The 922746-nt window shown below is 65.8% G+C and carries 875 protein-coding genes, 23 tRNA genes, 3 other RNA genes, 4 pseudogenes and 1 riboswitch (2 of these 906 cut by a window edge); of the genes and pseudogenes, 553 read left to right on the top strand and 352 right to left on the bottom strand.

What is annotated here, in order from left to right; all coding sequences use genetic code 11:
• The 4 genes in view from kduI to LG299_RS06215 are tightly spaced (at most 11 nt apart) and all read left to right on the top strand, a layout consistent with a single transcriptional unit that may run on beyond the window.
• Nucleotides 1-796 carry the 3' portion of a 5-dehydro-4-deoxy-D-glucuronate isomerase gene (gene kduI / locus LG299_RS06230; protein WP_404434140.1) on the top strand. It extends 35 nt beyond the left edge of the window, so the window shows 796 of its 831 coding nt (coding positions 36-831); the start codon falls outside the window, past its left edge; the stop codon is at nt 794-796.
• Nucleotides 797-807: 11 nt separating this feature from the next.
• Nucleotides 808-1701, top strand: coding sequence for a sugar kinase (locus LG299_RS06225; protein WP_404434139.1), 894 nt, complete (start codon nt 808-810; stop codon nt 1699-1701).
• Nucleotides 1698-2315 carry a bifunctional 4-hydroxy-2-oxoglutarate aldolase/2-dehydro-3-deoxy-phosphogluconate aldolase gene (locus tag LG299_RS06220; RefSeq protein WP_404434138.1) on the top strand — a complete coding sequence of 206 codons (618 nt, stop codon included), beginning with the start codon at nt 1698-1700 and terminating at the stop codon, nt 2313-2315. The genes LG299_RS06225 and LG299_RS06220 overlap by 4 nt, the downstream gene beginning before the upstream one ends.
• Nucleotide 2316: 1 nt before the next feature.
• Complete coding sequence (locus tag LG299_RS06215; protein WP_404434137.1) at nt 2317-4044, top strand: beta-galactosidase family protein; 1728 nt, start codon at nt 2317-2319, stop codon at nt 4042-4044.
• A gap of 9 nt (nt 4045-4053) precedes the next feature.
• On the opposite strand, the gene LG299_RS06210 is transcribed toward LG299_RS06215, so the two are convergent.
• Both LG299_RS06210 and LG299_RS06205 read right to left on the bottom strand, forming a co-directional pair.
• Nucleotides 4054-5433 carry an NAD(P)/FAD-dependent oxidoreductase gene (locus tag LG299_RS06210; RefSeq protein WP_404434136.1) on the bottom strand — a complete coding sequence of 460 codons (1380 nt, stop codon included), beginning with the start codon at nt 5431-5433 and terminating at the stop codon, nt 4054-4056.
• 149 nt (nt 5434-5582) lie between these two features.
• Entirely contained in the window at nt 5583-7115 is a 1533-nt protein-coding gene (locus tag LG299_RS06205; RefSeq protein WP_404434135.1) for a PucR family transcriptional regulator, read from the bottom strand.
• A 94-nt stretch (nt 7116-7209) separates the two neighbouring features.
• On the opposite strand from LG299_RS06205, the gene gabT reads away from it, so the two are divergent.
• The 12 genes from gabT to LG299_RS06145 all read left to right on the top strand — a co-directional run bounded on the left by gabT (nt 7210) and on the right by LG299_RS06145 (nt 19152).
• Complete coding sequence (gene gabT, locus LG299_RS06200) at nt 7210-8565, top strand: 4-aminobutyrate--2-oxoglutarate transaminase (protein WP_404434134.1); 1356 nt, start codon at nt 7210-7212, stop codon at nt 8563-8565.
• Between the two features lie 83 nt (nt 8566-8648).
• Nucleotides 8649-10016 (top strand): flavin monoamine oxidase family protein, encoded by a 1368-nt coding sequence (locus LG299_RS06195; RefSeq protein ID WP_404434133.1) that lies wholly within the window; start codon nt 8649-8651, stop codon nt 10014-10016.
• Nucleotides 10013-10900 (top strand): universal stress protein, encoded by an 888-nt coding sequence (locus LG299_RS06190; RefSeq protein WP_404434131.1) that lies wholly within the window; start codon nt 10013-10015, stop codon nt 10898-10900. Before LG299_RS06195 ends, LG299_RS06190 begins: the two co-directional genes overlap by 4 nt.
• Nucleotides 10897-12453 carry an APC family permease gene (locus LG299_RS06185; protein ID WP_404434130.1) on the top strand — a complete coding sequence of 519 codons (1557 nt, stop codon included), beginning with the start codon at nt 10897-10899 and terminating at the stop codon, nt 12451-12453. Before LG299_RS06190 ends, LG299_RS06185 begins: the two co-directional genes overlap by 4 nt.
• A 37-nt stretch (nt 12454-12490) precedes the next feature.
• Nucleotides 12491-13855 carry an NAD-dependent succinate-semialdehyde dehydrogenase gene (locus LG299_RS06180; protein ID WP_404434129.1) on the top strand — a complete coding sequence of 455 codons (1365 nt, stop codon included), beginning with the start codon at nt 12491-12493 and terminating at the stop codon, nt 13853-13855.
• 161 nt (nt 13856-14016) lie between these two features.
• A tRNA-Trp gene (locus LG299_RS06175) sits at nt 14017-14089 on the top strand.
• Nucleotides 14090-14154: 65 nt separating this feature from the next.
• The gene (gene secE, locus LG299_RS06170; RefSeq protein ID WP_404434821.1) at nt 14155-14418 is read left to right on the top strand and encodes a preprotein translocase subunit SecE; all 264 of its coding nucleotides are present in this window, start codon (nt 14155-14157) and stop codon (nt 14416-14418) included.
• A gap of 56 nt (nt 14419-14474) precedes the next feature.
• Nucleotides 14475-15551, top strand: a complete 1077-nt coding sequence (gene nusG / locus LG299_RS06165; RefSeq protein WP_404434128.1) for a transcription termination/antitermination protein NusG — start codon at nt 14475-14477, stop codon at nt 15549-15551.
• A 145-nt stretch (nt 15552-15696) separates the two neighbouring features.
• Nucleotides 15697-16131 (top strand): 50S ribosomal protein L11, encoded by a 435-nt coding sequence (rplK, locus tag LG299_RS06160; protein ID WP_404434127.1) that lies wholly within the window; start codon nt 15697-15699, stop codon nt 16129-16131.
• Nucleotides 16132-16136: 5 nt separating this feature from the next.
• Complete coding sequence (gene rplA, locus LG299_RS06155; protein ID WP_404434126.1) at nt 16137-16826, top strand: 50S ribosomal protein L1; 690 nt, start codon at nt 16137-16139, stop codon at nt 16824-16826.
• Between the two features lie 176 nt (nt 16827-17002).
• A complete protein-coding gene (locus LG299_RS06150) occupies nt 17003-18625 on the top strand; it encodes a LuxR C-terminal-related transcriptional regulator (RefSeq protein ID WP_404434125.1) in 1623 nt (540 codons plus the stop codon).
• Between the two features lie 137 nt (nt 18626-18762).
• Nucleotides 18763-19152, top strand: coding sequence for a hypothetical protein (locus LG299_RS06145; RefSeq protein ID WP_404434124.1), 390 nt, complete (start codon nt 18763-18765; stop codon nt 19150-19152).
• Here the strand turns inward: LG299_RS06145 and LG299_RS06140 are convergent.
• Entirely contained in the window at nt 19047-19739 is a 693-nt protein-coding gene (locus LG299_RS06140) for a LysE/ArgO family amino acid transporter (RefSeq protein ID WP_404434123.1), read from the bottom strand. The genes LG299_RS06145 and LG299_RS06140 overlap by 106 nt on opposite strands.
• 71 nt (nt 19740-19810) lie before the next feature.
• Here LG299_RS06140 and LG299_RS06135 point away from each other — a divergent pair, with 71 nt between their 5' ends.
• On the top strand, nt 19811-20698 hold the full coding sequence (locus LG299_RS06135) for a LysR family transcriptional regulator ArgP (protein ID WP_404434121.1): 888 nt from the start codon (nt 19811-19813) through the stop codon (nt 20696-20698).
• A gap of 16 nt (nt 20699-20714) precedes the next feature.
• Here LG299_RS06135 and LG299_RS06130 read toward each other — a convergent pair whose 3' ends face one another.
• The 6 genes from LG299_RS06130 to fdhA all read right to left on the bottom strand — a co-directional run bounded on the left by LG299_RS06130 (nt 20715) and on the right by fdhA (nt 26667).
• Entirely contained in the window at nt 20715-21746 is a 1032-nt protein-coding gene (locus LG299_RS06130) for an NADP-dependent oxidoreductase (protein ID WP_404434120.1), read from the bottom strand.
• Between the two features lie 106 nt (nt 21747-21852).
• A complete protein-coding gene (locus LG299_RS06125) occupies nt 21853-22320 on the bottom strand; it encodes a MarR family winged helix-turn-helix transcriptional regulator (RefSeq protein WP_404434119.1) in 468 nt (155 codons plus the stop codon).
• Nucleotides 22317-24014: an MDR family MFS transporter gene (locus LG299_RS06120; RefSeq protein WP_404434117.1), complete on the bottom strand. Its 1698-nt coding sequence runs from the start codon at nt 24012-24014 to the stop codon at nt 22317-22319. Before LG299_RS06120 ends, LG299_RS06125 begins: the two co-directional genes overlap by 4 nt.
• Before the next feature lie 139 nt (nt 24015-24153).
• Nucleotides 24154-24834: a YqaJ viral recombinase family protein gene (locus tag LG299_RS06115; RefSeq protein WP_404434116.1), complete on the bottom strand. Its 681-nt coding sequence runs from the start codon at nt 24832-24834 to the stop codon at nt 24154-24156.
• Between the two features lie 175 nt (nt 24835-25009).
• Nucleotides 25010-25411 (bottom strand): heme-binding protein, encoded by a 402-nt coding sequence (locus tag LG299_RS06110; RefSeq protein WP_404434114.1) that lies wholly within the window; start codon nt 25409-25411, stop codon nt 25010-25012.
• 35 nt (nt 25412-25446) lie between these two features.
• On the bottom strand, nt 25447-26667 hold the full coding sequence (gene fdhA / locus LG299_RS06105; RefSeq protein WP_404434113.1) for a formaldehyde dehydrogenase, glutathione-independent: 1221 nt from the start codon (nt 26665-26667) through the stop codon (nt 25447-25449).
• Between the two features lie 126 nt (nt 26668-26793).
• Between fdhA and LG299_RS06100 the strand changes: the two genes are divergently transcribed.
• The 8 genes from LG299_RS06100 to LG299_RS06065 all read left to right on the top strand — a co-directional run bounded on the left by LG299_RS06100 (nt 26794) and on the right by LG299_RS06065 (nt 36000).
• The gene (locus LG299_RS06100) at nt 26794-28116 is read left to right on the top strand and encodes a LuxR C-terminal-related transcriptional regulator (protein WP_404434112.1); all 1323 of its coding nucleotides are present in this window, start codon (nt 26794-26796) and stop codon (nt 28114-28116) included.
• A 217-nt stretch (nt 28117-28333) separates the two neighbouring features.
• Complete coding sequence (rplJ, locus tag LG299_RS06095; protein WP_404434110.1) at nt 28334-28849, top strand: 50S ribosomal protein L10; 516 nt, start codon at nt 28334-28336, stop codon at nt 28847-28849.
• Nucleotides 28850-28890: 41 nt separating this feature from the next.
• Nucleotides 28891-29280 (top strand): 50S ribosomal protein L7/L12, encoded by a 390-nt coding sequence (gene rplL / locus LG299_RS06090; RefSeq protein ID WP_404434108.1) that lies wholly within the window; start codon nt 28891-28893, stop codon nt 29278-29280.
• 283 nt (nt 29281-29563) lie between these two features.
• The gene (locus LG299_RS06085) at nt 29564-30490 is read left to right on the top strand and encodes a carbohydrate ABC transporter permease (RefSeq protein WP_404434107.1); all 927 of its coding nucleotides are present in this window, start codon (nt 29564-29566) and stop codon (nt 30488-30490) included.
• On the top strand, nt 30477-31397 hold the full coding sequence (locus tag LG299_RS06080; RefSeq protein WP_404434106.1) for a carbohydrate ABC transporter permease: 921 nt from the start codon (nt 30477-30479) through the stop codon (nt 31395-31397). The genes LG299_RS06085 and LG299_RS06080 overlap by 14 nt, the downstream gene beginning before the upstream one ends.
• A gap of 96 nt (nt 31398-31493) precedes the next feature.
• On the top strand, nt 31494-32825 hold the full coding sequence (locus tag LG299_RS06075; RefSeq protein WP_404434104.1) for an ABC transporter substrate-binding protein: 1332 nt from the start codon (nt 31494-31496) through the stop codon (nt 32823-32825).
• A 176-nt stretch (nt 32826-33001) separates the two neighbouring features.
• Nucleotides 33002-34858: a DUF6807 family protein gene (locus LG299_RS06070; RefSeq protein WP_404434103.1), complete on the top strand. Its 1857-nt coding sequence runs from the start codon at nt 33002-33004 to the stop codon at nt 34856-34858.
• On the top strand, nt 34855-36000 hold the full coding sequence (locus LG299_RS06065; RefSeq protein WP_404434101.1) for a Gfo/Idh/MocA family protein: 1146 nt from the start codon (nt 34855-34857) through the stop codon (nt 35998-36000). Before LG299_RS06070 ends, LG299_RS06065 begins: the two co-directional genes overlap by 4 nt.
• On the opposite strand, the gene LG299_RS06060 is transcribed toward LG299_RS06065, so the two are convergent.
• Nucleotides 35997-37052, bottom strand: coding sequence for a LacI family DNA-binding transcriptional regulator (locus LG299_RS06060; protein WP_404434100.1), 1056 nt, complete (start codon nt 37050-37052; stop codon nt 35997-35999). The genes LG299_RS06065 and LG299_RS06060 overlap by 4 nt on opposite strands.
• Nucleotides 37053-37309: 257 nt before the next feature.
• Here LG299_RS06060 and LG299_RS06055 point away from each other — a divergent pair, with 257 nt between their 5' ends.
• The 3 genes from LG299_RS06055 to LG299_RS06045 all read left to right on the top strand — a co-directional run bounded on the left by LG299_RS06055 (nt 37310) and on the right by LG299_RS06045 (nt 40855).
• Entirely contained in the window at nt 37310-38647 is a 1338-nt protein-coding gene (locus LG299_RS06055; protein ID WP_404434098.1) for an ABC transporter substrate-binding protein, read from the top strand.
• 101 nt (nt 38648-38748) lie between these two features.
• Nucleotides 38749-39888, top strand: a complete 1140-nt coding sequence (locus LG299_RS06050) for a carbohydrate ABC transporter permease (protein WP_404434096.1) — start codon at nt 38749-38751, stop codon at nt 39886-39888.
• A 1-nt stretch (nt 39889) separates the two neighbouring features.
• Nucleotides 39890-40855 carry a carbohydrate ABC transporter permease gene (locus LG299_RS06045; protein WP_404434095.1) on the top strand — a complete coding sequence of 322 codons (966 nt, stop codon included), beginning with the start codon at nt 39890-39892 and terminating at the stop codon, nt 40853-40855.
• A 60-nt stretch (nt 40856-40915) separates the two neighbouring features.
• Here LG299_RS06045 and LG299_RS06040 read toward each other — a convergent pair whose 3' ends face one another.
• Nucleotides 40916-41599 carry a DUF305 domain-containing protein gene (locus LG299_RS06040; RefSeq protein WP_404434094.1) on the bottom strand — a complete coding sequence of 228 codons (684 nt, stop codon included), beginning with the start codon at nt 41597-41599 and terminating at the stop codon, nt 40916-40918.
• A 7-nt stretch (nt 41600-41606) separates the two neighbouring features.
• Entirely contained in the window at nt 41607-42320 is a 714-nt protein-coding gene (locus LG299_RS06035; RefSeq protein ID WP_404434820.1) for a DUF3105 domain-containing protein, read from the bottom strand.
• A 181-nt stretch (nt 42321-42501) separates the two neighbouring features.
• Between LG299_RS06035 and LG299_RS06030 the strand changes: the two genes are divergently transcribed.
• The 3 genes from LG299_RS06030 to LG299_RS06020 are packed head-to-tail and all read left to right on the top strand — an operon-like array spanning nt 42502 to nt 46509.
• On the top strand, nt 42502-43848 hold the full coding sequence (locus tag LG299_RS06030) for a multidrug effflux MFS transporter (RefSeq protein ID WP_404434093.1): 1347 nt from the start codon (nt 42502-42504) through the stop codon (nt 43846-43848).
• Nucleotides 43849-43893: 45 nt separating this feature from the next.
• Nucleotides 43894-44553 (top strand): phosphatase PAP2 family protein, encoded by a 660-nt coding sequence (locus tag LG299_RS06025; protein ID WP_404434092.1) that lies wholly within the window; start codon nt 43894-43896, stop codon nt 44551-44553.
• A gap of 9 nt (nt 44554-44562) precedes the next feature.
• The gene (locus LG299_RS06020; RefSeq protein WP_404434090.1) at nt 44563-46509 is read left to right on the top strand and encodes a helicase HerA-like domain-containing protein; all 1947 of its coding nucleotides are present in this window, start codon (nt 44563-44565) and stop codon (nt 46507-46509) included.
• A gap of 20 nt (nt 46510-46529) precedes the next feature.
• Here LG299_RS06020 and LG299_RS06015 read toward each other — a convergent pair whose 3' ends face one another.
• The gene (locus LG299_RS06015; RefSeq protein WP_404434089.1) at nt 46530-47273 is read right to left on the bottom strand and encodes an IclR family transcriptional regulator; all 744 of its coding nucleotides are present in this window, start codon (nt 47271-47273) and stop codon (nt 46530-46532) included.
• Nucleotides 47270-48709 (bottom strand): APC family permease, encoded by a 1440-nt coding sequence (locus tag LG299_RS06010; RefSeq protein ID WP_404434088.1) that lies wholly within the window; start codon nt 48707-48709, stop codon nt 47270-47272. Before LG299_RS06010 ends, LG299_RS06015 begins: the two co-directional genes overlap by 4 nt.
• Nucleotides 48710-48933: 224 nt before the next feature.
• Here LG299_RS06010 and LG299_RS06005 point away from each other — a divergent pair, with 224 nt between their 5' ends.
• The 7 genes from LG299_RS06005 (at nt 48934) to LG299_RS05975 (ending at nt 56293) form a co-directional block, all read left to right on the top strand.
• Nucleotides 48934-49758, top strand: coding sequence for a hypothetical protein (locus tag LG299_RS06005; RefSeq protein ID WP_404434087.1), 825 nt, complete (start codon nt 48934-48936; stop codon nt 49756-49758).
• Between the two features lie 17 nt (nt 49759-49775).
• On the top strand, nt 49776-51647 hold the full coding sequence (locus LG299_RS06000; RefSeq protein ID WP_404434086.1) for a hypothetical protein: 1872 nt from the start codon (nt 49776-49778) through the stop codon (nt 51645-51647).
• Between the two features lie 71 nt (nt 51648-51718).
• On the top strand, nt 51719-52441 hold the full coding sequence (locus LG299_RS05995) for a DUF305 domain-containing protein (protein ID WP_404434085.1): 723 nt from the start codon (nt 51719-51721) through the stop codon (nt 52439-52441).
• Nucleotides 52438-53013 carry a signal peptidase I gene (lepB, locus tag LG299_RS05990; protein ID WP_404434084.1) on the top strand — a complete coding sequence of 192 codons (576 nt, stop codon included), beginning with the start codon at nt 52438-52440 and terminating at the stop codon, nt 53011-53013. Before LG299_RS05995 ends, lepB (LG299_RS05990) begins: the two co-directional genes overlap by 4 nt.
• Before the next feature lie 38 nt (nt 53014-53051).
• A complete protein-coding gene (locus LG299_RS05985) occupies nt 53052-55361 on the top strand; it encodes an FdhF/YdeP family oxidoreductase (RefSeq protein ID WP_404434083.1) in 2310 nt (769 codons plus the stop codon).
• 9 nt (nt 55362-55370) lie between these two features.
• Nucleotides 55371-55871: a molybdenum cofactor biosynthesis protein B gene (locus LG299_RS05980; protein ID WP_404434082.1), complete on the top strand. Its 501-nt coding sequence runs from the start codon at nt 55371-55373 to the stop codon at nt 55869-55871.
• Nucleotides 55868-56293, top strand: a complete 426-nt coding sequence (locus LG299_RS05975) for a molybdenum cofactor biosynthesis protein MoaE (RefSeq protein ID WP_404434081.1) — start codon at nt 55868-55870, stop codon at nt 56291-56293. The genes LG299_RS05980 and LG299_RS05975 overlap by 4 nt, the downstream gene beginning before the upstream one ends.
• A gap of 23 nt (nt 56294-56316) precedes the next feature.
• On the opposite strand, the gene LG299_RS05970 is transcribed toward LG299_RS05975, so the two are convergent.
• The 6 genes from LG299_RS05970 to LG299_RS05945 are packed head-to-tail and all read right to left on the bottom strand — an operon-like array spanning nt 56317 to nt 60229.
• The gene (locus LG299_RS05970) at nt 56317-56550 is read right to left on the bottom strand and encodes a MoaD/ThiS family protein (protein ID WP_404434080.1); all 234 of its coding nucleotides are present in this window, start codon (nt 56548-56550) and stop codon (nt 56317-56319) included.
• The gene (locus LG299_RS05965) at nt 56547-56810 is read right to left on the bottom strand and encodes a DUF6457 domain-containing protein (RefSeq protein WP_404434079.1); all 264 of its coding nucleotides are present in this window, start codon (nt 56808-56810) and stop codon (nt 56547-56549) included. The genes LG299_RS05970 and LG299_RS05965 overlap by 4 nt, the downstream gene beginning before the upstream one ends.
• Complete coding sequence (locus LG299_RS05960) at nt 56807-57418, bottom strand: molybdenum cofactor guanylyltransferase (RefSeq protein WP_404434078.1); 612 nt, start codon at nt 57416-57418, stop codon at nt 56807-56809. Before LG299_RS05960 ends, LG299_RS05965 begins: the two co-directional genes overlap by 4 nt.
• Nucleotides 57415-57891: a cyclic pyranopterin monophosphate synthase MoaC gene (gene moaC, locus LG299_RS05955; protein WP_404434076.1), complete on the bottom strand. Its 477-nt coding sequence runs from the start codon at nt 57889-57891 to the stop codon at nt 57415-57417. The genes LG299_RS05960 and moaC overlap by 4 nt, the downstream gene beginning before the upstream one ends.
• Nucleotides 57888-59117 (bottom strand): gephyrin-like molybdotransferase Glp, encoded by a 1230-nt coding sequence (glp, locus tag LG299_RS05950; RefSeq protein WP_404434819.1) that lies wholly within the window; start codon nt 59115-59117, stop codon nt 57888-57890. The genes moaC and glp overlap by 4 nt, the downstream gene beginning before the upstream one ends.
• Nucleotides 59114-60229: a ThiF family adenylyltransferase gene (locus LG299_RS05945; protein WP_404434075.1), complete on the bottom strand. Its 1116-nt coding sequence runs from the start codon at nt 60227-60229 to the stop codon at nt 59114-59116. The genes glp and LG299_RS05945 overlap by 4 nt, the downstream gene beginning before the upstream one ends.
• Nucleotides 60230-60272: 43 nt before the next feature.
• Here LG299_RS05945 and modA point away from each other — a divergent pair, with 43 nt between their 5' ends.
• The 6 genes from modA to LG299_RS05915 all read left to right on the top strand — a co-directional run bounded on the left by modA (nt 60273) and on the right by LG299_RS05915 (nt 66345).
• Complete coding sequence (gene modA / locus LG299_RS05940; protein WP_404434073.1) at nt 60273-61070, top strand: molybdate ABC transporter substrate-binding protein; 798 nt, start codon at nt 60273-60275, stop codon at nt 61068-61070.
• Nucleotides 61067-61867 (top strand): ABC transporter permease, encoded by an 801-nt coding sequence (locus LG299_RS05935; RefSeq protein WP_404434072.1) that lies wholly within the window; start codon nt 61067-61069, stop codon nt 61865-61867. Before modA ends, LG299_RS05935 begins: the two co-directional genes overlap by 4 nt.
• Complete coding sequence (locus LG299_RS05930; protein WP_404434071.1) at nt 61864-62949, top strand: sulfate/molybdate ABC transporter ATP-binding protein; 1086 nt, start codon at nt 61864-61866, stop codon at nt 62947-62949. The genes LG299_RS05935 and LG299_RS05930 overlap by 4 nt, the downstream gene beginning before the upstream one ends.
• Nucleotides 62950-63042: 93 nt before the next feature.
• The gene (gene moaA / locus LG299_RS05925; protein ID WP_404434817.1) at nt 63043-64113 is read left to right on the top strand and encodes a GTP 3',8-cyclase MoaA; all 1071 of its coding nucleotides are present in this window, start codon (nt 63043-63045) and stop codon (nt 64111-64113) included.
• A gap of 1 nt (nt 64114) precedes the next feature.
• Nucleotides 64115-64732 carry a GNAT family N-acetyltransferase gene (locus LG299_RS05920; protein ID WP_404434069.1) on the top strand — a complete coding sequence of 206 codons (618 nt, stop codon included), beginning with the start codon at nt 64115-64117 and terminating at the stop codon, nt 64730-64732.
• Between the two features lie 29 nt (nt 64733-64761).
• Nucleotides 64762-66345, top strand: a complete 1584-nt coding sequence (locus LG299_RS05915; RefSeq protein WP_404434068.1) for an SDR family oxidoreductase — start codon at nt 64762-64764, stop codon at nt 66343-66345.
• Here LG299_RS05915 and cydC read toward each other — a convergent pair.
• From cydC to LG299_RS05895, 4 genes are read right to left on the bottom strand one after another with little or no spacing between them, the layout of a single operon-like run.
• Nucleotides 66338-67999 carry a thiol reductant ABC exporter subunit CydC gene (gene cydC, locus LG299_RS05910; RefSeq protein ID WP_404434067.1) on the bottom strand — a complete coding sequence of 554 codons (1662 nt, stop codon included), beginning with the start codon at nt 67997-67999 and terminating at the stop codon, nt 66338-66340. The genes LG299_RS05915 and cydC overlap by 8 nt on opposite strands.
• Before the next feature lie 29 nt (nt 68000-68028).
• The gene (cydD, locus tag LG299_RS05905; RefSeq protein ID WP_404434066.1) at nt 68029-69711 is read right to left on the bottom strand and encodes a thiol reductant ABC exporter subunit CydD; all 1683 of its coding nucleotides are present in this window, start codon (nt 69709-69711) and stop codon (nt 68029-68031) included.
• A gap of 4 nt (nt 69712-69715) precedes the next feature.
• Nucleotides 69716-70747 (bottom strand): cytochrome d ubiquinol oxidase subunit II, encoded by a 1032-nt coding sequence (cydB, locus tag LG299_RS05900; protein WP_404434065.1) that lies wholly within the window; start codon nt 70745-70747, stop codon nt 69716-69718.
• A gap of 13 nt (nt 70748-70760) precedes the next feature.
• Nucleotides 70761-72203, bottom strand: coding sequence for a cytochrome ubiquinol oxidase subunit I (locus LG299_RS05895; RefSeq protein WP_404434064.1), 1443 nt, complete (start codon nt 72201-72203; stop codon nt 70761-70763).
• Between the two features lie 281 nt (nt 72204-72484).
• On the opposite strand from LG299_RS05895, the gene fdhD reads away from it, so the two are divergent.
• Nucleotides 72485-73333 carry a formate dehydrogenase accessory sulfurtransferase FdhD gene (fdhD, locus tag LG299_RS05890; RefSeq protein WP_404434063.1) on the top strand — a complete coding sequence of 283 codons (849 nt, stop codon included), beginning with the start codon at nt 72485-72487 and terminating at the stop codon, nt 73331-73333.
• Here the strand turns inward: fdhD and LG299_RS05885 are convergent.
• Nucleotides 73294-73698, bottom strand: coding sequence for a gamma-glutamylcyclotransferase (locus tag LG299_RS05885; RefSeq protein ID WP_404434062.1), 405 nt, complete (start codon nt 73696-73698; stop codon nt 73294-73296). The two genes, fdhD and LG299_RS05885, sit on opposite strands and share 40 nt — an antisense overlap.
• 27 nt (nt 73699-73725) lie before the next feature.
• Nucleotides 73726-74757, bottom strand: a complete 1032-nt coding sequence (locus LG299_RS05880; protein WP_404434061.1) for a phage tail sheath family protein — start codon at nt 74755-74757, stop codon at nt 73726-73728.
• Between the two features lie 70 nt (nt 74758-74827).
• Here LG299_RS05880 and LG299_RS05875 point away from each other — a divergent pair, with 70 nt between their 5' ends.
• The 6 genes from LG299_RS05875 (at nt 74828) to LG299_RS05850 (ending at nt 79650) form a co-directional block, all read left to right on the top strand.
• The gene (locus LG299_RS05875; protein ID WP_404434060.1) at nt 74828-76249 is read left to right on the top strand and encodes a dihydrolipoyl dehydrogenase family protein; all 1422 of its coding nucleotides are present in this window, start codon (nt 74828-74830) and stop codon (nt 76247-76249) included.
• Nucleotides 76246-76740: a DUF427 domain-containing protein gene (locus LG299_RS05870; protein WP_404434059.1), complete on the top strand. Its 495-nt coding sequence runs from the start codon at nt 76246-76248 to the stop codon at nt 76738-76740. Before LG299_RS05875 ends, LG299_RS05870 begins: the two co-directional genes overlap by 4 nt.
• A gap of 106 nt (nt 76741-76846) precedes the next feature.
• On the top strand, nt 76847-77665 hold the full coding sequence (locus LG299_RS05865) for a DUF4397 domain-containing protein (RefSeq protein WP_404434058.1): 819 nt from the start codon (nt 76847-76849) through the stop codon (nt 77663-77665).
• Nucleotides 77666-77778: 113 nt separating this feature from the next.
• Nucleotides 77779-78321, top strand: a complete 543-nt coding sequence (locus LG299_RS05860) for a class F sortase (protein ID WP_404434057.1) — start codon at nt 77779-77781, stop codon at nt 78319-78321.
• Nucleotides 78318-78896, top strand: a complete 579-nt coding sequence (locus LG299_RS05855) for an RNA polymerase sigma factor (RefSeq protein WP_404434056.1) — start codon at nt 78318-78320, stop codon at nt 78894-78896. The genes LG299_RS05860 and LG299_RS05855 overlap by 4 nt, the downstream gene beginning before the upstream one ends.
• Nucleotides 78883-79650 carry an anti-sigma factor gene (locus LG299_RS05850; RefSeq protein WP_404434054.1) on the top strand — a complete coding sequence of 256 codons (768 nt, stop codon included), beginning with the start codon at nt 78883-78885 and terminating at the stop codon, nt 79648-79650. Before LG299_RS05855 ends, LG299_RS05850 begins: the two co-directional genes overlap by 14 nt.
• On the opposite strand, the gene LG299_RS05845 is transcribed toward LG299_RS05850, so the two are convergent.
• From LG299_RS05845 to LG299_RS05815, 7 genes are all read right to left on the bottom strand, one after another.
• Nucleotides 79642-80676 (bottom strand): LLM class flavin-dependent oxidoreductase, encoded by a 1035-nt coding sequence (locus tag LG299_RS05845; protein ID WP_404434053.1) that lies wholly within the window; start codon nt 80674-80676, stop codon nt 79642-79644. The genes LG299_RS05850 and LG299_RS05845 overlap by 9 nt on opposite strands.
• Nucleotides 80677-80741: 65 nt before the next feature.
• Nucleotides 80742-81428, bottom strand: coding sequence for a hypothetical protein (locus tag LG299_RS05840; protein ID WP_404434052.1), 687 nt, complete (start codon nt 81426-81428; stop codon nt 80742-80744).
• Between the two features lie 56 nt (nt 81429-81484).
• The gene (locus LG299_RS05835) at nt 81485-82114 is read right to left on the bottom strand and encodes a hypothetical protein (RefSeq protein ID WP_404434051.1); all 630 of its coding nucleotides are present in this window, start codon (nt 82112-82114) and stop codon (nt 81485-81487) included.
• A 182-nt stretch (nt 82115-82296) separates the two neighbouring features.
• Nucleotides 82297-82381 (bottom strand) — tRNA-Ser (locus tag LG299_RS05830).
• A 34-nt stretch (nt 82382-82415) separates the two neighbouring features.
• Nucleotides 82416-84710 (bottom strand): transglutaminaseTgpA domain-containing protein, encoded by a 2295-nt coding sequence (locus LG299_RS05825; RefSeq protein WP_404434050.1) that lies wholly within the window; start codon nt 84708-84710, stop codon nt 82416-82418.
• On the bottom strand, nt 84700-85944 hold the full coding sequence (locus LG299_RS05820; RefSeq protein WP_404434049.1) for a DUF58 domain-containing protein: 1245 nt from the start codon (nt 85942-85944) through the stop codon (nt 84700-84702). The genes LG299_RS05825 and LG299_RS05820 overlap by 11 nt, the downstream gene beginning before the upstream one ends.
• Nucleotides 85945-85951: 7 nt before the next feature.
• The gene (locus tag LG299_RS05815) at nt 85952-86935 is read right to left on the bottom strand and encodes an AAA family ATPase (protein WP_404434048.1); all 984 of its coding nucleotides are present in this window, start codon (nt 86933-86935) and stop codon (nt 85952-85954) included.
• A gap of 152 nt (nt 86936-87087) precedes the next feature.
• Here LG299_RS05815 and ffs point away from each other — a divergent pair.
• The 7 genes from ffs (at nt 87088) to recR (ending at nt 96897) form a co-directional block, all read left to right on the top strand.
• Nucleotides 87088-87184: signal recognition particle sRNA small type (gene ffs, locus LG299_RS05810), an RNA gene on the top strand.
• Between the two features lie 175 nt (nt 87185-87359).
• Nucleotides 87360-89489 carry a phosphate acetyltransferase gene (pta, locus tag LG299_RS05805; protein ID WP_404434046.1) on the top strand — a complete coding sequence of 710 codons (2130 nt, stop codon included), beginning with the start codon at nt 87360-87362 and terminating at the stop codon, nt 89487-89489.
• Entirely contained in the window at nt 89486-90733 is a 1248-nt protein-coding gene (locus LG299_RS05800) for an acetate/propionate family kinase (protein WP_404434045.1), read from the top strand. Before pta ends, LG299_RS05800 begins: the two co-directional genes overlap by 4 nt.
• Nucleotides 90734-90804: 71 nt before the next feature.
• Nucleotides 90805-91536 carry an HAD family hydrolase gene (locus LG299_RS05795; RefSeq protein ID WP_404434044.1) on the top strand — a complete coding sequence of 244 codons (732 nt, stop codon included), beginning with the start codon at nt 90805-90807 and terminating at the stop codon, nt 91534-91536.
• Nucleotides 91533-94058 carry a glycoside hydrolase family 65 protein gene (locus LG299_RS05790; RefSeq protein ID WP_404434043.1) on the top strand — a complete coding sequence of 842 codons (2526 nt, stop codon included), beginning with the start codon at nt 91533-91535 and terminating at the stop codon, nt 94056-94058. The genes LG299_RS05795 and LG299_RS05790 overlap by 4 nt, the downstream gene beginning before the upstream one ends.
• 28 nt (nt 94059-94086) lie before the next feature.
• A complete protein-coding gene (locus LG299_RS05785) occupies nt 94087-96300 on the top strand; it encodes a DNA polymerase III subunit gamma and tau (RefSeq protein WP_404434042.1) in 2214 nt (737 codons plus the stop codon).
• A 3-nt stretch (nt 96301-96303) separates the two neighbouring features.
• Nucleotides 96304-96897, top strand: coding sequence for a recombination mediator RecR (gene recR / locus LG299_RS05780; RefSeq protein WP_404434041.1), 594 nt, complete (start codon nt 96304-96306; stop codon nt 96895-96897).
• Between the two features lie 11 nt (nt 96898-96908).
• Here recR and LG299_RS05775 read toward each other — a convergent pair whose 3' ends face one another.
• Nucleotides 96909-97400 carry a hypothetical protein gene (locus tag LG299_RS05775; protein WP_404434039.1) on the bottom strand — a complete coding sequence of 164 codons (492 nt, stop codon included), beginning with the start codon at nt 97398-97400 and terminating at the stop codon, nt 96909-96911.
• 146 nt (nt 97401-97546) lie between these two features.
• Between LG299_RS05775 and LG299_RS05770 the strand changes: the two genes are divergently transcribed.
• The 9 genes from LG299_RS05770 to LG299_RS05730 are packed head-to-tail and all read left to right on the top strand — an operon-like array spanning nt 97547 to nt 107919.
• Nucleotides 97547-98833 carry an aspartate kinase gene (locus LG299_RS05770; protein ID WP_404434038.1) on the top strand — a complete coding sequence of 429 codons (1287 nt, stop codon included), beginning with the start codon at nt 97547-97549 and terminating at the stop codon, nt 98831-98833.
• Nucleotides 98834-98861: 28 nt separating this feature from the next.
• Entirely contained in the window at nt 98862-99932 is a 1071-nt protein-coding gene (locus LG299_RS05765; protein WP_404434036.1) for an aspartate-semialdehyde dehydrogenase, read from the top strand.
• A 12-nt stretch (nt 99933-99944) separates the two neighbouring features.
• Nucleotides 99945-100652 carry a VIT1/CCC1 transporter family protein gene (locus LG299_RS05760; RefSeq protein WP_404434035.1) on the top strand — a complete coding sequence of 236 codons (708 nt, stop codon included), beginning with the start codon at nt 99945-99947 and terminating at the stop codon, nt 100650-100652.
• 51 nt (nt 100653-100703) lie between these two features.
• On the top strand, nt 100704-102134 hold the full coding sequence (mqo, locus tag LG299_RS05755; RefSeq protein WP_404434816.1) for a malate dehydrogenase (quinone): 1431 nt from the start codon (nt 100704-100706) through the stop codon (nt 102132-102134).
• Between the two features lie 25 nt (nt 102135-102159).
• Nucleotides 102160-104172 carry a DUF2207 domain-containing protein gene (locus tag LG299_RS05750; protein ID WP_404434034.1) on the top strand — a complete coding sequence of 671 codons (2013 nt, stop codon included), beginning with the start codon at nt 102160-102162 and terminating at the stop codon, nt 104170-104172.
• Nucleotides 104173-104191: 19 nt separating this feature from the next.
• Nucleotides 104192-104839 carry a thymidine kinase gene (locus tag LG299_RS05745; RefSeq protein ID WP_404434032.1) on the top strand — a complete coding sequence of 216 codons (648 nt, stop codon included), beginning with the start codon at nt 104192-104194 and terminating at the stop codon, nt 104837-104839.
• Between the two features lie 27 nt (nt 104840-104866).
• The gene (gene galE, locus LG299_RS05740; RefSeq protein WP_404434030.1) at nt 104867-105886 is read left to right on the top strand and encodes a UDP-glucose 4-epimerase GalE; all 1020 of its coding nucleotides are present in this window, start codon (nt 104867-104869) and stop codon (nt 105884-105886) included.
• A 55-nt stretch (nt 105887-105941) separates the two neighbouring features.
• Nucleotides 105942-106652: a FadR/GntR family transcriptional regulator gene (locus LG299_RS05735; RefSeq protein ID WP_404434029.1), complete on the top strand. Its 711-nt coding sequence runs from the start codon at nt 105942-105944 to the stop codon at nt 106650-106652.
• Nucleotides 106653-106683: 31 nt separating this feature from the next.
• The gene (locus LG299_RS05730; RefSeq protein WP_404434027.1) at nt 106684-107919 is read left to right on the top strand and encodes an alpha-hydroxy-acid oxidizing protein; all 1236 of its coding nucleotides are present in this window, start codon (nt 106684-106686) and stop codon (nt 107917-107919) included.
• A 3-nt stretch (nt 107920-107922) separates the two neighbouring features.
• Here LG299_RS05730 and LG299_RS05725 read toward each other — a convergent pair whose 3' ends face one another.
• The 4 genes from LG299_RS05725 to LG299_RS05710 form a co-directional block, all read right to left on the bottom strand.
• Nucleotides 107923-108690: an HAD-IIB family hydrolase gene (locus LG299_RS05725; RefSeq protein WP_404434025.1), complete on the bottom strand. Its 768-nt coding sequence runs from the start codon at nt 108688-108690 to the stop codon at nt 107923-107925.
• 28 nt (nt 108691-108718) lie between these two features.
• A tRNA-Pro gene (locus LG299_RS05720) sits at nt 108719-108795 on the bottom strand.
• 74 nt (nt 108796-108869) lie between these two features.
• A complete protein-coding gene (locus LG299_RS05715) occupies nt 108870-109805 on the bottom strand; it encodes a metallophosphoesterase (RefSeq protein WP_404434023.1) in 936 nt (311 codons plus the stop codon).
• Nucleotides 109802-112570 carry a transglycosylase domain-containing protein gene (locus LG299_RS05710; RefSeq protein WP_404434022.1) on the bottom strand — a complete coding sequence of 923 codons (2769 nt, stop codon included), beginning with the start codon at nt 112568-112570 and terminating at the stop codon, nt 109802-109804. The genes LG299_RS05715 and LG299_RS05710 overlap by 4 nt, the downstream gene beginning before the upstream one ends.
• Before the next feature lie 109 nt (nt 112571-112679).
• Between LG299_RS05710 and LG299_RS05705 the strand changes: the two genes are divergently transcribed.
• Together LG299_RS05705 and LG299_RS05700 are read left to right on the top strand one after the other, a co-directional pair.
• On the top strand, nt 112680-112901 hold the full coding sequence (locus LG299_RS05705; protein WP_404434020.1) for a hypothetical protein: 222 nt from the start codon (nt 112680-112682) through the stop codon (nt 112899-112901).
• Nucleotides 112898-113365 (top strand): RidA family protein, encoded by a 468-nt coding sequence (locus tag LG299_RS05700; RefSeq protein WP_404434018.1) that lies wholly within the window; start codon nt 112898-112900, stop codon nt 113363-113365. The genes LG299_RS05705 and LG299_RS05700 overlap by 4 nt, the downstream gene beginning before the upstream one ends.
• 12 nt (nt 113366-113377) lie before the next feature.
• Here the strand turns inward: LG299_RS05700 and acs are convergent, their stop codons facing one another.
• Nucleotides 113378-115345, bottom strand: coding sequence for an acetate--CoA ligase (gene acs, locus LG299_RS05695; protein WP_404434017.1), 1968 nt, complete (start codon nt 115343-115345; stop codon nt 113378-113380).
• Nucleotides 115346-115768: 423 nt separating this feature from the next.
• Here acs and LG299_RS05690 point away from each other — a divergent pair, with 423 nt between their 5' ends.
• The 10 genes from LG299_RS05690 (at nt 115769) to LG299_RS05645 (ending at nt 124940) form a co-directional block, all read left to right on the top strand.
• The gene (locus LG299_RS05690) at nt 115769-116767 is read left to right on the top strand and encodes a TadA family conjugal transfer-associated ATPase (RefSeq protein ID WP_404434016.1); all 999 of its coding nucleotides are present in this window, start codon (nt 115769-115771) and stop codon (nt 116765-116767) included.
• Nucleotides 116764-117684: a type II secretion system F family protein gene (locus LG299_RS05685; protein ID WP_404434014.1), complete on the top strand. Its 921-nt coding sequence runs from the start codon at nt 116764-116766 to the stop codon at nt 117682-117684. The genes LG299_RS05690 and LG299_RS05685 overlap by 4 nt, the downstream gene beginning before the upstream one ends.
• A 49-nt stretch (nt 117685-117733) precedes the next feature.
• Nucleotides 117734-117976 (top strand): DUF4244 domain-containing protein, encoded by a 243-nt coding sequence (locus LG299_RS05680; RefSeq protein WP_404434013.1) that lies wholly within the window; start codon nt 117734-117736, stop codon nt 117974-117976.
• Entirely contained in the window at nt 117973-118296 is a 324-nt protein-coding gene (locus LG299_RS05675; protein WP_404434011.1) for a TadE family type IV pilus minor pilin, read from the top strand. Before LG299_RS05680 ends, LG299_RS05675 begins: the two co-directional genes overlap by 4 nt.
• A gap of 29 nt (nt 118297-118325) precedes the next feature.
• Nucleotides 118326-118643, top strand: a complete 318-nt coding sequence (locus LG299_RS05670) for a helicase (RefSeq protein WP_404434010.1) — start codon at nt 118326-118328, stop codon at nt 118641-118643.
• 68 nt (nt 118644-118711) lie between these two features.
• A complete protein-coding gene (gene topA / locus LG299_RS05665) occupies nt 118712-121402 on the top strand; it encodes a type I DNA topoisomerase (protein WP_404434008.1) in 2691 nt (896 codons plus the stop codon).
• Complete coding sequence (gene tmk, locus LG299_RS05660) at nt 121399-122019, top strand: dTMP kinase (RefSeq protein WP_404434006.1); 621 nt, start codon at nt 121399-121401, stop codon at nt 122017-122019. Before topA ends, tmk begins: the two co-directional genes overlap by 4 nt.
• 33 nt (nt 122020-122052) lie before the next feature.
• Nucleotides 122053-123219 (top strand): DNA polymerase III subunit delta', encoded by a 1167-nt coding sequence (locus LG299_RS05655; RefSeq protein WP_404434005.1) that lies wholly within the window; start codon nt 122053-122055, stop codon nt 123217-123219.
• Nucleotides 123216-124790, top strand: coding sequence for an alpha/beta hydrolase (locus LG299_RS05650; RefSeq protein ID WP_404434004.1), 1575 nt, complete (start codon nt 123216-123218; stop codon nt 124788-124790). Before LG299_RS05655 ends, LG299_RS05650 begins: the two co-directional genes overlap by 4 nt.
• 74 nt (nt 124791-124864) lie before the next feature.
• Nucleotides 124865-124940, top strand: a tRNA-Thr gene (locus LG299_RS05645).
• Between the two features lie 114 nt (nt 124941-125054).
• Here the strand turns inward: LG299_RS05645 and LG299_RS05640 are convergent.
• Nucleotides 125055-125975, bottom strand: coding sequence for a hypothetical protein (locus LG299_RS05640; protein WP_404434002.1), 921 nt, complete (start codon nt 125973-125975; stop codon nt 125055-125057).
• Nucleotides 125976-126183: 208 nt separating this feature from the next.
• Between LG299_RS05640 and LG299_RS05635 the strand changes: the two genes are divergently transcribed.
• Nucleotides 126184-126579: a hypothetical protein gene (locus tag LG299_RS05635; RefSeq protein ID WP_404434000.1), complete on the top strand. Its 396-nt coding sequence runs from the start codon at nt 126184-126186 to the stop codon at nt 126577-126579.
• Nucleotides 126580-126597: 18 nt separating this feature from the next.
• On the opposite strand, the gene LG299_RS05630 is transcribed toward LG299_RS05635, so the two are convergent.
• Nucleotides 126598-127554 carry an EamA family transporter gene (locus LG299_RS05630; protein WP_404433998.1) on the bottom strand — a complete coding sequence of 319 codons (957 nt, stop codon included), beginning with the start codon at nt 127552-127554 and terminating at the stop codon, nt 126598-126600.
• 49 nt (nt 127555-127603) lie between these two features.
• On the opposite strand from LG299_RS05630, the gene LG299_RS05625 reads away from it, so the two are divergent.
• From LG299_RS05625 to LG299_RS05610, 4 genes are read left to right on the top strand one after another with little or no spacing between them, the layout of a single operon-like run.
• Nucleotides 127604-129823, top strand: a complete 2220-nt coding sequence (locus LG299_RS05625; protein WP_404433996.1) for an MMPL family transporter — start codon at nt 127604-127606, stop codon at nt 129821-129823.
• A complete protein-coding gene (locus LG299_RS05620; RefSeq protein ID WP_404433995.1) occupies nt 129816-130397 on the top strand; it encodes an isochorismatase family protein in 582 nt (193 codons plus the stop codon). Before LG299_RS05625 ends, LG299_RS05620 begins: the two co-directional genes overlap by 8 nt.
• A gap of 28 nt (nt 130398-130425) precedes the next feature.
• Nucleotides 130426-130908 carry a GNAT family N-acetyltransferase gene (locus LG299_RS05615; protein WP_404433994.1) on the top strand — a complete coding sequence of 161 codons (483 nt, stop codon included), beginning with the start codon at nt 130426-130428 and terminating at the stop codon, nt 130906-130908.
• Nucleotides 130905-131357 carry a GNAT family N-acetyltransferase gene (locus LG299_RS05610; RefSeq protein WP_404433993.1) on the top strand — a complete coding sequence of 151 codons (453 nt, stop codon included), beginning with the start codon at nt 130905-130907 and terminating at the stop codon, nt 131355-131357. Before LG299_RS05615 ends, LG299_RS05610 begins: the two co-directional genes overlap by 4 nt.
• Before the next feature lie 108 nt (nt 131358-131465).
• Here LG299_RS05610 and LG299_RS05605 read toward each other — a convergent pair.
• A tRNA-Lys gene (locus LG299_RS05605) sits at nt 131466-131538 on the bottom strand.
• A gap of 144 nt (nt 131539-131682) precedes the next feature.
• A complete protein-coding gene (locus tag LG299_RS05600; protein ID WP_404433992.1) occupies nt 131683-132345 on the bottom strand; it encodes a fasciclin domain-containing protein in 663 nt (220 codons plus the stop codon).
• Between the two features lie 199 nt (nt 132346-132544).
• On the opposite strand from LG299_RS05600, the gene sigK reads away from it, so the two are divergent.
• The 4 genes from sigK (at nt 132545) to LG299_RS05580 (ending at nt 135783) form a co-directional block, all read left to right on the top strand.
• Complete coding sequence (gene sigK, locus LG299_RS05595; protein WP_404434814.1) at nt 132545-133135, top strand: ECF RNA polymerase sigma factor SigK; 591 nt, start codon at nt 132545-132547, stop codon at nt 133133-133135.
• A complete protein-coding gene (locus LG299_RS05590) occupies nt 133132-133932 on the top strand; it encodes an anti-sigma factor domain-containing protein (protein WP_404433990.1) in 801 nt (266 codons plus the stop codon). The genes sigK and LG299_RS05590 overlap by 4 nt, the downstream gene beginning before the upstream one ends.
• Nucleotides 133933-133968: 36 nt before the next feature.
• Entirely contained in the window at nt 133969-134607 is a 639-nt protein-coding gene (locus LG299_RS05585) for a DNA-directed RNA polymerase subunit beta (RefSeq protein WP_404433989.1), read from the top strand.
• Nucleotides 134608-134898: 291 nt separating this feature from the next.
• Nucleotides 134899-135783 (top strand): aminodeoxychorismate lyase, encoded by an 885-nt coding sequence (locus LG299_RS05580; protein ID WP_404433988.1) that lies wholly within the window; start codon nt 134899-134901, stop codon nt 135781-135783.
• A gap of 79 nt (nt 135784-135862) precedes the next feature.
• Here the strand turns inward: LG299_RS05580 and LG299_RS05575 are convergent, their stop codons facing one another.
• From LG299_RS05575 to LG299_RS05540, 8 genes are all read right to left on the bottom strand, one after another.
• Nucleotides 135863-136360 (bottom strand): endonuclease domain-containing protein, encoded by a 498-nt coding sequence (locus LG299_RS05575; protein WP_404433987.1) that lies wholly within the window; start codon nt 136358-136360, stop codon nt 135863-135865.
• A 584-nt stretch (nt 136361-136944) separates the two neighbouring features.
• Nucleotides 136945-137724 carry a phosphate ABC transporter ATP-binding protein PstB gene (gene pstB, locus LG299_RS05570; protein ID WP_404433985.1) on the bottom strand — a complete coding sequence of 260 codons (780 nt, stop codon included), beginning with the start codon at nt 137722-137724 and terminating at the stop codon, nt 136945-136947.
• Nucleotides 137725-137773: 49 nt separating this feature from the next.
• Nucleotides 137774-138877: a phosphate ABC transporter permease PstA gene (gene pstA / locus LG299_RS05565; protein WP_404433984.1), complete on the bottom strand. Its 1104-nt coding sequence runs from the start codon at nt 138875-138877 to the stop codon at nt 137774-137776.
• Between the two features lies 1 nt (nt 138878).
• Nucleotides 138879-139832, bottom strand: coding sequence for a phosphate ABC transporter permease subunit PstC (gene pstC / locus LG299_RS05560; protein WP_404433983.1), 954 nt, complete (start codon nt 139830-139832; stop codon nt 138879-138881).
• Between the two features lie 85 nt (nt 139833-139917).
• Complete coding sequence (locus tag LG299_RS05555) at nt 139918-141033, bottom strand: phosphate ABC transporter substrate-binding protein PstS (protein ID WP_404433982.1); 1116 nt, start codon at nt 141031-141033, stop codon at nt 139918-139920.
• Nucleotides 141034-141209: 176 nt separating this feature from the next.
• Complete coding sequence (locus LG299_RS05550; RefSeq protein ID WP_404433980.1) at nt 141210-142148, bottom strand: NUDIX domain-containing protein; 939 nt, start codon at nt 142146-142148, stop codon at nt 141210-141212.
• Complete coding sequence (locus LG299_RS05545; RefSeq protein WP_404433979.1) at nt 142145-144310, bottom strand: RNA degradosome polyphosphate kinase; 2166 nt, start codon at nt 144308-144310, stop codon at nt 142145-142147. Before LG299_RS05545 ends, LG299_RS05550 begins: the two co-directional genes overlap by 4 nt.
• Before the next feature lie 59 nt (nt 144311-144369).
• Entirely contained in the window at nt 144370-145062 is a 693-nt protein-coding gene (locus LG299_RS05540; protein WP_404433978.1) for a winged helix-turn-helix domain-containing protein, read from the bottom strand.
• A 116-nt stretch (nt 145063-145178) separates the two neighbouring features.
• Between LG299_RS05540 and LG299_RS05535 the strand changes: the two genes are divergently transcribed.
• The 4 genes from LG299_RS05535 (at nt 145179) to LG299_RS05520 (ending at nt 148447) form a co-directional block, all read left to right on the top strand.
• On the top strand, nt 145179-145469 hold the full coding sequence (locus tag LG299_RS05535) for a hypothetical protein (RefSeq protein WP_404433977.1): 291 nt from the start codon (nt 145179-145181) through the stop codon (nt 145467-145469).
• Nucleotides 145470-145600: 131 nt separating this feature from the next.
• On the top strand, nt 145601-146203 hold the full coding sequence (locus LG299_RS05530) for an FABP family protein (RefSeq protein ID WP_404433976.1): 603 nt from the start codon (nt 145601-145603) through the stop codon (nt 146201-146203).
• Nucleotides 146203-147330, top strand: coding sequence for a YgfZ/GcvT domain-containing protein (locus LG299_RS05525; RefSeq protein ID WP_404433974.1), 1128 nt, complete (start codon nt 146203-146205; stop codon nt 147328-147330). The genes LG299_RS05530 and LG299_RS05525 overlap by 1 nt, the downstream gene beginning before the upstream one ends.
• A 16-nt stretch (nt 147331-147346) precedes the next feature.
• Nucleotides 147347-148447 (top strand): aromatic acid exporter family protein, encoded by a 1101-nt coding sequence (locus LG299_RS05520; RefSeq protein ID WP_404433973.1) that lies wholly within the window; start codon nt 147347-147349, stop codon nt 148445-148447.
• 5 nt (nt 148448-148452) lie between these two features.
• Here LG299_RS05520 and LG299_RS05515 read toward each other — a convergent pair whose 3' ends face one another.
• Nucleotides 148453-149280, bottom strand: coding sequence for a class I SAM-dependent methyltransferase (locus tag LG299_RS05515; protein ID WP_404433971.1), 828 nt, complete (start codon nt 149278-149280; stop codon nt 148453-148455).
• 40 nt (nt 149281-149320) lie between these two features.
• On the opposite strand from LG299_RS05515, the gene LG299_RS05510 reads away from it, so the two are divergent.
• Nucleotides 149321-150070, top strand: a complete 750-nt coding sequence (locus LG299_RS05510; RefSeq protein WP_404433970.1) for a phosphoglyceromutase — start codon at nt 149321-149323, stop codon at nt 150068-150070.
• A 68-nt stretch (nt 150071-150138) separates the two neighbouring features.
• Here LG299_RS05510 and phoU read toward each other — a convergent pair whose 3' ends face one another.
• The gene (phoU, locus tag LG299_RS05505) at nt 150139-150822 is read right to left on the bottom strand and encodes a phosphate signaling complex protein PhoU (RefSeq protein ID WP_404433968.1); all 684 of its coding nucleotides are present in this window, start codon (nt 150820-150822) and stop codon (nt 150139-150141) included.
• 188 nt (nt 150823-151010) lie between these two features.
• Between phoU and LG299_RS05500 the strand changes: the two genes are divergently transcribed.
• Nucleotides 151011-152237, top strand: coding sequence for a sensor histidine kinase (locus LG299_RS05500; protein WP_404433966.1), 1227 nt, complete (start codon nt 151011-151013; stop codon nt 152235-152237).
• Nucleotides 152234-152917: a response regulator gene (locus tag LG299_RS05495; protein WP_404433965.1), complete on the top strand. Its 684-nt coding sequence runs from the start codon at nt 152234-152236 to the stop codon at nt 152915-152917. Before LG299_RS05500 ends, LG299_RS05495 begins: the two co-directional genes overlap by 4 nt.
• A gap of 32 nt (nt 152918-152949) precedes the next feature.
• Here the strand turns inward: LG299_RS05495 and LG299_RS05490 are convergent, their stop codons facing one another.
• Nucleotides 152950-153450: a DNA modification methylase gene (locus LG299_RS05490; RefSeq protein WP_404433963.1), complete on the bottom strand. Its 501-nt coding sequence runs from the start codon at nt 153448-153450 to the stop codon at nt 152950-152952.
• A gap of 131 nt (nt 153451-153581) precedes the next feature.
• Here LG299_RS05490 and LG299_RS05485 point away from each other — a divergent pair, with 131 nt between their 5' ends.
• Together LG299_RS05485 and ispD are read left to right on the top strand one after the other, a co-directional pair.
• Nucleotides 153582-154064, top strand: coding sequence for a CarD family transcriptional regulator (locus LG299_RS05485; RefSeq protein WP_404433961.1), 483 nt, complete (start codon nt 153582-153584; stop codon nt 154062-154064).
• A gap of 26 nt (nt 154065-154090) precedes the next feature.
• Entirely contained in the window at nt 154091-155278 is a 1188-nt protein-coding gene (gene ispD / locus LG299_RS05480; RefSeq protein ID WP_404433960.1) for a 2-C-methyl-D-erythritol 4-phosphate cytidylyltransferase, read from the top strand.
• Here the strand turns inward: ispD and LG299_RS05475 are convergent.
• Nucleotides 155266-155751, bottom strand: coding sequence for a GNAT family N-acetyltransferase (locus tag LG299_RS05475; protein ID WP_404433958.1), 486 nt, complete (start codon nt 155749-155751; stop codon nt 155266-155268). The genes ispD and LG299_RS05475 overlap by 13 nt on opposite strands.
• Nucleotide 155752: 1 nt before the next feature.
• Nucleotides 155753-156697, bottom strand: a complete 945-nt coding sequence (locus LG299_RS05470; RefSeq protein WP_404433956.1) for a DMT family transporter — start codon at nt 156695-156697, stop codon at nt 155753-155755.
• Nucleotides 156698-156736: 39 nt separating this feature from the next.
• Here LG299_RS05470 and cysS point away from each other — a divergent pair, with 39 nt between their 5' ends.
• Genes cysS through LG299_RS05455 form a run of 3 tightly spaced genes read left to right on the top strand, consistent with a single transcriptional unit; the run spans nt 156737 to nt 159814 of the window.
• Nucleotides 156737-158140, top strand: a complete 1404-nt coding sequence (cysS, locus tag LG299_RS05465) for a cysteine--tRNA ligase (RefSeq protein ID WP_404433954.1) — start codon at nt 156737-156739, stop codon at nt 158138-158140.
• Nucleotides 158140-159123: a 23S rRNA (guanosine(2251)-2'-O)-methyltransferase RlmB gene (gene rlmB / locus LG299_RS05460; RefSeq protein WP_404433952.1), complete on the top strand. Its 984-nt coding sequence runs from the start codon at nt 158140-158142 to the stop codon at nt 159121-159123. Before cysS ends, rlmB begins: the two co-directional genes overlap by 1 nt.
• Nucleotides 159124-159172: 49 nt before the next feature.
• Nucleotides 159173-159814 (top strand): NAD(P)-dependent oxidoreductase, encoded by a 642-nt coding sequence (locus LG299_RS05455; RefSeq protein WP_404433950.1) that lies wholly within the window; start codon nt 159173-159175, stop codon nt 159812-159814.
• A gap of 7 nt (nt 159815-159821) precedes the next feature.
• Here LG299_RS05455 and LG299_RS05450 read toward each other — a convergent pair whose 3' ends face one another.
• Together LG299_RS05450 and LG299_RS05445 are read right to left on the bottom strand one after the other, a co-directional pair.
• A complete protein-coding gene (locus LG299_RS05450) occupies nt 159822-161129 on the bottom strand; it encodes a DUF4032 domain-containing protein (protein ID WP_404433948.1) in 1308 nt (435 codons plus the stop codon).
• Nucleotides 161130-161207: 78 nt separating this feature from the next.
• Nucleotides 161208-162314, bottom strand: coding sequence for an ABC transporter ATP-binding protein (locus LG299_RS05445; protein WP_404433946.1), 1107 nt, complete (start codon nt 162312-162314; stop codon nt 161208-161210).
• 224 nt (nt 162315-162538) lie between these two features.
• On the opposite strand from LG299_RS05445, the gene LG299_RS05440 reads away from it, so the two are divergent.
• From LG299_RS05440 to LG299_RS05420, 5 genes are all read left to right on the top strand, one after another.
• Complete coding sequence (locus LG299_RS05440) at nt 162539-163477, top strand: DsbA family protein (protein WP_404433944.1); 939 nt, start codon at nt 162539-162541, stop codon at nt 163475-163477.
• 46 nt (nt 163478-163523) lie between these two features.
• Nucleotides 163524-163599, top strand: a tRNA-Thr gene (locus tag LG299_RS05435).
• Nucleotides 163600-163726: 127 nt separating this feature from the next.
• Nucleotides 163727-164896, top strand: a complete 1170-nt coding sequence (locus LG299_RS05430) for a thiolase family protein (protein ID WP_404433943.1) — start codon at nt 163727-163729, stop codon at nt 164894-164896.
• A gap of 4 nt (nt 164897-164900) precedes the next feature.
• Complete coding sequence (locus LG299_RS05425; RefSeq protein WP_404433942.1) at nt 164901-165674, top strand: IclR family transcriptional regulator C-terminal domain-containing protein; 774 nt, start codon at nt 164901-164903, stop codon at nt 165672-165674.
• A 174-nt stretch (nt 165675-165848) separates the two neighbouring features.
• Nucleotides 165849-166823 carry a DMT family transporter gene (locus LG299_RS05420; RefSeq protein WP_404433941.1) on the top strand — a complete coding sequence of 325 codons (975 nt, stop codon included), beginning with the start codon at nt 165849-165851 and terminating at the stop codon, nt 166821-166823.
• On the opposite strand, the gene LG299_RS05415 is transcribed toward LG299_RS05420, so the two are convergent.
• A complete protein-coding gene (locus LG299_RS05415; RefSeq protein WP_404434812.1) occupies nt 166807-167358 on the bottom strand; it encodes a nitroreductase family protein in 552 nt (183 codons plus the stop codon). The two genes, LG299_RS05420 and LG299_RS05415, sit on opposite strands and share 17 nt — an antisense overlap.
• 56 nt (nt 167359-167414) lie before the next feature.
• A complete protein-coding gene (gene msrB, locus LG299_RS05410; RefSeq protein WP_404433940.1) occupies nt 167415-167834 on the bottom strand; it encodes a peptide-methionine (R)-S-oxide reductase MsrB in 420 nt (139 codons plus the stop codon).
• Here msrB and LG299_RS05405 point away from each other — a divergent pair.
• From LG299_RS05405 to groL, 5 genes are all read left to right on the top strand, one after another.
• Nucleotides 167833-168927, top strand: a complete 1095-nt coding sequence (locus LG299_RS05405; RefSeq protein ID WP_404433939.1) for a DUF2332 family protein — start codon at nt 167833-167835, stop codon at nt 168925-168927. The two genes, msrB and LG299_RS05405, sit on opposite strands and share 2 nt — an antisense overlap.
• A gap of 9 nt (nt 168928-168936) precedes the next feature.
• A complete protein-coding gene (locus LG299_RS05400; RefSeq protein ID WP_404433938.1) occupies nt 168937-169179 on the top strand; it encodes a DUF3263 domain-containing protein in 243 nt (80 codons plus the stop codon).
• Between the two features lie 9 nt (nt 169180-169188).
• Nucleotides 169189-169758: a LytR C-terminal domain-containing protein gene (locus LG299_RS05395; RefSeq protein WP_404433937.1), complete on the top strand. Its 570-nt coding sequence runs from the start codon at nt 169189-169191 to the stop codon at nt 169756-169758.
• Between the two features lie 144 nt (nt 169759-169902).
• Nucleotides 169903-170103 (top strand): cold-shock protein, encoded by a 201-nt coding sequence (locus tag LG299_RS05390; RefSeq protein ID WP_404433936.1) that lies wholly within the window; start codon nt 169903-169905, stop codon nt 170101-170103.
• 203 nt (nt 170104-170306) lie between these two features.
• Nucleotides 170307-171926, top strand: coding sequence for a chaperonin GroEL (gene groL, locus LG299_RS05385; RefSeq protein WP_404433935.1), 1620 nt, complete (start codon nt 170307-170309; stop codon nt 171924-171926).
• A gap of 75 nt (nt 171927-172001) precedes the next feature.
• Here the strand turns inward: groL and LG299_RS05380 are convergent, their stop codons facing one another.
• From LG299_RS05380 to LG299_RS05370, 3 genes are all read right to left on the bottom strand, one after another.
• Nucleotides 172002-172289: a WXG100 family type VII secretion target gene (locus LG299_RS05380; protein ID WP_404433934.1), complete on the bottom strand. Its 288-nt coding sequence runs from the start codon at nt 172287-172289 to the stop codon at nt 172002-172004.
• Between the two features lie 126 nt (nt 172290-172415).
• Nucleotides 172416-174167: an ATP-binding protein gene (locus LG299_RS05375; protein WP_404433933.1), complete on the bottom strand. Its 1752-nt coding sequence runs from the start codon at nt 174165-174167 to the stop codon at nt 172416-172418.
• 37 nt (nt 174168-174204) lie between these two features.
• A complete protein-coding gene (locus LG299_RS05370) occupies nt 174205-174897 on the bottom strand; it encodes a response regulator transcription factor (RefSeq protein WP_404433932.1) in 693 nt (230 codons plus the stop codon).
• A 73-nt stretch (nt 174898-174970) separates the two neighbouring features.
• Between LG299_RS05370 and LG299_RS05365 the strand changes: the two genes are divergently transcribed.
• On the top strand, nt 174971-175912 hold the full coding sequence (locus LG299_RS05365; RefSeq protein WP_404433931.1) for a lysostaphin resistance A-like protein: 942 nt from the start codon (nt 174971-174973) through the stop codon (nt 175910-175912).
• Between the two features lie 2 nt (nt 175913-175914).
• On the opposite strand, the gene LG299_RS05360 is transcribed toward LG299_RS05365, so the two are convergent.
• Entirely contained in the window at nt 175915-176463 is a 549-nt protein-coding gene (locus tag LG299_RS05360; protein ID WP_404433930.1) for a TetR/AcrR family transcriptional regulator, read from the bottom strand.
• Between the two features lie 74 nt (nt 176464-176537).
• On the opposite strand from LG299_RS05360, the gene LG299_RS05355 reads away from it, so the two are divergent.
• Entirely contained in the window at nt 176538-177428 is an 891-nt protein-coding gene (locus LG299_RS05355; RefSeq protein ID WP_404433929.1) for an alpha/beta fold hydrolase, read from the top strand.
• Nucleotides 177429-177441: 13 nt separating this feature from the next.
• On the opposite strand, the gene LG299_RS05350 is transcribed toward LG299_RS05355, so the two are convergent.
• The 3 genes from LG299_RS05350 to LG299_RS05340 all read right to left on the bottom strand — a co-directional run bounded on the left by LG299_RS05350 (nt 177442) and on the right by LG299_RS05340 (nt 181188).
• Nucleotides 177442-179097, bottom strand: coding sequence for a DNA repair helicase XPB (locus LG299_RS05350; protein WP_404433928.1), 1656 nt, complete (start codon nt 179095-179097; stop codon nt 177442-177444).
• Nucleotides 179098-179184: 87 nt separating this feature from the next.
• Nucleotides 179185-180912, bottom strand: a complete 1728-nt coding sequence (locus tag LG299_RS05345; RefSeq protein WP_404433927.1) for a helicase-associated domain-containing protein — start codon at nt 180910-180912, stop codon at nt 179185-179187.
• Nucleotides 180913-181188 (bottom strand): multidrug ABC transporter ATPase, encoded by a 276-nt coding sequence (locus LG299_RS05340; protein ID WP_404433926.1) that lies wholly within the window; start codon nt 181186-181188, stop codon nt 180913-180915.
• A gap of 127 nt (nt 181189-181315) precedes the next feature.
• Here LG299_RS05340 and LG299_RS05335 point away from each other — a divergent pair, with 127 nt between their 5' ends.
• A complete protein-coding gene (locus LG299_RS05335) occupies nt 181316-181699 on the top strand; it encodes a cold-shock protein (protein WP_404433925.1) in 384 nt (127 codons plus the stop codon).
• On the top strand, nt 181683-182405 hold the full coding sequence (locus LG299_RS05330) for a DUF3027 domain-containing protein (protein WP_404433924.1): 723 nt from the start codon (nt 181683-181685) through the stop codon (nt 182403-182405). Before LG299_RS05335 ends, LG299_RS05330 begins: the two co-directional genes overlap by 17 nt.
• A 45-nt stretch (nt 182406-182450) precedes the next feature.
• Here LG299_RS05330 and serC read toward each other — a convergent pair whose 3' ends face one another.
• Nucleotides 182451-183563 (bottom strand): phosphoserine transaminase, encoded by a 1113-nt coding sequence (gene serC, locus LG299_RS05325; RefSeq protein WP_404433923.1) that lies wholly within the window; start codon nt 183561-183563, stop codon nt 182451-182453.
• A gap of 99 nt (nt 183564-183662) precedes the next feature.
• Here serC and LG299_RS05320 point away from each other — a divergent pair, with 99 nt between their 5' ends.
• The 3 genes from LG299_RS05320 (at nt 183663) to LG299_RS05310 (ending at nt 186302) form a co-directional block, all read left to right on the top strand.
• Nucleotides 183663-184364, top strand: coding sequence for a metal-dependent transcriptional regulator (locus LG299_RS05320; RefSeq protein WP_404433922.1), 702 nt, complete (start codon nt 183663-183665; stop codon nt 184362-184364).
• 207 nt (nt 184365-184571) lie between these two features.
• Nucleotides 184572-185480: a M23 family metallopeptidase gene (locus LG299_RS05315; protein WP_404433921.1), complete on the top strand. Its 909-nt coding sequence runs from the start codon at nt 184572-184574 to the stop codon at nt 185478-185480.
• Nucleotides 185481-185804: 324 nt separating this feature from the next.
• On the top strand, nt 185805-186302 hold the full coding sequence (locus tag LG299_RS05310) for an HNH endonuclease (protein ID WP_404433920.1): 498 nt from the start codon (nt 185805-185807) through the stop codon (nt 186300-186302).
• A gap of 16 nt (nt 186303-186318) precedes the next feature.
• Here LG299_RS05310 and LG299_RS05305 read toward each other — a convergent pair whose 3' ends face one another.
• Nucleotides 186319-186825, bottom strand: coding sequence for a MarR family winged helix-turn-helix transcriptional regulator (locus tag LG299_RS05305; protein ID WP_404433919.1), 507 nt, complete (start codon nt 186823-186825; stop codon nt 186319-186321).
• 39 nt (nt 186826-186864) lie between these two features.
• On the opposite strand from LG299_RS05305, the gene LG299_RS05300 reads away from it, so the two are divergent.
• Both LG299_RS05300 and LG299_RS05295 read left to right on the top strand, forming a co-directional pair.
• Complete coding sequence (locus LG299_RS05300) at nt 186865-187809, top strand: DMT family transporter (RefSeq protein WP_404433918.1); 945 nt, start codon at nt 186865-186867, stop codon at nt 187807-187809.
• 12 nt (nt 187810-187821) lie between these two features.
• The gene (locus LG299_RS05295; RefSeq protein ID WP_404433917.1) at nt 187822-188382 is read left to right on the top strand and encodes a cysteine hydrolase family protein; all 561 of its coding nucleotides are present in this window, start codon (nt 187822-187824) and stop codon (nt 188380-188382) included.
• A gap of 11 nt (nt 188383-188393) precedes the next feature.
• Here the strand turns inward: LG299_RS05295 and LG299_RS05290 are convergent, their stop codons facing one another.
• Nucleotides 188394-189836, bottom strand: a complete 1443-nt coding sequence (locus LG299_RS05290) for a DUF222 domain-containing protein (protein WP_404433916.1) — start codon at nt 189834-189836, stop codon at nt 188394-188396.
• A gap of 310 nt (nt 189837-190146) precedes the next feature.
• Here LG299_RS05290 and LG299_RS05285 point away from each other — a divergent pair, with 310 nt between their 5' ends.
• From LG299_RS05285 to LG299_RS05275, 3 genes are read left to right on the top strand one after another with little or no spacing between them, the layout of a single operon-like run.
• Nucleotides 190147-190785: a hypothetical protein gene (locus tag LG299_RS05285; RefSeq protein WP_404434811.1), complete on the top strand. Its 639-nt coding sequence runs from the start codon at nt 190147-190149 to the stop codon at nt 190783-190785.
• Nucleotides 190782-192425 carry a DNA polymerase Y family protein gene (locus LG299_RS05280; protein ID WP_404433915.1) on the top strand — a complete coding sequence of 548 codons (1644 nt, stop codon included), beginning with the start codon at nt 190782-190784 and terminating at the stop codon, nt 192423-192425. Before LG299_RS05285 ends, LG299_RS05280 begins: the two co-directional genes overlap by 4 nt.
• A 30-nt stretch (nt 192426-192455) precedes the next feature.
• A complete protein-coding gene (locus tag LG299_RS05275) occupies nt 192456-195860 on the top strand; it encodes an error-prone DNA polymerase (protein ID WP_404433914.1) in 3405 nt (1134 codons plus the stop codon).
• A 58-nt stretch (nt 195861-195918) separates the two neighbouring features.
• Here the strand turns inward: LG299_RS05275 and LG299_RS05270 are convergent, their stop codons facing one another.
• On the bottom strand, nt 195919-196191 hold the full coding sequence (locus LG299_RS05270; RefSeq protein WP_404433913.1) for a Fe-S cluster assembly protein HesB: 273 nt from the start codon (nt 196189-196191) through the stop codon (nt 195919-195921).
• A 145-nt stretch (nt 196192-196336) separates the two neighbouring features.
• On the opposite strand from LG299_RS05270, the gene LG299_RS05265 reads away from it, so the two are divergent.
• The 3 genes from LG299_RS05265 (at nt 196337) to LG299_RS05255 (ending at nt 198317) form a co-directional block, all read left to right on the top strand.
• The gene (locus LG299_RS05265; RefSeq protein WP_404433912.1) at nt 196337-196777 is read left to right on the top strand and encodes a bleomycin resistance protein; all 441 of its coding nucleotides are present in this window, start codon (nt 196337-196339) and stop codon (nt 196775-196777) included.
• Between the two features lie 3 nt (nt 196778-196780).
• A complete protein-coding gene (locus LG299_RS05260; protein ID WP_404433911.1) occupies nt 196781-197743 on the top strand; it encodes an NAD(P)-dependent alcohol dehydrogenase in 963 nt (320 codons plus the stop codon).
• Between the two features lie 214 nt (nt 197744-197957).
• On the top strand, nt 197958-198317 hold the full coding sequence (locus LG299_RS05255; RefSeq protein ID WP_404433910.1) for a nuclear transport factor 2 family protein: 360 nt from the start codon (nt 197958-197960) through the stop codon (nt 198315-198317).
• A gap of 57 nt (nt 198318-198374) precedes the next feature.
• Here the strand turns inward: LG299_RS05255 and LG299_RS05250 are convergent, their stop codons facing one another.
• Nucleotides 198375-198782 carry a hypothetical protein gene (locus LG299_RS05250; protein ID WP_404433909.1) on the bottom strand — a complete coding sequence of 136 codons (408 nt, stop codon included), beginning with the start codon at nt 198780-198782 and terminating at the stop codon, nt 198375-198377.
• A gap of 123 nt (nt 198783-198905) precedes the next feature.
• Between LG299_RS05250 and LG299_RS05245 the strand changes: the two genes are divergently transcribed.
• On the top strand, nt 198906-199229 hold the full coding sequence (locus LG299_RS05245) for a cupin domain-containing protein (RefSeq protein WP_404433908.1): 324 nt from the start codon (nt 198906-198908) through the stop codon (nt 199227-199229).
• A gap of 46 nt (nt 199230-199275) precedes the next feature.
• Nucleotides 199276-199347: transfer RNA gene (locus tag LG299_RS05240), tRNA-Arg, on the top strand.
• Between the two features lie 211 nt (nt 199348-199558).
• On the opposite strand, the gene LG299_RS05235 is transcribed toward LG299_RS05240, so the two are convergent.
• Nucleotides 199559-200695 (bottom strand): tyrosine-type recombinase/integrase, encoded by a 1137-nt coding sequence (locus tag LG299_RS05235; RefSeq protein WP_404433907.1) that lies wholly within the window; start codon nt 200693-200695, stop codon nt 199559-199561.
• 522 nt (nt 200696-201217) lie between these two features.
• Between LG299_RS05235 and LG299_RS05230 the strand changes: the two genes are divergently transcribed.
• Nucleotides 201218-202402, top strand: coding sequence for a DNA cytosine methyltransferase (locus LG299_RS05230; protein WP_404433906.1), 1185 nt, complete (start codon nt 201218-201220; stop codon nt 202400-202402).
• Here LG299_RS05230 and LG299_RS05225 read toward each other — a convergent pair.
• Together LG299_RS05225 and LG299_RS05220 are read right to left on the bottom strand one after the other, a co-directional pair.
• Nucleotides 202399-203355, bottom strand: a complete 957-nt coding sequence (locus LG299_RS05225) for a NaeI family type II restriction endonuclease (protein ID WP_404433905.1) — start codon at nt 203353-203355, stop codon at nt 202399-202401. The two genes, LG299_RS05230 and LG299_RS05225, sit on opposite strands and share 4 nt — an antisense overlap.
• A 198-nt stretch (nt 203356-203553) precedes the next feature.
• The gene (locus LG299_RS05220; RefSeq protein WP_404433904.1) at nt 203554-204438 is read right to left on the bottom strand and encodes an NgoMIV family type II restriction endonuclease; all 885 of its coding nucleotides are present in this window, start codon (nt 204436-204438) and stop codon (nt 203554-203556) included.
• A 60-nt stretch (nt 204439-204498) separates the two neighbouring features.
• Here LG299_RS05220 and LG299_RS05215 point away from each other — a divergent pair, with 60 nt between their 5' ends.
• The 3 genes from LG299_RS05215 to LG299_RS05205 all read left to right on the top strand — a co-directional run bounded on the left by LG299_RS05215 (nt 204499) and on the right by LG299_RS05205 (nt 206101).
• Nucleotides 204499-204642, top strand: a complete 144-nt coding sequence (locus LG299_RS05215) for a hypothetical protein (protein WP_404433903.1) — start codon at nt 204499-204501, stop codon at nt 204640-204642.
• 48 nt (nt 204643-204690) lie between these two features.
• On the top strand, nt 204691-205191 hold the full coding sequence (locus tag LG299_RS05210; protein WP_404433902.1) for a DUF6998 domain-containing protein: 501 nt from the start codon (nt 204691-204693) through the stop codon (nt 205189-205191).
• Nucleotides 205192-205273: 82 nt separating this feature from the next.
• On the top strand, nt 205274-206101 hold the full coding sequence (locus tag LG299_RS05205; RefSeq protein ID WP_404433901.1) for a GIY-YIG nuclease family protein: 828 nt from the start codon (nt 205274-205276) through the stop codon (nt 206099-206101).
• Between the two features lie 365 nt (nt 206102-206466).
• On the opposite strand, the gene LG299_RS05200 is transcribed toward LG299_RS05205, so the two are convergent.
• Nucleotides 206467-210465 carry a hypothetical protein gene (locus LG299_RS05200; RefSeq protein ID WP_404434931.1) on the bottom strand — a complete coding sequence of 1333 codons (3999 nt, stop codon included), beginning with the start codon at nt 210463-210465 and terminating at the stop codon, nt 206467-206469.
• A 48-nt stretch (nt 210466-210513) separates the two neighbouring features.
• A pseudogene (locus LG299_RS05195) lies at nt 210514-210933 on the bottom strand (hypothetical protein); the annotation flags it as partial.
• A 284-nt stretch (nt 210934-211217) separates the two neighbouring features.
• Here LG299_RS05195 and LG299_RS05190 point away from each other — a divergent pair.
• Nucleotides 211218-213959, top strand: a complete 2742-nt coding sequence (locus tag LG299_RS05190) for an AAA family ATPase (RefSeq protein ID WP_404433900.1) — start codon at nt 211218-211220, stop codon at nt 213957-213959.
• A 227-nt stretch (nt 213960-214186) separates the two neighbouring features.
• Entirely contained in the window at nt 214187-214876 is a 690-nt protein-coding gene (locus tag LG299_RS05185) for a hypothetical protein (RefSeq protein ID WP_404433899.1), read from the top strand.
• 293 nt (nt 214877-215169) lie between these two features.
• Here the strand turns inward: LG299_RS05185 and LG299_RS05180 are convergent, their stop codons facing one another.
• Both LG299_RS05180 and LG299_RS05175 read right to left on the bottom strand, forming a co-directional pair.
• On the bottom strand, nt 215170-215715 hold the full coding sequence (locus LG299_RS05180) for a Pycsar system effector family protein (protein WP_404433898.1): 546 nt from the start codon (nt 215713-215715) through the stop codon (nt 215170-215172).
• Nucleotides 215716-215747: 32 nt separating this feature from the next.
• Nucleotides 215748-216455, bottom strand: a complete 708-nt coding sequence (locus LG299_RS05175) for an adenylate/guanylate cyclase domain-containing protein (RefSeq protein WP_404433897.1) — start codon at nt 216453-216455, stop codon at nt 215748-215750.
• Nucleotides 216456-216712: 257 nt separating this feature from the next.
• Between LG299_RS05175 and LG299_RS05170 the strand changes: the two genes are divergently transcribed.
• The gene (locus LG299_RS05170) at nt 216713-218635 is read left to right on the top strand and encodes an ATP-dependent nuclease (RefSeq protein ID WP_404433896.1); all 1923 of its coding nucleotides are present in this window, start codon (nt 216713-216715) and stop codon (nt 218633-218635) included.
• 262 nt (nt 218636-218897) lie between these two features.
• Nucleotides 218898-220106 carry a GTP pyrophosphokinase family protein gene (locus LG299_RS05165; protein WP_404433895.1) on the top strand — a complete coding sequence of 403 codons (1209 nt, stop codon included), beginning with the start codon at nt 218898-218900 and terminating at the stop codon, nt 220104-220106.
• Nucleotides 220107-220233: 127 nt separating this feature from the next.
• Here the strand turns inward: LG299_RS05165 and LG299_RS05160 are convergent, their stop codons facing one another.
• On the bottom strand, nt 220234-221088 hold the full coding sequence (locus LG299_RS05160) for a hypothetical protein (protein ID WP_404433894.1): 855 nt from the start codon (nt 221086-221088) through the stop codon (nt 220234-220236).
• A 79-nt stretch (nt 221089-221167) separates the two neighbouring features.
• Between LG299_RS05160 and LG299_RS05155 the strand changes: the two genes are divergently transcribed.
• Nucleotides 221168-221980 (top strand): nuclease-related domain-containing protein, encoded by an 813-nt coding sequence (locus LG299_RS05155; protein ID WP_404433893.1) that lies wholly within the window; start codon nt 221168-221170, stop codon nt 221978-221980.
• A gap of 123 nt (nt 221981-222103) precedes the next feature.
• Here LG299_RS05155 and LG299_RS05150 read toward each other — a convergent pair whose 3' ends face one another.
• Nucleotides 222104-222283: a helix-turn-helix domain-containing protein gene (locus LG299_RS05150; protein WP_404433892.1), complete on the bottom strand. Its 180-nt coding sequence runs from the start codon at nt 222281-222283 to the stop codon at nt 222104-222106.
• Nucleotides 222284-222402: 119 nt separating this feature from the next.
• Between LG299_RS05150 and LG299_RS05145 the strand changes: the two genes are divergently transcribed.
• On the top strand, nt 222403-223032 hold the full coding sequence (locus LG299_RS05145) for a hypothetical protein (protein WP_404433891.1): 630 nt from the start codon (nt 222403-222405) through the stop codon (nt 223030-223032).
• Between the two features lie 84 nt (nt 223033-223116).
• Here the strand turns inward: LG299_RS05145 and LG299_RS05140 are convergent, their stop codons facing one another.
• Entirely contained in the window at nt 223117-224445 is a 1329-nt protein-coding gene (locus LG299_RS05140) for a type II toxin-antitoxin system HipA family toxin (RefSeq protein ID WP_404433890.1), read from the bottom strand.
• Nucleotides 224442-224726: a helix-turn-helix domain-containing protein gene (locus LG299_RS05135; protein ID WP_404433889.1), complete on the bottom strand. Its 285-nt coding sequence runs from the start codon at nt 224724-224726 to the stop codon at nt 224442-224444. The genes LG299_RS05140 and LG299_RS05135 overlap by 4 nt, the downstream gene beginning before the upstream one ends.
• Before the next feature lie 1002 nt (nt 224727-225728).
• Here LG299_RS05135 and LG299_RS05130 point away from each other — a divergent pair.
• Together LG299_RS05130 and LG299_RS05125 are read left to right on the top strand one after the other, a co-directional pair.
• Complete coding sequence (locus tag LG299_RS05130) at nt 225729-226616, top strand: GNAT family N-acetyltransferase (RefSeq protein WP_404433888.1); 888 nt, start codon at nt 225729-225731, stop codon at nt 226614-226616.
• Between the two features lie 179 nt (nt 226617-226795).
• The gene (locus LG299_RS05125) at nt 226796-227173 is read left to right on the top strand and encodes a nitroreductase family deazaflavin-dependent oxidoreductase (protein WP_404433887.1); all 378 of its coding nucleotides are present in this window, start codon (nt 226796-226798) and stop codon (nt 227171-227173) included.
• 131 nt (nt 227174-227304) lie between these two features.
• Here LG299_RS05125 and LG299_RS05120 read toward each other — a convergent pair whose 3' ends face one another.
• Complete coding sequence (locus LG299_RS05120; protein WP_404433886.1) at nt 227305-227718, bottom strand: hypothetical protein; 414 nt, start codon at nt 227716-227718, stop codon at nt 227305-227307.
• A gap of 220 nt (nt 227719-227938) precedes the next feature.
• Between LG299_RS05120 and LG299_RS05115 the strand changes: the two genes are divergently transcribed.
• Nucleotides 227939-228886, top strand: a complete 948-nt coding sequence (locus LG299_RS05115; protein WP_404433885.1) for a hypothetical protein — start codon at nt 227939-227941, stop codon at nt 228884-228886.
• Entirely contained in the window at nt 228883-229284 is a 402-nt protein-coding gene (locus LG299_RS05110) for a GntR family transcriptional regulator (protein WP_404433884.1), read from the top strand. The genes LG299_RS05115 and LG299_RS05110 overlap by 4 nt, the downstream gene beginning before the upstream one ends.
• Before the next feature lie 131 nt (nt 229285-229415).
• On the opposite strand, the gene LG299_RS05105 is transcribed toward LG299_RS05110, so the two are convergent.
• Nucleotides 229416-230111 carry a hypothetical protein gene (locus LG299_RS05105; RefSeq protein ID WP_404433883.1) on the bottom strand — a complete coding sequence of 232 codons (696 nt, stop codon included), beginning with the start codon at nt 230109-230111 and terminating at the stop codon, nt 229416-229418.
• A gap of 212 nt (nt 230112-230323) precedes the next feature.
• On the opposite strand from LG299_RS05105, the gene LG299_RS05100 reads away from it, so the two are divergent.
• From LG299_RS05100 to LG299_RS05090, 3 genes are all read left to right on the top strand, one after another.
• The gene (locus LG299_RS05100) at nt 230324-230998 is read left to right on the top strand and encodes a TetR/AcrR family transcriptional regulator (protein ID WP_404433882.1); all 675 of its coding nucleotides are present in this window, start codon (nt 230324-230326) and stop codon (nt 230996-230998) included.
• Between the two features lie 76 nt (nt 230999-231074).
• Complete coding sequence (locus tag LG299_RS05095) at nt 231075-231551, top strand: DNA alkylation repair protein (RefSeq protein ID WP_404433881.1); 477 nt, start codon at nt 231075-231077, stop codon at nt 231549-231551.
• Nucleotides 231552-231636: 85 nt separating this feature from the next.
• Nucleotides 231637-231834, top strand: a complete 198-nt coding sequence (locus tag LG299_RS05090; protein WP_404433880.1) for a hypothetical protein — start codon at nt 231637-231639, stop codon at nt 231832-231834.
• A 140-nt stretch (nt 231835-231974) separates the two neighbouring features.
• Here the strand turns inward: LG299_RS05090 and LG299_RS05085 are convergent, their stop codons facing one another.
• Nucleotides 231975-232469 (bottom strand): hypothetical protein, encoded by a 495-nt coding sequence (locus tag LG299_RS05085; protein ID WP_404433879.1) that lies wholly within the window; start codon nt 232467-232469, stop codon nt 231975-231977.
• Nucleotides 232470-232704: 235 nt separating this feature from the next.
• Here LG299_RS05085 and LG299_RS05080 point away from each other — a divergent pair, with 235 nt between their 5' ends.
• On the top strand, nt 232705-234342 hold the full coding sequence (locus tag LG299_RS05080) for a CDP-alcohol phosphatidyltransferase (protein ID WP_404433878.1): 1638 nt from the start codon (nt 232705-232707) through the stop codon (nt 234340-234342).
• On the opposite strand, the gene LG299_RS05075 is transcribed toward LG299_RS05080, so the two are convergent.
• Nucleotides 234332-234748 (bottom strand): hypothetical protein, encoded by a 417-nt coding sequence (locus LG299_RS05075; RefSeq protein WP_404433877.1) that lies wholly within the window; start codon nt 234746-234748, stop codon nt 234332-234334. The genes LG299_RS05080 and LG299_RS05075 overlap by 11 nt on opposite strands.
• Nucleotides 234749-234892: 144 nt before the next feature.
• Here LG299_RS05075 and LG299_RS05070 point away from each other — a divergent pair, with 144 nt between their 5' ends.
• From LG299_RS05070 to LG299_RS05045, 6 genes are all read left to right on the top strand, one after another.
• On the top strand, nt 234893-235669 hold the full coding sequence (locus LG299_RS05070) for an isocitrate lyase/phosphoenolpyruvate mutase family protein (RefSeq protein WP_404433876.1): 777 nt from the start codon (nt 234893-234895) through the stop codon (nt 235667-235669).
• A 96-nt stretch (nt 235670-235765) separates the two neighbouring features.
• Nucleotides 235766-235957 carry a hypothetical protein gene (locus LG299_RS05065; protein ID WP_404433875.1) on the top strand — a complete coding sequence of 64 codons (192 nt, stop codon included), beginning with the start codon at nt 235766-235768 and terminating at the stop codon, nt 235955-235957.
• A 291-nt stretch (nt 235958-236248) separates the two neighbouring features.
• Nucleotides 236249-236725: a VOC family protein gene (locus tag LG299_RS05060; protein ID WP_404433874.1), complete on the top strand. Its 477-nt coding sequence runs from the start codon at nt 236249-236251 to the stop codon at nt 236723-236725.
• A 242-nt stretch (nt 236726-236967) separates the two neighbouring features.
• A complete protein-coding gene (locus LG299_RS05055) occupies nt 236968-238158 on the top strand; it encodes a M20/M25/M40 family metallo-hydrolase (protein WP_404433873.1) in 1191 nt (396 codons plus the stop codon).
• Nucleotides 238155-239630: an aminotransferase class I/II-fold pyridoxal phosphate-dependent enzyme gene (locus LG299_RS05050; RefSeq protein WP_404433872.1), complete on the top strand. Its 1476-nt coding sequence runs from the start codon at nt 238155-238157 to the stop codon at nt 239628-239630. Before LG299_RS05055 ends, LG299_RS05050 begins: the two co-directional genes overlap by 4 nt.
• A gap of 125 nt (nt 239631-239755) precedes the next feature.
• Nucleotides 239756-240424, top strand: coding sequence for a VOC family protein (locus tag LG299_RS05045; protein WP_404433871.1), 669 nt, complete (start codon nt 239756-239758; stop codon nt 240422-240424).
• Nucleotides 240425-240467: 43 nt separating this feature from the next.
• On the opposite strand, the gene LG299_RS05040 is transcribed toward LG299_RS05045, so the two are convergent.
• The 8 genes from LG299_RS05040 to LG299_RS05005 form a co-directional block, all read right to left on the bottom strand.
• A complete protein-coding gene (locus tag LG299_RS05040) occupies nt 240468-240641 on the bottom strand; it encodes a hypothetical protein (protein WP_404433870.1) in 174 nt (57 codons plus the stop codon).
• A gap of 4 nt (nt 240642-240645) precedes the next feature.
• Complete coding sequence (locus tag LG299_RS05035) at nt 240646-241236, bottom strand: NADPH-dependent FMN reductase (protein ID WP_404433869.1); 591 nt, start codon at nt 241234-241236, stop codon at nt 240646-240648.
• A 112-nt stretch (nt 241237-241348) separates the two neighbouring features.
• On the bottom strand, nt 241349-241786 hold the full coding sequence (gene arfB, locus LG299_RS05030) for an alternative ribosome rescue aminoacyl-tRNA hydrolase ArfB (protein ID WP_404433868.1): 438 nt from the start codon (nt 241784-241786) through the stop codon (nt 241349-241351).
• A gap of 113 nt (nt 241787-241899) precedes the next feature.
• Nucleotides 241900-243096, bottom strand: a complete 1197-nt coding sequence (dinB, locus tag LG299_RS05025; protein WP_404434810.1) for a DNA polymerase IV — start codon at nt 243094-243096, stop codon at nt 241900-241902.
• A 131-nt stretch (nt 243097-243227) separates the two neighbouring features.
• Entirely contained in the window at nt 243228-244628 is a 1401-nt protein-coding gene (locus LG299_RS05020; protein WP_404433867.1) for a UDP-glucose dehydrogenase family protein, read from the bottom strand.
• Between the two features lie 65 nt (nt 244629-244693).
• Complete coding sequence (locus LG299_RS05015; protein ID WP_404433866.1) at nt 244694-245782, bottom strand: hypothetical protein; 1089 nt, start codon at nt 245780-245782, stop codon at nt 244694-244696.
• Nucleotides 245779-247602 (bottom strand): right-handed parallel beta-helix repeat-containing protein, encoded by a 1824-nt coding sequence (locus LG299_RS05010; RefSeq protein ID WP_404433865.1) that lies wholly within the window; start codon nt 247600-247602, stop codon nt 245779-245781. Before LG299_RS05010 ends, LG299_RS05015 begins: the two co-directional genes overlap by 4 nt.
• Complete coding sequence (locus LG299_RS05005; protein WP_404433864.1) at nt 247599-248969, bottom strand: glycosyltransferase; 1371 nt, start codon at nt 248967-248969, stop codon at nt 247599-247601. The genes LG299_RS05010 and LG299_RS05005 overlap by 4 nt, the downstream gene beginning before the upstream one ends.
• Before the next feature lie 645 nt (nt 248970-249614).
• Between LG299_RS05005 and LG299_RS05000 the strand changes: the two genes are divergently transcribed.
• From LG299_RS05000 to LG299_RS04975, 6 genes are all read left to right on the top strand, one after another.
• A complete protein-coding gene (locus tag LG299_RS05000) occupies nt 249615-250379 on the top strand; it encodes a thermonuclease family protein (protein WP_404433863.1) in 765 nt (254 codons plus the stop codon).
• A gap of 334 nt (nt 250380-250713) precedes the next feature.
• On the top strand, nt 250714-251103 hold the full coding sequence (locus LG299_RS04995) for a DUF1801 domain-containing protein (RefSeq protein ID WP_404433862.1): 390 nt from the start codon (nt 250714-250716) through the stop codon (nt 251101-251103).
• Nucleotides 251100-251513 (top strand): SRPBCC family protein, encoded by a 414-nt coding sequence (locus tag LG299_RS04990; RefSeq protein ID WP_404433861.1) that lies wholly within the window; start codon nt 251100-251102, stop codon nt 251511-251513. Before LG299_RS04995 ends, LG299_RS04990 begins: the two co-directional genes overlap by 4 nt.
• 40 nt (nt 251514-251553) lie before the next feature.
• Nucleotides 251554-252696, top strand: coding sequence for a 3-oxoacyl-[acyl-carrier-protein] synthase III C-terminal domain-containing protein (locus LG299_RS04985; RefSeq protein ID WP_404433860.1), 1143 nt, complete (start codon nt 251554-251556; stop codon nt 252694-252696).
• A complete protein-coding gene (locus tag LG299_RS04980; RefSeq protein ID WP_404433859.1) occupies nt 252693-253379 on the top strand; it encodes an iron-containing redox enzyme family protein in 687 nt (228 codons plus the stop codon). The genes LG299_RS04985 and LG299_RS04980 overlap by 4 nt, the downstream gene beginning before the upstream one ends.
• A 1-nt stretch (nt 253380) precedes the next feature.
• Nucleotides 253381-254280, top strand: coding sequence for a DUF6999 family protein (locus LG299_RS04975; protein ID WP_404433858.1), 900 nt, complete (start codon nt 253381-253383; stop codon nt 254278-254280).
• A gap of 15 nt (nt 254281-254295) precedes the next feature.
• On the opposite strand, the gene LG299_RS04970 is transcribed toward LG299_RS04975, so the two are convergent.
• Nucleotides 254296-254688: a glucose-6-phosphate dehydrogenase gene (locus tag LG299_RS04970; RefSeq protein ID WP_404433857.1), complete on the bottom strand. Its 393-nt coding sequence runs from the start codon at nt 254686-254688 to the stop codon at nt 254296-254298.
• A 132-nt stretch (nt 254689-254820) separates the two neighbouring features.
• Here LG299_RS04970 and LG299_RS04965 point away from each other — a divergent pair, with 132 nt between their 5' ends.
• Nucleotides 254821-255294, top strand: coding sequence for a fluoride efflux transporter FluC (locus tag LG299_RS04965; protein ID WP_404433856.1), 474 nt, complete (start codon nt 254821-254823; stop codon nt 255292-255294).
• Nucleotides 255295-255305: 11 nt separating this feature from the next.
• Complete coding sequence (locus LG299_RS04960; RefSeq protein ID WP_404433855.1) at nt 255306-255668, top strand: fluoride efflux transporter FluC; 363 nt, start codon at nt 255306-255308, stop codon at nt 255666-255668.
• A 21-nt stretch (nt 255669-255689) separates the two neighbouring features.
• On the opposite strand, the gene LG299_RS04955 is transcribed toward LG299_RS04960, so the two are convergent.
• Nucleotides 255690-256184: a Fur family transcriptional regulator gene (locus LG299_RS04955; protein WP_404433854.1), complete on the bottom strand. Its 495-nt coding sequence runs from the start codon at nt 256182-256184 to the stop codon at nt 255690-255692.
• A 108-nt stretch (nt 256185-256292) separates the two neighbouring features.
• Here LG299_RS04955 and LG299_RS04950 point away from each other — a divergent pair, with 108 nt between their 5' ends.
• From LG299_RS04950 to fgd, 12 genes are all read left to right on the top strand, one after another.
• On the top strand, nt 256293-256976 hold the full coding sequence (locus tag LG299_RS04950; protein ID WP_404433853.1) for an energy-coupling factor ABC transporter permease: 684 nt from the start codon (nt 256293-256295) through the stop codon (nt 256974-256976).
• Nucleotides 256973-257311, top strand: coding sequence for a PDGLE domain-containing protein (locus tag LG299_RS04945; RefSeq protein ID WP_404433852.1), 339 nt, complete (start codon nt 256973-256975; stop codon nt 257309-257311). Before LG299_RS04950 ends, LG299_RS04945 begins: the two co-directional genes overlap by 4 nt.
• 1 nt (nt 257312) lies before the next feature.
• Entirely contained in the window at nt 257313-257978 is a 666-nt protein-coding gene (gene cbiQ, locus LG299_RS04940; protein WP_404433851.1) for a cobalt ECF transporter T component CbiQ, read from the top strand.
• On the top strand, nt 257975-258730 hold the full coding sequence (locus LG299_RS04935; RefSeq protein ID WP_404433850.1) for an energy-coupling factor ABC transporter ATP-binding protein: 756 nt from the start codon (nt 257975-257977) through the stop codon (nt 258728-258730). The genes cbiQ and LG299_RS04935 overlap by 4 nt, the downstream gene beginning before the upstream one ends.
• An 84-nt stretch (nt 258731-258814) precedes the next feature.
• Nucleotides 258815-259960, top strand: a complete 1146-nt coding sequence (locus LG299_RS04930; protein WP_404433849.1) for an NAD(P) transhydrogenase subunit alpha — start codon at nt 258815-258817, stop codon at nt 259958-259960.
• Nucleotides 259960-260289 carry an NAD(P) transhydrogenase subunit alpha gene (locus LG299_RS04925; RefSeq protein ID WP_404433848.1) on the top strand — a complete coding sequence of 110 codons (330 nt, stop codon included), beginning with the start codon at nt 259960-259962 and terminating at the stop codon, nt 260287-260289. The genes LG299_RS04930 and LG299_RS04925 overlap by 1 nt, the downstream gene beginning before the upstream one ends.
• Nucleotides 260286-261665 (top strand): NAD(P)(+) transhydrogenase (Re/Si-specific) subunit beta, encoded by a 1380-nt coding sequence (locus tag LG299_RS04920; RefSeq protein ID WP_404433847.1) that lies wholly within the window; start codon nt 260286-260288, stop codon nt 261663-261665. The genes LG299_RS04925 and LG299_RS04920 overlap by 4 nt, the downstream gene beginning before the upstream one ends.
• A gap of 170 nt (nt 261666-261835) precedes the next feature.
• On the top strand, nt 261836-262627 hold the full coding sequence (locus tag LG299_RS04915; RefSeq protein WP_404433846.1) for a GntR family transcriptional regulator: 792 nt from the start codon (nt 261836-261838) through the stop codon (nt 262625-262627).
• 114 nt (nt 262628-262741) lie between these two features.
• On the top strand, nt 262742-263713 hold the full coding sequence (locus LG299_RS04910) for a TIGR03557 family F420-dependent LLM class oxidoreductase (RefSeq protein WP_404433845.1): 972 nt from the start codon (nt 262742-262744) through the stop codon (nt 263711-263713).
• Nucleotides 263710-264507 (top strand): coenzyme F420-0:L-glutamate ligase, encoded by a 798-nt coding sequence (cofE, locus tag LG299_RS04905; protein ID WP_404433844.1) that lies wholly within the window; start codon nt 263710-263712, stop codon nt 264505-264507. Before LG299_RS04910 ends, cofE begins: the two co-directional genes overlap by 4 nt.
• A complete protein-coding gene (cofC, locus tag LG299_RS04900) occupies nt 264504-265157 on the top strand; it encodes a 2-phospho-L-lactate guanylyltransferase (RefSeq protein WP_404433843.1) in 654 nt (217 codons plus the stop codon). The genes cofE and cofC overlap by 4 nt, the downstream gene beginning before the upstream one ends.
• A 30-nt stretch (nt 265158-265187) precedes the next feature.
• Nucleotides 265188-266204, top strand: coding sequence for a glucose-6-phosphate dehydrogenase (coenzyme-F420) (gene fgd / locus LG299_RS04895; RefSeq protein ID WP_404433842.1), 1017 nt, complete (start codon nt 265188-265190; stop codon nt 266202-266204).
• Between the two features lie 48 nt (nt 266205-266252).
• Here fgd and LG299_RS04890 read toward each other — a convergent pair whose 3' ends face one another.
• The 3 genes from LG299_RS04890 to LG299_RS04880 are packed head-to-tail and all read right to left on the bottom strand — an operon-like array spanning nt 266253 to nt 269184.
• Nucleotides 266253-267074: an ABC transporter ATP-binding protein gene (locus tag LG299_RS04890; protein WP_404433841.1), complete on the bottom strand. Its 822-nt coding sequence runs from the start codon at nt 267072-267074 to the stop codon at nt 266253-266255.
• Nucleotides 267071-268174 (bottom strand): putative F420-0 ABC transporter permease subunit, encoded by a 1104-nt coding sequence (locus LG299_RS04885; RefSeq protein WP_404433840.1) that lies wholly within the window; start codon nt 268172-268174, stop codon nt 267071-267073. Before LG299_RS04885 ends, LG299_RS04890 begins: the two co-directional genes overlap by 4 nt.
• Entirely contained in the window at nt 268174-269184 is a 1011-nt protein-coding gene (locus LG299_RS04880) for a putative F420-0 ABC transporter substrate-binding protein (RefSeq protein WP_404433839.1), read from the bottom strand. The genes LG299_RS04885 and LG299_RS04880 overlap by 1 nt, the downstream gene beginning before the upstream one ends.
• Before the next feature lie 229 nt (nt 269185-269413).
• Between LG299_RS04880 and LG299_RS04875 the strand changes: the two genes are divergently transcribed.
• The 7 genes from LG299_RS04875 to LG299_RS04845 are packed head-to-tail and all read left to right on the top strand — an operon-like array spanning nt 269414 to nt 275701.
• Nucleotides 269414-270364 (top strand): alpha/beta hydrolase, encoded by a 951-nt coding sequence (locus LG299_RS04875; protein ID WP_404433838.1) that lies wholly within the window; start codon nt 269414-269416, stop codon nt 270362-270364.
• Nucleotides 270361-271749, top strand: a complete 1389-nt coding sequence (locus LG299_RS04870) for a dihydroorotase family protein (protein WP_404433837.1) — start codon at nt 270361-270363, stop codon at nt 271747-271749. The genes LG299_RS04875 and LG299_RS04870 overlap by 4 nt, the downstream gene beginning before the upstream one ends.
• A gap of 2 nt (nt 271750-271751) precedes the next feature.
• Entirely contained in the window at nt 271752-272726 is a 975-nt protein-coding gene (locus tag LG299_RS04865; RefSeq protein WP_404433836.1) for an LLM class flavin-dependent oxidoreductase, read from the top strand.
• A 46-nt stretch (nt 272727-272772) separates the two neighbouring features.
• On the top strand, nt 272773-273633 hold the full coding sequence (locus tag LG299_RS04860; RefSeq protein ID WP_404433835.1) for an ABC transporter ATP-binding protein: 861 nt from the start codon (nt 272773-272775) through the stop codon (nt 273631-273633).
• The gene (locus tag LG299_RS04855) at nt 273630-274469 is read left to right on the top strand and encodes an ABC transporter permease (protein WP_404433834.1); all 840 of its coding nucleotides are present in this window, start codon (nt 273630-273632) and stop codon (nt 274467-274469) included. Before LG299_RS04860 ends, LG299_RS04855 begins: the two co-directional genes overlap by 4 nt.
• The gene (locus LG299_RS04850; RefSeq protein WP_404433833.1) at nt 274466-275293 is read left to right on the top strand and encodes an ABC transporter permease; all 828 of its coding nucleotides are present in this window, start codon (nt 274466-274468) and stop codon (nt 275291-275293) included. The genes LG299_RS04855 and LG299_RS04850 overlap by 4 nt, the downstream gene beginning before the upstream one ends.
• Nucleotides 275294-275701, top strand: coding sequence for a RidA family protein (locus LG299_RS04845; protein ID WP_404433832.1), 408 nt, complete (start codon nt 275294-275296; stop codon nt 275699-275701).
• A gap of 130 nt (nt 275702-275831) precedes the next feature.
• Here the strand turns inward: LG299_RS04845 and LG299_RS04840 are convergent, their stop codons facing one another.
• Nucleotides 275832-276917 (bottom strand): ABC transporter substrate-binding protein, encoded by a 1086-nt coding sequence (locus LG299_RS04840; protein WP_404433831.1) that lies wholly within the window; start codon nt 276915-276917, stop codon nt 275832-275834.
• Nucleotides 276918-277120: 203 nt separating this feature from the next.
• On the opposite strand from LG299_RS04840, the gene LG299_RS04835 reads away from it, so the two are divergent.
• Genes LG299_RS04835 through LG299_RS04815 form a run of 5 tightly spaced genes read left to right on the top strand, consistent with a single transcriptional unit; the run spans nt 277121 to nt 281372 of the window.
• Nucleotides 277121-278143: an alcohol dehydrogenase catalytic domain-containing protein gene (locus tag LG299_RS04835; RefSeq protein ID WP_404433830.1), complete on the top strand. Its 1023-nt coding sequence runs from the start codon at nt 277121-277123 to the stop codon at nt 278141-278143.
• On the top strand, nt 278133-279320 hold the full coding sequence (locus LG299_RS04830) for a CaiB/BaiF CoA transferase family protein (RefSeq protein WP_404433829.1): 1188 nt from the start codon (nt 278133-278135) through the stop codon (nt 279318-279320). Before LG299_RS04835 ends, LG299_RS04830 begins: the two co-directional genes overlap by 11 nt.
• The gene (locus tag LG299_RS04825) at nt 279317-280180 is read left to right on the top strand and encodes an amidohydrolase family protein (RefSeq protein WP_404433828.1); all 864 of its coding nucleotides are present in this window, start codon (nt 279317-279319) and stop codon (nt 280178-280180) included. Before LG299_RS04830 ends, LG299_RS04825 begins: the two co-directional genes overlap by 4 nt.
• Before the next feature lie 11 nt (nt 280181-280191).
• A complete protein-coding gene (locus LG299_RS04820) occupies nt 280192-281040 on the top strand; it encodes a hypothetical protein (RefSeq protein WP_404433827.1) in 849 nt (282 codons plus the stop codon).
• The gene (locus tag LG299_RS04815) at nt 281037-281372 is read left to right on the top strand and encodes a hypothetical protein (RefSeq protein WP_404433826.1); all 336 of its coding nucleotides are present in this window, start codon (nt 281037-281039) and stop codon (nt 281370-281372) included. Before LG299_RS04820 ends, LG299_RS04815 begins: the two co-directional genes overlap by 4 nt.
• A gap of 63 nt (nt 281373-281435) precedes the next feature.
• On the opposite strand, the gene LG299_RS04810 is transcribed toward LG299_RS04815, so the two are convergent.
• The 7 genes from LG299_RS04810 to LG299_RS04780 all read right to left on the bottom strand — a co-directional run bounded on the left by LG299_RS04810 (nt 281436) and on the right by LG299_RS04780 (nt 289901).
• Nucleotides 281436-283346 (bottom strand): ABC transporter permease, encoded by a 1911-nt coding sequence (locus tag LG299_RS04810; protein WP_404433825.1) that lies wholly within the window; start codon nt 283344-283346, stop codon nt 281436-281438.
• A gap of 3 nt (nt 283347-283349) precedes the next feature.
• Nucleotides 283350-284519 carry a hypothetical protein gene (locus LG299_RS04805; protein WP_404433824.1) on the bottom strand — a complete coding sequence of 390 codons (1170 nt, stop codon included), beginning with the start codon at nt 284517-284519 and terminating at the stop codon, nt 283350-283352.
• Between the two features lie 59 nt (nt 284520-284578).
• A complete protein-coding gene (locus tag LG299_RS04800) occupies nt 284579-285703 on the bottom strand; it encodes an ABC transporter ATP-binding protein (protein ID WP_404433823.1) in 1125 nt (374 codons plus the stop codon).
• Between the two features lie 5 nt (nt 285704-285708).
• Complete coding sequence (locus LG299_RS04795; RefSeq protein ID WP_404433822.1) at nt 285709-286554, bottom strand: DUF427 domain-containing protein; 846 nt, start codon at nt 286552-286554, stop codon at nt 285709-285711.
• On the bottom strand, nt 286551-287096 hold the full coding sequence (locus LG299_RS04790) for an ester cyclase (RefSeq protein WP_404433821.1): 546 nt from the start codon (nt 287094-287096) through the stop codon (nt 286551-286553). The genes LG299_RS04795 and LG299_RS04790 overlap by 4 nt, the downstream gene beginning before the upstream one ends.
• A gap of 119 nt (nt 287097-287215) precedes the next feature.
• Nucleotides 287216-288814, bottom strand: coding sequence for an LVIVD repeat-containing protein (locus tag LG299_RS04785; protein ID WP_404433820.1), 1599 nt, complete (start codon nt 288812-288814; stop codon nt 287216-287218).
• Between the two features lie 121 nt (nt 288815-288935).
• A complete protein-coding gene (locus LG299_RS04780) occupies nt 288936-289901 on the bottom strand; it encodes a LysR substrate-binding domain-containing protein (protein ID WP_404433819.1) in 966 nt (321 codons plus the stop codon).
• An 82-nt stretch (nt 289902-289983) separates the two neighbouring features.
• Between LG299_RS04780 and LG299_RS04775 the strand changes: the two genes are divergently transcribed.
• From LG299_RS04775 to kynU, 9 genes are read left to right on the top strand one after another with little or no spacing between them, the layout of a single operon-like run.
• Nucleotides 289984-291489 carry a 2-hydroxymuconic semialdehyde dehydrogenase gene (locus LG299_RS04775; protein WP_404433818.1) on the top strand — a complete coding sequence of 502 codons (1506 nt, stop codon included), beginning with the start codon at nt 289984-289986 and terminating at the stop codon, nt 291487-291489.
• Nucleotides 291486-292292 (top strand): 2-keto-4-pentenoate hydratase, encoded by an 807-nt coding sequence (locus LG299_RS04770; RefSeq protein ID WP_404433817.1) that lies wholly within the window; start codon nt 291486-291488, stop codon nt 292290-292292. Before LG299_RS04775 ends, LG299_RS04770 begins: the two co-directional genes overlap by 4 nt.
• Nucleotides 292289-293218 (top strand): acetaldehyde dehydrogenase (acetylating), encoded by a 930-nt coding sequence (locus LG299_RS04765; protein WP_404433816.1) that lies wholly within the window; start codon nt 292289-292291, stop codon nt 293216-293218. The genes LG299_RS04770 and LG299_RS04765 overlap by 4 nt, the downstream gene beginning before the upstream one ends.
• Nucleotides 293215-294276: a 4-hydroxy-2-oxovalerate aldolase gene (gene dmpG / locus LG299_RS04760; protein ID WP_404433815.1), complete on the top strand. Its 1062-nt coding sequence runs from the start codon at nt 293215-293217 to the stop codon at nt 294274-294276. Before LG299_RS04765 ends, dmpG begins: the two co-directional genes overlap by 4 nt.
• Complete coding sequence (locus LG299_RS04755; RefSeq protein ID WP_404433814.1) at nt 294273-295055, top strand: 2-keto-4-pentenoate hydratase; 783 nt, start codon at nt 294273-294275, stop codon at nt 295053-295055. The genes dmpG and LG299_RS04755 overlap by 4 nt, the downstream gene beginning before the upstream one ends.
• The gene (locus LG299_RS04750; RefSeq protein ID WP_404433813.1) at nt 295052-295504 is read left to right on the top strand and encodes a RidA family protein; all 453 of its coding nucleotides are present in this window, start codon (nt 295052-295054) and stop codon (nt 295502-295504) included. Before LG299_RS04755 ends, LG299_RS04750 begins: the two co-directional genes overlap by 4 nt.
• Complete coding sequence (locus tag LG299_RS04745) at nt 295501-296025, top strand: 3-hydroxyanthranilate 3,4-dioxygenase (RefSeq protein ID WP_404433812.1); 525 nt, start codon at nt 295501-295503, stop codon at nt 296023-296025. Before LG299_RS04750 ends, LG299_RS04745 begins: the two co-directional genes overlap by 4 nt.
• 5 nt (nt 296026-296030) lie before the next feature.
• On the top strand, nt 296031-297065 hold the full coding sequence (locus tag LG299_RS04740) for an amidohydrolase family protein (RefSeq protein WP_404433811.1): 1035 nt from the start codon (nt 296031-296033) through the stop codon (nt 297063-297065).
• Nucleotides 297062-298333: a kynureninase gene (gene kynU, locus LG299_RS04735; RefSeq protein ID WP_404433810.1), complete on the top strand. Its 1272-nt coding sequence runs from the start codon at nt 297062-297064 to the stop codon at nt 298331-298333. Before LG299_RS04740 ends, kynU begins: the two co-directional genes overlap by 4 nt.
• A gap of 12 nt (nt 298334-298345) precedes the next feature.
• Here kynU and LG299_RS04730 read toward each other — a convergent pair whose 3' ends face one another.
• The 3 genes from LG299_RS04730 to LG299_RS04720 all read right to left on the bottom strand — a co-directional run bounded on the left by LG299_RS04730 (nt 298346) and on the right by LG299_RS04720 (nt 300305).
• Nucleotides 298346-298699 carry an Lsr2 family protein gene (locus LG299_RS04730; RefSeq protein WP_404433809.1) on the bottom strand — a complete coding sequence of 118 codons (354 nt, stop codon included), beginning with the start codon at nt 298697-298699 and terminating at the stop codon, nt 298346-298348.
• A gap of 73 nt (nt 298700-298772) precedes the next feature.
• Nucleotides 298773-299624 carry a response regulator transcription factor gene (locus LG299_RS04725; RefSeq protein ID WP_404433808.1) on the bottom strand — a complete coding sequence of 284 codons (852 nt, stop codon included), beginning with the start codon at nt 299622-299624 and terminating at the stop codon, nt 298773-298775.
• A gap of 132 nt (nt 299625-299756) precedes the next feature.
• Complete coding sequence (locus tag LG299_RS04720) at nt 299757-300305, bottom strand: methylated-DNA--[protein]-cysteine S-methyltransferase (RefSeq protein ID WP_404433807.1); 549 nt, start codon at nt 300303-300305, stop codon at nt 299757-299759.
• A gap of 170 nt (nt 300306-300475) precedes the next feature.
• Here LG299_RS04720 and LG299_RS04715 point away from each other — a divergent pair, with 170 nt between their 5' ends.
• Complete coding sequence (locus tag LG299_RS04715) at nt 300476-304207, top strand: AAA family ATPase (RefSeq protein ID WP_404433806.1); 3732 nt, start codon at nt 300476-300478, stop codon at nt 304205-304207.
• A 237-nt stretch (nt 304208-304444) separates the two neighbouring features.
• Here LG299_RS04715 and mscL read toward each other — a convergent pair whose 3' ends face one another.
• Genes mscL through LG299_RS04700 form a run of 3 tightly spaced genes read right to left on the bottom strand, consistent with a single transcriptional unit; the run spans nt 304445 to nt 305854 of the window.
• Complete coding sequence (gene mscL, locus LG299_RS04710; RefSeq protein WP_404433805.1) at nt 304445-304855, bottom strand: large conductance mechanosensitive channel protein MscL; 411 nt, start codon at nt 304853-304855, stop codon at nt 304445-304447.
• Between the two features lie 31 nt (nt 304856-304886).
• Complete coding sequence (locus LG299_RS04705) at nt 304887-305216, bottom strand: FmdB family zinc ribbon protein (protein ID WP_404433804.1); 330 nt, start codon at nt 305214-305216, stop codon at nt 304887-304889.
• Nucleotides 305217-305257: 41 nt separating this feature from the next.
• Nucleotides 305258-305854 (bottom strand): 5-formyltetrahydrofolate cyclo-ligase, encoded by a 597-nt coding sequence (locus tag LG299_RS04700; RefSeq protein WP_404433803.1) that lies wholly within the window; start codon nt 305852-305854, stop codon nt 305258-305260.
• Between the two features lie 44 nt (nt 305855-305898).
• On the opposite strand from LG299_RS04700, the gene galU reads away from it, so the two are divergent.
• The 4 genes from galU (at nt 305899) to LG299_RS04680 (ending at nt 308519) form a co-directional block, all read left to right on the top strand.
• Nucleotides 305899-306786, top strand: a complete 888-nt coding sequence (gene galU, locus LG299_RS04695) for a UTP--glucose-1-phosphate uridylyltransferase GalU (RefSeq protein ID WP_404433802.1) — start codon at nt 305899-305901, stop codon at nt 306784-306786.
• 25 nt (nt 306787-306811) lie between these two features.
• Nucleotides 306812-307441: a GNAT family N-acetyltransferase gene (locus LG299_RS04690; protein ID WP_404433801.1), complete on the top strand. Its 630-nt coding sequence runs from the start codon at nt 306812-306814 to the stop codon at nt 307439-307441.
• 78 nt (nt 307442-307519) lie between these two features.
• Nucleotides 307520-308392, top strand: coding sequence for a large exoprotein (locus LG299_RS04685; RefSeq protein WP_404433800.1), 873 nt, complete (start codon nt 307520-307522; stop codon nt 308390-308392).
• Nucleotides 308393-308443: 51 nt separating this feature from the next.
• Nucleotides 308444-308519, top strand: a tRNA-Ala gene (locus LG299_RS04680).
• 409 nt (nt 308520-308928) lie between these two features.
• Here LG299_RS04680 and LG299_RS04675 read toward each other — a convergent pair.
• The 3 genes from LG299_RS04675 to LG299_RS04665 all read right to left on the bottom strand — a co-directional run bounded on the left by LG299_RS04675 (nt 308929) and on the right by LG299_RS04665 (nt 316581).
• Nucleotides 308929-309948, bottom strand: a complete 1020-nt coding sequence (locus LG299_RS04675; RefSeq protein WP_404433799.1) for a helix-turn-helix domain-containing protein — start codon at nt 309946-309948, stop codon at nt 308929-308931.
• Between the two features lie 74 nt (nt 309949-310022).
• On the bottom strand, nt 310023-310994 hold the full coding sequence (locus LG299_RS04670) for an alpha/beta hydrolase (RefSeq protein ID WP_404433798.1): 972 nt from the start codon (nt 310992-310994) through the stop codon (nt 310023-310025).
• Between the two features lie 199 nt (nt 310995-311193).
• Entirely contained in the window at nt 311194-316581 is a 5388-nt protein-coding gene (locus tag LG299_RS04665) for a fibronectin type III domain-containing protein (protein ID WP_404433797.1), read from the bottom strand.
• Nucleotides 316582-316728: 147 nt separating this feature from the next.
• Here LG299_RS04665 and LG299_RS04660 point away from each other — a divergent pair, with 147 nt between their 5' ends.
• Nucleotides 316729-317871 (top strand): substrate-binding domain-containing protein, encoded by a 1143-nt coding sequence (locus tag LG299_RS04660; RefSeq protein ID WP_404433796.1) that lies wholly within the window; start codon nt 316729-316731, stop codon nt 317869-317871.
• Here the strand turns inward: LG299_RS04660 and LG299_RS04655 are convergent.
• Nucleotides 317858-318946: a Glu/Leu/Phe/Val dehydrogenase dimerization domain-containing protein gene (locus LG299_RS04655; protein WP_404433795.1), complete on the bottom strand. Its 1089-nt coding sequence runs from the start codon at nt 318944-318946 to the stop codon at nt 317858-317860. The genes LG299_RS04660 and LG299_RS04655 overlap by 14 nt on opposite strands.
• Nucleotides 318947-319172: 226 nt before the next feature.
• Here LG299_RS04655 and LG299_RS04650 point away from each other — a divergent pair, with 226 nt between their 5' ends.
• The gene (locus tag LG299_RS04650) at nt 319173-319553 is read left to right on the top strand and encodes a VOC family protein (protein WP_404433794.1); all 381 of its coding nucleotides are present in this window, start codon (nt 319173-319175) and stop codon (nt 319551-319553) included.
• Here the strand turns inward: LG299_RS04650 and LG299_RS04645 are convergent.
• Nucleotides 319482-321425 (bottom strand): heavy metal translocating P-type ATPase, encoded by a 1944-nt coding sequence (locus LG299_RS04645; RefSeq protein WP_404433793.1) that lies wholly within the window; start codon nt 321423-321425, stop codon nt 319482-319484. The two genes, LG299_RS04650 and LG299_RS04645, sit on opposite strands and share 72 nt — an antisense overlap.
• 467 nt (nt 321426-321892) lie before the next feature.
• Here LG299_RS04645 and LG299_RS04640 point away from each other — a divergent pair, with 467 nt between their 5' ends.
• Both LG299_RS04640 and LG299_RS04635 read left to right on the top strand, forming a co-directional pair.
• Nucleotides 321893-322561, top strand: a complete 669-nt coding sequence (locus tag LG299_RS04640) for a DUF559 domain-containing protein (RefSeq protein ID WP_404433792.1) — start codon at nt 321893-321895, stop codon at nt 322559-322561.
• Nucleotides 322562-322685: 124 nt separating this feature from the next.
• Nucleotides 322686-323162 carry a YbaK/EbsC family protein gene (locus LG299_RS04635; RefSeq protein ID WP_404433791.1) on the top strand — a complete coding sequence of 159 codons (477 nt, stop codon included), beginning with the start codon at nt 322686-322688 and terminating at the stop codon, nt 323160-323162.
• Here LG299_RS04635 and LG299_RS04630 read toward each other — a convergent pair.
• From LG299_RS04630 to LG299_RS04615, 4 genes are all read right to left on the bottom strand, one after another.
• Nucleotides 323149-325074, bottom strand: coding sequence for a glycogen debranching N-terminal domain-containing protein (locus LG299_RS04630; RefSeq protein ID WP_404433790.1), 1926 nt, complete (start codon nt 325072-325074; stop codon nt 323149-323151). The genes LG299_RS04635 and LG299_RS04630 overlap by 14 nt on opposite strands.
• On the bottom strand, nt 325071-325892 hold the full coding sequence (locus LG299_RS04625) for a carbohydrate ABC transporter permease (RefSeq protein WP_404434808.1): 822 nt from the start codon (nt 325890-325892) through the stop codon (nt 325071-325073). Before LG299_RS04625 ends, LG299_RS04630 begins: the two co-directional genes overlap by 4 nt.
• Nucleotides 325893-325972: 80 nt before the next feature.
• Nucleotides 325973-327070: a carbohydrate ABC transporter permease gene (locus LG299_RS04620; RefSeq protein ID WP_404433789.1), complete on the bottom strand. Its 1098-nt coding sequence runs from the start codon at nt 327068-327070 to the stop codon at nt 325973-325975.
• Between the two features lies 1 nt (nt 327071).
• Nucleotides 327072-328325, bottom strand: a complete 1254-nt coding sequence (locus LG299_RS04615; protein ID WP_404433788.1) for an extracellular solute-binding protein — start codon at nt 328323-328325, stop codon at nt 327072-327074.
• 173 nt (nt 328326-328498) lie between these two features.
• On the opposite strand from LG299_RS04615, the gene LG299_RS04610 reads away from it, so the two are divergent.
• Nucleotides 328499-329518 carry a LacI family DNA-binding transcriptional regulator gene (locus LG299_RS04610; RefSeq protein WP_404433787.1) on the top strand — a complete coding sequence of 340 codons (1020 nt, stop codon included), beginning with the start codon at nt 328499-328501 and terminating at the stop codon, nt 329516-329518.
• On the opposite strand, the gene LG299_RS04605 is transcribed toward LG299_RS04610, so the two are convergent.
• A complete protein-coding gene (locus LG299_RS04605) occupies nt 329502-330323 on the bottom strand; it encodes an IclR family transcriptional regulator (protein ID WP_404433786.1) in 822 nt (273 codons plus the stop codon). The genes LG299_RS04610 and LG299_RS04605 overlap by 17 nt on opposite strands.
• Before the next feature lie 52 nt (nt 330324-330375).
• Between LG299_RS04605 and hutH the strand changes: the two genes are divergently transcribed.
• Genes hutH through hutI form a run of 3 tightly spaced genes read left to right on the top strand, consistent with a single transcriptional unit; the run spans nt 330376 to nt 334851 of the window.
• Nucleotides 330376-331923: a histidine ammonia-lyase gene (gene hutH / locus LG299_RS04600; RefSeq protein ID WP_404433785.1), complete on the top strand. Its 1548-nt coding sequence runs from the start codon at nt 330376-330378 to the stop codon at nt 331921-331923.
• Nucleotides 331920-333596 (top strand): urocanate hydratase, encoded by a 1677-nt coding sequence (gene hutU, locus LG299_RS04595; RefSeq protein WP_404433784.1) that lies wholly within the window; start codon nt 331920-331922, stop codon nt 333594-333596. Before hutH ends, hutU begins: the two co-directional genes overlap by 4 nt.
• A gap of 10 nt (nt 333597-333606) precedes the next feature.
• Complete coding sequence (gene hutI / locus LG299_RS04590; RefSeq protein WP_404433783.1) at nt 333607-334851, top strand: imidazolonepropionase; 1245 nt, start codon at nt 333607-333609, stop codon at nt 334849-334851.
• Here the strand turns inward: hutI and LG299_RS04585 are convergent.
• From LG299_RS04585 to LG299_RS04565, 5 genes are read right to left on the bottom strand one after another with little or no spacing between them, the layout of a single operon-like run.
• A complete protein-coding gene (locus tag LG299_RS04585) occupies nt 334848-335321 on the bottom strand; it encodes a SixA phosphatase family protein (RefSeq protein ID WP_404434806.1) in 474 nt (157 codons plus the stop codon). The two genes, hutI and LG299_RS04585, sit on opposite strands and share 4 nt — an antisense overlap.
• 1 nt (nt 335322) lies before the next feature.
• On the bottom strand, nt 335323-336219 hold the full coding sequence (locus tag LG299_RS04580) for an agmatinase family protein (RefSeq protein WP_404433782.1): 897 nt from the start codon (nt 336217-336219) through the stop codon (nt 335323-335325).
• Nucleotide 336220: 1 nt separating this feature from the next.
• A complete protein-coding gene (locus LG299_RS04575) occupies nt 336221-336562 on the bottom strand; it encodes a gamma-glutamylcyclotransferase family protein (protein WP_404433781.1) in 342 nt (113 codons plus the stop codon).
• 9 nt (nt 336563-336571) lie between these two features.
• Nucleotides 336572-337843 (bottom strand): DUF445 domain-containing protein, encoded by a 1272-nt coding sequence (locus LG299_RS04570; RefSeq protein WP_404433780.1) that lies wholly within the window; start codon nt 337841-337843, stop codon nt 336572-336574.
• Nucleotides 337844-337847: 4 nt separating this feature from the next.
• Nucleotides 337848-338408 (bottom strand): PadR family transcriptional regulator, encoded by a 561-nt coding sequence (locus LG299_RS04565; RefSeq protein ID WP_404433779.1) that lies wholly within the window; start codon nt 338406-338408, stop codon nt 337848-337850.
• A 66-nt stretch (nt 338409-338474) separates the two neighbouring features.
• On the opposite strand from LG299_RS04565, the gene LG299_RS04560 reads away from it, so the two are divergent.
• Entirely contained in the window at nt 338475-339590 is a 1116-nt protein-coding gene (locus LG299_RS04560; protein ID WP_404433778.1) for a serine hydrolase domain-containing protein, read from the top strand.
• On the opposite strand, the gene LG299_RS04555 is transcribed toward LG299_RS04560, so the two are convergent.
• Entirely contained in the window at nt 339587-340708 is a 1122-nt protein-coding gene (locus tag LG299_RS04555) for an acyl-CoA dehydrogenase family protein (RefSeq protein ID WP_404434805.1), read from the bottom strand. The two genes, LG299_RS04560 and LG299_RS04555, sit on opposite strands and share 4 nt — an antisense overlap.
• A 122-nt stretch (nt 340709-340830) precedes the next feature.
• On the opposite strand from LG299_RS04555, the gene LG299_RS04550 reads away from it, so the two are divergent.
• Nucleotides 340831-341826: a TIGR00341 family protein gene (locus tag LG299_RS04550; protein WP_404433777.1), complete on the top strand. Its 996-nt coding sequence runs from the start codon at nt 340831-340833 to the stop codon at nt 341824-341826.
• 16 nt (nt 341827-341842) lie between these two features.
• Here the strand turns inward: LG299_RS04550 and LG299_RS04545 are convergent, their stop codons facing one another.
• Nucleotides 341843-342604: an alpha/beta fold hydrolase gene (locus LG299_RS04545; protein WP_404433776.1), complete on the bottom strand. Its 762-nt coding sequence runs from the start codon at nt 342602-342604 to the stop codon at nt 341843-341845.
• Between the two features lie 54 nt (nt 342605-342658).
• On the opposite strand from LG299_RS04545, the gene LG299_RS04540 reads away from it, so the two are divergent.
• Nucleotides 342659-343063: a pilus assembly protein CpaE gene (locus LG299_RS04540; RefSeq protein ID WP_404433775.1), complete on the top strand. Its 405-nt coding sequence runs from the start codon at nt 342659-342661 to the stop codon at nt 343061-343063.
• Between the two features lie 10 nt (nt 343064-343073).
• Here LG299_RS04540 and LG299_RS04535 read toward each other — a convergent pair whose 3' ends face one another.
• Together LG299_RS04535 and LG299_RS04530 are read right to left on the bottom strand one after the other, a co-directional pair.
• Entirely contained in the window at nt 343074-343925 is an 852-nt protein-coding gene (locus tag LG299_RS04535) for an intradiol ring-cleavage dioxygenase (protein WP_404434804.1), read from the bottom strand.
• Nucleotides 343926-344032: 107 nt separating this feature from the next.
• A complete protein-coding gene (locus tag LG299_RS04530) occupies nt 344033-345196 on the bottom strand; it encodes an MFS transporter (RefSeq protein ID WP_404434803.1) in 1164 nt (387 codons plus the stop codon).
• A 419-nt stretch (nt 345197-345615) separates the two neighbouring features.
• On the opposite strand from LG299_RS04530, the gene nrdH reads away from it, so the two are divergent.
• The 5 genes from nrdH to LG299_RS04505 are packed head-to-tail and all read left to right on the top strand — an operon-like array spanning nt 345616 to nt 349850.
• Nucleotides 345616-345849 carry a glutaredoxin-like protein NrdH gene (gene nrdH / locus LG299_RS04525; protein WP_404433774.1) on the top strand — a complete coding sequence of 78 codons (234 nt, stop codon included), beginning with the start codon at nt 345616-345618 and terminating at the stop codon, nt 345847-345849.
• A gap of 1 nt (nt 345850) precedes the next feature.
• Nucleotides 345851-346312, top strand: a complete 462-nt coding sequence (nrdI, locus tag LG299_RS04520) for a class Ib ribonucleoside-diphosphate reductase assembly flavoprotein NrdI (protein ID WP_404433773.1) — start codon at nt 345851-345853, stop codon at nt 346310-346312.
• Nucleotides 346294-348450 (top strand): class 1b ribonucleoside-diphosphate reductase subunit alpha, encoded by a 2157-nt coding sequence (nrdE, locus tag LG299_RS04515; protein WP_404433772.1) that lies wholly within the window; start codon nt 346294-346296, stop codon nt 348448-348450. Before nrdI ends, nrdE begins: the two co-directional genes overlap by 19 nt.
• Before the next feature lie 31 nt (nt 348451-348481).
• Nucleotides 348482-349459 carry a class 1b ribonucleoside-diphosphate reductase subunit beta gene (nrdF, locus tag LG299_RS04510; protein ID WP_404433771.1) on the top strand — a complete coding sequence of 326 codons (978 nt, stop codon included), beginning with the start codon at nt 348482-348484 and terminating at the stop codon, nt 349457-349459.
• Nucleotides 349460-349463: 4 nt separating this feature from the next.
• Entirely contained in the window at nt 349464-349850 is a 387-nt protein-coding gene (locus LG299_RS04505) for a hypothetical protein (protein WP_404433770.1), read from the top strand.
• A gap of 21 nt (nt 349851-349871) precedes the next feature.
• Here LG299_RS04505 and LG299_RS04500 read toward each other — a convergent pair whose 3' ends face one another.
• Nucleotides 349872-351002, bottom strand: a complete 1131-nt coding sequence (locus LG299_RS04500) for a class I SAM-dependent methyltransferase (protein WP_404433769.1) — start codon at nt 351000-351002, stop codon at nt 349872-349874.
• Nucleotides 351003-351075: 73 nt separating this feature from the next.
• On the opposite strand from LG299_RS04500, the gene LG299_RS04495 reads away from it, so the two are divergent.
• Nucleotides 351076-351540 carry a DUF3817 domain-containing protein gene (locus LG299_RS04495; protein ID WP_404433768.1) on the top strand — a complete coding sequence of 155 codons (465 nt, stop codon included), beginning with the start codon at nt 351076-351078 and terminating at the stop codon, nt 351538-351540.
• A 6-nt stretch (nt 351541-351546) separates the two neighbouring features.
• On the opposite strand, the gene LG299_RS04490 is transcribed toward LG299_RS04495, so the two are convergent.
• Nucleotides 351547-354438 carry an aminotransferase gene (locus LG299_RS04490; protein WP_404433767.1) on the bottom strand — a complete coding sequence of 964 codons (2892 nt, stop codon included), beginning with the start codon at nt 354436-354438 and terminating at the stop codon, nt 351547-351549.
• Between the two features lie 57 nt (nt 354439-354495).
• Here LG299_RS04490 and LG299_RS04485 point away from each other — a divergent pair, with 57 nt between their 5' ends.
• From LG299_RS04485 to LG299_RS04470, 4 genes are read left to right on the top strand one after another with little or no spacing between them, the layout of a single operon-like run.
• Nucleotides 354496-355377: an LLM class flavin-dependent oxidoreductase gene (locus LG299_RS04485; RefSeq protein WP_404433766.1), complete on the top strand. Its 882-nt coding sequence runs from the start codon at nt 354496-354498 to the stop codon at nt 355375-355377.
• A gap of 17 nt (nt 355378-355394) precedes the next feature.
• The gene (locus LG299_RS04480; RefSeq protein ID WP_404433765.1) at nt 355395-355787 is read left to right on the top strand and encodes a hypothetical protein; all 393 of its coding nucleotides are present in this window, start codon (nt 355395-355397) and stop codon (nt 355785-355787) included.
• 11 nt (nt 355788-355798) lie between these two features.
• On the top strand, nt 355799-356758 hold the full coding sequence (locus LG299_RS04475; protein ID WP_404433764.1) for an epimerase: 960 nt from the start codon (nt 355799-355801) through the stop codon (nt 356756-356758).
• Complete coding sequence (locus tag LG299_RS04470; RefSeq protein WP_404433763.1) at nt 356758-358293, top strand: ATP-dependent DNA ligase; 1536 nt, start codon at nt 356758-356760, stop codon at nt 358291-358293. Before LG299_RS04475 ends, LG299_RS04470 begins: the two co-directional genes overlap by 1 nt.
• A gap of 68 nt (nt 358294-358361) precedes the next feature.
• Here the strand turns inward: LG299_RS04470 and LG299_RS04465 are convergent, their stop codons facing one another.
• The 5 genes from LG299_RS04465 to LG299_RS04445 all read right to left on the bottom strand — a co-directional run bounded on the left by LG299_RS04465 (nt 358362) and on the right by LG299_RS04445 (nt 363752).
• Entirely contained in the window at nt 358362-359738 is a 1377-nt protein-coding gene (locus LG299_RS04465) for an MFS transporter (protein ID WP_404433762.1), read from the bottom strand.
• Between the two features lie 127 nt (nt 359739-359865).
• Complete coding sequence (locus tag LG299_RS04460) at nt 359866-360726, bottom strand: NYN domain-containing protein (protein ID WP_404433761.1); 861 nt, start codon at nt 360724-360726, stop codon at nt 359866-359868.
• 1 nt (nt 360727) lies between these two features.
• On the bottom strand, nt 360728-361726 hold the full coding sequence (locus LG299_RS04455; RefSeq protein WP_404433760.1) for a Gfo/Idh/MocA family protein: 999 nt from the start codon (nt 361724-361726) through the stop codon (nt 360728-360730).
• Between the two features lie 9 nt (nt 361727-361735).
• Complete coding sequence (locus LG299_RS04450; RefSeq protein WP_404433759.1) at nt 361736-363082, bottom strand: O-acetylhomoserine aminocarboxypropyltransferase/cysteine synthase family protein; 1347 nt, start codon at nt 363080-363082, stop codon at nt 361736-361738.
• 94 nt (nt 363083-363176) lie between these two features.
• Nucleotides 363177-363752, bottom strand: coding sequence for a hypothetical protein (locus LG299_RS04445; protein WP_404433758.1), 576 nt, complete (start codon nt 363750-363752; stop codon nt 363177-363179).
• 208 nt (nt 363753-363960) lie between these two features.
• On the opposite strand from LG299_RS04445, the gene LG299_RS04440 reads away from it, so the two are divergent.
• The 5 genes from LG299_RS04440 (at nt 363961) to mmsB (ending at nt 369948) form a co-directional block, all read left to right on the top strand.
• Nucleotides 363961-364980, top strand: coding sequence for a LacI family DNA-binding transcriptional regulator (locus tag LG299_RS04440; protein ID WP_404433757.1), 1020 nt, complete (start codon nt 363961-363963; stop codon nt 364978-364980).
• Nucleotides 364981-365150: 170 nt separating this feature from the next.
• On the top strand, nt 365151-365870 hold the full coding sequence (locus tag LG299_RS04435) for an L-ribulose-5-phosphate 4-epimerase (RefSeq protein ID WP_404434801.1): 720 nt from the start codon (nt 365151-365153) through the stop codon (nt 365868-365870).
• Nucleotides 365871-365925: 55 nt separating this feature from the next.
• The gene (chvE, locus tag LG299_RS04430) at nt 365926-367050 is read left to right on the top strand and encodes a multiple monosaccharide ABC transporter substrate-binding protein (protein WP_404433756.1); all 1125 of its coding nucleotides are present in this window, start codon (nt 365926-365928) and stop codon (nt 367048-367050) included.
• A 116-nt stretch (nt 367051-367166) separates the two neighbouring features.
• The gene (gene mmsA, locus LG299_RS04425; RefSeq protein ID WP_404433755.1) at nt 367167-368696 is read left to right on the top strand and encodes a multiple monosaccharide ABC transporter ATP-binding protein; all 1530 of its coding nucleotides are present in this window, start codon (nt 367167-367169) and stop codon (nt 368694-368696) included.
• Between the two features lie 19 nt (nt 368697-368715).
• Nucleotides 368716-369948: a multiple monosaccharide ABC transporter permease gene (gene mmsB, locus LG299_RS04420; RefSeq protein WP_404433754.1), complete on the top strand. Its 1233-nt coding sequence runs from the start codon at nt 368716-368718 to the stop codon at nt 369946-369948.
• Between the two features lie 122 nt (nt 369949-370070).
• Here mmsB and hrpA read toward each other — a convergent pair whose 3' ends face one another.
• Complete coding sequence (gene hrpA, locus LG299_RS04415; RefSeq protein ID WP_404433753.1) at nt 370071-373943, bottom strand: ATP-dependent RNA helicase HrpA; 3873 nt, start codon at nt 373941-373943, stop codon at nt 370071-370073.
• A 384-nt stretch (nt 373944-374327) separates the two neighbouring features.
• Between hrpA and LG299_RS04410 the strand changes: the two genes are divergently transcribed.
• Nucleotides 374328-374789, top strand: a complete 462-nt coding sequence (locus LG299_RS04410; RefSeq protein WP_404433752.1) for an ArsR/SmtB family transcription factor — start codon at nt 374328-374330, stop codon at nt 374787-374789.
• Here LG299_RS04410 and LG299_RS04405 read toward each other — a convergent pair.
• Nucleotides 374786-376351 carry a dolichyl-phosphate-mannose--protein mannosyltransferase gene (locus LG299_RS04405; RefSeq protein WP_404433751.1) on the bottom strand — a complete coding sequence of 522 codons (1566 nt, stop codon included), beginning with the start codon at nt 376349-376351 and terminating at the stop codon, nt 374786-374788. The genes LG299_RS04410 and LG299_RS04405 overlap by 4 nt on opposite strands.
• A 23-nt stretch (nt 376352-376374) precedes the next feature.
• On the opposite strand from LG299_RS04405, the gene rsmI reads away from it, so the two are divergent.
• From rsmI to LG299_RS04390, 3 genes are read left to right on the top strand one after another with little or no spacing between them, the layout of a single operon-like run.
• Entirely contained in the window at nt 376375-377202 is an 828-nt protein-coding gene (rsmI, locus tag LG299_RS04400) for a 16S rRNA (cytidine(1402)-2'-O)-methyltransferase (RefSeq protein ID WP_404433750.1), read from the top strand.
• Between the two features lie 28 nt (nt 377203-377230).
• Nucleotides 377231-378844 carry a methionine--tRNA ligase gene (gene metG / locus LG299_RS04395; protein ID WP_404433749.1) on the top strand — a complete coding sequence of 538 codons (1614 nt, stop codon included), beginning with the start codon at nt 377231-377233 and terminating at the stop codon, nt 378842-378844.
• Between the two features lie 6 nt (nt 378845-378850).
• Nucleotides 378851-379735 (top strand): TatD family hydrolase, encoded by an 885-nt coding sequence (locus LG299_RS04390; RefSeq protein WP_404433748.1) that lies wholly within the window; start codon nt 378851-378853, stop codon nt 379733-379735.
• 15 nt (nt 379736-379750) lie between these two features.
• On the opposite strand, the gene LG299_RS04385 is transcribed toward LG299_RS04390, so the two are convergent.
• Nucleotides 379751-381058: an MFS transporter gene (locus LG299_RS04385; protein ID WP_404433747.1), complete on the bottom strand. Its 1308-nt coding sequence runs from the start codon at nt 381056-381058 to the stop codon at nt 379751-379753.
• A 49-nt stretch (nt 381059-381107) separates the two neighbouring features.
• Nucleotides 381108-382520, bottom strand: coding sequence for a sugar porter family MFS transporter (locus tag LG299_RS04380; protein WP_404433746.1), 1413 nt, complete (start codon nt 382518-382520; stop codon nt 381108-381110).
• Between the two features lie 105 nt (nt 382521-382625).
• Here LG299_RS04380 and rsmA point away from each other — a divergent pair, with 105 nt between their 5' ends.
• Together rsmA and LG299_RS04370 are read left to right on the top strand one after the other, a co-directional pair.
• A complete protein-coding gene (gene rsmA, locus LG299_RS04375) occupies nt 382626-383471 on the top strand; it encodes a 16S rRNA (adenine(1518)-N(6)/adenine(1519)-N(6))-dimethyltransferase RsmA (RefSeq protein WP_404433745.1) in 846 nt (281 codons plus the stop codon).
• A gap of 110 nt (nt 383472-383581) precedes the next feature.
• A complete protein-coding gene (locus LG299_RS04370) occupies nt 383582-384523 on the top strand; it encodes a phosphodiesterase (RefSeq protein WP_404433744.1) in 942 nt (313 codons plus the stop codon).
• Here the strand turns inward: LG299_RS04370 and LG299_RS04365 are convergent.
• Nucleotides 384471-386075: a stealth conserved region 3 domain-containing protein gene (locus tag LG299_RS04365; RefSeq protein WP_404433743.1), complete on the bottom strand. Its 1605-nt coding sequence runs from the start codon at nt 386073-386075 to the stop codon at nt 384471-384473. The genes LG299_RS04370 and LG299_RS04365 overlap by 53 nt on opposite strands.
• A gap of 154 nt (nt 386076-386229) precedes the next feature.
• Here LG299_RS04365 and mgrA point away from each other — a divergent pair, with 154 nt between their 5' ends.
• The 8 genes from mgrA to LG299_RS04325 all read left to right on the top strand — a co-directional run bounded on the left by mgrA (nt 386230) and on the right by LG299_RS04325 (nt 394053).
• Nucleotides 386230-387297, top strand: coding sequence for an L-glyceraldehyde 3-phosphate reductase (gene mgrA / locus LG299_RS04360; protein WP_404433742.1), 1068 nt, complete (start codon nt 386230-386232; stop codon nt 387295-387297).
• Nucleotides 387294-388217, top strand: a complete 924-nt coding sequence (locus LG299_RS04355) for a 4-(cytidine 5'-diphospho)-2-C-methyl-D-erythritol kinase (protein ID WP_404433741.1) — start codon at nt 387294-387296, stop codon at nt 388215-388217. Before mgrA ends, LG299_RS04355 begins: the two co-directional genes overlap by 4 nt.
• An 85-nt stretch (nt 388218-388302) precedes the next feature.
• Nucleotides 388303-389124 (top strand): ABC transporter ATP-binding protein, encoded by an 822-nt coding sequence (locus LG299_RS04350; RefSeq protein WP_404433740.1) that lies wholly within the window; start codon nt 388303-388305, stop codon nt 389122-389124.
• Entirely contained in the window at nt 389121-389822 is a 702-nt protein-coding gene (locus tag LG299_RS04345; RefSeq protein ID WP_404433739.1) for an ABC transporter permease, read from the top strand. Before LG299_RS04350 ends, LG299_RS04345 begins: the two co-directional genes overlap by 4 nt.
• Complete coding sequence (locus LG299_RS04340; RefSeq protein WP_404433738.1) at nt 389819-390604, top strand: ABC transporter permease; 786 nt, start codon at nt 389819-389821, stop codon at nt 390602-390604. The genes LG299_RS04345 and LG299_RS04340 overlap by 4 nt, the downstream gene beginning before the upstream one ends.
• Nucleotides 390601-391539, top strand: coding sequence for an ABC transporter substrate-binding protein (locus LG299_RS04335; RefSeq protein WP_404433737.1), 939 nt, complete (start codon nt 390601-390603; stop codon nt 391537-391539). The genes LG299_RS04340 and LG299_RS04335 overlap by 4 nt, the downstream gene beginning before the upstream one ends.
• Nucleotides 391540-391664: 125 nt before the next feature.
• Nucleotides 391665-393485, top strand: coding sequence for an ABC-F family ATP-binding cassette domain-containing protein (locus LG299_RS04330; protein ID WP_404433736.1), 1821 nt, complete (start codon nt 391665-391667; stop codon nt 393483-393485).
• 127 nt (nt 393486-393612) lie between these two features.
• Nucleotides 393613-394053: a hypothetical protein gene (locus tag LG299_RS04325; RefSeq protein ID WP_404433735.1), complete on the top strand. Its 441-nt coding sequence runs from the start codon at nt 393613-393615 to the stop codon at nt 394051-394053.
• A gap of 17 nt (nt 394054-394070) precedes the next feature.
• Here LG299_RS04325 and LG299_RS04320 read toward each other — a convergent pair whose 3' ends face one another.
• Nucleotides 394071-394568, bottom strand: coding sequence for a MarR family winged helix-turn-helix transcriptional regulator (locus LG299_RS04320; protein WP_404433734.1), 498 nt, complete (start codon nt 394566-394568; stop codon nt 394071-394073).
• Between the two features lie 57 nt (nt 394569-394625).
• Between LG299_RS04320 and LG299_RS04315 the strand changes: the two genes are divergently transcribed.
• The 6 genes from LG299_RS04315 (at nt 394626) to LG299_RS04290 (ending at nt 400198) form a co-directional block, all read left to right on the top strand.
• Nucleotides 394626-394697 (top strand) — tRNA-Gln (locus LG299_RS04315).
• A 1-nt stretch (nt 394698) separates the two neighbouring features.
• Nucleotides 394699-396159 carry a bifunctional UDP-N-acetylglucosamine diphosphorylase/glucosamine-1-phosphate N-acetyltransferase GlmU gene (glmU, locus tag LG299_RS04310; protein ID WP_404433733.1) on the top strand — a complete coding sequence of 487 codons (1461 nt, stop codon included), beginning with the start codon at nt 394699-394701 and terminating at the stop codon, nt 396157-396159.
• Nucleotides 396134-397168, top strand: coding sequence for a ribose-phosphate diphosphokinase (locus tag LG299_RS04305; RefSeq protein ID WP_404433732.1), 1035 nt, complete (start codon nt 396134-396136; stop codon nt 397166-397168). Before glmU ends, LG299_RS04305 begins: the two co-directional genes overlap by 26 nt.
• Nucleotides 397169-397277: 109 nt before the next feature.
• Nucleotides 397278-397760, top strand: coding sequence for a hypothetical protein (locus tag LG299_RS04300; protein WP_404433731.1), 483 nt, complete (start codon nt 397278-397280; stop codon nt 397758-397760).
• A 3-nt stretch (nt 397761-397763) separates the two neighbouring features.
• Nucleotides 397764-398618 (top strand): FAD:protein FMN transferase, encoded by an 855-nt coding sequence (locus LG299_RS04295; protein WP_404433730.1) that lies wholly within the window; start codon nt 397764-397766, stop codon nt 398616-398618.
• A complete protein-coding gene (locus tag LG299_RS04290) occupies nt 398615-400198 on the top strand; it encodes an FAD-dependent oxidoreductase (protein ID WP_404433729.1) in 1584 nt (527 codons plus the stop codon). Before LG299_RS04295 ends, LG299_RS04290 begins: the two co-directional genes overlap by 4 nt.
• 20 nt (nt 400199-400218) lie before the next feature.
• On the opposite strand, the gene LG299_RS04285 is transcribed toward LG299_RS04290, so the two are convergent.
• The 6 genes from LG299_RS04285 to LG299_RS04260 all read right to left on the bottom strand — a co-directional run bounded on the left by LG299_RS04285 (nt 400219) and on the right by LG299_RS04260 (nt 406563).
• A complete protein-coding gene (locus tag LG299_RS04285; protein ID WP_404434800.1) occupies nt 400219-401634 on the bottom strand; it encodes a sensor histidine kinase in 1416 nt (471 codons plus the stop codon).
• A gap of 110 nt (nt 401635-401744) precedes the next feature.
• On the bottom strand, nt 401745-402479 hold the full coding sequence (locus LG299_RS04280; protein WP_404433728.1) for a response regulator transcription factor: 735 nt from the start codon (nt 402477-402479) through the stop codon (nt 401745-401747).
• Nucleotides 402480-402553: 74 nt separating this feature from the next.
• Nucleotides 402554-403819 (bottom strand): MFS transporter, encoded by a 1266-nt coding sequence (locus tag LG299_RS04275; RefSeq protein WP_404433727.1) that lies wholly within the window; start codon nt 403817-403819, stop codon nt 402554-402556.
• A 39-nt stretch (nt 403820-403858) separates the two neighbouring features.
• Nucleotides 403859-404854 (bottom strand): NAD-dependent epimerase/dehydratase family protein, encoded by a 996-nt coding sequence (locus LG299_RS04270; protein WP_404433726.1) that lies wholly within the window; start codon nt 404852-404854, stop codon nt 403859-403861.
• Nucleotides 404855-404882: 28 nt separating this feature from the next.
• Nucleotides 404883-406286 carry an NADP-dependent phosphogluconate dehydrogenase gene (gndA, locus tag LG299_RS04265; RefSeq protein WP_404434799.1) on the bottom strand — a complete coding sequence of 468 codons (1404 nt, stop codon included), beginning with the start codon at nt 406284-406286 and terminating at the stop codon, nt 404883-404885.
• 148 nt (nt 406287-406434) lie between these two features.
• Nucleotides 406435-406563, bottom strand: a complete 129-nt coding sequence (locus LG299_RS04260; protein ID WP_404433725.1) for a hypothetical protein — start codon at nt 406561-406563, stop codon at nt 406435-406437.
• Nucleotides 406564-406795: 232 nt separating this feature from the next.
• Here LG299_RS04260 and LG299_RS04255 point away from each other — a divergent pair, with 232 nt between their 5' ends.
• The gene (locus LG299_RS04255) at nt 406796-407425 is read left to right on the top strand and encodes a 50S ribosomal protein L25/general stress protein Ctc (protein WP_404433724.1); all 630 of its coding nucleotides are present in this window, start codon (nt 406796-406798) and stop codon (nt 407423-407425) included.
• A 63-nt stretch (nt 407426-407488) separates the two neighbouring features.
• The gene (gene pth / locus LG299_RS04250) at nt 407489-408073 is read left to right on the top strand and encodes an aminoacyl-tRNA hydrolase (RefSeq protein WP_404433723.1); all 585 of its coding nucleotides are present in this window, start codon (nt 407489-407491) and stop codon (nt 408071-408073) included.
• Nucleotides 408074-408088: 15 nt separating this feature from the next.
• Here the strand turns inward: pth and LG299_RS04245 are convergent, their stop codons facing one another.
• The gene (locus LG299_RS04245; RefSeq protein WP_404433722.1) at nt 408089-408631 is read right to left on the bottom strand and encodes a hypothetical protein; all 543 of its coding nucleotides are present in this window, start codon (nt 408629-408631) and stop codon (nt 408089-408091) included.
• A 61-nt stretch (nt 408632-408692) separates the two neighbouring features.
• Between LG299_RS04245 and mfd the strand changes: the two genes are divergently transcribed.
• From mfd to LG299_RS04230, 3 genes are read left to right on the top strand one after another with little or no spacing between them, the layout of a single operon-like run.
• Nucleotides 408693-412292: a transcription-repair coupling factor gene (gene mfd, locus LG299_RS04240; protein ID WP_404433721.1), complete on the top strand. Its 3600-nt coding sequence runs from the start codon at nt 408693-408695 to the stop codon at nt 412290-412292.
• Nucleotides 412293-412301: 9 nt separating this feature from the next.
• Entirely contained in the window at nt 412302-412961 is a 660-nt protein-coding gene (locus LG299_RS04235; RefSeq protein ID WP_404433720.1) for a DUF6226 family protein, read from the top strand.
• Nucleotides 412962-413004: 43 nt separating this feature from the next.
• Nucleotides 413005-413604 (top strand): gamma carbonic anhydrase family protein, encoded by a 600-nt coding sequence (locus LG299_RS04230; RefSeq protein ID WP_404433719.1) that lies wholly within the window; start codon nt 413005-413007, stop codon nt 413602-413604.
• Nucleotides 413605-413625: 21 nt separating this feature from the next.
• On the opposite strand, the gene LG299_RS04225 is transcribed toward LG299_RS04230, so the two are convergent.
• A complete protein-coding gene (locus tag LG299_RS04225) occupies nt 413626-416292 on the bottom strand; it encodes a phosphoenolpyruvate carboxylase (protein WP_404433718.1) in 2667 nt (888 codons plus the stop codon).
• A gap of 143 nt (nt 416293-416435) precedes the next feature.
• On the opposite strand from LG299_RS04225, the gene nhaA reads away from it, so the two are divergent.
• The 14 genes from nhaA to LG299_RS04155 all read left to right on the top strand — a co-directional run bounded on the left by nhaA (nt 416436) and on the right by LG299_RS04155 (nt 428870).
• On the top strand, nt 416436-417602 hold the full coding sequence (gene nhaA, locus LG299_RS04220) for a Na+/H+ antiporter NhaA (protein WP_404433717.1): 1167 nt from the start codon (nt 416436-416438) through the stop codon (nt 417600-417602).
• Between the two features lie 35 nt (nt 417603-417637).
• Entirely contained in the window at nt 417638-418270 is a 633-nt protein-coding gene (locus LG299_RS04215) for a MazG nucleotide pyrophosphohydrolase domain-containing protein (RefSeq protein ID WP_404434797.1), read from the top strand.
• Between the two features lie 31 nt (nt 418271-418301).
• On the top strand, nt 418302-419570 hold the full coding sequence (locus LG299_RS04210) for a histidine--tRNA ligase (protein ID WP_404434796.1): 1269 nt from the start codon (nt 418302-418304) through the stop codon (nt 419568-419570).
• Nucleotides 419571-419670: 100 nt separating this feature from the next.
• On the top strand, nt 419671-421284 hold the full coding sequence (locus LG299_RS04205) for a sodium-dependent transporter (RefSeq protein ID WP_404433716.1): 1614 nt from the start codon (nt 419671-419673) through the stop codon (nt 421282-421284).
• Nucleotides 421281-421448: a methionine/alanine import family NSS transporter small subunit gene (locus LG299_RS04200; RefSeq protein ID WP_404433715.1), complete on the top strand. Its 168-nt coding sequence runs from the start codon at nt 421281-421283 to the stop codon at nt 421446-421448. The genes LG299_RS04205 and LG299_RS04200 overlap by 4 nt, the downstream gene beginning before the upstream one ends.
• Before the next feature lie 44 nt (nt 421449-421492).
• Nucleotides 421493-421843: a GntR family transcriptional regulator gene (locus LG299_RS04195; RefSeq protein ID WP_404433714.1), complete on the top strand. Its 351-nt coding sequence runs from the start codon at nt 421493-421495 to the stop codon at nt 421841-421843.
• Nucleotides 421840-422850: a DUF1648 domain-containing protein gene (locus LG299_RS04190; RefSeq protein WP_404433713.1), complete on the top strand. Its 1011-nt coding sequence runs from the start codon at nt 421840-421842 to the stop codon at nt 422848-422850. Before LG299_RS04195 ends, LG299_RS04190 begins: the two co-directional genes overlap by 4 nt.
• Nucleotides 422851-422881: 31 nt before the next feature.
• On the top strand, nt 422882-423550 hold the full coding sequence (locus tag LG299_RS04185) for an O-methyltransferase (protein WP_404433712.1): 669 nt from the start codon (nt 422882-422884) through the stop codon (nt 423548-423550).
• Nucleotides 423551-423682: 132 nt separating this feature from the next.
• Nucleotides 423683-424963: a phosphopyruvate hydratase gene (gene eno, locus LG299_RS04180; protein WP_404433711.1), complete on the top strand. Its 1281-nt coding sequence runs from the start codon at nt 423683-423685 to the stop codon at nt 424961-424963.
• A 22-nt stretch (nt 424964-424985) separates the two neighbouring features.
• Nucleotides 424986-425483 carry a septum formation initiator family protein gene (locus LG299_RS04175; protein WP_404433710.1) on the top strand — a complete coding sequence of 166 codons (498 nt, stop codon included), beginning with the start codon at nt 424986-424988 and terminating at the stop codon, nt 425481-425483.
• 9 nt (nt 425484-425492) lie between these two features.
• Nucleotides 425493-426011, top strand: coding sequence for a DUF501 domain-containing protein (locus LG299_RS04170; protein WP_404433709.1), 519 nt, complete (start codon nt 425493-425495; stop codon nt 426009-426011).
• Entirely contained in the window at nt 426008-427357 is a 1350-nt protein-coding gene (locus LG299_RS04165) for a S8 family peptidase (protein ID WP_404433708.1), read from the top strand. The genes LG299_RS04170 and LG299_RS04165 overlap by 4 nt, the downstream gene beginning before the upstream one ends.
• A gap of 6 nt (nt 427358-427363) precedes the next feature.
• On the top strand, nt 427364-428767 hold the full coding sequence (locus LG299_RS04160; protein WP_404433707.1) for an NAD(P)/FAD-dependent oxidoreductase: 1404 nt from the start codon (nt 427364-427366) through the stop codon (nt 428765-428767).
• Nucleotides 428768-428796: 29 nt separating this feature from the next.
• Nucleotides 428797-428870: transfer RNA gene (locus LG299_RS04155), tRNA-Leu, on the top strand.
• A gap of 160 nt (nt 428871-429030) precedes the next feature.
• Here the strand turns inward: LG299_RS04155 and LG299_RS04150 are convergent.
• Together LG299_RS04150 and LG299_RS04145 are read right to left on the bottom strand one after the other, a co-directional pair.
• Nucleotides 429031-430200 (bottom strand): glycosyltransferase, encoded by a 1170-nt coding sequence (locus LG299_RS04150; protein WP_404433706.1) that lies wholly within the window; start codon nt 430198-430200, stop codon nt 429031-429033.
• A 301-nt stretch (nt 430201-430501) separates the two neighbouring features.
• Nucleotides 430502-431392, bottom strand: a complete 891-nt coding sequence (locus LG299_RS04145) for an aldo/keto reductase (RefSeq protein WP_404433705.1) — start codon at nt 431390-431392, stop codon at nt 430502-430504.
• A 156-nt stretch (nt 431393-431548) separates the two neighbouring features.
• On the opposite strand from LG299_RS04145, the gene LG299_RS04140 reads away from it, so the two are divergent.
• Complete coding sequence (locus LG299_RS04140) at nt 431549-431866, top strand: DUF664 domain-containing protein (RefSeq protein WP_404433704.1); 318 nt, start codon at nt 431549-431551, stop codon at nt 431864-431866.
• 294 nt (nt 431867-432160) lie between these two features.
• On the opposite strand, the gene LG299_RS04135 is transcribed toward LG299_RS04140, so the two are convergent.
• Together LG299_RS04135 and LG299_RS04130 are read right to left on the bottom strand one after the other, a co-directional pair.
• Nucleotides 432161-432916 (bottom strand): YidC/Oxa1 family membrane protein insertase, encoded by a 756-nt coding sequence (locus tag LG299_RS04135; RefSeq protein WP_404433703.1) that lies wholly within the window; start codon nt 432914-432916, stop codon nt 432161-432163.
• A gap of 102 nt (nt 432917-433018) precedes the next feature.
• A complete protein-coding gene (locus LG299_RS04130) occupies nt 433019-433312 on the bottom strand; it encodes a DUF6412 domain-containing protein (RefSeq protein WP_404433702.1) in 294 nt (97 codons plus the stop codon).
• 113 nt (nt 433313-433425) lie between these two features.
• Between LG299_RS04130 and LG299_RS04125 the strand changes: the two genes are divergently transcribed.
• The gene (locus tag LG299_RS04125; RefSeq protein ID WP_404433701.1) at nt 433426-433824 is read left to right on the top strand and encodes a hypothetical protein; all 399 of its coding nucleotides are present in this window, start codon (nt 433426-433428) and stop codon (nt 433822-433824) included.
• Between the two features lie 12 nt (nt 433825-433836).
• Complete coding sequence (locus LG299_RS04120) at nt 433837-435813, top strand: ABC1 kinase family protein (RefSeq protein ID WP_404433700.1); 1977 nt, start codon at nt 433837-433839, stop codon at nt 435811-435813.
• Here LG299_RS04120 and LG299_RS04115 read toward each other — a convergent pair.
• Both LG299_RS04115 and LG299_RS04110 read right to left on the bottom strand, forming a co-directional pair.
• The gene (locus LG299_RS04115) at nt 435730-436860 is read right to left on the bottom strand and encodes a 1-acyl-sn-glycerol-3-phosphate acyltransferase (protein WP_404433699.1); all 1131 of its coding nucleotides are present in this window, start codon (nt 436858-436860) and stop codon (nt 435730-435732) included. The two genes, LG299_RS04120 and LG299_RS04115, sit on opposite strands and share 84 nt — an antisense overlap.
• A 29-nt stretch (nt 436861-436889) precedes the next feature.
• Complete coding sequence (locus LG299_RS04110; RefSeq protein ID WP_404433698.1) at nt 436890-437675, bottom strand: patatin-like phospholipase family protein; 786 nt, start codon at nt 437673-437675, stop codon at nt 436890-436892.
• Between the two features lie 216 nt (nt 437676-437891).
• Between LG299_RS04110 and LG299_RS04105 the strand changes: the two genes are divergently transcribed.
• From LG299_RS04105 to LG299_RS04090, 4 genes are all read left to right on the top strand, one after another.
• Nucleotides 437892-439121 (top strand): alanine racemase, encoded by a 1230-nt coding sequence (locus tag LG299_RS04105; RefSeq protein WP_404433697.1) that lies wholly within the window; start codon nt 437892-437894, stop codon nt 439119-439121.
• Nucleotides 439118-440431, top strand: coding sequence for a D-arabinono-1,4-lactone oxidase (locus LG299_RS04100; protein WP_404433696.1), 1314 nt, complete (start codon nt 439118-439120; stop codon nt 440429-440431). Before LG299_RS04105 ends, LG299_RS04100 begins: the two co-directional genes overlap by 4 nt.
• Nucleotides 440432-440513: 82 nt before the next feature.
• On the top strand, nt 440514-441086 hold the full coding sequence (locus LG299_RS04095) for a LemA family protein (protein ID WP_404433695.1): 573 nt from the start codon (nt 440514-440516) through the stop codon (nt 441084-441086).
• Between the two features lie 34 nt (nt 441087-441120).
• Nucleotides 441121-442212 (top strand): DNA glycosylase AlkZ-like family protein, encoded by a 1092-nt coding sequence (locus tag LG299_RS04090; RefSeq protein ID WP_404433694.1) that lies wholly within the window; start codon nt 441121-441123, stop codon nt 442210-442212.
• Between the two features lie 4 nt (nt 442213-442216).
• On the opposite strand, the gene LG299_RS04085 is transcribed toward LG299_RS04090, so the two are convergent.
• The gene (locus LG299_RS04085) at nt 442217-443119 is read right to left on the bottom strand and encodes a hypothetical protein (RefSeq protein WP_404433693.1); all 903 of its coding nucleotides are present in this window, start codon (nt 443117-443119) and stop codon (nt 442217-442219) included.
• Complete coding sequence (locus tag LG299_RS04080; RefSeq protein ID WP_404433692.1) at nt 443116-444423, bottom strand: winged helix-turn-helix domain-containing protein; 1308 nt, start codon at nt 444421-444423, stop codon at nt 443116-443118. Before LG299_RS04080 ends, LG299_RS04085 begins: the two co-directional genes overlap by 4 nt.
• A 103-nt stretch (nt 444424-444526) precedes the next feature.
• On the opposite strand from LG299_RS04080, the gene LG299_RS04075 reads away from it, so the two are divergent.
• Together LG299_RS04075 and ilvA are read left to right on the top strand one after the other, a co-directional pair.
• On the top strand, nt 444527-445717 hold the full coding sequence (locus LG299_RS04075; protein WP_404433691.1) for an AI-2E family transporter: 1191 nt from the start codon (nt 444527-444529) through the stop codon (nt 445715-445717).
• Complete coding sequence (gene ilvA / locus LG299_RS04070) at nt 445714-446964, top strand: threonine ammonia-lyase (protein ID WP_404433690.1); 1251 nt, start codon at nt 445714-445716, stop codon at nt 446962-446964. Before LG299_RS04075 ends, ilvA begins: the two co-directional genes overlap by 4 nt.
• Before the next feature lie 17 nt (nt 446965-446981).
• On the opposite strand, the gene greA is transcribed toward ilvA, so the two are convergent.
• Together greA and LG299_RS04060 are read right to left on the bottom strand one after the other, a co-directional pair.
• On the bottom strand, nt 446982-447473 hold the full coding sequence (greA, locus tag LG299_RS04065) for a transcription elongation factor GreA (protein WP_404433689.1): 492 nt from the start codon (nt 447471-447473) through the stop codon (nt 446982-446984).
• A gap of 98 nt (nt 447474-447571) precedes the next feature.
• Nucleotides 447572-447964 (bottom strand): DUF4307 domain-containing protein, encoded by a 393-nt coding sequence (locus LG299_RS04060; RefSeq protein WP_404433688.1) that lies wholly within the window; start codon nt 447962-447964, stop codon nt 447572-447574.
• 70 nt (nt 447965-448034) lie between these two features.
• On the opposite strand from LG299_RS04060, the gene LG299_RS04055 reads away from it, so the two are divergent.
• Nucleotides 448035-448337, top strand: a complete 303-nt coding sequence (locus LG299_RS04055; RefSeq protein WP_404433687.1) for a hypothetical protein — start codon at nt 448035-448037, stop codon at nt 448335-448337.
• On the opposite strand, the gene LG299_RS04050 is transcribed toward LG299_RS04055, so the two are convergent.
• Nucleotides 448338-449081 (bottom strand): hemolysin III family protein, encoded by a 744-nt coding sequence (locus tag LG299_RS04050; protein ID WP_404433686.1) that lies wholly within the window; start codon nt 449079-449081, stop codon nt 448338-448340.
• Nucleotides 449082-449192: 111 nt separating this feature from the next.
• Between LG299_RS04050 and LG299_RS04045 the strand changes: the two genes are divergently transcribed.
• The 4 genes from LG299_RS04045 to LG299_RS04030 all read left to right on the top strand — a co-directional run bounded on the left by LG299_RS04045 (nt 449193) and on the right by LG299_RS04030 (nt 453444).
• The gene (locus LG299_RS04045; RefSeq protein ID WP_404433685.1) at nt 449193-449978 is read left to right on the top strand and encodes an isoprenyl transferase; all 786 of its coding nucleotides are present in this window, start codon (nt 449193-449195) and stop codon (nt 449976-449978) included.
• Between the two features lie 45 nt (nt 449979-450023).
• Nucleotides 450024-451142, top strand: a complete 1119-nt coding sequence (locus LG299_RS04040) for an aminotransferase class V-fold PLP-dependent enzyme (RefSeq protein ID WP_404434795.1) — start codon at nt 450024-450026, stop codon at nt 451140-451142.
• Between the two features lie 184 nt (nt 451143-451326).
• Nucleotides 451327-452697, top strand: coding sequence for a PhoH family protein (locus LG299_RS04035; protein ID WP_404433684.1), 1371 nt, complete (start codon nt 451327-451329; stop codon nt 452695-452697).
• Nucleotides 452698-452853: 156 nt separating this feature from the next.
• The gene (locus LG299_RS04030; RefSeq protein WP_404433683.1) at nt 452854-453444 is read left to right on the top strand and encodes a hypothetical protein; all 591 of its coding nucleotides are present in this window, start codon (nt 452854-452856) and stop codon (nt 453442-453444) included.
• A gap of 111 nt (nt 453445-453555) precedes the next feature.
• Here the strand turns inward: LG299_RS04030 and LG299_RS04025 are convergent, their stop codons facing one another.
• From LG299_RS04025 to xseA, 7 genes are read right to left on the bottom strand one after another with little or no spacing between them, the layout of a single operon-like run.
• Nucleotides 453556-454212: a response regulator transcription factor gene (locus LG299_RS04025; RefSeq protein ID WP_404433682.1), complete on the bottom strand. Its 657-nt coding sequence runs from the start codon at nt 454210-454212 to the stop codon at nt 453556-453558.
• Entirely contained in the window at nt 454209-455720 is a 1512-nt protein-coding gene (locus LG299_RS04020) for an ATP-binding protein (RefSeq protein WP_404433681.1), read from the bottom strand. Before LG299_RS04020 ends, LG299_RS04025 begins: the two co-directional genes overlap by 4 nt.
• Before the next feature lie 45 nt (nt 455721-455765).
• On the bottom strand, nt 455766-457160 hold the full coding sequence (locus LG299_RS04015) for a class II fumarate hydratase (protein ID WP_404433680.1): 1395 nt from the start codon (nt 457158-457160) through the stop codon (nt 455766-455768).
• Nucleotides 457161-457191: 31 nt separating this feature from the next.
• Entirely contained in the window at nt 457192-457800 is a 609-nt protein-coding gene (locus LG299_RS04010) for a carbonic anhydrase (protein ID WP_404434794.1), read from the bottom strand.
• Between the two features lie 35 nt (nt 457801-457835).
• Entirely contained in the window at nt 457836-458474 is a 639-nt protein-coding gene (locus LG299_RS04005) for a DUF4245 family protein (RefSeq protein WP_404433679.1), read from the bottom strand.
• A complete protein-coding gene (locus LG299_RS04000) occupies nt 458474-458707 on the bottom strand; it encodes an exodeoxyribonuclease VII small subunit (protein ID WP_404433678.1) in 234 nt (77 codons plus the stop codon). Before LG299_RS04000 ends, LG299_RS04005 begins: the two co-directional genes overlap by 1 nt.
• 9 nt (nt 458708-458716) lie before the next feature.
• Complete coding sequence (gene xseA / locus LG299_RS03995; RefSeq protein WP_404433677.1) at nt 458717-460021, bottom strand: exodeoxyribonuclease VII large subunit; 1305 nt, start codon at nt 460019-460021, stop codon at nt 458717-458719.
• 132 nt (nt 460022-460153) lie between these two features.
• On the opposite strand from xseA, the gene LG299_RS03990 reads away from it, so the two are divergent.
• From LG299_RS03990 to LG299_RS03980, 3 genes are read left to right on the top strand one after another with little or no spacing between them, the layout of a single operon-like run.
• The gene (locus tag LG299_RS03990; protein WP_404434792.1) at nt 460154-461176 is read left to right on the top strand and encodes a 4-hydroxy-3-methylbut-2-enyl diphosphate reductase; all 1023 of its coding nucleotides are present in this window, start codon (nt 460154-460156) and stop codon (nt 461174-461176) included.
• Nucleotides 461173-461748, top strand: coding sequence for a DUF6264 family protein (locus tag LG299_RS03985; protein WP_404433676.1), 576 nt, complete (start codon nt 461173-461175; stop codon nt 461746-461748). Before LG299_RS03990 ends, LG299_RS03985 begins: the two co-directional genes overlap by 4 nt.
• A 53-nt stretch (nt 461749-461801) precedes the next feature.
• Nucleotides 461802-462350, top strand: coding sequence for an MOSC domain-containing protein (locus LG299_RS03980; RefSeq protein WP_404433675.1), 549 nt, complete (start codon nt 461802-461804; stop codon nt 462348-462350).
• A 61-nt stretch (nt 462351-462411) separates the two neighbouring features.
• Here LG299_RS03980 and fbaA read toward each other — a convergent pair whose 3' ends face one another.
• Nucleotides 462412-463443 carry a class II fructose-bisphosphate aldolase gene (fbaA, locus tag LG299_RS03975; RefSeq protein WP_404433674.1) on the bottom strand — a complete coding sequence of 344 codons (1032 nt, stop codon included), beginning with the start codon at nt 463441-463443 and terminating at the stop codon, nt 462412-462414.
• 188 nt (nt 463444-463631) lie between these two features.
• Here fbaA and glpX point away from each other — a divergent pair, with 188 nt between their 5' ends.
• Nucleotides 463632-464621 carry a class II fructose-bisphosphatase gene (gene glpX / locus LG299_RS03970; protein ID WP_404433673.1) on the top strand — a complete coding sequence of 330 codons (990 nt, stop codon included), beginning with the start codon at nt 463632-463634 and terminating at the stop codon, nt 464619-464621.
• A gap of 126 nt (nt 464622-464747) precedes the next feature.
• Nucleotides 464748-464945 carry a UDP-N-acetylmuramyl pentapeptide phosphotransferase gene (locus tag LG299_RS03965; protein ID WP_404433672.1) on the top strand — a complete coding sequence of 66 codons (198 nt, stop codon included), beginning with the start codon at nt 464748-464750 and terminating at the stop codon, nt 464943-464945.
• Nucleotide 464946: 1 nt separating this feature from the next.
• On the opposite strand, the gene LG299_RS03960 is transcribed toward LG299_RS03965, so the two are convergent.
• Complete coding sequence (locus LG299_RS03960) at nt 464947-466257, bottom strand: DNA recombination protein RmuC (RefSeq protein WP_404433671.1); 1311 nt, start codon at nt 466255-466257, stop codon at nt 464947-464949.
• Between the two features lie 48 nt (nt 466258-466305).
• Nucleotides 466306-466908 carry a 3'-5' exonuclease gene (locus LG299_RS03955; RefSeq protein WP_404433670.1) on the bottom strand — a complete coding sequence of 201 codons (603 nt, stop codon included), beginning with the start codon at nt 466906-466908 and terminating at the stop codon, nt 466306-466308.
• Between the two features lie 102 nt (nt 466909-467010).
• Between LG299_RS03955 and ychF the strand changes: the two genes are divergently transcribed.
• A complete protein-coding gene (ychF, locus tag LG299_RS03950; RefSeq protein WP_404433669.1) occupies nt 467011-468084 on the top strand; it encodes a redox-regulated ATPase YchF in 1074 nt (357 codons plus the stop codon).
• Here ychF and LG299_RS03945 read toward each other — a convergent pair.
• Nucleotides 468081-468185 (bottom strand): annotated as a pseudogene (locus LG299_RS03945) (hypothetical protein); the annotation flags it as partial. The gene ychF and the pseudogene LG299_RS03945 overlap by 4 nt on opposite strands.
• Before the next feature lie 98 nt (nt 468186-468283).
• Here LG299_RS03945 and LG299_RS03940 point away from each other — a divergent pair.
• A complete protein-coding gene (locus tag LG299_RS03940; RefSeq protein ID WP_404433668.1) occupies nt 468284-468847 on the top strand; it encodes an alpha/beta fold hydrolase in 564 nt (187 codons plus the stop codon).
• A 33-nt stretch (nt 468848-468880) separates the two neighbouring features.
• On the opposite strand, the gene LG299_RS03935 is transcribed toward LG299_RS03940, so the two are convergent.
• Nucleotides 468881-469372, bottom strand: a complete 492-nt coding sequence (locus tag LG299_RS03935) for a GNAT family N-acetyltransferase (RefSeq protein WP_404433667.1) — start codon at nt 469370-469372, stop codon at nt 468881-468883.
• A gap of 14 nt (nt 469373-469386) precedes the next feature.
• Complete coding sequence (locus LG299_RS03930; protein WP_404433666.1) at nt 469387-469692, bottom strand: hypothetical protein; 306 nt, start codon at nt 469690-469692, stop codon at nt 469387-469389.
• Between the two features lie 67 nt (nt 469693-469759).
• Here LG299_RS03930 and LG299_RS03925 point away from each other — a divergent pair, with 67 nt between their 5' ends.
• Entirely contained in the window at nt 469760-471412 is a 1653-nt protein-coding gene (locus LG299_RS03925) for an ABC-F family ATP-binding cassette domain-containing protein (RefSeq protein WP_404433665.1), read from the top strand.
• Here the strand turns inward: LG299_RS03925 and LG299_RS03920 are convergent.
• From LG299_RS03920 to LG299_RS03910, 3 genes are all read right to left on the bottom strand, one after another.
• Nucleotides 471409-471759, bottom strand: a complete 351-nt coding sequence (locus tag LG299_RS03920; RefSeq protein ID WP_404433664.1) for a LysR family transcriptional regulator — start codon at nt 471757-471759, stop codon at nt 471409-471411. The two genes, LG299_RS03925 and LG299_RS03920, sit on opposite strands and share 4 nt — an antisense overlap.
• A gap of 117 nt (nt 471760-471876) precedes the next feature.
• Entirely contained in the window at nt 471877-472083 is a 207-nt protein-coding gene (locus LG299_RS03915) for a hypothetical protein (protein ID WP_404433663.1), read from the bottom strand.
• A 176-nt stretch (nt 472084-472259) separates the two neighbouring features.
• Nucleotides 472260-472526 carry a GlsB/YeaQ/YmgE family stress response membrane protein gene (locus LG299_RS03910; RefSeq protein ID WP_404433662.1) on the bottom strand — a complete coding sequence of 89 codons (267 nt, stop codon included), beginning with the start codon at nt 472524-472526 and terminating at the stop codon, nt 472260-472262.
• Nucleotides 472527-472677: 151 nt separating this feature from the next.
• Here LG299_RS03910 and LG299_RS03905 point away from each other — a divergent pair, with 151 nt between their 5' ends.
• Nucleotides 472678-473532: a DNA-formamidopyrimidine glycosylase family protein gene (locus LG299_RS03905; protein ID WP_404433661.1), complete on the top strand. Its 855-nt coding sequence runs from the start codon at nt 472678-472680 to the stop codon at nt 473530-473532.
• A 189-nt stretch (nt 473533-473721) separates the two neighbouring features.
• On the opposite strand, the gene LG299_RS03900 is transcribed toward LG299_RS03905, so the two are convergent.
• Together LG299_RS03900 and LG299_RS03895 are read right to left on the bottom strand one after the other, a co-directional pair.
• Nucleotides 473722-475239, bottom strand: a complete 1518-nt coding sequence (locus tag LG299_RS03900; RefSeq protein ID WP_404433660.1) for an MDR family MFS transporter — start codon at nt 475237-475239, stop codon at nt 473722-473724.
• A gap of 162 nt (nt 475240-475401) precedes the next feature.
• Nucleotides 475402-475617, bottom strand: a complete 216-nt coding sequence (locus LG299_RS03895) for a hypothetical protein (RefSeq protein WP_404433659.1) — start codon at nt 475615-475617, stop codon at nt 475402-475404.
• A gap of 54 nt (nt 475618-475671) precedes the next feature.
• Here LG299_RS03895 and LG299_RS03890 point away from each other — a divergent pair, with 54 nt between their 5' ends.
• Nucleotides 475672-477693 carry an ABC transporter ATP-binding protein gene (locus LG299_RS03890; RefSeq protein WP_404434791.1) on the top strand — a complete coding sequence of 674 codons (2022 nt, stop codon included), beginning with the start codon at nt 475672-475674 and terminating at the stop codon, nt 477691-477693.
• Nucleotides 477694-477698: 5 nt separating this feature from the next.
• Here the strand turns inward: LG299_RS03890 and LG299_RS03885 are convergent, their stop codons facing one another.
• From LG299_RS03885 to LG299_RS03860, 6 genes are read right to left on the bottom strand one after another with little or no spacing between them, the layout of a single operon-like run.
• The gene (locus tag LG299_RS03885) at nt 477699-478649 is read right to left on the bottom strand and encodes a glycosyltransferase family 2 protein (RefSeq protein WP_404433658.1); all 951 of its coding nucleotides are present in this window, start codon (nt 478647-478649) and stop codon (nt 477699-477701) included.
• Nucleotides 478646-479782 (bottom strand): cysteine desulfurase family protein, encoded by a 1137-nt coding sequence (locus LG299_RS03880; protein ID WP_404433657.1) that lies wholly within the window; start codon nt 479780-479782, stop codon nt 478646-478648. The genes LG299_RS03885 and LG299_RS03880 overlap by 4 nt, the downstream gene beginning before the upstream one ends.
• A gap of 2 nt (nt 479783-479784) precedes the next feature.
• On the bottom strand, nt 479785-480657 hold the full coding sequence (nadC, locus tag LG299_RS03875) for a carboxylating nicotinate-nucleotide diphosphorylase (RefSeq protein WP_404433656.1): 873 nt from the start codon (nt 480655-480657) through the stop codon (nt 479785-479787).
• Entirely contained in the window at nt 480657-482276 is a 1620-nt protein-coding gene (nadB, locus tag LG299_RS03870) for an L-aspartate oxidase (RefSeq protein ID WP_404433655.1), read from the bottom strand. Before nadB ends, nadC begins: the two co-directional genes overlap by 1 nt.
• Complete coding sequence (gene nadA, locus LG299_RS03865) at nt 482273-483622, bottom strand: quinolinate synthase NadA (protein WP_404433654.1); 1350 nt, start codon at nt 483620-483622, stop codon at nt 482273-482275. Before nadA ends, nadB begins: the two co-directional genes overlap by 4 nt.
• Before the next feature lie 17 nt (nt 483623-483639).
• Complete coding sequence (locus LG299_RS03860) at nt 483640-484368, bottom strand: NrtR DNA-binding winged helix domain-containing protein (RefSeq protein WP_404434789.1); 729 nt, start codon at nt 484366-484368, stop codon at nt 483640-483642.
• 151 nt (nt 484369-484519) lie between these two features.
• Here LG299_RS03860 and LG299_RS03855 point away from each other — a divergent pair, with 151 nt between their 5' ends.
• The 4 genes from LG299_RS03855 to gcvP all read left to right on the top strand — a co-directional run bounded on the left by LG299_RS03855 (nt 484520) and on the right by gcvP (nt 490373).
• The gene (locus LG299_RS03855) at nt 484520-485692 is read left to right on the top strand and encodes a MarP family serine protease (RefSeq protein ID WP_404433653.1); all 1173 of its coding nucleotides are present in this window, start codon (nt 484520-484522) and stop codon (nt 485690-485692) included.
• Nucleotides 485693-485736: 44 nt separating this feature from the next.
• A riboswitch (glycine riboswitch) is annotated at nt 485737-485833 on the top strand.
• Between the two features lie 153 nt (nt 485834-485986).
• On the top strand, nt 485987-487111 hold the full coding sequence (gene gcvT / locus LG299_RS03850) for a glycine cleavage system aminomethyltransferase GcvT (RefSeq protein ID WP_404433652.1): 1125 nt from the start codon (nt 485987-485989) through the stop codon (nt 487109-487111).
• Nucleotides 487108-487491, top strand: coding sequence for a glycine cleavage system protein GcvH (gcvH, locus tag LG299_RS03845; RefSeq protein ID WP_404433651.1), 384 nt, complete (start codon nt 487108-487110; stop codon nt 487489-487491). The genes gcvT and gcvH overlap by 4 nt, the downstream gene beginning before the upstream one ends.
• Before the next feature lie 50 nt (nt 487492-487541).
• Nucleotides 487542-490373 carry an aminomethyl-transferring glycine dehydrogenase gene (gene gcvP, locus LG299_RS03840; RefSeq protein ID WP_404434788.1) on the top strand — a complete coding sequence of 944 codons (2832 nt, stop codon included), beginning with the start codon at nt 487542-487544 and terminating at the stop codon, nt 490371-490373.
• Between the two features lie 143 nt (nt 490374-490516).
• Here the strand turns inward: gcvP and LG299_RS03835 are convergent, their stop codons facing one another.
• Entirely contained in the window at nt 490517-491467 is a 951-nt protein-coding gene (locus LG299_RS03835; protein WP_404433650.1) for a hypothetical protein, read from the bottom strand.
• A gap of 226 nt (nt 491468-491693) precedes the next feature.
• Nucleotides 491694-492530 carry a CPBP family intramembrane glutamic endopeptidase gene (locus tag LG299_RS03830; RefSeq protein WP_404433649.1) on the bottom strand — a complete coding sequence of 279 codons (837 nt, stop codon included), beginning with the start codon at nt 492528-492530 and terminating at the stop codon, nt 491694-491696.
• 165 nt (nt 492531-492695) lie between these two features.
• Between LG299_RS03830 and LG299_RS03825 the strand changes: the two genes are divergently transcribed.
• The 3 genes from LG299_RS03825 (at nt 492696) to LG299_RS03815 (ending at nt 497355) form a co-directional block, all read left to right on the top strand.
• Entirely contained in the window at nt 492696-494540 is a 1845-nt protein-coding gene (locus tag LG299_RS03825; protein WP_404433648.1) for an ABC transporter family substrate-binding protein, read from the top strand.
• Nucleotides 494541-494696: 156 nt separating this feature from the next.
• A complete protein-coding gene (locus tag LG299_RS03820) occupies nt 494697-496223 on the top strand; it encodes an ABC transporter permease (protein ID WP_404433647.1) in 1527 nt (508 codons plus the stop codon).
• A gap of 1 nt (nt 496224) precedes the next feature.
• Nucleotides 496225-497355 (top strand): ABC transporter permease, encoded by a 1131-nt coding sequence (locus tag LG299_RS03815; RefSeq protein ID WP_404433646.1) that lies wholly within the window; start codon nt 496225-496227, stop codon nt 497353-497355.
• Nucleotides 497356-497390: 35 nt separating this feature from the next.
• Here LG299_RS03815 and LG299_RS03810 read toward each other — a convergent pair whose 3' ends face one another.
• Nucleotides 497391-498020, bottom strand: coding sequence for a hypothetical protein (locus LG299_RS03810; protein WP_404433645.1), 630 nt, complete (start codon nt 498018-498020; stop codon nt 497391-497393).
• A 44-nt stretch (nt 498021-498064) separates the two neighbouring features.
• On the opposite strand from LG299_RS03810, the gene LG299_RS03805 reads away from it, so the two are divergent.
• The 4 genes from LG299_RS03805 to LG299_RS03790 all read left to right on the top strand — a co-directional run bounded on the left by LG299_RS03805 (nt 498065) and on the right by LG299_RS03790 (nt 503034).
• Complete coding sequence (locus LG299_RS03805; RefSeq protein WP_404433644.1) at nt 498065-499858, top strand: ABC transporter ATP-binding protein; 1794 nt, start codon at nt 498065-498067, stop codon at nt 499856-499858.
• Between the two features lie 112 nt (nt 499859-499970).
• The gene (typA, locus tag LG299_RS03800) at nt 499971-501881 is read left to right on the top strand and encodes a translational GTPase TypA (RefSeq protein ID WP_404433643.1); all 1911 of its coding nucleotides are present in this window, start codon (nt 499971-499973) and stop codon (nt 501879-501881) included.
• 68 nt (nt 501882-501949) lie between these two features.
• Nucleotides 501950-502723 carry an AzlC family ABC transporter permease gene (locus tag LG299_RS03795; protein ID WP_404433642.1) on the top strand — a complete coding sequence of 258 codons (774 nt, stop codon included), beginning with the start codon at nt 501950-501952 and terminating at the stop codon, nt 502721-502723.
• Nucleotides 502720-503034 carry an AzlD domain-containing protein gene (locus LG299_RS03790; protein ID WP_404433641.1) on the top strand — a complete coding sequence of 105 codons (315 nt, stop codon included), beginning with the start codon at nt 502720-502722 and terminating at the stop codon, nt 503032-503034. The genes LG299_RS03795 and LG299_RS03790 overlap by 4 nt, the downstream gene beginning before the upstream one ends.
• A 67-nt stretch (nt 503035-503101) precedes the next feature.
• Here LG299_RS03790 and LG299_RS03785 read toward each other — a convergent pair whose 3' ends face one another.
• The 6 genes from LG299_RS03785 to LG299_RS03760 all read right to left on the bottom strand — a co-directional run bounded on the left by LG299_RS03785 (nt 503102) and on the right by LG299_RS03760 (nt 510138).
• Entirely contained in the window at nt 503102-504439 is a 1338-nt protein-coding gene (locus LG299_RS03785) for an ABC transporter substrate-binding protein (RefSeq protein ID WP_404433640.1), read from the bottom strand.
• Nucleotides 504440-504517: 78 nt separating this feature from the next.
• Nucleotides 504518-505717, bottom strand: a complete 1200-nt coding sequence (locus LG299_RS03780; RefSeq protein ID WP_404433639.1) for a branched-chain amino acid ABC transporter permease — start codon at nt 505715-505717, stop codon at nt 504518-504520.
• Nucleotides 505714-506652 carry a branched-chain amino acid ABC transporter permease gene (locus LG299_RS03775; protein ID WP_404433638.1) on the bottom strand — a complete coding sequence of 313 codons (939 nt, stop codon included), beginning with the start codon at nt 506650-506652 and terminating at the stop codon, nt 505714-505716. Before LG299_RS03775 ends, LG299_RS03780 begins: the two co-directional genes overlap by 4 nt.
• A complete protein-coding gene (locus LG299_RS03770; protein WP_404433637.1) occupies nt 506649-508526 on the bottom strand; it encodes an AMP-dependent synthetase/ligase in 1878 nt (625 codons plus the stop codon). Before LG299_RS03770 ends, LG299_RS03775 begins: the two co-directional genes overlap by 4 nt.
• Complete coding sequence (locus tag LG299_RS03765) at nt 508523-509356, bottom strand: ABC transporter ATP-binding protein (protein ID WP_404433636.1); 834 nt, start codon at nt 509354-509356, stop codon at nt 508523-508525. The genes LG299_RS03770 and LG299_RS03765 overlap by 4 nt, the downstream gene beginning before the upstream one ends.
• Nucleotides 509353-510138, bottom strand: coding sequence for an ABC transporter ATP-binding protein (locus tag LG299_RS03760; protein ID WP_404433635.1), 786 nt, complete (start codon nt 510136-510138; stop codon nt 509353-509355). Before LG299_RS03760 ends, LG299_RS03765 begins: the two co-directional genes overlap by 4 nt.
• A gap of 191 nt (nt 510139-510329) precedes the next feature.
• Between LG299_RS03760 and LG299_RS03755 the strand changes: the two genes are divergently transcribed.
• The 4 genes from LG299_RS03755 to LG299_RS03740 all read left to right on the top strand — a co-directional run bounded on the left by LG299_RS03755 (nt 510330) and on the right by LG299_RS03740 (nt 513653).
• Nucleotides 510330-510698, top strand: coding sequence for a histidinol dehydrogenase (locus LG299_RS03755; protein WP_404433634.1), 369 nt, complete (start codon nt 510330-510332; stop codon nt 510696-510698).
• 9 nt (nt 510699-510707) lie between these two features.
• Nucleotides 510708-511028, top strand: a complete 321-nt coding sequence (gene fdxA, locus LG299_RS03750; protein WP_404433633.1) for a ferredoxin — start codon at nt 510708-510710, stop codon at nt 511026-511028.
• Nucleotides 511029-511034: 6 nt separating this feature from the next.
• Nucleotides 511035-512141, top strand: a complete 1107-nt coding sequence (gene dapC / locus LG299_RS03745; protein WP_404433632.1) for a succinyldiaminopimelate transaminase — start codon at nt 511035-511037, stop codon at nt 512139-512141.
• Between the two features lie 213 nt (nt 512142-512354).
• Entirely contained in the window at nt 512355-513653 is a 1299-nt protein-coding gene (locus LG299_RS03740; protein ID WP_404433631.1) for a citrate synthase, read from the top strand.
• A gap of 11 nt (nt 513654-513664) precedes the next feature.
• On the opposite strand, the gene LG299_RS03735 is transcribed toward LG299_RS03740, so the two are convergent.
• The 5 genes from LG299_RS03735 to dapD form a co-directional block, all read right to left on the bottom strand.
• Nucleotides 513665-513922, bottom strand: coding sequence for a hypothetical protein (locus LG299_RS03735; protein ID WP_404433630.1), 258 nt, complete (start codon nt 513920-513922; stop codon nt 513665-513667).
• A 49-nt stretch (nt 513923-513971) separates the two neighbouring features.
• Nucleotides 513972-514640 (bottom strand): response regulator transcription factor, encoded by a 669-nt coding sequence (locus tag LG299_RS03730; RefSeq protein ID WP_404433629.1) that lies wholly within the window; start codon nt 514638-514640, stop codon nt 513972-513974.
• Nucleotides 514628-516661 carry a sensor histidine kinase gene (locus LG299_RS03725; RefSeq protein ID WP_404433628.1) on the bottom strand — a complete coding sequence of 678 codons (2034 nt, stop codon included), beginning with the start codon at nt 516659-516661 and terminating at the stop codon, nt 514628-514630. Before LG299_RS03725 ends, LG299_RS03730 begins: the two co-directional genes overlap by 13 nt.
• A 226-nt stretch (nt 516662-516887) precedes the next feature.
• Entirely contained in the window at nt 516888-517682 is a 795-nt protein-coding gene (gene ppk2 / locus LG299_RS03720; RefSeq protein WP_404433627.1) for a polyphosphate kinase 2, read from the bottom strand.
• Nucleotides 517683-517691: 9 nt separating this feature from the next.
• On the bottom strand, nt 517692-518648 hold the full coding sequence (gene dapD, locus LG299_RS03715) for a 2,3,4,5-tetrahydropyridine-2,6-dicarboxylate N-succinyltransferase (RefSeq protein ID WP_404433626.1): 957 nt from the start codon (nt 518646-518648) through the stop codon (nt 517692-517694).
• Between the two features lie 42 nt (nt 518649-518690).
• Between dapD and dapE the strand changes: the two genes are divergently transcribed.
• The 3 genes from dapE to LG299_RS03700 all read left to right on the top strand — a co-directional run bounded on the left by dapE (nt 518691) and on the right by LG299_RS03700 (nt 521225).
• Nucleotides 518691-519761, top strand: a complete 1071-nt coding sequence (gene dapE / locus LG299_RS03710; RefSeq protein ID WP_404433625.1) for a succinyl-diaminopimelate desuccinylase — start codon at nt 518691-518693, stop codon at nt 519759-519761.
• Entirely contained in the window at nt 519749-520969 is a 1221-nt protein-coding gene (locus tag LG299_RS03705; protein ID WP_404433624.1) for a hypothetical protein, read from the top strand. The genes dapE and LG299_RS03705 overlap by 13 nt, the downstream gene beginning before the upstream one ends.
• A gap of 82 nt (nt 520970-521051) precedes the next feature.
• Nucleotides 521052-521225 carry a DUF3117 domain-containing protein gene (locus tag LG299_RS03700; RefSeq protein WP_404433623.1) on the top strand — a complete coding sequence of 58 codons (174 nt, stop codon included), beginning with the start codon at nt 521052-521054 and terminating at the stop codon, nt 521223-521225.
• Between the two features lie 69 nt (nt 521226-521294).
• On the opposite strand, the gene LG299_RS03695 is transcribed toward LG299_RS03700, so the two are convergent.
• Nucleotides 521295-521930: an O-methyltransferase gene (locus tag LG299_RS03695; RefSeq protein ID WP_404433622.1), complete on the bottom strand. Its 636-nt coding sequence runs from the start codon at nt 521928-521930 to the stop codon at nt 521295-521297.
• Between the two features lie 74 nt (nt 521931-522004).
• On the opposite strand from LG299_RS03695, the gene LG299_RS03690 reads away from it, so the two are divergent.
• Nucleotides 522005-522382 (top strand): Sec-independent protein translocase TatB, encoded by a 378-nt coding sequence (locus LG299_RS03690; RefSeq protein WP_404433621.1) that lies wholly within the window; start codon nt 522005-522007, stop codon nt 522380-522382.
• A gap of 11 nt (nt 522383-522393) precedes the next feature.
• Here the strand turns inward: LG299_RS03690 and LG299_RS03685 are convergent, their stop codons facing one another.
• Genes LG299_RS03685 through LG299_RS03675 form a run of 3 tightly spaced genes read right to left on the bottom strand, consistent with a single transcriptional unit; the run spans nt 522394 to nt 525331 of the window.
• Entirely contained in the window at nt 522394-523548 is a 1155-nt protein-coding gene (locus LG299_RS03685) for an Mrp/NBP35 family ATP-binding protein (protein WP_404433620.1), read from the bottom strand.
• A complete protein-coding gene (locus tag LG299_RS03680; RefSeq protein WP_404433619.1) occupies nt 523545-524060 on the bottom strand; it encodes a DUF1003 domain-containing protein in 516 nt (171 codons plus the stop codon). Before LG299_RS03680 ends, LG299_RS03685 begins: the two co-directional genes overlap by 4 nt.
• Nucleotides 524060-525331 carry a magnesium transporter MgtE N-terminal domain-containing protein gene (locus tag LG299_RS03675; protein WP_404433618.1) on the bottom strand — a complete coding sequence of 424 codons (1272 nt, stop codon included), beginning with the start codon at nt 525329-525331 and terminating at the stop codon, nt 524060-524062. The genes LG299_RS03680 and LG299_RS03675 overlap by 1 nt, the downstream gene beginning before the upstream one ends.
• A gap of 40 nt (nt 525332-525371) precedes the next feature.
• Between LG299_RS03675 and LG299_RS03670 the strand changes: the two genes are divergently transcribed.
• Together LG299_RS03670 and LG299_RS03665 are read left to right on the top strand one after the other, a co-directional pair.
• Nucleotides 525372-526049 carry a general stress protein gene (locus LG299_RS03670; protein WP_404433617.1) on the top strand — a complete coding sequence of 226 codons (678 nt, stop codon included), beginning with the start codon at nt 525372-525374 and terminating at the stop codon, nt 526047-526049.
• Entirely contained in the window at nt 526049-526720 is a 672-nt protein-coding gene (locus LG299_RS03665) for an alpha/beta family hydrolase (protein WP_404433616.1), read from the top strand. Before LG299_RS03670 ends, LG299_RS03665 begins: the two co-directional genes overlap by 1 nt.
• Here the strand turns inward: LG299_RS03665 and LG299_RS03660 are convergent, their stop codons facing one another.
• The 3 genes from LG299_RS03660 to LG299_RS03650 are packed head-to-tail and all read right to left on the bottom strand — an operon-like array spanning nt 526721 to nt 530986.
• Nucleotides 526721-528523, bottom strand: coding sequence for a gamma-glutamyltransferase family protein (locus LG299_RS03660; protein WP_404433615.1), 1803 nt, complete (start codon nt 528521-528523; stop codon nt 526721-526723). It abuts the gene before it with no gap.
• On the bottom strand, nt 528520-529941 hold the full coding sequence (locus LG299_RS03655; RefSeq protein ID WP_404433614.1) for an aminopeptidase P family protein: 1422 nt from the start codon (nt 529939-529941) through the stop codon (nt 528520-528522). The genes LG299_RS03660 and LG299_RS03655 overlap by 4 nt, the downstream gene beginning before the upstream one ends.
• A gap of 19 nt (nt 529942-529960) precedes the next feature.
• Nucleotides 529961-530986 carry an endonuclease/exonuclease/phosphatase family protein gene (locus LG299_RS03650; protein ID WP_404433613.1) on the bottom strand — a complete coding sequence of 342 codons (1026 nt, stop codon included), beginning with the start codon at nt 530984-530986 and terminating at the stop codon, nt 529961-529963.
• 113 nt (nt 530987-531099) lie between these two features.
• On the opposite strand from LG299_RS03650, the gene LG299_RS03645 reads away from it, so the two are divergent.
• The gene (locus tag LG299_RS03645) at nt 531100-531963 is read left to right on the top strand and encodes a PHP domain-containing protein (protein ID WP_404433612.1); all 864 of its coding nucleotides are present in this window, start codon (nt 531100-531102) and stop codon (nt 531961-531963) included.
• Nucleotides 531964-531998: 35 nt separating this feature from the next.
• On the opposite strand, the gene LG299_RS03640 is transcribed toward LG299_RS03645, so the two are convergent.
• Both LG299_RS03640 and LG299_RS03635 read right to left on the bottom strand, forming a co-directional pair.
• On the bottom strand, nt 531999-532445 hold the full coding sequence (locus LG299_RS03640) for an SHOCT domain-containing protein (RefSeq protein WP_404433611.1): 447 nt from the start codon (nt 532443-532445) through the stop codon (nt 531999-532001).
• 64 nt (nt 532446-532509) lie between these two features.
• Nucleotides 532510-533982 (bottom strand): DEAD/DEAH box helicase, encoded by a 1473-nt coding sequence (locus LG299_RS03635; protein WP_404433610.1) that lies wholly within the window; start codon nt 533980-533982, stop codon nt 532510-532512.
• A gap of 153 nt (nt 533983-534135) precedes the next feature.
• Between LG299_RS03635 and LG299_RS03630 the strand changes: the two genes are divergently transcribed.
• Nucleotides 534136-534852: a ferritin-like fold-containing protein gene (locus LG299_RS03630; RefSeq protein WP_404433609.1), complete on the top strand. Its 717-nt coding sequence runs from the start codon at nt 534136-534138 to the stop codon at nt 534850-534852.
• Between the two features lie 3 nt (nt 534853-534855).
• Here the strand turns inward: LG299_RS03630 and LG299_RS03625 are convergent, their stop codons facing one another.
• Both LG299_RS03625 and LG299_RS03620 read right to left on the bottom strand, forming a co-directional pair.
• Nucleotides 534856-535146: a hypothetical protein gene (locus LG299_RS03625; protein WP_404433608.1), complete on the bottom strand. Its 291-nt coding sequence runs from the start codon at nt 535144-535146 to the stop codon at nt 534856-534858.
• 31 nt (nt 535147-535177) lie between these two features.
• A complete protein-coding gene (locus LG299_RS03620; RefSeq protein ID WP_404433606.1) occupies nt 535178-535402 on the bottom strand; it encodes a DUF3107 domain-containing protein in 225 nt (74 codons plus the stop codon).
• Nucleotides 535403-535536: 134 nt separating this feature from the next.
• On the opposite strand from LG299_RS03620, the gene LG299_RS03615 reads away from it, so the two are divergent.
• Both LG299_RS03615 and LG299_RS03610 read left to right on the top strand, forming a co-directional pair.
• Nucleotides 535537-538785 (top strand): PD-(D/E)XK nuclease family protein, encoded by a 3249-nt coding sequence (locus tag LG299_RS03615; protein WP_404433604.1) that lies wholly within the window; start codon nt 535537-535539, stop codon nt 538783-538785.
• Nucleotides 538782-542210 (top strand): UvrD-helicase domain-containing protein, encoded by a 3429-nt coding sequence (locus tag LG299_RS03610; protein WP_404433602.1) that lies wholly within the window; start codon nt 538782-538784, stop codon nt 542208-542210. Before LG299_RS03615 ends, LG299_RS03610 begins: the two co-directional genes overlap by 4 nt.
• A gap of 503 nt (nt 542211-542713) precedes the next feature.
• Here LG299_RS03610 and LG299_RS03605 read toward each other — a convergent pair.
• A pseudogene (locus LG299_RS03605) lies at nt 542714-543439 on the bottom strand (phosphotransferase); the annotation flags it as partial.
• Nucleotides 543440-543543: 104 nt separating this feature from the next.
• Between LG299_RS03605 and nudC the strand changes: the two are divergent.
• Nucleotides 543544-544479 (top strand): NAD(+) diphosphatase, encoded by a 936-nt coding sequence (gene nudC, locus LG299_RS03600; RefSeq protein ID WP_404433600.1) that lies wholly within the window; start codon nt 543544-543546, stop codon nt 544477-544479.
• Entirely contained in the window at nt 544476-546260 is a 1785-nt protein-coding gene (locus LG299_RS03595) for an ATP-dependent helicase (RefSeq protein ID WP_404433598.1), read from the top strand. The genes nudC and LG299_RS03595 overlap by 4 nt, the downstream gene beginning before the upstream one ends.
• Before the next feature lie 760 nt (nt 546261-547020).
• On the opposite strand, the gene LG299_RS03590 is transcribed toward LG299_RS03595, so the two are convergent.
• Complete coding sequence (locus LG299_RS03590) at nt 547021-548409, bottom strand: zinc-dependent metalloprotease (RefSeq protein WP_404433596.1); 1389 nt, start codon at nt 548407-548409, stop codon at nt 547021-547023.
• Nucleotides 548410-548538: 129 nt separating this feature from the next.
• Here LG299_RS03590 and LG299_RS03585 point away from each other — a divergent pair, with 129 nt between their 5' ends.
• A complete protein-coding gene (locus tag LG299_RS03585) occupies nt 548539-549660 on the top strand; it encodes a PDZ domain-containing protein (RefSeq protein WP_404433594.1) in 1122 nt (373 codons plus the stop codon).
• 64 nt (nt 549661-549724) lie between these two features.
• Complete coding sequence (locus tag LG299_RS03580; RefSeq protein ID WP_404433592.1) at nt 549725-552649, top strand: UPF0182 family protein; 2925 nt, start codon at nt 549725-549727, stop codon at nt 552647-552649.
• Nucleotides 552650-552687: 38 nt separating this feature from the next.
• Here LG299_RS03580 and LG299_RS03575 read toward each other — a convergent pair whose 3' ends face one another.
• The 8 genes from LG299_RS03575 to LG299_RS03540 all read right to left on the bottom strand — a co-directional run bounded on the left by LG299_RS03575 (nt 552688) and on the right by LG299_RS03540 (nt 558563).
• The gene (locus LG299_RS03575; protein ID WP_404433590.1) at nt 552688-553578 is read right to left on the bottom strand and encodes a prenyltransferase; all 891 of its coding nucleotides are present in this window, start codon (nt 553576-553578) and stop codon (nt 552688-552690) included.
• On the bottom strand, nt 553578-553895 hold the full coding sequence (locus LG299_RS03570; protein WP_404433588.1) for a lycopene cyclase domain-containing protein: 318 nt from the start codon (nt 553893-553895) through the stop codon (nt 553578-553580). Before LG299_RS03570 ends, LG299_RS03575 begins: the two co-directional genes overlap by 1 nt.
• Entirely contained in the window at nt 553892-554275 is a 384-nt protein-coding gene (locus LG299_RS03565; protein ID WP_404433586.1) for a lycopene cyclase domain-containing protein, read from the bottom strand. Before LG299_RS03565 ends, LG299_RS03570 begins: the two co-directional genes overlap by 4 nt.
• Before the next feature lie 2 nt (nt 554276-554277).
• Nucleotides 554278-555852, bottom strand: coding sequence for a phytoene desaturase family protein (gene crtI / locus LG299_RS03560; RefSeq protein ID WP_404433584.1), 1575 nt, complete (start codon nt 555850-555852; stop codon nt 554278-554280).
• Nucleotides 555849-556736 (bottom strand): phytoene/squalene synthase family protein, encoded by an 888-nt coding sequence (locus tag LG299_RS03555; protein ID WP_404433582.1) that lies wholly within the window; start codon nt 556734-556736, stop codon nt 555849-555851. The genes crtI and LG299_RS03555 overlap by 4 nt, the downstream gene beginning before the upstream one ends.
• Entirely contained in the window at nt 556733-557788 is a 1056-nt protein-coding gene (locus LG299_RS03550; protein WP_404433580.1) for a polyprenyl synthetase family protein, read from the bottom strand. Before LG299_RS03550 ends, LG299_RS03555 begins: the two co-directional genes overlap by 4 nt.
• Complete coding sequence (idi, locus tag LG299_RS03545) at nt 557785-558336, bottom strand: isopentenyl-diphosphate Delta-isomerase (protein ID WP_404433578.1); 552 nt, start codon at nt 558334-558336, stop codon at nt 557785-557787. Before idi ends, LG299_RS03550 begins: the two co-directional genes overlap by 4 nt.
• 153 nt (nt 558337-558489) lie before the next feature.
• A tRNA-Met gene (locus LG299_RS03540) sits at nt 558490-558563 on the bottom strand.
• A gap of 91 nt (nt 558564-558654) precedes the next feature.
• Between LG299_RS03540 and LG299_RS03535 the strand changes: the two genes are divergently transcribed.
• Nucleotides 558655-559170 carry a DUF6328 family protein gene (locus LG299_RS03535; protein WP_404433576.1) on the top strand — a complete coding sequence of 172 codons (516 nt, stop codon included), beginning with the start codon at nt 558655-558657 and terminating at the stop codon, nt 559168-559170.
• A complete protein-coding gene (locus tag LG299_RS03530) occupies nt 559167-559970 on the top strand; it encodes a carbon-nitrogen hydrolase family protein (protein ID WP_404433574.1) in 804 nt (267 codons plus the stop codon). The genes LG299_RS03535 and LG299_RS03530 overlap by 4 nt, the downstream gene beginning before the upstream one ends.
• A 12-nt stretch (nt 559971-559982) precedes the next feature.
• On the opposite strand, the gene LG299_RS03525 is transcribed toward LG299_RS03530, so the two are convergent.
• Complete coding sequence (locus LG299_RS03525; RefSeq protein WP_404433572.1) at nt 559983-561185, bottom strand: aminotransferase class I/II-fold pyridoxal phosphate-dependent enzyme; 1203 nt, start codon at nt 561183-561185, stop codon at nt 559983-559985.
• Nucleotides 561186-561301: 116 nt separating this feature from the next.
• On the opposite strand from LG299_RS03525, the gene LG299_RS03520 reads away from it, so the two are divergent.
• From LG299_RS03520 to LG299_RS03510, 3 genes are read left to right on the top strand one after another with little or no spacing between them, the layout of a single operon-like run.
• On the top strand, nt 561302-562903 hold the full coding sequence (locus LG299_RS03520; protein ID WP_404433570.1) for a S1C family serine protease: 1602 nt from the start codon (nt 561302-561304) through the stop codon (nt 562901-562903).
• Nucleotides 562904-562950: 47 nt separating this feature from the next.
• Nucleotides 562951-564246, top strand: a complete 1296-nt coding sequence (locus LG299_RS03515) for a CDP-glycerol glycerophosphotransferase family protein (protein WP_404433568.1) — start codon at nt 562951-562953, stop codon at nt 564244-564246.
• A complete protein-coding gene (locus LG299_RS03510; RefSeq protein ID WP_404433567.1) occupies nt 564243-565682 on the top strand; it encodes a CDP-glycerol glycerophosphotransferase family protein in 1440 nt (479 codons plus the stop codon). Before LG299_RS03515 ends, LG299_RS03510 begins: the two co-directional genes overlap by 4 nt.
• A gap of 17 nt (nt 565683-565699) precedes the next feature.
• Here LG299_RS03510 and LG299_RS03505 read toward each other — a convergent pair whose 3' ends face one another.
• Nucleotides 565700-566725, bottom strand: a complete 1026-nt coding sequence (locus tag LG299_RS03505; RefSeq protein WP_404434787.1) for a glycosyltransferase family 2 protein — start codon at nt 566723-566725, stop codon at nt 565700-565702.
• Nucleotides 566726-566837: 112 nt separating this feature from the next.
• On the opposite strand from LG299_RS03505, the gene LG299_RS03500 reads away from it, so the two are divergent.
• Nucleotides 566838-568124 carry a CDP-glycerol glycerophosphotransferase family protein gene (locus LG299_RS03500; RefSeq protein WP_404433565.1) on the top strand — a complete coding sequence of 429 codons (1287 nt, stop codon included), beginning with the start codon at nt 566838-566840 and terminating at the stop codon, nt 568122-568124.
• A gap of 39 nt (nt 568125-568163) precedes the next feature.
• Here the strand turns inward: LG299_RS03500 and LG299_RS03495 are convergent, their stop codons facing one another.
• Genes LG299_RS03495 through LG299_RS03485 form a run of 3 tightly spaced genes read right to left on the bottom strand, consistent with a single transcriptional unit; the run spans nt 568164 to nt 571229 of the window.
• Complete coding sequence (locus LG299_RS03495) at nt 568164-569540, bottom strand: aminoglycoside phosphotransferase (RefSeq protein ID WP_404433563.1); 1377 nt, start codon at nt 569538-569540, stop codon at nt 568164-568166.
• 18 nt (nt 569541-569558) lie between these two features.
• Nucleotides 569559-570479 carry a hypothetical protein gene (locus LG299_RS03490; protein ID WP_404433561.1) on the bottom strand — a complete coding sequence of 307 codons (921 nt, stop codon included), beginning with the start codon at nt 570477-570479 and terminating at the stop codon, nt 569559-569561.
• Nucleotides 570480-570536: 57 nt separating this feature from the next.
• Complete coding sequence (locus LG299_RS03485) at nt 570537-571229, bottom strand: NTP transferase domain-containing protein (protein WP_404433559.1); 693 nt, start codon at nt 571227-571229, stop codon at nt 570537-570539.
• 197 nt (nt 571230-571426) lie between these two features.
• Here LG299_RS03485 and LG299_RS03480 point away from each other — a divergent pair, with 197 nt between their 5' ends.
• The 3 genes from LG299_RS03480 to LG299_RS03470 are packed head-to-tail and all read left to right on the top strand — an operon-like array spanning nt 571427 to nt 574494.
• Nucleotides 571427-572653 carry an ABC transporter ATP-binding protein gene (locus LG299_RS03480; RefSeq protein WP_404433557.1) on the top strand — a complete coding sequence of 409 codons (1227 nt, stop codon included), beginning with the start codon at nt 571427-571429 and terminating at the stop codon, nt 572651-572653.
• The gene (locus LG299_RS03475; protein ID WP_404433555.1) at nt 572629-574197 is read left to right on the top strand and encodes a hypothetical protein; all 1569 of its coding nucleotides are present in this window, start codon (nt 572629-572631) and stop codon (nt 574195-574197) included. The genes LG299_RS03480 and LG299_RS03475 overlap by 25 nt, the downstream gene beginning before the upstream one ends.
• 30 nt (nt 574198-574227) lie before the next feature.
• Nucleotides 574228-574494: a DUF3039 domain-containing protein gene (locus LG299_RS03470; protein WP_404433553.1), complete on the top strand. Its 267-nt coding sequence runs from the start codon at nt 574228-574230 to the stop codon at nt 574492-574494.
• A gap of 12 nt (nt 574495-574506) precedes the next feature.
• Here the strand turns inward: LG299_RS03470 and LG299_RS03465 are convergent, their stop codons facing one another.
• Nucleotides 574507-575832: a nicotinate phosphoribosyltransferase gene (locus LG299_RS03465; protein ID WP_404433551.1), complete on the bottom strand. Its 1326-nt coding sequence runs from the start codon at nt 575830-575832 to the stop codon at nt 574507-574509.
• 40 nt (nt 575833-575872) lie between these two features.
• Between LG299_RS03465 and murI the strand changes: the two genes are divergently transcribed.
• The 4 genes from murI to LG299_RS03445 are packed head-to-tail and all read left to right on the top strand — an operon-like array spanning nt 575873 to nt 579028.
• Nucleotides 575873-576700 carry a glutamate racemase gene (gene murI, locus LG299_RS03460; RefSeq protein ID WP_404433549.1) on the top strand — a complete coding sequence of 276 codons (828 nt, stop codon included), beginning with the start codon at nt 575873-575875 and terminating at the stop codon, nt 576698-576700.
• Nucleotides 576697-577452, top strand: coding sequence for a ribonuclease PH (rph, locus tag LG299_RS03455; protein ID WP_404433547.1), 756 nt, complete (start codon nt 576697-576699; stop codon nt 577450-577452). The genes murI and rph overlap by 4 nt, the downstream gene beginning before the upstream one ends.
• Before the next feature lie 19 nt (nt 577453-577471).
• Nucleotides 577472-578092, top strand: coding sequence for an RdgB/HAM1 family non-canonical purine NTP pyrophosphatase (gene rdgB, locus LG299_RS03450; protein ID WP_404433545.1), 621 nt, complete (start codon nt 577472-577474; stop codon nt 578090-578092).
• 24 nt (nt 578093-578116) lie between these two features.
• Nucleotides 578117-579028, top strand: a complete 912-nt coding sequence (locus LG299_RS03445) for a cation diffusion facilitator family transporter (RefSeq protein WP_404433543.1) — start codon at nt 578117-578119, stop codon at nt 579026-579028.
• Nucleotides 579029-579051: 23 nt separating this feature from the next.
• Here the strand turns inward: LG299_RS03445 and LG299_RS03440 are convergent, their stop codons facing one another.
• On the bottom strand, nt 579052-581463 hold the full coding sequence (locus tag LG299_RS03440) for an ATP-dependent DNA ligase (RefSeq protein ID WP_404433541.1): 2412 nt from the start codon (nt 581461-581463) through the stop codon (nt 579052-579054).
• A 58-nt stretch (nt 581464-581521) separates the two neighbouring features.
• On the opposite strand from LG299_RS03440, the gene LG299_RS03435 reads away from it, so the two are divergent.
• Nucleotides 581522-582403 carry a Ku protein gene (locus LG299_RS03435; protein ID WP_404433539.1) on the top strand — a complete coding sequence of 294 codons (882 nt, stop codon included), beginning with the start codon at nt 581522-581524 and terminating at the stop codon, nt 582401-582403.
• 6 nt (nt 582404-582409) lie between these two features.
• Here LG299_RS03435 and LG299_RS03430 read toward each other — a convergent pair whose 3' ends face one another.
• Together LG299_RS03430 and LG299_RS03425 are read right to left on the bottom strand one after the other, a co-directional pair.
• Nucleotides 582410-583192 carry a DedA family protein gene (locus LG299_RS03430; protein WP_404433537.1) on the bottom strand — a complete coding sequence of 261 codons (783 nt, stop codon included), beginning with the start codon at nt 583190-583192 and terminating at the stop codon, nt 582410-582412.
• A gap of 46 nt (nt 583193-583238) precedes the next feature.
• Nucleotides 583239-583320, bottom strand: a tRNA-Leu gene (locus tag LG299_RS03425).
• Nucleotides 583321-583438: 118 nt separating this feature from the next.
• Here LG299_RS03425 and LG299_RS03420 point away from each other — a divergent pair.
• The 7 genes from LG299_RS03420 (at nt 583439) to LG299_RS03390 (ending at nt 587917) form a co-directional block, all read left to right on the top strand.
• The gene (locus tag LG299_RS03420) at nt 583439-584596 is read left to right on the top strand and encodes a CpaF family protein (protein WP_404433535.1); all 1158 of its coding nucleotides are present in this window, start codon (nt 583439-583441) and stop codon (nt 584594-584596) included.
• Nucleotides 584593-585450, top strand: coding sequence for a type II secretion system F family protein (locus LG299_RS03415; RefSeq protein WP_404433533.1), 858 nt, complete (start codon nt 584593-584595; stop codon nt 585448-585450). The genes LG299_RS03420 and LG299_RS03415 overlap by 4 nt, the downstream gene beginning before the upstream one ends.
• A complete protein-coding gene (locus tag LG299_RS03410) occupies nt 585447-586388 on the top strand; it encodes a type II secretion system F family protein (protein WP_404434785.1) in 942 nt (313 codons plus the stop codon). The genes LG299_RS03415 and LG299_RS03410 overlap by 4 nt, the downstream gene beginning before the upstream one ends.
• A gap of 26 nt (nt 586389-586414) precedes the next feature.
• A complete protein-coding gene (locus LG299_RS03405; protein WP_404433531.1) occupies nt 586415-586618 on the top strand; it encodes a hypothetical protein in 204 nt (67 codons plus the stop codon).
• 87 nt (nt 586619-586705) lie between these two features.
• Nucleotides 586706-587032: a TadE family protein gene (locus LG299_RS03400; RefSeq protein ID WP_404434783.1), complete on the top strand. Its 327-nt coding sequence runs from the start codon at nt 586706-586708 to the stop codon at nt 587030-587032.
• Nucleotides 587007-587477: a TadE/TadG family type IV pilus assembly protein gene (locus LG299_RS03395; protein WP_404433529.1), complete on the top strand. Its 471-nt coding sequence runs from the start codon at nt 587007-587009 to the stop codon at nt 587475-587477. Before LG299_RS03400 ends, LG299_RS03395 begins: the two co-directional genes overlap by 26 nt.
• Nucleotides 587478-587536: 59 nt before the next feature.
• The gene (locus tag LG299_RS03390) at nt 587537-587917 is read left to right on the top strand and encodes a pilus assembly protein TadG-related protein (RefSeq protein WP_404434782.1); all 381 of its coding nucleotides are present in this window, start codon (nt 587537-587539) and stop codon (nt 587915-587917) included.
• Between the two features lie 3 nt (nt 587918-587920).
• On the opposite strand, the gene LG299_RS03385 is transcribed toward LG299_RS03390, so the two are convergent.
• Complete coding sequence (locus tag LG299_RS03385) at nt 587921-589144, bottom strand: MFS transporter (RefSeq protein ID WP_404434781.1); 1224 nt, start codon at nt 589142-589144, stop codon at nt 587921-587923.
• An 83-nt stretch (nt 589145-589227) separates the two neighbouring features.
• Between LG299_RS03385 and prfB the strand changes: the two genes are divergently transcribed.
• The 4 genes from prfB to smpB all read left to right on the top strand — a co-directional run bounded on the left by prfB (nt 589228) and on the right by smpB (nt 592978).
• The gene (gene prfB / locus LG299_RS03380; RefSeq protein ID WP_404433527.1) at nt 589228-590337 is read left to right on the top strand and encodes a peptide chain release factor 2; all 1110 of its coding nucleotides are present in this window, start codon (nt 589228-589230) and stop codon (nt 590335-590337) included.
• 73 nt (nt 590338-590410) lie between these two features.
• Nucleotides 590411-591508 carry a cell division ATP-binding protein FtsE gene (gene ftsE, locus LG299_RS03375; protein ID WP_404433525.1) on the top strand — a complete coding sequence of 366 codons (1098 nt, stop codon included), beginning with the start codon at nt 590411-590413 and terminating at the stop codon, nt 591506-591508.
• On the top strand, nt 591505-592419 hold the full coding sequence (gene ftsX, locus LG299_RS03370; protein WP_404433523.1) for a permease-like cell division protein FtsX: 915 nt from the start codon (nt 591505-591507) through the stop codon (nt 592417-592419). Before ftsE ends, ftsX begins: the two co-directional genes overlap by 4 nt.
• A gap of 82 nt (nt 592420-592501) precedes the next feature.
• Nucleotides 592502-592978 carry an SsrA-binding protein SmpB gene (gene smpB / locus LG299_RS03365; RefSeq protein ID WP_404433521.1) on the top strand — a complete coding sequence of 159 codons (477 nt, stop codon included), beginning with the start codon at nt 592502-592504 and terminating at the stop codon, nt 592976-592978.
• A gap of 6 nt (nt 592979-592984) precedes the next feature.
• Here smpB and LG299_RS03360 read toward each other — a convergent pair whose 3' ends face one another.
• The 4 genes from LG299_RS03360 to LG299_RS03345 form a co-directional block, all read right to left on the bottom strand.
• Nucleotides 592985-594442, bottom strand: coding sequence for an MFS transporter (locus LG299_RS03360; protein WP_404433519.1), 1458 nt, complete (start codon nt 594440-594442; stop codon nt 592985-592987).
• Nucleotides 594443-594509: 67 nt separating this feature from the next.
• Nucleotides 594510-595802: a M20/M25/M40 family metallo-hydrolase gene (locus LG299_RS03355; protein ID WP_404433517.1), complete on the bottom strand. Its 1293-nt coding sequence runs from the start codon at nt 595800-595802 to the stop codon at nt 594510-594512.
• A 59-nt stretch (nt 595803-595861) separates the two neighbouring features.
• Complete coding sequence (locus LG299_RS03350) at nt 595862-596527, bottom strand: SIMPL domain-containing protein (protein WP_404433515.1); 666 nt, start codon at nt 596525-596527, stop codon at nt 595862-595864.
• An 18-nt stretch (nt 596528-596545) separates the two neighbouring features.
• A complete protein-coding gene (locus tag LG299_RS03345; RefSeq protein ID WP_404433513.1) occupies nt 596546-597025 on the bottom strand; it encodes a hypothetical protein in 480 nt (159 codons plus the stop codon).
• A 264-nt stretch (nt 597026-597289) separates the two neighbouring features.
• Between LG299_RS03345 and ssrA the strand changes: the two genes are divergently transcribed.
• Nucleotides 597290-597658: a transfer-messenger RNA gene (gene ssrA, locus LG299_RS03340) on the top strand.
• 79 nt (nt 597659-597737) lie between these two features.
• On the opposite strand, the gene LG299_RS03335 is transcribed toward ssrA, so the two are convergent.
• The 3 genes from LG299_RS03335 to LG299_RS03325 are packed head-to-tail and all read right to left on the bottom strand — an operon-like array spanning nt 597738 to nt 602406.
• A complete protein-coding gene (locus LG299_RS03335) occupies nt 597738-598703 on the bottom strand; it encodes an NAD-dependent epimerase/dehydratase family protein (protein ID WP_404434780.1) in 966 nt (321 codons plus the stop codon).
• Complete coding sequence (locus tag LG299_RS03330) at nt 598700-601390, bottom strand: alpha/beta fold hydrolase (RefSeq protein WP_404434779.1); 2691 nt, start codon at nt 601388-601390, stop codon at nt 598700-598702. Before LG299_RS03330 ends, LG299_RS03335 begins: the two co-directional genes overlap by 4 nt.
• A complete protein-coding gene (locus LG299_RS03325) occupies nt 601384-602406 on the bottom strand; it encodes a 3-oxoacyl-ACP synthase III (RefSeq protein ID WP_404433511.1) in 1023 nt (340 codons plus the stop codon). The genes LG299_RS03330 and LG299_RS03325 overlap by 7 nt, the downstream gene beginning before the upstream one ends.
• 141 nt (nt 602407-602547) lie before the next feature.
• On the opposite strand from LG299_RS03325, the gene LG299_RS03320 reads away from it, so the two are divergent.
• The 5 genes from LG299_RS03320 to LG299_RS03300 all read left to right on the top strand — a co-directional run bounded on the left by LG299_RS03320 (nt 602548) and on the right by LG299_RS03300 (nt 613110).
• On the top strand, nt 602548-602889 hold the full coding sequence (locus LG299_RS03320) for a YciI family protein (protein ID WP_404433509.1): 342 nt from the start codon (nt 602548-602550) through the stop codon (nt 602887-602889).
• 371 nt (nt 602890-603260) lie between these two features.
• Nucleotides 603261-604238 (top strand): zinc-binding dehydrogenase, encoded by a 978-nt coding sequence (locus LG299_RS03315; protein WP_404433507.1) that lies wholly within the window; start codon nt 603261-603263, stop codon nt 604236-604238.
• A 73-nt stretch (nt 604239-604311) separates the two neighbouring features.
• Complete coding sequence (locus tag LG299_RS03310; protein WP_404433505.1) at nt 604312-604881, top strand: hypothetical protein; 570 nt, start codon at nt 604312-604314, stop codon at nt 604879-604881.
• A 171-nt stretch (nt 604882-605052) separates the two neighbouring features.
• On the top strand, nt 605053-607209 hold the full coding sequence (locus LG299_RS03305; protein WP_404433503.1) for an MMPL family transporter: 2157 nt from the start codon (nt 605053-605055) through the stop codon (nt 607207-607209).
• Between the two features lie 258 nt (nt 607210-607467).
• Nucleotides 607468-613110 (top strand): cell wall-binding repeat-containing protein, encoded by a 5643-nt coding sequence (locus LG299_RS03300; RefSeq protein ID WP_404433501.1) that lies wholly within the window; start codon nt 607468-607470, stop codon nt 613108-613110.
• Nucleotides 613111-613451: 341 nt separating this feature from the next.
• On the opposite strand, the gene LG299_RS03295 is transcribed toward LG299_RS03300, so the two are convergent.
• The 3 genes from LG299_RS03295 to LG299_RS03285 are packed head-to-tail and all read right to left on the bottom strand — an operon-like array spanning nt 613452 to nt 615451.
• Nucleotides 613452-613991, bottom strand: a complete 540-nt coding sequence (locus LG299_RS03295; RefSeq protein WP_404433499.1) for a YaeQ family protein — start codon at nt 613989-613991, stop codon at nt 613452-613454.
• Between the two features lies 1 nt (nt 613992).
• Complete coding sequence (locus LG299_RS03290) at nt 613993-614580, bottom strand: hypothetical protein (RefSeq protein ID WP_404433497.1); 588 nt, start codon at nt 614578-614580, stop codon at nt 613993-613995.
• A gap of 43 nt (nt 614581-614623) precedes the next feature.
• Nucleotides 614624-615451: an inositol monophosphatase family protein gene (locus tag LG299_RS03285; RefSeq protein ID WP_404433495.1), complete on the bottom strand. Its 828-nt coding sequence runs from the start codon at nt 615449-615451 to the stop codon at nt 614624-614626.
• A gap of 93 nt (nt 615452-615544) precedes the next feature.
• Between LG299_RS03285 and LG299_RS03280 the strand changes: the two genes are divergently transcribed.
• From LG299_RS03280 to LG299_RS03235, 10 genes are all read left to right on the top strand, one after another.
• Nucleotides 615545-615620: transfer RNA gene (locus LG299_RS03280), tRNA-Lys, on the top strand.
• A gap of 217 nt (nt 615621-615837) precedes the next feature.
• Complete coding sequence (locus tag LG299_RS03275) at nt 615838-617046, top strand: substrate-binding domain-containing protein (RefSeq protein ID WP_404433493.1); 1209 nt, start codon at nt 615838-615840, stop codon at nt 617044-617046.
• A gap of 55 nt (nt 617047-617101) precedes the next feature.
• Nucleotides 617102-617872: an ABC transporter ATP-binding protein gene (locus LG299_RS03270; RefSeq protein ID WP_404433491.1), complete on the top strand. Its 771-nt coding sequence runs from the start codon at nt 617102-617104 to the stop codon at nt 617870-617872.
• Nucleotides 617869-618582, top strand: coding sequence for an ABC transporter ATP-binding protein (locus tag LG299_RS03265; RefSeq protein WP_404433489.1), 714 nt, complete (start codon nt 617869-617871; stop codon nt 618580-618582). Before LG299_RS03270 ends, LG299_RS03265 begins: the two co-directional genes overlap by 4 nt.
• A complete protein-coding gene (locus LG299_RS03260; protein ID WP_404433487.1) occupies nt 618579-619454 on the top strand; it encodes a branched-chain amino acid ABC transporter permease in 876 nt (291 codons plus the stop codon). Before LG299_RS03265 ends, LG299_RS03260 begins: the two co-directional genes overlap by 4 nt.
• On the top strand, nt 619454-620602 hold the full coding sequence (locus tag LG299_RS03255; protein WP_404433485.1) for a branched-chain amino acid ABC transporter permease: 1149 nt from the start codon (nt 619454-619456) through the stop codon (nt 620600-620602). The genes LG299_RS03260 and LG299_RS03255 overlap by 1 nt, the downstream gene beginning before the upstream one ends.
• Nucleotides 620599-622167 (top strand): class I adenylate-forming enzyme family protein, encoded by a 1569-nt coding sequence (locus LG299_RS03250; RefSeq protein ID WP_404433483.1) that lies wholly within the window; start codon nt 620599-620601, stop codon nt 622165-622167. The genes LG299_RS03255 and LG299_RS03250 overlap by 4 nt, the downstream gene beginning before the upstream one ends.
• Nucleotides 622157-622846 carry a TetR/AcrR family transcriptional regulator gene (locus tag LG299_RS03245; RefSeq protein ID WP_404434778.1) on the top strand — a complete coding sequence of 230 codons (690 nt, stop codon included), beginning with the start codon at nt 622157-622159 and terminating at the stop codon, nt 622844-622846. Before LG299_RS03250 ends, LG299_RS03245 begins: the two co-directional genes overlap by 11 nt.
• A complete protein-coding gene (locus LG299_RS03240) occupies nt 622843-623607 on the top strand; it encodes a 3-hydroxybutyrate dehydrogenase (protein WP_404433481.1) in 765 nt (254 codons plus the stop codon). Before LG299_RS03245 ends, LG299_RS03240 begins: the two co-directional genes overlap by 4 nt.
• Complete coding sequence (locus LG299_RS03235) at nt 623604-624527, top strand: alpha/beta fold hydrolase (protein ID WP_404433479.1); 924 nt, start codon at nt 623604-623606, stop codon at nt 624525-624527. Before LG299_RS03240 ends, LG299_RS03235 begins: the two co-directional genes overlap by 4 nt.
• Before the next feature lie 10 nt (nt 624528-624537).
• Here the strand turns inward: LG299_RS03235 and LG299_RS03230 are convergent, their stop codons facing one another.
• A complete protein-coding gene (locus LG299_RS03230; RefSeq protein ID WP_404433477.1) occupies nt 624538-624792 on the bottom strand; it encodes a hypothetical protein in 255 nt (84 codons plus the stop codon).
• Nucleotides 624793-624875: 83 nt separating this feature from the next.
• Between LG299_RS03230 and LG299_RS03225 the strand changes: the two genes are divergently transcribed.
• The 11 genes from LG299_RS03225 to serA all read left to right on the top strand — a co-directional run bounded on the left by LG299_RS03225 (nt 624876) and on the right by serA (nt 635617).
• On the top strand, nt 624876-626288 hold the full coding sequence (locus LG299_RS03225) for a trehalose-6-phosphate synthase (protein ID WP_404434777.1): 1413 nt from the start codon (nt 624876-624878) through the stop codon (nt 626286-626288).
• Nucleotides 626285-627064 carry a trehalose-phosphatase gene (otsB, locus tag LG299_RS03220; protein ID WP_404433475.1) on the top strand — a complete coding sequence of 260 codons (780 nt, stop codon included), beginning with the start codon at nt 626285-626287 and terminating at the stop codon, nt 627062-627064. The genes LG299_RS03225 and otsB overlap by 4 nt, the downstream gene beginning before the upstream one ends.
• 9 nt (nt 627065-627073) lie before the next feature.
• Entirely contained in the window at nt 627074-628780 is a 1707-nt protein-coding gene (gene ilvD, locus LG299_RS03215; protein ID WP_404433473.1) for a dihydroxy-acid dehydratase, read from the top strand.
• Nucleotides 628781-628840: 60 nt separating this feature from the next.
• Complete coding sequence (locus LG299_RS03210) at nt 628841-630643, top strand: acetolactate synthase large subunit (RefSeq protein ID WP_404433471.1); 1803 nt, start codon at nt 628841-628843, stop codon at nt 630641-630643.
• 3 nt (nt 630644-630646) lie between these two features.
• A complete protein-coding gene (gene ilvN, locus LG299_RS03205) occupies nt 630647-631156 on the top strand; it encodes an acetolactate synthase small subunit (protein ID WP_404433469.1) in 510 nt (169 codons plus the stop codon).
• A 46-nt stretch (nt 631157-631202) separates the two neighbouring features.
• Complete coding sequence (gene ilvC / locus LG299_RS03200; RefSeq protein WP_404433467.1) at nt 631203-632228, top strand: ketol-acid reductoisomerase; 1026 nt, start codon at nt 631203-631205, stop codon at nt 632226-632228.
• Between the two features lie 143 nt (nt 632229-632371).
• A complete protein-coding gene (locus LG299_RS03195) occupies nt 632372-632578 on the top strand; it encodes a hypothetical protein (RefSeq protein WP_404433465.1) in 207 nt (68 codons plus the stop codon).
• Nucleotides 632579-632604: 26 nt separating this feature from the next.
• Complete coding sequence (locus tag LG299_RS03190) at nt 632605-632904, top strand: hypothetical protein (RefSeq protein WP_404433463.1); 300 nt, start codon at nt 632605-632607, stop codon at nt 632902-632904.
• A 118-nt stretch (nt 632905-633022) separates the two neighbouring features.
• Nucleotides 633023-633502: a DNA polymerase III subunit gamma/tau gene (locus LG299_RS03185; RefSeq protein ID WP_404433461.1), complete on the top strand. Its 480-nt coding sequence runs from the start codon at nt 633023-633025 to the stop codon at nt 633500-633502.
• A complete protein-coding gene (locus tag LG299_RS03180) occupies nt 633499-633867 on the top strand; it encodes a bacitracin resistance protein (RefSeq protein ID WP_404433459.1) in 369 nt (122 codons plus the stop codon). Before LG299_RS03185 ends, LG299_RS03180 begins: the two co-directional genes overlap by 4 nt.
• Before the next feature lie 145 nt (nt 633868-634012).
• A complete protein-coding gene (gene serA / locus LG299_RS03175; RefSeq protein WP_404433457.1) occupies nt 634013-635617 on the top strand; it encodes a phosphoglycerate dehydrogenase in 1605 nt (534 codons plus the stop codon).
• A gap of 8 nt (nt 635618-635625) precedes the next feature.
• Here the strand turns inward: serA and LG299_RS03170 are convergent, their stop codons facing one another.
• Nucleotides 635626-636171: a TetR/AcrR family transcriptional regulator gene (locus LG299_RS03170; protein ID WP_404433455.1), complete on the bottom strand. Its 546-nt coding sequence runs from the start codon at nt 636169-636171 to the stop codon at nt 635626-635628.
• A 91-nt stretch (nt 636172-636262) separates the two neighbouring features.
• Between LG299_RS03170 and LG299_RS03165 the strand changes: the two genes are divergently transcribed.
• Genes LG299_RS03165 through LG299_RS03145 form a run of 5 tightly spaced genes read left to right on the top strand, consistent with a single transcriptional unit; the run spans nt 636263 to nt 642055 of the window.
• Nucleotides 636263-637804 (top strand): MFS transporter, encoded by a 1542-nt coding sequence (locus tag LG299_RS03165; RefSeq protein ID WP_404433453.1) that lies wholly within the window; start codon nt 636263-636265, stop codon nt 637802-637804.
• 9 nt (nt 637805-637813) lie between these two features.
• The gene (locus tag LG299_RS03160) at nt 637814-638881 is read left to right on the top strand and encodes a 3-isopropylmalate dehydrogenase (RefSeq protein WP_404433451.1); all 1068 of its coding nucleotides are present in this window, start codon (nt 637814-637816) and stop codon (nt 638879-638881) included.
• 42 nt (nt 638882-638923) lie between these two features.
• Nucleotides 638924-640030: a branched-chain amino acid aminotransferase gene (locus tag LG299_RS03155; protein ID WP_404433449.1), complete on the top strand. Its 1107-nt coding sequence runs from the start codon at nt 638924-638926 to the stop codon at nt 640028-640030.
• Nucleotides 640027-640794 carry a fumarylacetoacetate hydrolase family protein gene (locus LG299_RS03150; protein WP_404433447.1) on the top strand — a complete coding sequence of 256 codons (768 nt, stop codon included), beginning with the start codon at nt 640027-640029 and terminating at the stop codon, nt 640792-640794. Before LG299_RS03155 ends, LG299_RS03150 begins: the two co-directional genes overlap by 4 nt.
• A 4-nt stretch (nt 640795-640798) precedes the next feature.
• Nucleotides 640799-642055, top strand: a complete 1257-nt coding sequence (locus LG299_RS03145; RefSeq protein ID WP_404433445.1) for an MFS transporter — start codon at nt 640799-640801, stop codon at nt 642053-642055.
• Here LG299_RS03145 and LG299_RS03140 read toward each other — a convergent pair.
• Together LG299_RS03140 and LG299_RS03135 are read right to left on the bottom strand one after the other, a co-directional pair.
• Entirely contained in the window at nt 642027-642326 is a 300-nt protein-coding gene (locus LG299_RS03140; protein ID WP_404433443.1) for a hypothetical protein, read from the bottom strand. The genes LG299_RS03145 and LG299_RS03140 overlap by 29 nt on opposite strands.
• A 10-nt stretch (nt 642327-642336) precedes the next feature.
• A complete protein-coding gene (locus LG299_RS03135; protein ID WP_404433441.1) occupies nt 642337-643101 on the bottom strand; it encodes an aminotransferase class V-fold PLP-dependent enzyme in 765 nt (254 codons plus the stop codon).
• A gap of 209 nt (nt 643102-643310) precedes the next feature.
• Between LG299_RS03135 and LG299_RS03130 the strand changes: the two genes are divergently transcribed.
• On the top strand, nt 643311-643901 hold the full coding sequence (locus LG299_RS03130; RefSeq protein WP_404433439.1) for a LysR substrate-binding domain-containing protein: 591 nt from the start codon (nt 643311-643313) through the stop codon (nt 643899-643901).
• A gap of 5 nt (nt 643902-643906) precedes the next feature.
• Here LG299_RS03130 and LG299_RS03125 read toward each other — a convergent pair whose 3' ends face one another.
• Nucleotides 643907-644515 (bottom strand): hypothetical protein, encoded by a 609-nt coding sequence (locus LG299_RS03125; RefSeq protein ID WP_404433437.1) that lies wholly within the window; start codon nt 644513-644515, stop codon nt 643907-643909.
• Between the two features lie 79 nt (nt 644516-644594).
• Here LG299_RS03125 and gltX point away from each other — a divergent pair, with 79 nt between their 5' ends.
• Together gltX and LG299_RS03115 are read left to right on the top strand one after the other, a co-directional pair.
• Nucleotides 644595-646118 (top strand): glutamate--tRNA ligase, encoded by a 1524-nt coding sequence (gltX, locus tag LG299_RS03120; protein ID WP_404433435.1) that lies wholly within the window; start codon nt 644595-644597, stop codon nt 646116-646118.
• A gap of 86 nt (nt 646119-646204) precedes the next feature.
• Nucleotides 646205-646276, top strand: a tRNA-Gln gene (locus tag LG299_RS03115).
• A gap of 86 nt (nt 646277-646362) precedes the next feature.
• On the opposite strand, the gene LG299_RS03110 is transcribed toward LG299_RS03115, so the two are convergent.
• The 7 genes from LG299_RS03110 to hemE all read right to left on the bottom strand — a co-directional run bounded on the left by LG299_RS03110 (nt 646363) and on the right by hemE (nt 653585).
• Entirely contained in the window at nt 646363-647301 is a 939-nt protein-coding gene (locus LG299_RS03110) for a PLP-dependent cysteine synthase family protein (RefSeq protein ID WP_404433433.1), read from the bottom strand.
• A 98-nt stretch (nt 647302-647399) separates the two neighbouring features.
• On the bottom strand, nt 647400-648713 hold the full coding sequence (gene hemL, locus LG299_RS03105) for a glutamate-1-semialdehyde 2,1-aminomutase (protein ID WP_404433431.1): 1314 nt from the start codon (nt 648711-648713) through the stop codon (nt 647400-647402).
• Nucleotides 648710-649675 (bottom strand): porphobilinogen synthase, encoded by a 966-nt coding sequence (gene hemB / locus LG299_RS03100; RefSeq protein ID WP_404433429.1) that lies wholly within the window; start codon nt 649673-649675, stop codon nt 648710-648712. Before hemB ends, hemL begins: the two co-directional genes overlap by 4 nt.
• Nucleotides 649668-650594 (bottom strand): hydroxymethylbilane synthase, encoded by a 927-nt coding sequence (gene hemC, locus LG299_RS03095; RefSeq protein WP_404433427.1) that lies wholly within the window; start codon nt 650592-650594, stop codon nt 649668-649670. Before hemC ends, hemB begins: the two co-directional genes overlap by 8 nt.
• Nucleotides 650591-651277, bottom strand: a complete 687-nt coding sequence (gene hemQ, locus LG299_RS03090; protein WP_404433425.1) for a hydrogen peroxide-dependent heme synthase — start codon at nt 651275-651277, stop codon at nt 650591-650593. Before hemQ ends, hemC begins: the two co-directional genes overlap by 4 nt.
• A gap of 33 nt (nt 651278-651310) precedes the next feature.
• A complete protein-coding gene (locus tag LG299_RS03085) occupies nt 651311-652534 on the bottom strand; it encodes a protoporphyrinogen/coproporphyrinogen oxidase (protein WP_404433423.1) in 1224 nt (407 codons plus the stop codon).
• Complete coding sequence (gene hemE, locus LG299_RS03080; RefSeq protein ID WP_404433421.1) at nt 652527-653585, bottom strand: uroporphyrinogen decarboxylase; 1059 nt, start codon at nt 653583-653585, stop codon at nt 652527-652529. Before hemE ends, LG299_RS03085 begins: the two co-directional genes overlap by 8 nt.
• A 17-nt stretch (nt 653586-653602) precedes the next feature.
• Here hemE and LG299_RS03075 point away from each other — a divergent pair, with 17 nt between their 5' ends.
• The 3 genes from LG299_RS03075 to LG299_RS03065 all read left to right on the top strand — a co-directional run bounded on the left by LG299_RS03075 (nt 653603) and on the right by LG299_RS03065 (nt 656070).
• Entirely contained in the window at nt 653603-654847 is a 1245-nt protein-coding gene (locus tag LG299_RS03075; protein ID WP_404433419.1) for a glutamyl-tRNA reductase, read from the top strand.
• Between the two features lie 75 nt (nt 654848-654922).
• On the top strand, nt 654923-655675 hold the full coding sequence (locus tag LG299_RS03070) for a hypothetical protein (protein WP_404433417.1): 753 nt from the start codon (nt 654923-654925) through the stop codon (nt 655673-655675).
• 194 nt (nt 655676-655869) lie between these two features.
• Nucleotides 655870-656070, top strand: a complete 201-nt coding sequence (locus tag LG299_RS03065) for a hypothetical protein (protein ID WP_404433415.1) — start codon at nt 655870-655872, stop codon at nt 656068-656070.
• Between the two features lie 8 nt (nt 656071-656078).
• Here the strand turns inward: LG299_RS03065 and LG299_RS03060 are convergent, their stop codons facing one another.
• Nucleotides 656079-656987 carry an aminoglycoside phosphotransferase family protein gene (locus LG299_RS03060; protein WP_404433413.1) on the bottom strand — a complete coding sequence of 303 codons (909 nt, stop codon included), beginning with the start codon at nt 656985-656987 and terminating at the stop codon, nt 656079-656081.
• Nucleotides 656988-657087: 100 nt separating this feature from the next.
• Here LG299_RS03060 and LG299_RS03055 point away from each other — a divergent pair, with 100 nt between their 5' ends.
• The 4 genes from LG299_RS03055 to LG299_RS03040 are packed head-to-tail and all read left to right on the top strand — an operon-like array spanning nt 657088 to nt 661277.
• Entirely contained in the window at nt 657088-657867 is a 780-nt protein-coding gene (locus LG299_RS03055; RefSeq protein ID WP_404434776.1) for a DeoR/GlpR family DNA-binding transcription regulator, read from the top strand.
• A complete protein-coding gene (locus LG299_RS03050; protein WP_404433411.1) occupies nt 657864-658814 on the top strand; it encodes a 1-phosphofructokinase family hexose kinase in 951 nt (316 codons plus the stop codon). The genes LG299_RS03055 and LG299_RS03050 overlap by 4 nt, the downstream gene beginning before the upstream one ends.
• A 60-nt stretch (nt 658815-658874) precedes the next feature.
• Nucleotides 658875-660959, top strand: a complete 2085-nt coding sequence (locus LG299_RS03045; protein WP_404433409.1) for a fructose-specific PTS transporter subunit EIIC — start codon at nt 658875-658877, stop codon at nt 660957-660959.
• A gap of 48 nt (nt 660960-661007) precedes the next feature.
• Nucleotides 661008-661277 carry an HPr family phosphocarrier protein gene (locus tag LG299_RS03040; RefSeq protein ID WP_404433407.1) on the top strand — a complete coding sequence of 90 codons (270 nt, stop codon included), beginning with the start codon at nt 661008-661010 and terminating at the stop codon, nt 661275-661277.
• Between the two features lie 83 nt (nt 661278-661360).
• On the opposite strand, the gene LG299_RS03035 is transcribed toward LG299_RS03040, so the two are convergent.
• Nucleotides 661361-661999 carry an MBL fold metallo-hydrolase gene (locus LG299_RS03035; RefSeq protein WP_404433405.1) on the bottom strand — a complete coding sequence of 213 codons (639 nt, stop codon included), beginning with the start codon at nt 661997-661999 and terminating at the stop codon, nt 661361-661363.
• A gap of 107 nt (nt 662000-662106) precedes the next feature.
• Between LG299_RS03035 and LG299_RS03030 the strand changes: the two genes are divergently transcribed.
• A tRNA-Glu gene (locus tag LG299_RS03030) sits at nt 662107-662182 on the top strand.
• A gap of 17 nt (nt 662183-662199) precedes the next feature.
• Here the strand turns inward: LG299_RS03030 and LG299_RS03025 are convergent.
• On the bottom strand, nt 662200-662751 hold the full coding sequence (locus LG299_RS03025) for a GNAT family N-acetyltransferase (protein WP_404433403.1): 552 nt from the start codon (nt 662749-662751) through the stop codon (nt 662200-662202).
• 165 nt (nt 662752-662916) lie between these two features.
• Here LG299_RS03025 and LG299_RS03020 point away from each other — a divergent pair, with 165 nt between their 5' ends.
• From LG299_RS03020 to msrA, 11 genes are all read left to right on the top strand, one after another.
• Nucleotides 662917-663210: a YchJ family protein gene (locus tag LG299_RS03020; RefSeq protein WP_404433401.1), complete on the top strand. Its 294-nt coding sequence runs from the start codon at nt 662917-662919 to the stop codon at nt 663208-663210.
• Nucleotides 663210-664472, top strand: a complete 1263-nt coding sequence (locus LG299_RS03015; protein ID WP_404433399.1) for an MFS transporter — start codon at nt 663210-663212, stop codon at nt 664470-664472. Before LG299_RS03020 ends, LG299_RS03015 begins: the two co-directional genes overlap by 1 nt.
• Nucleotides 664473-664560: 88 nt before the next feature.
• A complete protein-coding gene (locus tag LG299_RS03010) occupies nt 664561-665142 on the top strand; it encodes a PadR family transcriptional regulator (protein ID WP_404433397.1) in 582 nt (193 codons plus the stop codon).
• Nucleotides 665143-665178: 36 nt separating this feature from the next.
• Entirely contained in the window at nt 665179-666924 is a 1746-nt protein-coding gene (locus tag LG299_RS03005) for an ABC1 kinase family protein (RefSeq protein ID WP_404433395.1), read from the top strand.
• Between the two features lie 26 nt (nt 666925-666950).
• On the top strand, nt 666951-667664 hold the full coding sequence (locus LG299_RS03000; RefSeq protein WP_404433393.1) for an NUDIX hydrolase: 714 nt from the start codon (nt 666951-666953) through the stop codon (nt 667662-667664).
• A 59-nt stretch (nt 667665-667723) separates the two neighbouring features.
• Nucleotides 667724-668773: a siderophore ABC transporter substrate-binding protein gene (locus LG299_RS02995; protein ID WP_404433391.1), complete on the top strand. Its 1050-nt coding sequence runs from the start codon at nt 667724-667726 to the stop codon at nt 668771-668773.
• 85 nt (nt 668774-668858) lie between these two features.
• Complete coding sequence (locus tag LG299_RS02990) at nt 668859-669800, top strand: ABC transporter permease (RefSeq protein ID WP_404433389.1); 942 nt, start codon at nt 668859-668861, stop codon at nt 669798-669800.
• Nucleotides 669797-670768, top strand: coding sequence for an iron chelate uptake ABC transporter family permease subunit (locus LG299_RS02985; protein WP_404433387.1), 972 nt, complete (start codon nt 669797-669799; stop codon nt 670766-670768). Before LG299_RS02990 ends, LG299_RS02985 begins: the two co-directional genes overlap by 4 nt.
• On the top strand, nt 670768-671520 hold the full coding sequence (locus tag LG299_RS02980) for an ABC transporter ATP-binding protein (protein WP_404433386.1): 753 nt from the start codon (nt 670768-670770) through the stop codon (nt 671518-671520). Before LG299_RS02985 ends, LG299_RS02980 begins: the two co-directional genes overlap by 1 nt.
• A gap of 40 nt (nt 671521-671560) precedes the next feature.
• Nucleotides 671561-672349 (top strand): siderophore-interacting protein, encoded by a 789-nt coding sequence (locus tag LG299_RS02975; protein ID WP_404433384.1) that lies wholly within the window; start codon nt 671561-671563, stop codon nt 672347-672349.
• 169 nt (nt 672350-672518) lie between these two features.
• On the top strand, nt 672519-673061 hold the full coding sequence (msrA, locus tag LG299_RS02970; RefSeq protein WP_404433382.1) for a peptide-methionine (S)-S-oxide reductase MsrA: 543 nt from the start codon (nt 672519-672521) through the stop codon (nt 673059-673061).
• Here the strand turns inward: msrA and LG299_RS02965 are convergent.
• Nucleotides 673058-674242, bottom strand: coding sequence for a DUF4349 domain-containing protein (locus LG299_RS02965; RefSeq protein WP_404433380.1), 1185 nt, complete (start codon nt 674240-674242; stop codon nt 673058-673060). The genes msrA and LG299_RS02965 overlap by 4 nt on opposite strands.
• A complete protein-coding gene (locus tag LG299_RS02960) occupies nt 674239-674790 on the bottom strand; it encodes an RNA polymerase sigma factor (RefSeq protein WP_404433378.1) in 552 nt (183 codons plus the stop codon). The genes LG299_RS02965 and LG299_RS02960 overlap by 4 nt, the downstream gene beginning before the upstream one ends.
• Before the next feature lie 288 nt (nt 674791-675078).
• Here LG299_RS02960 and LG299_RS02955 point away from each other — a divergent pair, with 288 nt between their 5' ends.
• From LG299_RS02955 to LG299_RS02925, 7 genes are all read left to right on the top strand, one after another.
• Entirely contained in the window at nt 675079-676161 is a 1083-nt protein-coding gene (locus tag LG299_RS02955) for a TerC family protein (protein WP_404433376.1), read from the top strand.
• Between the two features lie 172 nt (nt 676162-676333).
• Nucleotides 676334-677794 (top strand): 3-isopropylmalate dehydratase large subunit, encoded by a 1461-nt coding sequence (leuC, locus tag LG299_RS02950; RefSeq protein WP_404433374.1) that lies wholly within the window; start codon nt 676334-676336, stop codon nt 677792-677794.
• 1 nt (nt 677795) lies between these two features.
• Nucleotides 677796-678392, top strand: a complete 597-nt coding sequence (gene leuD, locus LG299_RS02945) for a 3-isopropylmalate dehydratase small subunit (protein WP_404433372.1) — start codon at nt 677796-677798, stop codon at nt 678390-678392.
• A 72-nt stretch (nt 678393-678464) separates the two neighbouring features.
• Nucleotides 678465-679835, top strand: a complete 1371-nt coding sequence (murA, locus tag LG299_RS02940) for a UDP-N-acetylglucosamine 1-carboxyvinyltransferase (RefSeq protein ID WP_404433370.1) — start codon at nt 678465-678467, stop codon at nt 679833-679835.
• A 3-nt stretch (nt 679836-679838) separates the two neighbouring features.
• Entirely contained in the window at nt 679839-680603 is a 765-nt protein-coding gene (locus LG299_RS02935) for a lysophospholipid acyltransferase family protein (RefSeq protein ID WP_404433368.1), read from the top strand.
• Nucleotides 680604-680631: 28 nt separating this feature from the next.
• Nucleotides 680632-681723 carry an NAD(P)H-dependent glycerol-3-phosphate dehydrogenase gene (locus LG299_RS02930; protein WP_404433366.1) on the top strand — a complete coding sequence of 364 codons (1092 nt, stop codon included), beginning with the start codon at nt 680632-680634 and terminating at the stop codon, nt 681721-681723.
• Nucleotides 681629-682729 carry a D-alanine--D-alanine ligase family protein gene (locus LG299_RS02925; RefSeq protein ID WP_404433364.1) on the top strand — a complete coding sequence of 367 codons (1101 nt, stop codon included), beginning with the start codon at nt 681629-681631 and terminating at the stop codon, nt 682727-682729. Before LG299_RS02930 ends, LG299_RS02925 begins: the two co-directional genes overlap by 95 nt.
• A gap of 7 nt (nt 682730-682736) precedes the next feature.
• Here LG299_RS02925 and LG299_RS02920 read toward each other — a convergent pair whose 3' ends face one another.
• Entirely contained in the window at nt 682737-683219 is a 483-nt protein-coding gene (locus LG299_RS02920) for a DUF3515 family protein (protein ID WP_404433362.1), read from the bottom strand.
• A 22-nt stretch (nt 683220-683241) separates the two neighbouring features.
• Here LG299_RS02920 and thiL point away from each other — a divergent pair, with 22 nt between their 5' ends.
• Complete coding sequence (gene thiL, locus LG299_RS02915; protein WP_404433360.1) at nt 683242-684243, top strand: thiamine-phosphate kinase; 1002 nt, start codon at nt 683242-683244, stop codon at nt 684241-684243.
• Here thiL and rsmD read toward each other — a convergent pair.
• Nucleotides 684213-684791: a 16S rRNA (guanine(966)-N(2))-methyltransferase RsmD gene (gene rsmD / locus LG299_RS02910; RefSeq protein WP_404433358.1), complete on the bottom strand. Its 579-nt coding sequence runs from the start codon at nt 684789-684791 to the stop codon at nt 684213-684215. The genes thiL and rsmD overlap by 31 nt on opposite strands.
• 4 nt (nt 684792-684795) lie before the next feature.
• Nucleotides 684796-685377: a 1-acyl-sn-glycerol-3-phosphate acyltransferase gene (locus tag LG299_RS02905; RefSeq protein WP_404433356.1), complete on the bottom strand. Its 582-nt coding sequence runs from the start codon at nt 685375-685377 to the stop codon at nt 684796-684798.
• Nucleotides 685378-685423: 46 nt separating this feature from the next.
• On the opposite strand from LG299_RS02905, the gene LG299_RS02900 reads away from it, so the two are divergent.
• The 6 genes from LG299_RS02900 (at nt 685424) to mutM (ending at nt 690534) form a co-directional block, all read left to right on the top strand.
• Nucleotides 685424-687592, top strand: a complete 2169-nt coding sequence (locus LG299_RS02900; RefSeq protein ID WP_404433354.1) for an ATP-dependent DNA helicase RecG — start codon at nt 685424-685426, stop codon at nt 687590-687592.
• Nucleotides 687593-687623: 31 nt separating this feature from the next.
• Entirely contained in the window at nt 687624-688112 is a 489-nt protein-coding gene (gene coaD, locus LG299_RS02895; protein ID WP_404433352.1) for a pantetheine-phosphate adenylyltransferase, read from the top strand.
• 80 nt (nt 688113-688192) lie between these two features.
• Entirely contained in the window at nt 688193-688660 is a 468-nt protein-coding gene (locus LG299_RS02890) for a YceD family protein (protein ID WP_404434774.1), read from the top strand.
• A 42-nt stretch (nt 688661-688702) separates the two neighbouring features.
• The gene (rpmF, locus tag LG299_RS02885) at nt 688703-688912 is read left to right on the top strand and encodes a 50S ribosomal protein L32 (protein WP_028495421.1); all 210 of its coding nucleotides are present in this window, start codon (nt 688703-688705) and stop codon (nt 688910-688912) included.
• A complete protein-coding gene (gene rnc, locus LG299_RS02880) occupies nt 688902-689585 on the top strand; it encodes a ribonuclease III (protein ID WP_404434773.1) in 684 nt (227 codons plus the stop codon). The genes rpmF and rnc overlap by 11 nt, the downstream gene beginning before the upstream one ends.
• On the top strand, nt 689578-690534 hold the full coding sequence (gene mutM / locus LG299_RS02875; RefSeq protein ID WP_404433349.1) for a bifunctional DNA-formamidopyrimidine glycosylase/DNA-(apurinic or apyrimidinic site) lyase: 957 nt from the start codon (nt 689578-689580) through the stop codon (nt 690532-690534). Before rnc ends, mutM begins: the two co-directional genes overlap by 8 nt.
• On the opposite strand, the gene LG299_RS02870 is transcribed toward mutM, so the two are convergent.
• The 3 genes from LG299_RS02870 to LG299_RS02860 form a co-directional block, all read right to left on the bottom strand.
• Nucleotides 690446-691594: a GNAT family N-acetyltransferase gene (locus LG299_RS02870; protein WP_404433347.1), complete on the bottom strand. Its 1149-nt coding sequence runs from the start codon at nt 691592-691594 to the stop codon at nt 690446-690448. The genes mutM and LG299_RS02870 overlap by 89 nt on opposite strands.
• On the bottom strand, nt 691591-692688 hold the full coding sequence (locus LG299_RS02865; RefSeq protein WP_404433345.1) for a GNAT family N-acetyltransferase: 1098 nt from the start codon (nt 692686-692688) through the stop codon (nt 691591-691593). Before LG299_RS02865 ends, LG299_RS02870 begins: the two co-directional genes overlap by 4 nt.
• Before the next feature lie 82 nt (nt 692689-692770).
• A complete protein-coding gene (locus LG299_RS02860; protein ID WP_404433343.1) occupies nt 692771-693034 on the bottom strand; it encodes a hypothetical protein in 264 nt (87 codons plus the stop codon).
• 476 nt (nt 693035-693510) lie between these two features.
• On the opposite strand from LG299_RS02860, the gene smc reads away from it, so the two are divergent.
• A complete protein-coding gene (smc, locus tag LG299_RS02855) occupies nt 693511-697059 on the top strand; it encodes a chromosome segregation protein SMC (RefSeq protein ID WP_404433341.1) in 3549 nt (1182 codons plus the stop codon).
• An 8-nt stretch (nt 697060-697067) separates the two neighbouring features.
• Here the strand turns inward: smc and LG299_RS02850 are convergent, their stop codons facing one another.
• Nucleotides 697068-699680 (bottom strand): DUF4062 domain-containing protein, encoded by a 2613-nt coding sequence (locus tag LG299_RS02850; RefSeq protein ID WP_404433339.1) that lies wholly within the window; start codon nt 699678-699680, stop codon nt 697068-697070.
• A 50-nt stretch (nt 699681-699730) separates the two neighbouring features.
• Here LG299_RS02850 and ftsY point away from each other — a divergent pair, with 50 nt between their 5' ends.
• Nucleotides 699731-700603: a signal recognition particle-docking protein FtsY gene (gene ftsY, locus LG299_RS02845; RefSeq protein WP_404433337.1), complete on the top strand. Its 873-nt coding sequence runs from the start codon at nt 699731-699733 to the stop codon at nt 700601-700603.
• Nucleotides 700604-700672: 69 nt separating this feature from the next.
• Complete coding sequence (locus LG299_RS02840) at nt 700673-701173, top strand: DUF2004 domain-containing protein (RefSeq protein ID WP_404433335.1); 501 nt, start codon at nt 700673-700675, stop codon at nt 701171-701173.
• A 116-nt stretch (nt 701174-701289) separates the two neighbouring features.
• Here LG299_RS02840 and lipA read toward each other — a convergent pair whose 3' ends face one another.
• The gene (gene lipA / locus LG299_RS02835) at nt 701290-702315 is read right to left on the bottom strand and encodes a lipoyl synthase (RefSeq protein WP_404433333.1); all 1026 of its coding nucleotides are present in this window, start codon (nt 702313-702315) and stop codon (nt 701290-701292) included.
• Nucleotides 702312-702950: a lipoyl(octanoyl) transferase LipB gene (lipB, locus tag LG299_RS02830; RefSeq protein ID WP_404434771.1), complete on the bottom strand. Its 639-nt coding sequence runs from the start codon at nt 702948-702950 to the stop codon at nt 702312-702314. Before lipB ends, lipA begins: the two co-directional genes overlap by 4 nt.
• A gap of 99 nt (nt 702951-703049) precedes the next feature.
• On the opposite strand from lipB, the gene LG299_RS02825 reads away from it, so the two are divergent.
• Nucleotides 703050-704036 (top strand): TetR family transcriptional regulator, encoded by a 987-nt coding sequence (locus LG299_RS02825; RefSeq protein ID WP_404433331.1) that lies wholly within the window; start codon nt 703050-703052, stop codon nt 704034-704036.
• 39 nt (nt 704037-704075) lie between these two features.
• Nucleotides 704076-705638 carry a signal recognition particle protein gene (gene ffh / locus LG299_RS02820; RefSeq protein WP_404433329.1) on the top strand — a complete coding sequence of 521 codons (1563 nt, stop codon included), beginning with the start codon at nt 704076-704078 and terminating at the stop codon, nt 705636-705638.
• A 36-nt stretch (nt 705639-705674) separates the two neighbouring features.
• Here ffh and LG299_RS02815 read toward each other — a convergent pair whose 3' ends face one another.
• Nucleotides 705675-706838 carry a glutamate--cysteine ligase gene (locus tag LG299_RS02815; RefSeq protein ID WP_404433327.1) on the bottom strand — a complete coding sequence of 388 codons (1164 nt, stop codon included), beginning with the start codon at nt 706836-706838 and terminating at the stop codon, nt 705675-705677.
• Between the two features lie 203 nt (nt 706839-707041).
• Between LG299_RS02815 and rpsP the strand changes: the two genes are divergently transcribed.
• The 5 genes from rpsP to trmD all read left to right on the top strand — a co-directional run bounded on the left by rpsP (nt 707042) and on the right by trmD (nt 710608).
• Nucleotides 707042-707464, top strand: coding sequence for a 30S ribosomal protein S16 (rpsP, locus tag LG299_RS02810; RefSeq protein WP_404433325.1), 423 nt, complete (start codon nt 707042-707044; stop codon nt 707462-707464).
• A 5-nt stretch (nt 707465-707469) separates the two neighbouring features.
• On the top strand, nt 707470-707700 hold the full coding sequence (locus tag LG299_RS02805; protein ID WP_404433323.1) for an RNA-binding protein: 231 nt from the start codon (nt 707470-707472) through the stop codon (nt 707698-707700).
• Entirely contained in the window at nt 707700-708335 is a 636-nt protein-coding gene (rimM, locus tag LG299_RS02800; RefSeq protein WP_404433321.1) for a ribosome maturation factor RimM, read from the top strand. Before LG299_RS02805 ends, rimM begins: the two co-directional genes overlap by 1 nt.
• Nucleotides 708336-708446: 111 nt before the next feature.
• Complete coding sequence (gene pyk / locus LG299_RS02795) at nt 708447-709877, top strand: pyruvate kinase (RefSeq protein WP_404433319.1); 1431 nt, start codon at nt 708447-708449, stop codon at nt 709875-709877.
• 41 nt (nt 709878-709918) lie between these two features.
• Complete coding sequence (gene trmD, locus LG299_RS02790; RefSeq protein ID WP_404433317.1) at nt 709919-710608, top strand: tRNA (guanosine(37)-N1)-methyltransferase TrmD; 690 nt, start codon at nt 709919-709921, stop codon at nt 710606-710608.
• A 12-nt stretch (nt 710609-710620) separates the two neighbouring features.
• Here the strand turns inward: trmD and map are convergent, their stop codons facing one another.
• The gene (gene map, locus LG299_RS02785) at nt 710621-711403 is read right to left on the bottom strand and encodes a type I methionyl aminopeptidase (protein WP_404433315.1); all 783 of its coding nucleotides are present in this window, start codon (nt 711401-711403) and stop codon (nt 710621-710623) included.
• 77 nt (nt 711404-711480) lie between these two features.
• On the opposite strand from map, the gene LG299_RS02780 reads away from it, so the two are divergent.
• The 9 genes from LG299_RS02780 to LG299_RS02740 all read left to right on the top strand — a co-directional run bounded on the left by LG299_RS02780 (nt 711481) and on the right by LG299_RS02740 (nt 717736).
• On the top strand, nt 711481-711981 hold the full coding sequence (locus tag LG299_RS02780; RefSeq protein WP_404433313.1) for an MFS transporter permease: 501 nt from the start codon (nt 711481-711483) through the stop codon (nt 711979-711981).
• A 172-nt stretch (nt 711982-712153) separates the two neighbouring features.
• Entirely contained in the window at nt 712154-712501 is a 348-nt protein-coding gene (rplS, locus tag LG299_RS02775; protein ID WP_404433311.1) for a 50S ribosomal protein L19, read from the top strand.
• Between the two features lie 104 nt (nt 712502-712605).
• Nucleotides 712606-713397 (top strand): signal peptidase I, encoded by a 792-nt coding sequence (gene lepB / locus LG299_RS02770; protein WP_404433309.1) that lies wholly within the window; start codon nt 712606-712608, stop codon nt 713395-713397.
• On the top strand, nt 713394-714050 hold the full coding sequence (locus tag LG299_RS02765; RefSeq protein WP_404433307.1) for a ribonuclease HII: 657 nt from the start codon (nt 713394-713396) through the stop codon (nt 714048-714050). The genes lepB (LG299_RS02770) and LG299_RS02765 overlap by 4 nt, the downstream gene beginning before the upstream one ends.
• Nucleotides 714051-714094: 44 nt before the next feature.
• A complete protein-coding gene (locus LG299_RS02760) occupies nt 714095-714418 on the top strand; it encodes a DUF2469 family protein (RefSeq protein WP_404433305.1) in 324 nt (107 codons plus the stop codon).
• 110 nt (nt 714419-714528) lie between these two features.
• Nucleotides 714529-714897: a YraN family protein gene (locus LG299_RS02755; protein WP_404433303.1), complete on the top strand. Its 369-nt coding sequence runs from the start codon at nt 714529-714531 to the stop codon at nt 714895-714897.
• Nucleotides 714894-716420 carry a YifB family Mg chelatase-like AAA ATPase gene (locus tag LG299_RS02750; protein WP_404433301.1) on the top strand — a complete coding sequence of 509 codons (1527 nt, stop codon included), beginning with the start codon at nt 714894-714896 and terminating at the stop codon, nt 716418-716420. The genes LG299_RS02755 and LG299_RS02750 overlap by 4 nt, the downstream gene beginning before the upstream one ends.
• Nucleotides 716417-717196 (top strand): DNA-processing protein DprA, encoded by a 780-nt coding sequence (locus tag LG299_RS02745; protein WP_404433299.1) that lies wholly within the window; start codon nt 716417-716419, stop codon nt 717194-717196. The genes LG299_RS02750 and LG299_RS02745 overlap by 4 nt, the downstream gene beginning before the upstream one ends.
• Before the next feature lie 123 nt (nt 717197-717319).
• Complete coding sequence (locus tag LG299_RS02740; protein ID WP_404433297.1) at nt 717320-717736, top strand: hypothetical protein; 417 nt, start codon at nt 717320-717322, stop codon at nt 717734-717736.
• A gap of 92 nt (nt 717737-717828) precedes the next feature.
• Here the strand turns inward: LG299_RS02740 and LG299_RS02735 are convergent, their stop codons facing one another.
• The 11 genes from LG299_RS02735 to LG299_RS02685 form a co-directional block, all read right to left on the bottom strand.
• Nucleotides 717829-718140 (bottom strand): hypothetical protein, encoded by a 312-nt coding sequence (locus LG299_RS02735; RefSeq protein WP_404433295.1) that lies wholly within the window; start codon nt 718138-718140, stop codon nt 717829-717831.
• Complete coding sequence (locus tag LG299_RS02730) at nt 718137-718562, bottom strand: hypothetical protein (RefSeq protein WP_404433293.1); 426 nt, start codon at nt 718560-718562, stop codon at nt 718137-718139. The genes LG299_RS02735 and LG299_RS02730 overlap by 4 nt, the downstream gene beginning before the upstream one ends.
• A gap of 45 nt (nt 718563-718607) precedes the next feature.
• On the bottom strand, nt 718608-718805 hold the full coding sequence (locus LG299_RS02725) for an HNH endonuclease (RefSeq protein ID WP_404433291.1): 198 nt from the start codon (nt 718803-718805) through the stop codon (nt 718608-718610).
• Between the two features lie 201 nt (nt 718806-719006).
• On the bottom strand, nt 719007-719252 hold the full coding sequence (locus tag LG299_RS02720) for a hypothetical protein (protein ID WP_404433289.1): 246 nt from the start codon (nt 719250-719252) through the stop codon (nt 719007-719009).
• A 708-nt stretch (nt 719253-719960) separates the two neighbouring features.
• Entirely contained in the window at nt 719961-720275 is a 315-nt protein-coding gene (locus tag LG299_RS02715; RefSeq protein ID WP_404433287.1) for a hypothetical protein, read from the bottom strand.
• On the bottom strand, nt 720268-720423 hold the full coding sequence (locus tag LG299_RS02710; RefSeq protein ID WP_404433286.1) for a hypothetical protein: 156 nt from the start codon (nt 720421-720423) through the stop codon (nt 720268-720270). Before LG299_RS02710 ends, LG299_RS02715 begins: the two co-directional genes overlap by 8 nt.
• Nucleotides 720420-720815, bottom strand: coding sequence for a hypothetical protein (locus tag LG299_RS02705; protein WP_404433284.1), 396 nt, complete (start codon nt 720813-720815; stop codon nt 720420-720422). Before LG299_RS02705 ends, LG299_RS02710 begins: the two co-directional genes overlap by 4 nt.
• A 91-nt stretch (nt 720816-720906) precedes the next feature.
• The gene (locus LG299_RS02700; protein ID WP_404433282.1) at nt 720907-721818 is read right to left on the bottom strand and encodes a hypothetical protein; all 912 of its coding nucleotides are present in this window, start codon (nt 721816-721818) and stop codon (nt 720907-720909) included.
• A gap of 342 nt (nt 721819-722160) precedes the next feature.
• Entirely contained in the window at nt 722161-722358 is a 198-nt protein-coding gene (locus LG299_RS02695; protein ID WP_404433280.1) for a hypothetical protein, read from the bottom strand.
• 107 nt (nt 722359-722465) lie between these two features.
• The gene (locus tag LG299_RS02690; RefSeq protein ID WP_404433278.1) at nt 722466-723929 is read right to left on the bottom strand and encodes a hypothetical protein; all 1464 of its coding nucleotides are present in this window, start codon (nt 723927-723929) and stop codon (nt 722466-722468) included.
• Between the two features lie 571 nt (nt 723930-724500).
• On the bottom strand, nt 724501-726072 hold the full coding sequence (locus LG299_RS02685; protein WP_404433276.1) for a recombinase family protein: 1572 nt from the start codon (nt 726070-726072) through the stop codon (nt 724501-724503).
• 32 nt (nt 726073-726104) lie between these two features.
• On the opposite strand from LG299_RS02685, the gene LG299_RS02680 reads away from it, so the two are divergent.
• A complete protein-coding gene (locus LG299_RS02680) occupies nt 726105-726557 on the top strand; it encodes a DNA-processing protein DprA (protein ID WP_404433274.1) in 453 nt (150 codons plus the stop codon).
• 41 nt (nt 726558-726598) lie between these two features.
• Entirely contained in the window at nt 726599-727501 is a 903-nt protein-coding gene (locus tag LG299_RS02675; protein ID WP_404433272.1) for a tyrosine recombinase XerC, read from the top strand.
• Here LG299_RS02675 and LG299_RS02670 read toward each other — a convergent pair.
• Nucleotides 727498-728040: a murein hydrolase activator EnvC family protein gene (locus tag LG299_RS02670; RefSeq protein ID WP_404433270.1), complete on the bottom strand. Its 543-nt coding sequence runs from the start codon at nt 728038-728040 to the stop codon at nt 727498-727500. The genes LG299_RS02675 and LG299_RS02670 overlap by 4 nt on opposite strands.
• 311 nt (nt 728041-728351) lie before the next feature.
• On the opposite strand from LG299_RS02670, the gene rpsB reads away from it, so the two are divergent.
• The 9 genes from rpsB (at nt 728352) to LG299_RS02625 (ending at nt 735209) form a co-directional block, all read left to right on the top strand.
• The gene (gene rpsB / locus LG299_RS02665; RefSeq protein WP_404433269.1) at nt 728352-729389 is read left to right on the top strand and encodes a 30S ribosomal protein S2; all 1038 of its coding nucleotides are present in this window, start codon (nt 728352-728354) and stop codon (nt 729387-729389) included.
• Nucleotides 729390-729482: 93 nt separating this feature from the next.
• Nucleotides 729483-730310, top strand: a complete 828-nt coding sequence (gene tsf / locus LG299_RS02660) for a translation elongation factor Ts (protein ID WP_404433267.1) — start codon at nt 729483-729485, stop codon at nt 730308-730310.
• A 108-nt stretch (nt 730311-730418) separates the two neighbouring features.
• Nucleotides 730419-731138 carry a UMP kinase gene (gene pyrH / locus LG299_RS02655; protein ID WP_404433265.1) on the top strand — a complete coding sequence of 240 codons (720 nt, stop codon included), beginning with the start codon at nt 730419-730421 and terminating at the stop codon, nt 731136-731138.
• Between the two features lie 52 nt (nt 731139-731190).
• Nucleotides 731191-731745, top strand: a complete 555-nt coding sequence (gene frr / locus LG299_RS02650) for a ribosome recycling factor (protein ID WP_404433263.1) — start codon at nt 731191-731193, stop codon at nt 731743-731745.
• 8 nt (nt 731746-731753) lie between these two features.
• Entirely contained in the window at nt 731754-732800 is a 1047-nt protein-coding gene (locus LG299_RS02645; RefSeq protein ID WP_404433261.1) for a phosphatidate cytidylyltransferase, read from the top strand.
• On the top strand, nt 732800-733360 hold the full coding sequence (locus LG299_RS02640) for a DivIVA domain-containing protein (protein ID WP_404433259.1): 561 nt from the start codon (nt 732800-732802) through the stop codon (nt 733358-733360). Before LG299_RS02645 ends, LG299_RS02640 begins: the two co-directional genes overlap by 1 nt.
• A gap of 66 nt (nt 733361-733426) precedes the next feature.
• Nucleotides 733427-734185, top strand: coding sequence for a lytic transglycosylase domain-containing protein (locus LG299_RS02635; protein WP_404433257.1), 759 nt, complete (start codon nt 733427-733429; stop codon nt 734183-734185).
• Between the two features lie 3 nt (nt 734186-734188).
• Nucleotides 734189-734473, top strand: coding sequence for a hypothetical protein (locus LG299_RS02630; protein ID WP_404433255.1), 285 nt, complete (start codon nt 734189-734191; stop codon nt 734471-734473).
• Between the two features lies 1 nt (nt 734474).
• Entirely contained in the window at nt 734475-735209 is a 735-nt protein-coding gene (locus LG299_RS02625) for an alpha/beta hydrolase (protein WP_404433253.1), read from the top strand.
• Nucleotides 735210-735211: 2 nt separating this feature from the next.
• On the opposite strand, the gene LG299_RS02620 is transcribed toward LG299_RS02625, so the two are convergent.
• Nucleotides 735212-736279, bottom strand: coding sequence for an AI-2E family transporter (locus LG299_RS02620; RefSeq protein ID WP_404433251.1), 1068 nt, complete (start codon nt 736277-736279; stop codon nt 735212-735214).
• A gap of 176 nt (nt 736280-736455) precedes the next feature.
• Between LG299_RS02620 and LG299_RS02615 the strand changes: the two genes are divergently transcribed.
• Together LG299_RS02615 and LG299_RS02610 are read left to right on the top strand one after the other, a co-directional pair.
• Entirely contained in the window at nt 736456-738237 is a 1782-nt protein-coding gene (locus LG299_RS02615; protein ID WP_404433249.1) for a glycosyl transferase, read from the top strand.
• A complete protein-coding gene (locus tag LG299_RS02610; protein WP_404433247.1) occupies nt 738234-739175 on the top strand; it encodes a tetratricopeptide repeat protein in 942 nt (313 codons plus the stop codon). Before LG299_RS02615 ends, LG299_RS02610 begins: the two co-directional genes overlap by 4 nt.
• A 24-nt stretch (nt 739176-739199) precedes the next feature.
• On the opposite strand, the gene glgB is transcribed toward LG299_RS02610, so the two are convergent.
• From glgB to glgX, 3 genes are all read right to left on the bottom strand, one after another.
• Nucleotides 739200-741377, bottom strand: coding sequence for a 1,4-alpha-glucan branching protein GlgB (gene glgB, locus LG299_RS02605; protein WP_404433245.1), 2178 nt, complete (start codon nt 741375-741377; stop codon nt 739200-739202).
• Nucleotides 741374-743341, bottom strand: a complete 1968-nt coding sequence (locus LG299_RS02600) for a maltotransferase domain-containing protein (protein WP_404434770.1) — start codon at nt 743339-743341, stop codon at nt 741374-741376. Before LG299_RS02600 ends, glgB begins: the two co-directional genes overlap by 4 nt.
• Before the next feature lie 176 nt (nt 743342-743517).
• Nucleotides 743518-745605 carry a glycogen debranching protein GlgX gene (gene glgX / locus LG299_RS02595; protein WP_404433243.1) on the bottom strand — a complete coding sequence of 696 codons (2088 nt, stop codon included), beginning with the start codon at nt 745603-745605 and terminating at the stop codon, nt 743518-743520.
• Nucleotides 745606-745670: 65 nt separating this feature from the next.
• Between glgX and LG299_RS02590 the strand changes: the two genes are divergently transcribed.
• From LG299_RS02590 to ligA, 3 genes are all read left to right on the top strand, one after another.
• Nucleotides 745671-746852, top strand: a complete 1182-nt coding sequence (locus tag LG299_RS02590; RefSeq protein ID WP_404433241.1) for a cysteine desulfurase family protein — start codon at nt 745671-745673, stop codon at nt 746850-746852.
• 50 nt (nt 746853-746902) lie between these two features.
• Nucleotides 746903-748000 carry a tRNA 2-thiouridine(34) synthase MnmA gene (mnmA, locus tag LG299_RS02585; RefSeq protein ID WP_404433239.1) on the top strand — a complete coding sequence of 366 codons (1098 nt, stop codon included), beginning with the start codon at nt 746903-746905 and terminating at the stop codon, nt 747998-748000.
• Nucleotides 748001-748070: 70 nt separating this feature from the next.
• Nucleotides 748071-750344 (top strand): NAD-dependent DNA ligase LigA, encoded by a 2274-nt coding sequence (gene ligA, locus LG299_RS02580; RefSeq protein ID WP_404433237.1) that lies wholly within the window; start codon nt 748071-748073, stop codon nt 750342-750344.
• Between the two features lie 22 nt (nt 750345-750366).
• Here ligA and LG299_RS02575 read toward each other — a convergent pair whose 3' ends face one another.
• Nucleotides 750367-752067, bottom strand: a complete 1701-nt coding sequence (locus tag LG299_RS02575) for a long-chain-fatty-acid--CoA ligase (protein WP_404433235.1) — start codon at nt 752065-752067, stop codon at nt 750367-750369.
• A gap of 60 nt (nt 752068-752127) precedes the next feature.
• Between LG299_RS02575 and gatC the strand changes: the two genes are divergently transcribed.
• The 6 genes from gatC to LG299_RS02545 all read left to right on the top strand — a co-directional run bounded on the left by gatC (nt 752128) and on the right by LG299_RS02545 (nt 757705).
• Entirely contained in the window at nt 752128-752427 is a 300-nt protein-coding gene (gene gatC / locus LG299_RS02570) for an Asp-tRNA(Asn)/Glu-tRNA(Gln) amidotransferase subunit GatC (RefSeq protein ID WP_404433233.1), read from the top strand.
• Nucleotides 752424-753935, top strand: coding sequence for an Asp-tRNA(Asn)/Glu-tRNA(Gln) amidotransferase subunit GatA (gene gatA, locus LG299_RS02565; protein WP_404433231.1), 1512 nt, complete (start codon nt 752424-752426; stop codon nt 753933-753935). The genes gatC and gatA overlap by 4 nt, the downstream gene beginning before the upstream one ends.
• Nucleotides 753935-755452 carry an Asp-tRNA(Asn)/Glu-tRNA(Gln) amidotransferase subunit GatB gene (gene gatB, locus LG299_RS02560; RefSeq protein WP_404433229.1) on the top strand — a complete coding sequence of 506 codons (1518 nt, stop codon included), beginning with the start codon at nt 753935-753937 and terminating at the stop codon, nt 755450-755452. The genes gatA and gatB overlap by 1 nt, the downstream gene beginning before the upstream one ends.
• A 38-nt stretch (nt 755453-755490) precedes the next feature.
• Entirely contained in the window at nt 755491-756753 is a 1263-nt protein-coding gene (gene dinB / locus LG299_RS02555; protein ID WP_404433227.1) for a DNA polymerase IV, read from the top strand.
• Between the two features lie 63 nt (nt 756754-756816).
• Nucleotides 756817-757137 carry a hypothetical protein gene (locus LG299_RS02550; protein WP_404433225.1) on the top strand — a complete coding sequence of 107 codons (321 nt, stop codon included), beginning with the start codon at nt 756817-756819 and terminating at the stop codon, nt 757135-757137.
• A 70-nt stretch (nt 757138-757207) separates the two neighbouring features.
• Nucleotides 757208-757705 (top strand): hypothetical protein, encoded by a 498-nt coding sequence (locus LG299_RS02545; protein WP_404433223.1) that lies wholly within the window; start codon nt 757208-757210, stop codon nt 757703-757705.
• A gap of 9 nt (nt 757706-757714) precedes the next feature.
• Here LG299_RS02545 and LG299_RS02540 read toward each other — a convergent pair whose 3' ends face one another.
• The 5 genes from LG299_RS02540 to orn form a co-directional block, all read right to left on the bottom strand.
• Nucleotides 757715-758233, bottom strand: a complete 519-nt coding sequence (locus LG299_RS02540) for a DUF2017 family protein (RefSeq protein WP_404433221.1) — start codon at nt 758231-758233, stop codon at nt 757715-757717.
• On the bottom strand, nt 758230-758526 hold the full coding sequence (gene clpS, locus LG299_RS02535) for an ATP-dependent Clp protease adapter ClpS (RefSeq protein ID WP_404433219.1): 297 nt from the start codon (nt 758524-758526) through the stop codon (nt 758230-758232). Before clpS ends, LG299_RS02540 begins: the two co-directional genes overlap by 4 nt.
• Nucleotides 758526-758867: a metallopeptidase family protein gene (locus tag LG299_RS02530; protein ID WP_404434769.1), complete on the bottom strand. Its 342-nt coding sequence runs from the start codon at nt 758865-758867 to the stop codon at nt 758526-758528. The genes clpS and LG299_RS02530 overlap by 1 nt, the downstream gene beginning before the upstream one ends.
• A 25-nt stretch (nt 758868-758892) precedes the next feature.
• Nucleotides 758893-758968: transfer RNA gene (locus LG299_RS02525), tRNA-His, on the bottom strand.
• Nucleotides 758969-759006: 38 nt separating this feature from the next.
• The gene (gene orn / locus LG299_RS02520) at nt 759007-759633 is read right to left on the bottom strand and encodes an oligoribonuclease (RefSeq protein WP_404433218.1); all 627 of its coding nucleotides are present in this window, start codon (nt 759631-759633) and stop codon (nt 759007-759009) included.
• A gap of 83 nt (nt 759634-759716) precedes the next feature.
• Between orn and LG299_RS02515 the strand changes: the two genes are divergently transcribed.
• Together LG299_RS02515 and LG299_RS02510 are read left to right on the top strand one after the other, a co-directional pair.
• Nucleotides 759717-759789, top strand: a tRNA-Arg gene (locus LG299_RS02515).
• Between the two features lie 95 nt (nt 759790-759884).
• Nucleotides 759885-760097 (top strand): methyltransferase, encoded by a 213-nt coding sequence (locus tag LG299_RS02510; RefSeq protein ID WP_404433216.1) that lies wholly within the window; start codon nt 759885-759887, stop codon nt 760095-760097.
• On the opposite strand, the gene LG299_RS02505 is transcribed toward LG299_RS02510, so the two are convergent.
• A complete protein-coding gene (locus tag LG299_RS02505; protein ID WP_404433214.1) occupies nt 760044-760706 on the bottom strand; it encodes a YitT family protein in 663 nt (220 codons plus the stop codon). The genes LG299_RS02510 and LG299_RS02505 overlap by 54 nt on opposite strands.
• Before the next feature lie 61 nt (nt 760707-760767).
• Between LG299_RS02505 and LG299_RS02500 the strand changes: the two genes are divergently transcribed.
• Nucleotides 760768-762192, top strand: coding sequence for a PLP-dependent aminotransferase family protein (locus tag LG299_RS02500; protein WP_404433212.1), 1425 nt, complete (start codon nt 760768-760770; stop codon nt 762190-762192).
• Nucleotides 762193-762195: 3 nt separating this feature from the next.
• Here the strand turns inward: LG299_RS02500 and LG299_RS02495 are convergent, their stop codons facing one another.
• The gene (locus LG299_RS02495; RefSeq protein ID WP_404433210.1) at nt 762196-762447 is read right to left on the bottom strand and encodes a hypothetical protein; all 252 of its coding nucleotides are present in this window, start codon (nt 762445-762447) and stop codon (nt 762196-762198) included.
• A gap of 217 nt (nt 762448-762664) precedes the next feature.
• Between LG299_RS02495 and LG299_RS02490 the strand changes: the two genes are divergently transcribed.
• The 4 genes from LG299_RS02490 (at nt 762665) to LG299_RS02475 (ending at nt 766002) form a co-directional block, all read left to right on the top strand.
• Nucleotides 762665-763189: a single-stranded DNA-binding protein gene (locus LG299_RS02490; protein WP_404433208.1), complete on the top strand. Its 525-nt coding sequence runs from the start codon at nt 762665-762667 to the stop codon at nt 763187-763189.
• 43 nt (nt 763190-763232) lie between these two features.
• The gene (locus LG299_RS02485; protein ID WP_404433206.1) at nt 763233-763757 is read left to right on the top strand and encodes a DUF6993 domain-containing protein; all 525 of its coding nucleotides are present in this window, start codon (nt 763233-763235) and stop codon (nt 763755-763757) included.
• 63 nt (nt 763758-763820) lie between these two features.
• Nucleotides 763821-765500, top strand: a complete 1680-nt coding sequence (ettA, locus tag LG299_RS02480) for an energy-dependent translational throttle protein EttA (protein WP_404433204.1) — start codon at nt 763821-763823, stop codon at nt 765498-765500.
• Nucleotides 765501-765519: 19 nt separating this feature from the next.
• Nucleotides 765520-766002 carry an acyl-CoA thioesterase gene (locus LG299_RS02475; protein WP_404433202.1) on the top strand — a complete coding sequence of 161 codons (483 nt, stop codon included), beginning with the start codon at nt 765520-765522 and terminating at the stop codon, nt 766000-766002.
• 17 nt (nt 766003-766019) lie between these two features.
• Here LG299_RS02475 and LG299_RS02470 read toward each other — a convergent pair whose 3' ends face one another.
• Nucleotides 766020-766913, bottom strand: coding sequence for an acyl-CoA thioesterase (locus LG299_RS02470; protein ID WP_404433200.1), 894 nt, complete (start codon nt 766911-766913; stop codon nt 766020-766022).
• A 20-nt stretch (nt 766914-766933) separates the two neighbouring features.
• Between LG299_RS02470 and LG299_RS02465 the strand changes: the two genes are divergently transcribed.
• Nucleotides 766934-767608 (top strand): hypothetical protein, encoded by a 675-nt coding sequence (locus LG299_RS02465; protein ID WP_404433198.1) that lies wholly within the window; start codon nt 766934-766936, stop codon nt 767606-767608.
• Here LG299_RS02465 and LG299_RS02460 read toward each other — a convergent pair.
• The 8 genes from LG299_RS02460 to pepN form a co-directional block, all read right to left on the bottom strand.
• On the bottom strand, nt 767605-769275 hold the full coding sequence (locus tag LG299_RS02460) for an FAD-binding dehydrogenase (protein WP_404433196.1): 1671 nt from the start codon (nt 769273-769275) through the stop codon (nt 767605-767607). The two genes, LG299_RS02465 and LG299_RS02460, sit on opposite strands and share 4 nt — an antisense overlap.
• A gap of 34 nt (nt 769276-769309) precedes the next feature.
• Nucleotides 769310-769786 (bottom strand): globin, encoded by a 477-nt coding sequence (locus tag LG299_RS02455; RefSeq protein WP_404433194.1) that lies wholly within the window; start codon nt 769784-769786, stop codon nt 769310-769312.
• Nucleotides 769783-770862, bottom strand: a complete 1080-nt coding sequence (locus LG299_RS02450) for a mechanosensitive ion channel family protein (RefSeq protein WP_404433192.1) — start codon at nt 770860-770862, stop codon at nt 769783-769785. Before LG299_RS02450 ends, LG299_RS02455 begins: the two co-directional genes overlap by 4 nt.
• Nucleotides 770863-770916: 54 nt before the next feature.
• Nucleotides 770917-771573: a response regulator gene (locus LG299_RS02445; RefSeq protein ID WP_404433190.1), complete on the bottom strand. Its 657-nt coding sequence runs from the start codon at nt 771571-771573 to the stop codon at nt 770917-770919.
• Nucleotides 771566-772822, bottom strand: a complete 1257-nt coding sequence (locus LG299_RS02440) for a sensor histidine kinase (protein ID WP_404433188.1) — start codon at nt 772820-772822, stop codon at nt 771566-771568. Before LG299_RS02440 ends, LG299_RS02445 begins: the two co-directional genes overlap by 8 nt.
• A 9-nt stretch (nt 772823-772831) precedes the next feature.
• Complete coding sequence (locus LG299_RS02435) at nt 772832-773641, bottom strand: ABC transporter permease (protein ID WP_404433186.1); 810 nt, start codon at nt 773639-773641, stop codon at nt 772832-772834.
• Nucleotides 773638-774549: an ABC transporter ATP-binding protein gene (locus LG299_RS02430; protein WP_404433184.1), complete on the bottom strand. Its 912-nt coding sequence runs from the start codon at nt 774547-774549 to the stop codon at nt 773638-773640. Before LG299_RS02430 ends, LG299_RS02435 begins: the two co-directional genes overlap by 4 nt.
• A gap of 81 nt (nt 774550-774630) precedes the next feature.
• Entirely contained in the window at nt 774631-777177 is a 2547-nt protein-coding gene (pepN, locus tag LG299_RS02425; RefSeq protein ID WP_404433182.1) for an aminopeptidase N, read from the bottom strand.
• A 147-nt stretch (nt 777178-777324) separates the two neighbouring features.
• On the opposite strand from pepN, the gene LG299_RS02420 reads away from it, so the two are divergent.
• The 7 genes from LG299_RS02420 to LG299_RS02390 all read left to right on the top strand — a co-directional run bounded on the left by LG299_RS02420 (nt 777325) and on the right by LG299_RS02390 (nt 784403).
• Nucleotides 777325-778518, top strand: a complete 1194-nt coding sequence (locus LG299_RS02420) for a ferrochelatase (RefSeq protein ID WP_404433180.1) — start codon at nt 777325-777327, stop codon at nt 778516-778518.
• A gap of 21 nt (nt 778519-778539) precedes the next feature.
• Nucleotides 778540-779085: a ribose-5-phosphate isomerase gene (locus LG299_RS02415; protein ID WP_404433178.1), complete on the top strand. Its 546-nt coding sequence runs from the start codon at nt 778540-778542 to the stop codon at nt 779083-779085.
• Nucleotides 779085-780083, top strand: a complete 999-nt coding sequence (locus LG299_RS02410) for an Fpg/Nei family DNA glycosylase (RefSeq protein ID WP_404433176.1) — start codon at nt 779085-779087, stop codon at nt 780081-780083. Before LG299_RS02415 ends, LG299_RS02410 begins: the two co-directional genes overlap by 1 nt.
• Nucleotides 780084-780112: 29 nt before the next feature.
• On the top strand, nt 780113-780763 hold the full coding sequence (locus LG299_RS02405; RefSeq protein WP_404433174.1) for an FMN-binding negative transcriptional regulator: 651 nt from the start codon (nt 780113-780115) through the stop codon (nt 780761-780763).
• Nucleotides 780760-782265: an amidohydrolase family protein gene (locus LG299_RS02400; protein ID WP_404433172.1), complete on the top strand. Its 1506-nt coding sequence runs from the start codon at nt 780760-780762 to the stop codon at nt 782263-782265. The genes LG299_RS02405 and LG299_RS02400 overlap by 4 nt, the downstream gene beginning before the upstream one ends.
• Before the next feature lie 87 nt (nt 782266-782352).
• The gene (locus LG299_RS02395) at nt 782353-783714 is read left to right on the top strand and encodes a sensor histidine kinase (protein ID WP_404433170.1); all 1362 of its coding nucleotides are present in this window, start codon (nt 782353-782355) and stop codon (nt 783712-783714) included.
• Between the two features lie 23 nt (nt 783715-783737).
• Entirely contained in the window at nt 783738-784403 is a 666-nt protein-coding gene (locus LG299_RS02390) for a response regulator (protein WP_404433168.1), read from the top strand.
• A 63-nt stretch (nt 784404-784466) separates the two neighbouring features.
• Here the strand turns inward: LG299_RS02390 and LG299_RS02385 are convergent, their stop codons facing one another.
• The gene (locus LG299_RS02385; protein WP_404433166.1) at nt 784467-784952 is read right to left on the bottom strand and encodes a Dps family protein; all 486 of its coding nucleotides are present in this window, start codon (nt 784950-784952) and stop codon (nt 784467-784469) included.
• 153 nt (nt 784953-785105) lie between these two features.
• Here LG299_RS02385 and LG299_RS02380 point away from each other — a divergent pair, with 153 nt between their 5' ends.
• From LG299_RS02380 to LG299_RS02330, 11 genes are all read left to right on the top strand, one after another.
• A complete protein-coding gene (locus LG299_RS02380) occupies nt 785106-787211 on the top strand; it encodes an acyltransferase family protein (RefSeq protein WP_404433164.1) in 2106 nt (701 codons plus the stop codon).
• A 9-nt stretch (nt 787212-787220) separates the two neighbouring features.
• On the top strand, nt 787221-787766 hold the full coding sequence (locus tag LG299_RS02375; protein WP_404433162.1) for a gamma carbonic anhydrase family protein: 546 nt from the start codon (nt 787221-787223) through the stop codon (nt 787764-787766).
• Nucleotides 787759-788517 (top strand): SDR family oxidoreductase, encoded by a 759-nt coding sequence (locus tag LG299_RS02370; protein ID WP_404433160.1) that lies wholly within the window; start codon nt 787759-787761, stop codon nt 788515-788517. Before LG299_RS02375 ends, LG299_RS02370 begins: the two co-directional genes overlap by 8 nt.
• A 58-nt stretch (nt 788518-788575) precedes the next feature.
• Nucleotides 788576-789247, top strand: a complete 672-nt coding sequence (locus LG299_RS02365) for a Pr6Pr family membrane protein (protein ID WP_404433158.1) — start codon at nt 788576-788578, stop codon at nt 789245-789247.
• Nucleotides 789248-789478: 231 nt separating this feature from the next.
• Nucleotides 789479-789664 (top strand): hypothetical protein, encoded by a 186-nt coding sequence (locus LG299_RS02360; protein ID WP_404433156.1) that lies wholly within the window; start codon nt 789479-789481, stop codon nt 789662-789664.
• Nucleotides 789661-790893 (top strand): tyrosine-type recombinase/integrase, encoded by a 1233-nt coding sequence (locus tag LG299_RS02355; protein ID WP_404433154.1) that lies wholly within the window; start codon nt 789661-789663, stop codon nt 790891-790893. Before LG299_RS02360 ends, LG299_RS02355 begins: the two co-directional genes overlap by 4 nt.
• Nucleotides 790890-791222, top strand: a complete 333-nt coding sequence (locus tag LG299_RS02350; protein ID WP_404433152.1) for a hypothetical protein — start codon at nt 790890-790892, stop codon at nt 791220-791222. Before LG299_RS02355 ends, LG299_RS02350 begins: the two co-directional genes overlap by 4 nt.
• Nucleotides 791223-791463: 241 nt before the next feature.
• A complete protein-coding gene (locus tag LG299_RS02345) occupies nt 791464-791607 on the top strand; it encodes a hypothetical protein (protein WP_404433150.1) in 144 nt (47 codons plus the stop codon).
• 203 nt (nt 791608-791810) lie between these two features.
• Nucleotides 791811-791954 (top strand): hypothetical protein, encoded by a 144-nt coding sequence (locus LG299_RS02340; protein WP_404433150.1) that lies wholly within the window; start codon nt 791811-791813, stop codon nt 791952-791954.
• 76 nt (nt 791955-792030) lie between these two features.
• Nucleotides 792031-792393: a hypothetical protein gene (locus tag LG299_RS02335; protein WP_404433148.1), complete on the top strand. Its 363-nt coding sequence runs from the start codon at nt 792031-792033 to the stop codon at nt 792391-792393.
• Nucleotides 792394-792457: 64 nt separating this feature from the next.
• Nucleotides 792458-792655: a hypothetical protein gene (locus LG299_RS02330; protein ID WP_404433146.1), complete on the top strand. Its 198-nt coding sequence runs from the start codon at nt 792458-792460 to the stop codon at nt 792653-792655.
• Between the two features lie 652 nt (nt 792656-793307).
• Here LG299_RS02330 and LG299_RS02325 read toward each other — a convergent pair.
• From LG299_RS02325 to LG299_RS02290, 8 genes are all read right to left on the bottom strand, one after another.
• On the bottom strand, nt 793308-793994 hold the full coding sequence (locus LG299_RS02325; protein ID WP_404433144.1) for a hypothetical protein: 687 nt from the start codon (nt 793992-793994) through the stop codon (nt 793308-793310).
• A 195-nt stretch (nt 793995-794189) separates the two neighbouring features.
• Nucleotides 794190-794735 (bottom strand): hypothetical protein, encoded by a 546-nt coding sequence (locus LG299_RS02320; RefSeq protein WP_404433142.1) that lies wholly within the window; start codon nt 794733-794735, stop codon nt 794190-794192.
• A complete protein-coding gene (locus LG299_RS02315; RefSeq protein ID WP_404434768.1) occupies nt 794732-795454 on the bottom strand; it encodes a helix-turn-helix domain-containing protein in 723 nt (240 codons plus the stop codon). Before LG299_RS02315 ends, LG299_RS02320 begins: the two co-directional genes overlap by 4 nt.
• Nucleotides 795455-795462: 8 nt before the next feature.
• Nucleotides 795463-795606, bottom strand: coding sequence for a hypothetical protein (locus LG299_RS02310; RefSeq protein ID WP_404433140.1), 144 nt, complete (start codon nt 795604-795606; stop codon nt 795463-795465).
• Nucleotides 795599-795901 (bottom strand): hypothetical protein, encoded by a 303-nt coding sequence (locus tag LG299_RS02305; RefSeq protein WP_404433138.1) that lies wholly within the window; start codon nt 795899-795901, stop codon nt 795599-795601. Before LG299_RS02305 ends, LG299_RS02310 begins: the two co-directional genes overlap by 8 nt.
• On the bottom strand, nt 795901-796125 hold the full coding sequence (locus LG299_RS02300) for a helix-turn-helix domain-containing protein (protein ID WP_404433136.1): 225 nt from the start codon (nt 796123-796125) through the stop codon (nt 795901-795903). The genes LG299_RS02305 and LG299_RS02300 overlap by 1 nt, the downstream gene beginning before the upstream one ends.
• 312 nt (nt 796126-796437) lie before the next feature.
• Nucleotides 796438-797820 carry a tyrosine-type recombinase/integrase gene (locus LG299_RS02295; protein WP_404433134.1) on the bottom strand — a complete coding sequence of 461 codons (1383 nt, stop codon included), beginning with the start codon at nt 797818-797820 and terminating at the stop codon, nt 796438-796440.
• Between the two features lie 117 nt (nt 797821-797937).
• Nucleotides 797938-798011: transfer RNA gene (locus LG299_RS02290), tRNA-Gly, on the bottom strand.
• A 152-nt stretch (nt 798012-798163) separates the two neighbouring features.
• Here LG299_RS02290 and LG299_RS02285 point away from each other — a divergent pair.
• The 5 genes from LG299_RS02285 (at nt 798164) to clpX (ending at nt 802667) form a co-directional block, all read left to right on the top strand.
• Nucleotides 798164-798237 (top strand) — tRNA-Pro (locus LG299_RS02285).
• Nucleotides 798238-798327: 90 nt separating this feature from the next.
• A complete protein-coding gene (tig, locus tag LG299_RS02280) occupies nt 798328-799773 on the top strand; it encodes a trigger factor (protein ID WP_404433132.1) in 1446 nt (481 codons plus the stop codon).
• A gap of 145 nt (nt 799774-799918) precedes the next feature.
• Nucleotides 799919-800503: an ATP-dependent Clp protease proteolytic subunit gene (locus LG299_RS02275; protein ID WP_404433130.1), complete on the top strand. Its 585-nt coding sequence runs from the start codon at nt 799919-799921 to the stop codon at nt 800501-800503.
• A 31-nt stretch (nt 800504-800534) separates the two neighbouring features.
• A complete protein-coding gene (locus LG299_RS02270) occupies nt 800535-801203 on the top strand; it encodes an ATP-dependent Clp protease proteolytic subunit (protein WP_404433128.1) in 669 nt (222 codons plus the stop codon).
• Between the two features lie 195 nt (nt 801204-801398).
• Complete coding sequence (clpX, locus tag LG299_RS02265; protein WP_404433126.1) at nt 801399-802667, top strand: ATP-dependent Clp protease ATP-binding subunit ClpX; 1269 nt, start codon at nt 801399-801401, stop codon at nt 802665-802667.
• A gap of 33 nt (nt 802668-802700) precedes the next feature.
• On the opposite strand, the gene LG299_RS02260 is transcribed toward clpX, so the two are convergent.
• Nucleotides 802701-804755 carry a M3 family metallopeptidase gene (locus LG299_RS02260; protein WP_404433124.1) on the bottom strand — a complete coding sequence of 685 codons (2055 nt, stop codon included), beginning with the start codon at nt 804753-804755 and terminating at the stop codon, nt 802701-802703.
• Between the two features lie 91 nt (nt 804756-804846).
• On the opposite strand from LG299_RS02260, the gene LG299_RS02255 reads away from it, so the two are divergent.
• From LG299_RS02255 to LG299_RS02245, 3 genes are read left to right on the top strand one after another with little or no spacing between them, the layout of a single operon-like run.
• Nucleotides 804847-805470, top strand: coding sequence for a helix-turn-helix domain-containing protein (locus tag LG299_RS02255; RefSeq protein ID WP_404433122.1), 624 nt, complete (start codon nt 804847-804849; stop codon nt 805468-805470).
• On the top strand, nt 805467-805688 hold the full coding sequence (locus tag LG299_RS02250; protein WP_404433120.1) for a hypothetical protein: 222 nt from the start codon (nt 805467-805469) through the stop codon (nt 805686-805688). The genes LG299_RS02255 and LG299_RS02250 overlap by 4 nt, the downstream gene beginning before the upstream one ends.
• Nucleotides 805685-806950 carry an MFS transporter gene (locus tag LG299_RS02245; protein WP_404433118.1) on the top strand — a complete coding sequence of 422 codons (1266 nt, stop codon included), beginning with the start codon at nt 805685-805687 and terminating at the stop codon, nt 806948-806950. The genes LG299_RS02250 and LG299_RS02245 overlap by 4 nt, the downstream gene beginning before the upstream one ends.
• 11 nt (nt 806951-806961) lie before the next feature.
• Here LG299_RS02245 and LG299_RS02240 read toward each other — a convergent pair whose 3' ends face one another.
• From LG299_RS02240 to LG299_RS02230, 3 genes are all read right to left on the bottom strand, one after another.
• Nucleotides 806962-807210, bottom strand: coding sequence for a hypothetical protein (locus LG299_RS02240; protein WP_404433116.1), 249 nt, complete (start codon nt 807208-807210; stop codon nt 806962-806964).
• Complete coding sequence (valS, locus tag LG299_RS02235) at nt 807210-809795, bottom strand: valine--tRNA ligase (protein ID WP_404433114.1); 2586 nt, start codon at nt 809793-809795, stop codon at nt 807210-807212. Before valS ends, LG299_RS02240 begins: the two co-directional genes overlap by 1 nt.
• Before the next feature lie 112 nt (nt 809796-809907).
• Entirely contained in the window at nt 809908-810468 is a 561-nt protein-coding gene (locus tag LG299_RS02230; protein ID WP_404433112.1) for a pentapeptide repeat-containing protein, read from the bottom strand.
• A 375-nt stretch (nt 810469-810843) separates the two neighbouring features.
• Here LG299_RS02230 and ileS point away from each other — a divergent pair, with 375 nt between their 5' ends.
• From ileS to ndk, 4 genes are read left to right on the top strand one after another with little or no spacing between them, the layout of a single operon-like run.
• Nucleotides 810844-814263: an isoleucine--tRNA ligase gene (gene ileS / locus LG299_RS02225; RefSeq protein WP_404433110.1), complete on the top strand. Its 3420-nt coding sequence runs from the start codon at nt 810844-810846 to the stop codon at nt 814261-814263.
• Nucleotides 814263-815615, top strand: a complete 1353-nt coding sequence (locus tag LG299_RS02220) for a bifunctional folylpolyglutamate synthase/dihydrofolate synthase (RefSeq protein ID WP_404433108.1) — start codon at nt 814263-814265, stop codon at nt 815613-815615. Before ileS ends, LG299_RS02220 begins: the two co-directional genes overlap by 1 nt.
• Entirely contained in the window at nt 815612-816025 is a 414-nt protein-coding gene (locus LG299_RS02215) for a DUF4233 domain-containing protein (protein WP_404433106.1), read from the top strand. The genes LG299_RS02220 and LG299_RS02215 overlap by 4 nt, the downstream gene beginning before the upstream one ends.
• 2 nt (nt 816026-816027) lie before the next feature.
• A complete protein-coding gene (gene ndk, locus LG299_RS02210) occupies nt 816028-816441 on the top strand; it encodes a nucleoside-diphosphate kinase (RefSeq protein WP_404433104.1) in 414 nt (137 codons plus the stop codon).
• Between the two features lie 9 nt (nt 816442-816450).
• On the opposite strand, the gene LG299_RS02205 is transcribed toward ndk, so the two are convergent.
• Nucleotides 816451-817056 (bottom strand): vitamin K epoxide reductase family protein, encoded by a 606-nt coding sequence (locus LG299_RS02205; RefSeq protein WP_404433102.1) that lies wholly within the window; start codon nt 817054-817056, stop codon nt 816451-816453.
• A gap of 325 nt (nt 817057-817381) precedes the next feature.
• On the opposite strand from LG299_RS02205, the gene LG299_RS02200 reads away from it, so the two are divergent.
• Complete coding sequence (locus LG299_RS02200) at nt 817382-819820, top strand: Rne/Rng family ribonuclease (RefSeq protein WP_404433100.1); 2439 nt, start codon at nt 817382-817384, stop codon at nt 819818-819820.
• 5 nt (nt 819821-819825) lie between these two features.
• Here the strand turns inward: LG299_RS02200 and LG299_RS02195 are convergent, their stop codons facing one another.
• On the bottom strand, nt 819826-820098 hold the full coding sequence (locus tag LG299_RS02195; RefSeq protein WP_404433098.1) for a DUF4031 domain-containing protein: 273 nt from the start codon (nt 820096-820098) through the stop codon (nt 819826-819828).
• Between the two features lie 205 nt (nt 820099-820303).
• On the opposite strand from LG299_RS02195, the gene rplU reads away from it, so the two are divergent.
• From rplU to LG299_RS02120, 15 genes and pseudogenes are all read left to right on the top strand, one after another.
• Nucleotides 820304-820612: a 50S ribosomal protein L21 gene (rplU, locus tag LG299_RS02190; protein ID WP_150891668.1), complete on the top strand. Its 309-nt coding sequence runs from the start codon at nt 820304-820306 to the stop codon at nt 820610-820612.
• Between the two features lie 19 nt (nt 820613-820631).
• Nucleotides 820632-820889, top strand: coding sequence for a 50S ribosomal protein L27 (rpmA, locus tag LG299_RS02185; protein WP_091490368.1), 258 nt, complete (start codon nt 820632-820634; stop codon nt 820887-820889).
• 106 nt (nt 820890-820995) lie between these two features.
• Nucleotides 820996-822507 carry a GTPase ObgE gene (gene obgE / locus LG299_RS02180; RefSeq protein ID WP_404433095.1) on the top strand — a complete coding sequence of 504 codons (1512 nt, stop codon included), beginning with the start codon at nt 820996-820998 and terminating at the stop codon, nt 822505-822507.
• On the top strand, nt 822504-823334 hold the full coding sequence (gene proB / locus LG299_RS02175) for a glutamate 5-kinase (RefSeq protein ID WP_404433093.1): 831 nt from the start codon (nt 822504-822506) through the stop codon (nt 823332-823334). Before obgE ends, proB begins: the two co-directional genes overlap by 4 nt.
• A gap of 31 nt (nt 823335-823365) precedes the next feature.
• Nucleotides 823366-824625: a glutamate-5-semialdehyde dehydrogenase gene (locus LG299_RS02170; RefSeq protein ID WP_404433091.1), complete on the top strand. Its 1260-nt coding sequence runs from the start codon at nt 823366-823368 to the stop codon at nt 824623-824625.
• Nucleotides 824626-824677: 52 nt separating this feature from the next.
• Nucleotides 824678-824899 (top strand): hypothetical protein, encoded by a 222-nt coding sequence (locus LG299_RS02165; RefSeq protein ID WP_404433089.1) that lies wholly within the window; start codon nt 824678-824680, stop codon nt 824897-824899.
• An 11-nt stretch (nt 824900-824910) separates the two neighbouring features.
• Entirely contained in the window at nt 824911-825507 is a 597-nt protein-coding gene (gene nadD, locus LG299_RS02160) for a nicotinate-nucleotide adenylyltransferase (protein WP_404433087.1), read from the top strand.
• Nucleotides 825504-826586 (top strand): hypothetical protein, encoded by a 1083-nt coding sequence (locus LG299_RS02155; RefSeq protein WP_404433085.1) that lies wholly within the window; start codon nt 825504-825506, stop codon nt 826584-826586. The genes nadD and LG299_RS02155 overlap by 4 nt, the downstream gene beginning before the upstream one ends.
• The gene (rsfS, locus tag LG299_RS02150; protein ID WP_404433083.1) at nt 826583-826960 is read left to right on the top strand and encodes a ribosome silencing factor; all 378 of its coding nucleotides are present in this window, start codon (nt 826583-826585) and stop codon (nt 826958-826960) included. The genes LG299_RS02155 and rsfS overlap by 4 nt, the downstream gene beginning before the upstream one ends.
• A gap of 72 nt (nt 826961-827032) precedes the next feature.
• Nucleotides 827033-827105 (top strand) — tRNA-Ala (locus tag LG299_RS02145).
• Between the two features lie 66 nt (nt 827106-827171).
• Nucleotides 827172-827669: a VOC family protein gene (locus LG299_RS02140; RefSeq protein ID WP_404433081.1), complete on the top strand. Its 498-nt coding sequence runs from the start codon at nt 827172-827174 to the stop codon at nt 827667-827669.
• A 4-nt stretch (nt 827670-827673) separates the two neighbouring features.
• Nucleotides 827674-827874 (top strand): annotated as a pseudogene (locus tag LG299_RS02135) (zinc-ribbon domain-containing protein); the annotation flags it as partial.
• Nucleotides 827875-827988: 114 nt separating this feature from the next.
• Nucleotides 827989-828759 carry a putative zinc-binding metallopeptidase gene (locus LG299_RS02130; RefSeq protein ID WP_404434767.1) on the top strand — a complete coding sequence of 257 codons (771 nt, stop codon included), beginning with the start codon at nt 827989-827991 and terminating at the stop codon, nt 828757-828759.
• Nucleotides 828756-830435: an acyl-CoA dehydrogenase family protein gene (locus tag LG299_RS02125; protein WP_404433079.1), complete on the top strand. Its 1680-nt coding sequence runs from the start codon at nt 828756-828758 to the stop codon at nt 830433-830435. Before LG299_RS02130 ends, LG299_RS02125 begins: the two co-directional genes overlap by 4 nt.
• 42 nt (nt 830436-830477) lie before the next feature.
• Nucleotides 830478-831683, top strand: a complete 1206-nt coding sequence (locus LG299_RS02120; RefSeq protein WP_404433077.1) for a glycoside hydrolase family 3 N-terminal domain-containing protein — start codon at nt 830478-830480, stop codon at nt 831681-831683.
• Here LG299_RS02120 and LG299_RS02115 read toward each other — a convergent pair whose 3' ends face one another.
• Genes LG299_RS02115 through LG299_RS02105 form a run of 3 tightly spaced genes read right to left on the bottom strand, consistent with a single transcriptional unit; the run spans nt 831684 to nt 834179 of the window.
• Nucleotides 831684-832397 (bottom strand): SOS response-associated peptidase, encoded by a 714-nt coding sequence (locus LG299_RS02115; RefSeq protein ID WP_404433075.1) that lies wholly within the window; start codon nt 832395-832397, stop codon nt 831684-831686.
• Between the two features lie 38 nt (nt 832398-832435).
• Nucleotides 832436-833467 carry an App1 family protein gene (locus tag LG299_RS02110; RefSeq protein WP_404433073.1) on the bottom strand — a complete coding sequence of 344 codons (1032 nt, stop codon included), beginning with the start codon at nt 833465-833467 and terminating at the stop codon, nt 832436-832438.
• A 4-nt stretch (nt 833468-833471) separates the two neighbouring features.
• The gene (locus LG299_RS02105) at nt 833472-834179 is read right to left on the bottom strand and encodes a DedA family protein (RefSeq protein ID WP_404433071.1); all 708 of its coding nucleotides are present in this window, start codon (nt 834177-834179) and stop codon (nt 833472-833474) included.
• A gap of 42 nt (nt 834180-834221) precedes the next feature.
• On the opposite strand from LG299_RS02105, the gene pabB reads away from it, so the two are divergent.
• The 5 genes from pabB (at nt 834222) to holA (ending at nt 842307) form a co-directional block, all read left to right on the top strand.
• Nucleotides 834222-835532: an aminodeoxychorismate synthase component I gene (gene pabB, locus LG299_RS02100; protein ID WP_404433069.1), complete on the top strand. Its 1311-nt coding sequence runs from the start codon at nt 834222-834224 to the stop codon at nt 835530-835532.
• Between the two features lie 69 nt (nt 835533-835601).
• Nucleotides 835602-838190 carry a leucine--tRNA ligase gene (gene leuS, locus LG299_RS02095; RefSeq protein ID WP_404433067.1) on the top strand — a complete coding sequence of 863 codons (2589 nt, stop codon included), beginning with the start codon at nt 835602-835604 and terminating at the stop codon, nt 838188-838190.
• A 92-nt stretch (nt 838191-838282) separates the two neighbouring features.
• On the top strand, nt 838283-838894 hold the full coding sequence (locus LG299_RS02090) for a helix-hairpin-helix domain-containing protein (RefSeq protein WP_404433065.1): 612 nt from the start codon (nt 838283-838285) through the stop codon (nt 838892-838894).
• A gap of 1 nt (nt 838895) precedes the next feature.
• Entirely contained in the window at nt 838896-841241 is a 2346-nt protein-coding gene (locus LG299_RS02085; protein ID WP_404433063.1) for a ComEC/Rec2 family competence protein, read from the top strand.
• 10 nt (nt 841242-841251) lie between these two features.
• The gene (holA, locus tag LG299_RS02080; RefSeq protein ID WP_404433061.1) at nt 841252-842307 is read left to right on the top strand and encodes a DNA polymerase III subunit delta; all 1056 of its coding nucleotides are present in this window, start codon (nt 841252-841254) and stop codon (nt 842305-842307) included.
• A gap of 63 nt (nt 842308-842370) precedes the next feature.
• Here the strand turns inward: holA and rpsT are convergent, their stop codons facing one another.
• Together rpsT and LG299_RS02070 are read right to left on the bottom strand one after the other, a co-directional pair.
• Entirely contained in the window at nt 842371-842631 is a 261-nt protein-coding gene (gene rpsT / locus LG299_RS02075) for a 30S ribosomal protein S20 (protein WP_404433059.1), read from the bottom strand.
• 113 nt (nt 842632-842744) lie between these two features.
• Nucleotides 842745-843485 (bottom strand): alpha/beta fold hydrolase, encoded by a 741-nt coding sequence (locus tag LG299_RS02070; protein ID WP_404433057.1) that lies wholly within the window; start codon nt 843483-843485, stop codon nt 842745-842747.
• A 171-nt stretch (nt 843486-843656) separates the two neighbouring features.
• Here LG299_RS02070 and lepA point away from each other — a divergent pair, with 171 nt between their 5' ends.
• The 12 genes from lepA to LG299_RS02010 all read left to right on the top strand — a co-directional run bounded on the left by lepA (nt 843657) and on the right by LG299_RS02010 (nt 855608).
• Nucleotides 843657-845510, top strand: a complete 1854-nt coding sequence (gene lepA / locus LG299_RS02065) for a translation elongation factor 4 (protein ID WP_404433055.1) — start codon at nt 843657-843659, stop codon at nt 845508-845510.
• 9 nt (nt 845511-845519) lie between these two features.
• A complete protein-coding gene (locus LG299_RS02060; protein WP_404433053.1) occupies nt 845520-846167 on the top strand; it encodes a DUF1990 family protein in 648 nt (215 codons plus the stop codon).
• 3 nt (nt 846168-846170) lie between these two features.
• On the top strand, nt 846171-847388 hold the full coding sequence (gene hemW / locus LG299_RS02055) for a radical SAM family heme chaperone HemW (protein ID WP_404433051.1): 1218 nt from the start codon (nt 846171-846173) through the stop codon (nt 847386-847388).
• 105 nt (nt 847389-847493) lie between these two features.
• A complete protein-coding gene (gene hrcA, locus LG299_RS02050; RefSeq protein WP_404433049.1) occupies nt 847494-848534 on the top strand; it encodes a heat-inducible transcriptional repressor HrcA in 1041 nt (346 codons plus the stop codon).
• Nucleotides 848535-848591: 57 nt separating this feature from the next.
• On the top strand, nt 848592-849707 hold the full coding sequence (dnaJ, locus tag LG299_RS02045; protein WP_404433047.1) for a molecular chaperone DnaJ: 1116 nt from the start codon (nt 848592-848594) through the stop codon (nt 849705-849707).
• A 3-nt stretch (nt 849708-849710) separates the two neighbouring features.
• Nucleotides 849711-850442: a 16S rRNA (uracil(1498)-N(3))-methyltransferase gene (locus tag LG299_RS02040; protein ID WP_404433045.1), complete on the top strand. Its 732-nt coding sequence runs from the start codon at nt 849711-849713 to the stop codon at nt 850440-850442.
• A 40-nt stretch (nt 850443-850482) separates the two neighbouring features.
• A complete protein-coding gene (locus LG299_RS02035; protein ID WP_404433043.1) occupies nt 850483-850830 on the top strand; it encodes an HIT domain-containing protein in 348 nt (115 codons plus the stop codon).
• 52 nt (nt 850831-850882) lie between these two features.
• Nucleotides 850883-851911 (top strand): PhoH family protein, encoded by a 1029-nt coding sequence (locus LG299_RS02030; RefSeq protein ID WP_404434766.1) that lies wholly within the window; start codon nt 850883-850885, stop codon nt 851909-851911.
• Nucleotides 851908-852378 carry an rRNA maturation RNase YbeY gene (gene ybeY, locus LG299_RS02025; protein WP_404433041.1) on the top strand — a complete coding sequence of 157 codons (471 nt, stop codon included), beginning with the start codon at nt 851908-851910 and terminating at the stop codon, nt 852376-852378. Before LG299_RS02030 ends, ybeY begins: the two co-directional genes overlap by 4 nt.
• Entirely contained in the window at nt 852375-853766 is a 1392-nt protein-coding gene (locus tag LG299_RS02020) for a hemolysin family protein (protein WP_404433039.1), read from the top strand. The genes ybeY and LG299_RS02020 overlap by 4 nt, the downstream gene beginning before the upstream one ends.
• Nucleotides 853763-854671 carry a GTPase Era gene (gene era / locus LG299_RS02015; protein ID WP_404433037.1) on the top strand — a complete coding sequence of 303 codons (909 nt, stop codon included), beginning with the start codon at nt 853763-853765 and terminating at the stop codon, nt 854669-854671. The genes LG299_RS02020 and era overlap by 4 nt, the downstream gene beginning before the upstream one ends.
• Before the next feature lies 1 nt (nt 854672).
• Nucleotides 854673-855608, top strand: coding sequence for an NADP-dependent oxidoreductase (locus tag LG299_RS02010; RefSeq protein ID WP_404433035.1), 936 nt, complete (start codon nt 854673-854675; stop codon nt 855606-855608).
• Nucleotides 855609-855625: 17 nt separating this feature from the next.
• Here the strand turns inward: LG299_RS02010 and LG299_RS02005 are convergent, their stop codons facing one another.
• Nucleotides 855626-856255 (bottom strand): hypothetical protein, encoded by a 630-nt coding sequence (locus tag LG299_RS02005; RefSeq protein WP_404433033.1) that lies wholly within the window; start codon nt 856253-856255, stop codon nt 855626-855628.
• A gap of 249 nt (nt 856256-856504) precedes the next feature.
• Between LG299_RS02005 and leuA the strand changes: the two genes are divergently transcribed.
• Complete coding sequence (gene leuA, locus LG299_RS02000) at nt 856505-858265, top strand: 2-isopropylmalate synthase (RefSeq protein ID WP_404433031.1); 1761 nt, start codon at nt 856505-856507, stop codon at nt 858263-858265.
• Nucleotides 858266-858272: 7 nt separating this feature from the next.
• Here leuA and LG299_RS01995 read toward each other — a convergent pair whose 3' ends face one another.
• Entirely contained in the window at nt 858273-858959 is a 687-nt protein-coding gene (locus tag LG299_RS01995) for a trimeric intracellular cation channel family protein (protein ID WP_404433029.1), read from the bottom strand.
• Between the two features lie 89 nt (nt 858960-859048).
• Between LG299_RS01995 and recO the strand changes: the two genes are divergently transcribed.
• The 3 genes from recO to LG299_RS01980 are packed head-to-tail and all read left to right on the top strand — an operon-like array spanning nt 859049 to nt 861327.
• Nucleotides 859049-859783, top strand: a complete 735-nt coding sequence (recO, locus tag LG299_RS01990; protein WP_404433027.1) for a DNA repair protein RecO — start codon at nt 859049-859051, stop codon at nt 859781-859783.
• On the top strand, nt 859780-860592 hold the full coding sequence (locus LG299_RS01985) for an isoprenyl transferase (RefSeq protein ID WP_404433025.1): 813 nt from the start codon (nt 859780-859782) through the stop codon (nt 860590-860592). Before recO ends, LG299_RS01985 begins: the two co-directional genes overlap by 4 nt.
• 54 nt (nt 860593-860646) lie before the next feature.
• Complete coding sequence (locus LG299_RS01980) at nt 860647-861327, top strand: DsbA family protein (protein ID WP_404433023.1); 681 nt, start codon at nt 860647-860649, stop codon at nt 861325-861327.
• Between the two features lie 15 nt (nt 861328-861342).
• Here the strand turns inward: LG299_RS01980 and LG299_RS01975 are convergent, their stop codons facing one another.
• Nucleotides 861343-861831 carry a glutathione peroxidase gene (locus tag LG299_RS01975; protein WP_404433021.1) on the bottom strand — a complete coding sequence of 163 codons (489 nt, stop codon included), beginning with the start codon at nt 861829-861831 and terminating at the stop codon, nt 861343-861345.
• Between the two features lie 60 nt (nt 861832-861891).
• On the opposite strand from LG299_RS01975, the gene dusB reads away from it, so the two are divergent.
• From dusB to LG299_RS01950, 5 genes are all read left to right on the top strand, one after another.
• Nucleotides 861892-863058 (top strand): tRNA dihydrouridine synthase DusB, encoded by a 1167-nt coding sequence (gene dusB, locus LG299_RS01970; protein WP_404433019.1) that lies wholly within the window; start codon nt 861892-861894, stop codon nt 863056-863058.
• Nucleotides 863048-864388 (top strand): deoxyguanosinetriphosphate triphosphohydrolase, encoded by a 1341-nt coding sequence (locus LG299_RS01965; protein WP_404433017.1) that lies wholly within the window; start codon nt 863048-863050, stop codon nt 864386-864388. The genes dusB and LG299_RS01965 overlap by 11 nt, the downstream gene beginning before the upstream one ends.
• Nucleotides 864388-866241, top strand: coding sequence for a DNA primase (dnaG, locus tag LG299_RS01960; RefSeq protein ID WP_404433015.1), 1854 nt, complete (start codon nt 864388-864390; stop codon nt 866239-866241). Before LG299_RS01965 ends, dnaG begins: the two co-directional genes overlap by 1 nt.
• 58 nt (nt 866242-866299) lie before the next feature.
• The gene (locus LG299_RS01955) at nt 866300-867088 is read left to right on the top strand and encodes an ATP-binding cassette domain-containing protein (protein WP_404433013.1); all 789 of its coding nucleotides are present in this window, start codon (nt 866300-866302) and stop codon (nt 867086-867088) included.
• A 62-nt stretch (nt 867089-867150) separates the two neighbouring features.
• Nucleotides 867151-867223, top strand: a tRNA-Asn gene (locus tag LG299_RS01950).
• A gap of 65 nt (nt 867224-867288) precedes the next feature.
• Here LG299_RS01950 and def read toward each other — a convergent pair.
• Nucleotides 867289-867855, bottom strand: a complete 567-nt coding sequence (gene def / locus LG299_RS01945) for a peptide deformylase (RefSeq protein ID WP_404433011.1) — start codon at nt 867853-867855, stop codon at nt 867289-867291.
• Between the two features lie 42 nt (nt 867856-867897).
• On the opposite strand from def, the gene LG299_RS01940 reads away from it, so the two are divergent.
• Nucleotides 867898-868965, top strand: coding sequence for a DMT family transporter (locus tag LG299_RS01940; RefSeq protein WP_404433009.1), 1068 nt, complete (start codon nt 867898-867900; stop codon nt 868963-868965).
• Between the two features lie 27 nt (nt 868966-868992).
• On the opposite strand, the gene LG299_RS01935 is transcribed toward LG299_RS01940, so the two are convergent.
• Both LG299_RS01935 and LG299_RS01930 read right to left on the bottom strand, forming a co-directional pair.
• Nucleotides 868993-869066 (bottom strand) — tRNA-Ile (locus tag LG299_RS01935).
• 46 nt (nt 869067-869112) lie between these two features.
• Nucleotides 869113-871110, bottom strand: a complete 1998-nt coding sequence (locus LG299_RS01930) for a DUF262 domain-containing protein (protein ID WP_404433007.1) — start codon at nt 871108-871110, stop codon at nt 869113-869115.
• A gap of 139 nt (nt 871111-871249) precedes the next feature.
• Between LG299_RS01930 and LG299_RS01925 the strand changes: the two genes are divergently transcribed.
• Together LG299_RS01925 and LG299_RS01920 are read left to right on the top strand one after the other, a co-directional pair.
• The gene (locus tag LG299_RS01925) at nt 871250-872023 is read left to right on the top strand and encodes a hypothetical protein (protein ID WP_404433005.1); all 774 of its coding nucleotides are present in this window, start codon (nt 871250-871252) and stop codon (nt 872021-872023) included.
• Between the two features lie 194 nt (nt 872024-872217).
• Nucleotides 872218-872721, top strand: coding sequence for a DUF3145 domain-containing protein (locus LG299_RS01920; protein ID WP_404433003.1), 504 nt, complete (start codon nt 872218-872220; stop codon nt 872719-872721).
• Between the two features lie 167 nt (nt 872722-872888).
• On the opposite strand, the gene LG299_RS01915 is transcribed toward LG299_RS01920, so the two are convergent.
• The 6 genes from LG299_RS01915 to aceE form a co-directional block, all read right to left on the bottom strand.
• The gene (locus LG299_RS01915; RefSeq protein WP_404433001.1) at nt 872889-874127 is read right to left on the bottom strand and encodes a beta-ketoacyl-[acyl-carrier-protein] synthase family protein; all 1239 of its coding nucleotides are present in this window, start codon (nt 874125-874127) and stop codon (nt 872889-872891) included.
• Between the two features lie 126 nt (nt 874128-874253).
• Nucleotides 874254-874502 (bottom strand): acyl carrier protein, encoded by a 249-nt coding sequence (locus LG299_RS01910; protein WP_404432999.1) that lies wholly within the window; start codon nt 874500-874502, stop codon nt 874254-874256.
• 76 nt (nt 874503-874578) lie between these two features.
• A complete protein-coding gene (locus tag LG299_RS01905; RefSeq protein WP_404432997.1) occupies nt 874579-875580 on the bottom strand; it encodes a beta-ketoacyl-ACP synthase III in 1002 nt (333 codons plus the stop codon).
• A 14-nt stretch (nt 875581-875594) separates the two neighbouring features.
• Nucleotides 875595-876509 carry an ACP S-malonyltransferase gene (locus tag LG299_RS01900; protein WP_404432995.1) on the bottom strand — a complete coding sequence of 305 codons (915 nt, stop codon included), beginning with the start codon at nt 876507-876509 and terminating at the stop codon, nt 875595-875597.
• An 89-nt stretch (nt 876510-876598) separates the two neighbouring features.
• The gene (locus tag LG299_RS01895) at nt 876599-877816 is read right to left on the bottom strand and encodes a PucR family transcriptional regulator (RefSeq protein WP_404432993.1); all 1218 of its coding nucleotides are present in this window, start codon (nt 877814-877816) and stop codon (nt 876599-876601) included.
• A gap of 7 nt (nt 877817-877823) precedes the next feature.
• On the bottom strand, nt 877824-880550 hold the full coding sequence (gene aceE, locus LG299_RS01890; RefSeq protein ID WP_404432991.1) for a pyruvate dehydrogenase (acetyl-transferring), homodimeric type: 2727 nt from the start codon (nt 880548-880550) through the stop codon (nt 877824-877826).
• Nucleotides 880551-880709: 159 nt separating this feature from the next.
• On the opposite strand from aceE, the gene LG299_RS01885 reads away from it, so the two are divergent.
• The 4 genes from LG299_RS01885 (at nt 880710) to rnpB (ending at nt 883737) form a co-directional block, all read left to right on the top strand.
• Nucleotides 880710-880785: transfer RNA gene (locus LG299_RS01885), tRNA-Val, on the top strand.
• A 67-nt stretch (nt 880786-880852) separates the two neighbouring features.
• Nucleotides 880853-881584: a zinc ribbon domain-containing protein gene (locus LG299_RS01880; protein WP_404432989.1), complete on the top strand. Its 732-nt coding sequence runs from the start codon at nt 880853-880855 to the stop codon at nt 881582-881584.
• A 16-nt stretch (nt 881585-881600) separates the two neighbouring features.
• Nucleotides 881601-883337, top strand: a complete 1737-nt coding sequence (locus LG299_RS01875; protein WP_404432987.1) for a bifunctional 3'-5' exonuclease/DNA polymerase — start codon at nt 881601-881603, stop codon at nt 883335-883337.
• Nucleotides 883338-883376: 39 nt separating this feature from the next.
• An RNA gene (rnpB, locus tag LG299_RS01870) (RNase P RNA component class A) lies at nt 883377-883737 on the top strand.
• Between the two features lie 78 nt (nt 883738-883815).
• Here rnpB and ppgK read toward each other — a convergent pair.
• A complete protein-coding gene (ppgK, locus tag LG299_RS01865; protein WP_404432985.1) occupies nt 883816-884577 on the bottom strand; it encodes a polyphosphate--glucose phosphotransferase in 762 nt (253 codons plus the stop codon).
• A gap of 48 nt (nt 884578-884625) precedes the next feature.
• Here ppgK and LG299_RS01860 point away from each other — a divergent pair, with 48 nt between their 5' ends.
• Genes LG299_RS01860 through LG299_RS01850 form a run of 3 tightly spaced genes read left to right on the top strand, consistent with a single transcriptional unit; the run spans nt 884626 to nt 889229 of the window.
• Complete coding sequence (locus LG299_RS01860; RefSeq protein WP_404432983.1) at nt 884626-884844, top strand: SPOR domain-containing protein; 219 nt, start codon at nt 884626-884628, stop codon at nt 884842-884844.
• A 33-nt stretch (nt 884845-884877) separates the two neighbouring features.
• The gene (gene glnA / locus LG299_RS01855) at nt 884878-886215 is read left to right on the top strand and encodes a type I glutamate--ammonia ligase (protein ID WP_404432981.1); all 1338 of its coding nucleotides are present in this window, start codon (nt 884878-884880) and stop codon (nt 886213-886215) included.
• An 11-nt stretch (nt 886216-886226) separates the two neighbouring features.
• The gene (locus tag LG299_RS01850) at nt 886227-889229 is read left to right on the top strand and encodes a bifunctional [glutamine synthetase] adenylyltransferase/[glutamine synthetase]-adenylyl-L-tyrosine phosphorylase (RefSeq protein ID WP_404432979.1); all 3003 of its coding nucleotides are present in this window, start codon (nt 886227-886229) and stop codon (nt 889227-889229) included.
• A gap of 63 nt (nt 889230-889292) precedes the next feature.
• Here the strand turns inward: LG299_RS01850 and glnA (LG299_RS01845) are convergent, their stop codons facing one another.
• On the bottom strand, nt 889293-890717 hold the full coding sequence (gene glnA / locus LG299_RS01845) for a type I glutamate--ammonia ligase (RefSeq protein WP_404432977.1): 1425 nt from the start codon (nt 890715-890717) through the stop codon (nt 889293-889295).
• Between the two features lie 129 nt (nt 890718-890846).
• Here glnA (LG299_RS01845) and LG299_RS01840 point away from each other — a divergent pair, with 129 nt between their 5' ends.
• The gene (locus LG299_RS01840) at nt 890847-891248 is read left to right on the top strand and encodes an RDD family protein (RefSeq protein ID WP_404432975.1); all 402 of its coding nucleotides are present in this window, start codon (nt 890847-890849) and stop codon (nt 891246-891248) included.
• 17 nt (nt 891249-891265) lie between these two features.
• Here the strand turns inward: LG299_RS01840 and LG299_RS01835 are convergent, their stop codons facing one another.
• Nucleotides 891266-891973, bottom strand: a complete 708-nt coding sequence (locus LG299_RS01835; RefSeq protein WP_404432973.1) for a DUF4191 domain-containing protein — start codon at nt 891971-891973, stop codon at nt 891266-891268.
• 123 nt (nt 891974-892096) lie between these two features.
• On the opposite strand from LG299_RS01835, the gene LG299_RS01830 reads away from it, so the two are divergent.
• Complete coding sequence (locus LG299_RS01830) at nt 892097-893422, top strand: hypothetical protein (RefSeq protein WP_404432971.1); 1326 nt, start codon at nt 892097-892099, stop codon at nt 893420-893422.
• Here the strand turns inward: LG299_RS01830 and sucB are convergent, their stop codons facing one another.
• Genes sucB through LG299_RS01815 form a run of 3 tightly spaced genes read right to left on the bottom strand, consistent with a single transcriptional unit; the run spans nt 893423 to nt 898095 of the window.
• Nucleotides 893423-895192, bottom strand: a complete 1770-nt coding sequence (gene sucB, locus LG299_RS01825; protein WP_404432969.1) for a 2-oxoglutarate dehydrogenase, E2 component, dihydrolipoamide succinyltransferase — start codon at nt 895190-895192, stop codon at nt 893423-893425.
• A 60-nt stretch (nt 895193-895252) separates the two neighbouring features.
• Complete coding sequence (lpdA, locus tag LG299_RS01820) at nt 895253-896626, bottom strand: dihydrolipoyl dehydrogenase (RefSeq protein WP_404432967.1); 1374 nt, start codon at nt 896624-896626, stop codon at nt 895253-895255.
• On the bottom strand, nt 896623-898095 hold the full coding sequence (locus tag LG299_RS01815; protein WP_404432965.1) for a leucyl aminopeptidase: 1473 nt from the start codon (nt 898093-898095) through the stop codon (nt 896623-896625). The genes lpdA and LG299_RS01815 overlap by 4 nt, the downstream gene beginning before the upstream one ends.
• Nucleotides 898096-898191: 96 nt before the next feature.
• Here LG299_RS01815 and LG299_RS01810 point away from each other — a divergent pair, with 96 nt between their 5' ends.
• The 3 genes from LG299_RS01810 (at nt 898192) to LG299_RS01800 (ending at nt 901469) form a co-directional block, all read left to right on the top strand.
• Entirely contained in the window at nt 898192-899112 is a 921-nt protein-coding gene (locus LG299_RS01810; protein ID WP_404432963.1) for a proteasome assembly chaperone family protein, read from the top strand.
• Between the two features lie 228 nt (nt 899113-899340).
• Nucleotides 899341-900774 (top strand): RNA polymerase sigma factor, encoded by a 1434-nt coding sequence (locus LG299_RS01805; RefSeq protein ID WP_404432961.1) that lies wholly within the window; start codon nt 899341-899343, stop codon nt 900772-900774.
• The gene (locus LG299_RS01800; RefSeq protein ID WP_404432959.1) at nt 900774-901469 is read left to right on the top strand and encodes a coenzyme F420-0:L-glutamate ligase; all 696 of its coding nucleotides are present in this window, start codon (nt 900774-900776) and stop codon (nt 901467-901469) included. Before LG299_RS01805 ends, LG299_RS01800 begins: the two co-directional genes overlap by 1 nt.
• A gap of 74 nt (nt 901470-901543) precedes the next feature.
• Here the strand turns inward: LG299_RS01800 and LG299_RS01795 are convergent, their stop codons facing one another.
• A complete protein-coding gene (locus tag LG299_RS01795; protein WP_404432957.1) occupies nt 901544-901765 on the bottom strand; it encodes a hypothetical protein in 222 nt (73 codons plus the stop codon).
• A 169-nt stretch (nt 901766-901934) separates the two neighbouring features.
• Between LG299_RS01795 and LG299_RS01790 the strand changes: the two genes are divergently transcribed.
• Nucleotides 901935-904004 (top strand): type IIA DNA topoisomerase subunit B, encoded by a 2070-nt coding sequence (locus LG299_RS01790; RefSeq protein WP_404432955.1) that lies wholly within the window; start codon nt 901935-901937, stop codon nt 904002-904004.
• Nucleotides 904005-904033: 29 nt separating this feature from the next.
• On the opposite strand, the gene LG299_RS01785 is transcribed toward LG299_RS01790, so the two are convergent.
• A complete protein-coding gene (locus LG299_RS01785) occupies nt 904034-906493 on the bottom strand; it encodes a DNA topoisomerase (ATP-hydrolyzing) subunit A (protein ID WP_404432953.1) in 2460 nt (819 codons plus the stop codon).
• A 68-nt stretch (nt 906494-906561) separates the two neighbouring features.
• Between LG299_RS01785 and LG299_RS01780 the strand changes: the two genes are divergently transcribed.
• The gene (locus LG299_RS01780; RefSeq protein ID WP_404432951.1) at nt 906562-907680 is read left to right on the top strand and encodes an alkaline phosphatase family protein; all 1119 of its coding nucleotides are present in this window, start codon (nt 906562-906564) and stop codon (nt 907678-907680) included.
• A gap of 4 nt (nt 907681-907684) precedes the next feature.
• Here the strand turns inward: LG299_RS01780 and sepH are convergent, their stop codons facing one another.
• Nucleotides 907685-908734: a septation protein SepH gene (gene sepH, locus LG299_RS01775; protein ID WP_404432949.1), complete on the bottom strand. Its 1050-nt coding sequence runs from the start codon at nt 908732-908734 to the stop codon at nt 907685-907687.
• 210 nt (nt 908735-908944) lie between these two features.
• Between sepH and LG299_RS01770 the strand changes: the two genes are divergently transcribed.
• Complete coding sequence (locus tag LG299_RS01770) at nt 908945-909238, top strand: DUF4193 domain-containing protein (protein WP_404432947.1); 294 nt, start codon at nt 908945-908947, stop codon at nt 909236-909238.
• 9 nt (nt 909239-909247) lie between these two features.
• Here the strand turns inward: LG299_RS01770 and LG299_RS01765 are convergent, their stop codons facing one another.
• Nucleotides 909248-909727 (bottom strand): DUF3093 domain-containing protein, encoded by a 480-nt coding sequence (locus LG299_RS01765; RefSeq protein ID WP_404432945.1) that lies wholly within the window; start codon nt 909725-909727, stop codon nt 909248-909250.
• An 18-nt stretch (nt 909728-909745) separates the two neighbouring features.
• Here LG299_RS01765 and dut point away from each other — a divergent pair, with 18 nt between their 5' ends.
• From dut to dxs, 5 genes are all read left to right on the top strand, one after another.
• A complete protein-coding gene (gene dut / locus LG299_RS01760; RefSeq protein ID WP_404432943.1) occupies nt 909746-910198 on the top strand; it encodes a dUTP diphosphatase in 453 nt (150 codons plus the stop codon).
• Complete coding sequence (locus tag LG299_RS01755; protein ID WP_404432941.1) at nt 910195-910782, top strand: DUF3710 domain-containing protein; 588 nt, start codon at nt 910195-910197, stop codon at nt 910780-910782. The genes dut and LG299_RS01755 overlap by 4 nt, the downstream gene beginning before the upstream one ends.
• Nucleotides 910779-911528, top strand: a complete 750-nt coding sequence (locus LG299_RS01750; RefSeq protein ID WP_404432939.1) for a DUF3159 domain-containing protein — start codon at nt 910779-910781, stop codon at nt 911526-911528. The genes LG299_RS01755 and LG299_RS01750 overlap by 4 nt, the downstream gene beginning before the upstream one ends.
• 137 nt (nt 911529-911665) lie before the next feature.
• On the top strand, nt 911666-914500 hold the full coding sequence (acnA, locus tag LG299_RS01745; RefSeq protein WP_404432937.1) for an aconitate hydratase AcnA: 2835 nt from the start codon (nt 911666-911668) through the stop codon (nt 914498-914500).
• Between the two features lie 95 nt (nt 914501-914595).
• Nucleotides 914596-916542 (top strand): 1-deoxy-D-xylulose-5-phosphate synthase, encoded by a 1947-nt coding sequence (gene dxs, locus LG299_RS01740; protein WP_404432935.1) that lies wholly within the window; start codon nt 914596-914598, stop codon nt 916540-916542.
• Nucleotides 916543-916544: 2 nt separating this feature from the next.
• Here the strand turns inward: dxs and LG299_RS01735 are convergent, their stop codons facing one another.
• From LG299_RS01735 to LG299_RS01715, 5 genes are all read right to left on the bottom strand, one after another.
• Nucleotides 916545-917252, bottom strand: coding sequence for a hypothetical protein (locus LG299_RS01735; RefSeq protein WP_404432933.1), 708 nt, complete (start codon nt 917250-917252; stop codon nt 916545-916547).
• Nucleotides 917253-917452: 200 nt separating this feature from the next.
• Complete coding sequence (locus LG299_RS01730) at nt 917453-919600, bottom strand: 3-hydroxyacyl-CoA dehydrogenase NAD-binding domain-containing protein (RefSeq protein ID WP_404434765.1); 2148 nt, start codon at nt 919598-919600, stop codon at nt 917453-917455.
• A gap of 11 nt (nt 919601-919611) precedes the next feature.
• Nucleotides 919612-920814, bottom strand: coding sequence for a thiolase family protein (locus LG299_RS01725; RefSeq protein WP_404432931.1), 1203 nt, complete (start codon nt 920812-920814; stop codon nt 919612-919614).
• A 76-nt stretch (nt 920815-920890) separates the two neighbouring features.
• On the bottom strand, nt 920891-922090 hold the full coding sequence (locus LG299_RS01720) for a ribonuclease D (protein WP_404432929.1): 1200 nt from the start codon (nt 922088-922090) through the stop codon (nt 920891-920893).
• Entirely contained in the window at nt 922083-922673 is a 591-nt protein-coding gene (locus LG299_RS01715; protein WP_404432927.1) for a DUF3000 domain-containing protein, read from the bottom strand. The genes LG299_RS01720 and LG299_RS01715 overlap by 8 nt, the downstream gene beginning before the upstream one ends.
• Nucleotides 922674-922698: 25 nt before the next feature.
• On the opposite strand from LG299_RS01715, the gene LG299_RS01710 reads away from it, so the two are divergent.
• A protein-coding gene (locus tag LG299_RS01710; RefSeq protein WP_404432925.1) for an alpha/beta hydrolase family protein crosses the window boundary here: on the top strand, nt 922699-922746 show its 5' portion. It continues 1161 nt past the right edge of the window; the window shows 48 of its 1209 coding nt (coding positions 1-48); the start codon lies at nt 922699-922701; the stop codon falls past the right edge of the window.

Below are 922746 nucleotides of genomic sequence, written 5' to 3'. Positions count from 1 at the left end.
TCCCGGCATGAACACGAAGCAGTTGCGCGACAGCTACCTCGTGCCCGAGCTCTTCGTGCCCGGCGAGGTCACCGTCGTCTACACGCACCACGACCGCATCGTGCTGGGCGGAGCCGTCCCCGCCGGCACGGATCTCGTGCTGACCGGCTACCCCGAGATCCGCAGCGACTACTTCCTCGAGCACCGAGAGGTCGGCATCATCAACGTCGGCGATACGGGCACGGTGACCGCCGACGGCGAGGTCTACGAGCTTGTCGCGGGCGCATGTCTCTACCTCGGGCGTGGCGTCCGGGATGTCGTCTTCCGGGATGCCGACGGTTCGGCGGGCGCGCAGTTCTACCTCTTCTCGGCCCCCGCGCACACGGCCTACCCGTCCGCGCTGGTCTCACCCGGCGAAGGGACAGTTCGTGAGTTGGGCGACCAGACCACGAGCAACCGCCGCACGCTCAACCAGTACATCCACGAGAACGGTGTGAAGAGCTGCCAGATCGTCATGGGCGTCACCGAGCTGCACGAGGGCTCGATGTGGAACACCATGCCCGCGCACACCCACGACCGTCGAACCGAGTGCTACCTCTACTTCGACGTGCCTGAAGATGCCCGCGTTATCCACCTGCTCGGTGAGCGCGAAGAGACCCGCCACCTCGTCGTCGCAGACCGCCAGGCGATCATCTCGCCCAGCTGGTCGCTGCACTCGGGTGTGGGAACGGCGGCCTACTCGTTCATCTGGGCGATGGCCGGCGAGAACCAGGCGTTCGACGACATGGACCCCGCCCCCGTCACCGGCCTGAAGTGACGCGGCTCTCGGTGTCCGCCCCCGAGCTGCTCGCGATCGGCGAGACGATGGCGATGGTCACCCCGACCACCGCCGAGAGTCTTGTCGACGCGGACGTGTTCCGCCTCGACGCGGGCGGGGCCGAGTCGAACGTCGCTGCCCACGTCGCGGCCGGCGGGCACCGCGCGGGGTGGTTCTCGCGGCTCGGCGATGATCCCCTCGGACACCGTGTGGCCCGCTTGCTCGCGAGTCGAGGAGTCGATGTCTCGACCGTTGAGTTCGACCCGCATCATCCGACCGGTGTGTATTTCAAAGACCCTGGTCGGCCGGTCCGCTACTACCGCGCCGGTTCGGCGGCGGCTCATCTGTCGGCCGCCGACGCGGAGGCCGTCGTGCTCGATGGGGTGCGCATCGTGCACGTCTCGGGAATCACTGCGGCGATCTCGACCTCTGCTTCGGGGTTTCTCGCCCGCATCATCGACCGGGCACACGCGGCGGGAGCGCTGGTGAGCTTCGATGTGAACTACCGCTCCGCGCTCTGGTCGGTGGCTGACGCCGCCGCCCCATTGGAAGACCTCGCGCGCCGCGCCGACATCGTGTTCGTCGGGTGGGACGAGGCCGAGACATTGTGGGCGACGCCGGATGCCCCAGCCGTCCGCGCTCATTTTCCCGAGGTCGCCGAACTCGTTGTGAAAGACGGCGACATCGGCGCGACGACGTACGTCGGCACTGATGAGACGTTCGAGCCCGCTTTGCGGGTCGACGTCGTCGAAGCCGTGGGTGCCGGTGACGCCTTCGCCGGGGGGTACCTCGCAAAACTCCTGGACGGGGCACCCCTGACCGAACGACTGCGCGCCGGCCATGCCCGCGCGGCACTGACACTGCAGACGACGGGCGATTCCGTCGACGAGGAGGAGAACGCATGACTGAGTCACGCGATTGGTTCGACGAGGCGTTCTCGGGCGCTCCGCTGATGGCGATCCTGCGAGGGATGGGCACCGAGCGGTCTGTCGCCCTCGCGACGACCGCCTGGGATCTGGGCCTCGACCACGTGGAGGTGCCGCTGCAGACCGAGGAGGACGAGCGTGCTCTGGGCGAGGTCGTCCGGCTCGGCGCGGAGCGCGGCAAGGTCGTCGGCGCGGGCACCATTGTGCGCGTGGAGCAGGTCACCGCGGCGAAGGCTGCCGGGGCCGCGTACCTCGTTTCGCCTGGGCTGGATCCGGTCATCGTGCGTGCGGCGCAGGATGCCGGCATCCCGATCATTCCCGGTGTCGCGACGCCATCGGAGGTCCAGCTCGCGGTCGGCCTGGGCCTGACGTGGCTCAAGGCGTTCCCCGCACAGTGGCTCGGAGCGGGCTGGTTCCGGCACATTCGCGGACCGTTCCCGCAGGTGCGCTTCGTCGCCACCGGCGGAATGGATGCCTCGAACGCCGGCGAGTTCCTCGATGCGGGCGTGCGGGTCGTCGCCGTCGGATCCGCCTTGGAGGATGCCGAGCAGCTCAAGAAGCTCGCAGAACTGCTCTCGTCACGTTCCGTCTGAGATGTCGACGTTCGAGATCGGCGATACCGACTTTCTGCTGGACGGTGCAGAGCACCGGATCCTTTCCGGTGCTCTGCACTACTTCCGCATTCACCCCGATCAGTGGGCCGACCGCATCCACAAGGCGCGGCTTCTCGGGCTGAACACGATCGAGACGTACGTGGCGTGGAATGCGCACGAACCCAGGCGCGGTGAGTGGGACGTCAGCGGCGTGAATGATCTCGGGCGCTTCCTTGACCTCGTCGCGGCCGAAGGCCTGCACGCTATCGTGCGGCCCGGCCCATACATCTGCGCGGAATGGCACAACGGCGGTCTTCCGGCCTGGCTCACCGCGATGCCCGACATCGGTCTGCGTCGTTCGGAACCCCGCTACCTCGCCGAAGTCACGATCTATCTCGAGCGCGTCTACGAGATCGTCGAATCTCGGCAGATCGATCGCGGTGGGCCCGTCATCCTGGTGCAGATCGAGAACGAGTACGGGGCTTATGGGGTGGACAAGGAGTACCTCGCAGAGCTGGTGCGCGTGACGCGATCAGCGGGCATCACGGTTCCGCTCACGACGATCGACCAGCCCACGCCCGAGATGCTGTCCGCCGGATCGCTCCCGGGTCTTCACCTCACGGGTTCCTTCGGATCGCGAGCCGACGAGCGCCTCGCGACCCTGCGTGACCATCAACCCACCGGCCCCCTCATGTGTGCGGAGTTTTGGGACGGCTGGTTCGACTGGTGGGGCGGCGTGCACCACACGACGTCGGCGGCGGATTCCGCGGCCGAGCTTGACGCACTCTTGGCCGCCGGGGCTTCGGTCAACCTCTACATGTTGCACGGCGGTACCAACTTCGGGCTGACGAACGGCGCAAATCACAAGGGGCGGTACCTGCCGATCACGACGTCGTACGACTACGACGCTCCGCTGGACGAGGCGGGAAATCCCACCGAGAAGTTCCGCGCGTTCCGTGAAGTCTTCGCAAAGTACACGCCCGTACCGGCCGACGAAGCGGTGAGTGCCGCCCCCGCGCCGGCATTCGAGGTTGCTTTGACGGCGACGGGGAACTGGGTGCCGGAGGCCTCGGGCCAGACGTTCGACCGGCCGCCGACGTTCGACGGCCTCGATCATACGAGTGCGCTCGTGAGGTACGACAGCGTGCTGGGTGGTCGCGGCGGGCTTCTCGCGTTCGGTGAAGTGCGCGACCGCGCGTGGATCGAGGTCGACGGTGTCGCCATCGGAACGTTGTCTCGCACGCTGCACCAAACCTCGCTCTGGGTGCCCGCAGGGCAGCGGCTGAGCGTCCTCGTCGAAGATCAGGGCCGAGTGAATTACGACGTGCGGCTCGGCGAGCACAAGGGACTCATCGGCGCGGTCACCCTCGATGGTGCGCCGCTCGAGGGATGGACCGCGACCCCGATCGACGTAGCGAGTCTTGCGGTGGCGGTTGAGGCATCCGAAGAAAGCGCAGACGCTGCCCGCGCTGCGTGGCGCGGGACGTTCGACCTGGACGAGGCGACAGACCTCTTTCTCGACACCGACGGCTGGGGCAAGGGCTACGCCTTCGTCAACGGCTTTCTTCTGGGCCGCTACTGGCGGAGCGGGCCCCAGCGAACCCTGTTCGTCCCCGCACCCGTGGTGCGTTCGGGGGCGAACACGGTCGTCTTCGTCGAGCTCGAGCGCGGCACGGCAACGTCGGCCCGATTCGTGGCAGAGCTACACCTCGGTCCTCGCGAGGAGTAGCTCTGTCGGTTAGCGCCCGGCGATGAGGTCGGCCGCTTTCGCGAAGACGGAAGTGCGCGACGAGCGACCGGATGCTTCGGCCCGGTCGGCCGCGCGGTAGGCGGTGTAGATCGCGTTGACGGCCAAGAACCGCAGCGGTTCGACCTCCCAGTTCTTCGCCCGGTGATCGACCCACGGGAGTCGCACAAGGTCGGTTTCGCGTTCGAGCACGAGGTCGGCGAGAGTCCGACCCGCGAGGTTCGTCGCTGTGACGCCGGTTCCGACGTAGCCGCCCGCCCAGCCGAGGCCGGTCGCGCGGTCGAGCCCGACGGTGGCCGCCCAGTCACGCGGTACGCCGAGCACGCCCGCCCAAGCGTGCGCAATCGGCACTGCCGAAGCATCCGGAAAGAAATCCCTCAGCAACGCCGCGAGCGAAGTGATCGTGCGCTCTTGCGTCGAGCCATCGGTGTCGACCCGAGAACCGTAGCGGTACGGCACGCCGCGGCCTCCGAAAGCGATGCGGTCATCGGCCGTGCGCTGGGCGTACATGTAGACGTGTGCGAAGTCGCCGAGCGTCTCGCGGCCCTCCCACCCGACGTTCGACCAGAACGATGGCGGCAACTGCTCGGTGACGATCATCGACGAGTTCATCGGCAGCCAGGTGCGGTGCTCTCCCCTGAGGTCGGCGGTGAACCCTTCGGTCGCGCGCAGGACGTGCGCCGCCCGGACGATGCCGTGGTCGGTGATCGCCCGACCCGCCTCGATCGCTGAGACGTGGGTGTTCTCGTAGATCGTGACACCGAGTCGCTCCACGGCACTTGCGAGTCCTGACGCGAGCTTCGCCGGGTGTACCCGGGCGCAGTGCGGGTGCCAGATGCCCCCGAGGGCGCCGGCGATGTCGATGCGGGATGCGGCGGCCGCAGCATCCAGCAACTCCACATCGGTACCGGGCCATGCGGCCTCTTCGGCGAACGTCGTGCGCAGGCGCGCGAGCGCGGCGGGCGTGCGGGCGACCTCGAACTCGCCACCGTTGACGATGTCGGCGTGAATGCCCTCACGCTCGGTCACTGCGATGACTTCCTCGACGGCGGCGTTGAGGGCGAGTTGCTGCGCCGCGCCGCCGTCGCGGCCATACCGTGCACGGCCCCCTGTGACCGAGTTCGTGAGCCAGCCGCCGTTGCGGCCCGAGGCTCCGAACCCCGCGAAGCGCTGTTCGAGCACCGCGACACGGAGGTCGGGCTGGCGCGTCTTCAGGTAGTACGCGGCCCAGAGTCCGGTGTACCCGGCGCCGACGATCGCGACGTCCGCATCGAGATCGCCGGTGAGGGCTGGCCGGGCGGATGGCAGCCCACCGAGGTCATGCCACCACCACGACACGTCGCCGTTCGCCACGGCCGATTCAGGGGTCATGCTGACATCCTCTCCCGGTCGTCAGCGGCCGCGCCCGTACATTCGGACGCAAATCCGATCTCCGCCGGACACGGCGCCGCGCGAAACTCTCGTCTTTCCGCTGCCAGGTGATCGGGCGCGCGAGGAATCTGCGTCCGACACACGCCGAGTCAGTCCGACCCGTCGATCACCTGCAACGCCGCCCAGAGTTCCGCTCGCGAGGCGAACAGGCTGAGGTCGCTGCCGAGTACCCGTTCGGCGACGGCGAGCCGGGTGCGGACGGTGTGACGATGCACGCCGAGGGCGCGGGCGGATGCCTCGTGCGAGCAGTCGTTGTCGAGCCAGGCGCGCACGGTCTCGACGAGGTGCGTGCCCTCTTCGGCATCGTGCGTGGTCAACGGTTCGAGCGCGGCAACGGCGAGGGCGCGAGCGTTCGGCGAGAGGGCCGAGAGCACTCCCGCCCTCGCCACGGTGTCGAAGTCGGTCACCGGGCGGTCGCCGCGATCGCGAGCCACCCGCGCCTGGCCGACGCTCGCTGCGAAGGTGTCGTACCCACCCGGCGCAGAGACACCGATGCGCACATCGAAGCGCTCCACGAGTTCGTCGAGGATGCGACGGTCGCCCGCCGGGAGCACCAGGACGAGGCCCTCGTCACCGCGCCCGAAGAACAGCGACCCCCGGCGTTCGTCAACGCGGAGTTCGAGAACCTCTGCGATACCCTCGGCGCGCCCGGCCGGAGCATCCGTCATCGCGACCAGGATCGGCGCCGGGGGGAGCGGTCCCCACAGATCGCGGACGATCCGTCGAGCGAGCGCCGGGTCATCGGTCAGCAAAGACTGGACGAGCCCCGCGCGCAACGCTCCCCGCGCGCGGCTGAGGCCTTGGTGCTGCTCGAGCGCAAGTCCTGCCATGGCGATGACGGCCGTCACGACCCCACGCCCTTCTTGATCGAGGTCGCCCTCGGCGATGGCGATGACCCCGCGCAGGTGTCCGCCGCGCCCGAGCGTCTGCAGAGTGAAGGGCGTCTCGCCGATCCGCAGCGCAGAGCCGGCCCGGGCACCGCGGCGCAACACCGCCCCGACCTCGCCGTAGAGACCACGCGCCGTCTCGGCGTCGAGCGCGCCGATCGGATGCTCGCGCGAAAGTTCACCCGCAGCGTCGAACAGGCCGACCCATGTGCCCAGTTGTCTGGCGAGTTCGGCCAGCGTCGCGCCCAGTCCATCGGGCCTCAGTGCGGCCAGAGCGATCGCCCGCTGCGCGGCGAGCGCCCAACTACGCCGCGCATAGGTCTGCGCGGCGATGGCCTCGGCGTTGGCGCGGGCGACAGCGATGAAGGGGGTGCTGTAGGGCACCTCGAACAGCGGGATGCCCGCCTCGCCGCAGGCGTCAGCGAGTTCGGGAGGAATGCCGTCCCGCACCACTTCGGTGCCGAAGCCCAGTCCGACGACTCCGCGCGATGCGAGCCGGGCGACATAGTCACGGACGGATGCGGGGTCATCGCCGTGGAACTGGGTGCCGGTGGTCAGCAGCACCAGCCCCTCCGAGAGGAAGGGCGTCGGGTCGGCCAGATCGGTGGAGTGGACCCATCGGATCGCCCGATCGAGGACCGCCGGATCCCGGTCGGGTCCAGACACGAGCCGCAGCCGGAGGTCGCTACGGGCCAGGAGGGCGCGCAGGGTCGGGGAATCGGAGACGGACTCCATGACACCTCCAGATGTACCGCTGGTACAGCGTTGTACCCAGAATGTACATCAGGGCGGGTGCGAGCGTCGCATCCGCAGAAATACGCTCGCGACTATGAGCGCGATCGATACCCTCACCACACCTCTTGGCGGCCCCACTCTTGCCCAGGAGCGTCGTCTTGTCACCAGCATCCCCGGACCCCGTTCGCAGCAGCTGCTCGAGCGCAAGGCCGCGGCCGTCGCCGCGGGCGTCGGTCACACCGCGCCGATCGAAGCTGTCGCGGCGGGCGGGGGAGTGATCGTCGACGCGGACGGTAACTCGCTCATCGATCTCGGCTCAGGAATCGCCGTGACGACCCTCGGCAACGCTCACCCGAAGATCGTCGAGGCCGTGCAGGCTCAGGTCGCGCAGTTCACCCACACCTGTTTCATGGTCTCGCCCTACGAGTCCTACGTCGCGGTGGCCGAGGCCCTCAACCGCATCACCCCGGGCGATCACGTGAAGAAGAGCGCACTGTTCAACTCGGGCGCTGAGGCGGTCGAGAACGCGATCAAGATCGCCCGTAAGTTCACCAAGAAGCAGGCCGTCGTTGCGTTCGACCACGGCTACCACGGCCGCACGAACCTCACGATGGGCCTGACGGCCAAGGCGATGCCGTACAAGAGCGGATTCGGACCCTTTGCGAGCGAGATCTACCGCGCGCCGATGTCGTACCCCTACCGCGATGGACTCACCGGTGCCGAGGCGGCCAAGAAGGCGATCTCGATCATCGAGAAGCAGGTCGGCGCCGACAACCTCGCCGCGGTCATCATCGAGCCGATCCAGGGCGAGGGCGGGTTCATCGTCCCGGCCGACGGGTTCCTTCCCGCGATCGTCGACTGGTGCCGCGCGAACAACGTCGTCTTTATCGCCGACGAGATTCAGACCGGGTTCGCCCGCACCGGCGCGATGTTCGCCAGCGAACTGTTCGGTATCGTTCCCGACCTCATCACCGCGGCCAAGGGCATCGCGGGCGGGCTTCCGTTGGCGGCCGTCACCGGTCGGGCCGAGATGATGGATGCCTCGCACGCCGGAGGCCTCGGCGGCACGTACGGCGGCAACCCGATCGCCTGTGCCGCGGCGCTCGCGGCGATCGACGCCTTCGAGAACGACGGACTCCTCGAGCGAGCGCGTGAGATCGAAGCGATCCTCAAAGACCGCCTCACCGCACTCCAGGCCGTCGACGGTCGCGTCGGTGACGTCCGCGGATACGGTGCGATGGTCGCGGCTGAGTTCGTAGACGCTGAAACAGGCGAGCCGGATGCTGCGCTCACCGTCGCGGTCGCCAAGGCATGCATCGCCGAAGGTGTGATCGTGTTGACCTGCGGAACGTACGGAAACGTGATCCGCTTCCTCCCGCCGCTGGCGATTCCCGACGAGCTGCTCCACGAGGGCCTGGACGTCGTCGCTGCGGCGCTCGCCGCAGCCTGATCCGAGGTGTCCATCAGGCATCCGCCGCTGTGCAGCTTGACGCCGAGCCCGCACGACACCGCACCACCAACGAAGGAATGTGCATGACCGACAGTGAGATCACCCGAGACGTCGTCATCATCGGCGCGGGCGCGGCCGGCCTCACCGCTGCGAACGAACTCAAGAAGGCGGGGCTGTCGGTCGCGGTGCTCGAAGCACGCGACCGCGTGGGCGGGAGGCTCTGGACCGATGTGGTCGACGGAGCGATGCTCGAGATCGGCGGACAGTGGGTCTCGCCCGACCAAGAGGCACTCAAAGAGACTCTCGAAGAGCTCGGACTCGAAACCTACAGCCGCTACCGCGAGGGTGACTCGGTCTACATCAATGCCGACGGAGAGCTCACCCGGTTCACCGGAGAGATCTTCCCCGTCCCGCCCGAGACCGAGAAAGAAATGGTGCGGCTCATCGAGAAGCTCGATGAGATGGTCGCAGAGATCGACCCCGACGCTCCGTGGGCCCATCCCGACGCCGAGGCCCTCGACCGCATCTCGTTCGAGGCCTGGCTCGAAGAGCAGACGGATGATCAAGAGGTCCGCGACAACATCGCTCTCTTCATCGCGGGTGCGATGCTCACCAAGCCCGCCTACGCGTTCTCGGCACTCCAGGCCCTGCTCATGGCCGCCAGCGCCGGAAGCTTCAGCCACCTCGTCGACGCCGACTACATCCTCGACGAGCGCGTCGTCGGCGGGCTTCAGCAGGTGCCGCTCCTCCTTGCCGAGCGCCTGACCGAAGACATCTTCCTGGGCCACCCGGTCCACACCGTCGAAACAACCGACGACGGCGTGAGCGTGATCTCGGACGGCGGAATGACGGTGCACGCGAGGTACGTGATCCTTGCGCACGCGCCGATCCTGTACCCGTGGATCGACTTCAACCCACCGCTGCCCCGCCTCAAGCAACAGCTCCATCAGCACATCTCGATGGGCTTCGTCATCAAGGTGCACGCGGTGTACGACCGCCCGTTCTGGCGCGAGCAGGGACTGTCGGGTACAGCCTTCAGCCCCTACGAGATCTCGCACGAGGCGTACGACAACACCAACTTCGGTGATGAGCGAGGAACCCTCGTCGGGTTCGTCTCGGACCGCAATGCCGACGACCTGTTCCGGGTCTCAGCCGAAGAGCGCAAGACGCGCATCCTCGAGTCGCTCTCGCACTACTACGGCCCAGAGGCCTTGAAACCGATCGTCTACTTCGAAAGCGACTGGGGGGCGGAGGAGTGGACTCGCGGTGCCTACGCCGCGAGTTTCGACCTCGGCGGCCTCTACCGCTATGGTGCAGATCTGCGCACGCCGGTCGGCCGCATCCATTTCGCCTGCAGCGACATGGCGGGCGCGGGGTATCAGCACGTTGACGGCGCGATCCGCATGGGCCGGTTCGTGGCCGCCAGCATCATCGAGGAGGCCCGCGCATGAGCGGACACGTCGTCGTGGGCTATACCGCGACAACTGCAGGCGAAGACGCTGTGGCCCTGGGGTCACGGCTGGCCGCGGCATCCGGATCAGAACTCGACCTCGTCGTCGTCCTCCCGGGCGACGACCGCAGCGTCATCACACCGCCGGACGCCGGCTACGACCGCTACCTGCGCACACAGGCGGCCGAATGGCTGGGCACCGCTGCAGAGAAGATTCCGGATGCTGTCACACACCGCACGCACGTACGCTACGGCGACTCCTTCGCTGAGGGGCTGCTCACCGCGGCGACCGAGCTCGGTGCATCGCACATCGTGATCGGTGCGGCGAACGGCGGCCTGCGCGGCCGTCACCGCCTCGGCACGGTCGCCACCGAACTGCTGCACTCGTCGGATGTTCCGGTGGTGCTGGCTCCCGAGGGCTCGCGCCGGGTCGATCCGCTGAGCGGAATCACCCGCGTGACGGCGGCGATCGGTACGCGTCCCGGCGCGGATGCCCTGCTGGACTCCGCGACGGCGTTGGCCGCCGCGACCGGCGCTGAGCTGCGACTGCTGTCGCTGGTCACTGTCGATCTGCCCGCGAGCGTCGACACCGGGGTGATCCGTATCGCAGGTGCTGCTCACGCGGACGAGGTATTGGCGAAGGCGCAGGAGGCTCTCCCCGTCGAGATCGAGACCGAGGCGATCGTCGCCCGCGGCGACAGCATCGAAGACGCCGTCTCGCATTTGGGCTGGGAGCCGGGCGAGATCGCGGTCGTCGGCTCGAGTCGCCTGGCGCGGCCACGGCGACTATTCCTTGGCTCCACGGCAGCGAAGATGCTGCACGAGCTTCCTGTTCCCATGATCGTTGTGCCGCGCACACGCGCACAGGAAGGTGGGCAGCCGTGAGCGCTCCCCAGGGTGCCGAAGCACCAGTGACCACCGTCGATGAGAAGGGCGGGCTCTCGAAGAAGGGTCTGAGCGCCGGAACCATCGGCCTGCTCGGCGCCATCGTCATCGGCATCTCGTGCATCGCCCCGGCCTACACCTTCACGGCGGCGATCGGCCCGACGGTGTCGGAGGTCGGGGCGCAGGTTCCGGCGATCATCCTGATCGGTTTCATTCCGATGCTGCTGGTGGCCTTCGGCTACCGTGAGTTGAACAACCGGATGCCCGACGCGGGAACCTCGTTCACCTGGGCCACGCGTGCCTTCGGCCCGTGGGTGGGCTGGATGGCGGGGTGGGGGCTCATCGTCGCGACGATCCTCGTGCTGTCGAACCTCGCCGGCGTGGCCGTGGACTTCCTCTTCCTGCTGATCTCGCAGATCACCGGAAACCCGGCGATCGCCGAACTCGCGTATGTGACGTGGATCAATATCGCGGTCTGCCTGCTCTTCATGCTCGGTGCGACCTACATCTCGTACCGTGACATGCAGACGACGCAGAAGTTGCAGTACGTACTCGTGACGTTCCAGGTCGCCGTCCTGCTCTTCTTCGCGATCACCGCGATCGTTCAGGCGGTCGGCGGCAATGCCTTTGACTACACGCCGTTCGAGTGGTCGTGGTTCAACCCCTTCGAGGTCACCTCGTTCGCCGCCGTGGCGGCCGGGTTGTCGCTGTCGATCTTCATCTTCTGGGGCTGGGATGTCACTCTCACCATGAATGAAGAGACAAAGGATCCCGAGCGTACGCCGGGACGCGCGGCGACCCTCACGGTGCTCACGATCGTGTCGCTCTACCTGCTGCTCTCCATCGCGATGATCATGTTCGCCGGTGTCGGCACGGGCGAACTTGGCCTCGGCAACGAAGACATTCAGGGCAACGTGTTCTTCTTCCTCTCCGACCCGGTGCTGGGACCGCTCGCCTTCTTGGTGTCGCTCGCCGTGCTCACGAGCTCGGCGTCGTCGTTGCAGTCGACCTTCGTCGGCCCTGCGCGCACGCTGCTGTCGATGGGACACTACGGGGCTCTGCCGTCCTCGTTCGCCAAGGTGAGCCCGCGGTTCTTCACGCCGGGCTACGCCACGATCGTCTCGGCGATCGTTGCATCGGCGTTCTATGCCGTGATGCGTGTGGTGAGCGAAGACACCCTGTGGGACACCATCCTGACGCTCGGCATGATGATCTGCTTCTACTACGGCATCACGGCATTCGCGTGCGTCTGGTACTTCCGCAAGCAGTGGTTCGACTCGACCCGCACCGTGTTCTTCACGTTCCTGTTCCCGCTGATCGGTGGCATCATCCTGGTGTTCCTATTCTTCAAGACGCTGATCGACAGCATGGATCCCGCCTACGGCAGCGGCTCGAACATCGGCGGTGTGGGCATCGTGTTCGTCTTGGGAATGCTGATTATCGTGGTCGGAATCGTCATCATGATCTGGCAGGCCATCAAGCGCCCGGCCTTCTTCCGCGGCGAGACGCTTTCGCTCGACGCACCCGCCAGCGTCCGTCGCGCTCGCCGCTGACGCAGACTAGTTACACCGATTCGAAACGGAGACCCGCATGAGCGACTACGCCGTCGTCAACCCCGCAACGGGCGAAACCCTGGCCACCTACGACACCATGACCGATGAGGCCGTCGAGGGCGCAATCGCGTCCGCCGAGGGCGCTTACCGCGCCTGGCGCGACACCCCCGTTGCGGAGCGCGCCGCGGCCGTCCGCCGTGTCGCGGACCTGCATCGCGAGCGCCGTGACGAGCTCGCAGCGATCATCGTGCGTGAGATGGGGAAGCCGCTGTCGGCCGCGCTCGGAGAGGTCGACTTCGCTGCCGACATCACCGAGTACTACGCCGATCACGCCGAGAAGATCACGGGTGACTCGCCGATCGACATCGACGGCGAGGGCACCGCGGTCATCCGCCGCTCCGCACTCGGCGTGCTGCTCGGCATCATGCCGTGGAACTTCCCGTACTACCAGGTTGCCCGCTTCGCTGCCCCGAACCTCGTGATCGGCAACACGATCCTGCTCAAGCACGCGGGGCAGTGCCCCGAGTCGGCTGCGGCGATCGAGAAGATGTATCAGGATGCTGGGCTCCCGGCGGGCGCCTACGTCAACCTGTACGCCACGAACGATCAGGCGGCGACCATCATCGCGGACCGTCGCGTGCAGGGCGTCTCGGTGACCGGCTCGGAGCGTGCAGGAGCCGCCGTCGCAGAGGTCGCCGGCCGCAACCTCAAGAAGGTCGCGCTCGAACTGGGCGGCTCTGACCCCTTCATCCTGTTGTCGACGGACGACCTCGACCACGCAGTGCAGTCCGCCGTCGACGCTCGACTCGACAACACCGGCCAGTCCTGCAACGCCGCCAAGCGCTTCATCGTGGTCGACGGACTCTATGACGCCTTCCTCGAGAAGTTCACCGCGGCGATGGCCGCCGCCACGGTCGGCGACCCGTTCGCCGATGACACCGTCCTCGGCCCGCTGTCCTCTCTTACCGCGGCCGAGCGACTCGCCGAGCAGGTCGACAAGGCCGTCGCGCAGGGCGCAACCCTCGTCACCGGTGGAAAGCGCGACGGTGCTTTCTACCCGGGAACGGTGCTAGCAGATGTCACCAGCGATATGGATGCGTATCGCGAAGAGTTCTTCGGACCGGTCGGGGTGGTCTACAAGGTTGCGGATGAGGACGAGGCTGTTCGTGTCGCGAACGACACTCCGTTCGGACTCGGCTCGTACGTCTTCACCACCGATGAGGCTCAGGCCGCTCGCGTGGCCGACAAGATCGAGGCGGGCATGGTCTACGTCAACGTGGTGCTCGCCGACGAGCCCGGACTGCCCTTCGGCGGCGTGAAGCGCTCGGGCACCTCTCGTGAGATGGGTCTGCTCGCGGCCGACGAGTTCGTCAACAAGAAGCTCATCCGCATCGCGGAGTGACGTCATGGGGGTGGGTGCTGGTTCGACCCATTCACCCCCATGCCGTACACTTGAGCATGCAGTTAAGTCTGCATTCTTTCGCCGTGCCCACGGATCGGGTAACACCCGTGAAGACAGGTTTCGGAGTGAGGATGCCGGCATCCTGGGGCCCTCGGGCCTTTAGGGCGGTAGCTCAACTGGCAGAGCAGCGGTCTCCAACACCGCAGGTTGCAGGTTCGATTCCTGTCCGCCCTGCGCGTCAGCGTGACTGACATTCGTCGGTCGACGTTCGACACATGGAAGGTAATCAGGTGGCATCGATGGTTCAGGACGAGCCGAAGGGCGAGGTCGTTGCGTCCAGCAGCGCACCCCGTGAGAAGAAGCTGAACGTCTTTTCTCGCATCGCCCTTTTCATCCGTCAGGTCTTCGCAGAACTGCGCAAGGTCGTTACGCCGACCCGCCAGGAACTGCTGAAGTACACGGCGGTCGTCCTCGGGTTCGTCGTGGTGATGATGGCGATCGTCTATGGCCTCGACCTCCTCTTCACCTGGATGGCAGGCGTCGTCTTCGGCATCCCTGCCTGACCTGATCGATCACGTGGATCTGCGCATCCGCAGTTCACGGAACGGAAGTATTCAAAGTGTCTGAAAGATATGTCGACGATGCCGACTGGGCGACCGCTGCTGAGCAGTCCTCGGAAGATGACGAAGCCCAAGAGGGCAACGTCCTCGCCGAAGAAGAGCGCTCGGTCGAGCCGGCCGAGCACGCCGCACTGCACGTCGTGGACGAAAACGAGATCGATGATCTCGATGACCTCGACGACATCGACATCGACGACCCGGAGGCAGACGCCATCGTGAACGACGCACTCAACCTCGACGAGACCGCCGAGACCGAAGCCGCCGCTGAGGTGCTCACCGACTCGCTCGCCGAAGAAGAGGCCGAATACGTGGCTGAGCACGCGAACGACGTGACACCGTACGACGGCCCTGATGTCAACGGTGAGCCGGACGAGGCCGTGCTTGACGAAGACTTCGTCGCAGACGTCGACGCTGCAGCCGCCGTCGTCGATGACGCCGAAGCATCCGACGCCGAAGAAGACCCCTACGACGCGTTCCGTGCCGAGCTTCGCTCGCTCCCGGGCAAGTGGTATGTCATTCACTCCTACGCCGGGTTCGAGCGCAAGGTGAAGGCGAACATCGAGCAGCGCAAGAACACGCTCGAGGTCGAGGATGACATCTTCCAGATCGAAGTTCCGATGGAAGACGTCGTCGAGATCAAGAACGGTCAGCGCAAGATGGTGACCCGCGTGCGCATCCCGGGCTACGTGCTCGTGCGCATGGATCTGAACGAAGACACCTGGTCGGTTGTTCGCCACACGCCCGGCGTTACCGGCTTCGTGGGCAACGCACACAACCCGACGCCCCTCCGCTTCGAAGAGGCCTTCAACATGCTGAAGTCGCTCGTCGAGATCAAAGAGACGGCCCCGGCCAAGTCGGGTGCCACCAAGGGCTCTGCCACGCAGGCGCGCAGCATCATCACCGAAGTGGACTTCGAGGTCGGTGAGACGATCACGATCAAGGAGGGCTCGTTTGCGGGTCTTCCTGGTTCGATCAGCGAGATCAAGCCCGAGAGTGGCAAGCTCACCGTGCTCGTGTCGCTCTTCGAGCGCGAGACCCCCGTCGAACTGTCGTTCGACCAGGTCACAAAGCAGTAGCGAACAGGTCACGAAGCAGTAGTAAACAAGCCCTGTGCAGTAATTACAGACTTCCCGGCGTTCGCCGGGGGAACCGCGGTCCGGAGATGCCGGACGCGCGGGAGAGCCGGTCGCCAAGCGACAGGCTCGATGAAAGGAAAAGGAAATGGCACCCAAGAAAAAGGTGACCGGCCTGATCAAGCTCCAGATCAAGGCCGGTGCGGCCAACCCCGCACCGCCGATCGGTCCGGCGCTCGGTCAGCACGGCGTCAACATCATGGAGTTCTGCAAGGCGTACAACGCAGCCACCGAGGCTCAGCGCGGCAACGTCATCCCCGTCGAGATCACCGTCTACGAGGACCGCAGCTTCACGTTCATCCTCAAGACGCCTCCGGCGGCTGAGCTCATCAAGAAGGCCGCTGGCGTTGCCAAGGGCTCGCCCACCCCGCACACGACCAAGGTGGCCAAGCTCACCAAGGCTCAGGTGCGCGAGATCGCAGAGCTCAAGCAGCCAGACCTGAACGCAAACGACATCGAGGCCGCCTCGAAGATCATCGCCGGTACAGCCCGTTCCATGGGCATCACGGTCGAGGGGGAGTAACGATCATGGCTACCAAGTCCAAGGCATTCCAGGCCGCAGCGGCGAAGATCGACGCTGACAAGTTCTACACACCGACCGAGGCCGTCGCACTCGCGCGCGAGACCGGTTCGGCCAAGTTCGACTCGACCGTCGAGGTCGCGCTCAAGCTTGCTGTCGACCCCCGCAAGGCCGACCAGATGGTGCGCGGCACCGTCATCCTTCCGCACGGCACGGGCAAGACCGCCCGCGTCATCGTGTTCGCGACCGGTCCTGCTGCTGAAGCTGCGATCGCCGCTGGCGCTGACGAGGTCGGTGGCGCTGAGCTCATCGAAAAGGTCGCCGCAGGGTGGACCAACTTCGACGCAGCCGTCTCGACCCCCGAGCTCATGGGCCAGGTCGGTCGCCTCGGTAAGGTGCTGGGTCCCCGCGGCCTCATGCCCAACCCGAAGACCGGCACCGTGACCCCGAACCCGGCCAAGGCCGTGGAAGAGATCAAGGGCGGAAAGATCGAGTTCCGCGTCGACAAGCACGCCAACGTGCACTTCGTCGTCGGCAAGGCGTCGTTCTCGGCCGAGCAGCTTGATGCGAACATCAAGGCCGCTCTCGAAGAGATCGTGCGTCTGAAGCCGTCCAGCTCGAAGGGCCGCTACATCCAGAAGGGCGCGGTTTCGACCACGTTCGGCCCCGGCATCCCGCTGGATGTCAACGCCATCTGATCCGGACTTCGGCACGCGGCATCGCCCGCGCGTCTGACCCGCATCGCGAAGGGCCCCACCGACAGGTGGGGCCCTTCGTCGGTCTTGCGGCGGCATGTGCACGGCGCTACATTTCGCTCAACGAACCGTCGCGCCGTGTGGGTACGGCGATATCGCGCGCGGAGGGAGGCGGCGCTGTGACGGAAGCACTTGAGCGTGCCCGCACCGCGGTGCGAGAGCGTCGATGGCAAGAGGCATCCGATGCCTTCGCGGCGGCGGCGCGCAACGACGGCGGGCTCGCCGCACCTGACTTGGAGCTCCGTGCGACGACGATGTTCTTGCGTGGCCACGTCGATTCGGCGACGACGGATCTGATCGCCGCCCACGAGGCGTACCTCGCGGGCGATGACATCACGGGTGCAGCGCGCACGGCGGGATGGCTGTCGATCCAGATGCTCGAGGCGGGTGACCCGGCGCTCAGCGCTCCGTGGATCGCGCGTGGATTGCGTCTGGCTGATCGGTTGGCGGATGCTGAAGCCGTCGGTGGTCTCGTCGCACTCATGCCGGCGGCATTTTCTGCGCTGTTCGTCGGTGACATCGTCGATGCGACTCGCCGATTCGAAGAGATCGCAGCGATCGCCGCGCGAACGGGTGACAGCGAACTTGCGGCTCAGGCGGCATTCGCTCGCGGAAAGGGTCTGTCGACGATCGGCAGCACCGCCGAGGGACTGGCACTTATCGACGAGGCGCTCGCCATCGTTGCGGCGGGCGAGGTGTCACCCTTGACACCCTTCATGTTCTATCGGGTGGTTTTGGACGTCGCGCACGAGGGCTTCGACCTCGATCGCGCAGAGCGATGGACTGCTGACTTCGACACCTGGTGTCGCGGGCAAACCGGGCTGGTCGCCTACAGCGGCCAACGGCACGCCTACCGGGCGCAGCTCTTTCTGCTCCACGGCGAGTGGGCGGAGGCATCCCTCTCGGCAACACTCGCAGAGGAGCGTCTTCGCGCAGGAGACTTCACCTCGGGCTACGTCGCCAACTACCAGCTCGGCGAGCTGCAACGGCACCGTGGCGAGTTCCGTGCAGCCGGGGAGCACTACCGCAGCGCGGGCGCAACGGGCTGGGATCCGCAGCCCGGCCTCGCCCTCCTCCGTCTCGCCGAGCGAGACGTGACCGCTGCGCAGGCGATGATTCGACACAGTGTCGTTGCCGCCAACGAGGCAGTCCGTCGCAGACTTCTGCCCGCGGCGATCGAGATCGAGACGGCGGCGGGTGATGTCGTGGCGGCCCGCAAAGCGCTGATCTCGCTCCGTGAATCCCGCCAGGTCTGGACCACTCCACTGCTCGCGGCGGTCACGGCCTTCGGCGAGGCGCAGGTGCTCTTCGCGGAGGACGACGCTGAGGGCGCGCTCGAGGCTGTGACGACTGCCGCGACGGCATGGTCAATCCTCGATGCACCGTACGAGGTCGCTCGATGTGGGATCCTTCGCGGGCGAATCCTTCAGCGGCTCGCTGATGACGCGGGTGCCGCGGTCGCCTTCGGCGCAGCGCGCGTTGTCTTGCGCGAACTCGGCGCGCGGGCAGCCCTGGCCGATCTCGACCTCGCCAGCGGCGTGCGAGAGGTCGGCGCACTGACCCTCAGAGAAGTAGAGGTCTTGCGGCTCGTCTCTACCGGAAGAACCAATCGCGGCATCGCGACGGCGCTGTCGCTGAGCGAGAAGACAGTGGCGCGGCATCTGAGCAACATCTACCTGAAGCTCGGGATTTCGTCCCGCTCCGCAGCGACGGCCTACGCCTACGAACACGCTCTGGTGTGAGCCGCCGCGCAACTGTCAGGCTGTGTGCATACCCACCCGGGCCGGCTCGTCTACATAGTTCTGCCCAGCGCCGGTCGACGCAAAGATGGGCCGTTAGGTCGACGCGTGCGCATCCGCGCCGGGCCTACCGTCGCATCATGGACATTCCGCTCGTCGCAGGCACGGTCGCCACCGTGGTCTTCGCGGTGAGCAATCTGCCGATGCTCCGTAAGGCGCTGCGCACACGCGATGTCTCGTCCTACAGCTACTCGAGTCTGGCGATGATCAACGGCGCGAACGTCGTCTACTCGCTCTACGTGTACAGCCTGCCGTTCGGCCCGATCTGGGGTCTGCACGCGTTCTACCTGATCTCGTGCGCCATCATGCTCGTCCTGTGCGTGAGCCAACGTGCGAAGCACCGTACGGCAACGCCGCGACGGCATCAGTGGGGGAGTACGAGGCTCACTCCCAGTCCGATCATGACGACCGCGATGATGCCGTCGAGCACGCGCCACGCGCGCGGAGTCGAGAGCCAGCGTCCGAGGTAGCGGGCGCCGAAGGCGAGCCCGAAGAACCACACGAAGCTCGCGATGATCGCCCCGGTGGCGAACACCCAGCGGGCATCGCCGTGGGTGTTCGCGATACTTCCGAGCAAGAACACGGTGTCCAGATAGACGTGCGGGTTCAACCACGTAAGCGCGAGCACCGTCAGGGCGACGGGGAGTGCCTTGGTGGCGGTCGTTTGGGTCGTCACTGTGGGATCGCCTGTGGTCTCCACGGTGGGACCGCCTGTGGTCTCGACGGTGCCGGATGCCGCGGCATCCGCCTGCGTCACGTCCAGAGTTCGTCCGCTCGGCCGCCATGCGCGCCGTGCGGCGAGGAGCCCGTACACGATGAGGAACGCCGCGCCCGCCCAGCGAACGACATCGACCAACCATGGCACCGCCGCCAAGACCATACCCACGCCAGAGACGCCGAGCGCGATCAGCACGGCATCCGAGACCGCGCAGATCGTCGCCACCAGAACGACGTGCTCGCGGCGGATGCCCTGGCGCAGAACGAAGAGATTCTGGGCGCCGATAGCGATGATCAGCGAGAAGCCGAGGCCGATACCGGCAAGGAGGGGAGTGAGCACTCTTCGACGCTATGCGCAGACGATGACACAGTACAGCTCACGATTCTGTTGATGCATTAGCCTGACTAATGATGCGCATTCCGTTCGAGCTCGCCGAAACCATCGCCGTCGTCGTGGACGAGGGAACGTTGGATGCTGCGGCCCGCCGCCTGCACGTCACACCCTCTGCGGTCAGCCAGCGCATCAAGACCCTCGAAGAGCTGCTCGGCCGAGTCGTGCTGGTGCGTTCGAAACCGGCGCGCGCGACCGAAGCGGGCGCTGCGGTCGTCCGGCTGGCGCGACAGGCCGCTCTTCTCGAACATGACACACTCACCGAGCTCGGAGCCGACCCCGATGGGGACCTGCGCACCTCGGTTCCGCTCGCAGTCAATGCCGATTCCCTGGCGACGTGGTTCCTTCCGCCGCTGGCGCGGCTTGGGCAGAAGCATCCGGTCGTCTTCGAACTTCGCCGCGACGATCAAGATTTCACCGCCGGACTGCTCGAATCGGGAGCGGTGATGGGCGCGGTCACCTCTCGCTCGGCCCCGGTTGCGGGGTGCCGGGTCAGCGCGCTCGGCGCGATGAGGTACGAAGCGGTCGCGACCCCCGAGTTCACTGCTCGATGGTTTTCGGGCGGGGTGGATGCTGCGGCCCTCGCCGTGGCACCGCTCGTCGATTTCGACCGACGCGACGATCTACAGACCCAGTGGCTCGCCGCCCGCGGGGCCGCTTCAGTCCAACCACCCCGCCACTACGTTCCCGCCTCGAACGACTTCGCCACTGCCGTGCATCTCGGATTCGGCTGGGCGCTGCTACCGGTGTTCCAATCCGAGGCCTCCCTCGCCTCGGGCGCCCTGGTGAGACTCGGCGATCCGCCGGTCGACGTGCCGCTGTACTGGCAGCAGTGGAATCTGCGCTCGCCGCTTCTGGACGCGATCGCCGAAGAGATCGTGACGGAGGGGCGGCGGGTGCTCGCCTGAGATCGGTGCTGCGAGGTCAGTCGTCGCTCACGCGGAGTACGATCTTGCCGCGGGTGTGACCCTCTTCGAGAACCGCGTGGGCGGCCGCAGCATCCGCCATATCGAACACCTGATCGATGTAGACCTGGATCGCGCCCGAATCGAGCAGGCGCCCGATGGTCGCGAGCGTCGAACCGTCGGGCGTCACCTTGTACGAGGTCGCCCGCACGCCGGCTTCGGCGGCAGCGTTGAGGTACCCAGGCCAGGAGCCGGTCGGCACGAGCACGTACAGGCCGCCTGGGCGCAGCACCTTCAGGGACCTCGAACCGGTGTCGTCGTGGACGCTGCCGACGAGATCGATCACGACGTCGACGTTCGCTGCAATTTCTTCGAATCGGGCGGTCGTGTGGTCGATGACCACGGCAGCCCCGAGTTCGCGCAACCACGACGCATTGCGCGCCGAACCGGTGGCGGTGACATGAGCACCGAAGTAGGCGGCGAGTTGCACGGCGAAGTGGCCGACACCGCCGCTGCCGGCGTGAATCAAGACGCGCTGGCCCTCGTGGGCGTGCGCCGTCTCGACCACGAGGCCCCAGGCGGTGAGAGCGGCGAGCGGAACGCCCGCGGCCTCGACGTGCGAGAGCGATGAGGGCTTGCGCGCAACCGAGAGAGTCGGAACGACGGTGTACTCGGCGTAGCTCCCGCCCGAGCGGGGAAACGGAAGCATGCCGAAGACGGGGGTTCCGGGTTGGAACGGGTGCGACTCGTAGGGTGTCTTGACCACGACACCGCTGAAGTCGTATCCCAGAGTGGAGGGGTACTCGGGGATCGCGGCCGAGACGCCGAATCCCGCGCGGGTCTTGGCGTCGATCGGGTTGACCCCCGCTGCCACGATGCGCACCAGCAGCTCGCTGAGCACCGGAGTCGGAACGGGAAGGGATGCGGAGTGCAAGACCTCGGTTGCCCCCGGCGCATCGAAAACGACGGCGCGCATCTCGGCCGGCGGCTCGGGCATGGCCACGAGCTCGGATGCGGGGGAGGACGCGGTGCGCAACGGTCGGAATCTCATCGGTGGGCCTCCCGCGTGCGGTTACCGTCGGCAGCAGTCGTTGCCTTCGTAGTCACAGTCAACAGCGTGATTGTCTCGCCCGTGTTACGCGGGTGCTACCGCTCCGCTAAGCCGGGGCTTCGCCTGCCGAAAGTGCACGCAGAAGTCGTGCGAGTTCCTCGATCTCGGTGACGGTCCACCCCTCGAGTGCGGTCAGAAGCGTGCCCTGCTGTGGGGCGCGTGCCTGCGCGAGTCGCTCCAGCCCGAGGGGGGTCGGCGACAGAAGGCTGGAGCGCCCGTCTTCAGGATCGGGAGTACGCACCACGAAACCCAGCGACTCGAGGTCTCGCACGGTGCGACTCACCTGTCCCTTATCGGCCATCAAAGCCTCGGCGAGCGCAGACAGGGTGATCTGCTCGCGACGGACGATCGTGGTGAACGTCTTGTACGCGCCCGGCAGCAGTCCCGGGCTCATCCGCTCCGCGTTCTCGGCGATCAGGCGTCGAATGCGGCTGATGAGATCGGAGAACTCCGACTCGAGGGCACGCACCGCGTCCGCTCGCGGGCCCTCGTCGAAAGTGGCGGAGTCGCTCATGAGCGGCGGTCGGATGCCGCGGCCGACGCATCCGCATCGACGACCGAAATCGTGCCTGTCGCAGGAATCGACTCCATGCCCTGAGCCGTGCTCACCGTGGCGAGGTCGGCCTCGCCCGCGGCGATGCGCTCAGAGGTCGTCATGCGGTTCAGGGGCACGTTCGGCAGGAAGCAGATCGCCACGAGGCTCAGAATCGCGAAGGGGACGGCGATCAGGAACGAGTGGGCGATGCCTTGGGCGTAAATGTCTTCAACGATCATGCGCACCGTCTCCGGCAGAGCGTGCACCGCGGGAAGCGCGCCGGATTGCAGCTGCGCGGCGACATCCGCGCCCTCTGCGCCGATCGCCGCGATCGCCGCGGCGAGCGCCTCTTTGCTGTCCACGAAGAGGTTCGCGACGGTCGTCGCGAGCGCTGCGCCCATCACCGATACGCCGAGCGTTCCGCCGAGGCTGCGGAAGAAGGTGACTCCCGAGCTTGCGGCGCCCATCTCTTGCGGGTTCGCGGTGTTCTGCACGATGAGCACGAGGTTCTGCATCGTCATGCCGACCCCGGCTCCCATGAGGGCCATGTAGATCGAGACCAGCACGAAGTTGGTGTCGAAGTGCAGGGTCGTCAGCAGCCACAGGCCGGCGATGAGAAGGATCGAGCCGACCACCAAGTAGCCCTTCCATTTGCCGAAGCGGCTGATCAGTTGGCCGACGACGATGGAGGCGACGAGCAATCCAGCGATCATGGGGATTGTCATGAGGCCCGCCTCGGTGGGCGTTGCCCCGCGTGCCATCTGCATGTACTGGCTGAGGAAGACCGACGCGCCGAACATGGCGATGCCCGTGGCGATCGAGGCCAGCACGGCGAGGGTGAACGTGCGGTTGCGGAACATGCGCAGCGGAATAAGCGGTTCGCGTGAGCGGAGCTCGGTGATGATGAACAGCACCGCGGCGAGCAGCGCACCGCCGACCATCAGCACACTCGGCGTGCTCCACCAGTCGTAGTCCTTGCCGGCGTTGGTGATCCAGATGAGAAGGAGCGACACAGCGGCCGAGAGGAACACGATGCCGAGGTAGTCGATGTGCACCTTGCGCTTGGTGCGAGTGAGGTGAAGCGTCATCTGCAGAAGGACGAGCGCTGCGATCGCGAACGGAATGGCGATGTAGAAGTTCCAGCGCCAACCGAACGAGTCGGTGATCACACCGCCCAAGAGTGGTCCACCGACGGTCGCGAGGGCCATCACGGCACCGAACAGGCCCATGTAGCGTCCGCGCTCGCGCGGGCTGATGATGTCGGCCATGATGATCTGGCTGAGCGCTGCGAGTCCACCGGCACCGATTCCCTGAACTGCGCGGAAGGCGATGAGGGTGCTGGTGTCCTGCGCGAAACCGGCGGCCGCCGTGGCGAGCACGAAGATCGCTATCGCGATCTGGATCAGCAGCTTGCGGTCGAACAGATCGGCGAGCTTGCCCCAGATCGGGGTTGAGATCGCCGTGGTGAGCAGTGTGGCCGTGATCACCCAGGTGAAGGCGGCTTGATCGCCGCCGAGGTCGTGGACGATCACGGGGAGCGACGTCGAGACGACGGTCGACGCGAGCATCGACACGAACATGCCGAGCAGCAGGCCCGAAAGCGCTTCGAGTACCTGACGCTGGGTCATGCCTGACTCGGTCAGCGCGGGTGCCGCAGCCTTTGACTTGGCCATAGCTGTACTTCTTTCTGATGGCGTGGACGTGGGCGGCGACGATGACGCGAAAGTTGACGAAGATCAACTATACGCCGACTCGTTGACATGAGTCAACTAAAGCCTCACGGTGGTGCCGCGAGGATGGGACGAGAGCGAGTCACTCCGCGAGCGCGAGGGCACGGAACGGCTGGACGGATGCCTCGGGCCGAGGCATCCGTTGTTCCACCGGCCTGCCAGCCAGGTGGCGGCGATGCAGTTCGTCAATCAATGACGTGGCGAGTCGCACGAGTTTGTCGATCTCGACCTGGTCGCGTTCGACCCAGGCGCAGCGGGGCTCATCGGCCACCGGAACGAAGTCGTTGTGTTCTTCCCACGCCACAAGCGTGCGCTCAGCGCCGAGAACATGCTGTTGCCACCACACCTGGCGGAGGTACGTACGCGGAATCGAGCGCCACGACTTGTTCGTCGTCTTGATCTCGGCGAGGGTGACGCGGCCGGCGGTATCGACCGCGATGCCGTCGGGCGTTGCCAGGTGCCGCTTCTCGACAACGGCGTGGAAGAGGGCTGACGAGGGAAGGATGCCATGGGTCGCCGCGACCCACGCGGCGATCTCAGGCTCACGCACTCGGCCGTGCTGCGTGTAGGCGTTGCCCGAGAACCCCGAGCCCATGAGCTTCGCGTCGGCGGCGCGGCTGATGCCGTTCGCCGAGGCGAGGGATGCAACATCCGTCGCCGTGATTCCACGCGAGCGAGCCCGTACCCACGCCACTCGATCGCGCGAGTCCGCGACGATACGCGCCGCGAGTTGCGGAGAGCGCGCGGCGAGTTCGGGTGTCACCCTTCGAGCGTACGTCTCACCGCCGACGGCGTGTCCGAGCGACACCCGCCGGGCACGTCTCGCTGCTCGTTCTCTGAGTTTCTTCGCGAGTGTACGACCTCGCGTCGAGTGCACGACCTGGCTGCGTGAGCCCGGCCGTGCACTCGTGAGGGTGAAATCGCGAAAACAGCCTGGGTCAGAACCCGGCGACGCCCGCCTCTGCGACCGAGTGGTCCTGCTCGCCAGACCCTCCGCTGACGCCGACCGCTCCGACGACGACACCGTCGCGCGAGAGCGGAATGCCGCCGGCGAAGATCGCTACCTTTCCGCCGTTGGTGTTCTGGATGCCGAAGAACTGCTGGTTCGGCTGCGAGTTGTCGCCGAGGTCCTTCGTTGAGATGTCGAAGGCCTTCGAGGTCCACGCCTTGTTGATCGAGATGTTGACGCTACCGATCCACGCGCCGTCCTGGCGGACGTGCGCGACGAGGTTGCCGCCCGAGTCGACCACCGCGATGTTCATCGGCTGCCCGATCTCGGTGGCCTTCGCCTCTGCGGCGGCGATGACGCGACGGGCGTCTTCGAGGGTGAGGTTCGTCATGTGTTGCTCCTTATTGTGTGTGGGTGAATCGGTGATCAGGCGGCGATGTAGCCGTTGGGGTTGAGGACGTACTTGGTGGCGGCGCCGGCATCGAACTCGGCGTAGCCGCGTGGCGCGTCTTCGAGCGAGATGGCCTTCGCATTGACGGCGGCCGCGATGTGCACCTTGTCGTGCAGAATCGCCATCATCAACTGGCGGTTGTACCGCATCACGGGGCACTGCCCGGTGGTGAACGAGAGGGACTTCGCCCAGCCCGTGCCGAGACTGATCGAGAGCGAGCCCACCTTGGCCGCGTCATCCACCGCACCAGGGTCGCCCGTGACATAGAGGCCGGGGATGCCGATCGCGCCGCCTGCGGCCGTCACTCCCATGAGCGAGTTCAGCACCGTGGCCGGCGCTTCCTTCGCGTGCGCCCCGTGCCCCTCGCTCCGTGCTTCGAATCCCACCGCGTCGACCGCGGCATCCACCTCGGGCACGCCCAACAGCTGCTCGAGTTGATCGGGTACGGATCCTTCTCCGACGTTGACGGTTTCGCATCCGAAGCTCCGCGCTTGCGCGAGGCGGTCTTCGTTGAGGTCGCCGACGATCACGACTGCGGCACCGAGAAGCTGCGCGCCCGCCGCGGCGGCGAGCCCCACGGGGCCTGCTCCGGCGACGTAAACCGTCGAGCCCACGCCGGCGCCGGCCGTGACGGCTCCATGGAACCCGGTCGGGAAGATGTCGCTCAGCATCGTGAGATCGAGGATCTTCTCGAGCGCCTGGTCGCGATCAGGAAAGCGCAGCAGATTCCAGTCCGCGTAGGGCACAAGAACGTACTCGGCCTGTCCGCCGACCCACCCGCCCATGTCGACATAGCCGTAGGCGCTGCCGGGGCGGTCAGGGTTGACGTTCAGACAGATGCCGGTCTTGCCTTCTTTGCAGTTGCGGCATCGTCCACAGGCGATGTTGAACGGCACCGAGACGATGTCGCCCACCTGGATGAACTCGACGTCGGGCCCGACCTCGACGACTTCACCGGTGATCTCGTGACCGAGCACCAAGCCCACGGGAGCAGTGGTACGCCCGCGCACCATGTGCTGGTCGGAGCCACAGATGTTCGTCGCCACCGTGCGCAGGATCGCACCGTGCGGCACCTTGCGGCCCACGTTGGCGGGGTTGACCCCCGGACCGTCCTTGAGTTCGAACTCGGGGTATGGGGTGTCGATCACTTCGACAACCCCGGGGCCTTTATACGCGACTGCTCTGTTGCCAGACATCCTCGTCCTTTCTCGGGCGGGTGTGTCCGCCACCGCTAGCTTCGCCGGTGCGTTCAGGTGGGTCGATCACCCTCCCGAGGCGTTCTGACTACCCGAAAGGGTGGGTGCTCGACGTAGTCTTGCCATATGTCATCAGCGCGGATGGACCTTGCTCGCGATTCCGCAGGCGACATCGCACTTCTGCGCGGCCTCGCTGAGGTGCTCACGTCCCCTCCGGATCTCATCCCCGCGCGGCTTTCGAGTTTTCTTGAACCGCTGATCGGGCACTCCGCCCTTGTGCTGCTGGTGGCCGACGCGACTGGAGCCCAGCGAGAAGGGGTGGGCGCAGCATCCTTCGTCGATGGCGTCTCCTTCCTCGCCCTGGACGAATGGCGACGGATGCTGGGACCCGGCCATACTCGTCGGGGGCCCATCGCCACCAATACGGGTGGCGTAGAGACGTTCCAAGCGCTCTCGGGCAACGGGGCGCTCCTGGTGCTGGCTGACCCCAGCGGATCGGCCTCGATGGATGCCACGGTGTTGCAGGTCTGGAACATCGTTGCTCTGCGAGTTCAGGAACTCGCAGACTCGGCCTCTCCGGACTACCTGCAGCTCGCACGGGCGAGTTCCAGCGTGCGCATGGAGGCGCTTACCGAACTCGCCGATGAGTACTCCACGACGTTGGAGTCGCTTCTGGCCGTGTTGCGTTCGACGACTCTCGATGATCGTGCGGCCCGGCAGACGGCGACGCGGCTCGCGGCCGAAGGGATGGTGCACCTTCGTACGGCTAGTGACCGGGTGCGCACGTTCACCGAAGAGCCCGTCACCACCGCTTTCGAGCGACTGAGAGATGACCTGCGTCCGCTCGTTCGCTACCGCGATATCGATGTGCAGTTCGTGGAACCGCCCGTCGACGGACGCGCACTTCCGAGTGAGATTGCGCACGGCGCGCGGGCAGTCGTGCGCGGATCGATCCTCGCGCTCGTCGACCGGCACGATGTGAGTCGGGTGCGCGTGCAGTGGGATTGCGACGGCACCAACCTGCTCATCAACGTGCGAGATGACGGCCCGGGAGATCTCTCGGAGGAGAGCGTGCAGCTGCGTCTGGTGCGTCAGCGTGTGTTGGCGTTGAACGGACAATTGTCGTTCGAAGCGACGGCGGGGTGGGGTACGGAGATGTCGGTCGTGATGCCGCTGGATCCGCCGACGGCCCTCGCCGCGGCTCCACCGGCCTGGGACCTCGCACCACGTGAAACGGAAGTGCTCAGCCTCCTGATCGCGGGACAGCGCAATCGCGAGATCGCGGTGAAACTCGGCATCAGTGAGAACACCGTGAAGTTCCATGTAGCGAAGATCTTCCGCAAGCTCGGCGTGACGACCCGCGCAGAGGCAACGGCTTTCGTCTTGGCACATCGGCCGGGTGCGCCACGATTTGGCAGAGCCGACGGCGTCGCCTATTCTGGTACCTAGCCAAAGACCGCCGGTCATCGTTGTGCGCGTAAGCGCACGAGATTGAAGCACTGCGAATTGCAGGGGCCCGCGCAGGTGTACGAACGAACTCCAGGGTTTCAGCTCCGTGCGCTTGCGCCGGAGCTTTTGTCATTCTCAGGGTAGAGATGACGACGCCCGGATGCCTCTGGCCGACGCCCCGCCACCGCGGAGCGTCTCGTACACACAAGGAGTGGCCATGGCGCAGAAGGACGCATCGGTTGCCGAGCTCACGAAGAACTTCGAGGACTCGACCGCCGTTCTGCTGACCGAGTACCGCGGTCTGACGGTTGCCCAGCTCAAAGAGCTGCGCAACAGCATTCGTCAGGACGCGGAATACGCCGTGGTGAAGAACACGCTGACCAAGATTGCCGCGAACAACGCGGGAATCACGTCGTTGGACGAGGACCTCAAGGGCCCCTCGGCCATCGCGTTCGTGCACGGTGACCCGGTCACCGTCGCGAAGGGTCTTCGTGCCTTCGCCAAGGCACACCCTCTTCTCGTGATCAAGGGCGGCTACTTCGACGGTGCCCCCTTGACCGCAGATGAGGTCAACAAGCTCGCTGACCTTGAGAGCCGTGAAGTCCTGCTGGCGAAGCTCGCCGGCGCGATGAAGGCCTCGCTGTTCGGCGCCGCCTATCTGTTCAACGCACCGCTGTCGAAGGCCGTTCGCACGGTCGACGCGCTGCGTGAGAAGCAGGAGTCCGCGGCCTGAAAAGGCCCGGTTTAGCTAAGAAAACCAACAAGGAGATAATCATGGCAAAGCTCAGCACTGCAGAGCTTCTCGACGCGTTCAAGGAGCTCACGCTCATCGAACTCAGCGAGTTCGTCAAGGCGTTCGAGGAGACCTTCGAGGTCACCGCTGCTGCTCCCGTCGCTGCGGCCGCCCCGGCCGCCGGTGGCGCTGGCGCCGCTGCTGAAGAGGTCGAAGAGAAGGACTCGTTCGACGTCGTTCTCGAGGCCGCTGGTGACAAGAAGATCCAGGTCATCAAGGTCGTCCGCGAGCTCACCTCGCTCGGCCTCGGTGAGGCGAAGGCTGTCGTCGACGGCGCTCCCAAGGCTGTCCTCGAGGGCGCCAACAAGGAGACCGCTGACAAGGCAAAGGCCGCTCTCGAAGAGGCCGGTGCGACGGTTACCCTCAAGTAATCTCGCGCGCTGACACAGCGCACACGACAGAAGCCCCGGATGCCTGCATCCGGGGCTTCTGTCATCTCTGGCGCGATTCGCTGAATGCCCTTTCTCGCGATCTCCCCAACCTCTTCGAATGATTTTTTCAAGGATGCTTGCACATTTCGTGGTCGGCGGGTGAGAATGAGAATGCGCATTCCAGAAAGCGCATTCTCACATCGACGACGATGACAAAGGAGACGGTGGCACCGATGCACCGCCAGAAATCGCACCCTGAGTGCACGACCGAACGGCTCTCTGCATGAGCGCGCTCGGCGAACTCGGCAAGCTCAAGACCGCGAAGTTCGAGGGCAAGAAGCAGAACAAGGCCGCGTTCTTCTTCTTGCTGCCGTGGCTCGTCGGGCTGGTGCTGGTCACGATCGGCCCGATGCTCGCCTCATTCGGACTGTCGTTCACTCGGTACAACCTGTTGAGTCCGCCGCAGTTCACGGGGTTCACCAACTGGACGCGGATGCTGGAGGACGACCGCCTGCACACGTCTCTTCAGGTCACTTTCACCTATGTCCTGGTGTCGGTCCCGATTCAGCTCGCGGTCGCGCTCTTCCTTGCGATCGTTCTCGATCGAGGAATGCGCGGGCTGGCGTTCTATCGCTCGGCGTTCTACCTGCCTTCGCTGCTGGGCGCAAGTGTCGCGATCGCGATGCTGTGGCGGCAGATCTTCGGCACCGACGGGTTGATCAACCAGATGCTCGGGTTCTTCGGCATCGAAGGCCAGGGCTGGATCTCGAGCCCCGACACGGCGCTGGGCACACTGATGGTCCTCAATGTGTGGACGTTCGGCGCACCGATGGTGATCTTCCTCGCCGGCCTCCGGCAGATTCCGACGATGTACTACGAAGCTGCTTCGGTTGATGGGGCCAGCCGTATGACACAGCTCTTCCGAATCACCATCCCCCTGCTGACACCGATCATCTTTTTCAACCTCGTGTTGCAGATCATCGGGGCGTTCCAGTCCTTCACCCAGGCGTACATCGTCTCGGGTGGAACAGGAGGACCGGTCGACTCCACGCTCTTCTACACGCTGTATCTCTATCAGCAGGGCTTCACGAACCTCAACATGGGCTACGCCTCGGCGATGGCCTGGCTCCTCCTGGTAATCGTGGCGGCGCTGACCGCCCTCGCGTTCTGGTCCTCAAAGTATTGGGTGTTCTACGATGACGAAAGTTGACCCGACGATCGCTGGCCCCCTGGCCACCGAGACGATCGTGACCGGAAAGGCGCCGCGGCGACGACGCGAGAACCCTTTCCGCAAGCCGGCGACCAGCATCATCCGGCACGTGATTCTGATCATCTTCGCGCTGCTGATGCTGTACCCGATCATCTGGATGGTGGTCAGTTCACTGCGACCGAACGATTTGATCTTCCGCGAGCCGGGCATCGTCCTGGACAGCTTCGAGTGGGAGAACTACACCAACGGGTGGAACGCGCTGACGTATCCGTTCGGCGTCTACATCTGGAACTCGGCGTTGATCGTGCTGGGCTCGATCGTCGGAAACCTGGTCTCGTGCGCCATGGCGGCCTACGCCTTCGCCCGACTCGAGTTCACATGGAAGCGAATCGCGTTCGGAGTGATGCTGCTGAGCATCATGCTCCCGATCCACGTGATCATCGTCCCCCAGTACGTGCTGTTCTCTGAGTTCGGATGGGTGAACACGTTCCTTCCGTTGATTGTTCCGAAGCTGCTGGCCACGGATGCGTTCTTCATCTTTCTGATGGTGCAGTTCATCCGAGGCATCCCGAAAGAACTCGACGAGGCGGCACGCATTGACGGCGCCGGCCACCCACGCATCTTCTTGCAGATCATCCTGCCGCTGATGGTCCCCGCGCTCGCGACGACCGCGATCTTCACCTTCATCTGGACGTGGAACGACTTCTTCGCCCAACTCATCTATCTCACCCGTCCAGAGCTCTACACCGTCCCCTTGGCCCTCCGCGGCTTCGAAGATGCGCAGAGCGCCACCAACTATGCCGAAATGTTCGCGATGAGTGTTGTTTCGCTCGTCCCGATCTTCCTCGTCTTCCTGTTCGGTCAAAAGTTCCTCATCAAGGGAATCGCGACCACCGGGATCAAGTGACAGAGATGTCACGAAGTACTTCGCGGGCCCGCCGGGCCTTCCCTCATCACACGCACCACACCTCACACACCGACCTCGGTCGAAAGGATGCATGACATGCGACGCACACGAACAGCACAGCGGCTGTGGATGTTCACCGCCCTGGGCGCAGCGACGACGCTGGCGCTGACCGCTTGCGGAGGAACAGCGGAAACCCCCGAGACGGCTCCTACCCTCTCTGATGAACCCGTCACCCTCAGCTTTACCTGGTGGGGCAACGATGTCCGCCACGAGATCACCGAAGAACTGATCGCCGCCTTCGAGGCAGAGAACGAGAACATCACCATCGAGCCGCAGTACACCGATTGGGCCGGGTACTGGGACAAGCTCTCCACCTCCGTCGCAGCCGGCGACACCCCCGACCTGATTCAGATGGACGAGAAGCAGCTCTCGACCTACGCAGACAACGGCGTTCTGCTCGACCTCGGCAGCCTCGGCTCAAGCATCGACACAGCGGACTTCCCCGAGTCCGTGCTCGGTACAGGCGCCCTCGACGGGGTGCAGTACGGCATCCCGGTCGGCATCAACACCTACACCGTGATGGCCAACCTCGACATCCTCGAGAGCCTGGGCATCGAGACGCCCGATGACGAGACCTGGTCGTGGGAGGATCTCGCCGACCTGTCAGATCAGGTGAGCGCAGCGGGTGCGGGTTCGATCTTCGGCATCCAAGGCTGGGGATTCAACGACGGTGACCTCAACAACTGGCTGCGCCAGCACGGTGACGCGCTGTACAACGCCGAAGGCGAGATCGTCGCCGACGAGAAGAACATCGCTTCGTTCTGGCAGTACCTTCTCGATGTCACCGAGTCAGGCGGATCCCCCGAACCGTCCGCCACGATCGAGCGTCAGTCGGCAGGGCTTGCTGAGTCCTTCACGGCAACGAACCAGGTCGCCTTCGGCAACTGGTGGTCCAACCAGGTGTCGGCGCTGCGCGCCGCAAGCGGTCAGAACCTGGCGGTTCTGCAGCTTCCGACTCCCGACGAGGGTGAAACGCCGGCCGCGTACTACAAGCCGTCGATGTTCTGGTCGGCATCAGCCAAATCCGAGCACCCGGCGGAGGTCGCCCTGTTCCTGGACTTCCTCGCCAACAGCGAAGAGGCGGCTGACTTGCTGCTCGCCGAGCGCGGTGTCCCCGCCAACGACGCGATCCGCGAGTACATCACGCCCAAGCTCGACGAGGTCAACCAGGAGGTCGTGGAATTCCTCGACCTGATCGCGCCGCGAGTCGGAGATGCTCCGTCGCCCACGCCTCCGGGAGGTGGATCGATCGAGACGATCATCAGCCAGCACACCCAGCAGGTGTTGTTCGGCGAGATGACACCCGAAGAAGCTACCGCGAGCTTCGTCGCCGAGCTCCAGCGCTCGCTCGACGACGCCGCGCTCTGAGCTGACGAGCGGGTCGCTTTCGTCCGTGAAGCGGCCCGCTCGTCCACCCCACTGCTCGGGGCCGGACCGAAGTGATGAGGGGTTCGGTCCCGAGCGGCCACGCCGTGCCGCGGCGAACGGCCCGAAGTTGCCCTCGCACGCCCATGATTGACACGAAGAAGAATGAGGAGGCCGCGTTGACCGAGGTCACATCGCGTCCGATCACGATGGCGCAAGTCGCTCAGCATGCGGGTGTCTCGCAGGCTTCGGTGTCGCGCGTTCTGAACGGCGTCTCCAGCGTCGACCCGGCGATCGCATCGAAGGTTCACAAGGCTGTCGCCGCGCTGAACTACTCGCCGAGCGAAGCGGCTCGCAGCCTTGTGCGCGGCAACAGTCGCACGATCGCCCTTCTCGTTCCCGACCTCGAGAACCCTCTCTTTCAGGGTGTGCTCAAGGGGCTGACTCTCGCCGCCCTCCGCGATGGCTACCGTGTCCTCGTCGCCGACAGTGCAGAAGCTGTCGGCGATGAAAGCGAGATCGCCACCGAGGCGCGCAGCAAGTGCGACGCGCTCGTCCTCGTCTCGCCCCGAATGCCCGACCGCGAACTGCGGGATTTGATCGCCCGGACCGCTCCGGTGGTGGTGGTCAACCGTCGTGTCGACGATACGGCCGCCTCGCAGTTGACTGTCGACTACGCCAGCGCGGTCAAAGAACTCGGTATGCACCTGCTCGGGTTCGGGCACCGGCGCATCGCTTACGTCGCAGGGCCACCCCTCAGTTACGCCAATGAGCAACGCGCCCGAGGGCTGGGAGAGCTTGCGCGGGAGCATCCGGAACTGGAATTTCTCACGATCAGCGCGGGCTCCAGCATGGAGTCCGGGTACGACGCCGCCGATGCGGTGCTCGCCACCGGTGCCACCGCAGCGATTGCGTTCAACGACCTCGTGGCACTCGGCATGCTCTCACGGCTCCGCGAAGTCGGCGTCGGGGTGCCCGAGCAGCTTTCGATCGTGGGCATGGATGACATCCCGCAGTCACGTTTCGCCGCGCCACCGCTGACCACGATGTCTGTTCCCCGAATCGAGATCGGACGCCAGGCCTGGAACCGCCTGCGCCAGGCGCTCGAGGGCGAACCCGCCGATCACCCCCTCTTCTACCGCCCGATTCTCGTCGCGCGCAGCAGTTCGGGTCCGGCGTCGCACGCGAGCGGGTGGGTGGGCCCGGCGCGTCCGGTCCTGCGATTGGGGTCGACGGTCGTCGCGCAGTACGAAGAGGGCTCCACGGTCGATTCGGTTCTCTCGCCGCGTCCCTTCCTGGGCAACGTCATTTCTCGTGTCGGAACACCGCTGTCGGTCACCGAGCCCACCGACCACCCGCACCACCTCGGGGTGTCGCTCGCGATTCCCGATGTGAACGGAACGTCGTACTGGGGCGGCCGCACGTATGTGCGTGGCGAGGGCTCGATCATGGTTCCCAACCATGGACGCCAGCGCCGCGATGACCTGCGCATCGACGGGCACGCTCTGCACGAGCGTCTCAGCTGGGTCGACCAGTACCAGACCACTCAGTTGGTCGAGGTGCGCGAACTCCGTTCGGCAGAACTCGAGAACGGATGGGCTCTCCGGTGGCGCAGCCACCTCAAGGCGACACTGGACGCGATCACGTTCGCATCGCCGGCGACCAATGGCCGTGACGGCGCGGGGTACGGCGGTGTGTTCTGGCGGTTCGCACCCGAAATCGCCCGTGTCTTCAGCCCGGCGGGCGACACCGAAAAGGCCGTGCACGGGGCGCGTACGCCCTGGATCGCCTTCACATTCCCCGAGCGGGGAACGAGCGTCATCCTCTCCCAGGGCGAAGGCGACCTGCCCTGGTTCGTGCGCTTCGCGGAGTATCTGGGCGCCGGCCCGTCGATCGCCTGGGACGAGCCGCACACGATTGCCGAGGGCGGCGAGTTGAACCTCGAACTCACGGCGTTCGTCATCGATGAAGAGTTGCGGGATGCCGCGGCCGTCGAGCGCGTACTGCCCGGGTTGCGCGAACAGGCGGGTTTGTGAGAGCACCATTGCGCGTCGGTGTTGCGGGCGTGCACGGTCACGGCCGGGGCCATGTCGACGCCGTCCTCGCGCTCGCCGAAGAGGGCGTGAGCCTCGTGGCCGTCGCCGACCCGCGGGGGAGCGGCGAGGTGCCGTCCCACACGGCATACTTCGTCGATGCGGCCGACATGATCGATGGTGGAGACCTCGACATCGTCGTGTTGAGCACGCCGATTCCCACGCACGCCCCACTCGCGCTGCGTGCGCTCGAGGTGGGCGCACACGTGCTGCTCGAGAAGCCGCCCGTCGCGTCGGTAGCCGACCACGGCCTTGTCTGCGCCGCGTCGAGCGGAGCGGGTCGGGCGGTGCAGGTCGGCTTTCAGTCGCTGGCAAGTGCGGGGGTGGAAGCTGCAACCGATCTCGTCGCATCCGGCGCGATCGGCGACCTGCTGCACATCGGCGCGGCAGGGCTCTGGTCGCGATCAGACCAGTATTGGGCGCGCGCGCCCTGGGCCGGTCACCGGATCGCGAACGGGCGCGTCGTCGCCGACGGGGCGGCGACGAATCCGCTTGCCCACGCGCTCGCCACGGCACTGACGATCGCGGGTGCGTCTGAACCGGCGGAAGTCGAGGCCATCGATCTCGATATGTATCGCGCAGCGGAGATCGAGACCGATGACACGTCGTCGCTGGCGGTGACTCTGACCAGCGGCATCCGGATCATCGCCGCTCTCAGCGTGACGGCTCCGCACCGCCACGAACCGTACGTGCTCCTGCGCGGCACTCACGGGTATGCCGTGTACAACTACACCCTGGACGTGCTGTCGGTGTTTCGCGACGGATCCCCCCTGCCTCGTGTGTTCACCTTCGCTCGACGGGGGCTGCTTGCCGAGCTCGTGGCCCACGCGCGCTCGGGCGACGACATCTCGGTGCCGATTGCGCGCACTGGAACTTTCACCCGCGTGCTGGAGGCGATCACGACCTCACCCTCCCCGGCCCAGGTGCCCGAGGCACTCATCACTCACCGCTCTCGGCAGGGGGAGAGCTTTCGCATCGTGAACGGCGTAGAAGAGTGGACGGAGCGTGCGGTCTGGGAGGGGCGTACGTTCGCAGAGCTGGGGGCGCCCTGGGCTAAAGACCGCCCGATGCCCACGCGGGGCTAGCGCGCGTGGTCCGCTTCGCGGCGATCGATCGCGCCGGTCGTGCGGCGGGGGTCTAATGCGGCGGTCGAACTGCGCACAACGAGTCGCGCGGGTAGGCGCTCGACGGTCGTCGGCAGGTCAGGGTCTTCCAAATGCTCCAACAGGCGTTCGACGGCGATCCGTCCCTGCTCGCGCGGGGACTGCTGGAGGGTCGTCAGAGAGAACATCTCCGCGAACTCGTGATCGTCGATGCCGATCACGCTCAGGTCGCTGGGCACCTGCACACCAAGCCGCCGCGCCGCGATGATTGCCCCGATCGCCACCTCGTCGCACGTGGCGACGATCGCCGTGGGCCTGGTGCGGGCATCGCCCAAGGCGTCGACGGCGGCTGCATAGGCACCGGGGAGCGTCACTTCAGAGACGATGTGGCGCGCGTTCGCGCTCATACCCGCGGCCTTCATCGCGTTGAAGTACCCGCTCACTCGCCGGCGATCCACCTGAGCGGACTGTGTCGTCGCGTCTCCGCCGCCGATGAACGCGATGTCGCGGTGACCGAGTTCGACGAGGTGCTCTGTCGCTCGTCGGGCGGCATAGTCGTCATCGATCTCGACCACCGTGGTGGCGTCGCCCGAACCGACCACGCTCACCACCGGAAAGCCGATGCTGACGAGACGTTCGAGCTCATTGTCGTCGGGTTCAAGACCGACGGCGATCAACCCGTCGAACCGTTTACGGGCCAAGTAGTCGTCGAAGATCCGTTGGCGACCACGAGTGCCGGGCTTTGCATCGTAGAGGGTGAGATCGAGTCCGCGTTCAAGCAGTTCGACCTGAATACCTTCGAGCACTTCGGCGAAGAACCACCGGTTCAGGTACGGCATCACCACGCCGATGTTGTGGGTTCTGCCCGTGGAAAGGCTGACGGCACTCGTGGATGCGACGTAGTTCAGGCTCGCCGCGGCTGCGCGCACCTTGTTGCGCGTGGCCTCTGACACATATCCGGTTCCGGTCAACGCGCGGCTGGCTGTTGCCTTGGAGACGCCGGCGAGGCGGGCGACGTCGGCGATGCCAGGCATGGGTACTCCTCGATGACTCGTCGAGCGACAACGGTCGATGTTATGGAACCGATTCCACACCATTGTGGCTCCGGAAGGAAGTTTCCGCTACCCCGGAAAATGCGTGACCGACTTGTGATGCAGGAATCGGTTGTGCGACACGTGCAGATCCCCTAGCTTTATTGTGGAATCGGTTCCCGAGGCTTTGCGCGCCGATTGCACCGCACCACCTGCACGTAACCGCACCAACTGCACGTACTCAATGAGGAGGATCACAGATGATGACACGAAATAGACGACGCATCCTCGCGTCCGTAGCCGCGTTCGGCGCCGCTGGCATGGTCTTGGCTGGTTGCTCCGGCGGGCCCGGTACCACGAACGGTGGCGGAGGCGGAGAAGGCGGGGACGACGACAACGTCGTCACGGTCTACGGCACCATCTCGGGCACCGAGGCCGAACTGCTCGAAGAGTCGTGGGCAGAGTGGGAAGAAGAGAACGACATCGACATCCAGTACGAGGCGTCGCAGGAGTTCGAGGCTCAGATCGCCGTGCGTGCGCAGGGAGGCAGTGCGCCCGACCTGGCGATATTCCCGCAGCCGGGCCTTTTGGCAGATATGGCCACGCGCGATTACCTCGTCCCCGCGCCCGAAGAGGTCGTGGCGAATGCCGAGGAGTATTGGAGCCCGCTCTGGCAGGGCTTCGGCACCGTGGACGGCACCGTGTACGGCGCGCCGCTCATGGCGAGCGTCAAGGGCTGGGTCTGGTACTCGCCGGCGACCTTCGCCGAAAACGGCTGGGAGATTCCCACCACGTGGGATGGACTGAAGGAACTGACCGCACAGATCGCCGGCGAGACCGGCGCTCCGCCGTGGTGCGTCGGATTCGGTTCGGATGCGGCGACCGGCTGGCCGGGCACGGATTGGATCGAAGATGTTGTTCTACGTCAGTCCGGCACCGATGTCTATGACCAGTGGGTGACCAACGAGATCCCCTTCACCGACCCGCAGATCAAGTCGGCGTTCGATGAGGTTGCGAGCATCATCTTGAACCCCGAGTACGTCAATGCCGGCTACGGCGACGTCCAGTCGATCGGCACAACGCCGTTCGGCGACCCGGCAACGGCGTTGGCCAGCGGTGACTGCCTGCTGCACCACCAGGCGTCGTTCTACGACGGATTCATCGTGGATGCCGGCGCCACCGTGGCCGAAGACGGCGACATCTGGGCCTTCCAGACTCCTCCGTTCGAGGAGTCTGGTGATGGGGCTGCGACCGTGACGGGTGGCGGCGAAATCGTCGGTGCCTTCGACGACTCCGCTAGCACGCAGGCCGTGCAGGTCTACCTCTCCAGCCCCGAGTGGGCCAACAGCCGGGTCAGCCTGGGCGGCGTGATCAGCGCGAACAAGGGTCTGGACCCTGAAAACGCCTCGAGTGCGATCCTGACGGAAGCGATCAAGCTTCTGCAGGACGACGCGACGACGTTCCGCTTCGACGCTTCTGACCTGATGCCTTCGAGCGTCGGTTCGGGCACGTTCTGGCAGGGCATGCGCGACTGGGTGAACGGTACTGACACCGACACCATCCTCGAGCAGATCGAGGCCGGCTGGCCTTCGAGCTGAGCCGCTGAGTGAGCGGGGTCGCCTGAGAGGGCGGCCCCGCTCTCGCAGAGCGACGTCCCCGCACACTTCACGAGTCCGACGATGCACTCGAAAGGCCACCCATGACCGCTTACAACTTCTTCGCATGGCTGAGCACCCTCTCGCCCTGGCTCGAGATCCCGATCATCATCGGAGCTTTTCTGCTGGTCGTGGCGATCATTCTCTTCCTTGTAGAGATCGCCCCGCGCAAGGGGCGCAAATACACGATCATCCGCCTTGCCGCGTGTGTGCTGTTTCCGCTCGGGTTGCTCTGGTTTCTGCAGTCCTACACGTGGGCGATCATCGCCGCCGGTGTGCTGGGTCTGCTCTTCTTCTGGCTCGACATGCGCTCTCGGCAAGGAGCGGGTTCGCTCTTCACCATCGTCGCCTTCCTCGCGCCCACCATGCTGTTGCTGCTCGTGGGGCTGATCGTTCCGACCATTCAAACCTTCGTTCAGTCGTTCCTCAACTCCAGCGGTACCGCCTTCATCGGTCTCGACAACTTCGTGTGGATCTTCACGCAGCCGCAGGGCGTGCGAACCGTCATCAACACGATCATCTGGGTGCTTGTCGCCCCGGCCGTCTCGACGATCGCCGGACTCGCGTACGCGTACTTCATCGACAAAGTCCGCGGTGAGAAGTACTACAAGATCCTCGTTTTCATGCCTTTTGCAATCTCGTTCGTGGGCGCCTCGATCATCTGGCGCTTCATGTACACCGCGCGTCCGGCCGAGGCTGCCCAGATCGGTCTGCTGAACCAGATCGTCGTCTGGTTCGGCGGGCAGCCGATCAACTTCTTGGCGCAAGAGCCGTGGAACACGTTCTTCCTGATCGTCGTGCTCATCTGGTCGCAGACCGGCTTCGCCATGGTCGTGCTTTCGGCAGCGATCAAGGGTGTGCCGGGCGAACAGCTCGAGGCGGCGGAGCTCGACGGCACGAATTCTTGGCAGCGGTTCATCAACGTGATCGTTCCCGGCATCCGTTCGTCGTTGATCGTGGTCCTGACGACGATCTCGATCGTGTCGCTCAAGGTCTTCGACATCGTCCGCACGATGACCGCGGGTGCCAACAACACCTCGGTCATCGCGAATGAGATGTACACCCAGTTCCGCAGCTTCGAGCCGGGGAGGTCCGCCGCGTTCGCCGTGATCCTGTTCGTGTTGGTGCTGCCGATCGTCGTTTACAACGCGAGACAGCTCAAGAAGCAAAGGGAGGTGCGTTGAGATGAGCATGCCCGTTGAACTGCCGCTCGATGACCAGACCAAACGTCAGATGACGCGCGGCGAAGAGAAAATGGAGGCTCCCCTCCAGCGAACCAAGCGCCGGTTGACATCGCGGTGGGCGACACTCGCCGCCATTGTGATCGCCGTCTTCTGGTCGGTTCCGACCCTTGGTCTGTTGATCACGTCGTTCCGGCCGCGTCAAGAGATCCAGACCAGCGGCTGGTGGACGATCTTCCAGAATTGGGGCTTCACGCTCGACAACTACGTAGCGGCGCTCCAAGCGGGAAACAGCCAGCTGACTCTGGCGGGGTCGTTCGTGAACTCGTTCGCGATCACGATTCCGGCGACCGTGATTCCGATCACGATCGCGATGCTCGCCGCCTATGCGTTCGCGTGGATGGACTTCAAGGGCAAGAACATGCTCTTCATCTTCGTGTTCGCGCTTCAGATCGTGCCGATCCAGATGGCATTGATCCCCCTGCTCCAGTTCTTCTCTCAGGGAGAGATCTTCGGCGTTCCGGTGATTCAGGCGTTCGGCAGCGCGGGCGGCTATACGCAGGTGTGGATTGCGCACGCAATCTTCGGTCTTCCCCTGGCGATCTTCCTGCTGCACAACTTCGTGTCAGAGATCCCGGCAGAGGTCATCGAGGCGGCACGCGTGGATGGCGCCGGTCACGGACAGATCTTCTTCCGGATCGTCATTCCGCTCACCATGCCGGCGATCGCCTCGATTGCGATCTTCCAGTTCCTCTGGGTGTGGAACGACCTGCTCGTGGCGCTCATGTTCGCCGACGGCAATGTCGCGCCGATCACCAAGATGGTTGCCGAGCTCGCGGGAAGCCGTGGTCAGGACTGGTATCTGCTAACCGCCGGAGCATTCATCGCGGTGATCGTGCCGCTGATCGTGTTCCTCGCCCTGCAGCGATACTTCGTTCGAGGGCTCCTGGCAGGCAGTACAAAGGGCTAGACCGGGCAATGAAGAAGGGGGGATGCGTGTTGCGGACGCATCCCCCCTTCTCGTCGTGTGTCAGCCGGAGCAGCCCAACCGAGCCTGAATGGACTCCATGGCGTCGATCTCGAACGACTGAGTCTCGGACATGGTGGCGGCCACCGCGATCGCGCGCTGATCGGTGCCGAGGTCGACGAGCGCGTCAGCCATCGGAATCGCGCCGGCGTGGTGACGAATCATCAGCTCGAGGAACAGGCAGTCTGCTTCGAGCCCGGTGGCTTGCTGAAGCGCTACAAGCTCGGCAGGGGACGCCATGCCCATCGCTTCGCGCATCTCTTCATCTGTCATCGGGGCGTCGGATGCTTCGCCATGTTCGTGAGCGGATTCGCCCTGCGTCATCCAGGCCATGGGGCTGTTGCTCAGTTGGGGGAGGCCCCATTTGACCAGCCAGTCGTACATCTCGCCTCGCTGGCCCGCCTGGGTCGTGGCGATGTCGTACGACAGCGAGAGGATGTCGGGATCGTCGGTCTTGCGATAGATCTCCATCGCCATTTCGATTGCCTGCGTGTGGTGCACCTGCATGTCGCGGGCGAATCCGGCGTCGGCCGAGTTGTTCGTCGGTGTCGCCGAGGGGCCTGCCGATCCGAAGGTCGAGAACCGTCCGATCGCGAAGGCGAGCCCCGCGATTGCGAGTGCGACCAGCCCGATCAGCGCCCAGCGTTGCCAACCGGCGGTGGCCCGCTCAGCATCAGCGTCGGTCACCGAACCCTCAGGACTGCAAGCCCGGTACGTCCGGCTGGCCGCTGCACAGGGCGTTCGGTTCGGGCGCGACCTGGCTGCGCCAGAACGCCGTGAAGAAATCGCTGATGCGCTCGTCGTCGGCCGAGTCGATCTTCAGCTGGTTGTTCCAGGCGCTCAGCACGATCGGCGAATCCAGTCCCTCATAGGGCGACAGCACCACGTAGGACGACGGGAACTGCGCCTCAAGTGCGGCGAGCTCGTCGCTCGAGACCGCGGCGGGGTCGTACGTCACCCAGATGGCGCCGTGCTCGAGGGAGTGGACGGCGTTCTCGTTGGGAACGGGCTGGTCGTAGATTCCGCAATTGAGCCAGACCGCATTGTGATCGCCGCCGGCGGGGGGAGTTTGTTCGTACTCGACAGTGCCCTCCACGTGGCTGGCGGTGTTCTCAAAGGTTTCCAGACCCTCGATCGAGCTGCCGTCACCGCTGCCGCGGTCGAAGGAAGGAGCCGGTGCGGGTGCGAAAACGATGGATGCCACGATCGCAGCGATCACGCCGATAGCGACGACGACACCGACGACCCACCACACCAGCTTGCTGCGACGCCGCTTCGCGAGCTGCTTCTGGTACTCGGCGAGCTTCTCTTGCCGCTTCTGCTCGCGCTGCTGCTTGACGGTGAGGTCGATAGTGGACTGCGTCGCAGGGTTGCCGCTCGTGCGCTTCTGGGGAGGTGTCGGGGTCATGTGTGTGATCTCGGCTCGGTGTGACTGTGCAAGGCGCCCAACGACGGGCCGCAGCAGGAGGAGGTGGGGCATCCCAATCCTATTCGAGCGCATGCGAGCGGGTCTGAGAAGCGGCCGACAGTTCCGGTAGACTGGTGGTTCGAATCGATTCGATCGCTGACTTATTCCGAAACGAAGACTCTTGCCTGAGACTGCATCCGTCCCCGTCACGCCTGCCGTGACCCCATCCATCACCCCCCGCACGACCGCGACCGGCGCGATCCGCACACTCGGTGCGAACCCCGCCACGGCGCCCATCATGCTGCACCCGGGGGACTCGATCACGGCGCGTCGTCGCGTGCTCTACATCATCCTGCTCGGCGCGCTCACGGCCCTCGGACCGTTCACGATCGACCTTTACCTGCCCGCATTCCCGGTGCTCGAGGCAGATTTTCAGACCAGCGCCGCCGCGATCCAGCTGACGCTCTCCGGAACGATGATCGGCTTCGCCCTCGGTCAGCTCATCGTGGGCCCGCTCAGCGACAAGGTCGGTCGCCGCATGCCCCTGCTGTCCGTCACGGCTATCCATGTGCTGGCGAGCATCGGTGCGGCCATGGCGCCCACCCTCGAACTTCTCTCCGCGGCGCGGGTCCTGCAGGGCGCGGGCGCTGCGGCCGGCGGCGTTGTGGCCGCAGCGATCGTGCGCGACCTTTTTGGCGGCAAGCGCCTGGTCGTCATGCTCTCGCGTCTCGCGCTCGTCTCCGGAGTCGCACCCGTGCTCGCTCCGCTCGTGGGTTCGGCACTGCTGTTGGTCATGCCTTGGCGCGGCATCTTCGTCGTCTTGGCGATCTACGGCGCCATCATGCTCGTCTCGGCGGCTGTCTTCATTCCCGAGACGCTTCCGGCCGCCCGCCGCAATGAGCGGGGAGCCACCACCGTCTGGCAGCGATACAAGAGCGTCTTCAGCGACCGTGTCTTCATCGGCGTGCTCATCATCGGCGGAATGACCTTCAGCGGGTTGTTCTCGTACCTGTCATCATCATCGTTCCTCTTCCAGGGTACGTACGGCTTCAACGCTCAGCAGTACGGCCTGCTCTTCGCGGCAAACTCGCTCGGCGTCGTCGTCGGTGTTCAGGTCGCCGCGCGCCTCGCGGCACGGTACGGGCCACAGTGGGTCATGGCCTTCTCGACCGGTGTGCTGGTGGTTTCGGCATCCGCCATCATCATCACCGATCAAATGGGGCTCGGGCTCTGGGGAACGGTCATTCCGCTGTTCTTCTTCATGACCGCGTGTGGATTCACCTTCCCCTGCGTGCAGGTGCTGGCCCTTGACCGGCATGGCAAGGCGGCAGGAACCGCGCAGTCGATCGTCGGAGCGACCAACTTCGGCGTCGCCGGAGTCATCTCGCCGCTCGTCGGCTGGCTGGCGACGGGGTCGGGAATCACGGCGACGACAATGGCCTCGGTGATGGTTGGCTGCTCGGTGATCGGCGCGCTCGCTCTCTGGTTCGTCGTGCGGCCGCGCACTGTCGCACAGCTCGCGCCGTAACACCCGGGCGCATGTGCCCATGTATCCGTCCGGCAGAATGGGCCGATGAGACCTTCGCGATACCTTCCGTCACTCGTGACAGGCATCGTGCTCATCGCACTATCCTGCGGCCTCGGTGCGTGGCTTTACTCGCGCGGCGACGTTCCGTTCGCGGGCGACCTCTGGTGGAACACCCTCCTGGTCGACTCGAGAAACGCCTTTCTGCTGAACTTCTCGTACGCCATGGACTTTCTGGGTGGCCATTGGTTCGGAATCTTCGTCGTTCCCCTCGGTGGAACGCTGGTACTGATCCTGGTGAAACGGCCGTGGTCGGCGGCGTATTTTCTCGTCGCACAGGCCGTCTCTGCGGGGCTGGTTCAGGTTCTCAAGCGCTCGTTCGGGCGCGCTCGTCCGGAAGAGATTCTCGTGATCTCGGACTACGGGTCGTTCCCCTCCGGACACGTTGCCGGAGCGGCGACCTTGGCGACCGCAGTGATCGTTCTCTTCCCACGGCTGTGGGTGATCATCGCAGGCGTCGTGTGGGTGCTGGCGATGGCTTTCAGCCGCACGTATCTGCACGCGCACTGGCTGAGCGACACGCTGGGCGGCGCGCTCGCCGGAGTAGGGGCTGCCCTCGTCGTGGCGGCACTGTTCGCGGTACCCCTCGATCGAGAGCGTGCGCGGGCGCGCGCGCCAGAACTGACAGCGTCCCTCACCGATCAGTAGGCTGGGCAAATGACCGAGCCGGACGCCGCTGTCGCCGTCGCTGAAGCCGAACTTGCCCGCCTGCGCGCCGAGGCCGAGGCTGCTGAGGCCCAACTGAAGGCCGCGCACGCGCGTGCCGCGCTCGCGGCCGCCGAGGCTGATGCGGCCAGGGCGAAAGCCGCTGCGCTGTCTGCTTCCGTTCCCTCGGAGGCGGTTCCGGATGCTCAGCCCGCCGCCGATTCTGCGCCGACGGCGACGGAATCCGAGCCGCCCGCACCGGTCGCCGAGCCGGCGTCGGAAGCTGATGCCGAGCCGAAACCCGAGCCGAAACCCGAGCCTGCCGAGGCATCCGGCCCGCTCACACCCGACCAGATCGCCGCCGTCGTCAAGGGTTACACATTCGAATCCGCAACACTGGACCTCGGCGCGCTGCTGAACACCGACCCCGTACCCGACGCACAGATCCGCATCCCGCTGGCGATGATGAATCGCCACGGGCTGGTCGCCGGGGCGACCGGCACCGGCAAGACCCGCACTCTGCAAGGTCTTGCCGAACAGCTCGCATCGAAGGGCGTCCCGGTCTTCGCCGCAGACATCAAGGGAGACCTTTCCGGGGTCGCCACCCCGGGAGAACCGAGTGAAAAACTTCTCGCCCGCACCGCCGGAATCGCCCAGGACTGGAAGGCCGAAGCATCCGTCACCGAGTATTTCGCGCTGGGCGGCGTCGGAAAGGGCGTACCCGTCCGGGCAACCGTCAGCGGGTTCGGGCCACTGCTGCTGAGCAAGGTGCTGGGCCTGAATGCGACCCAGGAGTCGAGTCTGGGGCTCGTCTTCCACTACGCCGACGCCTACGGGCTTGCGCTGGTCGATCTGTCGGATCTTCGCGCCGTACTCAGCTACTTGACCAGCGATGAAGGCAAAGGCGAGCTCAAGAACCTGGGCGGGCTGTCGTCGGCCACCGCAGGCGTGATCCTCCGCGAACTCATCACCTTCGCCGACGAGGGTGCCGACGTGTTCTTCGGCGAGCCGGAGTTCGATGTGGAGGACTTCTTGCGTGTGGCGCCCGATGGCCGCGGAGTGATCTCGCTGCTCGAGGTGCCAGGGGTCATCGACAAACCGGCGCTTTTCTCGACGTTCTTGATGTACCTGCTGGCGGAACTGTTCGAACGGCTCCCCGAGGTGGGTGACGCCGACAAGCCGAAGCTCGTGTTCTTCTTCGACGAAGCGCACCTGCTCTTCACCGACGCGTCGAAGGACTTCCTCGCGGCGATCACCCAGACCGTGCGACTCATCCGGTCGAAGGGTGTGGGCGTCTTCTTCGTCACCCAGACGCCGAAGGATGTGCCAAGCGACGTTCTGGCCCAGCTCGGGTCGCGCGTACAGCACGCGCTGCGTGCGTTCACGCCGGATGACGCGAAGGCGCTCCGCGCCACGGTCGGCACGTACCCGAAGTCGGGCTACGACCTCGAACGCACGCTGCAGGAGCTCGGCACCGGTGAGGCGATCGTCACGGTCATGAGCGAGAAGGGTGCGCCGACGCCTGTCGCCTGGACACGCCTGCGCGCGCCGCAGGGTCTGATGTCTCCCACGCCCGACCCGGCGATCGAGACCGCAGTGAAGGCCTCGCCGCTGCTCGCGAAGTACGGCACAGCGATAGACCGCGAATCCGCCCGCGAGATCCTCACGGCGAAGATGAATGCCGCAGAAGCGGAAGCCGCCGCGAAGCAGGCCGAGATCGACCGCGCCAAAGCGGCTGCCGAGCTCGCCAAACAGCAAGCCGCGATGGACAAGGCGCAGGCCGCGGCCGATAAGAAGGCGCGACAGGAATATGACCGGCTGCTGAAGAAGACGTCCGGTACCACGCGCACGACGCGCTCCACGCAGAAGTCACCGCTCGAGCAGATTCTCGGTTCGAAGTCGACTCAGACGATCCTCAATGGCGTCATTCGGGGCATGTTCGGTACCGGTAAGCGCTGACGGGCGGGGCTGCCGCCGTTTCAGCGCTGGAGAGACATCTGACCGCCGAGCGCGGTCGCTGCGTCGCGTAGTGCGCTGAGGTGCCGTGCAGCCAGCGAGAACCGCGTGAGCGGCGTGGCAAGGCAGATCGCTCCCACTGGTTCATCGCGACTGTCTCGGATCGGCACTGCGAGGCATCCACGATCCGGGGCGAGCGATGCGACCTGCTCTGTATAGCCCCGCATGACATAGGCGTCGGTGATCGCCTCGATGTCGGCCGCGGCGACAGCAACTCGCCATCGATGAGCGCCTGATTCATTGCGTCGCGGGCGCTCGGCGAGCCAGAGATGCCCGACGGCCGACCGTGTGGGGTCGTTGAGAAGAGTCGCCCGATCCGAAAGCGGATATCGAGCATCTTCCTCGACGATCGTCACGCCGGCATCGTGAAAGCCGAAGAGGTGCACGGCCTCACCCGTGTCCACGCGGACACGCTCGACGATTCCTGAGGACGGTGGTGCGCGGTGCGCATCGACAACTGCCGCGAGCTCGAGGACGCGGGCGCCGAGAAGGAAGCCGGAGAAGTCAGGGCGCCGCACGAGATACTCGTCGCGTACCAAGGCGTTCACAACGCGGTACACCGTCGCACGTGGGGCGCCGACTGCGCGCGCGATATCGGCTGCGCTCGAGCGCTGGTGGCCGCGCGCAACTTGCTCGAGGATCTCCAGCGCCAGCCCCAGTCCCTTCTCGGGCAGTCGACCTCCGTCGACGGGTGCGCGAGCGTTCATCGGCGCGATGGCGTGTCGAGGGCGTCGGAATCCACCGCCCAGTCGTGCACACCGAGACGCGAGGCGAGGCTGGGCCGACGGGCGAGAGTGACCGTACCCCAGACGACAATGGCGGCGAGAATAACCGCGGACCATGCGAGCCCCAGGGGGTTGTCACGCGTGGTGGCCCCCAGGTAGAAGCAGAGAACGGTCGTAAGTCCAGCGAACGGGACGGCGCTGAGCATCGCGCTGCGCAGGGTGAGTTCGCGCAATCGCCACAGGAAGATCGGAGCAGCCAGGCAGATCAGCGTGTAGGCGAGCACGAAGCCGAGGGTGGATGCCGGGGAGGTGACCATCCGCAGGTCCTGACGGGAGCCGCCGAGGGCGAACACTGTGAAAGGGACGACCGTGACAAGCGCCGTCAGCAGCACACCCCCGAGGGCGGGGACACCCCGTTGCGAGACTCGACCGAAGACGGGCGGGAGGACTCCTTCGCGGCTCATTGCGAACATGAGGCGCGTCGCGGCGTTTGTCATGGCGAGCGCGCACGCGAGGAAGGAGATCGCGATGATGAGGTCGATGAGGCCGGCGAGACCGGTCACAGACTCGAGTGACGCGGCACCGGGCCGTTCGGACACCAGCGACAGTTGAGCAGCGGTGCCGACGAGCATGACGAGCCCCGTTGCGCCGACACTGATGAGGATCGCCCTGGGTACTGCAGCGAACGGACGTCTCGTCTCTGGTCCGAGCGCCACCCCGCTCTCGAACCCGACGAAACCGATCAGCGCGAACGCCACGCCTGTCATGATCGCTTCGGTCGAGATGTGCTGCGGCTGCGGAATGAGCAGGCTGATATCCCACCGCGTCAGCGCGAGGGCTGCGATCGAAAGCCCGAGCACGGTCAGGACCGCGATCGACTCGACAACGAGAAGGATGCGTGTGGACATGCGCAGTCCCCGCGCGATCACAACCGCGATGATGGCCCCGAAAAACAGTGTGAGGGCGGGCGCCAGCGGCGTCGGAGAATCCGTGTGCCCCGTCAGCAGCCGTGCGATGCGGCTCGCGCCGGAACTCAGGGTGTTCATCGAGATCGCGAGGTAGCCGACCCCCAGTGCACCTCCGGCAAGCAGACCCACGTGTGGGCCCAGTCCACGGGCCGCGAAGGTGTACAGCGAGCCGGTGCTTGAGATGCGCCGCGCAAACATCCCGATCACCAGAGCTACGGCGATCACCAGCGTGAGCGTGAGCACGATGTCGAAGAATGCGAACGACCCGCTGCGGCCATACAGTGCGCCGGGATGAATCAGAAGTACGCCGGCTGGAGCAGTTGCGGCGACGGACTGTGCGATGACGTCGACGGTGCGCGCGTGCCGGCGGTGGAGTCCAGTAAACGGCGACGTCTCGCCGAGGTCGGTGCGTGGCCGGCCCCGCTTGATCGCATCGGCGAGCGCGCTCATGATCCTCCTGGTCGTGGCGAGGTTATCGAGCGTGGATTGCGCCCAGAGGTGGCCTGTGTTTCCGGCTCGTCACAACGGCTGAGACAGGAGGGGCCTCGCAGTGCTCCGTGTCTCATGCGGATTTCGATCCGCGTTCGCCACCGAGCGTTTCGCCGAAATCGCGCTGCCTGAAGATCGCCCTGACGCGGAGTGTCGCGTCGACCTCGCCCACCGAAAGGAACTCTGTGACTGATTCACAGCTCGCACCCGAAGGAGCCCCCCCTCCGACGCGGCGCAAACTGCTCACGCCGCGGTCGCTCGGCATCGCCTCGGCGGTCTCAGCCGCCGGCGCGACGGTCGCGCTCGTCTTCGCCATGCAGGTCGCCGTGCAGGCCACGTCGTCACCGCCCGAACCCTCGTCGACACCCATTGCCGCCGACAGCAGCGATGAGAATGCGCCGGAGAAGTCCGAGACTGTTGAGCCGCCCACGGTGATCCCCGCTGCGTACGACCAGCTGTCCGGTGAGGAGGTGAGCTACGTGCGCTATCTCGGCGCACAGGTTCCGGAGTACGCGGCCGGCGCGGACGTATTCGGCGACTCCGGATTGCAGTTCCTCTCGACCGATGTGGCGGACCCCCAGGCCTATACGGACGGTCAACGCCGCCTCTTCTCGCTGTACTACGACTACGCGACCAACGAGCTCGTCAGCATGATCGTCAACGTCAGCACCGGCACTATCGAGGCGATCGAGCGGGCGTCAGGGAGTCAGCCGGCGCCAACGGATGCCGAAACTGCCCTGGCATGGGAGCTGATCCTCGGGTCGGAGCTTGGCCAGCCCATCGCCGACGAATTCGCCGCTCTGACCGGAGGTTCGGCGCTCACGCCCGAGTCGGCAGAGGTCGAACTGACCGCTCACTCGTTCGTCACTGATGCGGGCTCTTTCGGCGCCGAGTCATGTGGCGTCGAACGCTGCGTTCAGGTGCTCGCCCAGATCGACGGTGGAGCCTTCCTCACCACCAGCACGATCGTCGTCAATCTGTCCACCACCACCGTCCTTCCCGTCTCATGATTCTGGAGAAAGCAAAGATGAAACGCACCCTCAGCGCGGCGATCGCCGTCGCACTGCTCTCGGGAGGCCTCGTGCTGACCACCCCCGCCGCGGCGACGGCGCAAACCGTGACCGAGGCATCCTGTTCTGGCGACTCGCTCGTGTCGGAGACACTCGAGGCGGGTTCGAGCTGGCAGATGTGCTGGCGGATCGATTCGTATCGCGGCCTCGTCCTCGACAAGGTCGCTTACCAGCCGCGTGACGACGCCGCTCCGATGCTTGTTCTCGACTCGATCGCTCTCGCGCAGCTCAACGTTCCCTACGACACCGGCGCAACGGAGTACAACGACGTGACGACCTACCAGGTCGGCGGTCGCCGCCTGCAGGCGATTGCAGCAGTGGATTGCCCGGTCGGGACGGTGCGCTCGGCCTGGGTCGATGCCACGCGAGGTGAGATTCCGGCGGTCTGCATCGGTGAGGAAGATTCTGGGCTCGCCTATCGGTCCAACATCACGCGTGACGCGCTATACGCGGCTCAGGGGACCGACCTCGTTCTGCACTCGGTGTCGCGCATCGGCTGGTACGAGTACCAGACGGAGTACCGCTTCCACGACGACGGCGAGGTCTCGGTACGTCTGGGCGCGACCGGCGATCTTTCGCCCAATGACTTCGTGAACGTCGTCAACCAGGGCTGGCCGCTCGACGAGGGTGCCAACGACTTCGCCGTGAACCACTATCACTCGGCCTTCTGGCGCGTCGACTTCGCGGTAGACAACGCTGAGTCACACGTGGTCGAGAAGTTCGCGACCACCCCCACCGGTGAGTACGGCACGACCGGTGACACAGGACGCACGGCAATTCTCGACACGCAGCTGACGACGGTCGACGCCGAGACGAAGGTCTTCGTCGGCAATCGGGAGGCCTATCGAGTAGTCAATCCCGAAAGTCTCAACGCCGACGGTCACGCCCGCTCATACGAGATCATCGTGGACCGCGACCAGGCCTACAACCTCAACCCCGAGACCGACTTCGACATCGCCTTCACGTCGGCCAAGTCCGACGAGGTCCACGCGAGCTACAACCTGATCCCGAGCAAGGCGGGTCAGATGGTGACGGACTACATCGCCGACGGCGAGCCACTCGTCGACCCGGTCGCGTGGGTTAATGTCGGCTTCCACCACATCAATCGCGACGAGGACCAGAGCCCGATGCCGATCCACTGGCAGGGCTTTACCCTCTACCCGCGAGACTTCTCGGCGCAGAACCCGATCATTCCCGAGGGACGCAAATGGGTGAACGGCGACATGCGCGGTGTTCCCAACCCGAACATCAGCACGACGCCGACCGCATCGCCGGAACCGACGCCGACAGATTCGGCGTCACCGAGCCCGACCTCGACAGGCGAGCCGACCCCCGAGACGTCGGCGACACCTCCGGCGGGCGGTGGCGGAACGCCCGCTCCGACCGAACCGGCGCCGACGACTCCGGCGCCCACCAACACCGTCACGTTCGGACAATCCGAGGTCGCGCCGGGAGCAACGCAAAGCGCGACGGCTTCCGGATTCGCCCCTGGCGAGACGGTGAGTGCGGTTCTGTATTCGGATCCGGTGGACGTCGGTACCTTCATCGCGGACTCGGAAGGAGCAGTCGACCTGCAGTTCATCGTGCCGAGCTCGACACCCGCGGGTGAGCACCGACTCGTCCTTACCGGGCAGACGTCGACTGCTGTCGCAGAGGGCTCATTCACCGTCGCGTCGGCATCTCCCGCAGCGATCCTGGGTGCCCTCGCCTCGACGGGAACGGACGCCAATCGCTGGGCACTGACAGGCGTCCTGCTGTTGGTCGCCGGTGGCGCGCTCGCTCTCTTGTCGAGATTCGTTCGACCTTCGGGCGGGCAGGTGCACGCCTGATTCCACCCACAGCCGAGGGGTGGCCGCTACGGCCACCCCTCGGCCCCGTTCTCGAGCACTCAGGAGAAACCATGTCGAGACGCGTCGCCGGCATCGGCGTCTGCATCGCGGCGGTGACCGGCGCGGGTGCGCTCGCCATCATGGTCATGGGCCTCATCATTCCTGCGCCCGAAACGGGCGCGACGGCCCAAGGGTCCGCTCCCCTCTCGGTCGGTGCCGCGCCGGACGGGTTCCCTGTCGCGGCGGACTACTGCTTCATCGAGGGGATGATCCCGCACCACGAGCAGGCGCTGGAGCTCAGTGAATTGGTGCTCGGTGCAGCGGACGCGCGGGAACGCACCCACGCGCTGGCTGCGTTCATCGAGCGTGATCAGTCTGCCGAGATCGCGACGATGCAGAAGTGGCAGGATGCCTGGGCGGCGGCCGTTCCGGCGGCTGAGGCTGCGGCATCTGCTCCGTCTCATCAGTCTGCACACGCTGCGCACTCCGCCCATGAGACAGCGGGTAAGGTCGCGCGCGGATGCGGAAGCCACATCGATCACTCGCTGATGAAGGGCATGGCCACGCCCGATCAGCTCGCTGAGCTGGAGGGGCTCGCCCGCACCGATGGTGCAGCGGCCGATCGCCTGTTTCTCGAGCTCATGATCGTCCACCATGAGGGGGCGCTCGAGATGGCGACCGTCGCGGTGAAGGAGGGCTCCAACGCCTTCGTGAGATCAACGGCGAAGCATGTCCTTATCGAGCAGGAGCGTGAGATCGCGGCGATGGCTGCGCTTCTCGAGGAGGTGCCATGACTATATCTGCACAGCGACTGTCCATCAGCGAAAGCGGATGCGCGCCGTCGGCTGGGGGGATCGCCCGGCATCGGATGAGTCTCGTGCGAGGCGCACTGTCAGTCATGGCCGTGGCGGCCATCATTCTCGCTCTCGCTGTGTTCGGAATTGCTCGCGTCGAACACGACTCGATGTCGCCCACTCTTGATGGCGGTGACACCGTGCTCTTCGACCGGCTTAGTCATCCTGCTCGCGGCGATGTCGTGTTGTTTGTCGACCGCGACGGCTGGTCGAGCGTCGATGACGCCATCCTCGTCAAACGCGTTATCGGCGTGTCTGGCGACATCGTGGTGTGCTGTGAGGCCGGAAGCGGCAAATTGATCCTGAACGGAACGCCCCTTGTCGAGTCTTATGTCTCGGGCGCACGCCCCGGGGGCCTTGTGCCATTCCGTGTGACTGTGGCGGAGGGCACGGTATGGGTCATGGGTGACAATCGAACGGAGTCCATCGACTCGCGCTCCGCGGTGAACGGACCCACCCGGGGTGGGGTCGCAATCGGCGACGTGAGGGGAGTGATCCGGTGGCACGACTGACTGCCATCAACGTGAGGTCGTCGGCATAGCCTAGAGCCATGGCGACGAAACCCCCGACGAGCGACATCGACGAAGCAGACGTGCGTGTCACGCGACCGAAGAAGGTCGCGGTCGGCGTGCCCGCTGTGCTCCACGCGCTCAAGATCGCACACGATCAGATGGGCGTCGGGCGCAGCATCCAGACGCTCCTTCAGGTCAATCAGAAGGACGGGTTCGACTGCCCGGGCTGCGCGTGGCCCGAAGAAGACAAGCGCCACATCGCGGAGTTCTGCGAGAACGGCGCCAAGGCTGTCGCCGAAGAAGCGACTTTGCGCCAGGTATCGCCCGAGTTCTTCGCTGCCCACTCGATTGACGAATTGCGCGGGCACGACGACTGGTGGCTCGGGCAACAGGGCCGGCTGACGCATCCGATGATCCTCGACGAAGGCGCCACGCACTACCGCGAGATCTCGTGGGACGACGCGCTGCGCGAGATCGCCGAGTCTCTGCGAGGTCTCGACGACCCGAACGAGGCGATCTTCTACACCTCGGGTCGTACGTCCAACGAAGCCGCGTTCCTCTACCAACTGCTCGTGCGGGGCTTCGGCACCAACAACCTGCCGGACTGCTCGAACATGTGCCACGAGTCGTCGGGTTCGGCGCTCGGCGAGACGATCGGCATCGGCAAGGGCACCGTGACGATCGACGACATCCACAACGCCGAGCTGATCATCGTCGCGGGACAGAATCCGGGGACGAATCACCCCCGCATGCTCAGTGCGCTCGAGAAGGCGAAGAGCCGCGGTGCGACGATCATCGCGGTCAACCCGTTGCCCGAGGCAGGGCTGATCCGTTTCGAGAACCCGCAGACGCCCCGCGGAGTGATTCTCGGCGGAACTACGCTTGCCGACGAGTTCGTCCAGATCCGCCTCGGTGGCGACCAGGCGCTGTTCCAGGCGATCGGCAAACACCTGCTCGAGTCCGGCGACGCTCTTGATAGCGCCTTCATCGCCGCGTACACGAGCGGTTTCGAAGAGTATCGACATGCGATGGCGGATGCTGCGTGGCCCGAGTTGGTCGCTGCCACGGGCGTACCCGAGTCGGTCCTGCGCCGTGTCGGTGAGCTCGTGCGTGCCTCGAAAGCCACGATCGTCTGCTGGGCGATGGGGCTCACCCAGCACAAGCATTCCGTGGCGACGTTGCGCGATGTGGTGAACGTCCTCCTGCTGCAGGGCAACATCGGGCGCGCCGGCGCCGGGGTCTGCCCGGTGCGCGGACACTCCAACGTGCAGGGCGATCGCACGATGGGGATCTACGAGAAGCCGTCCGAAGCGTTCCTCTCCGCGCTCGACACAGAATTCGGCTTCTCCGCCCCGCGTGCGCACGGGTTCGACACGGTCGAAGCGATCCGTGCGATGCGCGACGGCAAGGCGCAGGTTTTCATCGGGATGGGCGGTAACTTCGTGTCGGCGACGCCCGACACCGCCGTTGTGGAGGCGGCGATGGGTCGCGTCGGGCTCAGCGTGCAGATCTCGACCAAGCTGAACCGCTCGCACGTCGTCACGGGCCGGCGGGCGATCATCCTCCCGACACTCGGACGCACCGACCGCGATCGGCGCGGCGGCCGGGAGCAAAGGGTGAGCGTCGAAGACTCGATGGGCGCCGTGCACGCGTCACGCGGGCGGCTCGTACCGCCCTCTGAGGGCATGCTGAGCGAAGTCGCGATCGTCGCGCGGCTGTGCGGGCTCGTGTTCGGACCCGACGACAACGCGCCGCAGGCGGACTGGGCAGCACTCGAGGGCGACTACGGGCTCATCCGCGGTCACATCGCCCGGGTGATCCCCGGCTTCGACGACTTCGATCGGCGAATCGACAAGGGCGCAACGCTGCACCTGCCGAACGGCCCGCGTGACGAGCGCCGTTTCGCGACGATCGACGGTACGGCGCGGTTCACGGTCAATCCGCTGGAGTATCCGCGCATCCCGCGGGGACGTCTGCTGCTGCAGACACTGCGGTCGCACGATCAGTACAACACCACGATCTACGGCAAGGATGACCGCTACCGGGGCATCCACGGCGGTCGCCGGGTCGTGCTGGTGAACGCGAAGGACATCCAGGTACTGGGGTTCGCCGACGGTGAGATCGTCGATCTCGTGTCGGAGTGGGGTATCGGCGCCGCTCGCGAAGAGCGTCGTGCCGAGGCGTTCCGGATCGTGGCCTACCCGACACCGCAGGGCAACGCCGCGGCCTACTATCCCGAGACGAATGTGCTCGTGCCGCTGGACTCGGTGGCTGACGTCAGCGGCACCCCGACCTCGAAGTCGGTCATCGTGCGGCTCGAGCGCCGATCCGAGACCGCGCAACCGTAGGCTGGCGACATGACCTATCGTGCCGTGGTGATCACGGTTTCGGACCGATCCGCCGCGGGCGAGCGTCCCGACACAGCCGGGCCCGTCGCCGTCTCGGAGCTCGTCCGCGGAGGCTTCTCGTGCGTCGACCCGGTCATCATCCCCGACGGAGCGATCAGCGTCGCCACGGCGTTGCGCGCGGCGCTCGCGACGGGCGCGCGTCTGATCCTCACGACCGGTGGTACGGGGGTGGGTCCGCGCGATCACACACCCGAAGGCACCGCGAGCGTGCTGACTCGCGAAGTGCCGGGCATCGCCGAACAACTTCGCCGCATCGGCGTTGCCGAGGCGCCGGGGGCGATCCTCTCGCGCGGGCGTGCCGGCGTGGTCGATCCCGCCTCGGGCGTCACAGATGGCGCGCTCATCGTCAACCTTCCGGGGTCGCCGAAGGCCGTGGCATCCGGTATGCCCGTCATTCTCTCGGTCGCCCGCCACGTCATCGACCAGCTCAGCGGAGGTGATCACGCGTGAGCGTTGTTGTCGCCGCGGTCAGCGCCGAACCCTTGGACTTCGACTCACACGTCGCCGCGATCGATGACGCGGACAAGGGCGCCGAGGTGACGTTCGTCGGTCGGGTGCGTGATCATGATCCGGATGCCTCGACCGCAGTCGTCGCGCTCGAGTACTCCGCACACCCCGACGCAGAGCGGACGCTCCGCCGTATAGCCGAGCAGGCGATCGGCGACTCGGACTCGATTGTCGCCGTGTCACACCGCATCGGGCGACTGGGCGTGGGGGAGGCGGCTGTCGTGATCGCTGTCGCGTCGGCGCACCGCGCCGAGGCCTTCGAGGTATGCCGATCGATCATCGAGGCGATCAAGACCGACCTGCCGGTGTGGAAGCGTCAGGTCGAGGCCGACGGCACGACGGCGTGGAAAGGGCTCGGCGGCTAGCGCGCCCCAGCCGGCTGACCGGGTCAGCCGCCGGCGAACGGCGGCAGCACGTCGACGACGGTGTCTGCCGTCAAGGCGTGATCATCGTCGACACGGGCGCCGTCGACGAGCACCGCGCAGCGCGGCAGAAGAGCGACGAGCGCAGGATGCTCCGTCTCGAGCGCCGCCCGTAGCCCGCCGAGCGTCTGCTCGGTGCGGACGAGGCGATCAGCACCGACGGCCTCTTCAGCCGCGGCGAAGAAGCGGACGACGGTCACTCGCGCTCCCAGCCGGCGGCGAGGTCGGTGATCGCCGTCACCGCGGCGCGAATGTCGGTCTCAGACCCTCCGGCGCGCCCGGCTGCCAGGCCCGCGGCAAATGCACTCAACGGTGCGGCGGGTCGAGCCACGCCGTTCGCGACGTCACGCGCCAGGTCGAGCACCAGCGCAACGGGCAGATCGTGATCGAGCGCGAGCTTCTCGCGCACCGCTGCGGCCCATGCGTCGAGGGCCTCGGGAAGAAGAGTGCGGTCGCTCATGAGTGGCTCCGATCATCGGCGGCGCGAAGGCGCGCCACCTCCAAATCTTCCCACGAGTCGATGTCGCGGGTCAGTGCGTCCGGGGCAGCAACCACCGCGATGGCCAGATCATCGAAGAGCGCACGGGCTCGAGCATCGATGCCACGGTCGGGAAGGGCGTTTGCGCCCACGCGCAACGCCGACGTGCGGTAAAGCCCGGTCAGCCACTGAGGGCGGCCGGCGGTGTCGGAGAGGCAAAGGCCTTCGGTGTCGGCTGACAGAAGCGGGAGGGACTGCAACAACAGGCCCACGGCGGGCCGCACGCCGGGCAGGTCGCAGGCGAGCAGAAGCGTCCACTCCGGGTCGGTGCCGGTCCACGTGTCGAGCGCAGCGACCACTGCAGCGGCGGGGCCGCCGAACGGTCGATCTTCCCGCACCCACTCGACCGCAAGCGTCGGGTCCAGCACGGGCCCGACGACAGTGACCGGGCGTGCAGAGGCATCCTCCGCCGCGCCGACTGCCCGCTGAAGGAGAGTCGTGCCGTCGATCTCGAACAGCGGTTTCGTTGCTCCGCCGACCCGAGAACCGCGCCCGCCCGCGAGCAGGATCGCGCCGAGTGAGATGGTCACTGGGGCTCGGGGCGTACCCAGTCGCCGCTCTTCCCGCCGGTCTTGGCAGTGATGCGGACGTGCTCGATAGAGGTTGCCTTGTCGAGGCCCTTCACCATGTCGACGATCGCGAGGGCGGCGACCGACACCGCGGTGAGGGCCTCCATCTCGACTCCGGTGCGGTCGGCCGTGCGGACGGTTGCGGCGACCTCGACACCGTCGTCGACGATGCTCAGGTCGACGACAGCGCCGTGCACGCCGATGACGTGGGCGAGGGGGAGCAGTTCGGGGGTTCTTTTTGCCGCCTGAATACCGGCGATGCGTGCCACGGCGAGAACGTCGCCCTTGGGAACGGCGCCGTCGCGCAGGGCGGCGATGACCTTGGGTGAGCAGCGCACGAATCCGCGAGCGGTCGCAGCACGGACGGTCGGCTGCTTTTCGGTGACATCGACCATCCGGGCATGCCCGGCATCGTCCAGGTGCGTGAAACTCATGAGATCAGCATGACATCGACCGGGTCGCCTGCGCCGACCTCCGTGACCTGGGCAGGGACGACCGCGTAGGCCTCAGCGCGAGCGAGCCCGCCCGCCAGATGCGAGCCTCCGCCGGTCACCGGTCGCACGGTCCATCGCGCGGGATCGTTGCGGTCCAGAGCGACGGGAAGGTACTGGCGGCGTCCGGGCGGGGTGCGCCAGCCGGTCGCAGCGGGCAACCGCAGCACCGGACGTTGCAGGTCGGAACGCCCCTGCAGGGCGAGCAACGCCGGGCGGACGAACACCTCGAAAGACACGGCGGCGCTGACGGGGTTGCCGGGCAGACCGAACAGCAGCATGCCGCCCGCGACCCCGAATCCCTGCGGCTTGCCGGGCTGCATCGCTACTTTCGAAAAGTCCATCGTGTGCCCGAGTGTTGCCTTGACCGGCTCGTACGCTCCGGCACTCACCCCACCCGTGAAGATCACGACGTCGGCTTTGCGGGTGGATGCTTCGGCCACCGCGTGCACCGGGCCATCACCGTCGTCGGGCACGGTCAGGCACAGCACGAGGTCGGCGCCGGCTTCGATGACGAGACCGCTGAGCAGCTCGCTGTTGGACTCGGGTATCTGCCCGCGCAGCAACGAAGCACCCGGCGGTACCAGCTCCGATCCGGTCGACACCACCGCCACGCGTGGTCGGCGCACGACGACGAGGTCGGTCACGCCCGCGGCTGCCGCGGCGGCGAGTTGCAGGGCGCCGAGCACCGCCCCCGGGGGGAGCAGCTCGTCATCGGCGTGCGCATCGCTCGCGCGGTGGCGGATGTGTGCGCCGATTGCGCGCGGAGCGCGTACGACCGTGATGTTCGCCAGCGAGTCCTCGAGTCCACCCAGCGTGTCTTCGAACGGAACGATGGAATCGGCCGCGGTCGGAACGGCGGAGCCGGTCATGATGCGCGCGGCCTGGCCGGGCCCGATCGCGGGATCCAGGGCGGTTCCTGCGGGAAGGTCGGCGACCACATCGAGCTGCACGGGAGCGTCGGGCGAGGCATCCCGCACATCGGCGAAGAGGACGGCGAACCCGTCCATCGCGGAGTTGTCGAAGACGGGAATGTCGACGCGCGCCCGTAAGGGCTCGGCGAGGGTGCGTCCCCGGGCGTGCGGAACGCTGATGCGTTCGGCGGGGAGCGGCACGACCGCCCCGAGCACGCGAGCAAGATGTTCTTCGACCTTGCGCAGCTCGCTCATGAGGGCGCCCGACCCCGGGTCGCGGTCCACGCCTCCATTCCGCCCGCGAGGATCGACGCGTCCACTCCCGCATCGCGAAGCGCTTCGGCTGCGCGCCGTGAACGCACCGCTGTCTGGCACACGATCACGACCGGACCCGTGATGGCCGACGGGTCTGCGAGCAGCTCGGCCAGGGGAATGTGGATCGCGCCGGGAATCATTCCGCGTGCGACTTCGTCGGCTTCGCGCACATCGATCACCCGGGTGTCGGAGAGCGCGCTCGGTCCGACCGCGGTGAGGGAGGGTCGTTCGCGCAACGCGGGAGCGGAAGCGAGGGGTGCGGCGGATGCTGCTCCCGATGCTGCTCCCGATGCTGCCCGGAGTGGCACCTCGGTCTGCCGGGCACGCAGGGCGTCGATCACCAACACCCGACCGAGGAGAGGATCGCCGATGCCGGTCACGAGCTTGATCGCTTCGGTAGCCATCAGCGACCCCACCTGGAGGCAGAGCGACCCGAGGACTCCCACGGCGCTGCACGTCGGCACGTCGCCCACAGAACCAGTCGGGTAGAGGTCTGCCAGGACGACCGCGCCGATGCCGGCGGGCGGCGCGGACCAGAAGACCGTCACCTGCGCACCGAACTCCTGCACCGTGCCCCATACGAGCGGGACGCCGAGATGCTCGCACGCGGCAGCAACGGCCTCGCGAGTGTCGAAGGTGTCGCTTCCGTCGATGACCAGATCGGCTCCTGTGAGCACCTGTTCGGCGTTCGTTCCGTCGATGCGGGTGAGGACCGGAACGACGATGGTGTCGGAGAGGGCCGATGCTGCGCGCGCGGCACTCTCGGCCTTGGAGGTACCGGCATCCTGACGTCGATGGATCACCTGCCGCTGCAGGTTCGAGATTTCGATCACGTCGTCGTCGATCACCGTGAGGGTGCCGACACCCGCGGCGGCAAGCGCAAGAATCACCGGCGACCCGAGGCCACCGGCGCCCACCACGGCGATGCGGGCGGCGGCGAGTCGGCGCTGGCCGATCTCACCCAACCCGGCAAGACTCGCGTGCCGAGCGGTGCGCGCGCGTTCGACATCTGTGAGCTGATCGAGCGGGTCGACGAGCGGTGGCAGGCGCATGACCCCAGGCTAGACCGTGGGGGCTCGATGCTAGCGTGGGCGAATGGTTGCTTCGGGGCGCGGGCTCGGGGCGAGACTCTTTGCGGTCCTGACCGTAGCCGTGCTCGGTGGGATTCTCAGCGGCTGTGCGGCCGCGACGCCGGTCGATGAAGAACGGGGCGACGATCTGAACGGCACGATCACGGTCTATGCCGCGGCATCCCTCGCATCCGCGTTCGCGGCGATCAGTGAGCGCTTTGAAGACGCGAACCCCGGTGTCGATGTGCGGCCGCTCGTGACCGACGGGTCGAGCACTCTCGCGACGCAGTTGATCGCCGGTGCTCCGGCAGACGTCTTCGCCTCGGCTGACGCGGTGACGATGGGCACGGTTCAAGGGGCCGGGGCGGCAGGCGAATCGACCGTCTTCGCACGCAACACGCTGGTTGTCGCTGTGCCGACCGGAAACCCCGGGGGAGTCACGGCGCTGGCAGATCTCGGTGATCCGGCACTCCGTGTCGTGCTGTGCGCGGCCCCCGTGCCGTGCGGTGCGGCATCGCTCGCGCTCTTGGAGGCAGAGGGACTGACGGTGCGCCCCGCGAGCGCGGAACAAAGCGTGACCGCAGTGCTCACCAAGGTCGCGGCAGGCGAAGCCGATGCCGGGCTCGTGTACGCGACAGATGTGCGAGGTCGCGCCGATCTCGAGCGGTTCGTTCCCGAGGGCGCCGAGGACATCGTTGTGGAGTATCCGATCGCGACCGTGACGGATGCTGCGAACCCCGCAGCTGCGGCTGCCTTCGTTGCTTTCGTGCTGGGCCCCGAAGGAAAGCGCATCCTCGCCGGCGAAGGGTTTCTTGCCCCGTGAGGCGTGACATCGGATTCGTCCCGCAGATTTTGCTGTTGCCCGCGGTGCTCGGCTTGGCACTGCTCGTCCTCCCGCTCCTTGCGCTCATCGGCAAAGTCGAGTGGTCGACGCTGTGGGCGGATGTTTCTTCGCCCGAGGCGGCCACGGCGCTCATGCTCTCGCTCGGCACGAGCCTGCTCGCGACGGTACTGTGCCTCATCGTCGGTGTGCCCCTTGCTCTCGCGATCGCGCGCAGCGGGGCGCGCACGGCTGCCGTCCTCCGTGCCGTGGTGACGGTGCCGCTTCTTCTGCCGCCGATGGTCGGCGGTGCGGCTCTTCTCTTCCTGTTCGGACGCAACGGGTGGCTCGGTGAACCGCTCGCCGAACTCGGCATCCGGCTGCCGTTCACCACGGCCGCCGTCGTGCTGGCCCAGGCCTTCGTCGCCTTGCCCTTCCTCGTGCTTGCACTCGAGGGCTCTCTCCGCACGAGCGGTGTGGGTTACGAGCGCACCGCAGCCGCCCTCGGCGCCGGAAAGTGGACGATCCTTCGCCGGGTCACCCTGCCGCTGGCGGCTCCTGGCCTGATCGCCGGCGTGATCCTCTGCTTCGCCCGCGCGATCGGCGAGTTCGGAGCGACCGCCCTGTTCGCCGGCAATGCGCCGGGCGTAACGCAGACCATGCCGCTCGCGATCTACACGGCCTTCAACGGCGCAGGCGTCTCGCAGGGTGCGGCGGTGGCGCTCTCGCTCCTCCTGCTCATCACCGCCGTCGTTGTTCTGCTGCTCGTCCGCGCATGGCGGCCCGGGGTGACCCGATGACCGGCACCGCGCTTCAAGTCGAGGCGCTCGTTCAGCGCGGTGCGTTCCGCCTCGACGCGACGTTCCGCATCGAGGCGGGAGAGACGCTCGCAGTCATGGGACCGAGCGGTGCCGGAAAGTCGACGCTGCTCGGCGTGATCGCCGGTCTCGTGCCCCTCACGAGCGGCACGATTCGCGTCGCGGAGCGAGTGGTGGATGCTGCGCCCACACCCCGCACGCACGTGTCGGCCGCGCAACGGGGAGTCGTCCTTCTCGGCCAGGACCCGCATCTCTTCCCGCACTTGAGCGCCCACGACAACATCACTTTCGGTCCGCGGGCGCGCGGTGTCGAGCGTCGCGCCGCCGATGCGGATGCCGACGAATGGCTCTGGAGAGTCGGGCTCGCCGGCCTCGGGGCACGGCATCCCGCCCAACTGTCCGGAGGGCAGCAGCAGCGCGTCGCGATCGCGCGCGCTCTGGTCACGAAACCCGCCGCCGTGCTCTTGGACGAACCGCTCACCTCGCTGGATGCCGAGACGGCGGGCGACATCCGCGCCTTGATCCGCGAGCAACTCACCTCGACCGGCACTACGGCGATCGTGGCGACACACGACGCGGTCGACGCCGTGTCTCTCGCGTCGCGACTCGTTGTCCTCGAGGGCGGCATCATCACCCAGTGGGGACCCGTCCGGCACGTGCTGGCGGAGCCTGCCACCCGCTTCGCCGCTGCCGTCGCGGGGCTCAATCGGGTCGACGGCCACGCCGCGGACGGCGAATGGGTCTCGGGAGAGCTGCGGGTCGAAGCATCCGTCGCCGGCGACGCCGCAGCGATCTTTCCTCCCTCCGCCGTACACATCGACGGCGTCGACGCGTCGACCTGGACGGGTGCGCTTCGACTGGACTCGGCGCCGACCGGGCGAGGCGTGTGGCTTGCGCGAGTCGTGCGGCTCGAGCCGACACCGGCGGGGATCCGGGTGCGCACCACCGACCCCGACGTCGCGGTCGATGTCACCGCGGATCGCGCAGCCGAACTCGGGCTCACCAACGGTATGCCGGTTCGTTTGCGGGTGGATGCCGCAGCCGTGCGCATCGTGCGAGCCTGACGCGTCTCGCCACCGCGAGCGCGGACACGGTTACGCTCGAACCATGGATCGCCTCCGGGAACTCTCGTGAGCGCGGCACCCGTGCTCATCGGGATGCCGCGATCTCGTGTGCCCGACTCCGTCGGATCCGACGCGGCCGGAGAGTCTTCTGGGCCACTCGTCGACACCCACGGCCGGGTGCACCGTGATCTGCGGATCTCGCTGACCGATCGCTGTTCGCTGCGGTGCACGTACTGCATGCCCGAGCAAGGCAACGAATGGTTGGCGCGCACAAGCATTCTCGACATCGACGAGGTCGTCCGGGTGGCCCGCGTTGCGGCGTCCGTCGGAGTGTCGACTTTCCGCCTCACGGGCGGTGAGCCGCTGCTGCGCACCGACTTGCCCGAGATCGTCGAGCGCCTCACGGCGATCACCGTGCCCGACGGTACCGGTACCCCGGTGCAGATCGCGCTCACCACGAACGGCATCGGTCTTGGCGAGAAGCTCCCCGACCTGATGGCTGCGGGGCTCGGGCGTCTCAACATCAGCATCGACACCCTCCTGCGCGATCGGTTCCGCGATCTCACCCGCAGAGACCGCCTGGAGGATGTGCTGAAGGGTATCGCTGCGGCCGCAGCATCCGGATTGCGTCCGCTCAAACTCAACGCCGTCGCGATGCGCGGGGTGAACGATGACGAGCTCGTCGACCTCGTCCGATTTGCGATCGGTCACGGCGCTCAGTTGCGGTTCATCGAGCAGATGCCGTTGGACGCGGGCCACACATGGGATCGGTCGTCGATGGTGACGCGCGACGAGATTCTCAGATCGCTCGCTGAAGCCTGGACACTCACCCCCATCCCCGGTCGTGGGGGCGCGCCCGCCGAGACGTGGCAGCTCGATGACGGCCCGCACACCGTCGGTGTCATCGCATCGGTCACCGCGCCGTTCTGCGGTGACTGCGATCGCCTGAGGCTGACTGCCGATGGCCAGCTGCGCAACTGCCTGTTCTCGACGACCGAGTACGACCTCGTCCCGATCCTGCGCGCGGGCGCAGCCGAGTCAGCGGTCGACGCAGCGGTCGAGGGGATGCTGCGCGCGTGCATCCACGCAAAGCTCCCGGGGCACGCGATCAACGACCCGGCATTCCTGCAACCGGCTCGCGGAATGAACGCGATCGGCGGCTGACATGCCGCAGATTCGCCCCTACGCGCCCGCGGACCGGACGGCCGTCGCCGACATCTGCGTTCGAACGGCGGATGCCGGTGCCGACGCCACAGGGATGTTCCGCGACGATCTGCTGTGGGCGGATGTCTTCGTCCTGCCGTATGTCGACCGGCACCCGGGGCTGGCCTTCGTGGTGGTCTCGGACGATGACCGCGTCGTCGGCTACGTCGTCGCGGCCCCCGACACCGAGGATTTCGAGGAATGGTTCGGCGCCCAGTGGTGGCCGGCGGTCCGCGATCGATACCCCCTCGAGGGTGCATCCGACCGGGAGCGCGACATCATCCGATACGCCCAGAAGCGTGCGGCGGGCCAGCAGTGGCACGCGAGGGAGTACCCCGCTCACCTGCACATCGACCTGCTACCGGAACTGCAGGGCCAAGGATTCGGGCGACGGCTGATCGAGACGCTGATCGCTGCTCTTGAGCGCGACGGGATCACGGGCGTTCACCTCGAGGCCTCCTCCGAGAACGCCGGCGCGGTGGCGTTCTACCCGCGCGTCGGGTTCGATGAGTTGCCATCCGGCGAGGGCTCGCGCGCGTTCGCGCGCAGACTCCGGCCGACTGCGCAACCCCGACCCTGACCTCTCTGGGGCGGGGTAGCGTCGAGCACATGAGCTCGCCCCTAGACAAAGCACCCACCGGCCGCGAGCCCGAGCTGCGCTCGATTCCGCGCGAAGACGGCACCGCACCCCGCGCGCTCGTGCTCGGTGCAACCGGCTACATCGGAGGCCGGCTCGTTCCGCGGCTGCTGGAGGCGGGTTATCGCGTGCGCGTACTCGCGCGCGACGCGATGCGGGTGGCGGCGTTCGAGTGGGGCGAGCGGGTCGAGGTTGTCGTCGGCAGCGCCTCAGACGCGGAGGTCATGGCAGAGGCCGTAAAGGACGTCGACGTGCTCTACTACCTCGTCCACTCGATGTCGGCAGGCAAGGGTTTCGAAGACACCGATCGTCAGGCGGCGAAGACGGTGGCTGATGCGGCGGCCGCAGCGAAGGTCGGTCGGATCGTCTACCTGGGTGGACTCCATCCCAACGGAGTCCCGCTGTCGCCGCACCTCCGCTCGCGCGTCGAGGTCGGTGAGCTGTTCCTCAACTCCGGTGTGCCGACCCTCGTCCTTCAGGCCGGTGTCGTCATCGGGTCGGGCTCGGCGTCGTTCGAGATGGTGCGCCACCTCACCGAGGTGTTGCCGTACATGCCCGCGCCGAAGTGGGTGCGCAACCACATCCAGCCGATCGCAGTGCGAGATGTGATGCACTACCTGCTCGGCGCCGCGCGGGTGAATCGCGAAGTGAACCGCTCGGTCGACATCGGCGGTCCCGACGTGTTGCGCTACGGCCAGATGATGAACGGTTATGCGGTGCAGGCTGGGCTTCGCCAGCGCCCGATCGCCGCTCTTCCCGTGCTCACGCCGGGGCTCGCCTCGCACTGGGTGAACCTGGTCACGCCCATCCCGCGATCGATCGCGCGGCCTCTCGTGGAGTCTTTGCAGAACGAGTGCGTGATGAAGAACCATGACATCGACGAACTGATCCCGGCACCCGAGGCCGGGCTCACTCCCTACCGTCGGGCCGTCGATCTCGCGCTCGGGCGTGAGGACGCCGACGCGGTCGAGACCAGTTGGCAAGACTCCGAGGTGCTCGGTGTGCCCAGCGACCCGCTCCCCAGTGACCCGGATTGGGCCGGAAAGGCCGTATTCGTCGACGCGCGAGTCGCACACACATCAGCGCCGCCGGAAGCGCTGTGGCGGGTCATCGAGGGAATCGGTGGCGCGAACGGCTGGTACTCCACGCCCGTGCTTTGGGCGATCCGCGGGTGGATGGACAAACTCGTCGGAGGAATCGGTCTCGCCCGCGGACGCCGGAGCCGCGCCCGCCTGACTGTCGGCGACGCGCTGGACTTCTGGCGGGTCGAAGCGATCGAGCCGGGATCTTTCCTGCGTCTACGGGCCGAGATGAAGGTGCCGGGTCTGGCGTGGCTCGAACTGCGTGCCTCGCCGGATGGTTCCGGGTCGCGCTACGACCAGCGAGCGGTCTTCTTCCCGAAGGGGCTCGCCGGGCGCCTGTACTGGATGGCGGTGCTGCCGTTCCACGGCTTCATCTTCGCGGGCATGGCGAATCGCATCACGGCGGCGGCTGAAACATCCACAGAAGGTGCGGGCGAGCACGCCTCGGCACCGACGGTGGAGAAGGTCAGCTAGCCAAAGATCCGTCCTCGAGGTGCACGACCCGGTCGATGAGATCGCCCGGCACGTCGAGGTGCGAGATCATCACGACCGCCTGATCGGGCCCTACCGCGGTGAGCAGATCCCGCAGGAGCGCGTCAGAGGTCGCGGCATCCACCCCCGCCGTCGGTTCATCCAGAATGAGCACCGGGAATCCGCGTAGCAATGCCCGCGCGAGCGAAATCCGTTGCGCTTGCCCGCCCGAGACCAGTGCCCCTCGCTCGCCGACGCGCGCATCGAGCCCCCCGCGCTCAGCCAGCCACGGGCCGAGACCGACGCGGGCCAAAACGGCCTCGAGGTCGGCATCCGTGGCAGTGTCGCGGGCAAAGAGCAAGTTCTGGCGAATGTCTTCATCGAAGAGCATCGGATGCTGCTCGCACAGCCCCACCGCCAGTCGCACGTCATCGACCGCGATATCGCGGACGTCGCGCCCGCCGATCTCATAGTTTCCGCCGCAGTCCAGAAAGCGCACGAGAACGTGAGCAAGGGTCGTTTTGCCGGCTCCGCTGGATCCTACGATGAGGATCCGTTCGCCCGGGCGTACGTCCAGATCGATGCCGGTCAGCGAGGGCGCTACGGCCTCTGGCCAACGCGCGCTCACACCGCGAAGTCGCAGCCCACTCCCGAGGGCCGGCACCTCGCCGGTCGGGGCGAGCGTCTCTCGGACCAGGCCCGCCGGTACCTCCACAGGCACAGCATCGGCGATGCGTTCGCCGGATGCGCGCACCTGTCGCCAGGCGGACGCTGCGAGGGGAACCGAGGCGAAGACCTCGAACACGGCCATCGGCACGAGCACGGCCACCGCGAGCGCGGGGCCGGTCAGGCCCAAACCGGATTCCGCCCCGAAAGTGGCTGCCCCGAGGGCAGCTTCCGGTGCAGAGACCGCGAGCGCGAGGATGCAGGCCGCGCCCGCCAACAGGGTGACGACCGCGGCGGTGCCCGCTTGGGCTCCGGCACGGCGAACGACCGCCCGGCGCAGGGCCGCGTCGGCCGTACGAATGCGCTCGCGGCTCGACTCTTCGGCACCATAGGCGAGGAGCACGTCGAGACTGGCGAAGTGGTCCATCAGTGCGTCGGCCAGGCGTCCCCTCAACGGAGCAATGGCGCGGTCGGCGCGCGACCCAGCGACCCAACCCCAGCCGGTCGCGACGAGTGTCGCCACGACCAGACAACCGAGAAGGGTGAGCGCGGCAGGCCACCACACGACCGCGACGAGCGCGACCGCGCCGACCACCACCATCCCCGACGAAACGAGTGGCTGCACGACGCGCAGCGGCAGGTTCTGCAGCTCATCCACGTCGTCGACGAGCGTGCCGAGTACCGAGCCCCGACCCGTCCGGGTAAGTCCGTCAGGCGACAGCGGCACGAGGCGGCGGACGAGACTCGTGCGGGTCGTCGCGAGCTGCCGCAGCGCGGCATCGTGGCCGAGCAAGCGCTCGAGATAGCGGAAGGACGCACGGGTGAGCGCAAAGAGGCGAACCCCGACGACCGCGGCCGAGAGGTACAGCACGGGAGGTTGCTCGCTCGCACGAACGATGAGCCAGGCGCTGACGGCAAGGAGGGCGACGGCGGATGCTTCGGACGCAAAGCTCGCCGCGACCGCCGGCCAGAGCCGCCGCGGGGGGGGCATTGCGCCACGGAGAACACTCGAGGCGAGGCTCACGCGGTCACCTCCATGCCGGTCAGAGTGACAACGTCATCTGCCATGGCGCGCGCGCTCGCCCGGTGCGAGACCAGCACCACGGCAGCGCCGCCATCGGCAAGCTCGCGGACCGACTGCCAGAGGCTTTCTTCCGTGCCGCTGTCGAGGGCGGCGCTCGGCTCGTCGAGCGCGATCACCGAGGCGCGGCCGCGGAGGTAACGGTAGAACGCTCGCGCGACCGCCACGCGCTGAGCCTGGCCGCCGGACAGCCCGGCGCCCTGCACGCCGAGTTGGTGTGCGAGATCGAGACCACCCGCGCAGGCGAGTGACAACGCGCGCTGTGCCAGGTCGGAGTCTGGGTCGGTATCTCCGAGGGTGATGTTGTCCTTGATCGTTCCGGTCGTGAGCCCCGGAGCTTGGCCCGCCCAGGCGAGCCACTCGCGCGGTCGGAGGGTGCGCAGGTCGCGCCCGCCGAAGGTGGCCTCGCCATCGAAGTCAGCGGCGCCGCGCAGGGCAGCCAGCACGCTCGACTTGCCGGCACCGCTCGGACCCTCGATGAGCACCACGGATCCCGCTGGAGCAACGAGGTCGACGGGCGGCAGCATCCGTTCGCCGCGTGCCACCCGTACGCCGCGGAGCACGAGGGGCGGCAGAGGGGTGTCGTCAGGTCGGTCGAAGGGCAACCCCGTCCGAGCACCTGATTGCGGAACAGTCGCGTCGAGCACAGAGAAGACGTCCTCCGTCGCCGCGACCCCTTCAGCTGCGGCGTGGAACTGTACGCCGACCTGTCGGATCGGGAGGTAGGCCTCTGGAGCCAGCAGGAGCACGAACAGCCCCACCGTGAGGGCGATCGAGCCGTCGATCAGGCGGAACCCGATCGAGACGGCGATGATCGCCACCGAGATGCTTGCGAGAAACTCGAGTGCGAACCCCGAAAGGAACGACACACGAAGGACCCGCATCGTCTCGCGTCGGTAGCGGTTGGTGACGTCGTCGATGGATGCTACGGCCCGGTGGTGTCGTCCGAAGACTTTCAGGGTCGACAGCCCTTGCACGGTGTCGGAAAACCGCGCCGCGAGGTGCCCCAGTGTCTTCCACTGCCGCTGCTGGACAGCTTGGGTGCCGAGGCCGATCAGCACCATGAAGATGGGGATCAGGGGGAGTGTGAGCAGAACGGTGAGGCCCGAGATCCAGTCCTGCCACCACATCACTGCGATGATCACCGGGGTGGCGATCATCGTCTGCACGAATTGTGGCAGGTACCGGCCGAAATAGGCATCCAGCGCATCGAGGCCCCGCCCGGCGGTGATGGCCAGTGTCGATGAGTTGCGTCCGGCGAGCCATTCGGACCCGAGCGTGCCGACTGCTTCGACCAGTTGTGCCCGCAGCTGCGCCTGGACCCGGGCGGCAGCTCGGCTTGCGACGGTGTCGCGTGCCCACAGAAGTACCGCCCGCAACACAACGACCCCGGACAGCAGCGCGAGAGTCGGGCCGAGCAGGTCCAGAGGCAGCCCGGCGATGGCGCCGGTGAGGGCCTGTGTCAGCAACCAGGCGAACGCGATGATCACCGCGGTCTGAGCCAGCGCCAGAGCGGCGATCGCAACGAAGAAGCCTCGTGACGCGCTCGCGTACCTCAGCAGTCGTGGATCGACAGCCTGTCTTCGTCCGCGCCGGGGCGTGGCGTCCGATCTACTTGTCACGAACTCAGTGTGCCAGGGCCGCGGCTTTCTCAATCCGCGATCGGGTGACGCGCTTGCGGAATACCCAATAGGTCCACCCCTGGTAGAGCAACACGAGCGGCAAGAAGATGACGGCAGCCCAGGTCATGATCGTGAGCGTGTAATCGGTGCTCGACGCGTTCTCGATCGTGAGGCTGAAGGCCGGGTCGGTCGAGGACGGCATCACGAACGGGAACAGCGCGAACCACAGGGTCAGCACGGCCGCCACGATCGTCGCAGCGCCGAAGCCGAACGCCCAGCCCTCGCGGTCGCGCAGATTGAAGATGATCGACATCACCAGGGCCACCGCTGCGATTCCGGCACCGGCGACCACGAACGCGATCAGCGGCGCATCGCGGCCGGCTGCGATGAAGACCGTCCACACCAAGAACGCGGCGGCGACGACCACAGTCAGCATGCCCGACCGGCGGGCGAGCCGGCGGGCATCTTCGTGCACCTGGCCGTCAGTCTTGAGTGCCACGAAGTACACGCCGTGAGTGAAGAACAACAGCAGGGTCGTGAGCCCGCCGAGCAGTCCGTACGGGTTCAGCAGAGTCAGGAACGAACCGGTGAACTCGAAGTCCGCGTCGATCGGCACTCCCTGCACGATGTTCGCAACCGCAACGCCCCACAGCAGTGCGGGCACGGCGGAGCCGACGATGATCATCGTGTCGAAGCCGCGCTTCCACTTGAGGCTGTCGCGCTGGTGGCGGTACTCGAACGAGACACCGCGCAAGATGAGCGCCAGCAGGATCAGCAGCAGCGCGAGGTAGAAACCACTGAAGAGCGTCGCATACCACTCGGGGAATGCGGCGAAGAGGCATGCCCCCGCGACGATGACCCAGGTCTCGTTGAGGTCCCAGACAGGCCCGATGGTGTTGATGATCTGACGACGAGAGATGTCGTCCTTGCCGAGAAACGGAAGTGACATGCCGACGCCGAAGTCGAAGCCGTCGAGGACGAAGTAACCGACGAAAAGGAATCCGACGATCCAGAACCAGAGGTAGGCGAGATCCATGATCGGCGTCTCCTTAGTAGACCGTGGTCGGGGTGTCTTCGAGAGGAACCTCGGTGACCGGCGCATTCGGATCGGGCAGCGGGTCGGGGCCTTTCTTCGCCGTCTTCGTGATCAATCCCACTTCGACCACCGCGAGAGCGGCGTAGATCGCGGTGAAGGAGATCAGCGAGATCAGGACGGTCCAGCCCGGAACGCTGGGTGAGACCCCGTCTTCGGTGAGCATGAGTCCGAAGACGATCCAGGGCTGTCGGCCCATCTCGGTGAAGACCCAGCCGACCAGAATCGCGAAGAGCGACGCGGGCCATGCCCAGATCGCGAGCTTCCAGGCCCAGGCGGGAACCTCGCGCTTTGCCTTCTTGCGTGTGAGCCACAGCCCGACCACCGCAGTCAGTGCCGCGATGGAGCCGAGCCCGATCATCCAGCGGAACGACCAGTAGGTGATCCACAGGATCGGGGCGAAATTGCCGTCGAGCTGTTCAGCGAACTGCGGGAAGTCCTCGGTGGCGTACTGCAGGTTGAGGTCGTTGATGCCCTCGACGCAGCCGTCAAGCGAGTGCGTCGACAAGAGTGCGAGCAAGAACGGCACGCGAACCGAGAAGATCTCGCCCGTGCCGTCGGGGGTTCCGATCGAAAACAGAGAGAACGAGGCATCCGCCCCACACGCGCTGTCGAACATCGCCTCAGCCGCCGCCATCTTCATAGGCTGCGTCGACACCATCACGAGGCTCAACTGGTCTCCCGAGAGGGCGACACCGGCGAAGGCGACGATCATGCCCCACAGGCCATACTTCAGCGCCGGGCGCATCATCTCGACGTTCTGCTTGCGTAGCAGGTGCCACGCGGCGATCGAGATGATGACACCGGCGGTCATCATGAATGCCGCAAACAGCGTGTGGGGGAGCGCGGCGAGCGCCACCGGGTTGGTGAGCACCGCGAGGAAGTCGTTCATTTCGGCGCGGCCGCCGTCTGCCGACATCTCGTAGCCGAGCGGGTTCTGCATGAAGGCGTTCGCGGCGAGGATGAAGTAGGCCGAGAACCAGGCGCCGATCGTCGCGATCCAGATGCTGGCGAGGTGCAGGCCCTTGGGGAGTTTGTCCCACCCGAAGATCCATAGGCCGATGAAGGTGGCCTCGAAGAAGAACGCCATCAGACCCTCGAAGGCCAGCGGCGCCCCGAACACGTCTCCGACGAAGCGCGAGTACGACGACCAGTTCATGCCGAACTGGAACTCCTGCACGATGCCGGTCACGACGCCCATCGCGAAGTTGATCAGGAAGATCTTGCCGAAGAAGCGCGTGAGGTGGAGCCACTTGAGGTCGCCCGTGCGAAACCACGCCGTTTGGAAGATCGAGACGGTCAAAGCCATGCCGAGCGTGAGCGGCACGAAGAGGAAGTGGTACAGCGTCGTCAGCCCGAATTGCCAACGCGCAAGCAGCAGCGGGTCCAGCAGATCCATCGGTTCCCCCAGTGATACCCAGTCACACGCAATGATGCCCAGCGCCCTACGCGGGACCGCGGGGCCTTTCGCCAAGATACACATTACGAGCCGCGCGGACACACGATCCCCGCCGAAAGAAGGGGGCAGGATATGCGCCATTCACAGTGAACTCGGACGCCGATTTCTGCGCGCGTGGATTCGGGTTGCCGCGGATTCCCGGACTCACCGAGCCCACGGCTGCCGGACGTCGACGAATCTGCGTCCGGGTGCACGCACGGCCACCGGGCTAGCATGGCGAAATGGGCCGCATCACTGCTCGTCGCGCGGTAACCCGCATCGTCATCGGCGCGGAGCACGCGCGCACACGCCGACCCGACGTGCTCGCGGTAGAAGAACCGCTCGAAATCCGCGTCGGGGCTGCACCGCTCGCGGTGACGATGCGCACACCCGGCAACGATGTCGAACTCGCTCTGGGATTTCTCGTGTCAGAGGGAGTGATCACGCACGGCGATCACTTCCGATCCGCGATCCATTGCGGTGGGCCCGGAACGGGCGGAGCCGACAACACCTACAACGTCCTCGATCTGACGCTCGAGGACGGGGTGGTGCTTCCCGCGCCCGAACTGACGCGCAACTTCTACACGACAAGCTCATGTGGGATCTGCGGCAAGGCCTCGATCGAGGCTGTCGAGACAGTCTCCACTTTCGCCGTTTCGATGGATGCTGCGGCTGTGACAGCTACGGCCCTCGCCGGCTTTCCGGCGGCGCTTCGCTCGGGCCAGGCGGTCTTCGAAAAGACCGGTGGGCTCCATGCCGCGGCCCTGTTCGATTCCGCGACCGGCGAGCTGCTCGTGCTGAGGGAGGACGTCGGGCGTCACAACGCGGTCGACAAGGTGGTCGGCTGGGCACTGCTCAACGACCGGCTACCGCTGCGCGGAACAGTCCTGCAGGTTTCGGGGCGGGCGAGCTTCGAGCTCGTACAGAAGGCCGTGATGGCGGGGATCCCGATCCTCGCCGCGGTGTCTGCGCCTTCGTCGCTCGCGGCGGAGTTGGCCGAGGCATCCGGCCTAACACTCGTCGGATTCCTGCGCGGCGACTCGATGAACGTCTACTCCCGGCCGGACCGGGTTCTTTCGGCTTCCACATAGTCTCCGCCCGCGATCGGCGCGCCCACCTCGCTGTCGCGCGGCCAGATGAAGACGAGCGCATCGACCTGGGTGCCGTCCCGAAGTGTGACCGGTATCCAGCGTGCGTCGTAGCCGAAGCGCAGCTCTTCATCCACCAAGACCGCATTGGGCGCCGCGCCGGGGTGCAGGTGCACCAGGTCGCCCTGCACAAGGTCGTTTCCATCAAGCAACAACGGCCACTCACCGCCCGAGTGCCAAACCAGTCGGCCTTGCGCGGTCGCAGGTTCGGCCGTGATGACGTGGTCGCGAATCTCGGGCCACAGCGCCATACCCGGACGCAGACTGCCGTAGACGAACAGCGGGATTGATTCGGTCGGGAACGTCACGTGCTCACGCTAGCCAGGTGCGGATCATCACGCGATCTGCAACCGGATGGTCTGGACGATGAACTCGGCGGGGAGCAGCGGAGCGAACCCGAAAGTCACGATCAGCCTGCCGGCGGCGATATCGGCCGCGGTCATCGTGTCGCGGTCGCATCGCACGAAGAAGGCGTCCTCGGGCGTTGCGCCGACGAGTGCTCCCTGTCGAAAATGCGCCAGCAGGAACGCGGACACATCTCTGCGCATTTGGTTCCACAGTGGTTCCGCGTTCGGTTCGAACACCGCCCACTGCAGCCCGCGGCGGATTGATTCCGTGAGCGTCATCGATAGACGCCGCACCGAGACATAGCGCCACTCCGGGTCCGGCGATGTGGTTCGCGCACCCCACACCAGGGTGCCCCGGCCTGGGAACGAACGGATCGTGTTTATCCCGTGCCGAGTCAGCAGTTCGGTATCGGAATCCGTCAATGCGATCGCGAGCGAAGGCGTGCCGTGGAGAGCAGCGTGGTTGCCTGCGGGGGCGCGCCAGAACCCGAGCGTCGCATCGGTTCGCGCGAACACGCCGGCGACCGCCCCGAGCGGTGAGACAGGGGCGAAAGCCCCTTTCCGCCGCAGGCGCGGCCAGTAGGCCACGACATCGGCTGCGCTGGCGCCCAGCGCGACCTCGGCACCCGCCGCGAGGGCCTCGCGCGCAGCCTTCACGCTCACCCAGCGTGGTTCGATCAAGAGCAGAGCCGGACGTCCCTGGAGCGCCTTGGCGGCAGCCGCGACAACAGTCGGCGACACCGCGGGCTCGGCGGCGATGACGACGAGACTCACGTCCGGATGCAGCGCGTTCACCGCGCGTCGCACAGCGGATGCCGTCACTCGGGCAATCGGAGATACCCAGGCGCTCTGCCCGCCGTTGCGGAAGAACTCTTCGACGGCCACGGCCAGCGCGGTCGAATCAGGCCATGCCGCCAAGAACTCGCTCCAGGTGGCCACCTTCGCCGGCTCCGACGGTCCCGTGGACGCGCCGATGAACGCAGCAACCGAGGTCGGGACGGTTTCGATGGGCGTGGGCATCGCGCACCTCCTGCCTGAGCGTCTCGCAGGGTCACGCCGGTGTCAACGCTGCCGGGTTTAGCGTGGAGGTATGCACACGCGTCAGTACGACCTCATCGTCATCGGAGCAGGGGCTGTCGGCGAGAACGTGGCAGATAGAGCCGTGCGGGGCGGGCTCTCTGTCGCCATCGTCGAGAGCGAGTTGGTCGGCGGGGAGTGCTCGTACTGGGCGTGCATGCCGTCCAAGGCACTTCTCCGACCCGCAGCGGCACTGCGCGCTGCGCGCGATGTTGCGGGCAGTCGCGAGGCAGTGACGGGCGACCTCGATGTCGCGGCGATCCTCGCCCGGCGAGACAGCATCGCGCACGAGTGGAACGACAGCGGTCAGGTCTCGTGGCTCGACGGCGCAGGTATCGACCTCGTGCGTGGACACGGTGAGATCTCGGGCGAGCGCGTGGTGACCGTCACCGATGCCGACGGGGCAGTGAGCGAACTGACCGCGCGCTATGCCGTGGCGGTGTGCACGGGCACGGCGGCGCTTCTTCCCGACATTCCAGGGCTGGCGGATGCTGCGCCTTGGACGAGCCGCGAAGCCACCAGCGTGCAGACCGTACCCGAATCGCTCGTGATTCTGGGCGGTGGGGTCGTCGCGTGCGAGATGGCAACGGCATTCGCCGCCCTGGGTAGCGAGGTCACGATCATCGCCCGGTCGGGCATGCTCGGTCGCATGGAGCCGTTCGCCGGCGAGGCGGTGACGGCAGCGTTGCGGCATGCGGGCGTCACCGTGCGGCTGGGCGTCGATGTCGACCGAGTCGACCGCGATGCGCCGGACGCCGAGGTTGTCGTGACGCTCACGGACGGGTCGGAGGTGCAGGCCGCAGAGATCCTCGTGGCAACGGGCCGTGTGCCGCGTACGGGCGATCTCGGCCTCGATGCGATCGGGCTCGAACCCGGTTCCTGGCTCGAGGTCGACGACACGATGCGGGTCGGGGGCTTCTCGTGGCTCTACGCCGTCGGTGACGTGAATCACCGTGCGCTCCTCACCCACCAAGGCAAATACCAGGCGCGTGCTGCGGGTGATGTCATCGCCGCGCGAGCTACGGGTGCGCCCGTAGACGATGCGCCGTGGGGGAAGCACGTCGCCACTGCCGACCACGATGCTGTGCCGCAGGTGACCTTCACCGACCCCGAAGTCGCGTCAGTGGGGTTCACCGAAGCGTCTGCGCGGGAGGCGGACCGCCGCATCCGTGTGATTGATTACGACCTTTCGTGGGTCGCCGGCGCGAGCACGCACGCCGATCACTACGAAGGTCACGCGCGTGCGATCTTCGATGAAGACCGCGGTGTGCTGATCGGTGCCACCTTCGTTGGCCCAGATGTGGCGGAACTGCTGCATTCGGCCACGATCGCGATCGTCGGAGAAGTGCCACTCGCTCGACTCTGGCACGCTGTGCCGTCGTACCCGACGATCAGCGAAGTGTGGCTGCGATGGCTTGAGGAGTACGGCCGATGAGACCAAAACGCATCGCTCCTCGGGCAGGTCAGGAGTCGGTGTGGGACTATCCGCGGCCGCCACGAGTCGAGCGTGTCTCGCGGCGCGTGCGCATCGCACTCGGGGGCACCGTGATCTTCGATAGCGACGACGTGGTGCGCGTACTCGAGACCAGTCACCCGCCTGCCTACTACCTGCGGATCGACGACTTCGCTCCCGGCGCGCTCGCGCCCGCGCCCGGCTCGTCGTTCTGCGAGTTCAAAGGGCGTGCCCGGTACCTCGATGTGCGCGGTGGCAGGGCGGTCGCCGCCGCCGCCGCGTGGAACTACCCCGATCCCTCCTCAGGGTTCGAGATTCTCGTCGATCGTGTCGCCCTGTACCCGGGGCACATGGATCGTTGCACCGTCGATGGTGTGGACGTCACGCCCCAGCCGGGTGGCTTCTACGGCGGATGGATCACGCCGGAGATCGTCGGACCATTCAAAGGTGGCCCCGGATCGATGGGCTGGTGAACCGCTTTCGGAAAAACTCTTGCCCGAGTGCATCCAAACCCGGGGCAACGAGAGAAAGCACTGTCATAGGCGGCAAACGCCCGCCGGATCCCCAAGGAGGAAGACAGTGCGCAAGACAGCAGCTGCCGGATTGACGGTAGGACTCATCGCCGCTCTTGGCTTCGCCATGCCCGCTTCGGCGAGCACCGCGAACGCCCAGCTCTCGGTACTTCACGGCATTCCCGACACCCCTGTGGACGTGTGGGTAAACGGAGCGCTCCAGCTCGACGACTTCGCACCGGGCGACCTCGCCGGACCGCTGGACCTTCCTGCTGGCACCTACGCGGTTGCCATCACCGCTCCGGATGCCGCGGACGCCAGCGCTCCGATCCTGGCCGCGGACCTCCCGCTCACGGCGGGCGGCAACTTCACGGCTGTTGCCTACCTCAGCGAAGCGGGCGAGCCGTCAGTGAAGATGTTCACCAACGACAACGCCGCCACCGCTGCCGGTGAAGGTCGCCTCACAGTCCGTCACGTCGCTGCGGCACCTGCCGTCGACGTTCTCGCGGGCGGAGCCGCGGTTGTCGAAGGCCTCGCCAACCCGAACGAGGCCACGCTGAACCTGCCCGCGGGCACGGTTGAGGCAACGGTTGCCCTGGCGGGCACCACCGAGCCGGTCCTCGGCCCGGCACCGGTTGAGGTCAAAGAGGGCGTTCTGACGATCGTCTACGCGTGGGGTAGCGCGGCCGACGGCAACCTTGCCATCGCCGCCCAGGAGGTCACGGGACTGCACTCCAGCCCCGATGGCGTTCCGTCCGGCTCTGCTGGTTACCTCGCTCAGCAGGACGCCACCACCGCCACCTTCGCGATCGGTGGGGCACTCGCCCTGGCAGTCGCCGCAGGTGCGCTGATCACCGTTCGCCGTCGCGCGAGCGCTCAGCGCTGATGCATGCGGGCACGCCGCGAGAGCGGGATCGGTGGGCGCGAGCAGTGGTCGCCCTAGCCGGTTCGGCACTCGCGGCGTGCCTTGTCGCGTGCACCCCGGCAGGTGCGGGAGAAGTGGCGCCGTCCCCAGCGGCAACTGCTCCCGCGCCTGCCCCCACCCCGACCATCGAGATTTCGACGGCACCGGCCGTGCTGCCGGCGCCCGCTCAGTCGGTGCCTCCGGTGCGGATGAAGATGCCAGATCTCGGCGTCGACATGCCCGTCACCTCGGTGGGAGTCGAGCAGAGCGGGCAGATGGAGCTCCCGGTGGATCCGGCCGTGGCTGGGTGGTACCGGTTCGGTGCCGATGCCGTGAGCACCGAGGGCAATGTGGTGCTCGCCGCACACGTTGACGCTCCCGACTACCCGATTGGTCCGCTGTCACGGTTGCGGGATGCCGGGGCAGGATCGACCGTTGTGGTCGAAGCATCCGACGGCACCAGCGTGACCTATGCCATCGAATCCGTCACCTACTACGAGAAGTCGACGCTGCCCACAGATCAGCTCTTCGCCCGCGAGGGCGCGAAAACGCTCGTGATCATCACGTGCGGCGGGCCGTTCGACTCATCAACGGGAAGCTACAGAGATAACGTTGTGGCAATTGCGAGAACGCTGTGACGACTGTGAGCGAGGACACCGTGACACCCGACGAGGTTGAGGCACAGTTGAATGTGCGCTTCGTCGCGGGAGACGAAGCTGCGCTGGCCGAGATCTACCGGCGCTGGTCGCCCGTCGTCTTCACCCTGGCGTTGCGTTCGCTCGGCGATCGCAGCGACGCCGAGGATGTGACGCAACGCACCTTCGTATCGGCGTGGACATCGCGCGCGTCGTACGACTCGAAGAAGGCGAAGCTGTCGACCTGGATGGTCGCGATCGCTCGACGTCGCATCGCCGACATGCACGAGTCTCGCGCGAAGATTCGCGCCATCCAGGCGCAAATGGAGCGAGTGACCAACCCTGACGACCTGGTGCACGAACCGCCGGATCTCTCAGAGACTTTGTTGCTCGCAAATGAGCTGCAACAACTTGAACCCGACGCCCAAGCCGTGATGCGGCTGGCCTTCTACGACGATCTGAGCCACGACGAGATCTCGAGAAGGCTCGGAATGCCGCTCGGCACCGTGAAGAGCCACATCAGACGAAGTCTTACCCGAATGCGCAACCGATTGGAGGTGACCCATGTCGCACATTGACCCTGACGAGCTTGCACTCATCGCGATGGGAGAGCCGATCTCCACGCGCGAGCAGGGGAACCATCTCGCGTCCTGCGCTCTCTGTTCCCTTGAGGTCACACAACTGCGCCACACCGCGGTCGTTGCCCGCACCACGATGGACGAAGCCGAGCTTGAATCGCCACCCGATCGCGTGTGGGGTCGCATCCATGCCGAACTCGGGCTCAGCGGCGCTGTTGCAGCCAACCCCTTCGACGCGCCGGCGCTCGACGATGTTGCGGAAGCCGCTGAAGATGAGAAGCCTGCTGAAGTGCCAACCACCAGGGAGCGTGCCCGACGAAGCCCGATGCGGGTCTTCTGGGCGCTCGCCGCTTCGTTCGCTCTGATCGCTGCCGTCGGTGGCGGCGTCTGGATCTCTGTCGCCGGTAGCGCTCCGATATCGCTGGCGACGGCCTCGCTCGATGCGTTCCCCGACCATCCTGACGCTGTCGGAAGTGCGGAAGTCGAAGAGGACCGCAACGGCTCGCGCACGCTCACGGTGACGCTGGAGGGGGATGCCTCGACCGACGACTACCGCGAGGTCTGGTTGATCCGCAACGATGGTGAAGCTCTCATCAGCCTCGGTGTGCTGGAGGGTTCGAAGGGCACGTTTGCGATCCCGCCCGGTGTGGATCTGTCCTCGTACGATCTCGTCGACATCTCGTTCGAGCCCGTGGATGGCGACCCTGCGCACTCGGGCAACTCGATCGTCCGGGGCCAGCTCGCCTCAGCGTGACGGGACCGTTGTCGGCGCCCATCCCAGTGCCGGCGCAACGTGTGTGGCGAAGGACTCGACGACGCGCAGATTGAAGTCGACCCCTAACTGGCTGGGGATGGTGAGCATGAGCGTGTCAGCCGCTCTGATCGCTGCATCGGCCAGCAGTTGTTCGACGAGGACATCGGGTTCGGCGGCGTACGTCTTTCCGAACGTGGATCGCATGCCGTCGATCACACCGATCTGGTCACCGTCCTGGCGGCCACCGAAGTACATGTGGTCTTCGGCTGTCACGAGCGGAAAGATCGACCGGCTCACCGACACGCGTGGTTCGCCGGTATGACCGGCTTCGCCCCACGACGCACGGAACGCGTCGATCTGCTCTGCCTGAAGGATGTCGAAGGGGCGACCGTCGGCAGAGGTGAGCAAGGTCGATGACATGAGGTTCACGCCCATGCGCCCCGCCCACTCGGCGCTGTCGCGGTTACCTGCGCCCCACCACACGCGGGAGCGCAGACCGGGGGAGTGCGGCTCGATGCGCTGCATCCCGCTCCCTCCGCCAAAGGGAGATGAAGAGTCTCGCTCGGCGAGACCCTCGCCGTCGATAGCGCGGAGGAAGAGGTCGAAGTGCTCGCGAGCAAGGTCGGCGCCGCGCGGATCTTCGGCTTCGTACCCGAACGTCTCGTAGCCGCGTACGACCGACTCGGGTGAGCCGCGGCTCACGCCGAGCGCGAGTCGTCCGCCCGAGATGAGATCGACCGATGCTGCTTCCTCCGCGAGATACAGCGGGTTCTCGTAGCGCATGTCGATGACGCCCGTGCCGACTTCGATCCGCGACGTGCGCGCGGCGATCGCCGCGAGCAGGGGCATCGGCGAACTCTGCTGTCGGGCGAAATGGTGGACGCGAAAATAGGCGCCGTTCACGCCGAGGTCGTCCATCCCCTGTGCGAGGTCGATTGCTTGCAGCATCGAGTCGCCTGCCGTGAGCTGACGTCCGCCGCCCAGGGGTCCGTAGTGTCCGAACGAGAGTGTGCCGAATCGTTGCATACTGTCGTCAACGTCGTCGCCGAGGCATCCATTCCGGTGAATACGGTGTTCGTGGCCGCCGCAGCCTACACCGCTGCGGCCACGGGATCTGACCGACGGCGGTAGTTCTGGATGAGGATGAGCAGGCTGACTCCCAGTACCCACGCCGGGAAAACCAGGGTGACCCAGAGGCTCAGAGTTGTCACGAACAGCAGGACGAGCGCCACAGCGTACGTCACGAACGAGAGCCACCGGGGCATGACGCCCGTGCGCAGCCACATCGTGCCGAGAGAGATCAACAGCACGCCGGCCATTCGCAGGGCGTAGATGTTGCTGACCTGCAGCATCACCGCGCGGCCGAAGTTCGTGACCTCCACTCGACTTGTGTCATCGGTCATGAAGGGAACCGTCGCGACGATCCCGCCGGCGATTGCCGAAGACACGAAGAGCATGGCCAGAAACAGCAGCCCGCTTCCGATGAACACCGAGGAGAACAGCTGGTCTTCGCTCTCTTTGAACCGGTCGCGCACCACTCCCATGAACCAGAGGAACGCGATGCCGGCGAACGGGATGAGCGAGAGTCCGATCGAGAGCCTCATCGTCGCGCTTTCGTTGAGCCAGTCGCCGTCGGCAGCCAGCTCCTGCGGCATCGCCGACCTGATCAGGACGAGCGCGACACCGAACAGGAGCGCGAAGAGCACCCCCGCGATCGCGGCGCCTTTCGGTGAGTTCATCGGGCGACGTGCGGGTGCAGTTGCGGTGTTGTCTGTCATTGACCGTCCCGTCCGTTGCGCGCGAGTGCTCTGACCCTACTGTCGGCGTACTGCGATCACCAGCGGATGGGGAACGTCAGAAGCACGATTACTCCTCCGGCCGCGAGAGCACCCGCGACGCCGAGAATGATGCGCGATGCGACGAGTGAGATTCCGCGCTGTGCGATCGCTGCGAGAAACAGCACGAGCGCGAACAGGACGGTCATCAGCGAGTAGCTGTCGCCCTTCTCGTTGAAGTCGAGCGCTTCGGCAAACGCAGTATCCGACCGATCGAGCGCCGTCATCGCCGCGGCAGATCCCGGTGGGACGTACTCGGGCATCGAAAACGGCCCACGCTCAGTTCGGCCGTCGTCCTCCCATGCATCGAACGCCAGAGCGAACTCGGGACTGAAACGCTCCTCGATGTACCCGGCGAGTGACTGATCATCGTGAGCCTCTGCCAATACCCATTGCGTGTACACAGACAGATCGAGCATGCGCGCGTCCCGCGCCTCGCTCTCGAAGTTGGCGGCCTCGATTCGTGCGGCGGATGCTTCGCTGAAGGCGACTCCGGAGTCACCACCCCACTTCGACGATTCGAACCCGCACCAGGCGGTGAGGACGGCCACGAGGGAGAGGAGCAGCACGGCGACGAGCTCGTGCCTCTCGCGTTTACGCACATCCACCGCGGGATCGTTCTCGGCCATTAGTCGCCTCTCCTGGAGCTTCGAAGATATCGCCCCGTTTGACCTGCGGCACTACATGGGATTTCTTCGGGCGCCACGATCGAGTGCGCTCAGGAGGAACGACCGCTATCAGAGCTTCGTACGGTACCGGAATGACGAAGCCCTTGAACGAAAAAAACCAGTTCAAGGGCTAAATCACAGGGCGGAGGATAGGGGATTCGAACCCCTGAGGGCTTTCACCCAACACGCTTTCCAAGCGTGCGCCATAGGCCACTAGGCGAATCCTCCACGGCCCGCACTTTCGCGAGGGCCATCGAATATCCTACCTTGCCCGAGCGCGCACCCCTGCCGCGCCCGCGTAGGTGCTGCCGGGTCGCACGAGGAGCGACCGCGGGGCGACCACGGCGAGGATCCGGCGTGCGGGAGGAGCGGAGCCGACAATCTCAGCGCGGACGGCGGTCGCAGCATCCGCCACCCCATCACCGTGCCAGTAACCTGCGACCCGGTCGGGCGCATAACTCGCTCTCTCGATCGCTCCCACCAGCATGTTCAGACGCTGCGGCGAGGCGCCGTGGTCGCTGGCCAGACGCGCGGCGAAGGCGCGTGGGGATTCGCTCGACGGCACCGCGATGCCGACGTCGATCGCGGCGTCTTGCACGGTCATCCACGCGGCTGCCGAGTCGCCGTTGCGGGCGGCAGTGAGCAGCTGTCTGCGCCGCACCTCACGCGCGATTGCCGGTATCGCGAGCAGCGCAAGGATTCCCAGCAGGACGGACAGGGTCGGCAGTGGATTGACCGTGCCGACGGTTGAGCCGTCTGCTTCGTCATCGCGCGGGTTGAGCGGGTCGTTCGGGTTCGCCGAGGCGCTGGGGGCAGCCGAAGTGGAGGGTGCCGCGGAGGGGTCATCGGGGTTGCCGAGCGCTCCCTCTGCCGCCGCCGCGGGCAGGAAGGACGTGGGACTGCCGAGGCCGTTGGTGGGCTCGAAGGCGACCCAGCCGATTCCGTCGAAGTGCACCTCGGGCCACGCGTGCAGCAGCGAGCTTCGCACCGTATGCACCACTTCGTCATCGACCCGGTCGGGTGTCGCGACTCCGGGAAGGTATCCGATGACGATGCGGCTGGGCATGTCCAGCGTTCGCGCCATCAACGCGAAGGCGGCGGCGTAGTGGATGCAGTATCCACTCTTGACCTCGAGAAACTGCGCGACAGCATCAGCACCCTGGCCGTCGAAGCCCTCTTCGACCGGAGCGTCCAGCGAATAGCGGAACTCGCCACTGCGGAACCAGCGCTGCAGCGCGACGAGCGCGTCGTAATCGTTGGTGGTGCCGGTGGTGACCTCGATCGCAGCCGCCGCGATCGATGTGGGCAGGTCATCGGGAAGCGCGAGCGTGTCGTCGCGCTGTCCTTCTGTCGTTGCTTCGCGCGCGCGAATCTGCTCGAGCGTCGGTCGCGGCACGGTCGAGATGACTTCGTACGTCTGACCCTGACTGCTCGTTCCGGTCTGCGAGACGACGGTGCGGTTGTACGGGACGGCCGACCACATCCCGTCCACACCATCGACATCTACTGCCGGATAAGAGATCGGCAGCCACACCGATGCGAGATTGGTGACCTCGACGTTGGTCCGATGCTCGGTGACCCTGATCTCTTCGTCGATGGGCAGATCGCCGAAGCCCCGCTCGTTGTCGAGGGGAACCGTGCGCACCCGATCGTGCTGCCACACGGCGCCATCGAACCGCGTCAGTGTCGTGGCGCGCAGGTACGGCATCGACGGCGCGTCGCTCCACGCTCGCAGGGCTTCGAACTCTTGCGGGCGTCGAAGATCGTCACCGAGATTGAGGTTGGCGTCGATCCGCGGCCCCGAGCCGCCGACGCCGCTTCCGGCGCGGGCGATCGGGGAGGGGAGGGTCGGCGTGGCGACAAGGGCGACCACGACGGCGATCGCGCCGATACTGAGTGCTGTCGCAGGCACGCCGGATGACCGCGCCGAGTCCGCCTCGATGGGCTTCTCGCGTGATCGGGTCTCGGCGCGAATCAGGAAGAGAATGGATGCCGAGAGCAGCACGAACGCCATCACGTCGACGCTGCGCGGCACGGCGATCGCCGGAATCAGCGAGACCGCGATGATTCCGACGGACGCGAGCAGTGGCATCCGTGCAGTAAGGACGACGTGGTCGACGATGATCGTGAGCAGGCCCATTGCCCCCACGATGAGAAAGGCGAGGGCAGGAGTCGCGTCCAGCGGAGCGGATCCGAGGGTGATCTCTTCGAAGGCTTCGGCGGTCAACTGGGGGACGACCTGAAGCGTCTCGGGAGTCGGAATCATCCACAGCAACGCCGTGTCGGCGAAGAACACGCCCGTTATCACCGCGACCAAGAGCACCGCCTCGATGAGGCTCACCGCGATGGCGGGCAGGCGGCGAAGGCGGGCGAGGTGGCCGGCGCCCAGAATGAGGACGCAGAGCGCCACTGCACCGAACAACCAGGCTCCCGCCGTCACAACGCGCAGCACCGGCAGGAGCGCGGTGAGCAACGCCGCCAGGAGGGCGACCACGATGATCAGTTCGCGACCAGGGGAGCGCGCGCTGTCGGTGCGCGTTGTGGAGTCAGCCGACATGGCTCACCCCGCGTCCGACGGTATCGCCCCAGGCCGCTGCGACATCGCCTTCGGGTCCCAGCGCGCTGACGTGCCATCCGGCGTCGGCGGCGCGGTCGAGGGCGTCGCCGACGGGAGCGACGGCGATCAGCATGGGCAGGGTGCTGTGGTGCGCGACCGGGGCGATGGTGGCAGCATCCGCCGGATCGAATCGTCCGGTGATCAAGATCACCGGACCCGTCGTTACGCCCGCGAACAGCCGATTCAGCTGGCCGAGGCTGTCGTCGCGCCGCGCGGTGAGCGTCGCGAAAAGCGTCAGCAGAGCATCGACCTCAGCGCTGTCATCACCGTCGATGCGTTCAGCGAGGAGCATTCCGTCGGTGTCGATGACTTCGACGGCGTAACCATCGTGCACGAGTCGAGCGACCACGGAGACGCAGGCCGACACGGCCGTTTCGAACCCCGGATCGAGCCCGGGTGCCTGCATGGCCTCGGTCGACCACCGCAGGACGCCCCGATCGAGCACGACGCTCGCCTCGGGGGTGGACTCCTGCTCTTCTTGCCGCACCATGAGCTCGCCACGGTGTGCCGTTGCGCGCCAGTGAACTCGACGCATCGAGTCGCCGGGCACATACGGCCGAGCCACCAGGTTGTCGGCTCCTTGGCCCAGCTGATTGGTCGTGGTGTGCAGGGTTCCGCCAGCTTCGCCGGCGAAGTCTGCCAGGGGCGGCAGATCGATGACTGCCGGGGCCACGGTCACCGCAGTGCGTTCAGCGAAGGTCGACACTCGCCGGGCGAGGCCGAACGGATCGGTTGATCGGACCGTGAGTGGACCGATGGAATGGATGCCGCGGCGCAATGCCGCCACACGGTAGGAAAGTTGCACCGTCCGGTTCGCGCCGCGCAGGCCTGAACCCAGAGCGGGGAAATCACCCTGGGCACGCCCCGACAACCCCTTGGGAAGGGCGTCGTGCCAGGTGCCCGCCGGGGTGGGGATCGCGGCGCGCATACCGACCTGAACAGTGACCAGCGAGTCCTGCCCGACGGTGGCGACATCCGGGTGAAGTGTGCGCGAGATCGAGTCGGATCGCCGTGCAAGGTGCAGTGAGATCACGCTGGCGGCGAGGACGGCGAGCAACAGGATGCCGAAGTACTGCAGTTCGGCGACCCCGGTTTCGTTCGCCACGATGAAGCATCCGATGGCGAGAATGAGCGCACCTGTGCCACGCACGGTCAGTGGCCACAGGCGTCTCATGATCGCGTCACTGTCGGGCGGCGATGGGGACGCGCACGCTTGCGGCGATGCGCGCGAGGATGGCGACGATCGCGTCGGCGGCACTGCGTGCGCGGGCTCCGCCGGCCGAGCGCGACGGAATCAGGCGATGCGCGAAGACCGGCGCCAAGAGTGCGGTGATGTCGTCGGGGATGACGAAGCCGCGGCCGTCGAGGGCGGCCCAGACTTTCGCGGCGCGCACCAGTTGCAGCGTCGCGCGGGGGCTCGCGCCGAGGCGCAGGTCGGGGTGTTCGCGCGTGGCGTGAGCGAGGGCGACCGCATAATCTTCGATCGCCGGTGCGACGTGGACGGCGCGCGCCCAGGCGATGAGCTGAGAAACTTGCGCGGCGGTTGCCACCGGAGAGAGTTCGTCGAGCGGATTGACGATGTCGCGCTGGCGCAGCATCAGGGCCTCGGACCGTGCGTCGGGGTACCCCATCGAGATCCGCATCATGAAGCGGTCGCGTTGCGCCTCGGGCAGCGCGTACGTGCCCTCCATCTCGAGCGGGTTCTGGGTAGCCACGACCAGGAACGGTTCAGGAAGAAGATGGGTGCGGCCGTCGACGGTGACCTGCCCTTCTTCCATTGCCTCCAGCAGCGCGGACTGCGTCTTGGGGGACGAGCGATTGATCTCGTCCGCGATGACGATGTTCGCGAAGATCGCGCCCTGCTTGAACTCGAACTCGCGCTCCACGGGGTTGAACACCGAGACACCGGTCACATCACCCGGCAGCAGGTCGGGAGTGAATTGGATGCGGCGCACCGTCGCGTCGATGGATGCGGCGAGCGCGCGAGCGAGCATCGTCTTTCCGACGCCCGGGACGTCCTCGATCAGCAGGTGGCCCTCAGCGAGAACGCACACGAGGGCCGAGCGCACCGCTTCGGGTTTACCGTCGATGACGCTACCGACCGACGCAAGAATGGCGTCCGTCACGCGGGCGAAGCCCTCCGCGGTGAGATCACTGTCCGTCAAGAGAGACCTTCCTGCGCTGGCGCATGCATTGCACCATTGCCCATCATTCGATCGTAACAACGCGATCGCCTGCCTGGGCCTGGGATTGTGCTGGGTGATATCAGCCCACTATCAGCCGGGTTTGAGCAGTCGCACGCCCCGGGTAGACTTGGGTCAGCTCTCCGCGAGGCGGCATCCAGGCCAACTCCCCCAGGACGGAAACGTAGCAAGGGTAACCAGGCTCTGCCGGGTTCGCGGAGAGTCTTAATTTTCTGCCGTGTTCAGCGGTCGGCGAAGGGGCCGTCCAGCACAGTCCACTGCAGCATCAGGATCGTGAAACCGGGTCGGGGTTCGGTCATTCTCGGAGCCTACTCGGACACTATTCACATCGTTCTCACGCGCCCGACCCTCAATCCCTGCCGGGCGCGCCCATAGGCTGGCTTTCGTGGCGCATCGCATCTTCATCACGTCGGCCGAAGGCCATTCCGGCAAGTCCACGATTGCCCTCGGTGTCTTGGACACGCTGAGTCGCGCGACCCCGAGGGTCGGTGTCTTCCGGGCGATCGCCCGCTCGACGACAGAGCGCGACTACGTGCTCGAGATGTTGCTCGCTCACGACGGTGTCGACCTCGAGTACGACGAGTGCGTCGGCGTGACCTACGACGAGGTGCGGGCCGACCCTGAGGCAGCGCTCGCCGTCATCGTTGAGCGGTTCAAGGCGGTCGAGGCGCAGTGCGATGCCGTGGTGATCGTCGGCAGTGATTTCACGGATGTCGGCAGCCCTGCCGAACTCGGCTACAACGCGCGCATCGCTGCGAACCTCGGCGCGCCGGTGCTCCTTGCTTTGAGCGGTCGCGCCGGGCAGGGAGAGCAGCTGGGCACCTCTGATGCCCGCACTCCCGCGGAGATGGGCCAGATCGCTTCTCTCGCGCTGACCGAACTGGTGCACGCGCGGGCCGGGTTGTTGGCCGTCATCGCCAATCGTGCCGATCCCGAGGCGCTGGGCGAGGTCGTCGACGCGATTCGTGCAGTGACGCGCGAGGTGCCGGTCTGGGCGCTTCCCGAAGATCGGTTCTTGATAGCGCCCTCGGTGCGCGGGGTGCTTCGCTCGGTGGAGGGCACACTCGTCAAGGGCGACCCCGAACTGCTCACGCGCGAGGTCCTGGGGGTGGTCGTCGCAGGGATGTCGATGGTCAACGTTCTCCCGCGCCTCAGCGAGAGCGCGATCATCGTGATCCCCGCAGATCGCACCGAAGTGCTGTTGGCCACGATGCTCGCCCACTCATCGGGCACCTTCCCGTCGCTCGCCGGCGTCGTGCTCAACGGGCCTTTCCCGCTACCCGAAACGGTCGATCGACTCATCGACGGTCTTGGTTCGACGCTGCCGATCATCGCCACGGATCTCGGCACCTACGAGACAGCAGTGAAGGTCATGAGCACCCGCGGCAGGCTCGCCGCAGACTCGCAGCGCCGCTACGACACGGCGCTGTCGATGTTCGAGACGCACGTCGATACGGCAGAACTCACGCGATCGCTGGGTTTGGCGAGCCCGACCGTGGTGACGCCGCTCATGTTCGAGTACGGGCTCATCGAACGCGCCCGCGAGCACCGCAAGCGGATCGTGCTCCCCGAGGGCAACGATGACCGTGTTTTGCGGGCGGCGGCAACCGTGCTGGCCCGCGGAATCGCGGACGTGACGATCCTCGGTGAAGAGATCGAGGTGCGCAGCCGCGCGATCGAGCTCGGCATCGACATTCGCGGTGCCCAGGTTCTTTCGCCGTTCGACGCCGTGCACGTCGAAAAGTTCGCTCGCGAGTACGAGCGACTGCGCGCGCACAAGGGCGTCACGTTCGCACAGGCTGCCGACACGGTCACCGATGTGTCGTACTTCGGCACTCTGATGGTGCACCTGGGGCTCGCCGACGGGATGGTTTCGGGTGCTGCGCACACTACGGCACACACCATCCGTCCAGCGTTCGAGATCATCAAGACCAAGCCCGGGGTGTCGGTCGTCTCGTCGGTGTTCCTGATGGCGCTCGCCGACCGCGTGCTCGTCTACGGTGACTGCGCCGTCATCCCCGACCCCACATCCGAGCAGCTCGCCGACATCGCGATATCGTCCGCCGCGACCGCCGCACAGTTCGGGATCGATCCGCGCGTGGCGATGCTGTCGTACTCGACGGGTGAATCGGGCTCGGGCGCCGAGGTCGAGAAGGTGCGCACCGCCACCGCCCTCGTCCGCGAGCGGGCTCCCGAGCTTCTCGTTGAGGGCCCGATCCAGTACGACGCCGCAGCCGATGTGGCCGTGGCTGCCGCGAAGATGCCGGGTTCGGCGGTGGCGGGCCGGGCTACGGTGTTCGTCTTCCCCGACTTGAACACCGGCAACAACACGTACAAGGCCGTGCAACGTTCGGCGGGGGCCGTGGCGATGGGCCCGGTCCTGCAGGGCCTGAACAAGCCCATCAACGACCTTTCACGCGGTGCGCTGGTCGAAGACATCGTCAATACGATCGCGATCACGGCGATCCAGGCGCAGGGCGAGTCGACCAGCCTCGAGGCAGGGGAGTCAGCATGACCGTCGTCCTGATCGTCAACAGTGGATCGTCGTCGTTCAAGTATCAATTGATCGAGATGGACGGCGAGCGGCTGCTCGCGTCCGGTCTCGTGGAACGCATCGGCGACGCCGAGGGCCATGCCACGCACACGGTGGTCTTTTCCGCGCCGGTTCCGGATGCTGCTACCCCCGCAGTCCCGATGCCCACGGCGCTGGACGCGACCTACGAACGCACGCTTCCCATTCCCGACCACACGGCCGGTTTTCAGGTAATGATTGACGCCTTCGCCGAGCATGGTCCTGCATTGACCGACAACCCGCCGGTCGCTGTCGGGCACCGGGTGGTCCACGGCGGAGACCGCTACTTCGCCCCCACGCGGGTGACTGCGGAGGTCGAGAAAGGAATCGACGAACTCTCGGTTCTCGCCCCGTTGCACAACCCGGCGAATCTTGCCGGTGTCGTTGCGGCCAAGAAGGCCTTCCCTGACGTTCCGCACGTTGCGGTTTTCGACACCGCGTTCCACCAGACCTTGGCCCCGGCCGCGTATACCTACGCGATCGATCGCGCGCTCTCTGAGGAGCATCACATCCGTCGGTACGGCTTCCACGGCACGAGTCACAAGTTCGTGAGCGAAGCGGCCGCTGAGTTCGTCGGGCGCCCGCTCGGCGAACTGAAGCAGATCGTGTTCCATCTCGGAAACGGCGCATCGGTGACCGCTGTCGATGGCGGCCGCTCGGTCGAGACCTCAATGGGGCTCACCCCCCTCGAAGGCCTCGTGATGGGCACACGTTCGGGCGACATCGATCCCGCCGTGCTGTTCCATCTCGCACGGCGCGCGGACATGTCGATCGACGACCTCGACGACCTCCTGAACAAGCGGAGCGGACTGCTGGGGCTGTCAGGATCGTCCGACTACCGCGACATTCGCGCGGCGATGGAGCGTGGGCAGGAGGATGCCCTGCTCGCGTTCGAGGTGTACGTCCACCGGCTGCGCGCGTACGCCGGGGCGTACCTCGCTCAACTGGGAGGAGTGGACGTCATCTCCTTCACCGCCGGCGTCGGGGAGAACACCCCGCGTGTGCGGTCTGCCGCGCTGGAGACGCTTGGCTTCGCCGGCGTGGAGATCGACTCCGAGCGCAACGCGGCGCCCGGCCGCGGCATCCGGATCATCTCCTCGGATGCGTCCCGCGTCACCGTCCTGGTCGTGCCGACGAACGAAGAACTCGAGATCGCGCGCCAGACGCTCTCCGTGGCTACGCTGTAGTCACGGCGCGATGCCGTCACACGGCGCGATGGCGGGCCGACCCGACGTCCGAACTCTCGCGAAGGGGTCTCATGACTGCCCGAAGCCTGCCAGATCTGACCACGTACCAAGCCGTGCTCTTCGATCTCGACGGAGTGCTCACTCCGACGGCCGAAGTGCACATGCATGCCTGGCAGACCATGTTCGAGAATCTCTTCGCGGACTGGAACATCGCCCCGCCCTACACCGAGGCGGATTACTTCGAACACCTCGACGGGAAGAAGCGATACGACGGTGTCGCGGCGCTGTTGCGCAACCGAGATGTCGAAGTGCCGTGGGGCGATCCTTCGGACAGCCCCGAAGAAGACACGATCTGCGGGATCGGCAACCGCAAGAACCTCGTCTTCGAGCGCGTTCTGCGCGAGGACGGGATTGCCCCGTACCCCGGATCACTCGCCTTGCTCGATGTGCTGGCGGCAGCCGGCACGCCCATCGCGGTGGTCTCCAGTTCGAAGAACGCCGAAGAGGTGCTCGCTTCGGCGGGCATCCGCGATCGTTTTCCGGTGGTGATGGACGGGGTCATCGCCGAGCGCGACAACCTTTCTTCCAAGCCCGCGCCGGATGTCTTCGTCGAGGCCGCACGCATGATGGGCGTCGACCCCGCGACGAGCGTGGCCGTCGAAGACGCCATCAGCGGAGTGCGATCTGCGTCGGCCGGGGGCTTCGGCCTCGTCATCGGCGTCGATCGGGGGGTGGGGTCATCCGCCCTCACCGACGCCGGTGCGCACATTGTCGTTTCTGACCTCGAGGAGTTCGTGCAGTGATCGATCGTGACCGCTTTCCTGTTGACCCGTGGCGCCTGGTCGAGAGCCACTTCAACCTCGAAGATCGCGGGGTCACCGAGACCCTGTTCACGGTGGGAAACGGCTACCTCGGGCTGAGAGGAAACCACCCCGAGGGTCGTCACGCCCACGAAGACGGCACGTTCATCAACGGGTTGCACGAGATCTTTCCGATTCGTCACGCTGAGCAGGCGTACGGTTTTGCCGAGGTCGGGCAGACCATCGTCAACGCTCCCGATGCCAAGGTGATGCGGGTCTACGTCGATGACGAGCCGTTGTCTTTGGACGTCGCCGACGTGCGCGAGTACGAGCGCACGCTCGACATGCGCGATGGGGTGCTGCGCCGACGGATTCTGTGGGTGACGCCTTCGGGCAAAGAGGTACTCGTCGAGGACGAACGCATGGTGTCGTTCGAAGAGAAGCACCTGGCGATCCTTTGTATTCAGGTCACCGTCCTCAACGCCGATGCGCCCGTCACGATTACGTGCCAGGTCATCAACCGTCAGGATGGCGAGAACGTCTACGGCGGAACGCCGACGGCGCCGAGAAAGGCGGGATTCGACCCGCGCAAGGCGGACCGCATCAGCGAGCGCGTGTTGCAGCCGGTGGAGTACTGGCAGGATGCCGGGCGTTCGGCGCTCTCGTATCGGGTGAGTGAGTCCGGCATGACGGTCGGCGTTGTTGCCGAGCACGTGGTCGAGACCGAGAACGAGTACTCGGCGCGCACACTCATCGAGCCCGACATCGCCAACGATGTCTTCCGTGTGCAGGCCAAGGCCGGAGTGCCGACCCACGTGACCAAGCTCGTGAGCTATCACACCTCGCGCGGGGTGCCCGCGAGAGAACTGGTCGACCGGTGCACGCGCACGCTCGATCGCGCAAAGGCTGAAGGCGTGCGCCGTCAGTTCGAGCGCCAGCGGTTGTGGTTCGACGGCTTCTGGGCGCGATCGGACGTGCGCATCGAGGGGCACGACGATCTCCAGCAGGCAACGCGCTGGTGCCTGTTTCAGATCGCTCAGGCAGCCGCGCGCGCCGACGGCCAAGGGGTCCCCGCCAAGGGAGTGTCGGGTTCCGGTTACAGCGGGCACTACTTCTGGGACACCGAGATCTATGTGCTCCCCTTCCTCGCGTATACGACACCGCTGTGGGCGCGAAACGCCCTGCGGATGCGGTACCTCATGCTTCCTGCCGCGCGACGACGGGCGTTCCAGCTCAATGAGCACGGGGCGCTTTTCCCATGGCGGACGATCAATGGCGAAGAAGCATCGGCCTACTATGCCGCCGGCACCGCGCAGTACCACATCAACGCCGACGTGAGCTTTGCCCTGGCGAAGTACGTGCGTTCGACCGGCGACGTAGAGTTCCTACACCGCGAGGGCGTCGACATCGCCGTCGAAACGGCGCGACTGTGGACAACCCTCGGTTTCTGGCGCCAGAGCGATGGCGACGTCGAGCTCGAGTCTTTCCACATCCACGGTGTCACCGGCCCCGATGAGTACACGACGGTCGTCAACGACAACCTCTTCACGAACGTCATGGCCCGGTTCAACCTGCGTTTCGCCGCACGTACCGTCCGCGAGATGGCCGAGCGGGCACCAGACGCGTATCGCGACATGGTCGACCGACTGAACCTCGACGACGATGAAGCCGAGGCCTGGGATCGAGCGGCCGAGGCCATGCACATTCCGTTCAGCCCGGCGCTCGGCATCCATCCTCAAGACCATGTGTTCCTCGAGCGCGAGATCTGGGATCTCGAGAGCACCCCGCCCGACAAACGTCCGCTGCTGCTGCACTACCACCCGCTGGTCATCTACCGGTACCAGGTGCTCAAACAGGCCGACGTCGTGCTCGCCCTTTTTCTGCAGGGCAACCACTTCTCGCCCGAAGACAAACTGGCCGACTTCGAGTACTACGACGCGTTGACCACGGGGGATTCGACTCTCTCTGCGGTCGTGCAGGCGATTCTTGCGGCCGAGGTCGGCTATCAGGACTTGGCGCTGGACTACTTCCGTCAGTCGATCTTCGTCGACATCGGCGACCTCCATCACAATGCGGCCGACGGCGTGCACGTTGCATCGGCCGGTGGCGTGTGGACGGCATTGGTGAGTGGATTCGGCGGCATGCGCGATCACTTCGGCGCGCTGAGCTTCGACCCGCGACTCCCGGCCGATTGGCCGTCTTTGGAGTACATCCTGCACTGGCACGGCACACGTCTGCACGTCAAGGTGACGCGCGACGCGTTGACCTTGCGTGCCGATGAAGCGCCGGACGGCAGTGCCGAGCCCATCGCGTTCGACGTGCGAGGCGAGTCCTATGTCGTCGGTGCCGGCGAAGAAGTCTCGGTCCCTTTGACCAACCAGGGACCCGTGATCAAGGGACGCCCTTCGTTGCGAGAATTCGTCGATTCGCGCAGGGAGGATGGCACGCTGCTCTCGGCTTCGGTGCCGACGGTCACGACGGCGATCCCGGTGATTGATATGACGGATGCTGTGGACCCGGTGTGATGTCGGCGCCACGACGTAGGCTGGGCGGGTGACCACAGCCCTCTATCGTCGGTACCGGCCCGAGTCGTTCGGCGAGATGATCGGGCAGTCGCAAGTCACTGATCCGCTCATGACGGCCTTGCGCGGCGATCGTGTCGGTCACGCGTATCTCTTCTCGGGGCCTCGCGGCTGCGGCAAGACCACGTCCGCGCGCATTCTTGCCCGCTGTCTGAACTGTGCGGCCGGTCCGACCGACACCCCGTGTGGTGTCTGCGACAGTTGCGTCGAACTCGGTCGCGGCGGGGGAGGTTCGCTCGACGTCGTCGAGATCGACGCTGCGAGCCACAACGGCGTCGACGACGCCCGTGACCTGCGCGAGCGCGCGGTGTTCGCCCCGGCGCGCGATCGATTCAAGATCTTCATCCTCGACGAAGCGCACATGGTCACCCCGCAGGGCTTCAACGCGTTGCTCAAGCTTGTCGAAGAGCCGCCCGACCACGTCAAGTTCATCTTCGCGACGACCGAGCCCGAGAAGGTCATTGGCACGATCCGCTCGCGCACGCACCACTATCCCTTCCGACTGGTGCCTCCCGCGGCCATGCTCGCGTACGTCGAAGAGCTGTGCGGCGCTGAGAAGGTGCAGGTCGAGCCCGGTGTGCTGCCGCTCGTCGTGCGTGCCGGTGGCGGGTCGCCCCGTGACACCCTGTCGTTGCTCGACCAGTTGATTGCCGGATCGGACGGAGCAGTGACCTATGCGCGCGCGGTCGCCCTGCTGGGCTATACGCACGCCGAGCTTCTGAACGAGGTCGTCGACGCCTTCGCCGTTGGCGATGCTGCAGCGGCTTTCTCGGCGGTCGATCGCGTCGTGCAGACCGGTCAAGACCCGCGCCGCTTCGTCGATGACCTCCTCGAGCGACTCCGCGATCTCATCATCATCGCCGCGACCGGCCAGGGCGCCGGCGCGGTGCTTCGCGGGGTATCGGGCGACGACCTGGCGGCGATGAACCGACAGGCAGAGGTCTACGGGTCGGCGCGGCTATCGCGGACCGCAGACCTTGTCGTCACCGCTCTTGACGAGATGACCGGTGCAACGTCGCCCCGGCTCCAGCTCGAGCTGATGGTGGCCCGCGTTCTCGCACAGGGGACGAGCGCTACGGCAATCTCGGAAGCCCCAGCCGCCGTGGCGCAGGCAGCGCCGGTGCAGGCGGCGCCCGTCCAAGCAGCGCCGGTCCAAGCCGCGCCGGTCACAACGCCTGCCGTTGCCGAGCGACCGCAGTCAGAGCCCACCCCGCCTGCGGCCGCAGACAAGCCTGCGCCCGCGAAGGCCGCGCCAGACAAGACGGCGCCGGCGGCAGTGGCACCCGGGCCTGTGACGCTCGAACGGATGCAAGCATCCTGGTCCGACGTGTTGACCCGTCTCGAAACGATCAGCCGCACCTCATGGCTGATCGCCGCCGCGACCCGCGTGATCGGTCTCGACGGTGATCCGGCAGCACCCGTGCTCACCCTGGCGTTCGCCAGCGAGAAAGACATCGACAAGTTCAAGCCGCGCGCCCTGGGCGGTACCGACGCTCACGTCGACGTCCGCGCAGCGATCGCCGACGTGGTGGGAGTCGAGGTCAAGTTCCGTCCCCGCCTCGACACTTCCGCGCCGCCTGTGGCCGCAGATGTGCCCCCGCTCGATGTCGAGCCTCCCGCGGCGGACGATGACGCACCACCTCCTCCGCCCGATGAGCCGTCGCGCTCGCAGCCTCGTTCTCCCGCCCGCTCCGCTCCGCGCGCACCCGCGCACCCGCCCGCCCCCGCCCCAGCCCCCGCCCCCGCGAGTTCGTCGCGTGCGTCGGCGGCACCCGTCACCGAGTGGGCTGTCGCGTCGATTCCGACCACCGACACCAACCCGGGTGCGCGCGCTGGCGTGCTCGGTGACCCGACCACGCCGCTGGCCGTCGACGATGAGCCCGAAGAGGCGGCTGCAGAGCTGGCCCGTGTGCGCACGGCTCACTCTGCTCCGGCGCGCGAGGGCGAAGTCCTCCCGCCCGCCGATGTCGAGCCGTCGGTCGAGCCCGACGAAGATGAGCAAGACGCCGAGTCGCTCACGGACGATGTGCCGCCCACGGCGCCCGTGATCGCCCCCCGTCCGGTCGTGCAGGCGCAGACCCGTTCCGACGGCGTGCAACGGTACGGCGAAGCCGTGGTGCGTCAGGTGCTCGGCGCAACCTTTGTCGGCGAAGAGCCGTACGCGCCGCCGACGAGGTTCAGCTAGCCCATGTATGACGGCATCGTTCAAGAGTTGATCGACGAGTTCGGGCGCCTGCCCGGTATCGGTCCGAAGTCAGCCCAGCGCATCACTTTTCACATTCTGCAGACACCCGACTTCGACGTCGCGCGACTGGGACACCTTCTCGCTGAGGTGCGCGACAAGGTGCGCTTCTGCGAGGTGTGCGGCAACGTGTCCGAACAGGACCGCTGCGTCATTTGCCGCGACCCTCGGCGTAGCTTGTCGGTCATCTGCGTGGTCGAAGATGCCAAGGATGTGTCGGCGATCGAGCGCACGCGCGAGTTCCGCGGGCTGTACCACGTGCTGGGCGGTGCCATCAGCCCGATCGGTGGCATCGGTCCCGATGACCTGCGCATCACGCAACTCATGCAGCGTCTGGCCGATGGCACCGTGCAAGAAGTGATTCTCGCCACCAACCCCAACCTCGAAGGTGAGGCGACGGCGACCTACCTCAGCCGGTTGTTGCGCTCGCTCGAGATCACGGTGACCAGGCTGGCCTCTGGGCTGCCCGTGGGCGGCGACCTTGAGTACGCCGATGAGGTCACGCTCGGGCGTGCGTTCGAGGGCCGCCGCACGGTCTGAGGGTCTGGCGCTCAGCGCAGCACTTCGACAAGCGCCACCCACGACACGACGAGCGCCGCGACGATGGCGATCAACGCGCCGCAGGCCGAGACGAACATCGCCGTGGGCTGGTCCACGAGCAAGAGTGCGCTTGCGACGATGTAGGCGGTAGGGGGCAGAAATCCGATCAAGGCCTTCGCCCACCGCTTCTGATCAAGCGGATCTGGATCCTTGGCCAAGAGCCGCGCGGTGCTGATCTGCAGGATCAGCGCGGCCATCGCGAGGCCGAGCATGACCGCGCCGAACCACGCGTCGGTGATCCTCGGCATCAATGCGACGGCCGAGACGGCCAGGGCGAGGACGAGCATGACGATCCCCGAACCCAGCCGCGCGGTGAGCGTACGTGACTTCACGATGACGCTGATGTTGACACTTGCCGCGACGATCACGAGGCCGGCGAGAGCGGCCGTTGCCCCCACGATCGCGACGTGGAAGTCCGTCCACTCCGCCAGCAGGTCCGCCATGGGTGCACTCTATCGACTGCCACGATCAACCGTTCGTTGTCGATTGAGGCACCGCGTCACATGATCGGCCGGGCATGACGGCGTCCGTAAGATAGTGCGTTGGGGTAGACCGCATCCGCCCCTGCAGTCTTTCGGGAGTCTCACACATGGCGCTGATCGTCCAGAAGTACGGCGGGTCGTCCGTCGCCGATGCAGAGAGCATCAAGCGCGTCGCCAAGCGCATTGTCGATACTCGCCGTGCCGGCCACGATGTGGTCGTCGCCGTGAGCGCGATGGGCGACACCACCGACGAGTTGCTCGACCTCGCGAACCAGGTCGCGCCCATGCCGGCTCCACGTGAGCTCGACATGCTTCTCTCGAGCGGTGAGCGCATCTCGATGGCTCTGCTGGCGATGGCCATCCACTCGATGGGCTTCGAAGCGCGCTCGTTCACCGGCAGCCAAGCCGGAATGATTACGGATGCTACGCACGGCGCCGCACGCATTGTCGACGTGACTCCGATTCGCCTGCGCGAGGCCCTCGACGAGGGTGCGATCGTCATCGTTGCCGGCTTCCAGGGATTCAACCGCGATACCCGCGACATCACCACGCTCGGCCGCGGTGGCTCCGACACGACAGCCGTCGCTCTGGCGGCAGCGCTGAGCGCCGACGTCTGTGAGATTTACAGCGATGTCGACGGCATCTACACCGCCGACCCGCGCGTTGTGCCGAAGGCTCGCAAGCTCGGTGCGGTCTCGAGCGAAGAGATGCTCGAGCTCGCTGCGAATGGCGCGAAGGTGTTGTACATCCGTGCGGTCGAGTACGCCCGCCGCCACAACGTACTGATCCACTCGCGCTCAACCTTTAGTTCGGGCGTCGGCACCTGGGTGCTCGCCGCCGGTATGACCCGCCCGGACGGGCAAGAGGGAGAAGAAATGGAAGAGCCGATCGTCGCGGGAGTCGCGACCGACCTCAGTCAGGCCAAAGTCACCGTCATCGGGGTACCGGATGTTCCAGGCAAGGCCGCGGAGATCTTCAAGGTCATTGCGAAGTCCGGCGCGAACGTCGACATGATCGTCCAGAACGTCTCGGCGGCAACGACTGGGCGCACCGACATCTCCTTCACCCTCCCCAAGACGGATGCCGCAATGGCGCTGAAGGCGCTCGCCGGCGACCAGGTCGAGATCGGCTTCCAGAACCTCGTGCACGATGACCAGATCGGCAAGCTCTCGGTCGTGGGCGCTGGCATGCGCACGCACTCGGGTGTATCGGCCACGCTGTTCGAGGCGCTGAGCGTGTCGGGTATCAACATCGAGATGATCTCGACCTCGGAGATCCGTATTTCGGTCGTCGTCCGCGGCGACGACCTCGCCGAGGCTGCTCGGATGGTGCACACCGCGTACGGCCTCGACGGCGACAATGACGCTGTCGTCCACGCCGGCACCGGACGCTGATCGCTTCGACGAAGATAGGATTTCGGCCATGACCCGTATCTCTGACTCAGGACTCTCTGTTGCCGTTGTCGGCGCCACCGGACAGGTGGGCACCGTCATGCGCGAGATTCTCGCGGAGCGCGCTTTCCCGATTCGCGAGCTGCGCCTGTTCGGTACCTCGCGTTCTGCCGGCACGGCGATCGAGTTCGCCGGCGAGACCGTGATCGTCGAAGATATCGAGACCGCTGACCCTGCCGACGTCGACATCGCGCTGTTCTCCGCCGGAGCGACCGGCAGCCGCGCTCACGCTCCGCGGTTCGCGGCAGCGGGCGCGCTCGTTATCGACAACTCGAGCGCATGGCGCATGGATCCGGATGTGCCGCTGGTCGTGAGCGAGGTCAACCCGCACGCGATCGCCGAAGCCACCAAGGGCATCGTCGCCAACCCCAACTGCACCACGATGGCCGCAATGCCGGTTTTGAAGGTGCTGGATGCTGCCGCCGGCCTCAGGCGACTCATCGTCTCGACTTACCAGGCCGTCTCTGGCTCGGGTCTCGCCGGAGCGCGAGAACTTCTCGGTCAGGTTGAGGGCGTGCTCGCCCAGGGCCACACCCTCGATCTCGTCCACGACGGATCTGCGGTCGAGTTTCCCCAGCCCGAGAAGTACGTCGCTCCGATCGCGTTCGACGTGATCCCGCTCGCCGGCAATCTCGTCGACGACGGCTGGAACGAGACCGACGAAGAGAAGAAGCTCCGAAACGAGAGCCGAAAGATTCTCGAGCTGCCCGACCTCCGTGTCGCGGGCACCTGCGTACGCGTGCCGGTGTTCACCGGTCACTCCCTGTCGATCCACGCCGAGTTTGCTCGCGACATCACGCCGGACCAGGCTCGTGAGCTGCTCGCCTCGGCGCCCGGTGTCGTCCTCGAAGAAGTCCCGACGCCCCTGTACGCCGCGGGCAAAGACCCGAGCTTCGTGGGACGCATTCGTGCCGACCAGTCCGCCCCTGAAGGCAAGGGACTCGTGCTGTTCATCAGCAACGACAACCTGCGCAAGGGTGCGGCATTGAACGCCGTCCAGATCGCGGAGGTTGTCGCGGCTTCGCTCGGCGCGAACGCCTGATCGAAGCATCCGGTGGTCGATTCCGCGATCGTCCGCAAATGGGTGCTCGACGCGAACGACGGGATCATCTCGACGACGGGCATCGTCCAAGGGTTCTCGGGAGCCGGCGCGAGCGATGAGACTGTCCTCTTCGCAGCGATGACGCTGATGGTCACCGGCGGCCTTTCGCTCGCGGGAGCCGCCTACGCGGAGGCAGCTCAGGATCGAGCGGCCGAGCTCACCCTGATCTCTGAAGAACAGCGCCGTCTGACGATGAGTCCAGACGAAGAGCAGGCACAGCTTCGGGATCACTATGTCAAGCGAGGGCTCGAGCCGGCGCTCGCTGAACAGGTTGCTGCTCAGCTCATGAGCAAAGACCCTTTGGCGGCGCAACTCGAAACCGAGTACGGCATTCTCGATGGCGCACCCCCTGCGACCCGTCCGTGGATCGTTGCGTTGCGCGGCTTCTTCGGCTTCTTGTCGGGCGCTCTTCCGCTGACCATGGCGGTGGTCTTCACCGGAGACGACTGGCGGCTCTCGGTGGCCCTGACCGTCGTCGTCATCTCTCTGACGATCACGGGCTTGGTCTCTGCGCGCGCGGGCACCGGGCATCCGCGGCGCGCGGTGATTCGATCAATCACGATCGGCCTGCTCATCGCGGTGCTCGCGTTCATCGCCGGAAACGTGTTCGAGGTCCTCGACCAGTTCATCCCGCAAATCGACGTGGACGGCGACACGTAGAATCGAAGGGTGACCGAACCCGTGGATGTAGTGCTCATCGGTGGTGGCATCATGAGCGCCACCCTGGGCACGTTGATTTCTGAACTCCAGCCCGACTGGAAGATCGTCGTATACGAGCGCCTGCACGACGTCGCGCTCGAAAGCTCGAACGCGTGGAACAACGCGGGCACGGGCCACGCGGCCCTTTGCGAGTTGAACTACACCCCCGAAGGCCCCGACGGGAGTGTCGACCCTGCGAAGGCGATCTCTATCAACGAGCAGTTCCAGCAAAGCCGCCAGCTGTGGTCGTCGCTCGTCGACGAGGGCGTCTTGGACGCCCCCTCGACTTTTATCAACTCGACCCCGCACATGACTTTCGTGACGGGCGAGAAAGATGTCGCGTTCCTCAAAACCCGGTACGAGGCTCTGAAAGACCAGCCGCTGTTCGCCGGTATCGAGTACAGCGAAGACTCGCGCGTGATCAACACCTGGGCACCACTTCTCATGCAGAAGCGTCGCGCGGGTGAGCCGTTCGCGGCAACGCGCGTGCCCGCGGGCACGGATGTCGACTTCGGCGCGTTGACTCACCAGCTCTTCGACAACCTCGAGGCGCGCGGCGCGGAGGTCGTCACCAACCGCGAGGTGCGGACACTGAAGCAGCAGCCCGATGGCACGTGGCTGATCAAGTGGCGCAACTCCATCGGCCGCACCCCCGGTACGACGAAGGCTCGGTTCGTCTTCGTCGGTGCGGGCGGCTGGGCGATCAAACTTCTGCAGCGCTCGGGAATTCCCGAGATCAAGGGGTACGGAGTATTCCCGATCGGTGGGCAGTGGCTCAAGACGAGCAACCCCGCACTCGTCGCTCAGCACAAGGCAAAGGTCTACTCGCAGGCGTCGGTGGGCGCTCCGCCGATGTCGGTGCCGCACCTCGACACGCGCGTCGTCGACGGCGAGACCTCGCTGCTGTTCGGGCCGTTTGCGACCTTCAGCCCGAAGTTCCTCAAGAACGGGTCGATGCTCGACCTGTTCACGCAGGTGCGTCCCCACAACCTGGGGCCCATGCTGAAGGTGGCGATCGACAACCCGTCGCTGATCACCTACCTCGTCGGCGAGCTGCTCAAGAACCACGAGAAGAAGGTCGACAGCCTTCGCACGTTCATGCCGACCGCCAAGGACGAGGACTGGGAGCTGCTCAACGCTGGGCAGCGCGCCCAGGTCATGAAGAAAGACCCCAAGAAGGGCGGGGTGCTGCAGTTCGGCACCGAAGTCATCACCGGGGCCGATGGCACCATCGCCGGGCTCCTGGGCGCGTCTCCGGGCGCCTCGACGGCCGTGTCTATCATGCTCGGACTTCTGAAGAACTGCTTCCCCGACCACATCGACGGGTGGGAGCCCCGCTTGCGTGAGCTGATCCCCAGCTACGGCGAGACGCTGAACACCCGACCCGAGGTGGCCGAAGAGTCCCTTACCGAAACGGCAGAGACGCTCGCACTGACGGCGTGACCCCCAGCGGCTCTACTCTGAGTGCATGATCGCTGGGCGCGGGCAGGGGCGGGGAGTGCTCTTGCGGGGGTTCGTCACCCTGCTCATCGCAGTCGCCGTCGTCGTGCACGCGGCGCCGGCGGCAGCATCCGCCACCGTTCTTGGCGACACCGCGCGCGCGTCCGCCGCGTTGTCGGTCGATGACTTCACCTACGACTCCTTCGCGGCCGAGTACTGGCTGATTCGCGGGCCCGGTGGCGAGAGCCGGCTGTTCACGACCGAGACTCTCGTCGCGCGTTTTCCCGAGTTCGATCAGAACAAGGGCATTGTGCGTTGGTTGCCGCGCTCTGACTCGGGGATCGATCTGCAGACGAGCGTGGTGAGCGTCACCGGAGCGGACGGCGCGCCCGTGGCGTGGTGGACGGAGTCCGACGAAGACAACATCTATGTCCTCACGGGCGGGGATGAGTACGTCCGCGGTGTGCAGACCTACGTGATCTCGTACACGATGCGCGATGTCGTCCTCCGCTACGACGACACCGACGCGGACGAGTTCTCCTGGGATGTCGTCGGCACCGACCATGTGCAGCCCTTCAATTCTGCCAGCGCCCAGGTGCACATCGCGGGGGAGCCCGCAGAGGGGCTGATCGACGGCCGCTCGTTCTGCTATCGCGGCCCCGCAGGATCCACCGACCAGTGCGACATCGCCGCGGTTCCCGCGTCGACGTGGCCGGGTGTCGTGACCGCGTGGGCGGCGTCGCTGGGGGTTCCGGATGCCTCGTCCTCCGCGTCAACGGTCACCGCAGATATCGGCAGCCTGGCCGCGGGAGAGGGTGCGACGCTGGCGATCGGCTTCACCCAGGGCACCTTCGCCGCTCCGAGCCCGCCTCCTCCTGCGCCATACCCCTGGTGGCAGTGGATTCTTCCCGCGATCGCACTGCTCACTGGACTGGCCGGGCTGCTGTTCGTCCTCGTCCTCAAGGTCGTACTGCGGAGAAACCCCGACCGGTCGCCGGTCATCGTGCAGTACAGCCCGCCGAAAGACGAATCACTCACTCTCTCAGCCGGAGTGCTGGGCGTGCCCGAGCGTGCGCTCGCCGCACACGTCGTCGATCTCGCCGTGCGCGATCGGATCGAGATCCGCGCGAGCGGCGGGCGTGATGAGCCGGGCGATTTCGACCTCGTCCTTGTCGACTCGGGAGGCCTCGATCACGACGACCGTCGGGTGATCGACACGCTCTTCGGCCGCAAGGCTGCGGCTGGCGCCAAGATAGACCTCGGCTCGTTTGCTCGTCAGCCTCCGAGTCGGGCCGTGACTTACCTTCGACGCATCGACGAGTTCACCATCCAGCGCGGCTACCGCGGGCTTACCCCCGGTTGGGTTGCGGCTGTCCGAGGCGCCGCACAGATAATCGGACTTGGCTCGGCCTTCGCGTTGATCTTCTTCGGCGATGCCGCATTCGACGTCATGAACGACATCGCGCCAATCGGCAACATCCTCTATGTCGGCGCCATTGTGAGCGGCTTCTTCGCAGGCTTCATCCTGCCCATGTTCTCGGTGCCCTCGTCCACGCTGACGCTGGCGGGCGGGATGCATCTGACCTACCTCGAGGGTGTTCGTGAATACCTGGCCCTCGCTGAGGAGGATCGACTGCGCGCAGCCCAAGCACCCCAGACGGCCGATCTCGTATCGTCCGGTACGCGTGGCTTCGGTGAGCAGCCGAACCAGCCCGGCGCCGACGTCGTGAATCTCTATGAACGCCTTCTGCCGTACGCGGTGCTCTTCGGGCTCGAGCGTGACTGGATCGAGGTCGTGCGCTCGGCGGCACCGGTGGCTGCCGCATCCGTCGCCCGCCTGTCGTTGTTCGACGCCGTGAGTTCCAGGGCGCTGTCGGATGCTTCGTCGTCCATCGGCCGACTCGCCGCAACCCCGGTCTCGCGGGGGTCCAGTGGGTCGAGCGGTTCGTCCTCGAGTTCGGGCTGGTCCTCCTCCGGCGGGTCCTCCGGGGGAGGTTCGTCGGGCGGGGGCGGCGGAGGCGGCGGCTTCGGCGGACGCTGAACCGGACTACTCTCGACACGTGGCCAAACTGTATTTCCGCTACGGAGCGATGAACTCCGGGAAGTCCACCTCCCTTCTGCAGGCTGCCTACAACTACGAAGAGCGCGGACAGCGGGTACTCCTGGCCAAGCCTGCGATCGACACAAAAGGTGCCGAGCAGGTCACGAGCCGGTTGGGGATGTCGCGGAACGTCGACTTCTTGATTCCCCCGGGTGCGGGCGTCCGAGATCTGTTCGCCGCACACCGATCGCGAATCCGGCATGACTCCGTCGAGGCGCTCGTGCCTGCGCTTCACGGGCGACCCGCTGATGTGGCGTGTCTGCTGATCGATGAGGCGCAGTTTCTCACGCCCGACCAGGTTGATGATCTGCTGCGGATCGTCGTACTGGACGGTGTGCCCGTCCTGGCGTATGGCATCCGCACGGACTTCCAGACCCACGCCTTTCCCGGCTCTCGTCGGTTGCTCGAACTCGCTCACAGCCTTGAAGAGCTCAAGACCATCTGCCGATGCGGCCGCAAGGCGCTCTTCAATGCGAGACTCGTCGGCGGACGCTTCGTTTTCGATGGTGACCAGGTGGCCATCGACGAGCTCACAACCGATCGCGTGACGTACGAATCGATGTGCGCCGAGTGCTACCTGCGCGAGTCCGGTGGACAGATAGGCTGACCGGCCGTCACCGGTAGCCTGGGACACATGCGCGTTCTTCTTGCCGGCGGCGCCGGCTACGTCGGTGCCCACACGGCCGTTGCCCTTCTCGATGCCGGTCACGAAGTCGTCTTGCTCGATGACCTCTCCAACACTTCGTCGATCGCCGCCGAGCGCATCGCTCAGATCACCGGCAAGCCGGCGCCGTTGGTTGTCGGCGATGCATCTGACGATTCGGTGGTCGCGGGCGTGTTCGACGAGCACGGCCCGATCGACGCGATCGTGCACCTGGCCGCGTTCAAGGCCGTGGGGGAGTCGATGCAGCAGCCGTTGGAGTACTACTCGAACAACCTCGACACCACCTTCGCACTGGTGCGGGTGGGGGTGGCGCGAGGCATCCGTTCCTTCGTCTTTTCATCGACCGGAACCGTCTACGCCGACCCGGCTGACCTGCCGTTCACCGAAGACTCCACCACCAGCGTCGACCTGTCGAATCCGTACAGCAAGTCCAAGCGTATGAACGAGGTCGTGCTCGAAGACGTCGCACGCGTTCATCCCGATCTCAACGTCACCGTGCTGCGGTACTTCAACCCGGTCGGCGCGCACGAGTCGGGGCTGATCGGTGAAGACCCGTCGGGAATCCCGAACAACCTCATGCCGTTCGTGCAGCGTGTCGCAGTCGGCACTCTTGAGCGCATCGGCATCTTCGGTGCCGACTACGACACCCCAGACGGAACGGGGTTGCGCGACTACATCCACGTCGTCGACCTTGCCCTCGGGCACGTGGCGGCGCTCGAGAAGGCGCAGCCCGGCTTCACGGTCTATAACCTCGGCACGGGGCGACCGGTGAGCGTTCTGGAGCTCATTGCGGCGTTCGAGCGCGCGGTCGGACGCGAGTTGCCCCAGACGATCCTCGGTCGTCGGCCCGGAGACGTCGACGCGACCTATTGCGACCCGTCGAAGGCGGCGCGCGAGCTTGACTGGGTCGGGACGCGCACGATCGACGACGCGACCCGCGACGCGTGGAACTGGCAGTCGCGCAACCCGCAGGGGTTCGCCACCGCTTGACTCCTTGCGCTGTGGTCAGACCACACGCTACTGTGGTCAGACCACAAGGAGTTCTATGTCAGATCTGTCTCGCGCCTGGCGCGTCGTCCTCGCGGCGATCGAGGGCGATCTGCAGTCCGGCAGACTTGCTCCCGGTGACCGCCTCCCGTCCGAGCGCGATCTCGCCTCGAGCCTCGGGGTCGGACGCTCGAGCGTTCGCGAAGCACTACGGGTTCTCGAGGTCATGGGACTTCTCCGCACCGCCACCGGTTCCGGCCCGAACTCGGGCGCGATCATCACCGCGACTCCGCAAGGCGGGCTCTCGGCCTTCCTCAGGCTCCAGGTTGCAGCGCAGGGCTTCCCGCTCGATGATGTCGTCGCCACGCGTCTCGTCCTCGAAAGTGCCGTTGTCGCGGCACTCGCGGCAGATCCTCAGCGATCCACCGCCGACGCGCGCATCGTGTGCGACGCGATGGATGCGCCCGACCTGACCCCGGCCGAGTTTCTTGCACTCGACGCCCAGTTGCATCTCGCGCTGGCCGAGGCATCCGGCAATCAGGTCATCGCCGCCATGATGGCGGGCCTGCGCACTTCGATCGAGTCGTACGTTCAGGCGGGTGCGGAAGGAATTGCGGATTGGGATGCTGCCGCCCGTCGCCTCCGCCACGAACACCGTGCGGTCCTCGACGCTGTCGACGCGGGCGACGTTGAGAACGCACGCACACTCATCCACGACCACATCACCGGCTACTACGCCGAGGCCGGGCTCGCCCGCGCACATGGCTGACTCTCGTCTACACCCAGGAAGGCACCCCCACATGGTTACCCGTCAATTTCCGAAACCCTCTGAGCTTCTCGAGGTGATGAGTTTCAAGAAGCCCGAGTTCAACGGCAAGAAGCGTCGCCTCGACTCCGCGCTCACCATCTACGACCTGCGCACGATCGCCAAGCGCCGCACGCCCAAGGCCGCGTTCGATTACACCGACGGCGCAGCCGAGGGCGAACTGTCGCTCTCGCGCGCCCGTCAGGCCTTCGAAGACGTCGAGTTCCATCCCGGCGTCCTTCGCCCGGCGCCCGATGTCGACACTTCCGTCGAGGTGCTCGGCGGCCCGTCGGCACTGCCCTTCGGCATCGCACCCACCGGGTTCACGAGGCTCATGCAGACCGAGGGCGAGATCGCCGGAGCGGGTGCCGCGGCAGCCGCTGGTATCCCGTTCACGCTTTCGACACTGGGTACGACGACGATTGAAGACGTCAAGGCAGCAAACCCGAATGGGCGCAACTGGTTCCAGCTCTACGTCATGCGCGATCGAGAGATTTCGTACGGCCTTGTGAAGCGTGCGGCTGAAGCGGGGTTCGACACGCTCCAGTTCACCGTCGACACCCCGGTGGCCGGGGCGCGCCTGCGTGACAAGCGCAACGGCTTCTCGATCCCGCCGCAGTTGACCGTCGGGACGATCCTCAACGCGATCCCGCGCCCGTGGTGGTGGTACGACTTCCTCACCACACCCAAGCTCGAGTTCGCTTCGCTCGCGACCACCGGCGGCACCGTCGGCGAACTGCTCAACTCCGCGATGGACCCCACGATCAGCTACGACGATCTGGCGATCATTCGCGACCTCTGGCCCGGCAAGATCGTCGTCAAGGGCGTGCAGAACGTCGAAGACTCGAAGCGGCTCATCGACTCGGGCGTGGATGGCATCATCCTCTCCAACCACGGTGGACGGCAGCTCGACCGCGCGCCTGTGCCGTTCCACCTCCTCCCGCAGGTGGTCCGCGAGGTCGGTTCTGATGCGACGGTCATGGTCGATACCGGAATCATGAACGGCGCAGACATCGTCGCGTCGATGGCGCTCGGCGCAAAGTTCACCCTGATCGGTCGCGCCTACCTCTACGGGCTGATGGCCGGAGGGCGGGAGGGCGTTGACCGCACAATCGCGATCCTGCGCGACGAGATCGAACGCACGATGAAGCTCCTCGGTGTGTCAACCATCGCTGAGCTCGAGCCGAAGCACGTCACTCAATTGCACCGGCTGGTGCCGCTGGGCTCTTAGGGCTCAGACCCGGCGGGGGAGGGTGGGGATGAGGCTGTCGAGATACTCGGCGGTCTCTTCCCAGCCCTCGACAGCGTGACACGCGACACCCATCGCCAGCACCGGGTAGTCGTTGCCGTCCGGGTCGAGCCGGTCACCGACGAACAGCATGTCGTCGAGCGAGATGCCGGTCTGCTCCGACAGCTTGCGCATGCCGTAAGACTTATCGATGCCGCGGTGGGTGATGTCGACCGAGGTCGACCCACCCGAGCGCACCTCAAGGTCGGGAATGCGGCTCTGCACCGCTGCGCGCAACGTGTTCTTCTTCTCGCCGGTCGGATCCCACGCGGTCTTCGCATCCAGCGGTGCCCGCTGGCCGAGGGCCGAGAACGTGATCTGCGAGCCGCGGTCTTCGAGGATGTCGCCCCAGGTCTCGGACTCCCACAGGTCGAGCTGACGTGCTTCTTCTTCGACGGCGGCGAGGGCGCGGGCCTTCTCGTCGTCGGTCAGTGAGAGTGCGTACACCGTGATGATGCCGTCGTCGCCGATGCGGTAGTACTGCGTTCCGCACGTGGGGAGAAGGTGGAAGTTCGCAGAGACGGATGCCGCGGCATCCGGAAGCCTGTCAACCACCTGCGTCGTGAACTGGGCCAACTGCCCGCCCGAGATGATCGCCACCTCGACGCGCTCGGCGAGAGCAACCAAGAGGTCGCCGATGCGCGGATCGATGGCTGACTTCGACGGCGCAAGCGTGTCGTCAAGGTCGAAGGCAACAAGGCGGATGGCGCTCATGAGCAGGAATCCCTCGCGTGTCTCGCTGTGGTCGGGGTGACAGGATTTGAACCTGCGGCCTCGTCGTCCCGAACGACGCGCGCTACCAAGCTGCGCCACACCCCGTCGCCGCTCTCGCGGCAACCCTCCGAGTCTACCCGATACCGGGATGTGCTTCGAACGGGTTCAGGCTTTCACGATCACTCTGAGGCAGTGAGATTGAGAAGGGATGCTTCGGGTCGACACGCGAACCGCACCGGTGCATAGATCGAGTGGCCCAGTCCGGCGCTGACGTTCAGAGGGATGGTCCGGCCGAGGCGAGTCCACTCGCTGAGTCCACGCGCCTGTGGAAGCGGAATATCGCAGTTGGCGACAAGCGCTCCGAAGCCGGGGACGCGAACTTGCCCGCCATGTGTGTGGCCGGCGAGCGTCAGATCGGCGCCGAGATCGACGAAGGCATCGAGTACGCGGATGTACGGTGCGTGGGTCACCCCGAGGGTGACGACTCCTGTGCCGTCCTCTTGAAGCTCAGCAAGAGCATCCGGCAGAGCGTCCAGCCGGTCCCACCCGCGGTGCGCGTCACTCACCCCGAACAGGTCGACGCGCTGGCCCCCGGCATCGAGTGCGCCCACGGCGTTGTTCAGCTCGAGCCAGCCCAACTCGTCACGAAGGTATCCGTCGAGCGCGTGTGTTTCGAGCGGCTCTGCCGCCGCGACGTGCTTCGACGGACCCATGAAGTAGCGGAGTGGGTTGCGGGGGCTCGGCGCAGCGTGGTCGTTGGAGCCGTGCACGAACGCCCCGGGGATGCCCCGCAGCGGGTCGAACGCGGCACGCAGTCCCCGCAGCCCCTCAGGATGCCCGAGGTTGTCGCCGGTGTTGATGATCAGGTCGGGCTGGAGCCGAGCGAGCGCTCCAATCCAGGCCTGCTTGCGGTGTTGCCACGGCGCCATGTGAGCGTCCGAGATGTGCAGGACGCGGATCGGCGAAGAGCCGGGAGCGAGGATCGGCAGCTCATGCTCGCGCACAGTGAAGAGGTAGCGCTCGATTCCGATGCCCCAGATGGCGGCCCCTGCGGAGGCCGCCCCCACCGCAGCGAGTGCGGTGAGGGCGGCCTGATTCGCGCGAGCGCGGGTCATCCGTTGCCGCCTCCGTTACCGGGGGCTGTGCAGTTGCGCGCCTTGTAGTCCACGACGATCGCCGCATTGCGGTTGACGACGGAACCGGCTGCCGGCTGGGTGCCCGTGGCTTGGCTCTGGTTCTGGGCTGCGCCATCCTGCGTGCAGGTTCCGGGGATCACACTGCCGAACCCGGCAGCGCGCAACTCAGAGATGGCTCTGTCCAGCTGGCGCCCTGACACATCGGGAACCGAGATTCCCTGACCGTTGCTGGGGCTGATCGTGATGGTGCTGCCACCGTTCACGCGGCCGGCACCAGGGTTCTGGGCCGCGACGACGCCTTCGGCCTCGCCGGAGTCGATGGACGAGCCCACTTCGACGGAGAACCCGCGAGACTCCAGTGTCTGCCTCGCCTGATCCACGCTCATCCCAACGACGTTGGGGAGGTCGGTGAGAACGCGACGGGTGAGGTTGTTGTCAGGGGCCGCGAAGCGGTCGCCACCGTAGACGGCGTTCGCCGCGCGCTGGACCTCAGGGGCGATCTGATGGCGCAGATCCGACATCTTCACACCCTTGAACCAGCGCTGGAAGATGTTGCCCTCGCCGGTCGAGTTGCCGACCCAGACCGCCGTGGCGACCTTGGTGCTGGACTCGATCATCCACGTCTGGTGGTTCTCGTTCGTACCGGTCTTGCCGATGAGGGGAACGCCATCGAACGTGTTCGACGCACGGCCCGTCCCACCGCCGGCCATGACGCCCTCGAGGGCGTAGGCGGCGGTCGCCGCGACCTTCGGGTCGAGCACCTGGGTGCATGTCGTCTGAGGGATCGCGATGTCCGTGCCATCGGCGTTCGTGACGCGGTCGATCGCCTTCGGCTGGCAGTAGATGCCGTTGTTCGCGACGGTGGCGTAGGCGCCGGCCATCGCGATGGGCGACACGGCGGTGGACCCGATCACCGAGAAGAGGTTGCCCATGGTGACGGGATTGCCGTTGCCCTGGGTGACACCCATCTTGGCTGCGACCTTCTCGACATCACAGAGGTCGAGCTTCTCGGCCATCGCGAAGTAGCCCGTGTTCAGCGAGTCGCGCGTGAACTGCATGGGTGTGCCCGTGTAGCCGGACTGCTTGTTGAAGTTGTTGATGATGTCGCCTTCGACGTTGACCCAGTCGCCGCCGCAGATCTTCATGCGTTCGATCTCGCGGACGCGGCCGTTCAAGGTCTCGTTGACCGAGTGCCCCTTCTCGAGCCAGTCGATCAGGGTGAACAGCTTGAACGTGGAACCCGCCGCGAACCCGTCCGATCGACCGTACTTGCTGTCGGCGGCATAGATGAGCGAGGAGTAGTTGGGGTTGCCGATGACGTCCGCTGACTCATTGAATTCGGTGTTCTGGGCGATCGCCAGAATTCGGCCGGTCTGCGCTTCGATGCTGGCGACGGCGCCACCGAAGATACCGGTGACGTCGTTCACCATGCCCTCGACAGAGGTCGGTGTCCATTCGGCCATTGCTGCGTCAGCGACTGACTGCACGCGAGAGTCGAGGGTCGTGTAGATGTTGAGTCCCGCGCGTTGCAACAGGCGCAGACGTTCCTCTTGGGTCGCGCCGAACGCCTCATCCTGAAGAATGACGTTCTTCACGTACTGACAGAAGTACTCAGCGCCGACGGCGGCGACACAGCCGGTCGCCGCGCGGGTGATGTTCGGAGTGATCGGCTCGATGACGGCGGCGTCGTACTGCTCTTGAGTGATCTTGCCGTCGTCGAGCATGCGCGACAGCACATACAACTGGCGGCCTTTGGTAGAGGTGTAACCGTCGGCTGCCGCGAGGTACTGCTCCTGGGTGATTTCGCCCTCAGCGAGCTTGGTGTCGAGACCGGCCAGGAGTCCCTGAGGCGCGAGTACTTGCCCGTCAGGCTGCGCATTGATGGCGATGCCGTCGGCAGTCACGGATGTGCCACCCGTCTGGTCGATGCGATAGAGGTTCGGGTTCTGCACGATGCCTGCGAGGATCGCGGCCTGCGACACGCTCAATCCCGAGGCGGGTACACCGAAGTAGTACTTTGCGGCCGCGTCGATGCCGTACGTCGTGCCGCCGAAGTTGGCGATGTTCAGGTAGCCCAGAAGGATGTCGTTCTTGGAATACTTCTGCTCGAGCGAGATGGCATAGCGCATCTCTTGGAGCTTGCGCTGAATGCCGTCGGTGCCTTCCGCGGTCACCGCGTCGGTCCAGCAGTTCTGTAGGACTTCGAGCTCGGAAATTTCGGTGACGGTGCCGTCGTCCGCGGTTACCGTCTCGGCCTTGGCGTCGCGCTCGCACCGTTGAACAAGGATGTTCTTGACGTACTGCTGGCTGATCGACGATCCGCCCTGCAGCTCTCCACCACCCTGGAGGTTCGACACAAGGGCGCGGGTCGTGCCGATCAGGTCGATGCCGCCGTGCTGGTAGTACCGGGGGTCTTCAGACGAGAGGATCGCGTCGTACATGACGGGCGCGATCTGGTCGAACTCGACCGGCGAACGGTTCTGGTCGTAGAACTTCGCCATCTCGACGTACTCGCCGCTGTCGTAGTTCATCGCGTACATCGTCGCGGGAAGCATCAGGCTGTCAATGTCGAGTACGCTCGGGAGCTGGTCGAACATCTCGATGGCGCTGGTCGCAGCGTTACCCGTCAGCGCAATGGCGGGGGTGACGGTGGCGGTGATGAGCACACCCGCGACAGCGCTGAGGCCGACCAGACCAAGAAGGCCTCCGGCCACACCGCTAGCCGTTCGTTTCGTATCAGGCATAGGCTTGATCGTAGGGGAGCTACCTGGGCGATCCCTTTATGCCCCGCGCCCGTAGCCGAATCGGAACGCTCCCGCCGCCCAATCACTCCACCGACATGAGGAGCTCGATATGACGACGTGGGAGTACCTCACCACGCCCCTGCTCATCCACAACACCGCCGCGATCCTCAACAACTGGGGCAAGCAGGGGTGGGAGCTCGTCCAGGTCGTGCAGGGCCCCGAAGGCGGGCTGGTCGCCTACTTCAAGCGGCCCACCGGTGGGGGCGCGCAGAATGCAGGGCTGGATGCTGCGGCCGTCGCTGCGCAGCAGTTCGAAGGGGCCCGATCATGATCGTTTCGGAGCGCCTTGCCGAGCTTGGCATCGACCTTCCCGCCGTGGTGCCGCCGGTGGCAGCGTACGTCCCCGCGAAGGCTCACGGAGACCTGGTCTACACGGCCGGCCAGTTGCCGATGAGCGCTGGTGTTCTGCCCGCGACCGGCAAGGTCGGTGAGCGTGACGGGCTGGTCTCAGCATCCGACGCCGCAGGCTACGCCCGCCAGTGTGCCCTGAATGCGATCGCCGCAGCTGCGGCCGCCGTCGGCGGCGTCGACCGTCTCACGGGCGTGCTCAAGGTCACCGGCTTCGTGGCCTCGGTGCCCGAGTTCACCGGTCAGCCCGGTGTGATCAACGGCGCGAGCAATCTGCTCGGCGAGGTCTTCGGCGATGCGGGGCGGCACGCCCGATCCGCTGTCGGCGTGCCGGTGCTCCCGCTCGATTCTCCGGTCGAAGTCGAAGTCGTCTTCTCGTTCGCCTGATCTTCGTGACGCTCAGCGGACCTGCGCTGAGATGACGCTCATGACCGCCGTGTCGGCGAGAGTGGTCGTGTCGCCGACTTCGCGTCCCTCTGCGACATCTCGCAGCAATCGCCGCATGATCTTCCCCGAGCGTGTCTTGGGCAGTTCCTCGACGATGTACACGTCGCGAGGCCGCGCGATCGGCCCGATCTGGTCGCCGACCCACGCACGCAAGGATTGCGCGAGCCCGTCGGGGGAGTGCGCGGCGAGGTAGCTCTGCTTGATGATGACGAACGCCGCCACAGCCTGCCCCGTGGTCTCATCCGCCGCACCGACGACCGCCGCCTCGGCCACTGCCTCGTTCGCGACGAGCGCCGACTCGATCTCCGTGGTCGAGAGGCGGTGCCCCGAGACGTTCATGACGTCGTCGACGCGCCCGAGCAACCAGACGTCGCCGTCCTCATCGAGCCTCGCGCCGTCTCCGGCGAAATAGTAGCCCTGCGAACGGAACTTCTCCCAATACGTTTCGACGAATCGGTCGGGGTCGCCCCAGATGCCGCGCAGCATGCTCGGCCAGGGTTGCGTGACGACCAGGAGCCCGCCGTTGCCGTTGCCGACGTGCGAGCCGTCCTCGTCAACCACTTCGATCTCGACACCGGGGATCGGCACCTGGGCGGACCCTGGCTTGGTCTCGGTGACACCGGGGAGCGCTGAGATCATCATCGCCCCGGTCTCGGTCTGCCACCACGTGTCGACGATCGGCGCGGCCTTGCCGCCGATGACCTTGCGGTACCACATCCACGCTTCGGGGTTGATCGGCTCGCCCACCGAGCCGAGCAGACGCAAAGACGACAGGTCGTACTGCTCGGGGATGGCGCGTCCGAGCTTCATGAACGACCGAATCGCGGTGGGGGCGGTGTAGAGGATCGTCACGCCGTACTTCTGGATGATCTCCCACCAGCGACCGGGGTGTGGGGTGTCGGGTGTGCCCTCGTAGATGACCTGGGTCGCGCCGTTGGCGAGCGGTCCGTAGGTGACGTAGGTGTGACCGGTGATCCAGCCGATGTCGGCGGTGCACCAGAACACGTCGGTCTCGGGGTGGATGTCGTGCACCACCTTGTTCGTGAACGCGGCCTGGGTGAGGTATCCGCCGGACGTGTGCAGGATGCCCTTGGGCTTTCCGGTTGTGCCGGACGTGTACAGGATGAAGAGTGGCGATTCGGCGGGAAAGGCCTGCGCCACGTGCTCGTTCGAGGCTTGCGAAACGGCGTCGTGCCACCAGATGTCACGACCCTCGGTCCACTCCACCTCGTTCTCGCCGCGGCGGACGACCAACACATGTTCGACGGTCTCTTGGACGCCCGAGCCGTTGCGATCGGCAAGCGCAAGGTCGACAGCAGGTTTGAGTGCCGAGACCTTGCCCTTGCGGTAGCCACCATCTGCGGTGATCACGAGCTTCGCGCCGGCGTCGTCTATGCGCGAGCGCAGGCTGTCGGCCGAGAATCCGCCGAAGACCACCGAGTGGATCGCACCGATGCGGGCCACGGCGAGCATCGCTGCGATCGCCTCGGGAATCATCGGCATGTAGATCGCGACTCGGTCGCCCTCGCCGATGCCCAGCCCTTCGAGGACGTTTGCCAGTCGCTTGACCTCGTCGGTGAGTTCGGAATAGGTCACGTGCCGCGAGTCGCCGGGTTCGCCCTCCCACAGCAGTGCAACGCGGTCACCGTTGCCGGCCTCGAGGTGGCGGTCGAGGCAGTTGTACGCGACGTTGAGCGACCCGTCGGCGAACCACGTCGCGAAGGGCGGGTTCGACCAGTCGAGCACCTGCGTGAACGGAGTGTGCCAGTGCAGATCGCGCGCTTGGTCGGCCCAGAAGGCCTCGCGATCGTTCGCGGCACTCTCGTACAGCGCGCGAGTTCCCATCGCCGCCGACGCGAAATCAGCGGATGGCGGGAACCGGCGGGTCTCGGTGAGGAGGTGATCGATCTGGCTGCTCATGGGCGGCGCGCTCCTTTGCGTGCATGCGGGTCGGATGCCGCGATTCGGGCACCCGTCGAGTTGTGTCGAAATCTACCCAGTGAGGCTCGATACGCACTACCTCCGATAGTGGGTGAGGCTTCGCGCGTGGGAGCGCGTCCACGTCCAACCGATATATCAGATCACCATCATGTGAGAATGTTTGGACGCCTGCATTCGACCACGTAGGATCTTGTCCGGCCGAACATTCGATTCTGGCATCGCGACACCCGAATCACCCCCGAAATGTGGTGTCGCTTGTGGCGGCATCCCATTCCCCCCATGGGATGCCGCCCTTCTTTCTCTGCGCGCTTCGCTTCCTCCACAGTCGAGAGAACTCACGCTTCGTCCACGGATCGGCGTGCAGTACGTTTCGGCACCGGACGGCTCTCCTAGCGTCGGAGCATGCCGCAGTCGTTCGTCGCCCAACCCCGCGAGGGGGCCCGGCGTCCGAACTCGTCCGGGCCGCGGCATCCGGTGTGGGATCCGTTCGTCGCGTACCTCGACGATCCTGACGTCACCGACCTCTTCATCAACGGCAACGACGGTCTCTTCGTAGACCGCGGATCGGGTGCTGAACGGGCGGGCCAGTGGAGAGCTGCCGAAGAAGAGGTGCGAGCGCTCGCGGTGTCGCTCATCGGGCTCGGTGGACGACACATTGACGACGGGACGCCTTGTGTGGACGTGCGTGTGGACGGCGGTATTCGCATTCACGCTGTGCTGCCGCCGATCTCGGTCTCGGGTACCACGATCTCGATCCGCGTGCCTCGCCTTGCGCGGCCGACGCTGGAGGCGCTCGGACGACGCGGCATGTTCGATTCGCGGGTGAGTGAGTTCTTGACGGGGGAGGTGGCGCGGCGCGCCAACATCCTGGTGACCGGTGGTGCCGGCGCGGGCAAGACCACACTGCTCGCGGCACTGCTCTCGGGTGCCGCGCAGAGCGAGCGCATCGTCACGGTCGAAGACGTCGCTGAGCTGCAGATCGGGCACCCCCATCACGTGCGCCTCGAGGCGCGGCAGGCAAACCTCGAAGGGGCGGGCGCCATCAGCTTGGCGAGCCTGGTGCGCGAAGCACTGCGAATGCGGCCTGACCGACTGGTGGTCGGTGAATGTCGCGGTGAAGAAGTGCGTGACCTGCTGTCTGCCCTCAACACCGGCCATGACGGCGGGGCAGGCACACTCCACGCCAACGGTTTGGTCGACGTACCGGCGCGGTTGGAGGCGCTCGGCGCACTCGCCGGGCTCGACGATCGTGCGCTCGCGCGTCAGGCGGCGAGCGCCTTCGATACCGTGCTCCACGTCGAACGCGGTTCGGACGGCAGGCGGCGGCTCGTCGGTGTCGGCCGTCCGGTGATGGATTCGCAGGGTCGACTCGCCATCGAACAGCGCGAGGTGCTGCCGTGAAGCGCGCTATGGAGGCGGATGCGGCGGCCGCCGCCGACACGGTGCTCCGGTTGGCCGTGCTGTTGCAAGCTGGTGTCGCGCCGACGCGCGCCTGGGGCCACCTCGCGGAGTCGGGTGACCCGGCCGCGATCAGGGTGCGCACAGCTTTTGACGGCGGGTCGACGGCGGCTGAAGCGGTTGCACAGGCCGCGCTCCCCGCGCCGCGCCAGAATTCGCAGTCAGCGATTCAGGTGCGGGCGTGGCGCGACATCGCCGCCGCCTGGACTGTTGCCACAACCGTCGGCGCTCCGCTCGCCGAGAGTCTGCGCGGTCTCGCGTCCGCCCTTCGAGATGCGCAGGAAGCAGCCGATGAAGTGCGCGTTGCGCTGGCCGAACCGGCGGGCACCGCGCGGCTCATGGCCTGGCTTCCCCTCGTGGCTGTCGGGCTCGGGGTCGCCCTCGGCTTCGACACGCTCGGCACGTTCTTCAGCGGCCCGCTCGGCATCGCTTGTCTCGTGGGCGGAGGAGTGCTCATCGTGGCCGCGCGGTGGTGGAGCGGCTCGCTTGTGCGCCGCGCCGAGGCTGGCGCGGGTATCCCCGGGCTCGACGCCGAACTCCTCGCCATCGGGTTGAGCGGAGGCGTATCGATCGACCGCGCGCGGGCGGCCGTGCAGGCCGCGACGGGCTCGCCTGCCGGACCCGAGACCGACGCCGTGCTCGCTCTCTCGCACAGCGCCGGGGTACCCGCGGTCGAGTTGCTCCGTGCCGCCGGCTCGCTCGCTCGCCACCGAGCGCGAGTCGAGGGAAAGTTGCGCGCCGCGCGCTTGTCGACCCGACTGCTGCTTCCACTCGGCGTCTGCACTCTCCCGGCATTCCTACTCCTCGGCGTAGCACCGATGTTGCTGAGTGTGATGTCGACGATGCCGCTCAGCTTTTAGACCCCATGACGTGCCCACCCATCTATCTCTCACCACGATCGGAGTTCGAATGTTCACTTCACCCACCACTCACCTCACCGTCCCGCCGCTGACACGTCGGCGTGCGGAACGTCTCTTCGGCGACCGCTCGGCACTCACCGCCGGCAACGACACCGGAGCGGCAACCGCCGAGTACGCCATCGCCACGATGGCAGCCGTCGCGTTTGCCGGGCTGCTCGTCGTGATCATGCGCAGCGACGAGGTGCGCGGCATCCTGACCGATCTCGTGCGCCGCGCGCTCACGGTCGCATGACGCGCGATGACCGAGGTTCGGTCGTCGCCGAGTTCGCCGTCGCTCTCCCCGCGGTCGCTCTCGTCCTGCTTCTGGGCGTCGGAACCCTCGGCGCCGCGGGGCGGCACGTGCGGCTTCAGGATGCCTCAGCCGACGCGGCGCGGCTGGTCGCACGTGGCGAGTCCGATGATCGCGCGCGCCAAGCAGTGACGGCTGCGGTCTCGGACTCGGTCACAACCATCCACGCACGCGGCGATCTCGTCTGCGTGTCAGCGTCGGCGCCGGCGCTCCTCGCCCTGCGGGTCTCGGTCGAGAGTTGCGCGCTGGCGGGCGGCTTCTGAATGCGGAACTCACGCATGAGGTCGCTCTGATGGCGGGATCGACCGTCGTCGTGGGAGTTGTGGCGTGCTCTGCACTCCTGACAATCGGGCTCGTCACCGCAGGTGCGGCCGCCGTCCTCGGCCAGCGATTGGCCGGGGCGGCGGACGCTGCAGCACTTGCGGCGGCGGATGCAGCATCCGGAGCAATCGTCGGCGAACCGTGCCGGCGCGCCGACGAGATCGCGACCGCACTCGGTGTCGCGGTGACGGCGTGCAACCTCGACCTGTTGACGGCCACCGTAACCGTCTCCGCACCCTTCGGGCACCTCACTGGGAGTGCCTCGGCGCGGGCGGGCCCGCCGCCGTGATTCACTCTTCACAGGTTGCACCCCGGTAAACGGCGTGTATGGTGTGCGACGACGAAAGGATGCCCCCGTTGGCAGATGGCAAGAAGCTCGTAATCGTGGAGTCCCCGACCAAGATGCGGTCGATTCAGGGGTATCTCGGCGATGGCTACGAGGTGTTGAGCTCGGTCGGGCACATCCGCGACCTTGCCGATCGCAAGTCGATTCCCGCTGACCTGAAGAAGACTTCGGTGGGCAAGTACTCCATCGACATCGAGAACGACTTCACTCCTTACTACGTCGAGTCCGAGCGCGGAAAGAAGACGGTCGCCGAGCTCAAGCGCGCGCTCAAGAATGCCGACGAGCTCTTGCTGGCCACGGATGAGGACCGCGAGGGCGAGGCCATCGCGTGGCACCTGCTGGAGGCGCTCAAGCCCAAGGTTCCGGTCAAGCGGATGGTCTTCCACGAGATCACCAAGGACGCGATCAACGCTGCGGTCCAGAACACGCGCGAGCTCGATCTGCACCTCGTCGACGCGCAGGAGACACGCCGTATCCTCGACCGTCTTTACGGGTGGGACGTTTCGGACGTCACGCGCCGCAAGGTGGGCCAGGGCACATCGGCCGGCCGCGTCCAGTCCGCAGCGACACGACTGGTCGTGGACCGCGAGCGTGAGCGCATGGCGTTCATCTCGGCCTCGTACTGGGATCTCGAAGCTCTCGCCGTGAAGTCCGCAGAGTCCTTCACGACTCGCCTTGCCCGTATCGACGGTGCCCCGCTGGCTCGTGGCACCGACTTCGACGACAAGGGCAACTTGAAGAAGGCCGTGGTCGTGCTCGACGAAACACGGGCACGGGCGCTCGCGACCGCGGTCGCGGCGGTGGGCGAAGCATCCGTCTCGAATCTCGAATCCAAGCCCGGTACCCGCAGCCCCAAGCCGCCGTTCACGACCTCGACGTTGCAGCAAGAGGCCGGGCGCAAGCTGTCGATGAGCGCAAAGCACGCGATGAGCGTCGCCCAGCGTCTCTACGAAAAGGGCTTCATCACGTATATGCGTACCGACTCCACCGCGTTGAGCGCCCAGGCGGTGCAGGCGGCGCGCGCGCAGGCGGTCTCGCTGTACGGCGACAAGGCCGTGCCGGCCAACCCGCGCACCTACCGCAACAACAGCAAGAACGCGCAAGAGGCGCACGAGGCGATTCGTCCGTCGGGTGAAGACTTCCGCATCCCGTCGTCGGTGTCGGGAGAACTCGACCGCGACGAGCAACGCATGTACGACCTGATCTGGAAGCGCACGATCGCCAGCCAGATGTCGGACGCGAAGTACGAAACCACGACGGTCACGCTCGCGCTCGACGCGGGGAGCGAGCGCGCCGAGTTCACCGCATCCGGAACGGTCTATACATTCAAGGGCTTCTTGGAAGCCTACGAAGAGGGCCGCGACGAGAAGCGCGCCGACGCAGACAAGGCCGACGATCAGTCGCTGCCGATCCTGGCCGTGGGCGACGTCCTGCGTCTGAAGGACGTCGACGCCAAAGGCCACTCGACCAGCCCGAAGCCGCGCTACACCGAAGCATCGTTGGTGAAGGCGCTCGAAGAGAAGGGTATCGGCCGGCCGTCGACGTTCGCGAGCATCATCGACGTCATCATCAACCGCGGCTACGTCACCAAGCGCGGCCAGGCACTTGTTCCCAGCTGGCTGGCATTCAGCATCGTTCGTCTGCTCGAGCAGCACTTCGCCGACCTCGTGGACTACGACTTCACCGCGGCACTCGAAGACGACCTCGATGCCATCGCGCGCGGCGAGCAGAAGCGCGCCGAATGGCTCAAGGACTTCTACTTCGGCTCGGAGTCGCACATCGGCCTGCGCAACATCGTCGACAACCTCGGTGAGATCGACGCGCGGGAACTGAACGCGACGAAGATTTCGGATGCTGCGACCGTCCGATTCGGGCGCTACGGGCCGTACCTCGATGTCACGGATCCCGCCAACCCCGAGGCCGAACCGCGCCGAGTGAACATCCCCGACGATCTCGCACCGGATGAGCTCACGGCCGAGAGAGCGCAGGAGATCATCGACGCTCCGGTCGCGGGCAACCGAGTGCTGGGCGAGCACCCCGAGACCGGTCGGCTCATCGTGGTCAAGGACGGTCGGTTCGGCCCGTACCTCGAGGAGGAATTGCCCGAAGAGGTCGCCCTGATCGACGAGGCGACGGGTGAAGTCGTCGCACCGAAGAAGCGCACGACGAAGAAGGATTCCGCGCCCAAACCGCGCCGCGCGTCACTGTTCAAGTCCATGTCGCCCGAAACGATCGACCTCGACACGGCGTTGCAGTTGCTGGCGCTTCCGCGCACGGTGGGCATCGACCCCGAGACCGAGCAGCCCATCACCGCGCAGAACGGTCCCTACGGCCCGTACATCAAGAAGGGCACCGACTCGCGGACGATCGACAGCGAGCAGCTCATCTTCGACATCACGCTCGAACAGGCGCTCGCGATCTACGCGCTGCCCAAGTACGGCGCGAAACGTCCGTCCAGCGCGCTGAAGGAGTTCGAGAACGACCCCGTCAGCGAGAAGCCGATCAAGATCAAGGACGGGCGTTTCGGTGCGTACGTGACCGATGGCGTCACGAACGTCACGATTCCGCGTGGACAGATGCCCGACGACATCACGTTCGAGATCGCCGTGCAGATGCTCGCCGACAAGCGCGCGAAGGGACCCGCTCCCAAACGCACGACCACGCGCAAGGCTCCGGCACGCAAGGCGCCGGCGAAGAAGTGACGGCATGTTGGATCACGCTCGAGGGTGGTGACGGCGCCGGAAAGACCACTCAGGCGGCACTGCTGGAGGAGTGGCTCGCCGAGGCGGGTCACACGGTCGTGCGCACGCGCGAACCCGGCGGGACCGAAGTCGGTCTTTTGCTTCGTGAGATCGTCCTGCACCATCGCGGTGAAGTGACCGACCGCACCGAAGCATTGTTGTACGCGGCCGATCGTGCTCAACACGTCGCGACCGTCGTGCGCCCGGCGCTCGGTCGCGGCGAGATCGTCATTCAGGATCGCTATCTCGACTCATCGGTGGCCTACCAGGGTGCAGGTCGCGTGCTGGGCCGCGAAGAGGTCCGCAATCTGTCGCTGTGGGCAGCCGAAGGCCTGTTGCCCGACCTCACGGTGCTGCTCGACCTCGATCCCGACGCGGCACGTTCGCGCCTCGACGCCGACGACAAACCGTTTGATCGCCTCGAGTCCGAGCGGCACGACTTCCACCGCCGCGTGCGTGCCGAGTTCCTTGTGCTGGCCGAAGCGGAGCCAGAGCGGTTTCTCGTGCTGGACGCCAGCCGCCCGGTCGACGAGCTCGCGGCCGCTGTGCGCGAGCGCGTCACTGTGCTCCTGCCGTAAGCGCCGTCGGCGGGCGCGGTTAGGCTGATCCACATGGAAACTCAGGCCGTTGCGGACGCGCCGGTCGTCGTGCCCTGGGGTGCTGTGTGGGGGCAGGACGAAGCGGTTCGCGCTCTGCAAGACGCGGTCGCTGACCCCGCGAGCATGACCCATGCCTGGTTGATCACCGGTCCGCCGGGATCAGGTCGCTCCACCCTCGCGTACGCCTTCGCCGCCGCGCTGATCGCTGAGCCGGGCGACGAGGCGGCGATGCGCCAGGTGCTCGCGCGAACGCACCCTGATCTGACGTCGCTGCGCACCGAGCAGGTCATCATTCGCATCGACGAAGCGCGGCAACTGGTCGAGCGGGCCTATTTCGCGCCGTCGGTGGGTCGTCACCGGGTGATCATCGTAGAGGATGCTGATCGCATGGCCGAACGCACCTCCAACGTGCTGCTGAAGGCGCTCGAAGAGCCGCCCGAGCGGACCGTGTGGGTGCTCTGCGCGCCGAGTGACGCTGATCTCCTGCCGACGATCCGTTCCCGCGTGCGCACGCTGCGTCTGAACGAACCGGACGTCGCTGACGTTGCGCGGCTCATCGTTACGCGCACGGGCGCTGATCCTGCGGTCGCCGAGCAGTCCGCGCGGCACGCGCAACGCCACATCGGCATGGCCCAGCGATTGGCGACGGACGAACCGGCACGACGGCGCCGCGATGAGACCCTGCGCGGGGCGCTCGGGGTGCGGGGGGTCGGTGACGCGGTCGAGGTGGCCGGGCGGATCGTACAGGCCGCGACCGAAGACGCCAAAGCCCTCACTGCCGAGCGCGACGAGTCCGAACGCTCGAGCATGCTGCGCACCATGGGGATCGCCGATGGCGCCCCCGTGCCCCCGGCCGTGCGGTCGCAACTCACCGCGCTCGAAGAAGACCAGAAGCGCCGGGCGACGCGGAGCCTTCGCGACGGAATCGACCGTGTGTTGACGGATTTGCAGTCGATGTTTCGCGACATTCTGATGATCCAGTTCGGCCGGGACTCTGACCTGATCAATCGTGAACTCGAGTCCGAGCTTCGCGCCGTTGCGGCAGCGTGGAGCATCGATCGCACACTGGTTGTAGTGGATCGGATCGCCGAAACGCGTCGCAACCTCGAACAGAATGTCGCGCCGGTTCTGGCGTTGGAGAGCATGCTCGTGACTGTCGCGAGTGGAAGGACCCTGTGAGCACCCGAACCTCGTCACCGAGCACACGACGTCGCGCGGGCCGCGCCTGGGGCGTCGTTGCGGCGCTGGCAGCGGCATCCCTCCTCCTCAGCGGATGTCTGTCGGCGTTGATTCCCGAAGAGAGCCAGCGACCCGCCGCCTCGAGTCCTTCCCCCGACACGTCGGGGGTGTCGGCTGCGCTCTTGCCCTTCTACGAGCAGAATCTGGGGTGGTCGGACTGTGGTGCGCAGCTCGATTGCACCATGGTCACGGCGCCGCTCGATTGGTCGGACCCCGGCAAAGGCGAGATCCAGCTGTCGGTCATCCGGCATCGCGCGAATGACGGAAACCCGGTCGGGTCGCTCTTGACCAATCCCGGCGGGCCTGGTGCCAGTGGTGTCGCGCTCATTCGTGACTCGCTGTCGTTCGCCGTAGGAACCGATGTCTCGCGAGTCTTCGACGTCATCGGGTTCGACCCGCGCGGGGTGGGGGAGTCCTCGGCGGTCACGTGCTTCGACTCCGCCGACATGGACTCCTACCTGTTCGATTTTGCGCCCGGTGCGCGAGGGTCCACCGAGTGGGAGGCGTCGCTGAACGCCGCGCACCAGCGGTTTGCCGACGCCTGCCAGGCGAACAGCGATGGCATTCTGCAGTACATCACCACCCATAACTCGGCCCACGACATGGATCTTCTCCGCGCCGTCCTCGGGGACTCGAAGCTGAACTACCTCGGGTACTCCTACGGCACATTCCTCGGCGCAACCTACGCCGAGCTCTACCCCGACCGCGTGGGGCGGCTGGTGCTCGATGGGGCGATCGACCCCTCGGTATCGGGCATCGAAGTGTCGACGACGCAGGCGCTCGGGTTCGAGTCCGCCCTCCGGGCGTACATGGCCGACTGTCTGACCAGTCAGGATTGCCCCTTCCGCGGCACCGTCGACGAGGCGATGAGCGATCTGGCCACACTGTTGGCGAGCGTCGACAGCATGCCGCTTCCCGCCGCGGACGGACGCATCTTGGGCGCCGACTCGCTGATGACCGCGATCGTGGCTGCGCTGTACTCGAAAGGCAACTGGCAGTACCTGTCCGTCGCGCTCACCGATGCGCTCGCCGGCGATCCCGAGTTCGCGTTCGTACTCGCCGACTTCTACTACAACCGTGAGAACGGGGAGTACCTCGATAACTCGACCGAGGCTTTCCGTGCGTACAACTGCATGGACTACCCCGCAGACGGCACTGAGGCGGATGCCGCAGCATCCCAAGCCACCATTGAAGAGGGCGCCCCGACGGTCGCTCCGTACTGGTCAGGACCGGATGCCTGCGCCGCGTGGCCGTTCCCGCCGACGGGGACGCGAGGAGCGATCGCGGCTGCGGGCGCGGCGCCGATTCTGGTCATCGGGACGACCAACGACCCCGCGACGCCCTACGAATGGTCCGTCGCACTCGCTGAGCAGCTCGAGTCGGGAGTGCTGATCACGCGCGTAGGCGAGGGACACACGGGCTACAACAAGGGCAACGCCTGCGTGGATGATGCGGTGGACGCCTACCTGATCGAGGGCATCGTTCCCGCGGACGACCTGCGCTGCGAGTAGTCGGTCCGCGTGCGTTCGCCAGGGCTCACGAGAGCCTGTAAGATCGGTGATCGTGCGTAGCGCAAGCGACGCGCGCCACCTTAGCTCAGTCGGCAGAGCATCTCACTCGTAATGAGAAGGTCGAGAGTTCGATTCTCTCAGGTGGCTCCACATTCCGCTGGTCACATGTGCTTCGTCTGATTCCGGAGGGATCACACCGTTGCGATTGGACAAGCCGGGCAGCGCGGCCGCTGAGGCGCGATGGGCTCAGCTGGGTTCCGGCGTTCACTGTTCGATGAAGCGCACCGGATAGTCGGCTAGGTGCAGCCCTGAGGCACGGATACTCTCTTCGATCGCCGCGTGCTCGTCGTCCGGGGCGACGATCTGCACCTTCTCGATTCCGTCGGCTTGCGCACCGTCCGGGTCGGCCCAGAAGCTTCGGACTGAGTGAAGTTCCGTGAGTTCGGTGAGCAGCGCCAGATATTCCTGACTCTCGCCGGGCTCGAGGACGACGCCGAGATTTTCCGAGCTGATCTCGACCGGGTTGTCGGCATCGAGACCGGCTGCGGCGAGCAGTTCATTTGCGTGCTCGACGAGCGGCAGAACTTGGGTGAATCCGCCCTCGACTACGACGAGAGCGAACCGTCCGTTGTCCCAGATCGCCGGCTGAACGGCGAGACCAGGGGCCACCCGGTCGAGTTCGTCGACGAGCGATGCTCCGTCGAACCCGAAATCTGGACACCGAGCTTGGCTGACTGCCGCATTCGAGTCGGTCGCGTCCGCGTGAAACGACACTTCGGTTGCCGCGGGTGTCCGCACACGGATCGACCAAGTGACAGGGTCGGGGTAGTCGGCGGAACAGGCGGCCTCGAGCAGGCCGGGTAGCCCGGACTCCTCCACGCTGACGGACATCCACGACGTGGGGGATGAGAACGTCGGCGCTTCGACCCATCGTTCCTTGTCGACGCCGTCGACGCCCGGAAGGCTCCCGACCTGGCGCTCAAAGTCGTCGAACTCCTGACTCGGCCGCTCGAAGTGCGTTTCGTCGACCATCCACGCCAACAGCACGAGGACACCGATCACGACGCCAGCGATCGCTAGAACCAAGACCGATAGCGACACGCGCTTCACGATCCTCGTGCGCCGGAGATCCTGGTGGTGCTCCTCGGCCGTGCGGTCTGTGTTCGCAGTGAGCGTCGTTGACATCGAATCGCCTCCTGAGAAACCCGTCGTTCATTCGCATCGAACGTAGCGTGCGCCGGTGACGCCAACCTGCCCACCCTCCAAACTCAAGGCGAACGTTGGGGGAGTCGCCGTCGGACCGTCACGTAGAATCGACAGCACACCACGTTCGTCGGAGCCCGGAAATCCCCGACGAAACACGGTGATTCGGGACGAGACATCGAGGAGCGTCGTGCCCACTCACGCGATCGATGCGATCCTTGAGATCTTCACGTGGGTCGGGCTCGGCATGGGCGTGCTGGTGGGTGTGCTCACCGTGATCGTCCGGGTGGCCGACGGAACGTGGGTGCCCGCACAGATCGTGATCGGCGAGGACGAGCACGGGCGTATTGCGCGGTGGTTCGGCGATGACGGGCAGGTCGGTCAAGCGCGGCTGAGCCACGAGCAAGAGCACGCCCTCGCAGGCAGCGAGACAGCACACGCCTTTGTGCGCAGAGGCCGCAGCGACCGCGTGCGCTTGTCGCCCGGTTCCCCCGCTGTGCGAGGGCTGTCGTGGCTCACGATCGGGTTTCTCGCGCTGGGTGCGCTTGCTGCGCTCGGCTCCCTGATCATGCTGTTCGTGCGCTGACTCACCACCCCACACTGCTCAGGCGAGCGCGAGCATTCCTCCTGCGACGAGCGCGAGCGAGAGACCCGCCCACTGCACCACCGCGACGCGTTCACGAAGCACGACGGCGGCCAGCAGAATCGTGCCGGCCGGATAGAGCGCGGTCAGCGCGGCCACGATCGACAGGTCGCCCAGGCGCAGCGCGACCAGCATGAGTGCGTTGGCGGCAGCATCCAACACTCCGCACAGAATCGCGAGCCACCAGGCGCGCGTGCGCGTCATCGCGGCGGGAGCGTCAACCTGCACCGCATGCTCGAGGTCGGCGTGACCGGTCGGGGTCGCACCCACTGCCCATCCAGACGCGTCGAGGACGGATGCTGCGGCACGGCCCCGATGCACAGCGACGAACACCATCGTCATGATGATGATCGAGGTGATGACGAGGTTGACCGCACGTGAGACGACCAGCGGCCCGAGACCGCTCTCCGGGCTGGTCTGGTCGATGACGATCAAGAACCCGCCGATCGCCAAGCCGGCACCGATAGCCATCAAGATGCCGCGGAGGGATGGCCTCACGACCGCGCCGCCCGGAATGAAGCCGACGAGCACTACTGCGACGAGGGCGACTCCGAGCCCGGCGTAGCCGATGGGGGCGAGTGTTTCGCCGCTGACGAGCAACCCCCACAGCATCGGTGCGATCGCCGAGACGACGGCAGTGAGGGGTGAAAGGATGCTCATCGGGCCGATCGCGAGGCACGCGTACAGCAGCGCGAGCGCGATGACGCCGAAAATGCCGGCGAGGGCACCCCACATCACGTCTTCGACCGACCACACGCCGCCGAGGATCGGCAGTGCGAGGAGCAACGCGGTGATGCCACCGATGGCCGATATCGCGGTCACAACGATCGAGCGCAACCGGCGCGCGGCGAGCCCCCCGAGGAAGTCGGCAGATCCGTAAACGACGGCGCCCACGAGCGCGAGGAGGGCCGAGACCATAGTGGTCCCACCCTAGCTTCGGCGGAACTTTGCTAGCTAACCTAGCGAAGTGACCTCTCCTCATCACGCGCGGCGTGAACCCAGCCGATGGCTACGCATCGGCATTCCCGTCGTCCTGGTTCTCGTCTGGCTCACGCTGGGGTCGATCGGTGGTCCGTATTTCGGCAAGGTCGACGAGGTGTCGACGAACAGCCAGTCGTCCTTCCTTCCCGAGAGCGCCGACGCGACGCAGGTGAGTGAGCGCCTGCCCGACTTTCTGGGGGACGACAGCATCCCCGCGGTAGTGGTGATCACCGCCGGCACTCCGCTCACCGATGAGCAGCTGGCCGAGATCCAGACCTTCACCGATGAGGTCGCGGCCGTGCCGGGCGTCGTCGAAGGGGTCTCACCGCCGTTGCAATCCGAGGACGGCGAGGCCGTGCAGATCTTCGTGCCGATCGACGCCTCGGGCGAGGTGCGGGAGAGCGTCGAAGAGATCCGAACCCTTGTGGCGGACGAACTCCCTGAAGGCCTCGAAGGCTGGGTCACGGGGCCGGCCGGTTTCACCGCGGACCTCGCCAAGGGCTTCCTTGGTATCGACGGGCTGTTGCTGATCGTCGCGCTCCTCGCGGTGTTCGTCATCCTGGTGATCGTCTACCGCTCGCCGTTGCTCCCGGTGCTCGTGCTGCTGACGTCGGTCTTCGCGCTGTGCGTTGCGCTGCTGACCGTCTGGTGGCTCGCGTATTTCGACGTGTTCGTGCTGAACGGTCAGGTGCAAGGCATCCTGTTCATCCTCGTTATCGGGGCGGCAACCGACTATGCCCTGCTGTACGTCGCGCGCTTCCGTGAGGCGATCGGTGAGGGTCGTACGAAGTGGGATGCCACCACCACCGCGTGGAGGGGCGCGTTCGAACCCATCATCGCGTCCGGCGGGACGGTGATCGCGGGGCTGCTGTGCCTGTTACTGTCCGACCTCGCGACCAACCGCGCATTGGGGCCGATCGCGTCGATCGGCATCGCCTTCTCCGTTCTGGCAGCGCTCACGTTCTTGCCGGCCCTGCTGGGGATCTTCGGCAAGGCCGCGTTCTGGCCGTTCATTCCGAAGCACGGGCTCACAGACCTCCCCGATGACCTCACCCAGCCGGTGTCGGGCATCTGGCAGCGTCAGGCGCGGTTCATCGCCCGCCACGCGCGGGTTGTCTGGATCGCCTCGACCGTGCTTCTCCTCGCCGCCTCAGTGGGCGTGTTGCAGCTCAAAGCCGACGGCGTGCCCACGAGCGAATTCGTCCTGGGCGCGTCCGAGGCGCGCGACGGCCAGGCTGTCCTCGCGGAGCACTTCCCGGCAGGTTCCGGCAGCCCCGTCTACGTCATCGCGCCCGAGTCCGGCCTCGCCGACGTCGTCACCGTGCTCGAAGACAGTGGCGGCATCGACTCCGTCGCGGTGGCGTCCGAAGACTCTCCCTCCGGGCAGGCCGGTGTGACCGTCGAAGACGGCGACGCGGTCTTCACCGCTGCTGGCCCTCCTGGTACTCCCGCTCCGACACCTACCGTCTCGGAGGGCGACGTGCTGGTGATTGCGACGTTGACGGATGCTGCCGACTCCGTCGCCGCCGAAGAAACCGTGCGTGACCTTCGGGGGAGTTTCGCAGACGCGGGGTCGACCGCGCTCGTGGGCGGAGTGACGGCGACCGACATCGACTCGAACGACACGTCGATCCGCGATCGGACCCTGATCATTCCGATCGTTCTGCTCGTGATACTGCTCATTCTCATGCTGCTGTTGCGAGCAGTCCTTGCGCCCGTGCTGCTCATCCTCAGCGTCATCCTGTCGTTCGGCGCGGCTCTGGGGATCAGCGCCCTCGTGTTCAACCACGTCCTGGGATTCCCGGGCGGCGATCCTTCCGTGCCCCTGTTCGGCTTCGTCTTCTTGGTGGCGCTCGGAGTGGATTACAACATCTTCCTCATGTCGCGCGTGCGCGAAGAGTCGTTGATCCACGGCACGCGCCCCGGCATCCTGCGCGGTCTCGTGGCCACCGGTGGCGTGATCACCTCGGCAGGGCTGGTACTCGCGGCCACGTTCGCAGCTCTCGGGGTCATCCCGATCCTGTTCCTCGCCCAGATCGCCTTCATCGTCGCCTTCGGTGTGTTGCTCGACACCTTCATCGTGCGGTCTTTCCTCGTGCCGGCGGCCACCTACGACATCGGGCGGGCGATCTGGTGGCCCTCGAAGCTCTCGCGGCGGGACGGGAGCGCGACGGAGGCGACCGGCGTACCCTCGAATCATGAGTAGGGCACTGTTCATCGTCGACGTCCAGAACGATTTCACCGAGGGTGGCGCACTCGGTGTCGAGGGTGGGTATGCGGTTGCCGCCGCAATCTCGCGCTTTCTCGTCACCCACGCCGAGGAGTACGCGGTGATCGTCGCGTCCCGCGACTGGCATCATCCCGAAGGTGACAACGGCGGGCACTTCGCCGCCGGTGAGCCCGACTTCGTCGAAACGTGGCCCGTGCACTGCGTGGCTGACACGGCGGGTGCCGAGTACGACCCAGGGTTTGTGACGGATGCTGTCACCCACCACGTGAAGAAGGGTCACGGCATGCCTGCTTACTCGCTCTTTGAGGGCACGACAGAGGAGGGCGACACGGTCGCCGCACTTCTCGAGGCCCACGGGGTGGTCGATGTCGACATCGCCGGTATCGCGACGGACTACTGCGTGCTGGCCTCGGCGCGCGACGCCATCGAGCACGGCCGGCACGTCCGCATCTTCACCGATCTCATCGCGGGTGTCGCGCCGGAATCGAGCGAGGCGGCATTGGCTGAGCTTGCTCACGCGGGTGCTGTGCTCGCCGAGTCAGGGGCCTGACATCGGCCTGACACTCGAGGTGCGTCGTGTGTTCGCGACGGATGCGTCACGCGTCAAGGCGCTGAGGCTCGAGGCGCTCGGCGACCCGGTCGCCCACATCGCCTTCCTCGACACGCTGGAAGCCGCACAGGCGCAGCCCGAAGAGTTCTGGGTTGACCGGACGGTCGCCGCCGCTCTCAGTGACCAGGCTGCTCAGTTCGTGGCCGAAGAGAACAGTGTCTGGATCGGATCGGTCACGGTCCTCCATCGAGAGGGTGATCGCGCGCTCCTGGTCGCGGTGTATGTGCGTCCGCAGAGCCGGGGCGGAAGCATCCTGAACCAACTCGTCGCCGCGGCGCAGACCTGGGCGGAGCGCCAGGGATGTCGTGAGCTGGCGCTCGAGGTACACGAAGACAACCTGCGCGCTCAGGCTGCCTACCGAAAGCTCGGGTTCGTTCTCACGGGGGAGGCGTCCGATGGCGCCAACGGGCGTGAACTCGAGATGGTGCGCGCGCTACCCTCAGCCGTATGACCGAGATCCACGCACTTTCCGAGTCCGACCGTGACGAGTGGTTGCCGCTCTGGCGCGGGTACCTGGTGTTCTACGAAGAAGAGTTGAGCGACAGACAAACCTCGCTCACCTTCGAACGACTCACCGACCCCGACTATCCGGTGCACGGCGCGATTGCTCGGGATGCCTCAGGCCGAGCGATCGGATTCGTCCACTGGCTCACCCACACGAGCACCTGGGCCGAGGGGCCGTACTGCTACCTCGAGGACCTCTTCGTTGCTCCCGATGTGCGCGGCGGCGGAGTGGGCCGTGCGCTGATCGCGACCGTCACAGAGTGGGCGGGTGAGGCCGGATGCTCGCAGGTGTACTGGCTGACTCAATCGCACAACGCGGCCGCGCGGGTGCTCTACGACAAGGTCGCCACCGACACGGGGTTCGTGCACTACTCGGTCGACCTGACGCGAGAGTAGGACAGCAGGGCCCCGTGGGGCTCGAAGCTGTGCCGTCCGTGTTCTCCGACAGCACGGGAGCCGAATCGCAAAAGAGGACGCCGCTGACGCGACGTCCTCTTTTGCGAGTGGGCCCCGTGGGGCTCGAACCCACGACCCGCGGATTAAAAGTCCGATGCTCTACCGACTGAGCTAGAGGCCCGTTAGGTCAAGCCTACTTCGACCTGGGCACCGCTCATTGACGTCAAACAGTGAGGCTGTCGGTGCGCGTACGCACCGACAGCCTCACTGCCCCGAAGTCTGACCGGGACCCCCCTGGTTTCGGCCAGACAACGAGCCCTCAGAATTACGGCATCAGCACCGTGTCGATCAGGTAGACCGTGGCGTTGGCCGTCTGGACGCCACCGCAGATGACGGCTGCGCCGTTGACCATCAGATTGTCGCCCTCGCCGGTGACCTCAACGGTTCCGCCCTGGACGGTGGTCTGCATGCCGGCGATGTCGGCGGGCAGGATCTGGCCGGGAACCACGTGGTACGTCAGGATCGACGAGAGAAGCGCGCTGTCAGTCTTGAGCACCTCGATGGTGGCCGCGTCGATCTTCGCGAAGGCGTCATCGACCGGAGCGAAGACAGTGAACTCGCTGCCGTTCAGCGTGTCGACGAGGTTGACGTCGGGGTTCAGGCCGCCGCTGACCGCTGCCGTGAGCGTGGTCAGGATCGGGTTGTTCGATGCGGCGACTGCGACCGGGTCGACAGCCATGCCGGCAACCGAGCCCGCACCATCGGGCACTGCTTCGGCGTATCCGGCGCAACCGGTGCCGACGAGATTCGCGGCCGGGTCCATCATCTCTTCGGCCTCTTCGGTGGGCTCGGTGGTCTCCTCGGCCATCGAGGGCTCCTCCGAAGGAGTAGCTGCGGTTTCTGCACCCATCGAACATGCCGACAGGGCGAACGAGGCAGCGATAGCGAGGGCGAGGCCCGCCGAGATCTTCTTCTTGTTGGTAAGCATGACTTCCTCCGAATGTCTGAGTCCCGGGGGACTCGCTGTGTATGGACACTTCCCGGTAAGGGAGGCCAGCGCCAGAAGCGGCGTACACAGGCTGTTCGGGGTGGCCTCCGAAACGGATTGGCGAGATGCAGAACTTTTTCTTTCCCGCAACCCTTTGCGCCAATCGGGCTACGCGCGCGTAGTAAGGCATGCTGGGGGGATGGTTATTGATGGCGTGGAGGTGCCCGAAGACGGCGCCCCACCCGTTGATCATGTCGGCGAGCTCATCCAGCGTGTGGCGCAGGGCGACCAGGGAGCTTTTGCGAGGCTCTACGACATGCTTTCGCCCCGAGCATTCGGACTCATCCTGCGCGTGCTGGTCGACAGATCACAGAGCGAAGAAGTACTCCAAGAAGTCTTCCTGGAAGTGTGGCAATCCGCCGAGCGGTTCGCTCCGAACAGAGGTCAAGGAAGATCGTGGGTTCTCACGATCGCACATCGACGGGCGGTCGACCGGGTTCGGTCGGCGCAGTCGAGTGCCGATCGTGACGTGCGAATCGGTTTTCGCGACCTCGACGTCGCTCATGACGGCGTCGCGGAACAAGTTGAACTGCGGATCGAGGGAGAGAAGGTCACGACCGCTTTGGCTACTCTTCCTGAGGCGCAGCGTGAGGCTCTGACGCTCGCGTACTACGGCGGTTACAGTCAGAGCGAGATTGCGGCACTCGTGGGGGCGCCGCTGGGGACAATCAAGACGAGAATGCGAGACGGGCTGTCTCGCCTCCGGACTGAAATGGGGGTGACATCGTGAACAAAGAGGAGTTCGCCGAACTCTCGGCCGGCTACGCACTGAACGCGTTGTCGCCCGAAGACCTTGCCACGTTCGAGATGGCGCTGGCAGAGCACCCGGAGTGGTCTGATGTGGTGTCGACGGATGCTGCGACCGTCGCCGCTCTCGCAGAGACCACACCCTCCATCGCGCCGCCGCTGACTTTGCGTTCGACGCTGCTGTCGAAGATCGCCACCGCGCCCCAGGGCGAGGCCGCGCTGACAGAGTCTCAGCCGGCTGAACTGGTCGAGCCGGAACCTGAGCCCTATCGTGACCCATCCCCGACGACGACGACCATTCAGGCCGTTTCGCGGCGCAACTGGACGCGCGGACTCTTCGGGCTCGCAGCATCCCTCGTCCTTCTCGTCGGTATCGGGGTCGGCGCCGTCAGCCTGAACGAAATGCTGAATCGGTCGGATGCTGTCATCGCGCTCGATCAGATCGAAGACGCGCCCGATGGCCAGTCGGCGACGGTCGACGTCACCGACGGTGGCACCGCTACCGCGCACTGGTCTGAGTCGCTCGGAAAGGTCGTGCTCGTCAGCAACGGCTTGCCCGAGGTCACATCTGAGGAGACCTTCGAGATGTGGTTCGTGCGAGATGACGGCACCGCTGTCTCGGGCGGGACCTTCGCCGCGGGTACGGCTGGCTCGACGACCGAACTTCTGGACGGCGCGTTCGAGCGTGGCGACACGATCGCCGTCACCGTCGAGCAAGCCGGTGGCTCGACGACCGGGGCTCCCACCACAGAGCCGATCGTCGTCATCCCCACTGCGTGAGACCCGCGCCCTCGCAGGCGCGGGTAGCGTGGATGGGTGACTGACGGACAGAGGGACTTCCACAAGCCCGTGCGCAGGCCCGCCGAGGTCTTCGATCGGTTCTATGCGGGCGAGGATCCGGGCGAAGTGTTGCGTGTCGCGCACTCCACCGCGTATGCCCTTCTCGCACGGGCTCGCCACGACACGACCGGGGAGGTCGTCGACCGGCTCGTGGCCTTCACCGATGAGCACGGGCTCGATGACATCGCCGAACTGTGGTCGAGGTCACCCGCGGCTTCACTCCCGGGTGCGCTGTGGAGGCTGTACCTGCTACAGCGCATGATCCACGACGATCCGCAGACGGCCGCGCTGCTCTACGAGCGCGGACGCATTGCTCTGGATTCTGCGGACCCTGTCATCGCGGGCGCCCCTGTCCCCGCTGGCCCCGAAGAACTCGTCGCGCTCATCGACACGATCCTGCGCGGCCTCTTCGAAGGAGACTTCGCGGTTGCCCTCGATCGAGCGGCGGCATTCTGCCGGGTTGAGGCATCCGGCGCCACGCACCTCGCGGACGACTACGAGCCCACCGAGCCCGAACGGGCGTCGACGCTCACGACGCGCGCTCTGCGTCTCGCGACGTACGCGACCGACCTGGCGGCGTGCGCGGCGCTCTGGCGTCGTGACGCGCTGAGCTGAGCTGAAAAGTTGGTCCCGGGCCGCAGAACGCCTCGGTGCTGTTGCCGGCTCCGCCGGGAGAGGCGTTCTGAGCCTGGGAAGGAAGAGTGCCGGGCCGCAGAACGCCTCGGTGCTGTTGCCGGCTCCGCCGGGAGAGGCGTCCTGAGCCTTTGGAAGGAGAGTGCCGGGCCGCAGAACGCCTCTCGGCGCGGAGCCGCTCTGAGCGGCAGAAGATGGAGCCCGGGGTTACTGCGGCCCGGCTGTTCCAGTGTAACCGAGCGCCCCGCGTCGGCATTCCCTAGGCTCGGATTCATGACTCTCAGATTTGCCCTCGTGATGGACTTCGCCGCGCGCGACGACGCTCGCACCGACTTCGAGGGAACCTTCGCGACGATCGACCCGTCGGCGTCCGCGCTGAACATTGCCGATCTCAGCGCGCAACGCGGCGACGGCATCTTCGAGTCGATCGGAGTCATCGACCAGCACGCCCAGGATGTGATCCTCCACCTGGACCGTCTCGCTCACTCGGCCGGCATCTGCGACCTCCCCGCGCCGAACCGAGCCCAGTGGCAGCAGGCGGTCGCGCGCGCGGCTGAGCACTGCCCGCCGGTCGGGGAGGCGGTCATCAAGCTGATCCTCAGTCGCGGTGTCGAGCACGGGCCGTCACCGACGGCGTGGATCACCGCCTCTGATGCCACCGACTTCTCGGGCGTTCGGAGCGCGGGCGTTCGGGTCGTCACTCTCGACCGCGGCTATGACAGCGGTGTGCCCGCACGAGCCCCCTGGCTGCTCCTCGGAGCGAAGACCCTCTCGTACGCGGTGAACATGGCCGCCCTGCGCGAGGCGCGCCGGCGCGGGGCCGACGACGCCATCTTCATCACAACTGACGACGTTGTGCTGGAGGCGCCGACAGCGTCGTTGATTCTCCGGGCCGGTGACCGCTTCATTACTCCAGCTCCGAGCGGCGGGATCCTCCACGGCACCACTCAGATCAGCCTCTTTGACCATCTCCGTGCCGAGGGCTACCAGATGGCCTACGAAGAGGTTTCCGTCGCCGCGCTGTACCGCGCCGATGCCGCCTGGCTCGTCTCGAGCGTGCGGCTGGCGGCGCCGATCACGATGATCGACGACACCGAACTGCCGGTCGACGCCGAGCTGACAGCATCCTTCAATCGCTATCTGCTCTCGCCCCGCTGACGCGCACAACCGCGGGGATCCGCCACGACACGCCGGGAGGGGATGCCTCAACCCGGCGTGTTGCGGCGGATCCCCGCAGTTACGCGCCGACCTTGGTGCGCACGAGGTGGTTGCCCAGCGCAACTTGGGTCAGGATCGCCTGTTCGACGAGTTCCCAGTCGTGAACGATCATCGAGTAGTCGAAGCGCAGGGTGATGTACCCCCACTGCGCCGCGACGGCATCCCGTACGAGGTCCTTATGGCGATGGGAGTCGCCGTCGTGGTTCACGCGGCCATCAGCCTCCACGAGGAGGCGATCGCCGATGAGGAGGTCGACTCTCCCTACCCCGACCACGCTGACCTGTGTCCGAACTTCCACGTCGTATGCGCGCAAGCGCCAGCGCAGGAGGGATTCCAGACCGCTGTCCGCGTCCGTCCTCGCCAGGTCGATTGCCGCGCGTCCGACCTTTCCGACCCGTGTACGAAGCCATCGCAACTGACCGGAACCCAGCTTGTGCAGACGCAGAGCGGACTCCAGCGTGACGAAGAACGCCTCGACTCCCTGGCACGTCAAGATCTGGCGAAGAATCCGCGCCACGGACGGCGCGTGGGCATGCTCTGCGTCGCCGGGTTTGTCCCAGTGTTCTACGCAGCCGCAGTCGGGCTTTCCGGAGCCGACGGGCGTCGCGATCCGATTCGAGTGGTTATGAGAGTAGCGATGAGCGTCGCCCCGCATCCACACGTGCACGTGATCGCTGTCGTCTAGCACCCAGAGCCCGTGGTGTCGTGCGGCCGTGACGCAACCCATCGATCCGCCGTGGGCCGCAGCTGCTCGCACCGGCGCGCATGCTGCGGACGTGGCGTACACGCCACGCCGAAGCCGTAGCACGGACCCTGAAACCACACGAGCCTCGATCCAACGCCGGGAACGACCAGCGTCGCGCAATTGGGCGGCGGTGAGGATGCAATCTGTCGAGGTGCACATCCCCTCAGATTCAGACTCGTGACGACGTCAACGTGGCCAGGTCGAGGCATCCGTGAACAGAATCCTGCCCGCGCGAAGTGGGGAGGAGAGGTCGGGCGCAACCGCGGGGATCCGCCACGACACGCCGGGAGGGGATGCCTCAACCCGGCGTGTTGCGGCGGATCCCCGCAGTTACGCGCGGTCAGGCCGAGAGCGAGTTACCCGAAGCGGCCGGACACGTAGTCTTCGGTGGCCTGCACGGTCGGAGTGGTGAAGATCGTGCGGGTGTTGTCGTACTCGATCAGCTTGCCGGGCTTGCCGGTGCCGGCGATGTTGAAGAACGCCGTCTTGTCAGACACGCGCGAGGCCTGCTGCATGTTGTGCGTCACGATGACCACGGTGTACTCGTTCTTCAGTTCACCGATGAGCTCTTCGATCGCGTAGGTCGAGATCGGGTCCAGGGCCGAGCACGGCTCGTCCATGAGGATCACCTCGGGCGAGACAGCGATCGCGCGGGCGATGCAGAGACGCTGCTGCTGCCCACCCGACAGACCCGAGCCGGGCTTGTCGAGGCGGTCCTTGACCTCGTTCCACAGGTTCGCACCCTGGAGCGACTTCTCGACGAGTGCCTCAGCGTCAGACTTCGAGATGCGCTTGTTGTTGAGCTTGACGCCCGCGAGCACGTTCTCTTTGATCGACATCGTCGGGAACGGGTTGGGGCGCTGGAAGACCATGCCCACCTGACGGCGAACGAGCACAGGGTCGACGTTCGCACCGTACAGGTCGTCGCCATCGAGCAGGACGCTTCCTTCGACGCGCGCGCCCGGGATGACCTCGTGCATACGGTTCAGCGTGCGCAGGAAGGTCGACTTGCCACAGCCCGAGGGGCCGATGAACGCGGTGACACTGCGCGGTTCGATGTCGAGCGAGACGCCTTCTACAGCGAGAAAATCGCTGTAGTAGACGTTCAGGTCGTTGACTTCGATGCTCTTAGACACGATTCCTCTAATTTCCGTTCGGGAGAGAGTAAGTGGTTGCGGACGCTGTTCAGCGGCCGAGCTTGGGGGAGAAGATCTTCGCAATCAGTCGCGCGAGGAGGTTCAACGCCATGACGATGACGATGAGTGTCAGTGCGGCCGCCCAGGCGCGATCGATGTAGGCCTGGGCAGGAATGCCCTGGTTCATGAACTGCGTGTACGCGAACACCGGCAGAGTCGCCATGCGCCCGTTGAACAGGTCGTAGTTCATCGACGCGGTGATACCCGCCGTCAGCAGCAGGGGAGCGGTCTCGCCGATGACGCGGGAGATCGACAGCATGATTCCCGTGGTGATACCGGCGATCGAGGTGGGCAGAACCACCTTGACGATGGTGAGCCACTTCGGAACACCGAGAGCGTACGCGGCTTCTCGCAGCTCGTTGGGAACGAGCCGCAGCATCTCTTCACTGGAGCGAACGACAACCGGGATCATGAGTACTGCGAGGGCGACCGAGCCCATGATGCCCATGCGGATGCCGGGGCCGAAGAAGAGCGCGAAAAGTGCGAAGGCGAACAGACCGGCCACGATCGAGGGGATGCCGGTCATGACGTCGACGAGGAACCGGATGCCCTGCGCGAGTCGGCGGTCCTGGCCGTACTCGATCAGGTAGATCGCGGTGAACAGTCCGATCGGGATGGAGACGACCGCCGCAGCGAGGGTGATGAGCAGTGTGCCGACAATGGCGTGGAGAGCGCCACCGCCCTCGCCGACGACGTTGCGCATCGACGAGGTGAAGAACTCGGCCGAGATGCCGGCGACGCCGTTGGTGACGACTGTCCAGGCGACCGAGATGAGCGGCACCATCGCCAGGGCGAAGGCCGCCGAAACGATACCGACCACGAGGCGGTCGACGCCCTTGCGCCGTCCTTCGACCAGGCTCGAGATGACGGTGATAAGCACGAGATAGGCGAGCACCGAGACGACGGCCCAACCGGCGATGCTGAACTCTGTGCCGCCGGCGACCGAGAACACGGCGAACAGGAGGCCCGAGACAACAGTGCTCAGACCGAGGATGGCCCAGGACCCCCATTTAGGGAGGTGGCCGCTGGTCAGGCGACTCGTGTCGGCCGATGGAGTGGGAGGTGTCTGGGCGGGAGCGGTCGCAATGGTCATGTCAGTTGGCCCCCGAGAATTCCTTGCGACGATCGACGAGGTAACGCGCGATGGCGTTCACGGCGAAGGTCACGATGAAGAGGATGAGTCCCGTAGCGATGAGGACGTTGATGTTCAGGCCGTACGCCTCGGGGAAAGTCAGTGCGATGTTTGCGGGGATCGTCCCCGGGTTCTCGGCGGTGAAGAGCCGGAAGCTGATGACGTTGGCCACAGAAAGCACCATGGCTACGGCCATCGTCTCCCCGAGAGCGCGACCGAGGCCCAGCATCGACGCCGAGACGATGCCGCTTCGCCCGAAGGGGAACACGGCCATCTTGATCATCTCCCACCGCGTCGCGCCGAGGGCAAGGGCTGCTTCTTCGTGCAGGACGGGAGTCTGGAGGAAGATCTCACGGCAGATCGCCGTAATGATCGGCATGACCATCACTGCGAGCACGATGGCCGCAGTGAAGATCGTGCGTCCCGTGCCCGAGACGGTGCCGGCGAAGAGTGGGAACCAGCCCATGTTTTCGTTGAGCCAGGCATATACCGGCTGCACGGCGGGGGCGAGGACCAGGATGCCCCAAAGACCGAAAACGACGGACGGGACTGCGGCAAGAAGGTCGACGACGTAGCCCAGACTCTGTGCGAGGCGACGCGGGGCGTAGTGCGAGATGAACAGCGCGACGGCGACCGAAAGCGGCACCGCCATCAAGAGGGCGAGGGACGCGGCCCAGACTGTGCCGAACGCGAGCGGCCAGACGTAATCCCAGAAGTCCGTCCGAAGGATCGACGCGGTCTCGTTGGTTGCGCTGATGCCAGGAATCGACTGAATGATGAGGAAGATCGCGACAGCGGCGAGAGTCACCAGGATCATGGCGCCGGCAGCCAGAGCGGTGCCCGAGAACCAACGGTCGCCTGGGCGTTCCTTGGGCTTCGGCTTCGGCGTGACTGCCGGAGCGATGGTCGTCGTCATGGGTCCTGATTTCTCTGGTCGGGTGGCTCAGAAGACTTCGTGGGAATGCCCGGTCCGGCCAAGGCCGGACCGGGCACCCAAGGTGTTACGGCGTGACGATCAGGTCCAGCGCGCCCTGCATGGCGTCGCGCTGGGTGTCCGAGATCGGTGCGCTACCGGCGGCAGCGGCCGACTCGTCCTGGCCCTCAGGGCTGATGACGTACTCGAGGAAGCCCTTTACCAGCGGCGCGATCGACGCGTCCGCGTACTCCTCGCACGCCAGCATGTAGCTGACGAGGACGATCGGGTACGCAGCGGAGTCGGGCGTGCGGTCAAGAGCGATCGCGAGGTCACCGGCGGTGCGGCCCTCTTCGACGGGCGAAGCGTCGACGATGGCAGCAGCAGCCTCGGGCGAGAACGCGACGAACTCGTCACCGATCTGCACCGCGACCTGGCCGAAGCCTTCGGCGCGCGAAGCGTCGGCGTAGCCGATCGTTCCGGTGCCACCCTCGACAGCGGCAACGACACCAGAGGTCTGCGGAGCAGCCTCGCCGGCGACGGGGGTTGCCGGCCAGACACCGTCGGGCTCCCAGGTCCACACGTCGGGTGCGGCCTGGAAGAGGTAGTCGGTGAAGTTCTCAGTCGTTCCCGAGTCGTCCGCGCGGTGGACCGGCGTGATGACGAGATCGGGGAGCGTGACACCTTCGTTCGTCGCGGCGATGGCCGGGTCGTTCCAGTTGGTGATCGTGCCGGCGAACACGCCTGCGACGGTGTCGGGGTCCATGTTCAGCGTCTCGATGCCATCGAGCTTGAAGATCACGGCGATCGGCGAGATGTAGGAAGGCATCTGGATGATGCCGGTGCCTTCGACGCACGCGCTGAAGGGGCCCTCGGTGATTTCGTCGGTCGTGAACGCGCGGTCAGAGCCCGCGAAGCCGACGGCGCCAGCCTGGAAGGACTCGCGGCCTGCGCCAGAACCGGACGGGTCGTAGGTGATGGTGGCGTCGGGGTTGGCCATCTGGAAGCCAGCAGCCCAGGCCTGCACGCCAACGTCCTGCGCCGACGAACCAGCGCCGGCGAGCTCGCCAGCCAGGGTGACCATCTCTTCGGAGGAGTCGCCCGAGGGGGTTCCTCCGGTGTCTTCGTTGGAGGCGCAACCGGCGAGAGTAAGTGCCGCGATTGCAGCAACAGCGCCCAGCTGGGCGATGCGAGAGATCTTCACTGTGTGAATCCTTCACGTGTCAGGGAAATGAGGCCACGAGGGCTTCGGGTAGGAGCCCGGTGCAGGGCTCGTTGTGAAACGTAGGCGCGGAGTCTTAAGAGAGTGCGCTGGGATGGTAAACGGAAGGTGAACGGGGCGAGGTGATCCGGAGCGGATCGGCCTCGCGAAAGCTCGCGTCAGACCTTCGGCAGATGGGTCTCGATCGCGACGATGCCCGAGCCGGGATTCGCGGCGGAAAGGTGCACGACAGAGAACGCGCCCGGTGCAAGTGCGGACGCACTGCCGAGATATGAACCGCGCATCGTGCCGGTGGCCAATGCCAGTTCGGCGAGGATCCCGGGCAGCACTGGTCCGTGGCTGCACAGGATCGCCGGGGTACGCGCTCGCACCCGCTGGCCGATGATCCGTCGCGGATCCGATTTGCCCTCGTCCCAGGCATCCTGACTGATGAGTTCTGTCTTCTCGATGCGCTTGCCGAGCGCGAGAGAAAGAGGCTTGAGGGTCTTCGTGCACCGCGTCGCGGGGCTCGAGATCAGCGCCGACGCGCCGAACGCCAGAAGAGGCCCGACGATCGCATTCGCCTGCTTGCGGCCCCGAGACGTGAGCGGGCGCGCAAGATCGGCGCCGTCCCAGTCTTCACGCGCAGCCGCCTTGGCATGCCGCAGCGCGATGATCGGGAACGTGCGCAGCACGCCCTCATCGACCAAACGCGCGAAGTTCTCGAGGATCTCGACATCGACCGGATAACTCAGTTGCTTCAGGGCCTTCTTGAGCGTTACCCACTCGATCGCCGCAATTTCGCGGTTGGGGATGAACGCCGATGAGCGAATCGCGGCGTCGGTGGCCTCGGCGGACCAATAGTGCACGATCTTCGTGCGCTTGTTGGGCATTTGGTAGTGCGAGACCCCGACAGGGACTCCGAGCGCGACACGCACGCCGGTCTCTTCGAAGATCTCCCGGGCAGCCGTCTCGGCGAGCATCTCACCCGGGTCGACCTTGCCCTTGGGCAATGTCACGTCCCGATACTGCGTCCGATGGATCAGCAGCACCATGATCTTGTCGCCGACGATGCGCCAGACAACGCCACCCGCCGCGTAGACGGCGGTCTCGGTCATCGCACCGCCCGGCCGCGACGGCGCTTCTGCACCTTGGCCATGGTCGCATCCTGCAGATCGAGCAGGTGTGTGCCGTCGTCGGCGAGGTTGCGCCGCGTCCACACTCCGTCGGGCCCGAGATGCCACGAACTCGTCGTGTCTGCCATGCCTTGCTCGAACAGGTCGGTGAGCTCTTTCACGTGCGTCGGTTCCACGACACGTACCAGCGCCTCAACGCGGCGGTCGAGGTTTCGGTGCATCATGTCGGCGCTGCCGATGTATACCTGCGGGTCGCCGTCGTTCTCGAAGGCGAAGATGCGCGAGTGCTCGAGATAGCGGCCCAGGATGCTGCGTACCGTGATGTTCTCGCTCATTCCGGGGACTCCGGGCTTGAGTGAACAGATGCCTCGCACCCAGACCGCGACCGGCACGCCGGCCCCACTCGCCCGGTAGAGCGCGTCGATGATCTGCTCATCGACCATGGAGTTGACCTTGATGCGGATGCCGGACTTCTTGCCTGCGAGCGCGTTGAGTCGCTCTTTCTCGATGTGGCGAAGGAGCCCCTTGCGCAGGTGCAGGGGAGCGACGAGGAGACGCTTGAACTTCTTCTCGATCGCGTAGCCCGAAAGTTCGTTGAAGAGGCGGGTGAGGTCTCGGCCGACCTGGTCGTCGGTGGTGAAGAGCCCGAAGTCTTCGTAGATGCGGCTCGTCTTGGGGTTGTAGTTGCCCGTACCGACGTGACTGTAGTGGCGCAGCACGCCGTCTTCCTGACGGATGACGAGCGCGAGCTTGCAGTGGGTTTTCAGGCCGACGAGACCGTAGACGACGTGGACGCCCGCCTTTTCGAGCTTGCGTGCCCACACGATGTTGGCGGCTTCGTCGAACCGTGCCTTCACCTCGACGAGGGCGAGCACCTGCTTGCCCGACTCGGCCGCATCGATGAGGGCTTGCACGATGGGGGAGTCGCCCGACGTGCGGTACAGCGTTTGCTTGATGGCGAGGACGTGCGGGTCTTTCGCCGCTTGCTCGAGGAACGCCTGCACACTCGTCGCGAACGACTCGTAGGGGTGGTGGACCAGCACATCGCCCTTGCGGATCGCGCGGAAGAGATCGGCGCGCCCGTTTTGCTCTGCGGGCTGGAAGGCCACAGCAGTGCGGGGGAGGTGCGGCGGATACCGAAGTTCGGGGCGGTCGATGCGACCGAGATCGAACAGGCCGCGCAGGTCGAGCGGCCCGGGCAGGCGGTAGACCTCTTGCGCCGTGATGTCGAGCTCGTTGATGAGCAGGTTGAGCGTGAGGTCGTCCATGTCGTCGCCGACTTCGAGGCGGATGGGCGGCCCGAACCGGCGACGCAGAAGCTCGGCCTCGAGCGCCTGGATGAGGTTCTCGGTCTCGTCTTCTTCGATGACGACGTCTTCGTTGCGGGTGAGGCGGAAGGCGTGGTGATCGAGGATCTCCATGCCCGGGAAGAGGTCCTCGAGGTGGCTCGCGATCAGGGACTCGAGCGGGATGAAGCGCTGCGTCTTGCCGTCGTGTGCAACCTCGACGAAGCGCGGGAGCATCGGGGGAACCTTGAGGCGCGCGAACTCCTGACGGCCGGTGCGTGCATTGCGGATGCGGATCGCAAGGTTGAGCGACAGGCCGGAGATGTACGGGAAGGGGTGTGCCGGATCAACGGCGAGCGGCATGAGGACGGGGAAGACCTGCGCTTGGAAGTAGTCGTAGAGCTTTTCGCGCTCGTCGTCGCTCAGATCGTCGTACGAGACGATCTCGATCCCGGCCTCGGCCAGGGACGGCTGCACCTGCGACGTCCACAGATCGGCGTGGCGCAGCTGTAGAGCGTGTGCGTCGGCCGAGATGTCGCCCAGCACATCGGCGGGGGAGCGCCCCACGTTGGTCGGAATGGCGAGACCGGTGAGGATACGTCGCTTGAGTCCTGCGACGCGAACCATGAAGAACTCGTCGAGGTTGCTGGCGAAGATCGCCAAGAAGTTCGCTCTCTCGAGCACGGGGAGGTCGGGATCTTCGGCGAGCTCGAGTACGCGCTGGTTGAACGCGAGCCAGCTCAGTTCGCGGTCGAGATAGCGGTTGTCTGGGAGCTGAGAGTCGAACGCCTCAGACAGGTCGAAGTCATCGTCATCTGCATCGCCGAGCCCGGCGTCGAGCACATCGTGTTCGATCATCCCCTCATCATTGCAGGGTGAAGTGACGTGCGTGTGAACGAGAAGTGGTGCAGTACGCGCTAGGAGCGCGTGCTGGCGGTCGGCAGCTGATCGTCTTCGTAGACGTTGAAGCGATAGCCGACATTGCGCACGGTGCCGATGAGCTGTTCGAGATCGCCGAGCTTGGCGCGCAGACGTCGCACGTGCACGTCGACGGTGCGCGTCCCGCCGAAGTAGTCGTAGCCCCAGACCTCTGACAGCAACTGCTCGCGCGTGAACACCCGGGACGGGTGCGTAGCGAAGAAGTGCAGGAGCTGGAACTCCTTGTAGGTGAGGTCGAGCGGCTTGCCGTGCACCTTCGCCGAGTAGGAGGACTCGTCGATCGAGATGCCCGAAGTTTGAATGCGTGTCGAGACCTGCTCTTTGGACATTCGCCCGATGGCAAGGCGTACGCGGGCGTCGACTTCGGCGGGGCCGGCAGTGACGAGAATGACGTCGTCCACGCCCCAGTCCATCGACACGGCCGTCAATCCGCCCTCGGTGACCACCAGGACGAGTGGAGCGTCCAATCCTGTGGTGTTGAGGATTTTGCACAGGGATTTCGCGCCGACCAGGTCAACACGTGCATCGACGAAGATCACGTCCGCGCTCGGAGCATTCACGAGCGAGGCGGGTTCAGCCGGAATCTGGCGCACGCGATGGCTGAGCAACTCGAGCGACGGCAAGACAGGGCCGCCCCCGTGAGTGGAGCTCAAAACCAGAAGCTGTGCCAAGAACGCCGTCCCTCCGGCGCAATGTGGACGCGCCGTGTCCCCAAGTGTAGGGCAGGCGCTTGACTCGCTTCTGCGGTCCACTGTGCATGTTCGGTCGGATGCGTGAGAATAGACGCATGGTCGCCCCCGAACTCGCTCCGCGCCGAACGATCGGCGGAATCGTCGCAGTGTGGGTTGTCGCGGCGCTGATCGCCGCGGCGGTCGGAGTCTTCGTCGGCCCGGAGTGGCGTGCGGTGTGGCTGATCGCCGGTCTGGGTCTGTGCCTCATCCTGGCGTTCGGTGTGCAGCTCTGGTACGGCCGATCACAGGGTTTCACGCAGCGCGTGGGCGCCAGCACCCTGGGCGCGATGCTGGCAATGGGGATGATCAGCCTCGGCTTCGGACTCGCGACGATCGTTCCCGGCTAGACTGACCGCATGGATCTCTTCGCGCTGGAACTCTTCTTCGTCGGGCTCCTCGGGCTTGCGTCGCTCGCGATCTTCTTCGTCTCGGGCGTGGTCTTGAAGAACCTGTACCGCGGCCAGCGCTGAGGCGCGTCGTGTTCGACCTGCCTACAGATCTTCCGGCTGACCTCGCGCCCCTTTCGTGGCTCGTCGGGGTCTGGGAAGGCACCGGGGTCATTGCGTACGAGGTCGACGGAACCCGTTTCGACGGTGAGTTCACCCACCGCGTGACCTTCAGCCACGATGACGGTGCGGTGCTCAACTACTCGGCGGCAGCATGGATGCACGGCGACGGCGACGAGCGCACGCCCCTCGTTTCAGAGGTCGGATATTGGCGGCTTTCTCGACCGGCGTCCGACTCCGACGCGGGCCCGGGCCTTCTTCCGGCGTCCGCCGCGGCCGAGGCGCGCACGGCGGATGACGTGGAGCTTCTGCGCAACGCCGACGGCGGGTTCGAAATCGAAGCTTCGATCGTCCACGCCGACGGGGTGAGCGAGCTGTACCTCGGTCAGATCAAGGGCCCGCGGATCGACATCGCCACCGATGCCGTGCTGCGTCCGGCGGGCGCGAAGCACTACGCCGCAGCATCCCGCATGTACGGATTGGTAGACGGACACCTCCTCTGGGCGTGGGATATCGCCGCCCTCGGGAGCGAACTCGCCTCCCACGCGTCGGCGCGCCTCGCACGGGTGTCGTGATGGAACCCGACAACACCGATCACACATTCTCTGCCGTCCCCGGTGCAGTCGTTTCGGGCGGGATGCTTCAGCACCTCGGTAATCCCTTAGGCGAACAGCGTGCCCTGGCACAGGGATCGGCAATCGTTCCCCTCGGCGATCGGGCCGTGCTGGCCGTGCCGGGCGAAGACCGTCTGTCGTGGCTCGATTCGCTCACTTCGCAGGCGCTGACCCAACTGAAGCCCGGCGAGAGCACCGAGTTGCTCCTGCTCGACCCGCAGGGACGACTTCAGCACGCCGCCGCCGTCCTCGACGACGGAGCGACGACGTGGCTGATCGTGGATCGCGAAGACGCGGCTCCGCTGCTGGAGTGGCTGCGTCGCATGCGGTTCCGTCTGCGCGTCGACCCGCGCGATGCCTCCGACGAGCTGCGTGTCGTCGGCGGGGCACCGGCAGCGCTCGCTGTCGTCACCGCTGACGCACCGAACGGTGTGCCGCTGGTCTGGAACGACCCGTGGCCCGCGGTCGCTGTTGGCGGGTGGGCGTACAGCGCGGTCGATCCTCACCCGGGTGCTGGCCGTGCATGGGCCGAGGCGCTCGTCACGCCTGCCGAAGAGGCTCGGCTCTCGCGCGCGGCCGCGGCGGGTGAGGTCACCCTGGCCGGTGTGGTCGCGGCCGATGCTCTGCGCATCGCTGCATGGCGGCCGCGCCGTAGCGACGCGGATGAGCGCACCCTTCCCCACGAACTGGACTGGCTGCGCACCTCGGTGCACTTGAGCAAGGGGTGCTACCGCGGGCAAGAGACAGTCGCGAAGGTGCACAACCTCGGGCACCCGCCGCGTCGCATCGTCTCACTCCAGCTCGACGGGAGCGCCAGCGTGCTTCCCGAGCCGGGTGCTGAGGTCCGCATCGGCGATGATGTCGTCGGAGCGGTGACTTCGTCAGCGTTGCACTACGAAGAGGGACCCATCGCGCTCGCCGTCGTGCGCCGGTCGACCCCGATCGACGCGGACCTCGTTGTCGAGACGCCCGATGGCGAAATCGCCGCCGCTCAAGAAGTCATCGTGCCTCCCGAGGCCGGTGCTACCGCGAACGTGCCGCGGCTGACCCGGCTCTCGCGGCGCAAAGCCGCCACGCCGCCCGTCTGAGGGCCTTGGGTAGCGCGTGAGTGATCTGACGCCGACGAGCGCGATCCCGACCGGTTGGCGTCGCCGTTTCGACCCGCGGCCGGCACTCACGCGAGTGCGGGATTCGGGGATCGCGATCGTGCAGATCGTGGTGGCGGCGACCGGCGCGTACGTCTTCGCGGCGTTTGTGCTGGGGCATCCCGCACCCCTGCTCGCGGCGACGGTGACGCTGTCGAGTCTCGGCCTCGTGCGTGACGCGCGTCCGCGTCGTGTGCTCGATACGGTCGTCGGGATGCTGGTCGGCATCCTGGTCGCCGAGTTGCTGTTGCTCGTCGCTGGCCCAGGCTGGTGGCAGCTTGCGCTTGCCTTGGGGCTGACGCTCACGGTCGCGCGTTTCCTGTCGGCGCAGGCCAGCTTTGCGATCGCCGCAGGCATCCAGTCGCTCATCGTCATGATCATCCCCGCGACCACGCCATTCGTCCGGTTGCTCGACGGCGTCATCGGGGGAATCGCCGCGCTGCTCGTCACGGCGCTCATCCCGCGCAATCCCCACCGTGCAGCGTTGCGCGACGCGCGTGCCGTGTTCGCGGCATTGGGCAGTGCATCGGCCGCGCTCGTTCAGGCGTTGCGGCGCGGAGATCGGATTCGGGCGGAACGCGGGCTCGAGAAGGCACGCGCAATCCAACCCCTCATCGACAACTGGCGCTCGTCGGTCGAATCCGGCATAGCGATCGCGCGCATCTCGCCGTTCCTGCGGAAGCGCCGATTCGAACTCGCCCGCCAAGAGCGGATCCGAGCATCCCTAGAACTGGCCTACCGCAACCTCCGCGTCGTTGCGCGTCGCGTGGTGTACCTGTGCGACGACCGCAGTGCGCGTCCCGTCTCGGCCGACCTCCTCGCGGAGGTCTTCCGGGCAGCAGACGCGCTCGCCGATTCGCTCGACGACATCACGCTCGAGCCACAGGCACGCGCCACTCTCCTCGCCGTCGCGGCACACCTCGATCCTGAGAAGCTGCTGCCGGGCGCGCCGCTCGGCGAACTCAACCTCGTCGCCGCAATGCGCCCGCTCGTGGTCGATCTACTGATGGCGACGGGGTTGTCCGCGGATGACGCCCGCGCGGCGGTGCCGCGTATCTGACACCGTCAGAGGGCAGGTGCCACGGTGTCCCATGGCACGGTCACTTCGCCGAGCCGCCACCGCGAACGCTCACGGAGCGGCCAGCCCGCAGCATCCATCGCCATCATCGCCTGCTGCCACCGGTGAGTCGGGCCGAACGGCGCGACACCGGCCGCCCTCGCCCACTCGGTATCGAGCGCCGCCAAGAACGTGTGGACGCGCTCTCCGGGCACATTGCGGTGGATCAGCGCCTTCGGAAGGCGCTCGGCTGCGATCGACGGATGCTCCACCCCGGCGAGCCGCAACGACACGGTGAGCGTCTGAGGCTGTGCGTCGGCATTCAGCGCGACCCATGTGCAGACGCGTCCGATCTCGTCGCAGGTGCCTTCCACCAGCACACCGTCGGGGGAGAGGCGCGAGGCCATCTGTGACCACGCCGCAGCGACCTCGTACTCGTCGTACTGCCTCAGGACGTTCATCGCACGGATCACCGCGGGGCGCCGACAGGACGAAGTCGGAACTTCGAACCCGCCACGCATGAAAGACACCCTTGCCTCCGAGTCAAAGATGGTCTCGCCCCGACGCACCGCCGCGAGTTGCTCATTCGCCCGCGCCACTCGCGCAGGGTCGATCTCGAGTCCGAGGACCTCGACATCGGGTCGTGCTTTGGCGAGCCTCGACGAGAGTTCGAGCGCAGTCACCCCACTGGCTCCGTAGCCCAGGTCCACCACGAGCGGGTCAGCCGCGCGCCGGAGGGCGGGATGCCGGGCGATCCAGCGGTCGACTCGGCGCAGGCGGTTGGTTCCGGTCGTCCCGCGCGTCACGTGCCCACGGGGGGAGTTGCCGGGCGACATGAGCCCATGATGTCAGTCCGAGCCTCGGTATGCTGTCGCCATGACTGCGCCCTACACGCTGATCCTCCTCCGCCACGGCCAGAGCGAATGGAACGAGCTCAACCTCTTCACCGGGTGGGTTGATGTCCGCCTTACCGAACAAGGAAAGAACGAGGCTCGCCGTGGCGGCGAGCTTCTCGCTGAGACGGGACTGCTTCCGGACGTGCTGCACACGTCCGTGCTCAGCCGAGCGATCCAGACCGCCAACATCGCCCTCGACGCTGCCGACCGCCTGTGGATTCCTGTGAAGCGCACGTGGCGGCTCAATGAGCGCCACTACGGCGCTCTGCAGGGTAAAGACAAGGCGCAGACTCTCGAAGAGTTCGGTCCCGAGCAGTTCATGCTGTGGCGTCGTTCGTTCGATGTTCCGCCGCCGCCGCTGGACGATGACTCCGAGTTCAGCCAGGTCGGCGACCCGCGCTACGTCGGCATCGACGGCGAGGTGCCCCGCACCGAGTCGCTCAAGATCGTGATCGACCGCTTCCTGCCGTACTGGGAGAGCGACATCGTTCCCGACCTGCGCGCGGGCAAGACGGTGCTGGTCACCGCACATGGCAACTCACTTCGCGGCCTCGTCAAGCACCTCGACGGCATCAGCGACGACGACATCGCCGAGGTGAACATCCCGACCGGCATTCCACTGGTGTACCACCTCGACGAGAACCTCCAGCCGCTCGGACCGGGGGAGTACCTCGATCCTGAGGCTGCCGCCGCCGGTGCCGCCGCCGTGGCCTCGCAGGGCAAGAAGTAGCGTCCACTGACAACAAAGTAGAGCGGATGCCTCCCCGGAGGCATCCGCTCTCTTTTCTTCGGTGCGAGCTAGCGCTGGCCGTTGACGATGACTTCGATCGCGTCGGTTTCGGTGACCCAGTCGCCGGTGGCGAGGTACGCCACCTTCTTGGCGACCGAGACGGCGTGATCGGCGAACCGTTCGTGGTAGCGGCTGGCGAGGGTCGCATCGACGGTGGCGGATGCTTCGCCCTGCCAGGTGTCGCTGAGCACCTTCTCAAACACGCTGATGTGGAGATCATCGAGCTTGTCGTCGTCGTTGCGGATCTTCTCTGCGAGGGCGAGGTCCTGCGTGCGCAGAAGCTCGGTGAGCTGCCGCGCGACCTCGACGTCGAGCTCGCCCATCTTTGTGAAGGTGGACTTCAGGCCCTTCGGGATCGCGCGCTCAGGGAAGCGCATGCGCGTGAGCTGAGCAATGTGCTCGGCGATGTCACCCATCCGCTCGAGGGAGGCGCTGATTCGCAGCGCGCTGACGACGATGCGCAGGTCTCGGGCAACAGGCTGCTGGCGCGCGAGAATCTCGATGGCGAGTTCGTCCAGCGCGATGGCCTTCTCGTCGATGACGGCATCGGCTTCGATCACCTCTTCGGCCAGCGCAACATCGCTGGAACCGAAGGCGCGGGTGGCCTTGTCGATGGCCACGGTCACGAGTTCCGCGATCTCGACAAGCCTGGTCTGTACGTCTTCGAGCGACTGGTGGAACACTTCGCGCATCGGAGCACCTTTCTGTTCGCGGCGCCCGGGTCGGGCGGAACCGCTGCGGGCTTCCGCCCCATAGCCTCGGCGATTGTCGCCATCGAAGGTTAACGGACGGTGCCGCGAGAATGAATAGTAGCCCGAGCCGCCGCGCAATCATGGTGCCTTGACACGCTCACAACATCATGGGCCTCTACGCTGGGGGCATGGACACGACGCAGCTTGCGCTGCTCGCACTCCTGGCCGGAGTCGCCATCGGAGGCTCAGTAGCGGCACTGATCGTCGCCGCCCTTCGGGCACGCGATAAGGCGATTGGCGAGACGTCTCTGCACATCCCGGATGGAGTGCGGGACGTGCTGCACGGCATGGACGACGCGGCAATCGTTGTCGACACGTCGTCGACGATCTTGGCGGCCTCGGCCGCTGCTGCACCGTTCGGGCTCGTCGAATCGAGCGTGCTCACCGAGGAAGGACTCCGTCTGCTCGCCCGCCGCGCTCGCGACACCGAACTCCCAGCCAGCGAGAACATGCGGCTCCGCCGGGGTGCAGCCCCGGCTGAGCCGCGCCTGGTCGCGGTGCGGGCAACGCGCATTTCGCCGCGGCTGAGTCTTCTCGTGCTCCGTGACATCACCGAGCGGGAGAGGGTTGAACAGATGCGCCGTGACTTCGTGGCCAACACGAGCCACGAACTCAAGACGCCGGTCGGCGCGGTGAGCCTGCTGGCTGAAGCGATTGAGTCCGCAGCGGACGATCCGCCCCAGGTGCGGATCTTCGCCGGTCGACTGACCGCCGAGGCCGCGCGCTTGTCGCAACTCACGTCGCGCATCATGCACCTTTCCCGCCTGCAGTCGGCCGATGAGCTCACCGAGGCGCGGGTCGTCTCGATCGACGAGGTCGTCGCCGCCGCCATCGATGCACATGCGATTGCCGCAGCATCAGCCGGTGTCGAACTCGTGCGCGGGGGCGAACGCGGACTCCACGTTCGCGGCGACTCTCAGGTGCTCAGCGAGGCGCTCGGCAACCTCGTGGCCAACGCCATCGCATACTCGCCCAGCGGTTCGCGTGTCGGAGTCGGCGTGAAGCTCGCTGACGGTGTCGTCGAGGTGGCTGTAGCCGATCGGGGCATCGGCATCGCGGAAGGCGACCAAGACCGTGTGTTCGAGCGCTTCTATCGCGCCGATGACGCGCGCTCGCGGCGGACTGGCGGCACCGGCTTGGGGCTGTCGATCGTCAAGCACGCCGTACAGCGCCACGGCGGCGAAGTGCGATTGTGGTCCAGGCCAGGTCGCGGCTCGACCTTCACCGTCCGACTGCCGCTCACCGACCCGCCCGATGACATCCCCCGCAAGAAGCCGCGCAAGAAGAAGCGTGTGAAGCCACCCAAAACCGCCAGCATCCCCATCGCTTCTGCCGACCCCGGAGGTCCTCAATGACTCGCGTACTGATCGTCGAAGACGAACCTGACCTGGCCGATCCGCTCGCCTACCTCCTGGGCCGGGAGGGCTACGAAGTCGAGATCGCCGAAGACGGTCCGTCCGCGCTGACGGCCTTCCGTGATCACGGAGCAGACATCGTGCTGCTGGACCTCATGCTGCCCGGGATGCCGGGAACCGAGGTCTGCCGCCAAATCCGCACCGCCTCGGGTGTGCCGATCATCATGCTGACGGCCAAGGACTCCGAGGTCGACATCGTCGTCGGGCTCGAGCTCGGCGCGGACGACTACGTCACCAAGCCGTACTCCTCGCGGGAGCTCCTCGCCCGTATGCGCGCCGTGCTGCGGCGCTTCGCGCAGGCCGACGCAGATCTTGACGATCGCGTCCTCGAGGGCGGGCGTGTACTGCTTGACATCGACCGCCACACGGTGGCCGTCGCCGGCCGCGAGATCGCCATGCCGCTGAAGGAATTCGAGTTGCTCGAGGTCCTTATGCGCAACGCGGGCCGTGTGCTCACGCGCGGTCAGATCATCGACCGGGTGTGGGGGAGTGACTACTTCGGCGACACGAAGACACTCGACGTGCACATCAAGCGCATCCGCTCACGCATCGAGCAGAACCCCGCCGACCCCACGATGCTCGTGACGGTGCGCGGACTCGGCTACCGCTTCGAGGGCTGAGTCGTTCGAGGCTGAATGTTCCCGCTCGAACTTCAGGGAACGAGCGACTCGAGGTAGGGCAGAGCGCCATCGAGGATCGGCACAGCCACCAGCGCGCCGGTCGCATCGCCCGACTCGAAGAACCCCGGAATGTCGGTGCCGGGAAGCATCTCGACGCCTTCGAGCAGCAGCGGGTCGTCCTCTTCGCTGCCCAGGCTCACCACGCTGTTCGCGGGCACGCGCACGCTCGCGGTGATCGTGTCGGGTGACTCGCCGAACTCGAGGCGGAGCGTCTGCGCCTCGTCGGTCGGGTTGACGATCGCAGCGACGAGGTTGCCGGCCGAGCCGTCTTCGTTCGCGACGATGAACGCGTTGCGAACCTCGAGCGGACCGGAGTCGGGGACGTTGACGCCCTCGGCCGGGGAATAGGGGATCGCGGTTGCTTGCGTAGCCAGCATGCTGCAACCGGTCGTGCCCAAAAGAACGGCTGCGCCGATGGCGATCGACGCGATAAGGCGCGAGTTCACGGATCCTCCCAGGACGTATGACGACATCGCCATCAGTCTAGAGGCTTCATTGGGAGTGGGAGTGGTCAGATCTCTGGCGGCGTGGACAGTCGGAGGGCGGAGAACCTTAGCGTATCTGCGCTGTGATATCCTAGAGGTTGCCGAAAGGACATAACTGCATGCTTTTTGAGGTTGGCGAAACCGTCGTTTACCCCCACCACGGGGCGGCGACGATCATCGAAGTCAAAGACCGGGTCATCAAGGGCGAGACCAAGAGGTACTTGAAGCTCAACGTCACTCAGGGAGACCTCATTATCGAGGTTCCTGCAGAGAACGTCGATCTGGTCGGCGTCCGCGATGTGATCGGAAAGGAAGGCCTCGACAAGGTCTTCGAGGTTCTGCGCGCGCCCTTCACGGAGGAGCCCACGAACTGGTCCCGCCGGTACAAGGCGAACCTCGAGAAGCTCGCCTCCGGTGACGTGATCAAGGTCAGCGAGGTCGTTCGCGACCTGTGGCGTCGCGATCAGGACCGCGGACTCTCGGCCGGTGAGAAGCGCATGCTCGCGAAGGCGAAGCAGATCCTCATCTCCGAGCTCGCGCTCGCTGAGAAGACGGACGAAGAGCAGGCCGGCGTGATCCTCGACGAGGTCCTTGCTTCCTGATCGACTCCGCGCGATAGCGTGAGGGCGTGTACATCGCCCCTTCGCCGCGCGTTGCGGTCATCGTCGTGGCTGCGGGCTCCGGCACGCGTCTGCGCGCGCGAGCCCCGAAGGCGTTTGTCGCGGTTGGCGCAGAGTCGATGCTTTGTCATGCCCTCCACGGCATAGCGGCGGTTTCGTCCGAGAATCCGCTGCAGACGGTTATCGTGGTGCCCCCGGGGTATGAGGACGCAGCCCTCGACGACGCACGCGCGGCTCTCCCTTCCTCGGAAGACCTCGTGTCGGTCACTCCGGGCGGGGCGACCCGTCAAGAGTCCGTCGCCGCTGGGCTAGCGCGCATCGCGCCGCAGGTCGAGATCGTTCTCGTTCACGATGCGGCACGTGCTTTGACTCCGCCCGAGGTCTACGCGCGCGTGATCGCAGCGGTAAAGGGCGGTGCCGCTGGTGTCGTCCCGGTCGTGCCGGTGGTCGACACGATCAAACGGGTCGAGGCCGGCAGGGTCGTCGCGGCCGTCGATCGTTCGGTGCTCTCTGCCGCGCAGACTCCGCAGGGTTTCGATCGGGCGGTGCTGGATGCGGCGTATGCCGAGGCATCCGACGACTTCACCGATGACGCCGCTCTCGTTGCCGCAGCGGGCCATGACGTCGTCGCTGTAGAGGGGGACCCGATGGCGTTCAAGATCACGACTCCGGCCGACCTCGACCGCGCGCACGCTCTCGTCGCGCCGCGTGAACGTGTGTCACCCCCCACCTCCCGAGTGGGGATCGGCACCGACGTTCACGCGTTCGGAGGGGAAGGCTCGCTATGGCTCGCGGGGCTCGAGTGGCCAGGCGAACAAGCGCTTTCGGGGCACTCCGACGGGGATGCCATCGCCCACGCCATCGTCGACGCATTGTTGGCTGCCGCTGGGCTCGGTGATATCGGCACGCACTTCGGCACGGATCACCCCGAATACGCCGGTGCGCACGCCGGAGTTTTTCTCGAGCGGACGCGCGAGATCCTCGCCGAGGCCGGTTGGCGGGTCGGGAACGTGTCCGTGCAGGTCCAGGCGAATCGCCCGCGGTTCGCTGCGCGGAGGACTGAGGCTGAGGCCGTGCTCAGCGCGGCTGTGGGTGCCCCGGTGTCGCTCTCGGCGACCACAACGGACGGCCTGGGCTTCGCCGGCGCTGGTGAGGGCGTCGCGGCGTTCGCGATCGCGATGGTCTACTTGGGCTGATGCTCGAGGTCGAGCGTCATGTACACCGAGAACGGGTCTTCGGTATAGCCCTCGAAGGGTCCGCATTCGGTGAACCCGACGCTCTCGTAGAGACGCTGTGCGGGAATGAAGTCTTCGGGCGTTCCGGTTTCGAGCCACAGGCTCGCGAGGCCCCGCGAGCGAGAGTCCGCGATGATGTGCGCCAAGAGTGCACGGCCCACGCCGTGCCCGCGGAAGCGGTCGTCGACCCGCATCGACTTGAGTTCGCCCTGGCGATCGCCGAACGTCTTGAGCGCGCCGATGCCCGCGAGCTCGTCGTCGATCCATGCTGACCAGAATGTGATCGACGGATGCTGCAGCCCGTCCATGTCCAGAGCGTGGACGCTCTCGGGCGGCGAGGTCTGGTGCATGCCGGCCAGGTGAGCCGCGATGAGCAGCTGGGTCGGTTCACCCGAAAGGTCGTCGATACGAATGCGGATACGGGGCCGGGTCATGTCAGGCCTCCACGGCGAACGGACGGGGGTCACGCGCTCGTGACCCCCACGCGAGGAGGGCGAGTCCTGCTGCCAGCACGATCAATCCGACGACCGCCAAGATCGACAAGCGCTCGCCCAGCACGACGATTCCGAGGACTGCGGCGGTCAGCGGTTCGCCGAGGGTCAGCGTCGCCGCTGTCGCAGCGGTCAGTCCGCTGAGCCCCCAGGTGAACATGACGTAGGCGATCGAGATCGTTCCGATCCCGAGCCACAGCGCCATCACCAGCCCGCTCGTCGTGGCCATCCACGCCAGGTCGACGAACGGGAGTCCGAACGCCGCAATGAGGGCGGAGCTCGCTCCCATCGCCCCGACAACGGTGAACGGGTCCCACCCGGCATCTAGAAGTCGACGTTGGGCGTTGGCGATGACGGCGAACGACGCACCCGCCCCGACAGAGCCGAGCAACCCGATGAGGCTGGTGCCGCCCGTACTGCCGGAACCAGCGGCTTCACCGCCGAATCCGAGGAGGATGACACCTGTGGTGGCCAGCCCGGTGGCCAACATCCACGTCGCCGACGGTACGCGTCGCGTGAGCGCCCACTCCAGAAGGCCCGCGAGGATCGGCGCAGAACCGAGCGCGACAACCGTGCCGACGGCGACGCCGTTCTCGGCCGTACCGAGGAAGAACAGAGGCTGATAGAGCGCCAGGCACGCTCCCGTCAGCACCATGAGCACCAACGGGTGCGTGGTGAGCCGTGGGGCCGGTGTCGAGGCGAGCCCGGCTGGTGCGTGCCTTCTGTGGCGCGCGGCCAGAGCGAAGGCGATCACGGCGAGACCCGTTCCACCGATCACCATCCGCATGACGCCGATCGAAAGCGGAGTCGTGCCCTCGGGGCCGAGCGCCTGAGAAGTGCCGGTCGTGCCGAACAGCAGGGCCGCGGCGAGGACGGCGAGAACATGCACTCCTCTGTTCTACCCTGTCTGCGCCGGTAGGCTGGTGCGGTGACAGTCTCGCTCTTCGACACCAAGGCGCGGGCGTTGCGCGACTTCGAGCCGCTGGACCCCCTGAACGTCACGATCTACGTCTGCGGGCCGACGGTGCAGTCCGGTCCGCATATCGGTCATCTGCGCGGTGCGCTGAGCTTCGACATCCTTCGTCGCTGGCTCGCCTACCGTTTCGGGCGGGTGAGCTTCGTGCGCAATGTCACTGATATTGACGACAAGGTGCTTGCGAACGCGACGCCGGGTGAGCCCTGGTGGGCGCTCGCGTACCGCATGGAGCGCGAATTTTCGAGTGCGTATGCGGCGATCGGAATCCTTCCACCGACCTATGAGCCGCGGGCGACTGCGTCGATCCCGCAGATGATCGAGCTGATCGAGTCGCTCGTCGCTGCGGGCCACGCCTACCCTGCGGGTGATGCCGCTCCCGGCGACGTGTACTTCGATGTGCGCTCGTGGCCGACCTACGGCGCGCTGACGAATCAGTCGATCGACGCGATGGAATCGGCGACCGACGCCGATCCACGAGGCAAGCGAGACCCGCATGACTTCGCCCTCTGGAAGGGCGCCAAGGCCGACGAGCCCGCCAGCGCGATCTGGGACTCGCCCTGGGGGCCGGGACGACCCGGCTGGCACATCGAGTGCTCGGCCATGGCGCGACGCTACCTCGGCGCCCAGTTCGACATCCACGGCGGCGGCCTTGACCTGCGCTTCCCGCACCACGAGAACGAATTGGCCCAGTCCACGGCTGCGGGCGATCCGTTCGCGCGTTTCTGGGTGCACAACGGCCTGGTGACCTCCGGTGACCAGAAGATGTCGAAGTCGCTCGGCAACTTCATGCTCGCTGCCGACGTACTGAAGACGCGGGACCCGCTCGTCGTTCGCTACGCGCTCGCCGCGGCGCACTACCGCTCGAGCCTCGACGTGACCGAGAAGTCTTTCGACGAAGCCGACGCCGTGTTCGGTCGGATTCGCGGCTTTCTGGAACGTGCAGGACGGATGCTGGGAACCCAAAGCTGGCTGACCGTTGCGGGGCTACCCGATGCGTTCAGTGTCGCCATGGACAACGACCTGGGTGTGCCGCAAGCTCTCGCGGTCGTGAACGACACCGTCCGCGCGGGCAACGCCGCACTGGACGCGGGTGACCACGAGGCCGCGGCCCGTGCGTCGGTCGAGGTCGGACGCATGCTCGGCATCTTGGGACTCAACCCCCTGGACCCGCAGTGGCAGAAGCAGGGCGGGGCCGAAGCATCCGCCCTCGATGTCCTCGTACGCACCATGATCGCTCAGCGCGCTGACGCGCGAGCGGCCAAAGATTGGTCGGCTGCCGATCGTGTCCGAGACGCGCTCACGGCCGCAGGAATCACCCTGGAGGACACTCCGGACGACACACATTGGAGCATGTAATGGCTGGTAAGCCAGGGCGCCCGGGCGCCGCAAAGGGAAAGAAAGGCCCCACGAAGGGCACAGGCGGCAAGAACAAGCGCTCGCTGGAAGGTCGTGGGCCGACGCCCAAGGCTGAGGACCGCGCCTGGCACCCCGCCGGCCAGCGCAAGGCGGCAGCCGAGCGCTACGCTGCTGCGGGCGGTAAGGGCAAGCCTGCAGGGCAAGCGCAATCGCGGCCGCGTGCAGCGAAGAAGGAAGACGACACCGAGACGGTCACCGGCCGCAACTCGGTGCTCGAAGCACTGCGCGCCAAGATTCCGGCGACGGCGTTCTATATCGCTCAGCGCGTCGAGATGGACGACCGCGTGAAAGAGATGCTCTCCATCGCCACCCACCGCGGGATTCCGGTCATGGAGGTCACGCGACCCGAGCTCGACCGCATGGCGGGCTTCGACGGCGTTCACCAGGGTGTCGCACTCAAGGTGCCGCCGTACGAGTATGCGCACCCGCAAGATCTGCTCGAGAAGGTCATCGAGGCAGGGAATGTTCCGCTCTTCGTCGCGCTGGACGGTGTCACCGATCCGCGCAACCTCGGCGCGATCATCCGCTCTACTGCGGCGTTCGGGGGCCACGCCGTCATCCTGCCGCAGCGTCGTTCAGCGAGCGTCAACTCCGCTGCGTGGAAGACCAGCGCGGGTGCTGCGGCTCGTATTCCGGTCGCGATCGCCTCGAACCTCACCTCGATGCTGAAGGACTTCAAGAAGCAGGGCGTCTTCGTCCTCGGCCTGGCCGGTGACGGTGACGTCTCGCTCCCTGCCCTCGAATTGGCAGACCGTCCGGTCGTCATCGTCGTGGGGTCCGAGGGCAAGGGGCTCTCGCGCCTCGTGACCGAGACCTGCGATCAGATCGTCTCGATCCCGATCTCGGGTATGGAGTCGCTGAACGCGGGGATCGCCGCATCCGTCGCCCTGTACCAGGTGTCGACTCTGCGCGCGGGGGAATGAACCGAGCCGCGCAGATCTTGTCATCTTCGACACCGTCGAAAGGGAGAACATGACTCGCATTGCCGTCATCGGAGGAACCGGCTACGCCGGAAGCAACATCATCCACGAGGCGTTGAGCCGGGGGCACACGGTCGTTTCGGTTGCGCGTAGCGTACCGAGCGAGCGCATCGAGGGAGCGACGTACATCGAGGGAACCCTGCTGGACGTGCCGGGCCTCGTCGAAGAGTTGCAGGGTGTCGAGGTGGTTGTCTCGGCCGTTGCGGCCCGTGGCGACATGCTCGGGCACATGCGAGACAACGTCGCACAGCTCGTCGCGAACCTCCCGACCTCGGTACGCATCGGGGTGGTCGGTGGCGCCGGCGGCAGCCTCATCGCCCCCGAGGGCGAGCGGCTCATCGATCAGCCGTCGTTCACCGAGGAGTACAAGCCTGAAGCCCTCGAGGCGATCGGTATCCTCGAAGACCTCCAGGCCGACGACCGCGGGCACGACTGGTTCTACATTCACCCGGCGGGCGGCTTCGGCGCCTGGGCCGCGGGCGAGCGCACCGGCACCTATCGTGACGGCGGCGACGTGCTCGTGACGGACGAGAAGGGTGACTCGTACATCTCGGGCCCCGACTTCGGTGTGGCCGTGGTCGACGAGATCGAGAACCCGAAGCACTCACGCGAGCGTTTCACTGTCGGGTATTGAACCCGCCCTAAACCAAATCCCGCCAGTCCACCCCGTCGTCGTCATCGTCGATGACGGGGAGGTCTGCGGTGATGACCGGGAGCGACATCGTCTCGGTCGGCGGACCCATCAGTGTCGCCTCATCGCGGCGGTGGCGCAGCACCGTGTCGATGTAACTGGCGAGCACTTCGGCGAGCGACGCGGAGCGCCCCTTCGCCTGCGACATGTACCAGCGGTGCTCGAGCACCTGGTGGAACACTTCGGCCGGTTCGAGCTTCGACCGCAGTTCGAACGGAATCGCCTTGACGACGGGTTCGAAGACGCGCGTCAACCACTCGTGCGCGGCCATGTCTTCGTCGTCACCGAGTCGTGAGACCCGCACGCGGAACTCGTCGACGTCGTTGAGTAGTCGCCGGGCCTGATTCTCTTCCACATCGAGACCCGTGAGTCGGATGAGCCGGCGCTGGTGGTGCCCGGCATCCACCACCTTCGGCTCGATCGACACCTTCGTGCCGTCCGCGGTGGTCTCGATAGACATCTCGCCGATATCGAATCCGAGATCGTTGAGTCGCTGAACCCGTTCGGTGAGTCGCCAGGCTTCGGACGAGCCAAAGGTTTCAGCATCCGTTAAAGCGGCCCACAGCGAGTGGTACGACGACATGATGCCGTCGGCGATGGCGATGGCATCCACCCCGCCTTCGAGGCGTCCGCCGGCTTCGAGGTCCATGATCTCGCCGGCGATGTTGGTGCGTGCCACATCGAGGTCGTGCGCGCGCTGGCCGGGTGTTAAGCCCGACTCGTGAAGCTCGCCCGTCTCGGCATCGACCAAATAGGCCGCGAAGGCACCGGCATCGCGACGGAAGAGGGTGTTGGAGAGCGAGACGTCGCCCCAGAAGAACCCGACATTGTGCAGGCGCACGAGGAGCACGGCAAGAGCGTCGACGAGGCGTGTCGCGGTGTCGGGGCGCAGTACCTGCGTGAACAGGGCGCGGTAGGGGAGAGAGAACTTCAGGTGCGCAGTGACGAGGGCAGCGGGGAGCGGCTCTCCGGACGAGTCCTTGCGACCGGCGATGACCGCGACGCGTTCGACGCACGGGGCATCCAAGCGCTGCAGGTTGCCGAGCATGTCGTACTCACGACGAGCCATTTCTTCGGTGGTCTCTTTGACCGCGATGACCCGACCCGAGAGGCTCGAGAAACGTACGAGGTGACGAGACAGACCCTTCGGGAGCGATACGATCGCGCTCGAAGGCCATTCACCCAGCGGTGTCGACCACGGCAACGTCAGTAGTGCAGGATCCACCGAACTTGCGGTGATGCTCAGTGAGTCTGGCATGTGGCTCCGACCGAAGGATCCGACAGAAGAAATGCCGCGGCGCGGAGGGTCGATGACCCCCCGCGCCGCGGTAGTGAATCAGCTGCCCGAGATGACCGGAGCGTCGTTGAGCCGCTCGCCGGTCTCGATGTCGAACGCGTGCACGTGACCCGCCTTCGCTGCCAGCGTGACAGTCTCGCCTGCGTTCGGGTGGTTGCGGCCGTCGACACGGGCGACGATGTCGGAGCGCTTGCCGCCGATGTCGGTGTGACCGTAGAGGTAGCCGTCAGCACCGAGCTCTTCGACCAGGTCGACGACGACCGCGAGGCCCTTGCCGTCGGCGGGACCCACCTCGATGTCTTCGGGGCGAACGCCGATTGTGACCTGGCTGCCGTGTGCACGGCCGACCGTGTCGCGGTCCAGGGGAACGACCTCGGTGCCGAACTCGACGCCACCCTCGGCGAGGTTCGCCGGGAACAGGTTCATTGCGGGCGAGCCAATGAAGCCAGCGACGAACACGTTGTTCGGACGCTCGTACAGGTCGCGGGGCGTACCGACCTGCTGCAGGATGCCGTCCTTGAGAACCGCGATGCGGTCACCCATGGTGAGGGCCTCGGTCTGGTCGTGTGTGACGTAGACCGTGGTGACGCCGAGGCGACGCTGCAGCGAAGCGATCTGGGTGCGGGTCTGGACGCGGAGCTTGGCGTCGAGGTTCGACAGCGGCTCGTCCATGAGGAACACCTGGGGCTGACGAACGATCGCGCGACCCATGGCAACGCGCTGACGCTGACCACCCGAAAGCGCCTTCGGCTTGCGAGTCAGGTACTCCTCGAGGTCGAGGAGCTTGGCTGCCTCGAGCACGCGGGCGGCACGGTCTTCCTTGCCGACGCCGGCGATCTTCAGAGCGAAGCCCATGTTCTCGGCGACGGTCATGTGCGGGTAGAGGGCGTAGTTCTGGAACACCATCGCGATGTCGCGGTCCTTCGGCGGAACGTCAGTGACGTCGCGCTCGCCGATGCGGATGCTGCCCGAGTTGACCTCTTCGAGGCCGGCCAGCATGCGGAGGGACGTGGACTTACCGCAACCGGAGGGGCCAACGAGGACGAGGAACTCGCCGTCTGCTACCTCGAGGTTGAGCTTGTCGACCGCGGCGCGGGTTCCGCCGGGGTACAGACGGGTTGCGTTGTCAAACGTGACTGACGCCATTTTTTCTTCTCCTTCACCGGCAGGTACGTGCCGGACGATCCGTTGTGAGGAATGAGCGGGGGCTTAGACCCGCAGCCCTTCTTTGGGCGTGACTCCAGTATGACACGGGTGTCACCGAGGTGCTGTCTGGGGTTTTCCCAGACTGCCTGGATACCATCGATCTCGGCCCGCCTTCTGGGAGCGGGCCCTGCCGAATTCGGCCCCCGCGTCACCCGAGAGGTTCCATGTCCAGCGACGATTCTTCGAACGCGACTGCTCCGAGCGAGCGACGTGACGCGGTGCGCGAGAAGGCGCAACTGGTCGCCGCACAGCAGACGCGCAACCGTCGCTTTCGCACGGCATCTCTCGCCGTGTCGGCCGTCGCCGTCGTGGCGATCGCCGCGGTCGTCGTGACCTGGGCGGTATCGTCCTCCGCCGCAAAGCCGATGGTCAGCCCAGCGAACGTCACCGACAACGGCTTCGTCATCTCATCGGTCGCGGGTGTGGGCGCCGCCTCTTCGGTCGACCCGCCAGCGACCCCCACTCCAGACGCAACCCCCACTCCAGATGCAAGCGCGACACCGGCTGTCGAGCAGCCCGTCGTCGACATCCGGGTCTACGTCGACTATCTCTCCACCGGTTCACGCGATTTTCAGGTCGCGAACGTGCAGCAGCTGTCTAAATGGGTGACCGAGGGTGCAGCAACTTTGGCCTACTACCCGGTTGCGATGTTGACGGCGAAGTCCAACGGCACGAAGTATTCGATGCGTGCGGCCAGTGCCGCGGCGTGCGTCGGGACGCATTCGAACGACACGTTCTTCGCATTCAACAACGCCCTCCTCGTTCAACAGCCCGATGTCGATTCGGACGGGTTCACCGATGTCGAGCTCGCTGACCTCGCGATCGCGACCGGTGCCGCTTCCCCCAAGGTCGTCCGGGCGTGCGTTGAGGATCAGTCCTACATGCCCTGGGCAAAGGCTGCGACGGAGCGATCACTGAAGAGTCTTCCGGGTACCCAGGGTCTGGCCTTGACAAGCACTCCCATGGTGCTCGTGAACAACACTCCTTACGTCGGTGCGCTCGATGACCCCAAGGAGTTCGCCCAGTTCGTTCTGACTATCGCGAGCGATACGTACTACGACGAGGCTGCGAACCCGTCGGCTACGCCGACCCCCGGCCCCTGACTCCACGAGATCAGCTGAGCGCTCGGCCCCGTAGAATGTAGATCTTGCCGACTTGGCGCAATTGGTAGCGCACCGTACTTGTAATACGGGGGTTGCAGGTTCAAGTCCTGTAGTCGGCACCAAACCCTCAGAGCGCTCCCTCTGCTAGCGTGTGCGTAGAGCGCATAGATGTTCGCAGAGCGAACGCGAGAAGCGAGATGATCGCTGAACTGACCGGCCTCACGCTCGCCGCTGCTGAGGAGAACTGACATGGGCACATCCTTCATCTACGACGCCGTGCGTACACCGTTCGGCCGGGCAGGCGGCGCGCTCTCGGGTGTGCGACCCGATGACCTCGCGGCTGTGGTGATGCGTGTGATCGTCGAGCGCACGGGCATTGACCCTGCCCGCATCGAGGATGTGATCTTCGGTGACGCGAACCAGGCCGGTGAAGACAACCGCAACATCGCCCGGATGGGCGCGCTGCTCGCGGGGTTTCCGACGACGGTGACCGGTGTCACGGTCAACCGGCTGTGTGCGTCGTCGGTCGAGGCCGTGATCCAGGGGTCGCGGGCGATCGAGTCGGGCGATGCTGACGTGATTCTCGCCGGCGGTGTGGAGTCGATGAGCCGCGCGCCGTACGTCGTCGAGAAGGCGACGAAGCCGTTTTCGGCCGTCGGCAACCAGACGATGTGGAACACCGCGATCGGGTGGCGGATGACCAACCCCGCGCTCCCTGCGGACTGGACGATCAGCAACGGTGCCTCGGCCGAGAAGCTCGCGCAGATCTACAACATCTCCCGCGACGCGCAAGACGCGTTCGCGCTCCGCAGCCATGTGCTCGCCGCGCAGGCGTGGGAGGCGGGCGCTTACGACGACGAGATCGTGCAGGTCGCAGGGCACGAGCTCGCGCGGGACGAAGGCATCCGCGCTGACAGCAGCCTCGAGAAGCTCGGTGGCTTGAAGGCGGTCTTCGCCGCTGAGGGCACTGTCACTGCAGGCAATTCGTCATCGATCAACGACGGCGCGTCAGCACTGTTGCTGGGTGGTGAAGGAGTGCTGGATGCTGAGCCCCTCGCTCGGATCGCCGGCAGAGCAGCCTTCGGCAACGACCCGGACGTGTTCGGTGTCGCGCCGGTCGAAGCCGCAAACCGTGCCCTCGTACGAGCCGGCAAGACCTGGGCAGACGTCGACCTGGTCGAACTCAACGAAGCCTTCGCGTCACAGAGCCTCGCCTGCGTACAGCTCTGGCCGGAGCTTGACCCCGAGAGAGTGAACATCCACGGCGGTGCGATCGCGATCGGCCACCCACTCGGCGCGTCCGGCGGTCGCATCATCGGCCACGCCGCGCACGAGCTCGCCCGCCGGGGCGGGGGAGTGGCGGTCGCAGCGATCTGCATCGGCGTGGGACAGGGTCTCGCGGTCGTCCTGGAAAGATGAGCCTGTGGCAGATGAGGCGGCATCCGGGGACTTCGTCCAGTCGCTTGCGCGCGGCCTGTCGGTCATTCGCGCGTTCGACGCCGAGCATCCGGAACTGACGCTCAGCGACGTTGCCCGCCGCGCCGACATCACTCGGGCGGCCGCACGGCGATTTTTGCTCACGCTCGAGTCGCTCGGGTACGTTGCCTCGGATGCCCGGGCCTTCCGGTTGACCCCGCGGGTGCTGGAACTCGGTTTCAGCTACCTGTCGTCGCTGTCACTGACCGAGATCGTGCAACCCCACCTCGAGGCTCTGTCGCGCGAAGTCGACGAGAGTGTCTCGGCCGCCGTGCTCGGCGGTGCTGACATCGTCTATATCGCGCGTGTGCCGACTCGCCGCATCATGAGCGTGCGCATCACGATCGGCACGCGGTTCCCCGCGTTCGCGACCTCAATGGGCCGGGTGTTGTTGGCGGGGATGACGGATGCTGCCGCCGACGCGGTGGTGGCGACATCCGATCTTCGTGCCTTCACCGAGCGCACGGTGACCGACCCCACAGAACTGCGCCGTGAATTCGCGCTCGTGCGCAACCAGGGTTGGTCGCTCATCGACGGTGAGCTCGAACCCGGATTGCGGTCGATCGCGGCACCACTGCACGGCCGCGACGGAACGGTCGTCGCCGGATTGAACGTATCGACCAGCGCGACCCGCGACACGGTCGAGCACCTCCTCGACGCATACCTCCCACCGCTGCTGCGGACCGCGACAGCGATCGACGCCGAGCTACGGCTGACGTAGTACGCCGCGAGGGTGACCCCAGCGATCAGGACCGTAAGCGGGAACAAGCCTCTACATTTCAGACCCCGATCGCGGCCTGCCATCTCGGGCAGCTCACCGCTCGGCGTTGTCAGCCGGATATCGGGTGCTGCCACGCTCAGGTGGGTCCAGATCTGCCGTAGTGTCGACCTCAAAATGTCATCGTCACCTTCAGGCTCTCCCGACCGCGCACATCTGCCCGGGTGGCTCGCGCTCGCCGGCGCGGCGCTTATCGGGGCGTTGACAGCCATCCAGGCGCGGATCAACGGTCAGCTCGGGTTACGACTCGACGACGGCTTTGTCGCCGCGGCGATCTCGTTCTCGTCCGGCCTCGTCATCCTGATCGTGCTCTCGCTGGTGCTGCCGGGCGGCCGCAAAGGACTCGGGCGCCTGGCGACGGGTATGCGCGAACGCACGATTCCGTGGTGGATGCTGGTGGGCGGCGCCGCAGGCGCGTTCACGGTGGCAACCCAGGGCTTGGTGGTCGCGATCATCGGTGTGTCGTTGTTCACGGTCGGATACATCGCGGGCCAGACAGTGTCGGGTTTGGCGCTCGACCGCATCGGGTTCGGTCCGGGCGGAGTCGTTGCCGTCACTATCCCGCGAGTGGCAGGCGGAGCCCTGGCGCTCGTAGCGGTCGTTCTCTCGATCGGTGGCGCGCCCGCGGGGCAAACACCGGTGTGGATGCTGATTCTCCCGTTCGCTGCCGGTATCGGGGTCGCCTGGCAACAGGCGACGAACGGGCGGTTGCGGCAGAAGGTGGGCTCACCACTCACGGCGACCCTCGTCAACTTCATCGGCGGAACGGTGTTGCTCGTCATCGCCGCGTTCATTCACGTGGGGATCGTCGGAACCCCGCAACCGCTCCCGACCGACCCGTGGCTCTACCTCGGCGGAGCGCTGGGCGTTGTCTACATCTTCTTGTCGGCGTCGTTGGTCGCACACCTCGGCGTGCTACTGCTCGCGCTCGGCACGATCGTCGGTCAGCTCTTTGCCGCGGTCGTCATGGACGCGATCTGGCCGGCCGCGGCAAGCCCGGGGCTCGTGCGCGAGATCGCCGTCGTCACCGTGGCACTCGCCTCGGTGTTGGTCGTCGCCGCACCGTGGGGGCGCTTCAGGCGTTCTTCTTAGGCTTGGGCATCCGCTTCACGTGGTGACGGGCGTCGACGGCTTTGCGTCTGCCCGGCCGCACGCGGGGCGGCTTTCCGCCGACGTACAACCAGCCCAGCAGCTCTTCGTTCTTGCCAAGTCCGTGTGCCTTCGCGACGGCCTTCGAGCGCGTGTAGTCGCCAGTGCGCCACAGGACACCCCATCCGGCTTCGTCCAGCAGCAGGCTGAGCGTGTGCGCGACGCCGGAAGCGACCGCCTCTTGCTCCCACCTCGGCACCTTGCTCTTGCGATAGCTCGCGACCACGGCGATCAGCAGTGGCGCCCGCAGAGGCTTGTCAGAAGCGCCCGATGAGCCATTCGCCTTATTGATCGCTCGGCCGAGAACTTCGCGGTCAGAGCCGCGGAGCTCGATCAAACGCCACGGGCGCAGCGACGAGTGGTCGGCGACCCTGCCCGCGGCAGAGACCAGCGTGAGCAGTTCGTCGTGGGTGGGGGCAGCATCCGTCACCTTCGACCATGACCGGCGTGCCCGAACCGCCTCGAGAGCTGGGCCCACGCGCCCGGAGGCTCCGCCCGACGCGTCAGCGGCGAGCGGAGAGGGCGTGGGGATCGTCACGCGGCGCTGTCCGAGGTGTCGTCCGGAGCGAAATCCAGCGAAAGCGAGTTCATGCAGTACCGGTCGCCGGTGGGCGTGCCGAAACCGTCGGGGAACACGTGGCCCAGGTGCGATCCGCATGCAGCACAGCGAACCTCGGTGCGCACCATGCCGTGGCTGGAGTCATCGATGAGTTCCACCGCGTCGGGGCGGATTGACTCGTAGAAGCTCGGCCATCCGCAGTGCGAATCGAACTTCGTTCCGCTGCGGAACAGCTCGGCGTTGCACGCGGCGCAGGTATAGAGGCCCGCACGGCTCTCGTCGAGCAGTTCACCGGTCCAGGGCCGCTCGGTGCCCGCTTCGCGCAACACCGCGTACTGCTGGGGGGTGAGGTCCTCGCGCCACTGCGCGTCACTCTTGTCGACCGTGTATGCCATGGGAATCTCCTTGCTCGTCACTCCATTCAACAGCAGGCCGCCCGCGAGTGTTCCGCTGCGGCTGGACGTTCGCCGCGAGAATGGGGGAGTGATTCCGGATGCCGCCCCCGACGTGTCGGCCGTCGCCGAGCGCTACCGGCGATTCGCGAGGGACGACGCACCGGGTCGCTCCGATCTCTACGCGGAGTGGGCGCAGGGTGTGGCAGAGGATTCTGCTGTCCAGCGGATCCTCGCCCGGATTCCCGCCACCCACCGCCAGCCCCCGCTGGTCTTCGCGGTGACGCGGCTGCTCGGCGCGCACGAGGGGCCTTACGCGGTCTGGGCGGAGTGGCTCACCGTTCACGCCGACGAGGTGGTGGCTCAAGCATCCGCCCGCTCGCTGCAAACGAACGAACCGCAACGGTGCGCCGCCCTGCTCCCCGCGCTCAGTCTGATCGAGGGTCCCCTCGCGCTGCTCGAGATCGGCGCCAGCGCGGGCCTCTGCCTGTACCCCGATCGCTACGGGTACCGCTACACCATGGGCGAGGGTGACGTCGTCGAGCTTTCGCCCACGGGTGGATCATCGGTTGTGCTCGAGTGCGCGGTCTCGGGGTCGCCGCCGCTCCGGCTTCCTGAGGTTGTGTGGCGTACGGGCATCGACCTCGCACCGCTCGACGCCCGCGACGCCGAGCATCGTCGGTTTCTGACGACCCTCGTGTGGCCCGGTGAGCAAGGCAGAGCCGAGCGCATCGGGGCCGCGCTCGAGATCGTCGCTGCTGACCCTCCGCTGATGATGAGGGGGGATGCCGCGGACGCCGCGGTGCTCGACTACGCGATCGACCAGGCTCCGCCGGGGGCAACGCTCGTCATCACCACTCCCGGTGTGATGCCGCACGTACCGCGCGCCGGGCGAGAAGCGCTCATCGAGCGACTGAGGGCGGGACGGGCTGAGTGGATCACCATCGATCCCGCCGACCTCTATAGCTGGACCCCTCCGCTGAGGCCCGAGTTCGCTGGCTTCGTGCTCGGCAGGAACGGCTCCGCGCTCGCCACCGTGGATCCACTCGGGGCGTTCGTGGAGTGGCGCGCGGGATCGAGCGCGGTCGGCCGCTAGCGTGACAGCGTGCCCCACGTTCCCTTGACCGATCGCGACCGTGCCATCCTCGACTTCGAGGCGGCCTGGCATCGAGACGCGCCGGCCAAGGAAGAAGCGATCCGCGCCGAACTGGCGCTGGCTCCCGCACGCTACTACCAGCTGCTCGTTCGGCTTATCGATACCGCAGAAGCACAGCAGTACGATCCGCTGCTGGTCGGCAGACTCCGACGCCTGCGTGACGTGACGGTCCGCTCGCGCTCGGCCGGGTAGCATCGGGAGGTGTCGAAAACCAGCTTCCCCCGGGACCGGTTCGACGACCTTCCCGCTGAGAGCGGGCGTGTTGGTGCACACCGCGCCGAGAACCCGCGGATGCGTCGCGGAATCGTGTTGCTCTGGTCAGCTCTGGCAACCATCGCCCTGATCACGATCGGCATCTTCGGCACGCTCCTGATCTCGGGCAGAGTCGAGCTGTTCCCGGCTCCCACCCCGTCGAGCACTCCCGCGCCCGTCGTCACGCCCGTGATCGACACCTCGTACAACGTGCTCATCCTCAATGCGACGCCGGAACCGGGGCTCGCGACTCAGCTCAAGGACGTCGTCGTGCAGGCCGGGTGGGCGTTCGACACCGTTACGGCGGGCGAAGCCGGTTCAGACGATTTCGTCACCACGACGATCTACTACCTCGCCGACGCCGACGAGGCTGCCGCTGCCGGCCTTGCCGGCGTCATCGGGGGGGCGGAGATCGAGCAGAGCGAGGTCTACCAGCCTGCGGATGCCACCGGCAAGCAGTTGACGATCGTGATCGGGCTCGATCGCACGGCGAACCCGAGTCCTTCCCCGACCGAATGAGCCCTGCGGAGGGGTTCTGCCGCCCGAGTGTTTCGAGCCGGTAAATACTTCGATGCACGCACGTCAACAGTGGGTTGACGGCATGATTTTGGCCCCCGCTCGTGCCTACGATGGCGAAGACACAAGGCACTTCGGGAGACTCGCATGGCACAAGGCACCGTCAAATGGTTCAACGCTGAGAAAGGCTTCGGCTTCATCACCGTCGCCGATGGACAGGACGTGTTCGTGCACTATTCGAACATCGACATGACCGGTTTCCGCGTCCTCGAAGAGGGGCAGGCCGTGGAGTTCACCGTCGGTACCGGCCAGAAAGGCCCGCAGGCCGAAGCCGTCCGCGTCGTCTGACGCGCGCACACCGCGGACGCGGTGATGAAGGGGATGCCCAGAGGCATCCCCTTCATGCGTGTGGTGAACCGTTGCCCGCCAGCATCCGTCACATCCTCCCCCCGCGGCTTGCACTCGCATAGGCCGAGTGCCAGAATGGCATTAGCACTCGGCAACACTGAGTGCTAACCCCATACTCAACGTCCGGGAGGGACGAACCACACATGGCAAAGATCATTGCTTTCGACGAAGAGGCACGTCGTGGCCTCGAGCGCGGCCTCAACATTCTCGCCGACGCCGTCAAGGTGACGCTCGGCCCCCGCGGTCGCAACGTCGTGCTCGAGAAGAAGTGGGGCGCCCCCACGATCACGAACGACGGCGTCTCGATCGCCAAAGAGATCGAACTCGACGACCCGTTCGAGAAGATCGGCGCCGAGCTCGTCAAGGAGGTCGCCAAGAAGACTGACGACGTCGCGGGTGACGGTACGACCACCGCGACCGTTCTCGCTCAGGCGCTCGTTCGCGAAGGTCTGCGCAACGTCGCAGCCGGCGCCGACCCCATCTCGCTCAAGAAGGGCATCGAGAAGGCCGTTGCGGCCATCACGGCGCAGCTTCTCGAAGACGCCAAAGAGGTCGAGACCAAGGAAGAGATCGCTGCCACCGCATCGATTTCTGCCGGCGACCCCGAGATCGGCGCACTGATCGCCGAGGCCATCGACAAGGTCGGCAAGGAAGGCGTCGTCACCGTCGAGGAGTCGCAGACGTTCGGTACCGAGCTCGAGCTCACCGAGGGTATGCGCTTCGACAAGGGTTTCATCAACCCCTATTTCGTCACCGACCCCGAGCGCCAGGAGGCCGTGTTCGAGGACGCGTACATCCTGATCGCCAACCAGAAGATCTCCAACATCAAGGACCTTCTGCCGATCGTCGACAAGGTGATCCAGGACGGCAAAGAGCTCGTCATCATCGCTGAGGACGTCGAGGGCGAGGCGCTTGCGACTCTCGTGCTCAACAAGATCCGCGGCATCTTCAAGTCGGCTGCCGTCAAGGCTCCCGGCTTCGGCGACCGTCGCAAGGCGCAGCTGCAGGACATCGCGATCCTCACCGGTGGTCAGGTCATCACCGAAGAGGTCGGTCTCAAGCTCGAGAACGCGACGCTTGACCTTCTCGGTCGTGCCCGCAAGGTCATCATCACCAAGGACGAGACCACGATCATCGAGGGCGCCGGCGACAGCGCACTGCTCGAGGGTCGCGTCACGCAGATCCGCCGCGAGATCGAGAACACCGACAGCGACTACGACCGCGAGAAGCTCCAGGAGCGCCTGGCCAAGCTCGCCGGTGGCGTTGCCGTCATCAAGGCCGGAGCAGCAACCGAGGTCGAACTCAAGGAGCGCAAGCACCGCATCGAGGACGCCGTTCGCAACGCGAAGGCTGCCGTCGAAGAGGGCATCATCGCCGGTGGCGGCGTTGCACTCATCCAGGCCGGGAAGAAGGTCTTTGAGACCCTCGAGCTGTCCGGTGACGAGGCGACCGGTGCCAACATCGTGCGTGTCGCGATCGAGGCTCCGCTCAAGCAGATCGCCCTCAACGCGGGCCTCGAGCCCGGTGTTGTCGCGAACAAGGTCTCCGAGCTCCCCTCGGGTCACGGCCTGAACGCCGCGACCGGTGAGTACGTCGACATGCTCGCTGCCGGCATCAACGACCCGGTGAAGGTCACCCGCTCGGCTCTGCAGAACGCAGCGTCGATCGCAGGTCTGTTCCTCACCACCGAGGCCGTCGTCGCGGACAAGCCCGAGAAGGCTGCAGCTCCGATGGGCGACCCGTCGGGCGGCATGGACTTCTAAGTCCTCGCTCACTCGCGCGAATGACGAAACGGATGCCCCGGCCTCGGCCGGGGCATCCGTCGTTGTCAGAGATACTCAGCGGAACAGGCCCATCGTTGCCTGCTCGGTGTCGGCGTACTGGCGTCCGGCGACACCGAGCGCGCCACTGATGTCGGCGAGGGACTGCTCGACCTGCAGCTGGGTGAGACGCCACCGGTCAAGAACGCCCTGAAAGGCGACAGAGGCCGAGCCCGTCCACGCGGACTGCAGGTGGGTGAGCTGCGCAAGCATCGCGCTGCTCTCTGCCTGCAGACGGTCGGCGGTGGCGCGCACCTGCGCGGTCGCGGTGAAGACGGCGTCGCTGTCGACGGTGAAAACGGCCATGTGAGGCTCCTTGAGTGAGGTTGTGCCTCAACGCTAGAAGCGCGGGCACTCCTCCCCGTCGACGCGTGCGACTTCTGGGGAGGAGGCGCGCACGACGCGCGCTGTGCAGGAACGGATGCTTCGCCGTCAGTTCGTGCCGAGGTCGAGGCGCGTGAGCGGCTGCGTCTCTTGCTGCAGGGCGGCGATCACGTCGGTCGCAGGCGCGAGTGGCAAGGACACCCGGAAGGTGGCCCCGCCGCCGGGGGTGTCGAGGACGCCGACCTCCCCGCCCAGGGCATCGACGATCGCCGCGACGATCGACAAGCCAAGGCCGGTGCCGCCGGTCTCACGAGCGCGTGAGGTATCGGCGCGCCAGAATCGCTGGAAGATCTTCTCCTTGATCTGGTCGGGCACCCCCTCGCCGTGGTCGATGATCTCAATCCATCCCCGGTGGGCCGCGACGTCGCTGCCGATACGAAGCTCGATGGGGGAGTCGTCGGCGGTGAACCGGCGCGCGTTGCCCAGCAGGTTGGTCACGACCTGGCGGACGCGGTTCTCGTCCCCCAGCACGATCGGTGCGGCAACTCCCGAGGCGAGGGTCGAGGGCTTCGGGGGTCCGGGGTCCGCGACGGGAGGTTCGCCGACGCCCGCAGCCGACGATGCCGGCACGGGCTTGGGTCTACGCCGCAACAGCGATAGGGCGCCCGCTCGAGCCGCCGGGGTCGGCTGCTTGCCGCGGGGCGGCTGCTTGCCTTGTGGGGTTGTACCGGCGGGTTCTGGCGCTCGGGATGTTCCCGCGGCGACGCTCTCGCTCGAGGTGGTGTCGATCACGGTGACGGGTCGACGCGGCGAGGTGGCCTGAACGTCGAACGCGGCGTCACGTGCGATGGGTCTCAGGTCGACCGCGGTGATCACGACATCACGCCGCTCGTCCAGGCGCGCGAGTGCCAAGAGGTCTTCGACGAGGAGGCCCATGCGCTTGGCTTCGCTCTCGATGCGGTCCATCGCCTGGGCGATCTTCTCGTCGTCGGCGATCGCGCCCATGCGGTACAGCTCGGCATATCCACGAACAGTGACGAGTGGGGTACGCAGTTCGTGGCTGGCGTCGCCGATGAACCGCCGCATCTGCCCCACGGTCGCGTCGCGCTGACGGATCGCAGCATCCACTCGTCCCAGCATTGCGTTGATCGCGGTCTTGAGCCGGCCGACCTCAGTGGTGGTGGGTTCGATGTCGGTCATGCGCAGGCTGAAATCGCCCGCTGCGATCGCTTCCGCGGTCGATTCGACTTGGCCGAGACTGCGGAATGTCAACGTCACCAGGTAGCGGGTGGCGACGGCGCCGGCGGCGACGATGAGGACGGCGAGGATCGAGTAGATCGCCACATACGAGGCGACGACCTGATTGATCGGCGCTATCGGAAGGGCCACCATCTGGGTGAAGAGTTCGGGCGTGCCGTCGATGGTGTAGGTGTCGACGCTCGCGTGAAAGACCGCTGTGCCTTCTTCGCTGGGAATCGAGAAAGGCGTGAGTCCCTTTTCGCCGGTCTGCTGCAGAGTGAAGACATCGGGGAACGCGGGTGCCTGATCGCGATCGCCGCCTCCGGTGCCTCGCAGGGTGCCCAAAGAGTCGTAGACAGCGACGAAGTACTGGGTGTCGGGCGCATCCACTCTTGGGCTGAAACTGACGGCACCCTGGTCGGTGTCGATCTGGATCAGACCGCTGGCGACGTCGGTCGGGGCAAGCGAGACGAGCTGCGCATCGAGATTCGCGATCAGGGTGTTGCGCAGAAAAGCGAGCGTACCGATTCCGGCGGCGAACAGCCCGATGACCAAGAGCGCGACAGTGACCCCGGTGACCTTGGCGCGCAGGCTGGTGCCGCGCCACCACCGGGTGACCACATCGGTCTTGGTAGCCAGGGCGGCTCCCCTCGGTCGATCAGGCGGTCTTGCCGGCCTTCAGCATGTACCCGAAGCCGCGCTTGGTCTGAATGAGCGCTTCGGTGGAGTGCGGATCGATCTTGCGACGGAGGTACGAGATGTAACTCTCGACGATTCCGGCATCGCCGTTGAAGTCGTACTCCCACACGTGGTCGAGAATCTGCGCCTTGCTGAGCACACGGTTGGGGTTGAGCATCAGGTAGCGGAGCAGCTTGAACTCGGTGGGGCTCAGGTCGATCGACACCTCGCCGACGAGCACATCGTGCGTGTCTTGGTCCATCGTGAGCTCGCCCGCGCGGATCACGGACTCTTCGTCGGCCTGCATCGTGCGGCGCAGGATCGCGGCGATGCGCGCGACGATCTCGTCGAGGCTGAACGGCTTCGTGACGTAATCATCGCCGCCGGCGTTGAGTCCGGCGATCTTGTCTTCGGTGTCGTCCTTGGCGGTGAGGAAGAGGATCGGTGCGGTGTAGCCGGCGCCCCGCAGGCGCTTGGTGACGCTGAACCCGTTCATGTCGGGGAGCATCACATCGAGGATGATCAGGTCGGGCTCTTCTTCGAGGACGGCCGAGATCGTCTGGGCGCCGTTGGAGACGGCGCGTACCTGGTAGCCGGCGAACCTGAGACTCGTGATGAGAAGTTCGCGGATGTTCGGCTCGTCGTCGACAACAAGGATGCGCGGTGCGGTCATAGGCCCATATTGGCACCGTAGGTGATGTGCTTGCTGGACATTCGTGCGCGTGATTGGCATCCATGATGGATTTATGACTTCCGCTCGACCGCCGAAAATCCCCGAAGACGCCTTCGGGGCGGGCCTCGCCTTCCACCGTCTGATCTTCGCGCGCAGTCGCTCGGCGTGGTGGACTCCGCTCCTGGCGGGCCTCCTCGGCGTCGCGTTGTACATCACGATGCTCATGGTGGGCGTGGTCGTCTTCATCGTCGGCGCGATCGCCGCGGGCACCGATCTCGCCACATTCGACGTCGAGGTGCGGTTCGATCTGACCGATCCGCTCCTGCTGGCGGTGTTGCTGGGATCGATCGCCCTGATGCTTCCCGCCTATCTGCTCGCCTCGCTGATCGTCAATGGGCGGCGCGTCGGGCTCATCTCGTCAGCGGCGGGGCGCACTCGTTGGGGATGGATGCTGGTGAGCTTGGCCGCGGCGACCGTCGTGGCGGGTGTCGTCACGGGCGTGTCGGCGCTGTTGCCCGCGGACCTCGAGGGGTCTACAGGCGAGATCATCAGCCCCGCCGAGAATCCGCAGTTCTGGGCCACCCTCGCGGTGATCTTGCTGGTGGTCCCGTTTCAGGCCGCGGCCGAGGAGTACGTCTTTCGCGGATACCTGCAGCAAGCGATCGGGCGCTGGCTGAAGCATCCGGCCTTCGCCATTCTTCTTCCGGTGCCGCTGTTCGTGCTGGGGCACGCGTACGACCCGCTCGGGCAGGCGAGCGTCGCGATCTTCGCGATCGCTGCCGGATGGATGACGTGGCGCACTGGAGGACTTGAAGCCGCGATTGCGCTGCACATCGTCAACAACCTCTTGGCGTTCCTGCTCGGGGTCGCGGGGCTCGCCGATGTGAACGACAGCTCGCCCGGACTCATCAGCTTCTTCGTGTCGTTCGTGATGATCGCAGCCTACGTGGGCGTGATCGAGTGGCTGTTCCGCACGTCGGGGCACCATCGGACGCTGCGGCTCACCACGGGCTGAGTTCAGTCCAGGCAGGCGTGCACGGTGCGTTCGATGACCGGACGGATCGGGGCATCCGGATCAATCGTCACGCGGTGCAGCGTGATGCCGTCGCTGGCGGCCATGAGGGTGCGCACGGCTTCGCTCGGCGAATGCGCCCCGATGCCTGCGAGAAGCGCGGTCGCCCACTCGACGTAGACCGCACGTTGATCTAAGAGTGGTTGCAGCAGGTTCGGGTTGCCCGCGCTCTCAACAAAGAGGGCGTAACGCGCGCGGGTGCGGGCGGCAAAGGGTCCCGTCTCGCTGGCGACCATGCCGCTGAGAGCGTCGATCAACTGCTCTGGGGTCTCGATGACCGGAGGGTCCGCGCGGGCGAAGTCTTCGCGCTCACTCTCGGCCATCCATGTCACGACACCGGTGATGAGGGCGTCGCGCGTGCGGAACCAGTTCGACGTTGACCCTTTCGGCAGACCGGCGCGCTCGTCTACGCGGGCATGGGTGAGGGCGCGGATGCCCTGTTCGCCGACGAGCTCAAGGGCGGCCTCCAGGGCGCGGGCGCGGGTGCTGCTCACGCGACGACACTATGCCGGAAACCGATACTATGAAAGTAGTGACACGCCACTACGAAAGTAGTATTGTGTCGCGCATGGACGAAAAGACTTGGGCGGATGCTGCGACCACTGCGCCCCCGATGCCCGACGTCGCGGGCTTCTCGCATGAGTTCATCGACACTCCGGGGCTACGCACACATGTGGCGACGATCGGCGCCGGCGAGCCGGTGCTCATGCTGCACGGCTTTCCTCAGCACTGGTGGCAGTGGCGAACCGTGGGCGTAGGTCTTGCTGACACCTACCGCGTGATCTGCCCCGACCTGCGAGGATCGGGGTGGACTCGCGCGGCCACGTCGCGCATCGAGCGATTCTCGATGCGCGACGATCTGCTCGCGCTCATGGACGCGATGGAGCTCGACCGTGTGCGGATCGTCGCGCACGACATGGGGGCGCTCCCGGCCGCACACATCGCCTACGCGCATCCCGACCGTGTGCACGCGATGGTGGTGCTGTCGGTGCCGCCCCCGTTCATGCCCATGACCCTGGGGATGCTGCCGGCGATGAAACACGTCCCCAAGTTGCGGTTCCATCGTCGGGGCCAGTCGCTGGCGTACCTGTTCGAGGCTCCGTACGTCGCGAAACCGATGCCGGCGCTGACGGTCGCTACCTATCTCGGTCCGCTGAGTGACCCCGCGATCGAGGACGCGATCCGCGAGATCTACCGGGGACTCATCGGCGGCGAGGTGCCGGCACTCGCCACCGGAAGGTACCGCAAAGAGCGTCTGCGCGTGCCCAGCCTGTATGCCTTCAGCGAGAAGGACGAGCCGCTGACGGCATCGTTCGTCCGCTCACACTCGGGAGACACGTCCCGCTACGCAGATCACTTTGAGATCGCGTCGGTTGATGGTGCCGCGCACTTCATGACCGATGACAATCCCGAAGAGGTGTTGTCACTCGCGCGGGACTTCTTCGCCCGCGTCGGTTAGTCGCGGGGTTCAGCTACGCAGCGATCGCGTCGGCGTCCAAGATCGTGTACGCGTAGCCCTGCTCGGCGAGGAACCGCTGGCGATTCTGCGCGAAGTCCTGGTCGACGGTGTCGCGGGCGATGAGCGTGTAGAAGCTCGCCGTGTTGCCGGACTCTTTCGGGCGCAGCAGGCGTCCGAGGCGCTGGGCTTCTTCTTGGCGCGAGCCGAACGACCCCGACACTTGAATGGCGACGGATGCTTCGGGTAGGTCGATCGAGAAGTTCGCGACCTTCGACACCACGAGCAGATCGATCGAGCCCTCACGGAACGCCTGGTAGAGAACCTCACGCTCATCGACCGGAGTCGCGCCGGTGATCTTCGGCGCGTCCAGCGCTTCGGCGAGCACGTCGATCTGATCGAGGTATTGCCCGATCACGAGGATCCGCTCGCCCTTGTGCCGCTCGACGAGCCGGCGGACCACACCGATCTTGGCCGGAGCGGTCGCGGCCAACCGATACCGCTCATCATCGGCGGCTGCGGCATATTCGAGTCGATCGCCAGCGGGAAGGTCGACGCGCACCTCATAACAGATCGCGGGAGAGATGAAGCCCTGGGCCTCGATCTCTTTCCACGGGGCATCGAAACGCTTGGGGCCGATGAGGCTGAAGACGTCGCCCTCGCGGCCGTCCTCGCGCACGAGCGTCGCGGTCAGGCCGAGGCGACGGCGTGCCTGCAGGTCGGCGGTGAGCTTGAAGACCGGCGCAGGAAGCAGGTGAACCTCGTCATAGACGATGAGGCCCCAGTCGAGCGCGTCAAGCAACGCGAGGTGCGCGTACTGCCCCGAACGCTTCGCCGTGAGGATCTGGTAGGTCGCGATCGTGATCGGCTTGATCTCTTTGACCTGACCCGAGTACTCGCCGATCTCTTCGGCAGTGAGCGACGTGCGCTTGATCAGCTCGTCGCGCCACTGGCGCGCGCTGACCGTGTTCGTGACGAGGATCAGCGTGGTCGTCTTGGTGTCGGCCATCGCAGCGGCACCGACGAGTGTCTTGCCCGCGCCACAGGGGAGGACGACGACCCCAGAGCCGCCCTCGGTGAAGATGTCGACGGCTTTGCGCTGGTACGGACGGAGGGTCCAGCCGGATTCATCGAGTTCGATCGGATGCGGCGTCCCCGGCGTGTAGCCGGCGCGGTCCTCGGCCGGCCAGCCGATCTTCAGCAGCTCCTGCTTGATGTGTCCGCGGGCCCACGCGTCGACGACGAACGTGCCCGGCTCGGGGTTCGCGACGATCAGCGGCTGGATGCGCTTGTTCTTCGAGACTTCAGCAAGGACCGCAGCATCCGTCGACCGCAACACCAACGTGCCCTCGCCGAACCCCTCGACCGTGTCGCGCTCGATGACGAGGCGGCCATACCTGCCCACGGTCTCGCGGATGTCGATCGACACCGACGGTGGCACGGGAAAGCGCGACCAGCGCTCGAGGGTCTGCAGCATGTCATCGGCGTCGTGGCCTGCGGCGCGCGCGTTCCAGAGTCCGAGTCGTGTCACGCGGTAGGTGTGGATGTGCTCGGGAGCCCGCTCGAGTTCGGCGAAGATCGCCAGCTCGTGACGAGCACTTTCGGCGTCCGGATGGGCTACTTCGAGCAGCACCGTCCGGTCGCTCTGCACAATCAGGGGACCGTCAGCCATAACGTGCCAGTCTACGCGTCACAGCGATGAGCTCGGACGCTGTCGCACCGACAGACACTACGCCGACAGACACTACGCCGACAGACACTACGCCGGGCGGACGCTAGTGATGCTCGTGAGCGGGAGAGTGCGCTCAATGTCGGCCCCGCGGTCGCGGCCGCGGAGTCTGCCGCCGCCGAGTCCGGTCGCCTCGAGAGTGAAGCTGCGCTCGCCGCCGTCGGGAAGGCGGACGCCGACGACGATTGTCGTCTTGCCGCGAACCGCTTGATCGAGTTCGCGCTCGAGCCACGCGGCGTCGCCGTCGGTGCCGTGCGTGGCGCGAAGGTTCTGCAGCACCCGCGCATAGACATCGACCGGGGTGGCTGCCCCTTCGGACGCGATCGCCGGTGAGCGGCGGTGCAGCGGTTCGGGTGCGCCGCCTGCGTCGAGGGCGATCACTGGATAGCGCGCGTCGGCGAGCGACCAGTAGACCGCATCGCGGGTGACACGAGAGCTCAGGGCTTCGCCGTCACGAATGAGACCGAGCGGGCGCAGAGCCTGGTCGACGGCGATCGCGTCGCGGACCGCAGGGTCGAGGCTGACGACCTTCGTGCGCCCAGATACCTCGTCGGTCTGCACGCGCACGAGGCCGTGTCGGCCCGCAGTGCTGTCGATCAGGTACTCGAGCGGTTGGGGCAAGCCGGTCAGCGAGATCCCCGCGAGGAACTCCTTGATCGACGCGGCCGACTCACCCTCGGTCATTCCGGCACCGATGGACTCTGCGGTGAAGCGATACGACGAAGCTTGGGCGCGCGACTCGCGACGCGCGATGCCGCGCAACCTGAGATCGAGTGCGGGGGCCAGCGGGCCGGGAGCGATCGCGGTGAGATCGGCCTGCAGGTAGACCTTGTCGATCTCAGCCGGAAGGTACTTCGCGAGGGCTGCAGCATCCGGAATCGCGCCTGCAAGAAGCTGACGCGTCCACGCGGGAATCGAGCCGTCGGGGGAGAGGAAGCCCCAGCGGTGCGCGATGCGCTCGAGCCGCTCGGCGCGCGCTGTCCAGTCCGGGTCGAGCGGGTAGGCCGCAGGCCATTCTTGCGGGGAGAAGATCGTGCCGTCCGCGGCGCGCAGACCGCGGGGGAGTGCGCTCACAAGACCACGCACGATCGTGGTCCAGCGCGTCGTCGTGGTCTCTTCGAGCCAGTGGTCGCCGGCGGGCGTGACGAGCCACTCGCGCCCGGCAGAACGTAGCAGCCCAGCCCCGGCGGCGGAGTCGACGAGGTCGTCGAGCTCTTCGGCGGAGTTCACAGCGCCGGTCTCCACGAGCCGCTTGCGGTCGACGGCGCTGACGGCGCCGGTGCCCGTGCGAGTGAGCGGAGCGTGCACGCACATCAGCAGCACATCGGCGAGAGCGCCGGCGGTGGTGAACGCCTGTTCGGCCGCGGCCGCCTCCTGGCCGGGCGAGGCCACGGGCGAAGCGCCGTTCGCCGCGAGCGCCGGTGCTTGCATGAAAGCCTCGGGGTGCGCGGCGATGCCCTCGAGCACGCGAGCCGTCACGGCCGCGTACGGCTGGCCGTTCTCATCGTGCAGAGCGAGTCGCTCATCGATCGCGCTCGGGGCCGCAGCATCCGGGTCGGCCAGTTCGATGAGCGCGCGTCGCGGAAGACGCGCGAGCGCGCGGTCGATGGATGCTGAATCCAGCAGTGCGGCCGCAGCGTCGAAGAAGTCGTGCCAGTTGACCGTGGGTGAGACCGCTCGCGCAGCGAAGGTCTCAGCGAGCGCAGCGTCGTCGCGGCTCGAAAGCCACGTGGCGAGGGCGCGCTCGGAGGTCGCCACTCAGGACCCGCGATTGGCGCGGCTGCGCCGCACGAAACTCATGATGAGGAGCGTCAGGATCATGAGGAAGGCGATCGGCAGACCGAAGAGCGGGATCGCGGCGACCATCGGCCAGATGCCCTGCGAGAAGTCGGCCTGTTCCATGCCGCTGCCGGTGGCGATCATGATCGCGAAGAAGCACACGATGGACAGGATCGCGATTCCCAGCGACATGAACGCCAGGATTCGGTCGATTCGGCGGATCGGAACGTCTTCGCCGGGGGTCTGCGTGCTCATCCGCCCCAGCCTACCCCGGCACCGGTGGTGCCGTAGGCTGGGAGAAAGGGGATCGTTCCATCCTCTGTTCCGCCATGCCGCCACGCAGCTCACGCAGCGAGCGGCGCAGTCACACAGCGAGGTTTCCATGCCCACCGGCAAGGTCAGGTTCTACGACGAGGAGAAGGGGTTCGGCTTCATCGCCAGCGATGACGGCCAGGACGTCTTCTTGCACGCCACGGCGCTCCCCGCCGGCACCGAAGCACTGAAGGCAGGCGCGCGCCTCGAGTTCGGCCTCGCCGATGGCAAGAAGGGCCCGCAGGCTCTGTCGGTACGGGTTCTCGAAGCCCCCGTCAGCCTCGCGAAGCGTTCGCGCAAGTCCGCCGACGACATGGCGGTCATCGTCGAAGATCTCGTCACGCTGCTCGACGGCATCGGCGGCGACTTCCGTCACGGTCGATACCCCAGTGCGTCGCACGCGAAGAAGATCGCAGCTGTGCTGCGCAAGGTTGCGGATGACCTCGACGCCTGAGCAGTCTGACTCGGACGCGCAGTCCGACTCTTCCGCGTCCCCGGACCCGGTGCTGATCGCCTCACACGATCTCGCCCTCTCTGCGCTACGTGAAATCACGCCGAGTGCCACGATCGGCGCGCCCGCAGACTACCGGGTCGAGGCGGACGGCGTCGTCTCTCTGCGGTTCGAAAACCGCCTGGGTGGCTACCCGGGCTGGTACTGGACCGTGAGCCTTGCCCACGTCGAGGGTGTCGAACCCACCGTGCTCGAAGTCGAGTTGCTCCCCGGTGACGGCGCGCTTCTCGCTCCGGACTGGTTGCCGTGGGCGGAACGTCTCGCGGACTATCACGCGGCGCAGGCGGCCGCTGCCGCGCTCGCCGGCGAAGATGTCGAAGAGTCGGGCGACGAAGAAGAAGACGACGACGAACTTGATGACGTCGACGATCTGGATGCTTCGGACTTCGACCAGGACGGTTCGCCGATTCTGCACGCCGGCGATGTCGATGGTGTCGACATCGACGAACTCGCGGACGACCTCGCCGACTCGGACGACGGAGATTCGGACGATGAGGAGTCCGACGACGATGACGAATCGGACGAGGCCTCGGACGACGAAGACTCGGACGACGACGACTCCGATGATGACGATGACGATGACGACGACGAAGAGTCCGACCCCGACGACGACTCCGACGACGACGACTCCGACGACGAAGACAACTAGACCTCGCCCGTCAACTAGACCTCGCCAGTCAACGCATCTCGCGCGTTAGAGCCGCTCGAGCGTGTAGTCGATGCTGCGGATGAGCTGGCGCACGTCGTCGGGCTCGATCGAGACGAAGGTCGCGACGCGCAGCTGGTTGCGCCCGAGCTTGCGGTACGGCTCGGTGTCGACGATGCCGTTCGAGCGGAGGCTCGCGGCGATGGCCGCAGCATCCACAGACTCATCAAAATCGATCGTCACCACAACGGGCGAGCGTTCTGCCGGGTTGGTGACGAACGGGGTCGCGACGGGAGATGCCTCGGCCCACTCGTACAGCGCGCCCGACGACTCGCGCGTGCGGGCGTCGGCCCACTGCAGCCCGCCGTGCGAGGTGATCCACTCGAGTTGGTTCTCGAGAAGGTAGAGAGTGGTCAGCGCCGGAGTGTTCAGCGTCTGGTTGAGACGTGAATTGTCGAGCGCGTTCTTGAGGCTGAGAAACTCAGGAATGTAGCGGCCGGATGCTGCGATCCGTTCGATCCGCTCGATCGCTGCCGGCGAGACCAGGGCGAACCACAGTCCGCCGTCCGAGCCGAGGTTCTTCTGGGGAGCGAAGTAGTAGACGTCCGCTTCGCTGGCCGAGAAGTCGATGCCGCCGGCGGCGCTCGTGGCGTCGATGACCGTAAGGGCGCCTTCGTCGCCGTGGACGCGCTTCACCGGAGCCGTGACACCGGTCGAGGTCTCGTTGTGCGGCCATGCGTATACGTCGACGCCCTCGACGGGCTCGGCCGCGGTGCGGGTTCCTGCGGTAACCTCGCGGACGTCGGGCGCCTCGAGCCAGGGAGCCTTGGCGGCTCCGGCGAACTTCGAGCCGAACTCACCGAACACGAGGTTCTGCGCACGGCGTTCTATGAGACCGAAGGCCGCAGCATCCCAAAACGCCGTCGATCCGCCGTTGCCGACGATGATTTCGTAGCCCGTGGGGGCCCGGAAGAGGTCGCTCAGCTGCGAGCGCACGCGCCCTACGAGGTTCTTCACCGGCGCCTGCCGGTGCGATGTGCCGAGCAGCACGCGCCCCGGACCGCTCAGAGCATCGAGCTGCTCGTTGCGCACCTTGGACGGGCCGCAGCCGAAGCGACCGTCGGCGGGCAGGATTTCGCGGGGAAGGACGACGTAAGACATGGGTCGATTCTAGGGTTTCGCCGCGAGCGGACCTCGGCGTGTGACGTCGTGCGGCTAGATAGGGTGTCCTTACATCGACTTCTGCTGGACGAGGGCCTCATGACCGATCTGATCGACACCACCGAGATGTACCTCCGCACGATCCTCGAACTCGAGGAGGAGCGGATTCAGCCGTTGCGCGCGCGTATCTCTGAGCGCCTCGGTCACTCGGGTCCGACCGTGTCGCAGACCGTCGGCCGTATGGAGCGAGACGGACTCGTCGTTGTCTCTGACGATCGCACGCTCGAACTCACTGACTCGGGCCGGCAGAAGGCCGTCGACGTGATGCGCAAGCACCGCCTCGCGGAGCGACTCCTCTCTGATGTGATCGGCCTGGACTGGGCCTACGTGCACGAAGAGGCGTGCCGGTGGGAACACGTCATGAGCGAGCAGGTCGAGCGTCGCCTGATCGAGCTGCTGGGGCATCCGACCGAATCGCCCTATGGCAACCCGATCCCGGGACTCGACCAACTCGGCGACGCGCTGAGCGGCGGATTCGACCAGGGCGTCGTGGGATTGGTCACCCGTATGAACCTCGCGGGCGAGCCCATCACGGGCACGATTCGTCGTCTCGCCGAGCCCGCGCAGGTCGACCCCGAGCTGCTGCAGCAGTTCATGAGCGCCGGCGTTCTGCCCGGTCGTAGCGGCGATTTCCGCTACAGCGAGGGCTACGTCCTCGTGCAGATGGACGGCAACGACGAGGCGCTCGAGCTGCCGGTCGAGGTCGCCTCGCACATCTTCTTGGTCGACGACCACCGGTAACATCCAGGCGTTTGCCAGGGCGGCAAACGTGACAGATTCGTTACCGTCGGGTAGCGTGGAGGAGTCCGTAGGCGAGAAGCCCGCCGTAGGACTCCGCTCGGATTGCCTCCCCGGCTCGTCGTCCGCGCGGTTAAGCCCGCATATCGTGCCCCGACATCGATTGCTGACGAGCCAGGCGCCTCGGCGCAGAGGCGCAGGAGGACAAGCTTGGCTGAAGAGACCGATTCGACCGCGATCGAGCCCCAGGGTGACGCGACGAGCACCACGACCCGCACACGCACCCGCCGCTCCGCGGCCCGTCGATCGACGGCTGTTGCTGCGCCCGTTGCGGCTCCTCGCAAGGCCACGCCCCGCCGTCTGAGCTCGAAGCCTCGTCCGATGCGCAGCCTTGCCATCATCGCCATGGTCGGTGGCCTCGTTGCCACCGTCGCGCTCCCCGCCTATGGCGCATTCCGCTCGCCCGACGAGACGCTTACTCTCCAGCAGGTTGCTGCGGACGACGCCCAGACCTTCGTCGCAGCCTCCGACGCGACCGCGACCACACTTACGCGCGACAGCTACTCCGCGACCACTCCCGAAGAGATCGCCACCAAGAAGGCTGAAGAAGCAGCCAAGGCCGCGGCTGAAGCAGCAGCCGCTGCGGCCGTCGCTCGTGCCCGCACCAGCTCGTCGTCGTCCTCAGCATCCATCCCCCAGAACGTGATGATGGTCTCGCCCGGTAGCGGCGAAGTGCGCTGGCCGATTCTGAACTTCACCAAGGGTCGCGGGCTCTGGGACTCGGGCTATCACCAGGGCGTCGATCTTCTCGCCGCGGGTGGCACGCCGCTCTACGCTGCTGCAGCGGGAGTCGTTCGCGTCTCGCAAGAAAGTTACGGCGGGTACGGCGTGGCGATCACCATCGACCACGTCATCGCCGGTCAGCGCGTGAACACGCTCTATGGTCACATGATCTACGGCAGTCGTCAGGTCGCCTCGGGTCAGTCGGTCGCCGCCGGTCAGTTGATCGGCTTCGTCGGCAGCACCGGTAGCTCGACGGCCAACCACCTGCACTTCGAGGTGCACATCAACGGTTCGGTCGCCGACCCGTGGGCCTGGCTCCAGGCCAACGCCGGCTGACGCACCTCTTCGGAGGTCGCGTGCTGACACGCCCGTCCCTCGATTGACCCTCCTTCGCTGACCGTGCGTTAGCCTGAGACTCGACGCTGAGAGAAGCGGAGGGGCGCCAATGGGCACAATTCCTCGCATCCGAACCATGGATGCGCTAGGTCTGCTTGTGCTCCGGCATCGAGTGAACGGATGCTGCGGCTCGTCCGCGGCGCCCAAGCGCTGTCTGTAACTGGACAGCGCTTTTTTCATGCCCTGAAACCCTCTCACCGTCACTGAGTGACTGCAGTACCGAACAACCGAGAAGCCGTCCCGGCCCGTTCGAGAGGATGAGAAGTGCGCACACTAGTGCTCAACGCGGGGTACGAACCGCTCGCCATCGTGTCGTTCAAGAGAGCGCTCGTACTGGTGATGAATGAGAAGGCGACCGTCATAGAACTGGTCGAGGGCGAACCCGTGTGGGCCGCGCGTGGATCGTATGAGAGACCCGCGGTGATTCTGCTCCGCCGGTACGTGCGCGTACCTGGCGCACGCAGAATCCCGGTCACTAGACGCGGTGTGCTGCGGCGCGACGCGCACCGGTGCGGATACTGCGGCAAGGCAGCATCCACGATCGATCACATCCTTCCGCGCTCGCGCGGGGGAGCGGACTCGTGGGAGAACCTGGTCGCGTGTTGTTTGCGGTGCAACAACGTCAAGGGCGATCGCACGCCGCTCGAGATGAACTGGGATCTGCGGGTTGTGCCGCAGCCTCCGCGCGGCGGCCAGTGGACCGTGCGGGGCACCGAACGGGCCGACCCGCGGTGGGAGCCGTATCTCGCGCTTGCGGCTTAGTTCTGTTCGCGGAGGCTCAGCGCGGATCGAGGATTGCGAGCCAGCGCGTGAGTACGCGCTCGAGGGCGTCGGTGTCGTCTGCTCCGAGTTCGTCGAGTAGTGCGTGCTCATTCGCCAGGTGGGCGGTGAACGCGCGGTCGATGAGGTCGAGACCGTCAGGTGTGAGGCGCACGATTCGGCGTCGGGCGTCGGATGCCTCAGCCCGACGTTCGACGAGCCGCCGGGCTTCGAGGCGGTCGACGCGTTTGGTCAGCCCACCCGTTGTCACCAGTGTGTGGTCGGCGAGCTCGCCCGCAGCTCGTTCGTATGGCGCGCCCGCGCGGCGGAGTGTCGCCAGTACGTCGAACTCGCCCTCAGTGAGCCCGAACTGTCCGTAGACGGCGACGAGTCGGTCGGTCAGTTCGAGCGCGACGCGATGCAGTCGCCCGATCACCCCTTGCGGCGAGGGGTCGAGGTCGGGGCGTTCGCGTCGCCATGCCTCTTGGATCTCGGCGACTCTGTCGAGAGGAGGATTCTCAGCCATGATTCGACTATATCTTCCGGGGAAGGTAAAGTATCTTCCATGGAAGATAAGCGTTGGTTCTGGATCCTCATCACGGCCATCGCGCCGATCGCGTGGGGGAGTACGTATGTCGTGACGCGCAACCTCCTGCCGGCCGACGCTCCGCTGTGGGGCGGAGTACTGCGCGCCCTGCCGGCCGGCCTCATCGTCCTGCTGATCGCCAGGCGGTTGCCGACGGGGTCCTGGTGGTGGCGCTCCCTGGTGCTCGGCATCCTGAACGTCGGTGGCTTCTTCGTGCTCATCTACGTCGCCGGTCAGCGGTTGCCGTCCGGCCTCGCTGCAACGCTGATGTCGACGTCCGCGGCATGCATGATGCTGTTCGCGTGGGCTCTCCTACGCCAGCGCCCGACGCTGGCCGCGGCGGGCGGAGCCGGCATCGGCATCATCGGGGTCGTGCTCATGCTGGGCGGAGGTGCCGGGGCCATCGATGGGTGGGGGGTCGCAGCATCCCTCGGCGCAATGGTGGCATCGTCGATCGGCTTCGTCTTGACGGTGCGCTGGGGAGGAGATGTGCCTGCCCTGCCTATGACCGCGTGGCAGTTGTTGGGTGGATCACTCGTCCTCGTGCCGATCGCCGTGATCTTCGAGGGTGCGCCGCCTGCGCTCACTCCCGCGGCGGCGTGGGGCTTCACCTACGTCACACTGATCGCCACGGCCGTCGCCTACGTCGCGTGGTTCGCCGGGCTTCGACGGTTGCAGCCCACGACTGTCGGCATCGTGGGACTCCTCAATCCCGTGACCGGCGTCGTTCTCGGCGTCGCCCTGGCGGGTGAAGCCTTCGGGATCGCGCAGGGTGCGGGTCTCGCGTTGGTCCTCGTTGGGGTGGCGCTCGGCGCGCTCGCGCCCGGATTGTCGGTAAAGCGCCGGGCGAAGGTGCCAGCGAACATGTCCGACAACCGTCGTGCCGTGACCGTCTCCACCGTGGCCGTGCCCACCGTGCCGTGATGTGATGGGGGCATGACCCGCACCCTCATCGTGATCGACATGCAACGCGCCTTCGACGACTTCGACTTCTGGGGTGCATCGACGAACCCGGCGTGCGAGAAGAATGTCGCGGCGCTCATCGAAGCGTGGACGGCCTCGGGCGAGCCGATTGTGGTCGTCCGCCATGACTCGACCTCTGCGCGGTCGCCGCTGCATCCCGACAACCCCGGAAATGCTCTGGTCGACGCCGTCGCGGCAGTCGATCCGGCCTTGTTCGTCCGTAAGAACGTGAACTCGGCGTTCTACGGAGACGTCGATCTGCACGCCTGGTTGGGCTCGCGGGGTATCAGCGAACTGGTGGTCTGTGGCATCCAGACCAATATGTGCGTCGAGACGACGGCGCGCATGGCGGGCAATCTCGGCTACGCCGTCACGGTCGCGCTCGATGCGACCCGCACGTTTGATCTGACGGCGGATGTTGCGGGCCTCGGCACCGTCACGCGCACGGCCGACGAGCTCATGGCGACGACCGCTCTGGATCTTCAGGCGGGCGGGTTCGCGAAGATCGCGACCACGGAGTCGCTCGTCGGCTGACGCGCGCTTACTCAGAACGGCGGATGCTCGGGGAGTGCGGCAACGCGTTCGAGCCAGTCGGTCGGGACGAATCTGACCACGGCGGGTGGTCGATCTTCGTAACGTCTACCGGTCGAGCTCTTCCACTCGAGGACTCCGGGGCCGACGCGTTTGACCGTCCAGGCGGTGGCATGTTTGAGGGTGTGATGTCTCGTGCAGAAGTGCGCCAGGTTGCGCTCGGAGGTTTCGCCGCCCTTTGCTGCATCCCATGTGTGATCGATCTCGGTGCGTCGCGCCGGTCGGCGACACCCGGGAAAGCGGCAGTGTTCGTCGCGCGCGGCGAGGAAGCGGCGGAGTTCGGCGGTCGGTCGGTAGCGGTCGACGGCGAGGACGCCGCCGCAGTGTGGATCGGTCAGCACGCGGTCCCATCCCGGAGCGTCGGCGGCGAGACGCTTCGCGGTCTCAATGTCGATCGGACCGGATCCGGCCAGCAGTGCTGGCCCTGCGTCGTGGCCCATGAGGCTCAGCGCAGGCACCGTGATCTGTACGTGCGCAGTGATCGCCCCGAGTGCATCTCCGTCGCCGTGCGCCGACGGTGCGCCCGCGAGCAGCAAGTCGGCGAAGACGTCGGCCCTTACCTGGTCGAGCGTGCGGACCCCCGGGTGCGGAGCGTCTGCGGAGGGCTCTGTCGTCAGGCATCTCTGCGAATCGTCGGAATCGGAGTCCTCCGGGTGAGGGTCCTTGGTCATGGGCTCTGAGTTCTCTGCGGAATCGATCGTCTCGAAGTCGTCGGAGCCTTCTGCCGAGGCAGCCGCCGCCAACTCCGCGCCGCGAACGTCGCGGCCCATCTGCGTCAGTCGGTCGCCGATCGCGTGGGCGAGTGTCGTCGGAAGGTCGGCGAGCAGCCGCGACATGTTGTCGTCGAGGTCCACGACGCGGATCCCGCGAACATCGATTGCGCGGCGCGCCCTGCGTGCGGCGGCTTCGGGGTCGAGCTGCGCGGCGACCGCGCGGGCGTGAGCCTTCGTACGGGCGGGTGTCTCACGCTCGGCGATATCGAGGGTGAGCTTCTCGAACTGCGCGCGGGCCTCGTCGTTCTCGATCGCTGACCCGGCGTCGAGGATCGCGCTCACATGGCCGGCATCAATGCGTCCCTCGGTCCAGGCGGCGAGGGTTGCGGTGAACCGGACGGTGAGCATCGCGGCGTCGCCCATTCGCGTCTGCACGGCGCGATCGCTGAGACGCATGGCCGCACCGAGTTCTGCGGATACCTCACGCATCGGCAGGTCGGCACCTGCGCGGCGCCCCTCGCCGCGCAGGATTGCGGTACGAGTGAGGGCCACGTCGACCGCCTCGGCAAGGAGCTGCGATTCGCGCGCCTGCAACGCGGCGATCGCCTTGCGAGTGTTGACCATCTCGGTCACGAGCGCATCGAGCGTCGGCCAGGACCCGGGGGTCTGATCGTGCATGCTCATGGGCTCTCCGAAGCGTCGATGACGAGGAAGCCGCACTAAGACACTACGAGCGCGATCTACGATCAGATTAGCACAGGGTTTCGACACGCGGAAGGGTTTTCGACGACTTTTCTTAGAAAAACAGGGTACTCGCGATGTCGGGACACCGGTTTACAGTGGGCACACACGATGTTCTAATAGAACATTAGTTCTACATCGAGAGGGGGTTCTCGTGGCGCTGACGGCCTCACGCGCTCGTGCGTTCAGTGACCGAACCCCCGACCGAACCCCCGAGGCCGAGGTGTCGCGCCTGCGCGCACAACTCGATCGTATGCAGGGCCGCCGACTCGATGCTCCGGTACTGCCGGTATCGCCTGCGCTCAGCGAGCTTCTTCCCGGTGGGGGACTGCGCCCCGGGAGTGCCTACTCGCTCCCGATGTCGTCGGCACTTCTTCTGGCGCTGATGGCCGAGGCGTCGCAGACGGGTTCGTGGTGTGGTGTGGTGGGGATGCCTCAGCTCGGCGCCGAAGCGGCCGAGGCAATGGGGGTCGATCTTTCGCGGCTCGTGCTGATTCCCGAGCCGGGGCCGCGGTGGCTCGCTGTGACCGCGACGATCGCCGACGTGCTGACCGTCGTCGCCGTGCGCCCGACGGGCCGCGCTCCCGATGGTGAGATCGCCCGCCTGGCGGGTCGGTTGCGCGAACGGGGGGCCGTGCTGCTCGTCCAAGGACCCTGGCCGCAGGCCGAGGCGATCCTCGAGGTCGATGACCCGCAGTGGTCGGGGCTGGGGAGGGGCCACGGCTATCTCGCCGAACGCGCCGTGACGATCACCTCGTCGAGCAGGCGCTGGCCGGTGCCGCACCGCGGGCGGGTCCTGCTTCCCGCCGCCGGGGGCGGAGTGGCGCCCGCTACCCAGGCACCCGCACCGCTCGAGCGCGCCGAGCTGACACCACTGGCCAGGACGGGGTGAGCGGCGTGACGTCGACACAAGCACCAACTCGCAGTCTCGTGCTGTGGTTTCCGGATTGGCCGATTACTGCGCTTACGAGAGGTACGGCTCTCGATGAGTCCCGCACCATCGCCGTCATCGACAAGGGCGCGGTGGTGGCCTGCTCGGCGGCGGCGCGCGCGAGCGGGGTCCGCAGAGGCCAGCGCCGACGAGACGCGCAGGCGCGCGCGCCGGGCCTGAAAGTGGTCGCGGCCGATGTGTCGCGCGATCAACGGGTGTTTTCGCCCGTGGTTTCGCGCATCGAAGCGCTGGCGCCGGGCGTCCAGCTCGTGCGGCCGGGGCTGTGTGCCCTGCGCGCTCGCGGACCCGCCCGCTACTACGGGGGCGAGATCGAAGCCGCGCGGGCGTTGCTCGCGTCGCTGCGCGAGATCGGACTCACCGACGTGCGCGCGGGCATCGCCGACGGACCCTTCACGGCCGAGCAGGCCGCCAAGGCCGGGGCGAGCCCGGGCGATCCGGTGTTCACCGTGCCTGCGGGCGGTGCGGCCGGCTTTCTCGCTCCGCTGTCGGTGGCGGTATTGGATGCTGCATCCCTCGGTGTCCCGCAAACCAGCACACAGACCAAATCACCAGCCAACAGCTCAGCCGACCTGGTCGGACTGCTCGCGCGCCTCGGAGTCCAGACACTTGGGGCGTTTGCCGCGATGCCCGAAGAGCGGGTGCGTGAGAGGTTCGGGGGGCGCGGCATCCGTCTGCATTCCCTCGCCGGAGGTCTCGACTCCAGGCCCGTGCAGCCGCGCACGCCCCCACCCGAACTGCACCGTGAAGTGGCGTTCGAGCCTCCGCTCGAGATCGCCGACCAGGTCGCGTTCGCGATGCGCGTGGCGGCCGAAGAGTTCATCGACGGGCTCGGGGCGAGGGACCTGGTCTGCACCGAACTGCGGGTACAGCTGGTGGGTGATCGCGGTGAGCAGAGTGAGCGGGTGTGGCTGCATCCGGCGTCTTTCGATGCGGCGGCCGTGGTCGATCGCGTGCGCTGGCAGCTCGGTGAGGATTCCGGGGAGCCCGGAGGCGGGGGGCGTGAGAAAGCACCGCTGAAGAGCGGGGTGACGCTCGTGCGGATTTCGCCCGAGGCGGTGGATGCAGCATCCCACCATCGCCCCGCGATTTTCGGATCCGGACCCGAAGAGCGCGTGCACCATGCCCTGTCGCGGGTGCAGGCGATGCTCGGGCATCGCGGAGTGCTCACCCCGGCGATCGGCGGAGGTCGGTGGCTCGCCGAACGCCAGGTGCTCGTGCCGTGGGGCGACCGTGCGGTGTTGGCGAAAGAGCGCGCGCGGCCGTGGCCCGGCAGTCTGCCCGACCCGTTGCCGTCGGTGGTGTACTCCGAGCCTCCGCCGGTCGAGGTGCTCTCGCTCGGCGGCTACGCCGTCGATGTCGATGAGCGCGGAGCCGTCTCGGCCGTGCCGGCGCAGTTCACCGAGGATGGGCGCACACGCGCGATCGAAGAGTGGGCGGGTCCGTGGCCGGTGATCGAGCGGGGGTGGGATGCTGCGCGCTCGCGCCGCGCACACCGGTTTCAGGTGGTCGATGCCGAGGGTCAGGCGTGGCTGCTCGTGTGCGAGGCCGGTTCGTGGTTGGTCGAGGGGCGATATGACTGAGCATGATATGACTGAGGGGCGGTACGGCTGATGGGCTTCGATAACCCGTCCGTGCCCTGGTCGGAGATGGAGCGGGTGCTCAGCGACCGCAGGCGCCCGGGCGGACCCCCGGCCGGCGCCGACGGAGGCGACAGCCCGGCGTGGTCGCGCAAGCGCGGCCCGTACGTTCCCGTCCCGATCGAGCGGCCCGCCGACCCCGTGCCGTACGCCGAGCTGCACGCGCACTCGTCGTACTCGTTTCTGGACGGGGCGTCGTCACCCGAAGAGCTCGCCGAAGAGGCCGAACGCCTGGGGCTGCATGCCCTGGCGATCACCGACCACGACGGGTTCTACGGAATCGTGCGGTTTGCCGAGGCATCCGAATCTCTCGAACTCAAGACCGTGTTCGGGGCAGAGCTGTCGCTCGAACTGCCGAAGCCTCAGAACGGCGAAGCGGACCCGGCCGGTGCGCACCTGCTCGTGCTCGCGCGGGGCGAAGAGGGCTACCACCGCCTGGCCGGAGCGCTCACGCACGCGCAGCTGCAGGGTCAAGAAAAAGGAAAACCCGTCTACGACCTTGACGAGTTGTCGGCTCAGCTCTCGGGAAACGTGGCTGTCTTGACCGGATGCCGCAAGGGTGCCGTCCGCCGCGCCCTCGCCTCGGCCAAAGGCATCGCGGGTGCGAACGCGGCGGGCGCAGAGCTCGACCGGCTCATCCACCTCTTCGGCCGCGACGCCGTGCACGTCGAGCTGATCGACCACGGCAATCCGCGCGATTCGCGCGACAACGACGTGCTCGCCGGGCTCGCGCGCGAGCGCGGGTTACCGCTACTCGCGACGAACAACGTGCACTATGCCGCGCCGCAGAAGCAGTTGCTCGCCGCGGCCGTCGCCGCCGTGCGGGCGAACCGCGGGCTCGATGAACTCGACGGGTGGCTCCCCGCCCACGCGGGCGCGCACCTGCGGTCGGGAGCCGAGATGGCCGAGCGGTTCGCGAGGTATCCCGAGGCGGTGTACCGCACGGTGCCGCTCGCCGACGAACTCGCCTTTCCGCTGCGCAGAGTCAAGCCTGCGCTGCCGAAACAGAAGGTTCCGCCCGGACACACGCCGATGTCGTGGCTGCGGCACCTGGTGTGGGAGGCGGTGCCGCGCAAGTATCCCGATCTCACCGAGGCCAATCGGGTGCGGATCGAGAAAGAGCTCGGAGTGATCGAGCTGAAGGACTTTCCCGGCTACTTTCTGATCGTCCACGGCATTGTGCAAGAGGCTCGGCGCCGAGGCATCCTGTGCCAAGGGCGTGGCTCTGCAGCCAACAGCGCCATCTGCTACCTGCTCGACATCACCGCGGTCGACGCGATCGCCTACGAGCTGCCGTTCGAGCGCTTTCTGTCGTCGCTGCGCGATGAAGAGCCCGACATCGATGTCGATTTCGATTCGGATCGCCGTGAAGAGGTGATCCAGTGGGTGTACGCGACCTACGGGCGCGAGCGTGCGGCGCAGGTGGCGAACGTCATCCAGTACCGCCCCAAGAATGCCGTGCGCGATATGGCGAAGGCGCTGGGGCACTCGCCCGGTCAGCAAGATGCGTGGTCGAAGCAGGTCGAGGGGTGGGGAGCCTCACTCGACACGAGCGCGGGTCACGACATTCCCGACCAGGTGATCGAGTTCGCGTCGGAGCTGCTGAAGGCTCCGCGACACCTGGGGATTCACTCGGGCGGAATGGTGCTGACCGACCGGCCCGTGGGCGAGGTCGTGCCGATCGAGCACGCACGCATGCCGAATCGCACGGTGATTCAGTGGGACAAAGACGACGCCGCCTGGATGGGGTTGGTCAAGTTCGACCTGCTGGGGCTCGGCATGCTGGCGGCCCTGCAGTACTGCTTCGACATGATTCGCGCCTCGACCGGTGATGACTGGGAGCTGTCGACCCTGCCCAAAGAAGAGAAGGCTGTGTACGACATGCTGTGCCGGGCCGATTCGATCGGGGTTTTTCAGGTCGAGTCCCGCGCGCAGATGGGGCTCTTGCCCAGGCTTCAGCCGCGTACCTTCTACGATCTCGTGGTCGAGATCGCGCTGATCCGGCCGGGGCCGATACAGGGTGGGGCGGTGCACCCGTTCGTGCGGCGCAAGCTCGGGCAAGAGCCGGTGACCTATGCCCACCCCAAGCTCGAGTCGGTGCTCAAGCGCACCCTCGGCATCCCGATTTTTCAAGAGCAACTCATGCAGATGGGCATGGCCGTCGGGGGATTGACGGGGGAGGATGCTGATCTGCTCCGCCGCGCGATGGGATCCAAGCGCGGGGTCGAGCGGATCGACTCTTTACGCGAGAAGCTGTATGCGGGCATGGAGTCGAACGGACTCGTGGGAGACGAAGCCGACGCGATCTACGCCAAGATCCAGGCGTTCGCGAACTTCGGCTTCGCCGAGAGCCACTCGCTGTCGTTCGGGTTGCTCGTCTACGCGTCGTCGTGGATCAAGCTGCACTATCCGGGAGCGTTTTTGGCAGGGCTCCTCCGCGCGCAGCCGATGGGGTTCTACTCGCCCGCGACCCTCGTGGCCGACGCGCGCCGGCACGGCGTCGAGGTGCGCAGGCCCGACCTGCATGCCTCGGGGGTCGAGGCCGTGCTCGAGCCGGTGGCAGGAGCTATGGCAGGGGGTCTAGATACGTGTACCCACCGGGTCCAGCCGCCGGTCGGCGAGTTCGACATCACCGCGCCGGACGAGTCCGCCGCCCACCGGCGGGACGGGGCGTTCGCCGTGCGGATGGGCTTGGCCGCGGTCAAAGGCATCGGCAAGAACGTCGCCGAACGCATCGTCGCCGCGCGCGACGCCGAAGGCGACTACACAGACCTGCGCGATCTCGTTCGCCGCACGGGGGTCACCGCCACCCAGATCGAGGCGCTCGCCACCGCAGGCGCCTTCGAGTGCCTCGGGCTCAGCCGGCGCGAGGCGATCTGGCTCGCGGGGTCGGCCGCGCAAGACCGCATCGAGTTTCTGCCCGACTCGCTCGTATCGGTGCAGCCGCCGCTGTTCACCGACCAGACGAGCTACGACGTGCTGGCGGCTGATCTCTGGGCGACCGGGGTCTCGACCGACGATCACCCGATGACGCACTATCGGTCGGGGCTCGACGCCCGCGGAGTCCTCACGTCGGGTGACCTGCGCGGCCACGAGTCCGGCAGGCGAGTCGAGGTGGCGGGGCTTGTGACGCACCGGCAACGGCCGGCGACAGCATCCGGAATCACGTTCATCAACCTCGAAGACGAACACGGCCTCGTCAACGTGATCTGCTCGGTCGGGGTGTGGAACAAGTACCGGCGGGTGGTGCGCGATGCTCCGGCGTTGATAGTTCGGGGCGTGCTGGAGCGCTCGGTCGAAGGAGTGACCAACTTGCTCGCCGACAGGTTCGAAGACCTGCGGGTCGGGGTCGATCACCGGTCGCGGGACTTTCGCTGACCGCCGGTTGAAGCACGAAGCGGGCGCCGATGAATCGACGCCCGCCCTGTGGAAAATCTCAGGCTTGGTCGGCGAGCGCGAAGCGCACGGAACCGTCTTCGCCCAGCTGGGCGTCGAGCACCCGGTCATCGAGTGCGTCGCGGGCGCCGGCGTCGAGGTAAACCTGTGCTCCCGACGCGGTCACCACCGTGTCGTCGGGCTCGGGCGCGGGGGCCACGCTGATTTCGAAGCCCTTCTCGGGCCCGGTGTCGCGGATGCGCACACCGCCATCGGCTGCCTGCGGAACCCGCGAGACGATCGATTTCACTGCTTCTGCTGCCGTTTCGGTCATTACGAGCATTGTGCTCTCCTTCACTTGGCGGACATTGAACCGGCCACGATTCCGAGATCTGGCGGCAGATGCAACCGATCTGCGGCGATCCGGTCTGACTCCCACGCGATACCCAGGTTCGGGGCCCGGGCGGTAGGGTGCTGTCGTGGTCTCATCAGAGTCAGCCGCGGTGTCATGGTCAGGGTCTGCGAGTGCGATCCTGCCGGTCGCTGAGCTGGATCGCGCGGTCACGTTCTACCGCGAGCTCGGCTTCGACGTGCAGGTCGCCGAGGTCGGGGGTTACGCCTTCGTCGAGGCATCCGGCATCCGATTTCATCTCTCAGAGAGCCCCGGATTCGACCCCTTTACCGACGCGGGCATGATCTATCTCTACGTCGACGACGTCGACAGCGTGCACGCCGCGCTTTCGCTGCCGAGCGCTGACTCGTTGCCGCACCAATACCTTGTCGAGCGGCGGATGCGGGGCGAATCGCTCGCACGAATCGGAGTGCTCCGCGACGAAGAGTGGGGCATGCGTGAGTTCTACTTCACCGACCCCGACAACAACCTCGTGCGCGTGGGCTCGCGGTTGCCGGCATCGGACTGAGCCATGAAGGCATTCGTGTACGACCGGTACGGCGGCATCGATCGCCTGCGGCTCGAAGACGTTCCCGCACCCGTGCCCGGCAAGGGCGAGGTGCTCATCGAGGTGCATGCTGTCTCGCTGAACCTCAGCGACTGGGAGGGTCTCACCGGCAAGCCGGCGTACGCGCGGTTGAGCGGAGGCCTCTTCCGTCCGCGCCGGCGCACGCTCGGCTCCGACATCGCCGGGCGGGTCGCCGCCGTCGGCGAGGGAGTCACCGAGTTCGTGGTCGGCGATGAGGTCTACGGCGACAACCTCATGCGCCAGGGCGGCTTCGCCGAGTTCGCCATCGCTCCGGCGTCGGTGATGGCGCTGAAACCTGCGGGATTGTCGTGGGTCGAGGCATCCACCATCCCGCAAGCGGGCGCGATCGCCGAGCAAGCGGTCGCGCGGGGCAATGCAGGTGAACGGATGCTGATCAACGGCGCCGGCGGAGGCTCAGGAGCCTTCGCGATTCAGCTGGCGAAAGCATCCGGCATGCACGTCACTGCCGTCGACAACGCCGACAAGCTCGCCTTCATGCGCGAGCTCGGCGCCGACGAGGTGATCGACTATCGCGCGACCGACTTCACCCGCACGGGGGCGTACGACCTCATCGTCGACTTCGTCGCGCACCGATCGGTGTTCGCCTACCGCCGCGCGCTCGCTCCCGGCGGCAGGTATTTCATGATCGGCGGGACGATGCGGACGATCCTGAGGCTGCTGACGCTCGGTTCTGTGGTTGGGGCGCTTTCAGGGCGGCGGATGCAGCTGCTCGTCGTGCACGAAGGTCCCGCTTTCTTTGGGCCACTGGCGGAGCGCGTGCTCGCGGGGGAGGTGCGGGTGTGTGTGGACCGGGTGGTGGGGCTGGACGACGTGCCTTTCGCGCTCGCGCTGCACGCAGAGGGGCGCGCGCTCGGCAAGGTTGTCGTCGAGGTGCGGCGCGAGTGAGGGTATGGACAGGGTGCCGCGGCCGCCGCTGAAGGTGGTGGAGTGGCCGTGGACTTCGACGACATCGTGGTCCACGGGTAGTCGACGGGGCGTTGCCGGGGTCGCCGTCTGGACATGGCTTGCGAAGGCATGTGCCTTCCTGCTCACACAACAGTGCTGGTGTGAGCAAGCCTCGAGGCTTGAGGCATCCGGTCGTCCGTGACAGGGTCGTCGCATGAGCAACGCAGAGCGCTTTCTCGACGGCTACCTCGACGCCTGGGCCACGAACGACCCTGACAGCGTCCGTGCGCTGTTCGCGCCGAACGCCACATATCGCAGCGGCGCGCGCGATCTCGAGCCGGCGTTCGGAGTCGAAGAGATCGTCGCACGATGGCTTGAGGAGCGCGACGAGCCGGGCACGTGGTCGTACTCGGGCGCGGTCGAACTGCAGACGAAGACGGCCGCGGTCATCCGCGGAGTGACCACCTACACGCAGGGCCAGAAGTCGGGCATCTACGAGAATGTCTGGCTCGTCCGTTTCGACGAGGATGGCCGCGCGAGCGAGTTTCAGGACTGGTGGTTTCAGCGCTCGTGATCGCGATGGGTTCGGCGAAGTCGTGGGGGGCGATCGGCGCCCACGATATCGGGCGAGCTAAGAGAGGACGAAGCCTGAGACCTCGAGCAGAAGGAGAGTGGCCGAAACGAACAACAGCCCGGTGTAGACGAGATCTTCGAACCAGTCGAAGAGTCCGGGTTTGCGCTCGATCATGATCTGCGGGTTGTAGACGAAGATCGACACAATCACGACGAGCGCAGAGAAGACCAGTCCGACCCAAGCGGCGAAGGGAACGCCGACGAAGAGGAGGACGATCACGCCGGTCGCTACGAAGTAGAGCCAGAGGTCTTGCACGAGGAACGCGCGCATCGAGTCGTGGCGTGACGTGCCCGCTTTCGCGGTCGCCCGCCACAGTTCGTAGCCCAGCGACAAGACGAATGCCACCACGAGGACCCATGCCGCCAGCAGCTCGAGCAGGGTGGGGTGTAGTCCGGCTTCGATCATGCGACCCTCCATCTCGGGTTCAGTAAAGCGATTCAGGATGCCTGGGGTCAAGCATTCTCAAGAGACAACGTCGAGGCGCTGTCGCACTAGCGGACCGTGGGACCCGGCGCGCAGACTGGGGCGATGACTGTCACCGCTATCGACATCGGGCTGACCGAGAACTTCGAGGGATACCTTCAGCGCTCGCAGGTGAGCATCATCCGCGAGCACACTGCGGAGGTAGGGAGCGGGCCGCGCCTGCATCGGCACCCGTACAGCGAGACGTTTCTGATCCACTCGGGTCGTGCACTCTTCACCGTCGGAGACGAGCAGCTGGTCGGTGTCGGCGGGCAGGTGCTCGTAGTGCCCTCGCTCGTCGTGCACCGCTTCGAGGTGCTCGACGGGGGCACGTACGCAGCGACCCACATTCACGCGAGTGACCGGTTCATCACGGACTGGCTCGAGTAGCGCGCGCCTCTTGCGCCCAGATGCGTCGATAGACTGGATGCCGCCAGCCTCTGTAGCTCAATGGAAGAGCAGTTCCGTCCTAAGGAAACGGTTGGGGGTTCGAGTCCCTCCAGGGGCACAGTCGTTTTTTTGTTCTGATCAGGATTTTCTTCTGTGGTCAGACCACTCGGAAAGCACTTTTGGCCGTTTTTTGGCCGCATTTGAGAACACTGTGAACCCAGATCGAGCCTCATTCAGAGGCCTTCAAACGGCTTCGATCGACGTCGTAGAACGCCGAAAACGAGCACTTCGAGCGGCTCGTCGCCTCTCGAAAAACTGAGCAATGTGCTCTACAGCCGCTGCGGCCGGGCGTAGCGAGCCTGCGGACCCGCCGGCAGCGCCACCAGCGGCATAGCGTCGTTCAGTCGCGCCGCGACCGCATCCAGATCGTCGTCGAACAGGTCGGCGTAGGTGTCCAGTGTCATCGCCGCTGACGCGTGTCCCAACATCCGCTGCACGGCCTTCACGTTGGCGCCGGAGCTGATCGCGAGCGACGCGGCGGTGTGACGGAGATCGTGCGGTGTGAGTCGCGGAATCGACGGATCGACCGCCTGTGCGCGCTTTACCGCGTTCGCGAACCAGCCCTGGCTGCCTGAGTTGCGCATGTGGTTGACGCCGTCGCCGAAGAGCAATCCTTCGGGGCCCTTGCCGGCGCAAGCCTGCTCAATCATCGAAGCGAGACGTTGGGGGTAGGGGACCGAGCGCTTCTCGTGCGTTTTCGGAGTGCCGACGTGAATCTCGTAGGCGATCATCACGGCGTTCTCCTCGATGACGAAGCGTCGACGCAGTCGATTGACGCTGCGTACCCGCAGGCCCGTCGCCTCGCCCCAGCGAAGGCCGGTGTACGCCAGCGTCAGGACCATGGTCGGATGCGCCGAGCACGCCGCCAGCGTCGCCACCTGGTCGTGTGAGAGGTAGACGCGGCGCCTGCCCGGGCCGTTGCGAGGGAGATTGCGGATATGGCGGGCCGGGTTGTTCGTCAGGCGGCGATCGTCGATGGCCACATCGAGAATGCCGGCGAGGACTCCCAAGGCGCGAAGAACGACAGTGCGCGACTTCTGAGTCGCGAGTTCTGACACCCAATCCTGGACTTCAGAGCGGCGGATCGAGGAGATCTCCCTGTGAGCCCAGACCGGAGCGACGTGGTTCTTCCACGCCTGCTCGAGCGTCACGTAGTAGGAGGGCTTCGACATCGGCGGGTGCTTAGATCGCAGCCAGCTGTCGGCGAACATCTGGACCGGCACCCGCGACGCCGTGGGATCGATGTAGTCGCCCTTCGACTTCGACACCGTGACCATGGAGAGGTAGAGCTTGGCCTCGCGCATCGTCCTGAAGCCGCGCTTCTGTGTCTCGGTGTGATCCGGCTTTCGGTAGCGCACACGGTAGCGGCGGCCGTTCACCGTTTCGTATGGGGAGATGGTGCCCATCTTGACCTCCGCTCGTGCCGGCTCGACGGTCAGTATCGGCCTAGTCTCGGACACTGGTCGGAGACCGTCAATGCGGCCAATGAAAGATGTGGATAGATGATGGAAGACGTCGTCAACTGGCGTTAGGTCGAGGGGCGCCTCCCTCCGACGCCGAGAGTGTAGCGATCGGGCGCGCCTCCGTTCTCGCCGCTCACTCCTTGCAGACTCCGCGCTGGCGCGCTCCGCTTAGCAGCCGTTCGACGACGAGCCTTGCGCCGCGCCCGATCGCTGGGGGCTGGATGTCGGGGAGGTCGCAAATGGGTAGACGGCCTCGGAACGTGCATCGCTCGCGCGATGACCTACCTTCATCCGTCGGCAAGGCCAGCTGCGCCCGAATGTTGAACTCCTGGCCCGCAATCTGAGGTTGACCTCAACGCCGACGGAGATTCAGATTGCGATCCACGTGGGTTTGGTTGCGGCGCGGTTGACGGAGAGTCGGAGCGGGATCGCCTGACTGTCGGATGTCTTGCGTACCATCTTTGTATGACCTCCGAGTTGCGCATGATCGACCTATTCGCCGGGTGCGGGGGCATGACAGTCGGCTTCGCTGGAGAAGGATTCCGTCCGGTCCTTGCGGTCGAATGGGACCAAGCGGCAGCCGCCACGTACGCCGCGAACTTTGGCGAGGATCACGTCATAGCAGGTGACATCGCGGCTGTTCCCGACGAGATGATTCCAGCGGCGGACATCGTGATCGGCGGGCCGCCGTGTCAGGGGTTCTCGAACCTCGGCCTCAAAGACCTAAACGATCCACGCAATCAGCTATGGCGTGAGTTCATGCGCTTCGTGATGAAATCGAATCCGAAGGTGTTCGTGATCGAGAATGTCGATCGGTTCGCGAAGTCTCCCGAGTTTCAGATGCTTCTCGCTGAGACGGAGAGCGGGGCGCTCCGCGAGTACGAGATCCAGCACGCTGTACTCAATGCAGCCGACTATGGCGTGGCCCAGCGGCGCAAGCGAACGATCATCATTGGATCTCGAGTCGGAAGCATTACCCTCCCAGCGCCGACCCATGCGAAAAACCCCGCTCCTGGTTCCGGGCTCCGCCCCTGGCGGACCGTACGTGACGTCATTTCCGGCCTGCCGACTGAACCGTCCACCACTGAGCTCCCGTCGCGGACATCGTCATACTTCGGCCAGTCCATGCCCGGCACGTTCAGTGGCATGGATCTTCACATCAAGCGCCGGCCGACTGCGAAGAGCCTCAGTCGTTACAGTTTCGTGCCCCCGGGTGGTGGCAGGTTCGATCTTCCAATTGCGCTCTTGCCGACATGTTGGGTGAACAAGCCGACCGGTACGACGGACGTGATGGGACGGCTGAGATGGGACTTGCCGTCGGTTACTATCCGTACCGAGTTCTTCAAGCCCGAGAAGGGGCAGTACCTGCACCCGCAATGGGTATCTGGTGAGTGGGATGAGGAGCACTCGCAGCGGCGAGGCGATCCGACTCTGTCTGTCGATCGGGTCATCACGCATTACGAGGCGTCACTGATCCAGGACTTTCCCGCCGACTATCGCTGGGTTGGGACGAAGATTCAGATTGCGCGCCAGATCGGGAACGCCGTGCCGTCCGGCTTGGCCCAGGCGATCGCGAGACAGGTCAAGCCGCACCTCGCTGCCAATCATTCGCGCGAAGCCGAGCACAGCTCCGAGCTCGCGGTCGCCTAGGACGGCGGTGTCTGGGCGGGGCCCCAGTCGATGAGCAGCCTGCCGTTTGTTGCATCGATGGCCGGATTACGTGTGCGCGTCGTGGCGGCAACCCATGCGGCACCGGAGAGATCGAACCCCAGCTCCTCCGCTCGTGCGCGATCGGCCTTCCAGGTGCCGACCAGTACTTCGAGACCCGACTCGTGCGCAGAAGCCTTTGCCTGTCGTGCTCTGCGCAGCGGATCTTTGTTTCCAAAGCACACGGTTTCGATCGATGATCGCGGGATGACCGTGTTGGGGAGAAAGCTGAATAGCGAGACGAGTCGCGAAGCCTGACCGACCCGCGGAGCGAATACGACTCGGAGCTGATCGGGCGTCAAGAGTCGGAGAGGCTCCGCCGGGAGCGGCGTCCAATCGAGGAGTGGCAGGGCGAAGATCGGAAGCGCACCGGCGACGATCGTTCGCTTTCCATCCTTGTTAGCACCGTTGTTCAACCAGACTCTGTGTGTGCGCATCAGCAGCGCGCGATGGCGGCCACGATCGGTATCGACCTGGATCAACAGGCTTATCTGACATTGACCTTCGGTGGGGATCATCCAGTTGCGCCCAATTGTGCCCTTCAGCTCGACGGGAATGTCCACCACACGCGTGTCTAGCGGCGGCTCCTTGAAGAGACTGAGCTCATGCAACACGCGGTACTGAAGTTTTGTCCCGACGGAGCTTCGCTCGTCGGAATCGACATCAGGACTGTTCAGATCGAATCTGCCTGTGCGCGCGCCGTCAAGAACGTACTTGACTGCGTCGTCCACCGCGTTCGTGAGGTGTGTGGCCAGCGGGCGGGAGGCCAGCCACGCCCATACGACCTGCAGCTCGTGATCATTGGTCGGGTCGTCGAGCGTGTGTGGCAGTGGTTCGAGACCACGCCGTGGGTCAGGGGTGCAGAGCACTCCAGGCTCTGCGGCAGGGGGCCGCACGATTGGACTCTATAGGACCTGGCCAAGGCTGCCGCCCGCCTTACCCTCTTGGCTCCTGAAACAGTGACCGACGACTGGAGACCAGATGCTCCGGGGACGCCGCGTCAGACGTTTCCGCGATCTCGTCGCCGCATCGCGACTATCCAGTCAAGCTAGTGAGCGTCAAAGCGGTCACTCGGTGAGTAGGCGCGCGGAGCTCTATTTCGAAGGTGCCACGCGTCCCGCTGGCAGGTCGCCGATCTCTTGAACGAGGTCATCGTAGTCTCGGATCCGGCCTTGCCGGACCATACGCTCGAGGTACTGGCGGGGCGCCCACATGCCCTTCCGACGAGCTTCTGCAGCCTTCAGCGCTCTACGAAGCTCGGGTAGCGCCAGGTGGTAGACGCAGTCCACTGCTCCAGACCCATAAGCGATGAGTCTGAGCATCGAAGGTCGCGGCTCCATTGTGAGCACGGCGTAATGAGGCATTCGCCCGCGACGAAGATTGACCAGCTTCGCACCCTGCGAGATGCAGTCCTGAGCCCGATCAGTGCGAAGACTCCACTTGGATGAGAGGCCCACGAGGAGACGATGCCGCCCTGAGGTTTCGCCAACCGTCACATCTAGGCGCAGCATGGACTCTTCCGGCATGGATTCGGCAAGCTGCATGACCAGCTCGTGGTCTTGGCGCCTCTGCTCTTCTGCTGCCAACGCTTTCCGAAGCACCTTCGCCACCTCCGGGCTAGTGCGTGCAGTCATGATTTCCCGGAGCTCGATTTCGAGGGCGGACCCAGGTCCGGCGTATGCTCTCGAGAACTTGCGGAACACTGCGAGGTGTTCGTACTGATCAAACTCCAGGGCGCTGCGCGATTCCCGGATCTCAAGATCCGGACGCCTTGCGACCAGATCAGAAACCGTCCTTCGTTCCAAGACGGAACCTACCTGAGCTATGTCCGGAGCGTCAGCGACTACCCCGAGCTCATCGAAAAGCGCTATCCCAAGCTCGATGGACTGCGAGTCGTTGCTATCTGAAGTGTTGGGGTTACCGTTAGCGCGAAACCCGCAAAGGGCCGCTGCGAAAGGAGCAGTCAACGCTGGAACCATCGCTCCTGATGCGGGGCGACCCTATGGACGTTCCGACCGAGCATCGCTGAGAGTGTGACCATGGTCGCCATCCTACGAGTGCCGTGGGATGCTCTGACTGCTGACTGGAGCCGATCGCTCAACGGGCGACGCGATGGCAAGCAGGGGAGCGGTCAGCAATCCATCTCACAGGAGTTGGACGGCTTCTATGGGCCCGGTGGGTGATATGTCGCCACGTCAGCCTTCCTTCAGGCGTCGCAGTATGGTGAGGGCGTGGCCAAGTTCGACCTGGAGGCGCTCCCCGTCTCAGAACTATTCGATCTTCACGCGCGGGTTCTGCGCGAGCTCGGACGGCGCGGGATCCCGCGCACATCGGGTTCGATTCAGGGTGAGGTCGGTGAGGGACTGGCACTTGCGGTCTACGGCGGGACGCTTCCACCTCCGGGGACAAAGGCATACGACCTGACAGCTGCGGACGGTCGGCTCATCCAGGTGAAGACTCGCACTCTGCCCAAGGGTGACGACCGTATGTTCCAGTTCCACTCACTCGAGTTTGACCTGGCGCTTTGTATCCGTTTCGATCGCGATTCGCACCATCTCGACTGGGCGCGTGAGTATGACGTAGAGGAGTTGCGGACGCTTGTGAGCCCGCATGCTCAGGGGCCTCGCCTACCGATGGGCCGAGCGAAGACGAATGGGCGAGACGTCACGTCTACGCTTAGAGCGGCCTACGACGTGCTTCGCGGAACCGAGCCCTCAAAGTCAGCTTCGTAGCCAGTTTGGCTAGCCACGGCGACGCCTGGCGTGGGTCAATCGGGAGCCGGGCACTTTAGCCTGGCACCACTACCCTTTCACCATGGATCCGATCTTGCTCGCAACGCTGCTGCCGTCGGACTTCAATCCGATCCAATGCAAGCTTCACTTCGCCGTGTTCAATGGTGAGTCATTTCCTATCGATGCCCTCGGCAATGATCCCGATCAATGGCAACGCTGGAATTCATGGCGCAATGTCAACGATGACTTCAATCGACGGTTCATCTTCTCGCTGGCGCAGGACCGACATGACCCGACTCGCTGGTTGTTCGGTGGGATCTGGGAAGTGGTGGGGCGTCGTCCTGAACCACGGCAGCACTCCTACGACATCATTCTTCGAGAGGACCTTATGGGTCCCTACATCAAGAGGCTTTACGTGCGGGCGACGCTCGCAGGTCGCAACCGCCGCCGGAACATGGAGGCGTGTCTCAGCGACATGACTGTTTCGATGATTGCTGAAGAGCGCTACGAGGGCGATCCGTTCCCCGGTCATGATCGCATCAATCATTCGCTCGCTGAGATTCAGACGATCGTTAGGCAGGCCCGACCTGACTGGCGCATCGCCCTGGAGCATATGAAGGGGGTTTACGTCATTCACGACACAGGGACGGGAGAGCCCTATGTCGGGTCGGCGTACGGAGACACCGGGATATGGCAACGCTGGTCCCAGTACGCCCGCACGCTCCATGGCGACAACATCGGTTTGAAAGCACACCTCGCTGTGAAGGGCGAGGACTACTTCCAGAAGACAATGCGATTCGCCCTGCTGGAGTTTTGGTCCATGCGAACGGATGATCAGCACGTTATTGACCGAGAGACCTACTGGAAGGGAGTCCTGGTCTCCAGGTCGCTAGGCCACAACAGGAACTGAGATCCACACCGAGTTGTCGTCGGTTTACACGAAGCCTGATCCCGGAAGTCTTCTGCGTCGTCAGGCTGACGGTTCGGCCGCGGCCCCGAACGGGTTCGTGGTTCTGTCGATCGGACCTTTTGCGGGGCAGAACCAGACGCTTCGTTCATGAACGACCTGACTGAACAGGTGATCTCTGTGAGGGTGAAGAAGCACGATTAGTGCCGCGAGGACTGTCTCAATGCCAAAGTCGCCCGCGAAGAAGCCTTGAGGTCTGGCGGAGAAATCATGGAAGTTCTTGCCGCGTACGATCTGACCGAATTGTGACGGCGCTCGCTCCGCGGAAGTGTCGGATTGGCCGACTTGAAAACCTTCGGAGCGAAACCCTACGACGGTGACTCGAACGTATAGCGAAGTGCCCGTGCGGTCCGGACCCCACCAAGGTTGATGGACCCCTGCGGGAGCACGTTCAGATGGTTGAGCGGATCTTGGAAGATCAGGATCTCGGGACCCTTGTCGCTGCGTTCTACGTTTCCTATGACGACAAGAAAGAATTGCTCGGTTTCCTGTGCCCTCCGGAACTCCGAGTTGGTCAGGGAGATGGACTCCGGTATCGGTCCGGCGTACACCTTGAGTTCGAAGAAGTTCTCCAAGTCGTCGATCGCGTCCGCCCCAACATTGCGCTGGTGCCGAATGTCGACGATGCGCGCTTCATCACCGCCTAGGACTCGCCTAATCAAGTCCAGGCCGACCGTTTCGCGCTCTTGCTCGGTGTAGTTCCTCGTACCGCGCCCGCGGCCGTTAGACGGCTTCTTGGGGTTCGATGCGTCAGGTTCGCGGGCTTTGGCGGACGAAATCGTCGGCTTCGTTGTGATGTCGGCGACGTCCGCTGTGGGTGTCCTACCGACGATCTCGCCGTCCTCGTTCCTGAGCGTCAGGCTTTCCGGGTCGACCAGTCGGCGGGCTGGCACCGGTTCTGAATCGGTGATGACGTTCGCCAAAGGCTCACTTGTCCCTGTGGTGCCCAATGTGCCGTCCTTCGAGCGACGGTTTTTGCCATGCTTGGCCAGACTCCGAAGCAGTTCCTCGCTACGTTCGTTGCGCGACTGCTTGCGCTCGATGTCGAGGCGCGTGGCCGTCGTAATCTCTTCCTCGTGGTGACCCTCCAGCGCCATGGACCATGCGGCCACCCAATCATGTGCAATCCGGCGAGCGTCTCCATCGAAGACCGACGCAATTGCATAGGCGCCGGAGCTCGGTGATCCGATCGCAGCCTCATCAGATATGTAAAAGACTCCCGCTGAGAGGTCGATCCAACTATCGACCTCAATGGTTTCGTCGAGGCTATGAGTCGGTTCGACAACTCTGACCCGGACGTGGGGTGTTTGCTCGACACGGAGGGCTGCCAACTCGTCCCACGAGACTCGAAGGCTCGCTTCGGCATTGGGGTCGCTCAGAGCGAGATCGGACCGGAGGTTAGTGACCGCGGTGGCAAAGACCTGCGTCAGATTGGCCTCATAGATCGCCACTGCCGCATCCAGTACCCGCCCGTGCGGAGCATCGAGCCGCGTCAGGTGGTAGGCATCAATCAGTGAAGCGAGCTGTGTCAACGAGCCACCGGGACTCCATATCGGGACTCGATCCTTTAGCCCCTGGGAAATGAGGACGTTACTGGTGGCGTATACCGGGCGGCGGCGTTCCCAACGGTCGCCAACCCAGACAGCAGCCTTGCGTAGGCGGGTCGGTTCGGCCTCCGGCGTTCCCACCAGAAGGCGGAGCGCTTCTAGCATGATCAGTTTCTCATCGGCGGCCAGGGTTCTCCTTCGCGCCAGATCTATGAGGAGGCTGCGCGCTTCGTGCCCGTTCGGCAGCCGGATACCGAGCAAGCTCCAGAGAGCGTCGGTACCCGATACCGAGGGTACGAAGTCGCGCATCTCGCCGAATATCGGTGGACCGGCCAGTACAACGGTCGGCCGACGCCAACCGTTCCGTGTGGCGATCAGACCGTCTCCCCTCCCGAACGCGGTACGAGCTGAACCAGCTGGCATCCCGCCAAGTCGGTTCCCGTGAACCTGGACCGAAAGCGCCTGATACAGCGGCGCCGCGAGGTCCTCGGCCGACTCCGAAGTCGCGCCCTCGGCACGTACCTCCTCTAGCTTCTCAATGAGCTCTCGTGCGGAGGGGTCTCCGGCTACCCCGAGGCGAGCCAGGACTTCGCGGTACAGCTCGGTGTCAAGCGCTGGACTCAAGTAGCGCTCAGGGTCATCACCGTAAAGTGCGACGGTCGCGGCGCTCTTGATCCGCAGCTCGTGCGGCGTAGTCGCCTTGCCCTTCTCCGACGACAACCAAGCGATCGACGCGGCGCTGCTTAGCCACCAAGCGTCGATGTTTCCTTTGTGCTCCCAGCGGTGGTAAGGCGACGCTGCAATGACGCTTGAGTGTTCGCTCAGACGTTCCCAGGCTCGGGTGAGAGTGCCGAGCACGGCCCCCGCGCGTCGCCGGCGCTGGGCAGCATCCTTCTCTTTCGCGATGCTCGTCAGGACGGCGTCGAGGTCTGGCGAGATCCAGTCCTGCAACGTGAAGGATGCCTGCAAGTTGCGCAGACCGTCACGTCGGCGTGCGGGAGAGCCCTGCGCCGAATCAGGCACGCCGGGGCTGTAGTTCGACAGGCGCCTATAGTTCGCCGGGTGGCTGACGATCCGAGGCGCGACTTCGGCACCGAGTAGACGAAAGAGCTTCTGCGCACCAATGCCCTCTCGACCAAGGTCGCTCTTTATCCGCTCCGAATAGCGCCGGTCGATCCAGGTCAGCCCCGGCGTCTTCCCTGCGGCGACAAACCATGTACTTGCTTCGCGTTCGATGAAGTACGTCTCGCATGGGCGGGCGTAGGTCTTGACTTGATCGCCGGAGGCCGCGTAAGTGACCACACACACGCTGATCGCTCGGCCGATGCCAGCGCCGAGCGACTGTCGATCCGCCTCAGGCACTGTTTCGAGCGTCCGCCGCACTCCTTCAATCTGCGGGTCTGACAGCGGTATATCGAGGACAGTTCCTAAACTGCCCGCGATGGCGAGTACCGCCAGCGCGTCAGTGCTGGTCGCTGACGGCCGAAGCCACTTGCCTACCTCAAGCCAGTTTCGAAGGACGCTCCAGCGTGGCTGGCTCACGAACGTTGGATGGAGTCGCGTTCCGATCCCTAGCAGCTTCCACAACGGGTCAGGTCCCGCCGGCAGTAGGACCGCAGTGCCTATTCGACTAGATGGCGACACGCGGCTGTCGTCGTCGAGCGTCAGACAGATTCGCGAACTGATGGTCCCATGGAGCCCTGCCTCGATTACGACAATCAGCAGATCAGCAAGAAATTGCGGGGAGCGCTGGTCGTCGTCAAGCAGGATGCTGGCGTCTTCGACACTGACCTCAGCTGGCGTCACAGCACCGATGCTACGGAGGTCAGAAAGTACCTCGCGCCACCGGTTCGTATCGGAACGAACCACCGAAGCCAGGACTCCGGGGCGCTCGGAGAGAAGCTGAACATCCGCACGCGCGAGCACAGGAGTGAGCTCGGCTGCCTCGTAGGCGAGTTCGTTGAGTCGGTAGGTGAGTCCGGCATCGTCGAAAGTCAGATTTGCGGCGAGTTCGACCCGTGCTCGCTGGAGCAGATGCTCGGAGAGACGCGCGCGCAACCGACCCGACGTCCTGTGATCGGCGTCGAATTCTGTCGTCGTGGGTACGCTCATCCAACCTTGGGTTGGTGCGAGCCGAAACATGTCTAGGATCGCGTCACGCCAAAGATCGCTGAGCAGAGGGATGAGCGCTAGGTTCCAGTCCGTGTCTGCGATATCGCGCCGCGACGGTTGCGGATCGAACTGCGCAAGCATGCGAAACGGCAGACCGACCTCTCGAACAGGCAGCCCGACATGTATATGCCCCGTGTCACCCGCGAATAGGGCGAACGCGTACGCCAACGGCGTTCGTGCGCCGTGCGCCTTCCCAACTCGTCCGGCATCTTCTGGAGAAGGAGCGCTTCGGCTGTAGACCAGCCACTGCCGGCCATCCGCGGCCGAGACTCGACGCCGAGTAGTGCGATCACCAGCGAGCGGGAGAACCTCGTCGTCATCGGAGTTCACCTGCACTCGGATGAGCTCACGGCCGTCGTCGTCGACTACACGAACGGTCGACAGGTGTCGTAGAAAGACGAGGCCAGCGTCATCCCAGTGTCTAAGCCACGTCACAGCGTCATCGCTGCTGACGTTGCCCGGGGTAAAGGGAATGGCGAAGGTGGTCTGAGTGATATCGCTCTCGGACCAACCGATGGACTGCTCCTGCGGCTGAATTGTGTTCGAGCTGAAGCGCACTTGGAAGTGTCCCTGGTTGACTTCGAGCACGTCAGATAGTGCGTGGAGCGTCTTGAGCCCAATGCCGAAGCGACCCAGCTTTTCCTCGTCGGATACCTTGAGGCTGAGCCAAGGGATGGCGAGAGCCCAAACGTCATGAAGTGTGAGTGGGGCGCCGTTGTGCGAGAACAGCAATCGCGAGCCGACCCCATCGACCGAAATGACGGCCTCGGTCGCCCCAAGGTCGTCGGCGTTCTGGATGAGTTCTGCCAGCCCCTGCAGACGATCATCGCTCAGGAAGGCGGCACTGTCGCCAGCCCGCTTCAGCGCAGAGCGGATCGAGCCGGGGAGACTCTCCAGACACTCGACGAGAGCCAGAACGCCAGCGTTGGCCGCAGCCTCATCGAGGGGGACAAAGGAGACCTCTCGCCGAAACTCGGGGATGTGGTCGGCAACAAGGTGCGCGACCTCGCGTGCCTCTTGGGCGCTGAAGCGGTGCTGTACTGGATCTCTCGTCATAACGCCTCTTCCCGGGATCGTCAGTCGTTGGGATAGACCTGACGTCGATCATCCCGCAATACATCGATGAGTGACGACCACTAGGCCACAGGTCTTGGAGGCGACCGTCTCGACCGGACGGGCCGGCGGACGCAACCATAGGATCGAGGCAACGAACCATCGAGACGAAGCAATGCACGCAGGCACCTTTGATGGGCGACGCCGTTCGAAACCGCTTTGCTACAGATACCTGCAACGCAGAAATATCCCTGGATAAGCCAGAAAACCTCGCCTACCCTGGCGCCATGCGCGGAGGTCTGGAGCGATGGAAGCGGGGTGTCGAATCCCGGGGGGTTCGGCACGCAATCTCGTACGCTCTCGAGGGCACGTGCGACGCTCACATGCCCCATCCGACGGGCGCCGAAGCGCTCGAGGCGTATGGCGCAGCATCCGATTCCACCGTCTCTCGGTTCATCGTCGACAACGGCGTCATCACGACCGACCAACTCACGGCCGGGGGTCTTCGTGTCTGGCTCACCGGGCATGACCCGGTCACGGGGGAGGAGCGCGGCCACCAGCGGCTGAGCCCTGACGCGGACTTGGTGCTGGATGGGACTCTCAACCACCCGAAGTCGTACAGCATCGCAGCGCTGCTGCATCCCGAGCTCGCGGGCGAGTTCGAGGCGTTGCAAGACCGGCTGCGTGAGCGGATCCTGCTCACGTGGCAGACCGAGCTCAACGCGCGGCGCGGGCACGGTGGGCTCGTCCGCGAGGACATCACGCGCATCGAGGTAGTCGAGCTGCAGCACCGCCGATCCCGGGCGCTCGACCCGCACATCCATCGCCACTTGTGGTTGAACATCAAAGTGCTCGGCGCGGACGGCAAGTGGTCGAACCTCGACTCGCGCGTCGCGATGAAGCTGCACACCGTCGTCAACGCCGAGGGCGAGCTCGCCGCCCGCACAGACCCCGCGTGGATCGCCGCGCTCGCGCGCCACGGGTACACCCTCGATGACTCGGGGGAGATCGCCGAACTTGCCAGCGCCGTCCGCCCGCTCTCGCGTCGGTCGTCGCAGATCGAGGCGAACCGCGCGCGTCTGATTGCCGAGTGGTCGGCGGGGCACGGAGGATCAGCGCCGAGCGTCGACGTCCTCCATCAGATCGATCGACGCGCCTGGGCGGTTGCGCGCCCGAACAAGCCGGCTGACCTCGACGAGATGTCGTGGGAGTCGCGCGTTCGCGACGAGATCGCGGCGATCGATCCAAGCCTGATCACCGCGCGTGCACCCATTGCAGTCGCTGCGACAGGCCTTCAGGCCCTCGATCTGGATCTGCTCGCTGCCGCGGCGATTGTGGATGCGGACCAACGGTCAACATCATGCGGCGGGCGGTTCAGTACCTTCGACATCCGCGCCGGCGCAGTTCGCGCGCTCTCGCGCACCGGCATTGCTGCAGAGCGAAACCAGCTGGACGAAGTGATCGGTGAGATCACAACGCGCGCCGCGAAGGGTGTCTACCGGCTCGTTGCGGAGGTTCCGCCTGCACACGTCAAGGCCTTCATGGCCAACGAAACAGTGCTGGCGAAGATTCGCCTCGCCGGACGCCTGGACGCGCTCGCCCAGCCCGGGCGCTCGCTCCTGCCCAGCGAGTTGCTTCGCTCCGCGTCGAACGAGGACGCTTCGACGCTCGATGTTTCGCAAGGCGTCGCCGCGTGCGCGATCGCAGGGACCGACGGGCTCGTCACGGTCACCGGCCCCGCTGGCACCGGCAAGACGACGATGCTGCGTGTCGCGTTCGCAGCGCTGAGCGCGCAACGACGGCGAATGCTGGTCGTCGCTCCGACCAGGAAAGCCGCTGCCGTGGCGTCGCGCGAGGTTGGGGCTGCAGCATCCAGCATTCACGCATTGCTCGCCGACCACGGCTACCGGTGGGGTGCCGATCAGGCGGGGGCGAGGGTGTGGACACGACTGAGCGTGGGGGAGGTCGATCCCAGCACGGGGGTCTCATATCGTGGGCCGGCGCAGTACGTCTTCCGGTCTGACGATCGGGTCGTGGTCGATGAAGCGGGCATGGTCGATCTCCAGACCGCGAAAGTGCTCGCCGACCTCGCGATCGAACAGGGGGTCGGTCTCGCGTTCGTTGGCGACCCGCACCAGGCGCTGCCGGTCGGACACTCCGGTGCGATGGGTTCAGCGATCCGCTTTGCCAATGCCGCGGTCGAGCTCGATACGGTGCATCGATTCCGTGATCCCGATTACGCGGCACTCACGCTGCGACTGCGCAACACGCGCGACCGCGAGACCGCGCTGACGGTCGCCGGAGAGCTGACGGAACGCGGTCACGCAGAACGGGTCGATCATCACGACGCGGTGCGCGAGCGGATGATCGACGCCTACTTCGAGTGGCACGCGCGCGGCAAGCGGGTGACGCTGGTCTCGGGTACCAACGCGGAGGCGGATGCCATCAACGACGCCATCCAGCAGCGACGAGTCGATCACGGCGAGCTGGACGCCGGCGTGGCCGCGTGGGGGATGGGGGAGCAGCGCATCCTCGTCGGCGACACCGTCCAAACCCGACGCAACGATCGGCTCACGGGTGTCGAGAACCGTGCGCAGTGGATCGTGCGCGGTATTCGAGAGGAGCATGTCGATCTGGCGTCGATCGCCGACAGCGGCGTGCTGCGGCGAGTGACTGCCGAGTATGCCCGGGAGCACCTGCAGCTCGCCTACGCGTCGACGGTGCATGGCGTCCAGGGCGACACCGCCGATGCCTCGGTCGTCGGGCCGGATGTAGACGCAGCGGGACTTTACGTCGGCCTCACGCGCGGGCGAGTGCACAACATGGCGATCGTCATTGCGCGGACGGATGCTGCGGCCCGCGAGTGTCTCGCCGAGTCGATGCAGCGCGGCACTCCGGAACTGACGATGCAGGATGCTGTGCGCGCGGCCGAGGCGGAGATGCGACGCGCGGCGCGGGCGCGGGAGGCGGCGATGTGGACGGGGCCGGTTGTTGGGGCGCCGAGTGCGGGGCGCGGGATCGGGATGTAGCGGCGTTCGATTCGCGGGCGCTCAGCGTGCGGACTTTCGTGCCGGTCATACGAGGCGCGGCGAGATGGACGTTAGGGCATTCGGGACATGTCCGCGCCCGTTCTGATGGAGGACCGCCTAGTGAGCCATCGGTCAGCCCCGTGGGGGTCGGGCTCCTCACTAGCGAGCTCCGGGCGATCTATGGTGTCTTCTGTGATCCCGCTGCCGCAACTTGTGATGCTGGCCGTGTGATGGACGACGCGCTGGAGTTCGAAGTCCAAGCGCCCGGCGACCTGTGGCGCTTCTCGGTTGGCTCCCCAGAGGCGCATGGCGCGACTTGGGCACTGACTTGCGCGCGACGAACGAACGACGTGTGCTTGTCGACGCGCGAACACGGGGGCGGTGACAGCAAATGGTCGTTCCACCAAAGCGGCGACTGGCGGATGCAATATAGCCGTGCGAAGGCGGAAGAGCTCGGTGTCTCTCGGGTGATACGTCAGTGGGATCGTCCCTCTCCCGACGGTCTCGGCTATACCGAAATGATCCGGATTCTCCTGCCCACGGACGACATCGTTTCAGGGGCAACGGAGCTTACAAGGCTTTCGAAGGTCGAGTGGATCGCTCCCGCCCCAGGTGGGATGGTGACCGTCATCCTGATTTGTGTCATCGCGCCCGGGGCACAGGTACCCTTGCCGAGCGACTTGACTCCGCTCAGGTTAATCGCGCTGCACGACGGCGCGATTGTGATGGTGTTCAGAGCGGAGGCCGACATAGCCGGTTACGCACCGCTCTTTGAGCGGTGCCGCAACGACATACTGAGCGTGCCTGCACCGGGCGGAGGTCCCTGGCGCCCGTCGCGCACTGATCCCGACGCGCGCGCGATGGTGGATGCAGTCAGCGGCGACGGGCGGCACGAGATTTGGGATCTCTGGCTGTGACCGTCTACGGTCGGTCGCCCGTTGCTGCCGACGAGCACCGAGGTTGTTGACACGAATCGCGAGTTAGATTGCCTAACTCTGGGCCTACAACCGGACCACTGATCGGCAGACTCCCGGGCGCATCGTGTGATGCATATCGGCGATACTCACCTGGCCTGCGGCCGGCTACCGGTGGTGACTCCGGATGGACGCATCGGTCTCCCAACGTCCACCTAGAAGCGGTACCCGCCCCTACTTACCTGCGGCAAGAAGCGAGACCTTCACTTCACGAAAAATGAGCTCTGCGGCTAGGGCTACGGCAAGAGGAATCCCAGCCAGCTGGTCCCTGCAGCCAGGCCGCAAAGCACGAGAGCGACGCCCCCAAGGGCTGCGAGCCTAAACGACCACTGGACGCGTACGTGCTTTGTCCAAGCGATCTGCGCCATGCCAACAATTTGACGAGAAAGTTGCGGGAGTATGTCCCTGCTCACTAGCGCTAACTCAAGGTCTGACGCATTCCAAAGCCGTGCATGGCCGAAGTACACGAAGTTGTCGTCGGACTCCTTCTGCAGGTGTTTGGACCGTAGCCGTGGAATGACAACCAAGGCCGCAAACCCGGCGGCGACCATCAGCGACACCAGACCCAAGTAGTACACCGCCTGCCAAATACCGACCAGGCTCGAATAGAGGCGATCCGTTGCGGTGAGAGCAACGACGGTGGCTATCGCTGCTGACTCAATGGCGAAGGCGAAGGTGGCCTTGGCGTCGACTTTCCCCGTCCAATCGACTTGCGCCTGATGGATGCGCCACGCAGTGTCGACCGCATTCGACTGAAGTAAGGCAAGTTCAAGATCCTTCACTTCCTTCGTTCGGGCGTGCCGTCGCGCGAGCATCACAGACCCCATTGAACGCTGGAACCGTAGACCGTGTGGTATTTGCCCCCCACGACCGTTTGGCCGGACAGCTTCTGCCAAATTTGATTACGCCCCTCGTTGTAGGTCAGGAGCTCCTCGTTAAGGTCCACTCTCACTCGGTCCGTAATGTGGATCGGAAACGAATCCCGGATGTCGCTTAGCTTGGCAGCAACGTTCGGGGCGGCTCCGACCGATATCAGGTCGTTGTTGTCCCGGACCCCTCCGCGAACGATCAGAGCCTCACCGGTATCGATCCCTATTCCGTGATTGATCTCAGAAAAATCGGCTCCATCAGTCCACGCAGTCCGGATCGCCGGACGAATCACTTCCAACACAGCCCAGTTGATGGCAAGGGCCGCCCGGACTGCCTTCCAGTTCTTCTCCTCGCCCATAAAAATCGCCATCACGCGGTCACCGTCAAAGCTGCGAATCTCCCCGCCGTACTGGCGCAGGATCCGTGCTGAGGTGTTGATGTAGGCACGGATGATCTTTGCAGCAGCTTCTTTAGTCAGGTTCTGAGCCAGACCGCTCGACTCTGCAAGGTCAGCGTAGATGTACGTGGCATCTACCTTCTTGCCGCCGTTCTTCATCACAATGTTCTCGGTCTCGGGCACGACTCTGCCGTCCGTGATATTCCACGGCTCGGTAAGAATCTCGTTCACCGTTGATTCGATCGTGGGGTACACGCAGTCTCCTATGGCCGGGCCCCCACTGTAACCGGAGTCGTCGACGCCCGTCGGACGACCGGGCTACCTGGCGCGGTCGAACGATCGCCGCGAGGAAGTGTGGCCGGACTGCGAAACCATAGAGTGGCGCCGCCGCTGTACACGTTCAGCCCCCCAGGCCCCCCTCACGTTTGTCAATCTTTCGCGTTGCGCGATAGTCAGAAATGTCGTGCTATGCCAATACGCTTCGAGAACGGCGGCGATTGAATGGGGCAGTCATGAAACTTCGCAAGGCGCGGGTAAAGGTCTACAAGGCGGTCATCGATTCTGAGTGGTTCACACTCAACGACTTGACCTGCCTCGTAGGCAAGAACGAGAGCGGCAAAACTGCAGTGCTAGAGGCGTTGGAGAAACTCAACGCAGCACGCACCGAACGGGGTGGGTTTCGTGAAACGGACTACCCGCGAGTGCTGATGGAGGACTACAACCCCGACGAGGTCGCGATTGAGACGGTGTGGAGTCTCGATGACGACGAGTACGAGGAGCTTGCTCGACTTGCGGGTTCCGCCGATGCGGTGACGAGCCGCGAAGTCACACTCACTAAGAACTACGCCAACAAGCTCAACTGGACGCTTCCCCTGGATTATGGCAAGTCGGCAGCGGCACTCCTCGCAGGTGGGTCGCTGAACGCATCAGAGGCAGCACCACTCAAGGGCGCCGCGAATCCGGGTGAGCTAATCGCCGCGTTGGGAGCCATTCCGGAACCGACACCCAAACAGGCGGCGTTCGCCCAGCGCCTGGCTCAGTTGCTCACCGGCGGGAACCTCAATAGCACCGCTTTTTCCTACCTGAGAGGGAGGCTGCCGGTCTTTGTTTACTACGCCGAATACGACAGGTTGCCTGGACGCATCTCCGTCAACCAGGTCATAAGCCATCGAGACAATCAGACGTTGGAGAGCCTGCTCGGAGCAAACGTCTTCCTCGCCCTCCTTTCGATGGTCGGGACCTCCTTGGATGACCTTGTCAACATCAACACATCCGAGGGCCTGATCAGCAAACTCGAAGCAGTCGAAAGTCGGATGTCTCGGCGCATCTTCAATTACTGGAGCCAGAACAAGCACCTAAAGGTTCGCTTCCGCTTCCATGAGGCAGCATCGGGCGACGATCCGCCTTTCAACACGGGGAAAGTGTTCCAGACCCGTATTGAGAACATGCGCCACGAGGCAACGATCTCGCTAGATGAGCGCAGTACGGGCTTCATTTGGTTCTTCTCTTTCCTGGTGTGGTTCTCCGAGGTGCAGAAGACATATGGAGAGAACCTCATCGTCCTGCTCGACGAGCCGGGTCTGAGTCTGCATGCGAAAGCCCAACAAGACCTGCTGCGCTTCATGGACGAAGAGTTGCTCACCAAGTACCAGGTGATCTACAGCACTCACTCGCCTTTCATGATCGACACCGACAATCTGCTGTCCTGCCGAACGGTCGAGGATGCAACAGGCAGGGACGGTGAAGTGCTTGGCACAAAGGTCAACTCAGAGGTATTGAAAGCAAATGGGGATACGCTTTTTCCGCTTCGAGCGGCGCTGGGCTACGACATTTCGCAGTCACTATTCGTCGGCGAACACACTCTGCTGGTTGAGGGGCCTTCGGACCTGCTCTACCTCCAGTGGGCAAGCCAGGCCCTAGCCGAAGCCGGCCGAACGGCCCTGGACTCACGATGGACAATCACACCGTGCGGGGGTATCACGAAAGTCCCGTCGTTCCTGGCGCTCTTCTCCGGCAACGACCTCCACGTAGCGGTCCTTGCAGATCTTGGGGATGGCTCGCGGAATAAGGTCCGTGAGATTCAGACCTCTGAGTTACTGCACGACGGGCATGTCTTCATCGCGACCGATTACTCGAGCAACGACCGCGATGCCGATACAGAGGACATATTTGGACGCGCGTTCTACGTCGAACTCGTGAACGCTGCGTACGCGTTGAAAGGCAGTAAGAAGATGCCCGCCAAGAAGCCGTCGGACAGTGATGACCGAGTGGTGGTTGAGGCCGCGGCCTTCGCTTCCGGCTGGAATCCCGGTTTCGACCACTACACCCCTTCGAAGTACCTGATAACTCATCCGGACGCGGTGACTGGACAGCCTCTGGAAACTGCCCTCGACAACTTCGAACGGCTATTTGTGGACCTCAACGCTCTCTTGTGAATCAGCGAGTGGAAGGTAAACGGGAATCGGTCAGCACACTGGCTCGGCTCCGTTCGCGAGCGAGCGCCCGCTTCTTGATTTAGTAGGTATTCCCTCAATGCGACGACGATTGACCGTCCTCGCAGGTGTCCGTGGAGGGATCCAACCGATCGCGACGTGGGGAAGAGCGTATATGCGTGCCACATGCTCAGTGCGACCCCTAGTTCGGACACAGCGGAAGAGCGCGATCCGTCCGCTAACTCGCTGGGCTAGCATTCGGGACATGTCACTGTCGGCTAATGACGAGGGTCGAATCACACAGGCGCTCGAGGTATACGACACGAACTACGAGCGTTACAGGGAGAACGCCGCAGAGCTCGAGAGACGCGTCCAGGAGGCGCTCGCCGCGAACTCGCTTAGAGGGCACGTGCACCTTGTCAGAGCGCGCGCGAAGGATCGGATTTCCTTCGAGCGCAAGCTCCGAGACAAGATCAAGAAGGATCCGGCGCTGCATATCGAAGACGTCATCGGTGTCCGTATCATCACCTACTACCGCGATGACGCGCCCTGGGTTGAGGCGGTCGTCCGCGACATGATGAGCGTGCACGAGGGCACGTACGTGAACAAGGCGGATGCCCTCGACGACACGCAGTTTGGATACAGATCGATCCAGTTCGTGGCAACCATGCCCTGGGCGTCCCGCCACCGAGACCTTCCATTTGGCGACCTGATTCAGCAACCGTCGATGTCTCCCGCCGTTGCCGAGGTCCAGATTAGAAGCATCGTCGAACACGCGTGGGCTGAGATCGAGCACAAGCTCGCTTACCACGACTCAGATCTACTCCCGAGGCCCGTCCGACGTCGCTTGGCGCTCACGGCTGCCCTCATCGAAAACGTGGACGAGCAGCTGATCTCCATCCGGAACGAGGTCGACCCCAGTAGAACCGACCTCCTCGCGGATAGTTCCTCGGACGCCGGACACCTTCAACGCATCGTGGAGACCGATCGACACTCGCGAGCACTTGACCGCAAAATCTCGGACGCACTCGACCTGCCCATCAGGAAACTAATCAACCATGAGAGGGAGGTGCAACGGGCAACGGCGATCGCAGGGTTAACGTCAGCGAGTCAAGTCCGCGACGCTCTGGCCGTACAAGAGGGCAAGCTCGGACTTCGCATGGAGATCGTCTGCGCGAACGTTGAGCACCATCTCATCCTTCCCGACTCTAATCACTCGATCGAGCCGATCGCGACATTCCCGGGCATCGGCATCTATTGGACTGCGCTGGCACTACTCCACCGGTGGCGACATCCCGTATGGTCCTTCAATTCCGTAAGCGAAGGACGCCTCGCGGAATATACGGACGTCGGGCGCTACCTCCTTCAGCACCCCGACGAATCTGCGCTCCGCATCCGCGATCGATACCGGGCGCAGGCGTACCCCGCCGGAACCCACACCGACGCTGCCCACGAACTACATCTCGAACGCTAGATGTACTGATGGAGCTACCCGTCTGAGGTTGCGCCAAGGTGACCTCGGAGAGATCCGACTCGAGCGCCCACACGGGCTCCTGATCGGCACACTGTTCGGTTCGGGATCCAATCGCGCCGCCCCTGACCTACGGACGTGACTCGCGGTGCGTGGCTTGTTCGAGTGCTCGCAGGGCGTCGCGCGCGGTCAGGGTGGTCGTCGTTGCGAACAGACGAAGCGACGCGATCCTGACCGGTCCTCCGCCTTCGGCCTCAGCTATCTCCTGATTCCTCATGATGGAGAAAGAGAAGTGAGTGAGGTCACTAAGGAAGCGCCAGACGACATGCACCAAGCTGTTCTCGCCGTAGACGCCGGCGATGGGAGTTGCAGTTTGCGCTTGCTGCCGAGTCGAACGGGCATCAAGCCCGATCGCGCTTGCCGCGCTGTCGAGGTAGGTCGTGGCGAGGGGGCCTTGGGTTTCCATGGCAGTCGCAAGTTGGTCGAACATCTCAGGGGGAATGGGAACGGAGTCGTCGCGTGACGCGGCGAGGCGCTTATTGTTCGCGACGAACTGACCGACGTCGCGGCGGAGCAGCTGAATGAAGTGCTCGAGCCGATCGGGACGGTCTTCCGGACTGAGTAGCCAGGTCAGGGCTGCGCTGTTCTCGATTGCCCCGCGCATGGTGGGATAGAGGAGGACGAAGTCCAGAGTCAGTTGTCCCGGATCGGCCTCGAGCGTCGAACGGTGAAGCTCGAACAAAAACCGTGCTGTGGTTGCGGCGCGTTCCTGAACGTACTGAGTCAGCACCAGACTGCCGCCCGCTTCCCGGGCGGTGCGCTCGTCAGCGCCGAGCCGACTCGTGGGCGGGACCTCCGCTCGCGCAAGACGATCTAAGTCGACGGCGATGTCCCTCATTGTCACGAAGGACTGCGCGAGTGAGTCTGCATGCGCCTGAGTGGGATCTCCCTCGGGAGCGGTTGCATCCGTCCCGTCAACGTCCATGAGCGAAGGTTAGTCGCAGTCGGACAGCTATGACGCGCGCCCTGCCCTGGCGTCAATCGAGCGCTGCTAGCGTCGTGCCGTGACGCTTGAGCCGGGGCAAGACGAGAAGCGTATGCGTTTGCGCTACGCAGGAATATGCCGACTCTGCGGGGCGGCGCTGTCGACGGGAAGCGACGCGATCTATGAGCGTCATTCGAAGTCAGTGCGCTGCGTGACCTGCGAAGCAGAACCCGTTGCTCTGAGCGATGGTGTTGCTGGCGCGTCGGCTCGCCGCGAGCACGAACGCCGAAGGGACGCCCGCGAGGCACGCATTCGCACCAATTATCCGAAGCTCGGGGGACTCATCCTTGCGCTTTCCGAGGACCCCCAGAGCACACGTGCATGGCAGGGCGGCGCGATCGGAGAGGAGATCCTCGCCGAGAGACTCCGGGATTTGCCGGACTCCGCCCGGGTGCTTCACGATCGCCGCATTCCCGGCACGCGCGCGAACATCGACCACATCGTCGTCACCCCGGCCGGGGTATGGGTGATCGACGCGAAGCGATACAAGGGGCAGCGTCCTGCCCTGCATGTAGAGGGCGGTCTGATTCGCCCACGCGTCGAGACGTTGCGTATTGGTGGGCGCGACAAGACCAAACTCGTCGAGGGAGTGCGGTCGCAGGTGGAGAGGGTGTCCGCCGCACTGGCCGACACGGACGTAATCGTGAGGGGCGCGCTTTGCTTCGTAGAGGCCGACTGGCCGCTCATCGGCGGGGCATTCACCGTGAACGACATCGACGTGCTGTGGCCAAAACTGCTCCTCAAGCGGCTGGCCGAAGTCTCGGACGACGTAGCTGCGACAGACGTCGACAGCATCCACAGGCGCTTAGCGGCGGTATTCCCGCCCGCTTGACAGCGCCACCCTCAGGCGATTCGCGACCGCGAAGTCATTGACAGTGTGGATGAAGACCGCTCGGTGAAGCCAGGCGCGGGTAATGTCGGCCTGCGGCTTGGGCCGGGCACGCGGGCGCCGCGCTCAGGCGTTGATCCCGAACACGCGCAGCAGCGGGGCGCGGGGGATCATCAGGCGCGGGCCGAGCTGGATCGTGGGGATGGTCCCGTTCTCGATGCCGAGCTTGATCGTCCGGTAGTCGACGCCGACGAGCTTCGCGGCATCCTTCATCGTCAGAGCAAGGTGCCCCGGTGAGTGGTTCATAGCACGTTCCTTCCTTGAGCCAGTAGTGTCAGTCTCCCTTCGTCGCAACGTAGCACAGATGTGAGCCAGGATCGACAGTCTTCTTCGCGAATCGCCGTCGACCTGGAATAGTGGACTATATGGCAGACGTCGAGGCATATGACATCAGCGACGAACGCATCGATCTCGGCAGTCACATAACCCTTCCGAAATCCTGGCGTGCGCGTGTGTCGGGGGAGCAGGACGTGCCCGGCACGATCACCGTGCGGATCGAATGGGATGCTGCGCTCGGCCGCACTGCCGTCGTGTTCGCTGGTGTTGAACGCGACGGCGAAGGCGTGGACATCACCAGCCAGATGCTCCGCGAGGTGCGCACGCACTGGATCATGTCGAAATCGGCGATCGAAGTTGTGACCGTTGACGTTCCCGGAGCGAGCGGCGCCGATCGCGACAGGGTCTCGGTGCGAGAGTTTCTCCGCCGCGTCATCGCCGAGGGGGAGCGCGAACCTTTGGAGAATCTGTATGCCGCGACCGCCGTCTATCGCGTAGCAACGGCGATCAGCTACCCCCCGCTCAAGCTCGTAGCGGACACGCTCGAAGTCAGCCAGAGCACCGCGACCCGACTGATGACCCGCGCGCGTGATGCGGGAATCGCGCCTGAAGTGCGGATACAGGAGCCTCGACGGGCGCCGGCGGTAGACCCATACAACGACCCGACCCGCCCGCACTACGGACCATCCGGGACTGGGGGTCCGTCGATCGGGCGATGATCCCGCCCGCGTCGTATAGCGTCTCGCATTCGACGGCCCCGCCGATTGCGGGCAGTGCTCCGACCCGCCCGGCAAGCGGCGGGGTCACTGCCGGCGTTCCAGTTGCCGCTGCAGCTGCTCTGTGCGCTCGCGGGCTCGATCGATCAGGGTCGCGGCAAACTGTCGTTCCTCCCCGCTGAGCGAGGCTTCCTCGGCGGCAAGGCTCAGCGCGTCGGGCAACCCATCGACGTATGTCCGTGCGCACGAGTACACCCAGTCCGCAGTGGCTCCTTGCCCCAGGATGCTGTTGAAGACACTTGCCTCGCGCACGATATGCCGAGGCTCGATCTCGAAGGTGCGATAGTGGCCGTCAAACGACATCGCGAGCTTTGCTCTGCGATTGTTGATCTCGGGATACGACAGTGCCGAGCCGAGGTCATAGAGAGGCGCAAGGCGAGGCCATCCCGTTCGAGACATCGACGACAGTAGTGCGTAGTTCTTCGCGTGAGCGTCGGTGCCCAGCGCAACCCAGTTGAAGATCGTGGCGTCGAAGAACTTCAGGGCCTCCGGGGGGCCGGCGGGACCGAATCTGTCGATGATGAGCTGTGAGATCGCGGCGATGCCGGGCCCGCCCTCATTCTGATATTTCGCCGTTGGATGCGTGCCCGTCGCTTGCGCGAAGTCCTCCTGATGCCTGCGGGCTACTGCGGCTCCTTCGACCTGGTCGGTGCGTCGCCGGTAACGATCGAAGCGTTCGATCACGATCGCACTCTCGTCTTCGAAGCTCGCCAGTCGGCTGTGTGCGACATCCATCTTGAGGTGATGCGCAGCTCGCACCGTCAGGTGCTCATTCAGGTCGCTGCGGCGGAGCCCCGCTACGCCGGGTTTGACGATGTGCGTCGACGCGGCGCGACCGTTCGCGAATCCCCACGTGCCGGGGCCGCGGACGAGAGTGAACTTGGACTGGGCTCCGGCGAGCGAGAAATAGCCACCTTCATAGCCTGACCCCACCCACGCGGAAGGGTCGGCTCGCAGCTCGCGCAGATGCGAAGCGATGATCGCGTCATCGACCCACTCGATCTCGTCCGGCCCGTCGAGTACCGCTTCGTCCCACTGCGTCGAGTCGATGAGTTGCACTGCGCCTGCCGCATCCAGTCCCACGTTCGCAAGCAACCCCATCGGGTTGCGCGGGGAAACCCCGAACGTCCGCCCCCACCGCGCCAACACGTCGTCGTTGTCGGGCAGAAGGTTCCAGAGGAAGTTCCCGGGCGCGGTGCCCTCATGTCGGCGCCGGCTTTTCGGCAACGAGAGCGACAGCTCGAGGCGGCCGGCATCACGCTGCCAGGCAGGATCGAATTCCAGCGTGACGTCGCCGCCGTCGCGCTGGGTGAACCAGCCGATGCGCCGCCCATCCAAATACGCAGTAAGCCTCATGGGTGCGCCTTCGGAACATCCCATGGATCGACGACGTCCATGAACATCGGATCTGAATCAGCGCCGTCGTCTGCCGCGGCGACCTCGGCGTACAGATCGAGTGCGTTGAGCACCGCCATCAGGCTGTCCACACTGGCGCTTCCGGCGTGACCGGACTCGAACCGCACCACCCACTGGCGGGCGCGCCCGATCCGGTGCGCCAGATCGGCCTGAGTGAGCCCGAGGTCCGAGCGGCGATCGCGGACGAAGTTCGCCCAATCGCGCGAGACGTTCACGAGCACTGGTCGCTCCCTTCCTCGGCGGACATCCTGTACGAGATTTCAGACACACATGGCACTGTACGAGGATTCTGACACGCTAGGAGATGTACGTCAAAGCGTACATCGACGAGCGTCCAGATGCCGGAGAGGCCAGTGCTCGCTCCCGAGAAGCAAGGTCGAGCCGAAACATAGCATGTTGCGCAACAGATGGGAGATAGAGTCCCGCATGCTGAGCAATATGCTCAAAATGGCTATGTCGGAATTTGATTGCAAATGCCGGTGAATGAAGGCTTACTCCGAGTACCCCCAAAAACAGGGGAACGGGGCCCATCTTTTGGCCGCCTTTTGCCCGCATTCCATTTGCCGATAGCTGTTTTCGGACGTCTTTCGATGCCTTCGCAGTCGGCAGAACCCGCGTAATTCCGCGGAAGTTGTCGCTAAATGCCGCAGAGCACAATGCTCAAAACGTGTTCGAGTCCCTCCAGGGGCGTAGCCGTTATTCGCTCTGATCAGGGATTCCTTCTGTGGTCAGACCACACAGAAGGCGTTCTTGCCCGCGTTGGCCCGCACTACTAGAGTTCGCCGCACCGGTAACGACCGCCTGCGACGACATGCGCGCGACGTCTCAGATCGCCAACATCGAGCATTTCGGGCGTCTTGTGCCGCGTCGAAAGCTGAGCAATCTTGCTCTCTGCGGGTTACGTCGGTCTGGACAATCGCGTTCGGGCTGGTCGGCGTTGGCCTCGGCGCCCTGCTTTGTCGGCGCGCGCTCTGGATCGATGGCAAAGCGGTTAACGCATTAGACGGCGCCCGCATACGAGTCGACCTTCGCCAAAGACCGCGGGCGCACCGCGACCCACTGCGGGCTTCGGGCAATGAGTTCCGCGACGATCATCGAGCGCCTTCACGTCGCCGCCTGGGGCTAACCTGGGTGGTTCGACGATTGCGCGATGCTCTGTATTCGCGGTGGCCGCGCTGGTCACGATGCGATGCATCGCCTGTGCGGTTGGGAAACGAGGGCTCATGTACGCGAACGCGAGAACGCCCGACCGCCGAGAGCTCGAACACATCGGCCGCGTCTTGGGCGGGTGGCAGGACGACGATGGACCACTGCACCTACATCCGGGCGATCTGGGCTGGTACTCACTGCGAGGATCCACCGCCACCGCCGCCGCGACGCGCGTGTGGTCCGACGGTGACACCATTGTCGCGATTGCACTGCTCGATGGCCCCAACTTGTTGCGGTTCGCGATAGACCCGGCGCGGTGCCATGACGCCTCTCTCGCTTCTCGCATCTCGGCGGACGTCGGTGATGCGACAGCCGGTGTCTTGGAGCCCGGAAGCGCGACGATCGAGGCGCGCGGCGCCGCCGCTCTCGCCGAAGAACTCGCGAGGCACGGGTGGCTGCCCGACGAGCCGTGGACACCACTGCGTCGGAATCTTGCAGCGCCCGTCGAGGTTTCCGATCTGCGCATCGAGACGGTCGAGCCGGAGCGCACCGCGGAGTGGGTGTCGGTTCATTGGTCGGCTTTCCGTGGGACGCCCACGACCGACGAGCGCCTTCGCAGCTTCGTCGATGAATGGTGTGCGGCTGCGGACACTCCGTTCCTAGACGCCGCGCGCATCCTTCTACTCCGCGACGAACAGGACCGCCCGGTCGCGGTCTCCGCAGTGTGGTCCGGCGGTGTCGCGCGTCCGGGGCTCATCGAGCCGTTGGGAGTTCATCAAGAGCACCGCGGGCGTGGGTACGGCGCAGTCATGACGCGGGCTGCCGCGGCGACGCTGCGCGAGATGGGTTCGTCGAGCGCTACCGTTTGCGCAGAAAGCTCCAACACGGGTGCGGTCGCAACCTACCTCGCGGCCGAGTTCGTCGCCGACGCCGAGGTCGCCGATTGGCGCCGCGATGCTTAAGGTTCCGCCGGTTGGTTGCGCCCGTTGGTCGACCGGCTTAAGCGCCGTGATTGAGCGCTCCGGGACCCGCGGGCGACAGACGTGGCTTTTGCTACCGGGGGCTCTGCGATCAGCGTTGCGCACGGAAAGTCTCACCGATCGCTTGGAATGTCTGCAGCAGCGAGATTGCTTCAACAGGTATGAACAACGACGTCAGTGAGGCCCTGCACCGAAGTCAGCTCATCGACCTGACGACGACCGGTCGCCGTAGCGGGCTACCGCGCCGCATTGAGATCTTCCTGCACCATGAGGACGGCGTGCTGTTCATCACCGGGATGCCGCGTCGAGACCGCACAAGGGACTGGATACACAACATCACCGCAGACCCCAAAGTCATTGTGCACTTGAAGAAGGGCATCGAGGCCGACGTTCGTGCCACGGCGCGGGTAATCACCGATCCCCACGAAGCACGGCCGCTCATCGAGGCCGCCGCACGCCGATGGCGCCGAGACGATGTCGACGACATGATCGCGCACAGTCCGCTCATCGTGCTGACTGCGGCTACCGCGCCCGACTGACGGCATCCCGAGACACTGGCCGCGGTCGCGGCGCAAAGGAAGACAGTCTCCCTGAGCCCGAGGAACAACCGGAAGGCGAATGCCAGAGTGATGGCGAACGTTAGCGAGATGGAGCGTTAGTGGAGGGAATCCTATTTCGTGACAACGTCGACGTTGTCGGTCAGTTGACGTGAGCCGTCGGGGGTCGGTGCGCCGTCGGGACTGAGGACGTAACCACCGGAGGGTCCGCCGACGCCGATCGGACCTCCTTCGGCGCCGCATCCGGTCACCCAGTCCTGATCGTTCGCGTACACGATAAGGCAGACAATGTCCGGGCGCTCAGCGCGCGCGAGCCACAGACTCACGCCGTCATGCTCGCCCACGAATCGCGCCGTGTCAGCGGCAATTTCGTCGCCGCCATTGTCGATCGCCCTGGGTAATTCATCCCCAGGCTTCACCTGCTGATCCAGAGCGGAGTAATTCGTTCCGCTCGACGAGCAACCAGCAAGCAGCGCTGCCAGCCCAAGAAGCGAGACCGACATCATCGTCACCCGCGTTGACCTCATCTGACCCCAATCTTTCGGACTTGAGTTGAGCCCCCGTCTCGCGCAAGGAGGAAAGACAGCTCAGCAATAGCTTCGTGCTCGAGCGACCCCCTCTTAGGCTCGCCCGTTGACCTCCTGCATCCGGTATCGCCCAGTTGACCAGCGTTGCTCCGCCCATCACAGTGATTCATCGGCGATCACGAGAAAGTGTAGCAACTCAATGCTACAAATGTGTGTCATCATGATGATACAAGCGAAAGGCGCGCTGATGCCGTGGATGCTGATCTGGGTGCTCGTTGCACCACTCGTAGGAGTCGTACTTGCCGTGGCCTGGTGGCTGATGCGCCGTCGAAACCTGCATCCGCTCGGTGGGTCGGTCGCTGTGTTCACCGTTGTCGCCGGCGTGGTGGCTGTGTTTGTCGAGGTGTCGGTCCGGGTACTGATGGCGGGGCCTGTCCTTATGCCCTTTAGCCCGTCCGCTGCCTTCGCGGTCTGGTACTTCGACTACCGGTTCACGATCCCCGTGGCGGTTGGGATCGTGGGAGTCGCGCTGCTCGCTTTCCCGATCCGATCCCGCCGGGGCGCGGGGGTAGCCGAACTCGCGCCCCGCGGTCCGCTCCGGTTCACCCGCCCCCGCTGGTTCCTCGCACCGGCCATCGTGTTGGCGGTGGTCCTGCTGATCACGATCCTCTCCGGGGTGGCGTCTCAGCCGAACCCGGACACGGGGCGGTACGACATGTACCTTGTCGACCTCGGAACCGGAACGACAATGGCGACCTACATCTACGGCTGGTACTACTCGCTCTCCGCACTGATCACGATCATCGCGCTCGCCGCCGCCGCGGCAGGAAGCCTCGCGCTCATCGCCCGGCCTCCGCTGGCGGCTGACCGGGAGCAGGACGCACGCATCCGAAGCATCCGCTCGCGCAACGTCATCGTCGTGGTGACCGCATCCCTCGTCCTCCATCTCGGATTGATCGTGGAATCCCTCGCCCGCACCGCGTCGCTTGCCGCGACCGTGTCGTCGGATGTCGGGCAGGTGACCCTCACGACTCCCATCGTGGCGATGATCCCCGTCTTCATCGTCGCCTCCTACATCGCCGTCGTGGCCGGTACCGCGCTATTCGCGTCGGTCGCGCTCACCGCAGTCAGTGCGCGCCGTAACGCGCGGTTGATGGTGGACGCGTGATCATCCTCCTGTCCGGATCCGCTCCACCAACAGATCAGATCCGGGACCAGATCCGAGGACTGATCGCCTCCGGCCAACTCGCCGCGAACGACCGGCTCCCCTCGGTCCGCCAACTCGCAAAGGATCTTGCAGTCGCGCCCGGGACCGTCGCGAAGGCATACCGCGCGCTCGAAACCGAGCGCCTCCTCATCACCCGCACCGGAAGCGGAACCCGCGTCAGCACTACCGCGACGACCACTCGTCGCCCGGTTCTCGACGCCGCCCGCGCACTTGCCGACACCAGCAACCGCGCAGGCGTCGACCTCGACACCACCATTCAGATCCTCCGCGCCGTATGGACGGCCCCCGACGACGTGCCGGCACCCGCCGCGAACGAGAAGCCCGCTACCAGCGTTTAGCCGCACAGTCCGGTAGGCGTTGCCTGTCACCGTGTACGGCGCCCGGAACAGGACCTCTGCGGGAAGTCGAATTCTCACAGCTCGAGCGCAGCTCAGGTGATGCTGACACCTCGGCGCTGCCCTCAGTCTGGTCAGGACCGGACGAGGCGCACTCCGGTAATGAGCATCCAGACGAGCCAGGCGGCGAACCCTAGGAGCCCGACGAAGATCAGCGCCGACCCGTCCGCGATCGCGAGGTTGCCGAGTCCGGCGGCGAGCAGCAGGCTCCCACTCACCAGGCCCAGCACGCTCTGCCAAGCTGGAGTCAGTCCGCTGGCGTGCGCGGCGAGAGTCACGCCGATGCAGGTGGTACCGATCATCGGCAGCGCCAGCCCGAACGCCGCCGCGTGGATCTGCCAGACGAGCTCGAACGCGGGTGTCGGTTCGTCGAGGCCGCCGGCGGAGAGCGCGATCCCGATCTGCGTGACGTTGAAGAGTACGAGGATGGCCGCCAGCGTTGCGCCCGCAGCCACGGCGAGGCGCGACCAGACGGTGCCCGATCCGCCGCGCCGTTGCACACTGCTGTGGAGGCCCGTCACAAACACGAGCAGCAGCGGCAGGTAAATGGCTACAAGACCAGATATGACCGCGACCGTGTCGCGGTTGGTCGCGTAATAGGTCAGCACTTCGTCGATGGGATCGCCGTAGCTCGGCGCGTCCGTCACCGCGAACATGACGTTCTCTGTCACCACCAATACCGCGAACGCGATCGCCGCGACACCGACGAGCCGGCCTTGAACGATCCCGCTACGAGCTGGCGTGGTGGCGGTGCTCCTTGGTGATCTCATCTTTCACTCCTTCGGTGCAGTCGAGATGACTGGCTGGCTGTCGAGCAAGGGCGGGACATTCACACGGATCGACATCCGTGAGCTCTCGAGGGGAGCGGTCCGTCCGCGTTCTCGTGTCGGGCGCTTGTGGTTCCCGTTCGTACATCGTACGTCGTACGCTGTACTATGCCCGTACGCTGTACGATTGTCAAGTCGTTCGAGCGAGGAGATCCATGTCTGCGAAGGAACAACCCCAGGTCGCGTCAGACGCCGGGCTGAGCAAGCAGCGAGTGGTTGACGAAGCAGTGCGGCTCGCCGACGGCGAGGGCGTGGACAGGCTGAGCATGCGGCGGCTCGCCGGCGTGCTCGGTGCGGGCGCGATGTCGCTCTACCACTACGTCGCAAGCAAGGACGAGCTTCTGGACGCCATGATCGACGTCGTGTTCTCCGAGATCGAGCGCCCGTCTGACGAGATCGATTGGCAGTCGGCGATGCGCCAGGAGGCGGCGTCCACCCGACAGGTTCTCGCTCGACACCCGTGGGCAATCAGCCTGATGGAGTCTCGGACGACGCCCGGGCCGGCGAACCTCCGTCACCGCGAAGCGGTAACGGCCTGCCTGCGAAAGGCCGGCTTCTCGGTCCTGGCCGCGACGCACGCCAACTGGCTGATCAACAGCTACGTCTACGGCCACGCCCTGCAAGAAGCCAGCCTGCCGTTCGACACCGCCGGCGAGCTCGCGGATATGACCGAGGACGTCTACCTTCCCCAGCTCCCTCCCGACGAGTTCCCCTATCTCAACGAGTCCGCCGCGGCGCTCGTCGCTGCGAACTACGACCCGTCGGAAGAGTTCCTCTTCGGCCTCGACCTCGTCCTCACTGGCCTGGAGCCCCTCAGATCTCCCGCATAGCATCATCGCGGTTTGCTGCACCGGATCTCTCGATTGATTGCGGGTGTCAGATCTGACGTGGGGCGAGGATAGAGCTGTGGAGACCCCCGCCGCCGCCTTCATCGACCGCACGCTGCGAGCCGAGGCGTCGGAGTGGCGCGCCTGGGCGGACGGCGATGCATCGGTGGGCGGCTTGCGCGTGTACGGTACGTCGGTCGGCGCCGTTCGCGGTACCGTCCGCGACGCGCTTCAGCGCCATCGAAACCTCCAGCACGATGACATCACCGCACTCGCGTCGGAACTGTGGGCCGAGCCGGTCTTCGAGCGTCGCCTTGCGGCGATCGTTCTGCTGCAGGGGCAGGTCGACACGCTCACCGGCAACGACCTCACCCGCATCGAGGGGTTCCTCCGGGATGTCCGCGTGCCCGGTCTCATCGAGCCGCTCGCCCTCGACGTGGTGCGACCCCTGCTCGCCGGCCTGTCGGGCACGGAAGCCGAACGCGCCCGACGCATCGTCACACGCTGGGCCGCGGCGGATGCTGAGGGCCTGCGCGCAGCCGCCGCCCTCCTCTGACAGGGCCGAGTCTCGCAACCACCGCGCAGTGTTCGTTCAGGGATCGAGTCCGAGCCCTGCTGTCTGCGGTCGGTAGGGTATTCGCGTGGAAGGCGAATCTGAGTTCCCGGAATCACTCGGGAAGGTCGCGCGGCGTGAGCTCGCCGTGCACGGCATTACGCGATTCGCTCAGCTCACTTCGTTCACCGCGTCCGACCTCCTGCAGATCCATGGCGTCGGTCAGAAGGCCGTGCGAATCCTCGCACAGGAGCTCGACGCGCGCGGGCTACGCTTCGCGGAGTAACAGACCACGCTCGAGGATCCCAATCGCGCCCAAGGGAGCCACCGCTCATTCTCACGACAATCAATCAGGCGTTGATCCCGAGCACGCGCAGCGCTCTGTATCCACTCCTCGCTGGCGTGGATACAGAGCGAGCGTCAGTGTCAGCGACGACCGATCGAGCGCACTATCGCGCCCAGCACCACCGCAGCGCCAGCGGCTGCCGCGATCACGACGCCCGGACGCTCGCGATAGGTCTGCTTCAGCTTGTCGGTCCAGTCGACTGCGACCGCCCTGGTGCCTGCGACAAGGCTGTCTAGATCGACGTCGCCCGCGGCGTCCTTGATACTCGCGGTGGCGGCCTTCGCGGCATCGACGGCTGCATCCGCGGCTTTTCCGGCGGCCGCGCTCGCCTGCGCCGCAGCGTCCTTGGCTCCATCAACAACGTCGCCGACCTTCGCGCTCACTTTGTCGGCGATGTCGCTCACGGTTCCTGCGGCGTCACTACTCGCGGCTTCGGCACTGGCCGAGACCTCGTCAGCAATCTGCTCCGTCGTGGCGCCGAGCGATTCTGCGGCCTCAGCGGCGGACGCGCTCACTTGCTCCGCGGCGTCTCGCCCCGCCTGGGTGTGGTCGGAGTTTCCCTGGATGTCGGTCATTCTCGTATCCCTTCGTCGTGCGATCGCGTAATCGTACGCGCGCCGGCCGAGATCGACCATGAAATCGAGGTGGGGTTGCCATCGTCGCCGGAAGGTGTTACGCACCTCGCCGGCCCGAGTCTCTGCCGACGACGCGTGAAGATCTTCTCGCTCTCTCGCCGCGGCACACGCCACTCCGCGGCACGCCGGCGCTGCCGCCCGATCCCTCTCGTTCCCACGGTGTCAGGATGAAGTCATGACGCGCGCCACGATCCGCGATTCCCTCCCGGGGGTGCCCCCGGGAGGGCGCGCGTTCGTCGCCAGCCTTGTCGCGTGGGCGGTGGTGATCGCCGCCCCCCTCGTCGCCGGAGCGGTCAGCAGCGGCACACCGGCCTCGCTGCGGCTACCCGTCGAGACCATCCTGCTGCTCCTGCTCGTCCTCGCCCTGCCCGACGGTATGCCCCAGAGGATCGTGGCCTACGCCTTCGGGGCGGTCTGCGTCGTCGCGGCCGTCATCGCCCTGCTCGACCTCGCGTTCGTCGCGACAATCGATCGCGGCTTCGCACCCACCGAGGACTGGCGCGCGGTGATCAACGCCTACAACGTCGTCCGAGACGTCGCGGGACATGTCAACGCGGCACTCGTCGCCGTCATCGTCCTGGGGCTCGCGACCGCCGCAGTGGTCGTGATCGCCCGATGTGCACTGCGGTGCGGGGGGATGCTGTCGCACTCCCGGCCGCGGGCGCCCATCGCGGTCACGGCGGCGGCGGTGACGTGGATCGCGCTCGCGCTCGCCGGGGCGCAACATCCCACCGCCGTGCCTCTCGCCGCGGCGGATGTCGCGACGACCCTTCAGTCCGCGGCCGTGCAGTCGGTGCAGAGCATCCGCGACCGGGATACCTTCGCCCAGGCGTTAAGAGAAGACCCTCTGCGCTCCCGGCCCGCCGAAGAGCTCCTCACCGGATTGCGCGGCACAGACGTCGTCGTCGCGTTCGTCGAGAGCTACGGCGAGGTCGCGGTGTCGGGCACCGGGCCGATGGCAGGGATCGAACGCGTGATCGACGAGTACGCGACCCGGCTGACGCAGAGCGGCTACCGCGCGGAGAGCGCGTTCCTGACTTCGCCGACCTTCGGCGGTGAGAGCTGGCTCGCGCACGGCACGCTGCAGAGCGGTATGTGGGTGGACTCGCAGCAGAAGTACGACACGCTGCTGTCCAGTGACCGCATGACGCTGAGTCGCCTCTTCGGTGAGGCGGCCTGGCGCACGGTCGCAGTCAATCCCGCCCACACCGCGCCGTGGCCCGAGGGCGCCGCCCTCTACGGCTACGACCGAATGCTCGACGAGCGCTCACTGGACTTCCGGGGGCCTGCGTTCGGCTTCGCACGCGTGCCCGACCAGTTCACCTGGCAACGATTCTTCGACGAGGAGCTCTCGCGAAGCGGCACGCCGATCATGGCCGAGGTCGACCTCGTCTCGTCGCACACCCCGTGGACTCCGAATCCCCGTCTCGTCTCGTGGTCTGATCTCGGCGACGGCTCGATCTTCGATGGTGAAGACAAAGCCTCGGCTGACGTCTGGCCGGACGAGCAGCGCGTCCGCGCCGCGTACGCGGAGGCCATCGAGTACTCCCTCGGCGCGACCCTTTCCTTCCTCGAGACCTACGACCCGCCTCATCTGGTGCTCGTACTGGTCGGCGACCACCAGCCCTCACGCATCGTGAGCGGACCGGGGGCCGACAGCGACGTGCCGATCACGATCGTGTCGAAGGACGCCGCAGTGTTCGAGCAGATAGAGCAGTGGGGGTGGGATGCCGGCTTCCGTCCATCCCCGGACGCCCCGGCATGGCGCATGGATGCCTTCCGCGACCGGTTCGTCGCCGCGTTCAGCGGCTGAGCTCGAGCTCTGCCCTCCGGTGTCGGAACACGATCACCGTCGCGACCGCGAGCACGACGACCCCGATCGACTCGAGGATCACCGTCTCGGGCGCGAGCAGGTACTCCCAGCTCGACCGGATGCCGAACAGCCCGACAGTGAGGGCGAGGAGGAGCGCGGCGAGACTTGCGATCATGAACAACAGCCCGAGCACGGTGACACCGAGCAGGAATCGAGCCGGGACCACCAGCATCCCGATCCCCAGCACAGCACCGGCGACGAAGTTGAGGACGAACATCACGCCCAGGATGCCTCCCGTGCCGTTCACGACCAAGAACAGGTGGATTCCGCCCGCGGCCAGCAGGAAGACAGCGCTCACGATGCGCGCGATCAGCAGGATGCTGCGCTCTCTATCTGACGCGGACATTTCAGCCTCCGAATCCGTGCTCGCCGTCTGGGCAAATCTAGCGGTCGAGAGCGGTCAACCATAGATGGGTGGGCGGGCCGAAGCATCCGCTCATCGCGTAAATCTGGCGACCCGGACCGCACACCGAAGCCGTAGCGTGGAGGGATGACCACTCATGTCGCTCACGCCGAGAACCTCGCCCAGCTGCACACCGCGCCCCAGATCCTTCGCCTCGTCAACGTGTGGGACGTTGTCTCGGCGAAGGCGATCGTTGCCCTTCCTGAGACGAAAGCGATCGCGACTGCCGGACACTCCATCGCTGCGACCTTCGGGTACAAGGACGGTGAGAACATCCCGCTCGAGGTCATGCTCGACATGGTGCGCCGCATCGCGGAGGCCGTCGACCTGCCTGTCACCGCCGACCTCGATGCCGGGTTCGGTGACGCGGGGGAGACGGTGCGCAAGGCCATCGCTGCTGGCGTAGTCGGAGCAAACATCGAAGACCGCCTCAAGCCGCTGGCTGAGTCGGTTGCCGTTGTCGAGGCAGCCATCGCGGCGGGCGAGGCCGAGGGAATTCCGTTCGTGCTCAATGCGCGGACGGATGCCTTCGTCCGCGCTGGCGACCGCCCTGTGGCCGAGTCGATCGCCGATGCAATCGAGCGTGGGCGTGCCTATCTCGCGGCAGGCGCGACGACGGTGTTCGTCCCGGGAATCCTCAAAGCAGATGTGACTCGGCAGCTCGTCGAGGGAATCGGTGACCGCAAGGTCAGCGTGATCGGACTGCCCGGAGCCCTGACGGCTGCCGAGTACGAGGCGCTGGGCGTGGCCCGCATCACGTACGGTCCGATGACCCAGCGGGTCGCACTGACCGCGCTGCAGGACGTCGCGAAGGACCTCTACGCGGACGGCGCGATTCCCTCGACGACGCGCGCTCTCAATTGAGAAAGTTACACACTCGACGGCGTCGACAGGCTCACCATCAACACTGCCGGGAAAGGGCCGGTGCGGCTCATCCCGCACGATCGCTAAGGTGAGCACATGAAGCGGACCTGGCCCATCGTCCTTGGGGTGATCCTTGCGGTGCTCGGCGGAATCTGGACCCTCCAGGGCCTCAACGTGTTGGGCGGATCCGCGATGAGCGGATCATCGTTCTGGGCCGTCGTCGGCCCGATCGTGCTTGTCGTCGGTATTGTGCTGATCGGCGTCGGGATCGCCCGTCGCAAAGGGTAGTCAGCAAGCCCGCGAGGCCCATCGCGATGTTGGCGACTCCGAGTTCCGCGACGAGTTGGCGTTCCAGTGCCGAGGATCCGAGGATCTCGGCCGTCGGACCCTTGCCCGATACGTGGGCGACTCCGGCGACGAGCGGCCTCGTGCCGACGCCCTAGAGCATCCATCGCTTGCCGAACACGAGGATCGGATCGCCGCCGACCGTGGTCAGCTGGATCGCGCCCGAAGCGATCGGTAGAACCACTGGGGGTGACCCCGAGTAGCCTGGCGCGCATCGAACCACAGGAGGTCGCCGTGTCTTCAGAAGCCGTGTCGTCAGGAGCGGGGCCCATACCAGCCACACCATCGAAACTGGGCAACATCACGTTCTACGCGAATGATCCGCGTCGGCTCTCGCACTTCTGGGCCGAGGTGTTCGGCTACCCACTCGTCGAGTGGGAGGAGCCTCTCAAGAGCCAACTTCTCGCCTCAGGGCTGACCGAGGCCGACCTCGCGAAACGCGCGCTGGCCGAACCTCCCGAAGGTGTGAATGGCCCGCGATTGTTCTTCCACCACGCCGACGGAGCCAAGGTCGGCCGCAATCGACTGCACATGGACGTGCGCTCGACACCGGGCCGCAGGCCGACGCGTGAAGAACTCGACGCCGAGAAAGACCGGCTGGTCGCGCTCGGGGCAGAGGTGGTCAGACTCGTCGACCAGACCTGGGGTGCGTGGCCCGAGGTGTACTACCAACTGCGAGACCCGGAGGGCAACGAGTTCTGCCTGGAGTGAGCGACCGAGGGTCGATCGGACTACGTCGGCGCGGCTTGCACGCCGGAGGGAATGAAAAAGCCCCGACCGTTACCACGCGGCCGGGGCGAGACCGATGAGAACCCGGCCTATCAAGATTCAGCATAGCCCCTCGGGCTGGGTGTCTGATGTGCGCGCCGTTCGGGTCTCGCGAGCGGGAGGGACGAGCGCTCGGCATTGTGCGTCAACCAAAGCGCTCGCGCCTCGGTCGATAGTGTCGTGCCATGAGCCCCACCCCGCCGCCCACCCAAGCGGTCGACCTCACCACCGCGCTCGTGGCGATCGACTCGGTCAACCCCGGGCTCACCGAAGGCGCAGCCGGGGAAGCGGAACTCGCAGCGTTCATCGGCGCAAGGCTCGAGGCATCCGGGTTCATCGTCCGTACCCTGGTCGACACAACAGATCACCGCCGCGTCAGCGTCATCGCCGAGTACACCGGCACGCGCTCCGGCCGCACGATCGTGCTCAACGGACACCTCGACACGGTCGGCGTCGAGGGCATGCCCGACCCGTTCTCGGCCCGGATCGAGGGCGATCGGCTTTACGGGCGCGGAACGTCCGACATGAAGGGCGGCGTCGCCGGGCTCATCGTCGCGGCCGAGCACCTGGCCGCCACCGACGCTCCGGGAAAGGTCATCGTCGCGCTCGTCGCCGATGAAGAAGACGCGAGCCTTGGTGCGGAAGCAGTGATCGCAGATCTCTCCGCGCGGAGCATGCGACCCAATCTGTGCCTGATCGCCGAGCCGACCTGGCTCGACCTTGCGATCGCGCACCGGGGCTATTCCGTCGTCGAGGTGACGCTCCACGGCCGGGCCGCGCACTCGTCGCAGCCGGGCGAAGGGGTCGATGCGATCCGTGGGCTGAACCGCCTGCTCACCGAGGTCGAGAACGCTGACGGTGCTTTGAGGGCGGGGGCACAGCATCCGCTTCTCGGCGCTGGAACGCTGATGGCCACGGTCGTGCGCGCGGGCACGGCGCCATTCAGCGTCGCAGCCCAAGCCGAAGTCGTGATCGAACGCCGCACGGTGCCGGGGGAGTCTCCGGCCGATGCGCTCGCCGAAGTCCGCGTGTTGCTCGAGCGGGTGACTGCCGCGGTTCCGGGGCTCACCGCCGACGCCAGACTCAGGCTCACACGCGATGCATGGGAGCAAGACGAGACAGGCGCGGCCGCGGAGTTCGCCGGATTGCTGGGCGATGCGCTCGAGAAAGCGGGCACACCAAACGCCCGGCGCACCGGGGCTCCGTACTGGATGGAGTCTGCGCTCTGGCAGGCGGCGGGCGTGCCGACGGTGGTGTGCGGACCGGCGGGCGGCGGGCTGCACGCGATCGACGAGTGGGTGGATGCCTCGCAGCTCGAACACTTCGCCCACGCGGTGGCCGACGCTGCGCGCAGATTCTTGGAGGCAACGCCATGACCGATCGCGACCCGCGCGGCTATGCCGCCGACGCCCCGCTGTTCGCCGCGTGGCTGCGCTTCACCGACGCCGCGCAGGCGGGGGAGGTGCAGCCGATGAGCATTCCCGGCCACAAGCATCGCCGCGAACTCGTCGGCGACCTGATTCAGGGCGATGTGCCGATGCTCGCAGGCCTCGACACGATGAAACAAGACCACGGCCGGCTTGCCGACGCCGAAGCGCGCGCAGCGCGGGCGTGGGGCACCGACTGGTGTCGCATCTCGGTCGGCGGCTCGACCCACGCCAACCAGGCGATCGTGCTCGCGCTCGGTCGGCCGGGGCAGACGGTCATCGTCTCGCGCACCCTGCACCGCTCGGTTCTGCTCGGCATCGTCCTCGCCGGCCTCCGCCCGGTGTGGGTGACTCCCGCTCTCGACGTGGTGACCGGGCTTCCCGGGGCCGTACCGGTCGACGCGGTGCGCGCGGCGCTCGCTGCGAACCCGGACGCGTGTGCGGTGCTCATCGGAGACCCCTCGTACGTCGGCACCCTGTCGAAAATCGAAGAACTGGCGGATGCTTCACACGAAGCCGGCGTTCCGCTCGTGGTCGATGCGGCCTGGGCGGCGTACTTCGGGTTCTCGGCACGCGTCCCCGACCACGCGCTGGCGCGCGGCGCGGACGCACTGGTCACGAGTGCGCACAAGTCGCTGCCGGCGTGGAGCCAGGGTGCTCTGCTGCTCGCTCGGACGACAGCATCCGGCGGTTATCTCGATGCAGACCGGCTGGAACGCGCCTTCGACGCGACCCACACGACGAGCGTTGCGGGGGTGATCATCGCGAGCGTAGATGCCTCGCGGGCGATGCTCGAGCGCGATGGGGAATCGTTGATTTCGGGGGTCGTCGACCTGGTATCGCGTGCGCGTACGCGACTGCTTTCGGTAGAAGGAGTTGAAGTGCTGACCGGGCGTGACGCAGAGCACCCGGACGGCGAGTTCGCGGTGGATCCGGCCAAGCTCGTCGTGCTGCTCGCTGGCACGGGCGCTCACGGGCACGCGATCGAACGCGACCTGAACGCGCAGGGCATGACCCTTGAGATGGCCGACCGCGAGGTGCTCGTGCCGATGATCACGGTCGCTGACTCCGTCGAGACCGTGGATCGGTTTCTCGGCCAGCTGGTGGCCTCAATCTCGCGGCACCGGGGGACGCCGCGCATGATCACGGCGTCGGCGGCATGGTCGGTGCGCGCCGAACAGGCGATGGATCCGCGTGCGGCCTTCTTTGCTGCGCACGAGACAGTGCCGGCGGATGCTGCGATCGGCCGTGTCTGCGCAGAACTGATCGCTCCCTACCCACCCGGAGTTCCGGTGCTCGCGCCTGGTGAAACCGTGACTTCTGAGGCTCTGGGCGCGCTGCGCGCCGCCTTGGTCGACGGCGGACGCATCGCGTACGCGGCCGACCCGACCCTCGCGACCGTGCAGGTGGTTCGTGCCTAGGCGGCGAGAACCCACTCCCTCGACGAGAACCCCGCCCACAACCGTGCTCTCGTCGGCGGACTGGGTTCTCGCGGTCAATGGGTTCGGCGTTCCGTGTGTCTCCGGCCAGGCGTAGCGTGGGCCGAATGAGTGAGTCAACAAGTGGCCACGGCCGGATCTCGGTGGCCGAGTTCCACCGGTCCCCGGGAGTCGCCGACTGGCGAGTCACCGCGGCCGGGCCCGAAGCGGTGTTCATGGCGGAGTCGCTCGTCCAGGCGGCCGGGCTGGTCGGCCCGGTGGTTGCGGCGGCCGAGAGCCTCGGCATCCGGCCCGACATAGACGTGCGCCCCGAAGCGATCGCGGTGCGCATTCCGCACGGCGGCGACGAGGGCGTTCCGGCGGGTGCGCCGGAGTTCGCCGCGATGGTGTCGCGCGCGGCGAGCGAGCTGAACCTGCGCCCCGACCCGTCGCGTGCGCAATCACTCAGCATCTATGTTGCCCAGCACTCCGCGATCGATGCGCGGCCGTTCTTCATGGCCGCGCTCGGATACGAACCGATGTGGGACTCGGATGCTGTCGACCCGCTGCGTCGCGGACCCTCACTCGCGTTCAACCCGATCGCGGGGGACGTGCCGTCACGAGGTAGAACGCACATGGACATCTATGTGCCGGCTGATCACGCCCAGGCCCGGGTCGACGCGGCGCTCGCCGCTGGCGGACGGCTCGTCGACGCCTCGTACGCTCCCATGTGGTGGACTCTGGCGTCGCCCGACAACCACGGCGTCGACATCGCCTCAGGGCCCGACCTCGGCTGACGCTTTCGCTCCGCCCGAAATCGACGTGATCGGTGGCGGTCTTTCAGTGCCGTCGCGGAGGCGGGTGCTCAGCGTCCTTCGGGTCCGGGTGCGCGGGCTTGCTCGCCGGGACGCCATCTGGGACAACGGGCTGAAATCCCTCGTCGTCGTCTCGAGTCTGCTCGGCCGGGACCTCGGTGATCAGCGGCTCTTCGGTCGGGTCTTTCGGATCAGACATCTGCTTATCCTTTCGTTGTTCGGTCGTCAGTCGCATCCGGACGTGGCAACACGGTCAGGACGCGCTCGATGTGATCGCGGAACTCCGACATGAAGTCGCGGAGGAACTTCTCTGTGTCGGGGTTGTTGACGGATCCGTCCTCGGCGTAGTCGCCCGGTATGAAATGGATGTAGGCCTCGGTCATCTGCCGGGCGTTGCAGTAGCTGAGCACACCACGGAGGCTCTGTTGCGCGACCGCGGTGCCGATTGAGCCAACCGATGCGCCGATCACGGCTGCGGGGATGTGATCGAACGAGTTTTCGCCCGACGGACGCGATGCCCAGTCGATCGCGTTCTTCAGACCGCCCGGGATCGAACGGTTGTATTCCGGCGTCACGAACATGACCGCGTCCGTCTCGGCGATCGCGGTCTTGAACGCGCGCGCCTCGGGCGGGAAGTCGGCGTCGAAGTCGGGGGTATAGAGCGGCAGATCGCGAAGCGGGATCTCAGTGAACGTGAGATCTTCAGGCGCCACGCCGATCAACGCCTTCGCCAGAACGCGATTGATCGAGGTGGAGGACAGGCTCCCCACAAAGTATCCGACCGTGTAGGGCATGCGTCCTCCTAGGATTCGTGGCATCTTTAGGTGCTCTTCACCCAGGCTTGCACCGGCCTCGGACCGACACCAAGGCCCTTGACCTCCGTGCCGTAGGCGGGTAGTCGCTGAATCAGTCGTGCGGTGCGCGGCGCAGGCGCTTCACATCGGTGCGACGCTTCTTCTCGTCCAGCCGACGCTCTTTCGACCCGTGAGTCGGCTTTGTCGCGCGCCTGGGCGGCGACGGCGGCAGCAGGGCCTGCGCGAGCAGGTCGACGAGGCGCGCACGCGCGGCATCGCGATTGCGAACTTGTGCGCGGTGTTCGGATGCCGCGATCGTCAGCACTCCGTCGACCAAGCGGCCGTTCAACCTGTCGAGCACGCGCTGGCGTTGCACGGGGGAGAGGGCGGCCGAGTGCGCGGCATCCCACACGAGCTCCACCCGCGAGTCAGCCGTGTTGACGCCCTGACCGCCCGGGCCCGATGACCGCGAGAACCGCCACGAGAGCTCGGACTCGGGAATCGTGACTCCCGAGCCGATCCGAAGACCGGGGCGATGGACGGCGGGCATGCCTCCATTTTGCCCCGTCGCTTGACCGCGAGAACTCAGTCCCTCGACGAAGACACCGCCTACAACCGAGTTCTCGTCGGCGGGTTGGGTTCTCGCGGCTAAGAGCCGCGCAGCTACTCGTGCTCGGGCAGCACCGGAGTCGACCACCCCGGGTCGCGGCCCAGCTGGGTTGCGCGGGCGACGGCTGCTGCGCCGAACCGGTCGCGCACCGCATCGAGCACGGAGTCGAGGCGCTCGCCGTCGTCCCAGTCGATCGGCAACTCGGGTTGGACGTTCTCGGCCCGCCCGAGCCCCGAGAGCGAGATACCGATCAGCGTGATGCCGCGCGCCTCGATCTCGGGCTGCGCAGCCGCGAGCAGTGCCCGCGCGACGCCGAGCAACACGGCCGTCCGATCGGTCGGAAACCGCACCGTGCGCGACCGCGTCGCTTTCGCGAAGTCGCCGTAGCGCAGGCGCAGCACGACCGTGCGGCACACGCGTTCGCGTTCGCGGAGCCGCTTGCCCAGTCGATCGATGATCTGCGTGAGAAAAAGGTCGAGCTCTTCGGGCGCACGCGGGCGGGTGCCGAGCGCACGTTGCGACCCGATCGATCCGCGCCTCCGCGTGGTGTCGACCGGCCGCGGATCACGCAGCCGCGCGAGCGCGTGCAGGTGCGCACCGGCGGCCCTGCCCAGCACCCGCTCGGCAGCAGAGGCTTCGAGTTCGGCAAGTTGACCGACGGTCGTGATGCCCAACCGGTGAAGCTTCTCGGCGGTCACCGCCCCCACCCCCCAGAGCCTTTCGACGGGCAGCGGATGCAGAAAGTCCTGCTCACCTGCGGGTTCGACGATCAGCAGCCCGTCCGGTTTGCTGACGGCGCTCGCGACCTTGGCGAGGAACTTCGTCCGCGCGACTCCGACCGAGATCGGGAGCCCGACCTCGGCCCTCACCCGTTCGCGCAGGCGTACGGCGATCGCTTCGGGCGTGCCCGCCGTGCGCCACAGTCCGCCGACCTCGAGGAACGCCTCGTCGATCGAGATCCCTTCCACGAGCGGTGTGGTGTCGCGGAAGATGGCGAACACGTTCTTGCTCGCGGCGGAGTACGCGTCCATCCGAGGGGGCACGACCACGGCATCCGGACACAACTCCCGCGCCTGGCGCCCGCCCATCGCCGTGCGCACGCCGCGAGCCTTCGCTTCGTAGCTCGCGGCGAGCACGACGCCACCGCCGACGATCACCGGACGCCCGCGCAGCGCGGGCGCATCGCGTTGCTCGACCGAGGCATAGAAGGCGTCGAGGTCGGCGTGCAGCACGGTCGCCTCGCCCCGCATCTGCCCCGCCCTTTCGTCCCTGCGCGTCACCCGCGCGAGGATCGTCGCACGAACCGGCGACACCGCACGGCAGGCAGAGAAAAGCGGCGAGGAAGGACCTGCTCCCTTCCTCGCCGCCTCAGCCACCGCGCTTAGCGGCGGCTGGTCACCGCCGCCCGATCGGCGGTGTGGGCAGGGCGTCCCAAAGCACGGAACTCCCACCCAGCTTGGAGGTAGGCGCCTCGGTCGAGCGCCCCGCGACCATCGACGATTCGGCGGGTGCGGACGAGGTCACCCAGCATGCTCGGGTCGGCGTCCACGAACTCGTCCCATTCGGTGAGCAGGGCGACCACGTCGGCGTCAGTCACGGCATCGGCCATCGAACCCGAGTAGTTCAGGTCGGGGTAGCGGCGGTGCGCGTTCTTGTTCGCCTGGGGGTCGTACACCCGCACCTCAGCACCCTCGAGGTACAGCATGCGTGCCACGTCCAGGGCCGGTGCGTCACGGACGTCGTCCGAGTTCGGCTTGAACGCTGCTCCCAGTGCGGCGACAGTCTTGCCCGCGAGGTTGCCCCCGGCGAGGTCACGGATCACGTCGACCATGCGCACGCGGCGACGGTTGTTGATCTCATCGACCTCGTGGAGAAAGGCGACCGCCTGGCCGACACCGAGTTCTTCTGCCCGATACGCGAAGGCACGAATGTCTTTCGGCAGGCATCCGCCGCCGAAGCCGAGCCCCGGCTTGAGAAACCGGCCGCCGATCCGCGTGTCGTACGAGAGAGCCTTGGCCAGCAGGTCGACGTCGGCACCAGTGGCTTCGCAGACCTCGGCCATGGCGTTGATGAACGAGATCTTCGTCGCGAGGAACGAGTTGGCCGCGACCTTGACGAGCTCGGCCGTCGAAAGGTCGGTGCGTACAACAGGGGTGCCCTGCGCGAGGATCGGCGCAAACGCGGCGGAAAGCTGACGATCCGCCCATTCCGACGTCACGCCGAAGACGAGGCGATCGGGGTGCAGGGTGTCTTCCACCGCGAATCCTTCGCGCAGAAACTCGGGGTTCCACGCCAGCTCGAGCTCGGCGCCCAGGGGCGAGATCTCGGACACCAGCGCAGTCAGGCGCTCGGCGGTGCCGATCGGAACCGTCGACTTGCCCACCAGCAGTGCCTTGCGGTCGATGCGCGCGGCCAGGGCAGAGAAGGCGTCTTCGACATAGCTGAGGTTTGCCGCCTGCGAGTCTGCGGCCTGCGGGGTGCCGACGCACACGAAGTGCACGTCGCCGAACGCCGCTGCCTCATCCATGTCAGTGGTGAACGTCAGTCGGCCCGAGGCGAGTGCCTCGCCGAGCTTGGCTTCGAGACCCGGTTCGTACATCGGCACGCGGCCGGCGCGAAGCTGCTCGATCTTGCTTTCATCGACATCGACGCCCAAGACGTCGTAGCCGAGCGCCGCCATGCAGACGGCGTGCGTCGCGCCGAGGTATCCGACCCCGATGACAGTGATGCGCGGATGCTCGACAATCGGCTGTTCGAGCGTGGTGCGTTCTTCAGTAAGCATGTGGTGCGTCCAATCGTTGTGGTCGGATGACCGCGAGGTGGTGCAGGTAGGAGTGAGCGCGAGGATTACTCGACGCACTCGACGTTGCTGAGTTCTGCGCCCGAGCCAGAGACGGTGTTGTCACACATCAACACGTTGTCTCGTTCAGGCTTGAGTGAGAAGCCGAGACCTTTCGTGCCGAGGTCGGCCGTGTTGTTCTGAAACACGTTTCGAGTACCCCAGCCGTCGACGATCTCGTGAGTCTGAAAACCGTCCTCGGGCGAGTTCGTGCCCGTGTTGCCTTCGATCAGCCAGTCATTGCCTTTCACATCCACCCACGAGTCGGCGCCGGTGATCGTGCTGCCATCGAAGGTGTTGTCGCGCAGGATGCCGCCGGTCGTGCCCTCTTTGATGTCGACGCTCTCGGAAGTCGTGCCCGAGATGTCGTTACCGGCCACGAGGTTGCGGTCGCTCTCATCGGGCTTGCAGTTGCTGATGTCGCACCAGTTGCTCTCGGCCGTGCCGATATAGATGCCCTCGCCGAACTTCGGCTTGCGCAGCCCGGTGTCGCTGATGGTGTTGTCGATGACCTGGTTGTCGCTGCTGCCGGCGCGAAGGTGGATCGCTTCGTCGCCGATCTGCGACACGGCCAGACCCTGGATGGTGGTGCCGGTCGTGCCGTCAGCCATCACGCCCTTCTGTCCGTTCTCGACGCTGAACCCCTGAAGCACCCAGTGCGTGGCACCGTCGAGGTGAAGGACGTAGCCGCCCTTGATGCCGCCGCCGTCGAGCACACTCTCGCCAGTGCCACAGAGGGTGATGGGGTCGCCCTGGCGGCCACTCTGTGTCGTCACGAACTCGCCGACGTAGCGACCGGGTGCGAGATTCAGGACGTCGCCGGGCTCGGCATCCTGAAGCGCCTTCTCGAGTTCGTCGGCAGTGGTGATCTCAACGGATGCGTCGGGGCACGCGAACTGTCCATCGGAATCGTCGGCCGGCGCGCTCTCCGACGCCTGGCCACCCGGCGCGCGGTCGGAGTCAGTGGTGCGGCTCACGGCCCAGGCGATCGTGGCGGCCCCGATCAGGATGGCCGACAGGATGGCGACGGTGACGGCGATGAGGGTCACCCGTCGCCGCGGCCGCCGGGTGGAACGTGCGGAAGTGTAGTCGCTCATGAGCGGGGGCCTCTCAGGTCATCGACCGAGACGATGCCGCGGCTGATCTCGGTCAGGGGTCGGCGTTCGAGGTAGAGGTCGCCGGTCGCACGTCTGCGCGAACCCGCGATCGCGGTGATGAGAAGGATCGCGCCGAGCCCGATCCACAGCAGCGTCAACGGCTGCGCCACCGTCTGTGCCACCGACGTGGGGGTCACCGGCTTCGCCCAGCCGTCGACGTCGTTGCCGGCGAAGAACCCACCGGTGGCGTTGTCGTAGAACGGAGTGCTTCCGTCGCCGGAGATCGTGTTGCCGGTCACGCGCACTCCGGTCGCGTCACCCACGAGCGTGACGGCATGGTTGCCGATATCGGCGAAGACGTTGTCTTCGACCAGCGCAGCGGCGCCGTCGATGCGCACGCCGGTATCGACGGACTCGAACCGATTGCTGTCGATCACGCTCGCGCTCACGCCGCCACCGACCGAGATCGACTGGCGTTGCTGCGCGGTGAAGGTGTTGCCCGTGATCTGCACTTCGGTAGACCCGCGGTTCAGCGCGACGCCCACCAGGTTGCCCGTGACATCACTGTCGGTGACGCTGATCGCGCTGCCGCCCATGACCTGCACGCCGTACCGACCGTTGTCTGAGACCGTGCTCTCGCTCACGTGCACATCACCGTATTCGGTGACCGCGGTGCCGTTGGCGCTCGGCCCCGTCACCAACGGGCGGCCGTCGATGCCGATGCCGTTTCGACCGTTTTCGGATGCCGTGACCGCCGACATCGTGATGCCCGAGCTGGACTGCTCGACGACGATGCCGTCGCGGGCGTTGCCGTTCGCCTGCACGGCGGTGATCGCCGTATCAGCGACGTCACGGTGCAACACGAGCCCGTCGATCAGGTTGTCGGTGACGCTGGACTGACTGATCGTCACACCGGAGGCGGATGAGATGAAGAGGCCGAAGGCGTTTCTCGTGAGAGTGACGTTGTAGATCTTGCCCCCGATCATGCTCGGTGCGGGCTGCTCATCGGCGGTCAGTTCGGTGACCTCTGCCTCAGAGATGGTGGGAGCGCCGCCGACCTCGAGCGCGCCGGGCGCAATCGGCACAGCGACCGCGTCGTTCGCGCCGGTCAGCGAGAGCCCACCGGTGTCGCCGGCCCAGAAACCGAGGTCGGAGAAGGAAGCGTGCGAGATGTTCACCGTGCCGCCGATCGCGCGAATGTACGCGCGTCCGTCGGCGGTCGAGGTATCAGCTGCGCCGGAGGCAGGATCGAAGCTGGTGAACTCCGCGACCTGCTCGGCGGTACCTGTGATCGTGACGGCGCTGCCGACCGTCACGATCGAGACGAACGTGCTCGGCGTGCTGAGAAGTTTGATGGGGGGCGGGGCGGTCGAGGTGAGGTCGAGGGTCGCGCCGCTGAGCGCCAGCACATTCTCAGACAGCAAGAACGACCCGTCCGCCTGCGCCACGAACGTGTCGGGGGCGAGTCGCTGCAGGTCGGCCCGTGTGTACGGTGCCTCGCGGGCGGTCAGCACCAGGGTCGCGGCCGGGGTGGTGGGCACGCGGAACGGACCCTCGACGCGTTCCACCTGCCACTCGACAGATGTTCCGATGGACTTGACGAAATCGATCCGCTCCTGCTCGGCCGCGACGAGCACGGTCTCTGCGTCGGGATTGCCCAGGTAAGGGTCGCCCGTGATCATGGCTGCCGTGTCGGTCGAAGCATCCGTCGCCGCGGCGATCGCCGGGGGATTGTTGAAGACCACGCCAGCCACGCACGCGGTCGCGATGACGGCGAGTGTCATCAGCAGAGTGCCGAAGAACCTTCGTGAGCGGCTCATGCGACGAGCTCCTTTTCGCTTCGCTGCGCGCTCGACGTCGAGACATCGGTGGGGGTTGTCGTCAGTGAGGACGCGCTCTGCCCGTCGCCGCCGATCTGGTCGGCATGGCGGGTCAGCCACCCCTGCTTATTCATCGTGATGAAGGCGAAGAGTTTGATCGGGAGCGCGATGAAGATCACCGTGAGAGCCATGAGCGGCAGGATGAGGATGTCGCGGGGGTGCCGGCGCAGGTGCGAGAAGCCCCGGATGCCGCGCCCCAGGAGCAACCACGCAAGTGTGGCCGCGATGCCGATGGCGGTGAACTCGAGACGCGCGAAGATCAGATAGGTCAGCGTCATGCCCATCGTGACGGGTGTCAAGAGGATCTGCAGGACGGTGATCTTCGTGACGAACGGAACCCGCCAAAGCCACCCCTTCGCGATAGCGGTCAGGTAGCAGCGGTACGAGTTGCGGCTCCACCGCACCCGCTGCTTGATGAATGCGCGAAAGGTGTCGGGAAACATCGAGAGCGCGCGAGCGCTGGACTGGTGCACGGTCTTGTAACCCGACGCGATGATCAACCACGTCAGTCGTCCGTCGTCGCCGGCGATACAGCGGCGGCCCAGGAAGAACTCGTTCTCGAGGTGATCGAGCACAGCGAGCACCGCATCGCGGCGGTAGGCGGCAGTGCGCCCCGACAGGCAGGGCACCGCGCCGGCACGGCCCATCGCCGGGACGTAGTCGTAGTAGCGGAGGTTCACCATCCAGTCGGCGATGCGACGCCACACGCTGGTGGCGCGCTGGTACACGTTCTGCTGCGTGCCCACGCCGCCGACCTCAGGGTCGATGAACGGCATCTGCACGTTGCGCAGCAGTGCGTCTTCCCAGCGGGTGTCGGAGTCGGTGAGGATCAGCAGGTCGTATTGGGCGAGGCGGATGCCGGCGCCCAGCGCCGAGCGCTTGCCGACGTGGTGGAAAAGGATGGGGTGCACACGCGGGTTGGCGAGCGCCGTGATGCGGTCGTACGCCTCGAGGTCGGCGAGATCGAGCACGATGATGATCTCGTCCGGATCTTGCGCGAGCCACGAGTCGAGGCACTCCAGAAGGATGTCGGGGTCTTCGTGGTAGGAGGGGACGATGACCGAGGTGGTGGCGCGATGCGCGTTCTCGATCGGTTGTGCGCGGCGCGACAGCGCGAACCGGTAGATCCACAGCCCCCACACGATGGTGCCGGCGATGGCGAAGGGGAAGAAGGGCGCAAGAGTGTCGAACAGTTGCTGGATCGCACCCCAGTCGATCGTTCCCAGTGCGTCCTGGACGACCGACACGAAGTCCGGCGACGGACCCGACATGAGCTGGCTGACGAGCTCAGGACGCACTTCGTTCATGGCACTACCTCTGTTCGTGGACGCGCGGGGGATCGAATCAGATCCCGGATGGGGTTCTCCGTTGAACGAGGGGTATGCGGGTTGCGTGAAGAAGTGCAACTGCGCAGGCTCCGACGGTAGGACCGAAAGCAAGCAGAGTTTGGGTACTTGTATTTGCTTCGCCAGCCGCCTATCCTCGCGGGTGCGCCCGCGCTCTGCGCGCGGGAGCGGGCGTCTCAGCTAGGGCTTGCTCCGCCGCCGGCAGTCACGACAGCCGGGGGGCTGTGACTGGTACGGGAGCGATCCAGGTGCTTCGCCGTCTGCGCGGTGACCTCGGTGCAACCACGAGATCACTCGCGGAGTTGACCCAGTGGTGTAGGCGCGGGACGAGTGGGGCGGGCCGTGAAAACGACATTGGTTGTTCCTTTCTCGGGGGAGGCGAAGCGGTACCGGGGGTGCACCGACCGGCAACGAAACCATCGAGCAAGAACTTTGATTGCCTACTTGTAATTCGGGCTCTGCACGCGTAAGGTCGCGCGTCGCCCGCGAGGCGGTCCCAGCCGTGACAGCGGCGCAGCCGCGCTGTTACGTTCGACCTGAGCGCGACGGGAAACTGGCCAGCGCAGCGCTCCCCGCGTGGGGACGCGGGCTGGGGATGGAGAGCACGTGCGACGGGTGACGACACTCGGGTCAGTCGGGTTGGCGGTGGTGGTGATGATCGCGCTCGCAGGCTGTGCTCCGGATGCTGCGCCCACCGAACAGCTGCCCACAACGGCCCCGTCCGCAGACGCCGCCGAGAGTGCGGAGACCGAAGCATCCGTCGCCCCCGTCGAGACCATCGCACCCGTGACGTTCGTCTCGGTCATCGACGGCGACACGATCGAAACCAGCGTCGGGACAGTCCGGATCATCGGGATCGACACGCCCGAGCGCGGCGAGTGCGGCGACAACGGTGCGTCAGCGGCGATCTCTGCGGTGATCGCTTCGGGTGATCCAGTGACGCTCGAACTGCCGGCAGGTCAGAACGACCAAGACCAGCATGGGCGACTCGTTCGCTACGTCACCACCCCCGCGGGTGTCGATCTCGGGCTCTTGCAGTTGCAGTCAGGCAACGCGGTCGCTCGGTACGACTCGCGGGACGGGTATCCGCAGCATCCGCGAGAAGAGAACTATCACGCGAGCCAGCTCGCCACGCTCGGCGCCGACGGTCTCGTGGTGACAGTCGATTGTCAGGCGCTGGCGCTTGCCCCGGTGGTCGACACCTGGTGGACCCAGTACTCGTCGTGCACGAAGCTCAAGAAGAACGACGTCGGGCATCCGGTCGGCCCGTTCAACCGCGACGATCCCGCGCAATCGGAGATCTATCAGTGGTTCGCGGTCGGCACCGGCCACGGTGGCGACGGAGATGGTGACGGCCTCGCCTGCGAGTAGCTGTGCGCGCAGGGAGGCCGTCGAATGTCTGTGTCGGCTCAGCGGCCTGTCGTCGGTGCGGTGCGACCGGTGGTCGACTTGGCTGCCTTGCGCGACTGCCAGAACTTGAGAACGACGGGCAGGATCAGCGGCATATAGCGGATGAGAGTGCGGAACATGGTGAACCTCCTGGTGCATGAGCCCGTACGATCGGCGCGGGCTCGACCTCTGAGTGTGCACTAACACTGTCGACAACCCAGGGCCGTTGCCAATCGGTCGCTCACGTGATAATCAGGGGATCCCAGGTCCTCGAGCGTCCCAGAAGAGGTGAACAGTGCCAGAACACCAACCAGCGATGTCACCGTCCGAGACGCCGGTCGAAGACGTGCTCAACCGGGCGACCGGTCCGCGTCGCGCCGAGGCCGACGAACTCCTTGCGATCTTCGGCGAGATCAGCGGCGAGCAACCGATCGTCTGGGCGGGCCGCATCATCGGGTTCGGCGACGTCGAATACCGCTACGAGAGCGGACGCAGCGGACGGATGCCTCGGCTTGCCTTCGCCTCGGGTTCAGCCCGGCACACCGTCTACCTGCCTGCTGACTTCAGTGAGAGGTGGCCCGAACTGATGGCGTCGCTCGGCCCGCATCGCGCGAGCAAGGTCTGCCTCTATCTCACACGGCTGACGGGGGTGGATCGGGGCGTGCTCCGAGAGCTGCTCGAAGCCTCACTCGCGGAGCATCAATGAGAAGCCACCACGTCAGTCGAGTTATCGCTGCTGATGTCGCGACCGTCTATGACTTCGCCGCTGATCTTCGCAACCTCCCGGTCTGGGCGGCGGGCCTTGCACAGTCGGAGGTTACTCAAGAAGGTGACGCGCTCTTCGTCGAGTCCTCGATGGGACGCGTACGCATTCAGTTCGTGGAGCGCAACTCGTTCGGCGTGCTCGATCATGACGTCACCTTGCCCTCGGGGGTCGTGGTCACCAATCCCATGCGGGTGTTCTCGCATCCAAACGGTGCCGAGGTGATCTTCACCGTCCGGCAGATCGATATGACGGACGAAGAGTTCGCCCGCGATATCGCGATGATCGAGGCCGACCTCGACAGGCTCGCAGCATCCGTCGTCGCGTCCTCACACGCACGCGGCGCGCTCTGAAGCGATCTCGTCGGCGCACTCGCTCACATAGGGTGTGCACATGGCCACGACGGCGACCGCGTATCTGACCGGATTCGGAAGCTATCTTCCGGGCGAACCGGTCGACAACGACGGCATTGTGTTGCGGCTCGGCGGTGACGATGCGGTCACCGAGCGTATCCGTCGCCGCATTCTCGAGCAGAACGGCATCAAGACCCGCCACTACGCCCTCGACGAGCACGGCGAGGCGAACGAACTCAACGAAGATCTCGCGGTGAAAGCGCTGAACGCAGCTTTGGCCGATCGCGGCATTGAGGCGACCGACCTGCGCATGCTCGCCACCGCGACGACGATGGGCGATGTGCTGGTACCCGGGTTTGCATCGATGGTGCACGGCCGGCTCGGCGGCGGCCCCATGCAGTTGCTCTCGGCCTCGGGCGTGTGCGCGTCGAGCCTCGCGGCGCTCGATGCGGCCGTCAGCAAGATCCGTCTCGGCGACCACCCGCGAGCGGCTGTCGTCGGGTCAGAACTGCCGAGCCGGAGCCTGCGCCAGCGTCGCTACGAAGGAATCCGCGCCGGGATGGACGCTCATTTCTTGCGATGGATGCTGTCGGACGGCGCCGGAGCTGTGGTCGTGGAGTTCCAACCCCATCCGACGAAGCCTTCGTTGCGCGTCGACTGGGTGCGGCACGTGTCACTCGCGCACGAGCACGACGTCTGCATGCGCGCGGGGATGCAGGGGCCTGAGCCCGAGATCGGGAGCACGTGGCAAGACGTCAGCACGGCCGAGGCAGACGCGCGCGGGATGTTCCTGCTCCGGCAGGACGTCAGCATGCTCGACGAGTTGGCCGAGTGCGGCATCCATCAGTTCGAAGAGCTCGTCGACATCGGCCTGGTCGATGTGAAGCACCTCGACCACGTGATCTGTCACTACAGCACCAACGTTTTTCGGGATGTCGCCTTCGATGCGCTGCGCCGCAGAATCCCGACGCTCGACACCGACCGCTGGTATTCGAACCTCGAGACCCGCGGAAACACCGGCGCCGCGAGCATCTTCATCGCCCTCGAAGAAGCCTGGAGATCCGGACGCTTCGCGCCAGGCGAGACGATCCTTCTCGCTGTGCCCGAGTCGGGGCGGTTCTCTTTCGCCTTCGCCCACCTCACCGTCGTCGCCCCGCCCACCCAGCAAGGAGCATCGTCATGACCGACACCCTCGCATCCACCGAAACAGTCACCGAGACACTCGCCGATCGCCTCGCCGCGGTGTGGGAAGACTTCGAGGCGAGGCTCGCCCGCGTGCCGGTGCTGGCGCGACTGGACGACGGCACGGCCACGATCGACGATTACCGGCGTCTGCTGTTCAACCTTCGCCAGCAGGTCGTCGACGGGTCGCTGTGGATCTCGCGCGCGGCGTCGAACTTCGACATTCCGCACTTCGAACTGCGCGCGGCCGCGATCAAGCACGCCGAAGAAGAGCATCGCGACTACCTCATGATCGAGCGCGACTACGTCGCCGTCGGCGGCACCCTCGCCGAGCTTCGCGCGGGTCGCAAGAACCTCGGTTCCGAAGCCCTCTCTGGCTACATGTTCCACTACGCCGACCAGCCGAACCCGGTGGGGCTCATGGGCGCGATGTTCATCATCGAGGGTCTCGGCGCGCGGCGCGCGGCCGCGTGGGCCGCGCGCTACCAGGAGCTGCTCGGGCTCGCCGACAGCCAGGTGCACTTCATGCGGTACCACGAGCAGGCCGACGCCGCCCACACCGGCGACCTCGAGGCGATCCTCACCTCGGGCATCGTCGACGAGTCGGCCGCCGACGAGATCGTGCGGTGCGCCGAGGTGGTCGCCCGCCTCTACGCGCTGCAACTGGAAGAACTGGACAACTGAGGTGGCAGCATCCAAGCCGTCCTTCCCGTCGATGCCCTCGATGCCCTCCATCCCGGAGTTCGTGAAGTCCGACCCGAGCATGTGGGAGGCGATCTACTCCGACCCGTCGGTGCCGCTCGACCGCACGGTGGTCAAGATGATCATCAACGATCAGCGCCGGCTCTCGCGCCGCTGGCTCTACCCCCTCGCCCGCGTGTTTTCCCGCGTGCTCGTGGCGATCATCTCGATGATCAAGCGGGTGCTGCCGTTTCGGTGGATGCCGCTGCCTGCCATGGACTTTCTCTGCGTCTGGTTTCTGCGCAACTTCGTCTCACCCGATGCGGGCGAGCTGCTGATCCGCCACTTCGTCGTCGAGACCAACCTGGTCAACTTCATCATCCGCAACACCCCGGTCGACATGAAGCCGGTCACGCTGCGCCCCGAAACCCTCGCGGGCCTCGGCGACGAGGCCGTGGTCGAGCACGACATCAACGTCTACGACGTGCTGATCGCCCTCGACGGTGTTCCGCTCACGGCCGCAGAGAAGCTCGACTTCACTCAGCTCGATATTCCGAAGCTGGATGCTGAGCGCTCGCATCGCCGCAAGTTCCGGCTCGACATCCAGACCGCGCTGTGCTTCATGAACATTCCGTTCTCGATGGCACTGACCGTCGAGGAGTACCGCCGCGCGGTGCACAGCATCCGCTTCGACGATTCATTCATGGAGATCCTCGCGGTGATCACCGACGACGACACCTTCAGGCACTGGAAGCTCGGGGCGCTGAGCCTCTGGATGGACTCGAACGTCGACGTTCCGCGCATGGTCTATCGCCACGCGCTCGTGTGCGAGTACGCGCACGCCCACCTGGTGAAGATCGCCGGGGGAGCGTACCCCCGTCACACCCTCGCCGAGCGGGATTGACTCTCTAGGAGAGGGTTAGAGCTGGGTGCCGCAGATTCCGCAGAGACCCTTGGCCGACGTCTCGACGAAGCAGTTCGGGCACAGAGCGCGCAGCGGGGCGTCGCTGAGCATGGGGCGGCGCGTGGCGGTCTTGCGCTCGGCGCGGGCAGCGTTGGCCTTGGCCGTCTTCGCCGCTGCAGGCTTACGGTCGATGACCGGCAGGTGCTCGGTGCAGTAGAACCGCACATAGCCCGCGTGATCGGTGGGGTGACGGTGCTTCAGCGCCCACAGCTCTGTGCGGGGGCGGGCGTCTGACGCCGGCCCGCAGACCGAGCATCGGGTGTCTTCACCGGGTGCGATCTCAGAGACAACGGTGGGCGCATCGAAGGCGAGAGAGTCTCGCCAGTCCGAACTTGCGGTGATCTTCATGAGCGTCAGTCCTCCTGAAGCATCCGTTCGGGCAGCATGCTTCCTCCTAACCGTACGCGACACGAGCGCCCTTCGCTTCCCTGTGAGGTTCGCGCGCGAAGCTATTGTCGTGTGACAACCGAAGGAGCCTGCGTGTCTTTCACCGATCCTGAGCGCGGCAACGCGTCGCAGATCGCCCAGCCGCTCTTTGCGAGGCCGCGCCTGATCGTCGCCGTGTTCATCGGCGGCGCGCTCGGGACCTTCGCCCGCGAGAGCACCGTCCTCGTCGTCGCGGCACAGGAAGGCGTGCCGTGGGGCATCCTGCTGGTCAACATGGTCGGGGCGTTTTCGCTCGGGGTTCTGCTCGGCGCGCTCGGCGCTCGCGACACCGAAACGCCGGTGAAGCGCGACGTGCGCCTGTTCTTCGGTACCGGCGTGCTGGGTGGGTTCACCACTTACAGTGCGCTCGCGACCGACACCGCCCTGCTGCTCGAGAGTGATCCCCTCGCGGGAAGCCTGTACGCGGTCGGCAGTGTCATCGCGGGCATCGCGCTCGCCGCGCTCGGCGTGTGGGTGGGGTCCCGTGTGTTTCCGCGGCGGGCCGACTCGCAGGAGGTTGTCTCGTGAACCCTGGGTTGATGTTGCTCATCATGATCGGCGGCGGAACCGGCGCGGCGCTGCGATTCATCGTCGACGGGCTGATCCTCAGCCGGACGCGCAGCGGCTTTCCGTGGGGAACGATGGTGATCAATGTCACAGGGTCGCTGATCAGCGGCTTTCTGGCCGGACTTGCGGGGGCGTCGCTTCTCGGCGCTGAAGCCTGGTTGATCCTCAGCGTCGGCCTCATGGGCGGCTTCACCACCTTCAGCACCGCCATGGTCGACACGGTGCGAATGGCCGAGGGGCGCGAGTGGCGGCGATTCGCGATCAACGCGTTCGGGATGCTGGTGCTTGCGGTCGCCGCAGCCCTGGCGGGTCTCGCGATCGCCCGAGCGCTGTAAGTCAGCCGCTTCACGTCAGAGCTACGCGCCGCGAACCCGTTCGGACGCGATGCACTCGGCGCACACGCCCATCAGGGTGGACTGCGGGCCGTCAATGGCGAACCCGGTGGCGCGTGAGACGCGGACGGATGCTTCGGCCAGCGCGTCGGCCGGAATCACGATGATCGCCCCGCACACCCGACACTGGGCGTGCAGGTGCTCGTGCCCCTCGGGCGAGGAGGCGAAGTGATAGACGGTCGCCCCGCCGGTGGAGTGCAGGTGCGACAGAACGCCGAGATCGGCGAGCATCTCGAGCGTGCGGTACACCGTCGCCCGGTGTACATCCGGCGCGACCTTCTCGAGGTCGGCGACGACCTGATCCGCGCTCAAGTGCTCGTGGGTGCGCGCGAGTACGTCGAGCACCGCACGGCGCGCGGTGGTGACCCGTTCGCCCCGCGCGCGCAGCGCGTCGAGAGCCACCTCGACGGCAGCATCCGGCGAGGAGTGATGCAGGTGCGCGTGCGTCGCCTCGGACATGCCACCCATCGTGACACAGTGCCCACGAGGCTCTGACTTCGTGCGACTGGGTCGCACTAGAGTGACATCAAGGCGCGACTGAGTCGCATCACGCCGGAAAGGGCGCACGTGCACGTTCCCGACGGATTTCTGAACCTGCCCACCTCGATCGCCACGGGTGTCGTGGCCGCGGGAGGCATCGCGATCTCGCTGAAGCTCGCCGGCAAAGAGTTCGTCGATGATCGCAAAGCGCCGATGGTCGGGATCGTTGCGACGCTGATCTTCGCGTCGCAGATGGTCAACTTTCCCGTCGGCGCGGGTACGAGCGGCCACCTGATGGGGGGAGCGCTCGCCGCCGTGCTCGTCGGCCCCGCCACCGCGGTCCTCTGTCTGAGTGTGGTGCTGATAGTCCAGGCATTTCTGTTCGCGGACGGGGGTATCACCGCGCTCGGCACCAACATCACTCTGATCGGATTGGTCACCGTATTCGTCGGGTGGGGAGTGTTCCGCCTTGTCATGCGGGTGCTGCCCGGTCGTCGCTGGGCAGTGGCCGTAGCATCCGCCCTCGGAGCGTTTTTGTCAGTGCCGGCTGCTGCCGCCGTTTTCGTGGGGCTCTTCGCGATCGGCGGCAACGTGTCGGTGCCGCTCGACACCGTGCTCGCGGCGATGCTCGGGTGGCACGCTGCGATCGGCCTCGGTGAGGCGATCATCACCGCCCTCATCGTCTCGGCGGTGCTCGCCACGCGCCCCGACCTCGTCTACGGAGCGCAGTTCGAACGCGCACCTCGCGTCACGGCGGGGGTGCTGGCATGAGCGCATCGCGCCGCCGCACGTTCATTCCGCATCGGATGTCGACGAAGTTCTTCACGGTCGGAGCGCTCGCAACCGCGCTGTTCATCGCCTGCGTGCTGAGCGTCTGGGCGTCGAGCAACCCTGACGGGCTTGAGTTCGTGGCCGAGTCGACCGGGTTCATCGGGTCGGCCGAAGACAGCGCGACGGCAGGCAGCCCGCTCGCCGACTACGGCGTCTCGTTCGTCGACAACCCGTGGCTGCAGCTCGTGATCGCGGGCACGATCGGCTGCGCAGTCACCTTCGGGCTTGCCTGGCTCGTCGGACGTGCGGCCTCCAGGCGCGCGGCGCAGGACTGACGTGGCGACTCCGGCTCTGTGGGGCCACCGGCCCGGTGACACATGGCTGCACCGCGCTTCGCCGCGGGTGAAGCTGCTCGCGCTGGTCGCGTTCGCGGTGATAGTCGTTGCCACCCCGCGCGAGTGGTTCGTCGCGTTCGGCGTCTATGGCGTGTTCGTGATCGGGATGCTGGCATCCGTCCGCATCCCGCCCCGCACGGTGCTGCGGCGCATGGTGATCGAAGTGCCGTTCGTCGTGTTCGCTGTGCTCATGCCGTTCATCGCGACCGGACCACGCACGGAGGTGCTCGGGCTCTCGCTGTCGATCGCGGGGTTGTGGGGAGCGTGGGGGTTGCTCGTCAAGGCGACCCTCGCCGTGCTCGCCTCGATCGTGCTGGTCACCACGACCGAGCCACGGCGGATCGTGCTCGCGCTCGAGTCACTGCGGTTGCCCCGTCAACTCACGTCGATCATGGCGTTCATGCTGCGGTACCTCGACGTGATCGTGGGGGAGTCGGCGCGCATGCGCACCGCCCGTGAATCGCGCGGGTTCGTGGCCCGCGGCCCGCGCTCCTGGCGGGTCATCGCCACGGGTATGGGCTCATTGTTCGCGCGCTCTCACGCGCGCGGCGAACGCGTGCACCTCGCAATGCTCGCCCGCGGCTACAGCGAGCCGGGTCGCCTATGAGCGCCGCAGTCTCGGTGCGCGACCTGCACTACGCGTATCCCGGCGACCGCGGTCGCGCGGTGCTCAGAGGAGTGAGTTTCGAGGTGGCCGCGGGCGAGCGAGTGGCCGTGCTCGGCCCGAACGGCGCGGGCAAGACGACCCTCATGCTGCACCTGAACGGCATCCTGACGCCCTCGGCGGGTTCCGTCACGATCGGCGGCGCGGTGCTCGGTCGGGATACTGTCCGAGAGATCCGGCGTCGGGTGGGGCTCGTCTTTCAAGATCCCGACGACCAGCTCTTCATGCCCACTGTCGGTGAAGACGTCGCTTTCGGCCCGTCGAACTACGGGGTGAGCGGCGACGAACTCGACGACCGGGTCACGCGGGCGCTGGGCAGCGTAGGACTGGCGGACGCGGCATCCCGCGCGCCACAACACCTCTCACTCGGTCAGCGTCGTCGCGCCGCGATCGCGACCATTCTCTCCATGGATGTCGATGTGGTCGTCCTCGACGAACCGACGTCGAATCTCGACCCGTCGTCGCGGCGCGAGCTGTCGACGACCCTGCAGGCGCTGGATGCGACGATCATCGTCGTCACACACGACCTGCCGTACGCGCTCGAGCTGTGCCCGCGGGCTCTCGTGCTCGACGGTGGCCGGATTGTCGCCGACGGCCCGACGGTCGAGCTGTTAGCGGATGCTGATCTCATGGCCGCCCACGGGCTCGAGCTGCCCTGGGGCTTCGACCCGCGCACTGCGGTGTCAGGATCGTGATCGTTGATGTGATCTTGACCCATCGAAGCTTCGTTACGATTCCCACAGAGCTTCGACGACGACGTGGAGCAGAAGTGAGGATTCGTGACGGTCACCGTCCGCGTGCGCGCTGAGCGCATACCCGGAGAAAGGCGCGTCGCCGCCACACCCGAGAGCCTCAAGAAGCTGCTGTCGGCGGGCGTGGCGGTGCAGGTCGAGCGCGATGCGGGGATGGGTGCATCGATAGCGGATGCCGCGTTCGAGGCCGTCGGCGCGACCCTCGTCGAGCCCGGCTCGGCGATGGCGGCCGACGTGCTGTTCCATGTGCGACCCCTCACCGTGGAGGAGACTTCGGCCCTGCCGGCCGGAACCATCACGGTCGGCACGATGGATCCCTTCCGCGGCATCGACGCCGTCCGCGCTGCCCAGGACGGCGGGGTGACGACCTTCGCTCTCGACCTGCTGCCGCGGATCTCACGCGCGCAGTCGATGGACGTGCTCACCTCGCAGTCGCTGATCGCGGGATACCGGCTCGTCACCCTGGCGGCAGATGCCTTCGGGCGCATGTTCGGGATGACCATGACCGCCGCGGGAACGCTCGCCCCCGCACGAGTGCTCGTGCTCGGGGCCGGGGTGGCCGGTCTCCAAGCCATCGCCACCGCGAAGAGGCTCGGCGGGGTGGTGTCGGCCAACGACATCCGTGCCGCCTCGGCCGACGAGGTCCGGTCGGTCGGCGGCACCTTCATCGACCTCGATCTCGGCACCGCCGACGCAGGCGGAGGCTATGCCGCAGAACTCGCCGAAGACCGGGTCGCGCGGCAGCAAGAGCTGCTGGCCACGCATGTCGCGGCATCCGACATTCTCATCACCACCGCGGCCGTCCCCGGGCGCGCGGCCCCGCGACTGGTGACGGCGGCGATGGTGCGTCGCATGAAGCCCGGCTCTGTGCTGGTCGACCTGGCCGCAGAGACCGGCGGCAACATCGAAGGCTCAGTCGCCGGCGAACATCAGCGGATCGCCGTCGACGGAGGAGAAGTGACCCTCATCGGAGCATGCGACATCACGTCGGATCTTGCTCCGGATGCCTCGAAACTCCTCGCGATGAACTACGCGAACTTCCTGCTCCCGATGCTCCACGAAGGGAACCTCGTGCTCGACTTCGACGATGAGCTGGTCGGCGGCTCCGCCGTCACCCACGCCGGCGCGGTGCGCAACGATCGCGTCCGCGAAGCATTGGAGGTGCCGGCCTGATGGATGCCTTCGCCTTGCTGACCGTCACGATCCTCGCGGTGTTCTTGGGCTTCGAGGTCGTCTCGAAGGTCTCGAGCACCCTCCACACCCCGCTCATGAGCGAGGCCAACGCCATCCACGGCATCATCCTGCTTGGAGCGATCATGGTCGCAGGTGCTGCCGAAGATGCACTTGCGCTGATCCTGTCGATCCTGGCGGTTTTCCTAGCCACCATCAACCTCGTCGGCGGGTTCGTTGTGACCGACCGCATGCTGGTGATGTTCTCGGCGAAGCCCCGGCGCGTTGCCAGCACCGCAGGGACAACCGCGAATGAGGGGGCGAAGCGATGAGGCTGCTCCCCGCAGAAGTCGTCACCGTCTGCTACATCGTCGCGGCGGTGCTGTTCATCCTCGCGCTGAAGGGCCTCGGAAACCCGCGCACGGCCCGCCGCGCGAATCTGTTCGGCGCCGCGGGCGCGGCGCTCGCCGTGCTCGCCTACATGTTGAGCATCGACCTGCAGAACCTCGTTGCGATCCTTGCCGCGATGGTCGCGGGATCCATCATCGCCGTGATCGCGGCGCGCCGCGTGCAGATGACCGAGATGCCGCAACTCGTCGCCGCGTTCAACGGCGTCGGCGGCGGGGCAGCGGCCCTCGTCGCTCTCGTCGAGGTCTCGCACTCCGAAAGCCCCTGGACCCTCGCCGTGGTCGCCCTCACCGTGCTCATCGGCAGCGTCTCGCTCACGGGGTCGTTCGTCACGTTCGGCAAGCTGCAGGGCATCATCACCTCGCGCGCGGTCACCTTCGCAGGGCTGCGGCTTCTCATGATCGGGATGCTTCTCGCCGCCGTTGCGGCGGGTGTCGGGCTGGTACTCACCGGCGATCTGTTGTGGGCGTGGGGTCTTCTCGTGGCGGGGCTCGTGCTCGGGGTGCTGCTGGTCATGCCGATCGGTGGTGCGGATGTACCGATCGTCATTTCGCTGCTCAATGCGTTCACCGGGCTTGCGGTGGCAGCATCCGGCCTCGTCCTCGGCAATGTGCTGCTGCTCATCGCCGGCACGCTGGTCGGGGCGAGCGGCACGATCCTCACGATGTCGATGGCCAAGGCGATGGGTCGCACCGTGACGGGAATCGTATTCGGGGCGTTCCGCCCACGCGCGGTGGGAGGTTCGGCGTCAGAGGCATCGGATCGCCCGGTGCGGACGATGGAGACCGACGACGTCGCGATTCTGCTCGACTACGCGCAGCGCGTGGTGATCGTGCCGGGGTATGGCCTGGCAGTGGCTGGAGCCCACCACGCTGCGGCCGAACTCGCCGAGATTCTGCGGACCGGGGGAGTGGACGTCGTCTTCGGAATTCATCCTGTCGCCGGTCGCATGCCCGGGCACATGAATGTTCTGCTGGCCGAGGCCAGCGTGCCGTACGAGGCCCTCGTTGAAATGGACGAGGTCAACCCTCGGTTCAAGAGCACAGACCTGGCGCTCGTCGTCGGTGCCAACGACGTGGTGAATCCGGCGGCGAAGACCTCGCCCGGGTCGCCCATCTACGGCATGCCGATTCTCACCGTGGCGGATGCTCAGCAGGTTGTGTTCTTCAAGCGCTCACTGAATCCCGGCTTTGCGGGAATCGACAACGAGTTGTTCTTCGACCCGAAGGTGTCGATCGTGCTCGGAGACGCAAAGGTGACGCTCACGAAGCTTCTGTCGACGGTCAAGACCAACGCGTGAAGCGAGGCCAACGTAGGGCCAAGTTCGTCCCGCAGCTCGTTCTCGTCGCCGATCGCGCGGTCCGGGCGCACGAGCTGGTGCCGGCTGCGCGAGGGCTAAATGGCTCAAAGATCGCGAATCCTGGATCCGAACTGCCGAAATGCTCGGATTTTCCGATAGGTTCATCTGCCATGGCACCTCGAAGCACTGCCGATGCGGCAGATCCCGGCCCTCTCGACGAATCGGGCGCCCAGGCGCTCCAGCAACTTGCTGGTCGAATCTCCACGGGCTATCGGTCGGTGGGCGTCATGGCCTACGACATTCTGCGCGACGCGATCCTGAACGGGACTCTCGCACCCGGCCAGAAGCTGCGGCAAGAAACGCTCGCCGAACTGATCGGCGTCTCGCGCCTGCCGGTGCGTTCTGCCCTCATCCAACTCGAGGCTGACGGTCTGGTGGAGTTCCACGATCGGAAGGGCGCGGTCGTCAAGGCACTTTCGGCGTCGCAGGCGCGAGAGGTGTACGAGATTCGGTCGCTCCTCGAGCTCGAGGCCCTTCGGCTGTCGATGGTCGACATGACCCCCGAGCGGCTCGAACACCTCGTCGAGCTGGCGCAAGCCGCTGACTCCGAGAACGAAGGTGAAGACTTCGTCGATGCGCGGTCGGCTTTCTACTCCGAGTTGTATGACGCGCAGCGCAGACCGCTGCTCTGGGAAATGATCGAGCAGCTACGTCTGAAGGTCGGACGCTATGTGCTGGGTTGGCGACTCGTTGGTGGGGGAGACCACAGCCACTCTCACGAGGAGCTTCTTGCCTCGGTCTCGGGCGGCGATGTGGATGCTGCGCTCGGGGTGTTGCGCAACCACCTCGAGAGCGTGCGCGACGCGGTCATCGCCCTGCTCGAGGCCGACGAGGCGGCGCGACTGCAAACCGCGGCGCCTCGCGGCTCGCGCCGATCACCGACGACAAACGTCGCGAAGTGATTAGTTGCATTTTGGATACAGTATCCGCAATAATCGGTTTCACGTGAGTTGAGACATCCGGTCTCGACGACGCGCGCGAACCGGGGGTGAGCCGTGCAGATCGGATACGCGTCCATGCTCGAGCAATTCGCTCCCTCAGATGCGGTCACTCTCGCAGCGTTGGCTGAATCCCATGGCTTCTCGGGAGTCATGGCAACCGATCACTTTCAGCCGTGGGTGCCCCAGCAGGGGCACGCGTCGTTCGTCTGGAGCGTCCTCGGAGCCATCGGCGAACGAACGGAGGGGGACTTCGGCCCCGGCGTCACAACCCCGACGTTCCGCACGCATCCCGCCGTCATTGCGCAGGCGAGCGCCACTCTCGCAGCGATGTATCCCGGCAGACACTGGCTCGGGATCGGCTCGGGCGAGGCGATCAACGAGCACATCGTCGGGCAATACTGGCCGGAGGCGCCGGAACGGATCGCCCGGATGTTCGAAGCGGTCGAGATCATCCGCAAGCTCTTCACCGCGTCGGTCGCCGGCCGCGATGTCCGCCACAGTGGCCCACACTTCACGATGGAGTCGACCCGGCTCTGGACGATGCCAGCGGTCGCACCCGAGGTCCTCATCGCCACCGCGGGCCCGGTCACGGCCCGCCGAGCGGGTCGCGTCGCCGACGGCCTGATCACCACCGACGCGCCTATCGAGCGCTTGCAAACTCTGATGACCCGGTTCACCGAAGGTGCGAAAGAATCGGGGCGCGACGCGACGAAAATGCCGAAGGTGCTGCAGTTGCACCTCTCGTGGGCGCCGACGGACGAAGACGCGATGCGCAACGCTGTCGTCGAGTGGCCGAACGGCGGTATGCGCTTCTCGCGCAGCGACATTCGCTCACCGTTCGACCTCGAGCAGATCGCACGGTCGGTCAGGCCGGAAGACTTCGATGGCCGGATGGTGATCTCTGCCGACCCCGATGTGCACCGGGCGCACATCCAGCGCCACCTCGATCTGGGTTTCGATCGCATCTACCTTCACAACGTCGGGCGAAACCAGGCCGAGTGGCTCGAGGTCTTCGGTCGCGAAGTTCTTCCGGGGTTGCGCGCGTGAGCGCGTCAGGTTTCGGAGTGCGGCGCCTGGAGGGCATCCCCGAGGTGCAGTCAGGCGACGATCTGCTGACGATGATCCTCGACGCCGCATCCGGATCACTCGCAGACGGTGACATCCTCATCGTGACGTCCAAGATCGTCTCGAAAGCCGAGGGGCGATTGCGTCACGCCGCCGACCGCGAGCAGGCGATCACCGACGAGACCGTGCGGATCGTCGCGACGCGCATACATCCCGGCGGCGTCACACGCATTGTCGAGAACCGTCTCGGTATGGTGGCCGCCGCCGCCGGGGTAGACGCCTCGAATACCGACGAGGGAACCATTCTCTTGTTGCCCGAGAACCCGGATGCCTCAGCCCGAGCGCTCGCGCAAGGTCTTCGTGCGGCAACCGGAGCCCTCATCGGTGTGGTCATCAGCGACACGCTCGGTCGGCCGTGGCGCGAGGGGCAGACTGACGTTGCGATCGGCGCAGCCGGCATCCACGTCTTCGACGATCTTCGCGGCTCGGTCGATGCGGCCGGCCGCACCCTATTGGTCACGATGGCCTGCGTTGCCGACGAGTTGGCCGGGGCCGGAGACCTGATCAAGGGCAAGTCCAGCGGCTGCCCCGTCGCGATCGTGAGCGGGCTGACCCACCTCGTCGGTGATCTCGATCTGCCCGGTGCATCAACGATCATCCGTCGCTCGAGTGACGACCTGTTCTGGCTCGGCACGGCAGAGGCCGTCGCTCTCGGGCGCGAAGAAGAGCGTCGTGCGGCACCCCAGGCGCGATCGCGCGACGGATACTCCGCATGACCGAGTGGACGATCGTCATTCCGCTGAAGGTGCTCAGCCGTGCCAAGTCGCGGCTCGCGTCGCTCGGTGAAAGGGCGCGCACCGATCTTGCGGAGGCCATTGCCCACGACACCGTGCACGCGGCGCGCCACGCTCCGGGTGTGACACGAGTGATCGTCGTGGGTCGGCAGGTGGAGCAGCGCGGGCTCGAGTGCGTTCCCGAGCCGATCATCGGCGGCCTTACGGCCGCTATTCGCGCGGGTATCGAACTTGCCCGCGTCAGCGGCCCAGTTTCGACAGCAGTACTGCTCGGAGATCTTCCCGCGCTGACTTCGGCACACCTGAGCGCGGCCCTGCAATGCGCCGGGCTCTACCCGCGCGCGTTCGTCCCCGATGCCTCGGGTGCCGGGACGACGATGGCAACTGCGCGCGCCGGTTTCTCCTTCGCGCCGGAGTTCGGTACCCACTCGGCCGCGCGTCACCGCGCGGCAGGGTTCACCGACCTCTTCGCCGCGCACCCCGCCGCTATCGCAACAGCACTGCGAACCGACGCCGATACCGTCGCCGACCTCTCTGCAGCGCGCAGACTGGGTACGAGCCCCCACACGGCACGCGCGCTGCGGCGCCTGGCCGAGCAAACTTCTGACGACCGAGAACTCGCACACCGCTGACCAATGCCACAGAAAACAGATAGGAATCTCATGACTCTGAAACTCGGGTACAAGGCTTCGGCCGAGCAGTTTGCGCCGCGCGAGCTCGTCGATCTCTCGGTCGCCGCCGAGCAGCATGGCTTCGAGTCGGTGGCCGTCAGTGATCACTTCCAGCCGTGGCGGCACGAGGGTGGGCACGCGCCGTTCTCGCTCGCGTGGATGGCCGCCGTGGGTGAGCGCACCCAGACGATCCAGATCGGAACCAGCGTCATGACGCCGACCTTCCGCTACAACCCCGCGGTGATCGCGCAGGCCTTTGCGACCCTTGGATGTCTCTACCCGGGCCGCATCATGCTCGGTGTCGGCACGGGTGAGGCGCTGAACGAGATCGCCACCGGGTTCCGCGGTGCGGGGGCACAGGATTGGCCCGAATTCAAGGAGCGCTTTGCGCGCCTCCGTGAGTCGATACGCCTCATGCGTGAGTTGTGGTCAGGGGATCGAGTGTCATTCGAGGGTGAGTACTACTCGACGCACGATGCATCCATCTACGACCGCCCCGAAGGCGGTGTGCCCGTGTACATCGCCGCAGGCGGACCCGTCGTCGCCAAGTATGCCGGACGCGCGGGCGACGGCTTCATCTGCACCTCCGGCAAGGGCATGGAGCTGTACACAGAGAAGCTGATCCCGGCCGTCCGGGAAGGAGCGGATGCCGCGGGCCGCGACTTCGACGCGATCGATCGCATGATCGAGATCAAGCTGTCGTACGAAGAAGATGAGCACACCGCGCTCGAGAACACGCGGTTCTGGTCGCCACTGTCGCTGACTCCCGAGCAGAAGCACTCGATCACCGACCCGGTCGAAATGGAGCGGGCCGCCGACGCGCTGCCGATCGAGCAGATCGCACGCCGATGGATCATCGGAACCGACCCCGATGCCGTCGTCGACGACATCAAGCGCTACATCGACGCGGGCATGAACCACCTGGTGTTCCACGCGCCCGGCAACGACCAGCGCCGCTTCATGGAGCTCTTCGAGCGAGACCTCGCACCGCGCCTGCGCGCACTCTGAGCGCGCGAACGGGCGGGCGGTGGATGCCGCCCGCCCTTTCGTCGTACCTCAGGCGAAGCGCGGGGAGAGCTCGTCTGCGCTGTATGCCGGCGTCGAGACGCCGGCATACGCGATCAGCGGGCGGCCCGTTGTGGGGTGGTTTAGCACTTCAGCCTCGACACCCCAGACTGTCCGGAGCAGCGCGGAGTCGATGACCGTCGCGGGCGGCCCCGCCGCGACCACTCGCCCGCGATCGAGCACCACGACGTGGTCCGTGTAGGTTGCCGCCAGGCCGATGTCGTGAAGGGCGGCGAGCACGGTGAGCCCGCCGCGGGCGAGCTCACGCAGCAGCTCGAGCGTTGCCAATTGCGCTCGGATGTCGAGATGGTTCGTCGGCTCGTCCAAGAGCAGCAGCTCAGGCTCCTGGGCGAGTGCCCGCGCGAGGTTCACGCGCTGGCGCTCGCCGCCGGAGAGCTGGTCGTAGGGGCGATCGGCGAGCAACGACAGGCCCGTGGCTTCGATGATCCTCTGCACCACCGCGCGATCGGCCGGATCCCGCCCCGACCACGCTCCGCGGTAGGGGGTGCGTCCGAGCGCCACGACCTCTTCGACTAGCAGGTCGGGAGCGTCTTCGGTGTGTTGCTCGGCGAGCGCGATGCGCCGGGCAAGGTCGCGGCGACGGAGGCTCTTCAGGTCGTCGCCGCCGAGCGTTCGGAGGCCGGCATCCGCCCGCTCCACTCCCGCGATGAGGTGCAGCAGGGTACTTTTTCCGGCACCGTTGGGCCCGAGAATCGCCCCGATCGTTCCGGGGGGAGCAGTGATGTCGATGCCGTCGACGATGAGGCGCCGCGAGCGCGAGAAGCTCAGGCGTGAGACCTCGAGCCCGTTCACGTGAGCCCCCGGCGGCGCAGAAGAAGGATCGCAAAGACGGGTCCGCCGATCAGGGCGGTGATGATGCCGACCGGCAGCTCTCGTGGGTCGAAGAGTGTGCGCGCGGCGGTGTCGGCCCAGAGGAGGAACACCGCCCCCGCGAGAGCAGAAAGGAGAAGCAGCGCCCGGTGGCGAGACCCGACGATCAGACGAACGGCGTGCGGGAGCACCAGGCCGACGAACCCAATCGATCCGCTGACCGAGACCAGCGCGCCGGTCAGCAGCGCGGTGGCGCCCAGCAGGAGAACACGGCTCCGGCCGACGTGCACGCCGAGCGCTGCGGCGGCGGTATCACCGAAGGCGAAGGCATCCAGCGTGCGGGCGCTGCCCAGCAGCGGCAGTCCGATGAGGAGGACGGCAGCCCCGGCGATTGCGACGGCGGGCCAATCCGCTCCCGCGAGCGAACCGAGAAGCCAGTTGAGGATCTCGCGGTAGCTGTCACCGGTCGCCGACCAGAAGATGATCAGGCTGGTCACCGCGCCGAACACCGACGACACGGCGAGCCCCGCGAGGACTGTGCGTGTGGGAGTGATCGCACCCCCCGCTCGCGAGAGCAAGAGGGTAGCCGCGAGAGCCGCCAGAGCTCCGAGGAACGCGGCGAAGGGGAGCGCGAGGGCAACGCCGAGCACGATCACGACCACCGCTCCGACAGATGCTCCCGAAGACAGTCCCAGCAGATACGGGTCTGCCAGGGGGTTGCGCGTCAGCGCCTGCATGACGACCCCGCAGATTGCGAGTCCGGCCCCGACGGCCGCGGCCGTGAGCACACGCGGCATCCGCAATTCCCATACGATGCCGTCCTGCAGCGGCGTGAGCGGCGATGTGCCGAGCCCGAGGTGGGCGAGGATGCTCGTCACCACGTCGGCCGGCTCCAGCCCCGCAGGGCCGATCACGACGGTCGCGACGATCGAGACGGCGAGGACCGCGGTGAGGCCGATACTCCATAACGCGGTGCCGACCCCACTTCGACGACCATCATGCGATGCGGGGTCGCGTTTCGCGCGCTGGCTGTGCTGCACCGCCCCCGCGCGCGGCGCGCGTACCTGCACCTGCGAGAACATCAGCGCAGGTCCGCGAGCTGCTCTGTGATCGAGGCCACCGCGTCGACGTTTCGCACACCCGCCTCCGTCGCGGGGAAGTCGACGATGACGTAGCGGTGTTCTGCGACAGCGGGGAGCGCTGCCGTTGCGGGGTTGGACTCGAGCATCGCGATCTTCGCTTCGGCGGTGTTCCACGCGGCATCCACCAAGACGATCACGTCAGGGTTCGCCGCCACGATGGCTTCCCAGCCCATCGCCGTCCAGGTGTCACGCACGTCGGCGGCGATGTTCTGCAGGCCGGCCGCCTCCATGATCATCTGAGGTGCTCCGATCCCCGCGCCGACGTAAGGCACGTCCTCGCCCGAGCTGTACCAGAGTGCCGTGCGGCCGCTGTCGTCGCGTGTGATGGCCGCCAGCGCGGCACGCTGTTCGACCACGAGCGCGTCGGCGGCATCCGGCACGCCGAAGATCGCACCGGCTTCTTCGAACGCCGCGAACACGCCGTCGAACGTGAGGGGATCGGGCATGTATCCGGGGGCCTTGCAGGCGGCGGGTGCGACGTAAGTGCCGACGCCCAGGGCGGCAAGCCCCTCGCGCTCACCGACGCCCTCAGCGGAGAAGTTGGACTCCCAGCCGGCGAACACGAGGTCGGGCGCGGCGGCGAGCGTGATCTCTTGCGAGGGAACCTTGTCGGAGAGCGTCTCGATCTGGGAGGCCGCCGACGAGTACTCCGCAGGCACGGGCCCGTCGCTGAAGGCGCTTCCGACGATGCGGTCGCCGAGGCCCAATGCCAGCAGAAGTTCTGTCGTCGAGGACTTGATCGTCACGACGCGCTCCGGCGCGGAATCGATTGTCACCTCGGTTCCGCAGTTGTCGACGACGAGAGGAAAGCCGGATACCGCGGCCTCTGCCGTCGATTGCGGGCCGTTGTCGGCTGCAGCGTTGGCGACGGCGCATCCGGCGAGCGCGGTGACAGAAAGAGCGGCGACCGCGGCGAACGTGGTGGCGCGGTCCAGAGGGGACAGGGACATGAGGAAGCCTCCGATGGGGGTGAATGCGGTGATCCGACGAGGTCGGCGACTCGCAGCCCCAATGCCGGGTCAGCTTCACCGATCAGGTCCGATCGGAGGTCGTGGTCAGTGTAACTCTGGCGCGTTACAAAACTCAATACTGGATTCTGGATCCAGAATGCGCAATGATCTGTTTAGCGGTCGCACATCCGAGCTGCCGTGATGACGATCATCGAGAGGACCCTCTTCCATGCAGACCACCGCGGTCGAGTTCTACAGCGAGGGAGATCTGCTGTCGGCGATCTGGCGCACTCCCGACACCGCCGGCCCCTACCGTTCGATCGTGCAGGGTCCGGGATGGCTCGGCCTCAAGGACGCCAAGCTCTACGTTCGCTACCACGAGGCACTCGTGGCGGCAGGTTTCGCCGTCCTCATCTTCGACTACCGCGGCTTCGGTGACTCCGCGGGCGACCGTGGCATCTTGTCGCCCTCGCGCCAGTTGCAGGATCTCGTCAACGCGGTGACCTACCTCACTACCCGCGGCGACGTGATCGCCGATGCGATCGGCGTGTTCGGCACCGGTGGCACGGGCGGCGGCAACGCGGTTCTTCTCGCCGGTGTCGATGATCGCGTCAAGGCCGCCGTCAGCCAGGTGCCCGTGGCCGATGGCACCGACTGGCTGCACCGGATGCGCCAGGAGCACGAGTGGCTCGCCTTTCTCGCGTCGCTGGAGGAAGACCGCAAGCTGCGCGTCACCACCGGCGCCGGACGCCTCGTGCACCCGCGCGAAGAGATCATGGTCCCCACTCCTGAGCGACGCGCCACCACGATCAAGGCCGATGTGGATGACCGCATCCCTTCGGCGATTTCTCTCGCGAGCGCCGAAGAGATCCTGGCTTACCGCCCGATCGACGCGGCGAAGGGCCTGACTACTCCCCTCATGGTGATCGGTGTCGAGGGCGACGCGACCACCCCGACCGACCACGCAGAAGCTCTCTACGCGGCCGCGCGCGGGCCGAAGGAACTCATCATGCAGCGTCACACCACCCACTACGCGGCCTACGACCGCTATTGGGAACAGACCACTCCGCGGATCGTCGACTGGTTCGATCGCTACGTCAGACCCGCACACGTCCGCATCAGCACCACTCTTTTGCCCGAAGCCGGCGAGATTCGTCAGAACATGGAGGCCCCCCAATGACCATCGATCTCAAGATCACCGGCGGCACCGTCGTCACCCCCGCAGGACCCGTCTTCGGCGACCTGCTGGTGCGTGACGGCAAGATCGCCGGCGTCGTCGCCCCGGGCGTCGACGTCGACGCTGCCCGCGTGATCGACGCGACCGGCAAGCTCGTGCTTCCCGGCATGGTCGACGTGCACGTCCACACCCGCGAACCGGGCTACGAGCACAAGGAAGACATCTTCACCACAACCCAACAGGCAGCCGCGGGTGGCGTCACGACGATCTTCGGGATGCCCAACCTCAAGCCGCCCACCATCGATGTCGCGACGCTGACGGATGTCTTCGAGCGCTACAGCGCATCGTCGATCGTCGACTGGAACCACAACCCGGCGCCGACGAAGTTCGACCAGATCGCGCCGATGGCTGCAATGGGCATTCGGGCATTCAAGATCTACATGGTCGTCGACACCGGCCGCACCTACCCACACCCCGCGGGCACCGGCATCCATGACCACGGCCACCTGCTCCAGATCATGGACCAGATCGCCGAGACCGGTATCCGGTTCATCGTGCACCCGCACGACCAGGCGCTGATGGACTACATCGAAGGCCAGTATCTGGCCCGCGGCGAGAACACTCCGCAGGGGTATGCCTCGGCATACGCCGCTCGCGAGGGTGTCATTTGGGACACCGCGATCGACGTCGTTCTGCGTCTGGCCGAAGCATCCGGTTGCGCAGTGCACATCGCCCACATCCAGACCCGCCGCTCGATCGAGGCGGTTCGCCGTGCGAAGGCGGCCGGCGTCGACGTGACGTGCGAGGTCAACCACTGGGCGCCGTTCCTCTCGACGTGGAACGACGTCGAGACGCTCGGTCCGTACGCGCTGTCGTACTGGGTTCCGGACGACAACCGGGCCGCCATCTGGGAAGGCATGCGCGACGGCACCATCGACGTCGCATCGTCCGACCACGCTCCGCACACCCGTGAGGAGAAAGAGATCGGCTGGACGCAGATGTGGAGCTCGCACACGGGCACTCCGGGCATCCAGTACTACTACGAGCTCATGCTCGACGCGGTCAACCGCGGCGAACTGAGCCTCGAGCGCGTCGTCGAGATGGTCGCCTCGGTGCCCGCCGACAAGTTCGGCCTGGGCGGTGTGAAGGGCTCTCTCGAAATCGGCGCCGACGCCGACATCGTGATCGCCGACATGGCTTCGGAATGGACCATCACCGACGAAGACGTTCTGTCGAAGATCGGCTGGACCCCGTATAACGGCCGCACGATCAGCGCGCAGATCCAGCGCACGCTCGTTCGTGGGCGTGAGGTGTACGCAGACGGCGCCGTCGTCGGCGAAGCAGGATTCGGCAAGCTCGCGGCTGCGCGGGCGCAGGAAGGAAAGTAATCATGAAGTTTGGACTGTTGCTGCCGCACTTCGGCGAAGAGGCCAGCCGCGAGAAGCTCCTCGAAGGATCGAAGCTCGCTGAAGAGAAGGGCTTCGACTCGGTCTGGGTGCGCGACCACCTCGTCTTCGAGCCGCACGGCGAGATGGAGAAGCCGAACCGGACGTTCTACGACGCTCTGACCACGCTGACCGCCATCGGTGCGGTCACGAACAAGATCGAGCTCGGCACCGGTTCGCTCATCCCGTTCCGCCATCCGCTGGTGACCGCACTCATGGCGGGCACAATCACCCAGCTCGTCGGACCACGACTGATCCTCGGTTTCGGCGCCGGAACATTCGACCATGAGTTCGAAGCGATCGGCTGGGGAGACATGGATCGTGTCGAGGCCGTCCGCTCGAACGCCGAGATCCTCAAGCGGGTGTTCACCGAGAACGACGTGACCTACGATGACGGCATCTTCTCCTTCGAAAACGTCACGATCGAGCCCAAGCCCGTCGGTGGACGCATTCCCTTCTGGTACTGCGGCGCAACGCCGCGGTCGGCTCGCCTTGCCGCCGAGTATGCCGATGGCTGGATGCCCGGCCGGATCTCGTTGGCCTCGATGGAGAAGCGCATCGGTGTCATGAAAGAGATGACGGATGCCTCTGGCCGCCCGATGCCGACCATCGCCGTGATTCCGCCGACCTCGATCGAGGAGACCCGCGAAGAGGCTCTGAAGGACGTCAACGTGCCGGGCCTTTTGGCATGGGCGAATAAGGCGAAGTTCGCCGTCAAGCCGCCGTCGGGGGTTTTCGAAACCGTTGAGGATCTCGAAGGCCAGCTCATCGTGGGCAGCCCCGACGAGGCTGTGCAGGAGCTCAAGAAGTTCGAAGCGGCCGGGGTCGAGCACCTCGTCTTCGACTTCCGGTTCAAGTTCGACCGTTTCTTCGAGCAGATCGAGCTCCTCGGAAACGAAGTTCTGCCCCGGATGCGCTGACGGGCAACTGCCCGCCCCCCTGCACGGCGAGAAGAGGAATGGTGCGATGACCATGGAACAACAGGCCCACCCCGTCCAGCCGGAGCCACCCGCGGAGAATCCCCGGTCGGGTCCGCTCATCTCCGTACGCAACCTCTCGGTGAGCTACAACCTCGCTCGCACCGGCACCACACGGGTCGCGATCGAGGGAGTCGATCTCGACGTGCAGGAGGGCGAGTTCATCACGGTCCTGGGGCCGTCCGGCTGTGGAAAGACGACGTTCATGAACGTCATCGCGGGCTTGGTGAAGCCAACGGCCGGTGAAGTGCTCATCGACGGAGTCGCCGTCACCGGTCCGGGGCCGGATCGCGCCGTGGTATTCCAGGATTATGCGCTCCTGCCCTGGCGCACGGTGGCTGACAATGTGCGCTTCGGACTCGAGATGCAAAAGAAGTTGCGCGGGGCGGGCTGGCGCGAACGCGTGCAGGAGGCCATCGAACTCGTAGGCCTCGCCGGCTTCGAGTCGTCATACCCTCGCGAACTTTCGGGCGGGATGCAGCAGCGTGTCGGACTTGCTCGGGCGATCGTCGCCCAGCCACGCATCCTGCTCATGGATGAACCGCTGGGCGCCGTGGATGCCCTCACCCGCGAGGTCATGCGCGACGAGATCGAGAAGCTGATCGCAGCGACCGGCAAGACCGTCGTGTTCATCACCCACTCGATCGAGGAGGCAATTCTGCTCGGCGATCGCATCGTGGTCTTCAAGAGCCATCCGGGGGCGATCAAAGAAGTCATCACCACCGACATCCCTCGCCCGCGCAGCGAGCGCAGCGTGCAGAGCGACCCGCGGTTCCTCGAGCTCCGCGATCATCTCTGGGATGCGCTGCAGGGTGAAGCGGCTGCGGCAGCGAGGACCTCCGGCGCATGACCGCGACCATCCTCACCGCGCGTGGGCCGAACATCGAACGTCGAGGTCTGGCCGCCTGGCTGGTATCGCTGAGTCCGCGCGGCAAAGCGCTCGTGATCGCCGTCGAGGTCGTGATACTGCTGGTGGTCTGGGAACTCGTGGTGGGTGTGTTCCGCTGGATCAACCCCGTGTTCTTCCCGCCGCCCTCCGCCATCGCACAGGGCTTCAGCGAGATCGTGGCGAACGGAAGCCTCGCCACGAACGCCGCATATTCGGTGCAAGCCTGGGTGACCGGGTTCGCGATCGCCGTCGTCATCGGAATCCCGGTCGGTCTCGTGATGGGTAGCTCGCTTCCGGCAGACCGGATCATGGGCCCGATCGCATGGACGATCTACGCCACCCCGACCGTGGCCTACCAACCGCTGTCGAAGGCGTGGTTCGGGTTCGGCATGGGCCCGGTGATCTTCCTCGTGGCCATCAGTGCGCTGTTTCCGATCCTGCTGAACATCTCGGCCGGCATGCGGACGACGAGCCCGTCGATTCTGCGCGCGGGCAAAGTGTACGGCGCGACCCGGATGGATCTCTACCGCAAGGTGTTCCTCCCCTCGACCGTGCCCTTTCTGTTCGCGGGCCTGCGTCAAGCGGTCGTGCTCGCCACCATCGGCATGGTCGTGGCTGAAATGACCGGATCGCCGACGGGAATGGGTGCCCTCATCATCCGCGCCACGAATACCTACCAAACCGATCAGGCCTTCGCCGCGATCGCCGTCGTTGTCGTCTGGAGCGTGGGGATGACGCAGGTCGTCACCCTCATCGAACGCTGGGTGGCTCCGTGGACGAGGAGGGGCCGCCGATGAGCGCTACGACGGGTCGAGTGATGCGTCCTCGACAATTGGTCGCCCCCGGCGAGGTCAAGTGGAGGCTTCTGCTGCTGGCCGTGGTCGCCGGCATCCTGCTCGTCTGGGAAGCGGCGGTGAGCTGGTTCCAGCTGGTCCCGGCCGTATTCCTCCCACCGCCGACGGCCGTTTTCGCCGCCTTCGTCGGATTGCTGGGCGACCCGGAATTCTGGGAGGCGTTCTTCTTCAGCATCCAGAACCTCGCGATCGGCCTGGTGCTCGCCATCGTCGTCGGCGTCGTGGTCGGACTCGCCGTAGGGTGGTCGCCGCTCCTGCGCTTCACGGTGGCGCCTTTCCTGTGGCTGCTGTACTCGACCCCCAAAGTGGCGCTCGCGCCGATATTCATCCTGGTGCTCGGGCTCGGCAACGAATCCAAGATCGCCCTGGTGTTTCTGCTCTCGGTCTTTCCGATCATCCTGAACACGATGGAGGGTGCCGTCACGGTGCCCACGTCGCTCGTCAACGCGTCACGAGTGTTCGGTGTGAACGGTCCGGCGCTCGGGTGGAAGGTCATCTTCCCTGCGACCCTCCCGTACAGCCTGTCGGGCATTCAGCGCGGCGCGGCACTGGGCTTCACCGGCGAGGTGCTGGGTGAGTTCCTCGGCGGAGCCGGTGGCCTCGGGCACATGCTGGAGTACGCCGCGTATCAGTTCGAGATGGATCGCGCGATCGCGATGGTCGTGGTCATGGTGATCATCGCCAACCTCACACTGACCCTCATCGGTGCCCTGCGCAGGCGGCTGGCGCCTTGGTACGACGACCGTCAGGTCATGAACGGAGGCTGAGTGCACAAGCAGATCATCACGACGGATCGGGTATATCCGCCCACCGCCGCCTTTAGTCAGGCCATTCGGGTGAGCGGAGGAGACCTTGTGTTCGTCAGCGGAATCATCGGGATGCGTGCCGACGGCACAATGCCGTCCACCGGGGTGGAGCAGATTGAGTTGGCTTTCGCGAACCTCGCCGAGGTGATGCGGGCCGCGGGCGGCACAACGGCCGACATCGTGAAGGTGAACGTGTTCGTGCGGGATGACTTCCTGCTCGTGCGCGATGACCTCCGCGCGATCCGCGCGCGCTACTTCACCCACGACTTCCCGGTCTCGACGCTGGTGCAAGTGGCGGGTTTCGCGGGACCGGAGTATCTCTTCGAGATCGAAGCGATCGCTGCACTTCCGGCGCACTCCACGCCGTAGCATCCGTCTCTCCAGCTGCCGGCCCTCGCATCATGCGCGATGCGGGGGCCGGCCCTTGTTCGGGCACGAGTAAGCCCCCGCCGTCATGCGCAACGGCGGGGGCTCGCTCTATCGAAGGATAGGCCTCAACTCACGGGTAGGTGAGCGTGCTGGGGCCGTCGTTGGTGATGCCGAGGAGGTCTTGCGCCTTCAGCAGATAGGCCAACTGCGATTCGTCGAACTCGATGGGTTCGAGCAACTGCGTCTCGATCGTGGTGTCCCACGCATCTGCGTCGAAGTAGAGGTTCGGGCACGCGAGGTGACCGTCGAGTACCCACGGGCTGTCGAGCTCTCGCAGTGCCTCCACGTCGAAGTCGTTGGCTTCGTAGATCTCGAGGACCTCCGCCTTGTTCTCGGGTACCTCGCCCGCTGCCGGTGCGATCATGAAGTCGACGGCCTTGATCGTCGCCCGCAGGAATCGCACCATGGTGTTCGGGTTCTCAGCGGCCCATGAGGTTCCCGCCACCTGCACGTCGTTGGCCCAGTTGCGAAGCGACTCGACGATCACGTTCGCGTTGTGCGCCTCCAGAGCCGGCAGGTCGTCGCCGTAGAACGGCTGAAGGGTGATTCGGTCGTTGACGAAGAACTCCGTCCACGACTCAGATCCGGGACCGGGATAGACGATTTCCACGTCGACGGTGTCAAGATCCCAGCCTTCCTCCTGCAGGACGAGCTTTCGCTGGAACTCGGCGGGGTCACCGGGCGTGCCGGCCAAGACCACAGCCGTTCCTTCGAGCTGGTCTACCGAGGTGATGCCATCCTGAACCGCGAAGTCGAAGTTCTGTCGGCAGTAGTGGCCACCGACAAGATCGATCTCGACTCCACCGCGGATGGCCTCGATGACCGTGCCGGTCGACTCGACGCCGATCTCGGCGCTACCGCTCGCCACGGCTGCGGTGACGTTGTCGGCGGTGATCACCTCGACCGTGAGTCCTTCTTCTTCGTAGTAGCCGAGGTCGGTCGCCAGGACGTACATCGAGTACATCGTGATGTCGGGGAAGGGGATGGCGACGGTGATCTCGGGGTGTTCGGCGGGGCCGGGCTCACCATCGGGGAGGGCGACGCTGTCACCGCCCCCGCCAGAATCCCCGGTTGAGGCAGCGCAGCCGGTCAGCAGTGCGAGCACTGACAACGCGGCGGCTGCGTGGATGATGTGGGTCCTTCTCGAGGTGCGCATGGTTCTCCATTCAATGGACGGGTCCCTCACAAATGGTGCACGGAGCAACATCCGTGAATTGATGGATACGGTATCCAGAATGGAAAGGAATGTCTATGGCGTGTTCTGCGCAGCCGTCCCGCGACGGTCGTTGGGCGGGTCCATGCTGGTAGCTACGTAGACAGATGTCGCAAAACTGGATACGGTATCCAGTAGTTGTTCAGATGGAGGATCTTGTGCGAGCAGCACGCCTACGAGGCCGTAGCCTCGACGAGCTTGCGATCACCGATATCGCTGCGACGAGGCCCGCGGCGGGTGAGGTTGCCATCGCCGTCGAGACAGTCTCGGTCAATCAGTTGGATCTCAACGTGATCGCCGGAGTCGGCCCCGGCGCCGCGGCCGCTCTGCCCCGCACGCTCGGCCTCGACCCCTCGGGGGTCATCACTGCGGTCGGCTCGGATGTCGATCCTGCGCGCGTGGGGGAGCGTGTCGTCGTCAAGCCCAACATCCCCTGCGGCGACTGCGCGTGGTGTCTGAGTGCGCGTGAGGCGGATTGCCCGCTCCAGCGCGTTGTGGGCGTGCATCGCGACGGCGGAGCGGCCGAGTATGTCGTGGTTCCGTCGACCAGCGCGTTCGATCGCGGCTCGCTCGCACCCGAAGTCGCGACGGCGGCAGTCCACAGCGTCCCCATCGTATTGAATGCGATGGATGCCGCGGCCGTCAGCGCCTCGGATCTCGTCCTGGTCACCGGTGCCAGCGGCACCCTGGGGTGCGCCGCGGTCGAGGTGGCTCTGGGCCTGGGTGCTCGTGTCATCGCGGCCTCCCGGTCGGATCTCACGGTTCCTGACGGCGTGTTCGCCGCATCGTATGCTGAGCCGTCCGACATCCCCGCACGCATCGCAGCTCTCAACATCGGCGAGCCGTCGGTCGTGATCGACGTGAGCGGCCACGGCGCCGTCACCGCTGCAGCTGTGGCGACGCTCGGATGGAAGGGCCGCGCGGCATTCTGCTCATCCTCCGTCGCGGCAACGATTCCGCTAGATGGCCGCGACTTCTACCTGCGCCGTAAGAGCCTTGTCGGTGTGGCGAGCGCAGACTATGAACACGTGCGGCGCGGGCTGCGACTTGTCTCAGACGGCACAGTGCGCCCCGTGATCGGCCCGCGGTTCCCGCTCGCCCGGATCGCCGACGCGTACCGCGCCTTCACCGCCGGAGCCTCAGGAAAGGTCATCATCGATGTGGAGTAATACGGCTGAGGGCGCGGGCAAAGGCCCGCTGGCGGGCGTCCGCGTCGTTGAGGCAGGGCAGTACATCTCAGGCCCGTACGCGGCGAAGGTGCTCGCCGACCTCGGCGCAGATGTCATCAAGATTGAATCCGCCGAGGGCGACCCGATGCGTCGCTGGGAGGGCTCGGGAGCGATGAGCCCCCAGTTCGCTGCCTACAACCGCAACAAGCGGGGGGTCGTTATCGACCTGAAGAGCCCCGCCGGCATCGAACAGCTTCTCTGCCTGGTCGATGGAGCGGACGTATTCATCGAGAACTTCCGCCCCGGAGTCGCCACCCGCCTCGGGTTCGGCCCCGATGCTCTGCGCGAACGCAACCGCATGGTCATTTCGTGCGCCATCACCGGCTTCGGTCCGACAGGTCCGTACGCGAAGCGACCCGCGTACGACACCGTGATCTCGGCTGTCGGTGGAATGTACAGCCAAATCGTTCCCGAGTCGATCCTGCGCCCGCTCGGCCCCGCCTTCTCCGACCTGTTGTCGGGCAGCGCGGCCGTCCAGGCGATCCTCGCATCTCTGCACGCGCGCCCTGTCCGCGGAGAGGGTGAGCACGTCGAGGTCTCGATGGTCGGTTCGCTCATCGACTTCCTCACCGAAGCATCCTCCACCTACCTCGAGACAGGGCAGGTCGCCGGGCCCGACTCCCGTCCTCGGCGCGCGCAGGCATACGCGTGCGTGGGATCAGATGGCGGGGCCTTCGTCATTCACATGTCCGTGCCGGAGAAGTTCTGGGTCGGCCTCGTGGCGGTGCTGGAGCATCCTGAACTGGCCACCGATGAGCGCTTCTCCACCCGCGAAGCCCGCGTGCGCAACTACGACGAGCTGGATGCGGTCCTCAAGGGCATCACCGCCACTCGTCCGCGTGCGCATTGGCTTGACCGGCTCAACGATTACGACATCCCGCACGGTCCACTGAATACTGTTGCTGACCTGTTCGACGACCCGCAAGTTGCCTCAATGAACCTCGTTGAAGAGATCACCGGGTCCGACGGACGGCCGCTCCGTGTTCCCGTGCACAGTGCCGTCTTCTCCCACAGCGGGCGCCGCGACTACCACGCGGCTCCCGCGCTTGGCGCCGACAACGGCATCCTCTCCACGCCGCAGCCCAAACCGACCACGCCAGAAGGTGGCACCAGATGAGCATTCCCGACGACCTCGTCGCGATTGATGTGCACACGCATCCGCAAACCGAAGAGTTCCTTAAGGCGATGGGTCGCCGCCACGGCGAAATGGCGGCGCACTTCGGCCGCGACCGCCCCGTGGTGTCGTTCGCCGAGCAGGCTGATCGCTACCGCGACCGGAAGATGATGGCCGTCATCGTCAACTCCGACTCCGAAACCACGTCGGGCATTCCGGGTGCGCCGAACGACCTGCTCGGCCAGGCTCAGGTCGACCACCCCGATTCCTTCATAGCCTTTGCCGGGATAGACCCGTGGAAGGGAGAGGCGGCAATCACCGAAATTCGCCGGATGCACGCCGAGTACGCAATCAAGGGCGTCGGCGAGCTCAACCCGTCGCGGCAGAAGTTCTTGCCCAATGACCGCCGCTTTTTTCCGATCTGGGAGACATGCGCCGAGCTCGGGCTCGTTGTGATGTTCCACGCGGGGTTTCCGGGCGCCGGTGCTGGAACGCCCGGCGGCGGGGGCTACCGGCTGGAGAACGCGCGCCCGGTGCCGTACATCGACGATGTGGCGACGGAGTTCCCCGAGCTCAGGATCATAAGCGCGCACCCCGCGTGGCCCTGGCACCTGGAGAACCTCGCGATGGTGTGGCACAAGTCCAACGTTTACCTCGATCTTTCCGGATGGGCGCCGAAGTACCTGCCGCCCGAGGTCGTTCGCTACGCGGACTCGTTGATCACCGATCGGGTGCTCTTCGGCTCGGACTGGCCCGTGATGACCCCCGAGCGGTGGATGAGCGAGTTCGCCGAGCTTCCGTTCAAGGAAGAGTCGCGTCGAAAGATCCTGCTCGACAACGCCCGTACCCTCTTCGGCATCTGAAGGCAGACCTGATGGCACAACTCGTGATGGCTGCGGCCACTCCCCACAACCCGCTTCTCTGGCGTGCGATGGTCGAACCGATGCCCGACGACTTGGCAGGCGTCGCCGCCAACTTCGCGCTGATCCGGCAGACCATCATCGACCTCGAGGTCGACGTTGCGATCGTCGTCGGCACCGACCACATCCGACAGTTCTACTCTGACAACTCGCCCGCGTTCGTCGTGGGCAAGGCGGAGAGCTACCACGGCACCTACGAGAACGAGGTGCGCACTTTCGGAATGGAGTATGTCGAGGTCCGCGGACACCGCGAACTCGCCGATGTGATCGCCGGGCGCGAGGTGCTCCCCGAAACGATCGATTTTGCGGTCAGCCACGAGTGGCGCCTGGACCACGGTTTCATCATCCCGCTGCAGTACCTGACACCCGACCTCCAGATTCCCGTCGTGCCGATTCACGTCAACGCGGCGCTTCCTCCGCTACCGAGCCCGCGCCGATTCGCTGTGCTCGGAGACCACCTTCGCGAGAGCGTCGAGCGGTGGGATTCCGACGCACGCGTCGCGCTGATCACCTCGGGCCATATGGCCACCGACATCGGCGGACCCAAGCAGTTCTTGGGGCACGGGTCGCCCGACCCCGACTTTGACGCCGAGGCGGTCGGGTGGATGCGGGACGGCGACCTCGAGGCCGCCATCCACGGTTGCCGGTACGACCGCATCATGGCGGCAGGCAATGTGACCTACCAGTACGTGAACATCATCACCGCGCTGGCAGCCATGCGCTCGCGGCCCGCTGATCTCGCCGAGGCGACCGAATCACGATTCGCGTCGAGCCCTTTCTTCCTGTGGAGGACCCGCCGATGAGCAAGTACATGCTGGGCAAGTTCATGCGGGCGGTCGAGATGAGCGACGCTCGAGTGGCGGATTACGTCGCCGATCCCGGTGCCTTCGTTCAGACGTGGCTCTTGCACGCCGGCGGGACTGACCTCCCCACCGATGACCGATACCTCACTGCCGACGAACAGGAAGCGTTCGCAGCGCGTGACTTCGACGCGCTCTATCGCCTGGGGGCACACCCTTACCTGCTCTGGCATTTCATCGAGGCGGTGTACATTCACGAGATCGGATGGCGTGACCTGGTCGAGCAGTACCGTGCAGCCGTGAGTCCCTACGGCCATGTGGACTACATCGCCTGATCGCATCGGCCCGCTGTCGCACGAGTGAGGGCCCGTCATCGACGGGCCCTCACTCGTATGCGATCAGCGCGGTGGGCGGGCTCGTGTGTTGCCGAGGACGATGGTGACGGTGTCGGATGCCTCCGCCCCGAGCTTGTCGGTACCCACGGGAACGGCCTCGACTTGCTGTGCGACGAATGCCGAGGCATCGCCGATCGATACACGCCTTCGTCGGGCGCGCCCGATCGCCCGCAGCGACATCGCGTACTGCAAGCCGTAGCCGATCAGGAAGACCAACAAAGTGAAGATGAGCGCCATCGCGGCGCCTTTATCGGGCGCGTACAACTGCGCGGATCGCGGGTTGATCATCGCGTACATGTACACCGAGAGCGGTCGTGTCTCGGGGGTCGCGAGGAAGGCGGGGAGGGTGAACTCGTTGGTGCCGAGGATGAACATCTGGATCCACACGGCGAAGACCGTCGGCATGAGCAGCGGCGTCACGATCCGGCGGAAGCCCTCGAGCCGAGTTGCGCCGCTGATGACGGCCGCCTCTTCGAGTTCTTTTCGGATCTGAAGAGTGGCGCTGAAGCCGGCGCGATAGGCGATCGACACTCGATACGAGTAGGCGATGATGAGTGCGATGAGGGTGCCCGCGAGCGGGATCACGGGGTTGATAACGAGGAACGTGAGAAACATCGCGAATCCTGCGATGACCGTGGGGATCGCCACTGACGACGAAGCGAACAGGTCCATCGCCTTCGTGCGCACCGTCGAGCGGCTGCGCGCGATGCCGTAGGCGAGGATGGTCGCCGCGATGCTGGCGATCGTCGCGCTGCCCCCGGCGATGATCAAAGTGCGTGTGAGCGAAGCCCAGAACTCACCGTCACTGAGAACGTCGCCGAACGAACCCCATGCGGTCTGTTCTGCCAGTGCCGTGAGCGAGAACGCGATCGGATAGGGCGTGATGGCGGCCCAGAGCAACGCGAACAGCGGCAGGACCGCCGTGAGCAGGACGAAGATGAAGACCGCGACGAGGGTCGGGATGCGCCAGGCGCCGAGCTTCATGACGGTCGGGCGGAACCCCTTGCCCGACACAGAGGCCCGACGCTCGGCATCTCGCGTAGCGCGTAGGTAGATGATGAACGCGATCGTAGTGACGACGAGGAAGACGCATCCCCACGCGGCCGCGAGGCCGTATTGCGGCAGTTGGCCTGCCCCTGCGCTGATCAGGGTCCAGAGCTTGAGAGCGAAGATCGACTTGCCGGAGTCCTGACCGAACAGCAGCGGGACTTCGAGACTGCCCAGACCAAGAATGAAAGTCAGCACCCCGACACCGAGCAGTCCCGGCCACAGCATCGGCAACGTCACACGACGGAGCGTCTGCGGCCAGGATGCCCCCGACACGCGGGCGGACTCCTCGAGCGACCCGTCCATGTTCGTGAGGATGGGCACGATCAACAGGTACGGGAAGGTGACGTTGGTCAGCGCTTGGATGAACACCATCGTCGAGAACGCATACGGGTCGATCACCAGATCGCCTGGCAGAACGCTCAGAAGTTGGTTGAGCACGCCCGACTCGGGGGAGAGCATCAACAGGTAGGCCTGCGCCTTGACGATCGGCGGGATGATGAACGGCACGATGACCAGCACCGAGATGATCCTGCGCCACGGTGCATCGGTGCGAACCGTAACCCAGGCGAGGCCGAAGGCCATCAAAAGCGAGAGAAGCGTGGAGCCGCCCACGAAAAGGGCGGTAGAGCCGAGCACCGCCCAAAAGTCGTCGCGAAGGCCCCAGAGCGTGACGAAATTCTCAAGAGTCCAGCGTGAGGAGCGCACTCCGAACGGCAGGAACGGACCACGAAACGCGGTGATCACCTGGACGAGCAGCGGGATCGCGAGGAGAAGGAAGATGACAACTCCTGCGATGACCGTTGCGACCGTCATCGTGGTGGGCCGCGTGCGTGCGACCTTCGTGGTCCGTCCTGCCTTGAACACGTGCTATCCGTTCAGCGCTGCATCAGCGGCGGTGGTCATGGCGATCCACTCGTCGCGGGTTGCCTGGGTCTCGATGCTGGCGCCGTTCTCGAGGCCGAGCAGGAGTGCGTCCGCATTGGTCTTCATGAGCCCTGTGGCCTTCTCGAACAGCGAGGTCGGCAGACCCGGGTAGGGCACCTGCGTGGTGGAGAACTGTTCGTCGGTCATGCGTAGCTCCAGCCAGTCCGGGTCGTACGCGTTCCAGAGCGTCCACAGCATTCCGCCGGGGATGTTCTCGGCATCCGCGTTCACGCCAGAGAACTGAGCGAAGACAGCGCCGTCCTCGAAGGGCACCGCCGCCAGGCTCGGGTTCGGGTTGAACAAGGTCTGATTGAGCGCGATCGGAACGTCACCGCTGGAGAGTGGCGAGTTCTGGTCTTCGAGCACCTGCAGGGCACCCGAGGACTTCAGTTCCCCGATCAGATCGACCATGGCTTCTTCCCCGTTGGCCATGCCGTAGCCGGCGAACACAATCGGGTTGTAGCTGGCGATCGACACTTTGCCGTTGAACTCGGGAGCGAGCAGGCCCTCGAGCGCGCCCGGTGCTTCGATCTTGTCGACGTTGACCTGCATGAGCGAGCCGTTGATGCTGTCGGGCAACATCTCGGGGGCACCGATCGAGAGGAACTCTTCCGGCACTCCGTACTCCGTCCAGTCGACCTCCGCCCAGTAGCCCTCATCTGTCATGGCCGCGGCCGAGACGAGCGATCCCGAGATGATGTCGGTGTTGCGCGCACCGGTCGCATCCGCGGAGATGATCGCCGACGGGAGGTTGTAGGTGAGACCGCGCGTCTCGATCGTCAGCTCGGGGTAGCGGGAGTTGAACTGAGCGATGACCTCGGGGGCCAGCTCGTACCAATCCCAGACCACCAATCGACCGCCGTCGATCGCAAGAGCCTGCTCGTAAAGAGCATCCATCTGGCGATCGATCTCGGGCCAGAAGTCCTCGTAGAAGTTTTCGCACCGCGTGAACCCGCCGACCTCGACTGCGTCGCAGGTTGCGGTGGTGCCGCCGCCCGCAGACGGCGCAACGGCGCCGGGTGTTTCTGCGGCGGGGGAGCTGCACGAACTCAGCAGCAGCATGCCGGCGGCGGCGAGCGCGATGGTGGCGCCACGTCCTGTGGGTGTTTTCATGATCGAGTTGGTCCTCTCTGACGTCGATCTCTTGGTGGTGGAGTGCGGGTGGTGATGGGTCAGGCGGCGAGAACGCGGCAGGCGTGCGGAGCGAGCTCGATGAAAACGTTGCTCCCGGTGGCGGGAGAGTTCAGCGGGGCGCCGCGGGCCACCAACGTGCCCACCACCGTCTCGCCCCGTAGGACTTCGGCCTCGTACTCGACGATTTCGCCCAGGAACTCCACCCGTACGACGCGCGCCGGAATGACATTGGGGCGGTCGGGGGCGACCTCGTGCCAGCGAACGCTCTCGGGTCGGAAGGTAATCGTGACGTCTCCGCCCTTCCCGATGTCGCTCGGACAGGGCGTGGTCATTCGTGTTCCGAACGCCTCGACGAAGGCATCCCCGTTGTCTGTGCGGTCGCGCACCACCGCGGGGATCATGTTCACGCGGCCGACGAAGTCGGCGACGAAGCGATCGGCAGGCTGGTAGTAGAGGTCGCGGGGGGATGCTTCTTGAACGATGCGGCCCTGGTGCATCACGGCAACGCGGTCCGACATCGACAGAGCTTCGGACTGGTCGTGGGTCACATACAGCGCGGTGATGCCGAGTGACTGCTGGAGGTTTCGCAGTTCGTGCCGCATCGTGTCGCGCAACTTGGCGTCTAGGTTGCTCAGCGGCTCATCCAGCAGCAGCAGGCGAGGACGGTGTGCAAGTGCCCGCGCAAGCGCGAGTCGCTGCTGCTGACCGCCGGAGAGCGCGGTGGCCGGCCGGTAGGCGAACGAGTCGAGCTGAACGAGTTCGAGAGCCTCCATCGCGCGCTTCTTCGCCTGTTTCTTCGGCAGCCGGCCGGACGAAACCTGAAGCGGAAAGACCGCGTTGGCGAACACTGACATGTGCGGCCAGATGGCGTAGTTCTGAAAGACCATTCCGACGTCGCGCTTGTCGGGAGAGACATGTTGGGTGCCCCGAGAGAGCACGCGACCATCGAGGGTGATCTCTCCGCCGTTGCTGTTTTCCAACCCGGCGACGCAGCGCAGTGTGGTGGTCTTTCCACACCCCGAGGGGCCCAGGAGCGAGTAGAACTTGCCGGGCTCGATGGTGAATGACACACCCTTGACAACCGGCACTGCGGTGCCCTCCAGCTCGTAGTGCTTTTCCAGGCCTGAGACGACGAGGCGTCCACCGCCGAGTTCAGAGGTCATCAGGTTCAACTCTCCGTCACAGTGCGGACGACGGGAGCCTTCGACCACGCGGTCCGCGGTCGCTGTTGGCGCTCGCCGTCGACGATGACGGCATCGACCTGCTCGTCGTAGAAGCACACGAGGTTCTCGATCTTGGGGATCTCGGGGATCGGGTGCCGGTACACCCAGGCGATGTCTTTCACGAGTTGGTCGCCGATCTTCACTGACCAGTACTCCGCTTCGCCCTTGTACGGGCAGACCGAGCGTGTGGTCGAAGGCACCAGCAGTTCGGCGCGTACGTCCACCCAAGGGAAGTAGTAGCGCGTGGGGAGGCTGGTTTCGAACAGCAGGCGCGGACGCCGGGTATCGGCGATCACCTGACCGAGAACGACCACCTCGACGTGGCGAGAGCTGTTGAGCACATCGACCCGGTGATAGGGATCCCGCGGATGCTTGTACACCTCGTCGTCCTCTTCGAACCAGTGGTCCATCTTGGCCCAGTAGAACGCGACCATTCCGCGCAGGCCGGCGGCAGCGGGGTCGATCGGCGACTCGTGGATCCACGCGCCATCCGACGCCGTCTTGGTTCCCACGTTCACGTCGAAGTAGCGCGCCGTCCCGCGCACCGGAACATCCTTCGTGCGCCCCGATGGCCGGAGGAGATCCATCTGTACGTCTTCTGCGGGAAAGTAGTACACCGGCATGTGCTTCGACTCGTGCAGGAGCTCAACGCGCCGGCTCCGGGCTACGACGACTCCGCCGAGGACGACCGTCACCTGGCGGCCAGTGCGCTCGAGGCGGAACTCATACCGGCTCGGGTCCTGGTCGCGCTCGATGAGCTTGTCTTCGATCTGGAACGTGGGGCTGGTCACAGCGCTGCCTCGGCAGGCTCTGCGTTCTTTGTCTCGGCAGCGTCGCGGTCAGCTACGTATTCTTCGGTATCGACGAAGCGGAGGAGGCCAGCATCCTGATCAATCGGAACGACCTGACGGTACATCTCGTAGTCATCGCGAACGACGAAGTGCTCGCTGATCCTGAAGTCTCGGAAGCGGAGGATGTGCACCTGCTGCTGGCTCACCGCGACCCCGCTGGCAGCGACGCCGTACAGGGTAAGGCCGGTGTGGCGAGCGGAGAAGCGTCCCTCGAGAAAGACAAGGTCACCGTCCGCGGCAACCTTGTCAATCTCGAAGCGGGGATCGGTGAACAGCTGACCGAACGCCTTGCGCACGAAGTACGCGTTCTGGAAACCCCGGTCCTTGCCCGGATCTGACGCGTGGTTCCAGTAATCCTCGGTGTAGTAGGTGTCGAAGTACTGCCTGAACTCCGGGCTGTCGGGATCGGCTTTGCGTGACGCGAGATCGTTTCCCCACACTTCCAGGGCGATCTGCTTGTTGCGGGCTGCGACGTCGTCCATGAACGTTTCCTTCGTAGTTGTATTCTGGATCCAGAACGTACTTTGATGGGGCAAGACAAGCACAAGTCGTGCCCCAGGTGGGAAGTGGGACCGAATGGGTATCGGTCCCACCGGAATTGCTATGCCGGGAGGCCCGATTTCGGCTCGCCCAGCAAGGGCGTCGAGACGGCGTAGATGCCGTGGTTCGCGAACACCCAGATCAGGTTTCGGTCCCACTCCACGAAGATTCCGTGCACGGGAGCGGCGAGGTCATCGTCGTCCCTGAGGCCCATCGGCGGGACGAAGTACGCGCCGACCTTCGGGTCATCGGGGTCGCGCACGTCGAAGATCTGCACACCAGCGGCGTAGAACGCGTAGGGGAGGATCCCGCCGTGCGGGGTGCCGGTGTTGGTGAAGTAGCCCGATCGCTTGGGGCCGAATGACCCGCGCCGCTGCGCCCAATCGGTGAAGGGAGCCTCCGATGGGGGCATCGGGCGGGGCATGGTACGGACGAGACGGGGCTGCGTCGGGTCTTTCACATCGATCTGGTAAATCTCTTTCGCCGGCTCGTAGCAGTCGGTGTTCATCGGGTAGCCCGACACGTACACGTAGCCGGTCTCCTCGACCTGCGTGGTATCGACGTTGTCACCCTCGGTCCCGGCGACACTCTCGGGCAGTTCGCACCAGCCGATGTGATGGATGTTCGACGGATCAGAGACATCCAGCACAAAGAAGCCTTGACCGCCCTGCGCCGCATACCCATGAGTCCACCCCGACTCGACCGAGCGGGGCATGAAGATGCCCATACGTGACCCGAACCACGAGGTCTTGTTGTTCCAGCGCGGATTGTCGGCGAGATACGGCGAGTCCGACTCCTCACCGGCGCGCGTTCCAGGTACCCACCAGGTCGACAGGTGCACCGGGTGGGCGGGGTCGGACACATCGTAGGCGGCATGGCCGGCAGCCCACAGCGTGGTCTTGTAGGGCTGGTTCACGAACGTGTTGTCGGGCGCGGTAGCGACGAAAAGGTACTTGTCTCCGTAGTACACCGGCAGGTCGAGTACTCCATTGCCCTCTTGGATCTCGTCCGGCCCGTGATTCGGGTCAGTCGAGACCTCAGTCAGCAGGGTCCAGTCCCGCGGCGTGGGACCGTTGACTTCGAACACGCGGAACCCACGAAGTCCCTCCCATTCGAGGAGTTGACCTTCGACAGTGTCGTCGATCCACTTGTTCGCGACGCGCCCGTTGAGGAAGTAGCGCGGGGTTTCGTTGGCCTGGATCGCGATGTGCTTGCCGAGGTTTTCGTTCCACTGGATCGTCACCGCGCCGAAGCTCGGACCCGTCCACGGCAGAGTCTCCTCATCGATGATTGCCAGGTTGCGCGGGTCGGTGATGTCGTAGACGTTCCAGCGGTTGCCGCCGCCGTAATGCAGCATGTAGCGACGGTCGTCCCAGTCGTAGATCGCCTGCCACGAGTGGCTGGTGTTGACCACGATCGGGTAGAACGCTTCAGAGGATGCGTTCAGCGCGTATGTGTTGGCATCGCGATGGGGGAGTTGGCCGGGCCAGTCGATGAACACGTCGCGCGGGACCGACGGGGTGTGCGCGGGCGGAAGGAACGTACCATCCGGTTGCATGCCCCAGCTCGCGGGGTCGGGATCACGCGGTTCGCCCTCCACCCGCTGATAGTCCTTCGGGTTGTACTTCTTCGCATCGGGCACGTACGGAGAGCCGGCCATGTCGCCTCCAAGCTGGGCAGTCGGTCACAGACGCGGATGGCGTCCGTGCTACCAGCGTCGGTCGCGCGCCTCGGGACTGTCCAATATCTATCCCGCTCGCCGATATGACCGTCAGGACATATCAACCGTGCGAACGCGGCTCAGATCGCGCATACTCGCGTTCGAGTTCGGCCAGGCGCGCGCCCTCGTGACGGAGATGGGTGAGGAGCACTGCTGCCGCAGCGGAGGGGGCTCGATCCTTGGGCAGGGTGACTCCCACCGAACGCCGGATCGAACTCAGCGGGGTGGGGAGAATGCGGAGCGCCGCGTCATCCACCGCAATGAACATCGGCAGCGCCGCAATGACATCGGTCGAGACAAGGAGGTTGCGCAGAGTCAGCATCGACGTGCACTCGACGCGATTCGCCGGGAGCGGCAGTCCCTCGTGGAAGAACACCGCCTCGAGTTCGGCGCGGAGAGCGGTTTGCGCGACAGGGAAGATCCACGGGAAGGTCACGAGGTCGGACAACGATACTCGAGGACGGTCATGCACAAGGTGCCCCGACCGGGCGACGAGTCGGATCGGCTCCTGGTGGAGGCGCTCCTGTTCGAGACGGACCGGGACCGTCGACGAGAGCCTCCCGACCGTGAGGTCGAGGTCACCGGCCAGAAGGAGCTGTTGTAGGGTGTCGGGCGTTCCTTCGCGGACAACGACGGTCAACTTCGGGTGCTCGGCCTTGAGACCGGCGATTGCTCTCGGGAGCAGCAGGTTCGAGCCCGCGAGGTGGGTGCCGACTGTGACGGTACCCAGTTGGCCTGACTGCAGGAGGAGCACCTCTTCGCCCGCGGTCCGCAACTCCGCCAGTACCGAGCGGGCGCGCTCGATGAACGGATACCCGTACTCGGTGGGAACGACTCCCCGAGGAAGTCGCTCAAACAGCGGGACGCCCAGCACATCTTCGACTTCGCGGAGGCCTCGCGTCACCACGGGCTGGCTGATGTGAAGTGATTCGGCGGCGCGCACCAGAGTGCCCTCGTCGGCGATTGCTGTAACGAGCACAAGATGGCGAATCTTCAGTCGCCCGTCGAGAATGCGGTCCGTTCCCACGCACGGAACTATAGCCGAACGGGCATGGCAGTGCCGCAAGAGAGCATTAGTCGGCAACTCGATAACTTCGTAGCCTGGCACCATGACCGCACCGACGTCGCTGTTGCCCGTGTCCACCGTGGCAGCTCCGGCGAGCCTCCAGCTGCGCAACTTCATCGGCGGAGAGCACATCGACGGGGTGAGCGCATTCGCGAAGCTGAACCCCATCGACGGCTCGCTGATCGCCGACGTGCATGAGGCAGGCCCCGATGAAGTCGATCGGGCGGTCGCTTCCGCTCGCGCGGCATTCGATGGCCCGTGGGGACGGATGACGGTCACCGAGCGGGCGGGTATTCTTCGCCGAATCGCCGACGCCATCGAGCGTCGCTTCGACGACCTCGTCGCCGCCGAAGTCGGTGACACCGGCAAGCCCGAAGCGCTCGCGCGTGATCTGGATGTGGCGCGTGCGGCCGCGAACTTTCGTGCGTTCGCCGACATCGTCTCGGCCGCGGGCATCGACTCGTTCCTCACCGAGTTTGCCGACGGCCGGCGCGCGCTCAACTACGCCGTGCGCAAGCCGCTCGGAGTCGTCGCCGTCATCGTGCCCTGGAACCTCCCGCTGTTGCTGCTCACCTGGAAGCTCGCCCCCGCGCTGGCTACCGGCAACACAGTCGTGGTCAAGCCCTCCGAAGAGACGCCGTCGTCGGCGACCCTGTTGGCAGAGATTCTGATGGAGGCCGGGGTGCCCGCCGGTGTGGTGAATGTCGTGCACGGGTTCGGCGCGAACTCCGCGGGCGAGTACCTCACAACCCACCCGGGCATCGATGGAGTCACTTTCACCGGCGCCTCCGAGACAGGCTCGGCGATTATGCGGGCTGTCGCCCCGCGAGTGCGTCCGGTGTCGTTCGAACTCGGCGGCAAAAACGCCGCAATCGTGTTCGCCGATGCCAACCTCGATGCCGCCGTGGCCGGCCTTGCTCGATCTACCTACCTCAACACCGGTCAGGTGTGCCTATGCACCGAACGGATCTACGTCGAACGAGCGATCTTCGACGATGTGGCTGCGGGGCTCGCCGACCATGCCGCGCGTCTACGGTTGGGTCGGCCCGCCGACCCCGCCACAACCACCGGTCCGCTCATCTCGCAGAGCCATCGCGAGAAGGTGCTCTCGTACTTTCACCTCGCGCAAACAGAGGGCGCGACCATTCTTGCGGGTGGCGGCATTCCTCACCTGGGAGACGATCTGAACGGGGGCTCATGGATCGAGCCCACGTTGTGGACCGGTCTCGACAACTCGCACCGTACGGTGCGCGAAGAGATCTTCGGTCCGGTTGCGGCCCTCATCCCCTTTGACACCGAAGAAGAGGCGATCCGCCTCGCCAACGACACCGACTACGGCCTGGCTGCGGTGACCTGGACGAGTGACCTTACCCGTGGCCACCGCGTAGCGCAGAGCATGCGCGTGGGCATGTCGTGGGTGAATACCTGGTACCTGCGCGATCTCCGCAGCCCGTTCGGAGGCGTTGGTCTCTCGGGCATCGGGCGCGAGGGTGGGCAGCACTCTTTGGACTTCTACACCGAACCCACCAACGTCTGCGTGCAGCTGTGATCACGGATGCAGTTCACGCCGCCGATGCGCGGCTGGCGCACGCGTCGGACACCCTCGTCGGGTGCGACCCCGTGCGTGACATCATCGGCGAGATCAATCAGGATGCGGCGTATGCCGTGCAGTCCCTCGGGATCGCCCGGCGGATCGCTGCGGGACGCCGGGTCGTCGGCCGAAAGATCGGCCTCACTTCTGTTGTCGTGCAGAACCAGTTCGGCGTCCGTTCTCCGGACTACGGCGTCTTGATGGATGACATGATGCTGGATGACCGCCAAAGCGTCGACCTCGCACGATTCATCGCACCCCGCGTCGAGGCTGAGGTTGCCTTCGTTCTGGGCCATGATCTGGAGTCGCCGACGAGCCACGTCGCCGATGTGATCCGGGCGACCGAGTTCGTTCTCCCCGCGATCGAGATCGTGGATTCGAGGATCGCCGGCTGGGACATCCGGATCACCGACACGATTTCCGACAACGCGTCCGGCGGTGCGCTGGTGCTCGGTACCACGCCGCGGAAGCTCGATGGATTCGACCTGAGTGCTGTCGGCATGAGCCTTGAGTTCGACGGCGAGCCCGTCTCGACCGGGTCAGGGGTCGCGTGCCTGGGCAACCCGATCATTGCGGTCGCGTGGCTGGCGCGGGCTGTTGCGCGCCACGGCCAGCCGCTGCGCGCCGGCGAGGTCGTCCTCTCCGGTGCACTCGGTCCCATGGTGGCCGCGCAGAGCGGCGTATATCGCGCACGCCTCGACGGCCTCGGAGAGGTCCGAGTGGATTTCGCCGCAGCATCCACAGAAGGAGCACGAGCATGACCGTCGGCGTAGCCATCATCGGTTCCGGCAACATCGGCACCGACCTGATGTTCAAGGTGGTGCGTCTGTCGAAGACCCTCCGTGTCGTGGCCATGGTCGGCATCGACGAGAACTCTGATGGACTCGCGCGCGCTCGCCGCCTGGGCATCCCGACCATCCACGATGGCGTGGACGGCCTTTTGCGCATGCCGGAGTTCACCGACGTCGAGCTCGTCTTCGACGCCACTTCGGCCGGTGCACACGCACGCAACGACGCACTCGTGCGCAACGAAGGCCGCCTGATGGTCGATCTCACGCCCGCAGCGATCGGACCCTATGTCGTGCCGGTGGTCAACCTCGACGAGAACCTCGGCGCAACCAACGTCAACATGGTCACGTGCGGAGGCCAGGCCACCGTGCCCATTGTCGCTGCCGTCTCGCGGGTCGCGCCGGTTGCGTACGCCGAGATTGTCGCCTCCATCGCCTCGAAGTCGGCTGGGCCGGGGACGCGCGCAAACATCGACGAGTTCACCGAGACGACAGCGCGCGCGATCGAGCTGATCGGTGGCGCGGAGCGTGGCAAGGCGATCATCGTGCTCAACCCCGCAGAGCCTGCGATCGTCATGCGCGACACGGTGTACTGCCTGGTGGCCGGCGAGGTCGACGAGGCCGCCGTCCGCGCCTCGGTCGAAGAAATGGTCCTGGCGGTTCAGGACTATGTCGGCGGGTACAGGTTGAAGCAGCACGTGCAGTTCGACCCCGTCGATGAGCCCTACGTACCGGCTCTCGACCGCCCTTTCCGGGGCACGAAGGTGACGATTCTGCTGGAGGTCGCCGGAGCCGGTCACTACCTTCCCGAGTACGCAGGCAATCTCGACATCATGACGAGCGCAGCGCTCCGCACCGCGGAACGACTCGTCCTAGCGCGAGCGGGGGTATCCGCGTGAACTCTGCTTCAGACACCCCAGCACCTCGTGTCTACATTCAGGATGTCACCCTCCGCGATGGCATGCACGCAGTGGGTCATCAGTACAGCCTCGAGGACGTCCGCACGATCGCCGCCGCGTTGGACGCGGCCGGGGTCGATGCGATCGAGGTCGCGCATGGAGATGGACTCGGTGGGTCGAGCGTCGCCTACGGACACGGTGCGAGCAGCGACGTCGCGTGGATCGAGGCCGCAGCCTCGGTGCTCACTCGATCCACGCTCACCACTCTCATCCTCCCCGGCATCGGCACTATCGACCAGCTCGCCCGGGCGCGCGACCTGGGAGTCACGAGTGTGCGCGTGGCGACGCACTGCACCGAAGCAGACGTCTCAGCTCAGCACATCGGATGGGCGCGCGAGCAGGGCATGGATGTCTCGGGGTTTCTCATGATGAGTCACCTCAACGATCCGGCCCCCCTCGCTCAGCAGGCGAAGCTCATGGAGTCGTACGGTGCGCACTGCGTGTATGTCACCGATTCGGGCGGCCGGTTGACGATGCGCGATGTCGCCGAGCGGATCGATGCTTACCGTCAGGTACTCGACCCTGACACTCAGATCGGCGTTCACGCTCACGAGAATCTTTCGCTCAGCGTCGCTAACAGCATCACTGCCGTGGAGCACGGCGCTTACCGTGTCGATGCCTCGCTTGCGGGTCAGGGTGCGGGTGCCGGCAATACTCCGATCGAGGCGTTCGTCGCGGTTGCGAACCTCCTCGGTTGGCAGCACGATTGCGATCTCTTCGCGCTCGAGGATGCTGCCGAGTCGCTCATCCGCCCGTTGCAGAAGCGACCGGTGCGGGTCGATCGCGAGACACTCACACTCGGCTATGCCGGGGTGTACTCGAGCTTCTTGCTGCACGCCGAGCGTGCCGCGGCACGCCACGGATTGGACGCCCGCGACGTCCTGATCGAACTCGGCCGGCGCCGCATGATAGGCGGGCAGGAAGACATGATCGTCGATGTTGCTCTTGACCTCGCGGCCGCCCGCAACCTGGCGGCGATGAGCGCAGGTGCGGCATGATCTCCGCGGTACGCGCGGCGCAATTCGCCGAGAGTCTCGAGGATGCGCAGGTGCGGGCCGAGCCGATTGCACAGTTCTCGGCGACCGCTCCGCTCGAGGTCGACGCGGCTTACCAGGTGCAACATGCGCTCATCGCGCGAAGGGTGGAAGGCGGAGACCGAGTTGTGGGACTGAAGCTCGGGTTCACCTCACGCGCGAAGGCGCGCCAGATGGGCGTCGAAGATGTGATCCTCGGAACCCTGACTGCGGGCATGCAGATACCGGATGGGGGAGCGTTCGAGTTCGGATCGTGCATCCATCCCCGTGTTGAACCCGAAGTTGCCTATCTCTTGGGCTCCGATGTGGATGCGCACGACGGTAACGCGATCGCGGCCGTCGCCCCGGCGATCGAGATCATTGACTCGCGATACCGCAACTTTCAGTTCGATCTTGGCGATGTCGTCGCTGACAACACGTCTGCAGCGGGATTTGCGATCGGTCCGTGGATGACTCCCGCCGAGGCTGGGCGGATTGACAATCGGGCAGTCCTCCTCGAAGTCGACGATCGCCTTGTGCAGACGGGTTCAACCTCGGCGATTCTGGGTCACCCGGCCCGGGCGCTCGCCGTGGCGCGTCGACTTGCCGCGACACATGGGTTCGCACTGCGTTCGGGAATGATCCTGCTCGCCGGTGCCGCGACGGTCGCAATACCGCTGCCGCAGAGGGGCATTGTCGAAACGAGCATTGCCGGCCTCGGTCGCGTACGGATCCGCATCGAGCAGAATGGGGCATCGAAATGACCGATGAGCACGCCGTCACCGTCGCCGGAAAGGCCACTCCGCGCGGCCGCTTTCCGCACGCCAAGGTCTCGGGCGCCTTCGTCTTCGTCTCGGGCACATCCAGCCGCCGTCTCGACAACACGATCGCGGGCGCTGAGGTCGACGAGTTCGGTACGACCACGCTCGACATCGCAGTCCAAACGCGTGCGGTGATCGAGAACATCCGTGAGGTTCTTGCTGCCTGCGGATGCGCTCTAGATGACCTGGTGCAGACCACGAGTTTCCTGGTCGACATGAACGACTTCGGCGGCTACAACGCCGTTTGGGGCGAGTATTTCGATGAGTCCGGTCCTGCGCGCACGACCGTCGCAGTACACGCTCTCCCGCACCCGCATCTGCGTATCGAGATTCAAGCAATAGCTCGGCGCCCCAGCCCCGCATCCGGTATCACTATCAAGGAGGAACTGTGAGCAACATCCCAGCCGTCATCGATTTTCCCGCGTGGATCGCCGAGAACGAGCACCTGCTCAAGCCGCCGGTCAACAATAAGGCGGCCTGGACGCCGATGGGCGACTTCATCGTCCAGGTCGTGGGTGGCCCCAACCAGCGCACCGATTACCACTTCGATCCGTATGAGGAGTGGTTCTACCAATACCGCGGCAACATGCACGTCAACATCATGACCGACGACGGTCCGCAGCGGATCGACATCCGTGAGGGCGAGATGTGGCTTCTCCCGGGCAACGTCTTCCACTCCCCGCAGCGACCCGAAGCTGGCTCAATCGGCATCGTCATCGAGCGCATCCGTGAGGAAGGCACCCTTGAGAAGTTCGCGTGGTTCTGCCCCGCGTGCGCTACCAAGGTGCACGAGGTGGAACTTCAGGTGCGCGACATCGTCGAGGATCTACCTCCGGTCTTCCGCGCTTTCTACGAAAGCGAAGAAGGCCGCACCTGCCCGGGTTGCGGCGTTGTCCATCCTGGCAAGGGCTGAACCACGTGGGCACGATCGATGTGCACACGCACATGGTGCCTCGGGGCTGGCCAGACCTCACCGCAGAGGTTGGGCCCGGCCCCTGGCCCCAATTGCGCGTGGATTCTGAGCGCGAGGCGATGATCATGATCGGCTCCAGCGAGTTCCGACGCATCGATGAGCGTTGCTGGGATGCCGATGCCCGGATCGCAGACATGGATGCGGACGGGGTCGATATCCAGGTCGTTTCTCCGACGCCGGTGTTCTTTGCCTACGCCAAGCCCGCAGCGGAGGCCGCAAAGGTTGCGCGCATCTTCAACGATCTGACGTTGGAGTTGTGCGCCGCGCAACCCGATCGGCTGATCCCCTTCGCGCAGGTGCCGTTGCAAGACACCGATGCCGCGTGCGTCGAACTGGACCGCGCGATCGCATCGGGGCACGTCGGGGTCGAGATCGGCAACCACGTGGGGGATCGCGACCTCGATCACGAGGGCATCGTCACTTTCTTGCAGCACTGCGCCGATCGCGCCGTGCCCGTCTTCGTGCATCCGTGGGACATGCCCGATTCGCCGCGGCTCGACCGCTGGATGGCTCGCTGGCTAACCGGGATGCCAGCGGAGACCCATCTGTCGATCATCGCGCTGATTCTCGGCGGAGTCCTCGACCGTGTGCCCGACTCGTTGCGCCTCTGCTTCGCTCACGGCGGTGGTTCCTTCGCGTTCTGGTTGGGTCGCCTTGAGAACGCGTGGCATAAGCGTCCGGATGCGGTCGGTGTCAGCGAACGCCCTCCGACGGAATACCTCGACCGCTTCAGCGTGGACTCGGTCGTCTTCGATCCCGCGGCTTTGCGTCTACTGGTGGATACGCTGGGAGCTGGGCAGGTGATGCTCGGCAGTGACTACCCCTACCCACTGGGTGAACGCCCTGTCGGTGCGGTGATCGATCGTGCCGAGTTCCTCACCGAGGCGCAGAGGGAGGCGATCCGCCACGAAAACGCGCGCCGCTTTCTGTCGCTGTCGCCATCTCACATCTCGAGCCGAGAAGGATCCGTCCGCACATGAGTACTATCCCCGCCGCCGCCCCGATCGATCGTGCTGCCTGCCTGGCGTGGGATGCCGCCGATCCGCTCGCGCCGTTCCGCGAGCGCTTCACGCTGCCCGAGGGAGTGATCTACCTCGACGGCAACTCGCTCGGTGCCTTACCCGCGTCGACCGCTGCGCATGTGCAGCGTGTGATCACCCAGGAGTGGGGCCAGGGGCTCATCCGCAGCTGGAACGACGCCGGGTGGTTCATGAAGCCACAGACTCTCGGTGACCGCATCGCGCCTCTCATCGGAGCCGCGCCGGGCGAGGTCGTGATCGGTGACTCGACCTCATCGAGCCTTTTCCAAACAGCTGTCGCGGGTATGCGCCTACGGCCCGGGCGCCGTGTGGTCGTGTCGGAACGGGGGAGCTTTCCGACCGATCTCTACGTGCTGGAGAGCGTGCAAGAGATGCTCAGCGGGGCCGAGCCGATCGAACGTCGACTCATCCACGACGACGGACCGACCCTCGACGACGTGCTCGACGAGGACGTCGCGATCGTCGTCCTGACGCACGTCGACTACCGCACAGGCCGTCTGTACGACATGACCGAGGTGACGCGTCAGGTGCAGGCCGCCGGCGCGATCATGATCTGGGATCTTTGCCACAGCGCCGGCGCCCTGCCGGTTGACCTCAACGGTGTCGGCGCCGATCTCGCCGTCGGCTGCACCTACAAATACATCAACGGCGGACCCGGTTCGCCGTCCTTCATCTGGGTGGCAGAGCGTCACCAGGCCGAGGCCCGCCCGGCGGTGACCGGGTGGCAGGGGCATGCGCGCCCGTTCGATTTCGAGGTCGAGTATGCCCCGACTCCGGGAGTCGGCCGGTTTCGGGTGGGTACGCCGCCGCTCCTGTCGTACGCGGCGCTCGAGGCGAGCCTCGAGATCTGGGAGGAAGTCGATCTTGCCCGGCTGCGCGAGAAGAGTCTCGCGCTGACCGACCTCTTCATCGCGCTTGTCGATGAGCGACTGGCGGACTGGGGCATCGAAGTCGTCACGCCTCGCGAGCACGAGGCCCGGGGGAGCCAGGTCGCACTCCGCGGAGGCGACGGTTATGCGGTGATGCAGGCGATCATCGCCCGCGGCGTGATCGGTGACTTTCGCGCGCCAGACCTGATGAGGTTCGGTTTCGCGCCTCTCTACGTCACCTTTGCCGACGTCTGGGACGCAGTCGAGGTTCTGCGCGACGTTCTCGAAAGAGAAGAGTGGCGCAAGCCCGAGTACTCGCGCCGCGGCGCGGTGACCTAAACCCCGAACGCGCTAGTGCGCGGCTTCGTACGCGTCGAGAACGGATGCTGGCACCCGGCCCCGCTCCGACACTTGGTAGCCGTTGCTCTTGGCCCAGTCGCGAATCGCGCTGTAATCCTGTTGTCCGGTGCGGCGACGCTTGCGCGCGGCGTCTGCGCCCGCGGACGATGCGCGAGCGGACGAGATCGAGCGCCCCGCGGCGACGTACGGCGCAAGGGCCGTGCGGAGTGCGTCGGCATTGTCGCCGGTGAGATCGATCTCGTAGGCAACCCCGTCCACGGAGAAGAGCACGGTTTCGCCTTCACCGACTTCGAGGACTGTTCCGTCGATATCGTCGACGAGCTGATGCACAATTCTGCGGGCCATAGCGCCGACCATACGCGCAGTTGTCGCACGCGACCATTGCGAATTCGAAGAAGTCGCAAAACTCGGAGAAAAGCTAAGGGAGAAGTCCGACTCGGCGCGCTTTTGCGACCGCGGCGTGACGGGTCGAGGCATCCAGTTTCGCCATTGCTGATTGCAGATAAGACTTGACGGTCACTTCTTTGAGCGAGAGCGTCCCGGCGATCTCGGCGTTCGTGGCACCGAGCGCCGCGCATGCGAGTACATCGATCTCACGCGGAGAGAGGCGCACCTCGGGAGCCCCGATCTCGATCTCCGCTGTCGACAGCGACGCCAGTCGGCGCTCGAGAGCGCCGAGTCGTTCACGCAGCGCGCGGTCTTCGATCGAGGCGCGGATGCTGCGCAGTTCAGCGTAAGTCTCGCGCAAGCCCTCGCGAGCCGAGGCATCCATCCCGTGATCGCTTGTGGCTTTCGTCACCAGGGACAGCCGACGCTCGACTTCGTCGCGCACCCGCAGTTCGGTGGCGAGTTCCTGCGCAACCCCGAACGCTTGACCTGCCACATCGCCGACCGGCGACTTCGACCATGACCCGCAATAGATGATTCCCCGTGCCCGTGCTCCGACGACGACGGGAACGGCGAACAGAGTCGAGATTCCCTCGCCGAGGACGGCTTGATCGTAGTCGTGGGTGATGCCGCGTGCTGACCGATAGTCGACGGCGAGGCGCGGCCGCTTCTCGACCATGGCTCGTCCACCGAGCCCCCGGGACTCGTGAACCACGAGCCCCTCGAGGTGTTTCGTTCTCGCTCCGACGATCGAGGTCACCTCGACTGAATGGTCGTGCTCGATGCCGCCGAACACCACAGGGAAGTGCGTGCGTCGGGCTAATTGGTGCACAGCGCGCGAGACCAATTGTGCGTCGGTTTCGCCGGCGGAAGGGAAATCCACCTACTACCTACTTCCCAGGTGACGGCCGCAGCGCCGTGTTCGTAGCGTCGACGATATCACTGGGCCAAATGCAGCGGCCCGGAGGAGGTAGCCGTCCGGGCCGCTGCACTGTCGGGAATGCACGCGGACGGCCTACACGCCCGCGGCTTCACGTTCGTCCTGCTCCACCTCGTTCTGTTCGAGATCGATGAGGTACTTCTTCATTTCGGGCCGCCCGCCGTACTCGCCGAGAGAGCCGTCGGCCCGCACGACTCGGTGCACCGGAACGACGATCGAGAACGGGGTGCGCGCGCATGCAGTGCCGACGGCACGCGCCGCGCCGGGGCTGCCTGCAGTGATCGCAACCTCTCCGTACCCAGCGGTCTCGCCATAAGGAATGTCGCAGACGGCCTTCAACGCCTCCAGAGTGAATCCGCTGATCAGTCCCCAGTCCAAGGGAAGTTCGAACGCGCGGCGTCCGCCCGAGAAGTACTCGTCGAGCTGCCGGGCGGCTTCGTTGATTGCAGCATCCGTCGTATCAAGTACCGGCAGAGCACGAAGCATCAGCGCCGCGTTGTCGAGTGCTGCATCGACGTCGTCGACCGGATGCAGCAGCACGATGCCGCCGCCTGCGGTGACGATCAGGATGTCGCCGAGCGGGGAGGGATGTACGCAGAAGTGCGGTGTCGGGAGAGTGGTCACGCGATCATCCTGTTCGCACGGCGTGCTCGAACACGGTCGACGCCGGAGGATTGTGGAGTCTTGGCCGCAGCGGCGCGTGGTGCAGGAGCGGATGACGGTTGCAACTCAGAAGACCCCAATACCGCGAAACTCGCTCGGGATGCAAGAGCGCCGCGAAGTCGGCCCTTAGGGTGGCTCGTGTGTGGCGAGCAGAAGGCAACGCCGTGATCGGCGCAGAAGATGCCCCGCCCGCGGCCAACGTAACTCCGGGTGACCTCGGTCTTTCGGAGCCCGGGGTGACGGTCATGCACATTGCTGAGCCCGAACGCGAGCGGTTGCGCGACGAAGCGGCGGCGCTGGGCGGCAGGTCGACCCTGCTGCACTTTTCGGACGACGACGCCGCACTCGAGATCACCAAGGCCCACCCCAGTAGTCTTCCCCAGTTCTTCACGGGCCGCTCGACGCTCCTGTCCAACCTTTTCCGTGATGAGGTCGCACGCCGAAACGCGCGTCTGGCCGCTGAGCGCATCACCGCCAAGAGCGTTGAACTCCACACCACGCGCGGAATCGACACCGTCAGCCTCGCCGTCGGACTCGCGTCGTGGAAGATCGGCGGGCTCGCCTGCACCGCTCCGGTGCTGCTGCGCCCCCTCGCTATCCGGCGACACCACGCCGACTTCGAGCTCAAACTGCACGGCTCGTTCGTCATCAACCCCGAGCTGATCGCGGCACTGCACACCCACTTCGGCATCGAACTCGACGGTGTGGCACTGGCCGCTCATGCGTATGCCGGGGGAGTCTTTGCTCCGCAGCCGATCATCGATCACCTGCGCTCGATCACCTCATCGATCGAATCGTTCACCGTGCAACCGCGCATGCTCGCCTCGAGTTTCGCCGATATCGCCGTCGCGATGTCGCGCGACTGCGTCCATCTCGACCACACGATTCTCAACGCCCTCGCGGGTCATCCCGACGATCGGGAGAACCTCGCGATGCAGCGCGACGTGCCCTCGCGTTCGCACCCGGATGACCGTTCGCCCGCGTCGGACACGCTGTTGTTGGATGCGGATGCTGAGCAAGAGGCCGTGCTCGCCCGGATCGTCGCCGGTCAATCGCTGGCGGTGCACACACTTCCCGGCACCGGTGGCACTCAGACCGTCATCAACGCCGTCGGTGCGCTGGCTCGTGACGGCAAGCGAGTCCTCGTCGTGAGCGCGCGCAGCTCGACCATCGACGGCGTGCGCCACAGACTCGCCGGCATCGGCCTGCCCGCTCTGGCCGCTTCGCCGCGCCAGTTGCAGCGCGACCTCATTCGGGCGATCGGTCGCAACGAGAAAGCCGAACAGCCCAAGGTCGCCGATATCGACGACGCCCTCGTCCGGTTGCGGGGCGTGCTCCGCGACTACCGAGGCGCGATCACGCAAACCCACGACGGCCTGGGTGTGTCGATGCTCGACATCCTCCGCTCGCTCGCGGGCATCTCGGCACAGACTCCGCCGCCGCAGACCACGACACGCTTCGACGCGCGCGTGCTCCACCGCCTCGCGCCGGTACGGCGCGCGGCAGCCGGAAAGCTCGCGGACGCCGCGCGACTGGGCGAGTTCCGCTTCGGCCCTGACGATTCACCCTGGTACGGCGTCACCTTCGCTACGACAGAGCAGGCGCGCTCGGCACACGCGCTGGCCGCGCGAGTTCACCGCCACGACGTGCCGGCCCTTCTTGAGCGCGGCTACGCGCTCATTGCGCAGACGCGGATGCGGCCGTTTCGGACCATCGCCGAGCTGGGCGAGTACCTGCGGGTACTGCAGGGCATCCGCGACTCGCTCGACCGGTTCAGCCTCACCGTCTTCGAACGGCCCCTGGGCGAACTGATCCAGGCCCACGGCCCGCGCCGCGATTCGCCGAACATGACCGGAGCCAACCGCCGCCGTTTGCGCCGGTTATCGCGCGAGTACGTGCGCCCCGGCGTGCACATCGTCGACATGTACGAGTCGCTCCAGCGTATCCAGCAGCAGCGCACGCAGTGGCAGCGTTTCGTCGACGCCGGCGTCGCGCCGGAAGTACCTCTCGGCCTTGCGGACGTGCACGTCGCATGGCAGCGCGTGGATGCCGACCTGAGCGAACTCGACGCGCTCTTGGGCCGTACCGGAGGCGACCGGCTTGCCGCCCGCCCCGTCGGAGAGCTCGTACGCATCCTCGCGGGGCTCGCCGCCGACTCGGCCGTGTTCGACAACCTCGTCGAGCGGGCAACACTGCGCTCCGAGCTCGCCGAACTCGGTCTCGAGCCCCTGCTGGCCGAACTATCGGTCCGGCACGTTCCCGAAGACCACGTCGGTGCCGAGCTCGAGTTCGCGTGGTGGCAGTCCGCGCTCGAACATCTGCTCCGCTCCGACCGGGCGCTCCTCGGTGCGAACACTGCGGTTGTCGACAGGCTGGAGCGAGACTTCCGACTCGTCGATGAAGCTCACGCCGCGGCATCCGGCCCCCTACTCGCTTCGCAACTGGCCACGCAATGGCGCATCGGAATCGTCGATCACGCCAGCGAAGCCACCGCGCTCAAGTCGGCGCTGAAAGAGGGCGTGACCGCGCCCGATCAGATCATGAGCGTCGCACCCACACTGCTGCGCACCCTCGCGCCCGTGTGGCTGGCCTCGCCCTATGACGTTCCCGCGATTCCGGCCGATTTCGGCTTCGATGTCGTGATCGTGGCGGATGCGGGAGCCCTCTGCCTCGCCGAGGCCACCCCCGCGCTGCGCAGGGCGAAGCAAGTGGTCGTGTTCGGCGACCCCGTCACGCAGAAGCCGACTCCGTTCCGGATCGCGGCCGGGTACTCGGGCGATGAAGAAGAAGCGCCCGATGCGCCGTTCGATGAGGTGAGCCTGTTCGAGCGACTCGCCGACATCGTGCCGGTCGAGACTCTGACCCGAAGCTACCGCGCAGGTGGCGAAGACCTTGCCGAACTCGTGAACGATGCCTTCTACGGCGGTGAGCTCTCGTCCTTCCCGTGGGCGGGGTCCTACCTCGGCCGGGGGAGCCTCAGCGTCGATTACGTCGAGGGCGGGACCGGAGCCCCTGACCCGGTGAGCGGTGCCGTCGAGAGCCCCGATGCCGAGGTCAAGCGCGTCGTCACGCTCGTGGTCGAACACGCGATCAACCGCGGGAGCGAGTCGCTCATGGTCGTCACGGCCAGCGCCAAGCATGCCGAGCGCATTCGCGCGGCCGTCGAGGCGGCCTTCGCGGGCCGTGCCGATGTGGCCGACTTCGTCGCCCGTGAGACCGCCGAGCCGTTCGCCGTCTTGACCCTCGAACAGTCCGTGGCCGCCAGCCGTGATCGCGTGATCTTCTCACTCGGTTTCGGGCTCACCAAGCACGGCCGTGTGCTCAGCGACTTCGGCGATCTCTCCACGCCGGACGGCGAGCGACTGCTCACCGTCGGCATGACGCGCGCACGCCGCTCGATGGTGATCGTGTCATCGATCCGGCCGTCGGCTTTCGATGATGGACGCCTCGAATTCGGCGCTGCGACGCTCATGAACATTCTCGGTGGAATCGCCGCCCGTTCTCGCGAAGCGCGCCTCGAAGACCTCGCCGACCCGCTCACCCTCGCGCTCGCCCGTGAACTACGGAGCCTCGGCGTCGCTGTTGACGTGCACTACCGAGGGCTTCTGCCACTCGTGGCCCAGTACGCCGGAAAGGCCGTGGTCGCCGAGAGCGACCCCGAGACGATCGGTGACTCGCTGCGCGAGTCGTTGCGCCTCCGGCCCCAGATCCTGCGCCGACTGGGCTGGCACTACGTGCGCGTGCACGCGTTCGATCTGTACAGCGATCCGGGCGCCGTCGCCGCCCGCATCGCCGCTCTGCTCGGTGTGCCGCCAGCCGTCCCGCGCGCGGATACCGACACCCAGCCGTTCGATGTGCCCTGACGCCGGTTCGTCTGACGACGGTTCTGCCGACGACGAACGTCAGCGGATTGTGCGCGTGCCGGGATCCCGGCGGGCACAACTGACCCCCGCGCCGGGAACGATGGCAGAGATGCCCGTAAACGATGATGATCCGGATGCCGCGGCATCCGGATCATCATCACCCTCGAGCACGGGGCCCAACGACGACCGCATGCGACGGGATGTCCCGCCGCACTGGTGAGCGTCGCTCGCCTTCGGTCAGGCGCGCTGCTGCTTCTCGAGCAGATCGCGGATCTGGAGCAGGAGCTCCGCCTCGGTGGGCGTGGCGTCAGGCTCTTCGACGACGCCGGCCTTCGCGGCAGCTGCTTGCTTCCATCGGTTCATCGGCATGACGAAGACGAAGTAGACGACGACGGCTACAGCGAGGAAGTTGATGAGGGCGCCGACGATCGCGCCGAGCGGGAAGAACACCTCGTTGCCGTTCACGCCGACGAAAGTGGGGCCGACCTCGGCGAGTGAGTCAGCCTGGAAGATGAGTGCGATCAGGGGATTGATGAGGCCCGCAACAATGGCGTTCACGATCGCGGTGAACGCAGCGCCGATGACCACGGCCACGGCCAGATCGATCACATTGCCGCGGAGAATGAATTCTTTGAACCCGTTGATCATGCGTTGCCTCCCGATGGCGACGATGCGCCCATTACGAACCCGACGGAGCGGGGGAGGACTTCGCCTCCTTCTTCGATGATGTCGAAGAAGAAGATGACCCGCCACTTTCACTCGAACTCTTGCTCGGGGATGCGGTGGAGGAGGAGGACGCGTCGGAGCCCTTGTCGGACGATGACCCAGAAGCCGCCCGCGAGTCATTGCGGTAGAAGCCCGAACCGTTGAAGGTCACCCCGATCGACCCGTACTCCTTGCGCAGTGGTCCGCCGCACTCTGGGCACACGGTCAGCGTGGGGTCGGCGAAGGACTGGACGGCATCGAAGCGGTGTCCGCACTGCTTGCAGGCGTAGGCGTAAGTGGGCATTCTGACTTTCAGCTGGGCGAATCGGGTGAGCGCGGGGGCGGCTAGCGCCGCGGCGGAGTGAGATCGAGAGTCTGCGTGGGGGTGACGATTCCGGTCACCGGCTGGTCGTGCACATCCGAGGGCACCTCGTCGAGGATCTCAGAGTCGAAGATCACGGCGTAGACCGGAGGGCAGCCCTCCATCGATCCGAGGGTCTTATCGAAGTATCCGCGACCCCAGCCGAGCCGCATTCCGTCCCGACCTACAGCAGCGGCGGGAATCACGAGAACGTCGACATCGCCGACGGCGATGGGGCCGAGAAGTTCGCCCTCGGGCTCAGGCATACCGAAGAGTCCTTCGGTGATGTCCGCTCCGGGCACAGCGACCGACCAGTCCAGCAGCCCGTCTGCGCGCGTGATGGGCAAGAGCACGCGGATGCCGCGGGCGACCGCTGCATCGACGAACTCACGCGTGCCCGGTTCTGTCGTGGTGGAGAGAAAGCACGACATGGAACGGACGCCGAATCGTTCTGTCAGGGCATCGAGTTGGGTGCGGATGCCGAGGGCCGCGGCATCCCTCGCCGACTGCGAACGCAACTGACGTCGCTCGCGCAACTCAGCGCGCAGGGCGCGCTTCGCGTCGGCGATGGCGTCGGACATGCCTCGATTCTAGGCGCGGTGTATCGGCTCGGTAGGATCGAGGCATGGCTCACTCCCCCTTCAAGGCCGTCATTCCTGCCGCTGGTCTCGGTACCCGGTTCCTTCCCGCCACCAAGGCGATGCCGAAGGAGATGCTGCCGGTCGTCGACAAGCCGGCTATCCAGTACGTCGTCGAAGAGGCCGTGAAGGCGGGCATCGACGACATCTTGGTCATCATCGGACGCAACAAGAACGCGATCTCGAACCACTTCGACTCCGTTCCCGAGCTCGAGGTCAACCTCAAGCACAAGGGCGACAAGGAGCGGCTCCAGCGCGTGCTCGCCTCGAGCGATCTCGCCGACATCCACTTCGTCCGCCAGGGCGAGCCCAAGGGTCTCGGGCATGCGGTTTTGCGCGCCCGCGCACACGTGGGCAACTCTCCCTTCGCCGTCATGCTCGGTGACGACCTGATCGACGAGCGAGACGAACTGCTCGCGACGATGATTGCCGAGCACGAGCGCACGGGAGCAGCCGTGATCGCGCTGATGGAAGTCGACCGTGACCACATCCACATGTACGGCGCCGCCGCGATCGAAGAGACGGACACTGAAGACATCGTTCGGGTGACCGGCCTCGTCGAGAAGCCCAAGGCCGAGGACGCGCCCTCGAACTACGCGGTCATCGGCCGTTACGTGCTGGCTCCGTCTGTGTTCGACATTCTCGAGCGCACCGAGCCGGGCAAGGGTGGCGAAATTCAGCTCACCGACGCTCTGCAAGAGCTCGCTGCTGACCCGAACGGACCCGGCGTGCGGGGAGTCGTGTTCCGCGGCCGCCGTTACGACACCGGCGATAGAGTTGACTACATCAAGGCCATCGTGCAGCTCGCCGCAGATCGAGAAGATCTCGGACCCGAGTTGCGGCCGTGGTTCAAGGAGTTCGCGGCGAAGCTCTGATCTTCGCTCTGCACGAGGGGGTCGCATGGAGCCGATCGGTCCTCGTCGGCACGGCCCGGTGTCGTTGCGACTCGTCAAACCTCGGGATGCACGAACGTTGCAGAACGAGTTGATGGGCAATCGTTCGTGGTTGCGCCCCTGGGAGGCCACGAGCCCCGAAGGCCCGGTCTCGTTCGACATGCGCGTGGGCGTCCGCCGGTTGTTGCAGCAGTATCGGGACGGCGCCAGCGTGCCGTTCGTGATGGAATACAACGGCGACATCGCCGGGCAGCTCAACGTGTGGGGAATCGCGCGGGGGTCGCTTGCGTCGGCAACCATCGGGTACTGGGTGAGCGAGAGGTTCGCAGGACGCGGCATCACGCCGACGGCAGTGGCCTTGGCCACCGATGTGTGCTTCAGCGAGTTGCACCTGCATCGCATGGAGATCTGCATCCGTCCCGAAAATCATGCAAGCCTGCGCATCGTCGAAAAGCTCGGCTTCCGCTACGAAGGCCTGCGCCGCCGCTTCATCCATATCGATGGCGATTGGCGCGACCACTACACGTTCGCTCTCGTGCGCGAGGACGTGCCGCAGGGTGTGCTGCAGCGTTGGGTGTCGGGGCAGGTGCCACAAGATGCGGCAACCGTTCCGCCCGCAGATCGACTCCACGCCTGAGCGGGTTCTTCGCACGGGGTTGCAGACACGCGACGAGGTATCGCAGGATGCGGCACGCGGTCGCATACCTTTGGACGCATGGGTGGGCAGGTATTGGGTGGGGGAGTGATCGTACTCGTCGCAGCGCTGCTGTGGCTCGTCTACCTTTTGCCCTCCTGGAATAGTCGCCGCCAGTACGACGCCGCAGAGCGAAACGCCGTTCGCCTCAACCAGGCACTGCGCGTGCTCGCCGAGACCAGCGAGACCCCAGAAGAGGTCCGGCTCGAGCTCAACGCCCGCACGGCCCTTGCGCAGCAAAAACTCGCCCGCAGAGCGCTGGTTGAACGCGAGCAGACCGCGCTCGAGCAGCACAAGATCGAACTCGAGCAGGCAAAGATCGACCTTGAACGGGCGCGAGACGAGCGCGTAGCCGCGATGTCGGCTCCCGTCGTTCGCCGGGCACGTGCGCGTCGACGCCTCCGGCTCGCGATCACCGTTTTCGGAATCTTCGCTGTCGGCGCGGCCATGTGGGGTGCAGTACAGGTAGTCGCGACCGGATCACAGCTCTTGCTGTGGGCCGGCGTCGGGACCGCGGTTCTGTCGGGGTTGCTTCTGCAAAGGATGTCCCGGGTGGGTGCGCGCACCGTTGAGCGGGTGGCGGATGCTCCCGCCGTCCGTGTGGCGACCGTTCAAGATCTTGCTGTCGGTGCGCCCCGCGCCTGGGCTCCGCGTGAATTGCCGAAGCCGCTCACGGCCTCTGCGGGATCACGCGCAGCGACGATGTTGGATGCTGAAGCTGCGCGCGAAGCGCTACGTTACGCGGCGGTCGAAGAGTCGATGCGCCAGCGCGCCGAGGCTCAGCGGCCACCGTCGATCGAGTTCGCCCGTTCTGGAGCTGCCGGTGCCGTCGACGACTCCGCCATCGAGGCGCACGTGCGCGAGTTGCTCGCGCGCCGCGCGGTCGGGCAGTAGCGCTTGACTCGGGTTGCTCTTGGAGCCGTGATAACCTAACTGAGGTTTTACGGGCCTATGGCGCAGTTGGTAGCGCGCCTCGTTCGCATCGAGGAGGTCAGGAGTTCGAATCTCCTTAGGTCCACCATAGAAAACCCCCGCTCAGCGGGGGTTTTCTATGCACGGGCAGAGCAGTTTGTGGCAGATGCTGGCACCTCGCGGTACCGGTTCGGCGACGTCGTTCTGCGGGGGTTGCGACGGAGTTGGCGGCCGCAATGCGGGTTAGGCGCGCATCACGGAGAGGCACGCCGAGATCCTGGTTGACGGTGTCGACGAGCTCGAGCCCGACCTCCGTCATTGCTCTTCCCGCGGGCGCTCGCGCTCGCGGAAGCCGACCCGGTCGGGCGTTCCGGCGCGAGTTACGCCGTCTGATCGACGAAGCCCGGGTCGTCACCCTCGCCGAACGTCACGAGGCCGCGCTGCAACAACGCCGAATCCTGGTTGAGTCGGCCGGGGACGGGGATGGCGTGGCGTCGAGTTCGCCGCGCGCTGACGGCTCATTCTGAGACGACGTCGAACCTATTCGTGAGCGCGGAATGCATGGCCAGTGCCAGCGCCAGACGAGTCCGTCCGTGCGGGACCCTGATGTCGAATCCGAGTGCATCAGAGAATGCGGCGGCGCGTGCCTGCACCGTCGAGTGATGGAGGCCGCATTCGGAGGCTACCGAGCGCAGGCTGTCGGTTGACGCGATGCACTCCAGCAGGTCCAGCGCGTTCGACCGGGTGCGTACCAGCTCTGACAGAGCGCATACGTCGGACGGAGCATCCTGACCCGCGTCGACCAGGCGATCGGCGGCTTCGACGAGGAGCAACAACACGCCCAGTTCGTCTGCATGCACGGTCGGTGTTCGGGTCGATGTCAGTCGAAGGGCAGCGAGCGCCGACGCCCACGATTCCCCGAGGTGATCGGGGATCTTCGCCACGCCGATGCCGGCTCTCTCGCCGTCCACCGGCTCCGATTGCTCGTAAACCGACACCCGCACCATCCCGACTCGAGTGGGTACAGTCACCGATGGCCCCCGTACGGAGTCGTCGACGGCGCGGGCGACGATGCGGTGCAGTGACTGAGTCGACAGCTTCAGACTGCGGGCGGCGGCCAGTCGTGCCTCAACGGTGGATGCCGGGTCGATCAGGGTCTGCAGGGCACGACGTGTCGCCGCCTCGGCTGAGGTGCGTTCCCATGCGATGCTGAGTGCGATCGCCAACCGCTCGAGGATCATCTCGTCGTTAGCGTGTGCGGGTCCACTCCGCTCGATCCAGGCGATGCCATCATCACCGAAAGTGCGTGATGGCCAGTCGCCCCGCGTCACAGGGGAGCGGGCGCCCGTCGCGTCGACCCTCATCTCGGTGCGGCCGGCGATCGCTCCCGCGCCGCAGCCACTCAAGATCGCCGCGCCCCGCAACAGCACATCGGTGCTCGCATGGCCGTCGACCAGCGCGTCGAAGTACGCGATGACCTTGAGCGTCTCTGTCGCCTCGGCATCCAGAGCCGTGAGGCGACCCACCAGTTCTTGCATCTTCGCCGCCTGTGGGAGTTGACCGTCGGCCCCACCCTAGCCGTCACCGGCGCGGGTGAGGCCGACGGTTCAGGTCATGACCCGAGAACGCGTCGCAACCATGCCACTCGCGCAGCGCGAGCCTCGAGGGAGAGCCTCGCCTGAGGCGCCATGGCGTCAAAGCCGTGGAACCCGCCGGGCCAGACATGCAACTCGGCGACACCGCCCTGCTCCCAGATGCGCGATGCATATGCGACGTCTTCGTCCCGGAACACTTCTGCTGTGGCCACATCGATGAACGCGGGCGGGAGATTCGTCAGGTCGGTCGCGCGGGAGGGCGCGGCGTAGATCGACACGGAGCCGGTCTTGCGACGGTGACCGAGGAGCGCATCCCATCCTGTGTCATTGCTTCCGCGATCCCACACGCCGAACCCGTCGACCTGGTAACTCGAGACGGTTTCGTTTCGGTCATCCAGCATCGGGTAGATGAGCAACTGGCCCGCAAGCGCGGGTGTGCCCAGGTCACGTGCCTTGAGCGAAACCCCTGCAGCGAGCCCCCCGCCTGCGCTTACTCCGCCGATGATGATCCGCGCAGGGTCGATGCCGAGTTCTTCCGCGTGCTCGGCCATCCAGACCAAACCGGCGTAGCAATCGTCGACGGGTGCAGGGTCTGGATTCTCAGGGGCCAGACGGTACTCGATCGACACCACCACGACGTCGAGATCATGTACCCATGAGAGGTACTCCTCGGCGCCCGTGAAGCGGTCGCCGATGACCATGCCACCGCCGTGTGTGTAGCAGATACCCGGGCCGCCCCAGGCGTGGTCGCTCCGACGGAAGATCGACACAGTCATATCCGGCGCCCCCTCGGGACCCGGGATGACCCTCTCCTCATGCTCGATGGGGCGATCGCCGATCAGGTCGGCGATCGGCACGGCGAGAAGCCCGCCGGCGCGGAAGGGCTCGATCATCTCGGGCGATATCGTCGGGGGGAGCATCTCACCGACCACGGCGAGAACGGCGGCGAGTTCGACGTCGAAAGGCGGAGCGGGGTGGGTGTTCGTCATGCTGTCCTCCATTGGCACATTCACGGCACGGCCACTGCACTGTGGCTTTGATCAATGATCGACCGCGCCGCAGGTGTGGTGTACCGCCAGACAGGGGCAATTCTGTTCGTCCTGCCCGCCAATTGGCGGTCGCCCACGGCGCGAAAGCGAAACCCCGGCAGCGCGTGGAGCGCCACCGGGGTTTCTTGTGTTCGGGATGCTACTTGGTGACCTTGACCGACAACGGAGCACTCACCGTGACACCCGCCGCGTTGATGAACTCCACCGTGTATACGAACGTGCCCTTCGCTTTGCCGGTCACGGGCAGCGTGACCTTCTGTGCCCCGGGGGTGCCGATGGCAAGTGATCCGGCTGCCACCTCGACGCCGCCCTCGAGGAACCGGTAGGACGAGGCGTTGGTGCCCCACCACATGTCGGCAATCACGGTGTACGAACCGTCGCCGTCCCAGTTGTCAGCCGAGAGCACGGGCTTGCCGGGCGCTGCATCCGTCACCTTCACGGAGAGCGCCTTCGTTTCCGTCGTGCCCTTCGAGTTCACGAGCACACCCGTGAACTGGTAGGTGCCGTTGGCAAGCCCGGCAATCTCCACGACCGCCTTCTGCGCACTCGGCGACGCCATCGTCAACATGGTCGACGAGACGAGCACGCCGTCCTGGTAAAGCTTGAACAGCGAACCGTTCTCGCCCCACCACAGATCCATCGTCACCTGGAAGGTGCCGTCCTTGAGACCCGTGTCCCAGCCGTCATTCGACGACAGCACGCCCTTGCCGGGAGCTTTCGTCGCGCCGTCGTTGGACGGGACCTCCGGCAGGGTGACCGATGCTGTGGCCGCCGACCGCTGGCTCTCGCCGTGTTCGTTCACGCCGACGATCTCATACGTGTGGCTGGAGCCGAGCGCGAGACCCGTCACCGTGAGTGTCGTGCTCGTCGTCGTGCCGACCACCGTGTCGGTGCCGGCCGCGTAGACGCGGTAGCCCTCGAACGCGCTGCCCGCGGGCTCGGACGCGTCCCACGTGATCGTGATCGACGTGTCACTCGCCTTCGCCGCCGCAGGGTTGCCGGGGGCTCCCGCGCGGGTGGTGTCGACGACCGAGAGCCAACTCAGGACGGGGTCGGATGTTCCGGTGCCGCGTGCCGCTCGGAACAGGACCGTCGTCTCCTCCTCGAGCGAGAAGGCGATCGTCGATGTCCCCGTGGGTGAGGACGAGGAGAGGTCGACCGGCGTACCCATGATGACCTCGTCGGCCACGCTGACGCTCGGCGCGACCTGACGTGTGACGCCCCACCATTCCTGGTAGCCCGACATCAGCTCGTACGAGCCTGCCGGCAGTGTCAGGCGGTAGTCGATCGAACCGCCGCTACTGGCCCACCACCCCGTGGTGCGCTGCTTGTCGTACGCCCCCGTGACGCGGGCTTTCGCGCCGACGAAGCCAGCACCCGAGTCGATCGGGTTGACCAGACCCCAGCCGGTCTCTTCGGCGAACGCGCCGTCGGGAGCGTCGTTGCGCAGCAGGTCGCCGCGCAGCGCCGCCACCGCATCGAACGAGGGCGAGGTTCCGCCGCCGACCAGCGTCGCCGCGTCGACGAAGTACACCGTGCCCACAGGCACGACCTCGACGGTGAGGGTGACCGCCACGCCATCTGCGGATCCCGGCAGTGTCTCGACGGCAAATGGTGTCGCCGCTGTCGGCGTCCCCGTCCATGTCACCGCGACATCGTGTTTCACACCGCTGATCGTCGACAGCTCGACGGTCTCCGGCAGCTCGATGTCCGGCGTCCCAACCTCCACCGCAATGCGGTAGTCGGCAGCGGGAATGTAGGGCACCTCGATGAGGGCGTCGATCGCCGTCTGAAGCGCGGCGGCCGCAGCATCCACCTGCTCCTGCGTTGCAAGGACATCGTCGTACACGACCTTCGACGAGATGCCGACCGCGCGCATCGCTTGCCAGGAGTCGGATGAGTAGGCGCGGCGTGGGGCTTCGGATGCCTCGGTGAGCAACGCGGACAGCGCGGACTTGTCAACGACCACGCGCTTGTCATTGATGCCGATCCAGCTGAGCGCGGGTGCCTCCGTGCCGCCCGTGCCGGCCACCGAGAACGTCACTGTCGTCGGCTGCGTCAGCGTGAACGTCCCGCGCAGGACGGACGTCGAGCCGAGCGACCCGTTCACAAACGTGTGCGTGCCGATGGTCTGCGAGACGGGAAGGCCCGCGGCATCCGCGTACCCGATCGTCGTCGCGACGCGACGCGAGCGGTTCGACCCGGGGTTCCACCACTCGGTGTGACCCGACGCGATCTCGTAGTCGCCCGCCGGGAGAGTGAACCTGTACGCGATGGGTGTCGACGGTCCGGACGTGTACCAGCCCGTCTCTTTGGACTTGTCGTAGGGCGTCTGGTTCAGGCGGCCCTTGCCGGTATAAGTGCCGACGCGACCCCACCCAGCAGCGGTGGTGTACGCGGCATCGGGAGTGGTGTTGACGAGCGTGTCACCTGCGGCCGCGTCGATCGCGGGGAAGGCTGCACCATCGGCGGGCGCGTTCGCATCGACGAAGTATCTGGTGCCCGGCGGCACGACCTCGACGTACGCGCTCACGGCGAGAGACGGGTTGTTCACGAACGTGCCGTCCACTTTGACCATGTCGTACGGGTTCGCGAACTGCGCCGGGGTCGCCTGCCACGTGATGGGCGCGTCGATAGCGGCACCCGTCTCACTCGTGGCGGCGAGAGTCGCCGGCAGCTCGGGAACGACCGCGGGAGCCGTCGCCAGTCTCGGAAGCGTTTGCGTCACGGACACGGGTCGGATCGCCGGATCGACGGCACCCGTGCCTCCACCGCCGATCAGCACGTCGACGCCGTCGAGCGTGAAGGTGCCGCTCGTCGTGCGCACCGTCACGGTGTGCGGGCCGTCACTGAGTCCGCGTTGCCAGTAGGACGTCTGACGGTTGCCGGTCGCTCCGACGTTCGCGGTGCGTGCGGGCTCGTCATCGATCGTGATGGAGAGAGCGGATGCTGCGGTCGCTCCGATCAGGTTGAAGCCCGTGCCGTCCATGTCGAACGTGAACGAGCGACCCGTCGACAGCACGTGCTGCGTGCGGTTGAGGTGCGCATACCCGGCCTGCGAGAACGAGAAGCCGTTCGGGTAGGAGATGCGCGAGTCCGCGTCGTCGATCTTCACGGCGTGCCACGAGAGCCCGTCGATCGGTGTGACGGCGAGGTTGTCGAACCACGTGTTGTAGTAGCCGCTCACGATCGAGATGCGTCCCGACATGATGGGAGTCGACGACGTGTCGGCGTAGGTGGCAAGCACCTGACCGTCGAGAGTTGCTGTGATGACGTTCTCTCGGGCCTCGAGCTGCAGCGTGTGCCACGCGGAGGTGTCGAAGAGGAACGTCGTACCCGTCTGGACCACGGTGTCGCGTTTGCGCAGCTCCCACAGTCCGGTGTCGAAGACGCGCACGCTGTAGCCCGCGAGGTCGGCGCCCTCGGCGACGACCTGCCGCACCCCGATTCCGGCGAAGTTGCCCAGAGTCGCGTCGCGCGTGATTTCGTCGAGCGTGAAGTCGACGGACGCCGTGTAGTTCGTCCAGGAGTGGTCGCCGAGCACCGTCGCCGGGTTGGCTGTCGAGACGTTCCGCTGAGAGCCATCGCCCCACACGTTCCACGTGTAGCCGCGATTCTGAGCGTGATTGCGCTGCTCCATGACGTTGCCCTGAGCGCCGCCCGAGGGAACCACCTCGAACGCGCCGTTCTGGTCGGCTGTGTAGCGGGGCGATCCTCCGCGCCGCGTGACGTAGTCCATCGCGACGCCGTTCACATCGGCTGCGGAGTACTCGGTGTACTCGTAGTCGTCGGTGTAGGGGAGCGGCAGCACGTCATCTGACGAGGGCGAGGCGTACTCGCCTGAGGCGTACTCGGTCGTCGTTCCGTGGATGCCGTTCGGCAGTGTCGAGAGGGTCAGGATCGAGTAGGGCTGCACTTGCACCTGGTAGACCTGGTGCGAGACGCCGCCGATCGTCTCGGTACGGACGGGCACCACCTTGCCGATGTTCTTCATGTGATTCGCATCGACCGCCTCGCCGGCGTCCGGCCCGCGGGTTTCCCACACACCGAGGGCCGTGGACTCATCGCTGTCGAGGTTTGCAACCTTGACCTCGAAGTTGCGTACGCGGTTGGTGTTGTTAGCGTGCACCTGCGTGAACTCGGTGTCAGCACCGGCGTCCGTCTCGGCCTTCGGCGTCCGCAGAGTCAACACCGTCTTGGTCGACGTGTCGACGTTCGTGCCGCCGTCACCCTTCGTGCCGTCACCGCCGGATGCTCCCTCCACGTACTCCCAGCCCTCGTCGATGAACTGCATGAAGTGACGCACGAGCGTGATGCCCACGCCGCCCTCGTAGTAGCCCGACCAGGGGTCGGAGGCGCGGATGAGGTGTTTCGGCGAGTACTGCGAGCCCTCATACATCGCGCTCACGGCGGGCTGGAAGAGGAACGTCGTCATGTGACCGGGGTTCGCGTCCGAGCCGCTCCAGCGGTACGCGTTGATGAAGCGGTCGGCGATGTCGACGGCGCCGACCGTGCCGCCGATGCCGCCGCGCGCGGGGTCGGCGTTGATGCGGTACTCGGGGTCGATCATGGGCGACACGCCCTCGGAGTACAGCACCTCCATGCCGAACTCCTTGTTGAGGCGTGTGAGCGCGGCGTCACCGGAGATGTCGTAGTGGTAGCCGATCGCGTCGACCTGCTCGAGGGCGTCGGGGCTCGCGAGGATCGCGCGCGACACCTGGCCGACGTTGCGATACGAGTCCAGCGCGACGATCTTCACCTTCGAGTAGTCGTAGCGAGCCTCAGGCTTCTGAGCGTCGGCTTCGAGGCGCTTCGCAAAGTCAACGGTCCAGGCAAGCTCGCTGTTGATGTAGTTCGCGTGCACCTCGTTCTGCGAGGGGCTCATGTAGTCGAACTCGACGCCGTACGTGTCGAACGCAGCATCCATCGTCTCCTTGTACCACTGGTACCGGAGGTCGGCGTCGCCGTTCGTCCACGACGGCTCGCCCCAGCGCAGTGCCTCGACCTCGATGTGGGGATTGATCGATTGGGCGTCGGCGATGAAGTGGAAGCCTGCGCCGCGCAGCACGTTGGCAGGCTCGTCGGCCGAGCGCTTGGTCGCAGGCTCGGTGCCCGATGAGGTGTTGTTGTCAGCGCCGAGCTCGACCTTGATGTGCTTGAGCCCCGCCCCGGTCTCGGGGTTGAAGATCAGGTTCATGATGCGCCAATACACCTCGGGTTGCTCCTCCTTGTAGTCCAGGAGCAGGTTCGAGGTGTTGTTGCACGAGACCGACCCGAACCCCCCGAAGGTGTTGAACGGTAGGCCTGCGGCGTCGCGCTCGACATCGTTGCCATTGACGAGGATCTCGGCCCACGTCGTGACGTCGTCGTAGGTCAGCGTGGGAAGACCGCCGAGAGCGGCGGGCTGCACCGAGATCGACGAGGGGGTGGATGCTGCGCCTGCGGCGGGGGTGGCGACGAGTGCTCCGGAGAGCACGAGCGCACCGACGGTGAGGGGCGCGACAAGAAGTTTCGACAGCTTCGGCATGGGGTTCCTCGACAGTGAGATCAGCCGGTTCGTCCCGGCTTCAGCATCCCATCACTGATCTGTCTCATCCCGGTAGCAAACCGGTCGCAATCGAACACACTCGATCCGGAACGCACGAACTCGCGCTCACCGGTACGCTGAGAGGCAATGAGCGAGTCACCGACGACGAAGCCCACGAAGCCCACGAAGCCCACGAAGCCCTTCGGGATGTCACGACAAGAGCGCATCCTGGGCGAGTTGCGCCGAACGGGCGAAGTACGCGTGTCGGAGCTGGCGGGTGAACTCGGCGTGGCGGAACTCACTATTCGCCGCGACATCGGAAAGCTCGCCGATCGGGGACTTCTTACCCGGGTGCACGGCGGCGCCACGCTCCGCAGCCCGCTAGACACGACGGTTCCGGCTGCGCACACGGCGGCGCCGACCCGCTTCCGCGTCGGAATGATCGTGCCGTCGCTCAGCTACTACTGGCCGCACATCATCATCGGCGCGCGGGCGGCCGCAACCCAGTTGGGGGTGCAGCTCATCCTGCGGGGGGCGAGCTACTCGGTCGACGATCAGCGGAGGCAGATCGTCTCGCTGGTCGAATCAGGAAGCCTCCACGGGCTCATCGTCGCACCCGACACACAGGGTGCTGACGGCCAGGCTCTGTTGCATTGGCTCGAGTCGCTGCGCATCCCCGTCGTACTCGCCGAGCGTCGCGCGCCCTCGGCGCTGGCACTCACAAGCCTCGAATGGGTCACGACCGATCACGTGTTCGGCGGAACCCTCGCAGCCGATCACCTCGCATCGCTCGGACACCGTCGGGTCGGCATTCTGACGTCGGCGGGATCGCCCACATCGTGGCAGCTGCGGCGGGGCTGGGTGCGGGCGGTCAACGACCTCGGCCTCGAGTGCGTCATCGATGCCGACCTCGACGCGGCGTTCGAAGATGGTGATGGTCTCGCGCGCGAAGCCGTCATCGCCGGGATCCTCGACACGTGCCGCGCGACGGGCACGACGGGGCTGCTGATCCACTCCGACCCGCAGGCCGTTCTGCTGCAGCAGTATGCGCGCGACCGCGGCTGGTCGATTCCGGGCGATCTCGCGATCGTCGCCTACGACGACGAGGTCGCCGAGAACGCCGAGCCGGCCATCACCGCACTGCGCCCACCGAAACAGCATGTCGGCCGTCTCGCAGTCGAGTCGATCGTCGGCCGTCTCACGGACGGCGCCGCCCGTCCCATTCAGCGCACCTACCTCCTGCCGACCCTGCACGCCCGCGAGTCGTCGCGGACGCTCAGCCGGTCATGACGGGCTGACGCCCACCGGCCGACAGACGTTCGGCCGCAAGACCCTCTGCGGCCTCCAGCGGAGTCACGCCGCGGGCCGCAGCCTCGGCGAAGATGCGACGCACGGTGTCGCCGATAGCGGCAACGCGGTCCATGATCTCGGTGCGCGTGCCGATCTTCTTGGCTTCGAGGTCGAGGTAGATCACACCACCGGCGTTGACGACGAAGTCGGGTGCGTACAGGATGCCTCGGCCGGCGAGCCGCTGAGCGCCCGAGCGGTCGGCCAACGGGTTGTTCGCCGGGCCGCACACGGCCTTCGCGTCGAGCGCATCGATGACATCGTCGGTGAGGAGTCCGCCGATGCCGGCCGGGACGAAGACATCCGCGGGCACGAGGTGCTCCTCCCCGGGCGCGATCCATGCGGCCTCGAGGTCACGGGCGAGATCGGCCTTGGCGGGGTTGACATCGGTCACAGTGAGCACTGCACCCTCAGCCGCGAGGCGCACCGCGAGGCGGCTACCGACCTGGCCCAGGCCAGAGATCGTGATGCGGCGGCCCGAGACATCGGTATCCCCCGTCACCTGCTCGAGCGTCGCGCGCAACGACTCGTAGACACCGAGGCTTGTGGGGCCGGCGGGCTCGCCCGAGCCGCCGACCGCGTCGGGGAGGCCCACGACGTGCTCGGTGCGCTCGCTGACCATCAGCATGTCTTCGGTGGTCGATCCCACATCTTCAGCCGTGCGGTAAAGCCCGTGCAGAGACTCGACGGCATCGCCGAGGTCGAGGAAGGCCGCGCGGCGACGGTCGGCGTCCAGCATCGTTCCCGGTGGAAGGGCAATGACCGACTTGCCGCCGCCCGCGTCGAGGCCCGCGGCCGCGTTCTTCAGGGTCATCGCAGCGGAAAGCCGCAGCGCATCACCCAGGGCGTCACTCCAGTGCGGGTACGACCACAGTCGCGCGCCACCCAGGGCGGAACCGAGCACGGACGAATGAAGTGCGACGGTGATGACCAGGCCACTGCGTCGGCCTGTGATCACCTCCACGCGTTCGTGGGTGAATTCGGGCAGGGGCAGACGGGAAGTCTGGGAGAGCGTCATCGCATCTTCTTTCGGCTGGCCTTGTGGGCTGTGCGCTACGAATACGGCGGCTTTGCCGCATCCGACTTCCATAAGATCACCGTCCGACGAAATGTTCAACCTCTCCGCCGAGAAGCACGCAGTTTGCGTAGTTTCGATGGCACTTCCCCCGGACTGTTGGGCGGAGTACCGTCAGCGGCGGGGGAGCGATGCGTAATGCATCACAGCGAGAAGAAGGGAGCCGATCATGTTTGAGGGAGCGCGCGGAACCGCCGTCATCGCGGTGTCCGATCTTGCACGAGCGCGATCGTTCTATGAAGAAGTTCTAGGAATCACACCGGTCGAGATCCAAGAAGAAGCACAGTCGGTGATGTACACACTCGGTGGCACTCCGCTGCTCGTCTACCTCTCCGGCTTTGCCGGCACCGCTAAGAACACGGTGTTCGCCATCGAGACGAATGATCTCGACGCCGACATGGCGGAATTGAGTGTCAAGGGAGTCGAGTTTCAGGACTACGACTTTCCTGGCCTGAGAACGACGAACGGGGTCGCCGAACTACCCGGGGAACGATCGGCGTGGTTTGCGGACAGCGAAGGCAACATCCTCGCCCTCAACCAACGCACCTGACGTGACGGTCGAGGAGAGGGCCAGCCTGGTCGGTGGCCCGGTGAGTGCGCGCAGCGCGTAGAGAATCGTCGCGAGGTCAACGAGCTCTTGAATCAACGCACCGGCGACGGCGGGGATGAGGCCCGTGGTGGCGACGAGCATGAGGGCGATGCTGATCGCGATACCGATCCAGATGGCGGTGTACGCGACCTGGAGGGTGTGGCGCCCGATCGCGACGGCATCGACCACTTTGGCGAGCGAGTCCTTCAGGATCACGGCATCCGCGGCGTCACCCGCCGCCGTGGCGCCCTTCGCACCCATCGCGATGCCGATGTCGGCCGCAGCCAGCACGGGGGCGTCGTTGACGCCGTCGCCTACCATGAGAACCGGGCGCGGGCGTAGACCGGCGGCGAGGTGCACCTTCTCGGGCGGCAGCAGCTCGGCGTGCACCTCGGTGATGCCGATCTCACCCGCGATGGAGTCCGCCGTCGCCCGCGCATCTCCGGTCAACATCACCACACGCTCAACGCCGTTCCTGCGCAGCCACGCCACGACCGCGCCGGACTCGGGCCGAACGTCGTCGGCGAGGATCAGCACGCCCGCGAAGCGCCCGTCGATCGCTACGTAGGCGGCCGCGTGCCCGGCTTCAAGCACGGCACGCACCGTGTCGGGAGCGAGCGCGGCGATGTACGCGGGTTTGCCCACGACGACGGTGCGACCGTCGATCATCGCCGTCACTCCGTTGGTGGCGACCTCGCCGGCTTCGGTCGCCGCGTCGATCTCGAGGCCGCGGTCCGCGGCGGCTCGGCGAATGCCCTCAGCGAGCACGTGTGAGGAGTATTGCTCGGCGGACGCGGCTAGCCGCAGGACCTCGTCGGCGTCGAATCCGTCGGCTGCGCGCACCTCAACCAACGTCGGTTGCCCCTGCGTGAGCGTCCCGGTCTTGTCGAAGGCTGCTGAGCGCACGCGCGCGAGCTGTTCGATGACCGCCCCGCCCTTGATGATGATGCCCGCCTTCGCCGCGCGCGAGAGACCGCCGAGAAACGCCACGGGCGCGGCAATCAGCAGCGGGCACGGAGTGGCGAGTACAAGCACTTCGGCGAAGCGCGTCGGGTCGCCTGAGAGTCCCCAGGCGGCTCCCGCAATCACGAGAGAGACGGCCGTGAAGGGAATCGCGAAGCGATCGGCCAACCGCACGACGGGCGCGCGCGACTCCTGCGCATCGCGGACGAGCGCGACGATCTGCTGGTACTGGCTGTCGGAGCTCTTGCGCACGGCGCGGATACGCACCGCCCGCGAACCGTTGATCGCGCCCGACAGCACATCCTCGCCCGCACTCCGGCTCACCGGCATGCTCTCGCCGGTGAGCGAGGACTCGTCAAACGAGCCCGAGTCGCTCAGCAGGACTCCGTCGACGGGAACGATCTCTGACGGTCGCACCAGCAGAACATCGCCGACGCGGACGTCGTCGGCCGCGGCGTCCTCAACCTCATCTGACGACGTGTCTGCAGGGTGCACGATGACGTGCGCGATCTGGGGCGATCGGTCCAGGAGAGCGGTCAGTTCCTTCTTCGCGCGCCGACTCGCATAGTCCTCCAGCGCTTCGCCGCCCGAGAGCATCAGCACGATGATGAGAGACGCGACGTACTCACCCACGGCGAGGGTCGCGACCATCGCGACCACAGCCAGCACGTCCAGGCCGACACGGCCGTGCATGACGTCACGGATCATCCCGATCAGTGTCCAGACGATGATCGCCGACACGTAGAGGGTTGCGAGCCACCGGCTAGCCCGATCGAGCTCGGCAAGGTCGAGGCTGAGTACCACGATGCCCACGATCACCGTCGCCGTGATCACGGGATAGCGCGTGAGAAGACGGATCCTGCGGCTCATGCACCCAGCGTCCTCCTCACGTGGATCCGACGCCAGCAAGGGGAGGCTGGCCTCGTCTTGCGTGTGCGAGTTGCAGGGCGTGTGCGAGTTGCAGGGCGAGGGCTCCTCACGGGTGTTGCGCACCTTCGCCGAGGCCCGCGCCCCCTGCAACTGGCGCCACTCGCGTCGGTGATGCTGGCCCGAGCGGAGCGCGGGTCGAACCGTCGTCTCCTCCTCAGGGCGTTGGTCGCCTGGTGTTATCGACAAGCTCGTCGGTCTGCACTTTCTCGGGGCCGCGACATCGGCACGCTGGCGCGATGGCCTCACAGAGACAACTCGCCACCCCACGCTTTCTGCGCACTTCTGATTTGCGGATCGAGGGTCTCACAAGGCGTGAGATTGGCCGCGCGGTCTCCACCGGTGCGCTTCTCCGACTACGAGAGGGTGTCTATACGACGCCGGAGGTCGACCCCTATTGCGTCAGTGCCGTGAGCGCATTCGGCCGGCTCGCGTGCGTCTCTGAACTGCGACGACTCGGCGTGTTCGTTCGAGACCGCACTGACCTGCACATCCACGTCGATGAACATTCGGCGCGCCTTCCGCACCGATCTGGCGTCGCCAAAACCCATCGCCGGCAGTTGATGCGGCACCCGCATCCGCGTGCGATGACGGTCGAGGTCCTCGACGCTGTGATTGACGCTGTGCGCTGCCAAGACCCCCGCTCGGCAGTCGCCTCAATTGATTCCGCCCTCAACATGGGGATCATGCACGCGGACGATCTTGAGGACCTCTTCGCGGCCCTGCCGCGGCGATATCGCCGGCTGCGTGCGCTGCTCGATGCCCGCGCGGAGTCGGGCCCGGAGACTCTTGTGAGATTGATGCTTCGTTCGTTGGGGTGGGCGCACGAGGTGCAAGTTCCGATCGCCGGCGTTGGGCGGGTCGACTTCCTCGTCGACGGATGGTTGATCGTCGAGTGCGACAGCCGCGAACACCACTCGTCTCCGGAAGCGCAACGCGAGGACCGGCGGCGCGACCTCGCGGCCGCGCGCGCGGGGTTCGTCACCTTGCGACTGCTGGCCGAGGACATCATGTGGCGCCCAGAGGCGGTGCTCGACGGTCTGCGAGGTCTTCGCTATCGAGGTCGGAAGCGGGGTTAGTGGTGCCAGTTGCAGGGTAATCGGAGGCAGGTAGACCCAACCGGTCGCGACACCGCACGTTGCCCCTGCAACTCGCTCGCCGTGAGCAGGGCAGTGCGGTGAGCGCCTCGTTTAGGGTGGGCGCATGACCGCATCGCTTCCCACCCGCAGCCTTCTCGTTCTCGACTCCATTCGCGCGGCCGGTATCGAGGGCGAGATCGTCGTGCTTCCGGATGCTGCGTCCACAGCCCCCCTCGCGGCGGCTGCGCTCGGCGTCGAGGTCGGAGCGATCGCCAACAGTCTCGTGTTCTGGAGTGACGACGAGCCCCTGCTGGTCATGACCAGTGGTGCGCACCGCGTGGACACGGCGGCCCTTGCGGAGCGACTCGGGCGGGGGAGCATCCGCCGAGCATCCGCGGAGCAGGTGCGCGAAGCGACCGGGCAAGCGATCGGTGGAGTCGCGCCGACCGGGCATTCGGCCCCGCTCACCACGGTCGTGGACGAAGCCCTCGCCGGCTACCCCGAGATCTGGGCAGCCGGTGGCACGCCGCACACGGTCTTTCCGATGACCTTCGACCAGCTGGTCGCGCTCACGGGCGGACCGGTCGTCAAGGTCGACTGAACGCGGTGGTGCCGCGCGCCGCGATGTGCGCTGCGGTGACTGCTGACGCCGCTGACCACGCCTGCGGGCGACACGCCGCGGGGTAGGGAGTCGGCCTGAAGGTCTCAGACGCGGGGTCGCCGGAGTGCAGCTCGGGCACTCTGAAGCCAAACCCCTCGGCGGCGGCGAGAAGACCCTGGACGACGTGATCAGCCGCGTCTTCGAGCCCTGCCAGAGCCATTCCGCGGGCGATGATCGCCGAGTCGTGGGTCCAGACGCTTCCTCCGTGGTAGCTCAACGGCCAGTATCCGGCTGCCTCGGTAGACATCGTCCGGATGCCGAAGCCCGACGACATGGTGGGGCCCGTGAGTAGATGCGCCACCTCGGCCTCTTCTTCCGGATCGAGGATCCCGGTACCCAGCAGATGGCCGATGTTGCTCGTGAGGGTGTCTACCGGGTGCTTGTGAGCGTCCAACGCCACAGCCGGATAGCGGCCCTCGGGGGTGGTGACCCAGTACGCGCGCGCAAACGCGGCCTTGAGCGTTGCCGCCCACTCGCGAAGGTCTTCACCGCCAGGCTCGCCGAATGCATCGAGCACGTCGGCGCCCGCGCGAGCTGCCTCGTAGGCGTAGCCCTGCACTTCGCAGAGGGCGATCGGCCCGTCGGCGAGTTCGCCCGTCCGCCACTGGATGGAGTCACCGGAGTCTTTCCATCCCTGGTTGGCAAGGCCGTGCCCTGTCTCATCGATGTAGTCCAGAAAGCCGTCGCCGTCGCTGTCGGCGTGGTGGAGGAGCCAGTCCAGCGCTCGCCGCAGCGCGGGGAGCAACTCGCGAACTTCGGAATCGGGCATACCGGCGCGCCACGCGTCGGCGAGTAGGCAGATCCACAGAGCCGTCGCATCGACCGTCCCGTAGTACACCGGCGGCAACTCGATGCCTTCACCCGGCATCTCGAGAGCTTCTCCACGGAGTTCGTGAAGAATCTTGCCCGGCTGCTGAGCGGAATCGGCATCGATTCGGTCACCTTGCAGGCGAGCGAGAACGCGCAGGGTGGATGCCGCGATCCTCCTATCGACCGGCAGTGCGAGCCGCGCGGCCCACAGTGAGTCCCGCCCGAAGAGTGTGAGAAACCAGGGCGCGCCCGCGGCGAAGAATTCGTCGTCCGGATGCCCCGGCAGGCTCAGTCGCAGTGCGTCGAGGTCACCCAGCGCCGTGTTGAGCCAGCGTTGCACCCGCGGATCACCACCGACCACCGGCGCATCCCAGTCTGCAGGCCCGGATGCGGCGCCTACGACGAGCGACGGGTCTCGCAGCGCCATGGTCCACGACGTGAAAGCCGAGCCGTGCGGCGCGACATCCAGCGGCCACTCGAGGTCGATGCCGCCCACGTCGGCAGAGACGGTCGCACCGGGCGCGGTGATCGTGAAAGAGCGATCGTCGGATGCGACGGTCACCGATTCGGTCTCCGCATCCATCGACACGGTCCACTCGCGCGCGACCGCAAGACCCGCCTTCACTTCCGCGAGCGGAGCGAACTCGGGCACAATGCGCACGCGGACGACGGTGTGGATGGCGTGTGCGACGTTCGGTCGGACGGTCATGACCTCGTCAACACGGGCATCCGAGACGGTTCGGTCTCGCAGCATCCGCACCTTCGGATCCGGCGTCTGATCGTCGACGTCACGCATGAGCCCACCGAACACCGCCCGTGACGCACCGTCGGGTGAGAGCGAAATCCACTCGAGAGGCGCGTCCCCCACGGTCAACGTCAGCCTGCGTACGTGTCTGGTGTCACCGTGGAAGATGCCGTCGATCGCACCGGCACCGAGTTCGCCTGTCGAACCCGACCAGACCTGGGTGGGGGCGCGCAACACCACGACGGCGTCGTTCAAGAGGGGTTGGCGGGGGACTCCCACCTCTTGCATGAGGGTCATCCCTTCACTGCTCCTTCTGAGTTGTTCATGATGCGCTTCTGGAAGATGAAGAACACGATGGCGACAGGGATCGTCATGATCGCGGCCGCGGCGAGCTTGATCGGGTACTGGCTGCCCTGGCTGAGCTGCCCCGACGCGAGCGAGGCCACACCTTTCGTCAGCGTTGTGAGTTCAGGGGACTGCGTGGCGACGATGAAGTGGCTCAACTCATTCCACGAACCCTGGAACGAGAGGATGACGATGGTGATGAGGGCGGGCCTCGCCATCGGCAACACGATCGACCAGAACACCCGGAACGGACCGGCGCCGTCGATCCGTGCCTGCTCCTCGACGGAGGGCGGGATCGACTCGAAGAAGTTCTTCATGATGAACACGCCGGCCGCATCGACCAGCAACGGCAGGATCATGCCCGCGTAAGAGTCGTAGAGACCGATCTGATTCAGCACCAAGAACTTCGGGATCAGCAGCACCACGCCCGGGACGGCCATGACTGCGACGACAAGCGCGAAGATCACGGTGCGGCCGCGGAACTCCAGCCGCGCGAGCGCGTAACCGGCGAGCGAGACGAAGAACACGCGACCGAGGGTCACGGTGATGGTCACGATCGCGGAGTTCATGAACCACAGCGGAAAATCGCTCCGCGTGAAGAGCAGTTCGTACGCCGCCAGGCTCCAGACGTTGGGTATCAGCGAAACCGGGTCGGCTGCCGCTTCTGCCTCAGTCTTGAACGACGTCGCCAGTTGAACAAGGAAGGGGTAGATGTAGATCAGCGCCAGGATGAGCAGCATCGCGTAAAGCGCAACCTGCCCCCAGATCATGCGCTTGCTGAACCGCCGGACCCGCACGGGCGTCGGTTCGTCCTGGATCATCACCTCGGTCTGCGCCATCGCAGTGTTGGTCATGGCTTCATTCCCTTCGGCTGGTACTGCGCAGCGCGACGCTTGGACACCGGTCGATCACGCAGCACGAAGCGCTGCAGAATCGTGAACACGATGATGATGAGGAACAGGATGAAGGCGATCGCGGCACCTTCGCCCCAGTCCTGTCCGATGAAGGCAGAGTCGTACGAGAGGTAGGCCGGGGTCACCGTCGTCTTGGCGGGACCTCCCTGGGTGCCGGTGTAGATCTGGTCGAAGACCTGCCAGCATCCGATCAGTCCCAGCGTGAGCACCGTGAACAGGGTCGGTCGCAGCTGGGGGAGGGTGATCAGGCGGAAACGCTGCCAGCCCGTCGCGCCGTCCATCATGCCCGCCTCTCCGAGCTCGCTGCCGACGTTCTGCAGGGCCGCGACGAAGAGCAGCATGAAGGTGCCGCTCGTGGTGAAGACGGCCATCAGGATGAAGGCGAACATCGCCACCGACGGCCCTGCCATCCACTCCCAGGGGCTGACGCCGAGGAACTCACCCGCAGTCAGGAACTCTGGTCCTTCCTGAACCCCGACTGCGGAAAGACCCACGTGCACGATCCCGCGCGGGTCATTGAACCAGTTGGGGCCCGCGACACCGACCCAGGACAGGATCTCGTTCACGACGCCGTTGGCAGAGAACAGGAACAGCCACAGCACGGTGATCGCCACTGAGCTGGTCATCGACGGAAAGTAGAAGGCGGTGCGGAAGAACCCGCGTCCGCGCAGGATGGCTCGGCTTACGAGCACGGCGAGGAACAGCGAGAGGATGGTCTGGAGCGGGACGACGAGCAGCACGTACCACGCGTTGTTGCGGATGGATATGCCGAAGTCGCGTTCGGCGAGCCCACCACCGGTGGTGACGGCGGCGTAGTTGTCGAGCCCCACGAATCCGACGTTGCCCGACAGCGGGCTGCCCCGGCCGGTCCAGTCGGAGAAGCTGACCCACAGTGCCATGAGCACCGGGATGAGGAGGAAGACGCCGAGGATGATGATCACGGGGGCCGTGAAGATCCATCCGGCGGCGGCCTCCCCGCGCCGAAGCCTGGACTTGCGGGTTTCGGCGCGGGGGGCGGTGACCGTGTCGGTCATGTTACTGAATCACTGCTTCGAGGTTGCCCTGCACCGATTCCAGGATCGCTGCGGGGTCACCGGTCGCCAGCGACTCCAGCTGCGCATTGAAGTCGGCGATCACGTCGCTGGCTCCGTCTGCGTTCGGCGGGAACTGTGCATACTCGGCGCCGTTCAAGAAGGCAGCCAGGTCGGGGTTCGCCTCGGTCCAGGCGTCAGCCGCTGACTCGACGGACGGCATCGGACCGAATGCCTCCGAGAACGCCAGCTGCTGCTCGGCCGCAGTCAGGTACTCGACCAGTTCGAGCGCTGCCTGCTGGTTGGGGCTGTCGGCGGCCATTCCCCAGCAGTTCGTGAACTGCAGGGTTCCGGGGCCTGCGGGTCCCGCCGGGAGCTCGGCCACGACGTACTCGACATCGGGGAAGTCGTTGCTCATCGCCCCGCCGATCCAGTTGCCTTCGATGACCATGGCTGCAAGTTCCTTGCCGAACGCCTCGCCGCCCCAGCCTGCGCCGAGGTCGAAGGCGAACGAGAAGTTGCCGGTTTCGAGGTTCGACTGGACGTACTCGAGCGCTTCGACGTTCTCGGGGCTGTTCGCCGCGGCTTCGCCGTCGACGACAAGGCCACCGCCGGACTGGGCCATGAAGGTACCCACACGCTGGTATTCGGTGCCGAAGGCGAGGCCGACGGTCTCGCCCGAGGTGAGGGTCTCGCTGACGGCGGTCAGCTCTTCCCACGTGGTGGGGATGTCGGCTTCGGTGAGGCCCGCCGCCTCCCACAGCCCGAGGTTGATGATCAGCGCGAGCGTCGAGAAGTCCTTCGGCGCGCAGTAGAACTCGTCGTCGATGGTGAAGTTCTCGACCAGCGAGGGGTAGAAGTCGTCTTTGTTCGACATCAGGTCGCCGTAGGCGGCGAGCGACCCATTGCCGGCGAAACCGGCGATCTGGTCTGTCGAGAGGTAGAACAAGTCGGGCGGTGACCCGGCGGCGAACCCCTGCGAAAGCTGTTGCGAGAGGTCGTTCGCCACCTGCACGTCGGCCTCGATGCCGGACTCTGCTGACCAGGCCGCCACCGCTTCTTCGACGGCGACGGTCTCGGCTTCGCCGCTCGAGCCGATCAAGATCGTGAGCGCATCCTCGGACGACGTGAGCTCACCACTGTCGCCGCCACCCTCCGATCCTTCGTCGAAGCTGGATCCGCCGCAGCCGCTGAGTACAAGCGCGCCTGCGACGGCCAGCGCTCCTACGCCGACGATCGCGCGAGATTTCCTGGTCATGTCTGTCTCCTTTGAAAAACACCTCTGTGTGCAATTGATCGTTCAATTTGATCGATCAAATTTGTCTGTGAGTGAAACCTAGAGGGGGAGCCTCGTGAATGTCAAGACCATTGCGCTACAGTGCCGATAACGATTTGAACGTTCCCATTCTCGATCCACGCGGAAGGATGCTGATGGCAAAGGCGCCGACCGTCGAAGACGTCGCCCGCGCGGCGGGAGTGTCTCGGCAGACGGTCTCGAACGTTCTGAACACGCCCTCGATCGTCCGTGACGCCACACGCGAGCGCGTCGAGAAGGCGATCGCCGACCTTGCCTACCGCCCACATGCGGCCGCGCGGCGGTTGCGCACGCGGCGCAGCTCGACCATCGGCATCCACCTCGACCCGTACTTGGGCGGAATCTCGGGGGTGCTTCTCGACCGCTTCATCCACGCGCTGACCGAGCGCGCCAGCGCGCGCGGAATGCGGGTACTCATCTACAGCGCCCGCACTGCCGAAGAAGAGATCGCGCGTCTGGGTGACCTCGTCGACGGGGCCGAAATCGACGCTGTCGTCGTGACCGGAACGTTCTTCGGCGACCCGCGGACGGGGTGGCTTCTCGAACGCGACGTGCCCTTCGTCTCGTTCGGCCGGCCGTGGGGCGGCGGCAACGTCTACGACTCTGCACACACCTGGGTCGACGTCGATGGCGCCGCGGGCACCGGTGCGGCGACCCGTCACGCGTTGGCCAGCGCGGGGCCGCGTGTCGGCTTCTTCGGCTGGCCTGGGGGCAGTGGCACGGGCGATGACCGAGAGCGCGGGTGGCGCGAGGCGATGGCGGATGCTGGCGCCACCGGTCCGCGATTCGAATCGGTCGACGGACTCGCAGTCGGTCGGGAGGTCATGTCGGCCGCGTTCAATGAACCTGGAGTGCTCGATGACCTGGATGCCCTCGTCTGCGTGAGTGACGCGCTCGCGGTGGGCGCTCACCTCGCTGCCGCAGACGCCGGGAGGCGAGAACTGCTCGTCATTGGTTTCGACAACACACCAGTGGCGGAGGCGCTCGGGATCTCGAGCGTCGAGCAGTCCCCAGAGCTCGTGGCCTCCGCGGTGCTCGACCTGCTCATGGGCACCACCGGGCACGTCGTGCCGCGCGACCGCGACTCGGCTCCCGAACACGTGCTCGTCGAGCCTCGACTCATCGTTCGCGGGTAGAGCCGATCACCGCGAGCCCGCCGATCCGTCTGCCGAGCTCCGCGGCCACCGGTGCGATCACACCGGCGAGATCAGTCGCATCTCGCTGGGCGTCGTCTGGCCAGGTGAGCGCGATCGCGGCGATCGGCCACCCCGTGTGATCGAGAACGGCGGCGCCGACCGACCTCAACCCCAGGGTCACCTCGCCGTCCTCGGTTGCGAAGCCCGCGGCGCGCGCGATCCGCAGAATTTCGCGCAGCTCACCGGGTCGGGTCGGGCCACGGCCGGTGCGGTCGGCGAAGGCGGAGGCATCCGGATACAACGCCCGAACCTGCTCGCGGGGGAGTGCCGCGAGCATCGCCCGGCCCGTCGCGGTCAGGTGCGCGGGCAGACGCACGCCGACGTCCGTCACGAGCGCCGGACGCCGCGGCGCGCGCTCTTCGACGATGTAGAGCACATCGCGCCCGGTCATCACGGCGAGGTGGGCACTCTCGCCGGCCCGGTCGGCGAGGGCTGCGATCAACGGCCGTCCGACGCGGGTGAGAGGTTGCTGGCGGGCGTAGCCGCCGGCGAGTTCGAACGCGGCGGTGCCCAATCCCCAGCGGCGTTCGGCCGGAAGGTGAACGACGAAGCCGTGCTGTTCGAGGGTCGCGAGCAGGTGATAGACGGTCGAACGCGGGATGCCGAGGGTCGTTGCCATTGCGCTGGCCGAAACCGGTCCGCGCTGGCGTGCAAGGTGCGACAGGATCCGCAGGGTCTGGTCCGCAGCCGGAACCTGCGGAGCGGGCGTCGTGCTGAGGTGCGGACTATCTGGGATCACAGACACAGGATGTCACGACCCCGCTGTGGAGAACACCCCGGCGGTGTGGAATCGACCTATGACCACCGTCACCCTTGCTCCCGTCGTCGTCGGCGCCGCACCCCTGCGCCCCGAAGACGTCGTCGCCGTCGCTCGCCACTGTGCGCCGATCGAACTCGATGCCAGCGCGATGGTGCGGGTTGCGGCATCCCGCGCCCTCATCGAAGGTCTCGCCGACGACCCCGAACCGCACTACGGCGTCTCGACCGGGTTCGGGGCGCTCGCCACGACCTTCATCGCGCCCGAGCGTCGCCGCCAGCTGCAGCTCAGCCTCATCCGTTCGCACGCCGCCGGAACCGGAGCAGAGGTCGAGACCGAGGTCGTTCGCGCGCTGCAATTGCTTCGCCTGCAGACCCTCGTCACCGCCCGCACGGGAGTGCGGCCTGTGGTCGCCGAAACCTACGCCGCCATGCTCAATGCCGGAATCACACCGATCGTGCGCGAGTACGGCTCGCTCGGCTGCTCGGGCGACCTCGCTCCGCTGTCGCACGTCGCGCTCGCCGCGATCGGTGAAGGCGATGTGCGTGTCGACGGCGAATTCCTGACGGCGGGGGATGCGCTGGCGGCGGCATCCATCACTCCTCTCGAACTGCAAGAGAAGGAGGGCCTTGCCCTCATCAACGGCACGGACGGCATGCTCGGGATGCTGCTGCTCGCGCTCCACGATCTTGAGGTGTTGCTCGACACAGCTGATGTGGCTGCCGCCATGTCGATCGAGTCACAGCTGGGCACGGACGCGGTGTTCGCCGCTGACCTGATGGCGCTGCGCCCGCAGACCGGGCAGACTGCCTCGGCGGCAAACCTGCGCGCGTACCTCGGCGACTCGCCGATCGTCGCGTCGCACAAGGACCCCGCCGTCTGCACACGCGTGCAGGACGCCTACTCGCTCCGCTGCTCGCCGCAGGTGCACGGCGCCGCGCGCGACACGGCTGATCACGCCCGCATGGTCGCCTCGCGCGAGCTTGCGTCGGCCGTCGACAACCCGGTGATCACCGTGGACGGACGGGTCGAGTCCAACGGCAACTTCCACGGCGCACCGGTCGCGTACGTCCTGGACTTCCTCGCGATCGCGGTCGCCGACCTCGCGTCGATCTCGGAGCGCCGCACTGACCGGGCGCTCGACCCCGCGCGCTCGCACGGACTCCCGCCGTTCCTGGCCGATGAGGTCGGTGTCGACTCCGGCCTCATGATCGCGCAATACGCCTCTGCCGGGATCGTCTCTGAGCTCAAGCGACTCGCGGTTCCGGCATCCGTCGACTCGATTCCGTCGTCGGCGATGCAGGAAGACCATGTGTCGATGGGGTGGGCCGCGGCCCGCAAGCTCCGGCGCGGGATCGACGGGCTGACCCGCGTACTCGCGATCGAGGTACTCACCGGCGCCCGCGCCCTCGACCTGCGCGCCCCGTTGCAGCCTGGCCCTGCGACCGGCGCCGTGCGCGACCTCGTGCGCACCGTGGCCGACGGCCCCGGCCCCGACCGCTACCTCAGCCCCGACATCGAAGCTGTCACCGCCCTGGTGATCTCTGGCGAGATTGCTCGCGCCGCACACGAAGGAGTGAACCGATGACTCACGACGACATCCGCGCCGCCCGCGGCGACGTCCGCACGGTCCGAGCGGAGCGGGGCAACGTCCGTACCGCCAAGAGCTGGGGGGCCGAAGCCGCCAAACGCATGCTCATGAACAACCTCGACCCCGAGGTTGCCGAGCACCCCGAAGACCTCGTCGTCTACGGCGGCACGGGCAAAGCCGCCCGGTCGTGGGAGGCCTACGACGCGATCGTGCGCACCCTCGACGAGCTCGAGCCCGACGAGACGCTCCTGGTGCAGTCCGGCAAGCCGGTCGGCGTGTTCCGGACCCACGAGTGGGCGCCCCGCGTGCTGATCGCGAACTCGAACCTCGTCGGCGACTGGGCGACGTGGCCCGAGTTCCGCCGCCTCGAGCACCTCGGTCTCACGATGTACGGGCAGATGACGGCCGGCTCGTGGATCTACATCGGCACCCAGGGAATCCTGCAGGGCACGTACGAGACCTTCGCGGCTGTCGCGCGGTCGCTGGGACGTGACGACCTCACCGGCACGCTGACGTTGACCGGCGGTTGCGGCGGGATGGGTGGCGCGCAACCCCTCGCGGTCACCATGAACGGCGGAGCAGTGCTGATCGTCGATGTCGACGAGTCGCGCCTCGTGCGCCGGGTCGAGCACGGCTACCTCGACGAGTACTCGACCGATCTCGATGCCGCCGTCGCGCGTGTGGTCGCGGCGAAGGACGCGGGCGAGGCGCTGAGCGTGGGCGTGGTCGGCAATGCTGCGGAGGTGTTCCCCGAACTGCTGCGTCGCGGCACGCCGATCGACATCGTCACAGACCAGACGAGCGCGCACGACCCGCTCGCGTATCTGCCGATCGGCGTCGCGTTCGAGGACTTCACGGCCGAAGCATCCCGCGATCCTGAAGGGTTCACCGTGAAAGCGCGTGCGGCGATGGCTGCGCAGGTGGCTGCGATGGTGGGATTTCAGGATGCCGGTGCCGAGGTCTTCGACTACGGCAACTCAATCCGCGCCGAGGCGGTGCTGGGGGGCTTTGCGAACGCCTTCGCATTCCCCGGCTTCGTGCCGGCGTACATTCGGCCGCAGTTCGCCGAAGGACGCGGACCCTTCCGGTGGGTGGCGCTGAGCGGCGACCCCGAAGACATCCGCAAGACCGACGAGGCCGTCAAAGCGCTGTTCCCCGACAACGCCGGGCTTGTGCGGTGGCTCGACAAGGCGAAGGACACGGTGCACTTCGAAGGCCTGCCGGCGCGCATCTGCTGGCTCGGCTATCAGGAGCGTCACCTCGCCGGTCTGAAGTTCAACGAGATGGTCGCCTCGGGGGAGCTCTCAGCTCCCATCGTGATCGGTCGCGATCACCTCGACGCGGGCTCCGTCGCCTCGCCCTATCGCGAGACCGAGGCGATGGCCGACGGGTCCGATGCGATCGCCGACTGGCCGCTGCTGAATGCGCTGCTCAACACGGCATCGGGCGCGTCGTGGGTGTCGATCCACCACGGTGGGGGAGTCGGCATCGGCCGATCGATTCACGCAGGGCAAGTCACGGTCGCCGATGGCACGGCGCTCGCCGCCGAGAAGCTCGCGCGCGTGCTCGTGAACGACCCCGGAACCGGCGTGATGCGACACGTCGATGCGGGATACGATCGCGCCAAAGAGGTCGCACGCGAGCGCGGCCTGAACGTTCCGATGCTGTGACGGGGCCTGCATGAGTACCACGCTGATCACGAACATCGGCGAGCTGACGACCAACGTCGCCACGCCCGGCGACCCGTGCGGAACCCTGCGCGAGGCCGCGGTGCTCCTCGACGGCGACCGCATCGCCTGGGTGGGCCGCGCGGAGTCACTTGACCGCGAGAACCCAGTCCGCCGACGAGAACACGGTCGTGGGCTGCGTTCTCGTCGCGGGACTGAGTTCTCGCCGTCAGAACACACCGAGATTACGGTGGTGGACGCCGGGGGCCGGGCCATGATCCCGGGATTCGTCGACAGCCACACCCACGTCGTCTTCGGGGGTGATCGGGCGGACGAGTTCGAAGCCCGCATGACTGGAGTGCCCTATGCCGCCGGCGGTATACGCCGAACGGTCGCTGCGACCAGAGCCGCCACCGACGCCGAACTGCGGGAACGTCTCGCCGGGTTCGTGGATGAACTGCACGCTCAGGGAACGACGACGTTCGAGATCAAGACCGGGTACGGCCTCACGATCGCCGACGAAGAGCGTATCGCGCGCGTCGCTGCCGAAGTCACGCCCGAGGTCACCTTCCTCGGTGCGCACGTCGTCCCGGTCGAGTACGTCGACGACCGAGAGGCGTACATCGACCTCGTCACAGGCCCGATGCTCGAGGCCTGCTCCCCCCACAGTCGGTGGGTCGATGTGTTCTGCGAGCGGGGCGCGTTCACCCCCGACGAGAGCCGCCGCATCCTCCGCGCCGGAATCGACGCTGGCCTGATTCCACGCGTGCACGGTAATCAACTCGGGCCCGGTGATGGTGTGCGGCTCGCGGTCGAGGTGGGCGCAGCATCCGTCGACCACTGCACGTACCTCTCCGACGACGACGTCGCCGCCCTCGCGGACAGCGATACCGTCGCGACGCTGTTGCCCGGAGTCGAGTTCTCGACCCGGCAGCCGTACCCCGACGCGCGCCGGTTGATCGATGCCGGCGTGACCGTCGCGCTCGCGAGCGACTGCAATCCGGGGTCGAGCTTCACCAGTTCGATGCCGCTGATGATCGCGCTCGCCGTCCGCGAGATGGGGATGTCTCCTGCCGAGGCGGTCTGGGCTGCCACCGCGGGGGGAGCGCGTGCCCTGCGCCGCGAAGATGTCGGGGTGATCGCCCCCGGCACGCGCGCCGACCTCGTGCTGCTGAACGCCCCGACCCGCGTGCACCTGGCCTACCGGCCGGGCGTTCCGCTCATTCGGTCGGTTTACAAGGACGGCGTGACACTCTAAGACCGCGGGCTGTCAAAGGTCCAGGATGCCGGATCGAGAGAGGTCGCGACGTCCCAGTCGTCGGCATCCCACGTGAAAGTCGCCACGGCGCAGGTCGGCATATGGCCGATCTCGTGCCCCGAGAGATTGCCTGCGAGCACGGTCATTCCGGGGTCGTGAGCGACGACCACTACTGACTGCACGCCGCTCTCGGAGGCCGCCATCAGCAGCATCGACGCCGGAGCGCCGTAGAGCCCCGAGTCGACCTGCACGGGAAGCCCAAATGCCTCGCCGAAGAAGCCCGCCGTCGTCGCCGCCCGCAGCGCCGTGCTCGAGAGGATCGCCTCGGCGGTGAACCCCGACTCAGCGAGCATCCGCGCCATGACCGGGGCATCCCGCAGACCTCGATCATTCAGCGGACGGTCGTGGTCGTCGAGCCGCGGGTCGCCCCAGTCGGACTTCGCGTGTCGCACCAGCGCCAACTGCACCATGTCATCCACCCTTCCGTGAGGCGAGCCCCGCGAGTAGTTCGAGTACGCACAGAGCCGCGAGGCGTACCGTGCGTCCGTCCGATGCGTCGGCGGTCGCGTCGACCTCGACGATGTCGGCGCTGAGGACGCGCGGGTCGGATGCGGCGGCCCGCACGAGCGCGCGAAGCTCCCACGCGGCCAGCCCACCCGGTACCGATGCCGGACAGCCCGGCGCCACGGATCGGTCGCACACGTCCACATCGATGTCGAGGTGAACGGATCCCGCCGCCCCCGCTACCGAGAGCGCCTCGGCCATCACGTCGGCCGCGCCGCGCCGCCGCACCTCGTCGAGGGTGATCACGGTGATGCCGAGATCGGCCGCGCGGTGCGCGTAGGCGAGGGAGTTGGCGAAGTCGGCGATGCCGATCTGCACGATCCGCCGTGGATCGAGGCCGTCTTCGACGAGCCGCCGCACGGGTGACCCGTTCGAGACGCCATCGCGCAGGTCGAAGTGCGCGTCGAGGGTGATCAGGCCAGCAGCATCCGCCCCCTGGGTGACGGCATAGGTGATCGAATTGTCGCCACCGAGGGCGACCACAAAGGCGTCCCGCGCGCGTAGCGCCTCGACGGCGGCGCGGACGGATGCTTCGCCCGCGGCACCATCGGGCTCGTTGATGTCACCGGCATCGACGATGCGCAGCGACTCGGCCAAGTCGATCGCGGGCGGTCCCATCAGAGTCGGGCTGTATCGACGCAACGCGTCGCGGACCGCAGCCGGCGTCGCGTGCGCTCCGGTGGGGGAGAGCGACGTGCGGAAAGCCGGGACACCGAGGATCGCGGCATCCCACTCGCCTGTCATCTCAGACGGGCGCGGCCAATCGCCCGCGCGCGGCCACAGCGGATCGTACGAGAGTGCCATCTCAGTTGCCCACGTAGACCCACGCCGTGCGCCCACTCGTCAGTCGTGCAGAGATGCGGCGGTAGAGCGTGACTTCGTACTCGTCGGCGGCTTCGAGCTCTTCTTCGCTCACCCAGATCGCGATTCCGTGCACCTTGTCGAGTGGGTTTCCTGTTGCGCGCACGATCGGATGCACCGTCGCCCCGGAAATCTCGATGATGCGGTGGTCTTCTATCTCGGCGTAGTCGACGGTGAAACCGGGGAGGAAGTCGTCCTCACCCTCGAGGAGGCGCCCGAAGGTGTCGAGCTGAACCTCCGCGTTCTGGAGGGTCCCGTAGCTGAAGAGGAGCTGATCGGCCGCCATGGCCCCAGGCTACCCGAGCAGGGCGTGCGCGATTGTGAAGATTGTGAGTCCGGCAAGTGCACCGACGATCGTGCCGTTGAGGCGGATGTACTGCAGGTCGCGCCCCACCATGAGCTCGATCTTCTCGGTGGTTTCATCGGCGTCCCACTTGCTCACGGTGTCGGTGATGATCGAGGCGATGTCGTGGCGATAGCGGTCGACCAAGAAGACCGCAGCATCCGTCACCCACGTGTCGACCCGGTGCTGCAATGCGGCGTCGGTGGTCAGACGCTCGCCGACTTCTGCAAGAGCCTTCGCCGCACGCACGCGCAGCCCGCTCTCGGGGTCAGCGAGCGAGGTGAGGAGCCCTGCTTTCGCGGTGTTCCAGGCGTGCGCGGCGAGTTCCCGCACGCGCGGGCTGTCGAACATCGAACTCTTGGCGTCTTCGAGTCGGCCGATCGTGGCAGGGTCGTGCTGCAGGTTGTCGGAGAGTCGCGTGAGGTACGCATCGATCGCGATACGCGCGGGATGCTGGGGGTCAGCCTGCACTGCCTGCACGAACTTCACGGCTTCGTTGTAGACGGTGTCATCGACGAAACGGTGCGCGAGCGAGGGCACCCATGCGGGGAGTCGACGGGAGACCAGTCCGGTGAAGGCGGTCTGGTTGCTCTCGAGCCACGTCGCGATGCTGTCGACACCGAGGTCGACGGCTCCGTGGTGTGCGCCGGCCTCGACGATGCGCGTCAGCCAGCCCCCGAGCGGCGGACCCCATTCAGGGGCGATCAGGTGTTCGCGGGCGAGGTCTTCGATGAGGTCTTGCACGTCGTCATCGCTGAGCGCGGTCAGTACGCCGGACGCCATGACGGATGCCTCGGCCGCCACCCGCTGGGCGTGCTCAGGCTGCCGCAGCCACTCGCCGAGCTTGGCGGCGACGTGTGTCGCTTCGAGCTTCTCGCGCACCACATCTCCGCGGAGGAACTCGGTCTCGACGAACTCGCCCAGGTTCTGGCCGATTTCGTCTTTGCGGTTCGGGATGATCGCCGTGTGGGGGATCGGTATTCCGAGCGGATGCCGGAACAGCGCCGTGACGGCAAACCAGTCCGCGAGAGCGCCGACCATGCCGCCTTCGGCGAAGGCGCGAACGTACGCGAACGCCGGAATGGTCTCTTGCAGGGCGAAGGCGATGACGAACAACACGGCCATGAAGACGAGCGCGGCGAGCGCCACACCCTTCATGAACCGCAAGCCCCGACGGCGCTCTTGGTCTGCCGGGCTGAGCAGAGCGGTGGGGGTGCGGGTCATCTGGTCATCCTCGCATGGGGCCAGGCGACGGCGGGCCGCTCGGCGATGCGGGGAGTGACTCGAGCCACTGGGCCGCCAGTTCGTGGGCGCGGATGCCGTAGTCCAGTGTCGCGCGCTGGTAGGCGAAGATCGTCGCGTACTCGGCGGGCAGGTGCTGAGAGTCGATGGCGGACGCGGCGGCTCGGAGAACATCCAGGTCGGTTGCAGCGCGCTCGCTGAGGCGGGCGACGACTTCGGCGCGTTCAGCGGGTTCGGGCAGGAGTCCGGCGAGGAAGACTTTGGCGAGCATGGTGGTCTCGGGGTCGGATCCGGTCGTGGGAGCCAGCATCCATTCCCGCCACATCGCGCGCCCTTCCGGCGTGATCGTGTGCACTTTGCGCCCGCGGCGACCCTCGCTCGCTTCGGCCACGGTGACCATGCCCTGTGCGGTCAGAAGGGTGAGCGCACGCTGCAAGCTCCCGAAGCTGGCGCTGTAGAACAGCGAGATTCCCTGGGTGAACTGCTTGTGCAGGTCGTAGAGCGACTGCGGGCCGAGCAGAAGCAGTCCGAGGATCACGTATTGCATACGGCACCTTTCGATCTATGCTCCTCATAGGTATATTACTACGAGAGATATCTATGAGGAGGATTTGTGGTTCATCCTGACACGGCGACGGCCCGAGTTGTTGATCGACTGACGGCAAAGCTCGAGCGCGCCACCCGCGCTCGAACAGGACTGCCCGAGCCGCAGGTTCTCGTGATCGCACCCGGGTTCGAGTTCGCTTTCGGTGACCGAGCTCAGAGGTTTGAGGCAGCCAGCGTCGGCAAGGTGATGACCGCGACCCTGGCGTTCCAGCTTGCCGAGCAGGGTCGGATCGACCTGGAGGCGCCGATCACGGGCCTCGTTCCGGAGGCCGAATGGGCGGGACTCTTCGTCACGGATGGCGTCGATCGCGCCGCCGAGGTAACGCTCGCGATGCTGCTCTCGCACACGAGCGGAGTCGCAGACTACTTCGAAGGAAGGGCGCGCGGAACCGCGCCCTTCGTGAACTCACTCGTCGCCGAGTCCGATCGGCTCTTCACACCCAGCGACCTGCTCGACTTCTCACAGAAGTATCAAGAGCCCGTGGCGAAGCCCGGTGCGCGGTTCTCGTACTCCGACACGGGGTTCGTGCTCGCGGCGCGCGCGATAGAAGAGGCGGGTGGCGCGTCGCTCGCCGATCAGTTGCACGCGCGCATCTTCACGCCCGTCGGAATGGCGGACTCGTGTCTGCTCTTCCACTCGATGCCCGGTGGCGGAGCGTCCACCGACCGTCCCGCCGAAGACCTCGACCTCGCGGCACTTTGGCTCGGCCGCACCGACGACCCACGCAACGAGCTCAGCCGGGCTCGCGCCCTCAGCTGCGACTGGGGTGGCGGGGGCGTGGTCTCGACCGTCGATGACCTCGTGCGCTTCAGTGTCGCGTGGCACAGCGAAGCCCTGGTCTCTGAGGCTTCCCGCCGACGCATGACCGACGCGCCGCACCGCTTTCGTCCCGGAATCCGCTACGGCACCGGCGCGATGCGTCTGCACTACGGCGGATTCTCGCCGTTCCTCGCCGGTCTCCCGCATCTCACCGGGCACCTCGGGGTCACCGGTGCTCATCTGTTCGGCGACGCGGGCAGCGGCATCCACCTCGCCATGAACTTCCACTCCACACGCGAGATGTACCGGAGCTTTCGCACCCACATCGACCTCGTGCGCGCAGCGCTGCGAGTCTCGCGCTAGCTTTCGACCGGGCCGAGCCAGGCGCTCGCGACCGTTGCGTGCGCCGACTCGGGGTCGGACGGGTGGAAGAGTCCGGCCAGCACATCTCGATAGAGACGGCTGAGCTCTGACCGCGTGAAGTACGACGACCCGCCCGCCACAAGCACGGCATCGTCGACGACGGCTTTTGCCATGGTGACCGCCCGGTGCTTGAGACCTGCGAGCTTGGCGAACCAGAGTGCTCCGTGATCAGCCTGGGCGTCGATGTCGTCAGCCAGCGATTGCAACTGAGCGGGCAGAGCGTCGTATGCCAGGGCCATGTCGGCGATCCGCCAGCGGATGTCAGGGTCCTGGCTGTACGTCTTGCCGGTCTTCTTCGATGTGCGCACCTTCGCCGTGGCGACCGCGACATCGAGCGCGCGCCTTGCGATGCCGGTGTACACCGAAGCGATCAACACCTCGAAGACGCTGAAGATGCCGAACACGATCGGGTCGGGATTGGGTCCCGGGTCGAGGATCCGCGCGACCCGGTCACCGGGAGCGATCGCTCCGTGCAGTTCGGTCGTTCGCGACTGAGTCCCGCGCATTCCGAGGGTGTCCCAGTCATCGCGGATGGTGATGCGGCCCGCGGCCTCTTCGCTGCGGGGCACGAACGCGTAGACCATCTTCGGCGCGTCCGGGTTCGAGGTATCCAGCCCGTGGAGCCCCAACTGCGTCCACACCGGAGAGAGGGTGGTGAAGATCTTCGTGCCCGTGAACGCATAGCCGCCGTCGGGCTGGGGCGCAGCATCCGTGTCACTGCCGAAAAGAACCAGATCGTTCCCGGCCTCGCTGATCCCGAACGCGAAGATCTCGCCAGCTACCGAGCCTTCCTGGACGAAGCGCAACGTGTCGATGTCTCGGTCTGCCAGAACTTTCGCGACGCCCGTCCACACGAGGTGCATGTTGATCGCGAGGGCCGTCGCGGGCGCCGCGGTGGCCAGTCGCTGCTGCAGAACGGATGCTTCGGCCAGGCTGAGACCTGAGCCCCCGAGCTCGCTCGGCACGAGGATCGCGAGGTAGCCCGCTGCCGTCAGGTCTGCGAGATCCTCCGCCGGGAAGGTGTTCTCGCGGTCGTGGATCGCGGCGCGCTCGCGCATCCGCTCCAGCAGATCATCGGGAAGGACCGACACGGGATCGAAGGGGATGCTCACCCTTCTATTCTGGTGCGATCATGAGCGCATCGGACCTTGTCCGCCCCTCATCGAGCAAGGAGATCTCCGTGTCGCGCCTGACTCAAACGCTCATCCCGCCGACGCAACGCCAACCTGTTGAAGCACTGAACGACGCGCTCGATCTGGAGTACGGCGACCCTCTGGCCAAGCGCACGGGCTTTCTCATCATGCTCGTGCTGTCGGCGATCATCGCGATCAGCGGAGTGCTGGCGGACTCGACCGCGACAGTGATCGGCGCGATGATCATCGCGCCCCTCGGCACGCCGATTCTGGGGATCGCGCTCGGCATCGTCACAGGCCATCTGAGCCTGGTGCTGCGCTCGATCGGGTGGGTCGCGGCGGGACTCGTCATCGTTGTCCTTCTCGGTTGGGCGTTCACCTTCGTGATCGCGGACCCCGCGAGCCTCGAGTCCAACTCACAGATCCTCGGCCGAACGTCTCCGCGACTGCTGGATCTCGTAGCCGCGCTCGCGACAGGCACAGCCGGCGCGTTTGCGATGTGCCGTCGCGACCTGAGCGCCGTGCTACCCGGCGTCGCCATCTCGATCTCGCTCGTTCCGCCGCTGGGCGTCGTCGGCGTCTGTGCCGGGCAAGGTGAGTGGGGCGCCGCGGCCGGCGCCCTCTTCCTCTTCCTCTCGAACGTCTTCGCGCTCGTCGTCGCCGGCACGATCGTGTTCACGATGTCGGGGTATGCCCGCGAACCTGGGTCGTCGCGCACGGCGAACCGTCGCCGCGCCTACATCGTGGTGAGCATCCTGACGATCGTCGTCGTGCTCCCGCTGATCGCCAACACGATCTTCACCGTTCTCCACGCCCGCTGGTCGGCGGAGATCGGCGCAGCGGCTGAGATATGGCTGGCCGATGAGGATCGGGCGCAAGTGGATGACGTCACGTGGAACGGACTCGTCGCCACAATCGTGGTGACTGATCCGGATGGCACGCTTCCGCCGGTGGACGATCTCACCGAGGCACTGTCGGGCCTTCCCGAGACCGTGAGTGTGGTGGTCGATGTCGGGGTCGGAGACGAGATCCCGGTGCGTTGAACTCGTCGGTCGGCGGCTAGTTGCCGGCGAGCGCATCGCGCACCTGCGCGAGCGTGTCGTCGGGCTTGTCGCGGTGCGGCGAGTGTCCGGCACCCGTGACTACTGACATTGTGATCGCCGGATTGGTGAGCACCGCGGTGGCCAGGTCGCCGGTGAAGATCGAGTAGACCTCCGGGTCGGACGCGACGATGTGCGTGGGCGTCACCAGACGGCGTGCGGCGTCGCGCTCGTCCCATGCGGGGTTCTGGATGGTGGTCTGCTCGACCGCCCAACGGCTCGCCTGGCGCGCGGAGAGCGCTTTGAGCTCGATGTCGTTTTCGTGCCACGTCGGATGCTCGGCGCGAACGGCATTCGCGGTCGGGTCGGCGAACGAACGGGTCTGGCTGCCCTGCACGATGTTGCGATCGCGCGGCGCAAGGTGGATCGCGGGGTCTATCAGAATCAGTCGCCGCGTCCAGCCGGGGTTGATCGCAGCGACCACGGTCGATGCGGCGCCGCCGAGTGAATGTCCGATCACGGTGTCCCATGCGCCCGAGTGATCGGGCACCGTCTCGGCGAGGTCGGCGGCATAAGCGGCGATCGAGTAGTCCAGCGCGCGCGGAGCCGTGCCGTGTCCGCGCAGATCGACCGCGTCGACGCGCCATCCGTCGTCCGCCAGTGCCGTGCCGAAGCGCCACATCAGCGCGCCGTTCGAGCCCAGGCCGTGCACGAGCAGCGCACGGCGGGGTGACGATACTGACCCCCACGAGAGCCGGGGGAGGGTGACGGGTGCGGGCATACTTCCAGCGTACGGGCGGGGCCGGAGTGCAGCTTCCGGCCCCATGATGGAGGAATGATCTCGACGGAACTCGCCGCCGCTCTGCGTGAAGCGGGGTTGGTGTGGCACCCGCGCTCGGGCGACCGATTTCAGCTCGACGAGCCCGAGTTCGAGGCCGATGTCTTCACCGTGAGTGAAATGACCATCGAGGCGCATGATTACCCGACGGGCAAGATCCTCGCCTTCAACGGAACGACCGAATGGGCGCTGGACTCGGTCGCTCTCGACGATGCCCTGTGGCTGCCCCGCGAAGATCAACTGCGCGAACTGCTCCGTGGAGCGTTCCGCTCACTCCGGCGTCTGGTTGACGCCTACGAGGTGGAGATCAGCGTGAGTGGCGAGTCGTTCGTGTACGAGCATCCGGAACCGGCGGATGCGTATGCCCTCGCCGTCCTGGAGTTAGTGCGCCGCATCGCCTGACTCGGACCCGTCAGACTCCGATCGTCAAGCTCGCAGTGTAGCCCTGGGAGACGGAGCCCGACATCGTGGCGATCTGGTGGATACCGCCGTCCTCACCGAAGACGTTGTCGCGCGCGAGTGAAACTTGCGAGGCGTTGCGGATGCTCTGCTCGTACCCGCTCGTCGCGTACACCGCAGCGTTGGCTTCGTCGGGGAGCGCGATCTGACTGGTCTTGACGATCGGGCCCGATGTCACAGCCGTCGCGACATGGTCGTAGATCTCGAAGTGGATGTGCGGCCACCGGCCCGAATAGCACGCGGGATAGATCGAGGTGAATCGCACGGTGCCGTTTGCGTCGGTCTGCTGCACACCGCGCAGATAGTTCTCGTTCTCGACGCCCCCGCTGTACAGCGAGTAGTTGCCGTCGCGGTCACAGTGCCAGAGATACACGCCGCGCCCCGCGAGCGCGGCACCGGTGGCGGCTTCTCGCACGGTCAGGGCGATGGTGAGCGGTACCCCCGCGGCGACCGTGGTCGACGCGCCGAAGCTCGCCCGGATGTCGCTGCGCACGATGCCCGAGTCATCGAGCACGTTGATTCCGTTCGATCCGTCCGCAGGGTAGGGGCCACCGGTTTCGTCGGGGACTTCGGTGAGGCGGGTGGATGCTGAAGCGGACGCTGATGCGGACGCGCTCGCGGAAGGCGTCGCGGTGGGGGTCGCTGTGGAGGTCGATGAGGGGGATGCCGAGGCATCCGTCTCACTGATCACTCCGCATGCGCTCAGCAGCGAAGTCAGCGCCACGCCGCTGAAGATCCCCAGGGCGCGGCGGCGATCGATCAGAGTGCGGATGTCGTAGACGAGTCCGCGATGGTCTTCGTCCATCTGCTGACCGTTCTCGTCGAGCCAATCGGTAGCGGTGCTGTTCGCGGAGCCTTGGTTTCTCATGTGTCCAGACAACGGCACCGGCCTTTGTGCGAGCTATGCGCGGACTATGCAGGAGATACGGTCGAGACCGGTTCGGTGTCGGGGATCGGACTCGGATCCCGATGGCGGAGATCGGGAAATGCGCGCACGCACGCGATGGCGACGATGAGCCCGACGATCGCGAAGCCCGCCGCAGCCCAGTACGCGCCGGTCGCCCCGACACCGTCGATCAAGAACCCGGCGACGGCTGAGCCGGCCGCGGCGCCGATGAGCTGACCGGTGCCGACCCAGCCATACGCCTCGGCCGTCTCGCTGAACTTCACGCTCGCGCTCGTGATGGCGAACAGCACCGCGAGCGCGGGCGCGATGCCGATGCCGGCAAGGAACAGGGTTCCGCCGATCCACCAGATGTTCAGCGAGATCATCGTGAGCGAGAGGCCGACGGCCACGATCAGCATACGGCGGGCCATCGCCCAGGGGCCGATCGGGATGTGCCCGAACGAGAGACCGCCCGCGAGGCTGCCGATGGAGAAGACCGCGAGGACGAGCCCTGCCTCCAGTCCGCCGTGGTCGAACGTCGCCACGACACCGGCTTCGACCGCCGCGCACGCGCCGATGAGGAGGAAGCCGATGATCGTGCCCAGCAGCACCGGCGGCTTGGCGAGCACCTTGCCGATGCTGCGGCGGCTGCGCGGGATGCGCACGCGCCCCACTTCGGGGGAGAGTATGAACCACGCGCCGCCGCCGATGAGGATCACCACGATCAACAGCAGCGCCGGAACCGTGCCCACTTGGGTCGCCACCAGGGTGATCACGACGGGCGCGACGATCCAGATGATCTCTTGCAGCGAGGCATCCAGCGAAAACAACGGCGTGAGTTGACGCGAGGTGACCATCTTCGGATAGATGGTGCGGACGGCGGACTGCACCGGCGGTGTGGAAAGTCCCGCGATCAGGCCGAGCACCATATAGACCCAGATGGATGCCTCGACCAGAGCGATTGTCGCGATTGCGACGGCGCAGATCGCCAGCGTGGTCGTGAGCACGCGGCGCATTCCCCAGATGCCCATCCACCGGCTCGTGACGGGGCCGGCGATGGCCTGTCCGACGGATGTCGCGGCGAGGACGAGACCCGCGGCGCCGTACGAACCGGTCACGTGCTCGATGTGGAGCAGCACGGCAAGGCTCGTCATGCCGTTCGGAAATCGAGCGGTGAGTTGGGCTGCCATGATGCGCGCCACGCCGGGGGTCTTCAGAAGATCCCGATACCCCGCATTGCTGTTCGCCACCGCTCCACGTTAGCGGCACTGCGACACGCCGTGCAGGAGTTCCGACACGCCGAATTCACTCTCCACAGGCAAATCCGATGTCGGAACCTCGGCGTAGCGTCCGATCTGTGGATAGCTTCCGGTGAGGCATCCGATTTGGCCGTCTTTCAGGCACTTTTCAGGTTGTCAGATTCTTCCGAACCTGTGGATGAATCGGTGGACAACCTGTGTTGTACCTGTAGAGAACGGTGGAAAACTACACGGATGTAACTACTAGCCCTTGTGGTGCTATCGGATGTCGGTACCCATATGTAGTATTGGACTCCCGGCGGGGGGACTGCCGGACGGAACAGTCGGATGTTGAGGGGAAACCAGAAATCATGGCAATCACGGTCTACACGAAGCCTTCGTGCGTACAGTGCACGGCAACCTATCGCGCCCTGGATTCGAAGGGCATCGAGTACAACATTCTCGACCTTTCCGAAGACGCGAACGCGCTCGAGCAGGTCAAGGCCCTCGGTTACCTGCAGGCGCCTGTCGTCATCACCGATGAAGACCACTGGTCGGGCTTCCGTCCCGACAAAATCGACGAGCTCGCTTCGCGCCTGGCCTGACATGTCCACGATCGTCATGGCGCCGCGCGTCGTGACGGACGTGCCACTTCTCGTCTTCTTTTCGAGTGTTTCTGGCAACACGGCCCGGTTCATCGAAAAGCTCGAGAACCTCGGGATGCGGGCAGTGAGAATCCCCCTCCAGCCCGGTCAGCCGATGCCCGAGATCAACGAACCCTTTGTTCTGGTCACCCCCACCTATGGCGGGGGTCAGGGCCGGGGTGAAGAAAAAGGGGCGGTGCCCCGTCAGGTCATCCGTTTTCTCAACGATGAGCGAAACCGCAGCCTGATTCGCGGAGTGATCGCCGCGGGAAACACCAACTTCGGCGAACATTTCTGTGTCGCCGGCGACATCATCAGCCGCAAGTGCCAAGTGCCCCACTTGTATCGGCTGGAAGTATTCGGCACGCCAGAAGATGTGGATCGCGTAAGCGAAGGATTGGAACGATGGTGGAAGCTGCAGTGACCGAGACCGATTTCAAGGCAGAGGCACGGTTCGAGGGGATGGATTACCACTCCCTCAACGCGATGCTCAACCTGTACGACGCGGACGGGAAGATCCAGTTCGACGCCGACAAGCGCGCCGCACGGGAGTACTTCCTGCAGCACGTCAACCAGAACACGGTGTTCTTCCACTCGCTCAAGGAGCGCCTCGACTACCTCGTCGAGAAGGAGTACTACGAGCCGGCGGTGCTGGCCAAGTACTCGGACGAGTTCATCCAGCAGCTCAACGATCGCGCCTACGGCAAGAAGTTCCGCTTCGAGACGTTCCTCGGTGCGTTCAAGTACTACACGAGCTACACGCTGAAGACCTTCGACGGCAAGCGCTACCTCGAGCGCTTCGAAGACCGTGTCGTCATGACCGCTCTTGGTCTCGCTGACGGCGACGAGAAACTCGCGAACGAGCTCGTCGATGAAATCATCGCCGGTCGCTTCCAGCCGGCGACCCCGACCTTCCTCAACACGGGCAAGGCGCAGCGCGGCGAGCTCGTCTCCTGCTTCCTCCTGCGCATCGAAGACAACATGGAGTCGATCTCGCGCGGCATCAACTCCTCGCTCCAACTCTCCAAGCGCGGTGGCGGCGTGGCGCTGCTGCTCTCGAACATCCGCGAGTCGGGTGCTCCGATCAAGCAGATCGAGAACCAGTCGTCGGGCATCATCCCCGTGATGAAGCTGCTCGAAGACAGCTTCAGCTACGCCAACCAGCTCGGCGCCCGTCAGGGTGCCGGAGCGGTGTACCTCTCGGCGCACCACCCCGACATCCTGCGCTTCCTCGACACCAAACGCGAGAACGCCGATGAGAAGATCCGCATCAAGACCCTCTCGCTCGGTGTCGTGATCCCCGACATCACCTTCGAGCTTGCCAAGAACGGCGAAGACATGTACCTCTTCTCGCCGTACGACGTCGAGAAGGTGTACGGCGTGCCGTTCGGAGACATCTCGGTCACCGAGAAGTACCGCGAGATGGTCGATGACCCGCGCATCAAGAAGACCAAGATCAACGCCCGTGAGTTCTTCCAGACGCTCGCCGAGATCCAGTTCGAGTCCGGCTACCCGTACATCATGTACGAAGACACCGTGAACGCGGCCAACCCCATCAAGGGCCGCATCAACATGTCGAACCTGTGCTCTGAGATCCTCCAGGTCAACACTCCGACGACCTACAACGAAGACCTCTCGTACAAAGAGATCGGCAAAGACATCTCGTGCAACCTGGGGTCGATGAACATCGCGCTGGCGATGGACGGCGGCGACCTCGGTCGTACGGTCGAGACTGCAATCCGCGCCCTCAGCGCGGTGAGCGAGCAGAGCCACATTTCGTCGGTCCGCTCGATCGAGGACGGGAACGACCGTTCGCACGCGATCGGCCTCGGGCAGATGAACCTGCACGGCTACCTCGCTCGCGAGCACGTGCACTACGGGTCAGAAGAAGGCATCGACTTCACGAACATCTACTTCTACACGGTGCTCTTCCACGCCCTGCGTGCATCGAACAACCTCGCGATCGAGAAGGGCGAGGCCTTCGACGGCTTCGCTGACTCGACGTACGCCTCGGGTGCGTTCTTCGACAAGTACACCGACCGGGCCTGGCAGCCCGAGACCGAGAAGGTGAAAGAGCTGTTCGCCGGCATCCCGATCCCGACGCAGGAGGACTGGACGGCGCTGAAGGCCAGCATCCAGCAGCACGGTATCTACAACCAGAACCTGCAGGCTGTGCCCCCGACCGGGTCGATCTCGTACATCAACAACTCGACGTCCTCGATCCACCCGATCGCCTCGAAGATCGAGATCCGCAAGGAAGGCAAGCTCGGCCGCGTCTACTACCCGGCTCCGTTCATGACGAACGAGAACCTCGAGTACTACCAGGACGCGTACGAGATCGGCTACGAGAAGGTCATCGACACGTATGCCGCCGCCACTCAGCACGTCGACCAGGGCTTGTCGCTGACGCTCTTCTTCAAAGACACCGCGTCGACCCGCGACATCAACAAGGCCCAGATATACGCCTGGAAGAAGGGCATCAAGACGATCTACTACATCCGCCTCCGCCAGATGGCCCTCGAAGGCACCGACATGTCCGAGTGCGTCAGCTGTATGTTGTGAGCCACAACTTATTATCGATCAAGGAAATCTCATGACTCCCGACAAGCTCAAGCTGCTCACCAGCGTGCAGGCGATCAACTGGAACCGCATCCAAGACGAGAAGGACGTCGAGGTGTGGAACCGCCTCGTCAACAACTTCTGGCTGCCCGAGAAGATCCCGCTGTCCAACGACATCCAGTCGTGGAACACACTGACCCCCGACGAGCAGCTGCTCACGATGCGCGTGTTCACGGGGCTCACGCTGCTTGACACCGTGCAGGCCACGGTGGGCGCCGTCTCACTCATCCCCGACGCGATCACGCCTCACGAAGAGGCGGTGTACACCAACATCGCGTTCATGGAGTCGGTGCATGCCAAGAGCTACTCCTCGATCTTCTCGACGCTCTGCTCGACGAAAGAGATCGACGAGGCGTTCCGCTGGTCGGTCGAGAACCCGAACCTTCAGAAGAAGGCTCAGATCGTCATGGAGTACTACCAGGGTGACAGCCCGCTCAAGCGCAAGGTGGCCTCCACTCTGCTCGAGAGCTTCCTGTTCTACTCGGGGTTCTACCTGCCGATGCACTGGTCTTCGAGGGCGAAGCTCACGAACACAGCCGACCTCATCCGCCTCATCATCCGCGACGAGGCCGTGCACGGGTACTACATCGGGTACAAGTTCCAGAAGGGTCTCGAGAAGGTCAGCCAGTCCGAGCGCGACGACATCAAGGACTACACGTTCTCCCTGCTGTATGAGCTCTACGACAACGAGGTGCAGTACACCCAAGACCTCTACGACGGCGTCGGTCTGACCGAAGACGTCAAGAAGTTCCTGCACTACAACGCCAACAAGGCTCTGATGAACCTGGGCTATGAGGCGATGTTCCCGTCGACGACCACGAACGTGAATCCGGCGATCCTGTCGGCACTCTCGCCGAACGCGGACGAGAACCACGACTTCTTCTCGGGGTCGGGCTCGTCCTACGTCATCGGCAAGGCCGAAGCGACCGAGGACGAGGACTGGGACTTCTGAACCCATGAGAGCTTTCGCACGGTGGGCGCTCGCCGGGGCGATGGTCTTCGCCGGTGTCAGTCACCTGTTCTGGGGTCGCAAAGAGTTCCAGGCGCAGGTGCCTGACATCACCGGCAAGGTGATGGACAAAGACGCCGTTGTCGTCGCCTCGGGCGTCGTCGAGGTCATGCTCGGCGCGTCGCTCGTGGTGCTGCCGAAGTCGCGGAGCACGCTCGGAATCATCCTTGCGGCGTTCTTCGTCGCCGTCTTCCCGGGCAACATCGAGCAGTGGGCGAAGAAGCGCGACGGGTTCGGGCTCGACACCGACCGCAAGCGGCTCGTCCGGCTGCTCTTCCAGCCTGTGCTCGTCGCGTGGGCCTACTGGTCGACCCGACCGACCCCCCGCGGCTGAGCGTCAGTCCGCGGCTGAGCGTCAGTCCGCGCGCCGCGTCGATACCGTGACGGTGAACTTCGCGTTGCGGGCGACCTGACGTGTGGGCCCGACGATCCGTTCCAGGGCGGGTCGGTACTGCAGCGAGGAGTTCCACACGGTCCACAGCTCGCCGCCCGGTCGCAGCACACGGCTGGCATCGGCGAACATGCGAGGGGCGATGCCCTCGTGAACCGCCGCACCCGAGTGGAACGGCGGATTGAGGGTGATGAGGCGGGCAGAGGCATCCGCCCTCGTCGTCAGCATGTCGTCGCGCACGACCGTCACACGGTCTGCGACGCCGTTGGCGGCGGCAGTGGCACGTGCCGATTCGACGGCAGCGGCGGAGTCGTCGCACGCGTTGATGACACGCTCCGGATGCTGCAGCGCAAGGCGGGTCGCAACGACCCCCGTTCCGCACGCGAGGTCGATGATGTCACCCGCACCGTCAATCGTCGCAGGCACGTGCTCGAGCAGAAACCGCGTGCCGATGTCGATCGCGGTGCCGGCGAAGACGCCGCCGAACGCGCAGACCACGAGGCCGTCGTGGACCGCCCGCCGCGGTGAAGGTTCCGCGCCGGTGTGAGGTCCGCGTGCGATGAGGACCCGCGACTTCTGCCGGGCGTGCGTCACATCGACCCGGTCGAAGTGCTCGCGCAGCACATCGTTCATCGCGGGCGTCATGTGCTTCAGTCGCCCGCCGGCGTAGATGACCACGTGGGGGTGCGCGTGCGCTGCAATGAGCCCGGCGATGTCGCGCAGAGCGTCGAGCGAGCGCGGGAGGCGCACCAGCACCAGTCGGGCCCCGGTGAGCAAGCGTGCGGACAGCGGCAGGGAACGGAAGGCGTCGGAGAGGCCGAAGAGTTCAGCATTCGCGGCGAGCGCCCGTTCACCGGTCAACGGATCCTGATGCACCCGGAGCGCCGTGACGCCGGAGCGGGCTGCCGAGAGCGTCAGCGCGCCGTACGCATCGGCGATGACAACGACCTCGCCCGCGCCGGCAGCAGAGAGAGCCTCGGTGGCCTCATCGAGGATCAGCCGGTCGGCGGCATCGACAGCGACCAGATCGGGAGCCTCGACGTCGGGCCAGCGTCGCAGTGCGCTGAGAAACACTGCATCGGGCGAGAAGGTCACGGCGTCAACGCTACTGGGCGGATCACGGTCTGCGTGGATCGTAGGCTGGAGGCATCCCTACCCGAGGAGACCGGTGTTCCGCACGCCCCTGACCCTGTTCCGCACGCTCGCTATCGCTGAAGCCATCTCATGGACTCTGCTCATCACCGGCCTGATCCTCCGCGCGACAGCAGACCTGTCGATTGCGGTGACGATCGGTGGAGGCATCCACGGCGTCGTCTTTCTCTCCTACGGTGCGACTGCGATCTTGGTGGCGAAGAACCAGCGCTGGGGAGTGTGGCCGACGGTCGTCGCGATCGGAAGTGCGATCATTCCCTACGCGACGATCCCGACCGAGCTCTGGTTGCACCGCACCGGCCGACTCGACGGGGCCTGGCGCCTCGCCGCTACGGATGACCCGCGCGACCAGGCGTGGCACGACAGTCTCATGCGGTGGTTCTTGCACCGCCCGTGGGTGCTGGGCGCCCTCATCGCCCTCGCGGTCATCGTGCTGTTCGTGGTGCTGCTGACCGTCGGCCCTCCGGGTGGGCGCGACTGACCACGGTCACCAGCCCGTGGTCAGCACCTGATCGAGGGCGTCGACGAGAAAGTCTGCGCTTTTGCGCGAGAAGCACATCGGCGGTTTGATCTTGAGAATGTTCTGGTGGTCTCCCGTCGGCTGGGCAATGACTCCGAGGCTGAGAAGACGGTCGCAGATCGCTGCGGTCTCTGCGGTCGCAGGTTGCCAGGTATCACGATCGCGCACGAACTCGGACCCGAGATACAAGCCGGCACCGTGCACTGCTGCGAGGAGCGGATGCTTCTGCCCGAGCGACTCGATGCGTTCCTTCAGATACCGGCCGACGTCACGGGCATTCTCCTGCAACCGCTCGTCGCGAATGATGTCGAGCACGGTGAGCCCGACCACGCTGGAGACCGGGCTCCCACCCGCCGACGAGAAGAAGTACCCGCCGCGGCGGTACGCCTCGGCGATCTCGCGGGTAGTGATGACCGCGCCCAGCGGGTGCCCGGCGCCCATTGCCTTGGCGATCGTCACGACGTCGGGCGTGGCATCCTGCTGTTGAAAACCCCAGAACCAGTCGCCCAGACGTCCGTACCCGACTTGCACCTCATCGGCGATCGCGAGCCCGCCGTGCGCGCGCACTGCCGCGTAGACCGCGCCGAGGTAGCCGTCGGGCAGCTTCATCCCGCCCGCGTTGCCGTAGAAGGTCTCGGACAGAAACGCGCTCGGGGGCGTGCCGTCGGCGGCCAGCCGATCGATCTCGGCGACGGCGTCTTCGGCGAATCGGTGAGCCTCATCGAGGCCGTACGCGCCGCGGAATGTGTTCGGCGCGTCGACCGTGTGGATCCACTCGGGCCTGGTGGCGAGCGCATCGGGGTTGTCAGCGGTCGAAGTCGAGACTGCATCGCTGAGGTAGGTCCACCCGTGATAGGCCTCCCGCATCGCGACGACGTCGAGCCGACTCGACCACGCCTGAGCAAGTCGGAGAGCGAGATCGACTGCTTCTGATCCGCTGTTCACGAGGAACACCGTGTCGAGAGGATCGGGCACGAGCGTAGCCAGGCGCTCAGCGAACTCAACGACGGCGGGATAGTGGAAGCGCGAGTTCGTATTGAGAAGACTCCATTGCTCCGCCACCGCGGCAGCGATTCGAGGGTGACCGTGGCCGATCGAGGCGACGTTGTTGAGAGTGTCGAGGGTTACGCGTCCGTCGGCGTCGATGAGGTACTCGCGCCATCCCCGCACGATGACGGGCGGCTCGGCGAAGTAGTGCTCCTGCACCTCGGCGAAGACGGCGTCGCGCCGAGCGAGCAGCCTTGCCGCGTCCGCGCCCGCGGCCGACGGCTCCACACCGAACAGTGAACTCGGATCGGCCGCGACGGCGTGCCACGCACTGGCGAGAGAGCGCGGTACAAATCGAGGGATTTCGAGGCCGGTCCGTCCGAGCGCGATCCACGCCGGACCGAGCAGGTGGGCGAAGACCTCGCCGACTGTCGCTTCAGTTTCCTGCGCGACCGGTTCCACCACACCATCGATCCGCAGGTCGAACTCGCCGGAGCGGAGCGTCACCGACGACGAGGTGTGCGAGATCACTTCGCCCGCCCACGGCGCGTGCAGAGGCATCCGGTCGCGCGTGTGCAGCTCGATTCCGAGCGCGACGTTCGCCGGTTCAGCGGTGTGAAGAGGCTGCGAACGCGTGAGGCGCGACTGGTCGAAAGGAGCGATGACGATCGGATGCTGCGCCAGAGCGACACCGAAGATCCGCCGCTCCGCGTCCTCGGCGAGCCAGGTGTCGTTGCTGAGAGCCGCGCTGGTCGGCGAGAAGTCGACCACTCCGACGTCCGTCGCGTCGCCGAGCAACGGGAGACCGGACGGCGCAGCTATGCCCTCGGCTGCCCGGCTGGTCGCACGCCGAACGAGAGCCGTAGCGACCGCGAGCGGCACGGAGATCGCGCCATTCAGAATTGCCTCTTCGTGCGTAAGGTTCTCGGCGGCGTACGCGTTGTCGGGGTCGATGCCGAGCACATGGTGCGCGCTCGCGACCAGCGTCGCGGCGCGCACGATCACGAGGGGCCACAGCGCCTCGACCTCGGCATCGGTGAGCGGTCTTGCTGCGTCGTAGGCCGTCACGGCGACCATGGCCTCAGCGAGCCCGACCCCGTCGTGGTGCAGGAGTGACGAGACCGTGATGGCGATCTCGCCGACGGTCCACGTGAGGTTGAGATCGCCCAGATCGATCACGCCGTCGGGGACGCGACCGTCGGTCGAGATCACGTTGTCATCGGTGAGGTCGCCGTGGATGAACTGCATGGGCAGGTCTGCGGCGAGGGGCTCGACCACCGCCCACGCGCGCGTGCACTCGGCCTCGAGCTGCGATCGAAGCTGGTCATCCGCCACATGGGGGAGTAGTTCTTCGAGCGTCCGCCTGGCGTGGCGCAGATCCCACTGGTGGACGCGCTCAGCGGCGGGCGACGAGAAGTCGGCGAGGGCAGAGTCCACTCGGCCGGCGAGGGCACCGATCGCCCGAATCGCTGTCGGCGAGAGGTAGCCCGACAGGGTCTCGCCGGCCAGAAACTCCATCAGTCGGGCGTACATCACGGTGCCCTCGACTTCTACCCGGAGCGCGGTTGATCGGTCTGCTCCCTCTGCGAGGGGCAGGGCCAGGGGCACGCGCGTTCCGCTCGCTGCGATGAGTTCGGCAGCGGCCGACTGCGCTTCGAGTTCTGCGGCGCTCACGCTCGGATTGGCGACTTTGAGGAGGCGCTTTTCGTCCCCGGATTCGCCGCCCAGGTCGAACAGAAAGTTGCGGTCCTGGTGGCTGCCGAGACTGCGAGGCGCGGCATCCACCCCCCACCCGTCTTTTGCAATCCGTCGCGCCGTCGCGTCATCGATCTCGGGAGGGGCGGGCTGTACCACCGGGGCAACATCGTCCATGTCGCAATCCTGGCAGTGTCCTTCATCACGGCACCGCCTTTCTGGCACTGTGGAGGCATGACAACAGCGTCTCGTCGAGTCGGTGCGATCTTCACCCCCGACCGCCCGCCGGAGGACTTTCGGCAGGCGGTCCATCTCGCGGAATCCGCGGGAATGGACGAACTGTGGGTCTGGGAGGACTGTTTTCGCGAGAGTGCCTTCGCTGCAGCCACGGCCGCGCTTGCGTGGAGTGAACGAATTCAGGTCGGCATCGGCATCGCCCCGATGCCCCTGCGCAACGTCGCGCTGACGGCGATGGAGATCGCCACGATCGAGCGCATGTTTCCCGGGCGACTGCTGCCGGGTCTCGGCCACGGCGTGCTCTCATGGATGGGTCAGGTAGGGGCACGAGTGGCATCGCCACTCACTCTCATGCGCGAGTACATCCCCGCGCTACGTGCGCTCCTGGCGGGAGAGGAAGTCTCGACGTCGGGGCGATATGTGAACCTCGATCGGGTGAAGCTCGACTGGCCCCCTTCTGTCGCGCCTCTGGTCTACGCCGCGGGGGAAGGGCCCAAGACGTTGACCCTGACGGGCGAAGTCGCGGACGGCACCGTGCTCACCGGCGGAACAACGCCCGAGGGAGTCGCCGCGGCGAGCACGCGGATCGCTTCCGGCAGAGCGTCCGCGGGCAGAACCGGCCCGCACGCGAATGTCGTGTTCGTGCCGATTGCGGTGGGGGCGGATGCCTCGGCCCGCGCCGAACGTCACCTCGAGCGGTGGAAGAGGCCCGGCGAGTACGACAGGATCGCCGCTGGCTCGCTCACGGAGGTGGTCGCCCGCCTCGAGGAGTTCTACGATGCCGGCGCCGCTGCCGTGCTGCTCCAACCCCTCGAAGACGATCTCTCTCAGGACGAGTTCTTCGCCGTTGCAGCTGAGGTCGCCGCGCGCCTGCGGTGATGGGTGAGACTGAAGTGATGATCCGCACGGTACTTCGCTTCGCCTTGGCCGCCCTGCTCGTTGTGGCGGGTGTTTCGCATCTGAGCTGGGGTCGCCGCGGGTATCGGATCGTCGTTCCCGACTGGACAACCACCCTCCTCCACACCGACAAAGACATGATCGTCGTGGCCTCCGGCGCGGCCGAGATCATGCTCGGCGGCGCTCTGATCGTCCTCCCGAAAGACCGCCGCACCGTTGGCGCGCTCGTTGCTGCGTTCTTCGTTGCTGTGTTCCCGGGCAATGTCTACCAGTGGCAGACGGGAAGGTCCGCTCCGGGGATGCGCACCGATCGGGCGCGCTTCATCCGACTTCTGCTTCAGCCGGTGCTCGTGGTCTGGGCACTGTGGAGCACGTGGAGCGCTGCGAAGTGACGACTGGCCGCGTGGTCATCGCAGGCGGCACGGGCTTCGTCGGCCGTGCGCTCGCCGACGCCTTTCGCGCGGACGGCTATGAGGTGCGGGTGATCGGCAGAGACGGACCCGACGCCCGCTGGATCGATTCCGAGGCTGTGCAGGCACTCGTGGACGGAGCCGAGATTCTGGTGAACCTTGCCGGCAAGTCCGTCAACTGCCGATACAGCGACAAGAACCGCGACGAAATACTTCGATCGCGTGTCGACACCACGGCGCAGCTACGCCGTGCAGTGACGGATGCTGCGACCCCGCCGCGACTGTGGCTCAACGCTTCGACCGCCACGATCTACCGCTACGCGCTCGACCGCCCGCAGACCGAGTCGGAGGGAGACATCGGCGCGGGCTTTTCGGTAGATGTCGCGCGGGCGTGGGAGGCGGCCTTCTTCGATGGTGAGCTGCCGCACACCCGGCGCGTCGCCCTGCGGATGGCGATCGTGCTCGGCGACGGACCTGCGACCGGCATCCTCGAGCGCCTCGCGCGGTTCGGGCTCGGCGGGCCGCAGTACGACGGCCCATGGTTCGCGCATCGCCGCTACCGCAGTATCGGGCCAGACGCCGCAGGCGCCGTGAAGATGCACTGGCACCGCTCACGCGGTCGGCAGAAGTTCAGCTGGATCCACCTCGACGACGTGGTCGGCACGGTGCGATTCATCCGAGACAACGATGACATCACAGGCGCGGTGAACCTTTCCTCGCCCGCACCCAGCGACAATCGCACCCTCATGGCGACTCTCCGCGAGGCTGTGCGCATGCCGATTGGGCTACCCGCATGGAGATTCATGCTCGAACCCGCGATGTGGGCGCTGCGCACGGAGCCCGAACTCGTGCTGAAGAGCCGCTGGGTCATTCCGGACGTCCTCGAGAGCGCCGGCTACCGCTTCGCGCATCCCGAGCTCGCCCCGGCGATTCGTGAGGTGGTGTCGCGGTGATGCCGCTCGCAGATCTCGTATCGGCGACCGAGCAGGTCGCCGCCACTCCGTCACGGCGGGCGAAGGTCACGGCCCTCGCCGAGGTATTGCGCGCGTTCACACCCGACGAGATCGCGCCCGCAATCGGCCTGTTGCTCGCGAAACCCCGTCAGGGACGCATCGGCATCGGCTGGCGGACGCTGACGAGCCTCGAGGTGTCGCACGCGACCGAGCAGTCGCTCACGGTGGCGGACGTCGATGCGGCGCTGTCGCGGCTGGCGGCCACCGAGGGAACCGGTTCCACCGCAACGCGTCGCGCGGAACTCGCCGCACTTGCATCCCGCGCGACCGCGCCGGAGTGGGACTTTCTGTCACGCGTCATTCTGGGTGAGCTGCGCACTGGCGCGCTCCAGGGCGTCGTGACCGACGCGGTGGCCGCAGCATCCGACCGTCCACTCGCCGACGTTCGTCGGGCTGCCATGCTCACCGGGGATCTGGGTGAGACTGCCGTCATTGCGCTGACGGGGCTGGCCGTCGAGCTCGAATCCATCGGTCTCATCGTCGGTCGGGCGGTGATGCCCATGCTCGCATCGACGGCGGCGGCAGTGGCCGAGGCCATCGACATGCTCGGGGGAGAGGCATCCGTCGAATACAAACTCGATGGTGCACGCGTGCAGGTGCACCGGCGTGGCGACGAGGTGCGGGTCTTCACCCGCAACCTCGCCGACATCACCCACCGCGTGCCTGAGATCGTCGCGGCGACGTTGTCTCTGCCCGTGGAGGCCGTGATCCTGGACGGAGAAACGCTCTCGCTTGACGAGGATGGCGGCCCGCGCCCATTCCAAGACACGATGGCCCGCTTCGGTTCAGAGACCGCACAAAGCGTTGCTCTGCGTCCGTGGTTCTTCGACATCCTGCACCTGGACGGTCGAGACCTCATCGACGAGCCGCTGAGCGAACGCCTCGCGGTGCTCGATCGGGTTGCACGCGCATGGCGGGTTCCGGGTATCCACACGGCGGGACAGGCGGCGGATGGTGCCACCGCCGAAGCCTTCGCTGCCGAGGCGCTCGCCATCGGCCATGAGGGCGTGATGGTGAAGGCGCTCGACTCCGTTTATGCTGCGGGACGCCGAGGCAAGGATTGGATCAAGGTCAAGCCCGTCCTCACCTACGACCTGGTCGTCGTCGCGGTCGAATGGGGGTCGGGAAGGCGCACGGGTCAGCTGTCGAACCTGCACCTCGCCGCCCGCGACCCGGAGGGCGAGTTCGGCGAGCCCGGAGGGTTCGTCATGGTGGGCAAGACGTTCAAAGGCTTGACCGATGAAACCCTGCGCTGGCAGACCGAGCACTTTCCGACGATCGAGACGCACCGGAGCGACTACGCCGTGCACGTGCGACCCGTCACAGTCGTCGAGATCGCGATTGACGGCGTGCAGCGCTCGACCCGATATGCCGGGGGAGCAGCGCTCCGCTTCGCCCGTGTGAGGGGGTATCGCCCCGACAAGCGTGCGGGCGAGGCCGACACCATCCAGGCCCTGCGCGCGCTCCTGCGCTGACATCGCTGTGGGCGCGCAGGAAGCCCCATCCCGCTGGAGTGCGGGACGGGGCTTCTGCAGGGTGAGGCTCAGGTCCGAGTCAGGACCTCATCAGCCTGGCTGGACGTACGCTCGTCGTCGATGCGGTCGAGCTCGTGCAGGTCTGCTCCCTTGGTCTCGCGCATCGAGATGACCGCGATCAGCGTGATGCCCGCGGCGATGGCGAGATAGATCGCGACTGGGATGTACGATCCGAAGCTCGACAGCAGCGCGGTCGCAATGATCGGCGCGAGTGAACCCGCGACGATCGAGGTCACCTGGTATCCGAGCGAGACACCCGAGTAGCGCATGCGCGTGGGGAACATCTCCGACATGATCGCCGGCTGCGGCGCATACATGAAGGCGTGAATCACGAGGCCGAGGCAGATCGCCAGGATGATGATCAGCGGGTCGCGGGTGTCGAACATCGGGAATGCGATGAATCCCCAGGTCGCCGCGAAGATGACACCGATGAAGTAGACCGGACGACGGCCGATCTTGTCAGCGAGGCGTCCGACCAGCGGGATGACGATCATGTGCACGACGTGGGCGATCACCAGCCAGGACAGGATCGAGGCGACATCCATCTCGAGCGCGGTACGGAGGTAGACGATCGAGAACGTCACGACGAGGTAGTACATGATGTTCTCCGCGAAGCGCAGGCCCATCGCGGTGATGACGCCGCGGGGGTAACGCTTGAGGACTGCCAGCACGCCGTAACGGGTGGCCTTGGACTCGTCGGCGGCCTTCTGAGCCTCGATGAAGATCGGGGCATCGGTGACGCGGGTGCGGACGTAGTAGCCGACCGCGACGATGACGACAGACAGCCAGAACGCGACGCGCCAGCCCCAGCTCAGGAAGTCCTCTTCGCTGAGAGTGCGGCTGAGCACGAGCAGTACGACGGTCGCCAGGAGGTTTCCGACGGGGACGGCAGCCTGCGGGAACGAGGCCCAGAAGCCGCGTGACTTGTTCGGAGAGTGCTCGGCGACCAGAAGAACGGCGCCACCCCATTCGCCACCGACGGCGAAGCCCTGAGCGAAGCGCAGCAGAACGAGCAGGACCGGCGCGAGGTAGCCGATCTGCTGGAACGTCGGGAGGCAGCCCATCAGGAAGGTGGCGACACCGACGAGGATGATCGCGAACTGGAGCAGCTTCTTCCGGCCGTACTTGTCGCCGAAGTGACCGAACACGATTCCGCCGAGCGGTCGCGCGATGAAGCCGACGGCGTACGTCACGAATGCCGCGATGATGCCCGCGTACGGGTCATCCGACGGCGGGAACATGACCGGACCGAAGACCAGGGTCGCGGCGGTGGCGTAGAGGAAGAACTCGTACCACTCGACGACGGTGCCCGCCATCGATGCGGTGACGACACGACGCAAGCTTGAGGGCTTGGTGGTGGCAGGGGAAGACGCGGCAGAAGCCATGCGCTTGATACCTCCTTGTAAGGCGCGGATGCGGCGGGGGGTGCCGCGTCGAGCACACTACCTGACAAACGATTCAGGTCTCAAGGTGGTGCACATGAGAATCGATTCATGTGAGGCGAGGTCATCCTCAGCGTCGGTCGGGGAGCAACCTGATCAGCACGATGTTGGTGGACTCGTCGACCTCGGCCACAGCGGGATGCGCCTTGACGAAGTCAGTGAAGCTCTTGAACCCCAGACCCTTCTCGCTGAAGGCAGGGTCCAGCCGCTTGATGAGGCTCTTCACCGCCGACGCGTGCTGCCACTCGGCGTCTTCCTTGTCGCTTTCGAGTCGCAAGGCCCGGTCGAGAAGCTCTGCGGCCGGATCGGCCACCTTTTTGCGAGAACGGGAGCGAGGCGCAGCATCCGCCTTCTCCACCAACGGACGCGCCACGCCCGGTAGAGCGTCGTACGCGTCGAACTGGTCGCACGCCGCCGCAAGGGACTTCGCGGTGGAGCCGGCAACGCCGACACCGACGACGAAGCGGCCGAGGCGCTTGCATCGCTGTGCCAGCGGAACGTAGTCGCTGTCGCCGGCAACGATCACGACGTGGGTGAGGTCGGGAAGGCGGAACATGTCTTCCACAGTGTCGACCGCGAGCCGGATGTCGGCGCCGTTCTTCGCATACGCGGCCGCCGGGAAGAGCTGCACCAGATCGATCGCGCGAGCGACCAGCTGCGAGCGATAGATGGCGTTCACGGGTGAAGACCAGTCGGCGTACGCGCGGGTGAGGACGAGCGTGCCGAAGGACGCCGCGTAGTCGATGATCGCGCCGACGTCGATCGTCGCGGCGGTGAGGCGCTCGGCGATATCGGGGTCGGTCGGGGTCTCGACGATCCGCTGGCGGTCGCGCCCGTACGAGTTGCGCCCGTGGACGCGGTCGTACCAACTCATGACGATGTTGTCGAAGTCGAGATATACCGCGACGCGCGGGTTCTGCAGGTCGGGCACGTCACTTCTCCTGCGGGTAGGTCACGCCGACGAGCCGGCGAACTTCGTCCAGGGTGCCCATGATCGCCACCGTCTCATCGATCGGCAGAATGTCGCTGTCGGTGAGTCCTCGAGCGATGTATTGCTCGGCGGCGATCGCTTGATACTGCATCCCGCGGCCGTCGATGGCCGATTCGAAAGACTCGAGCACTGTGCCGTCCGGCGCGACGAGGCGGAACGAGGTCGCGCTGTACCAGACTCGGTCGATGTCGATGCGCGCTTCGGTGCCGACGATCGCCGCGGTGTTCGGGCCGGCCGACCGCGCCGCTGACAGCGTTGTCGAAAGCGCCCCGGATTCGTGCGTGAAGATCGTCGCGACCTCGATGTCGGCGCCGGTTTCGCCCAGGTGCGCGTGTGCGCTGATGGCGGTCGGTGCGCCGAGGATGTCCCACGCGAACGAGATCGGATAGATCCCGAGATCCAGCAGTGCTCCACCGCCGAGTTCGAGCGCATTCAGCCGGTGGTTCGGCTCGCTCGAGATCTTCTGCGTGTGATCGGCGAAGACGGCGCGCACCTCGCCCAACGCGCCCTCGGCGACGAGCTCGCGGATGCGCACCATGTGGGGGAGATACCTCGTCCACATCGCCTCCATCGCGAGCAGACCGCGTTCTCGGGCGGCATCGCGCACCCGTGCCGCCTCTGGCGCCGTGAGCGTGAACGGCTTCTCCACGAGCACGTGCTTGCCGGCTTCGAGCGCGAGGATCGCCTGTTCGGCATGGAACGGATGCGGCGTCGCGATGTAGATGATGTCGACGTCGGGATCAGCGACCAGCTCTTCATACGAGCCGTGCGCGTGCAGGATGCCGTACTCGCTCGCGAACGCGGCTGCCGACTCGGCGCTTCGCGAGCCGACGGCGACGACTTCCCGCCCCGCGGTTCGCAGATCGCTGGTGAACGCGCGGGCGATGCCGCCGGGCCCGAGGATGCCCCAGCGCAGGCTGGGCGAGGACGATTCAGTCATCCTTCGAGGTTAGTGGTGAGCTGCCCTCGCAGCGATGTGCGTGAGAGGAACGGTCGACAGTGCACGGTCGAGATCGGCGATCAAGTCACCCGCGTCTTCGATGCCGATCGACAGGCGCACGGTCGCCCATGAAATCCGAGCCTCCGACAACTGCTCTGTGCTCATGTGGCTGTGCGTCATCGAGGCGGGGTGAGCGACGAGACTGCGCGCATCGCCGATGTTGGCGACGAGTCGAATGACCTCGAGCTCGCTGATGAACGCCTCGACCGCGCCGAAGGCCGCTTCGGGATCGGCGGGCGCGTGCAGATCGAATGCGAACACGGATGCTGCGCCACGGGCGAGGTATTCGCTGGTGAGGTGATTCCAGGGGCTGGACTCCAGGCCCGGGTGGTGCACCGCCGCGACCGCGGGATGCGACTCGAGAAACTGTGCCACCTTGAGGGCGTTCGCACTGTGGCGATCCATGCGGAGGTCGAGCGTCTCGATGCCCTGCAGAAGCTGGAAGGCGTTGAAGGCCGAAAGCGACGGCCCTAGGTCGTGAACGTACTTCGTTTTGACGAGTGAGATGTACGGCGAGCCGGTCGCGCCGAATCGCTCGACGAGGCTCGCGCCGCGCACGCGTGCATACTCCTCATTGAGCTGTGGCCACCGGGCAGGCTCCGCGCTGAAATCGAAGGTTCCGAGGTCGATCACGACTCCGCCCAGCGACGTGCCGTGCCCTCCCAAGAACTTCGTGGCTGAGTGGACGACGATGTCCGCGCCGAAGTCCTTCGCGCGCTGCAGGTAGGGGGTGGCGACGGTTGCGTCGATGACGAGCGGCACCCCGGCCGAATGCGCCACTGCGGCGACGGAACGCATGTCGAGCACCTGCGCGATCGGGTTGGTCACCGACTCCGCGAACAGTGCTCGTGTGGTCGGACGAACAGCGGCGGCCCAGGCATCCGGATCATCTTGATCAACGAACGTGACCTCGATGCCCCAATCCGGGAATGTGTCAGCGAGCAAGTCGACGGTGCCGCCGTAGAGCTGACGAGCCGCCACGATGTGCTCGCCCTGCTTTGCCAAAGCCAACAGCGCGACGGCGACCGCAGCCTGCCCCGATGCGACACCCGCGGCCGCGATGCCGCCTTCGAGTTCGGTGACCCGACGCTCGAAAACGAGCACGGTGGGGTTGGCGGCACGACTGTAGATGTTGCCGTCGCGGCGGAGCGCGAAGAGGTCACGCGCGTGCGTCAGCGACGTGAATTCGAAAGCATTGGACTGATGGATGCTGGGGATCGCGGTGTTCTCGGCCACTCCGGGCGTGAACCCCGCCTGCACCTGGGCGGTGGAGAACGCACGGGAAGAGGTCGACATGCGCTCCATTGTGGCGTGCGCAGCGGATCGACGCGGGATCGTGTGTCGAACTGTTGCGACGGTGCGCGGAGGACGGCTCGGACGACGGCCCGGACTACGGCTTGAAGTTCTCGCGCGGAGGAGGAGATGCGGGTGGGTTGTCGCTGATGCCCAGCAGAAACCCGACGATCCCCAGTGCGGTGCCTTCCAGCACCGGTCCGTTACCGAACGCCCAATCGGCGTCGGTCGCGCGGATCGAGTGCCCGGCGATGACCGCCCGCCGGTCGAAAGAAGCAGACGTCGCGGCATACAGCGCGACCGATCCTGACGTCAGCGGCGGAACAATGGGGGAGCGATCGAGCGCGATGCCGAGGAGCAACAGCGCGCGAAGGGCGTGAGACAACGCGCGGATGCTCTGTTTCTTGCCGGTCCGAAGCTGCTGTGCTGATTCGGTCAGCATGGACACGGTGCCGGGAGATGAGTTGGGCACGTTGTCGGCGACGATCCGCGCGTCGCTGAGGAAAGCTCGCGCAAGTTCGTTTCGCGACGTTTCTGGGATGGATGCTTCCGCCAGCCACACGGCGGCCTGATCAATGGTGTCTGCCACAGCCAACCGCCGGTCGGAAGTGACGTGGGATTCGTCGTGTCGAACCTTGTTGCTCAGCGGGAGGTTGTTGAAGAGGTCCGCCATGCCCTCAGCGTACGCCCCGCGACATCTGATCTGCCGCGACCTTTTTCGAGGGCTCGAAGAATGGCTCCCAGGGAATGTGACTGTCACATTCGTGCTCGGGATTATTGCGAGGGTTGTGCATAATAGGCAGAAGCAATGTGACCGTGCGCATGCCGAGCTCGAGAAATCGGCGTCACGACGCGCATTCGGAATCGAAAGTAGAGCACGCATGGTCGAGGATGCCAGCGGCCGGCGGCCGAGCATCCGCGACGTCGCGCGCCTGGCGGACGTCTCGCACCAGACGGTTTCGCGTGTGCTCAACGATCACCCGAGCATCCGTCCCGAAACGCGCGATCGCGTCCTGGCGGTCATGGCCGAACTCCAGTACACGCCCAACCGCGCTGCGCGAGCGCTGGTCACCAGTAGATCGCGGACGATCGGTGTGCTCTCGGCCTCCAGCACCCAGTACGGGTCGGCGTCGAGCATTGCGGCGATCGAATCTGCGGCCAGGGCGCGAGGTTACTGGGTCAGTACCGCCAACATCGTGGCATCCGATCCCGACTCCATTCGGGCGGGACTTGCCCACCTGATGGCCCAGTCCATCGAGGGCCTCGTTGTGATCGCCCCGCAGATGCGCGTCTTCCGCTCGCTTGCCGCGCAGCGCATCGATGTCCCCTATGTCACTCTGCAGTCCACCGGGCTCGATCCTGACCACACCCTCACCGTTGACCAGATTGCGGGCGCGCGCCTTGCGACAAAACACCTGATCAGCCTTGGTCATCAGCAGATCTATCACCTCGCCGGACCGCAGGACTGGATCGAAGCAGAGTCACGCATGAAGGGCTTTCTCGAAGAGATGTCCGCCAGCGACATTCCGACCACAGCGCCGGTGCTCGGTGATTGGACAGCGGAGTTCGGCTACTACGCCGGGCGCGAGCTCCTGCGCGTGCGGGACTTCACCGCAATCTTCTCCTCCAACGATCAGATGGCTTTGGGGCTGATCCACGCCATCCGCGATGAGGGGTTGGACGTTCCGCGTGACATCAGCATCGTCGGGTTCGACGACATCCCCGAGGCTGCCCACTTCTGGCCGCCGCTGACGACTGTCCGCCAAGACTTCGCTGAGCTGGGACGCCGGTGCGTGGAACTTCTGCTCACTCCCGACGAAGGTCAGGCGGCGCACCCGGTTCCGGTCATCTTGCCTGAGCTCGTCGTTCGGGCCTCAACCGGTCCGGTGCCCTGGGCCTGAATAGCCGTTACCAACCCGATACGTCGCGATGTTGACATCGAGGGTGGAACCGTCGCTATAGTTGCGCAATGTGAACGGTCACATCGACCGGGCAGTGCAAGAACAACGAAGGGGTTGGTCACGTGGCCAAGGTGGGCGACATCGATACGCGTGAAAGCTACGCGGCGAACGTGCGTACCGAGGTTGCCATTGCCCGTGTGCGCGCTGAGATCGCAAGCCTTCACGCAGAACTCGTCCGCAACGACCTGGTGGTCTGGACAGGAGGCAACGTTTCGGGCCGCGTCCCCGGTGCGAATCTCTTCGTCATCAAGCCGTCGGGAGTCGCCTACGACGACCTGGCTCCCGAGAATATGATCGTCTGCGACTTGGAGGGCGTCGTCGTTGCCGGCACACCCGGAAGCGAGCATGCTCCCTCCAGCGACACCGCTGCCCACGCCTACGTCTACCGCCACATGCCGGAGGTGGGCGGGGTCGTGCACACGCACTCGACGTATGCGGTGGCCTGGGCCGCCCGCGGCGAGCAGATTCCCTGCGTCATCACGGCGATGGCCGATCAGTTCGGCGGGCCCGTACCCGTCGGCCCGTTCGCGATCATCGGCGACGACTCCATCGGGCGGGGAATCGTGCAGACCCTCACCGGCCACCGCTCGACAGCGGTTCTCATGCAGAACCATGGCCCATTCACGATCGGTCCGACAGCGAAGGACGCGGTCAAGTCCGCCGTCATGCTCGAGGACGTCGCGCGTACTGTCCACCTCGCCCGTCAAGGTGGACCACTGATCCCCATTCCGCAAGACGACATCGACCGGCTCTACGTCCGGTATCACAACGTCTACGGACAGGACTCCGAGCTCGCCCGGGCATCCCCGGCCGAACGAGGGAACAACTGAATATCGAGCACGACCAGCACCAAAACGACGACGAAGTCCCAAGAAAGGACACACAGTGAAAGGCAAGAAGATCCTTCTGGCCGCAGTTGCGGCAGGAGCATTGATGCTCTCAGCATGCTCGGGAACATCCGGCGACACCGGCTCGGGCGAAGGCGAAGGCGGCGGCGGAATCATCGGCGTTGCCATGCCCACCAAGAGCTCGGAGCGCTGGATCGCCGACGGCGACGCCGTCAAGGCAGCGCTCGAGGCCGAGGGATACACCGTCGACCTGCAGTACGCAGAGGACGACATCCCCACCCAGGTCTCGCAGATCGAGAACATGATCACCAAGGGCGCCGAGGCGCTCATCATCGCCTCGATCGACGGAACCACACTCTCGGAGGTCCTGCAGACCGCCGCAGACGCTGACATCCCCGTCATCGCCTACGACCGCCTGATCCGCGACACCGAGAACGTCGACTACTACGCGACCTTCGACAACTTTCTCGTCGGTCAGCAGCAGGCATGGACGGTCCTGAACGGACTCGGCCTCACCGACCTCGAAGGAGCACCGCTTGCAGATGCTCCCGAAGGCCCGTTCAACATCGAGCTGTTCGCAGGATCGCTGGACGACAACAACGCGTTCTTCTTCTTCGACGGAGCCATGGACGTGATGGAGCCCCTGATCGAAGACGGAACGCTCGAAATTCAGTCGGGTCAGACGACGATCGAGCAGGCCGCCACGCTCCGCTGGGACGGCGAGACCGCCCAGAGCCGCATGGAGGACCTCCTCACGGCGAACTACTCCGATGGCACGCAGGTCGACGCAGTTCTGTCGCCCTACGACGGTATCTCGCGAGGCATCATCTCGGCGCTCGAGGGCGCCGGCTACAGCCCCGGTGACGAGTGGCCGATCATCTCAGGCCAGGACGCCGAAATCGACTCGGTCAAGGCGATCCTTGCCGGCGAGCAGTTCGCAACGATCTTCAAGGACACGCGCGAGCTTGCGAAGGTCGCGGCGGCCATGGCCGTTGCGGCACTGAACGGCGACGAGGTCGAGGTCAACGATGAGGAGACCTACGACAACGGCGTGAAGATCGTGCCGTCGTACCTCCTCGGCCCGGTGCCGGTCGTGGCTGACAACGTCGAGTCCGCTCTGGTGGACACGGGCTACTGGACGGCGGAGGACCTGGGTCTCTAACGAGCCCAGCTCACCCCACCACCCAAGGATGATGGTGGGAGAGGGAAGAATCCCTCTCCCACCGTCATTCGTCCGCTACGCTCCCCCTGTCAGTCCAAACGAGGAAGTCTGCGAACATGACCAGCAACATTCTGGAGATGCGCGGCATCACCAAGACATTCCCCGGTGTCAAGGCGCTATCGAATGTCACATTCACCGTCGAACGCGGTGAAATTCACGCCGTCTGCGGCGAGAACGGCGCGGGTAAGTCCACGCTCATGAAGGTGCTGTCGGGGGTCTACCCCCATGGCACGTACGACGGCGAGATCATCTACGTCGGCGACGAAGTGCAATTCAAGAACCTCCGCGACAGCGAGGCGAAGGGCATCGTCATCATCCACCAGGAGCTCGCCCTGAGCCCCCACATGTCGATCGCCGAGAACATCTTCCTCAACAATGAGCGCAAGGGTGTTGGCGGGCTCATCGACTGGAACGTGACGAACTTCGAGGCGGCGAAGCTACTCGCTCGCGTGGGGCTCAAAGAGAACCCGACGACGAAGATCAAGCAGATCGGCGTCGGCAAGCAGCAGCTCGTCGAGATCGCGAAGGCGCTGTCCAAGGAAGTGAAGCTCCTCATCCTCGACGAGCCGACGGCGGCGCTGAACGACGAGGACTCCGATCACCTGCTCGATCTGATCCTCAGCCTGCGTGAAGAAGGCATCTCGTCCGTGATCATCAGCCACAAGCTGAACGAGATCAAGAAGGTCGCCGACCGTGTCACGGTCATTCGTGACGGAAAGACGATCGAGACGATCGCGAAGGCAGATGTCACCGAAGACCGCATCATCAAGGACATGGTCGGTCGAGACCTCGAGCACCGATACCCCGACCACGAGCCGAACCTCGGTGAAGAGCTTCTGCGGATCGAGAACTGGACTGCGCATCATCCGCAGGACCCCACGCGAGTGATGGTGGATGACGTGTCGATCGATGTCCGCGCCGGCGAGATCGTGGGTATCGCGGGCCTCATGGGCGCCGGACGCACGGAGTTCGCCATGAGCGTCTTCGGCCGAAGCTACGGGTCGCGCATCTCGGGCAAAGTCTTCATGCGGGGCAATGAGATCAAGACCCGCACCGTCGCCGAAGCGATCGACAACGGGCTCGCGTATGCCACGGAAGACCGCAAGACCTACGGACTGAACCTCATCGAGGACATCAAGCGGAACATTTCGATGGCGTCGCTCAAAAAGCTCGAGACGGCAGGACTCGTCAACGACAACGAAGAATTCAAGGTCGCGAACGAGTACCGCAAGAGCATGAACATCAAGGCGCCCAGCGTGTTGGTCAAGACCGGCAAGCTCTCCGGCGGCAACCAGCAGAAGGTCGTCCTGTCCAAGTGGATCTACGCCGATCCCGAGGTGCTCATCCTCGATGAGCCCACTCGCGGCATCGATGTCGGCGCGAAGTACGAGATCTACACGATCATCAACAAGCTCGCGGCTGAGGGTAAGGGAATCATTGTGATCTCTTCCGAACTGCCCGAGATCCTCGGGATCTGCGATCGGGTCTATGCGCTCTCAGAGGGGCGCATCACCGGCCAATTGCCGATCGAAGAGGCCACCCCCGAAACCGTCCTCAAACTCATGACCATGGAGAAGCCCCGCTAGCGGGCGCCAGGAGATCCTCATGTCAACTTCGACTATTTCCGAACCGCCCGCAGTAGGCGGCAACGTCAACCCTCCCGAGAACAAGTTCACGAGTTGGATCAGCCACCTGATCGCCGATCTCGGGAAGAACGGCATCTTCATCGCGCTCGTCGTGGTGGTCGCCCTCTTCACCTTCTTGACGGATGGCATCCTTCTGCGGCCGCAGAACATCTCGAACCTCGTCGTGCAGAACGGATACATCCTCGTTCTCGCGATCGGCATGGTCATGGTGATCATCGCGGGACACATCGACCTGTCGGTCGGTTCCGTCGCTGCGTTCGTGGGCGCGTGCTCCGGCGTCTTCGCCGTCACCTGGGGACTTCCTTGGTGGCTCTCGGTCATCCTGTCGCTGGTTATCGGCGCGGCGGTCGGGGCGTGGCAAGGGTTCTGGATCGCCTACGTCGGCATACCCGCGTTCATCGTGACGCTGGCGGGAATGCTGATCTTCCGCGGGCTCGCCCTCGTGGTGCTCGGCAACACCAACATCGGCTCGTTCCCCACGGAATATCGCGCGCTCGGCAACGGCTTCATCGACGGCGTTTTCGGCGAGGCCGATCCGGACGTGTTCACGCTCCTGGTGGGCGCGCTGGCCATTGCCGCACTGATCACCCAGCAGGTGCGCACTCGCCGCGGACGACAGAAGTATGGCCAGGAGGTCGAGCCGGTCGCCTGGTTCATCGCCAAACTCGTGCTCATCGCCGTCGCGATCGGATTCTTCACCTGGGCGCTCGCCTCCTACAAGGGAATCCCGGTGACCCTGGTCATCCTCGCGATCCTGGTTCTGATCTACGGCATCGTGATGAACCGGACGGTCTTCGGCCGCCACATCTACGCGATCGGCGGCAACCGTCACGCTGCCGAGCTCTCGGGCATCAAGACCCGGCGCGTTGACTTCTGGCTGTTCGTGAACATGGGCGTGCTGGCGGCGCTGGCCGGATTGATCTTCACCGCGCGGTTGAACCTCGCCGGTCCCAAGGCCGGTGACGGTTTCGAGCTCGAGGCGATCTCGGCAGCATTCATCGGTGGTGCAGCTGTTCAGGGCGGCGTCGGAACCATCGGCGGCGCGATCATCGGTGGTCTGATCATCGGTGTGCTCAACAACGGCATGTCGATCCTCGGTATCGGCATCGAATGGCAACAGGTCGTGAAGGGACTCGTCCTCCTCCTGGCAGTCGCATTCGACGTCTTCAACCGTCGTCGGTCGGGCAACTAGCAGATGGCTGATCGCAAACCCGCCTCGACCACGCGCGTCGGAATCTGGGTGCTCGTTTCGGCGGTGGCCCTCTACATGATCATCTCCGGACTGATCGGAGTGCTGGGCAACGGGGGGTAGCGCTATGTGCCGCGCAGCGCCTTCTGAATCCGCTGGATCGACACCGGTTCGGCTGTTCCGAGGGTCTGCGCGAACAGACTGATCCGATACTCCTCCAGCAGCCAGCGCGCGTGGACGAGTGAATCTGCTGCACCGGGGCCGGGGGGAATCTTCCCACCGGCCTCGGCGTATGCCGAGGCTGCCCGTTCGAACTCCGTCATGCGCTGGCGATCCCGCCCCGGGTTCTCGGCGAGAGCCGTGATGCGATCGAGAGCGCCGCGGAGGTAGCGGGGGAGATGCACCAGGCGCGCAGCGCCGGTGGCAGAGACGAACCCTGGGTAGATCAACCCGGCGGTTTGAGCCTTCACATCGTTCAGCGCGCCGAGGAGCGTGAGCGAGTTCTGACTGCGCACGGCGCGATCGACATCGCGCGAAGCCGTGAGGATGCGTGCGGTGAGCGAGACGGTTCGGAAGAGCTCATCCACCACGGCCGCAGAGAACGCGTCCCGTACGGCGTCGAAGCCGGCACGCGTGCGCACTGGTGCACCACTCGCTGAGCCTTCGATCGCTGCGTCGGCAACGGTGACCCGAGCATCTTCGATGAGGGCTTTGGCGCTCGGATAGGGGGATGCCGCGAGAGCGAGCTTCTCCGGAGCGGTGAGGTGTTCGAGCACGTACGCGGCGGGGGACGGAACGGCAAGGAGGAGAAGTCGTCGCACACCGTTGCGTGTGCGGGATGCTGCAGCCTCAGGCGTCGCCTCAATACGCAGCGACACGCTCGAGCCGTCATCGACGACCGCGGGATACCCGCGGACGATTCCGCCAGCGACTCGAGTGTCGACGACTTCGGGAAGTTCCCCGAAGTCCCACTCGGTCAAGCCCGCGCGCTCGGTGAACCCCGAGTTCGCCACGAGCGGTGCGGTCGCGGTGCCAGCTGAAGGGCGTGGCGCGCCCGGACGCTCGTCCGGAGCGCGGAGGGAACGCGCGACAGAGGTGCGCGCTCGATCGGCGAGTGTGCGCTGCAAGATCTGCAGGTCGCGGTCGGTGCCGACCTGTCGTCCTCGTTCATCGACGGCGCGGAACGAGATGCGCAGGTGGCCAGGTACGCGCTCGAGTTCGAAGTCTGCCGCTGTGACGGGTTGGTTCGCGACACGCTGGATGCGGGCTGCGAGCGCGTCCAGCAGCGCGATCGGTGGTGTGCCGGAGTGCGACTCGGGACCGCTTCCTGCGAGTTCTGCAGAGAAGGTCGCTGCCCAGTCCGCGGCGGGAACAACGTGCCGGCGAATCGACTTCGGCAGGGCACGCAGCAGCGCGGTGATCAGTTCGTCGCGCATCCCCGGAACCTGCCAGTCGAATCCGTCGGGTCGGAGTTGCGCAAGCAGCGCAAGCGGCACTACGGCGGTCACACCGTCGTCCACGGCTCCCGGTTCGAACCGATAGGCGAGCGAGATGACTTGGTCGCCCTGTTGCCACCGGGCGGGGAAGTCTCGTTCGTCGCCGCGGGATGCCTCGTCCAACAGGTCGGCCTCAGACATGTCGAGCAGTCGCGGTGTTTTGGCGGAGGCATCCTTCCACCACGCTTCAAAGGATCGCAGATCGAAGACATCACGCGGAAGCCGTGCGTCGTAGAACCGATAGACGGCCTCATCACCGACGAGGATGTCACGGCGACGCTCGCGTTCCTCGATCTTCTCGAGTCGCCGGCGCAGTTCGAAGTTGCGGCGCTCGAAAGCGGTGAGCCGCTTATCGAGGTGTGAGGGGTCCCACTCGCCCTCGACGAGCGCGTGTCGCAGGAACAGCTCGCGGGCGAAGGGGCGATCGAATCGCGAGAGCTGAACCCGTCGCTTCGGCACGATCTCGACGCCGAACAGCGTGACCTTTTCGTAGGCGGATGCTGCGCCCGAGGCTTTCGACCAGTGCGGCTCGCTCAGGCTGCGCTTGGCGAGGTCTCCGGCGAGAGGTTCTGCCCACTCCGGGTCGATCGCTGCGACGGTGCGCGCGAAGAGTCGACTGGTCTCGACCAGTTCGCCCGCCATGACTGCGGTCGGTCGCTTCTTCTTCAGCCCCGAGCCCGGGAAGATCGAGAACCGTGCGCCGCGTGCTCCGAGGTAGGTATCGGACTTCGGGTCGCGGCGCGCGGGCTTCGCATTTGTCCCCTTCGCCGGTGGAGCCTGCCGTTCATCAAGGATGCCGATGTGCGAGAGCAGGCCTGACAGGATCGCCCTGTGGATCACGTCGGGGTCCGCGGCATCGTCGCCAGAGCCCTTGGTGCGGCCGATGAGCGATGTGAGTTGGCGATGGACGTCCGTCCACTCCCTGACCCGTACATAGTTCAGGTGCTCGCTGCGGCAAAGCCTGCGGAAGGCGCTCGAGCCGAGTTCGCGCTGGTGTTCTTGCAGGTAGTTCCAGAGGTTGAGCTGGCTGAGGAAGTCGCTCGTCGGGTCGGTGAAGCGGGCGTGAAGTCGGTCGGCCTCTTCGCGACGCTCTTCGGGGCGCTCGCGGACATCCGGAATCGACAGCCCCGCGACGATCGCCAGCACGTCGGGGAGGACGCCGGTGCGCCGCGCTTCGATGAGCATGCGCGCGAAGCGCGGGTCGATCGGGAGGCGTGAGAGTTCGCGACCGAGATCGGTGAGGCGGGTATCGGCCACCGCGCCGAGTTCGATCAGCAGATCGAAGGCGGCCTTGACCCCGCGGGAGTCGGGCTTGGTGAGGAAGGGGAACTCTTGGATGTCGCCGAAACCGAGCGAGAGCATCTGCAGAATGACCGCAGCCAGGCTCGTGCGCAGGACCTCGGGTTCGGTGAATTCTTCACGGCTGGTGAAGTCGTCTTCGGCGTAGAGCCGAATCGCGATGCCCGGTGCTGTGCGGCCCGCGCGGCCGGAGCGCTGCTGGGCCGAGGCCTGCGAGATCGCCTCGATCGGGAGTTGTTGAATCTTCGTGCGATTGCTGTAGCGCGAGATGCGCGCAGTACCGGTATCGATGACGTAGCGGATGCCGGGAACCGTCAAGCTCGTCTCGGCAACGTTCGTCGCGAGGATCACCCGGCGCCGCACGCCCGCCACGGTCGACCGCTCGAACACGCGATGTTGCTCTGCCGAGCTCAGTCGACCATAGAGGGGGAGCACCTCTGTCGGCGCAGCATCCTTCGCATACATTCCACGTACGGCATCCATCGCGTCGCGAATCTCTGCCTCGCCGGGGAGGAACACCAGCACGTCACCGGTGGGCTCGTGATCGAGTTCCTTCAGCGCCGCGGCGATGCCGTCGACGTCGTCATCGGTGTCGGCCGCCGGCCGGTATCTGATATCGACGGGATACGTGCGGCCCGACACCTCGATGATCGGCGCGGGGGTGCCCGAGGCATCCGCAAAGTGCTGGGCGAAGCTCTCTGGGTCGATCGTCGCGCTGGTGACGATGACCTTGAGGTCGGGTCTTTTGGGCAGGATGCGGGTGAGATACCCGATCAAGAAGTCGACGTTGAGCGACCGTTCGTGCGCTTCGTCGATGATGATCGTGTCGTAGCGGCGCAACAGCCGGTCGCGATGGATCTCATTGAGCAGGATGCCGTCGGTCAGCAGTGCGACGCGCGTGTCTTCCGACACCTTGTCGGTGAAACGAACCTTGTACCCGACCGTGGTGCCGAGCGGGACCTCGAGTTCTTCGGCGATGCGTTCGGCGATGGTTCGCGCAGCGATGCGTCGAGGCTGGGTGTGTGCGATTCGCGTGCGACCGAGTTCGAGGCAGATTTTCGGAAGTTGGGTCGTTTTGCCCGATCCCGTAGCGCCGGCGACGATGACGACCTGATTGTCGCGAATGGCGCGCGCGATCTCATCCCTGGCGGCGCTGACGGGCAGCTCGGGCGGATAAGAGATGACGGGTTCGGGCGCGGACATAGCCTTCGATCGTATCCCGTCGGCGCATTCGGGCGCGCGAGTTCACGGCTGGGCGCCGCGCATATCTCTCAGAGGTATTGAACTTCCTGCTCACACAGGGTCAGTGAACTTCCCGCTCACACAGCGGTGTCTCGCCGCGGGGGTGCGCAGAAGAGTGCTGTGTGAACGGGAAGTTGAATTCGTTCAGAGGAGTGCTGTGTGAACGGGAAGTTGAATTCGTTCAGAGGAGTGCTGTGTGAACGGGAAGTTCAATTCGTTCCAGAGGGTGTCCAGCCAGCGGGGGCCGGCGCATCCTCTCCTTCCCGCATCGCGGAGCGGGCAGGTCACCCACAGATTGCGGCAACAGTGCCCGCGCGACACGACTCGGACCCTACCGTGAACCTCATGAATGTCTTCGAACCGCTCGCCGAACCCGCACGGCTCCGCCTGGTGGAGATCCTGGCTAGCGGCGAACACACCGCCGGGCAACTCGCCGACGTCGTGGGCTGGGAGTTTCGAATCAGCAGGACCGCCGTCTCGAAGCACCTCCGCCACCTGCGGAATGCCCACTACGTCGATGTGCGCGCCGAACTCCAGTGGCGTTGGTACCGGTTGAATCCGCTGGGCTTCGACGTCCTTGAACGGACGGTGGCGGACCTGCGGCACAAGATGGACACGGCGATCGGGTGGAACGCCGATAAGGGCGAGAAGTACGACCCCCTGGGGCAGTTTGCGCCGACAGTTCCCTTCAAAGGCCCGGGCCGACCGGCGAATCGAGGGCGCCGGGAACGCATCAGGTTCGCCCCGTCCCGCGAGCCCGACCTCGGTCTCTACCCGGTGCACCCGCTCCTGCCCGAGGAGGACTAGACCCAGGTCGGCAGCCAGTTGTGCATGCGCCAGAAGTCGTACGGCACGGGCATGGCGGTGAGGACCGGGTACCAGAAGGCGGAGAGCAGGAGGACGACCGCGAGGAACACCCAGACCGTGCGCTGGCCGCTGGTGCGGCGATAGGCATCGTCCGAGGCGCCTCCGGCGACATCGCGAAGTGCGAAGGTCAGGGCGAGCAGCATGAACGGCAGAATCGCGATCGTATAGAACTGGAAGATCGTCCGCTCCGGGTACAGCAACCACGGCACGTAAGTGACAGCCACGCCGGTGAGCACGATCGCATACTGCCAGCGGCGTGTCATCACGAACCGCACGACGAGGTAGATCACGGCGGCGACCGCAGCGAACCAGATCAGCGGATTCGGCATGCTGTAGATGTTCTGAACGCACCCGTTCGCGATCTCACATCCAGCCTGCCCGAGGTCATCGCGGTGGAAGTACATCGACGTGGGTCGCAGCAGCAACGGCCACTGCCATGCCGGGCTCGCGTAACCGTGCGCACTATCGAGATTGACGTGGAATCCGTACATCGCCTCGTGATAGGTCCACAGGCTCGCGAGCGGCGACCCGGGCACGGACTGGCGGTCATAGCCGGCCGCGGTCACGAGCCAGCCGATCCACGACGATAAATAGACCACACACGCCACCGGGATGAACAGGACGAAGGTGACGAGGCCCTGACGGAACGCAGCATCCATCGGCCAAAAAGTGACGCCCGCCCGCCGGCGCTCAAGGGCGTCTGTCACGACGAGGTACACGCCGAGCCCAGCCGCGACATAGAGCCCCGACCACTTCACGGCGGTCGCCGCGCCGACCGCGACGCCTGCGGCAACGATCCACGGGCGATTCCAGAACACCGGACCCCACGCGGGGGGCTCGCCATCGACAGAACGGGCGGCGACGACCCCAGCAACGCGCTCGAGATGGCGCCGACGGTCCAAGAGCACGAACCAGAACGCCAGAAGTGCGAAGAACGTCAGGAAGATATCGAGCAGCGCCACGCGACTCATGACGATCGCCAGGCCGTCGATCGCCATGAGACCCGAGGCCACGGAAGCAAAGACGAGCGAGCCGGTCAGGGTCTTGGCGACCAGGTACAGCACCAGCACCGTCGCGGTGCCGCACAGCGCGACGCCGATGCGCCAGCCGAAACCGGACTCAGGCCCGAACACGCCCATGCCGAGTCCGATGAACCATTTGCCGAGCGGCGGATGCACGACGAAACTGCCGACCGTGGTGAAGATGTCGGTCTCACCCGCGAGGAATCGCTCGTCTGCCGCCTCGGGCCACCCCGAGGCGAAGCCGAGGTTCCACTGCGTCCAGGAGTCCTTGACGTAGTACGTCTCATCGAAGACGAATGCGTGCGGAGAGCTAAGATTCCACAGTCGTAGGATCCCGGCGATCACCGTGATGATCGTCGGCGCCAACCAGCGCCATAGACGCACGAGGCGAGGGTCGCCGCTCACGCGCGCGGTCAACCGGTCGAGCACGGTGCGACGCGCACGCGGCGACGGCGCAGGGGGCGCGGCGGTAATCGTCACGCGTGCAAGCCTATGCTGGGCCCGTGATCATCCTCGCGGCGACGCCCATCGGAAATCTGGGCGATGCCTCGCGCCGTCTGATCGACGCGCTCGAGACCACGACCGTGATCGCCACCGAAGACACCCGCACGACACAGCGCTTGCTCGCGGCGCTGGCCATCTCTCATCGTCCGCGTCTGATCGCGCTGCACGACCACAACGAGAAGGCGCGGGCTCCCGAGATCGTCGAGCTCGCGCGCACGCAGGACGTGTTGGTGCTGTCGGATGCGGGCATGCCCACGGTCTCAGACCCCGGCTACGGACTTGTGGCGGCCGCTGCTGCTGCGGGGGTCACCGTCACCGTGATCCCGGGCCCGAGCGCCGTGCTCACGGCGCTCGCCGTCTCGGGCCTGCCCACAGATCGCTTCACGTTCGAAGGCTTCGTTCCGCGCAAACACGGCGAGCGGATGACCGCCTTCCGCGCGCTCGCGGCCGAGCAACGGACGATGGTGTTCTTCGATGCGCCGACCCGTGTCGCGGCGACCCTCGCCGACATGGCCGAGTCGCTCGGTGCCGACCGCCGCGCGGCGGTCTGCCGAGAGCTGACGAAACTCCACGAGGAGATCGCCCGTGGCACGCTGCAGGAGCTCGCCGCCTGGGCTGAGCCTGGTGTGCGCGGCGAACTCGTCATCGTGGTGGCGGGAGCTGCTCCCCGCGAGGTGGCCCTTCCCGATGCCGTCGCACAGGTGCTGCAGTCTGTGGCGGCTGGCACGCGGATGAAGGATGCCTCGACCGAAGTCGCTGCCCTCACCGGGCATCCCTCGCGAGACCTCTATAAGGCAGCGCTCGAGAGTCGTCACACGGCGGGCTGAGGCATCCGTCGCACGTAGAATCTTTCCCATGCCCACCGGCGAATCTTTCTACATCACGACCCCGATCTATTACCCGAGCGATGTGCCGCACATCGGCCACGGGTACACGACCGTGGCGGTCGACACGCTTGCGCGCTGGCACCGTCAGGCCGGGGACGACACCTGGATGCTCACGGGCACCGACGAGCACGGTCAGAAGATGATGCGTGCCGCTGCGGCGAACGGAGCGACCCCGCAGGAATGGGTCGACCGGCTCGTCGGCGAGTCCTGGTTTCCGGTGCTGAACACGCTCGATGTCGCCAATGACGACTTCATCCGGACGACCCAGCCTCGTCACGAAGAGCGTGTGAAGCAGTTCGTTCAGGCGATCTACGACCGTGGTTACATCTACGCCGGCGAGTTCGAGGCGCTTTACTGCGTGGGCTGTGAGGAGTTCAAGACGGACTCCGAGATCGCGCTCGGCACCGGACCCTTCGAGGGCCTCAAAGTCTGCGCGATCCACTCCAAGCCGCTGGAGCTGCTGAAGGAGAAGAACTACTTCTTCAAGCTCAGCGAGTTCCAAGACAAGCTGCTCGAGCTGTACAAGACGCAGCCCGACTTCATCCGCCCCGAGTCGGCGCGCAATGAAGTCGTCTCGTTCGTCAAGAACGGGCTGAAAGACCTCTCGATCTCGCGGTCGACGATCGACTGGGGCATCACCGTGCCCTGGGACGAGTCGCACGTCATCTACGTCTGGGTCGACGCGCTCTTGAACTACGCGACCGCCGTCGGATACGGCGCTGCATCTTCTCACGACGGCAGCCCTTCGTCGAACTCCGGGCTCGACGAGTTCGAGCGGCGCTGGCCGGCGTATCACGTGGTCGGCAAAGACATTCTGCGCTTCCACGCGGTGATCTGGCCGGCGATGCTGATGGCAGCCGGGGTCGACGTGCCCCGCGGTGTTTACGCGCACGGCTGGCTGCTCGTGGGCGGCGAGAAGATGTCGAAATCGAAGCTCACCGGTATTGCGCCGACCGAGATCACCGACGTGTTCGGGTCGGACGCGTACCGCTACTACTTCCTGTCGGCGATCGCGTTCGGGCAGGACGGCTCGTTCTCGTGGGAAGACCTCTCGGCCCGCTACCAGGCCGAGCTCGCCAACGGCTTTGGCAACCTCGCTTCGCGCACCACGGCCATGATCGATCGCTACTTCGAGGGCACCGTCCCGCCGCCTGCGGAGTACACCGAGCGTGACCTTCGAGTGCAGACGGTGGTGGCGGATGCCGTCACCGCCGCCGACGCTGCGATCGAGCGCTTTCGCATCGACGAAGCGATCGCCGCGATCTGGACGATCGTCGACGACCTGAACCTCTACATCACCGAGAACGAGCCCTGGGCACTGGCAAAAGACGAGGCGCAGCGTGCGCGGCTGGGCACGGTGCTGTACACCGCGGCCGAGGGCCTTCGTGCGCTTGCTGTGCTCTTGTCGCCGGTCATGCCGGTCGCGACACAGAAGCTCTGGGTCGCCCTCGGTGCGGGTGACACACTCGGTCACCTGACCGCCCAGCCGATCCGCGAAGCCGGAACCTGGGGCGGGCTGCGCCCGGGAGCTACGGTGAACGCCCTGGCCCCGCTCTTCCCGCGCGTCGAGCAGAGCGTCTGAGCGCCGGTGAGCGACCCGAGCCAGTACGTCCGCTCGCGCTCGCAGGACGGTCGTGGTGACGTGCGCTGGCCTGCGGCCCCCGATCCGTTGAACGTCCCGGTGTACGACAACCACGCGCACCTCGAGATCGAAGACGGCGACGAGCCGCTCTCGCTGGAGGAGCAGCTCGAGCGTGCCGCGGCCATCGGCGTCATCGGTGTTGTGCAAGCCGGTGGTGATATCGACTCGAGCCGCTGGTCGGCGTGGGCGGCAGCATCCCACCCCCGCGTTCTGGCCGCGGTCGCCATCCACCCGAACGAAGCGCCCGCGTACAAGTCCGCCGGGGAGCTGGACGCCGCGATCGCGGTGATCGATGAGCTCGCGGTGCAGCCGCGCGTGCGTGCGATCGGCGAGACGGGGTTGGACTTCTTCCGCACCGAGGCGGACGGCATCCCGGCACAGTACGAGAGCTTCGAGGCGCACATCGACCTGGCGAAGAAGCACGGCATCTCGATGCAGATCCACGACCGCGACGCGCACGAGGCCGTCCTCGAGACACTCACCCGCGTGGGCGCCCCAGACCGCACGGTCTTTCATTGCTTTTCGGGTGATGAGGCGATGGCGCGCGTCGCTGCGGACGCCGGCTATTACCTGAGCTTCGCCGGCAATGTGACTTTCAAGAACGCTCAGAACCTCCGCGACGCGCTCGCAGTGACGCCGCGTGAGCGGATTCTGGTCGAGACGGATGCTCCGTTCCTGACGCCGACCCCGCACCGCGGGCGGCCCAACGCGCCGTACCTGATTCCGGTCACGGTGCGCTTCATCGCCGACGAACTCGGCGTGGACCTCGACGGGTTCTGCGCGCAGCTCGCGGCGAACACGCTCGAGGTCTACGGAGCGTTCGAGGACTGAGCTGCTGTTTCTCTCCTAGCGGTCGGGGAGAGGCATCCCGCCGGCACCGGGCTCGTCCTCGGGACCTATCCGTTCGACTTCTTCCGAATCGAGCACCGGCTTCGCTGCGGCGATCAACGAGATTGACCGCCAGACGAGCAGCAACGTGATCGCCGAGCCGCCGAAGGCGAACCACCACGGCGCGGTCAGCCCCCACGCCTGGGCGATAAGTCCGCCAAGAAGCTGCCCGATCACGAGTCCGCCGAAGACGCCGACCATGTTGACCGACGCGATGCGCCCCTGCAGCGGCATCGGTACGAGTCGCTGACGCACGGTGGTCGAGATCGTGCCCCACACGAACGCGTACGCGCCGAACCCGAACATGATGATGAACGCGATCACGGGTGAAGTGGTCAGCGCGAAGGCCAGGTGCATGAGCACCTCGAGCGACAGAACGATGCGCATCAGCGTCGCGAACGAAATGTGTCGTTCGAGCCAGCCGAACGACATCGTGCCGACGAGCCCGCCGAGCGCCGAGGCGGTCGTGAGCACTCCGAACCCGACGGGTCCCATGCCCAGGTATTCGGTCGCATAGAGCACGAGGACGCCCCATGGAGCAGCCCACGTCACATTGAAGACGAGGATGATCACCACGAGTGTGCGCACGGGCGCGTTGCCGCGCAGCCACTGCAGACCCTCGCGGATCGGATGAGCCTTGGCGTCCGGCGCCACCTCATCCTTGGGTGGGACCGGTGTGCGTGCGATCCGAGAAATGAGAATCACCGCGAGGCTGACGCAGACGATCTGCACGACGAACGGCCAGAACGACCCCGCGGCGAAGAGGAACGCGCCCAGCGGCGGTCCGGCGAGCTGATTGCCGACGAGGAACCCCGCCTGGAGCCGCGCGTTTCCGATGCCGAGATCGGCGGGTCGGACCATCATCGGCAGGAGCGTGCTCCCCGCGGTATCGGCGAAGACTTCGGCCGTGCCGTAAAGGAAGGCGGTGGCCAAAACGATCCACACGGTGACCTGACCGGTGGCAAGAAAGACGACGAGTCCCGCCACGATCAATGCTCGCGACCCGTTGGCGATCATGACGAGTCGCCGCCTGTCGTGATGGTCGGCGATGGAGCCCGCGAAGAGCCCGAACAGCAGCCACGGCAGGAACTGCATCATGGCGCCGGCAGCCACCAGCAAGGGCGAGGAGGTGAGGGAAGCGATCAATAGCGGAGCGGCGGACAGCGCGATCCCATCGCCGAGGTTGCTTGTCCACGACGACGAGAGCAGCCACCGAAAGTCTCGGCCGAGTCGGCGAGGTGCGATCAGATCGCCGAGCGAAGGCATCCCGCCATCCTAAGCGCGCCCCTGCTCGCCACCCGCGCCGGATGGATCCTCAGTCGGTCATCGACTCGAGCGTGCGTCCCTTCGTCTCTTTGATGAAGCGCAGCACGAAGAAGATCGCGACGAACGCAAAGAAGGTATATACGCCGTAGGCGAGGCCGAGGCCCACGCTGGCAAGGGCCGGGAACGTCGTCGAGATGACGAAGTTCGCTCCCCATTGCGCGGCCGCGGCAACGGAGAGGGCAAGCGCTCGAATCTTGTTGCTGAACATTTCGCCGAGCATGACCCACACCACGGGTCCCCACGACACACCGAAGAAGACCACATACAGGTTGGCGGCAACCAGCGCAATCGGGCCAGCGGCTCCCTCGAGTACCGGGCTCCCATCCACCACCGTCGCAGTGGCGAAGACGATCGCCAGGACGAGCAGACATGCGAACTGACCGATCGCGCCGACGAGCAGAAGCGGTTTGCGGCCGACCTTGTCGATCAGCATGATCGCCACGATGGTGGTGACGATGTTGGTGACCGAGGTGATCACGGTGATTGTCAGGGAGTCTTGTTCGGTGAAGCCGACCGCCTGCCACAGGGTCGAGGAGTAGTAGAAGATGACGTTGATGCCGGTGAACTGTTGCAGGACCGACAGGCCGATACCGATCCAGACGATCGGCAACAGTCCAAACTTTCCTCCGCGCAGGATCGAGAATCGTGGCCGATCGGACTTGCCTTCCACCGTCTTGATGATGTCGGTGGTTGTTTTCTCAATGTCGCCGCCCACGTAGCGAGTGAGCACCTCCCGAGCCCTCTTCAACTCGCCGCGAGCGACAAGGAACCGGGGCGACTCGGGAATCGTCAAAGCGAGGAGGCCGTAAACCACGGCGGGCACGATCTCTGCCAGGAACATCCATCGCCATGCTTGAAGCCCGAGGAGCCACTCGGTGGTCGAGCTTCCCGCGATGGCCACGATCACTGCGGCGGTGAGCAGGGCGACGAAGATTCCGGTGACGATCGCGAGTTGCTGAAGCGAGCCGAGACGGCCGCGATGAGCGGGCGGCGATACCTCGGCGATGTACGCGGGAGCGATGACGGATGCTGCGCCCACTCCGAGCCCGCCGACGATGCGCCAGAACGACAGGTCGTAGACGCCGATGGCCAGTCCGCACCCGACAGCGCTGACCACGAAGAGGATGGCGGCGATCACCATGACGCGGATGCGGCCGTAGCGGTCGGCAATGCGCCCGGCGAACCAGGCGCCGATGGCGCAACCGATGAGAGCCGACGAGACCGCGAAACCGAGCGCCGCGTCTCCGAGTTCGAACTCTTGCTGGATCGCGCTGACCGCACCGTTGATCACGGCCGTGTCGAACCCGAAGAGGAAACCTCCGAGCGCCGCGGTGGCGGCGACCAGGACGACTCGGCGGATGGGAACGGAGACGTTCGCGGTGGACTCTGGCGCCGAACTCATAGTGGATCCTCCTCGATGCAGCCCATCGACGCGCGCATGCTCGCCTCTGGCCAGGGTGTCGTGTCTGGCGTCAGACTGTCAAGGCTTCCGAACTACAGTGAACGCATGCCCGTTCACCTTCTCGGCGGTGCCGAGATTCGCTCTTTGGCCGCTGAGCTCGATGTGACCCCCACGAAGAAGTTGGGCCAGAACTTCGTCGTAGACGCCAACACCGTGCGCAAGATCGTGCAGGTCGCCCGTGTGCAGTCCGGTGAGCGCGTCGTCGAGGTCGGCCCAGGACTCGGATCACTGACCCTCGCGATTCTCGAGGTCGGAGCATCCGTCACCGCTGTCGAAATCGACCACCGTCTCGCCGCGCGGCTTCCCGAAACCGCCGCCGCGCACGGTGTGCCCGAAGGTGCGCTGACGGTGTTGGATGCTGATGCTCTGCGCGTGACGGAACTTCCGGGTGACCCGACCGTCCTTGTGGCGAACCTGCCGTACAACGTGAGTGTGCCTGTGCTGCTGCACTTCATGGAGACCTTCGCGAGCCTGCAACGCGGGGTGGTCATGGTGCAGGCTGAGGTGGGGGAGCGACTCGCGGCGCCTCCCGGGTCGAAGATCTACGGCGCGCCCAGCGTGAAGGCCGCCTGGTACGGACGCTGGCGTCTGGCGGGCACCGTGTCGCGGCAGGTGTTCTGGCCCGTTCCCAACGTCGACAGCGTGTTGGTCGCCTTCGAGCGTGATACCGAGGCCCGCGGGACGGAAGCAGAGCGTCTACGTACCTTTCAGATTGTGGATGCTGCGTTCCAACAGCGTCGCAAGATGCTCAGGCAAGCACTGTCCAACGTGCTGGGCGGTTCATCCGCTGAAGCGTCAACCGTTCTCGAACGCGCCGGGGTCGCTCCTACGGCGCGCGGCGAAGAACTCACCGTCGACGACTTCCGCCGCATTGCCGCGGTTGTGAGCTGATTCGCCGCACCGTTTCGTCACTGTTCGCGCGCCGGTCCCCGGAAGTTCACGAAACATGCCTGTAATATTTGCTCTGCTGAGGCATGCTGGCGCACGAGCGGGGAGAACCGATGCGTACTGCGGAATACCCGGCGCCCGAGCGCGTCCTTCTGCATTTAAGTGACACCCATTTGCGTGCCGCGGGATCGAGGTTGTTCGACGCCGTCGACGCGCGGGACCGCCTCGCGCGTGCACTCGCGGTGATCGCAGCATCCGGAATCACACCCGACGGCATCGTCTTCACCGGTGACCTGGTCGACCTGGGTGAGGAAGACGCGTACCGCGAGCTCCGCGAACTGGTGGAGCCGTTCGCGGCTGCCCTGAACACACGTGTGTTCTGGGTCATGGGTAACCACGACGACCGCGCGCACTTTCGCCGACAGCTTCTCGACGAGCCTCACGACGCGACCTCTGCGCCGATCGATCGAGTGGAAGAACTCGACGGCTTGCGCCTGGTCACGCTGGATTCCAGCGTCCCCGGTGCCCACCACGGCGAGGTGACAGACGCCCAGTTGCGCTGGCTCGCCGACGTCCTTGCGACGCCCGCGCCCCTGGGCACGATCCTCGCCATGCATCACCCACCCGTGCCCAGCGTGCTGCCGCTGGCGGCGAGCGTCGAACTTCGTGACCAGGCCCGGCTCGCCGCCGTGCTTCGAGGCACCGACGTGCGCGCCATCATCGCGGGGCATCTGCACTACTCGACGTTTGCCACGTTCGCCGGGGTCCCCGTCTCGGTGGCGTCATCCACCTGCTACGCGCAAGACCTCACGGTGCCCGTCGGCGGCAGCCGGCCGCAGGATGGCGCGCAGGCGTTCAACCTGGTTCACATCTACGACGACACCGTTGTCCACTCAGTCGTCGCTGTCGATGCTCCGGCGGTCCTCGAGCACATCGACCCTGCCGAGGCGCAACGGCGTCTCGCGCAGGCCGGGGTGGCCGCTCAGGCCGTCGCCCCACGTGTCAGCCCGCAGCGGCACGCCCCGCCGACGGAGCCGATTCCGGTGTTTCGCTGAAAGACGACCCAGCGCCCGCGCCGAGGTCGGCGCGTTCCCAGGGGGCGCGCACGGGAAACATCCGCTCGAGGATGTCGGTGACGGTCCGTACCCGCAATTCTTCGGGCATCTCGCCCGCGCCGCCGTCGTTGAGGCAGAACATGTCGACGTCGCGTCGGCGCGCGAGTCGCTCCATTCCCGACAGTGAGGCGGCGAGCGTCGTCTGTACGTAGCGGACCCGCGGAGTCGTGGTGGCGATCGCCTGCCCTGTGAACTGCGCGTAGTAGTGGTACAGGCTGTTGGTCACCGAGATGTCGGTGGCCGAGCGGAATCGGGATGCCGCGGTACGAGCGAAGTCTTCGGGGAAGGCCCGCTCGACCTCGGCGGCGACGCTGCGCCGCAGCGGAGTGGCACAGTGCTCGAGGTCACGCGTTATCGTGCGACCGAAGCGTTCGCGCAACAGCGCCCGGTTCACCCGCAGCGCGTTGTCGTGCCCACTGCGGTGCAATGCCTGACCGCCTGCGCCGATGCGGATCCCGCACTCGACGAAGCGCGTGAGGCCAGCGGGGGAGAAGAACAGTTCGGGCTCGACGGCACGTCCGAAGAACATGTCGTCGTTCGAGTACAGAAAGTGCTCGGCGAGCCCGTCGATGCGGTGCAACTGCGCCTCGACTGCGTGGGAGTTGTGGATCGGCAACACCGAGGTATCCGCGAAGAACTCTTCGCTGCGCACGACCGTCACTTTGGGGTGGTCAATCAGCCAGGCGGGCGCCGGTGAGTCGGTGGCGATGAAGATGCGCCGGACCCAGGGGGCGTACATGTGCACACTCCGCAGGGCGTAGCGAAGTTCGTCGACGTGGCGGTAGCGGGCAGGGCCGTCATCGCCTTCGCCGACGACGTATTCGGCCATCTGCGCGGCGCGCGTGCGCTGGAACTCGGTCGAGGAACCGTCGACCCACGAGAAGACCATGTCGACGTCTTCGGTGAATTCGGCCGGGTGGATATCGAACATGCCCGAGAGCGTCCGCCAGGTGCGGCCGTAGCGCTCGACGAGGTCGAACTCGAGGTCCTGAACCGGGGTGTGTCGCCGGGTGAGGGCGTTGTCGTGGGGGGCTTCGACGGTATCGGCGCCGAAGCGCCAGAATTCCAGGCGGATGCCGACTTCGTGGTTGTAGCGCAGTTCGCCGCGCTCGGTGATGCGCGGACGGTACACCCGCACGGACGCGGGGGCGGACCCTAAGGCGTCGAACTCGGCGGCCAGCACGGCCGCACGCGCCTTGCGCTTGATGTAGAGGGGCTCTGCGACTTTGCGCAACGCTGCGACAGCGGCGGCAGCATCCTTCAGGTCAACGACCAGGGCGGGAATCCTTACGCCGTGGCGTATCAGGAGCACGGGAACGTCGGCCTCCTCGAGCGCAGAAGCTGTGAGGAGCAAGTCGGCGGTGCGCGCGTCGTCGGGCGTCGCGGACGGATGCCGCAGCCGCAACACTCCCTGATCGAGAACGACATCGTCACGTTCGAGGAGTGAGGCCCAACTGCGGGGATGGGCGGGCAGTGCAGACAGCGTTGCCATAGGGCCTCCTTGGGGGTCGACGGGGGTTGTCCGCGGGGGACAGAGGGCAAGACTACGTCGCCTTCGTGTCGATCCCGTTTCGGGGGTCATACCGTTGACACGCGACCCCGGATGTGCAGGACCAGTCGCCGTGTGCGCGGGCTAGGCTCGGGGCGTGACCGATGCACCGCGCTTTCGCCCAGATGTCAACGATCTTCACCGGCCCTACTCGGCCTCCCCGGAGCGATACTCCGCGACCGAGTATCGCCAAGTAGGTGCTTCCGGCCTGTACCTTCCGCCGCTCTCGCTCGGGTTGTGGTGGAACTTCGGAGACAATATCCCGTTCGACAACCAGCGCGCTCTCTTGCGCCACGCGTTCGACAGCGGAATCACGCACTTCGACCTCGCGAACAACTACGGCCCGCCGTACGGCACCGCTGAGACCAACTTCGGTCGAATGATGCGCGAGGACTTCGGGCGCTATCGGGACGAGCTGATCATCTCGTCCAAGGCCGGGTACGACATGTGGGCAGGTCCCTACGGCGATCACGCGTCGCGCAAGTACCTCCTCGCGAGCGCTGAGCAGTCTCTGACGCGCATGAGCGTGGACTATGTCGACATCTTCTACTCGCACCGGGCCGACTCCGTGACGCCGATCGAAGAAACCGTGGGCGCCCTGGACACGCTCGTCCGCCAAGGCAAGGCCCTGTACGTCGGCATCTCGTCCTACAGCGCTGAGCGCACTGCCGCTGCCGCTGCGGCCGCGCGCAGCCTCGGCACGCCGCTGGTCATCCACCAGCCCTCGTACTCGATCCTGAACCGCTGGGTCGAGGACGGCCTCACCGACGTCCTGAAGCAGGAGGGGATGGGCGCGATCGCATTCACCCCCTTGGCGCAGGGTTTGCTGACCGACAAGTACCTCGGCGGCGGCCCCGCCGATCGTGCCCAGCAGCGCAGGTCGTTGCCCGAGCGACCGCTCTCCGAGCGGGGCCTTTCGACCCTTCGATCGCTCGATACGATCGCGAAGGAGCGCGGGCAGACTCTCGCTCAGCTTGCGATCCAGTGGGTGCTGCGTGACCCGGTAGTCACCTCGGCGCTCATCGGGGCCTCGCGTCCCGAACAGCTGGACGAGAACATCGCCGCCCTGAGTGGCCCCGCATTCAGCACCGAGGAACTCGAGCAGATCGACGCGCTCTCCGACATCATCGACGTCGACCTCTGGGCGGAGTCGGCGAAGCTGTGAGCGCGCCGCTCGTCGACGGCCGCGTGCATGTCAGGGCGCCCGGCAAGCTCAACCTCTTCTTCGAGGTGGGCGATGTCCAAGAAGACGGGTACCACGATGTTGCCTCGGCCTATCAGGCCGTGTCGCTCTACGAAGACGTGTGGGCATCGCCCTCCGACGAGTTCACGATCTCGATTTCGGGTTCGGTGGACGTTTCCGGCGTGCCGGCGGATGACCGCAATCTTGCTCTGCGCGCGGCACGTCTGGTCGCCAAGAAGGCAGGCTACCGAGGCGGGGTACACCTCGAGATCGTCAAGCATGTGCCGGTCGCGGGGGGAATGGGCGGCGGGTCGGCGGATGCTGCGGCCGCCCTGGTCGCGTGCGACGCACTATGGGGCACCGACCTGGGCGGGCCGCAGCTGCAGCAGCTCGCCGCGCGACTGGGTGCAGATGTGCCCTTCGCTCTCATGGGCGGAAGCGCCGTCGGAACGGGCCGCGGCGATCAGCTCAGTCCGGCGCTCGCGCAAGGCAGGTTCGACTGGGTGATAGTCCCGGCCGAGGGTGGACTCTCGACACCCGACGTGTACCGCCGTCTCGATGAACTGCGCACGCACCCCGATATCGCTCCGGCTTCGCAGGTACCGGTTGTTGCCACCGGTGTGCTCCAGGCGTTGCGCTCCGGTTACCCGGTCGCGCTGGCCGAGCACGTCCGCAACGACCTGCAGGCGGCGGCTCTCTCACTCAGGCCCGATCTTGCGACCGCACTCGAGGCCGGCCTGGACTACGGCGCACTCGCGGGGATGGTGTCGGGTTCAGGACCGACGCTCGCCTTCCTGACCGCGGACCCGCCTGCCGCTCTCGAGGTGCAGATCCTGCTGTCAGCAGCGGGTCACCACGCCCTCCACGTACACGGCCCCGTACCGGGAGCGCGCATTCTTTAGCGCGCTAGTGCTTCTCTGGCTGTAACACAATGGTCACCGTTATTCGGACCCACCTTTCCCAGGGTTCGTTACGCTCGAAATCCAGATGATCGAATTCTCCGGCGTGACCAAGGAGTTCCCGGACGGCACTCGCGCCGTCGAGGACTACAGCCTTGTCATCCCCTCAAGAAGGACCACGGTGTTCGTCGGCTCCTCGGGATGCGGCAAAACGACCCTTCTGCGCATGATCAACCGGATGGTCGATCCGACCTCAGGTGACATCACGATCGACGGCGACAGCATCCTGAACAAAGATGTCGTGCCACTGCGTCGCAGCATCGGCTACGTGATGCAGAACTCTGGGCTCATGCCCCATTTCACCGTCATCGACAACGTCGCCACTGTGCCTGTACTGCGCGGCGTGCCGAAGAAGGTCGCCCGCGAAAACGCGCTCGCCCTTCTCGATACCGTCGGGCTTGATCGATCGCTCGCGGGGCGGTATCCGAATCAATTGTCGGGCGGTCAACAGCAGCGTGTGGGTGTCGCGCGCGGTCTTGCGGCTGACCCCAACATCCTGCTCATGGACGAACCGTTCGGTGCCGTCGACCCGATCGTGCGTGCCGACCTGCAGCAGGAGCTGCTGCGACTTCAGCGCGAACTCGGTAAGACGGTCGTCTTCGTCACCCACGACATCGACGAGGCATTCCTGCTTGGCGATCAGGTGGTGATCCTGCAGAAAGGCGCGCAGATCGCTCAGGCCGGGACGCCCGACGAGATCATCGAGAATCCTGCGGACGACTTCGTCGCCAGCTTCATCGGCGCTGATCGGGGGAGGCGGGCGCTGCGCTTGAAGCAGACCCCGCATGGCACCGTCGTCGTCGACACGGAGGGACGCACGCAGGGCGCAATCGTGAGCGACGCGTCGTGACCTGGCTGTTCGCGAATTTCGAGCTCGTGATGGAGCTCAGCATCAACCACGTACGGTTGAGCGTGATTCCGATCGTGCTCGGGTTCCTGATCGCGGTGCCTCTGGGTCGATTGACTCTGGCGGGACGCTTCACGCGCGGCACGATCATCACCGTGACAAGCCTGCTGTACACGATCCCGTCGCTCCCGCTCTTCGTGATCCTCCCCGCGATACTCGGGACGAAGGTCCTCAGCGAGGTGAACCTGATCGTGGCGCTGACGGTCTACGCGGTCGCGATCATGGTGCGCGCATCCGCCGACGCGTTCGGCTCCGTGTCAGAAGACACGAAGCAGGCCGCGACCGCGATGGGCTTCTCGCGGTGGAGCGCATTCTGGAGGGTGGAGTTCCCGCTCGCGGGCCCCGTGCTCCTTGCCGGCATGCGAATCGTCTCCGCCTCCACAATCGCGCTCGTCTCCGTCGGTGTGTTGATCGGGTCGGCGAACCTCGGCTACCTGTTCACGAATGGCAAGGCACGCAACAACCTCGAAGAGGTGATGGTCGGCATTGTCGCAAGCCTGCTGATCGCCCTGATCTTCGACGTCATCCTCGTCCTGATCGGACGTGCGCTCCTTCCGTGGAGCCGCACGGATCGAGCGACGCGTCGTCGTGCGGGGACTGAGTCGGTCACCGCACCGCTTCGAGCGGCGGGGGCGGCATGAACCTCTTCATCGACGCGCTGAACTGGATCCTCGATCCCGCGAACTGGGTACCGGGATCCCGAACGCCCCTGCCACTTCAGGACCGGATCGCCGAGCACCTGTTCTACACCTTCGTCGCGGTGGCGATCGCCGCTCTCATCGCCCTCCCGGTCGGCTTTTACATCGGCCACACCGGACGAGGGCGTCAGTTCGTGATCGGCTTCACCGGAGCCATGCGCGCACTTCCCACGCTCGGGGTGTTGTTCTTCCTGACGATGGTGCTCGGCTCGGCCGTTCGAGGCACGTTCGGGGTCTTCCTCGGCACGATGATCGCCCTGATCATCCTCGCGATCCCGTCGATCCTCGCGGGGGCGTACGCCGGCCTCGAGTCGGTCTCACGCCAGACGATCGACGCAGCGCGAGCAAGCGGGATGACCGAGATGCAGATCCTCACCAAAGTGGAGATCCCGCTCGCGTTGCCGCTCATCATCGGCGGCCTGCGCTCGGGCATCCTCCAGGTCATCGCTACCGCCGTGATCGCCTCATACGCGGGGCTCGGCGGTCTCGGTCGCGTGATCTTCAGTGGCATCGGGCTCAACGACTACGACCGCATTCTCGGTGGCGCGATCCTCGTCACCGTTCTCGCCCTCGTGGTCGATGGCGTCTTCGCGCTGATCCAGCGCCTCACACGAGTCCCTGGAACCGGCACAGCCGCCGGCTCTGAGGGCGCACAGCTCCGTCGACGGGCAGAAAAGCCCCCGGCGGTGGAAACACCACTCCGAGAAAGGAATTTCACAGCATGAAAACTTCAAGGATGGGCCGGGTCATGGCGGGCATGATCGCGGCTGGTGCAGTCATCGCGCTCGCCGGATGCACGCAAGCAGATCCCACGGCCCCCGACACAGACACGGACGCCGGAGCAGCAACCTCCGACACGATCATCGTCGGGTCCTTCGCGTTCCCCGAGAGCGAGATCCTCGGCGAGATCTACGCCCAGGCGCTCGAGGCCGCCGGGTTCGAGGTTGAGACTCAGTTCAACATCGGCCCGCGTCAGCAGACGATTCCCGCTCTTCAGGACGGCTCGATCAACCTGATCCCCGAGTACAACGGCAACCTGCTCGCGTACTACGACGTCGACTTCGAACAGCGCACCACCGAAGATGTCGACGCGGCGCTGGGGGATGCGGTCGCCGCAGACGACCTCGTCGTCTACGAATCTGCGGAAGCAGAAGACAAGGACGCCTACGTCGTGACGAGCGAGTTCGCCGAGGCGAACGACCTCGTCACGATCGGCGACCTGGTGAATGTGCAGCCGTTCACGCTGGGAGCCAACCCGCAGTTCTCTGAGCTTGGATATGGCCTTCCGGGTCTTGCGTCGGTCTACGGCGTCACCGACGTCGAGTTCATCCCGTACGAGGACTTCGGTGGACCCGACACCGTGCGCGCGCTCGTCGATGACACGGTGCAGGTGGCCGACATCTACACGACCTCGCCTGCCCTCGTTGCTGAGAACCTCGTCGTCCTCGAGGACGACATGAACCTCATCGCTGCGCAGAACATCATCCCGCTGCTGAGCGCATCCATCGACTCGGAAGAGCTCGCAGACGTCCTCAACGCCATCTCGGCCGAGCTCACCACCGACGACCTGATCGCGCTGCGCGACCGCGTCGAGGGTGACGAGCAGGCCTCGGCGGCGACCGCTGCCACGGATTGGCTGACCGAAAAAGGTCTGCTGTAACGCACCCGAACGCCACTGTAGGCACGCGATCTACCTAGCGCCGGGTCTGGAGCAATCGCTCCGGGCCCGGCGCTTTCGCTATCGCGCGTCGACCGAGCATCCGCTCGCGTAGCCTTGATCGAGATATGGCGCATCTACTGGGGGCTGAAGCCCTGCACCTCGAGTTCCCCACGAAGGTGGTCTTCGACTCGGTCTCTCTCGGCATCGACGAGGGCGACCGCATAGGCATCGTCGGCCGCAACGGCGACGGAAAGTCCAGCCTGCTCGCAATGCTCGCCGGCCTTCTCGATCCCGATGGCGGCCGAGTCACCGTGCGCGGGGGAGTCACGGTCGGTGTGCTCGATCAGGCCGACACCATCGGTGACGATGGCACCGTGGGTGAGGCCGTCGTCGGCGACATTCCCGAGTACGAGTGGGCGGGCAACTCCCGCGTGCGCGACGTGATCGCGGGCCTGTTGTCTGACATCGCGTGGGATGCCTCGTTGTCGGCGCTCTCGGGGGGTCAGCGCCGTCGCGTGGCCCTCGCGCAGCTGCTGATCGGCGACCACGACGTCATCTTCCTCGACGAGCCCACCAACCATCTCGATGTCGAGGCGATCGCCTGGCTCGCTGGGCATCTGAAGACGCGGTGGAGCCAGAACTCCGGTGGACTGCTGGTCGTCACACACGACCGCTGGTTCCTCGATGAGGTCTGCACCAAGACATGGGAAGTCCACGACCGTATCGTCGACCCGTTCGAGGGGGGGTACGCGGCGTACATTCTGCAGCGCGTCGAGCGCGACCGGCAGGCGGCCACGATCGAGCAACGCCGCCAGAACCTCGCGCGCAAAGAACTGGCGTGGTTGCGCCGTGGAGCGCCGGCGCGCACGTCCAAGCCCAAGTTCCGCATCGACGCGGCCAATGAGCTGATCGAAGACGTTCCCGAGATTCGCGACAAGACCGAGCTTCAAGGCTTGGCGGTCACTCGTCTAGGCAAAGACGTGGTCGACCTGCTCGATGCATCCGTCACCTATCCGGATGCATCGACCGGCGAGCCGCGCGAGGTGCTGCACGCCGTCGAGTGGCGGATCGCGCCGGGCGAGCGCACGGGAATTCTCGGGGTCAACGGCGCCGGAAAGTCGACACTGCTGGGGCTCGTCGCGGGCACCGTCGAGCCGACCGCGGGTCGGGTGAAGCGCGGCAAGACCGTGCAGGTTGCAACACTGACCCAGCGCCTGGATGAGCTCGAACGGCACATGAACGATCCCGTCCGCGTGGTGATTGCCGGACTTCGCACGACGTACACGTTCGGTGCGGGGTCCAAGGCGCAAGAACTCACGCCCGGTCAGTTGCTCGAGCGCATGGGCTTCTCGAGCGCCCAGCTCTCGACGCCGGTGAAAGATCTCTCGGGTGGTCAGAAGCGCCGCCTGCAGCTCCTGATGATCCTGCTCGAGCAGCCGAATGTGTTGATTCTCGATGAGCCGACGAACGACCTCGACACCGACATGCTCGCGGCGATGGAGGACTTGCTCGACACCTGGCCGGGTACTCTCCTGGTGGTCTCGCACGACCGGTATTTCATCGAGCGCGTCACCGACCAGCAGTACGCGATTCTGCACGGGCGCCTGCGGCACCTGCCGGGTGGAGTGGACGAGTACCTGCGATTGCGCACGCGGGAGCGTGAAGCTCCGATTGCAGTGGCAGCCTCCGCTGCCGCGGCCGCGGTCGCGGGTCCTCCCGCGCTCGCCGGTGCTGAGCTTCGCGCCGCGCAGAAAGAGGTCTCAGCCCTCGAGCGGCGCCTTGAGAAGCTCGAGGGTCAGATCGCGAGCGCCAAGACAGCGCTCGCCGAGCACGACCAGTCCGACTACGCCGGGATCGGCACCGAGATGGCGCGCATCGGCACGCTCGAGGCCGACCGCGATCAGGTCGAGGAGCGCTGGTTCGAGCTCACCGAACAGCTCGGCTAGTTCACACTGCTCCCGGGGTGACCCCACACATCCGTGCACGAGACCACAGATTTGTCGCGTCCGGACGTGTGGTTTTCGTGCACGGATGTGTGGGTTTCGTTGCCAGGACGCGTTGTACGGTGAAACGATGCGCGAATCACGCCGAACGGCAGGCTCCACCCGCTCGATGGTCTCTGCGGGTCTCGCGGTCGCCTTGGCGATCGGCATCACCGGATGCTCCCTCGACACCGTGATCTGGGGTGTCGACGGCGCTGCAGTGATCGCGGCCACGGACGCGGTGATCATCGCGGCCCGAACCGGTGAGGCAGAAGCGCTCGCCTGCGAGGACGGTGTCGCCGACTTCGGTGAGCCCGCGGATTGGACCGGGCTCGAGCCGGGCGAACCCGAGCGGTACACCGGCACCTACTGGAAGGAGCAGGCCCCCCTTGACCCCGACTGGAGCATCAACCTCGAGATGGGTGTGCCTGAAGGGGGCGGCTCCGTTCCGGGCGATCTCTTCTTCCGCGATACCGAAGACGGTCTGTGCGTCGTCGACCTCGTCTGGGCGACCGTGATCGAGGTCGGCTAGCGCGCGCACCAGAACAACTATCCGTCGAACCCGAGGCTGAGCTTTCTCAAGAGTCCCGCGAGCTTCTCGCGATCGCTCCGCGACACCGCATCGAGCAGGACCGCCTCGGCATCGACCAGCCGCGTGATCGCGGCATCCACACGAATCTTTCCGTCTTCGGTCAGTGTGACGAGGATGCTGCGACCGTCGTCCGGGTCAGCTTCACGGTGCACCAGCCTCCTGCCGACGAGCCGGTCGATCCGGTTGGTCATCGTGCCGCTCGAGACCAGCGTCTGCTGCAGCAGTTGCTTCGGGCTGAGCTGGAATGGTTCGCCCGCCCGGCGAAGCGCCGAGAGAACGTCCCATTCCCACGACTCGAGGTCGCTGCGGCGAAAGGCGTCGCGGCGCGCGCGATCCAGATGTCGAGAAAGGCGATCGACGCGCGAGAGCACTTCGAGCGGCGAAAAGTCCAGATCAGGGCGCTGCGCGACCCACGCCTGCACGATGCGATCCACTTCATCGGTGTCGGAGGTCACACTGTCATGTTCCCACGGTCTGGCAGACTTGACGGGGCGCGCGTCATCGTGTGCCGGTCCGCCGTGGTGTAACGGCAGCACGACAGCCTTTGGAGCTGTTAGGTCTAGGTTCGAATCCTGGCGGCGGAGCATGTCAGATACCACTGCATCGTTGGTCGTCGTCGTTCTCGCGGCAGGCCAGGGCACCCGCATGAAGTCGGCGTTGCCAAAGGTGTTGCATCCGATCGGCGGGCGTACTCTCGTCGGCCACGTGGTCCACACCGCCCGCGCTCTCTCGCCCGAGTCTGTGCTCGTTGTTGTCCGTCACGACCGCGATCGTGTCGCGGCAGCTGTCGAGGCCGACGATGTCAGGGTTGTCGACCAGGACGAGGTTCCCGGCACGGGCCGGGCCGTCGAACAGGCACTCGAAGCGATCCCCGGGTTCGAAGGCGACGTTCTCGTGCTGAGCGGCGATGTGCCCCTGCTCGAAGCCGACACTCTCGCGGCCCTCATCGACGCACACCGCCAGAGCGGTGCCGCCGCGACCGTGCTGAGCGCGGTGCTCTCGGACGGCACCGGGTACGGACGGGTGATCCGCGACGCCGAAGGGTCGGTCGAGCGCATCGTCGAGCAGAAGGACGCGACGGCCGACGAGGCATCCGTCAACGAAATCAATGCCGGCGTCTACGTGTTTCGCGCGCCCGCGCTGCGCACCCAACTGAGCTTCGTGGGAACAGCCAACGCACTGGGCGAAAAGTACCTCACGGACGTCGTCGGGTTGCTACGCACGGCCCGCGAACTCGTCGCAGCCGCGGCGGCGCCCGATGCCGCGGCCGCCCTCGGCGTCAATGACCGTGTGCAACTGGCCGAAGCAGGGCGCTTGCTCAATGCGCGGACAGTGCGTCGCTGGCAGCTCGAAGGCGCAACGATAATCGACCCCGCAACGACCTGGATCGACGTGGATGCCGTGCTCGCGCCCGACGTCACCGTGCTGCCGAACACTCAGCTGCTCGGCGCGACGGTGATTGCCACCGGCGCGACGGTCGGCCCTGACTCCACCCTGACTGACTGTGAGATCGGCGAGGGCGCGACAGTCACCCGCACGCAGGCGACGCTCGCTGTGATTGGCGCGGGCGCGACGGTCGGCCCCTTCTCGTACCTCCGGCCCGGAACCTACCTGGGCGCTGGCGGCAAGATCGGCACGTTCGTCGAGACGAAGAACTCCACGATCGGCGATGGCAGCAAGGTGCCTCACCTGTCATACATCGGTGACACGACGATCGGTACCGGGGTGAACCTCGGCGCGGGTGCGATCACGGCGAACTACGATGACATCGCCAAGCACCGCACCGAGATCGGCGACGAGGTGCACACCGGATCGCACAACGTCTTCGTCGCGCCCGTTAGGATCGGTGACGGAGCCAAAACCGGCGCCGGAGCGGTGATCCGCAAGGACGTTCCGGCCGGTGCGCTGGCTCTGAGCGTGGCCCCTCAACGCAACGTCGAGGGCTGGGTCGAGACCAACAGACCGGGAACGGGCGCGGCGGCTGCCGTAGTCAAGTCTCGGTCGGCACAGAAGGCGGACGATGGCGCGCAAGAAGAAGACGGTTGAACTTGACCGCGAGCACGATATTGCGCCAGGGCTGGTAGCCAAGACGAAGAAGCGACTGGTAGTCGCTGGTGGTCGATCGCACCCCGCTCTTGCGGTCGATGTCGCTGCGGCGATCGGCACCGAGCTGGTGCCCACTGAGTACCGCACGTTCGCGTCGGGTGAGATCCTCACGCGGTTCGAGGTCTCGATCCGCGGATGCGACTTCTTCCTGATCCAGAGCTTCGGTCCTCCGGTGAACGAGTGGCTCATGGAGACGCTCATCATGCTCGACGCTGCCAAGCGCGCGTCGGCCAAGCGCATCACTGTCGTCGCGCCGTACTATCCGTATTCCCGACAAGACAAGAAGAGCCGCGGCCGCGAGCCCATCAGTGCCCGCCTCGTCGCCGACCTGATGAAGACCGCCGGTGCGGACCGTGTGATGAGCGTCGACCTCCACGCCGCGCAGATCCAGGGCTTCTTCGACGGCCCCGTCGACCACCTCTTCGCCAAACCGGTGCTCCTCGAGTACTTCGAGAACACCCTCAGCGCAGCTGACCGCGCGCAGCTCACGGTCGTCTCACCCGACACCGGCCGCGTTCGCGTGGCCGACACGTGGTCCGACAGCCTGGGGGCGCCGCTGGCGATCATCCACAAGCGCCGCGACCCCAATGTGGCGAACCAGGTGACGGTGAACGAGATCGTCGGTGACGTCAGCGGACGAGTGTGCCTGCTTGTCGACGACATGATCGACACCGGCGGCACGATCGTCAAGGCGGCCGAGGCGCTGAAGAAGAACGGCGCCGAGCGCGTCATCGTCGCCGCGACGCACGCGATCTTCAGCGACCCCGCCACCGAGCGCTTGCAGTCCGAGGCGATCGACGAAGTCGTCGTCACCGACACCGTCCCGATCCCCGAGGCCAAGCGCTTCCCGACGCTCACGATCCTGCCCATCGCGCCGCTGCTCGCGCGGGCAATTCACGAGGTCTTCGAAGACGGATCGGTCACGAGCATGTTCGACGGCGCTGCCTGAACGCGCGCGCGCATTCATAGCAGGTTCAAAGGCGTGACGCCCCTGATTGGCATCCTGGGTGCGTAGCGTATGCGTTACCTCGTCCGGAGGCCGCAGAAGGAGGACCCTCATGATCCGCACCGCCGTATCTCGCTCACAGACCACGCGCTTCGGAGTCGCCACCCTGGTCGGACTGGCGGGCGCCATTGCTCTCGCTGGGTGTGCGTCTCCCGACGCGACCGGAACCACGGACTCCGGCGACTCAGGCACGTCGACGGACTCCTCCACAGGTGGATCGACGGGAACCTCGACGGGGACCTACGTCGACGGCACCTACACCGCTGATGGGTCCTACTCGACCCCAGAATCCGTTGAGACGATCGCGGTGACGATCACGCTCGCCGATGGGGTGATCACCGACGTGACGGTCGAGGGCGATCCGCAGAAATCCGAGTCTGAGGAGTACCAGGGAAGGTTCATCGGCGGGATCGCCGATGTCGTGGTCGGACAATCGATCGACGAGATCCAGGTGAGTCGGGTCGCGGGGTCTTCGCTCACCAGCGGCGGGTTCAACAAGGCGATCGAGATCATCAAGTCTGAAGCTACGGCGTGACCAGTGTTCGCCTGGAACTTCGAGGCGATCGGGACGCACTGGCAGATCAACACTGACCGGCCCGTCAGCCACGGCGACCGCGCTCGGGTGACCGCGCTGATTGATCGCTTCGAGCACGAATGGTCGAGGTTCCGCGCCGATTCGGCTGTCTCGGCGCTCGCGAACGGCGTCGCTCAGGTGCCGTTGCCTCCCGATGCGCCCGCGTTGTTCGACACCTACGCGCAGCTCTCCGCCGCCACAGACGGAGCCGTCAACCCGCTCGTCGGTGACGCGCTGGCGCGCCGTGGGTACGGACCGGAGGTGTCGCTGATCGACCGGGGCGCGCAGGCGGCGCCGGAGGACTGGCGGCGGATGCTGGCGTGGTCGGGCGAACACCTCTCCCTCACGGAGCCAGCGATGGTCGACATCGGCGCGATCGGCAAAGGACGTCTGGTCGACATCGTCTTCGAGGCCCTGTGCGCGACCACGTCGGGCACAGTCGTGGTCGACGCGAGCGGTGACTCACGAGTTCGGGGCCAGACGCAGCGTGTCGGACTGGAGCATCCTTTCGATACGCGGCGTGCGATCGGTGTGATCGAGGTCTCGGATGCGGCACTGTGTGCCTCGGCCACCAATCGGCGCGCCTGGGGTGAGGGTCTGCATCATGTGCTGGATGCTCGCACCGGAGAGCCGGTGCGTGCGATCGCCGCGACGTGGGCGATCGCCGAGACCGCGATGCGCGCGGATGCAATCGCCACGGCGCTCTTCTTCGACGGTGGACCGGAGCTCGCCTTCGAGTGGGACGTGCAGTGGGTAAGGATGACCACCGACGGCTCGGTGCAGTGGTCACCCGGGAGTAAGGCAGAGTTGTTTCTGTGATCGGCTCATTGACCTCTCTCTGGAATCGCGTCTTCGCCGTGCTCGGGCGCGTGTCGATGTACCGCCTGGTGCTGATGGCGCTCGGCGCGCTCGCGGCGATCGCTCTTGTGCTGTCGCTGTTCGGTCAGGTCGGCCCGACCGCTCTCGAACTCGGTGTCACGTTCGTGGCTCTTGCGTTCGTGTGCGGGGGAGTCGACGTCGCCGCCCACCGACTCCTCAAGCGGCCCTGGCGCCCCGAGTCCTCGCTGATCACGGCGCTGATTCTGCTGTTCGTCCTCGCCCCGTCTTTCGAGCCGCTTCCGCTCTTGGGTATCACCGTCGCCGGTGCGGTGGCGTCGCTGTCGAAGTACGTCATCGCCTGGCAGGGTCGGCACATTCTCAACCCGGCCGCCACTGGTGCGGCCGCTCTGGCGGTGCTCTACATCGTCGCCCCGGAGCTCGGTGCTCCGAGTTGGTGGGTGGGAACGGCGGCCATGGTGGCACCCGTTGCTCTGCTCGGGCTGATCGTGTTGTGGCGAACGGAGAAGATTCGAGTCATCGCGGTCTTCTTGCTCGTCGCCGTCGCGGTGGCCGTCGCACGCACCTCATCGCAATACCAGGCTGCGGGGCTGGAGGTCGAGATCGGCGAGATCTTCTGGCCGATCCTGCTTTCCGGGCCGTTCCTCTTCCTTGGCGCCTTCATGCTCTCTGAGCCCCTGACGCTTCCTCCACGCCGTTGGCAGCAACTCACCGTTGCCGTCATCGTCGGCGTGCTGGCTGGTTGGCCGATCGACCTGGGAGCGGTAAGCCTCGGCCAGGACCGCGCGCTGCTCATCGGCAACCTCGTCGCATTCGCCTTCGCCGTGCGCACCGCCGTCCGACTCACGCTCCAAGCCCGCACGGACCTCACTCCGACGGTGCGCGAGCTGACCTTCCGCGCGGGACGCGAGCTCAAGTTCTTGCCCGGGCAATACCTCGAGCTTGAAGTGCCACACCGTCACGCTGATGCCCGCGGCACCCGGCGCGAGTTCAGCATCGCGTCCGCGCCCGAAGACCTCCCGCTCGTGCGCGTCGCCTTCAAAGAGGCGCAGAGCAACGGACGTAGTCCGGGCGCGAAGCCGATGAGTTCGTTCAAGCGCGCTCTCGCAGAGGTCACGCCCGGAACGGCGCTTCCCGTGACCGGCGTCTGGGGCGACTTCCTGCTCCCCACCAAAACGATGACACCGATACTGATGGTGGCGGCGGGCATCGGAGTGACGCCGTTCGTATCGCAGTTGCGTCATCTGCAGCTCGCCGAAGAAGACCGTGATGTGGTGGTGGTCTACGTCGCATCAGAGGCCGCCGAACTGGCGTACCGCCCCGAGATCGAGGCATCCGGGGTCACGGTCATCGTCTTCACCCGTGATCGTCCCGAGAACCTCCCGTCGCACTGGATGTGGGCGCAGGGCGTGCGACTCGACGCAGAGGGGCTCTTGCGCGTCGTGCCCGACATCTCAGCGCGTCATGCGTACATCTCAGGCCCGGCCGCGCTGATCGCTGATCTCGCCCCGGCGCTCGAGCGCGCGCGATCCATGACGACCGACGCGTTCAGCGGCTACTGAGTCGGGTTGCCCCGACCAAGTCAGTCCGCCGGTGTGGTGGGCATCACCGTCGGCAGGCGAAGCTCGAAGGTCGTGTCTCCCGGCTCGCTTCGCACGGACAATTCGCCGGCATGGGCGAGCGCGATCGCCTGAGCGATCGAAAGTCCGAGTCCGGTTCCGCCGGTCTTGCGGGCGCGAGATCGGTCGGCGCGCGAGAAGCGCTCGAAGAGTTCGTCGCGGACGCCGGGGTCGATGCCGGGCCCATCATCGTGCACGCGCAATACGGCGAAGCCGTCATCTGCGGTCGCGCTGACCGTCACCGTGGTGCCTTCGGGCGTGTGTGTGCGCGCATTGGCGAGGAGGTTGCCGACGACTTGGCTCAACCGGCCGCCATCGCCCGCGACAACGACGGGTTCGTCGCTGAGGTCGAGAATCCACGAGTGACCCGCATCCGCCGCCTGCGCATCGCCGACGCTCTCGATCGCCAGCCGGGACAGGTCGACAGCGCCGTACACGAGCTCCTGGCCCTCATCGAGACGGGCAAGCAGCAGGAGGTCTTCCACGAGCGTTGTCATGCGCAACGATTGCGCCTGGATTCGCTCGAGGGATGCTTCGGTCGTTTCCACGGTCGCGGCGCCATGGCCCTGCCGGAGGGCGCGTAGCGACAGTTCGGAGTAGCCGCGGATCGAGGCCAGTGGCGTGCGCAGTTCGTGGCTCGCGTCGGCGACGAACCGACGCATCCGCTCTTCGTTGTGTTGACGGGCATCCAGCGATGCGCCGACGTGATCCAACAGGGTGTTCAATGCCTCACCGACGCGCCCGACCTCGGTGCGCGGGTCGGCCTGGTGGGCGGGGACCCGCTCGGCAATGGACACCTCGCCCTGATCGAGCGGCAGAGTGGCGACGCGTTCGGCGGTATCGGCGACAGCGCGCAGGGGAGCAAGCCCCGCGCGAATCGTCCACGCTGTGGCGGCTGCGAGGAGCACCAGACCGCCGAGGGTGAGCAGTGCGATTGTGGTGAGCATCTGTCCGATCGTCAGAGCGACGTCGGCGCGCGACAGTCCGACGACGACGATCGACTGGGGGCCTCCAGGGACGGAGGAAACGGCCGAGCCATGCACTCGAAAGGTGCCGATGTCATCGATCGTGACGACCAGGGGGCCTTCGGCGCGTAGCCCTGCGGCCAGCTGTACGATCTGCTTTTCGGTGAGCTCAGTGACCGAACCATCTGACTCGACAACCGCGGCGGTGGGGGATTGAGGGGGAGATTCAACCGCGAGGAGGAACCCGGGCTGTTGAGGCTGTTCTTCGAGGATCTCTTCGGCAGTGAGTCCCGCCGCGATGAGTTGACGCGCCATCACCGGCGTCCGCTCCACCGAGGATCGCAGCTGTTCGGTCAGACTTGCTTCGAGCACCCCGCCGAGGATCGCGCTGGTGGCGACACCGACCAGCACCATGATCAGCGAGGTGATGCCCACCACAGTCAGGATGAGCTTGCGCTGGAGAGTCCAGGCTCGCTTCTTGGGAGCAGTCTCTTCCTTTGGTGCTTCGGAGGCATCCGCGGTCGTCACTGCGGGGCCTTGATCATGTATCCGACACCGCGCACCGTGTGGATGAGCGGCTCGCGCCCCTGGTCGAGCTTCTTGCGCAGGTAGGAGATGTACAGTTCGACGACCGACGAGCGCCCGCCGAAGTCGTAGTTCCACACGCGATCGAGAATCTGCGCCTTCGAGACCACCCGGCGCTGGTTGCGCATCAAGAAGCGCAGAAGCTCGAATTCAGTCGCCGTGAGATCGATCTGCTCACCGGCTCGTTCGACCTCATGGCTGTCCTCGTTGAGCGTCAGATCACCCACCCGCAGGATCGGCTCGGCACCACTGGCCTGGGCGGTGCCAGCGCGGCGCATGAGGCCGCGCAGGCGCGCGACGACCTCCTCGAGGCTGAACGGCTTCGTGACGTAGTCATCGCCGCCGGCCGTAAGTCCCGCGACTCGGTCGTTCACTGAGTCCTTGGCGGTGAGGAAGAGCACCGGAACATCGTTTCCGGAGTGCCGCAGTCGCTGCAGCACGGCCATCCCATCGAGGTCGGGCATCATGATGTCGAGCACCAGCGCATCGGGCTCGAAGTCGCGTACGAGCTGCAGCGCGTCGAAGCCGGACCCTGCGGCGCGGACTTCCCAGCCTTCCATGCGCAGTGCCATCGAGAGCAGGTCGGTGAGCATCTGCTCATCGTCGATGACCGCGACGCGCACGGGCGTGCCGTCGGGACGCAGCAGGGCGTGCGAAGGAGAAGAGGTGCTCATGCACCTATTGTGCGCACCGAGACTATGAGGTTCCTATGGAATGCGCTATGAGCGTGCTGTGAAGCTTGTGGGCCTCAGCGTGCAGCTTTGATCGGCAGCACCGCAAGGGCTCCGAGCGTAGCTATCACCGCGGCGATAACGAACAACGCTGAGAACCCGCCGAACGCCACCACGATCAGGGCTCCGAGCATCGGTGCCAAGGCCTGGGGCACGGCGGAAGCGATGTTCATGATGCCGAGATCTTTGCCGCGCGTCCGCGCATCGGGGAGTACCTGCGTGGCGAGCGCCTGGTCGACGGCAAGGAAGCATCCGTATCCCGCTCCGAGCATCGCCGCGGCCAGCAGGACGGTCTCGAAGCTCGCGAAAACGAGCAGCAGTAGCGCCCCGGCGGCTTGCAGAGCAGCAGACGTGAACACGAAGGGCTTGCGCCGCATCCATCTATCCGACAACCGTCCGCCCACGATAGAGGCGATGATCGAGAACACCATGTAGATCAGGGTGACGATGAGCAGGTCGTCCTCAGCCCCCGATTCGGGTCGGCCCAGCCCGAAGATCAGAAAGTAGAGCAGCAGTCCCGTGATGAGCGCGTTGCCGATGTTCACCAGGATGCGGCTGAGCAACGTCCAACCGAAGTCGGGGTACGCGCGCGGGCTGATCCAGAACCCGCGCACCATCCCGACGAACGTGAGCGGCGCCCGGTCGATGCGCTCGAGCACCGCGTCGGGGGCGAGGATCAGGAATGGGAGCACAAGCAGTACCAGCAGCACGGCCAGCGCCGCGTAGCCCAGCAAGAGGCCGGTGAAGACGAAGCTGACGAGCACGATGCCCACGATGATCCCCGCCGCCTGCGGTGCCGAGACGATGCCCGAGACGAAACCGCGCTGTTTCACCGGAACCTGATCCGAGATCATGGCGGTGAGCGCCGAGCTCAGTGCGCAGAACCCGGTGATTGCGAGCGACCAGGTGATCGCTACCCCGGGTACCGTGCTCTGCACCGACAGCAGACCGAGCGAAACCGCGAACAGCAGGGCACCGCCAAGGATCCAGGGTCGACGTCGGCCGAATCGTGATGTCGTGCGGTCCGAGAGCGCGCCGGTCAGCGGGTACGCGATGATCGCGAAGATCGAGGACAGCCCCGAAACTAGACCGAACACCAACACACTGTCTTGCCAGGTATCGGTGGCGATGAGGCTGTTGACCTGCAGCGGGAGCAGTAACTGGATCGGCGTGAGCTGTGCCATCCACAGTCCCAGCCATGCGGCGCCGAAGCCGGCGATCCACCAGCCTCCGACTCGCCGGGTAGGTTCAGCGAAGACGCCGACGGTCACGGCAGTACTCACGGGTGCTCAATTCGCTTCGGGCTGGGCACCTGAATCTTGTCACCCTGCAGAACGGGCGTACTGCACGAGTCGGTCGAACACGCCGTCGATGGCCGAATCGATGGCTTGCTGGTCGGGATGCGCGTCGTAGTAGTCGATGATCTGGCGCGCACCCTCGTCGAACATGATCGTGGTGCGGAACTCAGGCACGAGCGCCATCACCTTGGCGTTGTCGAAGATCACCGAGTGCGCCTTGTCGCCAACGAGCGTGGGGCCGAGTTCGGGCGCGAACGCGGCGATCGCATCAGAGGTGACGTGGACAAGATCGGGGGATGCCACACCCGCCGCCGTAGCCAGCCACCCGTAGATCTGGTTCCACGTCGGCGCGTGCGAGCCGGTAACGGTGAACGCCCCGCCGAGCGCCTCGGGATGGCCAAAGAGTCCCGTCACCGCGACGGCCACATCATCGGCGTGGGTGATCGTCCACAAGCTCGTTCCATCACCGTGGACGATCACCGGGCGTCCGTCGCGCATACGCGCGATGTCGGCCCAGCGGCCGAGCGTGGGGATCATCTGCTCGTCGTACGTGTGCGAGGGACGAATGATGGTGATCGGCGTGTTTCGTGTCTCATACGCCGCAAACAGAAGATCCTCACAGGCGATCTTGTCGCGGGAGTACTGCCAGAAGGGGTTCTCCATCGGGGTTTGCTCGGTCACCGGAAGACTCACGGGCGGCTTCTGATAGGCGGATGCCGAGCTGACGAACAGGTACTGCCCGGTGCGGCCCTCGAAAAGATCGAGCCCGGTCTGCACGTGCTCGGGGACGAACGAGAGAAAGTCCGCCACGACATCGAACTCCCGATCGCCGACGGCTGCCCGGCTCGCGTCGCTGTCGCGTACGTCGGCGGTGAGCTGCTCGACACCCGCGGGCAGCGCGCGGCGTTCGCTTCCGCGATTGAGCACGGTGACCTCATGACCGCGCTCAAGGGAACGCCGCACGCATGCCGCGCTGATCGTGCCGCTACCGCCGATATACAGGACTCGCTGTGCGCTCATCCCTCCATCGTGCCCGATGGCGTGTGAATCAGTGGGTGTCTTCGGCTTCGATTTCGGTGCGGTCGCCGGACCAGAGGGTGTGGAAGGTGCCTTCTTTGTCGATGCGCTTGTAGGTGTGTGCGCCGAAGAAGTCGCGTTGGCCCTGGATGAGGGCTGCGGGCAGGCGGTCGGCGCGGAGGCCGTCGTAGTAGGCGAGTGAGGAGGAGAACGCGGGGGCGGGGATGCCGGAGCCCGCGGCTGTCGAGACGATCCGGCGCCATGCGCCCTGTGCTCGACCCAGTGCTTCGACGAAGTACGGGGCGGTCAGCAGCACGGGGAGTTCGGGGGCTTCGGTGTAGGCGTCGGCGATGCGGTTGAGGAACTGGGCGCGGATGATGCATCCGCCTCGCCAGATCTTCGACACGGCCCCGAGGTCGATCTGCCAGTTGTACTCGGCAGCACCCGCGCGGATCTCGTCGAACCCCTGCGAGTACGCGACGATCTTGGAGGCGTAGAGCGCGAGGCGCACGTCTTCGATGAACGCGTCGGTGTCTTCGACGGTGAGTTCTTCTTCGACGCCGGGAAGGACCTGCGAGATGATGCGCTGCTCGGGGTGGGAGGACAGCGACCGGGCGAACACGGCTTCGGCGATCCCCGAGACCGGGACCCCGAGGTTGAGTGCGGTCTGCACGGTCCAGGCGCCGGTGCCCTTGGCTCCGGCCTGGTCGAGGATGACATCCACCAGCGGCTGGCCGGTGGCAGCGTCGACCTGGCGGAGGACTTCGGCGGTGATCTCGATCAGGTACGACTCGAGCTCGCCCGCGTTCCACTCGGCGAAGACGTCCGCGATCTCGGCGGGGGTCTTGCCGGTGCCGCGGCGGATGAGGTCGTAGGCCTCGGCGATGAGTTGCATGTCGGCGTACTCGATGCCGTTGTGCACCATCTTCACGAAGTGCCCGGCACCGTCGTGCCCGATGTGGGTCACACAGGGCTCACCCTCCGCGATCGCGGCGATGGACTTCAGGATCGGACCGAGAGTCACCCACGACGCGTCGGACCCGCCGGGCATGATCGAGGGGCCGAGGAGGGCTCCCTCCTCACCGCCCGAGATTCCGGCGCCGACGAAGTTGATCCCGGTCTCGCGCACGGCCTTCTCACGACGGATCGTGTCGGTGAACAGCGCGTTGCCCCCGTCGACGATGATGTCGCCCGGCTCGAAGACCTCGACGAGGGAGTTGATGACGGCATCGGTCGGGCCACCGGCCTTGACCATGATGATCGCCGTACGCGGCTTCTGCAGCGACGCCGCGAACTCCTCATACGTCGAGGTCGACACGAAACCCGCTTCGGGGTGGTCGGTCGTGAGCTCCTCGGTCTTGGCAAAGGTGCGGTTGAAGATCGCCACGGTGTTGCCCTCGCGGCTTGCCAGGTTGCGGGCGAGGTTGGACCCCATAACCGCTAGTCCTACTACGCCGATGTTTGCCGTTGCCTCGGTCACACGCACTCCTGTCGTCGTTCGACTTCCAGCCTAGAGTCTGGCGTGTTCGTGTTACGGCATGAGAACGCGCGCCTCACCCAGCACGGGGATCGACTGTGAAGTCTCAGTCCTTGCGGTACGCGGAGCGACCCATCGACCAGAACGCCAGCACGGTGCCTAGAAGGCCCAGTGCGGAAATGGCTCCGATGACGCCCACGAGCGCGAAGGTGGCGGTCTGGCTGTCGATCGTCATGAGTCCTCCCGGGACGTTGCGCGTACGTGCCAATGGTAGCGGTGCGGGCGCGACACCACCGCTGGTAGACTGGCAGACGAACTTCGGCGAGGGAACCCTCTGTCGTGGCCGCGAGGCCGGGCGAGGCATCCGTAATCGACGCGGTGATGCGGGCTTTCCGGCTTTCCTCACGCGCACGCGTTCGAGTTGAAGTAACACCCCACAGACCTGCACTCATCAAGGAGAATCCACCATGTCGACTGAGACTGACACCAAGGTCCACGCCGAGCTTCGCGAGAACTTCGGCAAGGGCTTCGCCCGCCGCCTGCGCGCTGCCGGCAAGATCCCCGCCGTGATCTACGGTCACGGCACCGAGCCTGTCCACGTCGCGCTTCCAGGTCACCAGATCGCGTTGCTCATCCGTCGCGCCAACGTCGTGCTCGAGCTCGACGTCAACGGCTCGCAGCAGCTCACGCTGGTCAAGGACGTTCAGAAGGACCCCGTGCACCAGATCATCGAGCACATCGACCTGCTCGTCGTCCGCAAGGGTGAGAAGGTCCAGGTAGACGTTCCCGTGACCCTCATCGGCGAGTCGGCTCCCGGCACCGTCGTCGCACAGGATGCCGTCACGGTCCTGCTCGAGGTTGAGGCCACCCACATCCCCGAGCGCATTGAGCTCGACATCGAGGGTCTCGAAGAGGGTACCCACATCACCGCGGCTGACCTCACGCTCCCCAAGGGCGCGTCGCTGATCGTCGACGCGGAGACCCTGATCGTCGCGATCTCTGGTCCGTCGAACGAGGCCGACGAGATCGCCGAGGCTGACGCGGCTGTTGCGGCCGAGCAGGCTGAAGAGTCAGAGACTGCGACCGACTCCGAGTAAGTCTTTTGTGCAGGAGGGGGTGCGGATTCCGCGCCCCCTCCTTCTTCGTGGAGGATGGACGTCATGGCAGAGACGTGGCTCATTGTGGGTCTCGGTAACCCCGGCCCCCGTTACGAGTCGACCCGTCACAACGTCGGTCAGATGGTCCTGGACGAGATCGCCTCGCGTCGCAGTGAGTCCTTTCGGGCTCACAAGGCGAACGCGCGGGTTGTCGAGACGTGGCTTCGCCCGGGCGGGAGCAAACTCGTGCTCGCCAAGCCGAACACCTTTATGAACGTGTCTGGCGGGCCGGTCGCCGGCCTCGCGAAGTTCTACGGGATCGATGCCGACCACGTCGTCGTGATCCACGATGAACTCGATATACCCTTCGACACGATCAAGCTGAAGGTTGGGGGAGGGCACGGCGGTCACAACGGTGTACGGGACGTCGCGAAGGCACTCGCGACGCCCGAGTTTCCACGTGTGCGGGTCGGGATCGGTCGTCCCGTCGGGAGGCAAGATCCCGCGGACTGGGTGTTGGACCCGTTCGGCGCGACAGAGCGCAAGAACCTTCCGATCCTCATCGGGGACGCCGCGGATGCCGTGGAGCAACTCGTGGACGAAGGACTGCTCGCTGCGCAACAGAAGCACCACGCCCCGCGGGCGTAGATCGCTCAAGCAGGCTCAGCCTGCGACGCTGGTTCCTGCCGCGAGTCCGGTCGCGATCAACACCTGGACTCCGACCGCGAACACGATCGGGCCCAGCGCGGCGATGATCACGGCGGCGATGCCGGCTCCGCGGCGCTGATTCTTCACGATCGCGGCGATTCCCAACACGATGGCGCAGATGCCCACCACCGTCCCGGTCCAGAACGCACTCTCGCCCGTGAGCACCCACCCTCGCACGGGCGACAGGATCGACCAGTCGAAGTTCGCATCGAGCGGGCTGGTCGCGAACTCGGTGCCCACGCCGAGGCCGATACTCCACCCCGCGACCGCTCCGACGATAGACGTGCCGACGGCGGCGATGAGCGCTGCCCACAGTGCGACGAGACCGAGAACCGAAGAACCGCGGGTCGCGGGGGCACCGTAGCTCGGGGGCAATGCGTACGCGGCCGGAGCGCCGTAGCCGGGAGGCGGCGCGTACTGGGCGCCGGGAACGTAGCCCGGGGGCAGAACGTAAGCGCCGGGGGGCGGGGCGTAGGGGGCGCCGGTGGGTTCGCTCACGCCAGTCATCCTAAGGTGCGACCCGCGCCACCGGTGTCGGCCGCGGCCGTAGACTTCTGCAGTGACAGTTCCCGGGATTCTGCGCGCCCTCGAGCAGGACGATTCGTTCCGCGACGCCCTCGGCGCGGCATCCGTCGATGCCGACTTCTCTCTCGTCGAAGGACTCGGCGCGCCGCTTCTCGCCTCTCTCATCGAGCGTCGGCGGAGTGTAGGTCGTCCGCCGATGGCGCTGGTGATCACGCCGACCGGCCGACGCGCCGAGTCGCTCGGTCCGGCGCTGGAGGCGCTGATGCCCGGCGCCGAAGTGATTCACTTTCCGGCCTGGGAGACTCTTCCCCACGAGCGATTGAGCCCGTCACCTGAGATCGTCGGCCGACGCATCGAAACGCTGGGGCGAATCGCCGCCTGGACGGGCGAGCGGCCCCTCATCATCACAGCGTCCGTGCGTGGCGCCATTCAGCCTCTGGCTGCGGGGCTCGCCGACGTCGCACCGATTCGCCTGGCTGTCGGCGGTCGCGGACACGACATGTCGGAGATCCTGGCCCAGATCGTCGAACGGGCGTACCTGCGCGTCGACATGGTCTCGCGGCGCGGCGAGTTCGCGGTGCGCGGCGGAATTCTCGATGTCTTCCCGCCGACCGCAGCCCACCCCTACCGCGTCGAGTTCTTCGGCGATGAGGTCGACCAGATCCGCGCTTTCTCCGTTGCCGATCAGCGCTCCCTTCCGGGTGAGGTGCCTGCGATCGAGCTGGTCGCGAGCCGCGAATTGCTGCTGACCGACAACGTGCGCGAGCGCGCGCTGGCACTGCGCGACCAGTTCCCGGGTCTGCGCGGAATGCTCGAGAAGATGGCCGAGGGAATCCCGGCCGAGGGCATGGAGTCCCTTCTCCCCGCGCTCGTTGACGGACTCGTCACTCTGGTGGATTACCTTCCCGAGGGTGTCGCGGTGGCGCTCGTCGATCCCGAGCGCGCCGTTACCCGCGCGATCACGCTTGGTGAAACCAACCGAGAGTTTCTCGAGGCAGCCTGGAGCGCGGCGACCGCTGGCGCCGATACCCCGGTCGACCTCGGTGCCGGGGACTTCGTCACCCTCCCTCACCTCCGCGACGCCGCACACGCGCGCGGCGACGTCTGGTGGACAGTCAGCGCTTTCGATTCGGGGGCGGCGGATGCTGCGGCCGAAGGCCTCACCGACGTCGACGTGCTCCTCGAAGAGGCCGCGGCGATCCGGGTGGCGGCACGGCCGGTGCCCTCGTTCCAGGGTCTCGTCGAGGGTGCCATCCTGCACGTCGGCGAGCTCCTCGCCGACGGCTGGAGAGTCGTGGTCGCGGCATCCGGAACCGGTCTCGTCGAACGCGCACGCGACGTGCTCGCCGAAGAGGGGATCGCCGCGCGCAAGGTCGACGGCCTGCACCAGGTGCCCGAGCCCGGCGTGGCCCACCTCGTGGTGAGCACACTCGAGCGCGGCTTCGAGGTTCCCGAAGCGAAGTTCGCCGTACTCACCGAGACCGAGTTCTACGGCCGCACGATCGGCAGCGACCAGAGGGTCGTCAAGAAGCTCGCGTCTCGCCGCAAGAACGTCGTGGATCCGCTACAGCTCAAGGCTGGTGATGCGGTCGTGCACTCCACCCACGGAATCGGAAAGTTCATCGAGCTGACCCAGCGTGAGGTTTCCAGCGGCGGGCGTAACCCGATCAAGACCACCCGCGAGTACCTCGTGATCGAGTATGCGCCCTCCAAGCGTGGGTATCCCGGCGACAAGCTGTTCGTCCCGACGGATCAGCTCGACCTGCTGTCGCGGTACGTGGGTGGCGAGGCTCCCCAACTGTCGAAGATGGGTGGGTCCGATTGGGCGGCGGCGAAAGGCAAAGCCCGCAAGGCCGTGCGCGACATCGCCGTCGAACTCGTCAAGCTCTACTCCGCTCGCATGGCGTCCAAGGGCTACGCGTTCGGTCCTGACACCCCCTGGCAGCGCGAGCTCGAAGAAGCGTTCCCGTTCGCTGAGACTCCCGATCAACTCCAGACGGTCGACGAGATCAAGGCTGACATGGAGAAGCCGATCCCGATGGACCGGTTGCTCTCGGGCGACGTCGGGTTCGGAAAGACCGAGGTCGCCGTCCGTGCCGCGTTCAAGGCCATTCAAGACGGCAAGCAGGTCGCGATGCTCGTGCCGACGACGTTGCTGGTGAAACAGCACATCGAGACTTTCCAGGAGCGTTTTGCCGGGTTCCCGGTGAAGGTCAAGGCGCTCTCGCGCTTTCAGACCGACAAGCAAGCGCGCGATGTGCTCGCCGGTCTCACCGACGGCACGGTCGACATGGTGATCGGCACACACCGCATCCTCACCGAGAAGGTTCTCTTCAAGGACCTCGGCCTGATGATCATCGACGAAGAGCAACGGTTCGGCGTCGAGCACAAAGACAAGCTGAAGAAGATGAAGACGAACGTCGACATCCTCGCCATGAGCGCGACCCCGATCCCGCGCACACTGGAGATGGCAGTCACGGGCATCCGCGAGATGTCATCGCTCCAGACTCCGCCCGAAGACCGGCATCCGATCCTCACCTACGTCGGAGCCCGCAACGACAAGCAGATCGCCGCGGCGATTCGGCGAGAGCTGCTCCGCGAGGGCCAGATCTTCTTCGTCCACAACCGGGTGCAGTCCATCCAGCGTGTCGCTGCCCAGTTGGCGGAGTTGGTTCCCGAGGCTCGCATCGCGGTGGCCCACGGCCAGATGGGCGAGCACCAGCTCGAGCAGGTCGTCGATGACTTTTGGGAACGCCGCGCCGACGTGCTCGTCTCGACGACGATTATCGAGACCGGGCTCGACATCGCCAACGCGAACACGATCATCATCGACCGGGCGGACAAGTATGGTCTGTCGCAGCTGCACCAGTTGCGCGGCCGCGTGGGTCGTGCGCGCGAGCGCGCGTACGCGTACTTCCTCTACGACGAGCAGAAGCCGCTGTCAGAGACCGCGGCCGACCGTCTCGAGACGATCGCGGTCAACAATGACCTGGGCTCCGGGATGCAGGTGGCTTTGAAAGATCTCGAGATCCGTGGCGCCGGCAACCTGCTCGGGGCCGAGCAGGCGGGTCACATCGCCGGTGTAGGGTTCGACCTGTACCTGCGCATGATCGGCGAGGCCGTGTCGTCTTTCCGCGGCGATGACGTCGAGGGTCCGGCGGAACTCCGCCTCGAACTGCCGGTGCAGGCGCGCATCCCCGACTCGTATATCGACAGCGAGCGGCTGCGCCTCGAGGCGTATCAGAAGCTCTCGGCGGCAGCATCCGTCACCGCGAAAGACGAGTCGATCGACCTCGTTGTCGAAGAACTCACCGACCGCTACGGCGAGCCGCCACAAGAGGTCGAGGGGCTTCTCGCCGTCGCGCGACTGCGCCGCCGTGCGGCGAAGGCCGGGCTCGCCGACGTCGTCGCGATGGGGCCGAATCTGCGTATCGCGCCCGCCCATTTGCCCGATTCGATGCGGGTGCGCCTGCAGCGTCTGCACCCGAAGGCGAAGCTGCTGCAGGGGGGCGATGCCCTCGTCGTGCCGTTGCCGACGGCGGGCGGCGAAGCGATGACGGATGCGGCGCTCATCACGTGGGTCGGGCAGCTGATCGACCAACTTTGGCCGGTGAAAGACGAACCCGCCGGGTAGCATCAAGCGATGCAGGCATTTCAGCGGCCGGTGGTGGAGAACGAGGAATTCCTCGATGCCGATGGAGCGCCGATCTCGTACGGTACGCGCTGGGCGGTGAGTCCGCCCCCCGAAGACACCTACTCGGTGACGGCTCACCCGCAACGGTTCGCACCGTTGGAGAAGATTGCCGATGCACTCATCGAGTGGCTCGTCGGCGAGTTCGACGCGGACGCTTCTGACTCACTTGAGGCCGCCTCCGATCTGATGCATCCTGTGGGTCTCGACGGGAACCACAGAGTGGCGCGCGCGGTGCGCGTCACGCCGGCGGAACCGGACGCAGCGCGGATCACGGTGATCTACACGATTCACCCCGGAATCGTGGTGCACGCAGGTCTGCTGCACGACTTCCTCTTTCCGGTGTGCGGATGCGACGCGTGCGACGAGACGTGGGACGGCAGCGCCGACGAGCTGGAGTGGACGGTTCGCACCATCGTCGGAGGGGGATACTCCGAGGTCTACGATCCTGAGCGGTCGCTCGCGGTCGGATTCGCGCTCCGCGAAGATGGCGTGGGGGGCAGATCCGGCAGCACCGGTCACTCCGATATCGCCGTTGAACGGCTGGATGCGGCTATTCCCGTGCTGACGGGCGGTCGACAGTGGAGTGCGTGGCCTGAGCGCAGCCGATGAAGCGCGGGCGTGCCGGTAGCCTGAGCATGATCGAGGAGGAACGGTGAAGTTCGAGCACCTCGGGGCCCAGCCCCGCATCCATCCGACCGCAGTGATTGCGCCCACGGCCGTGATCAGCGGCGATGTCGAGATCGGTCCCGGTTGCCAGGTGTTGCACGGCGCGGTGATCACCTCCGAAGGGGGAGTGATCACGCTTGGCGAGAACGTGATCGTGATGGAGAACGCCCTTATCCGCGCCACGTCGACCAACCCGGTGCACATCGGCGATCACGTTCTCGTCGGACCGATGGCGAGTATCTCGGGTGCAGTTGTTGAAGACGAGGTCTTTCTCGCCACCGGAACGCGCGTTTTCAACGGCGCGCGTATCGGCGCGCGCAGCGAGGTGCGCATCAACGCGGTCGTGCACCTGCGTACGAGCCTCCCCGCCGAGAGCACGGTGCCGATCGCGTGGGTGGCTGTCGGCAATCCCGTGCAGATCCTCTCGCCGGACAGGCACGAAGAGATCTGGGCGGCGCAGCACGAACTCGACTTTCCGGGTTACGTCTTCGGCCTCGACCGCGAGACACCCGACCTCATGGTGCAGCTCACCGAGCGCTACGGTCAGAGCCTCGCCCGTCACCAGGACGACGCCCGGGTCGACTGACCCAGGTGTTCGGCCGGCATCTCACCCGGTGTTCTGAAGCCCCGCAGCGACGCCCGACACAGACAGCAACAACAGGCGCTGCTGTTCGGGGTCAAATGCGCCCGACTCGGTGCGCAGTGCGCGCAACGCACGCAGTTGCAGTAACGACAGGGCATCGACGTAAGGGCTACGCATCTTCACGGCACGCTGCAGCACGGGCTTGTTGCTCAGCAGCTCTGTGGCACTCGTGACCCGCACGACCCACGATCGAGTCAGTTCCATCTCGTCCATGACGAGTGCGGCGAGGTCGTCGCGATCGCCGAGGGCGAGGTAATGCCGCGCGATGCGGTCGTCGGACTTCGCCAGGCTCATCGCGACGTTGTCGATCATCGTGCGCAACAGCGGCCACTCACCGTAGGCCTGCGCGAGCAGGGCTTCGTCACCGACGGCTTCGAGCGCGGTGCCGAGGCCGAACCAGCCGGCCAGGTTGATGCGCGCCTGCGTCCACGCGAAAACCCACGGAATCGCCCGAAGGTCTTCGAGGGACTCCACCGAGAGTCCGCGACGCGCGGGGCGCGAACCCAGGGCGAGCAGACCGAGCTCTTCCATCGGAGTGACCTGGGCGAACCACGGTGCGAAGCCCGGTGCCTTCACCAGCGAGAAGAAGCGGGCGCGGGATGCCGCATCCATCGTCGTCGCGACGTCTGTGTACTTCGCAGCCGCGTCGGTATTGCGCTGTTCGATCGACGGAGCAGACGCCATCAGCACGGCCGCGGCAACCTGGTCGATGTGTCGCATCGCGATCGCCGGGTCGCCGTAGCGCGCGAAGATGACTTCGCCCTGCTCGGTGAGCTTGAACCGACCGTCGACTGACCCTGCGGGTTGCGCGAGGATCGCCGAGTTGGCCGGTCCGCCGCCGCGGCCCAGAGCGCCGCCGCGGCCATGGAAGAGAGTCAGAACGATGCTCGACTCTTTCGCCCACGTCGCGATCTTCGCCTGGGCTTCGTAAAGCGCGAGGTTCGCCGCAACCGGTCCGACATCCTTCGACGAGTCGGAGTAGCCGAGCATGACTTCGAGCCGTCGGCCGGTGGCGGCCAACCGATCACTGAACTCCGGGTGCTCGACGATCTCGGCGAGGATCCCCGGCGCCGCCTGAAGGTCTGCGAACGTCTCGAAGAGCGGGATGACATCCAGCACCGGCGGAGTGACACCCGGTCCCACGGCGTACGCCGCGAGCCGGTGGACGTTCGCGAGGTCACCGGCAGACTGCGTGAACGACACTATGTAGCGGCCGGCGGCCCGCGGCCCGAAGCGGTCCTGCAGGTACGCGATCGCGCGGAAGACGTCGAGCACTTCTTCGGTCTGCGGCGACCGCGGTCCGCCGTCGTCGAGTTCGGCCAGCACCTTGGCGTGGACGGCCGAATGCTGACGCACTTCGAGTTCGGTGAGGTGGAAGCCGTACGTCTCGACCTGCCAGATCAGTTGCTGCAGGTGGCCGTACGCCTGGCGCGGAGCCCGCGCGGCGACGAGCGAGTCCTGGACGACGCGAAGGTCTACCAGCAGGTGCTCGGGGTCGCGATACGCGAGGTCCGCGTTGCGGCTGCGGGTCGCGGCGATCTTGCGGGCGAGAAGCAACAGGATGCTGCGATGCGGTTCGTTCGGTGACCGCTGTGTGATCTCGGCCGCCGCTTCTTCGTCGGCGGCCGACAGCTTCAGCGCGAGGGCGACGAGGGCAGGACTCGGGGGAGTGGTCGTAGCATCCAGTGTCAGCGTGCGTCCGATGCGATTCGCCGTGCGCTCGAGCCCCAGGAGCACGTGCTCGCTCGCGATCGCCGCGGCCTTGCGCGTTACGGACGCCGTCACGAACGGATTGCCGTCGCGATCGCCGCCGACCCACGAACCGATGCGCACGAAGGGCCGCACAACCGGAGCGCGCCCACCCGCCGCAGGCCCCTGAAGTGCGTCGTCGACTCGTCGGTAGACGTGCGGAACGGCCGTGAACAGGGTTTCGTCGAAGACCGCCATGACCGCACGCACTTCGTCAGTCGGGGAGGGCTTCTCGGGGCGAAGGGGAGCGGTGCGCCACAGCGTGTCGACCTCTTCGAGCATGCGGCGCTCGGCGCGACGCTGGTCGGCGCCATTGCGCACCGACGCGTCGTGCTCATCGAGCAGGGTCGCGAGGCGACGGATGCTGGTCGACACCGCGCGGCGACGGGCCTCGGTGGGGTGCGCGGTGAAGACGGGGTGGAAGCGCAGGTTGCGCAGGCGGTCCAGGGCGGTGTCGTCGCCGACTTCTGCCGCCAGCGTGACGAATGCCGCGGCGATCGAGTCACCGGCTTCCTCGCGGTCGGGGCGCCCGTCGCGCTCGCGCAGGATGCGTACTCGCTGGTGCTCCTCCGCCAGGTTGACCAGATGGAAGTAGCAGGTGAACGCTCGCGCCACCTCGTCCGCTCGCGCGACCGAGAAGGAATCCGCAATCTCGCCCGCACGGGCGAAAGCCTCGGGATCTTCGTCGGTGTACGCGTGGATCGTCGCCACGCGCAGGCGTTCGACATCTTCGAAGAGTCCGGGCGATCCGCTCTCGCGCAGGACGCGCCCCAGGATCGACCCCAGAAGGCGCACATCGGCGCGCATTCTCTCGGGAATCTCCTGTTCGGCCTCGTACCGCCCGACGACATCGATCGCTTCGGTCTGGGTGAACTCGCGCATTCGACCACGCTAGCCCGCTCGTGTTTCGCTCAGATCACACCGGGGCGGCGTCTCGAGCGTGGCTAGACTTGAGCGAAGGAGTGCCGGGAAGTCTGGTCGGCGTCGCTCTTGCCGACCCCCCGCCGCGTCCCCGGAAGGACCCGATGTCCCTGCTTCGCTCCGCACGTTTTCCTGCGATCATTCTCCTGCTCGCAGCCGTACTCGGCCTGATCGTCGCCAACACTGCGGCCGGGCCCGCTGTCGACGATTTCATGCACAGCTACTTCGGCATCCCCAGTGTTTTCGAGTTGTCGGTTTCGCACTGGATCAAGGACGGCTTGCTCGCGATCTTCTTCTTCGTCGTCGCGATCGAACTGCAGTTCGAGCTCACGAGCGGGCAGCTGAATTCTTTCCGCAAGGCGATCCAACCGGCGATCGCCGCGGCGGGTGGCGTAGTCGTTCCGATCATCATCTACGTTGCCTTCGCGCACGGGTCAGAGGCCGCGGCCGGGTGGCCGATCCCCACGGCGACCGACATCGCGTTCGCACTCGGTGTGCTCGCCGTCTTCGGCAAGGGACTCCCGCCGGCTCTGCGCATCTTTTTGCTCGCACTGGCAATCCTCGACGACATTGTCGGGATCCTCTTCATCGCGGTCCTGTTCACAGACGGCGTGAACTTCGGGATGCTGATCGCGGCCGCCGTGTGCGTGGTCGCGTTCGGCATCCTGAGTCGCCAGCTCGACACGCGCGGGCGCTTCCCGATCATCATCGCGTTGATCGTGCTGGGCCTTGCCACATGGGTCTTCGTCTACCAGTCGGGCGTTCACGCGACCATCGCCGGGGTCGTGCTCGGCCTCGCCATGGCGCAACAGCCCGCGCTGCACACGCGCCACGTGATCGAGCCGTGGGTCAACGGGCTGGTCCTTCCGATCTTCGCCTTCTCGGCAGCGCTCGTGGCGATTCCCGCCGTTTCGGCCTCGGAGTTGTCGCCAGCGTTCTGGGGCATTCTCGTGGCATTGCCGCTCGGAAAGATCATCGGCATCTCGCTGTTCGGCTGGCTGTCATTGCGCATCGGAAAGGGGCAGGATGCTCCGGCGCTGACCTTTGCGGATCTCGTCGCCGCGGGCGCGCTGGGTGGCATCGGGTTCACTGTCTCGCTCCTGCTGTCGGAGCTGGCTTTCGCCGATGCTGACCTGGTTCGGGACGAGGCGATTCTCGGGGTTCTGGCGGGATCGCTCATCTCGCTCATCCTCTCGGGCGTCCTGCTGTCGTGGCGGGCGGCGCATTACCGCAAGCTCGCCGCCGCGGAGCCCGCTCCGGTTGCATCGTGACCGACCGTGACCCGCTGCGCGCCGCAGCCGATACGATGCGCGCCGTGCGCGATCGCTGCGTCTGGACGCAGCGAATCGACCACCGCGCGCTCGTGCCCTACTTGATCGAAGAGAGCGCCGAGCTCATCGACGCTGTCGAAGACGGTTCGCGAGACGATCTGCGCGAAGAACTCGGTGACCTGCTTTGGCAGGTGCTCTTCCACGCCGAGATCGCCTCACGCGACGCGGAGAGCCCGTTCGACATCGATGATGTGGCACGCGGGGTCACCGAGAAGATGGAGCGGAGGCATCCACACGTCTTCGGTGAGGCGATCGCGACCACGCCCGACGAGGTCCTCGTGCACTGGAACGCGGCCAAGGCTGCCGAGAAGCACTCGCGCACGAGCGTTCTTGACGGGGTGAGTGAGCGCATGCCGTCACTTGCCCTCGGGCAGAAGCTCGTCTCGAAGGCCGCTCAGGTCGGTGTGAGCGCACCCGAGAGAGCTGCGCAGCCGGATTCCGAGGCCGCCCTCGGTGATGCGCTGCTCGCTCTCGTGGTGGTGGCGAAGGCGAAGGGGTGGGATGCCGAGCGGGCTCTCCGGGAGCGGCTGAGGCTGCTCGAAGGTGAGATTCGCGCGGTGGAGACACGCGTCAGCGCTCTGGACGGCGACAGCGAACTGGAAGAATAGGCCCGTGGTATCCGTGAACCCGCCGCGCGGCATGCGCGACTTCCTCCCCGCCGAGAAGAACCGCCGCGAGCGCGTGCTCGCCGTCATCCGCGAGCGCTACCGCGCGCACGGCTTCGACGAGATCGAGACGCCCGTCATGGAAGAGTACGGTCGCCTGCATTCCGGTATTGGCGGCGACAACGAGAAGCTCGCCTTCAACGTCCTCAAGCGCGGCCTCGATTCCGAAGCGATCGCCGCGGCCGCGGATGATCTATCCGCGCTCACCGATCTCGGCCTGCGCTACGACCTGACGGTTCCGCTGGCGCGGTTCTACGCGACCAACCGCGGCCGGCTTCCGAGTGTCTTCCGCTCGATCCAGATCGCGCCGGTGTGGCGTGCGGAACGCCCGCAAAAGGGTCGCTACCGCCAGTTCGTGCAGTGCGACATCGACATCATCGGTGATGCCTCGGCCCGCGCGGAGGCCGAACTCGCCGTCGCGACGCTCGACGCGCTTGACGCGCTCGGACTCGAGGGTGGCAGCATCCGGATCAACGATCGGCGTGCGCTGGAATGGATGCTCGACAGCTTCGGATTCTCAGTGGAGGAACGCCCAAGCGTACTGATCACGATCGACAAGCTCGATAAGCTCGGCTACGAGGGTGTCGTCGCAGAAATGCGTGCGCGCGGTGTCACCGCGACGGCTGTCGACGCGTTCGAGGCCTTCGGCCTGCGTCCCATGACGATGGAGTACCACCCTTACGGCGAGCGGCAGATCCGCAAGGCTCTGCCCGATGGCGCGCCCGACGACATCGTCGCGCACCTCGTCGGCATCGGCACGGCAGTAGCAGCCACCCGCCTTGCGCAGAGCGAGATCGGTGACCTTCCGCTCGTGTTCGACCCATTCCTGGTGCGCGGGATGGGCTACTACACCGGCACCATCTTCGAACTCGCCCACCCGTCCGTCGCGTACTCACTCGGAGGCGGCGGTCGCTACGACGGAATGATCGGCGGATTCCTCGGGCAGGACGTGCCCGCGGTCGGCTTTTCCCTGGGGTTCGAGCGGCTTGTCGACCTTCTTGATGCGGGTCACGATGCCGCGTCCCCGGCGATCGTCCTCGTGCACGATCGCGATGTACCCATCGGCGAGCTGCTCGCGCTCAAGACCGCGTTGATCGGCGAAGGCTCGCGCGTTCGCCTTGAGGAGCGGACGAAGAACCTGAAGGCGCTCCTGGAGCGCGCGGCATCCGACGGCTATGCCGCGTTCGCGACCGTTGTCGCGGGAGCGACGCGCGACCAGCTCGAGATCAAATCCCTCGACTGACTCGTCGTCTGATGACACCTCTCGCGGACGCGCCATCGGTGCTGATAGCGTGCCGGAGACCGAGGTAGTTCGCTCGTAGCCCCACGACGAGGAGGCATCCGTGGCCGGATCCGCCCAAACCACCGATAGTTCGACAGGTGCAGGCAAGCCCCGTGAGGAGTGGACCGGCCAGGTCGGCTTCATCCTCGCGGCGATCGGCTCCGCCGTGGGCCTGGGTAATATCTGGCGCTTTCCCGGGGTCGCGTACGAGAACGGTGGTGGGGCCTTCCTCATCCCGTACCTGATCGCGCTGCTCACGGCAGGCATCCCGATCCTGTTCTTGGATTATGCGATCGGGCACCGCTTTCGTGGGGCGACCCCGACGGCGTTCCGCCGGCTCGGAGGCGCCGCCGGGCGCTGGCTGGAGAGCCTCGGATGGTTCCAGGTCGCCATTGCCTTCGTCATCGGGTTGTACTACACCGCGGTCATCGCGTGGTCGTTGAGCTTCTTCGTTTTCTCGTTCGATCTTCGATGGGGCGATGACCCCGCCGGATTCTTCATCGGCGAGTATCTCCAGGTGGGCGACCCGGGCTTCAGTCTCGAGTTCGTTCCGGGCGTGCTGATTCCGCTCGCCCTCGTCTGGATCGCCGCGATCGTCGTGCTCGCGCTGGGTGTGGCCAAGGGGCTCCAGCGCACGAACGTGATCTTCCTCCCGGTGCTCGTGATCGCCTTCCTGGTGTTGGTGGTGCGCGCGCTGTTCCTCCCCGGCGCGGCGGATGGTCTCAACGCTCTCTTCACGCCGAACTGGGCGGCGCTGGGTGACCCGAACGTCTGGATCGCGGCGTACAGCCAGATCTTCTTCTCGCTCTCGATCGCGTTCGGCATCATGGTGACCTACGCGTCGTACCGCCGCCGTCGTTCGAACCTGACCACGCCCGGGCTCGTCGTCGCATTCTCCAACTCGTCGTTCGAGATCCTCGCCGGGATCGGCGTGTTCGCCACGCTCGGCTTCTTCGCCTATCAGCAGGAGGTTGGCGTTGCCGACCTCGAGGGTCTCGCCGGGCCCATCCTTTCGTTCGTCACTTTCCCCGCGATCGTCTCGCAGATGCCGGGGGGTCCGATCTTCGGCCTTCTGTTCTTCGGTTCGCTGACGCTCGCTGGATTCACTTCCCTCATTTCCGTCCTCCAAGTGGTCTCGGCAGGTGTGCAGGAGAAGTTCGCCTGGACGCCGCGCCGCGCGGCGGTGACCGTGGGCGTGATCTCTGCTGTGCTGTCCATCTCGGTGTTCTCCACCACGACCGGTCTCATTGCGCTGGACACCGTTGATCAGTGGGCGAACAACATCGGCATCGTCGCCTCGGCGATCATGGCAACCGTCCTGGTCGTCTGGGTACTGCGCAAGGGGAACGAGCTGCGCTATCACCTGAACGCGCTCTCCACCTTCCAGGTCGGCAAAGTGTGGGTGCTCTTTGTCGGAATCCTCGCGCCGGTCGTATTGACCTGGATGCTCGTGGCCCGCGTCATCGTGCTGATCACCGAGGGCTACGAGGGCTACCCAGCTTGGTACCTCGGGGTGTTCGGATGGGGAACGATCGGATTCCTGGTGGTCGTGGCCGTTGTGATGACGATGGTTCCGTGGCGAAAGTCGCCTGACGACTTCACAGCGTGGCCCCAGTACCCGCCCGTCGCGGCACAGCCCACGCCCGGTCAGACCCGCAGAGGAGCGCGCTCATGACTCCGATCGCCGTCACGTTCTTGGTTCTGTCGATCGTCATTGTGTGGGGTGGCGCCGTGGCCAGTGCGCTGTCACTCCGACGTCGATCCGAGGTCGGGGAGTATCCACCTGGCGCAGACGACGATCACCGCCAAGCCGACGCCCCGATCGAGCACGACACCTGATCGACCTGACACTGCGAGTGTTCTAGTTGTTATAGAATATTCGCATGCTCATTCGCACCGATCCCGCCAGCGAACAGCCGCTTTTCGCGCAGGTTGCTGGCTCGATTCGTTCGGATGTGGCGCTGGGTGTGCTTCGAGCGGGCGACCGGTTGCCCGCTGCCCGCGACGTCGCGTCCGCGCTCGGGATCAACCTGCACACGGTGTTGCGCGCCTATCAAGACCTTCGGGATGAGGGTCTCGTCGACATGCGGAGAGGGCGCGGTGCGGTTGTGACGGATGCCGCCACCTCCCTCGCGACGCTCCGCGAAGATGTCCGTGCCCTCGTCGCACGCGCTCATTCCATCGGGCTTTCGCCCTCTTCGCTTGCCTCGCTCATCAAGGAGATGAACCCATGACCGACATCCGCTCATCCCTCGCGGTGCGGCGCTTCACACTCGTCGCGGTGGTGATCCCCGCGGGCCTCACCCTCGCCGCGCTCGTCGTCCAACTGCTCGCGTTGCCGGATGTGCCCGGGACGATCGCTATCCACTGGGGTCCGACGGGGCAAGCGGACGGCTTTGGACCCGCGTGGGTGAACCCGCTTGTTACCCTCGTCGCCGGACTCGGGCTCCCTCTGCTCATCGCGCTCATCTGTCTTCCTGGACTCCGGCGCGGGGACAGCGGTCCGACCTATCGCCTCATGGGCACTGTTGCTGCCTCCGTGTCGGCTCTCATCGGGGTGCTCGCGTCGGGAACGCTTGTTACTCAGCGGGGGCTTGCGGACGCCGTCGATGCCCCGTCAGTCATCCCCGTCCTGATCGTGGCTGTGCTCGCCGCCCTCGTCGTGGGACTTGTCGCCTGGTTCATCCAGCCCACGCAGGAGGTACGAAATGTGACGTCGGTTCCGGCATCGGGCATCACACTCGCGCCGGGCGAGCACGCGGCGTGGTTCAAGACCGCTGAAATGGGTCGTGGCGCGACGCTCGTGATCGGCGTGACCTGCGCGCTGCTGGCGGGCACTGCGCTCTTCGTATGGTTTGCCGGAGGGCCGCCGTCGATCGCGGTGATTCTCGGTGCCCTGACACTCTTCCTCATCGCAACGTCGCTGATGACCTTGGCCTTCACCGTGCGGGTCGACGGCGCCGGGCTGTCGGTCGTCTCTCTCGTCGGCTTCCCACGGTTCACTGTGCCGCTTGGTGATGTCAGCAAGGTGCAGGTAAGCGACGTCAGCCCGATGGGGGAATTCGGTGGCTATGGCATCCGCTCGGTCGTGGGTGCCACGGGCATCGTGTTGCGTCGGGGCCCTGCCATCTCGGTGGACCGCGTTTCAGGGCGACGGTTCGTCGTTACCGTCGACGATGCCGCACGGGGCGGTGCGCTCCTCGAATCGCTCGCGCGGCGTGAGGCGACACCGCAGGGTTGACGTGGGCGAGGCTCGCTTGTTGGCTGGGGGTATGACAGACCCCACCTCCGAGCGCTGGCGCGCGCTCGACGCGTACTTCGCCGAAACGCTCGTCGGGCACGATCCTGCACTCGAGGCGGCGGTCGCCGCACAACGGGAGGCAGATCTTCCCGCGATCGAGGTTGCGCCGGTGAACGGCAAATTCTTGCACCTGCTCACGCGAATCTCGGGGGCGAAGCGCGTCCTCGAGATCGGAACACTGGGTGCGTACTCCACCATCTGGATGGCCCGAGCACTGCCTGCGGGTGGTCAAGTCGTGACCATCGAAGCTGAACCGCACATCGCCACTATCGCCCGAGCGAACCTCAAGCGGGCAGGGGTGGGCGAGCTGGTCGAGATCCTGCTCGGTCGTGCGGCAGATGTGCTCCCTACACTCGAGGGCTCAGAACCGTTCGACCTTGTCTTCATCGATGCCGACAAAGAATCCAACACGATCTACCTCGACTGGGCTGCGAGGCTCGGCCACCCCGGTACCGTCGTGGTGGTCGACAACGTCGGGCGAGGGGGAGAAGTCGCCAACCCCGCGACCGAACGATCTGATGTGATCGGCACTCAGCGTGGCCTCGAGATGCTGGCGCGAGATCCGCGCTTCGATGCGACGGCGTTGCAAACCCTGGACGCGAAAGGCTGGGACGGCATCGCGATCGCCGTCGTCGTATGAAGTATCGAGCGGCATCTTCCGGGGGATAGGCAATCGGGATGCCTGTGGTCGAGGCATCCCGATCACTATGCTCGAAAGTGGACCGACGACGCTCCGCCCGCATCACCCCAACACTCAGCAAGGAGCACTTCCGTGGCACTCATCGAGGCAGTAGGCGCACGCGAGATTCTCGACTCGCGCGGAAACCCGACCGTCGAAGTGGAGGTACTGCTCGACGATGGCATCGTCCAGCGCGCGGCCGTCCCCTCTGGCGCATCGACCGGCGCCTTCGAGGCGTACGAACTTCGCGACGGTGACAAGAGCCGTTACAGCGGCAAGGGCGTGCTTAAGGCTGTCGCTGCCGTCGTGGACGAGCTCGGCCCGGCGCTCGAGGGCGTCGACGCCAGCGAGCAGCGCATCATCGACGAGATCCTCATCGAGGTTGACGGCACCGAGAACAAGAGTCGCGTAGGCGCGAACGCGATTCTCGGCGTCTCGCTCGCCGTGGCCAAGGCTGCCGCCGACAGCGCCGACCTGCCGCTGTTCCGGTACCTCGGCGGCCCGAACGCGCACATCCTGCCCGTTCCGCTGTTCAACGTCATCAACGGCGGCTCGCACGCCGACAACGGCATCGACTGCCAGGAGTTCTTCCTCGCTCCGATCGGCGCATCCAGCTTCTCCGAGGCACTGCGTTGGGGCACCGAGACCTACCACGTGCTCAAGAGTGAACTTCTGAAGGCGGGCTACGCCACGGGCCTCGGTGACGAAGGTGGCTTCGCCCCCGACCTGCCCAGCAACCGTGAAGGCCTTGACTTTCTGATCACCGCGATCGAAAAGGCTGGATTCACCCCGGGTACTGACATTGCCCTCGGTATGGACGTTGCGGCCACCGAGTTCTACAAGGACGGTGTGTACCGCTTCGAGAACAAGGACTGGTCGGCCGAGGAACTCACCGCGTACTACGCAGAGCTCGTCGACGCGTACCCCATCGTGACGATCGAAGACCCCCTCGACGAGGACTCGTGGGAAGCCTGGCAGCACCTCACCGAGCAGCTCGGCTCGAAGATCCAGATCGTCGGCGACGACCTGTTCGTCACCAACCCCACCCGCCTGCGCAAGGGCATCGAGCTCAAGGCTGCGAACTCGCTCCTGGTGAAGGTAAACCAGATCGGAACGCTCTCCGAGACGCTCGACGCCGTCGACCTCGCGCACCGTTCGGGGTTCACCTCGATGTTCTCGCACCGCTCGGGTGAGACCGAAGACACCACGATCGCCGATCTGGTCGTCGCGACCAACTCGGGTCAGATCAAGAGCGGCGCGCCCGCCCGAAGCGAGCGCGTGGCGAAATACAATCAACTTCTGCGCATCGAAGAAGAGCTGGGTGACGCGGCCGAATTCATCGGACGCGCAGCCTTCCCGCGCTTCAAGGGCTAGTTCGCAACGAAAGGGGGAGTCCATGGCGAAGACCACGGCTCCCCCTTCTCGTCCATCCCGTAGGACACCCCGCGGTCAGGTGGACGTCCGCGGGTGGCTCGGCGGAATCCGCCTCTCGGGGTTCATGATGATCATGATGGGCCTGGTCGTGCTCGCGGCGTTCGTACTGGTGCCCACGATCGGCACCTATCTCGACCAACGCCAGCAGATCGCCGCGCTCGAGCGCTCCGTCGAAGTCAGTCGCGACGATGTCGCGGACCTCGAGCGGCAACGTGATCGGTGGACCGACCCCGCTTACATCACGACTCAAGCCCGCGAGCGGCTCTATTACGTGCGGCCGGGTGAGGTCGTCTACCTCGTCGACAACGACCTGCCTGTGGAGCGCCTTCCTCAGGAGCAGGCTCCGGTCAGCGACGAGATCGCGCAGACCAAGAGCGACTGGATGGTCGGATTGGTGCGGTCGGTCGTGCAGTCGGGCCTTGCTCAGACCGTAAAGGAACCCCTCAGGAGCGGCCAGTAGCCTGGATGGGTGAGTACTCCGCCTTTCTCCCCGGCAAGCGACACTGATCTCGCTGTGATGCACCAGCAGCTCGGACGCCCTGTCCGCGGAGTTCTCGGAATCGCCGCTCGCTGCGTGTGTGGCAACCCCACGGTGGCGGCCACCTCACCCCGATTGCCCGATGGCACCCCCTTTCCGACGTTGTACTACCTGACGCATCCCGGGGCGACCGCCGCGATGTCGGTGCTCGAGGCGGGTCAGGTGATGCGCGAGCTCACCGATGACCTCGCGATGGACGAAGACATGCGCGCGGCGTACGTCGCCGCGCACGAGGCGTACCTTGCGGACCGCAGCGTCTTCGGCGACGTTCCCGAGATCGAGGGCATTTCGGCCGGCGGCATGCCCACCCGCGTGAAGTGCCTCCACGCCCTGCTCGCCCACACGCTCGCCGCTGGTCCCGGTGTCAACCCGGTGGGCGATCGTGCCCTGGCGGTGTCGACGTGGTCCCCAGATCGCTGCGTGTGCGCCTTACCCGGGAGTGGCGGATGACGCGTCGGCTCTTCGTGGGCCTCGCGCTAGCGTTCGCGATCGTACTGGGACTCTCACCATCCGCGTCCGCGGCGGTCATCCCGGGGGTTCCGATGGCTGGGCGCGTAGACACGGCCACGCCGGGATCCACGCCGAGCCCGACCTTGCCCGAGGAAGACCCCGTACGCGCCGCCCAGTACTGGCTCGACGACTACGGCATCACCGAGGCGTGGAAGACCACGCGCGGCAAGGGCGTACGCATCGCAATCATCGACACAGGCATCGGTCGCGGACCGGCCGAGTTCGCGGGCGCCGTGGTCGGCGGAACCGACGTGTCTGGGGCGGGCTCGGAGGACGGCCGCACACCGGTCGGTGCCATCGACGCGGACCACGGCAGTTGGGTGGCGTCACTGGCCGCTGCCCGCGGAACCGGCCCCCAAACCGGCATGATCGGGGTCGCCCCGGAGGCAGAGCTTTTGTCGATCTCGGTGGGATTCGGCTCGTCTGCAACCGTGTCGTTCGTCGATCAGATCGCCGACGCGGTCGTGTGGGCGGTCGACAATGGTGCCGACATCATCAACATGTCGCTCACGACGAACGTGCCCGACTGGGATGAGAGCTGGGATAAGGCGTTCCTCTACGCGCACGACAAGGATGTCGTCGTCATCGTGGCTGCCGGCAATCGTGCCAGCGGAACGACGCGTGTCGGTGCACCGGCAACCATCCCCGGCGTACTGACCGTCGGCGGAGTCGACCCGTCCGGTCGGGCGAGTGTGGGCGCGTCGACGCAGGGCATCACGATCGGCGTGTCAGCGCCGAGCGAGAAGCTCTTGGGAGTCTCGGCGAACGGGCAACTCGTGCAGTGGGACGGGACCAGCGGTGCGGCGCCCATCGTCGCCGGTATTGCCGCTCTCGTGCGCGCAGCTCACCCTGACCTCGACGTGAACAACGTCATCAACCGCATCATCGAGACCGCTACCCCTCCCGCGTCGACTTCGGAGCGGAATGCGTTGCTCTATGGATCCGGATTGGTGGATGCTGCCGCCGCCGTAGGCGCATCGGTCCCGAGCGTCTCCGTCAACCCCATGGGGAGCCTCAGCGAATGGATCCGTCTCTACCGCAGAGCAGACTCCGGACCCGCGCCCGTACCGACCGTGACGCCGTTCGAAGTCGAAATGTTGCCGCCGGCCGACGCTGCCCCGGCCCCGGTGTCACTGCTCCTTCCGACCTACGCATCCGTGCTCTACGGGTCGCTTCCGCTGATCGTGCTGACCTCCACCGCTATACTGGTGGCGCTCGGCGTCACCGCTGCTGTCCGACGCATCCGATCGTCGTCCCTTCGTCGAGCAGCTGACATCCAGGAGTAATCCCACGTGACCAACACCGTGCCCAAGATCCTTATCGTCGGCGGCGGCTACGCAGGTTTCTACACTGCGTGGAAGCTGGAGAAGCACCTGCGCAAGGGTGAGGCGGAGGTCATGATCGTCGACCCGCTGCCCTACATGACCTACCAGCCGTTTCTTCCAGAGGTCGCTGCGGGCTCGATCGAAGCGCGCCACTCGGTGGTCGCCCTGCGCCGACACCTCAAGAAGACTGCGGTGATCTCGGCCAAGGTGACCGGAATCAACCACGCGAACAAGGTCGCGACGATCACGCCGATCGCCGGTGAGCCCTACCAGCAGGAGTACGACCAGATCGTCGTCACCGCCGGCGCCGTCTCGCGTACCTTCCCGATTCCGGGGATCGCCGACAATGCCATCGGCCTCAAGACCATCGAAGAAGCGGTCGCGATCCGTGACCGCCTCATGTCGAACTTCGACAAGGCCTCGATGCTCCCGCGCGGCGCCGCTCGCGATCGCCTGCTGACGGTCGTGGTCGTCGGCGGTGGGTTCGCCGGCATCGAGGTGTTCGCCGAGTTGCGGTCCTTCGCCTCGTCGCTCATCAAGAGCTACCCGCAGATAACGTTCGAAGACACCCACTTCCACCTGATCGAGGCGATGGGTCGCATCATGCCCGAGGTGTCGCTCAAGACGAGCGAGTGGGTGCTCAAAGACCTGGCCAAGCGCGGTGCGAACGTCCACCTCGACACTCAGGTGACCGGTGCAGTCGACGGCAACGTCGAGCTTTCGACGGGCGAGGTCATCCCGACCGACCTCATCATCTGGACCGCCGGCGTCATGGCCAACCCGACCGTTGTGCGCGGGGGCGACCTACCGGTCGAAGAACGCGGGCGCATTCGCACTCGCGCCGACCTGCGCGTGGGAACCGAAGACGAAATCGTCGAGGGTGCCTGGGCTGCCGGTGACGTGTCTGCCGTTCCCGACCTGAGTGGTGGCGGCGTGGGCGGCTACTGCGTTCCCAACGCCCAGCACGCGGTGCGCCAGGCCAAGCTTCTCGCGAAGAACCTCGTCGGAGTCCTTCGCGGAGAACTGCCGCACGAGTACGTCCACAAGAACCTCGGCGCCGTGGCCGGTCTCGGTCTCTACAACGGTGTCTTCCAGTCCGGCAACATCGCGCTCAAGGGACTTGTCGCGTGGGTTGCCCACCGCGGCTACCACGGTCTCGCGATGCCGTCATGGGAGCGCAAGTTCCGCGTGGTGTGGGGCTGGTGGAACAACCTGTGGCTCGGTCGTGACCTCGTCAACCTCGAGGCCGTGCAGAACCCGCGCTACGTCTTCGAGGAGTTCGCCGCTCGTCCGCGTCCGGCCGCTGCCGTCGAGGCACCGAAGGCTGCTCCGGCTGTCGAGGCGCCGGTGAAGGCCACCGTCCCGAGCTGACCGGTACCGTGTAGGCATCGGAAAGTGATGCCCTCGTAGCCCAATCGGCAGAGGCAGGCGACTTAAAATCGCTTCAGTCTGGGTTCGAGTCCCAGCGGGGGCACGGCCCGCGTTCCCTACTCTCGACTGGGATCGCGGGCGATTTTGAGGCCCTCAGAATGGATCGTCAGGGGCGGGGAGAGCGGATCCCGCGCGTGAGCGCGGCGCTTCGCTTGGAAGTACCAGAGGGAACATCCGCCCAGGCTATGCGCCTGCAGGCTCCGTCAGCCGACTATGCGGGCCAGGGTGTGGACGGCCTCGGCGGTCGATGGTAGGTCGGCTATCGCTGCCGCGACGCGACGTGCCGACGCGGCATAGGTCGGGTCTGCGAGCATCCGGGGCACCTCCGCTGCGGCCGACTCCACCGATAACGGCCCCCGCTCGACAGCGAGTCCGGCACCCACCGCCGCCACATGGTCGCCGTTGACGATCTGATCGAAGGTGAAGAGCGGCACGACCACCTGGGGGACTCCCGCGGCCAGGGCGCCCATGGTCGTTCCGAATCCACCGTGCCCGAGCATCGCCGCGGCCTGCCCGAGCACGGCATCCTGGGGCCACCACTGCTCCACGTGAGCGTTGGACGGCAGAGGTCCAAGGCCGGCCGGGTCCACCTTCCCCCCGACCGTCAACAGCACGCGCGCCTCGACATGGGCCAAGGCATCCAGTGCGCGCCGGAACGCGCTGGCGAATGGTGGCAGCGATCCGGTGACCGAACCGAAGGTGACATAGATCAACGGGGCCCGCGGGTCGCCCCAATCGGGGACGCGATCGGCGCGGGCGGCCGGCCGAGGCTCGTGGAACCGCAGGAAACCATCGCTTCCCGACGGCACATCGCCATGGGGGTGGTCGAGGAGCTCGGGCACAAGGCTGAGGACGGACTCGGAGTCCAGCGCGGAGGTCATCCGACCCTCGACCAGACCAGCCAACCGCCCGAGTTCTTCCAGTGGATCGCTAATGGCCTGCGCGAATCGAGGCAGGATCTCGTGCATCCCGATGCAGACCTGCACATGGGGCACCTCGGCCCGCTCGGCCGCGGCCAGTGAGGCGAGCTCAGCGGTCTCGCGGAGTATCAGATCGGGACGCCAATGCTCGACCGTCTCCACGAGCGACGGCAGCGCGGCCTGTGCGTCGATCCGGGCGAACACCTCGCGGATGACAAGGCCGTCCGCCTCCTCGAACGCCAAGGTCGGCAGTCTTTTCATGACGGGACCTATCAGGTCTCGCGGCGCATCGGCGAACGGTTCGTGGACGAATCCTGCCTTCGCCACCACGCCTGCGTACGACGCCGGAGCAGCCACCAGCACCTCGTGTCCCGCATGTGCGAAGGCTCGCGCGAACGGCAACAGCGGCCGGAAGTGGCCGTCGTTGGCCGTTGTCGCACACAGCACGCGCACACGCCTAGGCTCTCACCGGACTTCGCTCTCGGCAAGCCGGTTCGGGAGTCGAACCACGAACTCCGCGCCAAGCCGCGGGGGTCGTAGGTCACGACGGTGCGGTCCCCGAACCGTTTCACCTGGGCTGGAACCCGCTCGCGTCCATCGGCTGGTCGTACACCAGGTCGACCTCCGGCAGCTCGAGAGTGTGTTGTGTCACTGACGGCCTCCTCCAAAGCGAACAGACTCCCCGGATCGTACGACGCGGCACGACAGATCCGCGAGACGCTAGTCCGCGGCTTAGCTTCATCCCACCTTCGCGTTACTCGAAGATTCCGACCGACTTCGACAGTCGGGTGACCTCGTCGGCGGTGAGTTCCAGATCGGCGGCTTTGGCCGAGTCGGTGATGGATGCTGCGCGCCGCGCACCCGGGATCGGAATGACGTGCGGCCCGAGGGCCAATTCCCACGCGAGCACAGCCTGCTGCGGGCTGACGCCGTGCGCGTCGCCCACCTCACGAAAGACCGAGAATCGGTCACCGACGCTGCGAGCACCCCCACCGGTGCCGCCGAGCGGACTCCACGGCAGGAACGCGATGTCGTGGTCGGCGCAAAACCGCAGCTCGTCGATACTTCCCGGATGCTTCGGCGAGAACTCGTTCTGCACGCTGGCGAGGTTTCCCTCGCCGAGCACATCGAGAGCGATCTGGATCTCTTCCACGCTCGCGTTCGAGATGCCGACTGCACGGACGAGTCCGGCGTCGTGCAGCGACTTCAAGTTCTTCATGATGTCGGCGTAGACCCGGGTGCGGTCGGGACGATGGTATTGGTAGAGCTGGATCTGGTCGACGCCGAAAATCTCGAGGGACTTCTCCACGGCCGAGCGCAGATACACCGCCGACCCGTCGCGTCCCTTTCCGCCGTCTTCCCCCAGCGTGATGCCGCCCTTGGTGGCGACGAAGATGCTCGACGAATCGCCGTCCCACGTGCGGATCGCCTCGGCGACGATGCGTTCGTTGTGGCCCATCTCCTCACCGTCGGGGGCGTAGATGTCGGCGGTGTCGATGAGAGTGACGCCTGCGTCGAGCGCGGCGTGCACCGTTGCCACGGCATCCTCGAACGACGGATACACCCTGTCGTTGTTCATCGACAGGGGCATGGCGCCCAGGCCGATCGCCGAGACCTGTCGTCCCGCCAGACTGCGCTGCTTCATTGGGTCTCCTTCTTGCATCGTTCAAGCCTGCCAGACGCAGCCCCGCCGGGGCGGGACTGCACACCCGAGCACCCCGCTATTGATTCCGACCAACGCTGTTCACCCGATCCTCCGGGATGGTCGGCCAAGCAGGCGTTGCAGCGCTCGGTTTCGCCCGTGGCACTTTCCGTTCTCGGGCTCGTCCGCCAGATGGAGGCCGGCTACCTCGGCTGTGGTCTGAGCGGTGAGGGCGAGCGGGATTTCTACGGCGACGACGATTTCGCAGGCGGAACGCCCGACAGCGTCGACGATATTCGCGGGTGGCTGGCGGAGGTTCGACGAGCGGATGCCACCATCGCAGTGTGTGCATCGCTTGACACGCTGGGGCGGGGGCATGACCGTTCGCTCCGGCGGTCGCTGCTCAACATGGTTCACGAGTACGCGTTGCACGCCGGTCAGGCCGGGGGAAGATGCGGCGCTGACCTCTCGCTGTGAGGATCGCGTGAGGTCTTGCCCTTGCTGGGTATCACTCGCTATTGTCGAGGTCCCCGACGAAAGGTTGTTGATTATGAGAACCCGCGATCGTTGAAATACCAAAGCGAGCCCCTGCCCGACCTGGTCGAGTGGGGGCTTCGTCGTGGGGAGCGGACAGTCAGGAAGGTTGAGTCGGGTGCACGCGGACTGCGATCGATCACGTGCAACTCGCTCACGCGCCGACCGTGCACGGGATCCAGGGCGAGACGGCGGATGCTTCGATCGTCGGACCCGTCGGGATGGACAACACACCATCTAGGGCTGGTGGGTTGGGGGATCGATAGGAAACCTTCGTCGCAGGATCAGTCGCTGGGCGAGCGTCCATGTGACCGTGACAAGGAGGTAGAGCCCGGCGGCGAGCGGAACGAACGCGGCTACGACCGCCGTGCCGAACTGCAGGACCCCCAAGAGGCGGAGCATCACTTCGCTGCCCGTCGTGGTTGTCGCTGTTAGCGCGGGACGCAAGACCCGACGAGTGATCTCCGCGATTGCAGCGATCAGGAGGATCACGGCACCGAATACGGCGGCCGCAGCCCACGTCAAGGTTTCGCTTCCGACGGAACCGATGAGGGCGGCCCCGAGCGGCACACCGAAGACCTGTTCGGTGAGCAGGTTGTTCGGGTGGCCGGCGATGACGGTGTGCAGGAACAGCGTGTAGATGATGCCGACGACCGGGGCTTGGATGAGCACGGGAAGGCATCCGGCGAACGGCGACGCCTGCTCGTCGCCAAAGAGCTTCATCGTCTCGCGTTGCAGACGTTCACGGTCATTCTTGTGCCTGCGTTGGAGTTGCTGCAGCTTCGGCGTCAGTCTCGCACGGGTCTGATCCGCTTTGGCCTGCGCGACCCCGGTGGGGATCAAGATCGTCCGCACGAGAAGGGTGAGTATCACCACGGCGACCGCTGCGGATGCGCCGCCCGTGATCGGTTGTAGCAGCGACGCCAACCCCATCAGCAGCGCATATGCCGCGTCGAGGGTGGCCGAGATGGGTGGGAACGAGAAGAGGTCCATGATGTCCGTCCGATGATGTGAGAGGTGGTTGCGGAACGGCCACGCCTGACATCGACGAACACACACATCACCCTTCGAACGGGGTGGAAGAGCGTCGAGGCGCTACGCGGCCGGAGCCGGGATCCCTGGAGCGCGCGAACGCGGGTGGCCCGCAGCATCCGGATCACTCTGCGCGACAGCCACCGACACATCGATGGCCCTCTTCGGGCGGATCAGGGAGGCCATCACCGAACGGGGCGAGCCCACGGCCTGCAACAGGACAATGACGAGGGCAGCCGTCAACACAACCGCCGCCCACACGGTCGCCGAGCCAGCCTCGGGAGCACCGATCACACTGAAAGAGGAGAGCAAGACCTGCAGGAAGGAAGCGAGCGCGTCGATCATCGCGTCTGTCACCCTCCCCACTGGAATGCGCCCACGGTACCACTGCTCGTCAGTGATGATTGGTTCAGCGACCACATGGGGCCGGTCTGCTCGAGGAACGACCGTCATACGAAGGTAGGAGATCGGTGCACGCCACTCCACTCGGTGGCTGTATCGAACCTAGGGTTCCGAACGCCGGGCTCCCGCTAGCGTTCCTCGACGTCGACGAGCCAGCCGACTTCGACCTCCTCTACAACACCCGCCCCACCAAGGCCTCCCCGGCCGGATCACCCCGCCGTCGGCATGGGCGCGACACCGAAGACCGACCCACCCCGGCCCATCACCCCGTAAGCCCCGCAGCCGGAGCGCGCAGACGAGATCCGCTCAAGAAGGTCGCAGACAGCGGCGTCGTCGAGTTCCGCGGGATCCGCTTCGGAATCGGCCGGGCCTGGGGCGACCAACGGGTCTGGGTCATGGAGGCCGGAAAGACGGTCAATGATCTCCGACCTGCGCGGCACGCTCATGGCGCGGTCGCGGGAAGCTGACAGAATCGGGTCATGCCGAGTTGGATCGTCTTCGCGATCGTCGTCCTGGTCTTCTCGATCGCAGCGGCCTGGATCGTACGCCGGTTGCTCGACGCTGAGATCGGGTGGTTGCGCGCCTGGATCACCGCACTAGTGGTCTTCATCGTCATGTCACCCGTTGCGGTGTGGACTCTGACTGAGACCGACGTGTATCGCGACGGCCAGATCATCGTGAGTGGTTCTGTGGCGCTGGCGATGGTGGCGCTGACGATCGGCTGGATGCTGGCGGTCGTGGTGATCGTCATCCTGACGATGGAGTTCCTCTGGCCGTCGCACCGGTGGCGCAATCCCGTCACGATCGTGCGGGACGCACTTCGAAGGCGAGATCGCGCCCGCCGGTATGCGCAGATCCTCGCGATAGGGTCCCGCCACGGAATCACGTTCTACGAGAGTCGCCGTGCGGGCAACGAAGAAGAACTGCCCACGGCACTGGTTTCGGCGATGAATGAGGCGGGCGTCACCTTCGTCAAGCTGGGTCAGGTTCTCTCGACCAGGGAAGACGTGCTCCCGCCGGCCTTCACCACGGCGCTGTCGACGTTGCAGATGGACTCCTCGGCGATTCCGTGGGCAGAGGCCGAGGTCGCGATTCGAGAGCAATTGGGCCGCCCGCTCTCAGAGGTGTTCGCCGAGATCGACCGCGAACCGCTCGCCGCGGCATCCGTCGCTCAAGTTCACGCAGCGCGACTGGTGAGTGGCGAGGAAGTGGTGGTGAAGATTCAGCGTCCGCAGGCACGTGCGCAGGTCACGACCGATCTCGACATCCTGGACCGCCTGGCTGTGGAGGCGGAGCGACGCACCGACTGGGCCAAGGCGTACGGCGCGCACGCGATGGTGACCGAGTTCGCGCGCGGTCTGCGAGAAGAACTCGACTACCGAATCGAGGCGAACAATACGGAGCTGCTGAGGGCGACCGTCCGCGGCCAGGGGAGGTTCACTCCGCGCATTCCTCGCCTCTTCGGCGAGTTCTCGACCGCACAGATGCTGGTGCAGGAGCGCGCTACGGGGACACCGTTCAGCAGGCTGCTGCCCGGCGCGTTGCCGCCGGATGAAGCCCTCGAGGTTGCGGACGCGCTCATGGATGCGTTCATCGACCAAGTCATGGTCAAGGGCGTTTTCCATGCGGACCTGCATCCGGGCAATCTGATCCTGACCACCGACCCCTCGCGCCACGGGGCGCGCGCCTCGGTGACGCTGATCGACTTCGGCGCGGTGGGGATCGTTGAGAGCAGCATGCGTCGACTCCTCTTGGCGATGCTGATCGGGGTGGCGAACGAAGACGACGTTGCCGTTACGGATGTCGCGCTGCTGATGTGCGGTCCGCCGGCCGGGGCAGTGGATACCTCTGCCTTGCAACGCGACATCGGGACACTCCTCACCAGGGTGCATGTCGCCGGCACCGACGGGAGCTTTTTCGGGCTGTTGCTGGACGTCCTGCGTCGGCATCGAATCGCTATGCCGCCATCGCTCCTACTCGTCTTCCGCACGCTCGGTTCGCTGGAGGGAACACTGCGAAAGCTCGTATCGGACTACGACATGGTTCAGCGCGCGGTGAAGATCGCTCCGGAACTAGCGCTGTCGATGCATTCCGCGCGAGGAACCCTCCTGGACGTGCAGACGTGGTCGGCTCTGCTCTCTGAGCAGGCGCGTCGATTGCCTCGACGTCTGGAGAACGTGACTCGCGGCCTGGACGAGGGGACTCTGTCGGTGCGTGTGCGTGCTTTCGAGGGCGTCGAGGAGAGGCGCTTGCTTGATGACGTGCTCGGCCGCATGACGACGATAGCGATCGGCATCGCCCTCGTGTTGACGGGTGTGCTGCTCACCACCGACGGAGGTGGTCCTATGCTGACCGACGACGTGTCGTCCTTCTCATTCCTGGGCAGCGTCGTCGGACTGGGCGGTCTGCTCCTGCTCTTGCGCGGCCTGCGGACCGCTCTTCGGCGCCGGGTGTGACCCCCGGTCGATCCAGCCGTCGATGCGGGTGAACCAGTCGTAGAGCCACACCATCTGGTCGTCGCGCGCGACAGGAACGTCCGCGCGCGGCACCCGCCAGGCGTGGAGCGTGATCCGCTTCTCCATCGGAAGTGCACGCCACAGGTCGCGAACGCTCGACAGGTCGTCCAGTCCGGAGTGCGCGATGAAGACCACATCGGCGAGGGGGGCGGCTTCGATCGCCGCGTACAGGCCGCGCGGTTGCGGCGCGAGCACGTGTTGCAACGCCTCCGCGCGAAGGGCGAGGGCCTCCTTTCCGCTCTCGCGGAGTCGGTCGATCCGTGTGATTCGGCGCGAGGGGGTGAAGTTGCCGCCTTCGGGGAAGATGACGAATGCATCCGCGGTACCGAGGCCGTCGACAAGTTCGGTGATCGCCTTCTCTGCGACATGGGCGTTAGCTGGCCGTTGCACTGAGCGAGCCGAACCTCCGGTCGGCGGAGTGAAGCCGGTCGGGCTGATGAAGCGGCTGGGCAGTCGATTCAGCAGAACATCGATGGCGGGATCCCACTGGAGCGTGTCTTTGACCACGACCCGAGGCATCCGTTTGACGTGGTTCAGGAGCGCATGCATGAGGACGAAGGAATCACCAGGGCCAGCGTGCCGACTCGCGACGATGACGGGCGTGCCGGGGCGCAGCATTTGACGGAACGACGCCGCTGTCGTGCTGTCGTCCGTTTGTTGCGCACCCTCGGTGAGGACGCGCACGCGGAGTACCCCGCGACAGACCCAGAAGAGCACTCTCAGCGCGAGGGCCGCCACCGCGTAGTGGGCGCGGATCGACCACGACGAGCGGATCTTCCATCCGAAGCCTGTGGCGATCCACAGAGCGAAGAGAACGAGCAGCAGGAGTGCATCCCACAGGAGGTAGACCAGGGCGATGAGCAGCGCCCGCGGCCATCGGAACCGGCGTGGGATGAACGAAGCCACGATGATGATGACCAGGAGGAGCAGGGGCATCAGACCGATGAGCAGGGGGGCGGCGATGACGACCAGCGGTGCGATCACCACCCTGCGCACCCATCGCGGGGGGAGTCGGATCACCTCGGGCTCGCCGGCGAAGGAAAGTGATCGTCAAGGTAGGACGTGCTCGCTTCGTACGCCAGTTCGATGCGGGTGCGCACAGTGTCCATGCGGCGGTACGACATGAGTGAGTCGTCTCCCTCCAGCGCGCCGCCGATCGGGAGAACGTGGAGTGATATGCCCTCGGGAAGCGTCGCGATGTCGCGAGCGTAGCGGTGTCGTCGGGCGACCTCGAAGGCGACCTGAGCCGTCTGTACCGCCGTGCGTGGCGGCCGCAGCGGTTTCTCCACCCGACCCACCTGTAACACGAAGATCGTCGTCGCACCGGTCTCGACCGCCGGGCTGATCGGAATCGAGTTGACAACGCCCCCGTCGATATAGGTCTCGCCATTGATCCGGGTCGGCGGCAGCAGACCGGGAACGGAAGCGGACGCCAGCACGGCCTGGATGAGCGGCCCGGAGTCGAAGACCTGCTCTGCCGCCCGCTCGATGCTCGCCGCAACCACCCGCAACGGAACAGAGAGGTCACCGAAGTCCGCTTCGGCGCCGAGGATGCGCTCGAGCATCCGCCGGAGCGGGGCAGGCGAGTTCATGTGGGTGCGCGTACGGATGAGACGCGAGAACTGGTACAGAAACGAGTCGCCGTACACCGAGGCGGCTTCGGGTGACATCCATGCTTCGAGAAGATCATCGATCGCGCCGAGCGACGGAGTCTTCGCTACGATGGCACCGTTGATGGCGCCGATCGAGGTTCCGACGATCACGCTCGGTCTGGTCTTTCGTTCCAGAAGTGCGCGCAGCATACCGATCTGGACGGCACCGCGCAGACCGCCCGCCGAGCACGAACGCTACGCCGGGCTCGGGGTGCGCGCCGTGCCCCGCTGCTCGTCGTTCTGCATCGCCCACCCTGGCACGCTAGCCGGATCCGACCCGATTACGGTAGCCGCGGCGCTCGGGCTCTTCGGTCGTCATGGGAACCGTATGGTAGATCACATGTGTGCCCCCCCGAGGTCGCGACGATGACCCTCGACCTTCTCTCCGTCCCTGTGACGACGCAGCCCTGGCGAGACGCGCGCGAGTACGGGGAGTCGCTGAGCGCGGCCGTGGAGGGCGTGTCAGGGCCCGTCGCGGTCATCGACGTCTCGGCTTTGCGGCACAACGCCCTCGACATGCTCGTGCGGGCCGCCGGTGTCCCCATCCGCGTCGCCAGCAAGTCGGTACGGGTGCGTGAAGTCATCGACGCGACGTTGGCTCTGCCCGGCTACCGCGGGATACTCGCGTTCACCCTGCCGGAGGCGCTGTGGCTCGCCGAGACACATGAGGATGTCGTCCTGGGTTACCCGAGCGTCGATCGCGCGGCGATCGCTGCACTGACCGACGATGAGATCGCCTCGGCACGGGTGACTCTGATGGTCGACGACCTCGCGCAGCTCGACGTCATCGACGCCGTCGTCGCACCCGCCCAGCGTCCGGTCATCCGCGTCGCCATCGATGCAGATGCATCCTGGCGTGCCCCCGGCCTCGGCCATGTAGGCGTGCACCGCTCGCCCGTGCACGAGCCGGGCGACGTGGCGACCCTCGCCCGCGCCATCGCCGCACGCGAGGGATTCAGCCTCGTCGGGCTCATGATGTACGAGGCTCAAATCGCCGGTCAAGGCGATGACACGGGTTTCGGTGACACCGTCATCCGTTGGATGCAGCGCCGATCGGGCGATGAGCTCATCGCCCGCAGGGCTGCGATCGTGGCCGCCTTGCGTGAGGTGGCGCCGCTGGAGTTCGTGAACGGGGGCGGGACTGGATCGCTCGAGTACACCGCATCCGATCTCTCGGTCACTGAACTCACTGCAGGGAGTGGATTTCTCGCCGGGCACCTTTTCGACGGCTACCGCGCGTTCACCCTCGCGCCGGCCGCAACGTTCGGTCTCGAAGTCGTCCGTAAGCCGCAACCCGATATCGCTACGGTGCTGGGCGGCGGGTGGATCGCTTCTGGTCCCGCGCTCGCCTCACGCCAGCCTCTGCCGGTCTGGCCGGCGGGGCTGAAGACGATCGGCCGTGAGGGCGCCGGTGAGGTGCAGACACCGCTCCAGGGTGGTGCTGCCCGAGCCATCGCCGTGGGGGACCGCGTGTGGTTCCGTCACTCCAAGAGCGGGGAGCTCGCGGAGCGCGTCGACCGGTACCTGCTCGTCGATCATGGTCGCATCGTCGGTGAGGCACCCACCTACCGCGGAGAGGGAAAGGCGTTCCTGTGACCAGGCCCGGAGGCACGTGGCAGAACTGGGGCCGTTCGGCGTCCGTGCGCCCGCAGCGCGTCGAGTTCCCCAGAACGGTCGAGGCCGTGCAACGGTCGGTGCGCGCAGCGGGGACGCGGGGAATGCTCGTGAAAGCTGTCGGTGCGGGTCACAGCTTCACCGGCATCGCCGTCGCCCCGGGTGTACTGCTCGACCTCACTGATCTCACCGGTCTCGTCCGTGTTGACCGCGAGCGCGGACTCGTGACTCTTCTCGCCGGCACTCGCCTGCACCAGATCCCCGCTCTGCTGGCGCCGTATGGCCTGGCCATGCAGAATCTCGGCGACATCGATCGTCAGTCGATTTCGGGCGCAATCTCGACCGGAACCCACGGAACCGGCGCTCGGTTCACCGGAATCGCGGGACAGGTTCGCGGTGCGCGCGTGGTGGCGGCATCCGGAGACATCCTCGTCGTCGACGAGAACGAGAACATCGCACTGCTTCCGGCCATCGCACTGGGCCTGGGCGCGCTCGGGATCCTGGTCGAGGTGACGATCCAGTGTGTTCCTGCATTTGTGCTGCACGCTGTGGAGCGACCTGAGCCGCTGGTGGCGGTGCTGAGCGCGCTCGATGACCGAATCGCGACGGCCGATCACTTCGAGCTCTACTGGTTTCCGCACACCGATCGAGCAATGACCAAGACGAACACACGGCTTCCTGAAAGCGCGCCGCGGCACCCGCTGTCCGCCGTGAGCAAGTGGGTCGATGACACGGTGATCGGCTCGGGCCTTCATCAGGTGGCGTGCAGTGTGGCCCGGACAATCCCGGCCACCATTCCCTCGATCAACCGCATCTCGGCGAAGGTGTGGGGTGACCGCGAGTTCACCGATGCGTCGGCGCGCGTATTCGCCACATCGCGCTCGGTGCGTTTTCGCGAGATGGAGTACGCGCTCCCCGTCGAAGACGTCAGGCGTGCTTTCGAGGCGGTGCGGGCGCTCGTCGAGGATCGTGGCTGGAGAATCTCCTTCCCCGTCGAGGTGCGCTTCGCCGCGGCCGACAACCTCTGGCTTTCCACGGCCTATGACCGCGCGACGGCCTACATCGCCGTCCACCGCTACTGGCGCGAAGACCCCACCGAATACTTCGACGCCGTCGAAGAGATCATGCTGTCGTTCGGGGGCCGCCCGCACTGGGGCAAGATGCATTCGCTGGATGCCTCGGCGCTGCGAGAGCGGTACCCCCGGTTCGATGAGTTCACCGCGCTCCGCGATCGCCTCGACCCGGATCGCACATTCCAGAACGTCTATCTTGAACGCGTCCTGGGTGAGTAGGCGCTGAGAGTCCTCGGCGGACTCTGATGCCGTGCACCGCCGATGGCTAGGATGAGGGCAAAACCGAACGGAGTCGCTCAGTATGGAATGGCCATGGTTGATCCCGGTCTTGATCGTGGTGGCGCTCGTCGTCATCGCGGGCATCTACCTATGGGCGACGTACAACTCGCTCGTCCAGCTCAACGTCCGCGTCGACGAGGCGTGGAGTGACATCACGGTGCAACTCAAGAGACGCGCCGACCTCTTGCCCAACCTCATCGAGGCCGTGAAGGGCTACGCGGCGCACGAGAAGGCTGTGTTCGAGAACGTCACGAGAGCGCGCGCAGAGACGCTGTCAGCAGGTAGTCCGGCCGAGGCCGGTCTCGCCGAAGGCCATATGCAGCAGGCGCTCAAGTCGCTTTTCGCGGTTGCAGAGGCGTATCCGCAGCTTCAGGCGAGTCAGAACTTCCTTCAACTTCAGCAGTCGATCGTCGACACCGAAGACAAGATTCAGGCCTCGCGGCGCTTCTACAACGGCGGCGTGCGCGAACTGAACACCAAGATCAAGGTTTTCCCGAACAATCTCTTCGCGCGCAACCTCGGCTTCAACGAGCGCGAGTTCTTCGAGGTCGTTGACGGCGCCGCGATCTCGGAGCCGCCGAGGGTTCAATTCTGAGCTGGCTCGGGTTGGCGCGAGCGTAGCGCGCACCGTGGTCCACACCCTCACGCGCGAGCGCGCGCGCCGCGTCGCAATCCAGGCGCAACTCCTCACCGCGGACAGGCCCGCAGGAATCGTCGAAGCGATCGACACGCTCGGCGTGGTCAACATTGAGCCCACGGCGGCGATCGCGCCGAGTGCCGACCTCATCCTGTGGAGCAGGCTCGGCTGGCCGTATCAGCCTGCTGATCTGTTGCGACTGGAGGTGGAGGACCGCGCGGTGTTCGAGTGGAACGGCTTCTACCGAACGATGGCCGACCTGGCGATCGTCGTGCCCGACATGAAGCAACGCCCCCGCTATGCGCAGCCGCGCGAGTGGTTGGCTGCCAATGCTCGATTCCGCGCGGATGTGCTGGCGCGGTTGAGGCAAGAGGGGCCCCTGCGCGCGGCGCAGATCCCCGACACCGCGCAGGTATCATGGCGCTCGACGGGATGGACGAACAACCGAAACTCGATGCAGATGCTCGAGATTCTCGTGATGTGCGGAGACGTCGCCATTTCATCGCGGGACTCCGGTGGAAGGCTGTTCGATCTGGCGGAACGTGTGTACCCGACCGAGATCGACGAACTGACGAACGCCGAGGCAGCCCGCGAGCGCGCGGTGCGCAGACTCGGCGCGCTCGGAATCGCGCGAACGAAATCTGTGGTCGATCCTGCAGATCCGCCGGACCTGGGCGACCTCGGCGAAGAGGCTGTCGTCGAGGGCGTCCCCGGCGTGTGGCGAATCGACCCTGAGGCTCTTGCCGCGAGTGAGAACTTCTCGCCCCGCACAGCGTTGCTCTCGCCGTTCGACAGGCTCGTGTTCGATCGCGCGCGGTTGGAGGAGATCTTCGGATTCGAGTACATCCTCGAGATGTACAAGCCCGCCGCGAAGCGTCGGTGGGGGTACTTCGCCTTGCCGATCCTGCACGGCGACCGGTTCGTCGGCAAGCTCGACGCGAAGGCTGATCGCAAGGCAGGTGTACTGCGCATCAATGCGCTGCACGAAGACGAACCGTTCACGCCGGCCGTGGCATCCGCCGTCGATGCCGAAGTGAACGACCTCGCGCGCTGGCTCGGCCTCGAGATCGTGCACGAACGTTGAGGGGTTAGATCACACGGAGCGCCATGCGGCCATTCGTTAACTCGATGACGCCTCGAAGTGCCCAGTCATCGGCGCGGTAGGTGAAGCTCGCGCTCGCGCCGTCGCGGGTCGTACCAATGGCGGTGGCCACGATGATGCCATCGGTCGCGGCAAACGAAGCGAGATCGTCGGCCACAGCGAGCACCGGCAACTGATCGATCCGGAAAGTGATTGCAGAGAGCGCGGCAAGGTCAGCAGCCCACGGCACGCGAAGTCCGCAATTCTCGGGCACCGTTGCGCCGGGCTCAGCGCATGCTCGGGCGTAGTCGTCGAGCTGGCTGGCGATGAGGGCGATGCCTTCGGCGGAGAGGGATGCCTCAACGGCGACCCGCACCGGATTCTCATTGGTGACGACGACAGCTGCGTCGCCGGAAAAGAGTTCGGCCGGTGCCGCGCCGACCGTGTAGAGCGCAGGAAGCAGGTGCGCAGCCTCTGACGTGGAGAAGATCGTGCTACCGATCGTCACGGAGTCGCCCAACGTTGTTGTGGCCTCCAGTGTCGCGAGATAGTCGGACGTTACACGGAACCCGTCAGCACCTTCTGAGAGTCCGAAGCCCACCACTGCGGGCTCGCCGTCGAAATCGACTTCAGCCCGCACCGAGCTGTCTTCGAAGACCTCGAATGTGTAGTCCCCGAGGTAAGCGTCAGCGCTGGAGAAGGCCGACTCGATCTGCGCGAAATTCTCCGGTTCGATCTCCAAGAGAGAGCGAACCGCCTCGGCATCGCCGTCGGAAAGGGCTCGCAAGTACGTATCAGCCGCTTCTTCGGCCGACGGCGCGCGCGAGCTGAGTGACCACACCACAACACCACCGACAGCGGCGAGGACGAACGCGCCCACCACGATCCCGACGGTTGTCTTGCGCTTCACTCGTCCACGCTAGCGCGGACGGGAGTGTTCAGCGTGAGTGCCGTGTTGGCTTCGTGACGGGATGCCTCCGCCAGCTCGCGCGCGAGATCACCTGTCGCATCGCCCCACCCAGATATCGACAGCGACTCCAAACCTTGCCACCGCGCGGCCGACCGCAGCTGTTCGGCCAGCCGAGCGGGTGCGTCTGGGGGACGGCTCTGCTCCCACCAGGCGGATTGCACCATCAGTGTGGAGCGAGCCCGGTCGGCCTTGAGATCGACCCGCCCCACGAGGTCGTCGCCGATCAGCACCGGTAGGGAGTAGTAGCCGTAGCGCCGCTGGGGAGCCGGCGTATAGATCTCGATGCGGTACTCGAACCCGAAGAGGCGCTCGGCACGATCGCGAAACCACACGACAGGGTCGAACGGAGTGAGGATTGCGGCGGTGTCGATGCCGCGGGGGAGCGCGGCGTCCCGATGCAGCCACGCCTTCGCGGGCCTGCCCGCGCTCTGCCATCCCTCGACCTGCACCGGGAGGAGTTCACCCGCCTCTTCGAGGTCGTAGATCGCCGCCATCACCACAGGGCGGTCCTTGATCCGCCAGTAGTCGGCGATGTCGGATGCCGTGGCCACCCCGTACGCGGCGCTCGCGCGTCGGACCAGTTCATGGATCGCCTCGGTACGCGGCACGGGATTGTCGAGCACTTCACGCGGAATGACGTGCTCAGCCAGGGCGTAGGTGCGCTCGAACCCGCGACGCCCCGCAATCGCGACCTCGCCGAACATCCACAGCAACTCCAGAGCGTTCTTGACCACGTCCCAGTCCCACCACGCACCTCGACGGGCTTCTTTGGCGTTGTGGTCGATCTGCGCCGGGCGCAGAGGTCCTCGTGCGGCGAGTTCGCTGCGGACCCAATCCATCACATCAGCGTGGACGACAGGCCAGCTGTCGGGCTTCGTACCGTACTTCGCGCGCAGATCGTCCATGCGAAAGCGGAAGAGACCCCAGTCAGTTGCCGGAATGAGAGCCGCCACGTGTGCCCAGTACTCGACATACGGGGCCTTGCGTGCGAAAACGAGTCGATCGAGCGCGGCCGTGTCGTACGGACCCAGCCGGGAGAACAGCGGCATGTAATGCGATCGCGCGAAGACGTTGACCGAGTCGATCTGCAGAGTCTTCATGCGTGCGAGCGCGAGATTCAGCTGTCGCGTGCCCGCGCTCGTCGTGCGCGCGCCACCGAACCCCTGGGCTGCGAGAGCGACGCGCCGCGCCTGTGCGCTGCTGAGCGTGTTGCTTCGCTTCGCATTGCTGCGCGTCGACTTCACGCGGGCCAGCCTAGTGCCCGCCTCCGACGTCCGACCCGCAAGGCCGGGTAGACCGGTCCGGTTGTATGACCGGCGCGGAATGCCGCGCGCCTAGACTGGCCCGATGAGCGGAACAGACCCGAAACCTCGAGGTTCGGTGTTCGACGCACTCCGTGATCGCAGTCGGGTCGTCACCACTGAGATGTCGGGGAACATCCCGCGTGGTCTGCGCACGGCGACCGCCTACTCGTGGCGGCTCTTGATCGTCGCAGCCGCGGTCGGAGTCGCGATCTGGTTGGTGATCCAACTCAAGCTCCTCGTCATTCCCCTCCTCATCGCGATCCTCCTCACTGCGCTTCTCCACCCGCTTTTCACTTGGATGCTGCGGCGCCGCGTACCGCGTTGGCTTGCCATCGTGCTGTCTGTGCTGCTGACGTTGGCGGTGGTCGGCGGCTTGCTCTGGCTCGCGATCTGGCAGATCGCGCGCCAGTGGCCTTCGGTCCAGGCACGCACCGTCGAGGCTCTCGAGCAGTTCCGGCAGTACTTGATCGACGGACCGCTTCACCTGACCGCGAAACAGATCGACGATCTGCTCGGGCAGGGGTGGACATTCGTCCAGCAACAGGCGGAACTCCTCCTTTCCGGCGCCCTCGCGATCGGCAGCACCCTCGGGCACGTGGTCGCGGGGGCGCTCCTGGCGTTCTTCATCCTTCTCTGCCTACTTGCCGACGGTGCCGGCATTTGGCGATGGACGACACGAATCTTCCCTCGTAAGGCACGCCCGGCCGTCGATGGCGCGGGACGCGCGGGCTGGGTCACGGTCGTCAACTATGCGCGGACCCAATTGCTGGTGGCCACGATCGACGCGATCGGCATCGGCCTGGGCGCGTTTCTGCTCGGGGTTCCGCTGGCCATTCCGGTCGCTGTTCTGGTGTTCCTCGGAGCGTTCATTCCGTTCGTCGGTGCCGTCATCACCGGCGCGTTGGCGGTCTTCCTCGCCCTGGTCTACAACGGCCCTTGGATCGCGCTCTGGATGCTGATCGTGGTTCTCGCGGTGCAGCAACTGGAGGGGCATGTGCTCCAGCCCCTCCTGATGGGATCGGCTGTGAAGGTACACCCGCTCGCGGTGGTGCTGGTGGTGGCCGGAGGCGCGATGATCGCCGGCATTCCGGGCGCTCTCTTCGCCGTTCCTCTCGCGGCCTTCGTCAATGTCGTCGCGGTGTACGTGTCGAGGCGGGCATGGGAGACAGGTCTCCCGCCTGATGTCGACCTCATCTGGAGCACCGTCCCCCGTCAGAGAAAGAGCAGTTCGTGAGCGGCACCCCGCACTTGTCCACCGCGATCCCCACCCTTTCGGCGTTCGAGGATGCCGCAGCCACGCTCGACGGCGTGATCACGGTCACCCCGCTCGATCATTCCAAGCACCTGTCGGATGTGCTCGGCGTGCCTGTACATCTCAAGCTCGAGAATCTGCAGCGCACCGGTTCTTTCAAGATTCGAGGCGCGACGTACCGGCTGTCACGGCTCACCGAAGAGGAACGTGCTCGCGGTGTCGTGGCAGCCTCAGCCGGCAACCACGCGCAGGGTGTGGCGTTGGCGGCGCAGGCGCTGGGAATTCGAGCGACGATCTTCATGCCCCTCGGAGTGCCCGTCCCCAAGTTGCTGGCGACCCGTGGCTATGGGGCCGAGGTGATCCTGGAGGGCGAAACAGTCGAGACCCCGCTACGACTCGCGGCCGAGTTCGCGGCGCGCACAGGGGCGGTCTTCATCCACCCGTTCGATCACCCAGACGTGATCGCAGGGCAGGGCACGCTCGGCCTCGAACTGTACGAACAGTGCCCCGACGTCGAAACGATCGTTATGGGCATAGGCGGGGGAGGGCTCGTTGCCGGCGTGGCCGCCGCGGTCAAGGCTCGCGCAGCAGTGGACGGCCGCAACGTGCGCATCATCGGTGTGCAGGCCGAGAATGCTGCTGCCTATCCCAGCTCGCTCGCCGCGGGGCATCCGCTCGAAGTTACGACGAGCCCGACGATCGCTGACGGCATCGCGGTCGCTCGGCCGGGAGACCTGCCCTTCGAGATCATTCGTGAACTCGTCGACGAGGTCGTCACCGTTTCGGATGACGACATCGCGCGCGCGCTCCTTGTTCTGCTCGAGCGCGCCAAGCAGGTTGTCGAGCCCGCCGGAGCCGTGGGGGTTGCGGCCATCCTCGCCGGAAAGATTCACGCCACGGGCCCGACGATCACCGTGCTTTCGGGCGGCAACATCGATCCACTTCTGCTACAGCGCGTCGTCGCGCACGGGCTCGCAGCATCCGGTCGGTACATGACACTGCAGATCCCGCTCCCGGATCGTCCCGGACAACTCGCCCGCGTCTCGCACTTGCTGTCGCAGGCCGGAGCGAACGTGATCGAGGTGTTGCACACCCGCCACGGACAGGGACTTCAGATCAGCGAGGTGATACTTCAGCTAAGCGTCGAAACGCGTGGCGAAGAGCACCGCGCTCACGTCATCGCGATCCTCGAGGCAGCGGGCTTCACACCGCGCGTGCTGGCTGACTGAGCGTAGCGCTCGTCGGACTACTGACCGTTGTAGGTGTCGACCTTGATGACCTCGACCGCGATCTCGCGACCGTTCGGGGCCACATACGACGTCTTGTCACCCTCGTTGAGCCCGAGGATGGCCGCGCCGAGCGGCGAGGCCTCGCTGTAGACATCGAGCGCTGAACCGACGCCGATCTCGCGATTGCCGAGAAGGAAGACCTCTTCGCCGCCGGCGACGATGGCCGTCACGACAGTGCCGGGTTCCACCACGCCGTGGCTCTCGGGCGCTTCGCTCACCGTGGCGGTCTTCAACAGGTGCTGCAGGGTGCGAATGCGCGCCTCTTGCTTGCCCTGTTCGTCTTTGGCTGCGTGGTAGCCGCCGTTCTCTTTGAGGTCACCCTCTTCGCGCGCAGACTCGATGCGCTTGGCGATCTCTTCGCGGCCGGTCGTCGAGAGGTGCTCGAGCTCGGCGACCAGACGGTCGTAGGCATCCTGCGTGAGGAAAGTGACGGGGGCATCGCTGGACACGTCGGACTCCTTGATAACAGTATGAATTCGAAACAGCGCGATCGGGGGCGGTACGTCGAACGCCCCGGCTCTGGCCAGGGCGTCGTGGTCTGGAAAGACTATGTCACCCAGCAGGAGTTGACCAAACCCGTCGTCGCTTCGGCGGTCGTGGGAATAGTCTCGCGGAACGCTCGGGCGTGCTGGTCGGAAGCCGGGAACTCCACGATCTTCCACCCGACGACGCCGTGCTCGACATCCTGCGCTTCGAGCGCGCATGCGACCGAGCGACCGAGAGGTGCAGTGATCTGGAAGTTCACCACGACCGAGTGATCATCCACGATCTCGAAGCCCGTTGCGTCGGCTCCGACGTCGTCCAGGGTGCTGGCAATGGTCATCCACCCGAAGAGCCCGGTGACGATGACGCCGATCGTGATCGCGACGACGATTCCCCATCGCGGGGCTCCGCGGCGGCGTCTGCCGTAGCGCTCATCGAGCATGCTCTGAGTCGTCATCGTGTTCCATCGGGAAGATTAGGCTGGGGTTCCAGGCTATGCGCTCTCGCGCGGAACAGGGACACCCACGATGCACGCGTTCGTCGCTCTCGCGCTCGGTTCGACCACCACGTCTGCGACGCCGTTGCCTACGCCGTCGCTGATGGTCGATCCGGAGCTCGTCACCCCGGGCGTGTGGGGCTTTGCCATCATCGCGCTCCTCGCCGTCGCGGTCATCCTCTTGGTCTCCGACATGCTGCGGCGCATTCGCCGTGCGCGGGTGCGCGCGGATATCGCCGAGGAGCTTGCTGCAGAGATGGATGCTGATGCCCAGCGGGATACCGCTGCGCCGTCACCGGCCACCGACGACGACACGGCTGCCCCGCGCGCCTAGTTAGCCGGAGAAGCCCAGGGACGGCGAGAACGGGTCGAGGGCGACCAAGAGGCACGCCGTCCAGTGGCAGAGGAATGCCAAGACGGTGCAGAGGTGGAAGATCTCGTGGAACCCAAAGTGTCCGGGCCAAGGGTTGGGCTTCTTCAGCGCGTAGGCGACGGCACCAACCGTGTAGAGCAGGCCTCCGATGATGACCAAGATCATCATGGTGGGGTTGGCCTGGAAGAGTTGGGGCATGTACATGACGGCCGCCCAGCCCAGCACCAGATAGAGCGCGACGTAGAGCCAGCGCGGCGCGTCGATCCAAAAGATTCGAAACAGGATGCCGGCGAGCGCCCCGCTCCACACCAGGACGAGCAGAAGCGTGCCCTGATCCGGGGGCAGGGCGAGAACTGCGAGGGGGGTGTAGGTCCCCGCGATGAGGATCACGATGTTCGCGTGATCGATTCGCTTGAGGATCGCCTTGGTTCTGGGCGTCCAATCGAAGCGGTGATACAGCGCTGAGTTGCCGAAGAGAAGTAGAGAACTCGCCATGAAGACGGCGGCCGACCACTTCGCTGCTGCTCCTTCGGCCACCACGATCAGGATGATTCCGGCCACAATCGCGACGGGGAAGATGGCGGCATGAAGCCAGCCACGCCAGGTTGGACGGATCTCGGGTACCTTCGCATCGGCATCCGCAGCCTCCATCAAGGGCAGTTCAGGAACCTCAGGCCCTGAGTCTTTCGGCGCGCGTCGGCTCATGTGTAAAGGGTAGGCCCCGCGGCATGCCGACGCTCGTACATACTGAGTCCCATGACTTGTGGTACTCAGTACCATTCCCGCGCGAGTTGGGTGTCGCGGTAGCGTAGGGGCGTGGCGCGCAATTCGGCAAACGAGGGCAGGGGGCCCCTTTACCGTCTGTACATCAACAGGTTGCGCCGTAACCTCGAACCTGATGCCGTGCCGCACCACATCGCCATGATGATCGACGGTAACAGGCGTTGGGCGAAGCAACTGGGCTACGACTCAGCCGCCCATGGGCATCGCGCGGGAGCCGCGAAGATGCGTGAGTTTCTGGAATGGTGCGACGACATCGGTGTGCGCGTGGTGTCGCTCTACCTCCTCTCCAACGACAATCTCGTCAAACGCGATTCGCGAGAACTGTCCGACCTCATCGACATCATCGCCGAACTCGCCGAAGAGCTCTCGCACGAGCGGGACTGGCGTGTGCAGCACGTCGGCCGTTCCGATCTCCTCCCACCCGATCTCGCCCGCGTACTGGCGACCGCCGAGCAACGGACTACCGAGCACACCGGCCTGCATGTCAACCTCGCGGTCGGCTACGGCGGACGCGGCGAGATCGTCGATGCAGTGCGGAGCATCATCGCCCAGCATGACAAGGACGGCGGATCGCTCGAGGAGCTCGCCGCGAGTCTCACGCCCGAGCAGATCGGCGAGCATCTCTACACCGGAGGCTTGCCCGACCCCGATCTGGTGATTCGTACTTCGGGGGAGCAGCGCTTGAGTGATTTTCTGCTCTGGCAGAGCGCGCACAGCGAGTTCTACTTCGTGGAAGCGCTCGGGCCAGACCTGCGTGAGGTCGACTTTCTGCGTGCGATTCGCGACTTCACCACGAGAAACCGCCGTTTCGGCGGCTGACTTCGCCGCCCGACTCATCAGGCCCTCTGCCAGACTGTGACCGTGATGGACCTGGAGTCGTACATCTCGTCGTTCGACGGAGAACCCGGATACCTCGACTGGGCTGCGTTCGGTCCGCTGTCGGCATCAGTCCGCAGCGAGGCGCACGCAGACACGGAGCTGCTCGGTTCTGGCAGGCGCTCGAGCATCGAGCTCGTCGGTGAACATGTCGGCGAGGCCCGTGCGATCGCGGCAGAGCTGATCGGCACGTCGGTCGATCAGATCACTCTGCAACCATCGACGACCTACGGCATCATGCACGCCTTCTACGGGCTCGCCGGGGGGTTAATGCTCTCGCGTGCGGAGTTTCCGAGCCTCACCGTGGCAGCCACTCGTGCGGCTGATTCGCTGGGGTCGATCGATCTGCAGTGGCTCGAGCCCGAAGACGGAATGGTCACGCCCGACCTCGTGCGAGCGTCGTTGACCGATGACACGCGCGCGCTCGCGGTCAGCTTGGTCGACTTTCGCACCGGATATCGGGCCGACCTGTCGGCGTTGCGCGACGTGATCGGTGACCGGTTGCTGATCGTCGATGCGATTCAGGGGTTCGGAATGATCGAGGCGGACTACCTCGCTGCCGACGTAGTGTGTGCGCAGGGCTACAAGTGGCTGCGAGCGGGGCGCGGGACCGGCCTCGCGTGGTTCGGTGAACGCGCGCTCGAGCGGATTGCTCCGGTTCTGTCGGGGTTTGTCGGGGTGGACGGTGACCTGCCCGTGGACGTTGTCCCTCAGCCCGCAGCATCCTCCCGCGCGTTCTCGGTATCGGGGATCGACACTCTCGCGGTGGCGCGACTGGCGACGGCGCTTCGCGAGGTGCGCGAGGTCGGCGTTGCCACCATCGAGGCCGAGCTTGCCGAACGTACACGAAGCGTCATCTTCTTCGCCGACCGCTACGAAGTTCCGGTCATCACTCCGCGTGCACCCGAGCGCCGCGCGGGAATCGTCACGCTTCAGCCCGCCCCGCAGGATGCCGCGCCGCTGGCCGCAGCCCTCGCCAACCACGGATTGACCGTGACGGTGCGATCAGGGCTCGTGCGCGTCGCACCACATGTCGGAACCGGGGCCGACACTCTACGGCTCTTCGGCGATGCCCTCGCGGCTTTCTCATCGATGCGCGTGTGGTGAAGCATCCGGAGTTCACAAACTCGTAACCAGAAAAGGTGCGTGTCTTCGGCGTGTGTTCGCGCTCGCGGTCGTACGGTCAACTCATCGGGCAAAGCGCCCGTCGAGTCGGCCTTTCGGAAACGACTCGTGACCCCTTGGTCGACTCGTGACTGCCGGGATTTTCACCCCGGGGCGGGAGTGGGTTGTGACCACACGGGCACCACAGCAGCAGCGAAACCACGAAATCGGAAGCGTCGATATCGAGGATGTCGACGGGGTCGATCAGGACCTCCGCACTTATGTTCTCGACACTTCGGTGTTGCTGAGCGATCCGCGGGCATTCTTCCGGTTTGCCGAGCACAACGTCGTGATCCCGGTGGTGGTGATCACCGAACTTGAAGGCAAGCGGCACGATCCTGAGATCGGGTACTTTGCGCGGCAAGCTCTTCGTCATCTCGACGAACTGCGTATCGAGCACGGGCGGCTGGACTTCCCGGTACCGGTGGGTGCCGGCGGCACGTTGCGGGTGGAGCTGACGAACACGGACGCCGGGATTCTTCCGCTCGGCATGCGCCTCGGCGACAACGACTCCCGCATTCTCGCCGTCGCGATGAATCTCGCCCAGGACGGACAAGGAGTCACGGTCGTATCCAAAGACCTTCCGATGAGAGTCAAGGCAGCGTCGCTCGGAATCTCGGCCGAAGAGTACCTGGCAGAGCAAGCCGTCGATTCTGGATGGACCGGTATCGCCACGATCGACGTCTCAGGTGACGAGATCAGCGACCTTTACGAGAGCGACGTCGCCACCAGCGACGATGTGCGCGGGTTCCCGGTCAACACCGGTCTCATCATTCACTCCGAGCGCGGGTCTGCACTCGGGCGAGTGACCGGCGACGGTTCATACAAGCTCGTCCGCGGCGACCGAGAGGTCTTCGGGCTACACGGTCGCTCGGCCGAGCAGCGCATCGCGATCGATCTCCTGCTTGACCCCGAGGTGGGGATCGTCTCGCTCGGCGGGCGTGCAGGCACCGGCAAGTCGGCCATCGCACTGTGCGCGGGACTCGAGGCCGTGCTCGAGCGGCAGCAACAGAAGCGGATCATCGTGTTCCGTCCACTCTTCGCCGTTGGCGGGCAGGAACTCGGCTACCTTCCCGGTGATCAGGGCGAGAAGATGGGACCCTGGGGTCAAGCCGTCTTCGACACCCTGGGTTCCGTCGTCTCGGGCAACGTCGTCGAAGAGATCGTCGCGCAGGGAATGCTGGAGGTGCTTCCGCTCACGCACATCCGCGGCCGCTCGCTCCATGACGCCTTTGTGATCGTCGACGAGGCGCAGTCGCTGGAGCGCAATGTGCTGCTGACCGTGCTGAGTCGTATGGGCCAGAACTCCCGTGTGGTGCTCACTCACGACGTCGGGCAGCGTGACAACCTGCGCGTCGGCCGGCACGACGGGGTCGCCTCGGTCATCGAGACGCTCAAGGGTCACAGCTTGTTCGGACACGTCACATTGATGCGGTCCGAGCGGTCGGCGATCGCGGCGCTCGTCACCGAACTCCTCGAGGCGGGCGAGTTGGCGTGATCTGCGTGGCTTGATCTGGCATAACTTGTCGCAATCGCGGCACACCGGCGGCAAACTGCATGAGAAGAGTCTCATGCAGTTTGCCGCTGGTTGTCAGGTCGGTCTGAGAACATGGAGTGATAGCGCATGAAGCGCGGGGGTCGAACGGAGATGATCGTGGACAATCGGGTGCGCCTGGCTAGCGGCGGTACCGTCGTGGTCGCCGCGAGCGCCGCGATTCTTTGGTCCGCGGCGATGGCTAACGCAACTCATCTCGTGGACGCCGCAGGTCAACCGGTCAGTGTTGGCGCCGTGATGGTGGCGGCCCCTCAGCTTCCGAGTTCGTCGACCCGGGGTTCGGCGCTGCTCAGTGACCCAGTTTCCGTCAAGACGGCGACTGCGAACACCGACGCTGTTCCTGCCGACACTGCTCCCACCGGCGCTGTACCTGCCGACACTGCTCCCCCCGGCGCTGTGACGGTCCCTGCGCCCGCGGCGTTGGTCGTTGCCGGTGACATCAGCAGCGAAGCGCCCGTCGAGACTGAAGCTGCGCCGATGGCCAACATCACCGAGACCGCGCGCTCACACGGTGCGAAGGAAGCCGCACGAAAGGCTCAACCGCACGGCGACGCACAGGGTCATCAGGAGCGCGGTAACGGCATGTCCCCACAAACTCCCGCACATGCGGGAACATCATCCGACCCCGCGGGAGAACCGCGTGGTGTCGGATCGAAGAGAGATCAGTCGCTGGACTCCCCAGACCGATAGCGACTGGTCCGGCCGGCTTCCCCAGCCCGGCCCTTCCCAAAGCCCCCGGCGTCCCCCAGCGCCGGGGGCTTCTTCTCGCTCGGCGAGGGGCGGCAGGAGTCGCGTGTGTCGCTATTCCCAGCGATAGCCTGTGCCACGCACAGTGGTGATGTGGTGGACGCCCAACTTGCCACGCAGGTATCGCACGTAGACGTCGACCACGTTGGATCCGGGGTCGAAGTCCATGCCCCACACGCGGCTGAGCAGGGCCTCGCGGGTCAGCACTTGTCCGGGATTGCGCAAGAACTGCTCGGCCAGCGCGAACTCGCGTGCCGAGAGATCGACCTCGCGGCCATCCACCGTGGCGCGCCGACCGAGAATGTCGAGGGTCACTTCATCGTGCGTGATCGTTACACCGCTGCCGCCGGGTGAATCGCGCAGCGCGGTGCGGACGCGCGCCAAGAGTTCGTCGAACGTGAAGGGCTTGCGGATGTAGTCGTTTGCTCCCGATTCGAGACCGTCCACGGTGTCGGCGGTGCTGGTGCGCGCTGTCAGCATGATGATCGGGATGCGGGACCCGGTGGCGCGAACAGTGCGAAGGACTTCCATCCCGTCCATTCCGGGAAGTCCGACATCGAGAAGGACCAACGCGTGGTCGCCGCTGAGCGCGGCTTCAAGACCCGAACGTCCATCGGAGGCGATGGTGGGCGAGAATCCGGCGGCGGCGAGCCCACGGCAGACGAACGAGGCGATGTGCGGTTCGTCCTCCACGATCAGAATTGCGGTCATGCAGCTGCCTCTCGTTGGAGCACGTCACCGGCGCGAACGGGTGCGGGCAAGGCAGTGGCGCGCAGGGGGAGGTGGATGGTGAACGTCGCACCTCCTCCGGGAGTGTCTGTGACGAGACATCGGCCGCCGTGGGCTTTCGCGATCGCATCGACGATGGCGAGCCCCAGGCCCGACCCGCCAACGGATCGGCGACCCTGTGCACGGCCGAACCGGCGGAAGATCTGCTGACGTGACGCGGGCGGTATACCGGGGCCGTGATCGACGACCCAAAGGCACACTTCGTCGGTATTGATCCGACTCCCGATCTCGATGGGCGAACCCTCGGCGGTGTACTTCGCCGCGTTGTCTGCCAGCTGTAGCCACGCCTGGAGAAGTCGGTCCTGGTCGCCCAGCGTCTTACCCTCTGCGCGAGCCGAAACGAGCCACGGGTGCCCGGGGATGACGGAGACGAGTTCGCCGACCCGAGCCGTCAGCGCGGCGAGGTCCACCTCTACCGTCGCGAATGTGCCGCCTTCGACGCTCGCGAGCAGGTCGATGTCTTCGACCAACCGTGTCATGCGGTCAAGCTCCGCGATTCCGATCGCTCTTGCGGTCGCGACGTCGTGGGCATCCGTGGGATCCATGAGCTCCAAATGACCGCGCACGATGGTGATGGGTGTCTTCAGCTCATGCCGGACGTCATCGAGCAACTGGCGCTGGGAGTCCACCGATCCTTCGATACGGTCGAGCATCGAGTTGACTGTGCGCGAGAGGTCAGAGATGTCGTCGTTGCCTCCTGCTGCCATGCGCGGGGAGAGATCGGTCACACTCACTGCATCTGCCGTCGCGCGAAGCCGGCCGAGCGGCGAGAGCAGTCTGCCCGCGACGAACCACCCGACGATACCGATCGCAAGCAACACGCCGACCGCCGCGATCGCATAGGTGAACATGGCCGCGGTCACCGGCGCAAGCTCAGCGTTCAGATCGACCACGCGCAGGTACACGCCCTGCGCGGGGTCGCCTTCGACGTTGACCGGTATCGCGACGTACCGCATCGATCCGTGCTCGGTCTCTGCCGTCCCTCGCACCGTGCCGCCCGCAGCCGTCGTTTCCGCGACAGCGCGCGCGATGAGTTCGTGGTCGTCAGAGATATCGAAACCCGACAGCGTTGCAGGCCGAAAGCGCGCCTCGCCGTCGACGATCGCCACCGAGCCCTCGTTGCGCGCCGGCACAAGGCGGGCGACAGCGGCCTGCAGATAGTCCTCGACGCTCGAGAACTCTTCGATGACGAGGTCGTCGGTGGCAGGGGCGGCACCTCCGGCTGACCCTGTGTCATCGGGTTGTTCCGCTGCGACCGTTTGCAGTCGTGCGACCTGAGCGCTCAGCCGCTGGTCGATCTCGTCTGTCACCCTGCTGTGTTGAACGACGAACGTGACGCTTCCGACGATCGCGAGCCCCAAGCACGCCACAGCCAGCACCGCCGCGAGAATCCTCGCGCGGGCTGAGATCGGACGAGATGAGCGGGTCACCCCATGATTATCGCCCGTGCGACCCCGCGAGTGGGCGCAGACCGCTCAGCCCGGGTGCGTCATCGAGAGCAGATCGAGCTTTTCGTCGAGTTGCTCGAGCGTGATTTCACCGCGATCGACGAAACCGAGGTCGAGGACCGCCTCGCGCACGGTGATTCCCTTGGCCACCGAGTGCTTGGCGATCTTCGCGGCGGCTTCGTAGCCGATGAGCTTGTTGAGCGGCGTCACGATGGACGGCGACATTCCCGCCAGCGCGGACGTGCGCTCGATGTTGGCTACGAGTCCGTCGATCGTCTTGTCGGCCAAAAGGCGGACCGAATTGGCGAGGAGCTCGATCGACTCGAGAAGTGCCGACCCCATGATCGGGATCGCCACGTTCAGCTCGAACGATCCGGATGCGCCCGCCCACGCGATCGTGGCGTCGTTGCCGATCACTCGTGCGCACACCATCAGGGTGGCCTCGGGCACGACCGGGTTGACCTTGCCGGGCATGATCGACGAACCCGGCTGCAGGTCAGGAATGTGAAGCTCGCCGAGTCCGGTGTTGGGGCCCGACCCCATCCAGCGGATGTCGTTGTTTATCTTCGTGAGCGAGACGGCAATTGTGCGCAGGGCGCCGGATGCCTCGACCAGACCGTCCCGGTTGGCCTGGGCCTCAAAGTGGTCCTTCGCCTCGGTGATCGGCAGTTCGGTGTCGGCGACGATCAGTTCGAGCACCTTCTGCGGGAAGCCGGCGGGAGTGTTTATCCCGGTTCCTACGGCCGTGCCGCCGAGGGGTACTTCAGCGACGCGGGGGAGCACGGCGCGCACGCGCTCGATGCCGAGGCGCATCTGACGCGCGTAGCCGCCGAACTCTTGGCCGAGTGTCACCGGCGTGGCATCCATCAAGTGCGTTCGACCCGACTTGACGACCGACTTCCACTCTTCCGCCTTCGTCTCGAGCGAGAAGGCGAGGTGGTCGAGGGCCGGGATCAGGTCGTCGATGAGCTCCTGCGTGACGGCGATGTGTACCGAAGTGGGGAACACGTCGTTGGAGGACTGCGACGCGTTGACGTGGTCGTTGGGGTGGACGGTCGAGCCGAGGTCCCGGGTAGCGAGCGTCGCGAGAACCTCGTTCATGTTCATGTTCGAGGACGTGCCGCTACCGGTCTGGTAAACATCAATTGGGAACTGGTCGGCGTACTCGCCGGCGATGATGCGGTCGGCGGCGCGGGCGATGGCATCGGCGATGGCGCCGTCGAGGGTGCCCAGTTCTTTGTTCGCGAGCGCAGCAGCCTTCTTGATCCGCGCGAGCGCGACGATCTGTGCCGGTTCCAGGGGGTCGCCCGAGATGGGGAAGTTCTCGACGGCACGCTGTGTCTGCGCGGCGTACAAAGCGTCCTTCGGGACGCGTACTTCGCCCATCGTGTCGTGTTCGATGCGGTATTCGATGTCGGTCACGTCGTTGTTCCTTCTTCGTCTTGCTCGGTTTTCAGGCGTGCGCGTCGGTTGCGGCGCCCACGATGATTTCGGGCACCGTGGTGCCCTCAGAGAGTTTGTAGTTGGCTCCCACGACCGCGAGGTGCCCCTCTGCAACGGCCGTACTGATCAATTCGGAGGCGTGGAGAAGGTCGGCGACTGTCCCCCGCAGGTGCTCGCGCCCGACGTGCTCGGCATCGATGGAAGAATTCTGAGTTCCGTCGGCGCGCTGAACCCGGCGGACCGCAGGAACGATCGGCGCGATCTGTCGCCAGATCTGCGCCGGAAGGGCAGGCGCGTCGATTCCCGTGCTGTCGATCGCCGCCTTCACGGCGCCGCACTCGTCGTGGCCCAACACGATGATGAGCGGCACATCCAGGACGGCCACGGCGTATTCGAGGCTTCCGATGACGGAGTCCGAAATCACTTGACCGGCATTGCGCACGACGAAGAGATCGCCCAGACCCTTATCGAAGATGATCTCGGCCGCGAGCCGGGAGTCCGAGCAGCCGAACAGCGCAGCTCGGGGAGTCTGCCCACCTGCGAGCAGGTGGCGTCGCTCGACGTCCTGCCGAGGATGCTCGGGCTCGCCCGCGACGAAGCGCTGGTTGCCCCGGCGCATCTCATCCCAGACCTTTTGCGGAGTGGGTCGGTCGGTCACGGAGCCTCCTCGCGTAGTGCTTGCACTTGACCGGTGACGGATGCGGCTGCCTGCTCGAGAGTGGCCGTATCGATCCCACCGCCATAGATGAGGATCGTGTCGGTCCCGGCCGGTGTGCTGAGCGCGCGTGACACGTTGCCCGCACGCGAGGGGTCCGCGATGTCGTACCGTGTCCATTCGATGCCGTCGATGGTCACCGCCTCATCTGCGGACGCTCCGGAGAGCACGCGCGTCGGCCACGAAGCATCCGCATCGAAGCCTTGCGCAATGTTGACGAAGCCCAGTTCGGGCGCGTAGACGATCGTCCACGCGCGCGTGCTGTCGCCCTCGACGCGGGCGCGGTTGATCGTCCACTCGTCGGGCGCGTCGGGAACGATGACCGTGCGGGTTTCGGCGGATGCGATCTGCGCGGCGATCGTGGCCACATCGATCGGCTCGCGCGCCGGCGGTGTGCCGCGCGGCACGGCGAAAACGATGACGACGACGATCGCGAGCGTCACCAGCAGGGCGGCGATCAGGTTGCGCGTGGTCTGGCTCGACCGGTACGCGAATGACGACGCAGCCTTTCGAGCCGAAGTCTCGTCGGGGGTCTCTGGCCTGCCCAGTTCAGCGACGACGCGAGGGTTCTGCGCCATCACGAGATCGAGCCGTCCGTCGGGACGGCCGCGCGTGTCTGCTCAAGGCGTCGCTTGGCGCCGATCAACCACTCCTCGCAACGTGCGGCGAGGGCTTCACCCCGCTCCCACAGCGCAAGCGAGTGCTCGAGCGTCGGCGCGCCCTGCTCCAGTTCGGCGACGACACGCATCAATTCGTCACGCGCCTGCTCGAACGACAGGGTCGAGACGTCGGGGGCGCTCGTTCCAGTCATGATTCCATCTTAGGTCTGCCCGTCCGACACGCTGTCGGGGCCGGTTTCGGCGATCTCGCCCTGTGACTGGGCAGCGAACGACCCGCGGCCGACCGTGATGATGACCGGCTCACCCGCGGGCGCCTGGGCGGCATCCCTCACGATCACCCCATCCGTGCGGTGCGCGATCGCGTAGCCACGCGCCAGTGTCGACGCGGGGGAGAGCGCGGTGAGGGTCGCTCGCAACTCGGCGATGCGTCGCCCCTGCGTCTCGAGCGCGCGGTCGATGCGCTCGCGACCCCGCGCGACGAGCAGGAACACCTCGTGCGAGCGGGTGGTCAACAACGATTCGGGCGCGCGCAACACGGGCCGCGAACGCAGTTGCTCGAGTTGGGCGATGTCATGACTCACTCGCTGCGTCAGTCGGCCGGTGAGGCGCTGGCGCAACTGGCCGACGAGGGCGCGCTGTTCGGCCACGTCCGGAACCACTCGCTTGGCGGCGTCCGTGGGAGTCGACGCGCGGAGGTCCGCGACGTCGTCGAGGAGCGGGTGGTCGTTCTCGTGCCCGATGGCGCTGACGATAGGGGTGGATGCTGCGGCCACCGCTCGCACGAGGCGTTCGTCGCTGAACCCGAGCAATGTTTGCGGGTCGCCACCTCCGCGCGCGATGACGATCACGTCGACATCGGGATCAGCATCCATCGCCTTCAACGCCGCAACGGTCTCGGGGACGCAACGATCGCCCTGCACGGCGACGTGCTTCGTGCGAAACCGCACCTGCGGCCAACGCAGTTCAGCGTTGCGGTGCACGTCCTTCTCGGCGTCGGAGTTCTCACCCGTGATGAGTCCGATCAGCCCGGGAAGAAAGGGGAGTGGCTGCTTGCGGGACGCATCGAAGAGGCCCTCCGCGCGCAACTTCGCGCGCAACCGCTCGAGATTCTCGAGCTGGTCGCCGAGGCCCACGTGTCGCATCGCGGAGATCGCGAACGTGAAGTCGCCCGTCTTGATGAAGTAGTCGGCCTTCACGCACGCGATGACGTGGTCACCGACCTTCAGGTCGGCAGGGAGGCGCTCGCGCGTGGACGACCAGAGGCGAAAGGAAATGGCGGAGTCGGTCGTGAGGTCTTTCAACCGGCCGAAGACGTTGCCTCCGCGCAGGTTCCATGAGGTGATCTCGCCCTCGACCCAGACGGATCCCCAATTGGCGACGAAACCGCGGATCGCGTCGTTGAGTCGTGACACAGAGGTAGGTGAGTCGCCGCGGGAGTCCCGCGGATGCACCGAGTCTGGCGGCGGTGCTTCCCCCGTGGTCGTGTCGGGTCGGAAGGTCGTCATCCGGTCCTTTCGCCCCTGCTCGGGCAGGAAGCCGCTATCAAGCCATACACATCGCCCGCGCCCGGCCGGTACACAGGCCCCCACACGTAGAATCAAGGCGTGAGTTCTGCGTCAGCGAGTACGGCCGTCCGCATGCCCGTTCCCCGTGTTCCTCGGCGGCGCGAGCCCCTTCAGGATATCCCGGTCAAGGGACACAAGCGTGTGCTGCTGGCGGCGCCGCGTGGCTACTGCGCCGGTGTCGACCGGGCTGTGATCGCCGTGGAGAAGGCGCTTGAACGGTTTGGTGCGCCGGTATACGTGCGCAAGCAGATCGTGCACAACATCCACGTGGTGGCTGAACTTGAGAGCAAAGGCGCGGTCTTCGTAGAGGAGGTCGACGAAGTTCCCGAGGGTGCGCACGTGGTCTTCAGCGCTCACGGGGTATCGCCAGCGGTGGTGTCTGCGGCCGCCGACCGTCACCTGCAGGCGATCGACGCCACCTGCCCGCTCGTTACGAAGGTCCACCGCGAAGCAGTGCGCTTCGCACGTGACGACTTCGAGATTCTGCTGATCGGGCACGAAGGCCATGAAGAGGTCGAGGGCACGGCGGGCGAAGCCCCCGATCACGTCACGATCGTCAACTCTCCCGACCATGTCGACCAGATCGAGGTCAAAGACCCCTCGCGTGTGGTCTGGCTCTCGCAGACAACCCTCTCGGTCGACGAGACGATGGAGACGGTACGACGGTTACGTGAGAAGTTCCCGCAGTTGCAGGACCCGCCCTCGGACGACATCTGCTACGCCACCCAGAACCGTCAGGTCGCGATCAAGAAGGTCGCCAAGGACGCTGATCTGGTGATCGTCGTGGGTTCGGCGAACTCGTCGAACAGCGTCCGTCTGGTCGAGGTCGCGCTCGAGTACGGCGCCAAGGCCGCCTACCGCGTCGACTACGCCGACGAGGTCAAGCAGGAGTGGCTCGACGGCGTGGAGACCGTGGGAGTCACCAGCGGTGCGTCGGTCCCGGACGTACTCGTCCAGGAAGTCCTCGCCGACCTTGCCGGTGCGGGCTACGGTGAGGTGCAAGAGGTCAAGACTGCCGAGGAGGATCTGATCTTCTCGTTGCCGAAGGAACTGCGACAGGGTCGCTCGGGCGAACTCGGCGGGCGACGCTCGTGAGTAACGGCTCGAGCGACGGCTCCGATTCTCGACGCCGCCCGGCATACGGCGAGTACGCCACGGCCGAAGAACAGCGCGCGCGCATCCAGCAGCCTGCGATCACCGAGGCGCTCGATCACGGCCTTCCGCCCGGCGCAGCTGTTGCCCCGTCCGAACAACCGGTGGCGGCGGCATCCGTTCGCGAAACTCCTGCGCGAACCGTCGACCGCCTGATCACCGCGGTGCTGTTGGGTATCGGCTTCGTGAATGTCGTGGTCTCGGTGCAAAGCTTCTTCGACGTCACGTCGACTTTCACGCGGGCCATGGAGACCATGGGAATCCCGGGAGAATTCACCAACGTCTCGGGGCCGACTGGCGCCGCCGTGTGGGGCGCCGTCGCCGGCATCTCCATGGTGATCGGTTATGTCCTCACGGCGCTGGTGTCGTGGCGTCGCGTGCGTGGCGGGCGCCGGGCGTGGTGGATTCCGCTCGTCGGCGCAGTCATCACCTACGTCGTGGTCACCGCCTGCCTGACCGTTCCGGTCATGGCGGACCCCGCCTTCCAGGAGTACGTGCGCACGATGGCCTCCTGAGGGTCAGGTCATTCGGGCGATCTGTGGCGTCGGCCACCGGATACGATCGCGGGATGCCGCAACTTCTTGCTGTCTGTGCTGTTCACCAGCTTCGCCCTGAGCCGGGCACGGTTGGGGTGACAGCGATCGACAAGCGGGCGCTCGCCGGAGCAGTGAAGATCGGCGCCTACGGTGTGCGAGGTGACGTCCAGGCGAGCCGAAAGCACCACGGTGGACTCGACAAAGCGCTCTACGCTTACGCCCAGGAAGACGCGAACTTTTGGGAAGACCAGCTCGGACGCGAGTTGCCGCCGGGGTTCTTCGGCGAGAACATGCGCACGGAGGGGATCGACGTCAACACCGCCCGGGTTGGCGAGCGGTGGCGTATCGGCGACCGCGTCGAGGTCGAGGTGACGATGCCGCGCACTCCCTGCCAGACCTTCGCTCGGTGGGTCGGCGGTGCTGATGAACGCGGTTGGGTGAAGCGCTTCTCGGACGAACGCCGGCTGGGGCCGTACTTGCGTGTGGTCAAAACGGGGAGCGTGCGGGCCGGCGACGAGATCGTCGTCATACACGAGCCCGCGGGTGCGCCGACGATCTTGGACATCTACCGCGCTCCTTGACCGCTCGGCCATGTGAAAACGCCGCCTCCCTGGTGCGGGAGGCGGCGTTTCGGTGGTGCGATCAGGCGGCGAGGCTCTTGCCCGCAGAGCCGAGCTGCTGTGTCGCCTGAACGACGCGTGCGGCCATAGCCGACTCGGCGATCTTGCCCCAGGCGCGCGGGTCGTAGGCCTTCTTGTTGCCTACTTCGCCGTCGACTTTCAGGACGCCCTCGTAGTTCTGGAACATGAAGCCGGCGACCGAGCGCGTGAACGCGTACTGCGTGTCGGTGTCGATGTTCATCTTGATGACACCGTTGGCGACGGCCAGGGCGATCTCTTCGTCGGTCGATCCGCTGCCGCCGTGGAAGACCAGGTCGAGCGGCTTGGCGCCGGTGCCGAAGGCAGCGGTGATGCCTTCCTGGATCTCGCCGAGGAGTTCGGGGCGCAGCTTCACGTTGCCGGGCTTGTACACGCCGTGCACGTTGCCGAAGGTGAGAGCGGCAATCCAGCGACCTTGGTCACCGAGTCCGAGCGCTTCGACGGCCTTGGTCACGTCAGCGACGGTCGTGTACAGCGCGTCGTTTGATCCTTCGTGCTGCACGCCGTCTTCTTCGCCGCCGACGACACCGATTTCGACCTCGAGGATGGCGTTGATGTTCTTCAGACGGGGAAGCAGCTCTTTGGCGATTTCGATGTTCTCATCGAGCGGCACGGCTGAGCCGTCCCACATGTGCGACTGGAAGAGCGGGTTGCGACCGGCCTTGACCTCTTCTTCTGAGGCAGCGATGAGTGGCATCACGAAGTCTTCGAGCGCGGGCTTCGGGCAGTGGTCCGTGTGCAGCGCAACGGTGATCGGGTAGTTCTTTGCGACCTCGGTGGCGAACTTCGCGAACGCGATCGCGCCGGTAGCGCGACCCTTGGCGGTGTGTCCGGCGAAGTAGTCTGCACCACCCGTCGTGACCTGGATGATGCCGTCGGAGCCGGCCTCGGTGAGGCCCTGCAGGACCGCGTTGATCGACTGCGAGCTGGCGGCGTTGATCGCGGGATACGCGAAGCCCCCTGCCTTCGCTCGGTCTAGCATCTCGGCGTACTGCTCGGGCGTTGCGACGGGCATGGGTGCTCCTCGAGGTCGGCGGGCTACACAGGTCACTCTAGCGAAGTGAGGCGGAGTCCTGAATGGATGGAGCGCTGCGCTGGCGCGGTTCAGCCGACATCTGCCTGCTCAGCAAGAATCGAGATTCCTTCACACCCGGATCGCGTTAACACCCTGTCTACGGTGCCGACGCTGGCTAGGCTGACCACATGGTGAGTCTTACCGCGGACATGAGCCCGCTGCATCCCGACCGAAATCTCGCACTCGAGTTGGTTCGAGCGACTGAAGCTGCGGCAATCCGCGCGGTGCCGTTCATCGGACGAGGTGACAAACTCGCCGCGGATGCGGCCGCGGTCGACGCGATGCGCGCATTCTTCACGACGGTCAACTTCGACGGCACGATCGTGATCGGTGAAGGTGAAAAGGACGAAGCGCCGATGCTCTTCAACGGCGAGAAGGTCGGCAACGGGCGAGGCCCGCAATGCGATGTCGCGGTCGACCCGATCGATGGCACGTCGCTGACTGCCGCAGGCCGCCAGAACGCGCTCTCGGTCATTGCGGTCTCTGACCGTGGGAGCATGCTCGACGCGTCGACCGTGTTCTACATGGACAAGCTCGTCACCGGGCCCGCCGGCGTCGGTGTCGTCGACATCCGACTCCCGATCGGCGAGAACATTCGGTTGCTCTCCAAGGCGCTCGGCAAACCGGTCGATGAAATGGTCGTCTCGGTTCTGAACCGCCCTCGACACGAGAAGCTCATCGCTGAGATCCGCGAAGCGGGCGCCGGAACGCGCCTCATGTCGGATGGTGACGTGGCCGGTGGCATCAACGCGGCACGGCACAACGCACGCACCGACATGTGCGTGGGCGTCGGGGGAAGCCCCGAGGGCATCGTGACCGCATGCGCGATCAAAGCGCTCGGCGGACACGTGCAGGGGATTCTGTGGCCACGTGACGATGACGAGAAGCAGAAGGGTGCTGACCACGGCCTGAGGACTGACGGTTACGTCTACGAGGCAGATGAGCTCGTGACCGGGCAGAACACCATCTTTGTCGCAACCGGTGTGACCGACGGTCAGCTCGTCGCAGGTGTGCGCCGCGAGGGCGACTTCATCTACAGCGAGTCCGTCGTGCTGCGCGGCCGGTCGGGCACCCTGCGCCGTATCGTGTCGGAGCACTTGACCTCGAAGTGGCTCTAGCCCTTCTTCGCTGAAACTGTCAACCCGCTACCGAGTCCACCCCGTGTTCGGGGTTCTCTGGCAGAATCGCACGTGGGAACGATGATGTCGTTCCCCCGTGCGAGGGGGTTGTGGATGTCGGCTCAGGTGAGTAGTTCAGGACCGCAGACCGGTGCCCACGCGGTGATCGCAGACGCGGTCGATCCCGCCCGTCGTCCCGACGTCTTGCTTCGCAAGCGCCGCGACGAAGGACACGAGGTCAGCGTCTGGTGGATGATCGGCGCTTTCATCGCGGTTTCGGGTGTCGTGATCGCCGTGATGAGCTTCGTGCCCGGCGGTTCGTAGGTCAGAGCCTCTCGCGCAGGTCACCCACGTCAGCGATCAGCGCCGGCGGGTGTTCTGCCTCGTCGCGCCCCGCGTTGCGGCCCTCCGCAACGCCGTCGAGAAGCTCCGGTGCACTCATATGGCGAGGTTGCTTCTCGATCGTCGCCGGCGCGTTGAGCGCATCGAGTTTCGTCTGATCGATCCCCGGAAAACGCCGGGCGGTCACCAGCACTCGGGTCTCGAGTGAGCTCGTGAAACGGTTGTAGCTGTCGACAGTTCGCTCGATCGCACGACGCAGGTCGTCGGCGTGCCCGGCGAGGCCGCCCAGGCGATCGTAGAGTTGCGTGCCGAGATCGAAGAGTGCGCGAGCCTCTTGCGACACATCCTGTTGAGTCCACGTGAACGCCACTGTCTTGAGCACAGCCCACAGGTTCACGGGCGAAGCCAGCGCGACTCGCTTGCTGAACGCATAGTCCAAAAGCGACGGGTCTTCTTCGAGTGCTGCGGCCAGAAGTGATTCGCTGGGAATGAAGCAGATCACGAATTCAGGACTGGACGGCAAGCCAGCCCAATAGGTCTTCTTCGCCAGCGCATCCACGTGGGCGCGCACGGCCTTCACGTGACGATCCAACAACGCGCGGCGCCGCGCCCCTTCCGCACCCTGCGCAGTGAGGGGAATCGCGCTCGCCTGCAGATACGCGTCCAACGGCACTTTCGCATCGACAGCAATAGCTTTCTCGCCCGGCAGTCGGATTACCATGTCGGGTCGGCCCGCACCCGCGTCGCTCGCGATGGAGGACTGCAGATCGAAGTCGACGTAGCGGGTCAGCCCGGCAGCCTCCACGACGCGCCGCAACTGTGTCTCGCCCCACACCCCGCGCGTTGCGCCGGAACGCAGAGCGCTCGCGAGCGACTCTGTGGTCAGTCGAAGTGCCTCGCCGGATTCGTGCGTACGCCGGAGCTGTTCAGCAAGTGAACCGAACTGTACATGTCGATCACGCTCCAGGTCGTCGACCTTCGCCTGCATGGCGTGGAGTGTCTCTTGCACCGGTGCCAGTGCGCGCAGCACGCTCTGTTCTCGACGTTCACGTTCCTCGCGGGCTGCCTGATCTGAGCGGGCCTGCGACGCGAGCTCGCGGTAGAGGAGCTGCTGGTGATCGAGCTGAGCCTGTACGCCGTGGCGTGCGGCATCCGCCGCGGCAATGCGGGTGCGGAGCTCTGTGTGTTCGCGCGCCGCCCGTGCGGCGCCGCGCGAGAGTCCGGCGACCCAACCCGCGAGGGCACCGAGGGCGAGGCATCCGACGACAACCATCGAAACGGTGAGCGCATCCATTCCTACAGGATGACGGAGCCCACCGACAAAGCCGTCGATTGCGCGCTTTCAGGCGGCGAAGACCGTCGTGGCAGGCGCTTCGGCGATCGAGATCTGCGAGACCCTGACCCCGGAAAGTTCGGCGAGTGTGTCGATGTCGTAGGCGCCGACCCGGCGAGCGGCATCGATCATGACGTGTGCACAGGCCATCGCATCGGCTGTGGCGTTGTGGTGCGGAAAGTCCGCGAAACCCGCCTCGGCTGCGACGAACGGAAGTCTGTAGGACTCGAGCTGGTAGACCCGTCTCGCCACCTGCAGGCTGCAGGCGTACCGATACGCCGGATGCTCGTCCCCCGTCGCTTCGCACGCCCGCTTGATGACCGCCATATCGAAGCCGGCGTTGTGCGCAACCAGGATGTCGCCCCCGATGAAATCGGAAAGGTCGTTGAGCTGCGCGCTCCAGCCCAGCGCGTCGACGACATCCTCTTCACGGATGCCGTGGATGCGCGTGTTCAGTTCGAAGAACCGATCGTGCCCGGCGGGCGGCTGGATCAGCCATCCGGTCTTGTCCACGATCTCGCCGTTCCGCACACGCACGAGGCCTACCGCACACGCGGACGCATTGCTGGAGTTCGCCGTTTCAAAGTCGATTGCGGTGAAGTCCAGGGGCACCACCCCAGCGTCACGCAGTCGTGCGCGCCCGGGCGGGAGGCGCGCCGCCGGAGAATGCTTTGCCGATCAAGCCCTGGAGCGGCCCGCGTAGACTGAACTCCCGTGGCTCTCACTATCGGCATCGTCGGCCTGCCCAACGTCGGCAAGTCCACCCTGTTCAACGCACTGACCAAGAACGACGTGCTCGCAGCGAACTATCCGTTCGCGACGATCGAGCCGAACGTCGGCGTCGTGAGTCTGCCCGACCCGCGGCTGGCGAGGCTTGCGGAGGTCTTCCACTCCGAGCGAATCCTCCCCGCCACGGTCTCGTTCGTCGACATCGCCGGCATCGTCCGCGGCGCGAGTGAGGGTGAGGGGCTGGGAAACCAATTCCTCGCCAACATCCGTGAGGCCGACGCGATCGCTCAGGTGGTGCGCGGCTTCACCGACGATGATGTCGTTCACGTCGAGGGCGGCGTGAACCCGAAGAACGATCTCGAGACGATCAACGCCGAGCTGATGCTCGCAGACCTGCAGACGCTCGAGAAGGCGATCCCGCGTCTTGAGAAGGACGTCAAAGGCAAGCGCGCCGATCCCGCGACCCTTGAGGCCGCAGTCGCGGCGAAGGACGCGCTCGAGCGCGGCATCCTGCTCTCGCATTCGGGTCTGGATCTCGCGCCGATTCGCGAGTACGGGCTGATGACGGCGAAGCCGTACATCTACGTCTTCAATGTCGACGAAGCTGTTCTGACGGATGCTGCAGCCAAGGCCGAACTCGAAGCACTGGTTGCGCCCGCTCATGCGGTGTTCCTCGACGCGAAGATCGAGTCGGAACTCATCGACCTCGACCCGGACGACGCTGCCGAACTGCTCGCGTCGACCGGACAGGAAGAGTCGGGCATCGACCAGCTTGCGCGGATCGGCTTCGACACGCTCGGCCTGCAGACCTATCTCACGGCGGGGCCGAAAGAGGCGCGGGCCTGGACGATCGCCAAGGGTTCGAAGGCCCCGCAGGCGGCCGGTGTCATCCACACCGACTTCGAGAAGGGCTTCATCAAGGCCGAGGTGATCTCGTTCGAGGACCTCATCGACGCAGGTTCCGTTCTTGAAGCTCGTCACCGCGGCAAGGCTCGGCTGGAGGGCAAGGACTACGTCATGCACGACGGTGACGTGGTGGAGTTCCGCTTCAACGTCTAACCGTGGCCAACGAGAGTGGGAGGCAGCGCGGGACTCGCCAGGCGATGAAAATGCTCCATACTGTGTTGACGTTGACATAGGTGGGCGAGGTTTCTCACCTTGGTCTTGCCGCCGAGGGCAGCGTCGACCGTGTGGTCAACCGTCGTAGATCACGTCGGCCAACAAAGTCATTCCCGTGTGGATGAGAGAATCGATGACTGTGACTGACATCCAGATCTTCGAGCCCGAGGGCCGCGCCATTCCCTACGCCGTCGAGGGCGACGGCCCCGTCGGTCTCGTTCTTCTCATCGAGAGCACGCTCGAATCGGGCGATCTCGCGGTCGTCGCGCACTACCTCGCCGAGGAAGCCGGGTTCCACATCGTGCGCATCGGTTCGCGCGACGGTGCACAGAACGCGGCTGGCCGTTCTGAAGACGCGCTCGCGGTCATCGACCACGTGGGTCTAGACCACACCTGGATCGGCGGTCACGGAGCGGCGGGAACTGCCGCGCGCGTCTTCGCCGCATCCCACAGCGACCGCGTCAACGGCCTTCTGCTCTTGAGCGTCGAAGAGTCCGACGTCGCGCTCGCGCCGTTGATCCCCGTCCTCATCGTTCAGGGAACAGCGGACGACGTGACCCCCGCCGCGAACGGCGAGGCGCTGCAGGCGACGGCTCCCACCCGCGCGAGCATCAAGACGGTCACCGGTGGCGGTCATGACTTTCCGGCCACCCACCCGATCGAGACCGCGGTCATCATCGAGGAGTATCTCGACTGGGATTGATGCACGCGGACGGATGCAGCATCCGCCCCCTCATCACAATTCGAGCGAGTACCAGAAGGCGCGATCGCCGGTGTCGGGATCCACTCCCTGAAATCCATGACGCTCGTAGAAGCGCTGGGCGTCGACATCCGGCGCGTCCACGCCGATCTCGATCGCGGAGACGCCCAGTGATCGGCACTCGTCGAGAAGCAGGAGGATCATCGCCGAACCGAGCCCCTGCCCTCGCCGATCAGGTGTGACGTAGAGCTCGTCCAGCAGCGCGACCGGGCCGGGGTACCAGACGTTGGTGCGCAGCGTGACGAGGGCGACGCCCTCGGCGCGATCGCCGACGAGCAGCGCGAACGTCGTCGGTGACGCAAGCAACTTCCGCAGTCGCGGCGCGAGCACCCCGACCCCGGGCGACGCAGCGTCGAACTCGGTGTTGAAGTCGTGCAGGAGGCGCGCGACGATGGGCGCATCCTCGGGCGTCGCGCGCCGCGCGGCTGAGAGATTCCCGGCGGCGGAGTCTGCGACATGGTCGGCCATGCCCGTGATCGTAGTCAGGAAACGCCGCCGCGAAAACGCCCGGTCCGAAAAGGCAGCGCCGGCGCGCGATATTCCAGCACCGGCGGATCATCCGGCTTGAGCCGGATGGTTGCCTGTCCGAACTTCCACAGTCGGTTGAACAGGAAGACGCTGATCTCAGCGGGAGTATCAGCGGCGACCTGCCATGTGCCGCGACCCCATTGCGTGGGCTGGCCGCGTCCGCTGATGACGAGTGTGGGCCGGACGCCGAAGTAGAGCGCGAACCACGGTCGACGCATCGTCAACTCGATGCGGCGGGTGGGGCCGGCGCTCGAGGTCATCCTCGACGGTACCGCGTCAGGGCGTTCCCGGAGTCGCGCGCACCGTCCCTGGTGCAAGGATTGACCCATGACCGCAACACTCGTGGCGCAAGGCCTGGCCGGCGGGTACGGCCATCGCACCCTGTTCGATGAACTCGAACTAGCCGTCGGTCCCGGTGATGTGGTGGGAGTCGTCGGGGCCAATGGCGCCGGAAAGTCCACGCTGCTGCGGATTCTTGCAGGAATCGACGAGCCGCAGGCCGGGTCTCTCTCCCTCGCACCGAACGACGCCTTCGTCGGCTTTCTTCCGCAAGAGCACGGGCGTGTTCCGGGTGAAATCGTGGCTGAGTACATCGCCCGGCGAACGGGGTGCGCTGCGGCGACGAGAGAGATGGATGCTGCAGCATCCACCCTCGGTGATCCCTCGCTTGCCGCACCCGGCGTCGACCCCGCCGATGCCTACTCAACGGCGCTCGAGCGCTGGCTCGCGAGCGGCGCGGCCGACCTCGATGAGCGGATCCCGGCCGTACTGGCCGACCTGGGACTCGACGTCGGAGACACGGCTGTGATGACATCCCTCTCGGGCGGGCAGGCGGCTCGCGTAGGGCTCGCCGCTCTCCTTCTGAGCCGATTCGACATCGTTCTGCTCGACGAGCCCACCAACGACCTCGACCTCGATGGCCTCGAACGTCTTGAGGCGTTCGTGCGCGGCATCCGCGGGGGAGTCGTGCTGGTCAGCCATGATCGAGAGTTCCTCGCGCGCTCTGTGACCCGTGTACTCGAGCTCGACCTCGCGCAATCCTCGAACCGCGTGTTCGGCGGCGGCTACGATGCCTATCTCGAAGAACGCGCAACCGTCCGCCGTCACGCACGCGAGAAGTACGACGAGTTCGCCGAGAAGAAGGCGGATCTCGTCGCGCGGGCCCGCACACAGCGTGAGTGGTCGAGCCAGGGCGTGCGCAACGCGATCAAGAAGGCACCAGATAACGACAAGATCCGGCGCAAAGCGTCGGTGGAGTCGAGCGAGAAGCAGGCGCAGAAGGTGCGCCAGATGGAGAGCCGCATCGCGCGCCTCGACGAGGTCGACGAGCCGCGTAAGGAGTGGCAGCTCGAGTTCACGATCGGGTCGGCGCCGAGATCGAGCTCTGTGGTCTCGACGCTGAGCTCGGCGGTCTTTCGCCAAGGCTCGTTCACGCTGGGTCCGGTATCCCTTCAGGTCAACGCGGGGGAGCGGATTGGCATCACCGGCCCGAACGGAGCTGGCAAGTCAACTCTCCTGCGGGCACTTCTGGGAAAGCAGCCACCCGACGACGGCACGGCGAGCCTCGGCGCGAATGTGCAGATCGGCGAGATCGACCAGGCTCGGTCACTGCTCGTCGGCTCTACGCCGCTCGCGTCCGCGTTCGAGGGCCTCGTCCCGTCGCTGGCACCGGCAGAAGTCCGCACGCTCTTGGCGAAGTTCGGGCTGAAGGCCGATCATGTGGGTCGGCCCGTGGGTGAGCTTTCACCGGGCGAACGCACGCGCGCAGCGCTGGCGCTGTTGCAAGCGCGCGGAGTCAACGTGCTGGTCCTGGACGAGCCGACGAACCACCTGGATCTGGCCGCCATCGAGCAGCTCGAGCAAGCACTGGAGGCCTACGAGGGGACGTTGCTCCTGGTGACGCACGATCGACGGATGCTGAAGACCGTGCGCACCGATCGGCACTGGCGCGTCGACACCGGGCTGGTGAGCGAGTACTAGCGGCCCTGGCGCTTCTTGAACGGCTTCGGCTGACCCTTCACGGCAGGAGCGCGACCCTTGCCCTTCGACGCCTTGGCCTTGCCGCCTGCCGGCGCCTTCTGCTTCTCGGCGGGGGGAGGTGCGGCAGCGATCTGTCGCTGCGCTTCTTCGAGCAGGAGCACGGCGGCCGGGGTCAGGACCTTCCCATCCTTCGTATTGGAAAAGAGCGGGTGCCCGACTTCGTCCTCGAGCTTCTCCATCGAGGTATAAAGAGAGGCGAGCGGGATGCCGAGGGCCTCGGCTGCACGCGGGAAGTGCACGTCCGCCTCGACAAGGGCGACGAACCGGCGGAGTTGGGCGATCTTCACACGGACCTTTCGCGCAAAGTCGGGAGTCTCGATAGGTGCGAGGGCTCGACGGTGCCTTCTCAGGATACGGGTGCGGTGTCACCCGTTCCGCGAACGGCGAGCACGCTGCTTGACGAGTCAGCCTTCGTCTGGCGGCCCTTCCGGCTCGACGAGAGGCCGGCCGACCACTCCGATGCCCACCGCCTCGTGGCTGGGCTCGGACTCCTCGGGGGTTTTCGCCTCGGGCTCTTCTTCGACTGATTTCTCGGTGCTGGGCTCTTCCAGCTCTTCCGTGTCAGGCTCCGCGCCGCTGTCGGTGCCGATCTCTTCGTTGTCGCCGGTCATGCTCGACCTCCATTTGTCTGATGTGGTCCAGCATCCGTCATCCACCCGTCGCTGAGAAGGGGGTTGACGGCGGCGCGGGAGTGCGGCACGGTTCCGGCGCCGGAACCGTGACGAGCGGAAACGCCGCATCCCCGCACAGCCGGAGCTGGACGGGGATGCGGTTCGCGCGAGTGGACTCAGGCGCGTGACTTGCGGCCGACCAGCAGGCCGTAGATCAGCAGAACGACGATCGAACCACCGATGGCGAGCGCCCACGTCTGCAGCGAGAAGAACTCTTCGAGGGGCGCGTTGAACAGCACGCTGCCGAGCCATCCGCCGAGGAGCGCACCTACGACGCCGAGCAGAAGAGTGATGAGCCATCCGCCGCCCTGCTTGCCGGGGAGGATGAGTTTTGCGATGGCACCGGCGATGAGGCCGAGCAGAAGGAATCCAAGGAAGCCCATGATGTGGTGTCTTTCTTTTCGGGAGGTCGTACGATCCGAGGGTGTCGGAACCGTGCAACACTATCCGCTTGCGTTAATCCGGGTCGAGGGGTTGACAGGCGGGGCTGACTGTGGGCCTGCTCCTGTCTGAGGCAAGTGGGAGGATGACGGCATGCCCGAGTCTCCGGAAGTACAGGCGCTCGCCGAATTTCTGCGTGAACAGACCGTTGGTCGCGTCATCACCGCCGTCGACGTTCTGGAGTTCCGTGTTGTGAAGACACGCGATGCAACGCCGGCCGAGATGATCGGCTCAACGATCACGGCCGTCGAACGATTCGGCAAACACCTCGACCTGTCTTTCGGCGGCAGGCATGTGGGAGTCGCGCTCGGCCGCCACGGATGGGCTCGCTGGGTCGAGCCCGGCGACCCACCTGACGATGTTCCAGCCCTCGCAGGAGACGCTCCACCCGCTCTGGCAGTGATTGAGTTCGACGATTCGTCGGCGATCGAGTTCACGGATGCCGGTTCCTGGGTCTCGCTCGGCCTGTCGATCGTCGACGACCCCCGAGACGTACCGGCCGTGGCCAAGCTCGGCCCCGACCCCGCAGATTCCGCGTTCTCGCAGGAAGACCTCGACGCTGTGCTCGCGGGGCGACGCAAGCAGCTGAAGGCTGTTCTGCAGGAGCAAGAGTCATTGGCCGGGATAGGAAACGCGTACTCGGACGAGATCCTGCACCTCGCGAAGCTCTCTCCGGTCGTGCACGCGGCGACGCTGACCGCTGAGGAGCGAACAGCGTTGTATCGCGCGGTCACCGGCACCGTGCGTGACGCGGTCGCCGCACGCCGCGGCATCCCCATCGATCAGCTGAAAGCAGCCAAGGTTGCGTCGATGCGGGTACACGGTCGCTCCGGTGAGGCCTGCCCGGTGTGCACCGACGTCGTTCGTGACGTTGCCTTCGGCGGTAGTTCTGCGCAGTACTGCGCGACATGCCAAACCGCGGGTGTGGTTCTCGGCGGCCGCTCATGACGAGCCGTTACGATGGGGTCATGACTACTTCGCCCCTCACCACGCCCGAGACCCTTGCCCCGGTCGCCGATGACAAGAACCTTCTCACGGTGGCCCCGTCGCAGGGCTCGTGCTGCGGCGGCAGTGGTTGCAGCTGAACGCGCTGCAGTTGGACGCGCTGTAGCTAGGCGGGTCGCGGGGTTGAACGGGTCAGTGAGCCGCGACCGCGGGCGCTCCGATCTGGTCGGCGGGCTTGCGGATGAGGAATGCGCCCACCAGCAGCGGCAGTGACAGGATCGCCGCGAGCGTGAATGCCGCCTGAGCGCCCTGCGCGCCCGCCGTCAGTTCGTCGACGCCGGATGCTTCGGCAGCCGCTTGCACCGAAGACATCACCGCAATCAGCATGGCCACTCCGGCCGCGCCAGCGACCTGCTGGACCGTGCCGAGAACCGCCGAGCCGTAGGAGTAGAACTTGCGCTCGAGCGATCCGAGCGATGCCGTGAACAGCGGTGTGAACGACATAGCCAGGCCGATCGAGGTCACAGTCTGTGCAACCGCGATCACCCAGACCGGCGTGCTCACGTCGAACGTGCTGTAGAACCACAGCATGCCCACCGTGATGATCGAGCCGGGGATCAGGAGCACGCGGGTGCCCCAGCGATCGTAGATGCGGCCGATCGTCGGGCCGAGCAGACCCATGGCGAGCGCGCCCGGCAGCACGGCGAGCCCGGTGGTCAACGGCGAGAGCTCGAGTACGCGCTGCATGTACAACGGCAGCACCGTGATCGCGCCGAAGAACGCCATCGAGAGGATCGTCATCTGTCCGATCGCGAGCGAGAAGTTCGTCGAGCGGAAGACTCGCAGATCCAGGAGCGCGTCGTCGGTGCGCTGAAGGCGGACCTGGCGCCAGATGAAGAGGGCGAGCGCGACAACGCCCACGCTCAGTGAAATGATCAGAGCGTTCGTCGAGGCGCCGGCCGCGGCATCCGCCTCTGCTCCACCGCCGTGGCTGGCCGCTCCGCCTATCTGGCTCAGGCCGTAAACGATTCCACCGAAGCCGAAGGCTGAGAGGATCACCGAAGGAATGTCGATCGGGGCATACGAAGTCTCACCGATGTTGTGAATCCAGCGCGCACCGACGAAGAGAGCAACCAGGGCGATCGGCAGCACGATGCCGAAGATCCAGCGCCAGCCCACGGTGTCGAGAAGCACGCCGGAAAGTGTCGGCCCGATCGCGGGGGCGAGCGACATGACGATCGATACGCGGCCCATCATTCGTCCGCGGGCATGTGCGGGTACGACGACCATGAGCGTCGTCATCAGCAGCGGCATCATGATCGCGGTTCCGGATGCCTGCACCACACGGGCGACGAGCAGCACAGGGAATCCCGGGGCGAGGAAGGCGATGAGCGTCCCGAAAGAGAACAACGACATTGCGGCGATGAACATCGTGCGCGTCGTGAAGCGGCGCAGGAGGAAGCCCGTGATCGGGATGATCACAGCCATCGTCAGCATGAACGCCGTAGTGAGCCACTGCGCGGCGACGGCAGTGATCGACAGGTCGTCGATGAGGTGCGGGATCGCCACGCCCATCGTTGTTTCGTTCAGGATGGCGACGAAGGCTGCGGCGAGCAGCAGCCAGATCACCCGGTTCTGCTGCGGAGTGAGCACCGCGGGTGAGGCGGTAGGAATATTGCCGGTCCCGGGGCGGGTGACGGTGTCGGCCATGAAGCGGCTCCTCAGAATCGGCGGAAAGTGTGGTGCCCGAGGGGCAGAGATTCCGCATCAGGGCGCGCACCGACAGGCGCCGCGCACGAGGGAAGCTTCCAGGATAACGGCGAGGTCTGACGCCGCATTCCCGATCGACAGGAAAAGTTTGGCCGAAAGGTGCTACTGCTGGTCGAGCGACTCGTCCTCTGCCGGAGTGTCCCACTGCTCTGACCCGATGGCGTCGGTGGGCGCTGGCGTCGGCTCATCGTCTTCGGCGAAGCTCGGAACAGGACTCAGTAGTTCGTCTTCGGGGATCGCCTTGAGCGCGTCGATCTCGCTACGGAGCGCAGCGAGGTCGGTACCGTCGTGGTCAGGTGATGCTGGTGTGGACGTCATGGGTTCAACCCTGCCACGGCGTCCGTGACGCTGGCTAGGCTGGCGCATATGAGCATGGGTGGCGGAGGACGCGGGGGCGGCGGCGGATTCCGCGGTGTCGATATCGAGGCGCAAAAGAAGTTGAACGCCGCAGCGCCCAAGATCCCCGACCTCGGACCGCGCGTGCTGAGCCTGTTCCGGCCCTACCGTGGGCGCATCATCGCGACGGGCGCACTGGTCATGGTCGGTGCGGCCATTGCGGTGGTTCCTCCGCTCATCGTCCAGCGCATCTTCGACGACGCTCTTTTTCCGATCGACGGTTCGGCGCCCGATATTCCCCTGCTGTGGCAACTCGTGCTCATCATGATCGCGCTATTCCTGGTGTCGGCAGTGCTCGGTGTCGGTCAGACCTGGCTGACCTCGACGGTCGGCAACAAGGTGACCGGCGACCTGAGGGTGAAGCTGTTCGAGCACCTTCAGGCGATGGAGCTGGGGTTCTTCACGCGCACCAAGACCGGAGTCATCCAATCCCGTCTGCAGAACGATGTGGGCGGTGTCTCGGGTGTCCTCACCAACACCGTCACCAGCATCCTGGGCAATGTCGTGACGGTGATCGCCTCGCTCGTCGCGATGATCATCATCGACTGGCGACTGACGCTCATTGCCATCTTCATGATGCCGATCCTGGTGATCGTGCAGCGCCGGGTCGGCCAGGTGCGCGCCCGTATCGCGGGCGAGACGCAAGAGTCACTGTCTGAACTCACGGCGATCACGCAAGAGACGCTGAGCGTTTCGGGAATCCTGCTGTCGAAGTCGTTCAATCGCCAGCGCACCGAATCCACCCGATACGCCGACGAGAACCTCAACCAGGTGCGTCTTCAAGTGCGTCGGGCGATGAGCGGCCAAGGATTCTTTGCCGTCGTACAGGTGCTGATGGCGAGCGTTCCCGCCGTGATCTACCTCGTCTCGGGCTACTTGATCACCGGCGGCACCGACGCGATCACGGCGGGCACTGTGGTGGCCTTCACCACCGTCCAAGCGCGCCTGCTCATGCCGCTCATGGGCCTTATGCGCGTCGCCCTCGATCTGCAGACCTCGACCGCGCTTTTTGCGCGCATCTTCGAGTACCTCGATCTGAAGCCGGCTATTCAAGACGCTCCCGATGCGATTTCTGTCAGCGAGGCACCAGGACCCACCGGACGCATCGAGTTCCGCAACGTTGTCTTTCGGTATCCGGATGCTGCGGCCGACGCGCGCGCGACGCTTCAGGGCATCTCGTTCATCGCCGAACCCGGGCAGCACGTCGCCTTTGTCGGTCCCTCCGGTGCGGGGAAGACCACCGTCCTGTACCTCACCCCTCGGATGTACGAAGCATCCGACGGGTCGGTCATGTTCTCGGGTGCGGACGTGCGCCGCCTCACGCAGGAGTCGATCATCGACGAGGTCGGGATCGTCTCGCAAGAGACCTACCTGTTCCACGCCACGATTGGCGAGAACCTGCGGTACGCGAAGCCCGGCGCGACCGAGGAGGAACTGATCGTGGCGTGCAAAGCCGCGAACATACACCACATCATCATGAGCTTCGAGCACGGCTACGACACCGTCGTCGGTGAACGCGGGTACCGGCTCTCCGGCGGAGAGAAGCAGCGCATCGCGATCGCACGCGTTCTGCTGAAGGACCCCCCCGTGCTCCTCCTCGACGAAGCGACGTCAGCGCTCGACACGGTGTCGGAACGTGTCGTGCAAGAGGCGCTGGATAACGCCGCCCGCGGCCGCACGACCCTGTCCATCGCTCACCGGCTCTCGACAGTGATCGGTGCCGATGTGATCCACGTGATCGAGGCGGGAAAGATCGTCGAATCGGGAACCCACTCAGAGCTTCTTGCGCAGGGTGGGCTCTACGCCGAGCTCGCGGCAGAACAGATGGCTGCGTCGAGGGTGCTCCAGATCGAAGAATCCGACTCACCCGGTGCGCTTCCCGACCGTCGCGCCGATCGTGCGCCGGAGGACGGTGGGCCACACGCACCCGGATCGTCCACTCGCCTCACCGGGTGGTCAGGCCCTGAAGTCGAGCAGGCCGAAATCCCCGAGGCGTAGGTCTGCTACCAGTCGAGTGCGAGCGCCACTTCAGGCGAGGGTTTCGCGATCGCGCGCCCCTGAAGCGAGCGCACGAAGGTCGCAAGGTCGTGGCGATAGGCCGGATCAGGATGTTCCCGGGCGATTGCGATGAGCGCCGGCACGTCCATCGCCAGAATGAGTCGGACTCGGCTTGCTACCGCTGCGTGGTGGCCTGCGGCATCCAGAATCGCGATCCCGGCTGCGAGCGCCTCGAGGTAGTCGTGCAGCACCGGAAGTGCGTCTTTGCGTTGGGTGATCGAGGTGCCGTCTACCCGTTCGCGCCACTGCACGACGACATCGGGGATCACGTCGAAGGCACGAGCGCGGGTGTACAGCTGCTGAGCAACGAGCTGGTCTTCGTACGCCTTGCCCACGGGAAAGCGCACGTTCTCGCGGCGCCAGAAATCGATGCGGCTCGCCTTCGACCAGGCGACGATGTTGCCGGATGCGTCGGGGTGCGCGTCGATCGTGGTGCCCTCGCGCGCCGGGTCGGTCGCTGCCCTCACCCACGGCTGCACGACGCCCGGGGAGTATCCTCCCGCGCCGTCCGGCCGCAGTCGCACGTACGCCCCGACTACCAGGTCGCTGCCGGTGCGTTCGAGCGTGCCGACGAGCCGCGCGAGTGCGGTCGGCATCATGACGTCGTCGGCATCGAGAAAACCGACGAACGGCGTCCGCACGAGGTCGAGTCCGGTGTTGCGTGCAGCGCTCAGCCCTGACTGCACGGGGTGGTGCACCACGATGAATCGTGGGTCGGTGGCGGCGGCATCCGCAAAAATCTCGCCTGTGCCATCGGTCGAACCGTCGTCGACGAGCACGGCGGTCCAGTCCGAGCGCGTCTGGGCGACGAGCGAGTCGAGCGCCTCTTGCGCGAACGCCGCAACCTCGAACCCGGGCACGATCACCGTGATGGCGGGCTCGGGCGGTGTGGTCACCCGCCCGATGCTACCGCCGCGACGGAGGCCGCCACCGCCGATGCGAGGTCATCGATGCCGCCCGTGGCGGTGTGAGAGAACGTGACCCGCACGGCGGTCTGCGCGACCTCGGGCGCGATTCCGAGCGCCAGGAGCACGTGAGAGGGCTCGTCGCTGCCCGCCGCGCACGCCGATCCGCTGGACGAGACCACGCCGCGTCGTTCGAGTTCGAGCAGCACGGCTTCGCCGCTCGTTCCCGCAAAAGTGAAACTTGCCGTGCCCGGGAGTCGCCACGTGGGGTCGCCCGTGAGGGTCGCCGTGGGCACTGTGGCGAGCACCCGGCGGATCAGGTCGTCGCGCAGGAGCGCCACGCGGGCGGCGGACTCTTCGCGTTCAGCTTCGGCGACGTCGAGGGCGGTGGCGATACCCACGGCCCCGGCGACATTCTCGGTGCCGCTTCGGCGGCCGCGCTCTTGGCCCCCGCCGTGCAGGAGTGGTTCGAGCGGGATGCGGCCGCGGATCGCGAGCACCCCGATCCCCTTGGGCGCGCCGAGCTTATGGCCGGCGATCGACAGGGCATCAGCGCCGGTATCGTCCAGCCTCAGCCACCCGGCGGCTTGGACGGCGTCCAGATGCACGGGAACGCCGCGCTCGTGGGCACAGGTGACCAGGGCTGCGGCATCCTGAATCGTCCCCACCTCGTTGTTCGCGAACCCGACGCTGACCAGCGCCGTGCTGTCGCGCAGAGCCGGGAGCAGCGCGTCGGGCGAGAGCCGGCCCTCGCCGTCGACGGGCACTCGGTCGACGGCGAAGCCGTGGATCCGCTCGAGATAGGAGGTCGACTCGAGGATCGATTCGTGCTCGATGGGGGTCGTCACGATGTGGTTCTTGCCGCGTTTGTGGGCGGCGATCGCGATGCCTTTGATGGCGAGATTGTTCGCCTCGGTGCCGCCCGAGGTGAAGATCACGTCGCTCGTGCGCATGCCGAAGTGCCGCGCGACGCGTGCGCGGGCTTCGGCGAGCGCGTCCGCCGCCGATTCGCCGACGGTGTGATGACTGGACGGATTGCCGAAGCGCGTCGTGAGGAACGGCAGCATTGCCTCCAACACCTCGCGGCGCACCGGCGTCGTCGCCGCGTTGTCGAGGTAGAGCACGGCTATCCCGCGTCGATCCGCACGTCGAGTCCGAGATCGAGCGCCCGCGCCGAGTGCGTGAGTGCACCGACTGAAATCACGTCGACCCCGGTCTGGGCGATCGCGCGGACAGTCTGCAGGTTCACACCGCCGGAAGCCTCGACCACCGCTCGACCGGCGACCTGAGCCACTCCACTTCGCAGGTCATCGAGCGAAAAGTTGTCGAGCATGATCGTGCCGATGCCGCGAGCCCCGGTACCGGCCGCGAGCACCGGTTCGATTTGCGCGAGCCGATCGACCTCGACCTCGACGTGGGTCGTGTGGGGGAGGCGTGCGAATGCCTCGGTGAGAGCCTCGGTGACCGACGCACCCTTCTGGGTGAGCACGGCGAGATGGTTGTCTTTCGCCATGACGGCGTCGGACAGCGAGAAGCGGTGGTTGTGACCCCCGCCGTTGCGGACCGCGTGACGTTCGAACGCTCGGAGCCCCGGAGTGGTCTTGCGAGTGTCGATGATCCGAGCGCCGGTGTGGGCGACCTCCGCGACGAACTGGTTCGTCAAGGTGGCTGTTCCGCTCATGCGCTGGACGAAGTTGAGACCGATCCGCTCGGCCGTCAGCACGGATCGCGCGGACCCCGAGACGGTCGCCAGCACAGCACCCTTCTCGAAATGGTCGCCGTCCTCGACCAGCAGGCGCACCTCGACGGCTGGATCGGTAAGGCGGAACGCTGCCTCGAACACCTCCCCGCCGCTGAAGACGCCCGACTCGCGGGCGGTGAGGTCAGCTGTGGCGGTGGCGTTCTCGGGGATCAGGTACTCGCTCGTGACATCTCCCCACGGGGCATCTTCGTCGAGCGCAGCCTGGACGACCCGGTCGATATGAGCTCGGGTGAGCATCAGGCGGCTCCGCTCTCTTGTTGGGGTGCGACGCTTGCACCGACGTGCTCGAGAACGTCTCGTCGGTAGTGCGCGCCGACCGATTCCGTGCGGGCCAGGGCCGCCGCAACGAGGGTCTCGCCGACGAGAAGGAGGTTCTCGTCCTCGTACTCCGACTCGGCGGTGACCGTTCGCGGCCGAGCGCGCCACGTCGCGATGACAGATGCCGCGTGCCGCAGCCCGTCCTCATCGCGTACGAGTCCGGCATCCTCCCAGAGGAGCGTCTGGAGCGCTTCGCGCGTGAACGCCGGTGCCTTCGGAGCGTGACCCGGCGCATCGGTCTGCTCGGTCGGCGCCGCGCCGTGCGGCGCTGACACGACGGGCCAGGCTCCGGATGCCGCATCCGCCGCGATCGCGTCACCCGCGCGCGCACCGAACACTGCACCCTCCAAGAGCGAGTTCGAGGCGAGGCGGTTCGCGCCGTGCACGCCGGTCCGGGCCACCTCGCCGACGGCGTAGAGACCGGGGAGGGACGTCCGACCGAAGAGATCGGTGGTCACACCGCCCATCAGATAGTGCGCCGCGGGAGTGACGGGGATCGGTGTCTCTGCCCAGTCCAGTCCGCGTTCGCGCACGGCCGCGTCGATCGTCGGGAAGCGTGTGGCCAGAAATGACCGGCGCTCCTCCACCGTGGCTCGAAGATGCGTCGCATCGAGGAAGACCGGTCGCCCCTCCTGCAGTTCCATCTGGTGCGCGATCGCCCGGGCGACGACGTCGCGCGGGGCGAGCTCACCATCGGGGTGCGCATCGAAGGCGAACCGTCTGCCGTGCTCGTCGACGAGGGTCGCGCCCTCGCCGCGCACAGCCTCCGAGACGAGGAAGGACTCGCCGACACCGACTATCGTCGGGTGGAACTGGAAGAACTCGAGTTCCTGAACGTGGGCACCTGCCCGCATGGCTGCCGCAATCCCATCACCGGTGGCCACAGGTGGGTTGGTCGTGTAGGCGTACAGTTCGCCGGCGCCGCCGGTCGCGAGCACCACCGCATCGGCCGTCACGGTCTCGTGCCGGCCAGCCACGGGGGTAGTCCCTGCGTGATCGCCGATCAGGAGTTCGACGCCGCTCACGCGACCACCGTCGTGTACCAGGTCGATCAGGAACGCGTGCTCGATCACGCGCACGTTGCTGGCCCGGAGGCTCGCCACGAGCGCCTTCTCGATCGCGGTGCCGGTCGCATCACCGCCGGAGTGCAGGATGCGAGGGTAGGAGTGTGCGGCTTCGAGTCCCTTGACGTAGGTGCCGTCGGCGCCACGGTCGAAGGCGACCCCGACCTCGACGAGCTCACGGATGCGCGCAGGACCCTCCTCGACGAGAACACGCACAGCCTTCTCGTCGCTGAGGCCTGCCCCGGCGACGAGCGTGTCGTGGATGTGGTCTTCGACCTTGTCGTCGGCGAACATGACCCCGGCGATACCGCCCTGTGCGTAGCGGGTGTTGGCGTGTTCGAGGACGTCCTTGGTGACGAGTGTCACGGCGCATCCGTGTTGCACGGCGTGCAGAGCGACGGTGAGTCCGGCGATGCCGGAGCCGACGACGATGACCTGCGTCGCGGTGTGGGTCGTAGCAGCAGGGCTGGTCATGACGGCACCGGTGCAGCGGGGGGCTTGGCTGCCAGCATCCGCTCGAGGGCGATGCGCGCCGGGTCAGCGACGTCCGCCGGCACGGTGATGCGGTTGAGTACTTCTCCGTTCACCAGACCTTCGAGTACCCAGGCGAGGTAGCCCGGGTGAATGCGGTACATCGTCGAGCAGGGGCACACGACGGGGTCGAGACAGAAGATCTCGTGCTGCGGGTTCGCCGCAGCCAGGCGCTGGACGAGGTTCACTTCGGTGCCGATCGCGAACGTCGTGGGTTCGGTGGCACCTTCGATGGCGCGGCGGATGTAGTCGGTCGAGCCTGACTCATCCGCGGCATCCACCACCGCCATCGGGCACTCGGGGTGCACGATGACGCGCACGCCGGGGTGTTCGGCGCGCGCCTTGTCGATCTGCTCGACGGTGAAGCGTCGGTGCACCGAGCAGAAGCCGTGCCAGAGGATGACCCGCGCGTCTTCGAGTTCGTCGGCGGATGCTCCGCCCAGCGGCTTGCGCGGATTCCACATCGGCATCTGCTCGAGCGTGACGCCCATGGCCTTGGCGGTGTTGCGACCCAGGTGCTGATCGGGGAAGAACAGCACGCGGCGCCCGCGCTCGAACGCCCACTCGAGCACGGTCTGTGCGTTCGATGACGTGCAGACGATGCCGCCGTGGCGACCGACGAAGCCCTTGATCGCGGCGGAGGAGTTCATGTACGTGACGGGAATCACCGGCACGAGGCCATCCTGATCCACGGCGTCCATGTCGCCGTAGATCTCGGCGAGCTGCTCCCAGCACTCCTCTACCTGGTCGATGTCGGCCATGTCGGCCATCGAGCACCCGGCGGCGAGATTCGGCAGAATCACCGCTTGCTCGGGTTGTGAAAGGAGGTCGGCGGTCTCGGCCATGAAGTGCACCCCGCAGAAGACGATCGCCTCGGCCTCGGGGTGCGCCTTCGCGGCGTTCGCGAGCTGGAACGAGTCACCCACGTAGTCGGCGTGACGGACGACTTCTTCGCGCTGGTAGAAGTGCCCGAGCACGACGACCCGATCGCCGAGCGTCTTCTTGGCCGCGATGATGCGCGCGTCGAGTTCGTCGTCGGATGCCTCGCGGTACGCGAGCGGCAATTCGCCCTGGCGCGGCGACCCGGTGGGAATGATGTCACCCATCGATGATCCGGGGCCGTAGCCGGGGCGCGCGTCGAAGTTCCACGGACCGTCGGCAAGGTCGGTGTTGCAGGTCTCGGCGGTGGAGGCGCCCGCGACGATCGCCTGGATCTCGCGGTCGACACTGGGATCGACACCCAGGCCTCCTGCGGGCCTGGGCTGAAGCACGATGTTCACGGCAGACATGGCGGTCACCTTCTGTTTCACTGGCGGACGGTCAGCGGGCCACGCTCGGCGAGCTCGGCGTCCTGGTTGTAGCGATAGAGCCGCGCCGGGCGATGGCTGCCCGTGCGGAAGGAATCAGTGGGCACGAGGTTGCCGGCGTTCTCCACCTGCCGGCGGAAGTTCGCCGGGTCGAGGCGGCGGCCGAGAATCGCCTCGTACACCTCGCGCAACTCGGCGAGCGTGAATTCGTCGGCGAGAAGCCCGTGCGCGACCCGGCTGTAGCCCACCTTGTTGCGGAGCCGCCAGAGCGCGTACTCGACGATCTCGTTGTGGTCGAAGGCGAGGGCGGGAAGCGCAGACGCGTCGAACCAGGCGACGTTCTCCTGATCGTGATCGGGTGAGGCGCTGCGCGACTCGTCTTCGCGCACGAGGGCCCAATAGACGATCGAGATGACCCGGGTGGGGGAGCGGTCGACCGCGCCGAACGCATAGAGCTGCTCGAGATAGCTCGGAGCAAGGCCCGTCGTCTCGGCGAGGGTGCGGGCGGCCGCGGCGTCGAGGCTTTCGGTGATGTCGAGCCAGCCACCGGGAAGCGCCCATTGGCCCTGGTGCGGATCTCGCGTGCGGGTGACGAGCGGGAGCACGACGCTCGCTCGACCATCGGGGCTGCGGCGGAGGCTGAAAATCACCGTCGACACAGCGACACGCGTGGCTGTGGAAGCCGCGGCGGCTTCGTGTGCGGCGTCGAGCAGTGTGGTTCGGGTCATCATGACTATTACTCCTCCGTTCATCTTAGTGTCACCATGACTTGAAGTGCAAAACGCGAGGCTCGGCGGTTTCATAGGCAGGTTTCGTAGAGTTGGGTGGAGCGTCGACCGGCGCGGAACCCCCGGTGCAGATTCCACAGTGAGGAGCAGTGTGTCTGTCGTCGACATCGTGCTGCTCCTCGTGCTGGTCGGGGCGGTCGTCGCCGGTGCCACGCGGGGTTTCGTGGGGAGCATCGGCTCGCTCGTCGGGTTCTTCGCCGGCGGTGCCGCAGCCTTTTGGCTGGTCCCGGTGATCAACGATGCGTGGCCGTGGCAGCAATGGCGTCCGCTCGTGGTGGTGATCTCGATCGCGCTGTTCTTGATCGGCGGGGCATCGCTGGGCGCGGCGATCGGCTCGGCGATCCGTCGCGGGGTCGATCGCACGCCGCTTCGCGCCCTCGACAGGATTCTCGGAGCGGGTGTCGGGCTCATCGCGTCGGCTCTCGCACTCTCACTCGCCGGCGCGAGTCTCGCGGCCTCCGGCATCCCGATCGTCGCGACGGCAGTATCGTCGTCCACGGTGTTGCGGACCATCGACAGGGTCACCCCGGCGCCCTTGTCACAAGGTCTCGCCGAATTGCGCGGCCTCATGCTCGACGAGGGCATACCGCGACTGGGCGACCTCCTCACGATCGGAACGGCACCGAATGTGCCCCCGGTCGACCTCGACGATCCCGAACTCGCGCGGGCCGCAGCATCCGTCGCCCGCGTTTCCGGCACGGCGTACTCGTGCGGAACCAGCGCGACCGGGAGCGGCTTCGTCATCGCACCCGATCGCATCGTCACCAACGCACACGTCGTGGCCGGTGTCGACCAGCCCGTTGTCGAACTCCCGGGACTGGCGGCACGCGAGGGTCGCATCGTGTACTTCGATCCGGTCGACGACCTTGCCGTGATCGCGGTCGATGGCCTGGGTGCTCCTGCGTTGCCGCGCGTGCCGACGGTGCCTGCCGGAACTGCCGCAGCCGTTCAAGGCTTCCCGCTCGGTGGGCCCTTCACGATGGTGTCCGCGGGGGTGCTGTCAGTCGGGACCGCCCCTGTGCCGAACATCTACGGAGACGGGGTATCTCCTCGCGAGATCTATGCACTCCAGGCTGTCGTTCGCCCCGGCAACTCCGGCGGACCACTCCTCACCGACTCCGGTGAAGTCACCGGAGTGGTGTTCGCCCGCGCCGAGAATGACGAAGACCGTGGCTACGCGATGACGATGGCCGAGCTCGATCCGGTCGCCGCACAGGCGCCGACGCTGACAGAGAGTGTGTCGTCCGGGCGCTGTATCGGGTGAGGGCTCGTGGCCGCTAGGCTGGCCGTGTAAGTCAATACAGGCCAAAAACCCGGGCGGGAGAGCCTCGACAGCGTTTCGTCGAGCACCGAAGGAGCAAGCCTCCCCGCCAATCTCTCAGGTACCGCGTACCGTTCGGGTTCGGCCGACTCTGGAAAACGATCAGTCCTCCGTGGGCTGTTCGTGCCGAAGGTGAAAACCGAGTGCTCCGGCATTCGGCGAAACTCTCAGGCCAATGACAGAGGGGGAGTTCCCAGGCGCCGTCCGGCGTCTACCCGATCGCGAACGGGAGAACTCATGACCGACCCCCGCACCACTCCGCTGTACGAGCGCCATAGCGCGCTCGGCGCATCTTTCACCGACTTCGGCGGCTGGATGATGCCCGTCCGGTACACGTCCGATCTTGCCGAGCACCACGCTGTCCGCACCGCGGCTGGCCTGTTCGACATCTCTCACATGGCTCAGTTCGGCGTCGGCGGTCCCGACCGGGAGGCATTCCTCGCCTACGCGCTCGCCTTCGATCCGCCCAAGCTCGAGCTGTCGAAAGCGAAGTACACAATGATCCTCGCGCCGAGCGGCGGGATCATCGACGACCTGATCGTGACGCGCAATGGGGAGGACCAGTTCCTCATCGTCGCCAACGCAGGCAACCGCGACGCAGTGCGCGAAGCGCTCACCGAGCGGCTCGAGGGTTTTGACGCGGTGCTGATCGAACTCCCGGATTCGCTCGTTGCGGTGCAGGGCCCCCGCGCTCGCGAAATCCTCGAGTCCACCGCGGGTCTCGTCCATGACGATTCCCTGGCCATGGCGCACACGCTCGAGACCTTGCCGTACTACACGGCGATGGGCATGCGCTTCCGCGAAGGAGCGGTCCTCGTCAGTCGCACCGGCTACACGGGCGAAGACGGCTTCGAGATCAGCGTCGACGCCGACAGTGTCGTTCAGCTGTGGGACGCTCTATACGCGGCCGGTGAGCCGTTCGGCCTCGTGCCGGCGGGCCTTGCCTCCCGCGACACGCTCCGCCTCGAGGCGGGCATGCCGCTCTACGGCCACGAGTTGTCGCTCGGCATCGTTCCCGCGCAAGCAGGCCTCGGACGCGTCGTGCCGCTGAAGACCAAAGAGGCCGACTTCGTCGGTCGCTCAGCGCTCGAGAGCGTCGTCGCGACGGATGCGCCGGTGCTGGTGGGCCTTGTGGCCGACGGCAAGCGCGCGGGCCGCGCGGGATACGGCGTCTTCGACGGCGATACCCGGGTGGGCGAGATCACCAGCGGTGCGCTGAGCCCGACGCTCGGTCACCCCATTGCCATGGCCTTCGTCTCGCCTCACCTCACCGAACCCGGAACCCTTCTCACCATCGATGTGCGCGGAACGCGCATCCCCGCCACAGTCACCGCCCTTCCTTTCTACCGGAGACAGAAATGACCGATCTCAACGCCCTCAAGTACACCGCCGAGCACGAGTGGATCGCCCTTGATGGCGACGTCGCCACCATCGGCATCACCGACTACGCCGCCGACAAGCTCGGTGATGTGGTCTTCGTCGAGCTGCCGTCAGTGGGCTCGTCGGTGGCCGGCAACGCCGTCGTGGGCGAGATCGAGTCGACGAAGTCGGTCGGCGAGCTCTACGCCCCACTCAGCGGTGAGGTCGTCGAGATCAACGACGCCGCCGTCGATGACCCCTCGCTGGTCAACTCCGATCCATTCGGCGAAGGCTGGCTGATCAAGCTCACCGTCGATCCCGCGGCGGTCGCTGACCTTCTCGATCGTGAGGCCTACCTCGCGCTCACCGGTGACGAGGCGTGAGCTCGTTCGCACAGCGCCACATCGGGACGGATGCCGCAGCCCAGCGCGTCATGCTCGACGCGCTCGGGTACGACTCGATTGACGCGCTCGTCGAGCGTGCGGTGCCGGCATCCATTCATGTCAAAGAGCGAGCGACGAGCGATATTCCGGTCGCAGCGACCGAAGCTGAGGCGCTTGCGGAGCTTCGCGAACTCGCGTCGCAGAACCGCGGCGCCCGGCCGATGATCGGCCTCGGCTACTACGACACCTTCACGCCGTCGGTGATCGCGCGCAACGTGCTCGAGAACCCGTCGTGGTACACCGCCTACACGCCGTACCAGCCTGAGATTTCGCAGGGTCGCCTGGAGGCGCTGATCAACTTCCAGACCATGGTCACCGATCTCACCGGTCTGGCGACGGCGAATGCGTCGATGCTGGACGAGTCGACCGCGGTCGTCGAAGGGATGCTGGTTGCGCGGCGCGCCTCGAAGTCGTCGTCGAACATCTTCCTCGTCGACGCGGACGCGTTGCCGCAGACCAAAGCTCTGCTCGAGCACCGGGCCGCGGCGCTCGGCATCGACCTGCAGTACACGCCCTACGACAGCGTGCTTGACGTTGATGTGTTCGGGGCGTTCGTGCAGTACCCCGGTGCCACGGGACGCGTATGGGACCCCTCCTCGGTCATCGACGCGGTCAAGGCCCAGGGCGGACTCGTTGTTGTCGCCGCCGATCTGCTCGCGCTGACGCTTCTGCGCTCGCCGGGCTCACTCGGTGCAGACGTCGCCGTCGGCACGACCCAGCGCTTTGGTGTGCCCCTCGGCTTCGGTGGACCGCACGCCGGGTACATGGCGGTTCGCGCAGGTCTCGAACGCCAGTTGCCCGGTCGTCTGGTCGGAGTCTCTCAGGATGCCGAGGGGCACCCCGCCTACCGTCTGTCGCTGCAGACCCGCGAGCAGCACATCCGCCGCGAGAAGGCGACGTCGAACATCTGCACCGCGCAGGTGCTTCTTGCCGTCATGGCCGCGATGTACGCGGTCTACCACGGCCCCGATGGGCTCCGCGGCATTGCGACCGAGGTCGCGCAGAAGGCCGAGGCACTCGCTTCTCGCCTGCGGGAGTATGGACTGACGCTCGCGTCGGACTCCTTCTTCGACACCCTTCGGGTGCACGTACCTGGCCGGGCGGAGCGCGTCATCGAACGCGCCCGCGAGCGTGGCTACCAATTGCACTGGGTGGATGACGCGACCGTCGGTGTCTCCGTCGACGAGACGACGACGGCCGGTGATCTGGCCGCAGTCGCCTGGGCGTTCGGGCTTCCCGAGGGCGAGTTCGCCGGAGCCGGCGATCAGGGGGAGCGCGCGCTGCCGTTTGCCGTAGCATCCGCCCTTGCCGGTGTGCCTTCGTCGCTGGCACGCGGCGACGAGTTCTTGACGCACCCCGTGTTCAACACGCACCGCTCCGAGACGGCCATGATGCGCTACCTGAAGCTGCTCGCCGATCGCGACTACGCGCTCGATCGCGGCATGATCCCGCTCGGATCGTGCACTATGAAACTCAATGCGGCGACCGAGATGGCCGCGGTGTCGTGGCCTGAGTTCTCGCGCGTGCATCCGTTCGCTCCTGAGGCGGATGTGCGCGGCTACCTCGCGCTGATCGAGCAGCTCGAAACTTGGCTTGCTGAAGTCACCGGATACGACGCGGTGTCGTTGCAGCCGAACGCCGGTTCGCAGGGAGAGCTTGCGGGCCTTATGGCGATCCGTGGCTTCCACCGCGCGAACGGCGATGTCGACCGCACGGTATGTCTCATCCCGTCGTCGGCGCACGGGACCAACGCGGCCTCGGCGGTGCTTGCCGGCATGAAGGTCGTCGTTGTCGCGTGTGACGAGGCCGGCAACGTCGACCTCGACGACCTGCGTGCGAAGATCGCTCTGCACGCCGACACGCTCTCAGCGTTGATGATCACGTACCCATCGACCCACGGAGTGTACGAGCACGACGTGCTCGAAATCACCCAGGCGGTTCACGATGCCGGTGGTCAGGTGTACGTCGACGGCGCGAACCTCAACGCCCTGCTGGGCTATGCGCGTTTCGGCGACCTCGGCGGAGACGTCTCGCACCTCAACCTGCACAAGACCTTCGCAATCCCGCACGGTGGTGGCGGGCCCGGTGTCGGCCCGGTGGCGGCGAAGGCGCACCTCGCGCCGTATCTGCCGTCGCACCCGTTCTCGCAGCGCGCCGACCACGCGGGCGGGTTCGTGTTCGACGGCGGAGCGATCTCGGCTGCGCCGCAGGGGTCGGCGGGCATCCTGCCGATCTCGTGGGCGTACGTGCGCATGATGGGAGCCCAGGGACTGAAGGATGCCACGGCCGCCGCCGTCCTTTCGGCGAACTACATCGCCCACCGCCTGAAGGACCACTACCCCGTGCTCTACGCGGGTGAGGGCGACCTGGTTGCGCACGAGTGCATCCTTGACTTGCGCCCACTCCGCGAAGCTACGGGGATCACGGTGGATGACGTCGCGAAGCGCCTCATTGACTACGGCTTCCACGCTCCGACGATGTCGTTCCCGGTCGCCGGCACGCTCATGGTCGAGCCGACCGAGTCCGAGGATATCGGCGAGATCGAGCGGTTCATCGACGCCATGATCGCCATCAAGGCCGAGGCCGACGCCGTCGCTGCGGGGGAGTGGCCTGCGGATGACAACCCGCTCGTGCACGCCCCGCATACGGCCTCGTCGGTCATCGAGGGCGAGTGGGCGCACCCGTACTCGCGCTCGACTGCCGTGTACCCGGTGCACTCGCTGGTGCGCTCGAAGTACTGGCCGCCGGTGCGCCGGATCGACCAGGCCTACGGCGACCGCAACCTCGTGTGCGCCTGCCCTCCGATCGAGGCTTTTGCCTGACCCTCCTTCCTTGACCGCGAGAACCCAGTTCGCCGACGAGAACACGGTTGTCCGCTGTGCTTTCGTCGGCGGACTGAGTTCTCGCGGATGTGCGAACCGAGTTTCTTGCCGACGTGGGGGACTGGGTACTCATAGACGCGGTGTCAGCGCGGGCGCGGATTCAGGGCGCGAGCAAGCGAGAAGAGCGGTGCGGCGTCCCGAGGCAGCTCCTGTCGCAGACCCGCAGAGCGCAGGATTGCCTCGAGCGGGTCGACTGCTACGGCCTCTGCCCACCCCCAATGCGGAACCGCGCGAACACCGTGCTCGAACATTCGCGCGTCTCGGCGATGGCGGTCGCGCAACGCGCTGTTTCCTTGCTCAGCCGGTCCGCCGTACTTGAGATCGCCGTCGCTTTCGCCGGCGACCTGTACTTCCGGCCACCACTTGTCGACGCGGTCATGGCCGATCCACACCTGAAGCTCCGGATCCGCAAAGCCGAGCCATTCGATGACCGCACGGTCGATGGATTCGAGCGGCGACTCCGCGAGCGGCGTTGCTCGATGAAGAGCCCATCGTGCCCGGCGACGACCTCGAGATGAGCGCCGGGACTCATTCATTGCCACCAACTGTTCGACGGTCAGTGCGGGGTCCTGTCGGAGGGCGGCATCGGCGACGGCCAAAGCGACAGCGGGGTGGCGCGCGCGAGCGATATCGACGACAGTGTCGGCGAGGCTGCAAGCCAGCATCCCGCCGACCGATTCGTATCCACGCGCCTGGGTCGTTGTGTGTGTGATGACACCACCTGACTCGCGGGCGCGTGCGCCCACATCTCCGAGCACGTGTACACGGACGGGATCACCGAAGATGGGTAGCCCGTGCAACGACGCTGCGGACTCGAGATGGAAGACAGCATCCGGATGCTTCATCCCGGCCGCCTGCACGCGCACCCGGTATCTCTCCCAGGGCGCCAGCGGTGCCCACATGCGGGTGGCGACGTAGATACCCCGGGTTACGCGGGTGAGTGCGCCCGTGCGGGTCTCCCGCGTCGTATGGATGTTGCCCGCTCTGACGAGCGGAATGGTTGCGCCGCATAGCGAGGGAGCGATGTCAGTCACGCCAGAAGTCTGCGACCCCACAAGCGGGGTGAAGCGTCTCGGAGCTTCGCTGTGGATGACTCGTACCCCGGAGGGGCCCTGTGGAGGAAACATCCCCAGACCGCGAGAACTCACTCCGACGACGAGAACCCCGCCTACAACCGAGTTCTCGTCGCGGGACTGGGCTCTCGCGGACTTTAGACAGACCGCGGGCGCGCTCGGCGGTGGGAACGAGCAACGAAGCAGATCAGGACGTGGCGGACGGCGACGGGGACGGAGACGGCGACGGCGCAGGGCCGAAGATCCCGGGCCAGAGGGCTGCGGCGAGCGGATAGCCGACGAACGCGATGATGTCGATCACGACATGGGCGATGACGAGCGGCATCACACGTCCCCACCGGCGGTAGCACCAGCCGAAGACGACCCCCATCACGAAGTTGCCGATCATCGGACCGAAGCCCTGGTACGCGTGGTACAGCGCTCGAAGTGCGGCGGTCGAGAAGATGATCGTCCACCATCCCCAGCCGAGTTGCCGCAGGCGGGTGAAGAGATAGCCGATGAAGATGACCTCTTCGGTCAACCCTGCGCGCAGCGCGGCCAGTAGCAGGAGGGGAATCGTCCACCACGAAGGATCCAGGGGCGCAGCATCCACCTGCACGGTGATTCCCAGGGCGCGTCCCGCGGCGTAGAGCCCCAGGCCCGGTACGCCGATGATGACGACGAGCAGGATGCCTCGCCCAAAGTCTCCGCCGAACCGACGGAAGTCCAGTCCGATGCGCCGCAGGCCCGACATTCCTGGTTCCCACAAGAAGTAGATGACCAGCGCCACCGGTACGAGCGCGAACAAGAGCCCGAGGAATTGGTAGAGCACTTCCCAGAACGTTGCGGCGCTCGCCCCCGGATTAAGGGAGGTCTGCTGGTCGCCGAGGGACTGCTCGCGCTGGAGCGCCTGAATCAGTTGGAGCACCGAATAGACCGCTGACCGGCCGACCGAGAGCGCCAGGACGATCCCGATCTCCCACCAGAGCCGCGCCGACGACGGGCGGGTGGGCCCGGGCGGGAGTGTGGGTGACGCGACGTTCACGTTGTCAGAATGTCACATCCCAGCGTCGTTGAGTAAAGGGCTTGTAACGTTTTCGGCCATTGATTTGATCAAGGATGCAACTCTGCTTATGGTTTCCCTACCCGTGCCCGACGCCGAACATGGCTGTCGTTGGCACACCTCATCCCTGCACAGGAGGAATCAAGAGTGAAGATCACACGGCTGACAGCCGGCGTGGGCATCATCGCGGTAGGGGCTCTCGCCCTCGCCGGGTGCACACCGCCCCGCGAGTCCGAGGTCATCGAAGGCACGAGCATCACCGTTGCCTGGAACGACTTCTACTACGCCTTCAACGACGGCCTTGCCGACACGAACGCGACGTCGAACGCCGTCGTCAACTACATGGCCAAGTCGGGCTTCTGGCACTACAACGCCGACAGCGAACTCATCCAGGACACCGACTTCGGTACCTACGAGCTCGTCGAAGAAGACCCGCTGACCATCAAGTACACGATCAACGAGGGCGTCAAGTGGACCGACGGCACCGACGTCGACGCTGCTGACCTTCTCTTGGGCTGGGCCGCCAACACGACCCACGTCCAGGACGGCGAGGGAACGGTCGACGAAGAGACCGGTGAACTCACCGGTCAGAGCGGCACCTTCTGGAACACCGGTGCGCTCGAGGACTACGCTCTCGACCTCGTCTCCGAGACCCCCGAGATCGGCGACGACGGCCGTTCACTGACGTTCACCTACGACAGCTTCTACGTCGACTGGGAGCTCGCGCTCAACGGCCCTGCGGTTTCGACCCACGGCACGGTCATGCTCGCCTACCCGGACGAGTACACCGGCGATGACGGAGCACAGCAGGCCAAGGACGACTTCGTCCAGGCCGTCCAGGACAAGGACCTCGAGTGGCTCGCGCCGGTCTCTGAGGCCTACAACCAGGACTACAAGTTCTCCAGCGGAACACCCGAGAACGAGCTCCAGCTCCTCTCGAACGGCCCGTACACGATCACCGAGATCAACGCGACCGACGGATACACCACGCTGACGGCAAACCCCGACTACACCTGGGGCCCGTCGCCGAAGTACGAAACCATCACGGTTCGTGTCATCCCCGACATGCAGGCGCAGATCACCGCGCTTGAGAACCAGGAAATCTCGATCGCGTCGGGTCAGCCCACCGCTGACATCGCAGCGCTTCTGGGTGCCGGCATCGAGGGTGTCGAGTTCGAGGGCGCTCCTGAGGGCACTTACGAGCACATCGACCTTCAGGTCGGCAACGGCGGTCCGTTCGACCCCGCGACCTACGGTGGCGACGAGGCGAAGGCTCTTGCCGTCCGCCAGGCGTTCCTGAGCATCATCCCGCGTCAGGAGATCCTCGAGAAGCTCATTCAGCCGCTCCAGCCGGACGCTGAACTGCGCAACTCGCAGATCTTCCTCCCGGGCACTTCGGGTGCAGAGGCCGCTGCTGCGGTCAACGGCTACCCCGAGATGACCGAGCCCGACGTCGAGGGCGCCAAGGCGCTCCTGGCCGAGGCCGGCGTCACCAACCCGACCGTTCGCTTCCTGTTCTCGAACACGAACGAGCGTCGCAAGCAGGAGTTCCTGCTCATCCAGCCGTTCGCGCTCGAGGCCGGGTTCAACCTGGTCGACGCGTCGCGTCAGGACTGGGGTTCGGCACTGTCGGCCGCCACGACCGAGTACGACGCAGCCCTCTTCGGATGGCAGTCGACCTCGACCGCGGTGGGCTCGTCGGCGGCGAACTACCAGACCGGCGGCCTGAACAACTACTACGGCTGGTCCAACGAAGAGGTCGACGAACTGTTCGACACCCTCGCGGGCACCGCTGACCCGGCTACGCAGGAGGAGCTCCAGGTTCGCGCCGAGGAGATCATCGGCGAGCAGGCCTGGTCGGTTCCGATCTTCCAGTTCCCCGGTATCACGGCGTGGAGCGCCGAGACCGAGGGCGTGGTTCCGGGCTTCCTGAGCCCGACCTACTTCTGGAACTTCTGGGACTGGCAGCCGGTCACGGCAGCCGCGGAGTAATCCACGGAGTATGACCCGCAGATAATCTCTGCAAAAGAAGGGGGGCGCCGGATGCCCGGCGCCCCCCTTCCCCTGGCCACCGCGGCTCACAATCCCGTGCCGTAGTGTCGTACGCACGGCTCCGAACGAGCCCAGCGAGAAAGGGCACACTCCGACGTGTTCAGCTATATCGTTCGGCGGCTCATCGCCGCCGTGCTCATCGTTTTCGCGGCGAGCTATTTGATCTACATCCTGGCCGCCAATGCCGGCGACCCACTAGAAGAACTGCGCCAGTCCACGGCGCCCAATAAGGACGCGCTGATCGCGGCGAAGACCGCTCAGCTCAACCTTGACGTCCCTCCGTACCTTCGGTACTTCATCTGGCTCGGCGGCGTCCTCAAGGGCTTCACGGGAAACCTCGACCTGGGCTATAACATTCGTGGCCAAGAGGTGGCCGCCCAGGTCGGTATCGGTATCGGCCAGACCGTCCAGCTGGTGGTCATTGCAACGGTGCTCTCGATCCTGCTCGGCATCTCTATCGGTATGGCCACTGCGCTTCGCCAGTACAGCGGCTTCGACTACTCGGTCACCTTCATCGCGTTCGTCTTCTTCTCCCTCCCGGTCTTCTGGGTGGCGCAGATCCTGAAGATGTACGTCGCGATCGGCTTCAACAACTTCCTCGCCGATCCAGAGGTTGCACCATGGATCATCATCGTGACGTCTCTCCTTCTCGGGTTCGCGTGGGCGAGCATCGTCGGCGGCGCCGCCAAGAAGTACTTCCTCAACTTCGGCGTCGCGACGGTCGTCACGGCCGTGGGTCTCTTCTTCATCCTCTACACCGGATGGCTCGATACGCCCTCGCTCGGAATCATCGGCGTCCTCGGCATCGGCGTCGCTGCCGCGTTCGCTCTCGTGTGGGTGACGGCGGGATTCTCTGACCGCAAGGTCATCTACACCGCGCTGGTCACCGCCGTCGCCGGTGCGGCGCTGTGGTATCCGTTCAATTATCTGTTCTTCTACCTTCCGAGCTACCTGTCCTGGTTGATCGTCCTCGTGGTCATGGTGGCCATCGCCGTCGGTGCGGCTTTCATCTTCGGTGGAGATGAGCGGCCGTCGTCAATTCGGGCGGGCGTGCTCACCGCGATCATCTCGTCGATCCTGATCATCGTTGACCGTGTGATGGGTTCATGGCCTGACTACGTTCAGATCACCAATGGCAGGCCTATCGCGACCATCGGTTCGTCAACCCCGAACCTGGATGGCAGCGTCTGGATCGAGACGATCGACTCCTTCACCCACCTTCTGCTGCCGACGATGGCGCTCATGCTCCTCTCGCTGGCCGCGTGGAGCCGGTACTCGCGTGGAAGCCTGCTCGAGGTGATGAACCAGGACTACGTGCGAACAGCGCGTGCCAAGGGTCTGAGCGAGCGCACAGTCATCATGCGCCACGCCTTCCGCAACGCGATGATCCCGATCACGACACTCATCGCGTTCGAGATCGGTGGCATCATCGGTGGCGCGGCCATCACCGAGACCATCTTCGGGTGGAACGGTGTGGGGCGAATGTTCATCGAAGCGGTCCAGCAAGTAGATCTGAACACGATCATGGCGGTCTTCCTGATCACCTCGATCGTGACCATCGTTTTCAACCTCATCGCCGACCTCACCTATTCGGCGCTCGACCCGAGAATCCGGGTGAACTGATATGGCTACTCGCAAAGATCCGACTCCTACCTCGTCCCTCAACGAGGTCCTCACCATCGAGCAGCGCGAGGTCGAGGGCCTGAGCCAAGGCACCATCGTCCGGCGCCGGTTCTTCCGTCACCGCGGCGCGATGGCGGCGATGATCTTCCTCGGACTGTTGGTCATTCTGATCTACTCCTCGATCGGGTTCGAACTGTTCGGGTTGACGATCCCCGGCTGGTACCCCAACACGTACCTGCAGCGATTCGACATCGCGCTTCCCGGTGGGGCTCCGACCTGGGTGTTGCCCTTCAACTTCGGACCGTTCCCGTTCGGTCAGGATGAAATCGGCCGCGACATCTTCGCCCTGGTCATGCGCGGTGCTCAGCAGTCCATCGTCGTGATGGTCACCTACGGCGTTGTCGCCGGAATCCTCGGAATCCTCGTGGGCGCGATCGCCGGCTTCTACCGCGGTTGGGTCGACTCCGTGCTGATGCGCTTCACCGACGTGATCATCATCATTCCGTTCCTCATCCTCGCCGCCGTCATCGGCCGCGCGACGGGTGGCCTGGGTGCGTTCGTCTTGGCGATCGCGCTCGGCCTCTTCGGATGGACGGCACTGGCACGTCTCGTGCGCGGTGAGTTCTTGGGGCTCCGCGAGCGTGAATTCGTGGATGCTGCGCGCGTCGCCGGTGCCAGTAACCCGCACATCCTGTTCCGCCACATCCTGCCCAACGCGATGGGCGTCGTGATCGTCGCGATTTCGTTGCTGATGTCGGGCGCGATCCTGACCGAGGCCGCGCTGAGCTTCTTGGGCGTCGGCATCCAGGCTCCCGACGTTTCGCTCGGGCAGATCCTGAACCAGTACCAGGGCGCATTCTCGACTCGCCCCTGGCTGTTCTGGTGGCCGGGCCTGTTCATCATCGCGATCGCGCTGTGCGTGAACTTCATCGGTGACGGACTGCGGGATGCTTTCGACCCGCGCCAGCGTCGCATGCCCGGCAAGCACGGACCCTACCGTCAGGTCTTCGGCGCCATGGTGGGCAACTTCGGCGGCGGTGGTCGCTACGACACCGATCGTGAAGATGCCGAGAAGGCAGACGTCGTCGAGGTGTCGTACGCCGATGACGAGCTCCGCAAGGAGTCGGACTAGTGGTGCCAACCTCCCTCGTCCTCGGAGGGCGCGCGTCAGCCGATCAGCATGACGGCAACGCTCGCCACGAGGGCGAGAGCGCTCACCGCGACCAGCGGCGCGCGCAGGGTGACTCGCACTTGCGCGTCGACGCCGCGGCGGATGCCTTCGTGATCCCGACGGTCAAGTTCTCTGCGGATGACCGTCGCGGGAGCGCCGGATGCCGACGTGACGGCGTCGCCAGCTCGCGCCGATCCAGCGTCGCGGACGGATCGCGGCGCGTCGCGCCAGTCGGTCTGGCCCACTCGGCGACGACTCATCGAATCGCGCATCGCAGATCCGCCGCCGGGTGCGGGGGCACCCCACGCGGAGTAGTTGCGGCCGTCAGCGGTCACGACGAGCGCGAAGCGCGTGTCGACGTTCTCGATCGCACCGTAGGGGATCGATACATCGCGGACGAGATTGTGCAGCTCGACGCCGTCGGTGTCGGTGACGACGCACGGGCGCCAGAACGCGAGCCAGACGAACCAGCCCAGGGTCAACAGCAGAACGACCGGCAGGATGCCGGCGCCGCTGACGATCGCGGAGATCGCGCCACCGGCGCAGATCACCCACACCACCACGGTCAGCACGATGCCGAATCGCGATCGGAAGACGATTCGGTTGGCGTGCTCAGACTCATTCACGTTTCCATGTTTTCACGAACCACTCGAGAGGACGGTGCCCTCGCATGAGCACGGTCGACACAACGGCGACACCTTCGCCCGAGGCATCCGAAAATCGCCCCATCATCGAGGTCAACAAGCTCGCGGTCGACTTCTGGGTCAACGGGGAGTGGGTCAACGCCGTCAAGGGGATGGACTACGAAGTCCACCCCGGCGAGGTACTCGCCATCGTCGGTGAGTCCGGCTCGGGCAAGTCCGTCAGCTCGATGTCGCTGCTGGGTCTGCTTCCGCCGAACTCCCGCTCACGCGGAAGTGTGAAGTTGCACGGACGCGAGATTCTGAATGCCCCGACCGAAGAACTGCGCAAGATTCGCGGCAATCGCATCGCAGTGATCTTCCAGGAGCCGATGACGGCGCTCAACCCCGTCTATCGCATCGGGTTCCAGATCACGGAATCCATTCGCGTGCACAGCCACCTGTCGCCGAACCAGGCGAAGGAGCGCGCGCTCGAGCTGCTGAAGCTCGTCGAGATGCCCGACCCCGAGAAGGCGTACAACTCTTTCCCGCACCAGTTGTCGGGCGGTCAGCGCCAGCGCGCAATGATCGCGCAGTCGATTTCGTGCGACCCCGATCTGCTCATCGCCGATGAGCCGACGACCGCCCTGGACGTGACGATCCAGGCCGAGATCCTCGACCTGCTGCGCAACCTCCACAAGCGCCTCAACAGCGCGATCATCATCATCACGCACGACCTCGGCGTGGTCGCTGACCTCGCCGACAACGTCATCGTGATGAAGACCGGTGAGGTCGTCGAGCGCGGCACCGTGCGCGAGATCTTCACCGCGGCCAAGAACGACTACACCAAGGAACTCTTGGCTGCCGTGCCTCGTCTGGGGTACACCACGGAAGGCAAGACCCTCCGAGGTGGCGAGCCGGTTCTCGAACTGACCGACGCGGTCATCGAGTACAAGGGTCGCGGCCGTGTGCCGGCGTTCCGCGCTGTCGATCAGGTGAGCTTCGCCATCCATCCCGGCGAGATCGTCGGCCTCGTGGGGGAGTCCGGGTCGGGCAAGACCACGATCGCACGTGGTGCGATCGGCCTGCTTCCGTTCAAGGAAGGTTCGGCGAAGGTCCTCGGTGTCGAGCTCGTGGGGATCAAGCCCAACGCGTTGCGCGACCTGCGCAAAGACATCGGCATCGTCTTCCAAGACCCCGGATCGTCGCTCAACCCTCGCTGGCCGGTCGGCGCCTCGATCGGAGAGCCCCTGAGCCTGCTGGGTGACTTCACGTCGAAAGAGATCAGCGACCGCGTCGAAGAACTCCTCGATCAGGTCGAGCTGCCCAGGTCCTTCCGCAACCGTTACCCGCACGAGCTCTCGGGAGGTCAGCGTCAGCGCATCGGTATCGCGCGGGCGCTGGCGCTGAAGCCCAAGTTGCTCGTCGCGGATGAACCGACGAGCGCCCTTGACGTCTCGGTGCAGGCCCGCGTGCTGGATCTGCTCGAGAACATCCAGGCTGAGCTCGGCTTTGCCTGCCTGTTCGTAAGCCACGACCTCGCGGTCGTCGACCGCCTCGCCGACCGGATCGTCGTGATGAACCACGGCCGGCTCGTCGAAGAGGGAACGCCCGACCAGATTCTGCGCAACCCGCAGCAGGCTTACACCAAGCGTCTCATCACCGCGATTCCGGTCCCTGATCCCGATCAGCAGGCTGAGCGTCGCGTCGAGCGTCGCCGCGTGCTGGACGAGCAGAAGGCGGCAGGAATTCGAGTTCAGGACGCGGAAGAAGAAGAGGCCGAGGTAGCTCGGGCCGCGAAGGCGGGCGAGGTCACTCCTCCGCCGCAGCTTCCGCACGCGTAATGCGCGCCTGACGCACTCCTCGAGCACGCCTCGGCGGCCTCCCAGCCGCCCTGCGGTAGGCTGGGGGTGTCGGCTTCCCGGCACTCCCACCCCACCCGCAAGGACTTCCCTCATGGCGCGCGCCCTCCGTTCAGACCTCCGCAACGTTGCGATCGTTGCCCACGTCGACCACGGCAAGACGACCCTCGTCGACGCCATGCTGCGACAGACCGGCTCCTTCGGCTCTCACGAGCACATGGAAGAGCGCGCGATGGACTCGAACGATCTCGAGCGTGAGAAGGGGATCACGATCCTCGCCAAGAACACGGCGATCACCTACTCGGGAATCCACTCCGATGTCCCGGTCACGATCAACGTGATCGACACCCCCGGTCACGCCGACTTCGGTGGCGAGGTCGAGCGCGGTCTGTCGATGGTGGACGGTGTCGTCCTGCTCGTCGATGCGAGCGAGGGCCCGCTGCCGCAGACCCGCTTCGTGCTACGTAAGGCGCTCGAAGCCAAGCTTCCCGTCATCCTGCTCGTGAACAAGACCGACCGGCCCGACGCGCGTATCGCCGAGGTAGAGGAAGAAGCTCACGATCTTCTGCTCGGCCTCGCCTCCGACCTTGTGGACGACGTCCCCGATCTCGACGTCGACGCACTCCTGGACGTACCGGTCGTCTATGCCTCTGGCCGCGCCGGCGCTGCGTCGCGCAATCGTCCCGCGAACGGTTCACTGCCCGACAACGACGATCTCGAGCCGCTCTTCGAAGCCATCCTCCAACACGTCCCGGCTCCCGAGTACGACGACGAAGCGCCGCTGCAGGCGTGGGTCACCAACCTCGACTCCAGCCCGTTCCTCGGTCGTCTCGCCCTGTTGCGCGTCTTCAACGGCACGCTCAAGAAGGGTCAGACCGTCGCGTGGGTGCGAGCCGACGGCACCGTCAGCAACGCACGGATCACCGAGCTCCTCAAGACGCGCGCGCTCGAGCGCTACCCCGCTGACGACGCCGGCCCCGGCGACATCGTCGCCATCGCGGGATTCCCCGACATCACGATCGGCGAGACCATCGCCGACCTCGACGACGTGCGCCCTCTGCCGCAGATCCATGTCGACGACCCCGCGATCTCGATGACAATCGGCACGAACACGTCGCCGCTCATCGGCAAGGTCAAGGGCCACAAGCTGACTGCTCGCATGGTCAAGGACCGCCTCGACCGCGAGCTCGTCGGTAACGTCTCGCTCAAGGTCGTCGACATCGGACGGCCGGATGCGTGGGAGGTCCAGGGTCGCGGCGAACTCGCACTTGCCATCCTCGTTGAGAACATGCGCCGTGAGGGCTTTGAGCTCACCGTGGGCAAGCCCCAGGTGGTGACAAAGCGGGTCGACGGCAAGGTGCACGAGCCGTTCGAGCACCTGACGATCGATGCTCCTGAGGAGTACCTGGGCGCGATCACTCAGTTGCTGGCCGCTCGCAAGGGCCGCATGGACAACATGACGAACCACGGCACCGGGTGGGTGCGCATGGAGTTCATCGTCCCGTCGCGTGGCCTCATCGGCTTCCGCACCGAGTTCTTGACCACGACCCGTGGCACCGGCATCGCCAACGCGATCTCGCACGGCTACGAGCCATGGGCGGGTCACATCGTGACGCGCCAGAACGGCTCGATCGTGGCCGACCGCATGGGTGTGGTGACGCCCTTCGCGATCATTGCCTTGCAGGAGCGTATGTCGTTCTTCGTGCAGCCCACGCAGGAGGTATACGAGGGCATGGTGGTCGGCGAGAACTCGCGCGCCGACGACATGGACGTGAACATCACGAAAGAGAAGAAGCTGACGAACATGCGTCAGTCGACCTCCGACACGTTCGAGTCGATGACGCCTCCTCGCCAGCTCACTCTCGAGGAGAGCCTCGAGTTCGCGCGTGACGATGAATGCGTCGAGGTGACACCCGAGATCGTACGTATCCGCAAGGTGAACCTGGACGCCAACGAGCGCGCCCGCGCTACCTCACGCCTGAAGCGCCAGGACGCCGGCGTCTGACACGAAACCGTCCACGAATGGCAGAGCGGACCGCTCTGAGTGTGCCGGCGGCTCGCTAGGCTCGACCGGTGACACTGGATCCCCACTTCGATGACGCGCACGCGCCGGGGGAGTCCCGGCGCGCCGCGCGCGAAGGACTGGGCGTCGCGCTGGCAACGAGTGCCTATGGCATTTCGTTCGGCGCACTGGCCGTAGCATCCGGTCTCGATATCTGGCAGACCTGCGTTCTCAGCCTCTTCATGTTCACGGGCGGATCGCAGTTCGCCTTCGTCGGCGTGATCGGTGCGGGCGGGTTGGCCGCTGCTCCCGCAGCGATCGCTTCGGCCTCGCTGCTGGGGGTGCGTAACGTCGCTTACGGCATGCGCATGTCACCGGTCATCGGCGACGGTTTGTGGCGTCGCGCCGCTGCGGCGCACTTCACGATCGACGAGTCGACCGCGGTATCGCTCGCGCAACGCACGCGGCACGCCCGCACTGTCGGGTTCTGGGTGACCGGTGTCGGTATCTACATCGGGTGGAACCTGTCGACGCTCGCCGGCGCGCTCCTGGGTGATGTGCTCGGCGACCCGAAAGCGTATGGATTGGATGCAGCAGCGGCAGCCGCCTTCCTTGCCCTCCTGTGGCCGCGGCTGAAGCGGCTTCAACCGATCGTCGTCGGCGTCGCTGCTGCTGTCGTGGCCACCGTGCTGACCCCGGTGATGATGCCTGGGCTTCCGGTGCTCCTGGCAGCCGTCGTGGCGATTCTCGTCGGATGGACGAACTGGCTCGGCAGAGAAGAGCCGGCACCCGGCTCAGGCGACATCGAGCCCGATGATGTTCCCGAGCGGGAGGGGCTCCCGTGACGCTGTGGAGTGCGGTGCTCGCAGCATCCGCCATCTGCATCGCTCTCAAAACCCTCGGGTACCTCGTGCCGCCGAGGGTGCTGGAAGCGCCACGCCCAGCCCGCATCGCGGACCTGCTCACTGTGGCGCTGCTCGCAGCTCTCGTGGCGGTGCAGACACTCGGCGTGGGTCAGGCGATCGTGGTCGACGCCCGCATCCCCGCGGTGCTGGTCGCTGCCGGGTTGCTCGTGTTGCGCGCACCGTTCCTCGTAGTTGTCGTAGCGGCAGCGCTCGTGGCCGCGCTCTTGCGACTGTGGGGTTGGGCGGCGTAACGCCAAGAGACGCTGGAAGGGGATGCCTCGTAGCCGAGGCATCCCCTTCCGTTTCGCTGCTGAGAGATCAGCCCGTGGCGACGCAGGCCGACGTGTAGTCGGTCTGCGCGAACGTGCCACCTTCGTAGAACGCTGCGATCGTCTCGAGGCCCAGGTCGACCTCAGGGTTGGGCAGACCGATGTTCACCGACTGAGCGGCGTTCGCCTGGGCGTCGCCACCATAGATGTGGTTCGGCACCATGCCCTCGAAGTCGACCTCGAGGCCGTCGACGACTGCCGCAAGGCCTTCCGGCGTCAGGTCGCCGGCCGCGGCGGCGGCCTCGAGAGCTGCCTGGAACGGGTAGCCGATGACCCAACCGATGATGTAGCCGGCGTTGGCGGGAAGTTCCCCGCCCAGCGACTCCTTGATCGCTTCCATGCCGGCGCTCGTGCCATCCCAGTTCTCGTAAGGCGTCATGTGGTTGTAGAGGCCGATCAGAGCGGGCGCGGCGGCAGAACCGAGAAGCGCGTCGTTCCAGGTCGGCAATGACCCCATGAACCGGCCCGTGAAGCCGCTCGCGGCGAGCTTGCCCACGATCTCAGCGGTCTCGGCCGGCCCGACGGCCAGGACGACAACCTGGGGAGCGGCAGCAAGGACGGCGCCGACGACGGCATCCTGGTTGCCGACGACCTGGTTCGGTCCGGTGGCGATGGGGGTTGCCGCAGTCGCGCCGTTTGCTTCGGCCCAACGGGCCACGCCCTCCGCCGAATCCCCGCCGTAGTCACCGGGGTACCCGATGGCCTGTACAACGGTGGGGGCATCGTAGGTCTCGGCGAACCAGTCCAGTCCGACGATCGCCTCCGTGCAGTACGAGTATCCAGTCTCGAGGATGATGCCTTGGTCGTAGTCCTCGAAGGCGTAACCCGACCACCATGAGGTCGGCACGGTGACGAGGCTGCGGTCGATCATGTCGGGCAGCACCGATTCGGTGTTCACGGTTCCGAGCGACTGAGCGATGCCGAGGATGTCACCGGCGATCTGTTGGTACTGGGCGGCGTGTTCGGCCGGCTGGTACTTGGTGTCGCGGGTGTAGGTATCGATGTCGATGTCGAATCCGCCGATGCCACCGTCGGCGTTCACCTTGGCCCAGAACGCGCGCTGGCCATCGGTGATCGGGACGGCGAGGGCCGCGAACGGTCCCTCGGTGAGGTCGGACAAGACGCCGAGGTAGATGCAGCCGTTGTCTGCATTCACCGCGTCCGGACACGCCTCTTCGGTGATGCCCTGGCCGGTGACGATCTCTTCGCCGCCCCCTTCGGGCTCTGCGCTGGGTTCTTCCTCCGTCACCTGCGTGCAGGCAGAGAGGGTCAGAACTCCAGCGGCCACGAGGGCAAGTGCCGCGCGGCTTCGTCGACGCATGGTCATGCTGTGCTCCTTCATTAGTGGTGCCCGGGTGGGCAGGGTGTTCAGTTGTGTGTTGCGGTTCTTGGCTGACGAGGCTGCTCAGTACGAGAACGGCCACGCTTTGAAGTAGTTACGCACGCGCGCCCATAGTCCGTAAAGACCCCGAGGCTCGAGCGTGATGAAAACGATGATCAGGATGCCGAAGATGATGGTCTGCAGTTGGAAAACGTTGATCAGCCCACCGCTGGACACGCTGATCCATGGGATGACGTGCGTGAGCTCTTCGAGAACGCGGGGGAGGAGCACCACAAAAGCTGCCCCGATGATCGATCCCGAGATTGTGGCAATGCCGCCGATGACGATCACCGCGAGGAAGTCGATCGACAGCAGAAGGTTCCATTGCTCGGGCACAATGCGTCCGACGAGAATGGAGAAGAGCGCGCCCGCGAGACCTGCGTAAGCGGACGAGAGGGCGAAGGCAAGCGTCTTCGTCCGCAGGAGGTTGACGCCCATGACCTCGGCGGCGATGTCGCGGTCACGAACGGCGGCGAACGCTCGACCCTGTCGGCCGCGCACGAGGTTGCGCGCGGTGAGGGCGGTCACCACCAGCAAAGCGAGACACAGCAGGTAGAGCGACGTCTCAGGACGGATGATGAGCGGGCCGATCGCATAGGTGGCGGTGAGGTCGGCGCCGAAGAGTGTGCGTTGAGCAACGCCGCGGCCCACGCCCTGCCCGCCGGTGACCGGGACCATCACCTTGAACAGCTGCTCACCGAGCACGAGCAGCCCGAGCGTGAGGACGGCGAGATAGAGCCCACGAACTCGGGTCGCCAGCGGCGCGACGACGAGTCCGATCACACCGGGGATGACGGCTGCGAGGGGCAGCACGATCGCGAGGTCCCAGCCGAGACCCCATGTGGAGCGACCGGTTTCGCCGCCGAAGACGGCGGCGGTGTAGGCGCCGAGCCCGAGGAAGAAGGCATGCCCGAGCGAGACCTGACCGGCGTAGCCCGTGAGCAGATTCAACCCGATGCCCGCGACGGCATACACGACGGCGAGTGTGAGGAGGTAGGTGAGATCGGCCGCGATCAAGAACGGCGCGGCGAGCGCGATGACGAGCAACACCCCGGTCCACCAGCGTTTGGTAGGTGTATTCAGCAGCGCTTGGTCGGCCGAGTAGCTCGTGTAGAGGGTCGGGCGCCCGCGCCGTACCGTGCGATCGACCGTTCCACGGCTGTGTTCGAAGTCGAGGCGTTCTGAGCCGCCGGTGAGCCGGCGACCGGATGTGTCGATGGTCATACTCGCTGCACCTCCCGAGTGCCGAAGAGGCCGTAGGGTCTGATCAGCAGTACGACGAGCATGAGCAGGTACGGAATGACGTTCTCGAAGTTCGCGCCCAACCACGGCGCGAACTGGGGTTGGTAGGTCTTCGTCAGCGCCATGGCGACACCGACGATGAGTCCACCGACCACGGCACCCTTGAGGGAGTCCAGACCGCCGATGATGATGGCGGGGAGGGCGACGAGGGCGAACAGGGCGTCGGTCGCTTGAACCACGGATCCGTTCGCCGCCAGGAGGGCGCCGGCGAGGGCGGCCATCCCGCCGCCGATCGCCCACGAAATCGAGAACATTCGGCCGACGTTGATGCCCTGGGCGAGCGCCGTCTCTTGGTCGAGCGATGTCGCTCGCATCGCCAGCCCCAACTTCGAACGCGTGAGCCAGAGACCGAGGAGCCCGATCACGGCGAGCGCAATGACGAACCGGGCGATCGCGTTCTCGTAGATCTGAACGCCGCCGGTGCATCCTGTGACCCCGAACGACTCGGTCACCTCGCCGCCTAGGCAGATCGCCGAGAGTTGCCACGGGTCACCGACGGTCCGTGACTTCGAGTCGAACAGGCGGAAGGCGATCACGAGAAGGACGATGAAGAGTCCGACCGTCACGATGGCGGCCGAGAACGGTGGACGGCCGACCATCGGCCGGATCGCGATGCGCTCGACGCCCGCAGAAACCCCCGCGAGCACAATCATGGCGAGGGGCACGGCCACCCAGAACGGTAGGCCCATTTCGGTGGCGAAGACACTCGTGGCGAAGGTGCCGAGAATGAGAAGCGCAGGCTGGGCGAAGTTCAGGACGCCGGTCGCGCGATAGATGATCACGAAGCCCACGGCGATGACCGCATAGACCGCGCCCTGCCCGAGGCCGGTGGCAAGAGACGAGAGCAGCGCGTTCACCCGTTCCTCCCGAGGTCGGAGCCTGCGTACGCGGAAGATTCGGAGTACATGTCGTCGATCAGGTGGGGCACGGTCGCTGCGAAGGCCTGACGCTTGAGCTTCTGCGTGGCGGTCAATTCGCCGTCCTCGTGGTCGAGTTCTTTCGTCAGCATCCGGAACTTGCGGATTGACTCCACGCGCGCGAACCGTGTGTTCACGTCCTTGATGATCCCGGCGATCAGCGCCGTCACTTCGGGCTTCTCCGACAGGTCGCGGTAGGTGGTGAACTCGATTCGCTGCCGTGAGGCCCAGTCGGCTACGGTGTCGAACTCGATTCCGATCAGCGCCGTCAAGTAGGCCCTCCGGTCACCGATCACGACGGCTTCTTTCACGTAGGGCGAGGCCTTGAGCGCGTTCTCGATCTCGCTCGGTGAGATGTTCTTTCCACCCGCGGTGATGATGATGTCTTTGATGCGGTCGATGATCCGCAGATGGGTGCCCTCGACCCACTCGCCGACGTCACCGGTGTGCAGCCACCCGTCCGCGTCAATCGTGTTGGCGGTCGCCTCGGGTTTGCCCCAGTAACCGACGAAGGTGCCCGGATGCCGCGTCAGCACCTCGTTCGTACCCTCGGCGAGTGTCACCTCGGCCAGCGCCTGTGGTTCGCCGACCGTGCCGACGATCGCGCGGCCGCGCCGGTTGGTGGTGGCGATCGCCGCGTTCTCGGTCATGCCGTACGCCTCGTACAGCGGAACTCCGATGCCCACGAAGAACGCGAGGACCTCCGGCGCGATCGGTGCCGCGCCGGAGATCGCGTGACGCACGCGCAACAGGCCGAGCCTCTTGCGCAGCGGCCGGAAAAGCGGGTACCACCCGATCACGTAGAGAAGTCGTGCCCGGCGGGTGAATTCGCCGCCGTTTGCTACGCGATCTGCGCCGATCGTCTGGCTCCACTTCATCGACCGGGCGTAGATAGTTCGCTTGAGTCGGCTGGCGCCAGCCATCTTGATCGACACCGTCGCCTGGATCTTCTCCCAGATGCGTGGCACGGCGAACAGGATCGTCGGCTGTACTTCCGCGAGGTCGGCAGTCACGGTATCGATTGACTCGGCGAAGTGCACGACGGTGCGCGTGGAGATGTTGGCCCAGACCGAGATTCCCCGCTCGACGACGTGTGAGAGGGGGAGGTAGGACAGCAGGGTGTCGTGGGGTCCCACCTGACGGCCCAGGATCCCATCGTCCAGCGACAGGATGTGCGCGGAGAACGAGATGTTTCGCGCCGACAGCATGACGCCCTTCGGCGGACCGGTGGTGCCGGACGTGTAGATCAGCGTCGAAAGATCGTCGGGGGACCGCTCGCGGTCGATCTGCTCGAGCAGAGCGGGGTGCGCGGCACGATGTGCGTCGCCGCGCACGATGAGTTCGTCGACGGACAGCAGCTTCGGATGCTCGTACCCGGCGAGTCCGCGCCCATTGAGAAAGACGATCCACTCCAGTGCCGGACACTCCGCCTCGGCGGCGAGAGCCTTATCGACCTGCTCCTGATCTTCAGCGATGAGCACGCGCGCGCCCGAGTCCTGCAAAAGGTACGTGATCTCGGCGACCGGATTGGTCGGGTACAACCCGACGATGGCCGCGCGCAGCGACGACGCCGCGAGATCGGCGAAGAGCCATTCGGGTCGATTCTCGGACTGGATCGCTACGCGATCGCCCGCGGTCACACCCAGTGCCGCGAGCCCGAAAGCGATCTCTTCGACGAATCGGGCGTAGTCGCCCCACGTGATGTCGTGCCAGATGCCCGACTGCTTCACGCGGAGCGCGGTGTGGCCTGCGAATTCGGCGGCGTTGGCGCGCAGCATCCGGGTCAGATAGCGCGTCTCTTCGGGCGTTGTCACGATGCGCCCTCTCGTCCATCGGGCGCGGATTCGATCACTGCGGTAAGTTCGGCCGCGACATCCTCCGTCGCACCACCGAGGTACGCGGCGATGACCGCGGGGTCGCTCTGAACCTCATCGGGCGTGCCCAGCGCGATCCGCTTGCCGAAATCGATCACCATCACGCGGTCGGCGAGGTCCATCACGAGGCGCATGTCGTGCTCGACCATGATCATCGAGGTTCCAAGCTCTGTGCGAATGTCGAGAATGAACCTCGCCATGTCTTCGGTCTCTTCGGAGTTCATGCCCGCGACCGGTTCGTCCAAGAGCAGAAGTCGAGGTTCCATCGCGAGCGCGCGACCCAGCTCGACACGCTTCTTCACTCCGTACGGGAGGATCCCGACGGGCATGTGGCGGACGGTCGCGAGATCGAGGAACTCGATGAGGTCTTCGATGTAGCGTCGCGCTGCGAGCTCTTGACGTCGAGCGCGACCGAACCAGAGCATCGCCTCTGGCCAGGCGTACGAGGTCTTCTGGTGGCGCCCGAGTAGCAGGTTGTCGAGGACCGAGAGGTTGTCGAACAGTTCGACATTCTGGAATGTGCGAGCCACGCCGCGACGCGCAACTTCATCGGGGGCGGCGCCCAACAGGCTTTCACCGCCTAGAGTGATCGATCCTGCTTGCGGTCGGTAGACGCCCGAGATGCAGTTGAAGGTCGAGGTCTTGCCCGCGCCGTTGGGCCCGATGATGGCGAAGAGTTCGCCGTCATTGACGTCGAATGAGATCGCATCCAGAGTGGTTGCACCGCCGAAGCGGAGTGTGAGGTCGGATACTTCGAGCAGCACGCTCACGAGAGCCACCTCTTCCGGCGCTTGTAATGCTTCACATCTCGGAGGCTCCCGGCGCCCGCGCCGGTGCCGAGATAGAACTCGCGGATGTCATCGTCTTCGCGCAATGCTTTGGCCGGAGCATCCATCACGATCTTGCCGTTCTCCATCACGTACCCGTGATCGGCGATCGACAGCGCCATCGCGGCGTTCTGCTCGACCAGAAGCACTCCCGTACCGGATCGACGGATCTCGACGATCAAGTCACGAATCTGTTCGACGATCTGAGGGGCAAGGCCCAGACTCGGTTCGTCCATCAGGATGTAGCGTGGCTCGGCCATAAGCGCGCGCCCGATCGCCAACATCTGCTGCTCACCGCCGGAGAGATAGCCAGCGAGCTGTCCACGGCGATCCCTGAGGATCGGGAACATCCCGTACACACGGTCGAGGTTGTCGGCTATGCCGGTGCGGCTGCGCGTGTACGCGCCGACCCGGAGATTCTCTTCGACCGAGAATTCCACGAAGACGCGCCGGCCTTCCATCACCTGGCTGACGCCCGCGCGGACGACATCCGAGGCGCGTCGAGTGTCGACGGGGGAGTCGTCGATCGAGACATGACCGCGCGAGATTCGGCCACGGTGCACATCCAGCAAGCCCGTCATTGCGCGCAGCAGAGAGGTCTTTCCGGCGCCGTTCGCGCCGAGAAGTGCGACGATGCCCTCGCGAGGGATGCGGATGCTGGCGCCTTTCACGACGAGCATCACGTCCTCGTAGACAACCTCGATGTTATGTACAGCCAGCGTCATGGCATCCCTTCGGTCACAGCGCTGTGATGGGGTCGAACCTAACAGTCTCAGGGTACATACCAACCGGTCGGTTACGCATTCGTGATGAAACGGAGATTCACGAATTTCGAAACTGGGTATCAGGGTCTTCCGGGAGGTGCCGTTGTGCGTGCATGACGGGGAAAAGCCCCGTCCACGCCTAGACTTTGCGGGTGAAGTTCTCTTGGTCGCGGGTGGGTACGTGGGTTGTCGCGCTACTGGTCGGCGCGGTCTATGGCTCCGCCGGAACGATCGCGCACGCGTTCGAGATCGGGTGGCTTCCGCTCGGTCTGATCCTGGCCGCGATCGGCGTCGTCGCGATGCTCGCTGCTGTCCGCCTGTTGACCGGCGATCGGTGGGCGGCGCTCGCCTGTGGAATGGGCATGATGATCGCCACGCTCATGTTCTCCGGCCGTGGCCCCGGTGGTTCAGTGATCGTGCCCGAGACGCCGCTCGCGATCGCGTGGACCATCGCCGTGCCGATCGCGGTTGCGCTCGTCGTGGCGTGGCCGGAGCGAATTGCGCCCCGCGAAGCCAACTAGACTGATCTCGTGACGTATGTAATCGCCCTTCCGTGCGTGGACGTCAAGGACCGCGCCTGTATCGATGAGTGCCCCGTTGACTGCATCTACGAGGGTGACCGAATGCTGTACATCCACCCCGACGAATGCGTCGATTGTGGTGCGTGTGAGCCGGTGTGCCCCGTTGAGGCGATTTACTACGAAGACGATCTTCCCGACGAATGGCAGGACTACTACAAGGCCAACGTCGAGTGGTTCGAAGACGTGGGATCCCCGGGTGGCGCCGCGAAGGTCGGCGTGATCCACAAAGACCACCCCGTCATCGACGCTCTTCCGCCTCAGGTCTCGTAACGCGTCATGGGTGTCGCTGACCTCGCCGACTACCCCTGGGACGCAGTCGCGCCGTACGCTGCGCGGGCGAAAGCCCACCCCGACGGAATCATCGATCTCTCGATCGGTTCACCGGTGGATCCGACTCCGCCGGTTGTTGCTGACGCCTTGGCATCAGCAACCGATGCTCACGCCTACCCGCAGACGGTCGGCACGCCCGCACTTCGCGAAGCCATCGTCGAGTGGTTCGCGCGCCGGCGGGGTGTGCGCGGACTGAGCGTTGACCACGTGCTTCCCACGGTCGGGTCCAAAGAGTTGGTGGCGCTGCTCCCACTGCTGCTGGGCCTGGGCGCCGGCGACATCGTCGTGCATCCGCGTGCGGCCTACCCGACCTACGAGGTCGGGGCGCGGTTGGTGGGTGCGTCTCCTGTTGCCGCCGATGACGCTGCGGACTGGCCCCTCGGAGCGCGACTGATCTGGGTCAATTCGCCCGGCAACCCCGACGGGCGAGTGATGGACGTGGCAGCCCTCCGTGTGGCGGTGCTCCGCGCCCGCGAAATCGGAGCGGTACTGGTCTCGGACGAATGCTATGCAGAGCTCGGATGGGATGCCCCGTGGGATACGGAGGCAATCCCGTCGGTGCTGGATCCCAGGGTGACGGGCGGTGATGTGAGGAGCATCCTGTCCGTGTACTCCCTGAGCAAGCAGTCGAACCTCGCCGGCTACCGAGCCGCGTTCCTCGCGGGTGACCCCGCACTCGTGGCGAGGCTGTTGACGGCGCGGAAACACCTCGGGCTCATGCTTCCGGCGCCGGTGCAGGAGGCGATGATCGCTGCTCTCGGCGACGACGAGCACGTGGCTGCGCAGAAGGAGCTCTATCGCGCTCGACGTGCGACTCTGCGCCCCGCGGTTGAGGCCGCGGGTTTCCGTGTCGACGCGAGCGAGGCAGGGCTCTACCTCTGGGCCACCGAGGATCGCGACGCATGGGAGAGTCTGGGACGGCTGGCTGAGCTCGGCATCCTTGTCGGCCCCGGTCACTTCTACGGCGACCATTTCCCGAATCACATCAGGTTCTCGCTGACAGCGTCGGACGAGCGGATTCGCGCCGCAGCCGAGCGGTTGCTCGAGGCGTAGGTCGAGGCATCCGTTCGGTCCATACAGAGGATTCCTCTATCGAATGGTCCTGCCGTTTAGCGGTGTCGGCAGTATGTACCGCTGGACACTAGGCTGTAGGCACGCGTTGGCGAGGCACCATTCGTCCACGCGCCGGCTCTCTCGGACGGCCGCTACCAGGCCCCCACGATCCGGAATGACCCCCCGCAGGATCACCAATCGCGAGGAGCCGGCGTGAGCGACGCAAGCACCAACCCAGACAAGGCCATCCTCTCTATCGGCGATCGAACCGCTGAGTTCCCGGTGCTTCAGGGCACTGATGGAGTGCCCAGCATCGACATCTCGACATTCACCCGTCAGACCGGTCACACCACGCTCGACTACGGTTTCGTCAACACGTCCGCGACGAAGTCAGCGATCACCTTCATCGACGGCGACCAGGGAATCCTGCGCTATCGCGGCTACCCGATCGAGCAGCTCGCGCAGAACAGTACCTACCTCGAGGTTGCGTGGCTGCTGATCTACGGCGAGCTGCCCACCGCTGACGAACTCGCCGCGTTCGACGAGCGCATTCGCCACCACACGCTCCTGCACGAAGATCTCAAGCGCTTCTTCTCGTCGCTGCCCACTACCGCTCACCCCATGTCGGTGCTCTCGTCGGCCACCGCTGCGCTCTCGACCTACTACGAGAGCGAGTCCGACCCCAATAACCCCGAGCACGTCGAGCTCAACACCATCCGCATGCTCGCGAAGCTGCCGGTGATCGCCGCGTACGCGCACAAGAAGAGCATCGGGCAGGCCTTCCTCTACCCCGACAACTCGCTGAGCTTCGTCGACAACTTCCTCAAGCTCAACTTCGGTGTTCTCTCCGAGCTCTACGAGATCGACCCTGTGATGTCACGCGCACTCGAGCGCCTGCTCATTCTTCACGAAGACCACGAGCAGAACGCCTCCACCTCGACGGTGCGTCTGGTCGGGTCCACCGGCGCGAACCAGTTCTCGTCGATTTCGGCCGGTATCAACGCCCTCTACGGTCCCCTGCACGGCGGCGCGAACGAGGCCGTGCTCGAGATGCTCGGGCGCATTCGCGACTCGGGCGAGAGCGTGCAGCGGTTCGTCGAGCGCGTCAAGAACAAAGAAGACGGTGTGAAGCTCATGGGCTTCGGCCACCGCGTGTACAAGAACTACGACCCGCGCGCGAAGCTCGTCAAAGAGTCCGCCGATGAGGTGCTCGAGGCGCTGGGCATCAGCGACCCGCTGCTCGATCTTGCGAAAGAGCTCGAAGAGCTCGCCCTCAGCGATGATTATTTCCGCGAGCGTCGCCTATACCCCAACGTGGACTTCTACACCGGTGTGATCTACAAGGCGATGGGCTTTCCCACGCGAATGTTCACCGTGCTGTTCGCGATCGGTCGGTTGCCGGGCTGGCTTGCACACTGGCGCGAGATGCAGCAAGACCCGCAGACGAAGATCGGCCGCCCGCAGCAGTTGTATGTGGGTTCACCCGAGCGCAACTACCCCGGCGCCAACTAGCGGGTATCGAGTCAGGCTGCAGGCTGAGCCGCCGATCGTGCACGACGCGGTGCCCGCGACTTGACGACGTAATGGTGAATGGACATCCATATCCCCGTCACCAAAAGGCCCAGCAACAGGACAATGGCCACTGTCGAGACCGCGTCATAGGCCGGTCCCGGCGGAATCACGGGCAGGATGAGGAACGCCGCGACGACCACGAAGGTCATCGAGATCCATCGGTGGATGATCCGAATCCAGCGGGTTGCCGAACGTCTTTGACGTGCCATCGTGTGCTCCTTGCCTTGTGTTCACGCCAGGCTAGGGAGCGCTGCCGCGTCACGGCATCGGTGCTGACCCTGATTCATCGCCGGCCAAGAGCCACGCCAGTGCGGCTTGAACGCGTCTGTTGGCCTCCGCAGACGGAGCGAGATCGAGCTTCAGGAGGATGGAGCGCACATGAGCGTCCACCGTTCTCTCCGAGATGTACAGGTCGGCTGCGATCGCCGCATTGCTTCGTCCACGCGCCATCTCGGAGAGGACGTCGCGCTCGCGGTCACTGAGCACCGCGAGCGCTCCCGTGCGGCGGGCCAGACCACCGGAGATGACCGCCGGGTCGATGGTTGTGCCACCTGCGGCGACCAGGCGCACGCTGTCGATGAAGACCGACACGTCCAGCACCCGGTCCTTGAGCAGATAGCCGAAGCCCTCGGCGCGGTCGCTGGCCAGAGTGAGCGCGAGTACCGGGTCGATCGTGTGGGAGAGGACGAGAATCCCCATGGCCGGGAAGCGGTCGCGCAGCAGGCGTGTCGCCCTCGCGCCCTCGTCGCGAAACGTGGGTGGCATCCTGACATCGACGATGGCGATGTCTGGCCGATTGGCGTTCACGGCGTCGACGAGGGCGCCGGCGTCACCGACCTCGGCGACGACATCGATGTCATGTGCCCGGAATGCACGCGAGAGACCGTCTCTCAACAGCACGAGGTCTTCGGCGATCACCGCGCGCACGGCAGCACCGCCTCGAGAAGCGTTCCGCGCGGCTTCCGCTCGCTCACCACGAGGTGGCCGCCCGCAGCGCGCACGCGCTCGGTCAGCCCCCTGAGACCAGAACCGAGGCGCGGGTCTGCGCCCCCTGCCCCGTCGTCGGCGATCGTGACGCTCACGGACGATCCGGTCGAGCCAACGACCACCGACAGGTGTCGGGCATCGGCGTGCTTGAGGACATTCGCCAGCGCTTCGGCAACGACGAAGTAGGCGACCGACTCGGTTGTCGCATCCAGTCTCACGTCATCGACCGCGAGATCGACCTCGAGCGGAACCCGGCGCACCAAATCACCCAGGGCCGCGGCCAGTCCTCGATCGACGAGGGTGGTCGACACCGTACCGGTGGCCAGGAGACGCAGTTCAGCGACGGCACGCTGAATGCCCTCGACTGTCTCATCGACCAGCAGTCGGGAGGTGGGGTCAGACAGTGTCTCGCGTGCGAGGCTGAGATTGAGACCGAGCGAGACCAGTCGACCCTGCACGCCGTCGTGCAGGTCGCGCTCGATACTCTCGCGCGCAGCGGTGGTCGCGGCATCCGCTCTCTCGCGCTCGGCGATCAGCAGATCGGACTGGTCGCGGACGGATGCCTCGAGAAACGCTCGCTCAACCAGCGGGCGCGTGACGTCGACGAGCTTTCGGGTGTCGACGAATCGATGTCGCGACAGGAACAGGGCGATCTGCCGATCTGTGCGATCGGTGACCGACGTAGCGAGGAGATCTGGATCAGGCAAGATCTCCTCGGTGAGCGATGCATCCCACCACAGTCCGTCGGGTCTCGCGATGAGGAGGCGCGCGTCGGGTTCATCGAGGGCCTGTCGCAGCGCCCCTTCGGCGAGTGAGCCAGGCGAAGTGTCGGTGTTCTCCACGGCGCGGATGACCGCGGCGGCCACCGCGCGTCGCGGGTCGACTCGGCGAATGCACCACCTCACGAACCACAGCCACGGCACCACTGTTGCGGCGAATACAAGGGCAGTCAGAATGACGGATGCGGCGGCGGTCAGTCCGACAACGGTCGCAACGGGAAGAACGAGTTGCACGAGAGCGAGCCCGTACACCGTCCACAGCAGGCCGGGGATGATCCTCACGAGAGCGGTGACTGCGCGTCCGTCGCCGCTTGTGGCATCGCGCACGACCGCGCTGAGCCACCATGCGGTGAGCGGGAAAGCGGTGCAGAACCCGAAGGTCAGCGCAATGGTTTCGATCTCCGCGTTCGAGCCCGCTGCGACGGGGAGTCCCAGCACTCCGCAGAGGAGAACCACCGCGAAAGGCAGCACGGCACCGACTGCGAGTCGAGCGAGCACCGGACGGAGTGGCCCGCGAGTGCGCGCGGCCCGCACGCCCAGAACCAGAGGCGCTACAAGCAACGACAGCATCCATGCGAGAACGATGCCGTACGACACCGTCTGGGCGCTCGCACTCAGCACGAAAGTACGCGGCAGGATTGTGGGAGTGTCCCCGAACTCCTCGAGGGCGAAGGCCGGCGGCACAAGCAGTCCGGCGAGGATGACGATGGCTAGCGCCCCCAAGACGAAGGTCACGAGCCGGGCCGCCGAGCGGTCTCCGATCACAATCGACCCAGCAGCGGCCGCGGCGACCTGTGCCGACGCGAGCGTGATCATCCAGCCGCTCGTCGCGAAGACGACCACGACCAGAAACAGGATGTGGCCCGTCTGACCGGTTGCGTCCAGCCACGCGGCGAGCTCGAGGAAGAGGTTGTAGAAGGTCAGACCACCCGCCATCGCGAGGATCCACGGCGCGAGGGCTCGCGCACCTCGAAAGCGATTCCACACCGCAAGGGCGAAAACCATCGCTGCTGCGATCGGCGCAGCCACCGTCCACACGGGTGTCGACGTGAACGCGTCGATATCGGACCGACCCGCGGCAAGCATTCTCCCCACGGTCGCGAATACCCAGAGCGCGCACAACGACACACCGAGAGTGATCCAGCGGATCACTCCCGCTCGGTCAGTGCCTGGCGTGCTCATGACATCATCGTGGCGGTTAGGTGCGCAATCGACAACGGGCAGGGGAGTGGTGACTCAACGACGCCAGTGAGGCGCTAGGCCCTGTGTCGAGTGCTGGACATCGGTCACGACAGTGCCTCCTGGGAAGCGACACGACGGAACGATGCCGCTCGGTAGGACGCTAGCCGGAACGTTGACGGCTGGCATCGGCGCTAGCACCGATGCCAGGTGATCGCAGAGCTTGTCGCTACTTCAGGGTCGCGGCGTAGTCAGGGACGATCGCGCTCTCATCACGCGGGGGGCGGTCGTAGCCACCCGAAGCGGGCCGAGGCGGGATGTCGATGGGCTCGCGCTCGACCGGTTGCCAAGGGATCTTCGACAGCAGATGGTGAATCATGTTGATCCGTCCGCGGCGTTTGTCGTCGTTGTCGACCTCGTGCCACGGAGCTTCGGGGATGTCGGTGTGGACGAACATGGTGTCTTTGGCGCGGGAGTAGTCCTCCCACTTCGTGATCGAGAGGACGTCGTTGGGGCTGAGTTTCCAGCGGCGCATGGGGTCATCGTTGCGCGAGACGAAGCGCTCCTCCTGAATGACGTCCGACACGCTGAACCAGTACTTCAGCAGAATGATGCCGTCTTCAACCAGCATCCGTTCGAAGATCGGGGCCTGATGGAGGAACCGATGGTACTGCTCGCTTGTGCAGTACCCCATGACGTGCTCGACACCGGCGCGGTTGTACCAGGAGCGATCCATCAGCACGATCTCTCCGGCTGCGGGCAGGTGAGGAGCGTAGCGCTGGAAGTACCACCGCGTCTTGTCGCGCTCGCTCGGGGTCGGCAGAGCGACGATGCGTGTCACTCGGGGATTGAGGTATTCGGCGATGCGTTTGATTGTCGAGCCTTTGCCCGCGGCATCCCGCCCCTCGAAGATCACCACGATGCGGGCGCCGGATGCCTGAACCCACGCCTGCATGTCAACCAATTGCGCCTGCAGCCGCTTGAGTTCGGTCTCGTATGTTTGCTTGCTCAGGCGCTTGGTCATGAGCAGATCTTAGGCGTGGAGCGCTTCGTTGAGGGTGACGCCTACGCCCGCGCGCCGTACTGCCTCGATGGCGCCGGTGAGAGAGTTGCGTCGGAACAGGATGCCGTCACGGCCGGAGAGCTCGGCTCCCTTGACGACCGGCCTCGAGCCGTCAGCGTGCGATGACTCGTCCGCGAGGACGATCTTCGACCCGGCGGTGACGTACAGGCCCGCCTCGACCACGCAATCGTCGCCGAGCGAGATGCCGACCCCGGCGTTCGCGCCGAGCAGCGTTCGGGCACCGATAGAGACCTTATGTGCGCCGCCGCCCGACAGCGTGCCCATGATTGATGCGCCACCCCCGATGTCGCTGCCGTCTCCGACGACCACTCCCTGCGAGATGCGACCTTCGACCATGGATGAACCGAGTGTGCCGGCGTTGAAGTTCACGAAGCCCTCATGCATCACCGTTGTGCCGGGGGAGAGGTAGGCGCCGAGGCGGACGCGGCTCGCGTCGGCGATTCGCACTCCCGGAGGCGTGACGTAGTCGAGCAATCGGGGAAACTTGTCGAGCCCTTGCACCTGGATACCGTCGCGCTGGAGGAACGGGCGTAGGCGAGTGATGTCGTCCGGATGTATCGGCCCCGCGTTGGTCCACGCGACGTTCGGGAGGTGGCCGAAGATTCCGTCGAGGTTGATGCTGTTGGGGACGCACAGCCGGTGCGAGAGAGCGTGCAACCGCAGGTACGCGTCGGAGGTCGATGCGGGCGGTGCGTCGAGGTTGACCTCGACCGTGACGACCTCGACCGCGACGGCGCGGCGCGCATCGGCGACGGCAAGCTGTTCGAGGTCTTCGGGTGGGCGCGAGGCGTCGTATCCCAGCGGGATGCGACCGGCTTCGGGGGAGGCAAACCAGGTGTCGAGCACGGTTCCTTCCTCAGCCACTGATGCCAGGCCAACGCCCCAAATCCATCGTTCTTCGCTCATCCCTCCACGGTAGCGGGAAGAGGGCGTCGTTAGACTCAGAGGATGCCTGCGCTCGATCTGACCGCGACCTCGGTCGACCTCACCCGAACCATCTGTGACATGCCGAGCGTGTCGGACGACGAGACCGCTCTTGCCGACGCGATCTTCGACGCCATCTCGGCTCTGCCTCACTTGGAGGTATACCGCGACGGCGACACGATAGTGGCGCGGACGAACCTCGGGCGCGCGCAACGGGTAGCGATTGCGGGGCACATCGATACCGTCCCGATCAACGCGAACGTGCCTACACGCGACGTGGCGATCGACGGCGAACCCTTTCTCTGGGGTCGCGGCACAGTGGACATGAAGGCGGGCGTCGCCGTGCAGCTCAAGCTCGCACATGACCTCACCGACCCTCGCGTGGACATCACGTGGATGTGGTACGACCACGAAGAGGTCGACGCCGACCTCAACGGCCTCACGCGACTCGCCCGCACCCGTCCCGATCTCTTCGAGGCGGACTTCGCAATCCTGGGCGAACCGTCCAACGGTGAGGTTGAGGGCGGCTGCAACGGCAATCTTCGTGCGCTCGTGCGCACCTCCGGCGTTCGCGCACACAGCGCGCGCGCATGGATTGGTGAGAACGCGATTCACAAGGCGGCGCCGATTCTCGATCGGCTCGCGATCTACGTTCCCCGACGGGTGATGGTGGACGGCTTGGAGTACCGCGAGGGTATGAACGCGGTGCGCGTCAGCGGCGGAGTCGCGGGCAACGTCATCCCGGATCTCTGCGAAATTGAGGTGAACTATCGCTTCGCGCCGAGCCGTCACGCCGCCGAAGCAGAGGCGCACGTGCGCGAGCTGTTCGAGGGATTCGAGGTCGAAGTGGTCGACATCGCCGTCGGCGCACGTCCCGGGTTGGACGCACCGCTCGCCCAAGAGTTCGTCGCGGCCGTCGGGGGCACCGCGAAGCCGAAGTACGGCTGGACGGATGTCGCCCGCTTCTCGGCGATGGGCGTCCCGGCGGTCAATTACGGACCGGGTGACCCGCACCTCGCACACCACGACGAAGAGCGCGTTCCCCTCACTCAGATCGATGCGGTCGAGCGAGGTCTGCGTGCGTGGCTGACCTGAGTCCGTCCACCCGCGTGGCCGCATCCTGGGTGACGGCGCCGGTCGCTGTGCGCGTCGGTGTGCTTTACCTTGCGGCCCGATTTGTGACGACCGGACTATTGCTGCTCGCCGCGAACCTTTCGACCTTCGGTTCACGGTTCGGCCCGGATGCGACTCTCGCGACGCTGGTGACCGGCTGGGATGCCCAGTGGTACTGGTACGTCGCCGTGCACGGCTACCCCACGGTTCTTCCGCTCACCGGATCCGGCCAGGTTGCGGAGAATCAGTGGGCGTTCATGCCCCTGTACGCATACCTGTCAGAAGCCGTCGGGCTCCCCTTCGGAGCGTGGGCTGTAGGAGCGGTGATCGTCTCGCTCGTCGCCGGATACCTGGCGAGCCTCGTCCTGTTCCGGATGCTGACGCCGAAGCTCGGCGATCCCGCAGCGATGTGGGCCGTCGTCTTCTTCGCGGCGGGCCCCCTGGCCGCACTCTTTCAGGTCGGCTACGCGGAGGCGTTGTTCTTGCTGTGGCTGTTCCTCTCGCTCTGGGCGGTCATGCAACGCAGATACGGGTGGTTGTATCTGCTCATTCCCCTGATGGGCTTCACTCGTCCGGGAGTCTTGGCGTTCGCGCTCTTCCTGGCCTTGCACGGCATCCATCGATGGCTCACACGTCGAACGGATTCGCTGACGGGAGTCCATGTCGTCCACATCGTCGCCCTCGGCGCATGGGCGGTGATCGTCGGCTTCTCGTGGCAGGTGATCGCCGCAGCGGTGACGGGGGATGCTGATGCCTATCTCGCGACCGAGCTCGCCTGGCGCCGCAACTGGGGCCTTGGCGGCGAGGGCTTCGTGCCGGTGGAGGGCTTCATCCAGGGCGCGGCCTTCTGGTTCACGCAGTGGGGTCTGGGACCGATTGTCGGGTATGTCGCCCTTGCCGTGACCGTGATCGGGTTTGCTGCGTTTCTTGTTTTCGTTCCACAGGTGAAGAAGCTCGGTGTAGATCTGAGACTGTGGGCCGCAAGCTATGGCGTGTATCTCCTGCTGGTGTTCTTTCCTCAATCCAGCATCTTCCGCCTGCTGCTGCCGATGTCACCGCTCGTGGGCGCGTTCGCGGTGCCTCGTTCGACCGTGTGGCGGGTCGGTGTGCTCTGCGCGTGTCTCGGCGGTCAGTGGTGGTGGATTTACACGATGTATGCGCTGGGCGACACGATTGAGCGCGTTCCGTGAGTTTCCCCGAGCGGCGGATTATCCCCTGTCGGTGAGGTTCGGTAAACTTGATTCTCTAGACCCCCGATGAAAAGGAGCCGTTATGGCAGCCATGAAGCCGAGAACCGGAGACGGGCCGATGGAGGCCGTCAAGGAAGGCCGACTCATCATCGTTCGTGTTCCGCTCGAAGGTGGCGGACGCCTCGTAGTTTCAGTGAACGACGCCGAGGCGAAAGAACTCCACGGAGTGCTCAGCGGGGTCGTGAACCCCGCTTGATCACTGCGATCGCGCACAACGGCTGGTCTTCGGACCGGCCGTTCTGCGTGTAGGCGGTGCGCAACTCGTTCAGTCCGCGACGATGGTCGTGAGTTGCAGAAGGCCTTCGGCAACGGTGTTCAAGGCGCCGATGACTGCCGGTGAACCCTGCGTCTCTTGGATGAGTGATCGGTACGCGCTGGTGACGGCATCGCGACGCACGGGGTCGGCGACGGCGCCGCCGGCGAGCACACGTGGAACGAGCACGGTCCCGCCGGGCCGAACCAGGCGCAGACCGTGTTCGACATACTCGATCACGCCCTCGGGGTCGGCGTCGACGAGAACGATGTCGTAGGACGCTTCGTTCATCCGGGGAAGTACTTCTGATGCGCGGCCGGTGATGAATCGTGCGCGTGCTGCGGGGATGCGCGCCTCGGCGAAAGCCTGGCGGGCCGCGCCCAGATGCTCGGGCTCGTTGTCGATCGTGGTCAGAGTAGCCTTCGGCGCCCCGTGGAGCAACCACAGCCCGGATACACCCGCGCCGGTGCCGATCTCGACGATATTCAGCGCGCGGGAAGCCGCGGCAATCACCGCGCACTGCGCCCCGACACCCGGGCTGATCGGCGTCGCGCCGAGCTCCAGCGCGTGCGCTCGTGCGCGCGCGATTTCGTCGGGTTCGACCGTTGCCTCCGCCGCAAACCGCTGGTTTGCATCCTGCTCGCTCATTGTCGGTGCCTCCGCGGTCAGCATATGTCGATCAGGTGGGCGGAACGAGCAGGCGCGACGGGTAATCTGGGGTCATGTTCTTCGGCATCACCATCGAGAAGGTGTTGCTTGTCGCGCTCATCGCAGGGTTGATCATCGGTCCTGAGCGATTGCCCAGGTATGCCGAGGCCTTCTCTGGGTGGGTCAAGCGTTCCCGTGACTGGGTCACGAACGCCAAAACACGCGTACGTGACGAAATGGGCGAGGACTTCAATGACGTCGATTGGCGCACACTCGACCCGCGACAGTACGATCCGCGGCGGATCATCCGCGAAGCGCTGCTGGACGACGCGCCGGTTCAGCCGGTGAAGCCCTCGCGGCCGCTCGTGGCGACTCCGCCGGTGGCACCGGCATCCGTTCCCTCGCCGTTCCGGGCGGGCGAGCGGCCCCCGTTCGATCCCGAAGCCACCTGACCACTGCGCCCTCAGCTCGGGCGGACGTTCAACGGCTTGCCTGACAAACCTCGCGGTTCACGGGCGATGCGTGCTGCCAGCTCGAGGATGACAGTTGACGCGGGGTCGTCTGGATGCTGCAGCACGGCGGGCACTCCGGCGTCGGCGTCCTGCCGCAGGGCGGTCGACAGCGGGATCGAGCCCAGCAGTTCGACGGGCGAGTCACCATTCGACAAAGAATTCGCGACAGCCGCGCCACCGCCGGATCCGAAGAGCTCGAGGACCGAGCCATCCGGAAGCAGCATCGCTGCCATGTTCTCGATGACGCCGATGACTCGTTGGCCCGTTTGGCGCGCAACGGTGCCGCTGCGGATCGCGACATCGGATGCCGATGACTGAGGAGTGGTGATCACCAGCACGTCGGCATTGGGCAGCAGTTGCCCGACAGAGATCGCGATGTCACCGGTGCCCGGAGGCATATCCAGGAGGAGCACATCGAGGTCGCCGAAGAACACATCGGTGAGGAACTGCTGGACGGTGCGGTGCAGCATCGGTCCTCGCCAGGCGACCGCGCCGAGCGTACCGTCACCGTCGCCGCGCTGGAGGAACATTCCGATCGAGATGACCTTCACCCCGTGCGCGACCGGCGGCAGCATGAGGTCATCGATCCGCGTCGGCTGCGGCACCGTGCCGTCGGGGGCGACGAGACCGAGGAGTGCCGGTATCGAGAAGCCGTGCACATCGGCGTCGACGAGGCCCACCGATAGTCCGCGCGCCGCTAGGGCGACAGCGAGGTTCGCGGTGACGGTCGACTTGCCGACACCGCCCTTGCCACTGGTCACGGCGATGACGCGGGTGAGGGTGCCAGGGCCGAAGGGCATCTCACGTGCGGGCCGCCCACCGCGGAGCTTCTCGGTCAGCACCTGTCGCTCGGCAGGGGTCATCACGCCCACTTCGAGACGCACTTCGTCGATTCCGGACACGGATGCTGCGGCCGCCCGCACTTCGGACGAGATGCGCTCCGCGGCGGGGCAACCCACGATCGTCAGCACGATGCCGACGACGGCGAGCGACCCGTCGACGTCGATCTCGCGCACCATGTCGAGGTCAGCCAGCGGCAGACGCAACTCGGGGTCGACGACCGCGCCGACGGCGCGGCGCACCGCCGCGATCCTCGGAGAAGTCATGCGTGCGATCCGCCCGGCTGGTCGAGCTTTTCGAGCGCCGCCTTCAATTCGGCACGGAGGAGGTCTTTCGTGAGGGCCTCGTTCTGCGCGTCGGTGACGGCCATGCGCAGGGCAACGATCTCTCGGGCAAGGTATTCGGTGTCGGCGAGATTGCGTTCGGCGCGCTGGCGATCCTGCTCGATCTGCACCCGGTCGCGGTCATCCTGTCGGTTCTGCGCGAGGAGGATCAGGGGCGCGGCGTACGACGCCTGAAGCGAGAGAATCAGCGTCAGCAGCGTGAAGTTGGTCGCGCGCGGGTCGAACTGCAGTGCCACGGGGGCGAGCGAGTTCCACAACAACCACACCGCGACGAACACGGTCATGCCGATGAGGAAGCCGGACGTACCCATGCCGCGCGCGAAGGCCTCGGAGAACCGCCCGAACCGGTCGCTGGAGGGTTGCGGGTTGCGACTGAGCATGCCAGAGCGGCCGCGCGGAGCATCCAACGAGGGCTGTCTGGTGTTGCGTGCCATCATCGCCTCCCGGGTGCGGTCGTTGCGGGCTCTTCGTCACCGTCGTGCGAACGCCAGTCCTCGGGCAGGAGGTAGTCCAGCACGTCGTCGACTGAGACCGCGCCGACGAGGCGCCGCGCCGGGTCAACGACAGGGAGCGAAACGAGGTTGTAGCTGGCGAGCATGCGCGCGACATCGGCTGCCGACGCGGTCGCCGGCACCGGGTCGAGCGTGTCATCGATGATCGCGCCGAGTCGTTCGTGCGGGGGATAGCGCAGCATCCGTTGAAAGTGGACGGTCCCGAGGAGCCTGCCCGTTGGGGTCTCATACGGCGGGAGGGTCACGAAGACCGCCGCCGCAAGTGCCGGGTGGAGTTCATGGCGACGGATGAGGGCGAGCGCCTCGGCAACGGTGGCGTCCGCTGACAGCACGATCGGCTCGGGCGTCATGAGCCCACCGGCGGTGTCGGGACTGTACTTCAGAAGGGCGCGGACATCTTCTGCCTCGTCGGGCTCCATGAGATCGAGAAGCTCTTCGCGCTGCTCCTCTGTGAGCTGGGCCAAGACGTCGGCGGCATCATCGGGTTCCATTGCATCGAGGATGTCGGCGGCCCGCTCATCGCCGAGCGACTCGAGGATGTGGACCTGGTCGTCTTCGGGCATCTCTTCGAGTGCATCGGCAAGGCGGTCGTCGGAGAGTTCGTCGACAACCTCGAAAAGGCGCTCTTCGGGCAGGTCGAGAAGGGTGTTGGCGAGGTCGGCCGCCTTGAGCTCGGAGTAACTGGCCACCAGTTGTTCGGCGGACTGCGCCTGACCGGGATTGGCGTTTTCGCGTACTTCGTTCCAGGCGGCGAACGTCGTCGGACCCTTGGCGAACGGTGACGCGCTCGTCTTGGGTTTGCGCAGGAAGAGTTGCCCGATGTCCCACTCGCCGAGGCGATTGCGTTCGATGGCCACGTCTTCGATCTCGGCACCACCCGAGCCGTCGGTGAAGAAGACGCGGCGCCCGATCATTTCGGCCAGGACCCGCACTTCACCGCCGCGCTGCTGGAACCTGCGCACGTTGATGAGCCCGGTGGTGATGACTTGCCCGGTGGCGATGGAAGTCACGCGCCCGATCGAGACGAACACGTGCCGGCGGCCCGGGATTTCAACCATGAGACCAATGACGCGGGGAGGGTCGTCTTTTCGGTAGATCACCACGACGTCTCTCACCTTGCCCAGGCGATCGCCGGCGGGGTCGAAAACGGCGCACCCTGAAAGGCGCGCGACGAAGACCCTTTGCGTGCTCACACGTCTCAGCGTAGCCCCGCCCGCGTGGGAGAATGGGGACATGACCATGATGGGCGGACGCTTCACGCAGGGACCCGACGATGTCGGCCAGTCGGTCGCGGACTTTCCGTCGTACGAACGGGCGCAGAAGGCCGTTTCCACACTGATCGCCGCCGACGTACCTGCTCGGCAGATCGCGATCGTCGGCAAAGGATTGCGCTCTGTGGAGCGTGTCACGGGCCGCCTCGGCTATGCCGCCGCGGCGCGTTCGGGTGCCGTGAACGGAATCTTGCTCGGTCTTCTCTTCTCGGCCATCTTGGTGATCGGGACGCCGTCGGTACCCATTCAGGCTTTCGTGGGCGTGCTCTTCGTCGGAATCGCGATCGGCATGCTGATGAGCCTCATCACCTACACGATCGTTCGCCGCCGCCGCGACTTCGCGTCGGTCACCCAGGTCGTGGCCGACCACTACGAGGTCACCGTCGCCGCGGGGAATGCTGCCCGCGCACGACAGATTCTGGGTGCTTCTGCCTCCGCGCCGGTCGTTCCCGCTGAGGTGCCGTCCACAGAGGCAACGCCGGTGTCCGCTCCGGATGCACGGCCTACGCCCCCGGAGCGGGAGGTGGAGCCGCCGCGGTACGGAGAGCGCGTGCCCCCTGTGGCCGTCGATCCGACCCCCGAGCCCGTCGACGAGCCAGATACGCACATCGTCGAGACCCCGGCGACCTCGGAACGCTGATGCCCGCCGAGACCGAGCATCGGCTTTCGGTCGCGCTCCCGGCGGGAGCCGCCGAAGTGTCGGCTGCTCACGGTGTGCCAGACGATGCGTGGGCTACTCTCGCGATCGCGCACGGCGCGGGAGCCGGGTACGCCCACCCCTTCCTGCTGGGCTTCGCGCGCGGAATGCGCGCGGAGGGCGTTGCGACGCTCCGCTTCAACTTCCCCTACATCGAGGCAGGACGACGGATGCCGGGGCCCGCCGCGCATGCGACCTCGACGTGGGCTGCTGTCGCTGAATTCGCCGAAGCCGCTGGCGTCCCGTTCTTCGCGTCCGGTAAGTCGTACGGCGGCCGGATGGCGTCGATGGCGGCTGCGGAGAGCGTCATTGCGCCCGCAGGCCTGATCTACCTGGGCTACCCGCTGCATCCGCCCGGAGACCCGACCAAGGCGCGAACGGCGCACCTGCCGGACGTCACGCCGCCACAACTCTTCGTTGAGGGGACCAACGACCCGTTCATCGACCCGCATTCGCAGTTGGTCGAGGCGGTCGAGTCGTGCCGTGCCGCAGAGATCGCGTGGATCGACGGCGGCGGACACTCCTTCGAGGTCAAGGGCCGCAAGCGTCCCGCAGATGAGATCGGCGCGGAACTTGCCCCGCTCGTAGCCGCCTGGATGCGCGCGCAGGCGTAGCTACCGGCCTGCGGCGTACCCCTGCATGCCGCGCGGGTTCGCCGCCGCCCAGAGCGTGCCGGTCGAGGCATCCTGACCCACCGCCGACACACGTCCGAGCGACCACTCGCCCGCTCGAACGACCGCGTGACCGCGACGCTCGAGTGCCGCGATGACGTCATCACCCAGGCGATCCTCCACGACCACGCCAGCTGGATCCCAGGTGCGCGGCCAGAACGAGTCGATGAGTGCGGTCGTGTGCAGGCTGGGGGCGTCGATGGCCTCCTGGGCGGTGTAGCCACCCGCGAGCATGCGCACCAGCACAGGGAGCTGCCACTGTTCCTGTTGATCGCCGCCGGGTGTGCCCAAAGCGATCACCGCTCGCCCATCGCGCAGAACCAGCGTCGGCGTCAACGTCGTGCGTGGGCGTGTGCCCGGAATCAGCGCGGACGGGGACGAGGCATCCAGCCAGGTCATCTGCAGGCGTGTGCCCAGGCAGAATCCGAGCTCGGGAATCGTCGGCGACGACTGTAGCCAACCGCCGGACGGCGTGACCGAGACGATGTTGCCCCACCGATCGACGACGTCGATGTGGCAGGTGTCACCGCGTGTGTGACCAGAGCGATCCACCGTAGGATCTCCCGCGGTCGCAGCGAGCGCGGTGCCATCGGGGCGGCGCAGCGGTGGGAAGAACGCGAGAACACCGTCGAGCGCGGCGGGCCTCCACTCGAGCGAAGCATCTTCGCCGATCTCCCGGCGACGTGACTCGATGACCGCGTCGGCAAGGAGGACGGATGCGTCGAACCCCTCGCCGAAGTAGGCATCCCGATCGGCGAGGACGAGCTTGAGCGTCTCGATCGTGAGGTGGGCGCCGCGCTCGGTGGACGGGTCGATTTCGTCATCACCGAAGCCCTCGAGAATTCGCAGCGCTTCCAGTAGGGCAGGACCCTGAGTCCATGCGCCCGCCTTGGCGACGGTGTGGCCGCGGAAATCCGCGGTCATCGCGGTTTCGTAGCTCGCGTAGAAGCCGGCGAAGTCCGTCGGGGTGATGACAGCCGCGTGGTCGCCTCCGGTGGAGTGCCGGTGCGGCTGTGCGAGGAACGCGGATGCCGCGTGCGCGACGATCCCGGTCCGCCATTCATGCCGGGCTGCATCGATCCGCGCGGCGCGTCCGATCGGCCCGTCGTCCCGCACTCGGCACGACGCGTGTACGAGCGAGTCCAGGACATCGGCGTAGGCGGAGTTGCGCACCAGCGATCCGGCGACGGGCAGGACACCCTCGGGCATCCACAGTGCCGCGGAGGACGGCCAGTAGTCGCGGAACAGGTCGGCGACGCGCGCGATGGATGCTGCCGCCTGGGGGAGCAGCGGAATCCCTGTGCGTGCGTACCCGATGGCGTAGTTGAGCACGTCGCCCAGTTCCCACGTGCCGTGATCGCGCAGCAGCACGAGCCAGGCATCCACCGCACCGGGCACGGCTGCGGCGAGACCGCCCGCTCCTGGAACGATATCGAGCCCCTCCGCCTGAAAATGCTCGATGGACGCCCCCGCTGGCGCCGGACCTTGGCCCATCAGCACAACGGGAGTCCCCGGCTCATCGGCAGTCGCGAAGATGCCCACGAGGTCGCCACCCGGGCCGTTCAGGTGCGGCTCTGCGAGGTGCAGAACGAACCCACCTGCGACGACGGCATCGAACGCGTTACCGCCGCGTTCGAGCACGGCCTGTGAGGTCGCGGTGGCGATCCAATGCGTGGATGCCGACATCCCGAACGTGCCTGACAGCGTCGGTCGTGTCGTGAAGGACGGGGGAGAGGTGAAGGTCACGACGCGAAACGCGCGACCCAGGCCTCGACCTCGTCGGCCGAGCGGGGAATGCTCGCCGAGAGGTTCTCCGGCCCGTCGGCGGTGAGCAGGATGTCGTCCTCGATGCGCACGCCGATGCCGCGGTATTCCTCCGGCACGGTGAGGTCGTCGACCTGGAAGTACAGACCGGGCTCGATCGTGAAGACCATGCCCGCCTCGAGCGTGCCGCCGGCATAGAGCTCGCGACGCGCCTGGGCGCAGTCGTGGACGTCGATGCCGAGGTGGTGGCTCGTGCCGTGCACCATGTAGCGGCGGTGGTGGTGCCCGGTCTCGGGGTTCATCGACTCTTCAGCGCTGACGGGCAGGATGCCCCATTCGGCTGTGCGAGCGGCGATGACCTCCCACGCTGCCTTGTTGAGGTCACTGAACTTCGCTCCTGGCTGTGCGGCGGCGAACGCCGCGTCCGCGGCTTCGCGAACCGCCTCGTAGACGCGTCGCTGAACGTCCGTGAAGGTGCCGCTGACCGGAATCGTGCGGGTGATGTCGGCGGTGTAGAGGCTGTCGACCTCGACGCCCGCGTCGATGAGGATCAGGTCGCCGGGACGCACTGCGCCGTCGTTGCGGGTCCAGTGCAGATAGCAGGCATGGGGACCGGATGCGGCGATCGTGTCGTAGCCCACGGTATTGCCGTCGCTCCGGGCACGGCGGTGGAAGACACCTTCGACGATGCGCTCGCCGCGGGGGTGTTCGATGATGGCGGGAAGGTTGGCGATGATGTCGTCGAAGCCGTCCGCGGTGACATCCACGGCGAGCTGAAGCTGCGCCTTCTCGTAGTCGTCTTTGATGAGGCGCAGTTCTGAGACGAACTGGGTGAGCTTCTCGTCGACACCGACGACGAAGTCGTCCTCGCTCGCGACGAAGTCGTCGATGTGCGCGGTCGCCAGCCCGAGATCGGAAGCGACTCCGCCGAGGGCGGACCGCGGTCCGATCCAGAACTCGCCGATCGAGGCATCCGAATAGAACTCGCTCGTCGTGCGATCCGCGCGTTCACGGAAATACAGCGTGACGTTGTGGCCCGATTCGGTCGGGTCGAACACGAGCGCCGCGTCGGGCTCGGCATCCGACGCCCAACCGGTCAGATGCGCGAAGGCGGAGTGCGCGCGGAAGGGGTAGTCGGTGTCGTTGCTGCGCTGCTTGAGCCCGCCCGCTTCAATCACCAGGCGCTTGCCCGGGAACGCCGCCGATACCGATGCGCGACGTGAGGCTGCGAACGGTGCCTGCTCGCGCGGGGCGGGCATCGTTTCGGCTCGGTCTGCCCAACCGGTCGAAATGCTATCGAGAAATCCCTGGCCGAACGACTGGCGTCGATTGGTGCTCGAGGTCGTCGGGGCGGACTCTTGCTCTGTCGCGATCGTGTCGCTGTCAGCTGCGGTGCTCATACGAGCATTCTTCCACGCGCTACTGAGTGCCGGCAGGCTCCAGCTGGACGATCAGCGGCCGGTGGTCGCTCCCCGAGCCGTCCATCGACCGGAGAACGAGCGATCCGGTGGGCTTCCATGCGGTCGAGGCCATGACGTGATCGATGGGTGCTCCGGCAAGGGCGGGAATCTCCGTCGTCCACGTGCCGACGGCGCCGTTTCCGGTCTCGACGGCGGCATCGTGGCAGAGGCCCAGATCGCCGCCGTCGACGCCCAGTCCGCCGAAGTGGTCGAGTGTGGCGTTGAAGTCTCCGGCAAGAATCACGCCAGCGTCGGCGCACTGGTCTGCCAGCCACTGGAGGTCGTCTCGCCAGAACTTCATGTACGCCGGACGCGGCGCCACGGCGTGCACGGCGACGACGATCGGACCCACGCCCGAGGTCGGCATCGCAACGGCGCTCGGAACGGTCGAGGTGTTGCTCGTGCCGTCCTGCGACGATTCGATGACGGAGTAGTTGCCGAGATCGGGTGAGATCAGCAGAGTGGTGGAGCGCGCGTCCCACCCGTCCTCTCCGTACTCGGCGTGGTGAGCCCACATGCGGTGCCCGAGATCGCGCATCGCGAGAGCGACCTGTTCGCCGGTCTCGATCGTGGTTTCGGGGAGAGTCACGATGTCGGCATCCATCGCCACAGCAATTTGCGCCACCGTTTCTGGCGATGTCGCCGACCCTGCGGTGTTCCACGTCATGACACGGATGCTTCCCTCTGTCTTGTCGGGGAGCGTCTCTGTGCCCAGGCCCCGCGTGGCGAGAATCACGCCGTTCGAACCGGCAGCAATGAGAGCGATCAGCGCCAGTGACAGGGCGAATGCGCGCAACGGGCGCACGATGGCAAGCAGGAGCGCGAGGATCGCGGCGATGGCGAATGCGACCGCGAGCAACCCTCGAAACGAGATGATCTGGGCGATCGGAAAGTAGCGATCGACCCGGAAGAAGCCAGGGAACGTGAGCACGGCTGCCGCGATGGCGCAGAGCACAGTGAAGAGAATCCCGAGGAGGCGAAGCACGCCGCGACTCTATGTCAGCAGTCTGAGAAATCTCGGCACGCGGGAGCGATTGAGCGGGCATATTTCGCGACAGATGCCGCGCCCCGCATGCACGACCGCGTTACGCTCAAAGGGTGCAGGGGACGCGTCGATTCGAGGGACCGAGTGACCTGCACCTGCACTCGGATCACTCCGACGGAACCGAGCCCCCGGCGCAGGTCATGGCCGCGGCACATCGATATGGTCTGCGGACGGCCGCACTGACCGACCACGACACCACTTCGGGGTGGGCCGAGGCCGCTGATGCGGCGGTGTCGCTCGGCATGACCTTTGTGCCGGGGATGGAGCTCTCGGCCAAAGAAGAGTGGCGCAGCGTGCACGTTCTGGGCTACCTGTTCGACCCGGACGACGCGGCTCTGCGGCAAATGACCGACAGAATTCGCCTGTCGCGCCTGGACCGAGCGCGGACGATGGCCGACCGGATCTCGCACGACTTCGACCTGGACTGGGATGACATCGTCGCTCAGACAGCGGATGGAGCAACTGTGGGCCGCCCGCACATCGCCGATGCGCTGATCGCTCGAGGACACGTGCAGGATCGGGCCGAGGCATTCTCGGGCATCCTGAGTCCTCGGGGCAATTACTACATCGCGCTGTTCGCGCCCGACCCCGTCACGGCGGTTCGGCTCATCAGCGAAGCGGGCGGTGTGGCGATCATCGCTCACCCCGCCGGTCGCGCCGGTCTGCTGCCGAACCCACTGATGGTGAGGATGCTGGGCGCCGGTCTGGCGGGGTTCGAACTCGGTCACCGCGAGAATCTCGACGCCGGGGTGCGCACTCTTCGCCGGCTCTGCAGCGAGAACGACCTCATCGTCACAGGGTCCAGCGATTATCACGGTGCAGGCAAACCCAATCTTCCGGGTGAGAACACGACTGACGACGACATGGTGAGCCGCATCATCGACCGTGCAACGGGAAGCGCCCCGGTCTATCCCTGAGGGAAGACCGAGGCGCTACTCGTTGAGATGTCGAATCAGGCGAGGGCCTTGGCCTTCAGCTGGTCGAACTCAGCCTGGCTGATCGCGCCCGAGTCCAGCAAAGACTTCGCCTTGGCGATGTCTTCTGCGGGGGACGAGGAGCCAGCAACGGACTTGATGTAGTCGTCCTGAGCGTGGCGCATCTGCTGTGCCGCTTCGGCACTGCGCTCGGCCATGCTGCCGCCGCGGGCGATCAGGTAGACAAGTGCGGTGATGAAGGGGAAGAAGATGAGCAAGACGATCCATAGCGCCTTCCAGCCTCCGGCGAGCTTCCGGTCGCGGAAGATGTCGCCGATGATCGAGAAGAGCACCATCAGATACGCAAAGAAGATGAACACTGCCAGGAACCACCAGATGATGTCCCAGAAGGATCCCCAGAATCCCTGATATTCGACAGATGTAGTTACTGCATCAATAAGTCGCACGTTCGGCCTTTCAAACATTGGTCGATGCGGGAGGCACCGAGATCACACTAGACCCTCGGCTACAACGCCTGCGGCAGCGTCACTAGGACGGGGTAGGCGTGCCGTCGGGGCGCGATCCTCCACGACGGCGGCGACGGCGCCGGGGCGCCGCGTTTCCGTCGTGGTGCTCTTTGCCGCCACCGTCGTGCGTTCCCGCTCCGTCGGCAGCATCGTTCGCACCGTGCTCTGCGGGAACCGTGGGTGCGGCATTGCGCTCGGCGCCGGTCGATGTGCTCGTGCCCGGACGACGCCGTTGGCGGGAGCGTCCAGAACCTGCGGCGCTCGCGGGGGCGGTGGCATTCTGCGTCTTGACCGTCTGCGTGCGCGGCGCGGTGACCAGGCGACCCTTGGTCCCCGTGGGGATGTCGAGGTCGGTGAACAGGTGCGGGCTCGACGAGTATGTCTCGACGGGCTCGGGCTGACCGAACTCGAGGGCACGGTTGATGAGGGCCCACTTGTGCAGGTCGTCCCAGTCGACGAAGGTGACGGCGATGCCTGTCTTTCCCGCGCGACCGGTGCGGCCGGCGCGGTGGAGGTAGGTCTTCTCGTCGTCGGGAATCGTGTGGTTGATCACGTGGGTCACGTCATCGACGTCGATTCCGCGGGCCGCGACGTCGGTCGCGATCAGCACGTCCTTCTTGCCGGCCTTGAAGGCGGCCATCGAACGCTCGCGGGACTCTTGGCTCATGTCACCGTGCACCGACGCGGTGTTGAAGCCGCGATCGCCGAGCTCATCTGAGAGACGCTGAGCTGCGCGCTTGGTGCGGGTGAAGACGACGGTCTTACCGCGACCCTCGGACTGCAGGATGCGGGCGATGACCTCGTCCTTGTCGAGCGAATGCGCGCGATAGACCAGGTGCTTGATGTTCGCCTGAGTCAGACCCTCATCCGGGTCGGTTGCGCGGATGTGGATCGGGTTCGTCATGAACCGCCGCGCGAGGGCGACGATCGGCCCGGGCATCGTCGCGGAGAAGAGTTGGGTGTGCCGGATGGCGGGAACCTTTTGGAAGATCTTCTCGATGTCGGGAAGGAAGCCGAGGTCGAGCATCTTGTCGGCCTCATCGAGCACGACCTCGGTCGCGTGGGAGAGATCGAGCAGACGCTGGTTGTTGAGGTCGATGAGTCGCCCGGGGGTGCCGACGACGATCTGCGCGCCGGCCTTGAGCTGGTCGATCTGACCTTCGTATGCCTTGCCGCCGTAAATGGCCACCACGCTGGTTGACCGACCACGGGTCAGCATGTCGATGTCTTCGTAGACCTGCACGCAGAGCTCGCGCGTGGGGACGACGATGAGGGCCTTCACGCCGTGCTCGGGGTCGGGACCCAGACGCTGGACGACGGGGATGCCGAATCCGAATGTCTTACCGGTACCGGTCTTGGCCTGCCCGATGATGTCTTGACCGGGGAGTCCGAGCGGAATCGTCTGTTCTTGAATGGGGAAGGCATCGATGATGCCCTTCGCCGCGAGAACATCCACGATGTCCTGATCGACGCCGAGCTCGGCGAAGGTCGTCACGATGAGTGCCTGTCTGGCGGTGAGAAGCCGCCGGGTGTGAAAAGGTCCACGCCTCTTCACTCAGCCACAGGCGCGGGGCCCCGATCCATCGCCGGGGCATTCCTTAGGATACCGGCCTCGTCGTGGTGGCGCCCACGGCCGTAGTCTGGTGGCGTGGTGAATTGGTTCTGGCAGAGACGTCGACCCTCCGGTGGTGTACTCGCTCTGCGGTCGCGGGGTGACCTCGGCGATACCACCCGGGTGGATTTCGAAGAGCTCGCGCCCGACATCAACACATTCCTCGGCCAAGCGGCCTATCTGCAGCTGGGTTTCTTCGAGACGCTGAGCGAATTGATTGCTCTCACGCCGGAGCTCGCTCAGAAGGAGTCCCTCTCGAAAGCCGCGGGCGCAGCGCTACGCAAGCACGAAGAACTCGTCGGGGTCATCCGCGAGCGCGGTGATGACCCGACGACGCTCATGCTCCCGTTCCGTGAGCCGTTGGACGCGTTCCGCCGGGCGACGCACGGGGTGCGGCCGCAAGAAACGATGCTGTCCGTGCACATCACCGCAGGCATGCTCGATGACTTCTACCTGACACTCGCATCCAGCTACGGCGACACGGGGCGGCGCGTTGCGCGGATTCTCGGCACCGACGACGATCGCCAAGCCATTGTCGAGATCATCGCCGAAACGATCGCCAGCGACATCGAATGGAAGTCACTTCTGGCGATGTGGGGAAGGCGATTGGTAGGCGACACACTGCTCATCGCCCGCGCGGCGCTCCGGCCGACGGAGTTGCGGCTCGCCGACGAAGAGAAGGTCGAGCCGGTGTTCACTGAGTTGATGGCGGCCCACTCGCGTCGCATGGACGCGATGGGCCTGGCCGCCTAGACCTCAGCCGATCTTCAGTCGGACGCGCTCTTCTTCGTCATGGGTGAGCCGGCGGCGGCTGATCAGCACCAGCAAGGGCCACGTCACCACGACCGGCACCACGAACGCCGAGAGCCAGAGGAGCGGATTCTCGAGCCCGACTCCTGCCCACGTCAGGATCATCCAGACCAAAGCGGCGGAGGCCGCGCCGACGAGCGGAGCGATCGCCGCGCCGCGGAGGGCGCGGTGCGGAATCAGGAACTCGAGAGCAAGGCCGATCGCAGCGCCGATGACGAGCGCGAGAAGTATCTGCACGGGAGTGTCGAATCGTGGTGCGTCGCGCGTGTCAGGCTACGAAGCCGACGCGTCGGGACTCTTCGGTGCCGAGCTCGATGTAAGCGAGGCTTGCCGTCGGAACGATGTAGGCGTTGCCCTTGGTGTCGCTGAACGAGAGGTGAGTGGCGCCCGAGTCCAGCGCTCCGCCGACGGACTTCTTCACGGCGTCGGCCGCTTCGTTGGTCTCAAAATTGAGCTCGCGTCCGGTGTTCGCGATGCCGATTCGGATCTCCACGTGACTGCCTTTCTCACACAGCGCCGGGTGCCCTGGCGCATGGCAACTCTACGACACGGCGCGAAGGCCCCTGCCCGCACGAGCCACGCTGTCGGCGAACGCGGGTGTCGGGATGGCGCGCTACGTTCGATGACATGCTCCCGCCCGCACCGCGCGCATCCGGCCTCGTCCTCGACGAGCGTCAGCGCGCGCTCACCGACCTCGCGCCCGATGTCTCGGGAGTCGTTCTCGGAGCCCCCGGAACAGGCAAGACGACTGCTCTTGTGGCGCGCGTGGGTTCGCTCCTCATCGCGGGTATGGGCGCCGATGAGCTGATGGTTCTCACGCCGACGCGACAGACTGCGACTGCGCTGCGCGACCGCTTGGGTTCCGGGTTCGACCTCGCCACACCCGGCCCTCTCGCGCGCTCGACCGCATCCTTCGCGTTTCAGCTGGTGCGCTCTGCGTCGGTCACCGCGAAGGCACCTCTTCCGCAACTTCTGACAGCCGGCGACCAGGACCGCATCATCGCTGAACTGCTCGCGGGTGATGAGGAGGATGCCGCGACGGGCCACGACCGCTGGCCCGAAGGGCTGGGTGCTCCCGTACGTCGCTCGCGCGCGTTCAGGGCAGAACTACGCGCGCTTTACGCGCTCTGCGCAGAGCTGGGACTGTCTTCCGCCGAACTCGCACAGCTCGCCAGCTCGCAAGATCGCCCGATCTGGGCGGCGGCGGCATCCTTCTTCGACGACTACCGGTACGCCACGGCAAGATTGCGGCCGGCCCATCGGGACCCCGCCGAACTCGTTCGTGAGGCGGCCGGTCTGCTGGCCGAAGCATCCGCCAACGTCATCGGCCCGGCAGCTGGCTTGCGGGTGATCCTGGTCGACGACGCACAAGAGCTCACTCGCGGCGGGATTGCGCTGTTGCGGGCCGCGCGGGCGCGTGGCATCGCGGTTGTGGCGTTCGGTGACCCCGACATCGGATCAGGGTCTTTTCGCGGTGCCAGCGCTGACCTCTTCGACGAGCTTTCGACCGCTCTCGGGGTGGTCGCCGTGCTCGACGAGCCTCACCGCGCGGCGGCGCCGCTCACGCGATTGACCAGAACCGTCACGGCATCCATCGGCGCGAGCGGGCGGGTCGAGCATCGGCGAGCCCCGTTGCCGCCCGATGAAGACGAAGAGCGCGTGATCGAAGTCCTTCACTCGGCTTCGCCGTTCGAAGAGGCTGACGCGATCGCGCGCGCGCTGCGACGCTGGCACGTGATGGATGGAATCGCGTGGGATCACCTCGCAGTGATCGCCCACGACACGCGGCAGGTTGCGCGCCTCGAGGCCGAACTCGCGGCGCGCGAGGTGCCAACACGTGCGGCCAGCATTCCGCGGCCGCTCGGAGCCGAGCCTGTCGTCCGAGATCTGGTGACGCTGATCGCCCTGGGGATCGCACCCGCCGCAGAACGTGATCCCGACGCGCTCGCCGACGCGCTCATCACGCCTTTCGGCGGAATGGATGCGGTGGCCCTCCGCCGCATCCGCGCCCGATTGCGTGTCGCCGAGATCTCCCACGGTGGCACGCGCCCCGCGCGCACTCTCCTGGCGGAGGCCCTCGCCGAACCCGCCCAGCTTGCCCTCATCGATGCCCCCGAGGCGCGGCGGGCCGAACGGTTGGCCGTGACACTTCAGCGGGTACACGACGAAGCCGAGCGCGGTGCGACGATCCACGAACTCTTGTGGATCGCGTGGGAGCGGTCGGGACTCGAACGCGCGTGGACGCGCCAAGCGGCGGGATCCGGTTCTGTGGCTGAGGATGCGTCGCGTGGGCTGGATGCGCTGGTCGCTCTGTTCGGTGCGGCAAAGCGATCGGTGGAACGGATCGCCGAGGGTTCCCCTTCGGACGGTCCTGCGCGATTCATCCGCGACGTCCTCGACACAGAGGTACCCGAAGACCACTTGAGCGCGCCCGAACGTCCCGGCGCGGTGTCACTACTCACCCCCGCGGCGGCTCTCGGCACCGAGTTCGAAGCCGTGGTGATCGCCGGAGTACAGGACGCCGTATGGCCGAACACGCGGCTTCGCGGAGGACTCCTCGACGCCTGGCGCCTCGCCGACGACGTCGCGGCGTGGCGCGTCGGCGGATCTGCAGCGGACCCCGCCGTGCTCGATCGGCGGCGCGGCGTACTCCATGAAGAACTTCGGCTCTTCGTGCGGGCGGTCTCACGCGCTCGCTCGCGGTTGCTCGTCACCGCGGTCGATGACGACGATCTCGGCCCGAGCGGCCTCTTCGCATATCTTCCGGAACCCGAGGTCGACGAGAGCGCCGGTGCGGGTCATCCGCTCACCCTCCGTGGGCTGGTCGCGCTGCATCGACGCACCCTGACGTCATCGACAGATGAGCAGGAGCGCGCGCACGCGGCGGGGCAGATTGCTCTGCTCGCCGACGCCGGTGTTGCCGGTGCGCGTCCAGAGCAGTGGTACGGCGTGATCGCGCCGTCCAGCGACGGACCCCTGCACGATCTGGATCGTGCACCGGTGCGCGTGTCGCCGTCGCGGCTCGAGGGGTTCGAGGCGTGCGGCCTCGACTGGGCGATCCGCACGCTCGGCGGCGACTCGCGGTCGTTCTCGGCAGGGCTGGGCACGATTTTGCATGCGGCGATGGAAGAGGCTCCCGGCGGAGCGATCGATGATCTGCAGCGCATCGTCGATGGGCGATGGGGCGAGCTGCAGTTCGAGGCACCGTGGCTCGAGCGCCAAGAACACGCGTGGGCGCAGCGCCTGGTACGACGACTCCATGTCTACCTCGATCGGTTCCAGCGCGAGGAGGGCGAGGCCATCGGAGCCGAAGCACGCTTCCAGCTGGCGGTCGAACTGCCCGACGATCCCGAGGTCGAGCCGCGTCTGTGGGGGAGTGAACCAGCGGGTGGCGGCGCGCCGCCCCCGGGTCGGCGTGCCGTCCTCAGCGGTTCGATAGACAGGGTCGAGGTGTATCCGGCCCGCCGCGGCGAAGAAGTACCGTTCGCCGAAGGTGACAGGAAGCGCGTCGTGGTGGTCGACCTCAAGACCGGCCGAAGTGAATCGAGGGTGTCGGCCGAGAAGGTTCGAGAAGATGCGCAGCTTTCGGCGTACCAGCTTGCGGTCGAATCCGGCCTGATCGAGGGCGTCGTCGGCACTGAGAATGCGGGTGCGCGCCTTCTTGTGCTCTCCAAGACGCTGAAGAACACCGACTATCGCATTGCGCACCAGGCGCCGTTGACGCCCGAGCAACGCACGGCGTTCGTGCAACGGATCGCTGCCGATGCGCGGGGCATGGCCGCAGCATCCTTCATCGCGAACATCGACGCGCATTGCACCGACGACAGGTTCGCCGTGTGCCGGCTGCACACCGTCAAGGCGGTGAGCGCTTCGTGAGCGGACTCCTCGCGTGGCCGCGCGAGAGCGAGCTCTCTGCTCTGGTGCTCGCGGCTGCCCTGGGCCTTCCTGCGCCGACCGCAGATCAGCGGGCCGTCATCGAGTCGGCACCCGCGCCCGCCCTGGTGATCGCCGGTGCCGGGAGCGGCAAGACCGAGACCATGGCCGGACGCGTGGTCTGGCTGGTGGCCAACCAACACGTCCGCAGAGACGAAATACTGGGGCTTACCTTCACGCGCAAGGCAGCCGGAGAGCTCGCGGAGAGGATCGACGCGCGGCTTGCACGGTTCGACGAGTACGCGCGTCGCGGGCTTGCACGCCATCTGCCCGCGCTGGCCGAATCGGGCGAGCTCGAGGGCATGTGGCACCGCATCGAGATCCTTCCTGAGCGGATGCGTCGAGTCTCTTTCGCCGCTGCGCTTGATCGCATGGCGCAGGATCGCCGAGCCGTTGCGCCCGTCGATGCGAACACCATCGGCGAAGACCTCCTCCTGCGCCCGCGGGTGTCGACCTACAACGCTTTTGCCGATGGGATCGTGCGCGAACACGCCGCGCGCATCGGGCGCGACACGGAAGCCTCACTACTCAGCCAGTCCGGATCGTGGCTGATGGCGCGCCGCGCGGTGATCACTTCCCTCGATGAGAGGCTCGCCGAACGCGAAGACCGCTTCGGCACGGTGGTCGATGCCGTTCAGCGGCTGGCCGGTGAGGTGCTCGACAACCGCGCGGATCTCGAAACTGTTGCCGCGTTCGGAGCGAGCGCCGCCGACGCCGTGCAGCCGCTCAAAAATCCCGCCCTTGCGTCGCCCGGTGACATCGAGAAGTTCCACACCGCGATGGGCGGACTTCCCATCCTCACCGGCCTTGTCGAGGACTACACCCGTGCGAAGACCGCGCAGAATGCCCTCGATTTTGCAGATCAGGTCGCGGGGGCGCTCGAGATCGTGACTGTCGCCCCCGAGGTCTCCCGCGAGTTGCGCGAGCAGTACCGCGCAGTTCTCCTCGACGAGTATCAAGACACGTCGGTGCTGCAGACGCAGTTGCTGGCGGCGATCTTCGCAGACACAGCGGTGATGGCTGTCGGCGATCCGCATCAGTCGATCTACGGGTGGCGCGGTGCCAGCGCCGACAACCTCGCGGCCTTTCCTCGCGTCTTCTCGTCCGGGGCTGGGTGCGAGCGGTTCGCTCTGATGGTCAGTTGGCGAAACGACGCGCAGATTCTGGATGCCGCGAACGCCCTGATCGCGGGGGCTGGGCCGAATGCGGTCGAGGTGCCTCCGCTGGCCCCTCGACCGGGTGCCGCCGTAGGCAGGGTGCAGCGCACCTTCGCGTCCACCATCGAGGACGAAGCGGGCGTTGTCGCGGATTGGTTCGAGAGCGTGCGTTCGGAACACACCGGCGCCGCTGCGCATTCCGGTGCCATTCTGTTTCGCGCCAAGCGACACATGACCGTGTTCGCCGATGCGCTCGCGGCACGAGGCATCCCTCACCGCATTCTGGGTCTCGGCGGTCTCCTCTCGACCCCCGAGGTCGTCGATGTGGTCGCGGCTCTGCGCGTGATCAGCGACCCGGCTCAGGGGTCGTCGCTCATCCGCTTGCTCGTAGGCCCGAGATTCGGTGTGGGCGTGGCAGACATGGCCGCACTGCATGAACTCGCGAAGACGCTGACTCAACGCGACGAGTCGTATGCGCGGCTACCGGATGCCGTGATCCAACGCCTTCGCGGGTCCGTGGGTCCCGATGAGCAAGTATCCATCGTCGACGCCGTAGACGTGGTGCGGTCGCTTCCCGACAGCTATGGCCTGTTGTCCGGATTCAGTCGTGAGGGGGTGCGACGCCTCACCGAGGCAGGTGCGGCCTTCGAACGTTTGCGCGCGGGTGTCGGCCAACCGATCCCCGACCTGATCCGCTCCATCGAGCTTGAACTGGGACTGGACGTCGAACTGGCGGCGAACGAGAGTCGCGGGCCTGCGCGGCTCGCCTCGGCGCAGTTGCGTTCCTTCGTCGACGAGATCCGCACCTTCCTCGCCTCCGACGAACGGGGATCGGTGGGGAGCCTGCTGGCTTGGCTCGATCACGCCGAAGAGACCGATGAACTCATGCCCCGCCCCGAGCCGCCCGAGCCCGGAGTTGTGCAGTTGCTCACGATTCACGGCGCGAAGGGCCTCGAGTGGGACGCCGTGGCGGTGGTGCGTCTCGTTCAGGAGGAACTCCCGAAGCGACCTCGCACGACGCTCGGCTGGCTCGGCTTCGGCGTTCTGCCGTACGCCTTTCGTGGCGACCGCGACGCGCTCCCCGGGCTGGACTGGGACCCCGCGGCTCCGGGCGATCGCCCGACGCTGGCCAAAGCCATCGCAGCCTTCAAAGCGGCGAACCGAGCCCATCAAGAGAAGGAAGAACGGCGATTGGCGTATGTCGCCGTCACGCGTGCCCGACATGACCTTATGCTCACGGGGTCGCAGTGGGGCGGGCAACGCGATGCGCGAAAGCCGAGCGTGTACCTCGATGAGATCGTCGAGACGCTCGGGCTTGCTCCGGTGGTCGTGGACGATTCCGGAGAGAATCCTTACGAGAGCCGCCTGGGTGCCACCCTGCAGTGGCCGCTCGACCCGCTGGGTTCGCGCGGCAACCGGGTACGCGCGGCCGCCGCGCTGGTCACGGCGCGCATGGATGATCCCGTTCGCGATGCCCCGACCGAAGAACTTCGCCGCCTGCTGCTCGAAAGAGACGCGCGAGCACGAGGGGTGGAGCGTGACGCGCCACCGCGGGTTGCGGCATCCCGCTTCAAAGATTTCGTCACCGACTACGGGCGCACCGTCGACGCAATCTCTCGCCCGGTGCCCGAGCGCCCCTACCGACAGACCCGGCTGGGCACCCTGTTCCACGCGTGGGTCGAGCAGCGCTCGGGACTCGCGGGTCGGGGCACCTCCCTGGACGAAGGACTCTGGGAGGCCGACGACGACGACATCGTCGCGACCGAGGCCTCGACTGCGGATGCGGCCGAGCTCGAGCGTCTGAGCGAGATCTTCCTCGCCTCGGAGTGGGCAGAACTCGCCCCCATCGAAGTGGAAACCGAGATCGATATCACTCTGACCGGCGCCGAGTCGCTCGGGACGATCGTGTGCAAGCTCGACGCGGTCTACCTCCGCGACGGTCGAATCGAGATCGTCGATTGGAAGACCGGGCGCGCACCGACGTCAGCGAAGGCGAAGGAAGAGCGGATGCTGCAGCTCGCGCTGTATCGCCTCGCTTATCACAAGCGGCACGGTGTGCCGCTGCAGCACATCGACGTCGCGCTCTATTACGTGTCGGACGACCTCGTTGTGCGGTCAGAAGACGTCTCGTCGGAGGCAGAATTGGCCCAGCGTTGGAACGCCGCGCGCGAGGCGCGCTCTGCCTCGCGTTCGTCGTCCGTGCCGAGCTGATCGACCGCGCTCGCTGACGCAGCCGACTCCGAGGCGAAACCGGGGAGGACGATCGGCGCCGTGGAGGTGTCGTCGTCGGTGAAGTCCGTGCTCGCCGTGCTCGCCGCTCTCACCTCAGCGGCCGTGCCGTCCGAGGCCTCGCTGTCGTCTGAGTCTGCGTCCTCCGACTTCACCCACAGCGCGAGCTCGTCCGGCTCGTACGTGTCGGTGTGCATCGAGGTATCGGCGGTCTGCGCGGCCGGCGGCTCGGGCATTTGGTCGAGCATGGCGATCGCCTCATCCACGTCCAGGGCATCATCGGAGAGGACGTCTTCACCGGCCACGCCCTCTGCCAGCGCGGACAGGAGGGACGCGGCATCCTGAACGACGTCGTCGCGACCGACTTCGTAGCCATGCACGAGCCAGCGGGCGAACTCGAGCTCTGCGTAGAGCCGCGCGCGTTCACGGGCCCGACCATCGGGAGCACGTCCGCTGTGGGCGACGTACGACGTGTACACATCGTTGGCGGCGTGCGGGGCGGAGGCGAGCCACTGCAGATCTGAGGCGGGGTCGCCGATCGACAATCCGTGCCACTCGAGCAGGCCGGTCACCTCGGGGACACCGGCCACGTCTTCGAAGAGGAACGAGGCGGCGCCCGCACCGCCCAGGACGACCGATGATTCGAACTGCCACAGGTCGTCCGCGGCGAGCGCGCGGCGCCAGCGGATGAGAAGCGACGTCGGAGTAGCGTTCGTCGCTTCCGCCCGATCGATGATCCGTGCGGCGTCGTCACGCACCTGCTGCGGCGTGCGGGCCGGAAGACCCTCGGCGCGCACGACCGACACTGGCAACGCGTGGAGTGCGGCGAGCGCGGCACCGAGCGAGGTTGCAGCGCCCCGGCCCGCGGGCAGATGTGCCGGGTCGACGCGGTAGCCGGGCAAGAAATCGACCACGACCGCCTGTCCATCTACGAGACCTGCTTGCCCCAGAAGCTCGGGGGCTCGAAATGGGAGTAGGCCTCGCACGCCGGGGGTCAACGCGCGGAGCGCACGCACCTCGGCGGCGAGTTCGACAACGGCTTCAGGTTCGGTCGGGACGCGCACCACGACTGCTCGCCCGTCGTCGAGATGAGCCAGCGCAGAGTCGTAACGACCGGCGGCGCCTTCGGTGAGCGCACCAACTCCGACCACCCCGACGCGGGGAAGAGCCGAGGTGACCGACGCGGCTAAAGTGAGGGGTGAGCGTGCCATGTGCCCAGGGTAGGTCGGGTGCGCGCGCGAGAGACCGCGCCACGCCATGCGAGCGTCCGCCGCACTCATCTGAGTGCCGTTTCCCCGTGACAGAGAGGCCCGTGATGACGGAGACCAGGACCGCGCCGGGAACCGGTGACACGCGCGGGACGGCCGTAGACGCGCTCGATCGGTCTGCGCACGAGCGCGCCGACCCGGATCTCCTCGCGCGAACGAAGGCAGATGCCTCGACCCTCGTGCTGGTCCTCCGCGGCGATGCGGCACCGCTGGCCTCGGCAGAGTCCTTGCAGTGGGTGAGTCCACGCGCGGTACCGAGCGACGCCGAGTGGGCCTTCCTCGGCCGTGACGCGGCGGGTTCGGCGGTACTGGCGGCGGTCTTCGGTGCCGCGAAGGGGGACGACAAGCCCCTCTTCGAAGCTCCCGCCGGGTGGGCGGGACTTCGTGCTGTGGGCGGTTCGCTGAGCGCCACCGAGGCAGGGGCCTTCACTGAGGCATTGAGCCTCGGCCGCTGGTTGCGTGATGCGCCGTTCTGCCCCGCGTGCGGCGAGCGCGCAGACGTCATCGCATCCGGCTGGTCGCGGCGTTGCCCCCGCTGTAAGCGTGAGCACTTCCCGCGCACCGACCCGGCGGTGATCGTCGCGGTCGGAAGCAGAACGCATCCTGACCGACTCCTGCTCGGCTCCAACGTCTTATGGGCTGCCGAACGCTTCTCGTGTTTCGCCGGGTTCGCCGAGGCCGGGGAATCCCTCGAAGATGCTGTCGTCCGCGAGGTGAAAGAAGAGTGCGGCATCGACGTCGTCGATGTTCGCTACCGCGGCTCACAGGCGTGGCCGTATCCGCGATCTCTGATGGTCGGCTTCCTCGCGAACGCCGCTGATGATGCCGCCGCTTTGGCAGACGGCGACGAGATCGCGTACGTGCGCTGGTTCACGCGTGACGAGATCGGCGCGGCACTCGCGGGCGAGGGCGACATCCTCTTGCCTGGCCCGGCCTCGATTTCGCGGCGGCTGATCGTCGACTGGCATACGGGTGCCGCGTGAGCGAGCGGGCACTCGCCGCGCTGGATGAGCATCAGCGCGAGGCCGCCGCCACTCTTCGGGGACCGGTCGCCGTACTCGCAGGGGCAGGCACGGGTAAGACGCGCGTGATCACGCACCGCATCGCGCATGGCGTCGACACCGGTGCGTACTCGCCGGGTCGCGTGATGGCGGTGACCTTCACATCCAAGGCCGCCGGTGAAATGCGTGGTCGACTTCGCGCGCTCGGGGTCGAGGGGGTCTCGGCACGCACATTCCACGCGGCAGCCCTTGCGCAGCTCAACTACTTCTGGCCGACACTCGCCGGTGACACGATGCCCGCGATCGCCGACAACAAGGTCCGCTTGCTCGCGCACGCGTCCGATGGTCTCGGCATCGACCTCGATACCGCGACCCTGCGCGACGTCGCCAGCGACATCGAGTGGCGAAAAGTGACGCTCCGGAGCATCGAGCAGTACGTGCGTGAGCGTCCGCGCGGCGTCGGACGCCTGTCGGTCGAACGTGTCGCCGATCTGCAGCGCGCGTACGAGAAGCTCAAGGACGAACGGCGCCTCTTGGACTTCGAAGATGTGCTGCTGGCCTGCGCCGGAATGCTCGAAGCCGAGCCGCATGTGGCACGTGCCGTTCACGAGCAGTACCGTCACTTCACGGTGGATGAGTTCCAAGACGTCTCGCCGCTCCAACACCGGCTTCTCGAGCTGTGGGTCGGTGATCGACGCGACCTGTGTGTCGTGGGCGACGCATCCCAGTCGATCTACTCGTTCGCGGGTGCCGACTCGCGATATCTGCTCGAGTTCGAGAGCAGGCATCCGGACGCGAAGGTCGTGCGCCTCGAGACGAATTACCGATCGGATGCTTCCGTCCTCGCTGTCGCGAACGAACTCATGCGCGGCCGTCCTGGAGCGCTACACCTCCTCGCCGCATCGACTCCCGGCGGCGACGCGGACGACACTTCGGCCGAGATCACGCCCACGGTGACTGCGTACGACGACGAGGCGGATGAGGCCCAGGGCATCGCCCAGCGCATCGATGCGTTGCTTCTCGCCGGTGAAGACCCCCGTGGCGTCGCGATTCTGTATCGTTCCCATGCCCAGTCGGCTGTGATCGCGGCCGCACTCTCAGCCCGCGGAATCGCGTCGACGGTGCTGGGTGGCAAGCGGTTCTTCGACCTTCCCGAGGTGCGCCAGGCGCTCATGGAGCTGCGCGCGGCGACGGTGGCTCCCATCGAGACCGCCTTCGTCGCGACCGTGCGGGACATCCTCCGCTCGCGCGGACTGACGGACGAACCGCCTCAGGCGGGTGGTGCGTTGCGGGATGCCTGGGAGGCCAGGGCTGCTCTCCTGCGCCTCGCGGAGGAGGCGCCAGATGGGACGACGCTGAGGGTATTCACGGATGATCTCATGGCACGCGCCAAAAGCCAGGACGAACCGGCTCGCCGTACGGTGACCCTCGCGACTTTGCACGCGGCGAAGGGTCTCGAGTGGGACCACGTGTTTCTTGCCGGTGTGTCCGAAGGCCTGTTGCCCATCAGCTATGCCACGACTTTCGAGTCGGTGGACGAAGAGCGCCGACTCGCCTACGTGGGTATCACGCGGGCACGGCGTACGCTCGCGCTGTCGTGGTCGGCAGGACCGCGAGATCGCCTGCCTTCTCGATTCCTGCGAGAGATCGGCAGCGGCACTCTGCGTGCGGCCGGTGCGACCGCACGCGGCGGTGCAGCGAGTGGGCGAGCAACGTCACCGAGTGGTTCGCCTGCCGGAGCGGATGGAGCGCGGCGTCGTTGAGCAGTCGCGCGGCCACCAGGCCGGCTTCACTGGCCCAGGCCGGGTGAACGTGAGCGGGTGGGCGGCCGAGCAACTGGGCCGCCAACAGCGGCCACGCGGGGTCGTCATCCGTTCGGTGAGCAGCGACACACGACAGGCACGCGCTGCTGCCGGGCTGGACGAAGGGTCCGACTTCGACGCGATCAGCGGTGAACACGATCGGCAGGTGGGCAATGTCGCGCGAGAGCAGCGCGGCCGACCGGCGCGGCTCGACCAGCTGGTGGGCAACGACGATGACAGGGGACGAGGCGTCCGGCACCGCCTCGTCGGGCGCGCCATGCCAAGTTTCGACTCTCACGCTGAGACCTGAACCCATCACGGCATCGGAAAGTGCGTCCACCAGGCTGCGCGCCATATCGCTCGGAACCTGCAAGCTCACGCGACCCGTGTTCGGCACACGACGTCGGGTGAGCGCACGCGCGATGACCCGGAGGAACAGCGTGGCGGCGTTCTCGGGTGCGCCGAAGGCGCAGGCGACGGGCTCAAGGGCCGCAGCAGGAATGCCGGTGGCAAGTTCACTGATCAGCCGAAGCTGCCAGGGCTCGGGATCTTCGACGACCGCGACCGGGTCGATGCCGAACTGCAGGGTCGAAGGCGTGCGCCAGAGCGGGGGATGTGCGGGGTCGAGTTGCAGCATGTCCTGAGCATGCCGCGCGTTCGACCCCGCGTGAGTCCTATCCCCAGGTTGGATCGCCTGTGGAGGAGAGGATGAATCGCCCGGCTAGACCGGCCGCGGGTCTTCCGGCTCGTCTTGTGGCGGCGTGTCCTCCCCGTCGATCGGATCGGGGTCGTCACCCGCGAGCAGGCGCTCCAGAGCGTCGTCGAATTCGTCGCGGACCGGCTCTTCTCCACGAGCGAGCGCCTCCAACCGCGCAACGAGCGCGGCGGGGTCGTCGATGTCGGCTGGCGTGGGCATGAGGTCGGGGTAGTCCCACAGCGCGTCGCGCGCACTGATGCCCACAGCATCCGTCACGGCCCGCCACATCGCCGCGGCTTCGCGCATCCGGCGCGGCCGCAGTTCGAGCCCGACGAGCGAGCCCAGGGCTCGCTCGGCCGGTCCGCCCACGGCGCGGCGACGGCGGACTGCCTCTGAAATGCGATCGGCCGAGGGCAACCGTGATGTCGCCTCGGCGGTGACAACGTCTACCCATCCTTCGATGGTGGCCAAAAGGTGCTCCAGTCGCACGAGAGCCGCGCTCTGGGCCTCGGAACGCTGGGGGAGGAGAGCTCCGCTCTCGATCGCCCGTCGAAGCTCTTCGGGCTCGGAGGGGTCGAACCGAGAAGCGAGGTCTTCGAGCGCCGATGTGTCGACGTGAACGCCGCGCGCGAAGTCGGCGACCTGCGAGCTGACATCGAGCCGCAGCCACTTGGCATGCCGGAAGAGACGAGCGTGGGCGAGTTCGCGCGTCGCGATGAACAGCGCGAGTTGGTCATCGGGGATCTCGAGATCACGCCCGAAGTCCGCGAAGTTCTGCGGAAGGATCGCGGCTTGACCATCACTCATGAGGGGGATGCCGACGTCGCCACCGCTGACGACCTCTTTCGAGAGATCGCCCACGACTTTGCCGAGTTGGGCGGCGAAGAGCGATCCGCCGACCATCCGCATAAGTCGGCCAGCCCCCGCGATCATGCCCTGCATGTCTTCGGGTGCCTGCTCGCTCAGCGCCGTCGTCATCGCATCGGCGATGCTGGTCGCCACGGGGGCCGCCAGCTCTTGCCAGACGGGGAGAGTCGCCTCGACCCAGGCGCCCCGCGTGAGCGCCTGCGGCAGGTCGGGGAGTTCCGAGATCGTGGTCGCTTCGCTGAGCCAGAGCCGCGCGAGAGCGAACGCCTGGTCGAGATCGGTGCGCTGCCCCTGGGTGACACCGAGGCCGTCCTGGTTTGCGATGTGCAAGGCCTGGCGCTCAGCCGCATCCCACGAGATGCCTGCTTCGGGGCCGGTGAATGCGCCCTGAAGGTTCTGCATCATTGTCGCAAGGAGCGCCGGATCGACGTTCATTCCCGTGAGCTTAGAGAGTTGCTCAGCGTCGATTCCGCCGCCTTCGCCGCTCATAAGCTGTCTCAGAAGCTCCTGGAACTCCTCTTCGGGGCTCCGGTCATCGTCTGCCACTTCAGCCGCCTTTCAGCCTCGTTTGGGCCGTGGGATCTACGCTAGTCCCACGGATCATCGCGATCCCCGGCCAGGCACCGAACCTCCTTACGCCGGTCGCGAACGACCAGGCAGAGGAAGGTTCCACACGTGGCGCTGTTCGACGAGAACGTCTCTGTCACGCCCGCACCGAGGCGACGGATGACGCGCGGCATGCTCGCCGGAGTCTGGGCCTTGACGATTGCCATGGTCGTACTGCTGGTCATTTCGTTCCTGCCGACGTCCTATGTGATCCAACGCCCCGGCCCGGTCTACAACACCCTCGGCGCGGCCACAGCCGCGGACGGCACCGAGGTTCCGCTCATCTCCGTCGAGGGCGCCGAGACGTTCGAGACCGATGGCGCTCTGGATCTGTTGACGGTCCAGGTCGTCGGAAACCGGGAACGCACCCCTTCGTGGTTCGAGTTGGCGACGGCATGGTTCGATCCGAGTCGCGCGGTCGTGCCGATCGATTCGGTGTTCCCCGACGGCCAGACCACCGAAGACCGCAATGAAGAGAGCGCCGCTCTCATGATCGACTCGCAGAAAGAGGCCACCGCGGCCGCCCTCACCGAGCTGGGCTACGACGTTGTGCCCCGAGTCACGGTCTACTCGTTCGTCGATGACTCTGCAGCCGCCGGCATCCTCGAAGAAGGCGACGTGATCGTGTCTGCCAACGGAACGCCGGTGACGGATGCTGCAGGCTTGCGCGAGATCGTCAACGCCGGCGATGGCGCACCGATCGAGATGGTGATCGATCGAGACGGAACGACCCAGACGGTGTCGGTGACTCCGAAAGAGACCGAGATCGACGGGGAGACGACTTTGCTCCTCGGGATCACCCTTCTCCATGACTACGAGTTTCCGATCGACGTGACCATTCAACTGAACAACGTCGGCGGCCCGAGCGCGGGCATGATGTTCGCTTTGGGAATCATGGACGTCCTGACTCCGGACCAGCTCAACGGAGGCGAGATCATTGCCGGCACCGGAACGATCGACGGCACCGGCGTGGTCGGGCCGATCGGCGGGATCCGACAAAAGATGTGGGGAGCAGTGCGGGAGAACGCAGCCTGGTTCCTCGCGCCCGAGGCGAACTGCGATGAAGTGGTCGGGTACGTCCCCGACGACCTGCGGGTCTTCTCGGTAGCAACCCTGGACGACGCACTGGCCGTGCTCGAAGCCATCCGCGAGGATGGCGACCTCGATGCGTTGCCGACCTGCTCGACCTAACTCTCGGGGTTCGCCCAGCGCGGACGCGGCGTAAGCGCAGGTATGCCCGGCTTAGGATGAATGGGTGACCACGACCTCAGCGCCGAACCAGGCCACGCCCTCTCGCTCCCGCCGCATCATAGGGATCTCGCTGGCGATCATCGCCGCCCTCGTGGTGGCGTTCTTCGTCTTCGCGAGCCTCTTTGCCGATTGGCTCTGGTACGAACAGCTCGGATTCGACTCCGTCCTGCTCACCCAGTGGGTGGCGCGCATCTCGATGTTCGTCATCGGATTCCTCGGGATGGCGATCCCGGTGTGGATAGCGATCCAGCTCGCCTATCGTCTGCGCCCGGTTTACGCGAGGCTGAGCTCGCAGCTCGACCGATACCAAGAGGTCGTCGAACCGCTGCGCCGCTTGGCAATGTGGGGGATCCCGGTGTTCTTCGGCTTCTTCGCCGGTTTCGCCGCTTCTGCCCAGTGGGAGACCACTTGGCTGTGGTTCAACGGCGTGAAGACCGATGTCGTCGACCCCCAGTTCGGCATGGACACGGGCTTCTACCTCTTCGGCATGCCGTTCTACACCTCGCTCGTGGGCTTCGTTTCGGCGGTCCTGCTGGTCTGCCTGCTGGTGACCGCGCTCGTCTCTTACCTGTACGGCGCGGTTCGCATCGGTCAGCGTGAACTGCGCATCTCGAAGTCGGCTCGAATTCAGCTCGCGGTTCTCGCCGGCCTATACCTGCTCGTTCAGGGTGTCAGTCTCTGGCTCGATCGATATCAGACGATGGTCGAGCCTGGCGCTTTGGGCCGCATCACCGGTCCCGGACACACCGAGGCGAACGCCGTCATCCCGGGCCTGACAATCCTTGCGATTGTTGCCATCGTGGTCGCGCTGCTGTTCTTCGTGACCGCGATCTTCGGCCGCTGGCGCTACCCGCTGCTGGCCACTGCGCTCCTTCTCATCTCCGCTGTCGTTGTCGGCGTGGGCTACCCGTGGGTGGTCACGACGTTCCAGGTGCGACCGAACCAGTTCGGCCTCGAGCAGGAGTTCTACGACCGCAACCTCGAGATGACGAAGTCCGCCTACGGGATCGACGGTCTCGAGAAGAGTGACTTCACCGCCGAGACCGATGCCGCCGCAGGCCAGCTTCGCGAAGACGCCGAGACGACAGCATCCATTCGCATCATGGATCCGGCCATCATCGGGCCGACCGTTCGCCAGCTCGAGCAGTACCGCGCGTACTACCAGTTCGCCGAGCCGCTCGACGTTGACCGCTATGAAATCGACGGGCAGTCGCAAGACACGATCGTGTCGGTGCGCGAGCTCAATGTGAGTCAGCTCGGAGCCGCAGCCAACTGGCAGACGAACACGCTCGTTTACACGCACGGATACGGAATGGTCGCCGCGGCCGGCAATGAGCGCACCGATGACGGCAACCCGGTGTTCCTGGAGCGGGGTATCCCCGCGACAGGCTTCCTCTCGGCAAATGAAGACTTCCAGCCCCGCGTGTACTTCGGTGAGTCCTCGCCGCCGTACTCGATTGTGGGAGCGCCGGAAGGTGCCGAAGATGTCGAGCTGGACTACCCCTTCGGACCCGATGGCGAGTCTCAGACGAGCACGACCTTCACCGGTGACGGTGGCCCGAGCGTCGGCAGTGTCTTCAACCGTCTGATTTACGCGCTGAAGTTTCAGTCCGAGCAGATCCTGTTCTCGGATGCGGTGAACGAAGAGTCGCAGATTCTCTACGATCGCGACCCGAGTCTTCGCGTGCAGAAGGCAGCGCCCTACCTCACGCTCGACAGCGACCCGTACCCGAGCGTCGTGAATGACCGAATCGTCTGGATCATCGACGGGTACACGCTCAGCGCGAACTACCCGTACTCCACCACGGTCAGCCTGCAGCGGGCGATCGCCGATGCGAACAACACCGCGCCACGGTTCGCGCTCGATGACATCAACTACGTACGCAACTCGGTCAAGGCGACCGTCGACGCCTACGACGGCTCGGTCACTCTGTACGCGTGGGATGAAGAGGATCCGCTGCTGCAGGCCTGGCAGAAGATCTATCCCTCGACGCTCGAGCCGATCAGCGCGATGTCGGGCGAACTGATCAGTCACGTTCGTTACCCGACGGATCTGTTCAAAATCCAGCGCGCGATGCTGGGCGTTTACCACGTCGATGACGCACGCGCATTCTTCGCGCGTGACAACGCCTGGGCCACCCCGAATGATCCGCAGACCGACGCGCGGCTGCAGCCGCCGTACTACCTGACGATGCAGATGCCCGGTCAGGATTCGCCGTCATACTCGATGTTCACGACGTTCATTCCGTCGTCTGAAGCAGGAACCGCGAGCCGCAACGTGCTCATGGGGTACCTCGCGGTCGACTCCAATGCCGGTAGCGCCGACGGAGCGAAGGCGGAGGACTACGGCAAGTTGCGGATGCTCGAGATCTCGGCCGAGACGACGGTTCCTGGCCCCGGTCAGGTGCAGAACCGCTTCGACTCTGACACGGCGGTTTCGTCGCAGATCAACATCCTCCAACAGGGTCAGTCCGAGGTTCTCAACGGCAACCTGCTCACGCTTCCGGTGGGCGGCGGTCTGCTCTATGTGCAGCCGGTGTTCGTCCAGGCATCGCAGGGCACGCAGTTGCCGACCCTGCGAAAGGTGCTGGTGGCTTTCGGCGACAACATCGCCTTCGAAGACACGCTCGACGAAGCCCTTGACGTGATCTTCGGCGGCGACTCAGGCGCCAACGCCGGTGACGGCGAGGTCGACCCCGAACCATTGCCGACTGACCCCACGCCCGAGCCGACAGACCCTGTCGACCCGACCGACCCGGTCGATCCGCCCGTCGTCGGCACCGAGTTCGAGCAGGCGCTCGCAGACGCGCAGGCTGCCATGATCGCTCGTGACACGGCGCTACGTGCCGGTGACCTCACCGCCTTCGCTGAAGCCGATGCGGCACTGACCGACGCGGTCGAGCGGCTCATCGCCCTCGGCGGAGAGTAGCCACCGAGAATCATCCACCGGAGTGGGTGCTCACGGATTCACGCCGTGAGCACCCACCACCCGATGAGGAGCAGGGTGACGACGAACCCGGTGATCTGGTTTATCCAGAGGAACCATCGCCAGCCCCGAGTGGCATCGGCTGCGGTGTCGTCGGTGATGTTGCGGAACGGCCAGACTGCGACGAGGTAGGCGATGACGGCGATCGCCGCGAGAGGCCCCGGCCAGTCCGTGAAGAGCATGACGGCGCCGGCCGCCGCGTAGCACACGAGAGCGAACCAGACGGTCCAGCGTGCCCCGCGGGCGGTCGCGATCGAGGAGATACCCGCTTCGCGGTCGGCCAGGACGTCCTGGACCGCGCCGAACGCGTGTGAGGCGACGCCCCACAGTGCGAAAGCGAAGATGACGAAGACGAGTTGCCACGTCCACGTCGCTCCTGCGAGGACCAAGCCATAGACGGCGGGGGAGAAGAAGTGGATGCTGCTGGTGACGGAGTCCGCGAAAGGAACTTCCTTCAGCCGCAGCGGTGGGGCGCTGTAATACACGACGAAGAAGAGGCTGATCGCCAGCACGAGCCACGACAGCGGTGACCCCACGGCGATGAGGTAGAACACGAATGGCACGCACGACAAAGCAGCGGCCCAGAGCGTGATCCGGTGCATGCGGCGGTCGAGGATCGCACCGTGCGCGCCGCCTTTGCGCGGGTTGCGCAGGTCGGACTCGTAGTCGAAGACGTCGTTGATCCCGTACATCGCGAGGTTGTACGGGATCAAGAAGAAGAGGGCGCCGATGATCAGCGTGAGATCGATCTGACGCGTGGTCAGCAGGTAAGCCGCAGCGAACGGGTACGCGGTATTGATCCAGCTGACGGGGCGGGATGCCACGACCAGCTGTTTCACTATGCTTCCGGGTCGAAGAGCCTGAGCGTGCATCAGACAGACGCCTCTCGGACGTGTCGTGGGGACAGGAGTGTATAGATCGCGGGTAGGAGGAATGCGGCGCACAGCGAGTACGAGAAGTCCTCCAGAGGAGCCAGCCCGATCATCAGACCGCTCAAGTGCTCCTGGGGGTACTCGATCAGTCCCACGCCGATCATGACGTTGTCGAAGATCGCGGTGAGGATCAACAAGACGACGGAGGCGACGGCAGACGCTGCCATCCGCTGAGCGAACCGCGGTCGCCGCAGCGTGGACAGGGTCACGACGATGGTCAGGACGACGAACGGCACGACGATCAATGGGTATGTCATCTACTCTGCCCCTCTGTCGACGCGGGCACATCGTCCGAGCCGACGGCGGGCGGCGGTGGTGGTGACGCTCGCCGTTCGATCACACGCATCGCCGCAGCCCAGATCACCAGCGAGAGGTAGCTGAGGAACGCGAGGAAGAACACCTCTTCCAGGGGCAGTTCAGGTCCGACGTCGATACCTGTGAACAGCGGACTGTCGCCTTTGAGGAAGACACCCGTCATGATGCCGACGATGTCCCACAGCAGGAAGAACACGACCCCGAGAGCGACTGCGACAGCGGCTCGCCACGGTGAACGCCAGGCGGCCAGCTTGAACCGCGCGTCGATGGTCGCGATGCCAGCGGCGGAGACGAGGATTGCGATCAGATAGAGGCCGGGCACACTCACACTCTCGCACGTTCGGAGAGTGGAAGTGGTCCGGGGGTGGTGTCGCCGCGCAGGCGTTTGATGACCAGCTCGGCCGAGATGAGGCACATCGGCAAGCCGATACCGGGGAGGGTTGAGCCGCCGGCGTACAGCAGCCCATCCACCTTCTTGGAAGCGTTGCGGGGACGGAAGACCGCGCTCTGGGCGAGGGTGTGCGCCAGCCCGAGAGAGTTGCCGCGCCACGAGTGCAGATCGGCCTCGAAATCGCCCGGAGTGATGGTGCGCCGAACGACGATGCGTTCTGACAGGTCGGGGATGCCAGCCCATTGCGCCAGTTGCGCGATGACGTGGTCAGCCGCAGTCTCGATCAATGCGTCGCCGTCGCCGTCGATGCCGCCCCTGCCGAGCCCGGGTTCGGCGGGAATCGGAACAAGGATGAAGAGGTTTTCGTGGCCTGCGGGGGCGACATGTGGATCCGTCGCGCTCGGACGGCAGACGTACAGCGACGCGGGTTCGGGAATCTTGGGCGAGGAACCGAAGATGTCGTCGAAGTTCGACCGCCAGTCCTCGGTGAACAGCAGAGTGTGGTGCGAGAGCTGTGGAAGTTCGCCTTCCACTCCGAGGAGGATCAACAGCGCACCGGGGCTGGGCGTGCGCGAGTCCCACCACTTCTGCGGGTAGGTCTGCTGCTCGGGTGGGAGGAGGGCTGTCTCGGTGTGGTGCAGATCGGCCGTCGACACGACCAGATCGGCGGCGAGGCGTCGTCCGTCCACGAGGCGGACGCCCACGGCAGCGCGGCCCTCGGTCTCGATCTGCGCGACCTCCGCGCCGGTGACGATCTCGACGCCCTGCGCGCGGGCAAGACGCTCGATCGCCGCAATGATCTGGGTGAATCCGCCCTGGGGATAGAGCACCCCGTCGTCCAGGTCGAGGTGGCTCATCAGGTGATACAGGCTGGGTACCCCGTACGGTGAACCGCCGAGGAACACAGCGGGGTAGCCGAGCACTTGACGCAAACGCCGGTCGGTGAAGCGCTTCTCGACATAGGACGCGAGCGTGCGTGTCAGGAGAGGCGCGAGCTGGGGGAGCCTGCGCAAGAGCGCGGGGTCGCGCAAACCTGCCGTCGTCTCGTATGTGTCGTACAGAAACCGTGAGACGGCGAGGTCGTACGCGTCGGCCGCGGAATCCAGATATTCATCCAGCACCGCCCCGGCGCCGGGTTCGATGCTCTCGAAGAGCGCGGTCGCTTCGGCGCGTCCTGATCGCACATCGAGCGGTGCTGCCGTCGGGCCGGAGAAGATGCGGTACGCCGGGTCCAACGGAACCAACTCGAGTTCCGCCTCGGCGGACGTGCCCATCATCTCGAAAAAGTGGTCGAACACCTCGGGCATGAGGTACCAGCTCGGACCGGTATCCCAGCGGAAGCCGTCCTGTTCCCACGAACCCGCGCGCCCACCGACCTCGTCGCGAGCTTCGACAACGGTGACGGCGAAGCCTTCTTTCCCGAGCAGAGCCGCAGTGGCCAGCCCCGCGATACCGCCGCCGATGACGACTGCCGCGCCACCTGCAGGGCGTACGGTGCGTCGGGTCATGAGCGTGCTCCTCGGGGAGAGGCGCCCAACAGGACGCGAGCGGCAATTGCGGCCTTCACTGGGTCGGGCACACGCACACGCGGGCCATCCGGATCGCTGCGGCGCAGGCGGCCAGACAGCTCGGCGAACAGATCGTGGGCGACGGTCACCGCGCGGCGGCAATCCGCCGGCAGCCGCGAGACGGCAGCCGCAGCGACTGAGAGGTCGGAATCGATGCGGTCGAGAATTTCTTCGCGGCTGTGCTCGCCGGTGGTGAGTCCGAGGTAATCGCGACCCAGCGCCGCTCCGTCATGGTCGAGGTCGCGCAGAAAGTTCACGTCCTGAAAGGCTGCGCCCAGCCGCCTCGCTCCCTCGACCAGGTCGGGATCAGCGGGGACGGGATGGGATGATCCGGCATTGACGAACACGTGGAGGCACATGAGGCCGACGACCTCGGCTGACCCGTAGACATACGCATCGTGAGAGGCGTCGTCGTGTTGGGCAATGCTGAGATCGGTGCGCATCGACGCGAAGAACGGCCCCACCAGATCTTCGCCGATGCCGCACTCGCGGGCGGTGAGGGCGAAGGCGTGAATCACGAGATTTGCGCTGAATCCGCACGCGATAGCCCGGAGCGTCTCGGCTTCCATCTCGTCCAGGACGGTCTGCGCTTCACCAGGGCTGAGACCGGCGGCTTCGGCCGGGCCGTCGACGATCTCATCGGCGACGCGCACCAGCGCGTAGACGTTACGCACGTGCGGTCGGGGCCTCGGGCCGAGCAGGCGACTGGCGAGTCCGAACGACGTCGAGTATGCCGTGATGACGGCCGATGCAGCATCCTGAGCCGTTCGATTGTAGAGATCGAGACCCGTGGGGGCGCCTCGCCTCACCGCTCGATCGCTCAAGGCACGCGCTCCTGCACACGGTCGGCGAGGCCGCGCAGAAGCTCGGACACTGCTACCGGCAGAACCGGGTCGTCCGCCGCGAATCGCACATCACTCAGGGTATCTTCCACCAAAGAGCGCAGACGCGATCGGGCGCCGCTCTCTTCGAGCGCCTGCTGCGCTTCACGTACGGCGATCGGGCCGGTGTAGGCAAGCGCCAGGGCGTCGCTGACGCGCGGCCACGTCGGCGATTCCCGCGCGAGGGCCACGAGTGGTGTTCGTTTGGACTCCCGCAGGTCCACGCCCTCGTCGCGACCCGCCTGCTGGGCCGACCCAAAGGCGCCGATCAGGTCGTCCACGAGTTGGAACGCGAGACCGAGCTTGCCCGAGGCGGACTCGAGGATCGAAACGGCGTCCGACGACGCGCCGGCGAGCAGGGCGCCGGCGACCAGGGGAGCGCGGAAAGAGTAGACGGCGGTCTTGTTGAAGGTCGCGTCGAGGATCGCCGCAGACTGTGCGTCGTCTGCGGTCACGCTGTGTTCGACGTCGGCCAATTCGCCGGCCGCCGAGATGTAGACGGCGTCATCAAGGAGTGTGAACAACCCCGCCCGTGCCGCCGGCTCGACATCTGCCAGTGCGATGAGGCGGGACGCCTCGTACAGCAGCAGATCGCCGGCGAGAATCGCTGCTGCGTCGCCGAGCGTGGCGGTGCCCGCCGCATCTGCCCCTTTACGGGCCGCGCGACTGCGAAACTCGCCGCCGACGTTTGGGACGCCCCGACGCACGAGATCGTGGTCGATGACGTCGTCGTGGATCACGAACGCCGTGTGCAGAAACTCGAACGCGGTTGCGACCGCATAGAGCCCGGGCTCATCGCTGACCTCGCCACCGAATGCCTCGAAGGATGCGGCGACCAAGGCCGGCCTCATCCGCTTTCCGCCCTCGGCGGCTCGACTCATGGCGTCGGCGAGCGCGCCGAAGCCCTCACCGAGTTCGTGGGCGCGTTGGCGGAGGCGAGCGAGTTCCTTCTCGATCGCCTCGTCGATCGCAGCCTGCGCTGTCACGGCGATCACGATGCGCGCAGTTTGGCCGCTGCGCTGTCGAACAGGTGCAGTTGCTCAGCCTGGAGAACAAGCCAGGGGCTGAACGCCCACGGCGTTGCCGCGATTGAGACGGCGAGCGCCTCAGGGTCGACCCACTGTGCGTCGACCACTTCAAGGGGGTTCAGTACAGGTTCACCGACCGCGCGTGCGGTGTACACCGGGCACACCTCGTGCTCGACGATGCCGTTCGTGTCGACCGCCCGGTAGCGGAACAAGGGCAGGGCGAGCTCGAGATCGGTCAGGGTCAGTCCGAGTTCGAACTCGGCGCGACGGTGCACGGCGGAGATGACCGGTTCGGCAGGCTTGGGGTGACCGCAGAACGAGTTGCTCCAGACACCCGGCCAGGTCTTCTTGCTCAGTGCGCGGCGCGTGACGAGAACCTTGCCGTCGTCGTTGACGACATGGCAGGAGAAGGCGAGGTGCAGGGCCGTGTCGGTTCCGTGCACGCTGGCCTTCGGGGCGGACCCGATCGCGTGGCCCTCATCGTCGAGAAGGATCACGTGGTCGACGTCGATCATCGGCATATCCTCCGCTTATTCACTAGTTTGACTAGCAATATCGTAGGTCACGATGTTACAAGGGGGGCTCAAGAGAGTCCACACGGCCGAAAAGTCGTGACGGCTCACGCAAAGAAGAAGGCGCCCCGTTACCGGGACGCCTACTTCGTTCTGTTGCGGGGACAGGATTTGAACCTGCGACCTCTGGGTTATGAGCCCAGCGAGCTACCGAGCTGCTCCACCCCGCGGCACAAGAATCAACCCTAGCACGGGTTTTCGGGCACGTCGACACGGGGCAACCTGCTTGCCCGTCGGGAGTGTCGCGGCGAGGATGGAGCCATGGATTCCGTGCGCGACAGCCCTTCCAGAGGCGACCTGGGTGACGGGCGCGATGAGACCAGCACGGAGCGAGCGGATCGCAACTGGAACGAGGTGCTGCAGGAGCTCAGGGTCCTACAGACTGGTACCCAGATCCTCACAGGCTTCCTTCTGGCTCTGGCGTTCCAGCCTGCTTTCGCGGATCTGACCGATGGCCAGCGGCTGCTCTACCTCTCGCTCGTGGTGCTCTCCGCACTCAGCGCGATCGTCGCGCTCGCACCGGTTGCTCTACACCGGGCACTGTTCCGACTGCGGGCAAAGCCCGACGTGGTGAATTACGGCCACGCCGCACTGGTGACTGCCCTCGTGACGGTGGCGTTTCTGGTGATCGGGGTGGTCGCCTTCGTCTTCGATGTTGTCGTGAGCGGTTCGGCAGCCTGGGCGGCGGTCATTGCTCTGGCCGTTGTTCTGCTTGGGCTGTGGATCGTCGCGCCCGCCGTGATTCGCACGCGCAACGGAGCAGGCGGGAAACGATGAAGAGTGTTGCAGTGGCGGTCGCACAGTTCGCTCCGATCGCGGATGTGGCGGCAAACCTCGAGGTGATCGCGACGCTCGTGGCGGAGGCATCCGATCGCGGTGCGCGCATGGTGGTCTTCCCCGAGTACTCGAGTTACTTCGTCGACCCGTTCGATGAGACCCTCAGTGCGCATGCCCAAGACCTCGACGGTTCATTTGTTCTCGAACTGACGTCGCTGGCCGGCGCTCATGACCTCACCATCGTCGCCGGGCTCGTCGAGCGGGGGAGCGATGGCCAACACGTGCGCAACGCGGTCGTCGCCGTCGACGCCGGCGGAGTGCGAGCGGTCTACCGCAAGCTGCACCTTTACGACGCCTTCGGTCACCGCGAATCGGATTGGGTCGAGCCCGGAACCGGCATCGGTGCGAGCTTCGACGTGGACGGCTTCACCGTCGGTCTCATGACCTGCTACGATCTCCGCTTCCCAGAAGTAGGGCGACTGCTCGTCGACGTGGGGACTGATCTGATTGTCGTGCCGGCAGAGTGGGTGCGCGGTCCGCTCAAAGAGCACCATTGGCGCACCATGATTCACGCGCGAGCGATAGAGAACACGGCGTTCGTCGCGGCAGCCGACCATCCGCCGCCACTCGGGGTCGGCCTCTCGATGATCGTGGACCCCCTGGGGGTGGAGATCGCCGCGCTCGGCACCACGACAGGGATCGCGGTTGCGCACCTCGATGTGGGCATGATTGAGCGCGTTCGCCGTGTGAATCCGGCATTGGCATTGCGACGGTACCGCGTGACGCCGATCGACGGCTGACTCAGCAGTGGATCAGCCGCGAAGGGCGGCGAGTCGGGATGCTGCGTCCTCGAGCACCCCTACCTTCTTGCATGCGGCGAACCGCACGAGCGTCGCATAACGGTCCCGCCCGGAGGTCGAGGCGAACGCGGTCAAGGGAATCGCGACAACACCCGCGCGGTGGGGGAGTTCGCGGCAGAAGTCCGCGGCGTCGGATGCGCCGAGTGGCCCGGCATCGGCGACGGTGAAGTAGCCGCCGGACGAGACGGATGTCTCGAATCCAGCCGCGCGCAAGCCCGCTCCGAGGATGTCGCGCTTCGCGCGAAGCGTGTCGGCGATGCTGCGGAAGAATTCGTCGGACAGACGCAGACCCACGGCGATTGCGGGTTGAAAGGGCGCGCCATTGACGTATGTCAGGAACTGCTTGACCGCCAGCACGGCGTCGATGAGCGGCGCAGGCCCCGTGATCCAGCCGATCTTCCAGCCGGTTGTCGAGAAAGTCTTGCCTCCCGATGAGATCGTCAGAGTGCGCTCGTACGCACCGGGCAGCGTCGCGATCGGCACGTGGGGAGCATCGAAGGCGAGGTGTTCGTACACCTCGTCGGTGATGATGACAGCGTCATGCAGGTGTGCCAGACGCACGACCTCGGCCTGAACCTCGGGAGCGAAGACCGCCCCAGTCGGATTGTGTGGGTCATTGACGAGGATCACGCGGGTGCGTTCGGTGAATGCCGCCCGCAGTTCGTCGAGATCAGGCTGAAACTCCGGCCAACTCAGCGGGACGGTCACCAGGCGTGCGCCGGAGAGGGCAACGATCGCGGCATAGGAGTCGTAGTACGGCTCGAAGACAACGACCTCGTCGTCTTCGTCGTCGACCAGCGCGAGGAGAGCGGCGGCGAGTGCCTCGGTGGCTCCCGCCGTGACGAGAACTTCCGAGCCGGGATCAACGATCAGTCCGTAGAAGCGTTGCTGATGCTCAGCGATGGCTGTCAGTAGATCCGGGAGGCCGCGACCCGGCGGGTATTGATTGACGCCGGCAGAGATCGCCGCACGCGCCGCTTCGAGGACTTCTCCAGGGCCGTCCTCGTCAGGAAAGCCCTGGCCGAGGTTGATTGCGCCCGTTTTCGCCGCGAGCGCTGACATTTCGGCGAAAATGGTGGGGCGGATGGAACCATCCGCGCCGATCAGGCCCGCGCCCGCGGCCGTCCTGCGCCACGCCCCTGGAATGTCTCGCATCCTCATCACCGTACTCGCCTGGTGCACCGCATTCACATAGTGCTGTCCCATCCACGGCATAAGAAACACACAGCATCGACGGGCACTCTGGTGAAAGGTTTTCAGAAGGAGCAAAGATGAGCGACACCCAGGGCGATCAGCCCGTCAGTCAAGACCCCGACCAGGCTCACAGTCAGGACCAGGCACCTGCGGTGCCCGCGTTGCCTGACGTCCCGCCCGTCCCGCCCGTCCCGCAGGCGCCCTTCGCCTCGCAGGGAGTTCGTCCCGTCGGCGCGTACCCCGTCCAGCCGCAGGGCGCTCCGGCGTATCCGCGCCCCAACGGCTACGCCGGTCAGGCGCCTGTGTACCCGCAGGCGTATGCCGGTCAGCCGCCCTATGGCGCAGCTCCGGGCGCTGCCTTCGCTGCCGCACCGCGTCCCGGTGACACTCACGCGACACTCCCGATCACTCCCTCCGGCGTGACCTCGACCGGAACCGTGCCCACCGCCAAGGCACCATCAGCCCCGAAGTCCAAAGTGGGCGCGGGCCGCATTGCCGGGTTGCTCGTTGCCGCTGCGCTCGTTGGCGGTGCTGCCGGACTCGGCGGAGCGTACGCCGGTGCCAACCTCTTCGCCCCGACCGGAACCACCCCCGCCGCGGGTCCTGCGACGGTGACCGTGAACGACACCGAGTCTGTGAACGAGACCACCGGCATCGCTTCCACGGCGCTACCCAGCGTCGTCACGATCGCCGCGTCCAGCGCCAACGGTTCGGGCACCGGTTCCGGCGTGATCCTCTCGACCGACGGTTACGTCGTCACCAACACGCATGTGGTGACGCTGGACGGCGCCAGCGCCGACGCGGCGATCCGCGTCACGACCTCGGACGGTCGCGTGTTCGACGCAGAGGTCGTCGGCACCGATCCAACGTATGACCTCGCCGTGATCAAGCTGGTGGATGCCTCGGGCCTCACCCCGATCGCGTTCGCTGATTCCTCCGACCTGAACGTCGGCGACGTTGCGGTTGCGGTGGGCGCACCCCTTGGTCTTGCGAACACCGTCACCACCGGAATCGTCAGCGCACTGAACCGCTCAATCGAGATCGCGTCATCCGCCGCTCCCGAGACCACCGAAGAATCGGACGAGCCGGGGCCGACACCGGATGTCGAAGATCAGCAAGACGTTCCCCCCTTCCAGTTCGACTACGGACAGGGCCAGACCGGTCAGGGTTCTGGGGCGGAGTCGATCAAGATCGCGGTCATCCAGACCGACGCCGCCATCAACCCCGGCAACTCGGGTGGCGCGCTCGTGGACTCCGACGGCAAGCTGATCGGCATCAACGTGGCGATCGCCTCAGCGGGTGGCGGCTCGGCCGCCGGCTCAATCGGAGTCGGTTTCTCGATTCCGTCGAACATCGTCCAGCGCATCACGGATGAGATCATCGCAGACGGCGTGGCTACCCACGGTCTCCTCGGAGCGAGCGTGCAGTCGGCGGCGTACGTCGAAGGCATGACGATCACCGGCGCTTACATCGCCGAGGTCACCGACGGTGGCGCCGCAGCGGCAGCGGGCCTGCGAGAGGGCGACATCGTCACCGAATTCAACGGTGTTCCGATCACCGATTCGGTGGACCTGACCGCCCAGGTGCGCGCTGCCGCGGCCGGGAGCGAGGCGACCGTGACCTTCGTCCGCGGTGACGACACCCAGACCGTGGACGTGGTTCTCGGCGAGCTGCCTTAGCGAGTTTCGAGCCCGCTTCGGACGCTACCCCGCGATAGGCTCGCGGGGTGGCGTCCTTCTCGTTCGGTGCGGGGAATGCGCGAAAACTCGCCGCACTCCCGCTCTACGCGGCCGGCCGGTTGGTCACCGCGGTGATTCCACGATCCCGCGACGAGTGGGTCGTCGGGTGCGGTGCCGGAATCGGTGATGGTGCGCTCGCTCTGTGGGAGACCGCGATCCAGCGCGAAGGACACCGTGGTCTCTGGCTGGTGTCGAATGCTCGTGAGGCGACGGATGCTGCGGCCCGAGGCATCCCGTTCGCCTACAAGAACAGCCTGCGCGGTTTCTGGCGCACGACGCGTGCGCGTGTCGTCGTCGTCACCCACGGTTTCGGAGACGTCAATCGTTATGCGGTGAGCGGCGCGTTCATCGTTCAGCTGTGGCATGGAATCCCGTTGAAGCGCATCGGGCTGGATTCACCCGAGACCCTCCGGTTGCCGTCTGTGATCGGTCGACTTCCCGTCGCCGGGATCCTCCGGAGGCTTCTCTCCGGGATGTATGCCGTCGCGGCGCGTCGGATCCGCGTGCTCCCCGCCGCATCCGACCTGGTGCGTGGACGCCTCGAATCAGCGTTCTCGTTGCCGAGCGAATGCGTTCCCGTGAGCGGTGAGCCGCGCGTGGATGTACTGTCGCGTGGCACGCTCCTCGCCCGTCGGTCGGCGGCCCGGGCAGAGGTCGATCGCATCGCTGGCCCCGTTGACCCTGCGTCTCGGCTGGTGCTCTACGCGCCCACGTGGCGCGACGGTGAGATCGATCCGGCGATCCCCAACCCGCAGGAATGGTTTGCGCTGATCGAAGTACTCACGCGACACGACGCCGTGATTCTCGTGCGCTCCCACCCGCTGGGGGCCGGAAACTACGTGCCGCCCGTTCCGACCGAACGCGTTCGCCCCCTCGGAAGCGACCTCATCTCGGACATCACGCCAGTGCTTCCCGGACTCGAGGCCGTCATCACCGACTATTCGTCGCTCGCCTTCGATGCTGGACTCGTTCCGCTGCCTGTGGTCTACTTCGCACCCGACCTCGAGGCCTACGAGCGCCGGCGCGGTTTCTACGGTCAGTACGTCGATGTGGCGGGCAACGATCACGCTCGCAACTGGAACGACGCGACGTCTCACCTCGATGCGGTGCTTTCCGATGACGATGCCCGCGCCGAGGCGACCGCGCGCTCACGAGCGCTCAGTGACCGGCTGCACGCCCACCGGGACGGCCACAACACCGATCGGGTGTACCGTGCGATTCTTCGTGGGCTCGGTGCCCGGGCGATGTCACCCGCCGAAGCTGTCTCAGAAGGAGAGCGATGACCGACGCACGTTTCACCATCGACGACGATGGGGCGCTTCTCGTGCTTTCCGGAACCGGTGAACGCCCGGTTGTCGAGCTGGTGGGTCCGCGCGCCCGAGTTGCGGCGGTGACGAGCGGACGAGGCAAGACGTGGAAGGCCGTGGTCAAGCTTCGTGCAAGCCGCTGGGGTGGACCTCTTCTGCCCCTCCCCAGCGGGCGCTACGAGCTCCGCATCGCGGGCGCCGAGGTCGCCGCACCTCCCGCGATCGTGCCGACTCAGCTGGGTGCGCTCAGAGCGAGCCTTGACGGATTCACCGTGACAATCGCCCCACCGATCGATCCTGCGTACGACTCAGGTGAGGGTCAGGACGCGCTCGAGCGTCGATACGCGACTCGGCCAGGAGGTCTCGAGAACGCGGTGTTCTTCGAGAGCTTTTACGGACGCAGTGCGAGTTGCAATCCGCTCGCCATCGACCGCGAGATCGCCCGCGTTGCGCCCGAAGTCACGCGCTACTGGAGCGTCGTAGATCTCTCCGTCGTCGTGCCTGAGGGTGCGATCGCCGTTGTCGACGGAAGCCCGGACTGGTGGCGTGCGCGCGGCGCGTCACGCCTGCTCGTCGTCAATGACTGGTTGCGTCGCCGCTTCGCGCGACGCAAGGGGCAGGTCGTCATTCAAACCTGGCATGGTACGCCGCTCAAGCGACTGGCTTTGCACCGGCCAGGCTTCGATCCGCGCCGGATGGCGGCGGTGCTCAAGGAATCCCGAAGGTGGAACGTGCTCCTGGCCCAGAACGCGTACGCAGCGCGCATACTCGGCAAGGCATACGCCTTCCTCACCCGGCCGACCTGGGTGGAGGGATACCCGCGCAATGACGTGCTCGTCGGCGGCGACGGTGCAGATGCTCGCTCCGCACTGGGCATCGGGCCCGATGAGCGGGTGATTCTCTACGCGCCCACGTGGCGCGACGACCGCGCCGAGATCGTGGACTTTCTCGATCCCGTCGCCCTCGCGGCCGACGTCGATGCAGTAGTCCTCGTGCGTGGTCACTCGCGGACGCTCGAGCCGGGGCGCGATGCGCGTGGTCCTCGCGTGATCGACGTGACGGGGTTCCCCGACACCTCGCGCCTCCTGCTCGCCGCCGACGCACTCATCACCGACTACTCGTCAGTGATGTTCGACTTCTCAGTGACCTCCAAGCCCATGTACTTCTTCGTCCCCGATATGGAGCACTACCGCGGCGAGCTGAGAGGGTTCTATTTCGACCTGGCCGCGCACGCTCCCGGCCCTGTCGTGCGATCCCACGACGAACTGGTGAGCGCAATCCGCGCTGACGACGCCGCGCCGTTCGCGGCGACCTACGCGCAGTGGCGAGAAAAGTTCAACGCCCGCGATGACGGTCACGCCGCCGAGCGTGTGGTCGCCCGCATTTTCGACCAGAGGTACCTCGACCGCTGACGAGTCGGCGGGAGCACTCAGGGGAGCGGTGTGTTGCGATCGCCGAGCCTCGACGTGTCGACAGTGTCGTGTGCGCCTCGCAGTAGCCCGCTGATGAATCCCGTACCCCACGACACGTGCATTGAGGGCAGCACCGCCGCCGTCCACACTTTGTCGCGCCATCCGGTGCCGCCCCCGCGCCCCAGGGCGACCCCGATGATCAGCAAGGTGTAGGCGAGCAGCGGGAGATAGATGACGGATGCTGCCACCGACGCCCACCCGGACACGACACCGCTCACCTGCAACAGCGCGGTGATGAGGGCAAGCGCGATCGTCACGACCAGGAGCGGAGGCGCGAAGAAGCGTAGGGAATTGCCGCGTCCGAAGCGGCGCACGAGCTCTCCGCGCCAACGGCCCGTTGCGTAAAACTGACGGACCAGACGCTGCCAGCTCTCGCGCGGCCAGTAGGTGACCGAAAGGGTGGGATCGAACCACACCCGATACCCCGCGCGGCGGATCCGGTAGTTGAGCTCCCAATCCTCGCCGCGTCGGATGCTTTCATCGAACATCCCGACTTCTTCAATGACTGCGCGTCGCATCACACCGAGATACGCGGACTCCGCTTCTCCGGGCTGAGTACCCCCGTGATACGCGCCACCGCCGAGACCGATGGGCGAGTTGTACGCCCGCGCGACCGCACGTTGAAAGGGCGAGCGCCCTTCGGCGCGCATGACTCCGCCGACGTTCGCCGACTTCGTCTGATCAAGCGTCTCGAGCGCGCGGCGCGTGTAGGAAGGATCCAGTTCAGAATGAGCATCCACCCGGACGATCGTCGGGTGCGAGCCGGCACGAATCGCGAGATTCAGTCCCACCGGGATGTCCGCACGCGGATTGTCTACGAGAATGATGCGCTCATCGCGTTCGGCAAGCTCTTTCGCGAGCTCGGTCGTGCCGTCGGTTGAGGGTCCGAGTGCCAGCACGAGCTCGGTCGGGAACGCGGCATCCTGAGTCAATACGGTCTGCACGGCGCGCTCGAGGTACGCCCGCTCATTGAGCACGGGCATGACGAAGGTGACGCCGGAACCGCGCGCGACCGCCGAAGCATCGCTCGGGGGGTGCTCGTTCGGTTCCACTGATCGATCATGTCACGCGGATGTAGATCGGTACGCTGAAGGAATGGGTCTGATCTCGGATGCGAAAAAGGCCGTCGCGCTCGTGCGCAAAGCCGTCACCAGTCGCTCGGCCGCGATCGACGTCCGGCGCACGATAAGTGCCGGGCCGGCGCATCCACTGCACCACTACCGCGTCGCGGTCTATTTCGCCGATGGCGTGGTCAACATGTACCAAATGAGGCAGTGGTACAAGCCGCTCGCCGATCTGTCGGCCGAGTGGCCCGTCGTTGTTCTCAGTCGCGCCGCGACCGGCGCCCAAGCGCTTTTGGCCGATGCCGCGCTCCCTGTTGCGTTCGTGCCGGCTGTCCGTGACCTCGAGCGCTTTATCGCCACCCAGGACATCCGTGTCGTGCTCTACGTGAACCAGAACACGCGCAATTTTCAGATGTTCCGCTACGGACGTCGATGGCATGTCTTCATCAACCACGGCGAGTCCGACAAGATGTACATGACGACCAATCAGTACAAGGCCTACGACTTCGCCTTCATCGCCGGTACCGCCGCACGAGAGCGACTCGAGCGAGTGATGTGGGACTACGACCTCGACCGCCGTACGATGCAGATCGGTCGGCCCCAGGCCGATCACTACTCGGGCGCGCTGCCCTACACGCCCGACGAGCGGACAGTCGTGCTGTACGCCCCAACGTGGGAGGGCGATCGCCCGTCGGCGCACTACGGTTCGATTCTCACGCACGGTGAGGCGTTGGTCGGGGCGTTCCTGATGTCACGCCGACACCGCGTCATCTACCGTCCCCACCCGCGCTCAGGTGTCGTCAACGCCGAGTATGGCGCCGCGAACCAGCGGATCATCAGTGCCCTTTCGGCAGCAAACGACGCCGACCCGACCGCGCATCACGTGTTCGACGATCGGCCAGAGCTCGGATGGCAACTTGCCGCCGCGGATGTTGCGATTGTCGACATCTCAGCCATGGTGTACGACCGCCTCGCCGCAGATCGGCCGCTCATGATCACTCGACCTCTCGATGAGGCTGCCCACATCGACGTGCACGGATATCTGGCGGCGTGCGAGTGGCTCACTGCACAAGCCTCCCCGAACGTGGTCGCAGAGACCGAGCGCGTCCTCGCGGACGGCGAGACGATTGCACGGTTGCAGCATTGGTCTGAGCACTATTTCGGTGACACCGCTCCAGGTGCGGCTACGGCGCGCTTCCACGATGCCGTCGGTGACTTGATGTCGAAGTGGGAACTTTGGCACCTTCGCACGGCCGACGACGACACAGCGGAGGATGACGATACCGAAGAAGCCGAATTGGACGAGGATGCCGGTTGACTGTGCTCGTTTACGGTGCTCGTTGACGGTGCTCGTTGACTACGAGGGACGATCGACCAGTCGGTGGATTCCGCGCAGCGGGATCGTGACCCAGGTCGGGCGATTGCGAGCCTCGTAGATCGCCTCGTACACCGCTTTGTCGAGCTCAAGGGCAGCCAGCAATGGGCCGTGTGCGCGCAGGTCGACCCCGGACCGTTCGACGTAGCCCTCGATGAACCCCTGGCGTGCCGCGCGCGCCCACTCGCGCACCGCCTCGGGCGGACGTGTGGGGTGGTCCAGTCGGATGGAACCGGCCACGTAGTCGAACGAGCGCAGCATGCCCGCGACATCACGAAGCGCGAGATCGGGACGGGTGCGCTCGCTCATCGGGCGCAACGGCTCTCCTTCAAAGTCCACGAGGACCCATCCCCGCCCGCGCACGTGCAACACCTGACCGAGGTGGTAGTCGCCGTGAATGCGTTGCAGAAGCGGCCACTCGAGCGAGTCCGCGTGGGCGTACACGGCCTCGATCGCCTCCCGACGCTCGGCGATTGCGGGCACCTCGGCGATCGCGATCGCGAGTCGTCGTCGCCATGTCGCAGCGGTGGATTCGCGGTCTGCGGATTCTGTGGTTCGCGTAGCGAACAGCTCTGCGAGTGAGAGGTGCACATCGGCGGTCGCCGCGCCCAGCTCCCGTGCTGCGTCTCGGAAGTCGTCGCCGCCCGCGGCGGCTCGCAGGGCAACCCGCCAGGCATCCTCGACGCCGGGGAGGAACTCCTGTGCGAAAGCGAACGATCCCTGCACCGAACCACCGGACGTCGAGATATCGGGCCACGACCCGTCGACCGATCCCACGGCGCGCGGCACATGGGACGAGCCGGCATCTGCCAAAGCCGTCGGCAGCTCGATGTCGGGGTTCACACCTGGGTGCAGCTGACGGAAGATCTTGCAGATGATCGGGATGCCGCCATCCGTCGCCGCGAAGATCACAGACGTGTTCGATTGTTCGCCGGTGAGTACCTGCGCGGTGCGCGGACCGTCATGCACGGCAACGGGGGTCGGCACACCCCACGCGTGCGCGGTCGGCCCTTTCCCCTGGCCGCCACGAGTGAGCAGAGACAGCAGCGATGACGTGTAGGCGGAGTCGAACGGGCCGTCGATGAAGGTCGTTCCGGGTTCGGGGCTGCCGATGATGTGGTCGGGATCCTGATCGACCGTCGCGGTCGCTCGCGATACGACCGGGATCTGGTACAAAACGGTGGGCATCGTGCCTTCGTCGGCGACGAGGAACGTGCGCACCCGTGCATCCGGGTCGGTCGCTTCGGCACTCGGCAGATCCCACCAGGCGACCAGGCGCAGGCTGGGCAGTCGCCCCTTCGCGGCGTACCACCGTTGCCGCGGCATCCACGCGGCAAGACACGCCAACGTGCTGTCCATGTATGGGAGCGTACGCGATCAGCCCTCGTCGTGCCGTCGCGAAGTTCCGCTGACACTGTTGCCGACCTTGCGCGCCGCGCCGCCTACGGCCGACGCGCCTCGGCTGACTCCGCCAGCGATCGCTCCGCCGGCGCGCCGTACCGCTCGCGTCGTCATCGACTCGAGACGCACCGAGTCCGGACGCGGTTCGAGGTCGGTGGGAAGTTGCACGGGGGGGATGCCGAAACCGCGGCGTGAGTTCACCAGCACGCGTCGACCGAGCACGTGGTTGCCGGCCCCGCCGATGACCGCGCCGATACCGAACGGAAGCGCTTTTCCGAGGAGGGACGCACCACCCTTCGCGGCGAACTGGTGCACGAAGGACTTCTTGAGGCGGTCGACGAGCGGACCCATCGCCGCACGGGGGAGGGTCTTGGTGATCAACTCACCCCAGTACTTGTCGCGCGACACGCCCTTGCCAGTAACCTGGCCGGCCAGTTGTGAAACGAGGTCGACCCCTTCTTTGCCCATCATCAGGGTGAGAACGAGCGCGCGCGCACGATCTGGGTCGGCGACAGGGATTCCGTGAACCTCGGCGACGGACTGTGCGAAGAGGGTCGTGGCCTCCAGGAACCCGACCGTTTCGACGCCACTGAGGGCGAGGGTCACGCCCGTGCCGATTCCGGGGACGACCGCTGTGGCGCCGACCGCAGCCCCTCCGGTGGTCACGGCGGCGAGGTAGCGCCGCTCGAGCATGCGCACGATTTCGGCGGCGGAGGCATCGGGATGACGCAACCGGATGCTGCGCAGATGAGCCAGTACGACCGGTCGCTGGATCGCCAGCACGCGGTCGAGGGCGCGAATGACCCGCGGATGCTCGTCCGAACCCGCAGGCGGAAGTCCTCCCATCCACGGTGAGTCACCGGGGAGGGAGTGGATGCGGTGTACCTGTTCAGCCATGTCGCGCACGATCCTATGAGCGCGCGCTGAATATGCGCTGGACGTTATGCCATGCGCTTAGACGTAAAGATTCGCGCGCTCGAGGTCTTCGGCGAAGTCAATCTCGACGGCGTAGAGATCGGAGATGTCGAGAGGGGCCAGCAGCAGGCCGTCTTCGGCGATCGCGAGCTCGAGACCGCGCTCGAAGTAGTCCTGGTCGTCGACGCGGGTGAGCTGGCGCATGAACGCCTTCTTGTCACTGCTTGAGATGTAGTTGATACCGACAGCTTCGCCGATTCCACCCTTGACGACCTTCGAGAGCTCCTTGACGAAGCCTTCGGCGGTGACGGTGTACTTGACTTCTTCGTCGCTGACCTTCGAGGTGTTGACCGTCACGAAGGACTGGTCACGCTCGATGCTCTCGATGGCCCGACCGAGGACGCGGGGATCGAAGACGACATCGCCGTTCATCCAGAGCACGCCGCTCTTGCCGGTCTTGGCGAGCGCGCGCAACAGGCTCTTGGAGGTGTTCGTCTGGTCGTAGCGATCGTTGTAGACGTACTCAGCTTCGGGGAAGGCCTCGACGATGGCCTCGGCCTTGTAACCGACAACCGTGGTGATCTTCGCGTCATCACCGAAGGCGGCCCGAATGTTGTCGTGCTGCTGGCGCATGATGCTACGACCGTCGGCAAGCTCGGTCAGCGGCTTGGGCAGGCTTCTGCCGAGGCGCGAGCCCATGCCGGCTGCGAGGATGACGGTCTGAAGAGTCAAAGTGTGCTCCTGGAGTGTGTGATTCATCGGCGGTTCACCGAGGTGACACTCCTTCGTGCCATCTCTATGGTAGCGAGAACACCTGTGAAGGTGCAGAGCGCTCGGTCGACGTTGCGATTCTGTGATGTTCTGTGATCGCGCAGACTCATTGGGCGACAGACGGGTTCGGTCCGGGTGCTGGTTGATACCGTGGGACGGTGAAGTCCAAGATCGCTCGCACGCCGAACCCCGGGCCGCCGCCGCCGCTGCCCCCGGAATTCGCCGAGGCCGCAATAGTGATTCCACCAGTGCCGCCCTTGCCCGGCGCGGCGCCGCGGCCCGCGATCGAGGCGGAAACGGTCGCGCCCGCAGAGGCGACACCCGAGCAGGCAGCGCCCATGGTGGACGATGCCGAAGCCGTCGTTGAGGCGGAGGCGGTGAAAGATCCCGCGCCGGTCATGCAGACGGATGTGGCCGAAGAGCCGGTTGACCGCACCGTCGAAGTGCCCCCGATGCCACTCGCTGTCGTCGAGCCAGAGCCAGAGCCAGGCACTGAGCCAGAGCCAGGCACTGAGCCCGAGCCCGCCCGAGAACACGACAACCCGCACTTCGTCGAGGCAGTGACCATCGAAGCGGTGTTCGAGAGGGCCGACGACGCGACAATCGACGAACCGACCGATTCCTCGACGGCTGCGCTTACCCTGCGAGGGGTGGCGAAAAGCTTCGGCGGCGTGCGTGCGGTTGAAGGCATTGATCTCACGGTTCCGGTCGGCACGTTCTACGGCCTCGTCGGACCCAACGGCGCCGGAAAGACGACGACCCTCTCCATGATCGCGGGGTTGCTGCAGCCTGATCGAGGAAGCATTCACATCGGCGGAGTGGACGCGGCATCCCACTCCCTCAAAGCCAAACGCATGATGGGCGTGCTGCCCGATCGCCTGCGCACCTTCGATCGCCTGACAGGACGCCAACTGTTGTACTACTACGGCGTGCTGCGCGGGCTCACACCAGCCGTCGTCGAGAAGCGGACCGGTGATCTCGGCCGCGCGTTCGATCTCACGGAGGCTTTGGGCCGCCCAGTGTCGGACTACTCCGCGGGCATGACGAAGAAAGTCATGCTGGCCGGGGCGATGATCCATTCGCCACGCTTGCTCGTGCTCGACGAGCCGTTCGAGGCAGTGGATCCCGTTTCGAGCGCGATCATCCTCGACATCCTCTCCGCGTACGTCGCCCATGGGGGGACGGTGATTCTCTCAAGCCACGGCATGGACCTCGTCCAACGGGTGTGCACGCGCGTGGCGGTCATCGTCGCCGGCCAGGTACTCGCCGAGGGGACCGTCGCCGAGGTGCGCGGCGAATTGACGCTCGAGCAGCGCTTCATCGAACTGGCCGGCGGCCTGAGCGATGTGGAGGGCCTTGAGTGGCTGCATACGTTCTCAGACTGAGAATCGCGCTGCTGATCGGCGGTCTTCGGGGCGGGACCGAACACGCGACGCGGGTGATCGTCGGCCTCATTCTTCTCGCAGGAGCAGCAGCAGCAGTGTGCATCGGATTGCTCACGATGACGGATGCTTCCACCGACGCGGTCCTCGCTGTGACGGTGCTCGGCGGTTCAGCCGTGACGCTCGGATTCCTGCTCGCTCCGCTCATCGGTGGGGCGACCGACCCGCTCGACCCGCGGCGCTTCGGGCCTCTCGGTCTTTCTCGTGGCCGGCTCGCGACCGTATTGGCGTTCGCCGCTTTTCTCAGCATCCCGACCCTGACACTTACGGCCGTTGCGGTCTGCGCATCGATCGTGTGGCGTGCGCATGGCGCGCCCTGGTTCGCCGGCGCACTCGGGGTCATTCTCGGGGTCGCTACCTGCGTGCTCGCGGCAAAGGTCTCGATGGCCGTGACGTCGCTCTTCCTGCGTGACCGTCGCTCGCGCGAACTCTCCGGGCTGTTCGTGCTCGTTGTGCTCGTCGTGCTCGTCCCTATCGGGGTCTTCCTTGCCTCGCTCAGGTGGACGACGGGTGTGCCGACCCAACTCGCCGAGGCGGTCTCGACTCTTGCCATGACTCCGCTCGGCGCTGCGTGGGCGTACCCGATCAGCGTCGCTCAGGCACCCCCGGGCGCGATCGTCCCGCTCGCCATCGCCGTAGCAACTCTGGTCGGCCTGTCGCTGGTCTGGGCGTGGGCGGTTCGGCGGTTGCTCACAACGACCGAACGCCCCGCGACCGTGCGCGAGCGCGGGGGACTCGGATGGTTTGCGGTGGCGCCGGGCACCCCGGGCGGCGCGATCGCCGCGCGGAGCTTGATGTACTGGCTGCACGATCGCCGCTACCTCGTGAACCTGTTGATCATTCCGGTGGCAGCTGCGATCATCGTCATCCCGCTGTTGCTCGCCGGCATTCCGCTCGCGTTGGTCGCCCTGATCCCCGTGCCGTTCGCAGCGCTGTTCTTGGGTTGGCTACCCCACAACGACCTCGCCTATGACTCCACCGCGATCTGGATGCATCTCGCCAGCGGTGTGCGCGGGTTCTCTGACCGCCTCGGTCGGCTGGTGCCGGTACTGCTGATCGGCATTCCGCTGCTTGCTGTGGCGATTCCGGTTGCCGTGCTCTTCCACGGTCGCTGGGCGATGCTGCCCGCAATGGCCGGAGTATCGATCTGCCTGTTCCTCTCGGCCCTTGGGCTCTCCAGCGTGTCATCCGTCGTCGCCCCTTATGCGGTGTCTCGGCCGGGGGAGAGTCCCTTCCAGCAACCACAGCGCACGGGAGCTGGCGGAGTAGTCGCGCAAGCGCTCGTCATGGTCGGCGCGGCCGTCGTCAGCGCACCGGTGCTGTGGTGGTCATGGTTGGCGTTGCAGGGAGAGATCGAGTTCGCCACGCGTGCGCTCTGGGCGGGAGTGGCGATCGGTGTCACGGTTCTCATCGTCGGGATCGCCGTGGGCGCTCTGGTGTTCGAGCGTCGCGGAAGCAGCGTGATGGAGTTCGCCGAAACGACCTGAGCGGGCGCCTCGCGGCTAGACTGGCTGACCATGAGCACCCCACTCGACAGCCCCGACCAGGGTGGTCTCGCAACCCTCGACCGCGAGCTCGAAGAGCTCATCCGTGAAGAGAACATCGAGCCCGGCGACCACGAACGCTTCTCCCACTACGTGAAGAAAGACAAAATTCTCGAATCCGCGATCACCGGCAAACCGGTCCGCGCGCTGTGCGGCAAGAAGTGGACGCCCGGGCGCGACCCCGAAAAGTTTCCGGTCTGCCCGACCTGCAAAGAGATCTACGAGTCTCTCATCGGCTGACGGCTGCGCAGCTCACTCTGCGTCAACGTAGACCGTCGGAATCGCCGGATCTGATCGGCTCAGCGCGAGCGCCCTCACGGGTAGTTCTTCACGAACGTGAGCATGGTGCGCTCTTGCGGCCGACACGCCGCCCGCCCCCTCGAACGCCGTGTCGATGTCACCCGCGGTGACGAAGGCGGTCTGTAGAGCGCGCGCACGAGGATGTTCGTCCGGACCGTCGACGGACTCGAAGCCGTCCGAGACGGCGATGAGTTCGCTCGTCGCGGTGCCGCGGTCAAGGGTGCGGAACGCCGCTTTGCGCCCGCCTTTCGAGCCTTTGTCTGTCGAGGCCTTGGCCACCGAGATCCACGACCCTGCGGCATCCTGTCGCGCCACCAGTTTGAAGACCATCCCCGACGTCGGGACGCCCGAGCCGGTGACGACCGAGGTGCCCACGCCGTAGGCGTCGACGGGTGAGGCTGCGAGTGACGCGATCGCATACTCATCGAGGTCGCTCGTCACGGTGATCTTGGTGTTCGTGGCGCCGAGATCATCCAGTTGGGCACGCACTGCGGCCGCGACGATCGGCAGGTCACCCGAGTCGATGCGCACACCGCCGAGATCGGTCCCCGCGACGCGGATCGCCAAGTTCACCCCAGCACGGATGTCGTAGGTGTCGATCAGCAGCGTGGTGCCCACCCCGAGTGCCTGAATCTGCGAGCGGAAGGCATCCTCCTCCGTGTCATGCAGCAACGTCCAGGCGTGCGCGGCGGTTCCCATGGTCGGGATGCCCCAACTTCTGCCGGCTTCCAGGTTCGAGGTGGCGCCGAACCCCGCGATGAACGCGGCGCGCGCGGCCGCGACCGCAGACTCTTCGCCGGCACGACGTGATCCCATCTCCGCGAGGGGGCGATCGCCCGCGGCGATGCTCATGCGGGAAGCAGCGGTCGCGACGGCGGAGTCGTGGTTCACAACGCTCAAGGCCAGTGTCTCGAGGATCACGCCTTCCGCGAATGATGACTCGACCGTGACGATCGGCGACCCTGGAAAGTACAGCTCACCTTCGCGGTACCCGGTGATCGAGCCGCTGAAGCGATAGCCGGCGAGAAACTCGAGGGTCGCAGCATCCACCACCCGCTCGTCGCGAAGGAAGCGCAGTTCGTCGTCCCCGAAGCGGAAGTCGCGAAGGAGGCTGAGCAACCGTCCGGTGCCCGCCACCACGCCGAACCTCCTGCCGCCCGAGAGACGCCGCGAGAACAGTTCGAACACGCACGGCCGGTGTGCGGTGCCGTCCTTGAGTGCGGCATCGAGCATCGTGAGCTCATAGCGGTCGGTGTGCAAAGCCGTCGACGGGTGCATGCGGTCAGCCTAGTGATCCGCTGGCGTAGGCTGGTCGATCGTGAATAGCGCGCCGATCGGCATCTTCGACTCCGGGGTCGGCGGGCTCACTGTGGCTCGCGCCGTATCGGCGCAATTGCCCCGGGAATCCGTCCTCTACATCGGCGATACTGCACGCTCACCCTACGGTCCGAAGCCCATCGCCGACGTCCGCCGTTACGCACTCGAAGTGCTGGATTCGCTCGTCGAGCAGGGCGTGAAGATGCTCGTGATCGCGTGCAACACCGCTTCGGCCGCGATGCTGCGCGATGCACGCGAAAGGTATGACGTTCCGGTCGTCGAGGTGATCGGCCCTGCCGTCCGCACGGCGATCTCGACCACCCGCAACGGGCGCATCGGCGTGATCGGCACGGCCGGCACCATCGGCTCGCGTGCCTACCAGGACATGCTCGAGGTCAATGAACGTCTGACCGTGTTCGCCGAGGCCTGCCCACGCTTCGTTGAGTTCGTCGAAGCGGGGGTCACCGACTCGCCCGAGGTGCTTGCGGTCGCTGAGCGATACCTCGCGCCGTTGCGCCACGCCGGAGTCGACACCCTGGTGCTCGGGTGCACGCATTACCCCTTCCTCGAGGGGGCCATCAGCTATGTCATGGGGCCGGAGGTGTCGCTCGTGTCGAGCGACACCGAGACGGCGAAGGACGTCTATCGTCAGCTGGTCTCACGTAACCTGCTCGCAGGCCCGGATGCTGTCGCCCGCCATGTCTATGAAGCCACCGGCGATTCTGCCGAAGATTTTCTCCGCCTCGCGCACCGCCTCATGGGACGCGAAGTCAGCGACGTGCATCTCGTCCAGACGGGCGCCATCACCCTTCCGAAAGGACCGCAATGACCAGCGACACCACCCCGAGCATCATCCGCGCCGATGGGCGTGAGGCCGACCAACTACGCGAGATCACGATCGAACGCGGCTGGAGCACGCACGCCGAGGGCTCGGCGCTCATCTCTTTCGGTGGGACGAAGGTGCTGTGCACCGCGTCGTTCACGAACGGCGTGCCGCGCTGGCTGACCGGCAAGGGCAAGGGCTGGGTGACCGCCGAGTACGCGATGCTTCCGCGCGCGACCAACTCCCGCAACGACCGCGAGTCGATCAAGGGCAAGGTCGGCGGTCGCACCCACGAGATCTCGCGACTGATTGGGCGTGCGTTGCGCGCGGTGGTCGACACGAAGGCGCTTGGAGAGAACACGATCGTCATCGACTGCGACGTGCTGCAGGCTGATGGCGGCACCCGCACGGCCGCGATCACCGGGGCGTATGTCGCCCTGGCCGACGCGATCGAGTGGGGTCGGGCGAAGAAGTTCATCGGCCAGAAGGCAACCCCTCTCATCGACTCGGTCGCGGCGGTGTCGGTCGGGATCATCGACGGCGAGCCGATGCTCGACCTTGCGTACGTCGAGGACGTCCGTGCCGAAACCGATATGAACGTCGTCGTCACCGGTCGCGGTCTGTTCGTCGAGGTGCAGGGAACAGCCGAGGGCGCTCCGTTCGTCAAGCGCGAGCTCGACGCGCTGCTCGAGTTGGGCGTGAACGGTTGCGCCGATCTGCGCGACCTTCAGCTCGCGGCGCTGGCCGCCGATGACTGACGGCGATTGGACAATGCGCATGGCCTCAGGCCCTCAGCAGATCGTGCTGGCCACCCACAACCTGCACAAGGTCGCGGAGTTTCAGTCGATCGTAGCCAGCGTGCGGCCCGATCTTCAGGTGCTTGCGTATGACGGCCCCGAGCCGATCGAAGATGGTGTGTCCTTCGCCGAGAACGCCCTGATCAAGGCGCGCGCTGCGGCGGCTCACACGGGCCTCCCGGCGCTCGCCGATGACTCGGGAATCTGCGTCGATGTGCTGGGTGGTGCGCCGGGTATCTTCTCCGCGTACTGGGCGGGTCATGCGAAGGATGCCTCGGCAAACCTCGCCCTGCTGCTCGACCAGCTCTCCGACATCGCCGATCCCCACCGCACGGCGCAGTTCCACTCGACCATAGCTCTCGTGATCCCCGGTCCTGAGGGCGCCGTCGACGAGCGCGTGGTCGAGGGAGTGTGGCCGGGGCGTCTCGCGCACGTCGCTGCTGGCGGGGGAGGTTTCGGCTACGACCCGGTCTTCATCCCCGACGGCCAGCGTTTCGACGCTGAGACGACAGTCGCCGAGTGGACCGCAGAGGCCAAGAACGAGGCATCCCACCGCGCTCGCGCGTTCGTCGCGCTCGCCGTTCACCTCGAGGACCTCTGAGCCGTTCGGGCATAGCCTGATCTCATGCACGATCACGCGCCGACGGGCATGCGCTCAGCCAGCAACCGGCGGTTGCTGGCGATCTCGCTGGGGATCACGGCCGTCGTCATGGTGGTGCAGATCGTCGGGGCGGTGGTGACCGGTTCGCTCGCCCTGTTGGCAGATGCTGCGCATATGTTCACCGATGCCGCCGCCCTGGTGATCGCGTTGATCGCCAGCGTGGTGGCCGCCCGACCCGCGGACGCGCGCAACACCTTCGGCTATCAGCGCGCGGAGGTGTTCGGCGCTGCGGTGAACGGCGTGATTCTCATCGTCCTGTCGATCTGGGTTGCGGTGGAGGGTATCCGTCGCCTGATCACGCCCAGTGAGGTTGAGGTGGCGGGCGGGCTGATGCTCGTCGTCGCGATCATCGGGTTGCTCGCCAACGCGGCTGCGATGTGGCTGCTCAGCGCGGCGCAACGTCGCAGCATCAATGTGCGCGGGGCGTATCTCGAAGTCCTCGGAGACCTGATCGGCTCGGCCATGGTGATCGTCGCGGCCATCGTGATCGTGACCACCGGATGGATGCCCGCCGACGCGATCGCCTCGCTGGTGATCGCCGCGATGATCATCCCGCGAGCGATCTCTCTGCTCAGAGAGGTCGTTCAGGTGCTGGCGGAGTCGACGCCGCAGGGCATGCACGTCGACGAGATCCGTGAGCACATCCTTTCGACGGACGGGGTCGTCGATGTGCACGACGTGCACGTGTGGCAACTCACGCGGGGCGCTCCGGTCTTCAGCGCTCACGTGGTGGTTGACGACGCCGCCCTCGCGGACGGTCGCTCAGCGGCGATCCTCGGATCGTTGCAGACATGCCTCACCAGCCACTTCGACGTCGAGCACTCGACGTTCCAGCTCGAACCCGCCGGTCACGTCGAACACGACGCGCACGCGTAACGGCTGCGGTGGGGGTGAGTGACTCAGTCCTCCCTGCGGATGTCGTCAGGTGCCGAGTCGAGCCGGAGCCCTCTCCACCGGGAATGGCGCAGAATGCCGTCGGGCGTGAACTCGGCGAATTCCACTTCGCCGACAATGGCGGGACGCACCCACAAGGCGTCCGAGGCGTCGGCCGCGGGGATGCCGACGAAGGGATTCACGTCGGTCCGCAGCGGGCGCAGGAGCTCTTCGAGCTTCGCCAGCGTCGCATCGCTGAAGCCGCTGCCGACACGCCCCACATATCGGAGCCCCTCGGCCTCGGGAATGCCCAACAAGAGCGAGCCGATCGCGCCGGAGCGCCCACCCCTTCCTGGGCGGATCGCCCCGATCACGACGTCCTGCGTCCGGGTGAGTTTGACCTTGAGCCACTCCTCGGACCGCAGGCCCCGGCGGTAGGTCGAGTCGGGGTTCTTCACCACGACTCCTTCCAGCCCGAGGGTGCGCGCAGCGGCGAGCGCGGCATCCACATCATCGAAGACCGGGGGGACGACGATCGCCGGAATCGCGCCGTGTGCGCGATTCTCCAGTACGCGTCGGCGCTCGGCGAGGGGCTCTCCGGCCACATCTCGCCCGTCCGTTGAGAGGACGTCGAACAGGAAGAAGTGCACGGGCGTGTGGGGAGCTTCTCGCTCGATCTCTCGTGGCTTCGACAGGTTCATCCGTGCCTGAAGTCGCGTGAAGCTCGGTCGGCCCTTTGAGTCGAGGGCCACGATCTCGCCATCGACGACCAGGGGTTCCGGCCCGAACCCCGCATCGACGCGGGTGAGTTCGAGGTACTTCGCGGTGATGTCATTGCCGCTGCGAGCACGCAGATGGAGGCGGGCACCGTCCCAGAACGCGATCGCGCGGATGCCGTCCCATTTCGCCTCGACCCACGGCCCCCATCGCGTAGCCGCGTCGCGAGCGAGGCCCGGCGTGCTGGAGCTGGCGAGCATCGGGGCGAGTTCGCTGGGCGTGGGGATGCTGGGCGCGCGGGCAGTGACCGGCGCCGCATCCTTTTGCGGCGCCCCCTCGGCATCCGTCTTCATACGATGCAGCAGCCACGTCGACTTCTCGCCCTGTCCGTCCGTGCGAATGAGCGCCAGGCGCACACGGCCGAGCGGACCGCCGGGCCTGCCCTCGGCGGTGAAGATCACCTCGTCGTCGCGCCACTTCTCGGGCTCGTAGTGACCGGCGTCCCAGATCGTCATCGTGCCGGCGCCGTACTCACCCCGGGGGATCGTGCCCTCGAACGTGGCGTATTCCATCGGGTGCGGCTCGGTCATCACAGCGAGCGCGTTCTTCTTCGTCGTCGGGGGGATGCCGCGGGGCACAGCCCAGCTGACCAACACGCCGTCGTGTTCGAGGCGAAGGTCCCAATGCAGGCTCGACGCGTGATGCTCCTGGATGACGAACGACGGGAGACCGAGCGAGGTCGCGGCAGACCCGTGTGGACTCGCGGGAACGGGCTCAGGCGTGCGTGTCGCGCTGCGCTTGGCGATGTAGACCGCAAGGGGACCATCGCCTGAGCCAGCGGCCCGCCCTGACGGGCCCAGCGCCGCGAGTGGATCGCCGGACACCTCCGCGCGCTCGAGCACTTCCGAGAAGAGGAGGTGGCGTAGATCGGGGTCGTCGAGTTCGTCCCACGTGCGAGGCGCGGCAACGGTCGGGCGTGCGCGCCCTCGTAGCGAGTACGGAGCGATCGTCGTCTTTGCCGCGTTGTTCTGGCTCCAGTCGATGAGCACCCGGTGGTCCCGCAGGGACTTCTTCATATCGCTCACGACGAGATCGGCGTGATCGGCCTCGATCGCCCGTGCCAGTTCGTGTGCGACGGCGGTGACCTCGTCGCTGGTCTGCGAGCCGACGAGACTCGCATACAGGTGGATGCCCTTGCTTCCGCTCGTCACGGGTAGGGGGTCCAGGCCCATGCCGTGCAGGATCTCGCGTGCCCACCGCGCGACCTGTGCGCATTCGGCCAGACCCACCCCGGGACCGGGATCCAGGTCGAGCACCAGTCGATCGGGTCGACCGGGGTCGCCCTCCGGCGTGAAGCGCCACTGCGGAACGTGCAGTTCGAGGCTCGCCACTTGGGCCAGGTAGACCAGCGTCGGCACGTCGCCGATGAGGGGATAGTCCTTCGATCCGGTCGAGTGCGGAATCGGAATCCGTTCCACCCAATCGGGTGCGCCCCGCTCCAGATCCTTCGCGAAGAACGAGGGGTGATCTACTCCTTCGGGCCAGCGCAGACGCGTGACGGGACGGCCGGCGACATGGGGGAGCAGGAACGGGGCGATGCGCGAGTAATAGTCGATCACCTCGCCCTTGGTCGTGCCCGTTTCGGGGTACAGCACCTTGTCGAGGTTCGTCAGACGCAGGCGCCGTCCCTCGACGCGCACCAGCTGTTCTTCCCCCGGCATGCGCCCAGGTTACTGGCCGGGGTAGCCGCGCACGGTGTGACAGGTGTGTACTGGTGTGATGAGGGCGATCTGGAAAGGCGCGCTGACCTTCGGGTTGGTGAACGTGCCGGTGAAGGTGTATTCGGCGACCGAAGACCACGATGTGTCGTTGCACCAGGTACACAACGCTGACGGCGGCCGCATTAGGTATCAACGCAAGTGCGAGGTTTGCGGCGAAATCGTGGCGTTCGCCGATATCGACAAGGCGTACGACGACGGAGAACAGACAGTGGTGCTCACCGCGGACGACCTCGCCTCGCTCCCGGCGGAGAAGAGTCGTGAGATCGATGTGGTCGAGTTCGTCCCCAGCGAGCAGGTCGATCTACTGACTCTCGACAAGGCGTACTACCTCGAGCCCGATTCCGCATCGCCCAAGGCGTACGTTCTGCTGCGCAAGACGCTCGAGCAGACCGATCGCACGGCGATCGTCCGGTTTTCTCTGCGCCAGAAGACCCGGCTCGCGGCGCTTCGCGTGCGCGGCGACGTCCTCGTCTTGCAGACGTTGCTGTGGGGGGATGAGGTGCGTGAGGCGGCGTTCCCGTCGTTGGATGAGCCGGTGCGCATCTCGGCGAAGGAACTCGAACTCTCGGCATCCCTCGTTGAAAGCTTCTCTGGGGACTTCGACCCCTCCTCGTTCTCTGACGAGTACCAGGACGAATTGCGCACGCTGATCGAAGCGAAGCTGGAGAAGGGCGACACGCTCGATAGGTCTGAGACGTTCGGCGACCGCGAAGAGCCCGAGACCTCGGGCGAGGTCATCGACCTGATGGCAGCGCTCCGGGCGAGCGTCGAGCGTTCGCGCGCTGCGCGCGAGGGCAAGGATACGTCTGCAACCAAGACGTCGAAGTCCGAAAAATCTGAGAAGCCGGCCGCCAAGAAGAAGGCGGCCAAAGCTTCCTGATCGGCGCTACGCCTTCGGCGCGTCAGCGCCGTGCGTGGTGTCGGCGTCGGGGTCGATCGGGCCCCGGTCGAACACCTCGGGGTCGAGCACGAGCGCCTCTGCCTCGTCCGCATCGGTGATAACGTCCTCACCGGCAGCTTCTTCCTTCTTGGCCTTGGCACGCTCGCGGAAGTAGTGGAAGAGGGTTACCGCAGCGGTGCCGCCGACGGCGACGAGCAGGATGATGTCGATGTATTCGGTGACGAGGTCAGCGACCCACGGGATGAAGCCGATCAGGTACCCGAGCATCGTGAGGCCGAAGCCCCACAGCATCGCGCCGACGAAGTTGTAGAGCGTGTACTTCTTGCGGTCCATGTGGCCGACGCCGGCGGCGACCGGCGCGAAGGTGCGCACGATCGGCACGAAGCGGGCGAGGATGATCGTCAGTCCGCCGAAGCGAACGAAGAACGCGTTGGTGCGCTCGACATTCTTCACGCTGAATAGTCCGGATTCTTTGCGTTCGAAGACCGCCGGCCCGCCCTTGTGGCCGATGATGTATCCGACCTCACCGCCGAGGAAGGCCGCGAGGGCGATCAGCAGTGAGACGACCCAGATGTTGAAGCCGAAGATGTCGCTTGTGTTCGTGAGCAGACCCGAGATGACGAGCAGTGTGTCGCCCGGGAGCAGGAAGCCGACGAGCAACCCCGTCTCTGCGAAGACGATGAAGCAGACAACGAGGAGCGCCCACGGGCCCGCCGCCGCGATGATCGTTTCAGGATCGAGCCAGGGGATGAGTGCGAGGTTCTGCAAGGAAGTAATCCCGTCGGTCGTCGTTCGGCGGTCGTGTTCGTGCTCGTGCGGAAGGTGGGACTTGAACCCACACGCTCGAAAGCACAGGAACCTAAATCCTGCGTGTCTGCCAATTTCACCACTCCCGCGGAGCGTTCAGTCTACCGAGCCGTGAAGACGGTCGAAGTGGGGCTTTCCCCCGAGTTGGCTGGGTATGCCTGTGGATAACTTCCGGATGCTGCGGCCCGCACTTGCGAGGATCTTGTCGTGCCTCCCGCCTCCGCTCCTGCTGCTGCCGTGGCGGAGCGCGTGCGCGAACGACTGCGTGCGGAACGGCTCGATCCCGCCCGAGATCCAGAATTCGCCGCGCAGCTCGCACGGGCAGAAGTGCGTCGCCACAACGACTTCGCGCTCGCGCGCGGCGTCGCGGTCGTCGATGACGAAGCGGCCTGTGTGCGCGAAGTCCTCGCGACCGTGGCGGGCTACGGCCCGTTGCAGCCGTACCTCGACGATCCGACCGTCGAAGAACTGTGGATCAACGCGCCCGATCGGATCTTCATCGCGCGCGGTGGTGTCTCAGAGCGATTGCCGCTGAGTCTGACCGATTCAGCCGTTCGTGATCTCGTCGAGCGGATGCTCCAGGCGACCGGCCGCCGAGTCGACTTGAGCCAACCCTTCGTCGACGCCTCGCTTCCTGATGGATCACGTCTGCACGTCGTGATCCCCGACATCACACGCCGCCACTGGGCGGTCAACGTCCGCAAGTTTCTCCCCACAGTTCGCTCACTGGGGCACCTGGTTGCCTCTGGCTCGTTGACGGCGGACGGTGCCGAAATTCTTCGTGCCGCTATGCACGATGGTCGGAGCGTGCTGGTCTCGGGCGCCACCCATGCTGGCAAAACGACGCTGTTGGGTGCACTCATTGCAGCGTGCCCGCCGGAGCACCGCATCGTCACGGTGGAGGAGACGTTCGAACTCGCCGTTTCCGCGCCCGACGTCGTGTCGCTGCAGGGCCGTCAAGCCAGTCTTGAGGGGTCGGGCGAAGTGTCGCTGCGGCGCCTGGTGAAAGAGGCGCTCCGCATGCGTCCCGATCGTCTCGTTGTCGGTGAGGTTCGCGATGCCGAGGCGCTCGACTTGCTGTTGGCGCTCAATACGGGCGTCCCCGGAGCCGCGACGATACACGCGAACTCCGCGCGGGATGCGCTGGGCAAGCTCGCGGCGCTACCGCTGCTGGCTGGGCGGAACATCGATTCAGCCTTCGTGCTTCCGGCGGTCGCAGCATCCGTCGATCTCGTTGTGCACTGTGAGCGCGACGCGAGCGGGCGCCGACGGGTCGCGGAGATAATTGAGCCGCTTCCGTTCACCGGCGCAATCGACGGCGCGGCGATCGCGTGCCGGACGCTCTACGGCGGGGTGCGGCCATGACCTTTGTATGGGGAGGGATGCTGGCTGCCGGACTGCTGCTCACCCTGTCGCCCTGGTTCTGGCCCGCCCACGACCGCCCTGCGGTGTCGGTGCCGTCGGGGCGTCTTGTTCGACTGCTTGAAGAGGCCGGGCTATCGCGCGTCAGCCCGGTGGTGATCATCGGTGCCGCTATCGGTATCTCCGTCTTCGCCGCTGCCGCTGTGTGGTTGATCACTGCGGTCGCCGCGCTCACGCTCGTCGGTGCCGTCGCTGGCGGCATCGCACCCTTCGGCTGGCTGCGGATGCGTCGTTCCAGCTTGCTCAAGAACCGCCGAGCACTCTGGCCCGATGTCTGCGACCTCCTGATCGGGTCGGTGCGCGCGGGCATGTCGTTGCCCGACGCGGTGGCGACTCTCTCTGAATCGGCACCGGCCGAGTTGCGCCCTGCGTTCGCTGGGTTCGCCAGAGACATCGCCGCTTCCGGACACTTCGACTCCAGTGCCGAGCGGCTCAAGACGGCGCTCGCCGACCCCGTCGCCGATCGAATCATCGAGACGCTGCGGATGGCGCGGCAGGTCGGCGGCACCGAACTGACTCCCGTATTGCGGTCACTCGCGACGTCGGTGCGGGCGGATGCGGCCCTGCGCAGCGAGGTCGAGGCACGCCAATCGTGGATCCGTGGAGCAGCCGTGCTCGGTGTTGCGGCGCCATGGGTGATCCTGGCGCTTCTGGCGCTCCGCCCCGAAGGGGCGCGGGCATACGGCAGCCCCGAGGGTGTCGTGTTGATTCTCGCGGGAGCGGCTGTGTCGTTCGTGGCCTACCGAGTTATGCTCCGCATCGGTCGACTTCCCGAGCCGCGCCGGTGGTTCGTGTGATCGCGTTCATCGGCACCGACCTCGCGTTTGCCGTGGTCCTGGGGCTTGCATTCGGCGTGGGTGTATGCCTGGCCATGTCGGTCGCGCCGCGCTGGGGAGCACCGTCACTCTCGCGGCGCATCGCGCCCTACATTCGCGATGTCACCGATCCGCGCGGGCTGAGCCTGACCCACGCCGCATCCGCCGGGACGAACGGTGACCTGGGGGCGGTGTGGGCGGTGGGTCAGGCACGCATCGCCCGTGCTGTCGGTGGCTCGACGTCAGTTGAGCGCCGGCTGCGTCAAGCCGGATCCACGATGGATGCGGCGGCCTTTCGCGGTCGCCAGCTCGCCTGGGCGATCGTCGGGATGGCCGGTGGCGGCATCCTTCTCGTGATTCTTGTACTTGCAGGACGGTTTTCGCCCGCAATCTGGCTTCTCCCACCGGTGTTCGCTGCGGGAGCCGTGATCCTATGCGACGTTGCTCTCAGTCAGGCCGCACGGAGGCGGATCGCGCGTGTCGAGGAAGAGCTCCCGACGGTGCTGGAGTTCATTGCGCTCTGTCTCTCCGCAGGAGAAGGAATCCTCAACGCGCTACGGCGGGTGAGCGATGTCGGGTCGGGCGAGCTCACCGGCGAACTGCGCGAGGTAGTCGTCGCGGTGGGCACGGGTTCATCGCTGTCGGATGCGCTCAGCCGCTTGTCGTCCCGCCTTGAGATCCCGGCGCTCTCTCGCACCGTCGATCAACTGATTGCCGCGCTCGACCGGGGAGCACCACTCGCGCATGTGCTGCATTCGCAAGCCCTCGACGCTCGCGAAGACGCCAAGCGCCCCCTCATCGAACGGGCCGGGCGCAAAGATATCTACATGCTCGTCCCGCTTGTCTTCTTGATCCTGCCCTTGAGCGTGCTGTTCGCAGTGTTCCCGGGCATCTTCATGCTTCGCCTCGGAATCGGATGACCCGCCGGGTCAGAAAGAGAGACATCATGTTCACCTCCCTCCTTGCCCGCGCAGTGTCGCGGGTGCAACGGACCGCACTCGACGTCCACGACGACGAGCGCGGAGACGTTCCCGGCTGGGTGCTCATCACGCTGATGACGGCCGGGCTTGTCGTCGTCATCTGGGCCGTCGCGGGTCCCGCGCTCGCGGGTCTGTTCGAGCAGGCAATCTCGCGGGTTTCCGGCTTCTAGGTCGTGTGCGGCATCCGGAGCCTCATCGCGAGTGACCTCGCTGATGACCGTGGGTCAAGCCCGGTGGAGTTCGTCCTCGTGGGGACGATGCTCACCGTGCTGACCCTTGGTGTGTTGCAGTTCGGGCTTTCGGTCTATGTCCGCAACGTGGTGCACGATGCTGCGGTCGAGGGCGCTTATCACGCGGCGCTTGCCGACACTTCGCTGAAAGATGGCGCCGCGCGCACACGGGAGATCGTTTCGCGCACGGTCGGTGACGGCTACGAGACAGAAGTGGAGGTGCGTGACACGCGAGTGCTCGGGCACGATTCCGTCGCGGTGACAGTGCACGCCACACTGCCGCTTCTCGGGCTCTTAGGCGTGCCGCGTGCGATGGAGGTGACCGCTCATGCGCCGGTCGAATCCTTCGATTGAGGTCTCGGGCGACGCTGATGACCGCGGCTCTGCCGCATTGGAGTTCATCCTTGTCGGGCTCGTTCTGCTCGTCCCGATTGTCTACCTGATCGTTGCGTTGGGCATGATCCAGAGTCAGTCCCTTGGCACCGAAGCGGGTGCACGACACATTGCGCGCGCAATTTCGCAGGCAGAAAGCGCCGACGACGCTCGCCGGAGCGCGAACCTCGTGCTGGAGTCGGTCGTCGGTGAGTACGGAATGGATGCGGCAACGGTCGACTTCTCTCTCGCCTGCATACCCGCGGGTTCGGTGTGTCCGTCGGCGGGCGCGACGCTGGTGGTCACAGTTCGAGCCTCGGTTGCGCTGCCGCTCGTGCCTCCCATTCTGGGTCTTGATCAGGTCGCTCGAATCCCGGTCGAGGCGACGTCGGCCCAGAAGGTGTCGCGCACGTGGGGTACACCGTGAGGGTCTGGCGTCGGCGCATCAGCGGCACTGCGCAGGGTTGCGACGACGAGGGCAGTGTCATGTTGCTCACGCTCGGCTACGCGGTACTCGCGATCGCGCTGGTATTCGTGTGCGTGGACGCGACGAGTCTGTACCTTGCCCAGAAGCGTCTCGATTCGCTGGCGGATGCCGCGGCCCTGGCCGGTGCCGACGGCTTCACTTTCGAGGTTCAGGGTGGCGAGCCGACGGCCGCCCTGACCGCCGACGGCGTGTGGGATCAGGCTGAGGCACTGGTGAGCGTGGTGGGCGGGTCGAGCGCGCTCGTCGCTGCCGACACGCCCGATGGGGTTTCGGCGCGCGTGACGGTGGCCACGACCTGGCGGCCGCCGATCATGACCATTTTCGTGCCGGACGGCGTCGCGCTGGAATCTACGGCGACGAGCCGCACCGCCTTCGAGTGACCACTACGACGGCCGCGGCACCCAACGCCAGAAGGCCAGCGCGCCGAGGAGCGCGACTCCGCCCACGAATCCGCTGGCGATCGACAGAGAAGCCGCAGCGGTGATTCCTGAGATCAGGAGGGGAGAGATCGCGCCGCCCGCGTCGGAGAGCGTCCGCCACGACCCGAGGAAGGGTGCGGGATCGTCCTTCGGCGCTGCATCCGCCCCCAAAGTGAGCAGGATGCCGCTCGAGAGTCCGTTGCCCACCCCGAGCACTGCGGCGAGGATGCCGAACCACAGCGTGTTCTGGTCGAGGTCGTGCGTGAACGACAGCGCGACGAACCCCGAGCCCATCAGCAGCATGGCCGGCAGCGCCGCCCACAGTCGTCCGTACCGGTCCATGACCTGACCGCTGGCGTAGAACAGCGCGAAGTCGATCGCGCCCGAAACGCCCACGACCAGAGCGATCGTCTGCGCGTCGAGTCCGATCGACACACCCCACAGCGGCAGCACGACCTGGCGTGCGGAGCGCACTGCCGAGAGGGATGCCGCGGCCAGCCCCAGTCGCATGAGCACACGCCGGAACTGCCACATCGTGCGGAAGACCCCGATCCGCTCCGCAGTGGGTATGGCACCGGTGACCGGTTCGCCGGTGTCTTCGGCCACGCGGGAGTCACCGTGGCCGTTGACACTGATCTGCTGGGTTGTGCCGAACTCGTGTTCGGGGTCCGGCCCGAACACGACGAGGAGCACGGTCGCTGCGAGGCACACGCCGAAGAACCAGATGGCTGCTCGTTCGTCGCCGAAGAATGCGAGGAGCCCGGCAGAGACGAAGGGGCCGATGAACATGCCCAGCCGGAACGTGCCACCGAGCAGTGACAGCGCCCGGGCTCGAAAAGCGAGGGGAACGCGGGTGGTCATGAAAGAGTGCCGCGCCAGGCCGAAAGCGGCAGCACAGAACCCGATCATGAAGACACCGACGGCGAAAAGGCCGAGAGAAGGAGCGAGCGCGAGACCGATGACTGCGAGGATCGAGATGATTCCGGCAAGTGCCATGGTGACGCGTTCACCGACGCGCGCGACCGCCCACCCGGCGGGGATGTTGCCGCAAAGCTGACCGACGACGAGAGCCGAAGCGACCAGGGCGGCGGTCGCAAGGTCGGCACCCAACTGGGCGGCGATGACGGGGATCAGCGGGATGACGGCCCCCTCACCGAGCGCGAAGAGGACGGTGGGGCCATAGATCATCGGCGCGAAACGGCCGAGAACGTCTCGCGCGCCGATCGGCTCAGGAAGATCGGTCACGTGTATCCACGTTAGTCTGGAGTGTCATGCTTGATTTCGATCCTTCCGCCGATATCCAGGCGCTGCGCGCCACCTTCGCCGACATCCAGGCGGTGGTCGACGTCGATGCGCTCGAGGCAGAGATCGCAGCACTGAGCGAAGCGGCGGGGGCCCCTGATCTCTGGGACGACGTCGAGAAGGCTCAGAAAGTCACGAGTGCGCTGAGCCATCGGCAGGCCGACCTCAAGCGAGTCACTGACGTAGAGCGCCGACTCGATGACCTCGACGTCCTGGTGGAGATGGCCGTCGAGATGGACGACGAAGACACCGCCGAAGAGGCGCGACGCGAGATCGCCGAGCTCGAAGACATCGTCAGCCAGCTCGAAGTGCAGACGCTGCTGGACGGCGAGTACGACGAGCGCTCTGCGGTGGTGACGATCCGCTCCGGCGCCGGTGGCGACGACGCGACCGACTTCGCCGAGATGCTGATGCGCATGTACCTGCGCTGGGCCGAGCGTCACAAGTATTCGGTCAAGGTGATGGATACCTCGTACGCCGAGGGCGCTGGCATCAAGTCGGCGACGTTCCAGATCGATGCGCCGTACGCCTACGGCACACTCTCGGTCGAGGCCGGAACCCACCGCCTTGCGCGCATCAGCCCCTTCGGTTCCGCCGACAAGCGTCAGACATCCTTTGCCGCTGTCGAGGTCATCCCCGTCATGGAAGAGGCCGTTGAGGTCGAGGTTCCCGAGGGTGACATCCGCGTCGATGTGTTCCGGTCGTCCGGTCCCGGTGGCCAGTCGGTCAACACCACCGACTCCGCTGTACGCATCACCCACCTTCCGACCGGCCTGGTCGTCTCGATGCAGAACGAGAAGTCGCAGTTGCAGAACCGCGCTGCCGCTATGCGCGTGCTTCAAACCCGCCTCATGCTGCTGCAGAAGGAGCAGGAGGCTGCCACCAAGAAAGAGCTCGCCGGTGTCATCACCGCGAGCTGGGGCGACCAGATGCGGTCGTACTTCCTCTACGGTCAGCAACTCGTGAAAGACCTGCGCACGGGGTACGAGGTCGGCAACCCCGCCTCGGTGTTCGATGGCGACCTCGACGGGCTGATCTCGGCGGGCATCCGCTGGCGCAAGCGCAAGATCCAAGACTGACCCTCGGGTCAATCGTCGCCCCGAGGGTGTCGCTCTGAGCCGCGCTCGATCCGGGATCTAGGCTCATATAGCCATGATTCGGTTCGAGAACGTCACGAAACGCTACCGTGGCACTTCCAAACCCGCGCTCACTGACGTGGATTTCGAAGTGCTCCGCGGCGAGTTCGTCTTTCTCGTTGGCGCGTCCGGTTCGGGCAAGTCGACGTGTCTGCGACTGATCCTGCGCGAAGACACCCCGAGCGAGGGCCGGGTCGTCGTGCTGGGCCGCGACCTGCGCACGCTCTCCAACAGCAAAGTGCCGTACTTCCGTCGTCACGTCGGGGCGGTATTCCAAGACTTCCGACTCCTGCCGACCAAGACGGTCTTCCAGAATGTCGCGTTCACGTTGCAAGTTATCGGCTCGTCCCGCGGGTTCATCCAACAGGCCGTGCCCGAGGTTCTCGCAATGGTCGGGCTCGCCGGCAAAGAGAAGCGCTTTCCTCATGAACTCTCCGGTGGTGAGCAGCAACGCGTGGCAATCGCGCGTGCGCTCGTCAATCGCCCGCAGGTGCTCCTCGCCGACGAGCCGACCGGAAACCTTGACCCCGCGACATCCGTCGACATCATGCAGCTTCTTGAGCGCATCAATGCCGGAGGTACGACGGTCGTGATGGCCACGCACGAAGCCGGGTTCGTCAACCAGATGCAGCGCCGAGTGATCGAGCTTCAGAACGGCGAGATGGTCCGTGATGAGCGACACGGTGGGTATGGCGACACGTCGGGAATCCCGAGCCTGGCCCCGGTGCCGGTGCGCGGAGCGGCCGCGGTTGCCGCGCTCACAGCGGTGCTGGAGGTGCAACGAGCTGTCGAGGCATCCGGACCCGATGCCGTTGTGGCTTCGGCCGAAATCGAGGACGACCTTGTCGCGACGATCGCTGACACCTCCGGCGACGAGACGCCTACGTCGCTCGAGCAACCTGCGCAGAGGAGACCTGAACTCGACGAGACAGAGGCGCAGCCCGCTTCTCAGCACGAGCCCGAGAAGCCCGCACCGCGCCCCTCGACCCAGCCGATCCCGGTCGCTGATATCGCGGAAGTAGATGTGGCAGAGCTCGGCCTCGCCGACCGACTGGGTCTCGGCCCGGGGCTCGGCGAGATCGACCCCGGCGACGAAGTTGGGCCGACCTCATGAGGGCCGGCTTGATCCTCTCCGAGGCATTCTCGGGTCTTCGGCGCAACGCGTCGATGGTCATTTCGGTGATCCTGGTGACCTTCGTTTCGCTGAGCTTCGTTGGGGCCGCGATCCTCATGCAGATGCAGATCAGCACCATGCGCGACTTCTGGGTCGATCGTGCCCAGGTCGCCATCTTCATGTGCAGCGATCTGTCGACCGCGCCGACGTGCACGAACGGTGTGGCCACCGAGGATCAACTCGCCGAGATCCAGGCCAAGCTCGATTCGCCCGCGTTGGCCGCCCTTGTTCGTGACGTGACGTTCGAGAACCGCGATCAGGCCTACCAGAACGCGATCGAGCTGCTGGGCGAGGATTACGCGAGCGTCATCACACCCGACCAGATGAACGAGAGCTTCAAGCTCAACCTCGTCGACCAGCGCGACTCCACGGTGCTGATCGAGGCGTTCGCCGGTACGACGGGCGTCGAAGAGGTGCGCGACGAGATGCAGTATCTTGAACCGCTGTTCTCCGCACTGACTGTCGCCACCTACATCGCTGTCGGCATCGCTGCACTCATGCTTGTCGCCGCAGTCCTGTTGATCGCGACCACCATTCGGCTCTCTGCATATGCCCGACGGCGTGAAATCGGCATCATGCGCCTGGTGGGGGCATCCAATCGCTTCATTCAAACCCCGTTCATACTCGAGGGTGTGTTCGCAGCTCTCATCGGATCTGTGCTCGCGTGTGCCGCAGTGATCGCGGGCGTGCATTTCGGAGTGAACGGGTACCTGCGCGAGCGCATCGCCTTCGTCACGACCTGGGTGGGGATCGACGACGCCTGGCTCGTGATGCCGGTGATCATCGCGATCGGCGTGCTGCTGGCCGCACTGTCTGCGGGGTTCGCAATCCGCCGCTGGCTACGGGCTTAAGCGAGCGACTGACAGTTCTCCGCCCGTCAGATAGACTGACAGGCTGTCGTGCGCAGGGCGCGGCATCGGTCAAGGAGTCAGCATGCCCAGGGAACGCGGTGAGACGGTGGTTGCGACCAATCGTCGCGCGCGCCACGAGTACGCCATCGAGAAGACGTACGAGGCGGGCCTCGTGCTCACCGGCACCGAGGTCAAGTCGTTGCGTCAGGGACGGGCGAACCTGTCGGATGGCTACGCCTTCATTCAGGGTGGCGAGGCTTTTCTCGACTCGGTGCACATCCCCGAGTACTCGCAGGGCCACTGGACCAACCACGCCTCGAAGCGCATTCGCAAGCTTCTGCTGCACAAGGACGAGATCATCAAGCTCAGCCACGCGGTCTCGGCCGGTGGCTACACGCTCGTTCCGCTGAAGTTGTACTTCTCGGACGGCAGAGCCAAGGTCGAGATCGCGGTCGCCAAGGGCAAGCACGAGTGGGACAAGCGACAGACGCTGCGCGAGCGTCAAGACAAGCGCGAAGCCGAGCGCGCGATGCGTTCGCGCAACCGCCTCGGCGACTGACCCGCTTTAGCGAACAACCGGCTCCGTCTCGGCCTCGACGACCGCGCGGTCGGTGAAGGCCTCTTTCGGTACGAACACCAGCACGACCGCGGCGGCGAGTGCGGTGACGCCGCACACGATCCACACGGTGAAGTAGCCGCTCAGTGACCCGGCAGTGCCTTCGGCTACCGCGCCGCCAGCGCCCTGCAAGAGAGCGATGCCGAAAACGCACGATGCGATCGCGCCACCGACGGTTTTGACCGAGTTGGTGAGGCCGGTCGCGACGCCGGTTTGCGTCGGTGGGGCTGCGGATGCTGCGGCCGCTGGCAGCGCAGCGACCAGGGCTCCAGAGCCCAGTCCCACGATGACCATGTTCGTGATGAGTTGCCCGTACGTGTCGTGGAACGGCAAGAACATCAGGAACCCGATACCCACGAGCGTGGAGGCGCCGATGAGCGTGAGGCGCGGACGGGTGAGCCGCGCGATGAGCGGGAAGAGCAGGGCGCCGACGATCATCGCGATGAGATAGACACCGATGATCAGCGAAGTCGCGAAACCCGTTGTGCCGAGCCCGTAGCCGTAGACGTCGGGATCGGTGCGGGCGAACGTCGACAGGGGCGCCTGCGCACCCAGGACGCTCACGCCGAACAGGCCCGCCGTGAGGAATACCGGCCCGAGCGCGGGGGAACGGAACATGCGCACGTCGATCAGGGGGTCGTCGTGGCGGAGTTCCCAGGCGGCGAACGGCCAGACCAGCACGAGTCCGAGACCAACCAGGCCCCACGACAGCGGGTCATCGACGCCGTTGAGGCGAAGGAAGCTCAGCCCGCCGGTGAACGCGATGAGCGCGAACGAGATGAGCACGAGGCCGACCGTGTCGAAGCGGCCTCCGGTGGGTTCGGGCGATTCCTTCACCCCGAACCAGATCACGAAGAAGCAGATCACCACGGCGATCGCGGGAACCAGGAGTACGACCTGCAGTGAGAGAGAGTCGACGAGCGCACCGCCGACGAGGGCGCCGGTGATGGCGCCAGCCTCGAGGGCGGCGACGAGAATGCCGGCCGCGCGGGCGGTGATGATCGAGCGTCCGGGCATCGAGCGTGACCGAGACCAGATGAGCGCGATCTCCAGCGGAAGCCAGACGACGTAGAACCCCTGCAGCGACCACGCGATGAGGAAGACGATGAACGAATCGGTGAAGGGGAGGACGAGGGATGCCGCGGCCGTCAGCGCCGTCGAAATCAGCAGCATCCGCTTATGGCCGACCATGTCGCCGAGCTTCGCGAACGCGGGGACAACGAGCGCGGACAGCATGAGCTGCGACCCCTCGAGCCAGTTGACGTCGGCGTCGTGGATGTCGAGATGACGCGCGATGTTCGTGAGCATCGGCGTGTAGTAGCCCTGCAGAATACCGCTCGTGAACTCAACGAAGGCGAGGAAGCCCACGACACTGGTCAGGGCGCCCAGGGTGATAGCGCGACTCATCGCGGCTCCTTCAGTTTCGGGACCGGGCAGGTCGTCGTCGAGTTCTGCCCGATGAGATCGGGTGCGATCACTGTAACTTCTGCAGCAGCGCGCGATGGAACCGTTCTCCGCGTTCGAGGGCAGCAATCTCGACACTTTCATCGACGCCGTGGATCGAGCCGCGCTGCGCATTCGACATCTCGAGCGGTGCGAAGCGGTAGACCGCCGGCGAAAAGCGATGGAAGTGGCGCGAATCGGTGGCCGCCATCATCACGTACGGCACGGCGGCGACTCCGGGGTGGGACACGACCAATGCGTCCGCGAGAAGTGCGAACTGGGCATTGTCGGTTGGAGATTCGGGTGAGGGCTCGCTCGCCTCGACGACCTCGATGGTGACGAGCGAGTCGCTGATGCGACGCCGAACGCGGCGCACCGAACCCGCGACTGTTTCACCCAGTGCGATCCGCAAGTTGAGGGTCGCCGAGGCTTGCGACGGGAGCACGTTCGCCGCTGTGCCACCGGATTGCATCGTCGCGGCGATCGTCGTGCGCACCAGGGCTGCGGGGTCGCCCCCGAGCGCGGCGAAGACGCGCGCGGTAAGCGGGGGAGTGACGCTCAGGAGTTTCAGCAGGTGTCGAGCAGGCCCGGGCGTTTGCGCGGCGAGTTGCGCCAGCATCCGAGAAATACCTGCCGGTGTGCGCGGACGGAACGTGCGTGCGTCGAGCCGGTCGAGCGCTCGGGCGATACGACGCACGGCCGTCGTTGCCGGGGGTGCGGACGCGTGACCGCCCTCGCCGCGAGCGGTGAGCTTCAGGGTGAGCACGCCCTTCTCGCCCACGCCGACCATTGCTGCGCGGCCAGGAACGAACGGGAGCGGGGCGTCCACCACCGCACCTCCTTCGTCGATGACCATCCAGGGCATGATTCCCCTCTGGCGTAGAGCGGCCGCGATTGCTTGAGCCGCGGCACCATACGTCTCTTCGTTGCCGCCGAACGAGAGGTACACATCGCGCGCAGGGGTGAACCCATCGGCGAGCAGGTTCTCGACCGCCTCGAGGATGACGATGAGCGGGCCCTTGTCGTCCAACGCGCCCCGTCCGTACACCGAACCGTCGGCGATGCGTCCTTCGAAAGGCGGGTACGTCCACGCGTCGCTTTCATCGACCGGGACGACGTCGTAGTGCGCCATGAGCACGAGAGGGCCGCCGGATGCTTCTCCCGAGCTTCTCCAGTGGAACAGCAGCCCGAACTCGGTGTGTCGCTCGAGAGTGAGCGTCGAGTGGGTCAGGGGGTAGAGTCCGGCAAGAAGCGTGACGAAGTCGTCGAAGGGCTGCTGCCCTCGATGCTCGAGCTCCGCCGACACAGTCGGGAGCTGGATCATGCGCGAGAGTCGCTCGGCGATCCCTTCGCGAACCGTCACTGGGGCGGGTGGCGCGCTGATCACCGCGCTGAGAACCGCGCCTCGACACCGGCCCGAATGACGATGTCTTCGGGCTGGAAGTCCAACGCCGGTCCGCCGCCGGCTGAGTCCATCGCCATTGCACGCATCATCTTCGGCGATGTTGCGCTCTCGGGCGCAGCGTGGGTGAGCAGGCCCAAATCGGCGATCTCGAGCGCCGTCACTGTCGTGAGGCCGAGCGCCGCGGCGTACGCGTTCGCGCGCTCGACAGCGACGCGCACCGCTTGTGCGGCCACGGCGGCTTCGGTGAGCCGTGCCGAGTCGGGCGTGAGACGCCAGGTGACGCCGTCGATCTGCACCCCGTCGCGCTCGGAGACTTCGCTGATCCACCACGACAGCGCGGCGATGTCGGTGAAAGTGGCGGTCACTTCGACAGATCCGTAGTGCACGAGGGCCAACTGCTTGCCCTCGTTGTTCCACGGTCGGTTGGCCCAGATCGACACGCGCTGGCTCGACCAGTCCGCCACGCCCCCGGCGAGCTTGCGCGCGGCGAGGTCGTCGCGCAGCGGGGCGGTGAGTGCCGACATCTTCTCGACGACGGCGCCGCGTTCCGAGCTCTCTGCGCGCACCGAGAGATGAGCAACGGCTTCTTCGGGCGCGACGCGGGTCTCGTGTTCTCCACGGACTGTGACGATGACTTCACTCATGGCCTCGACCTTACGTCGTCACTCGCTTGCTTCGGGGGCTTGAACGAACTCAAGCTCCGCTTTGGTCATCGCCCAGCGCACATCGTCCCTTGTGAAGAGGTACGACTGCGCGAAGCCCTCGCTGTCGCCCCATCCCTGCTCCCCGCGCATCGCGAGGTACACACCCTCTGAAGCATCGATTCGTTCGTACCCGTCTGCTTCCAGAGCGGTCTGTGCGTCGGTCGATTCATCCGGGGCGATCGGCGACCAGGCAAGGTCGACGACGTTGTCCGTGGCGAGGTCTGGATCCTCACCCCACCTGCATGAAATCGATCCCGCGGGCGCACCATCCGGGAAGACCTCGAAGGGGTTGTGGCCGATACCCTCGCGGGGCATCGGCCACGACACCCATTCAGTCTCGGCGGCTCTTGCTCGGTACTCGGGTGTCGCGATGTTCTCGCAGGTGGGTTCGACCGCTTCGGGCGTCGGGGTCGCGCTGGCAGTGGGCGTGGGGGACATGCCTGCTGACTGCGACACGGACGCGGACGCGGACGGGCTGGGGGTACCCGTTCCCGTCGCGCACCCCGAAAAGATCGCCACAGAGAGGAGCGTTAGCACCGCAACGAGGGTTCTCAGCTTCACTCCTCGATCCTATGGCGGTGCAAAGCCGAGCGATGGGATGGCGGGGGAGCTGCATCCGTTGTAGGCTGTGATGCTCGGATGCTGCGCATCCGAGCAATGCAACTCCACAGCGTGACAGCGGTTCCTTCAACGAAGGTTCACGGGGATGATCGGTTTCGACATCGCTTGCGAATCTGCGGGAAGCGGGCCGAGGATGCAGGGTTATCTCGTAAACGACCTCTGCAAAAACATAATTGCCGATGCAAATCGCAATGAGTTCGCCCTCGCTGCCTAAGCGAGCCTGAACTCCGTGAGACCGTAGGCGTTCCCGCTACGGACCCTCGCGTCATCTAGGGGACTTGCTGAGCGGTGGCGTCTGGACGCCGCTCGGGACTCTTCCCAGGCTGGGCTTGTCGACTTAGGTGTCTGTGACAAAGGTCGGAGCCGAGTAGAACGTTCTTACAGACTGCGCCCGGAGAAGACGCAGTATCTCAGCGATGGACGGGGGTTCGATTCCCCCCATCTCCACTGCCGCTGTCACGTGCAGAAGGCCTCACTTCGGTGGGGCCTTCTTCGTGGGCTTCTCTGTGAGCCGACTTCCCCCGTGCGGTCAGGCGTAGGAAACAGCAAGGCGGCGAAGACCTTCGTCGATTGACACCGTCGGCGACCAGTCGAGCGTGGCACGCGTGTCACGCTGATCGAACCAGTGCGCCGTTGACAGCTGCTCGGCGAGGAATCGCGTCATCGGAGGCTCGTCCGTGCCCGGTCGAATCGCCCAGACACGCTCGATCGCGCTACCCGCGATGCGGGCTAGTCCGGCCGGGACGCTCCACCCCGGTGGCTTGACGCCCGCAGCCAGGCAGATGCCGGTCAGAAGCTCACCCACGGGGCGAGGCTCGCCGTTGGTGAGCACGAATGACCGACCGTGCGCCTCCGGGGCGCGATGAAGCGCAGCGACGATGCCGCTCGCGGCGTTGTCGATGTAGGTCGTGTCGATGAGCGCCGTCCCGCCGTTCAAGAGCGGGAGGCGCCCGCGCCGGGCGCGTTCGACGACGCGCCCGATCAATTGGGTGTCGCCCGGGCCCCACACGAGGTGTGGGCGGACGGCCACGACGTGCAGCGCATCCGAGTCGCGCGCGAGGGCGATCAGCTCGCTCTCGGCCTTGGTTCGCGCGTACTCGCCGCGCGCGTTCGCGGGGTCGGCCGGCTCGGCGCCGACACCCGAAAGCGCGATTCCGGCATGCGCGACAGACGGCGATGAGACTTGCACGAAGCGCCGAATGCCGGCGTGTGTGGCGGCATCCAGCAGCGAGCGCGTGCCCTCGATGTTGATCGTCTGAAAGTCCTCGGCGCGTCCCGTGAGCGAGACTTTGGCGGCGAGATGCACGACTCCCTCCACGCCGTCGGTCGCCTGGGAGACCACACGCGGATCCGTGATGGATCCGACGAAGTCGACTGCCCCGTCGACCAGAGACGGCCGGCGTTGCAGCGTCCGCACGACGTGCCCTGCGGAGACCAGTTCGGCGCCGACAGCGCGGCCGAGGAAACCGGAGGCGCCGGTCACGAGAACGATCACGGTTCCCCCGGTCTTTCCCCAGCGAGCACTCGCGTGGCCCATACCGAGAGCTTCGACCGGTCGATCTTGGAGTTGTGGCGGATATCGGTCGGGAGCTGCGGCACGGTCAGAACCGCGACCAGCGGGATCGTCGCAGCCGCACGCACGGCGGTGGTGATCGCAGAGTCGGCCAGTCCTGGCCGGGAAGTGGTCGGCAGAGTCTCGACGACCGCGACCGCTTGCCGAAGTCCATGCGGGCCGATGCCGACGACAGCAGCGCGACGGATACCGCCGACGCGCTCGATCTCCTGCTCGGGGCCGACGGGCGCGATCGGTCCGTTCTCGCTGACGATCACGTGCGGCAGCCGACCCTCGACCCACAGACGCCCGAGCGTGTCGAGATGCCCGACGTCGCCGGTACGATGCCAGCGCGTACCCGCAACGGCGGCCGCGATCGTCGTCGTCTCGCGTTCCGCCTCGCGGTCGGTGAGCCAGAGCCGGTCGTAGTGACTCTTTAGATGGGTTGCCGAGACGAGGATCTCGCCGAGCACACCGGGCTCGGGGCTCGGTGAGCCGGTCGCGCGGCCGTCCGCATCGAGCGCACTGATGAGCACGAGATTGGAACCGATAGGCGAGCCCACGCATACCCCCGAGTCGGGCGCGGTCGCCGCATCCCGAACGCCCTCGAGCGTGACGTCGGTCACGAGCAGGCACTCCGTCATGCCGTAGGGCGTGTGTGGAGTGGCGTTCGGCATAACGCTCGCGGCCGCTTCGAGCAGCGGCATGCCGATTGGGGCCCCCGTGGAGAGGAACGTCTGCACGCGGGCGAGTGCGCGGCGGTCATCGGCAGTCAGTGCATCCGCCGTCGCAACGACGTTGAGGACGGCGGCCGGTGACAGGAACACGATCTCTGCGTCGGACTCGTGCAGCGCTGCGGCGACTGCGCGCGCTGTGAGGGTCTTCGGCGCCGAGACGTCCATGTCGGGGGTGACCGAGCGAGTGCCGAGCGCCGGGCCGAGCAGTGCGAACGGCGCGAAACCCGTCACCAGACCGGTGTCGCGGGTCACCTCGAAGTGATCGGCGAGCACATCCCGCAGCGCGGCGAGCTGCCCATGCGAATAGACCACCCCTTTGGCCGGGCCCGTGGATCCGGAGGTGAAGAGGATCGCCGCGTCGTCCGCGTGCTCAGGCGCCGCCGGGAGAGGATTGCCCGCGCCCATGTCCACGAGGTCGCGCAGGCTGTAGGACACACCGAGCGCCGCAGCCGCTGCCCGCGGAAGAGGGGTGGCCGAGATCCGCGTACCCGGCCATCCCAGCACGCGGGATGCCGCGAGCCCCAGGGGCTCGCCGATGATGACGTCCGGCCACGATCCCCGCACGGCGCGCGAGAGGCCCCGGATGCCGAGACCGGCATCCGCCACCACGACGACCGCGCCGATGCGCAGGCATGCGTATACGACGGCCGACAGGGTCGGCCCCGGCGGGACGAGGAGCGAGACGCGATCACCCTTTCGCACGCCGATGCCGTGCAGTCCGGCGGCGATGCGCTGGATCCGGTCGTCGAGTTGCCGCCAGGTGACCCGCGGGGAACCGCCACGGCGCCCCGAAGACATGTCGACGATCGCGATGGCATCGTCGTTGCCACGCTCCGTGACTGCGCGCCAGATCGGCACGAACTCCGAGTATGCGGCATCCGCAGGCCGTGTCTCTGTCGACGCATCCGCTGACGGGGCCTCCCTCCCCATCAGCCGCGCGCGGGTGTCGGCGAGCCAAGACAGCACGCTGTGCGCATACTGTCGGTCCTCAGCCAAGAGGTGTCCGGCTCCTTCGAATCGATGCACGTCAGCGTGCGGAAGCCGGTCGACCAGATCGTCGAGGTAGCGATCGCCGAAGATCGGATCGTCCGGTCCCCAGAGGATCAAGGCAGGCACCTTCAGTGCGGCCACGGCGTTGGCGATCCGCTCGAGTTCGGCGTGGCTTTCGTGACGAGCATCCACGGGGATGTCGGAAACGAACCCACCTATGCCGCGACGCTCTGCGGCGGAACGATAGGGCGACCGGTATGCGGCCTTGGTATCGGCGTCCAACGCGGGGGAGGCCAAGGAGAGAGTTGTATCGAGGAAGGCGGGCGTTGCGACGGTTGACACCGCAAGGACTCCGCGCGCTCTGGCCAGCCGCAGGGGTGCGGGGATGGACACACCGTCGCGGTGGTGGATCGCTGTGTTCAACAGCATGACGGCCGAGAGGGACTCGGGGTGATCGATCGCCCAGCCGAGCGAGATGACCCCGCCCCAGTCGTGACCGAGCGTCACGACTGGGCCGCTGAGTGAGATCGCCTCGGTGAAGGCGCCCATGTCGGCGACGCGCTGGGCCAGTGGCCGGCGCACACCCGTGCGCTCGGAGAAGCCCATGTCGAGCTGGTCGACCGCGACGACGCGCCATGCTGGACCGCCGCTCTCGGCCGCGCGCACCGATTCTGCCACTACTTTCCGCCAGAGGTAGGACCACGTCGGGTTGCCATGCACAGCGAGGATCGTCCCCGCGATCGGAATGCCGAGGCGTGCCAGTTCGTCGCCGGTGTCCAGGTAGTGCCAGTCACGCGTGAGCCCGGCGTCGGCGCCGCGTCCGGGCACACTCTTGACTCGGCTGAAGCGAGCGTCGAGTCCGGGCAAGTCGGACGGTGGGCGCCCGGCTTTGTGACTCACCAGGCGAGTTCCATCATCGCGGTGTTGAGCCCCGACCCCACACCCATGAGCAGCACGCGATCGCCCTTGCGGAGTGTCGCCTGCTCTTCGACGAGTGTGATGGGGATCGAGGCCGGGCCGACGTTGCCGTATCGCGGGAACGTGATCGGCACGCGCGTACGGTCGAGCTTCGCGGCCTTGACGATCGCGTTGGCGTGAACCGACGACACCTGGTGGGTGATGTATCGGTCCATCGACGACCAATTCCACTCGGTTGCAGCTTCCTTCCAGGCGGACACGACGAGGTCGAGGCCGCCCTTGAGGAGCGCTTTCGCATCGGTGAACATGCCGTCGACGCTCCCGACGCACAGCTCATGGAACTGCGTGGCCGCGCGGGTGACGCCGCCGAGGATGCGGTGGGCCCCGGGGTGCTCGTCCGTGCGGCCGAGCACTGCCGCGGCGGCGCCGGAACCGAGAGTGAGCGAGGCGAACTCGCTCATGAACCCGTCGCGGTCCACGTCATTGCGCAGGAGTCGACGAATCGTGTTGATCTGGATGTCGTCGGCATCTTCGCCGTTGACGACGATGGCATGGCGGATCTGCCCCGACTCGATCATGCTCGCCGCGAGACTCATACCGCTCACAAAACCCAGACACGCGTTCGCGACGTCGAAGTTGATCGCCGAGCTCGGCAGTCCGAGTCCGTGGTGTAGTCGGACTGCGACAGACGGCTCGAGGTGCTTGCGTGTCACAGAGGTGTTGATGAGCAGACCGACGTCTGCGGGAGCCACTCCGGCCTCGGCCATTGCGCGCACGCCAGCTGCGATCGTGGCATCGTCTGACGACTCACCTACGTTCCAGTTGCGGCGCTCCAGCACGCCGGCGACACGCTGGAGCAATCCGCCGGGCAGCTTCAGCCGTCGGAGGGCGCCCGAAAGGCGCTCTTCGATCTCCTCCGAGGTCGTTACCCGAGTCGGCAGCGTGCTTGCGACAGACAGCAGTGAAACGTTCTCAAAGCGCGTGGTGGCATTTCCGGCCACAGGACCTCCGTTGAACGGGCTCGTCAGGCTCGGTTGCTCAAGACTCTCCATTTTACGTGGGTTCGTGGTGATTCATCCCCCCTAGACGAAACAGTTGACTGGCGGTATGCATAATCGTCGGGGCCGACAAGGGAGTGACGCATGACCAAGTACCTGATTTCGTTTCCGGGCGAGGCAATGGAGGTAGCCGACGGCGAGTGGGACACCGTCGTCGAGGAATCGCACGCCGTGATCGAAGAGGCCAAAGCGGCCGGTGCATACGTCTTCGGTGGCGGGGTGAATGAAGACGTCGCACCGTTCCGGGTGACGGGGGATGCCTCGATCATTGACGGGACGTATCCGGGCGTGAACGTTCCGAACGGCGGGTACACGGTCCTTGAGTTGCCCTCCCGCGAGGCTGCGATCGAGTGGGCCGCGAAGATCGCGAAGGCGTGCCGCTGTCCGCAGGAAGTGCGGGAATTCATGTACGACCCAGCGTCCTGATTCCGCTGGGCACAGCGACTGGACGATGATGCCGCGGTCGCCGCGGCAGGCTCGGATCGGGCGCGGGTTGAAGGTGTCGGTCCGATCCCGCTCGCCTGGGCGAGGGAACTGTGCGGCGGGGATGGACCTCACGACTCGGCCGACATTGCATGGTGAACCCGGAGCGGAGAGTCCCCGTCTTCCGACCCACCGACGAACGCCCACCCTTCTAAAAGCTCGCGCGCGCTGTCGCGCGCGAGACTTGTGGTCTTCTGCCGCGTGATCGGCGAAGTCCGCCCAGGCGGCACGTATCGTCGACATTGTGGTTCGCACTCGTGCGGCCGAAGTTTGCACTCACCGCACGAATTTCGTCGACCCTTCAGGAGCCCATCATGCGCGCACTCGTCCACTCGACTTTCGGCGATCCCGCTCAGGTGCTCGAGGTCGCCGAACGGCCGCTTCCCGAACCTGGACCCGGTCAGGTCCGCGTTCGCACGGTGCTCTCGCCCATCCACAATCACGACCTCTGGACGATCCGCGGTAGCTATGGGTTCACGCCCGATCTGCCCGCAGCATCCGGAACCGAAGCTGTCGGCATCGTCGACGCTCTCGGCGCGAACGTCGACACCCTGACGCTCGGCCAGCGCGTCGTCGCCAGCGGGACGTTCGGGGTGTGGGCCGAGTACTTCATCGCCAAGCCGGCGGGGCTCATCCCCGTGCCTGCAGCGATGAGTGATGAGACCGCGGCGCAGCTGATCTCGATGCCGTTCAGTGCGCTCAGCCTGCTCGACTACCTCGACGTGCAGCCCGGCGACTGGATCGTGCAGAACACGGCCAACGGGTTGGTCGGCAAACTCGTCGCCCAGTTCGCCGCCGCTCGAGGAATCCACGTTCTCGGGTTGGTCCGTCGCGATGTGGGCGTCGACGAACTGGCAGCACTCGGCATCCACAATGTCGTCTCGACCGAGAGTGCGAACTGGCGCGACCGCGCATCCGAGCTCCTCGGTGAGAACGCTCCGCGCGCAGCGGTCGACTCTGTGGGTGGCAAAGACTCCGGACGGCTGGCGTCACTGCTCGGCGAAGGCGGAACTCTCGTGTCGTTCGGGTCGATGGAGTCGCCCGTCCTGCAGATCACCTCGGGCGACCTCATCTTCAAGGACATCACCGTTAAGGGCTTCTGGGCCAGTCGCATCAGCAAGACGATGGATGCCGCGACTCGGGGAGCCCTTTTCGCCGAGCTTCTTCAGCGCGTCGGCTCGGGCGAAGTCGTGCTCCCCGTCGAAGCGGTGTTCCCGTTCGAAGACGCGCGCGCTGCGGTCGCAGCCAGCGCCGCGCCCGGCCGTGCCGGAAAGATCCTGTTCCGGTTCTGACGTTCACTTTTCGGATCGCGCATACCTGCCTCGATGACGGGCGCTTTTCCTGGCTGAGGTTAGACTCGTCGCCATGCGAACCAATCTCTCGATGCGTCTTGCCGCCGGCCTCATCGGCGTCTTCGTGCTCGCAGGGTGTACCGCGCAGTCCGACGAGAGCGTCACGCCGGCGCCAAGCAATTCACAGGCGCCGGCACCCACCGATGCGCCGAGCACCCCTGAGCAGTGGGGCGCCGTCGCCCAACAGCAACAGCTCGAGTGGGTTGAGTGGTTGGGCAACTGGGACTTGGCGTCCTGTGAGTCGATGCAAGATCTGAGCGCGTCGAACATCGATTGCACTGTCGCAGTCTTCTCCGCAATCGGGATGGTCGGTACGGCCGCAGAGCTTTGGCCGGCGCTCACGACACCGGGGCACTCGGAGTTCATCTCCACGACTCCGCCGCAGGAGGTTGCAGATCTCATTCCGCCGACCGCCGCTGCGGCAGCGGCAGCGGCCGAAGCGGGCACTGCATGGTCTGAATCGGGATGCGGCTCAGTCGCTGAAGACGCGTGCGTCGACCTCGGCGCGACCTTGGAGACTGCGCTGGCGTCGTACCGGGATTCGCTTGTGCCCTGGGAGCCGTTCATGGCGTCGAACGGCTGAGCACGCACTCACGGTTTGCGCGCTCCATACCCAGGAGCGTATGGAGTAGCGGACGCATCGCGTGTCAATCGAGGATTGCATCGCGTATCCAGTCCAACATGACGTAAGTTGTGGCCCATGGTTTCTGGGGAAAAGCCGCGCTCGTCATCGAAGACTCCGCCGCGGAGAATTGTGCTGGCAGCGGCAATCATTGCGGTGTGGCTGATCGTTTTGCTCGTGGGCGGCCGGATGTTCAGTCAACTCAATGATCTCGGCACGAATGATCGTGTTCAGTTCCTTCCCGGAACCTCCGAGTCGACCATGGTGAACCACATCCAGAGCGAGTTCCGCTCGGCTGGCTTCACTTACGCGGTGGCAGTCTTCACTTTCGACGAACCACTCGACGATCATGCCGGACCGGTAATGCATCAACAGATCACGCGGATGACGCCGATCGAGGGTGTCTCGATCGGCCGGTCCACCCCCATCATCGTCTCGGACGACCGGCTCGCTGCAGTGCAGGTTATTCCGATCAACGCGACCGGAGAGTTGGACCAATCGGTCGAGACCCTGCGCGCGCAACTTCAGTCCGCAGTTCCCGCGGCAACCGGTGTGTACATCACCGGGGGCGCCGGTTTTGCCGCCGATATCATAGCGGCGTTCTCAGGGATAGACGGGCTCCTGTTGCTGGTCGCACTCGGGGCGGTCTTCCTGATCTTGATCATCGTCTACCGATCTCCGCTTCTGCCGATCATCGTTTTGACCACGAGCCTCGCGGCGTTGTGTGGTGCCGTCCTGGTCGTGTCGGGCTTGGCCCGATCGGGCACGATCCTGCTTGCCGGCCAGACGCAGGGGATACTCCTCATCCTTGTCGTGGGCGCGACAACCAACTACGCACTTCTGTACACCGCGCGCTATCGCGAGGCGCTCGGTGTTCACGAGTCCAAGTGGGAGGCGACCAGGGCGGCCCTACGCGGCTCATGGCAGCCGATCGTCGCCTCCGGGCTGACTGTGATCGCGGCCTTGCTCGTGCTGCTGTTGAGCCAACTGGACTCCAATCGCACCCTCGGGCCGATTGCCTCGATCGGCATTGTCTTCGCCCTGTTGGCCTCGTTCACGCTCCTTCCCGCTCTTCTCCTGTGGGCAGGTCGCGTCGCGTTCTGGCCCCGCAAGATCCTCTTCGACCCCACGCCCGTCTCCGACGACGACATTCTCGAGGGATCGAGAGTCTGGCCGCGTCTTGCGAGATTCGTTGCCGCACACCACCGACCTGTGTGGATTCTCACGGCTGTGGTGCTTGCCGTGATGGCAGTAGGCGTTACCCAGCTAAAGGCTGACGGCTCGCCGTCCAGCGAGTATGTGCTGGGCGAATCTCAGGCACGCGACGGGCTCGCCGTCCTCGCCGAGCACTATCCTGCGGGCTCAGGAACTCCCGCAGTGGTCGTCGTAGACACAGAGAGGATGCTGCAAGCGACGGGCGCCGCGCTCGCCGTAGATGGTGTCGACCATGTCCGAATCGCTACCCTGGGCGGCCCATCGCCCATAAACGAGAACGGAATACAGCCGTTTGCCGCTGGCGCGGGAATACCTCTCGCACCGTTGGTCGTGAACGACCGGGTCATGCTCGAAGTGACGCTTAGTTCGGCGGCCGACACGCCCGCGGCCGAGCAGGCCGTGCGAGACCTGCGGCTCGCTCTGGATGAGGTCGGTACCGACATCCTGGTCGGCGGGCAGACGGCGATCGACATCGACTCCAACGCTGCAGCAGCCGCGGACCGCTCGCTGATCATTCCGCTGGTCCTCCTTGCGATTCTTGTCATCCTGATCGGAGTTCTGCGGTCGGTGCTGGCGCCGATCCTCGTGATTGCGAGCGTTGCCCTGTCGTACGCCGCAGCGCTCGGAGTCTCGGCAATCGTTTTCAACGTCGTCTTCGGCTTCTCGGGCGCGGATCCCACTGTTCCGCTTTTCGCCTTCGTGTTCCTCATCGCGCTCGGTGTGGACTACAACATCTTCCTCATGATCCGTGCTCGCGAAGAGACTGCAGTGTACGGACCACGACCGGCGATTCTGCGGAGTCTTGTGCTCACGGGTGGTGTGATCACCTCGGCCGGCATTGTGCTGGCTGCCACCTTCGCGGCGCTGGGCGTCTTGCCACTTCTCTTCCTCGCGCAGATCGCCTTCATCGTTGCGTTCGGTGTTCTGCTCGACACTTTTGTCGTCCGTATCCTTCTTCTCCCCGCGCTGGTGTATGACCTCGGCGCGCGAGTCTGGTGGCCAAGTCGACTTTCGCGACCAGCAGCTCCCGCTGTGGCGCCGAGCGTCGATGAGAAAGTCGCAGTGCTCCAGTAGAACTCTCTTTTGGACTGCGTTCTGTGTGACCGTGCTGGCCTGGTTAGGGCCGCGTGCCCGCTGACGCGCCGGGAGTGCCGTTACGAGAGCGTGAGATAAACCCTGATTGTTTGTTGTGAATCCTCTTGCCGTTTGCTGGGTGGTGAGGTAGAAACATTCCATCGGCCTTTTTTGGGGCGCCGAGCGAGGCAGAACTGGGAACTGCCCGATCACTGGGGAACAATGGAGCGACCCCCGATCGCTCTGGGAAGCATCGTCATGAGCGCCACAGCGTCGCACTTTGGCTCCACGAATTCACTCCGTTCCGGATGGCGGATCGCTCTCGCGATGCTCGCGTCCACAGCGATGGTGGTGACATTGCTGTTCATAACACAGCCACCGCCGGCTGCGGCGGTCACGGACGAGGATCCATCGTTCGTGCTGACGCAGAACGATCTGGAGTTCATCCTCCGCCAGATCCAGGTCTCCGAGGCGCACGCCGCAGACGAGCTCAACCCCGACGTCTACGAGCTGTACTGCCCCGAGCAGGGGCCCAACGCGCAGAACTGCGTGTGGAACGCGGCAGTGCCCAAGGGCGTGCGCACGGTCGACGGCTCCTACAACAACGTTCTCGCTGAGCGGGAGTTGTTCGGCGCCGCCGACGTGGCCTTCCCCCGACTCGTTCCCGCCGAGTGGCAGCAGGCTGACCCTGAGGTCGCCATCCTCGACTTCGAGCCGAACACGCCCGAGCAGACTGCGCTCTGCGACCCGGGCGTCACCTGCTACGACCAGCGCAGCGGCAACGTCTACGACTCGCACCCCCGCGAGATCAGCAATTTGATTGTCGACCAGTCCACGTCCAACCCCGCGATCGAGAACCAGCTTGAGGCCGGTACGGCAATCGAGGTCCCCGGAACCGATCGCGTAACGACGCCGAATACGGCTCCTGACGAGGGTCTCTCTGCCCCGTTCAACACGTTCACCGGCTTCTTTGGTCAATTCTTCGACCACGGTCTCGACCTTGTCGGAAAGGGTGGCAACGGCTCCATCGTCGTTCCGCTCAACGCCGACGACCCGCTGTTCTGCCCCGCCGACGGCACAAAGCCCAACCCGGCAGACCCCGACGGCCCCGAGATCGACTGCAACCCGGACGGCAACTTCCTTACTCTCTCGCGTGCGACGCGAGTAGAAGGCAACGACACCGAGCACATGAACCTCACGTCGCCGTTCATCGACCAGAACCAGACCTACGCCTCGCACCCCGCACACCAGGTCTTCCTGCGTGAGTACGAGCTCATCGACACCGACGGCGATGGCGACCAGGAACCGTGGGCTACGGGGCACCTGATTGAAGGAACCGCTGGCGGCATGGCCAAGTGGCTCGATGTCAAGAATCAGGCTGCGACGATCCTCGGCATCGTGCTGACGGACGCCGATCTGCTCGACGTTCCCCAGGTGCGCGTCGACCCCTACGGCAACTTCGTGCCTGGCGCGAATGGCTTCCCGCAGCTCATCACAGGCGACGGAACCACGTTCGTTGAGGGATCGCTCGCGGGTACCGCCGTTCCCGCCGACGCGCTCGGCACGGGTCACGCATTCCTCGACGACATCGCACACGGCGCGACGCCAATCGTCGATCCGGTCACAGGCGACCTCATCCCCTCGTTCGATGAGAATGGCGACGCCGTTCTCGATCCGATCACCGGCGAACCCGTGCTCACGGGCTACAACATCGCCGCCTTGAACGCTCACTACATCGCCGGCGATGGCCGAGTGAACGAGAACATCGGTCTTACCGCGGTGCATGCTGTGTTCCACGCGGAGCACAACCGCATGGTCGGCCAGATCGAGGATCTCCTCGGAGGTGTCGCAGGCACCGAAGACCTCGTTGCGCAGGACTCCGACGAGCGGGGAGGGCTGGCGCAGTTCGCCGCAGCGTTCCGTGGCGAGACCCACTCGTACAGCTCCGACAAGCCGTCGGACCAGCTACCGGGCTACGTGCCCGCAGTCAACCCGGACGCACTTCCGCCGGTTGCTGGCACCGAGGACGACTGGAGTTACGAAGAGCGCCTCTTCCAAGCGGCGAAGTTCGCCACCGAGATGCAGTACCAGCACCTTGTCTTCGAAGAGTTCGCGCGCAAGATCGCACCGAACATCGACGCCATTCCATTCAACGAAAACGGATACGTCGCAGATGTCGATCCCGCCATCACGGCGGAGTTCGCACACGTGGTCTACCGCTTCGGTCACTCGATGATGACCGAAGAGATCGGCCGCGAGCCCGTCGTCACCGACGAGGCGGGCGTCATTGAGCCCGATGGTATGGGTGATGTCACTTTGCTCGACGGCTTCCTCAACCCGGGGTTGTTCGACGAGTTCGGCGCACTCACACCGGAGCAGGCTGCTGGCTCGCTCATCAACGGAATGACCAGCCGCGTGGGTAGCCAGATCGACGAACACATCGTCGATGTCTTGCGCAACAATCTGCTCGGGTTGCCGCTCGACCTTGCATCGCTGAACCTGATGCGCGGCCGTGACACGGGAATCGCGCCCCTGCAGGCAGCGCGGGCGAGCTTCTTCGCCAATACCGGTGACCCGGACCTTCGTCCGTACGCGAACTGGACCGACTTCGGCCTGAACACCAAGAACGGTGACAACTTCGGCCGTGCAGGTGAGAAGGCATCGTTGGTGAACTTCGTGGCGGCCTACGGCACCCACGAGACGATCCTGAACGCGACCACGCTGGACGAGAAGCGCAACGCCGCGGCTCTGCTCGTGAATGGCGCACCGCAGGGTGAGGAATTCGTTGTCCGGCTCGCCGGACCCGACCGTTTCGACACCGCTAGGCGAATCGCGGAGCGGGAGTTCCTGCCTGGACCGGTCCCGGTGATCTACATCGCCTCGGGAGCAAACTTCCCCGACGCGCTGGCCGGTGGTGCACTGGCGGCAGCAACCGGCGGCCCGGTGCTGCTCACTGGAGCTGGAGACACGGGTGAGCTTCCCCTTGCCACAGTGCTCGCACTGGGAAACCTGACACGGGACAACGTTGTGCCCGCAAGGATCGTGGTGCTGGGTGGCACGAGCGTGATCGGTCCGAACACGGTGGCCTCGCTGAACGCGATATTTGATGATGACCTACCGGTAGAGCGCATCGCCGGTGCAGACCGGTTCGAGACGGCAGCGGCGATCGCTTCCGAGCTCGAGCCGGGCGGACGGGTCTTCATCGCGAACGGGCTGAACTTCCCGGACGCCCTTGCAGGGGCCGCAGTGGCAGCAGCGAGCGGATCGGCGGTGCTCCTCGTGACGCCTACGTCGATTCCTCAGGCCACGATCACTGCGCTGGAGACGCTGCAACCGACAGAGATCGTGATTCTCGGTCAGACCGCGGCGGTTTCGGCAGGCGTTGCCAACCAGTTGGGTGCCTACACCGATGGTGACGTGATCCGGCTGGGAGGTGCCGACAGGTACGAGACGGCAATCGAGATCACGCAGGAGTTCTTCCCCGCAGGGGCAGAACGCGTGTACCTGGCGACCGGTGTCAACTTCCCCGACGCCCTGGCAGCTACCCCGGGAGCAGGAATCAACGGTTCGCCGGTGCTTCTCGTTCCGCCGACGGGGCTGACCCCGGCACTGCGGGCAGAGCTGAGTCGACTGAGCCCGAGCCAGATCTTTGTGCTCGGTGGTACCGCGGTGGTGAGTGAGGCGATCGAGCTCGAGCTCGCCGACTTCGCTCCCGCACCGCTCGTCGCTCCCGATGACCGACTGGCGTTCATGAACTCGACGGTCTACACCGCTCCGAACGGTGATGTCATCGACTGGTCGAACGTGGCCGGAGAGACGATCACTGGTCTGGAGAATGTCGACTTCTGGATCGGCGGCCTCGCAGAGCGGCTGAACCCGTTCGGTGGAATGCTCGGGTCGAGCTTCAACTTCGTCTTCGAGACGCAGATTGAAGACCTTCAGTTCGCAGACAGGTTCTACTACCTGTTCCGCAACCCCGGCCAGCAGCTGTTCGCGGCGCTCGAGGGCAACACGTTCTCAGACATGATCCAGCGCAACACGGACGCGTCGCACCTGCCCGCCGACATCTTCGCTCTCCAGGACCCGGTTCTGGTGATCGATGAATTCGACGGTGTGCTCCCCGAGGGACTGCTCCAGGATGGCGACGGTACGTACCGGTGGGTCGGTGACGAGCACGTCGAACTCCACGGTACGGCCGGCGACGACCGCCTCCGCGGAGACGAAGGCGACGACTCGATCTGGGGCTACGCCGGCGACGACGTGATCGAAGGTGGGTCGGGTAACGATGCGCTCGTCGGTGGTCTCGGCGACGACATCATCACCGACCTATTCGGTGATGACAACATCAAGGGCAAGCAGGGCAACGACGCAATCGACATGGGGTCGGGAATCGACCTCGGAATCGGCGGTAGCGGCGATGACTTCTTGGTCAAGGGCGGTGGGGACGGAACGTTCTTCGCCGGTCTCGGTGATGACATCGTTCTCGGCACCAGTGGTCGCATGATCGTCTTCGGTGGCGAGCACAACGACTGGATCGAGGGTTCGAACTCCGGAGCCGAGTTGCTGCAAGGCGACAACGCCGACCAGAGTCAGAACGACACCCTCGGTGGTGATGATGTGGTCATCGGCCGACTCGGCAACGATGACGTCGAAGGTGAAGGCGGCAACGACATCCTCGTCGGCGAATCCTCCGGAACGGACCGTCACCTCGGAAACATCGGCTACGACTGGCTGACCTACTATGGCCAAACGGCGAATATCACGTCGGACTGGGCATACAACCGGCTGTTCGATGTAGGCAACCCGTTGCCGTCACGATTCGACCTCATGGAGGCACTCTCCGGTGGCGCGGGCGACGATATCTTGCGCGGAGCTGCGGTCGACGGTGGCGACATCCCGGCTCAGGAGATTCCTCTGCACAAGCTCACGCAGGCCGCTCTCGACCTGATTCCTGGCTTCGAGGCCATTCTCCGACCCGAGGGGCATGAAGACTACGCCGCCCGGTTCATGGAGCCTGGCCCCGACGGAGATGCGGGTCTGTGGAACGAGGTGATCATCGGTGGTGGCGGAGACGACACGATCGAGGGTCGCGGCGGCGATGACTTCATCGACGGTGACTCGTACCTCCGTGTGCAGCTCGAGTACACCCTGACTGGAGAGCGGTTCGACAGTGCTGCTCAACTCCAGGCGCGTGTGTTCAGCGGTGAGATCAACCCGGGCGACATCGATATCGTCCGCGAGATTGTCACCTCTGACACCGCAGACACGGATGTCGACACGGCCGTCTACATCGGTTCGATCGACGAGTACGCGGTAACCGATCTCGGTGACGGCTACTACCGGGTGGAGCCGGTTGACGCTGACAACCCGCCGACTCAGCCGGTTCTGGTAACGGAGGGCGAAGGGTCTGACATCCTGCGCAACATTGAGTTCGTTCAGTTCAACGATGGAGTGCTGGCGCTCGAGCCTGTAGCCGCGGAGATCGCCTTCGACACGGAGACGCCGACTGACGGCACAAACGATGCTCCTGGATTGATCACTGCCGAGCTCCTGCAGCTGGACTCGGAGGAGCCGTTCGACCTGACGGGCGCGACGAACGTTGTGTTCACGTGGGCTGCTACGCCTGGGCCTGCCGTCCCCGGACCGGCAAGCCTCTGGACGGCGGTGGAGAATGGCAACGGGCTGGCGACGCTTCCGCTCGCGGACGATGACCTGGTGGGGCAGTTCCTGCGGGTTACCGTCACCTGGGCCGATGCGGATGGCATCCTGCGATCTGTGACCTCCGGGCCGACCGCGGCCGCGGTGGCAGCTGATCCGCTCGAGGCGCCTGCGCCTCCTCCGGTAGATCCTCCGGTAGATCCTCCGGTAGATCCTCCGGTAGATCCTCCGGTAACGCCCTAGGGCGGCAGGGAGAGAACTAAGTCATGACGCCGCTGGCGCAGGTGCCAACACATCTGCACCAGCGGCGTACTGACATTTGAACCCAAAGGGTCGGTGCTCCCCCCAGAGTCCGAACCCGACCGGTCCGAACTATCACCCACCGCGGACCGGAGCCCCGCCGAACGAGCGAGTGAGCTGGTGGTCCCTGGGTCGTTGACTAGAGCGTGCGAAGGCTGGTGTTCCCCAGCACAGCTCCCGCACGGTCGACGTCTTTAAGCGACAAGTGGGCACAGCCTCCGACGGGAAGTGGGCCGAAGGGCCGGACTCTTGAGTCCGGTCCTTCGCGTATGTTCGGGCGTGCGCTACGCCACCGCGCGCTGGTGGACCTCGGTCTCAAGCGTGAGCCCGTTCAGCTCGAAGTACAGTCGCCGCTCGGTGATCGACACCGTCATACTGTTGCGACGCTCGAGCGCACGAACCGCGGCGTCCACGAAGCCGGGGTCGAAGCTGTAGAGCGAGATCTCATCGGCGCGATGGATCTTCTTTCCCGCCCACACCGCGGCGACCTTGGCAGGGTCACGGTGCGTGTAGACGGCGACCCGATCGGCAGCGAGTGAACCGGTGTGCAGGCGCGCAGCATCCGGAGCACCGACCTCGATCCACGCGACCAGCGCGCCCGTCATGTCGCGGACCAGAACCGCCGGCTCATCGGTGGATGACACGCCCTCGCTGAACGCGATGCCCTCTTGAAACTCGAGGCAATAGGCGAGCACGCGCGTCAGCATGAAAGCGTCCGTCTCGGACGGATGCCTCGCCACGCGCAGTGTCAGTTCGTCGTAGACCCCGCGATCGATATCAGCGAGTTGTACCGCGAAGGTGTGGATCGTGGCGCCGATCGCCATCTCAGGCCGGGGGCCAGGTGATGAGCAGCAGACCCTGCTTGGTATCGGCGAGCTTGACCCATCCGTCGCCGAAGAAGTACGTCATACCGTATCCGTCAGCGTCGGTCGCGATCGTCGTTTCAGGGTTCTCGGTGATGTACACGCCGGTCTCGGCCTCTTCGCGCACCCAGCCCTGCGAGACGAGCTCGTCCTGCGCCGCAGTAGCTTCGGCGTCCTCGATCGGACCCCATCCGAAGATCAGGAGATGATCGCCGGCAGGCCCCGCGAAGTCGGCCCACACACACTGCAGACCCTCGGGTACTTCGAGAGCCCCTATGTAGAGCGAATCGGCGCGCACGGTCCAGCCGATGGCTCCGAGCTCGTTGACGGTGTCTTCCGGAATGATCGCCTCGCACGTCGGGTCACCCACTGGCTCCACGCTCGCGCTTGCCTCGGGCACCGGCTCCGTAGCTGTCGCACTCGGAGTCGGTGCCGTCGACACGGACTCCGAAGGTGCGGGAGAAGCGTCGGGAGCACATCCGACGAGCAGGGCTGAAGCCACTGCGAGCACCAGAGCCGTCGTTCCGAGACGAATACGTGGGGGGATCATCGAGCGGTACTCCGTAGGGGGGTAAGAGTGCGAGGGATTCGGGTCAGGGGGAGTGCAGGAGGGTCAAGAAGTCGTCGTGGAGAACGCGGTTCGTCGCGAGCGCCGACCGTGAGGCGATCGAGTCGGCACCGTCGAAGTCGGTGAACTTGCCGCCCGCTTCGGTGACGATCGGCACCAGCGCGGCGACGTCGTACTCTTTGACGCCGAACTCGGCAACGAACTCGAGTCGCCCTTCGGCCAGCAGCATGTACGGCCAGGTATCGCCATAGCCGCGGTCGCGCCACACCGCACGCGACAAGCGCATGAGTGCGTCGAGGTGGCCGGTGTCGTCCCACTGGCTGACGCTCTGAAAGCTCGCGCTCGACTCAGCGATCGAGTCGATACCTGAGACGCTAACCCGACGGGGAGAACCGTCAGGGTTGTTCGTCCACGCGCCGAGTCCGGATGCTGCCCACCATCGTCGCCCGAGAGCGGGCTGGCTCGCCACGCCGATGCGTGGCACGCCGTCGATCGACAGCGCGATGAGCACCGTCCACATCGGGATGCCCTTGAGATAATTGGCGGTTCCGTCGATTGGGTCGATGATCCACTGGCGCGCCGAGTCACCGGTAACGCCGAACTCTTCGCCGAACACGCCGTCGCCGGGACGTTCGGCTTCGAGCATCGCGCGGATGGCGCGTTCCGTCGCCAGGTCTGCTTCGGTCACGTGCGACGCATCGGCCTTAGTCTGGACGTCGAGATCCGGCGCATCGAAGCGACTCATGGATGCTGCATCCGCCGCATCGGCCAGCCGCAGAGCAAGCGCGAGATCTGCGCTGAGATCGCCCTCGAACGGCGCGTCGAACGACGGGGAGGATTCAGGCGAGGTCACGTGCTCAAGGATACTGTCCGTGTTGTGGGCTCGATTTCCGGGTGACGCAATCGTGATGGTAATGTTGACCCTCGGTTGCCTCGTCGCATCCACGCACCTCTAGCTCAATCGGCAGAGCAACTGACTCTTAATCAGTGGGTTCTGGGTTCAAGTCCCAGGGGGTGCACCACACGCTCTTCCCATCGACACGGCCTCGCATTCGCGGGGCCGTTGTTCTTGATCGGGGTGGTCTCTACAGGTCGCGAATCGATAACGATGACCGCAGCATCCCGTGTCGACTTGACGTTCCGCGCCCTAGTTCCTACATTTGCCAGTACCTGAATCAGTTTTCAGGTACATGAATCTTCCAACGAGCGAAGATCCTTCCAATGGTGAAAGGCACGCACATGCGGGTTACGAAGAAGTTGCTCCTGGGCTCCGTGGTTGCCACGGCAGCACTCGTCCTGGCGGCGTGCGCGCCGCAGGCCGCCGCCCCCGACAGCAGTGCATCCGGATCTGCGCCCGCAGGCCCGGCTGAGATCACGGTCGGCATCGTCACGAGCGAGACCGGGCCGCTGGCTGGCTACGGCAAGCAGTACCTCGACGCGTTCGAGGTCGGCCTCGACTACGCGACCGACGGCACGGGCGAGATCAACGGCACCACGATCATCGTCGAGAACAAGGACGACGCGGGTGACCCCGACAAGGCAGTGACAGCCGTCAAAGAGCTCATCGGCGCCGGCGTGAACATCATCGCCGGCACCGCATCGTCCGGCGTCGCTCTCGCCGTGGCGGAGCAGGCCGCGCAGAACAAGGTGCTCTACATCTCGGGGCCAGCTGCTGCCGACGCGATCACGGGCATCAACGAGTACACCTTCCGCTCGGGCCGCCAGTCCGCGCAGGATGTCGCGACCGCCGGCACCTTCCTCGACGAAATCGAGGGCAAGAAGATCACGGTCTTCGCACAGAACACCGCGTTCGGTACGGGCAACCAGGCCGCCGTGACCGCGATCCTCGGCGCGCAAGGCGCGACTGTTGACGCCGTCCTTGTCCCCGAAGACGCGACGGAGTTCACGCCGTTCGCTCAGCAGGTGCTCGCCGGCGCTCCCGACCTCGTCTTCGTGGCCTGGGCCGGCGCAACTTCCGGCGCGATGTGGCAGGCGATGAGCCAGCAGGGCGTCATGGATGCGATCCCGGTCGTCACCGGTCTCGGCGACACCGCCACCTTCGGCGCCTACGGCGAGGCATCCGAGCAGATCAGCTTCCTGAACCACTACTTCGCGGGCGGCCCCGACAATGAGGTCAACACCGCGATGGTCGAGGGCCTCGAGGCGGCCGGTAGCGCTCCTGATCTCTTCAGCCCCGACGGGTTCAACGCCGCCCTCATGATCGTTCACGCGATCGCGGAGGGTCAGGGTGAGGTCGACGCGATGGTTTCGGCGCTCGAAGGGTTTGAGTTCGAAGGCCCGAAGGGTTCGATGACGGTCCGCGCCAGCGACCACGCCCTTATCCAGGAGATGTACCAGGTCACGCTGGTCGCCGAGGGTGGCACGTTTGTACCTGAGCTCGTCGACACGGCTGCCGCCGACGCCGTCGCGCCCGCCGAAGCCCAGTAACACCGCTACGTCACCGGCCCGCGTAGTCCCGAGCATCCCTCTGGAGAACTGAAGTATGAACACCCCCGTCCCGCCCGCGCTGAGTATTGAAGGCCTTGGCCTTCAGATCGGCGGCGCGACAATCCTGAAAGACGTCGCCCTCGAGATCGAAGCCGGCTCACTTGTCGGCGTCATCGGGCCCAATGGCGCCGGCAAGACCACGCTCTTCAACGTGATCTCCGGCATCATGAAGCCCACCTCGGGACGCGTTGTGATGGACGGCACCGACATCACGTCGGCGTCCGTGTCTGCTCGGGCACGGGCGGGACTGGGGCGCACATTCCAGACATCGAGCCTCTTCCCGCGGCTCACGGTGCTCGAGAACGTGCGGCTCGCCGCACAGGTGTCGCTCGGTGGTTCGGCATCCCTCTTCCGCATTCCGCGGCGGACGGATGCTGCCACCGAGCTGGCCCTCGAGAAGCTCGAGGCCGTCGGTCTCAGCCACAAGCAGGACACCGCCGCCGGCGACATGTCACACGGCGACAAGCGCAAACTCGAGATCGCTGTGCTCTTGGCGACCGATGCGAGCATCGTGCTGCTGGATGAGCCGATGGCGGGAGTCGCCTCCGGCGACGTCAGCGGGCTCGTCGAGAACATCCGCGATCTGCAGCGCCAAAAGGGCTGCACGGTCCTGATGGTGGAACACCACATCGACGTTCTCATGGGTCTCGTCGACAAGGTGGCCGTCATGTACTTCGGCACCATCATCGCCTTCGACACCCCGCAGAACATCATGAACGACCCGCTCGTCCAGAGCGCCTACCTGGGAACGGGCACCGCCGCATGAGCAACATTCTCGAGGTGGTCGGCCTGCGTTGTTCGATCGCCGGTCAGCAGGTCGTCGAAGACGTGACATTCGAGGTGCCTGCCACCGGGATCACCGCAGTCCTCGGCCGCAATGGAGTCGGAAAGACCTCGACGCTCCGCGGCATCCTCGGTCTCATTCAGCGGTCCGGGCGCGTGACTCTCGCCGGCGAGCGGATCGACGGTCTTCCTACGCACAGAATCGTCCAGCGCGGTGTGGGGTATGTCCCGGAAGACCGCGAAGTGTTCGCGAAGCTCAGTGTCGCCGAGAATCTCGCCCTTGCCGAGCGTCAGAAGAACCCACGCCGTGAGTTCGTGGCGAACCTCTTCCCCGATCTCGTGCAACGCCGTGACCAACAGGCCGGAACCCTCTCCGGCGGTCAGCAGCAAATGGTCTCGGTTGCGCGGGCACTCCTGAACGACAACCAGATCCTCTTGGTCGATGAGCCCACGAAAGGTCTCGCGCCCAAGATCGTCGCCGAGGTGACCGACGCCCTGCTCGAGGCATCCAAACTCGTTCCCATCCTGCTGGTGGAGCAGAACCTCGAAGTCGTCCGCCGTCTTGCGACCGGAGCGATCGTCATCGGTGGGGGCCGCGTGATTCACACCGGCCCAGCGCTGAGCATCCTCGATGATCCTGACCTCACCCGCCGACTCCTCGGCGTTCACGCAGAGAGCGAGGCCACAACATGAGCACTCTCGTCCTCACCCTCATCACCGGCGTCGGTCTCGGTGCCCTTTACTTCCTCGTGGCGAGCGGGCTGAGCCTGATCTACGGCCTCATGCACGTTCTCAACTTCGCCCACGGCGCGTTTCTCACCCTGAGTGCCTTCGTGGGCTGGATGGTTGCCCAGGCTCTCGGCACCGACTCCTGGGGGTCGTTTCTCCTCTCGGTGCTCGTCGGGGGAGCGGTCGGCGCCCTCTTCGCGATGGTGACCGAGTTGATCCTCATCAGACCCCTCTATGAACGGCATATCGAACAAGTGCTCGTCACGGTCGGTCTCTCGTTCGCAGCGGTCGCGCTCTTCGAAGGGATCTGGGGCACTGACCCGATCAACATCGCGGGCCCGCCCTGGCTGAAGCAGACCACTGAGATCCTCGGAGCGCGCATCCCGAACACCTACTGGGTGCTCATGGTTGCCGCAGCTCTCGTGCTCGCCGCCCTCGTGCTTTTCCTGCAGAAGACGCGCTACGGCATGATCATCCGTGCCGGAGTCGAGAACCGTTCGATGGTGACCGCACTCGGCATCGACGTCCGCCGATCGTTCACTCTGGTGTTCGCGATCGGCGGAGCAGCAGCGGGCATCGGCGGGGTCCTCGCGATGCACTACTCCACGTTCGTGTCGGCACACCTCGGCCAGACGCTGCTCATCTTCGCCTTCATCGTCACCGTCGTAGGCGGCCTCGGTTCGCTCACCGGTGCTGCTGTCGCGTCGGTACTCGTCGCGGTGCTGCAACAGTTCGCCAACTTTTATCTCGGTGGCACCGGTGACTTCATCGTGGTCATCCTGCTCGCGGTCGTGCTTCTGGTTCGGCCGTCTGGACTCCTCGGGAGGAAGGCATGATGGCCTCCGCACGCACTCGTTCACCGATCGCGCGTTTTGCGCCCGCCATTGCCGGTGTCGCCCTGGTGATCTTCATGGCGATCCTGCCGCTGCTGAACATCTCGATCCCCGGCATTCTGCCGACGCCGACCTATATGCCCGGCACGCTCGCGCTCCTGTCGCTGTGCATGGTCTTCGCGGCTTTGGCGCTGTCGTACAACATGTTGCTGGGCTCGGCGGGCATGCTGTCGTTCGGTCACGCCTTGTACTTCGGAGCCGGTGCCTACGGTCTCGGCATCGCGCTCGAGCACCTCGGCGTGCCGCTCTGGCCAGGCATCTTCGTCGCGCTCATCGGCGGCATGATCATCGCCCTCCTCACCGGTGCGGTCGCCATGCGCGTATCGGGCATCCCGTTCGCGATGGTGACGCTCGCTTTCGCGCAGGCCGGCTCGCTCCTGGTGCGCCGCAACTCCGCTGTCACGGGCGGCGAAGAGGGTCTCAGCATCAACACCGAGCAGGTGCCCGACTTTTTGATCGGCGTGATCAACACCCGCAACCTCTATTGGTTCACGCTCGTCGTACTGGTGATCGTGTACTTGGTCACTCTGTGGGTCGACACGTCCCGCCTCGGTCACCTGGTGCGCGCGACCCGTGAGAACGAGCAGCGCGTCCGAGTGCTCGGGCTCCAGCCGTACCAGGTGAAGCTCGTGGTCTTCGTGATCGCGGGAATCCTGGCAAGCCTCGCCGGGGTCGCCTACATGCTCCTGCAGTCAGGCACCGTGCCACGGGCAGTGTCTGCCGACCTCACCATCACTGTTCTCGTCATGGTCGTGCTCGGTGGCGTGGGGTTCCGTTGGGGTGCCATTGTTGGCGGTGTGCTCTACACCTTGCTCGATCAGCGACTCACGGTGCTCGCAGGTTCCGAAGCGATCGCCGGTCTGCCTGACTTCTTGCGCATCCCGCTCTCGGAGCCGCTGTTCATCCTCGGTGTGCTGTTCATCATCGTCGTGATGTTCCTCCCCGGCGGTATCGCCGGGACGATCGACAGCGCCGTCCGGCGTCGCCGAGGCGACCACGCGCGCGGCGCGCTGCAGTCGCTGGATGGCGTCGACACTGCAGATACAGGCACGGCCACGCCCGCCGAACCGCCGTCAAGGGTGCGCGCGTGACTTGGGAAGCCGGGCCGTCAGACGGGCCGCACACGGTGGGCCGTTGGCTCACCGACCGTGCGTCGCAGTCGCCGCGGCGCATCGCCATCGATGACCGCGGCGTAACGATGGACTATGCGACGCTCGCCCTGCGCGCCTCTGACCTCGCGGACGGCTTTCGCAGGGCAGGCTATGGCCCGGGAGATCGCATCGCGACCGTGTCGGGCAACTCGGCCGATCACGTCGTCGCGTTCTTCGCGTGCGCCCTCGCTGGGCTCGCCTTCGCGCCTTTGTCGTGGCGCCTGACGCCCCGAGAACTGACCGACCTCATTGCGCGATCAGACCCCGCGATCCTCCTCGCCGAGGACGAGTACGCGGCACTTGTCGGCGAGGCCGTGCGCGCGCTCGACACGGGCGTCGTCGTCGTAGCCCTGGGCACAACGGGGGTCGAGGCATCCGTTCCCGCCGCGAGATCACCGCGAGCCGCCGCGCGACCGGTCCGTGACGACGACGCTCTGCTGATCATCTTCACCTCCGGAAGCGAAGCCGCTCCGAAGGGTGTGGTGCTCACCCACGCGAACTGCTTCTGGAACAACCTCGCCCTCGCGAGCGCGGTGCCGATCGGTCCGGATGACGTCGTGCTGGCGATGCTTCCCCAGTTTCATGTGGCGGCGTGGAACTGTCAGCCGCTGCTGGCCTGGTGGGTTGGCGCGACGGTCGTGCTCGAGCGGTCCTTTCAGCCCGCTCGCGCGCTGCAGCTGATCAGCGAGCGTCGAGTGACGGTGATGATGGGCGTCCCCACGCACTACGCGCTGTTGGCGGCCGATCGTGAGTGGTCGTCGACGGATGCCTCGTCTTTGCGCGTCGCGTTGGTCGGCGGCGCGACCATGCCGGCGAGTCTGCAGGACACGTGGACGCGGCGAGGAATCCCGCTCACACAGGGTTATGGCCTGACCGAAGCCGCTCCGAACGTTCTGCACCTCCCGGCGGCTGAGGCCGTGTCTTTCCCGGGTGCTGTCGGCCGGCCCTATCCGCACGTGTCGGTCCGACTGGTCGACCCCGAGACCGAGCTGCCACTCGAGGGCGAGGCGACGGGAGAGCTGTGGGTCCGCGGACCGAGCGTGTTCGCCGGCTACCTCGACGACGAGATGGCGACCGCCGCCGCCATGCGCGGCGAATGGCTGCGCACCGGCGACCTCGCGCGCCGCGATGCATCCGGTGTCTTTCGCATCGTCGATCGAATCAAAGACATCTACATCTCGGGCGGCGAAAACGTCGCGCCCGCTGAGGTCGAGTTCGCGCTCGCGCTGCACCCGCTGATCGAAGCGTCCGCGGTGGTGGGCGTACCTGACCCGGTGTGGGGGGAACGCGGCGTCGCGTTCGTCGTACGCAAGGCGGAAGCCATTCTTTCCCGTGATGAGGTCCTTGCACATGCACGCCGAAATCTGGCCGCGTTCAAGGTGCCGGTTCGCGTGGAGTTCGTCGATGCGCTGCCGCGCTCGACGATCGAAAAGCTCGCAAGATCGCGCCTCCGCGCGCTCGCGAGGAGACTGCAGGAGGGGGAGCGGAATGAGCATGTCATCTGAGCTCATCGACGACGAGGGCGAACTCGTTTCGCCCGCGACGGGACGGCCACTGACGAAACGCGGCGAAGCAACTCGTCGTCGACTACTGGAGGCGGCCGAGGTCGTGTTCGCCGAACAGGGCTACCACGAGGCATCCATCGTCAAGATCACCGAGCGTGCCGGCGTGGGCCTCGGCACCTTCTATCTCTACTTCGACAGCAAGCAGTCGATCTTCGAGGCATTGGTCATCGACCTCAACCGTCGTGTTCGTCACGCGATGTCCGAAGCCATGGCCGACGCCGGGTCGCGTCTCGATGCAGAACGCGCGGGCTTCGCCGGGTTCTTCCGCTTCACCGCCGAGCACCCCGCGCTCTACCGCGTTGTGCGCGAGGCCGAGTTCGTCTCGCCCGAGGTGCTGCGGTTGCACTACACGCGCATCGTGGACGGCTACGAGGCCGGACTCCGTGCCGCCCAGCGGGCGGGCGACGTCGATCCCGAACTCGACCCGGCGACGACCGCCTGGGCGCTCATGGGTATGGGCGAGCTCATCGGCATGCGCTTCCTCCTGTGGGAACGCGACGCCGACGGCCGTCCGCCCGCCGCGATGGACCCCGCGGTCTTCGACGCAATGTCGCGGTTCATCGACAACGCGCTCGCTCCGCGGACCCAAGAACCAACGCAGAAAGACGAAAAGGGATGACTGAGCACCACCTCATTCAAGACCTGACGCAAAAGCGAGCACTCATCACGGGTGGGGCGAGCGGTATCGGTCTCGCGTGTGCCCACGAGTTCGCCCGTCGTGGAGCGCACGTCACCATTGCGGACGTGAATGCGGATGCTGCGACCGCCGCCGCGACCGAGGTCGGTGGAGAGTCGTGGGTTGTCGACCTCGCTGATACTGCAGCACTGGATGACCTCATCCTTGACGTCGACATCCTCGTCAACAACGCGGGATTCCAGCGGGTCAGCCCGATCCAGGACTTCGATCCCGACGCCTTCCGGCTCGTCTTGCGTCTCATGCTCGAGTCGCCGTTCCTTCTCGTCCGTGCGGCCTTGCCCGGCATGTACGAGCGTGGCTGGGGGCGAGTGATCAACATCTCGAGCGCGCACGGCCTTCGAGCGAGTCCCTTCAAGTCGGCCTACGTCGCTGCGAAGCATGGCCTCGAAGGGCTGTCCAAGGTCACTGCGCTCGAGGGCGGCCCACACGGCGTCACCAGCAACTGCATCAATCCGGCATACGTCCGAACCCCCCTCGTCGAGAAACAGATCGTGGACCAGGCGAAGGTGCACGGCGTCGCCGAAAGCGAGGTCGTGGAGAAGATCATGCTCACCGAGACCGCGATCAAGCGCCTCATCGAACCCGATGAGGTCGCCTCTCTCGCGGGATGGCTCGCCTCCGATAAGGCTGGAATGGTCACCGGTGCCTCCTACACGATGGACGGCGGGTGGACGGCGCGATGACCCGCAGCCACACCTATCGCACCATCGCTGTGCCCGTCGCTGGTGGCGATCTTCGGGTGGCGGTGTGGGATCCGATCGACGAGAGCACGTCAGCGGTGACGGATGCTGCCCCCTCGGTCCTGCTGATCCACGGGGTGACCTCCTCGCACCTCGCATGGTCGTTCGTCGTTGACCGACTGCCTGGTGTCCGCGTCATCGCGCCCGACCTGCGCGGACGCGGGGGCAGCAACACGCTGACCGGACCCGCGGGAATGCGTGCGCATGCGCACGACCTCGCCACGACACTCGACTCGCTCGGCATCGATCGCATTGTCGTCGTCGGCCACTCGATGGGGGCCTTCGTCGCGGTGAGCTTCGCTGACCTGTTCGAAGACCGCGTAGAGCGACTCGTACTCGTCGACGGGGGACTCCCGCTCGATGTGCCCAAGGGGCTCGATGCCGCCACCATGATGTCGAGCGTGCTCGGGCCGACGGCTGCTCGCCTGTCGATGCGCTTTGCGGATGCTGACGCCTATCTCGACTTCTGGCGCGTGCACCCCGCGTTTCAAGCGCCGTGGACTCCAGAGCTCGAGGCCTACTTCACCTACGACCTCGTCGATGACGGCGAGGGGGCCCTGCGCCCAGCGACGAGTTATGCAACCACGGCCGAAGACACCGTCGACCAGAACAGCGGGACGACGCTCAGCGACGCTATCGCGAGGTTGCGGCATCCGGCCCGATTCGTGACGGCGTCTCGTGGGCTGCAGAACGAAGAGCCGGGGCTGTACACACCCGCACACCTCGCCCGTGTGCTCGCCGAATCACCCGCGGTCGAGCACGAACGCCTCGACGACCTGAACCATTACACGATCGTTCTCTCGGATGCTGGAGCCGACGCGGTCGGTCAGGTCATCCGGGAAGAGCTGGCCGTCGTCGCCTGAGCGCGCCGGATCAGGCACTCACGCGGCGCTTGAGCAGCTTCTTCTCTTTGCCGTGGATGGGTGAGTCGTTCGGAATGACCTCACCCCGCGAGGCCCTTCGCGTGTCGACGAGGGCGCCGATCGCCAGGGCGAGCGTGATGCCCCAACTGAGCCATGCCAGCGCGGTGCGCCAAGTGAACGGCGCATCATCGCGCATGGATCGGAGCAGACCGAGTCCGCCCGAGACAGCGGTGATCATGCCGGTGCTGAAGAGGTACTTGCGCATACTCCCACGCTACCCGTCTGTGCGCGCCAGGGCATCCGTCACGGTAGCCTGAAGTGACCGACCGCACACTCCCGGGAGGGCACATGGCTCAGGCCGAATTCGTCGTAGTCGCCAATCGTCTGCCCGTTGACAGGGTCGATGGTCCCGATGGCGAACCCGCGTGGCGGCGTTCACCCGGCGGTTTGGTAACAGCACTCGAGCCCGTGATGCGCGAAGCCCACGGCGCCTGGGTCGGCTGGCCCGGCCAGGCCGACCTCGAGGTCGAACCCTTCGAATTCGAAGGCACAGACCTCGTTCCGGTGATGCTTACGGCGGACGACGTCGAGCTCTACTACGAGGGCTTCTCCAATGACACGATCTGGCCGCTGTACCACGACGTGATCGCCGCTCCGCGGTATCGGCGGGTGTGGTGGGACGCCTACGTGCGCGTAAACCGCAGGTTCGCCGAGGCAGCGGCTGCCGCGGCGGCACACGAGGCGACGGTGTGGGTGCAGGACTACCAGTTGCAACTGGTCCCGCAGATGCTGCGCGAGGCGCGGCCGGATCTCACGATCGGCTACTTCCACCACATTCCGTTCCCCGCATACGGGCTCTACTCGCAGTTGCCCTGGCGTAGGCAGGTGCTCGAGGGACTCCTCGGTGCGGACGTGATCGGGTTTCAGCGCGTGGCGGACGCAGGCAACTTCGCCCGCGCTGTGCGCCGCCAACTCCGGTATGAGACGCGCGCCTCGGGCATTCGCGTGCCCCAGTCCGACGGCACGAGCCGCACGGCACTGGCCAAGGCCTTTCCGATCTCGATCGATGCCCAGTCGTACGCCGACCTCGCCGCGCGCCCCGACATTCAGGCACGAGCGTCCGAAATTCGCGAAAGCCTCGGCAACCCGCGCCGCATCCTTCTCGGCGTCGACCGCCTCGATTACACCAAGGGGATCCGCCATCGTCTGAAGGCCTACGGTGAGCTCGTCGAAGACGGACGCATCAGCGTCGAAGAGGTCACTCTCGTCCAGGTGGCAAGCCCCAGCCGAGAACGCGTCGAAGCGTATGTTCAGCTGCGCGACGAGATCGAGCTCATGGTCACGCGCATCAATGGTGACTACGACACGCTGGGCCACAGCGCGATTCGTTACCTGCATCAGGGCTACCCACGTGAAGAAATGGTCGCGCTCTACCTGGCCGCCGACGTGATGCTCGTCACGGCGCTCCGGGATGGGATGAATCTGGTCGCCAAGGAGTACGCCGCAACTCGGATCGACAACCGAGGAACACTGGTGCTCAGTGAGTTCGCCGGCGCCGCCGACGAGCTCGGCACGTCACTGCGTGTGAATCCGCACGACATCGATGCGCTGAAGGAGACGATCATGCGCGCGATCGAGATGACCCCGGCTGAGCAGGGTCGACGCATGCGCGCGATGCGCCGTAAGGTGCTCGAAGGCGATGTGGCGGCGTGGTCGAAGTCGTTCCTCTCGGCTCTCGACGCGACACGAGAGAACTCATGAGCGCCTCGGTCAAGGCACTTCACGGGATCGCCGGCGCGGATCGACTGCTGATCGCTCTGGACTTCGACGGCACGGTTTCGCCGTTGATGGACGAACCCATGGCCGCGCGAATGATTCCCGAGGCTGCTGCGGCGATCACCCGACTCGCCGCGCTGCCTGAGACCACGGTCGCTTTCGTGTCGGGCCGCAGCCTCGCTGACCTCCGCGAGATCGCCGAGCACGGCGACGAATCACCGGTTCTGCTTGCGGGCAGCCACGGCGCCGAGTTCTGGGTTCCGGGGGAGGGCGCGATCGAGCCTGAGCCCGACTCGATCGACGCCGACCTGCGCGACACCCTCTATCGGCACGCCCAAGACGCGACCGCGCACCTCGAGGGTGTGTGGATCGAGCCGAAGGCGTTCGGGCTGGGTGTGCACACGAGAGTGGCGGATGCCTCCACCGCCGCCGAGGCGAACGCCGCGATCGACGCGCTCGTCGCGGCCGAGGCATCCCACTGGCGCCGCCGCACCGGCAAGAACATCGTCGAGTACGCGTTCCGTCACGAGGGCAAAGACTCCGCTATTGCCGCGCTGCGCGCGCGCATCGATGCCACCGCCGTGCTGTTCGCCGGCGATGACGTCACGGATGAGGACGCTCTCAAGAGCCTCCAAGCCGAAGATCTCGGGGTTCATGTCGGCGAAGGACCGACGGCGGCGAGCGTGTGTGTGGCCTCAGTCAAGGAAATGGCCGCGCTTCTGGAGATCCTCGCGACCGAGCGCGAGTCTGCTCGGGAATAGACTTCGAGCATGCCGGAATACCCGAACGAGATCGATATCAAGCCCCGCAGCCGGGTTGTCACGGACGGAATCGAAGCCACGACGTCGCGCGGAATGCTCCGTGCTGTCGGTATGGGCGACGCCGATTGGGACAAGCCGCAAATCGGTATCGCGTCCAGTTGGAACGAGATCACCCCCTGCAACCTGAGCTTGGATCGCCTCGCTCAAGGGGCCAAGGAAGGCGTGCACTCCGGCGGCGGTTACCCGCTGCAGTTCGGCACGATTTCGGTCTCGGACGGCATCTCGATGGGTCACGAGGGCATGCACTTCTCGCTCGTCTCGCGCGAGGTCATCGCGGATTCGGTCGAGACCGTCGTGATGGCGGAACGCCTGGACGGCACCGTGTTGCTCGCTGGTTGCGATAAATCGATCCCGGGCATGATGATGGCGAGCGCCCGTCTCGGCCTCTCGAGTGTGTTCCTCTACGCGGGGTCGATCGCGCCGGGTTGGGTAAAGCTCTCGGACGGTACTGAGAAGGACATCACCATCATCGATTCCTTCGAAGGAGTCGGCGCGTGCATGGCCGGTCGTATGACCGAAGCTGACCTCAAGCGCATCGAGTGCGCGTTCGCTCCCGGCGAGGGTGCGTGCGGTGGCATGTACACGGCCAACACAATGGCGTCGATGGGGGAGGCCCTGGGCCTCAGCCTTCCCGGCTCCGCCGCGCCGCCCGCCGCTGACCGCCGTCGCGACTATTTCGCCCACCGTTCGGGTGAGGCCGTCGTCAACCTCTTGCGTCAGGGGATCACGACCAAAGACATCCTCACGCCCGAGGCGTTCGAGAATGCGATCGCCTTGGCGATGGCCCTCGGCGGCTCGACCAACGTCGTGCTGCACCTTCTCGCCATCGCACGCGAAGCAGAGGTGGAACTCGACCTTCACGACTTCAACCGCATCGGCGACAAGGTTCCGCACATCGCCGACATGAAGCCGTTCGGCAAGTACGTCATGAATGACGTCGACCGACACGGCGGCATCCCGGTGATCATGAAGGCCATGCTCGACGAGGGCCTGCTGCACGGCGACGCGCTGACGGTCACCGGCAAGACGCTCGCCGAGAACCTGCGCGACCTCGACCCTGACCCGATCGACGGCGACGTCGTCCACACGCTCGACAACCCGATCCATGTCACGGGTGGCATCACGATCCTGCACGGCTCGCTTGCGCCCGAGGGTGCCGTGGTGAAGTCGGCGGGCTTCGACGCCGACGTCTTCGAAGGACCCGCGCGAGTGTTCGAGCGCGAACGCGGCGCGATGGACGCTCTCGAGGCCGGAGAGATCGGCGCCGGAGACGTCGTCGTCATCCGCTACGAAGGCCCCAAGGGCGGCCCCGGCATGCGTGAAATGCTCGCGATCACAGCCGCCATCAAGGGCGCCGGGCTCGGAAAAGATGTACTACTCTTGACAGACGGACGATTCTCAGGCGGCACAACCGGCCTGTGCATCGGCCACATAGCACCCGAAGCAGTGGACGCTGGTCCCATTGCCTTCGTGCGCGATGGTGATCTGATACGGGTCGATATCGCGGCTCGCACGCTCGACCTACTCGTCGATGATGCAGAGCTCGACTCCCGCCGCTCTGGCTGGGAGCCGCTTCCCCCGCGCTATACCCGTGGCGTCCTTGCCAAGTACTCCAAGCTCGTGCGCTCCGCTGCGGAGGGCGCGGTCACGGGGTAAGGCAGGTTCAACCCTTCTGCCCAGACATCCGTCTCTCGATCTTTGAAGAGGATCATCATCATGCCCGCCGAATCTGCAACGGCCCTTCCCCGGCCGCCCGCCCGCACTGCCACCGCGCCCGTGCTCACGGGTGCGCAGGCGGTCGTCCGCTCGCTCGAACTTCTCGGTGTCACCGACGTCTTCGGACTGCCGGGTGGCGCCATCCTTCCCGTGTACGACCCGCTGATGGACAGCACCGAGTTGCGCCACATTCTCGTGCGTCACGAGCAGGGCGCCGGCCATGCTGCCGAGGGCTACGCGTCCGCGTCCAACAAGGTGGGTGTCGCGATTGCGACGTCCGGGCCCGGTGCGACGAACCTCGTCACCGCGATCGCCGACGCGTACATGGACTCGGTCCCGATCGTCTGCATCACCGGTCAGGTGTTTTCGAACCTGATGGGGACAGATGCGTTCCAAGAGGCCGACATCGTCGGCATCACGATGCCGATCACGAAGCACTCCTTCCTTGTGAAGGACGCAGCCGAGATTCCGGCTGCGATCGCCGCCGCGTTCGAGATCGCCGGCACCGGACGCCCCGGTCCTGTCTTGGTCGACATCACAAAGGACGCACAGCAGGCCGAGGCTCCCTTCGTGTGGCCGCCCAAGATCGATCTGCCGGGTTACCGGCCGGTGACCAAGGCGCACGGCAAGCAAATCCAGGCTGCCGCGCAGCTCATCGCCGACGCCAAGAAGCCCGTCCTGTATGTCGGTGGCGGCGTGATCCGCTCGAAAGCGTCCGCTGAGCTGCTGGCGTTGGCAGAGACGACAGGTGCTCCGGTTGTCACGACCCTCATGGCACGTGGAGCGTTCCCCGACTCGCACATCCAGCAGCTCGGCATGCCCGGCATGCACGGCACGGTGCCTGCGGTCCTCGCGCTACAGGACGCAGACCTGCTCATTTCGCTCGGAGCTCGGTTCGATGACCGCGTGACCGGTAAGGCGGCCTTGTTCGCACCGAACGCGAAGGTTGTCCACGTCGACATCGATCCGGCAGAGATCGGCAAGATCCGCGCTGCAGACGTACCGATCGTGGGTGACCTGAAAGACGTCATGGTCGACCTCGAGGCTGCGTTCCGCGCGGTCGCTGCGGACGCCAAGCCCGACATTTCGGACTGGTGGGCGTTCCTCGACGGTCTGCGTGACGAGTTCCCGCTCGGATACACACAGCCCACCGACGGCCTCATGTCGCCGCAGTACGTCATCCAGCGCATCGGCGCGCTCACCGGGCCCGAGGGTATCTTCGCTGCCGGTGTCGGTCAGCACCAGATGTGGGCGGCGCAGTTCATCAAGTACGAGCGCCCGAACGCGTGGCTCAACTCCGGCGGCGCCGGCACCATGGGCTACTCGGTTCCCGCCGCAATGGGCGCCAAGGTCGCAGAGCCCCACCGGGATGTGTGGGCGATCGACGGTGACGGATGCTTCCAGATGACCAATCAGGAGCTCGCGACCTGCGCGATCAACAACATTCCGATCAAGGTCGCGATCATCAATAACTCGTCGCTCGGCATGGTGCGCCAGTGGCAGACGCTGTTCTATGACGGCCGCTATTCGCACACCGACCTCAACACCGGGCACGGCACCGTTCGCATTCCCGACTTCGTGAAGCTCGCCGAGGCCTACGGCTGTCTCGCCATTCGCGTGGAAAAAGAAGAAGACGTGGATGCCGCGATCAAGACTGCCCTCGAGACCAACGATCGTCCCGTGGTCATCGACTTCGTCGTGAGCGCCGACGCGATGGTGTGGCCGATGGTTCCGCAGGGCGTCAGCAACAGCTATGTCCAGTACGCGCGAGAGCACTCGCCGTCGTTCGATAGGGAGGACTGATCAATGTCGACTCACGTACTCAGTCTCCTGGTTGAAGACAAGCCGGGTCTGCTGACCCGTGTCGCTGGGCTCTTCGCCCGTCGCGGCTTCAACATCGAATCCCTCGCCGTCGGCGTGACCGAGGTGCCGGGACTCTCGCGCATCACCGTCGTCGTAGACGTCGATCAGTTGCCGCTCGAGCAGGTGACGAAGCAGCTCAACAAGCTGATCAATGTGATCAAGATCGTCGAACTCGACATGTCATCGTCGGTGCAGCGGGAGCACATGCTCGTGAAGGTGCGTGCCGACAACGCCACGAGGTCGAACGTGCTCGAAGTCGTCAACCTCTTCCGCGGGTCGATCGTCGACTACGCGGCCGACGCGCTCGTGGTCGAAGTGACCGGCGACAAGGGCAAGGTCGAAGCGTTCCTTCGCGCGCTTGAGCCCTTCGGCATCAAGGAACTCGCGCAGTCGGGCCTTCTTGCCATCGGTCGCGGTGGCAAGAGCATCACTGAGCGCGTCCTGCGACCCTGAAATTCACCTTTCCCCTCAACCAACGCAATCAAGGAGAACCCCCACCATGGCCGAACTCTTCTACGACGACGACGCCGACCTGTCGCTCATCCAGAGCAAGAAGGTCGCAATCGTCGGCTACGGGTCGCAGGGCCACGCCCACGCGCAGAACCTTCGCGACTCCGGTGTCGAGGTCGTCATCGCGCTCAAGGATGGCTCGCGTTCGACCGAGAAGGCGCAGGAGGAGGGCTTCGAAGTTCTCTCCGTCGCCGACGCTGCCGCCTGGGCTGACGTCATCATGATCCTCGCGCCCGACCAGCACCAGCGCGGCATTTACAACGACCACATCAAGCCACAGCTCACGCCGGGCAAGACGCTGGCCTTCGCGCACGGATTCAACATCCGCTTCGGCTACATCCAGGCGCCGGAGGGCGTCGACGTTATCCTCATCGCCCCGAAGGCGCCCGGCCACACGGTCCGTCGCGAGTATGTCGCAGGCCGCGGCATCCCCGACATCATTGCTGTCGAGCAGGATGCCTCGGGCACCGCGTGGGACCTCGCCAAGTCGTACGCCAAGGCCATCGGCGGAACCCGCGCCGGCGTCATCAAGACCACCTTCACCGAAGAGACCGAGACCGACCTGTTCGGCGAGCAGGCCGTGCTCTGTGGCGGTGTTTCGCAGCTCGTCCAGTACGGCTTCGAGACCCTGACTGAGGCCGGTTATCAGCCGCAGATCGCCTACTTCGAGGTCTTGCACGAGCTGAAGCTCATCGTCGATCTCATGTGGGAGGGCGGCATCGCCAAGCAGCGCTGGTCAGTCTCCGACACCGCCGAGTACGGCGACTACGTCTCAGGCCCGCGGGTCATCGACCCCCGCGTCAAGGAGAACATGCAGGCTGTCCTCGCCGACATCCAGTCTGGTGCCTTCGCCGAGCGCTTCATCGGCGACCAGGACAACGGCGCTGTCGAGTTCCTCGAGCTCCGCGAGAAGGCCGCTGCGCACCCGATCGAAGAGGTCGGCCGCGACCTGCGCGCCCTGTTCGCGTGGAAGCAGCAGGACGCTGACTACGTCGAGGGCTCAGCCGCGCGCTGATCTCTGCCCTCCTCAACCTTCATTGAGCCGGCGAGTACCCGATACGGGTGCTCGCCGGCTTCTTCTGTGTATCAATTCGGGGGAGCGCTCCTCTTCCTCGTTGACACCGCCGACCTGGCGATGCGAAGCGAAAGGACACGGTCATGGACTACCTCATCCTCACCATGGCCGAGCGGCTCGAACACGATCGAGCGTCGGCCTTGTCACGCGAGAACGAGCTGCGGCGCAGCATCGCGGACAGGGGGGTCACCGTTACCCCCGTTCGCCCGGTGCTGGACGCGATTCACACCCTCGGCGTGTGGTTCCAGCGTCCCGCGCGCTCTGCGGCACGCATCCGAATCGCCCATTGAATCACTGACTTCACAGGAGAAGCATCATGAGTACTCACACGGAAACCCGCACCGCGGGTCGTCGCATCACCACTAAGGTCGGGGCGCTTGTCGCCGCAGGAGTGCTTCTGGTCGGGCTGAGTGCCTGCCAGACGCCAACTGCCGCGGAACGCAGCGCCGACACCACCAAGCAAGAGAGCCGCCCGGCGGCGGTCGTGCCCCAGGGCATCGACACCACACGCTCGGCGGACCGGATCGCGGAAGACATCGAGCGCCGTCAGGCTGAACGCGGTGAGCGCTACGCCGGTGTTCCAGCGGACCGCATCGAAGAGATGCTCGCCCGTTGAACCGCGCAGGACGAGTCGCCCGGGCACAAAGCGCCCGGGCGACTCGCGCGTTTGGCTGCCCCTGCATCGGTAAGTGCTTTTCGCGCGTAGTCCGAACGCCACGAGTACGCTGGGGCTCGTGACACCGGACCGCGAAGACGATGCCCTCAGTTGGTCGGGCGACGATGATCCCACGCTCGATGCAGGAACGAGTGCCCAGCCCAACGCGCTCCCCGGCGGGTACACCGCTGTCGGCAAGGGGAGTGCCGATGTTGGCAGGATCGAGCAAGACGGCTCAGTCACGATGCCCGCGGATCGGGCGCCGATGAGCAACGCCGTGCTGATTTCGCTCGGCATCATCGGCGGCTTCTACCTTCTGTACGCGATCGGTTGGCTCGTCGGCGGCCTTCGCCTTCAGGGTCGAGCCGACTACTTGGTTACCGACGTCATGTTCCAGGGCAGCCTCTGGCTCGCGGTTCTCGCCCCTGCGCTGTGGTTCGCGACGGTCTTCCTGGTGACGCGCAATGCGCGGGTGTGGGTCCGCCTTGCGTGGCTGATCGCGGGCGCGGTGCTGCTGGTTCCCTGGCCGTTCATCATGACGGGGGTGATCGGACAGTGACCGGTGACAGCGTGACAAACGATGTGACGACGCGTGCTGCATCCGCGCGAAAGACTCCCACGTGGCTGATCGCAACCATTACGGCTGTGACAGGACTGTTCTACGCTTACGCGCTGTGGAATGCGCTGGGAAACCTGGTCCAGGCTGCGCAACTTCCCACGGGGCTCAACGGTCTCGGCTGGTTCGTGTGGATCTTCGCCGTGCTCTTTCCGGTCGTCGTGTGGGCCGGAGCCTTTGCACTCGGGTATCGTCGACCGCCGCACGAGCTGTTCTTGATCATGCTCACCGGGCTCGCTCTGGTCGCGGTTTTCTGGCTCAATGTCGTCGCATACACGACCCTCAACACGGCGTCACTGATCGGCTGATCAGGGCGGCGCCGACGTCACGCACGGTCACACGTGCCAGCGCGGGCATGTGGCCGCGATAGGCTGAGACACGCTGTGGCCCCCGAAGGTGTGCGGCCCGCGGCATCCGTCCCTGCCGTCGCGCGCTGCCCCAAAGGATCCCTCCGTGCCGAAGCCTGTCGTGCTCATTGCCGAAGAACTCTCTCCCGCCACGATCGACGCCCTGGGGCCCGACTTCGAGGTCCGCAACGTCGACGGCACGGATCGTCCGGCGCTTCTGGCAGCGCTGGGCGACGCCCACGCCGTCCTGGTGCGCTCTGCCACCAAGATCGACGCGGAAGCGCTTGAGGCTGCTCCTGCCCTCAAAGTCGTGGCGCGCGCAGGAGTCGGGCTCGACAACGTTGACATCAAGGCCGCCACCACCGCCGGTGTCATGGTGGTGAACGCGCCGACGTCGAACATCATCTCGGCCGCTGAACTCACGATCGGCCACATCCTCTCGCTGGCCCGCCGCATCCCTGCCGCGCATGCATCGCTCGCCGCCGGCGCGTGGAAGCGCAGTGCGTACACCGGCACCGAACTCTTCGAGAAGACCGTCGGCATTATCGGCCTCGGCCGCATCGGCGCGCTGATCGCCGCCCGACTGCAGGCCTTCGACATGCGCGTGGTCGCGTACGACCCGTATGTCACCAGCGCTCGCGCACAGCAGCTTGGAGTGGAACTCCTGACCCTCGACCAGTTGCTCGAGCAGAGCGACTTCGTCACGATCCACATGCCGAAGACCCCAGAGACAACGGGGATGATCGGCGCCCCCCAGTTCCGCATCATGAAGCCGACCGCGTACGTGGTCAACGTCGCACGCGGCGGACTCATCGACGAGGTCGCCCTTCGTGAAGCGCTGGTTTCGGGCGAGATCGCCGGCGCCGGCCTCGACGTCTTCACGAGCGAGCCGCCCGCAGCCGATGGCACCGCGGCCGCTTTGCTCGACCTGCCCAACGTGGTGGTCACCCCGCATTTGGGTGCCTCCACCGAAGAGGCACAAGAGAAGGCTGGCATCTCTGTCGCGAACTCCGTGCGTCTCGCGCTCGGCGGCGACCTCGTGCCCGACGCCGTCAATGTCGCTGGGGGAGTGATCGACCCGTACGTCCGCCCCGGAATCACCCTTGTCGAGAAGCTCGGTCAGATCTTCGCCGCTCTGGCGCACTCACCGCTCACGTCGCTCGATGTCGAGGTGCACGGTGAACTGCAGGCCTACGACGTCTCGGTGCTCAAGCTGGCGGCTCTCAAGGGTGTCTTCACCAACATCGTCAGCGAGACCGTCTCGTACGTGAACGCGCCGCTCCTGGCTGAGCAGCGCGGCGTCGTGGTGCGTCTGCTCGTCGACGACGACAGCCCCGAGTACCGCAACGTCATCACGCTCAACGGTGCACTGTCGGACGGCTCGCAGCTCTCGGTTTCGGGCACCCTCACGGGAACCAAGCAGATCGAGAAGCTCGTCGGCATCAACGGGTATGCGGTCGAACTTCCGATCGAGAAGAACCACATCGTCATGCTCTACACCGATCGTCCCGGCATCGTGGCGATCTACGGGCAGAAGTTTGGTGAAGCCGGTGTCAACATCGCCGGTATGCAGATCGCGCGCCGCGCTGCGGGCGGCCAGGCGCTGTCGGTGCTGACGGTCGACTCGCCGGTAGACGACACCCTCCTCGACGAGGTTCGCTCAGCCATCCACGCCGACCTCTTCCGTCAGATCGAGATCACCGAGTCGTAACTCAGTCGTCAGCGTCTGATCGCGCCTTCCACGAGGGCGATCAGCGCGTCGAGCGCTGCGCCGCGCGGCACGGGGCCGGGGATCGAGCCCCCGTCGAGCGCGTTGTTGAAATACAGGCCGTCGCTCACGAGCATGACGAGATCGAGGGATGCCGCATCCTTCGTGTGCGGACGGAGCGCGTCCGCCCACTTGTTGCGTACGTCGCGCAATGCTTCGCTCGCCGAGGTGCTGCCGTCCTGAGCCAGTCGTGAGGTAGCGAGGATCGCCCGGTCGATCGGGTCGTTCTGCATGATCGATGACCGCAGGAAGTACGCGACCGGCCCTTCGGGTGAGGCTGCCATCAGTTCGACGTCGGCATCCACAAGGGTACGGAGTCGTTCGACGATGCCCGCAGCGAGGGCATCCTTCGACGCGAAGTGATAGAGCAGGCCGCCCTTGGAGACTCCGGCGGCGCGGGCCGCGGCATCCATTGTCGCGCCGCGTGGACCCTCGTCGATGAGGAGTGCTTCGAACGCGTCGAGCACTTTCTCGTAGGCGAGGGGAGGACGACTCATGGGCTCGATCGTATCGACAGCGGTCAGGAACTCCTGATACTATACCGGCTGGACGGTAAAGTAACCGCCTGCACCCAGGAACGAGAGAGCAATGACGACCGGCACCATCACGGCAGCAATCCGCGCTGAGCAGACGCAGCGCGTCGGCTGGCGCGGCTGGGCAGCCCTGGTTGTGCTGATGTTGCCCGTTCTGCTCGTCTCGGTCGACAACACGGTGCTGAGCTTCGCGCTCCCTGCGATTGCCCTGGACCTCGAACCCACGAGCGCCCAGCAGCTCTGGATCATCGATGCGTACCCGCTCGTCCTCGCGGGACTGCTCGTGACGATGGGTACGCTCGGTGACCGCTTCGGCAGGCGACGGATGCTTCTCATCGGTGCCACAGGCTTCGCCGCAGTCTCGGCACTCGCCGCCTTCGCCCCGAGCGCAGAGTGGCTCATTGCCGCGCGCGCCCTCATGGGCGTGTTCGGCGCGATGCTGATGCCCTCGACGCTCTCGCTTCTGCGCACGATTTTCACCGACCGCGACCAGCGCCGTATGGCCATCGCAGTCTGGGCATCGATGTTTTCGGCCGGCGCCGCACTCGGCCCGATCGTCGGCGGAATCCTGCTCGAGCAGTTCGGCTGGGGCTCGGTCTTTCTCATGGCCGTTCCGGTTCTTGTGCCGTTGCTCGTGCTCGCGCCAATCCTTGTTCCCGAGAGCCGCGATCCACATCCGGCCCGCATCGACCCGATCAGCATCGGCCTGTCGATGGCGACCATGATTCCGATCGTCTACGGGATCAAAGAGCTCGCCGTCCACGGACTCTCGAGCAGCGCTCCCACGCTCTTCGGCATCGGACTCGTGTTCGGGTGGCTGTTCGTTCGACGCCAGCTGCGGGTTGCGACGCCCATGCTCGACATGCGGCTCTTCCGTAACCCCACCTTCAGCGGCGCGTTGCTGGTCAACCTGCTGAGTGTCGTCGGCCTGGTCGGCTTCCTCTTCTTCGTCGCCCAGCACCTGCAGCTCGTGGTCGGCCTCGGCCCGATGCAGGCGGGCTTCGCTCTCGTGCCCGGTCTTGCGGCCATGATCCTGTCGGGTCTGCTGGTCGTGCCGGTCGCTAAGCGCTTCCCCGCGCGCATCGTCGTGCCGATCGCCCTGGCCTTCTCAGTGCTCGGATACCTCATGGTGGCATTCGCCACAGCAGACGGTGCCCTGTGGCTCCTCATCGCCGCCTTCGTGGCGCTCGGCATCGGCATCGGTGCCGCCGAGACCGTGTCGAACGAACTCATCCTCGCCAGCGCTCCGCCGAACAAGGCGGGAGCTGCCAGTGCTGTGTCCGAAACCGCCTACGAACTCGGCGCGGTGCTCGGAACCGCTGTGCTCGGAGGGATCCTGACCGCGTTGTACCGGGCAAATCTCGCACTGCCGGCTGGTGTCCCCGCAGATCTTGCCGAGGGCGCCGGTGAGACGCTCGCCGGAGCAGTCCACGCGGCAGATGAGGTCGGAGGCCCTTTGGGGCAGGCGATTCAGGATGCTGCGGCCCACGCGTTCGACGCCGGTGTGAGCACAACCGCGCTGATCGGCGCCGGTCTCGTCGTGCTGGCCGCGGTGATCGCCGCGCTCACGCTCGGGGTGTCTGCCTCCCGGCGATAGGCTGGCTGGATGCCACGCACGTTCGACAACAACACCGTGAAACTTGCCGTCATCCCGGGTGATGGCATCGGCCCCGAAGTGATCGCCGAGGCGGAGAAGGTGTTGGATGCGGCGACCGCTGGTAGCGGCATCCGGTTGGACAAGACCCGCTTTTCGCTGGGTGCTGCGCGCTTTCTCGAGACCGGTGACACGCTCACCGAGGATGACTTGGCTGCGATAGCAGGACACGACGCGATTCTGCTCGGCGCCGTCGGGGGAGTACCCGGCGACCCGCGACTGAAAGACGCGAACATCGAGCGTGGACTGCTGTTGAAGCTGCGCTTCGAACTCGACCACTACGTCAATCTGCGCCCGTCCAAGCTCTACCCGGGGGTCCCTGGCCCCCTGGCGGTCCCGGGTGAGATCGACTTCGTCGTCGTGCGCGAAGGAACCGAGGGGCCGTACGTCGGTAACGGCGGATCGATTCGGCGCGGTACGCCGCACGAAGTGGCGAACGAAACCTCGGTGAACACCGCCTACGGCATCGAGCGCGTCGTGCGTTACGCGTTCGACCTCGCCGAGAAGCGCCGCAAGCAGGTCACGCTCGTCCACAAGACGAACGTGCTCGTGCACGCCGGTGGCATGTGGCAGCGGATCGTGAACGCCGTGGCCCAGGAACACCCCGACGTCGCAGTAGACTACCTCCACGTCGACGCGGCGACGATCTTCCTGGTCACGAACCCGGGCCGCTTCGATGTGATCGTCACCGACAACCTCTTCGGCGACATCCTCACGGATCTGGCCGGCGCCGTCACCGGTGGCATCGGCCTCGCCGCCTCGGGCAACATCAACCCCGACGGCACGTTCCCCTCGATGTTCGAGCCTGTCCACGGATCGGCGCCCGACATCGCGGGCCGGCAAAAGGCCGACCCCACGGCCGCGATCCTCTCCATCGCTCTCCTGCTCGATCACCTCGGACTGCAGGACGAATCTGACCGCGTGACCCGCGCGGTCGAAGAAGACATCGCTACCCGCACGGGCGAAGCCCGCACCACCTCTCAGATCGGCGACGCCATCTCGGCGCGGCTGCAGGCGTAGCCTGGTCGCATCGACGCTCGCCCCACCCCGCCAGGACGTGAAATGACACTTCTCGACTCAGACCCCGACACCGGACTCGCCCCGCTGCAGTTCGCCGTCACCAAGAACCTTGCCGCCAAGAGCCCCGCCGCGCGCGACGAGATCCTCCAGAACCCCGGCTTCGGTACGAACTTCACCGACCACATGGTCGACATCTGCTGGTCGACCGGCGGTGGCTGGCACCGTCCCCGCGTGCAGCCCTACGGCCCGATCACGCTCGACCCGGCTGCCGCGGTCCTGCACTACGGACAAGAGATCTTCGAGGGCATCAAGGCGTACCGTCACGCCGACGGCTCGATCCACACGTTCCGGCCCGACCAGAACGGTCGCCGGTTGCAGCGCTCGGCACGCCGTCTGGCCCTGCCCGAGCTTCCCGTGTCGTACTTCCTGCAATCACTGCGCGAGATCATCGCGGTCGACGGCGACTGGGTGCCTTCGGGCGAAGACCAGAGCCTGTACCTCCGGCCCTTCATGTTCGCCAAGGAGGCATTCCTCGGCGTGCGGCCAGCCCACAAGGTCGCCTATTATCTGATCGCCTCGCCCGCGGGCGCCTACTTCAAGGGCGGCGTGAAGCCGGTGTCGATCTGGCTGAGCGAGGACTATGCGCGCGCTGGTAAGGGCGGCACCGGGGCAGCGAAGACCGGCGGCAACTACGCGGCGTCGCTGTTGCCGCAGTCTGAGGCGTACGAGAACGAGTGCGACCAGGTCGTGTTCCTCGACCAGGACGGCAACGTCGAAGAGCTCGGCGGTATGAACATCCTGTTCGTCCACAGAGACGGCACGATCGTCACCCCGCAGTCTCCGTCGATCCTCGAGGGAATCACGCGGGACTCGCTTCTCCAGTTGGCGATCGATCGTGGCCACAAGGTCGAGGGGCGCAACGTCTCACTGGCCGAGTGGCGTGAGGGCGTAGCATCCGGCGACATCGTCGAGGTGTTCGCCTGCGGAACCGCTGCCGTCGTCACTCCCATCGGCATTCTCAAGGGCAAGGACTTCCTTGACGAGCAGCCGCTCGGCGAGCTGGCTCTGTCATTGCGTCAAGAGCTCACCGACATCCAGTACGGTCGCCGCGAAGACACGCACGGCTGGTTGATGCGGCTCGACGGATGAGAGTCGCACGGTTCAGCCACCAGGACGCCATTCGCTTCGGCATCGTTGACGGGTCAGACATCGTCGTCCTCGCCGGTGACCCGATGTTCGCAGGATTCGAGACGACCGACGAGCGTATTCCGCTCGCCGACATCGCCCTGCTCGCGCCCGTGATTCCGCGCTCGAAGGTCGTGTGCATCGGTCGCAACTACCGCGACCACGCGGCCGAAATGGGCAATGACGTTCCGACGTCGCCCATGCTCTTCTTCAAGCCGAACACCGCGGTGGTGGGCCCGGGCGACGCCGTCGTGCTGCCCGCGGGATCTGACTTCATCAGCTTCGAGGGTGAGCTTGCCGCCGTCATCGGTCGCATCGCGAAGAACGTGAACGCAGAGAATGCGCTCGACTACGTCTTCGGGTACACGATCGCCAACGATCTGACAGCGCGCGACTGGCAGAACAGCGACGGCCAGTGGGCGCGCGCCAAGGGGTTCGACACCTCCTGCCCGCTGGGCCCGGCGATCGAGACCGAGTTCAACCTCGCCGGAGATGCGGTGATCACCACCCGGCTGAACGGTGAGGTGCGTCAGCAGGGTCCGATCAGCGACATGATCTTCGGCCTGCCCGAGATCATCGCCCACGCCTCGGCAGCCTTCACCCTGCTGCCGGGAGACGTTATTCTCACCGGAACACCCGCGGGTGTGGGTCAGATCTCGGCGGGTGACGTCGTCGAGGTCGAGATCACCGGTCTCGGCATCCTTCGCAATACCGCGCGCAACGCGTAGCCATATGTCAACGACGTCGGCCGAGGTCCCGGTCGAAGAACTCGCCAGGGTGCAGCGCCGCACCGTCTGGGTGCTCTCGCTCGGACAGGTGCTCGGCGGTGTCGCGTTCGGTGCGACGATCTCGCTCGGTGCCGTTCTCGCCTCTGAGGTCTCGGGCGACGAGTCGTTCTCGGGACTTGCGGCTGCGGCGGTCACGCTCGGCACAGCACTCGTCGCCGTGCCATTGGCGGCGTTCGCGCGACGATTCGGGCGTCGCTTTTCGCTGTCGCTCGGAATGGCGATCGCCCTCGTGGGCGTCGTCCTCGTGATCATCGCTGTCGGTGCGCGTGCTTTTCCGTTGTTGCTCGTAGCCTTTCTCTTCGTGGGCGCAGGGCAAGCGGCGAATCTTCAATCACGCTTCGCCGCAACGGATTTGGCGACGGATGCCTCGCGCGGCCGAGACCTGTCGATCGTGGTGTGGGCGACCACGGTGGGGGCCGTCCTTGGCCCGAACCTCGCCGGACCGGGCGAGATCCTCGGCGATGCCGTGGGAATGCCACCGCTCACGGGTCCGTACCTGTTCACCGTCGGGGGCCAGGTGCTCGGCATCCTGCTCTATCTCGTCTTGCTGCGACCCGATCCGCTACTACTCGCGCAACGTGTTGTCGCCGATCGGGCGGCAACGAGAGTGACGTCCGACATCGTGAAGGCCGATGCTCCGCTGGTCGCGCGCTACGCGATCTTCGCCGTCGCGGCCGCGCACGGTGTGATGGTTTCGGTGATGGCGATGACACCGGTGCACCTGCTGCACCACGGCGCCGACCTCACCGTCATCGGCTTCACCATCAGCCTCCATATCGCCGGCATGTACGCCCTCGCGCCGATCTTCGGCATCCTGTCCGACCGTGTCGGCCGTGTACCGACGATCTTGCTCGGCCAGGCCCTGCTGATCGCGGCGCTCCTCACGGCCTCCTTCGGCGAGGCATCGACCGTGGCCGTGACGATCGGGCTCGTGTTGCTCGGTCTCGGGTGGAGTGCATCGACGGTTGCGGGGTCTGCGCTTCTCACGGAAGCCTCGTCTGAAGTCCGGCGCACGCGACGACAGGGCCTCAGCGACTTCGCGATGAGCATCGTCGGCGCAGCGGGCGCCGTGCTGGCGGGTGTGATCCTCGGCGGGATCGGCTACGGCGGACTCTCGCTGCTGGTCGGGGTCGCGGTGATCGCCGTGATCCTCCTTGCACCGCTCGGACGCGTCAGGGCTTCGGCCCGACCGGGGGAGTGATCACGATCCGTCCCTCATCGAGTCGGTCTTTGTCAGCGGGGCTGGGTGCGGGTGCCGGAATCTCGATCTGAGCCTCCCACTCGGTTCGTGCTTCATCCGCCGAAGGACGCCACACCGCGTCGAACCCGGAGCCGATCCCCGCGAGCCCTCCGCCGGCTCGTCCCTCCAGCTGTCGCGCGAGGTGCTGTGCGTGCCAACGCGGCGCAACAATGACCACCGCGAGCACCATCGCGATCAGGCACGCGATCGCGCCCCATGCCCATGCATCCATCTGTCAATTCTCACTCGCGAAATGCAGCCACCGCACGCTCGACATCGGAGAGGTCGTTGAAGACGTGGAACGCGACACGCGCAGGGCCGGCGCGGCCCGACGCGATGATGCCGGCGGCGCTCAGTCGCGCAAGGTCACAGCCATCCGGGTCCGCCCAGGTGACGATCGCGCTCGGACGCTGGGGGAGGGACAAACCCATGCGCTCTCGAAATGCCGTCGCCAACTCCACCACATGGCTGTAGACGGCGGCAGGGTCGGTGTCGGCGAAGGCGGCCAGCGCGGGCTCGGCCCCGACGAACGCCTGCCACGCGGGCGACACATCGATCCGGCGCGCACAAGTCGCGAGCATGGCGTCATGCCCGTAGCACGAGGACCAGGGGTCTTCACCCGAGTACCAGCCCGCGAAAACGGGACGCATCGACGCCGCGAAGGACGGCGAGAGCGCGCAGAACGCGACGCCACGCGGGGCGCAGAGCCATTTATAGGCGTGGCAGATCAAAGCATCGAACATCGAGGCATCCACCGGCATCCAGCCGACGGCCTGCGTCGCATCGCAAAGAGTCCGAGCGCCGTGGCGCGCGGCGGCCGCAGCGACTGCCGGGCTATCGGCGACCTCGCCAGTGGCGGATTGCACGAGTGAGAACGCCACAAGAGCGGTCCTGTCGGTGATCTCGGCAGCGAGCGATTCGAGAGGCACGCAGCGCAGATGGATACCGCGACCCGCGTGTTCGAACGGCAGAAGGAGTGAAGAGAAGTCACCTTCGGGGCAGAGCACCTCGGCGCCGTCGGGCAGATTCTGGGCGATGAGGCCCGAGAAGACCGACGTCTGCGAACCGATCGCGAGTCTGTCGACGTCAACCCTGACAAGACGTGCGAAATGTGCGCGGGTGCGTTCGGCACTAAGCCGGCGAACTCGCAGAACTGCGGGGCCTGCGATCGGGACGTGTCCGACTCGTCGGCTTTCCTTCTGCGTCGCCGACGATCGTGCCGCGCCTGCTCGCCGTGCTGGGCGAAAGCCACCCGGGCCTCTCGGTCACGTATGTCGAGGCCGAGCCCCCGCAGGCAGTGCTCGCCGTCCGCGAAGACCGGGCCGACATCGCACTAACCTTCAGTTATCCGGGCGACCGAGATGACCCACACGGGTCGAGCGCGCGGGGGCTGTCGGTCACGAGCGTCGGGAGTGACGACCTGCTTGCGGTGCTGCCCGCGGGGCACCCCGCCGCGCGCGACGGAGTGGTGGATGTCTCGTCCCTCGCGGAAGAGTCGTGGATCGCCGGGTGTCCGCGGTGCCGCGGGCACCTGCTCGAGCTCTGTGGCCGAGCCGGATTCGTGCCGCGCATCGCCTTCGAGACCGACAATTTCGTCGCCGTCGAGGGTCTCGTCGCGGGCGGAATCGGCGTCGCTACACTGCCGCGTCTTGCCCTGGAATCATTCCCGCAGCTGCCCGGAATCGTGACCGTCCCTCTCCCTGACGGAGAACGTCGGACGCTGCACCTCGTGACCGCGCACGGCGCCGCGCGGGTACCTGCCGTGCGTGCCGCGGTGGCGGCGATCGTTGGCCTGCTCGGGACTTAGTGGGTTCAGGGCCCCCAGATCGAATTCTCGAGATCCGCGAGCAGCGCCGTTCCGTCGATGTTCGACGCCGACGAGTAGATCCACACGTCACCCCGGGAAACGATCGTCTCTACGGCGTCGACGGGGTACTGCGAGTTCGGCGTAGTGATCGTGCACAGGTCGCCGTTACCCCCTGTCGCATCGCCGCACGTCCAGCCCAGTGAGGTCAACGTGGGGAGGTAGGCGGTTGCGGCGGCGGCATCCGTCTCGCTGATGAGCAGGAGGAACCCGGTCGCGTCGCCCACGATCCAGTCACAGCCGAGCGCGAGCGTCGCACCCGGCGGCACGGGTCGCACGAAGCCGGTGCCATCGCCCTGCAGATTCATTCCGTCGACTGTGGCCGCACGCGTCGCGGCGGTGCCCACCTCGTCACAGTCGGTCGGCAGGTTCGCTGTAACGGGAGGCGCGCTCGGCGTCTCGGACGGCGTGACAGACGGCTCGGGGCTCAGCGATGGCTCGGGGCTCAGCGATGGCGGCGGAGTCGTCGATGTGCCCGACGGTTCGGCCGCGCAGCCGGCGAGAGAGAAGACGACGAGGGCTGTGAGGGCGACTAGTGCGCGGGTTGCACGGATCATCACATTCCGTTTCTATCGAGGATCCCCCGAGCCTACGGGCGACCTCCGCGGCCCGCCATCCCGCTCTAGAATTGCCAGGATGTCTTCTTCACCTGATCCCCGCACCACGACCGCCTCAGGTTCGGACGTGCGCGTGCGCTTCTGCCCGTCACCCACCGGTCTTCCGCACGTCGGAATGATCCGTACGGCGCTCTACAACTGGGCCTACGCGCGTCACACCGGCGGCAAGATGATCTTCCGCGTCGAAGACACCGATGCGGCGCGCGACAGCGAACAGAGCTATCGCCAGCTCGTCGACGCGCTGACGTGGCTCAACATCGATTGGGACGAGGGCGTCGAGACCGGTGGGCCGCACGAACCATACCGGCAATCACAGCGCGGACCCATCTATGCCGAGGTGCTCGACAAGCTGATCGACTCCGGGGCGGTTTACGAATCGTACTCGACCGCCGAAGAAATCGATGCGCGCAACCAGGCTGCCGGCCGCGCGAAGCAACTCGGCTACGACAACCACGACCGCAGTCTCACCGACGAGCAGATAGCCGCGTTCCGCGCCGACGGCCGGGAACCGGCCTGGCGCCTGCGGGTTCCCGAGACCGACGTGACGTACGTCGACCTGATCCGCGGTGAAGTGACCTTCCCCGCAGGCTCGTTCCCCGACTTCGTCGTCGTGCGCGCGGGCGGGCAGCCGCTCTACACCTTCACCAACCCGGTGGACGACGCGCTCATGGGCATCACGCACGTGATCCGCGGTGAAGACCTCATGCCCTCGACAGCACGCCAGCTCGCGCTGTACTCGGCGCTCATCGACGCGGGGGTGACGCCCTTCGTGCCGCGGTTCGGCCACATGCCGCTCGTGCTCGGCGAGACCGGCAACAAGAAGCTGTCCAAGCGCGATCCCCAGGCCGATCTCTTCCTCCAGCGCGAGAAGGGCTTCATCCACGAAGGCCTGCTCAACTACCTCGCCCTTCTCGGCTGGTCGATCGGCCCCGACCGTGACATCTTCTCGCTCGATGAGTTCACCGCGGCGTTCGACATCGTCGACGTGAACCCGAACCCGGCCCGCTTCGACCAAAAAAAGGCCGAGTCCATCAACGGTGATCACATCAGAATGCTGGCCCCCGACGACTTCGCGGCGCGCATCGTGCCGTACCTGGCTGCCGCGGGGCTCGTGAACGAGCCGCCGACAGTGGAGCACCTGGCTGTGATCGAGGCATCCGCCCCGCTCGTGCAAGAGCGCGTGCAGGTACTCGGTGAGGTTCCCGGCATGCTGGGGTTCCTGTTCCTGAGCGACGGCGACGACCTCGACTACGCAGATGACGCGTTGAGGTCGCTGCCGGCCAACGCGGGGGAGGTGCTCGTCGCGTCAGTCGGGGCCCTCGAACTCGTGCCCGAGTCGGAGTTCACCGCCGCCGCTGTGCAGGAGGCACTCTCGGGCGCTCTCATCGAGGGGCTCGGACTCAAGCCGCGTATTGCTTACGGGCCGCCGCGTGTGGCTCTGACGGGCCGGCGGATCTCGCCGCCGCTGTTCGAATCGATGGAACTGCTCGGCAAGGCCGAGTCGATCCGCCGCTTGGGAACGCTGGTTTCGCGCGTCGGCTGAGAGCATGGTCGGTCGGCCCGCTCAGTTTGGCAGTGCCGCCAGAGTCGCGTAGACTCGATCTTCGGCACGACCTCGGTCGAACGCCTTGGGGTATGGTGTAATTGGCAACACGGAGGTTTCTGGTACCTTTGTTCTTGGTTCGAGTCCAGGTACCCCAGCAGTGAAAACCCCCGTTCAGCGGGGGTTTTTCGTTTGCGTTGCGAGAAGTCAGGCTGGCCGTATGGGTGGGTTCCCGCGCCGACATTCACCCACCGACCGAGCGGTAGAGCTCGGTTGACAGGTAGCGCAGCCCGGAGTCACACATGATCGTGACGATGCGCGCATCGGGGCCGAGGCGTTCGGCGACACGCAGCGCGGCGACGACGTTCGCTCCGGAGGAGGTCCCTGCGAAGAGTCCCTCTTCTTGGGTGAGGCGGCGAGCCATGCGCATCGCCTCGTCCGCAGACACGGTGAGGATGTCGTCGACTTCATCGGGTTCCCAGAGGGGCGGGACGAATCCGATCCCGATGCCCTCGATGCGGTTGGGTCCGCTGGGCCCGCCCGAAAGCACCGCAGATTCGCTGGGCTCCACCGCGTAGATGCGAATCGACGGATCGTGGGCGTGCAGCGCGCGAGTGACCCCGTGGAGAGAGTGCGCGGTGCCGACGGCGTGCACGAACGCGTCGATTCGCCCGTGGCTCTGCGCCCAGATCTCCTCGCCCATGGGCACGTAGCCAGTGATGGCGTCTCGATTGTTCAGTTGGTCGCACCACCAGGCGCCCGGTTCCGACGACACTTCCGCTGCGCGCGCGACCATCGCATTCACGAGCGACTCCGTGATGGCGCCGCTGTCACTCTGGATGTCTTCGACCGTGGCACCGAAGGCGAGCATGGTGCGCCGCTTCTCCTGGCTGAACGCGTTCGAGAAGACGATGTGGAGGTTGAAGCCGAGTACCGCGCAAACAAAAGCCAGAGAGATGCCGGTACTGCCGGCGGTGTACTCCACGACCGTCCCGCCGGGCTTCAGCAGACCGTCGCGCACCGCACCTTCGATCGCGGCGCGGGCCATGCGATCCTTCATACTCCCGGTCGGATTGGCCCACTCAAGCTTGGCAAGGATCCGCGCACCGTTCGGGGGAACCACGCTGCAGAGTTCGACAAGCGGCGTGTCGCCAATTCCCGCAAGGGCACCCAACGAACTCATCACACACCACCCATGGTCGTGAGGTCAGTGTGGCATTGCCACCGCGCACACACAACGGCATACGACACCAGGCCCGGACCCGCATCCGGGGGACAACCCTAACTTCGTGCCTGAGCAGCTGCTCTCGCCGCTGTCGGCAACGCATCAATGATCCGCCCGATCGCCGCATCATCATGTGCGGCTGACACAAACCACGCCTCGAACACCGAGGGCGGCAGCGACACGCCCGCGTCGATCATCGCGCGGAAGAACGGCGGATACCGGAACGCCTCCTGCGCTTTCACCGACGCATAGTCGTGCGGAGCGACCTCGGCGAACTGGACCGAGAACAAGTTGCCCGCGCGCTGAATGACGTGTGTCACGCCTTCGGCAGAGAGAGCGGATGCCGCGGCCGCTGCGATCTCGGTCGACGCGCGGTCGATCCGGCGATAGGCGTTGTCATCGAGGTGGTCCAAAGTTGCACGCCCCGCGGCGACGGCCAACGGGTTTCCGCTGAGCGTGCCGGCCTGATACACGGGGCCGAGCGGGGCAAGGAGCTCCATGATCGCGGCCGAGCCGCCGAGCGCTGCGAGCGGAAGGCCCCCGCCGACGACCTTGCCGAAGGTCAGAATGTCGGGCGTGAACGGCACCGGGTCAACGCCGTACCAGCCGGCGGGACCGACCCGGAAGCCGGTCAGAACCTCATCGACGATGAGCAGAGCCCCATGAGCGTGAGCGAGGTCCGCAATCGCGGCATTGAACCCGAGTGCGGGCGGCACAATGCCCATGTTCGCGGGAGCCGCCTCGACGATGATCGCGGCGATGTCGTCACCGCGCGCGGCGAACACTTCGCCCAGCGCGTCGAGGTCGTTGTACGGCACCACCAGGGTCTGCGCGGCGACCGCGGCGGGAACGCCAGCTGATCCGGGCATCGCGAGAGTCGCCACGCCCGACCCGGCCTCAGCAAGCAGGCCGTCCGAGTGGCCGTGGTAGTGACCGGCGAACTTCACGATCAGGTCGCGACCGGTGGCACCGCGCGCGAGGCGGATCGCTGTCATCGTCGCCTCGGTGCCGGTCGAGACGAGCCGAACCTTCTCGATCGGCCGCACGCCATCGCGAGTGACGCGCGCCTCGATCAGTTCGGCCAACGACGTCTCGCCGGGGGTTGATGCACCGAAACCCAAGCCACGGGACGCCGCATCCTGAACTGCCTTCACCACCGCCGGGTGCGCGTGCCCGAGGATCGCCGGACCCCACGACCCCACAAGGTCGACGTACTCGCGGCCTTCGACATCGGTGACGTAAGGTCCGGTCGCCGAGGTGAAGAAGCGCGGTGTCGTGCCCACAGATCCAAAGGCGCGCACGGGGGAGTTGACCCCGCCGGGCATCGCGGCCTGCGCGCGAGTGAACTCTTGGGCATTGGTCAGGGTCATCGGATCCACCTTGCGAGTTCGAGTGCCCAATAGGTCAAGACGGCATCGGCCCCGGCGCGGCGGATGCTCACGACCGACTCTTCGATCGCGCGGCGGCGGTCGATCCAGCCCTGCGCGGCAGCAGCCTCGATCATGGCGTACTCTCCCGAGACCTGATACGCCCACACCGGGACGGGGGAGGATGCCGCGGCATCCGCGAGCACGTCGAGATAGCTCATCGCCGGCTTGACCATGACGATGTCGGCGCCTTCGAGGACATCGAGATCGATCTCGCGGGCGCCCTCGCGCCGGTTGGCGGGGTCGAGCTGATACGTGCGGCGGTCGCCCTCGAGCGAGGACTGCACGGCCTCGCGGAACGGCCCGTAGAACGCTGAGGCGTACTTTGCGGCGTAGCCGAGGATCGGTGTGGCGGTGAACCCACCGGTGTCGAGCGCATCGCGCACAGCGGTCACCTGGCCGTCCATCATGCCGCTCAGCCCCAGGAGCCCCGACCCTGACTCGGCCTGCGCGATCGCCATATCGCGGTAGCGCTCGAGTGTCGCGTCGTTGTCGACGTACCCCTTTGCGTCGAGAACGCCACAGTGTCCGTGGTCGGTGAATTCGTCCAAGCACAGGTCCGTTTGCACGACGAGCGCGTCACCGGCTTCTTGGGCGGCGATGCGCGTCGCAACGTTCAAAACGCCGTCGGGGTCGGTCGCGCCCGAACCGATGGCATCTTTGTGCTCAGGGACGCCGAACAGCATGATTCCCCCGAGGCCTGCGGTCGCGGCATCCGTCACCGCGCGCCGGAGCGAATCGAGCGAGTGCTGCATCACTCCTGGCATCGACGAGATCGGCACCGGCTCGGTGGCACCCTCGAGCACGAACATCGGCAGGACGAGATCGGCCGGGTGGAGCCGTGTCTCCGAGACCAGCCGGCGCATCGCGGGTGTAGCGCGCAGACGGCGCGGGCGTTCAATCATTCGTGGCTCCGGTGTCTGCAGCGATGAGGTCATCCGCGCCCGCGGCGCGCAGTTCGGCGGCGGCGCGTTCGGCGATCTCCCGCGGAGCATCGACGTCTGGCCAGTACGCGGCGTGCGAAGCGGTCAGGATTGTCGACCCGTCCGTGCTGTACACGCGGCCGGTGAGAAAGATCAGGTCGTTGTCGATGAACGCGTGCGCGCCGACCGGAGCAGAGCAGCCCGCCTCGAGAAGCGCGAGAAGTTGGCGTTCGGCCTCGACGACGGCGCGTGTGTTCTTGTGTTCGAGAGCGCGGACGAGGTGTTCTTGCCCGCGCCGCACCTCGACAGCGAGTGCGCCCTGCCCGGGCGCTGTGGGCCACCGTTCGAGCGAAAGATAGTCGGTGACGGCAGCGCCGCGTCCAATGCGCTCCAGGCCTGCGGCTGCCAGGATCACGGCATCGAGGGTTCCGTCTGTGACGAATCCCAAGCGCGTGTCCACGTTCCCGCGGATATCTACGACATCGAGGTCAGGCCGGCGAGCGAGCAGCTGCGCGCGGCGGCGGGGAGACCCGGTCCCCACCCGCGCGCCCTCAGGAAGGGTGTCGAGGGTGAGGTCGCCACGCGCACACAGTGCGTCTCGGGCGTCGACCCGGCGGGGGATCGCCGCCACGACCAGATCGGGGTGCGGCGCGGTCGGCAGGTCTTTGAGTGAGTGCACGATGACGTCGCAGTCGCCGGCGAGCAGCGAATCACGCAGCGCCCCGGTGAACAGCCCCACTCCTCCCGCACGGGAGAGCGGTTCGTTTGAGCGATCGCCGTCGGTCGTGATGGTCACCAGTTCGGTGTCGACCTTCGTCGTTTTGCGCAGCGCATCGGCGACGGTACCTGTTTGTGTGAGCGCGAGGTGACTGCCGCGCGTGCCCACCCGCACAGTGGTCACGCAAGTACCTCGGCAATCTCGTCCACGCTGATGCGGCGGCCGGTGTAGAAGGGAATCTCTTCGCGCACGTGCCGTCGAGCCTCGGTCTGGCGGAGGTGGCGCATGAGGTCGACGAGGTCGACGAGTTCGGGAGCCTCGAGCGCCAGGATCCACTCGAAGTCGCCGAGCGCGAAAGACGCGACAGTATTGGCCAGCACCTGCGGATACTCCGACCCCTTGCGACCGTGGTCGGCAAGCATCTGTCGGCGCTCGTCGTCGGGCAGCACGTACCACTCGTACGAACGCACGAACGGATAGACAGTGAGCCAGGTTGACGGCCCGAGTCCGCGCAAGAACGACGGCGAGTGGCTGCGGGTGAACTCCGCCTCGCGGTGCACACCCATTGCGTTCCAGACCGGGATCAGGCCGCTGAGCGGTGCAGCGCGCCGTAGGGTGCGCAGCGCTGCCTGCAGCGTTTCGGGCGGGGTCGACTCGTCGCCTTCGATGTTTCCGTGCAGCCACACCATGAGGTCGGCATCGGCGCGCATGCCCGACACGTCATACCAGCCGCGGATGGTGACACCGGATGCTTCGACCTCAGCGATTGCCGGAGCAAGAACGTCGGTTCCCGGCACCGGGCCAGACACCTTTCCGGGTTCCCTGCGGAACACCGCCCATAATGTGTATCCGAGGTTGTCGCCCATACACCTATCCTCGCCCCTCGACGGTGGGTTGGGCTAATCCGAATTGCCCACAAGCAGGTCTAGCGCGATGCGCTCAGCGTGCGCGATGATCCCGGCGATCCCCGACCCCGCCACGGTCTCACCGACGACTGCCGCGAGGTCAGGCGGGCTCACCGTGATCGCCTCGGGCCGGGTCCACACAATCTGCGCCGCAGCATCGACTGTGGGCAATGGCACCCCGAGCAGCGTTTCGGCATCGACGCGAGCGCGGTTGATGAGGTCGGCATCGCGCACCTCGCCGTCGTACGACAGGCGCAGCACGTGCCGCCCGTTCGTGCGCTCCCAGAGCCACGGCCACTTCGCCGTGGCGTGCGTGAGCGCCCGAGCGCCGATGCGTGACGTTCCATCGGCCACGAGCACACCGGTGCCTCGAGGCGCGGCATCCAAATCGTCCTGTCTCGCGACAAGCGTCACCAGCGTGATCTTGCGCCCAGCGCCCGGGTCGCTGGGCGCCGCGAGCACCATCGGGCGGGCCGCGCGGTGGCTCGCCGGATCGATGCGTGAGCCGTACCGCACCTCAACGCCGAGCCGATCGAGCTCACCAGCGAGAGCATCGATCAGCCGATGCACGCCGCCGCGCAGCCCCGCCACGGCGGATCCAGCCGGGGAGTCCGCTCGGAGGCGAGCGACAGCAGTGCCGAGCCCTCCCGTCTCGACGACCATCTGCCAGAGCGCCGGGTGCGCACGCGCAATCGTAAGGTCGTCGGGGTTCATGGAGTGCACGCCGCGCACCACCGGCGCGACGAGCAAGTTGAGCACTGGTTCGCCCATCCTGCCCCTCACGAGTGCGCCGAAGCTCTCGGGCGCGACGCCCGTCACCGGTGCGAGATCGAGCACCGCGGCACGGCGGGCCTGCTCGGGACCGACCTGCGCAACCACGTCCGCCGCCAGTGGGTCAGCAGGCACTCCGAGCAAGCTCGTCGCCGGAAGGGGCCGCGCGTACCCGGTCGTGGGGTGCAACCACGCGGCGAGAGGCGCCGGCGAGACCACATCGGCAGCGAGGCCGAGCTCTTCAGCGAGGGCCGCCACCACACCGCCGCGGACCGCGAAGCTCTCGGCGCCGGCATCCAGCACAATTCCTGCGACCTCGTGCCGTGCCAGCGTTCCGCCGAGATGATCGGATGCCTCGTGCACAATAACGCGCGCGCCGCCGAGGGCGAGGCGGCGCGCGGTGACGAGCCCCGCGATTCCGCCGCCGACGACGTCGAAGTCAGGCATGCGCGTGAACGAACTCCACGATCCGCGTCAGCACGTCGGGGTCGGTGTCCGGCGGCACGCCGTGACCGAGGTTCACGACGTGCGCGGGCGCTGCGAGACCGCGGGCAAGGACATCCCGGACGTGGGCTTCGATGACCGGCCACGGGGCAGTGAGCAACGCGGGGTCGATGTTGCCCTGGAGCGGAACGGTGTCACCGAGGCGGCGCGATGCTTCGTCGAGCGGGAGCCGCCAGTCGACGCCCATAACATCGGCGCCGATCCCGTGCATGGCTCCGAGCAATTCGCCCGTGCCGATCCCGAAGTGGACGATCGGGACGCCGAGAGCCTTCGCGGGCGCGATTGCTGCGGCAGAGTGGCGTGCGACGTGCTCGGTGTAGTCGGCGAGGCTCAGTGACCCCGCCCAGGAGTCGAAGAGTTGTCCGGCCGAAGCGCCGGCCCCGATCTGTGCGGCAAGAAACGCGCCGGTGATCTCCGAACACCACCGCAGCAGCGCTGACCACGTTTCAGGGTCGGAGTGCATCAACGCTCGGGTGCGCAGCTGTTCCTTGGATGGCCCACCCTCGACGAGGTACGAGGCGAGCGTGTAGGGGGCACCGGCGAACCCGATGAGCGGGGTTGCGCCGAGTTGCGCGACCGTCATGGTGACAGCGTCTCGCACGGGTGCCAGCGCTTCGGGATCCAGCGGCGGGAGGGCCGCGACATCTGCTGCCGTTCGCACGGGGCTCGCCAAGACGGGACCTCGCCCGGCGACGATCGTGACATCGACCCCGGCGAGACGCACCGGGATGACGATGTCGCTGAAGAAGATCGCGGCATCGACGTGGTGCCGACGCACCGGCTGCAGGGTTATCTCACTTGCGAGCTCAGGTGTGAGGCATGCGTCGAGCATGTCGGTGCCCACACGCAAATCGCGATACTCGGGCAACGAGCGTCCCGCCTGACGCATGAACCAGATCGGCGTCTTTTCGGGGCGCATTCCGCGGTACGCGCGAACGAGCGCGGAATCCTCATGGCGATTGGTGACGGAAGGTAGCGCGTAGGGGGAAGACACCCCTTAAGATTAGGCTCGTGTTGCTGTGTCTGACCGCGAATCATCGAATCGCCAGCCTTGAGTTGCTGGAGCGGTTGAGCGTCGGCGCACCAGCTGCCACACGGGCCTTGGTCGATAACGAGAGCTTTGTCACGGGAGCGGTGGTGCTCGCCACCTGTAGCCGCTTCGAGGCCTATCTCGACATCGATGAGCCGCTGACGGCAGCCCGAACGGTAGCGGTCGAATCGGTGCTTGACTCGATGGCTGCGGCCAGCCAGGTGTCGGTGTCAGAGTTGCGTGCCTCGATCGCCGTTCACGAGGGACCCGCAGTCGCCGCTCACCTCTTCGCAGTGACGAGTGGGCTCGAGTCGGTCGTCGTCGGCGAAGAAGAGATCTCGGGTCAGGTGAGCCGGGCACTCCATGCCGCTCGGGTCGACGGAACCACCAGCGGCGATCTCGAACGTCTCTTTCAGAAAGCAACGCACACCAGCCGCGGGGTGCGCAATCGCACCGATCTGCACGGAGCGCACCGTTCGCTCGTCCGACTGGCGCTGGACCTCGCATCCAGCCGCGTGACCGACTGGACGAAAGCCCGAGTGCTTGTCGTGGGCACGGGACGCTACGCCGCAACCGCCGTTGGTGCGCTTCGGGCCCAGGGCGCGAGTGACATTGAGGTCTACTCGCCCTCAGGGCGCGCGTCCGCTTTTGCCGCAGCACGCGGTATTGCGGTTGCGCAGTCATTCCCCTTGGCTGCGGCATCTGCCGATGTCATCGTCACGTGCACGACGGATGCCGTCCTTCACGCCGACTCGTTCACGCCCGGGCATCGGCTCCTTGTGATCGATCTGGGATTGCCGCGCAATGTCGCACCCGATGTGGCGAGTGTCGCCGGGGTCGAACTGCTCGACCTCGAGACGATCCGCCTGCATGCTTCGCTGGACGAGTTCCAGGCGCCCGAGCACGCGCGCGCGCTCGTGTGCACCGCAGCATCCGAATTCTCCGCCGACCTCGCGGCCGGGCCAGCGATCACGGCACTCCGTGGTGAGGTGCACGCTGTGCTCGAGGCAGAGGTCGCCCGGGCGCGCGCACGGGGCGCCGATGACGCCACGGAGGCGGCGCTGCGCCACCTGGCGGGTGTTCTCCTCCACGGGCCGTCGGTGCGTATCCGCGAGCTCGCGGCGGAAGGCCGCATCGCCGAGGTCGCTTCGGCGCTGGAGCTCCTGCACGGCGTCCGCGCAGAGCCTGCAGCCGCCATCGCCGACGACGTCGCGCACTCCGCCTGAATCACCGCTCGTCGGCTGCGAAAGCGATGGAGTTCTCCCGGCGATGGCACGCTGCATCCGCCCCATAATGGTCAGATGGATGCTCCGTCGCAGACGCCCGAGCGGTCCGACGAACTCGCCGACTTGAGGCGCAGGGCGTATGGTCCCGACGCAGACATTCACGATGACCGCGAGGCGGTGGCTCGACTCCACGAACTGGAAGCGCGCGAACGCGACCAGCCGCGACCGACTCCGCAATCCCAGCTCCCGCTGGCGCAACATCCGCAGCACAGCGCCACGCCGCGACCGGCGAGGACCGCTGAACGTTTGCCCGTCGATCGCCCTGCGCCCCCTGTGCCTACGCTGCACCTGACGCAGCCCTGGTGGCGGCGCACCCCGGTGTGGGCAATCGCAGCGGCAACTGCGGCGATCGGTCTGATACTCGGAGCGGCGGGCGCAGCATCCCTCCTCACTCCCGCTGAGCCCGACTTCACCTTGCGTCCGCTGTCCACGCCGGGGGACCGGGGCGCGGACTGGAACAGCGTCGTCGGATCCTGGGGAATGGATCCCGGTTCAGAGGTGCCGTTCGAGGCGTTCGGCGGTGTGGATGTGTGGACCATCACCGATGAGCGCGGCGCGCGGTGCATCATGCTGACTCGGCTCGGTGACCCGATGTGGAGCCAGTGCGCACCCACCGGACTCGATACGATCCTCGACTACACGGTGTTTCCGGGCGAGACTGCGCTCGGCAAATCACTTCCCGTGGGCACGGTCGTTCGATTCGTCGCGAAGGATGAAGTCATCGAGGTGTGGGTGGCTATCCCGGACGAAACCGAGGCGTCTCCTTAGCCCGCCGGTCATCCTCGCTGAACCTCGTGCAGTGCTTCGAGACCCAGCCGCTTGTATTCGGGGTTGTCGTCACTTTGCTCGATCAGCAGCAGGCCGACCGCTGATGCCCATCCGCGGGCTCGCACCCACGTAGCGTCGTCATAACGTCCGGAGGTCGCGGCGATGAAGTCTTCGCGGCCATCGCGCGGTGCATCATGCTGACTCGGCTCGGTGACCCGATGTGGAGCCAGTGCGCACCCACCGGACTCGATACGATCCTCGACTACACGGTGTTTCCGGGCGAGACTGCGCTCGGCAAATCACTTCCCGTGGGCACGGTCGTTCGATTCGTCGCGAAGGATGAAGTCATCGAGGTGTGGGTGGCTATCCCGGACGAAACCGAGGCGTCTCCTTAGCCCGCCGGTCATCCTCGCTGAACCTCGTGCAGTGCTTCGAGACCCAGCCGCTTGTATTCGGGGTTGTCGTCACTTTGCTCGATCAGCAGCAGGCCGACCGCTGATGCCCATCCGCGGGCTCGCACCCACGTAGCGTCGTCATAACGTCCGGAGGTCGCGGCGATGAAGTCTTCGCGGCCATCGCTGTCGAAGGCAAGCCATGCCACCCCGAGGTCGTAGGCCGGGTCGCCGCCGGTCACATCACCGAAGTCGATGATGCCCACGAGCGCGTCGCGTTGAGCGATGAGATTGCCGGGGTGGAGGTCTCCGTGCACCCACACAGGAGGGTCCGCCCACGGCTGGACGGCGATTGCGGCCCTCCAGGCATCGTGCGCGTCGTCAAGAAGTGCGGAGTGGATGCTGCCACCTTTGCGCACCAGATCGAATCGTTGCTCGACAATCGCAGCTCGCTGCGCGAGCGGCACTCCACGGCCGGGGTTCGGCGGGAAGTCGGGGTCGGCGGGCACGTGCAGAGCCCCGAGCGCGGCAGCGAGGATCGGCGCCCACGCGCCACGCTCCGACCGGGGCACTTCGAGCCCGACCACCCCAGCAATCCAGCGGACGACAGACCACGGCCACGGGTAGTTCGCGACAGGGCCGCCAGTGATCACGGGCCGAGGAACGTGAACCCCGATGGCTTCGATCGTCGTCGCGACGCGGGGGAGCACGAGCGCTTCGTTCCCGATGAGCCGCGCGGCCATCGCCCTGCGAGGCAACCGCACGGCAAGTTCGGTGCCGAGTCGCCAGATTTCGCAGTCCCAGCCTTCGGCGACTTTGCGGAGCGAGAGGTGCGAAGTGTCGGCCACAACACCCGACGCCAGCAGTGTCCGCACGAGGGGCTCATCGATCAGCATCTCAGCGGCGGGTTTGTCAGGCACGCCTCGACGATAGCCGTGTCGGCGCGGAGAAAGACAAAACCACTTGCGCCTGTGTTGGTTTATGTTGTAATGTGTGGGAAATCCCGACGAAGGGCTCAAAGTGTACGCAACGGAGCGCCAAGTGCTCATCGAACGCCAGCTCGCCGCCGCAGGGCGCGTGAGCGTGGTCGAGCTTGCACGGTCCTTCGACGTCACCACCGAGACGGTACGACGTGATCTCGATCAGCTCGAGCAGTCCGGTGCGTTGCGCCGCGTCCACGGTGGTGCGGTTCCCCCCGAACGCGGAAGCACAATCGAAGCGTCCTTGCCGGAACGTCGTCTGCGCCAGAGCGACGCGAAGTCCGCCATTGCCCGTCGTGCTCTGGAGGTGCTCGGCGAGGGGTTCCGCGGCTCGGTCTTCCTCGACGCCGGCACCACCACCGCAGCGATCGCCGCGCAGTTGTCGGTACGTCTGGCCGGAGCATCCATTGACGTGGTCACTCACGCTCTCCCGTTGGCATCCCTGCTCGCCGAGGCGGAGCAATCCTCGCTCACCCTGGTGGGTGGGCGGGTGCGTGGAATCACTGCGGCAGCCGTCGGTTCTGACACGGTGCGCACCATCGGCACGCTGCGCCCCGACATCGCCTTCATCGGGACGAACGGGGTCTCGGCTGAGTTCGGTCTCAGCACTCCCGACCCCGAAGAGGCCGCAGTGAAATCGGCCATCGTCCGCGCTGCACGTCGTGTGGTCGTCGTCGCCGACAGTGAGAAGCTCGGCAGCGAGCGGCTCGTCTCGTTCGCAGCGCTTGCCGACATCGACGTCCTGGTCACCGATGCTGCCCCCGACGCAAAACTCAGCCAGGCCCTGGCCGACGCCGACGTGGAGGTATGGATCGCATGATCATCACCCTGACCGCAAACCCGTCCCTCGACCGAACGATCACCCTCGAAGGGCCACTTCTTGCGGGTGAGGTCCAGGCAGCGGCTTCGGAGCGGGAAGATGCCGGTGGCAAGGGCATCAATGTGACCCGGGTCGTCTCTGCAGCCGGCATCGCCTCTCGTGCCGTGCTTCCTCTCGCGATCGATGACCCTTTCGACACCGCATTGCGCGCTGCCCGAGTCGAGACCGTCCGCATCGAGATCGCGGGTCGCGCTCGCTCGAACGTCACGATCGCCGACCCCGCCGGTGTCACCACCAAGCTCAATCTGCCCGGTGCAACGCTCACCGAGGCCGAGGCATCCGCCATCGTCGATGCGGTCGTCCGCGAAAGCGCCGGTGCGCACTGGCTGGTTCTGGCCGGATCGCTGCCGCCCGGCGCCGGCGATGACTTCTACGTCCGCGTGATCGACGCCGTGCGTGGCACGCAGGGGACGGATGCTCCGCTCATCGCCGTCGACACCTCCGGCGCGGCGCTGACCGCGGTCGTCGAGCGCGGCGCGCCTGACCTCATCAAGCCGAACGACGAGGAGCTCGCCGACCTGGTCGGGGCGCCGATCGACGGCGCCGAGGACGGCCTCGCCCAGCGCGTGCTCGAGGCAGCCCGGGCGCTGGTTCCCGCTCGCGTCCGGGCTGCACTGGTCACGCTCGGCGCACAGGGAGCAGTGCTCATCACTGCCGATGGCGCGTGGGCGGCGACGCCTCCGAAGATCCGCGTGCGGAGCACCGTCGGCGCGGGCGACAGTTCGCTCGCCGGCTACCTGCTCGCCGAGTCGGAGGGCGCCGACCCCGCCGAGCGCCTCAGCCGGTCGATTCGCTACGGTGCGGCCGCGGCATCGCTTCCCGGAACGCAAGCGCCAGCTCCTGAAAACCTGCCTGCCGGCGACGTCACCGTCACCCGCCTCGAATAGTTCACAACCAGACAAGCCCATCCACCACTCACCCCGCAGTATCGACCACTGGAGGTCACCGTGTCCGACACCATCACCCCAGCCCTCGTCAGCCTTGACGTCGGCCTCGGCGCAGACAAGAGCGCCGTGATCCGAGCCCTCGCCGAACGCGTCGTCGCGCAGGGCCGCGCCACCGATGCCGACGCCCTCTACGCCGATGCGTGGGCGCGGGAGCAGAAGGATGAGACCGGACTGCCCGGTGGCATCGCGATTCCCCACGCCAAGAGCGCAGCCGTCACCGAGGCATCGCTGGCGTTCGCGCGGCTGAGCCCGGGTGTCGAGTTCGGAGCTGACGACGGTCCCGCCGACCTGGTCTTCTTGATCGCGGCACCCGCGGGTGCCGCCGAAGCCCACCTCGCCGTGCTGTCGAAGCTCGCTCGCAGCCTGATGCAGGACGATTTCACGAGCGGTCTGCGTGCTGCAACGACGAACGAAGAGGTCGTCGCGATCGTGCAGAACGCGATCGGCGAGGGGGATGCCTCGCCAGTCCCCGGCTATGTTGTGCCCGCTGCTGCCGCAGCCGTGCCGCCGGTCGCCGCCGCCGCTCCTGTGGCCGGAGCATCCGGTCTCACCGTCGATGGACGGCCCGCCCGGATCGTCGCGGTCACCTCGTGCGCCACCGGTATCGCGCACACCTTCATGGCTGCCGACGCGCTGACTGCCGCAGGAAAGAAGGACGGCGTCGACCTGGTCGTCGAGCCGCAGGGGTCCAGCGGATACCAGGCGATCGACCCGTCGATCATCGACAGTGCCGACGCCGTCATCTTTGCCACTGACGTGGACGTGCGCGGACTCGAGCGCTTCGCCGGCAAGCCGGTCGTTCGCTCGGGTGTCAAGCGCGGTATCGAGGCGCCCAGTGTGCTGATCGCCGACGCTGTGGCCGCCGCCAACAACCCGAACGCCAACCGAGTGCAGGCGGGGACGGGCGCAGTATCGACGACGACGAGCACCGAGAACCTGTCGTGGGGTGCGCGCATCCAGCGCATTCTGCTGACCGGCGTCAGCTACATGATCCCGTTCGTCGCCGGTGGTGGTCTACTGATCGCTCTCGGCTTCCTGCTCGGTGGCTATCTCGTCACCGACAACGCTGCGAACGTCATCATTCAGAACTCGCTGTGGGACCTGCCCACCGAAGACATCACCAGCGACTTCGGTCCGCTCGGCCAGTACCTCGGCTCGGTGTTCTTCATGATCGGTGCGACCTCGATGGGCTTCTTGGTCTCTGCACTCTCCGGCTACATCGCATTCGCGATCGCTGACCGCCCGGGTATCGCACCGGGCTTCGTCGCCGGTGCCGTCGCGGTGCTCATGAACGCGGGCTTCATCGGCGGCATCGTCGGCGGTTTGCTCGCCGGTTTCATCGCGTGGTGGGTGGGCTCTTGGAGCGTTCCGCGATGGCTGCGTGGTCTGATGCCCGTCGTGATCATTCCGCTGTTGGCGTCCATCGTCGCCTCGGGTCTGATGATCCTCTTCTTCGGTCGCCCCATTGCGTCGCTGATGGAGGCTATGAGTGCGGGGCTGAACAACCTCGCTGGCACCGCAGGCATCATCGTCGTCGGCATCGTCTTGGGACTCATGATGTGCTTCGACCTGGGCGGACCCGTCAACAAGGTGGCCTACGCGTTCGCTGTCGCAGGGCTCGCCGCGGCCACCGCAGACAACCCCACGCCCTACCTGATCATGGGTGCCGTCATGGCCGCCGGAATGGTTCCGCCGCTCGCCATGGCGCTGGCATCCACCGTTCTCCGCCCGAAGGTCTTCACCCCGGTCGAGCGTGAGAACGGTAAAGCTGCCTGGCTGCTGGGCGCCGCCTTCATCAGCGAAGGCGCGATTCCGTTCGCGGCGGCCGACCCGCTGCGCGTCATCCCCGCCTCACTGGTCGGTGGCGCTGTCACCGGTGGCCTGAGCATGGCGTTCGCGGTGCAGTCGCTCGCTCCGCACGGCGGAGTGTTCGTCCTCTTCGCGATCAACCCGTGGTGGGGGTTCCTTCTCGCGATCCTGGCCGGTACCGTCGTGACAGCGCTCATTGTCGTCGCCCTCAAGACCTGGGTCGGCCGCAAAGAGCTCGAAGAGGCCGAAGCGCCGATGATGGCCGTCGCGGTCTGAACGTCGCCAGGCCGAGATCCGACAGATAAGTCCGACGAGGGGAAGACCATGGCAGAACGCCAAGCCACCATCGCCAGCAGTTCCGGATTGCACGCACGACCGGCCAAGCTGTTCGTGCAGGCAGTCAAAGAGCAGAGTGTGCCCGTGACCATCGCGGCCCCGGGCGGGCCCGACCTCAACGCCGGCAGCATCCTGTCGCTGATGGGACTCGGTGCATCGAACGGCACCGTTGTCACACTCAAGGCTGAGGGCGAAGGAGCAGACGAGGCGCTCGACGCACTGGTTGCCCTGCTCGAGACGGATCTCGACGCCGAGTAGTCCTCGAGCGCACGACCAAACGACGGATGCCGCGGCCCGAAGCCGGCGCGGCATCCGTCGTTTCGTGTCGTCGAGCCGTCTGTCTAGAGGTCGATTGATTGGGTCGGGTCGAGTTCGAAGAACTCTCCACCACCCTGCTCGGTCGCCCACTTCAGTCGCGCACGACCCATGTCGCGCCCGACGACCGCGAGGGTCATGTCGTGCGTGCCGAACGCACGACGGGGCTTGACCGCGAGGACGAAGTCCATCGCTTCGCCGATCTTCAGCCACGGCGCGCCCACGGGAGCTGCAAGGAGCTCGACCTTGACGCCCTTGGGCACCGCGTACGAGTCTCCGGGGTAGTACAGCGTGTCGTTCACGAGCACACCGACATTGTCGACGACCGGGATCGATTCGTGGATGACGGCGTGCTCGCCGCCGTAGAACTTCATGATGAACGGGTCGATCGTGAGGGTGTCGCCGGGATTCACGACGATCACGTCGTAGCCCGCTGCCGCGTCTGCCACCCCCTGAGGCCCGTAGATCGGCACGCCGGGGGCAGCCTTGCGGATGCGATCGAGCTGGTCGGGAGACCAGTGGTCGGCATGCTCGTGCGTGATGACGACCGCGATCGTCTTGCTGAGGTTCTCGATCGGGAGTGTGAAAGAACCCGGGTCGATGATCAGGGTGCTGCCGTCGATGTCGACGCGCAGCGTGGCGTGCTCAAACTTGGTTACTCGCATGAGCAGAGTCAACGGTGTCAGAAGGCGTTCGGCAAGCGATCGCGCAGAGTGGCGCTCGATTTGTTGAGGATGCCTCAGCCATGGCATAATCGAACGGTTGTCGCAACGGCCCCATCGTATAGCGGCCTAGTACGCCGCCCTCTCACGGCGGTAACGCGGGTTCGAATCCCGCTGGGGTCACCACTCAAAAGTCCTCCGGGTTACCGGGGGACTTTTGCTTTTGCCGGTGGATTTTCCGGTGCGTGCGGACGCTCGGCTCGGAAGATCAGTCCGAGTCCTCCACTGAAATCCGCGCCGTGGACACCGGCAGAGGTCCCGACAAGTTCGAATCCCAGATTCTCGTGCAAGGCGATCGACACGGTGTTCTGTGCGTTGACGAAGTACCAGGCGATGTCGGCGCGCTCCCAGATCCAGTCGAGCCGCGCCCGGGTGAGCGCGAGCCCCACGCCGCGGCGCCGTTCAGGCGGATCCACGGTGACTCCGGCGAGGTAGTGGCCGCGCCCCGCGAGACCATCCGATCGCGACAGGTAATGAATGGCGGCCCACCCCAAAACCCGGCCGTCGCATTCGGCGACCAAAAGGTGCCGATCCGCATCGGCGATCAGACGCTCGAGGTTGACCTCAGTGCGGCCGGCCGCGACCTGGATCTCGTTCACCCGCGGTGCGTCGAGCGGGCGCGCATCGTGGAGCTTCAGTCGCTCGATCCGAGCCCGTTGCGGTGCATCCGACCATTCCGCGAATCCTGGGGTCACGCGCGGACTCTACCAACTTCCTCCGCGATGCTCACTTAGCCTGAACGCATGCCGATCCGATCCCTCGACAACGCAGCGCCTTGTCCGTGTGGCAGCGGCGACCGATTCGATGGATGCTGCGCGCCTGTCCTCGCAGGAAGCCCGCCGGCGACTGCAGAAGGTCTCATGCGCTCGCGCTATACGGCGTTCGCGGTCGGCGACGCGGAGTACCTGGCCGGGTCGTGGCATCCGGGAAGCAGACCCGAGTCTCTGGAAGTCGACGACGACCTCTCCTGGGCAGGTCTGGAGATCCTCGACACGGAGAGGGGTCAGAGCGGCGATACACGAGGTGTTGTCGAGTTTCGCGCTCACTTCCAGCAGGGCCATGGGCGCGGCGCAAACCGCGGTGTGCTTCGTGAACGCAGTCGCTTCGTCTTCCAGAGCGGTCGATGGTGGTACCTCGACGGCGTGCTCCGCTGATGGTTGCGTCAGCGCGGGATGCTTTCCGTCGCCTGTGGGCCGCCTCGGCGATCAGCTCGTTCGGTACCGCGCTCACAGCTGTCGCGCTCCCGGTGCTGGTGGTTCAGGTGCTCGAGGCCTCGCCGGTGCAAGTCGGGATCGTCGCCGCCGCGCAGTTCGTGCCGTACGCCGTCTTGGGACTGATTGCCGGCGTCTATGTCGATCGCTGGCGCCGTAAACGCGTGCTCGTCTGGGCGAGCGCGGGCCGTGCGGTCGCATTGTGCCTCATCCCGCTTCTCTGGATCATCGACGCACTTGACATCTCGGTGCTTGTGGTCCTCTTGCTCATGTTCGGGTCTCTGCAGGTGTTCGCTTTCGCGGCATCCCAATCGCTTCTTCCGCGCGTCGTGACCCGCGATCGCCTTCTCGTCGCGAACACACGGATTGATCAGACGGATGCTGCGGCCCAGACCGCTGGTCCCGCGCTCGGCGGCGGCCTGGTCGGGCTGCTCGGTGCGCCGCTCGCGATCCTCGTCGACGCGGTTTCGTACCTCGTCGAGGCGGTGCTCATTTCGACCCTGCGAGTCGACGAGCCGCCGCCGGGTGAGCGGGGGAGGCGGAACTTCGTTCATGAAGCGCGGGAAGGTCTCGCCTGGACTTGCCGCCACCGCACACTCGCTCCACTGTCGGTCTCGACGCACGTCTGGTTCGTCGCGAACGCGGCTGCCTTCACCGTGCTCGCACTTTTCGCGCTGCGTGAACTCGATGTCACGCCGTTCGTCTACGGACTTCTCTTCGCCGCTGCCGGAATCGCCATGCTCGCGGGCGCCAGCGCGGCACCGTGGTCCGGCCGGCTCCTCGGAGCCGGGCGGACGATCATCGCCGCCCGCATCGCGTACCCGTTGGCCTGGGCGCCGGTCGCAGTGATCGCCGCCACCGGCGTCGGCGATTCGATTGCGATCGTCGGGCTCTTCGTCGCGATGACACTCCAAGGCATCGTGGCAGGTATCGAGAACCCACACGAGATGGGTTATCGCCAGGCGGTGACGCCCGACGGCATTCTCGGGCGGGTGAGCGCGACCATCCGGTCAGCGAACCGTTCGATGGCGGCCCTCGGAGCACTCCTCGGGGGGATCACGGTGGCGGCGGTGGGTGTCGCGCCGGCGTTCGTGGGGGTCGTGGTGGTGTTCGCGATCGCTGCGCTGATCGCTGGATTCTCGCCGTTGAGGTCCGCGAATCATGATGACTCGGCCGAGCCGTCTGAGGGGTGGAACGGCACCTGAGCGTCTGCCCAGAACTCGACCGCACCCGCTGTGAGCGATATATCGTTATATATCGGCGACACTCTGAGGTCGCGCACAGGAGGACATCATGAGTGGGTCATTTATGGGCAGCGGCTTCGGCGGCGACATGGGCGGATTCAACCTCGGCAAGTCCGGGTCATCCATCATGGACGCGATGGAGCAGCTCCGCGCCACCTTCGAGCAGAAGGTCGGAACCCGCATGGGCCGCGGTGACGTGCGCGCTGCGGTATTGGCACTGCTCACCGAGCAGCCGATGCACGGCTACCAGATCATCTCTGAGATCGCCGAGCGTAGCCACGGTGCGTGGAAGCCGAGCGCCGGCTCGGTCTACCCGACACTGCAGCTCCTCGCTGACGAGGGACTGATCGTTGCGTCCGAATCGAACGGTCGAAAGACCTACACACTGACGGACGCCGGTCGCACGGTCGCCGAAGCCGCCGGAAACAGCGCTCCGTGGGAATCGACTGGCGCTGGTCAGAGCGCCCCGCGCGATCACTCGAGCATGACTGCTCTGCCCAAGTCCGGCATGGAGCTTGCTCAGGCAGCGGCCCAGGTGGGGCGAACGGGCACACCCGAACAGGTGAAGCAGGCCGTCTCCGTGCTCGATGACGCACGTCGTAAGCTCTACTCGATCCTCGCTCAGGACTGACCCGGTGAGGGCCGGCCGTCGGGGTCTTGGAGACTGATGCCCGACGCACTTGCCCCCCGCGCTCTGAACTCCCGGGCGCGCTACCGACGCATCACCCGGTTCGCCGCACGAGCCATGGCGCTGGCCTGGTGGTTCGAGATCTTTCTGCCGCAGATCGGCCTGGGCGCGGTCGGTGCGCGCGGCAGAGCCGCACGCATGACTCGGCTGGCGAAGCGATTCCACGTGCTGGCGGTTGACCTCGGCGGACTCATGATCAAGGTCGGCCAATTCATGTCCTCGCGTTTGGACGTCTTGCCTCCAGAGATCACGAGCGAGCTCGAGGGACTCCAGGACGAGGTGCCCCCGGTGCCGTTCCCCGCGATTCGCACTCTCGCCGAGGCAGAGTTCGGCGTGCCGCTCGACCGGGCCTACGCCTGGTTCGACGAAACGCCCGTGGCGGCAGCATCCCTCGGTCAAGCACACCGTGCGCGACTCGCGCCGGACTACGCCGCAGAGGTCGGGTTCGAAGATGTCGTCGTCAAGGTGCAGCGCCCCGGGATCGACACGATCGTCGATGTCGATCTGGCCGCACTACGCAAAGTTGCCGGATGGCTGAGCCGAGTGAACCTCGTCTCGCGCCGAGCCGACATGCCGGCGCTGCTCGAAGAGTTCGCGCTCGTCAGCCTCGCTGAGATCGACTACATACACGAGGCAGCCAGCGCCGAACGATTCACCGAGAACGCGGCACACGATCCCCGCGTCGGCGCACCCGAGATCGTGTGGGAGCGCACCACACGCCGAGTTCTTACCCTGTCGGATGTGACTGCGATCAAGATCAACGACGTCGATGCGCTCCGCGCCGCCGGGATCGACCCGGCAGACGTTGCCGCAACCTTCGCCGCGGTCATGTTCGGTCAGCTCTTCGGTGACGGTTTCTTTCACGCCGACCCGCACCCAGGCAACATCTTCGTCACGCCACAGTCTTTCCGGGCGAATCCTGCTGTGGGTGCGGATGCTGCTGTGGGTGCGGATGCTGCCACCCCTCGCTTCCGGTTGACCTTCATCGATTTCGGCATGATGGGCGAGGTTCCACCCACGCTGCGCAGTGGCCTGCGCAAGCTCGTGATCGCCGTTGCTGCACGAAACGGCAAGGGTCTGATCGACGGCATTCGCGACGTCGGCGTGCTGTTACCCTCGGCCGACACGGCCGAGCTCGAGCGCGCGATGACACAGCTCTTCGCCCGATTCGGCGGCATGGGGTTCGCCGAACTCCAACGAGTCGATGAGCGGGAGCTGCGTGACTTTGCGCTCGAGTTCGGCGACGTCATTCGGTCGTTGCCGTTCCAGTTGCCCGAAAACTTCCTCCTGATCATCCGTGCGATGTCTCTGATCTCTGGCGTCTGCAGCTCACTCGAACCCGAATTCAACATCTGGGAAGCCATCGAACCGTACGCCGCGCAGCTCTTGCGTGAGGAGCGTGGCAATGTCGTGCAGGGCTTCGCCAAGGAAGCTGTGACATATGCGGGCACAGTTGCGCGCCTCCCGCAGCGGGTCGACAGTGTTCTGACGCGGATAGAAGACGGAAAGCTCGCCGTCGACACGCCGCGCCTCGATCGTCGCCTTCAGAGGCTGGAGCGCACGGGACGTCGGGCAATCTCGGCCGTTCTCTTCGCCGCACTGTTGATCACCGGCGCAGTGCTCCGTGCGGAGGATCTGGTGTTCGGGACCGTGCTCATGATCGCTTCGGTCGTGCCCCTTGTGCACACGCTCTTCTCCGAGTTCGGGAGCCGCTCATCTCGCTGATGAGCTCGACCGCATAGCCTGGAGGAATGCCCGCTGAACCATCTGCCCACAGCGCGCGCGGCCAACTCGAATTCCTCGCGAACCGGGTTGCAGCCGCTCCGACGGTAATGGGCACCTCTCGCTGGTACACCGAACTGCCCGAATCGAGCCGCGCTCGGCCCGCTGCCGTCCTGCTGCTCTTCGGCGTCCTCGACACCCTCGACAGCGACCATCACTCAGATGCAGTCTCGCGCGACCTCGACATTCTCCTGCTGGAACGTGCGTCGACACTGAGGTTGAACCCCGGTCAAATTGCGTTCCCGGGTGGTCGCGTCGATGACGACGACCGCGACGTCGTTGCGGCCGCCGTGCGCGAAGCGGAGGAAGAGACCGGACTTGATCCTTCCGGCATCGACATCCTTGGTCCGCTCGAGGCGATTCCGCTCGCGTACAGCAACTATCTGGTGACTCCCGTCCTGGGGTGGTGGCGGCATCCGTCACCTGTCGGCGTCGTGGATGAAGCGGAGTCCGCTGCTGTCTTTCGAGCGCCGATCGCCGACCTCGTCGACCCCGTGAATCGAGGGGTCACGGTCCTGCGCCGTGACGATCAAACCTGGCGCGGACCAGGGTTTCTCGTGGGACAGGGGAGTGAGGCGCACCTCGTGTGGGGGTTCACCGCGATGGTTCTCGACAGCCTGCTCGACCGTCTCGGATGGAGCGAGCCGTGGGACGAAACGCGCGAACTTCCGCTGTCGTTATAGATCGTCACACAACGATCCACGTTCGTAGGGACGCTAGAACTTAGGGTAGCCTCACCTACATGCCAACCGTATCGCGTCGCGCCGCACGCCTCACTGTTTCCCTTTCCGCCCTCGCTTCGGTCGCCCTGTTGGCGACGTCGTGCGCCTCAGGTCCGGCAGCGTCCAACGAGCTCGAATCAGCCCCTCCGCTCGAGACAGTCGTCGTTGAGAACGCCCAGCCGACGCTCGTTCTCGTAGAGGAAGACGGCGAGTCCTACCTCGCCGAAGATGCCGATACCGCCCGAGGTTCGGTGGAAGTGCCGTTCCAGCCGTCGGCTGTGGTCACGTTCGACATCGCGACGCTCGACACTCTGGACGCCATCGGTGCGGGCGAGTCTGTGATCGCCATCCCGGACGTCGTGCTTCCCGAGTACCTCGCGGACTACGCAGGCCTGCCCAAGGTGGGAACGCTGTTCGAGCCCGACTTCGAGGCCGTTGCCGAGCTCGAGCCCGACCTCATCGTCGTGGCCGCGCGCAGCACGGCCCAGTTCGACGAACTCTCAGAGATCGCCACGACGATCGACCTCACCGGCACGTACGGCGGGACGTTTGATCCCGCTGCGGGCCTGGTGCGCGCCGAGCAGCTCGGCGAGATCTTCGGGGCCGAGGACGAGGTCGCCGCCCAGGTGGCAGAGATCGACGAGCTCACCAGCACCATCCAGGACGAGGCATCCGGAACCGCCCTCGTACTCTCGGTCTCAGGCGGCGAGTTCGGCGCCTTCGGCGAAGGTTCGCGCTTCGGCTACTTCTTCGACGAGCTGGGCTTCACGCCAGCCGTCGCTGCCGCCGAGTTGCCCGGTGCCGAGGGCTCTCCGCACGGTGACACGGTGACCAACGAGTTCATCCTCTCGGCGAACCCGGATTGGATCATCGCGTTCGACCGCGGAGCTGCTACCGGTGAAGGATCCAGCGCCGAAGAGACGCTCGACAACGAATTGGTCGCTGAGACGACCGCAGGCAAGGAAGACCACATCGTGCTCCTGCCCGCGAGCGAGCTCTACATCGTCATCAACGGTCTGACTGCCATTCAGAACGTGCTGAGCACAGTGCACGACAACATCGCCTCCTGATGTCGCTCACTCCCGAAAGTCGAGAGGGCGCGGAACGCTGACTCGCTTCTCTCCCACCTCCTGGATCATCGCGGGGGCGGCCATCGTGGCCGCCCTCGCGACGGTCTCGTTGTTCATCGGAGTCGCTGGGCTCGATAGTTTCGTGTTCTTCGCCAGCCGCGTCCCACGGACGGTATCGCTGATCATGGCGGGCGCCGCGTTCGCCATCATCGGGCTCATCATGCAGCTTCTCGTCCGCAATCGCTTCGTGGAGCCGGGTACGACCGGGGCGACGGATGCTGCGAGCCTCGCTCTCCTCGCCGTGCTCATGACCACTCCCGGCCTGCCGATCTGGGGAAAGGCGATCGCCGCATCGATCGGCGCGCTCGTCGGAGTTTTCGGGTTCCTTGCGCTCGCCCGTCGGATCCCCGCCCGATCGAGCGTGCTCGTGCCGATCGTCGGGATTCTCTTCGGCTCGGTGATCGGGGCAGTCACGATCTTCTTCGCGTACCGCACCGACATGCTGCAGGAGCTGATGAGCTGGAGTATCGGTGACTTTTCGGGAATCCTTCGCGGCAGGTACGAGATGGTCTACTTCGCCGCGGCCGCGGCCATCATCGCGTGGATCGCTGCGGATCGCTTCACCGTTGCGGGCCTTGGCGAAGACACTGCGCGCGGCCTCGGCCTGAACACCCGCGGCGTCATGGCGCTCGGCGTCACGATCATCGCCGTCGTCACCGGCACGCTGATGGTCGTGACGGGGGCGATCCCGTTTCTCGGCCTGATCGCCCCGAACATCGTCAGCAGACTCATCGGCGACAACATGCGTCGTGCGGTGCCGCTCGTGGCGCTGCTGGGCGCGGCCCTGGTTCTGCTCTGCGACATCATCGGCCGGGTGGTGCGCTTTCCGTTCGAGTTGCCTATCTCGATCGTGATGGGCGTCATCGGCGGCGTGGTGTTCCTCTGGATGCTCATCGGTACGGCGAAGCCCGTCGATGGGGGACCTCCCACGCGACGCGCGGCAAAGAGGAAGGCTGTGGTCCGGTGATCAGTGTTCTTCCTACCGTGCGCGTGTCGGCGCGCGTGCGACTCACTGTGCTCGCGGGGCTCGCGCTCCTCGCGATCGCCCTGTATCTGTTTACCGATCTCCCCGGAGAGTGGGAGTACGCACTCGGGTTGCGCTGGCGCACCGTCGCCGGCATGACCATTGCAGCCGCCGCGGTCGGGGTGGCCACGATCCTCTTCCAGACGATCACCGCGAACCGCATCCTCACGCCGGGCATCATGGGATTCGACTCCGTGTTCATGACGATTCAGGTGCTCACCGCCTTCCTGATCGGTCCCGCAATCCTGGTATCCGCTCCACCCCTCATCTCGTGGGTCGTCGAACTCGTGCTCATGATCGGCGCGATTGTGGGCCTCTACTGGTGGCTCTTCGTCCGCCGAAGCCTCGACCTGCACGTCATCGTGCTCGCCGGGCTCGTGCTCGGGGTGTTGTTCCGCTCCGTCACCGCATTCCTTCAGCGGTTGCTCGACCCCGACACGTTCGCCATCATCCAGAACCTGACCTTTGCGAGTTTCACCTCCATCGACCGTGAGCTGCTTCTGCCGACCACAGTCCTTGTTGCCGCCGCGATCGGGTCGCTCTGGCCGATCCGGACGTCGTTGGACGTTCTCACTCTCGGTGAGACCACGGCGATCTCTCTCGGAGTGGAACACCGGCGTGTGGTGATGCATGTGGTGGTCGCCATCGCGGCGATGGTGGCAGCATCCACTGCCCTCGTCGGTCCGGTGACGTTCTTCGGACTGCTCGTGGCGAACCTCGCCTACGGCGCTGTCGGCCACCGGCACATGCGTAGTGTGCCGGCATCGATCGCGATCGGCACGATCGCACTGGTCGGCGGCCAGCTGATCCTTGACCGAGTGCTCGGTTTCGGTACCGAGTTGCCGGTCGTCATCGAGTTCGTCGGTGGGCTGTTCTTCATCGTTCTTGTTCTCACCGGAAAGGCCCGTTGATGATTCTCATCGACTCCGTCCTCAAACGGCACGGTGCGCTCCGCGCCGTCGACGACGTCTCGCTGCAGATCAACGGCGGTCTCACGGCGATCATCGGCCCCAACGGTGCCGGCAAGTCCACACTGCTCGCGGCAATAGGCCGCCTGATCGGTACCGATGCCGGGGTCATCACCGTCGACGGGATGGATGTGGCCGCCGCGAGATCGCGCGACATTGCCCGGCGGCTCGCCATTCTGCGACAGGACAACCATCTCGCGATCCGGCTCAGCGTCGAAGATCTCGTCGCGTACGGTCGCTTCCCGCACGGCGGTTCGGGTCGTACTCCCGAGGACCGTGCTCAGATCGAGAACGCGATCACGCTGCTTGATCTCGAAGCGGTGCGCGGCCGATACCTCGACGAACTGTCGGGTGGACAGCGGCAGCGGGCCTTCGTGGCGATGGCGATCGCGCAAGACACCGACTACCTGCTGCTAGACGAGCCGCTCAACAACCTCGACCCACGGCATAGCGTGGCTCTGATGAAGTTGATGCAGACGCTGGTCGCCGTACGCGGCATGACTGTTGTGGTCGTGCTGCACGACATCAACGTCGCCGCACAGTTCGCCGACGACGTCGTGGCGATGCGCGACGGTCGCGTTGTTCACCACGGTGCGGTGGCTGATGTGCTCACGGCGCGCAACCTCACCGATCTTTACGAGACACCAGCGCGCGTTGACGAGCACGGCGACCGGAGGGTCGTGATCTGGGAATGACACACACTTCGACCGACCGCACGATCCACAGGAGCCCGAAATGACCACTCACACCTTCACCGTCGTCCGTCAGGGTCTTGACCTGAAATTTCGCACCGCGGCTCTGATCGAGCGGGAGTGGCAGACCGAGCACTACGTGCGAGTTCGCGTGAGCGGGGACGACCTGCGCGGGTTCACTTCGTTGGGTGCTGATGACCACATGCGCCTGTTCTTCCCTGAGCAGCAGGGCGGCTGGGCAGGCACGGTCGAAGAACTTCGTGCGTCACCGAGTCGCGAGTACACGCCGCTGGCGTGGGACGACGACTGGCTCGACGTCGAGTTCGCCATCCACGGCGAACCGGGGGATCGCGGGCTCGCGGCCGAATGGGCGGCCTCCGCCTCGATCGGTGCCACGCTCGGTGTCGGGGGCCCCCGAGGCTCCATGGTCATCGAAGGACGCCCGGACGCGTGGTTCCTCGCGGGCGATGAAACGGCGGTGCCCGCGATGCGTCGGTTCGCAGCATCCATGACGACGGATGCGGTCGGCACCGTCATCATCGAGGTTCCCGACGCCGCTCATCAGCTCTCGATCGACACTCCCGAAGGTGTGAGCGTGGAGTTCGTGTACCGCGGGGCGGCGGTCGGGGGTTCCGCCCTCGCGGCCCGCTTGAATACCCTCACCGCAGCCGACCGGCCTTCGGGAGACGTGTTCGCGTTCATCGCGAGTGAGCAGGCAATTGTTAAGGCCGGCCGCGGACTGGCGATCGACCGCTGGGGTTTGGATGCCGATCGCATCGTCGCAAAGGGGTACTGGAAGCGCGGCGATGTGGAGTTCCACGCACCGCATTGATCGGGTGCTCTACAAAGGACGACCGATGGCCAAGGTGCTGCGCACACTGTGGCCTCAGCGCGCGCAACTCTCGGCGCGCTCACAGCAACGAGGGAACCAAATCGCCGCAGCATCCGTTACCAATGAAGTGAACGTCACGCACTACCCATTGTCACAAGGAGCACGCATCATGAGCGACACCGGAGCCATCACCCGCACACCCGGAACCGAGACCGCAGTCCTCGCCGGCGGATGCTTCTGGGGAATGGAAGACCTCATCCGTCGCCAGCCGGGCGTGCTCGACACGCGCGTCGGCTACACCGGCGGGCGCAACGAGCGCGCGACCTACCGTCAGCACCCCGGCCACGCGGAGGCGGTCGAGATCGTGTTCGACCCCGCAGCGACCACGTATCGCGACATCCTGGCGTTCTTCTTCCAGATCCACGATCCGTCGACACTCGACCGTCAGGGCAACGACATCGGGTCGAGCTATCGCTCAGCGATCTTCCCGCTCTCGCCTGAGCAAGAGCAGGTCGCCCGCGACACGATCGCCGATGTCGATGCCTCCGGCCTGTGGCCGGGCAAGGCCGTCACCACGATAGAGCCCGAGGGGCCGTTCTGGCAGGCCGAGCCCGAGCACCAGGACTATCTGCTGAAGTACCCGAACGGCTACACGTGTCACTTCCCGCGCGCGGGATGGGTCTTGCCGAAGCGGGACGCCGCCGTCAGCTAGTCCCGGTGATCGTCCCGCTCCTGGGCGTCGCGCTGATCGCGCTGAGGAGCGGGTGCGACCTCTCGCGGGCCGGCCTTGCGGGTTCGCACCGCGCGCACGATGAACCAGACGATCAGTGCGGCCAGCCCGATGATGGCGAGCCACGGGATCATGAATCCCAGTGCCACCACGATGCCGTTGAGCGTGGCAACCAGTCCGTTCCATCCGGCGGCGAGCCCATCGCTGAACCCTGCCGGGTCGGCCGTGACAGGCTCGACCACGGGGGTGAGCGAGACCGACAGCGACGACATCTCCACGAGACCCTCGAGAGACTCCAACTGCTGCTGGTACGACTCAAGGGTCGCCTGGCGCTCGGCGAGGGCAGACTCTGCGGCGATCAGATCTGCGACGCTTGCCGACTGGCCCAGCAGTTCAGTGAGTCGGTCGACGGACGCTTGGGATGCCTCGATGCGTGCGCGCAGATCGACGGTCTGTTCGGTGACGTCCTGGCGATTGATGGACGAGGTCGTCACCTCGCCGAGATCCGAAAGCTCTTCCATAATGGAGTTCAGTTCGTCGGATGGAACCCTGACCGTGACCCACGCCCCATCGGGGGAGTAGGGGTAGGGGTAGATCGCAGAAGAGTCGAGCGAAGAATATTCTTCGTAAGTGATGCCCTGGCCCTGATCCGTCGGCACGACCCCACCGCTGGTTCCGAGGTTCATCGATTCGACGTAACCTCCGCGAGCAACGGCCGAGTTGCCGATTGTCCGGGCGGCGACGGCGAGGTCGTCCACGATGACGGTTGCCGATCCACTCGCGATGATCTCGCGCTCACCAGCCGCCTCTTCGGGCGCGACCGCAGATTCCAGACCAGCGCCGGTTGCGGCATCCGTCATCGTCACACCACCGAGGTCTCCCTCTCGAACGGGTGCTGATTCGTTCGTCGCGCCCGCGAATCCTCCCGGCACGCCACCGGTGACCAACGTCCCAACGTTTGGAGCGATGATCGCGGCGACGGCGATCACCGCTGCGGCGGCGCCTCCCGCCATCCACAGACGCCCACGTCGTGACCGACGTGTCTGCTCCTGGGCGCGCGAGCGGGCGATGTCGCGGAACAGTGCGTCTTCGATCTCGTCGATCCGCGTCTCGCTGAGTTCTGGAAGCGGGGGAAGCGCGGATGCTTCGGCTGGCGTGTTCATGTGCTCTCCTTTACAGCGGTCCGCAGTTTCATGCGGATGCGAGAGAGACGATTGCGCACGACGCCGTGTTCGACGCCGAGTTCTTCGGCGGCTGCCAGATAGGCATAGCCCTCGGTGGCGCACAGGCGGAAGATGTCACGGTCGAGGGGGCTCAGCCCCGCGACTTCGCGCATGATCCGCTCGGCGAGTTCCCCGTCGATCACCTGCTGTTCCACGTTGACCGTGGCGGGCAAGGTCTCATCGGCCGCGGCCGCGGTGTTCTCGCGGTCACGGCGCTGAGCGCGCATCCGGTTCGCCGATTGAAAACGACAGATCGTTGCCAGCCAGGGCAGAAGCGATTCCCCCTGCAGCTGCAGATCGGGAATCTTCCGCCACGCAACCAAGAACGTCTCTTGCGTGACGTCCTCGGCGTCTGCGGGGTTACCCAGAAGGCCGTGTGCGAGCCAGTACACCGGCCGCACGTAGGAGCGGTAGAGCGTCCGAAAGGCGTGTTCGCTGCCGCTCGCAGCCGAAGCCACGAGCGCCGCGTCACCACTGTCCGACGACATCTGACCCCCGACCCATTCTCTCGTAGGTGTGCGTTTTCGCATCTCTCACCGTGTCAGTGTCGGTCGCGGCCCGATCGTCTCGCGCGTGAACGGGCACAGCATCCTGAGCCTGTAGTCTGAGATGCGCGAGAGGGAGTATCCCGCTAGCGCGTTTCCGTCATCACGGGCCCCAAGAGTGCGGCCCCGGATTCGCGTCGCAACCACCGTCTGATTTCAGGGTCCGGTTGCGGGGAGAGACTTTCGGGTTCTATAGATCCTTCCCTCCGCACTGCTTATTGAAAGGCCCTCATGGACCTCGTTCTTCCGATCTGGTTCGAAGTCGGATCGCTCGTCGTGCTGACGCTCATCCTCGTGGCTGACTTGTTGCTCATCCTCAAGCGTCCGCACATCCCCTCGACGAGGGAATCAACGCTCTGGGTCGTCTTCTACGTGACGTTGGCCCTGATCTTTGCCCTGCTGATGTGGATCATTGCTGGCCCGGAGTACGCGGGTCAGTTCGTGGCCGGCTGGCTTACCGAGTACAGCCTGTCGATCGACAACCTCTTCGTGTTCGTGCTGATCATGACCCAGTTCGCGGTGCCTCGCCGGTACCAGCAAGAGGTGCTGATGGTGGGCATCATCATCGCCCTGATCCTGCGCGGACTGTTCATCCTCGCCGGCGCTGCCATCATCGAGCAGTTCAGTTGGGTCTTCTACATCTTCGGCGCCTTCCTGGTCTTCACCGCCTGGCGCCAGGCGTTCCCGGGCGGCGACCACGACTCCGACGTCAAGAACGAGAACTTCATCGTTCGCTTGCTGCGCCGCACGATCGACATCAGCGACCACTACGACGGGGCCAAAATTCGCACCGTGGTCAACGGCAAGAAGATGTTCACCCCGATGATCATCGTGTTCGTCGCTATCGGCGTCACCGATCTGCTCTTCGCGATCGACTCGATCCCCGCGATCTTCGGCATCACCCAGAGTCCCTTCATCGTCTTCACGGCGAACCTGTTCGCGCTGATGGGTCTGCGCCAGCTGTACTTCCTGCTCGGCGACCTGCTCGACCGGCTGCGGTACCTTCACTACGGGATCGCGTTCATCCTTGCCTTCATCGGCGTGAAGCTCGTACTGCACGCGATGCACGTCAACGAGTTGCCGTTCATCAACGGCGGTGAACCCATCGAATGGGCGCCCGAGATCTCGACCTGGGCCTCGCTGGGCGTGATCGTCGTTTCGATGGCAGTCGCCACGATCGCGAGCCTGGTCGCCTCATCGCGGGAAGACAAGGCGAAGACGCCGGATGCTGCGGCCGCCGTTGTCGCTGACGAGAAGGGGACCCCGACGACGGTCGAGCAGCCCCCGGCGCCGGCGACCACAGAAGACCACTGACGGCAGCAGACACCACCGGCGAGCGAGTACCCTGCTCGCCGGTGGTAATCTGGCGGAATGCAGATCGCTCGGCTTCTCCTTAGCGGCCGCGACGAGTCCTAGTCCCAGGCCTCCCTCGTCGCGGAGTTTCTTGCGGGCTTGATTCACTCTTCCCCAGGAGAAGGACATAGCAATGAGCACCTCCATTCCCACGATGGCCGATCGTCCGCGCACGCTCGCAGAGAAGGTCTGGGACGACCACTTGGTCGTCAAGGGCCACGACGGCGAACCCGACCTGATCTACATCGACCTGCACCTCGTGCACGAGGTCACGAGCCCGCAGGCGTTCGACGGTCTGCGCGCCGAGGGGCGGCCGGTACGTCGGCTCGATCTCACGATCGCGACAGAAGATCACAACACCCCGACCCTCGACATCGACAAGCCGATCGCCGATCTCACCAGCCGCACGCAGATCATGACGTTGCGAAACAACGCGGAAGAGTTCGGCGTGCGCCTTCACTCGCTCGGCGACAAGGAACAGGGAATCGTGCACGTCGTGGGCCCACAGCTCGGGCTCACGATGCCGGGCATCACGGTGGTCTGTGGTGACAGCCACACGTCAACGCACGGTGCCTTCGGCGCGATGGCCTTCGGCATCGGAACGAGCGAGGTCGAGCACGTCCTGGCGACGCAGACGCTCCCGCTGAAGCCGTTCAAGACGATGGCGATCACGGTAGAAGGCGACCTGAAGCCGGGCGTCACGGCGAAAGACGTGATCCTGGCGATCATCGCCAAGATCGGTGCGAACGGCGGCCAGGGATACGTGCTCGAGTTCCGCGGGAGTGCGATCCGCGCCCTCTCGATGGAGGGGCGCATGACGATGTGCAACATGTCGATCGAGGCCGGTGCGCGCGCCGGAATGATTGCCCCTGACGACATCACGTTCGCCTACGTGAAAGACAAGCCGCATGCTCCGCAAGGACAGGATTGGGAGGATGCTGTCGCCTACTGGCGCACGCTTCCCTCCGATGAGGGGGCGGTGTACGACGCCGAGGTCTATCTCGATGCGAACGAACTCGAACCCTTCGTCACCTGGGGAACCAACCCCGGGCAGGGCGTGTCGCTCTCGCAGCGCGTGCCGTCGCCGGACGATTTCTCCGACCCGAACGAGCGCGCCGCGGCAGAGCGCGCCCTCGAGTACATGGACCTCGTTCCGGGTACGCCGCTCAAGGACGTCCCGGTTGATGCTGTCTTCATGGGCTCCTGCACGAACAGTCGCATCGAAGATCTCAGGGCTTTCGCCTCCGTGATCGAGGGACGCACAAAGGCTGAGGGCGTCCGCGTAATGGTGGTGCCAGGCTCGGCGCGTGTGCGGTTGGAGGCCGAGGCCGAGGGCCTCGACAAGGTCTTCATCGACTTCGGAGCGGAGTGGCGATTCGCCGGATGCTCGATGTGTCTGGGTATGAACCCCGACCAGCTCGCACCGGGGGAGCGCTGTGCTTCTACCTCGAACCGCAACTTCGAGGGTCGGCAGGGTAAGGGCGGACGCACTCATCTGGTTTCGCCGCTCGTCGCGGCTGCCACCGCGGTGCTCGGCCACCTTGCGAGCCCGAGTGATCTGCCCGCACCTGTGACCAGTGGAACGGTGGCCTGACATGGATGCTTTCTCGACACACACCGGCATCGTCGCCCCGCTGAAGCGTTCGGCCGTCGATACAGACCAGATCATCCCCGCGGTCTACCTGAAGCGTGTGACCAAGACCGGATTCGAAGACGCGCTGTTTGCCAGTTGGCGGCAGGATCCCGAGTTCGTGCTCAACCAGCCCGCGTTCCTGGGCGCGTCGGTGCTTGTTGCCGGACCCGACTTCGGCACGGGTTCTAGTCGAGAGCACGCGGTTTGGGCTCTGCGTGACTTCGGATTTCAGGTCGTCCTTTCGCCGCGGTTCGCCGACATCTTCCGCGGCAACTCCGGAAAGCAGGGCTTGGTGACCGGCGTCATCACCGAGCAGGATCTCGAAGCAATCTGGGCGGCGATCGATGCGGAGCCGGGTATACAGATGACGGTCGATCTCCTAGCACGTAGCGCGTCGATCGGCGACCTCCATGTTCCTTTCGACATCGATGATTACACTAGGTGGCGGCTTCTCGAAGGGCTCGATGACATCGGGCTCACGATGCGCAGCGAAGACAAGATCGCGCAGTTCGAGGCTCGCCGTGAGGCGTGGCGGCCCCGGACGATCCCCGTCCGGTAAGCCAGGAACTCGCTCCACAAGAGCGATCTCCATACCTTTGCCACCCTCGAGACACATGTGAGGTCCACCCAGATGAAGACCCTTATCGGTGATTCCACCGAGCCGACGGCAACGAACCGAGAGGTCTCTGGAGAGACACTCGCGATCCGGGGTGGGCGGGCTCTTCAGGGTCGCGTCGATGTCAAGGGCGCGAAGAACCTCGTCACCAAGGCCATGGTCGCTGCCCTCCTCGGTGAGACGCCGAGTGTCCTTCGCGACGTGCCCGACATCAGCGATGTGCAGGTCGTCCGGTCGTTGCTGGAAGTCCACGGCGTCACGGTGAAGGACGGCGAAGAAGAGGGAACGCTCATCCTCGACCCCGCGGGGGCCGTGTCGGCGCACTTCGAAGAGATCGACGCGCACGCCGGCGCATCCCGCATCCCCATCCTGTTCTGCGGTCCGCTGCTTCACCTCCTGGGCGAGGCGCTCATCCCCGACCTCGGTGGTTGCAGGATCGGCGATCGTCCGATCAACTTTCATATGGACGCTCTGCGCGCGTTCGGCGCCGTCGTCGACAAGAGCTACGAGGGCATCCGCATCACTGCCCCGGACGGACTCCACGGTGCGAACATCGAACTGCCGTACCCGAGCGTCGGCGCCACCGAGCAGGTACTGCTTGCGGCCGTGCGTGCGAAGGGCACCACCGAACTGCGCAACGCAGCCATCGAGCCCGAGATCATGGACCTCATCGCCGTCCTGCAGAAGATGGGCGCGATCATCTCGTACGAGCCGAACCGCGTCATCCTGATCGAGGGTGTCGATTCGCTCAAGGGCTACGACCACCGCGCCATCTTCGACCGCAACGAAGCAGCCTCATGGGCATGCGCGGCTCTCGCCACCGACGGCGATATCTACGTCGGCGGAGCGAAGCAGCAGGAGATGCTGACGTTCCTCAACGTGTTCCGGAAAGCCGGCGGCGACTTCGACATCTACGAAGACGGCATCCGCTTCAGGCGGGGTGCGTCACTCAAACCCGTGACGGTCGAGACAGACGTCCACCCCGGCTTCATGACCGACTGGCAGCAGCCGCTCATCGTGGCACTCACGCAGGCGGACGGCCGGTCGGTCGTGCACGAGACCGTATACGAGAACCGGCTGGGTTTCACCGAAGCGCTCGTGCAGATGGGCGCCGACATCGTCGTGCACCCGCAGGGCATCGACTCCGACGGACGCCGTGTTCCCCGCCGCGCACTCGAGCAGGCCGCGGTCATCAACGGGCCGACTCCACTCCACGGTGCAGACGTCGAGGTCCCTGACCTTCGCGGCGGGTACAGCTACGTGATCGCCGCACTCGCTGCCGAAGGCGAATCGATCGTTCGCAACGTGGGGATCATCCGTCGCGGCTACGAGAAGTTCTTCGCCAAGCTCGACGCGCTCGGCGCCGACTTCGACGTCATCGGATAGTCGGTGGCCCGCTCCCGCCCGCGTGCTTCCGAAGAGAAGCGCCGACCCTCCGTCTTCTGGCCGCTTGCGGCGATCGTCGTTCCGCTGGTCTCGTTGGTCGTGAAGCTCGACATCGAAGGTGCGGAGAAGATCCCACGCGAGGGCGCGTACGTGATCGCACCGAACCACTATTCCGAGTTCGATCCGCTCGTCGTGGCACTCGCAGTCTGGCGCGCGGGCCGCCTGCCACGATTCATGGCGAAGGAGAGCCTGTTCCGGATTCCGGTTCTGGGAGCAGTCTTGCGCGCGACCGGGATGGTTCCGGTGGCACGCCAGTCTTCTGCGGCCGCGGCGCGTGAAACCCTCAACGCTTCAGAGACGCTCGTCGAGCACGGGCGCGGCGTCATCGTCTACCCGGAAGGCAGCCTGACGCGCGAGCCCAACCTCTGGCCGATGCGCGGGAAGACCGGAGCCGTCCGACTTGCGCTCGAAGCCGACATCCCGGTGATCCCGATGGCGCACTGGGGTACCCAAGCGGTCATCCCGCGCTACGGAAAGCTTTCGCTGTGGCCGCTGCGCAAGCCGGTTGCCGTCATTTTCGGCGATCCGGTCGATCTGGACACGTTCCGCGGGGCGAAGCTTCCCCCGGCAGGACTTGCCGCGGCGACAGATGTCGTCATGAAAGACATCGCGGGACTACTCTCGACACTGCGCAACGAACCTGCACCCTCGGCGCGCTGGAACCCCGGCGAGCACGGGCAGAAAGAGACGGGTCGACTTGAGTCGTAAACAGGGCTCCTCCCGGCCACGGGTAACGGTGATCGGCGCGGGCAGCTGGGGCACCACGTTCGGCAAGATCCTCGCCGATGGTGGTGCGAATGTCACCATGTGGGCTCGTCGCCCCGAGCATGCGCAAGAGATCGCGCAAGCCAAGCGCAATAGCCTCTATCTGCCCGGCATCAATCTGCCGCGTGAGATGACCGCGACCCACCACCTGTCTGAGGCACTCGAAGGCGCCGAGCAGGTCTACCTGTCGATTCCGAGTCAGGCTGTCCGCCAGAACCTCAAGGCTGTGCGTCCGCTCGTCTCTCTAACCGACGCACCCATCGTGTCGCTCATGAAGGGCGTTGAGCGCCGCACGGGGCTTCGGATGAGCCAAGTCATCGAGCAGGAGCTCCACTGCGATCCGGCACGCATCGCCGTAGCATCCGGCCCCAACTTGGCGCTGGAGATCGCACGCGAGCAGCCGACTGCGGCAGTCATCTCCTCGACGAGCCAAGAGACGGCGGATGCGGTCGCCCGCCGTGCGCGCAACCACTACTTCCGCACCTTCGTGAACACGGACGTCATCGGCACCGAATTCGGTGGAGTGTTGAAGAACCTCATCGCCGTCGCGATCGGCATTGTCGACGGCGTGGGCTACGGCGAGAACACGAAAGCCTCGATCATCACGCGTGGTCTGGTTGAGATGACCGACTTCGCCGTCGCCTACGGCGCCCAGCCCGAGACCCTCCAGGGTCTCGCCGGTCTCGGAGACCTGATCGCGACATGCCAGTCTCCGCTCAGCCGCAACAACACGGCAGGCCGGCTTCTCGGGCAGGGCTACAGCTTTCAAGATGTCGTCAAACAGATGGACCAGACCGCCGAAGGCCTTGCCTCGGTGGCGCCGGTACTTCAACTCGCACGCGACGTGGGCGTGGCGATGCCGATCGTCGAGCAGGTCAAGATGGTGCTCGATGGCACCATGAACCCGCGCGACATCGCACCGCACCTGACGACGGACGACGACACGCCAATGGGCGAGAGGACGCAGAATGGACAGGCCGGCGGTGGCGGTGCTCTTTGGAGGTCGCTCCAGCGAGCACTCGATCAGTTCCGCAACGGCGGGCGGGGTCCTTCGGGCAATTGACCGCGAGCGCTACCGGGTCATTCCGATCGGGATCACCCGCGACGGTGCCTTCATCCTCGAAGAGGACGATCCTGACAAGTTCGCGATGGACGCGGCGCGCATGCCGGCGGTCATCGACAACGGCACACGCATTCTCTGGCCCGACTCCGCACTTTCGCGCGAACTTCGGGTGACGGATGCCTCCGGTACACGTTCGCTCGGCAACGTCGATGTCGTCTTCCCGATTCTGCACGGGCGCTTCGGCGAGGACGGCACGATCCAGGGGATGCTCGAACTGCTCGGCCTGCCCTACGTGGGTGCCGGCGTGCTCATGTCGGCCATCGGGATGGACAAGCACACTACTAAGAGCGTGCTCAAGGCTGCCGGTGTGCCGGTCGTACCGTGGGTTACCGTCACTCGCGCGGGCCTCGACCGCGACCGCGCCCTGTGGGCACGCCGCATCCGTTCATTGGGACTCCCGGTCTTCGTCAAACCTGCGCGCGCGGGTTCGAGCGTCGGAGTGTCGAAGGTCTCGGAATGGGATGAACTCGACGCAGCGTTCGACATCGCCTTCGCCGAAGACGGCACCGTCCTGGTCGAGCAGGCGATCGTCGGCCGTGAGGTGGAATGCGGTGTGCTGCCGGCGGCGATAGATGACACGCAGGGTGGGATGCCTCGAGTCAGCGTTGCGGGCGAGATCGTCGTGACCGGCCGGGAGTTCTACGACTTCGAAGCGAAGTACCTCGGCGCGGACGGCGTCGACCTGGTCTGCCCCGCCGACCTGCGTGCGGGAGAACTCACCGAGATGCAGCGGATCGCCGCCCGCGCGTTCGAGGCGCTCGGTGGAGAGGGCCTCGCGCGGGTGGACTTCTTCTTCACCGGCACCGAGTTCTTCGTCAACGAGGTCAACACGATGCCCGGCTTCACGCCGATCTCGATGTTCCCCACGTGCTGGATCGCTTCAGGAATGACCTACCCCGAGTTGATCACGGAGCTCGTCGAGGCTGGCCTACGCCGAACGGTCTGAACCGCGGTCAGCCTTCGGGCAAGACCGACTGCGACTCCACACACGAACGTTCGGCCGGGATGGCTCCGCTGACGATCGGACCCAGTCGGTCGAGCACATCGTTCGACGAGACGACCTCGTTGTCGATGAACACTTCGACAGCCGGAGTCCGACCGTACGTCGTGATCAGGTAGCGCGGCGCCTGGGACTCATCCACGATCCAGTCGACCCCGCCGATCGTGATGCAACGCGCTTCGGTGGGTCCGGGCAGCGTGACACCACAGGTGAGCAGGACCGCGGCGGGGTCGCCCCACGCTCCTGTCGCCTGTGCATCGGTCCAGCGCTTGGACTCTCCGGCGAGGGAGCCCGGAAGTCGTACCGACACGTCGGCACACAGGGGATCGTTCGCCGCCTCGGCAGGCTGCATGCTCACCGTTGTCGAGCAACCCGTGAGGGTCAGACCCACACTCGCGGCGAAAGCGATCGCGAGGATCCGTCGTCTGAAGGTCACCCCTCCAGGCTACCGTGGAGGCATGAGCGACCAGCCCCACGACGCCCACGTCGACCGCGCCGACCCGCGTGTGGGCGACCTTTCGGAAGGGCGCATTCTGCGAGCGATTCTGAGCCGCCTCGGCACTTCGGGTGCAGAGGTCGGCCCGGGTGACGACGCCGCGGTTTTGCGAGCTCCGGACGGTCGGGTCGTCGCGACAGTCGACACCCTGGTGCACGGCCCCGACTTCCGGTTGGCGTGGTCGACCGGATTCGACCTCGGCTTCAAAGCGGCCGCGGTGAACCTCGCCGATATCGCTGCGATGGGCGCGCGACCGACCTGCCTTCTCGTCGCCTTGGCCATGCCGGATGAGACGCGGCTCTCTTTCGTCGAAGCACTCGCCGACGGGTTGCGGGCGGGGTGCGACTCTCTCGCACCCGGCTGCGCTGTCGAAGGCGGTGATCTGACGGTGTCTGACACGCTTACGATCGCCGTCACCGCACTCGGGTCACTGGACGGTCGCGCTCCGGTACTTCGCAGCGGCGCGCGGGTGGGCGATGTGGTTGCGGTGGCGGGCGAACTCGGACTGGCGGGTCGCGGTTTGGCGCTTCTGTTCGACAGATTTCGGAACGCCGCGGGCCAGCCGACCGGCGTCACGATCGAGCTTCTCGCCGACGCCGAGCGCCGTGATCTTGCCGCGCAGCTGCGGCCCGAGCCACCGATCGCGCTCGGCGCTGTCGCCGCGCGCACGGGGGCGACGGCGATGATGGATGTGTCGGATGGTCTCGTGCTGGATGCCACTCGCATGGCCGAAGCATCCGTCGTCACCCTCGCGCTCGACGCACAGACCGACGAGGCGCTCGGCGGGGGAGAAGACCACGCCTTGCTCGCAACCTTCCCCGCAGACGTCACTCTCCCTACCGGGTTTCGTCAGATCGGTCGGGTCGTCCCGCAGGGCGCGCACCCGGTCTTGGTCGACGGCGAGCCGCACACGGGACGCGCGGGCTGGGATCCCTATCGCGATTGGGATTCGACGAGGGGCTGAACCCACCAGAGCGTCGTGTCGCCGTACTTCTTCGCGCGCATGTGAACGAGACCATCGGGAAGCGTTGGTTCGCCCGAGCGTGATGCTCTCTCGAGGACGACGACCGCGTCGGGGGCGAGCGAAGGCATCAACAGAGACAGGCTCGTGTGCAGTTCATCGTCGCTCAGGTCGTACGGCGGGTCGATGAAGACGAGATCGAACGGCCCGCGGGAGGTGCGCAGGAACGCGTCGACGGCCGCCCTGTGCACTCGCAGCGCAACGCTCTTCCCCAGCGACTTCGCCACGCGATCAGCATTGCGCTGCGCGACGGATGCTGCCTTCGGAGACTTTTCAACGAGGTCGACGGATGCCGCTCCGCGACTGGCTGACTCAAGGCCGAGTGCTCCAGATCCGGCGTAGAGATCGAGCACCGCCGCGCTGCGCAACGCATCTGCCGATTCGAGGGCACCGAAGAGTGACTCACGCACACGATCGCTCGTTGGCCGGGTGCCGGCATCCGGAACTTCCAACACGAGCGAGCCTGCTCGCCCTGCGATGATGCGCGTCACACCATCACGATAGCGGCGGTGTCTGCTCCTCACGCAGACGTGGGATGGTGCGATTCTCCGGGCGCATGCCGGCTTTGTCGACGTAGTAGGCGCGGATGACATCCATATCTGCGCTCACGTCGCCGGTGAGATCGATGGTGGGGCCGAGCCCGGTGGTCATGGTCGTGCGGTCGACATAGCCGAGCGTGACGGGCATGTCGGCGTCGCGGGCGATCCGGTAGAAGCCGGACTTCCAGAACTCGCCCTTTCCGCGCGTGCCTTCGGGAGTGACGACGAGCCCGAAGACCTCGCCTGCGTGAACGCGGGCGACCACTTCCGCCACGACGTTCTGCGGGTTCGCGCGATCGACGGCGATGCCACCGAGGCCACGCATGATGGGGCCGCGCCATCCTGCGAACAGACTGTCTTTGCCGAGCCACCGCACCGGGATGCCGAGCCGCCACGCGATGGCGAGCATCAGGACGAAGTCCCAGTTCGAGGTGTGCGGAGCACCGATGAGTATCGTCGGGCGAGTGGGTGCGGGCTCAGACACGAACTTCCAGCGACTGAACGCCCAGTACAAGCGTGCGAGGCCGCGTCGGAGCATTCGCTAACCGTACACCGCCGTCGGTGGCGCTCCGTAGACTCGTGGAATGTCGTCGCTCAGCCTGGAATCGCGTCTCGACGGCGCGGTCGGGGGTAAGACCGCGATGGCGCTCGAGCGTGCATTCGGAATGCGCACGGTCGGCGATCTGCTCTCTCACTATCCGCGTCGGTACGCGCGCCGGGGCGAGCTGACGCAGATCTCGTCGCTGCCTCTCGGTGAGCCGGTGACGATCGTCGCCGAGGTGGTGCGCGTGAACGAGCGTCGCATGCAGAACCGCAAGGGGTCGCTGCTCGAAGTTGTGATCAGCGACGGCCAGGGTCACCTTTCGCTCACGTTCTTCAACCAGGCCTGGCGCACGAAAGACCTGAAGCCCGGCAGGCGGGGCATCTTCGCCGGCAAGGTCGGTGAATACCGTGGGGTGCAGCAACTCTCGCATCCCGACTATGAGCTCTTCGACGATGAGGCCACGGCGCGCATGACGGCAGAAGCCAACGCCAACCTGCCGATCCCGATCTATCCGGCGACGAGCACCATCGCGAGCTGGCAAGTGCAGAAGATCATCGAGCTCGTTCTGCACGCGCTCGGCGAGGTGCCCGATCCGCTTCCCGATTCCCTCCGCGCACGGCACGGCCTGCTCGACGCGCGGACGGCGATCGAACGTATCCACGCGCCCGCCTTCGAAGACGAGATCGAGCCGGCACGAGCCACGCTCCGCATGCACGAAGCTTTCGTGCTGCAGGTCGCGCTCCTGCAGCAGCGAAATTTCGTGCGCGCGCTCTCTGCCACCAAGCGCGCTCCCGGCGCCCTGCTCGAGAGGTTCGATACGGCTCTCCCCTTCGAGCTCACTCCCGATCAGGTGTCGGTCGGTACACAGATCGCCCGCGATCTCGAGGGCGACTGGCCGATGAACCGCCTCGTGCAGGGCGAAGTGGGTTCGGGCAAGACGCTTGTCGCGCTACGCGCCATGCTGCAGGTCGCCCAGAACGGCGGGCAATCAGCGCTGATCGCGCCGACCGAAGTGTTGGCCGGTCAGCACGTCAGATCGATTGCGCGGATGCTGGGACCACAGCTTGCGCCAGAACTCATGCCCACTTTGCTCACCGGGCAGATGCCCGCCGCAGAGCGCCGCAAGGCGGCGTTGCGGACGGCCTCCGGCCAGTCACGGATCATCGTCGGAACCCACGCCCTGCTGAGCGACTCGACGACGTTCGCCGACCTGGGGCTGGTCGTCGTCGACGAGCAGCACCGTTTCGGTGTCGATCAACGCGAGGCTTTGCGCGCGAAGGGCAGCGCGCCGCACGCGCTCGTGCTGACCGCGACCCCCATCCCACGCACCGTGGCGATGACCGTGTTCGGCGACCTCGACGTCTCGACGATTCGCACGATGCCCGCCGGGCGCGCGGGAATCCAAACGTTCGTCGCCCCTTTGGCAGAGAAGCCGGCCTGGTTTGCTCGCGTGTGGGACCGCATCGCCGAAGAGGTGGCGCAGGGGCGTCAGGCGTTCGTCGTCTGCGCCGCAATCGACGCTGAGGCGCTGACGAAGGACGAAAAGACCGGCCCCGACGGCGCGGAGTTGGAAGAGGCACCGGCCGAGGGACCGACTCGGTGGGGTGTCGTCCAGGTCGCGGACCTGTTGTCGAGGCATCCGTCCTTCACCGATCTGCGCGTGCAGATTCTGCATGGCAAGATGCCGTCCGATGACAAGGATGCCGTGATGCAGGCCTTCGCCCGCGGCGACATCGATGTGCTGGTCGCGACCACTGTGGTCGAGGTGGGCGTCGATGTGCCGAACGCATCGACCATGGCGATCCTCGAGGCAGACCGGTTCGGCGTGTCGCAGCTTCATCAGCTTCGTGGGCGCGTGGGGCGCGGGGGTGTCCCAGGGCTCTGTTTGCTCGTCACCGAGTCAGCGCCGGGGTCGTCGGCACGGCAGCGGGTCGAGGCGGTGGCATCCACGCTCGACGGTTTCGTGCTGGCCGAAGTCGACCTCGAGCTGCGTGGCGAAGGAGATGTACTCGGCGACGCGCAGTCCGGTGCGCGCTCGTCTTTGCGGCTGCTGCGAGTGGTGACGGATGCCGATCTCATTGCTGAGGCACGCGTCGCAGCAGAAGACGTCCTGGCTGATGATCCCGCCTTGGTGAGGCATCCCGGTCTGCACGCGGCGATCGAGCGGCGGGTGAGCACGCAGGAGCGCGCGGCCCTGGCTAAGAACTGACCTGAAGAACTGACACGGCTAGGCTGAGCCTGTGAATCCCAGGATCGCCGTCGTCCCCGGGTCGTTCGACCCGCCGACTCTCGGCCACCTCGATGTCATCCGTCGTGCAGCCGGCCTGTACGACGAATTACACGTGCTCGTCGTGCACAATCCCGGCAAGGAAGCGCTCTTGCCGATCGCCCAGCGTCTCGCGTTGATCGAGCAGTCCATCGCAGAGAGCGAGATCGGCGGCAACGTCATCGTCGCCTCCTGGAGCATGGGTTTGCTCGTGGATTACGCGACGGATGTCGATGCCGGCGTGTTGGTGAAGGGAATCCGTTCGCAGGTCGATGTCGCGTACGAGACGCCGATGGCGATCGTGAATCGACACCTCGCGCACGTCGAAACGGTGTTCTTGCTTCCCGACCCCTCGCATGCTCTCGTGTCGAGTTCGCTCGTCCGTCAGGTCGCGTCACTCGGCGGAGATGTCTCACCGTTCGTGCCTGCGTCGGTTGCCCGGTTCTTGGCCACCGGACGGTAAACTGAGTCCTCGTGACCAGGCACCTTCGACACGGCCCTTTCGCCGTGCCCGTTCGAGACATCGTCCACCGCTCCGGCGAGATGCGCGAAGTGACTCTCGAGCATCCAGCGCGGGAGAAGTGGGGCGAAGGTCTTGTGTCGGTCGCGCAGGGCGAGCCGGTGGTCATCGAGGCCCGTCTCGAGTCGGTTCACGAGGGCATCCTCGTGACGGGAACAGCCGAGACGGAGTACACCGGCATCTGTGGTCGCTGCCTGATCGACGTGGCCGAGACCCTTCAAGTCGAGATTCAGGAGCTTTTCGCGTATCCTGGAGAGGAAACATCTGACTTCGAGGTTCAAGACGACCACGTGGATCTTGAAACTCTTGTCAGAGATGCGATTGTCCTGTCGCTTCCGTTTCAACCGGTGTGTCAGCCGGATTGCCCCGGCCTTGATCCGGTTACGGGCGAGCGACTGGCCGAAAGCGCCGCAGAAGAGCAGCGCGAGCCCCTCGATTCACGCTGGGCAGCGCTCCAGGACTTCACCCCAGACGAAGACAGTGCCAAGTAAGTAGCCAAACGGCACGGTCGAAAGAACAGAGAAGAGTCAGCCATGGCAGGTAACCCCCCGAAGCGGAAAGTTTCCCGCTCGAACACCCGGTCGCGCCGCGCACAGTGGAAGGCAGCGCCCATCACGCTGACCACCACCGTTGAGAACGGCAAGGTCGTATACAGCCGCCCGCACCAGGCGAAGGTCGTCACCGACTCGCAGGGTACCGAGCTGTTCCTCGAGTACAAGGGCCGCAAGGTCGCTGACGTCTGAGCTCAGCCGTCTCACCGACAAGCTCGGGGTCGAATTCGACCCCGAGCTTCTGTCGCTAGCTTTGACGCATCGCTCCTGGGCGTACGAGCACGGTCAAGCGCCCCACAACGAGCGGCTCGAGTTTCTCGGTGACTCAGTGCTGGGCCAGGCCGTGACGGTTCATCTCTATGCGACGTTCCCCGACGTCGACGAGGGCACGCTCGCCAAACGGCGTGCGAGCGTCGTCTCGACGGTCGCTCTCGCGGAGGTCGCGCGTGTCATCGGGTTGGGTGAATACCTCAAACTGGGTCGCGGTGAAGACCAGACCGGCGGTCGAGATAAGGATTCGATTCTCGCCGATACGACTGAGGCACTCATCGGTGCCGCGTACCTGTCGGCCGGGCCCGACGAGGCTGCCGCGTTCGTCCTGCGCTTGCTGGAACCGCTGCTTGCCGACCCCGACCGCTATGGTGCGGCGATCGACCCGAAAACCAGTCTGCAAGAGCTTGCATCTCGATCGGGAGTAGCACCTCCGGTCTACGAAGTATCGTCGACCGGTCCCGATCACGATCGGCGCTTCACCGCGACGGTCTTCGTCGGCGATGCCACGGCCCAGGGCGAGGGAACGAGCAAGAAGTACGCCGAGATGGCGGCCGCGCTGACAGCTTGGCGTGAACTCAGCGGTCGTGCCTGAACTTCCCGAAGTCGAGGTCGTCCGCGCCGGTCTCGCACCCGCAGTGACCGGCGCCACGATCGCAGCCGTTTCGGTGTTCGACGAGCGCGCATTGACCCGTCACGCGGGCGACGGTGCGCAGTTCGAGGCCGCCCTCACCGGCCGGCGCATCCGCGCGGCTACCCGTCGCGGGAAGTTTCTCTGGCTGAGCCTCGAACCCGACCGCCCCGAAAGCGATGGCCCCGCACGTGAGGCGATCGTCGGCCACCTGGGGATGAGCGGACAGATGCTTCTCCGGGCGCCGGGTGCTCCCGGTGAACGGCACGAACGCGTCCGGTTCGACCTCGAGCATCCTGAGCACGGCGAGATTTCGGTCGTGTTCGCCGACCAGCGTACGTTCGGATCCCTCGCGATCGACGCTCTGATCGACACTCCGGATGCCGCCGCCGGCGGGTACGGGTCGCCCGAGGCTGTCGTTCCGACGCAAGTCGCCCACATCGCGCGCGATCCGCTCGATCCGGCATTCGACGGTTTTGCCTTCCGAGCAGCGCTTGTGCGCAAGCACTCGGCGATCAAGCGAGTACTGCTGGACCAGACCGTCGTCAGCGGCATCGGCAACATCTATGCGGATGAAGCGCTCTGGGCCGCCCGACTTCACCCCGAGACCGAAGCATCCGCCCTCTCGACGCGGAGTGTGAATCGCCTACTCGCCGAAGTGGGTGCCGTGCTGCACAAGGCTCTGGCCGAAGGCGGTACGAGCTTCGACGCGCAGTACGTCAATGTGAACGGTCAGGCGGGGTACTTCGCCCACTCACTGCACGCGTACGGCCGCACCGGTCAGCCTTGCGACCGGTGCGGCCGTCCGATTGTGCGCGTGTCATTCATGAATCGGTCCAGTCACTTCTGCCCGCACTGTCAGAGGCTCCCGCGAGGGTCTTCTTCCAGCCGCCCGCGTACGACGCAGGAATGAACCCGATCGTCTCGTTGATGTCGAGCATGGGCCGGTTCTCTTCGGCGTTGAACGTCGACACCCGCGGCGAGTCGGGAAAGAGTTCCCGCCAGCGCAGGAGGTTCGCACACTTGACGAGCATTCCCAGGCGGTGACCGCGGTGCTCGGTGAGCACCAACGTTCCCCACTGCTGGGTCGCCCGTGTGTGGTCGGCACCGATGATCAACTCGTTGTAGGCAGCGATCGCCCCGGTGGGTACATGAACCGCACAGGCCACCGACACTGACATGCCGCCTTCGGCGAGGCGCTTGTCACGGCGCTCCACACGCGCGGCATCCCACGTCTCTTCGGCCCACACCATGTCGCCGGTCGGTACGTCGGTCGACATCCGCGAGATCGTGTACGCGAAGCCGTCCTTGTATTCATCGGGCGTCGGCGACGTCCACGTAACCAGCCTGTAGTCGGTTCCGGCAGCAGACTGGGCGCTCTCCAGCAGAGCAGCGACGGCATCCATCCCTCCGGTCAAATCGAACACGCTGTTGCGCTCGGTCTGTTCGAACGAGTAGCCGTTGTCGAGCATGAATCGCGTCTGGCGATCGTCTGCCGGAATCGATCCGAAGCCGGTCGGCGACGCAAGCCGCGGACCCGGAGCATCGGGTCGGTGCAGTGTGTAGGTCTGCACGACCGGGCGCCCCAGTGCTCTGGCTTCGTCTTCGATCACCGCCAGCAGAGCCTCTTCGATACCCTCGCCCCATCGATCGGGCATGACCATGAGGTCGTACTCGACGTTGGTCGCACCGTCTTCGTGCGGAACCATGAGAGTACCCACGCCGACGATCTCGCCGTCCTGTTTGGCGCTGAAGCCGACATAGTGCCGGTCGGTCGTGTCTTTCCACGCCGGCAATAGTTCCTCAGGGTCCTGGTCGAAGTAGTCGTGACCGGCATCGTGCCGGCACAGCGCGTTCGCGATGCGCGCGATCGCGCGGAAGGGCTCTGCGTTCGGCTCGTCGAGCGAGTCGGGAACTTGGATCCGCGCGATCGTGAGAGGCGCAGCATCCGTCATTGTCTGTTGAGTGTTCATTCGAGGACCTTCTTCCAGGCGCCGCCGTAAGCGATCGGAGTGAACCCGATCGCCTCGTTGATGTCGAGCATCGGGCGATTCTCTTCAGCGTTGTAGGTGAGCACTCGTGGTGAGTGCGGCACGAGTTCGCGCCATTTCACGAGGCCGGCGCACTTCACGAGCATTCCGAGCTTGTGACCGCGGTGTTCTTTGAGGACGAGGGTGTCTTCTTGATGGGATGCTTCGGCCCGGTCCTTCCCGACGACCAACTCGTTGAACGCGCACAGTTCGCCGGTGGCAATGTGCTGTGCGGCCGTGACCAGGACGAACTGATGCGCGTCGGTCCAGAGAGCGTCGTGTCGAGCGATGCGCTCGGCATCCCAGACCTCTTCATCGAACTCGAGGTCAGCGGATGGAGCGTCCGTCGACATGCGCGACTTCATCCAGGCGTATCCCGCGACATATTCCTCCGCGGTGGGAGGTTCCCACTGCACGACGCGATAGCCTTCGGCCGCCGCTGTCGCCTCCGCGAGCAACCGCTCCACAATCTCGAACGACCCGCGCAGGTCGAAGGCGCTGTTGCGCTCCACCTGCTCGAGCGAATAGCCGTGCCGCTTGTAGAAGTGCGCAGCGTGGTCATCGGGAATCGACCCGAAACCGGTGGGCGGCTCGATCTGTTCGACGCCGTCGGCGGCGGGATGCGACGCCCAGGACTGCAGAACGGTGCGGCCGTGTTCACGGGCCTTGTTCTCGAGCAACTCGTACGCGGCGGAGCCGACGCCCTTACCCCACGACTTTCGCAGGAGTTCGATCTGCCAAAAGGCGGTCTTCGAACCTTCTTCGAGCGGGATGTCGATCCCGGCCCTGCCGACGAACTCGCCGTCCAGGATCGCAACCCACATGAACCTGATCTCGTCGGGGTTGGGCTGGTAGTGCGGTAGGAGCTCTGCAGCGCTCATGGACTCGTCGTGGTGCCCCGAGATCTCGAAGTACACGCGGTTGCGGACATCCATCATCGTGGCGAAGTCGTGGCCTGCTGGTGTCTCGAGCTCGCTGACATCTGCAGGGACGGCCAGGGGTCGAAGTTCGAGCCCGGTAAGTGTGGTGGTGTTCATGATCGGTCTTTCGTTCTGAAGTGTGCTGAATGTGGGAGGGAGTGGGGGTGGTGCGGACCTGTGGACGGGGTCCGCACCACCGCTACTGTTGCGGCCACTGATTGCGCAGTCGCAGTTTTGCCTGGTCGCGATCCAAGCGATCCCGCTCGTTCGCCACGAGGCGTGAGTGGGAGTCGTGATCCGTGCGATTGCGCGCACGGCGAGTGCTGCGGAGCAGCAGCCACAGACCCAGACGCAACGAGGCGCGATCGGTCAGGCTGAGTGCAGCGCGATCAGCCGGCGGTAGCGGCAGATCGAGGGGCGGAAGAAGGTCCGGAGCGCGGACTTCTACGAGGAGCTTTGGCATGAGAGTGTCTCGATTCGAGATGAAGAAGGGTGAGGATGCGGGATCAGAGGTGATCCGCGATGCACGAAAGTGCTGAGGCCGCTCGGTGGCGACGGTCAGTGACCGTTGAGGATCGCTACCAGGCAACGGGGCCGGGGAATCTGGCAGGACCAGCATGGTCCGCGCAGAGTTCTCTCCCGAACCGCTCAGCCGAGGGTAGAGACGGCGGCGCCGAAGGAAACGGTCGCCAATGTGGCTGCGCTACGGATGACTCCGCGCGGTGCAATTGTGATGTGCATAAGCATTGGGCGACCTCCTTTCAACTTCAGACGCGAGAAGGACGCTAGCGCAGGTGGGAACTGGCTGTCAAGTATCCCGGGCGTGTCGCACCAAACTCGTGCGACGGCGGCACCTGCACATGCCCGGCCACGCCTGCGCGGACCGAGGGCTTCACTCGGGTAGCGTGGGGCGATAGTCGATCCAGGGGAGAACTTGCTATGCACCTGAAGAGCGTCACGCTCAAAGGGTTCAAGTCGTTCGCTCAGCCGACCACTTTCGCCTTCGAACCCGGGGTCACCTGCATCGTCGGGCCGAACGGATCGGGCAAGTCGAACGTCGTGGACGGGCTTGCTTGGGTCATGGGCGAGCAAGGTGCCAAGACCCTCCGCGGCGGCAAGATGGAAGACGTCATCTTCGCAGGCACCTCGACCCGCGGACCGCTTGGCCGCGCCGAAGTGCAACTGACGATCGACAACCACGATGGCGTCCTCCCGATCGAGTACTCAGAAGTCACGATCAGCCGAACTCTGTTCCGCAACGGTGCGAGTGAGTACGCGATCAACGGCGACGTCTGCCGGTTGCTCGATGTTCAGGAGCTTCTGAGCGACTCCGGTCTTGGCCGTGAGATGCACGTGATCGTTGGCCAAGGGCGGCTCGACAACGTTCTGCAGGCCACTCCCGAAGACCGGCGCGGATTCATCGAAGAAGCTGCCGGCATCCTGAAGCATCGTCGCCGCAAAGAGAAGACCCTCCGCAAGCTCGAAGCGATGGAAGCCAACCTCACACGGTTGAGCGACCTGGCGGGGGAGCTGCGACGACAGTTGAAGCCGCTCGGTCGTCAAGCTGACATCGCTCGGGAGGCCGCGACCATCGCCGCCGTTCTGCGGGATGCGAAGGCGCGGCTCTTCGCCGCCGATCTTGTTGCTCTGCGCGCTGAGCTCGCCGACCACGCGCGCAGTGAGCAAGAGCGCCACTCTGAGCGCCTCGTGCTGCAAGATCAGTCCGAAACCGTGCGTATGCGCATCGAAGCGCTCGAGCGCGACCAGCGGTCGGAAGCGGTCGACGAAGCGCGGCGTGTCTCCTTCGCGCTGGAGCGTGTACAAGAGCGACTGAGGTCGCTGTTCACCTTGACCGGCCAAAGGCTGGCACTCCTCGGCGATCCTGACGCCGACGACAGCGCCCAGTCGACCACGGTCTCTCAGGCGAGTATCGACGACGCTCGCGCCGAGATCGACGAGATTTCGGCAGGGTTGGGCGAGGCTCAGGATGCCGCCGCCGAAGCATCCCGCGAAGTCATGCGTGCGCGCGCCGAACTGGACGCGCTCGATGTCGACATCGCGGCCCAGAGCGCGCTGGTCTCTGAGCACGACATGCGCGTCACCGCGCTGCGCGGATCCGCGGAAGCGGCCGCTTCGGCGTTGGCTGCCGTCCAGTCCGCGGTCGAGCGTCAACAGCGGGCGCTAGATGCCGCCCTCGCACGCCGTGCGGAGGCAGAAGAGGCCCTGGCGGGCGTCGACCCGGACCTTGTGCCCGAGGGTTCGGCTGCCGAATACGCATCCGCGTACGAGCACGCCCAACGCGACGCGAACGAGGCCGAGTCGGCGGTCGCCCTTCTGCGTGAGCGCCTGCACGCGGCGGAACGCGAGCGGGAGGCGCTGATCGCGCAAACGACCGCGCTCGGTCGCGCGCTCGAGGTAAAGAACGCGGCGAGCAGCTTGATCGCCGACGGTCGACCGGGCCTGCGCGGACTCGTCGGCGATGCCATCCAGGTGCGCCCCGGATTTGAGGCCGCGATTGCCGCTGTGCTCGGCCCCGTCGCCGAGGGGGTGTTGGTCGATGGCCGCACCGAAGCGTTCGCTTTGGCTGCCGAGCTCAGCGTCGCGGACCTCGGGGTGGTCGATATCGTCATCGCAGAGGCCGAGTCGATGAGTCCGGTGTTCGAGAAGATCACGGGGATCGTTCCCGCGTGCGAGGTCGTCACCGCTCCCGACGGGGTGCTCGGAATCCTGTCCTATGTCGTCATCGCTGATGACCTCGGTGTCGTACGCGCGGCACGTCCCGCTCTTGCCGCCGCTGACCTCGGTGGTCCGATCACCGTCGTCACCCGCGCCGGCGAGGTCTACACCGAATACTCGCTTCGTGCCGGGGCCGGAGCATCCCGCTCCCGTCTCGAACTCGCCGCCGAGCGTGACGCGGCCGCCGTGCGCCGAGACGAGGTGTTCGTGGTCGCCGACGCGTTGCGCGACGCGCTCTCCGACGCAACGGTCTCTCTCGAGAGCGCGCGTCAGCGCACGAAAGCGGCCCTCGCGACCCTCCGAGCGCATGACGCGGCCCTCGCTGCCCATACCGAACAGGTCAACCGGGCGACCGTGCGACACGAGGCGGCGGTGGCCGAATGCGATCGCTTGGCCGCCGGTCTTGCCCAGGCGGCATCTGCGGTCGACGACGCCGAAGCTGCGGCGCGTGTCGCCGAAGACCGCCTCACTGCAGCGCGGGAAGAGCCCCGCCCGATCCTCGACGCGTCGTCGCGTGAAGGTCTGCTCGGTGCCCTCGACGCTACTCGGGATTCCGAGATGCGGTGCCGGCTCGAGGTCGAAACGCTGAGGGAGCGCATTCGCGCAGGTGAGGCCCGCGTGATTCAGTTGGAACGTCAGCGTGAGCGGGAACGGGAGGCTGCGGCCGAGGCCGCTCGACGGGCGGTCATCCGGCGCATTCAGCGTGAGATTGCGTCGGGCGTTGCGGCGAAACTGCCCGAATTGCTCAACTCGGTCGATCGTTCCGTGGCGCAGGCTCGGTTCGAACTCGCCGAAGCCGAGAGTGCGCGGACGGCGCTCACTGGCGAACTGGCGGAGCTTCGCCGCCAAGACATCACGACCCGTGAACGTCTGTCCGGGCTGACCGAAAGTGTGCACAGCCTCGAGCTGCAGATGCACGAGAAGCGGCTGCACGTCACCGGACTGCTCGAGCGTGTCGCATCCGAGCTCGGCTTCGACGAGAACATTCTTGTTTCGGAATATGGCCCTGATCAGCCTGTTCGGTTGCAGAATGGCGACGAAGCAGGTGCGGAGGACGAAGCATCCGTCGAAACATCTGTCGTTCCCTTCGATCGTGCCGCGCAACGCAAGCGTCTGCAGGATGCCGAGCGCAAGCTCGCTCAGCTCGGCAAGGTCAACCCGCTCGCGCTCGAAGAATTCGAAGCGCTCGAGCAACGCCACAAGTTCTTGACCGAGCAACTCGCCGATCTGACGCAGACCCGCAAGGACCTGCTCACGATCATCGAAGAACTCGACGAGCGGATGCAGGTCATTTTCCTCGCAGCGTTCGAAGACACCAGAGTTGCATTTGGCGAGGTCTTTCCGATCCTCTTTCCGGGCGGCACCGGAAGCATCAGTCTCACCGACCCTGACAACCCGCTCACCACCGGCATCGAAGTGTCGGTGCGGCCGGTCGGCAAGAAGATCGAGCGGCTCTCGCTGCTTTCGGGCGGTGAGCGTTCGCTCGCCGCGGTCGCTTTGCTGACGGCGATCTTCAAGGCCCGGCCGAGTCCCTTCTACATCCTCGACGAGGTCGAAGCAGCCCTCGACGACGCGAACCTCGGTCGCCTCCTGGGTGTCTTCGAGCAGCTACGCGAATCGAGCCAGCTCATCGTGATCACGCACCAGAAGCGCACGATGGAGATTGCCGATGCTCTCTACGGGGTTTCCATGCGTCAGGACGGCGTCTCGGCCGTCGTCGGCCAGCGGGTGGGCGAGAGAGCTGCCAGCTGAGCTGTCCGCTACGGCTGGGCGGCGTCGAAATCGACTGCCCTGCGGATAAGGGCGAGCGCATCGACGAGCCGCATCGCGCGGCCAGCGGTGTATGCGGAGGCCCAATCGGAGGTACTCACCTGACCGGACACGAGATCGCGCAGGACGGCTTCGGTCCGTCGAGAGTTCGGCCACGAACTCACCCCGGCGCGCTCCCGTAGTCCGTCCATCGAGCCCAGCGCGGTCACCGCCAGTTCGGGCTTCCCTTCGGCTGTCGTGACGTATCCGAACGCTGCCAGAAGAAGGCAGGCTGACAGCGTGGTGACGCGAGTGTCGTCGAGCCCGCTGAGCGCGCGCCGGATCTGCTGGCGAGCATTCTGATGGTCTCCGGCACGAACGGCGATGAGCGCCAGATGCGTGCGGGCACTCAGGGTGAGCCATTGGATGCCGAAGCGGGATCCGAGGGTGTCGACTTCGGTCAGATGCTGCCGCGCGGAGGCATCGTCACCGACCGACATCTCCAGCATCCCGACAGTCAGCGCTGCTGAGGCAACGAAGGGGTCTCTCTGCGCGGCGAACCCGCCGTACGCAGCCTTCGCCGCCTCGAGAGCACCCGTCACTTCCCCCCGGAGCGGGAGTACCCATGACGCCGCGAGCAACAGCAGGTTGCGCATTTCGACGTCAGCCATTCCTGTCAGCACATCTTGGATGTCGTCCAACGACGACATCGCGCTCATGTCTTCACCTACCTCGGTCGCCGTGACAGCGGTGGTGAACAGCAGCTCAGCGCGGGCTCTTTCATCGAGAGTGTCGATGCCGACGCGTCGGTGCAACTCGTTCGCCCATGCTCTTCCTTCGGGCATCCGGTCGTGGATCTGCCAGTAGAGCCACAGCGTCCTCAACAGATGCGGAAGCCTGGTCATGTCATTCTCGAAGAACCAGCGAAGCGCGGCGCGAAGGTTGTCGTCGTCGGCGCGAAGGCGATCGGTCCATTCGATGAGCTGCTCGGCGACGATCTCGGATTCGGCGAGGTGCGCGAAGTATTCGGCGTGACGGAGTTGCACGCTTTGTCGATCATGTTCGCTCAGGAGCTCAGCGGCGAACTCGCGTACAGAGGTGAGCATGCGAAATCGGGGTTCGCTGCGTGATGCATCGACACTGACGAGACTTTGGGCCACAAGGGTGTCGAGAACGTCGAGCATGTCCTCCTCATCGGTCTCGGCGATCGCAGATGACGCTGAGAGCGTCCATCCATCGACGAAGGCAGAAAGGAGCGCGAGGGTTCGCCGGTCCGCGTCACGGAGCAGCCCGACACTCCATTCGACCGTTGCTCGCAGGGTGCGCTGCCGTTCGGGCAGGTCGATGGGACCGGTTCCGAGAGTGTCGAGGACGTTCTCGAGACGGCTGAGGAGCGCCGGAGGATCGAGGAGTCGAGTACGGGCCGCTGCGAGCTCGATCGCGAGCGGCACTCCATCCAACCGACGACAGATCTCGCGCACTGCCGCGATCTGCTCCGGGGTGGTTCCGACACCGCGTCGAACGGCTTCGGCGCGGTCGAGAAACAGTCGAACGGCGGGGAGGGCGATCGTTTTGGCAGCCGAAAGGACATCGGAGTCCTCGCCCGTGCCGAGCGCGCTGAGAACGTACTCGTGCTCGGCACGGAGCCGCAATGCGATCCGGCTTGTGGTGAGCAACTTCAGCCCGGGACAGCGCGTGAGCAGATCGTCGAGCTGAGGAGCGACTGCGATGACCTGTTCCAGATTGTCGAGAATGAGAAGGACGTCGTCTTCGCCGAAGTGCTCGACGAGGGCGTCGCTGGCGGAGCGCGCGCCTTCGACGATGACGCCGAGCGCGGCGGTGACCCGTGAAAGTACGTCTGCATGGCGTTCCACGGCCGCGAGCGAGACGAACGAAACAGCAGACGGTCCGTCGGCTGCGAACGCTTCGCCGACCGCGATCGCGAGGCGGGTCTTTCCGATACCACCCGGGCCGGTCAGGTTGACCAGTCGGACGGCCGGCTGCCTGAGTAGGTCCACGACCGCCGCGACCTCCGCGCTCCGACCGATCAACGAGGTGGATGTCACCGGCAGGGTTCGCCGCGCGTTCCTCCTCGGGGTGACCGCGGGCGAGTCATCCGGCGGCAAGAGACGCTGCGAACTCACGAACCGCTCGCTCAACAACAGCGCGAGGTCGTCCCGCACCAGCCTTCCGAGTTCTCGGGCGCTACGGAATGTGCGATAGGCGTCCGTCCCGTTGTTGCGGATCTCGTCGATCATCGCACTCAGTTGCGGGTGCCGGTCTGGCGCGGGAGCCTTCAGGTAGAGCAGACGTGGGCGATCGCCGGAGAGCCTGAACTCGTCTTCGAGGCCAGAGATCTCCATGCCTGGGCCGACCCATCCGTAGCTCTCCCAGTAGAGCCCGATGAAGACATCCGATTGAGCCAAGTACGCGCGGTAGAGCTCTTGGGGCGCGTGAGGGCGTGCGCCGAGTTCGAACATCACCGGCGCAAGGCCGAGTGATGTGATGGAGCGTGCAACGACCGCGCGCTCGTCAGCGAGTTCGACGAGGGTGGAACTCACAAACACGCGCAGTCGTTGATCGGGGGTGCGGATCACCATTCCGCCGACGTCGCGCGCAGACATGCCATCATCATGCCGTGATCGTGGCCCGGCCGCGCGCCTAGGCTTGACCCATGGCAGAAAGCTCCTGGTCGCTCGGTCGCGCGTTGCGCGGTGTGTTCGTCAAGCCCACGATCGACGAGACCACGTGGGAAGACCTCGAGACCGCGCTGCTCACCGCCGACTTCGGGCCCGACATCACCGAGCGCCTCGTCGACGAACTCCGCGAGATGGTCGAGCGCTACCGCACGACCGACCCCCGCGACCTCCAGCGGATGCTCAAAGAGACTCTCGAAGAGCACTTCGCGAAGTTCGACACGACCCTGAAGCTCACCGAGCGTCCGGCAGTCGTGCTCGTCGTCGGCGTCAACGGCGTGGGCAAGACCACCACGATCGGCAAGTTCGCCAAGTTCCTCCAGCGCTACGGTCGCTCTGTGGTGGTCGGCGCGGCCGATACCTTCCGCGCTGCGGCCGTCGACCAACTCGCAACCTGGGCTGAGCGTGGCGGAGCCGCGATCGTGCGACCTCAGCAGCAGGGTCAGGATCCCGCATCCGTCGCCTATCAAACGATCGACTACGCCATCCGCACCGGTACCGAGATCGTGCTCGTCGACACCGCCGGACGCCTGCATACCAAGGGCGGACTGATGGACGAGCTCACCAAAATCCGCCGCGTGATTGAGAAGCAGGCGCCGATCAGCGAAGTGCTTCTCGTGCTTGATGCCACGACCGGACAGAACGGTGTGCTGCAGGCTCAGGCCTTTCTCGAGCACGCCGGAGTAACCGGACTTGTGCTCACGAAGCTCGACGGCTCGGCCAAGGGCGGGTTCGTGCTTGCGGTGCAGGAGAAGACGGGAATCCCGGTCAAACTCTTGGGCCAGGGCGAAGGAATCGGCGACCTCACCGGTTTCACGCCGCACGTCTTCGCGGCTTCGTTGGTGGACTGAGCGAACGACACGCAGACGACACGCCCGCTGGGGCTATCGAATGCGGCGTTTCGCTGGTTCTATGGGCGTATGGCGATCGAACACGATTACTTCGGACTGCTCGAGTCGGGCCCGGACGGCTCGATCTTCTGGTCTGAGAACGTGGATCTGGGGGACCAGACCGTGACCGTCGATCTGACGGCGCCCGACCAGGATGACGTTTCGGAGGCCGCGCTTGATGTTGCCGCGGGCTTGATCTCTTCCATCGAGGCGATCGACCTCAATGCGCGCAACGCGATGGTCAACGAACTCGACGACCGCACCAGTGAAGTGACCGAGTACATCCTTCAGCAGCAGCATGAGTTGGGCGAAGAGATCGAAGAACTTCTCGTCGACATTTCGGGCGATACGCCGATCGACATCATCCGCTCGCTGCAACTCATGAGCATGACCATTCTTGCCGACGAGCACGGTGGCGCTGATCCCTTTGCGGTCCTAGAGTATGCACTCGATCCCGACGCGACCGACGACGTGCTGCTGGTGAACTTGGGATCCGACGGCGACATCCTCTCGGTCACGTCCGCCGACTGACACGGGCTTTCTCGCCCACCTCGACACTGACGTCGAGAACCCAGTCCGCCGACGAAAACCCCGTTGTGGGCGGTGTTCTCGTCGCGGGAGTGAGTTCTCGGTGAAGAGACCGGCGGCTAGACCGCCTGGGCGAACCCCGTGTCGGCAGTCTCCGCGAACTGCGAGAGATGCGGGGGGATGCTGCGACCCTTCGAGATCATCGACTGAGCCCACAGGCGCCCGGCGCGGTACGACGAGCGCACCAGCGGACCGGCGAGCACTCCCAAGAACCCGATCCGCTCGGCTTCTTCTTTGAACTCGACGAACTCCTGAGGCTTCACCCAGCGATCGACCGGGAGGTGTCGCGGGGAGGGGCGCAGGTACTGCGTGATCGTGATGATGTCGGTGCCCGCATCGTGCAGGTCTTGCAGCGCATGGATGACCTCTTCGGGCTCTTCGCCCATGCCGAGGATCAGGTTCGACTTGGTGATGAGCCCGAAATCGCGGGCCTGTGTCAGTACGTCGAGCGATCGCTCGTACCGGAACGCCGGACGAATGCGCTTGAAGATGCGCGGCACGGTCTCGACATTGTGCGCGAACACCTCCGGCCGCGACTCGAAGACTTCGCGCAGAAGGGCCGGGTCGCCGTTGAAGTCGGTGGCGAGGATCTCGACACCGGTGTTCGGGTTCATCGCGTGGATCTGGCGCACGGTCTCTGCGTGCAGCCATGCGCCGCCGTCGGGCAGGTCATCGCGGGCGACCCCGGTGACGGTGGCGTACCGCAGGTTCATGCGTACGACGCTCTCCGCGACGCGTCGGGGTTCATCCCTGTCGTAGTCGGCGGGCTTGCCGGTGTCGATCTGGCAGAAGTCGCAACGCCGCGTGCACTGCGAGCCACCGATGAGGAAGGTGGCCTCTCGGTCTTCCCAGCACTCGTAGATGTTGGGGCAGCCGGCTTCTTGGCAGACCGTGTGCAGGTCTTCGCTTTTCACGAGCGAGTGCAGGGCCTGGTATTCCGGACCCATCTTCGCCTTGGTCTTGATCCACTCGGGCTTGCGCTCGATCGGAGTCTGCGCGTTGCGCACTTCCAGACGCAGGAGTTTGCGGCCGGCCGGTGCGGTCGCCGGTCCGGATGCCTCAGCCGGCACTCCGCACGCGCTCATGCCGACACCGCCGCGTACTCAGCCTCGAACACGCGCGCCACGGTGTCGACAATGTCGGCGGGCGATATGTGTGCGCCCACAACCTCGCTGACCGTCGTGACTCCGGCATCCGTTATTCCACACGGGATGATGCCGCGGAAACCCGCGAGTGTGTTGTCGCAGTTGATCGCGAACCCGTGCATCGTGACGCCCTTTTCGACGCGAACACCGATGGCGGCGACCTTGTCTTCAGACAGCGGTCGGCGTACCCACACTCCGCTGCGACCCTCGACTTGGTAGCCATCGACTCCGTGCTCGCCGAGCGCAGCGATAAGCAGACGCTCGAGACGGCGGACGTGCGCGACGACATCCATTGGTTCGATCAGTCGCAAGATGGGGTACCCGACGAGTTGGCCGGGGCCGTGCCACGTGATCTTGCCGCCGCGATCGACGTCGACGACCGGGGTGCCATCGGTGGGGCGCTCCTGCGGTTCGGTGCGTTTGCCCGCCGTGTACACGGCTTCGTGCTCGAGGAGCAGCAACGTGTCGGGCTTCGTTCCTGCGACAACCTCGGCGTGCACGCGGCGCTGAAGCGCCCAGCCATCGAGATATGGCACGAATGACGGTGCGAGTCCTGCGATCTGAATGTCGAGCACCATGTCTTCTTCGTTGTTCCTTCGCTCGTCGCGGATTGTTGGAGCGAGTACAACAATACTCTTCGCCGGCGCGTAGGCGCCGCGTCGTACGCTGGGGTCATGTCAGCCGGTAGACCGCGCGCGTCCTCGCGCGACACTCTCGCCGATGCGGCGTGCGAGTTGTTTCTCGAGCAGGGGTTCGATGCGACGTCGATCGTCGACATCACCTCGCGCGCTGGTGTCAGTCGGTCAAGCTTCTTCAACTACTTCGCGTCGAAGTCCGACATTCTCTGGGCAGGCCTCGACGAGCGAATCGCCGCGCTCGAGGTCGCGCTTGACGCGGCGGATATCGCGGGGGCCCCGGCCGCCGTCCACCGCGCCGTCATGGCTCTCGCGAACGAGTTCTCACCTGATCCCCTCGCGCTTGCGATCGTGAACGCGCAGACGATGGGCCTGGACGACGAGCTCATTCGAGAGTCTTCGCTTCGCAGGGCGCGCATCGCTCGGGCAGTCACCGGTCTTTTCGTTCGTTCCGGTGCCGACCGTCTAAGCGCCGAGGTGTCGGGCTCAGCCTGGGGCGGAGCCGTCCTCGCCGCGGTGGATGCGTGGGCACGGGATGGCGCTGGCCGCACGCCGATCAGGCGGTTCATCGAGCGAGCTGCTGCCGCCGCTGCCGGTGTCGGCGCGGCGACGGAGTCAGGAGCGGTCAGGCAGCTCCGGCTCGTCGTGCACGCGTCCGAGTTTGAAGAAGCGCTGAGCTTTTACCGAGACGGAGCCGGGATGCCTCAGGCCGAGGCGTACGAAGCGGACGGGGGAGCACGCGTCGTCATCCTTGACGCCGGCCGGGCAACACTCGAACTTGCGAACTCCGCGCAAGTCTCCTTCATCGACAGCGTCGAGACGGACGGGGATGCTCCGAGTGACCGGTTGCGCGTGGCGCTCGAGGTCGGGGACACTGCCGCTGCGGTCGAGCGCCTCGTCGCCGCGGGAGCAGAGGTCGAGGCATCCGCTCGTGAAACCCCGTGGCGATCGATCAATGCGCGCCTCCGCGCACCCGCCGACCTCCAGGTGACGCTCTTTCAGGAACTCGGGCCCCCGCGCGATTGAATCGGTAGGGCGCCCGTGCTCGCGTAAACTTGGGGGATCATGGCGACTTTCGGCACACTCTCCGACCGACTTACCGAGACCTTCCGCAACCTGCGCAAGAAGGGTCAGCTGACCCCCGCAGATGTGGACGGGACCGTTCGCGAGATTCGGCGCGCGCTGCTCGACGCCGATGTCGCCCTCGCGGTCGTCAAGGACTTCACCGCGAAGGTGCGCGAGCGCGCGCTCGGCGACGAGGTCAACCGAGCCCTGAACCCTGCCCAGCAGGTCGTGCAGATCGTCAATGAAGAGCTCATCGCGATCCTCGGTGGTCAGCAGCGCCGTCTGCAGTTCGCGAAGAACCCGCCGACGGTCATCATGCTCGCCGGCCTGCAGGGTTCGGGTAAGACCACGTTCGCCGGAAAGCTCGCCAAGATGCTCGAGAAGGACGGCCACACTCCGCTTCTCGTTGCCGCAGACCTTCAGCGCCCGAATGCCGTGAACCAGCTTCAGGTCGTCGCGCAGCAGGCGGGTGCGGCGATCTACGCGCCCGAGCCCGGCAACGGCACCGGCGACCCGGTGCGCGTGGCGCGCGATGGCGTCGAGATCGCCCGTCGTCAGCAGCACGACATCGTCATCATCGACACGGCCGGACGCCTCGGCGTCGACGCCGAAATGATGAAGCAGGCCTCCGACATCCGCAAGGCCACAGACCCTGACGAGGTGCTCTTCGTCATCGACGCGATGAGCGGGCAGGATGCCGTGAATACGGCGAAGGCCTTCCAAGAGGGCGTCGACTTCACAGGTGTCGTGCTCTCCAAGCTTGACGGCGACTCCAAGGGTGGAGCGGCGCTGTCAGTCGCCTCGATCACCGGTCGCCCGATCATCTTCGCCTCCACCGGTGAGGGCCTTGACGACCTTGAAGCCTTCCACCCCGATCGCATGGCGCGCCGCATCCTGGATCTTGGCGACATCCTGACCCTCATCGAACAGGCCCAGCAGGCCTTTGACGAGGAAGAGGCCATGAAAATGGCCGAGAAGCTCGCGACCGAGAACTTCACCCTCGAGGACTTCCTCGAGCAGATGCAGCAGCTCAAGAAGATGGGCTCGATGAAGAAGATGCTCGGCATGCTGCCGGGCATGGGCCAGATGAAGCAACAGCTCGAAGACTTCGACGAGAAGGAGATCGACCGCACCGAGGCGATCATCCGCTCGATGACGTTGGGTGAACGTCGCAACCCCAAGATTCTCAACGGATCACGTCGCCTGCGCATCGCGCGCGGTTCGGGCATGACGGTGACCGAGGTCAACGCGCTTGTCAACCGCTTCGAGCAGGCCGCGAAGATGATGAAGACCGTCGCCCGCGGCGGCACGCCGAACATTCCCGGCATGGGTCCGATCCCTGGTTCCCGCCCCGGAGCCTCCGCGAAGCGCGGCAAGCAGGTCAAGTCGAAGGGCTCACGGTCGGGCAACCCCGCCAAGCGCGCCCAAGAGAACGCCGGCATCGCCGCTCAGGCTCCTGCCGCACCGACCGGGTCAGGCTTCGGCCTCGGCGGTTCGGGCGCGAAGGGTGCGCCGAGCGAAGCTGACCTCGCCGAACTGCAGAAGCTGCTCGGCAAGGGCTGAACCAGCTCACTGCCGGAGCGCCGCCAGTCGCGGCACCTAGTGCCCGAGGGCGGCGAGGTGTTCGCGCAGGGTGGGGCCTGCCCGGAACTCGCGGATGAGGTGGTGCACGACCTCACGAAGGTCGCCGTCCGCGGCATCCGCGACCATCGTCTGGCGCGCATAACTCGCGCCCTGCGTCATGATCGTCTCGAGTCCTGCGAACTCGCGCGCGCAATGCAGATCACCCGCAATGTCGCTGACGCGTGCCATGGTTTCGCGAAGGTGGTCACGCACAGGCATCTGCGTTCCCGCACTGTCGACGATGACCCGCGCATCCAGTCCGTAGCGTGCCGCGCGCCACTTGTTCTCGCGCACGAACCACGGCTGAATCGTAGGCAGTTCACGCCCCTCGTCGAGCTGCCGCGAGAAGTACTCCACGAGTACCTGGACCAGCGAGGCGACCGCGGCAAGCTCCGGCAGGGTCGACATGCCGTCGCACGCGCGGACCTCGATGGTTCCCCAGCGGGGAGCCGGGCGGATGTCCCACCGCACTTCGGAGGCATCCGCCATCACGCCGGTGCGTTCCATGTCGCCGAGATAGCCCTCGAACTCCGACCAGTTCTGCAACGGCCAGGGCAGACCCGCGGTGGGGAGCTGCTGAAACACCAGGGAGCGGTTGGATGCGTAGCCTGTGCGCTCACCTGCCCAGAACGGGCTGGAGGCCGAGAGCGCTTGAAGGTGCGGAAGGTAGACCGCGAGAGCATTGATGATCGGGAAGACCTTGTTGACGTCTTCCACGCCGACGTGCACATGAATCCCCCAGATCATCATGTTGCGCCCCCACCATTGGGTGCGCTCGATGAGCTTGTGATACCGGGTCTTGTCAGTGACCTGCTGGTCATACCATTGGGCGAACGGATGACTGCCGGCACAGAGCAGCTCAACCTGCATCGGATTGGTCACCGTGCGGATTGCCGCTATCGCATCGGCGATGTCATCTACTGCCGCGGCGATGGTGCCGCCGATGCCGCTGGTGACCTCAACCGTGTTCGTGAGCAGTTCTCCGGTGACCGTGTAGCGCTCAAGAGCCGTTTGCTCTTCCAACACAGCGAGCACTTCTGGGGCCCGCGGTGCGAGGTCGCCTGTCTCTCCGTCGGCGAGCATCAACTCCCACTCGAGTCCGACCGAAGACCGCGCAGAAGTCGCGAAGGGCACCGTCATTCGGACAGTTTGGCATGCGGATGCGTCGAAGCGACGTATTCCTGAGGTGTTCGCGAGACCGGCGGCCCTGTGAGAGAATTATTGGTCGGACGTGATGCTCGACCCTCTATCCAGCATCTTCGTCCTCCTTTTGAGCTTCCGCCGGGTGTGCAACCCCACCTCCAGGCGATCAGTTCGTTCACTTCCACACATTCAGGAGAATCGTGGCTGTCAAGATCCGTCTCAAGCGCATGGGCAAGATCCGCGCGCCGTACTACCGCATCGTCGTCGCTGACTCGAAGACCAAGCGCGATGGTCGTGTCATCGAAGAAATCGGCAAGTACCACCCCACCGAAGAGCCCTCGTTCATCGAGGTCAACTCCGACCGTGCACAGTACTGGCTCAGCGTCGGTGCACAGCCGACCGAGCAGGTCGCCGCGCTGCTGAAGCTCACCGGTGACTGGGGCAAGTTCAAGGGCGACAAGAACGCCGTCTCGACCGTCAAGGTCAAGGAGCCGAAGGCGCCTTTCGAGATCGACGCGTCCAAGAAGTCCGTCGTCAAGCCCAAGGCCGAGAAGAAGGCCGAAGCGCCTGTCGAGGCTCCCGCTGACGAGGCTCCGGCCGCCGACGCGACCGACGCAGAGTAGTCGCTGTGCTCTCCGCCGCGCTCGAGCACGTCGTCAAGGGGATCGTCGATCACCCGGACGATGTCCGCATCCACTCATCGACGTCGCCCCGCGGTGACGTCCTCGAGGTGCACGTGCACCCGGATGACCGTGGTCGCGTGATCGGGCGCGGCGGACGCACTGCAAAGGCGTTGCGCGCGCTGATCAGCGCGCTCGCCGACGGGCGTCGCGTCCGCGTTGACGTCGCGGACGACTGATGTCGTCGCCCGCACCGACCGGCCGCACACAGTTGCGCGTGGGTCGTCTCGTCAAGGCGCACGGACTCAAGGGCGCACTCAAGATCGAGCTGTACACCGACGACCCCAAGGGTCGTTTCGTCCCTGGTGCGACATTCACGTTGCAGGTGCCCGAGGCATCCCCCTGGCATGGCAAGCCGCTCACCGTCCGGGAGTTCCGCTTCATGAACAGCCACCCCGTGGCGTTCTTCGAAGGCGTTGATGATCGCGATGCGGCAGAAGCACTCGTGCGCGCCATTCTGTGGATTGATGAGGATGCTGCCGCCACCCCGGCCGAAGACGATGCGTGGTACGACCACCAGCTGGTCGGGCTCGATGTCGTCCGCGACGGCACGACCGTGGGTCGCGTGATCCGCGTGGAGCACATGCCCTCGCAGGACCTCCTGATCGTGCGTTCCGCCGCCGACGCCGACAACGAGATTCTGGTGCCGTTCGTCAAGGCGATCGTGCCCGAGGTCGATATCGCTGCAGGTCGTGTCATCGTCACACCGCCCCCCGGACTCTTCGAAGAGCTTGCCGGCGACGAGAGCGATGCTGACGAGGTTGGAGCCGGCGAAGCCGGATCCGGCGAACCTGCCGCCGACAAGACCTCCTGAGCCCCCCGGTTCGGCGTTCCACTCGGGTATCGATACGAATCCGACATCCGCACGTAACCCGCATCCCCTCGCGATGCGGCAGAGTGAACGAGAGTTCCTCGGGAGGTTTGCATGCGTCGTGCGAAGATCGTGGCCACACTCGGCCCCGCAACGGAGGACTATTCCGTTGTGGAGTCGCTCGTGGGGGCGGGACTGGATGTCGCCCGCCTCAACCTGAGCCACGGCGACTATTCCGTTCACGAGCAGATGTACGCACACGTTCGCCGCGCGAGCGAGACCACGGGCCGCGCGGTCGGGATTCTCGTCGATCTGCAGGGCCCGAAGATCAGACTCGCGCGCTTTGCGGATGGACCGCACATGCTCTCACCCGGCGATGAATTCACGATCACGACCGAAGATGTCGTGGGTACCCGCGAGGTCGTCGGAACGACGTATCCTCAGCTCGCCACCGACGTGACTGCAGACGACACGATCCTCATCAACGACGGAAAGGTACGCCTCCGAGTGGTGCACACCGACGGTGTACGCGTGCGCACCGAGGTGGTCGTCGGCGGCGAGGTATCGGATAACAAGGGAATCAATCTTCCGGGTGTGGCGGTGTCCACCCCGGCGATGAGTGAGAAGGACGAGCGCGACCTCCGGTGGGCAATTCGGCTCGGTGCCGACATCATCGCGCTGTCGTTCGTCCGTGCTGCGAAGGATGCTCATCGCGCTCGGGTGATCATGGCTGAGGAGGGGCGTGACCTTCCGATCATCGCCAAGATCGAGAAGCCCGAGGCGGTGGACAATCTACAGGAGATCATCGATGCGTTCGATGGCGTCATGGTGGCGCGCGGTGACCTCGGGGTCGAATTGCCCTTGGAGGCCGTCCCGATCGTGCAGAAGCGCGCGATCGAGCTCGCTCGGCGTTGGGCGAAGCCAGTGATCGTTGCCACGCAGATGCTCGAGTCGATGATCCAGAACCCCGTTCCCACGCGGGCAGAGACATCCGACGTCGCCAACGCCGTCATCGACGGTGCGGATGCCGTCATGCTCTCAGGTGAGACGAGCGTGGGGGTCCATCCGGTCGTTGTGCTGGAGACGATGGCCCGCATCGTTGAGTCGACCGAGGTTCACGGACTCTCGCGCATTCCTGCGCTCGGGACGAAGCCACGAACGCAAGCCGGTGCGGTCACGTTGGCGGCCGCGAGCATCGCCGAGTTCGTCGATGCCACCGCCGTGTGCGTTTTCAGTCAATCGGGTGACACTGCTCGCCGCATGTCGAGACTTCGTCACGCAGTGCCGATCATCTCCTTCACCGACCTCCCCGGATCACGCGCACGCAACGCGCTCTACTGGGGTGTGCAGACCTACCTCGTTCCTCGTGGGAAAGACACCGACGAGTTGGTCGTTATCATCGACGACACGCTGCTGGGTCACGGACTCGCGCAAGTCGGTGACCGGGTCGTGATGACGGCGGGGGCGCCTCCCGGGGTTGCCGGCTCCACCAACAACGTGCGGGTGCATATCGTCGGTACCGGCGCGTCCGAGACCTTGGGCTGAGGCAAATTCTCGCGGGAACAAGCGCTCTCTAGACTCGAAGCATGCGCGTCGACATCGTTACGATCTTCCCCTCGTTCTTCGACGTACTCGAAGTCTCGCTGCTGGGCAGGGCCCGCGGAAGCGGCATCCTCGATGTGCGCGTGCATGACCTGCGCGATCACACCCTCGATCGCCACCGCACGGTCGACGACACCCCGTACGGCGGCGGTGCCGGAATGGTCATGAAACCGGAACCCTGGGGCTTGGCACTCGATGCCATCTTGGCGGATACTGCAACCCCGCCGATCTTCATCTTCCCGTCGCCTGCCGGCGAGCGGTTCACGCAGAACACGGCACGCGAACTCGCCGACGCTCCGCAGCTTGTTTTCGGCTGTGGCCGATACGAGGGCATAGACGAGCGGGTCTTCGAGTATGCGAGGACCCTGGGCGAGGTACGCCTTATCAGCCTCGGGGATTACGTTCTCAACGGAGGAGAAGTCGCCGCAATGGCGATGATCGAGGCGATCGGTCGATTGATCCCCGGAGTCGTCGGAAACCCGAAAAGTCTGGTCGAGGAGTCACACGAGGAGGGCCTGCTCGAATACCCCTCGTACACCAAACCCGCGGACTGGCGCGGGTACGAGGTCCCGGACGTGCTCCGCAGTGGCAATCACGCATTCATCAACCAGTGGCGGCGTGACCAGCAGTTGGTTCGTACGCGCGAGCGTCGACCGGATCTCCTAACCGAGTAGGGGTTCTTTCGGTCAGTCCACGCCGAGGAAGGAGCGGTCCGTCAGAATTACCGGGCCGGTCTCGGTGATGGCGATCGTGTGCTCGGAGTGAGCGCCGCGCGATCCGTCGGCGGAGCGCAGAGTCCAGCCGTCCGGATCGGTGATGAGTTCGTCCGTCGTCTGCAGGAACCACGGCTCGAGCGCCATGACAAGGCCCGCGCGAAGCGGGTAGCCCCGACCCGCCTTGCCGTCGTTGGGCACGTGAGGATCGCCGTGCATGATGCGGCCGACGCCGTGGCCGCCGAAGTCTGTGTTGATCGAGTACCCGTCGGCGTAGGCGATCTCGGCGATCGCTGCTGAGATGTCGCCGATGCGGTTGCCGACCACCGACGCCGCGATGGCGGCATCCAGTGCCCGCTCGGTCGTGTCGATGATGGCGAGGTCTTCGTCGCGCGGACTCCCGACAACGAAGGAGACGGCAGAATCAGCGACCCAACCGTCCACCGAGACGGCGAAGTCCAGCGTGACCAGGTCGCCGTCCCTGAGGTCGTAGTCGAAGGGGAGGCCGTGCAGGACGGCGTCGTTGACCGCAGTGCAGATCACCTTTCCGAAGGGGCTGGCGCCGAACGAGGGGTGGTAATCGATGTAGCACGACGTCGCGCCCGCGCGGCGAATCATGTCATGAGCTCGGCGATCGATCGCGAGCAGGTTGGTGCCCACGCGAGTTTCATCCCGCAGGGTCGCCAGCGTCTCTGCGACGAAGCGCCCGGCCGGCTTCATCGCTTCGATTTCGGCAGGGGTTCGCAACTCGATCATTCAGGTGAGTCCTCTCGTTCTCTCTATTCTCGCCGACCTCACACCCACCGCGCGCGTCACCGGCGTAGCATCGATCCATGTTGTTGCGTCGAGTCTTCTTCGGCTGGCTCATCCCTGCCGCCTTCGTCTTGCCGCTGTGGTTGCTCATCGGGTGGGGCATCACAGGCGCCGGCGGCTGGGCGTTCTTGTGGGTACTCTTCCTTGCGATCCCCGGAGTCTTCATCTGGCAGCTCGTCCTGACCCTCTTGGTGCGCGCACGTGGCACCGTTCGTACGTCGCGTGCCGTGTCGTGGTGGGATGTTCTCGGTTTCACCGTGTGGCACGCGCTCGTCATTTCACTCGGCTTGTTCGTTCAGGACTGGTGGGCGCCGACGATGGTGACCACGATCCTCGTGGGTCTCGGACTCTTCTGGTTGGAGCTGTGGCAGCTGTGGCGTGAGGCAAAGCCGAGCGTGACGTTACTCCATACGACCGAAGGCGTCGCGTACTTGCCGCCCATGGACACTGCTCCTCCGCGCACAAGCACTGCGCAACCTAACGTGATCGTGGTCACCGAGAAGAGCAACCCCACGCCTTAGGCACGCGTTTTGTCGAGTGCCGTATCCATGGCAGAATGGATATTTGTGCCCTGACCAGACTCTGCCTCAGGGGAGTCCGCGGATAGCTTGATGCTGTCGGCCTCGGGCACACGAACTTTCCTTCCCATTACTTCCCGCGGTCGACCTGTGGCGGCCGCAGAGAGAAAAGATCATGCAGATCCTCGATTCCGTTGATGCAGCATCGCTGCGCTCGGACATCCCCTCGTTCAGCCCCGGTGACAACGTGAAGGTTCACGTGAACATCACCGAAGGTAACCGCTCGCGAATCCAGGTGTTCCAGGGCGTCGTGATTGGTCGCTCGGGCGACGGCGTGCGCGAGACCTTCACGGTCCGCAAGATCAGCTTCCAGGTCGGCGTTGAGCGTACCTTCCCGGTCCACAGCCCTGTCATCGACCATATCGAGGTCGTAACCCGCGGTGATGTGCGTCGCGCGAAGCTGTACTACCTGCGCAACCTTCGCGGCAAGAAGGCCAAGATCAAAGAGAAGCGCGACAACTAAGTCCTTCTCGCTCGAAACCCCGGACCTTACGGTCCGGGGTTTCGTCGTTGTGTGGCACCCTTGTAGGGCGACATGTCATGCCTGACGGTCGGGCAAGGAACTCCATGACGACCGAGAAGACGGGGCTGACAGAGCCGCTCCCTTCCTCACCTTCGCGGGCGGATGCGACAGCCCGTCGCTCACGCGGCGGCTGGGCGTTTCTGCGCGACGTGCTGGTGATCGTGCTCGTTGCGGTGCTCGTGTCCTTCCTGGTCAAAACGTTCGTGGTGCGCTCCTTCTACATCCCGTCGGGATCGATGGAGAACACACTCATGGTGAACGATCGCATTTTCGTGGACGAGATCACGCCGCGGTTCGGAGGCTACGACCGCGGCGACATTGTCGTCTTCCGCGATCCCGGCGGTTGGCTTCCCCCCTCGAACGCGCCGGCGCGCCCGCCACTGATCGAGGCGCTGGACTGGACGCTGTCCCTCGTCGGACTCTCCGCTCCCGACAGCGACGACCACCTGGTCAAGCGCATCATCGGGATGCCGGGAGACCATGTCGTCTGTTGCAATGCGCTTGGCCAGATCACGGTCAACGGCATTCCCATTGACGAGACCAACTACATCGAGGTGCCCTCAAGCGACGCGGCAGCATCCGGAGACTCCTTCGACGTCGTTGTCCCGGCGGAAAGCCTGTGGGTGCTGGGCGACAACAGATACCGGTCCAAGGACTCCCGCTACAACACCGACCAGCCGGGCAAGGGCTTTGTTCCGATCGAGAACGTCGTGGGGCGTGCGTTCGTGATCACATGGCCGCTCGACCGGTTCGGGTCGCTCGATTTCCATCATGACGTCTTCGCCAGCGTGCCGGACCCCGCTGACGAGGAACCCGCGAAAGACTCGGCTCGGTGACAGTGACCGAGCCGAGGCTCACGCTTGAACGGCGGCTGCTGCGCGAGCATCCTCTCCTGATCGCCTGCGATGAGGTGGGGCGCGGAGCTCTGGCAGGCCCCGTCGCCGTCGGGGCGGTCGTCATCGATGCCCCAAGATCCCGCAAGCGCGTGCCGAAGGGGCTTCGCGACTCCAAGCTCGTGCCCGAACATCGCAGACCCGAGGTCGCAGCCCGCGCGGCATCATGGGTCTCGGCCAGTGCGGTGGGATGGGCAAGCGCCACAGAGATCGATGAGATCGGCATCATGAGAGCGCTGGGGCTCGCGACAGTCCGCGCCCTCGCCGACCTGCGTTCCCACGGATTCGTTCCCGAAGATGCCGTGGTCATTCTCGACGGAAACTACGACTACATCACCCCGGCAGGCGCAGTCGGGCTCGATATACGTCCGGTTATCAAGGCCGACCGTGACTGTGCCAGCGCGGCCGCAGCATCCGTTATCGCCAAGGTCGCTCGCGACGGCCTCATGACCGGCCTCCACGACGACCTCCCGGTCTACGAGTGGGCGCGCAACAAGGGGTACGCGAGCTCCGAACACCGCGAGGCGATCAGAACTCATGGGATCAGCGCGCATCATCGCGCCAGTTGGTCGTTGATTCCGCAGACCCTGTTCTGAGCGCGGTGTCCGCGCGGCCGACGGACTCATAAGATGGAATCACCATGGATGACGAAGTCTTCGAAGACTATGACCGCGAACTCGAACTCGCGCTCTACAAGGAGTATCGGGACGTCGTCTCGCAGTTCCAGTACGTGATTGAGACAGAGCGACGGTTCTACCTCGCGAATGAAGTGAACGTCGTGCGGCGCGATACAGAGCACGACTTCTACTTCGAGATCTCGATGACCGACGTCTGGGTCTGGGACATCTACCGTGCCGACCGGTTCGTGAAGGCGGTGCGAGTACTCACGTTCAAGGACGTCAACGTCGAGGAGCTCACTCGTCGCGATTTCCACCTTCCGGAAGAGCTTTCGCTCGACACCTGAGCCGGTTTGCGACCCGCATCCATTCCCTAACAACGCGGTGATCGGTCGGGTTACCGACAGATGCCGACATCCGGTGACTGTGGCCATACGCGCACCCGCACGCTGGGTGCATGGCAGCCAAAGACGACTTCGGGCGCGCGGGAGAAGACCGCGCTGCCCATCACTTCGAGTCCACCGGATTCACGATCATCGATCGCAACTGGCGCTGTCGCGCCGGAGAGATCGATCTCGTCGCGCTCAGCCGCGACGAGATTGTCGTGGTCGAGGTCAAGGCCCGCACGTCTGAGGCATTTGGGCATCCATTCGAAGCGCTCAGCGCGGCGAAGCGCGCGCGGATGTGGCGTGTCGGCGTCGCCTGGATCGCCGAGCACCGTGACCTCGTGCAGGGACGGCGACTGCGATTCGCAGCTCTGGGACTGATCGGGCCCGATCCTGCGACGGCCCAGTTGGAACTTCTGCCGGATCTCGACGTCCGATGAAGACGACACGTACCTGGTCAGTCGCGCTGGTGGGTGTTGAGGGCGCGATGGTCGAGGTCGAAGCAGACCTGTCCAATCAGGAGCCACAGTTCAAGATCATCGGCCTCGCCGATAAGGCGCTGGGCGAAGCAGTCCAGCGGGTGCACAACGCGTGCGGCAACAGCGGGCTCTCCCTTCCCCGACGTCGACTCACGGTCAACCTGTCGCCCGCCAGCTTGCCGAAGCAGGGGTCGGGTTTTGACCTCGCCATAGCGATCGCGTCGATCGCCACTGAAGGCGGTATGGATGCTGCATCCATCGCCTCCACCGTCCATCTGGGCGAGTTGGGGCTCGATGGACGCCTCCGTCCGATTCCCGGCGTGCTGCCCTCGGTGGTCGCTGCCGCGCGCGCAGGCCACTCACGTGTCGTGGTTCCCTACGCCAACCTCGAGGAAGCATCGCTCGTCGACGGCATCACGGTCATCGGAGCGATCAGCCTTGCCGAGGTCGCTGTGTTGCACGGGTCCACGATCGAACTCCCGCATGTCGAAGCCATCACCGTTCCGGTGGAGGAAGTGGCGCCGGAAGCCCCCATCGACTTGGCAGATGTCGTCGGCCAGCCCGAAGCCGTCGAGGCCTTGATCGTCGCCGCGGCAGGTGGGCATCACCTCATGATGTGCGGACCTCCCGGCGCAGGAAAGACAATGCTCGCCCGTCGACTGCCGGGGATCCTGCCCGATCTGGACGATCGCGCGGCGTTGTCGACCGCATCCATTCGCTCTCTCGCCGGGAGGCCTGTTCGCGCGCTCACCCGCATGCCGCCGTTCGAAGCGCCGCACCACAGCGCGAGTGTCGCAGCCTTGGTGGGGGGCGGGTCGCGAATCGTTCGTCCCGGGGCTATCTCGCGTGCAAGCGACGGTGTGCTCTTCCTCGACGAGGCGGGAGAGTTCGCCGCGAGCGCGTTGGATGCGCTTCGCCAGCCGCTGGAGAGCGCCACGATAGACATCCACCGTGCGGGCGTGTCGGCGATGTTCCCCGCGCGCTTTCAGCTCGTCCTGGCGACCAACCCGTGTCCGTGCGGCAACTACGGCATGCGCGGAGCGAACTGCACCTGCACGCCGATGGCGATTCGACGGTACATGGGCCGCCTGTCGGGGCCCCTGCTCGATCGGATCGACATCGAGCTCACGCTCGCCCGCGTCACGGTGGCCGGGATCTCACGGGCGCCCAGCGCAGTCACCTCTGCGCAAGCGCGCCAGCGAGTTGTCGAGGCACGGGCCCGTTCCGCGCATCGCCTGCGAGACACCCCCTGGGCCGTGAATGTGCACGTCCCGGGGGCGTGGTTGCGCGAAGGACCTGCGGCCCCGGTCCCGGCGGTGCGTCGCCCGCTCGACGCGGCGCTCCACCGCGGCGCGCTCACGTTGCGCGGGTACGACCGCGTGCTTCGGGTGGCCTGGTCGCTCGCCGATCTGGCAGGGCGACCGCAGCTGGGCGTCGACGACATCGGGCGCGCTCTCTATTTGAAGAAGGGACTCATGGCATGAACCATTTCGATCTCACTCCGGCAACGGCGCGGCGCATCCTGAGGGGTCTGGTTCCGGACCACTACCTCGACGATGACGATGCCGCTGTCGAGCGCTTGGCGATCGCCGTGTGGAACCGGCTCACCGAGCCCGGCGACGGCACAGCAGGCCGACTGATTGCGGAGAAGGGCGCAGTCGGCGCGCTCAGAGCGGTGGAAGACGGCTCGTTCGCGAACTACGCTCACGTCCCGAAGCAGGAGCGCACACAGGCCCTCCGACGGTGGACGCCTCGTCTCGAGTCGTCCGCAGTCGACACGGCGCTCCGGCTCGCATCGGCGGCGCGCGTGCGCATGGTCATTCCGGGTGACCCCGAGTGGCCGATCCAACTCGGTGACCTCGACGCCCACGCGCCGCTCTGTCTCTGGGCGCGAGGGGATGTGGGCGCGCTGGCGCGGTTGCATCCCTCGATGGCAATCGTCGGAGCGCGAGCGGCCACGTCCTACGGAGAGCACGTTGCGATGGAACTGGCCGCAGATCTGGCCGGCAGCGGCGTTCCCATCGTTTCTGGCGCTGCCTACGGCATCGACGGAGCGGCCCACCGCGCCGCTCTCGCGGTCGGCGGTCTGACCGTCGCGCTTTTGGCGGGCGGTGTGGAGCGCGCCTATCCTGCAGGGCACACGCATCTCATCGAGCGCATCGCGGCGCAGGGGGTGGTGGTGAGCGAGGTCCCCTGCGGCTCCGAACCAACCAAGTGGAGATTCCTTCAACGCATTCCGCAACATATGTGTCGCGGGTAGAGCGTCAACAACCGCCGCGAAAGTCGACTTGCGCGCGTCTTTCCCGTTGTGCGTTGGAGCGGTGTTGCCTGTTAATCTCACCCGAGGTAGCGCCCAAACGATGGGCGCCGGAAGGTGAACCAAATGTCTGAGTCTCTCGTCCTCGCCGATGCTGTTACCCGCCACGGGTGGCGTCGTGTCGAGACCGCCGCCCGTGTATGGGCCGGAGGGTTGCGCCTCGACGAGTCCGAGTGCCCGCGGCGCGTGCTGGCCTGGCGGCGTGCGCTCGCGGAGGTAGTCGACGTGGCGATCAGTCGGCACGGCGTCGACGGACTGGCCGAGCTCGCTGGGCGGGTCGTGCGCAAGGTCGACGCGCCGCGAGGCGAGGACAACCTCGACGACGCGGTCGCGCGGTGGGCGCACATGGTCGCCGTGCTCGACTCTGCGACCGGCGCGGGGTCATCATTCCCGCTCGCCGTGCTGGGGCCGCGCGATGTCGTGGATATCGTCCGAGTTGCGGACGAGCTCGATGGCGCGGGAAGCGTGCGCGCGGCGGCGTAGACCACGAAACGACGAAAGGCCCCGGCTCCTCATACATCGAGGAGGCCGGGGCCTTGGTCATGCGGTGGGCGGGGCAGGGCTCGGCGCGGAGCTCATAGGGTGCATGCACCGATGAGGGCGAGGTCGAGCGGTGCCTCGGCGGTGTGTGTCGGGAGGAGCTCGACGCGTCGGCGGGGGATGGTCGCGCGGCGACCGAGGAATGTGACGTCGTACTCGGCGGGCACGAGCTCGCGCGTGAATGCGCCGTCGGCGTCGAGCTCGGCCCGGATGCGTTTGGGCACGACTGTCAGCGTGTGTGCACCGCCTGAGAGGTGTAGGACGCGGACGGGGTCGATGAGCACGGCGCCGCTCGCGGGTGTGCCGTCGGGGGCGACGTAGCGGCCCGTGATGGTCGCGCGCGTCATGCGAACCACGCCGACGAGCTCAGCGCCGTGGTGTAGGCGCTGGGGGTGCGGAGCGAGCCGACGCCGTGGCGGCGCGTCGACGCGGCGCGGCGGACCTGGCCGAGCTCGCGGGCGGTCAGGTAGACGCCGGATGACTCGGAGAGTCCGACGGAGTGCTCGCCGCGGGTCTCTTGGTAGATGCCGCGGGGGTTCTCGTACTCGCGGCGGGCGGCCTTGAGGATCACGAGCTCGACGACGTTGGGCGCGGCGGTGAGCCATCGCTCGGCGGTGGTCTCGGCGACCTCGGCGAGGACGAGCGTGGTGGCGTCGCCGATGGCGTTCTCGGCGCGGGCCTTGTCGGTGCCGTCGAGCGAGCCCTCAGGGAGGCCGAGGCGGGTCTCCAGATAGGACACCGGAGGGGGAAGTGCGCGAGGGTGGTGCACGTTGGGGGCTCCTGGGCTAGGGAAAGAGGCGGGGGTGCGAGGGGTTCACGCGAGCAACGCGGGGGCGTAGAGCCGGAGCAACTCGACCGCCCATTCGACCTTGTCCTCGACGCGTTGCCCAGAGGGCTGGGTAGTGCTCCAGAGCTCCAGGTTTTCGAGACGGTTGTCGGCGCGGTCGCCGTTGCGGTGGTGGACGTTCTCAGAGGGCAGAAGAGGGCGGCCCAATTGCTCCGCGATGACCACGCGGTGTTGTAGCTCGTTCCGTCGTTGGTGCCCGTTCCATCGCTGGATATAGCCCCCGCGGATGGGTCGCCACGCGGTGATGCTTGGCCCTCCGCTACTAGTCGAGAAGGTGCCTCGCGCGCTCCGCGGTCGAGTGGAGACCTTGGGAGGAGACGGGTAGCTGGTAGTCATGCGGGGATGCTCCTAGGGCGAGGGATCGTGTTAGTACGGCGGGCGCCCAAAGTTGTGGACGTGCTCGACGTAGCGTTTGGCGTACTCGGGCGCGGGCCAGGTTCCGGCGAGGATGGGGGTGCCCGCGCGCACGCTTTCGAGCGAGGCGACGCCGTAGCCATTCGGGACGGCGACGACCGCGAGCCCGCCGAGGTGTGGGAGCTCGGGGGAGCCGCCCCAGTTGCGTTGGTTGATCCATTGGCGGCTCTCACGGGTGAGCGTGGGGTCGTTTCTCATGCGGTGCGTACTCCTAGTTGCGGGGCGAAAACAGGCTCGATAGGCCCGCGATTTTCTGACGGAAAAACAAACGGACGATACGTATCGAGGGGGGGACGCTATGCCGCACCGGGACGGCGACGGAGGGGGGTAGGGGAGTCCTCCCCCAGGGGGCACCGGCCTCTCGTCGACGAGGACGAGGGCCGGTGCGCTCGGCCCGGGGGACGGTGCCGAGGTGTGGCATGCCGCGCGAGAGGACAGGCTCGCCGCATGCTGTCTCGGCGCGCTCATGGCGGACGCGCCTCGACCTGTCGGAGGTGCCCGTGTGCGTGGTCGACAGTGACCGACACACGGGCGCACGCGCGGCTCACCATGGCCGCGCGAGGGTGCTCGCCGCGCCCGTGGGGGTGGCGGGCCGCGAGCCTCACGATGACCCCAGGGCGTGGCCCTCATCGTGCGCCTCTCGCCCGTCGGTGGTGGGGGCCGGGAGCGGGAGGGGTGTTGATACGTAGGGCCGGGTTTTCGCCGACGCTCGGAGGGGAGGGGGTGCCCGTCGCGCCGGGGTACCACGCCCGGCCACGGGCACACACCGCGCGGTCTCTAAGGTCGCCGTGTGCACTCGCCGCGTCCCCGAAAGAGGAAAGGGACCGCGAGCTCACGAGCGACTATGGCTAGGTCGCTCGTGCTCCTCTCGCCGCGGAGGTCACGGGAGAGGACGTGTGTGGGGGGTCAGGAGCGCGAGGCGCTCAGACTGGCCCGGGTGGGAGTGTGGGCTCGCCGGACGAGCTCGCGCTCGTGGTCGGTGAGGTAGACGCCGCGGGAGGGCGCCACGGTGTGGCGGCGCGCGGCGTGAATGACGATGAGCCGGACGAGCTCGGGCGCCGTTGTGGCCCATGTCTGGGCGGTCCGCTCGGGCACCTCGGCGAGAGCGAGCTCGGTGGCGTCGGCGAGCGCACTCTCGGCGCGGATCGCGGCGTCGTTGCCGTCGTCCTTGACACCGAGCTCGACGAGCTCGGCGAGGGTCGGGGGCAGGGCGCTAGGCATGGGTGAGGGTCGCTCGGAGCGCGTTGAGGCGGGCATCGCGGGCGGCGGGCGTCTCGCCGCGTTGCGGGAGGGCGGTGACGCGGCGGCGGTCGCGGGTCGCGTCGACGGAGACGCGCGTGTCGCGGGAGCGGTTAGGGCGGCGGCTCATGCGCGGCGTCCCTGGCCCTTAGTCGTGCGGTGGGCCGGAGTGGCCTTGAAACCGTAGGACGCGAGCCACGCGCGGACCTCGGCGAGGGTGGCCTCGTTCGGTCGTGCGAGCACGAGAGCTCCCATGTTGGGCGTGAGCGCCGTGAGGGCGGCGGCGGCGAGGAGCTCGACGACGTCGGCGGGGATGCCGAAGCGGGCGACGGCGAGGTCGCGGGTGCCGATCCATCGCCCCTCGAATGCCTCGACGGCGAGCCCCGTACCTATGGTGACGAGCGTGTCGTCGTCGACACTGTCGAGCGAGCGCATGATGTCCTCATCGCGGACGAGCTTGAGAAACGCCGCTCGGCGGGTGCCGGTCGGGTCGGTGAGCGGCATGGAGGTCGTGGGGTGCATGAGTGTGTCCTTTGTCGGAGGTGCGAGCTCGCCCCGGGCCGGTGAGGGCCGAGGGCGAGCTCGCGGGGTGACGCCGTGGGGCGTCGGGGTGCTACGCGCCGGTAGCGATGCGGACAGCGCCGCCGTGTGCCACGAGCTCGACGTTGCCGTCCTCTTGGTCGACGGCCAGCGGCATCGCCTGAACCGCGCAGAACGTGCCCACGAGGGACCGATCCGCGGCGACGTTGCTGTCGTAGTCGTTGATGACGCGAATGGCGAATTGTGCGCCGTTCTCGTCGTCGAATACCGGCGTCACGATGCTCGCGCCGTATGCCGCGCCCGCGGGCACGAGCGGCGCGCGAGCGACGAGCGTGAACGCTTGCGGGATGAACGCGACGATGTCCTCGGCGTCGAGCCGGGTGGACTCGACGACGGTGAAACCGCGTACCTTGCCGTCGGCGTCGAAACCGTGCCCGACGGGAGCATCGAGGAGGTCGGCGTAGACGGACGAACCGACCGCCGCTCGCAGGATCGCATCGCCGGGCACGCCGTTGTCACGGAGCACGCGGCGCGCGGCGGTGAACGCCTTGGCCGGGGCGGCGGCGCTGTAGGTGATCCCTACCGCGGCGGGCGTTGCCGACATGGTCGCGGCGGTGAGTGCCTCGATCTTGGCGGCGATGGCTCGCGTTTGGGGTGCGAGGACTTGGCGCCCGTACTCGGTGATGTTGAGCGAGAGGTCGCCATCGGAGAGCACGGCCAGGTTGTAGACGTGATCCGCGAGGGTGACCTCGATGAATTGCTCGGAGAGCTCGTCGGCGACGAGTGCCGTGGTCTTGTCGTAGACGCCGCGGGTGCGGGTCGGGATGGCCGCGGGCACCGAGACCCGGATTTTGTTACCGGCTCCCGGGTTGAACGCGGCCTCGACGTCGCGGCTGATGAGGGCCGCGAGGTTGAAGTCGCGCCCGGTGAGCTTGGCGGCGATTTGGGCGACTTGCTCGATGTCCAGATTGAAGTTGTTTGCCATGGTGGCGGGCTCCTAGGGAGAGTGAGCGCACAGTGGCGCCCGATGAATGGGTGGAGCCGCGTCTAGCGGTGGTGACGTCTCGCGCCTGGCGAGGTCGTCGGGTTGTGCCGTTTACACGCCCCACGGTGTAGGCGCCCGCCTGGGGCGCTAGGAGTGGGGTGATGTGCGCGTGCGAGGGGTGCGGCCTCCTACCGCGCGAGCGGGGCAGGAGAGCCGCGGGGGCCGTGCCGGAGCGACCGGCGCGGGGTGTGCTCGCTGTCCCTCGTGCCGGAGCGACCGGCGGTGAGGCGGGCGAGCGAGTCCGCGTCGCCGGGTGACGGCGCGGGAGTTAGGGGGCGGGTGCTACGCGGCGAGCGGGCCGGTGAGCGACTCGTGGGCGAGGGCGGTGAGGTCCGCGGCGAGGGCGGCTCGGCGCGCCTCGGTGACGCGGCGGTGCGCGTCGTGGCGGCGCTTTCGACACTTGCCGCTACAGGTCGCGGCGTAGCGGCTCGCGGCGGTGAACGTTTGCCCGCACGATGCGCATGTGAACTCGAATGTCATGGGCGCCTCCTCGGCGGTGTTACGTAACTCTCTCTTCGATATAGATAGACGCCCGGGTGCCCACGATGCCCCGGTGGGGCATCGTGGGCACCCGGGCGGGGCCGCGCTCATGGCGTCGGCATCGCGGTCAGGTTTCGGTCGAGGACGTAGAGACGGCGGCGTCCGCCGTCGCGGGTGGTGCGGCGGACGGTGACGCCGAGAGCTCTGAGCGCCTCGGCGTGTCGTGAGAGCTCGGCAGAGGTCTGGGAGGGTCCGCTCGGCCAGACCGCGCCCGCACGGGTGGGGCGAGCCGGGGCGAGCGCGTCGCGGAGCTCGGTGGCGGTACCCTCCCACCCTCCCGCGGCGAGGTTGGCGACCGCGACGGGGAACGCGTCCTCGGCGGTGAGCTCGTCGGCGGCGACGCTGGCCGCATAGGTGGCCGCGTAGCTCTCGGGCTGGTGCGGGTCGGTGCCGTGGTGGAGGTCGAGGGCGACGAGGTGCTCGTGGTAATCGGCGAGCCTCGACAATTCGACGCCCGTGGAGCTCACGCGGTCGAGGTTGGCGAGCACCCCCGCGACGTCGTCGAGGAGCGCGCCGAGGATGGCGGCGTGCTGGGCGTGGAACTCGTCCCAGAGTGCGCGCTCGGTGCGGCGGGCGGATGCGGGGATGCGGTCGAGGTCGACGGTGACGAGGCGCTCGGTGACGTCGGCGGCGAGACCGCCCGGGGTGGCTTGGGCGGTAATGATGCCCGCACGTCGCAGGGTCAGCACGGACGGCCCCGCGGCGGCTTGGCGGATCGTCGTGGCGCCGGTCACGAGCGACGCGAGCCAGTCGGCGGTGTCGCCCGAGACGCGCGCGACGTTGTCCCAGGCGGGCACGAAGTGGCTTTCGGCGGTCGTCGTGTTGGTGGCCTCGTCGTCGGTCGGTGCGGGGCCGAGTCCGCCCTCGCGGCCCGTGCGCCCGAGCGCCGGGTCGATGACGGATTTGACCATGCGGGCGAGGGTCGATTTGCCCGCGCCTTGTGGGCCGGTGACGGTCAGCAGGGGGCGCGGCATCGAGGCGAACAACGCGCACACGAGCCACGCCCAGACTTGGCGGAATTCCACCGAGCTCGGCGAGAGGCCCAGGAGCTCGGCGAGCATGTCGCGGGACCCCTCGCGCGTGGGTATGGGCAGGGCCTCGGTAGCGCATGTGCTCCCGAACAGGATGGCGACCTCTCGCGGGTCGACACGCTCCCAGCCCGACGCGGTCACATGGATCGCACCGCGCACCTCGTCACGGTCGGCGAGGTCGAGGACGACACCATCGCGGGTCTCGGCGGCTCGGAGAGCGACGCGACGCGCAGGGGCGGCGCTCGCAATGGCCGCGAGGGTCGTGGTGACGGCGGCGAGCTCGTGCATAGGAAGCTCAGAGCCAGCGCTCTCCCACACGAGCCGCGTGACCGTTGCCCCGAGCTCGTTGACGGGTGTGGCACGGTAGGGCGCGCCAGGGTCGAGGGGAATGGTGACGATGGTGCCGTCGGCGCGGGCGAACTCATGCTCGCCGAGGACGGCGTCGACGACATAAGCGGCGAGGGGGTCAGATTCGGTCATGTGAGGAAAGGACGCCTCACATGACCGGGTTGCCCACGAATCGCCGAAGATTTCTCGCGGGCCGGTGCAACACGAGAGGGTGCATCACCCGAGGGGGCCGGGGGAGCCTTAGAGGTTAGTGGTGTGGGAGCACCGCCTCACCGCCTCACATTGCCATTTTGCCCCGGGATTCCGCGGAAGAAGGTGAGGCGCTGGTGCCCTGAGAGCATCGCCTCACGAGCGCCTCATTTGTGCGAGGAGCGCCTCACCCTTGCCGCGACACGCCCGGGATTCGAAAGTGAGGGCGTGACGGGTGCCGCGAGTGCGACCGAGTGACGCGGAAAAGTGCACGCGAGGCGGTGCAACACCCGAGAGGGCGCGGGGAGCACTTAGAGATTAGTGGTGTGAGACCACCGCCTCACCGCCTCACATTGCCCAAACTCCGCGGAAATACGCGGCTAGATCGTGAGGCGGTGGTGAGGCGCTGGGGGTCGAAAAGTGAGGCGCTGGGGGGGTCGAGCACCGCCTCACCTCGCCACACTCCAGGCGTGACGGTGCGACAGGTGCCACCGAGTGCACCTCGTGGCAACGGCTACGAGCTCGCTCGACTCGCGCGAGCTCGGGCCGCCGCGACGGTGGCGGGATGCGAGTCGCCGTCGCCCACGTCGAGGCTGTCGACGATGTAGTCGGCGGGGTTGGGGTTGAGCTCGGTGGCGATCTTGTGCCACACGCGTAGACGGTCGCCGCCCTGGGCAACGCGCCTACCCTCGGCGTCGTGCTTGTAGAACGGGACAACCTCGACCTCTAGGAAGGCGCGCACGGCGTCGCGCTGGCGGTCGAGGTCGAGGGCCTCGAAGCGCTCTAGCACGCGGTCACGCGCCGCCCAGACGTCGGCCATGGGGACGCCGCCCTCCTCGTCGGGCATGAGCTCCCGCGCGACGGCGCTAAGCGGTGCCAGGGCGCCCGCCGACGCCTTGACGCGGTCGAGCTCGGTCTCAATAGCGAGGCGCTCGTCGCGGAGCTCAACTAGACGAGCGCGCGCCGCACCCGTCGACAGGAGGCCCTCATCGCGGTCGGCGGCGGTGTGCGTTGCGGCGGTCTCGTTGCGTTGGAGGCGCTCGACGAGGGCGGCGATGGAGCGCCGCTCGTCGGCGGGCATGAGCTTGTGGCCTGAGGTCACGAAGGCGAGGGCGACCTCGGCGCGGATGCGCGGTTCGATCTTGTCCGCGGCGATCTGTGCGTGCCCGCTCTTGGCGCCCGCGCTACACACATAGCCACGCATGTAGACCATGCGCGCGCCGCACGTTGCGCACGTAGCGATGAGGCTGGCGAGGTGCTTGGGGGCCTGTCCTGTCGTCGTGACGCGCGACGGGTCGGCGAGAATCGCGCGGACCTCCTCGGCAAGCTCGGCGTCAACTATCGGGATGATGTGGGCCGACGGGATGACGGCGCCGAGGTGGCGCATGGCGCCCGCATAATGCGGGTTGTTCGCAATCTCCCGGATACGTAGCGGGCGCCATGCCTTGGCCGTGCCGGGGTCGACACCCTCATCAGTGAGCGCGATGGCGATGGACCGAACCGAACCGCCCCCGGCGATGTGCTCGAAGATGCGCCGGACGACGGCGGCCTCAGGCTCCCGGGGGGTGCGCCCGTCGAGCTCGTAGCCGTAGCGACGTCGTCCGGGGTTGGGCTCGCCACGGCTGGCACGGTCGAGGTTGGCCGAGCGTTGGCGGCTCGCCTTGCGTCGTGACTCCATGCGGCCCATGGCGGCGCGCATGGTCGAGAAGAATTCACCCGCCTCGGTCGCCGGGTCAGTGAACCCGTCGCGGATCGTGTCCCACACGATGCCCGCCTCGATGGCGACGGTGTGAAGCTCGATTTTCTCGGGGACGTTGCGGGCGATGCGCTCCTCCTCGGTGGCGACGATGACGGAGAACTCGCCAGCGGCGGCGGCTCCCGCGAGCTCGACGAATCCGGGGCGCGCCTTGCCACCGAGGGCCGAAATACCGTCGTCGATGAAGATGTGCCGGTCGTCGACGACGTAGCCGCGGGCGGCGGCGAAGCGCTTACAGTCCGCGACTTGGTCGGCGACCTTATCCTTATGAGCGACTTTCTCGGAGATTCGGGCGTAGATGGCGGCGCGCTTGGGCTGAATCGTGGTCACACATACATCGTAGATTCTGCCAACGCAACCGCGTGATCGCGGCACTCGCCGACGCGACGATCGTGGTCGAGGCGGGCTGGCGCAGCGGCTCACTGAACACCGCGGGCCACGCCGCAGCACTCGCTCGCCCGTTGGGCGCCGTGCCCGGTCCGATCACCAGCGCAACGTCCGCGGGCAGTCACCGCCTGATCCGGGAGTACACCGCGGTGTGCATCACGAGCGGAGATGATGCGCGAGAGCTGATCGGGCGCGGTCGCGGGGTCTCCACAACGCCGTCGGCCGAGGGTGACGCGCGCCCGGACACGGATGACAGTTCCCGAGTTCGCGATGCGTTGAGCGGACGTGTCTGGCGCACTTCGACCGATCTCGCGCAGCGCAGCGGCATGGCGCGAGATGAAGTCGAGAGCGCCCTCGGACTGCTGCTCTTGGACGGACATGTCGCACGCGGCACGCAGGGATGGCGCCGGGCGACCCGGGGCCGGTGAGGCTCCGGCCCCGGAGGCGGTCTGTGCCGCATGCTGGAGCCATGGAGTTCGCGGAGGCGGTGGAGAGATGCGCGCAGCACCTGACGCAGGTGCGGCGGCTCGCACCGGCGACGGTGCGGGCCTACCGCGCGGATCTTCGCGATCTGCACTCCGCCACGGCCGTTGCGAACGTCGAGGACGTCGATCTCGAACTGCTACGCGAGTGGCTTTGGAGCGCCACCAAGCGCGGTGACGCTCGGTCTACGGTCGCGCGGCGCACGGCGTCCGCACGCGGCTTTTTTGCCTGGGCGCTGGACGCTCATGTCGTCGACTTCGATCCGAGCCTGCGGCTGGTCGCTCCGAAGAGGGGGAGGACCCTCCCCAAGGTCGCGACGACAGATGCGCTCACCGAGATGTTCTCGGGTTTGTTGAGCCTCGCTGCGGAGGGCGATCCCATCGCCCTCCGCGATCTCGCGATGATAGAGCTGCTCTATGGGGCAGGCATGCGCGTGTCAGAACTCTGCGGCATTGATATCGACGACCTCGACACCGACCGGCGTACCGTCCGTGTGGTTGGCAAGGGATCCAAAGAACGTGTCGTCCCGTTCGGCGAGCCGGCACGAGACGCGGTGAGCGCCTACATAGTCCGCGCGCGACCGACGCTCCACGCTCGCGCCGAAATCCGCACGCATAGGGCGCTGTTTCTTGGTGCGCGCGGCTCGCGCGTGGGCACCCGTGCGGTGTACGACGTCGTCGCGCGCACGCTCGGGCCAGTCGTCGGAGGAGCTGTGGGTCCGCACGCGCTCCGGCACTCTGCCGCCACACATCTGCTGGACGGCGGAGCGGACCTCCGCACCGTTCAAGAGATCCTCGGGCACGCGAGTCTGGGTACAACCCAGATCTACACACACGTGTCGAGCGAGCGCCTCGCCTCCACCTACCGGTTGGCGCACCCTCGCGCCTAGTCGCAGCACGGCAGCAGGATCGCCCGCGGAACACCACCTAGGAGCAGCAGGGGGTTGATGTACTCGCCGTGCAGGCGCACGCCGAAGTGCACGGAACCAGCGGAGGAGTGACCGCCCGCTGCGAGAACACCGACCGCGTCCCCGTGAGCGACAGCATCGCCAGGATTCAAGGCTGAGTCGATGGGCTCGAGGGTCGTGACCAGGCCATCGCCGTGGTCGATGGTCAGGATGCCGCGATCCGCGACGTCCCCTGAGAATGCCACCGTGCCCGCAGCCGGAGCACGAAGGTCGCTCGTTCCCGTGAGCCGCAAGTCGATGCCGCGATGCCCTGGTCCGTACTCGTGCGCGGGTGCCACGTAACTGGACTCCACCCTGAACTGCGTCGCCGGCCAGATCCAGCCGCGATCCGCCAGACCGACCGGTGCGGCACCGTGCGGGGACGCTTCTGCGGTGGCCAAAGGGGGGAATGCCCAGGCAATGGTCAGCGCGAGCACCGTAGTGAGCATCAACACACGAAGCGAAGCGTCCCTCGATCTCATACACCGATCATCGAAGACCCGCGCGACGCGGGAAGCCCAATGAACTGAATCGGGGGAGAGGCCCTGGGACGGGTGCCTTGGGGAGGAGGCATGGCTGGTATGCTGAGAGGGCACCTCGCACGTCGGGGTGACTCCGCGTGCTCAGAGCGCGGCGGCGCTTCTCGAAGCAGCCGCTGCGCGGCACTCACTCCCCACGGTCTGCAGGAAACTGCGGCGGGAGTGTGGCCGAGCACCAGGCACGACGATCCACCGGATCGACGCGAGAAAACCAAATGAGGCGCGCACACGCGCGCCGGAACAGGAGAACGGCCATGGCCGTCGTCACCATTCGACAGCTGCTCGACAGCGGCGTCCACTTCGGACACCAGACCCGCCGGTGGAATCCGAAAGTCAAGCGCTTCATTCTTACCGAGCGCAGCGGCATCCACATCATCGACCTTCAGCAGTCGCTGACGTACATCGACAAGGCGTACGAATTCGTCAAGGAAACTGTCGCGCGCGGCGGCACCGTGCTCTTCGTCGGCACCAAGAAGCAGGCACAAGAGATCATTGCCGAGCAGGCAACCCGTGTCGGCCAGCCCTACGTCAACCAGCGTTGGCTCGGTGGCCTTCTCACCAATTTCCAGACCATCTCGAAGCGTCTGGCTCGTATGAAAGAGCTTGAAGAGCTCGACTACGACACTCCCGCCAACAGCGGCTTCACCAAGAAGGAGCTCCTGCTGAAGAAGCGCGAGCTCGACAAGTTGCACAAGTCGCTCGGCGGTATCCGCAACATGACCAAGACGCCTTCGGCGATCTGGGTCGTCGACGCCAAGCGCGAGCACCTTGCGGTCAACGAGGCCACCAAGCTCGGCATCCCCGTGATCGGTATCCTCGACACGAATGCTGACCCCGACGAGTTCCAGTTCCCGATTCCGGGCAACGACGACGCGATCCGCTCGGTGGGCCTGCTCACTCGCATCATCGCCGACGCTGCCGCTGAGGGCCTCATCCAGCGCCACCAGCCGACCGACGAGTCGGCCGACGCTGAGCCCCTCGCTGACTGGGAGCGCGAGCTTCTCGAGCAGCGCGCCGGCGACGAGGCCGTTGAGGCCATCGCCGCGGAAGAGGTTGCTGAAGAGCTCGTGGCCGAGGCCGTTATCGTCGAGGCTGTCGCCGAAGAGTTGGCGCTCGAGGCCGTCGAGGCCGAGGTCGCTGGCGATGACGAGGCCGCTCAGGAGCTCGCCGCCGAGGCCGTCGCCGTCGAAGCTGTCGCCGAAGAGCTCGCAGTTGAGGCTGTCATCGCCGAGGCCGTCGCGGAAGAGCTCGCCGCCGAGGCCGTCGCCGACATCGAGGCCGCCCAGAAGTAGCAGACCCGCCGCAAGGCACGCTTCGGCGGGGTCGTCCTTTGCGACCCCGCCGAAGCATCCACAGAATTCATCACGATCAAGGAGCCACTACCCATGGCAAACTTCACCATCGCTGACATCAAGGCGCTGCGCGACCAGCTCGGCACCGGCATGGTCGACACCAAGAAGGCGCTCGAAGAGGCCGACGGCGACGTCGAAAAAGCCGTTGAGATCCTGCGCCTGAAGGGCGCAAAGGGCAACGCGAAGCGCGCCGATCGCTCCACCAGCGAGGGCCTTGTCGCCGCTCGCGAGGCGGACGGCAAGGTGACGCTGATCGAGCTCGCGTGCGAGACCGACTTCGTTGCCAAGAACGACCGCTTCATCGCCCTCGCCGACAAGGTGGCCGATGCGGCCGCTGCGGTTTCGGCTGATTCGGCTGAGGCCGCCCTCGCCGCGCCCGCCGGTGACCAGACCGTCGATCAGCTCATCGCTGACGAGGCTGCGATCATCGGTGAGAAAGTCGAGCTGCGCCGCGTGCGCACCCTGACCGGTGACCACTTCGAGGTCTATCTCCACAAGACCAGCAAGGACCTGCCCCCGCAGGTCGGCGTGGTGCTGGCGTACTCGGGTGATGACGCAGAGACTGCCCGCAGCCTCGCGCAGCACATCTCGTTCGCCAACCCGTCCTACCTCGCGCGCGAAGAAGTTCCTGCTGCTGAGGTCGAGAAGGAGCGCGAGATCGTCACCGAGATCTCGCGCAACGAAGGCAAGCCTGAGGCTGCTCTTCCCAAGATCGTGGAGGGCCGCGTCAACGCGTTCTTCAAGCAGGTCGCCCTGCTCGATCAGGACTACGCCAAGGACAATAAGCTCTCGGTCGCCCAGGTGGCCAAGGATGCCGGTCTGACCCTCACGGGCTTCGCCCGCTTCAAGGTCGGAGCGTAAGACGCCGCGAATGGCCCGTACCGAGTTTCGGTACGGGCCATTCCCATGTCTGCACCTGCGCGGTGCGGCTGGTTCGAATAGTTTGTATACGCGACGAGAGGAATACACGTGACTGATGGGGCTAACGGACGCAGGCGCGTCCTGCTGAAATTGTCGGGCGAAGCCTTCGGCGGGGGGCAGCTGGGCGTCAACCCGGATGTCGTCAGCCAAATGGCACGCGAGATCGCCGCGGCTGTGGATCGCGTCGAAATTGCTGTCGTCGTCGGCGGTGGCAACTTCTTCCGAGGAGCCGAGCTGAGCCTGCGCGGCATGGATCGAGGTCGCGCGGATTACATGGGCATGCTCGGCACCGTGATGAACGCCCTCGCGCTTCAGGACTTTCTCGAGCAGGCTGGTGCCGCCACGCGCGTTCAGTCCGCCATCTCGATGACACAGGTTGCAGAACCGTATATTCCCCGGCGCGCCGAACGCCACATGGAGAAGGGTCGCGTTGTCATTTTCGGCGCGGGCGCGGGCTTGCCCTACTTCTCCACCGACACCGTCGCGGCTCAGCGCGCGCTCGAGATCGGCGCTCAAGAGGTGCTCGTTGCCAAGAACGGTGTCGACGGCGTCTACACGGCTGATCCGAAGAAGGATGCCTCGGCCACCAAGATCGACCGGATCACGTACATCGACGCCCTCCAGCGTGGGCTGAAGGTCGTGGATTCGACCGCGTTCAGCCTCTGCATGGACAACAAGATGGACATGCGCGTGTTCGGGATGGAGCCGGCCGGCAACGTGACGCGAGCACTGCTGGGCGAGTCCATGGGCACGCTGGTAACCGCGTGAGCTTACTGCCGCCGACTAGAGTGAGTACCCTGCACCAACGATTGGAGACACTGTGATCGCCGACGTCTTGGCCGATGCCCAGACCCGCATGGATCGGGCCGTAGAGGCCGCGAAGGATGACTTCGCGACGGTGCGCACGGGCCGGGCCAACCCGCAGATGTTCCAGAAGATTCTGGTCGACTACTACGGAACGCCGACCCCGCTCGCGCAGTTGGCCTCGCTCAACAACCCCGAGGCGCGCACGATCATCGTGACGCCCTACGACAAGTCGGCGCTGAAAGCGATCGAGCAGGCGATCCGCGACACCCCCAACCTCGGCGCGAACCCTACCAACGATGGCAACCTCGTGCGCGTGACGCTGCCTGAACTCACCGAAGAGCGTCGCCGCGAGTATGTCAAGCTCGTGAAGGGCAAGGGCGAGGACGCACGCGTGCACGTGCGCGGCATCCGTCGCAAGGCCAAGGACGATCTCGACAGCCTCAAGAGCGACATCGGCGAGGACGAGCTCACTCGCGCCGAGAAGGAACTCGATGCACTGACGCGCTCGCACGTCGACCTGATCGACGACGCGCTCAAGCGCAAAGAGGCAGAACTCCTCGAGGTCTGAGGACGGCCATGACCGACGAACCCGGACAACCGGTGGAGCACGGCGATCCCGCCAGTGCACCGCTGACGCGCAAGGATGCAGCCCAGGCGCGACACGCGACTCCGTCGACCGACCCGGGAGCAGCCATTCAGGCTCAGATTCGGGCGGCGCGCTCGGACTTCGAGCACAAAGTGGAACACGCGCGCTCTGAGTTCGACGAAGTGAACGAGCGAATCAAAGAGCGCACCGGCCGCGACCTCATCGTCGCCACGTTGATCGGTCTGGCCATCGGCGCGACGTTGGTGGGTTCCCTGGTCTTCTTCTCGTGGCTCTTCGTCTTCTTCGCCCTCGCGGCAGCGCTGCTCGCAGTGTTCGAACTCGGTCGTGCGCTCACTACGTCTGGGCGCCGTGTGGACGTGGTTCCCCAGCTCATCGCCGCCGGAGCGCTCATCCTCTCGGGGTTCTTCCTGGACCTGTGGCTGCACTGGGTCCTTGTCTTCGTCGCCGTGGCCTTCGTGATCTCGTGGCGCCTCGTCGCACAGATGTCGGCTCGCGACGGCCGCACGTACGGCGACGTGCTGGCAGACGTGCTCACCGCTGGATTCGTCCAGTTGTATGTACCGTTCCTCACCAGCATGACGATGATCCTGCTTCGTCAGGACGACGGTGAGTGGTGGGTGTTGGCGTTCATCATCGTGGTGGTGGCGTCAGACACGGGCGCCTATGCGAGTGGCCTCACATTCGGACGAACGAAGATGGCCCCGAGGATCAGCCCCAACAAGACCTGGGAAGGCTTCGCCGGAGCCGCAGTTGCGGCGACGGTAGCCGGAATCTTTGTGGGCATGTTCATGCTGGGCGTCCACTGGTGGATGGGAGCGATCCTGGGCATCGTGGTACTTGCCACTGCGACGGTCGGCGACCTCGGCGAATCCATGATCAAGCGCGACATGGGCATCAAAGACATGAGCTCCTGGTTGCCCGGCCACGGGGGAGTTCTGGACCGCCTCGACTCGGTTCTGCCCTCCGCTGTCGTCGCCCTCGCGTTGTATTTTCTCTTCACTCCGTGGATGACCTGATGACTTCTTCGGCGCCGGCGCCAGCGTCATTTCCGCAGGTAAGTGGGCGCACCAGGGGCTATGACGTGCAGGCTGTCGATGCCTTCCTCGCCCGCGCGAGGTCTTCATTCGAATCCGGCAGCAACGACGTGACATCTGCCGCGGTCCGCGAGGTTTCGTTCCCGCTCACTCGCAAGGGGTACGCGATCGCAGCGGTGGACTCGGCCCTCAGCCGCATCGAAGACGCTTTTGCCGCGCGGGAGCGCGACGCGGCCGTCTCGGTCGCCGGTGCGCAGGCGTGGGTAGGTCAGACGCGCGAGATCGCACAAGTTGTGCTCGATCGGCTGTCTCGTCCGAAAGGTCGGCGTTTCGACCGAGTAGGAATGCTGCGGTACGGCTATCGCGTCGACGAAGTCGACCTTGTGGTCGACCGGATCGCGACGTACCTGCAGACGGGCCAGTCGGTCACCGTCGAGCAGGTTCGAGGTGTCGCCTTTCGCATGGAGCGGGGCGGTTACCGTGAAGTGCAAGTGGATGCCGTACTCGATGCCGTCGTAGAGATCATGCTGGCCGTCGTCTGACGATCTGTGTCGGCATCTATCCAGTGGATGGAATCTTGTCGAACCGCTCGCTAGACTCGTGAAACTGTGACTTCGGGCAAAGAGGTGGTGTCGACGCGACGCGCGAGTCGCGCCGAAGTATCGAGCCCGAGTGCCGACGTCGCACCATGGTCGAAGAAGTCCACCCCCGTCGAACAGCGCTGGTCACGTCGCAGGGGTGTACTGGGGGTCTTTGCCTCTTTCGCCGCCGTCGGATTCGTGGTGGCTTACGTCGGTCCGACCGGTCTGGCGATTGCCGATGCCAACGCCGTCGAGAACGCATCGATCTCGCTGTACGCCGACTCGATCGACGATGTCCAAACACGCGAAGGCGACCCGACCGCGGTGTCCGACGAGCCTGTGGTGTTTGCACGTGGGGGCTACACGGTCTACGTCAAGCCCCCGCCACCTCCTCCTCCGCCGCCCAAACCCGTGGCGGTCCCGTCGACCCCCAGCGCGAAATCGAGTGGGTCAGGCTGGCGTCCACCATTTGTGACCCCTGACCCCGGCACAGCACAATCGATCGCCTACGGCATGGTTCTCGCACGTGGCTGGGGTGACGATCAGTTCGCATGTCTCGTTGCGCTCTGGAACAAGGAGTCCGGCTGGCGTGTGAACGCCTACAACGCGTCGAGCGGCGCGTACGGCATTCCGCAGTCGTTGCCCGGAAACAAGATGGCTACCGCGGGCGCTGACTGGGAGACTAACCCGGCGACGCAGATCACCTGGGGCCTCGGCTACATCGGCGCGAGATATGGCTCGCCGTGCGGCGCGTGGGACCACTCGGGTCGCGTGGGCTGGTACTAGCACATGCCGAGATCCAACCGCCGCCGATCGGGAGACGCCGGCGACGAGTCGTTCGAGCGCCTGCTCGCCGGGTGGAAGCGCACCGAGGTGCGGCGAGGCATGTCGTGGATCGTACAACCTGTGTCTGCCGTGCAGGCGGTGAAGGCGTACACGTGCCCCGGATGCGGCCGCCTCATCCAGTCCGGAACCGCGCACCTCGTGGCCTGGAGGGCGGATGGCGTCCTGGGTGACGGCGCAGACCTTGTCGCGCGGCGGCATTGGCACGAACAGTGCTGGAGGATCGGCTGATTTGGAGATTCGCGGGCCGGTGATGCTTCCGGCACTCAGAGAGGACATCGAACTGCAGACGCTCGACGGCCTCACGCTGGTCGGCGAGCTGGCACTTCCCGCTGAGGGCAAGCCGGTCGCGACCCTGGTGACGCTGCATCCGCTCCCCACTGCCGGCGGATTCATGGACTCGCATGTCCTTCGCAAGGCTGCTGCGCGCCTTCCTGCGCAGGCAGATCTCGCGGTACTGCGATTCAACACTCGCGGCACGACGTCGGCCCGTGGGACGAGTGAAGGCTCTTTCGACGGTGGGCGCGGAGAGGCATTCGACCTCGCTGCCGCCATGCAGTTCGTTCATGACCGCGGTCTACCGAATCCCTGGGTAATCGGCTGGTCTTTCGGCACCGAGGTCGCGCTCAAGTACGGCCGAGACCATGACATCACGGGCGCGATCCTCCTCTCACCACCCCTGCACCGTGCGTCAGCCGACGATGTGGCGGCATGGGCTGGCGATAGACGTCACCTCATCGTGCTCGTGCCTGAGTTCGACGACTATCTGCGGCCGGATGAAGCTGAGGAGCGTTTTGCGAGTGTGCCCCACGCCGTGCTGATTGCGGTCGAAGGTGGCAAGCATCTCTGGGTGGGCGAGAGTCAAACGCGTCGCGTGCTCACAGAGATCGTCGCCGCGGTGAATCCTGACGCGTTGCCACTCGCGACCGAGTGGGACGACCCGACAGGTTCCGCTGACGCTGTGTGAAGCTATCTCTCGTTCATTCGTGGGATGACAACCTGGCGGTAGATGATCAGGATCGAAGCCGCCACCGGTATTGCGATCAGTGCGCCCAGAAGTCCGAGCAGCGAGCCACCCGCGAGAGCAGCGATGACCACGACTGCACCAGGCACCGACACTGCGCGATTCATTATGCGGGGCGAGATGAAGTACGCCTCTAGTTGCATATAGATCAGGTAGTAGATCGCTGCGGCGATCGCCGTCGACACCCCGCCCAGTCCGGGGATCAGACACGTCAAGACGATGATCGTCGCACCGGTGATGGTTCCCACGAGCGGGATGAGCGAGAAGAAGAACGCGATCACGGCGAGGACCGCGGGGAACGGCGCCTGAATGATCGTGAGAAAGATGAAGCTCAGGATGCCGTTGATGACACCAAGGCTCATCTGGCCGATCACGTAGTAGCCCACGGAGTCGGTGATCTGTTCTCCGAGATCGACAACGCGATCGCGCTTGGACGCGGGCACGAGTTGGTAGAGCGCTCGCTTGAGGTTCGGCGTCGAGGCAGTGAAGTAGATCGTGAGGATCAGAATGATGAATGCGCCGGCGATCCCCGAAACGATTGCAACGCCGGCGTTGATCACGCCGCCGGTAATTACGCCCCAGTTGTCGGTCAAGAAGGTCTCGACGTTCGCTACCGCTTCTTCGACGAACTCAGGCTCAAGTCCGGGGAAGATCGACTGCACCCACGCCGTGACCTCGGTGACGAACTGAGGGAAGGTGCGACTGCCCAAAAACTCCGTAACCTGCTCGACAAGTTGTCCGACCTGAGCGGCGAGAATCGGCAGGACGAGAAGGATGATTCCCGCGAAAACGGCAAGCACCGCGAGGATCGTGATGAGAACGGCCAGCCACCGGGGGAGCTTTCGTCGTTCGAGCCATCCGACGACCGGATCGAGGCCGAGCGACAGAAACAGCGCCGTCCCGACGTAGAGCAGGATTGTCGACAGCGTCTGGATGCTTCCGATGAGGAGGAGACCAAGACCCACTCCCAGCGTTCCGACGAACGCAACGCGAAACGGACTGTGCAGCTTCATCCGTCAACCTTCCCCTCCGCGGCATCGGCAGAGATACCCCTGGACAGACTACGCATAGTGTGCGCACACATCGCGGAGCGGCACCTCTCGGGCGACATACAGGCGGTTTTCGCTAGTCTGGGATGTCGGATCGAAGGTTGTCGCGACTGTGCGACGACCGGGGAGAGGTAGATTTCGTGCGTTTCGTATGGGCTGTGGCAGCATTCGTGCTCGCCGCGCTACTTATCGGCGCTGGCATCGCCCAGCGCACGATATTCCAAGGACCGACGACGTCGACGACCCAGATTTCGGTCGACTCCGATGCCCCGTACCTCATGATCGACGGTGCCGTGCTCAATACGTCCGAGGGAACCCAGACCCTCCGCGCGCAGGCTGAGGGCGACATTTTCGCGGCCTACGGCCGCACGGTCGACATGAAGGCCTGGCTTGCCGACACGAGCTACACGAGCGTCACCGCCGCGGCTGACGGCGACGTGCGAATGCGGGTCGTCGAACCCGCTGCGTTGTCCGAAGATGCCGAAGAAGCGGTCGTGCACAGCGCCGTCGGGTCTGACCTATGGCTCGACGAGTTCCAGCAGAGTGATGTGCTGATCGCCCCGCTTCAGCTCCCCGATGACATGAGCGTGCTGGTGGCCACCGACGGCACAGCGTCCGCGCCCACCGACGTCTCGATCTCGTGGCCGATCGGCAATGGAACACCCTGGGCCGGACCGCTGATGGTGCTGGGCGGCGCCTTCTTGGCGATCGGCGCCTTCCTTTACATCCTCGGCATCCGTCACGCCCGCCGCTCGCGCGGCCCCCGACGCAAGGGGCTGCCGCTCGCTGCTACCGAGCCGATCGACCTCGCGGTCGAAGGCGCGGACAAGGGCGTGATTTCATCCGGCACCCCCCGTCGAGCCCTCGAGTATCGCCGCGCTTTTGCGATCGTCCCCGCAGTCGCCGTCTCGGCACTGCTGTTCACCGGTTGCTCAGCTGATGCGTGGCCACAGTTCGCGCCGTCACCGACCCCCACCCCGACGGCTTCGGTGGTCGCACCGGAGGGCCAGAAGGCGCCCGCAGTCACCAAAGCCCAAGCGGAACGGATTCTCGCCCGCGTGGCGAGCACTGTGGCAGAGGCCGACGAGGCCCGCGATCCCGCCCTGGCTGCTTCGCGACTCGATGGCGCTGCATTGGGAGTGCGCGAAACCAACTACACCCTGCGTGGGGCAATTGCTGAGCACCCCGTGCTTCCCGCCGTTCTTACCAAGCCGCTGGAGATTCTCCTCCCGCAGGCTTTCGAAGAGTGGCCGCGGTCATTCATGGCTGTTGTCGACGATGAAGAGACGAAGACCTCCAGCATCATGTTCCTCACCCAGTCCGATGCGTGGGCACCGTACAAGTTGGCATACGTCGCGAGCCTCGAAGCGTCCACCGAGATGCCGGGCCTGGCGCCCGCCTATATCGGCGCTTCACAGATTCCGCCGGACTCCAGCTTCCTGCTCCTTCCCCCCGACCAGATGGCCGCGGCATACGCCGATGTGCTGAACAACGGCGAAGACAGCGAGTTCGCTACGCTCTTCGATGCCGAGAATGACCAGTTCCGCGTCGGTATCGAAGCCGACCGTGCGAAACGCCTCGAAGAGTTCAACCAGACGGGTGCGCAGACGGGCACCTTGACATTCAATTCCTCTGCGGGCGAAGAGATACCCATTTCCCTGGCGACGATCGAAAGCGGTGCGATCGTGGCCGTGAACATCTATGAGACCGACACAGTCAAGCCGACGAACGCGGATGCGGTGATCAAGGTCGATGGAAACGAGACGGTGAAGAGCCTGGCGGGTGCCTCACAGTCGACCACCGGATTCGAAACAGTCTTCAGCGACCAATTGTTCTTCTATGTGCCTGGCCAGGGTTCGAGCGAAAAGATCCGCCTGCTCGGGTATGGCTCGGACATCCTCGATGCAAAGGTGATCCCTTGACCGACCCCACACCGGCCGCCGCTCTGCGCGGCGCCGTCGACCTGTCGACTCTCCGCAACCGGCCGGCAGCAGCCGTCAGCGCTCCGGCGTCGCCGCCTGCAGGAAGTACTCCACCGCTCGTGATGGATGTCACGGACGCGAGCTTCCCGCATCTGCTCGAGCTGTCGCGCACCGTACCCGTGGTCATCGACCTCTGGGCGGAGTGGTGTGGTCCGTGCAAGCAGCTCAGCCCGATCCTCGAGCGGGTCGTCACTGAACTCCAGGGACGCATCGTTCTCGCGAAGGTCGACGTCGATGCGAACCCGCAGTTGTCGCAGGCTTTCCGTGCGCAATCGATCCCCATGGTCGTCGGTCTCGTCGCCGGTCAGCCCGTTCCTCTCTTCACCGGTGCCGTCTCCGAACAGCAGGTGCGTGAAGTCTTCGCGCAGTTTCTCCAGCTCGCCGAACAGAATGGCGTGACAGGCACGGTGCCCGAGGATCCGGATGCCTCGGCCGACGAATCCGCCGAGGTCGCTGAGCCACCGCTTCCGCCATTGCACGCCGAGGCGTATGACGCTATCGAAGCCGCTGACTACCCGCGAGCAATTGCCGCCTACGAGAAGGCCCTTGCGGAGGATCCCCGCGACGCGGATGCCCGGGCGGGTCTTGGTCAGGTTCGACTGCTTGATCGGGTGCAAGGACTCGACCTGCAGGCGGCGCGCGCGGCTGCCGCGGCATCCCCCCTCGATGTCAACGCCCAGTTCGCCGTTGCCGACCTCGACCTTGCGGGCGGACACGTCGAAGACGCTTTCCTGCGCATGCTCGACCTCTTTGCGCAGCTGCCGAGCGACGAGCGGGCGCCCGTTCGCGAGCGACTGCTCGAGCTGTTCGGCTTGGTCGGCGATGCCGACCCGCGCGTCCTTAAGGCACGCGGACGTTTGGCCTCCCTGCTTTTCTGAGGCCCGGCGAGCTCCGCGAGGTGCTCAGCCGTGCGTCGGCGACGGAATGTGGGCCTGCGGATCGTGGCGGAGCCACAGCACGCCCAGGGGCGGAAGCACCATCGAGGCGTGTCGGTGCTCGTCTGCGTAAACGATTCCCCGGTTACCCACGCCCGAGCCGCCGTACTCGAGGGCATCCGAGTTGATAACTTCGTGCCAGACACCCGCCTCGGGGAGGTCGATGACGTAGCCGTCGACGGGCACACCCGAGAAGTTGCAGATCACCACGACCGTGTTGCCGTGCCAGTCCCGGCGCGCAAAGGCGACCACCGTGGGGTTCCACGTCGGGCCGCCCAGCCGCGTGAAGGCTGCGCCGTCGCTGTCACGTGCCCAAAGGGGCGACAGCTCTCGATAGGTGTGGTTCAGCGCCGCGACGAACCCGTGCAACTGCGCGTGCGAGGGCTGGTCGAGGATCCACCAATCCAAACCACGCCCTTCTGACCACTCCGAAAGCTGGCCGAACTCCTGGCCCATGAAGAGAAGCTGCTTGCCCGGGTGACCCCACATGTAGGCGAGGAAGGCGCGCATGTTCGCGAGCTTCTGCCAGTGATCACCCGGCATCCGTCCGAACAGGCTGCCTTTGCCGTGCACGACCTCATCGTGGCTGATGGGAAGGATGAAGTTCTCACTGAACGCGTAGACGAACGAGAAGGAGAGCTCGCCCTCATGGTGCGAGCGATACATCGGGTCGCGCTTGATGTACTGAAGCGAGTCATTCATCCAACCCATGTTCCACTTGAAACCGAAGCCGAGACCGGCCTGGCTCGTAGGCGCTGTGACCCCCGGGAAGCTGGTGGATTCTTCGGCGATCATCGCGATGCCCGGGTAGCGCTTGTAGGAAGTCGCGGTGACCTCCTGCAGGAACGCGATCGCCTCGAGGTTCTCGCGCCCGCCGTGGATGTTCGGCGCCCACTCGCCCTCTTCGCGGGAGTAGTCGAGATAGAGCATGGACGCCACAGCATCCACTCGCAGTCCGTCGACGTGGAACTCTTCGAACCAGTACAGAGCGTTCGCGACCAAGAAGTTGCGCACCTCGCTACGGCCGTAGTCGAAGATATAGGTTCCCCAGTCTTTGTGCTCGCCGCGACGGGGATCCGGGTGCTCGTACAGCGCTTCGCCGTCGAAACGCGCGAGCGCGAAAGCATCCTTCGGGAAGTGACCGGGGACCCAGTCCATGATCACTCCGATCCCAGCCTGGTGCAGTCGGTCGATCAGGTAGCGGAGGTCATCGGGATGCCCGAACCGGCTCGTAGGGGAGTAGTAGCCCGTGACCTGGTACCCCCACGACCCCCCGAACGGGTGCTCGGAAAGCGGCAGGAACTCGATGTGCGTGAAGCCTTGGGCAGTGACGTACTCGATCAGCGGGTCGACGGCATCCCGGTAAGAGAGACCCGGACGCCAGGAAGCGAAGTGCAGCTCGTAGATCGACATCGGTTGAGAGATCGGGGTGGAAATCGCCCGGCGGGTCATCCACTCCGAGTCCGACCACCGGTAGGACGTTTCGGTGACGACTGACGCCGTCGCAGGGGGAACCTCGGCGAATCGGGCCATGGGGTCGGCTTTGAGTGCCCAGTCGCCGTGTTTGGTCAGAAGCTCGAACTTGTAGGCGGTGCCCGCCCCGAGCCCCGGGATGAAGAGCTCCCAGACACCGGAGCTCCCCATCGAGCGCATGGAGTGGCCCTGGCCGTCCCAGCCGTTGAAGTCGCCGACCACGCGCGCGGCGCGCGCATTCGGCGCCCAGACGGTGAATGCGGTGCCGGCGGAACCGTCGCTTTCACGCACGTGCGCCCCGAGGACACGCCACAACTCTTCGTGACGTCCTTCGCGGATGAGGTGAAGGTCGAGTTCACCGACCTGGGGGAGATGCCGGTACGGGTCGTCCGTCACGAAGTCCGGCGCACCGGCATAGGTCGTGACGAGTTCGTATCGACCGCCGGAGCCCGACCGCACACCCTCCCAGATCCCGCTGCGCACGTGTTCGAGCGGAACGCGCGTTCCATCCGCAAAGACGGCGGTGACGCCCTCGGCGAGGGGCCTGCGGGCGCGGATGGTCCACTCCGCAGCGCCCTCGCCGTCGATGCCGTTGTGGATTCCCAGCACGCTGTGCGGGTCGTGGTACGAACCACTGGCGACGGTGTCGAGCACAGCATCTGCGGGAGTCATCGGGAACCCTTCACGTGGAGAATATGGACGGGCTGAGTGAAAGCATCGAGCTGAACGAAGTTGTGATCCGACCACGTCCATCGGGCGCCGGTCACAAGGTCTTCGACGTCATAGGAATCTCCAGGGGCAATGCCCCACACGCGGGTGTCGAGGTGCACCATGCTCTGGCGCACCGAGTGGGGATCGACGTTCACGACCACGATCACCGTGTCAGAGACACCCGTCGGCGAGAGAGCGGCGTCCAGGTGCTTGACGTACACGAGAATCGCGTCGTCGTCGCTCCAGTGCACGCTGAGATTGCGCAACTGCTGTAGCGCGGGGTGCGCGCGGCGAATTTCGTTGAGGCGGGTCAGGAACGGGGCTAGCGAGTTGCCGCGGGCCTCGGCATCCGCCCAGTTCCTCATCTTGTACTCGTACTTCTCGTTGTCGATGTTCTCTTCAGACCCCGGCCGTGCGACGTTCTCGAAGAGTTCGTACCCCGCGTACACGCCGTACGTCGGTGCGGCGGTGGCGGCGATCGCCGCGCGGATCGCGTACGCGGCACGACCCCCGAACTGGAGGTACTCGGTCAGGATGTCGGGGGTGTTGACGAAGAGGTTCGGCCGCATGAAGTCGGCTGTCTCGTGAGCGAGGCTGCTGAGGAACTCTTCAAGCTCCTCCTTCGTATTGCGCCAGGTGAAGTATGTGTAGCTCTGCTGGAATCCTGCTGCCGCCAGTGACTGCATGACGCGGGGGCGCGTGAACGCCTCGGCGAGAAACACCACGTCCGGGTGCTCCGCAGTGACCGTCCGAATCAGCCACTCCCAGAACTGCAGCGGCTTGGTGTGCGGGTTATCGACACGGAAGATCTTCACTCCCTGAGCGATCCAATGGCGGACGACTCGCAGTACCTCGACGCGGATGCCTTCGGGGTCGTTGTCGAAGTTGATCGGGTAGATGTCCTGATACTTCTTCGGGGGGTTCTCGGCGTAAGCAATGGTTCCGTCCGGCAGCGTGGTGAACCACTCCGGGTGGCTCGTCACCCACGGGTGATCGGGCGCCGCCTGAAGCGCGAGGTCAAGTGCGACCTCGACGCCTTCGGCACGCGCTGCGCGCACGAATGCGCGAAAGTCCGCCAAAGTGCCGAGCTCCGGATGCACGGTGTCGTGCCCGCCCTCGGCTGCACCGATTGCCCACGGCGAACCCGGGTCGGTTGGCGACGGGTCGAGAGTATTGTTGCGCCCCTTGCGATTGACGCGACCGATGGGGTGGATCGGCGGGAGGTACAGGATGTCGAATCCCATGGCCCCGACGGCGGGGAGACGCTTCATAGCGGTGCGGAACGTGCCGGTCTTTATCGACCCGTCCTTCAAACGACGCGCGCCTTCGGAACGAGGGAAGAACTCATACCAGGCGCCGACTCCCGCCCGTTCACGCTCGACCAGGATTTCCCACTTCGGGCCGAGCGTCGCCAACGATCGCAGGGGACGCGCGGCAAAGAAGCGCGCAATCGACGGATCGCGCACGATCTCGAGCGCCTCGGTGTCGTTGACCTCAGGGTCTCGAAGTGCGCGGGCGGATGCTTCGAGAACACGCCGCTCGGCGATCGGGCGGGACTTCTCAGCGATAGCCCGGTCGAACAGCAGACCGCCGAGTTCGCGCATGACCGCAACATCCACACCGGCGGCGATCTTGAGGTCGGCGGCGTGTTCCCACGTGCCGAAGTCGTCTCCGAACGCCTCGAACTGGAATGCCCAATCGCCCTCCTCCAGAAGCGCAACCTCGGTCTGCCACCGATCGAATCCGTCGTGCAGTGCGCGGAGGCGGTGCACAGACACGTCGCCCGATGGCGAGGTCAGACGAACGTGCACGCCGATACGGTCGTGGCCTTCACGAAAGGCCGTAGCGCGGAACGGGACGACCTCACCCGCGAACGCCTTCGGACGGAACGCGCCGCCGGGAACGGACGGCGAAGGCAGCGTCAGGGGTATTCGTCCGCTCGCGGTGTCTCTCTCGCCTTGCGCGTCGAAGGAATCTCGAACGGGAATCGATGACGCGCTGCGCCAGGGGCGGGAGTGCGCGTTGCGCGGGTTCGTAGCCACTTCTCGAACCTACCGTCCGAGGTGCCTCGGCGACAGGTTGAACCCCCGTCGCGCTGGAATCACTCCGCCCGAAAGAGGTGCATCGAGGTCCCGCCGAGCGAGACGATCGCCCCGGGCGCGTACTCCCGGTGCTCGTCGCTGGGGACCTCATCTTCGCTCGACCACAACGACACGTACCGAGTCACGAAAGGGATCAGCGGGAGCACGACATCCATCGGCCGCTCGGTACCGTGCACCATCAGCAGCACCCGGTTGAAGTCTTCGACCTCGGGGGTGGAGGCCGCGACGTACTGCAGGGTGCGGTGACCGGGGTCGGTCCATTGCTCGATCGACATGGTCTCGCCGCGTTCGTCGTACCAGTCGACGACGGATGCTGAGGGCGTGCGTTCGTCCAGGACCGCGAAACGACTCGGCCGGAGCGCGGGATTCTCGTTCCTGAGAGCGATCAAACGCTGCACGTGCGCCTGAAGGTCTTTCTGCCACGGTGCGTGATCCCAGGAGAGCCACGTGAGCGCCGAGTCGTGGCAGTACGCATTGTTGTTGCCACGCTGGGTGCGACCGAACTCGTCGCCCGCCGTGAGCATCGGGACTCCTGCCGAGAACAGCAGGGTTCCGAGGAGATTGCGCATGGCCTTGCGACGAGTTGCGAGAATCCGCTCATCGTCGGTAGGGCCCTCAGCGCCGTGATTGAACGATCGATTCGTGTCCGCACCGTCGCGGTTGAGTTCACCGTTGCCGAGATTGTGCTTCACGTCATACGAGACCAGATCGCGCAACGTGAACCCGTCGTGGGCGGTGACGAAGTTGACGCTCGCAAGCGGTCCGCGCTCCGCGCTGAAGGTGTTGGATGACCCCGCAAGCCGAGTGGCGAAGCCCCCGACTCCCACGGGGGAGGTGGACGCACGGCGGGCATAGTCCACATCGCTCAACCAGAAGTTACGCACCCGATCGCGGTAGCGGTCGTTCCACTCGGCCCACCCGCTGCCGAAGTTGCCGGTCTGCCAGCCGCCCATACCGACGTCCCACGGCTCGGCGATCTTCTTCACGTCGGCGAGTTGCGGATCGTTGAGAATCGCCTGCAGCAGCGGATGCTCAGGGGTGAAGGTGTGTGCGGAATCCCGCCCGAGCGTTGCGGCGAGATCGAACCGGAAACCGTCGATCTGGACGTCGTTTGCCCAGTAGCGCAGGGAGTCCAGCACCAGGCGGGCCGCCGCATCCGTCGATGTATTCACCGAGTTTCCGCAACCGGTGACATCGATGTACGCGCCATCGTCCTGCTGTCGGTAGTAGTGACGGTTGTCGATTCCGCGCAAGCTCGAACGTGGTCCGCCGATGCCCTCTTCGGACGTGTGGTTGTAGACGACGTCGAGGATGACTTCGAGTCCCGCCTCGTGCAGAAGTTTCACCATCCCCTTGAACTCGCGAAGGATCGCCTCAGGGCCCTGACGGCGAGCCTCTGCAGTGGCGTAGGCGGCGTGCGGCGTAAAGAAGTTCAGTGTGTTGTAGCCCCAGTAGTTGGCAAGGCCATGCTGGAGAAGTCGCGGCTCGGTGGCGAAGGCGTGAATCGGGAGCAGCTCGACGCTGGTGATTCCGAGATTCACCAGGTGCTCGACCATCGCGGGATGCCCGAGGCCCGCGTAGGTGCCGTGCAGCGCCGGGGGCACGCCCGGGTGGCGCTTGGTGAGGCCCTTGATGTGACCCTCGTAGATGACGGTGCGATCCAGCGGCACGAGAGGCTTTGTGGATCCGCCCCAGTCGAACTGTCCGTCGATAGCGACCGAGCGCCAGTCTTCGAAACCGCCGGCGACCAGGCCGCGCGAATAGGGTTCGATCAGGAGCGAACCGCGATTGAACGTGTTGCCCGGGAGATGCGGACCGTCGACGCGGATCGCGTAGCGGGCGCCAGGATGCAGCAACGGCGTCGTCACGGACCAGACGCCGTTCCCTCGCGGAGCGAACGGAAGCTGTTCGGTGATCCAGTCGAGATCGGTGTCATCGAACACCACGAGATCCATCGCGTCGGCGGCTTGCGACCACACCCGCAACGTGCCCCCGCCAGGGCCGTACGACAATCCCATCCCGTCGAATTCTGCGCTGAGAAGCCCGGGCGCAGGGGCGACAAGAGCGGCGGTGTCCGGGCTGACCATGCGCTCTACAGTAGTAAGACCGTGAGTCTTTTTTGTTACCGAGGGCGGTGGATGTGAGCGGGACGGTGAACTCTGTGGGCCAGGAGGTCGTCTACCTCGACCACGCCGCGACCACCCCGCTCCGCCCAGAGGCGCGCGACGCCTGGCTCTGGGCTTCTGCTCTGGCCGGCAACGCGTCATCGATTCACGCCGAGGGCCAGCGCGCCCGACGACTGCTCGAGGAGTCGCGCGAGCGCCTCGCTGCCGTCGTGCACTGCGACCCGATCGAGATCGTCTTCACCTCCGGCGGTACCGAGTCCGTCAACCTCGGATTGAAAGGGCTGTGGTGGTCACGCGCCGCGGGGACTGACGCAATCGTCGCGCCCGATGGCGAGCACCACGCGACTCTGGACAGCCTTGAATGGTTGGCTCGCGCAGAGGGCGCCGTCCTGCGTCCCGTCGCTCTGGATGCTCTCGGGCGCATCCCGGTGACAGGGTTCACCGACGCGCTCCCGGGAGCCGCACTCGCGACGGCTCTGGTGGCGGCGAACGAGACCGGCACGATCAATGGCTCCGATGCTCTCGCACGGTCGGCGGCCGACGCCGGCGTGCCGCTGCATCTGGATGCCATCGCCGCGTTCGGGCACGTGCCGGTCGACTTTCGCCGCTGGCGTGCAGACGCGTCCCCGGGCGCAGGACTCGTCACGATGAGTCTCTCCGCGCACAAAGTGGGCGGGCCAGTGGGCGTCGGAGCGCTGATCGCCGCCCGCAGCGCGCCACTGGCTGCTCTTGTACACGGAGGCGGCCAACAGCGGCGTCTCCGCGCGGGCACACAAGATCTCGCGGGCGCGGCGGCGTTTGCGGTCGCGGCCGAGATGGCTGCCGCCGAAATGGACTCAGAGGCCGCACGACTGACCAGTCTGCGCGACGAACTGGTCCGCGGCATCCGCTCGAGCGTTCCCGGTGCGGAACTCCTGGGTGATGCCGTTGACCGACTGCCCGGCAACGCGCACTTTCTCTTCACCGGCGCCGCGGGCGAAACCCTGCTCTTCCTGCTCGATCAGCGACACATCGCCGTCTCGACCGGGTCCGCGTGCCAGGCCGGTGTTCCCGAACCATCCCACGTCGTGCTGGCACTGGGGCGGACGGATGCCGAAGCTCGCGAAGTGCTGCGGTTTACGCTGGGACGAACGTCGACCCGAGATGACGTGCAGGCAGTGCTCGCAGTCCTTCCCCAGATCGTCGAGCGCGCCCGCGCAGCGCGCTGAGACAGGAGGCGCCCGGCCGACGCTCAGCGGCACGCTCGTAGACTTGATTCATGAAGATTCTTGCGGCCATGAGCGGTGGCGTCGATTCGGCCGTCGCCGCGGCGCGCGCCGTGGAGGCCGGCCATGAGGTTGTGGGCGTCCATCTGGCCCTTTCGCGCGCCGGTGGAACGCTCCGCACCGGCAGCCGAGGATGTTGCACGATCGAGGACGCAATGGACGCTCGACGGGCCTGCGACGTCCTGGGGATCCCGTTCTATGTGTGGGATTTCTCCGAGCGCTTCCGCGACGACGTCATCGCCGATTTCGTCTCCGAGTATCAGGCGGGCCGAACCCCGAACCCCTGCATGCGGTGCAACGAGAAGATCAAGTTCGCGGCGCTCCTCGAGCGAGCTCTCGAGCTGGGCTTCGATGCGGTCTGCACCGGACACTACGCATCGCTCGTGAACGGCCCCGAGGGGCTAGAGCTCCACCGCGCGTCCGATGCGGCCAAAGACCAGTCCTACGTCCTCGGGGTGCTCACCGCTGAGCAGCTCGCGCACACCTACTTCCCGCTGGGCTCGACCCCGACGAAGGCGATCGTGCGCGCCGAAGCGGCCGAGCGTGGCCTCTCTGTCGCGCAGAAGCCCGACAGCCATGACATCTGTTTCATCCCGGACGGCGACACGCGGGGATGGCTCGCCGAGCGGGTCGGTGCCGAACAGGGCGCGATCGTCGACCGATCGGGTGCTGTCGTGGGTACGCACGAAGGAGCTCACGCGTTCACCGTGGGCCAGCGTCGTGGCCTCTCCATCGGCACACCCGCCGCCGACGGCAAGCCCCGCTTCGTCCTCGAGGTTCGACCGATCTCCAACACGGTGGTCGTCGGGCCGAAGGAGGCGCTCGCCACGGCCGAGATCGCAGGGGACCGCTTCACGTGGGCGGGACGAGCTCCGCAAGACGCGGCCTTCGACTGCCACATCCAGATTCGCGCTCATGCTGAGCCGGTGCCGGCGCACGCGCGACTGTCTGACGGCGAACTGAGTGTCGTGCCGGTCGAGCCGTTCGATGGTGTTGCTCCTGGCCAGACGGCCGTGCTGTACGACGGGACTCGAGTGATCGGCCAGTTCACGATAGCCCGGACGGTCTCTGCGGTACCGGTCGTCGCGTAAACGTCTTGGGGTGAAACCCGGGACGTGAACGTCGTGCGTGAACGTCGGGGGCCACTTCTAGACTGTCCGGGTGGCAAAGCGCGCAGCACCCGACCTTCCTGACATCACGCTCGACGATGCGCGCACGCGCGCGCAATCGCTGACCGAGCAGATCATCGCGGCGCGCGACACTTATTACGGCGCAGATGCAGCGGTCGTCGACGATGCGACGTACGACGAGTGGATGCAGCAGCTCGAGGTTCTGGAACGCCTCTATCCCGAACTCCAGGGTCAGGATTCACCGACGCTGACGATCGGCGCGGCCGAGAATCTCCTCTTCGCTCCCGTCGAACACGCCGAGCGGATGCTGAGCCTCGACAACGTCTTCAGCGACGAGGAGTTCCTCTCTTGGGCGCGCAAGGTTCAGCGAGACGCGGGACGCCCGGTGCGCTTCCTCTGCGAACTGAAGATCGACGGACTCGCGCTGTCGCTGCGTTACGAGCGAGGACGGCTCGTGTCGGCAGCGACCCGAGGCGACGGCCGCGTAGGCGAAGATGTCACCGAAAACGTGCGCCAGATCTCTGGCATTCCGCTGCAGTTGCGTGGTTCGGGGCATCCTCCGCTCGTCGAGGTTCGCGGCGAGGTGTTCTTCAATGTCGCTGAGTTCGCGGCGTTGAATGCCTTCCAAGAGAGTGCCGGTGACCGACTGTTCGCGAACCCGCGGAACGCAGCATCCGGATCCCTTCGTCAGAAGGCCGAGGGCAAAAGCGAACGTGGTCTGGAGGCCATGCACGAGCGTCTTTCGCGCCTTCGTCTCACGGTGCACGGCATCGGCGCATGGAGCGACCCGCCGGTCGCCACGCAGAGCGGCGTCTACGAGCTGTTGAAGTCGTGGGGTTTACCAACCAGCGACTACTACCGCGTGGTCGACTCGGCCGAGGACGCCGACGCGTTTATCCGACACCACGGTGAGCACCGGCACGACATCGAGCACGAGATCGACGGCATCGTGGTGAAGGTCGACGAGCTTGCTCTGCACGATGAGCTGGGCGCGACGAGCCGAGCGCCTCGGTGGGCAATCGCCTACAAGTACCCGCCCGAACAGGTGAACACAAAGCTCGTCGACATCGTTGTGTCGGTAGGTCGTACGGGGCGCGCAACGCCGTTCGCTGTGATGGAGCCGGCACGAGTGGCAGGTTCGGTCGTGCGGCAAGCAACCTTGCATAATCAAGACGTCGTGAAAGCCAAGGGTGTACTCATCGGCGACACGATCGTCCTGCGAAAAGCGGGAGATGTGATCCCGGAGGTGCTCGGACCCGTCGTCGAGCTCCGCGACGGCACCGAACGCGAGTTCATCATGCCCGCGAACTGTCCGGACTGCGGTTCGCCGCTGGCGCCGGCCAAAGAGGGGGACATCGACCTTCGCTGTCCCAATGCGCGTTCTTGCCCGGCGCAGGTGCGCGGTCGGGTCGAGCACATCGGGTCTCGCGGGGGGCTCGACATCGAAGGACTCGGCGAGGTCTCGGCCGCCGCCCTGACACAGCCTGCGAAACCCGAGGTGCCACCGCTCGTCACCGAAGCGGGGCTCTTCGATCTGCGTCCCGAAGACCTCTTCGGCATCGATGTCGTCGTGCGCGACGCCGAAACCGGGCTTCCCCGCCTGAGGGACGACGGATCGTTCGACACCCGCTCGCCGTTCCGTCGGCAACGCAAGAAGACCGACCCCGCGTTCGATCCCGATGGCCCGTTCGACGGGGATGCCGGCTTCATCCTGTCCAAATCGGCCCAAGAGCTGCTGACGAACCTCGAACTCGCCAAGACCAAGGATCTCTGGCGATTCCTCGTCTCGTTGAACGTCCGCCACGTCGGTCCGGTCGCGGCGCGCGCCTTGGCGCAGTGGTTCGGCTCGGTCGATGCCATCCGCGCGGCGACGCGCGACGAGCTCGCCGGGGTCGAGGGAGTGGGCGGCATCATCGCCGACTCTCTGCTCGACTGGTTCGAGGTCGACTGGCACTGCGACATCGTCGATCGCTGGACCGCGGCTGGCGCCCAGCTCACCACTCCAGGGCATCCCGGTCCGGGTGCCGCAGCAGTCGAAGGGGGAGTTCTCGAGGGCCTCACGGTCGTGGCGACCGGCTCGCTCGAGGGCTACTCACGCGAAGGCGCCCAAGAAGCGATCATCAAGGCCGGCGGCAAGGCGGGATCGAGCGTGTCCAAGAAGACCGACTTCGTCGCCGCCGGACCCGGCGCAGGGTCGAAGCTCGCGAAAGCCGAAGAACTCGGTGTGCGTATTCTCGACGCGGCGCAGTTCCGGATCCTCGTCGAGCAGGGACCGGCCGCCCTTGACACGGCTGCGCCCCGTTGAGCCGATTCAGCCCTTCAGACCCTCACGACCCGGAGTTGAGGCTCAGCAGAGAATCCCGCACCTGACGTCGGAGAACCTTGCCGATGAGAGACTTCGGCAGTTCGTCGACGACGTAGATGCGACGAGGAACCTTGTAGGGAGTCAGGATGCTGCGGGCGAACTCTCGCACGCCTTCGACATCGATCTCACCCGCGCCGTCGACGACGATCGCCGCTACGACCTCTTCGCCGGAGTGTTCGCTGGGGAGTCCCACCACGGCAGCGTCCACAACCTGAGGATGCTGGCGCAGGGCGTTCTCAACCTCGGTGGGTGCGACGTTGAACCCGCCGGTGATGATGAGCTCTTTGATGCGATCGACAATGCGCACGAATCCGGCTTCGTCGATCTGGACGATGTCGCCCGTGCGGAACCAGCCCTCGGTGAAGACTCGCTCGGTCTCTTCGGGTTTGCCGTAGTACCCCCCGAAGACCTGAGGGCCACGAACGATCAGCTCTCCACGCGCACCCGCGGGGACGTCCACCGTGGGGTTCTCAGGGTCGACCACGCGACACTCGGTGCCGGGCAAGGGAAGCCCCACGGTGCCGGGAACGCGATTCTCAGCCACCGGATTGGCCATGAGCACGGGGGAGGATTCGCTGAGCCCGTATCCCTCCACCAGGTAACCCTCAGAAGCGGCCTCGAAAGGCACGACGAGCTCGTGCGGCAGTGCCATCGCTCCAGAGATCGCGACCTGGGTACCAGCCAACGACACACCCTTCTCTTTCGCTGACTTGAGCAGTCGGTCGGCGATGGGCGGGACGAGGGGGAGGAAGGTGGCCGGGTGCTTCTTCGTGACTTCGAGCACCATGTCGGGGTCGAAGCGGGGGAAGAGCACGAGCCGCGCGCCCATCGACATCGCGAAGGTGAGGCACAGGGTCAGCCCGTACGCATGGAACATCGGCAACACGGCGTAGACGACGCATCCGTTTCCGCGAACAATCGACGGAACCCACGCCCGAGATTGCGCGGCGTTGGACAGGAGGTTGCGGTGCGTGAGTGAGGCGCCCTTCGGCGTGCCGGTCGTGCCGCTGGTGTACTGAATCAGCGCGAGGTCATCGGTCGCCGGCTTGGCGTGCGACGAGGAGATCGGCTCGAAAGCGACGATCTGCTCCCAGGGGATCGTCCCCGAGACGCGCTCGTGCAACGCCGCCCTCGACTCGCGCGCCTTTGCGACCGGCAGCTTGAGCGCCAATCGCGTTGCGAACGGCATTGCCTTGGTGACATCGATCGAGACGAGCGAAGTCATCGCCAGGTCGGCCGGAAAGTCCTGAATCGTGGACACGACCTTCGACCACACGATCGCGTGCTTTGCTCCATGGTCTTCAAACTGCTTTCGCAGCTCACGCGGGGTGTAAAGCGGATTGTGCTCGACCACGACGGCACCCAGACGCAGGATCGCGTAGAACGCGACGATGTGCTGAGGGCAGTTCGGCAGCACGATGGCCACGGGGTCACCGGGGCTCACGCCCTGGGCCTTCAGCCCGGCCGCCGCGCGCTCGATCTGGTCCAGCAGCGCGCGGTAGGTCGTCTCGCGTCCGAAGAACTGGAGGGCGACAGCATCCGGAAAGTCACGCGCGGATGCCTCGACGATGTCGATGAGCGAACCCGTGACAGGTTCGAGATCGTCGGGCACTCCTTCGGCGTAGCTGGCAATCCACGGGCGCGGCGGGTCGTACGTCTTCACCGGCCCAGCCTATGCCCGGGCCGAGAAGTGGCGAGCGGCACGCGCAACTAGACTGTCGGGGTGTCTGAAATCACCCCCGATCTCGTGCGCCACCTCGGTGTGCTCGCCCGAATCCAGCTGAGCGAGGATGAGGTCCAGCGCCTCACCGGTCAGCTCGATGTCATCGTCGACAACATCGCAAAGGTGTCCGAGGTGGCAACGCCCGACGTCATAGCGACGAGTCATCCGATCCCGCTGGAGAACGTCTTCCGCCCCGATGTGCCCGGGATGATGCTCAGCGTTTCCGAAGTGCTCCAGAATGCTCCGGATGCTGCAGACGATCGATTCCGCGTGACCGCGATCCTGGGGGAGGAGCAGTGAGCGATCTCATCCGGCTCTCTGCCGCTGACCTTGCCGGCAGACTCGCCTCCGGCGAGGTGTCCAGCGTCGAGGTGACCCAGGCGCACCTGGATCGGATCGCGGCCGTGGACGGGGATGTCCACGCGTTCATCCATGTGTCCGACCACGCCCTCGAAGTCGCGGCCGACGTCGACCGTCGCCGCGCCGCAGGCGAGTCGCTCGGTCCCGTCGCGGGTGTTCCGCTCGCGATCAAGGACGTCCTCGTCACGACCGACATGCCCTCCACGAGCGGATCCAAGATCCTCGAGGGATTCATGTCGCCCTACGACGCGACGGTCGTCGCACGCGCACGCGCTGCGGGCCTCGTGCCTCTCGGGAAGACCAACATGGACGAGTTCGCGATGGGTTCGTCCACCGAGCACTCCGCGTACGGTCCGACGCATAACCCGTGGGACCTCGACCGGATTCCCGGGGGCTCGGGCGGCGGTTCCGCTGCGGCGGTGGCCGCCTTCGAGGCACCTCTCGCCCTCGGCTCCGACACCGGCGGCTCGATCCGCCAACCCGCGCACGTCACGGGCACCGTCGGCCTCAAGCCGACCTACGGCGCAGTCAGTCGCTACGGGGCGATCGCCCTCGCTTCGTCGCTCGATCAGGTCGGCCCCGTCACGCGAACGGTGCTCGACGCCGGATTGCTTCACGACGTGATCGGCGGCCACGACCCCCACGACTCGACCTCCCTCACCGATTCGTGGCCATCCTTCGCCGCCGCGGCCCGCGAGGGCGCGACGGGCGAGGTGCTCAAGGGTCTCAAGGTCGGTGTCATCCGCGAGCTCCCCGACAGCGGGTTCCAGACCGGTGTGTCCGAGTCGTTCCGCGCCGCTCTGGCCGCGATGGAGGCGCAGGGCGCGGAGATCGTCGAGATCTCCGCCCCGCACTTCGAGTACGGCGTCGCCGCGTACTATCTGATCCTCCCGGCCGAGGCATCCAGCAATCTCGCCAAGTTCGACTCGGTGCGCTTCGGCATGCGTGTGAACGTGCCCGGTGGAACGGTGGAGGACGTCATGGCCGTCACTCGTGACGCGGGCTTCGGTGAAGAGGTCAAGCGCCGCATCATCCTCGGAACGTACGCGCTGTCGGCGGGGTACTACGACGCCTACTACGGCTCGGCGCAGAAGGTCCGCACGCTCATTCAGCGCGACTTCGACCAGGCGTTCGCACAGGTCGATGTCATCGCGACCCCGTCCGCGCCTACGACCGCCTTCAAGCTCGGTGAGAAGATCGACGACCTGTTGCAGATGTACCTGAATGACGTCACGACGATTCCCGCCAACCTGGCCGGAGTCCCGGGTATCTCGATTCCCTCGGGTCTCGCCGCCGAGGACGGACTCCCCGTCGGCATCCAGTTCTTGGCCCCCGCTCGCGCCGACGCGCAGCTCTACCGAGTCGGCGCGGCGCTCGAAGCCGTGCTGGTGGACTCGTGGGGTGGCCCACTACTTGACCGCGCACCGATTCTGGGAGGGGCACGCTGATGGCGAAGGCCGCATTGATGGACTTCGATCAGGCGCTCGAACTCTTCGAGCCGGTGCTCGGCTTCGAGGTGCACGTCGAACTGAACACACGAACCAAGATGTTCTCGGCTGCCGGCAACCCCGCGCACTCCGACAACCACTTCGCGGGTCCCAATACGCTTGTGGCTCCCGTGGACATGGGCCTGCCGGGCTCGCTCCCGGTCGTCAACGAAACGGCCGTGCGCTACTCGATCAGTCTCGGGCTCGCGCTCGGCTGCTCGATCGCGCCGAACAGCCGCTTCGCACGCAAGAACTACTTCTACCCTGACCTGGGGAAGAACTACCAGATCAGCCAGTATGACGAGCCGATCGCCTTCGAGGGCTCGGTCGATGTGGAACTCGCGGACGGCACGATCGTCACCGTGCCGATCGAACGCGCGCACATGGAAGAAGACGCCGGCAAGCTCACCCACATGGGTGGGGCGGCCGGACGGATCCAGGGCGCGGAGTACTCACTCGTGGATTACAACCGTGCGGGCGTCCCGCTGGTCGAGATCGTGACCAAGCCGATCTTCGGTGCCGAGCACCGTGCACCAGAGATCGCAAAAGCATACGTTGCCACGATTCGCGACATCGTGATCGCGCTCGGAATCTCCGAGGCACGCATGGAGCGGGGCAACCTCCGGTGCGATGCCAACGTCTCACTGCGACCCCGCGGGCAAGAGAAGCTGGGTACCCGCACGGAGACGAAGAACGTGAACTCAATGCGCTCGGTCGAGCGCGCCGTGCGCTACGAGATCCAGCGTCAGGCGGCCATCTTGGCGAGCGGGGGCACCATCATTCAAGAGACCCGTCACTGGCACGAAGACACCGGCACGACCTCGCCCGGTCGACCCAAGTCTGACGCCGACGACTACCGCTACTTCCCCGAACCCGACCTTCTTCCGGTCGCGCCGTCGATCGAACTCATCGAAGAACTTCGCGCCGCGTTACCCGAGCCGCCGGCCGTTCGTCGACGCCGGCTCAAGACCGACTGGGGGTTCACCGACCTCGAGTTCCAGGATGTCGCAAACGGCGGACTCCTGGCCGAGGTCGAGGCGACCATCGCGGCGGGCGCCGCCCCCGCGGCCGCACGCAAATGGTGGACCGGTGAGCTCACGCGCGTCGCAAACGCCCAGGGCACAGAGCCGTCCGCGCTCGTCGAGCCCCGTGCGGTTGCCGAGTTGCAGAAGCTCGTCGATGCGGGCACGCTGAACGACAAGCTCGCCCGACAGGTGCTGGAAGGCATGATTGCGGGCGAAGGAACGCCTCAGCAGATCGTCGATGCGCGCGGACTTGCCGTGGTCTCTGATGATGGTCCGCTGATAGCGGCGATCGACGAGGCTTTGGCTTCGCAACCTGACGTGCTGGCGAAGATCCGCGACGGCAAGGTGCAGGCTGCGGGTGCAATCATCGGTGCGGTGATGAAGGCGATGCGCGGACAGGCGGATGCTGCGCGCGTCCGCGAGCTCGTGCTGGAGCGGGCAGCTCAGCTCTAGCATCCGCGGTTGTCGCAGGCTCCGGCCAGAATGGACTCATGGGACGCGGAGACGGATCCGGGCGAATCGTCTCACCTGAGGGTGCAGATGACACGGGCGCGGGCATCCTGCATGTCGACATGGACGCGTTCTACGCGTCCGTAGAGCAACTCGACGACCCGTCGCTGCGCGGAAAGCCGATCATCATCGGCGCACCCGACAGTCGATCGGTGGTTTCGAGCGCATCGTACGAAGCACGGCGCTTCGGCGTGCGCTCGGCGATGCCCGTCGGCCAAGCGCTGCGGTTGTGCCCTGCTGCGATCGTCGTTCTCCCGCACTTCGACCGCTATCTCGAAGAGTCCGCGCGCGTCATGAACATCTTTCGGGAGTTCACGCCACTCGTCGAACCCCTCTCGATCGACGAGGCGTTCCTCGATGTGCGCGGCGCGCGACGTCTGTGGGGGAGCCCTGGGCAGATCGCACGGATGCTGCGAGTCCGGGTGTTTGAAGAGACGGGGCTCGTTTGCTCAGTCGGCGCTGCCGCGACCAAACACGTCGCCAAGATGGCTTCGACCATCAGCAAACCCGATGGACTGCTCATCGTCGCCGAAGGACATACCGCGGCGTTCCTCGCACCGCGCCCCGTCCGCGCTCTGTGGGGAGTCGGCCCGAAAGCGTCCGAGGCTCTCGACGGCCGCGGCATCCATACCGTTGCCGACATTCTCGACACTCCGCTCGACGTCCTGCGCCGCGCCCTCGGCGCCGCGATGGGCGATCGTGTGTGGAATCTCGCCCGAGGTATCGATGCCCGCGAAGTCGATACGGTGCACGTGGAGAAGAGCATCGGTCACGAAGAGACCTTCATGCAAGACATCAGCGATTCACGCGTCCTGCGGTCTGAGCTCCGCCGCCTCGCTGATCGGGTGGGTGCGCGGCTACGCCAAGGAGGGTGGGAGGCCTCGACCATCGCAATCAAGGTGCGGTTCTCAGACTTCACGACGATCAGCAGATCGCAGACCCTCGGCGAACCGACCGCCGTCGGCCAGCGCATCGGTGATGCCGCCCACGACCTGTTCGCTGCTGTGGATCGTTCTCTCCCGGTACGCCTCATCGGCGTGCGCGCCGAGAAGCTCCGCCCTGCAGGAGGCTCGATGATGGCGCTGTGGGATGACGATGAGGAATGGCGACGCGTCGAAGGGGCACTCGATGGCGCTGCGGCGCGCTTCGGCAAAGGTGTGATCACGCGGGCGACCCTGCTCGGCGCGGCGCGCGGGGGAGGGACCATTCCATCATCGCCTCGCCCACCGAGCGATTCTGAGTGAGGCTCCGACAAGATTCCCGTTCCCGGTCTGGGCAGGGGCCGGTCGTAACGATAGCGTGGAGTCATGCCCAATATCGCACTCGAGCTCGGCAAGCAGACCGCGCACTTCGGCGTCACGAGCGCCTACGGTGAAGCGCAAGACATCAACGGCGTCACGCTCGTCCCGGTTGCTCTCGCGTGGACCGGCTTCGGTGGCGGTTCCGACGAGACTGGCAACGGTGGAGGCGGGGGTGGTGGATACGCGATTCCCGTCGGCGCCTACATCCGCAAAGGCGACGATCTGCGCTTCGAGCCGAACCTCGTCTCTTTGCTGGCCGTCGCAATTCCTTTCGTATGGGTTGCCGGTCGCGCCCTGAGCCGTGTCATCCGCGCACTCAAGAAGTAGCGCCGACCCGATCTCCGCGGCCATCCGCTCGGGTGTCACGCGCGTCGTGGTCGCGGTGACAGCCCTCGGAGTGACCAACCCAGTCGTCCTGATCGACGGTCGTAGCGGCGCCGGCAAGTCCTCGTTCGCGCGTGAACTCGTCGCGCGGTGGCCGTTGCGCGGACGTGTGCAGCTTGTAGCGCTCGACTCGATCTATCCGGGGTGGGACGGGCTTGAAACCGGTGTCCTCACCGCGCAGGATCTCATCCTGCGTCCGCACGCTCGGGGGCTCGTGGCGGTGTGGCAACGCTGGGATTGGGATGCATCCGCCTACGCCGAGGCCCACGCGGTCGACCCGTCGCTGCCACTCGTCGTCGAAGGCTCCGGCGTACTGACCGCGACCAACGCAAAGTTGGGCGACGTGCGCGTGTGGGTCGAATCACCCACGTCATCTCGTCAGCGTCGAGCACTCGAACGAGATGGCGACACCTACCGTCCGCACTGGGACCGCTGGGCGAAGCAAGAGGAAGCGCACATCGCCCGTGATCGACCGCGGGCCCTTGCTTCAATTGTGGTCGACGTGCCCTGATCGATCCGACTAGCGGCGTTCCTCCAGGGATTCCACGGCCGCCACAAGGGTGTCGAGGCGGAAGCCGAGCCAATCGTAGATTCCGAATCGGGGATCATCCTCGTCGTGTTCGTCGACGTCGGCGATGCCGAGGCGCGTAGCCAGAACAAGACGGATCGCCGACAGCGTGCGTAGCCATGCGTGTGCCTGGTCGTCGTCGAGGGTGACGACCGCCATCTCGGCAAATGCGGCGTCCGTCACTTCGATGTCGCCCGCAGACGCCTGCGAAAGCGACGCCAGCACGACTGCCGCATCCGTCTGGCGGCGACCCAACAGGTCCGACTCGGTGACGTCGCGAAACTCACGCGCGTCGTCTACGTCTTCGTAGGCGTCCGGTACCAACCGCAGCACCGCGGGGTCCGCGGTGCCGCGAGGTGAGTCCTGGGACTCCTCCAACAACTCGGCGAACTGACCCACGAGTCCGGAGAGGTGAGACGCCTCGATGCGAGCGATGTCGAGGGTGATGGTCGGGTTCAGCGGTCGAGTCATCGCGGAGCCTCTCGGACGGTCGCCCAGAGTCCGTAGTCGTGCATAGCTTGAGCGTGAAGCTCCATCTGTTCGCGGGCACCCTCCGCCACGATCGCGTGACCATCGTTGTGCACTGCGAGCATCAGGCGTTCGGCGGTTTCGCGCGGGAATCCAAAGTAGCTGCGAAAGACGTACGAGACGTAACTCATCAGATTGACCGGATCGTCCCAGACGACGGTTTGCCAGGGCTTTGCGGCATTCGGGCTCTTACGGATGTCGACGTGCTCGTCGATTCCCGGGAGAGTGCCAGCCATCATGCCCACCCGAGTTCGTGTAGGCGTTCATCATCGATGCCGTAGAAGTGCGCGATCTCATGCACCAGTGTGGTGTGAACCTCGTCGCGAAGTTCCTCGACGTTCTCGCACACCGCGAGGTGCGGCTCGCGGTACACCATGATGCGATCGGGCAGTTCCCCGACACCGTAACGGTCGCGCTCGGTCAGTGCCCAGCCGTCGTACAGCCCGAGAAGATCAAGGCTGCCATCCTCGGGACGATCCTCAACAACGAAGATGACATTGTCGAGACCATCGACCATGTCATCCGGAAGTCGATCCAGCTCGTCGATGACAAGCTGCTCGAAGTTCGAGGCATCCATGTCGATCACGAAGGCCTCACATCACTGGGGTGAGTAACGGGGCTCGAACCCGCGACATCGGCCACCACAAGGCCGCGCTCTACCAACTGAGCTATACCCACCATGTCTCCCGCCTGCGCGAGCAACGAGAAAGATTCTCTCATACCTCGACGGTGTACGACGACACGGTCGAGGCCGCAACTGCTCGCGCGGTGTCGCTCGTCGGTCCAGGTTCCGGCACGAAGACGGCCTGCCGGTAATAGGCGAGTTCGCGGATCGATTCGAGAATGTCAGCGAGCGCGCGATGGCCGCCACCTTTGGCGGGCGCGTGGATGTACGCGCGCGGGTACCAACGGCGCGAAAGTTCTTTGATGCTCGAGACGTCGATGTTGCGGTAATGCAACCAGCGATCGATGCGCGGCATGTACTTGGCGAGGAACATGCGGTCGGTTCCGATCGTGTTTCCGGCCAGTGGCGCCCTACCCTCAATCGGTACGAACCGCTGGATGTACTCGAGAGCCTGGAACTCGGCATCCGCAAGACTGACACCGTCGGGAATCTCGTTGATGAGCCCCGACTTCTCATGCATCTTGGTCACGAAGTCGTTCATGTTCGACAGTGCCGAGGCATCCGGCTTGATCACGATCGAGAAGCCCGGATCGACAGGGCGAAGCTCGAAGTCGGTGATGACCACCGCGATCTCGACAATCTCGTCGATCGCGAGATCGAGACCTGTCATCTCGCAGTCGATCCACACGAGACGGTCGTTTTCGGATGCTCCCACCATGCGTTCCATCCTAGTCAGGGGCCTCTGACACCCGGCCGGAGAGCAACGTGTCTCGCGCGCGGTGCGCGATAACCTGGAAGGGCGCCTCCGTAGCTCAATGGATAGAGCATCGGCCTTCTAATCCGACGGTTGCTGGTTCGAGTCCAGCCGGGGGCACTCACACCACTCTGTTGACTTCCGACGCTCCGCACGTACCCCTGGCGCGGCTCGCGCGTGCGGCGTAGCGTCAGGGTCATCGGAAGGAGCCGATCATGAACACCACACAAACACACCACGCGCTCTGGGTTGCCTACGGAACAGGCGGCGTCGCCGGGAGTATCCGTAAGTCGGACGACGGCTACGTCGTCACGATGGCGGGCGCGGATGCTGCAGCCGGATGCTTTCCTTCGATGGAGGTGGCTAAGAGCGCGCTACACGCTCGTATGCCCGCCGGGAGCGATTGGCCGATGTTCCGCGAGCACTGAGCCCTCGCCTGTTCGTCCGTGCTTCTGCTCCTGGCGCGGTCTCGTGTCCAGGAGTGGGAGCGCGAGGTGGACGAGCGGTCCGATGAGCAGCGCGAAGAGCACGGTTCCCACGCCCACTGTGCCGCCAAGAAGCCAGCCCACGCTGAGGACGGTGATCTCGACCAGTGCGCGGCACATCCAAATCGGCCAGCCCAGACGTGCGTTCATACCGGTCATCAGTCCGTCGCGCGGACCGGGACCGAATCGCGCGCCGATGTAAAGGCCTGAGGCGATTGCGACCAGGACGATCCCGCCCAGAAGCACCGCGATCTGCGCGAGAAGACCGGATACGGGTGGCATGACATTGAGAACGAATTGCATGCTCGTGCCAACGAGGAGGATGTTCGCGATCGTTCCGATCCCCGGCTTCTGGTGAAGCGGAATCCATAGCAGCAGGACGAAGAACCCGAGGACATTGGTGACCCACCCGATACCGACGCCGGTGCGGACAGAGAGGCCCTGAGCGAGAACAGTCCACGGATCGACGCCAAGCCCGGCCTCAACGGTTAACGCGCAGCCAGCGCCGTAGAGGGCGAGGCCGACGAAGAGTTGGATGATCCGACGGGGCATGCGTCCATCCAATCGCAGAATTGGTATGCACGCACCAGGCCAATGTGGATACGCTGGCTCTATGGACTCCCGAGTATCCGCGCGCTCACTCGCCTCATCTGTGGGCGGATGGCGGACGCGCGAGCCGGCGTACGAGGCGCTGGCTGACAGCATCCGGCTGCTGTGTCTCGACAACCGGCTCGCCCCGCGAACGACTCTGCCCGCGGAGCGTGAGCTGGCCAGCGCCCTCGGGTTGAGCCGCAGTACGGTCGCGGCGGCCTATCGCAGCCTCCGTGACTCGAGCCACATCGCCAGTCTCCGTGGCTCGGGAAGCGTCACGCTTCCTCTGCGGCGGCGCGATCCCGGACGCGCGATCGGCGAAGCCGGAACGATCGACCTGCAACAGGCAAGCCCTCCGGCCTGGCCCGGATTGGCCGGCGTCATGGCCCAGGTGGTGGGCTCGGCATCCGCGTTGGTCTCTCGAGTCGGGTACGACGTGTTCGGACGCTCGGAGTTGCGTGGGGCCATCGCGGCACGCTATACCGAGCGAGGTATTCCGACGACCGCGGACGAAGTCTTGGTGACGACCGGCGCCCAGAGCGCGATACACCTCTTGGCCTCCGTGTTGCTGGGCCGAGGGGATCGAGTCTTGGTCGAGACCCCCACCTACCCACACGCGGTCGATGCGCTGCGCCGAGCCGGGGCGCGGTTGATCGGCGTGCCGGTCACAACGGACGCGGGGTGGGACCTCGACAGAGCCGAGCAGGTGTTTGCGCGGACGCTACCCGTGATGGCCTACCTGATGCCCGACTTTCACAACCCGACCGGCCGATCGATGACGCAGGAAGAACGACGCATCATCCACAGCGCAGGGGAGCGCGCGGGATCGATCCTGGTCCTCGATGAAACCACCGCAGAGCTCGATATCGATCGTGGACCCGTCGCACCCGGCTTCGACGGGGGGGATCCTTCGAGCGTGGTGCGCATCGGTTCGCTCGGCAAGACAGTGTGGGGCGGGCTTCGAGTCGGATGGATTCGCGCCGAGGGCGACCTCGTGCGACGCCTGGTCGCTGCGCGATCAGCTCACGATCTCGGGACGCCCGAGTTCGAGCAGGCGGTGGCGGCGGAACTCTTCGCCGATCACCACGAGATCGCCTGGCAGAGATCGATGCTCTTACGTGAGGGGCGGGATGTTGCAGTGGCGGCGATTGAGCGTCATATACCGCAGTGGTCTGCTCCCCAGACGCACGGTGGTGTGTCGCTGTGGGTTGAACTCGACGCGCCACTGAGCTCCGCACTGGTGATGGATGTGCGCTCGCGCGGCCTTCTGCTCTCGGCGGGCTCGCGGTTCTCGGTCGAGGGCGGACACGATCGGCACCTGCGAATTCCGTTCACCGCCTCGCCGCACGATCTCGAAGCGGCTGTTGAGCTGCTCGCAGAAGCGTGGCATCGCGTGCGGGCAGGAGCCCCCGTGCGCTTCGTCGACCGCCTGGAGTCGGTGGTCTGACGCTCAGCGGGTGAAACGGAGGCAATCGACCGCGTCGTCGGCTGACCAGAACTCGCCCACCGGTCGAAAAGTGTGGGTCTGCAACTGCAACACCCTTGCCTCGTAGCGGGTTCCCGCGTCTTCAGCCCGGGCGGCGAGATGGCCGATGACCCGACCGCCGGTGTCGATGACTCGCCAGAGTGCGGGCGCTGCGGGAGCGAGGCGCACCCGCGCGGCGGACGACAGTGTGGGTGCGGTGTGGATCGTGGGGTGCATTGCTACTCCTCTTCGTTCGAACATAGCTACGACCTCCGACATCGGACGCTGACACCTCTCCTCCCCAGCAGCCGCTTCGTGTGCACCCTTCCACAATCTGTATCCAGGCCCGGCCAGCGCGCTCGCCGGGGCCGCAATGTAGTTGCAGCAACGGTGTCCGGCGGGCACCCGGACACCGTCGCAGCCGGAGACCGTCTCCGGGACGAAAGGATGCGACATGACAGACAACATCACCATCACCGGCAACGTGGCGACGGTTCCCGAACTCAAGCACACGCCGACCGGCGTTCCCATCACGACCTTTCGTGTGGCCAGCGCCCAGCGGCGATTCGACCGCGCAACGGGGGCATGGGTGGACGCAGGGACGAACTGGTACTCCGTCTCCGCGTTCCGAGGACTCGCGGAGCACACCTACAAGTCCGTGAACAAGGGCGATCGGGTGCTGCTTACCGGGCGGCTCCGCCTGCGCGCGTGGGACACCGGGGTGAAGCAGGGAACGACGGCAGACATCGATGCAGAAGCGATCGGCCACGACCTGCTGTGGGGAACGACTCGATTTGAGAAGTCCGCCCGTCCGGGCTCACTCAGCCCGGCAGACATGGTTGGCGATGACGCGTTCCCGGGCGCGCCCGAAGACGGGCGTTCGGCAGAGTCCGCAGTCGCTGGCGACTGGGGTGCGCAGATCGAGGCACCGAACGATGCGCGCGAGCTGACCCACGACGACGCCCCCGTCCCGTTCTGAGCTCACAGCAAGTGCTCGGGGTGCCGCGCCCTAGACTCTCCCCGTGGCCCGACACCCCGAGCACTCTCGCACGCCATCCGGTCGTGCCGTGATCGCTGCGAGTGCAGTGATCACGATGGCACTCGTACTCGCGGGGTGCACAGGCGGCAGCCCCACGCCGACATCATCGGCGACGGCAGTGCCCGAGGCCACCGATTCAGCGCAGCCCACTCCGACGGCGACAGAGCCGGCGACGCCGACGTTCATCGACGGCGGAACTGCGGCCGAGAACCTTCCCGTTTTCACCGCTGTGGTGGACGAGATCTGGGCAACACCGTCACAAGTGACGGGTCGGGCATACATCGATGCGTTGGTCGCCGTCGGATTCGATCGGGCGGTGATGGAGCTGACCCCGGACGTATCGACGGTGGGGAATCCCGCCGAGAGCATCCAGTTCTCCGTGCGGATGGCCGATGAATGTCTCCTCGGACAGGTCGGTCCGGCCACGGGTGAACCTGTCACCATCGTCGCACCGATATTGGCCGAAGGCACGTGCCTGATCGGCGAGACCGTTCCTGTCGACGGATGACCAGCGTGAGGCCGGTAGGCTAGGACGCTGGATTCGTCACGCTGAGGAGAGTGTTTACACACTATGGCTGAGTACATCTACTCGATGGTTCGCGCACGCAAGGCTGTCGGTGACAAGCTCATCCTCGATGACGTCACGATGGCCTTCCTCCCGGGCGCGAAAATCGGCATGGTCGGCCCGAACGGTGCCGGAAAGTCGACGATTCTCAAGATCATGGCCGGGATGGACACGCCCTCCAACGGCGAAGCCAAGCTGAGCCCCGGGTTCACCGTCGGCATCCTCATGCAGGAGCCCGAGCTCGATGAGAGCAAGACCGTCCTCGAGAACATTCAGGACGGCATCGCCATCAAGGCGAAGGTCGATCGGTTCAACGAGATCTCCGCTCTCATGAGCGACCCCGATGCCGACTTCGACGCTCTCTTGTCCGAGATGGGAACCCTCCAGGAAGAGATCGATGCCGCGGACGCGTGGGACCTCGACTCCCAGCTCGAGCAGGCGATGGATGCTCTGCGCACACCGCCGGCTGACGCAGAAATCGGCCCGCTCTCGGGTGGTGAGAAGCGTCGCGTCGCACTGACCAAACTCCTGCTGCAGAAGCCCGACCTGCTGCTGCTCGACGAGCCCACCAACCACCTCGACGCCGAAAGTGTGCTGTGGCTTGAACAGCACCTCCAGAAGTACCCCGGCGCCGTAATCGCGATCACACACGACCGGTATTTCCTCGACAACGTCGCCGAATGGATCGCCGAAGTCGATCGCGGGCGTCTCATCGGCTACGAGGGGAACTACTCGACGTACCTAGAGAAGAAGGGTGAGCGCCTCGCGGTCCAGGGCAAGAAGGACGCCAAGCTCGCGAAGCGTCTCGCCGACGAACTCGACTGGGTCCGCTCGAACGCCAAGGGCCGCCAGGTCAAGTCCAAGGCTCGTCTCGCACGGTACGAAGAGATGGCCGCCGAGGCGGACCGGATGCGCAAGCTCGACTTCGACGAAATCGCGATCCCGCCGGGCCCGCGCCTGGGCGGCATCGTGATCGAGGCCAAAAAGCTCCAGAAGGGCTTCGACGGTCGCTCTCTCATCGACGGACTGTCGTTCAGCCTTCCGCCCAACGGCATCGTCGGCGTGATCGGTCCGAACGGAGTGGGTAAGACCACCCTCTTCAAGACGATCGTAGGCCTCGAGCCGCTCGACGGAGGCGACCTCAAGATTGGTGAGACGGTCAAGATCAGCTACGTCGATCAGTCGCGCTCCAATATCGACCCGAACAAAACGCTGTGGGAAGTCGTCTCGGACGGCCTCGACATCATCACCGTGGGCAAGATCGAGATCCCGTCGCGTGCCTATGTGTCGAAGTTCGGCTTCAAAGGCCCCGACCAGCAGAAGAAGGCCGGCGTCCTCTCCGGAGGCGAGCGCAACCGCCTCAACCTCGCGCTCACGTTGAAGGAGGGCGGCAACTTGCTCCTCCTCGACGAGCCGACGAACGACCTCGACGTGGAGACCCTGCAGTCGCTCGAGAACGCGCTGCTGGAGTTCCCCGGCTGCGCGGTGGTCATCACTCACGACCGGTGGTTCCTCGACCGCATCGCAACGCACATCCTCGCGTACGAGGGCACCGACGAGAACCCCGACAAGTGGTACTGGTTCGAGGGCAACTTCGACTCCTACGAGGAGAACAAAATCGAGCGACTCGGCGCTGACGCGGCGAAGCCGCATCGATCGGCGTACCGCAAGCTCACCCGCGACTGACCCGAACGGTACTGGTCCCGTGACGCGGCTGCACATCCCGATCCACCTCCGTTGGGGAGACCTCGACGCGTTCAATCACGTCAACAACACGTCGATGCTCAAACTGCTCGAAGAAGCGCGCGTGCGAGCGTTCTGGTCGCCCGATCCCGGTGAGACGGCACCGTCGACAGCCGTGCTCGACTCGAGCATCCAGAGCGGCGTCCTCACACTGATCGCGCGCCAAGAGATCGAATACCTTGCGCCCGTGCCCTACCAGCGCGATCCGCTCGACGTGCAGCTGTGGTTCGGCAAGCTGGGCGGTTCGAGTATCGACGTCTGCTATGAAGTCTGCAGCCCGTTGGAGACCATCGCCCAGGGCCGTCAGGTCGTCTACGCGCGCGCAACTTCCGTAGTTGTGAAGGCGGATGCTACGACCGGGCGCCCGATCCGGATCACGCCCGCAGAGCGAGCAGCCTGGGAGCCGTTCCTCGGCGACCCCATCGTGTACGCCCACCGCCGTTAGGCGGCGTTGGCGCACGCTCAGGTTGTCTGATCCGGCAACCGGACCATCACCTCCTGGGCGACGCTCGCGAGCAACGAACCGTCCTGAGAGAAGATCCGCCCCGTCGCAAGCCCGCGGCCACCGCGAGCGTTGGGAGACTCCTGCGCGTAGAGCACCCATTCGTCGACGCGCCCGAAACGGTGCCACCACATCGCATGATCGAGGCTGGCGACCTTCAGCCCCGGCGTCGCCCATGCCACCCCGTGCGCACGGAGGATCGATTCCTGAATCGTGAGATCGCTCAGGTATGCCAGCACCGCGCGGTGCACGGCGGGGGTGTCGGTGATAGGGCGCCGGACGCGCATCCAGACAGCCTGGCTCGGCCTGCGTTCGGCGTCAGCGGTGAGGTAGATCGGTCCGGGCACATGCCGAAGGTCGACCGGCCGGTCGGTGAACATGCGCTTGGACAGCGGATGCATGCCTTCGAGATGCGTCTCGAGGTCAGGCAGCTCATCCGGCGCAGGAACGCCCTCGGGCATCGCCGTCTGATGCTCGACACCAGGGTCTTCGTCCTGGAATGAGGCGATCATCGAGAAGATCGGCACGCCCTCCTGAAACGCCTGCGTACGTCGGGTGGAAAACGACCGACCATCGTGAATGCGGTCGACGGCAAAGGTGATCCCCTTGGACGAGTCGCCGGGGCGCAGAAAGTAGCCGTGCATGGAGTGCACGCTGCGGTCGTCGGGGAGAGTGCGCGAGGCCGCGACGATCGATTGAGCGAGAACTTGACCGCCATAGACACGACCCAAAGGCATCGACTGGGACGCGCCAGTGAAGATGTCTTCAGTCGTGCGGGCATCAGAGGCCGCCAGGTCCAAGACAGCGAGCATCGAGGCGACAGGGTCGCTCTGGTCATCACCGGGGAGAGTCATCGCTTGGTAGTTTAGGGCTGATGTCGCAACCACTTTTGTTCGCTGACCCCCTCGCCGCAGCCGATGCTCTGACCTTCGCCGGTCGCGCCGCCCCGCTGGGCGATGGAGCGGTGAGATTGCGCGCCGCCGACGGCGTACTTGTGATGACCAGCGCACCCCTGGCACCGCGCGGACTCATGGACTCGACGCCGCTCGTTCTCGGGATGCGTGCGCTTGCGGTAGACCCCGAACTTGTCTGTGACCTCGTGGTCGAAGCATCCACCCTTCAGGCGTCAACCGACGACGCCCGGGCCGTCATCCTGCCCGACACCGCACTCGCGCCTTCATGGGCGGGAATCTCACCCCCGCGGGGCAGTTGGGTTGAGTCAGAGACGATCGCCGCCGCCACCCTGGCCACCCGCGCGCAGTGGGGGATCGCTGCGGTGGCCGAAGGCGTGCCCAAGGATGCGGGCGAAGACGCTGTTCGCGCGACGCGCGCAGCGGTCTGGGGCGTTCCCGACGCAGATCTTCACGGGCTCCCGCTCGGAGTGAGCTTCGCAGCCTATGCGCTGGGCTTCATCGCCGGCGAAGAGAACGCCGTCGTGCGCACCTCGGGCCCCTGGACGCGACTGACGCTCGCACGCGGACACGTCATCGTGCGCGGCCCTGCACGCAGCGGGCTCACCGAGGTTCGCGTAACGGGGACTGCTCGCTAGAGAGCGGCCGCGGCCGCTCGACCGGCCGCACGCCCCGAGAAGAGGCATCCGCCGAGGAACGTACCTTCCAGCGCTCGATAGCCGTGCACGCCACCGCCGCCGAAGCCGGCCGCTTCACCCGCCGCATACAGACCCGGGATCGCCTCACCGGCGGGTGCGAGCGCGCGGCTGAGAAGGTCGGTCTCGATGCCACCGAGCGACTTGCGCGTCAGCACGTGGAGCTTGACGGCGATGAGCGGGCCCGACTCGGGGTCAAGAATCTTGTGCGGGTTTGCTGTGCGGATGAGTTTGTCGCCCCGGTACGATCGCGCCGAGCGCAGCATCGCGATCTGGGCATCTTTGGTGAAGTCGTTGTCCAACTCACGATCACGCGCTTCGAGCTCGAACCGCACCCGAGCACCGTCGAGTGCTTCTCCGCCCGGCAGCGCCTTCATGCCCGCGATGAGTTCATCGAGCGTGTTCTTCACGACGAAGTCGGCTCCCTTGTTCATGAACGCCTGAACGGGCCCTGCGGCCCCCTTGCCCAGTCGCGACTTCATCAGGAGCGGCAGGTCTTTGCCGGTCAGATCGGGGTTCTGTTCGCTCCCCGAGAGGGTGAATTCCTTCTCGATGATCTTCTGCGACAGCACGAACCACGAGTGGTCGTACCCCGTCGAGCGCAGGTGCGCGAGAGTGCCGAGAGTGTCGAAGCCAGGAAAGAGCGGAATCGGCAGACGTTTGCCCGTCGCATCCAGCCATACCGATGACGGACCGGGCAGAATGCGGATGCCGTGACCAGGCCAGATCGGATCCCAGTTCTGAATCCCCTCGACGTAGTGCCACATGCGGTCACCGTTGATCAGTCGCGCACCGGCGCTCTCGGTGATATCGAGCATCGACCCATCCACGAAGGCCGGGACACCGGTGACCATCGTCTGCGGTGCAGTGCCGAGCCGTTCGGGCCAGTTCTTGCGCACGAGATCGTGATTGCCGCCAATACCGCCCGATGACACGATCGTCGCACCAGCGGTCACCTCGAAACTGCCGACGACCTCGCGGGAGGAGACGTATCCTCGCGCTGCACCCGAGGGCGCCAGGACGTCGCCTACCGCACCGGTCACTGTTCCACCCGCAGAGGTCAGGGCCGTGACCTTGTGGCGCGGCAGGATCGTGATGCGTCCTGCGGCTTCTCCCTCTTCGACCGCAGCGTGGAAGGACGCGACGATGCCGGGCCCGGTACCCCACGTGATGTGAAATCGCGGGACCGAGTTGCCGGGCCCGGTTGCGGTGTACCCACCGCGCTCTGCCCATCCGACGACCGGGAAGAAGCCCACTCCACGCTCGCGGAGCCAGGCGCGCTTCTCGTGATGGGCGAACTGGAGATACGCCTCAGCCCACTGCCGGGGCCAGGCGTCTTCGTCTCGATCGAATCCGGCTGTTCCGAACCAGTCCTGGCGGGCGAGATCGATGGAGTCTTTGATGCCCATGCGACGCTGCTCGGGGGAGTCGATGAAGAACAAGCCGCCGAATGACCACCACGCCTGGCCACCGAGGTTCGTGCGCGGCTCTTGATCGACGATCACGACCTTCTTGCCGGCCGCGGCGGCTTCTCCCGCGGCAACGAGGCCAGCGAGACCCCAACCGATCACGAGCAGGTCGGTGGAGTGCGTGGTGGGGGATGCGGACACGAGTCGACTCCTTCGTCGAAGGGCTGAGCTGAGGTTACGGTGCGGAACCGGGGGGCTCCGTCGGGGGATGAAGGGGAAAGGATGCCGCGGCGCGGCCGTCGCTCGCGGGTCCGATGCCGCTCGGCTCGAACGTGTTGACCATGGCGTACGCGGCGCGCTCCAGGTAGTCCCAGAGCGTTGCCTCGTGGAGCGGCGACAGACCGATTGCGTCGACGGCTCTGCGCATGTGCATGAGCCAGCGGTCACGGGCGTCGGGGTTCACGTGGAAGGCCGCGTGCCGCATACGCAGGCGTGGGTGACCGCGGTCCTGGCTATAGGTCGAGGGTCCACCCCAGTACTGCTCGAGGAACAGAGTCAGGCGTTCCTTCGCCGGTCCGAGATCTTCTTCGGGATACATCGGCCGAAGAACCTCGTCCTCTGCCACACCGACGTAGAAGGCATCCACAAGACGGACAAAGGTGTCATGCCCGCCGATCTCGTCGTAGAAAGAGAGTGGTTGATCGTCGGTCACGGCGACACGTCCGGGGGTGTGACGGGTTTGGTGGCCTGAGATCTCGCAGGCTTCTTCGGCTTCCAGACAGCGCCGTCGGCGCCCGTGGTCACCGGTGTCGGCTTGGTCTTCGGCGGGTTGGCGCCCCGCACGCGTCCGGCACCTTCGAGTCCCGACAGCATGATGGAGTTGAGCTGCGGCAGGGTGATGCCCGCACCGTCCATCGCCCGCTTCAGACGCATCCGAAGCTCACGTGCGACATCGTCCTTCGCGTTCGCACGCGTCTTCATCACCAGGCGAATCACCAACGCATCTCCCGACACCGACTCCAGTCCCCAGACTTCGGGGTGCTCGAGCACGCGTGTGCGCCACTTGGGATCTTTTTCCAGCGACTTGGCCGCCTCGAGCATGATCTTTTCGACCTCGTCGATGTCTGCATCCACCGGAACGGCCATATCGATGATGACGCGAGACCAGCCCTGGGACATGTTGCCGATCCGTGTCACCTCGCCGTTTCGCACGTACCAGAGTGTGCCGTTGACGTCCCGCACACTCGTGACCCGCACGCTGACGTATTCAACGATTCCCGTGGCGAGGCCGAGGTCGACGACGTCGCCGATGCCGACCTGGTCTTCGGCAACGATGAAGATGCCGTTGAGCACGTCCTTGACGATGTTCTGGGCGCCGAAGCCGAGTCCCGCGCCCACAGCGGCAGTCAGCAGCGTGAGGGACCCCAGAGCGTTGGGGGCCAGAAGGTTGATGATCAGCATCAGACCGATCACCACGATCGCCACATTGACGATGTTCTGCAGAATCGATCCGAGCGTGCGCGTTCGCTGTACGAGGCGCACTGCTGCCAGCGGCGAACGCTCCAAGGACTGGGTGTCGTCGACGTTGGCTTTGTTCTTCGCACCGTTGACGATGCGACTGACGACCCGCCGAATGACCAGTTTCAGCACCCATGCAAGCACGAGCGCGCCGATCACGATGCCCGCGACCGTCAACAGGTTCCATCCAACCGAAGTCAGGAGGGCGAGCGTCTGTTCCCATAGCGTCGAAGGGGGAGCGGGCGTCGTGCTGAGAAGTAATCCGTCCATCGCCAACGATCCTAACGTCGCCCGGCTGGACAGTGACTGGTCCCCGGGACCCACTCAGCGGGCGAGACCGTTCTCGTAGGCGAAGATCACCGCGTGCACCCGATCGCGTGCGCCGATCTTCGCGAGGACGCGGCCCACGTGGGTCTTGACCGTGGACTCGGCCACTGACAGCCGCTGCGCGATCTCGCCGTTGCTGAGACCTTCGGCGATCGCGAGGAGCACGTCGTGCTCGCGATCGGTGAGGGCAGCTGCGGAGAGGGCGTCCCCGTCGCCGCACGGCAGCCTGTCACCCAGCAGTTCGAGCATGCGCCTGGTGACACGAGGGGACGTGACGGCGTCGCCCTGGTGGACGGCCCGGATTGCAGCGAGAAGTTCGTGGGCGTGCGCATCCTTCAGAAGGAAGCCGCTGGCGCCCGCGCGGAGAGCCGCGAACGCGTATTCATCGAGGTCGAAGGTCGTCAGGATGAGGACGCGGATGCGCGGATGCAGGTCAAGGATGCGGCGAGTGGCCGCGATCCCGTCGACGCCCGGCATCCGAACGTCCATGAGGACCACGTCCGGCTGAAGTGAGGACGCCTTCGCGACGGCGTCCTCTCCATCGGCCGCCTCACCGACGACCTCCAAGTCGGGTTCGGATTCGAGCACCATCCGGAATCCCATGCGGATCAGCGGCTGATCGTCGACGGTGAGGATCCTGATCCGGCTAGTCATCGCGGTCGTCTCTTCCCGGCATCCACGCGCGAAGCCGCCATGTTCCGGATGCAGGAGACCCGGCATCCATCGTTCCCCCGACGTGGTCCACCCTCTCTTGAAGGCCGCGCAGGCCGAGGCCGGCGCCTTCTGACGGCGCGTCGGGCACGGCGCCGTCGTTCTCGATCGACACCTGCGTCCCCGCGGCGCCATAGACCACGCTCACCCGGATGGTGGATGGCCGCCGCGAGTAGCGGATCGCATTGGTGAGCCCCTCCTTCACGATACGCACGAGCGCAAGCGCCACGGCCGGCGTCACATCCGCAACCCCGGTCACATTCAGCGTTACGGGGGCGCCCGTTGCGCGCGCCTGTGCGACCACATCGTGCACCGAGACCTGGCCGAGCGGGGCCAGCGGCACCAACGAGTCGTCGTCACGAAGTACGCCCAGCATCACCCGCATCTCTGCCAGCGCGACACGCGCCGTGCGGGCGATCGCTCGGGTCGCCTCGGACGCCCGTGCAGCGTCGTCTGTCGCCGTCGCGCCTTCGGCGAGGGCGACGACCACCGTGAGCGAATGCGAGACGATGTCGTGCATCTCACGGGCGATCCGCGTGCGCTCGGCCGCGGCGGCGAGTCGCGCCTGCTGGTCCCGCTCAATCAGGAGTTGGCGCGAGCGCTCGATCAGCGCGTCGAGATACCTGCGCCGGTTGCCGACGTTCACCCCGACGAGTGCGCCGATGAGCAGGAGCACGATTGCGCTGACATCGACGTTCACCTGCATCCCCCATGACGAGGAGTCCAGCAGAATGCGCACGAGCGTCTGAGTGGCGATGAGGGCTGATGCGGCACCGAAGGCGATCCAGCACGCCCGTGCGGTGCGGTAGACAGCGATGGAGTACAGCGCGATGAGTGCGGCCGGGCCGCCCATCGCCGCTCCTGGAGTCGGGTCAGCGCCGAGGAACGGGAGCAAAGAGATCACGAAGACCCCGATGGGCCACCTGCGGCGCCAGACGAGTGCCGCGCACCCGAGGGTCGATAAAGCGAATCCGGCGGCGACCGACCATCCGCTGACGGGATCGGGTACGGGACCTCGGACGAAGATCGCGGGAAGGGTGAGAAGCAGCGCGACCACTGCGATGAGGATGTCGGCAAGGAGCGGATGCCTCGACCAGAACCGTCGGATCACCCCGGGCGGACGCGGCAGCCGCAGTTCGTCCTCAGCGGGAGGGACTCCCGTGCCGGGGACGAACTGCGGCTGTGCGGGCACTGATCGACTCTACGCGTCGCGCGTCTTGAGCACCGCGTAGCCACCGAGGATGAGGACCGCGACCCATCCCACCAGGGCGAGAAGCGACGGGAGGACGTCCTGGGCACCGGGCGTGGAGAGCGCGGCGGAGGCGTTCATGGGGAGGTACTCCCCGAGGTCGACGATCCAGCGCCACGATTCGCCCGCGATGGTGAACAGGCTGGTCACGATGGGGAGAACGAACAGGAGCGCGACAGTCGCGGCGATCGCGCCGGCGCCGTTGCGGACGATGAAGCCCCAGCCGACGCCGATGAGCGCGAACGAGATCATCGACAACACGCCGTAGGCGAGCGGAGTCACCGAGTTCGCTGCGTCGGTCCAGTCGATCTGCTCACTGAGCAGGGGCGCGGTCGTACCGATCGCGATCGCATAGCTCACAATGGTCGCCCCGCCCATGAGCAGGGCGACGACGACGGCCTTCGCAGCAAGGACGGCGCCGCGCCGCGGCTCCGCGGCCAACGTCGAACGGATCATCCCGGTCGAGTACTCGCCCGTGACGGCGATCGCGCCGAGAATCCCCGCGACGAGCATCGTGAACTGGGTCGGCATGAGGATCGAACTCACCGCTGGGAAGCCCGGGCCGAACTCCGCCGACGCCGACGCGATCATGGTCGCGATGCCGACTGACAGGAACACAGCGATGCCGAGGGACCACCACGTGGATCGGAGACTGCTCAGCTTGATCAATTCGCTCCGCACAACGCGGAGGAACGTGACCCGGTGGACGGTGTCGGTCGGTGCGGTCGTAGAAGGTGTGGTGGGTGCGGTCAGGATGCTCATGCGATCTCCTTCGTCTTGTATTCGACGTCGTCACCGGTGAGGCTGAGATACGCGTCTTCGAGGGTCCCCGAGGCGGGGGTGAGTTCGTGGAGGGCGATACCGCGGGCTGCGGCGATGTCGCCGATCTCGTCAGCCGGAACGCCTTCGATGTCCATGACACCTTCGGCGACGTGGGTCACCGATACGTCCGCGCCCGCGATCAACTCAGCGAGTTCGAGCGCGCGGGGGCTGCGCACCCGCACCGTCGCCCGCGTCCACCGGCGCAGAAGGTCGTCCACGGGAGCGTCGGCGAGTACGCGTCCGCGCCCGAGCACGATGATGTGGTCGGCAGTGAGCGCCATCTCGCTCATCAGATGGCTTGACAGCAGCACCGTCTTCCCCTGGGAGGCAGCATGGCGGACGAAGCGTCGCACCCAGAGGACGCCCTCCGGGTCGAGACCGTTCACGGGCTCGTCGAGGATGAGTGTGTGCGGGTCGCCGAGCAGCGCAGCCGCGATGCCGAGTCGCTGACCCATGCCGAGCGAGAACCCGCCTGCGCGTTTGCGGGCGACCGACGAGAGCCCGGTAAGTTCGATCACCTCGTCGACACGACTGAGCGGGAGTCCGTGTGTCGCCGCCATCGCGCGCAAGTGGTTGCGCGCCGAACGGCCGGTGTGGACGGCCTTGGCGTCCAGGAGCACCCCGACCTCGGTCAACGGGGACCGTAGGTCGGTGTAGCGCTTCCCGTTCACCGTCACACGTCCTGCCGTGGGGCGGTCCAACCCCACGATCATCCGCATCGTGGTGGACTTGCCTGCGCCGTTGGGCCCGAGGAATCCGGTTACCTTGCCCGGCTGCACGGCGAAACTCACATCGGAGACGGCGTGCTTGGCTCCGAAGCTCTTGCTGAGGCTTTCTGCGACGATCATGCTTCGACGCTACGAGATGACCTCCCTCCGTCGCATCGGTCGGGAGGGGGGTCTTCTCAGCGTGGGCGTCGTACCGCGGTACTACTGCGCGTCGCGGTCCTGCACAGATAGTGCGCGTTCGACTCCAGCGAGATTCTCGTTCACCAGGCGGCGGAGCGCGGGGGCGGCGTCGAGGTTGGCGGAGAGCCATCCGCGCGTGGCGTCGCGAAGCTCGAGGTTCGCGAGCGCCGCGGGGTAGAGCCCCACGATGAGGTACTGGGCGATCTGGTAGCTCCGCCCGTTCCAGATCGGGAGCAACATATCGAAGTACGGCTCGACGAAATCGCCGAGAACGTCCACTCCCGCGGGGTGCACAAGCCCGAGCGCTGCCGACCGAACGATCGTGTTCGGCAGGTCATCGTCATCGATCAGCGAGTCCCACGCCACACGCTTTGCCGCAGCATCCGGAACCGCAGCCTTCGCCTGCGCGGCGAATTCGCCACCCTTCGCGGTGTTGTCAGCAGCGAGCGCGGTGTCGATGTCGGAGCTCGTTACGACCCCACCCGCGGCAAGCGAGACCAGCAGCGCCCACGACAGGTCGGTGTCGATCTCGAGTTCGTCGAAGCTGATCTCTCCGTCGCGCACCTGACGCACACGCTCCCACTGAGCAGCCGTTGAGGCTGCGGTGGAGAACGCGGTGACGAACTGCAGCTGGCTGTCGCTTCCGGCCGGCGCGCTCAGCGCCAGAGCCCACAGTCCCTCAGCGACTTTCTCGCGCGATGCCGAACGCTTCTCGGGCGCAACGTAGGCGTTCGCGGCGAGCTGCAGCTGCGCGAGTGTCGTGCGCACGGTTGTCGACTCGGTCTCGGCGGCGATGTTGCCGAGAACGAGATCGATGTAGTCGCTGGCGGATGCTTCGGCGTCACGCGTCTGGTCCCACGCGGCACCCCACACCAGCGAACGAGCGAGGGGGTCAGTGATCTTGCCGAGATGCGCAATCGCGGTCTTCAGCGACCTCTCGTCGAGGCGGATCTTCGCGTACGCGAGGTCCTCATCGTTGAGCAACACCAGATCGGGTCGCACAAGACCCTTCAGGTCGGGGACTTCGGTCAGGTCGCCGTCGACATCGAGCTCGATGTGGTGCACTCGCACGAGAGCGTCGCCGTCGAGGTTATAGAAGCCGACGCCGAGGCGGTGCGGGCGAATGGTCGCGTAATCCGCTGGAGCGGTCTGCACGATCGCGAAGCGCGTGATCGTCCCCGACGAGTCCGCGACGATCTCGGGCGCGAGGGTGTTGACGCCCGCGGTTTCGAGCCACTTCTTGGACCAGCTCGACAATTCGCGGCCACTCGTGGCCTCGAGCTCGGTGAGCAGATCGCTGAGCTCGGTGTTGCCCCACGCGTTCTTCTTGAAGTACGCGGCGACACCGGCGAAGAACTCTTCGATACCGACCCAGGCGGCGAGCTGCTTGAGCACCGAGCCACCCTTGGCGTAGGTGATGCCGTCGAAATTCACCTGCACGTCTTCGAGATCGTTGATCTCTGCGACGACCGGGTGCGTCGAGGGGAGCTGATCCTGGCGGTACGCCCAGGTCTTCTCCATTGCGTTGAAGGTCGTCCACGCCTCGGTCCACTCGGTGGCCTCGGCGGTCGCGATAGTCGATGCCCACTCAGCGAAGGACTCGTTGAGCCACAGGCCATCCCACCACTTCATCGTGACGAGGTCACCGAACCACATGTGGGCGAGCTCGTGCAGGATCGTGACCACGCGACGCTCCTTGATGGCGTCGGTCACCTTGCTGCGGAAGACGTAGGACTCCGTGAACGTCACGGCGCCGGCGTTCTCCATCGCACCCGCGTTGAACTCGGGAACGAAGAGCTGGTCGTATTTGGCGAACGGGTAGGGGAAGTCGAACTTCTCCTCGAAGTAGGCGAACCCCTGGCGCGTCTTCTCGAAGACGTAGTCGGCGTCGAGGTACTGCCACAGGCTCTTGCGGGCGTACACACCGAGCGGGATCGTGCGTCCGGAGGCGCTGGTCAGCTCAGAGAACGTCGACTCGTAGGGACCGGCGATAAGCGCCGTGATGTACGACGAGATGCGGGGAGTGGGCTCGAAGCTCCACGTCGCGGTTTCGTCGCCTGCGGACGTGGGCTGGGGCGTGGGGGAGTTGGAAACGACCTTCCACGCGGCAGGTGCGGTGATCGTGAACTGGAATGTCGCCTTGAGATCGGGCTGCTCGAACACTGCGAAGACACGGCGGGAGTCGGGCACCTCGAACTGCGAGTAGAGGTACACCTCGCCGTCGACGGGGTCAACGAAGCGATGCAGGCCCTCGCCCGTGTTGGTGTACATCGCATCGGCGACCACGACGAGTTCGTTCTCGTCCGCGAGGTCGTCCAGCGCGATGCGCGAATCGGCGAAGACGGCTGAAGGGTCGAGCGTGCGACGGTTGAGCGTGATCTCGTGCACATCGCGTGCGATCAGGTCGATGAAGGTCGAGGCCCCCGCAGTCGCGGAGAAGCGGACGACGCTGCGCGAACGGAACACCTCGGCTCCCGTTGTCAGGTCCAGCGACACCTCATACGAGTGGGTGTCGATGATCGCTCGGCGCTCCTGCGCTTCGATGCGGGTGAGGTTTTCTCCAGGCACTGATTGCTCCCATGGGTGTGGAATCGTCGCCGTGGCCTGGCGCTGCTGGCGCCGACGGCAACCGTCCTACCCTACGTCAGCCCGCGCGGTCCCTGCGGGTTCCGGCGCGAGCGCCGACCAGGTTCGTGGCGGTGTCAGGATGGTCAGGTGATCCCAGAAGCGCAAAAGCATGACGTGTCGGTGTTGCATGCGAGTCCGGCGGCCGCCGCAGGCCCCGCTCACGTCGAGGTTCCCGTCGCCTACGACGGTCTCCTCTTGGCCGGATTCGGCGGCCCAGAGGGCCAGGACGATGTCATCCCCTTCCTGCGCAATGTCACGCGGGGTCGGGGGATCCCCGACGAGCGACTCGAAGAGGTCGCGCATCACTACCGTCACTTCGGCGGCATCAGCCCGATCAACGCGCAGAACCGCTCGCTGAAAGCCGCGCTCGAGGCGGAGCTCGCACGCCGCACGATCGATCTGCCCGTCTACTGGGGAAATCGCAACTGGGCGCCGTACCTCGAAGAAGCGGTGACGGATGCCGCGGCATCCGGTCACACGAACCTGCTGGCACTCGCCACCAGCGCCTACTCATCGTTCTCGAGTTGTCGCCAGTACCGCGAAGACTTCGCGCGCGTGCTGGAGGCCACCGACCTCGCAGGCACGGTCACGATCGACAAGGTGCGGCAGTTCTTCGACCACCCTGGATTCGTACAACCGTTCATCGACGGCGTCCGCGATGCGGTCGCGGGGTTCCTCGACGAGGGCATATCCGCCGAGGCGATCCGAGTGCTGTTCTCGACCCACAGCATTCCGACGGCCGACGCCGAGCGCTCCGGCCCGCGTGATCGTGGCTTCGGTGACGGAGGGGCGTACGCCGCTCAGCACCTCGCCGTGGCAGAAGTCGTGATGGCTGCCGTCACCGCCGAGATTCCGGCGGCCGCACAGATCGGGTGGGAGCTCGTGTACCAGTCGCGATCGGGCCCGCCCACGCAACCGTGGCTCGAGCCGGACGTGAACGACGTCATCGCGGGCCTGCCCGCGGCAGGTGTCCAGGCCGTCGCCATCGTGCCGCTCGGATTCATGAGCGACCACATGGAAGTCCTCTGGGACCTCGATACGGAGGCAACGGATGCTGCGGCCGAGGCGGGGCTCCGCTCGGTTCGCACGCCGACCCCCGGCATCGATCCGACCTTCGTCGCGGGGCTCGTCGATCTCGTCGAGGAGCGGCTGAACGGCACCCCCTCCGCAGACCGTCCTCACGCCACCGCACTGGGACCCTGGTTCGATGTATGCCGTCCCGCATGCTGCGAGAACATCCGCGCCGGTTTCAAGCCCGCGGTCTCGGGCATCGCCCCGTGACCTCTCCATAGGATTAGTCCCATGCGCATCCATATCGCGACCGACCACGCAGGCCTCGAGTTCTCCACGCAGTTGCAGCACCACCTCGCCGAGCAGGGGCACGAGGTCATCGACCACGGGCCACTGAACTACGAGCCCCTCGATGACTACCCGGCGTTCTGCATCCGCGCCGCACAGTCCGTCATGCGCGATGAGGCCGACGGTGTCACGTCGCTCGGTGTGGTCTTCGGCGGATCCGGCAACGGTGAGCAGATCGCCGCGAACAAGGTCGCGGGCATCCGAGCCGCGTTGGTGTGGAGCATCGCCACGGCGGAGCTTGCCCGCGAACACAACGACGCGAACGTGATCGCCATCGGCGCCCGTCAGCACACGTTCGACCAGATCGCCTCGTTCATCGACCGCTTCATCGAGACACCGTTCTCGAACGAAGAGCGGCACGTGCGCCGCATCCGCCAGATCGCCGCGTTCGAAGACGATGGCAGCCTCGAGCCCGACCCGCGGGCAACCGCCGGCGGACCCGACGTCCTGGCGGCCGAAGACAGCTCGTTCGATCCCGAAGCCGGCTGATGCCGGAGGGACACTCCGTACATCGCATCTCTCGACAGTTCGACCGCAACATCGTCGGCCTAGCTGTGCACGCCTCGAGCCCCCAGGGCCGGTTCGCGGAAGGCGCGTCGATGATCGACGGCCGCACAGCCACGCAGGTGCGCGCGGTCGGCAAGCAGATGTTTCTCGAGTTCGACGACGACGTGTGGCTGCGCGTGCACCTCGGGATGTACGGAGCGTGGGACTTCGCGGGCGAGATTGTGGTCGACCCCACCATCGCGTCGGCGAACGGACGTATGGGGCAGACGAATCAACGCGGCACCGCAGTGGAAGGAGCGGTGATGGATTCTGCGGGCGAGAACTCACTGACATCGATCGGCGCTCCCCGGCGTGCACGCGTGCGCGTGCGCATGTCGGAACAGACAACCGGCCTCAACGATGAAGATCTGGAATGGCCTCCGCCCGTTGTGGGGCAAGTGCGTCTTCGGCTTCTCACGGAGATCACCTGCGCCGACCTCCGTGGACCCACGGCCTGCGAGCTTCAGACACCGGACGAGGTCGCCGCGACGATCGCAAAGCTCGGTCCCGACCCCCTCGTCGACGACATCGCGGAGGGTGAAGAGCGATTCGCTGCGGTGGTTGCACGCAAACCCACGCCGATCGGGCAGTTGCTGATGGATCAGTCGGTCGTGAGCGGAATCGGGAACGTCTATCGGGCCGAGATTCTCTTTCGAGCGCAGCAGAACCCGCATACGCCCGGGCGGGATGTGCCGGGCGAGGTTGTGCGGGGGATGTGGCGGGACTGGGTGCGGTTGCTCTCCGTCGGTGTCGAGACCGGCCAGATGATGACGATGGACGACCTCTCACCGGACCGCTACCGCAAGGCCATGGCGAGCCGAGACGATCGGCACTGGGTGTATCACCGCGCGGGGTTGCCTTGTCGAGTGTGCGGAACGACGATCGTCGTGGAAGAGATGGCAACCCGCAAGCTTTACTGGTGCCCGTCCTGCCAAACGTGAAGGTGGCACCGAACTCGTAGGCTCAAGTCATGCGCCAGAACCCGAGCTTTGCGATGACCGATATCGCCGAACTCCGCCGCCTGATCGAGGCGAACCCATGGATGACCCTCGTAAGCCAGACCGAGGACGGACTCGTCGCCTCGCACTACGCGGTGCTGCTCGACGACGAACGCGACGACCTCACGATCGTCGGCCATATGGGCAAACCCGATGACATGATCCACGGGCTCGGCGAGCGAGAACTCCTGGTCGTCGTCCAAGGACCGCATGGGTACATTTCGCCCGGTTGGTATGGCGGGGGTAGCCAGGTCCCCACGTGGAACTTCGTCTCGGCGCACTTGAGCGGTGTCCCCGAAGTCCTCACTGCCGAAGAGAATCTCGTCGTGCTCGAGAAGCTCGTCGAGCGTTTCGAGTCGCGGATGCCCGACCCGAGACTGATGTGGACGCCGCCCAACGATCCGGACTTCGTGCGCCGGCTCGAGCACGGAACGGTCGGGTTCCGCCTTACCCCGACGAAGGTTGTCGCGAAGCGCAAGCTCAGCCAGAACAAGACGCCTGAGGTCGTCGAGACGATTCTCGCCGAGCTTTCCGGCGATGGCCCCTACGCCAATCCGTCTCTTGTGGCCGAGATGCGCCGCGCTCACGACGCCCTCGCTGACGGACGGCGGTCGCACTCGTGAGCGATCGCGGCGCAACGATCGGCACGATTGCGAACGTGCGCATAGCGGGTGCCGGGCGCGAACTGCTCGTCGACGAGGGACCCTTCGACGTCTTCCTTGACAGCGGTGTGATCGCCGACATCGCGCCCGCTGGTGCGGTACGCCGTGTCGGTGAGGTACTCGACGCCAACGGAACGTGGATGATTCCGGGGCTGTGGGATCACCACGTCCATGTCGTGCAATGGGCGCTCATGGCCCAGCGCCAGGCGTTGGGACATGCCGCGTCGGCCGAAGAGGCGGCGCGGATCATGTCGTCGGCGCCGATCCTCGCAGACGGTCGCCGTGTCGGCACGGGCTTCCGCGACGCGCTGTGGCCGGACAGCCTCACCCTCGAAGCACTCGATTCTGCCACGGGCGCCGTGCCGACCTACCTGATCAACGCCGATGTGCACAGCGTGTGGCTCAACAGCGCCGCCTTGCGGCGCGAAGGGTTCACCGCCGAGGACGATGGCATCCTGCGCGAAGAGCCGGCCTTCGAGATCTCGCGGCGGCTGAACGCGGTAGACCCTGCGATCGGTGACCGCCTGGTCGCTCAGATGGCGCAGGCTGCCGCGGCCCGCGGCATCGTCGGGCTCGTCGATCTCGACATGGCCTGGAACGAAGAGGCTTGGGCCCGGCGTGTAAATGCAGGGTTCGATGTGATGAAGGTGGAGTTCGGGATCTACCCGGAGTTCCTGGATCGCGCCCTCGCGGAAGGACTTCGCACCGGCGACGTCGCGCGAGGCGCAGCATCCGACCTCGCCCGCGTCGGGTCGCTGAAGGTGATCACCGACGGATCGCTCGGTACCCGCACCGCGGCTTGCTCGCACAGTTACCCCGGCGATCCGCACAACCACGGACTGCTCACCGTCGACCCCTCCACGCTCATCGAGCTCATGACGCGCGCGACCGGTTCGGGGCTCTCCTGCGCAATCCACGCCATCGGCGATGTCGCGAACTCGCACGCACTCGATGCCTTCGCCGTGACGGGCGCGTGGGGCACCATCGAGCATGCTCAGCTCGTCGCCCACGCTGATATTCCGCGCTTCGGACGCCTCGGGGTGGGGGCGAGCGTACAACCCGAGCACGCGATCGACGATCGCGACATGACCGACTCGATCTGGGCGGACCAGACCGCGCTGCCCTACCCGCTGCGCTCGCTCGCTGACACCGGCGCCAACCTGCTTTTCGGTTCGGACGCGCCCGTCTCGCCGCTGGACCCGTGGGCAGCGATTGCGGGGGCGGTGTTCCGCACGCGCGATGGCCGAACGCCGTGGAGGTTGGAGCAGGGGGTGGATGCCGCCACCGCCGTGGCCGCCTCAACCTACGGCGGTTCGGCCCACGGTGCGCGCATCGAGGTCGGCGCACCCGCAGATCTCGCGCTGGTGGAACACGACCCGCTCGCCGCCGACGAAGGTCAGCTCCGCTCGATGCAGGTGTCGGCGACCCTGCTCAGCAGTCGCGTCACGCACAGCGGGGGATAGCCCCCGCAGGGCTTGGGGAGACCGTCGGATGCCGGTGACGAGGCGTGATCGCGAGGCTGGAAGAACATTCCACCCGAGGAGACTGCGATGACCCTGAACACCAACGCGCAACCGACCGGCTGGGCGGCGTACGCCGACCGCTGGCGTAAGACACCCGGGAGTGCGCTCTACCTGCTTGCGGTGTTCGTCCTCGCCATCACAGCGCTGAGCACGTTGGCATCGCTGTTCTTGACGGGCGTCGGGCTCCTGATTCTCCTTGTCGGCCTGCCGATCATCGTCATGACGCTCTACATCGCGCGCGGCTTCGGCGTCGCCGACCGATTCCTGCTGCGACTCACCGGCCTCGCCGAAATAGGCGAACCCGAGTGGAATCTCGACCGCACCGCGCAGGCCGGGTTCTGGGCACTGCTCACTAGGGCGCTGCGCAATCCGCACTACTGGGTGTATCTCGTGCACGGGATGATCGTGAGCCCGATCATCAGCATCGTCACCTTCACCCTGACGACCGTGTGGCTCAGCGTGAGCCTGGGCGGTCTGACGTACTGGTTCTGGAGCATGTTCCTCCCGCGCGGAGAGCGCCGCGGCGAATGGGGTCAGTACGTGTCGGACGGTGTGCCGTGGCTGTTCGGCGGGTGGCAGAGCCGTCCGGTGGAGATCTTCCTCTACCTGCTCGCCGGCATCATCTTCGCGGTCACCATGCCGTGGGTGCTGACGGGTCTTGCGCGGGTTCACCACGCGATCGCATCGGGGATGCTCGGCCCGTGGCGATCAGACGCTCTCGCTACCGAGGTGCGCGCCGAGGCGGCTGCGCGTGAAGCAGCGGTCCAAGCCGAGAACACCGATCTGCGACGCCTGGAGCGGGATATCCACGACGGCCCTCAGCAGCGCCTCGTGCGGCTGCAGATGGATCTTGCCGCTCTTGAGCGTCGCGCCGAGGCGGGCGACGGGGATGCTGCGGCGGCGCTTGCCCGTGAGGCGCGCGTTCATGCCAAAGCGGCACTCGATGAGCTCCGTGCACTCTCGAGCGGTGTGGCACCACCGCTGTTGCAGGATCGGGGACTTGTTGCAGCGCTCGGAGCGGTGGCCGCCGCGACTCCACTGCACGTGCAGGTCGACATCGACACCGCGATCGACACCTGGGTCGCTCCCGAGATCGCGCGCACGATCTACTTCACCGTCTCCGAGTTGTTCACCAACGTGGTCAAGCACGCGGGGGCGACGGGAGTGACGCTCAAAGCCGCCCTGCGCGCACCCGTCGATGTCACGCCGACGATGCTCGATGTGTGGGTGGTCGACAACGGTCGAGGAGGAGCGCAACTCGCCACTGGCCATGGGCTCGATGGTCTTCGCGACCGGGTGGCCGGACTCCGCGGCGACTTCGTGATCGACAGCCCGATCGGTGGACCGACCAGCATTGGTGTGCACGTTCCACTCGGGACCGTCGCGTGAGCCTGTCGGCCTATCCTGGCGACATGAACGGCGGTATGAATGGCGGCGGTATGCGTATCGTGCTCGTCGAAGATTCGGTGCTGCTCCGCGAGGGACTCATTCGGCTGTTCGGTGAAGCGGGCTACTTCACGGCCGGGGCCTTCGGCGATGCATCTGACATCATCGACCGCGTCCGCGCGGCACGAGCCGATGTCGCGATTCTCGACGTTCGCCTTCCTCCCGACTTCCGCGACGAAGGCATCCGCGCCGCCCTCGCGTTGCGCACCGCCCTCCCCGGAGTGGGAATCCTCGTGCTGTCGCAGTACGTCGAGGGCGTCTATGCCCGAGAACTTCTCGCGTCGGGCGAAGGCGGTGTCGGCTATCTGTTGAAGGATCGGGTGACGTCGCTCGAGGAGTTCACCGACGCAGTGGAGCGCGTGCGGGCTGGCGGGACGGTGCTGGATCCGCTGGTCGTGCGACAGCTCATCGCGTCGCGCCCCGATCCGCTTTCTCAGCTGACGCGCCGCGAACACGATGTGATCGAGCTCATGGCCGAGGGGCGCAGCAACGCCACGATCGCCGAGCGGCTCTTCATCGGTGTCGGGGCTGTGGAGAAGAACGTCACCTCGATCTTCTCCAAACTCGGGCTCGAGGAGTCCGGGTCTGACCACCGGCGCGTGCTCGCTGTGCTCGCGTTCCTTCAACGCTGACAGTCGGCGCAACGACAAGGGGTCGAGACCGTAACGGTCTCGACCCCTCTCGCGATGAGTTCTCTACTCGGCGAGGTGAGCGAAGAGGAACCAGCGGTCCTTCTCGAGGGCAGCCTTGATCGAGATCGCGATGTCCTGGCTGGTCAGGTCGAACTCGTCCAAACCGTCGATTGCAGCCTGTGTATCGGCGATGACGTGATCCATGTCGGCGATGACGGCACGGATCAGGGGCTCCCATTGGGTGAAGCCTGCGGGGACCGCACTCGCCGCGGTCTTTGCCGCCACAGTCGCCACACGAGCGTCCACAGGAAGGCCAAGAGCGACGATCCGCTCAGCGGCAAGATCGGCACCGGCCTGCGCGTTCGTGACGAGGGTGTCGAGCAGTTCGTGGATCGCGATGAAGTTGCTGCCGCGCACGTTCCAGTGCGCCTGCTTGCCGTTCACGGCCAGGGCCTGGAGGCCCAGGACGACGGGTGTGAGAAACTGTGCGCTCGCCGCGGTCACGTCGGGGCCCGCGGTCGTCGCCGGGGTGGTCTGAGTCTTAGACATCTGTCGCCTCCGTTTTCGGTGGATGCCTCTTCCCACGAGGCGCTCCTACGAGACTCAACGCTACTCAGCACAGAGACTTCCGCAAGCAAGCAAAGGCTGGGCTAAGCCGTCTGTCGAATCGGCGCTCGCGCCATCAGCGGCTAACGTCGAGGCGTGCCTTCTGCCGACCAGCGCGACCTGACCGACCAGCGCACTCAGACCTCTGCCGGCGTCGCGTCGCGGTTCCTGCCCCACGTGCAGGGTCTTCGTGCGATCGCCGTGCTCGCCGTCGTGCTCTACCACTTCTGGCCGGGACGGGTTTCCGGCGGCTACGTCGGTGTCGACGTCTTCTTCGTGATTTCAGGGTTTCTCATCACCGCGCATCTCATGCGTGAGTTGACCACCACGGGCACGGTACGCCTGTCGCAGTTCTGGGCCCGGCGCGCGCGACGCCTGCTTCCGGCATCCCTCCTCGTGCTGCTGTTCTGCGCGCTGGTGGCGATGTCGCCGTATCTCACCCCCACCTCCGCTTTGCCGAACGAAGTGCGCGAGATCCTCGCCTCGACGTTCTACGTCGAGAACTGGTACCTGGCGCTCAATTCCGCGGACTATCTGAATCATTCGGGAGACCCGACGACGGTTCAGCACTATTGGTCGCTCTCGCTCGAAGAGCAGTTTTACGTGATGTGGCCGCTGATCATGTTGCTCGCGGCCTGGATCGGGGTGAAGTTCTTCCGCGGCTCGCAGCGCCGCGCCGTGTTGGTCGCCCTCGGAATCGTCAGTGTGGTGTCGTTCGTGTTCTGTGTCGTGTTCACGATTACCGACCCGGCACCGGCGTACTTCGTGACCTTTGGTCGCATGTGGCAGTTTGGCGTGGGCGCCTTGGTTGCCCTGATACCGATGCTTCGTGTTCAGCACGCGATCGGCAGCTTCATCCTCGGGTGGGGCGGCATCCTCACCCTCGCCTTCGTGATCTTCACGTTCGACGGCCAGACCCCGTTCCCGGGCTACATGGCCGCTGTCCCGACACTCGCCGCCGCCGCGGTGATCGCCGCGGCGAACTCAGAGCGCTGGTGGTACCCGACGCGGGTGCTCTCGATCCGGCCTGCGCAGTTCGTCGGAGACATCTCTTACTCGCTGTACCTCTGGCACTGGCCCCTGATCATCATCGCGCCCTCGGTTCCGTTTTGGGGGCTGACGATCTATCACCGCGTCGCGCTGCTCGTGCTGTGCTTCGTGCTGGCGTGGCTGACAAAGAGGTTCGTCGAAGATCCCGCGCGCAGCTGGAAGATGCTCACCTCGCGGCCCGCGCGCGTCACCCTGTGGTCTTCGCTGGCGGGAATGTTGCTGGTTGCCGGTGTCGCGGGCGCCGCCTGGGCGGTGAACGCACAGACGTACAACGACGGCGTGACCGCGATCGCAGACCTGCGCGAAAACCCGCCCGAGTGTTTCGGAGCCGCCTTCATCCTCGACGACGCGTGCTCCGGCACCGAGTTCGGCGACACCGTTCTTCCGGCTCCCGGCTTTGCCGGTGTCGATCGCCCCACCGACTCGCAGTGCTTTGTCCAGCTCAACGACGCACGACCGGTGTCGTGTGAATTCGGATCCGACGCCACGGACGCCCCACGAGTCGCACTCATCGGCGACAGCCACGCGTACCAACTCCTCTCGACGTTCCAACGATTGGCCGACGACCGCGGCTGGCACCTGACGACGTACTTCAAGGGAGCGTGCCCCTGGAACGCCACACCGCTCTCCACACCGGGCGCCTTCGGAGCCGCATGCACCGAATGGCGCGACGGCGTGCGCGCGCAACTCGCCGACCGCGAGCTCGATGCCGTCTTCACCGCGGCCATCGCGACCACTCCGTACTCGTCCGCCGGGTACGACTCCTCCTTCGATGCGGCCGTTGCCGGATATCGCGAGGCTTGGGGCGAGGTGCTCGGCCGGGGCGTCCCCGTCATCACCGTCGTCGACAACCCGGTCTGGGAGACCGACCCCAACAAGTGCCTGCGCACGCGGGATGTCGCGGCCTGCGACGGCACGCGATCGGACCTGCTGGTGGAAGACGATCCGCTGCGGGCCGCAGCATCCGGAATCGACGGCGTCACCCTGCTCGATTTCACCAACGTGTTCTGCGACGAGTCGGTGTGCTGGCCTGTCGTCGGCGGAGCGAACATCTATCGTGACCAAGATCACATCACGGTGACCTTCGCCGACACGCTGGCTCCGTGGTACGCCGCTGCAGTCGAGGACGCTCTGGCCGCGCGCGACGAATAGGGTCGAGGAATGACCATCGCAGACGATGCCACCGTTCTCTCACTGGGTGCGCTTCGCCCTGATCTTGCCTCAACCAGTTTCGTCGCTTCGGGCGCGCGGATCGTAGGCGCTGTGGCGCTGCGCGACGGCGCGAGCGTCTGGTACAACGCCGTGCTCCGCGCGGACAGCGACGCCATCACGCTCGGCGCCGGAAGCAACATCCAAGACAACGTCTCGGTCCACGTCGATGCGGGTCACCCGGTCGTCATCGGCGAGAACGTCTCGGTCGGCCACAACGCGGTCGTTCACGGGTGCACGATCGGCGATGGCTCGCTGATCGGCATGGGCAGCGTCATCCTCTCGGGCGCCGTGATCGGCGCAGGATGTCTGATCGCCGGGGGAGCGGTCGTGCTGGAGGGCACGGTGATCCCCGACGGAACACTGGTCGCGGGCGTGCCGGCGAAGGTGCGCCGCGAGCTCAGCGACGAAGAACGCGCCGGGATCATTCGCAACGCCGAGACATATCGAGCTCACACCCAGCGTCACATCGACGCGGTGCGAGAGTCTCATGTCTGAGCCGAGGCCGGTGGCGCTGGTCACCGGTGTCGGCAGGCCGCAAGGGATCGGCGCGGGGATCGTCCGCGTGCTTGCTCGTGACGGGTGGGATCTCGCCGTCAGCAGGTGGGAGCCCGCCGATGCAGCGATCTTCGGTGCCGACGCTGCCTTGAGGCTCGACACGGTGATCGCCGATGCCCGTGCCGCGGGCGCGCGAGTGGTCGATGTGCCGGTGGATTTGGAACGACCGGATGCTGCGGCATCCCTCTTCTCGCACGTTGCCGCGGAACTGGGCGAGGTGACAGCGCTCGTCCTCTCGCACGCGTGGGACGTCGAATCGGGAATCCTCGATACCACCATCGACGAGTTCGACCGTCACTTCGCTGTGAACACCCGAGCGAGCTGGCTGTTGATCGCCGAATTCGCGCGTCAGGCAGCATCCGGCGGCGCCATCGTCGCCCTCACCAGTGATCACACCACCGGCAACATGCCTTATGGAGCGAGCAAAGGTGCACTCGATCGGATCGTGATCTCGGCGGCCAAAGAGCTCGGACCGAAGAGAATCTCAGCCAACGTGCTCAACCCCGGCCCGATCGACACGGGATGGATGACACCCGACATCCGCACCTCCCTGACCGCCATGCAACCCAGCGGCCGGCTCGGCACTCCCGCCGATATCGCCGAACTCATCGGCTTTCTCGTGTCATCCCGCGGGCGCTGGGTGACCGGTCAACTTCTGACCGCCGACGGCGGATTCTCGATTTCGATCTGATCGCGTGCCCACTGCGGTTCTGCGGCCCGATGATCGCGCCCGCCTCTAGATTGTCCCTATGACCAGTCGCACCGCAGCCATTGTCTTCCGGCTGTTCTTCGCAGCTCTTGCCCTCTTCGCCGTCGGAGCGCAGCTCTTCACACGGCACCTGCCGTCGGGGTATGACCCGGTGAACTTCTTCAGCTACTTCACCAATATCTCGAACATCTTCATCAGCGTGGTGTTCATCATCAGCGCGGTTCGGCTGATCCGCGGCAAGACGCAGGTGTCGGCGATGGATGCGGCGATCCGGGGCGCCGCGGTCGTGTACATCGTCTTCGTCGGACTGGTCTTCAACACTCTGTTGGTCGGAGTCGACCTCGGCGACCTGATGCCGTGGGTGAACATCGTCTGCCACTTTGTGATGCCTATCGTGGGCCTCCTCGACTGGCTCATCTGGCCGCCGCGCCGCCGCATTCCGCTGGCGACGGCGTTCTGGTGGATGAGCTTTCCGGCGCTGTACGTGGCGTACACGCTGATCCGGGGCGCAATACTGACCTGGTACCCGTACCCGTTCTTCAACCCTGCGCAGGTCGGCGGGTACGGGGGAGTGGCGCTGTACTGCGCCGGCATGCTCGTCGGCTTCCTCGTGCTGGCGCTGCTGATCCGTTGGCTCGGCAACGTTCTCGGCGCACGGCGCGACGCGAAGCATGAGGACGCGAAGGATGACGACACAGTTCGGAGGGGCTGACGGGAATCGAACCCGCATCATTAGTTTGGAAGCGAGCCCTGCCCCTCGTAGGGACTGAGCCGTGATCACGCGGTTTCCCGCGTAATTACGGGGCTAAACGTACCATGCGCGTCACCCGTAGGTGACCGTTGTTTACCGCAATTTACCGCTCCGGAGTACACGCGAGTACACGCGAGTACACGCCGACAACCTGTTTGCGTGCGGTGTATGACACCGGATACTGTGCGGTGTATGACACCGAACAAGCCAAGAACGCCACTTAGATCGATCCGCATTCCCGATGAGCTTTGGAGCGCCGCGCAGCAGATCGCAAGCGAGCGCGTCAACGCAGGCGAAAGCGCCGCGACAGTCTCCGATGTCGTGCGGGACGCTCTGCACGCCTACGTGAGCGCGTCGACCGGCACGGAGCACTCGTGAGCGGGTCGACGCTCACACGAGCGCACACAGCGCCGCCTGACACGTCAGGAATGTGGCACGCGGGCGGGAGGCTCGACGACGAGATGCGGCGAAAGTGGCTCGATGCGCTGAACTCGTTCGAGGTCGCTCAGCGCGCCAAGAAGGCGCAGCCCGCGACGGTCGCTCGACGAGTGCGACACGTGCGGAAGTTTGCGAGCGAGGTCGCGTTGTCACCGTGGCACGTGACGGCGGAGGACGTGCAGGGGTGGCTTGAACGGCTCGACGTTGCCGACAGCACGCGGCTATCGATGCGTGACAGTCTGCGGGCGTTCTACAGGTGGGCGCACGTGAGCGGGCGCATGCTCAGCGATCCGACGGAGTGCGTGTCCTATCGTGCGGTGCGTCTGCCGGTGCCGACATCGTGGGAGCAACCTCTGACGGCCTATGAGCGGCATCTGTGGGCCAAGGGCTCAGCGTCGACGACGGTGCGCGCACACATGGAACAGATGCGATCGTTCGCGCGCGAGAACGCCTCGCTCGATCCGTTCGCAGTGAGGATCGATGATCTCTATGAGTGGATGGCGGGTAAGCGCTGGGCGCGCGAGACCCGACGAGCACGCAAGGTCACGCTGAGAGGGTTCTACACGTGGGCGGTCGAGACTGACCGGATCGACGCGAACCCGACAGACAAGCTCCCCAAGATCCGCTCGACAGACCCGATAGCGAGGCCCGCGAGTGACGACGAGTACGAGGCAGCGATGCGCATGGCCGACGATCGCGGGAAGATCGCGCTGCGCTTGTCGGCCGAACTCGGGCTACGCCGTGCCGAGGTTGCCCGCGTGCATTCAGCAGACCTCGAGCGGCACGCCGAACAGGGAACGTGGCTCACTGTGCACGGCAAGGGCGCAAAGATCAGGCGGGTACCAGTGCCTGAATCGCTCGCGCTCACGCTGCGCACTCTGCCGGAGGGCTACGTGTTCCCCGGGCAGATCGTCGAGCGGCAGTCGCACGCGGCGCAGACCGGCCACATATCGCCGCGCTACCTCGGCAAGCTCATTGCGCAGCTGCTACCTGCGGGCGTGACGATGCACGCACTCAGGCATCGATTCGCTACGCGTGCATACAACGTGAATCGGGACGTGTTCACCGTTCAGCGCCTACTAGGCCACGCGTCGGCGGCGACAACTCAGCGGTACGTGCAAGTGTCTGACGACGGTATGCGCGCGCTCGTCGAGGCGGTGAACCCGTGAGTGAACCTGACGAGATCGCCGCGAAGATCAGGCGCCGGATCGACTGCCCGGTCGAGTGGTGCGCCGGTGCGTGGCTCGAGCACGGCGGCGAGGGACAGCCGCCTGAGCAATGGGTGCACAGTGACCTACACGGATTCCGGCTCCCGCACGGTGCGACACTCAGCCGCGACCAAGAGGGCTCAGGCCCGCTCACATGGCTCTTACACGCCGAATGGGACGGCACTTCTCTGCTCGTCAGACACGGCACAGACCTGCACCAGATCGCGGCAGAGCTACGCGCAATGGCCGACGCGATCAACGATGTCGCAGCCCTCACGGATCAGCAGTAGCCGTATATGAAAACCGGATTGCAATGATCGTCGAATCTGCAAAGAATCCGGTCTGAAACTTACAGATCGACCTCGATGGCCAGGAGCGACCTCGACGAGCGACGACCAGGAGCGCGTCGACGAGCACGAGCGCCGCTCGAGGCGCAGCACGAGCGACCTCGACGAGCGACGACCACAACGAGCGACGAGCAGGAGCGATGAGCGACGAGCGGAGGCGCAGGAGCGCAGGAGCGCAGGAGCGATGAGCGACGACCAGGAGCGCGTCGAGGCGCAGAGCGCAGGAGCGACGGCACGAGCGCGTCGACGAGCACGAGCGCCGCTCGAGGCGCAGCACGAGCGACCTCGACGAGCGACGACCACAACGAGCGACGAGCAGGAGCGATGAGCGACGAGCGGAGGCGCAGGAGCGCAGGAGCGCAGGAGCGATGAGCGACGACCAGGAGCGCGTCGAGGCGCAGAGCGCAGGAGCGACGGCACGAGCGCGTCGACGAGCACGAGCGCCGCTCGAGGCGCAGCACGAGCGACCTCGACGCGCGACCTCGACGAGCGACCTCGACGAGCGACCTCGACGAGCGACGAGCAGGAGCGATGAGCGACGACCAGGAGCGCGTCGAGGCGCAGAGCGCAGGAGCGACGGCACGAGCGCGTCGACGAGCACGAGCGCCGCTCGAGGCGCAGCACGAGCGACCTCGACGAGCGACGACCACAACGAGCGACGAGCAGGAGCGATGAGCGACGAGCGGAGGCGCAGGAGCGCAGGAGCGCAGGAGCGCAGGAGCGCAGGCGGAGGCGCAGGAGCGCAGGAGCGATGAGCGACGACCAGGAGCGCGTCGAGGCGCAGAGCGCAGGAGCGACGGCACGAGCGCGTCGACGAGCACGAGCGCCGCTCGAGGCGCAGCACGAGCGACCTCGACGCGCGACCTCGACGCGCGACCTCGACGAGCGACGAGCAGGAGCGATGAGCGACGACCAGGAGCGCGTCGAGGCGCAGAGCGCAGGAGGCGACGGCACGAGCGCGTCGACGAGCACGAGCGCCGCTCGAGGCGCAGCACGAGCGACCTCGACGCGCGACGACCAGGAAGCGATGAGCGACGACCAGGAGCGCCTCGAGACGCAGCACGAGCGACCTCGACGAGCGACGACCACAACGAGCGACGAGCAGGAGCGATGAGCGACGAGCGGAGGCGCAGGAGCGCAGGAGCGCAGGAGCGCAGGAGCGCAGGAGCGCAGGAGCGATGAGCGACGACCAGGAGCGCGTCGAGGCGCAGAGCGCAGGAGCGACGGCACGAGCGCGTCGACGAGCACGAGCGCCGCTCGAGGCGCAGCACGAGCGACCTCGACGCGCGACCTCGACGCGCGACCTCGACGAGCGACGAGCAGGAGCGATGAGCGACGAGCGGAGGCGCAGGAGCGCAGGAGCGCAGGAGCGATGAGCGACGAGCGGAGGCGCAGGAGCGCAGGAGCGCAGGAGCGATGAGCGACGAGCGGAGGCGCAGGAGCGCAGGAGCGCAGGAGCGATGAGCGACGAGCGGAGGCGCAGGAGCGCAGGAGCGCAGGAGCGATGAGCGACGAGCGGAGGCGCAGGAGCGCAGGAGCGCAGGAGCGATGAGCGACGAGCGGAGGCGCAGGAGCGCAGGAGCGCAGGAGCGATGAGCGACGAGCGGAGGCGCAGGAGCGCAGGAGCGCAGGAGCGATGAGCGACGAGCGGAGGCGCAGGAGCGCAGGAGCGCAGGAGCGATGAGCGACGAGCGGAGGCGCAGGAGCGCAGGAGCGCAGGAGCGATGAGCGACGAGCGGAGGCGCAGGAGCGCAGGAGCGCAGGAGCGCAGGAGCGCAGGAGCGACGAGCGGAGGCGCAGGAGCGACCTCGAGGCGCAAGATGCTAGCGGGGTCGGGACGTGCTCGTCCACGTCAGCGCAACGAGCGCCGACGGTCTGTTGCTGAGCAACATCGCAGAATCGAACTCTAGGTGGATCGGTAGGTCGGATGTTGGTTCCATGACAGCGGATCCTTGGTGTTTGAGAATGATCGATGGATTGGGGGACGCGGGCAGGAAGAGGCTGCCCGCGTCCCCGGTCAGGTGAGGGCTACAGAATCCCGAGATCCTTGAGCCGGAGGAACACGACATCTTCGCGAGTGAGGCCCTGCGCGGCATCGATCACGTCTGCCCGACGTGCGGCGGCGATCTGTCGCTGTGCCTCGGTGAAGCAGTGGAAGCAGGAGCGCAAGAGGTTCTGCCGTAGTGCGCCGCTCTCGATGTCGTGCAGATCGCGCACGCTCACACCGCCGTGCTTTGCAGGGTCACTCTCGGCGCAAGTCGGGCACGTCCGCCGCTCAAGTGACGCTGCTCGATCAGCGGCGCGTGCGGCGGCGCGGTGCTGTGTCGCCGACGCGTGCTCGAGGCGCAGCTGGTGCGTAGCCAGGTTGACGAGATCGGCGTATTCGGCGCGCTTGACCTCAGCAGCCGATGCTGACACGAGCGCGGTGTACTCCTCGCCTGCGGGCATGTTCTGCACCTCGGCGTATTCTTCTTCGCCGAACCAACCGTTCTTCTTGCGGGTGACCGTGAAGCGCGAAGCGACGGCCTCGCGGGCACGAAGTCCGACGATCTCGTCGACGCGCTCTGACACGGCCAGCAGTCCGGGGGCGGGCGCGTCGTCGTAGGCGGCGCGAACGTCGGCCGGCACGAAGTAGTGCGACTCGTCGTCGTCGTAGCCAGCGGGCAGATCGGTGGTCGTCGGCGTTGCGTCGGCGTTGCGGGTGAAGATGCTCATTTGGTGTTCCTTCGGTTTGTGCTGCAAGGAATGCAGCGGTGTTCCGAGCGAATCCAGGCGGATTGCTCGTGAGAGATTTCGTGTCATTGGTGCAGGTCGATCTTGTTGAGAATGGTTCTCACTAAGAGAGAGAACTTTCAGAGCGGAGCGTGGAGTTGAACCGCCTTCCGCCAAAAAAAACGTGGTGACGAATGTTCATTCGCTCCCGCCGTTCTGCCGCCGCCGTTGCTCGTCGAGCGCTCGTCGTTTGCGTTCGCGGTAAGCCCGATCCCACTCCCGCTTCTTGGCTCGAGTCGGGTCGTGTCGATACCCCGTACCCCACACGCGCCCGTCGCGCTCGGCGTGGCAGGTCAGGCACATGGGGTCGTAGTCGGCAGGATCCGGTGACCACACACGCGGCCGGCCTTCTCGGTTCGTGCCCTTGATCTCTCGCGCTTGCGTGGCGCGGTAGGCCCACTGTCGCGCAGGCGTGCCACACCGAATGCAGTACCAGCTCGAGGCAGGCCCACGGCGCGCACGTACGCGACTGTGCGCCGCGCCGTAGCTCGAGGGATCAGTGCCCGCACGTGGAGTGGTCGACGGCTTACGCGGGACACGCTGCGCTGTGGGCACGCGCCGACTCATGAGGTAGCCGACATCGGTGGCGCGCTGCTCGTTGTACCAGCGCCGGTTGTAGCAACGCTGGCACTCGCCGGACTTCTTGACGTACACCGCCCGCCCGCACGCGCACTGCTCGCTCATGCGACAGCCTCGTCGTAGAGGTGCTGCTGGATCTCGAATGGTGATTGCGAGATCGCGGCGAGCACGTACCGCTGAGGTGAGCGCGGCTTGTGCGTGGCCTTCTCGAGTATCCAGCGCCCGACGCCGAGAGCACGGTCACCGGTGACGTCCTCGCCGGTAGCCGACTTGATCTGCCGAACGATCGCCGGTACGTCAGTGAGCCCGCTCATCGCCGCAAACGACCTGAGAAATGGACTGGATAGATCGTCGTCCGTCGCTTCGCGCGCGTCTACTTCTGGACTTGACTTGACGACGTTTCCATAGGTCTCTGAATGATCTCCTGAATGATCAGACTGACTGATACTCGTCCCCGCTGTGAGCGGGTTAGGTTGCCGCTGTGAGCGGGTTAGGTTGCCGCTGTGAGCGGTATAGGTGGCATCCTCCCCTGACTCGCTAGTAGCGGGGTAGGTGTCCACGTTCACAGTGATCAGGTCACTAGTGCGATACCCGCTCGAGCCGTGGCGCTTCACCCTCGAGATCGCCCCGGCCTTCTCGAGGGACGAGAGCGCGCGGAGCACAGTGTCAGCCGATGCGGAGATCATTGCGGCGATCGTGCGCTGCCCGACGAATGTCTCGTGCGTCGAGTCGTCTGTGCGCAGGCATACGGCGGCGAGTACGACCTTCTCTCGCATGGCGAGTGTCGTGAGCCCGTAGGCCCACGTGGCGTCTTGGAATCCCATGCTCACGATCACTCACCCTCGGTCGACGGCTGGGCGCGGAACTGCCCGCGCTCGATGCGCGTGATGAGGCCCGCGTAGATCGCCTGGGCCAGGAGCGGGCCGACGCGCTCGATACGGTCGCGGAGAAACGCGAGCAGCTTGGCCTCATCCACGGTCGTGCCGGCCGCGCTCGAGCAGGGCGGGTATCAGGCCGAGGCGTGCGAGGGTGTGCACGCCTTGGCTGATCTCGCGGCGGGTCGCGTCGAGCAGGATGCCCTGCCCGCGCCAGTAGTCGCGTTGTGCGGCGCGGAACTCGCGCGAGCCGGGGTCAGTGATGACGTGCGCCGGGAGGACGTGCAGCAGCTGGAAGGTGTACTGAACGTGCAGTGGGGCGTTCTGGCCGTGGAGCGCGTGCCTCAGTGTCTCTGCGCGGGTTACCGGGTCGGCAGGCTGCAGGAGCGCGGGCATTATGCTGCGCCTCGAGCGGGGCGCGTGTTCTGCTCGATGAGCGCAGCGAGGTCGTCGGGTCTGATCCTGACGAGGCGACCGAGCTTCACTGTCGGTATTCGTCGCTCAGCGATCAGGCGGCGAATGTAGCGCTCCGTCAGGCCGGTGTGAGCGGCGGCGGCTGGCACGTCCCACAAGAGGACGTCGCCGAACACAGTGGGTAAGGATGCGGAAGAGGTTGCCATGGGGCGCTCCAGCGGATGTGTGAGAGCTCTGCTCTCGCCTCATTCCGTGGAGGTCTCACATGCGCCGGTCTACCCGACTTGCCTTCTCAGCGAGTCGCCTCGCCTTCAGCTCCGCCAGCGCACTCCTCTCCCAGGAGCAACGGTCTTCCGCCGGCCTCGTAGTCCGGTCCGTGTGGCCAATCCCTTGGGAGGACGGCCGCGCTGTGTTGAAACTGAATGTACCAGTGCTCCCCGGTAGGTCAAGAGGACTCGCGGGCACCCGTGGATAACTCAGCGTGCATAGGCCTGCACCCTGGCAGGCTGCGGCAAGCGTCACACGGCTCGGAGCCGCGGGCGCGGCGACACTGCCTGATCTGCGAACATCGCGTCGAGGCGGTCGGCGAGCACCCTGTCTGAGTCGTCGGCGGCGTGCGCGTAGATGAGCGCGGCACGCATCGTGGTGTGCCCGAGGCGGGCCTGTACCTCGGGGACGCTCGCGCCGGTCTTGTAGGCCAGTGTCGCGCCGGTGTGGCGCAGGTCGTGCCAGGTGAGGTCAGGGCGATCGATCACCTTGCGCGCTCTGCGCATGAGAGCGCTCGTGCGGGCCGTGGTGATCGGGGCGCCGTCTGGCATGCGGAACAGCAGCGCGTCGGGGTCGGCGGGCACGTGCGCCTCGAGGTGGGCGGCGAGGATGGCGACGACGAAAGCCGGCAGGTGCACAGTGCGGCGGCTCTTACGGGTCTTGGTAGGCCCGTACTGGATCGGCTGACCGGGGACAGCGATCAGGGCGCGCTCGACGCGCAACGTCTGCGCCTCGAGGTCGACATTGCGGCGTGCGAGGGCGAACAACTCGCCATAGCGCAGGGATGACCACGCGGCGAGGGTGACGGCGGCGGCAAAGTCGGCGGGCATGAGCGCGGCCAGCTGCGCGACCTCGGCGGGCGAGGCCGGTCGACGTTCGCGCGGACGCTGCACTCCTGCCCCGGCGAGTTGGCACGGATTGGTCACGAGCAGACCGTCCTGTACAGCGGTGTTGAGAATCGCGCGCAGCACGCTGTACGCGTGCGCCGCCGACGAGCGGCCAACAGCATGGGAAGGATCGATCGGGAGCGCCTCGAGCGCGACAACGGGACGTCCAGCGCGCTCCCACGCCTCGAGCAGGGCGGGAGAGAGCCTGCCGGTAGGTGCGGCCTCGATGCCCTCCTGTCGCGCCCACGCTCGAGCGGGGTGTACGCGGCGGGCGAGATCACTCGCGCGCACGCGCTCAGCGTTGGTACGGGATGCCTCGAACATCGCCGCATACCACGCACGTACGACAGCGGGGGACAAGTCGGCGACGTGCATCGCTCCCAGCTCGACGCGCGGGCTGATCTGCGGGAGGATCCAGCGGGCGAGCAGAGTCCGGTAGTTCGAGGCGGTGCGCGGGGCGAGGTCGGGGCGTGAGTCCAGCCACGTGCGGGCGTAGTCGGCGAGGGTGACCCTGCCGGTCTGCGGGTCGCGCCAGGTGCCCCGCGAGCGGTCGGCGTGCTCACCGGCAAGCCACGCTTGCGCGGCGGCTTTGGACTCGAATGTGCGGGGTGCGGTGATGCGTCGGCCGTCGTAGCGGTAGAACGCGCGCCAGTGCCCTGACGGGAGCTGCTGAGTGGTGCCCCACGAGCCGGGAGGGCGGCGTGTCGGTGCGGTGCGGCGGGAGGGTGCGGAGGGTGTGGCAGCCATTGATCTGGCCTCTCGATTTGTCACGTGAGTACACGTGAGTACACGAGAGGGGCTGAACTCGCTCTCTTACCTTCCCTCACTGTGCCCGATACTCCGCAGAATTCCGGGCTTTTGAGGTGGAGGGGCTGACGGGAATCGAACCCGCATCATTAGTTTGGAAGACTAAGGCTTTACCACTAAGCTACAGCCCCGAAAATCAGGTTGTTCAGTTGAGGTGCGTGCCCGCAGCATTCAACCGCGCACTCATCGATTCTATGGCATATCCGGCCCGTGCCTGTGCCAGCCGGGCCGTCGGTTAGACTTCTCAGGGCCGTTTCGCGTCCGCGTACGCGCGCGACCTGCCCGGGGCGTAGCTCAGCTTGGTAGAGCGCCCGCTTTGGGAGCGGGAGGCCGCAGGTTCGAATCCTGTCGCCCCGACGGAACGAAACCCACCCCTCTCGGGGATCCGAGACCCAGACCTTCACATGCCGCGCACGCGCGCGGTCCGAACGAGGAGAACGAACAGGCATGGTCACCAGCACCGTAGAAAAGCTCGACCCGACCCGGGTGAAGCTCACCATCACGGTTACCCCCGAAGAACTGAAGCCCAGCATCGCGCACGCCTACGAGCACATCGCTCAGGACGTTCAGATCCCCGGATTCCGCAAGGGCAAGGTTCCCGCCCCGATCATCGACCAGCGCGTCGGCCGTCTCGCCGTGCTCGAGCACGCGGTCAGCGAAGGCCTGGACACCTACTACCGCGAGGCGGCAGAAGCCAACGAACTCCGCGTCGTGGGTCGTCCCAGCGCCGAAGTCGTCGAATGGCCCGCCGAGAAGGACTTCTCCGGTGACCTGATCGTGACCGTCGAGGTGGACGTCCGCCCCGAGTTCGACCTTCCCGCGTTCGAAGACCTCACCATCGAGGTCCCCGCCGCTGCTGTCGATGACGCAGCGATCGACGAAGAGCTCGACCGCATGCGCACCCGCTTCGGCACGCTGATCACGGTCGAGCGTCCGGCGACGACCGGCGATTTCGTCGAGCTCGACCTGGTTGCCACGATCGACGGTGCCGAGATCGACCGCGCCGAGGGCGTGTCGTACGAGCTCGGTTCGGGAGAGCTCCTCGAGGGCATCGATGAGGCCATCGAGTCGCTGACCGCCGGTGAAGACACCACCTTCCGCTCGAAGCTCGTCGGCGGAGACCACGCCGGCGAAGAGGCAGAGGTCGCAGTCGTCGTCACCGCCGTCAAGGAGCGCGAGCTTCCTGAGGCTGACGATGACTTCGCGCAGATCGCTTCCGAGTTCGACACCATCGCCGAGCTCCGCGAGAGCCTCGTCGAGCGCGTCGCGCAGCAGTCGGTCTTCGCCCAGAGCTCACAGGCGCGTGACGCGCTGATCGAGAAGCTCCTCGCCGAGGTCGAGATCCCCGTCCCCGCCAAGCTCATCGAAGACGAAGTGCACACGCACCTCGACGGCGAAGGACGCCTCGAAGACGACGTGCACCGCGCCGAGGTCACCGAGGCCAGCGAGAAGCAGTTCAGGACGCAGATGCTGCTCGACAAGGTCGCCGAGACCGTCAACGTCCAGGTGTCGCAGGATGAGCTCACGCAGTACCTCATTCAGTCTGCCGCGCAGTACGGGATGGCTCCGCAGGAGTTCGTCAATGCGTTGCAGGAGGGCAACCAGCTGCCCGCCATGGTCGGCGAGGTGTCACGCAACAAGGCGCTCGCGGTCGTGCTCGGCAAGGTCACTGTCGTCGACTCGAACGGCAAGGCCGTTGACCTGAGCGGCTTCATCGCCGATGCCGACGACGCCGAGGCGGATGAAGAAGTGGTCGAGGAGGCGCAGGAGATCGCGGATGCCGCGGCCGACGCCGACGCGATCGTCGAAGCCGAAGAGGCCGAGGCGAAGCCCGCCAAGAAGGCTCCCGCGAAGAGGGCTCCTGCGAAGAAGCCCGCCGCAGACAAGAAGTAGTCGCTCACATCGAGCGACAGAGGGGGTGGATGCCGCGGCATCCACCCCCTCTGTGCTCCCTGCGCTCTGCCCAGGGCGAACACGGCCAGCGCGCCCGCGCCACGCCGGTAGATTCGATCTCACGACCACGGAACTAGGAGTACTAATGGCCGAACCACTTGTCGCGACCAGCGTCTTCGACAGGCTGTTGAAGGACCGCATCATCTGGCTGGGGTCGGAGGTGCGAGACGACAACGCGAACGAGATCTGCGCCAAGATCCTGTTGCTCGCGGCGGAAGACCCGGAGAAGGACATCTTCCTCTACGTCAACTCGCCCGGTGGCTCGATCACCGCGGGCATGGCGATCTACGACACGATGCAGTTCGTCCCCAACGACATCGTGACGGTCGGAATCGGCATGGCCGCGTCGATGGGGCAAGTGCTGCTCACCAGCGGCACCAAGGGCAAGCGCTACATCACCCCGAACGCCCGGGTATTGCTGCACCAGCCGCACGGTGGGTTCGGGGGTACCTCGAGTGACATCCAGACGCAGGCGCAGTTGATCGTGTCGATGAAGAACCGCTTGGCCGAGATCACGGCCGGCCAGACCGGCAAGTCGGTCGAGCAGATCAACGAAGACGGTGACCGCGACCGCTGGTTCACCGCCGAAGAGGCGCTGGAATACGGCTTCGTCGATCACATCCGCGCACACCTCAGCGACGTCGTCGGCGGCGGCGGAACCGCAGTCTGACCGACCGAAGGCGAAAGAGAGAACAATCGCAATGCACACCCCTACCTTCGGTAACGCACCCCAGGCGCTTCAGGCACCCGGGAGCCGCTACGTCCTTCCGCAGTTCGAAGAGCGCACCGCGTATGGCTACAAGCGTCAAGACCCGTACAACAAACTGTTCGAAGATCGCGTGATCTTCCTCGGCGTGCAGGTCGACGACGCATCAGCCGACGATGTGATGGCACAGCTTCTCGTGCTCGAGAGCCAGGACCCCGACCGGGACATCATCATGTACATCAACTCGCCCGGTGGCTCGTTCACCGCGATGACGGCGATCTACGACACGATGCAGTACGTCTCACCCCAGATTCAGACGGTCGTGCTCGGCCAGGCAGCTTCGGCCGCCTCGGTTCTGCTCGCCGCCGGCGCACCGGGCAAGCGTCTGGCGCTGCCCAACGCCCGCATCCTCATGCACCAGCCGGCAATGGGCGAAGCAGGTCACGGCCAGGCGTCTGACATCGAGATTCAGGCGGCCGAGATCTTGCGGATGCGCACCTGGCTCGAAGAGACCATGGCGCGTCACACCGGACAGGACGTCGCGAAGGTCAACAAAGACATCGACCGCGACAAGATCCTCTCGTCGAAGGAAGCCCTCGAGTACGGTCTCATCGACCAGGTGTTGACGACGCGCAAGCGCGGCCAGCAGGCGATCGGCGCCTGAGCGCTCCTGCATTCTGTCGACGAATGCCCCGTTCCGCGCCGCGGGCGGGGCATTCGTCTTGTTTCGGCCGTTTCGCTCGTAGCGGATCGTGAGCGAAGCATCCACAGCCCGCGTCTCAATCCCCGCCCATGTCGGTGTGAGCGGTTAGGCTCTGAGGACAACGGGGGCAGTCCCGACGAGGCGAAGAGGGGCATCATGGCACGCATCGGTGAGAGCGCCGACCTGTTCAAGTGCTCCTTCTGCGGCAAGAGCCAGAAGCAGGTGCAGCAGTTGATCGCCGGTCCCGGCGTCTACATCTGCGACGAATGCGTCGAGTTGTGCAACGAGATCATCGAAGAGCGCATGGCTGAGTCGTCGACGGGCGAAGTGGCCGAGTTCGATCTGCCCAAGCCGCGCGAGATCTTCTCCTTCCTCGAGGAGTACGTCGTCGGGCAAGACGCAGCCAAGCGTGCGCTGTCGGTCGCCGTGTACAACCACTACAAGCGGGTGCGCTCACACGGCACGCTGCAGAGCGCCGAACAGCGGGCAGACGAAGTAGAGATCGCCAAGAGCAACATCCTTCTGCTCGGCCCGACGGGGTGCGGCAAGACGTATCTCGCCCAAACACTGGCAAAGCGGCTCAACGTGCCGTTCGCCGTCGCCGACGCCACCGCGCTGACCGAAGCCGGGTATGTCGGCGAAGACGTCGAGAACATTCTGCTCAAGCTTCTCCAGGCTGCGGACTTCGACGTCAAGCGCGCCGAGACCGGGATCATCTACATCGACGAGGTCGACAAGATCGCCCGCAAGGCTGAGAACCCCTCGATCACGCGAGACGTGTCCGGTGAGGGTGTGCAGCAGGCGCTCCTCAAGATTCTCGAGGGCACCGTGGCATCTGTGCCGCCGCAGGGCGGCCGCAAGCACCCCCACCAAGAATTCATCCAGATCGACACGACCAACGTCCTGTTCATCGTTGCTGGCGCCTTCGCCGGCCTCGAAGAGATCATCTCTTCGCGTGTCGGCAAGCACGGCATCGGTTTCGGTGCCCCGCTTCACAACAAGGGCGACGACCTGAGTCTGTTCAGCGAAGTTCGCCCCGAAGATCTGCACAAGTTCGGCCTGATTCCCGAGTTCATCGGTCGCCTCCCGGTCGTCGCGTCGGTGACCCCGCTTGACCGCACGGCCCTCATCGAAATCCTGACCGGGCCGAAGAACGCACTCGTCAAGCAATACGAGCGCATGTTCGAGCTCGACGGTGTCTCACTGGAGTTCGACGAAGACGCGCTCGACGCAATCGCCGAGCTTGCCGTGGAGCGCAAGACGGGTGCGCGCGGACTGCGGGCGATCCTCGAAGACGTTCTGGGCCCGATCATGTTCGAGATCCCCTCGACCGAAGATGTCGATAAGGTCGTCGTGACCGGTGCCGCCGTGCGCGAGGGCGCGATGCCGACGATGGTCCTGCGCCAGAAGCGCAAGAGCGCCTGACGACTTGCGTCATCAGGCGCCCTCTCGCTGAGGTCAGGCAGCGAGCCCGCGGCGCTTCAGCAACGGCTCGATCTCGGCATCCCTCCCACGGAAGTCGCGGAAGGCCTCCAGCGGATCCTTCGAGCCGCCTACGCCGAGTAGGCGTTGGCGGAACCGATCGCCGTTCTCTCGCGTCAGACCGCCGTTCGCGCGGAACCACTCGACCGTGTCAGCGTCGAGCACTTCACTCCAGATGTACGAGTAGTACCCTGCGCTGTAGCCCCCCGAGAACACGTGCGCGAAGTACGTCGACGAGTAGCGGGTGGGCACAGCAGGGTTGTCGAGTCCGATGTCAGTGAGGGCGGATGCCTCGAACGCGGCGACATCCAGGTCGTCGGCGGCCTGCTCCTGCGTGAGCGAGTGCCAGGCTTGGTCGATCCAGGAGGCGGCGAGATACTCACTGGTACCGAAGCCCTGGTTGAAGGTTTCGGTCGATGTGAGCGTCTCCACCACGTCGGCCGGAAGCGGCTCACCCGTTTCGAAGTGCGTGGCGTACCCCGCGAGAATCTCGGGCCAGTAGATCCACATCTCGTTGACCTGGCTCGGGAACTCGACGAAGTCGCGGAAGACGTTGGTCCCCGCGAAGTGCGGGTACGTCACCGTGGCGAAGAGGCCGTGAAGCGCGTGACCGAACTCATGGAAGAGTGTCGTGACCTCGTCCAGCGTCAACAGCGTGGGTTCACCCGCCGCGGGCTTGGAGACATTGAGATTGTTGACCACGATCGGGTCGGTTCCGCGCAAGCGCGACTGCAGGACGATCGAGTTCATCCATGCTCCGCCGCGCTTGGTGTCGCGCGTATACAGATCAAGGATGAAGAGTCCAAGCGCCGAGCCGTCAGGGTTGTGTATCTCGAATACGCGCGCGTCGGGGTGGTACGCGGACAAGTCACCGCGTTCGGTGAAGGTCACGCCGTACAGCTCCGTCGCCGCGCGGAACACACCCTGCTGCAGCACGCGCTCCGCCTCGAACCACGGCCGCAGAGCAGCGGTGTCGAGATCGAACTCAGCCTGACGAACCTTCTCGGTGTAGAAGGCCCAGTCGTGGGCCTCGAGCGCAAAGGGCGCCTCTTCGGCATCGATGATCTCCTGGAGAGCGGCCTGCTCACGTCGAGCGTTCTCGGCCGCCGGCACGGCAAGTCGCCGCAGGAGTTCGTGCACGGCCGCGGGGGAGCCCGCGGTCTCGTCGGAGGTGATGTACGCAGCGTGGCTGTCGTACCCGAGAAGGGCCGCGCGCTCGGCGCGGAGGCGAACGATCTCGAGCAGGACGGCGCTGTTGTCATTGCTGTTGCCGCGGCTGCCGCGAGAGCGCGAGGCATCCATAATGCGTCGCCTGCTCTCACGATTGGTGAGAGATGCGAGGTAGGGGTGCCCCGTGAACAGCGGCAGAGTCACCACCCATGTGCCCCCCAGACCACGATCTGCGGCGGCTTGTGCCGTGGCAGAGAGCTGACCGTCCGCGAGTCCGTCGAGCTCTTCTGCCGAGTCGAAAGTCACAGCGAGATCGTTGGTGTCGGCGAGAAGGTTCTTCTCGAACGTGGTGGTCAGGCTCGATAGCCGCTGATTGATCTCGGTGAGACGCGCCTTCGCTTCATCGTCGACGCCCGCACCGGCGTGCGACATCTCGCGGTAGTGCCGCTCTACGAGATACCGCTGTTCGGGTGTCAGGTTTTCGAGCGAGTCGAGCTGCTCGTGGAGTGTCTTGATCCGCCAGTACAGGTGGGCGTCGAGCTGGATGGAGTCCTGATGAGCAGACATCAGCGGTGCGAGTGTTTCTTCGATCTCCTGGATAGCATCGGTCGCATCCGCTGATGACACCGTATAGAACGTGCGCGCAACGTCGCCGAGGAGCCGTCCACTCTCTTCGAGGGGCACCATCGTGTTGTCGAACGTCGGCATCGATCGCACCCGTGTGATTCTCGAGATCTCTGCGGAGTGCTCGGCAAACGCTGCCTCAAAAGCGGGCAGGTAGTGCTCGGGACGGATCGCCGCGTAGTCGGGGAGTCCGTAGGGAAGGGAAGGGGGGGACAGGAGGGGGTTCTCAGACGCCATGCGACCAGCCTACGCGGCCTCGCGGAACATCCCAAGAAACATTTGCAAAGCAATACTTGCAAAGGATTCTTTGCATTGCTATCTTGTTCTCATGGACGAAGAACTGGATGACGTAGCCCGGGTCGAAGAGCGGCACCGCGATGACCGCGTCCTCGACGCCGGCGCTCTTCGCGCGTTGGCACATCCTCTCCGCGTCCGGATGTACGACATCCTCAGCCAGTACGGTCCGCAGACAGCGAGTTCTCTCGCAGAGCGTCTCGGTGAGTCCAGCGGGTCCACCAGCTACCACCTGCGGGCACTCGCCAAACACGACCTCATCCGCGAACAGGCTGATCGCGGAACGGCGCGAGAGCGCTGGTGGGAGCGACCCGTCGGTGGCGTGTCGTTCGGCAACCCCGACGCGATGGCCACACCCGCCGGCCGAGCCGCCTCCCAACTCGTGATGAACGAGTTCCTGCGCGGCCGCAACGATCAGTTGCTCGACTTCGTCGGTCGAGGCATGGCCGGAATCGATCCGGAGTGGCAGCACGGGACGCTCATCTCGACCGCCACCGCCCGCCTCACTCCGGAGCAGAGCAAAGTCCTGTCCCACAAGATCATGGCGTTGATCGACGACGCCGTGGATACCTACCGCAATCAAACCGGCGAGAACGTCCGCCCAGTCAGCATCCGAGCCGACGTCTTCCCGCTTCCCGAGTTGGGAGAGAAGTCATGACCGCCATCCACCCCACCCACCTGCTGGCGCCCGCCACACGGTTCGAGCGTCTCCTGCTGCACACCGCGGCGACCCTGGACCACGTTGTCGCGGTTCGGCTCGAACGCCGGGCCACGGGCGCGCAGGCCGCGCCGCGCCGCGCCGCCGTCACAGACTCAGCGCTCGACGTGCGAGCGAACGCCACGTTGCTCGCGCCCGTCGCCAATCAACTCCGATGACAGTCAGCACCGACGCGGCGAAACCGTTAGGCACGGCGAAACCGCGGCTCACGCGTGACTTCGGCAAGTTGTGGACGGCCGCCGCCTTCAGCAATCTCGCTGACGGGGTCGGGCGCACAGCCGTGCCACTGATCGCAACGACACTCACCCGCGACCCGCTCGCCATCGCGGCGATCGGCGCGCTGGCCTTCCTTCCTTGGCTCGTGTTCGGTGTTCCCGCGGGAATGATCGTCGACCGGTACGACCGTCGGTGGATCATGGCGATTGCCAATGCGCTGCGGGGCGCCACCGCAGTCGTGCTGGCGGTGCTCACGGTCACCGGAACGTTGAACATCTGGTTGCTGTTCGCGGCCGTGCTGATCTTCGGACTGGGTGAGACGCTGTTCGACAACGCCACCAATGCCGTGGTCCCCGCTCTCGTTGAGCGGCCATCGCTTGATCGCGCGAACGGCTACATGCAAGGGGCGCAGATCACGATCGACAACTTCGTCGCGACTCCGATCGGTGGTGTGCTCTTCGCGGTCTCGTTGGCGCTGCCGCTGTGGGTCGGAGCAGCGGGGTACCTCATTCCGATTGTGCTGGCAATGATGCTGCCCGTCTCTGCGGCACGAGCGCTGCGCGACTCCGCGTCAGATGGGGTGGCCGCATCCGCCCCCGATACATCCGCCCGCACCGCGTTGTCCTACCTATGGAAACACCGCTTCCTGCGCTCGATGGTGCTCTTCACCGCGATCGTAGGCTCGGCATTCGCCTTCGCTCAAGCACCCACAATCCTCTACTTCCTCGACGAGCTCGGGGTACAGCCCATCGCAATCGGACTCGTTACCGCGGGCATCGGGCTGGGGGCTCTGATTGGGTCGCTGATCTCGGCACGGCTGGTGGCCCGGTTCGGGCGGGGGTGGGTTCTCTTCGGGGCCAACATCGTCGCCGGGCTCGCGCTGATCGCGGTCTGGGCTGCTCCCGAAGTCATCACCGGCGTTATCGCCTACGCGCTCATGGCGTGCGCAGTGTCGGTGTGGAACGTCCCGTGGGGGGCGCTTCGGCAGGCGATCGTGCCCGGCCACCTTTTCGGCCGTGTGCTCGGGATGATTCGCACAGTGACGTGGGGGATCTTCCCCTTCGCGACGTTGCTCGGCGGACTCGTTGCCCGGAGCGACCTGCGGTTGCCGTTCGTGATCGCCGGAGTGGCGACCCTGGTCACTGCTCTCGTCGGGTACCGACTACTCCGGGATGCCGACAATCACACCGAGCCCGAGTACTGATACCGCACGCGTCAGGCGAAGTCGTCGTCCGAGTCGTGGCCGACGACAGCGTTGCCGTCGTCATCGAGGGAGACGATGACCCCCGTGTCGAGATCAGCGATCGGCTTTCCCTCGAGCCACGTCAAAGTCCAGCGCGGGCGCGGCTGACCCAGAGCGTCTGCGGGCATCGCGGTGTCGACATCCTGAATGGCCCCGCGGATCGAATCGGGGACGCTCTTCGGCGGTTCGTCGCCAGAGGTCCATCGGGTTCCGAGCTGCATCAGGACTCCTCTGCGGGGGCGAGGACCACATTGTCGATGGCGAGATCGTTCCAGCCGCCAGCGAAGTCGAGGCTTTCGATGCGCCCGACCGCACGCAAGTCGCCCTCCGCGAGGCGAAGCTGATCAACCACCGCATCGCTGGCGCGGATCGTCATTGACGTCACTGCCGTCTTCTGCGAGGCCTTCGCTTCGGTCTTCGCGCGACGGATGCCGATGAGCGCGGCGCTGGCGGCTTTCAGCACGCCCGAGTCGCCGACGATGCCGAGGGGTTCCGGCCACGAGGTCGTGTGCACCGAACTCTCGTTGAACCATGACCACGACTCTTCCGAAGCGAACGAGAGCACGGGCGCGAGCAGGCGCAGCAACGTCGACAGCGCGGTGCGCAGGGCGAGGGCGGCGGATGCCTGGCCCACATCGCTCTGGTCGTAGGCGCGCTCCTTCACCAGCTCGAGATAGTCATCACAGAACGTCCAGAAGAACGACTCGGTGAGCTCGAGCGCGCGCGCGTGGTCGTACGCCTCGAACGCCGTGGTCGCGTCGCGTACGACCCCATCGAGAGTCACGAGCATGGAGGCATCGAGAGCGTGAGTGATCTCGGCGCCCTCGGGCACAGGGAACGACAGCACGAACTTCGCGGCGTTGAGCACCTTGATCGCGAGGCGCCGGCCGATCTTCACCTGGGTCGGGTTCTGCGGGTCGAACGCGGCATCCGCACCGAGCCTGCTGGAAGCAGACCAGTACCGCACTGCGTCGGTGCCGTGCTGATCGAGGATGTCGGCGGGCGTGACCACATTTCCCTTTGACTTCGACATCTTCTTGCGGTCGGGGTCGACGATGAAGCCCGAGATCGCGGCATCCGTCCATGGCGAACGGTCGTCCTCGAGCGCGCTGCGGAGCATCGTCGAGAAGAGCCACGTACGAATGATGTCTTGGCCCTGCGGGCGCAGGTCGAAGGGCGCCACGAGATTCCAGAGTTCTTCGTCGCGTTGCCACCCGCCGGCGAGCTGGGGGGTGAGCGAGGAGGTCGCCCACGTGTCGAAGATGTCCTTCTCACCTTCAAACCCGCCCGGCAATCCGCGCTGTTCGGCCGTATAGCCCGGCGGCACATCGGTCGTCGGGTCGATCGGCAGCGATGCGAGGTCGGGGGTGATCACGACATCGAAGTCGCGGTCGCCGTTCTCATCGAGGCCGTACCAGACGGGAATCGGCACGCCGAAGAACCGCTGGCGCGAGACCAGCCAGTCGCCGGTGAGGCCGCCGACCCAGTTTTCATAGCGCACGCGCATGAAGTCGGGGTGCCAGGCCATGCTCTTGCCAAGTGCTAGCAGTCTCTCTCGGAGGTCAGCGTCTCGTGCGCCATTGCGCACGTACCACTGGCGCGTCGAGACGATCTCTAGCGGGCGGTCGCCCTTCTCGAAGAACTTCACGGCGTGCGTGAACGGCTTAGGCTCGCCGTCGAGCTCACCAGACTCGCGCAAGAGGTCGACGACCGCCTTCTTTGCGCTGAAGACGGTCTTGCCCGAGATTTCGGCGTACGCCGCCTTCGCCGCATCTGTCACGATCACATCCGGGGCGTCCGCCAGCACCCGACCGTCCTTGCCGAGAATCGTGCGGTTGGGCAGGTCGAGCTCGCGCCACCAGATGATGTCGGTCACATCGCCGAACGTGCAGATCATCGCGATGCCCGAGCCCTTGTCTTTTTGGGCGAGCGGGTGCGCGAGCACGGGAACCTCGACGTCGAACAGCGGCGTGCGCACGTTCGTCCCGAAGAGCGGCTGATAGCGCTCGTCGTCCGGGTGCGCGACGAGAGCCACGCAGGCCGCGAGCAGTTCGGGGCGCGTGGTCTCGATGTGCACGTCGCCCGTCCCGTCCGTCTTGTGGAAGGCGACCCGGTGATAGGCAGCAGGCTGATCGCGGTCTTCGAGCTCAGCCTGGGCAATGGCCGACCGGAAGTCGATGTCCCACAGCGTCGGGGCAAGGGCCTGGTACGCCTCGCCGCGCTCGAGATTGCGCAGGAAGGCGAGTTGGCTCGTGCGAATCGTGTCGTCGGAGATGGTGCGGTAAGTCTGGGTCCAGTCGACGCTGAGGCCCAACTGGCGGAAGAGTGATTCGAAGTGCTTCTCGTCCTCGAGAGTCAGCGATTCGCAGAGCTCGATGAAGTTGCGTCGGCTGATCGGAATCTGGTCGGCAGCCTTACTGGACTTGTTGTCGCCGCCCTCGAACGGGGGAGTGAAGTCGGCGTCGTACGGCAACGACGGGTCGCAGCGCACACCGTAGTAGTTCTGCACGCGACGCTCGGTCGGCAGGCCGTTGTCATCCCAACCCATCGGGTAGAACACCGTCTTGCCGCGCATGCGCTCGAAGCGCACCTTGACGTCAGTGTGGGTGTAGCTGAACACGTGCCCGATGTGCAGGCTTCCCGATGCCGTGGGCGGGGGAGTGTCTACCGAGTACACGCCAGCGCGCCCGACCTCAGCAGCACGAAGGCGATCGAACAGGTACGTTCCCTGTTCCGCCCACGCGGCATCCCACTTCGTTTCGAGACCTTCGAGGGCGGGCTTGTCCGGAATCTGCGCATCGGCCATGGAGGTCTCCTTGTGCGATATGTGCGGCACTGTGTGAGCGTGCCTGAGTGTGGGATGTGGCTGAATTCTACCCGCTGATCCAAGGTTCGCGCGGAGGTATCGAGCCACCAGGTCAGTCGCGGACGTCGATCCCGAGTGCCGCGGCGAATGACGTCGCGAGTAGCTCGACCTGCCGAGCAGAGAGCGTCACACCACGAAGCGACGAGAGATCCGTGAAGGCGAGCGCCTCGAGGCCTCGCAGATCGACGTGCTCTGCGCGAACGCCTCGCGAGTCGACTTCATCGACGCGCGTGCTCTCGAAGCGCACGCGCGACAGCGTCGCGAGTGGCACATCGAGCGAACCAATCGTGCATTCGGCCATCAGCAGATCCGAGACCTTCGCTGACCCGAGCGCGAGATAGTCGATGCGGATACCGCGAAGTTCTACACCCGTGAGATCAGCCCCCGTGAGGTCGAGGGTGCCGATCCGGCCTCCCGATACGAGAATGTCGCGCCACCGGGAATTGCGCGCTTTCACCTCGGTCGCCCGCAGTGCCGTGATGCCGACATCGGTGAGTACAGCGCCAGTGAGGTCGAGACCACCCACCGTGGCGTCCACGATGATGCATTCGGAAAGGTGGGCGTGCGCCGCATCCACGTCACCGGACAGACCCTCGAATCGCGCCTGCAGCACGTCGTCATCTCGCCGAAGCCCGGGAACTGGGGAAAGCGCTTCAGGGAGGTCGGGCGGTGAGACCCGGGGCGGAAGCGGACCCTTCGGCGAAGCTGCTCTCACAACGAGTCAGTCTGGCACGCGCCTCGGACCTGCCCGACGCGCGCGGGGTTGCGCGCGGGCCGTAGAATGGAACTCAGACGCATCGATCCGGCATCACCGGGGAGCACTCGGAAGAACAGGGTCTCGGCCCTCAGTAGAACCGAGCGGGTCAGGCCCGTCACAGCCGCAGTGAAAGTGGATGCTCGGGTCACAGATCTGGGCATCAAGCGGGGTGGTACCGCGATCTGAAAGGTCGTCCTCGCAGAAGCGTTCGAGACGAGTCTGCGAGTTGACATGACCTATCCCCGTTCATCCTCCTTCGGCCCTGCGGCCGTCGGCCCAGTCGTGCCGAGCCCGCGCTTTCCTGTAATCGAGCATGAAGTACTCGATTACTGGCGCGCGGATGACACCTTCCAGGCGTCGATCGAGAACCGCGAGGGCGCCGAGGAATGGGTCTTCTACGACGGACCGCCCTTCGCCAATGGTCTCCCGCACTACGGCCACCTGCTTACCGGGTTCGCGAAGGATCTCTTCCCGCGCTTCCAGACCATGCGCGGCAAGAAGGTCGATCGGGTGTTCGGCTGGGACACCCACGGGCTCCCCGCCGAGCTCGAGGCCATGAAGCAGCTCGGTATCACCGAGAAGAGCCAGATCGAGGCAATGGGCATCGATGTCTTCAACGCGAAGGCTCGCGAGTCGGTGCTCACCTACACCCGCGAGTGGGAGGACTACGTCACTCGTCAGGCACGATGGGTCGACTTCGAGAACGGCTATAAGACGCTCGACACCGGCTATATGGAGTCGGTGCTGTGGGCTTTCAAGACGCTGCATGAAAAGGGGCTCGCCTACGAGGGTCACCGCGTGCTGCCCTACTGCTGGCGCGACGAAACACCGCTCTCTGCGCATGAGCTGCGCATGGACGACGACGTGTACCAGATGCGTCAGGATCCCTCGGTAACCGTGACGTTCCCGCTGACAGGGCTGAAGGCCGAATCACTCGGCCTAACCGGCGTGCGCGCGCTGGCCTGGACGACGACACCCTGGACCCTCCCGACGAACCTCGCGTTGGCGGTAGGCCCCAGCATCCGTTATGTCGTCGTCCCCGGCGGTCTCGCCGGTGCCGCGGACGTCCACCATGCCCCCGATGGGCACAGCGATGACCCGGTCGAGGCGACCGCCCACCGCTACCTCATCGCCGAAGACCTGCTCGCTGGCTACGCCAAGGATCTCGGGTACGAGAGCGCCGAGGCGGCTCAGGCTGCGATCGAACAGAGCATCCTGGGTGCAGATCTGGCCGACGTCACCTACGACCGACTTTTCGATTACTACGCGGATGCTGCTACCTGGGGCACTGAGAACGCCTGGCGGATCCTGGTCGACGACTACGTCACGACGAGCGACGGAACCGGCATCGTTCACCAGGCCCCGGCCTACGGTGAGGATGACCAACGGATCACCGAGGCCGCCGGCATCCCGCTCATCATGTCTCTGGATGAAGGTGGACGCTTCCTGCCGCAGGTAGCCGACGTGGCTGGCGAACTGTGGATGGACTCGAACACCCCGCTGATCCGCCTCCTGCGCCAGCAGGGCCGCCTTCTGCGGCTCGCGAGCTACGACCACTCGTATCCGCACTGCTGGCGTTGCCGCAACCCGTTGATCTATCGCGCCGTCTCGAGCTGGTTCGTCCGCGTCACAGACATCAAGGACAGGATGCTCGAGAACAACGAACAGATCACCTGGGTGCCCGAGAACGTCAAGCACGGGCAGTTCGGCAAGTGGCTCGAGGGTGCGCGCGACTGGTCGATCAGTCGCAACCGCTACTGGGGTTCGCCGATCCCGGTCTGGAAGAGCGACAACCCCGAGTACCCGCGCGTCGACGTGTACGGCAGCCTCAAAGAGCTCCAGCGCGACTTCGGGCGACTGCCCGTCGACGCCGAAGGTGTGGTCGACCTGCACCGTCCATTCATCGACGAGCTCACCCGACCGAACCCCGACGATCCCACCGGCCAGTCCACGATGCGCCGCATCGAGGACGTCTTCGATGTGTGGTTCGACTCTGGATCGATGCCGTACGCACAGGTTCATTATCCGTTCGAGAACCAGCAGTGGTTCGACGAGCACTCGCCCGCGGACTTCATCGTCGAGTACATCGGCCAGACGCGCGGCTGGTTCTACGTCATGCATGTGCTGTCCACCGCACTGTTCGACCGGCCCGCGTTCAAAGGTGTGGCCTGCCACGGCATCATCCTCGGCAATGACGGCTTCAAGGCCTCGAAATCGCGCCAGAACTACCCCGATGTGAACGAAACGTTCGATTCGGATGGCTCGGACGCGACCCGCTGGTACCTCATGGCTTCGCCGATCCTGCGCGGCGGGAACTTCGTCGTCACGGGCGAGGGTCTGCGCGCCGGCGTGCGCGAGTTCCTTTTGCCGCTGTGGAACTCGTGGTACTTCTTCGCGACGTACGCCAACGCCGCGGGTGGCTCAGCGGATTCTGGCTACGAGGCGCGCTGGCGCACGGACTCGACGGATGTGCTCGATCGCTACATCCTCGCGCTTACCGGAGACCTCGTTCGTGGGGTCGCCGAAGACCTGGAGGTCTTGGACTCACCCGGTGCCGCTGCACGCCTGCGTGAGTTCGTCGAAGCGCTGACGAACTGGTACATCCGTCGCTCGCGCGACCGGTTCTGGCAGAACGTGGATCCCAGTGACCCCTCGACGACCGAGGCCTTCGACACGCTTTACACCGTGCTCGAGACGCTCACCCGCGTAGCCGCGCCGATGATCCCGCTGATCTCGGAGCGGGTGTGGCAGGGCCTCACGGGTGGGCGCAGCGTCCACCTTCAGGACTGGCCCGACGCTGATGCGTTCCCTGCCGCGACCGACATCCGTTCCGCGATGGATGCCGTGCGCGAAGTGTCGAGCGTCTCCAACGCGCTGCGCAAGCGCGAAGGCAAGCGCGTGCGGTTGCCTCTGTCGCGACTGACGGTGGTGGCTCCGGATGCCGCGTCCCTTGCGCAGTTCGAAGACATCCTGCGAGACGAACTGAACATCAAAGCCGTCGAACTCGTCGAACTCGAAGCGACCACGGCAGCCGACTACGGCATCTCGCACCGGCTGGCGGTCAACGCGCGCGCCGCAGGACCTCGCCTGGGCAAGCAGGTACAGCAAGCGATCCAGGCGGCGAAGTCGGGGTCGTGGAGCGAGGTCGATGGCGTCGTGACGGCTGGCGGGCTGACTCTCGAGCCAGGGGAGTACGAGCTCGTCCTCGAGACCACGGGCCGTCCCGAAGGTGAAGCATTGGCACTGCTCAGCGGCGGCGGATTCGTCCTTCTCGACACCACGACCACCCCCGAACTCGAGGCCGAAGGACTCGCGCGTGACGTCATTCGTGCGGTTCAGGACACCCGCAAGGCGGCCGGGTTCGATGTGAGCGACCGCATTCGTCTGCACCTGCTCTTCACCGACGCGGCAGACGGGGATGCCGTGCGCTCGGCTTTTGATCTCGCAGACATCGCGGGGGAAACACTCGCTCTCGAGCACTCGGTGCTCGTCGCGGGCGCGGACGTGCACCTTCCGGCTGACGCTCCGGCCGAGATCTGGTACCCGATCGCGTTCGGAGACATGCCCGACCACGTGTCGTTCCAGAAGGCGGGTCAATACGCAAACACCGGCAGCTTCTCGGTAGCCGTCACGAAGGTCGAGGCATCCTGATGGACGATCGTAAGCGGGCAGACCTCGTCTATCAGGCGCTTCTGCAGCGGCAGGGGGAGAAGTGGGTGCAACCGCGGGTCGAACGCACGCGACGCGTGTTGGAATTTCTCGATGACCCCCAGCGCACGTACCGCGTCGTGCACGTCACCGGGACGAACGGCAAGACCTCGACCAGCCGAATGATCGAGAGCCTTCTCCGCGCTCACGGACTGCGCACCGGACTGTTCACCAGCCCGCACCTGGAGCGATTCACCGAGCGAATGCTCGTCGACGGTGAGCCGATTTCCGATGCCGCGGTGGCTGACGCGTGGGATGAGATCTCACCGTTCGTGACGATCGTCGATGCAGAACTCCACGCGCAGGGCGACGCGGCGCTGACATTCTTCGAACTTCTGACGGTGCTCGCGTTCGTCGCGTTCGCCGACGCGCCCATCGACGTGCTCGTCCTCGAGGTCGGCATGGGTGGCGCGTGGGATTCGACGAACACCGCTGACGGAGATGTCGCCGTCTTCACGCCGATCGACATCGACCATGTCGACCGCCTCGGCGAGACGATCGCCGAGATCGCTGCGGTGAAGTCCGGAATCATCAAGCCGGGTGCGGCGGTCGTTTCTGCGAGTCAGGATGCGGCCGCTGAAGCCGTGCTGCGCGCTGCTGCGTCCGCTCAAGGCGCCTCGATCATGTTCGCGGGAGAGGGCTTCGCGCTCACCGCGCAGCGCCTTGCGGTCGGCGGTCAGCTCATCTCGGTACGGGGAATCGCCGCGTCCTACAACGACGAGTATCTGCCGCTCTACGGCGAGCATCAGGCCTTCAACGCGGCCCTGGCCATCGCGGCCGTGGAATCACTGATCGGCGGGGGAGCGCAACCCATCGTCGGCGACGTGCTCGCCGATGGTCTGGGCGCTGTCACCGCTCCGGGACGCCTGCAGCTCGTGGGCACGCATCCCACCGTGCTGGTGGATGCCGCACACAACCCGCACGGTGCACGCGCGTTGGCGCAGGCTTTGCGCGACTCGTTCGCGTTCGAAGAGTGGGGTGTCGTGTTGGGAGTGCTCGACGACAAGGACACCGCCGGTATCGTTGCGGCGCTGCATCCCGTCGCTGCGCATGTCTTCGCCACGGCCCCGGAGTCGCCGCGAGCGAGCGACGCTGATGCGGTCGCCGACATCGCCGAGGCGGCGGGCCTCGCGGTCACGGTGCACCACGATGTGGCATCGGCGACTGCGGCCGCCCGCGCATGGGCGGCCTCGAGCGAGAAGCGCGCAGTGGTCGTCGCGGGATCTGTGGTGCTGGCTGGCGAGGCGATCGCCCTCGCTGCCGACGGTGACTGGAAATCAGGGTGGCAGGAATGACTGCTGCTACGGGCGACGCGCCGCGCGTGCCTCGTCGCCGGGGTGCCGCCGAATCGCTTGGCTCGATCGTGCTTGCGTTCGAGGCGATCGTCGTCTTTCTCGCGGGATTGACCATTTTCGGATTGAAGGAGGTACCACCGGGTGTCGAACCCTGGTGGGGCATCGTCGCGGGGACCGTTCTCGCCGTGCTCCTGGTGCTCACCGGCCGCTTCTTGGCTCACAGGTGGGGTATTGCCCTGGGCTGGGTTCTTCAGTTCGTCGTGTTGCTCGGTGCGATCCTGGTTCCCGCCATCGGCCTTGTTGCGCTCATTTTTGGCGGCATGTGGGCGTATGCAACGATCAAGGGGGCCGCACTCGACCGACGCAATGCGCAGTTGGCACCTGGGGCCGACATCACGAACGGAGACTGAACATGGCCACCGAAGAAACTCTCGTCCTCGTCAAGCCCGACGGCGTCGCGCGCGGAATGACCGGCGCGATCCTGGCCCGCATCGAGGCGAAGGGCTATTCGCTCGTCGACATCCGCCTGGTCGAGCCCGACCGGACAACGCTTGAGCAGCACTATGCCGAGCACGAGGGCAAGCCGTTCTACGAGCCGCTCCTGGACTTCATGATGTCGGGACCGTCCGTGGCGATTCGCCTTGCGGGAGACCGTGTGATCGAGGGATTCCGTTCGTTGGCCGGGACCACTGACCCCACTACGGCAGCTCCCGGCACCGTCCGCGGTGACTTCGGACGGGACTGGGGCCTCAAGGTCCAGCAGAACCTCGTGCACGGCTCAGACAGCGTGGAGTCGGCCCAGCGCGAGCTCTCGATCTGGTTCTGACCTAGAAGTTCAGAAGAGCGACCCGAGAACGTCCAGGCGCACCTGCGCCAGGACGGCGACAATCGCATAGCTGAGCACTGCCAGCAGCGGAACCCACCCCATCAGCGTGCCCGCGGCACGGCGCACCGCGCCAGGAGCGGGGAGGATGCCGGTTCGCAGAACGTGAAGAGTCACGGCGTAGTAGGTGGGGACCGTGACGATCCACGTCACCATGCACCAGGGGCACAGTGTGCCGAGCACGAAGATGCTCTGGATGATGAGCCAGATCACGAACGCGAAAGCGAGCGTCAATCCGGCCTCGAACAGCCACCAGAACCATCGCGCAAAGCGAGCGCCCGCAAGTATCGCCATGCCCACGACGATCGGCGCGACCCATCCGGCAAGACCGAGGATCGGGTTCGGGAAGCCGAACACCTGTCCCTGCCACGACTCGAGGTTCGCGGTGCACTGCACCAGCACGCTGAAGTCACACGACGCGACGGCATCAGGATCCATCAGCAGGTGGATCCGCTCCATGGTCAGCGAGAACGCCGCCCACCAGCCGACCACGCCGGCGATCACCAGCCAGACCGCCAAGGCGGTCGGCCGACGGGTCTTCGATACGTCCGGTGACATGAGACCGATTGTGGCATTGCGCGGCTGAATGGATGCCGCGACCGCACCGCAAGGATGTCCGCGGTGCGGCCTGCGAGCATTCCCGCGACGAAAGTGCGATAATGAACTTCGATGAGTTGCGGCCGCGCCGTGACAGGCATCACAGAAGACTTCGGGCGATGAACGCCCTTCGCAGCATGATCTGAGACACGAGCCCGGCCCAGAGCGCCGAGCACCGTCTCGACTCGGTTGCAGACCGATAGAGTTCCCGGCACCGCAGGTGCGGAGCCGCACGAGATTTCGTCGGAGCGATGCGCGGTGTCGCCCCGCAAGGAGTAAGCCAGTGATGGCCGATGAAGCACACGCAGATTTTGATCCCTCGACCGAGCAGCTCGCACCGTCCGACGGCGGCGCAGTAGCGGAAGTGGCCGCGGACGCGGAAGAGGCTCCTACCGAGCCGACTCCTGCCGAGGATGTAGCCGCAGAAGAGGCTCAGGCAGACGGGGATTCCGACAAGGACACCCCCGTTGCAGAGGCTCCCGTCGACGACGCCTTCTCGGAAGAGACTCCGGTGGCTGAGGCCCCCCAAGCAGCTTCGGCAGAAGAAGCTCCTGCCGAAGAGGCCCCCGACCAGGACGCCGCGGTCGCAGATGCTCAGCCGGAGGAGGTGCCATCAGCGCCGACTCCCGAAGAGGTGGTCGAAGTCGCCCCGAAACTCGACGCCGTCTCACTCGGGCTCCTGCCTGAGACTTTCGTCTCGGCAGTTTCGACTCAACTGATGTTCTACGCTCCCGAGATCGCGCCGCTCCCGGCTCGTCCCGGGCAGCGACCCGCGCCCGCACAGGACGATCAGCCGTCCACCAGCGCGCGTCGTCGTGGTCGTCGGCGCACCGGAGACGGCCGGGACGAAGCATCCGACCCCCAAGAGCGACCCGAACGTCCCGAACGCACCGAACGAGCAGAACGTCCCACTCAGCCGCGCCAGCGAGCCGTCGAGCTCATCACCGAGCCTCAGCGCATCAAGGGCTCTACCCGTCTCGAGGCCAAGAAGCAGCGTCGCCGCGACGGTCGTGAAGCCGGGCGTCGTCGCGCAGTCGTGACAGAAGCCGAGTTCCTTGCGCGCCGTGAGGCCGTCGATCGCGAGATGATCGTCCGCTCGAAGAACGGTCGGATTCAGATCGCCGTTCTCGAAGATCACGTGCTGGTCGAGCACTACGTCGCCCGCAATCAAGATGCGTCGCTGATCGGCAACGTGTATCTCGGTCGCGTTCAGAATGTCTTGCCCAGCATGGAGGCTGCGTTCGTCGACATCGGTCGCGGTCGCAACGCGGTGCTGTACTCCGGCGAGGTGGACTGGGATGCCGTCGAGACCGGCAACCAGCCGCGCCGCATCGAGCTCGCACTCAAGTCGGGGGATCGCGTGCTGGTGCAGGTCACCAAAGACCCGATCGGGCACAAGGGCGCGCGCCTGACGAGCCAGATCTCGCTTCCGGGCCGGTATCTCGTCTACGTTCCCGCCGGTTCGATGAACGGCATCTCACGCAAGCTTCCCGACACCGAGCGTGCGCGGCTCAAGAAGATCCTCAAAGAGGTTCTTCCCGAGTCGTCGGGCGTCATCGTGCGCACCGCCGCCGAAGGTGCGACCGAAGACCAGCTCACTCGTGATGTGCAGCGACTCACCAGCCAGTGGGAGCACATCTCGAGCCAGCTCGAGTCGATTCAGGCCCCCGCGCTGCTGCACTCCGAGCCCGACCTGCTCGTCAAGATCGTGCGGGATGTCTTCAACGAAGACTTCACCAAGATGCTCATTCAGGGCGAGGACGCGCACGCCACGATCACCTCGTACCTCGCCGGCGTTGCCCCCGACCTTCTCGACCGTGTCGAGGTCTACGACGACGAGCGCGATCCGTTCGACGCGTTCCGTGTCACCGAGCAGATCGAGAAGGCGCTGGACCGCAAGGTCTGGCTGCCCTCGGGCGGCTCGCTGGTGATCGACCGCACTGAAGCGATGACCGTCGTCGACGTCAACACCGGCAAGTTCGTCGGCACCGGCGGCAACCTCGAAGAGACCGTCACCAAGAACAACCTCGAGGCCGCCGAAGAGATCGTCCGGCAGCTGCGCCTGCGCGACATCGGCGGCATCATCGTCGTGGACTTCATCGACATGGTGCTCGAGTCCAACCGCGACCTGGTTCTGCGTCGTCTGGTCGAATGCCTCAGCCGAGACCGCACAAAGCATCAGGTTGCCGAAGTCACCTCGCTCGGACTTGTGCAGATGACACGCAAGAAGCTCGGCCTCGGTTTGCTCGAGACCTTCAGCGAAGCGTGTGAGGTCTGCGCAGGACGCGGTGTCATCGTTCACCACGACCCGGTCGTGAAGCATCGCCCGCCGATCGGCAACGGTCAGCCTCCGGGGCGACGGCCGCGCACTCCTGCGGCGAATGGCAACGGTGGCGCCGGCGGTACGCACGTGATCACCGAGGGTGCGAAGTCCGCGCTCGCCCAGATCGCAGCATCCACGATTCACCATCACGAAGAAGAGGCACCGATCACCGCTCCGATGGTCGTCGTCGAAGAAGCGCCGGTTGAACGGCCCAAGAAGCCGCGCAAGAAGCGCTCAGAAACCGCCAGCAAAGCTCCGAAGACCGAAACCGACCTGCTCTTGGATTCGGTGCTCTCGGCTCTTCCTGAGCCGAAGGCGCCCGGTCAAGGCCGCGGTCGCCGCCGGGTGACCACTGCGGCACTCACGGGCACGCCGGTATCGCACGCACCGACCGAAGACTGAGAGGGTTACCGCCCGCGCCGCTCGCGGGCGGTGATCCGAAGTCCCGAAGCGATGAGCCTCCGGACGAGTTCGTGGCCGTCGACGTGCTCGGCGCCCGCGGCGACCAATCGCGCATGGGCTTCTTCGGGCACGTCGTAGTGATCGCGGTCGAAGCCGCGGCGCGGGATTCCATTCGACGCTGCGAAGTCGTGGAGCTCTTGAAGCGACCGATCACTCACCAGGTGCGCCCAAAGTCGGTCATGGGCCGGCCACCGCGCGTCGTCGATCAGGATCACCACACGACGATTCTAGAGACGGATGCCGCGACACGGCCGGGGTCGCTTTTGCGGCTGGTGCCCGCATCCGGTAAAGTAGTCCTTTGGTGCGTCCCGTTTCGCATGCCTCACCGCATGTGTCGACAGCTCAGCAGTCCGCACCGCAACTTTTCCCAGTCTCACAAAGACAATCGGAGCCGTGCGCTCCCAAACGAAAACAAGGTGTGAAGTGGTTTACGCAGTTGTGCGAGCCGGCGGCCGGCAAGAGAAGGTTGAGGTCGGCACGATCGTCGTTCTCGATCGTCAGAAGGCCAAGGTCGGCGAGACGCTCGAGCTTCCCGCTGTCCTTTTCGTCGACGGCGACGCCGTGACGACCGACGCCGACAAGCTCGCGAAGGTCACCGTCACCGCTGAGGTCCTCGGCGAAGAGCGTGGCCCGAAGATCGTCATCCAGAAGTTCAAGAACAAGACCGGTTACAAGAAGCGCCAGGGGCACCGTCAGGACCTCACGCGCGTCAAGGTCACCGGCATCAAGTAAGTCCAGGAGAGACGCAGAGATGGCACACAAAAAGGGCGCAAGCTCCACCCGTAACGGTCGTGACTCCAACGCACAGCGCCTCGGCGTGAAGCGCTTCGGTGGTCAGAAGGTTCTCGCCGGCGAGATCATCGTCCGCCAGCGCGGCACGCACTTCCACCCCGGCGCCAACGTCGGGCGCGGTGGCGACGACACGCTGTTCGCCCTCGAGGCAGGCGCGGTCGAGTTCGGCGCGAAGGGCGGCCGCAAGGTCGTCAACATCGTCGTTCCGGCGGAGTAGTTCCTTCGTCAGACACAGTCTTCGACGAAAGGGGCGGGCTGCGGCTCGCCCCTTTCGTTTACCCTGGCAGCACACCCGCTGACAGCACACAGGCAGGAGAAAGCGCATGGTCACATTCGTCGATCGCGTCACGCTGCATTTGAGCGCTGGCAAGGGTGGCAACGGCTGCGTTTCCGTCAAGCGCGAAAAGTTCAAGCCGCTCGCGGGTCCCGATGGCGGTAACGGAGGGCACGGCGGAGACGTGGTGCTCGTCGCCGACCCTCAGGTCACGACTCTTCTGTCGTACCACCATTCCCCCCACCGCAGCGGTGGCAACGGCGGTTTCGGCATGGGCGACCACCGCAACGGAGCAGCTGGCGATTCCCTCGAGCTGCCCGTACCCGTGGGCACAGTGGTAAAAGACACCTCGGGTGAGGTGCTCATCGACATGGTCGAGCCGGGGACCCGCTTCATCGTGGCCCCCGGCGGAATCGGCGGCCTCGGCAACGCTTCGCTGTCCAGCCAGAAGCGAAAGGCTCCAGGCTTCGCACTGCTCGGAACCCCCGGCTGGCAGGGTGACGTTCAGCTTGAGCTGAAGACCGTCGCCGATGTCGCGCTGGTGGGTTTCCCGTCCGCCGGGAAGTCCAGCCTCGTCGCTGCGATCTCAGCTGCGCGTCCGAAGATCGCCGACTACCCGTTCACGACTCTGCACCCGAACCTCGGCGTCGTTCAGGCGGGCGAGAACCGCTATACCGTCGCGGATGTACCTGGCTTGATCGAGGGCGCGAGCGAGGGCAAGGGTCTCGGACTCGAGTTCCTCCGCCACGTCGAACGCTGCACCGCGCTGGTGCACGTGCTGGACTGCGCCACGCTAGAGCCGGGACGTGACCCGCTCACCGACCTCGATGTGATCCTCGCCGAGTTGGCCGCCTACCCAGTGCCCGACGGTCAGATTCCGCTGTTGGAGCGCCCGCAGTTCGTCGCGCTCAACAAGATCGATGTCCCCGAAGCCAAAGAACTCGCCGATCTGGTGCGACCTGAGCTCGAAGCCCGTGGGTTCCGGGTCTTCGAGATCTCCACGGTCAGTCACGAGGGCCTTCGTCAGTTGACTTTCGCGCTCGGTGATCTCGTGGCTTCCCATCGTGCTGCGCTGGCCGCGATCCCCGTACCGGAGAAGGTCGTCATCCGCCCGCGCGGTGCAGTCAAAGACTTCATCATCCGCGTCGAAGGTGGCACCTACGGTGACATCTATCGAATCTTGGGCGAGAAGCCCGTTCGCTGGATGCAGCAGACCGACTTCCAGAATGAGGAGGCTGTGGGCTACCTTGCCGATCGCCTCGAAAAGCTCGGCATCGAAGACGAGCTCTTCCGTCTCGGCGCGTCGCCTGGGTCGACCGTTGTCATCGGCGAAGGGGATGGCGTCGTGTTTGACTGGCAACCGGCGCTGAGTTCGATGGCTGAGCTCATGACCGCTCCTCGCGGCACCGATCCGCGTCTGATCGAAGACAACCGACGCACAACATCCCAGCGCCGCGAGCGGTACAAAGACCGAATGGATGCCAAGGCGGATGCCCGCGCAGAACTCGAGGCCGAGCGCATCGCCGAGCGCGGGCGGGACGCCGAGCAGGTAGCCGAGTGACCGCCCACGAGCGCGCCGACATCGCGTCGGCGCGCAGGGTTGTCGTCAAAGTCGGGTCTTCCTCGATCAGCGGCGAGAACGCCGGCAAGATCGGTCCGATCGTCGAAGCGCTGGCCGCTGCGCACGGCCGTGGCACCGAGGTCGTGCTGGTCTCGTCCGGCGCAATCGCAACGGGCATGCCGTTCCTCGCGCTCGGTGAACGCCCCAGCGACCTGGCGACCCAGCAAGCGGCCGCAGCTGTCGGCCAGAATGTGCTGATCTACCAGTACCAGGCCGCTCTGCGCCCCTTCGAGATCGTCGCCGGACAGGTGCTGCTCACCGCCGGTGACCTTGAGAACCCGACGCACCGCTCGAACGCGCGACGGGCGATGGAGCGGCTTCTCGGCCTGCGCATCTTGCCGATCGTCAACGAGAACGACACCGTTGCGACCCACGAGATCCGCTTCGGCGACAATGATCGACTCGCAGCCCTCGTGGCCCAGCTCATCGGCGCCGATGCACTGATCCTCCTCAGCGACATCGAGTGCCTGTACACCCGACCGCCCGGCGAACCGGGAGCGCGCCCGATCCGGCACGTCGCCTACGACGACGACCTGCACGGGTTCGAGTTCGGATCCGTCGTCGTGAACAGTGTCGGCACCGGTGGTGCTGCCACGAAGGTATCCGCGGCGAAGCTGGCAGCAGCATCCGGAATAGGCGTCCTCGTGACCAGTGCCGACCTTGTCGACCGCGCGCTCACCGGCGACGATCTCGGTACCTGGTTTGCGCCGAGTCCGGACCCCGCCACGGCCGTCACAGGGCCGATCTCCTCTGTTCGCTCCGCGTAGGTCGCACAGCCCGCGCCGGTAGACTGAGCCGATGATCACGACGGCCACGACAGCGCATGAACGGATGCTTTTCGCCAAGACCGCCGCGCGTTCGGTGGGGCTCCTGAGCGACGCGCAGAAAGCGGAGGCTCTCCGCGCCATTGCATCGGCCATCGTGAGAGCGACACCCGAAATCGTCGCCGCCAACGCCGAAGATCTCTACCGAGGTCGCGAGAATGGCCTGGCCGAGGGTCTGCTCGATCGCTTGCGCCTGGACGAGGGGCGCGTTGCGGCCCTTGCGGACGCGGTACGCGAGGTCGCTGAGCTTCCTGACCCGGTCGGGCGAATCCTTGACGAACGCGTGCTGTCGAACGGCATCTCGCTCACCAAAGTCAGTGTCCCTTTCGGCGTCGTGGGTTCGATCTATGAAGCTCGACCCAACGTCACGGTCGACATCACAGCCCTCGCCCTGAGATCGGGAAACACCGTGGTGCTGCGCGGAGGATCCGCAGCCGAGCGCACAAACGCTGCTCTGATTCGCACAATGCGTGACGCGCTCGCGCAATGTGGCATCGACCCCGAGGCCATTCAGAGCGTCGACGAGTTCGGTCGCGAGGGCGCCCGTGAACTCATGCGCGCACGCGGCATCGTCGATGTGCTCGTGCCGCGGGGGAGTGCCGGGCTCATCGAAACGGTCGTGACCGAGTCATCCGTTCCCGTTATCGAAACCGGCGCCGGAGTCGTTCACATCGTGCTCGATGCGACCGCACCACTCGAGTGGGCGACCGACATCGTCGTCAACGCGAAGGTGCAGCGGCCGAGCGTCTGCAATTCGGTCGAGACAGTGCTGGTGCATCAGGATGCCGCTTCTCGTTTGATTCCGACGGTCGTCGCAGCGCTGCAGGCACAAGGCGTGACGGTGCACGGCGACGAGGCGGTACGGCACCTCAGCGAGGACATCGTCCCCGCGACCGAAGAAGACTGGTCGACCGAATACCTGAGCCTGCACGTCTCGATGCGCGTGGTGGACGATCTCGACGACGCGCTCGCTCACATTCGCCGCTACTCGACTCACCACACGGAGTCGATCATCACTGAAGACGCAGCCAACGCCGAACGCTTTCTGGCCGAGGTCGACTCCGCCGTCGTGATGGCCAACGCGTCCACCCGATTCACCGACGGCGGCGAATTCGGCTTCGGTGCCGAGGTGGGAATCTCGACACAGAAGCTTCACGCGCGAGGGCCGATGGGGCTGGGCGAGCTCACGAGTACGAAGTGGCTCGCGCGCGGCTCAGGACAAGTGCGAGCCTGACCGCCTAAACTGGAGAACGTCCGCGCTGAGCGCACACCCGAACGGAGCACGAATGACCATCGCCACCCTTCTCGCAATCGCTGCCGAAGAGTCCGAACACGGCAATGTTGCGCTCGAAACCGTCGGGTACGGGATCGTCGCGATCATCGTTTTCGCCGCGCTCGCGCTCGTGACCGTGTCGTACCGTAACGTCGCCAACCGCCACTCCCACAAGGCCGAGGCATACGCCAAGGCGCACGCGAACGACACACAGCAGGCGGGGCACGGCCACTAGGCCGCTGCTGCATGTCGGTGACACGAGCCCCACGAATCGGGGTCATGGGTGGGACGTTCGATCCCATCCACCACGGTCACCTCGTCGCCGCAAGCGAAGTCGCGCAGTCGTTCGACCTCGATGAAGTGGTTTTCGTACCCACCGGCGAGCCGTGGCAGAAAGAGAGAGTCACGGAGGGCGAACACCGCTACCTCATGACTGTCATCGCCACCGCGGCGAACCCGCGCTTCACCGTCAGCAGGGTCGACATCGATCGAACAGGCCCGACCTACACGATCGATACATTGCGTGATCTCAAGACGCAACGACCCGATGCCGAGCTGTTCTTCATCACCGGCGCAGACGCCGTGGCGCAGATTCTCAGCTGGAGGGACCATGATGAACTGTGGGACCTCGCGCACTTCGTCGCGGTCTCGCGCCCGGGCCACGTCCTCAGCACGGATGGACTGCCCACTGACGACGTGAGTCAGCTCGAGATCCCCGCCCTGGCGATCTCGTCGACAGACTGTCGTCGTCGCGTCCACGAGGGAAATCCCGTGTGGTACCTCGTTCCCGACGGGGTCGTCCAATACATTGCCAAGCATCACCTCTACCGGAGCAAGGAATGAGCACACCCGAGCAGCCGGAAGCATCCCAGCTCACCCGCAAGCAGATGCGCGAGATCCGCAACACCGGACTCACGCCCGTGATCACCGCCGACACCGTCGACCAGACGGCGGCCGCACCGGTGACCCCCGCGCCTCTCGCGCGCGCCGCCGAACCTGTCGTCGTTTCCCCGCCACCAGCTGCGGATGCGACAGTCGACCTCGGGGTCTCTCCGCTCACGCGCCGTCAAGCGCGCCAGCAGGAGCGCATTCGCACGGCCTCGGTTCCTGTGATCACTCCCGATATGGCAGCTGCGCACACAGCGGCAGTCGCCGCGATCGCCCCCACTCTCGAGGATCCGCTTGAGCGCCCGCAGACCGATGAGTCCGAAGACCTGCTCGATGAGATTGTGGTCGAGCATGACGAGGTGGGCGATGACGATGTGGCCTCGGAGGAAGTCGCGCTGCTGACAGACGCAGAGACCGCGAGCGACGAAGCCGACGAGGATGAAGCATCCGACTCTCGCGGTGACGATGATGACGACGCCGACGCCGACGCTGACGCTGACGAGAGCTCCGCATCCGAAGAGGACGACGACGCAGACCGCGCCGTTGTGAGTCCGCTGTTCGGTGCCGGCGTCATTGCTGGCGAGCCCTCGCGACTCGATCTCCCCCCGTCGTTCGATCAACTGCTTGCCCGGTCATCCACCGGCTCGGTGGGAACTACCAACGCGTTGATCCTCTCGCACACCGGTGACGCGCCGATCGTGGGTCCGGTCACGGCCACCGGCGAGATCTTGATCACCGGAACGCTCAACCTCCCCGAAGGACTCGGCTCCACTGGCCACGCGCCCGGCACTGCCGATGGAAAAGATGTCGATGCTGTGTTGATCGACGGCGAGTTGCCCGCACATTCTTCACCCACGCCGATCGCTGCCAGCGCAGCAATCAGCACCGTCAAAAGCGCCGGAGATGTCATCCGGCCACCCGCGCCCGAAAAGGGCAGTCGGCTGATGATGACCCTCGCGATCACCGCGGGCGCACTGGCTCTGGCCCTTGTCGGAGTCCTCATCGTCGCCATCTCCACAGGAGTCTTCTCATGAGTGCCACCCAGCAATCCCTCGACATGCTGCGCGTAGCATCTGCTGCCGCCGACGCGAAGGGCGGCGAAGATCTCGTCGCGCTCGACGTGTCGGAGCCTTTGCCTCTCGTCGACATCTTCTTGATCGTCACGGGGCGGAGCGAGCGCAACGTCGCTGCAATCGCCGACGAGATCGAGGATCAGCTTCTCGAAGCCGGTCATAAGCGCCTCCGTCGGGAGGGACGCAAAGAATCGCGGTGGGTCCTGCTGGACTTCGGCGACTTGGTGGCGCACGTTTTCCACGAAGAAGAGCGCATGTACTACGGCCTCGAGCGCCTCTGGAAAGACTGCCCGATCGTACCGATCGAGCTTCCCGAGCGCGCACCCGCGGAGTGAGGCTGGTTCGGGGTCTCTGCCCGAATGTAGTAAGCTAACGGAGTTGTCCGGCGAGTTCTGTCGGGCGTCCTTGGGCCTGTGGCGCAGCTGGTAGCGCACCTGCATGGCATGCAGGGGGTCAGGGGTTCGAATCCCCTCAGGTCCACAAAATGAGAGCGTCTCGCGAGGGGCGCTCTTGTGTTTGCGAGCAGGTACCAGCGAGACTTGCGCGATGCGCGGTGTCACTCCCTTTCTCTGGTTCGACGATGCGGCCGAGTCGGCGCTGACCTTCTACACAGGGCTCTTCCCCGACTCTGCCATCAGTGAACTCACGCGCTATCCCGATCATGTGCCTGGCATGGGCGGCAAGGTCATGCATGCGAGGTTCCAGCTCGCAGGGCGGGACTACCTCGCGATGGATGCTGGGCCTCAGGCACGGTTCACCGAGGCGGTATCGCTCTACGTCGGCTGCGCCGACCAAGACGAGGTCGATCGGTACTGGGGTGCACTCACGTCAGAAGGCGGGACAGAACAGCCGTGCGGCTGGGTGAAGGATCGCTGGGGACTCTCGTGGCAGATCGTTCCGGACCGGCTCATCGAGTTGATCAACGACCCCGACCCCGACCGATCCCATCGCGCCGTCCAAGCGATGCTCCAGATGTACAAGATCGACATCGCGGCGCTCGAGTCCGCGGCGAACGCCGGACCAGGTCCGAGCGCGAGACAATGATCCAGTGAGCTCCCAGCCCCGCTGTCCCCATTGCCGACACTTCGTCTACCTGGATACCTTGGTGTGTCCGAACTGCGAGGGTGAACTCGGTTATCACGTCCCCACACGGCAGTTTCTCGGTCTGCGTAGAGGTCGCGTGATCGTCGATGAGCAGACTTGGTACACCTGCTCGAACCGAGAGTGGATGTGCAATTGGCTGGTCTGGGCCAACGCACCGGCCGGTCGATGCTTCTCGTGTCGACTCACTCGCCAAAGCCCTCCCGCGAACGACACCGTGGCTCTGGACAAACTCGCCAGTGTAGAAGAAGCTAAACGGCGCTTGCTCCTTCAGCTAGCCGACCTAGGCCTGCCGATCGTCCCATGGGATGTGCAGAAGGGCGGTCTCGGCTTCGACTTGCTCTCGAGCCTCTCCGAGGGCAAGCCCATCATGATCGGCCACGCGAACGGCATCATCAGCATCGACCTCGCAGAAAGCCTCGACGATCGACGTGAAGCCCTGCGCGTACGCCTCGGCGAGCCGTACCGGACGATACTCGGCCACCTGCGCCACGAAGTCGGCCACTACTTTCAGAACGTCCTTCTCACTGACGACGAGTGGTGGGCGAAGTGTCGACGACTGTTCGGAGACGAGCGCGAAAGTTACAAGGAGGCGTTGAAGCGGCACTACGCCCTGGGCGCGCCGCCCGACTGGCGTACGAGTTTCATCTCGGAGTACGCGACGATGCACCCGTGGGAAGACTTCGCTGAATCCTTCGCGCACTACCTCCACATCACGGGAACCCTGCAGACGGCAGCCGCGATCGGCATCGTTTTGGATGCTTCGGTCGCCAGCGTCCGCGATACGGACGTCCGTCCACGCGAGTCGTATGCGGACCAGCCGATCCAGCGACTGCTGACGGACTGGGAGTGGATGTCACAGGCTTTCAACCGCATCAATCGATCGATGGGTTTCGGCGACCTCTATCCCTTCACCCTCGTGGAACCGGTGAGACGCAAGCTGGAGTTCATCCATGACATCGTGACAAACGCGCCGCTGACGGCTGAAGAGCAGTTCGCCTTGGCCCTTTCGACAGAGACAGAGACGACGTGACCTCCTATTCACGCGGACAGCGCGTGATCGGGGCCGCCACCCACTACGTCGAGAACCAGCCCGAGTGGCGCACCGACATCAACGAGTACTCCGAGAACGGCCCACTCGCCTCCGCCGTTGCCGCACTCGGGGCAGAGTGGGCCGCGGAACGGCTCGCCGAAGCCGGAGGACTGGTGGGGTCCACGTCTTTCCAACGCGATGCCGAGCTCGCGAATGTGCACACCCCGCGCGCGCACCCGCACGATAGGTGGGGTTTTCGCCTCGACGAGGTGGAGTACGACCCTGCCTACCACCGCGTAATCTCCGAAGCGATCGCCCGCGGAGCGCACACCTCGGCCTGGTCAGAGCCCAAGGCGGGCGCTGCCGTCGCCCGCGCAGCGATGTTCATGCTCTTCGCACAGGTCGAACCCGGGCATGCGTGCCCGGTGTCGATGACTCATGCGGCGGTTGCATCCATCAAAGACACTCCGGCGATCGCCGAGGACTGGATGCCTCGACTGCTTTCACGCGACTACGAACCGCGACTACTCCCCAATGAACACAAGACCAGCGCTCTCGTCGGCATGGCCATGACCGAAAAGCAGGGCGGCAGCGACGTCCGCAAAGGCACCACGGTGGGCGAGTACATGGGCGGCCGTTCATATCAACTCACCGGTCACAAGTGGTTCTGCTCCGCCCCGATGTCTGACGCCTTCCTCGTGCTCGCGCACACGCGTCGGGGCGCGACCGAAGAGGGCTTGTCGTGCCTCTTAGTCCCCCGACTTCTCCCGCGCGGAATGCGCAACGTCCTGCGCATCCAGCGGCTCAAAGACAAGCTCGGCAACCGGTCGAACGCGTCCGCCGAGGTCGAGTTCGATGGCACGATCGGCTTCCTCGTCGGCGAGCCGGGCAGGGGAGTGCGGGCGATCATCGAGATGGTTCAGCGCACCCGGCTCGACAGTGTGCTGGGGTCCGCAGCGGGAATGCGGCAGGCCGTCGCTGAGGCAGTGTGGCATGCCCGGCGGCGCTCAGCGTTCGGTCGATCGCTCGCCGATCTTCCCGCAATGACCGCGGTACTCGCCGATCTCGCGCTCGAATCCGAAGCATCGATGCTGACTGGCCTTCGCCTTGCGCAGATGTTCGAAGCCGACGCATCCGACCGCGATGTCGCCCTGCGCCGGATCGCAACACCCGTGTCGAAGTACTGGGTGTGCAAGCGTGGACCGCACCACGCCTATGAGGCGATGGAAGTGCTCGGCGGCAACGGGTACACCGAATCGTTCCCGTTGGCACGGCGGTACCGCGAGCAGCCCGTGATGGCGATCTGGGAAGGCTCAGGCAATGTGATCGCGCTCGACGTCCTTCGGGCGCTCGGAAGCGACCCCGAGTCGGCTACCGCATTCGAAGACGACCTGGCCATCACGCGCGGGTCGTCTGTTCTGCTCGACGCGCACGTAGAGCGCACGCTGCTGCTCCTGGCATCGATGGCCGGGCAAGATGTCGACGATGCGCAACGCGATGCGCGGCGCCTTGCGGAAGATCTCGCGCTGGCGCTGCAGGCCTCACTCATGTTGCGTCATGCGCCCTCGCTCGATGCCGAAGCCTTCATTGCCGCGCGCCTCGGCGCAGATCGCGGGTGGCACTACGGCGTGCTTTCGCGCGGGACGGATGCCGCGGCCATCGTCGCTCGCCACTGACCTCGCGGGTCCGAGTCGCGCGACGCGACGTAGGCTGGGCAAGTGACCAGGCGTCGGGGACTTGTGACGGCAGCCGTTGGGTGCGGAGCGATTCTGTTGACCACCGGCATGGCCTGGCATCCGGCATCCGGGGCCACGAGCGAAAGCGAAGTCAGCGACGCGCTCGCCGTCGAAGCGGCGACTCCTGACCTGCTCCGCACTGAGGCCGAAGCGCGAGTGGCGGCAATGTCTACGCGCGAAAAGGCCGCCAGCCTCGTGATGGGCCACCTCCCTACGACCGACCCCGCCGCGCTCCGCGCTTACATGGAGTCGAGCGGCATCGGCGGCTTCATTCTGATGGGCGCCAACATCCCCGCGACCGAGGGCGAGCTTCGCGGCATCACCGATGCTTTGACGGTCGACTCAGTGTTTCCGCCGCTCCTTGCGATCGATCAAGAGGGGGGAGATGTCTCACGGATCCCGTGGGATGACTTTCCGTCGGCGTTGGCCCTGAAAGACCTGCCCGCAGCAGAATCGGAGCTCGCGTTTGCCGGCCGCGCAGCCCTCATCCAGCGCGCCGGAATCGGGGTGAACTTCGGCATTGTGGCCGATGTCACCGCAGACTCGGGGATGTTCATCTACCGCCGGGCACTGGGCACGTCACCCCCAGCGAGCGCGGAGCGGGTCTCCGCGGCGGTCCTGGGGGAGGGAGATTCCGCGGCATCCACCCTGAAGCACTTCCCGGGGCATGGAGCTGCGCCCGGCGACTCCCACAGCACGATTCCCTCCACGCCGATGTCGAAAGAGCAGTGGATGTCGGCGGACGCAGTTCCGTTCACCGCCGGAATCGAGGCGGGTGCACCGCTGTTGATGTACGGCCACCTCGACTATCCCGCCATCGATGCCGCACCCGCATCCATGTCTGCCGAATGGCATCGCATCGCTCGGGAAGAATTGGGATTCGAGGGGATCTCGATCACGGACGACCTCGGCATGCTCCAAGCATCGGGTCTGCCCGAGTACCAGGACCCGGTTGCCACGGCAGTCGCCGCGATCGCAGCCGGGAACGACATGGTGCTCACCGTAGTCTTCTCGAACGCTGAGACCGCCCCGAGAACCGTCGACGGGATCGTCGCCGCAGTGGTGTCTGGTGCGCTCAGCGGCACACGGCTCGACGACGCGGCGATACGCATCACGAAGCTGCGGCTTGACCTTGCAGCGGCGGGTCGAGGTCTCGTGCCGTGTGCGGAATGCTCGCCCGCGGGCTGATCACTCGGCGGAAGGCTCGATGAGCTCGTGCGAGTTGTTTCGCACATTGCCGACGGCACGTGAAACCGTATGATCCTCAAGCGTCTCGGCAACGCTCGGCGCAGCATCGATTGCTGCATCCAGCACGTCACCCACGTTGTCGGTGGATGGGTCGAGCCACGCGTCGGCGTGGTCGGCGTCGACGAAGAGCGGCATCCGGTCGTGAATCGACCCGAGGTGACCGATCGAATCACGCGTCAGGATGGTGAAGCTCAGCATCCATCGCGTTGGGTCGTCTTCCGCTTTCGCCGCGTCCTTCCACCACTCGTACAGTCCTGCCATCAGCAAGGGACTGCCATCGGTCGGATGAATGTAATGCGGCACCTTGCCGGACTCGGTTGTCTTCCATTCGTAATAACCGGACGCTGGTACCACCGCGCGCCGCTTCTGAAGGGCATTCCGAAACATCGGCTTGCCTTCGAGTTCTTCGGACCGCGCGTTGAACGCCTTCACGCCGATCTTCGGGTCTTTGGCCCAGCCCGGAACGAGCCCCCATCGCGCGGCTTCGAGGCGCCGGGTGGGAGGCTCGGTTTTCGTGGAATCGATCACGATCGCCACTCGATCGGTGGGGGCGACGTTGTACGACGGTTCGGGCAGATCATCAGATTCGAGGTCGACCCGAAGCACGCCGACCAGCTCGGATCCGGTACTTGCAACTACGAAGCGTCCGCACATGAACGACACCCTACGCGGGGCCTCGGACGTCAGCGGCGTCAGTCCGTGATGATCCCGACTTCGGAGAGGCGATCGAGAAGCCCGGCGCCGTCGCTGGCGGTCACCCACGGAATTGCGGCGCCCGAGTGGTCGTTCACCGCGGTGCGTCCGCCCGCCAGCACCGCCTCCGCAGGCGACAGCTTGCGGATCGCGACGCCCGCGACGTTTGCGGGGTAATCGCTCGTAAACGATGAGTAGATGTCGTCGTCGTGTTGCCCGTCGTCGCCGATGAGCAGCCACTGCACCTCGGGGAACTCCTCTGCCAAGCGGCGGAGGTTCTCGCTCTTGTGGGCACGGCCGCTGCGGAACCAGCGATCGTGAGTGGGTCCCCAGTCGGTGAGCAACATCGACCCCTCAGGGAAAAGGTGTCGCCGAAGGAATCGTTTGAGCGTAGGTGCGACGTTCCATGCGCCGGTGGAGAGATACACGATCGGCGATCCGGAGTTCAGCCGCGCGAGACGCGCCAGGAGCACAGCCATTCCGGGCACGGGCTGGCGTGCGTGCTCGTCGACGACGAACGAGTTCCACGCCGCCAAGAAGGGTCGGGGGATAGCTGTCACCATGACGGTGTCGTCGATGTCGGACACGACCCCGAAGCGAACCTGTGGGCCGACGACGAACACCCGCGCCTCGATTGCATCGCCACCCTCGGCCGACATGGTGAAGGTTTGCCAACCGGGCTCGAGGGTCGCCGGGAGCACGGTGTCTATGACGCCACCGCGATTGGCTACCACGATGTGCGTCGTTCCGCCGATCGAGATCGCTACCTGCGAATAGCCGACGGGAATCGCCGCGAAGCTGCGCCAACCCCGCACGCTGGTGAGCCCGTCGCGGCTGCGTTTACCAGGCGGAACGATCAAGACGCGACCGAGGACGCGCACCCAATCCACTCCGCCATAACTCGGAAACGGCGTTGCGACGGGTTCCAACCCGCGAGCCCTCGCCCTGCGCTCGCGCCAGGAGTGGAAACGGTACTCCAGTCGAGCGATCCACAACACCTTCAGGAGAGGAGGCGGGGGCGTCTCAGGCATCCTCTCAGTCTTCCACGTCCTCCTCCGCGAGAAGTGACGTTGTCGCGTTCTTGAGCGCATCGGGCGTGTCCTCGTCGATCGAGAGATGAGCCCGCTCGCGATGGTGGATGATCTTCTTCACTACGTATGCCGCCACCAGGAACAGCACGATGACGCCGACGAATATGTAGCCGGCGAAATGCAACTGATCGGCAAGTTCGCGGTAGGTGCCTGCGGCAAGCGAGGCAACGGTGATGTACGCGGCGGCCCACAGAATGCAGGCGGGCGCCGTCCAGGCGAGAAACCGGCGGTATGGGTAGCCGGTCATTCCGACAGTCAGCGGCACGAGTGAGTGCAGGACGGGAAGAAACCGGGAGAGAAAAATGGCAGGCCCTCCGCGGCGCTCGAGATAGCGCTCAGAGCGAATCCAGTTGTGCTCTCCGATTCGCTGGCCCAAGCGCGAGCGCCGAATGCTCGGCCCGAGAACCTTGCCCAACCAATATCCGATGCTCTCGCCGACCAACGCGCCGATGACAACGGCGATGCCGAGAATGACGCCCTCGAGCGGACTTGCCACTGCAGTCGCCGCCACGATCACGATGGTGTCGCCCGGTACGACGAGTCCGACGAGCACACTCGTCTCCAGCATGATGGCGACCCCGGCGACGAGCGTTCGGACGATCGGGTCGACGCTTTGCACGGTGTCGAGCAGCCAGGACAGGAACTCGTTCACGCCACGAGCCTACGGTCGGGCGGGGCGCTCTAGCCTGGGAAGATGTCGGAGATGTTGGTCGCTGGGCGCCTCGAGGAGTGGCTGGATCCCGACGCGGTCTACCGCGGGTGGGCGGCCAGGCACGAAGAGTCGTTCTGGTTGGATGCCGGCCCCGGCGCCGTCGCAGGTTGGAGTTGGGTCGGAATCGGCGCTCGTGAGAGCGATTTGTCGTGCCTACGATCCATCGACTGCTCCGTCGCACCCTCGGCCGGCCATGCGGGCGCGTTCGTCGGGGGATGGGTGGGGTGGCTGGGCTATGACTCCGCCGCCGCCCGCGCAGGAGCGCCCGGCAGCGAGGATCGCACCGGCGTTCCTGAGGAGCACTGGGTGCGCGTCGAGCGCTTCGTCGCTTTCGAGCACAGCTCGGGCGTCGCTTGGGCCTACGCAGACCCCGATGATCTCGATGCCTTCTTGCGCGAGCTTCGACTTATCACCGACACGCCTCCGGACGTCCTGCCCGCCGCGGCGGCAGCAGCGACAAGTCGCCACACACCCACCGAGTACGCGACGCTCATCGAGCGGTGCCGTGCGGCCATCGCCGAAGGCGATGCCTACCAGCTGTGCCTCACGACACGGTTCGAGGTGGCAGCATCCGGATCCCCTATCGACCCCGTCGCCACATACGCACGCCTGCGCGCAGCGACTCCCGCCCACCACGGCGGCCTCGTCGTCTCTGGCTCTGTCGCCCTTGCCAGCGCGAGCCCGGAGCGATTCCTCGCCGTCGAGCGTGGTCGCGTGCAGACCCGCCCCATCAAGGGCACACGTCCGCGCGGCGCGGATGCCGACACTGACGCAGACCTGATCGACGACCTGCGTTCGAGCGAAAAGGAGCGCGCAGAGAACGTCATGATCGTCGATCTCATGCGCAACGACCTGTCTCGGGTGTGCGCGCCCGGGTCGGTCGGCGTCGACAGACTGCTAGAGGTCGAAACCTACCCTGCCGTTCATCAGCTCGTGAGTACCGTGTCGGGGGAGCTTACCCAGGGAATGACGGTCGGTGGGCTGCTCGATGCGACCTTCCCCGCGGGAAGCATGACCGGGGCGCCGAAGCTCTCTGCGATGACGATCCTGCACGATCTCGAAGGCGACGCCCGCGGGATCTTCTCGGGATGCTTCGGCTGGGTGGGCACGAACGGCGCGCTCGATCTCGCCATGGTGATTCGCTCGATCGTGGTCCATGAAGGCGATGCCTACGTCGGTGCCGGCGGCGGAATCACCTGGAAGTCGGATGCCGCCGCCGAGGTGGCCGAAGTCGCGGTCAAGGCACGCGCTCCACTCGCTGCCCTGGGAGCGAGTCTTCCACCAGGATGGTGAGCGAGGGTTCCGGTAACCTGGACGTTCGGGCTTTCGCGCCCCCAGCTACCCCATGATTGGTATTCCCCTGTGAGCCAGACCGCTTCCTCCGAGTCCGCCCTTCCCGCCGACGGCGGCTTCGACGCGTATGCGATCCAGCAGAAGTGGCAGGCACGGTGGGCAGAGTCAGACCCGTTCCGCGCGGGGGATGACAGCGACACGCGACCGCGCAAGTACGTACTCGGAATGTTCCCGTACCCGTCGGGCGACCTGCACATGGGGCACGCCGAGAACTACGCGTACGTCGATGTCGTCGCACGCTTCTGGCGCCACCGCGGCTACAACGTGCTCAACCCGATCGGGTGGGACTCCTTCGGCCTGCCGGCCGAGAACGCGGCGATCCAGCGCGGTGCAGAGCCGCGCGGGTGGACGTACGCCAACATCGAGCAGCACAAGAAGAGCTTCCGCCAGTACGGCTCGTCCTACGACTGGAGCCGGATCCTTCACACGAGCGATCCTGAGTACTACCGGTGGAACCAGTGGCTGTTCCAGCGTCTCTACGAGCGCGACCTCGCGTACCGCAAAGACAGCCCGGTCAACTGGTGCCCGAACGACCAGACAGTGCTCGCGAACGAGCAGGTCGTCGATGGACACTGCGAGCGGTGCGGCGCCGAGGTCATCAAGAAGAAGCTGACCCAGTGGTACTTCAAGATCACGCAGTACGCCGACCGGCTGCTGGATGATCTGAACCAGCTCGAAGGGTTCTGGCCGTCGAAGGTCATTCGCATGCAGCGCAACTGGATCGGGCGCTCCGTCGGTGCCGACATCGAGTTCGAGATCGAGGGCCGAGAAGGCCGCGTCACGGTCTTCTCCACGCGCCCCGACACGCTCCACGGTGCAACGTTCTTCGTCGTCGCGCCCGACAGTGACCTGGCTGCAGAACTTGTTACCGGCGCCGATTCCGACATCCGCATGCGTTTTCAGGATTACCTCGAGCAGGTCCAGAGAGAGACCGACATCGAGCGCCAGAGCACCGATCGCCCGAAGACCGGCGTGTTCCTCGGCCGGTACGCGATCAACCCGGTCAATGGGGAGCGCTTGCCGATCTGGGCCGCAGATTACGTGCTGGCCGATTATGGCCACGGCGCGGTCATGGCCGTCCCCGCGCACGACCAGCGCGACCTCGACTTTGCACGCGCCTTCGACCTGCCCGTGCGCGTGGTCGTCGACACCACCGCGCCCATCACTGGCGCGATCCCGGTCATCGAACTGGACGACCAGGGCGTGCCCATCGATCCCGGCGCGGACGACGCATCCCTCGACTCTCTCAACCCCGCCGTCACCGGTATCGCCCTCACCGGCGAAGGTCGCATGATCAACTCGGGCTCGCTCAACGGGTTGTCGAAGCGCAACGCGATCGCGCGAATTACCGACGAGCTCCTGGCCGCCGGTACCGGGCGTGCCGCAAAGTCCTATCGCCTGCGCGACTGGCTCATCTCGCGTCAGCGCTTTTGGGGCACGCCGATCCCGATGATCCACACCGAGGACGGCCGAATCGTGCCGGTTCCCGAAGATCAGCTTCCGCTCACGCTCCCGGACGTCCAGGGCCTCGACCTCACTCCCAAGGGCACCTCGCCCCTCGGAGGAGCAACTGAGTGGATGCAGACGGTCGACCCTGAGACGGGTGAGCCGGCGCTGCGCGACCCCGACACGATGGACACCTTCGTCGACAGCTCCTGGTACTTCCTGCGCTTCTTCGCGCCCAATGACCCGACCGAGGCGTTCTCGAGCCGTGAGGCCAACAAGTGGGCTCCCGTCGATTCGTACATCGGTGGTGTCGAGCACGCGATTCTGCACCTGCTGTACGCACGCTTCATCACCAAGGTCCTCTTCGACATGGGGTTGATCGAATTCACCGAGCCCTTCTCGAGCCTGATCAATCAGGGAATGGTGCTGCTCGGCGGCTCGAAGATGTCGAAGAGCAAAGGCAACCTCGTCGAGTTCGCCTCGAGCATGGTCGACCCCGGCGCTGACGTCGTGCGCACAGCGATCGCGTTCGCAGGCCCCGTCGAGGACGACATCAATTGGGAGGACGTGTCGACCACCGGCGCGCACAAGTTCCTCTCCCGCGCGTGGCGCGTGGCCTCGGATGTGACCAGCGCCCCCGAAGTGGTGTGGGCCGAAGGTGACCAGTCGCTGCGTCGTGTGACGCACAGACTGCTGGCGGATGCTCCGGGTCTGGTCGAACAGACGAAGTTCAATGTCGTCATCGCTCGACTGATGGAACTGGTGAACGCGACGCGCAAGGTGATCGACTCCGGAGCGGGTCCCGCTGACCCCGCAGTCCGCGAGGCCGCCGAAGTTACCGCAATGGTGCTCGATCTGTTCGCGCCACATATGGCAGAAGAGATGTGGGAGATCCTCGGCTACGAGCCGTTCGTCGGTCTCGTTCCGTGGCGTCAGGCTGACCCGATGCTCCTCGTTGAAGATTCGGTCACCTCTGTCGTGCAGATCGACGGCAAGGTTCGTTCGACACTCACCGTCCCGGCGCGCATCGACGCGGCAGCGCTCGAAGAACTCGCCCGCAACGACGAGAAGGTGCTGCGCTCCCTTGACGGCAAAGAGATCGTCCGCGCGATCGTCCGCGCGCCGAAGGTCGTCAGCTTCAGCACACGCTGAACCGCTCCTCCCCAGGTCGGGCTTCGGCTCGGCCATCCACCGGTGTTAGGCGTGCGCCCGGGGGGATGAGACAGGGCTTCTAGCCTGGCGGGGTGCCAGCATCCGCGCCCACCGGGTCTTCAAACCTTGCGCAACCGCCGGGCTCGGCGCGGCGACGGTTGGGACTCGGAGCGGCGGTCGTCGTTGCCATTCTCGCTCTCACGGTGACGGTTGCGATCGGCATCTTCCGATCGGCGACGACGCCCGTTCAGTCAGTGCCGCTGGACGCGAATGCCGAGGACCCGCGATCGACCGAGGTGATCTACGTCCACGTGTCCGGCGAGGTCGCCGCGCCGGGCCTGTACATCCTCGACGGCGACGCGCGGGTCGTCGATGCGATCGCTGCGGCGGAAGGATTCACCGAACTCGCCGATCAGGACGCCGTCAACCTCGCACGACCGCTCGGCGATGGTGAGCAATTGCTCGTCCCCACGGAAGGCGCTGTTCCTGACGAGAGCGCACCCGTCGGTGACGGCCGCATCAATCTCAATACGGCGGATGCTTCGGCCCTGGACTCGCTCCCGAGGATCGGAGAGGCGATGGCGGCCCGCATTATCGACTGGCGGGAAGCGAACGGTGGCTTCACCAGTGTGGAAGACCTCCTCGCCGTTCCTGGAATCGGCGACAAGATGCTGGATGCGCTCCGCGATCTCGTGACCGTCTGACATGCGTGCTCATGCGCGATTGCGGCTTCTCCCTGTCGTTGCGGGCGCCTGGGTTACCGCGTTTCTGACGATCACTTTTCCGCTGGCGGCTGGTCCGCTCGCCGCGGCGCTGTGGGCCCTGGCCCTGTGCGGGCTCGCCGTCGCCGCGCGTGGAGTATCGCCATGGGGTCGAATACCTGTCATCGTCGTGCTGCTCGCCCTTGTGGCAGCAGCCAGCACGGCCTCCCACGTCGCATTCGCGAGTCCCGCGCGCGAGAGTATCGAGAAGATCGGGTGGCAAGGTGGGCGCGCGCTTGAAGTTGAGGCGACCGTCGTCGGCAAAGTCGAGCGATGGTCCGACGGGTCGCTCGCGTTCGACGCCCGCGCGGTGTGGTGGCGACTCGGGCCGAATGAGCACCGCACGAACATCGAGGTGGTCGTGGTTGTCGCTCCCGAGGATGTCGATGCTCTGCCCGGCGCTCTCGATGTCGGTGCGGTCGTTCGTGCGTCGGGCACAGCCACCGCCACCGATCCCGGAGATCGCGCCGTCGTGACGGTCCGCGCAGCGCGGGGCGTCACCGTTGTGGCGGCACCCTCCGGTGCGCTTTCGGTCGCGGCAGGGCTGCGTCAGGGGCTGGTGGCGTCGGCGTCAGGGCTCCCCGGCGCCGGCGCCGGGCTCATCCCTGGACTCGCCGTGGGCGACACGTCTGCGGTCACCGCAGAGCTGGACGTCGCGATGAAGGCATCGTCGCTCTCACATCTGACGGCGGTCTCGGGCGCCAACTGCGCTCTCGTCGTCGCGCTGACCTTCAGCGCAGCGGCGGCGCTCGGCGCAGGCCGCCGGCTGCGCGTGATTGTCGGGCTGGTGTCCCTTGCGGGCTTCGTCCTCCTCGTTACGCCAGAGCCGAGCGTCGTTCGTGCGGCGACCATGGCCGCTGTGGCCATGGGTGCGTTGCTTCTCGGCCGGGTGAGCGCGGGCATGGCGGTGCTGAGTTTGGCGGTCACAGTGCTCCTCATCGCCGATCCCTGGCTGGCCGCGTCCCTCGGCTTCGCCCTCTCGGCCGCCGCTACAGCATCGCTGTTGTTGTTCGTACGCCCGCTCACGACGGGGCTGGCGCGCTTTCTGCCGCGGTCGCTCGCGCTGGCCCTCGCCGTCCCGCTGGCGGCACAACTGGTGTGCGGTCCGCTCCTGGTCTTGATCGCGCCCTCGATCCCGATGTACGGCGTCGTGGCGAACCTTCTCGCGGGGCCTGCGGCTCCCGTTGCGACGATCGTCGGTCTCGCAGCCTGCCTCGCGGCGCCAGTGCCGTGGGTACAGTACGGACTCACCGCGATCGCGTGGCTACCGGCATCCTGGATCGCCACGACGGCGACGACGATTGCTGGGCTTCCGGGAAACCTTCTTCCCTGGGGCGAGGGTCTGGTTGGCGCAGCCCTGCTCAGCGGCGTGGGACTCGCGATCGGGCTCGTAATTACGGGTGGTGTCGGCCATGCGCGCGTCAGGTCGTCGACGCGCGCCGTGGCTGCGGCGATCCTTGCGGTTGTCGTGGGGGTCAGCGCCGGCTGGGGAGCGCTCGGCACGCTCGCCGGACCGTTCACCCTTCCGCAGAAGTGGAGCGTGCTCGCCTGCGACGTCGGCCAGGGCGATGCGGTGCTACTGCGTTCTGCGGGCCAAGTGGCGCTCGTGGACACCGGCCCCGATCCAGCAAAGCTCGACGAGTGCCTCGCGCGGGCTGGCATTCAGCGTCTCGACCTGCTCGTGGTCACGCACTTCGATCTCGACCATGTGGGTGGCATCGCCGCTGTCGAAGGGCGGGTGGGGATGCTTCTGCACGGACCGATCACCTCGCCCGAGGACGAACGACTCCTGCGGCACATGGAGAAGGCGGGCGCGTCACCGAGCCCTGCTGCCGCGGGCCAACAGGGCACGCTCGGTGCGGCGCAGTGGCGCGTACTTTGGCCTGCGGGGGAGAGCCGCGCATTCTCGGGAGGAAATGATGCGAGCGTCGTCCTGGATATCCGCGGTGGCGGAATCCCGGCCACGATCCTGCTCGGGGATTTGTCGGCCTCGCCACAGCGCGCACTGATCGCAACGGGCGACCTGCGGCCGCCCTACGCCGTCGTGAAGGTTGCTCACCACGGCAGCGCCGACCAGGAACCCGAGCTCTACGCGATGCTCGCCGGGTCGCTTGCGCTGGTCACCGTCGGTATCGACAATGACTACGGCCACCCCCGCGATGAAGCCCTCGCGCCGTTCATCGACCGCGACGCCGCCGTGGCACGCACAGACACGGAGGGCATCCTCGCGGTCTGGCTCGACGGCAGTCGGCTCTCGCTCTGGCGCGAGCACGTCGAGGGTCATCAGTAGGCTGGATCGCATGGCCCCCGCAGCACGACGACCCGCCACATCGGCGCAGCGATCAACGGGCGGGCAACGTTCCTCGATTCCGCAGTTGTCGTGGCGCGCGGCGCAGCCCGCACCCATCGTTCTGGTGTCCGGCCCTGAAGAGGTCTGCGCCGAACGCGCCATCGCTGGGGTGCGCGATTACCTGCGGGCCGAAGATCCCAGCCTCGAAGTCTCTGATCTGCGCGCAGACGACTATCCGGCCGGCTCCTTGCTTGCGCTCACCTCGCCTTCCCTGTTCGGTGAGCCGCGGCTTTTGCGCATCACCGGCGTCGAGAAGTGCTCCGACGCCTTCCTCTCTGAGGCGCTCTCGTACCTTGAGACGCCCCAAGAGGGTGCCACCGTGATCCTTCGTCACACCGGCGCGACTCAGCGCGGCAAAAAGCTGCTCGATGCGGTGAGAGCCGGCACCGGTGGTGGAGTAGAAGTCGCGTGCGCGGCGATCAAGCGTGATTCCGATCGATTCGACTTCGCAGCCGGGGAGTTCCGCTCGGCACAGCGACGCATCGCACCGACTGCCCTCCGCACGCTCGTGTCGGCATTCGCCGACGACCTGACCGAACTTGCCGCGGCGTGTCAGCAGCTCATCGCCGACGTACCGGGTGACATCACCGAGCAGATCGTCGAGCGCTATTACGGCGGTCGGGTCGAAACATCTGCGTTCGCCGTCGCCGACACCGCCATCGCCGGCCGCTACGGCGAGGCACTCCTCACGTTGAGGCACGCGCTCGCCTCGGGCGCCGACCCGGTACCGCTCGTGGCCGCCATCGCATCGAAGTTGCGCACGATGGCGCGAGTCGCCGGCAGCCGTGAGCCAGCCGGCGCACTGGCCGCGCGGCTCGGCCTCAAGGACTGGCAAGTTGATCGGGCTCGCCGCGACCTGTCCGGGTGGAATGAGACCTCTCTCGGGCTCGCTATTCAGTCCGCGGCGCGCGCCGATGTCGAGGTCAAGGGCGGCTCCCGTGATCCGGTGTTCGCGCTGGAACGGCTCGTCACCGTCATCGCCACGCGCGCGCCGTTCGGGTCCTAGAGCCCCATAAACCAACAACGAAGCCCGCCCCAAAGGGCGGGCTTCGTCAAGTTCTGAGTGGACTCAGAGCGCAGCAACCTGCTTCGCGATGGCCGACTTGCGGTTCGCAGCCTGGTTCTCGTGGATGATGCCCTTGCTCACGGCCTTATCGAGCTTCTTGGTCGCGGTTGCGAGTGCCTTCTCGGCAACAGCCTTGTCGCCGGTGGCGATGGCCTCGCGGGTGCGACGCACCTCGGTCTTGAGCTGGGACTTCACGGCCTTGTTGCGCTCGTGTGCCTTCTCGTTGGTCTTGTTGCGCTTGATCTGCGACTTGATATTCGCCACGTTCGACGTCCTTCAGTTAGTGGATGCGGGGTTGTGTCGCGTTACGGGTAGAGGGGCCGCTCGCGACGTCGTGCGAAGGTGGGACCCCGCACGCAAGTCAATCACCGAGTCTATCAGGGATCGGAATGTGCACCCGACGACTGATCGAGGGTCGCGATCGCAAGATTGAGCGCTGCGTTGAAAACGGTCGGCCGCATGACCGTGACGTGGTGGGTTGTGCGAGGCACGACAATCAGTTCGGCGTGCTTCGCTACTTGCAAGAAGAGCCGCTCATTGATGCGCAGCTGATCGAACTGACCGTTCACGAACCACAGTGGTACGTCGATTCTCGCCAGCGCTGCAAGCAGATCGAGGACCGAGAGGCTCGCCAGTGCGGCGTGCTGCTCGTCCAGCGAATAGCCACCGGCGCCGAAATCCTCGCGTGTCTCGTCGGGGAGGATTCGGTCGAGCATGCGGTTCGTCAGTGACATCCCGCGATCGGGGAGTGAGTCGAAGGCGCGCGTCAACAGCCGGTACGCCGCCAAGCCCGCTCCGCGGGGTATCGACGTGCAGGATGCAGCAATGAAGCCGGCCACCGGAGGCGGTTCCTCGGAACCTGCATATTCGGTGCACAGCAGGCCGCCCATGGAGTGTCCGACAAGCAGAACAGGGCCCCGGGTCGCGGCATCCTGAACAGCATCATCGATCGTCGCGAACGCACCTTCGAGCGTGAACGCCTCGTCCATGCGCGACCCGTGCCCCGGGAGGTCCACCGCAGTGACGCCGTTCCCTCGGGCTCGGAGGTAATCGACCTGGGCGCGCCACATGCTCGCGGACGTTCGGATGCCGTGCACGAGAACCACTTGCACGATCATGGCTCCAGGGTATGTCAGGCATCGGAGTGCACGACGGGTTGCCAGGCTGGTCGCGAGCGGAACGCGCAGGCGGCGCGGTCCGCCCCAGCAGAGCAACGCGCAGGCGGCGCGGTCCGCCCCAGCAGAGCAACGCGCAGGCGGCGCGGTCCGCCCAGATAGAATTGTCTCGATATGTCACCGCGCGCCCTGAAGCCACTCGAGCCCTCCGCGACCCCGCCGGAGCTGATTCGCAACTTCTGCATCATTGCCCACATCGATCACGGCAAGTCGACCCTTGCCGACCGTATGTTGCAGATCACCGGAGTCGTCTCTGATCGCGACATGCGCGCGCAGTACCTCGACCGGATGGACATCGAGCGTGAGCGCGGCATCACGATCAAGAGTCAGGCGGTGCGGATGCCGTGGGCGGTGGACGGCGGCACGTACGCGCTCAACATGATCGACACCCCAGGTCACGTCGACTTCACTTACGAGGTGAGCCGTTCGCTTGCCGCGTGCGAAGGCGCGATTCTGCTGGTGGATGCTGCGCAGGGCATCGAAGCGCAGACCCTGGCGAACCTCTACCTCGCTCTCGAGAACGACCTGCAGATCATTCCGGTGCTGAACAAGATCGACCTGCCGGCGGCGGATCCCGAGAAGTACGCCAAAGAGCTCGCGAGCTTGATCGGAGGCAAGCCCGAGGACGTCCTGCGCGTCAGCGGCAAGACCGGTATGGGCGTCGAAGAGTTGCTCGAACAGGTCGTCCGACAGATTCCGCCGCCCACGGGCGATCCGACGGCGCCGACCCGCGCGATGATCTTCGACTCGGTCTACGACTCTTACCGCGGTGTTATCACGTATGTGCGAATGATCGACGGCACCCTCAGCCCGCGCGAGCGGATCCAGATGATGTCGACCCGCGCCACCCACGAACTGCTCGAGATCGGTGTCTCCTCACCCGAGCCGAACCCCACGAAGGGTCTCGGCGTCGGCGAGGTCGGTTACCTGATCACGGGCGTGAAGGATGTGCGCCAGTCGAAGGTGGGCGACACCGTCACCAACGCCGCCAAGCCGTCGAAACAGGCTCTGCCGGGTTATACCGACCCCAAGCCGATGGTCTTCTCAGGGCTCTACCCGATCGACGGCAGCGACTACCCGGTGCTGCGTGAAGCGCTCGACAAGTTGAAACTGTCGGATGCTTCGCTCAACTACGAGCCCGAGACGTCCGTGGCGCTCGGCTTCGGCTTCCGCTGCGGGTTCCTGGGCCTGCTTCACCTCGAGATCATTACCGAGCGCCTCGAGCGCGAATTCGGCCTCGACCTGATCGCTACCGCGCCGTCGGTGACGTACGAAGTAAAGACCGATGATGGCAAGACGTTCATCGTCACCAACCCGAGTGAGTTCCCCTCCGGCACGAAGATCTCGAGCGTGACCGAGCCGATGGTGAAAGCAGCGATCCTCGCCCCGAAGGACTACGTCGGCACCATCATGGAGCTTTGCCAGTCGCGCCGCGGCACGCTGCTCGGCATGGAGTACCTCGGTGAAGACCGCGTCGAGATCCGCTACACGATGCCGCTCGGCGAGATCGTCTTCGACTTCTTCGACCACCTGAAGTCGAAGACGGCGGGCTACGCCTCGCTCGACTACGAACCGAGCGGCGACCAGGCCGCCGACCTGGTGAAGGTCGACATCCTCTTGCAGGGCGAAGCCGTGGATGCCTTCAGTGCCATCGTGCACCGCGACAAGGCGTATGCCTACGGCGTGCTGATGACCGAGCGCCTGAAGAAGCTCATCCCTCGCCAGCAGTTCGAGGTGCCCATTCAGGCGGCCATCGGCGCGCGGATCATCGCGCGCGAATCGATCCGCGCCATGCGCAAGGATGTTCTGGCCAAGTGCTACGGCGGCGACATCAGCCGCAAGCGCAAGCTGCTCGAGAAGCAGAAAGAGGGCAAGAAGCGCATGAAGATGGTCGGGCGTGTGGAGGTTCCACAAGAGGCCTTCATCGCCGCGCTCTCGGGTGACACCGAGACGAAGGCCGCGAAGTAGGCTGTCGCCATGCGCCGCGGAACCTTCCGAGAGGGAACAGTCGACTACGCCGCTGTGGGCGCGACGCAGGCGCCCGACCTGTTGCAGTATCCGCCCGAGCGCAGCGTAGCCGCCGAAGAATCGTGGCGAATCGGCAGCGGTGAAGCGCGATTCCAGACCGCAGGTGACGCCCTCCTTTCGTGGACGGCGCAGCGCGGCGCTGGGCTCACGGTCAAAGATGTGCGCCCGGCATCCGGACCCATGTACTCGGGTGTGAGCTTCGACGCCGAAGGCAACCCGACAGCGCCGAGCAGGCTCGAGGCCGACCAGCGGTTCGACGCCGACGGGACTCCGTACGTGGCAGGCGGGACGACCATCCGCGTCGACGGTCGCGTGAAGGGAATGAACGCGGATGCTGAGCTCCGCGTGATCTTCACCGTCGAAGAGCCTCGACGCGTGGGATTCGCGCTCGGTACGGTGGGCGATTCGGTCGTCAGCGGCGAAGAGTCGTTCATGGTGGAGTGGTACGACAACGACGAGGTCTGGTTCACCGTCCGCGCGTTCGATGCTGCAGTCTCGCTGCTCTACCGCTTCGCCGCTCTGCGTCGCCGACGACGTCGCGAGCTGTTCACTCGCTATCTGCGGGCGATCTCGCCGCTGTACACAACGCCGGCGTAGTCGATGGGCTCTGCTCTCCCGCTCGGTGATCCGGTGCCGACGGATGGGTCGTTGCCGTCCGGGACGGTTATCGATCAGGCCGTCGATTTCGGCGTGTATCTGCACGTGCCGTTCTGCCGCGTACGGTGCGGCTACTGCGACTTCAACACCTACACATCTGCGGAGCTGCACGGCGCTCCGCAGGATGCCTACGCCGACACTTTGCTTTCCGAGGTCGCCCTCGCGCGCGACGTGCTCGGCGGATTGGGTCAGATCCGGCCCGCCTCGACAGTATTCTTCGGCGGAGGGACACCCACGTTGCTCCCGCCGGGCGACCTGACGCGAATGCTTGACGGTGTTCGTGAATCGTTCGGCCTGCACGCGGGTGCGGAAGTCACGGTCGAAGCCAATCCCGACACGGTGACGGATGCGGTCGCGGCCGAGCTTGCCGCATCCGGAGTCACCCGTCTCTCGATCGGCATGCAATCGGCTGTTCCGCGCGTGCTGGCGGCCCTGGATCGCACTCACGAACCCGCCAACGTCGTGACCGCCCTCACCGCTGCGCGGCGGGCGGGGCTCGCGGTGAGCCTGGACTTGATCTACGGCGCTCCGGGGGAGTCGCTGGAAGATTGGCGGACCTCGCTCGAGACGGCTCTTGAGCTCAAACCCGATCACCTCTCGGCGTACGCCCTGATCATCGAAGACGGGACGAAGCTTGCCCGCCAGATTCGCCGTGGCGAGGTCGTTGCCCCCGACGATGACCTGCAGGCCGAGATGTACGAACTCGCCGACGACCTGCTGGAGGCCGACGGATTCGACTGGTACGAAGTGTCGAACTGGGCGCGGTCCACCGACCAGCGGTCTCGTCACAACCTGGCGTACTGGCAGGGAACCGACTGGTGGGGGTTCGGCCCGGGGGCACACTCGCACATTGCCGGTACAAGATTCTGGAACGTGAAGCATCCGGCGGCCTACGCACAGCGGCTCTCGGTAGGGGAATCTCCCGCGGCCGGCAGGGAAGTACCGGATGCAGCAGCCCAACTGCTCGAGCGTGTGCTGCTCGGTAGCCGAATTCGCGAGGGCTTCGCGATCTCGGAGCTCGAACCTCAGTCCCGGCAGGCTGTCGCTGCACTCATCGCGGACGGTCTTGTCGAGGGCGCAGCGGCACTGCAGGGGAGAATCGTCCTCACCCTGCGCGGTCGACTTCTCGCCGACGCCGTCGTGCGGGCGCTGACCGACTGACCATTCGCACAGCTTCATCGAGCGCCTCACCGCCGCATCCCCGGCCATCCGGTAGAATTGGCACTCCAGTCATGCGAGTGCCAGAGGCGGGCGTGAGGAGTCGGGATGGTCAGTGAGCGGGGTCTGCAGGTTCTGCGGGCGATCGTGCAGGACTACGTCGACACGCACGAGCCCGTCGGCAGTAAAGCCATCGTCGAGCGTCACGCGTTCGGCGTCTCGGCGGCCACGATTCGCAACGACATGGCCCTTCTCGAAGACGAAGAGCTGATTGCAGCTCCGCACACGTCGTCGGGCCGCGTGCCGACCGACAAGGGGTACCGCGTCTTCGTCGATCACCTCGCTGAACTGCGCCCGCTCAACACGGCGCAGCGCTCGGCGATTGCCTCGTTTCTCGACGGCCCCGGCGACCTCGACGACGCCCTCTCTCGCACGGTTCGCGCGCTGACCCAGCTCACGGGCCAGGTCGCCATCGTGCAGTACCCGTCGTTTGCGCGAGCCACCGTCTCGCACGTCGAACTGGTTCAGCTCGGCGGCGGGCGCATGCTCGTCATCGTCGTGACCGACACCGGTCGCGTCTCGCAACGTATCGCGATCGTTCGCGATGACTTCGACGATGCCGACCTCGCCGTGATGCGCGCCGAATTGGGTGCCCTGCTGGTCGGCAAGCCCGTGCGCGAGGGACTCCAGAAGATCGCCGATCATCTGGCGGCGCCGAGCGCGCCCGAGTCGTCTCGCACATCCGCGACCGCCGCGATCGTGCGCGTCGTCGCGGAAGAACTCGAGGAGTTCCGTCAGGACCGTCTCGTGCTTGCGGGCGCAGCGAACCTCGCCCGGCGCGAGTCCGACTTTCGCGGAAGCATTTACCCGCTCCTCGAGGCGATCGAAGAACAAGTGACGCTGCTGAAGCTCATGAGCGAGATGGTCGCCGACGAGCACGGTCTCGCGGCGAGCATCGGCCGAGAGAACGATGCGTTCGGGCTGGGTGAAGCATCCATCGTCGCCAGCGACTACGACGCGACCGGATCCCGCGCGCGCGTCGGAGTGCTCGGCCCCACACGCATGGACTACCCGACCAATCTCGCCGCGGTTCGAGCAGTCGCTCGTTACCTGACGCGGTTGCTCGAAGAAGACGAGTCGAGCCGCTGACGCGGCCCCACCTACCCACACGATCCCGCTGTGCACACGCGGGCAGGAAGGCATTCTGTGGCTGACCACTACGAGGTCCTCGGCGTTTCGCGCGAGGCCACCACGGACGAGATCAAGAAGGCGTACCGCCGCTTGGCGCGCGAACTCCACCCCGATGTGAACCCCGGGGAAGATGCATCCGAACGCTTCAAGTTGGTGACTCACGCTTACGACGTTCTGAGCGACAGCGATCAGCGCGCAAAGTATGACCGCGGCGGCGACTCGCCTTTCGGCGGTGCCGGCGCGGGCGGATTCGGCGGGTTCGGCGACATCTTCGAGACGTTCTTCGGCGCGGCAAACGGAGCGCGTGCGGGTCGCCCCCGTTCGCGTCGCGAGCGCGGTCAGGACGCTCTCGTCCGCGTGAACCTCGACCTGAAGGATGTCGTGTTCGGCGTCCATCGCGATCTCGAGGTCGATACGGCCGTGCTGTGCGAGACCTGCGAAGGTTCGTGCTGCCAGCCAGGCACCTCCCCGGTCACATGCGACATCTGCCACGGCGCCGGAAATGTGCAGCGCCAGGTTCGCAGCCTGCTCGGCAACGTCGTCACCTCGCAGCCGTGCAACGTTTGCCAGGGTTACGGCACGACCATCCCGTACCCGTGCGCGACCTGCCAGGGTCAGGGCCGAGTTCGCGCGCGCCGCACGGTGTCGATCGACATCCCCGCCGGAGTCGAAACGGGCTTGCGCTTGCAGCTGCCCGGTTCGGGCGAAGTGGGTCCCGCGGGGGGTCCGAACGGCGATCTGTATCTCGAGATCAACGTCGGCGCCGATGAGGTCTTCAGCCGCGACGGAGACGACATCCTCGCCACGCTCGAGGTGTCGATGCCCGATGCCATCCTCGGCACGACCACGACGATCGAGTCGCTCGACGGCCCCGTCGAGCTCGAAGTCCGGCCCGGAGTTCAGGCCGGAGACGTTCTCACGATCAAGGGACGCGGCATCACGCCGCTGCGTGGCTCGCAGCGGGGCGATCTTCGGGTCGGCGTCCACGTCGCGACGCCCACGAAGCTCGACGCGAAGTCCCGCGCGCTCATCGAAGAATTCGCGAGCCGCACGAAGGCACCCGCGCCGCAATTGTCCGAGTTCCACCAGGGCCTCTTTGCGAAGCTGCGTGATCGCTTCCGGAACGCGTGACGGATGACTCTCCACTTCCTCCTCGCCGAGCCATCGCACGCAGCGCCGGGCGAGGATGTGCTGCTCACCGGAACCGAGGCACACCATGCCGCAACGGTCCGGCGTGTGCGCATAGGCGAAGCGGTAACCATTGGTGACGGAGCGGGAACGTGGTTCGAGGGGGAATGCGTCACGGTCACGCCCCGCGAAGTGATCGTTCGCGTGGCCTCGCGTCGCGAGATCCCCGCCCCGATTCCCCGGGTTACGCTCGTCCAGGCATTGGCCAAGGGCGACCGAGACGAGCTGGCCATCCAGGCCGCGACCGAGCTCGGAGTGGACAGCGTCGTGCCCTGGCAGGCGGCCCGAAGCGTCTCGCGATGGGATGCTGCCAAGGCGGAGAAGGGCCGAGCACGCTGGGCCACAATCGTTCGCGAGGCGGCCAAGCAGGCCCATCGCCCCTGGCTGCCGAGCGTCGAGCCCGTTCAGACGACGAAGCAACTCCTCACGCGGACTCAGTCCGCTCGGGTTCTGATCCTCGAACCCGGCGCACAGAACGCCCTGAGCGGCCTCGACTTCTCCGGCACGAGCGACATTGTGCTCGTGGTCGGTCCGGAGGGCGGGATCACCGAAGAAGAGCTTGCCCAGTTCACGTCTTCCGGAGCGACGCTCGTGCGGCTCGGCGAAACAGTTCTGCGCACATCGACCGCGGGTCCTGCCGCGATCGCCGTGATCAGCGCCACACTGGGCCGCTGGTGACGTCCGGTCCGCGAGAGACCCACCTCGGTAGACTGGGTCCATGAGCGATACTTCGATCTTCACGCGCATCCTTCGGGGTGAGATCCCCGCTGAGATCATCGCCGAAACGACGAACACGTTCGCGATCCGCGACATCGCTCCGCAGGCTCCTGTGCACCTCCTCGTGATTCCCAAGACCGAGCAGTACGCGGACGTCGTGGCGTTGGCAGAGGGTGACCCGGCGCTTCTGGCTGAAATGGTCGCACTGGCGGACAACCTCGCGGCAGAGCATGCGGACGGCGACTTCCGGCTGGTCTTCAATACCGGCGCGGGCGCGGGCCAAACTGTCTTCCACGTGCACGCGCACGTGCTCGCCGGCGGACTTGACGAGAAGAGTGTTGGTGGCTGACCAATCCGCAAGCGATCCCACAGTGGACCGCATCTACGCCGACGGTGTGGCGATGGTGCAGTTGCTCGGGCCGCAAGACCGTCTTCTGCGCGTCGTCGAGAAGGAGCACCCGAGCGTTGACGTGCACGTCCGCGGTAACGAGATCACGCTCACCGGTGACGCGGATGCTGTTGCTGCGGCGCGTTCGCTTGTCGACGAGCTCTTGGCCATGACGAAAGCAGGGCATGCGCTCGGTGAAGCAGAGGTATCCACGTCGAGCAAGATGCTGCGCACCGACGGCGGCCCACGCCCGTCTGAAGTCATGGGGGAGGCGATCCTGACCTCTCGGGGCAAGGTCATCCGTCCCAAGACTCCGGGCCAGAAGGCGTATGTCGACGCGATCGAAGAGAACACCATCGTCTTCGGCATCGGCCCCGCCGGTACCGGCAAGACGTACCTCGCCATGGCGAAAGCCGTGCAGGCGCTTCAACGCAAGGAGGTCAGCCGCATCATTCTGACCCGTCCCGCGGTGGAGGCGGGCGAGCGCCTGGGATTCCTGCCCGGAACGCTCACCGACAAGATCGATCCTTATCTTCGACCGCTGTACGACGCGCTCAACGAAATGCTCGACCCCGAACTCGTCCCCAAGCTCATGGCGAGCGGCACCATCGAGGTCGCCCCCTTGGCCTACATGCGCGGCCGCACGCTCAACGACTCCTTCGTCGTGCTCGACGAAGCGCAGAACACCACACCCGAGCAGATGAAGATGTTCCTCACTCGGCTCGGGTTCGGTACCCGCATGGTGGTCACCGGCGACATCACGCAGGTCGACCTCCCGGCTGGCGCCTCGGGCCTTCGTTTAGTGACCCGCGTGCTCGGCGAGATCGACGACATCCACTTCTCGTACCTCACGAGCGAAGACGTCGTGCGCCACTCGCTGGTGGGCCGCATCGTCGATGCCTACACCGAGTATGACGAACGCAAGCTCGCCGGGCGCCGGGAGCGGGACGAAGCATCCGAATTCGCAAACCGCGCGGAGCGTCGCAGCAGCATGCGCCCGCCGCATCCGCGTGACAATCTCCCCAAGCGAGGACGCTCATGACCATCGAGATCGGAAACGAGTCGGGCATCGTCGTCGACGAGACGGTGCTGTTGCGGTTGATGGAACACAATCTGGCCGAACTGCACGTGAGCCCCGACGCCGACGTTGCGATCCTGCTCGTTGATGAAGGGGCGATGGAGTCACTGCACGTCCAGTGGATGGATGAGCCAGGGCCGACCGATGTACTCAGCTTTCCCATGGATGAGCTGCGACCGGGCACGGACGAGCACCCGACTCCCGCCGGGCTCCTCGGAGACATCGTGCTCTGCCCGCAGGTGGCTGAGGCCCAGGCCGTTACCGCCAAACACTCGACGATGGACGAGCTTGTCATGCTCACCACGCACGGACTGCTCCACCTGCTCGGGTTCGACCACGCCGAGCCCGAAGAGGAGCGCGAGATGTTCGGCATACAGCGGGATCTCTTGGTGAGCTTCCACACCGCCGAACGTCGCCGAAGTCGTTCATGACCGCCGCCCTGCTCCTGCTGGCAGCGGTGCTGCTGATCGCATTCGGTGCCCTCATGGTCGCGATCGACGCGGCACTCCAGGTCACGTCTCGCGGTGACCTCGAAGTCCTCGCAGCGACGGGTGCGCGCAACGCGGTGTCTCTCCAGCGGATCGCCGACGATCCTGAAGCGCACGGTACGTCCGTCGTCTTCATTCGCATTCTCTCCGAGACGGCAGCTGCCGTCCTCGTCACCGTCGCCTTCACGATCCTGTTCGACAGCATCTGGTGGGCGATGCTCGCCGCCGCGATACTCATGACAGCGATCTCGTTCGTCATCGTCGGGGCAAGTCCTCGCAGTGTCGGCCGCCGTCACGCGAAGGGGCTTTTGCAGAGTGCGGCACCGGTCGTGCGGGGAGTGCGCATCATCTTGGGTCCGCTCGCTCACGGCTTGGTCGCGCTGGGCGATCGGGTAACCCCCGGCGGTTCGCGAGGCGCGTCCTTCGCCTCTGAAGAGCAGCTGCTGAGCATGGTGGACGAAGCAGCGTCGCACGACCTCATCGAAGAAGACGACCGCGAACTCATCCATTCGGTGTTCGAGTTCACCGATACGTTCGTTCGCGCGGTCATGGTGCCCCGCACCGACATGGTGACGGTGGATGCCGCGGCATTCACCCGCGAGGCGATGTCGATCTTCCTCGAGAAGGGCGTCTCGCGCATTCCGATCGTCGATGACGAGGCGGATGATGTCGTGGGTGTGGTCTACCTGAAAGATCTCGTGCAGTTCGGCTTCCGGGATGAAGCGGGCTGGCGTGACGCTCCCATCACCCGCATTGCACGCCCCGCCGTGTTCGTGCCGGAATCGATGAAGGCCGAAACACTGCTGCAACAGATGAAGCGTGACGCCGTTCACGTGTGTCTCGTGGTGGATGAGTACGGCGGCGTGTCGGGGTTGGTCACGCTGGAAGACCTCATCGAGGAGCTCGTCGGCGAAATCGCTGATGAGTACGACCCGCGGTCCGACGAAGTGACGGAGCTCGAGCCCGGCAGGTATCGCGTCAGTTCGCGTTTGGGTCTGGACGAGGTCGGCGACCTCTTCGGCATCGACCTCGAGGACGAGGATGTCGACTCGATCGGCGGATTGCTGGGCAAGGCCCTCGGGCGGGTTCCGCAGCCCGGGTCCACGGCGGAGTACGAGGGCCTCGTGATGACGGGCGGCGCGTCCCTCGGCCGCGGCAGAGGAATCGCGACCGTGTTCGTCGAGCGCACAGAGGTTTCCGCCGATCTCGAAGACGTCGTGAGCGCACGCGCCCCGCGAACGGGCGAAATTCGCGTGCCGCGCACCGGAGACGTACGGATACCGCAGACCGGCGAGATTCGCGTACAGAAGAAGAAGAAGGAGAAGTCGTGACCGATCCTGAATCGACCACGGGCCGCTCGGGTTTCGTGACTTTCGTAGGCCGACCGAACGTCGGCAAGTCCACGCTCACCAACGCTCTGGTCGGTGAGAAGGTCGCGATCACCAGCGATAAGCCACAGACGACGCGGCGCGCGATCCGCGGCATCCTGAATCGTCCTGCCGGTCAGCTGGTGATCGTCGACACGCCGGGTATTCACCGCCCGCGCACTCTTCTCGGCCAGCGGTTGAACGACCTCGTCGACACCGTGCTCGGGGATGTCGATGTCATCGGCTTCTGCGTTCCGGCCACCGAGAAGGTCGGTCCCGGCGATCGCCGCATTGCCGAGTCGCTCAGCGGTTACGGACGAGCCAAGAAGGTCGCGATCGTCACAAAAACCGATGCCGCCTCACGCGAGCAGATCACCGAGCGACTGCTCGAAGTCGATGCTCTCCGCGAAGACTGGGCTGCCGTCATTCCGTTGTCTGCGCTCGGCGGTGAGCAGCTCGACATTCTGACGGATGAGTTGCTCTCGCTCATGCCGGCCGGTCCTCCCCTCTACCCTGAGGGTGTCGTCACCGACGAAAGCATCGAAGACCGGGTCGCCGAGATCATTCGCGAAGCGGCGCTCGAGGGCGTGCGCGATGAACTTCCACACTCGATCGCGGTCATGATCCAAGACATCGCTCCGCGAGAAGACTCCGATCTCACCGACATCTGGGCCGACGTCGTCGTCGAGCGAGACAGCCAGAAGGCGATCATCATCGGCCACAAGGGGTCACGCTTGGCCGACGTCGGTCGTCGGGCGAGGGCCGGCATCGAGCCGCTGATCGGCACGCGCGTGTACCTCAATCTGCACGTCAAGGTTGCCAAAGAGTGGCAACGCGATCCCAAACAGCTAGGTCGACTGGGGTTCTGACATGGCGCAGCGGTGGGTGGCCCGCGCGTGGGGCGGCACAGAGAACTGGGACCTCGAAGAATTTGAGGTCGCGGATCCGGGTGCCGGCGAAGTGACGATTCGAATCGTGGCCGCCGGACTCAACCCTGCGGATCTCAAACACCTGAGCGCTCCGCGTACGGGCGTGAACCTTCCGGTACCGATCGGCTACGAGGTGTCGGGCGTGCTCAGTGCCATCGGCCCCGACACCCTGATCGGCTCAGGGACTGCGGCTGTCGGCGACGAGGTGCTGGCATTCCGCGTGCAGGGCGGCTACGCCACGCATCTCACGGTGCCCGCGAAGCATGTCTTCGCCAAGCCAGCCTCGCTCCCGCACGAAGAGGCCGCCAATCTTCTGCTCGCCGGGGCGACGGCGTCGCAGATGCTCGACGTCACCTCGGTCGCTGCGGGAGAAACCATCGTGCTGCACGGAGCATCGGGGGCCGTCGGTGTCGCCGTGCTACAGCTCGCCCGGCACCTCGACGTGCGGGTGATCGGAACGGCCAGCGAGGCGAGCTTCGACCGAGTGCGTGAATTCGGTGGCATTCCGGTGACCTATGGCCCGGGTGTGATGGATCGCGTGCGAGAGGCTGCCGGCACGGATGTCGCGGCAAGTCTCGATGCTGTCGGCACAGGCGAAGCGATCGATGCGTCGCTCGCTCTTGTGAAGGATCGCGCCAGAATCGTGACGATCGTCTCTCCGGCGCGCGCGAAAGCAGACGGGTTCGTCTGGATCGCGGGAGCACAGCCGGAGAGCACCGTCTATCGCGACGCGGTGCGACAAAGCCTGATCGGCCTCGCCGGTGCAGGGGCGCTGCGGGTTCCGATCGCGCGCACATATCCGTTGGCGGACGCCCGTGATGCGGTCGCCTTCCTCATGCGAGGACATCCCGGCGGGAAGATCGCACTCCTGCCCTGAGCGCCTGATCGGTCAGCTCAGCCGCTGACCTCGCGCATCGCTGATCGGATGAGGACCTTCTGCGGGCCGAACTCCGCGTCTGCGGCATCCTGCCACGTGCCGTCGTCCCAGACGACGTCGACCCAGAGCCAGCCGTCCTGGGGGCCTGAGCCGAGGAGTCCCTCGCCCAGCCGGTCGGGCAACTCCTCTTGAATCGACAGCAGCTCGGCCTCTTCGCCCTCGCCGGGCTCTCCACCCGTCGGGTCTTCCGCCATCATCGGGTCGTACAGCGCGAGCATGATCGGTTCCTCTGTGACGGTGAACGACTCGCCGTCGTAGGTGCCCTGCACAGCGTAGGCGCCCCACGTCACCTCACCCGAGTTCTCTGAACCATCGATGTCGTCCCACGTCCAATTCGTGATCGGGACGCCCGAACACTGCGGCGGATACGACTCCATGATGGCTCCGAGACAGAGCTCAACAGCACCGTCGACATCCATGACCGTGCCCTGCGCAATCACGTCGCCCGCGGGCGGTGCGGGCCACACCGAACCCAGGGCTGCGGTTCCTCCTGCCGGAGTGTTGTTCGCGCTCGCGCAGCCGGAAATGAGCAGGACGGATGCAGCGGTCAGTGCTCCGACGAGGAAGTGTCTGCGATGACGGGTCATGACCGGTAAGTGTCGCACGGGATCGATTCGTCTCACCGCATGCGACATGCGCGGTGATACAACGCGGTGATCCTGCTACCATCAACCCATGCGCTTCGGCCGGCTCCTCCTTCTTAGCCGCCGCGACGAGTCCTCGTTCTAGGGCCTCCCTCGTCGCGGAGATTGCTGTTGGCCCGCATTCATCCGGCACTGTCCTTCACCGAAGCGATATGCCAGCCCTGACCGGGGCGAGAGAAGAAGCGACGAATCATGCAGAACACCCAGCAGCCCTCCGGGATGCCGATCCACAAGTACCGCCCGTACCGCAGCCAGTTCGGGGTCACTCTGACCGACCGCACCTGGCCGGACGCACAGATCACCGAAGCACCCCGCTGGTGTGCGGTCGACCTTCGCGACGGCAACCAGGCGCTCATCGACCCGATGAGCCCCGAGCGCAAGCGCATCATGTTCGACCTGCTGGTCAGCATGGGCTACAAAGAGATCGAGGTCGGGTTCCCCTCGGCGAGCCAGACCGACTTCGACTTCGTGCGCCAGTTGATCGAAGAGAACCTCATTCCCGATGACGTCACCATCCAGGTGCTCACCCAGGCACGCGAGCACCTGATCGAACGAACGTATGAATCGATCGCAGGTGCGAAGCGCGCAATCGTCCACCTGTACAACTCCACGAGCACTCTGCAGCGCGAGGTCGTCTTCCGCAGCGACCGCGAGGGCATCAAGCAGATTGCCCTGGATGGCGCGCGCCTGTGCCGTGAGTTCGAGAAGCGCATCCCCGAGACTGCGGTCTTCTACGAGTACTCGCCCGAGAGCTACACCGGCACCGAACTCGAGTACGCGCTCGAGGTCTGCAATGCCGTCATCGAGATCTTCGAGCCGACGCCCGACCGCAAGGTGATCATCAACCTGCCGGCGACCGTCGAGATGGCGACGCCGAACGTCTACGCCGACTCCATCGAGTGGATGAGCCGACGCCTGGCGCACCGCGAGAACGTGATTCTCTCGCTTCACCCGCACAATGATCGGGGCACCGCGATCGCCGCAGCCGAACTCGGTTACATGGCCGGCGCCGACCGCATCGAGGGTTGCCTGTTCGGCAACGGTGAACGCACCGGAAACGTCGACCTGGTCGCTCTCGGTATCAACCTGCTGACGCAGGGGATCGACCCGCAGATCGACTTCAGTGACATCGACCAGGTCAAGCGCACTGCGGAGTACTGCAACCAGCTTCCGGTCCACGAGCGCAGTCCCTGGGCCGGCGACCTCGTCTTCACCGCCTTCAGCGGATCGCACCAGGACGCGATCAAGAAGGGCTTCGAGGCGATGGAGAACCGGGCGACCGCACAAGGCGTCTCGGTCGATGAGATCGAGTGGGCGGTTCCGTACCTGCCCATCGACCCCAAGGATCTCGGCCGCTCGTACGAAGCCGTCATTCGCGTCAACTCGCAGTCCGGCAAGGGTGGCGTGGCCTATCTGCTCAAGACCGACCACGCCCTGGACCTGCCGCGCAAACTGCAGATCGAGTTCTCGGGCGTCGTGCAGGCCAAGACGGATGCCGAAGGCGGCGAGGTGACGAGCGACCAGATCTGGTCGATCTTCATCGACGAGTACCTGCCCTCGCAGATCGATCACGAGCGCTGGGGCCGGTTCGAGCTGCTCGGCACGCGCACGCAGAGCGACCTGTCCGGCGACGTGTCACTCGATGTCACCCTGCGTGACGGCGAAGACCGGGCCGAGGCATCCGGCCACGGAAACGGGCCCGTCGCTGCGTTTCTCGAGATCGTGCGATCGCACGGCTTCGATGTGACCCTTTACGACTACGTCGAGCACGCGCTCAGCGCCGGCGGCGACGCTCAAGCGGCCGCCTATGTCGAGCTGCAGGTGGATGGTGTACGCCTCTGGGGTGTCGGCATCGACGGAGACATCTCGACCGCATCGCTCAAGGCGATCGTCTCGGGTGTCAACCGTGCGATCCGTACGCGCGAAGGATCCCCTCAGCTCGCCGGAGTCTGAACACCGGTCAGGGCTTGATGATCGGGATCGCCGAGGTCTCGACCGCGACCTTGCGACGGTACAGCGCGCGCTGTTCGGGCAAAGAGATGTCGAACAGCACAGCGAGCAGGCGGATCACCGTCGTCACGATGAGTCCGGCGATGGCGGCGATGACCAGGGGTGCACCGAAAGCGTGCGAAAGCGCGACGACGGTGCACCCGGCCCCGGCAGCGACCGCGTAGAGCGATCCGACGTGCATGATCGCGACGGGCAGACCCATGATCATGTCGCGCAGGATGCCTCCACCCACCGCCGAGCACACCCCGACGAACACGGCGGGGACAACAGGGAGCCCGAGCGCGAGTGCCTTGCTCGTGCCGAACGCTCCGAAGAGCCCGATGACAACCGCATCCAGTCCGACGATCAGCGCATTGAGTCGCTGAAAGACACCGGCCAGAAGCATCCCGAGCAACGCCGCAAGCGTGGCGGTCAAGAGGTACCAGTTGCTCTGCAGCGTCACAGGTGTCGCGTTCAGCAGCAGGTCGCGAATGAGACCACCGCCCATGCCCATGACGATGCCGATGATGGCGACACCGAGCAGGTCGAGTCGGCGCTGTCCGCGGAATCCGGAGGCGAACAGCGCCCCCTGCACACCGCCGAGCCCCACGGCGATGAGATCGGCCCACAGCGGGATCACGAAGAGCGGCTCAGTCACGCCTACATTCTCTCGGCTCCGCGCGGTGATCTCAGTGCGCACCGCCGCGCATCCCGCCGTACGTCGCACCCTGCCGCGATAATGGAACCGTGCCCACTTACCGCGACGAGGTCGTGGTCTTGCGCACCCACAAGCTGGGTGAAGCCGACCGGATCGTGACGATGCTGAGCCGTCGACACGGCAAGGTGCGAGCCGTCGCCAAGGGCGTGCGGCGGACGTCCTCGCGGTTCGGTTCGCGGCTCGAGCCGTTCATGGTCGCCGATGTCCAGCTGTACCAGGGGCGTTCGCTCGACATCGTCCAGCAGGCAGAGTCGATCGGCTCGTACGGAGCCGACATCGTCGTGCACTACGACCGCTACACCTCGGCACACGCGATGGTCGAGGCGGCTGACCGCCTGAACGAAGCGGAAGCGACATCGCAGCAGTATCTGCTGCTCGTGGGTGGATTGCGCGCGCTCGCCAAAGGTGAGCACATCTCACGCAGCATCCTCGATTCCTACCTTCTCCGAGCGATGGCGCTGTCAGGGTGGGCGCCCGGGCTCACCGAGTGCGCGCGCTGCGCGAAGCCCGGCCCGCATGACGCCTTCGTCGCACAGCTCGGCGGCATGATCTGCCGGGAATGCGCGCCGACCGGCGCCGCGCGGGTCGCACCGCAGACGGCGCGGCTTCTGCAGTCGCTGATGGCGGGGGAGTGGGACGACGTGGATGCCGCCGCCCCGGCAACCTCGGGTGCAGCCTCCGGACTCATCGCCGCATACGCTCAGTGGCACCTGGAGCGCGGCATCCGCTCCCTCGCACACGTCCCCTCCGGAGAGAGCCGATGACACCGAAGCCCTACACGCATCGGGACGCCGTACCGTTTCGCCCGGTGGACTGGACCGGGATCTATCCGCCTGCTTTTCCGAAGGGCTCGGCACCGAACCACGTCGCGATCGTGATGGACGGCAACGGCCGCTGGGCGAACCGACGGGGACTGACCCGGGTCGAGGGCCACAAGGCAGGGGAGGCGGCTCTGCTGGATGTCGTCGCCGGAGCCATTCAGGCAGGCGTCAAGCATCTGTCGGTTTATGCGTTCTCCACCGAGAACTGGTCTCGCTCGCCCGATGAAGTGCGGTTTCTCATGGGCTTCAATCGCGATGTTCTGCACCGACGCCGCGACCAGTTGAACGAGTGGGGCGTGCGCGTACGGTGGGCAGGCCGCAAGCCACGCCTGTGGGGCTCGGTGATCAAAGAGCTGCAGTTCGCCGAACAACTCACCCGAGACAACCGGACGCTCACGCTCACGATGTGCGTGAACTACGGAGGGCGTGTCGAGCTGGTGGACGCGATGAGGTCGATCGCAGAGGACGTCGACGCCGGACGACTTCGCCCCTCGGCGGTCACAGAGAAGCTGATCCAGAAGCGTCTGTACCAGCCCGACATGCCCGACGTCGATCTGTTCATCCGCTCCAGCGGAGAGCAGCGCACATCGAACTTTCTCCTCTGGGAATCCGCGTACGCCGAGTTCGTCTTTCTCGACACGCTCTGGCCGGACTTCTCGCGCGAAGATCTCTGGACGGGTATCGACCTCTACCTCGGGCGCGACCGTCGGTTCGGTGGCGCGAGAGACACGCCCGACGTTCCGTCGCTCTGAGCCGCCTTCTTCTGTCGCGCGGAATAGTTCCCGCCGATGTCGGTTATGACCGGTATGACGGACGCAATCAAGATCGACGTGTGGAGCGACATCGCCTGCCCCTGGTGTTACATCGGCAAGCGCAATCTCGAGAACGGACTGGCCGCGGCATCCGCCGATGACGATGCCCCGAAGGTCGAGGTCGTGTACCACTCGTTCGAGCTGTCGCCGGATACACCCGTCGACTTCGACGGTGGTGAGGCGGACTACCTCGCCACCCACAAGGGCATCTCCCCTGAGCAGGCCCAGCAGATGCTCGATCGCGTCACCGGTGTCGCACGCGACGCAGGGCTGGAATATCGCTTCGATCTGCTCAAACACACCAACACCGTGAAGGCGCACGAACTGCTGCACTTCGCCGAGGAGCAGGGCCGACAGCACGAGATGGCCGAGCGACTGATGTCGGCATACTTCACCGAGGGCCGTCACCTGGGTGACCACGACGAACTCGCCTCACTCGCGTCCGACGCGGGGCTCGATGCCGAGCAGGCACGGGAGGCGCTGTCGTCCGGGCGCTATCTACCGGCCGTGCGTGCCGACCAGGCTCAGGCGACGGCCTACGGGATCAACGGTGTGCCGTTCTTCGTGATCGACGGAAAGTACGGCGTCTCCGGTGCGCAGCCCGCCGAAGCCTTCAGCCAGATCGTCCGCCAGGTATGGACCGAGCGGCAAGAGACGGCGGACGTCGAGGCCTGAGCCGCCCTGACCCCCTCAGCTGGGGAGGTTCGCTTCGATGACCTGCACGATGGCCGGGTCATCCGGCAGGGTCTTCGGCGAGAAACGGTGCACGTTGCCGTCGGGCGTGACCAGGAACTTCTCGAAGTTCCAGGTCACGCGTCCTTCTCCGGTCGCGTCCTTGAGTGCCTTGTAGAGCGGAGCGGCCTTTCCGCCGTTCAGCTTCACCTTGTCCATCACGGGGAACGTGACGCCCCACGTCATGGCGCAGTAGTCGAGGATCTCTTCGGTCGAGCCCGGTTCCTGAAGGAATTGGTTGCTCGGAAAGCCCAGCACGGTGAAGCCGCGCTCGCCATAGGTCTTCTGCAGCTGCTCGAGCTGCTCGTACTGCGGGGTGAGTCCGCACTTGGACGCCAGATTGACGATCAAGAAGACCTTGTCGCCGAATTCGGACAACGTCGAGGGTGTTCCCTCGGCAGTGTCGAAGGGAATCTTGCGCAGGTCGGTGAGCGTGGCCTCAGTCATAAACACAGGCTACGTCCTCTCGTACAGCGAAGGGTCGGTAGAGGATGGGAGAATGCTCAGGTGAACACTGCCCTTGCGCCCGCGCGCACGCTACGGATCGGACCCATCGAACTCGATGCGCCCGTCGTCCTCGCGCCGATGGCGGGGATCACCAACACGGCGTTTCGGCGCCTCTGCCGTGAGTACGGCGCGGGGCTCTACGTCAGCGAAATGATCACCACCCGCGCGCTGGTCGAACGCAACACGACGACGATGCGTCTGATCACTCACCACGAGTCCGAGACTCCTCGCTCGATTCAGCTCTACGGCGTCGACCCCGCGACGGTCGAGAGCGCCGTGCGCATCCTCGTCGACGAGGACCGCGCCGATCACATCGATCTGAATTTCGGATGCCCTGTTCCCAAAGTCACCCGTAAGGGTGGCGGGGCAGCGCTGCCGTGGAAGCGGGAACTCTTTCGCGACATCGTCACCCGTGCCGTCCGCGCAGCGGGTGACATCCCGCTGACGGTCAAGATGCGCAAGGGCATCGACAGCGATCACCTCACCTATCTCGATGCCGGTCGGATCGCCGAAGACGCCGGGGTGGCTGCGGTCGCCCTCCACGCTCGCACAGCCGCAGAGTTCTACTCCGGCCATGCCGACTGGTCAGCGATCGCCAAGCTCAAGGAGACGGTGACGAGCGTCCCCGTGCTCGGTAACGGCGACATCTGGTCGGCGCAAGACGCCGTCGCGATGATGGACGAGACCGGTTGCGACGGAGTCGTTGTCGGACGCGGATGCCTCGGGCGGCCCTGGCTCTTCGGCGACCTCGCGCGCGCGCTGGGCGGACCGGACTCGGCGTCGGGCACCCCTGTCGATGCGACACTCGGGTTCGTCGCGGAGGCGTTCCGCCGTCACGCCGAGCTGCTGGTCGAGTTCGTCGAAGACGAGGCCCGCGGTTGCCGAGATATCCGCAAGCACGTGGCCTGGTACTTCAAGGGGTACCCGGTCGGCGGCGAGACGCGCGCCGCGCTCGCAACAGCATCCAGCCTGGCCGAGATCGATGACCTACTGGCAACGCTCGAGCACGACGCGCCTTACCCTGGCGCGGCAGCCGAGGGTCAGCGCGGGCGCGCGGGCACACCCAAACGACCGGCCCTGCCCGATGGCTGGCTGGATTCGCGCGAACTCGGTGCGGAGGCCTCGTGCGCAATGGTCGAGGCAGAACTGGATCACAGTGGCGGCTGACCCGCAGGGCACTGGCTCCGCTCCACGACCGGAGGGGTACGACGAGGCCGACGCCGACCGATTCCACTACGAGCACCACCGATCGCAGCGCGACGGTTTCGCACGCGATCGCGCGCGCGTCCTGCACTCGGCCGCGCTGCGCCGGCTCGCGGCGAAGACGCAGGTGCTCAGCCCCGCCAGCCCCGCCGACTTCGCTCGCAACCGCCTCACGCACTCGCTCGAAGTCGCACAGGTCGGGCGGGAGCTGGCAACCTCGCTGCACCTCTCTCCCGATGTGGTCGATACCGCATGTCTGAGCCATGACCTGGGGCACCCGCCGTTCGGTCACAACGGTGAGCGGGCGATGAACGAGTGGGCCGCCGACATCGGTGGCTTCGAAGGCAATGCACAGACGCTGCGCATACTGACGCGTCTCGAACCCAAGGTCATCGATGCGGACGGGGCGACGTTCGGACTCAATCTGACCCGTGCGAGCCTCGACGCCACATGCAAGTATCCCTGGACCGCTGACAAGCCACTGCCCGATGCTGGTGGACGCCTGAAGTTCGGTGTCTACCCCGAAGATGAGGCCGTCTTCCGCTGGATGCGCGGCACTGCGCCCGGTCGCGTTCGTTGTATCGAGGCCGAGGTCATGGACCTGTCGGATGACATCGCCTACTCGGTGCACGACTTCGAGGACGCGATCGTCAACGGCTACATCGACCCCGCCTGGCTGGCCGATCGCGCGGGGCATGAGGCGCTTCTCACCGCGATTCAGACCTGGGTCGGCTTCGACTTCGCCCGCGACGAACTCGCCGATGCCCTTTACCGTCTGATGCGCCTACCCGAGTGGATCCCCTCGTTCGACGGCACTCGCGCGGCGCTGGCGCAATTGAAGAACTTGACGTCTGATCTGATCGGTCGCTTCGCGCGGGCCTCGACCACGGCTACGCGCGAGGCCTACGAGATCCCGGTGCTGACCCGGTACCGTGCGCATGTGGTTGTTCCGCGCGTGATCGAGGCCGAGATGGCGGTGCTCAAGGGCATCATCGGCGCAGCGGTCGTGTCGATCGATGGCCGGAAGGCGCTCTACAAAGAGCAGCGACGTGTGCTGAAGCGACTCGCCAGCGCCCTCTGGGATGACCCGAGCGCACTCGATCCGATCCACACGCACGACTTCGCTGCGGCCGAGACCGACACCGCACGTCGTCGGGTCGTCGTGGATCAGGTGGCAAGTCTCACCGATCAGCACGCGATCGCATGGCACACGCGCCTTGTCGGGGAGGTGGATGCTGCGTCCATCGGAGTCTGGGCGCCCGGTTCGCCCGCGCACCACCGCGAGGCGCCCTGATGGCCGGGCGCATTCGACAGGCCGACGTCGACGAGGTGAAGGCGCGAACCAACATTGCCGACATCATCGGCGAACGTGTGGCGCTGAAGACAGCTGGAGTCGGGGCGATGAAGGGGCTCTGTCCCTTCCACGACGAACGCAGCCCGAGTTTCAATGTGCGCCCGCAGGCGGGTTTTTACCATTGCTTCGGTTGTGGCGAGTCGGGGGATGTGTACTCATTCCTCCGCAACATGGACCACGTCTCGTTCACCGAAGCCGTCGAACGACTCGCTGGCCGTATCGGCTACGCGCTGCACTACGAGGACGGTGGGGCCGCTCCCGAGAACACCGGTCGGACCCGCCTCTACGCGGCGAATGCCGCGGCCGCTGAGTTCTTCCGCACGCAGTTGGCCACCCCCGACGCCGACATCGGACGGCGCTTCCTCGGCGAACGCGGCTTCGACGCCGGTGCCGCCGCGCACTTCGGCGTGGGCTTCGCACCCAAGGGCTGGTCGGGCATGCACTCGGCGCTGCGCGGACAGGGCTTCACCGACGAAGAACTGACGGCCGCAGGCCTCGTCTCGCAGGGGCAGCGGGGAGTCTACGACCGCTTCCGCGGGCGCGTCGTGTGGCCCATTCGGGATGTCACCGGACAGGTCATCGGGTTTGGCGCCCGTCGCCTGTTCGACGACGACAACGGTCCGAAGTACCTCAACACACCCGAAACGACCATCTACAAGAAGGCGCAGGTCCTCTACGGACTCGACCTCGCGAAGCGTGACATCGCACGCGGAGACCCACGCCGGGTCGTCGTCGTTGAGGGCTACACCGACGTCATGGCGTGTCATCTTGCGGGCGTCACGACCGCCGTCGCGACCTGTGGCACTGCCTTCGGCTCAGATCACATCTCGGTGCTGCGCCGGATCATGGGTGACGACTCTGCTGCTGGCGAGGTCGTGTTCACTTTTGATCCGGATGCTGCGGGTCAGAAGGCCGCACTGCGCGCCTTCGCCGACGCCAAACGTTTCAACGCCCAGACCTACGTGGCAACCGGGCCCGAGGGCCTCGACCCCTGCGATCTCCGGCTCCAGCGCGGCGACGGCGCCGTGCGCGCGATGATGGACACCAAGGTGCCGATGGTGGAGTTCGTCATCGATCAGCGCATCTCAGGGTTTGGCCTCTCCAGTGTCGAGGGGCGCGTCGGCGCCCTGCGCGCGGCAGCGCCCGTCGTGGCGGAGCTGCGGGATCCTCTCCTCCAACCCGAGTACGTCCGGGTGCTTGCGCGCCGCCTGGGGATGGATACCGAAGACGTGCGACGCGAAGTGGATCGCGCGTCGCGCGCACCGTCCGCCAGGGCAGAAACGCCGGTCGAGGCATCCGCCACCGAAGAGCCGTCGCTCGCGCGCGTGACCATCGCCTCTCTGCCGCGGACCGCCGAAAGCGCTCTCGAGCGTGATGCGCTCATGGGCTTTCTGCAGTTCGGCCATCGGCTCGACGCAGAACTTCTCACCCGTGCGCTGGAACAGCGAATGAGCCACCCCGCGCTCGACGCAGTGCGAGCAGCCATCGCCGACGCACCCGATCGAACCCGCGCGGGATGGGCGCTCGATGCTGTCACGACGGTGCGCGAGCCCTACCGCTCACTCGGCGGAGAGCTTCTGGCATCGGACTTTCCCGCGCTGACCGACGACGCCGCAGTCGCGTCAGCGAGTGACCTTGCTCGTCGCCTGATCTCCCGAGGGCTCGATCGCGAGAAGAGTGAACTGCTCGGTGCAATCCAGCGGGTGACCCCGGATTCTGACGAGGGTCGCGTCATCCGTCTGCGACTTCGCGAGTTGGATGCGCAGCGCCAACGACTGATCGTCGAGCAATAGCGGAGCTCTCAGGCACGTTTAGTGGCGCATTCAGTGCCGCGCAGGGCAGGATGGCGACATGCCTCGTCGACGTGATGCCGAAGTCGCCATCCACTGCACCGATCTCTCGATTGCGCGCGCGGGCCGCGGGGGACCGACATTGCGTGTCGTCGACGGAGTGTCGTTCGTCCTCGCGCACGGGGGGTCACTCGCCGTCATGGGTCCAACAGGCGCGGGCAAGTCGAGCCTTGCCGCGGTGCTGTCGGGGTCAGAAGAGTCAGGCCTCGCGATCGTCGGTGGCGATGCCGTCGTCGAGGGCATCGCGGTGCGCAGACCCGGGCGTCAGCACCGCGTGCTCACGTATCTCACCGGCTACCTTCCTCAATCGGCCGGTTCTCTCCTGCCTGCCCGCGCGACCGTCTCCGAGGTTATCGGTGCCCCCATCACGAGCCGCGATCGTCGCGTGAATTCCCGTGCGCTCTCGATCCGGGTTGCGGCGCTACTTGACGAGTTGATGCTGCCCCTCGGAGCCGCGGCGAAGTATCCGTACGAGTTGAGTGCAGGGATGCGTCAGCGCGTCGCCTTCGCACGAGCACTCGTGCTGCAACCCCACCTCTTCATCGCCGACGAGCCGTACGCGAACATGGATCTCGAGGTTCGTGTCGCGGCGCGGGACGCCATCCTCCGCCGCCGGAGCGAGTACGGAATGTCGACGGTCATCGTCACCAACGAAGCCGACGCCGTGCGCGAACTCGAGGCAGATGTGCTCGTCATGCGGGGGGGTCACACCATCGCGTACGGACGGGGCACAAGCGACTTGCTCTGGACACCGAACGGTGAGACAGACCACCGCATGATCGCGTCCTGACGTCACGAGCAGCCCGCAAGTTTTGCTAGGATAGTCTGGTTGTCTTCGCGTGAGCGAAGTAATCCTCCATAGCTCAATTGGCAGAGCAATCGACTGTTAATCGATAGGTTCTTGGTTCGAGTCCAAGTGGAGGAGCGGAACGCCCTGGACTCCACTCCGGGGCGTTCTTCATTTCCCCGGGCGGTCTGCGCACCCGCCTGTCACGCCTCGATGTCATCGATTCCCGGTGTCCAGGATGCTCCCGGGCGGCCCCACCCGCGCTTACGCGCGATCTTCTGAACGGTCTTCCAGTCCGAATCACTGAGCCTATCGACGTAGAGGATGCCGTCGAGGTGATCGAACTCGTGCTGCATGATGCGCGCACGCCACCCGTCGACCTCGATGCGTACGGGCGCGCCGTCGAGATCAGTCGCGGTCACGAGCACAGCGTCGGACCGGCGGAGGGCAAATCGCTCGCCGGGGAAGGACAGGCAGCCTTCCGCTTCGTCGTCCGGGTCGGGTTCGCCAGGCTCGATCGGGCGAATCCACAGTTCAGGGTTGATCAACACACCCCGCCACGCGTTGCCGTCGTCGTCCGCGTAGTTATAGGTGAAGATGCGCAGTGGCACGCCCACCTGAGGCGCTGCGAGACCCACGCCGGGCGCAGCGTCCATCGTCTCGAACATGTCAGCGACAAGACCACGGACCTCGTCGGTCACAGCTTCGACAGGGGCAGCAGGGGCATGCAGGACGGGATCGCCCATGATGCGAATCGCGAGAACGGCCACGCCTTGAGCCTATCGAGAGCAGGCGGCGGCTAGTGTCGATGTGTGGTCTGGACGGCAAGCGAATTCGAAGAAGTCGGTGAAACGCTCGTCGGCGTGTTCGAGAATCCCGGTCTGCTCATCGGGATTCCGCTCGCTCTACTGGGTGCGGTCTTCATGTCGTTCGGTGCGCAGTATCAGCACCGCGGCGTGACAAAGGTCGAACGCCTGAGCGGGGCTGCCGCAAGCCAGGGCTTGACCGGCGGGCAACTCATGCGTCTGCTCTCTCGCCCTTCGTGGGTGATCGGCACCGCCATGCTCGGTCTCGCGATCATCTGCCAACTGCTGGCACTCTCGCAGGCACCCCTGATCGTCGTCCAGCCTCTCGGCGCCATCGCGCTGGTCATCACGACGCTGCTCAACGCCCGAATCAGCGGAGACAAGCCGACACGTCGGTCGATTGTGGCGATCTCCGCGTGCGTGGGCGGCATATTTGTCTTCGTCACGATCGCTGCGCTCTTCGCCACCGAGAAGCCGGTTTCGAACGGTCAGTTGGTCACCATCCTTCTTCTGCTCGCGGGAGTGATCGTCGTCTTCACCGGCCTGTGGATCTGGCTGAAAGCCCGCATCGGAGCCCTCTTCTACATCCTCGCCGCCGGCGTGCTGTACGGCTTCGTCGCGACCCTCGCGAAGGTGGTTATCACGCGCATCCAGGCCGGCGACTTCGACTGGCTGACGATGCTCTGCCTGGTCGCGCTCATCGCCGGTACCGGAGTCGGGGCATACTTCGTGCAGACCGCGTACTCGTCCGGCCCCCCGGACCTCGTCATCGCGGGTCTGACTGTCATCGACCCGATCGTTGCGATCCTCATCGGCCTCATCGTCCTGCAGGAGGCATCCGGCGCACCCCTCTGGGTTTACATCGCGTTCGGCATTGTGGGTGCGATTGCGATGTGGGGCGTACTCCAACTAGCCAGGTACCACCCGCAGATCGTCAGGCACAGTCAGGAACTGCCCATCGAGCGGGGGAGCACGGGCGAAGGTGACGTCGCGCAGCCTAAGACCGGATCGATCCGCGTCACCGAGGCCGTAGCAAAGATCTGGCCCGACCCGCCGGTGAAGGATCGCCCCTAGCAACGCGAGCATCGCTAGGACCGGTAGTAGGGCGGGTGGGACTTGAACCCACGATCGTCGGGTTATGAGCCCGCTGCCTTGACCAGCTTGGCCACCGCCCCCTGGGGAATCGAGCCTATCGCGTGATGCCCGACGCTCCGTGTTCTGCTACATAGCGGCACCGATGTAGGAGTACTTGACGAAGACCTCGGGCGCGATGCCGGCTTCGTCGAGTACACCCTGGATGGCAGTCAGCATGTAGCGGGAGTCCCACCCCATGTAGAGGTTGTGGCCCTCATCCAGCGCGTCCCAATGACCATTCCACGCCCGCTCGCGGTAGACGGGACCACCGTGCCGATCACTGTATGCCAGCACGCTGGAGCGGGAGTCAGCCCACAATCGCTTGAAGATGCGGTTGAACAGGTACTTCACGTCGGGAACTTCCCAGTGCTCACCGCGATACTCGATGTAGGCGAACTCGAACTCCCAGCCGGGCGGCCATCCCCTTCGGAGAATCGCGTCGAGAATGGGAGTGAGACCGTCGTCGTCGATGCCGACGATCGCCGCCCGCTTCCACACGTCGACGAAACGCTCGGTCATCACGGCAGCTCGGTGGGCGATGGTGCCTGTGCTCCATGCGGCTGTATGCGCGATCTCGCGCGTACTTTCGACGGCGCTGTGGGCATAGCCCTCGTCGCGCTTTCTCGGGTACGACTCATCGAACGTGCGCTCGGCGAGCGGTACTTCCAAGAGCGCCAGATTGCCGATCGTGCGCGAGAGGGCGCGATGGCTGTTCTGCTCGTCGTCGGAGTACTCCGACCACGAGCGCGTCCCGTCGCCGCTCCAGGTCGCGCCGGGGGAGAGCGGGACGATGTGGTCGACATCGAATCCCTCGGGCGAGTCACGCCCCGCGATTCGTGACAACACATAGGCCGGGTGAGGGAGGTCGTTGTACTTCAGCGCAATGCGCACCCTCTCGTCCGAGGGTGTGATTCGGCCCATCGCCTCCCACAGGCTCTGCCTTCCTTCGGCGTGCGCCCGGGCTAGACGCGCCACCAGACGGTCGCTCGGTAGACCCACCACCTCACGGCGAAGAAGAAGCGACTGAACGTGCTCGAGAGTCCCCAGCAGAGTGGCACGATCGACCACGCCATGACGCCAGTCGAGATAGGTACGCATTACGAGCGGATACATACCGCGACCGAAGGTGTTCACGTATCGAAGCTGCCGCACCAGTTCGTCGTCAGGTGCGCGTTCTGGCTCGAGCATGACTCGGTACGCCTCAGCACACTCGAGCCAGAAAGCCGCGTGCACGCGGAGAGATGCGGCATCCAGCACCGGAAATCGTTCACGGAACTCGCTGTAGACGGTGTGGTCATTGCCGGCGGACAGCTCGCGCCCAGACACCATCATCAGGAAGTGTCGCCAGAAGCTGCCGATGGCATTGCCGGTGAGTTGCTCGATCGGCAGCCAGAAGGTCTCTTCGATCTCGGTCTGCTCGGCGTGCGAGAGCCCCATGAGGACGTAATTGTGAATCAACTCGTGATCCCGCAGCGGTTCACCGGTCGAGTTGAGGCTCGCAAAGATCTGCTGGGCGTTCGCGCCAGCGCCGAGCGTGATCGCGACGTGTTCGAGTTTCTGCAGCCCGCGCCACACTCGCGGGGCCTCTTCGAGGCTGACCTGACTGCGGAAGAACGCATAGTTGTCATCGAACCGGGAGTCGCGAAGACTCCCGTCCTCTGGCCGACGATCGAAGATGACGCTCTCGAAAATTCCCGCCCAGGCCTCATGCGGACGCAGCCGCGTGCCGCCACCGGGCGCGACGATGACGCGCTCGAGTTCCGCGGCCAACGCCGCGTCGGACGAGCGGACCGTGTGGTGCAATGCCGCCACCAGCAGCATGATCGTGGTGAGGCGCTGCTGGCCATCGATCAGCACCAGCTCGGTGCCATCAGCGCTGAGTGACGAGAGAATCGAACCGATGAAATGCATGTGCTGCGGGTCAGAATCTGCGACGGCACGCACGTCGGCAAGAAGCTGCTCGCACCCGCCGATGTCCCACCGATACTGGCGCTGATAGACCGGAACGATGATCGTCGCGGCTGAATCCGACAGCCATGCAGCTGTTCCCACAGCGGTGGCATCGATGTTGGTCGCAGTGGCCATTTCGGCGTGTGATCCCTCACTTGTTCGCTTCTCGCGCTGCGCGGGCAGCCCTCCTACTCTATGCCGGGGCCAGTTGTAGGCTTGCCTAAGTTGGGCCTGTTAAAACGTGCTGGCCCCCTACGAAAGGCTGATCCACCTCATGGGTTACATCACCTCCGCCGCTCTCGAAGAGACCGGCTACGTCGTCCTCGACAGTTACAACCAGGCCCTCGACCCCAAAGAGTGGCTCGACATCGAATACAACGACTGGAAGTCCTCGGGCGACACTCGCTTCGCACCGCTGGCCAGTGCATTTGGCGAAATCGAGTGCAATGGCTTCTGGAACCACAAGCCACCGCGCACCGATAAGGACGGAGTCTGGATCGACTCCCAGGTCGCGAAGGCCCCGAACCTCACCCGTCGCGCCCAAGAGCCCGGCGCGAACGTCGGCCGCTGCCGAGTTATCGAACTGCAGCCCACTCCGTACGGCGACTGCCTGTACAACCTCCACCAGGACGACAACAACCGTCTGAACCCGGACGGCACCGGGTGGGTTGTGCGCGGATTCTTCAACCTCACCGACGACAAGGACAGCTTCTTCGTCCTCCGCGAGAACCGCACCGACCCCGCAGGTGAGGTGCGCATCGCGCTACCCGCCGGAGCACAGCTCGTCATCGACACGCAGCGCCTGTGGCATGCTGCGACCCACGTCGGTACAGAGCCGAGGTACAACTTGATCACTTCGTGGACCTCCGGTCCCGAGCTCGACGCGTACATCGAGAAGTACAACGGCCGCAATCGGGTCGAAAGCTTCCCGGTCGATCAAGACATCCTCGACGCCGGGTACATCGAGCAGGCCCGCAAGGACGCCGCACGGGCCGCGTACTACGCAGCCAGGGGCCAAGCGGCGGTCCAGGCCATGAGCGAGGCCTGAGGCGCCCCTCGCACGATCTCTACGGCGGATGCCTCGGCCCTGGGTCGAGGCATCCGCCGTTGTACGACGCGCCGGAATGACACTGTTGTCATTCCGTGGGGTTATGCGCGAGAATGGCAACAGCACAATTGAACACGCCAGATTGATCCCGTTTAGGTCGTTGGGGAAGACGCACCTGAAGGAACGGAGAAGTCATGGCGACACCACAGGCGCGTGGAGTGATATTCATTCACTCCGCGCCACGCGCGTTGTGCCCCCACCTCGAGTGGGCGGTCGGCCGTGCCCTCGGGCGCGCCGTCAACTTCGAGTGGGCTGAACAGCCCGTCCTCGGTGGCAGCCGTCGCGCAGAGTTCTACTGGGAAGGCCCGGCCGGTACCGGCGCCGCCCTGGCGACGGCGATTCGCGGCTGGGAGCACCTGCGCTTCGAAGTCAGTGAAGATCCCACACCGCGCAGCGACGGCGGCCGCTGGATGCACACGCCGGGTCTCGGCATCCACTTCGCGCAGACTGACACGGCCGGCAACGTCGTGATCGGCGAGGACCGCATTCGCTACGCACTCGAGGTTGCAGCCGGGGACCCGTTCGAACTGCAGCGGGAGTTGCACATCGCGCTCGGCGCGGCATGGGACGAAGAACTCGATCCGTTCCGTCACGCCAGCGATGACGCACCCGTTGTCTGGCTCCACAAGGTGGGGTGAATCACCGCACAGAGACTCAGGCGGCTCGAGGCGCAACTACCCGAGCTTGGAGGACGACTTCCCGGGAATGGGGAACACGTATCGCCGCCTGACACGACAGACGCCCCCGATCCCAGGCTTCCGGAACGGGGGCGTCTTCGCGTGTGAGGGCAAGCGGGTTTGCTGTGTCAGACCGTAGTGAAAGCCGCGACCGCGTTGTGGCCACCGAAGCCGAACGAGTTCGTGATCGCCAACTGTGGGCCGTCACCGAGGGGAATCGCCGAGCCCGACACCCGTAGCGGGATAGCCGGGTCTTGCTCTGAGATGTTGATCGTCGGGGGAGCCAGACGATCGCGTAGCGCGAGGAGCGCGAAGACCGCCTCCAGCGCTCCGGTACCGCCGAGCAAGTGACCGGTCGATGCCTTGGTCGCCGAGACGGGAATCTCATGCACGCGGTCTCCGAAGACGCTCAGGAGAGCCTTGTACTCGGCGATGTCCCCCGTCGGCGTCGATGTCGCGTGCGCGTTGATGTGGGTCACATCGTCGACAGTCGCTCCGGCCTGCTCGAGCGCGAGACGAACGGCGCGCGAGGCACCAAGTCCCTCGGGCTCTGGAGCGGTGATGTGGTACGAATCGGCGGTGATGCCACCACCGACCACAGCGGCATAGATCTTGGCGCCGCGAGCGCGAGCGTCTTCTTCACGCTCGAGCACGAGGGCTGCCGCGCCTTCACCCATGACGAAGCCGTCGCGGTCGATGCTGTAGGGACGTGAGGCGCGCGACGGGTCATCGTTGCGCTTGGACAGCGCCTGCATCGAGGAGAAAGCCGCCATCGTCAGCGGGTGGATCGCCGACTCCGCACCCCCGGCGATGACGACATCGGCGAGTCCCAGCTGCAGATGCTCCATGGCGTTGACGATCGACTCGGTGCTGGACGCGCAAGCGGACGCCACTGTGCGGGCGTACGCGCGGGCGTTCAGGTGCATCGAGACGGCGGCCGCCGCAGCGTTCGGCATGAGCATGGGCACCGTCATCGGCATAACTCGGCGGGGGCCCTTCTCCTTGAGCGTGTCCCACGCGTCGAGGAGCGTCCACAGTCCGCCGATTCCGGTCGCGAAATCCACACCGAGGCGCTCGGGCTCGACATCGGGCTCACCCGCATCTGCCCACGCCTCGCGTGCCGCCACCAGCGCGAACTGTGCGGAGGGGTCGAGCCGCTTGGCCTCAGTGCGCTCGAGCACCGTATCGGGACGCACCGCGGCCTGCGCCGCGAACGTGACCGGCAGGTCGTGCTTGGCGACCCAGTCGTAATCGAGGGTGCGTGTTCCGGATGCTCCGGACATCAGAGCCGCCCAGCTGTCGGGCGCGGTTCCGCCGATGGGCGAAGAGGCGCCGATACCGGTGACGACGATGCGTGACGTGCTCATGTGTGCGGGTGTTCCTCAGTGTGTGGAGCCGGTGGGGGCTGGTGCCCCCACCGGGGTGTGCGTCAGCAAGCCGGGGGTCTGGGGCAGAGCCCCAGAGCTCTAGGACATAGCCCTAGACAGTGCTGCTTACGCCTGGTTCGACGAGATGAAGGTGACGGCGTCGCCGACGGTCTTGAGGTTCTTGACCTCGTCGTCGGGGATCGTGACGCCGAACTTCTCCTCGGCGTTGACGACGATCGTCATCATCGAGATCGAGTCGATGTCGAGGTCGTCCGTGAACGACTTCTCGAGCGCGACCTCATCAGCGGAAATGCCGGTCTCGTCGGTGACCAGCTCTGCCAGTCCGGCGAGGACTTCTTCGCTCGTGAATGCCATGGGGTTCTCCTGTTTTCTATGGGGTTCGCTGCCCGGGTCGGGCCGCTGTCCAGTTTATGGTCGGGGATGCTCTGGTCTAGGGAAGGACGACGACCTGCGCGCCGAAGACGAGGCCTGCACCGAAGCCGATCTGCAGGGCGAGCCCACCGCTCAGCTCGGGGTGCTCGTCGAGGAGACGGTGTGTCGCGAGCGGTATGGATGCCGCCGACGTGTTGCCGGTGGTCTCGATATCGCGACCGATCACCACCGAGTCGGGCAGCTTCAACTGCTTCGCGAACTCATCGATGATGCGCATGTTCGCCTGGTGGGGAACGAAGGCGGCGAGATCGGATGCCTCGACACCCGCTGCCTCCAATGCCTGTCGCGCGACCTTCACCATCTCCCACACGGCCCAACGAAAGACCGTCGGACCCTCTTGGCGAAGAGTCGGCCACGGCGCCTGTCCATCGCGGAACTGCGTAAGTGTGGCGTTCATACCGACCGCGTCGGCCTTGGACCCATCCGAACCCCACACGGTGGGCCCGATGCCGGGCGTGTCGCTCGGTCCGATCACGACGGCGCCGGCGCCGTCGCCGAGCAGGAACGAGATGCTGCGATCAGTCGGGTCGACGACATCGCTGAGCTTCTCGGTGCCGATGACCAGTGCGTAGGTGCTGGCGCCCGCGCGGATGAGCGCGTCGGCCTGGGCAACGCCGTAGGCGAACCCTGCGCACGCGGCGTTCAGGTCGAAGGCTGCGGCGGGGTTGGACCCCACACGATCGGCGACGATCGCCGCTACGGAAGGGGTCTGCTTCGGGTTCGAGACTGTCGCGACGATCACGACGTCGATGGCGGATGCATCCACCCCTGACTTCGCGATCGCTTCGCGCGCAGCATCCGTCGCCAGATCGATCGCATCGGTCTCTGCCACAGCGCGCATGCGCGTGATGATGCCGGTCCGCTGGCGAATCCACTCGTCGCTGGAATCGATCGGACCGACCAGATCATCGTTCGGCACGGCGATCTCGCCGCGAGCGGCTCCGTACGAGTAGATGCGCGTGTGTGGGACGCCCGTGGGCTGAATGAGGCTGGGGGTCATGGGGGATGCTCCGGTCATGCGTCGGATGGGCTGAGGAGCGCGACAGCGGCCGCAAGATCGTCGGGGGTCTTGACGGCGACTGCGGGGGTGCCGCGCAGCGCGCGCTTGGCAAGCCCGGTCAGTGCACCTGCGGGGGCGAGTTCAATGATGCCGGTGACTCCGGCAGCGCTGAACGATTGCATGCAGAGGTCCCAGCGGACGGGGGAGACCACCTGGTCGACGAGAAGGTCAACGAAGGCCCGGCCGGAGGTCACGGATGTGCCATCACGATTCGTCCAGACCGTTCGCGTGGAGTCTGTGACCTCGACGGCGTCTGCCGCAGCGCGTAGGGCAGCCATCGCCGGCTGCATGTAGGGCGTGTGGAAGGCCCCGGCGACCTGCAGTGCAATGATCCGCGTTCCGGCCGGAGGTGTAGAAGCAAGCTCGGCCAGCGCCTCGGTCGCTCCTGCGACGACGAGTTGACCGCCGCCGTTGTAGTTGGCGGGGTGGAGTCCGAGCTCATCCAAGCGGGCAATGACGGATGCTTCGTCCCCACCGATCACGGCGCTCATGCCGGTAGGCGCCGCGGCCGCGGCCGCGGCCATCGCCCGGCCACGCAATCCGACGAGTCGCAGCGCGTCCTCCTCGGAGAGGATGCCCGCAGCCGCAGCCGCGGCGAACTCACCCACCGAGTGACCTGCGACGGCAGGCACTGCGTCGTGGCCCGGCAGCGCATTCCACGACAGAAGGCTCGCGGCGACGATGAGCGGCTGAGCGACCTGAGTGTCACGGATGCGATCGGCGTCCCACTCGGTCCCGGCGGCGACAAGGTCTACGCCGGACCAGTCGCTGTAGCTCGCGAGGCGCTCAGCGGCACCGTCGAGTTCGAGCCAGGGGAGGAGGAAGCCCGGGGACTGCGAACCCTGACCGGGGAAGACAGAGATGATCACTTACCCATCCTGCCAATCATCCCGGCCACGTTCTGGCTCTGTTCGCACAAGAATGCGGCGAAGGTTTGTGCGCGCCGCACAGTCCGACGTTAGCGTGCGGGGCGTCGGGACACTGGGGCACGGCGGCGCGCCGCATCCGTCCCGATGGATCCCAGCACCAACGCCGTTTGCAGAATGAAGGCCTCGCGGGGCCCTGTGGCGTCCCAGCCGATGACATCCGACACACGCTTGAGCCGGTAACGCACGGTGTTGGGGTGGACGAACAGTTCGCGCGCAGTGGCCTCGAGCGACCGGCCGTTGTCGAGGTAGCTCCACAGCGTTGCCACGAGATCGGCGCTGTGCGCCTGCAAAGGCCGATAGATGCGCTCCACGAGAGTTTGCTTCGCGAGCGGGTCACCGGCGAGCGCCCGCTCGGGGAGCAGATCGTCCGCCTCAACCGGACGAGGTGCGTGCCGCCACGCGCGGGCAACCGCGAACCCCGCCAGTGCGGCTCGAGCACTCAAACCGGCCTCGACAAGCGCCGGCACCGCGGGGCCAAGAACCAAATGACCCGGACCGAAACCGGTCTCGAGACGTTTCGCGATCTCGGGGAACGGGAGTTCTTCCGCCGTCTCATCGCGTGCCGGGCCCTCGGCGCGCCCCACGACGAGCACCAAGCGGGAGCCTTGGACCCCGATCAGCACATCCACGCCGAGCTTGCGTGCAGTGCGCCGCAGCTGGTCAACGTCGAACAGGGGCGGGGTGGTCCCGACGAGCACCGACACCTCGCCATGGCCGTGCCAGCCGAGCGCGGCAATCCGGCTCGGGAGCTCTTCGTCGGCTTCTCCGGTGAGGATGGAATCAACGACCAGCGCTTCCAGGCGTGCGTCCCACAGGCCTCGCGCTTCGGCCGCGCGTGCGTACACATCGGCCGCGGCGAAAGCGACGTCGCGCGAGTACAGCAGAATGCCTTCGCGCAGATCATCGCCCTTGCCGACCAGACGTTCTTCGGTCACCTCAACGGTCACACGAATGAGCTGGAGCGTCTGCGTGAGGCTCACACTGCGCAGGAGCTCGCGCGGCGCAGCGGCGAAGATGTCGGCGGCAATCCACGGCGTGGACGTCGGATCGTCATACCACTGGATGAACGACGAGATGCCTGCCTGCGCGACAAGCCCGACCGCCGAACGGCGGGCCGGGGGCATGTCGGCGTACCAGGGGAGGGTGTCCTCGAGCCGCTTGATCGTAGCCGTCGCGAGATCTCCCGAGATGCGCCGCAGCCAGGCCAGCGTCTCAGTTTTGTCCTTCTTCGGAATCGCGGCGGTCATCGACGAGTCAGCTCTCGCCGCCCGCGTTCCCGCTCGTGCCTGCCGTCACGTCGTGCAGACGATAGCGCTCGATTGCCTGAGCGGAGAGCCCACGATCAACGGCGCCTTCTTCGGCGAGTGCCTGAAGCGTCCGCACCACGATCGACGGGCCGTCGATCTTGAAGAAGCGTCGCGCAGCCGCGCGGGTGTCCGAGAAGCCGAACCCGTCGGCGCCGAGAGTAGCGAAACGCTGTGGAACCCAGGGCCGGATCTGGTCCTGCACCCCCTGCATGTAGTCGCTCACCGCGACGACCGGGCCCGAGGCGTCGCGGAGCTTCTCGGTCAGGTAGGCCGTGTGCGGATCTTCGTGCGGGTAGAGGAAGTTGTGCTCGTCCGCGGCGAGTCCGTCCCGCCGAAGCTCGGTCCACGAGGTGACCGACCACACGTCAGCCTGCACACCCCAGTCATCGCGAAGCAGCTGCTGCGCCTCGAGCGCCCACGGAACACCGACGCCCGACGCGAGGATCTGGGTTCGCGGGCCCTCGCCCTCAGCGGTGGAGATGCGGTGCAGACCACGAACGATCCCATCCACATCGACACCCTCGGGCTCGACGGGCTGAATGATCGGCTCGTTGTAGACCGTCATGTAATACATGACGTTCGGGTCGGGGTGCTTGCCGCCATACATGCGCTCGATGCCCGATCGCACGATGTGCGCGATCTCGTAGCCGTAGGCCGGGTCGTACGACACCGTTGCCGGATTCGTGGCGGCGAGCAGGTGCGAGTGACCGTCGGCGTGTTGCAGACCCTCACCGGTCAGCGTGGTGCGTCCCGCAGTGGCGCCGATGATGAACCCGCGGGCCATCTGGTCACCCGCTGCCCACTGAGCGTCGCCGGTGCGCTGGAAGCCGAACATCGAGTAGAAGACGTACACAGGGATGAGCGGCTCACCGTGCGTTGAGTACGACGTTCCGATACCGGTGAACGCCGCGAGAGCGCCCGCCTCGTTGATGCCGACGTGGATGATCTGTCCTTGCGGGCTCTCTTTGTACGCGAGCAGGAGTTCGCGGTCGACCGAGGTGTAGTGCTGACCGTTGGGGTTGTAGATCTTCGCCGTCGGGAAGAACGCATCCATCCCGAACGTGCGCGCCTCGTCGGGGATGATCGGAACGATCCGGTGCCCGAAGTCCTTGACGCGCAACAGATCCTTCAGCAGTCGCACGAAGGCCATCGTGGTGGCGATCTCCTGCGTTCCCGAACCCTTCTTCGGCAACGCGTACGCCGCGTCGCCGGGCAGCTCGAGCCCGACGTGGTGCGAACGGCGCTCGGGGAGGAATCCGCCCAGCGCATTGCGGCGTTCGAGCATGTACCGGATGGTCTCGTCCTGCGTGCCGGGGTTGTAATACGGCGGGGCGTACGGGTTCTCTTCGAGCTGAGCATCCGTCACCGGAATGTGCATCCCATCACGGAAGTGCTTCAGGTCATCCAGCGTCATCTTCTTCATCTGGTGGGTAGCGTTGCGACCCTCGAAGTGCGGACCCAAGCCGTAGCCCTTGATGGTCTTCGCAAGAATGACCGTCGGCTGACCTTTGTGCTCGACGGCTGCCTTGAACGCGGCGTAGACCTTGCGGTAATCATGCCCACCGCGCTTGAGACCCCAGATCTGGTCGTCGCTGTAATCCTTGACGAGAGCGGCGGCACGTTCGTCGCGACCGAAGAAGTTCTCGCGCACGTAGGCGCCGTCTTCGGTCTTGAACGTCTGGTAGTCGCCGTCGGGTGTGACGTTCATGAGGTTGCGGAGCGCACCGTCGTTGTCACGGGCGAGAAGGTCGTCCCACTCGCGGCCCCACACGACCTTGATGACGTTCCAGCCCGCACCGCGGAAGAAGCTCTCGAGCTCCTGGATGATCTTGCCGTTGCCGCGCACGGGTCCGTCCAAGCGCTGCAGGTTGCAGTTGACGATGAACGTGAGGTTGTCGAGGCCCTCGTTCGCAGCTACTTGAAGCTGGCCGCGGCTCTCGACCTCATCCATTTCGCCGTCACCGAGGAAGGCCCACACGCGCGAGTCAGATACGTCTTTGATCCCGCGGTTGGTCAAGTACTTGTTGGCCATGGCCTGGTAGATGGCGTTGATCGGACCGAGACCCATCGACACCGTCGGGAACTGCCAGAAATCGGGCATGAGCCGGGGGTGCGGGTACGACGGGATGCCGTTCGGAGCTGCGGACTTCTCCTGGCGGAACCCGTCGAGCTGCGCCTCAGTGAGCCGGCCCTCAAGAAAGGCGCGCGCGTAGGTTCCGGGTGACGCGTGACCCTGAACGAAGATCTGGTCTCCGCCGGAGGGGTGGTCCTGACCACGGAAGAAGTGGTTGAAGCCGACCTCGTAGAGCGCCGCCGAGGACGCGTAGGTCGAGATGTGCCCGCCGACGCCGATTCCGGGTCGCTGAGCGCGATGCACGGTGATCGCCGCGTTCCAGCGGATCCACGCGCGGTAGCGGCGCTCGATCTCTTCGTCACCGGGGAAGTCCGGCTCGTTCTCAGGCGCGATCGTGTTCAGGTAGTCGGTGGTGGGAACCATCGGCACACCCAGGTGAAGATCATGCGAGGTCTTCAGCAGACTCAGCATGATCTCGCGGCCGCGACCGTGGCCCTTTGCCTGAACGAGCTGCTCGAGCGACTCCTGCCACTCGGAAGTCTCTTCCGGGTCACTGTCGAGGCGGTCTTGCGAGTACGGATCCTGATCGTTGACAGTCACGGAAGACCTTTCGTCGTCTGGCAGATCGTGCCAGGAATTCCTTCGAGAAGCGGACACGGCTTTGTCGGCCGCGCACAAACGCATCGCCAATAGCCTAGCGAGTCCTCACGCACTCTTTGCTTCGACGGAAGCGCGCGATGCTCATACACTGGAGGGGAGGGGCCTTTAGCTCAGCTGGTAGAGCGCCACGTTTACACCGTGGATGTCGTCGGTTCGATCCCGGCAGGGCCCACCACAGACTTCGTTGCTGCCTCGTGGATTTTCGGGCTCTGAGCCAAACCGGCCCGGGGTAGGTTGGTCACGTGAACGCCAGCCCCGCAGACCAGCGCCGCCTCCTCGAGGTCGCCGAGCTCGATGCCAGAATCCAGCAGTTCGAGCATGCCCGGAAGAATCCTCCTCAGGCGGCGCGCGTCCACGAGTTGATCGCCAAGCGATCGGAGCTGGCGCAGGAGCTTTCGGTGCGCCTCGGCGCGCGTGACGACCTGCGCACAGAGCTTTCTCGCATCGAGTCGGACGTCGCTGTCGTGGATGCGCGGAGCGCCCGCGACTCCGGTCGGCTCGCGACGAGCACGGACTCCAAAGTGGCGCAGGGTCTGGAAAGTGAGATCCAGGCGCTGGCTCGCCGCAAGAGCGATCTCGAAGACATCGAACTCGACGTGATGGATCGACTCGAGCAATCGGACGCGTCCGTGGCCGAGCAAGAGGCACTGATCGCAGCCAACAACGCCGAGGGCGCCGAGCTGAGCGCCGAAGCCAAGCGGGTCGTGGCTGAAGCGACGGCAGCGTGGGAAGCAGCATCCCGCGACCGCGCCGCCATCACCGCGACCGTGCCGGCTGATCTTCTCGCCCTGTACGACCGCGTCGCAACGCGCAGCACTGGCGCAGCGTTGCTTCGCCGTCGCACGTGTGAGGGATGCAACATGGTGCTTTCTGGCACGGACCTGCAAAAACTTCGACAGGCGACGGATGAGACCGTGATGATGTGCCCCGAGTGCGGATGCATCCTCGTGCGCGCCGACGAAACCGGGCTCTGACCGGATCGAAGCGGTGATGGGCTCCGTTGCCGCTCCGACCTGGGTGGCACTCGGACGCGTCGCTGGCGAAAACTGCGCGGCATTGCTTGATTCCGAGGGCGTCGAACAATACCGAGAGATGCTCACCGACGCGCAGATGCCGGCGTGGGTCGCTGAGCGTGAACGCACCGCCTCGCCGAGGTGGATCTGGAACGACGCCGCCCACTGGTACACCCGCCTGCTGAACGCGGGCGTGCGCGTCGCAAAGTGCCACGACCTCCGACTCTCGCATGCGATTCTTCGCGCGAGCACGATGGTGACGAACGACGAGGGCATTCGTAAGGCGATCGAGTGGGATGCGTCGTTGACCGCGCTCACGTCAGCTCCAGTCGTGCCGACGCTCTTCGACCTCGCTGATTCCGACTCCGGTGTGCCAACCCTCCCGTCCGGCCTCGATGAAGCGCTCGAGGAGTTCGCCCGCCAGCGCACGGTCGTGGCTCAATCGCAAGATCCCGCACGGCTTCGTCTGCTTGTCGCCGCGGAATCCGCTGGCGCCCTGATCGCCGCCGAACTGACAGCGGCAGGAGTGCCGTGGGACGTCGCCTCGCACGAGCGCATCCTGGTGGATGTCTTGGGGGAGCGACCGATGAGTGGTGGGGTGCCTCCGAAGCTCGTACAGTCCGCTGCACGGGTCCGAGAAGCACTTGGAGACCCGGGCGCGAACCTGGACTCCCCGCCGAAGCTTCTGCGGGCACTTCATCGGGCCGGGATCCTCGTCGAGTCGACCAGTCGGTGGGAGCTCTCCGAACAGCGGCATCCGGCGATCGAACCGCTCCTGGAGTACAAGAAGCTCACGCGACTGTTGTCGGCCAACGGGTGGGCATGGTTATCGGAGTGGGTCAGTGACGGCCGATTCCGCCCGGTGTACGTTCCCGGTGGGGTCGTGACCGGGCGCTGGGCATCCTCCGGCGGCGGCGCACTCCAGCTTCCGCGCCAGCTCCGGGCTGCGGTGCGCGCGGATCCCGGGTGGCGGCTCGTCGTGGCCGACGTGGCGCAACTCGAGCCCCGTGTGCTCGCTGCGATGGCGGGGGATGTGGCGCTTGCCGACGCCGCGCGGGGCCGTGATCTGTACGCGGGCATCGTGGAGCGTGGCGCGGTGACCACGCGGGCCGAGGCGAAGATCGCGATGCTCGGCGCGATGTACGGTGCCACGACCGGCGACTCTGGACGGCTGGTGCCGCGACTGCGGCGTACGTTCCCGCGTGCGATGGATCTCGTCGACGACGCCGCCCGCGTCGGCGAGGACGGCGGAATCGTCTCGACGTGGCTCGGCAGGTCCTGCCCGGGCCCCGGCGAAGAGTGGCAAGCCGGGCAGTCGCGCGCGACCGAGGCTGAGGCATCCGGCGCTGAAGTAGACCTCGCCCGACGCTGGGCCCGCGATCGTGGCCGATTCACCCGCAACTTCGTCGTCCAGGGAACTGCAGCCGAGTGGGCACTGGCGTGGTTGGCCGACCTCCGCGGACGACTCGCCGCGATCCCGCCCGTCGCAGAATCCACCGCGGCGCTGAGGTCAGGCCCGGTGGCTTCGCGTGTACCCCACCTCGCGCTCTTCTTGCACGACGAGGTGGTGATCCATACCCCCGCAGTCCACGCAGAATTGGTTGCGAAGGCGGTTCAGGATGCCGCATCCGCCGCCGCGCGACTGCTCTTCGGAGGCTTCCCGATCGACTTTCCCTTGGACGTGCGAATCGCCGAGACGGCGATGAAGGACTGACGCGACACCCAGCCCACCGGGCTAGACTCGCGATGCGAATGGGTCGGCTGGACGGTCACGTGGCGCGCAAGCGCACCGAGGAACGTCCGGGCTCCACAGGGCAGGGCGGTGGGTAACACCCACCCGGAGTGATCCGCGAGACAGTGCCACAGAAAACAGACCGCCACGGCTTCGGCCGCGGTAAGGGTGAAACGGCGGTGTAAGAGACCACCGGGGTCGCGGTGACGCGACCTGCAAGGTAAACCTCGCCCGGAGCAAGGCCAGACAGAGGATGTTGACGCGGCTCGCCGAGTCCTCGGGTAGGCCGCTAGAGCGGCACGGCAACGTGTCGCCGAGAGAGATGACCGTCCACGGGGCTCACGCCCCCGGACAGAACCCGGCGTACAGGCCGGCCCATTCGCCCACACTCAGCCCACAGCCAGGGCCGCGGCCCCGTTCTTTCTGGTGCAGCGGGGTTCCCCCGCGACCGACCGAAGTGTCAGCCGAGCGCGAGCGCCGCCGCCCCGATGATCCCCGCATTGTTCCGGTGCACAGCTGGCACGATCGGTGTATTCAGGTCGAGCAACGGCAAGAAGTGATCCGCATGCTTCGAGACGCCGCCGCCGACGACGAACAGGTCAGGGCTGAAGAGAAACTCGATGTGGCTGTAGTACCACTGGAGACGCGCAGCCCATTTCTCCCAGCTCAGTTCTTCGCGCTCCATTGCCGAATAGGCAGCGTAGGCCTCAGCGTCCTTGCCGTGCTTGGCGCGCTGGACGTGGCCCAGTTCGGAATTGGGAATCAGCACGCCGTTGTAGAGCAGAGCCGATCCGATGCCCGTCCCGAGTGTCGTGAGAATTGTCAGTCCGGACTGACCTTTCGCCGCGCCGTAGCGAAGTTCGGCGACGCCAGCGACGTCCGCATCGTTGGCGAAGTGGATGTCGCGCCCCAGACCCTTCTCGAAGAACTTCTCAGCCTCGAACCCGATCCATTTCTGTGACACGTTGGCCGCTGAGAGCGTCTTGCCGCTCTTGACGATCGCAGGAAAGGCCACGCCGAGGGGGATCGCGTCATCCGCGACTCCGAGCTTGTCGAGAACTTCGGTCACCGCTGCCAACACATCGGGTGGCTCTGCGCCCTCCGGGGTGGCGACTTTGATGCGGTCGCCGATGAGGATGCCCTGTTCCAGATCGACGATGCCCGCTTTGATGCCGGTGCCGCCGATGTCTACGCCTACGGCGCGTGTCGCCTCAGTTGCCATGCGCTCAGCCTATCCAGGCGAGCGACCGCCATCAGTAGGATCGGTGTCATGACCGGCGACAGCGAAAAGTATTGGTACAACTTGACGACCGGCGAAGTCGAGCGCGGCTTCGCATCTCCGGCGATCGACCGCGCGGGCCCCTTCGAGACGGCGGAGGAAGCGGCCAAAGCGCCAGATCTTCTCCGAGAGCGGTCACGCGCGTGGTCCGAAGAGGAATCGCGCGAGGATGGCTGGGGCCTGACGGGCGACGACGCCCCGGCCCAGTAGTCTGGCTGAAGCCCTACGGCCCGAGAGGATGCGATGGACAAGCAGCGTGACTTCGTTCTGAGGACGATCGAGGAACGAGGAGTCAAGTTCGTCCGCCTCTGGTTCACCGACGTGATCGGGACACTCAAGTCCGTCGCCATCGCGCCGGCCGAGGTCGAGGGAGCGTTCGCCGAAGGCCTGGGCTTCGACGGTTCAGCGATCGAAGGCCTGACGCGCTCGTACGAGTCCGACCTCCTTGCTCATCCCGACCCGACGACGTTCCAGACGTTGCCGTGGCGCGGCGAGATCGACCCCACCGGGCGCATGTTCTGTGACATCACCACGCCCGACGGGCAACCGGCTGTGGCAGACCCACGCCACGTCCTCAAGCGTGCGCTGGCCAAGGCAGCCGATGCCGGGTTCACGTTCTACACGCACCCCGAGATCGAGTTCTATCTTCTGAAGTCCTCGTCCTTCGGTCCTGATGGACCGGATCCCGTCGACTCCGCCGGATACTTCGACAATGTGCCGGGTGGCACGGCGCACGACTTCCGTCGTCGCTCGGTGCGCATGCTCGAAGACCTCGGCATCTCGGTCGAGTACAGCCACCATGAGGGTGGCCCCGGGCAGAACGAGATCGATCTGCGCTACGCCGATGCCCTCGCGACCGCCGACAACATCATGACGTTCCGCACCGTGATCAAAGAGGTTGCGATCGAACAGGGCGTCTACGCGACCTTCATGCCGAAGCCGCTCAGCGGCAAGCCCGGCAGTGGCATGCACACGCACATGTCGCTGTTCGAAGGCGACCAGAACGCGTTCTACGAAGAAGGAGCGCAGTACCAGCTCTCAAAGGTTGGGCGTCAGTTCATCGCAGGTCTCCTGCGTCACGCTAACGAGATCTCTGCGGTCACGAACCAGTTCGTGAACTCCTACAAGCGGCTGTGGGGCGGCGACGAAGCGCCGAGCTTCATCTGCTGGGGCCACAACAACCGCTCGGCCCTCGTTCGAGTGCCGATGTACAAGCCGAACAAGGGGCAGTCCTCCCGCGTGGAGTACCGCGCGCTCGACTCTGCGGCGAACCCGTACCTGTCGTTCGCGCTCATGCTCGCTGCAGGCCTCAAGGGCATCGAAGAGGGCTACGAGCTTCCGCCCGAGGCCGAAGACAACGTGTGGTCGCTTTCTGACACCGAGCGTCGCGCGCTCGGCTATGCGCCGTTGCCCGCGAGCCTCGATCACGCGCTGGAGTACATGGAAGAGTCCGAGCTCGTCGCCGAAACTCTCGGCGAGCAGGTCTTCAACTACGTTCTGCTGAACAAGCGCAAGGAGTGGCAGGAGTACCGCTCGCAAGTCACGCAGTTCGAGCTGAAGAGCAACCTCGAGATGCTCTGAGCGTTCGTCCCATGTCTGCGGGCGCACGTTCCACCTCGCGTTCAGGGCTGGCACGCCTCGGGTTCGGCGAACTCGCCGAGGCAGAGAGCCTGATTGCGGAATTGTCGGATGCCGCGGGCCTCACCCGCGAGCAACTGACGGCGGAGGCATCCGTCGCTGCTGACCCGGACGCGGCGCTCGAAGCGCTTGCCCGCATCGCCAGACGCGACACGGCCGCTGTGCGGGCCGTCGCCGCTGATTCCCGCGCGTGGACGGCCCTGTGGGCGTTGCTCGGGGCCTCGACCGGGTTCGCGGACTTCTACCTCCGGCATCCCGAAGAACTTGCAGCATTGGTGACGGAGTCGCACACGCTTCCCGGTGCGGACGAGCTTCGAGACTCGCTCTTGGAATCGGTCGGTGCCAGCGATGGGTTTGCCGCTGACGGGGGAGAGGCATCCTGGAACGCCCTCCGCGTGCGCTATCGTCGCATGCTCGCGCGCATCGCCAGCTATGACCTGCTGAGCGATTCTCCCGTCGATGAGATTCCGGCGGTCGCAGCCGCTCTCGCCGACGCCGCCGGCGCCGCTTTGGAGGCATCGCTCTGCGTCGCCCGCACGCGGATATCGGGTGGTGCGGCGGGGGTCGGCCTCTTTCCGCGGGAGCAGGTTGCCGCCACCCAGCTGGCGATCATAGGTATGGGAAAGGCCGGAGCGCGCGAACTGAACTACGTCAGCGACGTCGACGTGATCTTCGTCGGCGGAGCCGATGACGCCACGACCGAGGCGATTGGCCCGAGTCGCGTCGTCGACATCGCCACGCGCCTTGCAGTGCAGACCATGCGGGGGATCTCAGGCACCGAGATCGAGCCACCGCTCTGGGAGGTGGATCCCAATCTTCGTCCCGAGGGCAAGCAAGGCGCGCTGGTGCGCACACTGGACTCTCATCTGTCGTACTACGACCGTTGGGCGAAGAGCTGGGAGTTCCAAGCCCTGCTGAAGGCGCGACCACTCGCTGGCGACCCCGAGCTGGGTGCGGCGTACGTCACAGCCGTCCAGCCCAAGATCTGGACGAGCGCGGCGCGAGAGAACTTCGTCGACAGTGTCCAACGTATGCGCGAGCGCGTCACCGAGCACATTCCGCCCGAAGACATTCCCTACCAGCTCAAGCTCGGGCCGGGCGGGATCCGCGACATCGAATTCACCGTCCAGCTTCTGCAGCTCGTCCACGGGCTCAGCGATGATCGTATCCGGCAGCGTGGAACCCTCGATGCGCTCGATGCGCTCGTGACGGAGGGCTACATCGGGCGTACCGAGGCATCCACCTTCTCGACCGACTACCGAGTCCTGCGCCTGCTCGAGCACCGCGCACAGTTGCGCAAGCTGAGCCGCACGCACCTCATGCCAGCGCGTCCCGACGAACTGCGGGTGCTCGCACGAGCGACGAAGCTCGACGAGACCGGCGCGGGCGTGTGGGCGCGGTGGGAGGCGGTCAAACGCGAAGTCCGTGAGATTCACGTCCGCCTGTTCTACCGGCCGCTTCTTTCGGCCGTGGCCGCACTTCCCGCTGAAGAGCGCGCGCTGTCGACGACTCAGGCGCATGATCGCCTCTCGGCGATCGGCTTCACCGATCCGGCGGGCGCACTTCGGCACATCGCCGCCCTGACAAGCGGGCTGAGTCGAAAAGCGACCATTCAACGGCACCTGATGCCGGTCATGATCCGGTGGTTCGCCGACGGTGTCGATCCCGACTATGGGTTGCTGGCGTTCCGACGGCTCAGCGAGCGACTGGGCAACACTCCGTGGTTCTTGCGGATGCTGCGTGATTCGTCCGGCGCAGCCGAGCGCCTTACCCACGTCCTGTCGGGGTCCCGTTACGTCGGCGAACTCATGGAGTGGATCCCCGAATCCGCGGCCTGGCTCGATGACCGTGATCTGCTTCGTCCGCGATCGGGCGTCGCGCTGCAACAAGAGGCACGGGCGATCCAGACCCGGCATGACAACGTCGGCGATGCCATGCGGTCGGTACGAGCTCTGCGACGCCGCGAACTGCTGCGCATCGCCATGTGGGCGCTCGTCGACACCGCCACGATTGAAGAGGTCGCTCAGGCCCTGACCACCATCACCGACGTGACGATTCAGGCGACTCTTCGAGCGGTTCGCCGTGAGATCGTTCCGGCTCAAGACGCCGACTTGGACTTCTCGGTGATCGCCATGGGGCGGTTCGGGGGAGCAGAACTCGGATTCGGCTCGGACGCCGACATCATGTACGTCTACCGTGCCAATAGCGTCGACCCGCAGCGCGCACACGCTCTGGCGCTGCAGATCGTCACGGCCCTGCGCCACTACTCCGAAGATCACCGTGTTCCGATCGATCTCGACGCCGGTCTTCGGCCTGAGGGCCGCAACGGGCCGATGGCGCGATCACTGGCTTCCTACACCGAGTACTACCGGCGATGGTCTCTGTCGTGGGAAGCGCAGGCACTGTTGCGCGCGCGAGGCGTAGCCGGGAGCGTCAAACTCATCCGCGAGTTCATGGCTCTGGCTGACGATGTGCGGTATCCGGCGGTCGTCGACCAGCAGGACCTTCGAGAGATTCGACGTATCAAGGCTCGTGTCGAGAGCGAACGCCTCCCGCAGGGCACCGACCCCGCCCGGCACCTCAAGCTCGGGCCAGGCTCGCTCAGCGACGTGGAGTGGCTCGTCCAGTTGCTCCAACACGAGCATGCCCATTCGATCCCCGGCATGCGCACGACGTCCACGATCGAGGCACTGCGCGCCGCACAAGAGGCGGGGCTTGTACCGGCGATCGCCGCCGATCGTCTGGCCGAAGCGTGGCGCCTGTCGAGTCGGCTGAGGTCGGCCAACACCCTGCTTTCGGGGCAGACCAGCGACGTTCTCCCTGTGGACCGACAACGTCTCGACGGCATCGGCCGACTCTTGAATTACCCACCTCGTTCGGCCACGCAGGTCGAGGAAGACTATCTCGGCGTGACGAGACGCTCACGACGGGTGTTCGAGAAGCTCTTTTACGGGTGAGTACAGCTGCAAGGGCGAAGAGCCCCGGTTGCCCGGGGCTCTTCGCTTTGCCAGAACCGAGGTTCAGACGCCGTAATACAGCTCGAATTCGAACGGGTGCGGGCGGGCCGCGATCGGCTTGATCTCGTTCTCGATCTTGTACTCGATCCACGTCTCGATGAGCTCGGGAGTGAACACGTTGCCGCGCGTGAGGAACTCGTTGTCAGCACGAAGCGCCTCCAGCGAGTCCAGCAGGGAGTTGGGCACCTGCGGGATGTTCTTTGCTTCCTCGGGGGGAAGCTCGTAGAGGTCCTTGTCGACCGGCTCGTGCGGCTCGATACGGTTGAGGATACCGTCCAGGCCAGCCATCAGCTGCGCCGCGAAGGCGAGGTACGGGTTGCCCGAGGCATCCGGTGCGCGGAACTCGATGCGCTTGGCCTTGGGGTTTGTGCCCGTGATCGGGATACGAATCGCGGCCGAGCGGTTACCGGCCGAGTAGACCAGGTTGACCGGTGCCTCGTAGCCCTTGACCAGACGCTTGTACGAGTTGATCGTCGGGTTGGTGAAGGCGAGCACCGCGGGGGCGTGTGCCAGCAGACCGCCGATGTACCAGCGAGCGGTGTCGCTCAGCCCGCCGTAGCCCGACTCGTCATAGAAAAGTGGCTTGCCGTCGGCCCACAGCGACTGGTGCACGTGCATGCCCGAGCCGTTGTCACCGAAAAGCGGCTTCGGCATGAAGGTCGCCGACTTGCCCCACTGCTCGGAGGTGTTCTTGACGATGTACTTGAACTTCAGGATGTCGTCCGCCGCGTGGACCATCGTGTCGAAGCGGTAGTTGATCTCCTGCTGACCACCGGTTCCGACCTCGTGGTGCGAGCGCTCGAGGATGAACCCGGCCTCGATGAGCTTCAGCGTGATGTCGTCGCGCAGGTCGGCCGTCTTGTCGACCGGGCTGACGGGGAAGTAGCCGCCCTTGTACGGCGTCTTGTTTCCGAGGTTTCCGCCCTCTTCGACTCGACCGCTGTTCCAGGCGCCCTCTTCGGAGTCGACGCTGTAGAAGCTCGAGTTCTGCTTCACTTCGAAACGAACGTCGTCGAAGATGTAGAACTCGGCCTCGGGGGCGAAGAATGCGGTGTCGGCGATGCCGGTCGACGCGAGGTACTTCTCGGCCTTCTTCGCAACCTGACGCGGGTCCTTGTGGTAAATCTCGCCGGTGCGCGGGTTGTAGATGTCGAAGATCATGATGAGGGTCTTGGCCTCACGGAACTGATCGATGTATGCGGTCGTCACATCGGGGATCAGCTGCATATCCGACTCGTGGATGTTCGCGAAGCCTCGAATGGAGGAGCCGTCGAAGAGCTGGCCGACCGTGAAGAACTCCTCGTCAACGGTCGAAGCAGGAATATTGAAGTGCTGCTGAACACCAGGGAGATCCGTGAAACGGATGTCGAGGAACTTGACGTCCTCGTCCTTGATGAAGGCCAGCACCTCGGATGAATCTTTGAACATTGAGGCTCCAGAGGTAGGGCATCGGGCGACCCGCGCAGCGGGCTTGCTCTGCAACGTACTCGGAGGGGATTGCCCCGTAGTGACACCATTGTTTCGAGCGTGTTACGGACGCCTGGTTAGGCTGAATTCATGCCCGATGAACTTACACCAGGAAGCTTCCCCGGCAAACGTCTCGGGCTTCCCGAAGCGGGAAGAGGGAGCCTGGCGACCCTCGGGCGCCGCGCGTGGGCGATCATCATCGACTGGGGCGCCGCCGTTCTGATCTCGATCGCGTTCTTCGAATACGACTCGATTGCGACGATCCTCATTTTCGTGGCGGTCCAGATCGTCTTCATTCCCACGATTGGAGGGAGTCCCGGCCACCGTCTGCTGGGAATGACGGTGCAGCGTGTCACGGGTGGCTGGCCGGGTGTGTGGCGACCGATCGTTCGATCAGTGCTGCTCGCGCTCGTGATTCCGGCAGTGATCTGGGACGCCGACAACCGCGGCGTCCATGACAAGGCTGCCGGAACGGTTCTTCTGCGGCGCTGAGGCAGCGCCCCACAACCTCAGCGGGGTCGCGGTGCGCGAACTCGCGTGGGGTCGATGCCCTTCGGGATGGGCAACGAAGAGATCGACTGCGAAACCGAGTCGACGCGCTTGATGACGGCGGCCATGGTGGCACGGTCAATTGCCTTCGGGAGCGCCTTGATGGTCGACGCCAGCTTGCCGATCGGCACATCGCCTTCGCCGTTGCCCACGTAGAACACGTGCACCGGAACGCCGGACGCGACGCGCTGCACCTTCGACCGCTCGTCGTTGACGAGGCGCGTGAGGCGGCCGCGAGAGCCTTCTCCTACAATCACCACTCCGCCGCGGCCGATCGCTCGGTAGACCGCCTCTTGGGTTTTGGGGTTGACGCCTACTGGCATGTCACTGGACTGCCATTTGCGCCCGAGCGAGGAAGAGAGCACGTGACCTGCCGCACCAGGCATGCCATCGAGCTTGCGATACATCGCCTTGGTCGAAAGTCGGGTCATAGTCATCAGGCTCGCGAGGATGCCGAGCATGATGCCCGTGATTCCCCACAGAATGATGCTCCACACGGCAACCGGCGGAATGAGGAAGCCGATCCCGACGCCGACGCCGATGCTGAGCAGCACAATGCCGATCAGGAGGTACGGCAACCACGGGAACGCCTTCTGAGTGAAGGTGTACAGGGTGCGAAGCTGCGAGAAGAAGCCGGGGCGCTTCTCGGGGGCGGAACTGCGGGCCATGACACCCAGCCTACCTTTTCGGCTCGCTCACGGCGCCTCCTCCACAGGCGCTCCGTCGGCCGAGTGATCCACCGAAACCGCTGAGCGAATCCGTGACGCACTGAAGGATGCGAATTTCGAAGAGTGCCTGACGACATCGACCTCCGCCTTCTCCAGCCCTACCGCGCGATCCGTCGCATCACGGCGGGGAGTGACGGGCCGTTCGGCGGGCTTTTGTGCCGCACAGAGGTCGGCGATGTCGGCATATTGGTAGACATCGCCGCGCTGCCCAGCGATTGGACGGGGTGGGAAGCAGATGCCGGGGGCCACCTGCTCTCGCCTCAGGATGTCATCCGCCGTGGCTCGACCCATGGGGTCCTCCTTCCCGTCTGTGCGGAGCGGCTTGGCGACACGATCGCGCAGCGGGGGCGCCGCGCCGCAGCGTTGCGCGCAGGAGAGGCGGTGACAGTGGCAGTGAGTGTTCTGCGGGGCCTGTCCGAACTGCAGCAACTACACGCAGACGGCACCGGAGAATGGTGGGTGACAGACACCGGCCGCCCGGTGCTGGTCACCGAGGTCGGCGAACTCCGCCCGGATGAAGCATCCGTCGCGATCCTGCGCGATGTCGCGCAAGCCTTCACCGCGCGGCTCGCCGAAGATGTGATCGCCGCCGCGGGTCGCGAGCGACTCGCCGCGCGAGATCTGCACGCCATCGAAGACGACCTGTTCAGGTTCGCCGCCGCCGAACCCCTCAGGTCCGGCGCCTCCTCCTCGACACTCGTTCGAAGCCTCCCGTCCGCGCATCATGAACGTGCCATCGACTGGCGGGCCGACAACGAGGAGGTCGAGCACGCCGAGCGCCGCATGCCGTGGCACGATCTCGTCGCCCGTCACGTCGATGCGGACATCGCCGATCTCGTATCCCGTACGACGACGGCCGTGTGGCGACGAGCGACAACACCACGCCCACGGTCTCGCGGCAGAGCCTGGATGTGGGCCGCGGGTGCCGGCGCTGTCGTGCTCGCCGGTGGGCTGGCGCTCCCCAGCGGTGCGGCTCAGCCCGCGCCAAGCCCGACCGATACTCCCGCTGTCGCGAGCCCCGGCGCGACAGAAACTCCCGCGCCGCTGGAGTCCGCCGAATCGACCGAAGTGACAGTGGTCACAGAGGCCTCACATCCCACAGCTATCGTCACCGCGCTGCTTGATGCCCGAGCATCCTGCGGGAGCGACCCGATGTGCCTGGCGGAGGTGATGACGGACCCCGCGGCACAGATCGAGCCGGGGACAGTCGATCTCAATCCGTCAGAGCGAACGGTGACACTGGTCGACGAATTCGGCGGGGTAGCGGTTGTGCGCGTGGATGCGGTCGACGCTCAACTGCCAGCGCAACTCGTCGTCATCGAGCAGCACAACGAACGATGGCTGTTGCGCGACGTGTACTCCGTCGCGCAACAGCCATCAGGATCGTGATCAGATGCCGAGATCTGCCTCGAAAGCGGCGCCTTCAAGGCGAGCCTTCATCGCGCCGAGGAACCGCGCGGCGTCAGCCCCGTCGATGATGCGGTGATCGTACGACAGCGCGAGGTACACGTAGGAACGCACCGCGATCGCGTCCTTGCCGTCGACCGACACGACGCCGGGCTTCTTGACCACAGCACCGAGGCCGAGGATGGCCGACTGCGGCAAGAAGACGATCGGTGTGTCGAACAGCGCGCCACGCGAACCCGTGTTGGTCAGTGTGAACGTGCCACCGGCGAGCTCATCAGGCTTGAGCTTGTTGTCGCGCGTACGCGCGGCGAGGTCGGCGATGTCACGCGCGAACTGAGCCAGGCTCTTCCCCCCGGCGTCTTTGACTACGGGGGTGAGAAGACCGCGTTCGGTGTCGACCGCGATGGCGATGTTCTCGCTCGCGGGGTAGACGATGTCACTTCCATCGATCGTCGAGTTGATGATCGGGTACGCCTGCAGCGCTTCGACGGCAGCGACCGCGAAGAACGGCAGGAAAGAGAGCTTGTCACCCGTCTTGGCCTGGAAGTCGTTCTTGACCGCATCACGGAACGACGCGACCTTGGTGACATCCACTTCGACGACCGTCGTGAGCTGCGCGGTCTGCTGCATCGAGGCCACAGCCCGCTCAGCGATGACCTTGCGCAGACGCGACATCGGCTGGGTCGTGCCACGCAGTTCAGACACTTCGCGAGCAGGAGCGTCCGCGGCAGGAGTCTCGCCGGCAGCAGGTGCGGGGGCGGATGCTGCGGCGGCGGCCTTCAGCACGTCTTCCTTGCGAACCCGGCCGCCAACGCCGGTTCCGGTCACGGTCGACAGGTCGACGCCCTGCTGCTGTGCGAGACGACGCACGAGCGGCGTGACGTAAGCAGAGGAGTCGCTGCCGTCTCCACCGAGCGAGGGCGCGGCAGGTGCGGCGGTAGTTGCCTCCGGAGCAGGTGCCGCCGGAGCAGTCGCCGGCGCAGCCGGTGCAGGAGCCTCAGCCGGTGCAGGAGCCTCAGGCGGTGCAGGAGCCTCGACCGGAGCCGACGCCTCAGCCGAAGGTGCGGGGGCCTCGGCAGCGGCTTCGGTCGCCTCAGCGGAGGCCGGGGCGGAGCCTGCCTCGCCGATGCGCGCAAGCGCCGTGCCAACTGCGATCGTCTCGTCCTCGGCAACCAAGATCTCTTGGAGCACTCCTGCAAACGGCGAGGGAATCTCGGTGTCGACCTTGTCGGTCGAGATTTCCAGGAGCGGCTCGTCCACAGCAACGTCGTCCCCGACCTGCTTGAGCCAACGGGTGACCGTTCCCTCGGTGACGCTTTCGCCGAGCTCAGGCAGGATGACATCCTTGCCCGCGCCACTACTGGCAGGAGCAGCGGGCGCAGGTTCGGCAGGCTCTTCCGCCGCAGGTGCGGCCGCGGCAGGGGCAGCCTCTGCAGGAGCCTCCTGGGCGGGTTCCGCAGCAGCCTCGGGCTCTACCGGGGCCTCTTCAGGCGCGGCATCCGTGCTCGCGCCCGAACCGTCGCCGATCTTCGCGAGAATCGCACCGACCTCGACGGTCTCGTCTTCTTGGACGAGGATCTCTTCAATCACGCCGCTGACGGGGGAGGGGATCTCGGTGTCGACCTTGTCGGTCGAGATCTCGAGCAGCCCTTCGTCCGCCTCCACGGTGTCGCCGACTTGCTTGAGCCAGCGGGTGACCGTTCCCTCGGTGACGCTCTCTCCGAGAGCGGGGAGGACCACGGAAGTGCTCATGGGATTTTCTCCTTCAGATGCCGTTGTCTTTAGCTTAGTGATCAGCTCGTGACCGCGCGGTCAGAGCGTGTGAAGGGGTTTGCCCGCAAGTGCCAGGAATGCCTCGCCCAGAGCCTCGCTCTGGGTGGGGTGAGCGTGGATGTAGGGAGCGATGTCTTCGGGGTGGGCCTCCCACGCAACCGCCAATTGGCCCTCGGTGATGAGTTCACCCACTCGATCGCCCACCATGTGCACACCGAGCACCGGACCGTCCTTGCGGCGGACGACCTTCACGGTCCCGCTCGTGCCGAGAATCTCGCTCTTTCCGTTGCCCGCCAAGTTGTACTCGTAGGCGACGACGGCATCCGCGCCGTGGGCCTCGACGGCCTGTGCCTCGGTGAGACCCACTGAAGCAACCTCGGGGCTGGAGTAGGTGACCTTCGGGATCTGGAGGTCCGGGACGACGATCGGGTTCAGTCCCGCGATCTCTTCAGCGACGAAGATTCCTTGCTGGAAACCGCGGTGCGCGAGCTGCAGACCGGGAACGATGTCACCCACTGCCCAGACATGTGGCACGTTCGTCCGCAGGCGATCGTCGGTTGTGACGAATCCTCGGTCCAGAGCCACACCGGCCTCTGCGTAGCCGATATCAGCGGTAGCGGGTCCGCGACCAACAGCGACCAGGAGGTAGTCGGCCTCGAAGGTCTTGCCGTCCTCCAGAGTGACGGTGACAGCATCCGCCGTCTGCGTCACGGACTGGAACCGGACGCCCAGAGATGAGGCTATCCCGCGACGGCGGAAGGCGCGCTCGAGACCCCTGCTCATCGTCACGTCCTCGTTGGGGACGAGGTGATCCAGCGCCTCGATGATCGTGACGTCCACTCCGAACGAGCGCCAGACGCTTGCGAACTCGACGCCGATCACTCCGCCGCCGAGAATCAGCACGCGCTCGGGAATCTCATCGAGTTCCAGCGCATGCTCGCTCGTCAGGACGCGCCCGCCGATCTCGAGTCCGGGCAGGCTGCGGCTGAATGAGCCGGTCGCGAGGACGACGTCGGTTCCGCGGTAGAGATCGTCACCAACCCGCACGGCGGGGCCCGCTTCGAGGCGACCGGTCCCCGCGATGACCGTGATGCCCCGCGCCTTCACGAGTCCCTCGAGGCCTTTGAACTTCTTCGCCACGATGCCCTCGCGGTACGCGCGCACTCCGGCGGGGTCGATTCCTTCGAGCGTCGCACGCACGCCGATGGATGCAGCATCCCGAGCCGTGTCGGCCACTTCGGCAGCGTGCAGCAACGCCTTTGTGGGGATGCATCCACGATGCAGGCACGTGCCGCCGAGCTTGTCCTTCTCGATCAACGCGACGCTCTTGCCGAGCTCAGCTGCGCGGAGGGCGGCGGCGTACCCACCGCTCCCACCGCCGAGAATGACGAGATCGAAAGTCTGCTCGGTCATTGTGCACCCACGTTCGCAACGAGACGGATCAGGGATCGGACGGTTGCTCCGGTCGGTCCCTTGTCGGTGAAGCCGAAGCCGCCACCCTTGTTCATCCCCACGCCAGCGATGTCGAGGTGCACCCAAGGGATGCGCGCCGCGTCGGCTTCCTCCGAGACGCGGCCAACGAAACGCTGGAGAAAGAGCCCCGCGAAGAGGGAACCCGCCGCCGGGTCACCCATCTTCGCGTTCTGCATGTCAGCGATGGGGGAGTCGAGTTCGTCGGCCATGTGTGCGGGCAATGGAAGCTGCCAGGCGAGCTCACCGACCTCGCGTGCTGCCTCGAGGTACTCGGCGACCGAAGTGTCATCACCCATCACGCCGGCGTAGCGGGTTCCGAGCGCAACGGTGATCGCGCCCGTGAGGGTGGCGACGTCGACAATGAGATCCGGATGCTCGCGGCTTGCCGCGACCAGTCCATCCGCGAGCACCAAGCGGCCTTCGGCGTCGGTATTGAGAACCTCGACCGTCGTCCCGTCCAGCATGCGGAGGACGTCTCCGGGTCGCGTTGCTCGGCCGGACGGCATGTTGTCAGCGATGCACAACCATGCCGTCACTCGCACAGGCAGCGACGTCGACGCTGCGGCACGCACGACGGCAAGGACAGTGGCCGCACCGCACATGTCGTACTTCATGCCGACCATTCCGGACGGGGGCTTGAGTGACAGCCCGCCGGTGTCGAAGGTGATGCCCTTACCGACAAGCGCGACATGGCGTTGCGCGCCCGCGGGCTGATAGTCCAGGCGAACCAGCCGAGGCGGTCGGTCCGAACCTTGCCCCACACCGAGGATTCCGCCGTAGCCCTGCTCACGAAGAGCATCCTCGTCGAGGATCTCGATCGATATCGGCAAGCCCTCGATCTCGGCCGCCGCGCGCTCTGCGAAGTCGGCAGGGCCAAGCCATTCCGCGGGAATCGATACGAGGTCTTTCACCAATGCGACGGCGCTTGCGCCAGCGGCGACGTGCGCGAGGTCATCTGTCCCCGCCTCGGCCGTGCCATGCACGATGACGCGCGACGCGCGCGGCTTCGGAGCCTCGGACTTGTACCCGTCGAACCGGTAGCCGCCCAATGCGGCGCCCTCGGCGATCGCCGTCCAGAGGGCGGGGTCCGCACCGGGCGCTGCGACAGCGACGGTCGCGAAGCCCGTCAGATTGCGGATGCCGACACCCACCGCGTCGCGAAGTGCAGAAGCATCCTTCGCCGTCCCGATCCCCACGACGGCCAGGGGCCTCGTCGTGCTCTCGGGCGCGTACACCCGCTGGAAGGCAGCCGGTGATCCAGTGAAGCCGACCGCGTTCAGGGCTTCCCGAAGTCCTGGCCAGTCGGGAAGGTCATCTTCGTCAGTGAGGGTGGGCAACGCGAGAAGCACCGCATCTGCGTCTGACTCTCGGATCGGGTGGGTTACGTACTCGAGGTCGGGAAACGACATGATCTCCATACTACGGAGCGCCGTGTTCGCTGTGAGCGGGATCGGCAGCGAGTTGATCCGGACCCGAGCGCGCAGGGCTGCTCGTACCATGGAGACATGCCTGTGAACGGTCCGATTTTTGAGCGCGCGAGTGACGCGCCATCCGCGCCGCTCGGGTTGCCCCTCGTCATCGCTTTGACCGGATTCACCGACGCGGGCAACGCCGTCTCGCAGATCGTGGAGCACTTTCGCGAGGATGCGGCGGCCCAGGTCCTCGTGCGCTTCACCAACGACGTGCTACTGGACTACCGCGCACGGCGCCCGCTGGTGTCGTTCGACCACGACCACCTCACGGACTACCAACCCCCTCGCCTGGACATCTCTCTGGCCACGGATGCGCTGGGCCAACCGTTCTTGCTCCTGGCCGGCTACGAGCCGGACTTCGCCTGGGATGCCTTCAGCGCCGCAGTGCTCGACCTCGCGAACGAGTTCGGTGCATCGTCGGTGACGTGGGTTCATGCGATCCCGATGCCGGTCCCGCACACGCGGCCAATCGGAACGACGGTGAGCGGCACGCGGAGTGATCTCACCGCGGCTCACTCGGTGTGGCAACCGCAGACTCAGGTGCCATCGACAGCGGGGCATCTTCTCGAGTTCCGCTTCGCCGAGGTCGGCGCGGACGTCGCGGGATTCGTTCTGCTCGTGCCGCACTACCTCGCCGACACCGAATATCCGGCGGCCGCCCTGGCCGCACTCGATAGCCTGACGGTCGCGACCGGACTCGTCTTCTCGGGTGATGACCTCCGAGAATCCAATCGCGCCTACGTCGAGAAGGTCACCGAGCAGGTGGATGGCAGTGAAGATCTGACCCGTATGCTGCAAGGGCTCGAAGAGCGGTATGACTCGTACATGGCTGGCTCCACCCTGGCGAGCCCCATGATTCACACGGGCGATCTCCCCAGCGCGGACGAACTTGCCGCAGAACTCGAGCGGTTCCTCGCCACAGGCCCGTCGACGGACGAGGATAAGCGACGTTGAGCGGAATGCAAGCGGCACGAAGCGCGTTGTCCCTCGTGACATCCGATCACTCGTCGGCGCGTTTGCATGCAGGGCCGCGCAGGGAGTATGAGACAATGGATGTCTTGACCCGTTGTCAACCGCTCCGCGCAGGTTAGCCTGTAGCGATGCGGGCTTGACAAGGGTCTTACTAGTGTCCGTAATCGACCGGCGGCATAGGGCCCTGTGCGCTCCGGTGAAAGGCAAAACGTGACCTCTGGCACGAACACCAAAGCCCGCGCTGGCGCTGCGAAGGACGCGGAGACCGATGTCCCCGCGGCTCCCGTGAAGGCGCCCGCCAAGACCACTGCTGCAAAGACGACAGCGGCGAAGACCTCGGCCGCAAAAGCACCCGCGGCCAAGGCCGCAGCAAAGACCACAACGGCGAAAGCCGCAACCAAGCCCACCGCTAAGAGTGCCGCCGCCACCAAGGCCGCGACCGCCAAGAAGTCGACTGACGACGACGCGCCCGAAGACATCGAAGAACTCGAGGCAGACGTGGAGCTGGCCGTCGAAGACGAGGCACCCGCCGCTCGTCCTTCGCGTGCGAAGACGAAAGCAGCAGCCCCCGCCGAAGCCGAGCAGGATTCCGACGCCGAAGCATCCGATTCTGATGACGATGATGAGGAAGACGCGAAGCCCGCAGCCGAGCCGCTTCCGACCGGCGCGATCGTCATCTCCTCGAGCGATGACGACGAGGTCCCCGTCTACTCGACGATGATCACGGGCGCCACGGCCGACCCGGTCAAGGACTACCTGAAGCAGATCGGTAAAGTTCCACTGCTGAACGCGGCCGAAGAGGTCGAGCTCGCGATGCGCATCGAGGCGGGCTTGTTCGCCGAAGAGAAGCTCTCGCACATGACCGCGGCCGAGAAGTCCAACCAGTTGGGCCTCGACCTGCAGTGGGTCGCCCGCGATGGTCAGCGCGCGAAGTCTCACCTTTTGGGTGCCAACCTGCGCCTCGTGGTATCGCTCGCCAAGCGCTACACCGGACGCGGCATGCAGTTCCTCGATCTCATTCAGGAAGGCAACCTGGGCCTCATCCGTGCTGTCGAAAAGTTCGACTACACGAAGGGCTTCAAGTTCTCCACCTACGCCACCTGGTGGATCCGACAGGCCATCACTCGAGCGATGGCAGACCAGGCCCGCACAATCCGCATCCCCGTCCACATGGTCGAGGTCATCAACAAGCTCGCTCGTGTGCAACGCCAGATGCTGCAAGACCTCGGCCGCGAGCCCACGCCCGAAGAGCTCAGCCGCGAACTCGACATGACGCCCGAAAAGGTCATCGAGGTGCAGAAGTACGGACGCGAGCCCATCTCGCTGCACACTCCGCTCGGCGAGGATGGCGACAGCGAGTTCGGTGATCTCATCGAAGACACCGAGGCCGTGGTCCCGGCAGATGCCGTGGGCTTCACGATGTTGCAGCGCCAGCTCGAGTCGCTCCTGGACTCACTCTCCGAGCGCGAAGCCGGTGTAATCCGGATGCGCTTCGGCCTCGGCGATGGCCAACCCAAGACGCTGGACCAGATCGGCGACACGTTCGGAGTCACCCGCGAGCGGATTCGCCAGATCGAGTCCAAGACGATGGCCAAGCTTCGCCACCCGTCGCGTTCGCAGTCCCTGCGCGACTACCTCGAGTGATGGTCGAAGCCAACGCCGGCAAAGCGCTCACGGTCACGATCGACGGTCAGTCGTTCTCGCGTATCCCGATCCGCACGCGGGTCGTGATGCCCGGTGACGATCTCGACGCGTTCATCAAGGAGTACGCGAGTGGCGTCGTCGAACCCGGCGACATCTTCTTCGTCACCGAGAAAATCGTGGCGATCACGCAGGGGCGGTCCTACCTGCTGGATGAAATCGAGCCGCGAAAGCTTGCGCTGTTCCTGTCGAAGTACGTGACGCGCACGCCCTACGGCATCGGACTCGGCATGCCGGAAACGATGGAAATGGCGCTGCGGGAGTGCGGCACGCTGCGAATCCTGTTCGCCGCCGGCGTGTCCGCCGTCACCAAGCTGTTCGGACGCAAGGGCGACTTCTACCGCATCGCAGGCGACAAGGCTCGTGCCATCGACGGCCCCACCAGCGGCACAATTCCGCCGTACAACAAGGCGGTCGTGCTCGGTCCGGATAGGCCGCGCGAGGTGGCGACGCACCTGAAGGCGCTGCTGACCACCAGCGCGGACGTCGCGGTCGTCGACATCAACGACCTGGGAGGCAACATCCTCGGCTCGACGCTCGACAAAGCGGGGGAGAAGCGCCTCGTCGCGATTCTGAAAGACAACCCGCTCGGCCAGGGGCACCAGTCGACTCCGCTCGGCATTGTTCGACCCGCCTGACGGCACGAGCTCCTGCAGGACACACAAGAAAGGCCCGATCCAGCGGATCGGGCCTTTCTTTTCGAGTATGGATGCTACGGAGCGTCGATGAGACGCGCGGTCTCGTCGTGCCAGCTCGTCGCGATCGTGCGCAGCTTCTCTTCGTACTTGCGGCCGTGGTGGGCGCAGAAGAGAAGTTCGCTGCCGTTGACTTCGGCGGCAATGTAGGCCTGAGCGCCGCATGAGTCGCAGCGGTCCAGCGCGCTCAGACGGTACTCAAGGACGGCGGTCTCGGTCGGTGTCGAAAGCGTGTTCATGGCGGTGCCTCCTCGTGTACGCAGAACTCTTTTGCAGGTCATGAAATACAACCACGGGTTTGTTTAGAGAATGCCGCGAAACGGTCACGTTTCGCTCACCGCGTACCTGATGACTCCACGCCGTGTCCGTCACGAGCGGTGTCGGCAGGCGCGGATACGCTGGGTGATTGTGACCGCAGAGTACTCCGCACATCACCTTCAGGTGCTTGAGGGCCTCGAAGCGGTACGCAAACGCCCGGGAATGTACATCGGCTCCACCGATTCACGCGGCCTGATGCACTGCTTGTGGGAGATCATCGACAACTCCGTCGATGAGGCTCTCGGGGGCTTCGGTCAGCGCATCGACGTCATTCTCCACGATGACGGCAGCGTCGAGGTGCGCGACCGCGCCCGCGGGATTCCCGTCGACATCGAGCCGCGCACCGGGCTCTCCGGTGTCGAGGTGGTCTTCACGAAGCTTCACGCGGGCGGCAAATTCGGCGGCGGATCGTACGCAGCATCCGGCGGTCTGCACGGTGTCGGTGCATCCGTCGTCAATGCATTGTCGGAGCGCCTCGACGTAGATGTCGACCGAGGTGGCAAGACCTGGTCGATGTCGTTCCACCGCGGCGAACCCGGCGTCTTTGCGAACGGGGCACCCGATTCGGCGTTCACGCCCTTCGAAGAGCGCAGCGAACTGCGCGTCACCGGCAAAGCCGCCCGTGGGGTGACCGGAACACGCATTCGCTACTGGGCCGACCGGCAGATCTTCACGAAGGACGCCGCGTTCAATCTCGAAGAACTCGAGCAGCGCGCTCGTCAGACCGCGTTCCTCGTTCCGGGGCTCGAGATTGTCATCCGCGATCAGCGCGCGGCCGAACCGGTCGAGACGACGTATCGCTTCGACGGAGGCATCTCCGAATTCGCCGAGTTCCTTGCGCCTGATGCTCCGGTCACCGACACCTGGCGACTCACGGGCACGGGAATGTTTACCGAGACCGTACCGGTGCTGCAGCCCACCGGCGCGATGATCCCCACCGAACTCCAGCGCGAGTGCCATGTTGACGTCGCTGTGCGGTGGGGGACAGGGTACGAAACCGTCCAACGCTCGTTCGTGAACATCATTGCGACCCCGAAGGGCGGAACCCACCAGGCTGGGTTCGAACTGGGGCTGATGAAGGTGATCCGTGCACAGGTTGAGCAGAACGCTCGACGCCTGAAGGTCGGCACGGACAAGCTCGAGAAGGACGACATCCTCGCGGGGATGACCGCGGTGCTCACCGTTCGCCTGCCCGAGCCGCAGTTCGAGGGCCAGACCAAAGAAATCCTCGGTACACCCGCTGTGCGCCAGATCGTGGCGAACGTCGTGTCGCGTGAGCTTGCGGCTAAATTCGCATCGCCCAAACGAGATGACAAGGCGCAGACGGCGCAGGTGCTCGACAAGGTCGTCGCCGAAATGAAGGCCCGCATCTCTGCTCGGGCTCACAAAGAGACGCAACGGCGCAAGAACGCCCTCGAGTCTTCGTCATTGCCGGTAAAGCTCGCTGACTGCCGAACAAACGACGTCGAAGCATCCGAGCTGTTCATCGTCGAGGGTGATTCCGCACTCGGCACCGCAAAGCTCGCCCGCAACAGCGAGTACCAGGCGCTCCTTCCGATTCGCGGCAAGATCCTCAACGTGCAAAAGGCCTCGGTGAGCGACATGCTCTCCAACGCCGAGTGCGCGGCGATCATCCAGGTCATCGGTGCGGGGTCGGGGAGGTCGTTCGACCTGGAGTCCGCTCGCTACGGCAAGGTCATCCTGATGAGCGATGCCGACGTCGACGGCGCTCACATCCGCACCCTGCTCCTCACGCTGTTCTTTCGCTACATGCGCCCGCTCATCGAAGAGGGACGTGTCTACGCTGCGGTACCACCGTTGCATCGCGTCATCGTGATGAACCCCGGCTCGAAGCCCAACGAGACGATCTACACGTACTCAGAGCAAGAACTGCACGCGCTCCTGGCCAAGCTGACCAAGTCCGGCAAACGCTGGCATGAGCCGGTGCAGCGGTACAAGGGACTTGGCGAGATGGATGCGGATCAGCTGGCGACGACCACGATGGATCGTGCGGGCCGCACACTGCGTCGCGTGCGGATGCAGGATGCTGAGGGTGCGGCGTCGGTCTTCGAACTCCTCATGGGCAACGAAGTCGCGCCCCGCAAGGAATTCATCATCGAATCCAGCGACCGGCTCAGTCGCGAGAGCATCGACGCCTGAGCCTCCAGTCCTCCGGGCCGCCGTTTGCGTCAGCGAACGACGGTTCCGATCGCGCCGATGACCGCGTCGAGGGGTTGGCCCGAGGCGTCCCGCTTCGCGCCGCCCGCCGGAAGAGTGCGCGGCGCACCGTCCGTACCGACCGCACGCGGCTCTGTGCCGACCCAAGAGAGCAAAAGCGTGTCTTCACCCCTCAGGAAGCGTTGAGCGCGCACACCACCCGTTGCGCGGCCCTTGGGGGGGAACTCCGAGTAGTCCGACACCTTGCCCGTGCCGGGGTCCGCCCCGGCGAGCGACTCAGTGCTGCCAGCGATCGTGACCACGACGATGTCCTCCGCGCGCGGATCCACAACGTGGAACGAGGTGACACGCTCACCATCCGCGACGCGGATTCCGGCCATGCCACCGGCGGCCCGCCCCTGCGGACGTACCGCGGCAGCGTCGAACCTCAGCAGTTGCGCGTCGCTCGTGATGAACACAAGCTCGCTCGCATCTTCGGACGGGGCGGCACCCATGATGCGATCGCCAGCGCGAAGACTGATGATCTCGATGTCGTGCTTGGGACCGATCTCGCTCGGTGCGACCCTTTTCACGATGCCCTGGGCTGTGCCCAACGCGATGGTCGTGCCATCCACGATCGGTACGAGGGCGACGACGTGCTCGTCCTTCGCGAGGCCGAGGTACTGATCCACGCGCGTTCCAGCCGCGAGTTGCACGGAGTTGCCGGGCACCGACGGTAGGTCTACCGGCGAGAACTTCACCAGTCGCCCGGCGGTGGTGACGGCTCCGACGTCTCCGCGAGTGGTCGTGTCGACCGCCGCGAGGATCGCGTCGTGCTTCGACCGCCGCGTCGGGGAGATGATTCCGCCCGACGCAGCGTCGGCGAGCAGCTCTGCGCGTGCCATCCGGCCGGTCGCAGACAAGTAGACACGGCACGGCGCATCCGCGATCTGAAGGTCGGGCGCCGCGCTCGCACGGGACGGACGCGCGGCAACCGGACCGCCGTTCAACAGCAGGGTGCGTCGGGGGGTGCCGAAGGTCTCGGCAGCAGCATCCAATTCCGTCGCCACCTGCGCGCGCAGCCGCACATCGCTGGCGAGCAGTTCTTCGAGCTCGGCGATCTGCCTACCCAGTTCGTCCTTCTCTGCTTCGAGTTCGATACGGGAGAAGCGAGTGAGACGCCGGAGACGTAGCTCGAGGATGTACTCGGCCTGCACCTGAGTCAGATCGAACACATCGATGAGGCGCGTGCGAGCCTGCTCCGAGTCATCGGACGCGCGAATCACCTGGATCACCTCGTCGATGTCGACGATCGCGATCAGCAACCCCTCGACGAGGTGCAGGCGTTCCTTCTTTCGCGCGAGACGGTAGTTGCTGCGCCGGGTGATAACCCGCAGGCGGTGGTCGAGATAGACCCTCAGAAGTTCCTTCAGCCCCAAAGTCTGAGGCTGGCCATCCACGAGCGCGACGTTGTTGATACCGAAGGAATCCTCCAACGGTGTCAGGCGGTACAGCTGCTCCAACACCGCCTGAGGGTCGAACCCGGTCTTGATGCCGATCACGAGACGCAGACCGTTGTGACGATCGGTGAGGTCCGTCACGTCCGAGATGCCCTGCAGCTTCTTGGACTGAACGGCATCTTTGATCTTCTCGATGATGCGCTCGGGACCGACCAAGTACGGCAACTCGGTGACGACGAGGCCCGTGCGCCGCGGCCCGAGAGACTCGATCGATACTTTGGCTCGCGTCTTGAAAGAACCACGCCCGGCCGAGTAGGCGTCCTTGATCCCATCGACGCTCACGATGATGCCGCCAGACGGAAGGTCGGGTCCGGGAACGAACTCCATGAGTTCTTCCACCGTGGCCTCGGGGTTCTCGAGGAGGTGGATGGCCGCGGACACAACCTCGATGAGGTTGTGCGGGGCCATGTTCGTCGCCATGCCCACCGCGATGCCGGTGGTGCCGTTCACCAACAGATTGGGGAACGCCGCCGGCAGAACTTCGGGCTGCTGGAACTGTCCGTCGTAGTTGGGGATGAAATCCACGACGTCTTCATCGAGGTTCTCGGTCAGAGCCAGAGCTGCAGGGGCCAGGCGCGCCTCGGTGTACCGCGCGGCAGCGGGACCGTCATCGAGCGAGCCGAAGTTTCCGTGCCCGTCCACGAGCGGCACCCGAAGCGAGAAAGGCTGTGCGAGACGCACGAGCGCGTCGTAGATGGGGGCGTCGCCGTGCGGATGCAGCTTTCCCATGACTTCGCCCACCACGCGGGCGCTCTTGACGTGTCCGCGATCGGGGCGCAGCCCCATGTCGGCCATTTGGTACAGGATGCGACGCTGCACGGGCTTGAGTCCATCGCGCGCGTCAGGGAGCGCGCGCGAGTAAATCACCGAGTACGCGTACTCGAGGAAGGATCCCTGCATCTCGATCGAGACGTCGACGTCTTCGATACGGCCATGATCGATCGGGATCGGTTCAGAACGGGGAGCGGGCATAGTTCGGTGAGGCCTCGGGTGACAGCGGTCCGGTGGAGGCCTCCCGCCGGTGTGCGAGACTGGCCCCGATGTTTCTCAGCCTACCCGCGGAACCAGCCGGAGCCCGGAGCCTCACCGGTGTCGTGCCGCAGGTTTTGGCAGCCCTGGACGGTCGCTCAGAGTGGTTCGCTCCCGCAAGCAGCGCCATCGTGTTCGTCATCGACGGGCTCGGCGCACTCAACCTCGCCGCGCGGGCCGGTCACGCGCGATTTCTGACGAAGTCGGGCACGAAGAAGGACACCGCCCGGACGGTGTTCCCGTCCACGACGGCAGCGGCTCTCACCAGCCTGATGACGGGAATGAGTCCGGGGGAGCATGGGATCGTCGGCTACCGCGCCCGTATTCCCGGCACCGATCAGGTCGTCAACCAGTTGCGCGGGTGGGAGACCGACAACCTTCCGCAATCATGGCAACGCGCGGAGACCCTGCTCGAGGCACAGCCGCGGAGGCAAAGCTTCGTCGTCTCCAAACGCGAGTATGAGGGGACGGGCTTCACTGCAGCGACGATGGGGGCGGCCGAGTTCGTCGGGGAGAACGATCCGGATGCTCGCGTGAGAATCGCCGCTGAGCTCGCGGCGAAGCATCCTGGATCGTTCACGTACCTCTACGCACCCGACCTCGACGCGATCGGTCATCGACGCGGGTGGGAATCGGATGAGTGGATCGCCGGTCTCGAGCGGATCGATGCAGCCACGCGCACCCTGGTCGAAGCGTGCGCTACCGACACGGGAGTGATCGTGACGGCCGACCACGGCATGGTCGACGTTCCACGCCATCGGCATGTCCTGCTCAGCGAAGGCGACGCACTCGTCGAGGGCGTTCGGCTCCTCGGCGGGGAACCACGGATGCTGCACCTGTATGCCGAGGAGGGCGACGCGGAACGCGTTCTGACGACGTGGCGCCGCCAAGAGTCGTCGAGGTCCTGGGTGCTCTCGCGTGACGAAGCGATCGCGGCGGGTCTCTTCGGAGCGGTCGACCCCGAGGTGCGCGAACGGATCGGGGACGTCCTGGTTGCGGCACGCTCCGCGATCGCGTACTACGACGACCGGCTGGCTGACAAAGCCCCACAGAAAATGATCGGGCAGCATGGATCGCTCACCCCGGTCGAGCGCGTCGTTCCGCTCTTGAAGCTGGGCGCGTTCGCCTGATCGGTCAGTCTTCGGTGCGTGCGCCGAAGACGATCTCGTCCCACGACGGCATGGACGAGCGACCCTTGCGACGTCCCGCGCCCTCTGCGACGGCTGACTGTCCGACTTCTTCGCTGTAATGAAGTTCTTCGCTGTACGGGGGCTCGAGATCGGGCGAGCCGTCGTACCCAGGTTCGAGGGCATCGAACAGCGCAACGGGTGCATGGACGCTGGCTGACTCATGTGCGTCAATCCCCGGGAGGGGCTCGCGCTGACCGCGCCGGCGACGAAGTGCCTCCAGTAAATCGGCGGTCTCTGCGGTCGTAGCCACTGTCTCGGTCGAACGTTTCACGGCGGCCGCGTGCACAGCGGGGGACACCGGTGACGGCAGATCAGGTGCGTCGGCCCCGGCATCGGGCAGGCGACGAGGTCCGAAGGCTCCGCTGTCGAAGCGGGTGTCGTCTTTGGCGGCAGCGGCGTCGAGCGCCCGCAGTCGGGGAATCAGACCGTCCGGAAGCGAACCCTGACGAGAGAGCTGAATGGCGTCGGCGTTCAGCGGCGACAGCGTGCTGCGACGGGGGTCGAATCCCCAGCGCGCATCCCGCTCGACTTCGCCTGCGATGAACTCGAGCTTCACGACCCAGCCAGTGGGCTCTTTCCAACTGGTCCATCGCTCCGCGGTGGCACCTGCTTCGACGAGCTTTGAGCGCACGGCGCCTCCGAAGGTCGGATGCGAGTCGCCGTCGAGACCAGACCCGAGCAAAACGGGCACCGCGAGCGCCTGGCCGACGATGTGCTCGCGCTCGGCGAGAACGGGACCTTCGAAGCGTGCGACGTCCTCTACCCGGGCACCGAGCAGGCTCGCAACCTCGTCGGCCGAGAGACCGGCACGGATGTGCGCCTGGATCTCACGCGGACTCGCGCGAACCACGTGGTCCTCACCGTCTCGATCGCGGCGGGCCTTTCGCAATTCGACCTTGAGCGCATCCTCGACGGCGAGCGAAAAACGCTCGCCCGACTCGGTCGCCAAGACGAGCACATCGCCCTCAGTTCCGATGACTTTGAGCTGTTCCATGCGAAACGCACCTCCATCCAGCTATGTGCGCCCATGCTGACACAGCGCATGCCCTGGAACGGGAATATCCGACGCGTGGCGCGAGTTTCTCCCTCTCGCATCGAACAGAACTCCTCTGGCATTTGCTAAACGGCGTTCGGTCGTGCAAACTATCGCCGCCCGTGAGGGCGAATGTACCCCTGATTTTTTTGGAAGTTGAGACGCTGACGCATGGCCACCGATTACGACGCCCCCCGCAAGACCGAGGACGACAGCGAGTCGATCGAGGCTCTCAAAGAGCGTGTGCCTGACAAGCTCTCAGGATCGGTCGACGTCGAGGACGCCGACAACCCTTCGGGCTTCGAGCTCCCCGGTGCGGACCTGTCGGACCTCGAACTCGACGTCGTCGTCCTACCCGCGCAGGAAGACGAGTTCACCTGCATGAACTGCTTCCTCGTGAAGCACCGCTCGCAACTGGACCATGAGGACGCCCACGGCCCGATCTGCATCGAGTGCGCCGCGTAGCAGGGTGCTTTACCTCGTTGCCACCTGAGCGCGCCGGACGGCTGCGGCAAGTCTGTCCGGCGTGCGGGTGGAGATCACCCAGGTTGGCGCCGGGTCGTCCGGATCGAGGATCGGGAAGACCGCGACGGCGTCGATCCCCCCTCTGATCACGTGCCACGATCGAGGGTCAAGACCCGAGCCACGGGCGTGCCGCGCTTCGTCATCAAACGTCACTGTGGCCGGTCCGACGAGATCGACTTCGATCGCCGCACGTCCGGCTCGAAGCATCCCCTCGCGCACTTCGACCACGGGCGAACCCGCCACGAGTATTCCGACTACGCCGAGGCCAACCAGAGCACCGATGATGAGGGCGACCGTCGTATCGATCGGCGAGAAGACCAGAGCGGCCATCGGACCGCACAGCGCCGCGCTGACGAGAACCCACAACGATGGGCTCAATCGCTCGCGGTAGACGCTCCCTGAGGGCTCTCCGTGATTCACCGCAGACATCTGCATTACCCTCGATGCGTGACCGAAACCGTGGACATTCCCATTATCTCCCGCGAGGCACCGGTCTACGCGCACCCCGGTGACGCCGGCGCCGACCTCCTTTCGACGGAAGCACTCACTTTGGCGCCCGGACAGCGCGCCCTCGTGGGCACGGGCGTACGGATCGCGCTGCCCGATGGCTATGCGGCGTTTGTCGTTCCGCGAAGCGGATTGGCTGCCAAGCACGGCATCACGATCGTCAATTCGCCAGGAACGGTGGATGCTGGCTACCGCGGCGAGATCAAAGTCTCGCTGCTCAACACCGACGGCGAGAACTCGTACGATGTCTCGGTCGGCGATCGCATCGCGCAGGTGATCATCATGCCCGTGACCCGCGCGAAATTCCTCCCGGTCGACGTGCTCCCCGCCAGCGTGCGGGGCGAGGGCGGATTCGGTTCGACCGGCTATCAGAAGGACGGACAACAGTCATGACCGACGTGAACACCGAAGACTCCAACACGGACGATCGCTCCGTTGTGGGCCCGTTCGACGAGTCCGAGGCAAATCCCGTCCGCCCGTACATCGATCTGGGCGGGATCAAGATCCTCCCGCGCGAAGGCCTCAACCTCCGGCTCGAGGTTGAGGAGCAGACCAAGCGGATCGTTGCGGTGGGCCTGGACTACGCCGACTCCACCCTCCAGGTTCAGCCGTTCGCGGCGCCTCGCTCCAGCGGCCTGTGGGACGAGACGCGCGAGCAGATCCGTGAGCAGGTCCGTCAGCAGGGCGGTCGCGTCGAGGAGCGGGAGGGGCCCTTGGGAGCCGAGCTCCTCGCCGAAGTTCCGGTGACAGCCGGTCCCGATGCCGTGGCGGGCAAGCGCCTTGCGCGCTTCGTCGGCGTAGATGGTCCGCGATGGTTCTTGCGCGGTGTCATCGGCGGCGCAGCCACAGCCGATATCGAAGCTGCGTCGAAGGTCGAGGACCTCTTCCGGTCGATCGTGATCGTCCGCGGAACCACGCCCATGCCTCCGCGTGATCTGATTCCCCTGCGTATGCCGGCGACCCCTGGGTCGGCGTGAGCAACAACACCGACGACCAGAGGCCCGAGCTGGAACCGCCGCAGCAGCCATCCGCGTCAGACCTGCTGGGCGAGGCTCTGGGTAGTGCAGCACGACGCGCAGGACTGGACCCAGCGAAGGAAGCCAGCACTGGTCACGTCGTCTGGCACGCGATGGGCGGCTGGCGCGGCATCCTCGAATCCGTCCTTCCGGGCCTCGTTTTCATCATCGTCTTCACGCTCACGATCGACCCCGGGACGGGTGAGGGTGATCTTTGGCTCTCGCTGGGACTCTCGGTCGGCATCGCGGCCGTATTCACGGTCATCCGTCTTATCGCTCGCCAGCCTGTGACCGCAGCGGTGGGCGGGTTGGTCGCTGCGGGTGCCGCCGCCGCGCTCGCGGTGTTCACCGGCGAGGCGAGCAACAACTTCATCCCCGGCTTCATCACCAACGCCCTCTACGGTTCTGCACTGCTGATCTCGGCCCTCATCGGCTGGTCTCTGATCGGACTCGCCGTCGGCTTTCTCATGGGGGAGGGCACAGCGTGGCGCAACGATCCGCGCAAGCGTCGGGTGTTCTTCTGGCTCGCCATCTCGTGGGCGTCGCTGTTTGCGGCCCGACTCGCGGTGCAACTACCGCTCTACTTCGCCGACAACGTCACGGCTCTCGGCACGCTCAAGCTCGTTATGGGGATTCCACTCTTCGCTCCCATGGTGGCGGTGACGTGGCTCGTTGTGCGCGCGCTCTACCGCACTGAGACCAAGTGATACATTTATCTTGACATCAAGATAAATTCTCTCCGGGGCGTTTAGGTAGTCCTCACTAGCGGGGGCGCCGCGTCGGGGTGAAGATGGGTGTGCACGGTCATCGCGCCGCGCACCCGCCGCCGACGAAGGAGACACACGTGTCCACGGTTGACAGCTTCGGTGCCAAGAGCACCCTGACGGTCGGCAGCACCGACTACGAGATCTTCCGTATTGATACCGTGCCCGGTTACGAGAAGCTCCCGTTCAGCCTCAAGGTGCTGCTGGAGAATCTCCTGCGCACCGAAGACGGCGCGAACGTGACAAAGGCACAGATCGAGGCACTCGGATCGTGGGATGCTGCGGCCGAACCCGACACCGAGATCCAGTTCACCCCCGCACGCGTGGTCATGCAGGACTTCACCGGAGTGCCGTGCATCGTCGACCTCGCCACCATGCGCGAAGCCGTCGCCGCTCTCGGTGGCGACGCGAACAAGATCAATCCGCTCTCGCCCGCCGAGATGGTCATCGACCACTCGGTGATCGCTGACCTGTTCGGCACCGAGAACGCCCTCGAACGCAACGTCGAGATCGAGTACGAACGCAACGGTGAGCGCTACCAGTTCTTGCGCTGGGGCCAGACGGCTTTCGATGACTTCAAGGTCGTCCCGCCGGGAACCGGCATCGTGCACCAGGTCAATATCGAGCACCTTGCGAAGGTCATCTACGACCGCTCGGTCGGAGGCGTCTTGCGCGCGTATCCCGACACGTGCGTCGGCACCGACTCGCACACCACGATGGTCAACGGCCTCGGCGTACTCGGCTGGGGCGTCGGTGGCATCGAAGCCGAGGCGGCCATGCTCGGCCAGCCCGTATCGATGCTCATTCCGCGCGTCGTCGGCTTCAAGCTCACCGGTGAGATTCCCGCCGGCGTCACCGCGACCGATGTCGTCCTGACGATCACCGAGCAGTTGCGCAAGCACGGCGTCGTTGGCAAGTTCGTGGAGTTCTACGGCGCCGGTGTGGCATCCGTTCCGCTCGCGAACCGCGCCACCATCGGAAACATGAGCCCCGAATTCGGTTCGACCGCGGCAATGTTCCCGATCGATGACGTGACCCTCGACTATTTGCGTCTCACGGGGCGCGATGAGCAGGCCGTTGCACTCGTCGAGGAGTACGCGAAGCTCCAGAAGCTCTGGCACGACCCCGCCAGTGAGCCCGTGTTCAGCGAGTACCTCGAGCTCGACCTCGCAACGGTCGTTCCGAGCATCGCCGGGCCGAAGCGTCCGCAGGACCGGATCCTGCTCTCAGAAGCCAAGTCGCAGTTCGAGGTCGACATCCTCAACTACGCGGAGGCCACGACCTCCGACGACATCGTCGATCTCGAGTCCAAGCACTCGTTCCCTGCATCTGACCCCGGTCAGTCTCCCGGCGACGAGCACGACGAGACACGTGTCGTGCACATCTCCAGCGGTGGGCCGGCTGCGGCATCCAAGCCCGTAAAGATCACCGCTCCCGACGGTTCGTCCTACATTCTCGACAACGGCGCCGTCACGCTGGCCGCCATCACGTCGTGCACCAACACGTCGAACCCGTCGGTCATGCTCGCGGCAGGTCTCCTTGCCCGCAACGCCTTGGCCAAGGGTCTGAAGCAGAAGCCCTGGGTCAAGACGACGCTCGGCCCGGGATCGAAGGTCGTCACGGACTATTACGAGAAGTCGGGCCTCGACAAGAGCCTCGAGGGCCTCGGGTTCTTCACCGTCGGGTACGGCTGCACGATCTGTATCGGCAACTCCGGTCCGCTGATCGAAGAGGTCTCGGCCGCGATCAACGAGCACGATCTTGCTGTCACTGCGGTGCTCTCGGGCAACCGCAACTTCGAAGGTCGTATCAGCCCGGACGTGAAGATGAACTACCTCGCGTCGCCGCCCCTCGTGGTTGCGTATGCGCTCGCCGGGTCGATGCACTTCGACTTCGAGACGGACCCCCTGGGCAAGGACCACGACGGCAACGATGTGTTCCTCAAGGACATCTGGCCTTCGACTGACGAGGTTCAAGCCACGATCGACTCGTCGATCTCGCGCGAGCAGTTCATCAAGCAGTACGCCACCGTCTTCGAGGGCGACGACCGCTGGAAGAACCTCCCCACGCCGGACGACTCGATCTTCCAGTGGGACGAGAACTCCACCTACGTCCGCAAAGCACCGTACTTCGATGGAATGACGATGGAGCTGACCCCGGTCAGCGATATCGCCGGCGCACGGGTCATGGCGACACTGCTGGACTCTGTCACGACCGACCACATTTCGCCTGCCGGCAACATCAAGATCGGCACTCCCGCGGCGAAATACCTCGAAGAGCACGGCGTGCGCCAAAAGGACTTCAACTCCTTCGGGTCCCGGCGCGGCAACCACGAGGTCATGATCCGTGGCACGTTCGCCAACATTCGCCTGAAGAACCAGCTCCTGCGCGCCGTCAACGACGGCGTCGAGGTCGAGGGTGGATACACGCGCGACTTCACCCAGGCAGACGGCCCGCAGTCGTTCATCTACGACGCCAGCCAGAACTACCAGGCAGCCGGGACCCCGCTGGTGATCTTCGGCGGCAAGGAGTACGGTTCCGGGTCGTCGCGCGACTGGGCGGCCAAAGGCACCAGCCTCCTCGGCGTGAAGGCGGTCATCACCGAGAGCTTCGAACGCATCCACCGCTCCAACCTGATCGGGATGGGCGTCGTGCCCCTGCAGTTCCCGACCGGCGAGAGCTGGGCCTCGCTCGGCCTCGACGGCACTGAGATCGTCTCGATCACGGGCCTGGAGCAGCTCAACGAGGGCGTCACCCCCAAGACCGTACGCGTCATCGCCGCACCGAGCGAGTTCTCGGCGCCTGGTAAAGAGACCGTCGAGTTCGACGCGATCGTCCGCATCGACACCCCCGGTGAGGCCGACTATTACCGTAACGGCGGCATCCTGCAGTACGTCCTGCGCTCGCTGGTCTGACCGTTGCACGAAAGGGTCGGGTGCCGCGAGCCCCGGCCCTTTCGTCGTCCCACGGGTAGACTGGAACGGCCCTTCGGGCCCTGAAAGGAGCACGGATGTCGTTGCTGTCATCGATCGCCGGACCCCGCGATCTTGATGCTCTGAGTACCGAGCAACTCATCGAGCTGGCGGCAGAAGTCCGCACGTTCCTGATCGACAACGTCTCGCAAACCGGCGGGCACCTGGGCCCGAATCTCGGTGTCGTCGAACTCACGATCGCCCTGCACCGAGTGTTCGATTCTCCGAATGACCCGGTGATCTTCGACACTGGTCACCAGTCCTACGTCCACAAGCTACTCACGGGTCGCCAGGATTTCTCACAGCTCCGTTCCCGCGGTGGCCTCGCGGGCTACCCGCAGCGCTCTGAGAGCCCGCACGATGTCGTCGAGTCCTCCCATGCCTCCAGTTCGCTGAGTTGGGCCGACGGCGTCTCACGGGCACTCACGAGCACCGGTCGCAGTGACCGTCACGTCGTGGCTGTCGTGGGCGACGGCTCGCTCACGGGTGGCATGACCTGGGAAGCGCTCAACAACATTTCTGACGACAACGACCGCAATCTGGTCATCATCGTCAATGACAACGGTCGCTCATACGCGCCAACCATCGGGGGCATGGCGCGTTACCTCAATCGGGTGCGCACGGCCGACACCTACCGCACCCTGCACCGTACGTCGACCGACGTCTTCAGCAGGCTCGGGCCAGCCGCGCGGGCTCTCTATCGGGGCATTCGGGGTGGCACGCACGGCTTTCTCTCGCGGTTCACCAACAACGCCGATCTGTACGCCAACCTCGACATCAAGTATCTCGGTCCGATCAACGGCCACGACCTTCCAGCGCTTCTCGAGACTCTCGAACTCGCAAAGTCGTACGGCGCTCCCGTGATCGTGCACACGATCACCGAGAAGGGCCGTGGCTACCAGCCGGCTCTCGATGACGAAGCCGACCAGTTCCACTCCGTCGGAAAGATCGATCCGGTCTCGGGAGCCGCTCTCGGCAGCGGATCTGAGGGCTGGACCGATGTGTTCGGTGACGAGCTCGTCGAAATTGGCGCGGAGCGTTCCGACATCATCGGCATCACTGCGGCGATGCTGCGACCGACGGGCCTGTTGCCGTTCGCGCAGAGGTTCCCGGACCGTGTCTACGACGTCGGGATCGCCGAGCAGCACGCGGTCGCGTCAGCGGCGGGGATGGCGTTCGGCGGGTTGCATCCTGTCGTTGCGATCTACGCGACGTTCATGAATCGCGCGTTCGACCAGGTGGTGATGGATGTCGCGTTGCACAAAGCGGGCGTGACGTTCGTGCTCGACCGTGCGGGAGTAACGGGCCCGGACGGTCCCAGCCACCACGGCATCTGGGACCTCGCGATGTTGCAGTTGGTTCCCGGCATCCGCATCGCCGTCCCGCGCGACGCTGAGCGGTTGCGTGAAGAGTTGCGCGAAGCCGTCGCCGTCGCCGATGCGCCGACCGTGATCCGGTTCCCCAAAGGTACCGTGAGTTCTGAACTACCCGCGCTCGAACGGCTGGCGGACGGCGTGGACGTCCTTTCGCGGTCCGACGCTGAGGACGTGCTGATCGTGGGGATCGGACCGATGGCGCACATCGCGGTGGAGGTTGCTGATCGCCTCCGGGCACAGGGGATCGGAGCGACCGTGGTCGACCCTCGGTGGGCGATTCCGGTGCAGCCGTCGATCGTCGAGCTCGCAGCATCCCACCGCCTGGTCATCACGATCGAAGACGGTATTCGTGTCGGCGGCATCGGCACGCGCGTGAGACAAGTCCTGCGCGAAGCCGGTGTTGACACCGCAGTGGACGAGCTGGGTCTGCCGGATGCCTTCATCGATCACGCGACGCGCGAGCAGATTCTGCAGGATGCAGGGCTCACGCCCGCGAAAATCGCTCAGGACATCGTCTCGCAGGTGCTCGGCACACGGATCCCGGTGGCGCGTCAAACCACCGAAGACCTGACGTCGTTGAACGCCCTGCTTCGCGATTCCGAACGCTGAGCTCAGCCGACCGATGTGAGGGTGGCGGCAAGGACCGCCGAGGATGGATCCCACCGCGGGTCGGAAGACCCTGCGCTGATCGCCTTCGAGAGCAGGTAGCCGTCGGTGAGCGAATCTCCGGTGAGGATGACGCTGAGCAGTTCGATGCCGCACTCGATGCGCACCAGGTCGGCACACGCGTCGACGATCCGTGGCGAGAGGTCCTCGTTCGGGGGAAGAATTGCCCCGTCGAGGCGGTGGACGAGGTCGCGCAGTGCCGCGCCGACGATGTTGCCCGCGCGCTCTTTCGGGTTGACGACGTCGAGCTCCAGCACACGCAGGTCGTGACCCGAGACGATGGGGCGCCAGTCGAAGGACGCATGCACGAAGTGCTGGTGACCTCCTGCGCCGGTGAGGCTCCGCGCGGGAAGATCGGTGGATCGTGCACGCACATCGATCATGCGATACCAGGCGAAGATCGGGAAGGCGCCGTGGGTTCCGGGCCGGAGAACGACGACTTCGCCGCGGGCGTCTCCTGATCCTCGCGCACTCTTGCGAATGATCGGCTTGCCGTTGCGGGTGCGAATGGCCGCAGATCCTTCATCGACTGTCACCAGGAAGAGCTTCATCAGTGCAGGGATGACCAACAGGAGGGTGAGGGCGGCTCCGCTGGTCTTCACCAGCACGCTCAAGGCATTTCCGCCGAACATTCCAGAGAGCAAGTCGAACATCCTGGTCCTCTCGATCATGCACCTGATGACAGGATGCCTCAGTCGGAGGCGCACTCCGGCTCGCCAGTGCACGAGAGGCAACAGTGTTCACTCCGTCGACAGAGGTTGTTTCACACCGTGTCGATCTGTGTTGCCGAACGCGGAAGACCCCGAGCATCGCTCGGGGTCTTCCTCAGCAGGTGATCTGCGCTACGCGCGACCTAGGCCTCGTCGATGCCGAGGATCGGCGGGTGGTGGAAGGTGTCACCGAAGGCGCGCTGTGACGCACCCTCACGGTCGAGGTAGGGCGATGCTCCGCCATCGATGAACGGCCAGCCAGCGCCGAGGATGAGGCACAGATCGATGTCTTCAACCTCGGGCACAACACCCTCGTCGAGCATGATCTTGATCTCTTGAGCGAGCCCCTCCTGCACGCGGGCGAGGATCGTTTCGGCGGACGCGGGCGTCGAACCAACGTGACCCTTGAGCACCTTCTCTGCGGCCTTCGAGAAGCCCGCGACGCGGCCTCCCTTGTCTTTCTCGACGACCTCGGGAAGCTCCGCCAGCGCGTGGAAGTTCTCGTTCGCGTAGAACCGTTCGGGGAAGGCGCGCACCATCGTGTCTTGAACGTGGGCGGCGACCTTCCAGCCGACCAGATCGATCAACTGGAACGGCCCCATCGGCAGCCCGAGCGGCCCGAAGGCCTTCTCGACCTCGGCGATCGGAGTGCCTTCGTAGACGGCGCGGGCGGCTTCACCCATCACCTTGGCGAGCAAACGATTCACGACGAATCCGGGAGCATCCGCGGTCAGGACCGCGTTCTTGCCCAGAGTGCGCGCGACAACGAATGCGGTCGACAGCGCCGCCTCGGACGTCTGCGGGGTCTTCACGATCTCGATCAGCGGCATGACTGCGACCGGGTTGAAGAAGTGGAAGCCGACCAGACGTTCGGGGTGAGCGAGCTTCGCGCCGATCTCTTCGACCGAAAGCGAGGAGGTGTTCGTCGCGAGGATCGCGTCTTCGGCGATGAACTGCTCGATCTCGCCGAAAACCGCCTGCTTGACGCCCACCTCTTCAAAGACGGCCTCGATGACGAAGTCGCAGTCGGCGTACAGGCTCTTGTCTGTCGTGCCGGTGACGAGGGCACGGAGTCTGTTGGCGCCGTCGCCATCGAGGCGACCCTTGGCCTGCAACTTGCCGATCTCGTCGTGGATGTACGCGACACCCTTGTCGACGCGTGCCTGGTCGAGGTCGGTGATCAGCACCGGAACCTGCAGTCTGCGCACGAACAGCAGCGCGAACTGGCTCGCCATGAGCCCCGCGCCGATGATTCCGACTTTGGTGACCCTCTTCGCGAGCGCCTTGTCCGGGGCACCGACCGGACGCTTGGCCCGCTTCTGCACCAGATCGAAGGCATACATGGATGCCGCGAACTGGTCGCCGGTCACGAGGTCGGCGAGCGCGTCGTCCTCGCGGGCGAATCCCTCGGCCTTTGTACGGCTCTTGGCCTTGTCGAGCAGGTCCAGCGCAGCGTACGGCGACATCGGAACGGTGCCGATCTTCGACTCGAGCATGCTCCGGGCCACTTTCACGGCAATGGGCCACTTGGTGAGGCGTTCGATCTTGCCCGGCTCGTTCTTGCGGACGACCTTGGTCGTGCCGGTGAGGACTCCGTCCGCCCACGCGAGCGAGTTCTCCAGGTAGTTCGCCGCGGGGAAGATCGCGTCGACGATGCCGTAGTCGAACGCCTGCTGTGGCTTCAGCATCCGGTTCTGCTTCAACGGGTTCGAAATGACGACCTTGAGCGCGTTCTCGATCCCGATGAGGTTCGGCAACAGGTACGCGCCACCCCAACCCGGGATGATGCCGAGGAACACCTCGGGCAACGCGATCGCGGCGGCAGAAGCATCCACCGTCCGATACGTCGAATTCAGCGCGATCTCGAGTCCGCCACCGAGCGCGAGCCCGTTGATGAACGTGAACGAGGGCACGCCCAGGTCATCGAGCTTGCCCAGCACATAGTGACCGAACTGCGCGACGAGCTTCGCGTTCGTCTTCGAGCCGACCTTGGAGATGTCGCTGAGGTCAGCACCGGCAGCGAGGATGTACTGCTTGCCGGTCACTCCGACAGCGTGAATCTCACCGGCAGCGGCGCGCGCCTTCAATCCGTCCAGTGTTTCGGAGAGTTCCCGCAGGGTCGCGGGTCCGAGCGTGTTCGGACGCGTGTGATCGCGCCCATTGTCGAGGGTGATGAGTGCCAGTACCTTGCCCGAGGGGAGACGGATGTCACTCACGGGCGAGTGCGTGATCACCTCGCCTGCGGTCATGGCAAGGATGGGGGAGAAGTCGATCTCTTCGTAGTTCGTCATTGTGCGCGCGCTCACTTCTTGCCGTTGTAGTGGGGGTTCTCCCAGATGACGGATCCGCCCTGGCCAAGGCCCACGCACATCGCGGTGAGGCCGTATCGCACGTCTGGGCGCTCGGCGAACTGGGCTGCGAGCTGAATCATGAGTCGCACGCCTGTGGCTGCCAGCGGGTGCCCGAGCGCAATTGCACCACCCCACTGGTTGACGCGCGGGTCGTCATCGGCGATGTCGAAGTGGTCCAGAAGAGAAATCACCTGCACGGCGAAGGCTTCGTTGAGTTCGAAGAGCCCGATGTCGGTGATCGACAGGCCCGCCTTGCGGAGGGCCTTTTCGGTCGACGGGATGGGTCCGACGCCCATGATCTCGGGCTCGACGCCAGCGAAGGCGAACGACACGAGCCGCATCTTGGGGGTGAGGCCGAGTTCCTTGACTGCGCCGCCACCGGCCAGGAGGCTCATCGTCGCGCCGTCCGTCAGGGGAGACGATGTGCCTGCCGTCACACGGCCGTGCGGGCGGAACGGCGTCTTGAGAGCCGCCAGGCCCTCCATATTGGTCTCCGGGCGACGGCCCTCGTCTTCGGTCGCGAGGCCCCACGCGCCAGAGGCACCATTGGTGGCCACCGATACGAGGTCGGGCTGGAACTTGCCAGCATCGTACGCCGCCTGCGCTTTGTGCTGGCTGAGCATGCCGAAGCGGTCGGCGCGCTCCTTCGTGAGCTCAGGGAAGCGGTCGTGAATGCGCTCAGCGGTGATGCCCATGTTCAGTGCATCCGCGCTGACGAGCTTCTCGGCGACGAAGCGCGGGTTCGGGTCGACGTTGCTGCCGTCGAGCGGGTGACGGCCCATGTGCTCGACCCCACCGGCGAGGGCGAGGTCGTACATGCCCATCCCGATGGACCCGGCCATGGTGGTGACGCTGGTCATGGCGCCCGCGCACATGCGGTCGATGGCGAAGCCGGGCACGGTCTGCGGAAGGCCCGCGAGCAGCGCGACCGAACGACCGAGGGTCAGTCCCTGATCGCCCGTCTGCGACGTCGCCGCGATCGCGACATCGTCGATTCGAGCAGCGGGCACGCCCGGGTTGCGCTCCATCACCCCGATGGTCGCCTTCACGGCGAGATCGTCAGCGCGAGTGTTCCAGTACATGCCTTTTTCGCCGGCGCGACCGAAAGGGGTTCGCATGCCATCGACGAAGAAGACGTCCGAATGAGCGGCCACTATGCCTCCAGAGTTCGTTGGGATGCCGCAAGCCTAGGGATTCGCGCCGAACCGCAAGAAAACGGGTGGGGGATTCCTACGAATTGGTTTCAGGCACCTCGGAGGCCTCTTGCACGGAATCGACAAAGGCATCGGCGATCAGCTGTGAGGTTTCGGCAATCTGCCAGCGCCGCGCGCCGAGGTCCGCAAGCGTCGCGCCGACGGATGCTGCATCCAGCGGTTCCGGAGGCGACCAGGCAACGCGCCGCAGAAAGTCGGGAGTCAAGAGGTTCTCGGTCGGCATGTGCAACTCTTCAGCGCGCGCTTCCACGAGCGGGCGGGCGGCCTTGAGCCGGGCATCCGCCTCGGGGTTGCGATCCGACCACGCGCGCGGGGGAGGAAGCGTGTCGCCGCCGATGGCCCGCTCCCTGGGCAAGTCCGTGCTGGCGCGACCCGCCTCGATCGCTGCCCACCAACGGTCCAACTGCGACCGGCTTGCCCGACCGGTAAAACTCTTCAGCGCGGCGAGTTCCTGCTTGGTCGCGGGGTTCGCCTGCACCGCGGCAACAAGCGAGCGGTCGGGCACCAGGCGACCGGGAGAGATGTCTTCGGCTCTGGCATAGTCCTCTCGGGCCGTCCACAGCTCGCGGGCAACAGCAAGCAAGGTGCGACCGCGAACCGTGTGCAGACCGCTCAACCGGCGCCAGGGCTCTTCCCGCGCGGGCTTCGGGCGTCGATCGAGCGTTGCTTGGAACTCTTCGGCAGCGATCGAGGTCTTCCCCTGCTCGACGAGTTCGGCAACCAGCACATCGCGAACGTCGACCAGGTGCTCAACGTCCAGCGCCGCGTACTCCAACCAGGACTGCGGGAGCGGTCGGGTCGACCAGTCCGCGGCCGAGTGGGCCTTGGCCAGGGTGATCCCCAGGGTGTCTTCGACGACGGCGCCGAGTCCGACGCGCTCGTGACCGAGGAGCCGGGCCGCCAACTCCGTATCGAAGAGCGTGGAGGGCTCGAGCCCGATCTCGCGCAGTGAGGGCAGGTCCTGGCTCGCGGCGTGCAGAATCCATTCCTCGTCGCCGATCGCAGCCTGCAACGAGCTGAAGTCTCCGATCGGCGGGGGATCGAACAAGAAGACTCCGGCGCCACGCCGGAAGACCTGCACCAGGTAGGCGCGTTGCGAGTAGGTGAACCCGGACGCGCGTTCAACGTCGACCGCGACGGGGCCCGACCCCCCGGCAAGCTGTGCGACCGCTTCACTCAGGCCTGCGGCATCCGCAATCACCGGATAATCAGCCACGCGCGACCCGTCGTGAACCCAGCATGGTGATTCCTTCCGACCCCGGCGGCAACCCCGCGAGCATGCATACCAACTCTGCCCATGCTTCCACGTGCGGAGTGATCGGGCCTGCGGGCGACCAGGAGGCGCGGAGCTCGATCTGAGACCCATCGCCCTCATCGGCGAGCGTACCGAAGCCCTTCGAGATCGTCTTCGTCGCGGTCCCGGAGGCCGAGTGAAGTGCCGCGCCGCGCGATGCGAGGGCATCGGTGAGCCAGGACCACGCGACATCGGCCAGCATCGGATCCACACCGATGTCGTGCTCGAGCGGTGCCTGCGCGAAGCACACGACCCGCCACTGACCACCCCATGCGCTCGGTTCGTCGGGATCGTGAAGAAGAATGAATCGGCCCGTGCCGAAAGGCGAATCGATCGCGTCTTCTTCGGGCCTCACGTCGCCGGCCAGCGCGATGGCTTCGGATGCTACGCCCGCGGGCGCGGGAATCTCTCGAACCGTCAGATCATCGCGAAAGGTTGTCGCGCGTACCTGTTCGGCCGCGACCTCGAAAGACTCCGGTGCCGCCGGGGGACGCTGATCAGCCACGCGGACAGACTAAAGTGATGCCTCGATGGACTTCTCCAGGCGCGCCGCGATACCCGCCGCATCTCCCGCTTTC

This window comes from Microbacterium lacus (assembly GCF_044794305.1).
Taxonomy (GTDB): Bacteria; Actinomycetota; Actinomycetes; order Actinomycetales; family Microbacteriaceae; genus Microbacterium; species Microbacterium lacus_B.
Note: the sequence above shows the minus strand (reverse complement) of the source record. Positions and strands in the feature narration are given on the sequence as shown.

Bases quoted from the DNA above. Each gene is read 5' to 3' on its own strand.
- LG299_RS06220 (WP_404434138.1), top strand. From the start codon at position 1,698: ATGACTGAGTCACGCGATTGGTTCGACGAGGCGTTCTCGGGCGCTCCG.
- LG299_RS06215 (WP_404434137.1), top strand. From the start codon at position 2,317: ATGTCGACGTTCGAGATCGGCGATACCGACTTTCTGCTGGACGGTGCA.
- LG299_RS06210 (WP_404434136.1), bottom strand. From the start codon at position 5,433: ATGACCCCTGAATCGGCCGTGGCGAACGGCGACGTGTCGTGGTGGTGG.
- LG299_RS06205 (WP_404434135.1), bottom strand. From the start codon at position 7,115: ATGGAGTCCGTCTCCGATTCCCCGACCCTGCGCGCCCTCCTGGCCCGT.
- gabT (WP_404434134.1), top strand. From the start codon at position 7,210: ATGAGCGCGATCGATACCCTCACCACACCTCTTGGCGGCCCCACTCTT.
- LG299_RS06195 (WP_404434133.1), top strand. From the start codon at position 8,649: ATGACCGACAGTGAGATCACCCGAGACGTCGTCATCATCGGCGCGGGC.
- LG299_RS06190 (WP_404434131.1), top strand. From the start codon at position 10,013: ATGAGCGGACACGTCGTCGTGGGCTATACCGCGACAACTGCAGGCGAA.
- LG299_RS06180 (WP_404434129.1), top strand. From the start codon at position 12,491: ATGAGCGACTACGCCGTCGTCAACCCCGCAACGGGCGAAACCCTGGCC.
- secE (WP_404434821.1), top strand. From the start codon at position 14,155: ATGGTTCAGGACGAGCCGAAGGGCGAGGTCGTTGCGTCCAGCAGCGCA.
- rplK (WP_404434127.1), top strand. From the start codon at position 15,697: ATGGCACCCAAGAAAAAGGTGACCGGCCTGATCAAGCTCCAGATCAAG.
- rplA (WP_404434126.1), top strand. From the start codon at position 16,137: ATGGCTACCAAGTCCAAGGCATTCCAGGCCGCAGCGGCGAAGATCGAC.
- LG299_RS06145 (WP_404434124.1), top strand. From the start codon at position 18,763: ATGGACATTCCGCTCGTCGCAGGCACGGTCGCCACCGTGGTCTTCGCG.
- LG299_RS06135 (WP_404434121.1), top strand. From the start codon at position 19,811: ATGCGCATTCCGTTCGAGCTCGCCGAAACCATCGCCGTCGTCGTGGAC.
- LG299_RS06130 (WP_404434120.1), bottom strand. From the start codon at position 21,746: ATGAGATTCCGACCGTTGCGCACCGCGTCCTCCCCCGCATCCGAGCTC.
- LG299_RS06125 (WP_404434119.1), bottom strand. From the start codon at position 22,320: ATGAGCGACTCCGCCACTTTCGACGAGGGCCCGCGAGCGGACGCGGTG.
- LG299_RS06120 (WP_404434117.1), bottom strand. From the start codon at position 24,014: ATGGCCAAGTCAAAGGCTGCGGCACCCGCGCTGACCGAGTCAGGCATG.
- LG299_RS06110 (WP_404434114.1), bottom strand. From the start codon at position 25,411: ATGACGAACCTCACCCTCGAAGACGCCCGTCGCGTCATCGCCGCCGCA.
- fdhA (WP_404434113.1), bottom strand. From the start codon at position 26,667: ATGTCTGGCAACAGAGCAGTCGCGTATAAAGGCCCCGGGGTTGTCGAA.
- LG299_RS06100 (WP_404434112.1), top strand. From the start codon at position 26,794: ATGTCATCAGCGCGGATGGACCTTGCTCGCGATTCCGCAGGCGACATC.
- rplJ (WP_404434110.1), top strand. From the start codon at position 28,334: ATGGCGCAGAAGGACGCATCGGTTGCCGAGCTCACGAAGAACTTCGAG.
- rplL (WP_404434108.1), top strand. From the start codon at position 28,891: ATGGCAAAGCTCAGCACTGCAGAGCTTCTCGACGCGTTCAAGGAGCTC.
- LG299_RS06085 (WP_404434107.1), top strand. From the start codon at position 29,564: ATGAGCGCGCTCGGCGAACTCGGCAAGCTCAAGACCGCGAAGTTCGAG.
- LG299_RS06080 (WP_404434106.1), top strand. From the start codon at position 30,477: ATGACGAAAGTTGACCCGACGATCGCTGGCCCCCTGGCCACCGAGACG.
- LG299_RS06075 (WP_404434104.1), top strand. From the start codon at position 31,494: ATGCGACGCACACGAACAGCACAGCGGCTGTGGATGTTCACCGCCCTG.
- LG299_RS06060 (WP_404434100.1), bottom strand. From the start codon at position 37,052: ATGCCTGGCATCGCCGACGTCGCCCGCCTCGCCGGCGTCTCCAAGGCA.
- LG299_RS06055 (WP_404434098.1), top strand. From the start codon at position 37,310: ATGATGACACGAAATAGACGACGCATCCTCGCGTCCGTAGCCGCGTTC.
- LG299_RS06050 (WP_404434096.1), top strand. From the start codon at position 38,749: ATGACCGCTTACAACTTCTTCGCATGGCTGAGCACCCTCTCGCCCTGG.
- LG299_RS06045 (WP_404434095.1), top strand. From the start codon at position 39,890: ATGAGCATGCCCGTTGAACTGCCGCTCGATGACCAGACCAAACGTCAG.
- LG299_RS06035 (WP_404434820.1), bottom strand. From the start codon at position 42,320: ATGACCCCGACACCTCCCCAGAAGCGCACGAGCGGCAACCCTGCGACG.
- LG299_RS06025 (WP_404434092.1), top strand. From the start codon at position 43,894: ATGAGACCTTCGCGATACCTTCCGTCACTCGTGACAGGCATCGTGCTC.
- LG299_RS06020 (WP_404434090.1), top strand. From the start codon at position 44,563: ATGACCGAGCCGGACGCCGCTGTCGCCGTCGCTGAAGCCGAACTTGCC.
- LG299_RS06015 (WP_404434089.1), bottom strand. From the start codon at position 47,273: ATGAACGCTCGCGCACCCGTCGACGGAGGTCGACTGCCCGAGAAGGGA.
- LG299_RS06010 (WP_404434088.1), bottom strand. From the start codon at position 48,709: ATGAGCGCGCTCGCCGATGCGATCAAGCGGGGCCGGCCACGCACCGAC.
- LG299_RS06000 (WP_404434086.1), top strand. From the start codon at position 49,776: ATGAAACGCACCCTCAGCGCGGCGATCGCCGTCGCACTGCTCTCGGGA.
- LG299_RS05995 (WP_404434085.1), top strand. From the start codon at position 51,719: ATGTCGAGACGCGTCGCCGGCATCGGCGTCTGCATCGCGGCGGTGACC.
- lepB (WP_404434084.1), top strand. From the start codon at position 52,438: ATGACTATATCTGCACAGCGACTGTCCATCAGCGAAAGCGGATGCGCG.
- LG299_RS05985 (WP_404434083.1), top strand. From the start codon at position 53,052: ATGGCGACGAAACCCCCGACGAGCGACATCGACGAAGCAGACGTGCGT.
- LG299_RS05980 (WP_404434082.1), top strand. From the start codon at position 55,371: ATGACCTATCGTGCCGTGGTGATCACGGTTTCGGACCGATCCGCCGCG.
- LG299_RS05965 (WP_404434079.1), bottom strand. From the start codon at position 56,810: ATGAGCGACCGCACTCTTCTTCCCGAGGCCCTCGACGCATGGGCCGCA.
- moaC (WP_404434076.1), bottom strand. From the start codon at position 57,891: ATGAGTTTCACGCACCTGGACGATGCCGGGCATGCCCGGATGGTCGAT.
- glp (WP_404434819.1), bottom strand. From the start codon at position 59,117: ATGAGCGAGCTGCGCAAGGTCGAAGAACATCTTGCTCGCGTGCTCGGG.
- LG299_RS05945 (WP_404434075.1), bottom strand. From the start codon at position 60,229: ATGCGCCTGCCACCGCTCGTCGACCCGCTCGATCAGCTCACAGATGTC.
- modA (WP_404434073.1), top strand. From the start codon at position 60,273: ATGGTTGCTTCGGGGCGCGGGCTCGGGGCGAGACTCTTTGCGGTCCTG.
- LG299_RS05930 (WP_404434071.1), top strand. From the start codon at position 61,864: ATGACCGGCACCGCGCTTCAAGTCGAGGCGCTCGTTCAGCGCGGTGCG.
- moaA (WP_404434817.1), top strand. From the start codon at position 63,043: ATGCCGCGATCTCGTGTGCCCGACTCCGTCGGATCCGACGCGGCCGGA.
- LG299_RS05920 (WP_404434069.1), top strand. From the start codon at position 64,115: ATGCCGCAGATTCGCCCCTACGCGCCCGCGGACCGGACGGCCGTCGCC.
- LG299_RS05915 (WP_404434068.1), top strand. From the start codon at position 64,762: ATGAGCTCGCCCCTAGACAAAGCACCCACCGGCCGCGAGCCCGAGCTG.
- cydC (WP_404434067.1), bottom strand. From the start codon at position 67,999: ATGCCCCCCCCGCGGCGGCTCTGGCCGGCGGTCGCGGCGAGCTTTGCG.
- cydB (WP_404434065.1), bottom strand. From the start codon at position 70,747: ATGGATCTCGCCTACCTCTGGTTCTGGATCGTCGGATTCCTTTTCGTC.
- LG299_RS05895 (WP_404434064.1), bottom strand. From the start codon at position 72,203: ATGGATCTGCTGGACCCGCTGCTGCTTGCGCGTTGGCAATTCGGGCTG.
- fdhD (WP_404434063.1), top strand. From the start codon at position 72,485: ATGGGCCGCATCACTGCTCGTCGCGCGGTAACCCGCATCGTCATCGGC.
- LG299_RS05880 (WP_404434061.1), bottom strand. From the start codon at position 74,757: ATGCCCACGCCCATCGAAACCGTCCCGACCTCGGTTGCTGCGTTCATC.
- LG299_RS05875 (WP_404434060.1), top strand. From the start codon at position 74,828: ATGCACACGCGTCAGTACGACCTCATCGTCATCGGAGCAGGGGCTGTC.
- LG299_RS05870 (WP_404434059.1), top strand. From the start codon at position 76,246: ATGAGACCAAAACGCATCGCTCCTCGGGCAGGTCAGGAGTCGGTGTGG.
- LG299_RS05850 (WP_404434054.1), top strand. From the start codon at position 78,883: ATGTCGCACATTGACCCTGACGAGCTTGCACTCATCGCGATGGGAGAG.
- LG299_RS05845 (WP_404434053.1), bottom strand. From the start codon at position 80,676: ATGCAACGATTCGGCACACTCTCGTTCGGACACTACGGACCCCTGGGC.
- LG299_RS05840 (WP_404434052.1), bottom strand. From the start codon at position 81,428: ATGACAGACAACACCGCAACTGCACCCGCACGTCGCCCGATGAACTCA.
- LG299_RS05835 (WP_404434051.1), bottom strand. From the start codon at position 82,114: ATGGCCGAGAACGATCCCGCGGTGGATGTGCGTAAACGCGAGAGGCAC.
- LG299_RS05825 (WP_404434050.1), bottom strand. From the start codon at position 84,710: ATGTCGGCTGACTCCACAACGCGCACCGACAGCGCGCGCTCCCCTGGT.
- LG299_RS05820 (WP_404434049.1), bottom strand. From the start codon at position 85,944: ATGAGACGCCTGTGGCCACTGACCGTGCGTGGCACAGGTGCGCTCATT.
- LG299_RS05800 (WP_404434045.1), top strand. From the start codon at position 89,486: ATGACCGTCGTCCTGATCGTCAACAGTGGATCGTCGTCGTTCAAGTAT.
- LG299_RS05795 (WP_404434044.1), top strand. From the start codon at position 90,805: ATGACTGCCCGAAGCCTGCCAGATCTGACCACGTACCAAGCCGTGCTC.
- recR (WP_404434041.1), top strand. From the start codon at position 96,304: ATGTATGACGGCATCGTTCAAGAGTTGATCGACGAGTTCGGGCGCCTG.
- LG299_RS05775 (WP_404434039.1), bottom strand. From the start codon at position 97,400: ATGGCGGACCTGCTGGCGGAGTGGACGGACTTCCACGTCGCGATCGTG.
- LG299_RS05770 (WP_404434038.1), top strand. From the start codon at position 97,547: ATGGCGCTGATCGTCCAGAAGTACGGCGGGTCGTCCGTCGCCGATGCA.
- LG299_RS05765 (WP_404434036.1), top strand. From the start codon at position 98,862: ATGACCCGTATCTCTGACTCAGGACTCTCTGTTGCCGTTGTCGGCGCC.
- mqo (WP_404434816.1), top strand. From the start codon at position 100,704: ATGAGCGCCACCCTGGGCACGTTGATTTCTGAACTCCAGCCCGACTGG.
- LG299_RS05750 (WP_404434034.1), top strand. From the start codon at position 102,160: ATGATCGCTGGGCGCGGGCAGGGGCGGGGAGTGCTCTTGCGGGGGTTC.
- galE (WP_404434030.1), top strand. From the start codon at position 104,867: ATGCGCGTTCTTCTTGCCGGCGGCGCCGGCTACGTCGGTGCCCACACG.
- LG299_RS05735 (WP_404434029.1), top strand. From the start codon at position 105,942: ATGTCAGATCTGTCTCGCGCCTGGCGCGTCGTCCTCGCGGCGATCGAG.
- LG299_RS05730 (WP_404434027.1), top strand. From the start codon at position 106,684: ATGGTTACCCGTCAATTTCCGAAACCCTCTGAGCTTCTCGAGGTGATG.
- LG299_RS05725 (WP_404434025.1), bottom strand. From the start codon at position 108,690: ATGAGCGCCATCCGCCTTGTTGCCTTCGACCTTGACGACACGCTTGCG.
- LG299_RS05715 (WP_404434023.1), bottom strand. From the start codon at position 109,805: ATGACCCGCGCTCGCGCGAATCAGGCCGCCCTCACCGCACTCGCTGCG.
- LG299_RS05710 (WP_404434022.1), bottom strand. From the start codon at position 112,570: ATGCCTGATACGAAACGAACGGCTAGCGGTGTGGCCGGAGGCCTTCTT.
- LG299_RS05705 (WP_404434020.1), top strand. From the start codon at position 112,680: ATGACGACGTGGGAGTACCTCACCACGCCCCTGCTCATCCACAACACC.
- LG299_RS05700 (WP_404434018.1), top strand. From the start codon at position 112,898: ATGATCGTTTCGGAGCGCCTTGCCGAGCTTGGCATCGACCTTCCCGCC.
- acs (WP_404434017.1), bottom strand. From the start codon at position 115,345: ATGAGCAGCCAGATCGATCACCTCCTCACCGAGACCCGCCGGTTCCCG.
- LG299_RS05690 (WP_404434016.1), top strand. From the start codon at position 115,769: ATGCCGCAGTCGTTCGTCGCCCAACCCCGCGAGGGGGCCCGGCGTCCG.
- LG299_RS05680 (WP_404434013.1), top strand. From the start codon at position 117,734: ATGTTCACTTCACCCACCACTCACCTCACCGTCCCGCCGCTGACACGT.
- LG299_RS05675 (WP_404434011.1), top strand. From the start codon at position 117,973: ATGACGCGCGATGACCGAGGTTCGGTCGTCGCCGAGTTCGCCGTCGCT.
- LG299_RS05670 (WP_404434010.1), top strand. From the start codon at position 118,326: ATGGCGGGATCGACCGTCGTCGTGGGAGTTGTGGCGTGCTCTGCACTC.
- LG299_RS05655 (WP_404434005.1), top strand. From the start codon at position 122,053: ATGGAAACTCAGGCCGTTGCGGACGCGCCGGTCGTCGTGCCCTGGGGT.
- LG299_RS05640 (WP_404434002.1), bottom strand. From the start codon at position 125,975: ATGTCAACGACGCTCACTGCGAACACAGACCGCACGGCCGAGGAGCAC.
- LG299_RS05630 (WP_404433998.1), bottom strand. From the start codon at position 127,554: ATGGTCTCGGCCCTCCTCGCGCTCGTGGGCGCCGTCGTTTACGGATCT.
- LG299_RS05620 (WP_404433995.1), top strand. From the start codon at position 129,816: ATGAGTAGGGCACTGTTCATCGTCGACGTCCAGAACGATTTCACCGAG.
- LG299_RS05610 (WP_404433993.1), top strand. From the start codon at position 130,905: ATGACCGAGATCCACGCACTTTCCGAGTCCGACCGTGACGAGTGGTTG.
- LG299_RS05600 (WP_404433992.1), bottom strand. From the start codon at position 132,345: ATGCTTACCAACAAGAAGAAGATCTCGGCGGGCCTCGCCCTCGCTATC.
- sigK (WP_404434814.1), top strand. From the start codon at position 132,545: ATGGTTATTGATGGCGTGGAGGTGCCCGAAGACGGCGCCCCACCCGTT.
- LG299_RS05580 (WP_404433988.1), top strand. From the start codon at position 134,899: ATGACTCTCAGATTTGCCCTCGTGATGGACTTCGCCGCGCGCGACGAC.
- pstA (WP_404433984.1), bottom strand. From the start codon at position 138,877: ATGACCATTGCGACCGCTCCCGCCCAGACACCTCCCACTCCATCGGCC.
- pstC (WP_404433983.1), bottom strand. From the start codon at position 139,832: ATGACGACGACCATCGCTCCGGCAGTCACGCCGAAGCCGAAGCCCAAG.
- LG299_RS05550 (WP_404433980.1), bottom strand. From the start codon at position 142,148: ATGACCGAGACCGCCGTCTACGCGGCGGGTGGCGTTGTCTGGCGCATC.
- LG299_RS05545 (WP_404433979.1), bottom strand. From the start codon at position 144,310: ATGATCGAACACGATGTGCTCGACGCCGGGCTCGGCGATGCAGATGAC.
- LG299_RS05535 (WP_404433977.1), top strand. From the start codon at position 145,179: ATGGTCGCCCCCGAACTCGCTCCGCGCCGAACGATCGGCGGAATCGTC.
- LG299_RS05525 (WP_404433974.1), top strand. From the start codon at position 146,203: ATGGAACCCGACAACACCGATCACACATTCTCTGCCGTCCCCGGTGCA.
- LG299_RS05515 (WP_404433971.1), bottom strand. From the start codon at position 149,280: ATGTCGCCCGGCAACTCCCCCCGTGGGCACGTGACGCGCGGGACGACC.
- LG299_RS05510 (WP_404433970.1), top strand. From the start codon at position 149,321: ATGACTGCGCCCTACACGCTGATCCTCCTCCGCCACGGCCAGAGCGAA.
- phoU (WP_404433968.1), bottom strand. From the start codon at position 150,822: ATGCGCGAAGTGTTCCACCAGTCGCTCGAAGACGTACAGACCAGGCTT.
- LG299_RS05500 (WP_404433966.1), top strand. From the start codon at position 151,011: ATGGACACGACGCAGCTTGCGCTGCTCGCACTCCTGGCCGGAGTCGCC.
- LG299_RS05495 (WP_404433965.1), top strand. From the start codon at position 152,234: ATGACTCGCGTACTGATCGTCGAAGACGAACCTGACCTGGCCGATCCG.
- LG299_RS05490 (WP_404433963.1), bottom strand. From the start codon at position 153,450: ATGTCGTCATACGTCCTGGGAGGATCCGTGAACTCGCGCCTTATCGCG.
- LG299_RS05485 (WP_404433961.1), top strand. From the start codon at position 153,582: ATGCTTTTTGAGGTTGGCGAAACCGTCGTTTACCCCCACCACGGGGCG.
- LG299_RS05475 (WP_404433958.1), bottom strand. From the start codon at position 155,751: ATGACCCGGCCCCGTATCCGCATTCGTATCGACGACCTTTCGGGTGAA.
- rlmB (WP_404433952.1), top strand. From the start codon at position 158,140: ATGGCTGGTAAGCCAGGGCGCCCGGGCGCCGCAAAGGGAAAGAAAGGC.
- LG299_RS05455 (WP_404433950.1), top strand. From the start codon at position 159,173: ATGACTCGCATTGCCGTCATCGGAGGAACCGGCTACGCCGGAAGCAAC.
- LG299_RS05450 (WP_404433948.1), bottom strand. From the start codon at position 161,129: ATGCCAGACTCACTGAGCATCACCGCAAGTTCGGTGGATCCTGCACTA.
- LG299_RS05445 (WP_404433946.1), bottom strand. From the start codon at position 162,314: ATGGCGTCAGTCACGTTTGACAACGCAACCCGTCTGTACCCCGGCGGA.
- LG299_RS05440 (WP_404433944.1), top strand. From the start codon at position 162,539: ATGTCCAGCGACGATTCTTCGAACGCGACTGCTCCGAGCGAGCGACGT.
- LG299_RS05430 (WP_404433943.1), top strand. From the start codon at position 163,727: ATGGGCACATCCTTCATCTACGACGCCGTGCGTACACCGTTCGGCCGG.
- LG299_RS05420 (WP_404433941.1), top strand. From the start codon at position 165,849: ATGTCATCGTCACCTTCAGGCTCTCCCGACCGCGCACATCTGCCCGGG.
- LG299_RS05405 (WP_404433939.1), top strand. From the start codon at position 167,833: ATGGGAATCTCCTTGCTCGTCACTCCATTCAACAGCAGGCCGCCCGCG.
- msrB (WP_404433940.1), bottom strand. From the start codon at position 167,834: ATGGCATACACGGTCGACAAGAGTGACGCGCAGTGGCGCGAGGACCTC.
- LG299_RS05390 (WP_404433936.1), top strand. From the start codon at position 169,903: ATGGCACAAGGCACCGTCAAATGGTTCAACGCTGAGAAAGGCTTCGGC.
- groL (WP_404433935.1), top strand. From the start codon at position 170,307: ATGGCAAAGATCATTGCTTTCGACGAAGAGGCACGTCGTGGCCTCGAG.
- LG299_RS05380 (WP_404433934.1), bottom strand. From the start codon at position 172,289: ATGGCCGTTTTCACCGTCGACAGCGACGCCGTCTTCACCGCGACCGCG.
- LG299_RS05370 (WP_404433932.1), bottom strand. From the start codon at position 174,897: ATGACCGCACCGCGCATCCTTGTTGTCGACGACGAGCCGAACATCCGC.
- LG299_RS05365 (WP_404433931.1), top strand. From the start codon at position 174,971: ATGACTTCCGCTCGACCGCCGAAAATCCCCGAAGACGCCTTCGGGGCG.
- LG299_RS05355 (WP_404433929.1), top strand. From the start codon at position 176,538: ATGGACGAAAAGACTTGGGCGGATGCTGCGACCACTGCGCCCCCGATG.
- LG299_RS05350 (WP_404433928.1), bottom strand. From the start codon at position 179,097: ATGGCTGACGGTCCCCTGATTGTGCAGAGCGACCGGACGGTGCTGCTC.
- LG299_RS05340 (WP_404433926.1), bottom strand. From the start codon at position 181,188: ATGAGCACGCAGACCCCCGGCGAAGACGTTCCGATCCGCCGAATCGAC.
- LG299_RS05335 (WP_404433925.1), top strand. From the start codon at position 181,316: ATGCCCACCGGCAAGGTCAGGTTCTACGACGAGGAGAAGGGGTTCGGC.
- LG299_RS05330 (WP_404433924.1), top strand. From the start codon at position 181,683: ATGACCTCGACGCCTGAGCAGTCTGACTCGGACGCGCAGTCCGACTCT.
- serC (WP_404433923.1), bottom strand. From the start codon at position 183,563: ATGTCTTACGTCGTCCTTCCCCGCGAAATCCTGCCCGCCGACGGTCGC.
- LG299_RS05320 (WP_404433922.1), top strand. From the start codon at position 183,663: ATGACCGATCTGATCGACACCACCGAGATGTACCTCCGCACGATCCTC.
- LG299_RS05305 (WP_404433919.1), bottom strand. From the start codon at position 186,825: ATGGCTGAGAATCCTCCTCTCGACAGAGTCGCCGAGATCCAAGAGGCA.
- LG299_RS05300 (WP_404433918.1), top strand. From the start codon at position 186,865: ATGGAAGATAAGCGTTGGTTCTGGATCCTCATCACGGCCATCGCGCCG.
- LG299_RS05295 (WP_404433917.1), top strand. From the start codon at position 187,822: ATGACCCGCACCCTCATCGTGATCGACATGCAACGCGCCTTCGACGAC.
- LG299_RS05290 (WP_404433916.1), bottom strand. From the start codon at position 189,836: ATGAGCATGCACGATCAGACCCCCGGGTCCTGGCCGACGCTCGATGCG.
- LG299_RS05285 (WP_404434811.1), top strand. From the start codon at position 190,147: ATGCAGGGCCGCCGACTCGATGCTCCGGTACTGCCGGTATCGCCTGCG.
- LG299_RS05275 (WP_404433914.1), top strand. From the start codon at position 192,456: ATGGGCTTCGATAACCCGTCCGTGCCCTGGTCGGAGATGGAGCGGGTG.
- LG299_RS05270 (WP_404433913.1), bottom strand. From the start codon at position 196,191: ATGACCGAAACGGCAGCAGAAGCAGTGAAATCGATCGTCTCGCGGGTT.
- LG299_RS05260 (WP_404433911.1), top strand. From the start codon at position 196,781: ATGAAGGCATTCGTGTACGACCGGTACGGCGGCATCGATCGCCTGCGG.
- LG299_RS05255 (WP_404433910.1), top strand. From the start codon at position 197,958: ATGAGCAACGCAGAGCGCTTTCTCGACGGCTACCTCGACGCCTGGGCC.
- LG299_RS05250 (WP_404433909.1), bottom strand. From the start codon at position 198,782: ATGATCGAAGCCGGACTACACCCCACCCTGCTCGAGCTGCTGGCGGCA.
- LG299_RS05245 (WP_404433908.1), top strand. From the start codon at position 198,906: ATGACTGTCACCGCTATCGACATCGGGCTGACCGAGAACTTCGAGGGA.
- LG299_RS05235 (WP_404433907.1), bottom strand. From the start codon at position 200,695: ATGGGCACCATCTCCCCATACGAAACGGTGAACGGCCGCCGCTACCGT.
- LG299_RS05230 (WP_404433906.1), top strand. From the start codon at position 201,218: ATGACCTCCGAGTTGCGCATGATCGACCTATTCGCCGGGTGCGGGGGC.
- LG299_RS05220 (WP_404433904.1), bottom strand. From the start codon at position 204,438: ATGGTTCCAGCGTTGACTGCTCCTTTCGCAGCGGCCCTTTGCGGGTTT.
- LG299_RS05215 (WP_404433903.1), top strand. From the start codon at position 204,499: ATGGTCGCCATCCTACGAGTGCCGTGGGATGCTCTGACTGCTGACTGG.
- LG299_RS05205 (WP_404433901.1), top strand. From the start codon at position 205,274: ATGGATCCGATCTTGCTCGCAACGCTGCTGCCGTCGGACTTCAATCCG.
- LG299_RS05190 (WP_404433900.1), top strand. From the start codon at position 211,218: ATGCGCGGAGGTCTGGAGCGATGGAAGCGGGGTGTCGAATCCCGGGGG.
- LG299_RS05170 (WP_404433896.1), top strand. From the start codon at position 216,713: ATGAAACTTCGCAAGGCGCGGGTAAAGGTCTACAAGGCGGTCATCGAT.
- LG299_RS05165 (WP_404433895.1), top strand. From the start codon at position 218,898: ATGTCACTGTCGGCTAATGACGAGGGTCGAATCACACAGGCGCTCGAG.
- LG299_RS05160 (WP_404433894.1), bottom strand. From the start codon at position 221,088: ATGGACGTTGACGGGACGGATGCAACCGCTCCCGAGGGAGATCCCACT.
- LG299_RS05150 (WP_404433892.1), bottom strand. From the start codon at position 222,283: ATGAACCACTCACCGGGGCACCTTGCTCTGACGATGAAGGATGCCGCG.
- LG299_RS05145 (WP_404433891.1), top strand. From the start codon at position 222,403: ATGGCAGACGTCGAGGCATATGACATCAGCGACGAACGCATCGATCTC.
- LG299_RS05140 (WP_404433890.1), bottom strand. From the start codon at position 224,445: ATGAGGCTTACTGCGTATTTGGATGGGCGGCGCATCGGCTGGTTCACC.
- LG299_RS05130 (WP_404433888.1), top strand. From the start codon at position 225,729: ATGTACGCGAACGCGAGAACGCCCGACCGCCGAGAGCTCGAACACATC.
- LG299_RS05125 (WP_404433887.1), top strand. From the start codon at position 226,796: ATGAACAACGACGTCAGTGAGGCCCTGCACCGAAGTCAGCTCATCGAC.
- LG299_RS05120 (WP_404433886.1), bottom strand. From the start codon at position 227,718: ATGAGGTCAACGCGGGTGACGATGATGTCGGTCTCGCTTCTTGGGCTG.
- LG299_RS05115 (WP_404433885.1), top strand. From the start codon at position 227,939: ATGATGATACAAGCGAAAGGCGCGCTGATGCCGTGGATGCTGATCTGG.
- LG299_RS05105 (WP_404433883.1), bottom strand. From the start codon at position 230,111: ATGAGATCACCAAGGAGCACCGCCACCACGCCAGCTCGTAGCGGGATC.
- LG299_RS05100 (WP_404433882.1), top strand. From the start codon at position 230,324: ATGTCTGCGAAGGAACAACCCCAGGTCGCGTCAGACGCCGGGCTGAGC.
- LG299_RS05085 (WP_404433879.1), bottom strand. From the start codon at position 232,469: ATGACCGACATCCAGGGAAACTCCGACCACACCCAGGCGGGGCGAGAC.
- LG299_RS05080 (WP_404433878.1), top strand. From the start codon at position 232,705: ATGACGCGCGCCACGATCCGCGATTCCCTCCCGGGGGTGCCCCCGGGA.
- LG299_RS05075 (WP_404433877.1), bottom strand. From the start codon at position 234,748: ATGTCCGCGTCAGATAGAGAGCGCAGCATCCTGCTGATCGCGCGCATC.
- LG299_RS05070 (WP_404433876.1), top strand. From the start codon at position 234,893: ATGACCACTCATGTCGCTCACGCCGAGAACCTCGCCCAGCTGCACACC.
- LG299_RS05065 (WP_404433875.1), top strand. From the start codon at position 235,766: ATGAAGCGGACCTGGCCCATCGTCCTTGGGGTGATCCTTGCGGTGCTC.
- LG299_RS05055 (WP_404433873.1), top strand. From the start codon at position 236,968: ATGAGCCCCACCCCGCCGCCCACCCAAGCGGTCGACCTCACCACCGCG.
- LG299_RS05050 (WP_404433872.1), top strand. From the start codon at position 238,155: ATGACCGATCGCGACCCGCGCGGCTATGCCGCCGACGCCCCGCTGTTC.
- LG299_RS05045 (WP_404433871.1), top strand. From the start codon at position 239,756: ATGAGTGAGTCAACAAGTGGCCACGGCCGGATCTCGGTGGCCGAGTTC.
- LG299_RS05040 (WP_404433870.1), bottom strand. From the start codon at position 240,641: ATGTCTGATCCGAAAGACCCGACCGAAGAGCCGCTGATCACCGAGGTC.
- LG299_RS05035 (WP_404433869.1), bottom strand. From the start codon at position 241,236: ATGCCCTACACGGTCGGATACTTTGTGGGGAGCCTGTCCTCCACCTCG.
- arfB (WP_404433868.1), bottom strand. From the start codon at position 241,786: ATGCCCGCCGTCCATCGCCCCGGTCTTCGGATCGGCTCGGGAGTCACG.
- dinB (WP_404434810.1), bottom strand. From the start codon at position 243,096: ATGCGGGGCGAGGCGACCGTGCTGCACGCCGACCTCGACGCCTTCTAT.
- LG299_RS05020 (WP_404433867.1), bottom strand. From the start codon at position 244,628: ATGCTTACTGAAGAACGCACCACGCTCGAACAGCCGATTGTCGAGCAT.
- LG299_RS05015 (WP_404433866.1), bottom strand. From the start codon at position 245,782: ATGAGCGACTACACTTCCGCACGTTCCACCCGGCGGCCGCGGCGACGG.
- LG299_RS05010 (WP_404433865.1), bottom strand. From the start codon at position 247,602: ATGAGCCGCTCACGAAGGTTCTTCGGCACTCTGCTGATGACACTCGCC.
- LG299_RS05005 (WP_404433864.1), bottom strand. From the start codon at position 248,969: ATGAACGAAGTGCGTCCTGAGCTCGTCAGCCAGCTCATGTCGGGTCCG.
- LG299_RS04995 (WP_404433862.1), top strand. From the start codon at position 250,714: ATGTCACCGTCCGAGACGCCGGTCGAAGACGTGCTCAACCGGGCGACC.
- LG299_RS04990 (WP_404433861.1), top strand. From the start codon at position 251,100: ATGAGAAGCCACCACGTCAGTCGAGTTATCGCTGCTGATGTCGCGACC.
- LG299_RS04985 (WP_404433860.1), top strand. From the start codon at position 251,554: ATGGCCACGACGGCGACCGCGTATCTGACCGGATTCGGAAGCTATCTT.
- LG299_RS04980 (WP_404433859.1), top strand. From the start codon at position 252,693: ATGACCGACACCCTCGCATCCACCGAAACAGTCACCGAGACACTCGCC.
- LG299_RS04970 (WP_404433857.1), bottom strand. From the start codon at position 254,688: ATGAAGATCACCGCAAGTTCGGACTGGCGAGACTCTCTCGCCTTCGAT.
- LG299_RS04960 (WP_404433855.1), top strand. From the start codon at position 255,306: ATGTTGCTCATCATGATCGGCGGCGGAACCGGCGCGGCGCTGCGATTC.
- LG299_RS04955 (WP_404433854.1), bottom strand. From the start codon at position 256,184: ATGTCCGAGGCGACGCACGCGCACCTGCATCACTCCTCGCCGGATGCT.
- LG299_RS04945 (WP_404433852.1), top strand. From the start codon at position 256,973: ATGAGCGCATCGCGCCGCCGCACGTTCATTCCGCATCGGATGTCGACG.
- LG299_RS04935 (WP_404433850.1), top strand. From the start codon at position 257,975: ATGAGCGCCGCAGTCTCGGTGCGCGACCTGCACTACGCGTATCCCGGC.
- LG299_RS04925 (WP_404433848.1), top strand. From the start codon at position 259,960: ATGGATGCCTTCGCCTTGCTGACCGTCACGATCCTCGCGGTGTTCTTG.
- LG299_RS04920 (WP_404433847.1), top strand. From the start codon at position 260,286: ATGAGGCTGCTCCCCGCAGAAGTCGTCACCGTCTGCTACATCGTCGCG.
- LG299_RS04915 (WP_404433846.1), top strand. From the start codon at position 261,836: ATGGCACCTCGAAGCACTGCCGATGCGGCAGATCCCGGCCCTCTCGAC.
- LG299_RS04910 (WP_404433845.1), top strand. From the start codon at position 262,742: ATGCTCGAGCAATTCGCTCCCTCAGATGCGGTCACTCTCGCAGCGTTG.
- cofC (WP_404433843.1), top strand. From the start codon at position 264,504: ATGACCGAGTGGACGATCGTCATTCCGCTGAAGGTGCTCAGCCGTGCC.
- fgd (WP_404433842.1), top strand. From the start codon at position 265,188: ATGACTCTGAAACTCGGGTACAAGGCTTCGGCCGAGCAGTTTGCGCCG.
- LG299_RS04885 (WP_404433840.1), bottom strand. From the start codon at position 268,174: ATGTTCTCGCAGGTGCAGGTACGCGCGCCGCGCGCGGGGGCGGTGCAG.
- LG299_RS04880 (WP_404433839.1), bottom strand. From the start codon at position 269,184: ATGTCCCTGTCCCCTCTGGACCGCGCCACCACGTTCGCCGCGGTCGCC.
- LG299_RS04875 (WP_404433838.1), top strand. From the start codon at position 269,414: ATGCAGACCACCGCGGTCGAGTTCTACAGCGAGGGAGATCTGCTGTCG.
- LG299_RS04870 (WP_404433837.1), top strand. From the start codon at position 270,361: ATGACCATCGATCTCAAGATCACCGGCGGCACCGTCGTCACCCCCGCA.
- LG299_RS04865 (WP_404433836.1), top strand. From the start codon at position 271,752: ATGAAGTTTGGACTGTTGCTGCCGCACTTCGGCGAAGAGGCCAGCCGC.
- LG299_RS04860 (WP_404433835.1), top strand. From the start codon at position 272,773: ATGACCATGGAACAACAGGCCCACCCCGTCCAGCCGGAGCCACCCGCG.
- LG299_RS04855 (WP_404433834.1), top strand. From the start codon at position 273,630: ATGACCGCGACCATCCTCACCGCGCGTGGGCCGAACATCGAACGTCGA.
- LG299_RS04850 (WP_404433833.1), top strand. From the start codon at position 274,466: ATGAGCGCTACGACGGGTCGAGTGATGCGTCCTCGACAATTGGTCGCC.
- LG299_RS04840 (WP_404433831.1), bottom strand. From the start codon at position 276,917: ATGCGCACCTCGAGAAGGACCCACATCATCCACGCAGCCGCCGCGTTG.
- LG299_RS04835 (WP_404433830.1), top strand. From the start codon at position 277,121: ATGGAGGATCTTGTGCGAGCAGCACGCCTACGAGGCCGTAGCCTCGAC.
- LG299_RS04830 (WP_404433829.1), top strand. From the start codon at position 278,133: ATGTGGAGTAATACGGCTGAGGGCGCGGGCAAAGGCCCGCTGGCGGGC.
- LG299_RS04825 (WP_404433828.1), top strand. From the start codon at position 279,317: ATGAGCATTCCCGACGACCTCGTCGCGATTGATGTGCACACGCATCCG.
- LG299_RS04820 (WP_404433827.1), top strand. From the start codon at position 280,192: ATGGCACAACTCGTGATGGCTGCGGCCACTCCCCACAACCCGCTTCTC.
- LG299_RS04815 (WP_404433826.1), top strand. From the start codon at position 281,037: ATGAGCAAGTACATGCTGGGCAAGTTCATGCGGGCGGTCGAGATGAGC.
- LG299_RS04805 (WP_404433824.1), bottom strand. From the start codon at position 284,519: ATGAAAACACCCACAGGACGTGGCGCCACCATCGCGCTCGCCGCCGCC.
- LG299_RS04800 (WP_404433823.1), bottom strand. From the start codon at position 285,703: ATGACCTCTGAACTCGGCGGTGGACGCCTCGTCGTCTCAGGCCTGGAA.
- LG299_RS04790 (WP_404433821.1), bottom strand. From the start codon at position 287,096: ATGGACGACGTCGCAGCCCGCAACAAGCAGATCGCCCTGGAAGTGTGG.
- LG299_RS04785 (WP_404433820.1), bottom strand. From the start codon at position 288,814: ATGGCCGGCTCTCCGTACGTGCCCGATGCGAAGAAGTACAACCCGAAG.
- LG299_RS04775 (WP_404433818.1), top strand. From the start codon at position 289,984: ATGACCGCACCGACGTCGCTGTTGCCCGTGTCCACCGTGGCAGCTCCG.
- LG299_RS04765 (WP_404433816.1), top strand. From the start codon at position 292,289: ATGACCGTCGGCGTAGCCATCATCGGTTCCGGCAACATCGGCACCGAC.
- LG299_RS04755 (WP_404433814.1), top strand. From the start codon at position 294,273: ATGATCTCCGCGGTACGCGCGGCGCAATTCGCCGAGAGTCTCGAGGAT.
- LG299_RS04750 (WP_404433813.1), top strand. From the start codon at position 295,052: ATGACCGATGAGCACGCCGTCACCGTCGCCGGAAAGGCCACTCCGCGC.
- kynU (WP_404433810.1), top strand. From the start codon at position 297,062: ATGAGTACTATCCCCGCCGCCGCCCCGATCGATCGTGCTGCCTGCCTG.
- LG299_RS04730 (WP_404433809.1), bottom strand. From the start codon at position 298,699: ATGGCCCGCAGAATTGTGCATCAGCTCGTCGACGATATCGACGGAACA.
- mscL (WP_404433805.1), bottom strand. From the start codon at position 304,855: ATGATCAACGGGTTCAAAGAATTCATTCTCCGCGGCAATGTGATCGAT.
- LG299_RS04705 (WP_404433804.1), bottom strand. From the start codon at position 305,216: ATGCCCACTTACGCCTACGCCTGCAAGCAGTGCGGACACCGCTTCGAT.
- LG299_RS04700 (WP_404433803.1), bottom strand. From the start codon at position 305,854: ATGTCCGACGCCATCGCCGACGCGAAGCGCGCCCTGCGCGCTGAGTTG.
- galU (WP_404433802.1), top strand. From the start codon at position 305,899: ATGGCTCACTCCCCCTTCAAGGCCGTCATTCCTGCCGCTGGTCTCGGT.
- LG299_RS04690 (WP_404433801.1), top strand. From the start codon at position 306,812: ATGGAGCCGATCGGTCCTCGTCGGCACGGCCCGGTGTCGTTGCGACTC.
- LG299_RS04685 (WP_404433800.1), top strand. From the start codon at position 307,520: ATGGGTGGGCAGGTATTGGGTGGGGGAGTGATCGTACTCGTCGCAGCG.
- LG299_RS04675 (WP_404433799.1), bottom strand. From the start codon at position 309,948: ATGCAAGAACTGGTGGGTCGCCTCACGGCTCTGGATGCCGAGGCGACA.
- LG299_RS04670 (WP_404433798.1), bottom strand. From the start codon at position 310,994: ATGACGAACACCCACCCCGCTCCGCCTTTCGACGTCGAACTCGCCGCC.
- LG299_RS04665 (WP_404433797.1), bottom strand. From the start codon at position 316,581: ATGCCGAAGCTGTCGAAACTTCTTGTCGCGCCCCTCACCGTCGGTGCG.
- LG299_RS04660 (WP_404433796.1), top strand. From the start codon at position 316,729: ATGAGCGAGTCACCGACGACGAAGCCCACGAAGCCCACGAAGCCCACG.
- LG299_RS04655 (WP_404433795.1), bottom strand. From the start codon at position 318,946: ATGACGCTCTCCCAGACTTCCCGTCTGCCCCTGCCCGAATTCACCCAC.
- LG299_RS04650 (WP_404433794.1), top strand. From the start codon at position 319,173: ATGTTTGAGGGAGCGCGCGGAACCGCCGTCATCGCGGTGTCCGATCTT.
- LG299_RS04645 (WP_404433793.1), bottom strand. From the start codon at position 321,425: ATGAGCCGCAGGATCCGTCTTCTCACGCGCTATCCCGTGATCACGGCG.
- LG299_RS04635 (WP_404433791.1), top strand. From the start codon at position 322,686: ATGACCGCATCGCTTCCCACCCGCAGCCTTCTCGTTCTCGACTCCATT.
- LG299_RS04630 (WP_404433790.1), bottom strand. From the start codon at position 325,074: ATGACCCTCATGCAAGAGGTGGGAGTCCCCCGCCAACCCCTCTTGAAC.
- LG299_RS04625 (WP_404434808.1), bottom strand. From the start codon at position 325,892: ATGATCTGGGGGCAGGTTGCGCTTTACGCGATGCTGCTCATCCTGGCG.
- LG299_RS04620 (WP_404433789.1), bottom strand. From the start codon at position 327,070: ATGACCGACACGGTCACCGCCCCCCGCGCCGAAACCCGCAAGTCCAGG.
- LG299_RS04615 (WP_404433788.1), bottom strand. From the start codon at position 328,325: ATGACCAGGAAATCTCGCGCGATCGTCGGCGTAGGAGCGCTGGCCGTC.
- LG299_RS04610 (WP_404433787.1), top strand. From the start codon at position 328,499: ATGGCAAAGGCGCCGACCGTCGAAGACGTCGCCCGCGCGGCGGGAGTG.
- hutH (WP_404433785.1), top strand. From the start codon at position 330,376: ATGACCACCGTCACCCTTGCTCCCGTCGTCGTCGGCGCCGCACCCCTG.
- hutU (WP_404433784.1), top strand. From the start codon at position 331,920: ATGACTCACGACGACATCCGCGCCGCCCGCGGCGACGTCCGCACGGTC.
- hutI (WP_404433783.1), top strand. From the start codon at position 333,607: ATGAGTACCACGCTGATCACGAACATCGGCGAGCTGACGACCAACGTC.
- LG299_RS04585 (WP_404434806.1), bottom strand. From the start codon at position 335,321: ATGGTGCAGTTGGCGCTGGTGCGACACGCGAAGTCCGACTGGGGCGAC.
- LG299_RS04580 (WP_404433782.1), bottom strand. From the start codon at position 336,219: ATGGCACTCTCGTACGATCCGCTGTGGCCGCGCGCGGGCGATTGGCCG.
- LG299_RS04575 (WP_404433781.1), bottom strand. From the start codon at position 336,562: ATGGCGGCCGATCAGCTCCTCTTCAGCTACGGGACCCTCCAGAACGCG.
- LG299_RS04570 (WP_404433780.1), bottom strand. From the start codon at position 337,843: ATGACCCGCACCCCCACCGCTCTGCTCAGCCCGGCAGACCAAGAGCGC.
- LG299_RS04565 (WP_404433779.1), bottom strand. From the start codon at position 338,408: ATGCAATACGTGATCCTCGGACTGCTTCTGCTCGGCCCGCAGTCGCTC.
- LG299_RS04555 (WP_404434805.1), bottom strand. From the start codon at position 340,708: ATGCGCGAGCGCGCCGCGATCCACGACCGCGAGAACACCTTCCCGGCG.
- LG299_RS04545 (WP_404433776.1), bottom strand. From the start codon at position 342,604: ATGCCCGCACCCGTCACCCTCCCCCGGCTCTCGTGGGGGTCAGTATCG.
- LG299_RS04540 (WP_404433775.1), top strand. From the start codon at position 342,659: ATGATCTCGACGGAACTCGCCGCCGCTCTGCGTGAAGCGGGGTTGGTG.
- LG299_RS04535 (WP_404434804.1), bottom strand. From the start codon at position 343,925: ATGGACGAAGACCATCGCGGACTCGTCTACGACATCCGCACTCTGATC.
- LG299_RS04530 (WP_404434803.1), bottom strand. From the start codon at position 345,196: ATGGCAGCCCAACTCACCGCTCGATTTCCGAACGGCATGACGAGCCTT.
- nrdH (WP_404433774.1), top strand. From the start codon at position 345,616: ATGGCAATCACGGTCTACACGAAGCCTTCGTGCGTACAGTGCACGGCA.
- nrdI (WP_404433773.1), top strand. From the start codon at position 345,851: ATGTCCACGATCGTCATGGCGCCGCGCGTCGTGACGGACGTGCCACTT.
- nrdE (WP_404433772.1), top strand. From the start codon at position 346,294: ATGGTGGAAGCTGCAGTGACCGAGACCGATTTCAAGGCAGAGGCACGG.
- nrdF (WP_404433771.1), top strand. From the start codon at position 348,482: ATGACTCCCGACAAGCTCAAGCTGCTCACCAGCGTGCAGGCGATCAAC.
- LG299_RS04505 (WP_404433770.1), top strand. From the start codon at position 349,464: ATGAGAGCTTTCGCACGGTGGGCGCTCGCCGGGGCGATGGTCTTCGCC.
- LG299_RS04490 (WP_404433767.1), bottom strand. From the start codon at position 354,438: ATGGACGATGTTGCCCCGGTGGTACAGCCCGCCCCTCCCGAGATCGAT.
- LG299_RS04485 (WP_404433766.1), top strand. From the start codon at position 354,496: ATGACAACAGCGTCTCGTCGAGTCGGTGCGATCTTCACCCCCGACCGC.
- LG299_RS04480 (WP_404433765.1), top strand. From the start codon at position 355,395: ATGATCCGCACGGTACTTCGCTTCGCCTTGGCCGCCCTGCTCGTTGTG.
- LG299_RS04470 (WP_404433763.1), top strand. From the start codon at position 356,758: ATGCCGCTCGCAGATCTCGTATCGGCGACCGAGCAGGTCGCCGCCACT.
- LG299_RS04465 (WP_404433762.1), bottom strand. From the start codon at position 359,738: ATGGCTTCTGCCGCGTCTTCCCCTGCCACCACCAAGCCCTCAAGCTTG.
- LG299_RS04455 (WP_404433760.1), bottom strand. From the start codon at position 361,726: ATGACTGAATCGTCCTCGCCCAGCCTGCGCTGGGGCATCCTCGGGCCC.
- LG299_RS04450 (WP_404433759.1), bottom strand. From the start codon at position 363,082: ATGTCGACCTCTTCCCGTGCGTTCTCCACCGCCCAGGTGCAGGCGGGG.
- LG299_RS04445 (WP_404433758.1), bottom strand. From the start codon at position 363,752: ATGGCGGACCTCTTCAACAACCTCCCGCTGAGCAACAAGGTTCGACAC.
- LG299_RS04440 (WP_404433757.1), top strand. From the start codon at position 363,961: ATGGTCGAGGATGCCAGCGGCCGGCGGCCGAGCATCCGCGACGTCGCG.
- mmsA (WP_404433755.1), top strand. From the start codon at position 367,167: ATGACCAGCAACATTCTGGAGATGCGCGGCATCACCAAGACATTCCCC.
- mmsB (WP_404433754.1), top strand. From the start codon at position 368,716: ATGTCAACTTCGACTATTTCCGAACCGCCCGCAGTAGGCGGCAACGTC.
- hrpA (WP_404433753.1), bottom strand. From the start codon at position 373,943: ATGTCCGCGCCCGAACCCGTCATCTCTTATCCGCCCGAGCTGCCCGTC.
- LG299_RS04410 (WP_404433752.1), top strand. From the start codon at position 374,328: ATGAATGTCTTCGAACCGCTCGCCGAACCCGCACGGCTCCGCCTGGTG.
- metG (WP_404433749.1), top strand. From the start codon at position 377,231: ATGCCCACCGGCGAATCTTTCTACATCACGACCCCGATCTATTACCCG.
- LG299_RS04385 (WP_404433747.1), bottom strand. From the start codon at position 381,058: ATGCCTTCGCTCGGCGATCTGATCGCACCTCGCCGACTCGGCCGAGAC.
- LG299_RS04380 (WP_404433746.1), bottom strand. From the start codon at position 382,520: ATGAGTTCGGCGCCAGAGTCCACCGCGAACGTCTCCGTTCCCATCCGC.
- rsmA (WP_404433745.1), top strand. From the start codon at position 382,626: ATGCCCGTTCACCTTCTCGGCGGTGCCGAGATTCGCTCTTTGGCCGCT.
- LG299_RS04370 (WP_404433744.1), top strand. From the start codon at position 383,582: ATGCGTACTGCGGAATACCCGGCGCCCGAGCGCGTCCTTCTGCATTTA.
- LG299_RS04365 (WP_404433743.1), bottom strand. From the start codon at position 386,075: ATGGCAACGCTGTCTGCACTGCCCGCCCATCCCCGCAGTTGGGCCTCA.
- LG299_RS04350 (WP_404433740.1), top strand. From the start codon at position 388,303: ATGATCGAATTCTCCGGCGTGACCAAGGAGTTCCCGGACGGCACTCGC.
- LG299_RS04340 (WP_404433738.1), top strand. From the start codon at position 389,819: ATGAACCTCTTCATCGACGCGCTGAACTGGATCCTCGATCCCGCGAAC.
- LG299_RS04335 (WP_404433737.1), top strand. From the start codon at position 390,601: ATGAAAACTTCAAGGATGGGCCGGGTCATGGCGGGCATGATCGCGGCT.
- LG299_RS04330 (WP_404433736.1), top strand. From the start codon at position 391,665: ATGGCGCATCTACTGGGGGCTGAAGCCCTGCACCTCGAGTTCCCCACG.
- LG299_RS04325 (WP_404433735.1), top strand. From the start codon at position 393,613: ATGCGCGAATCACGCCGAACGGCAGGCTCCACCCGCTCGATGGTCTCT.
- glmU (WP_404433733.1), top strand. From the start codon at position 394,699: ATGTCAGATACCACTGCATCGTTGGTCGTCGTCGTTCTCGCGGCAGGC.
- LG299_RS04305 (WP_404433732.1), top strand. From the start codon at position 396,134: ATGGCGCGCAAGAAGAAGACGGTTGAACTTGACCGCGAGCACGATATT.
- LG299_RS04300 (WP_404433731.1), top strand. From the start codon at position 397,278: ATGATCCGCACCGCCGTATCTCGCTCACAGACCACGCGCTTCGGAGTC.
- LG299_RS04285 (WP_404434800.1), bottom strand. From the start codon at position 401,634: ATGGTGCTGGTCGGTGTCGCCACCAGCGCGATCCTCGGCGGGGTGCTC.
- LG299_RS04280 (WP_404433728.1), bottom strand. From the start codon at position 402,479: ATGAGCACCTCTTCTCCTTCGCACGCCCTGCTGCGTCCCGACGGCACG.
- LG299_RS04270 (WP_404433726.1), bottom strand. From the start codon at position 404,854: ATGAGCGCACAGCGAGTCCTGTATATCGGCGGTAGCGGCACGATCAGC.
- gndA (WP_404434799.1), bottom strand. From the start codon at position 406,286: ATGGGGTCCAACCTCGCCCGCAACCTGGCAAGCCGCGAGGGCAACACC.
- LG299_RS04260 (WP_404433725.1), bottom strand. From the start codon at position 406,563: ATGACGATCGACAGCCAGACCGCCACCTTCGCGCTCGTGGGCGTCATC.
- LG299_RS04255 (WP_404433724.1), top strand. From the start codon at position 406,796: ATGTCGACTGAGACTGACACCAAGGTCCACGCCGAGCTTCGCGAGAAC.
- pth (WP_404433723.1), top strand. From the start codon at position 407,489: ATGGCAGAGACGTGGCTCATTGTGGGTCTCGGTAACCCCGGCCCCCGT.
- LG299_RS04235 (WP_404433720.1), top strand. From the start codon at position 412,302: ATGCAGGCATTTCAGCGGCCGGTGGTGGAGAACGAGGAATTCCTCGAT.
- LG299_RS04225 (WP_404433718.1), bottom strand. From the start codon at position 416,292: ATGCGCGAGTTCACCCAGACCGAAGCGATCGATGTCGTCGGGCGGTAC.
- nhaA (WP_404433717.1), top strand. From the start codon at position 416,436: ATGTCCCTGCTTCGCTCCGCACGTTTTCCTGCGATCATTCTCCTGCTC.
- LG299_RS04215 (WP_404434797.1), top strand. From the start codon at position 417,638: ATGCGCGCCGTGCGCGATCGCTGCGTCTGGACGCAGCGAATCGACCAC.
- LG299_RS04210 (WP_404434796.1), top strand. From the start codon at position 418,302: ATGCGCGACTTCCTCCCCGCCGAGAAGAACCGCCGCGAGCGCGTGCTC.
- LG299_RS04200 (WP_404433715.1), top strand. From the start codon at position 421,281: ATGACTCCGATCGCCGTCACGTTCTTGGTTCTGTCGATCGTCATTGTG.
- LG299_RS04195 (WP_404433714.1), top strand. From the start codon at position 421,493: ATGCTCATTCGCACCGATCCCGCCAGCGAACAGCCGCTTTTCGCGCAG.
- LG299_RS04190 (WP_404433713.1), top strand. From the start codon at position 421,840: ATGACCGACATCCGCTCATCCCTCGCGGTGCGGCGCTTCACACTCGTC.
- LG299_RS04185 (WP_404433712.1), top strand. From the start codon at position 422,882: ATGACAGACCCCACCTCCGAGCGCTGGCGCGCGCTCGACGCGTACTTC.
- LG299_RS04175 (WP_404433710.1), top strand. From the start codon at position 424,986: ATGGCGAAGACCACGGCTCCCCCTTCTCGTCCATCCCGTAGGACACCC.
- LG299_RS04165 (WP_404433708.1), top strand. From the start codon at position 426,008: ATGACGCGTCGGCTCTTCGTGGGCCTCGCGCTAGCGTTCGCGATCGTA.
- LG299_RS04145 (WP_404433705.1), bottom strand. From the start codon at position 431,392: ATGAAGCAGCGCAGTCTGGCGGGACGACAGGTCTCGGCGATCGGCCTG.
- LG299_RS04135 (WP_404433703.1), bottom strand. From the start codon at position 432,916: ATGGACCTCTTCTCGTTCCCACCCATCTCGGCCACCCTCGACGCGGCA.
- LG299_RS04120 (WP_404433700.1), top strand. From the start codon at position 433,837: ATGCCGAGTTGGATCGTCTTCGCGATCGTCGTCCTGGTCTTCTCGATC.
- LG299_RS04110 (WP_404433698.1), bottom strand. From the start codon at position 437,675: ATGCTGCGCGCACTTCTGGAACGAAAGACCAGACCGAGCGTGATCGTC.
- LG299_RS04105 (WP_404433697.1), top strand. From the start codon at position 437,892: ATGACCCTCGACCTTCTCTCCGTCCCTGTGACGACGCAGCCCTGGCGA.
- LG299_RS04095 (WP_404433695.1), top strand. From the start codon at position 440,514: ATGGAATGGCCATGGTTGATCCCGGTCTTGATCGTGGTGGCGCTCGTC.
- LG299_RS04075 (WP_404433691.1), top strand. From the start codon at position 444,527: ATGAGCGGAACAGACCCGAAACCTCGAGGTTCGGTGTTCGACGCACTC.
- LG299_RS04060 (WP_404433688.1), bottom strand. From the start codon at position 447,964: ATGACGACTCAGAGCATGCTCGATGAGCGCTACGGCAGACGCCGCCGC.
- LG299_RS04055 (WP_404433687.1), top strand. From the start codon at position 448,035: ATGCACGCGTTCGTCGCTCTCGCGCTCGGTTCGACCACCACGTCTGCG.
- LG299_RS04050 (WP_404433686.1), bottom strand. From the start codon at position 449,081: ATGAGCCGACGCGCGCCGAAAGACTCAGGGCCTGAGGTTCCTGAACTG.
- LG299_RS04040 (WP_404434795.1), top strand. From the start codon at position 450,024: ATGGACCTGGAGTCGTACATCTCGTCGTTCGACGGAGAACCCGGATAC.
- LG299_RS04025 (WP_404433682.1), bottom strand. From the start codon at position 454,212: ATGACCGCAATTCTGATCGTGGAGGACGAACCGCACATCGCCTCGTTC.
- LG299_RS04010 (WP_404434794.1), bottom strand. From the start codon at position 457,800: ATGCGCCGGGGCAACCAGCGCTTCGTCGCGGGCGAGCCCGAGCATCCT.
- LG299_RS04005 (WP_404433679.1), bottom strand. From the start codon at position 458,474: ATGGCGCAGAACCCTCGCGTCGTCGCTGAACTGGGCAGGCCAGAGACC.
- LG299_RS04000 (WP_404433678.1), bottom strand. From the start codon at position 458,707: ATGACTGGAACGAGCGCCCCCGACGTCTCGACCCTGTCGTTCGAGCAG.
- xseA (WP_404433677.1), bottom strand. From the start codon at position 460,021: ATGACGACCTTCCGACCCGACACGACCACGGGGGAAGCACCGCCGCCA.
- LG299_RS03990 (WP_404434792.1), top strand. From the start codon at position 460,154: ATGCCCGTTCCCCGTGTTCCTCGGCGGCGCGAGCCCCTTCAGGATATC.
- LG299_RS03980 (WP_404433675.1), top strand. From the start codon at position 461,802: ATGCCGCAACTTCTTGCTGTCTGTGCTGTTCACCAGCTTCGCCCTGAG.
- fbaA (WP_404433674.1), bottom strand. From the start codon at position 463,443: ATGCCCGTCGCAACGCCCGAGCAGTACGCCGAGATGCTAGACCGAGCG.
- glpX (WP_404433673.1), top strand. From the start codon at position 463,632: ATGGTGAGTCTTACCGCGGACATGAGCCCGCTGCATCCCGACCGAAAT.
- LG299_RS03960 (WP_404433671.1), bottom strand. From the start codon at position 466,257: ATGGATGCGCTCACCGTTTCGATGGTTGTCGTCGGATGCCTCGCCCTC.
- LG299_RS03935 (WP_404433667.1), bottom strand. From the start codon at position 469,372: ATGGCCGACCATGTCGCAGACTCCGCCGCCGGGAATCTCTCAGCCGCG.
- LG299_RS03930 (WP_404433666.1), bottom strand. From the start codon at position 469,692: ATGACCTCGAGCGCCGGCCCCACCCGCCGCATCGAGTTGACGATGCGT.
- LG299_RS03925 (WP_404433665.1), top strand. From the start codon at position 469,760: ATGACCGCAACACTCGTGGCGCAAGGCCTGGCCGGCGGGTACGGCCAT.
- LG299_RS03915 (WP_404433663.1), bottom strand. From the start codon at position 472,083: ATGACCGGCGACAACGAAGAGATCGGCACCGACAGCGGCGCGGAGCCT.
- LG299_RS03910 (WP_404433662.1), bottom strand. From the start codon at position 472,526: ATGGGCTTCCTTGGATTCCTTCTGCTCGGCCTCATCGCCGGTGCCATC.
- LG299_RS03905 (WP_404433661.1), top strand. From the start codon at position 472,678: ATGCCCGAGTCTCCGGAAGTACAGGCGCTCGCCGAATTTCTGCGTGAA.
- LG299_RS03900 (WP_404433660.1), bottom strand. From the start codon at position 475,239: ATGGCCGACACCGTCACCCGCCCCGGGACCGGCAATATTCCTACCGCC.
- LG299_RS03895 (WP_404433659.1), bottom strand. From the start codon at position 475,617: ATGACGTCCACACCAGCATCACCTGACCACGACGGTACCGACCTCGCT.
- LG299_RS03890 (WP_404434791.1), top strand. From the start codon at position 475,672: ATGGGTGGCGGAGGACGCGGGGGCGGCGGCGGATTCCGCGGTGTCGAT.
- nadC (WP_404433656.1), bottom strand. From the start codon at position 480,657: ATGCTCACCCGAGCTCATATCGACCGGGTCGTCCAGGCTGCGCTCGAC.
- nadB (WP_404433655.1), bottom strand. From the start codon at position 482,276: ATGACCAGCCCTGCTGCTACGACCCACACCGCGACGCAGGTCATCGTC.
- nadA (WP_404433654.1), bottom strand. From the start codon at position 483,622: ATGTCTGCCGTGAACATCGTGCTTCAGCCCAGGCCCGCAGGAGGCCTG.
- LG299_RS03860 (WP_404434789.1), bottom strand. From the start codon at position 484,368: ATGACCCGAACCACACTGCTCGACGCCGCACACGAAGCCGCCGCGGCT.
- gcvT (WP_404433652.1), top strand. From the start codon at position 485,987: ATGACCGACCCCCGCACCACTCCGCTGTACGAGCGCCATAGCGCGCTC.
- gcvH (WP_404433651.1), top strand. From the start codon at position 487,108: ATGACCGATCTCAACGCCCTCAAGTACACCGCCGAGCACGAGTGGATC.
- gcvP (WP_404434788.1), top strand. From the start codon at position 487,542: ATGCTCGACGCGCTCGGGTACGACTCGATTGACGCGCTCGTCGAGCGT.
- LG299_RS03815 (WP_404433646.1), top strand. From the start codon at position 496,225: ATGGCTACTCGCAAAGATCCGACTCCTACCTCGTCCCTCAACGAGGTC.
- LG299_RS03805 (WP_404433644.1), top strand. From the start codon at position 498,065: ATGAGCACGGTCGACACAACGGCGACACCTTCGCCCGAGGCATCCGAA.
- typA (WP_404433643.1), top strand. From the start codon at position 499,971: ATGGCGCGCGCCCTCCGTTCAGACCTCCGCAACGTTGCGATCGTTGCC.
- LG299_RS03785 (WP_404433640.1), bottom strand. From the start codon at position 504,439: ATGACCATGCGTCGACGAAGCCGCGCGGCACTTGCCCTCGTGGCCGCT.
- LG299_RS03780 (WP_404433639.1), bottom strand. From the start codon at position 505,717: ATGACCATCGACACATCCGGTCGCCGGCTCACCGGCGGCTCAGAACGC.
- LG299_RS03760 (WP_404433635.1), bottom strand. From the start codon at position 510,138: ATGACGCTGGCTGTACATAACATCGAGGTTGTCTACGAGGACGTGATG.
- dapC (WP_404433632.1), top strand. From the start codon at position 511,035: ATGGGTGTCGCTGACCTCGCCGACTACCCCTGGGACGCAGTCGCGCCG.
- LG299_RS03735 (WP_404433630.1), bottom strand. From the start codon at position 513,922: ATGGCACGTCAAAGACGTTCGGCAACCCGCTGGATTCGGATCATCCAC.
- LG299_RS03725 (WP_404433628.1), bottom strand. From the start codon at position 516,661: ATGAGCACGCCAGGCACTGACCGAGCGGGAGTGATCCGCTGGATCACT.
- ppk2 (WP_404433627.1), bottom strand. From the start codon at position 517,682: ATGACCAAGCGCCTGAGCAAGCAAACATACGAGACCGAACTCAAGCGG.
- dapD (WP_404433626.1), bottom strand. From the start codon at position 518,648: ATGAGCGAAGAACGATGGATTTGGGGCGTTGGCCTGGCATCAGTGGCT.
- dapE (WP_404433625.1), top strand. From the start codon at position 518,691: ATGCCTGCGCTCGATCTGACCGCGACCTCGGTCGACCTCACCCGAACC.
- LG299_RS03700 (WP_404433623.1), top strand. From the start codon at position 521,052: ATGGCAGCCATGAAGCCGAGAACCGGAGACGGGCCGATGGAGGCCGTC.
- LG299_RS03695 (WP_404433622.1), bottom strand. From the start codon at position 521,930: ATGAGCGAGCAGGATGCAAACCAGCGGTTTGCGGCGGAGGCAACGGTC.
- LG299_RS03690 (WP_404433621.1), top strand. From the start codon at position 522,005: ATGTTCTTCGGCATCACCATCGAGAAGGTGTTGCTTGTCGCGCTCATC.
- LG299_RS03685 (WP_404433620.1), bottom strand. From the start codon at position 523,548: ATGACTTCTCCGAGGATCGCGGCGGTGCGCCGCGCCGTCGGCGCGGTC.
- LG299_RS03680 (WP_404433619.1), bottom strand. From the start codon at position 524,060: ATGGCACGCAACACCAGACAGCCCTCGTTGGATGCTCCGCGCGGCCGC.
- LG299_RS03670 (WP_404433617.1), top strand. From the start codon at position 525,372: ATGACCATGATGGGCGGACGCTTCACGCAGGGACCCGACGATGTCGGC.
- LG299_RS03665 (WP_404433616.1), top strand. From the start codon at position 526,049: ATGCCCGCCGAGACCGAGCATCGGCTTTCGGTCGCGCTCCCGGCGGGA.
- LG299_RS03655 (WP_404433614.1), bottom strand. From the start codon at position 529,941: ATGAGCACCGCAGCTGACAGCGACACGATCGCGACAGAGCAAGAGTCC.
- LG299_RS03640 (WP_404433611.1), bottom strand. From the start codon at position 532,445: ATGTTTGAAAGGCCGAACGTGCGACTTATTGATGCAGTAACTACATCT.
- LG299_RS03615 (WP_404433604.1), top strand. From the start codon at position 535,537: ATGCTCCCGCCCGCACCGCGCGCATCCGGCCTCGTCCTCGACGAGCGT.
- nudC (WP_404433600.1), top strand. From the start codon at position 543,544: ATGACGGAGACCAGGACCGCGCCGGGAACCGGTGACACGCGCGGGACG.
- LG299_RS03575 (WP_404433590.1), bottom strand. From the start codon at position 553,578: ATGCACGCTCAGGCTCTTCGACCCGGAAGCATAGTGAAACAGCTGGTC.
- LG299_RS03570 (WP_404433588.1), bottom strand. From the start codon at position 553,895: ATGACATACCCATTGATCGTCGTGCCGTTCGTCGTCCTGACCATCGTC.
- crtI (WP_404433584.1), bottom strand. From the start codon at position 555,852: ATGACCCGACGCACCGTACGCCCTGCAGGTGGCGCGGCAGTCGTCATC.
- idi (WP_404433578.1), bottom strand. From the start codon at position 558,336: ATGATCGACGTCGACCACGTGATCCTTCTCGACGATGAGGGCCACGCG.
- LG299_RS03535 (WP_404433576.1), top strand. From the start codon at position 558,655: ATGGATTCCGTGCGCGACAGCCCTTCCAGAGGCGACCTGGGTGACGGG.
- LG299_RS03530 (WP_404433574.1), top strand. From the start codon at position 559,167: ATGAAGAGTGTTGCAGTGGCGGTCGCACAGTTCGCTCCGATCGCGGAT.
- LG299_RS03525 (WP_404433572.1), bottom strand. From the start codon at position 561,185: ATGCGAGACATTCCAGGGGCGTGGCGCAGGACGGCCGCGGGCGCGGGC.
- LG299_RS03520 (WP_404433570.1), top strand. From the start codon at position 561,302: ATGAGCGACACCCAGGGCGATCAGCCCGTCAGTCAAGACCCCGACCAG.
- LG299_RS03510 (WP_404433567.1), top strand. From the start codon at position 564,243: ATGACCGACGCACGTTTCACCATCGACGACGATGGGGCGCTTCTCGTG.
- LG299_RS03505 (WP_404434787.1), bottom strand. From the start codon at position 566,725: ATGCCCGTGCTCAATGAGCGGGCGTACCTCGAGCGCGCCGTGCAGACC.
- LG299_RS03500 (WP_404433565.1), top strand. From the start codon at position 566,838: ATGGGTCTGATCTCGGATGCGAAAAAGGCCGTCGCGCTCGTGCGCAAA.
- LG299_RS03495 (WP_404433563.1), bottom strand. From the start codon at position 569,540: ATGGACAGCACGTTGGCGTGTCTTGCCGCGTGGATGCCGCGGCAACGG.
- LG299_RS03490 (WP_404433561.1), bottom strand. From the start codon at position 570,479: ATGGCTGAACAGGTACACCGCATCCACTCCCTCCCCGGTGACTCACCG.
- LG299_RS03470 (WP_404433553.1), top strand. From the start codon at position 574,228: ATGAGCACCCCACTCGACAGCCCCGACCAGGGTGGTCTCGCAACCCTC.
- LG299_RS03465 (WP_404433551.1), bottom strand. From the start codon at position 575,832: ATGCACCCGTCGACGGCTTTGCACACCGACCGCTATGAGCTCACGATG.
- rph (WP_404433547.1), top strand. From the start codon at position 576,697: ATGACCAGCGACACCACCCCGAGCATCATCCGCGCCGATGGGCGTGAG.
- rdgB (WP_404433545.1), top strand. From the start codon at position 577,472: ATGGCCTCAGGCCCTCAGCAGATCGTGCTGGCCACCCACAACCTGCAC.
- LG299_RS03445 (WP_404433543.1), top strand. From the start codon at position 578,117: ATGCACGATCACGCGCCGACGGGCATGCGCTCAGCCAGCAACCGGCGG.
- LG299_RS03440 (WP_404433541.1), bottom strand. From the start codon at position 581,463: ATGCCGGGGGAAGAACAGCTGGTGCGCGTCGAGGGACGGCGCCTGCGT.
- LG299_RS03435 (WP_404433539.1), top strand. From the start codon at position 581,522: ATGAGGGCGATCTGGAAAGGCGCGCTGACCTTCGGGTTGGTGAACGTG.
- LG299_RS03415 (WP_404433533.1), top strand. From the start codon at position 584,593: ATGACCTTTGTATGGGGAGGGATGCTGGCTGCCGGACTGCTGCTCACC.
- LG299_RS03405 (WP_404433531.1), top strand. From the start codon at position 586,415: ATGTTCACCTCCCTCCTTGCCCGCGCAGTGTCGCGGGTGCAACGGACC.
- LG299_RS03400 (WP_404434783.1), top strand. From the start codon at position 586,706: ATGCTCACCGTGCTGACCCTTGGTGTGTTGCAGTTCGGGCTTTCGGTC.
- LG299_RS03395 (WP_404433529.1), top strand. From the start codon at position 587,007: ATGCGCCGGTCGAATCCTTCGATTGAGGTCTCGGGCGACGCTGATGAC.
- LG299_RS03390 (WP_404434782.1), top strand. From the start codon at position 587,537: ATGTTGCTCACGCTCGGCTACGCGGTACTCGCGATCGCGCTGGTATTC.
- LG299_RS03385 (WP_404434781.1), bottom strand. From the start codon at position 589,144: ATGATCTATGGCCCCACCGTCCTCTTCGCGCTCGGTGAGGGGGCCGTC.
- prfB (WP_404433527.1), top strand. From the start codon at position 589,228: ATGCTTGATTTCGATCCTTCCGCCGATATCCAGGCGCTGCGCGCCACC.
- ftsE (WP_404433525.1), top strand. From the start codon at position 590,411: ATGATTCGGTTCGAGAACGTCACGAAACGCTACCGTGGCACTTCCAAA.
- ftsX (WP_404433523.1), top strand. From the start codon at position 591,505: ATGAGGGCCGGCTTGATCCTCTCCGAGGCATTCTCGGGTCTTCGGCGC.
- smpB (WP_404433521.1), top strand. From the start codon at position 592,502: ATGCCCAGGGAACGCGGTGAGACGGTGGTTGCGACCAATCGTCGCGCG.
- LG299_RS03360 (WP_404433519.1), bottom strand. From the start codon at position 594,442: ATGAGTCGCGCTATCACCCTGGGCGCCCTGACCAGTGTCGTGGGCTTC.
- LG299_RS03355 (WP_404433517.1), bottom strand. From the start codon at position 595,802: ATGATCCAGCTCCCGACTGTGTCGGCGGAGCTCGAGCATCGAGGGCAG.
- LG299_RS03350 (WP_404433515.1), bottom strand. From the start codon at position 596,527: ATGAGTGAAGTCATCGTCACAGTCCGTGGAGAACACGAGACCCGCGTC.
- LG299_RS03345 (WP_404433513.1), bottom strand. From the start codon at position 597,025: ATGTCCCCCACGCCCACTGCCAGCGCGACCCCGACGCCCGAAGCGGTC.
- LG299_RS03320 (WP_404433509.1), top strand. From the start codon at position 602,548: ATGACCAAGTACCTGATTTCGTTTCCGGGCGAGGCAATGGAGGTAGCC.
- LG299_RS03315 (WP_404433507.1), top strand. From the start codon at position 603,261: ATGCGCGCACTCGTCCACTCGACTTTCGGCGATCCCGCTCAGGTGCTC.
- LG299_RS03310 (WP_404433505.1), top strand. From the start codon at position 604,312: ATGCGAACCAATCTCTCGATGCGTCTTGCCGCCGGCCTCATCGGCGTC.
- LG299_RS03300 (WP_404433501.1), top strand. From the start codon at position 607,468: ATGAGCGCCACAGCGTCGCACTTTGGCTCCACGAATTCACTCCGTTCC.
- LG299_RS03295 (WP_404433499.1), bottom strand. From the start codon at position 613,991: ATGGCGATCGGCGCCACGATCCACACCTTCGCGGTACAACTCGCTGAT.
- LG299_RS03290 (WP_404433497.1), bottom strand. From the start codon at position 614,580: ATGATCCCCCCACGTATTCGTCTCGGAACGACGGCTCTGGTGCTCGCA.
- LG299_RS03275 (WP_404433493.1), top strand. From the start codon at position 615,838: ATGCGGGTTACGAAGAAGTTGCTCCTGGGCTCCGTGGTTGCCACGGCA.
- LG299_RS03270 (WP_404433491.1), top strand. From the start codon at position 617,102: ATGAACACCCCCGTCCCGCCCGCGCTGAGTATTGAAGGCCTTGGCCTT.
- LG299_RS03265 (WP_404433489.1), top strand. From the start codon at position 617,869: ATGAGCAACATTCTCGAGGTGGTCGGCCTGCGTTGTTCGATCGCCGGT.
- LG299_RS03260 (WP_404433487.1), top strand. From the start codon at position 618,579: ATGAGCACTCTCGTCCTCACCCTCATCACCGGCGTCGGTCTCGGTGCC.
- LG299_RS03255 (WP_404433485.1), top strand. From the start codon at position 619,454: ATGGCCTCCGCACGCACTCGTTCACCGATCGCGCGTTTTGCGCCCGCC.
- LG299_RS03245 (WP_404434778.1), top strand. From the start codon at position 622,157: ATGTCATCTGAGCTCATCGACGACGAGGGCGAACTCGTTTCGCCCGCG.
- LG299_RS03240 (WP_404433481.1), top strand. From the start codon at position 622,843: ATGACTGAGCACCACCTCATTCAAGACCTGACGCAAAAGCGAGCACTC.
- LG299_RS03235 (WP_404433479.1), top strand. From the start codon at position 623,604: ATGACCCGCAGCCACACCTATCGCACCATCGCTGTGCCCGTCGCTGGT.
- LG299_RS03230 (WP_404433477.1), bottom strand. From the start codon at position 624,792: ATGCGCAAGTACCTCTTCAGCACCGGCATGATCACCGCTGTCTCGGGC.
- LG299_RS03225 (WP_404434777.1), top strand. From the start codon at position 624,876: ATGGCTCAGGCCGAATTCGTCGTAGTCGCCAATCGTCTGCCCGTTGAC.
- otsB (WP_404433475.1), top strand. From the start codon at position 626,285: ATGAGCGCCTCGGTCAAGGCACTTCACGGGATCGCCGGCGCGGATCGA.
- ilvD (WP_404433473.1), top strand. From the start codon at position 627,074: ATGCCGGAATACCCGAACGAGATCGATATCAAGCCCCGCAGCCGGGTT.
- LG299_RS03210 (WP_404433471.1), top strand. From the start codon at position 628,841: ATGCCCGCCGAATCTGCAACGGCCCTTCCCCGGCCGCCCGCCCGCACT.
- ilvN (WP_404433469.1), top strand. From the start codon at position 630,647: ATGTCGACTCACGTACTCAGTCTCCTGGTTGAAGACAAGCCGGGTCTG.
- ilvC (WP_404433467.1), top strand. From the start codon at position 631,203: ATGGCCGAACTCTTCTACGACGACGACGCCGACCTGTCGCTCATCCAG.
- LG299_RS03195 (WP_404433465.1), top strand. From the start codon at position 632,372: ATGGACTACCTCATCCTCACCATGGCCGAGCGGCTCGAACACGATCGA.
- LG299_RS03190 (WP_404433463.1), top strand. From the start codon at position 632,605: ATGAGTACTCACACGGAAACCCGCACCGCGGGTCGTCGCATCACCACT.
- LG299_RS03170 (WP_404433455.1), bottom strand. From the start codon at position 636,171: ATGAGTCGTCCTCCCCTCGCCTACGAGAAAGTGCTCGACGCGTTCGAA.
- LG299_RS03165 (WP_404433453.1), top strand. From the start codon at position 636,263: ATGACGACCGGCACCATCACGGCAGCAATCCGCGCTGAGCAGACGCAG.
- LG299_RS03160 (WP_404433451.1), top strand. From the start codon at position 637,814: ATGCCACGCACGTTCGACAACAACACCGTGAAACTTGCCGTCATCCCG.
- LG299_RS03155 (WP_404433449.1), top strand. From the start codon at position 638,924: ATGACACTTCTCGACTCAGACCCCGACACCGGACTCGCCCCGCTGCAG.
- LG299_RS03150 (WP_404433447.1), top strand. From the start codon at position 640,027: ATGAGAGTCGCACGGTTCAGCCACCAGGACGCCATTCGCTTCGGCATC.
- LG299_RS03145 (WP_404433445.1), top strand. From the start codon at position 640,799: ATGTCAACGACGTCGGCCGAGGTCCCGGTCGAAGAACTCGCCAGGGTG.
- LG299_RS03140 (WP_404433443.1), bottom strand. From the start codon at position 642,326: ATGGATGCATGGGCATGGGGCGCGATCGCGTGCCTGATCGCGATGGTG.
- LG299_RS03125 (WP_404433437.1), bottom strand. From the start codon at position 644,515: ATGATCCGTGCAACCCGCGCACTAGTCGCCCTCACAGCCCTCGTCGTC.
- gltX (WP_404433435.1), top strand. From the start codon at position 644,595: ATGTCTTCTTCACCTGATCCCCGCACCACGACCGCCTCAGGTTCGGAC.
- LG299_RS03110 (WP_404433433.1), bottom strand. From the start codon at position 647,301: ATGAGTTCGTTGGGTGCCCTTGCGGGAATTGGCGACACGCCGCTTGTC.
- hemL (WP_404433431.1), bottom strand. From the start codon at position 648,713: ATGACCCTGACCAATGCCCAAGAGTTCACTCGCGCGCAGGCCGCGATG.
- hemB (WP_404433429.1), bottom strand. From the start codon at position 649,675: ATGATTGAACGCCCGCGCCGTCTGCGCGCTACACCCGCGATGCGCCGG.
- hemQ (WP_404433425.1), bottom strand. From the start codon at position 651,277: ATGGGCGACAACCTCGGATACACATTATGGGCGGTGTTCCGCAGGGAA.
- LG299_RS03085 (WP_404433423.1), bottom strand. From the start codon at position 652,534: ATGCCTGACTTCGACGTCGTCGGCGGCGGAATCGCGGGGCTCGTCACC.
- LG299_RS03070 (WP_404433417.1), top strand. From the start codon at position 654,923: ATGGATGCTCCGTCGCAGACGCCCGAGCGGTCCGACGAACTCGCCGAC.
- LG299_RS03065 (WP_404433415.1), top strand. From the start codon at position 655,870: ATGCTGACTCGGCTCGGTGACCCGATGTGGAGCCAGTGCGCACCCACC.
- LG299_RS03050 (WP_404433411.1), top strand. From the start codon at position 657,864: ATGATCATCACCCTGACCGCAAACCCGTCCCTCGACCGAACGATCACC.
- LG299_RS03040 (WP_404433407.1), top strand. From the start codon at position 661,008: ATGGCAGAACGCCAAGCCACCATCGCCAGCAGTTCCGGATTGCACGCA.
- LG299_RS03035 (WP_404433405.1), bottom strand. From the start codon at position 661,999: ATGCGAGTAACCAAGTTTGAGCACGCCACGCTGCGCGTCGACATCGAC.
- LG299_RS03020 (WP_404433401.1), top strand. From the start codon at position 662,917: ATGCGCTCGCGCTATACGGCGTTCGCGGTCGGCGACGCGGAGTACCTG.
- LG299_RS03015 (WP_404433399.1), top strand. From the start codon at position 663,210: ATGGTTGCGTCAGCGCGGGATGCTTTCCGTCGCCTGTGGGCCGCCTCG.
- LG299_RS03010 (WP_404433397.1), top strand. From the start codon at position 664,561: ATGAGTGGGTCATTTATGGGCAGCGGCTTCGGCGGCGACATGGGCGGA.
- LG299_RS03005 (WP_404433395.1), top strand. From the start codon at position 665,179: ATGCCCGACGCACTTGCCCCCCGCGCTCTGAACTCCCGGGCGCGCTAC.
- LG299_RS03000 (WP_404433393.1), top strand. From the start codon at position 666,951: ATGCCCGCTGAACCATCTGCCCACAGCGCGCGCGGCCAACTCGAATTC.
- LG299_RS02995 (WP_404433391.1), top strand. From the start codon at position 667,724: ATGCCAACCGTATCGCGTCGCGCCGCACGCCTCACTGTTTCCCTTTCC.
- LG299_RS02980 (WP_404433386.1), top strand. From the start codon at position 670,768: ATGATTCTCATCGACTCCGTCCTCAAACGGCACGGTGCGCTCCGCGCC.
- LG299_RS02975 (WP_404433384.1), top strand. From the start codon at position 671,561: ATGACCACTCACACCTTCACCGTCGTCCGTCAGGGTCTTGACCTGAAA.
- msrA (WP_404433382.1), top strand. From the start codon at position 672,519: ATGAGCGACACCGGAGCCATCACCCGCACACCCGGAACCGAGACCGCA.
- LG299_RS02965 (WP_404433380.1), bottom strand. From the start codon at position 674,242: ATGAACACGCCAGCCGAAGCATCCGCGCTTCCCCCGCTTCCAGAACTC.
- LG299_RS02960 (WP_404433378.1), bottom strand. From the start codon at position 674,790: ATGTCGTCGGACAGTGGTGACGCGGCGCTCGTGGCTTCGGCTGCGAGC.
- LG299_RS02955 (WP_404433376.1), top strand. From the start codon at position 675,079: ATGGACCTCGTTCTTCCGATCTGGTTCGAAGTCGGATCGCTCGTCGTG.
- leuC (WP_404433374.1), top strand. From the start codon at position 676,334: ATGAGCACCTCCATTCCCACGATGGCCGATCGTCCGCGCACGCTCGCA.
- leuD (WP_404433372.1), top strand. From the start codon at position 677,796: ATGGATGCTTTCTCGACACACACCGGCATCGTCGCCCCGCTGAAGCGT.
- murA (WP_404433370.1), top strand. From the start codon at position 678,465: ATGAAGACCCTTATCGGTGATTCCACCGAGCCGACGGCAACGAACCGA.
- LG299_RS02925 (WP_404433364.1), top strand. From the start codon at position 681,629: ATGGACAGGCCGGCGGTGGCGGTGCTCTTTGGAGGTCGCTCCAGCGAG.
- thiL (WP_404433360.1), top strand. From the start codon at position 683,242: ATGAGCGACCAGCCCCACGACGCCCACGTCGACCGCGCCGACCCGCGT.
- LG299_RS02905 (WP_404433356.1), bottom strand. From the start codon at position 685,377: ATGCTCCGACGCGGCCTCGCACGCTTGTACTGGGCGTTCAGTCGCTGG.
- LG299_RS02900 (WP_404433354.1), top strand. From the start codon at position 685,424: ATGTCGTCGCTCAGCCTGGAATCGCGTCTCGACGGCGCGGTCGGGGGT.
- LG299_RS02890 (WP_404434774.1), top strand. From the start codon at position 688,193: ATGCGCGAAGTGACTCTCGAGCATCCAGCGCGGGAGAAGTGGGGCGAA.
- rpmF (WP_028495421.1), top strand. From the start codon at position 688,703: ATGGCAGGTAACCCCCCGAAGCGGAAAGTTTCCCGCTCGAACACCCGG.
- LG299_RS02870 (WP_404433347.1), bottom strand. From the start codon at position 691,594: ATGAACACTCAACAGACAATGACGGATGCTGCGCCTCTCACGATCGCG.
- LG299_RS02865 (WP_404433345.1), bottom strand. From the start codon at position 692,688: ATGAACACCACCACACTTACCGGGCTCGAACTTCGACCCCTGGCCGTC.
- LG299_RS02860 (WP_404433343.1), bottom strand. From the start codon at position 693,034: ATGCCAAAGCTCCTCGTAGAAGTCCGCGCTCCGGACCTTCTTCCGCCC.
- smc (WP_404433341.1), top strand. From the start codon at position 693,511: ATGCACCTGAAGAGCGTCACGCTCAAAGGGTTCAAGTCGTTCGCTCAG.
- LG299_RS02850 (WP_404433339.1), bottom strand. From the start codon at position 699,680: ATGTCTGCGCGCGACGTCGGCGGAATGGTGATCCGCACCCCCGATCAA.
- ftsY (WP_404433337.1), top strand. From the start codon at position 699,731: ATGGCAGAAAGCTCCTGGTCGCTCGGTCGCGCGTTGCGCGGTGTGTTC.
- LG299_RS02840 (WP_404433335.1), top strand. From the start codon at position 700,673: ATGGCGATCGAACACGATTACTTCGGACTGCTCGAGTCGGGCCCGGAC.
- lipA (WP_404433333.1), bottom strand. From the start codon at position 702,315: ATGAGCGCGTGCGGAGTGCCGGCTGAGGCATCCGGACCGGCGACCGCA.
- LG299_RS02825 (WP_404433331.1), top strand. From the start codon at position 703,050: ATGTCAGCCGGTAGACCGCGCGCGTCCTCGCGCGACACTCTCGCCGAT.
- ffh (WP_404433329.1), top strand. From the start codon at position 704,076: ATGGCGACTTTCGGCACACTCTCCGACCGACTTACCGAGACCTTCCGC.
- LG299_RS02815 (WP_404433327.1), bottom strand. From the start codon at position 706,838: ATGACGGTGCCCTTCGCGACTTCTGCGCGGTCTTCGGTCGGACTCGAG.
- rimM (WP_404433321.1), top strand. From the start codon at position 707,700: ATGTCGTCGCCCGCACCGACCGGCCGCACACAGTTGCGCGTGGGTCGT.
- pyk (WP_404433319.1), top strand. From the start codon at position 708,447: ATGCGTCGTGCGAAGATCGTGGCCACACTCGGCCCCGCAACGGAGGAC.
- trmD (WP_404433317.1), top strand. From the start codon at position 709,919: ATGCGCGTCGACATCGTTACGATCTTCCCCTCGTTCTTCGACGTACTC.
- map (WP_404433315.1), bottom strand. From the start codon at position 711,403: ATGATCGAGTTGCGAACCCCTGCCGAAATCGAAGCGATGAAGCCGGCC.
- LG299_RS02780 (WP_404433313.1), top strand. From the start codon at position 711,481: ATGTTGTTGCGTCGAGTCTTCTTCGGCTGGCTCATCCCTGCCGCCTTC.
- rplS (WP_404433311.1), top strand. From the start codon at position 712,154: ATGCAGATCCTCGATTCCGTTGATGCAGCATCGCTGCGCTCGGACATC.
- lepB (WP_404433309.1), top strand. From the start codon at position 712,606: ATGACGACCGAGAAGACGGGGCTGACAGAGCCGCTCCCTTCCTCACCT.
- LG299_RS02760 (WP_404433305.1), top strand. From the start codon at position 714,095: ATGGATGACGAAGTCTTCGAAGACTATGACCGCGAACTCGAACTCGCG.
- LG299_RS02755 (WP_404433303.1), top strand. From the start codon at position 714,529: ATGGCAGCCAAAGACGACTTCGGGCGCGCGGGAGAAGACCGCGCTGCC.
- LG299_RS02750 (WP_404433301.1), top strand. From the start codon at position 714,894: ATGAAGACGACACGTACCTGGTCAGTCGCGCTGGTGGGTGTTGAGGGC.
- LG299_RS02745 (WP_404433299.1), top strand. From the start codon at position 716,417: ATGAACCATTTCGATCTCACTCCGGCAACGGCGCGGCGCATCCTGAGG.
- LG299_RS02740 (WP_404433297.1), top strand. From the start codon at position 717,320: ATGTCTGAGTCTCTCGTCCTCGCCGATGCTGTTACCCGCCACGGGTGG.
- LG299_RS02735 (WP_404433295.1), bottom strand. From the start codon at position 718,140: ATGACGCGCGCGACCATCACGGGCCGCTACGTCGCCCCCGACGGCACA.
- LG299_RS02720 (WP_404433289.1), bottom strand. From the start codon at position 719,252: ATGAGAAACGACCCCACGCTCACCCGTGAGAGCCGCCAATGGATCAAC.
- LG299_RS02715 (WP_404433287.1), bottom strand. From the start codon at position 720,275: ATGCCTAGCGCCCTGCCCCCGACCCTCGCCGAGCTCGTCGAGCTCGGT.
- LG299_RS02710 (WP_404433286.1), bottom strand. From the start codon at position 720,423: ATGAGCCGCCGCCCTAACCGCTCCCGCGACACGCGCGTCTCCGTCGAC.
- LG299_RS02705 (WP_404433284.1), bottom strand. From the start codon at position 720,815: ATGCACCCCACGACCTCCATGCCGCTCACCGACCCGACCGGCACCCGC.
- LG299_RS02700 (WP_404433282.1), bottom strand. From the start codon at position 721,818: ATGGCAAACAACTTCAATCTGGACATCGAGCAAGTCGCCCAAATCGCC.
- LG299_RS02695 (WP_404433280.1), bottom strand. From the start codon at position 722,358: ATGACATTCGAGTTCACATGCGCATCGTGCGGGCAAACGTTCACCGCC.
- LG299_RS02690 (WP_404433278.1), bottom strand. From the start codon at position 723,929: ATGACCGAATCTGACCCCCTCGCCGCTTATGTCGTCGACGCCGTCCTC.
- LG299_RS02675 (WP_404433272.1), top strand. From the start codon at position 726,599: ATGGAGTTCGCGGAGGCGGTGGAGAGATGCGCGCAGCACCTGACGCAG.
- LG299_RS02670 (WP_404433270.1), bottom strand. From the start codon at position 728,040: ATGAGATCGAGGGACGCTTCGCTTCGTGTGTTGATGCTCACTACGGTG.
- rpsB (WP_404433269.1), top strand. From the start codon at position 728,352: ATGGCCGTCGTCACCATTCGACAGCTGCTCGACAGCGGCGTCCACTTC.
- tsf (WP_404433267.1), top strand. From the start codon at position 729,483: ATGGCAAACTTCACCATCGCTGACATCAAGGCGCTGCGCGACCAGCTC.
- LG299_RS02645 (WP_404433261.1), top strand. From the start codon at position 731,754: ATGACCGACGAACCCGGACAACCGGTGGAGCACGGCGATCCCGCCAGT.
- LG299_RS02640 (WP_404433259.1), top strand. From the start codon at position 732,800: ATGACTTCTTCGGCGCCGGCGCCAGCGTCATTTCCGCAGGTAAGTGGG.
- LG299_RS02630 (WP_404433255.1), top strand. From the start codon at position 734,189: ATGCCGAGATCCAACCGCCGCCGATCGGGAGACGCCGGCGACGAGTCG.
- LG299_RS02620 (WP_404433251.1), bottom strand. From the start codon at position 736,279: ATGAAGCTGCACAGTCCGTTTCGCGTTGCGTTCGTCGGAACGCTGGGA.
- glgB (WP_404433245.1), bottom strand. From the start codon at position 741,377: ATGACTCCCGCAGATGCTGTGCTCGACACCGTCGCCAGTGGTTCGTAC.
- glgX (WP_404433243.1), bottom strand. From the start codon at position 745,605: ATGGTCAGCCCGGACACCGCCGCTCTTGTCGCCCCTGCGCCCGGGCTT.
- mnmA (WP_404433239.1), top strand. From the start codon at position 746,903: ATGAAGATTCTTGCGGCCATGAGCGGTGGCGTCGATTCGGCCGTCGCC.
- gatB (WP_404433229.1), top strand. From the start codon at position 753,935: ATGGCGAAGGCCGCATTGATGGACTTCGATCAGGCGCTCGAACTCTTC.
- dinB (WP_404433227.1), top strand. From the start codon at position 755,491: ATGGGACGCGGAGACGGATCCGGGCGAATCGTCTCACCTGAGGGTGCA.
- LG299_RS02550 (WP_404433225.1), top strand. From the start codon at position 756,817: ATGCCCAATATCGCACTCGAGCTCGGCAAGCAGACCGCGCACTTCGGC.
- LG299_RS02540 (WP_404433221.1), bottom strand. From the start codon at position 758,233: ATGACTCGACCGCTGAACCCGACCATCACCCTCGACATCGCTCGCATC.
- clpS (WP_404433219.1), bottom strand. From the start codon at position 758,526: ATGGCTGGCACTCTCCCGGGAATCGACGAGCACGTCGACATCCGTAAG.
- LG299_RS02530 (WP_404434769.1), bottom strand. From the start codon at position 758,867: ATGGATGCCTCGAACTTCGAGCAGCTTGTCATCGACGAGCTGGATCGA.
- orn (WP_404433218.1), bottom strand. From the start codon at position 759,633: ATGGTGGGAGCATCCGAAAACGACCGTCTCGTGTGGATCGACTGCGAG.
- LG299_RS02510 (WP_404433216.1), top strand. From the start codon at position 759,885: ATGAACACCACACAAACACACCACGCGCTCTGGGTTGCCTACGGAACA.
- LG299_RS02505 (WP_404433214.1), bottom strand. From the start codon at position 760,706: ATGCCCCGTCGGATCATCCAACTCTTCGTCGGCCTCGCCCTCTACGGC.
- LG299_RS02500 (WP_404433212.1), top strand. From the start codon at position 760,768: ATGGACTCCCGAGTATCCGCGCGCTCACTCGCCTCATCTGTGGGCGGA.
- LG299_RS02495 (WP_404433210.1), bottom strand. From the start codon at position 762,447: ATGCACCCCACGATCCACACCGCACCCACACTGTCGTCCGCCGCGCGG.
- LG299_RS02490 (WP_404433208.1), top strand. From the start codon at position 762,665: ATGACAGACAACATCACCATCACCGGCAACGTGGCGACGGTTCCCGAA.
- ettA (WP_404433204.1), top strand. From the start codon at position 763,821: ATGGCTGAGTACATCTACTCGATGGTTCGCGCACGCAAGGCTGTCGGT.
- LG299_RS02470 (WP_404433200.1), bottom strand. From the start codon at position 766,913: ATGACTCTCCCCGGTGATGACCAGAGCGACCCTGTCGCCTCGATGCTC.
- LG299_RS02465 (WP_404433198.1), top strand. From the start codon at position 766,934: ATGTCGCAACCACTTTTGTTCGCTGACCCCCTCGCCGCAGCCGATGCT.
- LG299_RS02450 (WP_404433192.1), bottom strand. From the start codon at position 770,862: ATGGACGGATTACTTCTCAGCACGACGCCCGCTCCCCCTTCGACGCTA.
- LG299_RS02445 (WP_404433190.1), bottom strand. From the start codon at position 771,573: ATGACTAGCCGGATCAGGATCCTCACCGTCGACGATCAGCCGCTGATC.
- LG299_RS02435 (WP_404433186.1), bottom strand. From the start codon at position 773,641: ATGAGCATCCTGACCGCACCCACCACACCTTCTACGACCGCACCGACC.
- LG299_RS02430 (WP_404433184.1), bottom strand. From the start codon at position 774,549: ATGATCGTCGCAGAAAGCCTCAGCAAGAGCTTCGGAGCCAAGCACGCC.
- LG299_RS02415 (WP_404433178.1), top strand. From the start codon at position 778,540: ATGCGCATCCATATCGCGACCGACCACGCAGGCCTCGAGTTCTCCACG.
- LG299_RS02410 (WP_404433176.1), top strand. From the start codon at position 779,085: ATGCCGGAGGGACACTCCGTACATCGCATCTCTCGACAGTTCGACCGC.
- LG299_RS02405 (WP_404433174.1), top strand. From the start codon at position 780,113: ATGCGCCAGAACCCGAGCTTTGCGATGACCGATATCGCCGAACTCCGC.
- LG299_RS02395 (WP_404433170.1), top strand. From the start codon at position 782,353: ATGACCCTGAACACCAACGCGCAACCGACCGGCTGGGCGGCGTACGCC.
- LG299_RS02390 (WP_404433168.1), top strand. From the start codon at position 783,738: ATGAACGGCGGTATGAATGGCGGCGGTATGCGTATCGTGCTCGTCGAA.
- LG299_RS02385 (WP_404433166.1), bottom strand. From the start codon at position 784,952: ATGTCTAAGACTCAGACCACCCCGGCGACGACCGCGGGCCCCGACGTG.
- LG299_RS02375 (WP_404433162.1), top strand. From the start codon at position 787,221: ATGACCATCGCAGACGATGCCACCGTTCTCTCACTGGGTGCGCTTCGC.
- LG299_RS02370 (WP_404433160.1), top strand. From the start codon at position 787,759: ATGTCTGAGCCGAGGCCGGTGGCGCTGGTCACCGGTGTCGGCAGGCCG.
- LG299_RS02365 (WP_404433158.1), top strand. From the start codon at position 788,576: ATGACCAGTCGCACCGCAGCCATTGTCTTCCGGCTGTTCTTCGCAGCT.
- LG299_RS02360 (WP_404433156.1), top strand. From the start codon at position 789,479: ATGACACCGAACAAGCCAAGAACGCCACTTAGATCGATCCGCATTCCC.
- LG299_RS02345 (WP_404433150.1), top strand. From the start codon at position 791,464: ATGAGCGACGACCAGGAGCGCGTCGAGGCGCAGAGCGCAGGAGCGACG.
- LG299_RS02340 (WP_404433150.1), top strand. From the start codon at position 791,811: ATGAGCGACGACCAGGAGCGCGTCGAGGCGCAGAGCGCAGGAGCGACG.
- LG299_RS02335 (WP_404433148.1), top strand. From the start codon at position 792,031: ATGAGCGACGACCAGGAGCGCGTCGAGGCGCAGAGCGCAGGAGCGACG.
- LG299_RS02330 (WP_404433146.1), top strand. From the start codon at position 792,458: ATGAGCGACGACCAGGAGCGCGTCGAGGCGCAGAGCGCAGGAGCGACG.
- LG299_RS02325 (WP_404433144.1), bottom strand. From the start codon at position 793,994: ATGAGCATCTTCACCCGCAACGCCGACGCAACGCCGACGACCACCGAT.
- LG299_RS02320 (WP_404433142.1), bottom strand. From the start codon at position 794,735: ATGAGCGAGCAGTGCGCGTGCGGGCGGGCGGTGTACGTCAAGAAGTCC.
- LG299_RS02315 (WP_404434768.1), bottom strand. From the start codon at position 795,454: ATGGGATTCCAAGACGCCACGTGGGCCTACGGGCTCACGACACTCGCC.
- LG299_RS02305 (WP_404433138.1), bottom strand. From the start codon at position 795,901: ATGCCCGCGCTCCTGCAGCCTGCCGACCCGGTAACCCGCGCAGAGACA.
- LG299_RS02300 (WP_404433136.1), bottom strand. From the start codon at position 796,125: ATGGCAACCTCTTCCGCATCCTTACCCACTGTGTTCGGCGACGTCCTC.
- LG299_RS02295 (WP_404433134.1), bottom strand. From the start codon at position 797,820: ATGGCTGCCACACCCTCCGCACCCTCCCGCCGCACCGCACCGACACGC.
- tig (WP_404433132.1), top strand. From the start codon at position 798,328: ATGGTCACCAGCACCGTAGAAAAGCTCGACCCGACCCGGGTGAAGCTC.
- LG299_RS02275 (WP_404433130.1), top strand. From the start codon at position 799,919: ATGGCCGAACCACTTGTCGCGACCAGCGTCTTCGACAGGCTGTTGAAG.
- LG299_RS02270 (WP_404433128.1), top strand. From the start codon at position 800,535: ATGCACACCCCTACCTTCGGTAACGCACCCCAGGCGCTTCAGGCACCC.
- clpX (WP_404433126.1), top strand. From the start codon at position 801,399: ATGGCACGCATCGGTGAGAGCGCCGACCTGTTCAAGTGCTCCTTCTGC.
- LG299_RS02260 (WP_404433124.1), bottom strand. From the start codon at position 804,755: ATGGCGTCTGAGAACCCCCTCCTGTCCCCCCCTTCCCTTCCCTACGGA.
- LG299_RS02255 (WP_404433122.1), top strand. From the start codon at position 804,847: ATGGACGAAGAACTGGATGACGTAGCCCGGGTCGAAGAGCGGCACCGC.
- LG299_RS02250 (WP_404433120.1), top strand. From the start codon at position 805,467: ATGACCGCCATCCACCCCACCCACCTGCTGGCGCCCGCCACACGGTTC.
- LG299_RS02245 (WP_404433118.1), top strand. From the start codon at position 805,685: ATGACAGTCAGCACCGACGCGGCGAAACCGTTAGGCACGGCGAAACCG.
- LG299_RS02240 (WP_404433116.1), bottom strand. From the start codon at position 807,210: ATGCAGCTCGGAACCCGATGGACCTCTGGCGACGAACCGCCGAAGAGC.
- valS (WP_404433114.1), bottom strand. From the start codon at position 809,795: ATGGCCGATGCGCAGATTCCGGACAAGCCCGCCCTCGAAGGTCTCGAA.
- ileS (WP_404433110.1), top strand. From the start codon at position 810,844: ATGACCTATCCCCGTTCATCCTCCTTCGGCCCTGCGGCCGTCGGCCCA.
- LG299_RS02220 (WP_404433108.1), top strand. From the start codon at position 814,263: ATGGACGATCGTAAGCGGGCAGACCTCGTCTATCAGGCGCTTCTGCAG.
- LG299_RS02215 (WP_404433106.1), top strand. From the start codon at position 815,612: ATGACTGCTGCTACGGGCGACGCGCCGCGCGTGCCTCGTCGCCGGGGT.
- ndk (WP_404433104.1), top strand. From the start codon at position 816,028: ATGGCCACCGAAGAAACTCTCGTCCTCGTCAAGCCCGACGGCGTCGCG.
- LG299_RS02205 (WP_404433102.1), bottom strand. From the start codon at position 817,056: ATGTCACCGGACGTATCGAAGACCCGTCGGCCGACCGCCTTGGCGGTC.
- LG299_RS02200 (WP_404433100.1), top strand. From the start codon at position 817,382: ATGGCCGATGAAGCACACGCAGATTTTGATCCCTCGACCGAGCAGCTC.
- rpmA (WP_091490368.1), top strand. From the start codon at position 820,632: ATGGCACACAAAAAGGGCGCAAGCTCCACCCGTAACGGTCGTGACTCC.
- obgE (WP_404433095.1), top strand. From the start codon at position 820,996: ATGGTCACATTCGTCGATCGCGTCACGCTGCATTTGAGCGCTGGCAAG.
- LG299_RS02170 (WP_404433091.1), top strand. From the start codon at position 823,366: ATGATCACGACGGCCACGACAGCGCATGAACGGATGCTTTTCGCCAAG.
- LG299_RS02165 (WP_404433089.1), top strand. From the start codon at position 824,678: ATGACCATCGCCACCCTTCTCGCAATCGCTGCCGAAGAGTCCGAACAC.
- nadD (WP_404433087.1), top strand. From the start codon at position 824,911: ATGTCGGTGACACGAGCCCCACGAATCGGGGTCATGGGTGGGACGTTC.
- LG299_RS02155 (WP_404433085.1), top strand. From the start codon at position 825,504: ATGAGCACACCCGAGCAGCCGGAAGCATCCCAGCTCACCCGCAAGCAG.
- rsfS (WP_404433083.1), top strand. From the start codon at position 826,583: ATGAGTGCCACCCAGCAATCCCTCGACATGCTGCGCGTAGCATCTGCT.
- LG299_RS02140 (WP_404433081.1), top strand. From the start codon at position 827,172: ATGCGCGGTGTCACTCCCTTTCTCTGGTTCGACGATGCGGCCGAGTCG.
- LG299_RS02115 (WP_404433075.1), bottom strand. From the start codon at position 832,397: ATGTGCGGACGCTTCGTAGTTGCAAGTACCGGATCCGAGCTGGTCGGC.
- LG299_RS02110 (WP_404433073.1), bottom strand. From the start codon at position 833,467: ATGCCTGAGACGCCCCCGCCTCCTCTCCTGAAGGTGTTGTGGATCGCT.
- pabB (WP_404433069.1), top strand. From the start codon at position 834,222: ATGTCGGAGATGTTGGTCGCTGGGCGCCTCGAGGAGTGGCTGGATCCC.
- LG299_RS02085 (WP_404433063.1), top strand. From the start codon at position 838,896: ATGCGTGCTCATGCGCGATTGCGGCTTCTCCCTGTCGTTGCGGGCGCC.
- holA (WP_404433061.1), top strand. From the start codon at position 841,252: ATGGCCCCCGCAGCACGACGACCCGCCACATCGGCGCAGCGATCAACG.
- LG299_RS02070 (WP_404433057.1), bottom strand. From the start codon at position 843,485: ATGATCGTGCAAGTGGTTCTCGTGCACGGCATCCGAACGTCCGCGAGC.
- lepA (WP_404433055.1), top strand. From the start codon at position 843,657: ATGTCACCGCGCGCCCTGAAGCCACTCGAGCCCTCCGCGACCCCGCCG.
- LG299_RS02060 (WP_404433053.1), top strand. From the start codon at position 845,520: ATGCGCCGCGGAACCTTCCGAGAGGGAACAGTCGACTACGCCGCTGTG.
- hemW (WP_404433051.1), top strand. From the start codon at position 846,171: ATGGGCTCTGCTCTCCCGCTCGGTGATCCGGTGCCGACGGATGGGTCG.
- hrcA (WP_404433049.1), top strand. From the start codon at position 847,494: ATGGTCAGTGAGCGGGGTCTGCAGGTTCTGCGGGCGATCGTGCAGGAC.
- LG299_RS02040 (WP_404433045.1), top strand. From the start codon at position 849,711: ATGACTCTCCACTTCCTCCTCGCCGAGCCATCGCACGCAGCGCCGGGC.
- LG299_RS02035 (WP_404433043.1), top strand. From the start codon at position 850,483: ATGAGCGATACTTCGATCTTCACGCGCATCCTTCGGGGTGAGATCCCC.
- LG299_RS02030 (WP_404434766.1), top strand. From the start codon at position 850,883: ATGGTGCAGTTGCTCGGGCCGCAAGACCGTCTTCTGCGCGTCGTCGAG.
- ybeY (WP_404433041.1), top strand. From the start codon at position 851,908: ATGACCATCGAGATCGGAAACGAGTCGGGCATCGTCGTCGACGAGACG.
- LG299_RS02020 (WP_404433039.1), top strand. From the start codon at position 852,375: ATGACCGCCGCCCTGCTCCTGCTGGCAGCGGTGCTGCTGATCGCATTC.
- LG299_RS02010 (WP_404433035.1), top strand. From the start codon at position 854,673: ATGGCGCAGCGGTGGGTGGCCCGCGCGTGGGGCGGCACAGAGAACTGG.
- LG299_RS02005 (WP_404433033.1), bottom strand. From the start codon at position 856,255: ATGACCCGTCATCGCAGACACTTCCTCGTCGGAGCACTGACCGCTGCA.
- leuA (WP_404433031.1), top strand. From the start codon at position 856,505: ATGCAGAACACCCAGCAGCCCTCCGGGATGCCGATCCACAAGTACCGC.
- LG299_RS01985 (WP_404433025.1), top strand. From the start codon at position 859,780: ATGACACCGAAGCCCTACACGCATCGGGACGCCGTACCGTTTCGCCCG.
- LG299_RS01980 (WP_404433023.1), top strand. From the start codon at position 860,647: ATGACGGACGCAATCAAGATCGACGTGTGGAGCGACATCGCCTGCCCC.
- LG299_RS01975 (WP_404433021.1), bottom strand. From the start codon at position 861,831: ATGACTGAGGCCACGCTCACCGACCTGCGCAAGATTCCCTTCGACACT.
- dnaG (WP_404433015.1), top strand. From the start codon at position 864,388: ATGGCCGGGCGCATTCGACAGGCCGACGTCGACGAGGTGAAGGCGCGA.
- LG299_RS01955 (WP_404433013.1), top strand. From the start codon at position 866,300: ATGCCTCGTCGACGTGATGCCGAAGTCGCCATCCACTGCACCGATCTC.
- LG299_RS01930 (WP_404433007.1), bottom strand. From the start codon at position 871,110: ATGGCCACTGCGACCAACATCGATGCCACCGCTGTGGGAACAGCTGCA.
- LG299_RS01925 (WP_404433005.1), top strand. From the start codon at position 871,250: ATGGGTTACATCACCTCCGCCGCTCTCGAAGAGACCGGCTACGTCGTC.
- LG299_RS01920 (WP_404433003.1), top strand. From the start codon at position 872,218: ATGGCGACACCACAGGCGCGTGGAGTGATATTCATTCACTCCGCGCCA.
- LG299_RS01915 (WP_404433001.1), bottom strand. From the start codon at position 874,127: ATGAGCACGTCACGCATCGTCGTCACCGGTATCGGCGCCTCTTCGCCC.
- LG299_RS01910 (WP_404432999.1), bottom strand. From the start codon at position 874,502: ATGGCATTCACGAGCGAAGAAGTCCTCGCCGGACTGGCAGAGCTGGTC.
- LG299_RS01905 (WP_404432997.1), bottom strand. From the start codon at position 875,580: ATGACCCCCAGCCTCATTCAGCCCACGGGCGTCCCACACACGCGCATC.
- LG299_RS01895 (WP_404432993.1), bottom strand. From the start codon at position 877,816: ATGACCGCCGCGATTCCGAAGAAGGACAAAACTGAGACGCTGGCCTGG.
- LG299_RS01875 (WP_404432987.1), top strand. From the start codon at position 881,601: ATGGGCTCCGTTGCCGCTCCGACCTGGGTGGCACTCGGACGCGTCGCT.
- ppgK (WP_404432985.1), bottom strand. From the start codon at position 884,577: ATGGCAACTGAGGCGACACGCGCCGTAGGCGTAGACATCGGCGGCACC.
- LG299_RS01860 (WP_404432983.1), top strand. From the start codon at position 884,626: ATGACCGGCGACAGCGAAAAGTATTGGTACAACTTGACGACCGGCGAA.
- glnA (WP_404432981.1), top strand. From the start codon at position 884,878: ATGGACAAGCAGCGTGACTTCGTTCTGAGGACGATCGAGGAACGAGGA.
- LG299_RS01850 (WP_404432979.1), top strand. From the start codon at position 886,227: ATGTCTGCGGGCGCACGTTCCACCTCGCGTTCAGGGCTGGCACGCCTC.
- glnA (WP_404432977.1), bottom strand. From the start codon at position 890,717: ATGTTCAAAGATTCATCCGAGGTGCTGGCCTTCATCAAGGACGAGGAC.
- LG299_RS01840 (WP_404432975.1), top strand. From the start codon at position 890,847: ATGCCCGATGAACTTACACCAGGAAGCTTCCCCGGCAAACGTCTCGGG.
- LG299_RS01835 (WP_404432973.1), bottom strand. From the start codon at position 891,973: ATGGCCCGCAGTTCCGCCCCCGAGAAGCGCCCCGGCTTCTTCTCGCAG.
- sucB (WP_404432969.1), bottom strand. From the start codon at position 895,192: ATGAGCACTTCCGTGGTCCTCCCCGCTCTCGGAGAGAGCGTCACCGAG.
- lpdA (WP_404432967.1), bottom strand. From the start codon at position 896,626: ATGACCGAGCAGACTTTCGATCTCGTCATTCTCGGCGGTGGGAGCGGT.
- LG299_RS01815 (WP_404432965.1), bottom strand. From the start codon at position 898,095: ATGTCGTTTCCCGACCTCGAGTACGTAACCCACCCGATCCGAGAGTCA.
- LG299_RS01810 (WP_404432963.1), top strand. From the start codon at position 898,192: ATGCCTGTGAACGGTCCGATTTTTGAGCGCGCGAGTGACGCGCCATCC.
- LG299_RS01800 (WP_404432959.1), top strand. From the start codon at position 900,774: ATGGTCGAAGCCAACGCCGGCAAAGCGCTCACGGTCACGATCGACGGT.
- LG299_RS01795 (WP_404432957.1), bottom strand. From the start codon at position 901,765: ATGAACACGCTTTCGACACCGACCGAGACCGCCGTCCTTGAGTACCGT.
- LG299_RS01785 (WP_404432953.1), bottom strand. From the start codon at position 906,493: ATGCCCGCTCCCCGTTCTGAACCGATCCCGATCGATCATGGCCGTATC.
- LG299_RS01780 (WP_404432951.1), top strand. From the start codon at position 906,562: ATGTTTCTCAGCCTACCCGCGGAACCAGCCGGAGCCCGGAGCCTCACC.
- sepH (WP_404432949.1), bottom strand. From the start codon at position 908,734: ATGGAACAGCTCAAAGTCATCGGAACTGAGGGCGATGTGCTCGTCTTG.
- LG299_RS01770 (WP_404432947.1), top strand. From the start codon at position 908,945: ATGGCCACCGATTACGACGCCCCCCGCAAGACCGAGGACGACAGCGAG.
- LG299_RS01765 (WP_404432945.1), bottom strand. From the start codon at position 909,727: ATGTCTGCGGTGAATCACGGAGAGCCCTCAGGGAGCGTCTACCGCGAG.
- LG299_RS01755 (WP_404432941.1), top strand. From the start codon at position 910,195: ATGACCGACGTGAACACCGAAGACTCCAACACGGACGATCGCTCCGTT.
- dxs (WP_404432935.1), top strand. From the start codon at position 914,596: ATGTCGTTGCTGTCATCGATCGCCGGACCCCGCGATCTTGATGCTCTG.
- LG299_RS01735 (WP_404432933.1), bottom strand. From the start codon at position 917,252: ATGTTCGACTTGCTCTCTGGAATGTTCGGCGGAAATGCCTTGAGCGTG.
- LG299_RS01730 (WP_404434765.1), bottom strand. From the start codon at position 919,600: ATGACGAACTACGAAGAGATCGACTTCTCCCCCATCCTTGCCATGACC.